The sequence below is a fragment of the Nocardia sp. NPDC019323 genome, assembly GCF_044389845.1.
In the GTDB taxonomy this organism is placed as follows: Bacteria; Actinomycetota; Actinomycetes; order Mycobacteriales; family Mycobacteriaceae; genus Nocardia; species Nocardia implantans.
The window spans coordinates 285,659-1,162,404 of the sequence record NZ_JBIRYN010000002.1; the positions used below are offsets into that span (position 1 = coordinate 285,659).

The window sequence follows — 876,746 nt, forward strand, 5'->3', positions numbered from 1 at the left end:
GCCCGGAAGGCTGGCAGCACGGTGACCGCACGCTGCGCTGCGGCCTGCAGATCGCGGCCAGCGCTGGCACTCCGCCGTCGGTCGGCAGCGCCACCGAGCACGACCAGTCCAAGGTGTACGAGCCGGGCGTGTGCCTCGGCATCAACCAGAACCTGCCCACCGATCCCGTCGACTGCGCCCAGCCGCACGCGGTGGAGATCGTCTCCACGGTGGATCTGAGCGCCCACTTCAACGGCGGCCCGCCCGCGAAGGACGACCAGGACAAGTTCGTCGAGCAGGAGTGCACCCGCACCTCGACCGACTACCTCGGCGGGCCGGACGTCATCCGGAACAAGACGCTCACGTTGTTCTTCGACTACATCGATGCCCGCAGTTGGATGGCAGGCAGCCGCAAGCTGGACTGCATGATCGGCAAGGGCGCCGACCGGGAGGGCTTCGCGCCGATCACCGGTTCGGCCAAGGGCGAGATCCTGATCAACGGCCAGGCTCCGGTACCGCCGCCGAACAACGGACGTTCCACGCCCGCACCGCTGCCCGGCGCGGCGCCGCTGCCGCCGCAGCCCCAGCCGAGGTAGCCGAACGCCGATGCCCGTGACGATGTCCGCCGACCGGTTCGAGGAATTGGTCGGCGACGCACTGGATCTCATCCCGCCCGAGCTGACCCGCGCCATCGACAACGTGGTCGTGCTGATCGAGCCGCGCAATCCGGAGGATTCGCATCTACTCGGCCTGTATCACGGCATCGCCCTCACCGAACGCGACAGTCAGTACGGCGGAGCGCTTCCCGACACCGTGACCATCTATCGCGACGCGATTCTCGAGCACTGCGCCGACGAGGCGCAGGTGGTGGAAGAGGTGGCGATCACCGTGATCCACGAGATCGCACACTATTTCGGCATTGACGAAGACCGCCTGCATCAGCTGGGATGGGGATAGTCTTGACCGAGCTGTATTGCGCACCACCAGCGGTAGGTGTGTAATCGGCACGGAGATCGAAAAGTTGGGGATTCGATGGAACCGATCGCGTTGCTGTCGCGTCCTATCACTCGAAGGGGGAATTCTCGTGGTTCCGCCCCACAGCCACTAGAAGGAGTCGAGTCATGGTTGGACATGTACTGATCGCACCCGAAGCCATTCTCGCCGCCGCGGCCGAACTCGACCTCGTCGCCGAACGTCTGGCGGCCGCCGCGGCGGTCACCGCGCCTGCGACGCACGTGCTGCCCTCCGGGGCGGAGGAAGTCTCCTTCGTCAGCGCGAGCCATTTCAATCAGGGGGCGATGTCGCACGACCGGGCGATCGCGCAGGCGATTCTGGAATGCCACCACGCCGCGGCGACGCTGCGCATGCAGTTGGCCCAGCACGTCGCGGGCGACGTGGTGCGCGCCGCAGGCATCAGCGCCATCCAGGTGTAGTTCCGCAACGAGTTCAATCAGCAACGCTCGAGCAGGGGAGAAGACAAACATGGTTGCAGGAGTCACCGGGGTGATCTGGGCCGCGCGCCCGTCGGAGGTCAATTCGGCCACCCTTCACGCGGGCGCGCACGCGATTCCGATCTCGGCCGCCGCCACCGCGTGGGGCGGGCTCACCGCCGCCTGGGTCGACGCGACGACGACCGTCGCCAGGGTGATGGCCGAACTCGGCGTCGGCATGCAGGGCATCAACGGTATCGCCGCGCTGAGCAAGCTCACCGGCTTCCTCGGCTGGTCCGAGCAGCAGGGCGTGCAGGCGGCCGCGATGGGCGCCAAGGCCGCGGCGAACGCCACCGCCTACACCGTCGCCGCGCTGGCGATGCCGAGTCCGCCCGAGATCGCGGCCGTCAACACCGCCTTGGCCGCGTCGGCGAACCCGCCGGGCGTGTTGAGCGGCGCCTTCGAGGCCGCCGAAGTCGCCAGGCACGCCATGGACATTCGCGCCGCGCTGGTCATGGAGACCTACGAGGCCGCGACCAGCGCCATGCTCGCCACACCCGCCGAGTTCCTGCTGCCGCCGCCGATCGCCAAGGGCGCCGGGACGGCCAGCCCCGAGCAGGCGGCGGACACGACCAGCGAAGTCCCGGCCGATCCGATCCAGGCCGCCGTCGCCGCGACGCAGGCCTTCCTGAGCAACCCGGGCGTGGCGAGCGCTGCCACCCAGGCCGCGCAGGCCGTCGGCTCGATCGCCACCACCGGTGTCTCCACCGTCGGAAATGTCGCGGGCAGCGCGATCGCGGCGGCCAGCACCAGCTCCGCGCCCGCCTTCTCCGGCATGGCTCCCATGGCCATGGGTGTCGGTGCGGCGGCCACGGCTGCCGGCGCCGCGACGCGCGCCGTGTCGTTCACGGGTCTCGGATCGACGGCGGGCATCAGCAGCGGCTCGCTCAAACTTCCGGAGGGCTGGGGCTCCAACGGCACGATCGGTGGCGCCACCGCTGCGGTGCAGGAGACTGCCGTGGTCAAAGGCGTCGAGGCGGCGCCGGTGCGTCCGGCCAACACCGGCAACGGCAACCCCTTGCTGGGTAATCAGGCGCGCAGCGACGAGGACGACGAGAACGAGCACGACGGCCGGGATTACCTGCGGTCGACCGAGCACTTCAACGACGGCCGTCTCACCACCGATGGGGTCATCGGCGGTGACCTCAGCGGGACGGTTAGGTGACCGTACTCGGTGCGGGCCGCGGCCCGTCGACGCTCGATGCGGTCGTCCTGTCGCTCGACGAAATGCAGTTCCTCGTGGAGAAACTGCAAATCGAGGTTCCCGTCGTCCTGAACGCGAGGGCGCGGTACGACAACCTGACCGACCACAAAGCGGCGATGGACGCGGCCGCCGAGTCCCTCGCCCAGCGGGACCTCCTGATCGACGATGTGCTGCATGGCGATCTGGAGAACCGGCTGCGCGCCCTGCACCGGCCCCACTGGATCATCGCGCTGCGCCTGGTCGTCGATGGCTGGGTGAGTCGCTTCTGTCTGGCGAAGGGCGTCGACCTCCCGGTCGTCGCCCTTCGGGGGCAGGACTCCTACGTCATCGATGAGGCCGGAAACGACCTGCCGGCAACGGTTCTCGCGGCACTCGGCTACGCCGAACCGCTCGAGCTGTACGGCATGAACGCGCCCACCGAAGAGCTGGCCACGATCTTCGGCGACACCGGTGATGCCGCGGCCACCGCGGAAAGACTGGCGAAGGTGGGCAATCCGGCCCAGGACGCGCACACTTTGGCCGCGGCCCTGGTCGAGATTCACTCGTATGCCGAGATCGTCGGTGTGATCTACGGCGACGGCACCAGAGACACGGCCGACAACCACATCGCCGTCTTCAATACACGCGCGGGCCGATTCATCGCGACCGCGAGCAGGTCCGACGACGGCGTGAAGTGGACGTCGCTCAGCAGCGGGACTCCCGCGCGACTGCGCACGGCCGTGCAGGATCTGATCAATTCCCTACCGGAACGCGAAGAGTTCCCCCGGAATCCGAAACTGTCCTGAGCGCGCCGGCATCGCTAGCCCATGGGATCGTCCGAGGTCGGCGCGACTTCGTAGCCGAACGGCGGCGTGAACCGTCCCCAGCGAATGCACTCCCACCCGCCGTCGGGCATCGGCACCAGCTCGATCGTCTCGGTGTTGTCCAAGTGGTTGTTCGTCGTGAACGGCGGCCGCACGTCCGCGAGGGTGCGGCCGACGAGCCGCATGGCCGCACCGTGACTGACCACCATCACGTCACCGTGCGTGTCGTCGTCCGGGGTCAGATAGGTGTTCCGGAGTTCCTCGACCGCGGGCAGGAACCGATCCAGCACGTCCTGAGCGGATTCGCCGCCGGGCACCCGCAGCGTGAGATCGCCCTCGTGCCAGGCACGGTAGATCCGCTGGAAGGTTTGGTGCGCCTCCTCGCTGTGTTCTCCCTCCAGGTCCCCGGCCTGTACCTCGTGCAGTCCGTCGAGCACCATGGCGGCGACACCGGTGGCCGCCTCGATGTAGCTCGCGGTCTGGCGCGCGCGCAGCGCCGCCGAGGAGAACAGCACCTTCGGCGGACGGAGCAGGCCCTCACCGAACGCTTTCGCTTGCGCCGCACCGCGTTCGGTCAGCGGCAAGCCCGGAATCCGGGTGTCCAGCAGCTTGGCGACATTGCCCTCGGTCTCCCCGTGCCGGACCAGAATCAACCTCCCGGTCATAGGTCGGCCATCCCCTTTCTCAGCTGGATCAACCACTCCGCGTCCGCTTCGTCCGGCGGTGGTGGCGTGCCGGTCGCGGAAGTCGCAGGCCAAGACCCGAGGAAGCGGATCCGCGCGTTGCGGTGCAGTGCTTTGAGCGCCTCGGCGACCGCGGCGTCATCGATGTGCCCCACGCAGTCGAGATAGAAACGGTAGGTGCCCATGCCGGTTCGAGTGGGCCGCGATTCGATCCTGGTCAGATCGATTCCGCGAGTGGCGAACTCGGCGAAGGCGCGCATCAGTGAGCCCGGTACGTTCGGCAGTTCGAGCACGATCGATGTGCGGTCGGCTCCGGTGGCGGGCGGCGCGGCCGTCGGCCTGGTGCACAGCACGAACCGCGTGATCGCCTGCTCGTGATCGGCGACGCCGGAGGCCAGCGCGATCAGCCCCAGCCGCTCTCCGGCCAGCGCGGTCGACACGGCGGCGTCCGCATGGCCTGCCACCACGTCCTCGGCGGCGGCGGCGTTGGACGCCGAGGTGTAGGGCTGAGCCTGCGGCAGATGCCGCGCCACCCACAACCGCACCTGCGCGGCGGCCACGGGGTATGCGGCGAGGGTGCGCACGTCCGGAAGCGCCGTGCCCGGTTTGCCGAGGATCGTGAAACTCACCTCGAGTTCGGTCTCGGCGACGATCTGCAGACGCGGACCGATTGCCAGCGAGTCGAGCGTCGCCGAGATCGACCCTTCGACGGAGCTCTCGATCGGCACCACCGCGCCCTCCACGTCACCGGAGCGGATCAGGTCGAGCGCGGCGCCTTGGCTGGGCGCGGCGATCCGCTCCACGGGCCCGTCGAAGGTTCCCGAGGATTCCAGTTGAGCGAGGGCCATCTCGGTGAACGTTCCGGACGGCCCGAAGTACGCGATTCGCGGCACGGTTACGAGATTACTTGCGCGCTCGCCCGGCCCCCCACCGATTGGGAAGGCCCCGCCGCCCCGAGGCGACTGTTCCGCGACCGCCCGAGCGGCGTTCAACCCGCGTTGAGCACCCGCAACGCGGCGTTCACCCGGTCAGCGGCCTCGGTTTCGATGGCGAGCAGAACCGATCGGACCGCCTCGACGGCCTGCGGCTTCAGGGAGGTCAGAAAGGCGATGTCGGGCTCGCGCAGGGCCGTGCCGATGTCCTCGCCGCACAGGGCGGCGGCCGTGGCGGCGACGATGGCGACCGCGCGCTCTCCCGAGGAGGTGCGCGCGACGAAGCCGGTATCGGAGTGGGCGACGTGCGCGAGGAAACCGGCGATCTCGGCGTCGGGGGCGTCCAGCTCCAGCATCGGCGCAGCGGAACTTGCGCCGATGTTGCGGACCAGCCCGTCGGCCAAACCGCGCCGCGGCGGCGCCGACAACGTCACCAGCACCGGTTCGCTCGATCCCGTCCCTTCCGACACGCCCTCACCGTAACAACCCGATTCGACCGGGAATCGACACGGTTCGCTGCGATCAGCCGGATCGGAACGCTTGCGGGAAGCATGGCCCGTCACTTAGCTTAGGGTAACCTAATCATATTGCAGCGCCGCCCGCTTCACGGAGGTTTGTATGCCGCGTCCGTCCTCGACCGTCGCACCGTCCACCGCCGAGCGAGTGCGCAGCGCCTGCGCGCACGCGGAGCAAGCGGTGCTGGCCATGCCCGGCATCGATCCGACGCCCGCGTCCGTGCACCACGTCCGGCAGTGCGGCGACGCCGTGATCGCGGTGCCGACGACCTCGATCGCCGCGATCCTGGCCGGAAACTCCGGAGAGCACGGCGCGCCCGCGGTGCTCGAACTCACCGACCACGCCCCGCTGCCGCTGCGCGAGCCCGTCCGCGCCTTGGTCTGGCTGCGCGGTTGGGTGCGCGCGGTGCCCACACAGGCGCAGCGCGCGCTGGCCACCGAGGTGGCGAAGGAGCATCCGCATCCGGGACTGCTCGATATCGGCTTCGGCGCCAGCCTGCTGCGGTTGGTGATCAACTCCGCGGTGGTGGCCGACTCGACCGGCGCCGAATCGGTGACCAGCGAGGAGTTGCGCTCGGCGCAGCCGGATCCGTTCTGCGCCATGGAATCCGCGTGGCTGCAGCACATGCAGGCCGATCACGCCGACGTCGTCGCCCAGCTGGCCAGGCACCTGCCGCCACAGCTACAGCGCGGCATCGTGCACCCGCTGGCTATCGACCGCTACGGACTCACCCTGCGGGTGGAAGGACACGACGGCGACCACGACTTCCGCTTGCCGTTCAGCGCACCGGCCGACGACATCGAAGGGCTCAGCCGGGCCGTACGCACGCTGGCGGGCTGCCCGTTCCTCAACGGACTGCGCCGGATCTGACGCCGAGGCCGGACCGGGGCAGGTTGGCGAGCCGAGCGACATGCCCGCGCGGCGGGGGATTCGCACGCCGACACGGCGCGCGCCTGTTCGGACCAGCGCAATAGATTCGACTCATGCGTGCGGAGTCCAGTGCCGAGTGGGACGAGGCCGAACCGACCGATCGGGAGCGGCTGGCGATCAAACTAGAGATCGCCGTGGTGCTGCTGGTCACGTTCGGGCTCAGCGGGCTCAGCGCCGCGCTCTCGCTGGTGGAGAGCGCGCTCGGCCCGGGCGGAATCGGCGGGCGCACCGTCGCGCTGAACCCGTCGCGATCGACACAGTCCACCATCGATCTGCTGTTCCAGCTGCTCAGCGTGCTGCGGCTGCTCGGGTGGGCGGCGCTGGGACTGTATCTGCTGTGGCGCGGCGGCATCGGACCGCGGCTGATCGGGCTGGCGAACCGGCTGCGGTGGCGCGCCGACGTGCTACCCGGCTTGACGCTGGCCGCGATCATCGGATTGCCGGGGCTCGGGCTGTATCTCGCGGCACACGCGCTCGGCCTGAGCGTGACGATCGTCCCGGCCTCGCTCGGCGACTACTGGTGGCGGCTGCCCGCGCTCGTGCTCTCCGCCTGCGCGAACGCCGTGGCCGAGGAGGTCATCGTGGTCGCGTTCCTGCTCACCCGGCTGCGCAGGCTCGGGTGGTCGGCCAACTCGGCTCTGCTGGCCTCGGCCGCGCTGCGTGGCAGCTATCACCTGTATCAAGGACTCGGCGGCGGGCTCGGGAACTTTGTGATGGGCGTCATATTCGGCCGCTATTGGCAGCGCACGAACCGGCTGTGGCCGCTGGTCCTCGCCCATGCGACCATCGACGCGGTCGCCTACATCGGCTACACCGTTCTGCGCGGCCATGTTTCGTGGCTCCCGTGACACAACCGTGCCCTCGGGAGGGCTAACAACGCGGTCCCGCGCGCGAATTACGAAGCAGCGCCGCCTCCGCGTGCGCCGGTGTCCACATGCGGCACGTCACGTCGGCCCGATAAGTAGAGTTTCAGTGATGAACGGCGACGACCCCCAGCGCAACGCGCGTCCGCGCCGGATGCCGCCGCCCGGCAGTCCCGGCCCTGCGCGCCGTCGCATGCCACCTCCTGGGCCCGGTGCACCGGCGCCGATCGAGCCCACGCAGGTGATGCGCCGTGACGGAACCGCAGGCCCACACGCGCAGCCGCTGGCGTATTCGCAGGTCCCGCCCGAGCAGGCGCGCCGAATGCCGCCGCCTCCCCCGGCCCGCAGGCACGCCCCCACGCAGCGGCCGGTGCCGCATCACGAAGTTCCATCGCACGCGCCCACCCAGCGCCCGGTCCCCTATCACGAAGGTCCGCCCGCGCCGCCCCGGAAACCCCGGCCGTTCCGTACGAGTTCCCCGCCGGTCCCACCTCGGGGAGGGCGTGCCCCGCGGGCTCCTCGACCCCGCCGCAAGCGTCATCCCTTCCGCTGGTTCCTGGTGATCCTGCTGGTCCTGGTGCTCGCCGCCGTGGGCGCCGTCATCAAGTTGGACAACTCGCTCAACCGCATCCCCGCGCTGACGAACTACGCCAAGCGAGTCGGCGACACACCCGGCACGAACTGGCTGCTGGTCGGGTCCGACGGCCGCGGCGAGCTGACCGCGGAGCAGGAGCAGGAACTCGCCACCGGCGGTGAGGTCGGCCCGGAGCGCACCGACACGATCATGCTCGTGCACGTGCCGCGATCGGGGAAGACCACGCTGGTCAGCCTGCCGCGCGACTCGTATGTCAGCATTCCCGGCCAGGGCAGGGACAAGCTGAACGCGGCGTTCGCCATCGGCGGCCCCGCGCTGCTGGTCCAGACCGTGGAGATCGCCACCGGCCTGCGCATCGACCATTACGCGCAGATCGGTTTCGGCGGCTTCGCCAGCGTGGTCGATACGCTCGGCGGCATCGACGTGTGCGTGCCCAAGCCGATCGACGACCCGCTCGCCGGCATCGACCTGCCCGCGGGCTGCCAGCGGCTGAACGGACCGCAGGCGTTGGGCTTCGTCCGCAGCCGCGCGACGGCGCTGGCCGATCTGGACCGGATGAACAACCAGCGGATCTTCATGGCCGCGCTGCTGAAGAAGGCGACCAGCGGCGCCACGCTGGCCAACCCGTTCAAGCTCTGGCCGCTGGCCACCGACACCGCCAAGTCGCTGAAGGTCGACAACGGCGACCACATCTGGAACCTCGGCGGCCTGGGCTGGGCCCTGCGCGGCGATACCGTCGCCACGGCGGTGCCGATCGGCGGATTCGAGGACACCGACAGCGGCAACGTCCTGCTGTGGGACAAGGACAAAGCGGGCCGGTTCTTCGACGCGCTGGCCGATGACCGTCCGATCCCGGAGGACTTGCTGACGCGGTAGCGTCGACGCCATGCCGGACATCGACGACGCCGACGAGTCCTTCCCCGACTTGCTGCGCACGCAGATTCGTCGCGAATTCACCACCGCCCAGCAGTATCTCGCCGCCGCCGTGTATTTCGACACGCGCAGATTGCCGCAACTGGCCGGACACGCCTACGACTTGTCACGCGAGCACCACGGCAACGCGCTGCGCATGGTGCAGTACCTGCTGGACCGGGATCTCCCGGTGCAGATCGGCGGATTGGACGAGATCCACTCCACCTTCGAAAGCCCGCGCGCCGCGGTCGCCGCACTGCTGGAGATCGAGCAGGCCCGCCGCGCCGGGATCAGTGAACTGGCTCGTACGGCTCGCGCCTCCGGTGACTATCTCGGCGAACGATTCATCCAGTGGTTCCTCGCCGAACAGGTGAAGAACGTGGCGGGGATGAGCACCCTGCTGGCCGTGCTCGACCGCGCCGACGGGCAGTTGTTCGACGTCGAGGAGTTCGTCGCCAGGGAGATGCGGTCGCGACCGCGCGCGGATATCCCGGCGCCGAAAATGGCTGGCGCGGCGAAGAATTAATTAGGCAACACTAGCCTCATTAAGGCTGCACTTGGATGACATGCGACTTGGCCGCCGCTAATGTCGATGCCATGTCAAGCCATCCGGAATCACCCCGCAGCAAATTTCACAGCCTGTTGCACGATCAGATCCGGCACGAATTCAATGCCGAGCATCAGTACATCGCGATTGCGGTTTGGTTCGACAATGCCGATCTCCCGCAGCTGGCCAAGCGGTTCTACAAGCAGGCCGTCGAAGAGCGCAATCACGCGATGATGATCGTGCAGTACTTCCTCGACCGGGATATCAGCATCGAGATTTCCGGCATCGACGCCGCGAAATCGCGGTTCGAGAATGCCAGGGAGCCGATCGCGCTCGCGCTCGCCCAGGAGAAGACGGTCACCGAGCAGATCATCCAGTTGGCGAGCACCGCCCGGGAAGAGGGCGACTACCTCGGCGAACAGTTCATGCAGTGGTTCCTGAAGGAACAGGTCGAGGAGGTGGCGAACATGACCACCTTGCTCACCATCGCCGATCGCGCCGGGTCGAACCTGTTCGATCTGGAGGAATTCGTCGCGCGGGAAATGAGCGGCCCGAGCGACGCCTCCGGCGCGCCTTCGGTGGCGGGCGGCTCCGTCTGACGGAGGTCGCCGAACGGGCCCGGCTCCCGTATCGGGAACCGGGCCTGTCGCGGTTCAGCTCGCGATTTGCGATGTCGGCGTAAACGACGGTCTCATCGCATTTCGCAATGGTTCGGCAAGTCTTACCCCACTTCCGAGCAGTACCGGCGGCAACCGGAAAACACTGCGGCTATATCGCTTTCCCGCAGTTCTCTGATATCCGAGGCTCAGCGCAAGGTGACCTGACGCGACCGCAGACCGTCACGCGAGCGCCGCTCGTCGGAGGTCAACGGGGCGTCGACGGCCAGCGCCTCGGACAGGCGAGCGCCGAATTCGGCCGCCGGCTTCACCCATTCGTCGGGGTGCCGCTCGCGGTCCAGGTCGAAGACCGGGACCAGCACGCCGTGGGTGCGGAACGACCCCGCGAATCGGGAACCCTCGCCGAGGTGCAGACCCCCGGCAGCGTGCACGCGGGCCAGCGCCAGCATAAGCGCGTCCTCGTCCTCCGGCCGCACCCAGCGGATGTGCGCCTTCTCGCCCGCGTCCACCCACCAGGCGGCGCCGATCGCGTCGGCGTCCAGCCCGAGCCGCGCGGACGGCATGATCGCCTGCTTGGCCTGCTCGATGGTGGCGGCGACCTGCGCGTCGGGCTCCACTCCCGCTGGCACCCACCAGTCGAAGTCCTGGTGCACGGTCAAATCCAGGCGCGCGCCGGGATCGATGACATCGGCCAGCCGCGGGCCGCCCGCAACGCTTTCCACGGAGGTCAGCGAATCACCGGGTTCGGCGGACTGCGTCCACAGGATCGCCGCGGCCAGATCGGCGGCCGGATCGGCGCCCTGGAATTGCACCTGCGCGCCGACGTAACCGCTGGGTTCGTCACCCGCGCGCACCAGCGCGGCCACCGCGCCGGGTAGCACTGTTCCGAGCACGACCGGTCGCTCCGCCGCCACCTCGGGCGCCAGGGTCAATGTCGCGGTGGCCGACGGAACGAATTCGCGCAGGGCGATCAGATCGCACTCCGCGGCCAGGCCCTCGAACGGACGCGAGGCGATCCGCGCCGCCTGCTCCTGCGCCGCCCGCCGCTCGGCGAGACGCTGCGCCCGGTTCCCGCCGGGCTTAGGACTGTTGCGCTTGCTTTTACCCACGAGGGCTCAACTTACAGTGCTTTTCGGCCGCGACTTCGTCGCGGCGTGTTCGCGGCCCCTTTGTGGCTCGCGTCCGAGCGACCGCCGCTGGCGACTGCGTCGCGGACGCGGCGGCCACTCGGACGCGAGCCGGGCCGCGAACGGCGGATGCTCGGTCTCGCTTCGCTCGAAAGCCGGGGTTGAGGTGGTGTGGTTCCGTCAGGAATGGGCGCGCGATTTACGTGCGCCGTGGTGGGCGTGGCGAAGAGGCCGCGGGCACCCCGCTCCGGCCTTCTCACTGCCTGCGCAGAAGCGACTGACGCCTAGTGGCCTCTTCGGATCAGCGGGACACAGACGAGCGTGTCTGTCTCGATCGATCCACTGCCGAAACGACTGGTACGACCTCAGGTGGATCTATGGGCGAGATGTCCCGAACCAGCCCGGCCCGGCGGGTCCGAATCAGGCGGCGGGCAGTAGCGACTTGGTGCGGCCGGGGTGGTTGGTGGCGACCCAGCTGACGCCGAGGTCGGCGCACAGTTGTACGTCGTCCGGGTCGTCGACGGTCCAGCAGTAGGTGGCGCGCCCTGCGGCGGCGGCCTTGTCGACCAGGTCGGGGTGCTCGCGCAAGGTCTTCACCGAGGGGCCGACGGCCGTGGCCCCGACGGTGGTGGCCGCCGATCCGCCGAGGTAGCGCGACGATTCGCCGAGCAGGACGGTGGGCAGCAGCGGGGCGGCGCGACGGATGCGCCACACGGCGGTGGCCGCGAACGACATCACGACGGCGCGGGAATGATCGGCCGAGGCCGGGGTGGCGATGCCGAAGCGCTGGAGTTCGGCGAGCAGCTTGTTCTCCACCAGCGCGCCGTAGCGGACCGGGTGCTTGGTCTCGATGAACAACTTGGTCGGCCTGCTGCGCCAGTCCAGCACCAGGCCGATCAGCTCGCTGAGGGTCAGCACCGAGGCGGGGGCGCCGTCGGCGCCGAAATCCAGCGCGCGCAGTTCGTCCAACGTCATCTCGCTGACCAGGCCGCTGCCCGACGAGGTCCGGTCGACGGTGCGGTCGTGCACGCACACCAGATGTCCGTCCCTGGTCAGCCGGACATCGCACTCGACGCCGTCGGCGCCCTCCTGCAGCGCGAGCTCGTAGGCGGCGAGCGTGTGCTCGGGGCGCGCCGCCGATGCGCCTCGATGCGCGACCACGAACGGCGCGCGACTGCCCTGGCTCACTTGGCCATAACCTCCTCCTGCTCACGGTCCTGAGCACCGTTGTTCTCGTGCGCGTCGGCGTCGGCCGGTCCCCGTCCGCCGGGATGCACCGGCTCGATCACCGGTACGGCGGGGTCCACCGCGATCAGCCAGCGGCGCGCGGTGCGGCCGCGACCGAGCAGGTCGCGCCCGTCGATCGTGCGCAGCACCCAGAGGGTCAGCACCGCGACCGCGGCGGCGACCGCGTCGGTGAACGCGGTGAACAGCACCCCGTCCGCCTCGGCCTGCAACGAATCCGCGGTCCGCCACAGTAGCGCGGCCGCCGCGACGAGTCCGCCGAAGACCCACGCGGCCCACCAGATCCGGACCGTCCGCCCCATCCGAGGATCCCCCTGCAACGCGGCCACCTCGCTCAGGAAGACGCCCGGCCACAGCAGGTTGACCACCGGAACCAGGCAACCGAACGCGAGCGCTCGCGGCGAGCGCGGGTCGCGCCTGCCCGTGGCGGCGTAGACCGAGCGCCTGATCTCGATCAGCCGTCCGACGGTGGCTACGGCGGCCAGCAGCGCGAGCAGGATCGCGAGCACCCCGGCGCCGATCACGAACGCGTCGGAGGCGACGAGGACGGCGGGGTGGATCAAACGCGTCCGGTTGCGCAACAGCACCGCGTAGCGCGCCAGCTCGGCGACGGCCGCGAGTCCGAAGACGGCCGCCGTGGCGACCAGCAGCCTGGTCACCGCGTCGGTCAGCTTGCCGAACGGGCGGCGCGGCGCGGCGCCCGTGTGCGGTGGCGGGTCGATCAAACCCCAGCGTGGGATCTGCGTGTATCGGGGCGTTTCGCTCGGTGCGGCCGACCGGACGGATGACTGCGCTCGCCTGGCGCGGTGGTCCGGTTTGCGCGCCACCCAGCGGTAGTTGCGACGATCGGCGGGCGCGTCGATCGGGCCCGGCGAGAGGAGGACGCCGCGGCAGCGCGGGCACCAGTGCATCGGCGCCCCTTGCACGGCCCAGCGCGCACCGCAGCGCGCACAAGGTTGCACCACCGTACTCACCCGCGCACCTCGTTCTTTCGTCAGTAGATCTTCGCCTCGTGGTCGCCCTCCGCGACCAGCGGGCGGCCGGCGTGCTGCCACGCCACCATGCCCCCGCGGACCTGGATGGCCTCGTAGCCGATGTGCGTGAGATATTCGACCACCTGCAGGGACCGGCCACCCTGCCTGCAGATGACGTAGAGATCCGCGTCGTACTCCAGCTCATCGATCCGGGCCGGAACATCGACCATCGGGATGTGGATCGCACCCGGAGCGTGCCCGAGCCGCCACTCGTCGTCCTCCCGGACGTCGAGCAGAATCGGTCGCGGCGTGCCGGCCGACGCGGGCGCGCTGCTGTCGAATTCGGCAGGCACGTCCTCCACCGTGACCGACGGAACGTGGGGGCTCGTCACAGATTCGATCCTGCCATGCGTGGCGGGCCGCCGTGCAGTTCCATCCCGGGGGAGCGGCCTCGACAGCGAGTCACGACTTCGGGTATGTTCTCCCCTCCGGAACTCGACCGCCTACCCGCCCGATGCTGGTTGTGCATAACTCGGGCGAAGTTATCCACATAATCCACAGCTCGATCCACAAGGCGCAGGTGTCGACGGCGTTTCGCCCGTTCAGCCCGGCTCTACAGCAACTTATGAGCTACCAGTACGGGGTGATTTCGGACTTCCGGTCGGCGCTCGGCGGGTTTTTCCGGACGGACGTGCTGATTCAGCCCCTAACGGTCGAGCGATGCGAATGACCGATCCGGGACTCCCCTCCATACCAATCCCGGAGCGGTCATTCGTCGCCGACATCGGAACCCGCGGCCGAAGGGGTCCCGATATCTACTTGGACGGGACGCGGGCGCATTCGGTTCCATCGAATTCAGAACGCCGCCGAAATCCCGCGATCCAGCGGAGACGGTCGGTAGCCTGGGCGTATGAACGTGAGCAGGGGGCTACGCCACGGAATGGACACCGCAGGACTCAACATCGCGTTGTCCGAGGCCACGTGCCTCGGCCTCGCGGTCGACGAGGCCGCGGGCGAACTGCGACTCGACCTCGAAGTGCTGACTCTCCCCGAAGACGGGACCGCGGCGGAGGACTACCGGGTGCAGGTGACGCTCTCCGGCGTCAGCCGGGTCGCCGCGTCACTGCGGACGCACCATTGGGACGACTTGGAGCCCCAGGTCCTGCCGCTGCGGCTGGAGGGCCTGGACGAGGCGATCCAAAGTTTCGGCGGCGGTCGGCTGCACGGCTGGGAGTTCATCGATCTCGACGACAGCAGCTGGGCGTTGTGGAGGGAGCTGCTCAGCTTCGACACCCGTATCGCCGACCGGGAATCCGCGCACGTTCTGGAGTTCTCCCAGGAAGAGGGCATCGACCCGCGCGAACTCGACGTCCGGGTGTGGTTCGACGACATCGCCGTGTACGACGCTCGGGGCGAGCAGATCCCGCTGGCCGACTTCGTCGCAGGGGGCGCGCGATGGTGGCGGGCGCACGATGCGGGCGACCCGCGGGCCAGTCGTCCCGGTATCGCTCCGCCGCTCTGATCGACACGTCGGGAGCGAACCGCATTTGTGCGACGGCACGTGCGGTGCTCAGGCATCCGCCGGGCAGCTCACTCCGGTGGCATGCAGGGGCAGTTTCCGCCGGGGTTCTCGGCCAGGTACTGCCGGTGACAGCCCTCGGCATGGTAGAAGCCGCCAGTCCGGCAGCGGCGCGATCTCCGTGGTGATCTCCCCGCATCCCGCCGCGGCGAGCCGCTTGCCGTAGGCCGCGGCCGTCGAGCGGACGAGATCGGCCTGCTCGGCGCCGGCTCCCAGGAGCCTTTCTCCGGCCCCACAAACAACCCATCGCGACGACCTCGAGCTGTAAGCCCAATCCGGAAACGGCGGGCGGATCGGGTGAGCGTTCAGGTAGTGGGTATCCGGCACGTCGAACGGTTCCGCCCGGCCGGGCCGGGCATGCTCGGGGACGACCATGACGGGTGCGGGGTGGCCGAGACGCCCCACTAGTTCGTCGTACCCCGACATGGTTCGATGCTACGCGTGCGTTTCCTGTGGGGCCGATGTGCGTGATGTGACGGTGCGCGACCCGCCGGATGTGAGCGGCATCACCGGAATGTGCGGACGTGGGCCCGAGTTGGAATCGACCGGGTGTACGAATGATGGTTGGCTGTGTCCGGAACAACGGGCACAACCAGCCCGACATAGGAAGGGACATCGTGGCTGAGTACACGCTGCCAGATCTGGATTACGACTACAGCGCCCTGGAGCCCCACATCTCCGGGCAGATCAACGAGCTTCATCATTCCAAGCACCACGCCGCTTACGTCGCCGGCGCGAACACCGCACTGGAGAAGCTGGAAGCCGCTCGCGAGTCGGGCGATCACAGCGCCATCTTCCTGCACGAGAAGAACCTCGCGTTCCACCTCGGTGGGCACGTCAACCACTCCATCTGGTGGAAGAACCTCTCCCCCAACGGCGGCGACAAGCCGGTCGGCGAGCTGGCCGCGGCGATCGACGACCAGTTCGGCTCGTTCGACAAGTTCCGCGCGCAGTTCACCGCCGCCGCGAACGGTCTGCAGGGCTCCGGCTGGGCGGTGCTCGGCTTCGACACCCTCGGCCAGAAGCTGCTGACCTTCCAGCTCTACGACCAGCAGGCCAACGTCCCGCTCGGCATCATCCCGCTGCTGCAGGTCGACATGTGGGAGCACGCCTTCTACCTGCAGTACAAGAACGTGAAGGCCGACTACGTCACCGCGTTCTGGAACGTCGTCAACTGGGCCGACGTGCAGGAGCGCTTCGCCAAGGCGACTTCGCAGGCCAAGGGCCTCATCTTCGGCTGAGCCTGCTCGGCACACCGCGACCGGGTCCGCGAATCCGTCCGCCACGCGCGGCGGGCTCGCGGGCCCGTTCTGTTTCCAGGCGTCGCGGGCATGTTGCCGAACACGACATCCGACCGCCGCGATCCGGCCCCGATGAGGTCGCGCCCGATCCGCCGGGTGCGCGGCCCGATTGCCCGCCGCACCGCACCGCCCCTCCGATTGGCACTCTTTGGTACTTGTGTGCCAGGTGACTCCTGGTTCATATTCGGGAATCCAGATCGAATAAAACGGGCAAGGTCGCCCCCGGTTCCACAACGGGAGGCAGGAATGCGCACGAACGAACCGATCGGCATCACGCCGTTCCATTCGCGCGGATCACTGCGTGGCTTTTTGATCTCCGGCCGGTGGCCGGAGACCACCAAGGAGTGGGCCCAGGTGCTGGTTCTCGCGGTGCGCGTGGCCACGCTACCCGGGCTGCTGACGACCTCGACGGTGTTCGGCGTCCGGGAGGATCTGCCCGACGACCCCGCCCCCGGCACGGTCGGCTTGGTGCTGGCCGAAGGCCCTGTGCTGGGCGAGGAGGCCGTGGAACCCGGCCGGTTCGCCGAACATGTGCCGCCCGCGCTGCTGATGCTGCATCCTCCGTCCGAAACCCGCCCCTCGCTGCCCGAGTGCGCGGGCGCGGCCTCCGGGTGCGTCTTGCTGCCCGGCGTGCCCCATCTGGGGCTCGAGCACCGCGCCGCGTGGGTGGAGGCGGAGTCGGACGGGACCGTGACCTCCCTGGTCAGCCGGGTCGGGCTGGACCCGATCAGCGACCCCGACACCGCGGTTCTGGCTATGCTGCTGGCCGCGTGAGGGTAACCGAAACTCGCCACGTGGATCGCCAAACTTATTGTGCGCATTGCTCTTTCGATTACAGCGGGTTGGCACGAGCGGACCGGGGCGGGTAGAGTCGCGGTCAGCGAAGGGGAGTAGCCCCCAATCGCACAGTCGACATACTGACCCGCCGAGCCCGCTCGGGCCGGGTCCGGCTGTGTGAACCGGCATCAGGCCGGTGGGCGAGACCTTCGGCCTGGACAACCATTTCGTTGTCGGCCGGAGCGTCCCCGTATCTCCGGTCGGCAGGCCGGAGACCTGGGAGCAGCAACACATGATCGCCACCGCATTGCTGACCATCGGTGTCGTCTTCCTCGCCGAACTCGGTGACAAGTCGCAACTGATGGCGCTGACGTTCGCGCTGCGCTATCGCTGGTGGGTAGTGGTCGGCGGCATCGCGGCCGCCTCCGCGGCGGTGCATCTGATCTCCGTCGGCATCGGCTACTTCCTCGGTGCGGCGCTGCCGACCACCGCGATCGCGTTGATCGCCGCCGTCACCTTCCTGGCCGTGGGCCTGTGGACCCTGCGCGAGCACTTCGGCACCGCCGATGATGAGCCGGAGCCGAAGGCGCCGAGGGCAGGCGGTGCGCCGTTCTTCGTGGTGCTGTCCGCGTTCCTGCTCGCCGAGCTGGGCGATCGCACCATGTTCGCGACCGCGGCCCTGGCCACGGACTACGACTGGGCCGGCGTCTGGCTCGGCTCGACCATCGGCATGGTCGCCGCCGACGCGCTCGCCATCGCGGTGGGCATCCTGGTCGGCAAGCACCTGCCCGAGCACGCGATCGGCATCGGCTCCGGCCTGCTGTTCCTCTACTTCGGCACGGCGACCCTGCTCGGCGCGACCGCACCCGGCCTCGGCGGCATGGCCGTCGCCGGGCTCGCGGCGCTCGCTCCCGCGCTGGCGGGCGCCGCGCTGCTGCTCACGCGGATGGCTCGGCGCTCGACGCCAGCGCGGCTCCATACAGTCCGCCACCCCGGCGCAACAGATCCAGCAGTGGTTCCCGCAGCGCCAGCAGACCGCCCGAGTCCCCGGCCGCGATCCGAGCGGTGACCATCGAACCGACCGCCGCGGCCAGAGCCTGACAGGCGAAACGCTGCGGTTCGGTCCGCGCGTCGAGCACGGCGGCGATCAACTCGACGAACCGCTCTTGCAGCTGGGCCCGGCGCGCGATGGCCGCGGAACCCACGGCGAAGACCTCGACCAAGAACAGCCGCGCGCTGGCCGGGTCGTCCACCAGATACTGGAGATAGGCGCGCAGAATCCGGTCCATGCGCGCGATCGCGCCGGTATCGGCCGCCGCGTCTTGCGCCTCGGTGGCCTCGGCGATCCGGTCGAGCAACAACTGCACCGCCCGCTGATAGGCCGCCTCGAAGCAGTCTTCTTTGGAGCGGAACTGCTCGTAGAACGTCTCCCGCGACACGCAAGCCCGCTTGAGGATCGCCGCGACCGACGTTCCGATGTAGCCGTTCTCGGCCATGGCCTCCGCCGTCGCGACGAGGATTCGTTCGCGCTGCGAGGCGATCACCTGCTCCCGCGGCAGGCCATGCCTACCTCGGGGCAGGCGTGCGCTGATGGCCGATTCGGTCATTCGGTGACTCCGCTTGTTCGGTCGAGCTGACTGGGCGGTTCCATTCTGCGCGGTCGGTTCGGCCTGCTTGCCGGAAAGTCCCGCGCCGGGATCGAGTCGCGGGAGCCGTGCAGGGGCACGCGCCGCGTACCGGTTAGGGTGCAATTGACGAAGGGCCAACTGGCTGTCACAAACGAGAGGACCATCGTGGAGATTTCGGGTTCCGCCGCCATTGTCACCGGAGGCGCATCGGGCCTCGGCGCCGCCACCGCCAAGCGTCTCGCCGAGCTCGGCGCCACCGTCTTCGGGCTCGATGTACCGCAGTCGATCGAGCGCGCAGGCGACAACGTGCCCGCCGGGGTCACCCTCATTCCCGCCGATGTCACCAGCAACGACGAGGTCAGCGCGGCCGTCGCGCAGGTGGTCGGGTCCGGCGCTCCGCTGCGCATCGTGGTCAACTGCGCCGGTGTCGGCTGGGCGGGCCGCATCCTGTCCAAGAACGGCCCGCACGACCTGGAGCTGTTCCGCACGGTGATCACGGTGAACCTGCTCGGCACCTTCAACGTCATGCGGCTGGCCGCCGACGCGATCGCCAAGACCGACGCCGTGGACGAGTACGGCCAGCGCGGCGTCATCGTCAACACCGCCTCGGTCGCCGCGTTCGAGGGCCAGATCGGCCAGATCGCCTACTCGGCGTCCAAGGGCGGCGTGCACGGCATGACCGTTCCGGCCGCGCGTGACCTGGCGCAGTTCGGCATCCGGGTCAACACCATCGCCCCCGGCATCATCGACACCCCGATGCTGGCCGGCGTCACCGAGGAGTACCGCAAGGGCCTGGAGGCGGGCGTGCCCTTCCCGTCCCGCCTTGGTCGGCCCGACGAGTACGCGCAGCTGACGCAGTACATCATCGAGCACGACTACCTGAACGGCGAGACCATCCGCATGGACGGCGCGCTGCGCATGGCGCCGCGGTAATCCCGCTCCGCAGTCCCGGCAGCGCGCGACCCTTCTCCCGAAGGGTCGCGCGCTGTTGTCATTCCCGCGGCTTGTGGCCGATGCCGAGGTAGGCCGTGGTGGACAACGGGCAGTGCGGCCGGTACTTCTCGGCCAGAAACGCTTTCATGACGGCGGCGCGCCGAGCCCAGACCTCCGCGCTCACGTTGTGGCGCATGAGTTCCAGAGGGGCGCTGCTGCGCACCATGGTCTCCCACATCTCCTCCGGGCCGCCGAAGGTGAGGGCGATCGAATGCCGCTGGATGGACACGGCTTCGAAGCCGGCCCCGCGCATCTCCGATTCGAAGACCTCCGGGTTCTCCAGGCTCAGGAAGTTCGGTTGCGGCTCCTGGATATCCGGGTCGGCCGCGGTCAAGGCGCCGAACATCATCCGCATCAGCGGCGAATCCGCGATCGGCGCCCAGCTCGACACCACCGCCGTGCCGCCAGGCCGCAGCACCCGGAACAGTTCGGCGAACCCGCGGGCACGGTCAGGGAAGAACATCAGTCCGAACATGGAGAACCCGGCGTCGAACCGATCGGATTCGTACGGCAGATCCTGCCCGTCACCCACGCGCGCCCGGATATTCGTCAACCCGGCGGCAGCGGCGTTCTTCGCCAGGCGCGCGATCATCGACTCCGCGAAATCGATGGCATCGACCTGCGCCACCTGACTCGCCGCCAGCAGGCTGAGCGTGCCCGGCCCCGCCGCCACATCCACGATCCGGGAGTCCGGCGCGAGCGAGACGAACTCGAGCGCCCGCGCCGAGAACGGTTGCATGATCGCGGGAGCGAACTCGTCGTAGCCGTCGGCGACCAGATCCCACGGCTCGGCGACGGCAAGCGGGTTTGCGGACATGTTTGTGACGATCCTTTCAGGCATCCACATCTAACCGCGCCACCCGGGGGCGAACTCCCCAGTCCTGCGAATATGCCATCCCGCCGGTCACCGTAACCGCGAAATGGCCGAAACACCGCCGACCGCACCGGACGCGACCGGAGGACATCGTCGTTGCCCTCCGGTCGCGCGCGGACTCACAGGGTGCGGGTGAGCCGATCGGTGAGGATGTGCGCGAAGTGCGCCGGATCCTTCAACTCACCGCCCTCGGCGAGCACCGCCGTGCCGTACAGCAGCTCGGCGGTCTCCGACAGCTCGGTCGCCGTACCGGCGTCGGCCTCGTCCTTCTTGGCCGCGTACGCGTCGCGCAGACCGGTGACCAGCGGGTGGGTCGGGTTGAGCTCCAGAATCCGCTTGCTCTCCGGCAGCGCCTGACCCGAAGCGCGGTACATCCGCTCCAGCATGGGCGTGAAGTCGAACACGTCGCCGACCAGGCAGGCCGGAGAGGTGGTGAGCCGGTTGGTCAGGCGCACCTCCTTGACGTTCTGCTCCAGCGTCTTGCCCAGCCATTTCAGGACATCGGCGAAATCCTTGTCCTGCTGCTCGCGCAGCGCCTCGGAGGCTTTCTTCTCCTCCTCGGTCTCCAGATCGACCTCGCCCTTGGCGATGGACTGGAACGCCTTGCCGTCGAATTCCGGCACGGAACCGACCCACATCTCGTCCACCGGGTCGGTGAGGATCAGCACCTCGCGGCCCTTGGCCTTGAACGCCTCCAGATGCGGGGAGCTCTCGACCTGCTGACGGGTCTCGCCGGTCATGTAGTAGATGGTGTCCTGCCCCTCCGGCATCCGCTCCACGTACTGCGCCAGCGTGGTGAGCTCGGTCTCGGAGTTCGTCGAGGCGAACGAGGAAACCTGCAGGATGGTGTCGCGGTTGTCGAAGTCGGAGAGCAGGCCCTCCTTCAGGACGCGGCCGAATTCCTTCCAGAACGTCTGGTAGCTGGTCTGGTCCTCGGCGCCCTGCAGATCCTTGACCGTGGACAGCACCTTCTTCACCAGACGCTTGCGGATCATCTGGATCTGCCGGTCCTGCTGCAGGATCTCCCGGGAGACGTTGAGCGACAGATCCTGCGCGTCCACCACGCCCTTGACGAAGCGCAGGTACTCCGGCATGAGCTCTTCGCAGTTGTCCATGATGAACACGCGCTTCACGTACAGCTGGACGCCGCGCTTGTGCTCGCGGGTGAACAGGTCGAACGGCGCGTGCGAGGGGATGAACAGCAGCGCCTGGTATTCGAACGTGCCCTCGGCCTTCAGCGGGATGATCTCCAGCGGATCGTCCCAGCCGTGGCTGACGTGCTTGTAGAACTCCTTGTACTCCTCGTCGGAGACCTCGCTCTTGGGGCGCGTCCACAGCGCCTTCATGGAGTTGAGCGTCTGGTCCTCGAGGATCGTCTTCTCCTTGGCGTCCTCGCCTTCGCCCTCGGTGACGGTGCGCTCCACCTGCATGCGGATCGGCCAAGAGATGAAGTCGGAGTACTTCTTGACGATCTCGCGCAGCTTCCACTCCAGCGTGTAGTCGAAGAGGTGATCCTCTTCGTCCACCGGCTTGAGGTGCAACGCGACCGACGTGCCCTGCGGGGCCTCGTCGAGCTCCTCGATGGTGTAGGTGGAGCTGCCCGCGGTGGACTCCCACCGGGTGCCGGTGGTCTCGCCCGCGCGGCGGGTGGTCAGCGTGACCTTGTCGGCCACCATGAAGGTGGAGTAGAAACCGATGCCGAACTGGCCGATCAGCTCCTCGGCGGCGGCCTCGGACTTGGCCTCGTTCAGCTTCCTGCGCAGCTCGGCGGTACCGGACTTGGCCAGGGTGCCGATCAGGTCGACCACCTCGGCGCGCGACATGCCGATGCCGTTGTCCCGGACGGTCAGGATCCGGTTGTCCTTGTCGACCTCCAGCTCGATGTGCAAGTCGGAGGTGTCGACGTGCAGATCCTTGTCCCGGAAGGACTCCAGCCGCAGCTTGTCCAGCGCGTCGGAGGAATTCGAGATCAGCTCCCGCAGGAAGGTGTCCTTGTTGGAGTAGACGGAATGGATCATCAGCTCGAGCAGCTGATGGGTCTCTGCCTGGAACTCGAGTTGTTCGACGTGCTCTGTCACGTCGCGATGGTACCGCCGCGCGCGGACTACGGGCTCGAAGGTGGCGCCGCCGCGTAACCCGGGACCGTCCCGTGCGACCGCGCGCCGGGGAGCTGCTGGAAATCGGCGAGACCGGCGACCTCCGCGTCGGCGCGGGTGGTCATCCACTCGCGCAGCACTTGCGTGGCTCGGACGTCGTCCTCGTTGTACTCCAGCAACCGGGTGCGCTGGCCGGCGTCGGGCGCGGCGCCGTCGTAACCGACCGCGAGCCGGTACCAGCTCATCGACGCCTCGCCGCTGGCCTCAGGATCACGCCAGGAGAACCCGGCGACCGGCGCGATCTTCTTCAAACCCTTGCCGTTCGGGCAGATGAATTGGTCGGACACGGCTTGGAACATGTCCACCCACTGCGGGCCGTCGACGAACGCGCGCACTTGCTCCACGGTCGGCACGCCGGGGCGGCCCGCGAACCGGCGCGCCGACTCGTACAGCCACTTGTCTTCCGCCGTGCGCGAATAGCAGTACGCGGCGAACGTCTTGCCCGCCGCGGCGGCCTCGGCGCGCACCGTCATCAGCCAGGTCCAGAACTCGCCGAAGGAGCGGCCCTCGTCCTCGGTGGGCAGCGGGTCCCAGGTGACGAACGGGCGATACACGCCGTTCAGCAGCGTCCCCCACAGATACGCGCCGTGCTCCTGGAAGCTCTCCAGATCGACGTCGACCTCCACGTCCGCCCGCCGGACCCACACCTTCTCGACCCGCCGCACCAGCGGCGCGCCCGCGATCCACGCCCGCGCGGTGACCACGGCCTCGTCGAACGGGCCGTGCTGCCAGTCCTCCGGCTCATCACCCGCCCACGCGGCGAGCTCGTCGATGGTCTCGACGCCGTTCCTGCGCAGCACCTCGGCCCGGGAGCCTGGCGCGACCAGGCTGACGTCGCGATGCTCGATCAGCCAGCTCTCGCAGCTCGGGCCGTCGATCCCGCGCGTCCACCACGGGCACTGCCTGCACTCGGGCACCTTCGACGGGACGGTGGGCAGCTCGCCGCGCACCACCGCGATGCGGTCGGCGTAGCGGCGGTCGTAGTCGTCGAGCAGGGGCGCCAGATCGTGCACCAGGATGCGATCGAAATCGAAGCCGATGACCCCGCCGACCAGCGCGGGACTGGCCAGGCCGTGCCGTTGCAGCATCCGGTGCAGATGGGCGAGCCGCTGCTGGTCGCGGGGCTGCTGGCGTAGCTTGCGGCGCGGATCCGGTTGCGGGTCCCAGTGATACGGGTCCGAGGTGGTGGGGTGGAAATCGGCCGGTTCGGGTTGCCGCGGGTCGGTCACCTTGTGGTTCACCACGATGATCGGGATGTAGCCGCCGCGGTCGGCGTCGCGAAGCAGGATCTCCGACCCGCCGCGCCTGCCGGTGTCCGGCTCCTGCGGGAGCAGCCCGCCCCAGATGTGCCGTGCGCCGGCTCGGCACGCGCGCATCGTCGCCTCGGCGCGCTCGGCGGCGCGCAGCCGGGCATCGATCACCACCCAGGCATCGGGGTCGGCGCCGACCAGCGCGTCGCGCACCCGGGCGCGGTGCGCGGCCGCGGCGTCCCTGCGCTGGCGTACGCCCGCGTCCTCGATGATTCCCGCCAGCGCGTCCGGGTGGGCGGCGTCCAGATGCAGGCGATGTCGGCAGCCGATCAGCGATCTGGCATCGATGAAGGCGGTCGGCACGTCGGTGGCCCGATCCACGGCCGTTCCGTTGCGCTTGCGACCATCCCGGTCACCGATGTCCGAATCCACGCTAAGCAGTATGGTCCCCTCCCCCGACAGTGTTTAATTCCAGCGCCTGCGGCGCTGGGTGTTCGCGGCCCCTTTGTGGCTCGCGTCCGAGCGACCGCCGCTGGCGACTGCGTCGCGGACGCGGCGGCCGCTCGGACGCGAGCCGGGCCGCGAACGGCGGATGCTCGGTCTCGCTTCGCTCGAAAGACTGGGTTGCGGTGCGCTGAGCGCGTAGGGCGGCAACCTTGATATTCGCCGCTCGGCCATTGCCCATCGCCCATTGCCCATCGCGTCGGGCCGCGCGTGATGAAGTCACCTACTTGGAACTGGGGTGGTTCTCGGTCTTCTTCGCTCGCAAGACGTAGCCGAGCTGGGGTGGGGGTGTATCGCGGCAAGGCCGCAGCACCGTAGGCCACGCGCCAGTTGCGTCGATCCCACCCCCCACAGAGCCATTTCGCTTCCAGCCAACTCGCTGCCCCGGCTGCGTGGTTCCGGCTACGTGGTTCCGGCATCGCTGCTGTTTGTGGACGATATGCGGCCGGTGCGGCGTGACCGATGGGCGCCGGTCGGCACGCCGTCGTGGGGAGACGGGGGTCCGGCGGAGCGATCGCTCGGCGGCGCTGGGAACCGCCAGCGCGCTGGCCGCACTACCCTCGCAGCTGACGGCCGGGAACCGATAGGGTGTCGGCAAAGCGTGTGACATGGGCGGACGGGCTTCCCCGGCGTCGTACTGCCATGGTGAACCAGCATGACGGAGGGCCTTCGATGGGGTTGTTCACGAAGCGCAAGCGGCGGCCGAGCCGCAGGGCCGAGGCGAAAGCCCTCAAGCACAAGGCCGCGATGGAGGCCAAGCTCGTCGCGAAGAACGACCGCAAGGCGCGCCGCGCCGAGGCCCGCACCCAGCGCAAGGTCGCCAAGGCGCAGATCGCGGCGTTCCAGGCGGAGGAGAAGGCCGCGCTGAAGGTGGCGGCCAAGGCCGAGCGCGATCCGTTCAGCGCCGGTCAGGTGAAGAAATATCTCGGCGTGGCCCGGGTGCTCATCCCGGTGCTCGCTCCGCTCGCCTACCGGGGCGCGACCTTCCTGCGCGGGCAGCTCGACACCCGCCGCGCCCAGCAGCTCGGCGTCGGCATCGACCAGCTCGGCGACTTCACCGGGCACGGCGCCAAACTGCAAGCCCGGATCACGAATGCCGAAGCGGCGCTGGCGAAGATCGGCTCGCAGAACGGCAAGGACAAGGGCGAGGCCCAGAAGTTCGTCGCCGCCACCAAGGACCGCCTCGGCAGCCTGACGGCCGCCGTGCACACCTCCGAACAGATGCCGGCCAATCGCCGCCGTTCGGTGCACGCGTCGATCTCCCACGAGCTGTCCGGGATCGAGTCGGACATCCTCGCCCGGCTCGGCGTGCGCTGAGCTTCCCTGTCCCGATGTCCGCGCACCCGATCACCGGCCACCTGCGTGGCGGCCTGGTCGGCGTGCTCGTCGGCGTGCTGGCCGTGGCCGCACACGGCGCGGCGGGCGGCGGTGCCCCCGGCTCCACCGAGCTGACGCTGCTGTTGCTGATCGCCGCCGGAGTCGGCTCGGCCGCGGCGACCGCGCGGGCGTGCTCGCGCCCGTCCGTCGTGGCCGGGCTGCTCGGCGCGGGCCAGCTGCTGAGCCACGCGGCGCTGTCGGTGCTGGTCGGCCACGATCATTCCGGAACCGTCGGCGGGGCAACGGGTATCCCACTGCCCACGGGATGGATGCTGCTCGCGCACACTGTCGCGACGGTCGCTTGCGCGGCTCTCATCGTCCTGGCCGAACGGCTTTTCACCGCCGCCTCCGGTGCGCTTCGCGTGATATTGGCTCCGCCGCGGCGGGCGCGAATCGCGGGCGCGCCGCTCGCGGCCGCTCCCGGCCTTCCCCCCTATCGCTGCGCGCCGCTGGGTGCGTGCGGTCCTCGTGCGCCGCCGGTGCCGGTCTGATCCGCCGACACCCCTTCCCGTACGCACAGGAGACCTCAGCATGCCCACCTCGATTTCGCGCGCCGTCACGACGACGGTCGCCACAACCGCACTGGTCCTGCTCGCAGGCGGCGCCGCCGAAGCACACGTCACAGTGGACGCGCCCGGCGCGGCACAAGGCGGATACGCCGTCGCCACCTTCCGGGTGCCCACCGAATCGGACACCGCGAGCACCACCGCGCTCACCGTCACCGTGCCCAACCTGAAATCCGCTCGGACCGAACCTGTTCCCGGCTGGTCGGCCAAGGTCGAACGCAACGACAAGAAGGAGATCACCGCGATCACCTGGACCGCCGATCCCGGCGCGCCTGGCATCCCGCCCGGCCAGTTCCAGCGTTTCGCGGTCTCCGTCGGCCCGCTGCCCGCGCTGGATTCGGTCAGCTTCCCCGCCGAGCAGACCTACTCCGACGGCAAGGTGGTCAGCTGGGATCAGCCGGTCCAGAAGGGCGGCGACGAACCCGAACATCCGGCCCCGTCGATCACCCTGGCCGCCGCGAAGGACGACGGGGACGGGCACAAAGTGAGCAGCGAGGCCGCGGACGAGGAGGATGAGCACGAAGACGAGACCGCGCGCTGGCTCGGCGGAATCGGTCTCGCGCTCGGCCTGCTCGGTGTCGCCCTCGGCCTCGGCAACGTGATCCGCGGGCGGCGCGCATGATCCGCCGGCTCCTGGCCGCCCTCGTGGCCGGCCTGTTCCTGCTCGCATTCGGCATCGCCGCGACCGGTGTCGCCGCCGCGCACTCCGCGGCCACCGGCAGCGTCCCGGAGGACAACGCGACCGTGGACGCGGGTCCCGACCGCGCCAGCGTCACGTTCAACGAGGAACTACAGCCCAGCTTCCCGTCACTCACCGTCGTCGGGCCGGACGGCAATCTGTGGTCGAAGGGTGATCCGGTGGTCGAGGGCAAGACGGTCAGCGTCGCCCTGGGCGAGCTCGGCCCGGTGGGCGAATACACCATCGCCTATCGGGTGACCTCCGCCGACGGGCACCCGGTCAGCGGCAAGCGGCACTTCACGCTCGGCAAGCCGGGCAACGGCACGCCGGGACCCAAACCGAACGCGAAGGCGAACGACAGTTCGGACGGCTCGGACGGGATTCCGCTGTGGGTGTTCGTCGTCGGCGCGGTCGTGCTGTTCGGTGGCGGGCTCGCGTTCGCGTTGTTCGGCGGCAGGAGCCGCGGCCAGAAGCGGTGAGCAACGTGAAGACCGGCGGCCGGGACGGCGCGCGGCGCGCGCCCGGCCGGATGCCATGGCCCGCGGTGCTGCTGACCTTCCCGGCCGGGCTGCTCGGCGTCGCACTCGCCTGGGTCCTGATCCTGCCGGGCCCGCTGCCCGGCGAGGCCGTGGTCCGAGTGGTGGCCGACGGCGTGGGGGCCACTTCGCTGGGATTGGCCGCGCTGCCGAGGGTCGCGCCGCGCTTGCGGACACCCTGGCGGCTGCTTGCGGTGCTCGCCGGGATCTGGGCGGTCGCGGAATTCGCCGTGTTGATCTTCGAGGCGGCCGATGTGGTTGGCGTTCCGGTAGGTGAACTCGGCGCAGGCGAGTTCGGCACCTATCTGGTCGACGTCAGCGGCGGACAGGTCGGGCTCGCGATCCTGGCCGGCGTCGCGACGGTGGCCGGTGGGTCGGCGCTGGCCTTCCGGCGGCCCGAGTCCGCCTCCGCCGACCTGGTGCTGGTGTTCGCGGCGGTCGCGCTGGCGTTGCGGCCGATCACCGGGCACATGTCGCAGCAGGCGTTCGGGTCGGTGCTCGCCGCGGTGCACGCGTTGGCGGCGGGCGCCTGGTTCGGGTTGCTGATCGCGCTGGCGCTGGTCGTGCGGACCCGCGGCGAGTGGGCGGTCGTGCTGCCGAGGTACTCGGCGGTGGCGCTGCCGCTGGTGGCGGTCGTGGCGGCGACGGGGCTGCTCAACGGGCTGATCCGGGTCGGAGGGCTTGCTCCGTTCGTCAGCACCGGCTACGGCCGGATCCTGCTCGCCAAGACCGTGGTGCTGCTCGGGTTGCTGGCGCTCGGCTGGTGGTGGCGGCGCAGTTGGGTGCCGAAGGCGGCCGACCACCGGATGGACGCGAAGGACTCGCTGCGCCGCGCGGTAACCGAGGTGGTCGTGATGGCGCTGGCCTTCGGCCTCGCCGCGGCCCTCGCGGTGACGGCCTGAGCCGCGCCGCCGTGGTGCGGCTCCGGCCATGCGCGAGGCTGAGGACGGACCACGTCCGGCCGCACCGTTATGGTCTGCGCATGACCGAAGTGAAGATCGTCGCGGATTGCGCCGCCCCGGCGGAGTCCGCGTTCGCCTACGTGAACGACTACCGGAACCTGTCGCGGTTCCTGCACGGTATCCAGTCCTTCACTCCGGTCGGCGAGCAGACCGAGGGCGTCGGCGCCACCTTCGACGGGCACATGAAGCTGGGGCCCGCCTCGCTGAAGTCGCGGATCCGCGTGGTGCGCTGGGAGAAGGACTTCGCCATCGGCGTCGAGTCCATCAAAGGTTTCGACGTCGAGTCCACGTTCTTGTTCCACCCGAAGGGCGACGGCTTGTGCACCGTCGACGCGATCGTGGACTACCGGGTGCCCGGTGGTCTGGCCGGGCGAGCGCTCGGCAAGACCATCGAGCCCTTCGTCAAGATCGCCGTGCAGCACACGACGAACAATCTGGTCTCCCAGATAGCCGCCTTCGGTGTCTGATTTCCAGCGCCTACGGCGCTGGGTGTTCGAACAGTGCTCCGGTTGCGCGGCTGACGGCCGGATCGGGATGCTGGAGGCGTGAGCGCTACACCCTCGTTCGGCCAGCGGATCGGTTATATCTTCGGCCGCACCCTGCCCGCATCGATGTCCGATTGGGTGCGGGAGGATCTGGTCGGGCCGGGCGCCACGCGGCGTTACCTGCTGCGATTCCTGGTGCCGGTGCTTCCGCCGCTGATGCTGTTCCTGTTGCTGCCGGGTCCGTTGTGGATGGGTCTGGCGATGATGGCGCTGCTGTACATCCCGCTGATCTACTTCACGGTGGCGCTGCTGTACGTCTACCGGCGTCATCGGCTGATCAAGCACGGTCTCGACCCCGCGCTCGCGGACGCCGACGCCCGCCGGCGTGGCGAGCGCGAACGCTTGGACTACGAGCGCAGACACGGACGCGGTTGAGCCGTATCGAGACCTGGCGGTGGCTTATATCACAGGCATAGCCTAGAGGTATGAAAACCCCCACCTTCAGGCAACGGGTCGCCTACGACCTGGGCCGCGAGCTCCCCGAGGAGCTGCACGAGTGGGTCATTCACGACCTCGTCGGACACGGGGCCATGGAGCGCTATCTCGTCCGTTTCATCGGGCCGATCCTCCCGTTCCTCGCCCTGGTGCTGCTGTTCCCCGGGCCGATGCCCCTGAAGATCGGCTTGATCGTGATGATGATCGTCCCGCTGGTCGTCTTCACGGTCGCGCTGAGCTACGTCTGGCGCCGCTTCCGCCTGTTCCAGCACGGACTCGACCCCGAACTGGTCGACCACGGCAAGTGCACCGAACACGACCGCGACCTGTACGAACTGCGCTACGGCCACAGATAACGCCGCCGATCGATGAGAAGTACGCGCGTCGAGAGCCACGCGCGAAGATCTCTCACGGTCCGAATCCCTCGCAGACCCGTTCGCCGTCGCAGCATCGAAGCCATTCCCGGCCGATCACAGCATCCCGATCACCGCACGGCTCCCATCCGAACGACCGCCAGGTCAGCGCCGGGCGATCTCCGCTGACCGCCCTGACAGCACCACCCTCATCCGCGCACACCGAGTCCGGACCTGGGACACCTACGCGCCCAGCGCACCCCCACCACCGGTTCCGAGCGAAGCGAGACCGAGCATCCGCCGTTCGCGGCGCCGCAGGCGCTGGAAAAACAAACACAGCCCCGCGAACGCTCGACTGCGCGGGCGCTGGAGAATAACCCCATGCCCGAATCGCAGAATGTAATCGCCACCGCCGACCTGGCCGACGAGATCGGCCCGGAGATCCGCAGCTGCGACACGCAGTTCATCCAGTTCGGCGGGCGTGCCGCGTTCTCCGGACGCATCACCACGATCCGTTGCTTCCAGGACAATCTGCTGGTCAAGCAGACGCTCGGCGAGCCGGGCGAGGGCAAGGTGCTGGTTGTCGACGGCGGCGCGAGCGTACACACGGCGCTGGTCGGCGACATCATCGCCGGGCGCGGTGTCGAGAACGGCTGGGCGGGCGTGATCGTCAACGGGGCCGTGCGCGACTCCGCCATCCTGCGCACCCTGGACATCGGCATCAAGGCGCTGGGCACCAACCCGCGCAAGAGCACGCAGACCGGTAGCGGCGAGCGCGACGTCGCGGTGGAGTTCGGCGGGGTGACCTTCGTCCCCGGCGACATGCTCTACAGCGATCACGACGGCATCGTGGTGCGCGCCGAGGACTGAGCCGGCCGGCGGCGCGGCCGGGTCTGTCCGGCCGCTCAGGCGGACACGATCGCCTTGTGACCGGCGAGCGCGACCACGTCACCGATGTGCAGTTGCCTGCCGCGCCGCAGTTCCACCTCGTCGTTCACCCGCACCAATCCGGCGGCGATCACCGTCTTCGCCTCCGAACCGGAATCGATCAGGTTGGCCAGCTTCAGAAACTGGCCGAGCCGAATAACGTCGTCATCGATCGGTACTTCGACTGGTTCCGACATGGGTTGAATACTTACTCCCCCATCCGAACTCGCCGAACACCGCCCCAGCTTCCCAGCGATCTCCGGGCAACTTATGCCGCACTCGCGCTCCGCGCAGAAATCGGACCGTCTCCACCGTATGCACCGAATTCACGCCGATTTGGCCGGCCGCTCCGCCCAGGTCGGCGCGGAATCACGAAACTTCGTCGTCGAGCCGTCCCGGCGGGAAACGTACCGCGCCGGACTCCGGACCGCGCGAACACCGAACAAACACGCGCGCCGCAGGCTTGGCAAATCCGACACACTCACGTACACACTGGTTCCGTGACCTCCACGCAAGCCCAGCAACACCTCGACACCGCGCCACCCGCGGATAAACCGACTCCGCCGGTTCCACACCGTGGTCACGGACGCCTTTCGGAAGTGCCGCATATCGCGGGATTGACGCTCGGTGTATTCGCGGTGCTGTGCTTCCTCTGGAGCCTCTCCCCCGCGCTGCGTTTCCTGACCCAGGTGCCGCGCCGCTATATCGATGCCTATTACTTCGACGCGCCGGACACGAACTTGATGTGGGCGCTGGTGGTCGGGCTGACAGCCGGTGCGATCGCCAGCCGCAAACGGATCGCCTGGTGGTTGCTGATCGGTTATCTGACGCTCTACACGGTGGTCAACGCCATCGCCTTCGCCGAGCGCGGCAGCATTCACGCGCTGGTGGCGATGGTGCTGCACTCGGCCGTGATCGGCGTGCTCATCGCGGCGTGGCCGGAGTTCTACACCAAGGTGCGCCGCGGCGCCGGGTGGAAGGCGCTCGGCGTGCTGGTCGGTGGACTGGCGATCGGCGCGCTACTGGGCTGGGGGCTGGTGGAGCTGTTCCCAGGCAGTCTTCCGCCGGGCCTGCAGCGGCCGGGATGGGCGGTCTACCGGGTGACCGCGGCGGTGCTGGCGGAGAACGAGCGCTTCGACGGACATCCGCGACCGTTCGTCAACTTCCTGCTCGGCCTGTTCGGCGCTGTCGCGCTGCTGGCGGCGGTGATCATCCTGCTGCGCTCCCAACGCGCGGCGAACGCGATGACCGGCACCGACGAGTCGGCGCTGCGCGGGCTGCTGGAGCGCTCGGACGTGGAGGATTCGCTCGGCTACTTCGCCACCCGCCGGGACAAGGCGGTGGTGTTCGCCCCCAGCGGCAAGGCGGCGGTGACCTATCGGGTGGAACTGGGCGTCTCCTTGGCCAGTGGCGACCCGATCGGCATCCGCGAGGCGTGGCCGCAGGCCATCGATGCCTGGCTGCGTCAGGCCGATCAATTCGGCTGGGCGCCCGCGGTGATGGGCGCCAGCGAACTCGGTGCGACGGCGTACCGGCGCGCGGGCCTTTCCGCGCTGCGTCTCGGCGACGAGGCGATTCTGGACACCAGGAACTTCTCGCTGGCGGGACCCGAGATGAAGCCGGTCCGCCAGGCCGCGAACCGGCTGCGCAAACACGGTGTCGTGGTCCGCATCCGCAGGCATCGCGATATCCCCGCCGAGGAGTTCCCCCGGATCATCGCCCGCGCCGACGCCTGGCGCGACACCGAGACCGAACGCGGGTTCTCCATGGCGCTGGGCAGACTGGGCGACCCGCTGGACGGCGACTGCCTGCTGGTGGAGGCGGTCAATCCGCAGGACCGGGTGCTCGGCATGCTGTCGCTGGTGCCGTGGGGCCGCACCGGCGTCTCGCTGGAGCTGATGCGCCGCGATCCAGGGGGTCCCAACGGCGTGATGGAGCTGATGATCTCGCAGCTCGCGCTGAACTCGGAGCTGTACGGCATCACCAAGGTGTCGCTGAACTTCGCGGTGTTCCGCTCGGTGTTCGAGGAGGGCGGCCGGATCGGGGCCGGTCCCGTGCTGCGCTTGTGGCGCGGCGTGCTGCTGTTCTTCTCCCGCTGGTGGCAGCTGGAGGCGCTGTATCGCTCGAACGTGAAGTACCAGCCGCACTGGGTGCCCCGGTTCTTCCTGTTCGAAGAGCGCAGACAGCTCCCGCGCGTCGCGGTGGCCAGCGCGCTGGCCGAAGGCTTCCTGCCGCGGTTCGGCAAGGAGCCGGACACCGCGATACACACCGGTGAGCATGTCGCTGTGCCCGCGACCGTGACGGGTCTGCACGCCGACGGCAGCCCGCCGGACCTGCCCGAAATCGAGGACGCCGAACAGTTGCCGCGCAGGCCGGAACAGGTCCGCGTTCGCATGGACAAACTGGCTCGGCTGGCGGAATCCGGCATCGATCCTTACCCGGTCGCCTACCCGCCGACACATACCGTCGCCGACGCGCGACGTTCCCCGCGCGGCACCACGGTCCGCGTTTGCGGCAGGCTGCTGCGCATCCGCGACTACGGCGGCGTGATCTTCGCGGTGGTCCGGGACTGGACCGACGACATCCAGCTGGTCATCGATCGCGACCGGGTCGGGGCCGCACGCAGCGCCGAGTTCGGCGAGTTCTTCGACCTGGGCGACCTGATCGAGGTGAGCGGTCAGATCGGGGCCAGCAGGCGCGGTGAGCTGTCGCTGCTCGCGGCGGACTGGCGGATGCTGGGCAAATGCCTGCACCCCTTGCCGGACAAGTGGAAAGGGCTGGCCGACCCCGAGGCCAGGGTGCGGCAGCGCTACGTGGACATGGCGATCAACACCGAGATCCGCGAAGTGCTGGCCAAGCGCAGCGCGGTGGTGCGCTCGCTGCGTGATTCGCTGAACTCCCTCGGCTACCTGGAAGTGGAGACGCCGATCCTGCAACAGGTGCACGGCGGCGCCAACGCCACTCCGTTCCTCACCCACATCAACGCCTACGATCTCGACCTGTACCTGCGCATCGCTCCCGAGCTGTATCTGAAGCGGCTGTGTGTCGGCGGCATGGAGAAGGTGTTCGAGATCGGGCGCACCTTCCGCAACGAGGGCGTCGACTTCAGCCACAATCCGGAGTTCACCATTCTCGAGGCCTACGAGGCGCACAGCGACTACGAGCGCATGATGCACACCTGCCGGAGGCTGATCCAGAACGCCGCGATCGCGGCCAACGGCGCCATGGTGGCCCTGCGGCCCAAGGGCGACGGCACCTTCGAAGAGGTGGACATCTCCGGCGACTGGCGGGTGCGGACGGTGCACGGCGCGGTGTCGGACGCGGTCGGCGCGGAGATCACCCCCGAGACCGATGTCGAGGAGTTGCGCGCGCTGTGCGAAAAGGCCGAGGTGCCCTGTCAGCACGGCTGGGACGCCGGTCAGGTGGTGCTGGAAATGTACGAGCACCTGGTCGAATCCCGCACCGAGGAACCGACTTTCTACATCGACTTCCCTACCTCGGTGTCCCCCTTGACCAGGCAGCACCGCAGCATTCCCGGCGTGACCGAGCGCTGGGACCTGGTCGCCTGGGGCGTCGAACTCGGCACCGCCTACAGCGAACTCACCGACCCCGTCGAGCAGCGCCGCAGGCTCACCGAGCAGTCGCTGCTCGCGGCCAACGGTGATCCGGAGGCGATGGAGCTGGACGAGGACTTCCTGCAGGCGCTCGAGCACGCGATGCCGCCGACCGGCGGGCTCGGCATGGGCGTCGACCGCGTCGTCATGCTGATCACCGGACGCAGCATTCGCGAGACACTGCCGTTCCCCTTGGTGAAACCACGCTGATCGAGCCTTCGGCCCGGAAGGGTTCTCATCGATCGAATCGGACCGCTACTCTAGGAGTTTCGGCCCCGGGAGGAGGCCGCTACACCAAAGGGGTTCCGATATGTACCTTGACCTGCTGACAAACGCGAGTCTGCTGGACCATTCCGTGTGGGCCAGCCCCGACACGTGGAACTCCGCGCTCGAGCTGGCCGCCAAAAAGAAGAAGAGCAGGGGCGGCGGCGGCCTGATCATCGGCGCGCTCTGCTGCCTGCTGGTGGTCGCGCTCATCATCGGCGGCATCTACCTGCTGACCAAGCGCAGGAAGAACAACTGACGGCAGACTTCGACGGCCCTGGCTCGGCCCATACGAACCGGGGCGTCGATTCGCACCACCCTTGCTGTGGTCTGAAGCACGCTCGTACGCCGTCTCCGCAGCAGCGCGACCCGTCCGTGCGGGCGCCCGTGGTTCGACCGAATGAATGCCCTAGCGCGCTCGCCCGAAGCCGAACCGATCGTTTCTAAAGCCGATCGATCTCGGTGAGATCGATATCCAGATCGAACGGCACGGTGAGCTTCAGGCGATCGTGGTGAATTCCGGTAAGCGCGTACGTCTTCGTGGCTGGATCGAGTACGTAGACGTAGACGACCGGGCGGCCATCTACGTTCTCCACTCGCCAGAAGTGAGCGATGCCTGCGCGAGCATAAAGCTGCGGTTGCGCTCCCGATCACGAGTACGCGATTCGGCGGACACCACCTCGGCTGCCAACACGACATCATCGGCGCGGTAGGTAGTCAGTTCGGGGCCGCCGACGCTTTCGGCGTGGATCACGACAATGTCCGGTTCCGGCCGCTGATCCCGCCCGAGAGTCACAGTCATTTCCCGTCGCACGCGCAGTTGCGGAGGGGCGAGGCGGCGCAGAGCGGAGTCGAGCAATGTAATGACCAACATATGGAACTGCGCCTGCGGACTCGCGAAGACGAGACTCCCGTCGATCAGCTCGGTGTGCGGGGGAAGGTCTGGCAGGCGATCGAGATCCTCGGCGGCGAACCCGCCCGGCGGCGGGCGCAGCCACTGCGGAAACGGCTCGACGGTCATGGTTCGAGTATGTCACCCCCTGATGGGTCGGACGAAGGGTTGACGGGGCCGGATCGAATGGGCCACGGGCATCCGGCAGAGTGGGGCGGGTGCAGTTGATTCTCGTTCGCCATGCCCAGCCGGTCCGGATGCTCAGCACGGGTGGGCCCGCCGATCCGGAGTTGGCCCCGGTGGGACTGGAGCAGGCCGAGCGGGTGCCTGCCGCGCTCGGTCATCACCGGATTTCCCGGGTGGTGAGCAGCCCGCAGCGCCGGGCTCGGGAGACGGCCGCGCCGACCGCGGCGAAACTGGGGCTCGGCGTCGAGGTCGTCGACGACCTCGCCGAATACGATCGCGATCTCCCGGCCTACATCCCCATCGAAGACGCCAAGGTCGAGTTCCGCGACGCCTATGACCGGATCGAGGCCGGGCATCTTCCGGCGCAGGTGGACGGTGCGGCGTTCAAGGCCAGGGTGCACGCCGCGGTCACCGGCATCGTCGCGGCCACCGATCCGGCCGACACGGTGGTCGTGTTCGCGCACGGCGGTGTGATCAACGTGCTGCTGCAAGAGGTCCTCGGGCTGGAACGGCCGCTGACCTTCCCTATCGACTACTGCTCGATCACCCGCGTCCTGTTCTCCCGCACCGGCCGTCGCACGGCCGCGACCGTCAACGAGAACGGGCACGTCTGGGATCTGCTGCCGCGCAATATCGCCGCGCGCTGAGCACTCACAGCCGATTACCAGGCGTATCGAACCGGTGTCCCAGTCACGGAATCTGAGATAGGACACGTGAGCCGCTCCGATCGGCGGCCCACGGTCCCAACGAAAGGAATTCCGTGTCGCTTCTCGAAACTGCCACGCCACTGCGGCGTCTGGCCCGTGTGGCCGTCGCCGGTGCGCTGATCGCCGTCCCCCTGGCCGCTCTGGCGACGACCGCGTCCGCCGAAACCCCGGCAGCGCCGGGCGTGGTGCAGGTCGTGGACGCACCGCAGCAGGTCGCCGACCACGACCGCGATTTCGACCGGGACGGACGGCACGACGATCAGGGTCGTGGACCGGACAACGGCCCAGGGCACGGTCCCGACAACGGCCCGGGTCGTGGCCCGGACAACGGACCCGGCCGTGGACCGAACGACGGCCCGAGGCAGGATGGCCCGGCGCCGCAGCAGTTCCTGCCGCCGACCGGGTCGAGCTGACCCGGCCGGTCACATCGCAACCGCAGGGCCCGTCTCCTCGTTCGGAGGCGGGCCCTGCGGGTTTCGGCGCCTGTCCAGGCCATTCCTGCGATCCCGCTGGGCATCCAGGAGATCGCCGTCGAAGCGCGGCCCCCAATGAGAATGGCAGGTCTGGGATCCCTTGCGCGGCATTATCACTAGGCGGCGAGAATTCACAGCCGATTGCCAGGTCCATCGCACCGATGTCCCAGTGACGGAATCTTCGATAAGACCGGTGAGCCGCTGCCGAACAGCGGCTCACGGTTCGAGAGAAAGGAATTCCGTGTCGCTCTCCAAAACCGTTACGCCGCTGCGGCGGCTGGCCGGAATAGCCGCCGCAGGCGCGCTCGTCACCGTCCCGCTCGCAGCACTCGCCGCGACCGCGTCCGCCGAAACTCCCGCCGATCAGGGTCAGATCCAGCTGGTCGACGCACCGCAGCAGGGCGCCGACATCGACGGCGGCCCGCGTCATTTCGAACACTTCGAACGGCACGACGGCCCGGACCGCGGGCCGGACGGCCCTCGTCATTTCGAACACTTCGAACGGCACGACGGCCCGGACCGCGGGCCGGACGGCGGCCCGTGGCCGGATGGCCCGCGGCAGCGGCACTTCTTCCATGTGCTTCCGCCGACCGGATCCAGCTAGTCCCCACCACATCGAAAAGGGCCCACCTCCGAATTCGGAGGTGGGCCCTCGGTTTCGTTGCTCGCTCAGGCCATGCCAGCGATCCAGTTGTGCATCCAGGAGATCGCCGTCTGGCCGCCACCGACGGGGTAGCTGCCGTACAGGGTGTGCGCCTGGGACTTGTAGAAACGCTCCAGGTCCTTGACCCGCTGCTCGTTGGCCGAGTCGGTCAGCTGCGCCTGCAGGACGGGGACGCCGCCCGAGTTCATCAGGTCGCCGAGGATGTTGCCCGCCTCGATCTGGTAGCGCCACATATTGGCCGGGTTGGCGTCCGAGGCCTGGGCGAGGAATCCGGCGAACCGCGTGACGAAGTCCTCGGTCGCGGTGGCGCAGTAGAGGTCGTCGAGCGCGCAGATGGTGCGGGTGCGATCGCTGACCCAGCCGAAGCCGCCGACGCGGGGACCACCGGCGCCCGCGCCCGGCGCGACCGGGCCGACCTGGATGTCGGTGGGCGAACGGCGCGGATCGGAGATCAGGCCGACACCGGCGACGCGATCGGGCGGCACCACACCGAGACCGGTGCCGATCTCGGCGGCGAGATCACCGGCGGCGTCCGCGCCCTGGCTGTAGCCGACCAGCGCGATCTTGGTCGCGCCGCACCGCTGGGCCATGTTCGCGATCAGGCCGCGCGCGTTGTCGACCGCTTCCTTCTTGGAGTTGCCGTAGATCTCGCCCTCCCAAGGGAAAGCGGTCGCGGCGTAGGTCACGTAGTCGACCTCCGCTGAGGACGGTAGGCCACGGGTGACGCCGGCCAGCATGCCCGGCTGCGGGTTCTTCTCGTGCCCGGTCTCCCAGGTGCCCGGGATCGCCACCACGTACAGGCTCGGGCAACCGGGCGCGGCGATCGCCGAACCGCTACCGAAAACCAAGCCGGACATCACGGTCGCGGACGCGCCCAGAGCCGCGACGACCTTCTTCCACTGCATACCGCTCCAAACCTCGCCCTCGTCGAACTTCCCGCCGAGTTGCCGCGTCAATGCTGAACTCACTGGATGTCGTTCCAGTGCACGCCGGGTGAACACAAGTCACCCGACCGGATGACGTGCACTCACAACCGCATCCCAAGATCAGCAGCACGCCGGAGATCACAATAAGGCCACGCCCGCCGCAATGCCATTCGAACCCCGTAGTGTGTCGGATTTCCGTCGCCGGGGCGACTCGAAGCCGGGAAATCGAGGGATGAATGGTCCGATTCGGGCACGAAAAAGGCGCCTGTGGACGAGTTGTCCACAGGCGCCTTCGTTTCCGCTCCGGTAAGAGAGGGGACCTAGCGCTGAGCCACCATGGTGGGGGTGATCGGCGCCGGAAGGGCGGTCTCGCCTTCCAGGTACCGGTCCACGCCCGCGGCCGCGGCGCGGCCCTCGGCGATGGCCCAGACGATGAGCGACTGGCCGCGGCCCATGTCACCGGCGACGAAGACGCCGGGCACGTTGGTCGCCCAGTTCTTGTCGCGCTGCACGTTGCCGCGCTGGTCGTAGCCGACGCCGAGATCGGTGAGCAGGCCCGGCTTCTCGGGACCGACGAAGCCCATGGCCAGCAGCACCAGGTCGGCCTCGAGGGTGAAGTCGGTGCCCTCGACCTTCTCGAAGCGGCCGTTGACCATCTTGACCTCGTGCGCCTGCAGGCCGGTCACCTTGCCGTCCGCGCCGACGAAGCGCTCGGTGTTCACCGAGAACACCCGCTCGCCGCCCTCCTCGTGCGCCGATGACACCCGGTACATCAGCGGGTAGGTCGGCCACGGGGTGGACGCGGCGCGCTCCTCCGGCGGACGCGGCATGATCTCGAACTGGTGCACGCTGGCCGCGCCCTGGCGGTGCGAGGTGCCGAGGCAGTCGGCGCCGGTGTCGCCACCGCCGATGATGACGACCTTCTTGCCCTTCGCGTGGATGGGCGGCAGCCCCTCTTCGTCGGTGACGTCGTCGCCGAGCTGCACCCGGTTGGCCCAGGGCAGGAACTCCATGGCCTGGTGGATGCCGTCCAGGTCGCGGCCGGGGATCGGCAGGTCACGCGCCAGCGTGGCGCCACCGGCCAGCACGATCGCGTCGAACTGCTCGCGCAGCTGCTCGGCGGTGATGTCGACGCCGACGTTCACGCCGGTCTTGAAGATGGTGCCCTCGGCCTCCATCTGCGCCAGACGGCGATCGATGAAGCGCTTCTCCATCTTGAATTCCGGGATGCCGTAGCGCAGCAGACCGCCGATGCGGTCGGCCCGCTCGAACACGGTCACGGTGTGGCCTGCGCGGGTCAGCTGCTGCGCCGCGGCCAAACCGGCCGGACCGGAACCGACGACGGCGACCTTCTTGCCGGTGAGGCGGGTCGGGTAGACCGGGGTCACCCAGCCCTCGTCGAAGGCGTTCTCGATGATCTCGACCTCGACCTGCTTGATCGTGACCGGATCCTGGTTGATGCCGAGCACGCAGGACGCCTCGCACGGCGCGGGGCACAACCGCCCGGTGAACTCCGGGAAGTTGTTGGTCGCGTGCAGCCGGTCGATGCCTTCCCGCCAGCGGTCCTTGTAGACCAGGTCGTTCCACTCGGGGATCAGGTTCCCCAGCGGGCAGCCGTTGTGGCAGAACGGGATACCGCAGTCCATGCACCGGCTGGCCTGGGTCCGCAAGGTCTCGTGGGAGAAGTTCTCCTCGTAGACCTCTTTCCAGTCCATCAGGCGCAGCGGCACCGGGCGCCGCTTGGGCAGTTCCCGTGTGGTGTGCTTCAGAAAACCCTGGGGGTCAGCCACGTGCGGCCTCCATAATCGCCTCGTCCACGTCCTTGCCGCTCTTCTCAGCTTCGGAGATGGCGAGCAAAACTTTCTTGTATTCGCGCGGCATGAGCTTCACGAAGTGGTTCACCTGCTGCGACCAGTCGCTCAGAATGCGCTCGGCGACCGGGGAACCGGTCTGGTCGCGGTGCTGGGTGATGATGTCGTGCAGCCAGGTGAAGTCGTCGCCGGCCAACTGCTCGACGGCGTCGGCCTGCTCGGGATTGAGCCTCGACGCGAAGGTGCCCTCCGGGTCGAAGACGAACGCCACGCCGCCGGACATACCGGCGCCGAAGTTGCGTCCGGTCTCACCCAGGATGACCACCCGGCCGCCGGTCATGTACTCGCAAGCGTGGTCGCCGACGCCCTCGACCACCGCGGTGGCGCCGGAGTTGCGCACGGCGAACCGCTCGCCGACCACACCGCTGAGGAACACCTGACCGCTGGTCGCGCCGAACAGGATCACGTTGCCCGCGATGATGTTCTGCTCGGCGGCGAACTCGCCGGGCGCGTTCAGCGACGGGCGCACCACCAGGCGGCCGCCGGAAAGACCCTTGCCGACATAGTCGTTCGCGTCACCCTGCACGCGCAGCGTGATGCCAGCGGGCACGAAGGCGCCGAAGCTGTTGCCCGCCGAACCGGTGAAGGTGATGTCGATGGTGTCGTCGGGCAGGCCAGCGCCGCCGTAGAGCTTGGTCACCTCGTGGCCGAGCATGGTGCCGACGGTGCGGTTCACGTTCGTGATCTTGGTCTCGAACTTCACCGCCTGGCCGCGCTCGAGCGCGTCCCGGCTCTGCGCGATCAGCTGCTGGTCCAGCGCCTTGTCCAGGCCGTGGTCCTGCGCCTTGGTGCAGCGGCGGTCCTGGTACATGAACGCCGTCTCGACGTCGTCCAGGATCGGCGAGAGGTCCAGCTTGCTGGCCTTCCAGTGCTGCTTGGCCCGCGAGGTGTCGAGCAGGTCGACCCGGCCGATGGCCTCGTCCAGCGTGCGGAAGCCCAGCTGCGCCAGCAGCTCCCTGACCTCCTCGGCGATGAACAGGAAGAAGTTCTCGACGAACTCCGGCTTGCCGGTGAACCGCTCGCGCAGCACGGGGTTCTGCGTCGCGACGCCGACCGGGCAGGTGTCCAGGTGGCAGACGCGCATCATGATGCAGCCGGAGACCACCAGCGGAGCGGTGGCGAAGCCGTACTCCTCGGCGCCGAGCAGCGCGGCGATCATCACGTCGCGGCCCGTCTTCATCTGACCGTCGACCTGCACCACGATGCGGTCGCGCAACCCGTTGAGCAGCAGCGTCTGCTGGGTCTCGGCCAAGCCGAGCTCCCAGGGGCCGCCCGCGTGCTTGAGCGAGGTCAGCGGCGAAGCGCCGGTGCCGCCGTCGTGGCCGGAGATCAGCACCACGTCGGCGTGCGCCTTGGAGACCCCGGCCGCGACGGTGCCGACGCCCGGCTCGGCGACCAGCTTCACGTGGATGCGCGCCTGCGGGTTGGCGTTCTTCAGGTCGTGGATCAGCTGCGCCAGATCCTCGATCGAGTAGATGTCGTGGTGCGGCGGCGGCGAGATCAGGCCGACGCCCGGCGTCGAGTGCCGCACCTCGGCGACCCACGGGTACACCTTGTGCGCCGGAAGCTGGCCGCCCTCACCGGGCTTGGCGCCCTGCGCCATCTTGATCTGGATGTCGGTGCAGTTGGTCAGGTAGTGCGCGGTCACGCCGAAGCGGCCGGAGGCCACCTGCTTGATCGCGCTGCGCCGCCAGTCGCCGTTCTCCTCCGGCTCGAAGCGCGCGGGCGACTCGCCGCCCTCACCCGAGTTCGACCGGCCGCCGAGGCGGTTCATCGCGATCGCCAGGGTCTCGTGCGCCTCCGCCGAGATGGAGCCGTAGCTCATCGCGCCGGTGGAGAACCGCTTCACGATCTCCGAGGCCGGCTCGACCTCCTCGATCGGAATCGGGTTGCGCGCCTTGTGCTTGAACTTGAACAGGCCGCGCAGCGACGCCAGCCGCTCGGACTGGTCGTCGACCAGCTTGGTGTACTCCTTGAAGATCGAGTACTGGCCGGACCGGGTCGCGTGCTGCAGCTTGAACACCGTGTCCGGGTTGAACAGGTGGTATTCGCCCTCGCGCCGCCACTGGTACTCACCGCCGACCTCGAGCTCGCGGTGCGCGCGCTCGTTGCGGTTCTCCAGGAACGCGATGCGGTGCCGCTGGGCGACGTCCTCGGCGATCTCGTCGAGGCCGATGCCGTCCAGGTGCGAGCGCAGGCCGGTGAAGTACTCGTCCACCAGCTCCTGCGACAGGCCGATCACCTGGAACAGCTGGGCGCCGTTGTAGGAGGCCAGCGTGGAGATGCCCATCTTGGACATCACCTTCAGCACGCCCTTGCCCGCGGCCTTGTTGTAGTTCGCGACCGCCTTGCGGTAGTCGGCGGCCAGGTCGCCGGTGCTGCCCGGCATCTCCAGCGCGCCGCGCTCGAGCATGTCCTCGATGGTCTCGAAGGCCATGTAGGGGTTGATCGCGGCGGCGCCGAAGCCGACCAGGGTGGCCATGTGGTGCACCTCGCGGGCGTCACCGGCTTCGACGACGAGGCCGACCATGGTGCGGGTGCGCTCGCGCACCAAGTGGTGGTGCACCGAGGAGGTCAGCAGCAGCGACGGGATCGGCGCCAGCTTCTCGTTGGACTCGCGGTCGGAGAGCACGATGATCCGCGCCCCGCCGTCGATGGCGGCCGACACCTGGGTGTTGATCGCCTCCAGCGCCTTGCGCAGGCCCTTGCCGCCCTTCTTCACCGGGTACAGGCCGCGCACGACCACCGAGCGCAGCTCGGGGTGCGATCCGTCGTCGTTGATGTGCACGAGCTTGGCCAGCTCGTCGTTGTCCAGGATCGGCTGCTCCAGCGCGATCATGTTGCAGGACTCCGGCCCCGGGTGCAGCAGGTCGGCCTCCGGGCCGATGTTGCGCTTGAGGCTGGTGACCACCTCTTCCCGGATCGCGTCCAGCGGCGGGTTCGTGACCTGCGCGAACAGCTGGGAGAAGTAGTCGAACAGCAGGCGCGGACGGGCCGAGAGCACCGCGATCGGGGTGTCGGTGCCCATCGAGCCGAGCGCTTCGCCGCCGGTCTTGGCCATCGGCGAGATCAGCAGGTTGAGCTCCTCGGTGGTGTATCCGAAGATCTGCTGACGGATCAGCACGCGGTCGTGCGACATGTGCACGTGCGGGCGGTCGGGCAGGTCGGCGAGGCGGGAGACGCCCGCGTCCAGCCACTCCTGGTACGGGTGCTCGGCGGCGAGCTGGGACTTGACCTCTTCGTCGCCGACGATGCGGCCCTGGGCGGTGTCGACCAGGAACATGCGGCCCGGCTGCAGGCGCGCCTTCTTGACCACCTTGGACGGGTCGATGTCCAGCACGCCGACCTCGGAGGCCATCACGACCAGGCCGTCCTCGGTCACCCAGATGCGGCTCGGCCGCAGGCCGTTGCGGTCGAGCACGGCGCCGACGACGGTGCCGTCGGTGAAGCACACCGACGCGGGGCCGTCCCACGGCTCCATCAGCATCGAGTGGTACTCGTAGAAGGCCCGCCGCTGCGGGTCCATGGTCTCGTTGCGTTCCCATGCCTCGGGAATCATCATCAGCACGGCGTGGGGCAAGCTGCGGCCGCCGAGGTGCAGCAGTTCCAGCACCTCGTCGAACCGGGCGGTGTCGCTGGCCCCCGGGGTACAGACGGGGAAGATCTTCTCCAGCCGGTTCTTGCCCGCCGAGTCGACGCCGAAGACGTCGCTGCGCAGCAGCGCCTCGCGGGCGCGCATCCAGTTCTCGTTGCCGGTGACGGTGTTGATCTCACCGTTGTGCGCCACCCGGCGGAACGGGTGCGCCAGCGGCCAGGACGGGAAGGTGTTGGTGGAGAACCGGGAGTGCACGATGCCGAGGGCGCTCTCCACCCGGGAGTCCTGCAGATCCAGGTAGAACGCGCGCAACTGCGGCGTGGTGAACATGCCCTTGTAGACGAAGGTCTGCCCCGACAGGCTCGGGAAGTAGACCGACTCCCTGCCGACCGCACCCTCACCGGCTCCGGCCGACCCCAGTTCGCGCTCGACGCGCTTGCGCACCACGTAGGCGCGACGCTCCAGATCCATGTCCGACAGCGGATCGGAGGCGCCCTTCGGCGATGCGATGAAGATCTGCCGGAAGCTCGGCATGGCGTCGCGCGCCAGCGCGCCCAGCGACGACTCGTCGATCGGCACCTCGCGCCAGCCGAGGACCTCGAGGCCCTCTTCCTTGACGATCTTCTCCACGCCGTAGGCGGCGCGCGCGGCTTCGCGGCGGGCCTGCGGCAGGAAGGCGATGCCGGTGGCATAGGAGCCCTCCGGCGGCAACTCGAAGTCCACGATGGCGCGGAAGAAGCGGTCCGGGACCTGGATCAGGATGCCCGCACCGTCGCCGCTGTTGGGCTCGGCGCCGGCGGCGCCACGGTGCTCCAGGTTCAACAGAGCCGTAATAGCCTTGTCGACGATGTCGCGGCTGCGGCGGCCGTGCATGTCGACGACGAATGCGACGCCGCAGGCGTCGTGCTCGTTCGCCGGGTCGTAGAGCCCGATGGGTCCAGGTGACCGGTGGCCAGGAAGTTGCGTCATGCCTCTGCCTTCAAGAAAGTCGGCCTTCGAAGAAAAACGGCCTTTCGTCGAACGCCTCCGTACAAGACTGCGCCCATACGTTCCGAAGCCAGCCGCGCTGATGGTCTTCGGCGTGCGATCAGGTGTGCAGTTGTCCACCCGCTTCTGTGACGTAGTGGGTGCCCTTCGGTAACGGATCCCTAACAAGATCCTTACCTCCGAGCGGGTGCTCGCCCGCTACGCTGAGCACCTGGCTAGGGCTGCCCGAGCGGGCGAGGTAGCCGAACGTTCTGTGTTCGGCGTAAGAGCAAACGATAAGTCAGGTCCAGGGCCCAACCAACTTAGGTTGTGCTAATAACCAGGTTTAGCTGGGCTTCTGCATCGGGTCCTCCACGTGTGCGCGTCGTCCAGTGTAAAGCAGCGAGTGCCATGCGATCGATCCCCTTGGCACCCGGTGCCAGCTGGGAAAACCGGCGCGCGACACCGACCCGAGACCTTCCTCACAAGGTCGCGAAACCGCCCTCACCTGCGTCGAAATGGATTTCCCCCGTGGGACGCCCGGCAAACCAAGTGGCGGCGGCTAACTCGGCGATCGCACCGGTGAGAGATTTCCGACAGCTGCGTGACAAGCAGTGAATATGATCCGACCGTCCGGCCTCTTTTGTCCACTGTGGGCTTCAGCACATATCCAGCAAATATCGGGCAGTGGCGTTGGACACATCTTCGGAAATGGGGCGCCCAGCGGGGCTTCCGCGCGGCCTACGCCGGGCAGAGCGACACGGCGGCGCGCACCAGCGCCGCTCGGTGCAGCGCGTCGGAACGGTCGGTGGCGAACACGCCGAAGACGCTGCGCGCCAACTGTTCCGCGCAGTCCGGCGCGGTCAGCTCGGCCCGGTGCCTGGCGAGCTGATCGAGGATCTCGACATTCACCCGGTCGATGACCGGGCGCACCGAATCGAGCCCCACCGGCACGCTCGGCGCCGCCGCCGGGTCGAAGCGCCACCGCGCCATCAGCCCGCGCTGCACCGTCTTGTTGGCCTCGATCTGCCCGAAGAAGACCTGCCGCACCCAGCCTTCCGGCAGCTCACGATCGTGGCCGAGCCTGGCCATGGTGTCGTAGACCTCCGCCTCCCGGACCGGATCGTCGATGGCGGGCTCGATGCCGCGCTCGCCCGCGGCGACCCACTTCGCCGCCGCCACCGCGTCGGCGGTGTCCAAGCGCTCGGCCACCAGCGCGACCAGCCGGTCGAGCGATGGCTCGGCCGGGGCGGCGCCCGCGCTAACCGGCCACATCAGCAGCGCCGCCGCCAGCAGCGTCAACCCGAGTCCGCGCACGTCGTGACCTCCCGCAATCGCCCACCCCGATACGAATCACCGCGCCAGCGTAGGCGAACGAACCGGCCGCGCCGCGCCCTACGCGGAATGAGCTGTGAGCCTGGCCACATCGAGCCGTTCCTGCTCGCTGCGCAGCGGGCGAGCCTGTCACGCTGTCACAACGAATCCGTGACAGTTTCGTCGCGCCCGTGATGCGCCTGGGACGTGAAGGATGTGCATTCCGATGACCGTCACCGGCTTGTTCACCTGGCTCGGCGGCGGCCGGACCAGCGCCGTCGAGGATCGCCACGAGCGCGCCGGATACGCCGTCACCGGTGCTGTCGTGCTGCTGTTCGCCACGATCTCCGGTGTGGTCGCCGCCCTCGCCGCCGCCTCCGCGTGGCCCGGGTGGGCCGCCGTGGTCTGCGGCATCGTGCTCGCCGCGCTGACCGGCGCGCTCGCCCGTGCGCTGGCGACGGCGCGGCCGAGTGGCGGACCGGATCGGCTCGGGTCGATCGCCCGCGGCGCGGTCGCCGTGCTGGCCGGTGGATTGCTCGCGGAACTGGCCGCGATCGTCTTGTTCAGCGGGTCCGTCGACCGGGTGCTCGAGCAGCAGGCGCAGCGCTCGCTCGATTCGGCGCCGCGGGTCGTCGCGGCGCAGGCGGAACTGGACCGGGCGCGGGCCGACCGCGCCGCGCTCGAACAGGCGATCGCCATGGCGCAGAACGATATCGATCACGCCTTGGTGATCGCGCGCTGTGAGTTCAACCCGACCCCCGAGTGCCCTCGGACCAGGATCACCGGCGTGCCGGGCCGCGGACCGGAGGCACGGACCGCCGACGCCATGCTCGACGACGCGCGTAAGCAGCTCGCCACCGCGCGGGACCGGGTCGACGCGGCGGACCGCAGGATCGACGCGGGCCAGGCCGCCCTGACGGCCGCACGGACCGCCGCCTTCGACGACGCCGACCGCGGGCTCGGCGCGCGCTGGCAGGCGATGAACGACTACACCGTGCACCACGCGCTGCCGCTGCGCGTCCTCACCATCGTGGCGTTCGTCGCGCTCGCCCTGCTGCCGCTGGCACTGCGCTGGTGGCGTGGCGAGACCTCGTTCGACCGGCACAACGCGGCGCGCACCGTGCTCGACCGCGCCGAGCGGGAAGCCGACACGGCGATCGCGGTCAAGCAGGCCGAAGTGCGCGCCGAGGCGGAGGCCATGCGCGCCGAGCAGCAGCTCACCGCCGCCCGCCTCGCCGTCGAGGCGGACACGGCCATCGACCGGGAGCGGCAGCGCACCCGCATCATCGCGGCCATCGGCGGCATCGAGATCGGCATCACCGAGCCGCCGCGCCGCCCCGAACTTCCCGCCGCCGCGGCGGACGACCGAAAGGACAGCGCCATGCCCGACGAGGCGACGCCGAACCTACCCGCTCCCACCGGCGCGCACCCGCAGGCGCCCGCCGTGGCGCCGGCGCCGAGCGGCGGTCTCGAGCTGCCGCTGATCGGCGCGATCCCGTTCACCGACACCGCGGCGCGTTTCATCCGGCCGCTGGTTCCGTCGTTCGTCGCCAACGCGATCGACACGGCGACGCATCCGTTGCGCACCGCGCGGCAGGCGTTCGAGGAGGTCGAGGAGATCACCTTCACGCTGCGGCGCACCCGCAAGGTCACCGTCGACGGCCAGACCTCGCACCCGCAGGCCGTCGGCTACCAGCTGCAGCCCGGCGCGCCCGAGATCGCGCACGCCCAGCACATCGCTTCGACCGTTGTCGACGCCGCCTACCCCGCGCCGCGCTATTCCTCGCTTCCACCCACCGGCGCCGCCGGCTACGGCCTGCCCACCGGCGCCCGCAGGGACGAACTGCCGGGCCACCACCGTCCCGAACTTCCCGAGCCCAATCGCCGCGAGCTGCCACCGGGCCACTGACGGCACCGCAGGTCTGCCGCGCCGGGCGGGCCTGCGGAGGGATGCTCCGCCACTGCGGATCGGCCCTGTACAGGCACACTGCCCGCGGATCGGCGCAGCCGGGGCCTCCCCGCCGGATCGGGCCTTGCGCGACGGCACAGCGCGAGTAACGACCGCGCCGCGCCCTTCGGGACCCGATTCGGATTTCGACAACGCCACAAGACGTCCGCGCATGTACCGATCGGCCCTTTCTGCGGCCTCGACGAGTCCTCGCCTGGAACCTGCCTTCGGCGCGTACGGCAGAAACGATTCGCGGACCGGGTCGCCGGGTCGCGTCCGCCACGCCGCGGCGCTGCTCGGCATACGCTGCACCCATGCAGCACAGGGAGGTGACGCTCGCCGCGGCGCCGTGGGGGTCGCGATTGCTCGGGTCCGCCGAGGAGTCGTCGGGGGTGCGCCGTATCCGCGTTCAGTTGTTGCTCACGGTGCCCACGCTGCTGGGCAATCTCACCGGCATGGTCGTGTCGATCGTCCTGGTCGGCTTCGTCCTGCCGGGTCCATCGGTGTTCACCCAGGATCTCTTGCTGCTCGACGCGCTCGCCGCGCCGCTGTACGCGGCCTGCGCGCTGTTGCTCGGGCTGTGGTGGGGCACCAGCCGCGGGTTGCGCGTTCTGCGCTGGGCCACCGACCCCGAGCACGTGCCGACCGAGGACGAGCAAGCCGCGGCCGCGGCGGTGCCCCGCAAGCTGGTGCGCGATCAAGCGCTGCTGTGGTGCGGCGGACTCGTGCTGCTGACCACGCTGTACGGCCTCGCCGAACCGCGGTTGATCCCGAAAGTGGCCTTCGGCATCGCGTTCAGCGCCATCGTGGTGTGCGCCAACAGCTATCTGATCATCGAGTTCGCGCTGCGGCCGGTCACCGCCAGGGTGCTGGAAGCGGCGGATTCCGGCCGGCGCCGCGACATCGGCGTCTTCGGGCGCTCGCTCATCGTCTGGATGGTCGGCTCCGGCCTGCCGGTGGCCGGGATGATGGTGCTCGCGGTGCTGGCGCTCACGATGCAGGACGTCACCAAGGCGCGGCTGGCGGTCTGCGTGCTGTCGCTCGGCGGTGCGACGCTGGTCTTCGGTCTGCTGCTGATGACGCAGACCCTGGCCGCGACCGTCGCTCCCATCCGCGGCGTGCGCCGGGCGATGCGTCAGGTGGAGGACGGCGATTTCGATGTGGCGCTGGCCGTCTACGACGGCACCGAACTCGGTGAGCTGCAGAGCGGTTTCAACCATATGGTGGAAGGGCTGCGCGAGCGCGAGCAGATCAGGGACCTGTTCGGCAGGCATGTCGGGCGCGAGGTCGCCGCGGCCGCACTGGCGGGCGACCCGACGCTCGGCGGTGTGGAGACCGATGCCGCCGCCCTGTTCATCGACATCGTCGGCTCGACGACGATGGCCGCGAGCATCCCCGCGCCGGAGATGGTCGCCATCCTCAATCGGTTCTTCGGCATCGTCGTCGACGAGGTGGAGCGCCACGGCGGGCTGGTGAACAAATTCGAGGGCGACGCGGCCCTCGCCGTCTTCGGCACGCCCGCGCCGCTGGCCGACGCACCGGGCGCGGCGCTGGCCACCGCCCGCGCGATCCGGGCCAGGCTCGACAGCGACGCGGCCGATTTCGTCGCCGCCATCGGCGTGGCCGCGGGCCGGGTGGTCGCGGGCAATGTCGGCGCGCATCAGCGCTACGAGTTCACCGTCATCGGCGACGCGGTCAACGAAGCGGCCCGCCTGTGCGAACTCGCCAAGCAAGAGGGCTTGCTGCTCGCCTCCGGCACGACCGTCGCGGCGGCTGCCGAGCCGGAGGCGCGGCATTGGCAGCTCGGCGACTCCGTCACCCTTCGCGGCCGCCTGGCGCCGACCCGGCTCGCCCGCCCGGCCTGACGACGTCTTCACCGTGCAGATGTTCCGGCGAGCATTTCGACGGTCTCAGCGACCGGTCGTGCGGCGGGAAACGCTCGCTGCCGGTGGCCGGGCATCGGCTGTCGCCTGGTCGGGAGCGGAATCCTCGCGGCGGGGTAGCAGCAACGGGCTGGCGAGAATCAGCAGTCCCGCGACTGTGATCGCCGTGCGTGGGCTGGTGGCGTCGGCGAGCAGTCCGCCGAGCGCGCTGAGCGCGGCGATGGCGGCGCTGCTGCTGATCGACCAGGCCGACAAGGCGCGGGCGACGCGGTCCTCCGGTGTGTGCTCGAGCCGATAGGTGGCCAGTACCGGGTTGTACAGGCTCATGCTGACGATGATCGCGAGCTCGACAGCGATCACCGTCGCCAGGCCCGCGACACCTGGCTGGACGAACGCGAGGCCGATCAGCCAGATCGCGCGCAGCGTGCCGACGGTACGCAGGACCGGGTGCCGGCCGTACCGCCGTACGACACGACCGGCGAGGCGTGCGCCGATCAGCCCGCCGACGCAAGGGGCGGCGAACGCCAGGCAGTACTGCCAGGGTGGGAAGCCGAGCTCACCGAGCAGCAGTACGGCCAGCAACGGCTCGGTGGCCATGATCAACCCGCCGACCAGCAATTGGTTGAAGTAGAGCGCCCGCAGGCCAGGATGACCCAGAATGTGCCGCCAGCCGTCGAGCAACTCAGCGGCCCGCATCCTGCGCTCGCCGGTTCGCCGCGGGGTGTCCTCCCGGCCGCGAATCGCCGTGACCGCCAGCGCGGAGCACAGGTAGCTCAGCGCATCGGCAACCACGGTGGTGACGGGTCCGAACAGGCCGATCGCCGCCCCGCCCAGCGGCGGCCCGACGGCTATGGAGCTCCACGTGGTCGATTCGAACCGCGCGTTGGCCACGAGTAGGTCCTGCGGCCGCACGATGGCTTTGAGATACGCGCCGCTCGCCGCGTTGAAGGCGATCTTGGCCGCCGCGACCACCGCGGAGACCGCCAGCAATTGGACGAAACCGAGCCGGCCGAAGGCGTAGGCGAGCGGGATCGTCATCATGACCGCGAACCGGATCAGGTCCATCGCGATCAGCACCGGCCGCTTGCGGCGGAACTCCACCCACGGCCCGAGCGGCAACGCGATCAGCGCGCCCACCGCAGGCCCCACCGCCGACAGCGCGGACACCTGCGCGGGTCCCGCGTGCAACACCAGGACGGCGATCAGCGGCAAGGCGCCGAATCCGAGCCCGGAGCCGTAGGCGCTGACCGCGTAGGCCGTCCACAGCCAACCGAACGGCCGCCCCAGGGATCGTCCGGTCGCCAAGCTGCGCACCTCCCGCTTCGGACAACTCGCTGTTGATCGCCGTGATCAAAGCAAGACCGATGACGCCGAATCAAACAACCGATCGGGCGGCGAGCCACAACGATTCGTTGTGTGGCTAGGGTTTCCGCGTGGATCTCAACGCCGTGCGAACCTTCGTCGCCGCCGCGGACGCCGGCCAGTTCCAAGAAGCCGCCGCGGAACTCGCGATCACTCAGCAGGCGGTCTCCAAGCGCATCGCGTCGCTGGAGAAAGACCTCGGCGTGCGCTTGTTCGCCCGCACCGCACGCGGCGCTCAACTCACCATCGACGGTCAGGCCTTCCTGCCGCACGCCCGTGAATTGCTCCGGGTCGCCGAGCGCGCCGACGCCTCGGTGCGCCCTGGCCGGCGCGTGCTCCGTGTCGACATCGTCGCCCGGCGAATCGTGACCGGAGTGCTGCTCCAGGATTTCCACCGCACGCATCCCGGCATCGATTTGGACGTCGTCACCCTCGACGCCGACCTCGACGCGGCGATCGCCGCCGTGGAAGCCGGAACAATCGATGCCACCTTCCACGCCGTCCCCCCGCGGCAGCGTCTCCCCGATGCGATCAGCACTGCCCGAGTGATCGACGAGCCACACCAGTTGCTGGTCGGCCCCCGCCACCCCCTCGCCACCGCCCGCGCCGTCACGCCCTGGCAGCTTGCCGGGCACCGGATCTGGATGCCGGGCCTGCCTGTCCGTGGCGAGGTGGCCGACTACTACGCCGAATTCGCGACCACCTTCGGGTTCACCATCGACATTCTCGGCCCGGTCTTCGCGAAAGAGGCTCTGCTGGACGAGATCGCGGAGGCGTCGGACCTGGCGACCCTGATCGGCGAAGGGTCGCGGTATCTGTGGCCGGACCGCTACGACCTGCGGCGAATTCCGGTGCGTCAGCCGACGCCGGTCTACCCGATGTCGATGATCTGGCGCGGTGACAATCCCCATCCCGCCCTCGTCGAACTTCGCGACTACCTCGACGCGAGGCGAGCGCACGCACCCGCCGCAGACGTTTGGGTACCGACATGGGCGCAGCGCGTGCCGCCCACCTGACAGAAATCATCCACGCACTCGGCGCAACCGGAACGCCACCACCGCCGCGATCAACAGAATCGAGGTGGTGCCGACGGCCGCGAAGTGAATGCCGGAGACGAAGGACTCGTGCACCGAGGCGAGGAACGAGCGCCCGGCGGCCTCCGGCAGTTCACGGGCGAAAGCGGTGGCGGCGCCCAGCGATTCGGACGCGGCCGCCATCCGGTCTCCGGGCACGTGGGTCGGGTCGATGCCGTTGCGGAAGATCGCCATGACCACGCTGCCGAGTATCGCGACGCCCAGCGCGACGCCCGTCTCGTACGCGGTCTCGGAGACCGCGGCGGCCGCACCCGCGCGTTCCGGCGGCGCGGAGCCGACCACCAGATCCGACGACACGGTCAGCGCGACACCGACCCCCGCCCCGATGAGCAGGAAACCGAGCACGAACGGCGTCGTACTGGTGGCCGCGTCGGGGCGGAGCAAGCCGAACAGCGCCGCGCCCGCCGCCGCCGTGATCAGCGCGCCGCCGAGCACCGTGCCCGGCCGCAGTCGCCGCACCAACCAGGCCGCGGCGAGCGAGGCGATCATCCCGGCCGTCAGACCGGGCAGCAGCAGCAAACCGGCCTGCAGCGGGGAGCGCCCCAGCACCAGCTGGAGATACTGCGAGCCGAAGAACAGCACACCGGCCAGCGCGAACACCGCGAGCAGATTGGTCAGCACCGCCGTACGGAACTTCGGCAGCGCGAACAGCGCCAGATCCAGCATCGGTTGCGCCAGCCGTCGCTGCCTGCGCACGAACCACGCGCCGGCCAGCAGGCCGAGCACGCCGACCACCGCGACCCGCACGCTCGGACCGTGCGCGGCGCATTCCTTCACCGCGTACACCACCGGCACCAGCGCGAGCATCGACAGCACGGCGCTGAGCAGGTCGAAGCGACCGGGTCGCGGATCACGCGACTCCGGGATCAGCACTGGACCCAGTCCGATCAGCACCAGCATGACCGGCAGGTTCACCAGGAAGACCGAACCCCACCAGTAGTGCTCCAGCAGCCAGCCGCCCAACAGCGGTCCCGCCGCGGCGCCACCGCCCGCCATCGCGCTCCACACCGCGATCGCGACGGTTCGCTGCCGCGGATGGAGGAACATCGACCGGATCAACGCCAGCGTGGCGGGCATCAACGTCGCGCCGGCGACACCCTGCAGCACGCGTGCCGCGATGAGCATCTCCGGAGTGAGGGCCCACGCCGCCAGCACAGAGGCCGCGCCGAATCCGGCCGCGCCGAGCAACAGCAGTTTGCGCCGCCCGATCCGGTCGCCCAGATTGCCCATGACGACGAGCAGTCCGGCGAGCACGAACGAGTAGACGTCGATGATCCACAACAGTTGCGGCGTGGTGGGCGCGAGATCGGCGCTGATCGCGGGCACGGCCAGATCGAGCACCGTCGCATCGACGGCCAGCAGCAGGAGGGCCAGCGCCAGCACGGACAACCCCACCCACTCGCGTGCCCCCGCGCGGGGCGGGGCGTTGGTCGATAGTTCGGTGGCCGGGGTGGTCTGGGGGGTCATGACTTTCTCGACTTCCGTCGTCTGGTTTCTTACCGTCCAGACGGTATAGTACTCACCTAACCGTCCGGACGGTATAGTCATCCTGGTGACGGCTGACACCCGCGACCGCATCCTGGACGCGCTCGAGACCTTGCTCCTGGAAAAAGGCATGGCGCACGTGACGTTGGAGAACGTCGCGGCCACCGCGGGCGTCTCCAAAGGCGGCTTGCTCTATCACTTCAAGAGCAAAGACGCCCTGCTAGCGGGCTTGGTCCGCAGACTGGCCGACCGTGCGGGCCAGCAGCTGGACAGCGCGGTCGCCAAAGGCGGCTCGGTTGCCGAGTGGTACCTGCAGACGCCGAACCCGGCCGACGAGGCGGAAGCGGTAGAACTCGAGCTCTACCGGTCGATGCTCGCGACCATGCGCACCATCGACGCCACCCCGGAGCCGGGCGAGGTGCAGCGGGCGCTGGCCGACATGATGACTTCCTGGTCGGACGGTCTGGACGAGGAGGTCGACGACCCGGTGCGGGCCGACCTCATCCGGCTGGTCGGCGACGGCGTCTACCTGCGCGCGCTGCTCGGCCTCCCGCCCATCGATCCGGTTCGCTACCGGCACGTGGTGGACCGCTTACTGCGACGCTGACGGTTAGACTCGGCCCGTGCTGCCAGCCGCCGAACCGGCCGGCGCCGTCGGGGCGGGAACAGATCCGGTACCGGGGTCTCCTGGAACGACGGTGCCGATCCGACCGCTGAGTTTCCGTGAACTGCTCGATGTGCCGTTCGCGCTGATCCAGGCGAACATCCGCGCCCTGGCCTGGGTGAGCGTGCCGGGATTCCTACTCGCCGAGGCCGTGGTCGTCGCGGTGACCGCGGGCGGCTCCGCGCTCACCGGCGGCTCCGACACCGGCACCGCGTGGTCGGCGATCCTGGCCACCGCGGCCTGCGCGTGGCTGCTGCGGTTCGCGTTACGCGGCACGACCGTGGCCCTCGGGCTCGCGACCGTCGGCGGCGCGCCGATCGGCCAGGGGACGGCGCTCCGCCGATTCGGCGCGACGCTCGGCCCGCTGCTGGTGTTCCAACTGTTGTTCACCGTGGTCGGGGTCGGCGTGCTCGCGGTGAGCGGCCTGCCGATCGTCACGCTGCCGCTCGCCGGGATCTGGCTGGGCTGGCTGCGCGCCCGCCGCTGGGTGACGGTGCCGGTGTTGTTCGTCGAGCGCACTTCGCATCGCGACGGCGTCGCACGCGCGAAACTGCTCGCGGAGGGCGCGGAGTGGCCGACCACCGGGCTCTGGATCGTCCAGCGGGCGCTGTTCACGCTGCTCGCGGTCCCGCTGCTGGCCATTCCGCTGTTCGTCTCGGATTTCTCCGGCACCCACCGCTGGCCGGTGCTCGTGCTGGTCACGTCGGCGGTTCTGCTGCTGACGGCATTCGGCGAAGTGGTCGAGGCTTCGTCGCGCGTGGTGTGCTACGTCGATCGGCGCTGTCGCAGAGAGGGATTGGACATCCGCATTCCCCGGAGGCAGGCGCGATGAGCGATCCCGCCCCGCCGGGGCAGCGACCGGCCGAGGTCGTGTTGTCGAAAGGTCCGCACACCACGAACGACCCGGCGCCGGGCACCCCACGACTCGGCGCCGCCGCCGAACATCGCGCCGCCGCCGAATCCGCCGCTCGGCAGCGGGATTTCGACCGTGCCCTGCGGGAACGTTTCCGCGCCGTGCTGCGCGGCCTGGAGCAAGGCGGTGTGCTCGAGGTCCGGCGGTCGCGCACCGCGCGGGAGACCGCCGACGACGTGACGACCGCGCTGCCGCTCGAGACCGCCACCGAGATCCAGCCGGCCGCACAAAGTTTCGACGAGGTGGTCTACGGCGGACGCCGCGCGACCGAGGACGAGTACCGCAGGCTGGAGTACGCCGACCGGTTCTCCGCATCCGCTCCCCCGCCCGCACCGGAACCAGTGGAGATCGAGGCGGTTGAGCGGGCTCCGCGCACCGGGCGCACACTGCCGCCGCTGCCGAAGGTGCTGCGCGACCCCCGGTTCTGGGCGGTGCTCGCCGTGACGGCCGCGGTGTTGCTGCTGGTCTACGGCGCTCTGCAGTCCTGCGGCGCGCCGGTCGCGCCGACCGCCCCGCCCCCGCAACCGCCCCCGGATCTGCCCGATGTCCCGCCGCCGGACCGCCCCGGCTTCGGGACGGGCGAGGACGCGATCTGGGACCGGCTGCCCGCGCCGGTCTTCTACGGCGGCGTGCAGTTCCTCATCGCCGCCGCGGTGGTGGTGTGGTGGCGTGCCCGCAGACGGGGTGCTCTGGTGCGCGAGCCGCGGCCGGTCGAGGTGGCCGCGAACGAACTGCTCGCGGGCCAGGCGGCGCTGTACCGCCGCGCGAAGGACCACGATCACGTCGCGGGGAAGTTGCGGGCGGCCACGCTGCGCCGCGTTCGCACCCCGCTCGGCATCACGGCCGACACCCCGCCGGACCGGATCGTCGCCGTGATCGCGGCGCGCATCGGCGCCGACCCCGCCCGGATCGGCGCCGCGCTGTTCGGCCCGGTGCCCGATCCGGAGACCCTCCGGATGGTCGCCGCTCAGCTCGAACGGATCGAATCGGAGGTCGGATGAGACGCCGTCGCGCACCGCTTGTCCGGCTCATGGCCTGCGGGAACGCCCGCGAACCACAGGAGACGCAATGACCAGCACCGAAACCACCCCGACGGCCGAGCAAGCGGGCGCCGCGTTCCACGCCCTGCGCGCCGAGATCGGCAAAGCGGTGGTCGGCAACGACAACGCGGTCATGTACCTGGTACTCGCCCTGCTGTGCCGCGGCCACGTACTGCTCGAAGGCGTGCCGGGGGTGGCCAAGACACTGCTGGTGCGGGCGCTGGCCACGGCGCTCGACCTGGAGCACGCGCGGGTGCAGTTCACCCCGGACCTGATGCCGGGCGACGTCACCGGGTCGCAGATCTACGATCCGCACTCCGCCGAGTTCACCTTCCGGCAGGGTCCGGTGTTCACCAACCTGCTGCTCGCCGACGAGATCAACCGCACGCCGCCGAAGACCCAGTCGGCCCTGCTGGAGTCGATGGAGGAGCGCCAGGTCTCGGTGGACGGGAAGCCGCAGCCGCTGCCCGATCCGTTCGTCGTCGTCGCTACTCAGAACCCGATCGAGCAGGAGGGCACCTATCCGCTGCCGGAGGCGCAGCTGGACCGGTTCCTGTTCAAGGTGGACATCCACCTCCCCGGCCGCGACGACGAGTTCCGCATCCTGCAACGCCATGCCGCGGGCTTCGATCCGCGCGACCTCACCGCCGCCGGGCTGCGCCCGGTCGCGGGCCCGGCGCACATCGCCGCCGCGCGCGCCGCGATCGCGCAGACCACGATCAGCCCCGAGGTGCTCGCCTACACCGTCGACGTGTGCCGGGCCACCCGCACCTCGCCCGCTGTGCGGCACGGCGCGTCGACCCGTGGCGCGACCGCGCTGATGGCGGCCGCCCGCGCGTTCGCCTGGCTCAACGGACGCGGCTTCGTCACACCGGACGATGTGAAGGCCGTCGCCGTCGCCGTGCTGCGGCACCGCCTGCACCTGCGTCCAGAAGCCGAACTGGACGGCGTGACCACCGAGGGCGTGCTGTCGTCGCTGCTGCTTTCGGTTCCGGTCCCGGTGTAGCCGATGGTCGTCACCGGTCGGCTGGCCGCCGCGGCAGGCGTTGCGGCCCTGTTCGTCACCCTGGTCCTGCCGTCCGTGCTCGGCGTGGTCGTGGTGACCTGCGTCCTGGCCGCCGGGCTGCTCATCGATCTCGCCGCGGTGGGGCGCGCGCGGGACCTGACGCTTTCCCGCGAGGCACTGACCACGGTGCGGCTCGGGCGCTCCGTCGAAGTGGAACTCGTCGCGGTCAACACAGGAGCGCGCCGACTGCGCGGCACGGTCTGGGACGACTGGCCCGGCAGCGCACGCGCCGAGAACCGCACGCACGGCCTGGATCTCCCCCCTGGCACCAAAGTCCGTCTCCGCACCACGCTCACGCCCGCCTACCGCGGCGACCGGGTGGCCGGCCAGGTCACGGTGCGACTGCTCGGCCCGCTCGGACTGGCGGGCAGGCAGACGAGACGGGACGTGCCCGCCCGGGTGCGGGCGCTGCCCGCGTTCCGCGCTGAGCGGCTGCTGCGGTCGAAAGTCAAGCGATTGCAGCATCTCGACGGCCGCAATCTGGCCAACCTGCGCGGTCAGGGCACCGAATTCGACTCCTTCCGCGAGTACGTCGCCGGGGACGACGTGCGCGCCATCGACTGGCGCGCCACCGCCCGCGCCACCGACGTCCTGGTCCGCACCTGGCGTCCGGAGCGCAACCGGCACGTGCTGATGCTGCTGGACACCGGCCGGGTCAGCGCGGGACGGGTCGGGGACGGAACGCGCTTGGACGCGAGCATCGAGGCGGCCCTGCTGCTCGGCGGTCTGGCGGTCGCCGCGGGCGATTCGGTCGATCTGCTCGCCTACGACCGCCGAGCGCGCGCCGAGGTGCGCGGTGCAGGCGGAAGAGGTCTGCAGGCGAAGCTGCTGCACGCCATGGCCGGAATCGCTCCCGCTCTCGTCGACACCGACAGCGCCGGACTGGTGCGAGCGGCCGTTCAGCGCGCCCGCAGGCGCAGCCTGGTGGTCTGGTTCACCAGCCTCGACGGCGCCGCGGTGGAGGAGAACCTGTTGCCCGTGCTGCCGGTCCTGGCGCAGCGGCACCGGGTGCTCATCGTCTCGGTGACCGATCCGGATGTCGCCGCGGCGGCCGCCCGGCGCGAAGACCTGAACGACCTCTACGCCGCGGCCGCCGCCGAATCCGTGCTCGCCGAACGCGCACTGGTTCAGGAATCGCTGCGCCGCAGCGGGATCGCGGTCGTCGCGGCGTCCCCGGAACGCCTGCCGGAGGCTCTGGCGGACGAATACCTGGAACTGAAGCAATCCGGAGCCCTCTGAGTCTTCCCGTCGGGCCGCGGACTCGTCGAAGAGCGTCCTCGCGCGCCCGCCGAGGAGGATCATGACCCCATGGCCTCAGATCTCGCCGCCTTCGTCCGCGGATTGCCCAAAGCGGAACTGCACCTGCATCTGGAAGGGACGCTGGAGCCGGAGCTGAAGTTCCGCCTCGCCCGGCGCAACGGCATCGAACTGCCGGAGAAGAGCGTGGAGGAGGTCAAGCAGACCTATCGGTTCCACGACCTGACGTCGTTCCTCCAGGTCTACTACCCCGCGATGCGCGTTTTGCAGCGCCCGGAGGACTTCCACGACCTCGCTTTCGACTATCTGCGCCGGGCGCACGGCCAAGGCGTGCGTCATGCCGAACTCTTCTTCGATCCGCAGGCCCACACCGGACGCGGCATCCCGTTCCCCACGGTGATCAGCGGATACCGGTCGGCGATCGCTCGGGCGCGGCGGGAACTGGGGATGTCCGCCGAACTGATCCTGTGTTTCCTGCGCGACCACTCCGCGGAATACGCCATGGCGACGCTGCTGGAAGCGCTGCCGTACAAGAGCTGGATTCTCGGCGTCGGGCTCGATTCCGACGAGCGGGGCAACCCGCCGAGCAAGTTCGCCGCCGTCTTCGAGCGCGCCCGCGCGGAAGGCTTCCTGCTGACGGCACACTGCGACATCGACCAGCCGGATTCGATCGAGCACATCCGCCAGGCGCTGGAGGACATCGCCGTCGACCGCATCGACCACGGCACCAACATCGTGGAGGACGACCGTCTGGTCGAACTGGCCGCGTTCAAAGGGATCGCCCTGACCTGCTGCCCGGTGTCGAACTCCTTCGTCACGGCGCGGATGAAAGCCGAAGAGATCGTCGGCCTGCTGAACCGCGGGCTGACGGTGACGGTCAACAGCGACGACCCCGCGTACTTCGGCGCGTACGTGGCCGACAACTACCTCGCGCTCGCCGATGAGGGCGGTCTTGGGGTGGATCAGCTGACCGAGTTGGCCCGCAACTCGTTCCGCGCCTCCTGGATCACCCCGGCCCGGCAGGACGCCTATCTGCGCGAGATCGACGACTACCTGGCGGCGAACGGCTGACCGGCGGGCGGCGGGAACACCGGGAACAGCGGCCGCGGCAGCACTCGGCGCTGCCGTTCGGCGATGACCGCGCCGAGCACCTGCGACGGCGGATACCCGGCCGGTGGCGCGACGCGCAACCGGTCGCACACCTCGGTCACGAGCGCCGTGCCCAGTTGGTGTTGCGCCGCGGGCGTCAGCGTGCGCAAGCGCGTCAGGTACTGCCGCGCCGCGAGCGCGAGGTCTTCCGGTAGCCCGGACAGGTCGAGCTGCGCGCTCCAGCCGGTCAGCCACGGCGGCGCGATCGCCAGCGCGGGCGGCGGCAGCGGGTGTTGCGCGTGCACGACCACGGTGCCCGCGAGCACGTCACCGATCCGCCGCGCCTGCGGCGAGCACATCGAGGTGAGCACCGCGATGGCGCCGAACCCGCCGAGCATCCAGAAATCGACGATCGCGCCGGCGAGGCCGCGGGTGAGCGCGTGCCGGAAGTCGATCGGCCCGCCGTCTTGGCGCACCACCCGCAGCCCGAGCATCAGCTTTCCCAGCGTCCGCCCGCGCCAAGCGGTCTCGCAGGCCACCGGGTAGCCGACCAGCACCGTCACGATGGTCACCAGGACGACCACGTCCAGCCACGCCGAGTCGACGCTCGCGGGCAGCAGCAGCGTGACGATCGCGAACAACAGCACGAACCCGAGCGCGCACTGGGCCAGCACGTCGATCAGGAACGCGGTGGCCCTGGTGGGGATCCGGGCGATCGGCAGTTCCAAGGCCACTGCTTCGCCGGTGGTGAACTCAGCCATGTCGATAGCATTCTTGCGACCGGCGGGAGTGGGAGGCAACCGAATGGACGTGGACGCATACAGCCTGGCGCACCGCAGGGCGTGGGACCGGCTCGACTATCTGTCCAAACGGAGCAAGCTGACCGGCGCGGAGGCGGACGAACTCGTCGTGCTCTACCGCCGCACCTCCCAGCAGCTGGCGCGGTTGCAGTCGCACAGCCCCGACCCGGAGCTGATCGCCGGGCTGAGCGCTCTGCTGGCGCGTGCGCGCGGCCGGGTGCTCGGGACGCGAGCCGACACCTGGCAGGAGATCGGGCGGTTCTTCAGCCATCGCTTCCCCGCGGCGCTCTACCGGTCGTGGCCCTGGTGGGCCTGCGTGGCCGCGGCGTTCCTGTCGGTGTCGGCCGGGCTGGCCGTCTGGGTGGATCGGTTCGATTCCGCCCGGGATGTGCTCGGCATCCCCGATGACACAGGCAGTCTCACCGCACCTGGCGGCGCGTTCGAGACGTACTACTCGGAGCATCCGCAGGGGGCCTTCGCCGCGCAGGTGTGGACCAACAACGCGTGGGTGACGGCGATCGCCTTGTTCACCGGCGTCTTGATCCTGCCCGCGGTCTATCTGCTGTTCATGAACGCGCTCAATCTGGGCGTCAGCGCCGGGCTGATGGCCGAGGCGGGGCGGCTGGATTCGTTCTTCGGCTTCATCCTTCCGCACGGCACTCTGGAGCTGACCGCGGTGTTCGTCGCGGGCGGCGTCGGCCTGAAACTCGGTTGGACGCTGATCGATCCGGGACGGCTCAGCCGGGTGGAGGCGGTGGCCAGGCAGGGACGGGCGACCGCGACCGTCGCGCTCGGCCTGGTCGGAGTGCTGCTGGTGTGCGGCTGCATCGAAGGATTCGTGACGCCGAGCCCGTTGCCCGCGCCGCTTCGCATCGCGATCGGGTTCACCACCGAGGCGTTGTTCCTGGTGTATGTGTTCGGAGTGGGACGCCGCGCGGCCACACAGCGGGCGAATCCAGGAGCCGGGGCATCGAGCAGTCAGCCGGTGGCTGTGACGCAGCCAACATTCAGCACACGCTGAGTGAAGTGACTGGGACAATCGGCAGCTAAGCGGCGCCAGATCGGTTCGGAAGTCCCCCATTTGAGTTCCGCTGGCCGCAGCGAGTCGCTGCTCTAGCTGCGGCCAGCGTTACCGTCAACTCTACACAATCGTTACCCCTACGCAACCCTCCCTGCCGAGGTCAAGCGTATTAAGCAGCGCTTCAGCAAACCCTGGCGGCAGCACCTTTCAGCCCGGTGCCAGCTAACCGCATGCGACCCGCGCGACCGCGGTTTCGGCGAGCGGACAGCGCTCCGGCGAAACGGAGCGAAAAGTCGCCAAGATTGCTTCCCGGCAATGAATCGGCGCTCGCCGCGGGCGTTAGCCGAGCAGTTGGATAGACCTCTCCATGGTGCCCGACACCCCTCCCCACCTGCACGTTCATTTGCACGAAAGATCGATTGCTGAGCACCCGTCAATAGAAAGAGACCACAAGTTTGTTTACGCGGTAATAAACCGGGTATAGACATAGCGGCGCACTGGAAAGACCGGGCAGTTCCCCGACAGGCTCCGCATTAACCAATGAGTGAAAAGGATCTGGTTCACCCGGTCCGAACGCTCGATGCAGCACCGGAGCCGCAACCATAACGGGGGATGTGATCTTCGCCTCACCTGCCGTTACCAGGCGTCGAGCGACGCGAAATCGACACCGTGGCACCCGAGTTGAGAGACGCGCGTCACAGTCGCGGAGCGTCCATGCCTTCGCGGCGCAATAGCAACCCCGGGGCTCGAATCACTCCCTGGAAGTGACCTGAATCACCTTCACCGTGGTAAGGAGGCTCAACCGACGCGAAGTATCCCGGTGACCGTGCCTTGCAGCAGATGGCGGTCCCGAGTGATCAACGGTGCGGTCTGCAGCGGATCGTCGACGATGGTGCCGGGGAGCGGGTGCGAGGCGATGACCGCACCGGTCTCGGGATCGACGACGGTGAACTCGTACCCGTCCACAGGCGTGGTGCGGTCGGGACCGACGCGAGCGACCGTGTAGAGCCGGCTGTCGGCGGTGGACAACCGCGGAACGGCCGCACTGCGGATCCCGTTCTCCCACACCACATGACATCCGTCGCCGGCGACATCGACCCGCGTCATCCCGCCGGTGAACGGAGCATCCGGCGGCGACGCCGGTCCCGCTCCCTCGGGCAGCGCCGGATACGGGTAGCCGTAGGTGCTCGCCACGAAGATCGAGCGGCCGATCCCGACCGGCGAATTCTCGCTTCCCGGCCCGCCCGCGCCGAGCACCGCAGCCGTGCACACCAATTCGCCGGAGCCGGAACGGAACACCAAGACGTGCACCTGTCCGTCGGCGTTGTCGACGATGGTCAGATAGTCGGCGCCGGTCTCGGGACCGAAGTAGGTGGGAGTCGATCCGGTGCCCCAGCTGAGTTGTCCGGGCTTGCGCGCCGATCCCCGGTCGTAGGCCGCGCGCCACGCGATCTCCGGAGCGCCGGACGCGCCGACCCGCAGTTCGTACAGCGCATGCGTCGTCGCCACGGCGACCAGCCCGCGCGGCGCCGCCGAGATGCTGTTGGCCACCTGCTCCCCCGCCGGCAGCGTCAACGCGGTGACCCGCCCGGCCGGGGTGACGAATCCGACGACGCCGCGGCCGGTCGCGAACCACACGTTGCCCGACCAGTCCGGGACGAGTCCCGTCACGTTGTCCCCCGGTGGGATCACCGGCCCGAGGTCGGCGGACGCTTCGCCGATCAGCCGCCACGTTCCCGCCGCGTCCCGTTCGTGCCGCACCAGGAGCAACCGGTCGGTGCCGTCCACGACCACCAAACGGTCGTCCTGATCCAGGTAGGCGTACACACCCCCGAGCAGACTGCCCTTGGCCAACGGCAGCGCGGCGAGCGAGGGCGCCAGCGGGCCTGGCGCCGCCGGATCGAGCAGATGCACCGTCGGGGTCTGTCCCGCGATCGCGGTGCACAGGGCGACCACGAGCCGGTCCGATCCCTCCAGCAGGGTGGGACACGCCGAAGCCAGCGGGTACGCGCCGACCGCGGCGGCGCGGGCGTCCGGCCCGGCCAGCGGCGTCGCGTCCGAGGACCCCGCGTCGCCGTGCATGGTGGCGCCGCCGGTCGGCCCGAGGAAAGGATTCGGCGGCGCGAGCGGACCCCACGGTCCGGCCGCCGAAGCGGGCTGGGTGGGCAGCAATGCCAGCACGCAGGCGGCGAGGAGGGTCATCGGCCGGCGCATCGCGATCCTCTTTCCCTGGGCGAAGCCGTACCCGAACGGATACCGGAGGCAACAGTATTCGGATCTTCGCCGCGCCACCCGCCCGGCAGCGGTCGTTACGATGATGCGCATGAACTCGGTCCGGGCCCGTCTGTTGTCCACCCTCGCCGGTCAGCTCGGGAATCCGCACGGCGTGCTCGGCAAGGGCGTCGCCTTCGTGCTCAACCGCGGCAACAAGGTCGCCATCGCCGGGGCGGTGCAGGCCGCCGACATCGCGCCGGGCGGTGCCGCGGCCGACGTGGGGTTCGGCGGTGGAGCGGGCCTGTCCCTGCTGCTCGAGCGAGTCGGCGCGAGTGGCGTCGTGCACGGTGTCGAAATCTCCGCCGACATGCTGGCTCGCGCCCGCTCGAAGCACGGAAGCGACATCGCCGCCGGTCGCCTGCGGCTGGCGGAAGGCTCGCTCACCGCGCTGCCGCTGCCTGACGACAGTCTCGATGCCGCGATCACCGTCAACACCGTCTACTTCGTGCCGGACCTGGCGGCGGCCTGCGCCGAACTCGCCAGGGTGGTCCGGCCGGGCGGGCGTCTGGTGATCGGCATCGGTGATCCGGACGCGATGGCGAAGCTTCCGTTCACGTCGTACGGGTTCACCCTGCGCCCGGTGCCGAAGGTGATCGCGGCACTGGAACAGGCGGGCTGCGCGGTCGAGCACCGGCGGCTGGGCAGCGCGCCGATTCCGCACCATCTGCTGGTGGCGACGCCCCGCTGACCTACATCAGCGCGCCGCCGTCCACCCTGATCTCGGTGCCGGTCATATATTTGCCGTCGTCGGAGGCGACCATGGCGACGACTCCGGCGATGTCCTCCGGAGAACCGAGCGCGCCGCCGTTGAGCCATCCGGTCATCCGGGAGAACAGCTGCGGGTCGAAACCCTCCGGCTGGTCCAGGATGGACTTCGTCGTGATGCCGCTGGTGATACCGGCCGGAACGATGTTCACCGCGCGCAGACCCTGCTTGGCGTACTCCAGCGCGATGGCGTGCGTGAAGGCGTTCACACCGCCCTTGGACGCCGCGTAGGAGGCGAGGTAGGGCGCCGCGCTGAAGGCCGCGGTGGAGGAGATGTTGACCACCACGCCGCGTCCGGTGTCCAGCAGCGCGGGCAGCGCGGCCTGGGTCATCAGGAAGGTGCCGGTGAGATTCACCCGGATCACCCGGTCCCACACCTCCAGCGGCATCTCGTGGGTGCGTGCGGGTCGCAGGATGCCCGCCGCGTTGACCAGCACGTCCAGTCCGCCGAGGAATTCCAGCGCCGTTGCGGTCGCGGTGCGCACCGACTCCGGGTCGGCGGTGTCGACCTCGACCGTCCGCAGCCGTTCCGCGCCGTCGCCCGCCTTCGCCGCGGTGGCCGCGAGGCCCGCCGCGTCGATGTCGGCGGCGACCAGCTGCGCCCCTTCGTCCAGCAGCCGCAGGGCGATGCCCTGACCGATGCCGGATCCCGCTCCCGTCACCACCACGCGGCGGCCGTCATATCTGCGCATGCCAAGAATTAGAACACGTTCTCATCCCGCGTCAAGGGACTTCCGTCGCTGCTCGGCTATTCGCAGCACCATGGCGGCCGCCGCCGCGCCGTACGCGCGGCTGGCCGCGGCCGGACGGACCGCTGGATAGTTGGAGCGATGCGTGACGACCACGCCGTTGGGCAGGGTGACCGTCCGGTCCGGCACGGTCGCGACGCAGTTGCCGCCCGCCTTGGCCACCAGGTCGACGATCACTGTCCCTGAGCCGAGCAGGTCCAGCGCCGCCCGCCCGAGCAGGCGAGGCGCCGGAGAGCCGCGGTGCACGGCCGTGCAGACGACCAGGTCGGGCGGCGTCGTGGTGAGCGCGTCCAGCAGCGCCGCGTTGTCGTCCCGATTCGGCAGGAACTCCCCCGCACCCGCCTCGACCGCGGCGGTCCGCTGTGCGGGGCGGTTGCCGACCGCCGTCGGCCGCTCGTCGCCGAACGTGCGCGCAGCCCCGATGGCGGCGAGTCCGGCGGCCCCGCACCCCAGCACCAGGGCACGGACCGGGCGGGTGCGCCGCGCCGGAGCGAGCAGTCGCCTGCCTTCGGCGTAACCCACCGCGCCCGCGATCCGGCTCATCGTGGACAGCGCGTCGAACTCGGTGGTCGAGTCGTCGCGTGGCACCGCGTCGAACGCCACCGACTCGACGCCGCGACGGCGCAACCGGTCGATCTCGTCGCGACGGTGGAGCGGGTCCTGGAAGCCGAGCAGCGTGGTCCCCGGCCGCAGCCGCATCGAGTGGAGTTCGAAGGCAGGCGGTTTCACCCAGACGACGATGCCGGCGCGTTCGAACACCGCCGCGCGATCCTCGACGACGACCGCACCCGACGCGCTGTACTCCTCGTCCGGGAAACCCGCGCCTCGCCCCGCGCCTTCCTGCACGAGGACGCGCAGGCCCGCCGCCGACAGCGTGCGCACCCCCTCCGGGGTGAGCGCAACGCGCGTCTCCCGTGGCGCGGTCTCGCGCGGCACTCCGACGATCACCGCGCGGCACCCGGCCCCGCCAGCGCGGTCAGGCCGCGATCGGCGAGCGCGTCGCGATAGGTGAGCCCACCGAGGATGTCATGGATCAATTGCTCCAGCCGGTCGAAGAGTTCATCGATCAGATCGGGCGACTCGTGCCTGGGCGCTTTGCGCGGAGCGAGGACGTTCAACCGCACGCCCGGACGCAGCGAACCCGTCCGGTCCAGCGCGACGCTGTCCACGCCGGCCACGGCGAGCAGCATGTCCTCCACTTGCGCGCTCGTGCGCACACCGGCCTGGTCGAGCAGCGCGCGGTCGAACACCACCGAGACGAACATCCCCTCGGGGTTGCCCAGCGGCCGCAGCACGTCGGTCCCCAACCTGCTGTTGATCGCGGCGATGTGGCCGCACGCCCGCTCGATCTGCGCGCGCATCAGCGCGTGATTGCGGTCGAAGTAATCGTCGGCGGTGTGTTCGAGGATCGCGCGCGCCAGATGGGTGGTCTCGCGCTGGAACGAGATGGTGAGCCTTTCCCGGATCCGGGCCAGCCACGCGCTGTCGCCGGTGCACGCCGCCCCCATCTTGCACGGACCGAAGGCGTTGTAGGCCTTGGAGTTTCCCGTGAGGGTCAGCACCACGTCGTACAGCCGCCGGATGCCGTGCTTGGTCTCCACATGCAGTGCCGCGATCGGGATGTGCGAGGCCACCAGCCGGTCGAAGGCCATGTCGCAGATGACCGGAACACCGCAGTCGAGCAGCACCTGTCCGAGTTCGGCCAGCTCGGCCGCCGTGTAGTCCGCGACAACGGGGTTGCCCGGCAGCGTGAGCAGCACGCCGCACAGCTCGCCCGTCGCGCGCAAGTCCGCGAGGCAGCGGGCCAGCCGGGCGGGATCGATCTTGAACCCGTCGTCCGGAGCCACCGGGCAGGAGACGATGCGCAAGCCGAATTTCTCCACGTGGATGCTGGAGCTCTTGTAGAAGCCCTCCGGGCACACGATCACCCCGCCCGGCCTGGCCAGGGTGGCCACCGCCTCCTCGAGCAGCATCGTGCTCGAGTACGGGCAGACGATCACCTCATCCGGGCGCACCCGGACGCCCGGCACTCCCTCCACCGGATGCGACAGGCGCTCGAACAGCTTGCGGGCCGCGAGTTCGCGCAGGATCAGCGGCTGCCGCTTGTCGTAGAGCCTGCCGTCGAGATACTCCGCCGAGGGTGCGATGTGCAGGCTTTCGCGCCAGGCCCGGTCCAGCGCCGCGATCGCGTGCGCGTCGGGGGCCAGGCCGGTTTCGCCGTGGTAGGCGTCGATGACGCCCGAGTACCGGCGGCCACCGGTCCCGGCGAACCAGGCGTCCCGGGAAACCTGGCCGCGCACTTCACGTTTCCTGGCCTCCGAGCGATTGGTCAGCGTCGCCAGGTCGGCGAGCGGATCGGTGAGCACCTGGCTCTGAGTCACGGAACCTCGCCTTCTGAAGGGTCTCCCGGTGCGGGCATGGTGTTCCATCTCTCCTCGAGCGCGGCGCGGAACAGGCTGCGGCAGTTGCCCTCGGCGAGTCGTTCGAATTCCGCCAGCGGCGGTTGCGCGACGATCTGGTCCACCACGATCGCCGTACCGGCGCGCCTGAGGTCGTAGAGTTTCTCGAAACGCCGGACCGCGAACGCGACATCGTGCTTCAGCGCGGAGAAGCGCGTCGCCACCCTGGCCTGGCGGGAGTAGTCGTACTCGCCCACCGCGACGTAGCGATCGTCGACCACGAGCATGCTCTGCGCGTTACGGGCGTACTCGCGCTTGACCAGCACGCTTTCCACGCCCGATCGGGCCTGCTTCCAGAGTTTGTCGTCATAGGGCCAGACATCCGAGATATCGTCCAGCACATACATCCGCCGCACATCGATCTTCGGTGGATGGGCCTTGTCGGCCAGGCGCAGGATCGCCGCGTGATAGTCGTCGCCGACGTCGCCGCCGATCGTGCCCAGATCCGCGGTGTGGATCGCCCGCACCGACGTGGTGGCCTGTTCCAGAATGGTCAGCCAGTCGGTGACGGTGTTCCATTCCCACACCGTGGCGCTGCGCGAGGGAATCTGCGCGAGGATCTCCTCGGCGCGTTCCAACTGCCGGTCGGCGATCAGGCGCAGCGGCTCGATCTCCGCCCGCGCTCCGGAGGCGTCGATCAGGCTCTGCGCGATGCTCAGTGCGCGGGAGACCAATTCGGGGTCCTTGCCGAGCAGGACGTTGAACCGCATCCGCAGGTCGTAGTAGGCGCTGCTGGTCGGATCGGTCGCCGGATCGGCGCTGCCGTCGGTCGGCAGCTCCGAGCCGAGCGCGAGACTCAGGCGTTCGCGCAGCGCGAGTGGCGGAATCCGGCTACCGTTCTCGATCTGCTGAATGAGGCTGCGGGAGCAGCCCGCTCTGGTGGCGAGCGACGCCTGGGTGTAGCCGCGCTCCAGTCGTAGCCTGCGGACCAGGTTGCCGACCTGCTCGTCCGAGCCCGAGTCAACCATCCCGCGCCTCCCATCCTGCACCTTGCGTACGCATGCTCACGGCGTATCACGATGCGACATTTTAGTCATCAAATGGCAAGCGGTGTCGGATGAATCGCGTCCGGCGAATTTCGTTGCCAACAAGCAATGCGGCCGGAGGATCAATTCGCCGGACGCCGCGCGATCGAAGGTTGCCACATTCGCTTTCCAACACGCTTCGACCGGTTCCTCTGGCGGTCCAGGGCCGTTATCAAAGCCCATCGTCGACAAGTATTGAGCCGAAGGACTTTTGCGAAGCGCGAATGCTCATCAAATATCATCACGAAGCGCTAAAGCTTCGTTGACAGCATGAGGTGTCACTCCCTAGCCTTGTTCTCGAAGCCACCGCAATTCCAGCTCGCCGCAGGGTTTTTCCCACCTGCGGAGCCGGGTGGCTCGACAACTCTAGGAGGTGCCGGATACGGATACCTCGTCACCGCGCGAGCCGATTCGGATACGCCGGGCGTGACCACCCCGCCCACCGCGCTCGCGCCGGTCTCCCGAAACATTCGGGCACCGAGTAATCAAGGCACGGACGAAGCCACCGCGTACGGGCCGTGGCCGAGCACGGCCACCGCCCTCCGCGCCGGCGGCCGTTCCGCGTCAACCCGCACGAGAGTGAATGAGAGCGGATCATGGCACTCGACATCACCGATTCGATCATCACCAGCGACGTCACCCCGGAAACCGCACGGCTGCTTTCCTTCGGCGCGGCCTGGGAACTCAGCTGGCTGCCCACGGTCCCCCTGACCCGCGAACAGGCTGTCAGCGGGATGGTGCTCGACGAAATGCTCAGCGATCCCGGCACGCTCACCAACGACCTCGCACTCGAACTCGCCGCCATTCGGGCCACCGACCTGGGCGTCACCTTGCGTGAGGTGCTGCTGCGACTGTATGCCCGCATCACCGCACGCGACAACGAGGCATCCTGCGGCGCTCGCCCGCCATTGGTCGCCTGATCGCGACACGGGCGTCGCCGGTTGGCGCAGCGACACCACACGATCCCGATCGCCGGTCCAAGGCGACCGGCATACGGGCGGCCAACGATCGGGCGGTCGCCGGGCCCGCAGCCGTGCGGTGCGCGGCACCCGTTGCGCCACGGTGCAGCCGAAGACCGTTCCCAATTCTGAGAACAGAGAACACCGGGTAGGTGCGCTCCGAGGGGACAATGTCTTCTCTCGGTGTGGTCGACGCAGGTGAAGGGTTTGCCGGGACATGGGTCAAGCGTTGCGGGTGGACACCGACCTGCTGCGAGCGCTGACCCCGGAACTCGCCGCCATCGCCGACACCGCGCAGGAGGAACTCGCCCGCCTGAAGGAAAGACTCGCCGCCGAGGGCAACTGCTGGGGCGACGACGAGCCGGGCCGGGCCTTCGGCGACAGCTACGAGCCCGCCGCCGACAAGGGCATCACCGGCTTCGAGAACCTGGTCCACAATCTGCACGGGATGAGCAGCAGCGTCGCCGACACCGGCGAGGTCATGCTGGACCAGGACCGGAACATCGGCTCCCAGCTCCGCAAACAGGATCCGTTCCACTCCACCCCGGTCGGCAACGCGCCGTACGACCAGCCGCGAGATCCGGCGCCGTCGCCAGCCCCCTCCACACCCGAAGCCGGCAGACCGAATCCCGCTCCCGCCGCCACCGCGCCAACTTCCGCAGACGAACCGACGGTCCCCTCCAGGCCCACCGCTCAGGCCGCCGACCCCAGCGCTGCGGCGAGTGACCCCACCGCCGCGCGGGGAACCGCGCAACCCGGCTATCAACCGACCGGCGACCCGTACGGGCCCGGCTCGATGAACCCGGGTGACTACGGCCCGGCCGGCGATACCGGCTCGTCCGGACAGCCGGCCGCCGACCCCGGCTCGACTCCTGCTGTCCAGGACCGTGCCACGCCGACCGCCCGGGACGCCGCGCCGACCGGGCGTACCCCGTCGTCACCGGCCACCGCCACGCCTACCGCCACCGAACCGTCGCCCGCGGCGGCACCCAAACCCGGCGCGTCCGGACCGGCGGCCGTCCAGCGGTCGCCGGAGACCCGATGGACGAGGCCACCCACCGAATCGCCGTGGATGCGAAACGCGCCCGGCACGCCCTGGTCGCGAAACGACGGCGGTCGAGCACCGGGTCAAGTCTTTCCGCCGCGCCGCAAGGAGCCTCGGCCCGACGCGGGGAAACCGGTCGGGCCGGGCAAGAGCCACAAGGCGGGCAAGCCGAAACCCGCGCCGGCGGAGGCGAAACGCTCCCACGTGCGGACCGATCCCGACGCCGTGGCCGCCGCACGCGCGCTGGCCGCACGCCATGGCCTCCGGATCGCCGGATTCGAAGACTCCGGCGTGTCGAGACGTACGGTCGATGAGATCGCCGCGGCCGTCGACGGAATCCTCGGCAAATATCCGTTCATAAAGCTGGGCGGTATCGAGATCACCGACCTGCGGGACGGCACGGTCTCGCGCGTGGCGCCGGGTCGCGCGTCCGACGACACAGCTGATGCGGTCACCGGTGGGTGGATCCTGCTCGACCGGGTCGCGGTGGGGAATCCGGCACTGCTCGCGGAAAAGGTCGAGGCCGCGGTTCGGTCGGGCGAACGTGTGGCCGGGCCCGCGGAGCAGCCGATGTATGCCACGATCGTGCGCGACCTCGGCCGGATACTGGAAGTGGCGGCCGGTGCCCACGTGCGGCAGTCGGCGCAACGATCGTTGCTCATGGAGTACCGGCGCATCAGCGGCCCGTGGGACCGCGGCGAGACTTTGGCTGCGATCGTGCGCGGTTATCGGGAGTGGCGCGCCCAACTGGTCCGCGCCTGCTTCCCCGGTGACCGCTTCGATCCCCGCGCGGCCGTGGTCGAAGCCTTCACCGAAGTCGAACTGCGCGGCGAGAGCGCCTGCGGGCCCGCGAAAGTGCTGCACCGATTGGCGATCGAGCACGCCCGCGGACAATCGAGCGCCTGATGGTGCAGATTCCGGACTCTTTCCCCGGCTGGCTGACCGACATGGTGCTGGGGCACTTTCCGGAGGGAGATCCGGAGGGGATGCGCCGCGACGGCGACGCGTGGTCGGACGCGGCGAACGCGCTGGCACCGGTGCGGCATCGGCTGCAGGCGGCGTTGGAGCGGTTGGACAAGGCGGTCGAGGGCGAGGCCGGCGCGGAGATGCAGAAGCAGTACCGCAAAGTCCTCGACCAGATCCAGGCGCAGATCGAGTTCAACAACGCCATGGCCCGGCAGTTGTACGACAACGCCACGGCCATCGAGTACGAGCAGTACGTCATCGTCGGCATCGCCGCGGCGCTGCTGGCCCAGGTGATCATCGATATGGCGATGCCGCCGCCCGGCAGCATCGTCAAGGCGATCTCCGATCGCGCCGAGGCCAGGGTGGGGATGGAACTCGCCCGCCGCGACCTGGTGGTGGCGATACTGGGGAAGGCAGCGCGGTTCGTCGCCGAACATCCGCGTTTGATGCTGGCCACCAAGGGCGTGTTCTTCGGAACCGCGATCGGCGGCGGCGTTCCCTATGTGGCGCAACGTGTCCAGATGGCCCAAGGCCACCGAGAGAAGATCGATTGGCAGAAGGTCGGGATCGGAGCGGCGGCAGGCGCCGCGGGCGGTCTGGTCGGTGTCGAGGTCGGTCGTCGCGTCGCGCCCTTCGCGATCAAAGCGGGCGGGCGTGTGCTCGGCACCGTGGCGGCAGGCGGCGTCGGCGGTATGGCCGGCGGCCTGGCGGGCGGGCTCACCGCCTGGGGTCTCACGGGGGGTGAACTGCGCGGCAAGGACTTGGCGACCATGGTGTGGACCGGGTTCGGTTCGGGCCTGGTCGGGTCGGTCGGGGCGTCCGTGCGAGCCGGACGGGCCGGTGCGAACACGAACCTGAGCGAACCGGTGCCCGCCCTCGATTCGAGCCTGCCGCCCGACGCCGCGCCGCCGGCCAGGATTTCCGCGCCAGGGGATGGCCGGCCGCCGCAGCTTCGTACGGCGGCGCCCGAGCCAACGTCCACCACCAGCGAGGTGGACGCGCCGCCGGCGCGGCGCGCCGAGTCCGGAGACGGGTCGATGGACCCGCCCGACGATCTGTCGCCGGAGATGATGGCCGCGGGCGACGAAATCGTCCGCAATATGGTCGATGACGCCATCGCCCGGATCATGGCGGGCGAGGATCCCGGACCCCTGTCGGACGGCACCGGCGGAACGACATTCGGGAGCGCGCCCGACCACCCCTCTGGCGGGTCGTCGCCCTCTTCGCCGTCGTCGTCCGGGCACGGCGGCGCACCGCCCGCGTGGCGCGATACCGCGATCGCGCGCACTCCGGTCGCCGTGGCAGCCCACCCCGAAGGCGGTCCGGTCACGCCCATGCCGAGCCGTCAGTTCCAGATCAGTGATCCTCAGGTACGTCCGGACCAGCGGGTCGATCTGATCGCCGATGGGACCCTCACCCAACCGGAGACTCCCGCGCTCGGCCCCGAAGTCCTTTTCGACGACGGCAGCAGTTCGTACACGAGTCCGTTCATGATCGAACACGGACCTGCCGGAGAGATGTACTTGCTCGCGCCGGAGCAGATGGCAGGCAATCCCGCCCAGGACACGGCGGGACCCCGACCGGTCGGTGGAACGCTCGAGGAGGGGGCGACCACCCAAGACGGACAACCGCTGCACCACATCGATTTCGACGCGGAGATCGCCAGACTGGAAGCGGAACTGGCGCAGAACACCCCGCCGTCGAGTGCGGATGCCACCGCGTCATCGGTGGAAGCGCCGCTTCAAGGGGCGGACACCACACCGTCGGCCGCTGGAACGGACGACGTCGCCGGGCACGCGCAATCGGTTGCCGATGCGCCACCCATAACTAGCGGGACCGACGGGCACGATGCCGTCCCACAGGCTGGTGCGCCGAGCCCGACGGCCGACCCCGCACCGTCGGGGCCCTTCTCCGCCACACCGGAGCCGCCAAACCCCGTCGCACACGCGGGTTCTCCGAGCCCACGGACCGACCCCGCAGCGACAGGACACGCGACGCCGGGGCCGCGAAACCCCGTCGCCCCATCGAACCCGCCGCAATCGGCCGCACCGACGACTACGAGCGGCGCCTCGCCCACCGGCGAACCGAGGCCACCGCTTGGCCACACACCGCCGAGTGGCTCGCGGAGCACCGGCCCACACACGGCACCGCTGGCCGCCGCCGCACCCGACGCCCACAGCCCCGCCGCCCACGCGAGCACACCGACTTCGTCCGCGACCCCGACGACCCCCACCGCCGCGACCGCGCAGCCGGACGCCGACGACGAACCCGCCGCCGATCCGGATGAGTTCCCCACACCACCGGGAACCGTCGTGGACGACCCCCGCGAACACAACGTCCAGAAAGACCCCAGGGAGTACAGCGTCCAACAAGACCCCCGGGACCACAACGTCCAGAAGAAGCCGTCCGGAGATTACATAACCATCCCCGGCGTCTCCTACCCGTTGGAGGACGAACCACCCGCCGACGCCATCCCTGTCATACCGCGCACACCCGCCCTGACACCCCTGCCCAACGATTCCGTCGACTTGGGCCGCGCCTTCCAGAACCCCGACGACCCGGAGAACACCTCTGGCCCCACCTCTTCGCGCGCTCCGGACATCACCAATCCCCTGTCGGATCGCCATCTCGCCGCACCGGAAACCGGCTTGGACGCCGGACTGGGAAAGACGCCCGACTCACTCACGATGCCGAGCCGGTACGCGACCGAACCGAGCCCCGATGCCCCCGGCGCTCCCCAAAAACCCGCGGCCCCTCAACTGAATCCACACTCCCTCGAATACAGCGAGGACCCCAGCCGCCTTCCGGCCATAGGCGGCGTCCCACCCCTGCTACCCGCCCCACCACCGAAGAAGACGGAGCCCAAGCGCCTGGTCACCCGAATGGGTGCCGATCCAGAGGAACCGGAACAGCGCAAGCGCCCCCGCAAACAACAACCGCCCCCGCCTCCGCCCCCACAGCCGACGCCGGAGCCCCCGGTGCCGACGCCGACACCGAAACCGGTCCCGCGGCCGAAGCCACGCAAGCGGCCCCAGCCATCAGCACCCCTGGTGCGCGAGGAGTTCGTCGTCCGCGAGGACAGCGAAGCGATCGGCGCGATCGGCGAGGAAGGTGAGCGGGTCCGCGGTGCCGCCGGAACCCGGCGATGGGTGCGGTCGCTGCCACAGAAGCTGCCCTGGCTCAGCGAAGACCAGATCGACACCGCGGAACTGCTGCTCTCCGAGGTGGTGGCGAATTCGCTGCGGTGGACCCAAGGCAAGGTCGCGGTCATAGCCACGGCGACCGATACCGACGACACCCGCAAAACCCGATTCACGGTCACCGACGACAGCGAAGTCGTCCCGGAGCGGACCGGCATGCCGGACTGGGACGCCGAGCGCGGGCGCGGCGGCGAGTTCGTCGCCATGCTGTCGGACGCCCACGGGGCCACGGTGCACGAGAACGGCAAATCGACCTGGTTCGAGCTGCATGGGCCGCGCGGTGACGACCCGGCGTCACCATCACCCGACAATGCCGAGACCGCGGGCATTGCGGAGACTCCCGCGTCAGCCGTCGACACGACGCCTACCCGAGACCAGCCCACCGCGATCGAGTTCGTGGTGCGTGCGCAAGGGCCTGACCCGAGGGCCGAGGCGGCGCGGATGCGCGCGGGCTCACAAGCCTGGGATCAGTTGAGTGACCAGCTGTTCGACTGGCCTGCCGACAAGATCGATGACGCGGGACTGGAACTCGCTGAGCATGTGATGATCACACTGGAGAACAGCGACGACGGTTCTGTCCGGGTAGCGCTGGAGGAAAGTGGTGATCCCGGTGAACGCCTGCTACGCGTCACGGTCGGGGATTCCAGCTTCGAAGTGCGGGAAGCTCACGAGCTGCCGCAATGGCTGGCCGATGCCATAGAACCGGTCCGCCACCTGCGCTTGAACGTTCCCGGCCAGCTGGCCATCGCGGTGCGGTATCGCGATATCCCCAAGATCGCCAGAGCCCTCGCTCCGCTCAACCATCTCGGTATCCCGGCGGACGTCGCACAAGATGGTATCGACCGCGGATTGCGCCATCGGGCGCGAATCAACCGCGGGCGGCTGCACGCGTCGCTTCGCAACGTCATGGCCGAGCCTACTGTGTACCGTTCCGGCGACTCTGTGGTCGAGCTCGATATCTACCCTTTCTGGGACCAGGATTTCCGCAGTGGACTGAGTCAGCTGGACCTGACCGGGCGCAACGACCGGATGCTGCCACTCGGTGAATTCGTCGACGCGATCATCACCGAACTCGAGCAACGTCGGCAGGCGTTCGAACCGCAGAACTCGGTGCACTCGGCCGAGGCGAGCGAGAACGTGCCCGCACCCGAGGTACGGAGCACTACCGACTCTGCCGAACGTCCGGCGAGCAACGATGCGTCGGCACAGGCAGTACCGATCCCCCGGCCGGAAGGTGCCGACACCACGGCATGGCTGTCCGCGGTTCGCCGATATTCGGGTTTGTCGCCGGGAGAACTCGATGAGCTCGTCGGCGCGACGCCGGGCACGTGGCAGGCGGCAGAGCTGGGCGAAACGGACCTGGAAACAGCACACGTCCGGGCGTTGCTGCGCCGAATACTTCCCGAGGGACACACCATCTACACGGACGTGGCCGCGCACTATCCGGGTCTGCTGTCGCGCTGGGGGAAGAAGATATTTCCGGAAGGTTATGCGCGGATCGGCGAATATATTCGGTTCCTTCGCGAGTCGAACGGTTTGACGCAAGCACAGATGGCTCAGCTGCTCGGAAAGTCCAAGAGCACTGTCGAAGTCTGGGAGCGGGGCACACGCTCACCCGCGAAGAAAATGATCACCGCCATGCTGGAGAAGCTGCGATATACCTACGGCGTTACCGTGGACGAGATCACCGAGACCTTCTCGTACCTGCCCAGAGAAGCACCGGTCTTTCCGAATCCGGGTGTCGCCAGGTCATTCGGCGAGTATCTGAAGATCTTCCGAAGCCTGAATAATCTTCAGCCTGCGGACGCGGCGCGCATCCTCGGATACACGGCGGAAACGATACGCTCACACGAGGCCGGCGAGACGGCACGCTCCGAAGAACTCGAAATGCTCGCCGCCTATGACCGTGTGCTGCATCGTGCGGGCCCGTGGAACGATTTGGCCGAAGCGTGGGGATACAGCTACCGCATGAATCCCGCGGGCGAAACCTTTCCCGATCCGGCCGACTACCGAACGGTGCACGAGTGGATGAAGGCGCTGCGACTGCATCAGCGAATGACCCAGGAGCAGTTCGCGGAGCGGGTCGGCAGGAGTAAGCGAGGTCTGGTCTACGCGGAGAGCAGGAGCAGACCGGGTCTGCGGTTCCTTCGAGAGCTCAGGGACACGTTGGAGATGCCGAACGATACGCTGGTCTCGGCCCTGCGGCTCTATTACGCTCGACCGGGCGTCGAGCCAATCGACGAAACCGACGAGGCCCTTTTTTGGGAGCTGATAGCCACCCCGGTCGGCTCGGCAGAAGAGGAGTCGGTCCGAAATCGGATCATCGAACGCTACGCCTGGGTCGCGCCGATAGCGACACGTTACTGGCGCATTCCGGACCAGCAACGCGAAGATCTCATTCAAATCGCCAACATCGCCATTCTGCAAGCTGTTACGAACTTCGTTCCACTCACCGGGAATTTTGCTTCGTTCGCCGCATCCCATGCGCGCCACGCGATGCTGGACACGCTCTATGACTACCGCTATCCCGGCATCACCGACAGAGATACCCGCAACCTGCTCGGCAAGATAGACAGATACCGGGACGAACAGTACCGCGAAACCGCGCGATACCCTGCTGATTCCGAGGTAGCGGAAGTATTGGGGATAGCAACGGCCGAAGTCACCAGCGCACGAGCGCTGGCGGGGCGACCGACACGACTGGACGCACCGACCCGAGCGGATTCGAAGAGCGATCAATACGATGTCGCGATCCCCGCGCAGGAACCGGCACAGGACACCGACTCCGAACCGGCTGAATTATCCTTCACTACCGAGAGACTGACGGAGGCATGGGATTCTCTCTCCGAACTTCCCGAAGGAGATCTCGCACAGGAAATACTGCGACTACAGTTTCTCGATGACGCGGAATTGTCGCTCGCTCAGGTGAGTGAACGTCTGGGCATCCCACTGACCAAGGCTCAGCAGCTCATGGCGGCGGCCATGGAAAGGCTGCGGACGGCACTTCCCGTGGCCGCCGATCGGGCCGCGGCCGAGCAGGACGCGAACAACGACGAGAACACCTCCCGCGCCGACGCTCCCGACCAGCCCAAGCGGTCTGGTGGCAGCGAACAGACCCCAGGCCCGACAGTCTCCTTCCAGGACGTCGATCCGTTCGGCCTGCCCGCCCGGAACCGACGGTTCGGGCGCGTAGCCGGCCCCGACCCCCGCGTCTTCCACCACGACGAGAACGACCCGCTGGCCCGTCCCTACGGCCATGCCGTACCGCCGACGCCGGGCGCGGCCGAGGACGAGCATGCGTCCGATCCACCTGCTCAACCCGGGTGGACGCAACCTGATAGCCCGGTCGGCGACGCCGAGTCGGTCGCGCAATCCGCCGAATCGCTGCCCTTCGCGGACCAGGGAGATGAGATCGGAGACGATGTACCGGGTCCCGTAGCGATCGATGATCTCTTGGCGGATCTTCCCGAGGCGTCGAGGCTTCTCGGGCATGCGGTGCAGCAGAGGCAACCGGTGGACTGGCAGGCGCTGACGCGAGATACGCAGATCCTCCTGCTCGGTGAAGATCACAGCAACATATCCGGACGAGTGTTCCTCGAGCGGCAGGCTGCAGCGCTGCGCCGTGCCGGTGTCACGCACTTCGGCATCGAGGCGCCGCCACATCCGGCCATCGATGCGGTGAACGCCGGTATACCGATGGACCTTTCCGGCGTCGAACTCGGTCCGGCCCGGGACGGATACCTCGGTCTCGTGTGGGCGATGTCGGCCCAAGGAATAAAAATCGTACCGTTCGACGTCAGGATTCCCGGTTCGGAACACGGATCGCCGTTGCGGGATATTCGCGAGTCGCACATCACCAAGACAATTTCCCAGATCGTGGCGGAAGACCCCGATGCGATTATCGCGGTCCAGATCGGGATGGATCACATCACCGAGGACCAGGAAATATGGCAGCGAACTACCGGAACATCCGGGATGCCGTTACATGCCCGCCTGAGGGAAGCCGGTTTCACGACGAAATCCATCTCGATCTGGGGTGGGGACACCGGCCAAGACGGTCCCATCAACGGCATCGTGGAGCGTTTGGATCTCCAAGATCAAACGTTTATCGCTGATCTACAGGAATTCCGGCGTGCCGGCGGGAAGTTCCCACGGTGGGGATCCGATTTCTTGCTTCACCTCGGCAACACCGATAGTTTCTGGCTGCCCGATGCCGATCGGGAGATCGTCGGGTGGGGCCCCGCGGTACGACTGACCGCGTCACAACAAGATGCGTACATCGCACAATTCACCCCGGCCCCGGAGCCGGAGTTCGACTGGCAGTACAGACCACATGAGCCACCGCAAGGACACGCCGAAGAGACCACCGAAATTCACCTGACCGTACCGCACAGAAGTCAGCGGAATGCGTTGTCCGGCCAGATCTTGGAGGGTGACGTACGAGCCTTCGTGGACGACTGGGCCAACGACGACCATGCTCGTTCGTTCATCAAGCTGACCTTGGACCTGGCAGCGATGTATACCGGGTTGACCGACGGTGCGGAAATCACGGCCGCGAAGACCGGGACTCCGGGCCGCCGGATCATGCGCGTAGAAATAACCGGCTCGGACGGTGAACCATCGGTGCAAATCCCGGATTTCGCGAAGATATACACCCTGAGCAAACTCCATCTGATGACGCACCGGTACGGGCAATCCGACGGTGAAACCGCTACCTGGTTCGAGTTCGACGAATCGGGGCCGGATTTCAGCATGGCCGGTCTCAGGGCGGTCCACGGCACCCCTATCCCGGTCACGGCACGAGGGGTTGGGACTGGGACGACCGAGCAGCCCGAAATCACGCACGATGTGGACGGCCGGCCGACTGTCGACAGTCGAGTGCCGGAGTTCCGCAGGCCGAGCGACGAAGCGATGGAGCTGTGGCAGCGGATTCTCGATGCCGAGCAAGCCGGCGATCCGCGGGCGCGGGAACTGCGAGCCGAGGCGCAACGACTCATTCCCGACGACGGAGAGCGTGCTTACGCCGAGCGTTACGTCGGCAACGAGCGCAGGGCCGCGGCGTTGGCCCAGGAGTTGGGAATCACGGCCGATGAGCTGCGCGCGCTGATGACAGCGGAGCTGCGGCGTGCGTTCAGTGGCGACATCGTCATTCGGGTCAGAGCCATGACGCTGCACAAGGTCATCGACAGCCGGAGATTCAAGACCGTCTTCGAGACCGCGGCCCGAAGCGTGATCGGCCGAGTGCAGTTGGAGCGCAGGGCAGAGCTCGAACGGGAACTGTTCGGATACGCGCTCGATCTCGCGGCGGAATCGCGGCCGGTGTACGCACGCGTCCGTACGACCCGTGGCTCGTGGGAGCACGAGGGCGAAGTGGCAGACGAGTACGGCGGCGTGGACGTCGTACTGAAATCCGCTGTCGCGTCGAGGACTACGGCGAGCGTCGGCAGTCCATGGGGCGTGAAGGCCATTCCGAGCAGCGTCACCGATCCCCAGCCCGAATCATTCGCTGCTACGCCGAGCCACCATGGCGAACTCGCCTATTTCGGACTCGAAGGCATCGACCGCGACTATGCGGGCGAAAGGTTCCTTCGCAACAGTTACATCGAAGCCCAGATCCACGGTGGTGTCACGATCGCCGACATCGACCATGTGGTTTTCCATCGGGAGCCGCCGGACGACCGACTGGAGACAGCCCTGGCCGAGGCAGGCATCCCCTGGTCGATGGCCTCCGATTACTCCGGCAACCCGCGCGGGCCGTCGAGCCAGCGCCCATCGGACAACTCGGATCGCCCGCCGAGCGCCGCTGAATCCGGTGCGACGAGCAAACCGGGCCCGACACCTTGGCAACAGACCAGGGCACCCGGCGCCCGTATTCCCCAGCCGCCCACCGCTGCGCCCGCAAACGGTCCGGTCCGGCCGGATGACGCACTCGATGTCCACCGTCCGGATCGCAACGGCGCGCGGCGGACCGATCCCGGCATGATGAACGCCTTCGGTGACAAGGTGGACCCGAAGGCGTGGGCGTTCAAGAAGCCGGGACGGGGCGGCGAACCGGATCGAACGCCGGACGGGACAGTCGTTCGGACCACCGGATCGCCGACGGCCCCGAACGACTCCGGCCGGCGAGTGCCCGACTCGCCTGCGCTGGTACGCGCGGCTCGGAATGGCGACAGCGTCGCGTTCGACCGGCTACGGGCAGACTTGGCGGAGCCGATCGTCCAGTGGATGGCGGCCAGAGTGGATGGCGATCGAGCGGCGGCCGAGGGATTGACCGACGAGGTATTCGCTCGTGCTGCCGCGAGGATCGGGCAGCTGCGTGAAGGACAGGACATCAAGCAGTGGCTCGGAGTCATCGCGCGGAATGTTCTGGTCGAGCAGCAAAGATACGAACGGCTGCGGGACGGGATATGGGCCTCGTACGTGGGCTCGCGAAACACCGCATCGGGTCCGCGCGGCGGACTGCTGGCGAAAGCCGATCGCGCGACGGTACTGCGTGCTGTGCGCCAATTGCCGCCCGACCATCGGAAGGTCCTCGTCTGGCGGTTCGAGCAGGGCAAGTCGGCGACGCAGATCGCCGAATCGATGCCGTCCTCTTGGGGCTCACGAACGGTTCGGAAATTGGAGCGCAGGGCCGCGCAGCGCGTGGTCGAGGTGGTCGCCGGAGAACTCGGTGTGGTCGCGGGTGGACGGAGTGCCGAGCGCCAGCAGCAATGGCGGACCGTCCAGGAGGCGGACCCGGCCGAACTCGAGCGGCATATCCCCATGCTTCCCGAGCGACAGCGCGAGATCGCCGCTCTCCTGCTGCTGCGCACTGCGCCACCTGGAAAAGCGGCGAAGGCGCTGGACACTTCGCCCAGAAGACTCAAGGCCACCTTGCACCAGGAGATCGTCCCGGCCTTGGCCACGTTGCTCACCGGTGGTGTGTTGCTCACCGACCACGAGGCGGTGATGCTCACGCGGGCCGCGCAACGGCACGACACGGCTGTGCTGGCGCCTTATGTGCGGGGACTCGATCCGCTCTACCAGAACACATTCGAGCAGTTCTTCATACAACGACGGACTGTCAACGAAATGGCCGCCGCGCAAGGCATCAAGCCGAAGACGATCTACATGCGGGTGTACCGTGTGGCCCAATTCCTGGCTCAGAAGGTTCCCGCGGAGCTGCGCGAGAGTTATACGAGCCGAGGCCTGCTCCAGACGGCCACCACGAGCGATGTCGCCCGCGAGGCAGGGGTCAGTCAGAGTACTGCCGAGAAGGTGCTGCGCGGTGCGGGAGGTTTCGCACCGGAGACCAAGCGTCGCGTTCTGGAAGCCGCGGACCGGCAGGGGGTGACCTTCGTACAGCGCGAAGGAGTCGCACCGCCGCTTCGCGTCGTCGGCCCTGCGGACCAGTACCGGTATATGGGTGGCGACTCGGGATACCGGATGACTCGATACGAGGCCCACGTACTGTTCGAAGCCGCGGTCCGCAGTGGAAATCCAACGGTCGGTGATTTCATCGTGCGTATCCCGGATGCGTCCGCGGCCGATGGCGGACCGCTCTTTCCGGAGCATCGGCTGTGGCAGATGATGCCGCCCCACGTCCAGCGGTTCCGCAAGGTTCTGCACCTGCTGACGGACGTCCGGCTCCCGGATGGCCGGGTGCTGGATTCTTCGACGCCGGCGCTCATCGAGCAGCGGCCGCCGGGCGCCGTCGTGTCCGATTTCCAGTTCGATCGGCTGCGCGCCATGGTGCTGCGCAGTATCGAAGGGTTGCGGCGAGCGCTGGGCGAAGTACCGGTGGAACCGCTGCGACAGTGGCTTCCCGGATTCCCGGAGGATCGGGACACAGAGGGATTCCTGCGGTTTCTCGCCGATGAGTGGACCGATCAATTCTCGCGATATCGGCAAGCGGGTTGGGCCGAGATGTTCACCGACCTGGAGATCCCCGGCCGAGACCCGTTGGCCGCGGTACTCGAGAGCGCGATCTTCATGATCCCGGCGCGGTTCGAGGTGCTGCACGGGAGTCTCGGCAGAGAGCACATCCGGATCGATCGCGGCCGGATCGCGGCGATAACAGGTTGGGCGGGAGCCTTGATCGGGGATCCGGCGTTGGATTGGGCGTGGCTGAACCACCGCGGGGCCGGTGATTACGTGCCGTCGCGCCTCAGACCACCCAATATGCCGATTTACGCGAGCTTGCTGCACGTCCGTCGAGCCGTTCACGGCGCGGTGGAACTGGTTTCGCAGCCGCGACCGGACCCCCACAGAATCGCGGAGTACGCGACGAGTTACGCCATAGCCCGCCGATTCTGGGGCCTCCCGGCTCGGGACTCAGCTTCTCTCGAGGATATCTTCGACGCCCACCGCCGTAGGCTTTCGACCGAAGACGCGCCGGCCCAGGAATCCCGTGGGGAGCAGCGCAGGCAGACACCGTGGAGCGGCGCCGCTTCGTCGTCCCGGCCGGGTACCGCACCGCTCGCGCAGGACAAACCCAGCAGCCCTACGCCTTGGAAACGAACTACGGCCGGTGGGGGTCGCGGAAGCGATGGCACGCACCCCGGCCCGGAAGTGAACTTCCACGACATCGTCGACGAGCGCGCGGCGCTCGACCTGCCGCCGGTCCGTCAACGCCGCCGACCATTCGGCCACATGCGCGGGCTTCCGGGACTCGATCCCGCACTGGCCTTTCACCACAACCCCGACGACGGCCGAGAATGGGGCACACCCGGCGATAGGACGGAGGCAGAGCCGCAACACGAGATCTCCGAGGTACCGGACGAGCAGCGGCTCGCGGAGCAGGACCGTCCGGCCGCCGGGCCAGGGCCGCGAGAGGGACTCATCGACGCCACGTCGGCGTCCGCCGCGGCAGTGAGTTCGACGACCGGATCCCCGGCGGACGGCCCCCGCAAACGAGCTAAGCCGATGGGCGACATCGGGATTCTGCCTCGCGAGGTCGAGGTGCTGGATATGACCCTTCAGGGCCTGTCGCGCAATGAGATTGCGGAAAGACTGGGGCTGCGGCCGGAGACGGTCACCAATTACCGCGCCAGCGCCGCCAAGAAGCTCGGTACGGTGGGCGTGATCGCCACCGTGGTCGAAGCCAAGCGCTGGGGCCTGCTGACGGATACCGGCACGGAGGAATCGACTCTTTTCACTGTGTCCGACGAGGACAGAAAGCTGCTTCAGCTGCTGGCCGAAGGAAAGACGGCCCAGCAGATCGCGCGGGAACGGAAGGTGACACCAGAGACCGTCGAGCGCCATTCCGCTCGAATCGGTGCGGAGTTGGGGGCCCCCGGACAGCTACCGATGGTCATGAAGGCCATTCGTCTCGGAATAGTCACTGTCGACAACGGCGGGATCGTGACCGAGGCCCGTGAGCACAGTCCGTCCCACCATGCGCCGAACGGGAGCATCGGAGAGGTCACCACCGAGCCGACCGGGCAGCCCATCCTCCGGCAGGTGCTGCCCGCCGATGTGCACACCGCCGAAATCCTCGACAGCGGACGGAGCCCGGCGCTGACGGTGCGGCTGGCCGCCGAGCAATTGCTAGGTGATCTGGGACTGCAAAACGAGCCGCTTCCGTCATGGCCCACCGGAAAACCACGCTGGCCTGCGGATTTGGTGGGTGATACCGCCGGCACCGGCAGATATGCGGCTGTGGCAGCCGCCCCCGGCCAGATGTACCGCGCCATCGGTCTCGATGCCAAGGATCATGAACCGGTCAGCCGAGCCGCGATCCCGAGCATCACACGACACCGAGAACGTTCGCACCTGCGGGAACTATCCTCCGCGCATCCCGGCATCTATTGGACTCAGGTGCTGGCTTCCGCCAAGGACAACGCGATAGACGTGCAGTCCGGCCTGACCGAGACCGAGTTGAGCCACAACGAAATCGAGGTCGTCCTCCGCCCGGATCCCGCGCATCCCGATTCCGGCTCCTTCGAAGTACTTCCGGTGATCGCCGGATCGGACGCGTCCACCTCGCCGCTGTTTTCCGGGCGATTCCGCGTCAGTGGCAGCACGGTGCTCACCGCGATCGCAGTCCGGCGCGCCTCAGACGCTTCGGAGGCGCCCGATGAATTGGATTCCGCAGATCCGCCCGCCCCGGCGAAGCAACCGGAAGCCTCGACCACCGGTGTGCCCGAACCCGCTGCCCCCCGGCCTGCAGGTCTGATCGGGGACGTTCCCGACCTGGTGAACCCCTTCGACGACCGCGGCGCACCCTGGGATCGCGGCGGCCCGGTGCCCAGGCACAAGCGGATCGAACGGATCGCGGAAACACACATAGACGGTGGTGGATTCACCCGAGGTGGGAAAGCCGGATCGGAGCTGCCCGTCGCCGAAGACAGATCCGCAAAACCGCGGGCGACGACACCTGCCGGCGAGGATGCGCCGGATACGGGCGAGCCGTCGGGCCCCGCTGCGCAGGTGCCCGCCGCTTGGCTGACCGAACAACTGCGGAAGGCCGCCGTGCGGGCGCGCGAGCGTGCGTGGCATACCCTGCGGGAGAGGACCGCAGGCTTGCCTTTCGGCCCGGACGACGTGCTCTCCGGGGCATACCGGCGTTATCTGGACGATCCGGCTGCTTTACAGGAGTTCAAGGCGGCGACCGCAGATGTCGGTCACACCGACCGAATGTCGCTGATCGCGATTCTGGAACAGGCAGCGGCCAAGCACCGAGCAGCCGGTGCGCCGATAACTGTGGATCCCGGACAACTCACCGTCCCCGAGGTACCGACCATCGCCTACCCCGAGGATCTCACCCCCGCCGAAGCGGGATCCATCGTCGCGGACGTGATCGAAACACAACTACTCGGCAGACAAGCGATCTGGGCCAGTGGAAAACTCCCACTCGAGTTCCACGGATTCGACCGCTGGGCGCTCACGGCCACGCCTGATTCCCGCCCGCCGGCAGTCACCGTGAACAACATGATGAACTGCATCAAGTTGCCGCTGTACGGTGGCGTTCTCGCCCAGGTGCTCGACCGTGGTTATCTGCAGTCGTACATCCGGTTCGAGTGGTGGAACACGATTGCCGTCCCGCAGGCGAGCGGCACGGCGATGCAATGGCAGGACGGCACGGAGATCACCGCGGAGGAAGTGGGCCAGCACGGCAATTTGTCATTGCTGTTCCTCGCGCCGCACGGCGTACACGAGTACCACGCCGACAGGCCGAACACCATACTGCCGCACCGCGGCGACCTGGTGTTCTTCGATGGACTCGGTCATGTGGCAGTGGCGACCGGGCGCTTGGGCGTCGACGGATCTCCCGAAGTGTTCACATTCTGGCCGTACCGGTCCTGGCCGATGGTCGAAACCGTCCGGGTTTCGACGGTCGATGCCGAGGCAGCACAGCTGTCCAGGTCCGGCAATCCGACCGCGCCCGACGACGACGATTCGGTCCGTGTCGAGTTCGGCCCCGGGCCATGGGGGCGTGGAGGTCGTCGTTACGAACCGGAACTACAGGATTGGCTGCGAAGCCACACGTCCGATACCGCCGCTGTGCCCGAGCGCGAGCCTCGCGCGGCCGCCGCGATCGCGGCATTCGAAGCTGCCCGTGACCAACCGCGTTCCGACGATGCTCCGGCCAACCCGGCGCCCGCCCGCACGAACATGATCGGCAACGTTCCCGACCTCGTCAACCCCTTGGACGACCGCGGAGCGCCTTGGGACCGCGGCGGCCGGGTGCCGAGACACCAACGGACGGACAGACTCGCGGAGCCGCACATCGACGGCGGTGGCTTTGCCCGTGGTAACCGGCCCGATCCGCAGAACCCGCCGAGCGCCGGAGTGGTGCGGAACCAGGTGCGTTACTCGGACCTGCTGTTCAATCCCTCGCCGGATGAGGCTGCCGCCGCCGCGGTACGCGATCTCCCGACGACCGCGGGACCACTGGGCCCCGAACTCAACCTCGATTTCCTGCCGTTCTTCGCGTCCGATGGCTTGACGACAGATGAGGACGTGGAGACGGTGGCGACAGCGGTCGGCGACATGCTGCGCGAGCACAACTGGCGGGATACGGCCCAGATCGAGGCCGCGGCCGAGCTGGTACGAGCGGCCGGGCTCAACGCGGTCAGGTATATGACGAGTTATACCCGCGCGCTGCAGCGAGCTGGCGTCTCGCAGTGGGACGAAGAGCGAGCCCTGCACGGAATCAAGGCGAAGCTGATGCTGCGGCTGTCCACCCAGGCCGATGCCCGTTCGCTGTACATGGCATTGGAAATCGAACAGTACCGTCCCGAACGATCTCCCGACGACGAGTTGTTCACCTGGCACGCTCCGCTGTTCAGTGACGTTCAGGTCGAGGCAGGAGTACGGACCTTGCTCGACTCGGCCACCGTGTCCGACGTCGAACAGTGGGGCGAGATCTGGGCTCGCTTCGACGAGCCGCGATCGGACGCCGACGGCGCTGTCGACGAGCCGCCGCCGCAAGGTGATCTCGCAGCCAAGTCCCGCATCGTGCGCAAACTGTACGACGACCACCACATCCGCATTGTGGGATGGGAGGACTCGGTCGTCCCGGCGCAAGCCGTCGAATCCGTCGACCGCGCGCTGCGCGACCGGATAGCGGAGTACGGCAGCCGGTTCGCCCTACGGGACGTAACGTTCGACGACATCGAGGAGTTCGGCCTGACCCGGAGTTTCGGCACCACGACTCCGGATGCGAAGGATCACTACACGTCGATCACGGTCAACCGCAGGATCTTCACCGACCCGGAAGTACGGCGGGAGTGGGCGGAGCAGGTCTCCAACCACCGTTATGCGGAGTCGGCCGAAGACCTGATCTACCAGTTGATCCACCACGAGTTCATTCACGTGGTCGTGGACGATGGCAACTGGATGCTCCATGCTCCTGCGATGGCGTTGTTGCGGTCGGCTTATGCGCTCTATCGTGATTCGGAGCTGATCCCGGCGGATGTCGAATTCACCGAATGGCTCGCACTTCTTCCCACATACGCGCTGCTGTCCGATCCGCATTCCGAGACAGCAACGTTCAATCCGGTCGAGGGAGTACCGGAAGGGGCCAGGGCCGGTGCGGTGGGATCTTCCTCAACATTGACCGATCCCGCGCGGATATTGCATTGGCTGACAGTCACGCGTGATGGTTCGTCACCTGCGCCGACGTTGGCACAGTGGGCGAAGCGACAGGCCGCTGTGGTCGGGGAAGGCCGCAGTGTTCTGCTGCTGTTGCACGACTTCAGGGATGTCACGGGCCGCGCCGACATCGAGGTGCCTGCCGGGCTCCGCCCACAGGACAGCGCAGCCGACGTACTGGAGACCGCGACCGGCCACAAGCTGCGGCATTTCACCGATGTCGGGGAGGTCATCACCCAGCTTCGCGCTTGGGACCACTCACCGGACAGCCATCGTGACGGAGTATCGGCGCTGGTAGTCGAGGACGGCCGCTCCTACTTGCTGGTGCGTCGCGCTACCGAAAGCGGCACGGCCCGAATCGAGGTCAGGAATCCGGGCGAAGGCGTGCTGCGGGCCAACCACCATCTGCCGCTGGGATCACCGGAACTGCCTGGCGTGCGCGCGATGTTCTTCGACGAGAACGGCAGACCCGCGCCGAACGACGGTACTCGGCCGGACGCCGGTCCGCCCGCAGGGGAACCTCCTGAACCGCAAGTCGCCGAGGAACCACCGACCACCGCGACAGCTGGACCACACTCGAACCGAGGCGATGATTCGACCGCGGCGACGACCGACCCCCACACCGGAGCCGACCGCACCGGGCCGGAAAACCCCGCCGCGACAACACGTTCGCCCGGCCCCGCACCACCGCGCGCCCTTTACCAACCCAGCGTCGCCGAAGCGACCATGGCGGCCCGGCGCCTGATCACCGATGTCGAGTTCCCCGACAAGGGGAACACCAGTTCGGTGGTCCGCAAAATGCGTTCCAGCGACGGTGAAATCAACATCTACAAACCCGAAGCGGGGGCGAATAAGGAGGCCGAAAGCGTCAACCCCGAACTGGACACCTACACCGCCAACGAGGTAGCGGCCTACCGCTTCAGTGAGATCGTCGGTTTCGGGCGGATACCTGCGACCGCGCGCACCGAGGGAGTCATCGGCCCGGAAGACAGCTCGGGGCCAGGGATGATCCAGCAGTTCGTCGTTTCGACACCAGGCGAGGCGATCGACAAGTATTCGGTCGTACAGCAGCAGCAGGTGGCTGTTATCGACGCCACCATCGGCCAATCGGACCGCCGGGGCAACTGGCGCACCGTCAAGCGCGGCGTCCAGCGCGACCTCCTCGCCATCGACCACGCTTGGTCGTTTCCCGTTTCCGCCGATCCATTCGACATCGATATCGATTCCCCCTTCGTCGCCGCCCACCAAGGGGAGCAACATCCACTCGAACCAGAAGTTCTGGACGCTATGCGCGCCGTGGACATCGACCACATGCGGGCCGCGTTCGAAGACGCCGGTCTGCACCACGGTAGTGTCGAGGGAGCTCTGGCCAGGTTCGTCAGGATTCGAGAGCTGGGCTACATCCCCGACGACCTCCGGATCATCGCGGATGACCCCGTTGGCGCGGGCGGCGACCTGCACCACGGCAAGACGGTGCGGCTCGAGCACAACAGCGACCGATCCGAAGCGGAGCTCGGTGCCGACCGTTCCGCTGAACTCCTGGAAGACGCGGTGGGCGGGCCCCAGGACCGGTCGGGCGTGGAGGTATTGCGCAGTGGTACGGCTGTCGAAGTCGCCGTGTGGTTGCGGCGGACGTGGCGGGTAGAGCTGTCCGGCTTCGATGAGCAAGAGCGGGCCCGGGATGTGGCTCGTGGCATCGACCACATGTTCACCGAATACCGGAAGTTGAGCGCACGCAGCGGTGCCGTCGTCGCGGTCGGCAGAGTCGGCGGCGGTAAAGGCATCCATGTGGCGGTCCATCGTGACGAGAGCGGCCAGATTTTCATCGATTCGATGACCGTGGACCCGCGGCTGCTCGGCTCCGCGTCCGAGTCCGCAGGTGAACAACTCTATGGCTCGATCGTCGGTGCGATCGGTGCCGTCCTGGTCGACGCCGGAGTCGGCGTCGTGCGAGAACGCGCTTTCGACTATCTGTATTCGCATTACCTCGGCTCGCGACCCGATCGCAACGGCGATCAGGACACCGCTTTCGAGGACTGGTTACGCGGCCAGCTGGGCGATTCCGTCTTCGAGCCACGAAGCCGGATTCACCTCAGAAGACGTAGTCTGTCGAGCCGTTTCGATGTCTGGCAGGCCGCGCGAGCGGCGGTCGCGGAGGTGGAAGTCAACGGACGGGGCAACGCTTCGGACGCGGCACGGACACTGCATCGGCTGCTGTTCGCGCAGCTGCGTAGCGATCCGACGTCGCTGGATCTTCTCCAGACCGCTCTGCCGGAGGTCGCCCGGCACGCGCGGATCCAGTGGGGCAGAGGATCCGAGAACGCGCGGGATCTCGCGGCGACGTTCGCGGCCGAACGCGGCATCCCGGTGATAGGGGCCGACTTTTCGGATGCCGATGGGAAGAAAGTGCGTGCGCTCTTCAGAGGACTGCACGCCATATGGGACGTTTTCCCCGACGTCGAAATCCGGTCAGTGACTTTTCGGTCGATGAACCTGTCCATCAGGGCCATGCAGGGCGAGGATCCGAAAGAAATAGTCTTCAACCGAGAGTACCTGCGTAACGAGTACCCAACGGATCGGGTAGCGGGATTCAGATATGGTGTTCACCGCACTCATGACGAGGCGATGTATCGCTTCGCAACGGTCATGGTCGCCGATGCCGGTAGCGCCATTCTGGATGATGTGTTTCCCGCGTTGCTCACTCGTTGGCTGCAAGGAAAGGCCAGCGGGCAACACGGCTATGAGAAGGATTTCGGGCCGTGGCTCGGATCTCAATTCTCCCGGTTCAGCCGCCGGGCGGCCCAGCGCGACGACGACAAGTCTCCGCATCGATATCTGTACTTGGACGAGGAAGCGGCTCTCGCAGAGTCGGTCGTCGAAGTCGTGCGGACAGAAGAGCCGACCGATGGGCAGCGAGTGCTCTATGCGCTGCTGATGAAGCATCTGACTCCCGAACGGCGTGCGGCGAGCGAGTCCGCCGACCGCTCGCAGCCGGAGCAAGCACGACGAGACGCGAACGCGTCGGGACTCTCGGATACGGCCGAATCCGGGACGGGGCTGATCCTGGAAGCGGTCCCCCATACGGAACTCACGGCCGCGCTGGCGACATACGGCGACACCGGCGGCGGCTGGACCGGTGCGGACAGCACGTACTCCCGGCGCTTGCCGGACGGCAGGCAGCTGTGGATGTTCTCCGACACGTTCCTCGGCACCGTGCACCCCGACGGGTCGAGACCCGCGACGAGCCCGATGGTGAAGAACACCTTCGTCGTGGACGACCGGGGCCGGATGTCGACCGTTCATGGCGGGACGGCAGATGCCCCGACCGCGGTGGTGCCGGCGCCGGAGGGGCAGATGTTCTGGGTCGGCGGCGGATACGTCACGGGAAACGTCCTCAACGTCATGCTGGTTCGGTTCGTCAACACCGACCCGGACGATCTCATGTGGGGCATCTCCTGGAAGGAGAACCGGCTCGCCAGATTCGACGCGGAGAACCTCGGGCTGATCGACCTCACCCCGATGCCATCTCGGACCGGGGTCATGTGGTCGGCGTGGCTGGACTACGACGGCACCCACACCTACGTCTACGGCACCAAGGACTCGGGCGGCGACAAGTACATGCACGTGGCCAGGGTGCTCGGCGACGACCTTCGCGCACCATGGGAGTTCTTCGACGGCGAAGGCTGGTCGCCGGAGGAAAGCGATTCCGCGCCCCTCCTGTCGGGCGTCGCCAACGAGTACAGCGTCACCCGATGGCGCGACCGTTACCTGCTGATCACCCAGGACACCAGCGTCCCGTTCAGCGCGGAGATCCGCGCGTATCTCTCGGATGCGCCCACCGGCCCGTTCACCACACCGACCGTGGTGTACCGAGCCCCCGAAGCCGGCATCGACGGAACCTACGGCGACCGGAACGTGTACGCATACAACGCGCATGAACATCCCGACCTCCGGTCCGGAGACACGCTGATCGTCAGCTACAACGTGAACAGCCTGGACTTCGAGGGCGTCATCGGCGACGTCTCGAAGTACCGTCCACGGTTCATCACCGTGCGCTTGAATCCCGGTTTCGGATCCGGCACGGACCCGGCCGGGCGCACACCCGGACCGGAGACAGATCGACCGGGACGGCCAAACGATGACGTTGTCTCACCCGATGCGGGGGCCGATGATTCGAATGTGCGGTCGGCACCGGGCCGTGCACCGGGCGCCACCGCGCGGCCGCGGGTCGAGACCACGCCGCCTGGGCAGCGGTTCGACCCCGGCATGCTCCACGCCTTCGGCCCGAACGTGGGACCGGACGCGCACGCGTTCGTACGCCCCGGTCGGCAACCCCGACCGTCATTCGACGTAAGACCGCTTGCCGCAGCGGATTCGACGGCCGCCCGCGCATCCCGCACCGGCGGCAACGGCGGGCAACCCGCTGGGCGCGGCTTCACCAGCGGCGGTATCCGCACATCGCCCGCGGGCCTGATCGTGCCAGCCGACCCCACCGACAGCCTGATCGTGCCCGCCGCGTACGTGATACCCGCCGATCCGTCGCTCGAAGAACTCATGGAACGCCTGCGCCCGTGGAAGGAGATCTTCCACTACTTCTGGGAATTCCCGATGCCTCGGGAAGGAGAGCTGTCCGGCCGGGCATGGATCGAAAGTGCGGAGCGGAAGGCCTGGATGAGGCGGCGGGCGTTGCGGCGCACGCCACTCTATGCGGGCGTCGACGCCGCCGTCCGGTTGACGCTCGCAGCCGAGCGACTGCTCGGAGCCCCCAATGCGACTCCTGGACCGGCCACCATCGAGCAACGCCGGGTCATTCCGGGCCGTGGGCCGATCGACGCCGGGAAGAACCGAACCATGCGGCACGACACGCAGGTACGGGAGGCGTCCCCCGCCAACGCGGAGGAGAGAACGCCGTTCGGGCGGTTCTGGGCGGCGGTCTCCGGGGACGAGCTACCGCAGACCAAGCTGATTCGCCAGGGAAAGATGGCCTACAACGGCGGACGACTGCTGCGCGCGGAGGGCCACAACCTCATGGTGGCGGGGCGTTACGCGGAAGGCTACGAACTGCTGGTGTCCGGGCGCGACCCGGTGCTCACGCCGGAGGAATACGCGTTGTGGCTGATGTTCAACCACGACGCGCTGTGGACCCTGCACTTCCCCGGCTGCCGTGAGCTGGAGCCGCAGTCGCCGGAATTCCTGCTCACCCGCTATCTGACGATCGCCATCTTCGACAAGATCGCCACGAAACCGCTGGAAGTGCGGTACCTGGACGATGTCGTCCGTCCGTACCTGCGCCGTCAAGGTGTGGCGGCGGGCAGGGTACTGCTCCACGACTTGACCCATTACCTACCGGAGTCCTGCCGCACCACAACGGAGCGGCTCGGCGCCTGGGCACTCCGAGGCCTGGGCCGCAGGGTCGGCGCCGAGGTGAAGGAGCACCTGGACAACTGCGCGGCCTGCCGGAACACCGCTGCCTTGCTACCGGCCGCGCACAGCAGCTCGGGTGAGCGCAAACTGCTCGTTCCGCCTGGACCCGCAGGCGACGGTGCCACTCCGCACACCGCCAACCGTCCCGCGCCCCCGGCTGATCCGCGAGTTCTGGGCCACGGCCAGAGGATCGCCCAACGGGCAGAAGAGATCCGCCCGGGCACCTATCCACAGGTGGTATTCGATCCGGCTACGGCACTGGACCTTCCACCGCAGCGTGCCCGCGGTCTGGACGGGCTCGGTTTCGGCCCGGCCCCGGCGGTGGCCGATCCCTTTCGCGGTTTGCCCGACGGCGTGGTGGCACATGCCGCGCATCCGGATGACCCGGCCGGCGGAGCGTTCGGTGGTGGACGAAGCGAGCGAATCGCGAGGGCCGCGCTGTCGAACTTCCGTGTCGATGCCACATTCAGCGACCTCAAGGATTGGGCCGCACGTCTCACCGACGACAACCTCCACCAGCTGCTGACCGGCTTCACCCGCACGGTCACCGAACTGATCTCGGCCATTCATCGCGGCGATCCGCCGACACTGACCGACCAGGTGATCAATCCCGCACGCCTGTTGGGCGCGATCGTGGCGGAAGCGACTCGCCGCTTCGGCGACAGCGTTCCCACCACCACGCCTACCACCTATCGGGAGTTGTTCGCTACCGCGCCGTGGCTGCGAGCAAGCCGGCGCACCGTCTCCGACCTGCATGCAGCCATGACCGCCGTGCTCGACGCCGCGTTCGCGGTGATCGCACGTCCGGTGCGCACCGCTGGTCGGTGGCTGCCATGCACCATACGGTCCCAGCGCATATCGCGCAGATAGCACGCGATATCGAAGAAGCCGACCGGCACGGCGTTTGGCGCGAGGAAGGTTCGTTCCGGCCGGGGGACGCCCTCGACACGGAACATGTGCGCCTTGTGAAGTCCTTCCTGGGGGACCAAGTGCGCAGCCCGACGATGGCTCGAATGGTCACCGAGTGGGCCTATGTCATGAATACGCTGCTCCAGCTGCGATCGAGCGAGCTCTTCTCACCGAAGTACGCCACGATCTTCGAGTCGCTGCCCGTCCACGCCGTTGCGCTCGATCGAGCGCGCACCGGCTCGGACCGGCTGTTCGCCGCGACGGTCGCCGTCGCGGTGCCCGACCTGCTCGACGCGGCGTTCTACCTCCTACCCACCAGCAATTCCGCCTTGGGGCTGGACTACCTGAGGCAGGCCGACAGTCTGCTGGCCGAGGCCAGCACCCGCTTCACGAACAGCTCCGCCCGCCACGCGCTGCGGGACGCTTCCGACAACGTACACAGACTGTACGAAGACATCATCCTCGCGGACTCCCGCCGATCACCCGAAAACCGCGCGCGACGCATACACGATGTGCTTTCGGACTATTTCCACGAAGCATTCGAGTCCTCCATCGTCCGATCTCTCCGCTGGGGAATGCGGGCACTGCACGGGCTGGGTAGTCAGAGTCCGGGTATCGATTACGCCCTTGCGCGGCACCGTCTGGATGTCGATGCGCCTTGGGACTGGCGTATCACCGACGACGAGCGTGCCCTCACCGCAACCGCGGAGCACTTGCTACAGATCGCAGGCGCACCGGAGGGTGGTATTCGGTCATTGTTGGCCCCCATCGATTCCGTCGATCTTTTCCGGAGCACCTTCGACAGCGTCGGGAGGAACATGCGATGGTGGATCGCGCTCGGAAGATGGATCAGCGGGGGCGTTCCGATCGGCAGCCTGCTGGCGGGAGCCACGGACTTCTGGGTGTCGCAGATGCAGTTGGCGGTGCTGAGGCGGTATCCCCACATCATCGGCGCTGTCGGCGGCATCCCTTATCGGGCGCGGGACCTGGCGAATCGGCTGTCGCTCGCCCGTGACCTCGAGTCCTCCCGCCTCCCGCCCGAGCGCCGACGTGAGCTCGACGTACTGCGCACACAGCTGGCAGAGATCGGACGCAGCGCCCACGGACTCGCCGTCCCCGGCTCCGCCGCGCCACCGGTGCTGCTGGTCTCCTATGACCCCGTCACACGAGGCGGAACGGGCCGGGCTGTCGTCTCGATCGGCGAGGCCGATGCCGCATCGTTCATCGCGTTCAACGTCGCGGGAGCCGACACCCCGCTTACCGATCTGGCGCAGTGGTCGGTGCACGCCTGCCTGCAGTACGAGAAAGCGAAGCGGCATGCGCCCGCCGACACCCGCGTAGCCATCATGTTCACTGCCGGATCACCGCGTGGTGCGGGGGCGCCTTCGCGCACCGCTGAGCCGGGCGCGATGGCACAGGACGCCGTCGTCGACGCCCGCGCCGTAGCCGGGGACATCGTGGCGCGGGAACTCCTCACCTACGACGCGACTCGCGAATTGGCTTCGGATGGCAGCGACGAAAGCTGGTCGCGAAGGTCCCAGCTGTTCACCGCGATCGGGCACGGCGACGGTATCGGTGTGCTGCGCTCGGCCGCAGATACCCTGCTGCTGAGCCGAGCCGTGGACCAGATCGTTCTGGTTCCCGGCTCGGCCGGCGACCGGCTTCCCACCGCCAGTCAGCTCAGGATCGGCACCGAAAATGTGTACACGCTCAACCCCCACCGCGACCAGAACGACGATCCGAAGACCATAGGGCTGATCACGGTCGGGCACGGCGCCGATATCGAATCCGCACCCGACGCCTCCGGCCGATCAGCCGCTCCGCTGATGGAGACCCCCACCAGCGTGCGCGATCTGTCTCAGCTGCTTCCCGCGCACGAATACCGGCCCGTCGGGGGCAGCCTCGGATGGACCATGACTCACGACGAGGGCCTGACGGTGTACCGAGCTGCACAACCCGTGCTGCGCGATGCGCTGTCGGGAACGTACAACACGACGGTCGTCCTCGAAGACCTCGGCCTGGTCCTGCGCATCGGCCAACCGGATACCGGCAGCTACGATCCACGTTTCGGACCCGAGCACAGAACCCTGCCTGTCATCTCGCAATACGTTCGGAACGCACCGCAACTGCTGAAAGTCCTCGACGGCCGCATGCCGGACGGGCGCGTCGTCGACGAATCGGCGCCGATTCTCATCGAAAGGCTCGCCCGGGGACACAATCTCGCCGAGACGTTCCGGCGAGCCGACCGGCGAACGATCCGGTCACATCAGGCTCTGATACTGCGCACCTTCGCGAACATCCACGAGCAGCTGCGCGCGATGCCGGAGAACCATCCGCTGCTGGCTCGACTGACACCGCCAGGCGTGGCGACGGGCGACACCGCCGGGTGGTACCTGAACCATATCGATTGGTACACCGACAATTTCTATCGACCGCACTACGCCCGCTTCGGGCGCCTCTTCGACGAGTTCGGCCTGCTGCGGGGAAATCCCTTCGAGCCGCTGAGAGATGAGGCTCGATCGATGCGGGACTCCCGCCACCACATCTTGCACGGCGACCCGAACGGGGGGAACTTCCTCATCAGCGACGATCTCCACATAACGCTGATCGACTGGGAACTCGTCGTCACCGGTCCGAGCGCCTACGACTGGGCCAGGTTGGGCCATCTCGTCCCGGAGATCGAGGTGCCCTACGAACTCGGCGGTCCCGACATGGTCGGATTCGCCCGCGTCGAGAAGTTCAAGCGGGTCATGAACGACACCGTCAAACTGGCGCCGCTGGCCGCTGCGGGCCGACTCACCCCGCAACTGATCGAATTCATCGAGACCGAATTCAGTGAGGCAGTGATCCAGATGCGCCAGCTGTCCGGGCACTCCGATCTACTGCCCCCGCGCGCCGAGCTCGAAATTCTTCGCTCCTGGCGACCCTGAAAGCAAGCTATCTTCGACGTTCGCGTTGCCACCGCGGAGGAACGCCGCTCGGTGCGGCGAGATCAGTGGCTCGATATCGACATGGAGGACGACGTGGCAGACGAACCCGGTGGGCTGACCGCCGAGCACCCGCTGGCTCGCGCGCTGGCGGCGCACGCGCCGACCGGGTGGCAGCGGGTGGACGCGGTGTTCGCGGTCACGGTGGTGAGCGAGGTCGCCCAGCTGGTCTACACGGTCGGGGAGCAAGTGATGCCGGTGGACCCGCCGGAGCCGGTGCTCGCCCTCGTGCGGGAGCACCGCGCGCTCGCGGCCGGCTCCGGTGCGGAACCGTGGTGGCGGCTGGTGATGGCGATGACGAGTTCGGGCGAGGTCGAGGTCACCTACGACTACGGCGACGAACCTTTCCCCGACGGCCAACTGTTCGTCCCGGAGGCATACCGCGCCGACCTCGAGGCGTATCCCCGCCGGAAAGTACCGGTGTGGCTGGCCGCCTATATCGGCCACGGTGACCGGCAGCGGCGCACCCCACAGCAGGCCGCAGCCCGAGCCCGTGCCGACCGGGCCGAAGGAGTGTGGGCCGTACTCGCGGAGAACGAGTTCCCTCCGTTCCCGCAGATGTGGGCCCGTTGGACGACCATCGCCGCGGCCTTCGTTGCGGCGAAGTCGGAGTGGGGTCCGCGGATGTTGCCCTGGGTCGGTGTCTTCGAAGGCACCGCGCGCGGTGGGTCGACCTTGCACGCGCTCCCCGCCGGACGAGCCGTGCTCTCCGGCGGAGTTTGGAACGCGCCGACCCTGGACGCGGTGTACAACGCGGGCGCGCCGATGCCGGAGTTGTACGGCGGCGCGCCGGACTGGGTCGCCGACCCCGTTTTGAATCCGCGGGCGGCTTCCGGCCTGCTGTCGTTCTGCTACTGGTGGGAAGCGGGGCGCTGGTACCGCGGACAGTCACCGTCCGCACGGGAGTGCGCGCCCGCGGTGCCGGGCATATGGACGCGAGACACGACGATCAAGATCGTGGCTGGGCTATGCGCGGAGAACACGGACACCGACGCGGTCGACGCGCTGCTGTCCGCCGCCGAGGCGGGCAGGGTGACGCGGGCGGAGCTGGTCGCCGTCTTCGGCGACGACGACCGTTACGACATCGACGGCGCGCTCTACCAGTTCTCGGTGGCCGGGCTGCGGTCGACGCTGCCCGAGCCGATGCCCGCCGAACAGGCGATCAGCCGGGTGCGGGACTACATCACCGGACGGCAGCTGGACACCACCGGCTACCCCCTGTCGGAACTGACCGCCGACCGCTTCCGCTTCGGCTGGAAGGTGCACGTGCCGGCGCGGGAGAACGCGCAGCCTCCCCGAGCGATCTTCTACCTCGCCGACGACGGCGAGTTCGCGCACTCGTCGTCGTCGGTCGACCAGCGGCGATTCATCGCCGCGTTCGAACAACGCTTCCTCGACCGTCACGGGCCGGTGGCCTGACGGACTGCCACCCGCGGTGGGAAGGCGCTGACCGGCGGCGCGGCGACGTCGGTCACACCCCTGCGTGGGCAAAAGAAAAACCGCGCATCAGCACCTGATGCGCGGTTTCTCGTCTGTGGGCGAAGGGGGACTTGAACCCCCACGTCCCGAAGGACACTGGCACCTGAAGCCAGCGCGTCTGCCATTCCGCCACTCGCCCGAGCGACTGGGAGACAGTATCACGGCCGCGCGCCGGATACGAAATCGCCATTTCAGAGGCCTGACCGGGGGGCTGAACGGGTCCGGGAACCCAGGGCCGTCGCCAAGAGTTACAGGTGTGGACGATCGTGGATATCATGCAATGAACGTGGTCGATCAACGACACGCCATACACGCGTGTCGTTGTTACGAATCAGGAAGAGACGCGCACCGAAGGGAGGCCGAGATGGGCATCGTTTCGCGATTCGAGCGTCGCCTGCAAGGCGCCGTCGGTGACGTGTTCGCCAGAGTCTTCGGCGGCAGTGTCGTGCCCCAGGAGGTGGAGGCGGCGCTGCAACGCGAGGCCGCCGATCATGTCCAGGACCTGGGCGGCGGGCATCTGCTGGCACCCAACAGCTATGTGATCACGATCAACACCTCCGATCACCAGCAGCTGGATGCCGACCACGACCTCACCACCCGCGCGTTCGCCAAACATCTACAGGACTACATCCGCGAGCAAGGCTGGCAGACCTACGGCGAAGTACACGTGGCGTTCGAGGCATCACCTACGCTGCACACCGGACAGTTCAGGGCGAGTGGCCGCGTCGATCCCGACGTCGGACACAGAGCCAGCGCGGCTCGCGGCCCCGAATCACCGCCACAACGACCTGCACACCCGCAACCAGGAGCTGGCCCCATGACGCAGAACTCAGGCTACGACCCGAGCCGTGAGCCCGCGGAGTCCGATCCACGCAACCGCGGGTACGCACCACCGCCTGCCGGACGCGGCGGCCCGCAGAACGGCGCGTACCGCGACGACTACGGCCGCGGCGGCGCGTACGGGGCGGATTACCAGGCTCCGGACGCGCAGCAGGGTTACGGCGACTACCAGAACGGCTACGACTACCCCCAGGGCGGCCAGGGCTACGGCCAGCAGGGCGGTTACGGCGAGTCCGGCTACGGCCAGCAAGGCGGTTACGGCGAGTCCGGCTACGGCCAGCAGAGCGGCTACGGGGAGCGTGGCTACGGCCAGCAAGGCTACGGCGAGTCCGGCTACGGACAGCAGGGCTACGCCGACCCGGCTTACGGCCAGCAAGGCTACAGCGACCCCGGGTACGGCCAGCAGGGTTACGCCGAGCCGGGTTATGGCCAGCCAGGCTACGGTCAGCCCGGCTACGGTCAGTCGGGGTACACCGATCCCAGCTACGGCGACCCGAACTACGCCGACCAGAGCGGCTACAGCCAGGACGACCAGGGCGGCTACGGTCAGGCATACTCCCAGCAACCCGGGTACGGCGCGCCGCAGGGCTACGCGGGCGGACAAGGCTACGGCGCCGCGCCGCAGGCCGGTTCGGGCTACTCCGCGACACTTCAGCTGGACGACGGCAGCGGCCGCACTTACCAGCTGCGGGAAGGCAGCAACATCATCGGCCGCGGCCAGGACGCGCACTTCCGCCTGCCCGACACGGGCGTCTCGCGCAGGCACATCGAGGTGCGCTGGGACGGGCAGACCGCGATGTTGTCCGATCTCGGATCCACCAACGGCACCCTGGTGAACGGCTCCCCCGTGCAGGATTGGCAGCTCGCCGACGGCGACGTCATCCGTGCCGGGCACTCCGAGATCCTGATCCGCATCGTCTGATCCCGTAAGCTCGCGGTGCAGGTCACGACATGGCTCTCGAGGGATTCGTCGGTCGTATCGTGATCGAAGTCGACCGACGGCCCTATGATGCTGCCAACACACGCGCGGCGCCGACACCGGGGCCGGCAAGACCAGCAGGCTGGTGGGGGTGGTCGAACCGCACCTACGGCACCGACGTACACGGTCGAACAGGAGGTGGAGCGCCGTGCAGGGACTGATCCTGCAACTGACCCGTGCGGGGTTCCTTCTGCTGTTGTGGTTGTTCGTGTGGGCTGTGCTGCGCACCTTGCGCAGCGACATCTACGCGGCATCCGGCATTCGGATTCAGCCCAGGGCCGCACGCGGTTCCGCGGTGCTGCCTTCCTTCAGCCGGGGCCAGAAGGGCGCCAAATTTCTTGTGGTGACTCAGGGTTCACTCGCCGGCACCCGCATCTCGCTCGGCACCCAACCGGTGCTGATCGGGCGTGCGGACGATTCCACGCTGGTACTCACCGATGATTACGCCTCGACCAGGCATGCGCGACTGTCTCCGCGTGGTGACGACTGGTACGTCGAGGACCTCGGCTCGACGAACGGCACGTATCTCGATCGCGCGAAAGTCACCACCGCCGTCCGTGTTCCACTCGGCACGCCCGTCCGTGTCGGCAAGACAGTGATCGAGCTGCGATCGTGACACTTGTTCTCCGCTACGCAGCGCGCAGCGACCGCGGTCTCGTCCGAGGCAACAACGAAGACTCCGTGTACGCGGGCGCCCGGCTGCTCGCACTCGCCGACGGCATGGGCGGCCATGCCGCGGGAGAAGTCGCGTCCCAGTTGATGATCGCCGCGCTCGCCCATCTCGACGACGACGAACCCGGCGACGATCTGCTCGGCAAGCTCGACGCGGCCACCCGAGAAGGCAACGCGGCCATCGCCGATCAGGTCGAGGAGGAGCCCGAGCTCGACGGCATGGGCACCACGCTCACCGCGATCCTGTTCGCAGGCAAGAAACTCGGCCTGGTGCACATCGGTGACTCGCGCGCCTACCTGTTGCGCGGCGGCGAGCTCACCCAGATCACCCGGGACGACACGTTCGTCCAGTCGCTGGTCGACGAGGGCAGGATCACACCGGAGCAGGCGCACACGCACCCGCAGCGTTCGCTGATCATGCGCGCGCTCACCGGCAACGAGATCGAGCCGACGCTGATCATGCGCGAAGCCCGCGCGGGTGACCGCTACCTGCTGTGCTCCGACGGTCTGTCGGACGTGGTCAGCGACGAGACGATCGCGAACACCATGCGCGAGGGCAGCACCGACGAGTGCGCCGACCGGCTCATCGAGCTGGCGTTGCGCAGCGGCGGCCCGGACAACGTGACCGTCGTCGTCGCCGACGTCATCGACTTGGACTACGGCCAGAGCCACCCGATCGTCGCGGGCGCCGCGTCCGGCGTCGACGAGGACACACCGCCGCCGAACACCGCCGCGGGCCGGGCCTCGGCGCTGCGCCCGCCGCGCGCCGCGCCGCGCCGGGCCGCCGCCGCGCCCGAGCCGCCCGCGAAGAAGTCGCACCGGCTGCGCTGGATCGTGCTCGCGCTGGCGCTCGTCGTCGCGGTCTGCGTCGGTCTCGTGGTCGGCTACAAGATGATCCGCAGCAACTACTACGTCGGGGCAGACGACGGTTCGGTGGTGATCCTGCGCGGATTGCCCGGCTCGATCCTCGGCTACTCGATCCACGACGTGAACCTGGTCGGATGCGTGACCCGCAACGGTGAACTCACCCTGACCGAGCCCGGCGAGAACGTGCCGTCGGCGTGCAAGCCGCTGAAGGTCACCGATCTCAAGCAGACCGGCCGCGACCAGGTGGACAAGGGCTTGCCGCCCGGATCGCTGGACAAGGCCAGGGACTCGATGACCTACCTCGCCCAGCGCGAACTGCTGCCGCCGTGCGCGGTCAAGGAATCAGCGCCGCAGCCGGGAGTCGTTCCGTCGCCGGCCGAGACCGCGGCGCCCGCGCCCAACGGCGCTCCGCCCGCTCCGGCCACCGGCGCGCCCGCGCCCGCCCCCGCGCCCGAGCAGGGCGACGCCAGGGGCACCGAGATCAAGACGCCGACGACGTCGACTCCCGCCGCGCCGACCAGCACATCGCCCGCCCCCCAGACCGCGGGGGAGAACTGCCGGGTGACGGACTGATGTCCGCGCCGGCACCGCCGTCGGCTGGGGCTTTTCCCAGTCCCCCTGGCGGCTTCGCTCCCGCGCCACCGCCGAGCACCAGGCGCAACGTCGAACTGTTGCTGCTCGGGGCGGCGGCGGTGATCACCACCGTGTCCCTGTTCCTGGTCGAGGCCAGTCAGGAACAGTCGATCACCTTGGACATCGCCAAATACGGCTTGGCCTACCTGGCGTTGTTCGGTGTGGCGCACCTGGCCGTGCGGCGGTTCGCGCCGTTCGCCGACCCGCTGCTGTTGCCGATCGTGGCGCTGCTCAACGGACTCGGCCTCGTGCTGATCCACCGCCTCGACCTGGCCGACCAGCAGACCGCCGCCTACAACTCGTGGGCGAGTCCGTCGCCCGACGCCAATCAGCAGATCCTGTGGACCGCGCTGGGCACGATCGTGTTCATCGCACTGCTGATCGCACTGCGCGACTACCGCACCCTGGCCCGCTACAGCTACACCCTCGGCCTCATCGGCCTTGTCGCGCTGGCTATCCCGGCGCTGCTGCCCAGCGCGTTCTCCGAGACCAACGGCGCGAAGATCTGGATCAGGCTGCCCGGGTTCAGCGTCCAGCCGGGTGAGTTCGCGAAGATCCTGCTGATCATCTTCTTCGCCTCGGTGCTGGTGGCCAAGCGCGAGATCTTCACCGCCGCCGGGCGCCACGTGCTCGGCATGGAGTTCCCGCGCGGCCGCGACCTCGGCCCGATTCTCGCCGTCTGGGTCGTCTGCATCGGCGTGCTGGTGTTCGAGAAGGATCTCGGCACCTCGCTGCTGATCTTCAGCACGGTGCTGGTGATGCTCTACATCGCGACCGAACGGGTCGGCTGGCTGGTCATCGGCGGCGGACTGCTCGCGCTCGGCTTCGTCTTCGCCTACCAGTTGTTCGGCCACGTGCGGGTCAGGGTGGAGACCTGGCTGCACCCGTTCGACGACTACAACAACACCGGCTACCAGATCTCGCAATCGCTGTTCGGCCTGGCCACCGGCGGTCTGGCCGGCACAGGCCTCGGCAGCGGCAGGCCGAACCAGGTGCCGTTCGCCAAGACCGACTTCATCGTCACCACGATCGGCGAGGAACTCGGCTTGATCGGGCTGGCCGCGGTGCTGGCGCTGTTCCTGGTGTTCGTGGTGCGCGGACTGCGCACCGCGCTCGCGGTGCGCGACAGCTTCGGCAAGCTGCTCGCGGCCGGCCTGTCGTTCACCATCGCGATCCAGCTGTTCGTCGTGGTCGGGGGTGTGACCAAGCTGATTCCGCTGACCGGTCTCACCACCCCGTTCATGTCCTACGGCGGATCTTCGCTGCTGGCCAACTACGCATTGCTGGCGTTGCTGATCAAGATCTCCGACGCCGCCCGCGCACCCGCCCCGGTGCGCAAGAAGGAACCGGCGCCGATCGCCGACGCGCAGACCGAACTGCTGCGGCGCGACGGCGGGCGACCGGAGGCGGGGCCGCTGACATGAACACTCCACTACGCCGAGTCGCGATCGCGGTGATGGTGATGGTCGTCGCGCTGCTGGCGAACGCCACCTACGTCCAGGTGATCAAGGCCGACGATCTGCGCTCCGATCCACGCAACTCCCGGGTGCTGCTGGACGAGTACGCCCGTCAGCGCGGGCAGATCTCGGCCGGCGGCACCGTGCTGGCCAGCTCGGTCGCGACCGATGACCGCTACAAGTACCTGCGCACGTACCCGAGCGAGCCCGCGGCGTACGCGCCGGCCACCGGCTTCTACTCGATGCAGTACGGCAGCACCGGACTGGAACGCGCCGAGGACTCGGTGCTCAACGGCTCCGACAGCCAGCTGTTCGGCAGCCGTCTCGTCGACCTGATCTCCGGCCGGGATCCGCGCGGCGGCAACGTGCTCACCACGCTCAATCCGGTGATGCAGCAGGTGGCCTACGACCAGATGACCAGCAAGGGCTACACCGGTTCGGTGGTGGCGATCGAGCCGAGCACCGGCAAGATCCTCACCATGGTCTCCACGCCGAGTTACGACCCGAACCTGCTGTCCGGGCACGACGGCGCGCGCGGCACCCAGGCGTGGGAAACCCTGAGCGCGGATCCGAACCATCCCATGCTGAATCGCGCCATCTCGCAGACCTATCCGCCCGGCTCCACGTTCAAGGTCGTGGTCACCGCCGCCGCGCTGGCCAACGGCGTCGCGACGCCCGACGACCAGTTCACCGCCGCGCCGAACATCACGCTGCCGGGCACCAGCACCACGCTGGAGAACTACAACGGCTCCACGTGCGGTCCCAACCCCACCGCTTCGCTGCTCGAGGCGTTCCGGCGCTCGTGCAACACCGCCTTCGCCGAACTCGGCGTCAAGGTGGGCGCCGCGACCCTCAAGGACGAGGCGGCCGCGTTCGGCATCGGCCCGCACCGCGGGATCCCGATGCCGGTGGCGGAGAGCACCGTCGGCACCATCTCCGACGACGCCGCTTTGGCCCAGAGCAGCATCGGGCAGCGCGACGTGGCGCTGACTCCGCTGCAGAACGCGGTCGTCGCGGCGACCATCGCCAACGGCGGCGTCCGGATGGAGCCGTACCTGGTCGATCAGTTGCAGGGCCCGGACCTGAGCGAGCTGTCGAAGACCAAGCCGGTCTCGGTCGGCCAAGCCGTCAGCGCCGATGTAGCGTCGACCGTGACGAACATGATGATCGCGTCCGAGGGCAACACCGCTGGAGGTAACCGGACCCCTTATCAGATCGCGTCCAAGACCGGCACCGCGGAGCACGGGAGCAACCCGCGCAACACACCGCCGCATGCTTGGTACATCGCGTTCGCCCCCGCGCAGAACCCGAAGATCGCCATCGCGGTGATCGTGGAGAACGGTGGGGACCGGGCGCTTGCCGCGACCGGTGGTTCGGTCGCCGCGCCGGTGGCTCGCGCGGTTCTCGACGCCGGTCTTCGAGGGGGCTGAACGATATGGATGTGCGAGTGAAGGTACGGGGACCTCGATGCTGAACAACGGTGCGATGATCGCCGACCGGTATCGGCTGCAGCGACTGATCGCGACCGGCGGCATGGGCCAGGTCTGGGAAGCGCTGGACACCAGGTTGGACCGCAGGGTCGCGGTCAAGGTGCTGAAATCGGAGTTCTCGGCCGACCCGACGTTCCGGCATCGATTCCGCACCGAGGCGAAGACCACCGCCCAGCTGAATCACCCCGGTATCGCGGGCATCTACGACTACGGCGAGACCATCGACCCGCAGGGCAGCGAGATCGCGTACCTGGTCATGGAATTCGTCCAGGGCGAGCCGCTGAACACGGTGCTCAACCGTTTGGGCAGGCTGTCGGTCCCCCAGGGGCTCGACCTGCTCGAGCAGACCGGGCGCGCGCTCGAGGTGGCGCACCGCGCGGGCGTGGTGCACCGCGACGTGAAGCCGGGCAACATCCTGGTGACCCCGACCGGGCAGGCGAAGATCACCGATTTCGGTATCGCCAAGGCGGTGGACGCCTCCCCGGTGACCAAGACCGGCATGGTGATGGGCACCGCGCAGTACATCGCGCCGGAACAGGCGGTCGGCGAGGACGCCACCGCGGCCAGCGACGTCTATTCGCTCGCCGTGGTCGGTTACGAAGCGCTGGCCGGACAGCGGCCGTTCACCGGCGACGGCGCGCTCACCGTCGCGATGAAGCACGTGCGCGAGACGCCGCCGCCGATGCCCGCCGACCTGCCCGGCAACGTGCGCGAACTCATCGAGATCACGATGGAGAAGGACCCGGCGCGCCGCTACGCAAGCGGTGGCGAGTTCGCCGACGCGGTCGCCGCGGTGCGGGCGGGCCGCCGTCCGCCGCCGCCGAGTGGCATGCACCCCGCCGCCCCCTTGACCGGTGCGACGCGCGTGCTCCCGCCCGGCCCGACCGCCGTGATCCCCTCGACGCCGTCCGACTTCGACGGGGCGACGGTGCGCTACTCCACGCCCGCGGCAGGAGCGGTAGGAGCGGCGAATCGCGCCGGCACGGTCGCGGCTCCGGCCACCGTGCTCAGCCGCGGCGCGGCCGATCAACCGCCCGGTGGCGGCAAGGGTTTCAGCACCACTCAGAAATGGCTCACCGGACTCGGCGTCGGCGCCGTACTGCTCGCCGCGCTCACGGCTTACCTGCTCTTCGGCGGCGACACCAACCCCGATTCCACCCCATCGCCGACCACGACGTTCGCACCGAATCCGAAGCCTGCCCCGCCGGTGGCCACCACGACCTCCCCCAAGCCAGCGCCCGCGCCGGTGGAAACCGAAACCTACGAACCGACCACCACCGAGCCGAAGACCACGACACCGGAGCCAACGACGACCACCGCGCCGCCGACCACCACGGCACCGAGCACGACGAAGCCGACGACCACCGCGCCCACGGCCACCGCGACCCGCCCACGCATCCCGACCCTCGACATACCATTCCCGGAGATTCCCGGTGCCCGGGGGCCTTCGGCCACTCGCAGCGGATCCGCCACTTCTTCGCAAGGACTGCCATGACGACCCCGAAGAACCTCTCGTCTCGCTACGAGCTGGGCGAGATCATCGGGTTCGGCGGCATGTCCGAGGTGCACAAGGCCCGCGACGTCCGGCTGAGCCGGGACGTGGCGATCAAGGTGCTGCGGGCGGACCTGGCCCGCGATCCCACGTTCTACCTGCGGTTCAAGCGGGAAGCGCAGAACGCGGCCGCGCTCAATCATCCGGCCATCGTCGCGGTGTACGACACCGGTGAGGCGGAGGTGGACGGCGGCCCGCTGCCGTACATCGTGATGGAGTACGTCGACGGCGACACGCTGCGCGACATCGTGCGCGGCAAGGGGCCGCTGCCGCCGCGGCGCGCGATGGAGATCATCGCGGACGTCTGCGCCGCATTGGATTTCAGCCACAAGGCCGGGATCGTGCACCGCGACATGAAGCCGGCCAACATCATGATCAACCGTGCCGGCGCGGTGAAGGTGATGGACTTCGGCATCGCGCGCGCGATCGCCGACAGCTCCAACCCGATGACGCAGACCGCGGCGGTGATCGGCACCGCGCAGTACCTCTCGCCGGAACAGGCGCGCGGCGAGACGGTGGACGCCCGCTCGGATGTCTACTCGGTCGGCTGTGTGCTGTTCGAGATCCTCACCGGCGAGCCGCCTTTCACGGGTGACTCGCCGGTCGCCGTCGCCTACCAGCACGTCCGGGAAGACCCGCGACTGCCGTCGCACGTGTACTCGGGGGTGCCGCGCGAGCTGGACTCGGTCGTGCTCAAGGCGATGAGCAAGAACCCGGCCAACCGGTACCAGACCGCCGCCGAGATGCGCGCCGACTTGATCCGGGTGCTCGGCGGCCAGAAGCCGAGCGCTCCCATGGTGATGACCGACGAGGACCGCACCACCATGATGGGCGCGGACGAGCCGCCGCCGCGCAGCTACCGCACCGTCGAGCGCAACGACGACACCGCCGAGCAGGACCCGGCCGAGCCGAACGGCCGGCGCCGGACCGCCTACATCGCACTCGGCGCGGTCGCGGCGGTCGCCGTGGCTTTCGCCCTGTTCTGGGTGCTGCTCGGGCCGGGCAGCCGACCGGACCAGGTAGCGGTTCCCGATCTGTCCAACAAGTCCTCCCAGCAGGCGCAGGACGCGTTGCAGAAGCTCGGCTTCACCGTGGCGATCCAGCAGAAGCCCGACAGCAAGGTCGCCACGGGCAACGTGATCGCGACGCAGCCGTTGGGCGGCTCGCGGATCGACGAGGGAAGCACCGTCACGGTGCAGGTGTCCTCCGGGCCCGCCCAGGTGCAGGTGCCGAAGCTCACCGGGTTGACCCAGGAGCAGGCCGAGCAGGTGCTGAATTCCAAAGGCCTGCGGATCAACCCGAACATCGAGCGCAAACCGTCGAGCATCGCCGAGAAGGATCAGGTGATCGAGCAGAATCCGTCGCCGGGTTCGAAGGTCGACGTCGACTGGGAGGTCGTCGTCACGATCGGCACCGGCCCGGAAGCGGTTCGCGTTCCCTACGTCGTCGGCCAGACGATCGACGTGGCGCAGCCGAACATCGAGGGCAACGGCTTCAAGGTCGTCGTGCAGGAGGTGCAGTCCTCCAAGCCGAAGGGCGAGGTGGTCGCCTCGAGCCCGGCCGGTGGCAGCAACGCGGAGAAGGGCTCGACGGTCACCGTGCAGGTATCGGCGGGCGACCTGAAGATGCCGTCGCTGGTCGGCCTGACCGTCTCGCAGGCGGTGGAGAAGCTGCGGGCGGAGGGCTGGACCGGTAGCACCAGTCAGATCAGCCAGTCGCCGCAGGGAACCTTCGACGCGGGCAGCGTCGGACGCATCCTCAGTCAGCAACCGTCCGCGGGCAGTTCGATCCAGAAGAACAGCGCCATCCTGGTCGGGGTGGGAGTGCTCGGCCCGCCGTGATCGGCGGTATCCAGAAAACGAGACCATCCGGTGTGAATTGCGGGAGAATGATGCTGCTCCATCCCAATCAGCGCAGCTGAGCACGAGGAGGTAGCTCATGACCACTGCCAGGGACATCATGAAACCGGGCGTTCAGTGGATCGGCAAGGACACGACCATCGAGCAAGCCGCACGCACCATGGCCGAGCTCAACGTCGGGTCGCTGATCGTCTCGGACGACAACGAGCGCATGTGCGGCATCGTCACCGACCGCGACATCGTGGTGAAGTGCATCGCCCAGGGCAAGACCCCCGCGGACTGCCGGGTCGAAGAACTGTGCGAAGCGACGCCGCGGTGGGTCGATGCCAACGCCGACATCGAGGAAGTCCTCGATGAAATGGAGAGCAACCGGGTCAAGCGCATGCCGGTGATCGAGGACAAGCGGCTCGTCGGCATGATCAGCGAAGCGGACTTGGCCAGGCATCTGGACGACAACCAGCTCGGCGAGTTCGTGACCGCCGTCTACGGGCGTCCGTAGCTTTCCCACCGCGCGGAGAGCGGCGCCCGCCGCCCTCCCGGCTACTTCTACGCACTTCGGCAAGGCCCACCGTGGTTACCCACAGCCCGCTCGAGGTGCCATGTGAGCCGACCGGCCGCGGGCGGTGAACCCGCCGTCCGCGGTGGGTCGCTCCGCTACCGAGGGACGACTCCCGCGTCAGGTCCGGTCGGCCTTCGGCAGATACCGCAGCACGGCGACATCGCCGACTTGCGTCACGCCGGTCAGTCGCATCCTGCGGTGCGGCGCGCCCGGAAAATCGGCCGGATCGAGGAAGCGCGGGGCCGCTACGTCACCCACCAGGATCGGGGCCACCGCGAGGTGCAGTTCGTCGGCCAGATCGGCGGCGAGGAACGCGGTATGGATGCGAGTGCCGCCCTCCACCATGAGACGGTCGATACCGCGGCGGCCGAGATCGTCCAACAGCGCGGCGAAGTCCAGTTCGGCGCCGAGATCGACCACCTCGGCGAGTCCGGCCAGCCGGGCGGTGAGTTTCGCCGCGCCCGCCGCCGTGGTGTAGACGAGCTTGCCGCCGCCGTGGTGCCAGAACCGCAGCTCGGGATCCAGCTCGCCGCTCGCAGAGACCGTCACCTTCAACGGATATTCCGGCTTGCCCGCGGCGAGCCGGGCCGCCCTGCGCTCTGCGCTGCCCACGAGCAGTCGCGGATTGTCGCTGCGCAGGGTCTGCGCCCCGACCAGGATGGCGTCGGAGTCCGCGCGCACCTGGTCGACCCGGTCGAAGTCCGCCGCGTCGGACAAATGCAGCCGCTCGGGACTCGCGTCGTCGATGTACCCGTCGATGCTCATCGCGACCGACAGCAGCACATGCGGACGGGTCACTGCAGCACCAGCGCGGCGACCTCCGCCTCCAGCGTCCGCACCAAGCCCTCGGCCGGACGCTCGCCGCACACGCCGAGCCAGTTCGCCAGCATCCGGTGCCCGCCCTGGGTGAGCACCGATTCCGGATGGAACTGCACCCCGTGGATGGGCAAGGTGCGATGCCGCATGGCCATCACGATCCCGCTCTCGGTGCGTCCGAGCACCTCGATCTCCTCCGGCAGGGTCTCCTCGAGCACGGTGAGGGAGTGGTACCGCGTGGCGGTGAACGGATCGGGCAGACCGGCCAGCACGCCGGCGCCGATGTGGAAGACGTCGCTGGTCTTCCCGTGCAGCAATTCGGGAGCCCTGGTGACGGTGGCGCCGAACGCCTCGCCGATCGCCTGGTGGCCGAGGCACACACCGAGCAGCGGGACACTTTCCTCCGCGCACGCGCGCACCAACGGGATACTCGCGCCCGCGCGGTCGGGAGTGCCGGGGCCTGGACTGATCAGGATGCCGTCGAAGTCTCCGACCACCGCGCCGACGTCGGTCAGATTCGGATCGTCGTTACGCCAGACGACCGCTTCGACACCCAGCTGCCCGAGGTACTGCACCAGGTTGAAGACGAAGCTGTCGTAATTGTCGACGACCAGAACACGCATGGCATCGAGATTACGTGCCCGCCCGGCACCGCGTCGCATCCATTACCTGTTGGGATAGCCTAGAGACCACGACCTGCACGCCGAATACGAGGACGTCATGCCCAAGTCGAAGGTCCGTAAGAAGACCGACTACACGATCAACCCCGCCAGCCGGACCCCGGTGAAGGTGAAGGCCGGGCCGTCGCCGGTCTGGTATGTCGCCATCATGCTCGGGTTCATGCTCGCCGGGCTGGCCTGGCTGCTGGTCTACTACTTGGCGGCCGAGCAGATCAGCTGGATGAACGACCTCAACGCCTGGAACTTCCTGATCGGCTTCGGCCTGATGGTGGTCGGCCTGATCATGACGATGCGCTGGCGCTGAGCGACGACAGCGACCGGATTACAGACGTGTCATTCATGCACACCTGTGGATGAGCCTGTGGACAACTCGAGGAGCGATTGGGGAGTGCGGTGAGTTCGGAGTCCGCGGTGCCCGGCCGGCCGGACCGCGACGAACCGAGCCTGGCCTGGACCACGCCCACCCCCGCGCTGGTCGCCGTCGCTGTGGGCGGCGTCGCGCTGGCGGTCGCGGCGGTGGTCAGCACCGAGGCGGCGAGCCGCCTGCTCGTCGGGTTGGCGGCCGCCGGACTGCTCGCCCTCGCCGCGCTCGGATTCCGGCAACGCCCGCGACTGTCCGTGGCGCCCGGTGCGCGGCCACGCATGGTCGTCCGCACGCTGACGGGACCGGACGAATACACCCCGGAGCAGATCATCCGCGCCCGCGTCGTGAGCTATCGACGCCTGGGGCGCAAAATGCCGATGCTGGAACTCGACGTCCAGCGCGACGGCGCGGACCGGCTGTTGATCTTCGGCCGCTGGGACCTGGGCGCCAATCCCGAACTCGTCTATCGAGACGTGGTCGCGGCCATGCGGCTCACTCAGGACAAAACCCGCTGAACACGCCGCGGCCGGGAAATTCGGCACCCGGCCGCGAATGTTTCACGTGAAGCGAATCTCGCTGTCAGGCAGTGGAAGTGATCGCGCCAACGACCACCAGCCCCAGCGCGGCGATCGCGACCAGCGCCACCGCGATCCAGCCAACCGTCCGAGCGGCTTGCGGAGTGCGCACGCGCAGCCAGGCCGGCAGGAACAGGATGCCGAGGGTCGCGAGAGTGCCCGCGGCCAGGCCGCCGAGATGACCCCAGAGCGAGATACCGGGCAGCGACAGACTGATGAACACGTTGATGCCGATGATGATGAGCATCTGATTCGGGTTCTGCCGCAACCGGAGCAGAATGATCGTGATCGCACCGAACAGCCCGTACACCGCGCCGGACGCACCCGCCGTCAGGCTGTTCTGCGCCAACAGCATGACCCCGGCGGACCCGCCGAGCAGCGAGACCAGATACACCGCCGGATAGCGCAACCGGCCGAGCACCAGCTCGGCATCCCGGCCCACCACGTACAGCGCGAACATGTTCAGCAGCAGGTGGATCGGACCGTAGTGCAGGAACCCGGAGCCGATCACCCGCCACCATTCGCCGTCCGCGACCGCCGGTGCGTACAGCACCCAGTCGAAGAACAGCGCGGAGCCGAGCTGGTTGTCCATCAAGCTCTTGGCCTGGGCGGCGGTGATCGCATAGATCACCACGTTGATCGCGATCAGCGCATAGGTGACATAAGGCGCTGACGTCCGGGGAGCCGCCGCGCCCGAGACCGTCCGCACCGGCGCGACGTTGCGCTGCTCCGCGCGCAGACAGTCGACGCAGTGCTGTCCGACGGCCGCGGGGCGCAGGCACTCCGCACAGGACGGCCGCCCGCACCGCGTGCAGGCCAGGCCGGTCGGGCGATTCGGATGGCGGACGCACGTGGGTGCGGGCGGCTGGGGGTTCATAGTCTCATTCGATCGTGATCTTGGTGATGACGACGGGCTCGAGCGGCCGGTCGTTGCGATCGGTCCTGGTGGTGGCGATCGAGTCGACGACCTTCCTGGAATCCGGGTCCACCACTTCACCGAAGATCGTGTGCTTGCGGTTCAGGTGCGGCTGCGGACGGACGGTGATGAAGAATTGCGAGCCGTTGGTGCCCGGCCCCGCGTTGGCCATAGCCAACAGGTAGCCCCGGTCGAACCGCAGCTCGGGGTGGAATTCGTCGCCGAATTCGTAGCCGGGGCCGCCGCGGCCGGTGCCGGTGGGATCGCCACCCTGAATCATGAAACCCGCCATCACGCGATGGAAGAGAGCGCCGTCGTAGAACGGGCCGCTGTTGCCTCCGCTGGCGTTCGCGGTGGTGTACGGCGCCGAACCGTCGGCGAGGCCAAGGAAGTTGCGGACCGTCTTTGGCGCGTGGTTACCGAAAAGCGCGAGCTTGATATCGCCGTGATTCGTGTGCAGCGTTGCCACGGATGTCTGATTCGGTGAGGTCACGCCGCCCATCGTGCCACGGTCGGCGACGCGACCGCGGAACTGGGCCGGACGGCAGTGTGAGCTGGGGCTCCTGCGCGAATCGCCGGGCTGTGCATAGAGTGGTCCCATGACCTCTGGGCGCCTGCATGTCTCTTCGCGTTCACGTAATCGGCTTCTGCTCGCCGCCGCCGTCGCGCTCGCGGGCGGTGTGGCGTATCTGGTCCGCACCCGACGGCCGCAGCCGCCCGAACCCGCGCCCGCGCCGCCACGCATCGGATACTCGCGCAACGGCTCCGCGCCGACCCCGCTGGCGGAAGCCGGCGCGGAGACCGATCGCTGACTCGGGCTCGGCGGATCAGCGACTGACCGTCTTCTTGTACTGACGCAACGCCAGCGGCACGAACACCACCATGATCACCACCACCCAGGCCAGCGAGGTGATCACCGGGTGCTGCAACGACCAGGCGTCACCCGTCGGCGCGATCGGGCTGGTGTTGCCGAACAGGTCACGCGTCGCCTGGGTCAGCGCCGACACCGGATTCCATTCCGCGATCACGCGCAGCACCGTGGGCAGCTTCTCGCTGGGCACGAATGTGTTGGCGATGAACGTGAGCGGGAAGATCACCATGAAGCTGGCGTTGTTGAACACCTCCGGCGCTCGCACCAACAGCCCCACCACGGCCATGATCCAGGACACCGCGTAGGCGAACAGCAGCAGCAGGATGTAAGCCAGCACCGCGTCCAGGAACGACCCGCGAATGCGCCAGCCGACGATCAGTCCGGTCAGCGACATGACCGTCAGGCTGACCACGTTGATCACCACATCGCTGATCGTCCGGCCGACCAGCACCGCCGACGAGGCCATCGGCAGCGAGCGGAATCGGTCGATGATGCCCTTCTGCATGTCCTCGGCAAGCCCGGCACCGGTGAAGGTCGCGCCGAACACCACGGTCTGCGCGAAAATGCCCGCGATGAGGAACTCGCGGTAACCGCCGGAGAGGCCGGGCACGTCGATGGCCGCGCCGAAGACATAGGCGAACAGCAGCACGAACATGATCGGCGAGAGCGTCGAGAAGATCAGCACGTCGGGCACTCGCTTGATCTTGATGACGTTGCGTTTCGCGATGGTCACACTATCGCTGACCACTATGGACAGTCGGGCGCCCAGCGCGGGCCGGGCCGGTGCCGTCGCGGTCATCGGATCGTTCCTTCCGTAGCTTCCAGCTTGTCGTTCGCCGCGTCACCGTCCGCGATCGTCTCCGCTTCGTGACCGGTGAGGGTGAGAAAGACGTCGTCCAGCGACGGTCGGCGCAGACCGACATCGTGGATCCGCACGCTGTGCTCCGCCAGCCGCCCGACCGCCTCCACCAGCGCCTGCGATCCGTCGGAGACCGGGACGATGATCCGGCGCAACGCCGGTTCCAGATGGATCTCCCCGTCGGCGAGACTCTTCAGCGCGGCCTCGGCCGTCGCCAGATTGTCCGCGCGATCGACGGTCAGCTCGATGCGGTCGCCGCCGACCATGGTCTTGAGTTCGTCGGCGGTGCCCTCGGCGATCACCTTGCCGTGGTCGATCACCGCGATCGAATCGGCGAGCCGATCGGCTTCGTCCATGTACTGCGTGGTGAGCAGCAACGTGGTCCCGCCTGCGACCAGTTCTTCGATGACGTCCCAGAGATCGAGGCGCGCACGCGGGTCCAGTCCGGTGGTGGGCTCGTCGAGGAACAGCACGGGTGGATTCGCGACCAACGCGCCCGCCAGGTCGAGACGACGGCGCATACCGCCGGAATAACCCTTGACCGGCCGGTCGGCGGCGTCGGTGAGCCGAAAGCGTTCGAGCAATTCGCGCGCGCGTTCCTTACTTCGCTGCACCCCCATGTGATACAGACGGCCCACCATTTCCAGATTCTCGAAACCGGTGAGGTATTCGTCGACCGCGGCATACTGCCCCGATGCCCCGATACGGGAACGCAACGTCTGCGGATCGCGCAGCACGTCGATTCCCGCCACCGTCGCGTGCCCGGCATCCGGCACCAGCAGGGTGGTGAGCACTCGGACGGTGGTGGTCTTGCCCGCGCCGTTGGGTCCGAGCAGTGCGGTGACGGTCCCTTCCTCGACCCGCAGATCGAGTCCGTCGAGGGCCACGAGCTGGCCGTAGCGCTTGACCAGACCCTCGGCGACTATTGCGTCGGGCATGATTCTCCTGAGGTTGACGAGTTCGATGCGCATCGGTGCGACGCCATGATGTCCGGGCGCCGATCAATTCGCTGGAACGGACGACCGGCCGATACCCGAGACAGTATTGTCCCGGCCGCCGACGATTTCATCCGATTTCTTTCCGGATATCTGCCGGCCGCCAGCGGAAGACTCGTGCGACGCGAGAAGGCCGCATTCCGATCCAGTCGGTGCTCGGGGGTACCGGATCGGAATGCGACCGGTTCGATGATCCCCCGCGCACGAGTATCGCAGCGCGCGTAACGGGCTACCCGAATCGCCTGCGACCCGTACTCGGTCGGCGGGATCGCGCACGCGCGCCGGCGCGACGAGCGGGGGCGCGCCGCGCGAACAGTCCAGTCGGTGACCACGAACACATGTTCGCATCGGGGTACGACATGTTCGGCCGCCGCGTGCGGGTGCCGCCGCGCCAGAAGTACCGACACGCCCGGACGTTGTCGCAGATTTCTTCCGTGCGGCGACCGGTCGGCATGTTGCGCGCGATGCGGCGCCTTAGCAGGTCATACCGTGCCGGGTACGTGTAAACGCTTTATTCACAAGACTTTTGGCAAACAACAAGCCAACCGCCACGAGCCGCCTGGACCACCAACGGGCCGGTGACAACCGCGATGCGGCGTCCGGAAGTGAGCCGACCCGAAAAAACTTGGAAACCCCGCCGTCCCCACGCGCACACAAACGCACATCATCGAGTAGCATCGTTCACGTCGGCCCCTCCCCCCCGGGCCGACCCTACGCGGGCCTCGGCTAACTCCCCCCCTTCGCCGAGGCCCGCTCCCCATTTTCGGCGCAGCTCAGGCGCCTGTTCCCGCTTTGTCGCCACCCGGTTCCACCATCCGCCACGCGGCGGTGAGCCGCTGCGCGCGCACGCGCCCAGCGGTGGCCAGCAGTGGCCGGTCCCGCTCCCACCGCTGCCGGGTCACGGGGTCGGCGGACTGCCACAGGGGCTCGATCTCGGCCAGCAGGTCACCGAACGCATCGAAGACGCCGCCGAGGGCGATGTGCACCCCGGCCGCACTCGGCGCATCGATGTCGAGGCCCCGTACGGCGGCAACCAGCGTCAACAGCCGTTGCCTGCTCGCGCGCGGCCATTCCGACAGCCGGGCCACCCGCACCAGCCAGCCGAGCGCGGCGGCCAGCACGTGGATGTCCTCGATCGTCCGGAACGGCTTGAGATAGTCGAGATAGCCGTCACCGGGAAGCGGCACCGCCGGCGCGCCGGTCAGGGTTACCGAGGCGTGCGGCACCTCGGGCGCGAACGACAGCGCGGGATGATCGGTCAGGCGCACTCCTGCTTCGCTCGTCTCGACGGTGCAGGCGCGCAACCGATTCCGCCCGTCCGGCGCCGCGCCGACACTGGCGATCACCACCAACCGCCGTGCGTAGGAGCCCATGGTCGCGAACGACTTCGTGCCGTCGAGCAGCCAGGCGCCGTCCCGCTCGGTGAGCGTGGTGCGAATCGCGGCTGGGTGACCGCCGCCTTCCTCGGTCGCGCACATCGCGACCAGCTCGTCCTCCGGCAGGTCGGGAACAAGCGTCCGCAGCGCCTCCTGATAGCCGGACAGAAAGGCGAATCCGAGCCGGTCGGCTCCGAAACCGCCCGCGACGGCCACCTCTACCGGCTGCTCGAATCGTTTCGCAGCCACTCGATGCCGCGTCCACGCCGCGGTGACATCGTCGAGCGGCGCGGCTGCCACCGGCTCGGTCAGCAGGAAGTCGAGCAGAGTATCCACCTCTGCACGGTAACCGAGCACCGACTCGCTCGGGAGTGCGCTCGCTCCGCACACCGCGGAGGCCGAATCGGCATCATCCCGCCGGCCAGGATATGACGGCGTACTCGGGCGCCGCGTCCAACCATACGCCGCCAGATTCGTCTCGAAGCACCAGCGATCGGTGGGCAACGGTCGGCGCTGCATGGTCGAATTCCGTACCCGGGCCTGCTTGACTGAACTGTCGCCCGTACCGGAAGGAGTTGGACCTGTGCCGGAACTGGAAGAAAGTCGCAAAAGGGCACTATTCGACTCCGAAGCCAGACTGTCATGGGTACTGGCGGCGCTCGCCGGGCTTATCGGTGCGGCGGCCTTCATGCATACGGCTGGCTATTTCGTCACCTTCATGACGGGCAACACCGAACGGGCCGTGCTCGGATATTTCCACGACGAAACGGATATGGCGTTGGCGGCCGCCGGATTGCTGCTGTCGTTCCTGTCCGGCGTGGTGGTGGCCTCATGGTGCCGCAGACGCTACTGGTCGGGGCATCCGCACGGACCCACCCTGCTGACCACGGTCTGCCTGGCGCTGGCGTCGGTCATCGACATTCTCGAATACCAGACCTCCAGCAGGCCGATCGGCCTGCTGCCGATCATGTTCGTCGCCTTCGGCGTCGGCGCGCTCAACACGTCGTTCGTACGCAACGGTGAGGTGTCGGTGCCGCTCAGTTACGTCACCGGGACGCTGGTCAAACTGGGCCAGGGCGTCGAACGCCATCTCAGCGGTGGCGACTACGCGGACTGGCTCGGATACTTCCTGCTCTACGCCGGCTTTTCGCTCGGCGCACTGCTCGGCGGACTGCTGAGCCTGGTGGTCGCGGGCTGGGCAATGCTGATCACCGCCACCGTCGTGTGCCTGCTCGTCACCGGCTTCACCTACCTGCATCTGGATCGGCACGGTCCCCTCACACGGTAAGCCACCGCGGGGCATCGGCCCGGCTCCCCGACTACCGTGGCCGCGTGCAGAACATCGAAGACGAAGCCGCCGCCTTCGCCGCGCTCGTCATGCAACACCTTTCCACGCTGGACGAAACGGAAGCCGAATACGACCCGGACCAGTTCGCCATACGAATCGGCGACCTCTTTCTCGACCTGCACAACATCTTCCGGGAAACCCGCGAACTCGATGCGGCCGAGCGTGAGGCCCGGGTCGCCCAGCACTGCGCCGCCGTGCGTGAGCTGCGCGCTCCCGCGCCGGACTGGCCCGCGGCGCGGTCCATGCTGCGACCGCTTCTGCGCCCCAACAGTTTCGGCGTCGGCGTCGAACCGGAGTCGCGGCCGATCGCGCGCTCGGCTTTCCCATTCGTGGACGAGATGGTTGCCATCGACATGCCCCAGACCCGATCGATCGTCACCTACGCGTCATTGCGCGAGTGGGGCGTGAGTTCCGACGAGGTATTCACGGCCGCACGCGAAAACCTCGCCGCAATAGTGGCTTTCACCGACTTCGAGGAAGACGGCGTGCTGCAATTCGTCGACGACGGCGACGGCTACTGCACGTCATGGCCGCTGCTCCCCGGCTGGCTCGCCGGTTCCGGTTTCGGGAACCGAGCACCCATCGCGTTCATGCCCGATGTCGACACGCTCATCGTCGCGACCGGCGCCGACGATCTGGAGCCGATCTTCGAAGTGGTGGAAGAGCAGTACCACGACGCGTCCCGCCCGATCTCGCCGCAGGGGTACACCGTGGACGACAGTGGCGCGATCATCCCGCTCGATCGTTCGCCCGCCCATCGCCACCTGCCCGCCGTGCAGCGCGCCCGATGCGGTTTGGCGGTCACCGAATACGACGCGCAGGCGCGGATTCTCAACGAGATCGTCGAACGCGATCTGGAGTTCACGCCTTACGACCTCGAGCCCGCCTACGTCGGTTCGGTCATGTACGGCCATGGCGACAACGGTCCCTTCACGATCACCGTCTGGGGGGAGGGTGTCGAGTACCTGCTCCCGGAAGCCGATTACGTCGCCTTCTGCCGTGACGACCAAGGTGAGCTGGAGCGTCTTTTCGAAGTCCCGTTCGATGCTGTCGTGGGACTGACCGGCCTCACTCCGGTCCCGGATCTCTCGCCTCGCCGCTACGAGATTCGTCACTGGCCGGATGCCGAGACGCTGGCCGCGCTGGAAGCGGCGGCGGTCTCTCCCTGACCGAAAGCGGCGGTGCGGCTGTTTCGGGGAGTCAGAATCGGCGGGCTCCGCTCACCGGCATCGAGGAGAGGGGGGAAGTGGTCACGCCCGTTCCGTATGTCGATGCGTGGATGACTTTGCCGTCGCCTGCGTAGAGGGCGGAGTGGCTTCCGCCGTAGAACGACACCATGTCGCCGGGGCGCAGATCGTCGAGCGGTATCGGCGTTCCCGCGGCGAGCTGGTCGTAGCTGGTGCGTGGCAGTTCTACGCCGGCCTGCTCGTAGGACCACTGCACCAGTCCGGAGCAATCGAAGGAGTCGGGGCCGACCGCACCGTAGCTGTACTCGGAACCGATCTTGGTCTTGGCCGCGTCGACTGCCATCTCACCGGCGGACTTCTGCGGGATCACGGCTGCAGGCGGGGTTGGCGCCCGGGGCATGATCTGCGGGATGTCGCCGAGGAAGGGGATCTCGATCTCCGGAAGGACACCGATCAGCGGAATTTCGATCGCGGGCACGATCGTCGGCATCGGCAGCTCGAGCACGGGGATGTCCACCGAGAAGGGGGACTCGATCGCGGGGCCCACAGTGGCGGGCGCGATCTGAATCTGCGGAACCGGAGCGGCCGCGACGTTCTCGATTCCGTCGACGGCGAGTATGGCGTTGTTCCGGAGCAGTTTCTCCGGCGATCCGGGAAGTGGAATATCGTCGGAAATCTCGAACGTTCCCACGCCGGGAATGGTCACCGGCTGGGCCGATGCCTCCCCCGCGTTGCACAGCACGCCGATGAGTGCGGCCGCTCCGGTGGCGAGTGCCCAGAGCACAGCGCGCCGCAGGTAGCGGAGATATCGGTCGTCGGTCGATGATGCCATGATGCGGTCCTCCGATGCTCATATCGCCGGCCTCCGGCGGAGCCATACGACGCGCCGTACACGGCGCGACCGACTTCACCAAAGACCTCGAATTGATTCGAAAACCATCACGGTGCTTCGTCAGTCCAGCGGATCCGATCCGAGTGTTCACCTTTCGGCATAGCTTGCATCACGTAAAGCACAACACACCTTTATTTTCATAACGAAACAATAACTCGTTTCGGTGCGTTGAGACGTATTCATAATTTCGGCGTGCAATTCGTTCCTCGATACGCAATGGGCCCCGCAGGGAAGCGGGGCCCATTGCCGAATCTTTTTTCACGCGGTGATCTGTTCCTCGATCTGTTCGGCGATCGTCCGGAGCTTGGCCGCGAATTCGCGGGCCGCGCGCGGGTCGTCGCTGGATCCTTTGACCACACGCTTGGTCAGCGCCGCCAACCGGGATTCCATCGCGGTGAAGATGTCGGCCGCACGATCGGCCCCCTCGCCCGGCAGTTCGCCGCGCAGCCACGCCTGGAGGCGCTCGACCACCACCTCTTCGTCATAGCGTTCGGGCAGCAGGGCCACCGCTTGCCGGAGTTTTCCCGCGGTGACCTTCGCCTCGGCGCACGCCGCCACGGTGGTGTATACGGTCACCGCCGCTTCTTCGCCGTATTCGGCCGCCACCGGCAACAGCTCGCGCACCTGGCCTTCGTTGATCGCAGGCGCGATCGGATGCAGCCGCGCGGCGAGCGGCCAAGCGCGAATCAGCTTGTGGGCGTAGGACCGCTGCATATCCCACCGCTGTTCCACATAGTCGTCGAAGGTGTCGTGGCTGTCCCGGTAGAGCCGGCCGTCCCGCACGATCTGCAGCGCGCGCCCGGCCGCCCAGAACGCGATGCGCAACGTGTCGATCGACGACTCGCACGCGGTCAGCTGCGCTCGTTCCCGGTCGCTCAGCGGTCCGTCACCGGCATCGGGCACCGGCATGGTCAAGACATTCGGGCTCACCGGCCTCGACCGCCGCCATTCGGCATCGCGCAGCGGGGACACCGGTGGCGTGTGCTCGGCGCCGTCGGATAGCGGATTGGCCCCGCCGATCGAACCCTTCCTGCGTTGTGGAGGCATCAGGCGGGCACCTCCATGAGGACGCGATACGCGCTCAGTAACTCGTCGCCGACCTTGCGATACTCCCCCAGATCCTCGATCGGATTCTCGGCGCCCTCCCCCACCTCCCCGTCCGCCGCCTCCCGGTACCATTTCCAGGCGCTCAAATAGGAATCAAATACGTCGTAGCCGGCGCTTTCCAAATGCCCGCGCTGCGCACGGTATTCGGTCGAGACATTGACCCCTTTCTTCATGATCACCGGGACTTTGGTCATCAACACCCGCACCCGGATTTCCCGGTCGGTGTCGGCCGCCGCCTCCTCGGCGGCTTTGAACGTGCTCGGCACGCGTTTGACTTCCGACGGGCTCACACTCGTCAACAGCAGGAGCTCGTCGCTCTCCGGAACGGCGGCCTTGAAGATATCGGCCGACTCACCCCCGGCGTCCACGATGACGACGTCGAAATCGGCGGCATTGTCGGTGATGCAGTCGCCGACATGCCGCGAAGGAAACGCGACCAGCTGGAACGGCACTTCGATTCCCCCCTTGACCAGCCGCCGGTACCAGGAGTATCCGGTCTGGCTGAGCGGGTCGGCGTCGATCACGAGCACCCGCGATTCGTGCACCGAAGCGAAGTAGCTCGCCAAGAAGAACGCTGATGTCGTTTTGCCGACACCGCCCTTGAGATTCCCCAGCGTGATGACCAGAGGTTCGGGCAATTCGAGTGGCGCAACAGAATTCGTCATAGACGTTCCTCCGAGGGTGAGGAGTGCATTACTGTGCGGGGTCAGTCTGGCACAGTATCGGCGAATATCGCCTGATTGCGGCGCCTTGTCCCGGTTGTGCCGCTTCTACTTTGTGTCCAATTGGACACAAAGTTCCGGCTGTCCGGCGGGGAATTCCATCGCCCCGCCGGGCCGCTGCGCCCGTGTTCCCTCGATTGCCCTGCCCCCTGCCGTGCAAAGGCGGATCAGCGGGTGGTCACCTCGTGCCACATGTCCGCGTCGCCGCGCTGGCGCAGCTTGGAGATGCCGAAGAGAACCAGAACCACGACACCGGCGGTGAGAAGAAGTTTCATGACTTCCACCCTACTGCGGCGCCCGAAGCCCGCCCAGAAAGGCCCGAGGCCGGTTCATGATGAATTCGTCATAACTGAGTAAGGCGCTATCATCGGCGGCGTACCGACAGGGAAAGGAGTGGGCATGACGGATCGGACCGGGGTGGAACGCAATCGCCTGGAGCGCCGCAAGGCCCGCACCCGCGCCGCCCTCTTGACCGCGGCCCAGTCGTTCATCGCGAGCGGGAAGCTGAACGCGCCCATCCTGGAGATCACCCAGGCCGCCGACGTCGGAATGGGGTCGTTCTACAACCACTTCCAGAGTCGGGAGGATCTGTTCCAGGCGGCGGTGGAGGAAGCGCTCGAGAAGCACGGCGCCGTGCTCGACGCCCTCACCGAAGGCATGGACGATCCGGCCGAGGTCTTCGCGCAGAGTTTCCGGCTGACCGGCCGATTGCACCGGCGAATCCCCACCATGAGCAAGGTGCTGCTGAACAACGGCCTGACGCTCAGCGCGTCCGGGAAGGGGCTCGCGCCGCGCGCTCGCCGCGATATCGAGGCCGCCGCGCGCACCGGCCGGTTCCGGACCCGGGACCCCGAACTGGCCATGACGATCGTGGCCGGGGCCGCCCTGTGCCTCGGCCAGTTGTTGCACGACCACCCCGACCGCGACGATGCCGCCGCCACCGATCAGGTCACCGAGGACCTGCTGCGGATGTTCGGCGTCCCCGACGACGAAGCGCGCGAAATCTGCTCGCTTCCGCTGCCCTCCCTCGATGACGTGCTGAAAGGCGCTGACGCGGCCTGAGGCGTTCGTACCGCCGGCGGCGCTCACCTTGACGCGACAACCCGCCGTTTTGACCATGTCAGCGGCGAGAAGGTACCGTTTTCAGGCGACTGTACGCACGGGGCCTTAGCTCAATTGGCAGAGCACTGCCTTTGCAAGGCAGGGGTTAGGGGTTCGATTCCCCTAGGCTCCACGTTCGAGGCCCATGCTCGTGAAGAGCATGGGCCTTCTTCTCTCACAGCGGCGCAACCACGCGCGGGGGCTCGCGTCGGAAGGAAGCGAGTACCAGCGATCCGGGGCAGTGAATCAGTTGTCCGGCGGGAACTGACCGTTCGCCTGCACGGTGCCGCCGGTCAGCGTGAACGTCACGACGCTCGGCCCGCCCTGTGGGCAGCACAGCGGGTCGCTCTTCTCCGGCCAGCGGTACTGCACCGACACGGTGTCGCGGGTCTTGCCAAGCACTGTGGTGTACGCGTACGGCCGCGCACTCGCGGTCCCCAGATACTTTCCGCCGGCGAAGAACAGAACGTGTGTGCCGGGATGAATTCCCGGCCAGTCCACCGTCATCCAGGACAGCACGCCGGTACATCCCGCCGCGATCGGATCCTCGCTCGCCCCTTGGACCGTCCAGGACCCGCCGGGAGGGGCCGCCAATGTGGCGATCGAGGACGCCGCGAGCGCCGAGTTGGCGTCGAAGCACAGGCCGTGGCCGCTACCTTCCGGCGCCTGTTCCGCGACGGGAGACTGGGTCGTCGCGGCGGGTGATCCGGGGGCCGCCGTGGCCCCTGGAGCGCGTTCCGGCGTCACCGCTGGACCCGCCGGTGACGCGGTGGTCGTACGCCCCGCCGACGTCACGGGCCCGGCCGATGTCCCCGAGTCGGGACCGCACGCGGCCGTCGTGAGCACAACGGTCGCCGCGAGCGACACCACGGCCGATAATTTGACGTTCATCGCGAATCCCTCGGATGTTGTTGCGCAGCTGAGGGTTTCGACATTCGTTTCACGCCCGCGATCACCGGCGCGCCGGATCCGGGGGATTCGGCATCCCACCCGATACGAATGTTCTTGTCCGCCAACTGTTGTCAAAAGGTGTCGAAACGCCTGCCACGGGTGTTACAGCGATGCACCCAGCGGCAGGTTTCCGGAAGGTCGAGCTCGCCTACCGGATGACGCCGTGACGGTCGCTGGATAACACCGTGGTAACGACGGGCGCGGAGCCGACGATGGTCTGGGTGGTACGCATCTGCGGACCGAAACCTCAAGGAAGGAAGGCAGATTCGATGACTCGAATCACTCGGCTCACCATCGGCGCTCTCTTGACCGTGGCTGTGCTGTCACCCGCCGCGACGGCGCAGGCCGAGATTCCGCAACCCGCCCCCTCCGTCTCCGCGGTGGCCGGCGAGAGCGGATCGGCCAGCGGTCCCGGAAGCATCCTGTGCACCATCATCAAGCTGATGCTCATGAACCAGGGTCCCCAGTTCTGCCAGTAAGACCTACCGCACCACTCAACCTGCAAGGAGTCTCGGATGTCCGCACCATCCCGCGCTCGCCCTGTGGTGCTTCATCAGCCAATCGGCGTAGCTGTCGTCACCCACCCCGCCGGATAGACGGCGCAGGACTCAGCCCTCCGCGACTTGCCGGACTCGCTCGCTTCCATCACCAGTTCGGCGCCGACGAGCGAGTGCGAGGGTATGGTCTCCGCGTCGAAAGCGGTAGGCGATGACGAGGGATCGAGTACTGGAATGTGCCTGAACTGGCACCAGAGGTGGGCCTAGGAGGACTTGAACCCTAGGGCTCTCTGCCACAAAAACTGCTGGTTACGACTCTGATTCACAAGGCCGCCAGTGGTTCTGATGTACATCTCGCGACGTTTGGTTACGTTTCGATACCCAACCCTACATGTTTGTTGTGACACCGTCACCAGGCATTCCACAGACTGGTGCTGCTGGGTTGGTGACGGCGTCACCCGCCGTAAGGTAACCAGCGCGTTCGTTCGCGGAGACGCTGACGCCCCGTCACGTGACGACCCCCCGAATCGGGAGAGAACCGATAAGGCCGGGGCCTGTCCGAAACTGTGAGACCCACGAGAGCAGACTGCCTACGTGGCTTCGCAGCCACCGCCGGGGGCGGAGGCGACGCCGATAACCGAGCAGTCTCCGGGGGTGGATATGCGCGGCGCGCGACGGCTGTGGCGACTGCACCTAACACACCGTGGGAGTCCAGCCCGCATGAATCTCAGGCATGACCGATCCCGGCTGCAGTTATCTCACCCGGGTCCGGGTGGCTCTCGCTGCAATGCCGGTCCGCTGTCCTGCGTAGGTTTCGACCGCCGTAGTGCCTGAGCCGGCACCGAGCCTGCTTGTCGTTGGGCTTCGACACGAGCGCTGGTACTTGCGTCGATCACCAGTCGATCCGGCGACACGTGGCTACCACTGGTAGGCCATGCCAGAACCGGTCGATCATCGATGTTTGTCCGGCTCCTCCGATGCCTGTCCTACCGATGTCGGGCTGCGTATCAGGTAGCCAGCGCGAGCAGTTCTGATCGCACTCGCGGCAGTCTTCCCGCGATGACCTGTGCTGCGGACTCACTTGCGGCGCGGTCGTTGTGACCGTATCGGCGATCGGTGGTGGTCACCAACTCGTGTCCGGCGTCGCGGGACACGACGAAGATCGGTACACCGTCCTGCAGCTTCCACGATATGCCGGTGTGCCGCAGCGTGTAGGGCGTCAACCTCTTCACACGCAGATTGTCGACGGTGAACGCGAACCGCTCCAGCAACTGCTCCGGGTCACCGCCCTGCCAGCGGGCCTTGCGTGTGAACAGGGAGAAGTCGCCGCACGCGAGTGCGTCCAGGCGCCGCAGCGCGGGTTGCCAAGCGTCCTTGTAGAAGACGGCCGCGGTGATGGGCGTGCCGATCACCGTGTGGAACAGCAGCTCCTCGCCCGGACGCGTAAGGTTCAACCGGTTGAGGGTCTCCAACGGCACGTTGACCGTCCGCACGCCCCGCTTGCTCTTCGGTTTGCCCAGCTTTAGTTTGCTGCCGGCGTCTTTCCACGCCTTGTTGATCCGCACCGCGCCGGTCGTGCGGTTGACATCCCGCACCAGCAACGCCCCGACCTCACTGGGCCGCGCCATCGACACCAACCCGAACTCCGCCTGCGAGCGCCACCGCGGCGCGAGCAACTGCTCGAACAACTCCCACTCATCGTTGTCGAAGATGTCGATCTCCGACGCATCATGACGCGGCAGGCGAGTGCCCGTACACGGGTTGAACGGGATCAGCGGTTGCGGGCGCTGCTCGGCAGCCGCCCGCATCCCCGCACAGAGGAATCCATGCTTGTTCTGGATCGTCTTCGGCGCGTTGCCCTTGTCCTGCTCCAGAAACACCACCCACGCCGCATCGGTGTCCTGCGTGATCGCCGTGATCGGCAGATGTCCCATGAACTCATCGATGTCGTTGCGGATGTAACCATGGTATTTGCGGCGAACATCGTCCTGAATTCCGGTGAGCCGGTCGGTGTAGTGACGCAGCCACTGCGACAAGGTGATGTGTTCAGGCTGGCTGCCGCGCTGGGCTTCGAGAACCTGCCGCGCCACCTCGACGCCGACCCTGGCAAGCAGCGCCGCCCACCGCGATGCTTCCTCGTAGTCGTCGAACGTCTCAGCCGACTGGCGCCGACTACCACCGGCCTGGACGATGAACGGCACCTGCCAAGCCACGGTCCCGTCCTTACGCGGACGAGGACGAGGGGTACGCACTATCCGTTACCTCCGGTCCGATCGAAAGGCAGTTCTGTCAGATACGCGCTGTCACCCATCGCCACGATTTGCGGCCCTGTCGACGTGCGAGTGCGGGGAAGATCCGGCTTCTGGGAGTCGTGGTGATTCCGCGACAGCATAGATCCCGCTGTTCGAGGTCAGATGGTGGACGGGTAGATCGGTGTCGAGGGGTACCGATTCGGGCTGCCACCGCGACGCCGCGGTCCCCCTCCGCGTCGTCGTGCGGCATCCGCACACGGTCGTTCGGCTCGGAGGGTACTCCCCGAGTGTCCACCTACCACGGAGATTATCTGGAGCCCTCTGGCTGTTCCCTTACCCCGATTTCGCCGGCGATGAGGCCCTCGGCTACCGCAGCGCGGGCCTTCTTGGCTGCCTCGAACGCGTGGTGATATGCCACGATCTGCTCGTCGTAGGCGCTGAGCGCTGACCCGGTGGCTTGTTGCTCGGCAATCGGTGGGATCGTCATTTCCAACTCTCCCAGCGTCTTAGCAGTGATCGAGTAGACCACGCTGCCGCTGGATCGCCCTGCCATCCACTGCAGGATCCCTGGGCGGGACAAGTAGGACAACAGGTAGTGCGGGTCGAGATCCGTTTCGCGTACTCTCAGCCGAATCAGATTCGGCCCGAGTAGCGAGCCCGCGTGTTCTTGGGTGACGATGACCGGGTCGCCGACCGCACCGGTTCGAATCACGACAATATCGTCAGCGTGCAGGATGAACCGATCCATCTGACGCATTTGGTCTGGGCGAAGGCAGTCGAATTCATCGAGCACGATCCGTCGGTCCCGGAGGTGCTTGTTCAGGATGATCGGGACTCCCTCCGCGGTACGGTGCTCCTTCCGGACGTGGCTTGGTGAAGGGCCCGGCTGGATGTCACACACATCCTCCAACCGACGAACCTGCCATTCCGACGGCAGCCACGGTCGCAGTTCGATTCGGTCGACGCGTTTTGCGGCCCGCTCGGCAACTTCGGCCGAGGCGTGTGCTGCCGTCCGCGCTTCCTTCGCCATCCGAAACAGTTCGCCTTGATGCCGCCGCTCGGACGACTGGCGATAACTGGATGGATCGAGTGCATACTCGGCGCGACGAATCCCCTGAGGGGTGACCACCATCGCATGACAGTTGGGAGTCAACGTACGAGTCGGCCCTGGCGGTAGAGCATCTGCCGCGTCGAGCTGTTCGACAACGATGGCGACCATCTCCTGTGGCAGCCGGTTGCGGCCTCCGCTGGCCGCGACTCCCGCCAGCCGAGCGTCGATGAACATTATCGAGGTCGCTGAGCCCTTCGGATGTTGCAGCACCCAGATCGTCGCGGCGAGGTCGGTTCCGCGAAACAGCTTGTCCGGCAGCGCGATGATCGCCCGGACAGCTCCGGTTTCCACCATCCGCTGGCGGATCTCTCGCTCACTGCGATTGCTCGACAGACCCGCTCGAGCGGGCATGAGCACCGCCGCTCGACCTGTCGGGCGCAGTTTGGAAATGGCGTGCTGTAGCCACGCGTAGTTGTCGTTGTGTGGTGGCGGATCGCCGAAAGGCCACGCGATGGAGATGTTGTCGTCGCCGTACTCGGACTTGAGGTTGAACGGTGGATTGGTGATGACCGCGTCTGCGAGATGTACTGCGCTGTCATCGGTAATCCATGGTGCCGAGGTGCCAGCTCGTAGGGTCGCGGCGGTGCCGACAGTCGCCAGGCTCAATCCGGCGAGGCGCAGCAAATCGGGTTTCGGACTGCTGCCATGGGCAGTGATGAGGCATCCGGGCTGGTACCGCCCGGCTGCGGATCGCAGCAATTCTCCACCGCGGATATGGGGATCGTAGAGAATGGCGCTGTCGGCGGTCGGGTCGACGACAGCGCCGACCATCAGGTCGACCACGGCAGGTGGCGTGAAGTATTCCGTGCTACCGAGCTCCGCCTCCGCGTCGTATCGCTGAACCAGGTAGGCGACAGCCCGCGGTCCGAGCACCTGAATAATCTCGAACAACCGCTTCACCTCGACAGATGGCTGCGGACGCAGGGCGCCGAGGATGGGCGACATGTTCACCGCGATCCCGTATCGCCGGACAGCGGCATCGAGATACCGCCCGAGTCGAGTGAGCACTTGGGGTTGAGTTGATGGTGTCTGAGCCAGTCTCTTGAGTTCTTCCCACGCTTCCGGATCGCAGACGCGTAGGAAGATCATGCACATCGCCGCAGTAATGCGATCGGTGTTCGATGAGGAACTGCCCCGCCCCCATCTGCGCAACAGCTCCAGGAGGTCGCACACCACGATGGAAAGCTTCTGAGGATCGTCTGGCTCTTCGATCTCGGCCAAACGACGGCGCTGCCGTGCCGCCAGCTCCCGCCGCACGCGCATCCCATAAGTGAAACCCTCATGCTCGCCCTCACGCGGGCCGCTTGGGATGGAACGTCGGTCCAACCACTCGAGCATGCGGGCGAGATCGTAGTACTGACGCCCCCGGTCATCGGTGGCTACAGGGCCGGGAAAGTCGGGGTGGCGATTTTCCCAGATCTTGAATGTCGCGCTGTTGACTCCCGCGAGTTCAGCGAGTTCTGATCGGCTGATCAGCGACGTAGCGAACATCGGATCGTTCACTGCTCGCCGCGCTCTCGACGGAACAGGCTGCGAACACTGTCTCGGAGGAACACCAGAAGGCGGTGAGCGTCCCGCCTTCGTTTCGGATCGGGATGGAACAAGTAGACGCCGATCGCCAGTAGGAACACCACACTGGTGACCAACGCCCACCACACGAGTACACAAGTAACGGCCACCTTGCCGCCGGCCAGTATGTCGAACATCGTCGCTATCCTCTCGGTTCGGATCAAAGTCCAAACTAGAGCCTTCAACCTCAGATGACGACATCCGTCTTGACAATCTCTCTGGTTAACAGCTTCCTCGCCTAGCCGACACTCCCCCGCTCGCTTGTTACATATCTGCATGTAGAGCATGATTTTCCGTATGATCTAAGCAAGCTCGCAGCCTTCTCGATACCAACGTCTATTTTGCGCACTGACAGTGCGCGGATGAGTGAGACTACGTCAAACCCCGCGAGCCAAGACCAGATCCACACGGAGGCCAAGGGTTCCGCGACACCGATAGCTGCGCTGGGAGGCACTTCGAGCCGATGCGCAAGGCATCCGAGGAGCTTCCCTGTCCTGTGGGGGGCCCAGAGACACAACACCGACAGCAGGCACGAGGACTGGGGACCGAGTGGCCAGAAGCTGAAGAACTCGGCAAGAACCCAAGCCGAACGCCGGCGCCACGGCTATCGATTCTCTGACTCGTTGCCCTTCGCGGACACGGGGATGCAGTTCGATGACCACATCGCCGCCGTATCCCGAAAGGTGGCGATGAAACCGATTGGCGGCCAGGTGCGTCCTATAGTTCGTAGGCGATCTGTGGAGTGCGCTACGAGGGGAGACGGCATGTCCGATGAACTCCAGGTCGAGGTCGATCGGCTGCGGGACGCCTCGCGGTTCATCGCCGATAAGGCCCAGCTGATTCGTGATCGTGTTGCCAAGCTAGACAACACGATAGGCAAAGAACTCCTCGCCGACGGCTGGCGTGGTAGCGCGGCGTCAGCCTACGACGAGTCATGGATCGAATGGAAGCAAGGCGCCGACGATATCGCCGCCACGCTCGAAAACTCGGCGGCGAATCTCGCTGACGCCGCCAACCGGTACGAACTCCGCGACACCACCAACCGCGACACGATCACCCAACTGGGAAACCAGCTGTAGCCATGGCGGAAGACGACTACAGCTACCGAGTCGACCTGCAGCAGCTCGATGACGCGATCACGACGATGGAAAAGTTCGGACAAGACATCGAGGGCTGGCTGCAAGAGGTCGACCAGCACATCGCCGATCTGCACCTGTCCTGGTCGAGTTCGGCGGCCCAAGCTCAGCGAACCGCCCACGACCGCTGGATGGCCGGCGCGGCGGAGATGCGCGAAAACCTCGACGAACTGCGTGAGGTAGCGCGCCGCGCGCACACCAGCTATACCGGAGTCGCTGAAACGAACCTCGGGATGTGGCCCTGATGGCCCCCACTACATTCCCCATCATTGTGTGCCGTCACCAGGAATACCACTCGGCCGGCGAGGCTTTCGCATCGGTCAGAGACAGCGGCACCGAGGTCCATGCCGCGCTGGTTCGCACGCTCACCAGCTACGGCGGGATGGCCGGCACCGACAACGCAGGCAGCGAATGGGCCAAGGCCTACGACGAGGCCGCAGGACTGGCGTTGCAAACCTCGGCCAAGCTGGTCTCGGCGTGTGGACGCACTGGTGACCTTCTCACCGCGGGCGCCTACAACCACGCTTCCGGCGAGGCAGCCGCCAACCCTGCCTCCGTTGCTGCGCCCCCGACACCGACATTGGGTTTCGAACCGTGTCTGGCGCTGTTCGTCCCGTCGGCCTCCGGGACGGCCGGGCCCGAGCCTTTCGGGTGGGCCCTGGTCAATTCGGTGTCAGGGTTGGTGTGGCCCGACGGTCACCAAGACCAACTGCGAGCCGCCAAGACCGTGTGGTACGACGCTGCCGCCGCCCTCGTCGACTCCTCCGCTGCGGTTCCTGGCGCGGTCGGCATGCTGGAGAACCAGCAGTCACCAGAGATCCCCAACGCTGTCCGAACCTGCAACGAAATGGGGATAGACCTCGCCCAGCTGGCAGCCTCGTTCCGCTCGATCGGCGATGCCTGCGGCGAGTACGCCCAACACCTCGATGACGCGCACCACCAGATCCTCGATGAGCTACGCAAGATGCTTATCGAAACCGCGGCGATCGAGGCGGCCATCCAAGTCGGCGCGTTCTTCACCGCCGGACTCTCCGAACTCGGCAACGCCGGTGTCGTCGCACGCATCAGCATGTACACCGCGCGAATCGGCAGAATAATCACCGAACTGGTCACCAAAGCCACCACCATCGCGCGCCGCGTGACCGGTGTCATCGGCACCACGCTCAAAGCCATGTTCTCCCGACTCGGACGCTGGCTCGACCAAGCCGTGGCCAAGATCTGGCGCAGCGGTGACGCCGCACCCCAACTCTTCTCCCGCCGCGCCGCACGCAACAACATCGAAGTCCTGGAAAAGGGCGACAACCTCGTCCCGATGACCGAAGACGCCATCAGATCCCTCGCCGAACGAGCGGGAATCGACCTGACCGATGTCGAGATCGTCGTCGCCAAGGACGCCGAAACCGCCCGCTACTTCGACTACTGGGACGCATGCGCCCAGACCCCCCACGAGCTCGGCGGCCGCCAGATCATCTTCGGCCCAGCCTCATTCATGGACGAGGAAACCATGGTCGCCACCATCGCGCACGAAGTCACCCACACCCGACAGATCCGCGAAGGACTGACCATCAACTCCCAGACACTCCGCGACGTCGAAGCCGAAGCCTACGCCAGCGAAGCCGGCCCCCTCGCCCGATTCAGAGGAGCACAACGATGACTCCAGTCGACTTCACAGTCACCCACCTCTGGGACCTGCCCCATCGCGGCGGCCTGCTTGTCACCGGGCGCCTTATTTCCGGCACCATCGGTCCCGGAGACATCCTCCAGGACTCCGCCAGCGGCGAAACGGTGCGAATACTCGGCCTCGAGTTCCACGGCAGTCGCGAACCCGAAGAATTCACCCTCGTCGTCGACCGCCGTGACACCGACAATGTGCGAATCGGCCAACGCCTCATCAACCCAACCACCACAACCGAACTAGGCACGGAGAACCGATGACCGACCTGCCGCGGTGGGACCAACAACTTCACCATGAACTCGCCGAAATCCGCCGCAACAGCCAACAAGCAGCCCAAGCCATCCAAGCCGTGCGCGGCCGCTGCGAAACCCGCGGCATCACCATCGAAGTCAACGCCAACGGCGACATCACAACGCTGCACATCGCCCCAGGCGCCATGAAATGGTCCAGCACACAACTGACCAACGCACTCCTGGAATGCCACCGCCAGGCGCAGGCGGACGCAGCGATCAGAGTACGCAAAGCCGCTCGAACAGTCGATCCGCGGATCGATGCCGAGCTACAGCAACTGCGGAACATGGCCGCGCCCGAACCGACAAAGCCGCACCGACCGCCTCTGACTGAAGAGGAGATCCAAGCCGCCGACGACGCATACTTCGAACGCATGAACAGACACGGCTGGAGCACCTGAAGACAAACAATGACTCCGCGGCCAATAACAGGTCGTCTGACCGGTGGGGCCCAGCGTTAGCTTCGCAGCCGAATCAGAGATCGCGGTTGCCACGTCGAAGCGTCGCGCGCGAACCCATGGCCATACCGACGGCGTCCTGACCCTGGTCCTGCTCACTTAGGCCTCGCAACTGGCCAATGTTGTCGCGTTTGCGGCCTTCAACCTGCGGCATCGTCGGCTTGCAGTCCACCGAACTGGTTACGCCACCAGAAGTAGGTGGCCTCGGTGATATGCAGCTCCCCGACACTCCTCCGGACGTCCTTACCCTCGACCAGCAGCCGATCGGCCTTGGTAAATTCCAACGCGACCTGCTCAGGGGTGCCTTTCTTCGTGGTCATCGACCCCACACACAGCGCGAGCCGCAGGGTCCACACCCGTGGCCCGACTACACGGGTCCTGGGTACCAGGACACCTCACCTCATCGATGTGGACACGGGGGTATCTGGCTGCGTTTGTGTCCTCGCCGTTAACCTCAACCGTGCGAGAGGGATTGGGACTGCTACTGGCTCAGTGTGGTGACAAGCCATGTCGGCCCGGCAAGTCGACGAGTATGGCTCTCTGACGTACGATGCGATCATGATCAGCCGCCCCTCTTCTCCACTGCGTGCCATTGACCTTTTCTGCGGGGCAGGTGGGCTGAGCGAGGGTTTTCGAGCGGCTGGCTATGAAATCGGCTTCGCCATCGACAAGGACAAGGACTCCTGCGAAACTTACAAGAAGAACCACCCCGGTACCCACGTCGAGTGCGCTTCGATCACCGACTTCTCGCCAGAGAAGATCGAAGAGCTTGCCGGCGGCCGAGTCGACGTCGTCCTTGGCGGACCCAGCTGTCAATCGTTCAGCACGCACGGTCGACGAACCCAATGGGTTGGCGAAGGTGACGAGCGAAACAACCTGTGGGAACACATGTTCAAGGTTGTACGACACCTCAAGCCAAGGGCGTTCCTGTTGGAGAACGTTCCTGGGATGGTCTACTTCAAACAGGGTTCGTTTGGCAAGATGATCCTTGATCGCTTCACCGACGAGGGATATGCCGTACACCCTCCTCAGATCTTGCTTGCCGCCGACTGGGGCGTGCCACAGCGTCGTCGGCGACTGTTCATCGTCGGCCTACTCGGCGACACCAGATTCGAGTTCCCAGAGCAAACGCACATGGGGGGCTGGCGCCGCGACAGCCTGGAAATGTGGGAGAAGAAGCGCCTTGAGAAGGGTCTTCTTGAGCACTTAACTGTCTGGGATGCTATCGGGGATCTGCCCCTGCTCGGGGACACGCAGGGACCGGTGCGGCGCTACGCGATAAAAGCAAAGAACGTTCCTTCCATCGCCCAGCGCCTCCGGAGCGGTTCACGGTCGCTTCGTGATCATGAAGTGCCTCTGATGTCTGCGGACACGCGCGAGCTCATCAAACACGTGCCCGCAGGAGGCACGTGGCGGGACATCCCCCCGTATCTGCTGCCGGACCGCTACCGCGGCATGCGCCGTACTGATAGTACGAATCTGCTGGGCCGCCTCGATGCGAACTTGCCTGCGTACACAATCACGACTCAGTTCAGCAATGTCACGACGGGCTGCTTCACCCACCCGGTCGAGGACCGCTCACTTTCGGTACGCGAAGGCGCACGAATCCAGACATTCCCCGACAACTACAAGTTTGTCGGATCGTTGGGTTCACGCTGCCGCCAGATCGGCAACGCCGTTCCGCCACTTCTGGCTCACGTTCTCGCACATGCGATCGCCACCCAGATCGGCGGAGCCGAAGCGGCCCAGGCACACCCAGCACCAGAGCCACCGACACGCGGTCAGTGGAGTAACCATCCGTCCACAGAAGCCGAGTCCGCACGTGCGCGCAGGCGCCGCGACGCTCGACAGGACACCCTGGCCACCCGACTCCTTCAGGCCGAACTGAAGAAACACTACATCTGCTTCGACGTGAGTACCGAGGCCCATGGAGCGCCCCGAAAAGGCGATATCCTCCTGAAAGCCGCGAAGGTAGTAGTGATGGTCAACAGCTGCTTCTGGAATGGCTGCCCCGAGCACACTGCCACTACGAAGTCACGCATGAAGTGGTGGGCGGAAAAGATCGCTCAGAATCAAAAGCGCAATCTCGAAACGCAGGAATACTGGGAAAACAATGGCTGGGATGTGACAGTCAACTGGGAGCACGAACACCCTGACGACGTCGTACGGCACGTGCGCGAACTAATTGACGCGAAGGCACACGTTCTTGCCGATCACGCTTTCATGACGGACCCGACACCAACACTCTTCGACCTATGAAATCTTCACTCGTGACTGCGCGGCAGACGGCAGCGCAGTACTGACTTTAAATGGTAGTGAACCGGGGCTGTTACACAGATGGTGCCACGAGCAGTCAGCTTCCCGGCAGGGCATACCGGCCAGGCCTGACAAAACTCTGCCAGATCACCGCTGTATCCGCATCAATTTGATCCAGGTGCCCGGTAACGCGCTTTCCACCCGAAGGACCGAAGGACAAGCCTCGGAGTACCCGCAACCATCCGTAGGCGTCACCGACATCGACTGCAAGCGCGAGCACGCACGCGCAACCCTTCTCGATCACGGCCGTTAAGAACTCTGCGTAGTGATTAAGGCGCAGGTAGGTCTCGGTGTTACCGGGTGTCTCGGTGGCCTTGGCATCGGCAACAAATAAGGCGCCATCGGCTGTACGTAACCGCAGAACGTCGGGACGCGTCCCGCCAGGGAGGACGTCAGGTCCCTCATCGAACCCGATCAGCGTCGCCAATGTTATCAGCGTCTCAACACGCTTTTCATGGAGCTGAGACGGTCGGCCACCCTGACCAGCTACCGATGTCATGGTCGTACCGTTTCGGCTTGTACGTGCTTGCTTGCGCGCAATTCTGCGAGGAACTGTGTGCGCACCACCTGCTCGGGGACTACATCACCGAGGAGTTCGTGGGCACGCTCCTGCTTGAGGACCAGTTTATCGAACTCGGCTGTTTCGATGGTGTGAGCTCCGAGCAGGACGAAGTATTCGACCTCCCGCTCCTGGCCTCGCCGGTGGATGCGATCGAGGCTTTGAAGATACTGAGCTGCCTGATTTGTGAACGACTCGTATACGGCGTAGCGGGCTGCGTGCAGCGTCAGTCCGGCTCCCGCCGCCGCAGGGTTCGCAACGAACATACGAACTGTCGGATCGGATTGGAACCGTTGCACTGCGTCGCGCCTGTCGGTGATCGACGTTACAGACCCGTCGTATCGCACCACCCCGAACCTCTGATAGCGCTGGACGATTGCTTCCAAAGAAGCTGTGAAACATGACCAAACGACCAACTTCTCGCCGTCATGATCGATCAAGCGCGTGACTAGTTCATCGAGTGCCGCGAGCTTGCCGGGTACCTCGCTGTAGTTGTCGAACATGCCTGCTGGGTTCGATGCGATCCGCAGAAGTGCCATCCGACGCGCGAGATACGTGCCAATTTGCTTCAGGAACTGCTTGTCATCAAGCGCCTCCACATCCTCGATCAGCGTATCGAGGGCTGCGGCATAAAGCTGTGCCTGAATCGGAGAAAGCGGGATAGTTAGCCGTGTGAAGGAGCGCTGGGGAAGATCGGGCAGCACTTCAGTCTTGAGGTTACGTAGATAGATTGCCCGCGCATCGAGGGCTTGTCGTACGACAGGTACTGCCTCTGTCCGGTCCTTAGGAATAGTCACATCAGCGAAAGTCGCACCGAAGTCGACCATACTGACCTGGGCGACGATATCGTGTGCGGTGTTCGGCGCTGGGGTGCCACACAACAGCCACACCCGTGCGAACCAGTCGCGGATCGACTGGAGATCCTGCGTCCGTCGGGCTTGAGGATTCTTGATAGCGAAAGACTCGTCAACGACGAGCAACGCTCGGTCAGGACGGCGTCGCAGTCGTAGCAGTAACTGGTGCCGAATCGAAGCCACTGCCTCGTAGTTCATCACGACTACGTCAGCACCCGAGTCCACCCGGCGCGCCCGCTCCGATGGTGTCCCCTCAACAATCTCAACCTTGTAGCGCTCGTTCATGAAATGGCCGATAGCACTCTTCCACTCACTCACCATCGACTTCGGCGCAACCACGACCATCGTGTCCAGCAGGTTCAAGTCAACGAGGCGGTCGAAAGCATAGATAACGGAAACGGTCTTGCCAGCCCCTTGCTCATCGAAGAGCAGCATCCCGTAGCCCTCAGGAGCAGTCATGGCTGCGACGTTCACGATCTGATGGTCATCGAGGAGGCCCAGGTTCAAGCCGGTCGGGCGGGCGTTCAGCTCTCTGAGAGCTAACTGAATACCTCCTTCGCGCAGGCAAATTACGTGCTGGCGATAGCGATCATGGTAAGCAGTCGCGCGTTTCCGCACTTCGAGCGCCCGGGTCGCATCGGCATCGAGACTTACACCCATTGACGCCGCTGCGTCGTCATCGAGCAGCCACATCATCGAGTACTTGGGAGCGACCAGACCAGTGCCATCTCGTCTGACATTTTCGCTTCCGATGCGGGCGCGGAGTTGCCGCAGGAGGTCAGTCAGGTCGCCCCCACGCCGCGGAGTGAACCGCAGCATGTTGCCGAACACAGTCACATTGGCGGTAGTCACTGTATCTCCGAGCTAGCCGTCTGGATATTATCAACCAGAATCGAAATCATGCCGTCTACGCCGCGTGCTGCGTCGCGGAATTCCCGGAGAACGTTGGCATCGAGCTTGCCTAGTACCGCCATGGTTACGTCCTCTCGGAGCCACTTGGCGATAGAGGCGAGCTCGATACCTTTGCCTGCCTGGCGGCTTTCCTGACTCTTCTTCTTCGCGATGAAGATAGCGTCGTTTACCCCTTCCCGGCCGAGAGCCGGGTTCGGCTGAGCGTGAGCCTCCTTCAGCTGCTCAAGCGCCTCCGGAGTGTCATAGACGCGGCGCAGCTCACGGACCTGCGGGAAGCTCTTAATCTTCCCGTCGAAGAGCAGATCGAAGACGATAGCGCGGAACGCCTCGTCGCCATCGAACCTCCTGGCGAGCTTGTCATTTCCTAAGCCTGAATCCAATTCATAGAAGTACTGGAATAGTTCAGAAGTACGTGACTCGATCTCATTTTCGTCGCGACCCTGTTCACGGTGAAAGTCTTCGAATTCTATTGCCCAAGTGACCATCTTGCAGTAACGAGTGACCTCCGCCGTCTTGATGCCGAAGCGTCGTCCCACTCGCTGACGGATCTTAGTTTCATCCTTGTCACTGAGAGTGTGACGGCTAGCCTCTATATCGCGTAGTTCGATATAAGAATCGTAGACATCCCGTGCTCGGACAGATTCCGGCCAGGGCTTTTTGAGTTCTTTCCCAAAGTTGAGCGAAGTGACGATGGCGTCGATCTGGTCTTTGGTAGCGTGCTTGTTCGTCTGCCAGACGCGGACACGACTTGCTCGTTCTTTCTGGACGTCGTCGTATTCGTCGCTTGCCAGGATGTAGAGGCAGGCAGCCAGGCGTCGATTGCCGTCCCAGGCGGTACCCCAGTAGTCGATAACCGGAGGCGTCAGGACTCCCCTAGCGGCGATGTCGTCAGCCAGGTCCCCGATCTCATAGGGGTCGCCCTTGCTGGTCTTACCCCTCGGCCAGAGCATACGCTTCAGCTCTTCTGGATCAGGATTACGGCCCTCCTTACGGCGGAAATTTTTCAAGTCGACGTTCAGTCGCTTGTTCTCCTGCCAGAACTCGATATCCTGCGTCCTCGCGAATCCCTCTTCGAGGGGGATGTACTTGCCCAAGAAGGTCGAAGTGGGGGCAGGTCGAACTTTGAAGTTATCGAAGTCGAAGAGGGCAAGGTGGGAGCGCTCACTACCGACCCCGCCAGCCGGTCCGGCTTCCTCCTCGATAGCTTCCGGGTATTGGTCCCACTCAGCTTCGAGCTGGCTGTTGCGCTTTTTGATGGCAGCGTCAATTTTAAGGCGGACTTCGGCCGCGATTCGGGTGCGGTCGCTGCTAGTGACTTTTCCATTGGAACGGATAACGGTGAGGACTGCTGTCAGTAACTCACGCAATTCGTCATCGGTGAATCTGTCCTGTACGTCATCGAAATCATCGACCAGGCTGTCGTCAAGTCCTCCGCACAGAATCTGCACCTCATCAAAAAGTGTCTTCAGGTCGTCCATACTTGGGGCGGCCATATCAGTCATCATCGAACTCCTCGTTGTAGTACTCGTTTGCCGTTTCTGTTGCCGGGGTGAGAGATAACTCCAGCGGTCCATAGCCCTCATCACGCACAATCGTGGCCAAGCGGACGATCGCCCGCTCCTTCCACTTGCCGGCCGTGTCGGCCTTGCAGCCGAGTACGTCGGCTAAGTCTTTGTTCTCCGCCTGTCTGCCATCAGCGGTGGCGTCGAGAATCGCGTTTATGACACGTTGGTGGTTCTCGTTGTCGAGCTTGTGCACGAGCGTGCGCAAGTAGTCGGCAGTCCTTTGAATCCGCTCCACCGTTTCCTCGTCATGTCGCCACAGCACCCCATGTGCGGCCAATCGTCCAATCGTTTGCTGGGCTTCTTCCGCCCGCTCCAGGTCAGCCCAATACTTCGCAAGCAAGCGGTCGGCGATAGTGCGGATGAGACCCGGCAGGTTCGTCACCGACTGGCCAGCTTTGACGCGTCGCACGACTTCCTCGCTTGCGTCCTGGACGAAGTGGCATACCTCCTCACGTGGCACACGACTCCACTTGAAGCGCATCTGTCTGAGAATGCGGTCGTACTCGCCGCTTTCGGCGAGGTCGTAGAACTCCTGATCTAGCTCGTCGTCGGTCATGTGTCCTCCCCCCTGCCGCTCGGGTGTCCTCTGTGGCCACTCACATCTGGTACGTACGGAGGTCTGACAGCAGCGATGCCACCAGGATGCTGGCGGCGCAGCGTTAGCGCGCTGACAGGCAATCCAGGGGCCTGAAGACGTCAGGGGAGGACCTTGCGGAGTTCTGGAATCCTCGGACGGACCCAATAGGTGCGCTCGATCAGTTGAGGGACATCAAGATTCGGAGCATCGGCGGTCAGCCGCGACTCACCTTCAACGCAAGGTTCGGGGTGAGCGAGCAGCTTCGCATGCAGGTGGCCAGGCAAGCACCGCAGTACTCAGCGTCTGCTCCAGCCGCGCACACCCGCTCCGATGCAGAGCGGTGTCCGCGGCGCAGGGCGAAGTCATCGACGCCCAGGATCCGGAGGCGTCACCGTGACCGGGTCGGACATGGCGCGGATCTGGCGCAGCTGGGAACTGCGGCTGACTCTCGCGGCGAGATGTCCGGTCAATCGGGCGCGGGGCGGCCTCCCAGTGCGAGTGCGACCTCGGACAGACTTTCTGCAGTAGCAGGGTTCGCCGCCCGTACCGGGCGGCGAGGTCGAGTATCTGCTCGGCGAAAGTTTGCCTGCCGCGGTCGGTTTTCTCACAGAGCAGGCGGCGGACCCGCAGCACGATGACGACTTCGCGGCAGGTGACCGCAGTGTCGGCCAACCGGCGCCGATAACGGCTGTGGACCCGCCGCGACGGTGTCGAGCAGCTCGGACAGGACGCCGGCTCCTCGCGGGTGGCCGCGTCGATGCGCACCGTCGAACCAGCAGTACGGACCGCACCTATGACCATCGCGTTCAGATGCGGAAACAGAACCCTCAGCACCCCACGACCACACCACCCGCGATCGGCCAACTAGACTGCGCCTCAACGGGTCTAAATGCTGGTCAATCACGAAGTGTATGCCAGAGCCATGATTCAACCGAAGTTGACACGGCGGCCGTGAAGAGCGCGTCGATTATCGATGAACGCACCGGCGAATGTTGGGGCTAGTGGGACGCTCGATCACCCCAAGAGGTTGATCGATGAATTTCGACCGGATCGCTGGCGCCCGTGGTTACCCAGCAGCGCTGCGCCACGACCATAGGCCGGAGATGACCTGCTCTGCGATCCGGGACGGGCCGGAGCCCGCGTAGGCCTGGCGTTCATTCCACCGGGCCAGTCCTGGCGCAACGGCTACATCGAATTGTTCAACGCCTGCTGCTCCCGGTCACTGCCCCGGGGCTGCGTCGTGATCAGCGACTGGATGACCGACTGCACCACCGCGGGCATCTCGCCCCGAGCCACCAGTCCTCGGCCGGACGGTGCAACCGGCATCACCGATGACCGGTCTCCTACCCGCTGGACCGACCGATGGTTCACGCCATGCCCATCATTATGAGCAGCCGCTCGGCGTAGCGGGTCAGCCAGCCGTTGATTAGGGCCGGTGCCGTGGGCTTCGGCTGATTTCCAGAAGTAATAGCGACCATTCGGTGCCAATGCGCCAGCCCGCTATTGACCCCTCGATGATGGTCATCGACCGTCTACCAAGACCGCCAGCGCGTGCCGTAGGCGCCGCAGAAGAACAGAACCACGGGGTCCATTCCTGGCCGCCGAGGAAGGGGTTGTTGAACCCTGCCTCCGATGGTCGGACGACGTGCCGCCAGGATATGGACCTTTGACCCAGTCTAAGAGGACCCGCACCTTCGACCCCGTCGCGGGAAAGAGCAGGTAGAAGGCTCACTCGGCCTGACGACACCGTTTTTCTAGTGACAATGTCACCAGAAAAGCAGGACAAAAAGGATGGCGACCCAACGAGAAACAGCATTTTAGCTGGTGTTATAGCCAAATCACATGGTGGGCCTAGGAGGACTTGAACCTCCGACCTCTTCGTTATCAGCGAAGCGCTCTAACCGCCTGAGCTATAGGCCCGTAGTTCGCGTTGTTCGCGGTGAACAACGACGTGTAGAGACTACACAACACCTATCCGCGGAACCAAAACGGCTGGTAGGAGCCTTACCGGGGCCCGGTTGGCGGCGGTGGAGCGCCGCTGTCCCGCGCTCAGCCCCGTACCGACAGGAACGGCCGGTACCAGCCCGCTGGGCGAGTACCGGCCGTCCGGAGTGCGGTGGCTCTAGTCGGGGTCGGCCAGAGTGACCTGGATGCCGCCGACGAGGTCGCAGCACTGGTTGTAGATGAAGGTGCCAACGGTGCCGAGCGCGGTGAACAGCACGACGTTGATCAAGCCGATCACGCCCGCGTACCCGAACACGGTACCCGCGTCGATCAGGCCGACCGAGCCGCTGTCCTGGGAGACCATGTCGGTGAACGTGTTGTTCAGCCGCTCCCACACGCCCATGCCCTCGAGCACGATGTACAGCAGGCCGACCGCCAGCATCCACACGAAGAACATCGCCACACTGATCACCAGCGAGATCTTCAGCGTCGACCAGGGATCGATGCGGCGGATCTGCACGGTGGCCCGCAGCGGCTCGCCGGAGGCGACCGCCGCGACCGCGACCGGAACCGCTGGCGACACCGGCCCTGACTGCGGGCCCGCGGCTTCGGCCTGGGGCAGCGGATGGCGGATCTCGGACAGGTCCGGCATGTCCTTGATCAGTTCCGGCCGGGCGATGCTGCGGGTGGGGCCGTCGATACCGACGGACTTCACCATCGCCGCTTCCTTGCGCGCCGCCTTGGCCGCCAGATCGGCGGTGGTACGCGCGTTGGACGTGCTGCCGCCGAGGCCGACGCCCGCGCCGCCGGAGGTCGGGCGACCGGTGACCGGGGCCTGTCCCGGCCGGTACAGGTTGGACTGCGGCTCCCGCTGCGGCAGCTGCGCCCACCCGTCCTGATACGGCGACTGCTGTCCGCCGTTGGTGGCGCCAACCGGCTGCTTGTCCTCGTTCTCGGGCGCGGACTGCGGGGCCTGGTTGGGGATCCGCGTCGTCTTCTGGTCGAAGCGATCCTGGCCGTCACCCCCGGGAGCCTGGTCCGGCGCTCCCTGCTGCGGCGCGAAATCACCCTTTTGGTCGCGAATCTCGTGTGGTTGCGCGTTCGGCTGGTTGCCGCCGGGCTGGTTGGCAGGCTGTCCACCCGGATGCCCGCCGGACTGCGGCCCGTTCGGCTGGCCCTGCGGCCCGTTCGGCTGGCCCTGCGGGCCACCGGGCTGCGGTCCACCCGGGTGGCCGCCACCGGGGTGACCGCCGGGCTGACCGCCGCTGGGCTGGCCCTGACCGTTCTCGGCCGAGGCGACCGGCCGTGGGATCGGCCGCGGCGGGATCGGTGACGGTGCGATCCGCTCGGTCACACCGTTCGTCTGGTGCCGCTCGTCATTCGGCTGATTCGGAGTGGTCAATGGGAATCCTTAGATCCGTTCGTTGCCGCCGCTGTTGGGTTACTTCTCGGAGGAGCCGGTGTCGCCGCCACCGGAAACCTGATCGGGATCGGGCTCATCGGCGTTGCGCGCGATCGCAAGCAAGGTATCGCCCTCCGCGAGGTTCATCAATCGCACGCCCTTGGTCTGTCGTCCAGCCTTACGAACCTGCTTCGCCGCCGTCCGGATGACGCCGCCCCCGGAGGTGATCGCGTACAACTCATCATCGTCGTCGACGATGAGCGCCCCGACCAGGGTGCCACGTTTCGCGTCGAACTGGATGGTCAATACGCCTTTACCACCGCGGCCCTGCGCGGTGTACTCCTCGATCGCGGTCCGCTTCGCGTAGCCGCCGGACGTGGCGACCAGCAGATAGGTGCCGTCGCGAACCACGTTGAGCGACAACAGGGCATCGCTGTCGTTGAACCGCATGCCCTGCACGCCCGAGGTGGCGCGGCCCATCGGACGCAACGCCTCGTCGGTGGCGGAGAACCGGATCGACTGGCCGAGCGCGGAGACCAAGAGCAGGTCGTCGTCGGCCGAGCAGAGCACCGCGCCGACCAATTCGTCCTCGTCGCGCAGATTCACCGCGACGATGCCGCCGCTGCGGTTGGAGTCGAAGTCGGTCAGCTTCGACTTCTTCACCAGGCCGTTCTTGGTGGCGAGCACCAGGTACGGCGCGTCGTCGTAGGACTTGATCTGGATGATCTGGGCGATCTTCTCGTCCGGTTGGAAGGCCAGCAGGTTGGCCACGTGCTGGCCGCGCGCGGTGCGGTTGGCCTCGGGCAGCTCATAGGCCTTGGCCCGGTAGACCCGGCCCTTGTTCGTGAAGAACAGCAGCCAATCGTGCGTCGAGGTGATGAAGAAGTGCTTGACGATGTCGTCCTGCTTGAGGCCGGCGCCCTGCACGCCCTTGCCGCCGCGCTTCTGGCTGCGGTACAGATCGGTCTTGGTGCGCTTGGCGTAGCCGGTCTCGGTGATCGTGACGACCACGTCCTCGCGGGCGATCAGATCCTCGTCGGCCACGTCGCCGTCGGCGGAGACGATCTGGGTGCGCCGCTCGTCGCCGTACTTGTCCACGATCTCGGCCAGCTCGTCACGCACGATCGCGCGCTGCCGCTCCGGCTTGTCGAGAATGTCCTTGTAATCGGCGATCTCGGCTTCGATCTTGGCCAGATCGTCGACGATCTTCTGCCGCTCCAGCGCCGAGAGCCGCCGCAGCTGCATGTCCAGGATCGCGGTGGCCTGGATCTCGTCGATGTCGAGCAGCTGCATCAGGCCGGTGCGCGCGGTGTCGGTGTTGGCCGAGCGGCGGATCAGCGCGATGACCTCGTCCAGCGCGTCCAGCGCCTTGACCAGGCCGCGCAGGATGTGGGCCCGCTCCTCGGCCTTGCGCAGCAGGTACCTGGTGCGCCGGATGATGACGTCCAACTGGTGGTTGACGTAGAACCGGATCATCTGGTCCAGGCGCAGCGTGCGCGGCACGCCGTCGACGATGGACAGCATGTTGGCGCCGAAGCTGGTCTGCAGCTGGGTGTGCTTGTACAGGTTGTTCAGCACGACCTTGGCGACGGCGTCGCGCTTGACCGTCACCACGATGCGCAGGCCGACGCGGTCGGAGGACTCGTCGTGGATGTCGGCGATCCCGGCGATCTTGCCGTCCTTGACCTGCTCGGCGATCGCGTTGATGAAGTTGTCGGTGTTGACCTGGTAGGGCAGCTCGGTGATGACGATCGTGGTGCGGCCGCGATTGTCCTCCTCGATCTCCACGACACCGCGCATCTTGATCGAGCCGCGGCCGGTGGTGTACGCGTCGTGGATGCCCTGGGTGCCGACGATCAGGCCGGCGGTCGGGAAGTCCGGACCCTTGATCCGCTCCATGCACGCGGCGAGGGTGGCTTCCTCGTCGGCGTCGTGGTTGTCCAGCGCCCAGTAGATGGCGTCGGCGAGCTCGGTCAGATTGTGCGGCGGGATGTTGGTCGCCATGCCGACCGCGATGCCGTTGCTGCCGTTCATCAGCATGTTCGGCACGCGGCTCGGCAGGACCACCGGTTCCTGCGTCTTGCCGTCGTAGTTGGGGATGAAATCGACCGTCTCGTGGTCGATCTCGCGCAGCATCTCCATCGCCAGCGGCGTCAGGCGGCACTCCGTGTAGCGCATGGCCGCGGCGCCGTCGTTGCCGCGGCTGCCGAAGTTGCCCTGGCCGTCCACCAGCGGGTAACGCATCGCCCACGGCTGCGCCATACGCACCAAGGTGTCGTAGATCGCCGAGTCGCCGTGCGGATGGTAATTACCCATCGTGTCCGACACCGGGCGGGCCGACTTCACGTACCCGCGATCGGGCCGGTACCCGTTGTCGTACATGGCGTAGAGGATCCGGCGATGCACCGGCTTGAGGCCGTCGCGCACCTCGGGCAGCGCGCGGCCGACGATCACGCTCATCGCGTAATCGATGTAGCTGTTCTGCATCTCCAGCTGGATGTCGACCGGTTCGACGCGGTCGCCCGCACCGTCCGGTGGCAGGGTGATGTCGGTCATGAAGTCTCCTTAACGGGCTGACGTGCGAAACTGCCGGGCGCCTTGCCATCGGCCGCGCCTCGGGCGGGATCACACGTCGAGGAAGCGGACGTCCTTGGCGTTGCGGGTGATGAAGCTGCGGCGGGCCTCCACGTCCTCGCCCATCAGCACGCTGAACAACTCGTCGGCCGCGGCCGCGTCGTCCAACGTCACTTGACGAAGCACCCGGACACTGGGATCCATGGTGGTCTCCCAGAGTTCCTTCGGATTCATCTCGCCCAGACCCTTGTAGCGCTGGATGCCGTCGTCCTTGTTGATCTTCTTGCCCGCGGCGAGTCCGCGTTCGAGCAGGCCGTCGCGTTCCCGGTCGGAGTAGGCGAACTCCGGCTCGCTGCGCTGCCACTTCAGCTTGTACAGCGGCGGCTGCGCCAAGTACACGTGCCCGTGCTCGACCAGCGGACGCATGAAACGGAACAGCAGGGTCAGCAGCAGCGTGGAGATGTGCTGGCCGTCGACGTCGGCATCGGCCATCAGCACGATCTTGTGATACCGCAGCTTGCTGATGTCGAACTCGTCGTGGATGCCGGTGCCGAACGCGGTGATGATCGACTGGACCTCGTTGTTCTTGAGGACCTTGTCGATACGCGCCTTCTCGACGTTGATGATCTTGCCGCGCAGCGGCAGGATCGCCTGGTACATCGAGTCGCGGCCGGACTTGGCCGAGCCGCCGGCGGAGTCACCCTCCACGATGTAGATCTCGGACTTGCTCGGGTCCTTCGACCGGCAGTCGGCCAGCTTGCCAGGCAGCCCGCCGAGGTCGGTGGCGGACTTGCGCCGCACCAGCTCGCGGGCCTTGCGCGCGGCGACGCGGGCCTGCGCCGAGGACACCGCCTTGTTGACGATGGTCTTCGCGTCGGCCGGGTTGGCCTCGAACCAGTGCGTGAGGTGCTCGTTGCAGGTGCGCTGCACGAACGATTTCACCTCGGTGTTGCCCAGCTTGGTCTTGGTCTGGCCCTCGAACTGCGGCTCGCCGACCTTGACGCTCACGATGGCGGCCAGGCCCTCCCGGATGTCGTCACCGGTGAGGTTGCCGTCCTTCTCCTTGATGAGCTTCTTGTCCTTGGCGTACTTGTTGACCACCGTGGTCAGCGCCGCGCGGAAGCCCTCTTCGTGCGTGCCGCCTTCGTGGGTGTTGATGGTGTTGGCGAAGGTGTGCACCGACTCGGAGTAACCGGAGTTCCACTGCATCGCGACCTCGAGCTCGTGGCCGGTGCCCTTGCCGGTGAACGCGACGACCGAGTTGTGGATCGGCTGCTTGGTCCGGTTGATGTGGCGGACGAAGTCCTCCAGACCGCCCGGGTAGTGGTAGGTGCGGGACTTCACCTTGTGCTCGGCGGGCGCGGCGGCGTCCTCGGCGTGCTTGGGCGCCTCGGCGGTCTCGCTGACCACCTCGTCGGTGATCTCGGTGTCGCTGACCCGCTCGTCGGTGAGGACGATGGTGAGGCCCTTGTTCAGGAACGCCATCTCCTGCAACCGGCGCGCGACGGTCTCGAAGTTGAAGGTGGTGGTCTCGAAGATCTCCGGATCCGGCCAGAACCGAATGGTGGTGCCGGTCCGCTTCGTCGGCTCCCCCTGGATGAGCTTGCCTGGCTTCGCGTCCTTGTATTCCTGGGTCCAGTGGTACCCACCGGTGTCGACCTCGGCTTGCAGCCGCGTCGACAGCGCGTTGACCACGGAGATACCGACGCCGTGCAGACCGCCGGACACCGCGTAGGACTCGGAGTCGAACTTGCCGCCCGCGTGCAGCTGGGTCATGACGACCTCGATGGTGGGGATGCCCTGCGCGTGCATCTCCACGGGGATGCCCCGGCCGTCGTCGATCACTTCGACGCCGCCGTCGGCCAGCAGGGTGACCTCGACCTTCGTCGCGTATCCGGCCATCGCCTCGTCGACGGAGTTGTCGACGACCTCCCAGATCAGGTGGTGCAGACCGCGCTCACCGGTGGAGCCGATGTACATGCCCGGACGCTTGCGAACCGCCTCGAGTCCCTCGAGTACCGTGATGGAGGAGGCACCGTAGTCCTGCTTCCCGGTCGCTCTGGTCGAACCCGATGCGTTGGAGTCTTTGGCAGCCACTGGTCGGTAGCTCTCCTTACTTGCTGATCCCGGCATAGAGCGATCGGACAGCACACGTGGGGCCCTGGTGATGCCTGCTGGAGAATTAGGGTCCACGCGCGGACTGTGCGGAACGCGCCGAAGGTATCGCCGCTAGTTACGTCACCATCCTACTGGTACAGCCAACTTACAACCCACCTCCGACACCCCTCACGGCGGCGTAGATGCGAGAAATCGGAATTCGGCGACTCGGTTGCGCCTCCCGCCGGTTTCGATCCATCAGAAGTGGGCTGAGAGATGCGTTGACAGGTGGCGGTTTCGAGGCGCGGGGATCAGGCAGCGGCGTCGATCCTGGCGATGAACGCGGCGGTGTGGCGCGCCAGCTCCGCCGGGTGTGAGATCGGCGACCAATGCCGCGCGGGGATCTCGACCCGGCTCAGCCGCGGCACCCACCGGTCGGCCTCGGCGTTCGCCACGGGCCGCACGGCGCGGTCGCCGGTGGCCACGATCAACTGAACGGGCACTCCGATCGGGCGCGGCCGCGGATGGCGCAGGCGGGTCCGGATGTTCGCGCGATAGAGCTTCAGGTTGTTGACCATATCGGTGCGCAGCGTCGGCGCCGTCTCCACCAGGGCGGGATCCAGACCGTCGAAGAACCCGAGGAAACGCGGCCAGCGGCCGGACAGCACGCGCAGAACCGGGTCCGGCAGCTTGGGAATCTGAAAGGCGACGGTGTAGGCCGATGCCACGGCCTGGGCCAGCGCGCCGCGCAGCCGCGCCGCGGTGAGCGGACCACGCAGATACGCGCCGAGGAAATCCAGATTCGGGCCGGACACCGAGGTGAAGGACGCGATCACCGACGCGGCGTCCGAGGCGGCCACGACCTCCCATCCGAGCACCGACCCCCAGTCGTGTCCGAGGATGTGCACCCGTTCACCGGGCGCGACCGCGGCGATGACCGCGCGGACGTCGGCCGCGAGCTCTTCGATCCGGTAGGCCTCGACCGCTTCCGGCGCCGAACTGTTTCCCGCGCCCCGGTTGTCGAAGGCGATCACGCGATGACGCCCGCCGAGCAGGGCCGCCACCCTGCTCCACAGCAGATGGGTATCGGGCCAGCCGTGGATCAGCAGCACCGGCACCCCCTCGGGATTGCCGCATTCGTAGACCGCGAGCTCCACGTCGCCCCGGCGAACCGTACGGGTCGAGGTCGCGGGAAACGGGCCGACCGAGGTGGTGATCGTCATCGAGATTCCTTCTGCGCGGACGCTTTCGATCCGACGCCGAGGCTTTTCCGGGGACGTCGAACCGGGGCGTTCCACGTGAAACGCCGCTTCCAGATAAACGTAACACCCAGTATCAGGTACTTGCCACCGTGATCAGCCGTAGGTGTCGCGCGGTCCGCGACCTTTGATGTGACGCTCGCCTTTGCGCCAGCTCGGCGCGGCGGGACCGGAGATCTTCAGCGAGGTCACCACGCCCTGGCCCACCGCCGCATTGATCTTCGCGAGGATCTGGCTCTGCAGCATGCGCAGCTGAGTCGCCCATGCGGTCGATTCGGCCGAGATGCTCAACACGCCGTCTTTCAGGGTGACCGGCGTGGCGTGCGCGGCGATGTCCTCCCCGACCACTCCCGACCAGCGACCGAAGACCATGCCTTCGGCGACCTTCCCCGACCAGCCGCGACTTCTCGCGATGGAGCCGGCCAGCTTGGACAAAAGCTGTGGATCGCGGTCGTCCGGACCCGCGCCCGACCATCCGGTGCGCCTGCGGGCGCCCGTCCGCAGCCTGCGCTGCGGCGATGAGCGCCCCTGGCCGACGGATTTTCCGCTCGCCCGTGCCGCCGCGCGCGCTTCCTCCAGGGCACGCCGCGCGAGGTCGATTCCGCGCAATTCGGGTTCCGATCCCGCGGATCCGGGCTCCCCGGACTGATCGCTCATCGTCCTCCTGCCTCCGTGTCCGATGATTTGTCCCCAGCTTCGATCAAGTTGTCCCCAACCGTTGCTCGAGATTGCCAGTCCCCCGGATCCGGTCCGATTCCTACCGAGGACACCCGGGCGAATAGCCTGTTCCACGCCCAAAACGGCGGTTTTGCGGCAAAGTTCTTCAACTTGCTCAGCTGTTGCTGACGCGGGTTCGGAGAGAGTGGGGCAGTCATGATCGGACGAGTTTTCCACAGGTGTTGGGGAATCGGTCTCAGCTGTTGAGAACTCGATCGGCGTTATCGACGACAGGTCACTGTAGTGGACCTGGGCGGTGGATGGCGATCTGCGCACTTCGCCTGTGGATGGCTACGGCGCCTGCGACTCGGTCGAACCGGTGACCGGATCGCCTTCGCCCTCGGTTGCCGAAGGCGTGGCATGCTCGTGCCGCCGCTCGCCGTCGAAATCGCTGTCGCCCGGCCGGTCCGCGGCGAGGATCCGCGACACACGGCCGTCGGGGCCGCCCGCCGTCTCGACGCGCAGCGGCACGGCGGCGAGTTCGGCGGGCACGTCCTCCGGCACGGCCGCCGTGATCAGCACTTGTTCCGCGCCCGCAGCTACGGCCGCCAGCGCGGCGCGGCGACGGCGATCGAGCTCGGCGAACACGTCGTCGAGCAGCAGTACCGGTTCGGCGCCGGTGGCGCGCAGCAGTTCGAACGCCCCCAAGCGCAGAGCCAGGGCGAACGACCAGGACTCCCCGTGACTGGCGAAACCTTTCGCGGGCGAATCGCCCAGGATCAGATCCAGTTCGTCGCGGTGCGGACCGATCAGGCAGACACCGCGCTCGAGTTCCCTCGGTCGCGCGGCGGCGAGTTCGCGCAGCAGGATCGCTTCGAGCTCCTCGGTGTCCTCCGGGCGCGGCGGCCTGGCCGGATCCAAGAACTCCTGAGGCAGCGCTGCGCTGCGATAGGCGATCGAGGCGGGCCGCGATTCGGGGGCGATCGACGCATAGGACTGGGCGAGATAGGGCGCGAGATCGTGCACCAACCGCAGCCTTTGGGCGAGCAGGACGGACGCGTGCGCGGCGAGGTGCCCGTCCCACACGTCCAGAGTGCTCAGATCGGCCTTCGACCTGGCTTGCCGCCCCGCGGTTTTCAACAGCGCCGAGCGCTGGCGCAGCACCCGGTCGTAGTCGCCGCGAACCGCGGCCAGTCTGGGGAGCCGAGTTGTGCACAACTCGTCCATGAATCGACGGCGCTCGCCGGGATCGCCGCGAACCAGCGCGAGATCCTCCGGAGCGAACAGGACCGTCTGCAGGATCCCCAAAATCTCCCGGGGCCGGCGGACCGGTGAGCGGTTGATCTGCGCGCGGTTCGCACTGCCCTGATTGAGCTCGACATCGATGCGCAGTTCGCGGCCGGTATTGACCACCGTGGCGCCGATCCGGGCTCGCTCGGTCCCGGTGCGGATCAACGGCGCTTCCGAAGCCACCCGATGCGACCCGAGCGTGGCCAGGTAGCCGATCGCTTCCAGCAGGTTCGTCTTGCCGTTGCCGTTCGATCCCAAGAAAACGGTTCGACCTGGGGATAATTCCAGCTCCGCATGCTCCCACGAGCGGAAATCACGCAGCGACAGCGCTCGGACGAACATCCGCTATCGCGCTCCTGCCTGCGTCGAAGCGAACATTCCCGCAGTTCGACGCATTGCTTCCGCAGCTTGCGCAGACCGCGCGGCGAGCCACGGCCCTGTGGAACACCTGTGGATAAAGTGCGTCCTCAACGGTGCGGAGGTCGATTCCTCCGACGTCGCTGCGCGGTTTCCAGCGTCGTCACCGCTCGTTCGCGCTGGATCACGCGGAGCGGATCCGCCGGAAACCAGGTCGTGCACAGGCGATCAGCCCGGGAGCCGGACCGGCATCAGCAGATAGATGTACGGGCTCGACAGCGCCGCGAACGATCCGGAGTCGAGCACTTCCGGCTCTTCCTCCGAGGCGGGCAGCAGCACGGCGGGCCTGCTCGGCGTGGTGAAGCCGAAGGTGACCCGGTCGGCGTGCAGCGCGGACAGACCGTCGATGAGATAACCCGGATTGAACGCGATGGTCAGGGATTCGCCGCGGAAATCCGCCTCCAGCCACTCCTCGGCCCGGCCCGCGTCGTCGCCGCCCGCGGACAGCAGCAGGCCGTCGGCGGAGAACTCCAGCCGCACCTGCGCGCCACGTTCGGCGACCAGCGCGACGCGCTTGATGGCCTCGGTGAGCGCGGCGACGGCCAGGGTGGCGATCGAGGTGTGCTCCTTGGGGAGCAACTGACGGAACTTGGGGAATTCCGCGTCCAGCAGGCGGGTGGTGGTCCTGCGGCCCGCGTTCACGATGCCGAGCAGGCCGTCCGACCCCGTGCCGGTGCCGAGGGACAGCTGGACGGGCGCGTCGGAGGGGCCGAGCGTCTTGGCGGCCTCCGAGAGCGTTCTGGCCGGAATGAGCACCGAGGTCTCGATATCGGCCCGCGCCGGCTGCCATTCGATGTGCCGGACGGCGAGGCGGAACCGGTCGGTGGCCGCGAGCACGACCTGCGCCCCTTCGATCTCGACCCGGATACCGGTCAGCATGGGCAGGGTGTCGTCGCGGCCAGCGGCGACGGCGACCTGGCCGACCGCCTCCGCGAAAACATCCACACTCAGCGCACCGGTCTGCTCGGGAACTTCGGGCAGCTGGGGATAATCCTCCACCGGCATGGTCGGCAGGGAGAACTTCGCGCTGCCGCAGGTGATCAGCACGCGGGTGCCGTCGACGGAGACGTCGACGGGCTTGTTGGACAGCGCCTTGGTGATGTCGGCGAGCAGGCGTCCGGAGACCAGCACCTGGCCGGGGCCTGCGACCTCGGCCGCGACGCGCACCTGGGCGGAGACCTCGTAGTCGAAACCGGAGACGGTCAGGCCGTCCTCGTCGGCGACCAGCAGCACGCCGCCGAGTACCGGAACCGGCGGCCGGGACGGAAGACTGCGCGCCACCCAGGCGACGGACTCGGCGAAATCCTCGCGGGCGACCCGAAACTTCATGCTTGCAAGCTCCATGGCCCGATCTGTCCTCTCCCGGTTCCGTGATCTGTTGTCGGCTCGTCAGTGTCGGTGCTCGAAAGGGTCCTGCCGAATCGGCCGCCCTCGAAGTCTGGCACAGGCGACCGACATCAAACCGTACCCGCGCGAGGGACGTGCACCTAGCCCGACCCTCCGGTGCCGCGGATGGCCGAGCGTGAGCGAAGGCGAGTGGGGCAGGCGAGGGCGGATCGAGGAGGGCGCGCAGCGAAGCGCGTGAAGCCCCATGGCGATCGGACACGAGAACCGCGATCCGGGTCCGGGTCTGTCCCGTCGTCCTTGCCGGAAACCGGGAGCGCACCGCGACGTGCGTCGCTCGGCCGACTTTCCACACACCCTGTTTTGAAGAGAGATCTCTAATGAGAAGAACTGAAGTAGTAGTAGGCGCTGTGGATTCTGTGGACTGCGGCCGAAACCGCTGTTCAGGGGGCGTGGTGCCGTGGGGATGACCGCTGAGTGTCTCGAGGATGAACACCGGGCGTCTGTGGAGGTTGCGAGGTTGTCCCGGATTCATCCTCGAGCGCTCCTCGAGTTGTTCCACCGAATTCACCCGGTTGTGCACACATGTGCACGGATTCGTGGACAGCTCGAGGAATCCTCGAGGACTCCACACGGACTCCTCGAGGATTCCACAGGGCCAGATCCGGACACTCCCTGGTCAGCGGATGTGCGCAAGTCTGCCTGGGGAAACTGTTGAATTCGCCCTGTGAGGCAACCCGCGGGGGCGGTCGCCCCGACCTGTGCACGAATCGGTGGACAAACCGGTGGATTCCTCGAGGACTCCACAAGGATTCCTCGAGGAATCCACAACCCACAAAAAAGCACCGCCCCAGGTCAGGGGCGGTGCTCAGGTGTGGATGAGGCTCAGCGGGAGCGCTGCTTGATCCGGGCTGTGAGTTCCTGCACCTGGTCGTAGACGCGGCGGCGCTCGGTCATCTCCTTGCGCACCTTCTTCTCCGCGTACATCACCGTGGTGTGGTCGCGGCCGAACGCCTGGCCGATCTTCGGCAGGGACAGGTCGGTCAGCTCGCGGCAGAGGTACATGGCGATCTGCCTGGCTTGGGCCAGCGGCCGCGCTTTGCCGGGACCGGTGAGTTCTTCGAGCGTGGTGTTGAAGTACTCCGCCGTGACGGCCATGATCGTGGCCGCGTTGATCTCCAGGGCGGCGGTGTCCGGCATCAGATCGCGCAGCACCACTTCCGCCAGCGGGAGATCCAGCGGCTGGCCGTTCAACGAGGCGAAGGCGGTCACCCGGATGAGCGCGCCCTCCAGCTCGCGGATGTTGCGCTCCACCCGGCTGGCGATCAGCTCGAGCACGTCGTGCGGCACATCGAGCCGGTCCATCCGCGCCTTCTTGCGCAGGATGGCGATGCGTGTCTCCAGCTCGGGCGGCTGGACGTCGGTGATCAGCCCCCATTCGAATCGCGTCCGCAACCGCTCTTCGAGCGTGGCCAGCTGCTTGGGCGGGCGATCCGAGGAGACGACGATCTGCTTGTTCGCGTTGTGCAGTGTGTTGAAGGTGTGGAAGAACTCCTCTTGGATGCCTTCCTTGCCCTCGATGAACTGGATGTCGTCGACCAGCAGGATGTCGGTTTCGCGGTAGCGGCGCTTGAACGCGACCTTGCGGTCGTCGCGCAGGCTGTTGATGAAGTCGTTGGTGAACTCTTCGGTCGAGACATACTTCACCCGCATGCCGGGGAAGAGCCGCTGTGCGTAATGGCCCGCCGCGTGCAGCAGATGGGTCTTGCCCAATCCCGAAGCGCCCCAGACGAAAAGGGGGTTGTAGGCGCGGGCCGGGGCTTCGGCGATGGCGACCGCCGCGGCGTGCGCGAAGCGGTTGGACGCGCCGATGACGAAGGTCTCGAAGGTGTACTTCGCATTGAGACTGGCCGAGGACGTCGACGGAGCGGGCGATTCCTGCGACTTGGCGAAGTAGGTGGGCCAAGAGTTACGGACGTTCACCACGGGCTCGTCGTCCTGCTCGCCGCGCGGGTCGCCCACCGGCTCCCGCACCGGCTCCCGCACCGGCTCGTGCGCGAGGCCCGTGTCGTCGTCGGCGGTCTCGCGCATCGGCGCGCGCAGTGGGCCGCGCACACCGGCCGGCGACGGCTCGGGCGTGAACAGTGACTCCTGCCCCGGCGGGATGGCAGGCTCCCGTCGCGGCGGAAGCCCGGGTTCGCGGCGCGGCGCGGCGTCTTGCCCGGACATCATGGGCAGTTCGGCCGTCGTGGCGTACTCGCCGCGCGGCGGATAGTCGGCGTGCGCGTACTCCGGCTGGCGGTACTCCTCCGGCGCGGCGAAGTCCTGCCCGTACTCGGCGCCGGGGTAGTCGGAGCCGTCGTTGTACCCGGACGCCGCGGGGAAGTCGGTGGGCTGTGCATAACGCGGCCCCGGGTAGGCATCGCGTCCGGGGAACTCCGAACCCGGGTAGGCGGCCGGAGCCCGTCCCTCCCGAGTGCGCTCCGGCCTGCTCGTCATCCGTGCGTGCCGCGGCGTGTTGCTCTGCCGGTCGACGGTCGGTGTGGTCGGGGCGGCGATACGCACGCCGAGTCCTTCCACCTGAGGGCCGAGCCGGCGGCCGAGAGAGCGGAGGATGGGCTCGCGCAGATCGCGTTCGATGGCCTCCTGTGCCAGCGACGACGGCACGGAAAGCAGCGCGAATCCCTGTGCGACCGTCAGCGGCTTGACCAGCTTGAGCCAGGCCTGCTGTGCTCGGGTCACCGGAGGAATGGCGCCGTCGGGCGACCCGGTGGTCAGCTCGGTGACCACCTCGGGCCACACCGTGGCCAGCACGTTCTGCTCGTCGTCCATGCAGTTTCCTCCCCGGAGTAGGTCGATAGGAGCAGACGGCCGGGGCACGCGGGGAGTGTGATGCTCGGGGTCGGTCCCGTGATCCTGCGTACGTCCGTAACCGGTTCGGACGCTGCCCGGGTCCCCCATCTGGACAGCGGCGTGGCACCGTCGGCCCTACGAATATGCCACTCCAGGGGTCTTTCCACACAATTATCCACAGATGTGGAGAACCCTGGGGAGCTGTGGAACGCGCACACGCGCGGGAAGGGCAACGCCACGACCTGCGGTTCTGCAGCAATCGCCTGGCTAAGTACCTTAGTGGCGTGGGGCGGGCGATGGCTAGGGGTGTGGACGAACTCACGATCGTCACCGGAACGCCGAGTCCGGCGAGCCCGATTCGGCCTGGTCACCGGAGGCGAGCGAAGAGGTGGGCCGAGTTTGACCCGTCCCGAGCCGATCAGTACCCTCGTACAGTCACCCCTTGGTGCGGTGGCGGTCTTGTGCTGACCGCGTTTAGGTCGTGATCGACCGACTGTGCGCCAGGACCGACGCGCGCCGATGATGACCAGACCTGCGATTCATTCGCGCAATACACGTATCACCGACAACTTCGGGCACTACTCGGTGCCCGCCTACTCGAGGAGTGTTGACCGTGGCCAAGGGCAAGCGGACGTTCCAGCCGAACAACCGTCGTCGGGCGCGGGTTCACGGCTTCCGCCTCCGGATGCGCACCCGTGCGGGCCGCGCCATCGTCTCGGCGCGTCGCCGTAAGGGCCGCGCTTCCCTCACTGCCTGATCCTCGCTCTCGGACGCTCGGGTGTTGCCTGAGCCGTATCGGTTGCATCATCGTGCCGACTTCTCCCGGACGGTGCGCCGCGGCCAGCGAATCGGGAGGCGTGATCTGGTCGTGCATGCGCTCGCACACGGGTATGACGGAGTCGTGGGCGCGAATGGACGACACGATCAGATCCCGGGCGATGTGCTGGTCCGCGTAGGCGGACCGCGCTTCGGGTTGATCGTCAGCAAGGCGGTGGGCAACGCGGTGATTCGACATCGCGTCGCCCGCCGCCTGCGTCATATGTGCGCCCAGGTGGTCGACGAAGTGCCCGCCGAGACCGATGTCGTCATCCGCGCGCTTCCCGGCGCCGCGACCGCGTCGTCGGAGGACCTGCTGCGCCAGTTGCGCACCGCACTGCGCAAGCTCGGCGTCGGCGCCAAGGCGGGTATGTCGACGGGCGGCCCGGCATGAGCCTCTGGGCGAAAATCGCCGGACTGCCTGCGAACGTGCTGATCTTTTCGATCGAGCTTTATCGGACCTACGTCTCCCCCACCCGCATGCCGGTGTGCCGATTCACCCCGACCTGTAGCGAGTACGCGGTGACCGCACTGCGCACTCGGGGCCTGTTGATGGGGCTCGTATTGACGGTCGTGCGCTTGGCCAAATGCGCACCCTGGCACCCTGGTGGGTGGGATCCCGTCCCGGAGCGGAAGCGGAGCACGCATGGCGCCGAGCCGGCGGACGGGGCAGCGACCGACGCGACGTCGCAGGAGACGAGCCTGCCCGCCGGACCGCGGTCGGAGCCGAAAGCTTGTAAAGGATCGCCGCACGCGGTGATCGGCGACACGAACGACGGGAGTGCATAGAGCCGTGCTCGACTTCATCTATTACCCGGTGTCCTGGATCCTCTGGTTCTGGCATCGGGTCTTCGGGTTCGCGTTCGGCGCGGACAACGGTCTCACCTGGGCGCTGGCCGTGGTGTTCCTGGTGTTCACCTTGCGCCTGGTGCTCTACAAGCCGTTCGTCAAACAGGTGCGCACCACCAAGCAGATGCAGGAACTGCAGCCGCAGATCAAGGAGCTGCAGAAGAAGTACAAGAACGACCGCCAGAAGATGGCGCTCGAGATGCAGAAGCTCCAGAAGGAGAACGGCTTCAACCCGCTGATGGGCTGCCTGCCGATCCTCGCTCAGGTGCCGGTGTTCCTCGGGCTCTTCCATGTGCTGCGCTCGTTCAACCGCACCGGGCACGGCATCGGTCAGCTGGGCATGACGCCGGAGCAGAACGCGAACACCGCGAACTACGTCTTCAGCGCGACCGACGTCCAGTCCTTCCTGGCCGCCCGCATCTTCGGTGCGCCGATCTCGGCCTGGATCACCATCCCCACCCCCCAGCTGCAGGCCTTCGCCGACTACGGCGGCGTGCCGAGCAAGCTGAGCATCGCGCTCGTCGCGATCCCCTTGATGGTCATCGCCGGTGTGGCGACCCACTTCAACGCGCGTGCGTCGGTCGCGCGGCAGACGCCGGAAGCCGCGGCCAACCCGCAGGCCGCGATGATGAACAAGCTCGCGCTGTGGGTGTTCCCCCTCGGTGTGCTCGTGGGTGGTCCCTTCCTGCCGATCGCCATCCTGCTGTACTGGGTGTCCAACAACATCTGGACCTACGGGCAGCAGCACCTCGTGTTCGGTCGCATGGCGAAGGAAGAGGAAGCCAAGAAGCAGGCCAAGCTGGAGCAGCGCGCGCAGAACGCGCCCAAGCCCGGCGCCAAACCGGTCAACGTGAAGAAGAAGCAGGCCCCCGCCGCCGCTGCCGACACCGCATCGGACGAGGACGGTGCTGTCGCCTCGACGAACGGCACCGCGAAGCCGGCGAAGCAGTCGGCCGGCCCGCGGCGTCCGGCCGGGCAGAAGCGGCCGGGCAACCGGGGCCGGGCGAACCAGAAGCGCAAGCGCTGATCGCATTATCGGTGGGCCGAGCCGCCCACCTCGATCGCTGAGCTACCCCTTGATCGCGAATACCGCCCGGCGGCGATTGCCCGGCGCGCGCGATGAGCAGATGAAGGAAATCAAATGACTGTTGAGACCGACGGAGGGGACGCCACCGTGGCGACGACGACGGCGAACGCCGGAGCGGACACCGGCGATGTCGTGAGTGATGCCGAGGAAGCGCTCATCGAGGAAGGTGAGATCGCGGGCGACTATCTCGAGCAGTTGCTCGACGTATTGGACTTCGACGGCGATATCGATCTCGACGTGGAAGGCGATCGCGCCGTCGTGAGCATCGACGGCGGCCGTGATCTGACGAAGCTCGTGGGACGCAACGGCGAGGTGCTCGACGCGCTGCAGGAGCTGACTCGTCTCGCTGTCCAGCAGGCGACCGGAGTGCGCAGCCGGCTGATGCTGGACGTGGCGGGGTGGCGGGCCAAGCGGCGCTCGGAGTTGAGCGAACTCGGCGCGGCCGCGGCGCAGCGCGTGCTGGAATCCGGGGAACCGGAGTCGCTGGCGCCGATGACTCCGTTCGAGCGCAAGATCGTGCACGACGCGGTGGCGGCTGTGGCGGGCGTCAGCAGCGAGAGCGAGGGCGTCGAACCGAACCGGCACGTGGTGGTCGTTCCCGGCTGAGACGCGGGCATCCCCGGAGCGGGCGGCATGTTTCGCAGCCTGGAGGGGTAGTGGTTGGATAGGGCCTCTGGTCTTCGGACCGGGGGCCTTGTTCGTGTCCGGAGCCCGATAGCTCGCTCGTAGACCGACCCGAGTTCGGAAGGATGTTTCACGTGGAACGAGATCTCGGTGGAACCACCGCGGAACCCGCGGAGCTGGAGCCACCCGCGTCGGCGGCCACCGTCTTCGGCGACCGACTCGATCTCGCGCGTCGATATCGCACGGCGCTCGCCACCGCGGGCGTGGAGCGCGGGTTGATCGGCCCGCGCGAGGTGCCTCGCCTCTGGGATCGCCACATCCTCAACTGCGCGGTGCTCGGCGAGTTGATCGCCGAGGGCGCGTCCGTGGTCGATATCGGTAGCGGTGCGGGCCTGCCCGGTATCCCGCTCGCGATCGCGCGGCCGGACCTCCGGATCACCTTGGTCGAACCGCTGCTGCGCCGAACCGTCTTCCTGAGTGAGTTCATCGAATCGGTGGGGCTGGACGTGACCGTGGTGCGAGGACGCGCGGAGCAGTCCGGCGTGATGAAGGAAGCCGGTGGCGCGGATGTCGTCACGTCGCGCGCGGTCGCCCCGCTCGCGAAACTTGCCCAGTGGTCCCTCCCTCTCCTCCGCGACCACGGGCACATGCTCGCCCTCAAGGGTGCGAGCGCGGCCGAGGAACTCGAACGTGATGGCGATGCGCTGGCGAAGGCCGGAGCAGGAAACGCGGTCGTGCTCGAATGCGGCGTCGGTCTGGTGACGACCCCCACGATGGTGATCAGTGCGGAGCGTCTCCCCCGCGCCGAGCGAGCCACCCGGCGTCGTGCCGAACGAGCGGTCGAACGTGACGGGAAGACGGCTCGCACCGCGACGACAGAGCGTGCGCGTAAGCGTGCGGCACGCAAGGCCAAGTAGAAGCACCGTTCGCGGCGGCGGTGCATTAGACCCTGGACCCGGGCACGTTTCGTCACCCTGACGGAACGGTTCGGTTGGGCGCAATGCGCGCGAGATTCCTCGTGGCGGTTCGCCTGGGTGTACGCGTGCACTCGGGGCATAGTGCGAAGGCGTCTGCCGTTCGGGCGTGGGATACGGATACAACTACGCCCCCGTCTTGTAGCTCGCCCACACACGCAACCTGCCGATGTTTCACGTGAATCAAAGCGGCGCGGGGCATCCCGACGCGGGATCTGTTGAGCATCAGCTATCGAGAGGTGCTCATGCGTCGCTGAAGGTTTCACGTGAATCAAAGCCCGGCCGCCGAGCGGTCTCTGCTCACGGGAACGGCGCGAGTTGCTAACCGACCTGAGTAGCCGTCGGCCCGGGGATGTTTCACGTGAATCCAGACCCTGCGGGCCGACGCTGTACTAAGGAACAGCGCGAGTTTCTGACCGACTGAGTAGTCACCCCCCCCGGGGCGTTTCACGTGAATCAAGCCCGGAGAGCCGCCTGCGCGTGCGGGAGAAGCGGGAAAGTTCTGAGCGCACCGGAAGTCGCCGCTGAGTAGGTTTCACGTGAATCGGTGCGAGTCCATCGGATCTCGTGTGGAGATGGACAGCGTCTCCACGGCCTCGGCGCACAGTTCGGCTCGGCTGGTCGCGGATGGCCACTCGTAGTTGCCGTTCGATCCCCTTGCCCGAAACGCTCCGGGCGGACGTCAGTTCGCACGACGGCGACCGTCTCGCGCAAAGCCCCGGGGCAATGTTTCATGTGAAACACCCCGCGTGTCGGCGCGAATTCATGCGGTTTTGCGTGTCGCTTTGCGCCTCGCCGCGATTCAGCTTTCTTAAACCGCTCGGTGCTGGCAAGCTAGTGGGCGTCGGGCGTGAGCGTAGGTGCCACGAGGGATCTGGTTGTCCAGCGGCGAGCAGCTCCGCTCGGTCGATCGGGCGCCGCGAAGCCGGTTGTGCATCGTGTTCGAACCGACAAAGGCTGTTGCAGATACGACGCCGACCCGTTCCGTCGCGCGCGTGTTCTGAAGTTTCTCGGGTTAGGAGCTGTCTATGTCGAGCGGTCCGGCGAATGTTTCACGGGAAACAGCGTCGCGTGTGCCGGGGATGCTGGACTCCAGCAATTTCGACACGGAGGCCTTCGGAAGTACACCGTTCGGACACATCTCTCCGAGCGAGACCCCGATAGCCGCCGAAGCCCAACGTGCGAGTCAGATCCTCCATCCAGGAAAGGCGACTGTGCCGAAACCTCATGAGCAACGGATCATCACGATCGCCAACCAGAAAGGCGGCGTCGGGAAGACGACCACCGCCGTGAATCTTGCGGCGGCTCTGGCGCATCAAGGGATGACGGTGCTCGTGATCGACCTCGATCCGCAGGGCAACGCCAGTACCGCCCTGGGCATCGAGCACCATTCGGGTGTCCCCTCCAGCTACGAACTGCTCATCGGCGAGGTCTCGGTCCGGGATGCCATCCAGACGAGCCCGCACAGTGAGCGACTCCTGTGCATCCCCGCGACCATCGACCTGGCGGGCGCCGAGATCGAACTCGTCTCGATGGTGGCCAGGGAGGGACGCCTGAAAGCCGCGATCCAAGAGGCGAATATCGCCGGATACGACATCGACTATGTGATGATCGACTGCCCGCCTTCCTTGGGCCTGCTGACGGTCAACGCGCTCGTCGCGGCGAAAGAGGTGCTGATTCCGATCCAGTGCGAGTACTACGCGCTGGAAGGTGTCGGTCAGCTGCTTCGCAATATCGGATTGGTGCAGGCGCACCTGAACCCGGAATTGCACGTCTCGACGGTGATCCTCACGATGTACGACGGCCGCACCAAACTGGCCGACCAGGTCGCCGAGGAGGTCCGTGGGCACTTCGGTGACGTCGTGCTGCGGTCGGTGATTCCGCGCAGCGTAAAGGTGTCGGAGGCACCCGGTTACGGCATGACGGTGCTCGATTATGATCCAGGCTCCCGGGGCGCGATGAGCTACCTGGACGCCGGACGCGAGATGGCGGCCCGCGCGGTGGCCCCGCGCGTCGCCGCGAAGTCGGCGGAGTGACTCGGCAGGCCGGGCCGGAGCTCGGCACGATCGGGTTTGGTGGCGGAACGAGGAAGGGGTCGGTAGACCGATGAGTCAGGCGAAGAAGGGTGGGCTCGGGCGCGGTCTCGCCGCGCTGATCCCGACGACACCGACGGCAGCACCGGGCCTCAGCAGCGCTGCGGCGAGTGTCATCGGTCTGGACCCCGTCGGGCCGCAGCCTCCCTCCACCTACTTGCATCGGGTACCCGATCCGGCCGACAACGCCGATCTGGAAGCCGGCGGCGCGGTCTATCGGGAGATCCCGCCGGACCAGATCGAGCCGAACCCGAAGCAGCCGCGCACGGTCTTCGAAGAAGACGCACTGGCCGAGCTGGTGCATTCGATCCGCGAGTTCGGTTTGATGCAGCCGATCGTGGTGCGCCGGACCGAACCCGGCGTGGACCGCTATCAGCTGGTCATGGGCGAGCGGCGTTGGCGGGCCTGTCAGGAGGCGGGCCTGACCGCGATTCCCGCGATTGTCCGGGAGACCGCGGACGAGTCCATGCTGCGCGACGCTCTGCTGGAGAACATCCACCGGGTGCAGCTGAACCCGCTCGAAGAGGCGGCGGCCTACCAGCAGCTGCTGGAAGAATTCGACGTCACCCACGAGGAATTGGCTGCTCGAATCGGCCGCTCTCGCCCGGTCGTGACGAATATGATCCGTCTACTGAAGTTGCCGATCCCGGTGCAGCGCCGGGTCGCGGCGGGCGTACTGTCCGCCGGGCACGCGCGGGCACTGCTCGGTCTCGAAGCGGGTGCGGACGCTCAAGAGGTGCTCGCCGCCCGAATCGTCGCCGAGGGACTCTCGGTCCGGGCTACCGAGGAAGCCGTCATGTTGGCGAACCGAGAGCAGGACGCGGCCGCGCCCTCTCCCGTCGCCCGGCGCAAGCCGATCGAGATGCCAGGCCTACAAGCCGTAGCCGATCGACTGTCCGGCTCCTTCGACACCCGGGTCCTGGTGAGCATGGGCAAGCGCAAAGGCAAGATCGTCGTCGAGTTCGGGTCGGTCGAAGACCTCGAACGGATCGTCGCCCTGATGGAGCGGAACGCACCCTGAGTGTGACAGAAGTGACCAAATTCAACTTGTGGTTTCGATAGGTGCGGGTTCCCGGCCGAAACGTCACTGTGACGGCACGGTTCCGCGCGGCCGTGGAGCGTAGATCGCTCCCGGCGGAGCAACACAAGTTCTTCCGACCAACAGCACAGCGACATGGAATGAGGCAGGTTCCCGTTGATCGCTTATTCTTGCTGGCGAGCAAACATTGATGCGACGTGAGCGTGGATGAATCGGACAGCTGGAGGCTGAGCAGAGCGGTGTCGACCAGCGTCACAGCACTAACCCTCGGCGGACTGGAGAAGCTTCCCGCGCATGCGCGGCGCTGTGTCTTCTGGGAGATGGACCCCGCGGTGGCCGAGGACTCGCGCAACTTCAGCGATCCGATGTTCGAGAAGGAAGCCTGGCTGTCCACGGTCATGCTGGAGTGGGGTTCGTGCGGGCAGGTGGCGCACGTGGACGGCAACGTCGCGGGCTGCGCCTTCTACGCGCCGCCGAGTGCCGTGCCGCGCGCGACGCTGTTCCCCACCTCCCCCGTGAGCCCGGACGCGGTCCTGCTGACCACGCTGCGGGCCGAATTCCCCTATCAGGATGCCGATATCTCCCACCGCCTGGTGCAGGCCGTGGTGGCCGATCTGGTGCGCCGCGGCGTGCGCGCCTTGGAGGCGTTCGGTATCCGCACCGACCCGACGACGCAGGCGCTGTCGGACCGGTCCGGCTCGATGACGCTGCTCGAGCGGATCGTCGCGCCGATCAAGAACGCGGGCCCGGCCGGCGCGAGCACCGAATGCTCCCCCGAGAGCTGCATGATCGACGCCGATTTCCTGGAGGATGTCGGCTTCGAGGTCGTGGCCCCGCATCACCGCTTCCCGCGCTTGCGGTTGGAGCTCGCCTCCGATCACGGCTGGAAGGAAGACGTCGAACGGGCCCTCGATCAGCTGCTCGCGGCGGCGTCGATGACCGCCCCCACCCGGATCGGAGCTCGTTGAGTTGAATGCCGAAGCGCCCCCTACCGATCGAAAGGGCAGGGGGCGCTTGGGTTTACGAAAGACCGATGGGCTACATGCGGTCGGCTGCGGCCAGCTCCTCGGCCAGCAGTTCCGCGAAAGTGTATGTGCCGGTGGGCTGATCGTCCTGTCCGAGCAGATACAGCCGCTTCACCGAGATCAGGATGGCTTCGGCGATCACGTCGCGCATGCGCGGATTGGTGAGTACCGAGGCATCGTATTCGTTTGTCAGATAACCGATGTCGACCTGCACGGTGGGCATCTTGGTGAGCCGCAACAGGTCCCAGGTCCGCGCGTGGGTCCTGCAGTCCTGCAAGGAGGTTCGGGCGACGACCTCGCGCTGGATGAACCCGGCCAGCACCTGTCCGATCATGGACACCGAGCCGTGCGAGTTGCCGAAGTAGAACCCGGCTACGCCGTTGGCCAGCGGGCTCGGGTTGACCGCGCAGCGCAGCGAGATCATCAGATCGGCATCGAAGGCGTTGGACGTTTCCGCACGTTCGGCGTCGGTGGGGTTGGCGCCCCACGGCCGCGACAGGAAAGTCTCCATGCCCGTGGCCGCCATCCGGCCCTCCAGACGGCTGGCGAGGTCCCACAGGATTTCCGACTCGTAGACGTCGCCGTACTCGGTGGGCACGGCGCAACCCTTGTCCGGGCCGCCGAGACCGGGATCGATGACGATCCGCTTGCCGGTCAGCTGCGGCCCGGCCCGGTGCACGACTTCTTCCTCGGCGATCCGGTGGGGATTGCCTCCGGTGACCCTGGCGCCGAGCAGATCCAGCGAGCGCAGCGTGTCGGGGCCGCAGATGCCGTCGGCCGACAGTCCGATCTCCCGCTGGAAGGCGGTCAGCGCGTCATGGGTGTGCGGACCGAAATAGCCGTCGACGCGGTGCACGTAGAAGCCGAGGTCCTGCAGCCTGCGCTGGAGCGTGGCCACGTCGTCGCCGTACAGCGGCGCGGAAAGCTGATAGATCAGCGTGCGCGCGCCGAGCCGATACGACGCTTCCTTCAGTGCCCGGTAGGTCGCCGGGCCGACCACGCCGTCGACGAGCAGACCGCGATGCTGCTGGAACGCGCGAACCGCGGAGTCGAGGTGATGGTCGAAGGAGACCTCGGTGTCCTTCCAATACTCGCGTGCGTCCGCGTTGTCGGCCGCGATGTGCGCGTGTAGGAACCCGAGGCTTGCCAGGGTGCTCCGAACCTCTGCTACGGCTGGACCGGAATCGCCGTGACGAAGTCGGTGCATGCGTGAGAGCCCTTTCCTTCCGTCAACCCGCGGGTTACCCACTCATGCGATGGGCTACACCTTCGCACGACCGGAACGTCGGTCGATTGTCTCAGACCCGGACCGGGTTTCGACAATCCCCGGGTCCAGGCATCCTACGGCGCGCCCTCAGATGACGTCTTCGAGTTCGCGCAGAAGAGCCGCCTTGCCCTTCGCTCCGACGATCTGCTTGACCGGCTTACCGCCGCGGAACAGCATCATAGTGGGCAGCGAGAGGATCTGATAATCGCGGGCGGTGCTGGGGTTGGCGTCCACGTCCAGCTTCGCGACGGTCAGCTTGTCCGCGTGCGTGCCCGCGATCTCTTCCAAGACGGGCGCGACCATCTTGCACGGGCCGCACCAGTCGGCCCAGAAATCGACGAGGACGGGCTTCTCACTCAGCAGCACGTCGTCGGCGAAGGACGCGTCGGTGACGGTGACCGTGTTGGCGGACTCGGACATGGTTGTTCTCCTTGCGATACAGCGAGACGAAAGTGTGTGGCTCGTCCGGCGCGAGCTCAGTTGGCGGCCACCGACTCACCCGCGTGGGCGAGGGTGTTGGACGTGATGTCGCCCTGCTCGGCCAACCAGCGCTCGGCGTCGATGGCCGCGCGGCAGCCCGTGCCCGCGGCGGTGATCGCCTGCCGGTAGGTGTGATCGACCAAGTCGCCCGCGGCGAAGACACCGGGGATGTCGGTCGCGGTTGTCGGGTCCTTCACCAGCACGTATCCCTCGCTGTCCAAGGCGACCTGGCCTTTGACGAGTTCGCTGCGCGGGTCGTGGCCGATCGCGACGAACAGGCCGGTGGCGGGCAGCTCGGAGGTCTCGCCGGTGCGGGTGTCACGCAGGGTCAGGTGGGTGACGCTGTTCTCACCGTGCACCTCGGCCACTTCGGCGTTGAGCACGAACTTGATCTTCTCGTTCGCCTTCGCGCGTTCCAGCATGATGCGGGAGGCGCGGAACTCCTCGCGTCGGTGCACGATGGTCACGCTGGAGGCGAACTTGGTCAGGAAGGTCGCCTCTTCCATCGCGGAGTCGCCGCCGCCGACCACCACGATGTCCTGGCCCTTGAAGAAGAAGCCGTCGCAGGTGGCGCAGGCGCTGACACCGCGGCCGAGCAACCGCTGCTCGCCGGGAACGTTCAGGTAGCGCGCGGCCGAGCCCATGGCGAGGATGACGGCGTAGGCCTGGAAGGTCTCCCCGCCGACGACGACCTTCTTGATCGGTCCGCTCAGGTCGACGGCCTCCACGTCCTCGGTGCGGATGTCCGCGCCGAACCGCTTGGCCTGCTCGCGCATCTCCTCCATGAGATCGGGGCCCATGATGCCGCCGCGGAAACCGGGGAAGTTCTCGACCTCGGTGGTGGTCATCAGCGCACCGCCGAACTGGGTCCCCTCGAACTGCAGCGGCTGGAGCTCGGCGCGGCCAGCGTAGACGGCGGCCGTGTAGCCGGCGGGGCCGGAGCCGATGATGATCAGATCGCGAACTGGCGCGCCGGTGTCGCTTTTTTGCTCGCTACGCTCGCTCATGGGGCCCTTCCGGGGAGATTCGATTCGGACGTGTCGGTCAACAACAGGGTAATGGCTGTTGTTCCCGCGTCGGCGGCGTCACACCGCCCACGTGGTCCAGATCGCAAGGTCAGCCGATGTCCTGCAGCGCCTTCCGTTGTGGATCACCGGTGCCGCAACCGGTTCCGACGACCAGCGCGGTGATCTTGGGCGGCCGCCCCACCGCGGTGATCTCGGGCTGCTGGGGGCCGGTGAGCAGGATGAGCACCGCGTTGCCGCCCTGGAAGCGGATGTCGGTCGAGCCCAGGATCGTGCGGTCGAGACCGTTCGCCCGTACGCAACGCTCCAAAGCGTCCGAGCCGGCCAGCGCTCCGGTGACGTTGTGCCTGCCCAGTGCGCCCAGGGCCACGGTGGCGGTGAGATCCTCGCCCCAGTCGTCGTTGCCGGTGGTCGGCTGGGCGGTGGGCGCGGGGGCGTCACCGCTGCGGGTTGTCGAAACCCAGACGCCCGCGCCGACGACCGCGACGATCGCCGCGGCCGCCGCGGCGAACCAGCGCAACCTGCCGCGGCGACGCTCGTCCGAAGCCACCGGAGTCGATTCGGAAACGTCTGCCTCGCCGGTGGTTTCGATCACCCGTCGGGACGCAAGCCCATGAACCGTGGCGCCATCGGGCGGCTCCAGCTCGTCGACGAACCGAGCGAGGCGGGCCGCCACGTCGTCCGGCATGGCATGGACGATGCGCTCGTCCCGGCCCAGGGCACGCAGTTCGGCGCTCACCTCGTCCAGCGCGTGCAGATACCGCACCGCCTCCTGGTCGCGCGAGACGCTCGGCCACAACCGCTCGCGCTGCTGCGGCGTCACGTTGCCGGCATGCAGGTCGGCCAGGAATTCGGGCGTGAACGGAGGCTCCGGCACGGACTCGGTAGCCATCGCACCTCCGTTGTTCGCATCGGACATCGCGGGGACCCCTTCGCCGACGGGGCCTGTCTCTGATTCGTTCAGTGGTTCGTCACTGTTAATGACGCATCCCAACTACCCCCGGTTCCCCGGATCACGCAGAAAATCCAATCGCTCTTTCAACCGCTGCCGTGCGCGAGCGCACCGGCTTTTGATCGTCCCCTCGGGCACGCCGAGCAACGCCGCCGCCTCGGCCACGCTATACCCCTCCACATCCACCGCCACCAGCGCGGTCCGCTGATCCGGCGGCAAGGAGAACAATGCCCGGTCGATGACCAACGACATCTCCGCCTCGGCCATCTCGTCGCGGGTGTCCTTCGGCTCCGGCAACGATTCCGGCGACAGCGACAACGCGCGCCTGGTCTTGTTGCGCCGGATCCGGTCCAGGCACGCGTTCACCACGATCGCGTGCAACCAGCTGCGCACTTCCGCTTCCGCCCGGAACGAGCCCGCGGTGCGATGTGCCGACAAGAGCGCGTCCTGGAGTGAATCGGCCGCGTCCTCCCGGGTGTAGGAGGTGCGCAGCGCGGTCTGCCACAGGTGATCGTTGTGTCTGCGCAGCAACTCCGCGAACGCGTACCGTTCACCGGCGACATGCGCTCGCAACAACTCCACGTCGGTGCGTTCACCGAGTTCGGGGGAACGCTCGCGAAACATCACCGGCTGCGACGCCCCCCTGCCGAGCTCCTCGTTCACTTCCGACGACAATGCCAACCCCTTGGACAGCCCTCACGGCGGCAACGGGCATGGTCGACCATCACCGAGACTTCGCAGCATCCAGGAACGAAAACGCCAGAACCTGGGAAGCTCCCCTGCTGAGAGCGCTCGAAGATCATATCGCCCGTAACGTTTTGGCAGCAACCAAGTGATCGGGCCGGATACGGAGGATTGCGCGGCGCTCGATACCGCGTTACGAGGGGGCTCGCACCGCCGAAGGCGCGGCCCGGACCGGCTACGGCGCGGCGTCGAAACGGATGTCGGCGATGGCGGTCTGGAACTGTCCTCCGGAATTCCCCAGTCCGGTGATCCAGACGAGCACGTAGCGGGCGGCTTGATCGGCGCGCACCGGGATGTCGGTGACGCCGTCGTCCAGCCGGGCGGAGCCGATCAGCTGGGTCTGATCCAGCGTCGGGGAGCCGGTGGGCGAAGTGCGGATCTCCACCGAAGTCCCCGCGCTGGGCGAGTTGATCGAGACGTTCGTGAGCTTCGCGGGGGCCGGCAGCGTGGCCAGCAGACCGACCCCCTTCTTGAGTGCCGGGAACTGCTGGAAGTACTGATCGGTGCGCCACTGGGTGCCGGGATCGTTGTCCAGCACCGCGTGCACGTTGGCGACACCGTCGGCGGTGCCCTCCGGCGAGAACACCGATACGCCCGTCACCGGGACCGGCACACCCGTCGAGGTGAGGCCGGGACCAGCGGCGGCGGGCGTCGGCGCTGGCTGGTTGTTCGTCGTCAGGCCGATATTGCGCTGTTCGTTCAGCGGCGCGTCGGACGCGCTCGGCGCGAACACGCTGACCATCCACCAGATCACGACGCCGACCACCAGCGCGGCGAGGATGCCGAGGCCGACCATGATCCACATCATCCGCTGGGAGCGTTCGCGTTCGGCCGCGAGCAGTTCCGGATCGGCCAGCGAGTCGTCCATATTGGCGGGAGCGCGCTGGCCGAGCCGCAGCACCGGGATGAAATCGGTCTTCTGATCGACCACCGAGGCCTGCTCCAGCACATGCTGGACCGTCGCCGCCGTCCGTACGCCCTTGTTCGACTCCAGTGAGCGCACGGCGACCGCGGAGATCTCGAACGGCACTTCGGGACGGATCTGGCGCGGTTCCACCGGCGTGCCGTCCGGGCCGAAATCGGCCGGCCGCAGGCCGCCGACGGTCGCGGCGGCGCCGCTGACACCGCCCGAGCGGATCGGCCAGCGGGCCGTGATCAGCGCGTAGAGCATCGCGCCGAGACCGCGTACGTCGGACTGCGCGTCGGAGTCGGACAAGGTGCCGGGGAAGGCGAGCACGGCGTCACCCGAGGCGCTGATGCGCACCCGATCGGGATGGTCGATGGACAGCGATCCGCCGCCGCGGTGCGCCAGCTCGGCCGCCGAGGCGAGGGCGCGGATGGCGCGTGCCGCACCGATCGGGGAAGGCACCGTCTCGGCCATCTCGCGCAGCGAACGGCCCGGCGTCCATTCCGCGACCACGATGCCGCCGGAGCTGCCGCGCACGACGTCGAGCACGCGGGCGAGGCCGGGCGAGTTGATCCGGCCGAGGCGCAGCGTCCTGGACAGGATCGCCTGGGGACCGTCCTGCCCGGAGTTCTCCGTCGCCTTCTGGTCGGCGTCGACGAAGGTCAGCGCGACCTCACGATCGAGTTTGATGTCCAGCGCCTGCCAGAACTTCAGGCCGCGGGCGCCGCCGTGACTGGCCAGCAGGCGGTAACGGCCGCCCGCCACCGACGCGCCCGGAATCAGCTTGGGACCGCGCGGGATTCGCCGTGCGCCCAGATTCTCGCCACCCATCGGCGGCATCTCCGGCGAGCCGACGGGGATCATCCCGGTGTCGTACATCGGATCGCGCGGCGGCAGCTGGTTGTCCTGCGGCCTCGCCGCGTTCTGCTCCGGCCCGGCGGTGCCCGGTTCCTTGTTCGCGTACGCGGGATCCAACGGCTCCCCCGCGGTCGGCGGTACATCGGTGGACAGTCCGCCGGGCGTGGTCGCAGAAGAATCGGCGGCTGGGACGCCGCCCACCGCGTCGTCGCTCACCCTCGGTCCTCCTTCGCCCTGGTATGTCGAGGTTCCGGCGAATTCGCCACTTGTGCTTCTCTGCCGAACAGGGTACGGGAACTCACCCATGCCGGTGCGGTCAACGGCATCGGGTCTGATCACAGGAAGCACCATGGTCTGGGCGTCCATGTACGGATCGAACCGCGGGTATGCCAAGTACGGGTCGGGCCTGCGCAGCACCTGCGTGACGTACGGATCCTCGACCGGGCTCTCCAGGTCGAGTTCCGGCGCGGGCGGGGTCCAGCCGAGGCGCCGCGAGACGGACACGGTGATGGCGACGATCTCCGGAATACCGGCGAGTCGCATCAGGCCGAAGGCCACCGCGAACATGACGATCGCGGTGATCGCCACCCGGATCAGCGAACCGGGTCCGCCGAAGGACGCGGTCAACCGATCCAGGCCGAGTACCCGGTCCACGATCCACATCACCGCGCCGCCCGCGAGTGACGCAAGTACGACACGGGTCACCGTTCGGCCGACGTTCGCCATGCGCAGGTCACCGAGACTGCGGTGCAGCAGGAAACCGCCCACCACGGCGCCGACCGCGAAGCCGAGTCCGTTGGCGACGCCGAGCGCGACCACCACGTGCTCGGCGTCGGTGACGACCGGGGCCAGCGCGGAGAAGACGATCTTGGCCGCGGTGATGCCGAGGATGATCCAGGTGGGAATCCACGCCTGCTCCCTGGCGTAGAACACGCGCAAGTGGATCAGCACCAGCGAGTACGGGATCAGCGCGAACGCCGACCAGCTGACCGCGAGTCCGAGACGTTCGGCGTCGGATCCGAAATTGCCGTAGCCGTAGAGCGCCTGCCCGACCTGCGGACCGGCCAGCGTGAAGAACGTGACCACGGGGACCAGCGCGATCATGGTCAACCGGGTGGCGGCGGAGAGATCGTCGACCACGGCGGGCGTGTCGTCGGCGGCGGCGTTGCGGCTCAGCCGGGGCATGATCGCGGTGAGCACCGTGACGCCGAGCACGCCGTAGGGCAGTTGCAGCAGCAGCCACGCGTTGTTGTAGATCGCCGGGCCGGCCTCGTCGGCGTGCGCCGAGATGCGGGTGGCGAAGACGAAACCCGCCTGGCTGATCAAGACGTACAGGATGATCGCCGCGCCCATGCCGCCGAACTGCTTGAGGCGATCGTCGATACCCCACAGCGGCCGCAGGTCGATGCCCGCCCTGCGGATCGCCGGAACGAGGCTGACCGCCTGCACCACCACGCCCAGCGTGACGCCGACGCCGAGCACCAGCAGCTTCGGGTCGCTCATGCGGACCGGGTCCAGCGTGATCTCACCCGGCATCACGACGTACAACCCGAGCACGGTGAGGACCACCAGGTTGTTCAGCACCGGAGCCCATGCGCCGGGTTTGAACATCTGCTGGGTGTTGAGGATCGCCGTGAGCAGCGCCGACATGCCGTAGAACAGGATCGCCGGCAGCAGCAGGAAAGCCAGCGCCGTGGTGAGCGCGGTGTTGACCTGGCCGTCGTCGGGCAGGAAGACGTATGTGGTCAGCACCGGCGCCGCGGCGGTCGCCAGCAGCGCGGCAGCGGCGAGGACCACGAAAGCCGCGGTCACCAGGCGCCGGACGAAGGCCGCTCCCCGGTCGGGATCCTCCTGCTCCGCGCGCACCAGCGTGGGCACCACGATCGCGGTGAGCACCGCGCCGAGCACCAGTTCCGCGATCATGTTCGGGATCTGGCTGGCCACGGTGAACGCGCTGGCGATGGCGGGGCCGAGCACGGTCAGCAGCAGCAGCTGCTTGCCGAACCCGGTGATCCGGCTGATCAGCGTCGCGAACGCGATCGACCCCGAATCGCTCAGCAGCCGGGAGGTCGCACTCTGCTTCGAAGCCTCCGCTTTCGGCGGCTCCTCGGTGGCGGTGGCAGCCGGCCACTCACTCGTCCGTGGGCGATCCGGTTGCGCGGGCTCGTGCCGGACCGGGGCGGCCGGTCGTTGCCGCGGCGGCGGGAACTGCTGCGGCTGCGACGGGGCGTAGCGCGGCGGCGGCACCCGATCGGATTCCGGCGGGACGGCGGGCATCGCCGCCGGGATCGGACCGGATTGCGGGGGCCGCGGGGCAGCCGGAATCGCTCCGGAAAGGGGTGCGCGTGGCGCCGCCGGGATCGGACCGGATTGCGGGGGCCGCGGGGCAGCCGGGATCGCGCCGGACTGCGGAGGGCGTGGAGCAGCCGGAATGGCGCCGGACTGCGGAGGGCGTGGAGCAGCCGGAATGGCGCCGGACTGCGGAGGGCGTGGAGCAGCCGGGATCGCTCCGGGCTGCGGCGCCCGCGGCGGGAGAGGCGGCGGAGCCTGCCGCGCGCCTGCGGGCGGACCGGAAGGCGCGGGCCCAGGGCGAGCGGGGCCGGGCGGGACCGGCCGGGGCTGGCCGGGTCCGGCCGCCGGCGGCGGAGCGGGATATTGCCGTGGGTTCGGTACCGGCCCGGGACGCGGCGGTGGCGGCACGGGCGGCCTCGGTTGCCCGGCGGGTGGCGGCGGCGCCATGTGCTGACCAGGACGCGGCTGCGGCGCGGCCGGAGGACGACTGATCTGCGGCACCCTCGGCGCCTGGCCGTCGTCGTACTGACCGCCGTTCACACCCTGGTGTTCGGCTTCGGCCGCAGCGGGGCCGCGTTCCCACGGCGCGGCCGGCGCCCGGCGAACCGGTGGCCCGTCGAGCCGGTCGCTTGGTCGAGGGCGATGAGCCGATATGTCATCGTCGCTCATCATGCCTCCTGTACCAGCCGGGATATCCGCACCCCCATCGGTGCGGTGAGCCGCGGCTCGCCGCAATGGTTCGCCGTGATCGGCGAACATTCTGTCAGTGGTCCCGGTCCGGATCGCACCGGCTCGGCAACACCGTGATTGTCCTCCACCGTGCCACACGACAACGCGGTACCCCGCATCGACGCAGGTCGCGGCGGTTTACCCGGTCCAGTCGAAGCGGGATCGGTCACCGCGTCTCCTGCAACTGCTCCTGCTCTTGTTCCTGCGCCCGCAGTACGCGCATGCGTGCACGCCGGTAGCGGTTGACCCGGCGCCTGGTGCTCGGATCGAAGCCCTCGTCGGCCGGATCGGGCTGCCCGCGGAACCGGCGCCACAAACGGCGGCCGGCCAGCAGGAGCAGCAGGAGTGCGGCGCATCCCGTAATTATCGCCAAGGCCTTGCCGTAGGCATTCGAACGCACCGAGACCTGGGTGGGATTGCCGAGCGCGACGCCCTCCGGCGTGGTGAGCGAGATCGGGATGACGAGGTTCCTGCTGTCGCTGACCTCCGTGGGGATCTGGAAGGACCGCGACCCGTTGGCCGGGAGCTGTTGTTCGCCGGGATCGGTGATCTTCGTCTCGTTCGGCGCCTCGATCCGGAACTTGACCCGGATGGCCACCGGCAGATCGTTGCGCGCGACCAGCAGCAGGGGGCTCTGCTCGGACGCGAGCGTGTACACCCCGCCCGGCGGCAGCACGGTGACCGAGCGATAGAGCTTGTCCATCGTGCGGGTGTTCTGGTCCAGCCGACGCTGGGCGAACGTGTCCGGCGGGGCGGCATCGCCCGCCCGCCGATCCGAGAGGCTGAGCACCCGCAACAGGTCGTCACGCAGCGGCGTCAGGAAGTCGTGTGGCGTCGGTTCGGCCTCGGGCACGTCCACCAAGGCGCGCATCATCTCGGTGATCCGGCGGCTCTGCTCGCGCACCGGCGGCAGGAATCGGTCCGGCACCGCGTCCTGCGCGGCCTGCGTCAGGTAGTCCAGCTGATAGGGCTGCGGATCCGGCGGCAGCGCCACCAGATCGTGGAACGGACGCGCGGTGGCGAGGTTGCCGCGCAGCATCTGGTCGACTTGCCGCAGCAGTGCGGTCGCCTCGTCCCGGTTCGCGCCCCACTGCTGTGGCGGGACGAGCAGCAGCGACCGGGACCGGTTGGCCTCGGGATGCAGCGCGCTCCACGAAATCGCGCCGAGAGCGTCCTGCAAGCGCGCCGCGCGCGAATCGTTGGTCACGTCGTAGCGCACCCGGGACGGGGTGAACGGCGGGGTCGGCGGATTCGAGCCCACCGCCGCGAGCGCGGTCGCGGACCAGATGTCGAACGTCACCGCGTGCAGAGCGGGGTCGGCGGCGGGCGCGGGGGCACTCGCTGCGGGCGCCGGACTGCCCGTGACCTGCGGCGCCGGTCCGGCCGGTTGGCTGGCGGTGATGTCGGGCAGCCGGACCACTTCCGGGACCGCCGCGTCCGCGCTGGACAGCGCCTCGTTCGCACCGGCGGTGGCCCGGCCGCTCTCACTGCTCGACTGTGCCCAGTCCACGCTGCCCTGCGGAACGGCCGCCGTCGAGGCGAGCACGGCGGTGCCGAAACCGTGACTGCGCAACAGGGCTCCCGCCCCCTCATCGATGCTGCCGGAATCCGGCAGGCTCACCCCGCGCACCGATCGGGTGGACAGGATCGAATCGATGATCTCGGCGGGTTCGTTGAGCGCGCGCGCGGACAGCGCCGGATCGTTGACCGCGGCCAACGCGGTGAGATCGACCTGCGCGAACGGCAGCGCCACGGTGCACATCGACCCGGCCAGCGCGCGCAACCGGTCCAGCCAGGTCTGGGCCTGCTCGGCGCCTGCGCCCGCCCTGGTCGCGCCATCGGGATCGGACGGGCTGGCCAGCACGCGATAACCCCTGGTCATCGCGCGCACCGTGAGCAGCAGGTCGGGGTCGACGGCCAGGCACACCGCCGAGGCCAGCTCGGCGTTGCGGCCCCCGCTCGTGGTCAACGTCCCTTCCAGCGCGGCCAGCAACTGATCCAGTCGCCCGCCCTTGCCGAGCGAGGCGGCCAGTTCGTCGTCGGTGAGCTCCACCTTGCCGTCCACGCTGCCGGGATGACCCCCGACCTGCCGCGGCCGGTCGGCCAGCGGCCACAGCAGCGTGGTCGCCACCGGAGCGTCGGTGGGCGCGGGCACCGGAGCCTCGTCGCCGGGAGCGGGCGGCACGCCGAGCACCGGGAGCAGGAATCTGGCGTCGTCGAGCCTGGCCTGCGTGCCGTAAGCCGGTTCCCCGTTGACGTTCAGCAGCAGTGGGTAGATGCCAGGCTCCGTGATCCGCAACGAGGTGGCGCCGGTCTCCGAACGCAGCGGGATGCTCAACGTGAACTGTTTGCGCTGCCCCGGGTTCAGCCGCTCCGCCACGTCCTCGAAGTCGCCGTTCACGTCGTAGTTGACCTCGTCGAGGCGCAAAGTGGCGCGCAAGCCGACCGGCGTGGTGATCGCCGCCGCCCGCTGCACCCGGATGCTCACGTCGTCCACCACACGGTCGCCGATGTTGGTGACCGTGCCCGCGACCGTGAGCACCGGATCGCTGCCCGCGGTGACTGTGGTCGGCGTCACCGAATCCAGGGACAGCTTCAAGAATTTGGGATTCGTCGAGGTGCCGGACCCGGTCGGCTGCGCTCCGGCCGCCGCGGAATCGAGCAGTGGCAGCGTCGTCACCGGGCCGAGGATGGTCAGGACCGCCACGAAGATCCGGAACAGTCCACGCGTCATCGCTTGCCGGTCTCCATCCGGTCGATCAGCTTGTTCGCCATCTCCGCCAGCCGCCGCTCGTCGGCGTAGGCCAGCCGAGAATCCAGTTCACTCAACGGAACCCAGGCAACCTGGGTCACTTCCACGTCGGCGTCGGACAGTTCGCCACCGACCGAACGCAGCAGATAATGATGCACCGTTTTGTGTACCCGCCGACCATCGGTCACGAACCAGTAATCGATGCTGCCGAGTTCGGCGACCACGACACCGTTGATGCCGGTCTCCTCGGCGACCTCGCGGATCGCGGTCTGCTCGGCGGTCTCACCTTCTTCGATATGTCCCTTCGGCAGCGACCACAGTAACCGCCCGCGACGATCGGTGCGTCCGATGAGGGCCGCGCTGCGCGCTTCGCGAGGACCGTCGAGGCCGTCTACGACCAGTCCACCCGCCGAAGTCTCCCGCACCGTGCGCATCCGTGGCTTCGCGGCATTGGCGGCATTGGCGGCCGAACCGCGGCGCCGAGGCTGGCGGCGTCGACTGTTCGCACGATCGGCCGGAGACACCTGGCAATCCTACTGTGTTGTTTTGGCCACGCCTTCGGCGCGGCGGATGCTCGGTCTCGCTTCGCTCGAAAGTCGTGGTGGAGGTGAGCTGAGCGCGTTCGATTGTCGGGCCTGGGTGTGCGGGGTGCGCGGTTCGGAGAGGGTGCTCGTTCTGTCGGGGCAACGATGCCCGCGTGACAGGTGCTCGGTCTCGCTTCGCCCCACGATCGTGGGGTGAGCTGGGCTGAGTAGCCGGTGGACGGATTCGACGGGAGGCTGCGGGGTGCGCGTACGCCGCTGGCTGGGCTCATGTCGGTGTCCTTATATATCTGGGCTGCTGCGTGGGGCTTGGCTGCCATCGCTGTTGGCGTGGCTCGGTAAGCTGCTCATTCGTGGTTGCGCCGAGGTCCCAGGACGCTGTGCTGGATAGACGTACCCGATTGCTGGCCGCCGCGGCGGTGACGCTCGGGGGGCTGTCGGATGTGCTGACGCCGCTGGGTGAGATGTTCGCGGCGCGGGGGCACGAGTTGTACCTGGTGGGCGGGAGCGTGCGGGACGCGGTGCTCGGCAGGCTGGGGACCGACCTGGATTTCACCACCGACGCGCGGCCGGACGCGGTGCAGGGCATCCTGCGCGGGTGGGCGGACCATCTGTGGGACACAGGAGGTCTGGCGTTCGGCACGGTCAGCGCGGCCAAGGACGGTCAGCAACTGGAGATCACCACCTTCCGCGCCGACAGCTACGACCGGGTGTCGCGCAACCCGCAGGTGACCTTCGGTGACTCCCTCCAGGAAGACCTGGTGCGCCGCGACTTCACGGTGAACGCGATGGCCGTGAAGATCGGCGCGGACGGCGCGCTGGAGTTCGTCGACCCGCTCGACGGCATGACCGCCCTGCTCGACGGGGTGCTGGACACGCCTGCCGCGCCGGAGGATTCGTTCAACGACGATCCGTTGCGCATGCTGCGGGCGGCGCGGTTCGTCTCCCAGCTGGGGTTCGAGCCGCATCCCCGCGTGCGCGCCGCGATCACGGCGATGGCCGATCAGATCGACCGCATCACCGCCGAGCGGGTGCGGGTCGAGCTGGACAAGCTGATCGCCGGCGCGCATCCGATCGACGGCATCAACGTCATGTGCGAGACGGGACTGGCGCAACGGGTGCTTCCCGAGGTGCCCGCGATGAAGCTCGAGATCGATGAGCACCACCAGCACAAGGACGTCTACTGGCATTCGCTCACCGTGCTCGAACAGGCCATCGACCAGGAGGAGGGCGACCCGGACCTGGTGCTGCGCTGGGCCGCGCTGCTGCACGACATCGGCAAGCCGGACACCAAGCGCAACGAGCCGGGCGGCGGCGTCAGCTTCCACCATCACGAGGTGGTCGGCGCCAAGATGGTGCGCAAACGGATGCGCGCGCTGAAGTACCCGAAGCAATTCACCGAGGACGTCGCCCGGCTGGTGTTCCTGCACCTGCGCTTCCACGGTTACGGCAGGGGCCAGTGGACCGACTCCGCGGTGCGCCGCTACGTCACCGACGCCGGCGAGCTGCTCCCCCGCCTGCACAAACTGGTCCGGGCCGACTGCACCACCCGCAACAAACGCAGGGCCGCCGCGCTACGCGCCACCTACGACGAGCTGGAAGCGCGGATCGAGCGGTTGCGCGAGCAGGAGGATCTGGCCAAGGTCCGCCCGGACCTGGACGGCAACGCGATCATGGAGCTGCTCGGCCTGCCCCCGGGCCCTGAGGTCGGCCGGGCCTGGCGGCACTTGAAAGAACTGCGCTTGGACCACGGCCCGCTCAGCCGGGACGAAGCCGAGGCCGCGCTGCTCGAGTGGTGGAAGACGCAGGGCTGAGCAGGTCAGAAGACGATCAGGGTGGTGCCGGCCAGGATCGCCGAGCGCATCTGGGCCAGGTCGAAGGACCCGGAGATCTCCGGCAGCTCGACCCGGAAGCGGATCAGGTCGCCCTCCCGTGCGGCGCGTACGATCCGCGCGTTCTTCGGCAGCTGCTCGAGCGGTAGGGCGGGCACGTCGATCATGCGCCGCGGGACACGGAAGCCGAGCCAGGTCACCCGGCGCACCGCGATATCCAGGCGGTTGTCCGTGACCGTCGCGTCCACCAGGGCGGTGACCAGCCGACGGCGGTGCCTGGCCCGGATCAGCCCGCTCGGGTGCACGTCCAGCTCCCAGTCCAACGGCTGGGTGTTGAGCCATCCGACCAGCGCCGCCGTGGTGACGGTGCCGATCAGATCGAGCCGGGCGGTACGCACTTTGGTCGGCACGCCCGGGATCAGGCGTACGCCGTGGGCGATCACCGTCACGGACTCGATCGGGTGATCGTCCCAGCGCAGCCGCGACAGCACGGTCTTGGTCTGGAAGTGCGCGCCGCGCCTGCGCACCTTCAACACCTGCAGGGTGGCGTGCAGATCGTGACCGAGCAGGGTGGCGCTGACTTCCTGTCCGCCGAACCGGCTCAGGATGCCCTCGCTGAGCATGGTCATCAGCACGTCCGGCAGCAGCGCCGTGACGGTGCCGGCACCGAGGTCGGCGACCGGATCCATCCAGGCCGTGCTGAGCGTGACCCACTGCTCCAGCCAGGACTGATCGAACAGGCGCTTTCCGAGATCGACGGCCCGCAGCGGCGACCAGGACTTCGGATCGAAATACGTGGCCATGATTGGATCGAGCGTACTTGGCGCGCGGCCCGAGACCGGTGGGTTGTGACCCAGGTCGCGTGGACCCGCGGTCCTTGCCCGCGGCAACGCTGGAGCACGAGAATCGAAAATGGTCACACACCGCTGGGAGGACGCAGATGGCGCTGGATCTGAACAGTGATCTCGGCGAGGGCTTCGGCCCGTGGACGATGGGCGACGACGCCGCCATGCTCGACATCGTGACCAGCGCGAACATCGCCTGCGGATTCCACGCGGGCGACCCCGCGATCATGCGTAAGACGTGCGCGCTCGCGGTGGCGAAGGGAGTGCGGATCGGCGCCCACGTCGGTTACCGCGATCTGGCCGGCTTCGGTCGGCGTGCGATCGCCGTAGCACCCGGGGAACTGCGCGACGAGGTGCTGTATCAGATCGGCGGCCTCGACGCTTTCGCGAAGGCGGCCGGTGACCGGGTGCGCTATGTGAAACCGCATGGGGCTCTTTATCACTCGGCTGCGCGCGATCGAGAATTGGCCGACGCGGTACTGGCCGCGATGACGGAGTACGACCCGCGGCTGGCCCTGCTCGGCCCGGCCGGCACCCAGCTGGAGTCGGCCGCGGAAGCCGCCGGGGTGCGCTTCGTCGGAGAAGGGTTCGCCGACCGCGCGTACACCCCCGACGGCTCGCTCGCGCCGCGCGGCACGCCGGGGGCGGTGTTGGGTCCGCAAGAGGCGGTGGCTCAGGCGATCTCGATCGCGAAGTCCGCAGCCGCGCGCACCGCGGACGGTTCCGGCGAGGTCGCGGTGCGCGCCGCCAGTATCTGCGTGCACGGCGATTCGCCCGCGGCGGTGGAGATGGCTCGCCACATCCGCACCGCGCTGGACGAAGTCGGGGTGCCGGTGGAGCCCTTCGGCTAGAGGTGAGGAGATGAAGACCACGGGCGCGGTGACCCACGCGCAGCGGCGGGCGGCCGAGGAGGCGATCCGGTCGGCGGGTGACCGGGCGCTGCTGGTCACTCCGCATCGCCGCGACATGGTGGCGGCGCTGGTCATCGCCCTGCGCGAGCGCCAGGTACCCGGCGTGCAGGATCTGCTTCCGGCCGCGGAAACGGTACTCCTGACGCTCGATTCGCCGCGCGCTGCCGAAGCGGTCCGCCGATCGCTGACCACGCTGCTGGTCACCCTGGACGCCGAGCGATCGGACGCTGTTTCCCGTGGAACATCCTCCGGCCACCGCACCGAACCGGTGTCGATTCCGGTGCGCTACGACGGCGCCGACCTCGACGATGTGGCCCGGATGCTGGAGGTGACGACCGCGGAAGTGATCGCGGCGCACACCGGAACGCTGTGGCGGTGCGCTTTCGTCGGTTTCGCGCCGGGCTTCGGCTATCTGGAAGCGCCGGACGGAAGGTTGTCCGTGCCGCGCAGAGCGCAGGCGCGCACATCGATTCCGGCGGGTGCGGTCGCCCTCGCGGGTGGATACAGCGCGGTGTACCCCAGGAGCACCCCCGGGGGATGGCAACTGATCGGCACCACCGACCTCAGGATGTGGGATACCGAGCGTGACCCGCCCGCGCTGATCCGCGCGGGCGCCACAGTTCGATTCCTCGACGCGAGGGACGGCTGATGATCGTCGTCGAAGCGGTCGGCCCGCTGGCGACCATCCAGGATCTCGGGCGGCCGGGCTGGTTCGATTCCGGCGTCGGTCCAGCGGGAGCGGCGGACCGCGGGTCGCTGCGGCTGGCCAATCGGCTGGTCGGCAACCCGGAGGGGCACGCGGCCGTCGAAGTGCTGCTCGGCGGTCTCGCGCTGCACGCGGAAGAGCACGTCATGCTGGCGGTCACCGGCGCACCTGCCCCCGCCACCGTCGACGGCAGGCCCGTGGGTCACGCGAGTGTGCTGGAACTGGAACCGGGACAGGAGCTGCGCCTCGGCTACGCGTCCGTCGGACTGCGCAGTTATGTCGCGGTGCGCGGCGGCATCGCCGTGCCGGAGACGCTCGGTTCCCGCAGTCGCGACACGATGTCCGGCTTGGGGCCGGAACCTTTGCGGAAGGGTGATCGTCTCCCGGTCGGGTCTTCTCCGCACACGATCCCGGTTGTGGACTTCGCCCCGGTCGCCGGATTACCCGCGGGCGTGGTCACTGTGCGCGCCGTGCTCGGTCCGCGCGACGATTGGTTCGCCGACGCCGCGGCCTTGTTCGCGGGCGAATGGGCGATCTCCACCGACACCGACCGGATCGGCGCCCGATTGGAACGCCGCGTCGGGCCACCGCTGACCAGGAAGGTCACCCGCGAACTGCCGACCGAAGGCATGGCGCTCGGCTCGATCCAGGTGCCGCCGAGCGGACAACCGGTGGTCTTCCTGGCCGATCACCCGATCACCGGCGGCTATCCGGTGATCGCGGTGGTCGTCGATGCCGACGTCGACGCCATCGCGCAGACGCGGCCAGGTCAGCCGGTGCGATTCGTGCGCGCGGGCTGACCCGGGTTCGGCCGCAGCCGGGCGTGCATGAGATACACGTTGTAGCTGTCCCAGGCCGAGAGCATGAAGTACAGGTCCTCGCCGGTCGACCACGGATGGATGAAGCCACCGTAGGACTTCGGGTAGTCGGCGGTGGACACCAGCGGTATCGCGTCCGTCCACGCGCCCTGCGGGCTCGCCGCGGTACGCAGCACGATCGCGCCCCGCGCCGAATCCAGGTAGACCATCTGCCACTGTTCGGTCTCCCGGTCGTAGCGCACCGACAGTTCACTGGCGATGCCGAGCACCAGCGGGGCGGCCTGATTCTCGGCGGCGGGCGCCCAGGTGCCGCCGACCCAGTACTGATAGGCGGACTTGTTCAGCACCTGGTGCTTCGGCACGCGCGCCAGCGCGATCGTGCCGATGCGTCCGTTGGGCGTGCCGAACATGTAGACGTAGTCGCCCTGCGGCACCATCGCCGCGACCTGGAACTTGCCGAGCCCGAACAGGTTCTCCCACTTGGCGTGCTGGTCTTTGCGCCAGGTGCGCCCGCGGTCGTCGGAATAGGCGAGGCCGCCGTAGTTGGTCCACCACAGACCCGGGATGCGGCTCCATCGGTTCACCGACATGTAGCTGAGGTACTGCCGGTCACCGACGGCGAACCCGGAGGTCGGGATGGTGGTCGTCTCCCAGTTCTTGATCTTGCGACTGCCCAGGATCTCCGCCGCGTGGCAGCGGCTGTCCTGAGCGAAGGTGTCCAGCGTCAGGCCGTCGTCCAGATCGCGGTCGGTGCTGAAACCGATGACGTTGCTGCGCCAGTCCTGGTCGTCGTTGCCCGCGCCACCGACACCCCAGCCCTTGCCGAAGGTGTCCCCGAACACCACGGCGACCTCACCGGGTCGGGTCTCCCACATCAGGCCGAGATCGGTGCCGTCGACCTGCCAGCGCATGTCGGTGCGGTTGTCCGAGCCGTGCCCGGTCACCTGCCCGACCAGCCGTACCGACTCGACCGCGGGCGCGGCCACCGCGGCCGCGAGCGGGCCTGGCTCGGCCGGATGCACCACCTGCGGCGGCGCGGGCTGCGGCTCCTCACCGGGACCGCCGGGCACAGGGACGGGAATCGGCTCGGTCTCCGGCTTGAACTCGATGCGCGGCAGCTTGACCGGAGAGCCGGACCCGGAGGAAGAGCCGGAGCCATCGCTCGAACCGGATCCCGATGCGGAGCCCGACCCACTGCCCGAATCGGGTCCGGCTGCCGAGCCGGAGGAACCGGTCTTCTCGTCGGCGCCGGTCTCGGGCGTGGGGCTGGGATCGGGATCGGGCTCGGGATGCTCGGGGTAGTCCCTGATGTCGGGGCACGGGTTGTCGCACGGATTCTCCGGCAGCGGTTCCGGGACGATCCGCGTGTTGTCCTGCGGTGGGTCGGGCACCGGGACCGGAGTGAGTTCCGGGATCGGCACAGGGATGTCGATCTGCGGCGGCAGCGGTGGTGGCGGCGGCTGCGCGGGATCGGGCTCGCGGTTGAGCGGATCGAAACCGACCTCACCGCAGCTGTTGACCGGCGGTGGCGCCCACGGAAAGGGTGCGGCTTGCGCGGTGGGCGCAGGCACGGCCAAGGCGCCTGCGAGCAGTGCGCCGAAGAAGGCGGGTGCACAAGGCGATTTGCTTCCGGATGCGCGCATCAGGCCGGCCCTGCCGCGCTCGTCAGGCGATCGGATGCCCGGCGGTGGACCGAGACTCGGCGGAGCTCAGCAGTTCTCGTACCGCGTCGAGGTGGTGCACCGGAGAACCCATGTCGTGTTGACTCCTGTCGGTCGGCTGCTGACGTGCCAACTTACCGGAACAACCACCGCGAACGGGGGACGGCGAAGGAAAAGCTCCGCGCGATGGAACCGGCGCCGCGCCGCGTGCGTCCAAGGACGTATGAACGAGATCGAGTACGTGTTCGGTACCGGTGACGGACCCGTGCACGTCTGGACCAGCGAGGCCGACCTCACTCTCGGCGATGCGGGCACGGCCGACGCGGTGCGCCTGGATTTCGACGGCGACGGCATCGCCGACGACGCGCTGTGGGACGCGGCCGGTTGCGGCCGCGCCGGCATCGCCGCGCTGGATCTCGACGACGACGGCGTGCTCGACCATTTCTTCACCGATCCCACCGGCCTCGGCACGTGGAACCACCAGATCACCGGTCTGCCCGGTGATACGGCGAACGAGCCGCTGGACTGGATCGTGCGCACGGACACCGACGGGCCGGATCGTCTACTCGGCGAGGCACGATCATCGGGTTCGCCGCCGGAGCCCGATCTGCCGGAAGCGGGTGCGTTGCCCGAGCACCTCGCCCACTGGTCGAACCGCGACCGGCGCGACTGCGGCGACGACCCGTCGCTCAGCTGACCGCGCGGCGGCGCGTGTTCACCGCGATGGCCACGATTCCCGCGGCGTAGATCGCGGCTCCGGCCAGCACCACGATCGCCGATCGGCCGTCGTCCGGAACGATCAGGGCCGCCACCGCGATCGCCAGCACGAACGCGACGTTGAACACCGTGTCCTGCAACGCGAACACCTGGCCGCGGCGGGCGTCATCGATGTCGATCTGCATGGTCGCGTCACCGGTGAGCTTGATCGTCTGCCCGGCGAGACCCAGCAGGAACGCCCCGATCAGAAGAAGTTCGTGCGCACGCTGCGCCGCGGCGCCGGATTCGGCGAACGCGATCGGCGTGACCAGCGTCAATTGCACGAGCATCGCGGTGATCAGACCGGCGACCACGGTGCGCGCCCGTCCCAGCCGGGGAATGAGCAGCGGCGCGGCGACGGCGGCCACCAGCATGCCCGCGGCGGTGGCGGCGATCGTGACGCCGAATCCGACCAGGCCGCCGCTGAGTCCGGAGCCGTCCACCGGGGTCTGGCGCAGGACCAGCACCATGATCAGCGTATTCATGCCGAAGACGATCCGATGGGTGCCGATGCCCAGCATCGCCGTCGTGACCGCCCGCGATTCCCACACCGCCGTGGCCCCGGTACGTAGACCGGTGGCGATCGCGTGCACGGTGTTCTCGCCTGCCGCCGTGCCGGGGGCCGGGCCGAGCACGCGCGGCCGGAACCCCGCCGCCAGGGCGGCGCCGAGCAGTGACCCGATGCCGCTGATCGCCACCGCGACCGCCGAGGCGAAGTCTCCCGCCCCGATCAGTCCGATGACGCCCACCGCGACGGCCGCGCCTGCACCCGCGCACGCGGAGGCGACGGTGGCCAGCACCGAGTTCATCGACACCAGCCATGCCTGGGCCAGCACTCGTGGCAGCGCGGCCGAGACGCCCGCAAGGACGAATCTGCTGACGCCGACCACCGCCAGCGCCAGCAACAGCAGCGGCGTCTCGCCGACTCCGGCCAGCAGTCCTCCGCTGACCAGCGCGATCAGCACCGCGCGCAGCACGTTGGCGACCAACAGCACGGTGCGCCGGTCCCAGCGATCCAGCAGCGCGCCCGCGTACGGCCCGATCAGCGAATACGGCAGCAGCAGCACCGCGAAGCCCGCCGCGATGGCCAGCGGATCGGTCTCCCGCTCGGGGTTGAACAGAATCGCCCCCGACAGCGCCGCCTGGAACATCCCGTCGCCGAATTGCCCGGCGAAGCGCACCACGGCCAGCCGCGACACGCCCGAACTCTGCCGAAGTGTTGCGCGCAGTCCACCCGGCCGTTGCTCCGCGGGAGTGCGGCCATCGGCGTGACCAGTCGACACGTTGGCGAGCGTACTGTGTTCGCCGACTGGGCCGCACACGCGCGCGTCGGCGCCGATGGCGGGTCAGACGCGGTCGAACAGCGTGCTGACCGTCGCGCGCATGTCCGGCGCCATCGGCAGCTCGTCCAGCGAGTCCGCGTCGATCCAGGCGAACGCGTCGTGCTCGCCCGGCGCGAGGGCCACATCGCCCGGTTCGGCCGCCACCACGAAGCTGAATTTCCGCACTTTCGACTTGGTCCTGGTGGCGTAATCGAATCCGCCGAGGAAGTCGACGACCGCGCGCAGCCGCAGCCCCGTTTCCTCGAGCAATTCCCGTGCGAGGCACTCGGCGAATGTCTCCCCCGATTCGACGCCACCGCCGGGCAGTTCGTACATACCGCCGTGATAGTCGTCGGCCACGCGGCGCACCACCAGAAGCCTGCCCGCGCGGAACACGGCGACGCCGACCACGAAATGCGCGATGCCATCGCGGTGCGCTTCGCTGCGGAGTTGCTGTTCGATCAGGGCGAGGTCATCGGGGTCGAGCACGTCGCTACCTCCGGTTGTCGTTGTGGCGCTTGGCAATCGGGGACGGGCCGCGATATCCGACGAGGTGGCCCGACGTTTCGACGTACCGGTTGGTTCTGCTCGCCTCCCGTTCACCTTCCGGTCGCTCGCGTAAAATGCCGAGTGCGGCACAATTTACTAGGAATGTGGAGTACCGCGGTGGAAGTGCTCCTACCCTGAATGGCGATCGGTGCACGGTCCCGAGAGGAGGACCATGATGTCCACACTCACGACACCACACATCGATGTCCACCGTGGCGGCGACCGCATGAAGACGCGGGTCTCCTGGCTGGATTCGAAGCATTCGTTCTCCTTCGGGGAACATTACGATCCCGACAACACCCACCACGGCTTGCTGCTGGTCAACAACGAGGACATCGTCTCCCCCGGCCAAGGCTTCGACACCCACCCGCATCGGGACATGGAGATCGTCACCTGGGTGCTCGGCGGCAGCCTGGTGCATCAGGATTCGCTCGGGCACAGCGGCGTCATCTATCCCGGCCTGGCCCAGCGTATGAGCGCAGGCACCGGCATCCTGCATTCGGAGAAGAACGACTCGTGGCGTCTGGACGGCCGCGTCGCCGAACACGAGCAGCCGGTGCATTTCGTGCAGATGTGGGTCGTGCCGGACGAGCCGGGCCTGACCCCCGGCTACCAGCAGCTCGAAATCGACGACGAGCTGGCGAAAGGTGGTCTGGTCACGGTCGCATCGGGTCTGCCCCGCTACCGGGATCGCACCGCGATCGCCATCAACAGCAGCCATTCGGCGCTGCACGTGGCGCGCATGGCGAGCGCGGAGCCGGGCGCCGAGCAGGTGATCGACCTACCCGATGCGCCGTATCTGCATTTGTTCGTGGCGCGCGGGGAGGTGGACATGGAGGGCGTCGGCCCGCTGTACGAGGGGGACGCGGTGCGTTTGACCAGGTCGGGCGGACAACGGGTGGTCGCGCGGCAGCCTTCGGAAGTGTTGGTTTGGGAGATGCACGCACGGCTCGGCGCCCAGTAGCCGGTCGGCATTAACATCCGTCCGCGGGAAGTGCGATCAGTAGGCGACCGCCGCGCACCCCCGGGCCAACCTCGTCCGGACCGAGCATCGCGAGGCACCGACGGAGAGGAAGTCCATGTCGCAATATCCGCCCCCGCCGCCCGGCCAGTACCCGCCGCCGGGGCAATATCCACAGCCCCCGGGCGGTCAGTACCCTGGCCAGCCCGCTTACTGGCAGGAATCGCCGAAGGGCCGTGGCCTGGCGATCACCGCGCTGGTGCTCGGCATCCTGGCGTTGCTGTTCTTCTGGACGGTGATCGGCGGCTACGCCTGCGGCATCTTCGCGGTCATCCTCGGCATCGTCGCCGTGTTCAAAGCGCGTGCGGGCACCGCGGGCGGCATGGGCATGGCGATCACCGGCATCGTCCTCGGCGCGCTCGGCATCATCGGCGCCGTGCTGCTCACCGTCGTGGGTTACAGCTTCTTCGTCAACTCGGGTGGCAAAGACTTCATCGACTGCGTGAACAAGGCGAACAACGATCAGTCCAAGATCGAGCAGTGCGAGCGCGAGTGGAATCAGAAGCTACAGGACAAGTACAGCGTCACCCTCACTCCGGCGCCCGCGCCGACGCCCCGGTAGCCGCGGCGCACGCCAGGGTCGTGGCGATCACCTCGGCGAAGGCACGGCGAAAGTCGCCGTCGGGCGCCACGACCCAGGTTCGGTAGCCGCCGTGCTCGTCGGCGGGTGACGGCAGCACGATGTGGCTGCCAGGCAGCGCGATCGACGCGCAGATCCGGAACAGGTCCGCGAACAGGGCGGTGTCCAGGTAGGAGTTGTCGGTGGGGCCGGTGAGGAAGGTCCAGCGGTGGGCGCGCGGATGCGCGATGATCGGGCCCGGCCGCGGTTCGGGTCCGGCGGCCAACCGCTCGAGCACCCGGCGGCCGAACGCGGCGGGCATCACGACCGCTCCCACCGAGCCGACCTCCAGCATGATGCGACCCAGGATCGGGTCCACGAGTGCGTACAGCCCGTGCTCGTCGCGATAGCGACGGCAGCGAGCGAACGCGTCCTCGATCGAAGGAAGATCAGTGGACGCGAGATGCCTGCCCGATTCGATGCGCGATGTACCCATGACGAACAACCTCGCCTCGCAGTGGTGGGGACGCGTGCTCGGAAGAATCGATCGCTGTCTCGACCCTAGTCCTGGGCAAGTCGCTTGACAATAGTCACCGCGCCGCGCGCCGGAGGGGGCGTAGCATCCCGTCACATGGCACCCGTCTCGCCGACCGTTGCCCGCTGGGAGCTGGTGCTTCGGCTTCGTGAACTGCGGGAACAGCGCGGCTTCGACTCCGCGGGGTTCGCCGGGCGGGTGGGCTTCACCCCGGCCAACTGGTCGCACGTCGAGAAGGGCAGGCGCGTGCTCACCGCCAAGACCATCGGCCCGGTCCTCGAACTGCTCGACGTCGACGCCGAGGAACGGGTGGAACTGCTGGCCCTGCTGGAGGCCAGCAAGCAGCGCGGCTGGTGGGCGAAGTCCTCGGCGCTGATCGGACCCGAGCTGCAACGGCTGTACGGCATGGAATACGGCGCGCAGAGCATCCGCAGCTACGACAGCCTCGTCGTGCCCGGCCTGTTGCAGACCGAGGACTACGCGCGTGCGCTGATCAGCGCCGATGTGATGATCCGCCCGGTCCAGGTCGAACAGTTGGTCGCGATCAGGATGCGGCGCCAGGAGCGGCTGCGCGGCGCGGATCCGGTGGAGCTGACCGCCGTGTTCGGGGAAGGCACGCTGTTGCAGCAGACCGGAGGTCCGGACGTGCTGCGCGGACAGTTGACCTATCTGGCCGAATTGATCGAGGAACTGGACACCGTGGAGGTGCGGGTGATCCCGTTCGCGGCCACCGCGGGCGCGGTGCTCGGCGGATCGAGTTTCCACCTCATCGACTTCGCCGGCGAGCAGTTGCCTACGTTCGGCTGGGTGGAGAGCGCGGTGTTCGGCGGGGCGGTGGAAGACCCGGATCTGGTCCGCGATCTGCGCTTCGCCTACCTGCGGGCGATGGAGCAGTCGCTCTCGCGAGCGGACTCATTGGCCCTGATCAGGCGCTATTCCCGCGTGTAAAATCCTGCCCATGGCCAGCACCGTACGGCCGGTACGCACCGGCTGGTTCACATCGACCAGATCGAACAACGGCAACCAATGCGTCGAGGTCAGGTTCGATGGTGATGCGGTGCTCATCCGGGACAGCAAATATCGCCGCGACCCGGCGAACCGCCCCGCCGGAGAGCCCGTCATCACCGTCACGGCAGCCGAATGGACCGCGTTCCTCGACGCGGTGCGCACTCACGGGCGATCGGACGGCGAACTGAGCGCGCACCCCGCAGCCGATGGGCACACCGCACTGACCTACGGCGGTGTCACCCTCGTCTATACACCGGAGGAGTGGGATGCCTTCCTGCTCGGCGCGCATGACGGCGAATTCGATCGGGTCGTCTTGCCCGCTTGATTCCCCGTAGGGCGCACACCCACCAACGCTCGGCCGGAGGCGGATGAGCGGCCTCGCACGTTCCCCGCGTCGATCGCTGCGACCAGGCTCGGAAGGACGGCTCGTGGTCCTCGCCCACGGCCGACGGGCGCGCTTGTCGGCATACTGGACACCGTGACTTCCGAACTGACCCGTCCTTCCGGTATCGATCTGTCCTACCTCGACGAGGACGTGCGGGTGCAGGACGACTTGTTCGCGCACGTCAACGGCAAGTGGCTGGCGCAGCATCAGATCCCCGCCGACCGGGCGGTGGACGGCGCCTTCCGCGCGCTGTACGACCAGGCGGAGCTGGATGTGCAGGCGATCATCCAGAATGCCGCGGCCACCGACGCCGAACCAGGCAGCGAGGCCCGCAAGATCGGTGACCTGTACTCCAGCTTCATGGACACCGACGCGGTGGCCGCCGCCGGGCTCGCGCCGATCGCCGCCGAACTCGCGGCGATCGCCGAGGTCGGCGACAAGGGGGCGTTCGCGGCGCTGCTGGGCCGGTTGCAGCGCACCGGCATCGGTGGCGCGGTCGCCGTTTACGTCGACACCGACGACAAGGACTCCAACCGCTATCTCCCGCACGCCACCCAGTCCGGCCTCGGCCTGCCCGACGAGTCGTACTACCGGCAGGACGAGTTCGCCGAGATCAGGGCGAAGTACATCGCGCACATCGACCGCATGTTCGCCCTGGCCGCCGCCGACCCGCAGGTCGCAGGCCTGCTGCCGGACGAACTCGGCACCGTCGGCGCGCGCGTGTTCGAGCTGGAGCGGAAACTGGCCGCAGGCCATTGGGACGTGGTGCGCAGGCGGGACGCCGAGCTCAGGTACAACCTCACCACCTTCGAGGCGCTGGCCGCCGACAACCCCGAGTTCGACTGGGTCGCGTGGACCGACGCGCTGGCCGAAGGCGTGGACGCGTCGGGGCCCGAGCTGTTCGCCGAGCTGGTGGTCAACCAGCCGGACTACGTGCGCACGTTCGCGCGGCTGTGGGCCGAAGAGCCGCTCGCGCACTGGCAGGCGTGGGCGGCTTGGCGAGTGCTGCGTTCGCGTGCGCCGTACCTGACCGACGCCGTGGTCGAGCAGAACTTCGACTTCTACGGCCGCACGCTCACCGGCGCCCAGGAAAACCGGGAGCGCTGGAAGCGCGGCGTCACGCTGGTGCAAGACCTGCTCGGCGAGGCGGTCGGCAAACTCTATGTCGCCGAACACTTCCCGCCGGAGGCCAAGGCGCGCATGGTCGAGCTGGTGGCGAATCTGCAGGAGGCCTACCGCCGCAATATCGCCGAACTGGAATGGATGGGTGAGGGCACCCGGGTCGCCGCGCTGGCGAAGCTGGAGAAGTTCACCCCGAAGATCGGCTACCCGGACAAGTGGCGGGACTACTCGGGCCTCGTGATCGACCCGGCCGACCTGGTCGGCAACTACCGCAGAGGCTACGCGGCCGAACACGATCGGGATCTGAACAAACTCGGCGGTCCGGTCGACCGCGACGAGTGGTTCATGACCCCGCAGACGGTCAACGCCTACTACAACCCGGGCATGAACGAGATCGTCTTCCCGGCCGCCATCCTGCAGCCACCGTTCTTCGACATGAACGCCGACGACGCCGCCAACTACGGCGGCATCGGGGCGGTGATCGGCCACGAGATCGGGCACGGCTTCGACGACCAGGGCGCGAAGTACGACGGCGACGGCAACATGGTGGACTGGTGGACCGACGAGGACCGCGCCGAATTCGCCAAGCGGACGACCGCTCTCATCGAGCAATACGACGTGCTCTCCCCCAAGGAGTTGCCGGACGAGCACACGGTGAACGGCCAGTTCACCATCGGCGAGAACATCGGCGACCTCGGCGGCCTGTCCATCGCGCTGGAGGCGTACAAGATCTCGCTGGGCGGCGCCGCCGCGCCGGTGATCGACGGGCTCACCGGCCTGCAACGGGTGTTCTACGGGTGGGCGCAGGTATGGCGCACGAAAGCCAGGACGGAGGAGGCCATCCGGCGTCTGGCCACCGATCCGCATTCGCCGCCGGAGTTCCGCTGCAACGCGGTCGTGCGCAATATCGACAGCTTCCACGAGGCGTTCGGCGTCGAACCCGGCGACGCGCTGTATCTGGAACCCGCTGAGCGCGTGAAGATCTGGTGATTCCCGGCGCCGAGGCTGTCCGTTGCGACCGTCTCGGCCGCGCTGCGGTCAGCGCAGGCGGTCCCCGGTCGCGGCGTCGAAGAAGAAGACGTCCTCCGCCCGGGGCCGCAGGTACAGCCGGTCACCGAGCCGCACCTGGAAGCGGCGGTCGACGCGCGCGACCACCTTCCCGGATCGGCTGCTCCAGTCCGCGGCGATGCCGTGGCTGTAGACGAACGACTCCGCGCCGAGTTCTTCCAGCAGCTCGGCGTCGACCGCAAGGCCGTCGGCGGGTTCGGCGGTGACCTCCCATGACTCCGGCCGTACCCCCACCACCACCCGGTCGCGGGATCTCGCGGCGGGCGGCAGCGGAACGCGCAGGTCGCCGAGCCCCGCCGCACCGTCGCGCACCGGCGCTTCCAGCAGGTTCATGCCCGGCGAGCCGATGAATTCCGCGACGAAGGTGTTCACCGGATCGTCGTAGAGCACGCGCGGCGCGGCGATCTGCTGCAGCTTGCCTTCGCGCAGCACCGCCACCCGATCGCCCATGGTCATGGCCTCGACCTGGTCGTGGGTGACGTACACCGTGGTGGTGCCGAGCCGCTTCTGCAAGGCCGCGATCTGCGCGCGCGTGCTCACCCGCAGTTTCGCGTCCAGGTTGGACAGCGGCTCGTCCATGCAGAACACCTGGGGCCGGCGGACGATGGCGCGCCCCATGGCGACGCGCTGCCGCTGCCCGCCGGACAGCCGGGCGGGTTTGCGATCGAGCAGGTCCTCGAGCTCGAGCAGCTTCGCCGCCTCGCGGACCCGCACCAGCGTGTCGGTCTTGTTCATGCCCGCGTTGCGCAGGGCGAAGCCCATGTTCTGCGCGACGGTCATGTTGGGATACAGCGCGTAGCTCTGGAAGACCATCGCCACGTCCCGCGCCCGCGGCGGCAAGCCGGTGACGTCCTTGCCGCCGATCAGAATGCGTCCGCGCGCAACGGATTCCAGCCCAGCGAGCATGCGCAGGCTGGTCGACTTGCCGCATCCCGACGGACCGACGAGCACGACGAACTCACCGTCGGCGATGTCGAGTTCGAGCTGGTCGACGGCCGGTGCCTGCGCGCCGGGGTACCGGTGCGTCACGCTGTCGAACTGCACGGTGGCCATGCTTGTCGGTCTCCTCGGGGACGGGCGCTACTTCGGCAGCTTGGGCGTGATCTGCCGATCGATGATCGCTTGCAACTGGCTGGTCACGTTCGCGAACGTGGCGGCGACGTCGGCGTTGCGCAGACCGATCTGCTCCAAGCCGGTGCCGATGATCTGGTCACCGCCCGGCACGAAGACGCGGGCGTAGTCCTGCGACTTGGTCAGCGGCAGCTGATCGATCGCGACCTTCGAGTTCGGATTCTTCGCCAGGAAGTCCCGCTGGCTGGGATCGTCCACGGCCGACTTGCGCACCGGCATGTAGCCGGTGCCCTGCGAGAAGTACGCGGTGTTCTGCGGGTTGGTGACGAACTCGATGAACTTCAGCGCGTTCACTTTCCGCTCGTCGGACAGGCGCGCCGGAATCGCGAGGCCCGCGCCGCCGGTGGTGACGCCGGGTCCGTTCGGATGCGGGAGGAAGGCGGTGCCGACGGTCAACTTGCCCTCGGCGTTCTTCTGGATGCCCCGCAGGTCGCCGGTCGAGGCGATCGTCGAGGCGATCACGCCGGTGCCGAAGTCCACCGCGATCTGCGGCTTGATGCCCGCGTACTTCTTCGTGTTGATCATGTCGCGCAGGAACGTGCCCGCCGCGATGGTGCCGGGATCGGTGAACTTCAGCGTCCAGTTGTCCGAATACGCGCCACCGAAGGTCCAGTTCGGGCCTTGGAAGGTCCAGGCGAGGTAGTTCTTCGCATCGCCCCAGCCGTGCGCGAGCTTGCCCTCCCCGACCACCTCTTGCAGCTTCGGCCCCCACTCGTCGAACTCCTGCCAGCTCTGCGGACCGCGGTCGGGCAGGCCGGCCCGGTTCCACACGTCCTTGTTGTAGTAGAACAGCGGGGTCGAGCGGGCGTAGGGCAGCGCGTAGTGCTTGCCGTTGAACTGGTAGTCGGCGACCAGCGAGTCGACGTAGTCGTCCAGCCGCACGCCCGCGTCGGCGAAGTGGCCGTCGAGCGGTTCGATGGTGCCGTTCAGCGCGTAGTTGAACCACCAGACGTCGGACAGCACCACGATGTCGGGCAGGTCACCGCCCGACAGCGCCGCGTTGAACTTCTGCGACACCTCCTCGTAGTTCTTGCCCGCGTCGACCAGGTGCACCGTCAGGTCGGGGTGCTTGTCCTGGAAGCGACGGATGAGCTCGGCCTCGAGTTCTTTCGATGTGCCCGGGTGGTTGGACCAGAAGGTGAGGGTCTTGGCGTCGCCGGATTGTTTGCCGCCGCCTCCGGTGCCCGCGCACGCGGTCAGCGCGGCGCCCGCAGTGAGCGCGCCGGTCAGCCCGAGGAATCCGCGCCGGGTCAGCGCGGGGAACTGTGCAGTGGACACGTGGTTTCTCCTTGTCAACCCTTGACCGCACCGGAGGTGAGGCCTTTGATCATGTGGCGTTGCAGCACCAGGAAGACCACGAGGATCGGCAGCATGGTCAGCAGCGTTCCCGCCATGACCGGTCCCCAGTTGGTGACGCTCGGGTTCTCGGTGTTCTGCAGCAGGGTCAGGCCGACCGGCAGGGTGGCGACCGTTGTGTCGTCGGCCATCAGGAACGGCCACAGGTATTCGTTCCACTCGGTGACCAGCGTCACCACCGCGAAGGCGACCATGGTCGGCCCGGACATCGGCAGCACCACCCGGGTGAGCAACCGCCACCAGTTGGCGCCGTCCATCCGCGCCGCCTCGATCACCTCGGAGGGCAGCGAGAGGAAGTGGTTGCGCATGAGGAAGGTTCCGAAGGCGACACCGCAGAGCGGAATGATGATGCCCTGGAACGTATTTCGCCAACCCAGCTGAGCGATCAGCGCGTAGTTGGAGATCACGGTGATCTGGTTGGGCACCATCAGCGCCGCGATGATCACCAGGAACACCACCGTCTTGCCAGGAAAGCGCAGGAACACCAGGCCGTACGCGCTGAACACGCCGAGCACGAACTTCACCGCGGAGACGATGCCGGTGACGATCAGCGAATTGCGCAGGAAAGTCCAGAACGGCAACGTCGTTGTGGCCTCACGGTAGTTCTCCGGGTGCCAGCTGTGCGGCCAGTACACGGCGGGCTGCACGTAGATGTCCGGCCGCGCTTTGAACGAGGTGATGAAGATCCAGAACAGCGGAACGCCCACGATGATCAGCACGCACGCCATCGCGCCGTAGCCGAGCAGCGTCACCGCGCGCTGTCGATTCACTGCTGCCCCCGATCCATGACACGCACCTGCACCAGCGTCACCATCAGCAGCACCAGGAACATGATGGTCGCCACGGTCGCGCCGTAACCGGCCCGGAAATTGCGGAAGGACTCCTGATAGACCTGGTAGACCATGGTCGTGGTGCCGGTGCCGAGCGGTCCGCCGCGGGTCATCACGTTGATGATGTCGAAGACCTGCAGCGAATTCAGCAGCACCGTGATGGACAGGAAGAAGGTCGTCGGGCGCAATTGCGGCAGGAGGACTTTGGTGAACGTCGTCCAGCGGCTCGCGCCGTCGATCTGCGCGGCTTCCATCAGGTCGGCCCGGATGCCTTGCAGCGCGGCCAGATAGATGACGAAGGCGTAGCCGAGGTTCTTCCAGATGTAGGTCACCGTCACCATGAACAGCGCCCAGCGCGGGCTCTGGTAGAAATCCGGCACCTCGTGCACGCCGAGCCGGTGCAGCACGTCTTGGACCAGGCCGAAACTCGGATCGAAGATGAACTGGAAGGCCACGCCGATGGCGGCGCCGGAGATGACGAACGGCGCGAAGATCGCCGAGCGGACCACGTTGCGGCCGAACAGCTTCCGATCCAGCAGCAGCGCGAGCGCCAGACCGAGCGCCATGCTGCCCACCACCGCCGCGAGGGTGAACACCACGGTGTTGGTGACGATGTCCCAGGAATCCGGCCTGCTCCACCATTCGCGGTAGTTGTCGAAACCGACGAAGGTGGCGACCGGATCGGAGATGTTCCAGTCGAACAGCGACAGCCGGATGTTGTCGATCAGCGGCCGGTAGACGAACAGCGCCAGAAGCGCGAGGTTCGGCAGCACCAAGACGAGGAACAGGGCGTGGTCCCGCCAGGGGCGGTGCCGCAGACCGCGTCCCGGTGGCTGCGGCAGTACTCGCTCCGGCCTGGTACGCACGGCGGTGACTCTACGGACCGGAGCAAACAGCCGGTTACGTTCGCCCGCCGCCGCGCTGAACTTCTCGCGCACGGGCCAAGTAGAGCAAAAGCCGAACACTACGATCGGCTACTTCGAGCAATTGATCGTAATGTTCGGCTTCGCGCCGATCAGGGGTTACCGAATGATCAGTTCCAGTCGCCGAGACCGTCGCTCGCGCTGAGCGTGCCGCCCTGGGTGTTCTGCACGATCACCGGGTCGCCGCGACGCGCGTTCTCGAAGAACCACTTGGCGTCCTCGGTGCTGACGTTCAGGCAGCCGTGGCTGGCGTTGGACACGCCCTGCTGGGCGACCGACCACGGGGCCGCGTGCACGAAGATGCCGCTGTTGGAGATGCGGGTGGCGTACTCGACCTCGAGCTTGTAGCCCTCGGGGTCGGTGACCGGAACGCCGTAGGTCGACGAGTCCATGGTCATCTTGCGCAGCTGCTCGCCGACGATGTAGGTGCCGTTCGGCGTCTCGTGCTTGGGCTTGCCCATCGAGGTGGGCATCTCCTTCACCACCTCGCCGTTGCGGGTGACGGTGATGGTGTGGGTGGTGTCGTCGGCTGTGGTCACGAAGGCGTCGCCGATGCGGAACGAGCTGGTGGTGCCGCCCGCCTGCACCTGCACGTCGGTGTTGTCCGGCCAGAACTCGTCCGGCCGCCAGCGCACCTGCTTGTCGCCGCGCCAGTAGAAGTGTCCTGGCGCAGGCTTCGAGGAGGTGATCTTGATGGCCTTCTCGGCGGTGGCGTGGTCGGTCACCGGTTCCTTGAAGGTGATGATGATCGGCTGTGCGACGCCGACCACCTCGCCGTCGGCGATGTTGATCGAGGGCGGAGCGAAGTTCGCCTGTGGTTCGGGCTCGGTGGCGGCGGCGGCCGAGCCGGTGCCGATCCCCGGGAGCGGTTCGGCCTGGGCAGGCGCGACGAGCAGAACACCGGCTGCCGCGATCGCGGCGGACAGCAGGACGCCCTCGCGCATCCGGCGGGCTAGCCGCGCTCCCTTGCGAGGAGCAGGCGACGACCCGGTGTGCAAAGCGGCATGCATAGGTTTCTCGTCCATTCCATCTCTCGCGCGCACGCGTACGCCGCGCAGCGAGATATTTCATTTCAGCACGGTGCCAGAAGAGCGCCCCACTGGTATCGAGGGCCCGACCCGTCGTCCATTCCTACCGTCCCGGCGCGTGTGGAAGCTACCGGCGTTTCAGAATGATTCGGCACACGCGCTTGTAGTGGTATGGATCACAAAGACGTCGATCGGGTATCGAAGCGGGCAAATCTGCCGGTCACGACGGATCGGGCGCTCCGCGGCCGGAGGCGTTCGATTCCCGAAAGATGGCTCACAGCAAACTCATTAGTGACGAAGCTCACTGATCACGTCGAACGAAATCGGACGATGCGGACCGCTCGCGATATTGTGCGGCACGGAGAGCGGGACCGGTCCGCGCGCGTACCGCGGGGTGAGTCGCAGGCGTACCCGCGCGAGGATGGTGGCCAGCGCGATCCGCAACTCGTAGTCCGCCAGGGCCGCGCCCACGCAGCGCCGATGGCCGCCGCCGAACGGCGCGAACTCGAACGGCCGGTAGCGGCGCTCCACGAAGCGTCCCGGGTCGAAGCGTCCCGGGTCGGTCCACACTTCGGGATCGGAGTGCAGCAATGGCACCGCTATCCCCACGGTGTCGCCGGGCGCGAGCCCGACGCCGCGCAGCGTGAAGGGCTCGGTCAGCCGGCGCAGAACGATCGGCACCGGTGGGTGCAGCCGCAACGTCTCCTGGCAGACGGCGTCGAGGTAGGGCAGCGCGGCCAGCTCCGCGGGGCCCGCGTCCCGACTCGCGTCCCGCAACTCCCGCCGCAGCCTGCCCAGTGCCTCGGGTGCGCGGTGCAGCCGGAACAGCGCCCAGACCAGGGTGGTCGCGGTGGTCTCGTGCCCGGCCACGAGCAAGGTGCGGATCTGCTCGCACAGTTCGTCGTCGTCGGGGTAGACGGACAGCAACAGATCGAGCAGGTCGGCGGGCGATGCGGCGGGGTGCGCGCGCCGGTGTGCGATATCGGCTCTGATCAGCCGATCCAATCGCTCGCGCGCGGCGCGGAACCGGTCCCACGGACCGTGCCCGTGCAGCCCGCGGCGCAGAGCGGGCACCAGCAGCAACGGCCCGGAGAACGCCGTGAGGAAGTCCCTCATCGCGGCGGTGTATTCCGCTTGCCGCCGCGGGTCGCGCGCACCCGACACCACCGTCGCGATGACGCGCAGCGTGAGGGCCCGCGCCGCCGCCCGCGCGTCGATGCGCGCGCCCGTCGCCCACCGCTGACCGCTCTCCCCGGCCAGTTCCCGCTCGGTGGCTTCCTGGATCAGCTCGCCGTGCTCCCGTACCCGGGCACTGTGCAAGGCGGGGGTGAGCAGGGCGCGGTCGCGGCGATGGCGCTCGCCCGAAGCCAGGATCATCGAGGCGGCGCCGACCATGGGTTCGATCGGATTCGGACGCGGCGGCTCGGAGCCATCGACCGGCAAACGGAACAGCTCGCTCGCGCCGACCGCCGTCCCGGTGAACAGCACCGCGCCGAAACCGGGAAATCGAACATAGAACGGGTCGCCTTCCCGCGCCCTGCGCCAGTGGAAGTACCGGTCGAAATCGGCCCCTGCGGCCAACGCGTGCAGTACGGTCGCGCGCGGCACACGCGGTCCGCCGCGGCGGGCACCCGCCTCGGTTCGTGGCATGCGCACCTCCATGTCGAGAACACGAGGCCGCGGCCGCGGCGGTTCGCCGCTAGCCCGCGGTCTGCTTGTGCTTGCGCACCGTCGCCTGCGCCGTCGCCGCCAGCCGCGCGAGCCTGGCGTCGCCGAGCGCGGTCACCATGCTGCCGAGCCCGTTGGTGACGAACGCGATCGACATGCCGAGATCCGGATCGGCGTAGGCGCCGGACCCACCGACGCCGTAGTGGCCGAACGCGTGCCGTGGCTGCTGCTTGGACATCAGGACCGGGCGGTGGTAGCCGAGCGTGAAGTGGATCGGCACGCCGAGCACGTAGTCCCGGCTGTGCGTCGGCTGCACCTGGCTGATGGTCTCGATCGTCCGCGGGGCCAGGAACCGCCCGCCTTGCTCGGGGCCGCGCGTCTTCCGGTCCGAACCGGTCGGGTGGACCATGCCGCCGTTGGCCAGCGCGCCGTACATCCGCGCCAGGGCGCGCGCGGAGAACACGCCGTTCCAGCCCGGCATCACCGAGTCGTGCACGCGGGGATCGCGGACCAGCTCGTCGAAGCTCTCCGGCATCCCCGCCTCGGCCAGCCCGCGCACCGGCCGCACCCAGGACAGCACCGAGGAGGCGGTGTTCCAGCGGACACCCGGCGGGCCGAGGTGGCGATAGATCTTGGCGATCCGGTGCCGTTCGGATTCCGGAACGCGGAACCAGTACTCGTCCAGGCCGAGCGGCTCGGCGATCTCGGTGCGCAGCACCTCGGTGAACGGCGTTCCCGTCGCTCGTTGCACGAGCTCGGCGACCAGCCAGCCGAAGGTGATCGCGTGATAGCCGGAAGTGCGGATGCGGCGGGGGTCCGGCGGGCTGTCGGCCAGCGCACGGACCACGGCGTCGTAGTGCAGGATGCCTTCCCGCCCGGGAACCAGGCCGCGCACCCGGTGCAGACCGGCGCGGTGGCAGAGCACGTCACGGACGGTGATGTCGTCTTTGCCGTGCGCGGCGAACTCCGGCCAGTACTCGGCCATCGGGATGTCGTAGTCGATCAGCCCGCGTTCGGCCAAGCGGTGTACGACGGTGGACGCAACGCCCTTGCCGGTGGAGAAGGTCAGCGCGACGGTATCGCCGTTCCAGCGCCGTTCCTTGTCCGCCCAGCCTGCCCAGATGTCGACCACGGGCTTGCCGTCGAGGTAGACCGCCAGCGCCCCGCCGCCGCGAGCGGGCTGGGCGAACAGGCCGAAGAACTGATCGGCCAGCCGGATGAAACGCGGATCGACCAGCATCTCGTGCGGCGCGGCCAGCTTCCCGCCTGGCGCATCGGCGGGCTCGAAATCGTCCGCCGCCATTGCCGAAACCATGGGGTCACCTCCTGACCGCCGTTATCCGGGCTGGTCAACCAGGGTAACCCGTTCAATGGGTCTGCCAGAGCCCAAAAGGCGTCGCAATGCACGCGTCGCCGCTGTCGGCGTTCCACGCGAAGGCCGCCGCGCCCAGGCAGACGACCGCCTGCTCGGCGGTCTCCACCCCCGCTCGCGACCCTTCCAGCGCGATCGAGATCGCGAACGTCCGCACGCCCGGCGCTGTGGTCGAGGTCATCGCGACGGCATCAGGGCCGAAGCCGAGCGCGACGGGAACCCCGCCCGCGCCCTCGCTCGCGCCGACGCCCCCCGCCGCGCCGATGCCGATGGCCGTCGCGCCCGAGGTCGCGTTGGCGTAGCCGACCCCGTCGATCCCGCTGGCCGTGGCGAGGCCGTAGTCATCGGTCGCCGCGCGGCAGGCCGTCTCCCCATTGATGCGGGTGATATCGGTTCCGCCTTCCGATCGGCAGTGCACGTCGGCGGCGGCGGCCATGCCAGGGACGACCAGGGAGCCTCCGATCGCCGCGGTCGAACACACGATTGCGCTGATCAGCTTCACCGGGGGGGCTCCTCTCACACCAGAAATCCCACCATACCCAGAGCCATTGGCCGCGATTCGTTTCCGGCTCCGGCTCGACGGGCGCTCGGTCGATGGTGTATTCATGGCGTGGTATTTCAAGCGCAGCCAAGGCAACTTCGGATTACGGGGGCGTGAGTTCGCCGGCGTTACAGCTCGGGAGGACTGTACGTGTCTCGTCAACTGACCTGGGGGCGTCTCGCCTTCGCCGGACTGGCCGTCGCGGCCGGATTGTCGCTGGTCGGCTGTACTTCCACGGTCAGCGGTACCGCACAGCCCGCGGTGGACGGGACGATCGACGCGGTGTCGGTGACCAACACGCCGAAGCCGTCCTCGGGCAAGCCCACGCCGAGCACCGGCAAGCCGACGACGAGCAAGCCGAGCGGAAGCACCGATTTCGACGCGAGCATCGGCGACTGCGTGAAGCTCGGCGGCACCACCACCAACGCCACCATCGAGAAGGCGTCGTGCGGCAGCCGCGAGTCGAACTACAAGGTGATCGCGAAGGCGGCGAAGAGCTCGCAGTGCAGCAGCGACGCCGACAACTACTACGCCGAGACGATCAACGGCATCGAACAGGGCGCGCTGTGCCTGGACATCGACTGGGTGGTCGGCGGCTGCATGGACGTCGGCGGTGACGACCCCAAGCGCATCGACTGCACCGGTTCGTCGCCGGTGAAGGGCGTCAAGGTGGTCAAGCGCGTGGACAGCGCCGACGACGTGAACGTCTGCGGCAGCGGCACGGGATACGTCTACGACAAGCGCCGTTTCGTCATCTGCGTCCAGGAACTCTGAGCCGGACTTCCCAACGCCTGCCTGCCGCTAGGTTGGGTGGGTGAGCACCACCGAGCTACCGCGGTTGCGGTCGGGCACCGGTCGCTGGATCCTGCTGGCCACCATCCTCGGCTCGTCGGTCGCCTCGCTCGACGCGACGGTCGTGAACATCGCGCTGCCGCGGATCGGGGAATCGCTGGAGACCGATGTCGCAGGGTTGCAGTGGACGTTGAACGGCTACACCCTCACCCTCGCGTCGTTCATCCTGCTCGGCGGCTCGCTCGGCGACAAGCTCGGCCGCCGCAAAGTCTTCGTCTGGGGAACCGCGGCTTTCGCGGTCGCATCGGTGCTGTGCGGTGTCGCGACCTCCATCGAACTGCTGGTCGCGGCGCGGATCCTGCAGGGCGTCGCGGGCGCGCTGCTCACGCCGGGCAGTCTGGCGCTGATCTCATCGTCCATCGATCGCCGCGATCAAGGCGCCGCGATCGGCCTGTGGTCGGGCTTCGGCGGGGTGGCGGGCGCGCTGGGGCCGTTCCTCGGCGGCTGGCTCATCGAGCTCGCGGGTTGGCGGTCCATCTTCTTCCTGAACGTTCCGCTCACCCTCGTCGTCGTGCTGGTCGCGTTGCGGCACGTGCCAGAGAGCCGCGATCCCGACGCCGCCCCGGAACTGGACGTGCCCGGCGCGCTCGTGGTGGCGCTGGCTCTCGGTGCGTTGACTCTCGGACTGATCGACACCGTGCCCGTGCTCATCGGCGCCGGCGTCGTGCTGCTGCTGGCTTTCGTCGCGATCGAACTGCGCAGCGACCACCCGCTGGTGCCTCCGTCGCTGTTCGGCTCGCGGGTGTTCACCGCGGCGAATCTCGTGACGCTCGCGGTCTACGCCGCTCTCGGCGGCGTCTTCTTCTTGCTGGTGCTGGAACTGCAACTGGTCGCTGGGTACACGCCGCTGATGTCCGGCGTCGCGACGGTGCCGATCACGCTGATCATGCTGGCGCTGTCGGCTCCCGCCGGGCGCTGGGCGCAGCGGCACGGGCCGCGCATCCCGATGACCGCGGGACCGCTGCTGGCTGCGGCGGGGTTGGTGCTGTTGCTGCGGATCGGACCCGACACCACGTATTTCACCGATGTGCTGCCCGGTGTTCTCGTCTTCGGGCTCGGGCTCGCGGCGCTGGTCGCCCCGCTCACCGGCGCCGTGCTCGGCGCGGTGCCCGCGAGCGAGGCCGGCATCGCCTCCGGTGTGAACAACGCCGTCGCGCGCACCGCGCAACTGCTCGCGGTGGCGGCGCTGCCCGGACTCGCGGGCATCTCGGGTGCGCTGGGTGATCCGGCGGCTTTCGACGACGGTTTCGCCACCGCGATGTGGCTGTGCGCCGGGCTGCTGGTGATCGGCGCGGTGCTCGCCGCCGTGCTGCTGCGTCCGGTGCGGCACGCACCCACCCTCGACAGCGTCGATTGCATGCCGCAGTGCGCGGTCACGGGCCCCGCGGTGGCGCCGAGCGAAAAAATCAGCGGCCCGAACGCGTAGCTCGCGTCCGGGCCGCTCATCGCCGTGTCGCCGGCGCTCAGATCGGGAGGAACCCCGCGCCGACGCCGCCGCGCGCGTTGATGTCGGCCATGATCGCGCTCATGTTGGTCCCGACCTCGGGACCGAAGCACGCGATGGCCAGGTAGGCGTTCACCATGCCGACCAGCGTCGAACCGACGACGACCGGCGCGCCGGAGTCGCCTTCCACGACGCACATCTGGCTCCAGGTCTCGACGTTCGTCCGGAAGATGTCGCCCCAGGCGATACCGCAGGTGTTGCCGGTGGTGCGCCCTTCTTTGCAGACGATCTGCGGGAAGTTGGCCGGTCCGCCGAGATTGGTGATGGTCACGTTGCCGACCCGGTTCACCGGCGTGATCCTGCCCGGATCGAACTGGATGACGGCGTAGTCCAGATCGTGGTTGGAGTACACGAAACGGCCGATCACGCCCGAGCCGCGATCGGCTTCGGCGTAGACCTGCGCGCCGGGGTCGCCGCAGTGACCCGCGGTCAGGCCGACCAGACGTCCCGCGTTGTCGTGGCCGACCGTCGTGACCGTGCACTCGAACTGGTTGTCGATGATGATGCCGGATCCACCGCCCAACACCGGCGGGCCCGGGTCGGCGTTAGCGGCCCCTGTGCCCGTGCCGAGCAGCGCCGCGCCCAGGGCGACGGCGAAGGCGGCATTGGCCACCTTGGCGAGTTTGCTGAACATGTCCCTCCAGACGTCGGAAGCCCGCACGATATCAATCTGTCGCACCCATCGTGTCAGTAATCGGTCTCGGGCGCGTCACCACTACGGGGGTTGTCCCCACTGCCCTGCGCTTCAATCCACTTTCATACAACCGTGACCAAATGTATCTTATGCGCCCAATAGCGATTAGCTATCGCAATTGTGAAAAGCGGGTGACCGTTAGTGTCTCGGTGATAGTAAGGAGACGTCGCGTTGGTCTCCGGAAACAAATCTGATTTTCGATGAGAATTATCCGAAGTAATTCGCCGAATCGCCGGAAGCGATCGAGCATTCCCGCAGTTCGGCTGTAGCTTGTGCCAGAGCTCGACTGGTCACCTTTGGGGTCGTTCCCAATGTTCTGCGCCTCAACCATTGCTTTTCCGCGGCGGTGACAGACATCTATGACTGCGATCACAAGTGGATGGTGTGTTCTGCACTACTCCGTAGTAAGGTGCGTCAAGCAAACGAGTCGTCGGGGCAACCAACCGGCGTCGAGGAGGATCAGCCAGTGCAGTCGACCGAGAGTCCACCATCAGGGTCACGGTTCAGTGGTGCGGTCGATTGGACGAGATCTTATTGGCAAGATCATCCCAAGCGATCGCTGGAGACCTTCGGCAGGCAGATCACGATGGGCTTCGCCGCGGTCGCCGAACTGTTCGTCTCGATTTTCCGCAAGCGCTTCCCGTTCGGGGAGTTCGTCCGGCAGTGCGCCTTCATGGCCAGTGTCTCCGCGGCGCCGACCCTGCTGGTCGCCATCCCGATCGGCGTCATCGTCTCCATTCAGGTCGGCTCGGTCGCCGGACAGGTCGGCGCCACCTCGTTCATCGGCGCGGCCAACGGCCTCGGCATCATTCAGCAGGGCGCCCCGCTGGTCACCTCGCTGATGATCGCGGGCGCCGTCGGCTCCGCGGTCTGCGCCGATCTCGGTTCGCGCACCATTCGCGAGGAGATCGACGCCATGAAGGTGATGGGCGTCGATCCGATGCGCAGGCTGGTCGCTCCGCGCCTCGGCGCCGCGATGCTGGTCAGTGTGCTGCTGTGCGGCTTCGTCGTCTTCGTCGGCTTCCTGACCGGCTACATCTTCAATATCTTCGCGCAGAACGGTACGCCGGGTTCCTACGTCGGCACCTTCTCTTCGTTCGCGGTGACCACCGATCTGCTTGTCGCGCTGGCGAAATCGCTCATTTTCGGTCTGCTGGCGGCAATCATCGCGTGCGACACCGGATTGAACACCCGCGGTGGTCCCGGCGGTGTCGCGAACTCGGTGAATTCCGCGGTGGTGAGCTCCGCCATCATGCTGTTCGGGGTGAACCTCATCATCACCCAGGTTTACAACGCACTATTCCCGTCACAGGTGGTCTGAGCCGGTGTCATCAACCTATGTACCGCCGCTGTTGCGGCCGCTGCAAGCGTTCCGGAAATCCGCGCAGGCTCCGGTCGATTGGCTCGCCAGGCTCGGCCACCAGGTGTTCTTCCTGTTGCGCTCGATCGGCTCGATTCCGCTGGCGCTGCGGCACTACCCCAAGGAAGTGTGGCGCCTGCTCTCGGACGTCACCTGGGGCAACGGCAATCTCGTCGTCGGCGGCGGCACCATCGGCGTCGTCGTCATTCTGAGCGCGTTCGGCGGCATGACCGTCGGCATCCAGGGTTACAACTCGCTGAACCTGCTCGGCCTGAGTCCGATCACCGGTGCGATCTCGGCGTTCGCGACGACGCGCGAACTCGGCCCGCTGCTCGCGACGCTGGCCTTCGCCGCCCAGGCGGGGTGCCGGTTCACCGCGCAGCTCGGCGCCATGCGCATCTCCGAGGAGATCGACGCGCTCGAGTCCATCGCCATCCGGCCGCTGCCGTATCTGATCAGCACCAGGATGTTCGCGGCGATGGTCGCCATCATCCCGCTCTACTGCCTCGGCCTCACGATGGCCTACGTCTCCTGCTCGCTGACCGTGCAGCTGATCGGCGGCACCGCCACCGGCACCTACCAGCACTACTTCTATCAGTTCCTGGTCCCGACCGACGTCATCTACTCGCTGATCAAGGCGATCCTGTTCGTCGCGATCACCACGTTCATCCAGTGCTACTACGGCTTCTTCGCCTCCGGTGGCCCCGAGGGCGTCGGCGTGGCCGCGGGCCGCGCGATCAAGATGTGCATCATCGCGGTCGTTTTCGCGAACCTGTTCATGACATTGGCGATCTGGGGTGTCAACCCCGGCATCCGTATCTCGGGGTAGACACCACATGATCATTGATCCCAGTGGGCGCGGGCCCACGATGCGGCAGCTGCTCATCGCAGGCGTGTGCGGTCTGGTCGTGTTCGCGTTGGTGCTCAGTGTCCTGATGCTGCGCTACAAGGGGTACTTCCAGGAGAAGGTCAACGTCACCGCGAACCTGACCACCACCGGTGACGGTCTGCCCGAGCAGGCCGACGTCAAGTTCCGCGGCGTGCTCGTCGGCGCGGTGAAGACCGTCGACGTCGCGGCCAAGGGCGAGCTGCAGAAGGTCAGGATCGAGATGAAGCCGGAGTTCGCCGGTGACATCCCGGCCAACGTGACCGCTCGCGTGGTGCCGAGCAACCTGTTCGCCGTCACCTCCGTCGAACTCGTCTTCAACGGTCCCGCCGACCAGTACCTGCACGAAGGCTCGGTCATCGAGGAGGACCGCAGCAAAGGCACCATCGCGCTGCAGGACACGCTCACCACGGTCCGCAACATCCTCGACAAGATCGACCCTGTGCAGTTCGGCCGGGTGCTCGGCACCCTGTCCCAGGCGCTGGACGGCAGCGGCCGGATGCCCGGCTCCACCGTCGAGCGGCTGGACCGCTGGCTGCTCGCCGTCGACGAGTCGATTCCCGATCTCGGTGTGCTGCTCAGCGACTTCTCCGCGTCGTTCAACGCGCTCAACCAGTCCGCGCCCGAGCTGGTCGACGTGCTCGGCAGCTCGGTGCAGACCGCGCGCACCATCGCCGACCGGCGCAGCGAGCTGGTCTCGCTGATCACCGGCACCAGCGGAACCATCGACACGGTGAACGGGCTGTTCGCCCGTAACCCGAATGTGGGCATCGAGGTCACCGCGGGCACGAACGACATGTTCGGCGCGCTCGCCGCGGACCCGGACGCGATCACCAGGAGCCTGCTGAACCTCAGCGAGACCATGCGCCGGATGGACACCACCTTCAAGTGGGGTCCGCAGAAGCAGCAGGTCTGGGACGCGGGCATCACGCTCACCCCGTACCGGCCCTACACCGTGGCCGACTGCCCGCGCTACGGCGACATGGTCGGGCCGAGCTGCTACACCGCTCCCGCCGTCGCCGATGTCGGCGAGCTGCCGGAGCAGTTGAAGCCGCGCGCGCTGGCCTCGGCCGCCGGACTTCCTCCCGTGGTGCCGATGCCCGGTCTGCCGCTGATCCCCGGCGTCACCACCCCGGATCCGAACCGCGCCACGGCGGCCGCCCCGACCGGCGGCGCCCCCGCCCCGTTCGCGGGCACCCCGCTCGAGGGCCTGTTCCCGATGCTGCCGCCGGGCCTGCTCCCGCCGGCCCCGGCCCCCGCGGCTCCGGCCGCGGCGCCGGAGGGCGCCCCGTCGGCGGCGCCGATCTCCTACCGGGGTGACGCCGCGATCACCGCGCTGCTCGGCCGCCAGCCGACCACAGCCGAATACCTGCTGCTGAGCACGATCCTGAAGGGCGGAACCATGCAGGTGTCCGACAACGGTGCCGGCCGATGAGCATTCGCAAGCCGCTGATCGGATTCAGCATCTTCGCCATCGTATCGATCCTGGTGACGGTGGTGGTGTGGAACACGCTGGCGCGCATCGTCAGCGGCGACACCTACACCTACTCCGCCACGTTCTCCGACGTGCTCGGCCTGCACGAGGGCGACGACGTCCGCATGGCGGGCGTCCGGGTGGGCAAGGTCGAGAAGATCGAGCTGGGCCGCGACGCGAACCTCAAGAAGTCGGTCGCCAAGGTCACCTTCGTGGTGCAGCGGGACCAGACGATCTACAACGACACCAAAGCGCTGGTCCGCTACCAGAACCTGATCGGTCAGCGGTACGTGGCGCTGGCTCCGGGCAAGGCGTCGAATCCGGCGCCGCTGAAGAACAACGGTTCCATCCCGATCGATCGCACCGAGCCGTCGTTCGACGTGTCGGGTCTGCTGAACGGGTTCCAGCCGCTGTTCCAGGTGTTGCAGCCCGAGCAGGTCAACCGGCTGTCGGAGACGTTCATCCAGGCACTGCAGGGTGACGGCGTCTCGCTGAGCGCGTTCATCGTCCAGGCCGCCCAGCTGGCCACCGACTTCCAGCGCAGGGACGCGATCCTGTCCGATGTGATCACCAACCTGTCGGGCGTGATGTCGGGGTTGGCGAAACGAGGTGATGAATTGGAGACCCTGGTGACCCAGACCCGGGCCTTGATCGGCGGGCTGTACGAACAAGGACAGTCGTTGCTCGCCTCCACCGAGCAGATCGCGAGCGCGACCACGTCGGTGGTCGGCATGCTCGACCGGATCCAGCCGAGCCTGCGCAACGCGCAGAACTCCACCAGCGCGGCGCTGACGCTGCTGCTGGACAACGGCGCCAAGCTCGATCAAGCCGCGATCGACCTGCCGAACGTCTTGTCGGCGGCGGGCAGGCACACCTCGGAGGGCGGTTACGCCAACGCCTACCTGTGCGGCCTGGACGTGTCGCTCTACGGCGTGCTGTTCCCCCGCGGTCTGTTCTCCCAGATCGGTGGCACCTCGCACTCGGCGGTGTGCCGCCCATGATGACGAAACTCAGGTCCAGGTTCGACAGCAACCGGTACTTCTGGTTGGGCATCATCGGCGGCGCCCTCATCGTGGTGCTGCTGCTGGTGTCCAGCGTCTACAAGCTGATCGGCGTCGGCGAGCAGTCGATCAAGGCCGAATTCGTGCAGGCCGCGGGCATCAGGGTCGGCGACAAGGTGAACATCGCCGGGGTGTCCTCCGGGCGGGTGGTCGGCGCCGAACTCGAGGGCAGTCACGTGCTGCTCACGCTGAGCGTCAGCGACGACGTGAAACTCGGCCCGGACGCGCGTGCGTCGATCAAGATGGCCACGCTGCTCGGCGCGCGGTACGTCGACCTCGAGCCGGGCGACGGCTCGGGGCTGAAGAGCAAGCGGATTCCGGTCTCCAACACCTCGGTGCCGTACAACCTGGCCGACGTGGTGCAGGTCGGCACCCCGAAGTTCGAAGCGCTCGACACCAAGAAGCTGGCCGACTCGCTGAACCTGATCAACGAGCAGATGAACGGCTCGCCCCAGCTCACCGCCCAGGCGCTGGACAGCGTCGGCGCGCTGGCCAAGGTGATCGACAGCCGCAAGGCAGAGGTCGACACCCTGCTGAAGGACCTCGACCGGGTCACCCAGATCCTCGGCGACAACCGCAACAGCATCCTGCTGGTGATCACCCAGGGCGAGGCCATCGCCAACCGGGTGATGGAGCGCCAAGCGCTGCTGCGCCAGCTGCTGGACAACGTCGCGACGCTGACCAAGCAGCTGGAGGCGATCGGCGCGGAGAACAACGATCAGCTCGGCCCGACCATCCAGCAGCTGAACACCATGGCCGAGGGCCTGCAGAAGAACAAGGACAACCTGGACCGGATGCTGTCGATCATGCCGCCGACCCTGCGCTACCTGGCGAACTCCTGGGGTGGCAGCGGTCCGTACGGCGATGTCGGCCTGCCGTGGCTGTTCCCGGACAACTGGTTGTGCTTCGCCCAAGTCATCGAGGGGTGCCAGGGATGAGATTCCGCACGGGCTTTCCGCTGGCGGCCGTCGCGAAGACGGTCCTGATCAGCGCCGCCGCACTGACGGTAGGCAGTTGCTCGCTGCTGCCGAGTTCGGTGAACGACGCGTTGGGCAACACCCTGCAGATCACCGCCGACTTCGACAACATCGCGGGCATCTACGAGGGCAACCCGATCACGGTGCTCGGGCTCGACGTGGGCAAGGTCGACAAGATCGTCCCGAAGGGCACGCTGGTCGAGGTGCACATGTCCATCGACAAGGACGTGAAGATCCCGAAAGACGCCATCGCCGCGATCGTCTCGCCGTCCATCGTGACCGACCGGCACGTCGAACTCACCCCGGTCTACACCGGGGGCGCGACCCTGTCCGACGGCGATCATCTGCCCAAGGCCCGCACCAAGACGCCGGTCGAGCTGGACACGATGATCAAGACCATCGACCAGTTCGCGGCCGCGTTGAAGCCGGAGCCGGGTCAGGAGGGCATCGGCCCGCTGTCGGGCCGGGTGCTCTACCCGATGCTCAACGGCAACGGCGAGAAGATCCGCGACACCCTCAACGCGCTGTCCAGCGCGCTGAAGGTCGGCGTCGACAACAAGGACGCGATCTCCAGCATCATCATCAAGCTGAACGACCTCACCACCATGCTGGCCGAGAACGACCAGTCGGTGCGCGATTTCAGCAACCGGGTGACCCAGATGACCGGCCTGCTCGCCGAACAGGCTCCCGGTTTGCAGGCCACACTGGATCAGCTCCTCGCCTTCCTGCGGAACACGAGCACCACGCTGACGCAGTACCAGGATCAGCTGTCCGGCACGATGTCCGGCCTGACCAACGTGACCCAGCAGTTGCGCGACAACGCCTACGGCCTCACCGAGGTCGCCGACCTCGCGCCGATGGTCATGCAGAACGTCGACAACATCATCGACCGCGAGCACGGGCACGTCCGGTTGCACGCGGTGATCGGCACCGCGCTGTCGGGTGAGATCGTCAGCCTGTTCTGCGAACGCATCCAGATGAAGGCCGATGGTTGCCGCACCGGAAACATGCAGGACTTCGGACCCGACTACGGGCTCACCGCCGCACTGCTCGGACTGACGAAATGACGTACCGAATGACGATCAAGGCACGCAGGGCGCTGGTCGCCGTCGCCGCGGTGGCCGGTGTGGCGGTCACCTCCGGCTGCGGGCTCACCGTGGAGAAGCTGCCGCTGCCGAAACCGGGCCAGGGCGGGGAGACCTACACCATCCACGCGGTCTTCGAGAACGCGCTGAACCTGCCCGACCAGGCGAAGGTGAAGATCGGCGGTTCGGATGTCGGGGTGGTCACCGACATCAAGACCAAGAACTTCCAGGCCATCGTCGACCTGACCATCCGCAAGGACATCGAGCTGCCCGAGGGCAGCACGGCGGAGCTGCGGCAGGCCACTCCCCTCGGTGACGTGTTCGTCGCGGTGTCCAAGCCGAAGACCGAGCCAGGGGCGGCGATGCTGCACGACGGCGACACCCTCACCATCGACAGCACCTCCGCGGGCGCGACCGTCGAGCAGTTGCTGATCTCGGTCTCCATGCTGTTCAACGGCGGCGGCATCGCCAGCCTCTCCAAGCTCGGCTCGGAGCTGGACTCCATCGTCGGCGGCCGGGGCGAGCAGCTCGCTCACCTGATCACCGAGATGACCGGCGTCGTCGGCAGTCTGAACGCCAACTCCGCGCGGGTGGACAGCGTGCTCGGCGAGTTCAGCACGCTCGCGAACACCATCGAGGGCAGGCGGGCGGAACTCGGCGAGGTGGCCGACACGCTGCCGCAGATGATCGGCGCCATCGCCGAGAACAACCGGGCCCTGGGCGATCTGCTCACCAAGTTGTCCACCACCAGCGCCGCCCTGGGCGACTACGCGAACACCTCGACCGAGACCCTGAACGGACTGCTGGACAACACGCGTCAGCTGATGGACGCGATCGCCAAGACCGGTGACGGCTTCGGCGTCCTGCTGGACCGGCTGCGGGTGATCCGGCCGAAGGTGGACGCGACCTTCCGCGGCAGCAGCTTCGCGGTCTACGCGACCGCGACGAACCTGGACATCAGCGCGCTCACCGATCCGGAGCACGGCAAGATCCAGGACCTCAACGACCTGCAGGACTTCGCGGGCAGCCTGATCCAGGTGCTGCAACTGGTCCAGAGCCGAGTGGCGGGAGGACAGCGATGACCTCCGCGCGCAAGCTGTTCGGCAGCAAGATCTTCCTGTCGAACCTGGGTCTTGTGCTCGTGCTGCTGGTCGGCGCCGCGTACCTGATGATCAACGTCATGCGGGTGAACCCGCTGCGGTCCGACTACACGGTCACGGTGAATCTGGACCGCTCCGGTGGTCTGCAGCCCGGCAACGACGTGACGTTACGCGGCTGGCGCATCGGCAAGGTGACCTCGATCGAGCTGACCGATCGCGGCCAGTCCATCGCCGCCACCGCGCAGATCGAGTCGAAGTACAAGATCCCGGTGGACACCCAGATCGCGGTGCAGGCGCTGTCCGGTGCGGGTGAGCAGTACATCGACTTCCGGCCGAACGCCGAGCAGGGGCCGTATCTGGCCAACGGCGCGGTGATCAAGTTCAATCCGGACAAGATCCACACGCCCACGCCGGTGTGGTCGGTGCTGGACAACGCCAGCGCCCTGATCGCCCAGATCAACCCCGATCACTTCCAGGTCATCCTCAACGAGCTGGACATCGCGCTCAGCGGCGGCCCGGATCAGCTGCGCGGGTTGGTCAACGGCATCAGCTTGGCGATGGCGGGCCTGGACTCGCTGCTGCCGCAGACCACGAACCTGATCACCAACTTGCGCACCATCGCGAACACCACGTCCATGGCGCAACCGGATCTGGCCACGCTGACCCGCAACTCCGGCGTGCTGTTCGAGCAGTTCAACAACGCCAACGCGGAACTGCAACGAGTGCTCGAGCAGGCGCCGGGCCAGCTCACCAGCCTGGGTGCGGTGGTGGACAAGACGGCCGATCCGATCACCAGCCTGGCCACCAATTTCCAGGCGATCACGAAAGCGGCGCAGCTGCGGCTGCCCGCGCTGCGCGCGCTGTTCCCCTCGCTCGCGGTCGGTGGCGAAGCGCTCGGCGTTCCGGCGCACGACGGCGAGTTCCACGCGATGATCGACATCTGGCCGCGGCCGTTCTGCACCTACAACACCCCGAAGATCCGCAACGAGGTCGTGCAGGACGGCACGATCCCGAAGTGGAACTACTGTGAGAACCCGCCGCCGGGTCAGCAGATCCGCGGCGCCGCCAACGCTCCGCGGCCGGACGTGCCGAACAACGGCGCGCACATGCCGCCGGGTGTGGATCCGAACGAGCGGACGCTGCCTCCGGTGCGGTGAGACGTACCCGGCCCTGCGGTCATCCCGCCGGCCGGGCATACTCGCCGGTGGAACGCTCGAGGTTCGCTGTCGCGGACCACTGAAGCCAATCGGTGCGCACCGACGCGCGCCGGGAAAGTGCAGGTTTTATCGATGTCTACCGACGACGCCGAGACCGGCAAGGACGCCGAGACCACGGCCGCCGCCTCCGACCAGGACACCGACGCGGTGACCGGGAAGTCGCAGGACGCCGCTGGCGCGGCGACGCCCGACCTGTCCAAGGCGGAGAAGGCAGACAAGGCCGAGGCAGGCGCGAAGCAACAGACAGCGAAGGGCGAGTCCCGCAAGGACGCACCCGCGCGGCCCGCGAAGTCCACGTCGCTTCCGCTGGTGGCCGCGTTCGTGGCCGGCGTGCTCGCGGTCGCGGCGATCACCGCGGTGGTGGTCTTCTTCTTGCAGGGCAAGGACCGCGGCGACAAGCTCGACGCGATCCGCGACTCCACCAACGCCGCGTGCGAATTCGGCAAGGACGTCTCGGTCTACGACTACTCCAAGAACCTCGACGACTACTTCGCCACGGTGAAGGCGGGCTCCTCGGGCGAGTTCCTCAAGGAGTTCGACGACGCGACCAAGGCGCTCAAGGACGCCATGGTGCAGGCGCAGGTCAAGTCGTGGGTCGACGACGTGCAGTGCGGCTACCAGTCCGGTGACAAGACCTCGGCCAAGGTGCTGGTGACCCTCACGCAGTACCGGACCAACTTCACCCAGGCCAACCCCGAGCGGCAGTTCGTCGTGGTGATCGCCCAGCTGTCGAAGTCGGGCGACAAGTGGCTGGTCGAGAAGCTCGATTCGCCGATGCTGAAGGGCGCGGGCACCGGCCTGCCTGGCGCTCCCGCACCGGGCGGTGCTCCGGCGCCGGGCGGCACTCCGCAGCCCGCACCGTCTGGTCAGCCCGCACCGCAGCCGGGCAACTAGCCGAGCGCCTCCGGCGGTGGGCCGAGCCACCACCGCCGGAGGTCATTCGGGCAGCCTGCGGCGCTTCGCCGCGCGATCAGAACAGCGTCAAAGCCTGTGGCGCCGACGGCGCGGCCGCCTTCCCCGCGGCCTTGTCCTTCGGCGCTTCCGGCGCCGTTGGCGTTTCCTCCACAGTCACCGCGAGCATTTCCACGGTGTTCGCCTCGGCGACAGCCGCGGTGACCGCGGCCTGCCGAGCCGCTTCTCCGGCCAGCGCATCGGCCTGTTCGTTGAAGTAGTTGCCGACATGCCCGCGGACCCAGCGGAACCGGACCGGGCCCGGCCTGCTCGCGATGGCCTGATCGATCTGCCGGACGAGTTCAACGTTCTTCACCGCGCCACCGGTCGAGGTGCGCCAGCCGTTGAGTCGCCACCCCGACACCCACTCCGAGGCGCACTTGATGGCGTAGAGCGAATCGCTCTCGATGAGCAGGGGTTCGGATCCGGGATGGGCGACGATCGCTTCCAGCACCGCGCGCAACTCCGCGACCTGATTGGTTCCCGACGCGGCTCCCCCACTCGCCGAAGAGCCCTGATGATTGACCCAAGCCCAGCCGATGGCGCCGCCGGGATTGCGGAGGCAGGATCCGTCGGTGCTCACGATGATCATGGCTGGCACCCTACGCAATCCGACCGACAAGATCGGTACCGTGGAATTCTTCTATCTCCCTTCGTAGCCGCGACTCCGTGCGCCGCAACGCCGATTTCACGGCGGCGTCCACCAAGCCTGCGCCCAGACGCCCGAGTGCCCCGCGAGGCGGACTGTACTCCGCCTCCGAGGTCAGCACCGAGCGTCCGTAACCGAGCGGGTCGAAGCGCAGCCGCAGCGTGCCGGAGAAACGCCCGCGCAGGGTGTACCCGATCACCGCGTTGGGGCGGTATTCGGTGATCTCACAGGTGGTGGTCGGTTGCCAGAGCGCGAGGCGGCTGCTGACGGCGAACACCGCGCCGAGCCCGCGGTCCCGGTCGCCGGTCGGTACGAAGTCCGCGATGCCGAACATCCAATCCGGTACGAAGAGATGGTTGTCGGTGTAGTTGAAAGCGACCTCGACAGGCGCTCCGACGTCACTCGCGTACTTGATGTGGCCCATAGGCCCTCCCTGTCCCACGACTGGCGTCAAAAGTACTACAGCTGTCCTCTTTATTCGAGAGCTCTGGGCGATTTGGTGCATGCAATCGCAAGATTGCGACCGAGTGGTTGCTTGGGAGAACCGGCCTCGCACGCCTGTTCAGAGCTGATCGACGATGTGCTCCGCGATCGGCATGGCCGAGGTCGCCGCAGGTGAGGGGGCATTGAGCAGATGCACCGAGCGCTCGGTGCGTTCGAGCAGGAAATCGTGCGCCAAGGTGCCGTCGCGCAAGACCGCCTGTGCGCGAATTCCGGCTTCCCGGGGAAGCAGATCGGCGAGGGTCAGCTCCGGGCAGTAGCGGCGGCACTGTGCCAGGTATCCCCGCTTGAACAGCGAATTGCGCAGCTCACGCAGTCCGGTGCGCACATTCGCCTTGGCGACGCGGTGGAAGCCGCTGAAGCCGAGCACTTCTCGTGCGTCGCGCAAGTCGACGCTGCCTTTGCGGTAGCCCTCCCTGGACAGGCCGAGCACCGCGTTCGGGCCGACGGTGAGCGTTCCGTCGATGGTCGGGCTCAGATGCACGCCGAGGAAAGGTAATTCGGGATCGGGAATCGGATATATCAACGTGCTGACCAGGCCGTTGCGCTCCTGCGGCAGCTGATAGTACTCCCCGCGGAAGGGAACGATGCGAAAGTTGGTGCGCAGTCCGGCCGCCCGTGCCATCCGGTCGGCTTGCAGCCCCGCGCAGACCACCAGGCGACGCGCCGTCCACGAGCCGGCCGGTCCGGCGGCGGTCACGGCGTCCGATGTCTCGGTGAGCGTCGCGACCTCGGCGCCGAACACGAATTCGCCTCCGGCGCTGCGCACTTCCCCGGCCAGCGCTTCGGTCACCGCGGTGAAGTCGACGATACCGGTGTCCGGGACGAAGAGCGCGCCGACACCGGTGACGTTCGGTTCTCGCCGCGCGAGTTCGGCGGCGTCGATCAGCTCGACATCCACCCCGTTGACGACGGATCGCTCGTGCAGTGCGAGCATGCGCGTGTACTCGGCGTCGTCTGTGGCGACCAGCAACTTGCCGCAGACCCGGTGTGGAATATCGTGTGCCGCCGCGAACTCCTTGGTCCAGCGCGCACCACGGCGGCACAGCCTGGCTTTCAGGCTGTCCGGCGGGTAGTAGATGCCGGAGTGGATGACGCCGCTGTTGTGCCCGGTTTGATGGACGGCAAGGCGCTCTGCTTTCTCCAGCAGCACCAGGCTGGCACCGGGATGGCGCGCCAGGATCCGGTGCGCGGTCGCCACTCCGACGATGCCGCCGCCGATGACGCAGAAGTCGTAGGCGCTCATGCCGAGCAGGGTAAGCGGTGGGTCACACCACGGTGGAATCCGCCGCACCGCGCGCGGGCGCGCGCTCGTCGGTTCCCTTCGGGGCGGGGTGACGATCCAGCTGAACGCCGTGCTCGCCCAGACTCGGGTCGGAGAACGCCACTCGCACTTCGCCCCGCTGGGTATCGAGATCGGTGCGCATCGTGGTCACGTTGCCCGCATTCGGCTCCGGCCTGGAATCGGAGTGCAGCAGACCCGTGAGCATGGTCAAGGCATTCGTGTCCACGGTGACCGAGACCGTGTCTGCCTCGCCCTCCGCGACTCGCGCCCCGACGTAGGCGTCGCCGATCCGGACCGTACCGCCCACCGGGGTGCGGGCAGGAGGTGTGGTAAGCGAAGCAGCTTGCTGCTCAACCTGTTCCGGCTCAGCGACATGGGACTCGGAAACCGTTGCGGACAAGACGAAACTGTTGCCGGTCAGCACGGGATCGAAGTCCCTGCCGTGTCCGTGGCGGGGCTCATCCGGGGCGGCCGGGGTGACCGGCGCGGCGATCGGAGTATCGGGGCGCTGCGTATCGGCGATCTGGTGGACGATGTACGCGCCCGCCGCGACGGTCAGGCTCAGGCTGGCCGCACCGGCGAGCACGACGGCGGCATGCCGTGCGACCTGGGCAGGCCGGTGTGCTGTCACGATGCGCTCCTTTCCCTGCGACGCCGCTCCCCACAGGCGACCAGCACCGTGGAAAGCTGTACGCGCGACCAGATTACCTGTGCGGTCGTGGGGCATACCGCATCGGAGAGAGCAGGATCACAAAGGGCGCGGGCGGGGGCACGAGCCGACGCGCCCCGGTCTGTCTTGCGCGGATGTTTCCGGGAGCGCACGGGCGGGTAAATATCGGATAGCTGGCGAGCGCCATTCTCGACTGCCACCTCGAGACACCCGGCCAACGGCGTCCGGCCGTCGACATGAACACGGCGCACCCAAGTGTGGCGCTCGCCCGCTCCCGCATCATCGTCGATCGGGTCGGGTGTGGGCGGGTCAGGTGAACTGGCCCGCCGTCCTTCCCTCGCCCGACGGACCCGCGAAAGCCTGTGCGATGGTGAGCCATTCCGCGGCGTCCTCGCCGTACGCGACGAGTGCCAGGTCGTCCGGATGGCGGCGCTGGGTCACCAGCAGGCAGAAGTCGAGCGCCGGTCCGGTCACCCGCTGTTCGGCGTCCTCCGGTCCCCAGGACCAGATGGTGCGATCCGGCGCGGTGAGCTCCACCCGGAAATCCGCTGCGGGCGGGTTCTTTCCGTGCACGGTGTAGGCGAAGTTCCTGGTGCGCACGCCGATATGGGCCACGGTGCGCAGTCGCGCCGTGGGCGAGCGGCGCACCCCGATCGCATCGGCCACGTCCTGTCCGTGCGCCCAGGTCTCCATGATGCGGGCGGAGATCATCGACGCGGCGCTCATGGGCGGGCCGAACCACGGCAGTTTGGCGCCGGCGGGCACGGCGCGCAGCGCGGCGGCGAGCGAGGCGCGCCCACGCCGCCAGCGGTCGAGCAGCTCGGCGGGCGGTTCGGTCGCGGCCTTCTCGGCGGCCTCGTCGACGAAGGTGAGCGCGCGCGGCCCGGCCTCGGTCAGCAACTGCTGGAAGCGGGCTGCGTCCGCGGTGGCGATCGTCGCGATCTCGTCGGTCCAGGCCAGGTGCCCGATCTGATGAGCGATGGTCCAGCCGGGCGCGGGTGTGGCGCGGGCCCATTCCTCGGGCGCCAGCGGGGCGACGAGTCGTTCCAGGTCCGCGCATTCGTCGGCGAAATCGCCGAGCAAAGCCTCTAGGTCAGCCATCTGTGCCCCTGCCGTCCGGGCCCACCGCCTCGTGCGCCACCGTGGTCCAGCATCGCAGCGAGCCCAAAAAAAGGCAAGCATGCTTGTTTTATCTCGGGGACGACGGGCCCGTTACCAGCCGAAAAGGAGCAGGTGGGCGGCTCCGACGACGAGGCCGAGCACCGCGCCGTGCAGATACAGCAGCCAGGCGTCCTGCTCGACGGACGCGTAGAACATCTCCATGAACTCCCCCGGAGTGAGCCGCCGCAGCTTACGCGCGGCGAACTCATCGATGGTCTTGGCCTGCTCCCGGGTGAACTCTTCGTCCTCGACGAGGGTCGGCGCCAAGCCGACGGCGGCGCCCGCCGCGCCGACGGTGAGGTTGTCGAACTGACGACGCCCCAGCGCCGCCCGCACCAGTGTGGTGGTCGGCCCGAGCTGACGGTTGATCTCGTCGGCGATCAAGCGTTCCAGCAACTGCCTGGTCTTGTCCCCGTTCGGGCCGTCGAGCAGCTCCTTGGACAGATTCGGCAGCGTCAGCACCTGGTAGGCCAGGATGTGCGCCAGATCGGTCGCCGCCTGCGGCTGCCGTTTCGCCAGCAGCGCTTGCTTCCACAGGTACTTGTACCTCGGTTGCGGGTCGCCCGGCTCGAACACCATCTTCACCGCGATGACGTTCACGATCACGCCGATCGCCGCCGAGACGAGCAGGACGATCACCCACCCGGGTACCCAGCCGAGCACCGGAATCTGCTGGTGCACATGCAGGTATAGAGCCAGCAGCACGCCGAAGGGCGCGCCGAGCAAGCCGATGCGCACCATGAAGCGCAGTTCGGGCGCCGCGATGGTGGTGGTCAGGTCCTTGAGGATGGCCGGGTTGTCCTGCAGATAGCGGATCACGAAGCCCTTGATGCCGATCAACTGGTCGACGTTGTCGCCGAGCGACGCGAACGCGCGGCGCGACAGCGCGGGCAGTTCCCGATCCACCCGCTGGTAGATCAATTGCTTGGCCGCGCGCGGCACCGTACGCCACAGGTCGGGGTTCTCCCGGTACATCAGCTCGTCCACCAGCGGGCGCACCTGCTCGCGCGCAAGCACCGCGATGTAGTCGGCGATGCCGTCGAGATCGAGTTCGTGGATGAAGTCCTTGGGACTGCCGATCCGCATCAGCGCCTTGTCCACGCAGATGCTGGCCATCTTCTCCGCGCGCGCCGGGATGAAGCCCTGGAATCCGAGGCGGCGGCCGTCACCGGAGAAGGTCGGCAGCACTTGCACCCGGCGCGGGAAATACGGGTAGAGCACGTGCAGACCGGGGATGCGGATGCCGCGAAAGACGATCGGCCAGAACAGCATCAGCACGCCGGTCCAGTTGGTCAGCCATCCCGCCAGCGCGCTGAAGATCGGGAACGTGATCAGGTCGACCACGAACTTCGGCTGCCCGGTCAGGCTTTCCCAGTCGATGAACACGCCAGCGGCGAGCGACGACATCGATGGGACTCCCTAAGCCGATCCGGCGGTACCGCCGGTATGAGATACCAAGGTCACAACGTTCTCATTGCCTTGGACGGGGTGTCAACGCGAAGCCGGCCGCGACTTCGCCGTCAGCGAACGGACCGGTCGGGGCGGAACAAACCCACTCGCCCCGGGGTTGAGTAGGCATCGCTCAACTTTTGGAAGGGTCGAAGAACGTGACTACACCACAGAACCTGCCGGTGCTGTTCCTCACCGATCCGATCGTGCTGCCGGGCATGGTCGTGCCCATCGAACTGGACGAATCCGCGCAGGCCGCGATCGACGCCGCGCGCGCCGCCAAGACCGACGCCGTGCTGCTCGCGCCGCGGCTGACCGAGGGCTACGCCACCTACGGTGTGGTCGCCACCATCGAACAGGTCGGCCGGATGCGCGGCGGCGCTCCTGCCGCCGTCCTCAAGGCCGAACGGCGCGCCAAGATCGGGCACGGGGTCACCGGTCCCGGCGCCGCGCTGTGGGTCGAGGCCGAGCCGGTCGAGACGCCCGCCGCCGACGGCCGCACCAAGGAACTGGCCGCGGAATACAAGAAGCTGGTCGTCTCGGTGCTGCAACGCCGTGAGGCCTGGCAGATCATCGACGCGGTCAATCAGCTGACCGATCCGTCGGCCATCGCCGACACCGCGGGCTACGCCCCGTACCTGACTTCCGATCAGAAGCGCGAACTGCTCGAGACCCCCGACGTGGCCGAGCGACTCACCACCCTGATCGAGTGGACCAAGGCGCACATCGCCGAGGCCGAGATCAGCGAGAAGATCAGCGAAGACGTGCGCGAGGGCATGGAGAAGAGCCAGCGCGAATTCCTGCTGCGCCAGCAGCTCAACGCCATTCGCAAGGAACTCGGCGAGGACGAGCCGGACGGCGCCGACGACTACCGCACCCGCGTCGAGCAAGCCGATCTGCCCGACACCGTGCGCGAGGCGGCGCTGCGCGAGGTCGGCAGGCTGGAGCGAGCCAGCGATCAGAGCCCGGAATCCGGCTGGATCCGGACCTGGCTGGACACCGTGCTCGAGCTGCCGTGGACGGTGAAGACCACCGACAGCACCGACGTCTCGGCCGCTCGCGCGGTGCTGGACGCCGACCACCACGGCCTGGAAGAGGTCAAGGACCGCATGGTCGAGTACCTGGCCGTCCGCGCACGCCGGGCCGCCCGCGGCCTGGAGGTCGTCGGCGGACGCGGGTCCGGCGCGGTGCTGGTGCTGGTCGGCCCGCCCGGTGTAGGCAAGACCTCGCTGGGCGAGTCCGTGGCGCGCGCTCTCGGCCGCGAGTTCGTCCGCGTGGCTCTTGGCGGCGTGCGCGACGAGGCCGAGATCCGCGGGCACCGCCGCACCTACGTCGGCGCCATGCCCGGCCGGATCGTGCGGGCCATGAAGGAAGCCGGTTCGATGAACCCGGTCGTCCTGCTGGACGAGATCGACAAGGTCGGCTCCGACTTCCGCGGCGACCCTGCGGCCGCCCTGCTCGAGGTGCTCGACCCGGCGCAGAACCACACGTTCCGCGACCACTACCTGGATCTCGACCTGGACCTGTCCGACGTGCTGTTCATCGCCACGGCGAACGTCATGGAGACCATCCCCGGCCCGCTGCTGGACCGGATGGAGCTGATCACCGTCGACGGCTACACCGAGGACGACAAGGTGGCCATCGCGCGCGACTTCCTGGTGCCGCGGCAGCTGGAGCGCAACGCCCTGACCGCCGACGAGGTGTCGGTGACCGAGGAGGCGCTGCGCGAGATCGCCGCCAACTACACCAGGGAGGCCGGGGTCAGGCAGATGGAGCGGCTGATCGCCAAAGCGCTGCGCAAGGCGGCCACGCGGCTGTCGGAGCGCGAGGCCGGATCGGGGTACGACCCCGAACTGGGTTACGAGGAGAAGGTCGGCGCGGGGGCCCTGACGATCGGTCTGGACGACTTGAAGGATTACCTGGGTCGTCCTCGCTTCACCCCGGACTCGGTGGAACGCACGGCCGTTCCCGGTGTGGCCACCGGCTTGGCCGTGACCGGCGCGGGCGGCGACGTCCTCTACATCGAGGCGAACGCCGCCGAGGGCGAGCGCTCGCTGACGCTCACCGGCCAGCTCGGCGACGTGATGAAGGAGTCGGCGCAGATCGCGTTGACCTACGTGCGTTCGCACCTGGAGGAGATCGGCATCGAGCCGTCGGTGCTGGATCGCAATATCCACATCCACTTCCCTGCGGGCGCCGTGCCCAAGGACGGACCGTCGGCGGGCGTCACGATGGTCACCGCCCTGGTGTCGCTGGCGCTGGGCCGTCAGGTGCGATCGGACGTCGGCATGACCGGTGAGGTCACGCTGAACGGCCGGGTGCTGCCGATCGGCGGCGTCAAGCAGAAGCTGCTCGCCGCCCAGCGGGCCGGATTGAAGACGGTGTTCATCCCGGCGCGCAACGAGCCGGACCTGGACGACGTACCGGCGGAGGTGCTGGCCGCGCTGGACGTCCGGCCGGTCGCCGATGTGGCCGACATCCTGGCCTACGCGATCGAGCCGGTGGCCGAGCCCGCGTTGGGGCCCGCCTTCGCGGCGACTGCCTGACCTGGGCTGACGGGCCGGGCACGGGAACGATTCCGTGCCCGGCCTTTCGTATTGCGAAAGGGCCGTCGCTCGATGCGAGGTTACGAGCCGTTCGTGCCGGTCAGGTCGGTTTCCGCGAGCCGCGTCGTGCCTTGGCCCACCGCGCACAGGATCGGTTCGCGGTCACGGCTTTCCGCGTAGATCTCGCAGTGGGCCACCGCTTGGCGGCGCGTCGCCCCCGTGACAGTTGCCTCGATGCGCAATCGTTCGCCCGCGGCGGGACGCAGGTAGGTGATGGTGACGCCGCCGGTGAGCACGTTCGCGCCGAGCACCGTTCCCGCGGCGAAGGTGAGGGCGTTGTCGGCCGCGTACGCCAGCACGCCGCCGTGCACATAGCCGAACTGCTGGGTCAATTCCGGGCGCAATGGGATGACCAGGGTCGCGGCGCCGTCGCCGAACGCGGTGATCTCGGTGCCGACCAGGCTCGCGAAGGGCTGTGCGGCCAGTATCTTCTTGGCGCTGTCGAGGTCGAGGGTCATGGTGGTCGTCATCGGGACATCTCTTTCGCGGCTCTGGGGCGGTCGGCGGCGAGGGCGAGCCAGGCGGCATCCGCGAGTTCCCCCGCGACTCGATCGGGGGCGAGGCGCATTTCCCCGCCGAGCCACTGGCGCGTGTATTCCTGCGCCGGGCCGAGCCACAGCGCGTAGACAAGGTCGATCGGAAGATCCCGCACCGCCCCGTACCCAGCGTGCGTGCGCCACCACCGAGTCACGTCGGACATGAAGCGGCGATTGCCCTCGCTCTCGCGCACCCCTGGCGGCCGCGCCGCGGTGAGCACGGTGGCGCGGTATTGATTCTCGCTCACCCAGCGCAAGTGCTCGTGCACGCCGGCGACGACGCCTTCGCGCGCGTCGGCGCTGTCACCGACCACCGCCCAGAAATGCTCCTGATAGTCCGCCAGCGCGTTGGCCCAGACCTGCCGGTACAGGTCGGACTTGTCCGGGAAATGGTGATACAGCGCGCCGACGCTGGCGCCCGCCGCGGCGCGGATCTGCGTCAGCGTCGCGTCGAGGGCGCCGTGCTCGGCGAACTGGCGCTCGGCCGCCAAGAGCAACCGATCTCGAATCTTCATGACCAGAATTTAGTTCTGTTTTTGCGGCCTCGCAATGGCGGGGTGCGCGAGGGCGCGGTGTTGCCGGTCGGCGGGCGATCGGCGCAATCCAGACCGGTGTGTCGCACCCCTGCGGTAAGAACGGCATGTGGCCAGATGGCTGTTGCACGTCGACCTCGATCAGTTCCAGGCGGCGGTGGAGTTCCGCCGTCACCCGGAACTGCGGGGACTGCCGGTCATCGTCGGCGGCAATGGCGATCCCAGCGAGCCGCGCAAGGTGGTGACCTGCGCGTCCTATCCGGCGCGCGCGTTCGGCGTGCGGGCCGGGATGCCGCTGCGCAGCGCCCAGCGCAAGTGTCCCGACGGCGTGTTCCTCCCCTTGGACATGGCCGCATACGAGGACGCTTCCGACGAAGTCATGGCCCTGTTGCGGACGTTTCCGGGACGGGTCGAGGTGTGGGGCTGGGACGAGGCGTTCCTCGCCGCCGACACCGACGATCCGGAAGCCCTCGCGCGGCAGGTGCGCGACGCCATCGCCGGACTCGAGCTGACCTGCTCGATCGGCATCGGGGACAACAAGCTCACCGCCAAGCTCGCGACCGGCTTCGCCAAGTCGGCGGGCAAGTCCTCGGCCGAGCCCGCCGCCGGCGCGGGCGCCGCCGCGGGCGTCTTCCGGCTCACGGCCGCGAACTGGACCGAGGTCATGGCCCACCGCCCGACCGACGCGCTGTGGGGCATCGGCAGCCGCATCGCCGCCCGGCTCGCCGAACTCGGCATTCGCACTGTCGGCGAGCTGATGGCGGCGGACCGGCATCGCCTGGCCGCCGAATTCGGGCCGAACACCGGTCCGTATCTCTGGGTGCTCGGCCACGGCAAAGGAGATACGGACGTCACGACCGAACCGCGAATCCCGATCGGGCGCAGCAAATCCGAGACCTTCCCGCACGATCTGACCGATCCCGGCGAGATCCGCGCCCAGGTCGCGCGGCTGGCCACCGAGGTCGCCGAGGAGATGGCCGCGGCGGGCCGGATCGGCACCCGCGTTTCGGTGACGGTGCGCACGAACACCTTCTACACCCGCAGCAAACAGGAGAAATTGCCCGAACCGACCATCGACGTCGCGCGAATCGCCGAGACGGCGCTGCGCATCGTCGAACGGTTCGACCTCGACCGCCCGGTTCGTCTGCTCGGCGTGCGGCTGGAACTCCTGCCGCAGTAGCTCCCGGACCCGTCCCTACGCTCGTATGCTCGTCCGCATGGAGTTCTGGGCGATGGTGGCACACGAATCGGATAGCGGGATCGTCCTGACCCGGCAGCAGGTCGGCGAGGATTTCCTCGGGCCGGGTGACGTGACGATCAAGGTGCACTACTCGAGCGCGAACTACAAGGACGGTCTGGCGATCACCAAGGGCGGCGGTGTGGTGCGCGACTACCCGATCGTCCCCGGCATCGATCTCGTCGGTGAGGTGGTCGAGTCCGCCGACGACGATTTCGCGCCGGGTGACCAGGTGATCGCACACGGTTACGACATCGGCGTTTCGCACAACGGCGGCTTCGCCGAATACGCCAGGGTGCCGGCCGAATGGGTGGTCAAGCTGGATGGGCTGAGCCTGCGCGACGCCGCCGCGCTCGGCAACGCCGGGTTCACCGCTGCCCTGAGCGTGCAGGCCCTGCTCGATCGCGGCCTCATGCCAGACGCGGGCCCGGTGCTGGTCACCGGCGCGACCGGCGGAGTCGGCAGCGTGAGCATCGACATCCTCTCCGGCCTCGGCTTCGAGGTCATCGCGTCCACGGGCAAGACCGACGCGAACGATCTGCTCAGCGAGATCGGCGCGAACGAGGTGATCGGCAGGTTGCCGGAGGACCCGAACGCCAAGCCGCGGCCGCTGACCAAGGCGCGGTGGGCCGCGGCCGTGGACAGCGTCGGCGGCGCGTCGCTGGCCTACGTGCTCAGCGCCATCGGTTACGGCGGCGTGGTCGCGGCGAGCGGGCTCACCGGCGGACCTGAGCTGCCCACCACGGTGATGCCGTTCATCCTGCGCGGCGTCACCCTCGAAGGCATCGACTCGGTCAACCTGCCCATCGATCGCCGTCGGGAGGTTTGGGCACAGCTCGGCAAAGAACTACGCCCGCAGCATCTTTCGGCGCTGCAGAACTACGCGCCGATCACCGATGTGGAGAAAGTGCTGCACTCCATCCGCGACGGCAGCCATCGGGGGCGCACCGTGCTCGGCGTCATGGGTGAGTTCTGACCGAAGGTCCTCGGCTCCGGCGCAAGCGGCGTCGCGCGGTGACGCGCCCAGATGCGACAGGCGCGCCGATCTTGCGGCTGACCTCGACCGGACCCCGCGCGGGGGAAGCCGCAAGGCCTCGCCGACATCCCGGCACCGGTCGTGACCCGACCCCGCCGCGCGGGGGAAGTCGTTGCCGCCGTCGCGAGCACCGATCCGATACGGTTCTTCCGCATCATCTCCGTGCTCGCTCCGGTCGAGAGGCGAACTTCCTTGTCCGCGAATCTGTTCTGGCGTTCGATGTCGATAGTGGCGGCGTCCGCGCTGCTCGCCGCGCCCGCGTACGGCCGGGCCGATCCGGTGAACGACTCGCGCGCGAACGGCTTGGACCGCTTCTATCACCAGCCGCTGGAGTGGAAGCCGTGCGGCGTCGAGAATCTGGACAAGGCCGGTGGCGAGTGCGCGAACGTCGTCGTGCCGCTCGAATACGGGCAGCCGGGCGGTCGCACGATCACTTTGGCGATATCCCGGGTGAAGGCCAGCGATCCGGCGCGGCGGCGGGGCATCCTGGTGTCGAATCCGGGTGGTCCCGGCGGGCCGGGCCTGGACAGTGTGGATCTGCTCGGCGACGTGCTGTCGCCGGACGTGCTGGCGAGTTACGACCTGATCGGGCTGGACCCGCGCGGCGTCGGCGAATCCACCTCGAGCCCGCGGTGCGGCTGGCCGGTCGGCGAGATGGTCCGGTCGGCGGGCCTGGATCCGCTGGGCTTCGCGCACGACACCGTTCAGTCCGCGGGCATGGCCGCGAGCTGCGTCGTTCGTGATCCGCAGTTGGTGCGGCAGTTCACCACTCGCAACACGGCGCGGGACATGGACGTCGTGCGGGCCGCCCTGGGCGAGGAGAAGATCAACTTCTACGGCTTGTCCTATGGCACGTACCTCGGGGCCGTGTTCACCCAGATGTTCCCCGAGCGCAGCGATCGGATCGTGCTCGACAGCGCGATCGACCCGGATCGGTACTGGACGGGCCTGGTCCAGGATTGGGGACCCGCCGACGAAATCGCCTTGGACGATTGGGCGGTGTGGGCCGCCGCCAGGGACGAGCAGTTCCGGCTCGGCGCGACGCCGCAGCAGGTGCGCGCGAAGATCGAGGAATTGGTCCGGATCGCCAACCGCAGGCCGATCGTCATCGATGGATTCGCGATCGACGACCATTGGTTGCCGTTCATCCTGCACGCCTTGCTGTGGAACTACCGGCTGAACGAGCCGTTGGCCGCGACGGTGCGCGAACTCGCCGACGCCGCGGGCGGTCCGCCCACGACCGCGCAGACGCCACGGCTGCGCGCCATCGTGGCGGCGCTGCGCGACAACGAGAACTCCGTCCTCGCGGAGATCGCCTGCGGTGATGTCAGCGCGCCCATCGATCCGCTCTGGTACTGGCGCACTATCGAGGAGAACCGCGCCACGCAGCCGGTGTTCGGTGCGCTGGCGGGCAACATCCAGCCGTGCGCCTTCTGGCCGCGCCCGGTGGAGCCGCCGACCGTGGTGCGCAACGCCGTGCCCGCGCTCATCGTGCAGGCGACGGGCGATCCGCGCACTCCCTATGCGCACGGCGTCCGGCTGCACCAGTACCTGTCGGCGTCGCGCCTGGTCAGCCTGCAAGACGTCCGCATTCACATGACGTTCCGGCCGGAGCTGAGCAGTTGCGTGAACAACGCGATCAACGCCTACTTCGGCGCGGGAACCCTGCCGGAGGCCGACACCACCTGTACCGCGGACCAGACGGCGAGCTAGCCGGACAACGGATCAGGCCGCGGCCGTGACGGGTTCCTCGGCGAACTGGGTGCGGTACAGCTCCGCGTAGCGGCCATCGGCGTTCAGTAGCTCGGAGTGGGTGCCGCGCTCCACGATCCGGCCCTGTTCCAGCACCAGGATCTGGTCGGCGGCGCGGATGGTGGACAACCGGTGCGCGATCACCAACGCGGTCCTGCCCTCCAGCGCTTCGGACAGCGCCTCCTGCACGGCGGCTTCCGAGGTCGAGTCCAGCGACGCGGTCGCCTCGTCCAGGATCACCACACGCGGCTGCTTGAGCAGCAGGCGGGCGATGGTCAGGCGCTGGCGTTCACCCCCGGAGAGCCGGTAGCCGCGCTCGCCGACCACGGTCTCCAACCCGTCCGGCAGCGACGCGATCAAGTCGCGCAGCCGGGCGCGCTCGAGCGCGTCCCACAGTTCGTCCTCGGTGGCCTCCGGCCGCGCGAGCAGGAGATTGGCGCGGATGGTGTCGTGGAACAGGTGCCCGTCCTGGGTGACGAGGCCGACGGTGTCGCGGAGCGATCCGGTGGTCACCTCGCGCACGTCGACGCCGTTCAACCGCACCGCGCCCGCGTCGACGTCGTAGAGACGGGAGACAAGCTGCGCGATGGTCGATTTGCCCGCGCCCGACGAGCCGACCAGCGCGACCAGCTGACCGGGCTCGGCGCGCAGCGACACGTCGTGCAGCACCTGCACCCCGCCGCGGGTGTCCAGATTCGCCACGTCCTCCAGTGAGGCCAGCGACACCTTGTCGGCCGACGGGTAGCCGAAGCTCACCGCGTCCAGCTCCACCGCGACCGGGCCCTCCGGAACCGGTTTCGCATCCGGCGCGTCCTCGATCAGCGGCTTCAGATCGAGCACTTCGAAGACGCGCTCGAAGCTCACCAGCGCGGCCATGATCTCCATCCGGGCGCTGGCCAGTGCGGTGAGCGGGGTGTAGAGCCTGGTCAGCAGCAGCGACAGCGCCACGACCGCGCCCGCGTCCAGCTGCCCGCGCAGGGCGTACCAGCCGCCGAGGCCGTACACCAAGGCGATCGCCAGCGCGGACACCAGGGTGAGCGAGGTGACGAAGACCGTTTGCAGCATCGCGGTGCGCACGCCGATGTTCCGCACCCGGCGGGCCCGCAGCGCGAACTCGTCGGACTCCTGTTCCGGCCGCCCGAAGAGTTTGACCAGCGTCGCGCCCGGCGCGGAGAACCGCTCGGTCATCTGGGTGCTCATCGCCGCGTTCAGCCGGGCGGCTTCGCGCTGCAAGTCGGCCAGGCGGTTGCCCATCCGGCGCGCCGGGAACACGAACACCGGGAGCAACACCAGCGCGAGCAAGGTGATCTGCCACGAGATGCTGATCATCACCCCGAGGGTCAGCGCGAGGGTGACCAGGTTGGCCACCACGCCGGACAGGGTGTCGCTGAACGCCCGCTGAGCGCCGATCACATCGTTGTTCAAGCGGCTGACCAGCGCGCCGGTCCTGGTGCGGGTGAAGAAGGCGACGGGCATCTTCTGCACGTGGTCGAACACGGCGGTGCGCAGATCGAGGATGAGCCCCTCACCGATGCGCGCCGACATCCACCGGATCGCGACCCCGAGCCCCGCGTCGAACACCGCGAGCACGCCGATCACCGCCGCGAGAACGACCACCACCCGTGGCGCCGCCCCGCCGACTATGTGGTCGACGACCCGGCCCGCAAGCACCGGCGTCGCCACCGCGAGCACCGCCGACACCACACTGAACAGCAGGAACGCGCCGATCCGCCGCCGGTGCGGCGCGGCGAACCGCAGGATGCGCCGCGCGGTGGCGAGCCGGAACGGCCGCTGTTCCTGCGGCGCGTTCGCCCGCCGGTACATCTGGCTCCACGCCACGGATTCGATGCTCACGTCGTACTCCCTCTTCGCTCCCCACCCATCCAAGACCTGGCCACCGACACTAAGACCTCAACAATGGTTGAGTTCAAGTCGATCCCGTCAGCCGAGGGTTTCCGCCCACAGCGAAACCGGCCGAGGCCCCGAACCTCCCACCCGCCCCTGACGCGAATGACGTTGGCGCAACCGGCGCGGCGAACACCCGGCGAACGCCGCCGGCATGCCCGCCTCGAAACGGCGGAGGGCGATCGGCGCGGCGTGTCGGCGAAGCATTCGTCACCGACGCATACCGCCGAGCGTGCACGCACAGATGCGCCGCTTCCCCCAAGTCTCGATCCGGCGAGCAGCCGGCACGACCGCATGGGCCTGGAACGCCGGACAGCCAGCGCCGCCACAATCCTTTCGCACCGCCTGTAGACGTCCGACGCCGTAGACGAACACATGCCGCCATGGTCGGTGGTCTCCAGGACCACCTTGTCCGCGGTCGGCCACGCGTGCCGATCGCCTTGTCGTCGGCCGCCGTGGGCCGTGCACTCGCGCAGCGGGCTTGGCAATCGGCGCGCCCAGTGGGTGACGCTGTGGGCGAATATTTCACCGTCAGGGTCGGTGGTCTCCAGGACCACCTTGTCCGCGGTCGGCCACGCGTGCCGACCGCCTTGTCATCGGCCGCCGTGGGCCGTGCACTCGCGCAGCGGGCTTGGCAATCGGCGCGCCAGTGGGTGACGCTGTGGGCGAATATTTCACCGTCAGGGTCGGTGGTCTCCAGGACCACCTTGTCCGCGGTCGGCCACGCGTGCCGACCGCCCTGTCATCGGCCACTGTGAATCGCGCACCTTGGCGGCAGGCTCCGCAACCGACGCGCCCAGCGCACCCCCACCACCGGTTTCGAGCGAAGCGAGACCGAGCATCCGCCGTTCGCGGCCCGGCTCGCGTTTACGCGGCCGCCGCGTCCGCGACGAAGGAGCGAGCGGCGGTCGCGTAAACGCGAGCCACAAGAGGGCCGCGAACGCCCAGCGCCGCAGGCGCTGGAAAGACAAACACAGCGCTGGAAAAATAAACACAGTGAACCGGATGGCGGCCCTGCGCGGCAGGATCGATGGTGCGGTCGACACCTCCGACCGGCGGCGGGCGGAGTACTCCTCCGACGCGTCGAACTATCGGGTCCTCCCGACGGCGGTCGTCTTCCCCCGTACCGACGACGACGTAGCGAATACCTTGGAATTCGCCCGAGCCGAGGGGCTGCCGGTGACCGCGCGCGGCTCGGGAACGTCGGTGGCGGGCAACGCGATCGGCCCCGGGCTGGTGCTCGATTTCAGCAGGCATCTGAACCGGGTCGTGTCGATCGATCCGGACCAGCGCCTGGCCACCGTGCAGCCGGGCGTGGTCCTGTCGGAGTTGCAGCGCGCGGCCCGTCCGCACGGCTTACGCTTCGGGCCCGACCCTTCGACGCAGAACCGCTGCACGCTCGGCGGCATGATCGGCAACAACGCGTGCGGACCGCGCGCCGTCGCGTGGGGCCGCACTTCCGACACGGTGCGCGAGCTGCGCATCCTGGACGGCACCTGCACGGAGCGCACGCTGGCCGCCGACCTGTCCGCGGTGCCTGGTCTCGCGGAATTCAGCCGGGCCAATCTCGCGGTGCTGCGCACCGATCTCGGCCGCTTCGACCGCCAGGCATCCGGTTACGGCTTGGAACACCTGCTGCCCGAGCGCGGCGCGTCGGCGGCGAAGGCGTTCGTCGGCAGCGAGGGCACCTGCGGCCTGCTGCTCGGCGCGACCGTGGAGCTGGTCGAGCTGCCGGCGGCCACCGTGCTCACGGTGCTCGGCTACCCCGACATCGCCACCGCGGCCGACGACGTCGCCGCCGTGCTGGCCTGCGCGCCGATCGCGGTGGAGGGCATCGACGCGCGGCTGGTGGACGTGGTGCGGGCGCACCGGGGGACGGTGCCCGACCTCCCGCGCGGCGGTGGGTGGCTGTTCGTGGAGACCGCGGGCGCGACGCGGGCCGAGGCGCTGGCCGCCGCGCAGCGGCTGTGCCGGACGGCGGGCGCGGTGGACAGCAGGATCGTGACCGATCCAGGCATCGCCGCGGCGCTGTGGCGAATCCGCGCCGACGGGGCGGGGCTGGCCGGCCGCACGGCGGACGGGCAGCCGGCCTGGCCCGGCTGGGAGGACGCTGCCGTCCCACCTGCCCGGCTCGGCGCCTACCTGCGCGATTTCGCCGACCTGACCCGCGAGCACGGCGTCGACGGGCTGCTGTACGGGCATATCGGCGACGGCTGCATCCATGTCCGCCTCGATCTCCCGATCGCCGACGCGCCGCACCGCTTCCGCGCCTTCCTCTTCGACGCGGCGGAGCTGGTCGTCCGGCACGGCGGTTCGCTGTCCGGCGAGCACGGTGACGGCCGGGCTCGCTCCGAGTTGCTCGCGGCGATGTACTCCCCCGCGGTGCTCGAGGTCTTCGCCGGGTACAAAGCGCTGTTCGACCCCGGCGACATCCTCAACCCCGGCGTGCTTGTCGCACCGCGGCCGATCGACGCCGACCTGCGGCTGGCCGGACTCGGTCGCGTCGCCGCGTCGAAGGGTTACCTGCTCGCGGAGGACGACGGCGATATGGGCGTCGCGGTCCATCGCTGTGTCGGCGTCGGCAAATGTCGCGCCGACGGCGGTTTCATGTGCCCGTCCTACCAGGCCACCCGGGACGAGAAGGACAGCACCCGCGGGCGGGCGAGGGTGCTGCAAGAGGTGACGCGCGGCGCGCTGCCCTGGTCGTCGGACGCCGTCGCCGAGTCGCTGGATCTGTGCCTGTCCTGCCGGGCGTGCCGGTCGGACTGCCCCGCGGGTGTGGACATGGCCACCTACAAGTCGGAGACGCTGTATCGCCGCTACCGCCACCGGCTCCGGCCCGTCGATCACTATGCGCTGGGCTGGCTGCCTCGATGGCTGTCCGTCGCGAGCCGGATGCCGCGGGTCGTCAACGCGCTCGCGGGCCGGACCGCGCTGCGCCGAGCCGGGTTGCGGGCCGCGGGCATCGACCCGCGCCGCGACGTGCCGCGCCTCGCCCCGCGCACCTTCCGCCGCATCTGGCGCGATCTGGACGAAGGCGACCGGCTGGCCGAGTCCGCCTACGCGCCCGAAGAGCGGGTCGGAAGCGGTGTCTCCGGCGAGGTGATGCTGTGGATCGATACCTTCACCGACGCGTTCGACCCGGAGATCGCCTTGGCCGCGGCACGGCTGCTGGCCGCGGCGGGCTACCGCGTGCGGATCCCCGAGCGGCGCGTCTGCTGCGGACTCACTTGGATCAGCACCGGTCAGCTCGACGGCGCCCGCGCGCGGTTGCGGGCGACGCTGACCGCGTTGCAGGAGCACGTCGACGCGGGCGGCGTGGTCGTGGGGCTGGAGCCGTCCTGCACCGCGGTCCTGCGCGCGGACCTGACGGAACTGTTGCCGGACGATCCGAGAGCGGCCAGGACCGCCGCCGCCGTGCGCACCCTGGCCGAGTTCCTCGCCGAACAGCCGACCTGGCGCCCGCCGCGGCGGACCGGCAGGCGCGTGGTCGTTCAACCGCATTGTCACCAGCACGCGATTCTCGGATTCGATGCCGATCGCCGTTTATTAGCCCGCATGGGTGTGACGGTGACGGAAATCACCGGTTGCTGTGGGCTGGCGGGCAATTTCGGAATGCAATCGGGCCATTACGACATTTCGGTCGCGGTGGCCGAGAACGGCATGCTCCCCGCCCTGCGCGCCGCGGGCGCGGACGCGCTCTTCCTCGCCGACGGCTTCTCCTGTCGCACGCAGGCCGCTGCCCTTTCCGGGCGACGGGCGCGCCATATCGCGCAATTCCTGCTGGAAGGGTGAGCTTTCGAGCGCCCGCCGACGGGCCGGTGGGCGCCCGCGTGGTTCAGCTGCCGAACGGCAAGGTGCCAGGCGGGATCTGGTAGCCCGAGCTGCCCGCGAAAACCCCACCCCAGGCGTTGAGCAACCAGTTGAGCACATTGGTGATCATCAGAGAACCTCCGTCATTGCTACAGCCAGATATTTGCCGAACTAAAACAATATCGCCGCTAATCTCGTGCCGTTACATCGTATTACGAATCCATAATTATGTGCGATGGGTATGAAAAGCCTTTGGTGTGGCTCAGATGATAATCCGCCCCGCCCGGCGGAGGCGGACGCGGCGCCGCGCGGCGCACCGGGCAGAATGATTCCGGTGCGCAGCGTGACGGTCGAGCCGGGAGCCAGCCGGACCGTGACCACGGATCGGCCGATCGATCTGGCCTGCACGCTGGCCCCCCTCGGTCGCGGCGCGGGCGACCCGTGCCACCGGGTGACGGCCGACGGCGCGCACTGGCATGCTTCCCGGCTGCCGACCGGTCCGGTCACCTACCGCCTGGCCCAGTCCGATCCGTTCACCGTGCAGGCCCACGCGTGGGGTCCGGGCGCGGCGGAATTCCTCGCGGGTCTCGAGCACATGCTCTGCCTGGACGAGGACGTCTCGGCATTCCTCCCGGATCATCCGAAGCTCGTCGATGCCCACCGCCGCTTTCCTGGCCTGCGCATGCTGCGCACCGGCCTGGTCTTCGAAGCGCTGGTGCCGTCGGTGCTGGAACAGAAGGTGCACACAATTTCCGCACGGGCCTCGTGGCGGAAACTGGTGCGGCAGTACGGCGAACCGGCGCCGGGCCCCGTGCCGGAGGGTATGCGGTTGCCGCCGGACGCGGACGCTTGGCGGCGCATCCCCTCCTGGGTCTACCACCGCGCCAATGTCGGACCGCAGCGTGCCCAGACCATCGTGCGCGCGGCTCGAATCGCCGATTCGCTGGAGCGCGCGGCCCGGGTCGATCCGGTCGAGGCGGCGCGGATGCTGCGCAGTGTCCCCGGTATCGGGGTGTGGACCGCCGCGGAGATCGCGCAGCGGGCTTTCGGCGACGCGGACGCGCTGTCGGTCGGCGATTACCACCTCGCCGCCGCGGTCGGCTGGACGCTGCTCGGCCGTCCCATCGATGACGACGCGATGGTCGAATATCTGGAACCGCTACGCCCGCATCGCTACCGGGCGATCCGCCTGCTCGAGATCAGCGGCCACTTCCACAAGCCGAAGTTCGGCCCGCGCACCCCGCTGACCGACCACACCTGGCACTGATCCCTCCGCGCGTTCACTTTTCCGCAGTTTTGCCCCTTCTTTATCAGTCGGTGCGGGGCGGGGAAAAGCAAAACTAGAGGTTGTCGCGCCACACTCGGCCGTCACCGCATTCACATCGGTACGTGAGCGATAGCCGAAGGGGTTCGCAATGGCGCGCACCTCATCGTCGAACCACACAACTGCAGGGGGTTGTCAGTGGAGCAGAGGCCACTGGGGGATACACCGCGATCCAGATGCCAGTTCTACCGGCGGGAGTGCGATCTGCCCGCCGTCGTCGATCCGCCCGAACTCGGCCGGATCGTGATGCGCGCCGGGTCGGTGTGGGCGTTGACCATGCCGAGCGGCCTGGGACAGGCCGTCAAGGCGCACATGCAGAGCAAGAGCGTGCGGCTCGGCCCGATTCTGGCGCATCCCCGCTCCAATCGCTGGACTTTCCTGATCGCGCCGGATCTGCCCGAGAACGATACGCGCTTGTTCGCGGAGTTGTTCCGGCTCAACGTCTCGGTGTCGCGCACCGGGTCGACGATCGCGTTGCCGTCCCCGACGGCGTCGGTCGGCGCGATCCGCTCCTGGATCGTGCCGCCGCGCAACAGGTTTCGTCCGTCCGGGCGAGTGGTGGTCGCGGCCATTCGGGCATGGGCGGAGCCCGCGCCGCGCCGCCGCTGAGGGCGGGGGCCGCACCGGGAGATTCCACCGGATCGTGGGGCGGGTACCGGCCTTTTCGCCGGTGCCCGCCCGGCGGCGGCGGTACTATCGGGCGCGCGTGCGTATGTCCAGCGATGGTGCTGGGTTCTCGGTCCGTACGTCTCCCCACGGCAGACAGCGAAGGAGTCCGTTTCGTGAGCATTCAAGGCAACGCGAACATCGACCTGACCGGCGCCACGTGGCGGAAAGCCGGAGACGGTTCCGGAAACGACAGCGTCGAAGTGGCCCTGCTCGCCGACGGGCATGTGGGAATGCGCAACGGAAACGACCCCGAGGGCCCGGTGTTGATCTTCACGCCGGGAGAGTGGGCCGCCTTCACCGCCGGGGTGCAGGACGGTGAGTTCGACCGGCCACGCTGAGGCGCGCCCGCCTTCGAGATCACGGAATGACACATTTTCGGCAACGGAAAGACGTTTGCCGAGGCCGGATACGGGTAGCCCAATGTCTGTGGACCGTGGGCTCAAGAGTTCCCATCCCCGGTACCGGAAATTGCGGCCGGACGATTGGGTGGAATGGCTGATCGTCGCGCTGCTGTTCGCGGTATCGGCGGTCGGAGTCTTCGTCCTCACCAGCTCGCTGCTGTCGGCGCTGCTCGTCGGCCTGCTGGTGTGGGTGGTGGCCCTCGGTGTCGTGGCCATGTTGTAAGGGTGCGCCGACCGGCCGGGGATCGCCCCGGCCGGTTGTCCGGCGACTAGCGGCGGAACAGTTTGTTGCCCAGCCAGACCAGCGGGTCGTACTTGCGATCGGCCACCCGTTCCTTCATCGGGATCAGCGCGTTGTCGGTGATCTTGATGTGCTCGGGGCAGACCTCGGTGCAGCATTTGGTGATGTTGCACAGCCCGAGCCCGTGCTCGTCCTGCGCGAGCTCGGTCCGGTCGCCGACATCGAGCGGGTGCATCTCCAATTCGCTGATCCGCATCAAATAGCGGGGTCCGGCGAACGCTTTCTTGTTCTCCTCGTGGTCACGAACCACATGACAGGTGTTCTGGCACAGGAAGCACTCGATGCACTTGCGGAATTCCTGTGAACGTTCCACGTCGACCTGTTTCATCCGGTACTCGCCCGGTTTGAGATCGGCGGGTGGCGTGAAAGACGGGATCTCGCGCGCCTTTTCGTAATTGAACGACACGTCGGTCACGAGGTCCTTGATCACGGGGAAGGTGCGCATCGGCGTCACCGTGATCACTTCGTCCTGGGTGAAGGTGGACATGCGGGTCATGCACAGCAGCCGCGGCCGCCCGTTCACCTCGGCCGAACAAGAACCGCATTTGCCCGCCTTGCAGTTCCAGCGCACGGCCAGATCGGGCGCCTGGGTGGCCTGTAGGCGGTGGATGATGTCGAGCACCACCTCGCCCTCGTTCACCAGCACGGTGAAATCCTGCAGTTCTCCGCCGTCGAGATCGCCGCGCCATACGCGGAATTTGGCGTCGTAACCCATCGTTACGCCTCTCGCTCCGTCGAATGCCCGGCCGCGGCCGGGTGCCCGGCGAGTTCATCCGGGGTGTAGTACTTCTCGAGCTCGCCGAGATCGAAAAGGGCGAGCAGGTCCGATCGCATCGGGATCTGATCCTTGCGCGTCACGGTGACACCGGGAATCGGGTCGCCGGCCGTGTCCGGATCCACCGCGCACACCAGCAGCTTGTTCCGCCAGTCGGGGTCCATCGACGGGTAGTCGTCGCGGGTGTGACCGCCGCGGCTCTCGGTCCGCAGCAGCGCCGCGTGCGCCACGCATTCGCTGACCAGCAGCATGTTCTGCAAGTCGAGCGCGAGATGCCAGCCGGGGTTGAACTGGCGGTGGCCCTCCACGGTCACCTGGCGGAACCGGGCGCGCAGCTCGGCGAGCTTGTCGATCGCCTCGCGCACCTCGTGTTCTTTGCGGATGATGCCGACCAGGTCGTTCATCGTCTGCTGCAGATCGGTGTGCAAGGTGTAGGGGTTCTCGCCTTTGCCGTCGGCGGGCGGATCGAACGGCGCGACGGCGGCCCGCGCGGCGTTCGTGATGTCGTCCTCCGCGACCGACGGACGCTCGCCGAGCTGTTCCACATAGGCGGCGGCCCCGAGCCCGGCCCGGCGACCGAACACCAGCAGGTCGGACAGCGAGTTCCCGCCCAGGCGATTGGACCCGTGCATGCCGCCGGAGCACTCGCCCGCGGCGAACAGGCCGGGCACCGTGGCCGCACCGGTGTCCGGATCGACTTCGATCCCGCCCATCACGTAGTGACAGGTCGGGCCGACCTCCATCGGCTCCTTTGTGATGTCCACGTCGGCGAGCTCTTTGAACTGATGGTGCATCGAAGGCAGCCGCCGCACGATCTCCTCGGCGGGCATCCGGGAAGCGATGTCGAGGTAGACGCCGCCGTGCTCGGTGCCGCGCCCGGCCTTGACCTCCTCGTTGATGGCGCGGGCGACCTCGTCGCGCGGCAGCAGGTCCGGTGTGCGGCGCGCGGAGTCGTTGTCACGCAGCCACTGGTCGGCCTCTTCCTCGGTCTCGGCGTACTGCCCTTTGAAGACCGGCGGAATGTAGTCGAACATGAACCGCTTGCCCTCGGTGTTCTTCAGCACCCCGCCGTCGCCGCGCACGCCCTCGGTGACGAGGATGCCCTTCACGCTGGGCGGCCACACCATGCCGGTCGGGTGGAACTGCAGGAACTCCATGTTGATCAGCGTCGCGCCCGCCCGCAGTGCCAGCGCGTGCCCGTCGCCGGTGTACTCCCATGAGTTGGAGGTCACCTTGTAGGACTTGCCGATACCGCCGGTCGCAAGGACCACCGCCGGGGCCTCGAACAGGATGAAGCGGCCGGATTCGCGCCAGTAACCGAACGCGCCGGAGATGCGGTCACCGTCCTTGAGCAATTCGGTGATGGTGCATTCGGCGAAGACCTTGATGCGCTTCTCGTAGTCGCCGGTCTCGGCGAAATCCTCCTGCTGCAGCGATACGATCTTCTGCTGCATGGTGCGGATGATCTCCAGGCCGGTGCGGTCGCCGACGTGCGCGAGCCGCGGGTAGGTGTGGCCGCCGAAATTGCGCTGGCTGATGCGACCGTCCGGCGTCCGGTCGAACAGCGCTCCGTAGGTCTCCAGTTCCCACACTCGATCGGGCGCTTCCTGGGCATGCAATTCGGCCATGCGCCAGTTGTTGAGGAACTTGCCGCCGCGCATCGTGTCCCGGAAATGGACCTGCCAATTGTCCTTTTCGTTCGCGTTGCCCATCGACGCCGCGCAGCCGCCTTCGGCCATCACGGTGTGGGCCTTGCCGAACAGCGATTTGCACACCACCGCGACGGACAGGCCGTGCTCCCTGGCTTCGATGACCGCCCGCAGTCCGGCGCCGCCCGCTCCGATCACGACGACGTCGTAGTTGTGCCGTTCCACTTCTGCCATGCAGAAAAACTCCTCGATGAGGCGGTCAGTCGATGAACCGCAGATCCGAAATCGTCTGGCTGGCAACCAACATGACGTAGAAGTCGGTCAGCACGAGCGTGCCGAGGGTGGTCCAGGCCAGCGTCATGTGCCGGGTGTTCAGCTTGGAGACCTGAGTCCAGAACCAGTAGCGCACCGGATGCGCGGAGAAGTGCCTGAGCCGTCCGCCCGCGATGTGCCTGCACGAGTGGCACGACAGCGTGTAGGCCCACAGCAGGATCACGTTGAGCAGCAACACGATATTGCCGAGGCCGAAACCGAAGCCGCCGGTCTTGCCGTGGAAGGCGACGACGGCGTCATAGGTGTTGATCAGCGAGACCACCACGGCCACATAGAAGAAGTAGCGATGCGCGTTCTGGATGATCAGCGGCAGCTTGGTCTCGCCGGTGTACTTGGCGTGCGGCTCGGCCACGGCGCAGGCGGGCGGGGAGAACCACACCGACCGGTAGTAGGCCTTGCGGTAGTAGTAGCAGGTCAGCCGGAAGCCGAGCAGGAACGGCAGCACCACGAAGCCCAGTGGCAGGATCGCGGGCAGCTCGCCGAAGGGGGTGCCGAAATGGCTGGAGCCCTCGACGCAGGAAGTGCTCAGGCACGGCGAGTAGAAGGGGGTCAGATAGTGATAGTCAGGAACCCAATATGCCGTACGCACATACGATCTGATCGTCGCGTAGATGACGAACGCGGCGAGCCCGAGCACCGTGACGAGTGGGGGGATCCACCATCGGTCGGTGCGCAATGTGCGATCCGAGATCCGGGCCCTTGTTCTGCTGAATACGCCGGTGCCCGCTTCGGGGGCGGCGGTCGGTGCGGCACTCACAGGGGGATGCCTCGCTGATCTTGTGTGCGGGTGGTCATCGGTACCTCCGCAATCGAATGTGATGCTGAGCACCATACGACACGTCCGCTATTGATCGAGCGGGGTCTCGACAAACCTGCCCCGCCGTCAACCGTATGATTTACGCCACATCAGGCAGGGCTCAGGTATGTCTCCCGGAAGTTCCGGGCCAACCGGACTTTTCGAAGTCCGAGGCAGCGAAATGAGTTTCGAGCAGGGCGAATGGGAGCGCCGGATTTGCCTCTTCAACCGTCGCCCGCAGGCGTGAACGCGGTCGCGGATCGGGTTGTCCAAGCGCCGATTCATGCGGAGCCGATGCCGGAACCCGGGACCTCCCGGTGCGGTGACTCGATGGGCGCGCCCCGAGTGGAAGTCACGGCGCTCAGGCGTTGGTGACGGTTCGCCGCGCCGGGGTCGGTTCGGTGCCTCGATCGAGGGCGACCTCCGTGCCGTGCCGAGTTACGGCTTGACCTGTGCCGCGACGGAGGCGGCGTGGCCTGCGCCGCGACGGACCCGACATGATCTGCGCCGCGGTGGACGCCTCGTGACAGGTGCCGCGACGGATGCGGCGTGGCCTGCGCCGCGACGGATCCGACATGATCTGCGCCGCGGTGGACGCCTCGTAACAGGTGCCGCGACAGAGGCGGCGTGACCTGTCCCGGGGCGGACGCCGCATGCCCGATGCCGGGGCGGATGGGTCGTGACCTGTGCCGCGGTGGATGCGACGTGACCTGTCCCGGGGCGGACGCGACATGCCCGACGCCGTGACGGACCCGGCACAACGTGTGCCGCGGCGGGCCGGTGCGGCCTCGAACGCCGACGTGCTCAGAACGCTCACAGCGTTGCCGTGTCTTCGCGCTCGGCGTGGGCGCTGGATGGAAGCCCTGAGCGCCGCCGTAGCGGGCATGGACGCCGCGGTGGGCGGCTACCCCGCCGCCCACCGGGGACTACTTCGTCCGCGGACGGGAGTGGAAGCCCAGCCCCTCGTCCTGCGCGCCCATCCACGCGGCCTCGTCGGACTTGCTGTCCGGTACGTAGATGACGTCCTGCGTCCGGCGCGGCACCTCGGGCGGCGGTGACTGCTCGAGTTCGTCGGCGTCGATGACGAGCCGCTCGAGGTCGTTCTCCAACCGCCGCACCGTGCTGGCGTCACCGTACTGGCTGCGGAGTACGCCGATGGATTGCCGGAGCTGGCCGACCGCGTAGCGTAGTTCCGCGAATTCGCTGCGAGTCATCGATACCTCCTGATTCCCTGGCGGACATGCGAACTCGGTGCAGTGACGCACGGTTGCCCGTTTGCCTTGGACCGCGCTGCACCCAGCCGTGTGACCCACCACACAACGTGATCTACAACACAGTACCGAAAGAATTTGTTCCTGGCTCGTGCGAGGGAGAAATCCGCTGGTTGCCGCCGGATTGCCGAAGCTCAGCCAGCGGCGGCGTAGCCGGCGTCGGGCCGCGCTACGGCGAACGCGCGCTCGGCGAGCCCGACGATGGACAGCGCGACTTCGTCGGCTCGTTCGAGCAGCACGCTGTGCCCGGCCCCTTCCAGGCGGACCAATTCGGCACCGGCCAGCTGCGAGGCCAGCGCCACGGAGTGGGCGAAGGGGAAGATGAGGTCGGCCGAACCCGCAAGGACCAGCGCGGGGACGGCGCCGAGGTGGTGCAGGGTCGCCGTTTCGTCGAAGGTGATCAGCGAGTGCAGGAATCCGGCCATCGTCACCAGCGGGGTGTCGTTCAGCATCGCGGTGGCCAGCGCGGCCATCCGCGGGTTCACCTTCCCGGCGCCGAATTCGGCCTCGCGCAGGATCGGCGCGAAGAGGCGGCGGGTCAGGCGCCGGGTGGCCTGCATCACCCGCGGAGCGTGCGTGACGGCGGCTTGCAGCGAGTTCACCGCGCGCCGATGCAGCAGGCGCGCCAGCCCGGCCTCGGTGATCCCGGCGGCCGCGCCGGCGAGCAACCCGACGCCCGCGATCCGCGTGCCGATGGCCTGCGGGTAGAGCCGCGCGTAGGCGAGCACGACCATCGCGCCCATCGAGTGGCCGACCAGGATCACCGGACCGGTCGGCGCGACCGTCCGCAGCACGGTGTCGAGGTCGTGCCCGAGTTGCTCGATGGTGTAGGTCGACGGATGCGCCGCCCCGGACTCGCCGTGGCCGCGATGGTCGTAGAACACCATCCTGACGTCGTCGCCCCACTGCCGCAGGAGGTGCTGGCGCAAGCAGGTCCAGGATTCGGTGCGCAGGCAGTGGCCGTGCACGAAGACGACGCTCGCGAGGGCGTCGTCGGCGCCGAAGACGCGGACCGCGAGGGGGACACCGTCTGCGGCCGACACCGTGACGCGGTGGCCGTCGTGATCGGCGGCGCGGCGGGCGATGGTGGTGGACATGGCACCCTCCTGTGGGCGAGGCGCATGTTCGGCGTCTCCTGCCCAGTTGTCGAACTGAATTTCCGCGCCGTTACCCCCTACACCTGCCGTTACGCACACGTTGTCCAACCGACGCCGCCGGTGGATGGGGCAGCTGTCGCCACGCGCACAGGAAAAACCACGGACGCTAGCTGACCACTAACGGGCCACCTTGGTTCGCGACCCGCGAGAAGAATCTGCGGCTTTCTAGGGAAAATTCGATAGTGGCAAATAGTGGGCGATAAGCCCGCCGCGCCCCCGGCCACTGACGGGCGCGCGGCGGGTCCGCTGCCACTCAGGCCTTCGCGCCGGGGCGTGTGGACGGCAGGAACGGGTGCAGGAGGTTCTGCTCGGTCGACGGCCCCATCTGCCACTCCGCGATCCACGGGCCGGTTCCCTCGCTCGGGTCGAGCACGCCGTCCTCGAGCCATTCGTAGCGGCCGTCGAGCACGCCGCGGGTCAGGGTGCGGTCGTCGTCGTCGGTGTTCTCCCACAGCGCGTCGAACAACTCGCGCACGCGCAGCCGCGACTGCCTGCAGAAGGTGTCGGCCAGTTCTTCGGCCGCCTTGCCCTCCGGCGCCTCCGCGGCACGCAAGGCATGGGCGCGCACGCAGGCCGCCGACATCGCGAACAGCTCGGCGCCGATGTCGACGATCCGGCCGAGGAAGTTCTGCCGGTACTCCAGCCCCGCCTGCCAGCGGCCCATCGCGTACATCAGCGACCTGGCCTGCTTGCGCGCACTGCGCTCGACGAAGCGCAGATGCCGGGCCAGCACCCCGAACTCGGTGTAGGCCGCTGGCACCGTACCCGCGCCGACCGCGAGCTGCGGGAACCACTTGGCGTAGAAACCCGTCGCGCCGACCGCGGCCTTCGCCTTGTCCTTGAACTCGGCCTTGCGGTCGACCAGCGCGCCCGCCGCCGCCATGTGCGCGTCGGCCATCTCCCTGGCGATCAGCAGCCGCATGATCTCGCTGGACCCTTCGAAGATGCGATTGATCCGCAGATCGCGCACCAGCTGTTCGGCGGGGACGGCCCGTTCGCCCCGCGCGGCGAGCGACGCCGCCGTCTCGTAGCCGCGGCCGCCGCGGATCTGCACGAGTTCGTCGGCGATCCGGCAGCTCATCTCGCTGGCCCACAGCTTGGCCAGCGCCGCCTCGATCCGGATGTCGTTGCGGCCCTCGTCGGACATGGTCGCCGACAGATCCAGCGCCGCTTCCAGCGCGAACGTGGTCGCCGCGATGAACGCGATCTTCTGGCCCACGGCCGCGTGCTCGCCCACCGGCCTGCCCCACTGCACCCGCTGGGTGCTCCACTCCCGCGCGATCTTCAGTGACCACTTGGCGGCGGCGGTGCACAACGCCGGAATGGCGAGCCTGCCCGCGTTCAGCGTGGTGAGCGCGATCTTGAGGCCGTCGCCCTCCCGGCCGATCAGGTTGCGCTTCGGCACCCGGACGTCGTGCATACGGGTCAGGCCGTTCTCGATGCCGCGCAGGCCCATGAAGGAGTTGCGGCGCTCGACGGTGATGCCCGGTGAGTCGGCCTCGACCACGAACGCCGAGATGCCGCCGCGATGCCCCTCGCTCTTGGGCACGCGCGCCATCACCACCAGCAGCTCGGCGACCACGCCGTTGGTCGTCCACAGCTTCACGCCGTTGAGCAGGTAGGCCTCACCGTCGTCGGTCGGCGTCGCGGTGCTGGCCATCCTGGCCGGATCGGAGCCGACGTCGGGCTCGGTGAGCAGGAACGCGCTGACCGCCCCGGCCGCGCAGCGGGGCAGGAACTCGGCCTTCTGCTCGTCGGTGCCAGCCAGTTTGAGCGGCTCGGGCACCCCGATGGACTGATGCGCGGAGAGCAGGACGCCGAGGCTCGGGTGCGTCGAGCCGACCAGCATCAGCGCTCGGTTGTAGCCGAACTGGGACAGCCCTTGTCCGCCGTACGATTGCGGGATCTTCAGGCCGAAGCAGCCGAGTTCGGCCAAGCCCTTGACGTACTCGTCCGGGATCCGGCCCTCCGCTTCGATCACCGACCCGTCCATGGACTCGCACAGCGTGCGCAGCCGGGACAGGAACGCTTCGGTGCGCTCGGCATCCTCGGGGCCGGGCTGCGGATACGGGTGGATCAGGTCGAGCCGGAACCGCCCAAGGAACATCTCCTTGGCGAAGGACGGTTTGGCCCAGCTCGTTTCGCGGGACTCCTCGACCAGTGCGCGGGCCTGTTCTTCGGTGGCGTCGACTTTCGCGGCTGTCGCCATGATGTCCTCCCTCGGGCGTGATCAGGATCACATTCGAGTGTAGGAGGGTTTGTTACTCACCGGTAGGCCCGCTGGTCGAGATAAATCTACGAATATCTAGCGATCTTGAAAGAGGGGCGAATAGGCAGCAATCCACCGCTGCCCGCAGGGCCGGCCCGGCTCAGACCGAGCGCAGATACCGGCCGAAATGCGGCACCGTGAACCCGATCGTGCCGCGCTCCGCGGAGTAGATGAGACCTTTCTTGATCAGGCCGTCGCGGGCGGGTGAGAGCGAAGCGGGCTTGCGGCCGAGTTCGTTGGCCACCGCCGCGGTCGCCACCGGGCCGTCGTCGCCGGACAGGTCGGCCATCGCCCGCATGTACTCCCGCTCGGCGGGCGTAGCCCGCTCGTAGCGGGAACCGAAGAACCCGACCGCGAGCTCTTCCTCGGCCGCGGGCGATGCCACCTCCACATCCTCGGCCGTGATCGGGCTCTCCGGCGCCTGATCCCACACGGCCTTGCCGTAAGCCTGTACGAAATACGGGTAGCCATCCGCCTTGCTGTACAGCGCGTCCAGCGCCTCGTCGGTGAATTTCACGTCCTCGCGCCGGGCGGGCGCGATCAGCGCTTGATCGGCGGATTCCCGGTCCAAGCGGTCGATGCGGTGATAGCTGAATAGTCGCTCCGAATAGCTCTTCGAGGCGGACAGCACCGCGGGCAGGTGGGGCAGGCCCGCGCCGACCACGATCAGCGGCGCGGCGTCCTGGCTCAGTTCGTGGCACGCGCCGCAGATCGCGGAGATGTCGGCGGGACCCAGATCCTGCATCTCGTCGATGAAGATCGCGATGCCGACGCCGATGTCTGCGGCCAGTGCCGCGGCCTCCACCAGGAGTTCCACCAGATCGATCTCGATGTCGCCGGAATCGGCCCTGCCGCTCACCGCGGGGACGTCGATGCCGGGCTGCCAGCGCTCCCGCATGCCCTTGTCCGCGGTGGCCCGCAGCGCGAAAGCCTTGAGTATGCCGAGGAAGTCGTCCACCCGTTCCGGATTGCGGTGCGCCGTCGCGATCGCACGCGCAGCCATGTGCAGCGCCGAGGACAGTGGGCGGCGCAGTTCCTGGTCCGGACGCGCCTCGATCTTGCCGGTGCCCCAACCGCGCGATATCGCGGCCGAGCGAAGTTGGTTGAGCAGCACCGTCTTCCCGACGCCGCGCAGGCCGGTCAGCATGACGCTGCGTTCCGGCCGACCACGCGCGACGCGTTCGAGCACGATGTCGAAAGCCGTGAGTTGTTTGTCGCGCCCGGCCAATTCGGGCGGGCGCTGTCCCGCGCCGGGGGCATACGGGTTCCGCACGGGGTCCATGCCCCGACACCGTAGCGCGTTTCGTCCGGATAATCTGGGCGCATCTACGGCGTGTTCTAGAAAGCCTTAGCGTTTCGTATTGCACTATTGCTCTCGCCGCCGGTTCTCTAGGCTGGTGGCGGTTCGCCAGAATGGTCGCGCGGCAGGGCGGCGCGGGAACGGAGGGGCATGTCCGACGAACCACCTACCGCTGACCTCGCCGAGGTGGTCGGATCCTGGAACGTTCCGGCGGGCGCCACGGTGGCCGAGCGCATCCGGTCCAACATCCTCATCGCGATCGAGCGCGGCTACGACGATCCCCAGCTGGTCGCCGATCTCGCGGTCGGTCCGCTGGTCATGGCGCTCGGCAAGCTGGAGGTCGAGCTGGCCGAGGCGCGCCGCAGGATCGACGAACTCGAACGCGCGGTGCACGGGACGCGACGCTGAGCCGGGCGGTTGGACAGGCGAGGCGTCCCCGTTCGGTGTCCTCGCCCAGGGCGGCGAGACCGCTTCGTGACCTTCGCCCGACGGCGATTTTCCGCCGATCCGATCGGCGTTCCCGCCGTGATGGAAAAGATGCAGCTCTGTGCGCTGGACAACATCGCGTCGGCACCGTAATCTCTTCGTGACTTAGTGGAACCAGTCGCTTCGTAAGAGAAACGGCGCCACTAGTTACCGCCTTAACGGCTGTCGGGGCCAATCGGTCTCGGCTGTCGTGCCGGGGACCCACAGGTTCGTCTGGGGTGAATCCTCGAGGCCGATTCCGGCCGCGAGGTAGGGCCGCTCTCCCGGCCCGAACCCGTCAGCTAACCCGGTCGGCGGGAGAGCAGTAAGATCGGAGACGTAGCTCGGTGGGTAAACACAGCTTGCAACGGGATTCTCGGGTTCCGAATTCCGTCAAGGGCGCGATTGTCATGGGTGCGGTGGCCGCGACCGGCGCCATGCCTGCGATTCCGGCCATGGCCGCGACCATCAACGTTCCCGGTGTCGGCAATTTCGACGTTCCGCAGGAGTGGGAACAGCCGGTTCAGCAGCTCAATCAGCAGATCCAGCAGGCGCTCGCGGCCGTTCCCGCCGCCCCTGCCCAGGCGCCGCAAGAGGTCGCTCCCCAGGCCCCCAATTTCGCGCCCATGCTGCCGGGCCTGTTCGGCCAGCAGCAGAACAACAGCCCGGGCGACATCGCCCTCGACGCCGCCAAGACCAAGGTCGGCGCCCAGTACTCCTGGGGCGCGGCGGGTCCCCGTTCCTTCGACTGCTCGGGTCTGGTCCAGTGGGCGTTCCGCCAGGCGGGCGTCGAGCTGCCCCGCACCAGCTTCGAGCAGTCGCACGTCGGCGCTCCGGTCGCCTACAACGAGCTGAAGCCGGGCGACATCGTCATCACCAACGGCGGCGGTCACGTCGGCATCTACGCGGGCGACAACAAGCTCCTGAACGCCGTACAGACGGGTACGCCGGTGTCCTACACGCCGCTGCGCCCCGACATGGTGGTCACCGCACGCCGTATCGTCTAACGAGTGACCCGCGCCGAATCCGGCATCCAAAGCACCGCGACCCAGGCCCGCGTCGATTCGTGGACCTGGGCGGTGCGCCTGTTCAAAACCAGGTCCGCCGCCGCGGAGGCATGCCGTGGCGGGCATGTCCGGGTGAACGGCGCGACGGCCAAGCCCGCGCAGCCGGTGCGTCCCGGTGACGAGGTGCGCGTCCGCGTGGGCGGCATCGAGCGCATCGTCATCGTGGAGCGGATCATCACCAAGCGCGTCGGCGCTCCGATCGCCGCGCAGTGCCTGATCGATCGCAGTCCGCCTCCGCCCCCGCGCGAAATCCTGGCGAGCTTGCCCCGCCGCGACCGCGGTGCGGGACGGCCGACCAAGCGTGAGCGTCGCGAGACCGACCGTCTCATGGGTCGAGACGAGCACTGAACGGAAGCAGGGTGGTCAGATCATGGCCACCGGATCGAGGCGGCCCGCCAGGTAACGCGCCCTGCATTCGCCGCGGCGGAGTTTTCCGCTGCTGGTCTTGGGGATTCGTCCCGGCTCAACAAGAAGTACCGCACCGGGCATCACCTCGTGGGTCGCGGCAACCGCGGTGCGGATGCGCCGGGCTGAAGCGAAGAGTTCGAGCGGCTCGCGGCCATCGACGGCACCGAGTTCGGCCACCACGACCAGGTCTTCGCGCAGCCCGTCGTCGTACCCGAACGCCGTCACGTGCCCGGGCCGGATCTCGGGCGCGCATGCCTGCACCGTCGCCTCGATGTCGGCGGGATAGTGATTGCGCCCGTCCACCACGATGACGTCCTTGCGGCGGCCCGCGATGTAGAGCTGGCCGTCGTACTGGAACCCGAGATCGCCGGTGCGCAGCCAGCGGGCGGCGCTTCCCGGCACCGTGGCGCCGAACACCTCCGCCGTGGCATCCGGTCTGCCCGCGTATCCGTCGCACACATTGTCGCCGGCCACCCAGATCTCGCCGACGCGTCCGGCGGGCAGCACGGCCCCGGTCATCGGGTCGACGATCCGCACCTGCTGTCCGGCGGGTGCGCCGCACCCGACCAGCGACACGCCCTCCGTGGTTTCGGATGTGTCCGCCAGCTGCACGACCGCGCGTCCTTCCGACAGTGCGGCCCGGTCGAAACGGTGCCATACCGGGTCCTCGCGCTGATCGCAGATGGTGACCGTCAGGGTGGCCTCGGCCAGGCCGAAGCCGGGGGTGTGCGCGTGATGACGGAATCCGTACGGAGCGAAGGTCTCGGTGAACTCGGCGAGTGCGTCGGCGCGGACCGGCTCCGAGCCGTTGAGCACGAGGTCCAATCCGGACAGGTCCAGCCCGGCGCGTTCGGCGGGAGTGGTGCCCGACACCGCGAGCTGCAATCCGAAGTTGGGGCATCCCGTGGTGCCTGCGCGATAGTCGGCGATCGCGCGCAGCCAGCGGACGGGGCGCTTCACGAACTCCGCCGGAGCCAGCGTGATGCCGTGCACGCCGAGGAACAGCGGCAGCGAAAGGCCGAGGATCAGACCCATGTCGTGGAAGAACGGCAACCAGGTCACGATCGGCCTGTCCTTCGCGACCGACACGGCGTACCCGAGCTGCGTCAACGCCGCCGCGAGGTTCTCGTGGGTGACCCGGACGCCCGCGGGCGACTTCGTCGATCCGGAGGTGTACTGCACATAGGCCAGCTCGTCGCACACCGGATCAATCACCGGCGCGGGCGAATTCGCGCCCGGCGGGACGAACCGCGTCTCCGGTGATCCCGCGCGGCGCGCGGCCGTGCTCGCCGTCGCCACCGAGGTGTGCGCGGACGAATCCCATTCCGGCACAGCCGGATGCGTGGGCAAGGTGAGCACGCGGCCGAGGGCGTCGCCCAGGATTGGTGCGGTGATCTCGTCGTGCGCGGAGAGCAGGGCGAGCGTGGGCCTGGCATCGGCCAAGACGGCATGCAGGCGGTCGCGGTTGCGCGCGCCCGCGGCCGGGAACAGCGGCACTGCGACCCGATTGCTGTACAGGCAGGCGAGAAACGCCACCGCGTAGTCGACGCCGTGCGCGCAGAGGATGCCCACCCGGTCGCCGGGGGCGCTCTCCTGCCGCAGCCGCGCGGCCAGCGCGCCCGCCGCCGCATGCAAGCGCGCGTAGGTCAGCGTGACGGGCTTGCGGTCGTGGACGCGGAAACGCAATTCGGTGAAGGCCGGCTCGTCCGGCCGGGTGGCGGCCCATGCGGCCACCGATGTGGCGAGACCGTTGCCCGCCGGGTGGTCGGCGTGGGTCACGAGGTGTCTCCGGTGTTCGCGGCGACCCGATCCAGCAGGGCGGCGCCGAGAGCGGTGATGGTGGGGTGCTTGAACAACTCGGCGGTCGCGATCCGGACGCGCAGGCGCGCTTCCAGGTTTCGCCGCATCTCGATCGCGAGCAGCGAGCTGAGTCCTAGGTCGTTGAAGTCGGCCGCGGGGTCGATGTGCTCGGCGGGCAGGTCGAGCGTGCTCGCCAGGATGCGGCGGATGATCGTGGTCAGTGGTTCGGCGGGCTCGGGTGTGCGCTCGCTCGCGGCCGGCGCGGGCGCGGGATCGGAACGGGATACGGGCGCCAGCAGATTCGTCAATCGCATCGCGATCGGGGAAGTGTCTGTCGTCGGCGTGTGCTCCAGTGCCAGCAGGTATGGGCCGTCATAGCGCAGGACCTGGGACAGTATGGCGCTTCCGCCCGGCAGGTCGAACGCGCCGACGCCCGCACGCCGGAGATGGTTCGCGCCGCCCGCCGCCGCGGCGAGGCCGGAATCCCAGAGCCCCCAGCCGACGCTCACGATCCGTCTAGCCGGATCACGCTGGGCGAGAGCGTCCATCGCCGCGTTGGCGGCGGCGTACGCTGCCTGGCCCGGCGCACCGAGCGCGCCGGTGGCCGAGGAGAACAACAACACGAAATCGGTGGCGTCGGTCGCGGTGAGCTCGATCAGATTGCCTGCGGCAGTGGATTTGGGCAGGAACGTTCTGGCCAGCTGCCCCGTGGTGATCGTGTCGAACTCGGCGTCCTCGAGCACGCCCGCCGCGTGCACGGCGCCGCGAATCACCGAGTCGGAGGCCCTGATGTCACTGAGCGCGTTGGCCAGGTCGTCCCGGTCGGCGGCGTCGCAGCGCACCACGACGATGCGGTCCTCCAAGCCGTCGAGCAGGGCGGGCACCGGGCGCGGCGCCCTGGTCAGCACCACCACGTCACGCGCGCCCGCGTCGAGCAACCAGCGCACGGCGACCGAGCCGAGCGTGCCGAGCCCGCCGGTGACGACGTAGGTTCCGTTCGCGTCGATGCCGACGGCGGGCACGGCGCGCGGCCGCGCGGGCGTGAAGCGCCGCACCGCGATCTCGCCCGCCGACAGGCGCAGCTCGTCGGGCACGGCGCTGTCGGTGCTCGTCACGAGACGGGTGAGCAGCGGCAGGTTCCTCGGATCGGGATCGGCCCAGACCAGGCGCACCGTGCGACCGGTCTCCAGTTGCAGCGAGCGCACCAGCCCGGCGATGGCCGCGGGGACGACCGAGGCCGTCACCGTGGCTTCATCGGACCGCGAAGGTGAGCGGGCCGTGTCCGCCTGCGGCAGTACGACTGTCACGGAAGCGGTGGCGTCGTGGGCGGCGATCAGTTGCAGCAGTTCGAGGACACGACCGGCCGCCGCCGCGACGTCATCACCCTCGCTCGCGCCGGAACCGTTGGGCCAGACGGCCACCACGGCGTGGCCTCCGGTGCGCCCGGCCAGCACCGCACCGACCAGCGGGCTCGCGTCGTCCGGCTCGCGCGCGATCCGTTCGGTCGGCAGCTCGGCGTCGAGCGCGCGAGCGAGCCGGACGGCGAGGTCGGAGGCGCCGACCACCACCGCCCTTCGTACGCGGGTTTCAGGCGCGTCGCCGAGCGAACGGAGGTCGCGTGACTCCCAGGTCTCCTGGCGGAAGGGCGCTTTGCGCGTCGCGTTTCCGGCGGGCGCGGTGCGCAGGACGCCGAGCCCGTCCTCGTCAGCGGGATCGGCGTAGCGAATGCGTACACCGGACAGAGCCAGACAGGGCACACCGTGCTGGTCGGTCGCGATGACGTCGCCGATCAGTCCGGTGTCGCCGCGCTCGCGGACCAGGGCGTGCACCTCGAGCACGTGGCGATCGGGTTCACGCGACAGCCAGGCCGAGTCGATGCCGATGGGCAGCGGTATCGACGTCGTGGGCAATTCGTCGAACACCGCGGCGGCGAGCGCGTGCAGGCAGCCGTCCAGCGTCGCGGTGCGATGCAATTCGGCGGCGTCGAACAGGCCGAGCGCGCGTCCGGCGCCCGCGGCGATGCCGCGCAGTGTGCGGAACCGGGGACCGTACTCCAGCCGCCTGCGGCGCAATTCCTGATAGAAGACGCCGGTGGTGATGACGCGCATGTGATGCCGAGCGGCCCGGTTTGCGTCGACCACCCGCATCCATGCGACGATATCCGCGGGTGTGGGGTCACCGGCGGGCCGGGCCGAAGCCAGCGTCCCGGTGCCCGTGACCTCCGCCCGCACGCTTTCCTCCACGCCGGGCCCGCGATAGACGACCTCGGGCAGGACGCCCGGATCGGTCTTCTCGTGCACGGCGAAGTCCGCCAGGGTGGCCGAGCCGAGGGTGTCCCCGGCCAGTCGCAGCAGTCTTCGCAGCCAGAAGACGGCGGGCACGATGTTGTCACCCTGCACTACGTGGTCGGTCAGATCCTCTGCCGTGAAGGCGGATTCGGGGACATGCGCGCTCGCCGGCCCGGCCGTCAGCAGCGGAAATCTCCGCTTGCGCCATCGCCGCGGCGCCGGCGTGCCGAAGGCGCCGAGCGCGGACCAGTCGATCGGCCTCCCCTCCAGGTACAACCCGGCCACGCCGGTCAGGAAGCCGCTCACCTCGTCGTCGCGCAGTGCCACGGCATGCGTGCCGTCGCGGAAGTCCGGATACTCTCGCACCGCCGCCGGCAACACCGGATGCGGGCCGATTTCCACCACGGTGGAGATGCCGTCTTCGGCCGCACGCTCCAGCGCGGCCGCCAATTGCACCGTGCCCGCGGCGTTCTCCGCCCAGTAGTCGCGGTCCATCGCGGCGGTGGTGAGTTTCGCGCCGCGCCGCGCCGTCGAATACACCGGCAGCCGTGGCGCCAGCGGGGTTATCTCGCTCAACGCCGCGACGAAAGGCGCGAGCACGGTGGTGACCTGCGGACTGTGCGCGGCGAAGTCGACCGCGAGCCTGCGCGCGAAAATTCCGCGCCGCGTGGCCCGCCGCACCAGCGTGTCGATATAGCGCGGTGTGCCGGACACGACCACCGACCTCGGGCCGTTGATCGCGGCTACGGCCACTTCCGACCGCATCGGCTCCACGAGTTTGGCCGCGTCCTGCGGCGCCGCCTCCAGCACCGCCATCGCGCCCCGCCCGTCCAGATGCGCCAAGGTCGCGCTGCGCAGCACCACCACGCGCGCCGCGTCCGCGAGGCTCAGCGCGCCGCTCACCGCAGCCGCCGCGATTTCGCCGAGACTGTGACCCGCCACCGCATCGGGCCGGATGCCCCACGCCGCCAGCAGTTTCACCAATGCCACCTGGAAGACGAACAACGCGGGCTGCACCAGGTCGGTGGCCTGCGTCTCGCCCGCGGCGGTGAAACCGTGCCGCGGCGTCCAGACCCGCGGTCCGCCCGCCGTCACGATCGCGTCGGTCGCCTCGGCGAGCGCGGCGGCGAAGACCGGGTACCGCGCCGCCAGTGCCCGGCCCATCTCGGGATGCTGGCCGCCCTGTCCCGAGAAGAGGAACAGCAGCCCGCCACGGCGACGGTTGGCCACGATGCCGAGCGCCGCGTCGCCGCCTCCGAGCGTGCGCAACCGGTGCACCGCGTCGGCGTGATCGTGCGCGAGGATCGCGGCCCTGGCCTGCTCGGGCAGCGCTCGCGCCGACGCGGCGGCCCACTCGGGCAGGGACGGCCGCGCCCGGTCCAGTTCGTCGGCCAGTCGCAGCGCGCGTTCGCGCAGTTCCTCGTCGTCGCGTGCGGTGAGCGGGAGCAGGATCGGGAAGCGCGCGTCGTTTTCCGACCGGGTCCGAGCGACGCCGCGGAGCACGAGGTGCGCGATCGTGCCGCCGAATCCGAACGAGCTGACGCCGGCGACGCGCTCCGGCGCGGGCACCCGGCTCCAGTCCACCGGCTCGGTGGGTACGCGCAGGCCGCGCTCGGCCAGACGCAGCAGCGGGTGCTCGGTGTGCACGTTGATCGTCGGGGCGATCACCCCGTGGTGGATGGACAGCGCGGTCTTCACCATCCCGGTGATTCCGGCGGCGGCCTCCAGATGACCGATGTTCGACTTCACCGAACCGATCCAGACCGGACCGTCCGCGCCGTCGCCGAGCGCGGCTGCGAGCGCGCCGACCTCCACCGCGTCGCCCAAAGGCGTTCCGGTGCCGTGGCATTCGATGTAGTCCGCGCTGCTCGGCGGGCGTCCGGCCCGCGCCCACGCCGCGCGCAGCGTCTCCTGCTGCGCGCGTCCGTTCGGCGCGTAGATGCCGTTGGAGCGTCCGTCCGATCCCACGGCGGTTCCGGCGATCTCCGCGTACACCCGGTTGCCCTCGCGTATCGCGTCCGCGCTGCGCTGCAGAATCACCACGGCGCAGCCGTCGCCGCGGGTGTAGCCGTCGGCGGAGACGTCGAACGGTGTCGACCGCCCGCCGGGTGAGAGGAAGCCACCCTCGGCCAGATAGTTCGAAGTGTGTTCCAGCAGAACGAGATTGACGCCGCCCACGATGGCGAACGGCACGGCGTCGTCGGCGAGCAGCCGGACCGCGAGGTCGACCGCGGCGAGCGAGGACGAGCAGGCGCTGTCGAGCACCAGGCTCGGCCCGTGCAGGTCGAGCACGTACGACAATCGATTGGCGATGATGCTGAGCGCCGACCCGGTCACCGCGAAGGGGGCGTCGTGGCCCGCCCGGCCGAGCACCGCGATGCCGTGGTCGTACCCCGACGCGCCGAAGACGACGGCCGCGCCGGAGCCCCGCGTGCGATAGCCGATCCCCGCGTCGTCGAGCGCTTCGATCGCGACTTCCAGCGCGAGCCGCTGTTGCGGGTCCATCACCGCGGCCTCGCGGTCGGAGATGCCGAACCAGTCGTTGTCGAAGGACTCGACATCGCGGAGGTACCCGCCACGCCGCGCGCCCAGCCGCCCGGCGGGCGGGGTGGACGTGGCGTCTGTGCCCTCGGTCAACAGCTGCCAGAACTCGGCGACGCTCGCCGCGCCCGGCAGCCGGCAGCCGATGCCGATGATGGAGACGGGGGGATGCGAGCCGACGGAAGCAGTAGCCGCGCTGCTCATCGCATCGCGAGATACTCGACAAGCTGCTCGATGTCCGGATGGTCGTAGATCGCGGTCAGCGGAACCTCGACTCCCATGGCGTCCTCGAGATGGGCGGTCAGCCTCGCGAGTTGGGTGGAACCGAGGCCGAGATCGGAAAAGGGCGAGTTGGTCGACACCGAGGCGGCGTCGACGCCTAGTAGATCCGCTACCGCCAGGACGGCGGCGCGGGTCAGCGCGGTGCGTCGGCTACCGCCGAGCGAACCGTCGTGCTGCTGTGCACCACCGTGCCCGTCCGGAAGACCGGGCCGCATCGCGTCCTCCCTCCCCGTCTCCCCGGCTGTCGTCACCCGCTCGAGAACGGTACCCCCGCGATTATGCCGGAGAATCGGCCCTGAGCAAGGACGCATATCCGCTGCCTGCCCGGCTCTTTCGCGAACCGGCGTGATCACATACCGTGGCATCGTGACCGAACCGGACAGCGGTGCCGCCACCCGTGCCGAGCGCACGCCGACTCTGCCCACCCTGCTGCGCTGCTGCGCCGCGCTGGCGGCCACGCCGGGCCGGTTGTTGCGGCCGCGCCGCCCCGACACGGCCCTGCTGGCGAACCTCGAAGTGGTGCCGCCGCCCGCCCCGGGCGCCACGGTCGGGCTGACCGTGCTGACGCAGGCCACCATGTCCGCGCCGACCACGATCGTGGCCGAGGGCGTGCGCAGCCTGCGGGAGATGCGGCTGTCGATGGCGGCGTTCCTGGTCGAGCATCCGAAGGCGCGTTTCCTGGTCGATCCCGCCCTGTGCGCGGGCGTGCACGAGCGGGTGCTGCCCGAACTGCCGTTCCCGGTACCGCTGCTCGTCGCGCCGGACAAGCCGGTGCTCGGGCTGTCCGACGCGCTCGCGGCACACGACCTGGCGGGCGAGGACATCGATTTCGTGGTGCCGACCCACCTGCACTGGGATCATGTCTCCGGCCTGCTCGAGCTGCCCGCTTCGGTGGAGATCCGCTTGCCCGGAGTCGAGTACGACTGGGCGATGGGCGGCCCGCACGCGCCGGCCGGTGTGGCGCGCGGCCCGCTGCGGGGGCGCCGTTTCGACCGTTTCGAGTTGGACGGCCCGCCGGTGCTGACCTTCCCGCGCAGCAAGGACCTGTTCGGCGACGGTTCGGTGCTGCTGGTGGATCTCGCGGGCCACACCCCGGGCAGCATCGGCGTGCTGCTCGCGGTGGACGACGGCACCCGCGTGCTGTTCGCGGGCGACGCCGTCTGGAGCAAGTTGCAGGTCGATCTGCTGCGGGAGAAGGCGCCGATGCCGGGCAAGCTGTTCGACGCCGACCGGGACGCCGCCTTCACCACGATCCACCGCCTGCACGCGCTGCCCGACGGCATCGAACTCGTCGCGAGCCACGACTACGCGGCCGTCACCGCCCGCGCGGCCCGGTAGCGCAGGTCAGCCCACCACCACGGTCTCGGCCAGGCGAGCGGTGATCAGCTCCTCGGCCTCGGTGACCATGCGGCCGATCAGCTCGGCGCAGGTCGGAATGTCGTGGATCAGGCCCTGGCACAGGCCGACCGACCAGATGCCCGCGTCCAGGTCGCCCTCTTCGAACACGCGGCGGCCGCGCGCTCCCGCCACCAGATCCCGCACGTCGTCGAAGGTGCCGCCGGACTTCTCGATCTCGACGACCTTGCGGCTGATCTCGTTGTCCGCCACCCGCGCCGTGTTGCGCATGGTGCGGAAGATGAGCTGGGTGTCGCGCTCGGAGTTCGCGACGATCTTCTCCTTGACCTTCTGATCGATCGAGGACTCCTGCGTGCACAGGAACCGGGTGCCCATGTTGACGCCGTCTGCGCCGAGGGCGAGCGCGGCGACCAAGCCCCGGGCATCGGCGATGCCGCCGGAGGCGATCATCGGGATGCTCAGCTCCCGCGCGGCGGCCGGGATGAGCACCAGGCCGGGAACGTCGTCCTCACCGGGATGGCCCGCGCATTCGAAGCCGTCGATGCTCACCCCGTCCACACCGATCCGCTCGGCCTTCAGCGCGTGCCGCACGCTGGTGCACTTGTGCAGCACCTTGATGCCCGCGTCCTTGTAGTAGGGCAGGAACGGCTCGGGGTTGCTTCCCGCCGTCTCGACGATCTTGACCCCGCTGTCGATGATGGCCTGCACGTATTCCGCGTACGGCGGCGGGTTGATCGACGGCAGGATGGTGACGTTCACGCCGAACGGCTTGTCGGTCAGCTCCCTGGTGCGCGCGATCTCGCGGCGCAGGTCGTCGGGGGTCGGCTGGGTCAGGGCCGTGATGAAGCCGAGCCCGCCCGCGTTGGCGACGGCCGCGACGAGCTCGGCCCGCCCGACCCACATCATGCCGCCCTGGACGATCGGGTGCTCCACCCCGAACTTCTCGGTGAACCTGGTCCGCAGCATTGCGCTTCTCCTATACCTCGCGCGGGCGTGCCGGTTCGCCCGTTGGCGTCGATGGTGACACGAGAATCGCTCCGCCTTCAACTCACAAGTGAGCCGACGTTCGCATATTCGATGATCTTCCTCGACGCTGCTTCGCCTTCGTCATCGGCGTACAGTTACGCAAATGGCCTGCTAGAAGATCCGGACCCGTGCGTGTGACCCCGGTCGGGCTGATTAACCCCGATTCATTCCGCAATCTCTTGCCGGGCGTTTAAGTTAGTTGTTATTCTGCACGCGATTCAGCCCGTCGCCGCCGTCGGACATCCCGGCGGGCCGATGGCGGTCCGAGAGGAGTTCGTGGCAATGACCACCGGGGCAGCAGCGCTCGACGAGCCGATCAGGTCGCGGCGCAACCACTGGAACAACCAGCTCGCCGTGCACGCGCAGATGCGCCCGGACGCGGTCGCGCTCCGGTTCCGCGGCGCGGACACCACCTGGCGGCAGTTGCACGAGCGGTCGCTGAAGTTCGCCGACGGACTGGCGCGTCGTGGCGTCGGGTTCGGCGACCGGGTCCTGATCCTGGCGCTGAACTACCCGGAATACCTCGAGGCCGTGTTCGGCATCAACGCGCTCGGCGCGATCGCGGTCCCGGTCAACTTCCGGCTCACGCCGCCCGAGGTCGCCTACATCGTCGGCGACAGCGGAGCCAAGGCGGTGGTCACCGACACCGTGCTGCAGCCGCTGGCCGCCGCCGTGCGGGCGCAGGCGCCCGCCCTGGAGACCCTCGTGGTGATCGGCGGCGCGTCCGGCGACGGTGCGATCGGTTACGACGACCTGATCGCCGAGGAGGGTGAGCCGCACACTCCGCTGGACATCCCGGAGGACACCCCGAGCCTCATCATGTACACCTCGGGCACCACAGGCAGCCCGAAAGGCGCGGTGCTGACCCACGCGAACATGAACGCCCAGGCGCTGACCTGCATCCGGGCGCTGGCGCTGGAGCCGGACTCGGTCGGCCTGTGCACGTCGCCGCTGTTCCACATCGCCGGGCTCGGCAGCCTCGCCCCGGCCTTCATGCTCGGCTCGAAGACGGTGCTGCATCCGCTCGGCGCCTTCGACGCCGGTGAGTTCCTCGACGCCCTGGAGCGGGAGCAGGCCACCTCCGCGTTCTGCGTGCCCGCGCAGTGGCAGCTGGTCTGCGACCACCCGACGGTGAAGGACCGCAAGCTCGCGCTGGAGGTGCTCAGCTGGGGCGCCGCGCCCGCTTCCGACACCGTGCTGCGCGCGATGGCCGAGAGCTTCCCCAACGCGTTCAACGTCGCGGTGTTCGGCCAGACGGAGATGTCGCCGATCACCTGCGTGCTGGAGGGCAAGGACGCGATCCGCAAGCTCGGCTCGGTCGGCAAGGTGATCCCGACCATCCAGGCGCGGATCGTCGACGACGAGATGAACGACGTCGCGCCCGGTGAGGTCGGCGAGATCGTCTACCGCGGCCCCACGCTCATGCAGGGCTACTGGAACAAGCCGGAGGCCACCGCCGAGGCGTTCGCTGGCGGATGGTTCCACTCCGGCGACCTGGTCCGCCAGGACGAAGAGGGCTTCATCTACGTGGTGGATCGCAAGAAGGACATGATCATCTCCGGCGGGGAGAACATCTACTGCGCCGAGGTGGAGAACGTCCTGTTCGCGCACCCCAAGATCCGGGAGGCCGCGGTGGTCGGCCGAGCGCACGAGAAGTGGGGTGAGGTGCCGGTCGCGGTGGTCGCCCTGCACGACCCGGACGACGAGCTGACCCTGGAAGAGCTGGAGCCGTTCCTCAACGAGAACCTGGCGCGCTACAAGCACCCCAAGGATCTGGTGCTGCTGCCCGAGCTGCCGCGCAACGCCAGCGGCAAGGTGGTCAAAGTCCAGTTGCGCAAGGAGTATTCGTCCTGAGCGTGCGGTGAGTTCGGTTTCACGTGAATCGGACAATGCGCGCGGCGTGGGTGCGTAAGGTCGTCGCATGGCGATCCGACGCATCCGCGCCGCCGTTCTGGCGCTGCACTGGCAGGTGAATGTCATTCGGCCCGAAGGCTTCTTCGGTCCCATGCTGGCCGCGCCCGTGGCGGTTTCGGGTGTGGTGGCGCGGGCGACGGACTTCCACGCCGCGGCGCTCGCGGCTCGGTTGCCGGTGGTCTTCACCCGGTTCACCATTCCGATCGGTGAGGGCGAACTGGTGCGCAACACCGGATTCATGCGCTCGGTCGGCGCGGCGCAGACCGAGTTCCGTCCGGAATCGCCGGGGGCGGCGATCATTCCGGAGATGGCGGCGCAGCCGACGGAAGTCTTCGACAACCAGAAACTCTCCGGCCTGGCGGGCAGCAAACTGCCGCGGTGGCTGACCGATCAAGGGATCGAGACGCTTTTGGTCACGGGCGTCGCCACCAATCTGACCGTCGAGCAGACCGCGCGGCACGGCACCGATCTCGGCTTCACGGTGCATCCGGTGGCCGACTGTCTGGCCGCCGCCACCCCGGAAGCCCACGAGGCCGCGCTGGCCAATCTGGAGCTCGTCACCGCGGGCAGCGTGCGCGCCGCGGATGCGCTGCAACTGATCGGCGGCTGAGCAGCTTCTCTTCCCGAGCAGTCGGCCCGCAGAGGCGCGGTCGCTGGAATCGGCCGATGCTCTCTGATGCGCGGTCCAACGGAGAGGTCCGCTAAGAGCTCGGCGAACCAGCCGAAGCGCCGCCGACCCGGCTGGTCAGCCCGGGGCCGACCAGCAGCAGTAAACGGCGATAGGCCTCGTCCGCCGAGAGCGGCGGATCGGCCTCGGCGATCGCGTTGAGCAGGCCGGTCACGCCCCAAGACAGGAAGGTGACCGTCGTGGCGACCTCCGCGGGTGGAAGTCGCAGTCGCTCGCGCAGCCGCTCGCCCAATACTTCCGTCACGACATCGATGGTCGTCCGCAGGAGCACGGCCCCGCTTTTGCGGCGCAGCAGCGCCCGGTAGACCTCGGGGCTTCCGTCGGCGAGCCGGAACAACGTGTGCACCGGTGCGAGCGGATCATCGTCCTGCACGGCCGGATTCGCCGCGGTGATCGCCGTTCGCAAGTACTCCGCGCAGCTGCGCAGCAGCAGATCGTCCTTGTCGCGATAGTGCGCGTAGAAGGTCGAGCGGCCGACGTCGGCGCGGGTCAAGATCTCGCTGATGGTGATCCGGTCGTAGCCGCGTTCGATCATGAGCTCGACCAGAGCCCGATGCAGCGAGTCCCTGGTGCGCCGGACTCGGCGATCGGTGCGGTCGGCTGTGCTGTGTCCGCTCGACGGCACTTTCTCTCCTGAACGAATGTCTCGCTTCCGTCCGATTCCGGACGGTTTTCACCACATTGTGCCTGGTGATCCCGGTCTGGGAGCGGGATCCTGAACACATGGCCGAAAACGAACAGAAGTCCCGCATCCCCTCCCGAGACGACGGCGCCGACGACGTCGGTATCTTGCTCACGCAGCCGCGGCGCTATCGGCTCCTCAAGGAGGTGACCTTGCTCGGCGGCGCCAACCGCCTCAATGCCCGCCTCGCCCGCCTGGCGCGGCCCGCCCCGGGCGCCGACATCGTCGACGTCGGCTGCGGGCCAGGCGATTTCGCTCGATTGCTGGCTCACGGGGCAGGCCGGGTGGTCGGCATCGATCCCGCACGGCAGATGGTGGACTACGCGACCGCGCGTGCACGCGACCTGCCGAACTGCCGATTCGAGGTCGGCGCGGCACAGTCGCTGCCATTGCCCGACGCGTCGGCGGACCTGGTCGTCTCGACCTTCGCGATGCACCACATCGACGCGGCACAACGTCCCGCCGCGCTCGCGCAGATGTTCCGGATACTGCGGCCGGGGGGTCGGCTCCTGCTCGCCGACGCGCATCCGACCGGACCCGTGCTCTCCGCCGCTGTGCGCGTCATGGCGCGTTTCGCCGCCCACCGCGCCCACGACACTTCGCACGACCACGGTGACCCGCTGGCGGCCGTCGACATCCGCCGGTACCGGGACGTGCTGCGCGCGAACGGCTTCGACGAGATCGAGTTCGTCACGGTGCGCCCAGCGACCGGCGTCCTGCTGGCCGTCAAACCCGCCTAGATCAGGTCCTTCTTCGCCAGCCATCGCATGGCGAACCAGCCGCAGAACACCGGAAGCCAGCAGGTGAGCACGCGGTAGAGCAGCACCGATGGCACCGCGATCTCGGCGGGCAGGCCGAAGGCGGCAAGACCACCGATCAGCGCCGCTTCGACCGCGCCGACACCGCCCGGCGTCGGCGCGGAGGCGGCGAGCGTGCCGCCGATCATGGTGACGATCGTGACGGTGATGAAAGTGGTGCCGCCGCCGAACGCCTGCACGCTGGCCCACAGCGCGCCCGCCATGCCGACGGTGAGCGCCGCGCATCCGCCGATGATCACCGCGGACCGTTTGGGATCGCGGGCCAGCTCCGCGAGTTCACCGATGACCTCCTGCAACTGCGGCCGGACCGCGTTGTTCAGCCAGCGGCGCAGTTTCGGCACGAACATGAACGCGCCGACGATCCCGACCCCGACGCCGGCGAGCAGATACAGCACGGTGGCATCCGGGACGAAATGCGAGAGGTCCGCCGAGGTGCCCGCGAGGATGCTGAACGCGAGCAGCAGGCCGATATGCGTGATCACCTGCACCGCCTGTTGCAGCGCCACCGCGGCCGTCGCGCGCACCGTGCCGATCCCGGCCTTCTGCAGGAACCGCACGCTCAACGCGAGTCCGCCGACGCCCGCGGGCGTGGTGGTGGCCGCGAAGGTATTGGCGACCTGCATGACGAGCAGGTTGCGGATGTTCACCGCGCCGAACGCGCACGCCCACAGCGCCGCCGCCGCGCCGACATAGGTCAGTGCGGAGACCAGCAGACCGAGCAGCGCCCACCACCAGTTCGCCGTGCGCAGCTGGGTGAAGAAGGCAGGCACGGCGCTGATGAACGGGTAGGCGACGTACACCAGCCCGATCAGCAGCACCAGCTGGATGATCTGCTTGCGGGAGAACCGGGTGATCTGCTCGGCTTCGATCCGGTCCTGACCGGTCTGTTTGCGCACCTCCTCGCGGGCGTCGGACAGCGCGGTCTTCCACTCCGGAACCGCTTTGCGGATGCCGGTCGGTATGGCCGACTTGGTCAACCGGCTCGCCGCGGCGAGTACCCGGGCTTCGCCGATGGTTTCGATCGCCGCGCGCACGGCCGGCTCCTTGCCGAACGTCGCGGTGGTCGTCACCAGCAACTGGGCGATGTCGGATTGCAGCTGCGCGTCCGACGCTCCGTATTCGGCGTTGCCGAAGCCGCCGAACAGCGTGACGCCGTCGGCGACGCGGATATCGATCGGCCGCAGGTCGCCGTGCGAGATCTGCTTGCGCTGCAAGGCGTCCAGCGCTTGCCACACCCCTGGCAGCACTTCGGCGGACTGTTCGGTGAGCGCCGTGCCGCAGGGTTGGGTGAGCGCGTACAGCATCCAGCCACGCGACAGCGCAGCGACCGCGACAGGGCTGGAACTGCCGAGCCCGAGGTCGGCGACGGCGATCGCCATGAGCGCGCGGTGCTCGACCGCGCGGTGCATCGAACCGTGGATGGCCGCGGTCTCACTGGAGCGGAAGGTCAGCCAGCGCCACACCTGGCGCAGCGCGCCGAAGCTGCGCTGATTCTTGCCGAACAGCTCGACGATCAGCTCGCGTTCCGGCCCTTCGATGGCGGCGGCGAGCACCAAGGGCCCGCGGCCCGCCGGGTGCACGACGGTGAATCCGGTGACCGTGTGACCGCGTTGGGCGAGCACCCGGACGGCCGCGTCCAGCGGGACCTCCAGCGCCGGCGTGCCGACCACGAGCACGATCACCGCGCCGACCAGCCAGCCCACCGCGAGCCCGAACATCGCCCGCGCGGGCACCACGGTGCTGACCACCAGGTGGATCGGCGCGAACGCCAGCAGCAGGAACCACAACCAGCGTCGCGGCCGGATGGGCAGCCACGGGCTGGCCACGGTGAGCATCGCGGCGATCATCGCGATCCAACGCGGATCGTCGAGGAACTGGGACAGGAAGGTGTCCAGCCGGTCCGGCACTTGGAGATGCCATTTCGGCGCGGACAGACCGGTGCCGGTGATGGACAGCAGTAAGCCCGCCACGACGCCGGCCGCGGCGTAGCCGGCGAGCAGCTTCCACTGCCTGCCGATGATCAGCTCGATCAGGATCGCGAACGGCAGCGCCAGAATCGCCATGCCGTAGACCAGATAGACCAGGTTCGACTGGTCCGGATTGAGGAAACCGACGATGTTGGAGACCGAGCGTTCCAGGGCCAGCCATTCCGGTCGGGTGATCAAGGAGGCCGCGATCACGACCGCCACCCACAGCGTTGCGAGGACCACCCGGACGATGTCGCTGGTGCGCCGGATCAGCGGTTGTAGCAGGCTTCCCGTGACCGGGATCTCCCGCCCGTCCACTCGCATGCTGGTCCGCCTCTCCGGGTATTCAGGCCGTACTGGTTGGGTGGCGCTGGAGCCGCTCCCCGCCTCCGCGGCTCTCCGGGCCGTACCGGTCGAGAGCCGCGAGATTCGTGTCCAGGTCTGCGTCGGGCGCCACTCCCCTTCTGGGCGTCCCGATGAGTTGCCCAGGTGCGTACGAGATCAGTTGTTGCGTTCGCTGCACGATACCGGCCGGTGCACGCGCTGAGGCTCGCGGAACCGCTGCCGTCTTCCGCCCGGCGACGCGGTGTGCCGCACGTCACTCCCGCCACGGTTGATCCTCACACCAGTGTCAAGTTTCAGCATGAGGGCATGGACAACGAACTCTTCGATTACAGCCCGATCGTCGATCGTCCGCCGCTGCGGTGGCCCGGTGACGCCAGGGTGGCGTTCTATGTCGGGCTCAATGTCGAGCACTATCAGGTGGATCGGCCGTCCACGAGCATCTTTCCCGGCACGTCGGGTCTCGCGCCGGATCCGCTGAACTACGGGTGGCGCGACTACGGGCCTCGGGTCGGCATCTGGCGGGTCATCGATGTGCTCGACCGGCACGGCATCCGGGCCAGCGCGTTGCTCAATTCGGATGTGGTCGAACACAATCCACAGATCGTGGCGGCGGGGGTGCGGCGGGACTGGGCGTGGGTCGCCCACGGGAAGAACAACTCGATCTTCCAGCCCGACGTTCCGGCGGACGAGGAGCGCGCCTACCTCGCCGACGTGGTCGCGACCATCGAACGCTCGACCGCGCGCAGGCCGCGCGGCTGGATGGGGCCCGCGCTCACCGAGTCCTTCCAGACCCCGTCGCTGCTGGCCGAACTCGGCCTCGGCTACGTCCTCGACTGGACCAACGACGACCAGCCCTATCCGCTGTCGGTACCCGGCCTGCTCAGCGTCCCGTACTCGGTGGAACTCAACGACAACACGCTGTTCCTCGGCAAGGCCACCAGCGGTCCGGAGTTCGTGCGGATCGTGCGCGATCAGCTCGACCAGCTCTACGCCGAGTCGGCCGGCAGCGGGCGGGTCATGGCGCTGGCCCTGCACCCGTTCGTGATCGGGCAGGCGTTCCGGATCAAGTACCTGGACGAGGCACTCGATTACGTGGCGGGCCACCCGGGAGTGTGGCTCACCACCAGCGACGAGATCGCCGAGCACTACTCCCGCGCGTCGGTGCTTGCCGAACCGGCGCGAGCCGAAGACGATCGGGTCACGTAAACCGATGTGCGAGAGGCAGCGATGGCAGCGCGGGAACAGACACAAGACCAGGACCTCACGGGAAAGACGGTGGTGGTGACCGGCGCGAGCTCGGGCATCGGCGCCGCCGCGGCGCAGCGGCTCGCCGCGCGCGGCGCCACCGTCGCCGTCGTCGGCCGATCGCCGGAGCGAACCGCCGAGGTGGCGGCGAAGGCGGGCGCGCAGCCGTTCGTCGCCGACTTCGCCCGGCTCGACGACGTGCGCAAACTGGCCGATCAACTGCTCGACCGGTACCAGAGGATCGACGTGCTGGCCAACAACGCGGGCGGTGCGTGGCCGAAGCGGACGGTCACCGACGACGGCAACGAACTCACCTTCCAGGTCAATCACCTGTCCCCGTTCCTGCTGACCAACCTGCTGCTGGAGCGCTTGATCCAGGCGCGGGCGCGGGTGGTGAACACCGCGAGCACGACCTACCGGATGGCGAAACTGAACCTGGACACCGCCAACGCGCCGACCGGCTCGTTCAACCAGCTCGGCGCGTACGGCGCGTCCAAGCTGGCGAACATCCTGTTCACCAGGGAGCTGGCCCGCCGCACCGAAGGCACCGGCCTCACCACCGCCGCCTTCCACCCCGGCGCGGTCGCCACCCGCGTCTACGACAACGCGCCGCTGGGCCTCGGCTGGTTCATCCGCTCGCCGCTGGGGCGTCCGTTCTTCCTCCAGCCCGACAAGGGCGCCGAGCCGCTGGTGCACCTGGCCACCACCGCCGACGGCGCGGCGATCAACGGCCAGTACTTCCACCGGCTGGATGTGGAGCCGCCGAAGAACAAGCAGGCGCTCGACGCCGATCTCGCGCGACGGCTCTGGACGCTGTCGGAGCAGGCCACCGGCCTCGCATCGAGCGAGTAATCACGGTCCGGCGAGCCGGAGCGAGGATCCGTCCGCGCGCTCCGGCTCGACGCCGACCCCGTACACCCCACCGGACACCGCGCTCGCGTCCAGTTCGACGATCGCCCGCGCGACTTGCTCGGTGGGGACCAATGCCGGGAAAGTGGTGGGGGCGATGGCGTTCGCGCGCACCCCGAACTCGGCGAACTCGGCGGCGATATGGCGGGTCAGCTGGTTGAGCGCGGCCTTCGACGCGGAGTACAGCGTCTGCCCGGGATAGACCTCGGAGCCGGAAATGCTCGAGACATTGACGATGTTGCGATTGCGCGCGCGATTCTCCTGGCCCGCGTGCAACCAGCATCGTTGCGCCAAGCGCGCCGCGAAACGCAGTGGCACGGCGACATTGAGCGCGAAATGCGGATCGAAGTCCTCCAATGCGGCGTCGCCGTCGACGATGCCGCCCTGGTGCAGCCGGACGTGCGCCGCGTTGTTCACCAGCAGGTCCACCCGGCCGAACCGGGCCAGCGCCAGGTCGACCACCCGTTCCACTTCGCCCGGCTGGGTCAGATCGGATCGCACCACGAACACGCGGGCATCGTTCTCCGGCACCGCCGCGTCCGGCGCCAGCGGATCGACGTACCACTCCAGCTGCGACGGCACCGCGGGTGTGCGGGTGCGGCACACGGCGACGATGTCGTAGTCGCGGTAGTAGGCCTGGCAGAAGGCGTCGCCCAGGGTGCCGCTCGCGCCGGTGAGCAGGCAGACGCGGCGTTCACCAGTGGACAATCTTGTCTCCTCCCCAGCGCCGCTCGGCGTCCGCCCTGGTGCGATGCACCCACATCACCACGCTGTTGCGGTCGTCGACGTTGTTGCCCGCGAACGTGTGCCAGGTGCGCGGCGTGACCTCGAACAGCAGCAGCGAATTGTCCAGCGGCGGGACGAGGGTCACCGACGGTAGCGCCGACCCTTCGGCGACGTGGTCGTACAGCGCGGTCTCGCCGCCGTCGCCCGGTGCCCACCCCGGATTGCCCAAATAGAACAGCACCGCGACGGCGCGCACGGTTTCGCGCGCGACGACGCCGGGCGCGCGTGCGCCGGTCTTGGTATGCACGGTGGCGTCGGGCAGGCGCACTTCGCCTGGTCCGGGCGGCGGACCGGGGAACCAGGCCGGATTGAAGTCGTTGTGCGGCCAGCCGAACGGGCTGCCCGGCCCGTGGTGGTGCAACGACCCTTCGACGTCACCGGTCGCCTCGACGCCGCCGAGCCGGGCGACCAGGTCGTGCCACTCCCGTGAGGAGAACACCGCGAGCGGGCCGTCGCGCAGATCGGCCAGCCGGATTCCGTCGGCGCTGTAGCCGGCGGCGACCGGCGCGAACAACTCGGGACGCCGCGCGCGGACCCGATCCACTTCCTCGGCCAGCCGTCGATAGAACTCGGGAACGAACACGTCGCGGGCGTACACGTGCGGAAAGGGCCTGCTGCGCCGGATCCAGCGTCGATGGGCGAACAACTCTGCGAACCACTGCGGAACCGGCGGTGTCGCGACTTCCGGCTCGGTTGTCACCATAACTCCCTCCCGGTCGAACCTCCGTGATCATATTGCCCGTACCCGGAACTCGCGGGCCGGTCCCGGCCTGTCAGGATCACGCGGGTGAGCCGTGATCTGCGTGTGTGTTTCGTGGGGGATTCGTTCGTCGCCGGTGTCGGCGACCCGGGTTCTCTGGGGTGGGCGGGCAGGCTGGTGTCCCTCGCGCACGCGGAAGGGGTTCCGCTGACGGCCTACAACCTCGGGGTGCGCAGACAGACCTCGGCCGAGATCCTGCGGCGCTTCCGCGCGGAGTGCGCGCCCCGCCTGCCGGAAGGCGTCGACGCGCGGGTCGTGCTGTCGTTCGGCGTGAACGACACCATGCACGAGAACGGCGGTTCGCGGGTGGCGCCCGAGGAATCGGTCGCCAACCTCGGCGAGCTGATCGCGCAGGCGGCCGAGCGGGGATGGCCGGTGCTGATGGTCGCTCCGCCGCCGATCGCCGACGACGAGCACAACGCCCGCACCGCCGCGCTGGACGAACGGTTCGCCCAGGTCTGCGCCGGGTCGCACGTGCCGTACGTGCGGGTGCACCAACCCCTGCGCGCCGGCGCGGTGTGGTCCGCCGACGTCCGCGCGGGCGATGGGGCGCATCCGGGGGCCGCTGGTTACCAGGAGATGGCCGCGCTCATCGCTCCGCAGTGGCGCGCGTGGCTGCGGCGGTGACTCGTTGAATTTTCGACCACCGGGCCATGCGATCGTACTTGTCTCAGACAGAATGGCCTATTTTTCGCGTTCGCGACGCATCAACGTGCTCTGGGTCGAACTCCCTTGTGTCACAGTGTGATCCGAATTACCCGGTTGGCACATCCCGCTTGCCCACCTCGGCGCGTCTCCTCCGCGCGGCGGCGAGATCCACCGTCTGCGCGGCCGTCCGCGCTGTCTCGTCCGAGACGAACGCCTCGCTCAATTCCGGTATCCAGCGGACGATTTCGTCGCGATAGGGACCTTCGGTCTCCAGTTGACCCAGCACGCCGACCAGCGTGAGGAACGAGCGGGCGAACGGCGTGAAGTAGGCGGGCATGGTCATCTGCCGGACCACGTTGGTCAATCGAGGATTGGTGGCGCGCAGGACTTGCCGGCGCAACCAGCGGGTGGTCAGGCGGTAGGTCTGGTGCCGGAAGGGCTCGCCGCACGGAGTGATCGCGGCGTAGAGCGCATCGCTGTCGAGTGCGCGTCCGTTCTCCACGAACCCGTGTCTGCGCGTTGCGTCCGCCAGATCGCCAGGGCTGCCGCGGAATATCGCTTTGCAGCAGTCGAGCGTCAATTCGCCGAAACCCTCCGGCGGCCAAGCGCAGCACGCGCCGAAATCCATCACGCCGAGCCTGCCGTCCGCAAGCACGCGGAAATTGCCAGGATGCGGATCGGCGTACAGCAGGCCGTGCCTGGCCCAGCCCGAAGTCACGAAGCGGACCATGAGCATGCCGACCCGGTCGCGCTCGGCCTTGGTGCCCGAGGCGACGACGCGCGGCACCGGCGTGCCGTCGAGCCACTCGCTGATCAGCACGTCGCCCTGTTGCGCAATCACATTCGGCACGTAGAAGTCCGGATCGTCGGCGTACGCCGCGGCGAAGGCGCGTTGATGATCGGCCTCCGCCGCGTAGTCGAGTTCCCCGGCAACGGACGCGCAGATCGCTTCGGTCACCGCCGCGATGTCCGCGCCAGGCAGGAAAACCGCGGCGAGATAGGAGATCCGGCGCAGGTGGTCCAGATCGCGCGTCACCGCCTGCCTGCCGCCGGGATACATCACTTTGACCGCGACCGGTCTGCCGTCGTGCCAGATCGCGCGGTGCACCTGGCCGAGCGATGCCGCGGCGGCGCGCCGATCGTCGAACGCGCGGAAATACGAACGCCATCGCGCTCCGAGGCTTTCGGCCATGGCGGCGTGGACGGTGTGCGGCAGCATCGCGGGCGCGGCGTCCTGCAACCTGCTGAGCGCGATCCGGTACGGCTCGGCCAGCTCCCGGGGCAGCGCCAGCTCGTAGATGGCCAGCAGTTGCCCCAGCTTCGCGGCGCAGCCCTTCAGCTCCCCGAGCACCTCGAAGATGTGCTGCGCGGTGCGGAGCTGAATGTCGCGATTGACTTCTTCGGCCGATCTGCCGAGTGCCCGCTTGCCGAGGCCCGCGGCCTGCCTTCCGGCGAACGCCATCGGCAGCGCGGCGAGCTTGGCCCCGCGAACAGCACCGTGAACAGGTGGTTTACCGTGGGAACGCGACGCGAAAAGCCGGGATCGCTTGCCCGCCGCCCCCTCCTCGGGGCGCTCTCCGATGGGCCGGATGGTCATGACTCACCTCACAGTCGCGGGCACAAGTGTGACACAGGTGCAGTACCGGACAGTAGGGCTTAGACTGTCTGGGACGTATTTCGAAAGTAGTCGAAAGGTGACTTCGATGGGATCCCAGACGGTGGTCGCCGACGTTGCCGACGAGCTGGCGCGCCGGGTTGCCGCAGGGGAATATCAACCGGGGGATCTCATGCCGTCGGTACGTCAGGTCGCCGAGGAGTTCGACATGAACCGCGCGACCGCGCAGCTGACCCTGGGCAGGCTGGAGTCGTACGGTTTCGTCGAAGCCAGGCGCGGCAAGGGATTCACGATCCGTGACGTCAGGGAGGCGGGCGGGGTGGACGTGTACCGCCAGCTGTTCCGTTTCTCGATTCCCATGCCCGACATCGCGATGGAGATGTTCCGCGACCTCGTGGACGTCGAGCGCAATCTCGTGCTGGAGGCGCTGCTCGCCTACACCGGCGGGGAAAAGCGGATCGATTCGGCCGAAACGAAATCCACCATCGACGAACTCGAAGCCATAGCGCGTCAGCAGGATCCGGATTTGCGGCAGATGCTCGCGCTCGAGGTCGCGCTCGTGCGCAGGCTGCTGACCGCGCTCGGACTCCCCATGCAGCGCGCGATCTTGAACTCGATCGGCGAGACGGTGCTCGAGGTGCCGGAGGCGGTCGAGGCGTACTTCGCGGGCGCGCCGGATCTGCACGTCTTGGTCTGGCGGGCGCTGGCCGCGGTGTGGGACTCCGGATCGGGGCCGAGCGAGGCTCAGCTGGCGCTGTTCGAGGATTTGTTCGGCATGTACCACGAGAAGGTCGTCGCGCGCTTCGAGGAGTTGGTGGTCGGCGTCGAGGAAAGCGCCGACGAGCACCGGGCCGCGACCGCCTAGCCGTTTCGTACGCTGCCCAATCTGTCTGGGACATTGTTTCGGGGCCTCGCGTACCCGGTGCGCTCAGGGCGTCGAAATCCGTCGTGCCGCAGGTTCTGCGACGGAATCCGACCCAGACACCGCATGGGACGAAGGGGATGAATCGGTCCCGAATTGACAAGAGCGCCCCAACCGCGGTGGAAGAGCTCAACCGCACCGAAACGCTTCGGCGACAGCGCGAAGCGAGTCCTTCCACGCCGCGCGATCGGGCCGAAGCCGTGTTCTGAGAATCGCACCGGCGCAAGGGTGGCCGCCTCGACGCCGGTGCGATCATCCCGGACTTCACCGGTTGGATGCCGCGCGGCTACACCGCACGGCATCGCGGCCCCTAATTCTGTGCCCGGACTCTCAGGCTCCGCCGTTGAGCTTGTTGAGACGCTCGCACGCCTCGACGTACTCCTGGATCAGGCGGTTGACCACGTCCGCCGACCGCTCCACCCGGTTCATCATGCCGACGATCTGGCCGACCGGGTTGAAGTTGACGTCCTTGGCGGCCTCCGGATAGCGGTGCCCGCGCTTCACCCCGTCCAGCGCGACCATCATCTGCAGCGGCATCGGCAGCGGATCCGGGGTGTCGGCCCGCTCCCACGCCTCGGTCCAGTCATTGCGCAGCATGCGGGCGGGCTTGCCGGTCCATGCGCGCGAACGCACGGTGTCGTGGCTGGTGGCGTCGATGTAGGTCTGCATCTGGGCGGGCGGAACGTTGGCTTCCTCGACGGTCAGCCACACCGAGCCGGTCCACGCGCCCGCGGCGCCCATCGCCATCGCGGCGGCCACCTGGCGGCCGTTGCCGATGCCGCCCGCGGCCAGCACCGGCAGGTCGCCGACGGCGTCGATGACCTGCGGCCACAGCACCATCGATGACACCTCGCCGCAGTGACCGCCGCCCTCGGTCCCTTGGCACACCACGAAGTCAAGGCCCGCGCGCTTGTGGTTGAGCGCGTGCTTGACCGAACCGCACAGCGCGCCGATCAACCGGCCGGAATCCTGCACCTGCTTGATCACGTCCTCCGGCGGGGTGCCGAGGGCGTTGGCGACCAGCTTCGCCTTCGGATGCCGCAGGATCACTTCGACCTGCGGCCCCGCGGTGGTGGCGGTCCAGCCGAGCAATTGGTTGTGGTGCTCGTCCTCGGGCAGCTTGGGCACGCCGTGGTCGGCGAGGATCTTCTCCGCGAAGTCGCGGTGCCCCTGCGGGACCAACTCGGCCAGCTTGGCCTCGAGTTCCTCCGGGCTCAGCCCATCGATGCCCTTGCCCTCGTACTTCGAGGGAATCACCAGGTCGACGCCGTAGACGCCCTGCACGTGCTCGTCCAGCCAGGCCAGCTCGACCTCGAGCTGCTCGGCGGTGAAGCCGACGGCGCCGAGCACGCCGAGTCCGCCCGCGTTGCTGACCGCGGCCGCCACGTCGCGGCAGTGGGTGAAGGCGAAGATGGGGAATTCGATCCCGAGCCGTTCGCAGATTTCGGTACGCATGGCGTGCTGGTCTCCCTAACTGCTCCGCCGCGAACGGCGCGGCGCAGATGTACTAGAACGAGTTGCATAAGTGGCGCTCGGCTCGGCTCGGTCGCCGCGCGTCGAGTCCGCCGCGAGCCGCTGATATCGCCATGAAGCGGCTGCGGCTTCGTCGACTGGCCGTTGCACCATGCCTCGACAGTAACACGTTCTAGTTTTCTGCGGAATGCGCTGCCGGGTCAGGCGGTGTCGCGCTCCAGTTCGGCGAGCGAGGCCTCCAGGTGATCGAGCAGACGGGGCAGTTGCGGCACACTGCGGCGGCAGCCGACCACGCCGAAGTCGAGATTGCCCGCGTTGGAGGTCAGCGTGATGTTCACCGCCTGGCCGTCGAACGGGATCGACAGCGGGTAGCTCGCGTCCAGCCGCGCACCGTTCCAATACATCGGCTCGCGCGGCCCCGGCACGTTGGAGATCACGATGTTGAAGGTCGGATTGGTCCACGGGATCAGCGCGGGCACGAGATTGAGGGCCAGCGGGCTGAGCATCAATGCCGACAACGCCATCGTCTGGTTGCACGACAGCGTGCGGTACACGTCCTTGCCGTCGCGCATCGACGCGGCGACCACCTGGAGGCGGCCGAGCGGATCGGCGATGTCGGTGCCGAGGTTGCACAGCACCGCACCGACCTTCACCCCGTCGGTCTCCTCGTCGTCCTCGGCGCGCAGCGACATCGGCACCATCGCGACCAGCGGCTTGTCCGGCAGGGCGTTGCGTTCCAGCAGATACCGTCGCAGCGCGCCCGCCGACATGGTGAGCACCACGTCGTTGAGCGTCGCGCCGGTCGCCTTCTTCACCTGCTGCAACCGCTCCAACGGCCAGGACCGCACCACCGCGCGGCGCGCGCCGCCGATGGGGACGTTGAACATGGTGCGCGGCGCCGCGAACGGCAGGGTCAGCTGCTGGCGCGCCAGCGCGGTGCGCGCGGCACGCAGCACCGACGCGCCGGACGTGGCGGCGGCGACCAGATTGCGCGCCGCGCTCCCCGTACTGGACCGCGTCCCGCGCCTGCCCCGAGGCAGGTGCCACGGCACCCGTGTGACACTCGAGCCCGGATCGCTGGTCAGCGTGCGGCGCAGGAGACGCTGCGCGGAAACGCCGTCGATCAACGCGTGATGCATCTTCGAATACAGCGCGAACCTGCCGTCGGCGAGCCCTTCGATCAGATGGAACTCCCACAGCGGGCGGTGCCGGTCGAGCAGACTGCTGTGCAGCCCGGCGGCCAGCTCGACGAGCTGGTCCATGCGCCCCGGCCCAGGGACGGCCAGCCGCCGCACGTGATAGTCGAGTTCCACGTCGTCGGCATAGGTCCACGCCATCTGCGGGGATCCGAAGATCGTGGCGGGATGCTTGCGGAAGGCCGGATCGACGTCGGTGTTGCCCACCAGTCTGTCGTGCACTTGTGCGGCGAAATCCGACCCGGCGTCCTCCGGCGGCTCGAACAGTTGCAGCGCACCCACGTGCATCGGCTGTTCCCGGGATTCGGCGAGCAAGAAGACGGCATCGACCGGCGCGATGAATTCCATGATGAGTCGCCCCCTGACGACATGGTGAAGATGTTCGGAGTTCGATCGACCACGTTGTCGGCGGGCCCGCGCAGCCGTGAAGCCGCCGCGACACGACAAACCTACCCGGAGACGGACTCACCCGGACCGGATGGAACGTGTTCGGTACGTCACCGAACCTTCGCGGCCAGTAGGTAGGCCTGCCCGAACCGCTCCTCGGGATCCGGCTCGCGCACCATCCGAGCGATCATGGTGAACCCGGCGGCACCGAGCAGGCGCGCGAGACGCTTCGGCGCCCACCGATAGGCGCGAGTCACCTTGTGGTCGAAGGCTTCCACCGCATCCGGCTGGTCTGCCGTTTGGAAGGCCAGCAACACGTGCCCTTTGGTTGCGAGTACCCGATGGAACTCGCTCAACACGTGCGGCACGCGATCCGGCGGAAGGTGGATCAACGAGTACCACGCCACGATGCCGCCGAGCGCCTCGTCGCCTATGGGTAGCTGTTCCACCGACCCTTGCGCGAAAAGCAGCTGTGGATGTTCCGCGCGGGCCAGCTCCAGCATGCGTGGCGAAAGATCGATGCCGAACACCTGGGCCCCCAACGACGCGAGATGGCCCGTGAGCCGTCCGGGGCCGCAACCGAGATCGGCGATCGGCCCGGAACCCTTGCGCGCCACCGACTCCACGAACGCGCCGAGCATCGCGCGGTCGAGTACCGCGCCGGCGAGGTGGTCCCGGAAAAGCTCGGTATAGAGATCGGCGACGTCGTCGTAGGCGGCGCGGGTGACGGCCACGTCGGGATGTTCGTCTGCGAAGTCTTCCGTCGGATGCAGCATCCCGAGCAGCGTATTACCTACTCCCCCGGATCGAATGCCTGGGCGACCGCGAGACTGTCCTCGTAGACGTGGTGCCGGACGATCAGACCGTCTCGCACCGTCAGATGCAACGCGAACCGCGCGCGATAGGCGCGGCCGGTGCGGCGGGCGGTCTGCCGGATCTCCCCGAGCACCACGGCGTCCGCACCGTCGACCAGCACCCGCTCGACCCGGGTGTCCACGTCCTCCGGCACATGGTGTTCGGCGAGCGAGCGGTAATGCTCGGCGGCGTCGGCGCGGGTACGACGGTGCCGGATCCAGGGCGTCGCCGCGCGGCCGTGCTCCGCCTCCGGCCAATCGAGCTGCCAGTCGGTGTCTTCGGCGTACAACTCGGCCACCGCGTCCGGGTCTCCGGAAGCGATTCGCCGCAACAACTCTTCGACCACCGCTCGAGTGGCGGGCACGGTGACTGACACGAGAAGTCCTTTCGCACACCCGCCGCGCGATCACGCGGCGCGCAACCGATTCTCGGCAGTGCCGCCCCTCCTGGCGATTACTTCTCGGGTAATGGGACGGCGGCCTCTGGTGCCGGGGGCGCGGCGAGGTCCGTGCTCGCCTCGCCGCGCCCGCGCGCGGTTCCGAGCACCGAACCGAGGATGACCAGCGGGAAGCCGATCGCCATTCCCGCGGTCAGCGGCTCGCCGAGCGCCGTGACGCCGAGCAGGATCGCCACCGCGGGATTGATATAGGTGATCACCGTGGCACGGGCAGGGCCGACCTCGGCGATCAACGCGAAGAAGAACAGAAACGCCACGGCGGTGCAGACCACCGCGAGCCCGAGCACCGACCAACCCGCGTCTGCGGTGAGGTGCGACGGGCGCAGCCACCCCGCGAACGGCGCGTAGATCACCGCCGCCAGCAGCAACGATGCGGTCACCACACCGAGCGGGGGCAGATCGGCCAGCGCGCGATTGATGACGATCGGGCCGACCGCGTAGCCGACCGTGGTCAGCCCGATCGCGGCGATCGCGGCCGGATTCCCCAGGTCGACGTCCAAGCCGACGAGCGCGGCGACACCGGCGAACCCCACGAACAGACCGGCCACCCGGCGCGCGTCGAACCGGTCGTGGCCGAGCGCGGTCACGATCACCACGGCGATCAGCGGCACCGCCGCGATCAGCAGGCCGACCGTCGAGCTGTGCAGCGTGGTCTCGGCGTACCCGATCAGCAACCACGGCCCGGTGATCTCCACCAGGGTGTAGAGCAGCAGCGGCCGCCACCGCCGGAACACCGGCGCCAGCGCGTCGGTGTACAGCGCGACCGGCAGGAGCAGCAAACCGCCGATCAGCGTGCGGCCGAACGCGACCACGATCGGATCGAGATCCACTACCGCGACGCGGATCATCGCGTACGGCACGCCCCAGATCACGCCCATCGCCAGGAACAGCGCCCACCCGCGGCGGGTCATCGCGCGACCGCTCCGCGATGCGGACCGACGGTGACCGACTCGGTGTCGGGGGTTGGGAACATGCTCCGCTCGCTTTCGACCACTGCGAGCTTATTCAGGTGATCGGATCATCCGACAGATCCGGTTTCCCGTCCCCGGTAAGGCCGGTGAGCACGGATCCGTGTCCCATTAGTCCTATTTGAGCGAATGGTGCGCGCGGACAACGCTGTTCGGGCTAGTCTTCGCCCGGAACGAAGGGAAGACATCATCGTGGTCGACGTGATCCGCCGGCTTGCCCCGAGCGAGGAGATGTTCGCCGCGGGCGAGGTCTTCATCGGTTACGCGGCACGGGTATCCGGCCGGTTGGACCTGCCCGCCTTGACGGCGGCCCTCGAGTCCGTCACCAGGGCGCACCCGATATTGCGCGCCCGCATCGAGTCGTCCGCGGAGGGCGGTCGCGTCTTCGTCGCGACGGACGCCACGCCGCAGATCTTCGTCGCCGACGGCAATCCCGAATCGGCGCTCACCGGAGCGAAATTCGATCAGCGCACGGGCGTCTGCGGACTCTGCGTGGTGCGCGACGGCGATACCGCGAGCGTCACCCTCGTGATCCATCACAGCATCGCGGACGCCTTCCACGCGTTCGTCATCGTCACCGAATTCTGGGCCGGGTATCGGGCCGCGGTCGGCGGCGCCACCCCCGAGGCGCCGGTACACGCGTTCCCCGACCCGGTGGAGCGCCTGCTCGCGGCGCGCGGCATCGAGAAGATGGCGCTGCCCGGCGCCGCGAACACCGCAGCCACGCCGCACGTCCCGCCGCCGCGCGACGACGACTACCCGACGCTGCGCACCACCCGATGCCTGCTCACCCGGGAGGAGACCACCGCGCTGGTCGCCGTCGGGCACCGCGAGAACGTCACGGTGCACGGCCTGGTGTCGGCCGCGCTGTTGCGGACCGAAGCCCAGATTCGCGAACTGCCGCTCACCGGCCTGCTCTACCTGTACTCCGTCGACCTGCGGACCAGGGTCACCCCGCGAATCGGCGCCACCGAAGGGACCAACGTTCTCGGGTTCGCCAATTACCTCTCCCCCGCATCCGACGTGACGCTGGTGGAATCGGCCCGCGGCATCGGCGCGGCGCTGCACGCGGGCCTGTCCGCCGGCATCGTGCAGCGCACCCCGTTGAGCATCCCCGACATGGCGGCGGCGCCGCGCCCGGCTCTGCCGGGCGTGGTCATCGCGACCAACTGGGGCACCATCCCGCCGCTACCGGAACAGGACGAGCTGCGGATCGACGACTTCCACTCCGCCATGCTCGCGAAGCCGGATCTGACCGGACGCCGCCCGCAGCAACCCGGCGGCGGCACCTGTGTCATCAGCACGTTCGACGGGCGGCTGAGCGTGGAGATCCATCACCCCGAGGAATTCACGCAGATCCAGCGTCATCGCATCGAAGTGCTCGGCCGTCACCTCCGGGGCGTGCCCGACTGACGAGGCCGTCGGGCGGTACGCCAACGGTGCGTCCGATTACGCCGCACCCCTCGCGCGTTGGCGGGCGAATCCGCATGACCACGCTGTTAGGGTTGGCCACTCCCAGGAAAACCCGTCAACAGTCGTTCGTCCTGGTGGCGGGCGTCTCCCAGCTTCGGCGAACGAAAGGAACGGCAACCGGTGGCCAACACAAGCGGCGGGCCTGCCCGAGTCGCAGTGGTAACGGGCGGTTCGCGCGGCATCGGCCGCGCGTGCGCCGAACGGCTCGCCGGTGACGGGTGCGCCGTCGTGCTGAACTTCGCGTCGAATGCCGCCGAAGCCGACAGCGCCGCCGAACAGATCCGCGGCGCGGGCGGCGTGGCGCTGACCGCACAGGGGGACGTGGCCGACGAATCCGCGATGGCCGCGGTGTTCGACCGGGCGGAAAGCGAATTCGGCGGCGTCGACGTCGTGGTGCACGCGGCGGGCCGGATGCATCTCGCGCCGGTGGCCGAGCTCGATCTGGCCGTGCTCGACAGCCTGCACCGGACCAATATTCGCGGCACTTTCGTCGTGGACCAGCAGGCGGCGCGCCGACTGCGGCCGGGCGGGGCGATCGTCAACTTCTCCACCTCGGTCGTCGGAACCGCGTTTCCGACGTACGGGGCCTACGTCGCCAGCAAGGGTGCCGTCGAGGCGCTGACCATGATCCTGGCGCGCGAATTGCGCGGCCGGGACGTGACGGTCAACGCGGTGGCGCCCGGCCCGACCGCAACGGACCTCTTCTTGGACGGAAAGGACGACGCCACCATCGCCCGGCTCGCCGACGCCGTGCCGCTGCAACGACTCGGCGCACCGGCCGACATCGCCGCCGTGGTGGCGTTTCTGGCCAGTCCGGACGGCCACTGGGTCAACGGCCAGATCATTCGCGCCAACGGCGGCTTGGTCTGAGCGAAGACGCCGAGGGCCGCGACCACGCCTGGAGGCTGTGATCGCGGCCCGTGGGTCGATCAGTTCGACGGTTTCGCGGTCGTGGTCGGCGCCGCTTGCGTTGTCGTCGTGGTCGATTCCGTGGTGGTGGGCTTGGTCGTCTCGACCGGAGCCGCGACCGGAGCCGGAGCGGGCGGCGTGGTGACCACCGGCGCCGAAGTGGTGCTCGAGCTCGGCGCCGCCGTCGGCCGCTCCGTGGTACCGGTCGTCGTCGGCGCGGCGCTGGTCGTCGTGGGCGCGGCGCTGGTCGGCTTCGGCGACGTGGTCGACGCCTTGGCCGGCTCGGTCGTCGGAGCCGCCGAGGTGGTCTCCACCGCCTTGTACACGGCGGCCAGATCCGCCGCCTGCGGCTTGGACGTCGGGTCGACCTGCTTGCCGGCCTGCGCCTGCTTCGCCAGGTGGGTGAGCCAGGCGGCGGCGTACTCCGCCGAGGTCAGCGGCTTGCCCGCGGCGGGATCGGCGTCGTCCCAGTAGTCGAAGTGGTGACCGGTGTGGTTCGGCCCGAGCGTGAGGTTGTACGGGTCGCTCAGGATCACCGGGATGGTGTTCTGGTTCGTCACGATCAGTCCGACGATCTCGTTGAGCACCTTCTGCGGCAGGTAGGCCAGCGGCGACATCTCGTTCGTGGAAATCGCCTCCGCCTGCGCAGGAGCCTTCTTCTCGCCCGGCTTGTACGCCGGGTCCGACACCCGCAACAGCACCTGCAGGAAGGTCTCGTCGCTCTGCATCCAGTTCGGCTGCGACTGGATGTCCGCGAACGCCGCCATCGCGATCCGGCCGAGGACCACCGCGACGTCCTGCCCGGTCGCGGGCGTCAGCCCGTCGCGCTCGAGCGCGTCGACGTTCAACTGCCTGCCGACATTGACCACCAACTGCAGCAGGGAGATGTTCTGCGGCGCCGAGCAGGTGAGATCACCGTCGGAGCAGAACGACGCGATCTTGCCGTTGAGCGCGCCGAAGTCGCCGCTGGTTCCTTGCACCGCGCCCTGTCCGGGGACCGGGTTGGCGCCGCTCTGATATTTCTGGTCGAAGCCGTCCGGATTGCCGAACGGGTCCTTCGATCCGGGGAACGGCCCGTCGCCCGCCGACCGGCCCGAATCGGCGAGGATGACGACGCCGACGACGTCGTCCGGGTCCACGATCCCGTAGGCGCCGTCCTGGCCGGGTTCCTGATGGCCGATCTTCATCGCGACACGGCGGACGACGTCGGCGCCCTCGCTGTATCCGACGATCGAGAACTTGGTGTCGGGGCACGCCTGGGCGATCTCCCGCATCACCCGTTCGGTGTTCTCGACACCGGCGTTGACGGCGTCCTCGTAGGTGGACATATTCGCCGGATAGGCGATGTAGACCGCGGCGTACGCGTCCGGATCGACGTCATCGGCGGGTGCGTTGACCACCGGATCGACCCACTCGCTGCTGTGATCGCCCGACAGCGCCGCGGGCAAAGGGTTGCCGTTCGCGTCCACCAGCATCTTGGTGGTGCCCTCCACCGGAGTGTCGTTGCGACCGGCCACCGAGATGGTGACCATGTCGCGGCATTCCGTGACGGACGTCGTGAGCCGCGTATCCCTGGTTTCCGGCGTCGAGGTCAGCGCCAACGAGGCGACGACGACCGCCGCCACTCCCAACGCCGCCGGTGCGGCCACCGCCGAAGCGATACGATGCCGCGCGAAGAACTCGCGAAGAGCCATGTCCTGATTCCCATTCCATACACCGACAAAGTGGACGGACAAGCCCCCCGACGGGCCATACGTCACCGAGGACGTCGTGGCCGGGGCCCTGAGCGTTACTTGATGCCGGATGGAAGGGTTCGAACCCCGAAGCGTCTTCCGCCTACCCAGCGCGTCGGAGCACCGCTCGGCGGCGTCGTCGACCGGCGACGACGCCGCGCCGCGAGGTCATCGGGACGCACACGGCGCCCCGATGCTCATCGCCGGCAGAACTCAGCCGCGCGCCATGTCCACGAACCGCGACAAATGCAATTGGTGGGCGACAGTAATTGTCGCGGTAGGACCGTTACGGTGTTTGCCGAGAATAAGGTCCGCCTCACCGCCGCGCGGGTCGTCGCGCTCGAAAGCATCGGGACGATGCAACAGGATGACCATATCCGCATCTTGTTCCAGGGAGTTGTGCGCCGAGATTCCCTGCGCGACGAAATTGTGTGTTCCTGGCACGGTGCCGTCGTAGACGTCCTGCTCACCGAGGCTGGTGATGTCGACGATCTTGTCCCAGAAGACATCGTTCGTGGCGAACATTTCGATTTCTGCGTCTTCCAGCACTGCTGCCACCCGAGCCAGCCGGGATCGACTGGGCGAGTGCCTCCACATCGTCGATCCGCAGAAACGTGAACCCATCGCCGCCGAGAATTCGCGGTGCGTCATGCCCTTGGCGCTCAGCAGCGTACGAACCTTCGACCAAACCTCGCGGGGAACCGTGTCGACGTTGGTATTGCGTGTCATCGGCTCCAATTGGGCAAGGGCTGCTCGGGCGGACTGCCCCCGTGCGCCGTGCACCCCGATGTCACGCAGGAAGATCGTCTGATTCTCCGCGCCGTCGATAGTGAGATGCCAACAATCCCGGTAGCCGGACTTGGTGACTTTTTTGATGCGGCCGTGCACGCCCAAGCGCAGCAGCAATTGGACTACATCGTCGATCAGGCGGCGGCTGGTGGATGCGTAGTAGATCCTCGCCTGACGTCCCTTCGCATCCCAGCGCACGGAACCATCCGTTGCCCAGAGATGATGCAGGAACAATGCTATCTGATCATTCGGAAGCGCGAAGACGCGCTTGGGTACGAACTTCTCATAGCTGCGCAGACCGAACAGTCCCAGTTCATCCAGCCACGCGGCAACCGGATTGCGTTTGCCGCGCGCAAGTCGGTTCGGAGCGCGCAGCCGAAGCGTCGTGACCCTCGCTGCCGCATAGTCGTCACGAGCGACGGTAACGCCGAAATGCGTCGCTGCTTCGGTGACCGCCGCCAGGTTTTCCTCATCGACGCTGGCATAGCGCAGCGGCTGCCGCTTCACGCAGGAGCCGTCGCCGATCATGTGGGCGAGCAGGATGACCTCGGCATCGGGCATCCGCGACGTGTGTACCGGCTCCGGTACCCGACGAGGAGTGGCGAGTCGGTCGCCGACCGACAGCTTCTCGAGCGGAATCCAGCCATCCAAGGTCAAGAACGGATGGTTTCCCGTCGCTTCCACTTCTCGGCCCGATGCCAGGCGCAGGCGGAACACTTCTTTGCGCCCGCTGGAGAACACCTTCACCATCGGTCGGGCAACCATCCGCATCCGTTCATCGAGCGACCATACCAACGGCCGCTCCCCGCTCGACAGCAGGTCGCCGAGCGTGGTCTCGTCGCCGGTGTCGGCGCGGAGGATGCGGGTGCTGGCGGGCATGCAGCCCGATTCGCGGAGATCGGACACCATGGGGCGCTTGTCGGTTCGCTGTTCGGGACCGCGGTTGAGCTGGCTGATCGCGACCACCGGCACTTCGAGTTCCTTGGCCAGCAGTTTCAAATTACGGGAGAAATCCGAGACTTCCTGCTGACGGGATTCGACCTTTTTGCCCGACGTCATCAGCTGGAGGTAATCCACCACCACGAGTTTCAAATCGTGGCGCTGTTTGAGCCGTCGCGCTTTGGCGCGGATTTCCATCATCGTCAGGTTCGGTGAATCGTCCACGAACAGCGGCGCTTCGCTGATCTCACTCATCCGCCGCGCCAGCTTGGTCCAGTCGTCGTCGCTCATCCGCCCGGACCGCATATCCCCGAGCTTGATCTTCGCCTCCGCCGACAACAACCGCATGACGATTTCGGTGCGACTCATCTCCAGTGAGAAGATGACGCTCGCCAAGCCGTGCTTGATCGAGCAGCTGCGCATGAAATCCATTCCCAGCGTCGATTTACCAACTCCAGGCCTGGCGGCGACGATGATCATCTGGCCCGGGTGCAAACCATTGGTGATTTCGTCGAGTTCGGTGAAACCCGTGGGGACGCCGAGGGATATGCCGCCGCGGCTGGCGATGGAGTCGATCTCGTCCATCGTCGGCTGGAGCAATTCTTCGAGGGGGAGGAAGTCTTCGCTGGTGCGGCGTTCGGTGACCTCGTAGACCTCGGCTTGGGCGCGGTCGACCACCTCGGCGACGTCCTGGCCGTCGGCGCCCGCGTAGCCGTACTGGACGATGCGGGTGCCCGCCTCGACCAAGCGGCGCAGAATGGCCTTCTCGGCGACGATCTCGGCGTAGTAGCCCGCGTTGGCCGCGGTTGGCACGGTCTGGGTGAGCGTGACCAGATAGGGCGCGCCGCCGATGCGCTTGAGCTCGCCACGGCGGTCGAGGCCCGCGGCGACGGTCACCGGGTCGGCGGGCTCCCCGCGCCCGTAGAGATCCAGGATCGTGTCGTAGATGGCCTGATGGGCGGGGCGGTAGAAATCGCCGGGCCGAAGCACCTCGACCACGTCGGCGATGGCGTCCTTGCTCAACAGCATGCCGCCGAGCACCGACTGCTCGGCCGCCATGTCGTGCGGAGGCTGGCGACCGAAATCTTCGCCGGGAGGTTCGGGCGGGAAATCCGTGTGCCCGCGGTCATCGGTGGTTGTCACCAGACTCGACCGTCCTCTCTACCCCGCGACCGGGATGCACCCTGTCGACTCGTTTTACTCCCGGGCACCGACACGTTCGTCCAAGCCGTTGACCAGGGCTCCAGCTACCGCCGCGGCACCGGTCCGTGCGCGCGCTGGGGAGCGGTCGGCGCGCAGCGATGCGACGAACCTAGGCGACCCGCAGGGCGGGCACCAAACCGTCCTGTGCACACAGCTGTGGATAACTTGGGGAGAGTTCACCCAACCGTGTGCACCCCCTGTGTACAACTTGGGGAAAACCCAGGCCGACAAGGTCAAATACGCAGATAGACATGGGCTTCCACGTTTTTCCAGGTGTGGATTAAGGAAGCACCGGCGTGTCGTCCAAGTTGAACAGCCGGGCGTGTTGGGTTAACAGCACGTGAGCCGCGTATGACCTGAATCACATTGCGAACGGTCGGTTCCGCCAGTAATCCACAGGCTGGGTAAACCGGGCGCCGGTGGAGTACGCGATGGCGCCCAGATTGTCCCGAATGACGCTCTCGCTCATTCGGCAAATAATCGGCTACTAATCAGCGAGTAGCAGCGGGCACAATCGAGGACCACTCCCGTCCACAGACGGGGGTGGTCCTCGACGTGATGCCCTGAATCAGGCGGCGGTGACCGTCAGGTCGAACTTCGCCACCACGTCCGGGTGCAGGTGCACCGCGATGCCGTGCTTGCCGGTCGTCTTGATGTGCGCCTTCGGCAGCTCGATGCTGCGCTTGTCGACGACGGGGCCGCCCGCCGCCTTGACGGCCGCGGCGACGTCCGACTGGGTCACCGAGCCGAACAGCTTGCCGGTGCCGGCGGTCTTCACCGCCAGGGAGACCGACTCCAGGCCCTCGATGGCCTGCTTCAGCTCGTTGGCGTGGTCCAGGTCGCGCACCCGGCGGGCTTCCTGCGCCCGGCGGATGCCCTCGACCTGCTTCTGCGCGCCACGGCTGGCCACGATCGCCAGGCCGCGCGGCAGCAGGTAGTTGCGGCCGTAGCCGTCCTTGACCTCAACGGTGTCGCCGGGGGCACCGAGGTTGTCCACATCAGCGGTAAGAATCAACTTCATTGGCGTGCCTCCCTTTCTCAGCGAGCCGTCGACACGTAAGGCAGCAGGGCGACCTCACGCGAGTTCTTGACCGCAACCGCGATATCGCGCTGGTGCTGCACGCAGTTGCCGGTGACGCGGCGGGCGCGGATCTTGCCGCGGTCGCTGACGTACTTGCGCAGCAACGCCGTGTCCTTGTAATCGATCGTGACGCTTCCGGTCTTGCTCTCCTTGCAGAACGAGCAAGCCTTCTTCTTCAGCACCTTTTCGCGCGCGGGCGCTTTAGGCATGGTCTTGTACTCCGTAATCAGTGATGGCCCGAATCGGCCGGGCCGTTGTGGCCGTTCTCAGAACGGCGGTTCGTCATCCATGCGGCTGCCCCCGAAGGAGCCTGCCGCGGGCGCACTGCCCCACGGGTCGTCCTCGGCACCGCCGGAACGCCCACCGCCACCACCGGAGGAGGCATAGCCGCCACCGCCGCCGGAGCCGGACCCGAAGCCGCCGCCTCCGCTGCCGCGGCTGGTCTTGTTGACCTTCGCGGTGGCGTAGCGCAGCGAGGGACCGACCTCGTCGACCTCGAGCTCGACGACCGTGCGCTTCTCACCCTCGCGGGTTTCGTAGGAGCGCTGCTTGAGTCGTCCGCTCACGATGACACGGGAACCCCTGGTCAGGCTTTCGGCGACATTCTCCGCGGCCTCGCGCCAGATATTGCAGCGCAGGAACAGCGCTTCGCCGTCTTTCCATTCGTTCGAATTACGGTCGAACACACGGGGAGTCGACGCGACGGTGAAATTCGCCACCGCCTGTCCCGCCGGTGTGAATCGAAGCTCCGGGTCGGCCGTCAGATTTCCGATGACGGTGATGACCGTGTCGCCTGCCATGTGGTTCCTCCTGCTCGGTGTGCAGTCCGCGTCTCGCTGTTGCGCTAGAGCCTAGGCACAGGCTCCGACGCAAACGAGGGTTGCCGGACTACTTGTCGTGGCGCAGAACCTTGGTGCGCAGCACCGACTCGTTGAGACCGAGCTGGCGGTCGAGTTCGCTCACGGTGGCGGGCTCGGCGGTCAGGTCGACCACGGCGTAGATGCCCTCGGCGTGCTTGGCGATCTCGTAGGCGAGCCTGCGGCGGCCCCAGATGTCGACCTTGTCGATCTTGCCGCCCTCGGTGCGAACGACACTGAGCAGGTTGTCCAGCGACGGACCAACAGTGCGCTCGTCCAGGCTCGGATCGAGGATGACCATCACTTCGTAATGACGCACGGACCAATCACCTCCTGTGGACTAGGAAACGGCCACGGACGGTCCGTGGCAGGAGGGTCGTTGCGTCAGCAACCCGAACAGGCTACATGAGCGGCGGCTGAGCAGTGAAATCACCCCGGCGAGCCGCCCCGGCGCCATGCGGCGGGCGGCCGCGTTCACATCCGTTGGAAGGGGAACGGCGCCACGCCCGGGAGCGTCCGCTTAGGGTGGATCCATGCCGACCGGACTCGCCGCCAGCGACCTGCCCGCGGGTGGTGTGCGACGCCGCGCGGCATTCGCCGTGGTGGTGGTGCTGCTCTGCGGCCTGGTCCTCGCGCTGGCCTATGCGAACAAGGCGCGCTGCGCGGGTGCGCCGTTCGACCGGGACGGGCGCAGCACGGTTTTCGACGTCGTCAAGGATTCGGACGTCTGCTATTCCGACATCCAATTCCTCTGGCTCGGCCGGGATATCAACGAGCACGTCTTTCCCTATGTGAGCGGCGGCATCACCGACGGCGGCGCGTTGGTCGGCGGCGCGGTGGAGTATCCGGTGCTCAGTGGCGTGCTGATGTGGATCGGCGCGGTCGGCGCGGACAACGACGCCGATTTCCTGCGCTACTCGGCGCTGCTGCTGGCGCCCTTCGCGCTGCTGACCGCATGGATGCTGGCCCGTCTGGCCGGGGGCGCGGCCCTGCTGTGGGCGGCCGGACCGCCGCTGGTCCTGTATGCCTTCCACAACTGGGAGCTTCCGGTCGTGTGCACGGCGGTCGCGGCCGTCTACGTGATGTCGGCGCTGACCCGCTACTCCGTGCGTACCAGAGGCATCGTGGCCGCGGTGCTGCTCGGGCTCGGATTCTGCCTCAAGCTGTATCCGGGGATCTTCGTGTTGCCTTTGCTGGCCTACGTGCTGACCGGCGGTGGCGAGCGCGACGCGGAGGGCGGTGATCGCGAGCCGGACGTCCGTGGCGCTCTGCTCACCGCGGCCGCGGCGATCGGCACCGTGGTCGTGGTCAACCTGCCGTTCGCCCTGGTGGGATACGAGGGCTGGCGCGCGTCCATCACGTTCCAGCAGTTGCGTCAGGCCGACATCACCACGAATTCGATCTGGTACTGGGGACTTCGGCCGATGTTCGGTCCCGACGCGCGCAGCGAGGCGGCGTTCCAGCAGGTGGTCTCGGTCGCCTCGCCCGTGCTGGTGCTCGCGGCGTTCGCGCTGGCCATGGTGCTCGGCTGGCGGCGTTATCTGACCACCGGCGTATTCCCCTGGGTCGGTGTGAGCGGTGCGATGCTGTGTGGATTCCTGTTGCTCCACAAAGTGCATTCCCCGCAGTACACCCTCTGGCTGGTGCCGTTCCTGGTGCTGCTCCGGATTCCCTGGTGGTTGATCGGCAGCTATCTCGTCGCCGACGCGGCCATCGGCATCGGAGTGTTCCGCTATTTCTACTCGATGGGTCAGGGCACCTCGGTCGAGCTGATGGAGCGCATCGTCCAATTCGGTGTGTGGGGGCGCGCGAGTCTGCTGATCGTCTTCTTCTTCGTCTTCCTGTGGGCGGCGTCGCGCGGAACCCGTTCGACCTCTGCCCATGTGCCGCAGCCCGGCTCGCGCAAGTTGGTCCCGGTGGTCTAGTGCCCACCGTGCCGGGCGCGGAAGGCGGCGCTTTTGGCGCGGTTGCCGCACAGGGTCATGTCGCACCAACGGCGTGAGCCGCCGCGGGAAGTGTCCACGTACAGCCGGGTGCATGCGGTGCGACCGCACTCTTTGACCAGTGCGCTGCTGCCCAGCAGCTCGATCGCGGATCGCGCGACGGCGGCCAAGGCCGCGTCCGCGTCGCCGGAGCGGACGACCGTGCCATCGGCGCGCAGGCTGACCGCCGGTGGGGCGCTGCCGGCGAATTCGTTGACGGTCCGGCGGTCGGCTTCATCGAAGGCGCTGTCCCGGGTGCCGGCCAGCGCCATGCGGTAGGCCGCCTCGCGCAGGCGCACCGCCCGCGCGAGGGTGCCGGCGTCGCTGAGCGGAGGGCTGTCGAGCAGCCCCGCGGCGACGAACCAGTCGGCCAGCGCCGCGGGGCTGGTGAGGACGTCCTCGAACGTGGTCGAGCGCCCCTTGACGGTGCCGGCGAAGTCCAGGGCGAGGTTGCCGCTCACGAAGGTGAACACGTGCTCATAGTAACCGTCTTGACAGGTTAGTGGGCCGGGTGCCACGGTGATAACCGCCCAAGGTGGTTATTCAAGGGAGGTTCCGTGCAGAACCGATTCGCGACGGTGGCCGCGCAGCCGCTGTTCGTCTTGCTGTGGAGCAGTGCGTTCATCGCCGGGGTGATCGGGGTAGGCGCCGCGCCGCCGCTGTTCGTGCTGTTCGTGCGCTTCGCCGTCGCGGGCGTGCTGCTGACGGCCTACGCCTGCATCGCGCGGGCGACTTGGCCGCAAGGCGCCCAGCTGCGTCACGTGCTCGTCGCCGGGTTGCTGATGCAGATGGTCCAGTTCGGCGCGTTCTACACGGCAATGGCCGAACATGTCTCGGCGGCGGTGATCGCGCTGGTGCAGGGCTTGAATCCGGTGGTCATCGCTCTGTGCGCCGGACTGATCGGCGAAGTCGTCACGATGCGGCAGTGGTTCGGTTTCGGCATCGGCGGTATCGGAGTCGCGCTCGCCGTGTTCGACCGATCCCACTTCTCCCTGACCGGATTGCTGCTGTGCGTGGCGGGTCTTCTCGGCCTGAGCATCGGCACCGTGTACCAGAAGCGGTTCACACCCGCCGTCGATCCGAAAGCGGCCACGGCGCTGCACGTGGCGGTCAGCGCGCCGATCGCGGGGGCATTGGCCTGGCTGTCGGGCCAAGTGCACGTGTCGGACATGAGCCGGTTCGCCGGGTCGCTCACCTGGATGGTGCTGGTGAACTCCATGGCGGCGTTCCTGCTGCTCAACGCCATGTTGCGCCGGTGGGACGCGACCAGGGTGGGCAAGCTGTTCTTCGCGACGCCCGCGGTGACCGCGATCCTGGCCTGGCTGCTGATCGATCAGCCGCTGCGACCGCTGACGGTCGCCGGGCTGGCTGTCGGCCTGGTCGGCTTGGTGTTCGCCGCTCGCAAGCCGACGACGTCGCCGGTGGTCGGGCGGCAGCCGGCGCCGGTGACGCGTTGACCTACTTGCGCCCCGCCTGCCACTGCATGCCCCACTGGTAGGCCTGGTCCAGTTCGCGCTGGGCGCCGTGGACGTAGTGCACTTCCCGGTGCACGGTGATCCCGGCGCCCTGGTTCTGCAGCAGGGCGATAGCGCACGAGCGGGCGCCGTCCACCGGAGAGTCGAGGCGGACCTCGACCTGCGGACCGGCGGTGGGATAGAGCGTCACCACACCGTCGGCGGCGGCCCAGTTGGGCACGCCCTCGTAGATGAAGGCGAAGATCAGGATGCGCCGGAACAGTTCGGGCCGGGACAGATCGATGTGCAGGTTCTCGCCCGCCGCGGCCGAACCGCTGCGATCGTCGCCGTCGAGCCGGATGTGGGGCTCGCCCTCGAGCGTGCCGAAGTTGCCGCCGATCGCCTGGACGACGCCCTTGGCGCCGTTGGACAGTTCGTAGAGGCAGCCGAGGTCCAGATCGATGGCCTTGGCGCGGCGGAAGAATCCTCGCGGGCCGCTCGACCAGTTCAGGTTGACCCGCATGGTGCCCTGCTGCTCACCGGGCTTGGTCAGGTTGATGCTCGGTGTCGCCTTCGACAGAGTCACCTTCGACAGGTTGACGCCGCCGGGGTTGTCGTTGATCCCCATGGCGCGATCCCCCCTCTGTGGAAACGAGAGCGGCAGCGGCCATCCTTCGGGATGGGGCCGCTGCCGCAACGGGTCTTCGGCTGCTTGCCAGGCCTCAGCCTACCGGCGTCGGTTCCCGTTCGCTGTCCAGTTCCTCTTCGTCTGCCCGGCCGTTGCGGACGATGCTGGTGATGAACGCCGCGCCGATGAACGCGACGCCGACCAGTCCGGTGACGATCTCGTTGATGTGCACGCCGATCGAGACCAGCAGGATCGCCGCCAGCGCGCCGATCGCCCAGTGCGCGCCGTGCTCCAGATAGACGTACTCCGACAGCGTGCCCTTGCGGACCAGGTACACCGTGATCGACCGGACGAACATGGCGCCGATCAGGCCGAGGCCGAGCGCGATGATGATCGGGTCGGAGGTGATGGCGAACGCGCCGATCACGCCGTCGAAGGAGAACGACGCGTCGAGCACCTCCAGGTAGAGGAACAGGAAGAAGCCCGCCTTACCGGTGGCCTTGGCCAGTTCGGACGGGCCGCCTTCGGTGTGCTCCTCGGTGTGGAACATGGAGCCGAGGCCGTCCACCGCGATGTAGGTGATCATGCCCAGCAGGCCCGCCACCAGGACGGTGGAGCGGTGCGCCTCGTCGGCGATGTACTCCGCCGTGAGGATCAGGCCCGCGCCCGCGACCACCACGGAGAGCATGTCCAGCTTGCCCGCCTTGGCCAGCGGCCGCTCCAGCCAGCTCAGCCAGGTGATGTCGCGTTCCTCGAAGATGAAGTTGAGGAACAGCAGGGCCAGGAACATGCCGCCGAACGCCGCGATCTGCGGGTGCGCGTCGGTGAGCAGTTTCTCGTAGCTGGGGCTGCCGTCGGGGAAGGTCAGGGCGCCGTCCGGGGGCGGGTTGAGGGCCAGGTCGAAGGCCCGGACCGGATCCAGCCCCGCGGTGATCCAGACGATCGCCAGCGGGAAGACCAACCGCATGCCGAACACGGCGATCAGCACGCCGATGGTGAGGAAGATGCGCTGCCAGAACGCGCTCATCCGTTCCAGGACGGTGGCGTTGATCACGGCGTTGTCGAACGAGAGCGACACCTCGAGGATGCCGAGGATCGCGGCGAGCGCGAGGGCGGTCGGTCCGCCGTACACGACGGCGACGACGAGCGACAGCACCGTGACGACGAGGGACATGCCGAATATGCGCAGGACCACGCTGGGACCTTTCGTGAGTGAAGAACGAGGCGGCGACGGTTGCTACCAGGGTGGCCGCTGGATCGCCGGTTGTCCAACGTTGCTCCCAGGGCGCCGGCATGCCTGGGTCGCACGACGAGGGGGCCCGTAGCCGGGCCCCCTGTGAACGGCGAAGTGTTCCTTAGACGTTCACGCCGTAGTCACGGGCGATGCCCGCGAGGCCGGAGGCGTAACCCTGGCCGATCGCGCGGAACTTCCACTCCGCGCCGTTGCGGTACAGCTCACCGAAGACCATGGCGGTCTCGGTGGAGGCGTCCTCGGTGAGGTCGTAGCGGGCGAGCTCCTCGCCGTTGCTGCGGTCCACGACGCGGATGTAGGCGTTGCGGACCTGGCCGAAGGACTGCGACCGGGAGTCGGCGTCGTAGATCGAGACCGGGAAGAAGATGCTCTCGATCGTGGGCGGGGTGTTCGCCAGGTCGACGTTGATGACCTCGTCGTCGCCCTCGCCCTCGCCGGTCCGGTTGTCGCCCGCGTGCTCGATCGAGCCCTCGGGGGAACGCAGGTTGTTGAAGAAGACGAAGTGCTGGTCGGACAGGACCTTCTTGTCCGCGCCGGTGGCGATGGCGCTGGCGTCGAGGTCGAAGTCGGTGCCGGTGGTGGTCCGCACATCCCACCCCAGGCCGACCGCAACAGCGGTGAGGTTAGGCGCCGCCTTGGTCAGCGAGACATTGCCGCCCTTGGACAAACTGACACCCATGCGGGATTCCCTTTCAATAGTCCGTCATTGGTTCCCAGCATGTCCGAATCGCCGGGGACGCCATCGACAGTAGTAGGTTTCCGCGAACTTGCGTAGGAACCCGCGTAACCCCCGGCGAACAGGAACATCTCCTACCATCGGGGCGTGGCAGGCCGGAGGCGTGGATGGTTCCGTTCGTCGGGAAACGACGAGTGGATCGAGCGTGCCCGCACGACGCTCGCGACCGCGTTCCTGGACATGGATCGCCGCCAGAGCGCGGCCGAGGCGGCGGTGCACGCGGCCGAGCAGATCTTCCCCGAGCGGCGCACGGGCGCGCGCTGGGAACCGGTGCGCCACAGGTGCTATGGCGCTGCGGAAGTGTACCTGACGCTGAGCACGGAGCTGGACGCCGCGCAGCAGGGCGGCCCTCCGGTGCCGCAGGGCAGGCAACGCGTCGACGCCGCGGTGCGGCAACTGACCGACGCGGCGCGGGCGGTCGACGAGTTCTATCGCGGCGACCAGGGCAAGCTGGAAGAGGCGGTGGCGGTGCTCGGCGCCGTGCCGCAGTTGGTCCAGCGGGTGAAGGCCGACGCGGCCGGTGTGCGCGGGCGGGCCGCCGAATCGGAGTTCGCGGACTATCCCTCGGTGCGCAGGCACGCCGCCGCGGTCGATGAGGCGCTGGTCACACTGGAGGCGGCGGGTTCAGACGCACCCGGTGGCACCGTGCGGGAGGCCGCGATCCGCCTCCAGACGGTCACCAAGGAGCTGGCGGATGCTTTGGCGCAGGCGCCATCTCGGGCGGCGGCGGCGAACACCGCGATATCGTCGGTGACAACCCGCATTGCCGCCGTCCGGACCAGGGCCGAAGGCGTTGCGCCCGCGTTCTCGGCGCTGCTGCGCGAGTTCAATGCTGCGAGTTCGGCCGATCTGGCTAACAATGAGCGGGAAAGCCAGCGAGCCATCGAGGCCGCGGACGCGGCGCTGGGCAGGGCGCGTGCGGCGGCGGCAGAGAACAATCCGGAGTTTGCACTTGAACTGACCACATCCGCGCGCGGGTTCCTCGCCGAGGCCGAGCAGCGAGTCGACGCCGTCACCAAGCGGCTGGCCCTGCTGCGTGCGATCCGGTCCGACCCGCAAGAACACGCCAAGGCCGTACGATTCCGGCTGCGGGACGCGCAGATGCTCGCGGTGAGCCGCGGGCTGGTCGCCGAATGGGGTTCGGTCCTCGACGCGCAAGCGGCGCGAATCGACCGAATCAGCGAAACACTGTCGGGGCGCCACCCCGACTACTGGGCCTATGTGGCGGAACTGGATGCCGTCACCGAATTCATAGCCGGGGTAGTGGATCGAATGAGAAAACAATCAGGACCACGACGAGAATGAGGATGGGGCAACGATGACCGCAGGCATCGCCGTCCAGCAGGAGGTTTCCCTGCGGAAGCGAATGCCGCTGCGCCACTTCCGGCAGTTGCACGGCCCAGAGGCGAGGCGTCTTTTCCACCGGCAGCCCGAGGCGTTCGGCGACGACGACACCGATCGCGAGCTGCTCGCCATCGGCCTCGGCGCCACGCTGTACGCGCCGGCGACCAGGCCCGATCTCGCGGAGACGATCGGCAGGCGCGCCGCGCACGGCGTGTGTTCGATGGTGATCGACCTCGAGGACGCGGTCGCCGATCACGAAGTGGAGTACGCCAAGCGCCAGACCGTGGCCGCGCTGGATCTGCTCGCGGGCAGCCACGACGCCAACCCGCTGCTGTTCGTGCGGGTGCGCGACGCGGACACGATCACCGAGCTCATCGAGCAACTCGGGCCGGGAGCCAAGGTGCTGACCGGGTTCGTGTTCCCGAAGTTCGACAGCGTCACCGGGCCGAAGTACCTCAACGCGCTGAACGTGGCGGCCCAGCGGGTGGACCGGCCGCTGTACGGAATGCCGGTGCTGGAGTCGGCGGGGCTGGTGCACCGGGAGACCCGCGATTACGAGCTGACCCAGATCGCGGCGCTGCTGGCCGCGCACCGGGACCGGGTGCTGGCGGTGCGGGTCGGCGCGACCGACATGTGCTCGACCTTCGGCATCCGCCGCGACCGCGACCTGACCATCTACGACGTGCGCGTGGTCGCCGACGTGATCGCCGACATCGTGAACTACCTAGGGCGCGCGGACGGGACCGGTTTCGTCATCACGGGGCCGGTGTGGGAGTACTTCGCCGATCACGAACGGATGTTCCGTCCGCTGCTGCGGACCGCGCCGTTCGAGGAATCCGACGCGGTGCCGTTCCGGCAGTACCTGGTCAGCCGGGATCTGGACGGTTTGCTGCGGGAGATCACACTGGACCGGGCCAACGGCATCCAGGGCAAGACGGTGATCCACCCGTCCCACGTTGCGGCCGTGCACGCGCTGTCGGTGGTGACGCACGAGGAGTACTCGGACGCGCTGGACATCCTGCGCGACGACGTCGGCGGCGTTGCGGCCTCCGGCTACCGGAACAAGATGAACGAGATGCGACCGCATCGCAGCTGGGCGCGGCAGACACTGCTGCGCGCGCGGGTGTTCGGCGTGGCGAACAAGGGAGTGTCGTTCGTGGATCTGCTGACGGCGTTGGTCACCGTATGAGCCGGGCCGCTACCGAATTCGACAACCGAACACCTTGGGCGACAAAGGTTCTCGGCATCGAACTGCATCACGACACCAGCGGCGCACCGGACCGGCTGCGCACCGCGCGGCTGCCGATCACGGCCTTGGTGCGGCCGGGAGTGCGCCACAACAATCGGCGCAGGGCGCACCTGTTGGTCTCCACCGTGCTCGGCAAGCACCTGCCGACCGATCCGCGGGTGGTGCTCGGCGCGGGCGATCACCTCGGCGATCTGGTCCGCGCGGTGCTCGGTGAGCGCCCAGCCGTCGTGCTCGGATTCGCCGAGACCGCAACCGGTCTCGGCCATTGCGTGGCAGCGCGGATCGGCGCGAGCTGCTATCTGCATTCGACCCGGCGCGCGGTGCCGCACGCGACGACGCTCGCCGGGTTCGAGGAGGGACACTCGCACGCCACTTCCCACCTGCTGCAACCGGCGCCGGCCGACATCTTCGTCAACGATCTGCCGCTGGTGCTGGTGGACGACGAGATCTCCACCGGTGACACCGCGATCGACGCGGTGCGGGCACTGCACGCCTTCGCGCCCCGCACGCACTATGTGCTCGCGTCACTGGTCGATCTGCGCACCGATGCCCAGCGGGCCGGATTCGACGCCGTGGCAGCCGAACTCGGGGCGCGCATCGACACGGTGTGCCTCGCCACCGGCCGCGCGTCGCTGCCCGACGGGCTGGTGGACGCGGTCGGCGCGCTTCCCGAACCTCGGCTGAACCCGACCGCCGGGCACACCGGTTCGTTCGGACGAGTCGAACTCCCCTGGCCGGCCGCTGTGCCGGAGGGCGGCAGGCACGGCATCCTCGCCTCCGAAACCGGCGCGTTCGAGGCCGCGCTGGCGCACGCGGGACGGGCGCTGGCCGCTCGGCTCGACGCCGACTTCCCCGGCCGGAACGTCATCGTGCTCGGGCACGAGGAGCTGATGTACCTGCCCCTGCGGCTGGCGGCGCTGCTCGCCGAGTCGGGGACGTCCACGCGTTTCCAGACCACCACGCGATCGCCCGCGTACGTGCTGGACGAGCCGGGGTATCCGTTGCGGCGGGGATTCCGGTTCGTCGCGCCCGAACCGGGCGATGCCGCGCCGCGGTATCTGTACAACGCGCAGTGGCCGGAGACCTCGCTCGACCTGTTCGAGGCCGACCTCGCGGGGCTGGGTGCGCTGCTCACCGGTTCGTCGCACGGCGATGCCGTCGCGATTTCGGACGACGGCGTCGACAGTGGCGCCGAGGGCGACGGCCCGGCCGCCGACCCGGTGCTCGTCGTCGTGGTCGACTCGCCCGCCGACACCGCGGAGCTGACGGCCGACCACGGGTTGATCGATGTGCTGACCGCTTCCGGGGCCGACGTCCTGCTGGCGGTGCTGCCGGAGGCGGACCCGCGGCGGCTGCACGCCGAACGCACGGAGTCGGACGGGAGCCGGGTATGACGAGTACCGAGGTGGGCGCGCTACCGGCTCCCCTGCACGGGCCGCGGTTCGGCTCCTACGCGGCCGAGGAGGTCTCCTGGCTGCTGAAGGATCTGTCGGACGTCGACCTGGAAGCCGACATCGTCGAGCGGGAACGGCGGATCCAGGCCGGGAAGGCGCACTACGCGGAGTCGCTGCCGATCGAGTATCAGCCCGACGCGTCCTACCGGGCGCTGTTCGACGAGGTGCTCGCGGCCAGCGCCGAACGGCTCGCGCTGGCCGTGGCGACCGTGTCGGAGCTGGTGATCGCCGAGCGCGGCGAGAACATCGTCCTGGTCTCGCTGGCGCGTGCGGGCACGCCGGTCGGCATTCTGATGCGCCGCTGGCTGCGGGCGCGGCGCCCGAGCCTGGAGGTGCCGCACTACGCGGTGTCGATCGTGCGGGATCGCGGCATCGACGCCGTGGCGCTGGACTATCTGGCCGAGCATCACGATCCGTCCTCGGTCGTGTTCGTGGACGGATGGACCGGCAAAGGCGCGATCACCCGCGAGCTGACCGAAGCGCTGGACGCCTACCATGCCGCGGGCGGTCCGCGGTTCGACGACGAATTGGCGGTGCTGGCCGATCCCGGGCACTGCGTGCGCACCTACGGCACCCGCGACGACTTCCTCATCGCGTCGGCCTGCCTGAACTCGACGGTCTCCGGCTTGGTTTCGCGCACGGTCCTGAACGACACCCTGATCGGGCCGGGCGAGTTCCACGGCGCCAAGTTCTACCGCGAACTGGCCGGTGACGACGTGTCCGGGCGTCTGCTCGACACCGTGAGCGGCGCGTTCGACGCGGTGCGCGACCGGGTGCCCGCCGAGGTGGCCGCGATCCGCGCGAGCGACCGGACGCCCACCTGGACCGGCTGGACGTCGGTGGAGCAGGTACAGCAGCGATACGGCATTCCCAGCGTGAACTTCGTGAAGCCAGGGGTCGGCGAGACCACACGGGTGCTGCTGCGGCGGGTGCCGTGGCGGGTGCTGGTACGCGAGGCGGACGCGCCGGAGCACGCGCACATCAGGATGCTGGCCTCGGCCAGGGGCGTCCCGGTCGAAGTCGTCGCCGACCTGGCATATTCGTGCATGGGACTGATCAAGGATGTGCAGCAGTGAACCTATCCACGCCGACCCGCCGAAGACGCGCGCTGATCGCGACCGACCTGGACCGGACGATGATCTACTCGCGTAACGCCTTCAGCACCACCGCCGACGTGCCGACGGTCTGCGTGGAGCATCTGGAAGGGGCGCCGCTGTCGTTCATGACCACCACCGCGGCGCTACGGATGCAGACCCTGACCGAACCCGCCGCCGTCGTTCCCACCACCACCCGCACCATCAAACAGTTCGACCGCATCCGCCTGCCCGGAGCGCCGTGGCGCTACGCGATCACAAGCAACGGCGGGAACATTCTGGTCGACGGCGTGCCCGATCTGAGCTGGCGCATCGGCATCGACGCCCAGGTTCGCGCGGGGGGCGCCACGCTGTCGGAGGTGAGCAAGGAACTGCACACCCGCATCGATGACTCCTGGGTCACCAAGTTCCGCGTGGCCGATCATCTGTTCTGCTACCTGGTGGTGAAGCCCAAGGAGGTTCCCGAGGGGTTCTTGGCCGAGTGGGACGACTGGTGCCGTCCGCGCGGCTGGTCCGCGTCCCAGCAGGGCCGCAAGATCTACACCATGCCGCAGGCCGTCTGCAAGAGCCGCGCGGTGGACGAGGTGCGCAAGCGCCTCTGGGAAAGCGGCGAACTCGCCGACGACGCCCGCACCCTCGCGGCGGGCGACGGCGCCCTCGACGCCGAAATGCTGCGCGCCGCCGACTCCGCCATCCGCCCCCGCCACGGCGAACTCGAACAACTCAACTGGACCCACCCCAACCTCACCGTCACCCGAGCCACCGGCATCCTCGCGGGCGAGGAAATCATCAACTGGTTCATCAAGGCAGCCCCGACGCCTTCCGCGTAGCGAGCACGGCATCCGTGTACTGCTCGGTGGTGACATCGCCGTCCGCGATGCCGAGCTGTCGGAGCGTGGTCCGTACGACCTCCAGCGCTTCCGCCAGCTCCGATTCGGGCACGATGGTCTCCAGCTCGATGAACGTGCCGTCCAATTCAGGGACGGTCACCAGCGTGGCCAGCAACTCGCGCCCCTCGGATGCGAATCGATAATTGATGCAATGCTTTTCGAAGCAGACCAGGTTTTCCAGGCCGAGACCGCGTAGCACGGAGTCGATTACCGAAGGGTCGGCCACCTCGGTTTCGTATTCCGGCTTCGATCCACTCGCCGTGTCGACCGCGGGTTCCTTGTAGGTGAGCAAAGATCGCCGTCCGTTGTCCGTAGTGATCGTCCGCAACCGCAGCTCGCGGCCCTCCGAAGACAATCGCTCGTCCGCGAGGTCATAGTAGGTGTCCATGTACTTCGAGCGCTGACCTGCGCTCCGTGCCGCCAACGCAGACTGCACGGACTCGACGTCACGGACCCGAGCCTTGAGTTCCGCCTCGATCATGTGACCGATCCTCTCTCGATCGGGCGGGCTTGGAGCCACATCTGCTCGAACTGACGTAGGAATCCGGCATGCAGGACCCCGTTGGTCGCCGCCGTGAGCTTGTACATCCCTGAGCGATGCCCCTCGGCGGACGCGCCGAAAGCAGACAGATACAAAGTCTGGTCGAAAACCAGCATCCGCCATGTCGGCAGCGTGTCGTAAACAGCGACTTGCAGTTCGACGAATGGATGCTCGTGAAACTCGGATACTCGTGCCAGAGCCAGTTCGATGCCCGCAGCGAAGGACTGTCTTGATTCGCCGATTTCTGCTGCGCGGGTACCGGCGGCCTTCGAATCCGGATCCAAGAGGAGGACTCGAACAGCGACGCTGTCGGTCCGTTGCAGCAGTGTTCCACGCAGCAACGACTCGTTGAGTGCGAGCAGCCCCAGGCCGCGTACAGCCAACAGGTCGATTCGATCTGCGATCAGCGCTTGTCGTCGCAGCTCGGCATCGGCCTCCGACTGCACGGTGAATGCTTGCGCGATCTCGGCGTGGCCGGTGAGTGTATGCGCGTGACGTGGAGCGAGGCCGAACAAGACACGCGCGTGGTCCGGCATCGAGATGCCATCCGCGATCCGCTCGAATACGTCGAAGCGTGTGACAGTTCTCCTGCTGTTGACGATCTCGTTGACTCGGCCCTGGCCCAGCCCTACTGCCGCTGCGATGCGTGCTTGGCTGGCCCCGGTGTACCGCTGAACTGAGCGGAGTAGCGCCGGCACATCGCGTTGCCGCAGGATCGCGCCCACTTCGGGCTTGTGCCAAACCGCCGCAGGGACCTCGATTCCCCCGTACTTGGTCTCCATTGCGCCCAGCTTATATCTCACAATGAGATACCCGCTGCGGGATCGAGTGGAGAGCATCACCGAAACCACAATCTTTCTGTAATCGCCGCCCTGCCTGCAGTTATGGCGAGTTGGCGGCACCTATCGAGTCCGTCGAGAGGTTGTATGTGATGCCCGCCGATCTCGTTACCTCGAGTGTCGTTGTTGTCGCAGTCCTGTTCGGACTGTGGATTGTTTGGTTCGTGCTGCCGTGGCTCATTGATCGCGAGGACATGTCCACTGCGGCCACGGCCCCGGCTGCAAGCAGTACCTGTCCGCCTCGGCCTACAGCCTCGGATTGTCGGAGGATTAGCCGTGGACAGGCAGGAGAGGGACGAGCAAGACGGTCCCGCCGCCTGGATGGAGCACGCCGATGGGACGTGGTCGGTCGTGGATGAGTACGGATTCGGCAGCGAACCTTTCATAGTCATCGACGGGAAGGCGTTCCCCATCGACCCGACCAGCGAATAGGCCAACCGCCCATCGTCCGATCGGGTGCATTCGGCGACTCACACCACGTCGGCGGCGGGGTCGAAGGTGGATTTGAAGTCCGGACATTCGACCAGGGGGTCGTGGGTGCAGGTGGCGGCGTGGCGGAGGCTGTCGCGCATGCGGATGAGGCGGGTGATGTCCTCGTCCAGTTGGTTCGCTTTTTCGGCCATGCGGGCGCGTAGTTCGGCGTCGGAGGGGGAGGCGCGCAGGAAGCGGGCGATTTCGGCGAGGGTGAAACCGGCGCCTCGGGCGCAGGAGATGAGGGCTAGGCGGTTCAGGATGTCGGGGTGGTAGGTGCGGCGCAGGCCGTTGCGGCCGGTCGCGGCGATGAGACCGCGCTTCTCGTAGAAGCGCAGGGCGGAGGGGGCGAGGCCGGTTCGTTCGCCGACCTCGGCGATATCGAGCAGGACGTCGGTCATCTCGTCTCCTTGACTTGAACCGCGCTTCAAGTCACAGACTAGCTCGCATGACGATTCACCACCTCAATTGCGGATCGGTTCGGCAGATCGAGGCCACCTACGACGGACCCGCGCCCGCCAACGCCGTGAACCATTGCCTGCTGGTCGAGACGGCATCCAGTGGCCTGGTCCTGATCGAGACGGGGATCGGGCTGGACGACGTGCGCGACCCGGCGGGCACGCTCGGGCCGCAATGGGTGGCTATGGCCCAGCCCGTGCTCGCCGAGGACGAGACCGCGATCCGGCAGGTCGAGCGGCTCGGCTACGACCCCGCCGACGTCCGGCACATCATCCTCACCCACCTCGACGTGGACCACTGCGGCGGACTGCCCGATTTCCCGCACGCGCGGGTCCACGTCCTCGCGGCCGAACTGGCGGCGGCGCAGGCCGAAGCGCCGAGCTTCCGCTACCGCTCCGCGCACTGGGCGCACGATCCGAACTGGGTGGCCTACCCGTCGGAACCGACCGGACAATGGTTCGGCTTCAACGCGATTCAACCGAAGGACCTGCCCGGCGACTTCCAGCTGATCCCGCTGGGCGGGCACACCGCAGGCCACACGGGAGTCGCCGTCCGAGACGGCGACCGCTGGCTGCTGCACTGCGGTGACGCGTACTACTACCATCGCGAACTCGACGCCGCCCCGCAGCCGCACCCGGTGCTCGATATGGTGCAGACCAGCTCCGAGGTCCACCACGACCTGCGGCTGGGCACCCAGGCGCGGCTGCGCGAACTACACCGCGATCACGGGGACGAGGTCACCCTGATCAGCGCGCACGACCCGTGGGAATTCCTGCGGGCGAGCTGACCCATCACCGTCGCTGCCAGCACTGCGCGCGGTCACCGAGATTCCACCAGGAGACATAGCCGGGGTCCTGGTCGAGCAGGGTCCATTCCTTCTCGAGCAGGTCGAAGAACGCGCTGTCGGCCGTGCGCCCGCCGCGGGCCTCGCCGATGTAGATCAGCGACGACCCGCCCGCCTCCTGGTAGGCGGCGAGAGTGGTGGAGGCCATCGGGTTCTCCCAGCCGGGCGGCCAGCAGAGGAACAGCGCGTGGTCGGCGTGCGCGGCGACCAGATCGTCCGGTGTGGACGGCGGCGTCGCGGTGGGATGCCAGGTCGCGGTTTGTCCTGCCGCGGCCGGGAACGCCGAGTTCGTCGCACGGTCGGGCGGATGCGAGTCGAAAGCATCTGTCGGCACACCGATTCGCGTGAGCTGATGCGCCCAGTAACCGCGTCCGGCTCCGACCTCGAAGATCGGCCTGCCCTGGGCGACGTCACCGACCCAGCGCAGCGTTGCGGGGGAGGGAATCGCGTAGGCGTACGCGGCTTGCAACACGATCTGCGCATAGGCCAGTCGTGCACTGCCTTTGGGGTTCCCACCGTTCACCTCGGCGCGGTTCGCCCGTTCCGCCGGGCCGGGCGACACCGCGGCGGCGACGATGTCCCAGTACGGGTTCGTGCTCGCGCCGCCGGTCATGTAGTGCAGAAGGTGTAAGTCGAATGTGGCGTCGGCGATGTCGTCACCGGTGCCGGGCAACCGGCCCGCGGTGGACCAGTAGTCGGCAACTCGTGGATACGCTGTCGCGAAAGAGGATTCGTCTCGCACCAGGTCCGTCAGCGCCGTGCGACGCTGCGGCGAGAGCGCCAAGTCAGCCATCCCTCGATTTTTCCGCCGACCGTCACCACCCACGGCGGAGATCGATACGAGTTCACCGACCCGTCGCGAATCCTTTTCTCTCCGTAAGTAAAACGCGCAGGCGGCGAAGTTGCTCCGACGCGGTTCATGCCCCCGGCTCAGTCGCTGCCACGCACAGACAGTCCCGAGCGTGCCGAGGTAGGCCGTTTCGTCGGGCCGACGCGATTCCGGCGTGATCATCGAAGTCACGGCCGATGTCGGACAGCTGTTCGCACACGGTTACGCCGGTACGTGATCGAGGCCGGAAATGAAGGATATCGACAGCGGGCCGCGAATCCGCCTTGCGAGTGAATACGCGGTACGCCCGCGGCCGCAGTGGGCGGCGCGATCCGGGTACCCGATCGCGCTACCTCCGCGTTTCAGTACTGCTGATGCCCGGCCAACTGCTGCGCGATGATTCCCTGCAATCGTTGCAGGCCGCCGACGGTGATCCCGCTCTGGATCTGGCCCTCGATGGTGCGCACCAGCACGGAGTCGCTGAGCACCTTCTCGCTCGACTGGATCAGCACGGTTCCCGCGCCGGTGAACTCGAACTGGCGCTCCTCACCGGAGTTCACGCCGAAGCGCGCCGCGCCGGCTGCCAGGAAGTTCGAGATCCACCCCTCGTCGTAGTGGTGGCTGGGGGAGGGGCAGTCCGCCCAACCGACCAGCGACTCCGGGTCGACGCGCAGCGGTGGCTCCGCGAACATCACCGGCCCGTTGGAGGAGGCGAGGAACTTGCCGGTACCGATCAAGGTGAGGAATCCGGGCACGATGGACTGGTTGAGCGACAGGCCGGGCTCGAAGGCCAGCAGGTTCGCCGCCCGGATGGTCAGGTTGCCGTTGTCCTCGAGATCGTAGGAATTGATGTCGTAACCGCGGTCGCCGATGATCAGCTTGCCGTGCCCCTCCGCGACGACGTAGTCGCCGGTGAACAGCGGCGCCGAGAACTGCTGCGACACCATGTGCAGCAGTCCGCCCTGCAACCCGTGGGTGAGCGCCTGGAACCGGATGTCGCCGTAGTAGGCGATCATCGCGCCCTTGCGCATGAACCACGGCTTGTTCATGTCGATGCAATAGGCGTAGTTGTTTCCCGGGATGTTGTCGCTCTCACCGAGATTCATGGGGCTGAAGATCTGGGACATGCTCACAACTTCTCTTCGGAGGCCTGCACGTAGACGACGCCCTGACCGGCGCAATGCAACTGCATCGCCTCTCCGGAGCCGCGCCCGACGGCGTCCCGCCAGCTCAGCGCCGCCTTGAGTTCGGTCTGCACATTGCCGTACGCGGCGACGAAGGCTTGCGGATCGACCACGATCGGATTCGGTCCGCCCACTTGCAGTTCCAGGAAGCCGCCGTGCGCGAGCAGCACCGCGGCGCCCTGCCCGGACAACTGGGTGGTGAACAGGCCTTGGCCGGTCAGCGCGCCCGACGCGGCGCCGCGCAGCGCGCCCATCAGGCCACCGCCGCCTCCGCCGCCCGAACTCATCACCGAGACCACCGAACTCTGCAGCCCGGCGGTGTTGGCGAGTAGCCGCGAAGCCTCGACGCGCAGGGTCGCGCCCGGCTGCATGTGCACCACGTGCACTTCCAGACCGGCGAATCCGTAATGGACCACTCCGTTGCCCTGAGCGAGCATGGTGCGTTCGTGCTCGCCCGCCATCGCGCGGCCGGCCAGACCCATCAGCCCGCCCATGCCCCCCATCCCCTGCGCCCCCGGAATCTGATGCGGAGCAAAGGAGACAGCGCCGGTATAGAACAGCATCGCGCCGCTGCGGGCGACCACACCGCCCGCCATCCCGACGTCGACCTTGACGACTTTGCCGTTGACCTTCTCGAACATCCGCCTCTACCGTTCCGCCGGTTGGATCGACACCACGCCGTGGCCGTCCCAGCGCAGCGAGAACGCCTCGCCCGCGTCCTGGCCGACGAAACTGCGCCAGGACACATCGGTGACGAAGGACTGGTTGAGGTTTCCGCGCGCGGCGACGAACGCGTCCGGGTCCACGATCAACGGGTACTGCGGCGAGACCTCCAGGTGGATGAGCGGACCACCCGCCGAGAGCAGCGCGACCTGGCCTTGGCCGGAGACCGTCGTGGTGAACAGGCCCTGCCCGGTGGACGCACCGCGCAACCCGGCGAATCGCACATCGGTGCGGAGGTTCCCGGCGAACGCGAGCAGTTGTTGCGATTCCACTTGCAACGTCTCGTTGTTCAGGTTCACGACGGTGACGTGCTGGCCGTTGACCGCGAAGAACACCCGTCCGTGCCCGGCGCACTCCATCAGCGAGAGCTTCTCGCCGGTGGCCCGGCGCTTCAGCCCGGCGAGCACGCCGTCGCCTCCGCCGAAGCCGGCCGCCTTGAACTGCACGTTCCCCTCGTAGGCGATCATCGAACCGGAAATCGCGCGGAGACTAGTGCCGGCCAGATGGGCCTCGATCACCTTCTTCGATTGCTCGAACAGTTGCGCCATGGAATGTTTGCCTGCTGTCTCGATCGGGAACACGGTGTGACCGCCGTATTCCATCTGCGTGCCGTCACCCTAACCGATGCTCGCTGGGGCGCCGGGGCAGCGCGGCCGTTCGATTCGAGCGGCCCGCAGCGCGTTTCTCGTAGAGTGTGAGGCGAACGCACCGACAAGCGAAGGGTCGAACTTGTCCGCAACTCTCGCCAAGGGCCAGAACGGTCCGCTGGCCACCAACGACGTGGTGATCTCCGTCCAGCTCACGGCGCCGGCGGATTTGTCGGCACTACTGGTCACCGAGCGGGGCAAGGTCCGTTCCGATGCCGATTTCGTCTTCTTCAACCAGCCCAGCGGCCCCGGTGTCAATTTGCAGCCCGCGCCCGCGGGCCAGCCCGCGTCGCTGGCGGTGTCGCTGAACGCGGTGCCCGCCGACATCGACCAGATCCGTGCCGTGATCACCCTCGACGACGCGAACAGCAATTTCGGCATGTTCCCCGCCCCGACCGCGATCGTGTCGGACGCGGCCGGTAATCAGTTGTACGAGTACCGGATCGAAGGGTTGAACACCGAGTCGATCGTGATCGCGCTCGAGCTGTACCGACGCCAGGGTGCGTGGAAGGTGCGGGCGGTCGGGCAGGGCTACGCGGGTGGTTTCGCCGCGCTGGTCACCGATCACGGTGTGACGGTCGATGACGCTCCCGCCCAGCCCGCGCAAGCTCCGCAGGCCCCGCCGCCGCCTCCGCAGCAGCCGGTTCAGCAGCCGCCGAACTATCCGCCGCCGACCACACCGGCCTATCCGACCCAGCAGCAGGCGCCGCAGTACGCGCCGACTGGTGGTTATCCGCCGCCCGGTCCCGGTTACCCGCCCCCCGGTCCGGGTTACCCGCCGCCGCCCGCCCCCGGCCCCGGCTATCCGCCGCCCGGCCAGCCGCCGCAGCAGCAGCCCGCCGAGGTCAGCCTGAGCAAGGACCGCCCGGTCAGCCTGGTCAAGGGCCAGCGGGTGACGTTGCGCAAGGAAGGCGCCGCGCTGACCTTCGTGAAGATGGGTCTCGGCTGGGATCCGGTGCGCAGCCGCGGCATGTTCGGCAACCGCACGGTCGACATCGACCTGGACGCCTCGGTCATCCTGTTCGCCGATATGAACCCGGTGGACGTCGCCTACTACGGCCAGCTCACCTCCAAGGACGGTTCGATCCGCCACCAGGGCGACAACCTCACCGGCGAGGGCGAGGGCGACGACGAGGTGATCCTGGTCGACCTGACCCGCGTCCCCGCGCACGTCACCACCCTGCTGTTCATCGTCACCTCCTACAAGGGCCACACCTTCGAGCAGGTGCAGAACGCGTTCTGCCGCTTGGTCGACGGGACGAACAACGGCGAACTCGCCAGATACACCCTCGCGGGCGGCATGCCGTTCACCGCGATGGCCATGTCCAAGCTGTACCGGGTCGGCAGCGACTGGAAGTTGCAGGCGCTCGGTGAGGGCTTCCAGGCCAAGCATCCGGGTGAGGCGGTGCCGCAGCTCGGCCGGTTCCTCGTCAACGGTTGACCGGCGGCGGACAGCGGGGCGGATACGGTGATTCAACTGCAGGCCGGTCAGAACATCCCATTGACCGGTGAGGTCGTTCGTTTCAGTGCGAAAGCCGAGGCTGCCCTCGACGTTTCCGCGCTGGTGGTCGCCGAGAACCTGAAAGTGTTCTCCAGCGACGACTTCGTCTTCTACAACCAGCCCGCCACGGCGGGGGTCGCTTTGGCGGCCGACGGGGTCACCATCACGCTCACCGAGGTGCGGGCGGACGCGAAGGCCGTGCTGCTGGTGGTCAGCGCCGACCCGGCCGCACCCGCGCGAGCGGGCGGGCTCGGGCCGGTCACCGCGACGTTGTCCGAGAACGACGGCACGACAGCCGAATTCGCGATCACCCCCTCATCCGGTGAGACCGCGCTGATCTGCCTGGAGGTGTATCGGCGCGGTCCGGCGTGGAAGTTGCGGGCGGTGGGCCAGGGTTACGCGGGCGGGCTCGAGGTGCTGCTCACCGCACACGGCGTCGAGGTCGACGGTGCGGCTCCGGAGCAGGCCGACGGGCCCGGCACGCACACCATGGCCGGTCCACTGGCGGGTGACGCGCAGATCGCGGCCGCCGGTGCGCCGCTGGAAGTCGGTCACGGCCTGGAACGGCTGTGGATGGTGTTCGAAGACGCCGCGCGGTCGTCCGCCGCGCTGGTCTCGGCGCGGGAGTACGCGGCCAAGCGGTTGGATCACGAACTGTCGCTGGCCGTCTCCGATCCGGCTACCAGGAACACTCCTGCGGCCGAACAGGCGCGCACCGCCGCGCAGCAACGGCACGACGAACTCGTCGCCACCGCCGAGCGCAACCACCAGCGCGATGCCGAACAGCTGATGAGTGAACTCGCCGAGGCCGACCGAGTGCTGCCGCCCGCCCTGGCGTCCTGGGACTCGCCCGCTTGGGACAAGCCCGCGCCGAGCGACGGCATCCGGCTCGGTGAGCTGTACGCGCTCGACCGTGGGCCGCTGCGCATCCCGTACTGCGTTCCGGTGCCGCTGAACCGGCCGCTGTGGATCGATGCCGAGTCGACGCGTGCGGTCGCGCCCGTGGTGGGCGCGCTGCTGGCGCGACTGCTCGCCACGGCGCCGCAGCGGCGCACGCTGGTGGACATCATCGACCTGACCGACGCGTTCGGCGGCTTCACCGGCCTGCTCGCTCCCGTGCTGAACGGTCCGCCGATCACCGATCACGCCGACATCTCGGCGCGGCTGCAAACGCTCGTCGACGCGGCCGAGCTGGCCGAATTGGCTTACACCAGTGGCGCTTTCACGCCGCCCGCCGAACATCGGGTGCTGTTGGCCGCCGACTTCCCGCACGGCTACCAGAGTTCGGACGCGCAGCGCATCGGCGCGCTGATCACGCGCGGCGAGCTGATCGGATTGTCCATCGTGATCGTCGGCGCGAACGAATCCGATTCGGCCGACACCACCGTGGCGATGCTGTCGCAGTCGTGCCGCCACCTGCCGACCATCGGCGACACACCGCTGTTCGATCCGTGGACCGGCAGCGCGTGGCAACTCGACCTCGACCTGTTGCCGCAGGAGCCGGAGCGGCAGGCGCGCTTCCTGCGCACGATGTGAACGCCTGAACCGGCGGCGGCCGGTCAGCTCCGGGCGAGCGCCGGTCGCGGCCGCAACGGTCCCGGCAGCCAGGGCAGCAGCGGATCCGGCGTGCGGTCGACGACGCCGCCGACCGGGTCGTCCACGAAGTCGCGACGCACCAGGTCCTCCTCCGGGCGGTAGATCTGGCGCACGATCAGGGCGCACAGCCCCACCACCGCCAAGTCACGCAGCGCGACCGTGCCGGTGAACCACTGTTCGGGCAGGCCCTTGCGGTCCAAGCCGAGGTAGTAGAACATCCGCGGCACCCAGACCAGCGCGTCGATGGTCATCCACGTCAGCAGGATGCGCCGGTGCGGCAGCGCCAGGACGGCGAGCGGCACCAACCACAGCGAATACTGCGGACTCCACACCTTGTTCGTCAGCAGGAACGCCGCCACCACGAGGAAGCACAGTTGCGCCAGCCGCGGCCGTCGTGGCGCGGTGAGGCCGATGTAGGCGATCACCGCGCAGGCCGCGACGAACGCCAGCAGCGAGACGACGTTCAGGATCGCCGGCTGCTCGCCGTAGGCCAGTGCGCCGTCGAAGCCGGGCCAACCGGTGAACGAGGAGATCACGTTGTAGATCGAGTCCGGGTCGGCGTGCCGGGTGGTGTTGAGCCGGAAGAACTCCTGCCAGCCGTTCGGGAACAGCGCGGCGATCGGCAGGTTCACCGCGAGCCAGGTGGCCAGCGCGGCGCACATCGTGACGGACGCGGCGCCGATCGGCCTGGCGCTGAGGAACTGGATGCGGTACGGGGTCTCCCGGATCCACGCCAGGAAGGTCGGCCAGCCGTCGATGTCGCGTATCCGCAGGCCGAGATGCGTGCGCAGGGTGCGTTGCATCGTCTCGGTACGCAGACACAGCACGAGGATGGGCCCGAGCAGCAGCAGGGGATACAGTTTGGCCGCGCCACCCAGACCGAGCAGAACTCCCGCCAGCACGGGCTTGCGCCGGGCCCAGGCGAGCAGACCGGTCGCGGCGAAGGCCGTGGCGAGCGCGTCGAAATTGGTGAAGGCATGCACGATCACCAGCGGCGAACAGGCGATCAACGCCGCGTCCCAGACCCGGCGGCCGGACAGCAACGCCGAGGCCCAGACGGTGATCAGCCAGGCGATCGCGAGGCCGATCGCGACGACGTTGAAGTAGATCACCACCTGAAGCGCGCCGGGCAGCGGTGCGGCGTCCCAGCTCTTGGCGATCCGCATCGCGAGATACTGATAGAGCCCCGAGAGCACGGGATATTCCATGTACCGCGTCTCTCGCCCACCGTCGGGAGTCTGCTCGGTCCACTGCTTCTTGTACGGGAAGGCGCCTTCGTTCAGCCGCTCGGCTCCGTAGAGCGGCACGGTGTCCGAGTAGCACATGGCCACGTACTGGCGGCCGTTGTTCCAGTCGAGCGTCGGACCGTCCGCGCCGGTGGTCTGCTGGATGCAGCCCGCCTTGCCGAACCAGCCGAGCGCCAGGAACACCACGGCGAACGCCATCAGCACCCGCATGGGCGTCCAGAACCGCGCCCGCCCGATCAGCGCGTGATCACCGACCGGCCCGCCGATCACCGTGGACAGTTGCGCGGCGAGCGAATCATTGCGACTCGGCCGGTCCCGCGCGTCGGCCGATCGGAGATCAGAAGCGAGCGGAGCAGGGGCGGCGTAGTACGCCCCGCCGGGCGCCATCTGGTCCGACAGCGGTGCCCTCCCATTCCTCCGTGGCTCCACCAGCTGCTGATCGGTCACGGAACCCGAGGCTACCCTGCGTTCGGCTCAGGCCCGGGGCCGACTCGATCCGTGCTCGTTCGGCATCGCCCGCGCCAAGAGGGCAGCTATGAACGCATATTCGCTCGAATCGACGGTGAGCGGATCACCTGGCTTCTGAGCCGAGTCGGGCCGGCCACGATGTGGCCGGCCCGACTCTTCATCGACTATCTGCTGCGTGTCGACGGTGTTCCGTTCGAGTTCTCGTCTTGACCGGAACTGTCACTGCGTTGGTTGCCAGGGCGTGGTGCACCGGTAGACGATGGCGATGAGCCATCCGTCGGTGCGACCGGCTGGCCGGGCAGCGGGCCCGATTCCGACTGACGCTGCTGCTGCGGCCGTTGCTGCTGCGGAGCGGGTTGAACGCCGGGAACGGGGATCGTGATGCCGGGCAGGATCTCGACCTGGGTCGGCGCGACCACCACCGGGGGCAGCAACGGCGACTCGACGGTGGACGGCGGGGTGTACGGTGCCGACCATTCCGGGACGCCGGCCTGTCCCTTGATCGGGGCCGGCTTCGGGAAGTTCTCGTTCGGAGTGCCCTTCAGGGCCCCGTCCATCGTGGCCTTCCAGATGTCGGAGGGCAGGCCGGACCCATAGATCATGCCGCCACTGGCGTTGCGCAGACGGTCACCTTGCTCGGTTCCGACCCACACCGCGGTCGACAGCGACGGGGTGTAACCGACCATCCAGGCGTCCCGGTTCTCGCCGGTATCCCCGAGCTGGGCGGTTCCGGTCTTGGACGCCGACTCCCGGCCGCCGGCCAAGCCGTGGTTGCGCGAATAGGCGGCGATGGGCTTCATCGCGGCGGTGACATTGTCGGCCACCGCGGCGGAGACGCGCTGCTCACCGGCTACTTCGCCACGGTCGAGCAGGACCTGGCCGTCGGCGGTCACGACCTTCGACACGAAGTGCGGCGCGTGGTAGACGCCGGAGGCGGCCAGCGTCGCGTAGATGGAGGCCATGTCCAGCGGGCGCGCTTGGTACTGGCCGAGCACGATGCCGTTGTTGGGCCCGGAGCCGTCCGCTTCGGTGAGCGTCTTGCCGACCCCAGGGATGGTCTCCGGCATGCCCAGTTTGTACGCCATATCGGCGATCTTGCGCGGGCCGTTCTGCATGTCCAGCTCCATCCGGTAGAAGCTGGTGTTCAGCGACCGCTTCAGCGCCTCGGCGATGGTGCACATGCCGCACTGTTCGCCTTCGACGTTGGAGATCTTGATGCCGTTCACGGTCAGCGGCGAGCTGTCGTACATCTGCGACAGCGGGATGCCCAGCTCCAGGTTCGCGGCCAGGCCGACGACCTTGAACGAGGAACCCGTCATCAGACCCGCGTTCGCGAAGTCGTAGCCCTGGCCGTCGCTGCCGCCGTAGTAGGCGCGAACCGCACCGGTGCGCGGGTCGACCGAGACCACGGCGGTGCGCAGATTCTCCGGCTCACCGTCCATGTTCTTGTTCACCGCGTCGACCGCCGCCTGCTGGGCCTTCGGGTCGATCGTCGTGGTGATCTGCAGGCCTGCGGTGTTCAGCTGCTGTTCGCTGATGCCCGCCGCGCCGAGTTCCTTGAGCACCTGGGTCTTGATCAAGCCCTCGGGGCCGGAGTCCTGCTCCTTGTCCCTGGTCGAGGCGAGGGGGACGACCTGCGGGTACTGCAGGCCCTGCCGCTCGGCCGCGCTCAGGTTGCCGCCGGAGACCATGCCGTCGAGCACGTAGTTCCAGCGGGTTCGCGCGCCCTCGGGGTTCTTCTCCGGGTCCAGGCTGGACGGCAGCTGGATGGTGGCGGCGAGCACCGCGCCCTCGGCGACGGTGAGCTCCTGCACCGGCTTGCCGAAGTACGCCTTGGCCGCCGCGTCGATGCCGTACGCGCCGCGACCGAAGTAGATGGTGTTCAGGTACGCGGCGAGGATCTCGTCCTTGCTCCACTGCCGCGCCATCTTGGCCGAGATGACCAGCTCGTGCATCTTGCGGGTCAGCGAGTGCTCGTCACCGACCAGCGCGTTCTTCACGTACTGCTGGGTGATCGTCGAGCCACCGCCCGCGCTCTCCTTGCCGAGGATGTTGTCCCTGGCCGCGCGCGCGAAGCCGGAGATCGAGAAGCCGGGGTTGGTGTAGAAGTCGCGGTCCTCGGCGGCCATCACGGCGTTGCGCACGTGCGGCGGGATCTGGTCGATGGTGACGTCGGTCCGGTTGCCTTCCGGAGGAACCACTTTGCTGAGCACCGTGGTGCCGTCGGAGGCGAGGATGGTCGCCACCTGGTTGGTCTTCAGGTCGCCCGGCTGCGGCACCGACACCGTGGTGTACGCGGCCAGGAAGATGCCGCTGGGCAGCAGAATGGCCAGCGCGATCAAGACGTAGAGGGTGCGGCGCACGATCCGCCAGGGGAACTTCTTCTGCTGCGCGGGCTGCCGCCTTCCTGGCCCGTCGGAGCCGCCGCTGCCGCCACGGCGCGGCGGCGGGCCCGACGGTGGGCCTCCCGCGGCCTGCCTGCGTTCGCCGGTGCTCGGTCCGCTGCCGGGCGTGCGACGCCCTTCGCGGTCCACCGCCGGGCGCGCGCCGGTGACCGGACGCGGGCCCGTGGCGGGGCCGCGCCGGTTGCGCTCGTTCACCGCATCGCTCAGCGAGCCTGGCCGCTGGATCCGCTGGGTCGCCTGCGGGGCGGAAGCGCCGCCCGGCGCGCGGTTCGGCTGCGGGGGGCGGCCCGGCTGGGGCGGACGGCCACCCTGTGGAGGACGCCCGTTCGGCGGGGGAACAGGACGGCGCGGCGGCTGGGGGCCGCGTGGTTCGCCAGGGATGGGGCGGCCACCGGGCGGCGGGCCGGGACGGGCGCCGGGGGGCGGGCCGGGACGGGGATTCTGGTACGGGTTGGGACTTGGACGTGAACTCTGCGGAGGACGACCGCCATGTGGCTCATCGCCGTAGGGCTCGTAGGGCGAATTCACTGACAAGATCTCCATAACTCGTAGCGGTCCAGGTGGCAATCAGCGGTAGTCGTCACCGTGGCGGGCGCATGCCAGCTCCGCGAGTCACCCGCCGGGGACGACCCAGGCATTTCATTCGGCGGCGGTGCGCCGGTTCGCGCGTGTCCCGGTGCGGCGGCGCGGCGGTGCCGGCGCGGAACCGAGGACATAGGACTGCACCAGATGATTCCAGCTGCAGGTCCGGCATACCTCGACGACATGAACCGAGAATTCTTCGCGCGTCTCGGCGAGGCGCGCAAGCTCCTCGGGTGTGCGAGCCGATCCGGCGACCGGCCCGAGGCCGTCGCCGAAGACCCAGGATACGAGGGTCAGCTGTTCCTTCCGGCAGATGGGGCAGGTGACCTCGCTCCCCCGGCCATGGAACTTCGCCGCACGCAAGAGATAAGGATTCGCATCACACACCTCGGCGACATCGACCCGGCCCGCATAGACGTCAGCCAGCAGCGACCGGCGCCGCAGGGCGTAGTCGACAACTTGCCGCTGAATTCGCACGAGAACCAGAGTAGCGGTGTCTGAATCGGGCTGCCCCGGGCTGATGCGGATTGACCGGTCCCGGACGGGCCGATCCAGCGCGTCGCGCCGCTGTCCGGACTACGATCCGTCTGTGTCCACCGCAGCATCCGGGCGCACGCGAGCGCGTGATCTCGACCGCGCCGCCGCGTCCGGTCTTCTGGACGCCGCCTACGCCGAGGGCCAGCTCGGCGCCGACGAGTACCACGACCGGATCGCGCAGGCGGCGGCGGCGAAGACGCTCGGCGAACTGGCCGCGCTCACCGCCGATCTGCAAGCCCCGTCCGCCGCGCGCGGGTTCGCCGCGCAGCGCCCGTCGGTCACGCGAAAAGTGTTGCGCCGCTCCGGATCCGGCGGAAGTTATCCCGGTCACACCAGGGCGCGCGATGCCGATCGCGCCACTACGCGCGAACTGCTCGACGCCGCCCGCGCCGACGGACAGTTGTCGGCGGAAGAGCACGAGGCCCTCACCGAACTCGCCGCGGAAGCCCGCACGCTGGGAGATCTGGACGACCTGATCGCGGATCTCCAGCGGCCCCACGGCGTCGCCCCCGCGCCGCGACCGCCGCGTTCGCATCGGCGTCGGTGGTATCGGGCGGCGGTCGCCGTGGCCGCGGTGCTGGCCGCCTGTGGCGGATTTCTCGCGGTCACCCGAGAAGCGGAGCCGCGATCCGCGGCGCAAGCCCCTCCGGTGGAACTGGGGGCGGTGCAGCCGGTGGTGGTCGCGACGCCGAGTCTGGTCACCACCGAGGGAATCGCCACGTTTCTGCGCAACTACCAGCGGAAATTCGGTGATCTCCAGGTCGATGAGCTGACCATGCACGACGACCTCGCCTTGCTCGCCCGTGCGGTGCCAGGTCAGCCGAACCGGAAGATCGAGTACGACTACCGCGGGGGTTTCCGGCAGTCCCGTGACATCACCACGCGCAAGGTCGATACCCCATCGGTCGATCTGAGCGCACTGAACATCGAGGCGATCGGCCGCGCCCTCGCCGATGCTCCCGCCACCACCCGAGTTCCAGGCGGCGCCGTGTCGCATTTCAAGGTGAGCGTGAACGACAGCAGTTCGTACGCTGGGTACGGCGTTCCCGCCGGTCAGCCGGTCATCGAGGTCCACGTGAGCAACTCCGTCCAAGAGAGCGGCCATTTCGTGATGACCTCGGCGGGCGAGGTGCGGCGCGTGTGGCCGTTCAAGGGATGAGGCGATGGTGACGACCCGATACAGCGACATCCGTGCCCGCGATACCGACCGCGCCGACGTCTGCGGGCTGCTGGATGCCGCGCTGGCCGACGGCCAGCTGACCGCCGACGAACACGCCGCGCGGACCGCCCGTGCGATGCGCGCGAAGTCCTTCGGCCAGCTCGACGCGTTGATCGGTGACCTGCAGATCCCCGATGAGCTGGCGAACGCCCCTGTGGTCCGGGTGGACCGGCGGCGTCCGCGCCGCTGGCTGGCTCCGCTGTCGGTGGTCGTCGTCGCCTTGGTGGCGGGTGCCATGGTCGGGGGGATCAGCCGTTGCGGCGTCGATCTTCCCGGGTTCTCGCAGGACGTTCCGGACCTGACCACCGGTGCCGGGCTGGCCTACTTCCTCGCGGAGTACCGGGCCGAATTCGGTGATATGAGCGCCGACCAGGTCACATTGCACCCGCGGCATGCCAGCGTGGACCGGCAGAAGCCCGGCAGCGCGTCCGAGACCGCCGACTATTACTACAACGGTGACTTCCGAGCCTCGCGGACATCGGATCGCCGAGCACGGGAGCGCAGCTTCGACCTCGGCGCGATCGACGTGCCTGCCGTCGCCGGCCTGCTGGCCGGTGCGCCACAGACGATGCGCGCCCCGGACGGCGCGGTCACCCACATCATCGTGAATTTCGGCTCCAACGGCCCGGTCGACCTGGGGCCGGTACTGCAGATCTACGTCAAGGGCCAAGGCGGCTCGTCCGGATACCTGACGGCCACTTTCGCGGGCGAGCCGCTCGCGGTCTTCCTACCCTCCTGACCTCGCCCGTCGCCCGCACAAGGCCGACGACTGTGCACAGATGTATCGCTCCGATATAGTGGAAAGTCGCATCCATCGGTTAGGTCTGAACACAGTCAGGGGGTGAAGCCCGGTGCTCGAGCTGGCAATCCTCGGGCTGCTCCTGGAAGCGCCCATGCACGGGTACGAGCTGCGCAAGCGGTTGACCGGCCTGCTCGGGGCGTTTCGTGCCTTCTCCTACGGATCGCTCTACCCGACGCTGCGCCGCATGCAGGCGGACGGGTTGATCGCCGAGGAGATACCCGCGGGCGCGGCGACCCGCCGTGCTCGGCGGGTCTACCAGCTGACTCCGGCCGGGCGGGAGCGGTTCAGCGAGCTGCTCGCCGACACCGGACCGCAGAACTACACCGACGACGGCTTCGGCGTTCATCTGGCTTTCTTCAGCCGCACTCCCGCGGAAGCGCGGATGCGGATCCTGGAGGGCAGGCGGCGTCAGGTCGAGGAGCGCCGAGAGGGGCTCCGGGAGGCGATCAAGAGGGCCAGCGGGTCGCTGGATCGCTACACCCGGCAGCTCCATCAACTCGGACTCGAATCAAGCGAGCGCGAAGTGCGCTGGCTCAACGAGTTGATTGCGGCGGAGCAATCGACGAAGGCGGCACCACAGAAAGAGGGAAATATCGGCCATGAGTGACGTCAAGAAGGCTGACAACGCCACAGAGGTTCGCGTCGCCATCGTGGGTGTGGGCAACTGCGCCTCCTCGCTGGTCCAGGGCGTGCAGTACTACAAGGACGCGGACGAGTCCTCGACCGTCCCCGGTCTGATGCACGTGCGGTTCGGTCCGTACCACGTTCGCGACGTCAAGTTCGTCGCCGCGTTCGACGTGGACGCGAAGAAGGTCGGCTTCGACCTGGCCGAGGCGATCTTCGCCAGCGAGAACAACACGATCAAGATCTCCGACGTGCCGCCGAGCGATGTCGTCGTGCAGCGCGGGCCGACCCTCGACGGCATCGGCAAGTACTACGCGCAGACCATCGAGCTGTCCGAGGCCGAGCCGGTCGACGTGGTGCAGGTGCTGAAGGACAACAAGGTCGACGTGCTGGTGTCCTACCTGCCGGTGGGCTCGGAGGAGGCCGACAAGTTCTACGCGCAGTGCGCCATCGACGCGGGCGTGGCGTTCGTCAACGCGCTGCCGGTATTCATCGCCTCCGACCCGGTCTGGGCGGAGAAGTTCACCAAGGCCGGTGTCCCGATCGTCGGTGACGACATCAAGAGCCAGGTCGGCGCCACCATCACCCACCGCGTGATGGCCAAGCTGTTCGAGGATCGCGGCGTGCAGCTCGACCGCACCATGCAGCTCAACGTCGGCGGCAACATGGACTTCAAGAACATGCTCGAGCGCGAGCGTCTGGAGTCGAAGAAGATCTCCAAGACCCAGGCCGTCACCAGCAACCTGAAGAAGGAGCTCGGCGCCAACGACGTGCACATCGGCCCGTCCGATCACGTGGGCTGGCTCGACGACCGCAAGTGGGCCTACGTCCGCCTGGAGGGTCGCGCCTTCGGCGACGTGCCGCTGAACCTGGAGTACAAGCTCGAGGTGTGGGACTCGCCGAACTCCGCGGGCATCATCATCGACGCGGTGCGCGCGGCGAAGATCGCCAAGGACCGCGGCATCGGCGGACCGGTCATCCCGGCCTCGGCCTACCTGATGAAGTCCCCGCCGCAGCAGCTCGCCGACGACATCGCGCGCGCCCAGCTGGAAGCCTTCATCATCGGCGCGGAGTAGGCACCGCACCGGCACGAGGTCGGCCGACGGCGAAAGCCCTCGGCCGACCTGCTTCGGCGACTACAGCCCCCGGTAGACGTCTTTGCGCCAGCCGATCTTCACAACGAGGATCACCAGCACGCCGTTGTCCACCCTATACGCGACCCGGTATCTGCCGACGCGCAGACGGAACAGGTCGTGGTGACCGGACAACTTCTTCACGTCCAAACCCGGAGCGTACGGGTCGTCGCCCAGCGCCGTCAGTGCCGTGAGGATCCGCATCGCATCCGGTCGCTCGATTGCCCGGAGTTCCCGGCGCGCCGAGTCCAGGAATCGGAAGCGATACTTCACTTCGCGTCGTCTTCGAAGAGGTCGGCGAGCACCTCAGCCATGGTGAAGGTCGGCTCGTCGGTCGCCAGCCTCGCCTCTGCTTCGCGGGCCAGGATCTCGTCCTCGGCCGCGTCGAATGCCTCCACCATGGACAGCGGTACCAGGGCCGCGGCGGGCGCACCGTCTCGCAAGATGATCACCTGCTCACCGGCTTCCGCTTCGCGGATGTGCGCGGCCAAGTTGGCACGCAGCTCCCGAATGCTGATCTCCGACATACCGAAAGCGTACACGCGTACGTGTACACAATCGGCTGTCATGTCAGTCCAGCGAGACGTAGACCTCCACCGACGCCGGGCCGGTGTAGCGCTCCACCTCGGCGGTGTGGGAGCGGGTGATGGTTCCCGCGTTCTCTGCCTTCGCCACCTGCGCCCAGGCGGTGCGTAGCAGGTCGTAGGGCTTGTCGGCGACGACGAACTTGGCGTAGCGGCCCTGCGGGATGATGGTGAGCACGTCGCCGGGGTCCAGCTGGTCCATCCCGCCGATCTCGTAGCCGAGCACGGCGACGGCGTGATCGTTCTGGCCGATGTAGGCCGCCACGCGCGGCACGTTCTTCTCCCGCGCCAGATAGCGATCCCAGGTGAAGTTCACCAGGTCGAGGTCACGCGCGGTCACCTCGCGGCCGGCCAGCGGGACGGTCAGGCCCGCGACCATGCTCTGGGGCAGAGTGACGATCTCGAAGTCCACTGTCTTGTTCCTACCCGTTGCCCTGATCGTCTGCCACCGCCACGAAAACTTCCACCGTCCGTGCGTCGGGATAGTGTTCCCAGTCGCCGGTATACGCGCGTACGAGCCGCCCCGCGGCCTCCGCGTCCCACACCGCTCGCCAGATGCTCACGATGGTGTCGCCGAGATCGTCCCCACTGGCGATGAACCGGGCGAAACGCCCGGCGGGCACGCGGGCGAGCACGTCTCCGGGTTCCAGGTCGGCCAAGCTGTGGCAGCGGTAGCCGACGATATGGGTCAGGTACGAATTGATCTCCGGCGCGTGGTCGACATATGCCGTGGTCGGCGGTCCGGGCAGCTTGCGGGCGAGGTTGCGCTTCCACGCCTCTTCGACTTTCGCGCGGCGCGGTCCTTCGACCGCGAGCGCGGGGCTGCGAAGCACTGTTCCCGCCACCAGCGTCTCGGGTTGGTCAACGACATTGAAATCCACCGGCGTAGCCCCTATGTCTCGTCTGTCCTCAATCGGCGTCGGTCCCGGTGCCCTCCGTGGTGACGCAGGCTACCGCCTCCGGGCCCTTCGCTCGCGCCGCGCTGTCGTCGCTCGGGCGCATATCCTTCCGCATCGTTTTCGCGGTTTCGGCGTCGGCCCGTTCCGACGCACTCGCTGTTCGCTCTCACTCTGGCAAACGATGCTGCCATGTCATGCGTTCCGCCGGGCCACGGAAGGTCACAGCATCATCGCTATCCAGGAACCGGAATGCTCAGGCCCGGGAAAATCTCGACCTCCCTGGGCGGTTGCGGGCTGGGCGGGATGATGACGACCGGTTCGCGATGCGATGACGGCTGCGGTGGATTCAGGATGTCATAGGGACCGCCGGAGGGCGGCTTGCTCGGATTCGGCCGGCCCGGGGCCTGCGTTCCCGGGAACTGCTCGATGGGCGTGCCGTCGAGTGCGTCGTCCATGACCTGTTTCCAGATGTCGGCGGGCAGGCCCGAGCCGTAGATGTCGGCTCCGCGCGCGGTGCGGATCGGTTGGGGCTGATCGGTGCCGATCCACACCGCCGTCGACAGCGACGGCGTGAAACCGATCATCCACGCGTCCTTGTTCCGGTCGCTGCCGAACTGCGTGGTACCGGTCTTGGCGGCCGAGGGACGGTTGTCCTTCAGCGCGTGCCCGTTGGAGTAGGCCGCGATCGGCAGCATCGCCTCGACGGTGTTCTCCGCGATCGTCTTGGCGATGCGCTGCTGACCCGACGGCGGCTGTTCGCCGACCTTGTGCTCGCCGCGATCCAGCAGCACCCGCCCGTCACCGGTCACCACGCGCTGGACGAAATACGGCTGGTGGTAGACGCCCGAAGCGCCGATCGTGGCATAGGCCGAGGCCATGTCGATCGGGCGAACCGAATACTGTCCCAGGACGATCCCGTTCAGCGGTTTCCCGCCGTCCTCGGTTAGGGTCTTGCCCGCGACGCCGGGAAGCTCCTCCGGGATGCCCGCCGCGTGCGCCGCGTCCGCGATGGCCTGAGGGCCGTCGGACATCGTCATGGTCAGCCGGTAGAAGCTGGTGTTCAGCGAGCGTTTGAGCGCCTCGGCAATGGTGCACTTGCCGCACGACTCGCCGTCCACGTTGGTGATGCGGGTGCCGCGGTCGGTCACCGGGGAACTGTCCAGCACGCGGGTCAGGGGGATGGCCTGCTGTTGCGCGGCGATCGCCGCGAAGATCTTGAACGCCGAGCCGGTCTGCAACGGCGCCTGGGCGAAGTCGAAGCCGATGCCGTCGTAGCCGCCGAAGTACGCGCGCACCGCGCCGGAGCGCGGGTCGATCGACACCACCGCGGCGCGCAGTTCCTGCGGCTGCCCGCCGAGCCGGTCGCGCACCGCGCCGAGCACCGCCTGCTGCGCCTTGGCGTCGATGGTCGTGGTGATCTGCAGCGCGCCCTTGTTCAAATCGCGTTCGCTGATGCCGGAGTCACGCAGCTCGCGCACCACCTGGTTGCGGATAAGGCCCTCAGGGCCGCGAGCCACGTTCTCGTCCGGGATCTGGGTGAGCGGGATGATCGGCGGAAAGACGGTCGCGTCCCGATCGCCCGGCGCGAGCGCGCCCATCTCGACCATTCCGTCGAGCACGTACCGCCAGCGCGCCTTCAGGTCCGCCAGGTGGGTTTCCGGGTCCAGGATCGATGGCGTCCGGATCAGCGCCGCGAGCACCGCGCCCTCGGCGAGGGTCAGCTGATTCACCTGTTTGTCGAAGTAGACCTTGGCCGCGGCGCCGATGCCGTAGGACCCGCGGCCGTAGTAGATGGTGTTGAGGTAGGCGGCGAGGATGTCGTCTTTGCTCCACTGCCGCGCCATCTTCGCCGCGATGATCAGCTCGCGCATCTTGCGGGTGACCGTGCGTTCGGAGCCGAGGAAGGCGTTCTTGACGTACTGCTGGGTGATGGTGGAGCCGCCGCCCGCGTTGTCCTTTCCGAGCAGGTTGTCCCGCGCGGCGCGCAGGAAGCCGGACGTCGAATAGCCGGGGTTGGTGTAGAAATTGCGGTCCTCCGCCGACAGCACCGCGTCGCGCACCGGGCGCGGCACATCGGACAACGGCACCGGCGTCCGATTCCCGTCCGGCGGGACGATTCTCGCGAGCACGGTGCTGCCGTCGGCGGCGAGCACGGTCGCGATCTGGTTCGTCTGCACCGCATTCGGATCCGGGATCTCGGCGCTCCAATACGCCAGCACGGACACCAGCGCGGGCACCACGCCGAAGAGGATGAACAACGCCAGCAGCAGGCGGCGGATACGCTCGGCCCGGCTACGTGGGGGACGATCCGGCTGGGCGGGGCGCGGTACGGGCGGTCGCGATTTCCGGCGGGCCGCCTCGCGTTCGCGCCGCGTCCGCGTGTTCGGCCGCTCCCGCCAGCCCGCGATCGAGGCATACGGCGCGGTCGGAGGAGCCCCCTTGGCGCCACGCCTGCGTTCACGCGGTCTGCGGAACGAGCTCACGATCATCTCCTCCCGGAGCGTCGGACGAACTCACCTGCACGAACGTACGGAAAAGAGCGTCGAACGCAGAGTTTACCGCCTCCATCCCAAGCGGCTTTCCACTTCCCGGGACAGTTGACACCAACACGTGTAGCTCGGGAACAGAGGCGTCCAGGTCTGGTGACCAATCGAAGGCCAGCACAATCCGGTTCGCCTTAACTCGGTGTCCGTCCTGGGGCCGATGCAGTAGCAGCAGCCCCACGACGTGCGGCGAACCTCCGGCCGTCCGACTGCGCGCGTCGAGACCACTCCAACCGCGGCCTGCGAGCAGACGACAGAGCTGTCTATCCCAGGACTATCCCCGCGACGCCACCACACCACCTCAACAACGTCTTTCGAGCGAAGCGAGACCGAGCCTGTTCCGTTCGCGGCCCGGCTCGCGTTTGCGTGGCCGCCGCGTACGCGACGAAGGAGCAAGCGGCGGTCGCGCAAACGCGAGCCATAAAGGGGCCGCGAACACGCCGCGACGAAGTCGCGGCCAGACAACTCAGCTCTTCACGCCGCCCGCGGTGAGGCCGGAGATGATCCGGCGCTGGAAGATCAGGACCATGATGACCAGCGGGATCGTGACGATGGTGCCCGCCGCCATGATCGCCGCGTACGGCTGCACCAGCGGATTGTTGCCGGAGAAGCGGGCGATGGCGACGGTGACCGGTTCGGTCTTGTCGCTGGAAAGCAAACGGGCCAGCAGGTATTCGTTGACCGCCGCGATGAACGCGAGAATCGCGGTGGTGAAGACGGCGGGAGCGGCCAAGGGCAGCATCACCAAGCGGAAGGCCTGCAGCTTGGTGGCGCCGTCGATCCGCGCGGCTTCTTCGAGTTCCCACGGCAGTTCGGCGAAGAAGGACGCGAGGATGTAGACCGTCATCGGCAGCACGAAGGAGATGTTCGGAATGATCATCGCCTGGTACTCGCCGATCCAGCCCAGATTGGTGAACAGCTGGAACAGCGGGGTCACCAGCACGACCACCGGGAACATCGATGCGCTGAGGATCAGCCCGGACACCACGTACTTGCCGTGGAAGGTCAGCCGCGCCAGGGCGTATGCGGCCAGCACGCCGATCACCAACGCGATCGCGGTCGTGATGGAGCCGATGACGATGCTGTTGATCAGCGCCTTGCCGAAGTCGTTGCCGCGGCTGGTGTCGAACGCGTTGCGGAAGTTCTCCAGCGTGATGTGGGTGGGCCACGGGGTGTTGTCGAAGGTGTAGTCGGGATCGCGGAACGCGGTGACCGCCATCCAGTAGAACGGCGCCAGGCCCCAGACCAGCACGATCAGCGCGCCGAGGTACAGGCGCACGGAGCCGAGGCGCTTGGTCCACGGCACCTGCGCCGCGGCGGGCTTCCCGGTCACGGCCTTCTCCGCTGTCTGCACGGACATCAGTGCGCCTCCCGCTGTTCTTCCTGGGTGCGAACCGCGTTCGCGCCCAGGATCTTCACCAGCACGAACGCCACGGCGAAGATCAAAAGGAAGGTGATCGTCGACAACGCGGCCGCGCTGTTGGGGCCTTGCCGGACCTGATCGACCACCAGGATCGACACCGTGCGGGTGGACGGGTTGCCCAGCGTCATGATCGCGGGCAGGTCGTACATCCGCAGCGCGTCCATGGTCCGGAACAGCACCGCGACCAGCAGGGCCGGCTTCAGCAGCGGCAGCGTGATCTGGGTGAACCGCTGCCAGGCCGACGCGCCGTCGACCCGAGCCGCCTCGTACACGTCGGCCGGGATCACTTGCAGACCGGCCAGCAGCAGCAGCGCCATGAACGGCGTGGTCTTCCAGACGTCGGCCGCGATCACCGCGATCCGCGCGGGCCACGGGTCGGAGGTCCACAGGATGTGCGTGCCGAGCACGCGGTTGACCACCCCGTCGTACTGGAACATGAACTCCCACAGCCGCGCGGTGACGGCGGTCGGGATGGCCCACGGAATCAGCACGGCGGCGCGCAGCAGCGCCCGGCCGCGGAAGGTCTTGCCCATCACCATGGCCATGCCGAGGCCGAGTGTGGCTTCCAGCGCGACGGTGACGACGGTGAACAACAGCGTGACCCCGATGGCAAGCCAGAATTGCGAGCCGAGGTTGCCGGTCGGGCACGGCACCGTCTCACCGGTCGCGACCTGGCACTGTTGCAGCAGCCAGTGCGTGTAGTTGGCGAATCCGGCGTTGCCGCCTTCGACGAACATGCCGGTCGCCGGGTCGAGCCCGGAGTCCTTCTGGAAGGACATCCAGAGCGCCCGGATCACGGGATAGCCGATGACGACCGCGAGGGCGATCAGCACGGGGGTGACGAACACCCAGGCTTTTCCGGAGCGGCGAAGCTCGAGGGCCAGCCTGGCGGCCGGGCCGCGCCTGGCCGGAACTGATTCGTCTTTCGGCACGCTAGTCGCCGTTCCCGAAGGATCCGACACCGTTTCTCTCCTGCGGGTTCGTCGGGTCCGTTGCGTTCAACCGCTCACGATCCCGCGGTCTCGATGCCCTTTTGCATACCGGTGATCGCGTCGTCGACGGACTTGGTTCCGTTCAAGGCAGCATAGGCGTTGTCCTGGATGGCCTTGCTCACGGCGGGGTAGAACGGCGTCACCGGACGGGGCACCGCGCTGGCGATGGAATCCTTGAGCGCGGGCAGGTACGGCATCTTCGCGATCAGCGCCGGGTCGTCGTACATGGACGCGCGCACCGACGGCAGCGCGCCCGCCGCGACGATGTGCTGCGCGTCCTCGCTGATCAGGAAGCGCAGGAAGTCCAGCGCGGTGGCCTTGTTCTTGGAGAACGCGCTGATCGCCGCGTTGTAGCCGCCGAGGGTGGAGGCGCCGACGCCGTTCTCGCCAGGCAGCGGGGCGACCGCGAACTTGTCCTTCACCGCGGAGGCCTCGCCGCCGACGTCACCGAAGGTGGACGGCCACGAGCGCAGGAACATCAGCTTGCCCTGCGCGAAGGCGTTGCTGGACTCGGGCTCCTTGAAGGTGATGGCCTCTTTGGGGATGTCGCCGTTGTTGTAGGCGTCGACCAGGACCTTCAGTCCGGCGCGTGACTGCGGGCTGTTCACCGTGGGGGTCTTGCCGTCGGCGCCGACGAAGCTGCCGCCGTAGGCGTTGATCACCTCGGCCGCGTTCACGGTCAGTCCCTCGTAGGGCGCGAACTGGCCCGCGTAGCAACCGATGTTCTGCTGGCGCGCGATCGGGCACTGGGCCAGCAGCTCGTTCCAGGTCTTGGGCGGGTTGGGCACCAGGTCCTTGCGGTAGAACAGCAGGCCGCCGTTGGTGTTGCGGGGCGCGGCGTAGAGCGTGTTGTTGTAGGTCGCGCTGGCGACCGGCGGGGACAGCAGCGCGCTGGTGTCGATGGCGAAGGAGTCCTTCAGCGGCTGGATCCAGCCTTTGGCGGCGAACTCGGCGGTCCAGGGCACGTCCAGGGCGACCACGTCGTAGTTGGACTGCTTGGAGCGCATGTGCTCGACCAGGTCGTCGTACTGCTGGGAGGCGTCGTTCGACTGCTCCTTGAACGTCACCGGCTCGTCCGGGTGCGCGGCGTTCCAGCGCTCGATCAGCTGCTTGACCGCGCCGGTCTCGGTGGTGTCCTTGCCCTCGACGTAGGTGATCGGGCCGCGTCCGGTGAGGTTCTGGCTGATCGGGCTGCCACCGCTGTCGCTGGAGCAGGCGCTGGTGAACGTCGCGGTCAGCAGCCCGACCGAGGCGAGGGCCACCGCGGCCCGCGGTACGAGCGACGAACGTAGGGACGTCACCTTCTTCACAGCCATCGCAAACACTCCAGGATCGTTCGTGAGCGGCAGCACACCCTGCCGGTGCACAAGGCAAGATACATGGTGTCGATCCGGTGTGCGGGACAGTGGCCGCAAGTCGCCCACTAGGCTGGGGCGCGATGTCTTCGCCGAACGCGGTTCCCGATCGGATGCTCACGCGCATCGGTGGGCTGCTGCGCAAGGCCGAGTCGACCGACAACGAACACGAGGCCGAAGCCTTTCTCGCCGCGGCTCAGCGGCTGGCCACGAAGTCGTCCATCGATCTCGCGGTGGCGCGGGCGCACATCGCCGGACGTGAGCGCAGGCCGACGCCCGTGCAGCGGATCATCCCGATCGGCGAGCCGGGCAAACGCGGTTTGCGCACCTATGTCCAGCTGTTCGTCGCCATCGCGGCCGCGAACGACGTGCGCTGCGACGTCGCCCGGACTTCGACGCAGGTGTACGCCTACGGGTTCGACTCCGATATCGATACCTGCGAGGCGCTCTACGCCAGTCTGCTCGTGCAGATGGTGCGCGCGTCCGACCAGTACATCAAGTCGGGCGCTTACCGATCGGCCACCGTCGAGAAGATCGTGGTGGAGAAGCGCTGGGGCCGACAGGTCCGGCGCAGGGTGCAGGCGCCGGTCGCGGGTGTGACAGCGCGGTTGAATTTCCAGATGGCCTTCGCCGCGCGGATCGGCAGGCGGCTGTCGGAGGTGAAGGCGGAGGTCGAAGCCGAAGTGGTGCCGGGGGACGCCGACGCGGCCGGGACGGCGCTGGCGCTGCGGAACAAGGAGATCGAGCTCACGGACTTCTACGCGAAGACGTCGGAGGCGCGCGGGACCTGGCGCGGGCCGCAGGCGTCGGCCGGGCATTCGGCGGCGGCGCGGGCGGCGGGGGATCGCGCGGGCCGGGCGGCCCGGATCGGCACCTCTCCCGAACTGCCCGCTCCCCGTAGGAAGCTGACCTCCTCAGAGGGCGGTTGACCAGCGTGAACATCGCGGGCTGCTGGGCACGATCGAGCGACCATGCCCGCGCGTGTCCGGCGGGAATCCCGATCCGGTCGATGCGCGCCGCCGCTAGATCGGGCGCGCTTCGATGACCGTGCGCGACAGCCAGCGCGCCAAGGTCTACGACGCCGAGCAGTTGGTACGCGGTGTGTTCGATCGCGCGGACGAGCACGGCGTGCGCACCGTCGAACTCTATGGCTCGCAGCTCACGCTGCCTATCGAGCGCCGCTTCGCCTCGGTGGAATCGGTGCAGAGTTATACGGACAAGGTGCTGGCGCTGAATTGGGTTCGAGCGCGCTGGGAACGGGCCGCGGTGGCGGTGCGCGTTCGTGCGCGCGCCGGGACGACTGCCGCGCACTACGAGGCGGCCGACGCGGTCCTCGCGGTTCCGCTGCACACCGGCGGGACGGCCTGGGCGCTGCGGGAACTGGTGATCCTGCACGAACTGGCGCATCACCTGGACCCCGCTGCGGGGTCGGTGGCCGCGCACGGCCCGGAGTTCTGCGACCGCTATGTGGAGCTCGTGGACGGCGTCGTCGGCCCCGAGGCGGCGTTGCTCTTGCGTGCGACGATGCTCGGCTGCGGCGTCCGCATCGGGTGAGCCTGGCTGACCGTGTGGGCAGGAACAGCCGGTTACGGGGCGTCGCGCGCTCTGTGCGCGTCGATTCCATCTCTCGCGAGGGAGGTCGGACGCCGAGCAGTGGGGCTCGCGCCGTTACGTGTGCGGGAGCAAAGCGGTGACGCGGGCCAAGCGGTCCTCCCACCAGGCGGTGCGGTCGGCGTCGGGGTGGCGATGGCTTTCCAGCAGTGCCGGTTCCGGCTCGGGCGGGGTGCGCAGGACGGGGAGGTAGCCGTCGACCGCCCGGAGCGAGCCGCGGGTAACGTCACCGGTGAGCAGGCTCAAAGTGCCCAGACCACAGGCGAAGTCGAGTTCGGGGAGCGCGCCCGCCAGCGCCAGCTGTGCGGCCAGGCCGACGCTGGTTTCCAGAGCGGACGAGACCACGCAGGGCAGCCCTGCCGCCTCGGCTACTTGCAGGGCGCGGCGGACTCCGCCGAGCGGCGTGCATTTGAGGACGGCAATATCGGCGGCACCGGCGACCGCGACGCGCATCGGGTCCTCGGCGCGGCGGATGGATTCGTCGGCGGCGATGCGCACGTCCACGCGGCGGCGTACAGCGGCGAGTTCCTCGATCGTGCGGCAGGGCTGTTCCACGTACTCCAGCCCACCTGCGGCCTTGTCGATCTGCCGAATGTGGCGCACCGCGGTGCCGACGTCCCAAACCGCGTTGGCGTCGACCCGGATCGCGCCGTTGCTGCCGAGCGCGTCACGCACCGCCTCCACCCTGGCCAGATCCTCTGCGAGCGATTCCGGGTGGTCGGCGACCTTCACCTTCGCGGTGCGGCAGCCGGATCGGGCCACGATCGCGTGCGCCTGCTGCGGGTCGACGGCGGGCACCGTGCAATTGATCGGTATCCGGTCGCGCACCGGCTCGGGCCAGCCGGTCGTCACCTGCTCCAGAGCGGTGGCCAGCCACGCGGCGGCCTCCCGGTCGTCGTACTCGGGGAACGGGCAGAATTCGCCCCAGCCGAGCGGCCCGTGGATCAGCATCCCTTCGCGCACCGTGATGCCACGGAAGCGGGTGCGCATCGGAATGGCGTAGACGACGTTCTGCGCTGCGGAGTCGCTCATCGCCGATCAGCTTATGCGGCCGCCACGGCGGACCGGGGGATTGCGCACGCACACTCGAGTAGTTTCCCGGAGCCGGCATGGCGTGTGAGACGGGATCGTTGGCGTCATGATCCACACCGGCATTCCGCAGCCTCGGCCGCACGGCACGCCGTCATGGCCGCCCGCCGGGCAGCGGCCGGTGCGGACCTGGGACGTCGTGCTCGCCGTCGTGCTGTACTGCGTCGCGGTGGTCCTCGGACTGGCCGCCGCCTATTTCACCGTCTTCTTCGCCTTCGCCGCCGATCCGTGCGGTCAGGACAACTGCCGCACCGAATACCTCGGCTGGGCCTTCGCCGTGTCGTGGGGCGGGACGGCGATCGCGATCGCAGGCGTGACCGGGATGCTCATCCTGGCCGCGGTCAAGCGCTGGTACATGTGGTATTGGCCGGTGCTGGCGATGGTGCTGATCGTGCTGTCGTTCGCCGGCGGCCTCGCCCTGGCCTCCCAGGTCTACACCGGCGTTTGAGATGCCGTGCGCAGGTGGAGCAGTCATGCTGATGCAATGGCGTGGCACCTGCGGCGGCGAACGGCCGATGCCCTGCGCGTGGCGGCGGGTTCGGTGGTCGTCCTCGGATTCGGCTGGGTGATGGCCGCTTTCGTCCCGCTCTACGAAGTGCTCTTGCGCGACGGACCCGAGGGCGGGGGCGCCGGATATCTGTGGTGGGCGCAAGTCATCGCCTGGGCGGGCATCGCGGCTTCGGTGCTCGCGGCGGTCGTCTCCGCTCTGGAAAAAGTGCGCGACCGCAGGCCGATCGCCTGGACGCCGCTGATCGCGGTGCCGCTGATCCTCGAATCCTGGCTGGTCGGCTTCCTGATCGCGGTGATACTCGTTTCGTTCTAGCTGCCCGCTGCGACACAGCGTGTCCGGGACAGGCCGCGCCACCGGCCTGCGTGCTCGCGTCGAACCGTCACGAACACGCAGCGCCGGTGGTGAACCGGATCAGCTCAGCCGCTCCACGATGGTCGCGTTCGCCAGACCGCCTGCCTCACACATGGTTTGCAGGCCGTAGCGGGCGCCGCGGTCCTGCATGGCGTGGACCAGCGTGGTCATCAACCGGGCGCCGGACGCGCCGAGCGGGTGACCGATCGCGATCGCCCCGCCGTTGACGTTGACCTTCGCCAGATCCGCGCCGGTGTCGTGCGCCCAGGCCAGCACCACCGGCGAGAACGCCTCGTTGATCTCGATCAGGTCGATGTCGGACAGCTGTAAACCCGCCCGCCGCAACACCTTCCTGGTCGCCGGGATCACCGCGGTGAGCATCAGCAGCGGGTCGTCACCGGCCACCGCGAAGCTGTGCAGCCGGGCCAGCGGCTTCAACCCGAGTTCCTTCGCGCGCTCGCTGGTCATGATGAGCACCGCCGCGCTGCCGTCGCTGACCTGGCTCGCGGTCGCCGCGGTGATCTCCCAGCCGATCTGCGGGAAGCGGGCGGCCATGGCCGGGTCGTAGTAGGCCGGGCGCAGGGCGGCCAGCGTCTCCAGCGTGCTGCCGACCCGGATGCCCTCGTCGGTGGCGAGTCCGTTGATCGGCGCGAGTTCCCGCGCGAACAGGCCGTTCTTGGTGGCGAGCGCGGCCTTCTCGTGGCTGCCGAGCGCGAATTCGTCGAGCTGGGTGCGGGTGAGTCCCCACTTCGCCGCGATCAGCTCCGCGCTGATGCCCTGCGGGACGAGTCCTTCCGGGTACCGCTCGGCAAAGCCGACACCGGAGATGTCGTCCGAACCGACCAAGTTGGCGCCCATGGGAAGCCGGCCCATCGACTCCACGCCCGCGGCGACCACGATGTCGTAGGCGCCCGCGATCACGCCTTGCGCGGCGAAGTGGATCGCCTGCTGGCTGCTGCCGCACTGCCGGTCGACGGTGGTGGCCGGGACCGATTCGGGATACCCGGCGGCCAGCGCGGCCCGCCGCGTCATGTTCGCGCCCTGCTCGCCGAACTGGGTGACGACGCCGCCGATCACGTCATCGATCAGGGCGGGGTCGATGCCGCTGCGGTTCACCACCTCCCGCAGGCTGTGGGCCAGCAGATCAACCGCATTGACGTCGTGCAGCGCGCCGTTCGGCTTCCCTTTGCCGATCGGCGTGCGTACCGCTTCGACGATCACCGCGTCTCTCATGGTGCTTCCCTTCGGACCGAGAGCCGGGCCGCCATGCCTGGCTCTATCAACACATAGTCAGACTACACCTGACAATAGTTGACACAAGTCAGCCTGGGTATGATGTGGGTCATGGCAGCAGTGATGGAAGGACCGTTGGCCGATCTCAACGCGTGGAAGCCCGACGAGTGCTCGATCGCCAAAGCGATGGACCTCATCGGCACGCGCTCGGCGGTGCTGATCCTGCGCGAGGCGTACTACGGGACTCGTCGGTTCGACGGGTTCGCCAGCCGGGTCGGCATCACCGACGCGGCGGCCGCGGCCCAGTTGCGCAAACTCACCGAAGCCGGCCTGCTGGCGAAACGGCCGTACCAGGAGGAAGGCAAGCGCACCAGGCACGAATACGTGCTCACCCGGATGGGTCGCGATCTGCTGCCCGCCGTGCTGGCGCTCATGCAGTGGGGCGACGCCTACTTGCAGCCAGGACCCGCTCCGCTGCTCTTGGTCGAGGAGGCGACCGGCGCTCCGGTGCGGGTGCAGGTGCGCAGCGAGTCCGGCCGCGAGATCGAACTCGAGGAACTGGGCGTGCGGCTCAACGAGGACTACGCCAGGCAGCGGCGTGAACGCCGTCGCTCCGACACGACGGACTGATGCCCGGCGGCGTGCTCAGTTGAGCCTGCGCCCGTCGGTGTCGAAGAAGTAGATGTGCTCCGGCGCGGTGGACAGCCGCAGCCGAGCGCCCTTCGCGGGCGGATTGCGCCAATCCGCGCGGGAGACGATGGTCTCCCCGGCGCCGTCGGTCCCGCCTTCGGCGACGGTGCGGCCGTAGATGTAGGCGTCGGAACCGAGTTCCTCCACCACGTCGACCTCCATCTCGATGCCGGAGCCGTTGCCCAGCTCGAAGTGCTCCGGGCGGATGCCGACCGTCACGGTGCCGCCCGCCTCGTCCGCCACCGTGCGCGGCAGCGCGATCGCGTGCCCGCCCAGTTCCACCCGGCCGTCGGTGACCGGAAGGGTGAACAGGTTCATGGCGGGCGAGCCCATGAACCCGGCGACGAACACGTTGGCCGGATCGCGGTAGAGGTCGCGCGGGGTGGCGCACTGCTGCAACAGGCCGTCCTTCAGCACGGCGACCCGATCGCCCATGGTCATCGCCTCGACCTGGTCGTGGGTGACGTACACCGTGGTGGTGCCGAGCCTGCGCTGCAACTGCGCGATCTGGGTGCGGGTCTGCACGCGCAGCTTGGCGTCCAGGTTCGACAGCGGCTCGTCCATCAGGAACACCTGGGGCTGGCGCACGATCGCGCGGCCCATCGCCACCCGCTGACGCTGGCCGCCCGACAGCGCCTTCGGCTTGCGATCCAGGAAGGGCTCCAGATCCAGCAACTTGGCCGCCTCCAGCACCCGCTTCTCCTTCTCCGCCTTGGCCACCTTGGCCAATTTCAGCGCGAAGCCCATGTTCTCCGCGACGGTCATGTGCGGGTAGAGCGCGTAGTTCTGGAACACCATGGCGATGTCGCGTTCCTTCGGCTCGGCGTTGGTGACGTCGTTGGCGCCGATCAGGATGCGTCCGCCGTTGACCTCCTCCAGCCCGGCGAGCATGCGCAGCGAGGTGGACTTCCCGCAGCCGGAGGGGCCGACCAGGACGAGGAACTCGCCGTCCTCGATCTCCAGGTTCAGCCGATCCACCGCGGGTTCGGTCGAGCCGGGGTAGAGCCGCGTCGCGTTGTCGAAGGTCACAGTGGCCATAACGAATTCACATCCCATCCCGGCAGGAACGTGCCGGACGATCCGAGCAAGGGTCCGGCGATCCTATCGGGCGAGCCGCGTCAGCGGGTGCGCGCCTCGAAGAACGCGCGCGGGACGTCGACGAGCATGGTGTCGATCTGCTCCTCGGTCACACCGCGTTCGAGCACGTAGGGGAACACGTCCTCGAACAGGTGGGTGTAGTGCCACTGCGGCAGGGCGGCCATGGCGGCGGGCTCGATCCAGTCGATGTAGCAGCTCGCGTCCTGGGACAGCACCATGCGGTCGGTGTAGCCGCGCCGCACCATCTCGATCAGCGTGTCCGCGCGGGCTTCGAAGGTGGTGTCGAGATTGATGCCGAAGCGGTCCATGCCGAGCACGAAGCCCGCTTCGGCCAGTTCGGCGAGGTGATCACAGTCGGTGGTGTCGCCGCTGTGCCCGAGCACGATGCGGCCGGGGTCGACGCCTTCCTCGTCGCACATCACGCGCTTCACGTCGAGCCCCGACCGCGTCTCCGGATGGGTGTGCACCGTGATCGGCACACCGGTCTCGAGATGGGCTTTCGCGACCGCGCGCATCACGCGTTCGACGCCCGCGGTCGGCCCTTGCTTGTCGATCGCGCACTTGAGCATGCCCGCCTTGACCCCGGTGCCCGCGATCCCGTCGCGGATATCGCCGACGAACATGTCGACCATCGGGTCGGGCACCTGCGCGCCGACGATGTCGTTCAGCGCGGGGCCGCGGTAGTGGAAGAAGAAGGGGACATCGCCATAGGTGTAGATACCGGTGGCGACCACCAGGTTCAGCGGCACCTGCTCGGCGATCCGCTGAATCCTCGGGATGTAGCGGCCCAGCCCGACCACCGTCGGATCGACGATCGTGCGCACTCCCGCGTCGTAGGCCACCCGCAACCGCCGGACGGCATCGGCGATGCGTTCGTCCTCGGAGCCCCATTCGGCCGGATAGTTCTGCTGGACGTCTCCGGTGAGCACGAAGACGTGCTCGTGCATCAGCGTCACTCCGAGATCGGCGGTATCGATCGGTCCGCGTACGGTTTCCAGCGTTGACACGGCGGTTTCTCCTCATCTGAGCTGCGCATTCGCGGAAATCGTACGAATCGGCATGTGATGTGGGCCATATTCGCGGGTGCTGAAACTTCGTACAACTTTCGTGCCGACCGCACAAAGGACAGCGTCAGGCCGGGCACGGTCGCAGCACCGCCGGTCCGAACCAGCGGGCAGCCTGCAACGCCAGGTGCAGGTGCAGCGTGCGGTCGTGATCGTCGAAGGTGTGGCCGGTCAGGTCGAGCGCCTGCCGCACCCGGTATTGGACGGTGTTGCGGTGCACGGCCAGTTCCTCGGCGGCCGCGGCGTAGCTGCGGTTGTTGGCGAGGAAGACGCGCAGGGTTTCGCGCAGCCAGAGATTGCGCTGGTTGTCGGTGGCGAGTTCACCCAGGCAGTCGGCGACGTACTGGCGCAGTTCCTCGATGTCGGCGCCGAGCAGCGCGACGGCGGCCACCTGCTGGTGCGCCACCGCACGGGGCGCGCCGGGACCGGCCAGCAGCACGAGTTCGCGCACCCGGTCGGCTTGGCGCAGGCTGCGCCGGAATCCCGCGACACCGCTGCCGCAGCCGCCCACCGCCACGCGCACCGGTAAGGCCAGCGCGGACAAGGCCCGTTGGATGGCCTCGGCATCGATGGTCGTGTCCCGGGCGATCGAGAACCACAGCCGGACCTCGCGTTCGTCGGTCGGCACCAGCAGCGCCCGGCGCGGGTGGCCGAGCAGCGGGACCAGAGCCGCGCGCACGGCATCGAGGACATCCACCGCGGCCCGCGCCGAAAGCTGCGGTTCGGTCCAGGCGTTCACCGCGACGTGACGGCCCGACAAGGGATAGCCCAGCACTTGCTCCGCCTGGGCGATGTCGTCGGCCGAGCCGTCGAGCACCCGCGCCACCCATTCCTGGCGCAGGCCGCCGCGGCTGCCGACCCACCGGTCGCGTTCCTGTTCGTAGGCGATGCCGACCTGCTCGCACACCCGGTCGATGTACACCGCGGAGCGATGGACCATCCGGATGATGGCCGCCGCGCTGTCGGAGCCGCCCAGCTCCACGGCGTAGCGCATCGCGATGTCGAGAAACCCGGCGTGCCCCACGCGGTAGGCCCGGATCAGCGCCGAGAGCGGGACGTCGCGCTGGGCGAGAGTGCGCGCGTACATCAGCGCCCTGGCCGGAGCGTGCACGTCGTGCTCGGCGGCGTCGTTCTGCACGAAGTCCAGCACCGACATCAGGTTGTCGGTGGTACCCGCCTCGAACAGGCCGCGCAACCGGACATCCGAGTCGAGGGCGACGACCTGCGCGCGCATCACCGCCGAGAGTTCGGCGATCAACTGGTCGCGCCCGCGCAGCATCGTCGAGACGACCGCGCGAACCACCTCGTCCTCGCCGTCGGCCACGGGCGACACCTCCATCCGCAGGCTCGGCATCGGGTCCCAACCTAGCCGGTCGGCCCACGCCGGAAGCACCCGTGCGGCGGCCTGCGGGAACCCCGCCGCGCCGGTAACCTCGGGGCGGGGACGGGACCGAGCGACGAGGAGAATGCCATGAGTCGTCCAGTTCGGATCGGAGTTCAGCTACAGCCGCAGCACGCGCCGGAGTACCGGCTCATCCGGGACGCGGTGTTGCGATGCGAGGACGCGGGCGTCGACATCGTGTTCAACTGGGATCACTTCTATCCGCTCACCGGCGATCCGGACGGCGCGCATTTCGAGTGCTGGACGATGCTGGGCGCGTTCGCCGAGCAGACCGAGCGGGTGGAGATCGGCGCGCTGGTCACCGGCGGCGGCTACCGCAATCCGGACCTGCTGGCCGACATGGCGCGCACCGTCGACCACATCAGCGGCGGACGGCTCATCCTCGGTCTCGGCGCGGGCTGGTTCAAGAAGGACTACGACGAGTACGGCTACGATTTCGGCACCCCTGGCAGCAGGCTGGAACTGCTGAAGGAGACCCTCGCCCGGATCAGCGCCCGGCTGCCGAAGCTCAATCCGCGCCCGACCCGCGATCTGCCGATCCTGATCGGCGGCGGTGGCGAGAAGAAGACCTTGCGGCTCGTCGCGCAGTACGCCGACATGTGGCACACCTTCGCCGACCTGGACGTGCTCGCGCACAAGAACAAGGTGCTCGCCGAGCACTGCGCGGCCGTCGGCACCGACCAAGCGCGCATCGAGCGTTCGGTGCAGTGGCCGGGACTGGAGAAGGCTTCCGCTTTCGTCGAGGCGGGCGTGACCACCTTCACCATCGGGACCAGCGGCCCGGACTACGACCTGAGCGAGGTCGCGAAAGCCGTGCGATGGCGCGACGAGCTCAACCCGGAACCGGTGAGCGGTCTGGCCTGAGCGCCGACTGTTGCGCGACGGCGGCGTGGCATTCGAATCACCGTGATCGAAACCCTCGACCCGTCGCGGCGGCATGGCTTCCGGCGCTACCGGCCTCGGGGTAGCCGTGGATTAGCGGACTTTCGTGGTTAAGGTTGTCCGTCATGGCTGTTCTGCCCGCTGTGCGGTCTCGTGCGTTGATCGCCGTGCTCTTGCTCGCCGTCGGTCTCAGCGCGACGGCGTGCGGTTCCGGCTCCGACGACGCGGCCACGGAGCGCAACCTCTGCGCGCCGCCAGGCCCGGCCGCCGCCTCCGCCGCGCCGACCAACCTGGCCTCCTCGGCCGCCGCGGGCGGCGACCGCTACACCACCGCGACCACAGCGCCGCTGACCTCGATCGACGTCTCGAGACTCGGCCTGATCACGCCGGGCAAGCTCAGCGTCGGCACGCTCTCGGACGCGCCGCCGAGCATCTGCGTCGACCGGCAGGGCACGTTCACCGGCTTCGACAACGAGCTGCTGAAGGCGATCGGCGCCAAGCTCGGTCTCCAGGTGGAGTTCTCCGGCACCGAGTTCGCCGGGCTGCTGGCCCAGGTGTCGGGCGGCCGTTTCGACGTCGGCTCGTCCAACATCACCACCACCGACGCGCGCCGCCAGCTGGTCGGATTCACCAACGGCTACGACTTCGGCTACTTCTCGCTTGTGGTGCCCAGCGGCAGCGCGATCAAGGGGTTCGCCGATCTGAACCGTGGCACGCGGATCGCGGTGGTGCAGGGCACCGTGCAGGACGAGTTCGTGGTGAACCAGCTGCATCTGGACCCGGTGAAGTTCCCCGACTACAACACCGCCTACGCCAACCTGAAGTCCGGCCAGGTGGACGCCTGGGTGGCCCCGTCCGCCCAAGCCGAAGGCGCGATCAAGCCGGGCGACGGGACGTCGGTATCGCAGAACACCTTCAGCCTGGACAATTTCGTCGGCTACGCGGTCGCCAAGAACAATCAGCCGCTGATCGACGCGCTCAACAGCGGCTTGGACGCGGTGATCGCGGACGGCACCTACGCCAAGCTCTACACCGAGTGGGTGCCGCGGGAGCTGCCGCCGGGCTGGAAGCCGGGGTCGCGGGCCGCGCCCGCGCCGCAGCTGCCGGATTTCGCCGCGCTCGCCGCGGGCAAGCAGAAGGACGAGACGGGGCAGAACGCGCCGAAATCGACTTTGCGGCAGCTGAAGGACACGTTCTTCGACTGGTCGCTGTATCGCAAGGCGTTTCCCGATCTGTTCAAGACCGGGCTGCCCAACACGCTGATCCTGGCGGTGGTCTCCGGTGTCCTCGGCACCGTCATCGGCATGCTGCTCGCGGTCGCGGGAATTTCGCGGACCCGTTGGTTGCGCTGGCCCGCGCGGGTGTACACCGACATCTTCCGTGGCCTGCCCGCCGTGGTGATCATCCTGCTGATCGGCCTCGGCGTCGGTCCGGTGGTGCGTAACCTCACCGGGAACAACCCGTACTGGCTCGGCGCGGTCGCGCTGGCGTTGCTCGCCTCGGCCTACATCGGCGAGATCTTCCGCTCCGGCATCCAATCGGTCGAGGCCGGACAGCTGGAGGCGGCGCGCGCCATCGGCTTCGGTTACCGCCAGGCGATGACGCTGGTGGTGATCCCGCAGGGTGTGCGCCGGGTGCTCCCGGCCCTGATGAACCAGTTCATCGCCCTGATCAAGGATTCCTCGCTGATCTACTTCCTCGGCCTGCTCGCCACCCAGCGCGAGCTGTTCGCCGTCGGACGCGATCTCAACGCGCAGACCGGCAATCTCTCGCCATTGGTGGCCGCCGGGCTGGTCTACCTGCTGCTCACCATCCCGCTCACCCACCTGGTGAACTACATCGACCGCCGGATGCGGACCGGACGACCCGACCGGCCGATCGACCAGGTCGAGGCGGCCACGATCACGGAAGGGCGCGGATAGATGAGTGCCTCCCTCACCGGTACCGGACTGCATCTGACGCTGGGGCACAACCACGTGCTGCGCGGCATCGACATCCATGTCGACGCGGGCAAGACCGTCACCGTCATCGGGCCGTCCGGATCGGGCAAGTCGACGCTGCTGCGGGTGCTGAACCGGTTGTACGAGCCGGACAAGGGCGACGTGCTGCTGGACGGCAAGTCCGTGCTCACCGAGAATCCGGACCGGTTGCGTCAGCGCATCGGCATGGTGTTCCAGCATTTCAATCTCTTCCCGCACAAGACCGTCGCGGACAACGTCGCGCTCGGTCCGCGCAAGCTGCGCGGCCTGTCCAAGGACGAGGCGCGGGCGCTGGCCGTCGAGCAGTTGGAGATCGTGGGTCTGGCCGACAAGGCCGATTCGCGTCCGGCGAACCTGTCCGGCGGGCAGCAGCAGCGCGTCGCCATCGCGCGGGCGCTGGCCATGCGGCCGGAGATCATGTTCTTCGACGAGGCCACCTCGGCGCTGGACCCCGAGCTGGTGAAGGGCGTGCTCGGCCTGATGGCCGACCTGGCCTCCGGCGGTATGTCTATGGTCGTGGTGACCCACGAGATGGGTTTCGCGCGCACGGTGTCCGACAGCGTGGTCTTCATGGATCAGGGGCAGGTGGTGGAGACCGGCACGCCCGACGCGCTGTTCGACGACGCGCAGACTCCGCGCCTGCGCAGGTTCCTCGCCCAGGTGCTCTGACACGAGCCAGCACACGCAGGGCAATTTCATTGATGCGCATCTGCTAATGTATTTGTCATCACGATTCCAGCTATCCGCGCCAGGAAAGAGGGAAATTCGATGACCACAGCACACGCCCAGCACACCGGCCACGATCATGTGCACGGCCCCGGCTGCGGGCACACGGCGTTCCAGCACGGCGATCACATCGACTACGCCCATGATGGTCATCTGCACCGCGAACACGAAGGTCACTACGACGAGTGCGAGCGGTCCGAGCACACCGAGTGCCGCGATCACCCGCACCAGCACGGCCCCAACTGCGGCCACGAGGCCGTCCAGCACGGCGACCACGTCGACTATGTGCACGAGGGCCATCGCCACGCCGCTCACGACGGCCATTTCGACGAGCACTGACGCGCGTCGGTACCCGGTTCTAGAGTCGGGCGGGTGATCGAAGAACTCGAGATTCGCACCGGGGCGGGAACCTTCGACGTCCTGGCCGCCGGCGCTCCCGGCGGGCGGGAAGTGCTGTTGCTGCACGGGTTTCCCCAGGGCGCGCGGGAGTGGGAATTCCAGCTCGGCGTGCTCGGCGGTGGCGGATGCCGCGCCGTCGCGCCCGATCAGCGCGGATACTCACCGGGGGTGCGGCCCGAGCGAGCCGCCGACTATCGGCTCGAGGAACTGGCCTGCGATGTGGTGGCCATCGCCGACGCGCTGGGCTGGGAGCGGTTCGACCTGATCGGCCACGATTGCGGCGCGCGGGTCGGGTGGGCGGTGGCGGCGCGGCTGCCCGAGCGGGTGCGCACGTTCACCGCGGTGTCGCAGCCGCATCCCGCCGCGCTCCAGCAGGCGATGGCCGAGGACGAGGATCAAGCGCGGCGGTCGCAGCATCTGACCGCCCTGCGGCAACCGCGCACCGCGGAGCGGACCTTGCTCGCCGACGAAGGGGCCGCGCTGCGCCGGATCTTCGAGTGGAAGATCCCGGAGGAACGGGTCGAGGACTACGTGCGCAGGCTCTCGCGGCCCGGCGCGCTCACCGCCGCGCTGAACTGGTATCGCGCCATGGATCTCGCGGGCCCCACCGGCCCCGCGTGTGTTCCCACCCTGTACGTGTGGGGCACCGAAGACGCGACCGTCGGGTCCACCGCGGCCCTGGCCACCGCGAAATACGTCTCGGGCCCCTACCGGTTCGAGATGCTCGAGGACGTCTCGCACTGGATTCCCGAGGAGGCGCCGGAGGCGCTGACCCGGCTGCTGATCCAGCACCTGCTCGCCCATCGCGAGTGAATGCGCCGGTGCCGCCGCCGATCCCGGCGTTTCCCGGACACGGTATGCGGCCGGAGGGAAAGCTGAGCCTGGTCCACCACAGGCAAGGGAGGCGAACCGTGGACGTCAAGGAAGTCAATCGACGAACCATCGCTCGGTTCCGAGCGGGTGGCGAGATCGATGGCATGCGGCGCGACCGTCTGATCCTGCTCACCACGATCGGCCGCAGATCCGGCGCCCCCTACACCACCCCGCTGATGTTCCACCGCGACGGCGACCGCCTGCTCATCGTCGCGTCCAACATCGGCGCGCCGAAACACCCCGACTGGTATGCGAACCTGCGGGATGACCCGCACGTCACCGTCGAGCTGGACGAGGAGAGCTACCCGGCGCTGGCCACCCTGTTGACCGGCGACGACCGCGACCGCACCTGGGCGATGCTCAAGCACACCTATCCGTTCTTCGCCGAACACGAGATGAAGACATCCCGGGTGATCCCGGTGGTCGCCCTCACGCGGGCATCCGGCTAGCGGCGAGCGCCCGTGTCGGCGCGGCCTGCCGTCGCCTCGACTCGCCGGTTCGTGACCAGGTCGAGCAGAGCGGTCAGGCTGTCCGGGTCGGCGGGGTCTACTGCCCCGTCCGGTAGGGCCAGTTCGGTGAGCCGTTGCCCCCGGTGGAATGCGGTGGCGCGCAGCGGAGGTGCGTCGTCAGGTTGTCCGAGGATGGTGGCGAGGTTTCCGTCGTTGTCGTAGACGGCGTAGTAACGCATTGGTGGGCTCCTCAGCGGCCGGTCGAGGCGGTCATCCGACTGGTGTAACTGCTTCTCCTGATCGCGAATCGTGGAGGGTGACGGCGTTCGAGCTTATCCACACGTTCGATGCTGGGTGTCGGTTTGCGCAGTAGTTGCGTTACCCATTTTCGCGCGGCATCGTCGCACGTAGACCGCTATATGTAGACCGCGCGGGATGATTTGCCCGACTCAGGCGCACACGGTGGCGAAGGCAGCCCAGAGCACCGGCGAATGCTCGATCCGGCCGGTCTCGCGCCACGCGGTGAAACGGTCGCGCTGCCATGCGGCGATGGCGGTCACCGGGTCGGGCTGCTCGTGCGCCGCGTCGATGGCGCAGACGGCCTCTTGGAGCGGCTCGGCCTGCGCCGGTGCGCCCGCGATGCGCTGGAAGGCGAAATCGGTGGGCAGCGGCCACCGGCTCGCGGTGACCAGCTCAGCGCCGCCGGTGATCATCGCGGTGGTGAGGCCGAGTGCCTCGCTGAACCGCAGATCGCCGCCACTTTCACAGGCGACCAGCGCGACCCGGCTCGGCATCGGCCACAGCCGTGCTCCGGCAACCGGTCGCGGGTCGAGGGTGTGCGTGCCGAGCAGCAGGTCTTTGGCCGAGAACGGCCGGTGCGTGCGGGATGGCTCGGCGAAGCCGACGGCATCGGCGGCACAGGCGAGGTGCAGTTCGGCCTCCTCGCTGCGGCCGGATTCGGGCGCGGCGGCAGTGACGTGCCCGACGTAGAGCAAGCGGCTCGCGCCCTCACGCAGAACGGAGCCCAGCCAGTCGCGATCGACATCCGTGCGGCGGAAGGCCTCGACCGGGTTCGATACCGCGGGCCGCAAGCGGTCGTTCGCGGCGTAACTCGCCATTCGTCGCGCGAGCGGGGCTTCGGCGCTCATCCGGCCCAGCACCGAGCCGAGCGTCGAATCGGCGCGGAAACCGGGAATGCGCGGATCGAGCACCGCGACGACCGGAAGCGCGGCGGTCTCGGTCCAGGTGCGCGCGACCCGGCCTGGCGCTTGCCCGACGCTCGCCGGAGCCAGCAGGCTCACGTCGGCGATATCGATCAGCCGGACATCGCGGTCCGGCGCGATGATCTCCCACGGCACCTGGGCGACCCGGGGTGACGGTTGCAGCCGGATATGCGGCCGCACACCGCGCTGCCACAGGTCGTAGAGCTGCGCGGCCAAGCCGTAGGGCAGCAGCGCGCGGGAAAGCTCCTGTGCCACAACGTATTCCCGCTCGTAGTCGGCGAACGCGCCGGTGGTGAGCGCCCGCTCGAGACCGCTCGGCTCGGCGGGCCGCGGCAACGCGTCGGTGAGCAGTTCCACCGCCCGCATCGCCTCTTCTTGCGGAAGCATTCCCGCGCCGCGCGGATAGCTTTCCTCCACCCATCGCCACGACACGTAGATGTCTCCCGCGTCCGCCATGCGGACCAGCACAGTCGGTCGCGTCATACCGTCAGCACCCGATCGTCGCGGATCACCCGGCCGTAGCGCTGCTCGGCGGCGGCGATGAACGGCGCGAGCGCGATCCGCCCTTCCACGGCCGATGCGAGGCGCGGCGGCGGCGCGACCGGCAGACCCGCCCCGGCCGCGACCTCCGCCAGGGCGGCCCCCAGTTGCAGGGCGGCGCTGCCGGGGTGATCGGTGAAGTCCTCCGGCGGGTCCAACAGCTCGAGCGGGAGCCGGGCGGGAGTTTCCGGCTCGGTGCGGTCGAGCGCCAAAGTCGTCCCAGCACACTGCGTTTCGATCAGATCGGCAACGAGGACGCCGTTGCCGGAAAGGTAGGCGAAGCGGAACGCCAATCGCATGGCGGGGTCGGCGATCTGCCGGTTCCACTGCTCGCGCTGCGTGCCGTTCGGCAAGGTGTGGCGCACCGCGTCGATGGCAAGGGCAGCGGGCACGGCGATGCCGACGGCGCGCGCGAGCAATTCCGCCTGCGGCGGCTCGGTCGCGTCGATCGCGCTTTCCAGCAGCGTCGCGTGCCAGAAATCGAGCTGGGCGCAGTGCAGGCCGAGGCCACGCTCGGCATAGATCGCGAACGCCTCGGCCAGCAACTGCTCGCACTCTGCGGCCCTTCCGGACTTGAATGCCACGGTGGCGGAGCGAATGCGCAGGTCGGCGGCGTCGAGAACGGCTCCGGACGCGCCGAAATACGCCAAGCTCCGCTGGTAGAACTCGTGCGCGCCCGCCAGATCGCCGCGTCCCTCGGCGAGGAATCCCATGGTCTTGAGGCCGACCCCGGCTCGGTGCCCCAACCCGGCCTGCTCGAAATACGCCTGACTGGAGCGCAGCGGGGCCTCGGCCTCGTCGTATCGCTCGAGGCGGACGAGCATGATGGCGAGATTCTGCTCGGTCTCGGCGACCGCGTTGCGATCGCCCGCGGACTCGAACGCGGCCAGCGCCTGCCGCGCGAAATCCACGGCCAGGTCGCGGCGTCCGGTCTCGAAGTAGGCGGCGGCGAGATTCATCAGCGGATGACCGGCCAGTTGCGGTGCGAAACGTCTTGCCGCCTCCAGTGATTCGGTGGCCAGCTCGGCGGCGTAGGCCCAGTCCTGCCGATGCAACGCGACGGCGGTCAGGGAGAGCAGGCAGGCCACGCGCAGCACGCCGAGATCGGTGTCGGTGTTGTCGGCGAGCAAGGCCCGCGCCTGCTCCAGCGCCGCCTGCGCCGCGTCGAGATCGCCGAGATGCTGCAGCGCCTGCGACATGTTGACCAGGGCGTTCGGGCGCAATCGCGGTGCGTGCTCGGGCATTTCGGCCAGCGCCGAACGGTAGAGGGCGAGCGAGGCGGCGTGGTCGCCGAGTTCGTCGGCCATGCTCGCGGCATTGATGATCGCGCCGAGCCTGATGTCGCCGGTGGTTCGTTCGGCGGCGTCCTCGAACAGGCGTTTCGCCTCGGCCGGGTCGCCGCGGGTGTACGCGGCGGCGCCCGCGGCGAGCAATTCCCGGCCGTCGTCCGGAGTCTCCATATCAGAAATCCGAATCCGACGCTGTGGCGGCGATTTCCGCCAGCAGAAGCGAGTCGGCGGGGTTGCCGGACGCGTCGTCGGTGCGGTGCAACCGCGAGGTGACCAGGTCGCGAATCCGCGCGCGCTTGCCCGCAGCGTCCGGCTCCGGTTCGTCCACACCGACGCCGGGAACGTAGATGTGCACCGTCACGCCCGCTTCCGCACCGGCAGGGGCCGTGGTCTCGGCCCGCCAGAGTTCGCCGTCGCGGATCAGCGGCACGTCGGCGGCGTCGGCCGGAGTGCGGATTGCGGCGCGGGGATGCAGGTGCGCCGGGATATCCGCCGGCGAGAGCGGGGCGGCCACCGCGCTCACCCGCACGATCGTCGATCCGGCCGCGCGCACCACTTCCCAGGACACGGCGCTTTCCGAGGCGTCGAGCAAGCCCGGTGGGCAGCGCTGCCAGTCCCAGCCCGCGGTTCCCCTGGCCAAGACGAGCGCGCCGGGGGCGGCGACGGTGGCCGGTCCGGCGGCCAGCGCGTAGTCCTCCGCTCGGCCGAGCGTGGCGGTGGTCGTGCGCTCCTCGACGACCGCGTCGGCGCCGTCGACGATCAGGTCGCATTCCTCGCTCAGCGTGGCTATCTCGTCGTCCAGCAGCCCTTCGTCCAGCGGGGCGATGCCGTCCAGCGTCGACGCGGGCCACCAGCGCGCCGCCCAGCGGGCGTAACCGAGCCGCCAGGCGCGCGCGGACAAGTCGGGCAGGGCGGGCTGGACCGCGTATTCACCTTCGGTGGTTTCGTCGAGGGCGACGGCCACCTGCTCGCCGTATACCGCCCAGATCCATTCCTGTGCGAGGGCTATGTCATCGAGCACCGCGGCCGGTGTCACCTGCCCGCTGAGCAGGCTCCAGGTCAAGTGCCCGCCCGCCACCTCGAGCACCAGCACGTCCACCCCGGCCGCGTCGTCCACGACGGTCGGAGCGTCGTCCGGCGCGATGATCCACAGGCCGTCGCGGCGGCGGATGCGTACGGTCGTGCTCATCAGCTCGCCTTCGATTCCGCCGCGTCCGGCTCACCCGCGCCCGCCCGCACGCTCAGCGCCCGCTTGACCCGTGTGCGATGGTCCAGGATGACCGAACGCGCCACGCCGTCGAGCAGATCCCACAGCTCGTCCGGATCGTGGATCGCGTACTCCCTGACATCCCTTCCGTGCAGGCGGACCCACAATCGGCGCAGGTAGGGCTGCCACGGCGTGATCAGTTCCGCGGCGATGGCGGCCAGCGGACCGGTGGGCGGCTCGGCCGAGACCACCAGCCGCCGCGCTTGCAACACATAGGCTTCCCGCTGCCAACGGCTGTTGACCAGCTGGTGCGCCCTGGATGGCGTTGTCCCCGTTCCGGCCAGACGCAGACGCGGCCGACCGGTCGACGGTCCGCGGCGGTGCTCGATGGGCGCCAAGCCGGTCGCCAGGGCGGCCCCCGCCGTGGCCGTCACGCGCAGCGACTCGTCCAGCAGCGCCCACGGTGCGCAACTGCGGGCGATCTCGGCGTCGACCAGTTCGGGGATCGGCGGCAGCTCCGCGCGTTCGGTGGACGCCTGCAACACGGTGAACACCCGCTCGTAGACGCTGCGATCGAACGGGAGCCCGAGGGTCGATTTCGAGGCCGAAGACCCGATCGCGGGGCGCAGCGGCACCGGATGCGCCGTCAGCCCCAATTCCTGAGCGGATTCCTCCTGCCACAGCCGGATTCCCGTGTGCGTACCGGCGTGGGCCGCGACCAGCCGGCCCAGGGTCGGCTGTCGGTCGGCGTCCTCGCCGAGCCGTGCCGCCGCGCAGGCTTCCAGCAGTTCCCGCACCTCCGCGTCGTGGTCGGCACCCGCAGGGCCGGTGAGCGGACGCCGCCGCCAGGCCAGATCGAGCAGCCCGGCCAGCTCTCGTTCCCGGGTGTGGTCGGTGAGGTACTCCTTCAGCGCCTGCGTGGTGCGCCCCGCGGTGTACTCGTGGATCTCGCGCAACGCGTCCTCCGCGACCGCGCGCGCCCGCGCCGCATCCGGCATGCCCGAGGTGGTCGCCAGTTCGAAACAGCGCTGGAAGTACAGATCCTGCGGGTGCCCCTCGGTGATCCGCAGCGTCCGCCGCACCTGCTTGAGCACCGTGAACCAGGCCGCCGTCGCGCGCAGCACATCGGCCGCAGCCTGAATGCGCGCCTCCAGCAACACCGCGCCGTCGGCCGTCAGGATCGGCCCCGCGCACGACGGATGCTGCACGGGCCGGATCACCAACGGGTCGAGCACGAGCTTCACCGTCCGGCGCAGCGGACCCCCGTGCGGGCCGCTGAGCGGTTCGACACCCTCGAGCTTGCGCCACACCTCATCGAGCACCATGGCGCGCGGTCGTCGCATGCGTGCAGTGTATTGGCCGCGACTTGATCCCGGCGTGTTCACGGTGTCGATCGCACGAATCGGGGAAGTCGCACCAACAGCCGTAACGTCCAGCCGCTGAAGGTCGAAGAGAACCCCGTAACAGGAGGAGTTTTCATGAGGAATGTTCTCACCGCCGCCGTACGTGTCGCGGCCGCTGGAGTTTCGGGTCTGGCTTTCGCCGCAATCGTCGGCTCCGGGACCGCCCAAGCGGCGCCGCAGGATTGCGTCGTCGAGCGAGATCTCTTCGGTGCGTCGGCGACTTGCCAACCCGACGGAGGAAGCAACTACGTCCTGCATGTCGACTGCTTCGGGCTCTACGCCAGCGGACCGTTCCCGCAGTACGGTGTCGGTCCTTACCAAGCGCTCAGCTACCCCTTCACACCCACCGGCCAGCGCGTCACCACGGGATGCACGGGAATGGGTCCCGGTGTTGTCGCGGTGGCGACCAACGCTTACGTCGAGATTTATCGCGGCTAGGGCAACAGGTGCATGGGCGCTTCGGTACCCCCGCATCCTTCACACGCACTCGGTTGCCGGGTCGGTTCGGGCAACTGTGACTTTCTCGGCGGGCGAACGGTGCTCGACCAATCCGAGTGTCACCCCGGCGATGACGACGACGCCGCCGAAGACCTGCGCCGGCCGGACCGTCTCCGCATTGATCACCACGGCGCCGAGCACACCGAACACCGGCACCAGGTTGAGGATGTTCACCGCGACGCTCGAGGCCATCCGGCGGAGGCCGTAGTTGTAGAGCAGAAAGGCGCCGACCGAACATGCAACGGCCAGATAGACGAGCAGCGCCGAGGCTGTGGCGCCGGGTACCCGCCAATGCTTCATCTCCGGTAGCGAGGCGAACAGGAAGCCGGTGGCGCCGGCCATGGTCTGGTAATAGGTGAGGGTCACCGCGTCTTGCCCGCGCCCGGCATGCTTGCCCAGCATGTTGTACCCGGCCCATACCAGTCCGCCGAGCAACAGCAGAATGTCGCCGGACCAGCGAGCGCTGCCCCCGACGTCCGCCCCGTTGCGAACGATGAGGAAAACCCCCGAGGTGGCCAGCAGCACGCCGCCGACCCGCAGCGGCGGCATTCTGGTCCGGAAGACCACCAGCTCCAGGAGCATGGTCATCAGTGGGTAGGTGGCCACGATCAAAGAGGCGTCGGAGGCCGTCGACAACTCGACGCCGATGTTCTCCAGCACGAAGTAGGCCGTAATGCCCAATAGTCCGCTGAGGTAGATCAGCCGCCGCTGGCGAGCATCGGGTCTGACGGCCGGGTTGCGGCGCAGGAACATGATGATCCCGAGCAGTACCGCGGCGAGGGTGAAGCGGATGGCCCCGATGCTCAGCGGGCCGACCTCTGTCAGCACCAGCTTGGTCACCGCGTACGAGCTGCTCCACAACAGCGCGGCCACTACGACCGAACAGATCGCCAACACCTTGGCCAGCCGCTCGTCCACTTCCACTGCCCTTTTCATCCGAACTCGTGGCCTCTGTTCGACCGCTTCTACGGAAACGAATCATGAACGGAGATATTGCGACCAAGGTAGCATTCTGCCGAACGAACACAGGTATGTCCGAATTTGATTCGGATTTTCGTTGGAGAGGCAGAATATGGATGAACTAGATTCGGCGATACTTCGGCTTCTGCAGTTGGACGGTCGGCGCACCAACCGGGACATGGCCCAGGAGTTGGGCATCGCACCCTCCACCTGCTTGGAGCGGATTCGCTCCCTCCGGGAGCGTGGCGTGCTGCTCGGATACCACGCCGAAGTAGACCTCCCCTCGCTCGGCCGGGGGCTGCAGGCGATCATCGCCGTACGGATACGACCGCCGACGCGTGCGGTCATCGAGCAGTTCCAGGCCTTCGTCACGGAGATGCCCGAGGTGATCGAAATCTTCACGCTGACAGGCGCAGACGACTTCCTGCTCCATGTGGCTGTTCGCGACACCGACCACCTGCACTCGGTGGTCTTGGACAAGCTCACCGAGCGAAAGGAACTCGCAGACGTACGTACTTCCGTTGTCTACGGACACCTTCGGAAGAACGTCATCGAGCCGATTTGAAGTCTCCCGCTCGAGCCCTCGCTCGGCGACTACACGGTGGGCTCGGCGCGGAATCGAGTCGGCCCCACTGTTGACCTCATGCTGAATGCTGTACTGAACGGCGCTGGGGCCGGTGCACAAATGCGGCGCGGTGACTTCGAACTGCGTGTGGCTTACACACACTTTCCACTTCGACGCCTAAGGTCTGATTCGGTCCGCCCATCAGGGGCAGCTGAGTGGAGGGATTCGAAGATGAAGCTCGAGAAAATCACCGCTGCCGTTTTCATGGCCATCTCGACCGTGGGCATAGCCGCGGCCACCGCTCATGCGGAACCGGTCGTAACGGAACAGCCGGCCGCGGTGATTGCGGGGGACGCGACTTCCGGTTCGGATCATGGCGTCAATTACCAGCACGTCGGCGCGGACGACCGCACCCTGACATCGACCCCGGCGGATATCGCGCAACTGGAGGACATCAGCTCCTACGACCGGCTCAAGGAGCAGATCGACAAGAACCTGCCCGGCGTGGTCGGCGGCGCGATCGTGGGCGGCCTCCTGGGCGCGTGTATGCCCCTGATCTGGGGCGTCAGCGTCCCCGTGGGCGTACTGATCGGTGGAACCGTCGGCGGCTATGTAGTGGGCGGCCCGGAATTCCTCGACGCCGTACAAGCGTTCATCGCCACCCAAGGCCGGTGAGATAGCGGCCAACTGGTCCGGGGGAGCAGCCGCGAATTCCGGTTGATGCCGCGTCGAGAGCTCATCGAAGAAGTAGCAGGGATTGTTGTACGTGGACGACGAACATCAGGTGTGGGAGTTCGCGGTAGAACTCGGGATGCCGGACGCGGCCGGGCCGGGCGCCCTCCACGATGAGGGAATCCACCCCGTCGCACTGGCGCTCGAAGAAAGCACCCATCGGATCCGCGAGGTGAACCGTATCCCGTGCTTCACGAGCTTCGGGCCGGTCACGGCGGTCGACGAGTTCGCTCAGCGCGCGTGGGGCGACGCGTACGACCCGGCGCGCGTCCCGGTCGAATGCCGTCTCGCCGTCTATGTGACGGACGAGGAACTGGACGAACTGGTATCAGCGGTCGTAGCGGATCTCGGCATCGACCAAGACGGATACTCGAAGGTGGTCGGCCGGAAGGTCACGATCGGCCTGCGGGCCATCCCACTGGAAGCGCCGGAGAACAGCTTCTACCAGCATCTCGTCGACCAGTATCGGGATCAATCCCGCACGGATCGACTCCGTTCGCCAGAACCAGGCCGGGGCCCCTGAGGGCTCACGCCTCCTGAAACATGACGGGCGCGAAAGTCACTCCTATGTAACAGATTTTGGACATTCGACCGATAGGGGACTCGGGTGCGGTGAGCGCGCTCATATCGCGTTGGAGGTCAACTATGTCGCAGTGGAGGAGAAGTTCGCGCACCGTTCGGCAGTCTGTCCTGCTGGCCGCAGTCGCCGGGACGGTGGCGCTTGCTCCGGCCGCGCTTGTCATACCGGCATTCGCAACTTCTGATCAAAGCCCGAGCGCTACCGCACCCGTCACCACCGCGCCCGTGACGACGGTGCCGCCGGTGACCACTGCTCCGCCGGTGACCACTGTCCCACCGGTCACCATTGTCCCACCGGTGACCAGTACTCCGCCGGTCACCACTGCTCCGCCGGTCACCACTGCTCCGCCGGTAACGACCGAACCGCCCGTGACGACCCCGTCATTGCCGAAACCTGCTGAGCCAGAAGACCCCTACGGCCCCGACGGTTTCGATGTCTGGGGTTACGACCGTTGGGGCTACGACCGTTGGGGTTATGACCATTACGGTTATGACCGTTGGGGTTACGACCGACAGGGCTACACCTCGCAGGGCTGCGCCCGCTCCGGCGAGGACCGGCCCGACGCCGACCGGCTGGCCTGCGAACTGCGCCGGGCACGCCCATCCACCGGCAGCGCGGGCATCTGAACCCCGCACACTCCTGCTGAACACCTCCGACATCCGGCTAGGACGGTAAATGTTGACGCCGTTTGGCGAGTAATCCTGGTGCCGTGGGCGGTTCAGGGGCGGGAGTTGTCAGGTTCTGACCGCGCTCGGCGACGAACAGCACAATTGGCATCTTCACCTGCATGTCGCGGCGGGCGAGGGGGTAGCGCGGTTCGTCTCTCGTGGATTGCGGTGTTGGCGACGGAAGTCGGCAGATCATCTGTTTGTCGGCCAATTTCGACGGCGCTAGTGGCTGTGACCAACGGTGGTATCGGCGAATTACGGCGTCAGTAGGGGTGCTGAGGGCTCGGCCGGGTCATCGATCCGACTCGCTTGTGAGGCCGCGGCCGTCAGTTGTTGCGCGCGGATCGGGCGCGGGCCAGCCGGTCCGCTTGTCGCCCTACGCGAGGCGCACCTCCGCCGTGGCCAAGCCGAAGACCTTGCGTCCTGCGGACTTCGCGACGATGACGACGACAGCGGTCCTGGTCCCGGGGTCGAGCGACTTGACGCGCCCGGTGAACTCGACGCTCCCGGCAGCGGCGGCTTCGACGATTGTGTAATTCGACAGCCGTACCCCGTACCTGGTGAGCGCACCCGGATCACCGAGCCAACCGGTGACGAATCCTGCCCCGAGGCCCATGGTGAGCATGCCGTGTGCGATCACATCAGGGAGATTCGCCAGCGCGGCGACCCCGTCGTGCCAGTGGATCGGGTTCGCGTCACCGGAGACTCCTGCGTAATTCACCAGATCGCCCCGCGTCAGCGACACGATCCGAGCAGGAAGCTCGGAGCCGATAGCGACGTCCTCGAATCGGATCGCGGTATGCGGGACACGCGTGCGCGAGATCGTGGAGAGGCGTGGGCTGGTTTGCGGAACCGGGTTCGTCGCACTCTGCCCGGCCGCGGCCGCGGTTCGCGAGGGCACATCGATACCGTGCATGATCACGCGTTCGATCGCGGCACTGATGCCTGCGTCGACTTCCTCACCGGTGATACCGACGACGGTCGTATGCATGATCTGCACCACCTCGCCGGTCTGGTCGGCGAAAGTGTTGGTGACGGTGAGCAGGTCTTTGCCTGCTATGCGGCGAACAGAGGTGAGTTCGACATCGCTGATCAACCGGTCGCCGGTGAGCACCGGCTTGTACGCCTCGAACACTTGATCGGTTTGCACGAAGACGTCGTAGCCGCTGATGACTGTCTCGAAGAGCTTACGGTTGGCCAGCATCGCTGCCGTCGAGATGAACGTGGTCGGCGCGACCAAACCGGCGTACCCGAACTCGCAGGCAGCGTCCTCGCTCCAGTGTGCCGGATGGAAATCCTGGACAGCACGCGCGTACTCGCGGATCTTCTCCCGGCCCACTTCGTAGTAGTCATCCACTCGATAGCGATACCCCACCAAATCAGCCACATCGAACGTTGCTTCCACCAAGCCGCTCCTCGCTCCTTGGACTCGAACCGGATATCGACCGAATCGAATTCTTAAGTGGACTCACCCTTCCACATCCGCATCGGGGATGGCTGCCGCCAACGTGGTTATCATGCCCGGGCTGTCGGCGGGGCATGGCTGCTACGCCCGGGAAGCCAGGAATCTATCGGTCTAGTTCCGCCGCCCCTACGAGTGCGATGTTCCCTGCCCGGCGGCTTGACCCTTACGTTGCGTGAGGCTGGAAGGTGGGGTGCATGAGTGACTACTACAACGCGTTCGAGATGAGCCCCGTCCCCACTCCCGGTCCGGATGCGGTCGCGCCGGAGCCGTTCCGTGGCATCTATGGAATGCCCGCGTTCGCGACGATCCCCACGAGCGATTTGGCGGTGTCGGTGGATTTCTGGACTCGTGGCCTCGGATTCTTCGAGCTGTTCAGTATTCCCGGCAGCGTTGTGCATCTGCGCCGATGGGCTTTTCAGGACGTACTTCTCGTCCCTGCCGAGAACGTTCCGGAGCAGCCACCGGCGGTGAGCTTCAGTTTCGCGTGCGTGCTCAACCAGGTCGATGCTCTTGTCGAAGCTTGCCGTGCGTTGCGTCCGAACTCGGTCGATGGCCCCCGGGATACTCCCTGGAACACCCGCGACGTGATGGTGATAACCCCTGAGAACGCACGGATCGTTTTCACCGCCGCGAAACCCTTCGATCCGGACAGTCAGGAGGCGCGGGACCTCGAGGCCGTCGGGATCAGGCCACCGGACGCCGGTCGCGGTGACAATGGTGAGCATGCCTGATGCCGATACCGATGGCCTGACTGTCGGTCAGGTCTCGGCGCGTTTGGGCGTGACGGTCCGCGCGCTGCACCACTGGGATGAGATCGGTCTGGCGCGGCCGTCGCTGCGCACGGTTGCCGGGTATCGGCTATACACCGCTGGTGATCTGCAACGACTGCACCGCATCGTCGTCTACCGTGAGCTCGGTCTCGGGCTGGACCGGATTCGGGCCATCCTGGACGACTCGACCGCGGACGTGCCCGGCGCGTTGCGCGCGCAGCGTGCTCAGGTCGCCGAACGGATCGACCGCCTCCAGCGACTCAGCGCCGGACTGGACCGGATGATCGACGCCCACGAGCGCGGCCTGCTGCTTACCGCCGAGCAGCAGGCCGCGATCTTCGGCCCCCAGTGGGACCCCGACTGGCCCGCCCGAGCGCGTGAGCGTTACGGAGACACGACGCAATGGCAGCAGTACGCCGAACACGCGGCCTCGCGCGGTCCGGAGGAATGGCAGGCCATCGCCGATGCCGTTGCCGAGTTCGACCGCGCCCTCGGGGACGCGATGGACGCCGGTGTCACACCTGGGAGCCCGGAAGCGAATCAACTCGTCGAGCGACACCGTGAGGTTTTCGCTTCGTACTTTCCCCTCACCAGGCAGATGCAGGTCTGTCTCGGCCGCAGGTACGAGGCCGATCCGGGATTCGCCGCCCACTACGACGGCATCCGAGCCGGTCTTGCCCCGTGGTTCCGTCGAATCATCGACGCCAGCGCGCGCGCCCACGGCATCGACCCCGATACCGCGACCTGGCAGTAGGGCGGTGCGCCCGGCCGATACTTTGCCCCCACCGTTATCGCCTGGTCTGCTGAACTCGTGCAGTCATCCGACTCGAGCGATACCGAGACGGCATTCGTCCGATATCAAGCGGCGGCGCCGAACCGGAACGGCCGCTATCCGGGCGTTTTCGCGTTGGTCAACGGTTTGGCATGGTCCGGCTGCCTCAATGCTGAGCAGGAACACTTCCATCGACGCGAAAATGCCTGGTATCAGGCGTATCTCATCGACCCCGGACGCCTCGATCCCTCGCCCTACGATCGAACCCGCCACCCCAGGGCAGAAGCATGGTTCAAGTCCTCTGCCACCCAGTTCCTCGCCCGCGTGGGCGGCTATCTCGCGATACTGGACTTCCACGGCGTCGCATGGACTCGTCTGGAATCGGATGATCCAGGCCGGATTCTCTACGACGATCCCAACCAGGTCATCGTTGTCCCTCGGTAACCGCTCCGTTTTTCGGCGGATCATGAGGTCAGGAGTCGGCCATGGAGGATCCAACTAGTTGACAATGACAGGTACGAGAAACCGACAGACAAACGACAAAGAGTGAGCCGTCATGCTTTACACCTGGGTCGAGTCCGCTGGAGGCCCCCTGCTGATCGCCCCCGAATCAGAACTTGGCCACTGGGGCGGCACAGCCGACATGGACGGACCCGTAGAAACGTGGGGCGACTACGGCCGAGCCTGCTCGGTTGAGGGGTACATCGGCCTGGTCACAGTCGGCTCGCAGCAGGCATTGGTCCTTGGAGACCAACCCGCTCGCACGACATATCTCCCAGCCGAGCGGACGTTCCTGCGATGGGCAGCGGCAGACTCCGAAGCAGAACTCGTCGCCGCAGCGCAGCAAGCATTACAAGAACACATCACATGGGATCAAGGCGAAGACCTCATCTGGGAGATACGAGAATCCGTCGTGCTTTTCGACTCGGCCTGGCCGGGAACTGAGATCGAACTCGACAACCAGCTCCACATCGCCCTCGATCCAGGGCGTTACCGAGTCCGGGCAACCTACATCAAGAACCCGAACAACTGGATGATCCTCGCTCAGCTCCAGCCAACCGTCGACAAGCACCTCGACGACACCACCGGAACGGACGTTGCCTGACCTACTGATCCGCGGATCTTGTCCATATCTCATGCTCACGCGGGGACAGGGCGAAATCGCGGAGGCGGCGTCGTGGTCGACAAGGTTGCTCAGGGCGAAAGCGAAAAACGTAGAAAGGTCTCCAGTCGTTCACGCGCCGGGGTACGCGGCGTGCATGTCGCCGTCGAAAAGTTTCCAGAAGAAGGCGTTCAGCTTCGCGGCGGCAGGTGCGTGGCGGGTCAGGATCGCGGCCACGGCTGGTGGTACGTCATCCGGGATGTGGCCGGTGGCGCATTGGCGGACGTACTCGTTGCGGGCGACGGGGCCGCCGCTGGACGGCATCGGCACTCCGCAGACTTCGGTCACCAGCCAGTTGACCAGTCGCATGGCGGAGTAGCTGGCGTCATGAGTGGCGTGGCGTTCTACGAAGTCGCGCTCGGCGGCTGACAGGTCGAATCGCGGCGAGGTCGCCAGCCCGAAGTCGCTGAGATAGATGCGCTCCATGTCGGTGCGTAAGTTGCCGAAGTGCCAGTCCATGTGCAGCAACTTCCGATCGCGCAGGAACGCCACGATCTCTGAGAACTGCCGTTCGACTGTGGCGGCCTTGTCGGCCGGGTCCTCTCGCAGCAAGTCCGCTATCGGGTGTGGGATGTATTCGCAGGACAGCACGAGACTGGACGGTGCGGCGGCCAGCGCTTCGAGACGGGTCCGCACGGTGGGGTAGCCGCCCTGGGCGGCGACCACCGTGTCGATGTCGGCGTGTTCGGCTGCGACCGGCGACCGGCCGGGCAGCACCCGCCAGTGGTAGAGCACCGGGAACGACTGCGTCTCTCCGGCCAGAACGCCGTCGGTGACGATGATGTTCGCGGCCAGCTCCCGCCATGCACTGAAGCCTGGGCCGCCGATGCCGTACTGGCAGAACAGCGGCACGTCGAAGAGGTTCGCTGTGGAACCCGGCTCGGCGAGCTCCCGGTCGGTCAGGGGGATTCGCTTGGTGAACACCGGCGCACCGTCGACATCGATGACCGCCGTACCGCCGCCCACACCCAGGCTCGTGACTCGACCGGTGTCTACGAGCTCAGCGAGTTCGGCATCGCTGCGCGAAGCCAGGGACACCGAAAGCCGTTGATGGAGGGCCATTCTGGCGGCTGTCATTACACGATTGTGGCACCGGCCCGGGTTCTACCTGGGTAGCCGTAGGCCCCGAGATACCGGCCGTCCAGCACAACCTGATCACGGAAACTCCACGCTCTTGCGAAAGCAACACGCTCGTCGCAACCTCCTGATCGGGAGGTTGCGACGATCGCGTGAAGTCGCCCATATCCAGGCCGAAAAGCCTCGTTCTCGCTGGTCTGCCCTCGCAGTCGGCGGCATACCGACCGAACACTGGGCTACGGTTGAGCCGGCCGGACTTCGTCTGCCTTGCGGTACTTTCCGTGCCCGCCTTCGCCGACGACCCATGTCACCGGCATGCCCGGCGTGATGAGTTGTTCGTCGCCCTGGTATTGCCAGAAGGAGAACCATACGTCGCCGGAGTGGCTGGCGATGAGTCCGTCGTAGGTGTCGGGCAGCCACCATCGGACCACGCCGTCGAGGCTGGGATCAGGATCCTTGGCTGTCTTGACCTGCCCGAACGGTATCAAGCCACCCGGCCCACGCCATCCGTCGAGAGTGGGGAGCAACGGCTGGTCCCCACCCGCGGGGTCGGCGGGCCAGATCTTTCCACTGCGGGACAGGATGTCGTCGTGGACTTCCCGCGCCAGTCTGCACGCCACACCGTTGGGTGTGCTCTCGACGGGCGTGGTGCCGACCACGACGCTCAAGTCGGGGACGGTGAACTCGATACGCCACCCCGGTGGATCAGGTAGTCGGCGAAGGCGCTCAGGGATCGTTTCATCGATGTGTACCTCGAAGCCGAGAGCCGACTCGATGTCGGCCGCCAGCAGGTCGGCGCCTCGCCTCGAAATTTCCTGACCCATGTAACTATCCTGCCGTGTAGGGGACGGTGCAGCGGTTGATGGGGGTCACGTACAGGTTCTTGCCCGCGGCGTGAGAGGCGATGACCTGGATTTCATCCCCAGACTCATACCGATAACGCCCATCCAAATACCTTGGGATGGACATGTGAAAGTTGTCGTCCTTGAACCTGTTGTCCGTCTCGATGGCCCTGCCGTTGACCAATATCTGGTAGTCGTACCTGCCCGGGATGTCGGCGATGTTGTTGAGGAACATGGCCCATGCGATGTTGCCGATGGGGTCTCTGTCCTTCGGCCTGGTGTCGACTTCGACTCGGCCCCATTGGGTGGTGACTCTGTAGTTGGTGCACGGCTGATACGACGCTTGTGCGGAACCGGAGGTCAGCACGCTCGCGATCATAGCGATCGCCAGTGTCGTTGCGAAGAGAAGCGTTCGACCGACTCGGCTTGTCGGCGCAGCTGATTGGTCATTGCGAACCTTCATGGGATATCCCCCTGCTTCGTCGAAACATGAATCGACTCGCCTATCCCGGCACCGGATACGCGTCACCCCGAGTACGAGACACCCCCCGGCCTGTGAATAAAGGCAGTCGATATCTTTGGACGCACGCAGATCGCGATCGGTTTCAGCACAACGTAATTTATGTGTCACGCGTTCGCCGTGGACGGCTCCGCAACCGGCCCGCGCAGCAATGTCCGTCGGACGGCGCTTCGCTGAACCGACCCGCGTGCGATCGCTCTGACCTGCGGCATCCATCAGCCTGGCAAGGCAGCTGACGAAGGCTTCTAATCTGTCCGAGCGCGGCCAGCGCCGTCGCGGCAATCTTCAACGGTGGGCACTGTGGACACCGCAGGCGAGGAACCGCTCGGTCATGCTGAGCTGTTGCCGGGTGTACCACTGATTCAGGGTCCGTCGTAGAGTCTTTCGTTCGGCAAGCGGCGTAAGCCGGTTGTGTCGCCGGGGATCACCTCTACGGAGTCGACGAATCGTCGCCGGTGCTGTTCTTGGAGGAACCATAGGGCGGAGGTGAGGCAGGCGGCGAAGTCCAGGCGGTGGCCGTCGATCACTACCGCCAGGCGTACGTCCGGCTGCTCCGGGTGGGGTGACAGTTGTTCCCGGGTGTTGTCGAGGGCCGGTTTGTATTCGCGCCGTGCGGTGGATCGCGTGGTTTGCATGATCACTCGCTGCCGAGGGACATCGGAATCGTTCTCGACAGCAGTCCATTTCCTGATTTTGTAGAGCGCCGCAATGTAGGTGGCGCACGTCATCGGTGGGCAGTCTTGGTGATGGTGGTAGGCCGTGCGCGCGGCCTCGTAGCTCTGCATCGGCCAGTGCGGGTTGTTGTGGTCCAACCAGGAAAGGGTCCGGGCGAGAACGTTGGTGTCGTAGCACGGCCCGTTGGACTCGGCGTCGATCTCGGCATCGCCCTCGACGGCCATTGGTGAACACCTCCCACGAGACGGCGGCGTGGAGCCGCGAGAGAACTGCGGAGTTATGTGCCTGTTGCGGTGGAGCGACGGCCGCTTACGCCGAGATCAGATCCGGGCGCACCCACGGATCGCGGCGTGGCTCGGTGAGGTCACACAAGCGCTCGATATCGGCATCGGATGGAACTGATCGATTCGCTGCGAGTTCCAGATAGAGCTTTTCCGCGCGGGTGACGCGGTACTCGAGGATCGCCGTGCTCACGAAGAAGCAGATCGCGAGCCACGAGACGACCCCGAAGGCGATGAGCACAGGCAGCATTGCGCTACCGGCCATAGCGCGGGGCCTGGGGAACCACTTCGGACCACGCCCGTACGGCCTCGACGACAGCAAGGCCGGACGGAAGGAAAGCGTTGCGAGCCGGAACAACCCATTGCCGGATGGAGCCGTTCGGGCTAGGGGAGGGAAGCGCGATGACGGCTCCCTCGCGCGCGATGCTCACGTCCCGGCGGAACATCTCGGCGAACAGCTTGACGTCGTCGTCTTCGATGTCGGGACGGACAAGGAACGTCCAGCGACCCGAACGCGGATGCCCGACAATGGGTCCGAGCGCGCCGCCGCCGCTCTGCATGTGCGCTTTCACCGCTCGGCCCAACCTGCTGGGCATGGTCACCGCCCACACCGACCCGGCGCGCATCACGATCCGGCCGAGTTCCGGCGGATCGATCACGGCATTGAAACCGCAATCCCTGCGATAGAACATGCAGCGGGACAGCGGTGTGTCCCCGAACGCTCCTTCATCCATCGGCAGACCTCAACTCACATCGAAGGCGGTTAGGTGCGCCCGGCCCGGCCAGCCAGGCTGGGGAGTGACCGGCGTCGGGAACGTGAGTGGAAGATCGCCGTCACCTGCTCACGCCACCGGGCGCGCTACCAAGGAGACACCCACAACCCTGCTTGCTGCGACGATTTCAGCGCGAACGTTTCCAAAAATCCGGCGCTGTTTTAGTTGTTGTTGCATCCTTGTTCGAGTTGCAACGCACTCCGAAAGGTCGAGATGGCAACGGATTCCACAATCGCGCGGCGCATGCTCGGCATGCAGCTGGAGACGCTGCGCGAGCGCGCCGACATCACGAGAGAGGCCGCAGCTGCTGCGATCGCCTCGGCTCGATCAACGATCTGGAAGATGGAGACGGGTCAACCCGTCCGCTTCAACCCGGTCCTGATCGAGCGACTGTGTCAGCTCTACAACGCCACCGAGAAGGAGACTCAGGTTGTCCTAGAGCTGGTGAAGGAAACAAAGGGCGCAAAAGGCTGGTGGCAGGCGTTTGCCGATGACACGATCCCGAAAGACTTCGGGCTATTCGTCGGCCTAGAGGACGCCGCCAACCGGATCACGTCGTACCAGACCACCGTCTTGCCGGGCCTGCTGCAAACCGACGACTACCGACGAGCGATCATCTGGGCCGAGTATCCGAACATGCCAGTGGAAGACGTCGAGCGGCACTTGGAGGTCGGCCGGAAGCGTCGGTCGCGGCTGACTGCCAAGAAGAACCCGCTCGCCATGGATGTGTTCGTTGACGAGTCCGCCCTTCGTCGCACTGCGGGAAGTACCTCGGTCATGACTGAACAACTTCTGCATCTCGCGGACGGAGGTCAGTCGGCAAACATTTCCATACGCGTCGTGCCGACCTCGACCGGCATCTACCGCGCGCTCCTGATCGGTTCCTTCGTCCTCCTCGAGTTCCCACGGCACACCACCGCGGATCTCACCATGCCCCCGGTGGTCTACCTCCAAGGCTTCATCGGGGACCTGTACCTTGAGAAAACCGACGAGGTGCGGCAGTACCGTCAGGTCACAGCCGAGCTGGACCGCCTGGCACTCGATCAGGCTGCCAGCCGAAACCTCGTCCTCCAGGTTGCGAAGGAGTATGAACGGTGAACGTTGATCTATCCGGCGCGGTGTGGTTCAAGAGCACCCGTAGTGGGACTAAGGATTGCGTCGAGGTCGCGCACCTCGAAGGCGGCATGGTCGGCGTCCGCGACTCGAAGAATCCGACCGGCCCGGCGCTGGTGTTCACCCCCGGTGAGTGGGACGCCTTCACCGCCGGCGTGAACGACGGCGAGTTCAAGCACCCGTAGCACTGGCGATCACCACGGCCCGGCCCGCTGTCCTTGGGACAGGGGGCCGGGCCGTTCTCGTTGTACCTGTCGATCGAACAGTCGCGACCGAGGCAGCCGCCAAGCAAGACCGGCGCACATCAAGATCAGCGGCACACGGTGGAGACCTCTTCTCGCGAAATGCCACAGCCATGTGCCACTCGACGGCAGGGCCGGGTGGCTTGGTGCCGTCGCGTTCGAGGGCGGCTGGGCGGGGGTTGCGTGGGGGTGCGAGTCCTCTACCAGCGAAAACGCGGAAAACCTGGGATCGGTAGGGGGCGAATCGTTCGTACCTTTTTCTCAACGGCCCAACAGGAGGGCCGGAGAACAGGACCAGGGGCTTCGCCCCTCGAACGACAAGGACACAGACCATGAACGCCACTTCGCTCCGCATCGCCGCCGCCGCTTTCGCCGCCGCCGCCGCGGTGGCCGTGCTCACCGGATGCGGTGACAGCAAGGGCAGCTCGCCCGCCGCGCCCGCGCCGTCCTCGGCGCAGCCGGCCGCTCCGGCGGGGAAGTCGGTCGCTTCGGTCGACGGCAAGACCTTCGACGCGAAGTTCGACACCACCTGCGCCAAGCAGGGCGGCACGCTGGCGCTCGCGCTGACCGACACGGCGAACTCCGCCTACGGCAACCTCTCGGTGAGCGCGACCATCACCGACTCGAACACCGTGCAGGCGGTCGCGATCGCGGGCAGCAAGGGCGGCGACAACGGCCTGCCTTACGCGGTGGGCTTCGGCAACGGCATGCCGGGCGGCTCCGCGAAGGTCGTCAAGGACGGCAACACGTTCAAGGTCACCGGCGAGGGCGTCGGCGCCCCCGACCTGACCAACCCGCTGGCCGGGCCGAAGACGTCGAAGTTCGACATCACCTTCGCCTGCTCGTCCATCGTCGGCGCCTGATCGCCGCAATGCACCCCGATCCGCCCCCGTCATCCCGGACTATCCGGGATGACGGGGCGCGGCGAATCTCTCGAACACCAAAAGGAAACGTCATGAACAAGATCCGTCTGATCGCCCTCGCCCTCGGCGCCGCCGCGATCGGCTACTACGTCTACCACGCCGTCACCTACGTGCCCACCAGCGAATGGGAGCCCGCCGGAATGGGTTGGCTCGGCTTCGAGATGGCGCTGCCGATCATCGCGCTCACCTTGGTTCCCATGGTCTTCGCGTTCACCGGTGAAGGCATCATGAGCGCGCTGACCGGCCGCAACAGCGCGGAATTCCGCGACGGACTCACCGGCCTCGGCACCGTCCGATCGGTGCGGCAGACCGGGGTCACGGTCAACGACCAGCCGCAGGTCCATGTCGAGTTCAGCGTCGAAGGCGCGGACGGCAAGATCTTCCACTCCTCCGCGAAGATGATCGTGCCGTTCACCGAGCTGGCCCTGCTGCGCGCCGGGGTGGTGCTGCCCGTGCGCTACCTTCCCGGCCGGACCGACCGGGTCGAGGTCGACCTGTCCGGCGACGCCTCCGCCGCGCAGAACGCGATGAACGAGTCCCTGATCCGCAAGGGCATCACCACGCGGCACAAGCTCGACATCGCCGAGCGCGGCATCGCCACCCAGGCGGTGGTGCAGTCGCTGTCGGTCACCGGCAACATCCGCGACGGGCACTCCGAGGTCGGGCTCGGCCTGGTGGTCACCCGGCCGGACGGGTCGAGCTTCTCCACCCGGGTGACGAAGTTCCTCGCCCCCGCCAGCGTCGGGCAGGTGCAGGTGGGTCGCGTCGTGCGGGCGCACTACCTGCCGGAGAACGAGAGCGAGGTCGTCATCGCCCTTCCGGTGAACGCCTGATGGGTGAGCCGGTCCGGGCCGGTTTCACCGAAAACGAGGCAGCCACCTTTCGACACCGACGCCGCGCCGATTCGAGATCATCGAATCGGCGCGGCTTTCGTCTGTTCCCAGGCCTGGCGGTTCGGCAATTCGAGGGTTACCTAGTTGGGCGGTTGTTCACTTTGTCGTCCCTTCCGGATGGTCCGGATGGTTTACCGTGCGGCCATCGGCCCAACCCAGGAGTCACCGTGAGTCTTCAGCCACTCGCCCTTTTCGTGAAGCACGACGGACAGTCGTCGCGCGCTGCCGTGACATGTGAGTACAAGTGCGCGAACGCGTGCTTCCACGAGGCGCCGAACACTTCTTCGGGCGCCTACTTCGGTGACATCGTCAGCTCGCTGAACCGGCGCGGACTGATCAAGGGCGGCGCGGCCGCCGTGCTCGCGGTCGGCGCGGGCAGCGTCCTCGCGGCCTGCGGTGACGACGATGAGCCGACCACCGTAGGCTCCACCTCGCCCGCGGGGCCGCCCGGAACCGGCACCGACTTCGCGGCCGTCGCGCCGAACAAAGAAGACGCCGTGGTGATCCCGGACGGCTATGAGCAGGCCGTCGTGATCCGCTGGGGCGATCCGCTGTTCCCGGACGCGCCCGCTTTCGACTTCGACAAGCAGACCGCCGCCGCGCAGGCAAGGCAGTTCGGCTACAACAACGACTTCGCCGCTCTGCTGCCGATCGAGGGCCAGGCCAACGGCTACCTGCTGGTGGTCAATCACGAGTACACCACCAGCCCGCACATGTTCCGCGGCTACAACAAGGACGCGCCGACCGACGAGCAGATCGCGGTCACCATGGCCGCGCACGGCTTGAGCGTGGTCGAGGTCAAGGGCGAATCCGGCTCCGGCAAGCTGGTTCCCGTCTTCGGCAAGTACAACCGCAGGATCACCGCGACCACCGAGTTCAAGCTGACCGGTCCCGCCGCGGGCAGCGAATTCGTGAAGACCTCGGCCGATCCGACCGGCACCAAGGTGCTCGGCACCTTCGCCAACTGCTCCGGCGGCCTGACGCCGTGGGGCACCGTGCTGTCGGGTGAGGAGAACTTCCACGGCTACTTCGCCAACGCCGACAAGGTGATCGAGCCCGCCGCCGCGGCGCGCCTGAAGCGCTACGGTTTCGCCGCGGGCAAGACCGCCAACCTGTGGGAGCGCGCGGACAAGCGTTTCGACCTGGCGCAGGAACCCAACGAGGCCAACCGCTTCGGGTACGTCATCGAGGTCGATCCGTGGGACCCGAACTCGACGCCGATCAAGCACACCGCGATGGGCCGGGTGAAGCACGAGGCCGCCACCATCTATGTCACGAAGAACGGCGACGTCGTCTCCTACACCGGTGACGACGAGAAGTTCGAATACATGTACAAGTTCGTGTCCTCGCGCAAGATCCAGCCGGGCACCGGAGCGGCGAGCATGCGGCACAACCTGACCATCCTGGACGCGGGCACGCTGTATGTCGCCAAGCTCACGGGCGATCACGCGGACAAGATCGACGGCACCGGCGCCGAGCCGTCCGAGAAGGGCTTCACCGGCACCGGCCAGTGGATTCCACTGCTGGAGACCGGCGCGGACGGCAAGGGCAAGTCGCTGGTCGACGGTATGAGCGCGGAAGAGGTGGCGGTGTTCACCCGCCTGGCAGCCGACAAGGTGGGCGCCACCAAGATGGACCGCCCGGAGGACTTCGAGGCCAGCCCCTACACCGGCAAGGTGTACGTGGCGCTGACCAACAACGACAACCGCGGCGCGGAAGGAAAGCAGGGGCCGGACGAGGCGAATCCGCGCAAGCTGAACAAGAACGGCCAGATCCTGGAGATCGATGACAACCACACCGGCACCACGTTCACCTGGTCGCTGCTGCTGGTCTGCGGCGATCCCGCGGCGGCCGACACCTACTTCGCCGGTTACGACAAGTCCAAGGTGAGTCCGATCTCCTGCCCGGACAACCTGGCCTTCGATCCGTACGGCAACCTGTGGATCGCCACCGACGGCAACGCGCTGAAGTCGAACGACGGATTGTTCTCCGTGGTGCTCGACGGCCCGAATCGCGGCCAGACCAAGCAGTTCCTCACCGTTCCGCGCGGTGCGGAGACCTGCGGCCCGGTGGTCAGCGAGGCGCGGGTCATGGTGTGCGTGCAGCATCCCGGCGAGGCCGACGATGCCACCCCGGACAACCCGTTGTCGCACTGGCCCGACGGCGGCACGGCCCAGCCGCGCCCCTCGGTCGTGGCGGTCTGGAAGAAGGCAGGCGGCCGCATCGGGGTCTGATACCGCAGCCGCGGCGCTCCGGCCCCCTGCAACCACGGCCACTCTCCGCGGCTCTCCCCGCGAGTGAGGCCGCTACCCGACTGGGCGGGTAGCGGCCTCACTCCTATCCGCTGCCGGTGCCGCCCATGTTGGCGTAGCCGGCGAAACCGCCTTGGGCGCCGCTGTAGACGTTGAGGTCGACGCGGCCCTCGATGCCCGGAATCGCGCCGCTGTCGGTGGTCTGCCAGAACGTCCAAGTGGACCAGCCGCCGGGGACCTCGGGTTGCGAGTTGCCGCGATAGTCGGCGATCCACAGGGGGTACTGGGCGAACTCGTGGGTGTCGGCCATCGCGGTGCGCCAGAAGACGGGATAGGTGTAGACGATCGGGACGCGGCCGGTGAGCGTTTCCACGGTGTTCAGGTAGCGGCGGGTCCAGTCGATCAGGGCGGCCGGGGCGAGACCGCCGGTGACCTCGAGATCCAGCACCGGCGGCAGATCGAGCGGCCCGTTCTGGCCCAGCACCACCGCCGCGTACAGCGCGGCCTGCGGTTCGGGCGGCAGGTTGGGCCTGGCGTAGTGGTAGGTGCCCCGCGCCATTCCGGCCGCGCGCATCAGCAGGCTGTCGGGCACGAAGTACGGGTTGATGTAGTTCAGCCCCTCGGTGGCCTTGACCATCGCGAAGTCGTGGCCGGAACGTTTGACGGCGAACCAGTCGATCAGGGTGCCGTCGGTGTGCTGCCAGGAAGAGACGTCCGGACCGGTCGGCGTCGCGGTCGCCGGTAGCGTGGCGACGAGAACGCCGGACAGCGTGAGCAGTGACAGCGCCGCGCCGCGGCGGGTGGTCGACCTCCAGATGCCCATGCCGGAGGACGATAGCCATTCGCTCTGGCCGTTACCAGTGTGACAGCTGGGGTGTCAGAGCTCTTCTGTGCTCTCACCCCAGCCAATCCAGCACCGACGCCGCCGTCCAAGATTGCTGCATACTGCCGAGCGGTTCCCCGGTGAACGGCTCGTAGTACTCCGCGAAGCTGCCGTCGCTGGCTTGGCGCAGGCCCTCGGCGCGCAGCATGAAGGAACGCTCGGCCCAACCGCGCCGGGCGAAGACCCACGAGAACAGCCAGCTCATCACCGGCCACACCGGCCCACGCCAGTACTCGCGGGAACGGAAATCCTTGGACACCGGCGAGGTGGAGGGCGGCAGCGCGTAGCGCAGATCCGGGTGACCGCAGAAGCGCGGACCCTCGAACAGGCGCAGCAGCGCGCGCTCGGTGTCGCGCGGCAGACCGCCGCACAGCAGCGGCGCGAACATCGAAAGCGTCTCGGTGTTGATCCAGCGCTGCAACCGCACGTCGAAGTCGCGGGCCGCGCCGGTGCGCGCGTCGGTCGTCGCCACGACTCCCGCGCGGAACCGGTCGGCCCACGCGTAGAGATCGCGCACGTCGGCGTGCGGTTGCTTGTACTCCTCGCCGATATTGGCCAGGACCTCGCAGGCCAGCGCGAAGATCCCGGTGACGAACACGTCCTCGACGGCGAAGCTCATGGTCGAGGCGAGCTGATAGTCGTCGTAACCGGCTCGGCGCATCTGCTCGACCAGCCACAAGTAGCGGTCGTACTCCCGGTCGGTCGGGCGCTGGGTCGGATCGGAGACCACCAGCACGTCCTCGCGGCGATAGGGCGGCAGGTCGCCGGGGACCACGTGCTCGTAGGCGCGATCCCAGCGCGGCGAGTTGTCCATCCCGGACTCCCAGCCGTGGTACAGCGTGATGCGGCCGGTCTCCTTGGGGTCGCGAGCGTGCGCCAGCCACCGGTGCCAGCGCACCAGATCCGGCCAGCGCCGATTGAGGAACTCCTCGGCCACCGACCTGGTGCTGCGGCCGTGCCTGCGCGAATGATCCAGGATGCGCTGCACCGCGATGGCGTGCACGGGCGGCTGGGTGATCCCGGAGGTGTCCGGACCGTCCGGCGCGTTGGCCGCCAGCTTGCGGCATTCCCAGCGGGCCGGGCCGGGGAAGTAGCCGTCCACGCCGTTGGCGAAGACGATGTGCGGGATCATGCCGTTCTTCCACTGCGCGGACAGCAGGGTGTCCAGCTCGATCACGGCGCGCTCCACGCTCAACGGCGCGAGGCCGACCGCGACGAACGCCGCGTCCCAGCTCCACATGTGCGGGTACAGCCGGGGCGCCGCGCTGGTCATGGTGCCCAGGTCGTTACCGCGCAGCAGGTAGGCAGCGCGGGCCGCGAGCTGGGTGGGGGTGAAGCCCGGATGCGCCATCCCCTTATTCTGCGATGTCACCCGCAGATATGCCCGCTCAGCGGTGTCCGTTTCATCACCATCCGATCGGCCTGTGGCCGCTTCGTGTTCGGCGGTTCTCACTTTCGCACGCCCCGTCCGTGATTCGCTGCCCGAGATTCTCGCCCCGATGCGGCCCGCAGCGCTAGTCGTTCGTCCAGTGCTACGGGTTTTTACGCCTTCTTCGCCCAGCCGGTTACGGTGGGGCCCATGAGTTCCGTCGCGTCCTCGAAACCGACCGCGTTGATCACCGGCGCCAGTCGCGGCCTCGGCGCCGCGATCGCCAGGGAACTCGCGCCGACCCACGATCTGCTGCTCGGTGCGCGATCGGCGCAGTCGCTGCGTGGCATCCTCGCCGAGTTGCCCGGCGCGCGGGGCTGGCCGGTCGAGTTGACCGACTACGCCGCCCTCGCCGAGGCTGTCGCGCCGATCCGGAGCCTGAATGTGCTGGTGCACAACGCGGGCATCGCCGATCTCGGCACGATCGCGGAATCCACAGTCGAGCAGTGGCGAAACACATTGGAAGCCAATGTTATCGCGGTCGCCGAACTCACCCGGCTGCTGCTGCCCGCGCTGCGGGAAGGCCAGGGTCACGTGGTGCTGATCAACTCGGGTGCGGGGCTGCGCGCCAACGCGGGCTGGGCCTCCTACGCGGCGAGCAAGTTCGGACTGCGCGCCTTCGGCGACGCGTTGCGCCTAGAGGAGCCGGAGTTGCGGGTCACCTCGATCCATCCCGGCCGCATCGACACCGATATGCAGCGGGCGATCATCGCGGGCGAGGGGCGCGAGTACCGGCCCGAGGACTTCCTCACACCGGAGACCGTGGCGTACACGGTGCGCACCGCCATCGACACACCGCGCGACGCGCATCCCACCGAGGTTGTCCTGCGGCCGTACTGATCGCTGATGCACCGGCGGGCGCTCACGTAGCCGAAATGTTCGCCCGTCGGCGCGTAGCCCGTCAGGGTGTGCTGCGGCCGTCCTGATCGCGGTCACACCGGCGGGCGCTCTCTCGGCCGAACCGTGCGCACGGCTGTCGGCGCGCACGTCGCCGGGGTCGCGCTCCGGCCGTATCGATCTCGGCCGAAGAGCGCAACCAGTCCACGGTCACACGCGCCGACGCGTCAGGCGACGATGTTCACCAAGCGGCCCGGGACGACGATCAGTTTGCGCGGCGCGGCTCCGTTGAGTAGCGCGGCGATTTTCTCGTCGGCCAGCGCGGCCGCCTCGATCGCCGCGTTGTCCGCGTCGGCCGCCACCTGAATCCGGCTGCGCACCTTGCCGTTCACCTGGATCGGGTACTCCACCGACTCCTCCACCAGCAGTGCGGGATCGGCCACCGGGAAGGGGCCGTGCGCCAGCGAGCCGGTGTGGCCCAGACGTTCCCACAGCTCCTCGGCGATGTGCGGGGCCAGCGGCGCCAGCATCAGCACCAGCGGCTCCACCACCGAGCGCGGCGCACCGTCGGGGTAGCTCTTGGTCAGGTGGTTGGTCAGCTCGATCAGCTTGGCGCCCGCCGTGTTGTCGCGCAGCGCGGCGAAATCCTCGTCCACGCCTGCGATCGTCTTGTGCAGCAGGCGCAGCGTCTCCTCGCTCGCGGCCGCGTCGGTGACCCGCACCGCGCCGGTCTCCTCGTTCACCACCAGACGCCACACGCGCTGCAGGAACCGGTGCGCGCCGACGACGTCCTTGGTCGCCCACGGGCGTGAGGTGTCCAGCGGACCCATCGCCATCTCGTAGAAGCGGAAGGTGTCGGCGCCGTACAGATCGCACATCTCGTCGGGGGAGATGGCGTTCTTCAGCGACTTGCCGATCTTGCCGTACTCCTGGCGCACCTGGATCTCGGCGCCGGCGGCGTCGGTCCAGAAGAATTTGCCGTCGCGCTCGACGACCTCGGCGGCGGGCACGTACGCGCCGCGCTCGTCGGTGTAGGCGTGCGCCTGGATGTAGCCCTGGTTGAACAGCCGCCGATAGGGCTCGCTCGCGGACACGTCACCCAGGTCGAACAGCACCTTCTGCCAGAACCGGGCGTAGAGCAGGTGCAGCACCGCGTGCTCGACACCGCCGACGTACAGGTCGACGCCGCCCGGATCGTTCGGCCCGCCGACATCGGTGCGCGGGCCGAGCCAGTACGCCTCGTTCTCCTTGGCGCAGAACGTCTGCGTGTTGGTCGGGTCGGCGTAGCGGATCTCGTACCAGGAGCTGCCAGCCCACTGCGGCATGACGTTGGTGTCGCGGCGGTAGCGCTTCGGTCCGTCGCCGAGATCCAGTTCGACTTCCACCCAGTCGCTCGCCTTGGCCAGCGGCGGGGAGGGTTCGGAATTCGCGTCGTCGGGATCGAAGGTCACCGGGGCGAAATCGTCCAGTTCGGGCAGCAGCACCGGCAGCATGGATTCCGGCAGCGCGTGGGGCGCGCCCTGCTCGTCGTACACGATGGGGAACGGCTCGCCCCAGTAGCGCTGGCGGGCGAACAACCAGTCGCGCAGCTTGTACTGGATGGTGCCCTTGCCGTGGCCGTCGGCCTCTAGCCGGGTGATCATCGCCGCTTTCGCCTCCTCGACGGACATGCCGTCGAGGTAGTCCGAGTTCACCAGCGTGCCTTCGCCCGCGTGGGCGCCCTGCTCCAGGTCGCCGCCGCTGATCACCTCGACGATCGGCAGGCCGAGCACGGACGCGAATTCCCAGTCGCGATGGTCGTGCCCGGGGACGGCCATGATGGCGCCGGTGCCGTAGCCGCTGAGCACATAGTCGGCGATGAAGATCGGCACGGCCGCGCCGTTGGCCGGGTTGATCGCGTAATTGCCCAGGAAGACGCCGGTCTTCTCCTTGTTCTCCTGGCGCTCCAAGTCGGACTTGGCCGCGATCGACTTGCGGTAGGCCGCTACGGCCTCGGCCGGTGTGGCGGCCCCCTCGTTGGTCCACCTGGGGTCGGTTCCGGCCGGCCAGGCGGCGGCGGTCAGTTTGTCGACCAGTTCGTGTTCCGGCGCGAGCACCACGTAGGTGGCGCCGAACAGGGTGTCGGGGCGGGTGGTGAAGACCTCGATCTGCTCGCCGTCGGCGTCGAACTTCACCTGCGCGCCGCGAGATCGCCCGATCCAATTGCGCTGCATGGCCTTGACGTTCTCCGGCCAGTCCAGCCGCTCCAGGTCGTCGACCAGGCGATCGGAGTAGGCGGTGATGCGCATCATCCACTGCCGCAGCCGCTTACGGAACACCGGGAAGTTGCCGCGTTCACTGCGGCCGTCGGCGGTGACTTCCTCGTTGGCCAGCACGGTCCCCAGGCCGGGGCACCAGTTGACCATCGAATCGGTCTGATAGACCAGGCGATACGAGTCCAGCAGCGCGTTCCGCTCGGCGGCCTGCATCGCGTCCCAGGACTTGCCCTCGGGCACGGCCCGCGCACCCGACGCGAACTCGGCTTCCAGCTCGGCGATCGGGCGGGCCCGGTTCAGCTCCGTGTCGTACCAGGCGTTGTAGATCCGCAGGAAGATCCACTGCGTCCAGCGGTAGTACTCCGGATCCGTGGTCGCGAACGAGCGCCGCCGGTCGTGGCCGAGCCCGAGGCGGTCCAGCTGGCGCTGCATCGTGGCGATGTTGGACTCGGTGGTGTCGCGCGGGTGCGCGCCGGTCTGCACCGCGTACTGCTCGGCGGGCAGGCCGAAGGCGTCGTAGCCGAGGGCGTGCAGCACGTTGCGCCCGTGCATGCGGTGGTAGCGGGCGAACACGTCCGTGGCGATGTAGCCGAGCGGATGCCCGACGTGCAGGCCCGCGCCGGACGGGTACGGGAACATGTCCTGGATGAACAGCTTGTCCGGCGGCGTCGGGCCGGACAGCGGCCCGACCGGGTTCGGCGCATGGAAGGTTCCGCGTTCGTCCCACGCCCGCTGCCACCGGCGCTCGATGCGGCCGGCAAGCTCTGCGTTGTACCGGTGCTCAGGTACATCGCTTTCGGTTGCACGTGTGTCTTGCACGGTCCTGCCTTCTTGTGGTCGCCGATCCCCGACAAACTTCGTCTATCAGGGTAGAACGTCGCGTCGGCAGGACCGAAAATCGGGCTGGCCTGCGGTTGCGACCGGGTTCGCCGGGTCGCCGCCCGTCGGAGGGCGCGCGGCGCCGATGCGCTAGCCTGCATGAGTGTTCGTCGTCGCTCTCGTCCTGTTCGTGCTGGCTGTGGTGGCCGTCGCAACCGGAGCACTCGGGCTGACCGGCCGATTGCCCCGCAATCGTTTCTTCGGTGTCCACACCGAGGCCGCGCTGTCGACGGACGAGACCTTCCGCGTCGCCAACCGCGTCGCCGCTCCCACCTCGATCGCGGCCGGGGCGCTGCTGTTCGCCGGCGGTCTGGTCGGGCTGGCCGCGGACGGCTTCATCGCGCTGGCGGTCGCGGCCTGCGCCGCCGTCGTCGCGCTGTTCACCCTCGGCGCGGGCGCGAACGCCGCCGCCCAGGCGGCCGAAGCCATCGCTCCACCGCCGCAGACCGGTGGTTGCGGCAACTCCTGCGGCGCCTGCTCGCTGCGCGACGCCTGCCAGCCCGCGAGCTGAGGCCGATCACCCCGCCCGCGCGCACGTCGCGACGCCCTGTCGGGCCGCGAGCTGAAGCCGGTCACCCCGCGTCCCCGCACTCCGCGATGCCTGCGAGCCCGCGAACGGAGTCTGGTCATCGCGCGTCCGCGCACTCCGGCGGCGGGACGCTGCGGGACAGCGGACTGCCGACCGGCGTGCAGTAGAGCACGCACAGCAAAACCGGCACCGTGCCGAGGTTGCGCGCCACATGCGGGTAGCGCGGCCCGCTGGGTTCGCGGAACACCCGCCAGCGCCGGTAGGTGACCGGCGCGCAGTCCGCGCCGGGATGATCCAGCGTCCCCCGCGCGACCAGGACGAACAACGTCCCGTCGTGGTAGTGCCACCCGCTGCTGCCACCCGGCTCGATGAGCGTCTGGCGCAGTATGACCGCTCGCCGTCCCAGCGTGAACCGGAACAGGACCCGGCTGGCCGTCCCACGGGCGGGCGGCGCGTTCACCTCGAATTCGGACCACACGCCTCGATCGAACCATCCCCTGCGCGGGGTTCCGGCAGAAACGGCGCGAATAGATCGCGTCACATGAGCACGTAGAGGGCGAGCGTGACGACGAGGCTGCTGAGGACTCCGGCGGCGACTTCCACGGCGAGGTAGCCGTGGGAATAGGCGCGCCGCATCCACAGTGCCCACACCGGCGCGCAGACGCGTAATGCCGCGAAGAGCGCGGCCAGTGCGATGGCTCCGGTCGGTCCGTTCATCGGCAGCAGCGGGTGCAACCAGGCGTATCCGATGGTCATGACGTACGCCTCGAGCTGCGTGCCCAGGAAATTCGCGGTGAAACTCCGTGGCAGAGGGTGTTCACGCGGCCCGGCGAGGGTGGTCGTCTGGTGGCGGGTATGGACGCGGACCACCCACGGGTTCGAGTAGAAGACCGCCATCGCGGCAGTGCTGAGCAGCCCCGCGACCAAGCCCCACACGAGCAGCTTTATGGCGAGCATTCTCCTCGTTCCGATAGTTCATCGCGCGACCACGCCCACTGGCCGCTGCTGTGAGCGATCTCAGCGAGGATGGTTGTTCTCGCCGATGCCACGGTGACCCGCCGGACGTGCCGTTCGATGCCGTGGCCCGGTAACCGTATCGGTGCGGCGCGTCACCACCCCACTGCCGCAATTCCCAGCATTGATAGCGGGGAATACGACCGTTCGGCTGCCCGGCCGCACCGACGCTTCGGGCGATCGGCGCAGGCGGGACCTTCCGCACCGTCGAACAGCGGTGTGGCAGGCCCTGTTCGGATGAACCAACCCGCCGCCCGCAGCGTGGCGGCGATGTGTGCGATGCCGGGTCAGATGAAGCTTCCGGAGCCGTCAGCGGTCAGGGCCCGGAGCACCGCATGGTCGGACGACGGGTCGCCGACGGCGATGCGGGCGCTGCCGTCGGCGTAGTACTTGGCGGCTATGCCCGCGCGGCGCAGGGCCGTGGTCGCGCCGGGGCCGGGAACGTACAGGAAGTTGGCGTGGCTCTCCGGAATCGCGTAGCCACGGGCCAGCAGTGCGCCGCGCAGTGCGTCTCGCGCTTCGGTGATGCGCAGGGTGCGCGCGGCGAGTTCGGGTTCGGCGGCGTAGGAGGCGGCGACCGCGGCCACCGCCGCCGCGCTCATCCCGAAGGGCAGTTGCAGCTTGCCGATCCGCGCGATCAACTCGGTTCGACCGAAGGCGTAGCCGATGCGCAGCCCGGCCAAACCGTACGCCTTCGAAAAAGTCCGCAGCACAACAAGGTTGGAATGCTTCGCGATCAACGCCCGCGGGTCGGCGTACTCGGTGGCGCCCAGGAATTCGACGTACGCCTCGTCCAGAACCACCGGAACCCGGCTGGGCACGTCGGACAGGAACGCCTTCAGCTCGTCGGCCGGGACGACCGTTCCGGTGGGATTGTGCGGACGGCACACCACGATCAGCGCGGTGCGCCGGTCGACGGCCCGCCGCATCGCCCGCAGGTCCTGGTTCCCCGCCGCATCCAGCGGCACCGGCACCGCGGTGACCCCGGTCATCTCGGCCATGATCGGATACCCGTCGAAGGTCGGGGCGCTGTAGACGATCTCCGCTCCCGGCGCGGTCAGGGTCTGCAGAATTTGCAGCGCCACGCCGGTCGCCCCCGACCCGACCACCACCTGATCCGCCCGCACACCGAGGTGCCGCGCGATCAGCAGCGGCAGGCGGTGCGGCAGGAACTCCGGGTACCGGTTGGCCTGGGCCAGCGTCATGTGCACCGCCCGCAGCACCGAGGGCAGCGGCGGGAACGGGTTCTCGCTCAGGGTGAGGTCGAAGCGCGGTAGCACCCGCGGCGCGCGGTGCCTGCGGGAGGGCCGCGTGCCGTCGACGACGTGCACGCTCATCGCGCGGCTCCCCAGCGGACGGCGGCCGCGCCCGCGAAGTCGCCCGCGTGCGCGAACGCCGCCATCAGCACCAGCGATCCGTTGGGCAGCCGCCCGGCCCGGTTCTCCACGTCCAGGGTCACCGGGATGCCCGCGGCGAACAGGTTCCCGCAGGAGTCGAAGGTGTCGGGGTGGCGGTCCGGCGGCAACTCCAGCGCGTCGTGCCAGTTGCGCAGGAACAGCCGGTTCGGCTGATTGGTGACGAACGTGTCCACGTCGCGTCCCCGCACACCGATCCGATCGCACACCGCGAGGGCGACTTCCGGCACCAGCCGATTACCCCTGGCGAACACCTTTGTGACCTTGGATTCGGTGAAGCTGACGCATCCCTGTCCCTCGCCCGGCTCCCAGTACTTGCGCTCGCCGTTGGTGGAGAAGTCCATGTCTCCGGCGAATTCGGGATAGGTCCGGCATTCGATGTCGAGGATCGGCGCGCTGTCGTCCTTGCGGAGCAGTCCGACCCCGCAGCCGTCGCCGGGCACCGGAGCCTGCGCCAGCTTGCGGATCTCGGTCTGGGTGAACACCGGTCCAGCGCAGTTCTGGGTCGCCGCGATCAGCGCGGTGCGGGCGGGCGTGGTCTGCAGGATCATGCGGGCCATCGCCATCATGTGCACGAACGCCGCGCACCCGCCGTTGTGCACGTCGTAGACGTACGACGGACGAATGCCGAGCCGTCGCGCCACTTCCGGCCCGCAGCCGAGCACCGGATTGTCCGGCAGTTGGGTGTGCGTGATCAGGATGTCGACCTCGGCGATCGCGTCGGCGCCGTTGCGTTCGATCAGCGGTGCGACGGCGCGCTCGACCATGTCCACCGCGGTCTCGTCGCGCGCGACGTGGTGGCGGCCCTTGGGCGCGCGGAACATCACGTTCTTCGCCATCCGGTCCGAGCGCGCGAACTGGGTGAAGTACTCGGTGCCGACCGGCTCTCCGGGCAGATACGAGGCCACGTCGACGAGACTGACCTGCGGCAGATGTTGTTGCGTGGGGATCACGTGCGTCTCACTTCATCCAGTCGGGCTTGACGGGCAGGCCGTGCGCGGCCCGGTACTCGCAAATGGCTTTGAGGTTGTCCATCTCCAGCTGATGTCCCGCGGAGAACATCTCCCAGAAGTCGCCGACCCACACCGGCCGCTGCGGCGGCGCGGTCTCCGGGTAGGGGTTGGCGTCGTAGAACGGGTGCTTGCAGTTCATCCACAGCACCACCGAACCGGGCTTGTGGAACACCACCTGCGCGTCGACGACGCGCAGCAGGTAGATCATCCACAGGTGTTTCCCCTGGTCCCAGGCACAGTGGTAGTCAACGGTCATGGCGTCGGGGTTGGCGACGGTGCGGGTGAAGATCTTGGTCTCCGAGCCGAGGCGGTCGTGGGCCAGCCAGAGTCCGGGTTCCTCGGTCTCCACGAACCCGCGCAGGCTGTAGGTCCACTCCTCCAGCGACCTGGTGTCGGCGAGGTATTCGTAGACCTCGCGCGGCGGCGCGTCGATGTACGCCTGCACCGGACAGAATTCGCCGTAGATCTGGTCGTGCGGATACACCGACCGCAGCATGTCCATGATGATCGGCGTGGTCGCGTCCTTGTCGGAGTTCTCGATGCGGAGCACGCCCGGCACGGCCTCCTGCGGGATGTCGCTGAGGGCGGGGAGGGAACTGGTGGTCACGGTGTTACTCCTTCGGGTGGGCGTCGGCGGGCGCCGCCGCGGGGGCGTTCATCGGTGATCGCGGGATTGCTCCACGGTGGTCAGGAAGGGCAGGAACGGCGGAATCTCATCGGGATCGCATTCGATCGCGAGGAACGACGGCCCTTCGGATTCCAGGCAGCTTCGCAGCGCGGCGGCGAGCTCGCCGCCGGTGCGCGCGGAGAACGCGGGCAGGCCGGGGAACATCGCGGCGATGCCGGCGCCGAGGTCGGCCGGGCGGAATCGGTTGAAGGTGTAGCGGTCCCGGTAATACAGCTGTTCCCTGGTCAGGCACATGGCGTGCGCGTTGTTGTTCAGCACGACGAAGGTGACCGGCAAGGCGTGCTCGATCGCGGTGTGCAACTCCATGCCGTGCATGTAGAAGGAGCCGTCCCCGGCGATGACCACCGTCCGCCGGACGCCGCCGGTTCGGGCGTGCCGCGCGAACGCGGACCCGATGCCCGCGCCGAAGGCGTATCCCATCCCGCCCATGCCCAGGGCCACCACGAACCGCCCGTCGCGCGGCACCCGGAGGTGGTGCACGACCGAAGCGCCGGTGTTCCCCGCGTCGGCGAACACGTCGGTGCCCTCCGGCAACGCGGCCTCGATCGTCTCGACCACGTCCCGGTACCGCAGACCGGGACCGGAGGAGCCGGGCACCCGCATCGATGTCAGCGGTTGCGCCGCGCGCACGCGTTCGGCTCCGGTGCCGCCGTCGTCCAGTTCGCCGGCGAGTTCGGCGAGCGTCCGCGCCAGATCGGTGCTGGTCGCGTGGATGGCGGGCAGGTAAGGCGGCGCGCTGCCGATGCTCGCGACGGTTCGGTCGGCGAGCGCGCTCTCCGCGCCGGCACGGGCGGTGACCGGCAATCGGGTGCCCACCAGCAGGCACAGCGCCGAGGACCGGATGGCCGCCGCCAGTTCCGGGTGACCCATGGTGCCCGCGACGCCGCAGAAGGCCGGATCGGAGTTGTCGTAGGCGTCCTTCGCGTCCGGCGCGACGCCCACCGCGGCGTCCAGGGCGGTGGCCAGGCGGGCCAGCTCGGCGCGCGCGTCGTCGCGCGCGACCTGATCACCGGCGATGATCACGATCTTCCCGGTGTGCCGTGCCGTGGTGAGCGCGGCGCGGACGCGAGCGAGCCCGGCCGAGTCGGACCGATGCGCCCTAGGGGCCGGACAGAGCGGCGTGATCGGGCCCGCGTCCGCCTGCTGCACGTCTTTGGGCAGCAACAGCACCGCCGGACCGCCTCGACGGGCGGCAAGCACCGCTCTGTCCAGCCGATCCGCCAGGTCGGCCGCGGTTTCCACCCGTGCGCAATAGGTGCTGACCGCGCCGAAGAGACGGACCGCGTCGATGGCGCCCGCGCGCCCGCTGGTGTCCTGGAAGGCTCCGTTGCCCTCCAGCCCGGTCGGGGGCTGCCCGACCAGGGCGAGTACCGGTACCCGCGAGGCGAACGATTCGGCGAGCCCGGCGACGAGGTTCATCGCGCCACCGCCGGAGGTCGCGGCGACCACGCCGAGCCCGCCCGTGCCGCGGGCGTACCCGTCGGCCATGGTGGCCGCCGAGAACTCGTGTTTCGCGACCACCCCGGTGATCCGGTCCCGCGCGTCGAAGATCGCGTCGTACAGGTCTTCGATATTGGCGCCGTCCACGCCGAAGATGTGGCGCACGCCCAGCGCCGAAACCGTTCGCACCAGATGGTCCACGACTCGAGTCCGCATCGGCACTCCTTTCCGCTGACGAAACCTCGACTGCGTACACGAGTGATACGGCTGCGGTCGCCGATCGGTTCAACGGCGGATCAGAAGAGGCGGCGACCGATCTTGCGTGTACGTATACATCTACGTATAGTTGGGTCATGCCCAACAAGACGATCTACGTTGCCGATGACGACCTCCCGCTCTTCCAGCGCGCGCAGGAGTTGGTCGGCGGCAACCTCTCGGGGGCGGTGGTCACGGCGCTGCGCCGGTTCATCGAACTCGAGGAGGGCCGGCTGGAGGGCTATGACGAGATCGTGCTCAAGGTCGGTCGCGACGGTGTGCGACAGGTCCGCTTCTCCGGCACTCTGCTCGGGGAGTGGCACGAGGTAAACGATACGCGGATCGAGCACGTCCAGGTCTATCGCAGCCGTAAGGGCAAATTCGTGATGCACGCCCAATATTCGAATTGGGATGAATACCCCGCCGAGGTGGGCACGAATTGGCTCAAGGACTGGCGCGATCCGAAGAGCTGGCGCCGCTTGCTCGGCGTCGGGCAGCAGGACTGGGGTGACTTCGTCTTCGTCGTGGTGGATTCGCTCGACGAGCTGAAGGGCCGACTGCCCGACAAGCTCTACCGGCGGGTGGCCGACGTGGCCGAAGGGCCGAAGATCGAGGACCTGGACATCTAGCCGCCGTACCCGCCAGACCGAACGAATCGACCGGCACCGCGCCCCAGTACGGGAGCGGTGTGGGTAAAACATGCTCACATGCGCATAGTGGAATTTATTTCAGAAAGGAAGAGCCCATGGTGAACGGCCATCGCGCGCCCGCCGTCTCGGTGCGCGGCCTGCGGAAATCTTTCGGCGAGCAAGTAGTGCTCGACGGGATAGACCTCACCGTCCCGGAGGGCACGGTCTTCTCCCTGCTCGGGCCGAACGGCGCTGGCAAGACCACCACCGTGCAGATCCTCACCACCCTGATCCGCCCGGACGCGGGCGAGATCCGGGTCGGCGGCCACGATCTCGCCGCCGAGCGCAAGCAGGTGCGCGCGCAGATCGGTGTCACCGGGCAGTTCTCTGCCGTGGACGAACTGCTCACCGGCCGGGAGAACCTGCTGCTGATGGGCGACCTGCACCACCTCTCGCGCCGGGACAACCGCAGGCTGGCAGCGGATCTGCTGGAGCGCTTCGACCTGGTCGATGCGGCGGACAAGACGGCGGCCACCTATTCCGGCGGCATGACCAGACGCCTCGATCTGGCCATGACGCTGGTCGGCGATCCGCGCATCATCTTCCTCGACGAGCCGACCACCGGGCTCGACCCGCGCAGCAGGCGAGCGATCTGGGACATCATCCGGGGGTTGGTCGACGACTACCGCGTCACTGTCTTCCTCACCACCCAGTACCTGGAGGAGGCCGACCAGCTCGCCGACCGCATCGCGGTACTCGATCGAGGCGAGCTCGTCGCCGAAGGCACCGCGGCGGAGTTGAAGCGACTGGTGCCAGGCGGCCACATCCGCCTGGAATTCGCCGATCGAGCGGCCCTGACCGCCGCGGCCGACGCGCTGGGCGCCGCCGCGCTACCGGACGACGAGGAGAACCTCACCCTCGCGGTGCCCAGCGACGGCGGCGTGAGATCGCTGCGCGCCGTGCTGGACCGGCTCGACTACGAGCAGATCGAGGTCGAGGGCCTGGCCGTGCACACGCCCAACCTCGACGACGTCTTCCTCACTCTCACCGGCCACCCGACGACCGAAAAGGAATCCGTGCGATGAGCATGTCCTACGCCCTCGCCGATTCGGCGACCATGCTGCGGCGCAATCTCGTGCACGCCAAGCGCTATCCGAGTCTGACCTTCGGCGTCATCGTCATGCCGACGGTGTTGCTGCTGGTGTTCAACTTCGTCTTCGGCGGCGCGCTGGAGAAGTCCTCCGGCGGAAACTACATCGACTATCTCGCGCCGGGCATGCTGCTGATGATTCCGGCGTACATGACGGTGTCGGTCGCCGTGTCGGTCGCCACCGACACCACCAAGGGCATCGTGAACCGGTTCCGCACCATGGACATCGCCCAGTCGGCCATGCTCACCGGCCATGTGGTCGGCGCGCTGATCCAGGCGCTGATCGGCATCGCCGCGATGGCGGGGGTGGCACTGCTCATCGGCTTCCGCCCGAATGCCACCGCTCTGGAATGGCTCGCGGTGTTCGCGCTGCTCGCGTTGGTGATGTTCGCGCTGACCTGGCTTTCGGTGGCGCTCGGCCTGCTCGCGCCGAATCCGGAGAGCGCGAGCAACACGCCCTTCCCGCTGGTGATGCTGCCGTTCCTCGGCAGCGGCCTGGTCGCCACCGACACCATGCCCGCCGGGCTGCGCCAGTTCGCCGAGTACCAGCCCTTCACGCCGTTCACCGAGACCATCCGAGGTCTGCTGATGGGCACCGAGATCGGCGCCAACGGAGTTGTCTCCCTCGCTTGGTGCGCAGGTCTCACCGCCGTCGGATATCTCTGGTCGTCCTCGATCTTCCGGCGGCAGACCCGCTGAGCCGGCCGAAGCGCAGCGGATCCCCCGCGGACGATGTCCGCGGGGGATCGTCGCTTCGCTCAGACCGTGCCGGTGAGCAGCACACTCCCGGTGTTCGCCGCGCGGATCTCGACCGCGCGAACCTGGTCGGGCGGGCCGTCGATGGTCCGGTCGATGGTCAGCTCGGTGCCGGGGCCCGCCGGCCACTGGTCGAGCTGCTGCTGCTGGCCGTTCGCGCGGATGACGTACAGGGCGAGGTTCGCGTTGTAGCGCAGTGGCTCACCAGGCGGATAACTGCAGGACATCACGACTCGCGTCTGATCGCCCGCGGGGACCAGCTTGAAGCTGGCCGAGACCGGCGTCGGCTGCACCGGCGTCATCTGGCGTTCGACGAACGCCTGTTCGCTGGTGCCCGGCCCCGTCTCGGTGTTCGATCCCGTGATCGAAGCCGTGATCGGAACCGCGATCGCCACCGCGGCCGCGGCCGAGGCCAGCGCGACACCGGCCGAAGCCCACCCGCTGCGCTTGCGGCGGCGCTCGGCCGCGTCGGCCAGCCGCGCAGGCGGCGGAAGCTCGGGCATCGGCGGTGGCGGTGGCGGCGCCGCGGCTTGCGCGGGCGGTTCGATCATCGAGGTCGCGACGTCGGCGTCCACGAGGGCGAGCAAGCCTGGCAAACCCGCCAGCTCGGCTACGCCCGCTCGGCAGTCGGGGCAGCTCGAGAGGTGGCTCTCGTACTGCAAGCGCTCGTCGCGGGTCAGGGAGCCGAGCACGTACGGGGCGTCCCACGTGCTGAAATCGTCGGTGATGTCCGTCACTGGTTTGTCACCCCCATCTCCTGTAGTGCCAGGCGCAATGCGCGCATGCCATAGTGCATCCGGGACTTCACCGTGCCCGCGGGGACGTCGAGTTCCTCGGCGATCTGGTGGGTCGACAGCCCCCGGTAGTAGGCCCGCACGATCACCTCGCGATGATCGGCGCTGAGCCTGCCTAGTGCGTCGGCGACCAGCCAGCCGTCCAGCGCGCGGTCGGACTGGTCCGGTGTCGCCTGCTCCGGCGGGTTGTCGGTGCGGAACTCGCGCCTGCTGCGGGCGCTGCGATGCTCATCCACGGCCAGATTGCGCGCCACGGTGAACAACCACGCCCGCGCCGACATGGTGGACTGATCCAGAACATTCGGCCGTTGCCAGGCCCGCAGCAATGTTTCCTGCACGATGTCCTCTGCCCGTCCCGGGTCCCGAACCAGGCCGAGCGTGTACCGCCACAGCGGCGTGGCGTGTTCGCGATAGAGCGCCCGCATCAATTCGGATTGATCGTCGGGCCGTCCCGTCTCGCCGCGCGTCTTGGGCACAACTGGATACCTCTCCGCTCGAGTTGCGGGGCCGGTCGGTGGGCGCAGCCGACGAGTCACCCATGCTCTTGCCGGTTCAGTTGTCGGGTCTCATGTCGTGTCTCCTTCGGTCCCCTCGAGGAGTACACGGTCTCAGTTGCGTTCGAGTTCAATCGGGTGTGAAGCGAGCAGGGACAGCGGGAGCGGCTGGCGGCGCAGCACGTGCGCCCACAGGTCGGGGCGACCCGTGCTGATCGGGTCGGACGGCAGGGCCGACACCACGATCCAGTCGTTGTTCTCCAGCTCGCCCTCCAGTTGGCCGAAGGTCCAGCCCGCGTAGCCCGCGAAGATCCGGATGCCCTCGACCAGCGGGCCGACCCGCTCCGGATCGGCGTCCAGATCGACCAGCACGACGCGTCCGTCGATGCGGCGCAGCCCGGGGACGCCGTCGATCCGCGCGCCCACCCGCACCGTGCCCAGGCACAGCGCGGCGTCCCGTTTCACCGGACCGCCGACGAACAGCGTGCGCGGGGCCGCGACCGCGTCCGTCCAGCGCGGCAGCACCTCGTGCACGGCCGTGTCGCTCGGGCGGTTCAGCACCACGCCGAGACTGCCCGCCTCGTTGTGCTCGATGATGTAGACGACGGTGCGCCGGAAGGTCGGTTCCACCAGTTCGGTGGACGACACCAGCAGCGTCCCGGCACGAACCACCTGCTCGCCGTGCCGGAAATAACGTCGTCTGCGGTCGCCGTGCCCGCCGCGGGTCTTCCGATCGTCCGGGTCTTCTGCGCGTGCCACTCCGACATCATCGCAGCTGTTCGCCCACAATGCGCCTTCTGCGGCCCACTTCTGTCTTCCGGATTTGCCGAACGGGTCGCGGGCGGGGTGCAGGACGTCACGTTGCGCCATCGGCGCCACCTCGTAGAGTTCCACGTCATGGAACCGCCCGAGGTGCGCCTCGAGAACAACGAGACCGTGTACGACTTCTACCGCGAGCACCGTCAGAACCGCATGAAGGCCTGGGGGGCCTACGCCATTCTCGGCCGCCGCTACCATCCGCGCGTCACCTACGCCGACGGCGCTCGCGAAGCGCTGCGCGCGGTGATCAGGCAGAACCGGCCGCTGCTTATCGCGATCAACCATCTGTCCGAGAACGACCCCTACACCGTGGCCGCGGCGGCGTGGCGCAGCGGGCTACGGCGGGTGATCGGCCGGGTGCGCGTGCTGGCCAAGGACGAACTGTTCGCCGATCCCGATCAGCGGCGCAAGATCGACATGATGGGCGGCATCCCGGTGTTCCGCGGCAAGGACCACGGCATTCGCGCGGTGAACGCCGCGGGCCAGCGCATGATGGACGTCTGCGCGGAGCGGATGGCCCGCGGCGACGGCATCGCGGTCTTTCCCGAAGGCACCTGCAACGACGTGGACCCCACCCGCGTGCAGGCGGTGGGCAGCGGCATCGGGCACATCGCGTTCCGGGCGATGAAACTCGGCGCCGAGCCCGCGCTGGTGTCCATGGCGCTGAGCTACGGACCGCGCGAGGACCCGGCCGTGCAGCCGACGAAGGAGGAGGCCAAGGGGGCCAGCTTCTACTTCAATGTCCCGGTGCTCGACCTGCCGCCCCGCCCCGGCGACATCGCCAAGCTGGTGCGCGCCGATCTGCAGCAGGCGCTGGACGGAGCCGTCGCGGCCTACTGAGGCAGGTTCAGCCGGTCGCGCGCCCAGTGCGGCACCATCACCAGGTATTCGGGGCGGGTCTCGATGAAGTGGTGGACCGACCGGCACATGGGCAGCGCGCCGAGCTTGTCGTCGCGGGTGCTGTCGAGGGCGGTCTCGATCAGCAGTCGCGCGTAGCCCTGCCCCTCGTAGCGCGGATAGATCTCGGTGTGCACGAACGCGCGCTCGGAGGCCGTGTCCTGGTATTCGGCGTAGCCGGCGATCGCACCGTCGACGTAGATCTCGAAGCGTTCCAGTGCGGTGTTGTTGCTGACCTCGGTCGACATGGCTCGACGCTACTCTGTGCCCCGGTGTCCCGGTAAATCACACGCCAGGCCAGGCGGAATCCCGCCATCGACTTGTCTGTCCGGGCGGGCCTGCGCAGAATGCTCTTGGTCGGGTCCGTCGTCGCGTGCGAGGGGCAGGCTCGGGGAGGTACCGGAATGTTGAGGACACCGCGGGTTTCGCGGCTCGCGGCCGCCGTCGTCGCCGCGGGTCTGCTCGGCGGATCGATCGTCACCGGCGTCGCGGATGCCGCGCCGGGCGTCGTGTTCGGCACGTGTCCAGAGGGTTCCGTGCCCGCCGATCGGGGCGTGCGGTGCGCCGTCGTCAGCGTGCCGATGAACTACGCCGACCCCGCCGGCGCGCGGATCGAGCTGACGGTCAGCCGCATCGCGGCCACGGGGGAGCGAGAAGGCGTGCTGTTCGCCAATCCCGGTGGGCCCGGCGCGGATGCGCTGGACTATTGGGCGCGGCGCTCGGATGTGCTTCCCGCGGCGCTCGCCGAGCATTACGACCGGATCGCCGTCCAGCCGCGCGGATTGCGTTGGGCCACACCGTTGCAATGCGGGACGAGCACGAAGAACGGGGACGGTCAGCAGGTCTCGCTCGGCGGCGGCAACCGCGACGAGATCAAGAAGGCCTGTGACGCGGCGCAGCCCGGTTATCTGGACACCATCACCACCGAGAACACCGCGCGCGACCTCGACGCCGTGCGCGCCGCGCTCGGCCTGGAGCGAATCGGCTACCTCGGCACTTCCTACGGCACCTATCTCGGCGCGGTGTACGCGGCACTGTTCGGCGACCGCGTGGATCGGATGATCCTGGACTCCAACGTCCATCCGGACTGGGTGTGGACCGAGGAGTTCGCGCAGCAGCAGGTCGCGGGCAAACAGCGCCTGGACGATCTGTTCGCCTGGATCGCCGAACACGACGGCGAATACCACCTGGGCGATACCGCCTTGCAGGTCTACCGCACCTGGGTCCGGTTGGCGGCGGGCCAGGGCGGCGGCTGGTACGCCAACCTGACCCCGCCGCCCGCCAGCATCGCCGACCTGCCCGGCGCGCTGCCCGAGCCGCTGGCGGAGATCGCGCGGGACGGCTACACCGGCGGCGTCGAGCAACTGGGGAAGCTGCAGAATCTGTTGCGCACCTTGGTGAGCGGCGGCGTTTCCGCGCAGGTGCCGTTGCTCGGCGCCACCACCGTGGCCACCTACACCCGCACCTTCTGGCCGTCGTTCGCCCGCGCGATGGCCGACGCCGCGGCCGACCCGGCGAACGTGCAGCGCCTGCGGGTCATCGAGGGCGCGACCTCCACCGACCCCACCGGGCGGTTCGTGTTCAGCGCGATCACCTGCAACGAGAACGCCGTGGCCGGGAGGCCGGAGCTGCTCGGCGCGGCGGCGGGCACCATAGCCTCCGGCGGCAACGCCATGGACGCGCGCGCCGACCTGGTGCGCTCGGGAATGGCCTGTGGTTCCTGGAAGCCCGTCACGAAACCGGTGCCGATCACGGGCGCGGGGCTGCGCACCCCGCCGCTGGTGCTGCAGAGCCGCCACGACGCGCTGACCAAGTACGAAGGCGGCCCGGCCATGGCCGCGGCGCTCGGCGGCGCGCTGGTCGTCGTGGACGGCGGCGACCACGGCACGTTCGGCCGCGGCAATCCGGCGGTGGACGACGCGGTACTCGCCTACTTGCGCACCGGAAAGGTCGAGGTCACACGGGCCGCCGAGGCCCCGATCCCAGCGCGCTGAGGGTCACCCGCGCGGTGGGGTGCGACGCGTGCGGCCGGGTCCGAGAATGTGGGGATGACACCCGCTGCGCGAGTGATCCTCGCTCCCGACAAGTTCAAAGGGTCGCTCGCCGCGCCGGAGGTGGCGGCGGCGCTGGCTGCGGGATTGCGGCGGAGTGTGCCGGACGCCGAGATCCGGCAGGTGCCGGTCGCCGACGGCGGTGACGGCACGGTCGAAGCGTTCGTCGCGGCGGGCTGGACGCGGGTGGAGGTGACCGCGCCGGGGCCGACCGGAGTTCCGCGTCGCACGTCGTATGCCCGGCACGGTGTGACGGCGGTCGTCGAACTGGCCGCCGTGGTCGGACTGGCGATACTGCCCGACGGGCGGCCGGACCCGTTGGGCGCGAGCACGTACGGGCTCGGCGTGGTGCTGGCGCACGCGATGGAGCACGGCGCGACCGAGATCGTGCTCGGCCTCGGTGGCAGCGCCTCCACCGACGGCGGCGCGGGCATGGCGCAGGCGCTCGGCGCGCGCATCCTCGATGCCGATGGCCGGGAATTGCCGCGCGGCGGAGCGGCTTTGGCCGAGGCTGCGCGGCTGGACCGTTCCGGCCTGCACCCCCGTGTTGCCGGGACGAAAGTCACGCTCGCCTGTGACGTCGACAATCCGCTACTCGGGCCGACCGGCGCGGCGGCGGTGTACGGGCCGCAGAAGGGCGCAGGGCCAGCCGAAGTGGACCTTCTCGACAACGCGCTCGCCGAGTGGGCGCGACTCGCCGGTCCGGAGTTCGCACGCCTGCCCGGCGCGGGCGCGGCGGGCGGCACCGGTTTCGGCGCGCTCGCGCTGCTGGGCGCGCAGGTGCGCAGCGGTATCGAGGTCGTGCTCGAATTGCTCGATTTCCCCGCCTTGCTCGTCACCGCCACCCTCGTGGTCACTGGTGAGGGCTCGCTCGATCAGCAGAGTTTGCACGGCAAGGCGCCGGTCGGCGTGTGCGCGGCCGCGCACGAGGCCGATGTCCCGGTGATCGTCGTGGCGGGCCGCACGCTGCTCGGGTCCGCCGAAATCCGGGCCGCGGGCTTCGCGGGCAGCTACGCGCTCGCGGATCTGGAACCCGACCCGGAACGCTCGATGACCGAGGCGGCGGCGCTGCTCGAACGCGTCGGGGCGCGGATCGCCGCCGAGTGGCTGGGTTAACTCGCCGACGCCAGCAGGTTCGCGGTCAGTTCGTGCTTGTGCCGCCCGCCCCACTCCTCGAGCGGACGCAGCGCCACCGCCAGTTCCTCACCGAGCGGCGTGAGCGAGTACTCCACGCGGGGCGGGACCTCGGGATAGACCTCACGGTGCACCACACCGCTGGCCTCGAGCTGACGCAGGTTCTCGGCGAGCACCTTCTCGCTGACTCCGTCGAGCAACCTGCGGATCTGGCCGAAGCGCTGGGGGCCCATGCCGAGCACCCACATCAGGTGCATCTTCCACTTGCCGCCGACGACATCGATCGCGACCGTCATGCCGCATACTTCGTGATCCGCGTCACTGCTCATGCCCACCGCGCTCCTTTGACCTCGTTTCGAACCTCGAGGTAAGCAACCGCACCTCCACGTTCGGTCTTCCCGACTCTACCTGCGGGAACGACGATGAATGCCGGCGCCGAAGCAAGCAATCATCGAACCGAAGGGACACATCATGTCCGAGCAGACCACCGCCCGCGCTGTCTCCGTCGTCGGCCTCGGGCCGATGGGGCAGGCGATGGTCAGGGCCTTCCTGGCCGCAGGCGTGGAGGTGACGGTGTGGAACCGCAGCCCCGAGAAGGTCGACGCAATGGTCGAACTCGGCGCAAGGCGCGCGGCGACCGTCGCCGACGCGCTCGACGCCAACGAGGTCACCGTGCTGAGCCTGACCCACTACGCGGCGATGTACGACGTGCTGGGTCCGGTGACCGGCCACCTGAAGGGCAAGGTGATCGCGAATCTGTCCTCCGATTCGCCCGGGAAGGCCCGCGCGGGCGCGGAGTGGGTTCGCTCCCACGGCGCGGAATTCATCTCGGGCGGCGTGATGTCTGCGGGGGACAACATCACCCATCCCGCGTCCTACATCTTCTACAGCGGCCCGCGAGCGGTGTTCGACGCGCACGCCGAACTGCTGCGCCCGCTGAGCCCGCAGGAGTACCTGGGCGCGGACGACGGCTTGGCGCAGATCTTCTACCAGGGGCTGCTGACCATCTTCCATCCATGGCTGCTGGCCTTCGACCAGGCCACGGCGATGATCGACCGCTCCGGTCACGACATCGCCGCGTTCGTCCCGTTCGCGATCCGCTCCGCCGCCGCCTTCCCCTACTTCATGGAGGAGTTCTCGGTCGCCAACCAGAACGGCGGGTGGGCCTCGCTGGCCAGCCTGAAGATGATGGACGCGGGCGCGCAGCACGTCATCGACGCGAGCGAAGAAGTCGGCGTCGACGCCGTCCTCTCGCACACCGCGCAAGGGTTGTGGCGTAAGGCCGTCGCCGCCAGTGAGCGGGCGGGGAAGCCCATTTCCACGTACGCGCTCCTTCGCGATCCCTCCTGACCGCCACGCACCCGCCCCGGCGGAGTCGGCGGGTCCTCGCACTCCTCGTCGCGGACCCACCGGCTCTTCCGGGGCGGGTTGCTTTCCGGGGTTGATATGCAGCCTAATGGCTGCCTATTATGTAAATAGGCAGCCGAACGGCTGCATGTTTGAAAGGTGAGCGATGGACGAGGTGTTTCGGGCGCTGGCCGACCCGAACAGGCGGCGGCTGCTGGACAGCCTGAACGCCCGCAACGGGCAGACACTGCGGGAACTGTGCGCCGGGCTGGCGATGGCCCGCCAGTCGGTGAGCAAGCATCTGGCGGTGCTGGAGGCGGCCAACCTCATCACGACCCGGCGCAGTGGCCGCGAAAAACTGCACTACCTCAACGCCGAGCCCATCAACGCCATCGCCGAACGCTGGATCGATCGGTACCACCGCGAGCGCGTGAACGCCCTCGCCGACCTGAAGAGAGCACTGGAGGAACAACCGATGGGCGACAACGCATTCGTCTACACGACCTACATCAAGACCACCCCGGAAAAGCTGTGGCAGGCGCTGACCGATCCGGCCTTCACCAACCGCTACTGGGGCGCGAGCTTCGACACGGATTGGCGACCGGGATCGGAAATGACTTGGCGCCAACAGAACTGGACCAGCAAAGACCCCGAACAAGTCGTGCTGGATGCCGAACCGTACCGCCGCCTGTCCTACACCTGGCACACCTTCGACCCGGCCTTCGCCGAGACCTTCGACATGAACCCCGACGACGTCGCCGCCTGGTCCCGCGAGCCCCGCTCGAAAGTGATGTTCGAACTCGAGCCCCAGGGCGAGGTGGTGAAGCTGACGGTGGTCCACGACGGCTTCGCGCCCGACAGCCCCGTACTGCAAGCAATCACCACCGGCTGGCCCGGCATCCTCTCCAACCTCAAAACCCTCCTGGAAACCGGCGAACCCCTTCCGGCCCCCTAGGCCCTTCGAGATCAACGGCACATGGTGGAGGGGCTACTCGCGAAATGCCGCATGTGCCGTTGATCTTGGTCTCCGGACTGACGAGAGCGGTGCTCTTGACTTTGTGGCCGCCGGTGTGGAACAGTTCTCTCTATAGAGAGCAGTGCTCACAACAAGGAGTTGTCATGGACCTCAGCACCCGCTACATCGGCCCGGCCGGATTCGACGCGGTTTTCAACCGGATCGCCAACCTGCTGCCCAAGCTCGGCATCAGCGTGATGGGCTCGCGGCTGCTCGCGGTGCGCGGGCGCAAGAGCGGGGAATGGCGCACGACGATGGTCAACCTGATGGTGCGCGAGGACGGCGAGCGCTACCTGGTCGCGCCTCGCGGCCACACGCAGTGGGTGCGCAACCTGCGCGCGGCGGGCGGTGGCGAGCTGCGGCTGGGCCGCAAGGTCGAGACGTTCACCGCCACCGAGGTGGCCGACGCCGACAAGGTGCCGCTGCTGCGTCTCTACCTGCGGAAGTGGGGCTGGGAGGTCGGCAGGTTCTTCGAGGGCGTGACCAAGGACGCCACCGACGAGGAACTCGCCGCCATCGCGCCGGGCTTCCCGGTCTTCCGGTTGAACTGAGTTCAGGCCGAGCGGGCCAGGAATTCGACGGCGGCGGCGTAGCCCTGGATGCCCATTCCCGCGACCACGGCGGTCGCGATCGGCGAGATGTAGGAGTGGTGCCGGAACTCTTCGCGCGCGTGCACATTGCTGATGTGCACCTCGACGATCGGGAGCTCCGGGATCACCAGCGCGTCGCGCAGCGCCACCGAGGTGTGGGTGAGGCCGCCGGGATTGATCACGATGCCCGACTCGGCGCCGCGCGCCTGGTGGATGCGATCGATCAGCGCACCCTCGGAATTGGACTGGAAGGCGACGATCTCCCGGTCGAATCGCGCCGCGGTTCGCTTGCACAACTCCACGACGTCGTCCAGCGTCGCCGACCCGTACACCTCCGGCTGCCTGGTGCCGAGCATGTTGAGGTTCGGGCCGTTCAGGACCAGGATCGGGCCCGGCGTCGCGGTCGCAGCCATGCACGGCAAGATACCGCGCCGCAGCGCGCCACCGGGACCGGACCCGATCGGCTACAGCCCCTGCGGCCCTTCCGAGCGCAGGTCATCGACCTTGCGCATGGCTTCGCGCAGTTCCTCGAGCCACGTCTCCGCGTGCTTGCCCGCCAGTTTCACCGTCCACGCGAGGGCGTCGGCGCGGGAACGGGCGACGCCGGCGTCGACCAAGGTGTCGAGCACCTTGCGTTCTGGCTGACGCAAACGGGTCATCACGGGCACGGCCAGATGGGTGAACAGGATGCGTTCGCCGTCCACCGACACGCCCCAGGCCACATTGCGCCGGTAGCGGTGCTGTGCTTCGTTCGCGATCTGCATCCGGGCGGGCCGGGTGGACTCGCGGAACCGGGCGACCGCTCCTTCCTTCGTCGCGCGCGGCACTTCGTCCGTCGCGGCTTCGGAATCATCCGCGTCCGGCTTCTTCTCCGGTTGCGGAATCGGTAGCTCGCCGATGACGACGATCTCGTCCCGGTCGACCTCGATCACCGGCGGGCCGGTGAACCAGTCGCTCGGCAATCTTCCCGCGAACCAATCGGGCACGTCCGAGGGGTCCGGCAGGTCGGCTTGCTGCCAGCCGCCCGTGCGTCCGAAACCCCGGCCGCGGTGCGCGTTTCTCATGACGGGTCACCTACTTACTGTGGTGCGGTACTTTCAGTGATTACAAGATTACGTCGCAATACGGGCAGGGGAGTTCCGCTGTGTGCGAACAGGGGTCCGGTTGCTTCGATCCGCACCCGAGGGGGTATTTATTGATTCGAAACGTCGACTCGGGTGGTAACCGCGCGACTTTTCGGGATGGCCGGTACGGTAGCGGCGCCGGTTGCCTCCGACCGGCTGGACGATGATCATGAAAGGCCCCCCGAGATGCGAGATCCCGGGGCAGAATTGGGGTGCTGAGCATGGGTAACGTCCGCGCTACGGAGGCATCGCGGTCTGGTCTTTTTCGGGTACGGTGGTCTTGTTACTGAAGTGACAAGAGTGAAGAGTGGGCGACATGGACGTGTGGGGATCCCGCCGCTTTCGTGTTCGCGGCGCAATGGCACTCATCGGGGTGGCGGCGCTCGCGCTCGGGATCGGGTCGTGCGGGATACACGAGAAGCAGAATGAAGCCGAAGCGGTCGTCGAGCGCTTCACGGATCTGCTCGACGATCAGGACTACAGCAAGGCGGCAGACCTGACGTCGTACCCCACCGCGGCCACAGCAACTCTCAAGCAAATGTTCGAGGGGTTGCACGGCGCCAAGGTCGACTACCGCAAGACCCAGTTCATCGGTCTGGACGCGCAGTCGGCGATCTTCAGCATGGACGTCGAGTGGAACTTCGGCGAGCGCAAGACCTGGAATTACAGCCTCGAGGGCAACGTGCGCAAACTCGCCATCGGCTGGCGGATCTCCTGGGAGCCCGCGGTCGTGATGCCGCAGCTGACGCACAACCGGACGGTGCGGCTGGTGCGCACCTATCCGACGCCTGCGCCGCGGGTCAACGACATCGCCGGTGAGCCGCTGATGACCGAGCAGACCATCAACGTCGTCAAGCTCGATCCCACGAAGATGCCCGACCCGGTCGCGTCGACCGACGCGCTGGCCAAGGCCATCGAGCCGGTCGCGCCGCTGATCACCGGGCCGTCGCTGATGCAGCAGCTGGCCACCTCGCAGGGCAAGCCGATCGTCGCGGTGAACCTGCGCGAGGGCGACTTCGAGATCCTGGAGCCGCGGATGGCGCCGATTCCCGGCGTGGTGATGGAGAAGCAGCCACGGCTCATCTCCGCCGACCGCCGGGTCTGGTCGCCGCTGCTGGACGCGCTGCGCAAGGTGCAGCAGGAGAGCCAGGAAGCGCATTCCGGGTGGGGGGTGCAGCTGTTCGAACAGGACGGACGGTTCATCACCCAGCTCGCCGGTCAGCAGGGGCCGCCGGGGCCGGACATCGCGGGCACGATGGACCAGCGCTTGCAGCGCGCCGCCGAGGACGCGGTGGTCAGCGTGCCCACGCAGGCCTCGATCGTGGCGATCCAGCCGTCCACCGGCGCGGTGGTCGCCGTCGCGCAGAACAGCCAGGCCAGCGAGCACGGCTCGGTGGCGTTCACCGGGCTGTATCCGGTGGGCGGCAACATGGAGCTGTTCCGCGCGGTCGCGGCGTCGGCGAAGAACAAGGCTCCACAGGACGTCTCGGTGCAGGACGCGGCAGAGGCGGCGACCGCGCTCGGGGTCGGCATCGACTTCAAGGTGCCCGGTCTCGACGAGGTGACCGGCCGCCTTACCGTCGCGGGCCGCAGCGCCGAGCAGGTGGTCCAAGGCGGTGGTTCGGATGCCGTGCTGGCCAGCCCGTTCGGCATGGCCATCGCCGCCGCCGCGATCGCGCGCGGGGAAGTGCCGCCGCCGATGATCGAGGCCGGACGTCCGAGCGCCACCGACGCCAAGCTCGACCCGCTGCCGCCGCAGACCGCCGACCGGCTGCGCGGCATGCTGCGCGACGCCACGAACGCGCCGGAGCTGGCCAGCGTGCGCCGCTACCGCGACGTCGCCGCGTTCGCCGCGACCGCGGGTCCGGACGGGTGGCTGATCGGGTCGATGGGCGATCTGGTCTTCGCGATCCACATCAACGACGTGGACAGCAAGGACGCGACCGCGCGGATGGCGGCCAGGATGCTGCAGGCGCTGGCGACTCCCGAGCCCTGATCACCGCACGGCTTTGTTCACCGCCCGCCAGCCGAGCAGGAATACCGCGAGCACCACACCGGCGACCAGCACGAAGCTGACCGCCGTGCCCTGACCGCTGACCACGCGCAGCAGCATGCCCCCAGCCAGGGTGCAGGCCCAGATCACGACGCCGGAGGGCCACAGCGCGGCGATATCGAACCGCGCGGCCTTCGCGGCGCGCCCCCTGAGCGCCACGACGAGCCAGCCGACGACCAACCCCGTCGCGAACGGCCACACGGTGCGCAGCAGTCCGGCGAGCACCGCTTCGTCGTGGCTGCGCCTACCGATCGCGCAGAAGACGACGACGAGCAGCGCATCGAGCACGAAGGGCACCAGTTTCCTCACGCGGGCCAGCGTAACGGGCGGCCGGACGCGGCGGCCGTCACAGCCGCCGCTGCTCGAACTCCTTCTCGAACTCCGCGTCGTCGGCCTGCGGTGTGCGGAACAAGAACAGGAACACGATCCACCCGACGATGGCGACCAGAATGAAACTCACCATCCGATAGACGAACGCCGCGGCGACCGCCTGCGCGGCGGGCAGGCCCGCGGCGGCGGTGAGACCGTAGATCAGCGTCGCGTCGACGTAGACGATGCCGCCCGGCGCGAAGGGGATGGACCCGACCGCCTTGCCCGCGGCGAACGCGAGCAACAATCCGGCGATGCGCGGATCGGCGCCGACCGCGTAACAGGCCGCGCCCAGACAGGCCACGTCGGCGAAGCGGTGCACCAGCGCCCACAGCGTGACCAGGACGCCGTCGCGCTTGCCGAGGTCGACCGACTCCAACTGGCCGAGCACGTCCTCGATCTTGGCGGCGCCGTGCTCCGGCGGGCGTTTGCGCAGCCGGTTGACCAGCGCCAGCAATTTGCGCAGCAGCGCCTCCAGCGAGCCGGGATGGCGCGAGACGTGATTGCCCGCCCACACCAGCGCCACCACGGCGGCCAGCGAAAGGATGAGCTTCAGCGGGCCGACGCGCCCGCCTGCCAGCAGCGTGCCGCCGACGCCGAGCAGCGCCAGCCCCACCGCGGCCACCACGCCGGAGAACACCAGCTGCCAGGAGGCGACGATCGGACTGGCTCCCCAGCGCCTGGTCTGCCGATAGGTGAACGCGGTGGAGAACACCTGACCCGCGGGCAAGGTCACCGACATCGCGGTCGCACCGTAGACCACCGCGACGGACTTGCGCTGACTCACCGCGACGCCGCCCGCGTTGAGCAGCTGCTTCTGCACCCTGCCGAATCCGCTCATCGACAGCGCCTGCAACCAGATCGCGGCCGCCAGCCAGCCCCAGTGGATCTCGGTGAGTTTGCGCCAGGACTCGTGCAGCCGCGGCCACAGATACACGCCCTCGGCGATCAGCAAGGCCAGCAGGGCGGCGCCGAGCACCCATTTCACCCAGCGGAGCCTGCCGCGACGGGAACCCGCCGTCGGCGGCGGCGCAGGATCCCCTGCCTGTTCCCCGTGGGCGGTCACGCGGTCAGCCTAACGAACGCGCCGTCTCGATCTCGGCATCGTCGGGCGCGTCGGCCCGTTCTCGTGGCCAGGCCAAAAGCGTTTTCCTGCGTCTGCCGCGCAGCTGCACTTCGTCGCCGGTCTCCCACTGGTCCTGCTCGCTCTCCTCGGCGAAATACAGCGCGCTGCCCGAGGCCAGCGTCCGGCCGGGACGTTCTTTGGCCAGCTCGGTGAGCCGGGACGCCTCGTTGACCGGATCTCCGATCACCGTGTACTCGAAGCGGTTGGCCGCGCCGATGTTCCCCGCGACGGCCAAGCCCGCCGAGACGCCGATGCCGATGTCGAGGCCGGGCACTTCGCGCAGGGTCTCGCGCAGTTCGCGGGCGGCGGCGAGCGCGGCGGTCGGCGCGTCCGGACGGTCCAGCGGCGCGCCGAAGATGGCCAGCGCCGCGTCGCCGACGAATTTGTTGACGAAGCCGTGGTGGCGGTCGATCACGTCGACCACGATGCGGAAGAACTCGTTGAGCAGGCTCACCACCTCGGTGGGCGGGCGCTCGGCCGCGGTGGCGGTGGACCCGACCATGTCGACGAACAGCACCGCGACGAAGCGGGTCTCGCCGCCGAGTTCGGTGCCGTAGTCCAGCGCCCGCTGCGCCACCTCTTCGCCGACGTGCTGACCGAACAGCTCCTGCAGCTGACGGCGCTTGGCCGCCTCCTCCATCATCCGGTTGAAGCCGACCTGCAGCAGGCCGATCTCGCTGCCGTCGAACACCTCGACCTGCACGTCCCGCGCCCCGGCCTGCACCCGGTCGATGGCCTGGCTGAGCTGGCGCACCGGATCGGAGATGCTCGAACCGGTGAGCATGGACAGCGCCAGCGCCTGCATGATCACCACGCCGCACAGCAGCAGGATGGAGATGGCCAGCGATTGCGCGGAGAACTTCACGTCCGAGGAGATCTGCGTGACGCACAGCAGCACGATGGCGATGGTTGGGGCGAAGGTGCCCATGCCCCAGGTCATCGCCATCCTGGTGCCGACGCCAGGGGTGAGGGTGTGGTCGAAGGTGCCCTCGGTCAGCGCCTGGGCCGCCACCGGGCGCAGAATGCGCTCACCCAGCATGTAGGTGAAGCCGAACACGATGGTCGCGGCCATGCATTCGGTGACGATGACCGCGCCTGCCAGCGCGGGAGTGTCCCTGATGATCAGCGCGGCCAGCACGGCTCCGCCGATCAGCCACAGGGCCAGGTGCAGGATCGCCTGGCGCAGCGGCGCGTGCAGCGCGGCCATCTGCTCCTGGCGGCTCGGCGGCCCGCCGCGCATCTGCCAGCGCATCACCGGGCGCAGCATGAGCGCGGACGCGGCCATGCTGAGCAGGCCGCCCGCCACGAAGACGACGGCCGGGATGAGCAGGCCGGTGCTCCTGGCACCGGATGGCTCGCCCTCGGGGACGGGTAGTCCGTACTGGATGAAGGCCCACACCAGAACCGCGCCGAAAGCGTTCGCCAGCAGCATCGATGTCAGGTACAGCGGCCAGCGCGTTCGCATGGTCTGTTTGACCGCTTCCAGAGGCGCCGACACGGAGTCCAATCTAGCGTTCCGGTCCGCTCGGCCTGTTCGCGGCGCTGGCCGCAGGTGAAGACGGACTACGTCCGACAGCACAGATCAGGCGTACCTCCGCCTTCGCTCCGGCCGTGCGCGGGCTGAGGACGGACTACGTCCGACAGTACACATTAGGCTCACGGAGGTGAGCGAGGCGAAGCCAAGTCCAGAGCGGAAAATCACGCTGTCGCGGCCCGCCGCGGAGACGGTGCATCCGATCGTCCGGGTGTCGGCGGAGTGGGGCTGGCGACTGCTGGTGTTGTTCGCGCTGGGGCTCGCGGTCACCGCGATCGTGCAGAAATTGGCCACCGTGGTCATTCCGCTCGCCATCGCGCTTTTGGCGGCGGCGCTGCTGGCGCCGCTGGTGGATTGGATGCAGCGCTTGGGCGTTCCACGCGCGGTCGGCGTGTTCGTGGCGCTGGTCGGGTCGATCGGCGTGGTCGCGGGCATCATGACCTTCGTCGTGGAACAGTTCGTCGCCGGTGTGCCGCAGCTGTCGAACAAGTTCACCGACAGCATCCATCAGATCCAGGACTGGCTGATCAACGGCAGGCTGCATCTGAGCAACGAGCAGATCCGCAACGCGGGCGACGCCATCGTCAAGGCGATCCAGTCCAATCAGGACAGCCTGACCAGCGGCGCGCTCACCACGGCGACCGTGATCGGCGAATTGCTGACCGGGACGTTCCTGACGCTGTTCATCCTCATCTTCTTCCTCTACGGCGGCGATCAGATCTGGGAGTTCGTCACCAGGATCGTGCCGACCGACCACCGCGAGCGGGTCCGCACCGCAGGGCGGCTCGGGTTCGGCACGCTGGTCGGATTCGTCCGCGCGACCGTCGTGGTCGCCGCGGTGGACGCCATCGGCATCGGCGCCGGGCTGGCCATTCTCGGCGTGCCCTTGGCGCTGCCGCTGGCCTCGCTGGTGTTCATCGGCGCGTTCATCCCGATCATCGGCGCGTTCCTGGCCGGGTTCATCGCGGTGTTCATCGCGTTGGTGACCAAGGGCCTGGTCACCGCGTTGATCGTGCTCGGCATCATCATCGCGGTGATGCAGCTCGAAGGCCATGTGCTGCAACCGCTGCTGCTGGGCCGGGCGGTCAGCATCCATCCGCTGGCGGTGGTGCTGGCGATCACGGCGGGCGTGGTGATCGGCGGGATAGCCGGCGGTCTGCTCGCGGTGCCGTTCGTGGCGGTGATGAATACGGCGATCCGGTCGTTGCTGGAAGGTCCCGAGGAGCTGTACGGCGAACTGAACACCGGCGATGACCATCGCGGGCTGTATTCGGCCGATCCGGATCGGCCCGAGGCCGGTCGGTTCGACGTGGCCGCGACGCTGCTCGAGGCGACGAAGAAGCGGGCGACGGATTCGGCACAGCGGAAGGCGGACTCCGATGACGGCGCGCAAGCCGGCGAAGGCACGGAGCAGGACTGAGCTGCCATCGGCCGATGTGGCGACCACGCCGCTGTGGCGCGCCGCGCAGGCGTTGCGGCTGGTCACACTGTTGTACGCGGTCGGCCAGCAGATCGCCTCGGCGCCGTACTACACCAACCAGCGGCTGAGCTGGGTGCTCATCGCGTTGATGGCGGTGTGGTCGGGCGCTTCGGCGATCATGCTGTCGCAGTGGCACTTTCCCGAGGTGGCCCGGCTGCGCACCTGGGTGGTGATCGGCGACCACGTGGTGGTGATCGGGCTGATGGCCGCCACCCGCCTGGTCGCCGATTACGGCTGGTACCACGGACATCAGACGCTGCCGACCACGCTGTGGGCCACCAACGCCGTGATCGGCGCTGCGATCCTGCGCGGACCGTTCGCCGGCGTGCTGTCCGGCGCCTTGATCGCCGCGGTGTCGCTGACGGTGCGGGATCAGTGGGGCGAGGACGTGTGGACGGACGCGACGGTGCCGGTGCTCGTCTCCGTGGGGCTCGCGCTCGGCTTGGCCGCCAACACCGCGCGCCGCGCCCAGGACCAGCTGGAGCAGGCGGTGCGCCTGACCGCGGCGGCCGAGGAGCGCGAGCGGCTGTCGCGCGAGGTGCACGACGGGGTGTTGCAGGTGCTCAGCTACATCAAGCGCCGCGGCAGCGAAATCGGCGGACCGACGGAGGAATTGGCTCTGCGCGCCGGTGAGCAGGAGGTGGCCCTGCGGGTGCTGATCACCGAGCAGGCCGATCACCGCGACGCGGGTGGGGCCGAGGTCGACCTGCGGCCGCTGCTGACCGCGCAATCCACGCCTACGGTGTCGGTGTCGACGCCCGGCGATCCGGTGCCGGTCGGCCGCTGGATGGCGAACGAGATCGCCTCGGCCGTGGCCACGGCGTTGTCCAATGTGGAACTGCACGCCGGGCCGGATGCGCGAGCATATGTGCTACTGGAGGACACCGGCGACGAATTGGTGATCAGTGTGCGCGACGACGGCGTCGGCATCCCGCCCGGACGGCTGGCCGAGGCGGAAGCCGAAGGGCGCATGGGCGTTTCCCGGTCCATCGTGGGGCGGATCGCGGCCCTCGGCGGCAGCGCGGACCTGCTCACCGAGATCGACGGCGGGGTCGGGTTCGGCACCGAATGGGAATTCCGGGTGCCCAGATGACAGACGGGAGGCGCGGATGACCGGCCAGGCGGACGGGTCCATTGCGGTGATGGTGGTGGACGACCACCCGATGTGGCGGGACGGCGTCTCCCGCGACCTCACCGAAGCCGGATTCCGGGTGACGGCCACGGCCGACGGCGTCGCCGCGGCGAGCAGGCGCGCCGGGGCGGTGCGGCCGGACGTGGTGTTGATGGACATGCAACTGCCCGACGGCAACGGGGCACAGGCGACGGCCGAGGTGCTGCGGGTGTCGCCGCACAGCCGGGTGCTGGTGCTCTCGGCCTCGGCCGAGCGCGACGACGTGCTGGACGCGATCAAGGCGGGCGCATCCGGTTATCTGGTCAAGAGCGCGTCGGCGGCCGAACTGATCGATGCGGTGCGCGCCACCGCGGCCGGTCAAGCGGTGTTCACGCCGGGGCTGGCCGGACTCGTGCTCGGCGAGTACCGGCGGATGGCGACCACGCCCGCGCGCCCCGACGAGCCGCACCGGCCCGCGCTCACCGAGCGCGAGACCGAGGTGCTGCGGATGGTGGCGAAAGGACTGTCCGCCAAGCAGATCGGGACGAGGTTGGGGCTCAGTCACCGCACGGTGGAGAACCACGTCCAGGCGACGCTGCGCAAATTGCAGTTGGCGAACCGGGTCGAGTTGACCCGCTACGCCATCGAACAGGGGCTCGAGTGATCCGCCGGGCGCTTCGGAATCAGGGATCGCCCTGATGCGCCCGTGGCGGCCTGCTCGGTAACCTCGATCGCATGGGTGGGCCCGAATCGGTATCGAATGCGGTCGGCTCCGGCGGCGCGGTGGGCGACCGGGAACTGCGCGTGTCGGACGCCGAGCGGGAACACGTCGGTCAACTGCTGCAACGCGCGGTCGGCCTCGGCATGCTCTCGCTCGGTGAGTTCACCGAGCGGATGGACACCGCGCTGGCCGCCAAGACCCGCGGCGAACTGAACGCCGTTCTCATCGACCTGCCCGGCGTCCGCCTGGTCGGGCAGCCTGCCGCGCCGCCGTCCACCTTCGTGAACTCCTCGCCCGCTTTCACCAGGCAGGCGCCCGCCGCGAACGGCGCGGGCAACGTGATCCGCTCGCGGTTGTCCGGGGTGAGCCGTCGCGGCCCGTGGCAGGTGCCGCCCACGCTGTTTCTGAACAACTGGCTGTCCGGCGTGACCTTGGACTTCACCGAGGCGATCATGTCCACCCAGGTGGTCGAGGTGCGCGTCGACGATTTCGCCGGTTCGATCACCCTGATCGTGCCCGCGGAGGCCACCGTCGACCTGAACGGGCTGGAGCTGATCGGTTCCAGCGTGACCAACAAGGTCCGCACCGGGCCGCCGATCGGCCCGCTGCACCTGGTGGTGCACGGCAAGATCCGATTCGGCTCGGTCACCGCGAAGCATCCGCTCATGGCGCAGTGGCGCCGGCTGATGGGTCGCTGAACGGCGCGTCAGCCCGCCGCGGGGATCAGGTCGAGCGCCGGGTAGTCGGTGTAGCCCTCCGCGCCGCCCACATACATCAGATGCGCGTCGCGCACCGGGTTCAGCGGCGCGCCGATGCGCATCCGTTCGACCAGATCGGGGTTGGCCAGGAAGGAACGGCCCAGCGAGACCGCGTCCGCTCCGCCGGCGAGCAGGCGCAGCGCGGCTTCCCTACCGCCGTCCTCGGGCAGGGGGACGCCCCAGCCCAGATTCGGGTTGGCGACGAGCGCGCCCGGCCACAGCGCCCGGATGCGCCGGAACAGCGGCTGATCGGGGTCGGCGAAGACGTAGTGCAGGTAGGCGAGATCCTTGCCGGCCAGCGCCGAGACGAGTGCCGGATAGATGTCCTCGGTGTCGCCCTCATCGATGCCGTTCACGGAAACTCCGGGGGAGATCCGCACACCGACGCGCTGCGCGCCGATCGCGTCGGCCACCGCCTCGACCACCCGCACGGTGAAACGGATGCGGTTGATCACCGTACCGCCGTAGGAGTCGGTGCGCTGGTTGGTGTTCTGCGCCAGGAATTGATGCAGCAGATATCCGTTCGCGCTGTGCACCTCGACCCCGGCGAATCCGGCCGCGATGGCGTTTTCGGCAGCGGCCGCGAAATCGGCGATGGTCGCCTCGATATCGGCGGTGGACATCTCCAGCGGAACGACGGCATTCTGCGCCCCACTAGGCGTGTGGATGGGCTCGGGCAGTGGAACAGGCGACGGCGCGACCGGGATCGACCCGCTGTTGTCCGGATGACCGACCCGGCCACCGTGCTGGAGTTGCAGGAACATTCGCCCGCCCGCCGCCGCGACAGCGCCGGTGACCTCCCGCCAGCCCGTCACGTGCGCGTCGGTGTAGATGCCGGGGATGTTCGCGTAGGTCTGCCCCACCCGGTTCGGCGTGGTCGCCTCGGCGATGATCAGGCCCGCGCTCGCGCGCTGTGCGTAGTAGGTCGCCATGAGCGGAGACGGCGTGCCGTCGGCCGCGGCGCGGTTACGTGTCATCGGCGCCATCACGAGTCGGTGCGGCAGCGCGAGGGGGCCGAGAGTCACGGGCTGGAAAAGGGCGGAAGCCGCTGCGTTCGTCATGACATTACGGTAAAACTTGACATCAATGTGAGATTCAAGCCCGAGGGTGAAAGGCCAGGTGACGGATGCGGATCGGGGAACTCGCCGAGCGCACCGGCGTGAGTGAACGGTCGCTGCGCTACTACGAGGAGCAGGGCATGCTGGCCTCCGATCGCACTCCCGGCGGTCATCGCGACTATCCGGAGCGGGCGGTGGACCGCGTCATCCATATTCAAGAGTTGCTCGCGGCGGGACTCGCCAGCAAGAAGATCGCGCGCATCCTGCCGTGCATGCGCGACGCGGACGGCGGTCCCAACGAGTACGCCACGCCCGCGCTGGTCGCCGAGCTGCACACCGAGCGCGAACGGATCACCCGCACCATCAACGATCTCCTGCGCTCGCGCGAGGTGCTGGACGAGGTGATCGAACGGGCCGGGGAACGCCCGGCGTCCTAGGTGTTCACCCCGATCCTGCGGGCGAACGCGCGCAGCGGCACCTTGCGGTCGTGGTCGAGCAGTTCGGACACGATATGGCGGGGCAGGGTCTGGTATTTCAGCCAGTCCGCGCCGCCCACCCGCTCCGCCGTGAGCAAGGCGTCCAGCGCGTGCTGGTGCCTGCCGGTGCGGGTCAGCGCGACCGCCGTGTCGGCGAGGTGCCTGGCCCGGGACGTCTGCGGCAGGCTGCCGTTGACCGGCATCTCCTTGGCGGCGGCCAGCGCCTCCGGGTAGCGCTCGGAAGAGACGTTGACATCCACCGTCTGCATGACGACCTGCGAAGGGCCGAAATACGTTTCGTAGTCCTGCCGGTCCGTGCCGATTCGCAGGGCGACCTCGCTGGCCGCCTGTACCAGGGACAACGCGTCGTGCACGTCCTGGGCTCGGCCCGCGGCGGTCGCGCCCTGCAACACCAGCGAGCCGTAGGCGGACAGATGAGTCGGCGTGACGTCGCCGGAGGGCTCGAGGGTCGCGGCCGCGTTCAGCGCCACGCCGCGGGACTCGTCGTAGCGGCCCTGCACCAGCAACTGCCAGGCCACCGAACCGCGGATGGTGGCCAGCAGCAGGGGATCGTCGCCCAGCTCGGCGGCGTTGAGCGCCTGCCGGATGGCGAGGAAGGCGGGATCGGTTTGGCCGAGATGCACCAGCGTGCATCCGGTTACCCAGTACATCCTGGCCAGCAACTCGTTGGCGGGGGCGACCGAACCGTTGCGCGCGGCATGCACGGTGGCGCGCAGCTGGGTCAATCCGGGCGGAAGGATCGAGGTCAGCAATTCGTAGCGGCCCGACCAGTAAGCGCCCCAGGCGTATTCGACCGCGCGCCGGCCGTCGTCGAGACTGACCGCCTCTTCTTCCCTGGTCTCGCCGAGCAGGTCGTCGACCGGCGTCAGCGCGCGGCGGATGGCCACGATGCCCGCGTCCGGATTGGTGGACGGCACGCCCTGGCGTTTGCCGATCAGATCGGCGATGTCCACGTCCAAGGCGCGCGCGATCTTCTGCAAGCTGGCGATGGACGCGGTTTGGCGGCCCCCCTGCTCGAGTTTGCGCACCAGATCAACGCTGACCCCCGCCTGGTCGGCGAGCTGGCGCTGCGTGAGCGCCTTGCCGCGGAACTGGCGGATCCGAACTCCGATCGACGATTCGTCCATACCCAAGTCCTTTTGTTAAATCTGGGTTTCAGAGTACGACGCTATGTTATCTGCGACTACCGAAGTGGGACATTGCGTACGACTCGTTCGCTGCGGGTTGGAATACCGTTGCCTTTCTGCAACTTTGACTGCAAAGGGCGGCGGCGATGAAAACCATGCCGATGAACACCGTCCAGGCCGCGCGCGCCGATCGCGTGTGGCGGCCTGACGCTCGGACCCAACGACCGGCGCGCCACCGCGCGATGCGATCGGCACGTCTCGTCAGCGCTCCGCTGGCAAATATGCGCGACGAGCGCGGGTTGCTACACCGAAAGTCCGTCATTTCGACCGGATTCGGCTACTGCGATGCGGAGTGAAGCGATGTTCGAGGGCTGTCACGACCCCCATGAAGTCGCGCAGCTGCTGCGGCATACCTACGGGCTTCCGGTTCAGCTGCTCGCCGGACGCCCGACCATCACCACCGGCTCCATCCTGGGCGCGATCGTCATGCCGCCGGAGCTGGGGCGCAAGGTGCTCGTCCAGCTGGACCGCAACCACACCGCGCCCGTCATCGCCGATCCGGGTGAGCGCACGTGGACCTTTCTCGTCACGCCGCCCAGCCCCGCTCGGCCGGTCGAGGTCGCGGTCCGGCGCTGCCTCGCCGGACACGGGGTCACCGTGGTTCCCGGCGGTCGCATCGTCCTGCTGCCCAGCTCCGATTCGTCGCTCGGCTGGCATTGGGCGGGCGAACCCGCGCCGGGCGTGCTGCGCATGCCGCCGCGCGCCGCGGTGATCGATGCCGTGCACGAGGTCATCGGATTGCGCGCCTACTGACCACCTGGCGCGACCGGTCCGCATCCGACTGCCCGGGTGCGGGCCGGTCGGGCGGGTAGAACCCGCCCGTCTACCAGGGGTAACTACTCATGCCCGCGCGCGTCGCGATGACCAGCATGAAGTCATGACCACCTCCATCGACCCGGTGCTGCTCGCGCGGCTCTCCGGCGAGTTCACCACGCTGGGGACGCAGCTGGGCGCGCTCGGGCGCGATCTGCGGCTGTTACGCGAGCAAGTCGTCGCGGACAGCTCGGTGCGCCCGTCCGCATCTGGCGCGCCGGGTGCGGACGGGCCCGGAGAAGCGCATCCGACGTCGGACAGGCCGGGTGTGCCGGGCGCCGAAGCGGTACGTGCGGCGGGGTCCGCGGCGACGGCTGCGGGCGAGCCTGGATCGCTGCGGGGGTTGGCGTCCGACACGCTGGGTGCCGACGTTCCCGGGGATGTACGTGGATCGGTATCCGACCCGTCGGGTGCTGGTGTGTCCCCGGCGGCACGCGGGTCGGTGGCCGACGCGACGGGTGCGTCCGCGAGTGAGGCGCCGCACGGGTCGACGGGCGGTTCTATCTCGCAATCGTCGGTACTCCCTGGGACTGGCAGTCATGCGCTCGGGTCTACTCCCGAATCCGTACGCTCTGGCGCAGGGCCGGTGTCGAGTGGGAGCGGTGCACCCGCTGGTGGCGGGTCCGCGGGGACAGTGCCGAGTGGGACCAATGTGCCCGCGAGTGGGTTCGGGGAGTCGGGACGCGTGCCGTCCGGGGCGATACCGCCGGTGCCGCCGTCGTGGCCGGGTCGAGTACCGCCGGCCGGGGTGCCGGTTCCTCCGCAGCTCGCGTACGTTCCGCGTTACGCCGCGCCAGGCGGTGGCTGGGGCGGCGCTGTGTGGCCGCCGAACGCGTGGGGGCCGGTGCCGGGCGCGGTACCGCCTCGTCCGCCGATGCCGCCGCGCCCGGGGTCGCCGGTGCCGCACACGCCGTGGTGGCAGCGGGACGGGGTGATCAGCCGGATCTTGGCGCTGGCCGGTGTCGCGGTGACGCTGATCGGCGTCGCGATGCTGCTGGTTCTGGCCGCGCAGGCGGGCTTCTTCGGGCCGGTGCCGCGGGTGGTCGCGGGTGCGGCCTTCTCCGCTGGGCTGGTCGTCACGGGCGTGCGGGTCTTCCGGCGGGTCGGCGGGCGGGTCGGCGGTATAGCACTGGCGGCCACCGGCATCGCGGGCGCCTATCTCGATGTCGTCGCGGTGACCGCCATCTACCACTGGCTGCATCCGGTGTTCGGGCTCGCCGTCGCCCTGGGTGTCGCCGCCGGAGGCGTCGGTTTGGCGATGCGGTGGCGCTCGCAGCCTTTCGGGGCGCTGGTGGTGCTCGCCGCGGCGGCGCTGTCTCCAGTGGTGACCACGCGACCGTTGCTGCTCGCGTTCCTGATCGTGTTGCAGTCGGCCTGCGTGCCGGTGCAGTCGGCGCGGGACTGGCCCTACCTGCACGTGGCGCGCACATTGCCCGCTGTGCTGGCGACATCGGTGTTCGTCGCGGGTGTGGTGCTCGGTACTCCCTCCGCCGGAGAGCGCACCTGGGTGCTCGTGGCCGCTGTAGCGGTGGCGCTGGTCGGAGTCGTCGGGACGATCGTCGTCGTCCGGCACCGGCCTGCCGATCTCACCGCCTCTTTGACGATGGCGGCGGCGGTGGTGCCGATTCTGCTCGCGCCGGGAATGTATTCCGAACGGTTCATCGCGGTATGGGTGGCGTCGATCGCCGCCACTGTGCTCTTGCTCGTCGCCGCGGTGAGCTTGGTGCCGAAAGCGCATGCCATTGTCGGCATTCCCGGACACACGGCCCTCGCGGCCGCCGTCGCGGGCTCGATCGCGCTGCTCGAGGCGTGTGTCGGCGCGACCGACACACAGACGCTGCCCACGGCTCTGCTGCTGGTGGCGTTGGTCTTCCTCGGCGTGGCGGGCCAGCGGATGTCCCGCCCGGCGGCGGGCCTCGGCGGTGCGTTCGCGGTGCTCGGCGGCTTGGCGCTGCTGAATGTCGCAAGCCCCGAAATCCTTGCCTCGCAGCATCGTTCGGAGCGCTATCTGGGTATGTCGACCGCGCTCAGCGCGGTGCTGGCCCTCGCGGTGGTCGCGGTGGCGCTGTGGTGCGCGCGGCGGCTGCCGGGCCCGGCCGCGGGCAGCGCGTGGCCGTGGATCGTCGCGAGCGTCGCCGGACTGTACGCGGTGACCACCACGACGGTCTCGCTCGGCGTCGCGACCGGAACGCCGAACGGGTTCCTCATCGGCCACAGCGCCGCGACCATCCTGTGGATGGCCGCCGCGACCGGCGCCCTCCTGTTCGGACTGCGCGAACTCGCCGACGCACCCGCGGTCGCCAAACTAGCCTTGGGTTCCGGATTGCTGGTCACCGCGGCGGCATTGGCCAAACTGTTCCTCTTCGACCTCGCGACGCTGGACGGCCTGCTCCGCGTCGCCGCCTTCCTCGTCGTCGGCATCCTCCTGCTCCTGGCCGGAACCCGCTACGCCCGAGCCTTCGCCGACGCGGGGACGGGCAGCGAATCCAACGGCCAGGCAACGGCTACCGGAAAGCAGCCGGAAGGGCCCGATGACATCGGCCGGGCAGGCTGACCGGTCGCTGCTATTCGTCGGCGAGGTCGGCACTACGCCCGACGACGATCATCGCCTGCGAACCGAGCCGAATAGGCGCAAGTACGAGTAGCCGGGTGTATTCGACCGCCTGGTGCCCTACCGGCAGTACATCCCGGCGGTGAGCCGGGCCTGCCGGTACCGCGCGGCTAGGTGCGAAAGCTGCGGGTGCTTGGTCCGTTCAGCGCGAACGGCACGGCGTGGCAGCTTTCGCTGTCAGGAGCGACCGCTCACTCCCGCTCGCGGCGGCGCAGTAGTTCGTTCACGCTCACCGTGCGGCCGTCGCCGCCGTGGTGCCTGCCTTCCTCGGGGACCCGGCCGATGTGGCGGCGGGAAGAGCGGAGTTCGGCCATCCAGCTCTCGATGCTGCTGCGGTTGGTGGTGTCCGGTCCGTTGTACGGCTCCGCGGGGGCCTCGGGCTCGGGCGCACGATGCGCGGGACCGTCGGAGACGGCCGAATCCTCGGACGGCAGGCGCGCCGGACGCGGGCCGCTCGGCTCGTGCTGTGCGAGGTCGAGGGTCGGATCCTGCGTGATGCCGGACAGCGGACGGGGTTCCGGGGCGGGGGTCGGGCGCGGGGCGGGCGGCGTGATCGGCGAGACCGCGGGACGCGGGCTGCGTTCGGGAAGAATCACCGAGGGCACACCGGCGTGCGATGCGCTCGGGTCGTGCGGCAGGCCGGTGGGCGGCAACGGTCGCGACCCTGCGGGACCCTGCGGGTTGGCGGGCGGTGACGGCGGCCGCTGCTCCGCCTGGCCCGGCGTCGAGCGCGGATCGTTCGGGACCTGCGAGATTCGCCGGGGCCGAATCGGTTCACCCTGCGGGGGCGTGGGATTGCGCGGCGGCTCCGGACGCTGCCTGCCCGGATCGAGCGGCGGCGGAGCGGGAGTCGGCTGCGGTGCGGGCGAGGGCGGAACCCGGTCCAGCCGCCTGGTCGGCGCCTCGGCCTCGATCTCGGCGACCGTGCGCGGCTTGCGCCTGCGCGGCACTTTGTTTGCGGCGGCGACCGCGGGGATCTGCATGGTCACCGGATCGGTGATCGGCGTGGTCTTCACCAAGTCGACGACATCACCGCCGCCGACGCGCTCGTCATCGAGAATGGGCTCGCCGAGCCCGACCTTCTCCTGCACCTTCTTCATCCAGGTCGGCGCCCACCAGCAGTCGTCGCCGAGGAGTTTCATGGTGGCCGGGACGAGCAGCATGCGCAGCACGGTCGCGTCGATGAACAGCGCGGCGATCATGCCGTAGGCGATGTACTGCATCATCACCAGGTCGGAGAAGGCGAACGCGCCGGTGACGACGAGCAGGATCAGCGCGGCCGCGGTGATGATCCGGCCGGTCTGCGCGGTGCCGATCCGCACCGCCTCGGTGGTGCTCGCGCCCTGAGCGCGCGCCTCGACCATGCGCGACATCAAGAAGACCTCGTAGTCGGTCGAGAGGCCGTAGATGATCGCGATGATCAGCACCAGCACCGGCGACATGATCGGCTGCGGAGTGAAATTCAACAGCCCGGCGCCGTGGCCGTCGATGAAGATCCAGGTGAGAATGCCGAGCGTGGACCCGAGACCGAGGGCGCTCATCAGCGCGGCCTTGATCGGCAGCACCAGCGAGCCGAAGGTCAGGAACATCAGCAGCGTCGTCACGAACAGGACGAGCGCGATCATCAGCGGCATCCGGCCCAGCAGCGCGCTGATGCTGTCCTTCTGGATCGCGGGCTGACCGCCCACCAGCATGGTGACGCCGTCGGGCAACTCCAGCGAGCGGAGGTAATCGATGGTCGGATCGGCGTCCTCGGAATTGGTGAGCGTGACGGAAGTCTTGTAGATGGTCTTGTCGTTGGGAGCCGTGCTCGGGGGATAAGCGAATTCGCCGGCCAGTCCGGGCGCTTTGCTCGCCTCTTTCACCACCTTGCCGACCTGGGTGGCAAGGCTGGGATCGTCGACGACGAAGACCAGTTCGATCGGGTCGGATTTGCGCAGCGGAAAGATCGTGTCGAACTCTTTCTGCGCCAGCCGGGTCGGATTGTCCGGCGGCAGATACCGCTCGTTGATACCGCCGAAACTGAGGTTCTTCACCGGGATGATCAGCAGCAACAAGATGATGCACAGCGGGATCGCGATCTTGAGCGGATGCTTCATCACCCAGCGGGTGGACTGCCCCCAGAAACCGCCCTCCACCTCGTCGGCGGTCTTCGTCTTGCGGAACCGCTTGAGGCCGAGCATATCGACGCGCTTACCGAGCACCGCCAGCATGGCGGGCAAGACGGTGATCGAGGTCAGCGCCGCCAGCGAGACCGTCGCGATGGCGCCGTAGGCGACCGATTTCAAGAAGCCCTGCGGGAACAACAGCATGCCGCCGAGGCTGGCGACGATCATCGTCGCGGAGAACACGACGGTGCGGCCCGCCGTCATCACCGATCTGCGGACAGCGACCCTGGTGTCGTACCCCTCGGCGAGTTCCTCGCGGAACCGGCTCACGATGAACAGGCCGTAGTCGATGGCCAAGCCGAGGCCGATCATCGAGACGACCGGGGAGACGAACGAATTCACTTCGGTGAACTCGGTGATGAAGCGGACGATCCCCCAGGCGCCGATCACGGTGAGACCACCGACGATCAGCGGCAACCCGGCGGCCACGATACCGCCGAAGATGAAGAAGAGCAGGACGGCCACCGCCGGAATGGCGAGGATCTCCATGCGCTTCTGGTCGTCGGCCATGGTGTCGTTCAGCGTGCCGGCCACGGCTTGCAGACCGGTCACCTGCACATCCACGCCGGGGATGAAGAAGACGTTCTTCACCTTCCGGTAGTTGCGCACCATCTCGGTGTCGTTGTCGCCCTTGATGGCGATGGAGGCGAAGGCGTACTTCTTGTCCTTGGAGCCGAAAACCGAGGCTTGAACCGGGATATTCGCGGTGTTCCGCCAGTAGACGCCGTTGATCTGGGTGATCTCGTCGGGATGTTCGCGGGGCAGACTCGTCAGGTTCTCGAGGATCTTGTCGCTGAATTCCGGATCATCGATGGTCTTGCCCTCCGGCGCCGTGTACAACACGATGACGTCGGAGGTGTGATCCCGTGCGAAGGCGCCGTCCTTTATCCGCGCCGCGCGCGCCGACTCCGAGGTCGGATCGTCCCACCCGCTGGAGCTGAGGTGGTCCTCCAACCCGAGGCCGTAGCCACCGAGAGCCAGAAGACCGGCCACGACCACGCCGATGACGGCGAAGCGCAGCCGGTATACCAGATCGCCCCAGCGTGTGAACACTAAGCGACTCCTTGGGCGGGGCGAGAGGTGAGCAGTGCCGACAGCGGCCGGAACGGCTGCAGCCAGGCACCCTCGTCGGGCAGCGAGTCGAGGCTCACCCGGGGCAGCGGTTCACGGAACACGCCCGGAATGTCCTCGAGGTCGATGAATTCGAGAGTATCGGATGTGACGGCCCAACTCGCGTGCTCGCGGAAGCCGAGCACCTGAACCGGCACGCCTTTGGCGGCGAGCGCCTCCAATGGTTCGCGGAACGCCTGGCCGTCGGCGGAGGCCACCATGATGCCGGCCAGACCGGCGCCGCGGCTGCGCAGGGCGATGTGCGCCAGCATGTCGGCGTCGACATCGGAGTCCTCGTCGATCTTCGGCTTGGCGAAGACCGCGTAGCCGACGTTGCGCAGCGCCTCCACCCAAGGCCGCACGACGTCGGCGGTGCCGGGGGCGATGTTGGTGAAGACGGTGGCCTCTGGTTCCACTCGATGCACCGCGCCCACCGACAGTTCGGCGGTGCGGGCCAGCAGCCAGCGGCCGAGCGCGTCGAAACGCGGGCGGTAGGCGGCGGTCGGACGACCGCCGAGAATAGCGCCGAGGCCCATGTCGAGGTTCGGGGCGTCCCACACCAACAGGACGCGGCGCACGTCCGGTCCCGAGCTGCCGAGACCTTCCGCTCCGCCGCCGTGCACCTCCCCGGCAACATCGACCACTTCGTGGGCCATTTCACTGACGCTCATCGGTCGATCTTCCCCCATATGAGCTCTGTGATGGCGCTACCGGCGCGATGTGCCTTGCCTTCGAATTTCGTGACGGGTCGCTCGAAACCGATCGGCGCGGTGTCGCGATGCTCGGCGCTCACCCCGCCCGTCGTCTCGTTCAGGCCGATGAGCAGGGGCTCCGCCATGCCCACCGCGTGGATGTGCTCGGCGTAGCCCGCGTGGTCGGTGGCGACGTGCAGCACACCGCCCGGCTTCAGGCGGCTGGCGATCAGCGCGACCGTCGCCGGTTGCAGCAGCCGGCGCTTGTGATGGCGCGCCTTCGGCCACGGGTCGGGGAAGAACACGCGGACGCCAGTCAGCGACTCTTCAGCAATCATGTTCTCCAGCACGTCGACCGCGTCACCGCGCAGCAGGCGGATGTTGCCGATCCCTTCGCGCTCGACGCGCTGTACCAATTGCGCGAGGCCGGGCTGGTAGACCTCGATGCCGATCAGGTTCAGGTGCGGTTCGGCCTGCGCCATGGCGGCCGTCGCGGTGCCCGTGCCGCAGCCGATCTCGATGACCAGCGGCGCGTCGCGGCCGAACCAGGCGGCCGCGTCCAGCGGCTCGTCGGCGACCTCGCGGCCGATCGATGGCCACATCCGGTCCCAGGATTGCTGCTGGGTCGCGGTCAGCGCGCCCCTGCGCGACCGGAAGCTGGTGACTCGTGGGTACAGGCGGGAGCCGGTCTTGTGCCTCGGTCCGCCCTCGGCCGGAGCCGACGTTGTGGACGGCGGGCCCGGAACTGACTCGGCAGTATGGTTCGCGGCGTCGTTCACGGCGTCCATTGTCCAGCATCCGGCGATCAGTGCGGCAGGCGGTTGCACCCGGGCCGCTGAGCAGGCGGTCAGGCGGCGCGCGCGGGCGCGATCCTCGGCACGGTCGGCCGTTGCTGACGCAGCGGTCTTCCGAGTGCGACCTTGGCCGCGGTCACCGCCATCTCCAGCAGTCCGCGCACGCCCGAAGGCGAGGCCGCGACCGACCACACGGTGCTGTCGCCGACTTCGCTCACCGGTTGCCCGGCGAACCGGTCTGCCAGCCAATCCAGACTGATCGGCGTGGACAGCGGCAGCAGCGAGAAATGCTCGCTGAGCCGGTCGCGCACGTAGGTCACCGCGGCGCCGCCGCGGCGGTAGCGGTCCACCTGGCCGTCGACGCCATCGATGTGGATGACCTGGTCGTGGATGGGTTGCACCACCAGCAACGGGCACGCGGGCGTGGTGTTGCCCAGCCGCAGGTCGTCGAACATCGCCCGAAGCTGCGGAGTATCGAGCACTTCGGCGAGCGGCCGGTCGAGGAAGTCGTCCACCTTCTTGCCCGCGAGCCCGAGGATCGCGCCGACCGGCGTGGCGTTCTCCGCGCGGACGACGAACCGGTGGCCTTCCGGGCTGAGTTCGTTGTCGATCAGCGAGCTCAACGCGGGGTACAGCCTGCGCAGGGCGGCGATGACGATGGCGGGCAGGCCGGCGTACGGCGTGCCGTTGAGCCGGTCGAAGACCTGGCGCGGGTCGCCGACCGGGGCCCCGAGCACCGCGCCGACGATGTCGAGTTCCGGGGCGTAGGCCGGCGCCATCTCGACCGCCCACGAGCTGGCCATGCCGCCGCCGGAGTAGCCCCACACCGCGACGCGGGTGTCAGGGCCGAGCCCGAGCGGGCCGAAACGCAGGGCGGCGCGGATGCCGTCGAGCGCGCGGTAGCCGGGCTCGCGCGGCGCGCCGAAGTTCCCGTGCGGTCCCTCGTGGTCGGCGATGCTCACCGCCCAGCCGCGCCGCAGCGCGTTCGCGACCAGGAGCCATTCGAGCTGGGTGACCGAGCCGAGGGCCCGCGCGCCGTGGCGCAGGGCGTAGGACGGGGAGCACTTCTCGGTCACCGCGTCCATCGCGGTCTGGAAGGCCAGCAGCGGGCGATCCTCGTCCGGCTCCGCGTCGATCGGCAGCAGCACCGTGGTGACGGCCGCTTCCGGCGCGCCGTGCAGATCACAGCTGCGGTACAGTAGCTGCCAGGCCGAGACCTGCTGCGGGACAACCCCGAACAGCGCCACCTCGATCTTCCTGCTGCGCAGGATGGTGCCGGGCGCTTTGGCCGCGAACCCTTTGGGCGGTCGATGGAACGGGTCCGCGCTCGGCAGCAAGGGCTTGCGCTCCGCGGGACAGGCCGGCTCCGGGTCGACAGCGCCGATGACGTTCGCGGTCATCGCAACCTCCTCATCGTCGAGGTCGGTTGCCGCATGCGAAAGTTCAAGCTGCGCACCGGTTATGGCGCCGACCACTTCAGCAGGGTAAGTGACCGACCGGGCCTGTGGGAACCCCGCGGTACACGGCGTTCCCGGCACTAGACTCCCCGGCATGGGCAGACCGACAGTATTCATCACCGGCGCGGCGTCCGGTATCGGGCGGGCCACGGCCTTGCTTTTCGCTGCGCAGGGATACCAGGTCGGGGCTTACGACATCGATGAGGTCGGGCTGACCAGGCTTTCCGGTGATATCACAGCCAAAGGTGGCGCAGTGCACACCGGGGTGCTGGATGTGACGAACGCCACGCAGTGGGCGGAACGGCTCGCGGAGTTCCACGCCGCGGCGGGACGGCTGGACATCCTCGTCAACAACGCGGGCATCCTGCGCGCCGGGCCGTTCGAGGAGATCGACCTCGCCGCCCATCGGGCGATCGTGGAGGTCAACGTGCTCGGCGTGCTCACGGGCACGCACAGCGCGTTCCGCTATCTGCGCGACACCCCTGGTGCGCAGGTGGTCAACCTCTGCTCGGCGTCGGCGATCTACGGCCAGGCCGAACTCGCCAGTTACGGCGCCAGCAAATCCGCGGTCAAGAGCTTCACCGAGGCGCTCGACCTGGAGTGGGAGCGCCACGACATCCGGGTGCTCGCGATCTGGCCGATGTTCGTGGACACGGCGATGGTGGACGGCGTGACGACCGGGACCACGAAGTCGCTCGGCGTGCGGCTGACCGCCGACGACGTCGCCGCCGGGATCTGGGAGGCCACCCGCAAGCGCGCGAGGCTGCCGAAGGTGCACTACGAGATCGGCGCGCAGGCGAAGGTGCTGGCGACGGTGGGCAAATACGCCCCCAACTGGGTGGTGCGCACCGCGAACAAGTACTTCAGTGGCAGCTGAGCCGTCGAACCTGTCCCGCGCGCCGTCTTCTGACAGAATTGCGCACCGTAAAAGGGGGTGTGCGCAGCATGCAGGCAGCCACTGATTCCGATGGGCCGTTGCGGGAGCGCGGCGTGCCCACCTCCGCGCACGATCAGCTCGACAAGCTGCTGGCCGAACTCCGCTTCGGCACGGGGCGCGATCCGCAGATCGGGTACGCCGCGGCGGCGGCCGTCAGCGCGTGGCGCAAACCACCGCGCATCCAGGTGACCGGACGCGCGCACGCGGGACGGACCGCGGTGCTGCACGCGCTCGCGCTGATGTCGGCGGTGGAGACCGATCCGGTGGACCGGCCGGGAGCGCCCGACCCGGAACTCGACGCCGACATCGTCGTCTACGTGCTGTCGGCCGCGCCGACGCCGGCCGACCGCAGGGTGCTGGCCGCGCTGCCGCCGCAGCGCGCGATCGCGGTGCTGAACAAGGCCGACGCGGTCGGTTCCCGCTGGGGCGACGCGGTGGCAGCCGCCCAGCAGTACGGCAGGGAGCTGGGAGTTCCGGTGGTTCCGGTGGTCGCCTCGCTGGCCACGCGAACGAGGGCGGGCGCGCTGACCGAGGCCGAGCTGGACCTGTTGCGCAAACTGGCGACCGAAGCCGACGCGGCGCTGCTGCTCGCGCCGGACCTGTTCGTCGGGTCGGGGCCGGACGCCGCCGAGCGCGCGGAACTGCTGCGCCGCTGGGATCTGTACGGCGTGGCCTGCGCCTGCACGGCCCTGCGGCACGATCCGGATCTCACTCCGCAGGCGCTGCTGCAGATCCTGCACGCGGCCAGCGGCATCGACGCGCTGCACCAGGTGCTGCACCGCCGCTACGAGCAGGTCTCCGCGCTGCGCGGCGGCGAGCTGCTCGACGAGCTGGCCCGCCTCGCCGCCCGCGCGGTGCCGGAGGAGGGCGGTCGGGCGCGCGACCTGCTCGAGTCCTATCTCAACAGCGACGACGCCGTCTGGCTCGGGCTCTGCGCGGGGCTCGCAGGGCCCGACGTGGCCCATCTCGCGGCCGGATACTCCGCGCCAGCGCCTTCCGACGCCGACGACGCGCTGGCCCGCGCCGCGCGCTGGCGCGCCGTCGTCACCAGCGATATGCCCCCTGCCGCCCGCCGCGCCGCGTTGCGCGTGCACAACGGCTACATCCGACTATGGGAACGGATGAGCAGTGCCGGTCTCTGAGCCTCCGGAATCCGCGGCGGTGAGTGCGTCCGCCGAGATGGTCGCGCCGTCTCGCCCCGGGGGCGCGCCCGCCGACGGCGAGCCGGACGCCGCCGCAACACTCGGCCCCGAACTCGCGGCCGTGGTGCAGCGATGGAATCCGCAGGGAATGGCGCTGCTGCGCGCGGTGCGCGACTCCGGCTCCGCGGGTGCGGTCACGGTGATCGGTCCGGCCGACGTCAACACGACCTTGTTGCGCACCGAGCTGGCCCGGTTCGAACCGCGCCTCACGCTGTCGGAGCCGCGCGCCGACGCGGTGCCGGGGCCAGAGACCGCTCCGCCGGCGGTGGCGCTGATCCTGCTCGACGCGGGCACCATCATCGGCGCGGACACGCTCGGGGCGATCGACCGGTTGCGCGCGGACGGCACCCGTCTGCTGCTGGCCATGAACGGCATCCACGCCCACCAGGACTGGCAGTCGGTGCGGGAGCGCGACCTGGAACTGCTCGCCGCGGTGGGCGCGGGCGATCTGGATATCGTGCCGGTCTCGGCGCGGCTCGCGGCCGCCGCACGCACCGCGGGGGACGCCGGACTGCTCGATCGCTCCGGTGTCGGCGCACTGCACGCCCAGCTCACCGCCGCGGCCGCCGCGGGCGGTGACCGGCAGGGCGCGGTCGTCGGCCGGGTCCTCGCCGACACCCGCCGGCGGGTGGCCGAGCAGGTGGCGGTGCTGCGCTCCGGCGCCGAACCGGCCCGGCTGCGCGAGGCGCGCGCCGTCCTGCTCGCCGGTCGCGACGGCGGGCGAGCCACCGCCATGTCCACCCTGCGCGGGCAGTTGCACCTGGCCAGGGTGGACCTGATGACCGAGATCGGCGCGAACATCCGGGCGCTGCACACCGCCGTGCGCGCCGAGCTGGACCGGCTGAGCCGCGCCGAGCTCGGCGGCTATCCCGCTCGGCTGCAGCAGTACGTCACCGAGCTGACCGGCGCTCTGGATCACGTCATCGACCAGCGCATCGCCGAACTGAGCGCCCGGATCGAGAGCACGGATCGGGCTTCGCCGACGCGGCGGCGCGATCCCGCGCCTCGGGTCGGTCCGGATCCCGAACCCCGCCATCGAGGTGTCGAAGATCACCTTATGATCGCGCTCGGCGCGTCGGCCGGTGTCGGCCTCGGTCGCCTGCTGGTTGCTCCGTTCTCCCTCGTACCGGCCTTGGACGTCGCCAGCGTGCCGGTGACGCTGCTGCTCGGCGGCGGTGCCGCGGCGTGGGTGGTCCGGGCCCGCCGCCAGCTGGCCGATCGAGCGCACATCCGGCAATGGATCGCCGACGCGCTGGTCAATGTAAAAGCGCAGCTCGAGCAACGCGTGGTGACCGCACTCGTGGAAGCGGAGACCGTTCTGGCAGATCACGTGGTCCAGGCAAGCGCCGCGCGAATGGTCGAGACGGATCGCAGGGTGGCCCAGTTGGAGGCCGAATTGCGCCGGATGGCGGCCGAGCAGCCGGGGCAGCTCGCCGCATGCGAGCGAGATGTCCGAGTCCTCGATCGCTGGATCTCGCCTGTTGAAACGAGCGACCAATTGGGTACACAGTGAGGAACCCGATACCGTACCGGCCGTCACATCGCGTTAACCTCTATTCAGGAACTTGGGCGTCCGCTAAGTCCTGATCTGCCGCCCTCCTGGGGTGCGCGTTCGACCGGTCGGAGCGGGCGCCTTCCCGCCAACGGTGGCGCTCGGTGCATTCGCGCTGGTCATGGGCCTTGGGCCAGGTGGCGAAGCATCGAATAGCCACCCATCTCAGGAGAGTTTTCATGACGTCAGCGACCATTCCTGGTCTTCGTGGATCCGACGGCAAGGCGCCGACCGAGCACAGCGAACTACTCGCCTGGGTACAAGAAGTCGCCGAACTCACCCAGCCGGATCGAGTGGTGTGGGCGGACGGCTCCGACGAGGAATGGGAGCGGCTCACCGAGCAGCTCGTCGCGGCGGGGACGTTCAAGCGCTTGGACGAGAAGAAGAAGCCGAACTCCTTCCTCGCCCTCTCCGATCCCTCCGACGTGGCCCGGGTGGAGTCGCGCACCTTCATCTGTTCGAAGACCGAGGCCGACGCGGGCCCGACCAACAACTGGGTCGACCCGGCCGAGATGCGCGCCACGATGACCGAGCTGTACCGGGGCTCGATGAAGGGCCGCACCATGTACGTGGTGCCGTTCTGCATGGGTCCGCTCGGCGCCGATGACCCGAAGCTGGGCGTGGAGATCACCGACTCCGAATACGTCGTCGTGTCGATGCGCGTGATGACGCGCATGGGCGCCGCCGCCCTGGAGAAGCTGGGCGCCGACCGCCCGTTCGTGAAGGCGCTGCACTCCGTGGGCGCGCCGCTGGCCGACGGCCAGGCCGACGTGCCGTGGCCGTGCAACGACACCAAGTACATCACCCACTTCCCCGAGGACCGGGAGATCTGGAGCTACGGCTCCGGCTACGGCGGCAACGCGCTGCTCGGCAAGAAGTGCTACTCGCTGCGGATCGCCTCGGCGATGGCCCACGACGAGGGCTGGCTGGCCGAGCACATGCTGATCCTGAAGCTGATCTCCCCGGAGAACAAGGCCTACTACATCGCCGCCGCGTTCCCCAGCGCCTGCGGCAAGACCAACCTCGCGATGATCCAGCCGACCGTGCCGGGCTGGCGCGCGGAGACCCTCGGCGACGACATCGCCTGGATGCGCTTCGGTAAGGACGGCCGCCTCTACGCGGTGAACCCCGAGTACGGCTTCTTCGGCGTCGCGCCGGGCACCAATCGCAGCTCCAACCCGAACGCCATGGCCACCGTGGAAGCGGGCAACACCGTCTACACCAACGTCGCGATGACCGACGACGGCGACGTGTGGTGGGAGGGCCTGGAAGGCGAGCCCGATCACCTGATCGACTGGAAGGGCAACGACTGGTACCTGCGGGAGACCGAGACGCTGGCCGCGCACCCGAACTCCCGCTACTGCACGCCGATGGCGCAGTGCCCGATCCTGGCCCCCGAGTGGGACGACCCGCAGGGCGTGCCGATCTCGGCGATCCTGTTCGGTGGCCGCCGCAAGACCACCGTCCCGCTGGTCACCGAGTCCTTCGACTGGCAGCACGGCGTGTTCATGGGCGCGACGCTGTCGTCCGAGCAGACGGCGGCCGCCGAGGGCAAGGTCGGCACCGTGCGCCGCGACCCGATGGCCATGCTGCCGTTCCTCGGCTACCACGTCGGCGACTACCTGGGCCACTGGATCAACGTCGGCAAGAACGCCGACGCGGCCAAGCTGCCGAAGATCTTCTACGTCAACTGGTTCCGCCGCGGCGAGGACGGCCGCTTCCTGTGGCCCGGCTTCGGTGAGAACTCCCGCGTGCTGGAGTGGATCATCGGCCGCATCGAGGGTTCCGCCGAGGCCGAGGCGACCGCGATCGGCAACGTGCCGACCGCCGCGCAGCTCGACCTGGACGGGCTGGATGTCGATCCCAAGGACGTCGACGAGGCGCTCGCCGTGAACGCCGACGAGTGGCGCAAGGAGATCCCGCTGATCGAAGAGTGGTTCGAGTTCGTCGGTGACAAGCTGCCTTCCGGCGTGCGCGACGAGTTCGAGGCGCTCAAGCAGCGTCTGGGCTGACACTCCACCCAAAGTAGCACCTCGCCCGTGCCATCTGACAGATGGCACGGGCGATTTGTTCTGCGAGACAAAGGTTTGCGCGCAGTGAACAGGGTCGAAGCAAGCGCCCGTCTCAACTGACCCGAGTAGCGCTTCCGTGCTCGTCCAGAAGTAGTCTTCGAGCATTTCGGTGGACCATGGGGCTTGCTGGACCTCTCCTCGGGGGCCGAATTCCGCGAACCACGGCTTGATGTCCAGCACAGGCGTGCCGTCTACCGCATCCAGCTCGGCTACGTGCAGGTCGAGGCCGTCGACTCGGAGCAGCCGGGTGCGGGACACGCCGAGCCAGTTGACGCGTCGCATGTTGCGATGTCCGAAGATGCCGACCTTCGGCCACTCGGGATTGGCACAGGCACTGCGCGCGCCGAGACCCGCGAAAACGGGTGGGTTCGCGAGCACAGAGAGTACACCACGGAAGGAAACCGTCGTATCGACCAGGCGCGGGTGTATACCGAGCGTGGCGAACTGCATTCACCGAATACGAGTCCGGCCGCGTCGATGACACGAAAGAGATTCACAAGCAAATTGCCATAGACCGGCATCTGCTCCAGACGTGGGCATGCGCTGGGCGTCCAGCGTGGCGGCACCGGGCACGGGCAGGACCGCGCGCGTGGAATATCGCGCGACCGGTGACTTCGGAGCTGGTTACAGGATTCCGAGGGCTTCGAGTTGGTCCAGGATTTCCGACACTTGGGTGTGCATAGATTTCATGCTCGCGATGAGCGGCACATCGTCGTCGGTGTCCGGAATATTGATGACGACGGTTGCCCGGAGTCTTTTGTTGTAAGTGAGCTGGGACTGCGTGACGCCGGGGTTGAGCCGCAGGCGGAAATGCTTGAAGACGGCTCCTGGCACGAGTTCGTGTACCGCTGACTCCGGGGTGTCTACTATTTCGTAGTCATCTGACCGTGCGAAGATGAGCTCGGTTCTGAATTGGTTGCTGACCTTCAGTCGGCAGTGCCGGTCGCGGTTGGTCAATTCGCGAAGAAGGCCGAGCGGGTGGTGTGTCGGCAGGGGGTCGCAAAAAGGCTGATGGCGGAGAATCAGGGCTGTGGTGACGGCGTCGAAAATCTCTTCGACATATATCTCCTCGCCCTTGCTGTTCGTATTGCTCAGCAGAATGGGAAACTGCTCGGCATGCGGATGGACAGCGCGGTCGAGCGCGGCTCGCAGGTTGGCGAGTGCATCGCCCGTGATCAGCGCCCATTCGTCGGGCGCGTCGGACATGCCGACCGCCGCTACTTCGCAGTCGATCTCGTTTTCGTCTTCGATACTCGGGGAAAAGTCGACCCGGACTTCGACCTCATTCGCGTCCTGGTATTCCGAGACAATGCGTGCGAGGTCGTCGATGTGGTGCCACGCGCGCGCGAGCTTCAGCCGTGCGCTTGCGATGCCGGTGACACCGTTCATGACATCGAGCATACTCACACCGAGAGGGTTTGCCCAGTGAAAAGGGCGGCAGCATTATTCACCTACCCGCGGGAATTATGCGGAAATAGGTGTCCGGTCGAGCCGAACTGATAGCCGCTGAAAACAGAAAGCGCCGATGCGGAAAAGTCGGATTGCTCAGTAGTGCGGAGCCACTTTATTCGGCGAACGGCGACATCTTGACCATGATCTGGAAACCCGCTCCGTTCAGCCAGTGGATCCGGCCCTCCGGCATCGCCTTCCCCTCCGCCCGGAAGGCGGCGGCAACGTGCCGTTTGAATTCCAGTCGCGGGTGGCGGCGCAGCAGTTCGGCGACCCATTCCCGGTCCAATTCCGCCAGTCGCGCCCCGAGCACATCCACCGAGGCGCCCGCGGAGACGAATCCGCCGGGTTCGCCGAGATCGTCGGCGACGCCGGGGGTGAGGTGGGCGGCGATCGCCGCGCCGATCGCTTCGGCACGTTCCGGCGGCGCGCCTGCGCCCAGTGCGAGAGCGACGGCCCGCTCGCCGCCGACCACGGCGAAACACCGGCCGGGCGTGGGACTTTCGAGTTGCAGGTCGTGCAGCAGGCAGGAGACGTAGACCAGTTCGTCGTCGTAGGCGGCGCCGTCGAGATCGGCCAGGACCCGGCCGAAGTAGTAGGTCCGCAGCGAATGGTTCAGCATGTGCGGCGACAGCGACTCGCGCGCCTCGGTCTCCGCCGCGACGGCGAGCGCGGAATCGGGCAACCGCAGGCCGGCGAACTCCAGGTTTCCGCGCCCACGCCTGCCCAGCGCCAGCCGGACCCGGTCGGTCATCATGGCGGGCAGCGTGCGGGCGGTCGCGACGGCCAACCTGCGGCGTTGCTCTTTCGACAACGCGCCGCCGGTGCTGGTGGCCCAGGTCCAGTCGAGGCCCGTCGGTGCGGCCACGATGCCCTCCTTCTGATCGGAACTCGGTGTGCATCGAGTCAAGCGGGCGTGCGGAGCCGCCGCGAGTGGCGGGAATGACAGTATCGCTCGGATTTCTGCCAAACTGGGGACGATGAAGCAAGTGGTGGCGCTCGCGCTGGACGGCGTGATGACCTTCGACCTGGCCTGCGCGGTGCAGGCCTTCCGGCACGGGCCGGGCAAGACGGGCGAGCCGTCCGGGTTCGAGATGCGGACCTGTGGGTTGCGTGCCGGGCCGGTATGGACACCGAACGGCTTCGAACTGCGGGTGGACCACGGCTTGGAGGCGTTGGCGGAAGCCGACGTCGTCGTCGTGCCGGGCATCTGCATCCCGACGCTGCCCACCCCGCCGGAGGCGCTGACCGCGTTGCGCGGCGCGGCGGAGCGCGGCGCCACCATGGTGAGCATCTGCGTCGGCGCGTTCGTCCTGGCCGAGGCCGGGCTGCTGGACGGGCGACCCGCGACGACGCACTGGGCTTATCGCGGCGAGTTCGCCGAGCGGTATCCGGCGGTGAAACTGGACCCGACGGCCCTGTACGTCGACGACGGTGACGTGCTGACGTCGGCCGGGCTGTCCGCGGGCCTCGACCTGTGTCTGCACATCGTCCGCAAGGAGTTGGGCGCGCACGCGGCGGCGGAGCTGGCGCGGTGGAATGTCACCGCGCCACACCGGGAAGGTGGTCAGGCGCAATACATTCCGGAACCACAGCGGGTGCGTGCCGACGGCGGGCTGGCCGCCACGTTGGCGTGGGCGGTGGCGAACCCCGCTGCGGCGGTGGATGTTTCGGCGCTCGCCGCGCACGCGCTGATGAGCGAGCGCACCTTCGTCCGGCGTTTCAAGGCGGAAGTCGGCACCACGCCGCGGCGGTGGCTGGATGCCCAGCGCACCGCACGAGCACGCGAACTTCTGGAAACCACACGTTTGCCAGTGGAAGTCGTCGCGGCGAAGGCCGGGTTCGGCAGCGTCACCGCGCTGCGGGTGCACCTGCGTGCGGCGACGGGCGCCACGCCGGCCGCGTATCGCCGGTCGCTGGGTCGGTGAGCGCGTCGCTTTGAATCGACCGGCTCGGCGAATGCCGTTGCGGTGGCACTGATTCGGTCCTGCTGCCCTCGGCGCTGCGAGGACGTGCCCCTGAGGTGGTGTCCCAAGTCACACCGGAGTCGGCGAAATTCCCACGGACCGACGGGTTTAGCCCGCTGGGAAAGGGGGTAATGATCTTGCTGAGAGACTTCGTGTATTCGTAATCTATGCTTGGCGTGTTCTTCCTTCCGCATCACCCAGTCGGATAGCTGATGATTAACTGATCGACTGAACGACTTCCATACCGATATCGGACCCGCGATGCCGCGGCGCACAGCGAGATCGACGCGAGAGGTGGTTGGAGCATGGCCGATCTGGAGACATTCGAGTTCGCCACATCGAGCACCCCGCTGCGCCGGGCCGCCGCCCGGCTGCGCGCGGTGCTGCCGCCCGGGTGGCGCGTCGAGATCGTCGAGGCGCCACCCCGGCGTTACGGCAACCGCGCGCCGCTGCTGCGCGTGGTCATGCCGCCGGAGTGATCACCCGGTCCAGCCGAGCGGCATGAGCAGCGACTTCTGTTCGCAGAACGAATCGAGACCCTCCGGCCCGTTCTCGCGTCCGAGGCCGGAAGCCTTGTAGCCGCCGAACGGCGAACTGGGGTCGAAGGCGTACCAGTTGATCGCGTAGGTGCCGGTGCGCACCCGCGCCGCGATCTCGGCGCCGTGTTCGACGTCGGCGGTCCACACCGATCCGGCGAGGCCGTAGACGGAGTCGTTGGCGATGGCCACGGCCTCGTCCTCGGTCTCGTACGGGATCACCGACAGCACCGGCCCGAAGATCTCCTCCTGCGCGATGGTCGACTTGTTGTCCACGTCGGCGAAGATCGTCGGCTCGACGAACCAGCCCCGGTCCAGCCCCTCCGGGCGCCCACCGCCGAGCACGAGTCGCGCGCCCTCGGCCTTGCCCTTGGCGATATAGCCCTCGACCCGCTCGCGCTGGCGCTCGGAGATCAGCGGGCCGAGTTGGACCGCAGGGTCGTTCGGGTCGCCGACCTTCATCGTCTTCACGTGCTCGACCAGCGCGTCGAGGATTTCGTCGTACCGGCTGCGCGGGGCGAGGATGCGGGTCTGCGCGACGCAGCCCTGTCCGCTGTTCATCAGGCCGGAGAACGCGAGCACCGGGATGTTGGCCGCGAGGTCCATGTCGGGCAGCAGGATGGCCGCCGACTTGCCGCCGAGTTCGAGCGAGACGCTCTTGAGCTGACCGGTGGCGATGGCGCCGATCTTGCGGCCGACCGCGGTGCTTCCGGTGAAGGTCACCTTGTCCACGCCGGGGTGGGAGACGAGGTACTCGGCCGCGTCGGGCTCGGCCGGAAGCACCGAGAGCACGCCTTCGGGCAGGCCCGCCTCGGTGAAGATGTCGGCGACCAGGTTCGCCGTGAGCGGAGTCAGCGGGGCGGGCTTGAGCACCATGGTGCAGCCGGCCAGCAGGGCGGGCGCGAGCTTGTTGACCGCGAGGAACAAGGGGACGTTCCACGCGGTCACCGCCGCGACGACACCGCGCGGCTCGCGGGTGACCCGCGTGGTGCCGAACCCGCCGACCCGGGTCTCCGACCAGGGGAAGGAGTCCGCCAGGGCCGCGTAGGCGTCCAGCGCGGCGACCGCGGGGAGCTGGTTCAGCGTCATCGCGATCATCTGCGGCGCGCCGACCTCGGCGACCAGCGCGGCGAGCAGGTCGGCGGAACGCTGTTCGATCAGCCGGGCGGCGCGGGTGAGCACCTCGGCTCGCTGCTTCGGGGGCGTGGCCGGCCATGGCCCGTGGTCGAAGGCGTGCCTGGCCGCGGCGACCGCGGCGTCGACGTCGGCCCGGCTCACCGCGGGGACGCTGCCCACCGGCTCGACCGTGGCCGGCGAGATGACCTGGATGCGCTCGGCGGTGGTTGGCGCGGTCCAGCGGCCGCCGATGAACAAGCTGTCGTAGTGCATGAGAACACGTTACAGTTTTGCCGCCCTCATGTCTGTAACCTGTTTCAGTTTTGCGCGGCGGCGACGCTCTGGCCAGTGTGAATCCCGACCTCTCGGTTCGCTTTTCGCAGAACGCACTATTGCGTTCTGTTGCTGGAAGGGGGATGCTGGAGCGGCATATCAGCTCGCTCCATTACCGAATCGTTACCGCAAACTGGGGAGTCCGAGTCATGGCGGTGCAAGTGATCGGCCGGTCGTTGATGACCAGTGATCAAACCGAGCATCAGGCGAAGTGCGTCGGCAGCGGGGGGTGGGTGGTCTCCTTCCTACCCGGACGCACCCTGACGATCGAGCAGGCGACGGCGGCTATGCAGGCCGCGGAGGCGGTCGCCGCGGTAGGGATGCTGGCCGACCTGGTCGGCCTCACCACGCTCGAGACCGTCGGGTTGGCTATGCGCGAATCGCCGTGGAGCGAGCCCGTGCACGCCCCGTGCGGCAAGCGGCACTGGCGCCGCGGATGGCTGGAACCTTACGTCGGCTAACTTTTGGTTGCCACCACGACCAAATTGCTGACAAGTAGCTCGCGCACCAACGGGACCCGAACCAACCACCACGCCCAGCGGGGGTGATACCGCGGGAACACCGTGTGCACCTCCGCCGGAGTGGTTGCCGCCCAGCGCAATCCGTCCGCGGCCCGCACCGCGAACAGCGACGTGCCGAACCTGTTCTTGGGTTCCCGCCCGTGCTTGCGCCGATACCGCCGGGCGGCGTACTCACCGCCGAGGTAGTGCCACGGTCCGGTCTCGTGACCGCCGAACGGGCCGTGCCACACGGTGTAGGAGAGCACGATCAGTCCGCCCGGCCTGGTCACCCGCACCATCTCCTCGGCCATCACCCACGGCTTCGAGACGTGCTCGGCGACGTTCGACGAGAAACAGATGTCGACCGCGTCGTCGCGCAACGGCAGCGCCATCCCGGACCCGCGCACCGCGCCCGCCACCGAAAGACCCGCGGCGTGCATCTCCCTCGGGTCGGGCTCCACCGGAATGTAGCGCGCCCCCGTACGGGCGAACTCGTCCGCGAAGTAGCCCGGACCGCCGCCGACGTCGAGTATCGTCGCGCCGTCGAGCGAACGGCCGGTGAGATCGGCATAGAAGTCGGCGATCATCGCCGCGCTGTCGGCGGCGAGACCCCCGTAGAACAGGGCCGGGTCGGTCTGCTCGAACCGGAAGCTGCCGAGCAGTCGCAGCGACCGGCGCAGGGTCGCCCTGCGGGCGAACCGGGGCTGGCTGCTGCGTGTCGGCGTCTTCGCGGCTTTGAGCACGGCGCCGAGTCTCGCACAACCGCGATGCCGGGCTGCTCGGGCGGGTGCTCGGGTTAGGGTGTAGCGCGACATCCGACGTTCCCACCGGGACCTACTGACCGAGAGAAGCTCCACCGTGCGCGAAGTCCTCCTGCTCTGCTGGCGTGACACCGGGCACCCGCAGGGCGGCGGCAGCGAGCGGTACCTCGAACAGGTCGGCGCTCAGCTCGCCGCGCGCGGGGTCAAGGTCACGCTGCGCACCGCCCGCTATCCGGGCGCGGCGCGGCGCGAACGCGTCGACGGCATCGATATCAGCCGGGCGGGCGGCCGCTACACCGTCTATCCGCGCGCGCTGGCCGCGCTCCTGCTCGGCAGGATCGGCCTCGGTCCGTTGCGCGGCGTGCGGCCGGACGCGGTGATCGACACCCAGAACGGCATACCGTTCTTCGCCACCGCCGTCACCGCGGCACCGTCGGTGGTGCTGGTGCACCACGGCCATCGTGAGCAGTGGCCGGTCGCGGGCCGGCTGGTCGGCCGGGTCGGCTGGTGGATCGAGTCGCGGCTGTCGCCCCGCGTGCACCGCCGCAATCAATATCTGACCGTTTCGCTGCCGTCGGCGGAAGAACTGGCCACGCTCGGGGTGGACCGCTCCCGGATCGCGGTGGTCCGCAACGGAGCCGAACCTGTTCCAGTGGACGCCCCCACCGGCGCCGCGGAAACCCGCACCGCCGCACCCACTGTCGTGGTGCTCTCCCGTCTGGTGCCGCACAAGCAGATCGAGGACGCCCTCGCGGCGGTGGCTCGGCTGCGCGACCGCATTCCCGGTCTGCGCCTCGACGTGATCGGCGACGGCTGGTGGGCCGACAACCTACGAGACAACGCCCGCGAACTCGGCATCGCCGACGCCGTCACCTTCCACGGCCACGTGGACGAGCGGCGCAAGCACGAACTGCTCGCCCGCGCCTGGGTGCATGTGCTGCCCTCCCGGAAGGAGGGCTGGGGGCTCGCGGTGATCGAGGCGGCGCAGCACGGTGTTCCCACGGTCGGCTACCGCAGTTCGCGCGGCCTCACCGATTCCATCGTGGACGGCGCCACCGGAATCCTGGTCGACGACGTCGCCCAGCTGGCCGACGCCGTCGGCGACCTGCTGGACGATCCGGGCGCACGCACGGTGATGGGGGAGAAGGCACGCGCCCGCGCCCGCGAATTCTCCTGGGAGCAGACCGGGAACGGGGTTTACGAAGTGCTGGCGGCGGCTGCCAGGGGCGAGCACACCAGCGGGTTGATCGCCCCACGGGCGGTCGGCTGAGTTGTCGCCGCCGGGCGCGGACAAGGCTGCACGGTAGCCGGTTCAGGCCGGAGATGCCCACAGCGCGTTGGGCCGGGGGTGCGCTGTCCGAAGTACGTCGAGGACTTCGGGGAGTTCGGTGACGCCGTCGTCGGCGAGGAAATGCCCCGCACCAAGGATCGTTCGCGCGGTGACGCCGAGGAGGGCGGCGAGGCGGTCGGTGTGCGCGGTGGGGACGCACTCGTCCGCGTCGGAGCGAAAAACGGTCAGCCGGGTCACATGCGCGGGGATCGCCCGCACGTCGCAGCCGGATGCGATGTAGCCGTCGAGGTCGGGCAGCGCGGGTAGCGGGTCGAGGAACCCCGCGACCAGTACCAGGTGGCCGAGCCGCCACCGGCCGGGAAGCGCCGTGAGGTAGCGCAGGACGGTCAGGCAGCCGAGGCTGTGCGCGACCACGGCGGTGCCCTCGTCGGGAGTGCCGACGGCCCTGGCGGTGGCGGCGAGCCACGCGTCCGGATCGGGATCACCCGGGTCGGGCATGGCGGGGACGTGGGCCGGGATGCCCACGGCTGCGAGGCGGTCGGCGAGCCAAGGGAACCAGTGGTCGCCGGGCGTCGCGTGGTAGCCGTGGATGACAACGGTGCGGGTGGGTGTTGGTCGTGAGGTCACGGTGCCCGACGGTAGGAGTTCACGTCGGCGTGAAGGTCAAGCTGAGGAGGACAAGTGCTCATCGGGGAACTCGCGGAACGCACCGGGGTGAGTGCGCGCGCCCTGCGGCACTACGAGGAGAAAGAGCTGCTGGTGCCCGAGCGTGACGCGAACGGATACCGGCTTTACGCCGAGTCCGCCGTCGCCGTGGTCGCGCAGATCCGGGTCATGCTCGGAGCGGGGCTGAACGCCGCTGCCATCCGGCGGTACCTGGACTGTGTGCGCGACGGCGAGCACGGCCTCAGCGTCGACATGTGTTCCGGCCTGCGGACCGAGCTCGACCGCATCGCCGCGCGACTCGCCGCGCAGCAGACGGCGCTGGAGGCGACGCGGCGCCGGCTGGACGCGCTGCGGAGCGCGTGACGGCGAGCGCCGTGATCAGGTTCGCGGTCTCCTCCGCGATCGGATTCGTGTGCCGAGGGCGATCAGTGGGCCCGCGACGAGCATCGCGGCCCAGAGCAAGTGGGCCGCGATGGCGATGGAGCGTTGCGTGGTTGTCGATGCACCGCGCTCGATGACATCGGGCACGCGGTACAGCGCGAGGTCGGCGTCCTCGTAGACCTGTTCGACCTGGGCCAGAGTCGCCGCCGATGCGCCGAGCGGGCCCGGGGTGGTCCGTTCGACGAGGATCCAGCCCACGCCGAGGCGGGCCAGGTCGGCTGGCGCGCCACCGTGGAGCAGCAGGTTCTCCACCTCTGTGGCGCGAGCGCCTTCACCGGAGACCGTGCGTCCGCGCACCGGCAACTCGCCGGTCTGTAAGACGTCGTTGGGCAGCATGCGCGGGGCCGGGTCGAGTACGGGGGACGCGCCGCTGTAGCGGAACTTGCGGAACATGCCGCCCGGCAGCACCGCGACGTCGCCCGGACCGCCCATTCGTTCGGCGACCTGCCGCCAACCCGCGGGATAGTGCACCGGACGCACGGCCCCGCCGCCGCCCCAAGCGAGGTCGTAGAGCGGCAATACGATCAGCGCTGCGAACACCGCTGTGACGGCTGCCATCGTGGCCGGGGACGTCTTCGCGGGCCGGTCCGTTGTCGAGTCCGACGTGGCCGGAGAAGTCGCCTCGGAGAGGTCCGTTGTCGAGTCCATCGTGGCCGGAGAAGTCGCCTCGGAGAGGTCCGTTGTCGAGCCCGACGTGGCCGGGGACGTCGTCGTGGGTCGCTCCGTTGTCGAGTCCGTGTCCGCGCGGAGCAGACGCCGGGCCGTCGCCGCGCAACCAGCCGCGGCGCACAGGGCGAAAGCGGGCATGGCCAGGGCCGCGTACTTCTGGGTGTCGCGCAGCAGACCCGCGCCGGGCACGTGGGCGACCAGCCACTCCATGGCGTGCATGCCCCACGCGGTCGCACCGAGCGCGGGGAACAGGATCGCGATGGCCGCGAGCAGTAGCAATGCCCGCCGGACGTGGCGGTTGTCGGGGTCGGCCCCGCCGGACGCCACGGAGCGCACGCCCAGCGCCACGATCGCCAGCAGCACCAGGGTGGCGACCGCGGCCAGCGGCGTGGTGCGTGAGTCCGGCACCGCATCGGCGTTCCAGATCCCGCCGAGACCGGCCAGGCTCCCGAGCGTGCCGAGGCCGGGTTCGGCCCGCGCGGCGAACGCGGCGATGCCCGCCGGATCGGAGGGTTCCGCACCCGCACCGGACAGCACGGTCGCGACCAGCCACGGCGCGGAAGCGGCGAGCCAGAGCACAAGCGTCCCGAGCAGTTGGCGTCGATGCACCAGCGCGATCGCGGTCACCCCCGCCAGCAGCGCGCCGGTCGGGGTGAGCCCGGCCGCGGCGAGCGATCCGGCGAGAGCCGCCCACGCGGATGCCGTTCGGATGGTCGCGCGTCGGGCCGCCGGGCTGCCGGGCCGAGTCCTGCCTTCGCTCGCCGTGCCGATTGGTGCGGAAGCGTGAGCTGAATCGGATGGCGTGGGGCGGTCGGAGGAGTGGGGCGGTCGTCCAGGAGGGTTGGCCAGGATTCGCCGGCGGCGCTGAGCGGTGGCCGCTGATCGGAGGTGGTAGGCGGTCAACGCTGTCCACGGCAACGCCGCGTAACCGGCGAGCAGGCTCCAGTGCCCTTGGAGCAGGCGTTCGGCCACGTACGGGTTCCACAACGCGACTGTCGCGGCGATCAGTTGCGGGCCGAGCGACGCGCGCAGCAGTTCGCGCGCGAGCGCGGCGGCCCCGTACGCCGCGGCCCAGAGCGCGACGAGCAGGATCGCCTTGACCACCAGACCGCCGTCCACGAACGACGACAACGCGGCGAGCAGAGCGTCCTGCGGCACCGCCCGCGGTGCGGCATCGCCGAGACCGAGCGCCGCGTCGGTCGGATAGCTGCGCGGCGTGCTCACGGCGTCCCGCAACAGCAGATACCCCGGCGCGAGCAGCGGCCCGGCGACGAGCAGCGCGACAGCTGCGCTGTACGCCGCGACCACCGCTCGAGTCCGCTCGCTCCCGCTCACGCCTGAGCACTGTACGTCCCGGCCACCTCCGTCGCCGATCCAGCGGGCTCGGCGCGAAAATGTCCTGTTCGGTTGCGCGGGACCGCGCGGCGCCGCGTTTCAGCGCCGTTGCGGGATTTCGTGCCCGTTGTCCGGTGGGTCACGCATCGTTGCGCCTGCGGGAAGAAGATGGCGATGCCGGGATCGCTCCGCCCCCTTCACTGGCCATGCTGCGGGCTCAGCACACCGTCTGATCTGGGGTGACGCGTCAGCGTGCCGGACGCCGAGTTCGCGACTGGAGCGAGTCCGACGCAGTGGCCGCGCTCGCCGCCCGGCTCGGTTACCGCACCGAACCGGACGGCGCCACGGCGATCCATCGGAACCCGTCCCCCGAATTCTTCGTGGTTCTCGTTGTCGCCGAAGCCGGTCCTCGAGGACATGCTCGCGGGGGTCGAGGAAGCCCCGACCGGGTGCAGGGTGGGCGATGTCATCCTGGTCGGCGCGGGCCCGCTCGAGTAGGTGTCCCGACGGCGTCATCGGGCCGGAGACTTCGAGTCGGCGCATCACCGCTCGTGCACCGGCGGGGCGCGCAGGGGGGCGGCACGCGCGGGTGGGACGATGGGCGGCGTGTCTGCTGTCCGTCGGTTTCCCGTGGTGGCGGATCTGACGTGGGTGACGGCGGGTGCGATGACCGCGAACGTCGCCGGGTATCTGCTGCAACTGCTGGCGGGGCGGTGGCTGGGGGTCACCGGGTACAGCGAGTTCGCGAGCCTGCTCGCCGTCCAGCTGCTGTGCGCGGTGCCCGCGCTGGCGTTGCAGAACGTGGTGGCCAGGGAACTCGTGCGCGGCGCGGGAACGGCCGCGCTGCGCGGGCTGCAGTGGCGCTGCGCGGTGATCGTCGCCGTGGCGGCCGCGGTGCTGGTGCCGCTGGTCGCCGTCACACTGCACGCCGGGGTGGCCGCCACCGCGGCGGCGCTCGGCGCGGCGCCCGCGCTGGTGCTGCTGTCCGGTGAGCAGGGCGTGCTGCAGGGCGGCAAGCGGTTTCGGGCGTTGGGAGCTGTGCTCGGCGCCGCGGGGGTCGCCCGGGTCGCCCCCGCGCTGGTGATCCTGGCGCTGGGCGGCGGCGCGACGCTCGCGCTGTGGGCGGCGGCCTGCGGCATCGCGACGGCGGCGCTGCTGGCCAGGATCGTCGCCGGTGCGTCCGTGCCCGACGCCGGAACCGAACCGCGCGTCGTCGCCCCGGGTGTGCTGCCGGTCCTGCGGGCCGCCCAGGTGCAGGCGGCGATGATGGCGCTCTCGTCGGCGGACCTGATCGTGGTCCGGATCGTGCTCGACGACGCGGACGCCAGCCGTTACGCGCTCGGCACCATCGCCACGAAGATCGCCTTCTGGCTGCCGCAGGCGGTCGGTGTCGTGCTCTATCCGCGGATGGCCCAGCCGACGCACTCCGCAAGCGCGATCCGGGCGGCGCTGGCGGTGCTCAGCGGCATCGGCCTCGTCGCCGTGCTCGGGGCCGCGCTGGCCGCGCCGCTCGCCCCGCTGCTGGCGGGCGAGGACTACGCCCCGATCCAGGGCCTGCTGTGGATCTTCGCGCTGCACGGCGCGCTGCTGTCGGTGCTGCAAGGCGCGGTGCTGTCGGCGATCGCCGTCGACCGCACCTCTCTGGCACTGGTCACCTGGCTGGGTCTGGCCGTCGAGGTCACCTTGATGCTGTCGCTGGCCCGCACGATTCCCGCGCTGATCACCACGGCGGTGTCGGTCGCGGCCACCACCACCGTCGTGGTCGCCGTCATGGTCCTGCGCGCGGCCGACAACACGGCGCGCCCGGAGCCGCTGCGCCCGGTGGGCTGAGCGGGCCGCTTACGATCGTCGCATGATCACCGCGGTGCACACCCTGGTCTACGCGGAGGATCCCGACGCCGCCCGCGCGTTTTTCCGCGATGTCCTGCGCCTGCCGAACCTCGACGCGGGCGACGGCTGGCTGTTGTCCGCGACCGGGCCGAGTGAACTGGGCGTTCATCCCACCGATGGGCCGCCGCGTCACGAGATCTCCCTGATGTGCCACGACTTGGAACGCACGATGACCGAGTTGGCGGCCGGCGACCGAGCATAGGGCCGGAAACGAATTCGGCTCCCCAGCCGGAAGGCGGGGGAGCCGAATTCAGGGATGTTCAGCCGATCAAGGCTTCTTGTCGATCCGAATCTGTTCGGTCGGCGCGTCATCGGCGCCGCGGTTGACGTGCGAAGCGGGACCGGCCGGAGCCGAGCCGCCCGGACGCTGGAACGGAGCGCCGCCCGTCCGCGCGGGCGTCGGAGCCGAGCCGCCGCGGATACCGAGAACCACACCGACGATCAGCGCGATCACGCCGAGGACACCCAGGATGATGGGCAGGATCCGGCCGTACAGCGACAGCTTGTCGATGTTCTCCTTGGCCACCGCCAGCTGCGACTCGATCGTGTTCTCGTCGAAGACCAGGTGCGACTTCAGCGCGGTGACCTCCGGCTTGTCCGCGGTGCGCGAGTAGTAGAGGTGCAGCGCCTCGCCGCCCTTGACGACCGTGCCGGTCTGCGGCTCCACCCACAGGTCACGGGTGTTGGTGTAGAAGCGGGTCATCGTCACGGGCGCTTCGCCGCCCTCGACGCCCCACTTGGCTGCGGGCAGGCTGAGCCGGTTGGTCGGCGCGGGCACCACGTCGTAGAGGTTGGTGGCGGGCACCGACATCTGGAAGTGGTAGACCTTCGTGTTGTTGATCTCGGTCTCTTCGATGAAGTTCGCGTCGAAGGTCTTGCGCACGTTGAGGTCGAAGTACGGGTAGGTCTTCTTCTCGGTGCCGATCGGGAACCGGTACTGCAGGCCGGTGTGCTGCACCGGCTCCGCGATGCTCTGGCCCTCCAGGTTCGCGGTCACCGCGATCGAGCCGTTGGGCTCGGTGCCGACGGGCTCGCCGGTCACCCGGTCGATGGTCACCCGGTCGACGGTCGCGGTGAGCAGGCCGGTGTCGCCCTGCTTGTCGATGCGCCGCAGCGTCTGGCCCGCCTGCACCGTCATCTGGTGGGCGTCGGCCGGGTCCTCGACGGTGAGGAAGCGCTGCGAGACCAGCGGGACGTTGGTGTCGACCTTCGCCGAGCCCTCCGGAGCGGTCAGCGACTTGGAGTCGAGCACCAGGCTGTCCTCACCCTGCTGGTTCGTCGCGATGGTGGTGATCTCCAGGTCGAGGGGAGTTTTCGCCAGCTTGTCGACGGTGTAGGTCGGGATCATGATGGCGGCGACGATCAGCAACGCGCCGAGACCCACGAGCAGGCAGGCCACCGTCCTTCTGGTACCGGCACTCAGTGCCATGCAAACTCTCCTCGTCGTAGAACACGGGTCGCTCCGGCGAGTACTGCGGGCACGCCGCGGCACTCGTGAGCCCCGACACTAACAGTCCGATGTCGTACCATGCGGCGTCGAGGCCGGAAACGGCCCAGAAATCGCCCGAGTCTAACGCGAAATCTGAAACGCCGGGTTATCAACTGTGGATCCGCCGAGGCAGACTGGAGCCCGATGACCGAAACGATGCCCACCACCGCGCCCGCGACCGAGCGGGTGCGCCCCCGCGCGTTCGTGCCGGCCTTGGAAGGCATGCGCGGCATGGCCGCGCTCGGCGTGCTGCTGACCCATGTCGCCTTCCAGACCGGCGCCGCAGGCACGCCCGTCATCGGGCGGGTGTGGGGCCGGTTCGACATGGCGGTGGCGGTGTTCTTCGCGCTGTCGGGCTTCCTGCTCTGGCGCCCGCACGCGGCGGCGGCGCGCGGACTCGACAGCGCCCCGCCCGTCGGCTACTACCTGCGACATCGTGCCGCTCGCATCCTGCCCGCGTACTGGCTGGTGGTGTGTGCGGTCCTGGTGCTGCTGCCGAGTGCCGCCGGGACGGCGGGCCTGCGGGTATGGGTGTCGAACCTGGCGCTGTTGCAGGTGTTCGTGCCGCTGACGCTCACCGACGGCCTCACGCAGATGTGGAGCCTGTCGGTGGAGGTGGCGTTTTATCTCGTGCTGCCGTTGCTGGCGTTCACCCTGGTGCGCCTGCGCGGCCGCGCGGCGCGGTGGCGGGTGCCGGTGCTGGTCGCAGTCGCCCTGCTGAGCCTCGGCTGGAACTTCATCCCGGTGCCGACGCCCGACGCGATCCACGCGGACAATTGGCTGCCCGGCTATCTGCCCTGGTTCGCCGCCGGCATGCTGCTCGCGGAGCTCGCCGAACATAGCGTCCGGCTATCACGCTGGTGGAAAGTCGGAGCGAATCAGCCGCTGATGTGGACCGTCGCGGCGGCGGCCTTCCTGCTCGCGGCGACCGATCTGGCCGGTCCCGCTGGTCTGACCCGCGCCGAACCGTGGCAGTACGCGGTGAAGATGGGTCTCGGCGCGATCATCGGGTTCGCGCTGCTCGCGCCGCTGGTGCTGCGCGATCCGGCGGCGCGCGGGCACCGCTGGCTGGAGTCGCCGGTGGCCGCGACGCTCGGGCGCTGGTCCTACGGCATCTTCATCTGGCACCTCGCGGTGCTGTCGATCGTGTTCCCGGTGTTCGGCATCCTGCCGTTTCAGGGCGACTTCGGTTACGTTCTGGTGCTCACCGTCGCCATCACCCTTCCGGTCGCGGCGGCCAGCTACGCGCTGGTGGAGGAGCCGGTGCGGCGCTGGGCCCGCCGCAGGGACCGAGTGCGGCGGACGCCGGACCCCGAACCGGCGCCCTGATCGGCGGCGCGCGAGCTCAGCCGTCGAGCTGCCGGTGCATGTCGAGCAGGTGGTGGCGCAGCTCGTGCAGAGTGTGCACGGCCAGCCAGCGCAGGGAACGAACCGCGGGTTCGGGGTAGGGGAAGCCGAGGGTGCGTTCCCAGTCGTCGTCGCCGAGTCGCTCCAGCACGTTGGCGAACAACAGGGCGGCGTCCCGGATCTGGCGGGCCACATCGGCGGGGTTCTGCTGGGCGTAGCCGTCGTGCTCGACTCGTTCGTCCCGGCCCATCGCCGCCGCGGGCGGGTTGTCCGAACGGCGCGCGGCCAGCACGCGTTCGCGCTGGGCCAGCAGCACGTCCCGGACATGGCAGGCGTACTCCAGCGGCGACCACACATCGGGCTTGCCGCGCTCGCGTAACTTGACGCTGTCGGCGCCGAGCAGGTCGGCGTATTCCACGGCGTGTTCCCGCGCCAGCGACGGCACGTCGGCCGCCGAAGCCAAGTCGTAGACGAAACCGCATTCGGCACAGGTGCTCACGCGTGGTCACGTTAGCAACGGGTGCCATTGCGGCGCACGGCGAATGGGGTCTTGTGCAGCGGCGCTTCGCCGGGCACGCGCGGCAGGGGCCGTTCAGTGCTCGCCGGTCGGCGGATCGGCGTCGTCCGGCTCCGGCGCGCCGGGTCGGTCGGCGTCTTTCGGCCGGGGCAGCGCCGCGACGCCGACCGCGATGATCGCGAGCAGCGCGGGCAGTTGCACCAGCACGGAGCCACCCATATATCCATCGGGTGAGCGCCAAGGGCCGGTGGACAGCGCGGCGGCGGACAGCATCGTGCCTGCCCCCGCCACGACGACGAGCACACGGGAGGTGACGTACCGCGTGAAACGCGTTGCCGCCAAGGCGATCACCGTGGCGGCAGCACCCACCGGACCGGCGATCACGGTGGCCGCGCCGGTGAGCCCTACCGCGCCCAGCCGGCGACGGGTCGTGGAGCCGGACGAATCGGCACTCGAATCATCTTGTTCCGCAGCCATATTCGAGTCTGCGGTGGATCGAGCGCGACGGGGAACAGCCAGGATCACGAGCGGCAGGAGCAGCAACAACCCGCCGAAGATGGCGAGGCGATACCACCGGTCGACCGGGAAGGCGATCGTCACCGGCCCGGTGGCATCGGCGGGAAGCAGCCAGCCTTGCTGCCAGCCGTCGACCACCACGGGCGTGAGTGCGCGACCGTCCGCGCTGGTCGCGCGCCATCCGACATTGGTGCTCAGCGGCAGCACGAGCAGGCGGTCACCCGCGTTCGTCGCCGGTGCGGCGGGGGTCTGGGCGTCGGCCGGGTGCAAGCGCAGCCGATCGACGAAGAACAGGTCGGTGGGGCCCACCGCCACGTCGGCACGGCCCGGCGGCAGCGGAAGTTCGTTCGATGTGCCGGTCTCGTCCGTGCACACCCGGGCGGGAACCGGCGCGCCGGAACGCAATTCGCCGACGGTGGCGGTGACGGTGGTGCGCAGCGTCCGCCCGCCCGCGTCGATCGTCGGTCCCAATGCGCACGGGACGGTGACCTCACGGTCCAGTGCGGCGGCCGCCGGGTAGTCCGGTCCGAGCACCGTCACCTCCGCCAGTCCGGGGGGCTGGGTCTGCACGAAGCCGAGCGCGGTCTTGTCCAGCACCGGCCGCCAGGTCCGCATACTCAGCTCGATGCGATCGGTCACGGTGGGGTGCAGGGAGATTCGCGCCGGTGTGCCGGGACCGTCGTCGTCCAGCTCGCGCACCTGCGGACCGTCACCGAGATTCACCGTCACCGAGGTGGGCGCAGCGGGCAGGCCGCCGAGCGACGGGGTGAGTTCCAGGCCGGTCACCAGCGTGGGTTCGGGCAGCTCGAGGGTGAGCGTCGGCCTGCCTGCGGTCGGTTCGCGGACCGAGTCCTCCGGTGCGGTCCAGCTCGTGCGCGGATCGCCGTCGGTCGCGGCGAACGCGGCGCCGCGCAAATCGCCGACGTCGGCCTTGCCCCTGGCCACCGGACGGGCGTGGTCGGTGAGCAGCGCCTCCAGCGCCGGGCCCTGCCTGGTGCGCACGGTCAGCTCCGGAGCCACCGACATCGGTTCCGGGACGGTCAGCGTGCGCTGGAACGTGCCGGGTTCCTCCGGAGCCAAGGCCAGGCCCTTACTGCAGCGCACCCGGTCGGGGGCATCGAAACAGGCGCCGCGGCCGGGGAATTCCTGACCGAGATCCCATCCCCGCACCGATGCGCCCGCGGACGCGGGCGGCACCACGGTGCGATGCCGGATGTCCACCCGGACGGGCGCGTCGCGGGTCGAGTAGTCGTCCAGCGTGAGTTCGCTGATGCCGAATTGCCCTCCGGAGGAGCCGTTCTCGGTGCGGATCGCGGTGATCGTCAGCCACTCGGTGCGCCCCGCGGGGAGCGAGACCGAGACCGGGGCACCGGGTTCGGCCACCCGCACCGAGACGGTGCCGTTCGCGGTGCGCACCTCGATCCATTTGATCGGGTCGCCGATGGCGGCCGGACTGGTGGTCAGCTTCAGCTGTCCGGCCTTGATCGGGCGATCCAGATCGAGCCGCAGCCATTGGCCGAGGGCGTACTCGGTGCCGTTGCTGATCCACGCGGTGGACGGATCGCCGTCGACGACGGCCGCGGTGGAACTTCCCGGCGCCGCGCCGCCGAGCTGGGTGGCGTCCGCGGCCGAACTCGACGCGGTGACGGTCGCGCCCGACCACTCGCCGCGCACCAGTTCGGCGCCGGGCACCGGATAGTCGGGGACCAGATTGTAGGTGCGGCGCGCGTCGTCGGGGGCGCGCAACGCGGAGTTGTGGTTGTCCACCCGGCCGAAATCGGTCTCGCGATCCATCGGCGTATCCGTGACGGTCACCGGGCCCATCGGCAGCCCGGCCCTGGTCGCGTCCGCGGCGAGCAGGGCGGGTGTCCCGGCGAGACCGGGGTCGCGGCGCATCCGCTCGAGCACTTCGGGTCCACCCTGGACGACCGGGACGTTCGCGAGCGGAACGGTGTACGCGCCGGGGAACGCCTGCGGCGCGCCGGTGCCGCCCCGTACGTCGGCGGGCGTTCCGCGCCCCGGCGTGTCCACCCGGTATATCTCGACCGCCGGATACGGCGGGCGCAGGTCGCCGTCGGCCACCAAGTCGTCGGCGAGCACCAGCGACTCGATGGGGTTGCCGAACTCGGCCACCTTGCGCAGGCCGGGCGACTCGTCCAGCGCCTGATGGGCCAGCATCGGCCGGGTCGAGCGGGAGGTCTCCGGGTCGAGGTCGTTGCGCAGGACGACGACGCCGATGCCCTGGGCGCTCAGCGTCGCGGCCAGTCCCTGCGACGGTCTGCCGTCGGCGATGAGCCGCTGCACCGAATCCATCGCGCGGATGGTGCCGGGCGGGTTGAGCGGCACCGCGTCGCGGATCGCCCACGGCGTGCCGGCCAGCGCCTGCAGCGGTTCGTCGCGGGTGAGTCCCCAGACCTGGCTGCCGAAGGGCGCGCCGGGCACCACCAGCGCGCGGGTATCGGCGGCGTTGCGCTCGAGCCAGTCCGCGGTCTGCTGCCAGTACTCGGGCACGCGGTCGTAGGCGCCGCGCGGCGCGAGTTTGCCGGTCCAGGCCAGCGAAGTGGACAGGGCGAGCGCGGTGAGGATCAGCGCCGCGACCGCCACCGAGCGGTCGCGCTCCGGGTGGGCGAACGCGCCGCGCCACACGTTGCGCGGTACCGAGGCGGGCAGCGGAACCCGGGCGAGCAGCTGCGCCAGCCCCAGCACGAGCGGGATGCGGATCAGCGGCTCCAGCTTGTGCACGTTGCGCAGCGGGGCGCCGCCGGAGTCCAGGAAGACGCGCACCGACTCGGCGAACGGTCCGCTCAGTTCACCGACGAACCCGGCGCAGATGCCGACCAGCCCGACGCACAGGATCAGCACCAGCCTGCCCCGGTACGGCATGGACCGCAGGGCCAGCCCCGCCATGCCCGCCGCCGCGACCAGCCCGGTGGCCAGCACCGCGGCGGGCTGGGTGACCAGCACCGCGCCCGCGATGCGTTCCGGCGAGACGAACGGCGTCCAGCTGTCGGTGCCGCGCAGCACCTCGCCGAGCGAAGCCCACTGCGTGGTCACGCCGGAGGACTCGATGTAGTCCAAGAACGGCGGACTCACCTTGCCCAGTAGCAGCAACGGCACCGCCCACCAGAACGTCGCCAGCACCAGCAGCGGGATCCAGGCGGCGGTGAAGCGCCACCAGCGTCGGGCGCTGCCGGACGCTCGTCCGCGGCCGAGCGCAGGCGCGGCAGCCGCCCACCACAGCAGGGCGGGCAGGAAGGCGGCCACCGTGGCGACCGCGTTGACCGAGCCCATCAGCGCGAGTGCCAGCGCGCTGCCCGCCGGCGACGCGGCCCCGCCCCGCCGCCGGTTCCGCGCGACACCCAGTGCGGCGGGCGCGAGCAGCACCCACGGCGCCAGCATCATCGGCAGGGTCTCGGAGGAGATGGACCCGACGGTGGTCAGGACCCGCGGCGACAGCGCGAAGGCGAGCGCGGCGACGACGCGCGACCCGCGCGTGCCGATGCCGAGCGCCTCGCACAGGCGGACGATCCCCCAGAACCCGGCGAGCAGCAGCAGCGCCCACCAGATCCGCTGCGTCACCCAGGCGGGCACGCCCAGCAGATGACCGAGCGAGAAGAACGCGCCGTGCGGGAAGAAGTAGCCGTAGGCCTGGTTTTGCACCTGGCCCATCGGCGCCTGGCTGCTCCACAGATGGCTCGCGCGTTCGAGGAAGCCGAGCGGATTCTGCGCCAGGTCGTATTTGGTGTCGGCGACCGTGAGGCCGGGCGCCTGCAGGAAGGTCAGCAGGAACGCCACGACGACGGTCGCGGCGAACCAGCGTCTGCCCAGCGGCGCGGTGCTGTGCTGCCCCGGCGCCCCGGACGATCCGAGCGAGTCGGCGGGTGAAGCGGAGGTCAGCGGGTCAGCGGCTGCCGTACTCAACGTTGTTCAGCAGCGAGGAGTCCTTGTCGCCGCTGCGGTCGATCTCCGGCCGCGAGTTCTGCTGGACCGCCATGGTGATGAGGAAGACGCTGAGCACGCCCAGCACGGCGCCCGCGACGGCACTCGCAACACCCGGGACAGCAAACTTCATCGCGGTACTCCAATACGTCGATGCAGGCACGTTCCCGGCCAACCTAGCAGGACGTCCGGTATTTGTATGCGTTCAGGCCGTCGAATCTCCGTAGGACGGCTCCGCGAGCGCTCGGTGGGCCTCCGGGAAACGGCCGCGTCAGTGCGCGGGGAGCGCGCAGTGCAGCGCGCCGAGCAGGGTGCGCAGCTTCGCGGTTGTCTCGTCGAGTTCCGCCTGCGGGTCGGAGGCCGCGACGATGCCGCCGCCCGCGTACGCCCGCAGGGTGCGGCCGTCGGCCGAGAGTTCCGCGCAGCGGATCGCGACCACCCAGACGCCGTCGCCGTCGGCGTCGCACCAGCCGACGGCCCCTCCGTAGAAACCGCGATCGTCCTCGACGCGCGTGATGGCCTCCAGCGCCAGATCGGTGGGGGTGCCGCAGACGGCGGGTGTGGGGTGCAGCGACAACGCCAGGTCGAGCGCGGTGGTCGCGGCGTCGCGCAGACGCCCCGTGATCGGCGTCGCCAGATGCCACACCTCGTGGGTGCTGATCAGTTCGGGGCTCTCCGGAATCGACAGCTCGGCGCAGACCGGGCCGAGTCGCTCCCGGATCCAGTCGATCACGAAGGCGTGCTCGTCCCGGTTCTTCGTGCTGGCCAGCAGCTGCGCCGCTTGCGCCGCGTCGGCTTCCGGATCGGCTCGCCGCGGCGCGGTGCCTGCCAGCGGGCGCAGCGTCACCGTGTCGCCCTGCCGGGCGATCAGCACTTCCGGCGTCGCGCCGACCAGCGTCGCGCCGTGGCGTCCGGCCGATGTGAGATCGACCGCGAAGACGTTCGCGTGCGGATGCCGGGTCAGCAGGTGCCCCGCGACGACTTCCGGCTCGAGCGCGGAGCCCGCCTCGGCCAGCACCGAACGCGCCGCGACCACCTTGCGCAGCGGTTGGGCCGGATCGTTGAGCTGCTCCACCAGTTCGGTCACCCGTGCCACATGCTCGGCCGGGCTCGGGATCTCGGTCACCACGCGCACCGGCGGCAGGTCGGGCAGCGCGGCGGGCCGCCATGGACCAGCGGTGTGCACCGCGTGCTCCGGCACGCTGAGCGCGGCGGGTTCCCGTGGATCGAACGGCAGCGCGCCGACCACGAGCGGCGCACTGCCGTCCAGCAGCGCCGCCCGCGCTCGTCGCGCGTCGTCGAAGCGGACGCGGCTCCCATGACCCCGAACAACCCCGTCGGCCCGGGCAAGCAGGAACCCATCCATGCACCCAACATAATGGGTGCGATCGGACGAAGTCCGTCCTCAGCCGGGCATGGCCGGAGCGGAGACGCAGGTACGCCCAGCCCCGTCGCCCGAGTCCCACCATGGCGTAGCGATCGAGATCTCATGTGAGCGCGGTCACGGGTTCTTGCCGGGTGGGACGAGCAGCACGGGCCGGTGGCAGTGCTTGAGGACGGCGTCGGCGACGCTGCTGTGCAGCAGCGCGCGCAAGCCGGTGGCGCCGCGGGTGCCCGCCACGATGATGTCGACGTCCAGCTCGTCGGCACAGTCGACGATGGCGTTCCAGATGGTGGTGCCGCATTCGGCGGTGCGCGCCTCGGCGTTGAGGCCGGCCAGTCGCGCCAGTCGCACGCCCTCGGCGTTGATGGCGCGCGCGTCGACGTAGGCGATGTCCTCGATCTCGTCGTCCGGCACCCACTCCGGTTGCATGACACCCGACAGCCCGGACAGGCGAGCGGCTTGGCGCACCATGGGTTCCCACGCGGTGAGCACGACGGCCCGGTCGGCGCTGAGGAATCGTCCGGCGTATTCGACGGCGCGCTTGGCGTTCTCGGAGCCGTCGTAGGCGATGAGCATCAGATCGCAGGGCACGATGACCTCCTGAGAAGGACGCACGGCGACACCACGAGATTACCCCGCCCACGGCCGCGTGAACCGGCTTGTTTCTCGGCATGACCTGCGCAAACGTCAACCCGCCGAGGCTGGATTCGCGCGCGCCGACGCTGCGGTGACCGCCACGGCGAGAGGATGCCGCATCCAGGAACAACGGCCGGAGAGTATGCGGCGCCGTGCGCACGGCCTCCGGATCGATCCGGGTGACACCTGCCAGGCGCGCGGAAGCAGCGGCGGACGAGACGCGATGTGGACAAGACCGTGACCCATCGGCCCGGTGACGAGACAACGATTCGATACCGGTGCGGGAGTTACCCGCTGGGTAGGGATGTAGCGAGTGCGGTCGCGCACGTCGCGGCGAGTACGGTTGACCTCTATGCGGAAGACGCCTCTGCTCGTCCTCGCCGTTCTCGCCGCCGTCGCCACCGCCTGCTCGAACGGCGGCTCCACCGAGTCGGCCTCGTCGAGTACGACCACCACGACGGACGCGACCACCGCCGCGGTCCCCGTCACCAGCTCGGCGCCGCCGGACTGCAACGCGGGATACCTCGCGCAGTTCACCACCCGCCAGAAGCTCGCCCAGTTGCTGACGGTCGGCGTCACCGGCGCGGCCGACGCCACCGACGTGGTGCGCAACGAGCAGATCGGCGGCATCTTCGTGGGCGGCTGGACCGACCAGGCGCTGCTCGCCTCCGGTCAGATCGCGCAGGTGAAGCAGGCGGCCAAGGTGCCGCTGATGGTGACCATCGATGAGGAGGGCGGCCGGGTCTCCCGGGTGCGCGACCTGATCGGCGCCGCGCCGTCGGCGCGGGAGACGGCGCAGACCATGAGCCCGGAGCAGTTCTACGACGCGACGCTGACCAGAGGCCGCGCGCTGAAGGATCTCGGCGTGACGGTGGACTTCGCTCCCGACGTCGACGTCAGCTCTCAGCCGGACGATTCCGTCATCGGCGACCGCTCCTTCTCCGACGATCCGGAGGTGGTCACCCGCTACGCGGACGCCTACATCCGCGCCATGCGCGAGGTCGGCGTCGGCACGGTGATGAAGCACTTCCCCGGTCACGGATCCGGGTCGGGCGACTCGCACACCGGCGCGGTGCGCACCCCGCCGCTGGACCAGATGCAGAACGTGGATCTGGTGCCGTTCCGCAACCTGATCGGCTCGGGCGCCGCGGTGATGGTCGGTCACCTCGACGTGCCCGGATTGACCACTCCCAACGTCCCGGCCAGCATCAGCCCGGAAGCGATGCGTTTGCTGCGCGAGGGCACCGGTTACGGGGCCGCGCCGTTCCAGGGACCGATCTTCACCGACGATCTCGGTGGCATGGCGGCGATCACCAGCCGGATGTCGATCGAGGACGCCGTCGAAGCCGCGTTGGTCGCCGGCGCGGACAGCGCCTTGTGGATCACCACCGACGCGGTGTCGCAGGTGCTCGACCGGCTGGAGCAGGCGGTATCGAGCGGGCGACTGCCGATGGCTCAGGTGGATGCCTCGGTGTTGCGGTTGGCCGCGTACAAGGGCGCGCTGCCGCGCTGCTGACGCGCACCGTACGGTCGGGCCGGGCGACTGGTGAGCAAATCGGACCGCCGGAACTTACCTTGGAGTAATATATGAGATTCACCTGTGGTAGGAGTGTGGATGGCGGGCGGTACGAAGCGGCTTCCGCGGGCGGTGCGCGAGCAGCAGATGCTCGACGCCGCCGTGGAGGTCTTCTCGCGTAAAGGCTTCCACGACACGTCGATGGACGCGATCGCCGCCGAGGCGAAGATCTCGAAGCCGATGCTGTATCTGTACTACGGCTCCAAGGACGAACTCTTCCGCGCCTGCATCCAGCGGGAGGGCATGCGATTCATCGAATCCGTCGCGCCAGCGGGCAACCCGCTGCTCACGCCGCACGAGCAGGTGCGCACCGCGCTGGAGGGCTTCCTCGGCTTCGTCGACCGCAACCGGCGCTCCTGGCAGGTGCTCTACCGGCAGGCCATCGGCCAGCAGGCGTTCGCCTCGGAGATCGAGAACGCGCGCGAACGCGTCATCGAACTGACCGCCAAACTGCTGGAGTCCAGCGCCAAGCACGCCGAGCCCGGGACGAACTTCGACGTGGTCGCGGTCGCCGTGATCGGCGCGGGCGAGGCCATCGCCGACCGGCTGGCCAGCGGCAGGATCGAGGTCGCCGAGGCCGTCGACCTGCTCGACGATCTGGCCTGGCGCGGTCTGGCGGGCCGGAAGAAGACCGAGTAGCCCGCCCATTGCCCGGACCGGTTGCTTCCGCGCCGCCCTCCTGCCAAAGTGCGTGAGTTCGCACAGCGCGGACCGGCTCGCCGGAAGAGCCGGAAAGAAACGGGGCGGAAGTGTTCGGGTTGCTCAGGCCGTGTGCGCACGGCGCTCAGAAGTACGGAATCGATGCGGCCGAGTGGCGGGCGCATCTGTGCGGTTTGTGTCTCGGCTTGCGCGACGGGCACGGTCAGCTCGCCCGCGCCACGACCAACAAGGACGCGCTGGTGCTGAGCATGCTCACCGAGGCGCAGTCCGGATCGGCGGCACGCGTCACCGCGGCGCCGTGCCCGCTGCGGGGGATGCGCCGGGCGTCGGTGGTCACCGCCGGCGCGCCCGGCGTTCAGCTCGCCACCACCGCCTCGCTTTTGCTGGCGGCGGCCAAGATTCGCGATCACGTCGACGACGGTGAGGTGACCGCGCTCGCGCGGGGGCCGCTGGCGAAAGCCGCGGCGCGCTGGCACCGGGAGGCCCGCGCGGGCGCCGCGCGGATCGGGCTGGACGTCGAACCGCTCGTCGCGGCGCTCGACGCGCAGGTCCGCTTGGAGCAGCAGGCGAAAGAGCTGGTCGCCGTGGGCGGGCCCGGGTTCGTGCCGGAATCGCTTGCCGAGTCCGCGCATTGGCGTTCGGCGATGTCGTCGGCCGACCCGATCGACCGGCTGACCGCACCCACCCAGCTGTGCGCGTCGGCGTTCTTCGCGCACACAGCCGTGCTGGCCGACCGCCCGGACAATGTCGACGCGCTGCGGGAAGCGGGGTGGCACTTCGGCCGGATCGCGCATCTGGCCGACGCCGTGACCGACTACGACGACGACGCCGCCAACGACCGCTTCAACCCGCTCGCGGCCACCGGCACCGGCGTGCCGGAAGCATACGACCTGATGCGGCAATCGAACTCACGTCTGCGCGCGGCGGTCGCGGCGGCCGAACTCGGCCGGGTGCCCACCGTCCGCTGGATGCTGCTCGACCCACTGAGCGCGGTGCTGCGGCGGATCGGCGGCGGGCTCGGCGCGTTCGCCGCCCACACCTGCTCGGTGCCGCCCCGCATCGAGGGATCGTCGCGAGCCGATGTCGGTGCCCACTCGCGCGGAACGCGCCACCGTCCGCCGACCCGTCGCCCTGGTATCGGTGAATCGCTCGCGCTCATTCTGGGCGCCTACTGCACCGGTTACGCGTGCTGCGCCGACCACACGCAACCGTGCACGGGCGAGCACAAGGACGCGTGGATCAAGAATTGCGACTGCGGTGATTGCGGCGACTGCGGCGGATGCTGCGATTGCGGTGATTGCAATTGCTGCGACTGCGGTTGCGACTGCTGAGCGATCACCCCGAGCGTCGCGCGGCGGCTCGACCTACTCCGGAAAGCACGAAGCCGCATCCCGATTCGTGAAATCGGGATGCGGCTCGCGGAGAACTCAGCGCAGGGTCGCCGTCAGATGCGGGTAGCCCTTCTTCGGGTGACGCAGCGCCAGATCCCAACCGCCTTCGACCTGATCGGCATACAGATTGACGGTGGAGGGCAGCAGAATCGGCTTGCCGAACTTGACCGAGTACGTGGTCTGCTCCGGGATGCGGCCCTCGACCGCGCCGAGAATGGTCGCCGCCGACCACATGCCGTGTGCGATCGACCGCGGGAAGCCGAACGCCTTGGCGCCCAATGCCGAAGTGTGGATCGGGTTGTGGTCACCGGAAGCGGCCGCGTACCGGGTGATCGTCTTCTGATCCACCCGCAGGGTGCGCAGCGGCGGCGGCGGAACCTCCTCCGGCTTCGGCTCCTGCTTCGGCTCGCCCGACAGCGAGGTGCGCTGCTGGTGCAGGAACGTGGTGACCTGGTGCCACACCTGCTCCCGGCCCACCTTCACGTCGCTGATCGCGTCCACGAGCAGGCCCTTCGGGTGCTCGCGCAGGTTCTCGATGTGCGTGCGGATGTCCAGCGGCTCGCTCACCGAGATCTCGCGGGTGCGCTCGATGACGTTCTGCGCGTGCACCGCGCCCACCGCGACGAACGGGAAGTCCCGCGCCACCACCAGCTGCATGGCCAGCGGGAAGGTGAGGATGAACGGATAGGTCAGCGGCAACGCGTCACCGAACCGCAGACCGGTCGCGCGGCAGTAGGCGGCCAGATGATCGGGGTCGACCCGCAGCCCCTCGAGCTGCACGGCCCGGTCCGGCAGCGTCGGCTTGCGCGACGACAGCAGCGGCACCGCCCCGAGCGCGGCCTTGACGAACAGGCGGCTGTTCTTCGGCGGTTCGGTGAGGGCGATCACCTGGGTCTTCTCCTTGCCTGCCGGAGCCTGGGTCATCATGCTCCGATCAGGCTCTGCCCGCAGACCCGCACGACATTGCCGGTGACCGCGTTCGACGCCGGGCTCGCGAAGTAGGCGATGGTCTCGGCGACGTCGACGGTCTGGCCGCCCTGCAGCAGCGAGCTCATCAGCCGGCCCGCTTCGCGGGTGGCCAGCGGGATGGCCGCGGTCATCGCGGTCTCGATGAAACCGGGCGCGACGGCGTTGATGGTGATGTTCTTCTCCGCCAGCTTCGGCGCCTCGGCGTTCACCATGCCGATGACGCCTGCCTTGGACGCGCCGTAGTTGGTCTGCCCGCGGTTGCCCGCGATGCCCGCGATCGAGGACACGTCGATCACGCGACCGCCCTCCTTCAGCGCGCCCCTGGCCACCAGGCCCTCGGTGATCCGGTGCGGCGCGGCGAGGTTGACGTCGATGACCGCGTTCCAGCGGCCCTCGTCCATGTTCGCCAGCAGCTTGTCGCGGGTGATGCCCGCGTTGTGCACGACGATATCGATGCCGCCGAAACGCTCGGTGGCGAACTCGGCCAGCTTCTCCGCCGCGTCGGGCGCGGTCACGTCGAGCGCGAGCGCGGTGCCGCCCACCTTGTTCGCGGTCTGCGACAGCGCTTCGCCCGCCGCGGGGATGTCGGCCACGATCACCTGGGCCCCGTCGCGGGCGAACACCTCGGCGATGGTCGCGCCGATGCCGCGCGCCGCGCCGGTCACCACCGCGACCTTGCCCTCCAGCGGGCGGTCCCAGTCGGCCGGTGCGCTCGCGTCTTCCTTGCCGACCCGGATGACCTGGCCGTCGACGAACGCCGACTTGGCCGAGAGCAGGAAGCGCAGGGTCGACTCCAGGCCGGTCGCCGCGGCGGACGCCTCGGGGTGCAGGTAGACCAGCTGGGCGGTCGAGCCGCGCAGCAGTTCCTTGCCCACCGAACGGGTGAAGCCCTCCAGCGCGCGCTGCGCGATCTGCTCGTCCACGCTCGCGGTCAGCTCGGGGGTGGTGCCGATGACCACGACGCGCCCGGACGGGGTGAGGCTGCGCATGGCGGGCTGGAAGAACTCGAACAGCTGCGAGAGGTCCTCGATGGTGCCGATGCCGGTGGCGTCGAACACCAGGGCGCCGTACTTGGTGCCGGAGGTCAGCGCGTCGGCGAAGGTGTAGTCCGACAGCAGGGCGCGCACCGGCTCGGCGACCCGGCCCTTGCCGCCGAGCAGCACCGGCCCGGACAGCGGCGGCTCGCCCTTGACGTAGCGGCGCAGCTTCTCCGGCTTCGGCAGGCCGAGCTTGCCGGCCAGGAACGCGCCAGGCGCGGAGTGTACGAACGATCCATAGAGGTTGGGAGCACCCTTGCTCTTGCTGGCTGCCACTATTCCTACCTTTTCTGAGTTCTGTCTCTCGGGTCTGGGTATCGCCCCTGCGTGGTCTGCTGGCGCACTTTTGCGGGGGTACGTGTCGACATTAAACTTACTCCAGAGTAAGTTTAATGTAAACAACCGCGACGGGGCGCCGAGCAGCGCGGAATGTCCGCGCTCCACCGGGCCGCCGGGACACCCATCCACGAACCTTGGAGACTCGAGTGACTAGCAAAGCCCGTTCGGCCAAGAGTGCCGCCAAGACCGGCAGGACCACCCGCCCGGTCGCGATCGTCGGTGGCAACCGGATTCCGTTCGCTCGCTCCGACAAGGCGTACGCGCACGCCTCCAACCAGGACATGTTCACCGCCGCGCTGGACGGGCTGGTCAGCCGTTTCGGCCTGCAGGGCGAGCGCCTGGGCATGGTCGCAGGCGGCGCCGTGCTCAAGCGGGTCGGCGAGCACGGCCTGATCCGCGAGAGTGTGCTCGGCAGCAAGCTCAGCCCCTACACCCCGGCCCACGACCTGCAGCTGGCCTGCGGCACCGGCCTCCAGGCGATCGTCACCGTCGGCGACGCGATCGCCGCGGGCCGGATCGAAGCGGGCGTCGGCGGCGGCACCGACACCACCTCGGACGCCCCGATCGGCGTGAGCGAGGGCATGCGCGAGTGGATGCTCGACGCCAACCGCGCCAAGACCGGCAAGGACCGCCTCAAGCTGGTCGGCCAGTTGCGCCCGAGCATGCTCGGCATCGAGATCCCGCGCAACGCCGAGCCGCGCACCGGCTTGTCCATGGGCGAGCACGCCGCCATCACCGCCAAGGAGTTCGGCATCCCGCGCGAGGCGCAGGACGAGCTGGCATATCTGTCGCACAAGAACATGGCGGCCGCCTACGACCGCGGCTTCTTCGACGACCTGATCACGCCGTTCCTCGGTCTGACCCGCGATGACAACCTGCGGCCGAACTCCTCGATCGAGAAGCTGGCGACGCTGAAGCCGGTCTTCGGGGTCAAGGCGGGCGACGCGACCATGACCGCGGGCAACTCCACCCCGCTGACCGACGGCGCCTCCGCGGTGCTGCTGTCCAGCGAGGAGTGGGCCGCCGAGCGCAAGCTGCCGGTGCTGGCGCACCTGGTGGACAGCGAGGTCGCGGCGGTCGACTACATCCACGGCCCCGACGGCCTGCTGATGGCCCCCACCTACGCGGTGCCGCGCCTGCTCGCGCGCAACGGCCTGACCTTGCAGGACTTCGACTATTACGAGATCCACGAGGCGTTCGCCTCGGTGGTGCTGGCCACCCTGGCCGCGTGGGAGTCCGACGCCTACTGCAAGGAGCGCCTCGGCCTCGACGGCGCGCTCGGTTCGATCGATCGCAGCAAGCTGAACGTCAACGGCTCGTCGCTGGCCGCCGGTCACCCGTTCGCCGCCACCGGCGGCCGCATCGTCGCCTCCACCGCGAAGCTGCTGGCCGAGAAGGGTTCCGGTCGCGCGCTGATCTCCATCTGTGCCGCGGGCGGTCAGGGCGTCGTCGCCATCCTCGAGCGCTGACGTAGTCGAAGGGTGGTCCGATCGGTTTTCCGGTCGGACCACCTTCGCGTCATTTGCCGGGCAGCTCGATGTGCCCGCCGAAGGCTTTGCGCATCGCCGAGAGCACTTTGTCGGCGTACGCCGATTCGCCCCGCGAGGAGAATCGCTCGAACAAGGCGGAAGCCAGCACGGGCACGGGCACGCCGGTGTCGATGGCGGCATCGATCGTCCAGCGGCCCTCGCCGGAGTCGGACACCCGCCCGCTGTAGGAATCCAGGTTCGGGTCCGCGTGCAGCGCGGCCGCCGTGAGATCCAGCAGCCAGGACGCGACCACCGATCCCCGCCGCCACACCTCGGTGATCTCGGGAATGTCCAGGTCGTACTGGTAGTACTCGGGGTGCTCCAGCGGCGTCTCCTCCGCCGAGAACTCGCCCGTGTGCTCGGCCCCGTAGTTGGCCCGTCGCAGAATGTTCAGCCCTTCGGCGTAGGCGGCCATCGCCCCGTACTCGATGCCGTTGTGCACCATCTTCACGAAGTGCCCCGCGCCGACGGGCCCGCAGTGCAGATAACCCAGCTCGGCTGTGGACGGCTCGCCGGTGCGTCCCGGTGTGCGCTCCGCCGACCCGAGGCCGGGCGCGATGGATTTCAGCAGCGGATCCAGGTGCTTCACCGGTTCGGACTCGCCGCCGATCATCAGGCAGAAGCCGCGGGTCCGGCCGAACACCCCGCCCGAGGTGCCGATGTCCACGTAGTGGATGCCCTTGGGCCGCAAGCGCTCGGCGCGCGCGAGGTCCTCGTGGTAGCGGCTGTTGCCGCCGTCGATGACGATGTCTCCCGGTTCGAGCAGCTCGGCGACCTGCTCGATCACCGCCCCCGTCGCCCCGGCGGGGATCATCACCCACACCACGCGGGGGGTCTCCAGCATGCCGACGAACTCGGTGAGATCGGTACTGCCCCGGAAGCCGTCCCCGAGCTCGGCGCGCAGTTCATCGATGTGCGCGGAACGACGTTCGTATCCCACGGCGGTGTGTCCGTCCTCGACGACGCGGCGCACGATGTTCGCGCCCATCCGGCCGAGGCCGATCATTCCCAGCTGCATGCCATCCATCTCCCTCGTGTCTGCCGAGTCTCGCGGCGGGGGTCGTCTCGATTCTCCCGCGTGGGATCGATCACGGTTCGGCTCGCGGGTGTAACGCGGCCCGCGACAGTCCGATAAACAGGTCGGCTCCGCGTAGTTGCCTGACCCCCGACCCGGCAACTGCGCGGGGCTCTTTTGTGGTGTACCCGGTTCTTCGCGTGGGATGTGCGTTATGCCCGAGCTGTGCCGACCCCTGTCGGTGCGCACCACTATCGTTGGCAGGGACGCGCAGTGGTGCGGGTCCACAATTCAATCGAACGGGGAGGACGGTTCGTGACGAGCCAGCCGAGCACTGGAGGACGCGGCCGACAGGCTGGTGGCGAAGTCGGATTGCGCCAGCTTCTCGGGGCGGACCGCCCCCAGGTAGCGGACCGGTCGGTCGCCTGGAACGGCGACGAACAGCTCACCCAGCCCCTGCAAACTACCCCGCGCCGGCCCGTGCCGCCCGCACCCCGTGGTCGTCCCGCGCGTCGGCCGATCTCGGCCCCGCCACCGAAGCGCTTGGACAGTGCCGTCGTGCGCCGGGTGGGCATCGCGGTCGGCGCCGTGCTCGCGGTCGCCGGTCTCGGCTACGTGGTCGACTTGGTGATGTCCTCCGGCGAGGTGGCGCGTGGCACCGTCGTCGCGGGCGTCGACGTCGGCGGCAAGGACAAATCCGCCGCCGATGCCCGACTGCGCGCCGAGCTGGACCCACGGGCGGCCCGGGAGCTACCGCTGCGCATCGGCGACGTGCAGACCCGCATCGTGCCGAGCGCCGCCGGACTGTCCGTGGACTGGGACGCCACCTGGTCGCGGATCGGCTCCCAGCCGCTCAATCCGTTCACCCGGCTCGCGTCCTTCTTCACCACCCGTGAGGTGCCGGTCGTCAGCGCGATCGATGAGCCCGCACTGGATCGCCAGCTCACCGAGCTGCGGGTGCACGACCGGCCATCGGTCGATGGCACCGTCACCTTCCGCAACGCCGAACCCGTTGCGGTGCCGCCGGTTCCGGGCCGGGTGCTCGACGTGGCCGCCGCGCGCACGGAACTGGCCGAGCGGTGGGTCACCGGCACGACGGTGGATCTTCCCGTGGTCCCCGCGCCCTTGCAGGTGCGCCCGGAGGCCGTGGACAAGGCTCTGCGCGAGATCGCCCAGCCCGCGGTGCGCGCGCCGATCTCCTTCACGGGCAAGGGTGCCGCGGGCAGGCTCGATCCGGAGCAGATCGCGTCGGTCCTGGCGTTCGGGCCGGACGGGCAAGGCGGTCTCGCGGCGTCGGTGAATCAGGACGCCGCGATCGCTCTGCTCGGGCCGCAACTGGCCCCCACGGAAGTCGAGCCGAAGGACGCGACGTTCGCGGTGTCGGGCGGCAAGGCGTCGGTCGTCCCCGCCGTGGTCGGTGACAAGATCAACTGGCCCAAGACCTTCGAACAGTTCACCGCGCTGCTGACCGCGCCGGGCGAGCGGACCGCGCAGGTGGTCTACGAACGGGTCGAGCCCAAGCTGACCACCGAGGCCGCGCAGGGGCTCGGCGTGGTCGAACCCGTCGGCTCGTTCACCACCGGCGGTTTCAGCGGACCCTCCGGCGTCAACATCCGCACCGTGGCCAGAAAGGTCAACGGTGCGATCGTGAAGCCGGGAGAAACGTTCTCGCTCAACGATTTCACCGGCCCGCGCGGCATCGCGGAGGGATATGTCGAATCCGGCATCATCGACCACGGGCGTCCGAGCACCGCGGTCGGCGGCGGCATCAGCCAGTTCGCCACCACGCTCTACAACGCGGCGTACTTCGCGGGGCTCGAGGACGCGGGCCATACCGAGCACAGCTACTACATCTCCCGCTACCCCGCCGCCCGGGAGGCCACCGTCTTCGACGGCGTGATCGACCTGAAATTCCGCAACAACACCCAGACCGGCATCTACATCGAAACCGCCGCGACCGACGCCGAGATCACCGTCCGCCTGTGGGGGACGAAGACGGTCGACGTCGAATCCATCACGGGCGAGAAGACCAAACCGACCGAACCGACCACCGTCACCTTGCCCAAGGGCAAGGACTGCATCGCCACCGAGGGCGCTCCCGGCTTCACGATCTCCGACACCCGCGTCATCACCGACCGCAAAACCGGCCGCGAAGTATCCCGCAAGACCCGCACGGTGAAGTACGATCCGATTCCGATCGTCAAGTGCGAGTGAGGGATAGGCCCGAGCGCGCGGTTCCCGAATCCGCCCCGCCCACTCAGAGCGGGGCTCTGCGTTTCCGCCTACGGACGCTCGAATTCGCGATCGACAACGCCAGCGGTGAATGCATCCCACTCGGCCGGCGTGAAGATCAGCGCCGGGCCGGTCGGATTCTTCGAGTCACGCACGCCCACCATGCCCCTGTCGAGAAACGCAACCTCAACACATTCCTTGCCGGAAGAGCTTCGGCTGGACTTGAACCACTTGGCCCCCGACAGGTCGACGTTCACGCGCCATACTCCTTTGCTACCGCCAGGATGAGATCCTTGGACTTGTCGTGGTCCAACGCTACCCGGTCTATCTCCCGCAACGCGCTGCGATAGCGAGCCACTTCGGCTTCGCGCTCCAGGTACAGGTCCCCGGCGTACTCCTCCACGTACACAATGGGCGGCTCGGTCAACTTGGTCTGCGGCAGCTCGGGAAATTCGAGAAGGATGAACGACCCGACCAGTGACCCGAGATGCTTGGGCGCGGTGAAGGGCACTACCCGAACCGAAACATTCGGCAGTTCCGACGCTGCCGAGAGGTGGAGCAACTGATCCGTCATCACCCCCGGACCGCCTACCTGGTCGCGCACCGCTGCTTCGGACAGCAGGACATCGACTGTGAATTCCGGGTCTGCGAGTCGGGTCTGCCTGCGGGCCGCCAGTTCGATCCGGCCTTCGATGGCTTCGGGCGACAGCTCTGGTATTTCCGACCAAGCCAGCGCACGGCGGTACTCGGCGGTCTGGAGCAGACCGGGGATGATGGTGACTTTCCACGCGGTCAACCGATGCGCTGCTTCTTCGAGGGCTAGATAGTGGTCGAACCCGGTCGGAAGCTCGGCGTCCGCGTACGCCCGCCAATAGCCCCCGCCCCGCTCCCGCGCTGCTCGGACTTCCGAGACCAACCCAAGCAGGATGCGCCGTTCGGTATCGCTGGCGCCGTAGGCATCACACAAGGCGTTCACTTGAAAGCTGGTCACCCTTGTGGACTGGCCCTCCTCGATACGGCCAATCGACTGCGGCGATGTCTCGGCCAGCCTCGCCGCTTCGGCTTGGGAAATGCGCTTGGCAATCCGCAATCGGCGCAGTTCACGGCCCAGAGCCCGGCGGGCGAGGGTACTACCGGTAACGCTCATGTCGTTAGCCTCACTATCGAGTGACCCGGATTTTGGAAGCCGCCAACGGGCAGCTTCCGTGTGGCGGCGTACGCACTGAAAGTACGGCATCTATCAATCGGATTCGTGCGATTGAGGATTCCAGTTCCACGGTCTTGGGTGTCTCCTGGATGTGCGCCCGGTTGGAAGCGCGGAACCACATGTCCCTCAATGTGGTTCGCTTCCGTCCTCGGGTACCGATCAGGGGGTTGTCGGGGGCCGGGCGCACCTTGATGCCCCTCCGATACGAGCAGAGGTCTTGATGGGCCACATAGCGTTTGGGGACACGCCGCTGTCTCGATGCCACTACTACCGGAACGTGTGTGACCTACCCGCGACGGTCGACCCGCCTCATGTGGGCCGGATCGTGGCCCGCTGCGGGTCGGTGTGGGCGATCACCATGCCCGCTGTGCTGGGGCAGGCGGTGAAGGTGTGGATGCAGAACCAGGGGTACAAGCTCGGTCCGATCTTGTCGCATCCACGGTCGAAGAGGTGGACGTTCATCATCCGGCCTGACCTGCCGGATGAGATTCCGTTGTTCGCTGAGATGTTTCGGTTGGATGTGTCCATTGCGCGTGAGGGCGGAACGATCGGGCTGCCCAGTCCCGCTGATGTTGGGACGAAGTTCCGTGCGTGGATTGTGCGCCCCGACAGCCACGTTCGCCCTTCTGGTCACGTGATCGTGGAAGCGATCCGCGCGGTCCGAGCCGAGAAGGTCGCGCGGCGTCGGCGGGTGATGACGTATGCCTGATGGTGCACCCCCTGGTCGCCCTGTGTTGACTCTGCTACAGGGCGGCAGGTCCGGCAGATATGACGCCCGAGTGGGTTTAGCTGAGTTCTATAGACGGTGGGGGCACCACAATCCGGCGTGGCCTGTGTCGAGCCGGAAAGCGGCCGATCAAGCGCTCATGATGCATGAGGATTGCGACCCGTTGGAGTGCTCGACGCGGGTAGCGGCCGTGATCGTTTCGGGTGACGATTACCGGTATTTCCGGGATCGGGGCATGTGATGGCTTCCCCGTTGCCGGACGAACCTGACGTGCACTTGATAGTGCGGCTGCGCGGCTACCAGTTGCACTACGCGGCATGCCTCACCGCGGCTTTGATCTTCGTCCAAGACGAAGATATCCGCCGTTGCACCGACGCCGTACGCGTCGCCAAGGGCGCAACTGATCGGCTGCCCCGGTTGCCGTGTGAGCGGCTGTATGTCGAGCGATGATGGTTCGTTTGCGCCTACCACCCCGTGCTGCCGCCCGGTGCTTGCTCGGTGAGGCGAACGGGCGCGACACAATCCATGAACGTGGGACACTGTCCCGTTCGGGGTGATACGCAGGGCTACCGACTACCGGAAGGGAACGTGATGGGGCAAGGCGACGACCAGTTGAGTATGGATCTGGGAGTTCCTGTCGAGCAGACCGCTTGGGGTAAATGGGTCGACCCTGACCGCCGAAAGGCACAAGCTCGTAAGTTCATGGACTATGCGGGCATACGTGAGATTCCTTCGGAGCCGTGGCCGGAGAACTCGGCGGAGGTGAAACGGCTTGACCCCATTGTCGCCGAACTGTTCCCGACCAGGGCTGCCGCTGCGGCGTCACCCGATGGCGCCGACATGGTTGACGCGTTCGTTTGTTTCATCGGCGACTGCTTCGAGAGATTCGCGGGGGCTAGATTCATCGAGGAAGAATGGTTCGGCCGCGAATATTCGTTCTATGACGACGTGAATCCCGCATTGAAGATGGACACGGGCGACGAAGAAGATGTCGAGACCGTATGGGGGTTAATCGGACGCATGATCGAATATAGCCCCGAGGAGTATGGGGGAATGTTTTCCAAAATGGCTGACGCCATTCGCGAGTACGCCTCTATCCACGAGGGTCGTCGCAGCCACTGAGCTGCCTCAACTGCTTCCTGAAAAGCTACGGCCAGGAAATTCTCGAATCACTTCACGCTTCCGGGGGGATCGGTTGGACGAATACGAAAGAGACCGGGAGCGTTACAAGCCCCACGAGCGTGGAAGGATATTCGAGAACGGTGTCGAAGCATATTTCAAGGACCGTGAGCGTGGATATCTCCCCAGCTCCCGCATATATAAGACGCCGGAAGGTCGGATCCAGTTCGACCACGTCAGAGAGGATCAAGGCAAAACTTTCTCCATCGAGGATAAATCCGGGAGAATCGGAGGACCCAAGGACGAAAAGCAGCTCAAGGCATTGCGGGTCCTTCTCGAGACAGGCGTCGTGCAGGAGCATACGCTACGGTCAGTAGAAGGTGAGACTGTATCGAAAGACTGTCAGATACTCATCAATGGTTTGAAGAAAGACTTCCGCGACAGATTCACGCACCTAGAAATCTCGCGAGCTGAAGCCCGGACAATTTGGGCATTGGGTATGGATCTGGAGCGGAGCAAGCAGCGCCAACTGCCGGAGCGAGGTCAGCAACTCGAGCTACCAGGCGTAGCAGAGAAGGCGCGACAGGAGAAAGCGCAGGAGCTACAAAGGCAGCGGGACAAGATTGCGGAGCGGGCGCGGGCGCGTGAGCGAGCCGAGAAGTTCCGGAATATGCTGCGATTCCGCGACGGCGCTACACGCGGCAGGGCGGAAGCCCCCCAACGAGTCGAGCGCGAGCGGCAGGCGCGAGAAGAGGCCGAGCGAGCCAGGCAAGCGGGCAGAACTCCGGAGAGCGAGCGTGCGCGAATTGAGCGCGAAGTCGCTGAACGGGTGGCGCTGGAATTCCCCGCGCCAAGTCAGCTCCACGAACGGGGAGCAGCCGACACCGGGGAACAGGTGGCCCGAGAGGCGGCCGACGCTGCCAGCCTGGAGCGGGCAGCAGCCGACGCCCGCGCGGCGAAGGAGAAAGCGCGCGAAGACGCCCGAATTGCCCGCGAGGCGGCCGACCACAAGGAACGCGCGGAAGAATTGGCGCGATTGCAAGCCCGGGGAGTGCCCCCGGAAGTGGTGAAGCTTCTCGGGCTCGGGCAAGCGCAGCCACCGTCAGCGGCTGTACGGCAGCTGCCTGGTCATGCGCCAGGCGTTGTGCGTGGCGGTACCGGGCAAGGGCAAGAACGCAGCCGGGGAATCACCCGTGATCGGTGACATTGCTTGCGTTACAGGAACCAAATCCGGAAGGGCGGATGCCCTTTTCACAGCGGTGTTCGCATCAGCAGCACGTTGTACTGGGTGTGCTGGGTGACCAGGAAATAGAGGTCGCGGCCGGTTTGGTACGGGTAGATCATGGGTGCGTACGCGGTGGGGAGGGCGCGGGCGTCGATCAGGACGCGCGGTTCGCTCCATGGTCCTTCGGGAGCCGGTGCGGTGCGCAGGACGACGCTGTTGGCCGGGTCCGTGGTCAGCATGACGTACTGGCCCAGGTATTGGTTCCACATCACCGAGAGCTCGGCGACGCCACCGACGATCGGAGCCGCGGTCTTGGCGTCGGCGGGCTTCCACTCTCTGCCGTCCCAGTATTCGTAGGCGTCGATATTCGCGATATCGGATTCCTTGGCGCGGGAGACGAATCCGGGATTGTTGCGGCCTGCCGGGGTGCCGTAGCGGTAGACGTAGCCGTTCGCTTTCAGGAATGCGTTCTGCTGAAAGTTCTCGTGCCCGTCGACATTCGCCCGGCGAGTGTGGGTCAGCTGCGTCCAAGTGGTGCCGCCGTCACCGGAGGCGGCCAGCGTGGAGAAGTTCGTGTTCCACTTCCCGTGATCGCCCCATTCGCGCACCGACATCAAGCTCATGTACTGCACGCCGCCCACCGAGATACCCGCGGTGGGAATCAGGCTGATCTCGATGCCGGGAATCTTGGGGCTGGGCAACGGATTCGGCACCACGTCGTCGAAGAAGATGCCCTCGGCCGGATCGTGCCTGGAGCTGCGGAACAGCACATTGCTGGTCCAGGCCCAGATGCTGCCCGCGAGCAGGTTCGGGATGCCGATGCCGGCGCTGTCGCCGAACGCGGTGATCATGCGGCCGTTGCCGTCGTCCCACATGATGCCGAGATCCGTGCCGAGCACGTTGACGTTCTGGGTGCGATTCGGGCTGTCCATGCCCGTCACCTGGAACACCGCGTGGGCCGGGCCGGGCAGGTCGGGCAGGCCGTGGATGCCGTTGAGCGCCGGGATCGGAATGACGTTGTTCGGGTCGGCCCCTGCGGGCGTGGCGGCGGCCAGCGCGAGGACCGCGGCCAGCGCGCCGGCCCCGGCGAGTGCGGACAGCGATCGAGTCATCCGGCAATTCCCTTCCTCTGGGACGCAGTCTGCTCGGTCATTGTGCCCGCTCGCCGCCGCGATGTCGCCTACATCGATGGGTCGGTTCAGCGCGTCGGGCCGACGGTCACCAACCGGTACAGCCACCATGGGCGCTCCGGCAGTTCGGGGCTGTAGACCCGCATGCTCATCGACCGCACCCGTCTCGTGGCGGGGTCGCGCACCTGCAACCGGCGGCGGGGGATGTCCTCGCCGCGCACCTCGGTGGTCCACATGCGATCCCAATCGGGGGAGCGGCGGCAACGCGCGGCGATCTCCTCGACGCGCTCGCGCGGCGCGAGCGGGGACAGGATGCGGAAGGCGTCGACGAGCAGGTGCGCTTCCACCGCCCAGTCCACCATCACCCGCCGGGCCGCCGCGTCGAGGAACATCCACTCCAGCACGTTCCCTCGGGCGACCGCACCCGGGAACGCGCGTTCGTAGGCGGAATTGGCTTCCACGAGATCCTGGGTGGGCATCCGCTGGAAGCACGCCGGGTCGGGCAGGCTGTGCAGGTCGGCCCGGTCATCGGGGGTCGGCACGTCGGGGCCGGGCCCAAAGGCCGCGGAGAAGAAGTCGGGCAGGCTCAGCACGACGATGTGCTTGCGGTACCAGATCGGCACCTCCAGCGCGTCGAACAAGCGTTGCAGCAGGGGCTGATTCGGCGCGACGGCACCCGTTTCGATCTGGTCGAGCACCGCTTCGGTGAGGTCGGCGCGCGCGGCGAGATGGGCGGGTGTCAGCCCCGCGGCGAGGCGTCGTTCGCGCAGATAAGCGCCGATGCCAGTTGCCTTGCGCGTCACCTCGGGCACCTCTGCCGACATTTGTCGCGTCGAACTGTGCGAAGCGGGAGGTTCGGGTTGCCCCCCGGGAGCACGCAATCTACCGGAGAGGATCGGCGTCGAGCGGTGATCGAACGTCACGAATCGACAAATGTAGACGACAACGGCCCGGAGAAGTTCTCCGGGCCGTTGCCGTCACGGTTCGCGAAGCGTCAGAACGCGGCTTCGTCCAGCTCCATGATGTCGTTGTCCAGGTTGGACAGCACCGCGCGGGTGGCGGTCAGCTCCGGCAGGATGTTGCGGGCGAAGAACTGCGCGACCGCGATCTTGCCGTTGTAGAACGCCTCGTCGGCGCCGGTCGCGCCGTTGTCCAAGGCCGCGATGGCGACCTCGGCCTGACGCAGCAGCTGCCAGCCGATGAGCAGGTCACCGACCGAGAGCAGGAACCGAACCGAACCCAGGCCGACCTTGTACAGCTCGCTCGGCTGCTCCTGGGCGCCCATCAGGTGACCGGTGAGCGTGGCGGCCATGGCCTGCACGTCCTCCAGCGCGGTGGCCAGCAGCTTGCGCTCGCCCTTGAGCCGGCCGTTGCCCGCCTCGGAGTCGATGAACTTCTGCACCTGGCCGGCCACGTGGGCCAGCGCGACGCCGCGGTCGCGGGCGATCTTGCGGAAGAAGAAGTCCTGCGCCTGGATCGCGGTGGTGCCCTCGTACAGCGAGTCGATCTTCGCGTCGCGGATGTACTGCTCGATCGGGTAGTCCTGCAGGAAGCCGGAACCGCCGAGGGTCTGCAGCGACTCGGTCAGGTACTGGTAGGCCCGCTCGGAGCCGACGCCCTTGACGATCGGCAGCAGCAGGTCGTTGACCCGCGCGGCCAGATCGGCGTCCGCACCCGAAACCAGCTGCGCGACATCCTCGTTCTGGTGGGCGGCGGTGTACAGGTACACCGCGCGCAGGCCCTCGGCGTACGCCTTCTGGGTGGCCAGCGAACGACGGACGTCCGGGTGGTGGGTGATGGTCACGCGGGGCGCGGCCTTGTCGGTCATCTTGGTCAGGTCGGCGCCCTGGACCCGCTCCTTGGCGTAGTCCCGCGCGTTCAGGTAACCGGTCGACAGGGTCGCGATGGCCTTGGTGCCAACCATCATGCGGGCGTGCTCGATGACCTCGAACATCTGCGCGATGCCGTTGTGCACCTCGCCGACCAGCCAGCCCTTGGCCGGGATGCCGTGGCCGCCGAAGGTGACCTCGCAGGTGGCCGAGACCTTCAGGCCCATCTTGTGCTCGACGTTGGTGACGAAGACGCCGTTGCGCTCGCCCAGCTCACCGGTCTCGTGGTCGAAGTGGAACTTCGGCACGAAGAACAGCGACAGGCCCTTGGTGCCCGGCCCGGCGCCCTCGGGGCGGGCCAGCACCAGGTGCATGATGTTCGGGAACAGGTCGTCGGAGTCGGCGGAGGTGATGAACCGCTTGACGCCCTCGATGTGCCAGGAGCCGTCCTCCTGCTTGATCGCCTTGGTGCGGCCCGCGCCGACGTCGGAGCCCGCGTCGGGCTCGGTCAGCACCATGGTCGCGCCCCAGCCCTGCTCGGCGGCGATCTGCGCCCACTTCTTCTGCTCGTCGGTGGCGTTGTTGTAGAAGATGTTCGCGAAGCCGGGACCGGCGGCGTACATGAAGGCGGCGGGCTGCGCGCCCAGGATCAGTTCGGCGATGGCCCAGTAGGCGGCGCGCGGGATCGGCAGGCCGCCCAGCTCCTCGGCGATGCCCAGCTTGTCCCAGCCGCCGTCCTGCAGGGTGCGGTAGCTCTTCTTGAACGACTCGGGCAGCGTGACCGTGTGGTTCTGCGGGTCGAAGACCGGCGGGTTGCGGTCGGCGTCGGCGAACGACTCACCGAGCGGACCCTCGGCCAGGCGACGCACCTCGTTGAGCATCTCCTTGACCGTGTCGGTGTCGAGATCGCCGTAGGCGCCGCTGTCCAGGATCGACCCGAGGCCGAGAACCTCGAAGAGGTTGAACTCCAGGTCGCGGACGTTGCTCTTGTAGTGACCCATTGTCAGTACTCACTCTCCGTTGAGTTGGTGCGGTCGGTATGGTTGCCGTTCCCGCCCGTTGTTCGCTCCACCGGGGTAGTCGTGCCGGTTTTCCGCATGCTACTCGCGGGTAACTTATGAAACATATTACCGGCCGGTAATGACTGCGCAAAGTGTCAAGCGGCCGAATGTGACGCGTTTTACAGTGTCTGATGGCCGCGACTTCGTCGCGGCGTGTCGCGGCCCCTTTGTGGCTCGCGTCCGAGCGACCGCCGCTGGCGACTTCGTCGCGGACGCGGCGGCCACTCGGACGCGAGCCGGGCCGCGAACGGCGGATGCTCGGTCTCGCTTCGCTCGAAACCTGTGGTCCAGGTGCGCTGGGCGCGTTGGTCGCGGAGCTACTTACCAGGCGCGCGGTGGAAGTGGATGGCTGGCGGCTCGCCGTGGCTGCTGCTCCCTCGTCGCGGATGTGGTGACCCTCGGACGCGGGGCGGGGCGCGTCGGTTTCGGCGAGCGAACCAGGAGGACTCGAGTCGTCGAATCTCGGCACGCACTGTCGTTCGCTGATCAACTGCCCGAGTTGGCGGGGACCGTCGCGCACGGTCTCACCGGCCACTAGCTCCGATCTCGCGCATGAAGTCGAGAGTTCGCACGCTTACGCGCCCAGCGCACCGCCACCACGTCTTTCGAGCGAAGCGAGACCGAGCATCCGCGTTCGCGGCCCGGCTCGCGTTTGCGTGGCCGCCGCGTACGCGACGAAGGAGCAAGCGGCGGTCGCGCAAACGCGAGCCACAAAGGGGCCGCGAACACCCAGCGCCGAAGGCGCTGGAAAATAGAACAGTGCTGATCGAGACGAGTGCCGGGCCGGCTGAGGTCGAGCTCGAACAGCCGCGCAAGCCCGCGTTTCTGCTGGTGCTCACGCATGGCGCCGGGGGTGGGGTGGAGGCGAAGGACCTGCTCGCGGTGCGTGACGCGGCGTTGCGGCTGGGGGGTGGGGTCGCGCGGGTGGTGCAGCCGTATCGGGTTGCCGGGCGGCGGGCGCCTGGGTCGGCGGTGAAGCAGGACGAGGCTTGGCTGGAGGTCGTCGCGCGGTTGCGCGGGCGCAAGCGCATTCCGCTGATCCAGGGTGGGCGCAGCAACGGGGCGCGGGTGGCTTGCCGCACGGCCGTCGCGGCGCGGGTTCGTGGCGTCCTCGCGCTCTCGTTCCCCCTGCATCCGCCCGGTAAGCCGGAGAAGTCCCGGCGGGACGAACTGCTCGCTCCGGGAGACATCGAGGTGGTCGTCGTCAACGGGGCCAACGATCCGTTCGGCATTCCCGATCCGGCCGACGCCGCCGAAGTCCGGGTCATCCCGGGCCAGCCGCACGCGTTCCGCGCCGGCTTCGACTCGATCGCCGAGACCGTGACCCCGTGGCTGGAGCGCTGGTCCTGAGTTCCTACTCGGCCGGGCGGGTGGCGATGACCAGTGCGTCGATGGCGTCGCCCGTCTCGGTGGGCCGGTAGACGCGGTCGGCGATGCGCACCCGCACCTCGTTCGCCGCCGCGAGCGGGCCGAGGTCGGCCACGATGTCGTCGGGAGTGAACAGGATGGACGGGTCCTGCGGCCCGCCGCAGCCATCGGTGATGTTGGTGGTGTCGTGGCCGAGCACGAGCAGGGTGCCTTCCGGCGCCAGCAGTCCGGCCGCCTCGCGGACCAGCACACGGCGCTGCTCGGCGGGCAAATGCAGGAAGACCATCAACACCAGCTCGAACGGCCCGGTGATACCCGCCTCCGCCAGATCGGTGACGTCCGCGCACTGCCAGGTGATGCGACCGCGAACCGAGCGGGACAACCGCGAGGCCACGGTGCGGCCCTTATCGATGCCGACCTGGGAGTAATCGACGGCGTGCACCTGCCAGCCGTGCGTAGCGAGCCACAACGTGTTGCGACCCTCGCCGCACGCCAAGTCCAGAGCGCGCGGGAACTCCGGCGCATCGCCCTCGGGCGTGGCGGCTTGCAGCGGCGCACGGCGTTCCAACCCGTAGACATGCTCCACCACGGTGTTGTTCGGCGGTGCGCCCCAGACCAATTCCGTTTGCGCGTAGCGCTCATCCCAGTCGGCCGCATCCATATTTCGAGTCTATTGATCGCGCGGCCCGCGCCCGGTGGGGTTGCGCGAGTCAGTCCGATACCTGCGAGAGCCAGTGCACCGGCGTGGTCTCCCGCACGTGGATCAGCACGTCGAACGCGTCGATGAGCGAGGAGAGCCGGATGTTGGCCGTGGCGTCGGCGGACGGGTCGTAGACGCCGCTGATAGTGCGCAACTTCGCCGGGCCGGTCAGCCAATCCTGGACCGGTCGCGGCGCCGCGGCGTGCAGATCCACGTAGTAGGCGGGCAATTCGACCTCGCCCAGCGCGGCATCGACCAGGTCGGGTTGCGGATCAGGGGCCACGGCCGCGCCGAGGTCGCCGTGATGGAAGCCGATGCCGACGGACCGGTATCCGTCGCCCAGCTCGGCGCGCAAATGGCTTCCGGCTCCGCGGAACTCGGCCGCGCCGAAGACGATCGGAAGGCTGGTGGTGTGCGCGATGCCGTCCCAGTAGACGATCTTGGCCCCGGTCGAGCGGTGCCATCGCAGCACGGTCTCGGCGGCGGGCCGCTCGTCGCGGGCGAATCCTTGGCTCGCGACGCTCCGGCGGTGGAAGTCGAGGATCAGGCGGGCGTGGGCGAGTGCCGTGGCCCGCTCGCCGGTGTCCGGCACCGCGGCGAGCAGCGCGAGGGCGTCTTCGGCGTGCTCGGCGAACGGGCGGCCGGGGTGGGTGCCCTGATGACGTTGGACATGTTCGTCGACTTGGTGGGCGGTGCGGATCGGCGCGAGGTGCGCCTCGATCGCGGCCAACCGGTCGGGAGCGGCGCGGCGCACGTAGCCGAGCACCGCGTCGTAGTCGCTCGGCTCGGCGCGAGGCGGTTCGACGCCGAAGACGCGCACCGGGTCCTGTGGATGCGCCAGGTTGTAGGCGCGCATCCAGCGCAGCGCGGCTGCCGATTCCGCGGTGCGCCACGGGCGCCAGGCTCCGGCGAGCACCGTTTCGGGATCGCCCTCGCCCGCGGTGACGAACCGGTCCCAGCGTTCGCCGGAACGCGCGCTGTCCTGGATGGCCAGCGCGCGGAAACCGTGCCGTTCGACCAGCGCGCGGAACAGTCGCTCGCGCACGCCGAAGGTCTGCCGGGAGAACCGCGTCGACTCACCGAGCCCGACCACAGTCGCGGGGGCGAGCCGCGCGAGCAAGGCTTCCAGTTCCGTGCCTGCCGCGTCCGGATCGGAACTGTCGATCGCGACGGCGTTGTCGCGCAACCAGGCGCGGACGTCGACGGTGGTGCTGAGCATGGTGCCTCCCGGAAGTGAACGATCCAACGCGATGCAGCCTCATACATGAACCATTGTTGAGGTCAAGCACCGCGTCGGATCGCCGGGTTCCGCGTCACAGCGTCGTGCGCATCAGCAGAACGTTGTACTGGCTGTGCACGGTGGTGAGGAAGTACAGATCGCGCCCGGTCTGGTACGGGAATATGGAAGGCGCGTAGGCGGTGGGCAACTCGCGGGTGTCGATCAGCACTTCGGGCTCACTCCACGGCCCTGCGGGCGCGGACGCGCGCCGCATCACCACGGAATTGAACCGATCGGTGGTCAGCGAAATGTATTGCCCCAGATAGGCGTTGTACATCACCGATAATTCGCCGACGCCGAACATGATGGGCGCCGCGGCATTCACGTCGCCCTTGCGCCACGCGCCGCCGTCCCAGTATTCGTATTCGGCGAGATTGCCGATGTCCTGCGCGCGCACGCGGGCGACATGGGCGGTGTGATTGCGTCCGGACCGCGTGCCGTATTCGTAGATGTATCCGCCGTCGGCGAGGAAGGCGTTCATCTGGAAGTTGGCGTTCCCGCCCTCGTTGGTGCGGCGGGTCTCCGGCAGCTCCGCCCAGGTCTCGCCGTTGTCGCCGGAGACGGCGAGGCCGGAGAAGTTGGTGCTCCACTGACCGACGTCGTCCCAGCTCTTCACCGACATCAGGCTCATGTATTGCACACCGTCGACGGCGATGCCCGCGGTGGGGATCCGGCTGATCTCCAGGAAGGGAATCTTCGGGCTGGCGATCAGATCGCGGGCCTGACCGAACATGTCGCGCACCACGCTGTCGAAGAAGATGCCATCGGCCGGATCGGTGGTGTGGCTGCGCAGCAGGATATTGCTGCGCCACGCCCACATGCTGCCCGCGAGCAGATTGGGGAACCCGACGCCGGCGGTGTCACCGAACGCGGTGAGCATTTCGCCGTGCCCGTTGTCCCACATGATGCCGAGATCGGTGCCGAGAACGTTGTAGGACTGGGTGTTGTTCGGGCTGGCCATGCCGGTCACCTGGAAGACCGCCTTGGTGCGGCCGAGCAGATTGGGCAAACCCGTGGTGCCGTTGAGCACCGGGATCGGATTGATGGCGTTCGGGTTCGCGATGGCGGGGGTAGAGGCCGTGAAGAGCAGAACCGAGGCGCCCGCCAGCGCCGATAGCAGGAAGGATGCGGTCTTGATCACTGTCTGTGAGCCCTCCGGTTTCTTCCCGAGAGCGGTGCGAAACACGGACGTCCCGCGATACACAGACCCTTCGCAGTGTGCCGCGCACCACTAGTCGACTGGCTGGCAAATCGTGCAAATGGTAGCAGCGGAACCGGGCGCGCGGAGGCTTCTCGCGCAGAATAGCAAATTCGTAGCTATTGTTCGGTGCGGCGGCTGCGCGCCTTGCGGAGAATCAGGGGAAGTTGGGTCGCGCGTTCGATGGCGAGGGTTCGCCGGGTGGATGCTCCCCACGACTTCTCGAAGAGTCGCTTGGCGGCGGCGACCGCGTGCGGTGGCCGCGTCGCGAGGCGGTCGGCGAGTTTCTCGGCCTCCGCGACCGGGTCCGGCGTCAGGTCGGTGACCAAGCCGATCCGCGCGGCGTGGTTTGCGTCGACGAGGTCGGCGGTCATGGTGAGCAGGAGGGCTTTGTCCATGCCGATCAGTCTGGATAACGTTGCGGCGCCGGTCATATCGGGAATCAGGCCGTGCTTGGCCTCCATGACGGAGAACTCGGCGTCGGGGGTGGCGAAACGGACGTCGGCGGCGAGCGCGAGTTGCAGGCCGCCGCCGTAGCAGCGCCCGTGCACCGCGGCGATCACCGGCACGGGCAGGCGGCGCCATGCCCAGCACGCCTCTTGGAAGGCGTTGGTGCCGCGCCAGGGGAGCGGCACGAAGTTCCGCACGATTGCCAGTGGATTGCTCATCGCTGCGGCGATGTCCAGTCCGCTGCTGAAGCTGGGGCCGTTGCCGGACAAGATGACCGCGCGCACCTCGCTTCGACGGGCCACCAGCTTCGCGCTGGCAACCAGGTCGTGGAGCATGTCGATGGTCAGGCCGTTGTGCTTGTCCGGCCGGTCCAGCGTGACGTACGCGCGGTGGTCGTCGAACCGCACTGCGATGTGGGTGCCCATGGCCGAATCTTACTCGTGAGTCAGTTCTGCGGCGCGCGCTGTTGCCGTCGTCCCCGGCCTCTGTTCTAATCGGACCCGAGTTACCGTCAATGCTGACGGTTATGGAGCGGAGGACGCATGCTGCCAGCCGGAATGGACCCGAGGACGCCGGTGCTCGTCGGCGCGGGGCAGGTCGTACACCGACCGGGTGAGCCGGGTTTGCCCGGCCCCGTCGAACTCGCTGCCGAATCCCTGCGCCGCGCGGGCGCCGACAGCGGCGTCGGAGACCGATTGCTGCGCTCGGCCGATCTGATCGCCGCCGTCGCCCCGGTCAGCCGCCCCTACGGTGATCTTGGCGCGCTCGTCGCGGCCGAGCTGGGCGTCAGCCCGAAAAGGACCGTGCAGTCGGTGCGTTTCGGCGGCGACGCGCCGCAGCGGCTGCTCAACGTGGTCGCGCAGGCCATCGCCGACGGCCGCTCGGAGGTCGCCCTGCTCACCGGAGCCGAAGCGGTGTACTCCGGTAACACCGCCGCCCGCTCCGGCGCGGCGGTGAACTGGCCCGAGCAGCCGGAAGGCGCGGCTCCCGACGAGATCATCGGCTCCGATCGCGGGCCGAACTCCGAGATGGAGACCGCCGCGGGCCTGTGGGGCCCGGTGTACTTCTACGCGCTGATGGAGACCGCCCTGCGCCGCAGGCTCGGGTCGAGCGAAGCCGCGCACCGGGAGCGGATCGGCGGACTGTGGTCGCGGCTGTCGGAGATCGCCGCGCGCAATCCGTACGCGTGGCAGCCCGCCGCGCAATCCGCCGCCGAACTCGTGACGCCCGCGCCGGCCAACCGGATGGTGTCGACGCCGTATCCCAAGCTGCTGGTCGCGAACCTGACCGTGGACTTGGGCGCCGGGCTCGTCCTGTGCAGCGCGGCGGCTGCCGACGCCGCCGGTGTGCCGCGGGAGCGGTGGGTGTTCCCGCACGCGGGCGCCACCGCCACCGACGAGTGGTTCGTCTCCGAGCGAGCGGACATGTCCCGCTCGCCCGCGATCGCCGCGGCGGGCGCGGCGGCGCTGGGCGCGGCGGGGATCGCGATCGACGATGTCGCGCACGTCGACCTGTACTCCTGCTTCCCCGTGGCGGTGCAGATCGCCGCCGAGGAACTCGGCCTGCCCATCGACGATCCGGCCCGGCCGCTGTCGGTCACCGGCGGTCTCACCTTCGCGGGCGGGCCGGGCAACAACTACACGACGCATTCGATCGCGACGCTGTCGGGCATTCTGCGCGCGGACCCCGGCGCATACGGCCTGGCGACGGCGCTCGGCTGGTACAGCACCAAGCACGGCGTCGGGGTGTATTCGACCGAGCCGCCGCGGCGGCTGTTCCGTGCGATCGAGGCGCAGGTGCCCGCGGCGCGGCGGGAACCGGCGCCCGGATACACCGGTCCCGCCACGGTCGAGGCGTACACCGTCGCCTACCGCAAAGGTTCCGCGCCGGAGCGTGCCGACGAGCCGGAAGCCGTTGTGGTGAGCGCACTGACGCCCGAGGGGACCCGCATACTGGTCCGGGCGTCGGATGACGGCACCCTCGCGGCGTTCACCGCGGGCGACCCGCTCGGCGCGGACGCCGAGATCGCCGCGGACACGTTCACCCTGCTCACCGAGAGGAGCGCCCGATGAACGACTCGGTCCTGATCGAGCGGCGCGAGGCCATCACCGTGCTGACGGTCAACCGTCCCGAGGCGCGCAACGCGATCAACCTCGCCACCGCGCAGGCCATCGAGGCCGCCGTCGACGAGTTCGAGGCCGACCAGGCGGCGCGCGTGCTGGTACTCACCGGCGCGGGCGGAACCTTCAGCGCCGGAATGGATCTCGTCGCCGCGTCGAAAGGCGAGATGCCGATGACGCAGCGCAGGGGCCCGCTCGGCATCACGGCGAAGCCACCGGCGAAACCGATGATCTCCGCGGTCGAGGGCTTCGCGCTGGCCGGTGGTTTCGAGCTGGCGCTCGCGGGTGACCTCATCGTCGCCGCGCGCGACGCGCAGTTCGGCATTCCCGAGGTCAAACGCGGCCTGGTGGCCGCGGGCGGTGGCGTGCTGCGCCTGACCCAGCGGTTGCCGCGCAGCACCGCCGCCGAGCTCGCCCTCACCGGAGGACGGATCGGCGCCGAGCGGCTCTACCAGCTCGGTCTGGTCAACCGGGTCACCGATCCCGGCGCTGCGCTGTCGGTGGCGCTGGAACTCGCCGCCGAGATCGTCGCCGCCGCACCGCTCGCGGTGGCCGCGAGCAAGCGCATCATCGACGAGTCGCCGGACTGGCCCGTCGCGGAGGGGTTCGCGAAGCAGGGCGAGATCGCCTTGCCCGCTCTGATCTCCAAGGACGCCGCCGAAGGCGCTCTGGCGTTCGCGCAGAAGCGCGAGCCCCAGTGGCAGGGCCGCTGACGGCGGGACATGTCCGGCAGCCGCAGGCGCAGCGCAGGGAGCGCATGCGCACACGGCTGCTGGACGCCGCGGTGGAGAGCCTGGTCGAGGTCGGTTACGCGGGCACGACCACGCTCGAGGTGCAGAAGCGGGCGGGTGTGCCGCGCGGAACGTTGCAGCACTATTTCCCGACCAGGGCCGACCTGCTGGCCGGCGCCGTCGAGCATGTGGCGCGTCGTCGATTCGACCAGCTGACCAGCGAATTCGAGGCGATCCCCGACGACGCGGACCGACTGGAGACGGCCGTCGAACTGACCATGCGGATGCTCAGCGGCCCGTCGTTCTGGGCGGCGCTGGAGATGTGGGTCGGCGCGCGGACCGACCCGGAGCTGCGCGCGGCGTTCCTGCCGCTGGAGGTTCGCCTGTTCGAGCTGATGCACACCAGCATTCGCGACAGTTTCCGGCGCGAATTCCCGGACGATCCCCGGGTGCCGACGATCACCGAGTTCACCATCGAGATCATGACCGGCCTGGCCCTGCGCGTGCTGCTCACCGGCGACTTGTCCCGCAACCGGCTGCTGCGGCATCGGTGGGGCAACGCTGTGCGCGTCCTGCTCGGCACGGCCTGCGCGGACACGTTGCTCGACCCGCCCGCCGACTGAACCGGGCGCTACCGCACCCGGGTGATCGTCTCGAGCAGCACTTGGGCGCACCCGGCCGGGTCGTCGAAGAACGGCGTGTGCCCGCTGCCGCGCAGCGTGACGTGCTCGGCGTCCGGCAGCACGCTGCGCGCCTTGCGGCTCTGCGTCGCGTAGGTGAGCAGGATGTCGCGGCTGCCCCAGGCTATGGTCACCGGGATGTCGGCCAGCGAGCCGAGTTCCGGTAGCCGGACGTCGGTGAACGAGGCGATGGCCTCATCGAAGCCCGCGGCGTCCGCCGCGCCGAGAGCGGTCTCCAGCGCCACCTTCGCATCCAGCGCCCACGGCTTGCCGAAGACCAGCGAGAGGAAGAGGGTCCGGCCCGCGGCGGTGCCGAGGACGGACGGCAGCGCGGGCCGCAGCTTGCGCGCCAGCGCCCGCGACTTGCCCAGCGACTGCTGGCACCACACGCGTCCCGCCGTGTCCCAGAACCCGATCGGGGAGTAGGCGGTCACCGAGCGAGCCAGCCCGCGAGCGCCCAGCTCCAGCGTGATCAGCCCGCCCATCGAGTTGCCCGCGAGATGCGGCTGTTCGATCCCTTGCGCGGCGAGGAATTCGGCGAGCGCGTCGGTGAGGTTGGGCACCGTGTTGTGCGCGAGCGGCTGCGTCGAACCGCCGAAGCCGGGCAGGTCGACGGCGATCACCTCGTACGACGTGGCCAGTGTGTCGATGATCGGCTCCCACACCTGCCACCGGCTTCCGACCCCGTGTACCAGCACGAGCGGGTCACCCGCGCCGACGCGGTGATGGTGCAACGTCGTCATGCGGCAACCCTAACAGCAGTCACCTGTCATCAGTTGGGATCGCGGGGTCGTTCGGCCGGTCGCCGCCGAGGGCTGGCGCCGGGGCCCGCAGCGTCGGTACGATAATTGGTATGGCAACGCGTAAGGTCACCCTTTCGCTGGACGAAGCCGCTTGGTCGTATGCCGAACAGGCGGCCGCTCGAGCGGGAATGTCGCCGTCGGCTTGGATCTCGAAGGCCGCGCGACGGGAGGCCGTGCGCACGGGGGTGGGTCCGGTGCCGGATGTGACCGCCGAGGCCGCCGCGGACGCGGCCGAGCTGGCGGCCGCCGAGGAGGCGATGCGTGCGTCGGGGTGAACTGTGGATCTACAACCCGCATGGTTCGCCGCGTCGCCGCACGGTCGTGCTCATCAGCAGTGACGGCATCAATGAATCGCCACGCCCCTGGCTCATCGCGGCCGAGGTGATCGAGGACGATCCGCGCGACATCCTCGCGGTTCCGGTGCAGGAACACGGCTGGGTGCACGCGGGCAACATCGGGCGCATCTTCCGCGGTTGGCTGGCCGAACGGGTGGACGTGGTGGACACCGAGACGCTGGAACGGCTCGACACCGCGTTGCGCGCGGCGATGGACCTGTAGCGAACTTGCCGCCCGTGGCTACCGCCGAACGCCGGACGGCATTATGGTGACCACGCCACCGACAGTGGTCAGTCGAGGAAGAGGAGTCAGGTGCGGATCTGCATGATCGCCGCGGCGCTGATCGCGCTGCCGGCGCTCGCGGCATGCGGCAGCGACAAGGACACGGCGGCGCCCACGGTGACGCAGGCCGATCTCGCCAAATCGCTGCAGGACAAGGGCCTCAAGAACAAGCAACTGGCCGAATGCGCCGCGAAGGTGTTCGTCGACCAGGGCATCTCGCAGGCCGGACTGCGGATCATGATCAGCGACGAGTACGACACCAAGTCGCCCAACCAGGAAACGCTGGGGATGAGCAAAGAGGACGCGGACAAGGCGCGCGCCGCCAGCGGTCGCATCGCCAGCGAGTGCATGTCGGCGGCCCAGACGCGTTGAGCTCCTGGGCCCGGCGGCGCGGTCGGCCTTTCGCGTAGCGAGGCGGTGCGGCAGACCGTACGCTGTCGCTACGTCGACGCGGGTGTCGACCAGAAGCCGAGGATCCGACCGTGTCACAGCCGTCTTTTCCGACCTCGCCGAGCCCGGTGGGATCCCCTGCGACGCAACCGATCACCCCGTCCGGCCGCTGGTTCGCGCTGGGTGGTGTATTGATCGGCGTCGGCATCATCGGCGGGATCATCCTCGGCGCTTTCGGCTTCCTGCAGACCTCGGGCCGGATCGACGACTTCCAGCGGGTCAAGGTGCCCGGCTCCGGGGTGGTGAACTTGGCGGAGTCCGGTGGCTACACCGTGTACCTCGAGTACTCGGGGGCATCGTCCCGTGGACCCTCCGGCACGGTCAACCTGCGAGTGCTCGATCCAGAGGGCAAGCATGCGGAGTTGCGGAAGTACGACGCGACCGTCACGTATTCCTTCGGTAGTCACGAAGGACGGGCCGGGTTCTCGTTCGATGCCGCGAAGCCGGGCGCCTACCGCGTGACCACAGCGGGTAGTTCCGAGGTGACGGTCGCCATCGGCCAGGGGCTCGGCTCGTCGTTCGTCGGCACCCTGCTCGGCGCGCTCGCTCTGGGCTTCGGCGGTGTGGTGCTCGGCGTGCTGGTGATCGTGGTGGTGGCGGTCAAGCGAAGTGCGAACAGGCGCGAAGGCGCGGGATTCCCGGGACAGCCGGTCGGATATTGAACGGCGCGGACGCATCCCTGGCCGCGCGCATCACAGCGCGACGGTGAGTTCGATGCGCGCGGCCGATCCGGCCTCGAGCCCCTCCGCGACCCGCACCGCTTTCTTCATCGGCAGGACATAGGTCGCTCGCGACTTGTCCGGAAACAGCGAAGTGGACCACCGGGAACCGCCGACGACCACATGCACCCGCACCGCGCCGAATCCGCCGGAGCGATGCGCGTACCGCTCCTCGATCTCATCGGCCACGTCCTCGGGCAGCGAGACGAAATGCTTCCGCACGGCTACGAACTTGGCTCGCGCGGCGACGGCATCTCCGCGCGTCGGCGACTATTTCGATCGCGCTGCGCGCAACCCGTGAGCGACCGGCCGCGGTGCGCGATGGTGGGCTGATGACGACCACCGAGGCGAAATCCACCACCGATGCCGAACTGGATGCGATCTTCGGCCCGATCTTCGACCGGATCGCCCAGGGAGCCGTGACCCGAGAAATCGACCGCACGCTGCCCTACGACGAGGTCGGACTGCTGCGCGCGGCGAAATTCGGCGCGCTGCGCGTTCCGGTCGAGTTCGGCGGCTACGGCGTCACGGTTCGGCAGCTGTTCCGGTTGCTCATCGAACTCGCCGCCGCGGAATCGAATCTGCCGCAGGCGCTGCGGGTGCACTTCTCGTTCGTCGAGGACCAACTGCTGGCGGAGGAGGGGCCCGAGCGGGAGCGCTGGCTGCGCGCGGTGGCCGAGGGCACGCTGGTGGGCAACGCGATCACCGAACCCGGTGCGGGCGCGGTTGACCGCTACCGCACCACGCTGACCCGCGACGGCGAGCGTTGGCTGCTCAACGGTGTGAAGTACTACAGCACGGGCTCGCTGTACGCCGACTACATTCTGGCCGCCGCCGACCGCGAGGGCGAGCGCGTCGGGGTGCTGGTGGACGCGAACGCCGAGGGAGTGCGCCAGCACGACGACTGGGACGGCTTCGGCCAGCGGCTGACCGCCAGCGGGACAACGGAATTCACCGATGTGGCGGTGACCGAGGACCGCATTCTCGGCCCGGGCTACGGCGCGCCCGGCCCGACCTATGCGACCTCCTACCTGCAACTGGTCCAGCTCGCGGTGCTGGCGGGTATCGCCAAGCGCGCCGAACGCGACGTCCGGGAGTGGGTCGCGGCGCGCACCCGCGGCTACACGCACTCCGCCGCCGACCTGCCGCGGCACGATCCGCTGGTGCAACAGGTGATCGGGCGGCTGTCGGCCGCCGCGTTCGCCGCCGAAGCCAGCGTGCTCGCCGTCGCCGATGTGCTCGACGGGGTGCTCGCGGGCGGCGCGAAGGACGAGAGTGCGGTAGTGGCGGCCGAACTCGCGGCGGCTCGGGCGCAGCTGGCCGTCATCGAGCTGGTGCTGCCCGCCACCTCGCTGCTGTTCGAAGTGGGTGGCGCTTCGGTCGTTTCCGAAAAGCTGCGGTTGGACCGGCACTGGCGCAACGCCCGCACCATCTCGGTGCACAACCCTGCGATCCAGAAGGCGCGGGCGATCGGCGACCACCTGCTCAACGGCGCCGATCTGCCGTTCGCGTGGAGCGCGGGCGAACGCACCCCGGGCGCGGGAGATGCGCGGTGACCCGCCGGATCCGGTTCAACGCCTTCGACATGAACTGCGTCGCCCACCAGTCCCCCGGACTGTGGCGGCATCCCGACGACCAGTCGCACCGCTACAAGGAACTGGGCTACTGGACCGAGCTGGCGCAGCTGCTGGAACGCGGCCGCTTCGACGGCATCTTCATCGCCGACGTCCTGGGCACCTACGACGTCTACGGCGGCAACGACATCGCCGCGCTGCGCCAGGGGGCGCAGATCCCGGTGGCCGACCCGCTGCTGCTGGTCTCGGCCATGGCGGCGGTGACAGAGCATCTCGGGTTCGGCATCACCACCGGCACCGGATTCGAGCACCCGTACCCGTTCGCGCGGCGGCTGTCCACGCTGGACCATCTGACCAACGGCAGGCTCGGCTGGAATGTGGTGACCGGCTATCTGCCGTCGGCCGCGCGCAATTTCGGCGCCGCGGACCAGCTCGACCACGACGAACGCTACAACCAGGCCGACGAGTACCTCGAGGTGCTCTACAAGCTGTGGGAAGGGTCGTGGGAGGACGACGCGGTGGTCCGCGACGCGGCCGCGGGCGTCTACGTGGACCCGGCCAAGGTGCACCACATCGGCCATCGCGGCACGCACTACACGGTGCCCGGCATCCACCTCTCGGAGCCGTCGCCGCAACGCACGCCGGTGATCTACCAGGCGGGAGCGTCGCCGCGCGGGGTGCGGTTCGCGGCCGAGAACGCCGAGGCGATCTTCATCGCCGGTCCGTCCAAACGGGTCCTCGCGCAGACGGTTTCCCGGATCAGGGACGCGCTGGAGGCGGCGGGCCGTTCCCGGGACGCGGCGCGCGTCTACGCGCTCGCGACGATCGTCACCGACGCGACCGACGAGGCGGCGCGGCGCAAGCACGAGGAGTATCTGTCCTACGCGAGCGTCGAAGGCGGGCTGGTGTTCATGTCCGGCTGGATGGGCATCGATCTGTCCAGCTACGACCTCGACGACCCGATCGGCCAAGTCGAGAGCAACGCGATCCGGTCGGCAGTCGCGGCGTTCCAGGAATTCGATGACGACGGGCGGGAATGGACCGTCCGCGACATCGGCAAGTGGGCCGGTATCGGCGGTATGGGACCGGTGTTCGTCGGTTCCGGGGAGACGGTCGCCGACCTGCTCCAGGAGTGGGCCGCCGAAACCGACTTGGACGGCTTCAATCTGGCTTACGCGATCACACCGGGAACGTTCGAGGACATCGTCCGGCACGTGGTGCCGGTGCTGACCGCCCGAGGCGCGTACGCCCCGGAGTACACGCCGGGCACACTGCGCAACGCCCTGTTCGGCGCGGGGGATCGATTGCCCGCCGACCACCGTGGCGCGAGCTACCGGCTGGGCGGTACGGGATCGACGGCTGTGCCGGACGCCGTCTCGCGGCCGGGAGCGACGGTCGAGGCGAACTCCTGACGTGCTCGGACGGCGCCGGAGCCCTGGTGGCCCGGCGCCTTCGCGCGTTCCGGCCGAATCAGATCGCGGCGAGGAATATCTCGGCCACCGCTTCCAGCCCCGCCCGATCGATTTCGTCGAAGCGCTCGGGCAGCGGACTATCGAGGTCGAATACTCCGATCAACGCATCGTTCCGGACCAGCGGGACGACTATTTCCGAACGTGTGTCGCCGTCGCACGCGATGTGTCCTTCGAATGCGTGTACGTCGGGCACGAGTAGGGTTGCCCTCGCCTGTGCCGCTGTGCCGCATACACCTTTCCCCAACGCGATGCGCACGCACGCGGGTTTGCCTTGAAATGGACCGACGACCAGTTCCCGGCCGTCGTAGAAATAGAAACCCACCCAATTCACATCCGGTAGCGCGTGGAATACCAGCGCGGCGAGATTGGCGGCGTTGGCGATGCGGTCGGTTTCGCCCGCGACCAGCGCTTCGGCCTGGGCGGCGAGCTGGCGGTACTGCTCGGTGCGGTCTCCGGTGAGTTCGGCGACGACGAACGACATGGGTCGAATGGTACGCGCTGGGAATTCGCTGTCTGCCCATTGATTCTCGGTGATCGCAACACTCGGCGGGCGCGGTACGGCCATCGCATCATCCCTGCATGACTTCGCAGCAATCCGTATCCCGTTCCACTCGTTCGGCCGCGGTTATCGGCGCCGGACAGACCGGCGTCACTGCGGCGCTGGGACTTCTCGACGCCGGTTTCGACGTCACCCTCTACAGCGAGCGCGATCAGCGCGCTTTGCGCGACGACGTGCCCGCCACCGGCACCGCGCTCGAATTCGGTGAGACCCAGCAGGCCGAGGCCGCGCTCGGATTGGACAGCTACACCTCGCGCGCGCCGAGGCACACCGGCTTGAGCGTGCGCATCGCGGGACCCGGCCCCGAGCGCCCCGAATTGATCCAATTCGACGGGCATTTCGACGGATACGTCGGCGTCGCGGTGGACACGCGGCTCAAGGCCGACGAGCGGCTCACCGCGTTCCTGGAGCGCGGCGGCCGGTTCGTGGTCGATCAGGTGACGCCGGAGACGCTCGACGGCATCGCCGCCGCCAACGACCTCACCCTGGTCGCAACCGGTCGCGGCGGGCTGTCGGACCTGTTCCCCGTCGACGCGCAGCGCACGCCCTACGACGCGCCGCAGCGCAAGCTGCTCACCGTCGTCGTCACCGGACTCGGCCACGACCAGAACGTCTTCGCTCATCGCAGCGTGGCCGGCGGCGCGCACAGCGGCTTCTCCATCCTCGCCGATCAGGGCGAGGGCTGGTGGGGCCCGTACCTGCACAAGGACGCCGGGCCGAGCTGGGCCTTCCTCGGCTGGGCGCGCCCGGGCAGCGACTGGGAGAAGCGTTTCGCCGCGGCCGATTCCGCCGAATCGGCGCACCGGATCGTGCAGGACCTCTACCGCGACTACATCGAGTGGGACCTGCCGGAGGTGCTGACCACCAAAACCATCCCCGAGGACCCGCACTCCTGGCTGAAGGGCGCGGTGCGCCCGGTCGTGCGGTCGGGTGTCGGGCGCACCGCGGGCGGGCACGTGGTCGCCGCGCTGGGCGACACCGCCATCGCCTACGACCCGATCGCCGGACAGGGCGCGCAGAGCGGCCTGATCCAGGCGCAGCGGCTGGTCGCGGCGGCGGCCGTGCACGAAGGACCGTTCGACGAGGCGTGGATCGAGAAGCAATACGCCGCGTTCCTGGCCGCGCGCGCCGACGCGGCGAACAAGGTGACCAGGTTGTTCCTCAGCGATCCCGAGCTGGCCGAGGTCGGCAACGCGTTCTTCGCCGCGGCGGCCGTCGATCCGGCGTTCGCTTCGGCGCTGGTCGGCCTGCTGCACCGGCCGCAGCCGTTCCTGCCGGTCGACTCGCCGGAAGCGGTCAACGAGTTCATCACGCGGGTCACCGGCGAGGACGCCGCCGCGCTGCTGGGCCGCTTCGCGCCCGCGGGCAAGTTCGCCAGGTCGGGCTACTCGCCCGCGCTGGCCGACGCCTGATCTGAATCGCACAGATTCAAAACCTCGTCCCGTCCGGGGGCCGGTGCTGGAGTGGAAGGAGCGCCGGACGCATGCGTGGCGTCCGGCCTCCGATCCGACGGCTACCCCCGATAACCATGGAGCAGCTATGACCACGGAGCAGATCACCGAGCAGATCCGGTTCGCCTACTGGGTGCCCAACGTCAGCGGGGGACTGGTCACCAGCGATATCGAACAGCGCACCAGCTGGGATTTCGAATACAACAAGAAGCTGGCGCGGACCGCGGAGAAGAACGGCTTCGACTACGCGCTGTCCCAGGTGCGCTACACCGCCTCCTACGGCGCGGAGTACCAGCACGAATCCACCTCGTTCAGCCTCGCGCTGCTCGGCGCGACCGAACGGCTGAAGGTGATCGCGGCGGTGCATCCCGGACTGTGGCATCCGGCGGTGCTGGCCAAGTTCGGCGCCACCGCCGACCATCTGTCCAACGGCCGGTTCGCCATCAACGTCGTGTCCGGCTGGTTCGCGGGCGAGTTCACCGCGCTCGGCGAGCCGTGGCTCGAGCACGACGAGCGCTACCGGCGCAGCGCCGAATTCCTCGAGGTGATCCGCAAGATCTGGACCGAGGACAACGTGAACTACGGCGGCGACTTCTACCGCATCCGTGACTTCACCCTGAAGCCGAAGCCGCTGAACACTCCCGAGCGGCCGAATCCCGAACTCTTCCAGGGCGGCAACTCGACCGCCGCCCGGCGCAACGGCGGCCGCTACGCCGACTGGTACTTCTCCAACGGCAAGGACTTCGACGGCGTCACCGAACAGCTCGACGACCTGCGCGCCGTCGCCCGCGCCAACGACCGCGAGGTGAAATTCGGGCTCAACGGCTTCATCATCGCCCGCGACACCGAGAAGGAAGCCCGCGACACCCTGCGCGAGATCATCGAGAAGGCGAACAAGCCCGCCGTGGAGGGTTTCCGCGACGCGGTGCAGCAGGCGGGCGCGTCCACCCAGGACCGCAAGGGCATGTGGGCCGACTCCACCTTCGAGGACCTGGTGCAGTACAACGACGGTTTCCGCACCCAGCTGATCGGCACGCCGGAGCAGGTGGCCGAGCGGATCGTCGCCTACAAGCAGCTCGGCGTCGACCTGATCCTCGGCGGCTTCCTGCACTTCCAGGAGGAGATCGAGTACTTCGGGGCGAAGGTGCTCCCGCTGGTGCGCGAACTGGAAGCCGCGCAGCGGCCCGTCGCGGCGGTGAACTGATGACCGCGGTCGCCGCCGATCGCATCCTGTCGGCGGCCCAGGCGTTCGCGGTCGCCCAGCGGCTCGCGGCCGGCTTCGCGCCGGGCGCCGCCGACCGCGACCGGGAGCGTGCGCTGCCGTACGCGGAGGTCGATCGGTTGGCGGCCAGCGGTCTGCTCGCGATCACCGTGCCCGCCGCGCACGGCGGCGCGGATCTGCCGCCGAGCGCGGTGGCGGAAGTGACGCGAATTCTCGCCACCGCCGACCCCAATATCGCGCAGATCCCGCACAGCCACTTCGTGTATGTGAACCTGCTGCGGCTCGCGGGTACGGCGCAGCAGCAAGAGCGGTACTTCGGGCGGGTGCTCGACGGCGGGCGCATCGCCAACGCGCAGTCCGAGCGCGGCGGCGCGACCGTCGCCGACATCGCCACCACCTTGCGGCCGGTCGGCGACCGGTTCCGGGTGGACGGCGTGAAGTACTACTGCACCGGGTCGCTGTTCGCCGACCTGTTCGCGGTGCTGACCCGGCTGGACGATCCGGAAGGGCGCGGCGGGCTCGAGCCTGGCGAGTACATCGTCTACCTGCCCGCCGACACTCCCGGCGTGCGCGTCGTGGACGACTGGAACGGGATCGGGCAGCGCACCACCGGCAGCGGAACGGTGTCCTTCGACGGGGTGCTCGTCGACCGTGACCAGGTGATTCCCCGCTCCGGCGCGGTGCGAGCGCCCACCGGCTACGGCGCGTTCGCGCAGTTGCTGCACGCCGCGATCGACACGGGCATCGCCCGGGGCGCCCTCTCCGCCGCAACGCAATTCGTGCGCACGAAGAGTCGTCCGTGGTTCGAAGCCGGAGTGGCGAACGCGGTGGACGACCCGCTGTTGATCCAGCGCTTCGGTGAATTGTCCGTCGCGGTGACCGCCGCGGAGGCGACCCTCTCCTCGGCCGGATGGACGTTGGACGCGGCCATCCGGATCGACCAGAGCGCCGCGAACGTCGCCCAGGCGTCGCTGGCCGTCGCGACCGCCAAAGTGCTCGCCGACCGCGCCGCCAACGACGTGTCCGCCGCGCTGTTCGAGGTCGCGGGAACGCGCAGCGCGGCGGCCGATCTCAATCTGCACCACTTCTGGCGCAACGCGCGCACGCATACCTTGCACGATCCGGTGCGCTGGAAATACCAGCACATCGGCCGGGCCTTGCTGCACGACGCCGCGCCCCCGCTTCACGGCGTGATCTGAAAGGAGACGAAATGACAGTCACTGTCGTCGTCGGAAATCCGAAACCCGCCTCACGCACGCTCACCGCGGCCACTCTGGTCGCGCGGGGATTGCGGCCTGAGGTGGAGCCCACCGTGATCGACCTGGTCGAGTTCGGTCCCGCGCTGCTCAGCTGGGGTGACCCCGGTGTGGCCGACGCGGTGCGCACTGTGGCCGGATCGGAACTCGTCGTTTTCGCCAGCCCCACCTTCAAGGCCACCTACACCGGGTTGCTGAAGCTGTTCCTCGAACAGTTCGAGGGCGGGACGGGTCTGGAAGGCGTGCTCGCGGTCCCGGTGATGCTCGGCGCGGGACCGGCCCACGCCCTCGCGCCGGATCTGTTGTTGAAGCCCGTGCTCGTCGAAATCGGCGCCACCGCCGCGTTGCCCGGGCTCTACCTGTCCGACCGCACGTTCGCCGAGGACGGCGTCATCGACCGGTACAGTGGTCGGTGGCGTTCGGTCGCCCAGGCACTGGCCCACAGCTCGAAGGCTGCGAATCATGCATGACCTGTTCGAATTTCCCGCCGACGGAGCCGGTCTGCGTCGCGCGTTCGCCAACTTCCCCAGCGGCGTCGTCGCCGTGTGCGCCGAAATCGACGGAACCCCGCACGGTCTCGCGGTGAGCACGTTCGTCCCCGTCTCCCTCGATCCGCCGCTGGTCTCGTTCTGCGTGCAGAACTCCTCGGCCACCTGGCCCAAACTCGCCGCCGCCAGCCACCTCGGCCTCAGCCTGCTCGGCACCGACCAGCAGGCCGCCGCCCGCTCGCTGGGCACCCGCGACGGCGACCGCTTCCGCGACATCCAACTGCACCGCGGCTCCGGCGACGCCGTGTTCATCGACGGCGCGTCCGCCTGGATCGAGGGCGTCCAGGAGGCCCACGTCCCGGCAGGCGACCACGCCGTCGTCATCCTCCGCATCCACCGCATCGCCACCCGCACCGACGTGGACCCACTCGTCTTCCACGGCAGCAAGTTCCGCCGGCTGCACGCCGAACCGGCGAACGGGGCGGCCTGACGGGGTTCAGCCGCCGGAACGCGGTGGGGTTCGCCCGGCCAGGCGAGGGGTCGGGTAATTCGGCGCCGTCCCCTCGCCTGGGCGGGACTAACCGCGCGACGCAAGCCGCTGGTTGACCAGCTGATTGAGTGAAACGTTCATCTCGGCGGCTTCCCGTACCAACCTGGCGTGCAGTTCGGTGGAAACACGCACCATGAACTTACCGCTGTAGCTGCGCTCCGAGAGTGGGCGCGGCACGATTTCGTTGTTGACCGCCATGTCCTTGATGGTGTCGCGGACGAGTTCACCGATGCCCCGGAGAGCCTCGTCCTGCGTCGGAGCCAGCCACGAGAGCGAGGGAAACTCCGCGCACAGGCCGACGTACTCCTGGTCTTCGGACGACCAGAGGACGCGGTACGCGTAGTGCGTATAGTCCGGTAGGTGGTGCAGGTCGGACATCAGGCATCCTCCTTTGCTTCTAACTCGAGCAGCTTGTCTATCGCTGCGAGCACTTGCCTGACTTGGTAGGACTTGGCATTCCCGTCCCGTCCCTTTTGGATATTCAACGTGGGTCACCTGCCCAAGGCATCTTGAAGACGGCATGGCTGCTGCCTTCTTGGCGTGGGAGCCCGAAGTGATCGCAGCAGACGTTGTAGAGATCCTGGTAGCTCACGTTGGTTGGTGATTCCCGCATCTTCGCCAGGAGCTTCTCACGCTTACCCACTGACTAATGGTACTACCTGTAGTACCGCTCGGTGCAAGAGTGGCATTGTGAGGGTCCTGCCGCAGCCGATGGGCCACTTTGCCGCTTGCGCGCCGAAGCGGTGCCTGACGGCCCGTTCGGCTTACCTGGCAGCGCTGTGGGAGACTCGGACGTCTCCTATGGAAAGGTCCGCCATGACGCTCGGGATGGTTCTCGGTGATTCCCCGCGCACTTCGGCGCGGGCGTAGACAGGCGACCTACTGACTCCTGTGCGATAGCCGCACAGGTCTTTCGCGACTCCGCGTCGAAGTGCTCTTCGTGCCCTTTGCACGTTCGATCACGAGGAGTACGCGGTGTCCACCGTTTCCTGGACCGAGGACAACACCTGCCCGACCGCCCGCTGGCATTCCGAAAATGGCGCGCTGCCACCCCGTTTTATCGTGGTGGTGGACGACTCGACGACCGCTGACGCGGCTTGCCGATCGGCGCGAGCGGGAACCGGCTTGCTGTGGCGTGGCGATTTCCACAACGCTCGGCAACTGCTGCGGGCGATGGGGCGACGGGTCGAGCGGAAAGTCGCGCCGGGTGGTGATCCGGCCGAGGCGTTCCGGCGGTATCGCGCGTCGCGTCGCAGGCGCGCGCACGTGCTCGGCAAGTTGCTCGTGGTTCTGGAAGACGATTATTCGCTGGCGTTGCGGCGCGCTCCCGACGTGCGGCGCGCGTGCACCGAGGCATACGGCGCGCCGCACGGACGCATGGTGGTCGCGCTCACCGAGTTGCTCGGCGTGCTGGGTGCGGCGCAATGGCGGGAGAAAGGCGTGTACGTGCCCGCCCTCAGGGAGCGGATTCATCCGCACTACGGCGTGTTCTCCCCGGTCCGCGGCGAGTACGTCGATCTGGTCGCGTCCGCGCCGCTACCCGCGCGGGTGGACAGCGCCTTCGATCTCGGTACGGGCACCGGCGTGCTCGCGGCCATCCTGGGCCGTCGTGGATTCCGGCGAATCATCGCCACGGACAACAATCCTCGCGCGCTGAGCTGTGCCCGCGCCAACCTCGATCGGCTGGGCCTGTCATCCGTCGCCGTGCATGGCCCGGCTCTCTTCCCGGATGGCAAGGCCGACCTCGTGGTGTGCAACCCTCCTTGGCTCCCTGGCACGCCTACCTCAGTCCTCGAAAGCGGTGTCTACGACGAGAACTCGTCCATGCTGCACGCCTTCCTCTCCGGCCTCCGCGCCCACTTGCGCCCCGGCGGCGAAGGCTGGCTGATCCTGTCCGACCTTCCCGAACATCTCGGCTTACGTCCCGTGGGCGCTCTCCGCGACCGCATCTCCGCCGCCGGCCTCCGCATCACCGCCCAACTGACCACCCATCCCACCCACCACCGAGCCCGTAACCCCAGCTCCCCCCTCCACAGCGCCCGCACCCGCGAGACCACCTCCCTGTACCGCCTGACCCCTAGTTGAGAGGCACAGACGGAGAGGGCACTCGCGATGCCCCGACCAAGCGTCGCGGCGATGTGCGCCCGCGCCGCGCTATGAGCATCGGCGTGGACGCGCCATCCTCGGTGGCGTTGGTGAGCCTGTGCCGGAGTTGGTGCAGCGTGAACGGCCGCGCTGCGTTCCCACGCTGTGATGCTCGAGCAGCGCGGCCGCGCGCCGCGCCGGCCGGTCGACGGATCGATGTCGCCGAGAGCCACCGAGGGTTTCGGTCGCCGACCGGTGTTCAGCGCAAGGTGAAAGGGGTCTCGGAGGCGACGCGGGTCAGTTTTTCCGGGTTGCGGACGAAGTAGAGGCCGGTGATGTGGTCCTCTTCGATGTGGAAGGCCATGATGCCGTCGAGTACGCCGTCGAGGCTCAGTGCCAGTGCGGGGTGTCCGTTGATCAGGATGGTTTCGCAACTGAGTTCGGCTCGGACCTTGCCGGTGCCGCCGGTGATGTAGCGGACGACCTTCTCGGCGCCGATGACGGGCTGTAGTGCGGCGCGCTTGATGCCGCCGCCGTCGCTCATGAGGACCACGTGCGGGGCGAGCACGTCGAGCAGGCCTTGTGGATCTCCGGATTCGAGCGCGCGCTGGAACGCTTCCACCGATGCGCGGGCCTGGCTGGGCGATACCACCGAACGCGGGCGGCGGGCCTCGACATGGCGGCGGGCGCGGTGCGCGATCTGGCGCGCGGTCGGCGGGGTCTTGCCGACCGCGGCCGCGATCTCGTCGTAGGTGAGGTCGAAGACCTCGCGCAACACGAAAACAGCGCGTTCGGTGGGCGAAAGCGTCTCGAGGACGAGCATCATCGCCATCGACATGTTCTCGGCGAGCTCGACGTGCTCGGCCACGTCGGGTGTGGTGAGCATCGGCTCGGGCAGCCAGGGGCCGACATACGACTCCCGGCGGCGCTTCATCGTGCGAAGCCTGTTGAGCGACTGGCGGGTGACTATCCGGACCAGATAGGCGCGTTCGTCGCTCACCTGCTCCAGATCGGCCTTCACCCATCGCAGCCAGGTCTCTTGCAAAACGTCCTCGGCGTCGGCGGCCGAACCGAGCATCTCGTAGGCGACGGTGAACAGCAGGTCGCGGTGAGCGACGAAAATGTCGGTCGCATGATCGCTCATCTTCTCGACCCTTCCCTGGGAGTTGGCTGCGTTGGATCCGGGCCGTCAGCTCGTGAAAGGTTCGAGGGCGAACCGGCCCCACGCGATGAACACCGCCACCGCGAGGTACACCGAGTTCAGCACGACGAACTTGCACTCCCCCAGCCGGCCGTGCGTGATCATCGCGCCGACCATGAGCCCGACCCAGCACACGGCCGTGACCGGCACCATTACCGGGGCGATGTCGAGCACGGCGGGCAGGATCAGCCCGGCCGCCGCCAAAATCTGCAAGACGCCCAGGCCCTTGACGAAGCCGTCTCCGGCACTCGCCGTCCATTCCCCGCCAGGCGACGCGGCAAGCTTCTCCCGGGGAACGAACGCCTTGGTGATACCGCCGAAGAGGGCGAGCGCGGCCAACAGTGCCGTAGCGATCCACAGTGCGATGTTCATCGGAATCTCCTCCGTCTCTGATGTGTCGGCCAGAAGACACCGCGCAAGCGAACGTTGTGACAACCCGGTGACCCAGATCACTCTCCGGATGGGTGGCCGCATCCGGCGCCGTGTTGAGCGGCACATGACGGAGGGGATACTCGCGATTCGCCTCAACCATGCGCCACTCGATGGCGAGGGCAGTTCTCGGAGGCTGGTCAAGATAGCATCAGGGCCTGGCACTAGGTCAGGACTGGAGATGCCTCGCAACAGACGTCCGCAGGATCGGGAAGAGAAGCGCGCGGAGATCGTGGTGGCTGCTCGGCGGTTGTTCGTCGAGGAGGGATACGACGCGGCATCGATGGCGCGGATCGCCCGCGACGCCGGAGTGGTGTCGAACACGCTGTACTGGTACTTCCGGGACAAGGACGCGGTATTGATCGCGGTCCTGGACGCGGTCCTGGCCGACTCGATGGCCTCCTACAGCGAAATGCTCGGCTCGGGGCTGGCTGATCGGCTGTTGTGGCTGGTCGAGGAATTGGAGCAACTGGGCCGGTTGGTCAGCACGGTGCACATGCGCGCCAAGGAGTCCGCGTCCATTCAGGAATGGCACGAGCAGTTCCACGCGCTGGCCGAGGGATTGTTCCGGGCAGAGCTGATCGAGCTCGGCGTGCCCGCTGACGAACTGGATCCGCTGGTCGCGATCGGCGTTTTCGTTGTCGAAGGCTTGCTGACGCATCCGACGGAGCAGGCCCAGCGGCGCGCGGTGCTCGAGACGTTGCTGAACAGCGCTAGCAGTCTGGCCGCAGCCGCCGACTGACTGCCCGCTCTCCGCACGTCCACCAGCCAGGGGCGACCTACTGCGTGTTGTGTGCGGTGTTGTCGAACTGTGTTGCCAGGAAATGGAGTTGGTCACGCACGGCGCGTTCGAAGTGCTCGCCCAAGTAGATGCCGAAGTGGTCGCAGGGGTAGTTCTGGACGTGCACGTGTGCCAGGCCCTGCGCGCGGCGCTTCGTGGTCTTCGCGGGCGCGGCCGCGTCGTTGTCGCAGACACACAGCAGCGTCGGAGCGCTGAAGCGAGCCAGCGCGCGACCGGGCCGATCGAGCGGGAGGTGCAGCACCAGCCGTGCGGCCAGGGCGTTGGCGGCATCGAATTGATCATCCGGGCCGCGCAATACACCCCATATGCTGTCGCGACCGACACCGGTCACGGGTTCTTCCCCACCGTCGATTTCGGTCAGCTCGATGTTCTTCGACACCTGAGCCCGCACCGACGGCAGCCGTTTCAACAACGCGCTGGTGCGCCGCGAGAGCCGGGTCCCCGCGGGCAGGAGTGCGGAAGCGCCGGCGAGAGCGTCGGGTGAGGCCACGAACGCGGGCATCCAGGACGTCCCCGCCATCGGCAACAGGATCGGCTTCGCGCCGAACCAGGAACCGACCGTGTCGAGGATGCCTGCCACTGTCAGCGCTACCACGCTCAGCGGGCCGGTCCGGATCCGCGAGCGCAACGACGCCGGTCCGTCGGTGAAGGGGCACTGGGCCACGACCGCCGCGATTCGGGTGTCTTCAGAGGCGACCTGAAGGACATGTCCGCCGCCGAAAGAGCTGCCCCACAACGCGATCCGGTCGACATCGACCTCCGGAAGTGTGCGTGCGAAGGCCAGGGCGGCATGCCAATCGGCGCGTTGCCGACCGATATCGAGGAGCTGGCGCGGTGCTCCGCCGCTGGCACCGAGGTGACGGTAGTCGAACACCAGCACCGACCATCCCGCGTCGGCGAACCGTTCCGCGTAGGCATCCAGGCGCATCTCCCGCACCGCCCCGAGTCCGTGCCCCATGATCACCATCGGACGCGGGCCGTTCAGGTCAGGCGCGGTGTACAACCATGCGGCGCACTCGTCCTGGCCGGAGGTGAACGAGACCTCACGCCGCCGCACCGCTACCGCCTGGCGCCGATCGGCCGGCCCACTGATTTCCATGACTCGCGTCCTCCCGCTTCACCACCACTCTTCTTGGACGCCATCCAAGAAGCGGATCGCGGTTACGGTAAAGACTTCTTGGACGTCAGTCAAGAAGGCGGCGCGGGTCACAGCAGGTCGAGGTGGCCGACGAACGTGTCGGTCTCCTGGTCGCTCATCTTCTCGACCCTTCCCTGGGAGTTGGCTGCGTTGGATCCGGGCCGTCAGCTCGTGAAAGGTTCGAGGGCGAACCGGCCCCACGCGATGAACACCGCCACCGCGAGGTACACCGAGTTCAGCACGACGAACTTGCACTCCCCCAGCCGGCCGTGCGTGATCATCGCGCCGACCATGAGCCCGACCCAGCAGACGGCCGTGACCGGCACCATTACCGGGGCGATGTCGAGCACGGCGGGCAGGATCAGCCCGGCCGCCGCCAGAATCTGCAGAACTCCCAGGCTTTTGACGAAGCCGTCGCCCGCAGCCGCGGTCCATTCCCCGCCAGGCGACGCGGCAAGCTTCTCCCGGGGAACGAACGCTTTGGTGATACCGCCGAAGAGGGCGAGCGCGGCCAACAGTGCCGTAGCGATCCACAGTGCGATGTTCATCGGATCCTCCGTTTCTAGCGTGTCGGCCAAAAGGCACCGCGCGAGCGAATACTGTGACAAGACAGTGACCTAGATCACTCTCTAGAGGGAATGTGCCAGGTCGATCCCGCGCCGTCGGACAGACCTTCGCGAGGACGATGCGGCCACACCGAAACTGTGGCCAGCGGCATCAGGGGCATGCCGCCGACGGGTCCTCTGGCTAGCGTGACGGGTGATCCCCCTCGCGGCACAGAAGTTTGTCAGATGAACCGAACGACGTTGAAAGTAATTGCCGCGTGGCCTTTCCCCTTGCCGCAGTTGCAGGCCCGGCAAACGCCGCTGTTACGCCCAGCGGAATACCTCTGGAGCCCATGTCGAGCCCAGAATCGGCTCACGTCGGCGCCCAGGCGACTCCTGTCGGCGTGTCTCCGGGCTCGAGCGACGAAAAGTCGTTGGTCCGCCTCGTGCACGCCCTGTCCAGCGGCGCCGTCTACTGCCTGTAACCCCGGTCATCGAGTGGCACATGACCGAGAGGTCTACTCGCGATTCGCCGCAACCATGTGCCACTCGACTGATGGGTGCCTACCTTTGCCGCGAGGCGTCCGGCCGGATCCTGCCCGCATCGATGAGTGCTTGCCAGGCGGCCTGCTTCCGGCGGCACACGGTGATATCGCAGCTTCGGTGCCGCTGCATCGTCATGTGCGCCTCTGCCACGTCGGAGGTATCGCGCAGGCAACCCGCAGCCCACGATCTGTCGCCTGTGCGTGGTGCGGCGACACGCGCCTCCATGGTCTCGTGGTCCGAGGGAACCTGCCACCACAGCGAGGCCGCGACTACTGGGACCATCACCAGGAGCGCGGCGCCGATGCCGATCGCGAAAGTGACCCACCCGTTCATTCGGCATCCCCCTCGTAGAACTCCGGTGCTCCGAAAACCGGACCAGCGACCCTGAATTCATCGCCTGGCGTACCGTTCTCGTCGACGAATACCCAGGTATGTGCTTTGTCCACAGCCATCCACAGGGGTCCCTCCGTCCTTGCGATGGCGAGCTTGGCGGCATCGTCGGCGGAGAAGGCGGCGCGCACGGCTTTGAGATCAAGGGAATCGTCCTTCGCGGTCATACCGTCCTCGCTGCTGGAAATAGTTGGTGTGCACCCGACGCCGAGGCTCTCGCCATCGGCTGGCGTTTCGGTGCCCTCGACGGACCGGCATCACCCGGCGTCGGGCGCTTACCGGTACTTTCCAGCGGAAATATGGCTGATTGAAGCCATGCGACTACTACGGAAGGCCTACGCTGACGTTCACGGACGGACACACAGATGGGCAGATCAGATGATCGTGACCAAGTGGACGGGGGTCGAGGTTCGTGCTCTACGCACTGCGGCGTTGCGTGTCAGCCAGCCGGAGTTCGCCGAGATCCTCGGGTTCACTGTTGCGGCGGTACGCAAGTGGGAGACGCGGCGCGAAACTATCGAGCTGTCAGGCAAGTACGCCGCGGCAATGGACACGATGCTCGATCGGCTCACCGATTCCGAGCGGGCACGGTTCGAAGCCGCGCTCACGCCGGGGCCGTGTGCCGCGAGCATGCGGACAGTCGCCGATACCTTCGAGAGTCCTACGGATATCGCGCGGCGGGTACAGGGTCTTACCGAACTCGAGTCCGACGGCGATGCACTCGACATCCTGACGTTGGCAGTCGATAACGTCGTACATCGCTACGAGTTCGAAGGACCGCGCCGACTGGCGCCGGAGGCGATCGCAGCACGCCATCAGGTCGAGGTGATGCTCGGTCAGCGCCGACACCCCGCCCAGCTTCGTGCGCTCTACTCCATTGCAGGCCGCCTGTCCGGTGTGCTCGGGTACATGGCGGTCAACCGTGGACGATTCGGACACGCCCGAATGTATTGCCGTGAAGCGTTCGCCATCGGCCAGCTGCTGGGCGACACCGATCTACAGGCATGGGTGAAAGGCACCGAGAGTTTCTGTGCCTACTATCAAGGTGACTACGCGGCGGCGGTCCGGGCGGCCTATGAGGGGCTGGACTTGGCAGACGGTGGACCACAATCGGTTCGCCTGTACTCGAACGGCCTTGCTCGCGCTCTCGGCAAGGTGGGGGACTCGGCTGGCGTCGCCGGCGCGATCGACGCCGCGACCACCACGGCTGCCGCGCTCGACACGGGCCCCGGCCTCACGCCCGCCCTGACTTTCGCTCCGTACGGCCAGGCGCGGCTTATGGCAAACGCTGCGACCGCGTTCCTTTCGGCGGGCGAGTATCAGCGCTGCCTCGAGTACGGCCAGCAGGTCGAAGACCGAGTAGCCGAGTCGGACTCGGTATGGAGCCGATCTCTGGTGCGTCTCGACATGGCGGCAGCGATGCTCGGCGCCGGTCGCCGTCGTGATGTCGAGCGGGCCGCGCAACTCGGAGTGGAGGCGCTCGATGCGTCCAGTGATCGCCCGATCCGCTCGGTCTGGCAGCGGGCGCATGAGCTCGGGGCAATTATCGGAGCGATCCGCGCACGTGGTTCGGACGAATACCTCGGCTCGTTGCTTGAGTGGTCGTCCTCCGCGCGGGATTTCTCCGCGCCGGAAGGGTAGCCGCTTTCAGAGCGCGAGCACGGCGCGGTCGGTCCAGCGATACCGGCGGCCGTCGCGGCGCAGCTCGACGAGTTCGACCCTGCTGACGCGCACGGTGACCGGTGGCAGATCCCGCAGCGCGGCCACGTCGGCGATCAGCGCCGCAGGGTCCCGGGGTCGGTTGAGGTAGCCGATTCCGACGTGCGGCCGGAAGTCGGTCGTCTCGGCGAGGCGACTCGTCGGCCGGTGTGCGGCGGTCGCCGCGCGAAGCGCGTCGTGCAACGCGAGTAGGTTGTGCCACGGGGCGACCGAGAACCGCAGCGCACTGGCGGATCCGGTCAGCGGCCCGACCTCGACATCGAACGGCGTGACACCAGCGAGCCGTGCACGTGCGGCATCCGCGATACCCGTGAGCTGTTCGCCGGATACCTCGCCGACCTTGCCGACACTCAGGAGCGTCATGTGCAGAGCGTCGAGGGGAACCAGGTCGATCCCATCGTCGGCGAGAGTCTTCTGACATCGCTCGGCGAGATCGGTCAGCGCGGGATCGTCGAAAGTGAGATACCAGTAGTAACCGGACTGACCGGGCGCCCATGACTTCAGGGTCCAGTGGTCGTGCAAGTTCCCGAGTTGCCGGAACGCAACCCAGTCGTTGGACCGAATGGCCGCCGCATCGGACGTCGATGCGGGCCGCAGCAACGGGAATGGGCGCTGGGTAGAAACCACGCGGTGAGTGTACGGACGCGCGACCTAGCCCGTCCGACAATAAACCCGCCGCACCTACCCATTCAGCACGATCCATTCGCCCTCTACCGCAACGACCCCGTTGAGTGGCACATGACGGAGGGGTCCACTCGTGATTCGCCTCAGCCATGTGCCACTCGAGGACGAAAGGCCCTGGGGCGGCGGGTGCCGGTCCAGGGCCTTCGGTGGAGCCGATGACGGGAATCGAACCCGCGCTGTCTGCTTGGGAAGCAGAAGTTCTACCATTGAACTACATCGGCAGTCGTATCGAGACTTTAGCAGATGGTGCCTACGCGTGGTAAAAGTCCTGATAGACGGTCCTGACCAGGGCTGATGTCCTTCGTTTAGGACCAGGACGTCGACGAGAGTTGATCTTGCGTTCCGGGGCTTTCAGGGGCGTTCGGACGCGATCCTCACAATCCTCACAAAATCGAGCGCGGAGACTCCCAGATTGCGGACTCCTGAGCGAGGGCAACGCGGGCAGTAGCGGCAGGGTGCGGCCTCTGGCGGTGGCCGACTACGGCCGAGGAAGAGATGTCGCGGCCCGGTCCGACTTCCTGCTCGGCAGGTGGTCCCCGGCCGCGCCCCGGCCGACGGGTAACAAATACCGATACACGGTCAAACAGAGGATGAGCCACAGCGCCCCGAAGCACCAGCCGCCGAGGACGTCGGTGGCCCAGTGGACGCCGAGGTAGATCCGCGACAGGCCGACCGCGAGGACGAACAGCGCGGCGGCGATCGCGGTCCAGGCGCGCAAGGCGGGGCCGTGTATGCCGGGGAGTGCGACGGCGAGGACGATGCCGACCACGACGAACGAGCCCATGCTGTGCCCGGATGGGTAGGCCTGGTTGGAGACGCTGATCAGATGTTCTTCGATGGGCGGACGGTCCCGGTCGGTCAGTCGCTTGCCGCCGCGCACGAGTAGCCCGCCGCCGAGCCCGGTGATCGCGACGAGCGCCGCCGTCGTCCAGCGCCGCCGCCAGGACAGGATCAGGCAGGTCACCGTGGCCAGGGCCGTCATGGCGAGTGTGCCGCCCAGCAGGCTGACCGTCACCGCGACCGGAGTCAGCGTGCCGTTGCGGTGCGCTACGGCCCAGTCGGTGATGCCGCGATCGAATCCGCCAGGACCGCGATTCCCGACCACACCTGCCGTGAGAGACGCGGCGCACACCACCAGCAATACGGTGAGCACCCGGATGGCGTTGCGAATGCGAAGGGAAGTCACCATTCCACAGTCCCACTTCCGCCGCCGGAAGGTAGCCAAGTCCGTTCCCCAGCTGGGACGACACCAGGACCGTGCTATCGATCGACCGGCGCGAGCGACCGGGTCGTACAGCGCGGCCCTCTTCGGGGTGCGCGTGACGTCAGCGACGCGCAGTCCTCGGCGGTACCCGGTGAGACGATCGGCCCGCGGGCGGTATCAGGCAGCCGCAGGCGTGCCGTAGTGGATGCGCGGCAATGCGCGGGGCGGTGGCTATCCGGCGGCGCGGTCGAATGTGGCGAGCGTCTTGCCGACTCAGAACTTGCTGTAACCGCCGTCGATCAGCAGAGTGTCGCCGGTGTGGTAGGCGCTGGCGGGGCTGGCGAGGTAGACGGCGACGGATTCGAAATCGCTCGGCAGACCCCAGCGGCGAACCGGGATTCTCGGGTGGACGCGTTCGCGGAAGCGGTCCCAGGCGAAGGCGTCCTCGGTCATCGGCGTCTCGACCCAGCCGGGCAGCACCGAGTTCGCGCGGATGCCGTGCTTGGCCAGCTCCACCGCGATCGAGTTGACCATGGCGATCAGCCCCGCCTTGCTGGCCGCGTAGGACTGCCCGCGCGGAACGCCCTGCTGGGCGGCGAGGCTCGCGGTGGCGACCAGGCTGCCGCCTTCACCCTGGGCGAGCATCGCCTTCGCCGCTTCGCGCAGCGTCACGAACGCCGCGTCGAGGTTGAGCGAGGTGACCCGGCGGAATTCCGCGAGATCGGTCTCCACGAAGGGGATGAACCCTTGGCTGACACCGGCGTTCACGAAGCAGGAGTCGATGCGGCCGAGTTCGGCGGCCGCGCGGCCGATGGTGTCGATCACCTGCTGTTCCTCGCCGACGTCGCAGCTCAGCGCGAGCACCCGCCCGCCGAAGGCGCGCAATTCGGCGGCGGCGGCCTCGTTGCGTTCGGTGTTGCGGCCGACCACACAGACATCGGCGCCGGCTCGCGCGAGCCCACGGGCGAACCCGAGACCGATGCCGGAATTACCCCCGGTGACGACGGCGACGTGGCCGGTCAGGTCGAACAGCGAGCCCTCGGTCATATGGTCCATCCCTTCGCTCACGGGCGGCGGCGCCCGAATGAATGCGAGGATATCGGTCTCTCCATATCACTGTGCGGCTGAGGAGCCCCGTCGAGCAGGCGCTACGCTCGTCGCGTGCTGCTTTCCGATCGTGACATCCGCGCGGAGATCGCCGCTGGGCGTCTCGGCGTCGAGCCGCTGCTGGAGAACCTGATCCAGCCCTCGAGCATCGACGTGCGCTTGGACCGGATGTTCCGGGTCTTCAACAACACCCGCTACACCCACATCGATCCGGCGCAGCAGCAGGACGAGCTCACCAGTCTGGTCGAGCCTGCCGAGGGCGAGCCGTTCGTGCTGCACCCCGGCGAATTCGTGCTCGGCTCCACCCTCGAGGTCTGCACCCTGCCGGACGACCTGGCCGGACGGTTGGAGGGCAAGTCCAGCCTCGGCCGCTTGGGCCTGCTGACCCACTCGACCGCGGGTTTCATCGATCCCGGCTTCAGCGGGCACATCACGCTGGAGCTGTCCAACGTGGCCAATCTGCCGATCACGCTGTGGCCGGGCATGAAGATCGGCCAGTTGTGCCTGCTCAGACTGACCAGCCCGGCCGAGCACCCGTACGGCAGCGCCGTGGCCGGCTCGAAGTACCAGGGTCAGCGCGGACCGACTCCGTCGCGGTCCTACCTCAACTTCCCGATTCCGGCCGCCGCGATCGACGCCGCCGAATCACGCTGACGCCGCCGGGTCCGCTTCGTCGACTGTGGGGGAGAAGCGGACCCGGCGGACGGCAGCGGGGAACTGACCGCGGAGGTGATCAGTCCCCGCCGCCCGCTCCCACCGCGAGCGCCGTTGTGAGGATGACGGACAGCGGTGGAAGCGTGTCACCGCGGCTCGGCGGGCTGACCCAGTAGCACCCTTCCCGGGTCCAGCGGCCGAGGCCGGTCGGCAACATCACGGCGCTGCCGACGGCGGGCAGGCCGATATCGAGCCGATTGAGCGCCTCGAGCACCTGTGGTCCCGGTCGGCTGTCGGGCTCGGCGAGGAAACTCCATCGGATCTGCCTGGCCAACATGGGACCCCTCGTTCCCTGTTGTTCCAGTGCGACGCGCACCTTTTCGGCACGTGCGGTCGGCAGGTGGACGACGCAAACGCGCCCGGTGATCGGCAGCATGGCGAAACCGCCACGCTCGGTGACCGGCAGTCCGAACTCGTGCCGATAGAACGCCACCCAATCGTCCACGGTCCTGAGTTTCTCGACATTCACGGCGAACTCCTTGCCTTCCGCCTCAATGGTCCCGGCTCGCCGCATGATTCGGCATCCCCCGCCCGCCCGCCTTCCGCTGCCCTTCCGCTGCCTTTGATGCGGGCCGTATTTCACCTGTGGCCCCGCTCACAAACCGCTCGTACTCTGGTAGGAGTTCGTTCGGAAGGGATGACACCGTGGTCACGCATTGGTCAGGCAAAGAGGCCCGTGCCCTTCGCGATGCCAAGCGGATGAGCATCAGGGAATTCGCCGCCCATCTGGGTGTGCACGAACGCTTGGTGTCGAAGTGGGAAGCCGGAGGCGTCCGGGTCCATCCACGACCGATCAACCAAGCCGCTCTGGATACCTCACTGGCCAGGTCCGACGATGTGGTGCGGGCGCGGTTCGCGGCACTGATCGATCGGCCCGCGATCGATCGAGCCGTCCCGCCGGGTTTCGATGCGCAGGCCGACGCCTCGGCGCGCGTTCACTATTCGAGCGACGCGGACCTTTTGGCTCTCATAGACGCCGGTGCGATGAGAGGTGCTGCGTTGGCAGCGATTTCGGAGAGGGATCTGATCATGGCGGCTGCCCACGAGGCCAGCGAGCACGCCGGCAAGGCCGAGAGCACCAATGTCGGTGCGAGCACGTTGGAACAGCTCGACGCGGATGTCGTGCGCATCGCGAACGATTACGTGCGCATTCCGCCGGTTCCGATGATGGTGGAAATGGTGCGGGTGCGGCGGCGGGTGTACCGGTTGCTGGAAGGCCATCAGCGGCCCGCCGACACCGGGCATCTGTATCTGTTGGCGGGCACGCTCTCGGGCCTGCTCGCCAACGCGAGTACCGACCTCGGCTACTACGACGCGGCGGGCGAGCAGGTCCGCGCGGCATGGGCCTACGCGGAGTTGTGCGGGCACAACGGACTTCGGGCCTGGACCCGCGGCATGCACGCGCTGATCGAATACTGGTCGCAGCGGCCGCGCCGGGCGGTCCAGCTCGCCCAGAGTGGGCAGGAGTTCGCCGAATCCGCGACCGCGCAGGTGCGGCTGCTCAATATCGAGGCGCGCATCTGGTCGGCGCTCGGCAGCGCCGCCGACACCGATCGCTGCGTCCGAGCGGCGGGCGACGCCCGCGAGATCGCCGCCACCGACACCCTGCACGACGAGGTGGGCGGCGTCTTCGGGTTCAACGACGCCAAGGCCAACTACTACGCCGGCGCCACCTACATCCACCTCGGTCAGGCCGAGCCCGCGCTCAGCGCCACCCAGCGGGCCATCGAGCTGTACTCCAACGGACCGTCCGAACAGCGCTCCTACGGCGCGGAAGCGCTCGCCAGGGTGGACTGCGCGGCCGCGCACCTGATCAACGGCAGCCTGGACGGCGCGGCCGAGGCGCTGCAACCGGTGCTCGGGCTCGACGAGGACAAGCGCATCGCGCAGCTCGAGGAGCGGTTGACCGGTGTGCGCAGGCGGATCGCGGCCCCGGCCTTCCGCGACTCGGTCGAGGCGCGCCGGTTGGACGAGCGGATCGAGGAATTCTGCGGCTCGACGGCGGCCAAGGGCATCCCACCCGTCGGTCCCCACTGAGTGACGCGTCACACCCGGCGGGGGCCGTCGCCGCCGTCGGGGGCGTGGCGGCCCGATCGGAGCTCGGCCAGGCGATTTATCCAGTTGCGACGGATGGCACCATGGGACGGGTGAGTCCTCATCATCCGCACCGCCCCCCGCGTGTTCTGGAGCAGTCCACGAAGCTGCAGAACGTCGTCTACGAGATCCGTGGACCGGTACACGCGCACGCGGCACGGCTGGAGGCCGAGGGCCACCGCATCCTCAAGCTCAATATCGGCAACCCCGCCCCGTTCGGGTTCGAGGCGCCCGACGTGATCATGCGCGACATCATCGCGGCGCTCCCGTACGCCCAGGGCTACTCCGAGTCCAAGGGCATCCTCTCGGCGCGGCGCGCGATCGTGACCCGCTACGAACTCGTGCCCGGTTTCCCCGAGCTGGATGTGGACGACGTCTACCTCGGCAACGGCGTCTCCGAGCTGATCACCATCACCATGCAGGCCCTGCTGGACAACGGCGACGAGGTGCTGATCCCCGCGCCGGACTACCCGCTGTGGACCGCGATGACCAGCCTGGCCGGCGGTACGCCGGTGCACTACCTGTGTGACGAGGCCAACGGCTGGCAGCCCGACATCGCCGACATCGAATCGAAGATCACCGACAAGACCAAAGCGCTGCTGGTGATCAATCCGAACAACCCCACCGGCGCGGTGTACTCCGCCGAAGTGCTCCAGCAGATCGCCGACCTGGCGCGCAAGCACCAGTTGCTGCTGCTCGCCGACGAGATCTACGACAAGATCCTCTACGACGACGCCAAGCACATCTCGCTGGCCACGGTGGCGCCCGACCTGCTGTGCCTGACCTTCAACGGGCTGTCCAAGGCCTACCGGGTCGCCGGCTATCGGTCGGGCTGGCTGGCGATCACCGGGCCGAAGGAGCACGCGGCCGGGTTCCTGGAGGGCATCGATCTGCTCGCCTCCTCGCGGTTGTGTCCGAACGTGCCCGCGCAGCACGCCATTCAGGTCGCGCTCGGCGGTCATCAGAGCATCGAGGACCTGATCCTGCCCGGCGGGCGGCTGCTCGAACAGCGCGACGTCGCCTGGGAGCGGCTGAACATGATTCCCGGCGTGTCCTGTGTGAAGCCGAAGGGCGCGCTCTACGCGTTCCCGCGGCTCGATCCGAACGTGTACGAGATCTACGACGACTCGAAGCTGATCCTGGATCTGCTGTTGCAGGAGAAGATCCTGATGGTGCAAGGCACCGGCTTCAACTGGCCGGACCACGACCACCTGCGGATCGTCACGCTGCCATGGGCCAGGGATCTCGCGGTCGCGATCGAACGGTTCGGCAACTTCCTGTCCAGCTATCGCCAATAGTGGGAAGGGCGGCGGCGGTCAATATAATCGCCCCGCTTCCGGCCTGGAAACAAACTCGACGTACGGATACCTGTCGGATTTGGCGACTGGCTAGCGCAAAAGAAGTACTTTTGTGTACAGTGGTCCTCGGCACTCTGAGTGCCTGGTCGGATTGCCTACCCCCCCTGGGCATATCCGGCCTCGGGTTAGGCCGCCTACCCCCCTGGGCCGCCTGCCCTGCGGGCGGCGGAGACATCCCCCTGCTCTCCGCCGCCCCCTCTAACTTCCTTTTTCTCCCGCGATCGGTCCGCATCGACCGTGTATCCGCTGTGTTCGGTAACCGCCGCGACGGTCTTGAAAATGAAATCCTTTAGGCTCGCTCCGGGCGCAAACACATCGGACAGGTAGGAGCGCGGTGAGCGACCACCACCACCATCATCACGATCATTCGGGACCGATCGCGATCGGCGCGACCGCGGCGCGCGTGGTCGTCGGGCTACTCACCGCGATCGGAATCGTCGTCGTCATCGGCGCGATCGTGCTGTGGCCGAGCAAGCAGCACATCGACATCCCGCTGCCGATGCAGAACGCGGGCGGCGGCGCGGTGCAGACCGAGGCGGGCACCGTGGTGCTCCAGGATGTGGGGCCGTGCGGCAGCCCGTCGCTGGGCAAGGTGTTCGTCGACCAACCCCAAGCGCCGCGCAACAACGCCTACACCTGCCAGCGCAGCCTGATCTCGATCGAGTCCGGACCGCACAAAGGCAACCGCACGCTGCTGGAGATCGCCCCCGGCCCAGGACAACCCGATCTGCACGCCGGTGACAAGCTCCGGCTGGTCCGCCAGACCGACCCGAGCGGGACGCCGCTGTATTCGTTCGAGGACTACTCGCGCGGGCTGCCGCTCACGCTGATCGCCCTCGCGTTCGTCGTGGTGATCATCGTGGTGGCGCGCTGGCGCGGCGTCCGCGCGCTGCTCGGCCTGGTGTTCGCCTTCGCGGTCCTGGTGCTGTTCCTGCTGCCCGCGCTGCTGGACGGGAAACCGGCGATCCCGGTCGCCTTGGTCGCGGGCTCCCTGATCCTCTACGCGGTGCTGTATCTGGCGCACGGGGTCAACCTGCGCACCAGTTCGGCGCTGCTCGGCACGCTGACCTCGATGCTGCTCGCCGCGGGGCTGTCCTGGCTCACCATCGAGATGACCAATCTGACCGGGCTTTCCGAGGAGCAGAACACCAACGTCGCCACCTACATCGAGCACGTCAGCATCACCGGACTGCTGCTGGCCGGGTTCATCATCGGTTCGCTCGGTGTGCTCAACGACGTCACGATCACCCAGGCGTCGGCCGCGTTCGAGTTGGCCGCGATCGACCGGTCCGCCTCCCGGCGGGAGGTTTTCGCCGCTGCCATGCGCGTGGGGCGCGATCACATCGCCAGCACCGTCTACACGCTGGTACTCGCCTACGCCGGTGGGGCGCTGCCGCTGTTGCTGCTGTTCAGCGTGGCGGGGCGGTCCATCCGCGACGTGCTGACCGGTGACGCGGTGGCCATCGAGATCGCGCGCTCGGCGGTCGGCGGTATCGCGCTGGCGCTGTCGGTGCCGTTGACCACCGGCATCGCGGTGCTGCTCGCCCGCCCGTTCACGACCAAGGAACCCGCGCCGGCGCCGCGCCCGCGCCGCGCCCGGCACGCGCGGGTCTGAGACTTCGCCCGGCTCAGCGCTGCGGCGGCGGAGGGAAGGGAAAGACCTCCGGCGGGATCGTGGGGACCACGATCGGCGGAAGGCCCGGCACCACGATGGTGTTCGGGCCGGGCGGCGGCGGCGTCTCGCTGGTGGTCTGCCTGCGATTCGGCGGCGGCGCGGCGATGGATTCGTGCGCGGGTGACTCCGTGGTGCCCGGCGCGACCGCGACCTGCGGGTCCAAGCTGGTGGTGCGCGGTGTGGTGGTCGGCGACAGCGACGGCGATCCCTCGCTGGTGTGCGAATCGCGTTCCAGCACCTGCGGTCCGTAACCGAGACCGAGTCCGATCGCGGCGACCACGGCCAGCGCGCTCACGGTCAGCACCGCGCCGCTGATCTCGCGCTTGCCGCGCTGGGCCGGAGCCGACAGCCAGGCGGGTGACAGCTCGTCGTCCAGCAGGGCGCTCGCCGTCGGCGTCTCCTTGCGGACCGGTCTGGCCAGCAGCGCCGCGCCGCGCGCCATCACGGTCTCCGGGCTGTCGGGCACGATGACGGGCACGCCCATCCAGCGTTCGAGAACCTTGGCCACCAGCGGGATCCTGGCGCAACCGCCGATGGCGAGCACGCCGTGCACGGGGCGGTCCGAACGGACGATCACGTCGCGCGCCATCCGCGCCGACGACTCGATGGCCAGCATGATCAGCGATTCGAAGTTCTCCTGCGCGAGCAGGACCAGACCCTGCTCGCTCGGCAGCGCCACCGCGGTGTTGGTGGTCAGCTGCTCCTTCGCCTCCCGGCACAGCGCGTCCAGCGCGGCCAGGCCCGCGGCGTTCGGCGGGTGCGCGATCCGCCCCGAGGCGATCTGCTGCTCCCGGATCAACGAGTCGAGATAGTCGCCGCTGATGTCGCTGGTGCGCTCGCTGTGCCTGACCTCGCGGGTCTGCGTGTCGACCACGCTCACCGTCAGGCCCGAACTGCCCAGGTCGTAGACGACCAGCGAGGAGATGCCCCGGATATCGCCGGTGGCCTGCGCGAATTCGAGCGCGGCCGCGATCTCCGGCACGAGTTCGTAATTGGTCAACTGCTGGCGCGCCATGGCGGCGCGAATGGCGCGGGCGTGCTGCTCACTGCGGTAGGCGATCGCGGTGGCGCCGATACCGGGCGTGGCCTCCAGGGTGACGCCGATGGCCTCTGCAGCCAGCTCTTCCACGCTCTGGTCGACGACTGGAATGGTCTGCAGATCGAAGGAATGCGGGGAGACATGCCCGTGGGGGTTCGCGGTGTGTGGTCGCGCCATACGGACAGCGCCGGCCCCCACCGAAACTCCCAGTACCGAACTCATCAGCTGCCCATCTCGTTTCACACTGCACGACATGCGAGCCTGCACCATCCGTCGGCGGAGACCCGCTGGACGGACCCTACCGTCGGCGATCAGCTGTGCTTAAGGCAGGACTGGTCGTCTGTCTGGCAGTAGCCCGCCTCGCCCCGCAACTCTACGGTGTGCCGAGTCCCGCGTACACCCATCCGGCTGCTCTCCAGGTGGCACGATTGAGACAGTTCCTGCCGTCGATGATCGAGCGGGCACGCACCACCCGGTCGAGGTCGCCGGGGCGCAGCGCGGTGAATTCGTCCCACTCGGTGAGCACGAGCACCACGTCGGCGCGGTCGCACGCCTCGACGACCGAGGTCGCGTAGTTCAGGGTGGGGAACACTCGGCGCGAATTCTCCAGCGCCTTGGGATCGTAGACGGTCACCACGGCTCCGTGGAGCTGGATCATGCCCGCGACGTTCAGCGCGGGGGAGTCGCGCACGTCGTCGGACTCGGGTTTGAACGCCGCGCCGAGCACCGCGACATTGGCCCCGAGCAGTGAACCGCCGCAGGCGCGAGCGGCCATGTCGACCACCTTGGTCCGGCGGCGCATGTTGATGTTGTCCACCTCGCGCAGGAAGGCGACGGCGTGGTCGGCGCCGAGTTCGCCGGAGCGGGCCATGAACGCGCGGATATCCTTGGGCAGACATCCGCCGCCGAAACCAAGTCCGGCGTTGAGGAATCGACGGCCGATGCGCGCGTCATAGCCGAGGGCGTCGGCCAGCATGGTCACATCGGCGCCGGTCGCCTCGCACACTTCGGACACCGCGTTGATGAACGAGATCTTCGTCGCCAGAAAGGCGTTCGCGGAGACCTTCACCAATTCCGCTGTGGCCAGGTCGGTCAGCAGGAACGGGACTTCGGCGGCGATGAGGTCGGCGTAGACCTCGCGCACCAGATCCTCGACCCACCCGGCGGCATCACGGTCGCGGTCGACGCCGAGAACCAGCCGGTCGGGCCGCAGAGTGTCCCTGACCGCGAATCCTTCTCGGAGGAATTCCGGATTCCACGCCACTTCGACGTCGGTGGAACTCAGTGCGCGAGCGCGAGTTCCCAGCGCGGCCGCCGTGCCGACCGGAACGGTCGATTTGCCGATGATCACCGAGGGACGTTCCAGCAGCGGGGCGAGCGTATCCACCACCGCCCGCACGTATTTCAGGTCGGCGGCGTACTCGCCCTTCTTCTGGGGCGTGCCTACGCCGAGGAAATGCACGTCCGCGTGGTCGGCCGCCTCGGCGTAGGAGGTGGTGAACCGCAGGCGGCCCGCGTCGAGGTTGCGGCGCAGCACATCCTCCAGGCCCGGTTCGTAGAACGGCACCACTCCGTCGGACAGCTTCGCGACCTTGCCCGGGTCCACGTCCACTCCGATGACGTCGTGCCCGAGTTCGGCCATGCACGCCGCGTGCGTGGCCCCGAGGTACCCGGTTCCGAAGACTGTGCATCGCATGATCGATTGGTAAGCCCCGCCGGTGGACACGCCACGTCAGCGAGGCAAGGGTCCGGGCAACAGCAGATGTACATGCGGCTACATGGCCGAGGCCGGCGCCGTGACCTGGTGTTACGCCCGGCTAGCATCGGCATGGTGCGACGTCGTCGGTTGGTCTCTGCCGCGCTCGGCGTCGGTCTGGCGGTGGTTGTCGCCACGGTGGCGCTGTGGCCGGTCTACGTGCGTCCGCGGACCGATCCGCCCGCGCGGGCCGACGCCGTGCTCGTTCTCGGTGGAGCACACGACGGTCGCGAACAGCTGGGCCTGCGCTTGGCGCGCGAGGGGTACGCGCCGCGGGTGGTGTTCTCCAATCCCTATGAGCACAGCGCCATGCTGAACCGGATCTGTCACGGCGGCTACAGCTTCGAGGTGCTCTGCTTCGACCCGTCCCCCCGCACCACCCGCGGCGAGGGGCGCGAACTCGCCCGCCTCGCCCGCGCCCACAATTGGCACCGCGTCATCGTCGTAACCTTCACCCCGCACATCTCCCGAGCCCGCTATGTCCTGCAAAAGTGCTGGGCCGGAGAACTTCTCTTCACCGACCCCGAACCCACCCTCTCGGTCCCCCGGTGGGCTTACGACTACGTCTACCAATCGGTGGGCTACCTGAAGGCATTCTTCGAGGACTGCTGAACGCCGGACGTTTTGATAGCGCACCAGTAACAAATGTGATCGGCGTCTCGATCTGATGCAAGTGCACATCGACCGTCGATGCGTGAACGCGGATGAGGTCCTCGCGCTCGAAGGATGCGACCGGGAAGGGCCGGATGCAGGTGATGGATCGGAACTGGATCGTGGTGGCGCAGTCACCCGGGCCGGGCACGTTGATCGGAGAGGGGGAGGCCGTGCTGTCGGTGGTCAAGATCGGTGAATCCAGTCCCTGCGGCTGAGGTGCGGCGGCGATTGCTCGGCGCGGATGGACCGGTTGCCGGGCCTGTGCTGGGGTCCGGCCACCGTGCCGTCGGTTCGCCCCCTGGTGAAGAGTCTGCGGGCATATGACGTCAGTTTGACTCTGTAAAACAAACGGTCGTACATTCTCTCGCGTGGTGGCGGGATGGTCGCCACGGAAGCAACGGTGCACACCCTCTGGGAGGGCAGATGGATTACGACTGGTCAGCGGAGGATCTGGCGTTTCGGGACGAGGTGCGCGCATTCCTCGACGCGAAGCTCACGCCGGAGTTGCGGCGGGCCGGGCGCTTGGCGACGAGCGTGTATCCCGACCATGAGGCGAGCATGGAATGGCAGCGCATCCTGCACGAGCGCGGCTGGGCGGCGCCCGCGTGGCCGGTGGAGCACGGCGGATGCGACTGGAGCCTGACCCAGCACTACATCTTCCAGCGGGAATCGGCGCTGGCCGGCGCGCCGGCGCTGTCACCGATGGGCATCAGGATGGTGGCCCCTGCGATCATCGCGTTCGGCACCCCCGAGCAGAAGGCGTTCTATCTGCCCCGCATCCTCACCGGCGAGGTCTTCTTCTGCCAGGGCTACTCCGAGCCGGAGGCCGGATCGGACCTGGCCGCGCTGACCATGGCCGCCGTCGACGACGGCGAGGACTTCGTGTGCACCGGCAGCAAGATCTGGACCACCCACGCCACCGAGGCCAACTGGATCTTCTGCCTCGTGCGCACCTCGCGCACGGGTAAGAAACAGCAGGGCATCACGTTCCTGCTGATCGACATGACCGCGCCGGGCATCGAGATCAGGCCGCTGGTGATGACCTCGGGTGAGCAGGTGCAGAACCAGGTCTTCTTCGACAACGTGCGGGTGCCGAAGGCCAATGTGCTCGGCCGGATCGACGACGGGTGGACCGTCGCGAAGTACCTGCTCGTGCACGAGCGAGGTGGCGCGGCCGCGCCGTGGTTGCAGGTCATGGCGCAGGACATCGCCGCCAACGCGGCGCGGCAGCCAGGCCCGGACGGCAACCCGCTGATCGAGGACCGCGTGTTCGCGGCCAAGCTCGCCGATCTGCGGATCCGCACCGAGGTGCTGGAAATCTTGGAGTACCGCACCATCTCCGCGATGGCGCAGGGGAAGAACCCGGGCCCCGCCTCCTCCACACTCAAGATCCTCGGCACCGAACTCAGCCAGAAGCTCACCGAGCTGGCGCTGGAGGTCGCGGGGCCGCGCGGTCGCGTCTACCAGCCGCACGCCACCAAGCCGGGCGGCCCGATCGCCCAGTACACGCCGCCCGCCGACGGCTACCACAGCGGCGCGGACTGGCAGGCCGTCGCGCCGCTGAAGTACTTCAACGACCGAGCGGGCTCGATCTACGCGGGCAGCAACGAGATTCAGCGAAACATCCTCGCCAAAGCAGCATTGGGGCTCTGATGGACTTCACGCTTACCGACGAGCAGGAAATGCTCCGCTCCGCGATCGCCGGATACCTCGGCGCCCGCTACGACCTGGAGAAGAGCCGCGCGGCGGCGAAATCGGAGGCGGGCTGGCAGCCCGCCGTCTGGCGCGGCTTCGCCGACGAACTCGGCATTCTCGGCGCGACCCTGCCCGAGCGGGTGGACGGCACCGGCGGCGGCCCCGTCGAACTCATGGTGATCGCCGAGGAACTCGGCCGCGCGCTGGTGGTCGAGCCGTTCGTGGACACCGTGGTCCTCGGCGCCGGATTGCTCGAGCGCTCCGGCGGCGAACAGGCCGATGCCGTGCTGCGCCGGATCGTGTCCGGTGACGCGCGCGTCGCGTTCGCCGCGCTGGAACCGACGTCGGGAGCCACGCTGCACGACGTGTCGACCACCGCCCGCCGCGACGGCGACGCCTGGGTGCTCGACGGCGAGAAGACCGTGGTGACCAGCGCGCCGCTGGCCACCGATCTGCTGATCACCGCGCGCACGTCCGGCGATCGCCGCGACAAGGCGGGCATCTCGCTGTTCCGGCTGGAATTCGACGCGAGCGCTCCCCCCGCGGGCGTCGAGGTGCACGCCTACCGCACCATCGACGACCGGACGGCCGCCGATCTGGTGTTCACCGACTTGCGACTGCCCGCCGACGCGCTGCTGGGCACGGAGTCGGACGGTTGGAGCGTCATCGAGCCGACCGTCGCGGAGGCGACCGCCGCGATCTGCGCCGAAGCGGTCGGCTGCATGCGCAAAGTGCTGGCCGACACCATCGACTACGCCAAACAGCGCGAGCAGTTCGGTCAGCCGATCGGCAGCTTCCAGGCGCTGCAGCACCGCATGGTGGATATGTACATCGAACTGGAGCAGGCCATCGCGGCGGTCCACCTGGCCGTCCATTCCCTGCGCGCCTCCGCCGACGACCGGGCCCGCGCCGTCTCGGCGGCGAAGGTCACCGTCGCGCGGGCGGCGCGTTTCATCGGGCAGAACGCCGTGCAACTGCACGGCGCGATGGGCATGACCGAAGAGCTGGCCATCGGCCACTACTTCAAGCGGCTTACCGCGATCGAGCACGAATTCGGCTCGACGGACGAACATCTCGCACGCTACGCCGCACTGACCCGGCCATAGTCGCACGACGGCGCGCGCGGGTCGCTATCGGCCCCGCGCATCGTCCGGTCTCGTGCTCGGCCGCGCCTTGCCATGTCCATATGTTTCAGTAAATACTGAATCAACTAGACATGTGTGAATCGGAGTGAGTATGGCGAATCGGGACCCCGGCCACGAGCAGGTGCTGGAGTGGGTCGAGCGGGTGGCGATGTTCTGCACGGCGGAATACGGCATCCCGCCGATCTCGGGGCGCATCCTCGGATGGTTGATGATCTGTGATCCGGCCGAGCAATCGGCGGACGAAATCGGTGCGGCCATCGGAGCGAGCCGGGCGTCGCTGGCCACGAACATGCGGGTGCTCATCGATGCCGGTTTCGTACGACGGCGCACGAAACCCGGTGAGCGCACGCACTTCTACCGGATGGACGACGACGCGTGGAGCACCGTCGTGCAGCGGCGGGTGGCGGGTCTGCACTCGTTTCGCGACGTCGCCGCGCAGGGCATGGAACTGGCGGGGCCCGGCAGCGCGCGGGCCGAGCGGTTACGGGCGGCGCACGACGTCTACGACTGGATGGCGAAGCGGTTGAGCGAACAACCGCTGCCTTCGCGCGAGAGCGGCGACCGGTGACGGGGCAGGGCCGATCGGCGATCGTCGCCGGAGGCGGGATCGGCGGACTCGCCGCGGCCGTCGGACTACACCGGTCCGGATGGGCGGTGACCGTTCTGGAGCGGAGAGCGCGAGCGGGAGAGATCGGCGCGGGCTGGTCGTTCGCTCCGAACGCCGTGCGTGCGGCGGACGCGCTGGGTGTCGGAGCGGACTTCCGCGCCGTCTCGGTGCCGACGCAGGCCGGAGCGACCCTGCGGACTCCGTCCGGCCGATACCTGATGCGATACGAGGCGGGGCGCGACGTCGCGCTGCTGGCCAATCATCGCGCTGATCTGCACAGCGCGTTGCTCGGCCATCTGCCCACCGGCGTCGTACGTGCCGGAGCCGAGGTCATCGGGTTCGAGCAGTCCGGATCAGAGGTGTCGGTGACCTACCGGACGGAGGAAGGAACGCACCGAGCCGCCGCGGACGTCCTCGTGGGAGCGGACGGCATCCACAGCGGGGTGCGACGCGGCCTGTTTGCCGACTCCGATCCGGTCTTTCAGCGCATTCTGTGTTGGCGCGGGGTGACCGAGCCGGGCTCGGTATGGCCGATCGAAGGATTCCAGACTTGGGGACGAGGTGCGCGTTTCGGCGCCCACCCGCTGACCGATCGGCGGGTGTTCTGGTTTCTCACCGTTCGGCAGTCCGAACCAGGGATCCGCTACGGGAACGATCTCGCGGAACTGCGTCGGCGGGTGGGCAGCTGGCACAACCCGATCCCTGCTCTGCTGGCCGCGACGCCACCGGAGGCGATTCTGTGTCATGACATCTTCGATCTCGATCCTTTGCCGTCGTTCGCCCAGGGCCGGGTGGCGCTGCTCGGCGACGCCGCGCACGCGATGACGCCATTCCTCGCCCAAGGCGCGTGCCAGGCGCTCGAAGATGCGACCGCGCTCGCCGCTGAGCTGCGCGACGGCCCGGTTCCGGCGGCGCTGGCCCGCTTCGACCAGCTGCGCCGCCCACGCGGACAGCAGGTGCAGCGCATGGCACGCCAGGATCCCGCGATAAGTCTGTCCACCAATGCCCTCGTCTACGGACTGGCGACCGGCCTGACCCGCCTCGCCGGACGCGGCGTGGCCGGACGGAAGTCGGCCAGATTGTGGGATTGGACGCCTCCGGCGATAGGCGAGTAGCGCACCCCGCGTCGATGAGCTGTGCCGGTCGCCGGATACGGCGCGAACGAAAGAGCCCGGGTACTCCTCGAGTACCCGGGCTCTTCTCCGCTATCCTGGCTCAGCTTTTGCGGCCCGGAGCCTTCGCACCGGCCTTGAAGCCGAGACCGCCCGGCTTGGCGGTGGGCGGCGCGACTTCGGGTGCGCCGTTGCCGCTCGCGCCGTTGGACTGCTCCGGTTCGGCGGCGGGTTCGGGCTGCGTGGCGGAAGCTTCCGCGACGGGAGCCTGCTCCGCGGGAGCCGGTTCGGCGGGAGCCGCGTCCTTCGGGGCCGCTGCCGTCTTGCCGGGGGCCTTGGGGCCGGGCCGCTTGAAGCCGGACTTCATGGCCAGACCCTTGGCGGGCACCGTCGGCTTGGTCTCGGTCGGGCCGGTTTCGGCCGTTTCCGTAACCGCTTCGGCCGACTTCGCCTCGGCTGGTTCCGCAGCCGCTTCGGCGGGCGCGGCCTCGGCCGCAGGAGCCGCCGTAGCCTTCGCGCCAGGTGCCTTGGCCGCGCCCTTCATGGCGAGACCACCACCGGGCGCCTTCGCGCCGCCCTTCATACCCAAGCCCTTGACCGGCTTGGCCTCGGCAGCCTCGGTTGCGGGAGCCTCGGCCGGAGCTTCGGCGGCGGGGGAAGCGGTGGCCTTGGCACCGGGTGCCTTGGCTCCGCCCTTCATCCCCAGACCACCGGGCGCCTTCGCCGGACCCTTCATGGCGAGACCCTTGGCCGGAGCGGCGGGAGCCGGCGTGGCTTCGGTCTCCGCCGATTCGGCGGCGGGAGCCTTGGCGCCGGGCGCCTTGGCCGCGCCCTTCATGCCCAGGCCACCGGGGGCCTTCGCCGGGCCCTTCATGGCAAGACCGCCGCCACCGGGTGCCTTGGCGGGGCCCTTCATCGCCAGGCCGCCGCCGCTCGGCGCGGCCTTCGCCGGCGCGGGAGCCTCGGCGGCCGGGGCCGGTTCGGGCTCGGGTTCCGGCTCGGGCTCCGCCTCGGGCGCCTTGGGCTCCTGGATGACGGTCAGGTTCTCGGTGAGCACCGCGGGCTCGACGCGTTCGATGGCGTCCAGCATCAACTGGGCGACGTCAACCACCTCGACGCCTTCGCCCTCGCCCTTCTCCTGACGCGCGGTGACGCCGTCGGTGAGCATCACGCGGCAGAACGGGCAGCCCGTCGCGATCTTCGCCGGGGAGGTGGTCAGCGCCTCGTCCACGCGGTCGATGTTGACGCGCTTGCCGAGCTGCTCTTCCATCCACATCCGCGCGCCACCGGCGCCGCAGCACATCGAGCGCTCGCCGTGGCGGGGCATCTCGACCAGGTTGGAGCCGGACGCGGCCATCAGCTCACGCGGCGCGTTGTAGATCTTGTTGTGGCGGCCCAGGTAGCAGGGGTCGTGGTAGGTGACCTTCTGCGACACCGAGTTCACCGGGATCAGCTGCTTCTGCCGCACCAGGCGGTTGAGCAGCTGGGTGTGGTGCACGACCTCGTAGCTGCCGCCGACCTGCGGGTACTCGTTGTTCAGCGCGTTGAAGCAGTGCGCGCAGGTGACGACGATCTTCTTCTTGCGGTCATCGACGCCGTCGAACACCGAGTTCAGCAGCTCGATGTTCTGCTGGGCCAGCTGCTGGAACAGGAACTCGTTGCCCGCGCGGCGAGCCGAGTCGCCGGTGCAGGTCTCCTCGGCGCCGAGCACCATGAACTTCACGCCGGCGGTGGCCAGCAGCTCGGCGACGGCCTTGGTGGTCTTCTTGGCGCGGTCCTCGTAGGCGCCCGCGCAGCCGACCCAGAACAGGTACTCGTAGCCGTCGAAGCTGTCGGCGTCCTGGCCGAAGACCGGGATCTGGAAATCGAGCTCGTTGATCCAGTTGAGCCGGTCCTTGGCGTTCTGACCCCAGGGGTTGCCCTTGTTCTCCAGGTTCTTGAACAGGCCCGCCAGCTCGGAGGGGAACTCCGACTCGATGAGCACCTGGTAGCGGCGCATGTCGATGATGTGGTCGACGTGCTCGATGTCCACCGGGCACTGCTCGACGCACGCGCCGCAGGTGGTGCAGCTCCACAGCACCTCGGGATCGATGATGCCGTTGACGTCGGCGCCGCCGACCAGCGGCCGCTCGGCCTCGGCCTTGGCGGCCTCGGAGATCTTGGCCAGCTTCGCCTCGTTCGGGTTGCCCTCGGCGTCGACCAGGCCGATCTCCTCGCCGCCCAGGTCCTTGCGGCCACCGGCCAGCAGGTAGGGAGCCTTGGCGTACCCGTGGTCGCGCAGCGACATGATCAGCAGCTTCGGCGACAGCGGCTTGCCGGTGTTCCAGGCCGGGCACTGCGACTGGCAGCGACCGCACTCGGTGCAGGTGGTGAAGTCCAGCCAGCCCTTCCAGGAGAAGTCCTCGATCCGGCCGGCGCCGAAGGTGTCGGTGTCCGGGTCGGCGGTCTCCATGTCGACCGGCTTGCCCTTGGACATCATCGGCTTGGCCGCGCCCAGCGCGACGCCGCCGTCTTCCTCACGCTTGAAGTAGATGTTGAAGAACGCCGAGAAGCGGTGCCAGGCAACGCCCCAGGTGACGTTGCGGCCGACGTAGTACAGGAACGCCATGCCGGACATCAGCTTCACGAAGGCGAACAGCGCAACCATGGTGGTGTTCGCGGGCAGCAGCTTGGCCACCTGCATGGTGAAGAAGTCGGTGGCCGGGTCGGAGTGGCCGTAGGCGGCGATCTTGCCCGCCTTCACGAAGATCATGCCGAGGCCCTCGAGCAGGACGATCGCCTCGATGACGTAGGCCGGGCCGAACTTGGAACCGCTGAACCGGGACAACCGCTCCGGCACCCGTGGGTGGTTGAGCTGGCGCAGGACGATCAGCGTCAGGATGCCGACCACGGTGCCGATGCCGAGGATCTCGTCCCACAGGTGGTAGATCGCCAGGTTGCCGATGATCGGCCAGTGGAACGCCGGGTCGAAGGTCTGCCCGTACGCCTCGAACCACAGCATGGCTCCGCCGATGAAGCCGATCATCACCAGCCAGTGCGCCCAGCCGACGGTGCGGAACTTGTTCATCCGCGTGTGCGCGATGAACTCCACGAGCATCTGCTTGAAGCGCGGGAAGAAGGGCCGCCAGCGGTCCGGCGCGGGCTGTCCGACCATGATGGCGCGCGCGATATTGCGGACGCCGCCGATGAACGACGCCCAACACAAGAGGCTGAGCGCCGCCCCAATCGTGCCCAGCGTCACTGTCAGGGCATTCATGTCGCGACCTTTCTTTAGAGGCACCCGAGTGCGGCTCGTTCCGCTACCGTCTCGGTTCGCTCGTATCCTAACCGGCAGTAAGTTACCCGCCAGTAACAACTATGTCCATCGTACGATCGGCTTTTCGGCTATAGCCCCATACGCTGGGGCTTGACCGTCTATTTACCTGTGATCAATGTCACAGTAAATTCTGCCGATCACGCTGCCGAGTGGTCGACCACCACCGTAAACGGCGAAGCATTCCGTACAGTCGGTAAGGATTGGCTTAGTCCCCAGTCCTGATAAGGGATCTCGCTTAAAACGCGGCGTTCTATTAGGCTCACGACGTTCTGATTGCCGCGACCGTCTTCACACTGCTCGGGGAGGATCCGGAGCCGACCACCCGGATTTGCTGTACAGAGCTCTCGCGTGCTGAAGACCAGTGGTGACGTACGACCTGATGATGGATTGGAAACTGAATTGAATCTCCGCAGAACCACCGCGGCGGCCGCGATGGTCATCGGTGCGATGACCATCGGATTGGGGACCGCCCATGCCGAGCCGGCCGCTGCTACGCCCGACCCGATCCGGTACTCGGTCAAGCTGGTGGAGAAGACCGTCGTGACGACGCTCAAGGGGGGAACGTTCGAGCTGGCCAAGTCCTCCGAGGACGTCAAGGAAGACGACGTCTACCGGATCAAGGACTCGGAGGGCAACGCGGTCCTCACGCTGCCGATCGCCTTCAAGGTCGCCGACACCGTCGTCCCGGTGAAACCGGTCGTGAAGGAAGACAACACGGTGCTCGAGCTGACGCCTGAGCAGGGCGTCAACGTCAACGTGCCCAAGGACAAGCCGCTCAACGCGGTGAACGTCGTCGCGCAGCCGATCGCGTCGCCGATCGAGAACCAGCGCGCGCAGAACGAGTTCGCCAGCCAGTTCGGCATCGCGACCGCCGTCGGCGGCTTCCTCGGCACCGCCATCGGCGTCATCGGTGGCGCGGTGATCGGCTGCATCCTCGGTCTGCCGTTCCTCGGCGTCGGCTGCATCCCGGCCGCGATCGCGGGCGCCGGCATCGGCGGCATCCTCGGCACGGTCGCCATCGGCGGTCCCGCTCTGCTCGTCGCGGGCATCGACCTGGTGAACACGCTGCAGGCGCCGGAAGGCACCACCAAGTGGGCGGACAAGCCGAAGTAGGCCTTCGGTCGCACCCGCTCGTCAGATCCTCGGCGGCCCGCTCTCCTCGGAGGGCGGGCCGTCGTCGTTCATCCCGTCAGATCCAGCAGGCCGCGCACGACGTTCTCGCCCCGTTCCTCGCCCAGCGGGCCGAACGAGCGCTCGACCATCTCGAACGTCCCGTCCTCGCGGACGATCAGCACCGTGCTCGCTCGGGTGCCGTGCACGGTGTGCGCGACGAACCTGGCCGACAGCGCCCGCTCCATCTCGTAAGGGACGCCGGTGTGCGGCAACTCGTCGTCGGCGGCTTCGGTGCGGTCGGCCAGCACTTCGAAGTAGCGGTCCACCGCTCCCGGCTCGGTGCGCACGACCTCGCGCAGCCCGTCCACGCCCGCCCGTATCTTGGGCCAGATGGGCTGTGGCGCGATCAGATCGGCTTCCCCTAGGTCCGGGCCGGCCGAGGTGACGAATGTGCCGTTGGAGAGCCCGTGGAAGCCCGCCGCGAGTTCGCGTGGTTCCGCGGCGCTGCGGTTGGAGTGCCACCACAGCGTGCGCAGGTCGGAGACGACCAGGTTGTAGCCGTTGTAGTCGTCGGGAGCGGCGGCGACGTCGAGCACGTACTTCTCCGGTCCCGGGAACTCGCCCGCCCGGCCGCGATCGGCGGCGCCGCGCAGGAAGTCCATCAGCAGCGCGCCACGAGAACGGGCATCGAATCGTTGATCGGCGGGGTCGCGCACGTTCGTGACGGCGGCGAAACGATTGTCACCGTGCGGATGCGTGCTCAGGCCGAGCCAGGTTCCCGGCGGCTCGCCCTCCGCCCGGCCGGTGGCCCCGGTGTCGCGTCCGGCGAGCAGACCCGGCGCTTCCGGCCACCAGCGCATGGACTCGGTCGGACGGGTGTAGAACTCGTCCCGGTTGGCGGCCACGATCAACCGGTACTCCGGATGCGCGCGCCAGCCGATCAACACCAAACACATGCGGTCCAGGATGCCGGACCGCTGCCGCACGCCATGCGGCGTTGCCCCGCGCGGGCCACGTAAGGGCAGCGGAAAGCCCCTGAGACGGCGAAAGGCCGGCAGCTCGACGCTGCCGGCCTTCGCGTGTTCCCGCGGTCAGTTGGTGCGGATGCGCAGACCCGGGTTGTCCGAGAGCACCACGTGCACCGGCTGCGCGAACAGCTGCGGCACGTTACCGGTGAGCGCGCCGATCAGGTTCGGGATCTCGCAGATCGGGTAGTCGGCCACCGACGACGCGCTGGAGATGCCGAGCGCCAACCGGCCGGTCACGATCGGGCCGCCGCTGTCGCCGGGCAGCGCGCAGATGTTGGCCGAGAAGCTCTGGGTGAGCTCGCGGTCGCCGACCTGCACGGTCTGGTCGACGGCGTTGACGATGCCGCAACTGAAGCCGGTGCGGGCGCCGGACTTGCACACCGGAGCGCCGACCACCGGGGTGGCCACGCCTTCGACCGGGATCGGGGCCGCGCCGGGCGCGCGGACGCCGTTGTTGGCGAAGCGGTCCTTGGCCTGGTCGTTGACCCGGATGATCGAGTAGTCCTGCTCGCCGAGCACCGACTTCTGGAAGACGCCCAGCTGCGCGCCGAGGCGGTCGCCGTTCATCTCGTAGACGCCTGCGGCGTTGCCGCTGCCCGCGGACGGGATGTCCGGGTTGCAGTGGCCCGCGGTGATGTTCACCGTGTTGCCGTTGCGGTCGGTGCCGTTGAAGCCGAGCGAGCAGCGCAGCGAGCTGCGTCCGGCGACCGAGGCGTAGCCGTCGCCGCCCGCGAGCGCGCCACGCGCGTCGCCGGCGATGTCACCGGCCTGCAACGTGCCCTGCTCGCCGGCCACCGGCGGGGCCATCACGATGACGCGCGCCGGGTCGATGAAGTTCGGCATCGGCAGGCCCGCCTGATCCACGCGGACCGCGATCGCGTTGTTGACGGTGTCCACCACCGCGCCACGCACCATCGAACGCACCGCCTCCGGCTGGCCGTCCAGCCAGCGCTCGAACGCGCTCTTCTCGCCACGCAGGGTCGCTTCGCTCTTGGCGACGTTGCGGACCTCGAAACCGGCCGACTCGGCGGCCTTCTTCGCCTCGTCCGCGCCGGGGCCCTGCGCCAGCGCCACGACCGCCTTGCCCGCGTCATCCAGCCAAGAGCCGCCGAACACGGCCGGGTACTGCCGCTGTGCGGTGGTGGCGAACGCGGCCACCTGCTGCGCCAGCTCCGCACGATGCAGGTACTCGTCGGGCGAGATCTTCAGATCGCGGGTCACCGCGGCGACCAGCTCGGCGGGCAGACCGGGAGCCTGGTCGGGTTGAGCCGTCGCCACTGCCGCGGTGGGCCCGAACAGCAGTATCGCCGCCGAGGCGGCGATCACTGTCTTTCGGATTACGGTCTGTCGCGCAGTCGAGCGGGGAGGTCCTATACGTGGCAGGAGCATGAGCAGACTATATGGGGTTCGACGCGGTATGCCTACTCATGTTGTGGTTCCCGACTCCCTCATAGCCCGCCGACCGGCGATATGTCGATCGACACACCACGCGGCGTGCGCTCAGCTCGCGTTCGGCCGGGTGCGCACGGTGATGCCGCTGCCGATTCCGCCGCCGGAAGAGGCGTCGATGTCGGCCAGGATCGCCCGGATCGGAATGCCCAGCGAGGCGGTGCCGCCGTACTGCGCCAGCGCGATGTTGGCCTCGTTGCAGTTCGGCGCGTCCGCCGCGTTCGAACCACTGGTGATGCCGAGCGCCAGCGTGCCGGACACGATGGCGCCGCCGCTGTCGCCGCCGAGCGTGCAGGCCGAGCTGGCGAACCCGCGCACGGTCTTGCTCTCGCCCTCGGCGGTGTAGAGCTGGGTCTCCACCCGGTCGGCCACGACGAAGCCACAGGTGAAGGTGGACGACTGACCGGACTTGCAGACCGGTGCTCCGGTGATCGGGTCGGCGGTGCCGGTGATCGCCAGCGTGGTGCCGTTGGCGCCGCGCACCGAGGGCTGGTCCATGCCCGCCCGCACCGCGCGCTCGTTCAGCTTGATCACCGAGTAGTCCAGCGCGGACTGGCCGCCCAGCGAGGCGCGCACGAAGGTGCCCAGTTCGGGGCTGGCCGGGATGTCCCGGACGTTCGGCAGGTAGACGCCGGCCTCCTGGTTGCCCTTGCCCAGGTTCGGATCGCAGTGGCCCGCACTGATGTTCAGCGCGTTGCCGGAGGCGTCGACGCTGTTGAACCCGAACGAGCACACGTCGACGGCGCGCAGGGAGGAGTCCTGGAGCGAACCGGGCGCGCTGATGTAGGTGTCACCGCCCATCGGCCTGCGTTCGACCGGGCCGCCGCTGTTCGGCGACAGGATGACCTTGATGTTGGCCAGGAGCGTCGGCAGGTTGAGCATGTGGCCCGCGGGGGTGTTGGCGACGCTGAGCACCAATTGGCTGTTCAAGAAGTCGATGGCCACGGAGTTGATCGCCTGCGAGATCTCGCGCGGCAGGCCGGTGATCCACTGGTTGAGCTGCACCAGCGAACTTTCCAGGCTGTCCGCCGACACGGGGGCGAGCCGGGTCTGGTAACCGTCGGCCGCGGCGATCTTGGCGGCATCCAGCGAGGTGACCGCCATGACGGGCTTGCCGTCGGTGCCGATCCAGGCGCCCGCGTAGGAATCTGGCCGCTCCGAACGGAACTCGCGCGCGTAGTCGCGCAGCTGCTGGGCGCGCGCGGCGCGGTCCAGGTACTCGGTGGGGGTCATCTTCAGATCGCGTGCGATGGCCTGCACGAGTTCCGGTGGGAGATTGTCCGCGGCGAGCTGCGCGGGGGCATCGGGAACCGCCGAGGCGGTGGTCGTGCCGAACAAGGGAGCCAGGAGAACGGTCGATGCGATGGCGACAGCTTTGACCGCGGCGCGACGCGCCACCAACTTGCGCATGAAGTCCCTTCGTCGGCACGCACGTGCCAGCTAAATCCGTGGCCACGGGCAGAATCCGTTGGCACACAGTCTTCGTCCAGCAACCGACCGGTGTGAGGGAATTCATCCGACAACCCGGTCAGCGCAACACTCTAAGCCACAAACCCGAGAAGGACGCTACTAATCACCGACTACCCGGTATTCCCATCCCGGGGATGGTGGGGATCTGCGGCAACTGCTGACCGAACGGGTTGGTCGACGGCGTGGTGGTCCGCGTCGTCGAGGTGCGCGTGGTGGTGCTCGGCGTCGTCGTGGTCGGCGGCTGGCTGGTGGTGGTCGGCGGGGTGGTGGTCGGCTCCGGCGTCGTGGTCTCGGTGATCACCACCGGCGGCTCGGGCGGCTCGGTGGTCGTGGTGGTCGTGCTGGTCACGATCGGCGGCGGGGCGGGCACCACCGAGGTCGTCTCGGACTTGGCGTCGGGCAGCGGCGGCACCGGCGTCTCCCCGCCGTCGCGGAACAGCAGGGCCACCACGATGCCGCCGAGCACGAGGCCGATCACCGCCGCGCCCGCGATCAGCAGCGGCATGCGCTTCGAGCGCGGCGCGGGAACCATTGGCGGCGGCTGCTTCTCGAGCTGCTCAGATTCCGCGGCCACGAGCGTCTCGGCGACCGGGATGGCCGCCGAATACGCCTGCGGCGGCGCGTCGGCGGCGGGCACGGCGGGGATGACGATGGTGTCCACCGTCGAGTTCTCCGCGGTGGTCGGGTCCGGCGGGGTGGCCCCGGCCGGGGTGGCGAGCACGGCCGCCAGCGCCCCTCTGGCCGCGTCGTGGGCGAAGGACCTGCCGTCGGCTCCGGTCGCCGCGCTCGGCAGCTCACCCTCGCTGACCAGCAGCACCGAGCGCAGACCCAGGTAGTCCAGCGCGTCCCGCAGCGAACGCACCTGCTCGGCGGGCCAATCCGCCGGATGCGTCGCGTAGAACTCGGCGGCTCCGCTGAGATGTTCGGCGGCCAGGTTGATCAGGCAGAACAAGGCGGTCGCGACGAGGTCTTCGGCGCGGTAGGCCTCGCCGTCGTCGACCGGGATGCCCGCCGGGTCGCCGACGGCGGCCACGAAGCCGCTGATCGAGTGGGCATCGCCCGTGGGAGGGGGACCACCCAGTTCGGCGTCACCGTCGTCGGACATGTGCAGCACCGAGTCACGGACGATGTACCTCGGCTGCTCGTCACCGTCGGTGACGATGACCGCCGTGCACTCGTCGTCGGCGACGCGCAGGCCAACCCCAGTGGCCATCCTCACCTACCTCGCTTCGGCGTTCCCGCTGACGGAACCGCACCCGGTCACACCAGAAGCGAACCGTGTCCCATGGCGCGGAGCATCGACAATAACTCCGAACGGGAACGGGCACCGACCCGGCGTCGGATGCGCGCGACGTGGTGCTCGACCGTCTTCGCCGAAATGTACAGGCGCGCACCGATCTCGCGATAGGTGAGCCCGAGCAGAACCAGTTCCGCCACTTCGCGTTCCCGTTCGCTGAGGATCGCGGCCTGCGGCGGCACGGGCGGCGGCGGGGCGGCGCCGTTGTGCGCGGCCGGTGCCGCCGGACGAGTCTGCGGCTCCTGCGGGCGGGCCTCGGCGCGCACCGTGCGGGCCAGCTTGAGCAGCGCGGTGGCGGTCGCCGAGTCGGGCGTCGCGAGCGCCGCCTCGCTGGCCAGCCGGGCGGCGTCCCACGTCATGCCGATCTCGGTGAGCGCGGCGACCGCCGCGTGCACCGGTGCGCTGACGACCTGACCGCGCAGCACCAGCACCCAGGTGCGGCCCGCGTCGGCCAGCACGGCGGCGTGCCGGTCGCCCGCCTCGGCCGCGGCCTTCAACGCGCGGGCGTGCGGCAGCAGCTCCTCGGGACTCTCGTGCGCGATCGCGGCCTGCACGCCGTACCAATGGAAGGCGTTGGACCACGCGGGCGGATCGTTCAGGCGGCGCAGCAGCGCGAGCGCGGCATCCACCAGGGGCGTGATCCGGCGTTCGTCGCGCATCCGGATGGCGGCCAGCCACAGTTCCCCGATCGGCAGCAGCGCGAGCAGATCGGCCTGCACGTCGTCGAACAGCGGATATGCCGCCTGCCATGCGCGAGCCAGCGCGGTGTGATCGCCGCTGCGCCGGGCGAGGCCGACCGCGACGCCGTGCGCCAGCAAGCGGTCGCGCATGTCCAGCCGGTCGTGGTCGAGCGCGGCGACGGTGGCGGCGGCGGCGCGCTCGTCGCCGCCGAGCATCGCCGTCCAGGCCGCGAGCACGTCGAGTTGATGGCAGCGCAGCCCGCTCGCGGTCGCCCGCCGCAGCGCGTCCTGGGCACGCCGGGGCTCGCCGGTGCCGAGGGAGAGCAGTGTGGCGATCGACGCCGCCGTGCACGGCAGGAAGCGGTCCACGCCCGCGTCCGCGTGTGCGGCCTGGACGAGCGCCGATACCGCCGCCGCGGTGTTGTTGCCCGGTTCGACGGTGTCCGCGAGCGCGGTCGCGATCAAGCGCGCGTGCGCGCCCGCTTCGGTGGGCGGCCACTTCGGCGCCGACGCGGACATCTCGTGCGCGCCCGCCACGTCGCCCGCCAGGCACAACACCGTGGCGCCGACCGCCCAGTCCGGGCCCACCCGGTGCCCGCCGAGCCACGTGTACAGCTGCGCCGCGCGCCCGACCAGCCCGCGGCGGGTGAGCACCGCCGCGCAGATCCGCACCGCCGTCGCCAGTTCCGCACCGGTGCTGCCCGAGCGCGCCAGCATCGGCTCGGCCAGCCGCATGGCGGTGTCGCCGTCACCGGTCCTCGCGGCCGCCTCGGCCCAGCGCAGCGCGATCAGATCCAGTTCGGCGCCCGCGGCGGCCGCGGCGGCGTAATAGCGAACCGCGTCGCGACCCGCCTGCTCGGCGGCGCCGACGAGGAAGTCGGCCAGCCGAGGATCGCGGACGCCGGACTCGGCCAGTTGCAGCGCGGTGCGGTCGCGCAGCAGGCCCGCCTCCAGCCGGGCGCCGAGCAGCCGGCGCTCGACCGCGACGAACCTGCGGTCGCCCAGCAGCGTGCGCAGTGGGGCGACGGCGGGTTCCAGCAGCAGGTCGGCATCGGTCACCAGGGCGCTGGCCCTGGCTCGGTCGATCAGTTCCTGCGCGACGGCCTGCTCGACGCCGAGCACCTCGGTGAGCTCGCTGGAGTCCAGGCCGGTGCCAGTGGTGGCGACCACCAGGGTCTCCAGCAGGTCGGGCTCCAGGTTCTCCAGCAGCCCGCGCGCCCACGTGGCGACGGCCGTGTCGACGGCGGCGATGCCCGCGTCCAGACGCGCCGAGCAGGCGGCCGTGAGCGCGGCGACCACGCCGCCGCGAATACCCGCGGTCTGCACATGGATGTGCTGCGCGACTTGGCGCGGCACCATCATGCCGAGTTCCCTGGCGAACGGTGCCATGTCCGCGACGCCGAGCGGGCGCAGGTCGACGACGCGACCGCGCCGGGAGACCGCGTCGGCGAGCATCCGCAGCCGCGGGTCGTGCGGGCGCGGCTGGGTGGCGATCACCATCGTGCGCGACCCGGATTCCACCGCGTTGCAGAGATATTCGAGATCGATCTGGCTCAGTGTGTGGGCGTTGTCGATGATCAGGGCCGGGCGGGCGGTGTCGGTCGTCACGCCTGCCGTGCCGCCCGGGTTCGGCGTGCGCGTCACCGGGTGGGCTCCGTTGCGCGCGTGCGCGTGCTGGAGCGCGGCGATGTCGTCCTGCAAGGGGACGCCGCGGGCGCGCAGCCGAGCGCGGATCTCCCCGAGCAGCGTCGACTTGCCGGTCTGGGACCGGCCGCGGATCAGGTAGACCACCGGTTGGTCGTCGGCGGAATCCAGGTCGCGGAACAGGTCCCGGGCGCAGGGAAGGGTGTCGAAGGCGGTATCAGCCACCGGAGCCTCCCAGGATCTCTCCCGGAGCGCGTAGCACCGTGCCGAGGGTGTCGCCCAGCACGCCGGTCGGCAGGCTCGGTGCGCTCGGCACCGTGGGCCGTGGCTGCTGCTGGGTCGGCGCGGGCGGGTTGGTCGGCGCAGGTGCGGGCGCGGGGGCGGGGGAAGGCTGTTGGGGTTGCGGCTGCGGGGCGGATTGCTGCGCCGGGGCGTCCGCAGGCGCTGGGGCGGGTTGATCGGGATTCTGCTCGCTGTTCACCACGGCCACGGTGGTGCCCGCAGCCGCCGACGAAGGGGAACCGGCCTGCGTCGCTTCGGTGCCGGTCTTCGGTCGGCCGGTGGCGCTCGCCGAGTCCGTCGCGGCGACGCCGGACGGAGCGGAGGGGTCGACCGGCTGTGCTCCCGAGGTCGCGGCGACTTGGGCGGCGCCGGTGGTGGACCGCTCGGTCGAGGCGGGATTGTCCGGCCCGGATTGGATGCCGGTGCCGATCGCGAGCGTCCCGGTGGCCAGCAGGCCGATGGCGACCACGACACCGGCCACCACCGCCATGCGCGGTCGGCTGATCAGTGCGCGCCTGCGCGCCGGTGGCTCATCTGGCAGCGCCGCGAGTCCCGCCGAGGGAAGGGCGCGCGGCTGCGGCACGGTCTCTTCCTCGGCCACCGGAGCGACCAAGGGAAGCTGGTCGGTCTCGGCGGCGAGCAGATCGGCGGCCAGCAGCGCAGCCCCGCGCGCCGTGGTGTGCTCGGGGTCGGGAGCGGCCACGACGGGCAGTCCGAACTCGGAGGAGACGAGCTCGGCGACCAGCGGGACAGCGCCGCCTCCTCCGGTGAGCAGGACGCGGCCGACATCGCCGATGTCGAGCCCGGCCCGGTGCACCGCGTCGCGGATCAGGTCCATCGCGCTCAGCAGCGGTCCGCGCAGCAGATCTTCCAGTTCCCCGCGCACCAGCCGCACGGTGCTGCCGTGCGGATCCGCGGGGTCCAACCGCACCGGAACAACGGTCGCGGTATTTATGGAAAGCTCTTCTTTCGCTTTCCTGCAGCGTTCCCGCAAAGCCGATAATTCGCGTTCCACCATCGGATCGAACGGATCGAAATCGGCGGCGAGCACCGCGTTAGCCAGGACATAGCGCATGGTCAGCAGATCGAATTCCGCGCCGGCGACGTCGGTGCTGCGCAACGGTGTGCCGAGCAGGCTGGCGTGCTCACCGGTGCGTACCACCGAAACCGTCGAGCCCGAGGCGCCGAGATCCAGGACGATCACCGCGCCGTCGCCGGTCCTGCCGTGCGCGGCGTCGAGCCAGCGGATCGCGGCGGTCGGCTCCGGCACCAGCGTCACCTCGCCGAGCCCGGCCCGCTCGAGCGCGTCGCGCTGGATGTCGACGGTGTGCCGCGACCACCAGGCCGGGTGGCAGGCGACCGTCGCCTGGACGCCGCCGCGCCCGGTCTCGGCGGCGATCTCGTCGACCAGGCAGCCGATCGAGGTCGCTACCAGGTCGGGGGCGGAATAGGACGACCCGTCCTCGGCGAGGATGCCCACCGGGTCGCCGACCCTGGCGAGGAAGCCCTCCAACAGAACGTCGCTGGAATGGCGGCCGGCGGAGCGAGCGCCCGCGCCGAGCGTGGGCGCCATGTCCGGCGAGAGTCGCAGCACGCTCGGATGCGAGCGTAGAAAGCCGCCGCCGGACGGGCCGAGGCCGTCGTCGCCATCCTCCGTAGCCGCCACGGCGACCGAATTCGACGCCCCGACAGTGATGCCGAGCGCCAGGCGCTGTGTCATTCGAGAACCCCGTTCGAGAAGCTGTCAGGTCCGGTGTCGCTGCTGTGTATCGAGCTGGTGCGCTGGGCGTTGTAGTTGCCGACGCAACCGTTCTGTCGGTTGCTGGCCATCCGCCGTTACTTCGTTAGGGGCACGTTTAGGGAATTTCCCCTAATTTCGCTCTTACCCCTATCGGGTGGCCACGGCCGGTAGTAGGGGTTCGCCCCGTTTCGGCGTAACGCGATGCGCTCCTAGCGTGATTTGCATTCCAACGACTGCGGATCAGCGAGGTCCGCCGGGACTCAGGAGAAGATTCTCATGACACCCAACGCGATTCTGGAGTTCATCCTCGGTCTGCTGCGGAACCAAGAAGCCGCGGTCGCGTACTGCGCCAACCCGACCCAGGCGCTGGCCGCCGCGGGCCTGAGCGCGGTGACCCCCGAGGACATCGCCCTCTGCGCCCCGATGGTCGCGGAGTCGGCGCTGGTCACCGGCGGCTCCCAGTTGCAGTCCATCGTGGCGGCGGGCGCGCAGACCGGCACGGCCGCCGCGATCGGCGCGGCGGGCACCGTTGGCGCGGCGGCGGTGGCGGATGCCGGAGTCGACCTGGGCGCCGATCTCGGCGTGGATCTGGGCGGCGGTGCGGGTGGCGGCCTCGATGTCGACCTCGGTGTCGGTACGGGCGTCGACGTCGGTGGCGGACTGAACACCGCGATCGACACCGGGCTGGAGATCGGCGCGGGTCTGGGCGCCGGGTTGGCCGCGGGCCTCGACACCGTGGTGAACGCGGGCGCCGACCTGTCCGCCGCCGTCGGCGGCCTGCTCGGCGCAGGCGCTCAGGTGATCAGCGGCATCGGCGCGGGCCTCGATCTGGACGCCGAAGGGGCGGGAGACATCGCCGCCGGACTGGGGACCGGCCTCTCCACCGGTCTCGACGCGGCGATCGGCGCGGGTGCGGGCCTCGGCGCGGGCCTGGAAGGCGCGGCGGACGTGGCGGCGGGCTTGGGCGCTGGGCTGGAAGGCGCGGTGGACGCCGCGACCGGTCTGACCACGGGCCTGGAAGGCGCTCTGGGCGCCGGTGCGCAGGCGGGCGCAGATCTGGGCGCGGGCCTCGGCGGGGTGATCGACGCGACGACCGGTTTGACGACCGGGCTCGGCGCGGGTCTGGAAGGCGCGGCGGGCGCCGCGGGCGATCTGACCGCAGGCCTCGGCGGCGCTGTGCAGACGGGCGCTGACCTCGGGGCAGGTCTGGGCGCCGGTATCGGAGGTGCCGTCGACGCGACGACCGGCCTCGGCGCAGGCCTGGAAACCGCCATCGGTGGCGCGGCGGACATCACCACGGGTGTCGGCGCAGGTCTGGAGGGTGCTGTGCAGGGCGCCACGGACATCTCCGCGGGATTGAACGCGGGGCTGGAAGGTGGTCTCGGCGCGGCGACCGACGTGACCTCGGGCCTCGGCGCGGGTCTCGAGGGCGCTGTGGACGCGACGACCGGCCTCGGAGCGGGTCTGGATAGCACGGTCGGTGGCGCGGTGGACCTCACCACCGGTATCGGCGCGGGCCTCGAAACCGGCCTCGGCGCGGCCACCGATGTGACCGCGGGGCTCGGCACCGGTGTCGGCGCTGGACTGGAAGGCGTTGTGGACGCGACGACGGGACTCGGTGCCGGTCTGAACGCCGCGACTGATGTCACCACGGGTCTCGGTGCGGGTCTGGGCGGGGCCGCGGGTGCGGCCACTGATCTGACCGCAGGTCTCGGCGCGGGCCTGGAGGGTGCTGCCGACGCGTCGACCGGCCTCGGCGCGGGTCTCGGCGGAGCTGTCGATGCGGCGGGCGGCCTTGCTACAGGCGTGGATGCGGCGCTGGGAGCTGGTGCCCAGGTAGGTGGCGGCCTGGAAGGCGCCATCGATGCGACGACCGGGCTCGGTGCCGGCTTGAATGGTGCCGCTGATGTCGGCGCGGGTGTCGGAGGCGCCGCCGCGGGTGGCCTGGCCACGGGTTTGGATGCGGCGCTGGGGGCTGGCGCTGGTCTGGAAGGCGCCGTCGACGCGACGACCGGCCTCGGCGCGAACTTGGGTGGTGCGGCTGACGTCGGCACAGGCCTGGGTGCGGGACTCGGTGGAGCCGCGGGTGCGGCGACCGATCTCACGGCGGGTATCGACAGCGCGATTGGCGGGGTGGCGAACCTCGGCACCGGTGTGGGTACGGGACTCGAAGGGGCCGTCGACGCGACAACCGATCTCGGCGCGGGCATCGCGGGTGCTGTCGATGCCGGTCTCGGTGCGGGTCTAGACGGCGCGGCTGATGTCACCACGGGCCTCGGTGCGGGCCTCGGAGGAGCCGTGGACGCGACAACCGGCCTGGGCGCGAACCTGGGAGGGGTTGTGGATAGTTCCGCCGGTGTCGATGCGGGGCTGGGCGGCGCCGCGAATTCGGCGACGGGTATCGGTGCCGGTGTGCAGGCTGGGCTGGAGGGCGCGGTTGATGCGTCGACCGGTTTGGGGTCGAATGTTGGTGGGGCTGTGGATGGTTCGGCCGGTGCTGCGATGGACTTGACCGCTGGTCTCGGTGCGAATCTCGGTGGCGCTGCGGATGCGGCCGCGGGCGTTGGCACCGGTGTGCAGGCTGGGCTCGGGGGTGCGGTTGATGCGTCGACCGGTCTGGGGACGAGCCTGGGAGGGGTTGTGGATGGTTCTGCGGGTGCCGCGACGGACTTGGCCGCCGGTCTTGGTGCGGGGCTCGGCGGCGCTGCGGGTGCGGCGGGTGACCTCGGCGCCGGAGCGGGTCTGGAAGGTGCGCTGAACGGCGCCGGTGAGGTGACCACCGGTCTGGACGCGGCGCTGGGAGGCGGCGCGCAGGCGGGTGCCGGTCTCGGCGCTGGAGCGTCCACCGGATTGCACGGGGCGGCCGACGCGGGTGCGCAGATCGGGTCCGGTCTGGAGGCAGGCCTTGGCGGCGCGCTCGATGCCGGCGGGCAGGCGGCCACCGGGCTCACCGGCGGAATCGGTTCCGCGGCCCAGGGTTCCGGTAACGCGGCCGCGGGGCTCGGAGGCAACTTCTCCTCCGCCGTCGGCGGTGCCGGAAACCTCGGAACACAGGCGACGGCGGGTCTGGAGACCGGGCTCGCGACGGGTCTCGGCGCGGCCGTGAACACCGGCGCGGAACTCGGCGGTGGACTGGACAGCTCGCTGCACACCGGTGGGCAGGTCGGCGGGGGCTTGCAGAGCGGGCTCGGTGGCGCGTTCGATGCGGGGCTGCACGGTGCCAGCGGCCTGGAAACGGGCCTGTCCACCGGCGTGGGCGGCGCGGTACAGGCCGGTACGGGCCTCGGAACCGGGCTGACCGGCGCCATCGATGCCGGCGCTCAGGCGGGTTCGGGCCTCTCGGCCGGGCTCGCTTCGGGCCTGTCGACTGGACTGGGCGCGGGTGCGGAAGCCGGTGCAGGACTTGCCGCCGGAATTCAAGGCGCGGCCGGTTCGGGTCTGGAGACCGGACTCGGCGCTGCGGGCAACGTGGGTGCGGGTCTGTCGAGTGGTCTCGATGGCGCGTCGAGTGCGGGAGCGCATCTCGGTTCGGGCTTGGAGACTGGACTCGGCGCTGCGGGTAACGCGGGCGCGGGTCTGTCGAGTGGCCTCGAAGGAGCCTCGAGCGCGGGAGCGCACTTCGGTTCGAGTTTGGACGGCGGCGTCGGCTCGCACGCGAGCTCTGGCCTGTCCTCGGGTCTCGACGCCACGGGCGGACTCGGCGGTGCGGCGCACTCGAGCGTGAGCGGCGCGGCGGACGCGGGCGCCGGGCTGGCTGGCTCGGCCGGCGGCGCGGCGCACGGTGCGGTGGACACCGGCGCCGGTCTCGGCGGCAGCGTCGGCTCGACCGCGCACACCTGGTCCTCGCTGGACGTGTCGAGCGCTTTCGGTTCCGGCCTGGACAGCTCCGCCAGCGGCCAGGCCGACGCGGGCCTGTTCGGCGAGAGCCACGCGGGCACGGAGTTCAGCGGTTCGGCGGGCGCCGAGCTGGGTGGCGATACATTCCTGCACTGACAGTTGCCCGGTAATACGGAAAGAGGTCCATACCGCGATGGGGACACCCGCGCCGAACGCCACTCCACCGGCGGTACCGCTGCTGTCGGTACTCGGTGAAACCATCGCGGCGGCCCGCGCCGCCGGCCGCAACGATCTGGTCGGCCGCCTGGAAGTGGCGGCCGACCGGGTCCGCGACCCACGGCGGCGCATCGTCGTCGCCGGGCAGCTCGACCAGGGCAAGAGCCGTTTCGTCAACGCGCTGCTGAACCTGGACATCTGCCCGGTCGGCGACGACGCGACCACGGCGGTCCCGATGCTGCTCGCGCACGGTCCCGAGCCGCGCGCGGAGCTGGTGCTCGCGGCGCACGGCGACTCCAGCGGCGCGGAGACCAGGGTGGCGGTGCCGATTGCGGAGATCGGCGCGATCGACCAGCGCGCCCCGGTCGCGCAGGGGCGGCGGATCGTGCGCCTCGAGGTGCAGATCCCCAACGCGCTGCTGGCCGATGGCATCGTGCTGATCGACACCCCGGGCGTCGGCGGCCACGGCAATGCCCACGCGGCAGGCGTGCTCGGATTGGTGCCCGCCGCGGACGCGGTGCTGGTGCTCTCGGACGCCTCGACCGAACTCACCGAACCCGAGCTGGCGTTCCTGCGGCAGGTGCGGGAACTGTGCCCGACGGTGGCGCTGCTGCTCACCAAGACCGACTTGTACCCGCACTGGCGTCAGGTGCACGAAGCCGATCTGGGCCATCTCGCGCGCGCCCGCCTGGACGTGCCGATGATCCCGGTGTCGTCGCTGCTGCGCAGTCACGCCATGCGGTTGCAGGACCCGCAGTTGGGTGTCGAATCCGGCTTCGGCGTGCTGTACACCTTCCTGCGCGACCAGGTGGTCGCGCGCGATCAGCTGGCCACTCGCACCGCCGTCGCCCGCGACATCCGGTCCGCCGCCGAGCATCTCGCGCTGGCTCTCGGCAGTGAATTGGTCGCGGTCCGCGATCCGGCGCAGGGCGCGGCGGCGGTGCGCGAGCTGCAATCCGCCCGTTCCGCGGCGGAGGAACTGCACCGCAGGACCGCCGCCTGGCAGCAGACGCTCGCCGACGGCATCACCGACCTGGCCGGGGACGTCGACCACGATCTGCGCGACCGCCTGCGCAATCTCGCGCGCACCACCGAGGAATGGATCGACGAGCACGATCCAGGCCGGCACTGGGACCGCATCGCCGAACACCTCACCGGCACCGTCGACACCGCGCTCGGCGACAACCTGCTGTGGACCCACGCGCGCGCGATCCAGCTCGCCGAGCGCGTCGCCGAGCACTTCGCCGAACTGGGCGCCGTCGACCTGCCGGACGTGCGCCCCGGCGCCGGCGCCGACACCGGCCGCGCCGTCACCGGCACGCTCGCCGATCTCGAGCCGGACATCGGTTTCGGCAGCAAGCTGCTCGTCGGCATGCGCGGCTCCTACGGCGGCGTGCTCATGGTCGGGCTCGCCAGCACCTTCGCCGGCCTCGCGATGCTCAACCCGATCTCGATCGGCGCGGGATTGATCGTGGGCGGCAAGGCGTTCCGCGACGACAAGCAGGCCAGGCTGGCCAAGCGGCGCAACGAAGCGAAGGCGGCGGTGCGCCGTTTCGTCGACGATGTGGCGTTCCAGGCGGGCAAGGAGTCGAAGGATCGGCTGCACCGGATCCACCGCGCCCTGCGCGACCACTACGCCGGCGTCGCCGAACGCAGTCTGCGCTCGATCGACGAGTCGCTGCGGGCCGCGCAGGAGGCGGCGAACATGGTGGCCACCCGCCGCGCCGAACGCGGTGCGCAGCTGGAACAGCAGCTGCGCGTGGTCGCCGAACTGCGCCGCTACGCCGATGCCATGCAGACCGCACTACCGATGGGACCCGCCGGTACGGTAACCCCGTGAGACGTGATGGTGACGCGGTGCCGGGAATCGTCGCCGAGGCGCATCGGCTGGTCGGGGCGGCGCAGGCAGCGCTCGCGGGGGAGCCGCGGCCGCGCGCCCTGCTGGCCGACTGCGCCCGCAGATTGGATCAGCCGCTGCGGGTCGCGCTCGCCGGTTCGATCAAGGCGGGCAAATCCACCCTGCTGAATTCGCTTGTCGGACAGGACATCGCTCCCACCGACGCGACCGAGTGCACCAGGGTGGTCACCTGGTACCGGTACGGTTCCACGCCCAGCGTGACCGCCTACGCCCCCGACGGCGCCCGCGCGCACGTAGTGGTCCGCCGCGGCAGCGGGACGCACGGGCTGACCTTCGACCTGGACCGACTGAACTGGAACGCCCCGGCCCCGCGCGAGGTCGACCATCTCGAAGTCGAGTGGCCCGCCGCGACGCTCGCGCACACCACCATCATCGACACTCCCGGCACCTCGTCGCTGTCGCGCGAGGTCTCGCGGCGCACCGCGCGTCTGCTGACCCCCGGCGCGGACGAGGAGCGGTCCGAGCAGAGCATCGCCATTCCGGGCGCCGACGCGGTGGTCTATCTGCTGCGCCGGTTGGACGCGACGGACGTGCAGTTCCTCGAGCGCGTCGGCGCGGGCACCGCCGCCGCCAACGGCGGACCGGGCGCGCCGGGTCCGCTGGGCATTGTCGGGGTGGTCTCGCGGGCCGACGAGATCGGCGCCGGCCGCATCGACGCGCTGCACTCGGCGCGTGAGGTCGCCGCGCGTTTCGCCGGGGAATTGGAACGGACGGGCTTGTGCCAGGCCGTGATCCCGGTCGCCGGGCTGCTCGCGTTCGCCGCGGCGACGCTGCGTCAGCAGGAGTTCGCGGCTTTCGAGGCGCTGGCGCGGGTCCCGGTCGACGACCTGAGCGCCGCGTTGCTCTCGGCGGACCGTTTCGCGCGCGCCGACGTGCCGCTTCCGGTCCCGCCGGAGCTGCGCGCCCAGCTCGCCGAGCGGTTCGGGTTGTTCGGCATCCGGATGGCGGTCACGCTGATTCGGCTCGGCGTGCGCGACTCGGCCACCCTTGCCGCCGAATTGACCAGTCGCAGCGGCGTGGACGAACTGCGCTCGGTGCTGGACGTGCAGTTCGGTCAGCGCGCCGATCAGCTCAAGGCGCACTCCGCGCTGACCGCGCTGGCCCGGGTGCTGACCGCCTACCGAGGCACCCAGGCCGATCGCCTGCTGCCCAGGGTGCGCACCTTGCTCGCGGACGTACACGGTTTCGCCGAGCTGCGCCTGCTCGGCCGCCTGCGCACCGACGAACTGGCGCTGCCCGCCGACGATCTCGCCGAGCTGCACCGCCTCATCGGCGGCTCCGGGATCGCACCGCATCTGCGCCTGGGTCTCCCCGCCGACGCGCCGCTGCCGGCGCAGCGCGCCCAGGCGATGGCCGCGGTGCGGAAATGGCGCGCGCGGGCGCGTCACCCGCTCGCCGACCAATTCACCGCCACGGCGTGCCTGACCGCCGCTCGCAGCGCGGAAGGCACGCTGAGCGTGCTGCCGGAATGATCGGCCGGTGAATACCGCCTCCGAAGCGCCGTGACCTGCGGCGACGGGCGTATTCCCCGCTGACCGCCGCCGGTGTAGTCGCCGTGGGGCCGGGTATGCGCCCTGGTAGCGAGAGGAGGTAACGATGAGCCAAGAGGACGTCGTACACGAATTGCTCGTCCGTGCGGGCACGGGATATGCCGAGGAAGCGGGCATCACCCTCGACGACAAACCGGCCGCACTTTTCCAGTTGCTCATGCTTTCCCAGCTGCTCAGCGCCCGTATCTCCGCGGAGATCGCGATCGGGGCCACGCGAGAACTGATCAGCAGCGGCTACCGGACGCCGCACCGGGTCGCGGACGCGCAGTGGCAGGAGTTGGTCGACGCGCTGGGGCGAGGGAACTACCGCCGCTACGACGAGAGCACCGCGACGCGACTGCACCACAATGCGTTGCGCCTGCTCGATCGCTACCACGGTGACCTGCGGGAACTGGCGAAGAAAGCGGACAACGACCCGCAGCGCGCCGCGGAACTGCTGCAAGAGTTCGACGGGATCGGTCCGACCGGAGCCCATATCTTCCTGCGCGAGATCCAGGACATCTGGACCTGGGTCCGGCCGCACTTCGACGAACGCGCTCTGCGCGGCGCCAAGCGCGTCCAGTTGCCGGAGGATCCCGACCGGCTGGCGCGGCTGGCGCCGGATCACCACACCGCCGAACTCGCCGCCGCGCTGGTGCGGGTGACGCTGGACGAGAAGATCGCCGACGAGGTCTTGGCCGCCGCGCCCTGATCGAGCTCAGGCGGTGGCGGCGCCCGCTGCGCGCGGGTCGATCAGGATCTTCGCGTGCCGCTGCGGGTTGCCGAGCGCGGCGAAGGCGTCCGCGACGCCGTCCAGCCCGACGGTCCCGGTGATCAGCGGGCTCGGGTCGACCTTTCCCTCGGCGAGCATGTGCAGGGTGTCGCGGAACTCGCCGGGGTCGTAGCCGAGCACGAACCGCAGTTCGATCTCCTTGTTGATCGCCATGGCGGGATGGAAGCGGTCGGTCTCCATGCAGACCCCGACCACGACAACGCGTGACAGCGGAGGCGCGGCGGCGAGGATCTGATCGATGATCCCGGGTACGCCCACGCATTCGAAGACGACCGGACCGGCGGGTCCCGCGTTCACCGTGTGAGCGAGGCGGAAGACGTACCACCACGGCAGATTCGGCACCCGCCGCAAGCGTTCCATGGTGTCGAACCCGAGTCCGAGGATGTCGGTGACGCCGTTGATCCGTCCCTTCTTCGGTGCGGCCGTCCAGGGTGACTCGGTCGCCGGATCCACCACGACGTCGGCGCCGCACGCCGTGGCCAGTTCCCGTCGGCGCGGGGAGAAGTCGCTGGCCACCACGGTGCGCACGCCCGCGGCCTTCAGCATGCTGATCACCGCGAGGCCGATCGGCCCGCAACCGATGACGAAGGCGGTCTGCCCCTTGCCGACCCGGCCCCTGCGCACGGCGTGCCAGGCCACCGCCATCGGCTCGGTCAACGCGGCGTGCTCGGCGGACAACCCGTTGGGCACCGGCATGGTCATCGATTCCTGGACCACCACCTGTTCGGCGTAACCGCCGGGCGCCGCGGTCGACAGTCCGACCAGGTGGGGTTGCCCGCCGTGCCGGACGATCGGCAGGGCCACCACCGGCGTTCCCGTCTTCCACCGCTTCCGGCACTCCGGCCCGTAGTCGACCACGGTGCCGCTGAATTCGTGGCCGAGCACCACGCTCTGATCCGAACGCATGAAGTGGTCGTAGCCCGTGGCCACGGCCAGGTCGGCCAGTTCGTCGGCATGGGTGCGGGCATGCAGGTCGGAGCCGCAGATACCGCAGCGCGCCACGTCGATCAGCAGTTGCCCCGGACCGGGCCGTGGCGTCGGCACCTCCGTGACCTCGAATTCGGCGGCGGTGACGACGGCGGCCCTCATGGCGACTCCTCGGATCGACGGCGCACGGATGGGGTGCCCCGCCGTCACCCTACTGCGGCCACGATCCCGGCCGCACTCGCTCAGGGGGCCGTCCAGCGCCCTCGATGTATGACGCAGATCACATCTACGTGCCGCCTCCGGGGAATTAAACGCGCGACTAGCCCGTTGAGCTATTCGACAAGATTGAGCGTGCAGGACTCAAGTTTCGGTTGACTCCGAGACTCCTGCGGGGCAGGATTGAGCCGACCACGCTCAGTGTTGCTGGGGCCGTGCTCCGTGAGGTGCTAGGGGCGAGGTCTCGCGGCGTCCTTCGCGGCGCCACAGGGCGGTTTTCGCCCGGCACCGACACACATTGGTACGTCAATTAGGAGGAACCACCATGGCTCGTGCGGTCGGAATCGACCTCGGGACCACGAACTCGGTCGTCGCCGTTCTCGAAGGCGGCGAGCCGGTCGTCGTCGCCAACTCGGAAGGATCGCGCACCACCCCGTCGATCGTCGCGTTCGCGAAGAACGGCGAGGTACTGGTCGGCCAGCCGGCCAAGAACCAGGCTGTCACCAACGTCGACCGCACCATTCGCTCCGTCAAGCGGCACATCGGCACCGACTGGACCGTCGAGATCGATGGCAAGAAGTACACGCCGCAGGAGATCAGCGCCCGCACGCTGATGAAGCTGAAGCGCGACGCGGAGGCCTACCTCGGTGAGGAGATCACCGACGCGGTCATCACCGTGCCCGCCTACTTCGAGGACGCCCAGCGGCAGGCCACGAAGGAAGCAGGCCAGATCGCGGGCCTGAACGTCCTGCGCATCGTCAACGAGCCCACCGCGGCGGCGCTGGCCTACGGCCTGGACAAGGGCGACAAGGAACAGACCATTCTGGTCTTCGACCTCGGTGGCGGCACCTTCGACGTCTCGCTGCTGGAAATCGGCGAGGGCGTCGTCGAGGTCCGCGCCACCTCCGGCGACAACCACCTCGGTGGCGACGACTGGGACGAGCGGGTCGTGCAGTGGCTGGTCGACAAGTTCAAGGCCAGCTCGGGCATCGACCTGACCAAGGACAAGATGGCCATGCAGCGGCTGCGTGAGGCCGCCGAGAAGGCCAAGATCGAGCTGAGCTCCTCGCAGAGCACCTCGATCAACCTGCCCTACATCACCGTCGACGCGGACAAGAACCCGCTGTTCCTCGACGAGCAGCTGACCCGCGCCGAGTTCCAGAAGATCACCTCGGACCTGCTCGACCGCACCCGCGCGCCGTTCCAGTCCGTGATCAAGGACGCGGGCATCAAGGTGTCCGACATCGACCACGTGGTGCTCGTCGGCGGCTCCACCCGTATGCCCGCCGTCTCCGATCTGGTCAAGGAACTGACCGGCGGCAAGGAGCCCAACAAGGGCGTGAACCCGGACGAGGTCGTCGCCGTCGGCGCCGCCCTGCAGGCCGGTGTGCTCAAGGGTGAGGTCAAGGACGTCCTGCTGCTCGACGTGACCCCGCTGTCGCTGGGCATCGAGACCAAGGGCGGCGTGATGACCAAGCTCATCGAGCGCAACACGACCATTCCGACCAAGCGCTCGGAGACCTTCACCACGGCCGACGACAACCAGCCGTCGGTGCAGATCCAGGTGTTCCAGGGTGAGCGCGAGATCGCCTCGCACAACAAGCTGCTCGGCTCCTTCGAGCTGACCGGCATCCCGCCGGCCCCGCGCGGCGTGCCGCAGATCGAGGTCACCTTCGACATCGACGCCAACGGCATCGTGCACGTCACCGCGAAGGACAAGGGCACCGGCAAGGAGAACACGATCAAGATCCAGGACGGCTCCGGCCTGTCCAAGGAGGAGATCGACCGGATGATCAAGGACGCCGAGGCGCACGCGGCCGAGGACAAGGCGCGTCGCGAGGAGGCGGAGACCCGCAACCAGGCCGAGTCGCTGGTCCACCAGACCGAGAAGTTCATCAAGGAGAACGAGGACAAGGTCCCCGCGGACGTCAAGACCAAGGTCGAGGCGGCCATCGCCGAGGCGAACGAGGCGCTGAAGGGCACCGACATCGCCGCGGTCAAGGCGGCGGTGGAGAAGCTGGCGACCGAGTCGCAGGCGCTCGGCCAGGCCATCTACGAGGCCTCCGCGGCGGACGCCGCCGCGCAGGGCAACGGCGCGTCCAGCGCCGCGTCGGATGACCAGGTCGTGGACGCCGAGGTCGTGGACGAGCCGGTCGACACGGAGAAGAAGTGACCGAGGCCAACTCCGAGAAGGAGCCGATCACCTTCGTCGACAACCGGAAGATCGATCCGGAGACCGGTGACGTCCGGCAGCAGGCCGCGGACAACGGCGCCGCGGCCGCGCAGGCCCCGCAGGCGGACGAGGGCGTGGAAACCGGCAACGGCGACGCCCTCGCCGACACCATCAGCGGCGAGCTCGCCGAGCGCACCGCCGACCTGCAGCGGCTGACCGCGGAGTACGCCAACTACCGGCGGCGGGTCGAGCGCGACCGCAAGGCCGCGATCGATGCCGCCAAGGCGTCGGTGGTCACCGAGCTGCTCGGCGTGCTCGACGATCTCGACCGCGCGCGGGCGCACGGTGACCTGGAGGCGGGCCCGCTGAAGTCGGTGGCCGACAAGCTGTCGGCCGCGCTGCTCAAGCAGGGTCTCGAGGAGTTCGGTTCGGAGGGCGAGCCTTTCGACCCGACCCTGCACGAGGCCGTGCAGCACGAGGGCTCCGGCCACGACCCGGTGATCGGCATTGTGATGCGCAAGGGCTATCGCTTCGGCGATAGGGTGCTTCGGCACGCGCTCGTCGGGGTAACCGACGGCGTGGCCGATGTGAAGGAAAACGCTGTTCCACCGACTGAAGAGGCATCGGATGTTGATGCCGGCGCGAACGAACAATAAGGATGCGAGAGGAGGAGATGCTCGGTGAGCCAACGGGAGTGGATCGAAAAGGACTTCTACAAGGAGCTGGGTGTTTCCTCCGGCGCCTCGCAGGACGAGATCAAGAAGGCCTATCGCAAGCTCGCCCGCGACTTGCACCCGGACGCCAACCCCGGTGACACCAAAGCCGAGGAGCGGTTCAAGGCCGTCAGCGAGGCGCACGCCGTCCTGTCGGATCCGGCCAAGCGCAAGGAGTACGACGACACCCGCAAGCTCTTCGCGGGTGGCGGCTACGGTCGCGGTGGGTTCGGGTCCGGCGCGGGCGGCGGCTTCTCGCAGGAGTTCAACCTCGGGGACCTCTTCGGCGGCGCCGCGGGTGCCGCCGAAGGTGGCCTCGGCGACCTGCTCGGCGGTCTGTTCAACCGGGGCGGCGGCACGCGGACCTCGAGCCGCCCCCGCCGCGGCGCCGACGTGGAGACCGAGACCACGCTCGGTTTCCGGGAGGCGGCTCAGGGCGTCACGGTTCCGCTGCGGATGACCAGCCCGTCGCCGTGCACCACGTGTCACGGCAGCGGAGCCAAACCGGGCACGAGTCCGCGAGTGTGCCCGATCTGCAACGGGACCGGCATCGTCAGCCGCAACCAGGGCGCGTTCGGCTTCAGCGAGCCGTGCGACGAGTGCCGTGGCAGCGGGTCGATCATCGACGACCCGTGCCTCGACTGCCAGGGCAGCGGCATCCAGAACCGCACGCGCACCATCACGGTGCGGATTCCGCCCGGAGTCGGTGACGGGCAACGCATCCGGCTGGCCGGTCAGGGCGAGGCGGGGCTGCGCGGGGCGCCTTCGGGCGACCTGTATGTCACCGTGCACGTCAGCCAGGACAAGGTCTTCGGCCGCAACGGCGACGACCTGACCCTGGTGCTTCCGGTCAGTTACAGTGAATTGGTCCTCGGCACCACGGTTTCGGTGCCCACGCTGGACGGGCGGGTCGGCGTCAAGGTGCCTCCGGGCACCGCGGACGGCCGTACCCTGCGGGTACGCGGCCGCGGCGTGCCCAAGCGCGGTGGTGGCGCGGGCGATCTGCTGGTCACGGTGAAGGTCGCCGTGCCGCAGAAGCTGGACGACAACGCCATCGAGGCGCTGAAGCGCTATCAGGAGGCGGAGCGAGCGGGCGGCTTCGATCCACGTGCGGGATGGGCAGGTGCGTGATGTCCTCGGAACCGAAGAACGCGTCCGGCGGGTCACGGGCCGAGTTCTTCATGATCTCGGTGGCGGCCCAGCTGGCCGGCATGCACGCGCAGACGCTGCGCACGTATGACCGTCTGGGACTGGTCACGCCGCAACGTACTTCGGGCGGTGGTCGGCGCTACTCGGCCCGGGACGTGGAGCTGCTGCGCGAGGTGCAGCGGCTGTCCCAGGACGAGGGCGTCAACCTGGCGGGCATCAAGCGCATCATCGAACTGACCAATCAGGTGGAGGAGCTGCGCCGGCAGGTCGCGGAACTGTCGGCCGAGCTGGAGCGGACGCGGGCGGCCTACCGCCCGGATCTCGTTCCGCAGCAGCGCAGTACCGCGCTGGTCGTCTGGCAGCCGCGGCACCGTCGCGAAGACGGCCAGCGCAGACGATAACCGAAACGACGACGGCCCCGGCCTCGGTCGCACTTCGCGATCCGGCGCCGGGGCCTTCGACGTTCGCGCCCTGTGTGTCACAGATTTGCTGAGAATAAACCAGAACATGTTCGACAGAAGCGGCTAGACATAGGTCATTTCGTTGTCGAATCAACTGGGAATTTCTACCATAGACTCGCTTACGCAACCGTATCGGTTTGCCCGATTCGATCCATCTGCGCCAGTTGTGGTGTTGCCCCGAAGTCGCTAGAACAGACCAGTCGGGACGTAATTTCCTAAGTGTCCCTTGTCGATCCGGGGTGTGGAAGACCAATTACCTGTGGAATCTACGGTCTCTCAGTCGGTTTCTCTGGCGTGTCTCCCGGAATATCCTCGTTTCGACGAAATTCCGAGCGGGATGTTCCTTCGAAAGATTCCGTTGCTGGCAAACCTCGCCTACACTCCTTTCCATCGGCTGCTGTCGAGTGGCCCCGCAGCACCTCACTCGCCGGCATGGTTCGTGAACGAGTGCGAAATGGGGTTGTGATACCGATGGATTCACGCGCTGTCGCTTTGATCAGAACTACTTTCAAGGCGGTTGCTGCGGAGGATGGGGGGCCGGAGAAACTGGCGAGATCGTTCTACGCGATCTTGTTCACCGACTACCCGCACGTCCGCGATTTCTTTCCCGCCGCGATGGACCTCCAGCGCGACCGGCTGGTCAAGGCGATCTCCTACGCGCTGGACCGGTTGGAAGAGCCCGACAAGCTGCTGCCCTTCCTGTCCCAGCTCGGCAGGGACCACCGCAAGTACGGTGTGCAGCCCGCGCACTATGCCGCCGTCTCCACGGCGCTGAAGACCGCCGTGAAGGTGTTCGCCGGCACCGAGATGTGGACCGACGAGGTGGACCGGGCCTGGGACGAGGGCCTGAAGATCATCTCCGACACCATGATCGGCGCCGCGGAGAAGGAGACCACGCCGTCGGCGTGGACCGGAACGGTGATCGAACGCCGCGAGGTGCTGCGCAACCTGGTCGTCGTCCGGCTGCAACTGGATCAGCCGATGCGCTACGCCGCGGGCCAGTACCTGAGCGTGCAGATCCCGTCACGGCCGCGCATGTGGCGCTACCTCTCGCCCGCCGTGCCCGCGAATGCCAACGGTGAGATCGAATTCCACGTCCGCAGCGTGCTGGGCGGCTGGGTCAGCTCCGCCATCGTCGGCCAGACCGCCGTCGGCGACCAGTGGCTGCTCGGCTCACCGCTGGGCGGCTTGGGCGTTCCGCGCAACGCCAAACGCAAGATGCTGATGGTCGGCTGCGGCACCGGCATCGCGCCGCTGCGTGCGCAGCTGATGGCGATGGCGATGCGGCGGACCAACCCGAAGGTGCACCTGTTCGTCGGCGGCCACCACCCGTGCGACCTCTACGACCTGGAAACCTTGAGCAAGCTGGCCATGGCCAACCGCTGGCTCACGGTCACGCCGGTGAGCGAACACGACGAGAACCCCTGGTGGTACGCCGAACCGGAGGAACCGCGCACCACATGGCCCGGCGTGGAACCACGGGTCACCGGCCAGATCGGCAAGGTGGTCGCCAGTTACGGCGCCTGGTCCGACCGTGACGTGCAGATCGTCGGTTCACCGTCGATGGTGCAGACCACCAAGTTCCGCCTCATGGCAGCGGGCACGCTCGCGAAGAACATCCGCCACGATCCGCTCTATTAGTCCAGCGCCTGCTGTGTTTGATTTGCAGCGCCTGCGGCGCTGCGAACGGCGGATGCTCGGTCTCGCTTCGCTCGAAACCGGTGGTTGAGCTGGTTTGGTTGCGTCAGTGGTGATCGCGCTATCCAGGGGTTCCCTCGTTGCCGTGGGGTTCCGGGGTCGTCGCTGATGGAACCGCTTCGGATGCTTGATGGGCGCTTTGCTCGAGACCGGTGATCCACCAGTGTGGTTGCGTGGGTTCGGGCAGTCGGCTCCAACGGTGTGCCGTTGCCCTGGCCGAGTAGTTCACTCGGCTCAGGTTCACGGTTCGGTTAGAGCCCCTCGAATTGGATTCGCTGCGGCGGGGTTCCGGTTTCGAGGAGGCGGTCGACGGTGGTCTGGACCATGGCGGGGGAGCCGCAGACCAGGACTTGGTGTTCGGCGAACGCGCCGTGCGAGCCGAGGACGTCGGCGAGGGTGCCGTAGAGCAGGTCGTCGGGTGCGAAGCCGATGTCGACGCGGGACTGCTCGTACCACTCGTCGACCCAGTTCGGGTCGTGCGGGTTCTCCACCACCGGAATCACGGTGAGCCAGGGCAATTCGGCGGCCAGCAGGTAGAGCATGTCCGAGGCGTACAGGTCGCGGGGTGACCGCCCGCCGACGAAGAGGTAGGTGGGCGGCGGCGACGGCTTGCGGGCCAGCTCGAGGATCTGGGCGCGCATGGGCGCCAATCCCGTGCCGCCCGCGATCATCACCACCTCGTCGCCGTCCGGGTCCACCCAGAACCCGCCGGCGGGAGCGCCGATCCGCCACTCGTCGCCGGGCTGGGTGTCGGCGACGATCGCGCCGCTGCACCAGCCGCCCGGCACCGTGCGCACGTGGAACTCCAGCTTGCCGTCCAGTGACGGTGGCAGCGCGGGCGACAGCCTGCGGCGCACGCCGGGATGCTGCGGCACCCGTACCTCGACCGACTGTCCGGCGGCGAACGGCACGAACTCACCGATCAGGCGGATCACCGCGAGATCGTGGCGCAGGCGATGATGACCGACCACGGTCGAAGTCCACTCCGGCGCCTGATGACCGTTACCGAGCATGCTCGGATCCCCCAACGGGGCCTCCTTCTTCTACACAGGGTCGCAGCTGATGTTCTGCTCCGGCGTGCCGACCGCGAGGAGCGCGCGCCGGGTGTCGGCGATCATTCGAGCCGATCCGGCGATCTGGATCTGGCGATCGGCCCACGCGCCGAAGCTCGCGACCACGGCGCCAAGGTTACCGATCAGGCGCCGGTGCATCCCGTACGGTGCGTCCTGCGGCGGATGCGGATACCACCACGGATTGCTCTTCTGCTCGCACACCGGAACGATGGTCAGCCACGGGTTGCTCTGCGAGAGCTGCCACATGTTCTCCACGTCGTACAGGTCGCAGGGATAGCGGCCGCCGATGAAGAAGTGCACCCGCGGGTTGATGCCGCGCTGGCCCATCTCGATCAGCTGGGCGCGCAGCGGGGCAATGCCGGTGCCCGCGCCGATCATGAGCACGTCGCGGCCGCTGTCCCGGTCGACGTGTAGTCCGCCGAGCGGGCCCGCGATGCGCCAGCGGTCACCCACCCTGGTCTCGTTGACGATCGCGGGGCTGACCCAGCCGCCGCGGATCTTGCGCACGTGGAACTCGATCTCGCCGTACGGGTTGGACGGGATGGCCGGGGAGAAATACCGCCACATCTTGGGCCGCTGCGGAATGGTGACCGGCACGTACTGCCCGGCCTGGTAGGGCACCGGCCCGTCGGACTGCAGCCGCACGATGGCCAGGTCATCCAGCACGCGGCGATGACCGACCACGGTGGCCTCCCACACCGGCTGCGACTTGTCGGAGTTGGCGCCGATGGCCATGGACGCGGAGATCAGGATGGTGATGTCGCGCCAGCCCTCTTCCAGGCTCCGGTCCCAGGCCGCGCCGTTGTAGACGCGGAACGCCGCCAGCAGCGCGCGGCCCGCCATGTCGTAGTGCGCGGCCTCCACGCCGTACTTGCGATGGTCGCGAGCGAGTTGCTCCAGGAACTTCTGCGCCCGGTCCCAGTCCTCCAGGTGATCGAGGACGTACTGGATGGCCGTGGCGATGCGCTTGGCCTGCATCTCCATGGCCGGTGGGAACAACTCGCGCAACCGTGGGTTCTCGGCGAACAAATGTCCGTAGAACGCACTGACCAACCGCTCGGGTCCATTCGGCGACTCGATCACCGAACGAAAATTGGCGCGGACCAGCGCAGCCGAACGCGCATCCACGACGTGGAGCTTCCTTTCCCTCAGTTCTGCCCGGGGACATACCCGTTACCGGCGGTCTCCCGCCGACAAGTATCCCCGAAAATGCCGTGGTCGTGTGGCTATCAGTCCCAAGACCCGGGCAAACGGTAATCGGTGGGCAAACGGCGGATGCCGCTGACCCGTCCGGTACCGAGGCCACGGGCGGGCCGGGCCGGATTTCCGCGCCGATGCGGTACCGGCGGATGCGGTCTCCGGCCGGTCAGCTCCCGGCGCCGGTACGCACCGCGGGCACGACCTGCTCGGTATAACGACGGATCTGCTCGACCGGTTCCCCCTCGGTCGGCCAGAAGACGAATCCGTCGATCCGCTGGTCGCGGTGCAAGGCCAGCAGGTCGTCCACCCAGCGCTGGGGCGGGCCTTCCAGGAAGCCGCGATCGGCCCCGTCGGCGGTGATGGTCCCCGACACGTTCAGCACCCGCCGCACCGTCAGCGGGTCCCGGCCTGCCGCGGCGGCGGCGTCATCGATCCGCCTGCCGGCTTCGGCGAGGAACTCCGGCGGCGCCCAAGCGGCCGACGGCACCCAGCCGTCGGCGGCGCGGCCGGTGAGTTCGAGCATGCGCGGCCCGCGCGCGCCGAGCCAGATGCCGGGCCGGTGTCGCGGGAGCGGGCCGGGATGCGCGCCCGCCAGGGAGTAGAAGGAGCCAGGCACCCGGACCGATCGCGCGTCGCTCCACAAGGCGCGGATCACCGTGATCGCCTCCTCCAGGGCGCGCACCGCCTCGCCTCCGGTGCGGCGCGGTCCGCCCATCCCGGCGACGGCGTCCCAGAACGCGCCGGCGCCGAGGCCGAGCTGGATGCGGCCGTCACTGACGATGTCGAGCGACGCGACCGACTTCGCCAGCAAAGCGGGGTGGCGCAGCGGCAGGTTGGCCACGTCGGGGAAGAAGGTGATCCGCTCGGTTCGCGCGGCGAGCGCGGTGATCAGCGTCCAGGTGTCGAGGAACCGGCGCTGATAGGGATGGTCCTGGATGCCGATCAGGTCGAGCCCCGCCACGTCGGCGTACGCGCTCAGCTCGGCGAGCCTGCGGAAGTCGTCGGCCTCGGGGATCAGGAACAGGCCGAATTGGGGCGGTCGGGTCCTCATCACACACCTCCTGGTGGTCGCGCGGGACGCCGACCCGGCGCGGTGGGCCGGTACGGATCAGATGGCGAGCACGGTCTTGCCGCGTGCTCCTGGCGCTCCGATGACCGCTGGTCCCTCCGCGAGCGGGACGGTCGCGTCGATCGGCACGACCACGTCGCCCGCGGCCACCCGCTGGATCAGGCGGGCCAGTTCCGGTGCGCTGCCCTTGGATTCGATGTTGCCGCCCCGCAGCGATCGTGCGCGCAACGCGTCCTCGTCGGCGGCGAAAGTGGTGGAGTAGACCGTGCCGCCGTCGCGGACCAGCGTGGTCAGCTCCGCCAGCGCCTCCGGCGGGCTCACCAGATCGAACAGGACGTCGATGCCGTCCGGATGGGCGGCGGCGACCTGGTCGCGCACCGGTCCCGCGGTGTAGTCCACCGTCTCGGCCGCGCCCAGGCGGGTCATCTGATCGGCGGAGTCGCCCCGCGCCGTGGCGATGACGTGCGCGCCCGCGATATTGGCCAGCTGCACCAGGAAGGAGCCGACGCCACCGGTCGCGCCCACGATCAGCACGGTCTGGCCCGGCTGGATGTGGGTGGCGTCCACGAGGTCCTGCGCGGTCACCCCCGCGGTCGGCAGCGCCGCGGCCGCGACCGTGGGCACCCCGGGCGGAATCGGCACCAGGGTGCCGCCCTCAGGGAGCACCGCGTACTCGGCGAAGCTGCCGTGGCCCACCGGCGGTGTGAGGAACTTGCCGACCACCCGGTCCCCGACGGCGAAACGGCTGACGCCAGCGCCGACCGTGGCGACCGTGCCGGCCCCGTCCACCCCGAGGATCATCGGAAAGTCGTGCGGCAGTTTGCCGTCCAGGAGGCCGGAGGCCACTTTACGGTCGAAGGGGTTCACCCCGGCCGCCTGGAGTTGCACCCGCACGGTGCCCGGCCCCGGCTCGGGCATCGGCATTTCGGCTAGTTCCGGCTTCGCTCCGAACTTCCGTACCACGATCGCGCGCATCCATTCGCTCCTCGAGTCGGGGTGAAGAGTGCTGCAACAACTGACGGCCGAGGTCATCGTAGGCGTCCGAAAGCCGCCGACGTGCGGAATCACCGCATGGGCGGTGTGGCGGGGCGTCGCATTCGCCGGTGCCGGAGCGTAGCGTTCGACACATCCGGTGGATCGCCGGCGGCGCGGCGGAGAATTCCAAACTTGAGCGGAACAGACTCAACCTTTAGAACGTTGGACGGGTAGAACGGCGCCGAGCCGAAGGCGGAGCGGGACGACAGCGACAGCTTCGGCGAACGCGCTCGGCGCCGTGCGAATCGACTCGACCAGTAGGAAGGTGACTCGTGGACTCGTTCAATCCCACCACCAAGACCCAGGCGGCGCTGACCGCCGCCCTGCAGGCGGCCTCCGCCGCGGGCAACCCGGAGATCCGTCCTGCGCACTTGCTGGTGGCGTTGCTCGACCAGACCGACGGCATCGCCGCGCCCTTGCTGAAGGCCGTCGGAACGGATCCGGCGACCGTGCGCCGCGAGGCACAGGACATCGTGGACCGGCTGCCGCGGGCGACCGGCGCCACCACCACACCGCAGCTCGGCCGCGAGGCGCTCGCCGCGATCACCGCGGCGCAGCGCCTGGCCACGGAACTCGGTGACGAGTACGTCTCCACCGAGCACGTGATGGTCGGTCTCGCCGAGGGCGACTCCGATGTCACGATGGTGCTCACCAAGTACGGCGCCACCGCCGACGCGCTGCGTGCCGCGTTCACCGCCGTCCGCGGCAGCGCCAGGGTGACCAGCCCCGATCCGGAGGGCAGCTACCAGGCGCTGGAGAAGTACTCCACCGACCTCACCGATGCCGCCCGCCACGGCAAGCTCGATCCGGTCATCGGCCGGGACACCGAGATCCGCCGGGTGGTGCAGGTGCTGAGCCGGCGCACCAAGAACAACCCGGTGCTGATCGGCGAGCCCGGCGTCGGCAAGACCGCCATCGTCGAGGGCCTCGCCCAGCGCATCGTGGCAGGCGACGTCCCCGAGTCGCTGCGCGGCAAGTCCGTCGTGGCGCTCGACCTCGGCGCGATGGTCGCGGGCGCGAAGTACCGCGGTGAGTTCGAGGAACGGCTCAAGGCCGTGCTGGAGGACATCAAGAACAGCGCGGGCCAGATCATCACGTTCATCGACGAGCTGCACACCATCGTCGGCGCCGGCGCCACCGGTGAATCGGCGATGGACGCGGGCAACATGATCAAGCCGATGCTGGCCCGCGGCGAGCTGCGCCTGGTCGGCGCCACCACGCTGGAGGAATACCGCCAGCACATCGAGAAGGACGCCGCCTTGGAGCGGCGCTTCCAGCAGGTGCTGGTCGGCGAGCCGTCGGTGGAGGACACCATCGGCATCCTGCGCGGCATCAAGGAGCGCTACGAAGTGCACCACGGCGTGCGCATCACCGACTCCGCGCTGGTCGCCGCGGCCACGCTGTCGGACCGCTACATCACCTCCCGGTTCCTGCCCGACAAGGCGATCGACCTGGTCGACGAGTCGGCCTCGCGGCTGCGCATGGAGATCGACTCCCGCCCGGTGGAGATCGACGAGGTGGAGCGCGCGGTGCGCCGCCTGGAGATCGAAGAGGTCGCCCTCGCCAAGGAGACCGACGAGGCGTCCAAGCAGCGGCTGGAGAAACTGCGCGGCGAACTCGCCGACGACCGCGAGAAGCTCAATCAGCTGACCACGCGCTGGCAGAACGAGAAGAACGCGATCGACCAGGTGCGCACGCTCAAGGAGGAGCTGGAAGCGCTGCGCGGTGAATCCGAGCGCGCCGAGCGCGACGGCGACCTGGGCAAGGCGGCCGAACTGCGCTACGGCCGGATCCCCGCGCTGGAGAAGCAGCTCGCCCAGGCCGAGCAGGCCTCGGCCACCGCGGGCGACGGCGAGGTCATGCTGAAGGAAGAGGTCGGCCCGGACGACATCGCCGAGGTGGTGTCCTCCTGGACCGGCATTCCGGTGGGCCGGATGCTGGAGGGCGAGACCCAGAAGCTGCTGCGCATGGAGGACGAGCTCGGCCGCCGCGTGGTCGGTCAGCCCGAGGCGGTGCAGGCGGTGTCCGACGCGGTGCGCCGGGCCCGCGCCGGTGTCGCCGACCCGAACCGCCCGACCGGGTCGTTCATGTTCGTCGGCCCCACCGGCGTCGGCAAGACCGAGCTGGCGAAAGCGCTGGCGGACTTCCTGTTCGACGACGAGCGCGCCATGGTCCGCATCGACATGAGCGAGTACAGCGAGAAGCACTCGGTCGCCAGGCTGGTCGGCGCTCCGCCCGGTTACGTCGGTTACGACCAGGGCGGTCAGCTCACCGAGGCGGTGCGGCGCAGGCCCTACACGGTGGTGCTGTTCGACGAGATCGAGAAGGCGCACCCGGATGTGTTCGACATCCTGCTGCAAGTGCTCGACGAGGGCAGGCTCACCGACAGCCAGGGCCGCACGGTGGATTTCCGCAACACCATCCTCATCCTGACCTCGAACCTGGGCGCGGGCGGTGACAAGGAGTTCGTCATGAACGCGGTGCGCTCGGCCTTCAAGCCGGAGTTCCTCAACCGCCTCGACGACGTGGTCATGTTCCACGCGCTCGACGAGGAGCAGCTCGAGCAGATCGTCGACATCCAGCTCGAGCAGCTGCAGAAGCGGCTGGCGCAGCGCAGGCTGAAGCTGGAGGTCAGCGATTCGGCGCGGTTCTGGCTCGCGGTGCGCGGCTACGACCCCAGCTACGGCGCGCGTCCGCTGCGCAGGCTGATCCAGCAGGCCATCGGCGACTCCCTCGCCAAGGAACTGCTCGCGGGCGAGATCGCCGACGGCGACAGCGTCAAGGTGTCCGTCAGCCCCGGCGGGGACGGCCTGATCGTCGGCAGGTGAGTGAGTGAGCGGCCTCGTCGCGGACGAGGCCGCTCACCTTTCGTCGAAGCTCGCTCGCGCACAAGGTGTTTCGCCCCACCGTCAGCACGGTGAGATCGATGCCGGAACGAACGCCCACCGAGCCGCAGGCGCACCGGTCCACGTGGTACGGGTGCGCGCGAACGTACGCGGCCTACGCTGGAAGCCATGACCAACCCGAACGATCCCTGGGGACAGCGGCCGGAGGATGCGCCGACCGAACACCTGGGTCCGCCGGGCAAGTTCGGATACGGTGGCCCCGCGCACACCACGGAGTACCTCGACGCGTACGGCACCGGGGCTCCGTCGGAATATCCCCCGACGGAGCATTACGGAGCCTGGGGCCCGCCCGGGGCGAACGCGACACGTGAGTTCCCGGCCTACGACCCCCAGTGGGCCGCCTATCCCGACACCGTCCCGGGTGCGGCGGGTCCGCCCGGCGGCGCGATGCCGCCCGGTGCGGCGCCGCCGGGACCACCGCCGCCGCGGCGCAACACCGGCCTGTGGATCGCCCTCGGTCTCGGCGTGGTTCTGCTGATCGGTGCGATCGGGGTGGTCGCGGGCGTGCTGCTCGGGTCGGGCGATTCCGGCTCGGCCGACACCGCGGCGGCCTCCACGACGCGCGTCACGACGAGACCCTCGCCGGGAACCAGGACCGCGCAGCCCACCCCGCCGAGCGGTTTGCCCAGCGTGCCCGGCCTCGGCGATGTCGACGGCCTCGGCGCGACCATGGGCACCATCACCGCCAACGACGGGGGCACCCTGACGGTGAGTTCGGTGATGGGCAACACCATTACGGTGCGCACCGACGCGAACACCCAGGTGATCGCGCTGTCCGGGACCAGAGTCTCCGATCTGGCCACCGGTGAGCTGGTGCTGATCCAGGGTGACAAGGCAGCGGACGGGTCGATCCAGGCGAAGGTCATCATCGGCACCTCGCTGCCCGGCGGCGGGCGATGAGCCGCGCCGGACGCCGGGGGCGCGAAGCGCCGGGGGTAATGACGGACCATGTCCGGCCGGGACCATTAGGCTAGGCGGCGATGACGGCAATGTGGTTCGGGTTGGCGGCGATCGCGCTCGTGGGCGCGATCGTGCTGCTGTATTTCGATCGGCTCCAGCGGCAGCGGACCGGTCACGCGCGACAGGTCTGGGCGAAGTCGCAGGGCTATACCTACGTGTCCGTGGAACCCGCGCTGCCGTCCACGTGGCGGCGCGGCGCGTTGACCAAACTGGGCTATCTCTCCGCGGTCGACGTGGTCTCCGGCATCCGCAAGGGCGAGAAGTTCGTGCTGTTCGACCTGGAGGACTCCGCGACGCTGGTCGCGGTGCGCCGTCAGATCGGTTCGGACATCGACGTGGACATGCGGCTGAAGACCGCCGCCCCGCCCAAGGACCACGATCTGGAACTGCTCGGCGCCATCGGTGACCGCGTGGTCTTCGCGACCAATCCCGAAATCGCCAGGCACGCTGTCGATCAGCGCATGGTCGCGTTCATCGAGAACCTGCCCGACACCGTGCAGATGCTCTGGAGCGAGGGCAACTGGACGCTGGGCATGCTGCTGGTCGGCACCACCCCGAAGGACTGGGAAGGCGCGATCGACGCGGTGCTGCGCCTGTCCGGCCTGCTGCACGTGCTGCCGCCGGTCAGCGAGCCGCGCTTCGACGACGGCGGACCCGAACCGGCGCGCCCCCGCGCCCGTCAGCGGGGCGACCGGGACGCCGAGGGTGAAGCGGGCGACCGCCCCGAGGCCGACGACGAACGGTCCGAAGACGACTCCGACGACGCCGAGCGACCGGAACCGGCGCGCCGCCCGTCGCTCGCCGTCGTGCCGAACACGCGCGCCCGCGTGCGCGACGAGGAGAAGCCCCGGCCGCGCGAGGAGCGCGACGCCGAGAGCCGGAACGACCCCGAATCGCGGCAGCGGCCGACCGACCCGCCCGGTGGACCGTTCCATCCCGGCTTCCGCCCTTACCAGGGACCCGTGCCGAAGTGACCGGCCGCGCGCCCACCGCGGCCGGGCCGCAGCGGCTGCGATCGATCGCGCCGTCATGACCGAGCATCCCCGGCTGCCCGGCGCCACCCGTCCTGTGGCTCTGATCACCGGACCTACCTCCGGTATCGGCCGCGGTTACGCGACCAGGCTGGCCTCGCTCGGCTACGACCTGGTGCTCGTGGCCCGGGACGAGCAGCGGCTCACCGCCATCGCGACCGAGATGGAGCACCGCTTCGCCACCCGCTCGGAGCTGATCGTCGCCGACCTCGCCGCCGCCGACGACCGCGAGCGGGTCGCGGCGCGGCTGGCCGACGGCGTCGAATTCCTGGTCAACAACGCGGGTTTCGGGCAGTCCGGGGAGTTCTGGACGTTGCCGCCCGAGCGATTGCAGGCGCAGTTGGACGTCAACGTCACCTCGGTGATGCGGCTCACCAGGGCGGCGTTGCCGCCGATGATCGCGGCGGCCAACGGCCGCGTCGTCAACGTGGCCAGCGTGGCGGGCCTGATTCCAGGACGAGGGTCGACGTACTCGGCGTCCAAGGCCTACGTCGTATCCTTCACCGAAGGGTTGGCGCGAGCACTGGCCGGGACCGGAGTCCGGGTCCAAGCCCTGTGCCCGGGATTCGTTCGCACGGAATTCCACCGGCGAGCAGGCATCGCGATGCCCTCGCTGCCGAAAGCGTTGTGGCTGAGCGTCGAGCAGGTAGTCGCCGGCTCACTGCGTGATCTGGAGAAGGACCGGGTGCTCAGCGTGCCCGGTATGCAGTACAAAGCGCTCACCACCGTCGCCGGAATGATCCCGCGAACCCTGGGGGCCCGGCTCGATCGCGGGCTGTTCGACGCACGCGGAAGGACTTGACATGATCGACGTGATTACCAACGACAGGGACCGGCTGGCCGCGCTGGTGCGCGAGCTCGCCGTCGTGCACGGCCGGGTGACCCTGTCCTCGGGCAAGGAGGCCGACTACTACGTCGACCTGCGCCGCGCCACCCTGCATCACAGTGCGGGCCCGCTGATCGGCAAACTGCTGCGCGAACTCGTCGCGGACTGGGACTTCGACGCCGTCGGCGGCCTGACCATGGGCGCCGACCCGGTGGCGCTGGCCGTGCTGCACGCGCCCGGCCGCCCGATCGACGCCTTCGTGGTGCGCAAGGCCGCGAAGTCGCACGGCATGCAGCGCCAGATCGAAGGCCCGGATGTCGCCGGCAAGCGGGTGCTGGTCGTCGAGGACACCACCACTACCGGGAATTCACCCCTGACCGCGGTGCGCGCGCTGCGCGACGCGGGCGCTACCGTGGTCGGCGTCGCCACCGTCGTCGACCGGGAAACCGGCGCCGACCAGGTGATCGCCGCGGAAGGCCTGGAGTACCGGTCGATCCTCGGCTTGAAGGATCTCGCCCTGGGATAGCCTGGACGATGGTCTAAGTCTTCGAAGGTGAAGGGTCGTGTGAGTCACCAGTGGTGAGCATTGCAGTCAACAGGAGCCGCGAGAACGTGGCGATGCTCGGAATCGGCGCTTACCGACCCAAACGCCTGGTCAGCAACGCCGAGGTCTGCGAGGTGCTGGATTCCACCGACGAGTGGATCTACGAGCGCACCGGTGTCCGCAACCGGCGCTGGATCAGCGGCGACGAGACGCTGCGGTCGATCGCGGCGGCGGCGGGCGAACGCGCGATCGTCAACAGCGGCGTCGACCGCTCGAAGATCGGCGCCGTGATCCTGGCGACCTCCAGCTGGCTGACCCTCACCCCGCACGGCGCGCCGCAGGTGGCCTACGACATCGGCATGAACGGCGTGCCCGCCTTCGACCTGACCTCCGGCTGCGGTGGCTTCGGATACGGCCTCGGCGTGGCCGCCGACATGATCCGGTCCGGTTCCGCCGAGTACGTGCTGCTCATCGGCGCCGAGACGATGACCGTCGGGCTCGACCCCACCGACCGCGGCACCGCGATGATCTTCGGTGACGGTGCGGGCGCGGTCGTGGTCGGCCCGAGCGACGAGAACGGCATCTCGCCCACCGTCTGGGGCAGCGACGGTGAGAACGCCGCCGCGATCATGCAGGACATCGATTTCCTGGAATACATGCAGCGCGCCCAGGCCATGCAAGGTCTCGACCCGGCCGTGGATCCGGTCGGCCGGATGTCGCTGCGGATGGAAGGCCCTCGGGTCTTCCGGTGGGCTGCGGTCACGCTGCCGCGCGCCCTGTCCACCGCGCTCGAGGTCTCCGGCGTGGCCAAGGAGGACATCGAGGTCTTCGTCCCGCATCAGGCCAACGCACGGATCAACGAGCTGATGAAGAAGAACCTCGGGCTCGCCGACGAGATCCCGATGGCCAACGACATCGAGAACACCGGCAACACCTCGGCCGCGTCCATTCCGCTCGCGATCGAGGAGATGCTGGTCACCGGCAAGGCCAAGGGCGGGCAGACGGCATTGCTGCTCGGCTTCGGCGCCGGCCTGAGTTACGCGGGCCAGGTCGTCACGCTGCCGCCCGCACCCGCCGAGCCGAGCTTCTGAGCATGCGGCCTTTTCGAGCCGGGTATCTCGCGGCGGCGGCGCTCACCGTCTACGGCGCGGTCACCGGGCGGGAGAAGGCGCAGTGGATCGCCAAGCCGCTGCTGATGCCGCTGCTCGCGGCGGATGTGGCGACCGAAGGCGGGCAGCTGCCGTCCACCGAGCGCACGGTGCTGATCGGGTCGCTCGGCGCGGCGACGGTCGGCGACATCCTGCTCATAGATCCGGATGACGACCGCAGGCTGATCGCGGGCGCGTCGTCGTTCGCGGTGATGCAGGCCGGGTACACCACGCTGTGGTGGCGGATGGGTGGCAGGCCCACCGCAGGGGCGGCCGTACCACGGGTGGCCGCCTGGCTGGGGGTGGCCGGGGTGCTGCGGAAGAAAGCTCCCACGGTGGCCGCTCCGCTGACCGCCTATGGCGTCACCTTGGGCGCCGCAGCCGTGCTCGCGTCGGACCCCGCGCTGGCCCCCGCCACGAAAAACATTGCGGGCGTGAACGTTCCCGGCATGGATCCGCGCAGTCGCCTCGGCCTCGGCGCGCTGCTGTTCACCGTGTCGGACGGACTCATCGTGGTGCGGCGGTTGTTCGCTCGCGGTGAGCGGGCGCGCCGGGTGACCGAAGGCGTGATCCTGGCGACCTACGCGGCCGCGCAGTACCTGCTCGCCGATCCGAAGGCGCATGTGAAGCCGGTGCTCACAGCACCAGAATGATGCGATCCCGGTTCGCCGGGTCGACGCGGATCGAGAGGATCTCACCGACCGCGAGTCGGGGTTTGTCGGCCGGTGTGGCGTCGAAAACCACCGTGCCACGGTAACTTTCGGAGCCGGGGACGGTGAGTTCGAGATCCAGCTCGGTGAGTTCGGTGTGATGATCGGTGCGCTCCAGCGGGTGCACGCCCTCGACCGTCGCCCACCCTTCCAGGCCGTGCCGCCACAGTTGACGATCCGCCTTGGACGGCCGCCCGGCAAGCATCATCCCGACGCCGAGGCACGAGCCGAACAACCCGACCAGCGCCACGATCTGATACGGCACGGTTCCCGACGGCGTCCGGTGCACCACCCACCCCAACCACAGCGCCAGCAGGATCAGATACCCGGCGGTCACCCCGAGCACCGTGCGCAGTATCCGCTCGTGATCCATACCAGCCTCCACCCCGAGTGCCAGACCTCCAGGATAGGCCCGCACACCTTCGGCGGTGCTGACCTATTCGCCGAGATAATCGCTCGACAGGGCGACAAGGTCGATCGTGACCGGCGTTCCCGCCAGATCGACTGTCACCGAGCCCGACCGCTCGGCGACCAGCTCGTAGTCGCTGTCGATCAGTCGGTAGGCGCTGAGGCTGGCCGGTTCATCGAGATCGATGAGCCAATAGTGCTCGATGCCGACTTCGGCGTATTCGAAGAACTTGGTGACACGATCGGTTCGCCGGGAACCAGCCGACAGAATTTCGACGGCGAGTTTCACATCCTCCGGATGCACGCGTGCGAGATCGTCGGTGAGCGCTTTGCGGCGGATGACCAAGACGTCCGGCACGCGCACCGTAGGGGGTTGCGCCGGATCGACAACCAACTCGGCTTCACCTACCGCAGCGAGCTCTTTCGGTAGTTGAGGGTGGATTTGCGCCGCGAGCTGCCAGACCGCGAATTGATGACGCACGACCGGCCTCGGTGACACGACCAGAACCCCCTCGACAAGCTCGTAATTTCGGCTGCTGTCCTCCGGCAGCGCGATCCAGTCCTCCAGGGTCAGCAGATGATCAGGCCAGTTCACTTCGACGGTCATCGCTTCCTCCCCTCCCCGCACGGATACCGCGTTGGGGCCAGTTTGGCACACCAGGCCGACAAACCACAGCGACGTCGGCTCTCGAGTCGTAATACCGCCAGGACGCGGCGGCGGAGGGAAGCTGCCCGTCGAAAGTGGTGTGTGCGCACCCCCACCGGCACCCATTACGATCCTGCTGATGAGCTACCCGCCGCAGCCGCCGCCGTACGGTTATCCAGCCTATGGGGCCTACGGAGCACCGGACCATCCGCAATCCACCACGATCTTGATCCTGGGCATCCTGAGTCTCGTGCTTTGCCAGCTCATGGGGCCTTTCGCGTGGGTGATGGGCAAGCGGGCGCTCAACGAGATCGACGCCTCCGGTGGGACCATCGGTGGCCGGGGGAATGTCAACGCCGGATACATCTGCGGCATCATCGCGACCGCGCTGATGGCATTGAGCCTGCTGTTCCTGCTGTTGATGTTGGTGCTCGCCTTGGCAGGCGCGTTCGCGGGGAGTTCGTCCAGCTACTGAGCCACCGGCCGCGGGCACGATGGCCGGAATTAGCATCGTTGGGGTGAGTCACCCAGTGCCGGACGCGGCGGAGCAGGATCTACCGGGCCCGACGGAATGGGGCGAGCACCCGAACGGCGTCGGTCCGTGGGCTAGCGAGCACGCCGAGCCGCCGCCGGATGACCCGCGCCTGGATCCCGAACTGCTGGCCGGCGGCGACCGCCGCAATGTGGTCGACGCCTACCGGTACTGGAGCCGCGAGGCGATCGTGGCCGACATCGACCGGCGCAGGCATCCGTTCCACGTCGCGATCGAGAATTTCGGGCACGACGCGAACATCGGCACGGTGGTCCGCACGGCGAACGCTTTCGCCGCCGCGGCCGTGCACATCGTCGGGCGACGGCGGTGGAATCGGCGCGGCGCCATGGTGACCGACCGCTACCAGCACATCCGCCACCACGCCGACATCGGCGAACTGCTGGCGTTCAGCGAGCAGGCCGGACTGACCGTGGTCGCCGTCGACAACGTGCCCGGCTCGGTGCCGCTGGAGACCGTCACGCTGCCGCGCGCGTGCCTGCTGCTGTTCGGCCAGGAAGGCCCGGGTGTCACCGACCACGCCAAGCAGGCCGCCGTGATGACGGTGTCGATCGCGCAGTTCGGCTCCACCCGCAGCATCAACGCGGGAGTCGCCGCGGGAATCGCGATGCACGCCTGGATCCGGCAACACGCCGATCTGACGACCGCATGGTGAGTTCCTGGCCGCGTTCGATCCCCTGAGCAGGCGATCTTCGATCACCGAAGCCCACCGGCACGATTGCACATCGCTTTCGTAACAAATCGGGCGCATGAATGCGTTCTGGCCTGGCACCATTGACCCATGACCTCGCGGAGCGACGATATCGAGGTGCCGAGCGTGGAGCACGCCGAGACGGGCTCCGCGGCACCGCGTCCGCCGGCCGGCCGTGCACCGGCGGGCCGGGAACCCGTCGCGCCCGCGACGCTGTGGTCCGAACGGGCCGATATGGCCGAATCGTCGATCGTCTCTCGGCATCTGCGCGCGCTGTGGGCGCTGCCCGGCACCGAACTCGGCGTGGTCGGCTGGCCTGCGACCAAGCGCGAGCGAATCTTCGGCGCATGGCACTACTGGTGGCAGGCGCACCTGATCGAGTGCGCGATCGACGCCGCGAACCGGGCGCCGACGCCGTTGCGCCGCAGGCGAATCGCCGCGCTGGCGCGCTCGCACCGCTTCCGCAACATCACCGGCTGGACCAACCGGTACTACGACGACATGGCCTGGCTGGCCATCGCGCTGGAACGCGCCGAGCGAACCCAAGGGGCCGACGTGCGAAGCGCGCTGGTCGCGCTGGAGAAGCGTTTGCACGACGGCTGGCAACCGGAGGTCGGCGGCGGCCTGCCGTGGCGCATCGGCTCGGACTACTTCAACGCACCGGCGAACGGTCCCGCCGCGATCGCGCTGCTGCGTCTCGGGCGCGTCCAGCGCGCGCAGGAGATGTCCGACTGGTTGGACGCGACGCTGCGCGATCCGGAGACAGGGTTGATCCTCGACGGCATCCACCTGCCCTCCGGCGAGATCGAGCGTCCGGTGTTCACGTACTGCCAGGGCGTGGTGCTCGGCCTGGAGACGGAACTGGCCGTGCAGACCGGCGAAGCGAGGCACACCGAGCGCGTGCACCGGCTGCTCGCGGCGGTCGAGGAGCACATGACCACCAATGGCGTGGTCAACGGCGGCGGGGGCGGTGACGGCGGGCTGTTCAACGGCATTCTGGCCCGGTACCTGGCGCTGGTCGCGGTGATGCTGCCGGGTGAGGACGCGCAGCAGGTCGCCGATCGCCGTGCGGCCGCCGCGATCGTCACCGCGTCGGCGAAGGCGGCATGGGCCAACCGGCTGCAGGTCGAGGGCGAGCCACTGTTCGGGCACGACTGGAGCAAGCCCGCGCAGTTGCCCGGCGGCAGCGCGGGAGCCGGTTACTTCACCTCCGGCGGCTCGGTCACCTCGTCGAAGGTGCCGGGGCGCGACATGTCGGTGCAGTTGTCGGGCTGGCTGCTCATGGAGGCGGCTTACCAGGTCAGCGCCGCGGGGCTGTGACCGCGGATCAGCCTTCCGGCTCCAGCACGGCGCTCGGAGCCGTTTCCAGCGCGAAGTCCTCGGCGGGCTGGGACATCTCCTGCCGGTAGTGCCGCACGCCGAGCGCCGTGCCGATGACCAGGCCGACCACCAGCGTGCCGATCACGATCGGCATCAGCCATTCCACGCGCTGCAGGAAATTGCCCGCGTAGTACCCGATGAGCAACAGCACCGGCGCCCAGACGATCGCGCCGATGGTGCTGGCGATGGTGAACTTGCGATGGTCCATCCGAGCGGCGCCGGCGACCGAGGGGCACAGGGTGCGCACCCACGGGATCCACCGGGCGATCAGCACCGCGACGAATCCGTGCCGATGCAGCAGCTCCGCGACCCGTTGCAGATTGCGGACGTTGATGTATCTGCCGTTCTTGCGGGCCACGAGATGCCGTCCGGTCCGGTGCCCGATGACGTAGCCCACCTGGTTGCCCGCGATGGCCGCGACCATCGCGCCCACCGACAGCGCCCAGACGTGCGCCTCCCCCGAGGCGTGCGAGGCCATCACGATGCCCGCGGTGATGAGCATCGAGTCACCGGGCAGGAACAGCCCGAGGATCACCGCGCATTCGAGGAAAACGAAGGTCAGCACCACCGTCCAGACGAGCGCGGGGCCCGCCGACAGTAGTGGATCGAAACTGCCCACGGCTAGGGGCGACGATTCCGTCGTCACCGGCTTCAGCGGGTGGATTCGCTGGTCGAAGCGGTCAGTTCCGCCTCGGTCTGCTCCTGTGCCGTGGCATTGCGGCCGAGCAGCTTCTTCGCCACCGCGGTGATGCCGGGCAGGATCGACACGAAGACGATGAGCAAGAAGATCGCCTCCACGTGGTCCCGGATGAACGCGACATTGCCCAGGAAGTAGCCGAGCACCGTGACACCGCCGCCCCACAGCAGCGCGCCGACGATGTCGAACGCGACGAACTTGCGGTAGTCCATCTTGGAGACGCCGGCCAGCACCGGCATGAAGGTGCGCACGATGGGCACGAAGCGGGCCAGGATGATCGTCTTCGGCCCGTGCTTTTCGAAGAACTCGTGCGTCTGCGTGACGTAGTGCTTCTTGAAGAACCGGGTGTCCTCTTTGTGGAACAGCGCGGGCCCGATCGCCCGGCCGATCCAATACGCGCACTGGTCCCCGGCGAACGCGATCAGCACGACGGCGGGCACCAGCACCCAGATCGACACCGGCGGGTTCGGCTGCGCGGCGAGCAGGCCGCCGGTGAACAGCAGCGAGTCGCCGGGCAGGATCGGGAACAGCAGGCCGGTCTCGATGAAGACGATGACCAGGATGGCCGGCAGCACCGCGTCCTTCAGCCACGTTTCCGTGAGCAGGTGCATCGGATCGAGCAACTCGGTCAGCGCGAGGTTGCTCGTCACCGATTCTGTCGCTGCCTGCAGAATCACGTGGCCTCCTGTCCCGATACGGCTGGCCTGCATCGCTTGCCACCGCGTCGGAAGCTGCCAGCGCAAATTACCGGCCCCACAGTACCGGCTCCGCCTGAGAATGCTCGTGCTGTGCGCAAAATTACCGGTGCGTCAACTGCGCACCGCCTCCCTGCATACCAGGCGAAACACCGCTGCCTTAGGGTGAAGGCTGACAAAATAGGTCTTTGCCGCACAACACGGAGGTCTTACAGTGCCCATCGCGACTCCGGAGGTCTACGCCGAGATGCTCGGTCGGGCCAAAGCCAATTCCTTCGCCTTCCCGGCCATCAACTGCACGTCGTCGGAGACCATCAACGCGGCCATCAAGGGCTTCGCCGACGCAGGCAGCGACGGCATCATCCAGTTCTCCACCGGCGGGGCGGAATTCGGCTCGGGCCAGGGTGTGAAGGACATGGTCACGGGCGCGGTGGCGCTGGCCGAGTTCGCGCACGTGGTGGCGGCCAAGTACGACGTGACCATCGCGCTGCACACCGACCACTGCCCGAAGGACAAGCTGGACACGTTCGTCCGTCCGCTGCTGGCGATCTCCCAGGAGCGGGTCAACGCGGGCCGCAACCCGCTGTTCCAGTCGCACATGTGGGACGGTTCCGCGATCCCGATCGACGAGAACCTCGAGATCGCCAAGGAGCTGTTGAAGGCCACTCACGCCGCGAACATCATTCTCGAGGTCGAGATCGGCGTCGTCGGCGGCGAGGAGGACGGTGTCGAGGCCGAGATCAACGAGAAGCTCTACACCTCCCCGGAGGACTTCGAGAAGACCATCGACGCACTCGGCGCGGGTGAGAACGGCAAGTACCTGCTCGCGGCGACCTTCGGCAACGTGCACGGCGTGTACAAGCCGGGCAACGTGGTGCTCAAGCCGGAAGTGCTCGCCGAGGGCCAGCGCGTCGCGGCGGCCAAGCTCGGCCTCGGCGCCGACGCGCAGCCGTTCGACTTCGTCTTCCACGGCGGTTCCGGCTCGCTGAAGTCCGAGATCGAGGACTCGCTGCGCTTCGGCGTGGTGAAGATGAACGTCGACACCGACACCCAGTACGCGTTCACCCGGCCGGTGGCCGGCCACATGTTCGCCAACTACGACGGCGTGCTGAAGATCGACGGCGAAGTGGGCAACAAGAAGACCTACGACCCGCGCAGCTACCTGAAGAAGGCCGAGGCGGCGATGGCGGCGCGCGTGGTGGAGGCGTGCAACGATCTCAAGTCGGCTGGACGCTCGATCAGCGCCTGATCCTGATACACCCAGCTTGGTGCACATGAGTTTGGATGTGCGCGTGCTCGGGCCCGTTCGGCTGCTCGTCGGTGGTGAGCCGGTGGCCGTCGGCGGGCCCAAACCGCGAGCTCTGCTCGCCGCGCTCACGGTGAATCGGCGGCGCGCGGTGTCGTCGGCCGCGCTCGCCGATCTGGTGTGGAACGAGGAACCGCCCGACGCCTACGCCGCCAGTCTGCAGGTCTTCGTCTCGAACATCCGCAAGGCGCTGCGCAATTCCGGCGTCGACCCGGCGGCGGTGCTGCGCACCGAGTCGTCGGGCTACCGGCTGGAGATCGACGAGACCGCGTGCGATCTGGGCCGTTTCCAGGCGGCGCGGGAGGCGGGCGCCCGCGCCGCCGAGGCGGGCGATCACGCCGGGGCGGCGCAGCTGTTCGGCTCCGCGCTGCGCGAGTGGAGCGGCCGGGCGCTGGCCGATCTGGCCGGGTTGCAGTTCGCCGACGGATTCGCCACCGCCATGGACGAGGAGCGGCTGCTGGCCGCTTCGGCCCGGATCGACGCCGAGATCGCTTGCGGGCGAGCGTCTTCGGTGATCGGCGAGCTGGTCGCGATGACCAACGAGCACCCGCTGCGGGAACCGCTGTGGGGGCAGTTGATCACCGCGCTGTATCTGTCCGGCCGGCAGGCGGACGCGCTGGAGGCGTGCCGGAAGGTGCGCGGCGTGCTCGCCGACGAGCTCGGCATCGATCCGGGACCGGCGCTGATCGATCTGGAGCAGCGCGTGCTGCGGCAGGAGCCGCTGAGCACGGTCGAACTACGGCAAGTGGAACGCCTGGCCGCGGCGATGACCGAGACGGTCACCGAGGTGCCGCGCGCCGTCCGCTCCGGCCAGCTGCGGATGCCGGACGGTCGCGTGGTGGCGATCGCGCAGGGCGGCCTGCGGATCGGCCGGATGACCGACAACGACTTGGTGCTGGAGGATCCGCGAGCCAGCCGCTACCACGCGCACATCATGCCGAGTCGCTCCGGTCTGCTCATCAAGGATCTGCATTCGGCCAACGGCGTGTTCGTCAACGACGACGCGATCGACAGCGGCGTGCTGCTCGCCGACGGCGACCGGATCAGGATCGGCGGGACGATCCTGACCTTCCAGGCGCTGCACTAGTCGCAGGCGATGCCGTTGCCATCCCGGTCCAGGTGCGCGTTGAAGCCGGGTTGCCCGCGGTACAGCGGCCCGGCGCCCTCGGCGCGCACCTGGTCGCAGTCGGTGTAGATCTCGGGGGACCGCTCGGCGGGTTCCTCGGGTCGCGCGCTGTCGCCCTTCGGCCCGGTCCGGTTGTGCGGGATCGGGTGGTCGTCGTGCGGTCCGGCGATCGCGACAGCCGCGGGCGCGGCGGCGGACGCCACCGACGGCACGAGCGCGCTCGCTCCCGCCGCCAGCAGCGCCGCCGCGATCGCGGGTGCGACGCGGAGAACTGACTTGGTCACGTCCTCCATCCTGCTCCCGGATCGGCCGGTGCGCCCTATTCGCAGGCGATTCCGTCGTTGTCGCGGTCCAGGTGCGGGGCGTAACCCGGCTGTCCGCGCAACAGCGGAGCCTTACCGGCGTTGCGGACTTCCGTGCAGTTCTTGTAGTACGGGCTCGGTGGCGCTTGCGGCGGCGGATTGTTCGGCTGCCGTGGGTTGTTCGGGGCCGGTGGATTACCCGGCTGCGGAGGGGCCTGAGGCGGCGCCGCCTGCGGTGGGCAGAACTGCGCGGACCCGGAGCCGCAGAGCAGGTCGGTGAGTGGATCGGCCGCGGCGACGGGCGACCCGAAGGTGACGACGGCGGTGGCGAGCAGACCGGCGGAGCCGATGCCGAGCAAGGCGCGCAGGAGTGCGTTCTTCATGTGATCCGTTCTTGGTCGGGGCCGCGCATGATGGAACACGCTCGGCGCAAACGGTTTCGAATTCAGGCGCGCAGACGCGCTCCGACGGCCGCTCTCCCCGACTGGAGTTGCCGCGAAATGGACGCTAGCAAATCAGGGACGCTTCGCCGTGGAAATGAAGCAGATTCATCCTCTTTATTGGGCGTGTCGGTCTGCCCCCTTTTCGAAAGGCGAACGGGGTAGGGTCGTTCCCCTGGTTCGTCTTCGCAAGGTTCGTGTCCGCAATGGATTTCGAGGGGTTTGCAATGGCGATGCGAATGTTCGCCGCGATCGGCGCGATCGTGGTCGGCGCGGGAATGCTCGTGTACACCGACGGGTCTGCCGCCGCCGAGCCCGAAGCGGCAGGCCCGCTCGCGGGAGTCGGGCCGTGCGCGACCGACCCGGTGGCGACTCACGAGCCTTTGGTGCCGAAGACGCTGGAGGTGCCGATTCCCTATCCGGTGGTCACCGTGCTCCCGGCCCAGCTGCCCGAACCCGCGCCGAAGCGAACGCGGATGGAACTCCCGCCGGACCCCTGCGCCAATCCCTGTCCCGATCTCACCGATCTGCCCGCACCCCCACCGAGTCTCGCCGCACAGCTCGGCATTCCGGAGATCCTGCTCAATCCCAAACCGTTCCACTTCGCGATCCCGGGCCCCGGTCCCGATCCCGGCCAGGTGCCGCCTCCACCACCGCCGGTGCAGCCGCCGGTCGAACCCGCGGCGCAGTCACCCGCCCGCCCGGCCCCGCGCCTGAGTCCGGCCCGCGAGGTGGCGAAGCTGACCGGCGCGAACTCGGTGAACCGCACCGACAAACGCTGGCAGGTGGACGGCACCGATCTCGGCATCATGTGGGAGAGCGCACCCGGCGAGATCGCGACGGCGTTCGGCGACACCGTCGGGCGCGGCTTCCATCCGCCCGGCGGTATGGGGCTGGATTGGCGCAGCAACGTGCTGGCTTTCAGCACCGACCGCGATCTCGCCGACGGGGTGAGCTTCGACCGGATGGTCACCGACGACCGCTGCCACGCGGCCGAGGTGCTCTCCAGCCGCAAGCTCGACAACGTCGAGGTCACCACCATTCCCACCTCGGGTTTCGCGCTGGGCGGGCGACAGTACCTCAGCTACATGTCCATTCGGACCTGGAACAGCCTGCCGGGCACGTTCTTCACCAACTACGGCGGCATCGCCTACTCCGACGACCACGGCCAGACCTGGACGAAGGATCCGCACGCCCGCTGGGACAACATCTTCGGGCTGGCGAACTTCCAGGTCAGCGCGATGGTGCCGCACGGGGGTTACGTCTACATGTTCGGCACGCCCAATACCCGCCTCGGCGCGGTCGGCCTGGCCAGGGTGCCGGAAGACCAGCTGCTCAACACCACCGCCTATCAGTACTGGCGAGACGGCGCCTGGACCCCTGTCGGCGGCTTCGGCTCGGCCACGCCGATCGTGGACGGCCCCGTCGGTGAACTGTCGGTCCGCTACGACGCCGCCCGCGACGTCTGGCAGATGAGCTACCTGGACACGACGAAGGCCGCGCTCGTCGTCCGGGAGGCGGACGCACCGCAGGGGGTGTGGTCCGACAGCACGCCGACGGTGTCGGCGCTGAGCTATCCGGAGTTGTACGGCGGCTTCATCCACCCGTGGTCGTCGGGCTCCGATCTCTACTTCACCATGTCGACCTGGAGCGACTACAACGTCTACCTGATGCACTCGGCCGTCGGCGAGTGATCCGCTCCGGTCAGCGCAGCCGGACCTCGGCCAGCGCGCGGCCGAACAACTTGCGCCCCTCGGAGGTGCCGCCGAGCAGGATGGTCGCGGTGCGCGCGGCGGAGTCCAGCGACTTGATCCGTCCGGTGAACTCGACCGTGCCAGCCGCGTCGGCGGCGACCGGGACGAAGCCGGAGAACCGCACGCTGAACTTCTGGATCGCGGTGGGATCGCCCAGCCAGGAGGTGAGGTAGCCGCCGGCCAAGCCCATGGTCAGCATGCCGTGCGCGACCACCGTCGGCAGCCCGGCCAGCTGCGCGGCGTGGTCGCTGAAGTGAATGGGATTGGCGTCGCCGGACACGCCCGCGTAGTTCGCCAGGTCACCGCGGGTCAGCCGGAACGCGCCGTCGGGCAACCGATCGCCCGCGGCGAGGTCGTCGAAGGCGGGCAGCGTGTGCACGGGTGTGGACTCGTGCCGCTCCGGCTCCACCAGCGGGCTGACGCCGAGCGACACCAGCGCGTCGTTGTGCGCGAAGTCGGCGCTGCGGGATTCGACCGGGCGGCCGTGCATCATGATGTTCTCCACCACGTCGTCGAGCGTGGCGCCGACATCGGCGCCGCGGCGCGCGACGATCGTGGTCGACCCGACGATGGCGACCTCGCCGTGCTGGTTGCTCAGCGAGAAGCGCACCAGGATGAAGTCGTTGTCGCCGAACTGCCGGATCGATTCGATGATGATCTCGCTGCGCACCCGGTCGCCGGCCAGGATGGGCCGGTAGATCTCGAAGACCTGATCGGTCTGCAGGAACTGCGAGAGGTCGTACTCGGTGAGCACCGAGTCGAGCAGCGCCCTCGTCCCGCTCATCCCGATCACCGAGGCGAAGGTCGGCGGCGCGATCAGCCCGGAGTACCCGAGCGCGCGTGCGTCGGCTTCGCGCTGGTGCGCCGCGTGGTGGTTCTGTACCGCGCGGGCGAATTCCCTGACCTTCTCCCGGCCGACCTCGTAGTGGTCACGCACCCGGAAACGCTGTCCGATCGGCGTCACCGGGACGACATCGATTTCCGGCCGCGCCATCGTCTGCTCCCTGCTCATGATCCGGGCCATGCTACTGCCGGACCGGACCATTGACCAGGTGGGTGTGACGTGCGTGACCGGCATCGATGCGTGCCCGCTATCACAATGCGGCGCGGTTACTGGGTGCTCGAGGGCGGGTCGCAGACCTTCCATCCGTCGTCGGTGTGCTGCAGGTCGAAGGTGCGTGCCGACCGCTTCGCCGGGTCGGCCTCGGTGTAGACCGTGGCCTGCGCGATGGCGGTGCCGTCGGTGATGCGGATGGCGTCGATGCTGTCCACCACCGGGATGTTCTTGCGTTCCATCGACAACTTGTGCACGCCGGCGAACTGGTCGCTCGGAATGCCCTGATAGAAGTCGTGCAGCGGACCGCACGTGGTGGAGCGCAGCGCGTCCAGATCGCCGCTCTTCAGCGCGTCGGTGTAGCTGGTGATGGCGCTGCGCACCTGAGCCTCGGGAGAGTCGTCGCCGGACATCGTGACCAGCGCCACGATCACCCCGATCAGCGCGATCACCGCCACGGCCGCCGCGCCGAGCACGATCAGCCGTCGATCGGGCCGAGCCGGGCCGCCGGCCGACGCGCCCGCGCCGGGCTGCGGAGCCGGAGGGATCCGCTGCGGCGGTGCGACGGGCCGGGTCTGCGGCGCGCGCGGATCGCCCATCGACTGCGCGGGCACGGTCTGCTGGACGTCCGCGGGGGACGGCGCTGTCGCCACCTGTCGCGGCCGGCCCTGGGGGCGCTGCGGCGACGGGCGCGTGTCCTCGACTCCCGGTCCGTGCTGCGGCGGCGCGCCGTGCGGGCCGGGCTGTTTGGGGCCCGGAGCCGGACGCGGCGTGCTCGGCGGCTTGGTGACCGGAACCGGACCCGCCGGTGGCGTGACCACGCGATCGGTGCCCGGCCTTCCGCCGTCGGCGGGACGCTGGATGGGCAGCGCGACGGTCTTCGCGTCGTCCAGGCCGACCACCGGCATCGCCATCGTGACGTCATCCGAACCGGGCGGGTTCTGCGCCTCGGCCGGAGTGGATTCGGCGGCGCGCTCCTGCGCGGGAGCCGGTCCGGCCGACGGCTGCGGCTTGCGTATCACGACGGTCGCGGATTCGCCGCCCTGCGGGCTCGGCGAACTCTTCGCCTCCGAGGCGGCGGAAGGGGAATCACCCGACGCGCCCGGCGTCCCCTTCGCGGCGGCCGCGCCACCGGCGGGTCCCGCTTTCGCACCGGACTCGGGTGCTGCCTTGCCCTTGGCGGGTTGAACTGGTTGCGATGCAGCGTCTTGCGCAGCGGATCCGCTCGCAGGAGCCGTGCCCGGCGCGGAACCGCGCGCCGCACCCGACGGCGTCTGATCCCGTTTGATCACCACAGTGCGGGCATCGCCCGGCTGGTTCGGCGCGGTGGGGGGCTTCGGTGCGCCGCTGGTCTGTGGTGGGATCGGTGCGGAACCGGGCCGCGGTGCGCCGCCGGTCTCCGGCTGGCTCGGTGCGGATGCGGGCTTCGGTGCGCCGCTGGTCTGCGGTGGGTTCGGTGGGGAAGCGGGCTTCGGTGCGCTGCCGGTCTGCGGTGGGTTCGGTGCGGATGCGGGCTTCGGTGCGCTGCCGGTCTGCGGTGGGTTCGGTGCGGAACCGGGCCGCGGTGCGCCGCCGGACTCCCGCTGCTTCGACGCGGACTTGCTGTCGATCTCGGTGGTCTCCGCATCGGCGCCCGTGGTCCGACTCGGTGCGGACGCGCCCGCGCCGGTGCGCGCTGATCGGCTACCGACCTCGTCTATCGGGGCGTTCGCCCGGCCGGGACCTGCCGGTCCGGAAGGCGCCGCGCCCTTGACGCCCGGCGCGCTCGAAGCGGCGGAGCCTGCGGACGGCGACGTGTTCTGGCTGCCTGCCGGGGTCGCGCCGGGTCGGCCGGCTTGGGGCTGTGCGGCAGCGGGTGCGTGCGATTTACCGGCGCCGCCCGGTGCGGAGCCGGAGGGTGGTGGTGTCTTCTGGCTGCCCGCTGGTGTCGCGCCGGGTCGGCCCGGTTGGTGCTGTGTGGCGGCAGGGGGGTTCTGTTTACCGACGCTGCCCGGCGCGCCAGAAGCGGCTGCGCCCGCGGGCCTCGGCGCTGAACTCGGCGACGGAGTCTTCGCGTCGGATGCCGGACCGGAGGACGGTGTGCCCTCGGAGGTCGTGCCACTGGCCTTGGGTGCGGCCGACTCACTCCGGACGCCGGCAGCGGGGGGATTCGAGGAAGCAGGTCGTGCGGCGGAGCCTGTTCGATTGTCCGGAGTTACGAGCTTCGCGCCGCCCGCTGCGGGCGAGGGAGGCTGCCCGGACCCCGCGCTTTGGCCGGACCCCGCGTTCTGCGCGGTCCCCGCAGGCCTGGAGCCGCCGGGCCTCTGGGCGGAGGCCGGTGAGTTCGATTGGCCCGCAGGACCGTTCGCTGATTTCGCGCCCCCCGCGTTCGACGGCGCGTCGGTGCTCTTGGACGAGGTCGGACCGCTGCCCGGATCGGCGGATGCTCGGGCTGCCTGCGCGCCGGGAACCGAACCGCCCGACCCCGCCTTCGGGCTCGCCGCCGACGCGCCGCGACCCGAGGATGGGCCGGCCCCGGCGGGCGCGGCATCCGGCCGTTGCGCCTTGGCGATGCGTTCGGTGGGCGCGGCGGATGCCGCCGGGCCGCTCTTGTCCGCGGCCGGGGTGCGGTCGGTGCCAGCGCCGGGGCGTGCGTCGGCCCCGGCGGCGTCGGCCGGTTCGGCGCTGTTGGGCGCCGGATTCTTCTCGTCGTTCGGGTCGGACACGCACACCCCTCGTCAAAGCGGAACTGTTTGAACTCGACGGCCAGCCTAATGGTCGTGGCCCGGCGAGGTCCGGCATCAGTCCACGTCGATCCGAACGGACGCGGAGCGACTCGCGCAGTGGACGGCGCAGGGGTGGGAAGAGGGGACGGCATCACGGGAACGAGCGGGACGCAGCCGTCCGCGGGGTGCACGCGGCCGTTGCGAAGTCATCGGCGCCGAACCGGGGTCGGACAGCCACGAGATAGGCCGCGGACCGGGCACACCGGCATCGGCGAAACAGCGGCCGTCCGTCTCCCCGCCTGAGCGCAGCCGCCTGACGAGCAAACCGTCGTGCGGTGCACAATGAACCGCATGACCTCGTTCGGTGACCTGCTCGGACCGCAACCGGTATTGCTACCAGAACTCTCCGACGCCGAGGACGCGCTCCTCGACGGCGCCGATCCGGTGCGGGTCGCGGCCGAGCACCCCGCCGCCTCGATCGCCTGGGCGCATCTCGCCGAGGCGGCGCTGTCCCGTGGCGAAGCCGAGGACGATGCGGTCAATCACGACATCATCGCCGCGTACGCGTTCGCCCGCACCGGCTACCACCGCGGCCTCGACCTGCTGCGCCGCAACGGCTGGAAGGGCTTCGGTCCGGTGCCGTGGAGCCACGAACCCAATCGCGGCTTCCTGCGCAGCGTCGGCGCGCTGGCTCGCGCCGCCAAGGCGATCGGCGAGAACGACGAGTACGCGCGCTGCCTCGACCTGCTGGAAGACTGCGACCCCAACGCGGCCGCGGAGCTCGGTCTCGACTGAGTCGTAGTGATCGGAGCACCGCGTAGCGATTCGATGACGGGTGGCGGCCTGGCGCCGGGTGCGTTCGACCCGATGTCGCGGTTCGGCGCGGCCCGCGCGCGCGGCACGGCGCGGTTGCGCGCCTCGTGGGCCCGGCTGCGCCGGTCGGCGCTGCCGATCGTCCAGTGCGCGGTCGGCGCAGCGCTGGCCTGGTTTCTCGCGCATCACGTCATCGGCCACGCGCTGCCGTTCTTCGCGCCGACGGCCGCCGTCGTGTCGATGGGCATCTCCTTCGGCGCGCGGCTGCGTCGCTCGGTGGAGCTGGTGGTCGGCGTCGCGGTCGGCATCGGCATCGGCGATCTGTTCATTTCCCACGCGGGTACCGGCGTGTGGCAGATCGCGCTGGTGGTCGCGGTCGCCATGGCCGCGGCGGTGTTCCTGGACGGCGGTCCGGTCATCACCGTGCAGGCGGCGAGCTCCGCCGTACTGGTCGCGACGTTGCTGCCGCCATCGGCGGGCGGTGGCCTTTCCCGCATGATCGACGCCTTGGTGGGCGGTCTGGTCGGCGTGGTGGTGGTCGCCGCGATCCCCCTGCATCCCGTGCGCAGGGCGCGGACGCTGGCCGCCGACATCCTCGGCGTGATGGGCAGATCGATCACCGAATGCGCCGACGGACTGCTCGAACAGGATCCGGAGAAGCTGCACCGCGCGCTCACCGCGATGCGCGCCACCCAGCCGCAGATCGACTCGCTGCGCGCCACCCTGGAAGGCGGTCGCGAGATCAGCCGGATCTCCCCGCTGTACTGGAACTCCCGCCCCCGCCTCGAACGCATCAGGGCCACGGCCGATCCGCTGGACAACGCCATCCGCAACACCCGAGTCCTGTTGCGGCGCTCCCTGACCCTGGTGCGCGACGACGAAATCCTCAACCCGGGCTTGATCGACGAAGTGGAGCGGCTCGGCCAGGCCGTCGACGTGGTGCGCCGGATGATGCTGGCCGACCCCGGCGAGCAGCCCGACCGCGCCGAGGCGGCCCGCGTCTTGCGCTCGGTCGCGAAGGGCGCGCGACCGGAATTGGTAGCCGGCGCGGGGCTTTCGGCGCACGTCGTCTTCGCGCAGGTGCGATCCACGCTGGTAGACCTGATGCAGGTGTGTGGCGTGCAACGTATCTCGGCGATTGCCCTGCTGCCGCCGACGGTCAAGAACCCTTACGTGCGGCCCGAGGTCTGAAGCCGTACTACTCAGCGGTATTCGGACATTCGTGCCGGGCACAGTGGTCCGCGCCGGACGCGGCGCGCCGCGAATTCGATCTTCGGGTAGTCCGCTACTCGGGTTGCGCGCGTCGTCTCGTCGTAGCTTTGCGATGTGACCGCGAGTCGCGGGGTATCGCGGTCGATCGCTTCGCACGTGGACGAAAGGACCTCCCGGCCAAGGGGTGTGGCGGCCGGGAGGGGGCGGGATCGGACACGGGCGAAGAAGCGGGGCCGTTCGGCAACCCGACCGGGCGGCCCCGCGCCACGCAGCACGGCCGCTGCGGCGGGTCGCCGAAGATCAGGTCCAGAACCGCGTCAGGTAGCTGCCGTAGCGGGACCAATTCGACGGAACGCCGGACAGTTCGAACAGCGCGTACACCGCGTCGAAGAACACCTGGTTGATCGCGGGGGTGGACAGCAGCGCGAACAGGATCAGCATGCCGAACGGCTTGAACTGGTCGAGCGAGCGTCTGGTCTGGTAGCTCAGCGACGGCTCGACGATGCCGTAGCCGTCCAGGCCCGGCAGCGGGACCAGGTTCAGCAGCGTCGCCGTGATCTGCAGGAACGCGAGGAAGCTCAGGCCGAACCAGAACGCGGCGTGCGTACCGGAGCTGCCCCAGATCCGCACGATCGCCAGCAGCAGCACGGCGCACAGCGCGTTCACGGCGGGCCCCGCGCCGCTGATGATCCGTTGCGTGCGCGGCGCGACATTGTGCGTGTGCACGTAGACCGCGCCGCCGGGCAGGCCGATCCCGCCCAACGCGATGAACACCATCGGCAACACGATCGACAGCAGCGGATGGCTGTACTTCAGCGGGTTGAGCGTCAGGTAGCCGCGCAACTCCACCTCGCGATCACCCGCGCGCCACGCCGTGTACGCGTGGGCGAACTCGTGCAGGCACAGCGAGACCACCCAGCCGAACACCACGAGGACGAACACACCGGCCTTGGCTCTGGTGGAATCCAGCGGTGCATCCCAGGCCAGCGCGCCGCCGACCGCGGTCACCACGACCACGAGCAGGAACACCGGGCTCGGCCGGACCGCACGCGATCGGCGGTTCAGGGAAAAACTCATCGCACCAGCAGCCAGGGTTCGTGATGGCGGTAGAAACTCGAGCGCGGCACCGGGCGATCGGCGCGGACGCCGTCCCTGGTCACGATCGCGCCCGGCGTGCCGAGCTGCGCCGCTCGCCCCTCCACCCAGCGCCGTTTGCGGAACCTGCGCCGCACGGCAGCCCGCACACCTGGCGGTTCGAGGCACGGCGAGACGAGCATGGCCGTCACCTCACCGGAGAACAGCAGCGTGTCGTCGACGTAGGCCTCGCCTTCGAGCCGATCGCCGCCGACGCCGGTGATCACCGCCCGGCCCGCGAGTACCTTGCCGGTGTCGTCGCGGACCAGCGGCGTCTCCACGGCGCGGCCGCCGATGGCGCGCTTGGCGGCGGCGTTGCCGGTGCCGGTCTGGTAGGCGCGCGAGGCGTAGGTCTTCTCGACCGGGACGTACCCGATCTCCACGTGCAGGCGCTCGGTGCGCATCAGATGGGTGAGCACCGCGGCGAGCGCGGCGTCGTCGCCCAGCACGATCAGGCGCGGCAGGCTGTCGGCGGCCAGCACGGGAAGCAGCTCATCGATCACGGCGGGATCGGGGACGACGGCCGTCTGGGTGGTCGGCAGCGCCGCGAGCGCGATGGGTACGGGGGCGCCGTCGCAGCGGAGAACATGGGTACTCAAGCTGCCGTACACCCTCCTCGGTTCGAGCCGACACCGTCGGGCCCCTCGCCATTGCCTGGCGAACCCGCTGCGGCTCGCCCGTGCCCGCCGCGCTGCCGCTCGGCGTGCCGTGCAACCTTAGCCCTGCCCGGCCGCGGCCACACGGTTGTCGAGCCTACGACGAGATCCGCCGCGATGCCGCTCGGGACGGGTCGGCTAGACTGTGCTTCCGGCCACCGCCTCAGTACGGCAGGTAGCTGCAACACACCAGTGTTGCCTGTCGAACCGTAGGAGACACGACCATGCCGGCAATCGTCCTGATCGGCGCCCAGTGGGGCGACGAGGGGAAGGGCAAAGCAACCGATCTGCTCGGTGGTCGGGTGAACTGGGTGGTTCGGTACCAAGGCGGCAACAACGCGGGTCACACCGTGGTCCTGCCCAACGGCGACAACTTCGCCCTGCACCTGATCCCCTCCGGCATCCTGACCCCCGGCGTGACGAACGTCATCGGCAACGGTGTCGTCGTCGACCCCGGCGTGCTGCTGGACGAGCTGGCGGGCCTGGAGCAGCGCGGCGTCGACACCTCGGGGCTGCTGCTCTCGGCCGACGCGCACTTGATCATGCCGTACCACGTGGCCATCGATAAGGTCACCGAACGCTTCCTCGGCAACAAGAAGATCGGCACCACCGGCCGCGGCATCGGGCCGTGCTACCAGGACAAGGTGGCCCGCGTCGGCGTGCGCGTCGCGGACGTGCTGGACGAGAAGATCCTCACCCAGAAGGTCGAGGCGGCGCTGGAGTTCAAGAACCAGGTGCTGGTCAAGATCTACAACCGCCGCGCGCTCGACCCGCAGCAGGTGGTGGACGAGGTGCTCACCCAGGCGGACAGCTTCAAGCACCGGATCGCCGACACCAGGCTGCGGCTGAACCTTGCGCTCGAGCGCGGTGAGACGGTCCTGCTGGAGGGCTCGCAGGGCACCTTGCTCGACGTGGACCACGGCACCTACCCGTACGTCACCTCGTCGAACCCGACCGCGGGCGGCGCGGCGGTCGGCGCAGGCATCGGACCCAACAAGATCAACACGGTGCTCGGCATCCTGAAGTGCTACACCACCAGGGTCGGTTCCGGTCCGTTCCCCACCGAGCTGTTCGACGAGTTCGGCGCGTACCTGGCCAAGACCGGCGGCGAGGTCGGCGTCACCACCGGGCGCGCCCGCCGCTGCGGCTGGTTCGACGCGGTGATCGCGCGCTACGCCACCCGGGTCAACGGCATCACCGACTACTTCCTCACCAAACTGGACGTTCTATCCAGTCTGGAGACGGTGCCGATCTGCGTCGCCTACGAGGTCGACGGCGAGCGGGTCGAGCAGATGCCGACCACGCAGACCGAATTCCATCACGCGAAGCCCATTTTCGAGGAAATGCCCGGTTGGTGGGAGGACATTTCCGGTGCGCGCACCTTCGAGGAGCTGCCCGCCAACGCTCAGGCGTACGTGTTGCGATTGGAGGAGCTGTCCGGCGCGCGTATTTCCTGCATCGGTGTGGGTCCTGGGCGGGACCAGACCATCGTCCGGCACGACGTACTGGGTTAGAACCTGTTCGAATTCCGCGTCGGCCAGCGGAATTTCGGCAAGATCACCGGAAATTCGCCACATCTATCGTGCTCGCTCGGCTTCGATCATGATCGGTGAAGAACTACAGTTGGAACATGGCTCGGAACTGGCCGATGATCGAGCGCGAGAGCGAATTCGAGGCGATCCGTGCGGCGCTGACCGGTCCGGAGCACGTCGGCGTGGTACTGACCGGCGACGCCGGGGTGGGCAAGACCACCCTGGCCCGGCACGCCACCTCCGCGATCGGGGGCAATGTCCGCTGGGTGGCGGGCACCGAGTCGGCGCGCAGCATCCCGCTGGGCGTGTTCGCGCACATGGTCGGCGTCTATACGGCGCACGATCCGGTCACGTTCATGTCGGCGGCGCGCGAGGCGTTGCTCGCCGACGGTGACACGGTGATCGGCGTCGACGACGCGCATCTGCTCGATCAGCTCTCCGCCACGCTGCTGCTGCAACTGGCGATCGACAAAGCCGCGCACATCGTGGTGACCGTGCGCAGCGGCGTTCCGGTGCCGGACGCGGTCACCTCACTGTGGAAAGACGGCCACCTGACGCGCATCGACCTGCGGCCGTTCACCCAGCGCCAGAGCGTCGAACTGGTGGAGTCGATGCTCGGCGGGCAGCTCGAGGGGTTCACCGCCAATCTGATGTGGGAGTCATCCGCCGGAAACGCGCTGTTCCTGCGGCATCTGGTGGAGGGAGCGCTGGAGGCGGGCACGCTGCGTCAGGTCAACGGCGTGTGGCAACTGCGTGGACGCGCGGCGGTGACCTCGGAGCTTGCCGCGCTGCTGGAGGACCGGGTCGAGCAGTTGCCCGAGCCGGTGCTGCGGGTGCTGGAACTGCTGACCTTCTGCGAGCCGATCGATCTCGACGTGCTCGCCGAATTGGCGGGCGAGGACGCGGTGGAAGCCGCCGAAACGCGCGGTGTGATCCGGGTGGTGGAGAATTCGCGCGATCTGATCGTGCGCTACAACCACCCGCTGTTCGGAGAGGTGATCCGCCGCAGGCTCGGCATCGCCTCGGCGCGGCGGCTGCGCGGCCGGTTGTATTCCTCGCTCAAGGAACGCCGGATCAATTCCGCCGCCGACCGCATCCGGCTGGCCGAATTGGCGCTGGACAGTGACAAATCCGCGGATCTGGAATTGTTCGAAGCGGCCGCGGCCGACGCGATCGGATTGGCGAATCTGCCGCTGGGCGAGCGTTTCGCCCGCGCAGCCGTGGAGCGGCGCGGCGGCGTGGAGGCCGCCGACCTGCTGGCGCGCGCCCTGCTGTGGCAGGGGCACCGGATCGAGGCCGAGCGCACCCTGGCCAGCTTCGACCCCGACCAGCTCGACGAGGTGCAGTTGGCGCGCTGGGGCAGCACCAGGGTGGCGAACCTGTTGTGGGCCATGGGCGATGCCGATCGCGCCGACGAGGTGCTGAAGCTCGTGCGCGGGAAGGTGCGGCATCCGAAGATCGCGGCCATCTTCACCGGTCTTGCGTCCGCCAGCCTGGTGAACGAGAACCGCGTCGACGACGCGATCGCCGAGGCGGAGGCGGTGATGTCCGCCGACGGCGCGCCGCCGTGGGCGGTGTGGTGGGCGTCGTTCGGCGGCGGCCTGGCGTCGGCGTTGATGGGCAAGGCCGAGGACGCCAGGCGGTACGCCGCCCGCGGGCACGAGGTGGAAGAGCACATCGACGGGCTCAACCGCTTCATGTCCACGCACGCCGAGGTGCTCGCCCTGACATTCGCGGGCGATCTGGAGGCCGCCAGGCGCTGCGCGGGGGCGTTCGTCGGCTACTCATCGCCGGGTCAGTATCTGGCCTGGGGCATGTCGAAGATCCTGCAAGGCACCGTCGATGTGGCGCAGGGCCGCTTCCTGGACGGCATCGAGAATCTGGAACAGGCGCTGGCCGCATTGGCCGCGGAGGGCGCGGCCGCATGGATGTTCCCCGCGCGAATCCGCCTGGCGGAAGCGTATTCGGCGCTCGGTCGGCCCGTCGAGGCCGCCGAGTCGATCGCGCACGCCACCGCGCGGGGCGGCAGGCACAGCGCCGTGTACGAACCGCAACTGGAAGTGGCGCGTGCTTGGCTGGCCGCAGCCGAAGGAACCGTGACGCCCGCCATCCGCATCGCGGTGGGCGCCGCGGACGCGGCCGCGCGCTCGCATCAGCACGCGATCGAGGCCATGGCGCTGCACACCGCGGCCCGCTTCGGCGACCATTCCGTGTCCGGGCGACTGGCGGAACTGGCCGACCGGGTGGAAGGGCGGCTGGTCCAGGCGCAAGCGCGGCACGCGGTCGCGCTCGCCGCCCACGACGGACCCGGGCTGGACGCGGCCGCGGCCGAATTCGAGCGCATCGGCGTGCTGCTGTCGGCCGCCGACGCCGCGGCGCAGGCCGCCTCGGCACACGAGCGCGCCGGGGACCGGCGCAAGTTGCTGGAGTCCGCCGCCGCGGCCAACCGGCTCGCCGCCGCCTGCGGCGGAGCGAGCACCCCGGCGCTGCGGCAGGCCGCGCAACCCTTGCCCTTGACCGCGCGGGAACGCGAGATCGCCAACCTCGTCGCCGCGGGCCTGTCCAACCGGCAGATCGCCGACCGGCTCACCGTCTCGGTGCGCACCGTCGAAGGCCATCTCTACCGGGCCTGCATCAAGATGGACGTCACCGATCGGGAGTCCCTCGGCGCGCTGATGCGCGGTGAGTCCGGGAGCGCGATGTGACCCTGCGGCCCGCCGCGGTGATCGCGACGATGGCGACCGGACTGGTCCTGGCCGCCGGATGCTCGGACCGGCAGCCGCAGCCAGTTCCCAGTTCTGCGCCTGCCTCGGCGACGGTCGCGCCGAAGACCGAGACGCCGCAGGAGCGCAACGCCCGGGTCAGGCAGAAGCTGATCGAACTCGGTTGCTCGACGAACGCCTGCATCCAGACCTACTTCGGCTGCGAGGACGGCTACATCACGGGAGAAGCCTGCGACTTCTACCGCGCCCACCCGGTGCTGTGATTTCTCCAGCGCCCGCGGCGCTGGGTGTGCTGTGCTGAATTGCCGCGCCTTCGGCGCTGAGTGTTCGCGGCCCCTTTGTGGCTCGCGTGTGCGCGACCGCCGCTTGCTCCTTCGTCGCGTACGCGGCGGCCGCGCACACGCGAGCCGGGCCGCGAACGGCGGATGCTCGGTCTCGCTTCGCTCGAAAGTCGTGGTCGAGGTGCGCTGGGCGCGTCGGTGTCGCGGCTCGCTGCCGGGGGCACGCCCGTTCGTCGTGGCTGGTGTCGGCTTTCTTCGACCGACCCGCGCGCTCCTTCTTCGCGTATGCCGCAGCTGGGTAGACACGAGCGGGCCGCGAACGGCGGTTGCTTGGTCTCGCTTCGCTCGAGACGTGGTCGAGCTGGTTGATGGTCTGCGGCGGCAATTCGAAGCGGCGCTGCGGCGTTCGATGTATTTGCGGCAGCGGTCGTTCAGAACAAGGTGGGCTCGCCGAAGCCCGGGGTGCGCTCGATGGCCAAGAGGCGCTGCTTGGTGTCGATGCCGCCGGGGGCGGAGAAGCCGTGTAAGGCGTGGTCGGCGGCCAGGACGCGGTGGCACGGGATGATCAGGGGGATCGGGTTACGGCCCAGGGCTTGTCCGACCGCCTGTGCGCCGCCCGGGGCGCCGACGAGGTGGGCGACCTGGCCGTAGCTGAGGGTGTGGCCCGGGTCGATGGCGCGCGTGACGGCGTAGACGGCGCGGTGGAAGTCGGGAATCCCGCTGGTGTCCAGTGCGATCCAGCGCAGGTCGTCGAGTTCGCCGGCGAGGTGGGCGCGGATGCCCGCGATGGCGGCGGCCACGGCGCCCGTGGGCGGCTCTTCGTGGATTCGCTCGCCGGTGCGTCCGCGTGTGATGCGCGCGCGGGTAGCCGCTGGGGTCGCCTCCGGGAGCTGGAAACGGATCACGCCGTGCTCGTTCCACGCGATCGCGCAGCAGCCGATCGCGGTGTCGAACAGCGTCGCCGCGATCGGGCCGGACGGTGCGGGGCGGCCGGAGACCTCAGGCTCGGTGGCCTCGGCCGCCGGACGATCGGCGGCGAGGCGAGCGGCGTCACTCATGAGGCAAGTCTGCACCGCGGGACCGACAAGTGCGCAATGAGCGGTCCAGTTTTCCGAAACTGGCTTTAGATATCCGGATCGCTTATGGCGCTTCGCCACGGCTGTGGATCGCGGCGAGGTCGGAGTATCTCCGCTGGTGCTCGTAATAGGAGAGAGGTTGGTCCGACATCCGTGTCCGGGGGTGGAAGCGTTCGAGGCGGAAGGTGCGGGTGTCGCGGTCCGGCGCGAATCGGTGGATCAGGAAGCCGAGCAGGGCGGCGGAGAGCAGAGTGGCGAGGACGGTCATGTCCGCCAGCGTGCGCGCCACTGGCCTTGCCAATGAATATCCAATCAGCCGATACTGGACCGATGGCGACGAGAGTGATCGGCGCGGGCAGCCTGGCTCGCGATCTGGGCCGTTGGCGGCACGCGCACGACGGCGATCCGGATGCGGCCGGGCGGCGGTCCACTCGCCCGGCCTACTTGGCGCTCGCCGAGGGCATCCGGCTGCTGATCCACGACGGGCGCGCGCCGCTGGGCGTCGCCTTGCCCAGCGAACGGGATCTCGCCGCCACCCTCGGGGTCAGCCGCACCACCATCACCTCCACCTACGCGCTGTTGCGCGAGCACGGCTACCTGATCAGCCGCCAGGGCTCGCGCAGCACGGTGGCCCTGCCTCGCGACGTGCAGCACGACGGCGTCAAACCGGCCCGCAGCATCCTGGCGATGATGGGCTCGCCCGAGTTGCCCACCGTCGACATGACCTATGCCGCCATGGCCGCCCCGCTGGAGATGCAGGACGCGTATTCCGTCGCTCTGGAAGGGATTCCGGCCTACCTCGGCACGCACGGTATGGACCCGGTCGGCGTGCTCGCGCTCCGCGAGGCCATCGCCCGCCGCTACACCGCGCGCGGGCTGCCCACCGAGCCCGATCAGATCCTGGTCACCCTCGGCGCCCAGCACGGCCTGCGCCTGCTGCTGAACGTGCTCACGGTGCCCGCCGCCCGCGTGCTGATCGACCATCCGACCTACCCGAACGCCATCGAGGCGATCCGCGACGTGGGCGCGCGGCCGGTGCCGGTGCCGCTGCGCCCGGAGGACCCGGCGGGCGGCTGGGACCTCGACGGCATCCGCAGCGCCGCGCGGCAGACCGCGGCGGGCCTGGCCTATCTGGTGCCGGACTACAACAACCCGACCGGCCTGCTGCTCGACGCCGACGGCCGCGCCGAACTGGCCGCCATCGCGCGGGAGACCAGGATGACCATCGTGATCGACGAATCGATGGCGGACCTCGGGCTCGGCGACGAAGTTCCGCCGCCGCCGGTCGCCGCCTTCGCCAAAGGCTCCGAGATCGTGACCATCGGCTCGGCCTCGAAATCGTTCTGGGGCGGTCTGCGCGTCGGCTGGATCCGGACCAGCCAGGCGCTGATCACCAAGCTGCTCGGCATCCGCTCCACGGTCGACCTCGGCACCCCCGTGATGGATCAGCTGGCCACCGTGCATCTGCTGGAGCACGCGGAGGCGATTCTCGACCGGCGCAGGGACCAATTGCGCTCGCAGCGTGCCGCACTGCTCGACGCGCTCGCCGAGGAACTGCCGGACTGGCGCGTCAGCGTCGGCGCGGGCGGAATGTCGGTGTGGGCGCAGCTGCCGACCTCCGTTTCGACGGCGTTGGCCGCCACGGCTCCCAACCACGGCGTATTGCTCGCGGCCGGACCCCGATTCGGTGTGCAGGGCGCGTTCGAACGGTTCCTGCGGTTGCCGTTCACCCACCAGGAACCCGAATTGCGTTTGGCGGTCAAGGCCATCGCGTCCGCCTACGCGGCGCTCACGCCGCGCGCCGCGGATCCGTTGACGCCGTTGACCTGCTACTGAGGCGATTTCGACGAGGTGGGAGTGCCTCCGCCTGCGGCATGTTCCCACACCGCCGAGCACGATCGGCCTGCCACCCCTCGGGACTGGCCCTCGTCGTGCTCGGGCGGTGTGCAGAAGCTCGCACGGCGCGAAGGCCTCCGGCGAGAGCGGCGGTCAAGGAGCGGACCGCATGCGGTCCGCGATTCTCGAAAAGCCACCTGCTCGCGGACAGTATGGCAGGACCGGCACGAAACTGTCGAACCGGTTGGTATGTTACAAGTTTCAATTATCGGCCACGGGGCGGGATGGCGCCACGCCACCCCGCCCGATGCTCACTCGGCCCAGACCGCTTCGATCGGGGTGGCGGTGGTCGGCGGCGGGGTCGGAATTCCGTTCGGGGTGCGGGAGAATCGCGGCGCGGGGGCGTGCTGAGTGATGTTGTCCAGCTCGAGCAGTGAGCCGCGGGCCGCGATGTGCTCGTTGCGCGTCGCCTCCTCGAACGTGAGCACGGGGGAGACGCACGCGTCGGTCCCGACGAAGATCTCGGCCCACTCGTCCCGCGTCTTGGTCCGGAAGCGTTCGGCGAAAAGCTTTTTCAGCGTGTCCTGCCCGGCGGGATCGAGCTGGAACGGCAGGCCGTCGGCGTCGATCTCCAGCCCGGCGAGCAGCTGGGCGTAGAACTGCGGTTCGATCGCGCCGACCGCCATGTACTTGCCGTCGGCGGTTTCGTAGGTGTCGTAGAACGACATTCCGGTGTCGAGCAGATTCACGCCGCGCTCATCGGACCAGGCGCCCGCGCCGCGCATGCCCCAGATCATGTGCGAAAGGGCAAGGGCGCCATCGACCATGGCCGCGTCGATCACCTGGCCCTTGCCGGACTGCTGCCGCTCGACCAGCGCGGCGAGGATGCCGAACACCAGGAACATCGAGCCGCCGCCGAAATCGCCCACCATGTTCAGCGGCGGAACGGGGCGTTCACCCTTGCGGCCGATGGCGTGCAGCACGCCGGTGATGGAGATGTAGTTGATGTCGTGCCCGGCGCGATCGGCCAGCGGGCCCTCCTGACCCCAGCCGGTCATCCGTCCGTAGACCAGGCGCGGGTTGCGGGCGAGCGCGTCGTCCGGGCCGATGCCCAATCGCTCGGTGACGCCGGGGCGGAAGCCCTCGATCAGCACGTCCGCCTTCTCGACCAGGCCGAGCACCTTCTCGATGTCGGCGGGGTCCTTGAGGTTGGCCTCGACGATGGTCCGGCCGCGCAGCTGCGGACGGTCGAACCCGCCGGGCAGCTGGCCGGCCCGCTGCACCCGCACCACGTCGGCGCCCAGATCGGCGAGCAGCAGCGCGGCGTGCGGACCGGGGCCGATCCCGGCCAGCTCGATGACCTTGATGCCCGCGAGCGGGCCCTGCTTGGCGGTGGATGGAGTGCTCACGCCCTACCTCGGTTCGTCGTTCGATCCAGCGCACCGGTGGCCGGTGCGTCCTCCCGGCAGTCACCGGGAAGGATGTATTGACAGTATGACAATAACGTGGGGGCCGAAGCCCTGGGCATCCTCGAACGTCCACGGGCGCTGAATCGACGGCTCGCCCGATGGTGCGCCCGGCTCTAGGCTGCACGTGTGGAAGCGCTGTCTGATCAGGGGTGGTACAACCTTCTCGCCGGTCTCGCGATCGTGGTCGGTCTGGCCGGGATCGTCGTGCCGATCCTGCCGGGCGTCATCCTGATCTTCGCGGCCATCGCCGTCTGGGCATTCCTCACCGGGGGCGCCACGGCCTGGACGGTTTTCGCGATCAGCACCGTGCTGCTGGTGCTCTCGGGTGTCGTCAAATACACCTGGCCGGGGCGGCGGATGAAAGACGCGGGAGTGTCCAACCGCGCGCTCCTGCTCGGCGCGATCCTCGGCGTGATCGGTTTCTTCGTGATCCCGGTGGTCGGCCTGTTCGTGGGTTTCGTTCTCGGCGTTTACCTCTGGGAACTCCAGCGGCTGCGGGTCAACCGGCAGGCATGGCAGGCGACGGTGCACGCGTTGAAGGGCGTCGGCCTGTCCATGCTGATCGAGCTGTTCGGCGCGTTGCTGGCCACCGGGGTCTGGCTCGCGGGCGTCTTCGCCGTCTGAGCGTTACCGATCGATGGCGGGAAACGGAACAGTGTCGCCCGCGCGGCTTCCCGGGAGTTCGTCGCGGCGCAGCCGGAGGGTCGGCGGTTCCGGCCGGTGCAACGGCAGCGTGGGAGGCGGGTCGTCGCTGACAGCGCGCTCGCGGGCCGGGAGCCGGTAGAAGGCGCGGGCGTTGTCCTCGAGCACCGCGTACATGTCGGTGCCCACCACGTCGCAGAGCAGGTCCACGTCCGAGTCCCGGAACGGGCGCCCGGCTCTGGTGCCGGGCAGATCGGTGCCGAACATGAGGGCTTCCGGATTCACCGCGTGCACCCGGCGCAGCGTGTCGGCGACATTCATCGCGACCCGGCCGAAACCGGTCGCCTTCACCTTGGCTCCGCGGTCGACCAGATCCAGCAGGAAGGGCACCCCTTCGGCGGACATGCCCAGATGGTCGACCGACAGCGCGGGCAGCTTGGAGATGACCGGTTGCAGCGAGGCCAGCATCGTGCCGTCGATGTAGACCTCGACATGCCAGCCGGCCAGGTCGTAGGCGCGCAGCGCCTGCAACGTCATGCCGGTGATGTCGGTGGCCGCGCGCTTGAGGTTGAACCGCAGCGCGCGCACCCCGATCCGGTCCAGTTCCAGGATCTCCTCGTCGGTGGCGTCCAGATCGAGCCGGGTGACGCCGACCCAGCCCTCGCCCAGTTCGGCGAGGGCGGCCTTCAGGTAGGTCTGGTCCGTGCCCTGGAACGACCCGCTGACCACGGCGCCGCCGCTGATGTCGTAGCGCGCCATGCGCTTGCGGTAATCGGCGATGGTGAACGGGTCGGGCAGGTAGCCCTCGTTCTCGGCCAGCGGAAACCGCGGGTCGAAAATGTGCAGGTGGGCATCGAACACTTGTACAGAATGCCTCAGGGTCGGATTTTCCGCTGCCAGAGCTGGGGTGTCGCGACGGCGGCGGAGCGGTCACTCGGTGGGTGATCAGACCTTGTGCGGTTCGCTGGCGCGCAGCATGTCCTCGCGCTCGACGACCTTGACGCGCTCGCGGCCCTCCGGTTCGCCGAGGGAGCGTTCGTGCGCGTCGAGGCGGTACCAACCGGCCCACGTGGTGAACGGGATGCCCTTGCCCTCGAGGAACTCGATGACGGCCTCCGGCTCGGGCCGCTCGGCCGGGGTGAAGCGGGGAGCGTCGTCCAGCAGGCAGGCGATAGTCTCGTTGGCGTCGCCCTTGGTGTGGCCGATCAGGCCGACCGGGCCGCGCTTGATCCAGCCGGTGACGTAGGTGGCGGGCATGTAGCGCGCGGCGCCGTCGGCGTTCTCGTCGACGAGCACGCGACCGGCTTCGTTCGGCACGGTGCCGGCCTGATCGTCGAACGGCAGGTTGGTCAGGTTCTGCGACAGGTAGCCGACGGCGCGATAGACCGCCTGCACGTCCCAGTCCTTGAACACGCCGGTGCCCTTGACGTTGCCGGTGCCGTCGAGCTGGGTGCGCTCGGTGCGCAGGCCGACGACCTTGCCGTTCTCACCGAGGATTTCGGCGGGGGACTCGAAGAAGTGCAGGAACAGCTTGTGCGGCCGGTCGCCCGCGTCGCGGATGGCCCACTGCTCGAGCGTGTTGGCCACCATGTCGACCTGCTTGGAGTGCCGCCGCGCGGCCTCGGAGCCCTCGTCGTAGTCGATGTCCTCGGGGTCGACGATGACTTCGATGGTGGGCGAGTGGTCGAGTTCGCGCAGCTCCAGCGGGGTGAACTTGGCCTGCGCCGGGCCGCGGCGGCCGAAGACGTGCACCTCGACGGCCTTGTTGGCCTTGAGGCCCTTGTAGACGTTCGGCGGGATCTCCGTCGGCAGCAGCTCGTCGCCGGTCTTGGCCAGCACGCGGGCGACGTCGAGGGCGACGTTGCCGACGCCGAGAACGGCGACCTTCTCCGCGTCCAACGGCCAGGTGCGCGGCACGTCGGGGTGGCCGTCGTACCAGGAGACGAAGTCGGCGGCGCCGTAGGAGCCGTCGAGGTCGATGCCGGGGATGGGCAGGGCACGGTCGGCGTTGGCTCCGGTGGAGAAGATCACCGCGTCGTAGAAGGCGCGCAGGTCGTCGAGGGTGATGTCGGTGCCGTAGTCGATGTTGCCGAGCAGGCGCACCTGCGGCTTGTCGAGGACCTTGTGCAGGGCGGTGATGATGCCCTTGATCCTGGGGTGGTCGGGCGCGACGCCGTAGCGGATCAGGCCGAACGGCGCGGGCATGCGCTCGTAGAGGTCGATCGACACCTCGGCGTCGGACTTCATCAATGCGTCGGCGGCGTAGATCCCGGCCGGTCCGGCGCCCACGATCGCGATGCGGAGCGGGCGGGTCCTCGCGGTGTGCGCGTCAGGCCCGGAGGAGGAAGCCTGCGTCACCACGGAGGGCTCGCGGACACCGCCATCCTCTACTGCACTCTGTTCGGTCATCTCTTTACGCGCACCTTTATGGTCGAAACAATTAATGACGTCTGGGCTTAGCTTAGGCTAAGTTGACGCACCGGCTCGGTCGCACCCGTCCGGTGCGGACGCCGGCGTTGCCGGCTCGTGGCTGCACGGTGCTCCGTTCGCCGCGGCGTGGAGCTGCCGATTCGCTATGACAGCAGGCCGCCGTCCCGCGATTCTATCGGGATGGCCGATGCCGCCCCGCGTCGGTGCGTGAACCCGGCGGATGCCATCCACGGTCATGATCGTCGTCTACCCGCTCGCGCCCGGTCTATCGCCGCCCCTCGCTTCGGATCGGCGTCGCGCCTGGTCCGCAGCCGGGGGGCGAGCGCTCGATACCGCCGCCGACCAGGGATCATCGACTCATGACCGAACAGCATCCCGCCGCGGACGAGGACGAGATCATCCGCGTCGACCAGACCGACAAACGCTCGGTGGTCCCGTTCGTCGCCGCAGCGGTGGTCGCGGCGATCGTGCTGATCGCGATCGTGCTCGGCGGTGTGCTCTCGCCCGCTGAGAAAAATGTCACAGAGGCCGACCGCATCGCGGCGGCCGTCCGCAACTTCGTCGACGGCTCCAACCGCAGCGACGCCGTGCCGCCGCCCGGCACCGCGTGCCAGGGCTTCGACGCGACCCACTCACCGCTGGCGGGCCAGGACGGCGCCGGAAAGCCGGTCGAGATCACGAAAATCGACTCGCCCATGGTGGACGGCGACCGGGGCAAGGCGACCGTCACCACGAAGGTGGACGGGCAGGAGAAGACGACGACCTGGAATCTCACCAGATCCGGTGACAAGTGGCTGGTGTGCACCTGAGCGTTCGCGCAGGGTGCGCCACCGTTTGACACGGTGACCCGGGTCGGTGCAATCTCAGTCGAAGGTCATGAGAACCAGTGTCAAGCCCCGGCATTGCTGGTCGGCAACCCTCCTCCGCGGTGGGGTGCTCCGGGTGACGACCTGGCGGCGCCTCGGTCCCGGGCGCGGCAAGTGCGGATTCACAGGAGGTGCACATGAGTTATGCCGGTGACATCACCCCGCAGCAGGCATGGGAGCTGTTGCAGAACAATCCGGAAGCCGTCTTGGTGGACGTGCGGACGGAAGCGGAATGGAAGTTCGTGGGCGTCCCCGACACGAGTTCGATCGAGCGGCCGACCGTGCTGATCGAGTGGGTCGACTCGACGGGCGCGCGCAACGAGGCGTTCGTCGAGCAGTTGAAGCAGGCGCTCGACGGCCATGACCCGGAGGCTCCGGTGGTCTTCCTCTGTCGCTCCGGTCAGCGTTCGGTGGGCGCGGCGATCGCCGCCACCTCCGCGGGTTACCGCACCTCCTACAACGTGCTCGAGGGCTTCGAGGGCCCGCTCGACGAATTCGGGCATCGCGGCGGCTCCGGCTGGCGTGCTCTCGGACTGCCGTGGCGGCAGTCGTGATCACCGGCGGCGCGTTCGACAAGCCGCTGCCCGACGGCGTCGGCCCCGCGACGCTCGGCGTGCGCGGCGGCCTGCGGCGCTCCGGTTTCGAGGAGACCGCGGAGGCGCTCTACCTGACCTCCGGCTTCGTCTACGAGAGCGCCGAGGCGGCCGAGGCCGCGTTCACCGGCGAGGTCGAGCACTTCGTCTACTCCCGCTACGGCAACCCGACGGTGGCCATGTTCGAGGAGCGGATGCGCCTGCTCGACGGCGCCGAGGCGTGCTTCGCGACCGCGAGCGGCATGTCCGCGGTGTTCACCGCGCTCGGCGCGCTGCTGGGCGCCGGTGACCGGCTGGTCGCCGCGCGCAGCCTGTTCGGCTCGTGCTTCGTGGTGTGCAACGAGATCCTGCCGCGCTGGGGCGTTGAGACCGTCTTCGTCGACGGCGAGGACCTCGACCAGTGGGAGCAGGCGCTGTCGGTGCCCACGCAGGCGGTCTTCTTCGAGACGCCGGCCAACCCGATGCAGACGCTGGTCGACGTGCGGCGGGTGACCGAGCTGGCGCATGCGGCGGGCGCGAAGGTCGTGCTGGACAACGTGTTCGCCACCCCGCTGCTGCAACGCGGCTTCGAGCTCGGCGCCGACGTGGTGGTCTACTCGGGCACCAAGCACATCGACGGCCAGGGCCGCGTGCTCGGCGGCGCGATACTCGGGGCTCGGGACTACATCGACGGGCCGGTGAAAACGCTGATGCGCCACACCGGTCCCGCGCTGAGCCCGTTCAACGCGTGGACGCTGCTCAAAGGCTTGGAGACGATGCCGCTGCGGGTGCGCCATTCGACGGAGTCCGCCCTGCGCATCGCCCGCTTCCTGGAGAGCAACCCGGCCGTCAGCTGGGTGCGGTACCCGTTCCTGGAATCGCATCCGCAGTACGCGCTGGCCGCCGGCCAGATGAGCGGGGGCGGCACCGTGGTCACCTTCGAGTTGAACGCTCCCGAGAACGAGGCAAAGAAGCGCGCGTTCGAAGTCCTCAACCGGTTGCGCGTCGTCGACATCTCCAACAACCTCGGTGACGCGAAGTCGCTGATCACCCACCCGGCGACCACCACACACCGCGCCATGGGCCCCGAAGGCAGGGCCACCATCGGCCTGACCGACGGCGTCGTGCGCATCTCGGTGGGCTTGGAAGACGTGGAGGACCTGCTCCAAGATCTCGACCAAGCATTGGCCTGACCGGGAAGCCGTGGCCCGAGCGGTCAGCGGATCGGCACGGTTACGCCGGGTGACGACGGATCGCCGTGCAGGACCAGATGGCTCGGGGCCTCGTCCTTCTTGTCGTTCTTCTTGCCGTTCTTGTTCTTGCCGGGCAGGTCGAAGGCTAGGCGGAAAGTACCGGCGCGGCCGGGAGCGATGCGCGCGAAGTCGCCGGGCGGATTCAGCTCGGCGGTGCCCGCCGCGTCCGGCGGGAGCGAACGCCCGCCGGTGGTGACCAGTCGTTGCTCCGGGATGGACCAAGTCTGTTCGTGGTCGGACACATTGGTGACGGTAAGCGTCACGATCGTGCGCGAACCGCTTCCGGTGGCCGCGTCGGTGACGGTGAAGGCGAAGTTTCCGTCGCGCGTGGCGGGACCAGGATTCGCGGACTGCGCACCGGTCGAGGAATTGGTCGCCATCGCTTCGCGGTCGGTCGTGCTCGCGACGGGCGCGGACCCGTTGTCGATGCCGCCTGCCACCAGCCACACCGCCGCCGCGGCGGCCAGCGCCGCCGCCGCTGCCGCGGTCGCGATGCGAAGTTTCCGCCGAGGGCCGCGCTGCCCGGTCGGGGCGGGGGGCCGGACCTCGGGTGGCGGTTGCGTGGAGGTGACGACGGGCATGATCCTGGTCGGCGTACGGCCGGACGGTGGCATGGAGCCCGGTACCGGCGTGTTCGGTCGCGCGGACGGGTTCAGGGCTGCCGATGCCGCGGCGGCGAACTGTCCCGCGCTGCCGTAGCGCGCGTCCGGCTCCTTGGCCATTCCGCGGGCGATGACGTCATCGAGTGCGGCCGGGACGCCGTCGGCCGCACGTGACGCGCGCGGCGGCTCGGTCATCAGATGCGCGCGCATCTGCTGGGCCGGATCGCCAGCGCCGTAGGGCGGTTGTCCGGTCAGAGCCTCGTAGAGCACGCAGGCCAGCGAATAGACATCCGACCTGGCGTCGACCGTGCCCGTGAAGCGTTCCGGCGCCATGTACCCCAGCGTGCCCACCACCAGCCCGGTCGCGGTGAGCGCCGTGCCGTCGGCGGCGCGGGCGATGCCGAAATCGATCAGATACACGAAACCGCTGGTGTGCAGAAGGATGTTGCCGGGCTTCACATCCCGGTGCACGAGTCCGGCCGCATGCGCGGCATCCAGCGCCTCGGCGGCCTGGGCGATGACGTCCACGGCCCGGTCCGGCGGTAGCGGGCCCGATCTCAACCGGGTGCCGAGATCGATGCCATCGATGTAGGCCATCTCCAAGAACAGGTGGCCGTCGACCTCGCCGAACGCGTGGATGGGCACGATATGCGGATTGCGCGCCCGAGCCCCCAACCGCGCCTCCCGCTCGAAGCGCTGCCGATAGAGCGGATCGGCGGTATATGCCGAGGACAGCACCTTGAGCGCCACGGCGCGGCCGTCACGGTCGTGTGCCAGCCACACCTCGCCCATGCCGCCACGACCCAGCAAGCGTTCGAGGAAGTAGTTCCCGAACGTGCCACCGGCGCTCTGGATGGACATGCCTCGACGGTAGCGCCGGGTTCGGCCGCAGGCGCGGTCGGTGCTTCGATGCCGCGCGTCATGCGGAGACGGCTGTCGAGGGCCGAGCGATGGCCCGCAGGCCTGCCGGCGCCGGGCGTTCCGCTGGTCAGCCGTCGGTGCGTTCGATGTCGGTGAGATGGGCGATGTTGGCCTGGTCGTCCGGGGCCGAGCTCGGTTCGGTGGTGAACCAGGCGTCGAGGATTTCCCTGAGTTCGGCGCTCGAGGTCGAACGCAGGCTCAGGGCAAGGACATTCGCGTCGTTCCAGGTGCGGGCGCCCGCCGCGGTCGATGCGTCGGCGCAGAGCGCGGCGCGGACGCCGGCGACCTTGTTCGCGGCGATCGATGCGCCCGTGCCGGTCCAGCAGCAGACGACGGCCTGCTCGGCGTGACCGGAGGCGACGTCGCGGGCGGCCGCTTCGCTGGCCCACGCCCAATCGTCGCGTTCCTCGTCGGACAGCGCGCCGTGCAGCAGGAGTTCGTGGCCGCGCTTGCCCAGCTCGTCGACCAGTTCCGCGGCCACACCCACCCGCTCGTCCGCCGCCACCGAAATTCGCATGCGTCCAGCGTAGTTGCCGGTTCGCGGGTCCGCCGATCCGCGATTGACAGCATACTGTCAAATATGACAGCATACTGTCATGATACAGACAGTGCACATGGCCGTTTACGACACGCTCGCCGACTGGGAGGTGGGCGCGGCCACCGCGCACATCAACAAGCCGAACTGGCATCGGGAGCCGGGAACGTGGCAGGTGCAAACGGTCGGCCCGACGACGGAACCGATCACCACGATGGGTGGCATGCGCATCGTGCCGGACATCGCGCTCGCCGACCTGACCCCCGCGGACAGCGCAATGCTGATCCTGCCGGGCGCGGAGACCTGGGAGGGGCCGCAACTCGATCCGTTCGCGCACAAGGCGCGCGAGTTCGTGGACGCCGGTGTTCCGGTCGCCGCGATCTGCGGCGCGACGTTCGGCTTGGCCAAGGCGGGACTGCTCGACACCCGCAGGCACACCAGCAATGTCGCCGAGTACCTTCGCTACAGCGGGTATTCGGGCGCGGATCACTACGTCGACGAACCGGCCGTCACCGACGGTGACGTGATCACCGCCGGTGCGAGCGCGCCGTTCGAATTCGCCCGCGAGGTGCTCGGCAGGCTCGGCGTGTACGAGCCGCATGTGCTGGACGGCTGGTACGCGTTGTACGCGCACTCCGATCCGGCCGGATGGGCGGTGCTCGCGGAGTACGACGCGCAGCATGCGTGAGCGAGAATCGTCGGTGATCCGGGAAACCGGCCGCGGGTACCGGAGGTGAGCATGACCCCTGAACAGGAACTGTTCGCGGGGGCGGCGATCACGTCGTTCCGCCTGAACGGTCAATTCCTCGCGGTGGCCGAGGATTTGGCGCGACCGGCTGGTCTCACCGCCGCGTGGTGGCAGGTGCTCGGCGCGGTATTGCGAGCGCCGTTACCCGTCGCGGGGATCGCCCGCGCAATGGGCATCACCCGGCAGAGCGTCCAGCGCATCGCGGATCTGCTGGTGGACAAGGGTCTTGCCGAATACCGTCCCAATCCCGCGCACCGCCGCGCCAAACTCGTCGCGGTCACCGACGCGGGCCTGGCCGCGGTCGGCCGGATCAATCCGCAGCACGCGGTGATGGCGGAGCGGCTCGCCGAAGAACTCGGCCGCGAGCAGCTGGCGCTGACCGTCGAGGTGCTCACCAGTTTGTCCGCCGCACTGGACGCGATCACCGTCGGCCGCGCGTAGTACGGCGCGCGCAGTGGGGCGCCGGTAACGGCGGCACCGGGGGTGCGGGTGGATTTCACCCGCGGACGACTGATCCTGCGACGATCCGAAGCCTTCGGACGCCGGCGTTCCGCGTCGCGCGGGTCCGGTCGGAAGGGGCGTCGATCCCCGGCTCACTGTCCGCTCGGCGGAGGTCGCTGGACGGGCGCCCTGCCTCGCTGCGCCTTTCGAGGTGCGATCGCCCGACAGGTCGGTGCCCATCGCGCGGTGGCGAGCGGCTGGATATCGATCAGTCCGTGAACGGGGCTTTGGTCTTGCCGATCAGATCGGCGACCGAGTCCACGACCATCGTGGGACGGTAGGGGTAGGCCTCGAAAGACGCTCGGGTGGAGATGCCCGAGGTGACCAGGATGGTGCGCATGCCCGCTTCCAGGCCGGAGATGACGTCGGTGTCCATCCGGTCGCCGATCATCACCGTGGACTGGGAATGGGCGCCGATGCGGCGCAACGCGGAGCGCATCATCAGCGGGTTCGGTTTGCCGACGTAGTAGGGATCGCGGCCGGTGGCGCGGGTGATCAGCGCGGCCACCGAGCCGGTCGCGGGCAGCGAACCCTCGCGGGACGGGCCGGTCGGGTCCGGATTGGTCGCGATGAAGCGCGCGCCGCGCTCGACCAGCCGGATCGCGGTGGTGATCGCCTCGAACGAGTACGTCCTGGTCTCGCCGAGGACCACGTAGTCCGGGTCGCTGTCGGTCAGCACGTAGCCGATCTCGTGCAACGCGGTGGTGAGCCCGGATTCGCCCACCACGTACGCGGTGCCGTTGGGGCGCTGTTCGTTCAGGAATGTGGCGGTGGCCAGCGCGGAGGTCCAGATCGCTTCTTCGGGGATGTCGAGGCCGGTGTGCCGCAGCCGCGCCTGCAGATCGCGCGGCGTGCGGATCGAATTGTTGGTCAGCACCAGGAATGGCGTGTCGTTGGCGCGCAGTTCGGCGAGGAACTTGTCGGCGCCAGGGATGAGGTGGTCCTCGTGCACCAGCACGCCGTCCATATCGGTCAAGTAGGACAGGATCGGCTCGTCGTCTGCGTTCACGCGGCCATTATCCGCTATCGCTCAGCATCCGCCACGGCGGAAACATTTCGCCCCCTCGGCGGCGTTCTCCGCCGTGAAGATCATCCGCGCCGGGTCGTCGGCGCGGAGGACGGCAGCGTTGACTACTGTCGATGACGGATCGCGATGGCGGCGAAACGAAACGCGAGGAGCGTGGCAGATGAGCGGACTCAAGCTCGGATACAAAGCATCGGCGGAGCAGTTCGGTCCCCGTGAACTCGTCGAGATCGCGGTGCTGGCCGAGGAACACGGCTTGGACAGCGCCACCGTGAGCGACCATTTCCAGCCCTGGCGGCACAAGGGCGGCCACGCGCCGTTCTCGCTGGCGTGGCTGGCCGCGGTCGGCGAGCGCACCGAGCGCATTCAGCTCGGCACGTCGGTGCTCACCCCGACGTTCCGCTACAACCCCGCGGTGATCGCGCAGGCGTTCGCCACCCTCGGCTGCCTGTACCCCGATCGCGTCATGCTCGGCGTCGGCACCGGTGAGGCGCTCAACGAGATCGCCACCGGGTACACCGGCGAATGGCCGGAATTCAAGGAGCGTTTCGCGCGCCTGCGCGAGTCGGTCGACCTGATGCGCGCCCTGTGGACCGGCGACCGCGTCGACTTCGACGGCGAGTACTACAAGACCGTCGGCGCCTCCATCTACGACGTGCCCAAGGGCGGGATCCCGATCTACGTCGCCGCGGGCGGCCCGCTGGTCGCGCGGTACGCCGGGCGCGCGGGCGACGGATTCATCTGCACCTCGGGCAAGGGCATGGACCTCTACACCGAGAAGTTGATGCCCGCCGTCGCGGAGGGCGCGGCGAAGGCGGGGCGCAGCGCCGACGACATCGACCGGATGATCGAGATCAAGCTCTCCTACGACACCGATCCGGAGCTGGCCAGGGAGAACACCCGGTTCTGGGCTCCGCTGTCGCTCACCGCCGAGCAGAAGCACAGCATCACCGACCCGATCGAGATGGAGGCCGCCGCCGACGCGCTGCCCATCGAGCAGATCGCCAAGCGCTGGATCGTCGCCAGCGACCCCGACCAAGCGGTGGAACAGATCAAGCCCTACCTCGACGCGGGCCTCAACCACCTGGTCTTCCACGCCCCCGGCCACGACCAGCGCCGCTTCCTCGACCTCTTCCAGCGCGACCTGGCCCCCCGCCTCCGCGCGCTGGCCTAGACGTCCGCGAGTGGCACACCACGGAGAGGTCTTCTCGGCCGATGCCACGGTGGTGTGCCACTCGCGGGGTTACGCCCGGGGTTACGCCCGGCGGAGGGCGAAGATGCGCAGGTCGCGGGTGGTGCGGGTGCGGTAGGCGGCGTAGGCGCCGGTGATGTCGACGAAGCGTTGGAAGATGGCGTCTTTGTCGGGGTCCGGGACCGGAGTCGCGGTGACCTGGATGCGCTCGCCCGCGATCGCCACCGTCGCGGTGGGGTTGGCCAGGAGGTTGGCGGTCCAGGCGGGGTGGTGCGCCTGGCCGAAGTTGCTGCCGATCACGTAGAGGGTGTCGCCGTCGTGCACGTACAGCAACGGCTGGGTGCGCGGCTGACCGGACTTGCGTCCGATGGTGGTGAGCAGAATGACCGGCGCGCCGATCGGGCCGAGCACGGTGTACTTCGCGCCGGTACGCTCCAAGACCGCCCGGTCCAACGGGGTGAGCGCCCGAACGAGCCGGGAGCCGGCCTTCGTCGCCGCGAATCTGCTTGCCGCGCGAGCGAATAGGTTGGTCCGCGAACCCCACTGCCGATCCGGAAATTGCTCAGCCATGCCCGGACTATAGCGGCAGGGGAGCCCCGACCCCGGCGGCTTCGCGCCCGCAGCAGCACCCCCGCGGGTGACGATCGTCGCGCGGCGGGGTCCGGTTGCCGCTGGTTCACTAAGCTCTCGGACATGGCCGACAACGCTCCATCCGCCGTGTACATCGCCTCTCCCGAGGGCGACACCGGTAAGTCGACGGTGGCACTCGGGGTACTGCAGACGCTGTGCGCGACGACCGCGCGGGTCGGGGTGTTCCGGCCGATCACACGCTCGACCACCGAGCCCGACTACATCCTGGAACTGCTGCTCGAGCACAGCACCGCGGACATCGACTACGCGCAGGCGGTCGGCACCACCTACGAGCAGGTCCACGCCGACCCGGACGCGGCGATCAGCGAGATCGTCCTGCGCTTCCACGAGGTCGCCAAGCTCTGTGACGCGGTGGTCGTGGTCGGCAGCGACTACACCGACGTGGCCAGCCCCAGCGAGCTGCGCTTCAACGCCAGGATCGCGGTCAACCTCGGCGCGCCGGTGTTGCTCGTGCTCCGCGGCGCGGGCCGCACGCCGGACGAGGTGAAGCAGCTGGCCGAGCTGTGCGCGTCGGAGCTGGCGCACGAGCACGCGCAGCTGGTCGCCGTCATCGCCAACCGTTGCGACCCGCAGCGGCTGGACGAGGTGGCCGCGGCGCTGGGCGGCTTCGACGTCCCGTCTTGGACGTTGCCCGAGGTCCCCTTGCTGATCGCTCCCACCATGGCCGAGCTGTGCGCCGCGATCGGCGGCGAGATGTACAGCGGCGACCCGGAATTGCTGCACCGCGAGGCGCTGAAGGTCATGGTCGGCGGCATGACGGCCGAGCACATCCTGGAACGGCTGACCGAGGGCGTGGTGGTGATCGCGCCTGGCGATCGGTCCGACGTGCTGCTCAGCGTCGTGAACGCGCACGAAGCGGAGGGCTTTCCGTCGCTGTCGGGCATCATCATGAACGGCGGCCTGCTGCCGCATCCCGCGATCGCCCGGCTCATGACCGGCCTGAAGCCCAAGCTGCCGATCCTCACCACCGAGCTCGGCACCTACGACACGGCGGGCGCCGCGTACCGCACCCGCGGCCGCATGTCCGCGGGCAATCCGCGCAAGGTGGACACCGCCCTGGCCCTGATGGAGCAACACGTCGACGGCGCGGAGTTGCTGCGGCGCATCGACGTTCCGCCCAGTCCGGTGGTCACGCCGCAGATGTTCGAGTACCAGCTCATCGAGCGCGCGCGGGCGGATCGCAAGCGCATCGTGCTGCCGGAAGGCGACGACGACCGCATTCTGCGCGCGGCGGGACGGGTGCTGCAGCGCAAGATCGCCGATCTGATCATCCTCGGCGACGAGACGACGGTGCGCGCCCGAGCCGCCGAACTCGGGGTGGACATCTCCGCCGCGCAGGTGCTGGACCCACGCGCCTCCGGCTACCTGGACGAGTTCGCCGCCGAATACGCCGAGCTGCGCAAACACAAGGGCATGACGCTGGAGCGGGCCCGCGAGACCGTCGCGGACATCTCCTATTTCGGCACCATGATGGTGCACAAGGGCATCGCCGACGGCATGGTCTCGGGTGCGGCGCACACCACCGCGCACACCATCCGCCCGTCGCTGGAGATCATCAAAACGGTGGACGGCGTCGCCACCGTCTCCAGCGTGTTCCTGATGTGCCTGGCCGACCGGGTGCTCGCGTACGGCGACTGCGCGGTCGTGCCCGATCCGACGGCGCAGCAGCTGGCCGATATCGCGATCTCGTCCGCGGCGACCGCCGAGCGTTTCGGCATCGAGCCCAGGGTCGCGATGCTGTCGTATTCCACCGGCGAATCGGGCAGCGGCGCGGACGTGGACAAGGTGCGCGTGGCGACCAAGCTGACGCGGGAACGCGCACCGCAGTTGCCGGTGGAGGGGCCGATCCAATACGACGCCGCCATCGAACCGACCGTCGCCGACGCCAAACTGCCCGATTCCGAAGTGGCCGGGCGCGCGACGGTATTCGTGTTTCCCGACCTCAATACCGGCAACAACACCTACAAGGCGGTGCAGCGCAGCGCGGGCGCGATCGCGATCGGCCCGGTGCTGCAAGGGCTGCGCAAGCCGGTCAACGACCTGTCCCGCGGCGCGCTGGTGGCCGACATCGTCAACACCGTGGCGATCACCGCCATCCAGGCGCAGGACAGCTGATGCGCGCCGGCGCCGCCGCGGCGCGTGCGCGTCGCGGAACAAGCGCGTCGTGATCGTGGTTGCCGAGCGAGTGCGACGCGAGCGCGCGACACAGGAGGCGTGATGAGCAAGACGGCCGAAGGCATGGTGCTGGTGATCAACTCCGGCTCATCGTCCATCAAATACCAGCTGGTGGACCCGGATTCGGGTGTGGTCGCGGCATCGGGCATGGTCGAGCGGATCGGCGAGGACGAAGGCGGGATCGAGCATCGCGCCGACGGCGAGACCACCGAGCGCCGCGAGCGGATCGCCGATCACGCCGCCGGGCTGCGACTGATCTTCGACACCTTCGCCGCGACGGGTCACGATCTGGTGCGCGAAGGCGTGCGTGCGGTCGGGCACCGGGTGGTGCACGGCGGCGAGGTGTTCTACCGGCCCACCCTGATCGACGACGGCGTGGTGGCCGCGATCAGCGAACTCGCGGCGCTGGCGCCGCTGCACAATCCGGCCAACGTCGCCGGGATCGAGAGCGCGCGGCAGCTGTTGCCGGGCGTGCCGCAGGTGGCGGTGTTCGACACGGCGTTCTTCCACGGCCTGCCCGCAGCCGCGAAGACCTACGCCATCGACGCCAAAGTAGCGGCGGCGCACGGCATCCGGAAGTACGGCTTCCACGGCACCTCGCACGAGTACGTGTCCGGCCGTGCCGCCGAGCTGCTCGGGCGCGATCCCGCCGAGCTGCGGCAGATCGTCTTCCACCTCGGCAACGGCGCGTCGGCGTCGGCCATCCGCGGCGGGCATCCGATCGACACCAGCATGGGCCTCACACCGCTGGAAGGCCTGGTGATGGGCACCAGGTCCGGTGATCTCGATCCCGGCATCGTGGCGCACCTGGCGCGGTCGGCGCACCTGGACATCGATGCGATCGACACGCTGCTCAACCGGGATTCCGGGATCAAGGGCCTGTCCGGCGTGAACGACTTCCGCGAACTGCGCCGCCTCATCGACAGTGGCGACGAGGCGGCGCGGCTGGCCTACGACGTGTACATCCATCGGCTGCGGCGTTACCTGGGCGCGTACCTGATCGAACTCGGCGGCGTCGACGCGATCACCTTCACCGCAGGAGTCGGCGAGAACAGCCCGCAGGTGCGCGCGGACGCCCTGGCCGGTCTCGGCGGGTTCGGCATCGAGGTCGATCCGGCGGCCAATACCGCCGAAGACCGCGCCGCGCGGCGTATCTCCCCGCCCGGCGCGCAGGTCGCGGTGCTCGTGGTGCCGACCAACGAGGAACTGGCCATCGCACGCGCCGCGCGGCAGGTGGTCGACGGCTAGATCCAGGTCTTCGCGCGAATCGAGTTGGCCAGGTCGACGAGCGCGTAGCGATGCCTGCGGTTGGGCGCTCCGCGAGCCAGCGAGCGCAGGCCCGCTTCGGCGCCTGCTCGCAGTTCCCGTTCGGTGAACGGCGCGCCGAACAGCGTGGCATCGGGACGTTTCGGCGTGTTCCCCGCCTGCAGCCACGCCAGGGCCGCGCCGAGCACCAGCACCCGCATCTGCGCGACGCGACTCTCGCCCGCGGGCAGGCTCAGCACGCGGGACGCCGAGATGTGCAGGGTCGCCTCGTCGAGTTCGGCCACCGGCTCGGCGGTGACCATGAGCAGCACGGCCGTCATCCGCGCGGTGGTGAAATGCCGCGACGCGGCGGGCACGGCGTCGAGCGCCCGCACGGCCTGGTCCACCCGCCCGTCCGCCGCCAGTTGCCTGGCCAGCCCGAAAGCGGCGCTCACCACGGTGCGGTCGGTGCGCCAGACGGTCTCGTAAGCCTGCTCGGCGTAACTGCGCCATTGTTCGGGGTCCGGCGAATCCCAATGCTGGAGGATCAGTTCGGCGGTAGCGGCGAGCGCCAGTTGCGGCGCGAGTTCGCCGGGGAGCACGCGGAAGACCTCGTCGAAGTCGGTGAAGGCGCGCTCGTACTCCCGGTCGAGCAGTTCGGCCATGCCTCGATACCAGCTCACTCGCCAATCGCGTTCCGGCAGTCGCGAGAGCAGGTCCAGGACCGTGGCGGACTCACGCAGATCGAGCCGCACCCGCGCCTCGGCGAGGGTGAGTTCCAGATCGAGCGACTTCGGGGCGTTGCCCGGATCGGCCTCGGCTCGCTCGCGTGCCTGCCGTAGCGCCTCCAGCGCGTGGGCGGGGTCGGGGTGCACGGCGGCCGAGAGCAGGGGGGCCGACGGATCGGCCGGGTCCAGCAGCGGAATCGGCAACGCCGCCGCCACGTCCGGGGCATCGAGCAAGCTGCTGCGGGGGCGGCCGTCGGTGTAGGCGTCGGTCTGGCTGATCAGTTCCTCGGTGCCGAAACTGGCCCGCGGCGGCGTGAAGACCGTAGACAGCTGCGGGTGCTCGGTGTCGGTCTCCTGGGCGAGGATCTCCCGCAGCACGCCCGACATCTGGGCGGACATCGCGCGGGCGGAGGGGAAGCGGCGCTGGGGGTCCGGGTCGGTGGCGCACAGCAGCAGACGATGGAAGCACTGGTAGCGGGCCAGCACGGGCTGATCGTCGGGCTCGGGCAGGCCGTCGAGATAGCGGCCGTGCTCCGAGGGCATGTTCAAGGTGAGCACGGCCAGCGTGCGTCCGACGGTGTAGATGTCGGAGGCGATGGTCGGGCCGGTACGCGCGATCTCGGGCGCTTGGAACCCCCTGGTGCCATACAGGTTTCCGTACGCTTCGATAGTGGCGACGGCCCCCAGATCGATCAGTTTGACCTGATCATCGGTGACCATCACGTTGTCGGGCTTGAGGTCGTTGTAGGTCAGCCCGGTCGAGTGCAGGTAGTCCAGCGCGGGCAGGATCTCCAGCAGGTAGGCGATCGCCTCGGTGACCGGCATGCGCTGCGGGCGTTCGTAGGAGTCGAGGATGTCGCGCAACGACCGGCCGCCCACGTACTCCATGACGATGTAGCCGACGGGCGTGCCGTCCGCGCCGGTGTGCTCGACGAAGTTGTAGATCTTGACGATGCTGGGATGCGCCACCTCGGCGAGGAATTGGCGTTCGGCCACGGCGACCGCCTGCGCTTCGGCGTCACCGGCGTGCAGCAGGCCCTTGAGCACCACCCAGCGGTCGCTGACATTCCGGTCGATCGCCAGATAGATCCAGCCGAGTCCGCCGTGCGCGATGCAGCCCTGGATCTCGTACTGCCCGGCCACCATGTCGCCCGGGTACAGCGTGGGCCGGAAATCGAAGGGCGCGTCGCAGGTCGCGCAGGTGCCCGCCGTGGTCGCGGGCCTGGTCGCCGTCGCCCGGCCGACCGGTTTGCCGCAGCGCCAGCAGAATCGCCTCCCCTCGGAGACCACCGCGTCGGTGAGGACGGCGTCGCGGGGATCGGCGGGCGTCACCGTCGGGATCGGCACCAGCCCCGCGCCCAGTCGCCGGACCGCCGGGCGGGTGCGCGCGGTGCGCACGCTGCGTCCGGAGGTGCGCTGCGGAGCCGACGCGGGTTCGGAGTCCGTGCGCCGCGTCTGGTCCGATGTTGCTGCGGTCGCCGGCTCGTGCGCAGCCGTGCCCTGGATATCCACCGCTTCCGGTGGCTGTCGGCGTCCGGTGGGATCGGGCGACCATGCGGCCGTGCTCGACGTCGCTTCCGGTCGGTTCGTCTGCGGTCGGGTCGCGTCCGAATCCGCCTCGGCTGCCGACTGTTGCGCGTCCTTGGACGACGCTTCGCGTTTCGCGTCCCGCGCGCTGTCCCGCGTGGCCGTGCCGTGCTGTTCCGTGCGGGTGCGGTGGCGTGGGTCATCGGTGTGGGATGCCGATTCCCCAGTGACGGGTGCGGCTTGGTGCGGCGTCGCCGGTGCGTCGTCGGTGGGCGGGGCCGATTTTGCGGCTTCGCGAGCGGCCTGGTTCGGGTTCGCCTGCGCGTCATCGGTGGGGGAGGTCGATTCCCCGGCGGCCGGGGCGGCTGGGTTCGGTATCGCCGGTGCGTCGTCGGGCGGGTCCGTGTCTTCGGCGCGGTTCCAGGCGACCGTGCCGAACGCGGTGGCCGCGCGACCGATCGGCGTGTATGTGGTGTGCTGGAGTTCTTCGGGCGCAAGAGGTTCGGCGTCGTCGATCCTTCCGCGCCGCCCCGTCCCCGCGGGGCGAGACCCCAGGTGGCGCGGGCTCGCGTGGTCTGCGCGCGGTGGTTCGGCCGCCTCCTGTCCCTGCTGTCGCCCGGCCGACGCGGTGGATTCACCCTCGCACACGGCGGCCGGGCCGGGCCCTCCCGCGGCGTTCTCGTCCGGGTCGGGCTCGGGGGCGGACCGTGTGTTCATCGGCCCGTCAATCCTGATAGGTAGGGGCGGGCGGAGCGGGGACGGGGCCGAGGACGGTGAGATATTTCTGGTACAGCCCGACCCAGGTGCCGTCGTTGCGGATGCGTTCCAGCGTGCCGTTGACGAAGCGCACCAGGTCGTCGTTGCCCTTGGTGATGCCGAGGCCGTACGGCTCCTCGCTGATGCTGGCGCCGACCAGTTCGGTGTACGGGTCCTGGGCGGCCAGGCCCGCGAGGATGGCATCGTCGGTGCTGACCGCGTCCACCTGGCGTTGTTGCAGCACGACCAGGCAGTCGGCCCAGCTCGGAACGGTGAGGATGGTCGCGGCGGGCTGGTTGCGGCGCATGTGCTCCAGCGACGTGGTGCCGGAGACGATGCAGACCCGGCGACCCGCCAGATCGGCCAGGCTGCGGATCCCGGAGTTCTTCACCGCGAGCACCCGTTGATTGGCGCGCAGGTAGACGGTGGAGAACGTGACCTTCTCGCGCCGCTCGCAATTGATCGTCATGGTCTTGGCGACCAGGTCGACGGTGCGGTTCTGCAACGCCGACTCCCGCTCGGCGGAGCCGAGGCTGCGGAACTCGATCAGATCCGGGCTGCCGAGCAGATCGCGGGCCACCTCCCTGGCGATATCGGCGTCGAAACCGACGATGGCGCCGGAGACCGGATCGCGGTAGCTGAACAGATTGCTGCCGGTGTCCAATCCGACCAGCAGCCTGCCCCGCGCCCGGATCGCGTCGATCGCGGGGCCACGCGCGCCCGCTCCGGTCGGACGCAGGCTCGCGGTCGGGTCCCCGCACCGCGACGCGCCCGGCGCAGGCGGGACCGGCGAATCGGTCAGCACCGGAACGGCCTTGGCCGGCAACGGGGGATCGGTGTATTTCGGCGTCTTGCTCGACACCGGCGCGCCGGTATCGCTCGCACAGCCGCTCGCCAGCGTCACCACGACGAGGGCGGTCACCAGAATGCCGCGCGCGGATCTCATCGGTACTCCCGAAGCCGGGGCCAGATGCCCAGTCCGACATAGCCTGCCGCCAGAATGCCGAGCACCATCGCGCCCGCGCCCAGGAAGTCCAGGATGCGAGCGGCATGGGAGATCTTGTCCCGCAGCGTGTCCCTGGTCGCGGCGACGCCTTGCTCGAGCGAACGGTCCAGCGCCTCCACCTGCACGGTGACGTCCGCCGAGCCGGGGCCGGTCGCCACCACGGCCGCGCTGTTGAAATCGCCCTTGGCCAGCGCGTCGTTCATGCGCTGGTGCGCCACGCGCCAGCGCGCCAGCGCCGGTACGGCATTGCGCATCTCGTTCGCCGCGGGGGCGGAGCCCGGGTAGTTGCCGATCAGATCGGCCAGCCGTTCGATGTTCGCGTCGTAGGTGCGGTCGTAGTCGCCGGTCGCGTCGCGGCGCACCAATTTCAAGGTCTCCGCGGCCCGGGCCTGCTGCACCAGGATCCGGCTCTCGGTCAAGCGCGAGGATGGCACCGCGCCGTCGTCACGGGCGCTGATCATCGCCGCCGCCGACACCGAGCCCGCGATCACCGTCCAGGCCAGCAGGATCAGCATGGCCACCGACGCGAGCACCAGGCCGGGGTTGAGCACCCGCCGCCAGCGGCGCGCCAGATCACGCTGAACCCAGACCAGCACGCCGAGGGTGAGCAGCAGCAGGCCGATCGCCGACCAGGGCGGCCGCACGTGGTTGCGCTGCGCCGTGGTGACCGCCGCCGAGCGATGATTGTGCAGTTCCTCGGCCATCGGCAGCAGCTTGGTCTGCATCTGGTTGGACGCCTCGCTCAAATACGCGGCGCCGACCGGATACCCGCTGCGGTTGTTCGTCCGTGCGGTTTCCACCAGACCGGAGTACACCGGCAGGCCGGTGACTATGCCGGTGCGCAGCCGGGCATCCGGATCGGTCGCCGCGTCGGATTGGGTCACCAATTCCGCGGCTGCTTCGCCCATCGCCTGGGTGTAGCGATCGCGCACCGCTTGTGGTTCCAGCCCGCCCGCGATGAAGGCGGTGCTCGCCGCGGCGTCGGCGATCGACAGCGAGGTGTAGAGCCGCAGCGCCGAGTGCGCGTCCGGTTCGGTGTCCCGCAGCAACACGTCGAGGTCGTGCTGTCGATCACCGACCGTCCCCGCGGTGACGGAGCCCGCGGCCAGGCACAACCCGATGAGCAGCAGTCCGAGCGCGATCAGCCGTCCCGGTGAGGAATTGGCGAACGAACGCAGATTGGCCAGGTCGAGACGTTCGCGCACCACCGCGACGCTCAGGCCGCCCGGATCGTCTCGACCGGCGGGCTCTGGCGCGGACGACGGCCGGAGTTCGGCCGTCGTCGGCTCGGAGCTAGCCATGTCCACCTCCCCAGTTTGGGCCGCGTACGCGGATTTCTCGACGGCTGGACCGGATATCCGATCGATCCGTGCGTGTTGGTGCGGAGTTTATTGTGGTCGTACGGGCGCCGCGGCGTGTGAAACACCCCCGATTGGGAGGAGAAGGCGCTGCCGCGGCTGGACGAGGATGGGTAGGACATGCGTGGTGACGGTGACGGGTGGTCGCATGGCCCGGACGGACTGCGGCACTGGGGGCGCTTCGGCGCCGCCGGACTGCTCCTGCGCGCTCCGCTGGCCGGTGGCGGTTCGGCGGTGCTGCTGCAACACCGCGCTCCGTGGAGTCATCAAGGCGGCACCTGGGCGTTGCCCGGCGGCGCGCGGGACAGTCACGAGACGCCGGTGCACGCGGCGGTCCGCGAGGCGTGGGAAGAGGCGGGCATCGATCCCGCCGACGTCCGGGTGCGCGGCGAGCGGGTGACGGCGTCGGCGCTGAGCGGCTGGACCTACACCACGGTCGTCGCCGACGCGGTGATGACCCTGCCGACCAGCAGCAATCGCGAGAGCCTCGAGCTGGCCTGGGTCCCGGAGGACGAGGTCGAGGCCCGTCCGCTGCACCCCGGTTTCGCCGCGTCCTGGCCCACCCTGCGCGCCGCGCCCGCGCGGGTGCTGCTCGCCGAGCTCGGCGACGATCGAGCCGTCGCCGCCGCGCTGCCGCGCACGCTCGACCTCGCCGATCTCGGTTTCGTTTGGCTGCACTCGGATCCGGGCGGGCCCGGCGATTACGCCAGGATCGTCGACGAGCCCGGCGCGCAGGCCGCGGAGCCCGCGTCGAACGGGAACACGGCCGTGGAGACCGCGCTCTCGTTCACCCGAGGACAGGTGCTTTCCTGACCGTGGCGCTCACCCGTTCGCCAGCAGCGCCGTCTTGAGTTCGCGCGCCGCGGCTTCCGGATCTCGCGCCTCGGTGATCGCGCGCACCACGACGACCCGCTTCGCTCCGGCTTCCAGCACCTGCGCGAGGTTGTCGGCGTTGATCCCGCCGATCGCGAACCAGGGCCGGGTGGGATGGGCGTCGGCGGTGGAGCGGACCAGCTCGGGGCCCGCCGCCTGCCTGCCGGGTTTGGTCGGGGTCGCCCAGATGGGACCGGTGCAGAAGTAATCGATGTGCTCATCGATCGCGGCGAGTCCGGCCTGCGCGCGATTGTGCGTCGATCGTCCGATCACCACGTCGGGCCCGAGGATCCGGCGCGCGTACCACGGCGGCAGGTCGCCCTGCCCGAGGTGCAGCACGTCGGCGGTCGCGGCCAGCGCGATGTCGGCGCGATCGTTCACCGCGACCAGCCCGCCGTGCCTGCGCGCGGCGGCCTTCAGCTCGGCCAGCGCGCCGAGCTCGGCCCTGGCCTCCAACGGGCCGAACTTGGCCTCGCCCGGTGATCCTTTGTCCCTGAGCTGGATGATGTCGACTCCGCCTGCGAACGCGGCCTCGGCGAACTTCGCCAGATCGCCCTTCTCCCGGCGGGCGTCGGTGCACAGATACAGCCGCGCGTTCGCCAGACGCTCCCGCGGCGAGGCGGGTCGATTGGGGTGGGAGGGTTGCACGCCTTCGACCGTAGCCGCGCTACCGTGGGGATGCGAAACAGGAGGCAGGTGGATCGGATGCGGACTCTGGCCGTCGTCGGTGGCGGCGCCATCGGGCTCGCCGTGGCCGGGCGGGCCGCCGAGGCCGGTTGGTCGGTCACGCTGTTCGATCCGGCGATCGCGACCGGGGCCTCCTGGGTGGCGGGTGGCATGCTCGCGCCGCTGTCGGAGGGCTGGCCCGGCGAGGACCGGGTGCTCGAATTCGGCGCGGCGTCGCTGGCCCGCTGGCCGGAGTTCGCCGCCCGACTCGCGGCGGCGACCGGCGTCTCGGTCTTCGTGGCGGACGAGACCATGACCCTCGCGCTGGACGCGGCCGACGCGGCCGACTTGCGCACGGTGGCCGACTGGGTCGGCGCGCGCGGGCACGAGCTGCGGCTGCTCGACCGTGCCGGGGTGCGCGAGCTGGAACCCGGCCTGGCCAGGACAGTGCGCGCCGCGCTGCTGGCGCCCGCCGAACCCGCGATCGACAATCGCAAGCTGGTCGCCGCGCTGCGGCAGGCGGCGGAGGCAGCGGGCGTCGTGGTGCGCGCGCAGTCCGTAGACTCGCTGACGGAACTTCCGCACGACCAGATCGTGCTGGCCGCGGGCGCCGCATCGGCCCGGTTGTGGCCGGAGCTGCCGGTCCGCCCCGTCAAGGGCGAGATCCTGCGCCTGCGGCACCGGCCGGGCGTCGCTCCCGCGCCGCGCCGGGTGATCCGGGCCAGGGTGCACGGGCGCGCGGTGTACCTGGTGCCGCGCGGCGACGGGATCGTCGTCGGCGCCACGCAGTACGAGGCGGGTTTCGACACCGCGGTCACCGTCGCGGGCGTACGCGACCTGATCGCCGACGCGGAGGCGGTGTTCCCCGGCATCGGCGAATACGAGCTCGCCGAGGCGAGCGCCGGTTCCCGGCCAGGCAGCCCGGACAACCTGCCGCTGATCGGCAGGCTCACCGACCGGATCATCGCGGCCACCGGGCACGGCCGCAACGGCATGCTGACCATGCCGCTCACGGTGGACGCGGTGGCGGGCCTGCTCGGCGGGGCAACGCTGCCCGAAGCGGAAGTAGCCGACCCGCAACGCTTTTCGACGACTGTAGGAGGAATACGATGACGCTGTCATCCGTCCCCATCGGTGTCACGGTGAACGGCGAGGAGCACGAGTTCGCCGAGTCGCTGACCGTGCGCGAGTTGCTGGAACGCCTCGAATTGCCGTGCCGGGGCGTCGCGCTCGCGGTGGACGGAGCGGTGTTCCCCAAGTCCCGCTGGGACGAACCGGTCGGGCGCGGCTGGCAGATCGAGGTGCTGACGGCGGTCCAAGGTGGCTGAGGCTGCGGCGGCGTCCGCGCATGCCCCACTGCGGATCGCCGACCGGGAGTTCGGTTCCCGCCTGATCATGGGCACCGGCGGCGCGGAGAACCTCGCCGTCCTGGAAGAGGCGCTGATCGCCTCCGGCACCGAGTTGACCACCGTGGCCATGCGGCGCATCGACGCCGCGGGCGGCACCGGCGTACTGGACCTGCTGAAACGACTGGACATCGCGCCGCTGCCGAACACGGCGGGCTGCCGCACCGCGGCAGAGGCGGTGCTCACCGCGCAGCTGGCCCGTGAGGCGCTGGACACCAACTGGGTGAAGCTCGAGGTGGTCGCCGACGAGCGCACCCTGCTGCCCGACCCGGTCGAACTGCTCACCGCCGCCGAACAGCTCGTCGACGACGGGTTCGTCGTGTTGCCCTACACCAACGACGACCCGGTGCTGGCCCGCCGCTTGGAAGAGGCGGGTTGCGTGGCGGTGATGCCGCTGGGCGCGCCCATCGGCACCGGCCTCGGCATCGGCAATCCGCACAACATCGAGATGATCGTCGCCGACGCGAACGTTCCGGTCATCCTGGACGCGGGCATCGGCACCGCCAGCGATGCCGCCCTCGCCATGGAACTCGGCTGCTCGGCGGTGTTGCTCGCCACCGCCGTGACCCGCGCGAAGCGCCCCGAGCTGATGGCCGCGGCCATGGCCGACGCGGTGCGCGCCGGTTACGCGGCGCGCTTGGCCGGACGAATCCCGAAACGGTTCTGGGCCCAGGCGTCGTCCCCGGCGCTGTGAGGCGTCGAGTCGAGTCGCCGACGCCGGGTTCGGGACTCAGCCGTTGACGAAGGTGAGGTTCGTCGCGTCGTAGCGGTCGCCCGCGATCTGCTCCGGCGGGGCGGCGGCCTCGATGGCGGCGAGGTCGTCGGCGGACAGGTCGATGGTCAGCGCGGCGAGGTTCTCCTCCAGGTAGCGCTGCCGCCTGGTGCCAGGAATCGGCACTACGTCCTCGCCGCGGTGCTGCACCCAGGCCAGCGCGAGCTGCCCTGCGGTGACGCCCTTCTCGGCGGCGAGTTCGTTCAGCTTCGCGACGATCGCCAGGTTCCGTTCGAGGTTGCCGTCGGCGAAGCGCGGCTGGCTGCGCCGCACATCGTTGTCCGCCAGAGCGTCCACCGAGCTGTACCGGCCGGTCAGGAACCCGCGCCCGAGCGGGGAGAACGGAACCACGCCGATACCGAGTTCGCGGCAGACCGGGACGATTTCCGCCTCCAGGTCGCGCGTCCACAGGGACCATTCGCTCTGCAACGCGGCGATCGGATGCACCGCGTGCGCGCGCCGAATGGTGTCCGCGCTCGCCTCCGACAGCCCGAGGTGCCGGACTTTTCCTTCCCGCACCAGTTCGGCCATCGCGCCGACGGTCTCCTCGATCGGCACCTGTGGGTCGACCCGGTGCAGGTAGTAGAGGTCGATGTGGTCGACGCCGAGCCTGCGCAGCGAAGCCTCGCATGCCTGTCGCACGTAGACGGCGTCGCCGCGGATGCGGGTGGGCTCGCCCAAGCGGTTGGCGAAGCCGAATTTCGTGGCGAGCACCACGTCGTCACGGCGCCCGGCGATCGCCCGCCCGATCAACTCCTCGTTGTGCCCGGCGCCGTAGAAGTCGGCGGTGTCCAGCAAGGTGACCCCCAGGTCGAGGGCGTGGTGCAGCGTCGCGATCGATTGCTCGTCGTCCGCGGCGCCGTATGCGTGGCTCATACCCATGCACCCGAGACCCTGCGCCGATACCGCCAACTCGCCGAGCTGCCGCCTGCGAATGTCGCTCATACTGCTACCTCCTGCACTCGAATCCGTCGCCCCCGACGCTAAAAGCTGGAGTGCGCTCCATGTCAAACCCCGTATCGATTCCCGCGAGTGGCACATGGTGGAGACCCTTCTCGCGCTTCGCCGCAACCATGTGCCACTCGCGGGCCGCTACGCGCGAGCCGGGCGGCGTTGGTGGCGGGTGCGGGCTAGTTCGTAGGCGGTGTGGAGAAGGGTGCGGATGGGTTCGGCGGTTCGGGGGCCGGGGTTGATGACTGCCAGCCACGCGGCGGATGCGTAGACGGGGTGGGGGAGCACCGTGTCTACCGCGCTGGGATCGGCCGGGGTGGGGTGTTCGCGGGGGGTGTGGCCGGTCCAGTGGGTGAAGGCCTCTTTACCTGCGGCGATGTTGACGCGGAACGTGTTCGGGCGGTTGAGATCGGAACTCTCGTCGCCGGGGTAGTTCTTCGTGACGATCGTCGCGAAGGGTTGGGTCGCCTTCGGCACCACGCCGTCCGGTGAGTAGTAGAAGAACGTATCGCCCCAGCTGATTTCGGGGGAGCCGTCGCCGGGGCCTGGGCGCAGTGTCAGGACGCCCTCTAGGCCGGATACGAAGGCGATGATCTCTTCGATGGTCATGGCATCCAGCGTTTCATTGAAGTGCTTGTGGAGACTTCGACGCGGATATGCCGCAATATGGAGTGTCAACTCTCAACTGGCTGATGCATGCCGAGTCGGGCAGCCCGAGGCTCGGCGGCCTCACCGGGGCGGCACGGCCGCGGATCGAGCGTTCCTGGAGGCTGCTGGATGGAAGAACGCGGGGTTCCTTTCGCCCCGTTCCTGCGCACGGCCGATGTGGCGCGGCGGGCCGGGTATTCCGTGCAGCAGATACGCAACCTCGAACGCGACGGGGTCCTGCCCACGGCGATGCGCACTGCCACCGGCTATCGCAGATACGGCGAGGTGCATGTGCGGTCCGCGCTCGCCTATCGGGCGCTGGCGGCGGGCGTCGGTCCGGTGGAGGCGAAGCGCATCGTCCGCGCCGCCCACGAGGAACCGTTCGCCCAGGTGCTCGCCCTGCTCGACGCGGCACATGCCCGGCTGGACCGGGAGCGCGCCGATCTGGCCTTGGCGAAGCGGGCGGCGGAGGTGATCTCCGCCGAACCGATCGCCGACGTGCGGCCATCGGACGCGATGAGCGTCGCCGAACTCGCCGCCGCGCTGGGAGTGCGCCCGTCGACACTGCGGCATTGGGACGCGGAGGGACTCGTTGTCCCGGATCGCGCGACCCCGCAGGGCACGCGACGGTACTCGCCCGCCCAGGTCAGGGATGCCAGGATCGTCCATCAGCTGCGCAGGGCCGGATACCGCGTCGACACGCTGAAGACCTTGATGCCCGATCTGCCGCGCGGCCACCGAACCGATGACGTGGAGGCGGCGCTGGCGGCCCGGGACGCGAGCATCACGGCACGCTCCCGCGCCCTGCTCGACGCGGCCGCCGCGCTCGCCGGCGTGCTCGCGCTGTAAACGTCCCACGGCCCTGCCGCGATCCTGTTTACAGAGGATTTGCTCGAACGGCGCTGCCAGGATCTTCCAAGCTGCGGGAAGGTCGCTCCCCCATCCTGACGAAAGGGTCGTCTCGACCGGGAGACAGCATCTGCGCAGTGAGAACGTAAATGGGAAGCGGGACCGACCATGGGCGTGCTGATAGTGATGATCTTCGTGTCGGTCGTCGTGCTGATGGCCGTGGTGATTCCGCTGTCGATTCGAGCCGAGAAGTCCCGTAAGGCGGCCATCCGGCAGTGGGCGGCGGCGAACGGATGGACGTTCGCCGAATCCGGCCGCGCCCAGTGGACCGCGCGCTTACCCGGCCACAACTCGCGCGGGCTCGGCGTGATCCTGAGCCGGCAACTCGGTGGCCGCTGGGTGACGGTGGCGGAGTACTCGTACCGGACGACGTCGTCGAGCAGTTCCTCGACGACCGGCACCACCACGACCACGACCACCACCCATCACTTCGTCGTGGCGCTCGTCCTGCTCGATCGGATGTATCCGCCGATCGGGGTGGTTCCCCGCGGCCTGCTGTCCCAGATGGGACGCGCCCTTTTCGGGGACAAGCCGACGGCGACGGGCAACGCCCTGTTCGACTCGCGGTACAAAGTCGTCACCGCTGATCCGGGCTGCGCGAAAGCACTGCTGGGTCCGCCGCTGATCGGCGCGCACGTCGCCAGGGCGGTCCCGCCGTGGACCCTCGCCGGGGCCGAGCTGCTCACCTACGTTCGAACGTCGGGAGCGCTGCGCGATCCGACCACGATCCCCGGTTACGTCGCGCCACTGCTCCATGTCGCCGAACTGCTCGGCCGCCGGGACATCGACCTCGCTCGAGCACACGAACTGCGCTGACCGGCGCTACGACCATCCCGGTATGGGACCCCCACGCCCCTTAGGGGTGCCCGATTCCTCCCCTCATCCTCGAGGATGATCCAACTCGGCACTAATTACCGACGCGCGCGCCGGTGATTTGCGGAATGCTGGGCGGCATGATCGAGCTGAAAGGCCTCACCAAGCACTACGGGCAGACCGTAGCGGTGCAGGATCTGACCTTCACCGTTCGACCGGGGCAGGTGACAGGCTTCCTCGGACCGAACGGCGCGGGCAAGTCGACCACCATGCGCATGATCCTCGGGATGGACAAGCCGACCGCGGGCACCGCCTTGATCAAGGGCAAGCCGTACCGGGAGCTGGACCATCCGCTGCGCACCGTCGGGGCGCTGCTGGACGCCAAGTGGGTGCATCCGAACCGCTCGGCGCGGGCTCACCTGGAGTGGATGGCCGCATCCAACGACATCCCGAAGTCCCGGGTGGAGGAGGTGCTGCGGCTGGTCGGCCTGTCCGAGGTGGCCGGCAAGTCCGCGGGCGGCTTCTCGCTCGGCATGTCGCAGCGGCTCGGCCTGGCCGGCGCGCTGCTCGGCGACCCGGAGGTGCTGCTGTTCGACGAGCCGGTGAACGGCCTCGATCCGGAGGGCATCCTGTGGATCCGCCGGTTCATGCAGCGGCTGGCCGCCGAGGGGCGCACGGTGCTGGTCTCCAGCCACCTGCTGTCGGAGATGGCGCAGACCGCCGAGCACCTGGTGGTGATCGGGCGCGGCAAGCTCATCTCCGACTCCACCACCCAGGAGTTCATCGAACGCGCCTCCGAACAGTCGGTGCGGGTGCGCAGCCCGCAGCTCGACCAGCTGCGCAGCGTGCTCACCTCCAACGGCATGACCGTCCGCGAGGACGGCGCGGGCGCCGACGGCCCCGCGCTCATGGTGGCGGGCGTGTCCAGCGACGCGGTGGGCAAGCTGGCCGGCGAGCACAACATCACGCTGTTCGAGCTGGCCCCGCAGCGCGCGTCGCTGGAAGAGGCGTTCATGCGGATGACCGGCGGCGCGGTGGAGTACCACGGCGAAGGTTTCGATTCGCCGGGAGCGACGGGCCCGCAGGCGGCAGCCGGCGTAACCACGAAGGGCCCCGCGGACGGCGGCTCCTACACAGCGATGGGAGGTGCGCTCTGATGGGCGTGCTGGCAGCGGAACGAATCAAGCTCACCTCCACCAGGTCGCCTTGGTGGTGCTCGGCGATCGTCATCGCCCTCGCGCTCGGCATGGCCGCGCTGCTCGCCTCGGTGGCGCGCGCGTCCTACGGCACCGAAGGCGCGATCGACCTGACGGTCTCCACCGCGGTGGTCGGGGTCAGCGGCTTCGGTGTGATGGTCCTGATGATCATGGCCACCCTGTCCGTGACCAGCGAATATCGCTTCGGCATCATCCGGACGACGTTCCAGGCGACGCCGGACAGGACCAAGGTCATCCTGACCAAGGCCGGGCTGGTCAGCGTCTACGGCGCGGTGCTGACCCTTGCCTTGGCGCTGCTGGCCTACGTGGTCGCCAAGGCGATCAGCGGCCCGGACGCGGGCGTGGCCCTCACCCTGTCCAGCGCGGCCGACTGGCGCGAGGTCTACGCCATCCCGATCTACGCGTTCCTGTGCGTGCTGCTCGCGGTCGGCGTCGGCGTGCTGGTGCGGCAGTCCGCCGCCGCGATCTCGCTGATCGTGCTGTGGCCGCTGCTCATCGAGGGGCTGCTCGGCGCGTTCGGCAGCTTCGGGCGCAACGTCACCCCGTTCCTTCCTTTCGCGAACGCGAACCGTTTCATGAGCGCCTCGCCGTCCACGGCCAACTGGCATTGGGGGCCGTGGGGCAGCCTGCTGTATTTCACCGTCTTCGTCGCGATCGTCTTCGGCGCTGCCCTGGTCGTGGTGAACCAGCGGGACGCTTGAGGCGAGTCCCCCTGACGACCCGAGTCGCCCTCCCTCGCCACTCGGGTTGACGGGGCGCCGACCTTGTCGGGAGGTCCGGCGCTCCCGCCACCGCCCGTCACTGCCCGGCGGACGGTGCCATGATCGGCCCGGTGCGACTGCTCGCGCCGGGCCGATCATGCGTGTGAACATCGAGGAAACTATGCCGCTCGGCGCTTTCGAGACCCCTTCTCACCCGAGTAGCGTCGGTGCAGCAACCAGCTCGTTATCCAACGCCGGGCCCGACGACGTGCTCGCTGAGGTTCGTAGCGGAGGTGCGCATGGTGTTGATCGGTGACCTGCCGACGTCCGATCGGCTGAGATACCCTCTGGGCGTGAGTGAAACACCTTCCGGCGGCGCCGAGCCGGGGCCGGGGCCGGAGGCCGATGGAGGCGTACCGCCCGAGGTGGTCATTCCGTTGGAGCCGTCCGATGCGGAAGATGCTCCCCGCCGTTCCGCCGGATTTCGCCGCGGTCAGATATCCGCGCTGGTGAGCGCGGCGAATCAACGGGCGGATCTGATCGGCGTGCTGCGGAAGGCGCGTCAGCAGCTGCCGGGGGACCCCGCTTTCGGCGACCCGCTGTCGGTTTCCGGGCCCGGCGGCGCGCGAGCGGTCGCCCGCGCGGCGGACAAACTGGTCGGCGACTCCCCGAGCGCCGCGCGCGAGATCGGCTTCGGCGCCTTGCAGGTCTGGCAGGCCGCCCTGGAGCGGATGGGACGCGGCAGAGGTAGCCAAGAAGTAACTGTCATGTTCACCGATCTGGTGGCCTTCTCGCGCTGGTCGCTGTCGGCCGGTGACGAGGCCACCCTCGAACTGCTGCGCAAGGTCGCCAAGGCCATCGAGCCGCCGATCGCCGAGCGCGGCGGACACGTGGTCAAGCGCATGGGCGACGGCTTGATGGCGGTGTTCCCCTCGGCGGACCGGGCGGTGCGCGCCGCCGTGAGCGCCAAGCGCAATCTGGCCGACGTGCAGGTGCGCGGCTACACCCCGCAGATGCGGATCGGTTTGCACACCGGTTCCCCGCGCGAGATCGGAGGCGACTGGCTCGGGGTGGACGTCACCATCGCGGCCAGGGTCATGGAAGCGGGCGGCAACGGCAACACCATGCTTTCGGAGTCCACGTTGCAGGCGTTGCGGCCGGAGACGCTGGCGGAACTGGGCCTTGCGGTCAAGCAGTACCGGCGCAGCTTCTTCGCCGCCCCGCTCAACGGCGTCCCCGATGACCTGCGCATCTTCCGGTTGTCGAAGGGCTGACCGGCTGCCTCGCTCGGCCTACCCCAGCCACCAGGCGAGCGCGCCGCCCGCCGCGAGGACGGCGCAGACGGCGAGCGCGATGGACAGCGGCCGGGCCGTCTTCCAGGTGGTGTAGACGCCGCCGAGCAGGAAGCCCGACAGGGCGAACAGAACTATCACGGTGACGTCGCTGGACACGGTGCCATCTTGCTCCAGCCCGCTCGATCACCCGGCGGCCGGGGCGGGCAGTGGTAATTAACAATCACGCATGCTTGCTTTTTTCTTGCCCCGGTGTGATGCTGGTCGCGGAACGCGGACTTCACGGGTGCGGCATGCGGCCCATCCTGCCGGTTCGCCGCACAGGAGGCATTCCCGCTGATGAGTATGCTGGCCGCCGACCCGGACGTGCTCCGGATCGGCAATTGTTCCGGCTTCTACGGCGATCGGCTCGGCGCCATGCGCGAGATGCTGGAAGGGGGACAGCTCGACGTCCTCACCGGCGACTACCTCGCCGAACTCACCATGCTGATCCTCGGCCGGGACCGGATGAAGGACCCGGACCTCGGCTACGCCAAGACCTTCGTCAAGCAGATCGAGGACTGCCTCGGCCTCGCGCTCGAACGCAACGTGCGCATCGTGGCGAACGCGGGCGGCCTGAACCCGGCGGGTCTGGCGCAGCGTTTGCGCAAGGTCGCCGCCGATCTCGGACTGGACGCGAAGATCGCGCACGTCGAGGGCGACGACCTGGTGGCGCGGGCCGGCGACCTCGGCTTCGGCGCGCCGCTGACCGCCAACGCCTACCTCGGCGCGTGGGGCATCGTCGAATGCCTGAACGCGGGCGCGGACATCGTGGTCACCGGCCGGGTCACCGACGCGTCGGTGATCGTCGGCCCGGCCGCCGCGCACTTCGGCTGGGGCCGAACGGATTACGACCGCCTGGCCGGCGCGGTGGTGGCCGGGCACGTCATCGAGTGCGGCACCCAGGCCACCGGCGGCAACTACGCCTTCTTCACCGAACTCGCCGATCTGGGCAGGCCGGGCTTCCCGATCGCGGAGATCCGCGCCGACGGCAGCAGCGTCATCACCAAGCACGCGGGCACCGGCGGCGCGGTCACGGTGGACACGGTCGAAGCCCAGCTCATGTACGAGATCCAGGGTGCGCGCTACGCCGGGCCCGACGTCACCTCCCGCCTGGACACCATCCGGCTCGATCAGGACGGCCCCGATCGGGTGCGGATCAGCGGCGTCACCGGTGAGGCCCCGCCGCCCCGGCTCAAGGTCTCGCTGAACACCCTCGGCGGGTTCCGCAACGAGATGGAATTCGTGCTCACCGGTCTGGACATCGAAGCGAAAGCGGAACTGGCCCAGCGGCAGCTGGAGTCCTGGCTGCCGGCCCGCCCCGCCGAACTGACCTGGACCCTGGCCCGCCTGGACCGCCCGGACGCCGAAACCGAGGAGCAGGCCAGCGCGCTGCTGCGCTGCGTCGTCCGCGACCCGGACCCGAACAAGGTCGGGCGCGCGTTCTCCAACGTCGCGGTGGAACTGGCGCTGGCCAGCTACCCGGGATGCAGCTTCACCACCTTGCCCGGCAACGGCTCTCCCTATGGCGTGTTCACGCCGGGCTTCGTCGACGCCGCCGAAGTGCCGCACACGGCGGTGCTGCCGGACGGCGCCCGCGTCGAGATCGCCCCGGCGACGGAGACGGCCGAACTCGCCGCCGTCGCCGAGCCGCCCGCCCCGGAACCGCTGCCGGCCGGGGAAACCCGCCGCGTGCCGCTGGGAACCATCGCGCTGGCCCGCAGCGGCGACAAAGGCGGCGACGCGAATGTCGGCGTGTGGGTACGCACCGACGAGCAATGGCGCTGGCTGGTGCACACGCTCACCGTCGAGCGCGTCAAAGAACTCCTGCCGGAAGCCGCTTCGCTGACCGTCACCCGGCACGTCCTGCCCAACCTGCGGGCGCTGAACTTCATCATCGAAGGCCTGCTCGGTCAGGGCGTGGCGTATCAGGCCCGCTTCGACCCGCAGGCCAAGGGACTCGGCGAATGGCTGCGGTCTCGTCACCTCGACATTCCAGTGGAGCTTTACGCATGACCGGTCAGGCCCGGAGGCGGCAGCTCGATTCACCACGCAGGGCCCCCGGTCATGCGAGAAAGGACACCGCATGACGAAACTCTGGGAAACGCCGGAACGACGCGAATTGCGTTCCACGGTGCGTGGATTCGTGGAACGCGAGATCCTGCCGTACCTCGACGGCTGGGAGCGCGCCGGGGAGATCCCGCGCGAGCTGCACAAGAAGGCGGGCGCGCTCGGCCTGCTCGGCGTGCAGTTCCCGGAATCCGCGGGCGGTTCCGGCGGCGACGGTGTGGACGCGATGATCGTCTGCGAGGAGATGCACCAGGCCGGCGCGTCCGGCGGGCTGTTCGCCTCCCTGTTCACCTGCGGCATCTCCGTGCCGCACATCATCGCCTCCGGCGACGCCGAACAGATCGAGCGCTGGGTGAAGCCGACGCTGGCGGGGGAGAAGATCGGTTCGCTCGCGATCACCGAGCCCGGCGGCGGCTCCGACGTCGGGCACCTCACCACCACCGCGCGCCGCGACGGCGACCACTACATCGTCAACGGAGCCAAGACCTACATCACCTCCGGCGTGCGCGCCGACTTCGTGGTCACCGCGGTGCGCACCGGCGGACCAGGCTCCGGCGGCATCTCGCTGCTCATCGTGGACAAGAACACGCCCGGCTTCACGGTCAGCCGCAAGCTGGACAAGATGGGCTGGCTGGCCTCCGACACCGCCGAGCTGTCCTACGTCGACGTCCGGGTGCCGGTGGAGAACCTGGTCGGCCCGGAGAACTCCGGCTTCTACCAGATCGCGGGCGCGTTCGTCAGCGAGCGCGTCGGCCTCGCGGTGCAGGCGTACTCCAGCGCGCAGCGCTGCCTCGACCTGACCCTGGAGTGGGTGCGCAACCGCGAGACCTTCGGCCGCCCGCTGATCAGCAGGCAGGCGGTGCAGAACACGGTCACCGAGATGGCGCGGCGCATCGACGTCGCGCGCGTCTACACCCGTGACGTGGTGCAGCGCAGCGCCGAAGGCGAGACCGACCTGATCGCCGAGGTGTGCTTCGCGAAGAACACCGCGGTGGAAGCGGGCGAGTGGGTCGCCAACCAGGCCGTCCAGCTCTTCGGCGGCCTCGGCTACATGCGCGAATCCGAGATCGAGCGCCAGTACCGTGACATGCGCATCCTCGGCATCGGCGGCGGCACGACCGAAATCCTGACCGGACTGGCGGCGAAGCGATTGGGGTACCAGTCATGACCATCCTGCGCAGCACCTTGGACACCGCGGCCCCCGAATACGAGGCGGCGGCCGACGCCATGACGGCCAAGCTCGCCGAGGTCGAGGCGGAGTTCGCCAAGGCCATCGCGGGCGGCGGGCCGGACAAGCTGGCCAGGCATCGCAAGCGCGGCAAGCTGACCGCGCGCGAACGCATCGAACTGCTCGTCGACGAGGACTCGCCGTTCCTGGAGTTGTGCCCGCTGGCGGGCTGGGGCAGCGAATTCCACGTCGGCGGCAGCACCATCGCGGGAATCGGCATCGTGGAGGGCGTCGAGTGCATGATCGTCGCGCCCGACCCGACCGTGCGCGGCGGCACCTCGAACCCGTGGACGCTGCGCAAGACGTTGCGGATCAACGACATCGTGCGGGAGAACCGGCTGCCGGTGATCTCGCTGGTGGAATCCGGCGGCGCGGATCTGCCCACGCAGAAGGAGGTCTTCGTCCCCGGCGGCCGGATGTTCCGCGACCTCACGCAGGCGTCGGCGGCGGGCATCCCGACCATCGCGCTGGTGTTCGGCAACTCCACCGCGGGCGGCGCGTACATCCCCGGCATGTCCGATCACGTGGTGATGATCAAGGAGCGCTCCAAGGTGTTCCTGGGCGGACCGCCGCTGGTCAAGATGGCCACCGGTGAGGAGTCCGACGACGAATCGCTCGGCGGCGCCGACATGCACGCGCGGGTCTCCGGCCTCGCGGACTACTACGCCGTGGACGAGCAGGACGCGATCCGCATCGGCCGCTCCATCGTCAAGCGGCTGAACTGGCGCAAACAGGGGCCCGCTCCGCGTGCCGAGGTGATCGAGCCGCTCTACGATCCGGAGGATCTGCTTGGCATCGTGCCGTCGGATCTGAAGATCCCGTTCGACCCGCGCGAGGTGATCGCGCGCATCGTGGACGGATCCGACTTCGACGAGTTCAAGCCGCTCTACGGCAGCAGCCTGGTCACCGGATGGGCGGAGCTGCACGGATATCCGATCGGCATCCTGGCCAACGCGCGCGGTGTGCTGTTCTCCGAGGAGTCGCAGAAGGCCACCCAGTTCATCCAGCTGGCCAACAAGACGAACACGCCGCTGCTGTTCCTGCACAACACCACCGGCTACATGGTGGGCAAGGAGTACGAGCAGAAGGGCATCATCAAGCACGGCGCGATGATGATCAACGCGGTCTCCAATTCCAAGGTGCCGCACATCTCGGTGCTGATGGGCGCGTCCTACGGTGCGGGCCACTACGGCATGTGCGGTCGGGCCTACGACCCCCGCTTCGTCTTCGCCTGGCCCAGTGCGAAATCCGCCGTGATGGGCGGCGCGCAGCTGGCGGGCGTCATCTCGATCGTCGGCCGGGCCGCCGCCGAGGCGAAGGGCCTGCCGTTCGACGAGGAGGCCGACGCCGGGATGCGCGCCATGGTGGAGGCGCAGATCGAGGCCGAATCGCTGGCGATGTTCATGTCCGGGCGGCTCTACGACGACGGCGTCATCGACCCGCGCGACACCCGCACCGTGTTGGGAATGTCCCTTTCGGCCATTCACAACGCCCCGATCAAAGGCGCCGACGGCTTCGGCGTCTTCCGAATGTGAGGCCGCGGATGGTTATCTCGAACGTTCTGGTCGCCAACCGTGGCGAAATCGCCCGCCGGGTCTTCGCCACCTGCCGCCGGATGGGTCTGGGCAGCGTCGCGGTGTATTCCGACGCTGATGCCGCCGCGCCGCACGTCACCGAGGCGGACGCCGCGGTGCGACTGCCCGGAAACACGCCGGGGGAGACCTACCTGCGCGGTGAGCTGATCATCGAGGCGGCGCTCGCCGCGGGCGCCGACGCGATCCATCCCGGATACGGATTCCTCTCCGAGAACGCCGAATTCGCCAAGGCCGTGCTCGACGCCGGACTGGTCTGGATCGGCCCGCCGGTCGAGGCGATCGAGCAGATGGGCTCGAAGGTCGCCGCGAAGAAGATGATGGACGCCGCGGGCGTGCCGGTGCTCGCCGAACTGGACCCGGCCGAGGTCACCGAGGCGCACCTGCCGGTGCTGATCAAGGCGTCCGCCGGTGGCGGAGGGCGCGGCATGCGGGTGGTCCGCGAGCTGGCCGACCTGACCGCGCAGATCGAGGCCGCCCGGCGCGAGGCGGAGTCCGCGTTCGGTGATCCGACGGTCTTCTGCGAGCGCTATCTGGAGACCGGCAGGCACATCGAAGTGCAGGTTATGGCCGACACGCACGGCACGATCTGGGCCGTCGGCGAGCGCGAGTGCTCCATCCAGCGCCGCCACCAGAAGGTGATAGAGGAAGCTCCGTCGCCGCTGGTGGAGCGCACCGAGGGGATGCGCGCGCGGCTGTTCGAGGCGGCGCGGCTCGCGGCGGGCGCCATCGGTTACACCGGCGCGGGCACCGTCGAGTTCCTCGCCGACGAGCAGGGCGAGTTCTTCTTCCTGGAGATGAACACCCGGCTGCAAGTGGAGCATCCGGTCACCGAGTGCACCACCGGCCTGGATCTGGTCCGGCTGCAACTGGAGGTCGCCGCCGGTGGCGCCCTGCCCGCCGAACCGCCCGCGATGCACGGACATTCGATCGAGGTGCGGCTCTACGCCGAGGACCCGGCGCACGACTGGCAGCCGCAGAGCGGAACCGTGCACCGGATCGATATCCCGGCGGTGCGCACCGAGTTCGACTTGCTGGATCGGCCTGGCGTGCGCCTGGACACCGGTGTGGTGGACGGCTCGGTGGTGGGCGTGCATTACGACCCGATGCTGGCGAAGGTCATCTCCTATGCCGAAACGCGGGGCGAGGCAGCTCGATTGTTGGCTTCGGCACTGCACCGCGCGAAGATCCACGGCCTGGTGACCAACCGGGACCTGCTGGTGCGCGTGCTGCGTCATCCGGCGTTCCTGGCCGGTGACACCGACACCGCGTTCTTCGCCACGCACGGGCTGGACGCGCTGGCCGCGCCGCTGGTGTCGGAGCCGGACGAGGAACTGTCCGTCATCGCCGCCGCGCTCGCCGACGCCGCCGCGAACCGGCGCGGCGCTCGGGTGGGCGGCGGCCTGCCCAGCGGGTGGCGGAACCTGCCGTCGCAATCGCAGCGCAAGTCCTACGAGAGCCGCGCCACCGGGAGGCACGAGGTGGGTTACCGGTTCGGCCGTAGCGGCGTCACCGTGGACGGTCACGACGGGCTCGAGCTCGTCGAGTCGGCTCCCGATCGCGTCGTGCTGTCGGTGCCTGGCGAACGCGGGCCGGTGCGCAGGCAGTTCGAGGTCGCCCGCTACGGCGATCAGGTCTACGTCGACTCGCCGCTCGGGCCGGTGGCCCTGCGCAGGCTGCCGCGCTTCAGCGACCCGGCCGACCAGGTTGCGACCGGCTCGCTGCTGGCCCCCATGCCGGGCAGCGTGATCCGGCTCGCCGCCGAGGTCGGCAGCCACGTCGAACAGGGTCAGCCGATCCTGTGGCTGGAGGCGATGAAGATGGAGCACACCATCGCCGCGCCCGCCGCGGGCGTGCTCAGCGCCGTCAACGTCACCGTCGGCCAGCAGGTCGACGTCGGCGCCGTGCTCGCGGTCGTCGAACCCGTAGAAAACCAGGAGAGCTGATGTCCTTCATCGAAACCGACGAGCAGAAGGCGCTGCGGGCCGCCGTCGCCGCGCTGGCCGCGAAGTACAACTACCGCGACTACGTGCTGCCGAAGGCGCGCAAGAACGAGCCGCTGGACGAATTGTGGCAGGAGGCGGGCAAACTCGGCTTCCTCGGCGTGAACCTGCCGGAGGAATACGGTGGCGGCGGCGCGGGCATGTACGAGCTGTCGCTGGTGATGGAGGAGCTGTCGGCGCAGGGTGCGGGCCTGCTGCTGATGGTGGTGTCCCCGGCCATCTGCGGCACCATCATCGCCAAGTACGGCACCGAGGAGCAGAAGCAGGAGTGGCTGACCAAGCTCGCCGACGGCTCCGGCAAGATGGTGTTCGGCATCACCGAGCCGGACGCGGGCTCCAATTCCCACCAGATCACCACCACCGCGCGCCGCGACGGTGACGACTGGATCCTCAACGGCCGCAAGATCTTCATCTCCGGCGTCGACCAGGCCGAGGCCGTGCTGATCGTGGCCCGCACCTCCGACCACAAGACCGGCAAGCTCAAGCCCGCCTTGTTCATCGTGCCGACCGACGCCGAAGGCTTCACCAAGACGGCGCAGGAGATGGACATCATCGAGCCGGACCACCAGTACAACCTGTTCCTCGACGACGTCCGGCTGCCGTCCACCGCGCTGGTCGGCAAGGAGGACGCGGCGCTGATGCAGCTGTTCGCGGGCCTGAACCCGGAGCGGATCATGGGCGCGGCCATGGCCGTCGGCATGGGTCGCTACGCCATCGAACGCGCCGTGGAGTACGCCAGGGAGCGCACGGTGTGGAAGACGCCGATCGGTGCGCATCAGGGCATTTCCCATCCGCTGGCGCAGGTGAAGGTGGAAGTGGAGCTGGCGAAGCTGATGATGCAGAAGGCCGCCACCCTCTACGACGCCGGCGACGAGATGGGCGCCGCCGAGGCAGCCAACATGGCGAAATACGCCGCGGCGGAAGCCAGCATCAAGGCGCTGGATCAGGCCGTCCAGACCCACGGCGGCTCCGGCCTGACCAAGGACGTCGGGCTGGCCGCCATGCTCGCCGCCGCCCGCATCGGCCGGATCGCGCCGGTGAGCCGGGAAATGGTCCTGAACTTCGTCGCCCAGTACTCGCTGGGTCTGCCGAAGTCGTACTGAGAGGACGCGCATGACCGAGACGGCTCCGTTCGTCCGCTACGAGGTGAGCGGTGGCGTCGCGACGCTCACCTTCGACTCGCCGCACAACCGCAACGCGCTGTCGTCCAAGCTGGTCGCCGAGCTGCTGCGCGGACTCGACGACGCCGCTGCCGACGAAAAGGCGCGGGTCATCGTGCTCGCGCACACCGGCAACACCTTCTGCGCCGGCGCTGATCTGAGCGAGGCGAGCGACGCCGATCCGGCCGTGGCCGCCGACGACCGCACCCGGGTCATGATCGGCGTGCTGCGCAGGCTGGTGGAGATCCCCAAGCCGGTGATCGCGCGGATCGACGGCAACGTGCGGGCGGGCGGCATGGGCATCGTGGCGGGCTGTGACATCGTGGTGGCCGGCCCGGGCTCCAGTTTCGCGCTCACCGAGGTGCGCATCGGGCTGGCGCCGTTCATGATCTCGCTCACCCTGCTTCCCAGGCTCGATCCGCGTGCGGCCAGCAGGTACTACCTCACCGGCGAGAAGTTCGACGCGCACGTGGCTCGGGAGATCGGCCTGGTCACGGTGACCGCCGACGATCCGGCCGCCGAGGTGGCGCGGCTGTGCGGCGAGGTGCGCAAGGGCTCACCGCAGGGGCTGGCGGAGGCCAAACGGTTGGTCAACGCGGGCATCCTCGCCGAGTTCGACGCCTCCGCCGAGGAGCTCGCGCGGCGTTCGGCGAGCTTCTTCGGCACCCCCGAAGTGCACGAGGGCATGCTGGCCTTTTTGCAGCGCCGCCCGCCGAGCTGGGCAGAATAGCGACCATGGCGACACCCCACGAACCCAAGCAGGACCGCAGCCGAGCCACCCGGCAGCGCCTGCTCGAGGCGACCATCGACTGCCTGGCCGAGATGGGCTGGGCGGCCGCGACGGTCGCGGTGGTCGCCGAACGGGCCGGGGTGTCGCGCGGCGCGGCGCAGCATCACTTTCCCACCAGGGAGGATCTGATCACCGCCGCGCTGGAGTACATGTTCGACACGCGCAGCGGGCAGGCGGTGCAGGAAGCGTCGACGCTGACGGAGCTGGGCGACGGCGTCGCCCGCACCGAGGCGGTGGTGGCGGGGCTGGTGGAGTCCTACACCAGCCCGCTGTTCAAAGCCGCGTTGCAGGTGTGGACGCACGCCGCCGCCGACCCGGTGCTGCGCGAACGGATCGTCCCGCTGGAAGCTCGCTTCGGCCGTGCGTCACACCGGCGCGCGATCGAGGCGCTCGGTGTGGACGACTCCGATCCGGTCACCCACCACCTGGTCCAGGCGACCCTGGACATGGCACGCGGCCTGGGGTTGGCCGACGTCCTCACCGACGACTCGGCCCGCCGCAAGCGGATAGTCGAGCAATGGGCGGCCACGCTCCACGCGGCTTTGCACGCACCGCGCTGAGCGGGGGTGCGCGCCGGTCGCCGGAAGCGCTACCTGTCCTCCGGCTCTCGGCGCGCCTGTGCACCGCGACCGATCAGCACAATCCTCGCTGCTCGAGACGGCCCGAATCGATGGCGTAGGAAGAGGCTCCGACGGCCGCGCCGATCAGGCCGACGATGATCGCGCCGGGGATCGCGCCGATGAAGAAGACGGGCAGGCCGACCAGCGCGCCGATGGCGGCGCCGATCGCCGCGCCGATGCCCGTGCGCAGTTCGATCGTGTCGCCGGGCGGCAGGCACGCTTTGATGTAGGTGACCTGCGGGGGCTCGCTGGTCGCCGCGGCGACCGGTTCGACGCGGTCGGCGGGCGCGGCCGACGCGGTGGCGGCGAATCCGACGGTGAGCGCGGTTGCGACCAGTGCGCTGACCACCGTCACGGCCAGCTTCATGAAAGCGTTCAACTGTTTCCCTGCATGTTCGCGATGGACACGTGACCTGATGGCCCGGTACTCGGCCGGGGCCCGTCATACGTCCGAACATCATCGCTGGAGTTTTGCGGGATGCCAAGAGCTGGATGCCAGGGGCGGGAACGCGATCCGCACCGGCGCCGAGGTATGACGCCGGTGCGGACGCGGTGTTCAGCGGACGCAGGGGGATTCGCGCTGAACACTGGAAAGCGGTGCGGTCCCGAGGGAATGCAGGGCGGCGGGGCCGCACCGCGTGGTTTCAGTGGGTGGCGGTCAGGTCGTACAGCGTGACGCCGTCCACCTGGATGGCGGTGAAGTTCTCCTCCACCCACTGCGTGATCTGCGCGCTGGGTGAGGAACTCGATGAACCCGGTCCGCCACGGCCGCCGCCGACGAAGTAGTGGATCTTCCCCTCGGCCACGTACTGCTTGAACTGCTCCAGCGTGGGCGAGGGGTCACTGCCGTTGAAGCCGCCGATCGGCATCACCGGAAGCTCGGTGGCCAGCTGCAACCCCGCGGCGCTGTTCGAGCCGATGGCCGCGGCCACCCAGGTGTAGTCGCCGCCGTTCTGCTCGAGCAGGGACACGATCCGCGCGCTCGGTTCGCTCGCCCCGAGCAGACCGCCCATACCACCGCCGCCATTGGGGCCGGGGCCGCCGTCACCGGGCATACCTCCGGTTGCCTGCGGCATCGCGCCGTCCGGTGCCTGGCCGGGCACGTTACCTTGCGGTCCGGCGCCGGGAGCCGCGCTGCCCGGCTGCGGGATTCGGCCGTTCGGCGCCGTTCCAGGCGAACCGCCGTCCGGCGGCGTGCCGCCCGGACCTTGCGCGCCGCCGTCGCGGCCGGTGGTTCCCGTTCCGTCCTGCATGCGGCGGCCCATCCCCGGCATGCCCTCGCCCCACGGGGGCCTGCCGCGCATCGCGACGTTCGGTCCGGCGGAGGGAATCGAACCGGCGTGCGGCGTCGCGATGGTGTCGACGGCATAGGCCACGGGCCCGGCCAGGAAGGTGAACGCGACCGCCAGCGCCGACACCACGGCCAGCTTGCGCGGCGCGGGCAAGAGCACGGCGATCGTCGCGAGCACGCCGACGACCAGCACCGCCCAGCGCAACCACGGCTGCCATTCCGGACTGCGGGACAACAGCATCCACGCGGTCGCGGTGGTGAGACCCACCGCGAGCGCCGATGCCAGCCGCACCCACAGCTGATGCCGTCCCCGCCACGCCAGCACCGCGCCCGCCCCGACCAGCGCGGCGATGGCCGGAGCAAGGGCGACGGTGTAGTACTGGTGGAAGATGCCGGCCATGAAGCTGAACACCAGCCCGGTCGCCAGCAGCCAGCCGCCCCAGAGCACGAGCGAAGCGCGTTGCCGATCGGTGCGAGCGGCCCGGCCGCGCAGCAGGATTCCGACGATCAGCGCGACCAGCGCCGCGGGAATCAGCCAGGCGATCTGGCCGCCCTGCGCGGGCTCGAACATCCGCGTGATGCCGGTTTCCCCCCACATGCCGTTGCCGCCGGGCGGAAGATCGCCGCCCGGTCCGACGCTGCCGCGCTCGTTGCCGTTGAGCCGTCCGAGCCCGTTGTAGCCGAGGGTGAGTTCCAGGATCGAGTTCTCGTGCGAGCCGCCGATCCACGGACGGGAGGAGGCGGGCCACAGTTCCACCGCCAGCAGCCACCAGCCCGCGGCCACCACCATCGCGGCAGCGGCAGCGAAGAGTTGCAGGATGCGTTTGCCCGGTTTCGGCGGCCCCGCGAGCAAGTAGGTCAGCGCGAGCGCAGGAACCACCAGCAGCACCTGCAATTGCTTGGTGAGGAAGCCAAAACCGATCAGAGCGCCGGTGAGCACCAGCCACCGCCAGCGTCCGTCCTCCACCGCCCGCGTCATCGCCCAAGCCGCCGCGACCATCAAGAACACCAGCAGCGCTTCGGGATTGTTGAACCGGAACATCAGCGCCGCGACGGGCGTCACCGCCAGCGCCGACCCGGCGAGCAATCCGGCCGCGGGTCCGAACGGCCTGCGCACCGTCGCCCACAGCAGTGCCACACTGGCCACGCCGAGCAGCACCTCCGGCACCAGGATGCTCCAGCTGTTGAGCCCGAAGGCCCGCACAGAGAGCTCCATCACCCACAGCGAGGCGGGCGGTTTGTCCACGGTGATCGAGTTCGCCGCGTCGGAGGACCCGAAGAAGAACGCCTTCCACGAGACCGAACCGGCTTGCACCGCTGCCGAGTAGAACGAATTGGCCCATCCGTTGGCGCTCAGGTTGCACAGGTAGGCCACCGCCGTGCCGAACAGCAGCGCCGCCAGCGCCGGGTACTCCCAATTCCTCGTGGCCCGTGGCCGCGGTTCGGCCGCGACCGGTTGCGCGGTCAGCGTCGCCGTCATCGACGAACCTCCACCGCGGAAGCCTCCCGATCGCTTCCCCCGTCGCGGAACACCCAGCGCAACCCGACGAACCGCAGCAGCGTCGCCACCAGATTGGCCGCCACCAGGACGAACAGTTCCAGATGCACCGAGGCGTCCGGCGCCCACCGATGCAGCGCGAACAACGAACCGCTGGTCAGCGCCAACCCGATGCCGAAGATCAGCAGGCCCTGGAACTGATGCGACACGGCGCCGTTGGAGCCGCGCACGCCGAAGGTGAAGGCCCGGTTGGCCGCTGTGTTACCCACCGCCGTGATCAGCAGGGCGGCGAAGTTCGCCACCTGCGCGCCGGTCAACGGTTGCAGCACCATGTAGAGCAGCAGATAAGCCAGCGTGCTCAGCACACCGACGATCGCGAACCGCACCAACTGTCCCACCATGCCCAGCGGCACCCCGGCCACCAGCGGCTCCCGGCCCACCGATCGGCGCAGTTCGTCCAGTGGCAGCGCGCCGGTCGCCAGCGCCCGGCCCAGCCGCCAGATGCCGAGCAGATCCTTGCGCGCGGTGTCGATGATGTCCACGCGGCTGTCCGGATCGTCGATCCAGTCCACCGGGACCTCGTGGATCCGCAGGCCCGCCCGCTCGGCGAGCACCAGCAATTCGGTGTCGAAGAACCATTCCCCGTCGTGCACCAGCGGCAGCAGGCGGCGCGCCACCTCGGTGCGCATCGCCTTGAAGCCGCACTGGGCGTCGGAGAAGTGCGCGCGCAGCGAGGCTTTCAGCAGCAGGTTGTAGCAGCGGGAGATGATTTCGCGCTTGGGTCCGCGCACCACACGCGACGCGGCGTCGAGCCTGGTGCCGATCGCCAGGTCGGAATGCCCGGTGATCAGCGGCGCGACCAGCGGGAGCAGGGCGTTCAGATCGGTGGACAGGTCGACGTCCATGTAGGCGACCACCTGCGCGTCCGAGCGTTCCCACACCGCCCGCAACGCCCGCCCGCGCCCCTTGGCGGACAGGTGCACGACGCGCACGTCGTCCAGTTCCTCCGCGAGCAGCTGTGCGACCTGCAGCGTCGCGTCGGTGCTCGCGTTGTCGGCGACCGTGATGCGCGCCGGGAAGGGGAACCCGTCGCGCAGGTAGGCGTGCAGTCTGCGGACGCACACGCCGAGATCGGTCTCTTCGTTGTAGACGGGAATCACCACGTCCAGCACGGGCGCACCCGTGGTCTCGGTCCGTTCCGTCGCCGCGACGGTCAAGGTCTCGGTCATGCGAACCAGAGTCGAGGCCCACACTGCCACACGGCTGGGCCTCAGCTGTGAGGTTCCTGGTAGCCGTGAGGCCCGGCAGACGCCCGGTCAACCGGGCCGTTCGGTGCAGGTAGCATCCGGATTCGTGATGCGCGGCCGGACGGAAGACGACCAGCCGCCGAAACGTGTGGACGCGCGCACCGAGCGCTGGCGCGAGCATCGCCACAAGGTGCGCGCGGAGTTCGTGGACGCGGCGTTGCGCGCGCTCGACAAATTCGGTCCCGCCGTCAGCATGGGCGACATCGCCAAGGAGGCCGGCGCGGCCAAGCCCAAGCTGTATCGCCACTTCGAGGACAAGACCGACCTCTACAACGCGATCCTGGACCGGGTTCGCGACCTGCTCTGGGAACAGGTCATGACCAGCTTCGACCTGACCGGCGACTCGGCCGGTGACCTGGTGCGCCGGGCCGCGTCGGAATACGTGCTCGTGGTGTCGCGGCAGCCGAACGTCTTCCGGTTCATGCTGCACAGCCACTTCACACAACGGTCAGGCGACGCCGACCGCGCGCTGCGAGCGGCCAGGCAGTCCGCCCGGCGCGCCGCGGAGTTGTTCGCCGGCGTGGTGGACGACGAGTCGGTGCGGATCGAGAACATCGAGCTGGTGATCTATTCGATCTTCGGCGCGGTGGCCTCGGCCACCGATTGGTGGCTGGGCGTGAACCGGCCGGAGCCGCCCGCCATGCCGGTCGAGCAGTTCGCCGCCTATCTGAGCGAGATCATCTTCGCGCTGGTGGCGGCGAGCGCTCGGCTGCACGGCATCGCCATCGCGGCCGATCGTCCGCTGCACCTCGCCTTTTCCACGCTGTGACGCCTTTTCCACGTTGTGACCGGAGCGCCCCCCGGGCCGGGCGCCGAGGTCTTGCCGCGTCCACGCCGAACGTCGTTGTTCCGATCGCCTCGCCGTTGAAGCCATCCGTGTCGGCGACGTCCTCAGTATCGCAGCGCCCACCGACAAGAAACGACGCTCAGCTCCGGTGCAACCGCCACAGCGGGGACACCGGCCCGTGGCCCGCGCCGAGATCGTAGGACGCGGCCAGGCAGCGGTAGGTCCATTCCTTGGCGAACTCGACCGCTTCGGGCACCGGATACCCGTGGGCCAGCGCGCAGGCGATCGCGGCGGCCAGCGTGTCGCCGCCACCGTGGTCGTTGCCGGTCGTGATGCGCGGTGCGGTGAACTCCAGGAACTGCTCGCCGTCGAACAGCAGGTCGGTGCTGTACTCGGAGGAGCGCAGGTGCCCGCCCTTGACGATCGCCCACCGCGGTCCCAGCTTGTGCAGCGCCTCGGCCGCGCGCCGCGCCGAATCGTCGTCCTTGACGTCGATGCCGGTGAGCAGGCGGACCTCGTCCAGGTTGGGCGTCACCACGGTCGCGAGCGGGATCAGGGTGCCGCGCAGCGCGTCGAGCGCTTCCGCGTGCAGCAGCGGATCGCCGTGCATCGAGGCCGCCACCGGATCGACGACCAGCGGAATCTCGCCATCGCGGCCGATGCCGACCTCCTGGCACACCGCCGCGACCGCTTCGATGATCGCGGTGGAGGCCAGCATGCCGGTCTTCGCGGCGCCGACGCCGATGTCCCCCGCGACCGAGCGCACCTGATCGGCGACCACCTGCGGCGGAATCTCGTGAAATCCGCTGACTCCCACCGTGTTCTGCACGGTCACCGCCGCCACCGCGACCAGTGCGTGCACGCCGCACATGGCCATGGTGCGGGTATCGGCTTGGATCCCGGCGCCTCCGCCGGAATCGGTACCGGCAATGGTGAGCGCCCGGACGGGGGTCTGCCCCTCGGCGGGCAATGGCAGCAATTTCACGACACAAACCCTACGGGCGACCTCGTCCACCCGCGACGGGCAACCGGCCCCACCCGTCGACGGCAAATGAAAATCGTTATCATTAATCTCATGGACTCCGATCTGCTTCCCGTCACCGTGCTGTCCGGCTTCCTCGGTGCGGGCAAGACGACGCTGCTCAACCACATCCTGGCCAACCGGGACGGCCGCCGGGTGGCGGTCATCGTCAACGACATGAGCGAGGTCAACATCGACGCCGCGCTGGTCGCGGGCCAAGGCCACCTCGACCGCACCGAGGAGAAGCTGGTCGAACTGACCAACGGCTGCATCTGCTGCACCCTGCGCGAGGACCTCATCGAGGCGGTCGCCCGCCTCGCGCGGGAAGGACGGTTCGATCAGCTGGTGATCGAGTCCACCGGCATCTCCGAGCCGATGCCGGTGGCCGCGACCTTCGACTGGGAGTTCGAGGACGGATTCCGGCTCGGCGATATCGCCCGGCTGGACACCATGGTGACCGTGGTCGACGCCTCGACCTTCCTCGCGGAGGTGGCGCGCGGCCAAGCGCTGGCCGAACGGAACCTGGAGGCGGGCGACGGCGACGCGCGCACCATCGCCGACCTGCTGGTGGATCAGGTCGAGTTCGCCGACGTCGTGCTGGTCAACAAGACCGACCTGGTCGGCGCCGCGGCGGCGGGCGCGGTGGAAGCCACGGTACGCAGACTCAATCCCCGCGCGCACGTGCTGCGCACCAGCAACGGCGTGGTCGACCTGCGCGAGGTGCTCGACACCGGCCGCTACAACCCGGTGGTCGCGGCGGAGGCCGACGGCTGGGCCGAAGAACTGGCGGGCGGGCACACGCCGGAGACCGAGGAGTACGGCATCCGCAGCCTCACCTACACCGCCGACCGGCCGTTCCATCCGCTGCGTCTGGCCGACGCGCTGGAGCGGTTGCGTGGGCTGTTGCGCAGCAAGGGATTCTGCTGGATCGCGAGCCGCTCGACACTGGCCGCGGTGTGGTCGCAAGCGGGACCGAACCTGGTGTTCGAACCCGCCGCCTGGTGGTCGTCGCTGGAAGTGCCGCCGGGACAGGAGATCGTGTTCATCGGGGTGAAACTCGATTGCGCGAAGGTGCGCGCGTTGTTGGACGAAGCACTTCTCACCGACGCGGAGTTCGCCGCGGGCCCGGGCGCTTGGGCCGAGTATCCCGATCCCTTCCCGGCCTGGGGTGAACTGCACGAGCACGCCTGATGGCTGTGTCGCTCCAGGCGCCTCGGTGTCGCCGCATGACGTGCTCAGTTCGAGATACCGGGCGCCTGGCGCAGGCAGTCGATGCGCTTGAATCCGCCGTCGCCACACTGGGTCCGGCGCTCGCCAACTACCCCGACGCCAACCCGATTACCTTCCTGGACGACGACTACCGGGGCGTCGCGAGCATGAGGTCCGAAGACGAACCCGGTTTCGACCCGTCCCGGGTGCCGTTCGTGCCCGCCGACCAAGCCGCCGCCGTCGCGACCGCGCACTACGTCTCCGACGCCGCGGTACGGTCGAGCAGAACACCGTGCGGCAGCTCGACGGGATCGAGGTCGAGCGCACATTCGTCGACAAGGCCTCCGGGAAGGACACCGCACGCCCGCAGCTGGACGAGCTGATCGCGTTCGTGCGCGACGGCGACACCGTGATCGTGCACTCCATGGACCGCCTCGCCCGCAACCTGGATGACCTTCGCCGGTTGGTGCGGACCCTGACCGGCAAGGGCGTGCGGGTGGAGTTCGTGAAGGAGTCGCTGACCTTCACTGGGGAGGACTCGCCGATGGCGAACCTGCTGCTGAGCGTGATGGGTGCCTTCGCCGAGTTCGAACGCGCCCTCATCCTCGAACGACAGCGCGAGGGCATCGCCGCGGCGAAGGCCCGCGGCGTCTACACCGGCCGCAAACCTGCCCTCACCACCGAACAAGCTCATGCGCTACGCGCACGGGCCGCGGCGGGGGAGCGCAGGTCCGTACTGGCGAAGGAGTTCGGGGTCAGTCGCGAAACTGTCTACAGCTACCTGCGGGCGGGCGCCGCACCAGCCTGACCCATGTCGCATGTCACTGATCGCTGCTGTCCGCTGGAACTCCATCATCCGAACCACGCAGGGAAGCGAGGTTATCGCGGGCAACCACCGTGCGGGGGTGATCTAGGCCCGAAATCCGCTCGCAGTCGGCCAGGATCTGCTCGTACAGACTGATCGCCTCGTCCGTCCGACCCACCGCCTGGTAGACGCTGGCGAGGTTGTTGCGTGAGTTCAGGGTGTTGGGGTGGTGGGGTCCGTGGACCCGTTCGCGGTCGGCGAGGGTCTGCTCGTACAGGCTGATCGCTTCGTTTGTCCGGCCTGCCGAGTGATAGGCGTGGGCGAGGTTGTTGCGTGAGTTCAGGGTGTTGGGGTGGTGGGGTCCGTGGATCCGCTCGTTGTCGGCGAGGGTCTGCTCATGCAGTGTGATCGCTTCGTTTGTCCGGCCTGCCGAGTCGTAGGCGCCGGCGAGGTTGTTGCGGGCGGTCAGGGTGTGGGAGTGGTGGGGTCCGTGGACCCGTTCGCGGTCGGCGAGGGTCTGCTCATGCAGTGTGATCGCTTCGTTTGTCCGGCCTGCCGACTGGTAGGCGCCGGCGAGGTTGTTGCGGGCGGTCAGGGTTCGGGGGTGGTGGGGTCCGTGGACCCGTTCGCGGTCGGCGAGGGTCTGCTCGTACAGGCTGATCGCTTCGTTTGTCCGGCCTGCCGACTGGTAGGCGCCGGCGAGGTTGTTGCGTGAGTTCAGGGTTCGGGGGTGGTGGGGTCCGTGGACCCGTTCGCGGTCGGCGAGGGTCTGCTCGAGCAGCGGGATGGCTTCGGCGACCCGGCCCGCCTGCTGGTAGGCGTGGGCGAGGTTGTTGCGGGCGGTCAGGGTGTCGGGATGGTGGGGGCCGAGGACCCGCTCACTGTCGGTGAGATTCTGCTCATGCAGTGCGATCGCTTCGTCCGTCCGGCCTGCCGAGTCATAGGCGCCGGCGAGGTTGTTGCGAGAGAGCAGAGTGAGGGGGTGGTGGGGTCCGTGGACCCGCTCACTGTCGGTGAGATTCTGCTCATGCAGTGCGATCGCTTCGTCCGTCCGGCCTGCCGAGTCGTAGGCGTGGGCGAGGTTGTTGCGAGAGATCAGGGTGTCGGGGTGGTGGGGGCCGAGGACCCGCTCGCGGTCGGCGAGGGTCTGCTCATGCAGTGCGATCGCTTCGTCCGTCCGGCCTGCCGAGTCGTAGGCGTGGGCGAGGTTGTTGCGGGCGGTCAGGGTGCGGGGGTGGTGGGTGCCGAGGAGCCGCTCGAAATGGTTGAGCAGGTGTTGAGTGAGGGGGATGGCGCGCTGCACGTCCACGGCGGTGACCAGCTGTCTGGTCGCCCACACAAGGACATTCAGAAATCTGATGACAAGAGAAAGTGGCTGCCGACGTCGCCGCAGCCACCCTCTGCGGGGCGCTGGTGTGGTGAAGTCGACCAGGTCCGCCCTATGGATGGCGTCGATCTGGTCGACCAGATGCGCACCTTCGACCCGTCGTGTCCACGCCTCGCTGTTGTCGAACAGTCGCGGCTCGATCAGCTCCAGTGCGTGTGTGAGGAGACTGTCTGTGGTGCCGTGGTCGCGGGCTCGTTCGAGTAGCACCCGGGCGGTGAGCCGATGGGCGAGCAGCGTTTCGCTGGTGGTCGACCAGCTCAGCAGGGATCGCTGCACGCAGTGGGTGATCGCCGCGTCGACGAACTCGTTGCGCTTGGGATCCGGGTGCACGAGCAGGGACCGATCGACCCCGGATGGAGCGAGGACGGCGAAGAGCCCAAGCACCCAGCCGACCACTTCGTCCAGATCGGAGTTGCCGGTGGGTGCTTCGGCAGCGTGGATGGCGAGCAGGATGGCCTGGTCCACGCGCCAGGGGTATTGCTGGCCTTCACGACGTTGCAGAGCCTGCGGCAGTGGCTGCGCCCGCAGCTGCTGCAGATAGGTTCGGTAGGACAAGCGAGGCCCGTAGGGCGGTGCGATCGCGGTGGCCGCGGCTGCCAACGCCAATGGCAGGTAACCGAGTTCGGCGGCGAGTTCTTTCTCGCCGTCCGGGTCGTCGGTGATGCCGGTGGCCTCGCGCAGGTAGCGATACGCCTGATCAGGGGTGTACCCGGTGCCAGCATCGACGGTGACCGCGGCCAGCCCGAGCATGGCCTGGTTGGTGGTGGTGATCACGACCCGGGTGCCGCCGTGGACCGGGAGCAGTTCACGCACGAGGTCGACGTGTTCGGCGTTGTCGAACACCAGCAGATGCCGATCCTGCGTGGAGCCGAGATAGTCCCGCAGCAGACGCGCCGACTCGATCGTGTCGCCATCCGCGGCCGCGACACCGAGCCGGTCGGCGATCGCGGCCAGCCCGGTGTACAGGGTTTCCGGAGTTTCGGCGTTGACCCAACCGACCAACCCTTCCCGGCGATCGAGCACGCGGCGGGCATAAGCGGCGGCCACGTGAGTCTTCCCCGCTCCTCGCATCCCGGTGACGACCACCGCGCTCCGGTCCGCGGCCAACCCCCCCTCCACATCATCGACCTGTTCACGCTCCACGAAATGCTGCGGCTTCTGCGGAATCAGCCCCGACACCCCCACAGTCACCCCCGCCAACGGAGAAAACTGCACCCGCCCCACCGGTCCGCTGCCCCCGTAATAGTGGTGATTGCTCGTGACTCGGATGTCGCCGCCCGCAGACACCTCCTGCATGGAGGCAGCCACCCCTGGCACGGCGGTTTCTCGGGCCTTGCTCACGGGTGTGAGGCATCACCGCGGCCAGCGTCGATGTCCTTGAAATCCAAGTCGCCGCCGAAACGCGCCTTGCTCACTCTGACACCGGTGCCCGGCGCGCGAACCCCCTCGGCCCGCAAACCCCCTCGGGCTCTCACATTCCCCAGCTCGATACCACTGGCGGGTTCCGCCACCACAGCAGAGGACTGGGCGCGCTGCATCCACAGCGACGCTGCGAACACGCCCACGGTCAATACCGCGACCGCAAGCCACATCCACACCGAATGACCGCCGCCGGTCGCGTAGTTCACCGCCACCGCCAAGCCTGTCGACAACGCCGCTGTAGCAGCCGTGGGAACCATCACGCGCCTCACCGCCTGCCCTGAAGCCACGGCAACCCCCTCTATCCCGAAGAAACCCGAAATCTCAGTCAGCCCCCATCCTCACAGCCTCACACCCCAAAAACCAGCCGACATCCACACCGCCGCCCCACCAGCACCCACTACAAACCGAAGCGCCACAGCCTCCTTCGCATCCTGGCGGGCACATCACCTGCACAGGTGATGCCCAACAACCCGGAAACCGCATCAACGGACTTCGCTTCGCCTCGGCGGAGGTGGATGGGCTCATGTCCAGTTGGCGTGGCGGTGCAGTGGCGCGAAAGCGGCAGGAGATCGTGTTCATAGGGGTGAAGCTGCATTACGCGAAGGTGCGCGCGTTGTTGGACGAAGCACTTCTCACCGACGCGGAGTTCGCCGCGGGCCCGGGCGCTTGGGCCGAGTATCCCGATCCCTTCCCGGCCTGGGGTGAACTGCACGAGCACGTGTGAGCGCTGTGTCGACCCACACGTCTCTGTGCCGCCGCATCACGCGCTCAGTTCGAGATGCCGGGCGCCTGGTGCAGGTAGGTGTTGTCGGTCAGTTGCTCGATCATGAAGTCGGCGATGTCGGCGCGGGAGATCTTCAGGGTGAGTCCGGGCTCGTTCGCCGGGAACCCGCGCCGGTAGCTGCCGGTGGCCGGCCCATCGGTGAACGCGCTCGGCCGCACGATCGTCCAGTCCAAATCGCTCGCCATGACGTGCTTCTCCTGCTCGACGTGATCGGCGTAGGCCGGGCGCAGCAGCAGCCCGAACATCACGTACTTCCACAGGAAGTTCAGGTTGCCCCTGCTGTCGCCCACGCCGAGCGTCGTCTGACAGATCAGCCGTTTCACGCCGGTGCGCCGCATCGCGTCGATGATCGCTTCGGTCCCACCGGCCCGAACCACGCCGTTGCGGCCGTTGCCGAGCGAAATCAGCACCGCATCCTGGCCCTCCACCGCGCGTCGCACCGAATTCGTGTCCAGCACATCGCCTTCCACGACGCGCAACCGCTCGTGCCGCTGCGTGACGCTCGCGGCGCTGCGGGTGAAGGCCGTCACCTCGTGGCCCTCCCGCAGCGCCCGCTCGACGACGAGACGCCCGACGGTGCCGGTGGCTCCGAAGACCGCGATTCGCATGGTTTCTCTCCTGGTTCGAAAGCTGTTGTGCTGTTGCTGAATCCAGTACATCAGCGTGGATCGAGACGAACCATGGCCGCGACGCTCGATGCCATAAGCGACTGTCTCACCGCAGCGGGGCGAAGAACTCCGTGATCTCCTGCGCCATGAGCGCGGGCGCCACATGGTGCAGGTAGTGGGTGAACACGTCGTGCGTGCGCCACGAGACGATGTTGTGATCGCGCTCGGCGAAGCGGCGGATACCGTGGAAATCGCCGGTGGAGCCGCACAGCGCGAGCGGAACCGTGGTCGGCGCGGTGGGGTGCTCGGCCTTGTCCTTCTCGAAGTAGTGCCGGATCGCCGAGCCCGCGGTGCCGGTGAGCCAGTGGATGGCGATGTTGGTCAGCACGAAGTCGTCGTCCAGGTCCGGGCCGAGCAGTTGGCCGTTCCAGCCGACCAATCCGGCCGGCGAATCCGTGATCGCGTGCGCCAGCGTCTGCGGCTGCTGCGATTGCAGCACGTTGAAGCCCATCTTGTTCCGCATGAACCAGTCCAGGGTGGCCAGTGACCGCTGCTCGTCCTCGTTCAGATCGGCCAGTTCGGCCGGGTCGCCGGACGGGAACGAGTACACCTGCGTGACGTGCACGCCGACCACGCTTTCCGGCGCGACGCGCCCCAGTTCCGGCGAGATCTGCGATCCGCCGTCGTTGCCCACCGCGCCGTAGCGGGTGTAGCCGAGCCGCCGCATCAATTCGGCCCAGGCACGGGCGATGCGGGCGTCGTTCCAGCCGGCCTCCGTGGTGGGTCCGGAGAAGCCGTAGCCCGGCACCGAGGGGATCACCAGATCGAATCCGGCCGCGGTGAGCGGCTCGATGATGCCGACGAATTCGACGAAGGTGCCGGGCCAGCCGTGCGTGAGGATCAGGGGGAACGCGTCGTTCCGCGTGGACTTCACGTGCAGGAAGTGGATGTTCTGGCCATCGATCTCGGTGGTGAACTGCGGGTAGGCGTTGAGCGCGTTCTCGACCGCGCGCCAGTCGAACCCGTCGCGCCAGTACCCGACCAGGTGGCGCACCCGCTCGACGCTCACGCCGTAGGTATCGCCCGAGCCGGGGATCTGCTCGGCCCAGCGGGTGCGGGCGAGCCGGTCGCGCAGATCGTCCAGCTCGGCTTGGTCGATGTCGATGCGGAAGGGGGTGATCGCGGTCATGTCCAGCTCCTCGTGAAACGGAATGCTCTGTTCTGTTTGAACCGTAGCAGAACGGACCATTCCGTTTCAAGTGCTACGCTGAACCCATGCCGAGAACATCCGCCGCCCCAGCTCAGAAGGGTCTGCCCGGCCGCAAGGCGCAGGCCGCGCGTAATGACGGCCTGATCCTGGAGGCCGCCCGCGCGGTCTTCCTCGCCGACGCCACGGCCCCCATCTCCGCCGTCGCCGAACGCGCCGGCGTCGGGATCAGCGCGCTCTACCGCCGCTATCCGAGCAAGGAGGTGCTGCTGCGCACGCTGTGCCATGAGGGGCTGCGGCGGTACAACGCGGAAGCCGATGCGGCGCTGGAGGATGCGGACGGATGGCGCGGCCTGGTCGGTTTCCTGGAGCGCGTGGTGGACGCGGACGTCCACTCCCTCGCCGTGCACCTGGCGGGCACCTTCACCCCGGACGAATCGATACTGCCCGACGTGCGGCGCTCCGCCGAAGCGACGGAGGAACTCGTCCGCCGCGCCCACGCCACCGGCAAGCTGCGCCCCGACGTCACCCCGCAGGACCTCGGCCTGATTCTGGAGTCCTGCGCGGCAGTCGCGGTGCCCAGCCCGGAGCGCACCACCCAGTTGCGCCGCCGCGTGCTCGCGATGCTGGTGGCCGGGCTGAGCGCCGAAGGCGAACTCCCCGGCCCGCCGCCCGCGCCGGACGAATTCTCCTGGCGTTGGGCGCGGCGATGAATTTCCCCGCGCGAACCGGTCGGCACTGGTACGAATACCGCTGCCCGCCCGAAAGGATGCGCCGTGAACTGGACACTCGAGGTCGTGATCGTCCCCGTCTCGGATATCGACCGCGCCAAGCGCTTCTACGCAGAGCAGCTGGGCTTCGTCGTCGACCATGACACGAAGATCGGCGAGGACGCGCGCATAGTGCAGCTCACCCCGCCCGGCTCCGGCTGCTCGATCGTGATCGGCCACGGCGCGGTGCCGGACATGCCACCGGGCTCCCAGCAGGGCCTGCAACTAGTGGTCAACGACCTGCGCAAAGCCCACGAGGAACTGACCTCCCGCGGCGTCGAGGTCACCGAAATCCAAGTCCTCGGCCAAAACCCGCGCCCCGTGCCCGACCCGCTCGACAACGTCGGATTCTTCTTCTTCACCGACCCGGACGGCAACGGCTGGGGGGTGCAACAGATCTCGACCCGTCCATGAGCGACCCCGTGTGGACGGCGGTTCGTCCCGAGCGACAGCAAGGCAGTGAGCGTTGCACGGCGCAAGCGGCGCGGGTCAGCGGATCGATTCGTTGACCAAGCTCATCAGTCGATCGGCGAGGGCGGGGGAGGCGGCGATCGTGTCGGGGGAGTCGAGGCTGTGGCGGCGGGAGGTCGAGTCGAGGACGACAGCACCCGCCTCGCGGGCGATGAGCACACCGGCGGCGGTGTCCCAGGGCTTGTTGGACAACATGACGCAGGCGTCGGTGCGCCCCTCGGCGACCCACACCAGATCCAGGGCGGCAGATCCGAACACCCGGACCCGCTCGATGGTGGCCGCCAGCGCGGCCGTCCATCAGATCCAGACCCGTCCGTGAGTGCGTCGGTGACGAACGCCGGGTGGGTCTGCCTCGGTTATCGGGGGCCGAGGAAGAGGGTTTGTGTGCTGCGGCCCAGAGGGCCCTTTTCGTCGTAGAGCGCCGATTCGGCCATACCTATGCCATGGGGTTGGGGGTAGGTGACGGCGTCGAGGCAGACCCATTCGCCCGCAGGCTGGCGGTGCAGGGTGACTGTGAGGTCGGTGTTGATGAAAAGGTACTTCGACCAGTCCAGGACCGCGCTGACGCCGTTGCCGGAATCGGCGGCCGCGAGGGTGCGCTCCAGCGGGCTCGGGTCGGTGCCCGCGACGATCGGGTGCTTGATCCTGATCCAGCAGATCGCCGGGCCGGGTTCGGCGAAGGAGCCGCTGACGAAGCGGTAGTCGATGGCGGTGTGGAAGCCGATCGGCTGGTTGGAGGGGAACGGCTCGGGCGCGTCCGCGTGCTCAGGGCCCGGTCGCGAGCCGGTCGGCAAGAAGCGTTCCGGCAGCGGCAACTCCGGTTCGGACAGCTTGAATCGCCAGGCATTCGCCCGCATCACCGGCCCGCGCTCGCTGGACAACGTCGCCTCGATGAGTTCGACGCTGCGGCCCGGACGCGCGACGCGCGCCTGCGCGGTGAGCGGTGCCAGCGGCACCGGGCCCAGGATCTCTACCGCCACCCGGCCCACCTGGAATCCGGCGCGAGGCTCGCAGCGCTCGATCACGTGACCGAGTAGCGCCGAGGGCGGTCCCGCGTGCTGCGCGTCCGGCGACCAGGGGCCGCGGGTCAGTTCGGTCGAGAGAAAGCGGTCCGGCCGGTCGGGATCGGGGAGGTAGAAGGCGTCAGTCATGACCGTGCCTCGCCCGCGCTCGATTCGATGTGCGCCCGCGCGCCGAGTCCTCGGTTACTTCTCTGACGCTCGCTCACGTCGTCGTCCATCCTTCGGCCGATCGGTCGGTTGCACAACGACGGTAACGCGCACCATAACGCGGTTCATCCTCAGACCCGGCCGAACGCGAGCGCGACGTTGTGCCCGCCGAACCCGAACGAGTTGTTCAGGGCGAAATCGATGCGCTGAGTGCGCGGCGCGCCCGCCACGATGTCCAGATCGATCTCCGGATCGAGATTGTCGAGGTTCAGCGTGGGCGCGACGACCTGATCCCGCAGGGTGAGCATGGTGACCAGCGATTCCAACGCGCCGACCGCCCCGATCGAGTGACCGAGCGCGGATTTCGGAGCGTAGACCGAGGCGTCCGGCACGACGGAGGCGATCGCGTTGGCCTCCGAGGCGTCGCCGATGGAGGTCGACGTGGCGTGGGCGTTCACATGCTGGATGTCCGAAGGCCGCAATCCGGCGGTCTCGATGGCCTTGCGCATCGCGCGGGCCGCGCCGAGCCCTTCCGGTTCGGAGGCGACGATGTGGTAGGCGTCGGAGGTGATGCCTGCGCCGAGCACCCGCCCGTGCACGGTAGCGCCGCGCGCGCGTGCGTGCCGCTCGGACTCGAGCACCAGCAGCGCGCCCGCTTCACCGAAGACGAACCCGTCGCGGTCCCGGTCGAACGGGCGGGACGCGCGTTCGGGCTCGTCGTTGCGGGTGCTCATGGCGCGCATCATGGCGAAGCTCGCGATGGGCACCGCGTCGATGTGTCCTTCGACCCCGCCCGCCACCACCACGTCCGCCTCGCCGGTGCTGATCAGCCGCCAAGCGTGCGCGATCGCCTCCGAACCGGACGAGCAGGCCGAGACGGGAGCGAAAACTCCCGCTCGCGCCCCGATTTCGAGCCCGACGGTGGCGGCGGGACCGTTCGGCATCACCATCGGCACCGACATCGGCGACACCTTCCGGTAGCCGCCCGCGCGCATCGCGTCGACGGCGGAGATCAGCGCGTCACCTCCGCCGAGCCCGGTGCCGATGGCCACCGCCAAGCGGTCGCCGTCCACCTCGGGCGCGCCCGCCGCGCGCCAGACCCGGCGGCCGAGCACCAGCGCCATCTGCTCGACGTAGGAATGCCTGCGCTGTTCGACCCGGCTCAGTTCCGCGCCGGGCTGTGACGTCAACTTGCCGCCGATGCGGACCGGCAGGTCGTACTCGGTGACGAAATCGTCGTCGAGCGCGCTGATGCCGCTGTGCCCCGCCAGCAATTCGGACCAGGTCGTGTCCATGTCGTCGGCCAGCGACGTGGTCGCCGCGTATCCGGTGACCACGACCGAATCCCGAGTTTCTGAAGCGATTGTTACAGTCACGGTGTCATGGATACCTGTACCGATCGCTACAGTCAACCTATGGCTCGCCCCCTCGACCACGCCAAACGCGCCGAACTACTCGCCGCCGTCGTGCGCTACATCGCCGAGCACGGCCTCGCGGACCTCTCGCTGCGCCCCCTGGCCGCCGAGCTGGGGACCAGTTCGCGCATGCTCATCTACTACTTCACGACCAAGGAAGAACTGCTGGTCCAGGCCCTGGCGACACAGCGGCCCGACATCGCAGCCGTCTTCGCCGACATCGCCGACGCTTCGGATCTGCGCGAGCGGTTATGGGACTTCTGGACCGCGAACGTGTCGGGCGACGGCCGCACGAGCGTCAGGGTGATGCTGCAGGTGCTCGGTGCGGCCTGTGCGCCCCGCAGTCCGTATGCCGATTACGCCAATTCGGCCATCGCCGTCTTCGTATCGGCGCTGGCCGACGGACTGCGCGGCCTCGGTTCTGTCGATGACCCGGAAATTATTGCCACGCTCTTGATTTCGGGCCTGCGGGGCATTTTGCAGGACCGGCTGATCACCGGAGAGGTCGAGCGCACCGATCGCGCGGCCCGCCGTTTGATCGAACAGACGGTGCGCTGATTGTCTTATCGGCGCATCGGCGCATCGGCGCATCGGCGCATCGGCGCATCGGCGCATCGGCAGTGAGCGGCGTCCGGGCGGTGGTGCGGCCGGTGACGGTGGAATCCGGTAGCGACGCTGTTGCGGTTCGTCGGGCTGCGCTGAATGTCCGTGACGGCGGGGCGATCGTGAGTCGAACGCATCGGTCGCTGCTGGACCGTGACCTCGGGCCAGACGGAATCGGGGGTATCCCACGCTTGCGGCGCTGCTGCTCGGCACGGCCGTGGCCCCACGTGTGCGACTCGCTCCGCGACGACGGCGGGGTAATCGTAGTGCCCGGATGGTCTCTCGCGGAGGCGATCACTCGGGCCGGGACTCCGGGTACGCATGCGCGAAGAGGCGTTCCAGGATCGCATGCAGCTGTTCCCGCTCCGCCGGGTCGAGCGGGGCGAGGATCTCGTCACCGACCCGGCGGGCTTCGCGGTCGAGGGAACGCAGTGCGGTGCGTCCGGTCCGGGTGATGCGCACGGTGATGCGGCGACGGTCGCGCTCATCCCGCGCACGTTCCACCTGACCGGCGACTTCGAGTTCGTCGACGACCTTGGCCACGTCGCTGGGGTGGATGGTCAGACGCTCGGCCAAGTCGCGCTGGGCATGCGGGCCGAAGTCGGCGAGCGCGGCGAGGATCGCCATGTGCCACAGGCGTAGTCCGCGCGCGGCGAGACGGTCGGCGAACCCGGCACGCGCGGCCTTGCCGACCCGCGACAGGAGATAGACGTCGAGGCCGAGCAGGCGCGGTGGGAGTGCGCGTTCGGTGCTCATCGGCCTATTGTAGGTCTCGACCTACAATAGGTATCTACCAACTGATAGGAGGCTCGCCGTGGACGCGCTGCATCCGAGGCTCCTGGTCACCCGCTTCGCCGACTGCTTCGAGTTCTACGCGGCGGTGCTGCCCGAGCTGATCGGGGCGACTCTGGTCAAGGGAACCGCCGCTGGCCCGTACGCGAGCTGGGACGTCGGGGACCAAGGCGCGCTGGTGCTCTTCGATCGCGCCGCGATGGCGGAGGTCGTGGGTACGACGTCGTGGCCGGAGCGGCCCGCGCCATCTCAGGACGCGGCGATGCTCGTCTGCCGGGTGCGCGACGTCGACGCGGGTGCGAACTTGTGCGCCGGGCACGGCGCGACCGTTGTCGCGGCTCCAGCCGATCGGCCGCGGTGGGGCCCCGGGCTGCGCACCGCCCACCTGCGCGATCCGGAGGGGACGCTGATCGAACTTCAGTCTTACTGAGTACGGCGGTCGGCGGCATCTGCGACCCGTCGACTCAGGCGGAGCGGCTCGCCTCCATGGACGGTTGCCTGCGCGGTCGCCAGCGTCGAGCTAGCCTGCGGGTTCGATCCGGAAGACCGGGTATTGGTCGGCGATCCGCGCGAACTCGTCGAGCGGGGCGGTGCGGTCGATCGGGAAGTGTGGGCGGGCTCCGGGGGCGACGGCGAGGTAGCTGCGCAGGATCGGCGCCCGTTCCCCCACCTCCACCTCGGTCAGGTGTACCGCTTCGCGGCCGCGCCGGTGCAGGAACGCCCGGCCGTGCGCCGCGTAGACGTTGCGCACCCACCCCGCGTCCCGGCCCAGCATCGACACCAGGTAACGCCGACCCTCGTACTCGGCGACCACGATCGGCAACTTCACCGGGCGCCCGCTGCGCCGACCGGCCACTTCGAGCGTCATGGCATAGCCGGGGGACAGCACACCCGCCGAATACATCCATTCCGAAGCCCGGTTCAGCACCCGGGCGAACATCCCCGGACGGTTGCCCCGATACATCCCGCGTTTCGCCGCGAACAGCAGATCTCGCACGCTGTCCATACACCCACCTACCTCGTATGCGCCCCCGGCACCGCAAACAGTACTGATCGCCTGCCGCCACCGCGCGCTTCCACTCCGACACCGATCCCATACCACAGCAAGACATTTGACCTACCAACGCCGCTGTGACACCTTCTGGCCTCGGCCCGCGCCAGACGACGGTTGTTCGGTCGTGATCGACCGCCTGTGCGTCAGACCCCGTGCACGGCAACAGCGGCAGGCTCGACCGCCGAGTGCAGCCGGCGGACACGAGCAGCCCCGCGGTGAACCGGCGTCAGCACCGTCCCGCCGCATCGTCGGGATGCGGCGGGACGGCGCCGGGTCGTCACGAGACCACGGGCAGATAGACCGCGTTGCCGCGGCTGGCGAACTCGGCGGACTTCTCCGCCATGCCCGCCTCCAGCGCCTCGGCCTCGTTCAAACCCTGCCGTTCGGCGTACTCGCGGACGTCGGCCGAGATTCGCATCGAGCAGAACTTGGGGCCGCACATGGAGCAGAAGTGCGCGGTCTTCGCGGGTTCGGCGGGCAGCGTCTCGTCGTGGTACTCGCGGGCGGTGTCCGGGTCGAGGGACAGCGCGAACTGGTCGCGCCAGCGGAATTCGAAGCGCGCCTGCGACAGCGCGTCGTCGCGCTGCTGGGCGTGCGGATGGCCCTTGGCCAGGTCGGCGGCGTGCGCGGCGATCTTGTAGCTGATCACGCCGACCTTCACGTCGTCGCGGTTGGGCAGGCCGAGGTGTTCCTTCGGGGTGACGTAGCAGAGCATGGCGGTGCCCGCCTGCGCGATGATGGCAGCGCCGATCGCCGAGGTGATGTGGTCGTAGGCCGGTGCGATGTCGGTGGCGAGCGGGCCGAGGGTGTAGAACGGCGCCTCCTCACACAGCTCCTCTTCCAGCCGCACGTTTTCCACGATCTTGTGCATCGGCACGTGCCCCGGACCCTCGATCATCACCTGCACGCCATGCGATTTGGCGATCTTGGTCAGCTCGCCGAGCGTGCGCAGTTCGGCGAACTGCGCCTCGTCGTTGGCGTCGGCGATGGAGCCGGGCCGCAGGCCGTCACCGAGGGAGAAGGTGACGTCGTAGCGGGCCAGGATCTCGCAGAGTTCCTCGAAGTGCGTGTACAGGAACGATTCCTGATGATGCGCCAGGCACCAGGCCGCCATGATCGACCCGCCGCGCGAGACGATGCCGGTCACCCGCTTGGCGGTCAGGGGGATGTAGCGCAGCAGCACGCCCGCGTGCACGGTCATGTAGTCCACGCCCTGCTCGCACTGCTCGATCACGGTGTCCCGGTAGATCTCCCAGGTCAGCGCGGTCGGATCGCCGTTCACCTTCTCCAGCGCCTGGTAGATCGGCACGGTGCCGACCGGGACGGGGGAGTTGCGCAGAATCCACTCGCGGGTCTCGTGGATGTTCTTGCCGGTGGACAGGTCCATGATGGTGTCCGCGCCCCAGCGGGTGGCCCACACCATCTTCTCCACCTCCTCGGCGATCGAGGAGGACACGGCCGAGTTGCCGATGTTCGCGTTGATCTTCACCAGGAACTTCTTGCCGATGATGGTCGGCTCGAGCTCCGGATGCTTGTGGTTGGCCGGGATCACCGCGCGGCCAGCGGCGACCTCGTCGCGCACCAGCTCCGGCGCGACGCCTTCGCGCGCGGCGATGAAGCGCATCTCCGGCGTGACGATGCCCTCGCGGGCCCACGCGAGCTGGGTGCGCGGACCTTTCCCCTCGGGCTTGGTCCACGTGTCGCGCAGTTTCGGTAGACCGCCTTCGAGGTCGATCGTCGCGGACTCGTCGGTGTACGGGCCGGACGTGTCGTAGACGTCGAAGTGCTCGCCATTGGTCAGATTGATCCGGCGCACCGGAATGCGCAGGTCATCGACCTCGAGATAGTGCTTGACGCTGCCCTCGATGGGGCCGGTGGTGACGCTGTCGACGGGTGCGGATCCACCGTCGGACGCAGCGGCGCGTGCCATTCTTCCTCCCTACGCCGGCATTACCCGGTCAGGTTCATACGGTCGACGGCCCTGACGCCTCTCGGCTAGCCGTCCTCTCAGCCCGCTGGTGCGAGCCCCCGTTGGTGTGTGAAATTCTCCCGCCCGACCATACCCGGACCGCACGGGCGCGCGCCCGGCGATTCGGCGCGATCGGGCGAACTTCCAGGCAGGGGTGTCCGCACTCGCACGGGTCGGGTGGGAATCGAGTGCGCCAGGACCGGGTATCCAGTTCGCGCGCCGAGCGAGCGAGTCCGGTCGCCGGGAATCCTGGCCGCGATCAGGACTTCTCGGCGCTCTCCGGCTTGGCCGAATGGCCCGGTGCGCCGTGGGTGCGGCGGGCTTCTTTCATCTCGGCTTCGTAGACGTGGCGGCGGCCCTCCAGCAGTTCGTCCCTGGCGGCCCGCTCGATGTCGCGGAACAGACCGTAGTAGCCGTCCTCGTATTCCTCGACGATCTGGAAGGTCCAGCGCCCGGCCAGCACGTTGCGGCCGATCAACTCGGTGGAGATCCGGTCGGCGATGTGATCGTGCCCTGCTTCGCGGAACAGTTCCACCGCCGTGTCCAGCGCCAGATCCGCCCCGCCGGTCAGCTGGTGGAAGGCGTACAGATGGCCGCGGGCACGCTCGATGGTCTCCAGCGCCTCGGAGAGTTTGCCGGTGGCGGCGACCGTGTTGTCGTCCACGCCGGTGGGGCGGCAGTGCGCTGTATCCGGGCGATCGTTCATGACCTCGCTCCTTGTCCGGAGGGTGGGTGCGGCCGTGAACTCCGCGATCCGGCGGCGGAGATCGAGGCGCTCGGGTAGCGGCGTACCCGCGCGACGCCGTTCTCAAGCATCGAGTGCCCGTCCGAGGCAACCTCGGGCGAAGGCCGATCGACCGGCACAAAGGGAAGTCGGGCACACCATCGCCGCCCTGCCGATGGCGTTCGCCGGACGGCAGTCCGCCCGTTTCGTAAGCGGGCGTTCGACAGATCGGCCGAAGAAGTCGATCGCGGCATCAGCTCCGCATCGCGCAGCACATCCGCCATGGTGTACCGGGCGGGTCGCGCCCCTGGTACGCCGCCGAGCGCCCGGCCGTGTTCAGTGCGGGTGTGCCGGAAGGATACGGCCGGTGACCTCGCCCAACCCGATCCTGGCCGCGTGGGGGCCCGGAGCCGACGCGGTGATGGTCACCTCGTCGCCGTCCTCCAGGAAGATACGTTGCCGATCGTTCACCGATACCGGCCTGCTGCCGCCCCAGGACAACTCGATGAACGAGCCGCGTTGATCCGGTTCGGGGCCGGAGATGGTGCCGGAGGCGTACAGATCGCCGGTGCGCGTCGATGCGCCGTTCGCCGTGAGATGAGCCAGCATCTGCGCCGGTGACCAGTACATCCGGGAGTAGGGCGGATAGGTGACCGGTTGTCCGTTCCAGGCCACGGTGAGGTCGATGTCCAGGCCCCAGTGCTCGGCGCCGTGCAGGTAGGGCAGCGGCGCGGGCGACTGCTCGGGCAGCGGTATGCGGGCGGACTCCAGGGCGGCCAGCGGCGTGATCCACGGCGAGATCGACGTCGCGAACGACTTGCCGAGGAACGGGCCCAGCGGCTGGTACTCCCAGGCCTGGATGTCGCGGGCCGACCAATCGTTGACCAGCGCGACGCCGAACACCCGCTCGGCGAACTCGTCGATCGGGACCGGCACGCCGAGCCGCGAGCCGACGCCGATCACGAAACCGAGCTCGGCCTCGATGTCCAGCCGCCGCGACGGGCCGAAAACCGGTGCGCCGGAATCGGTCTTGCGCTGCCCGTACGGCCGTGCGATCGCGGTGCCCGACACCACCACGGTGCCGGCCCGCCCGTGATAGCCCACCGGCAGGTGCCGCCAGTTCGGCAGCAGCGGGTCGCCGTCCGGCCGGAACAGGCGGCCGAGGTTCGTCGCGTGGTCGATGCTGGCGTAGAAGTCCACGTAATCGCCGATGCGCACGGGCAGCCGCAACACCACGTCGGCCAGGCGGTGCACCGCGGCGTCGTCCAGCTCGCCGTCGACCGCCTCGCGAATCCGGTCGCGCACCGTGCGCCAACGGGCAGGTCCCTGCGCCAGGAAGGCGTTCAGGCTCGGCTCGGCGAAAACCGGATCATCCAGCAGCACAGCCAGATCGATGACGTGGTCACCGAGCCGCACCCCCACGCGGGGGCCCGCTCCGGTCGTCGCGAAGACCCCGTACGGCAGATTGTCCGGACCGAACAGCGACGCCGGCGCTACCTCGACCCTGGTCCTCACGCGGGGCCCCGGCCCGACCAGGTCCACGCATAGGTCGGGTCTTCGCAGGCCAGCGCCCCTTCGCCGAGTTCGAGCGGGCGGAACGTGTCCACCATGACGGCCAGCTCGTCGAAATACTCGATGCCGATGCTGTTCTCGTAGGCCCCGGGCTGCGGACCGTGGGCATAGCCGCCGGGGTGCACCGACACCGAGCCCTGCGTGATCCCGGAGCCCTTGCGCGCTTCGTAATTGCCGCCGCAATAGAACATGACCTCGTCGGAATCGACGTTGGAGTGGTAGTACGGCACGGGAATCGACAGTGGGTGGTAATCCACCTTGCGCGGAACGAAATTGCAGATCACGAAGTTGCCGCCCTCGAAAGCCTGATGGACGGGCGGCGGCTGGTGGATGCGGCCGGTGATCGGTTCGAAGTCGGCGATATCGAAAGTCCAGGGGTACAGGCAGCCGTCCCAGCCCACCACGTCGAACGGGTGGGTGGCGTAGACCATCCTGGTGCCGACGACCTGTCCGCCGGGACGATGTTTGACCAGCACTTCCACCTCGGTGCCGGTCGCGGTGATGGTCTCGGCCGGGCCGTGCAGGTCGCGCTCGCAGTACGGGGCGTTTTCCAGCAGCTGGCCGAATTTCGACAGATAGCGCTTCGGTGGCGTGATGTGACCGGTCGCCTCGATCACGTACGCCCGCAACGGTTCCGGACCGGTGGGCCGCCAGCGGTGCGTCGTGGCGCGCGGGATGAGCACCTGATCGCCCTGCCGCGCGGGCAACGCGCCGAACACGGTCTCCACCACCGCCGCGCCGGCCTCCACGTACACCAGTTCGTCGCCGATCGCGTTGCGGTACAGCGGCGAGCCGCCCTTCGCGACGACGTAGGAGATGCGCACGTCCGCGTTGGCGAGCAGCAGGCGGCGCCCGGTCACCGCATCGGTCTCCGCCGGGGTGTCGCCGGGGAACAGCGTGTGCAGGCGCAGATGGCGGTGACGCAGCGGATGGTTCGGCGTGGTCCGCTGATCGGGCAGCTCCCAGACCGTCGAATCGACCAGTGCCGGCGGCAGGCCGCGGTGATAGAGCAGGGAGGAGTCGCCGGAGAAGCCCTCCTCGCCCATCAGCTCTTCGTAGTAGAGCCGGCCCTGCTCGTCACGATGCTGGGTGTGCCGCTTCGGCGGTACCGTACCCACTTGCCGATAGAACGCCATGACCGTTCCTCCGCCAGCCGGTGGTCGGACAGTTGATCACCATCGTAGTGCGGCCGACGCGTCTATCAGGCGTTTCGCAGGGCGCGGTAGACCGAGGCCCCGACGAACGCGCCGAGGTCCGCCGGTGTCCAGCCGTCCTGGTCGGCGAGCAGCGCGCGCACCGCCCCTTCCCCCGCCGACACCCACTGCTCCACCAGCACGGGCAACTTGCGTTCGGCGTCCACCGTGCCCCACGCGCGCAGCGTGGGGCGCAGGAGTTTGGTGCAGCGCTCGATGACGAGCGCGCGGCCGCGCCCGAACGACTTCGCGACGGCGGGGTCGGGATTGCCGTAGACCAGCCGCCAGGCGTCGGGCCGGGTCGCCGCCTTCGTCAGCAGTGCGCGAAACCCCTGGACGAACACGGTCTCGTCGGCGTCCACATCGCGTGGCTTCACCACCTCGAGCACGCCGCTGACCAGGTAGCCCTCCTCGCGCTGGATCAACGCCTCGATCAGCTCGACGCGATCGGCGAAGCAGGCGTAGACCACCGGCCTGGTCACGTTCATCCGTTCCGCGATCGCGGCCATGGTGACCGCGGCGATGCCGTCCTCGACGGCGATGGCGAGCGCGGTGTCGAGCACCTGCGGGCGGCGGCGTTCCGGGCCGAGGTGCTGCGCCCGCTGCCGTTGCCCCACGGACGCGTCGCTGTTCATGCCGCCCAACCTGCCGCCGGTGGTCCGGTTGCCGCTGCCGCGGCGGGGGAAGGGCGGCTGTGCCGGGCGGGTCACGCGGACCCGGGTTCGTCGGCGAACTCGGCGATCACCGGGGCGTGGTCGCTGGCGCCCTTGCCCTTTCGCGCCTCACGATCGACCATCGCGTCCCTCACGGTGGCGGCGAGCGCGGGGGAGGCGAGGATGAAATCGATGCGCATGCCCTCTTTGCGCGGGAAGCGCAGCTGCGTGTAGTCCCAGTAGGTGTAGACGCCCGGTCCGGGCGCGAACGGACGCATGACATCCGCGAACCCGGCGTCCACGACGGCCTGGAAGGCGTCGCGCTCCGGCTGCGAGGTGTGCGTCTTCTCGGCGAAGTACTCCACGGACCACACATCGTCGTCGGTCGGCGCGATGTTCCAGTCGCCCACCAGGGCGATCTTGGCCTGCGGGTCCTCGGCCAGCCAGCGCGCGCCGTTGTCGCGCAGCGCGGCAAGCCATTCCAGCTTGTACTTGTAATGCGGATCGCCCAGCGTTCGCCCATTGGGCACGTACAGGCTCCACACCCGCACGCCGCCGCAGGTGGCCCCGATCGCCCTCGACTCGACCACCGGAGTGCTGATCAGCGACTCACCCGCGTCTTTGTCGAAGCCGGGCTGGCCGGGGAAGGCGAACTCGACGTCGGAGAGGCCGACGCGGGAGACGATCGCCACCCCGTTCCACTGGTTGATCCCCAGGTGGGCGACTTCGTAGCCGAGTTCGTCGAAGCGCTCGAAGGGGAACTGGTCGTCGCGGCACTTGGTCTCCTGGATGGCGAGCACGTCGATGTCCTGGCGGTCGAGCCAGTCCGCGACGCGGTCGAGCCGGGAGCGGATGGAGTTGACGTTCCAGGTGGCGAGACGCACTGCGGCCTTCCTTCGGGGTGTCAGATCTGTTCTACCGCAGGCCGCCGGGCCCGGCGATCGGTTCCGGCGCGGCGTAGCGATAGGTGTGGTGCTCGATGAAGCCCAGTTCGCGGTACATCGCGCGGGCCGGTTCGTTGGTGGCTTCCACCTGGAGATAGGCGTGGGTCGCGCCGCGGTCGCGGCCCCAGCGGATCAGTTCGGCGCAGACCAGCGAGCCGAGTCCGTGCCTGCGGTGCGCGGCGGCGACGGCCACGCAGGTGAGGCCGATCCAGCGTCGCCCGTCCGGGGCGGTGGTCAGCGCGCCGCGGCCGATCGCGATGGGACGCGGTAGACCGAGCGAGGCGAAGCCGAGTTCGCCGCCGATGACCGCGGTGAGCACGTCGGGATCGGGCGCGGGAACCGTCTGCGCGCCGGGGTCTTCACCGCTGTGACGGTGCATCTCCAGCCAGTCCGCGTGGGGAGCGGGCGCGATCCGCACCATCGAAGGGCCTTGCGGCAGCACGAAGTTGTCGATATCGATGGCGAGCACGATCGTCTCCCGCCAGCTGTGCCAGCCGGGCGGCACCGGGGCCAGCCGATCGGGCAGCGCGAGTTGCACGGGCAGGCCGTGCGCGGTGTACCACTCGCCGATCCGGTGCAGCGTCTCCGCCGACACGGTGGCGGGACCGTCGGAGTTGCCCAGCGGCACAGCGGAATTCGCGCGCCCGGTGTATCCGTGGCCCGCGCGCGCCAGCCAGCCGTCGATCCACGCGTGCTCGACGCCAGGCCAGCCGTAGGCGGCCGCGGCTTCCAGCGCGCGGATCTCCCTGATGCGGATCGGTCGCGGACCGATGGCTTTCAGCGCGATCACGCGTTCCGGCGCGACCGATACCAGCTCGCCGCCCGCGCCGCGCACCGTCGGCGGATCGAGGGAGACGAGTTCGCCGATCACGTCGGTCAGTGGTTGTGGATAACCCGCGGGCAGTTGGTAGCGCAGCACCACGCGACGGCCGAGCGGGATATCGGGCAGGCCGGCCGCGGGGTCAGTCGTCATGCCCGAACGGGTCGGGGTCGGTGCCGGGCAGCCAGCTCAGACCCGGTGTGCCCCAGCCGTTGCGTTTGATCGCCTTCTTCGCGGCCCGCGCGTTGCGGCCGATCAGCACGTCCACGTAGAGGAACCCGTCGAGGTGCCCGACCTCGTGCTGGAGCATGCGGGCGAAGAAGCCCTTGCCCTCCACCTCCACCGGCTCGCCGCGCTCGTCGGTGCCGGTCACCTTCGCCCATTCGGCGCGGCCGGTGGGGAACTGCTCGCCTGGCACCGACAGACAGCCCTCCTCGTCGTCGTCCGGGTCCGGCATGGTCTCGGGGATCTCCGAGGTCTCCAGCACCGGATTGACCACGACGCCGCGGCGGCGGGTGGCGGTGCCGTCCGCGCCGAGGTCGGGGCAGTCGTAGACGAACAGGCGCAGCGGAACGCCCACCTGATTGGCCGCCAGCCCGACGCCGTGCGCCGCGTCCAGCGTCTCGAACATGTCCGCGATGAGCGGAGCCAATTCCTCCGGCGATCGAGTGACCCGCTCGGTCGGGTTGTGCAGAACCGGGTCGCCGACGATCACGATCGGGAGGATTGCCATGCGCCAATTATTGCCGTGCGCGCCACGTCACAGCGCCTCGGGTGCCGAACCCGTGACCGGGACTACCGGCCGGTAGGGAACACGCCGCGCTGTGGGCCGGGCGATTCTCCCGGCGCGTGGTTGAATGTTCCGCGACGTACAAGCACCATTTTCGTCTGGTGGTCACTCGGCGAGGGAGCGAGATGGACGGCGCAGCGGCACGGGATCTTCCCGCGACCCACAACGGCCCTTCCGCGAGCGAAGACGGCACGACGGAGCACGCCGCGGCCGAGCAGGCCGACGGTAGCGGACTGACCCGTCGCGAACTCGACATCCTTGCCTTCGAGCGGCAGTGGTGGAAGTACGCGGGGGCGAAGGAGGAGGCGATCCGCGAGCTGTTCGCCATGTCGCCGACCCGGTACTACCAGGTGCTGAACGCGGTGGTGGACCGGCAGGAGGCCCTGGCGGCCGACCCGATGCTGGTCAAGCGGCTGCGCAGGCTGCGAGCGAGCAGGCAGAAGGCGCGCGCGGCGCGGCGGCTCGGATTCCAGGCCTGACCCGGCGATGCGGACCCGGACCCGCTTCGTGCGACTAGGCTCGCGGACGTGAGCTACCCGAACCCCACCTCCGGTGGGCCACCGTTGCGCGCCCTGGCGATGGTGCTGATCGCGTTGGCCATCGTCTTCGCAGGGCTCGGCGCGATGTCGCTGTCGAATTCCGACGCCGACACCGACGCCTCGGGAACCAGCGAATCGCCGACCTCGAGCGCGAGCGCCGCGCCTCAGGTGCCGGCGAGCACCACCGCGCCCAAGGCGTCGATCTCGTCCACCGCGGCGGCGACCGTGACGCCGACCACCACCGCCGCGCCGACCACCTCCACGGCGGCGCGCTCGGTCCCGGTACGCGTGCTCAACAACAGCATGGTGCCCGGACTCGCCGCGAAAACCGCGGGTCAGCTCGAGGCGAGCGGGTGGACGATCGCGGAAACGGGCAACTACCCGGGCGCCAGCATCGCCAAAACCACCGTGTACTACGGGGATTCGTCCGGTGACAAGGAGGCCGCGCAGGCCATCGCGGACCAGCTCGGCGCGTCGGTGGCGCCGAAGTCGAGCGCGATCGGGGACACCGCGCCGGGTGTAACGGTGATCGTCACGGGTAACTGACCCGTGTGGACGCTGGTCGCACGCTCCGACCGGCGAACACAGGTGAGGGCGCGCCGCCCTGTCGGGGGCACGGCGGGACGGCGTGGCATCATCTTGTCCGGTAACGAACGTGTCCACCCAGCTTTACTCGTAAACTCGGTACTCGTAAAGGAGTTCCCCGATGGCCCCGTCCACAACTCGACGCCCTTCCTGGCGGACTGTGACCCCGGTGCTCGCGGTCGCGGTGTTCGGCCTCGCCGCCTGCTCGAACAGCCAGGAGTCGAGTGACGTCCAGGGAACGACTCCGCCGGTGTGGACCGGGTCCCCCGCCCCCGCCGGGCAGTCGAGCACCGAGCACGGCGGAACGCCGAACACCGAGCAGGGCGTGAACGTCCAGCTGAAGGACCCCTCGGGCGCCTCGGTCGGCACCGCGAACTTCGCCAAGGACGGCAACCACCTGCAGATCACCGTCGAGGCCCACGGGCTGCGTCCCGGCTTCCACGGCCTGCACGTGCACCAGGTCGGCAAGTGCGAGCCGAACTCGGTCGCGCCGACCGGCGGCCCGGCGGGCGATTTCCTTTCCGCCGGTGGTCACCTGCAGGTCGGCAGCGCCAACGCGCATCCAGCCAGCGGTGATCTGACCTCGCTCGAGGTGCGTGGCGACGGCGTCGGCAAGCTGGTCACCACCACCGACGCGGTGACGCTGGACGACGTGAAGGGCAAGGCCCTGATCATCCACGCCGACGCCGACAACTTCGGCAACATCCCCAACCGTTACTCCCGCGCCGACGGCGTCGCGGGTCCCGACGAGTCGACCCTAGCGACGGGCGACGCGGGTGGCCGTGTCGCCTGTGGCGTGATCCAGTAGCGCGGGTGGTATATGGCCGGGGCAGGAATCGAGCACGTTCCCTTCGAAGGTTCGCCCCGGCCCACCATCGGGGTCGAATGGGAGATCGCCTTGGTGGACAAGGTGACCCGCGATCTGTCGAATACCGCCGCCGAGGTCTTCGATTCCCTCGGTGACCTGCGCGCCCACGACGGAACGCCGCAGGTCACCAAGGAATTGCTGCGCAACACCGTCGAACTCGTCACCGGCGTGCACGACACGGTGGGCGCGGCGGTGGAGGATCTCACCGGCACGATGAACACGGTGCGGCGCGCGGCCGACCCGCTCGGCGTCGATCTGTTCTGCGCGGGCACCCATCCGTTCGCGCAGTGGTCGGCCCAGCAGCTGACCCGGTCGGAGCACTACGACGAGCTGATCGAGCGCACGCAGTGGTGGGGTCGCCAGATGATGATCTGGGGCGTGCACGTGCACGTCGGAGTCTCGCACCGCGACAAGGTCTTTCCGATCCTCAACTCGTTGCTGCTGTCGTACCCGCACCTGCTGGCGCTGTCGGCGGGCTCGCCGATGTGGTCCGGATCGGATACCGGCTACGCCAGCAACCGGACGTTGATGTTCCAGCAGTTGCCGACCGCGGGTCTGCCGTTCCAGTTCGAGAACTGGACCCAGTTCGAGCATTTCGTGCACGACGAAGTCAAAACCGGTGTGTTCACGCAGTTGGGCGGGATGCACTGGGACATCCGCCCGGCGCCGAAGTGGGGCACCATCGAGGTGCGGGTCTGCGACGGCATCTCCACACGCGCCGAACTCGCCGCGATGGCCGCGCTCATCCACTGCCTGATCGTCGACCTCGACCGCCGCGTCGAGAACGGCGAGACGCTGCCCACGCTGCCGCCGTGGCACGTGCAGGAGAACAAGTGGCGCGCCGCGCGTTACGGGCTGGACGCGATCATCATCACCGACTCCGACAGCAACGAGCGGTTGGTCACCGACGATCTGGACGATCTGCTGAACCGGCTGGAGCCGACGGCCGCGCGCCTCGGCTGCGCGGACGAACTCGCGCTGGTCGCCGAGATCCCCAAGCGCGGAGCCTCCTATCAGCGGCAGCGCCGGGTTGCCGCTGCGTCGCAGGGCGATTTGGTCGCCGTGGTGGACGCGCTGGTCGAGGAGTTGAAACAGTAACGACCCGCCGGGTACCGGTCGGTTGCTGTTCAGCTGGCCAGGGGGACGGCGTTCACCCCCCGTTTACTATGGTCGGATGCTTGTCGAAAACCCGGGTTCCAGCGTAGGAAGCGCGGTCGCGCGCCGCGTATCGCCCACTCGGGTCCGGGTCGCCGCGGCGGTGGGCGCGGTGCCGGTTCTGCTGATCGTGCTGCAGGGCGTCGCCATGTGGCAGGGATTCGAAGGTCCGCTGGAGAGCTTGGGGCGGGACTACATCGGCACACCCAAATCCATGTCGGTGCCGTGGGCCGGACTGGTGCTCGCGCTGGTCGGCCTCTCGGCCCGGCGCCGGGTGATCGCGGTGGGCGCCGCGGTCGCCGTCGACGTGGTGTGGGCGGCCGTCCGCTTGCTTGCGGGCGAGCCGTTCGCGATCGGAAACGGCCCCGTGCTCGTGCTGACCGGCCTGGCGCTGGTGGCCTGGCTGCGCTGGTCCGGCGCCGAACGGCGGGACGCGCTGCACGCCGTCGCGCTCGGCGCGTTGCTCGTGCTGGCCACCAAGGTCGGCGATGTCTGGCTGCACATCACCGTGCTCGGCAGCCCCACGGTGCTGGACGAATACGTGATCCTGGCCGATCACGCGCTGGGTGATCCGTCGTGGGTGCTCGGGCGGGCAGTGGACGCGCTCGGGCCCGTCGCCTACGCGGTACTGCACTGGGTCTACATCGAGCTGCCGGTGGCGGCGATCGTCGTGGCCGTGTGGCAGTTGCGCCGAGTGACGTCGTCGGGCCGGTGGCCGTCGCACTACCTGGTGCGCACCTTCCTGGTGCTCGGCTTGATCGGCCCCCTGGTGTACGTGCTCTTCCCCGTGGTCGGTCCGATGTTCGCGTACGGGCCGGACGGCAACGGGCTGCAACTGGGCAACTACTGGCCGGGAGTGGTGCCGCCGATCGATCGGACGCCGATGCCGCTGTCGTTCGACGCGCCGATTCCGCGCAACTGCATGCCTTCGATGCACACCGCGTGGGCGCTGTCGGTGTTCCTGCACACCCGCCGCGACGACGACGGCGAACCCGCCCCGCGCTGGTTGCGCTGGGGCGGCGCGTTCTGGCTGCTGGCGACGCTCGCCGCCACCCTCGGGTTCGGCTACCACTACGGCGTCGACCTGGTCGCGGGCGCGGTGCTGTGCCTCACCGTCGAGTCGGCGCTGCGCGAACCGGAGCGCGGCTGGGGATGGTTCCGGATCCGGCTGGTCGGCACCGGTGCGGTCGTGCTTGCCGCGCTGCTGCTGTCCTACCGGTACCTCGCCGTCCCGATGGCCGAGTATCCGGTGCTCGCGGGCACGGTCGTGCTCGGACTGCTGGCCGGACTGGCCGCGGCGTTCCACGCGACGTGGTTCGCGACCGCGCGGCAGCCGCGGCAAGCGACACCCGAGGTCGAGCCCGTCGCGCGCTGAGCCGTGCGCGCGACTGGTCGGCGTCGAGCCCGTCGTGGCGCTGAGCCCGTGGTGCGCCAGCCCGTGGTGCGGCTGGTCGGCGTCGAGCCCGTCGTGGCGCTGAGCCCGTGGTGCGCTAGCCCGTGGTGCGCTGCGGCCCCGTGCGTGCGGCTGGTCGGCGTCGAGCCCGTCGCGCGCTGAGGCCGGTCGCGGCTAATCGATGTCGTCGTCGCGCAGCTCGTTGACGCGCAGCAGGCCGTCGCGGTGGCGCTGCTCGCGGTAGGCGGTGCGGCCGATCAGGTGGGCGATCACCGGGGCGGTGAGCAGGGTGAACAGCCCGACGAGCACCAGCGCCCAGACGTTGCCGTGCCCGCGCAGCTGGATCGCGGCGCCCGCCAGCACCAGGATCAACCCGATGACCTGCGGCTTGGTGGCGGCGTGCATCCGGGTCAGGGTGTCGGGGAAGCGCGCGATCCCGATCGCGGCGGTGAGCGCCAGCGTCGAGCCGAGGAGGATCAGGACGCCCGCGAAGACGTGCCACAGATTCATGTGTCGTCTCGCACCCGGAATCGCGACACCGCGGCCGAGCCGAGGAACCCCACCAGCGCCAGCGCGACGATCGCGGGCACCACGGTGGTGTCGGCGCTGTAGGCGGCCCACACGGCCAGCCCGGAGGCGGCTATGGCCATCAACGAGTCGATGCCGACCACCCGGTCCAGCGTGCTCGGGCCCATGACTACGCGATATGTGGTGAGCAGTGCCGCCGCGGTCAGGATGACGGCGGCGATGACGGCGACGACGGTCACGATGTCACCTCCGGGGGTGAGGGCGGCCGGGAGTACGGCCACCCGGTCGGGCGTTCGAAGGCTTCGATCAGCAGGCGTTCCAGCCGCCGGGTGGTGCGGAAGAAGGCGGCCACCGCCGCGTCGCTGCCGACGTCGAGCACGTGCACGTAGACGACACAGCGCCTGCGGTCGATCTCCAGCACCATGGTGCCCGGGATCAGGTTGAGCAGGTCGGTCCACAGCACCAGCACCAGGTCCGAGCGCGTGGCGGAATACACGCGCAGCACCCCGGACACCGGTGGCGGCGCGGGGCGGATCGCCAACCAGGCGACCTGCAGACTCGACTCCAGCGCGTAATACGCGCTCGCCAGGATCAATTCGGGCAGGGGAAGCGGGTTCAGCCGGCCGGACACCGGCACGCGGGGCAACGGCAGCGCGACCATGATCAGCGCGGCGACCGCCAGTCCACCCAGCACATTCGCCGTGCTCAGATCGCCCCACAAAGCCACCCAGACCACCGTGAGCCACATGAGGATGCCGATGCGGACCGTCAGATCGCGCTTGCGGCTCCGCCCAGTCTGCTCGATGCTCATCGCGGGCCTCCGTGCGGATCACCGAGCACCGCGCCGATGTACACGCCGGGATCGCGCAGGTCCGCCGCGGCCCGGTCGGCGATCGTGAGGATCGGCCCGGCCAGCACCGTCAGGCCCAACCCCACCGCCAGCAGCGCCGCCGTGGACAGCACCATCAGCGGCGGCATCCGGCCGGGATCGGTGCGCTCGTCGTAGTGCACGTCGGTCGCTTCCTCGATCAGCGTGGGCGGCTTGGCGGCGGTGAGATGGCCCTCCGGCGCGTCCTCGCGAGGCCGCCAGAAGGCTTTGCTCCACACCCTGGCCATGGCGTAGAGGGTGAGCAGGCTGGTGAGCACGGCGCCGCCGACCAGCACCCAGGCCAGCACGCTGCCGCTCTCCGCGCCCGCCCGCAACAGCGTGACCTTGCCGATGAACCCGGAGAACGGCGGTATTCCACCCAGATTCAGCGCTGGGATGAGGAACAGCACGGCAAGCAGTGGGCTGGCCGCGGCGAGCCCGCCCAGTCTGCGCAGCGAGGTCGATCCGGCCTGTCGCTCGATCAGACCGGCCACCAGGAACAGGGTGGTCTGCACCAGAATGTGGTGCGCCACGTAGAACACCGCGCCCGACAGCCCGGCCGCGTTGGCCAGGCCGACGCCGAACACCATGTATCCGATGTGACTGACCAGCGTGAACGACAGCAGACGGCGGATGTCGCTCTGCGCGATGGCGCCGAGGATGCCGATGAGCATGGTGAGCAGGCCGCACACCAGCAGCACCGAGTCGAAGCCGCCGTCGGGGAACAGCAGCGAATGGGTCCGGATGATCGCGTACACACCGACTTTGGTGAGCAGACCGGCGAACACGGCCGTGACCGGCGCCGGAGCGGTCGGATAGGAGTCGGGCAGCCAGTTCGACAGGGGGAAGACGGCCGCCTTGATGCCGAACGCCACCAGCAGCACGCCGAAGATCGCCGTGCGGGTGCCGTCGGGCACGGCGCCGAACCGGACCGCGAGCTGGGCGAGGTTCAGGGTTCCGGTGGCGGCGTAGGTGAGTCCGATGCCGGTGAGGAAGATCAGCGACGAGACCATGGAGACCATCACATAGGCCACGCCCGCGCGGATGCGTTCGGTGGTCGCGCCGACGGTGAGCAGCACGAAGGACGCCGCCAGCAGGATCTCGAAGCCGACGAAGAGGTTGAACAGGTCTCCGGCCAGGAACGCGGCCGAGACGCCGGCGCTGAGCACCAGATACGTGGGCCGGTAGATCGAGGTCGGCTGCCGCTCGTCGCCGTCGCGGATGTTCTGGCCCGCGCCGTAGAGGTTGACCGACAGCAGCACGATGGACGAGACGAGCAGCATCGCCGCCGACAGCCGGTCCACCACCAGTGTGATGCCGATCGGCGCCGCCCAGTCGCCCACCTGCACCGCCGTGGTGCCGTCCCGGTCGACCAGGAACAGCAGCAGCCCGCAGATCACCACGCCACCGGCGAGCGCACCGACGCTGACCGCGCGCTGGATGCGCGGCCTGCGGCCGAACACGAGCGTGGCCGCGGCGCCCAGCAGCGGGACGAGCACCGGTAGCGGAGCGAGGATCGGCAGCAGGCCGGGGGAGAGGGTCACGTCTCCGGGTCCTCTCCGGCGCGCCGCCGGGCGACATCGACGTCTTCCTGATCGTTGGCGACGTCGTCGCTGGTGGTGAGCGTGTAGGCGCGGTAGGCGAGGGCGAGCACGAACGCCGCGATGCCCATGGTGATCACGATGGCGGTGAGCACCATCGCCTGGGCGAGCGGGTCGGCCATCTCCTCGGTGTCGGCCGAGCCGTGGATGGGCGGTTTGCCGTTGCCGCCGCCCGCGGTGATGATCAGCAGGTTCACCGCGTTGCCGAAGAGGATCAGCCCGAGCAGCATCTTCGACACGGCGCGTTCCAGGATGAGATACACCCCGCACGCGACCAGGATGCCGATCACCACCAGCAGGGTCAGATTCGCGGTCACGTCCGGGGACCTCCGTTCGCCGCGGGGGGCTCGGCGTCGGCGAGTTCGCTGTCCAGCCGCGCGCCGAGACTGCGCAGCACGTCCAGCACCAGGCCGACCACGATGAGGTAGACGCCGAGATCGAACAGCAGCGCGGTGACCACCTTGACGTGGCCGATCACCGGCAGCGAGACGTCGATGATCGCCGAGGACAGCGGCGGCGCGCCGAGCAGCAGCGACGACACCGCGGTGCCGGCGGCCAGGGTGAGGCCCGCGCCGAGGACATGGCCCGCGTCCACGGGCAGCGCCTCGCCCAATTCGTAGCGTCCGCCCGCGAGATACCGCAGCGTGAGCGCCAGCCCCGCCGTAAGCCCGCCCGCGAACCCGCCGCCGGGAGCGTTGTGGCCGGAGAAGAAGAAGTAGACCGACAGCACCATGATGGTCGGGAACACCAGCCGCGTGGTGATCTGCAGGACCATCGACCGTTCGGCCCGGCCGATCAATCTGCCCGCGGGCAGCCAGCTCACCAGTTCCGGATCGTAGTCGGGGGAGTCCGTCGCACGCGGCGCGCTGCCGAAACGCCTGCTGCGGAACACCAATGAGGCGACCCCGGTGGCCGCGACGACGAGCACCGAGATCTCGCCGAGGGTGTCCCAGGCCCGCAGGTCGACGAGCAGGACGTTGACGGCGTTCTTCCCGCCGCCGAACGCGTAGGCGGCGTCGGGTATCCGGGGCCAGATGGGTTCGGCGGTGCGGGCCGCGACGGCGAACCCGGCCATGACCGCGACCACCGTCCCGGTTCCGGCGGCCAGCATCGCCCTGCGCACCTTGAATGCGGCGGTTCGGCTCGCCTCGATCCGCGCGGGAAAAGCGCGCAGGACCAGCACGAAGATCACCAAGGTCAGCGTTTCCACGAGGAACTGGGTCAGCGCGAGGTCGGGGGCGCCGTGCAGCGCGAAGATCACGCCGCTGCCGTATCCGGTCACGCCGACGACCAGCACGCTCGCCAGCCGGTTGCGCAGCACCGTCGCGGCGAGCGCGGTCACCGCCATGACGGCGCCGACGGCCGCTTGCAGCGGCGAATCCCACAGGCGCAGCGTGACACCCGTGCGGGTGCCCACGGCGAGCAGGACCGTCGGCAGGACGATGAGCGTGACCAGGATCGCGGCCTGGCTCAACGGCAGTGAGCCGCGCTGCACCGCGCCGGTCATCCGCAGCGAGAGGGTGTCCATCGCGCGCAGCGTGGCGTCGTAGGCGCGGTCGGCGTTGCCGAGGCGCGGGTGCGCCGATTCGGCGAAGCGGTCGCGCAGCCGCCACAGCACCACACCCACCGCGACGATCAGCAGCGTCGACGCCAGCGCGGGGTCGAATCCGTGCCACAACGCCAGATGCGGAGGCGGCGGCCCGGCCAGTGTCTCGGCATAGGGGCTCAACCGTGCGTCGAGCCAGGCCAGGGCGAAGCCGGCCGCGAGGCTCGCGACGGCGAGGATCACCGGCGCCGCGAGGAACAGCGCACCCGGCGGGTGCCAGCGCAAGCGACGCTCGGCTTCCGGCTGGTCCTCGGCGACGGGTACCTCGCTGGGATGGTGGGCGACGGGCGTCGCGCCGGCAGTGGGTTCCGGCGCGCCGCGCTTGTCCGCGAAAGCGCCCCAGACGAACCGGACGCTGTAGCCGACGGTCAGCATCGATCCCAGTACCACCCCGGCGAATACCACGCCCCGCACGGGCGCGGCCAGCACGTCCGAGTCCAGGACGGCGTTCAGCGCGCTCTCTTTTCCGGCGAAGCCGATCAGCGGCGGTATGCCCGCCATGCTGAGCGCGGCGAGCGCCGCGGTGGCGCACAGCACCGGAGCCCGGCGGCCCAGCCCGGACAGCCGGCGCAGATCCCGCGTCCCCGCACCGTGATCGATGATGCCGACCACCAGGAAAAGGCAGGCCTTGAACAGCGCGTGCGCGATGATCATCGTCACTCCGGCCAGCGCGGCGGCGGGCGTGCCGAGGCCGACCAGCACGATCAGGAATCCCAGCTGGCTCACCGTGCCGAAGGCGAGCACCAGTTTCAGATCCACCACTTGGAGCGAGCGCAGCCCGGCCAGCAGCATCGAGGCCAGGCCGAGAGTGAGCACCAGCGGATGCCACACCGGATTCTGCGCGAACGCCGGTGCGAGCCGCGCGATCAGATACACCCCGGCCTTCACCATCGCCGCGGCATGCAGGTACGCGCTCACCGGCGTCGGCGCCGCCATCGCGCCGGGCAGCCAGAAATGCAACGGCACCACGGCGGATTTGGTCAGCGCGCCCACCAGCATCAGGGCCACCGCGACATTCACCGCCGTCCCGCTCGGGGCGGGTGCGCCGAGCAGATCCGACAGCAGATAGCTGCCGTTCGCGGCGCCGAGCACGACGATGCCCGCCAGCATCGTCAACCCGCCCGCGCCGGTCACCAGCAGCGCCTGGATCGCCGCCCTCCGGCTGGCCGCCTGCTCGGCGTTGTGCCCGATCAGCAGGAACGACAGCACCGTCGTCGCCTCCCAGAACACATAGAGCAGCAGCATGTTGTCGCTGGTCACCAGTCCGAACATGGCTCCGGCGAACGCGACCAGCTCGGCGGCGAACACCCCGAGGCGCGGCTCGTCGTCCTCGAAGTACCGGGCGCAGTAGACCAGCACCAGCGCCCCGATGCCGAGGACCAGCGCGCACAGCACCGCCGCGAGCGTGTCGAAGCCCAGATCGATGTTCAGGCCGATGCTAGGCGCCCAGGTGAGCCGAACTCGCTGCGGCTCGGACCAATTCGCGAGCACCCAGACGAAGCCGCCGAGCGGGACCACCGCGAGCAGGTAGAAAGCGTTGCGCCCCAGTGCCCGCACCCACAGCGGAGCCGCCAGGGCGGCTGCCGCATGCACGAGCAGGATTGCGAGCAAACTTCACTCCGTCGGGTAGGGGCGGCGGGGTGTCCGGCACAAGCCTACGGAAGGCGTGCTTTTTCCGGGGAAAGGGTGAGTATGGTGTACGCCATCCGCCCGAACCGAAGCTATATGTCCGCTAATGACTCGCTCTCCGGTTGCCCATTCGTTTGGGACTTGCTGCGCGGCCGCAGGCTGCGCAGCATGACGAGCCCGACGGCGCTGCCGATGACGATGGCCAGCGCGGTGCGGCCCGGAGCCGCGTCGTGTACCGCCACGTCCTCGCGCCAGTCCTTGACCCGGTCCGGCATCACCGAGACCGCCGAAGGCAGATAGAGCGCGCTGATCGCGAGCACGCCGCTGGGCGCGTAGTGCGGCCGGGCCGTGCCGCAGCAGTAACCGGCGGTCAGCGCGATGACTCCGCTGATCACCGCGAAGGCGACGGTGCCGGCGGACGTCGAGGTGATCAGGGCGAAGACCGTGATGCCCGTCAGCAGCAGGATGGCGAGGGCGGTCGACGGCATCCTGACGCCGACGACGAGTCCGGCCGCGGTCAACGCGATGAGCACCGCGGAGGTCCAGCCGGGCCGCACCGCGTACCCCACGGCGTCGACCGCGGCGGTCAGGCTCACGGCCAGATACACGCCGGTGCCGTCGCGGCCGGGCAGCAGCATGGCGGCCGCCGTCGCGCTGACGATCGTCGCCGCGACGACGATCGCGATCTCCACCGCGTGACCTTCCGCCGGCAGTTTGCTGTACTGGCGGCCCAGCCATTCGGTGCCCGCCAGCACCACCAGCGCGAGCACCATGGCGGCGAGGATCGGCGTCACCGGCAGGGCGATCGCCATGCGCGGCGTCTTCGCCTCCTCGGTGCGCTTCCAGTTGTGCAAGGTGCTGATCACCAGCAGGGCGAGCGCCACGCCGATCATCCAGCGCGTGGGGGTCTCCAGGACCGCGTACGGGTCGGCGTTGATGTTCAGCACGCCCGCGAGATCGCCGAAGCCGAAGAAGCCGACGCCGCCCACCGCGAACGCCGCGGCGGGCAGCGGCCTGCGCAGCACCACGGCGCCGAGGCCGCCGAGCAGCACCGCCGCGCAGATCGAGTCGATGTAGTTCTGCGTGGTCAGTATCTCGGCGGTGGCCACCCGGTGTCCGGCGAAGTGGTTGATCAGCTGCGCCAGCGCGGCGGCGGTCGCCGTCGCCCACCCGGTCAGCGGCCGCGATGTGGTGGCGACCAGCACGGCGACCGCCACGGCGACGATCACGCCCAGCGCCGCGCTGCGCGGCACGCTGTTGAGCAGCCCGGCGATCCGGTACGAGGCGGACTGGCCGGAGGGGCTGACGGTGACCGGCAGGAACAGCGTGACGCCCGCGACCGCGGCTCCCGTGAAGGCCGTGGTCGCGTCGACAATGTCGCCGACCCTGCGCACGGTTGTCGAACATACCCGTGGTGATCACGTGATCTTGTGATTGCCGACGATTCGCCCGTAAATGTCTCCGATGGGAAAAATGCGGGAAGCGACGATTTGCCGGTGATTGTCCAATGGGGGTGGTTGGTGACCTAGCCGCGGCTGTCCGCGTACCGGCGCAGCGTGTCTATCTGCGACGGGTCCAGCGAGGGCCGCACCACCGCCTTGGCCGCGAGCACGTCCGCGGCGGTCACGTCGGCCGCGTGCACGTCCCTGCGCATGGCCGCGAGCGCGGATTCACGCAACAGCGCGGCGCAGTCGGCGGCGGAGTAGCCCTCCAGTTCCTCCGCGAGCGCGTCGAGGTCGACGTCGGCGGCCAAGGGCACCGCGCGGCCCGCCGTGCGCAGGATCTCCCTGCGCGCGTCGGCGTCCGGCGGCGGCACGAACACCAGCCGCTCCAGCCTGCCAGGACGCAGCAGCGCCGGATCGATCAGCTCAGGCCGGTTGGTCGCGCCGAGCACCACCACGTCGCGCAGCGGCTCCACGCCGTCGAGCTCGGTGAGCAGCGCCGCGACCACCCGATCGCCGACGCCCGCGTCGGCGCTCTGCCCGCGGCGCGGGGCAAGCGCGTCCACCTCGTCCAGGAAGATCAGCGATGGCGCGGAATCGCGGGCGCGCTGGAACAGCTCGCGCACCGCGCGCTCTGACGAGCCGACCCACCGGTCCAGCAGTTCGGCGCCTTTGACCGCGTGCACGCTGAGCTGACCGGTACCGGCCAGCGCCCGCACCAGGAAGGTCTTGCCGCAGCCCGGCGGGCCGTAGAGCAGCACACCGCGCGGCGGCTCGATGCCGAGCCGGGCGAAGGAATCCGGATGCTTCAGCGGCCACAGCACCGCCTCGGTCAGCGCCTGCTTGGTTTCGGCCATGTCGCCGACGTCGTCGAGGCTCAGGCTGCCGATGGCGAGTTCCTCCATGCCCGAGCGCGACAGCGGCCGGATGACCTCGAGCGCGCCGAGCAGGTCGGGCTGGGTGAGTTGCGGCTCGCCGTGCTCCCTGGCCCGCGAGGCCGCGCGCAGGGCCGCCTCCCGGCACAGCGCCGCCAGATCGGACACCACGAAGCCGGGCGTGCGCTCGGCGATCTCGTCGAGCCGCAACTCGGCGGTCGGCACCCGGCGCAGCAGATACTCGAGCAGCGCCTTGCGCACGGCGGTGGTCGGCAGCGGCAGCGCGAGTTCGCGGTCGCACAGATCGGGGGCGCGCAAGCGCTGGTCGATGCCGGCCGGGTGCGACGTGGTCGCCAGGAAGGCCACGGACGGTCCGGCGATCGCGGCGCGCAGCTGGTCGAGGATGAGCGTGGCGACCGGCTCCGGGTCGGCGGGCAGCAGGGCGTCGATGTCGGTGATCAGCAGGATGCCGCCCTTGCCGCAGCCGATATCGGCCACCGCCTCGGCGACCTCGCGCAGCCGCGCTCCGCTCTCGGCGGCGCCCACGCTGGGGCCGTCGAGCTCCACCACGCGCCGCGATCCAGCGACCGCGCGGGCCAGCGTGGCTTTGCCGACACCGGCCGGACCGGTGATCAGCACGCCGAGATGTGGGCGCGCGCCCAGCGTGCGCAGCAACTCGGGTTCGTCCAACGCGAGGCTGAGCCACTCCTGGAGTTTCGCGGCCTGGCCGCGCGCGCCCGCGAGCTCTTCGACCGAGATGCTCGGCAGGTCGGCGGCCGAGATCCTGGCCATCGCGGCGCCGTTGGTGGCCGCGGCCGTGTCCATGGCGGCGGCTTCGGTGGCGCCCCACGACGCCGTGCCCACCGGTATCGGGGTGCCCGCCCCGGCCAGATCGGCGGCGTCCCGCGCGGCGACCGCACCAGCCCCCCAGGACACCGCGGTATTCGGCTGCACGCTCACCGGCCCGCGCGGGTCGGTGCCGGTGACGGTGAGCAACTCCGTGGTCCAGGCGATGCCGAAGGTGCGCGACAGCGCCTGGGTGGCCGCCGTGGAGCTGATGTCGGGGCCCAGGTCGCGCGGCAGCAGGGAGACCGCGTCGCCGACGGTGACGACCTTGCCCAGCAGCGCCTGGCGCAGGGTCGCGGCCGGAATGGTGCGGGTGGCGTGCACCGAACCGCTCACCGTGATCTGTTTCGCGCCGTAGACGGTCGCGGGGGAGACCACCACCGTCGCATCCTCGCGCAGTCCCGCGTTGGACAGCGTGACGTCGTCGAGCAGGGCCACCCCGGCGGGCGTGCCCTGGCGGGCGATGCCGACCACCGCGGCTGTGCGCCGCGAGCCGACCAGCATGATCCCGTCCCATTCCCGCAGCCCCAGCGCGGTGAGCGCCTCCGGGTGCAGGCGGACCACCCCGCGCCGGGCATCGGCGGCCGACGAATTCAGGCGGGCGGTGAGTGCCAGTTCTGCCACTGTGCCATTCTGCCGCGCGGCCGGTGATCGGTCACGGCCCGCGAGCTGATCTGCGGCTACTTCTCGACGATTCCGGCGGCGACCGCGACCGAGGTGCCGGCCACGCTCGGCGCCAGGCACACCAGCTTGGCGGTGCCGAGCGCGACATTCGGGCTGCCGTCGAACGGGCCGCCCGGGTTCTCCGCGAGGATCTGCTCGATCAGGGCTTTCTCCGCGTCGGTGTCGAGCTTGCGGAACTCACCGCAGGTGGTGCTCGACGCCGGACCGAGCGCGGGATCGCGCTGCTTCGTCGTGGTGGTGGTGTCCGTATCCGCCGGGGCGGTCGATGTCGCGGTGCCGGAAGCGGTCGTCGTACGGGCGGCCGAGGCTGCCGCCGTCGCGCTCACCGAGCCCTTGCGCAATCCGTTCGCGTCGGTGGACTCGTCCCCTCCGCCGCAGCCTGCCAGCAGGAAACCCACCGTCCCGGCGATCAGGACGATGGCGGAAGTTCGTTTCATACCGTGCTTTCCCGGGTGGATCGTTGCGCCGGAGGCCCCGGCGTTCGCAGCAGCGTACCGGTTGCGGCGCGGTCAGTGGATGTGTGCCTGCCAATCCGCTGGCACCCGTCCGCGCGGGCCCGGCGCGCCCTGATCGGCGGGATGACTGTGCGGCGGCGCCAATTCCGGTCCGCCGCTGAACATCTCTTCGGTCTCGAAGTTGTAGTACCAGTCCTCGCCCGGCTCGAAGCTCTGGATGAACGGGTGCCCGGTGCTCTTGGCGTGCGCGGTGGCGTGCTGGGCGGGTGAGGTGTCACAGCAGCCGACATGCCCGCACTGGGCACAGCGGCGCAGATGCACCCACCAGCCGGAGACCTGCTCGCACTCCAGGCACCCCGGACCGCTCGGTGGTACGGCCGGGTCGATGCCCGCGATCTGCTCGGTCATGCCTGTCCTTCCTGGTCGGTCGTGGCGACGACTTCCGCTTCGGGGCGGCGCAGCGGCAGCCAGACGGTGAACCTGGTGTCGCCGGGCTCGGAGTCCACCCTGATGTCGCCGTTGTGTTTCTTGACCACGATGCGGAACGAGATATCAAGTCCCAGGCCGGTGCCCTCACCCATCGGCTTGGTGGTGAAGAACGGTTCGAAGATCCGGCCGCGGGCCTCCGGCGGTATCCCCGATCCGGTATCGCCGATCTCCACCACAGCGCAATCGTTCTCGTGCCTGGTGCGAATGGTCAGCGTGCCCTCGCCGTTCATCGCGTACACGGCGTTGTCGATGAGATTGGTCCAGACCTGATTGAGTTCCGCCGCGTAGCACGGCACTTGCGGCAGCGTCCGGTCGTATTCCTTGACCACGTGCACGCCGTCGCCGATCTTGCGGCTGAGCATCACCAAGGTGCTGTCGAGCAGTTCGTGGATGTCGACCACCTGGAACGGCGCCCGGTCCATCTGCGAATACTGCTTCGCGGCGCCGACCAGCGCGGAGATGCGCGTGGTCGAGTCGGCGATCTCGTTCATCAGCAGCTCGGTCTCGATGGTGTAGTTCAGCCAGCGGACGGCCCCTTGGAACACCTGCTCCGGCGCGCCGTCCAGGGTGGCGGCCACCCGCTCCAGCCAGTCGGTGTCGAACCCGGCCTGCACGAAGTTCGGCGCGAGATTCCAGCCGTCGGCGATCCCGTGCTCCTCGAGCCATTCGCCGAGCACGTCCTCGCGGTCGGCGGCCTCCAGCGGCGTCAGCTCCGGAGCCTTCGCGACCTGGGCGGCGGCCTCCTCCTGCAGGCGCACCAACGCGCCGAGGGACGACGGATCGAATTTGCCCTCCGCCATCATGGCCAGCTTGTGCCGCATGCCCGCGACTCGCTCGCGCAGGCCCGCCGTGGCGCGCACCGCGGCGGCGGCCGGGTTGTTCAGCTCATGGGTGAGGCCCGCCGACAGCGAACCGAGCGCGAGCAGCCGTTCCCGCTCACCGATGCGCGCGTTGGTGTTGCGGTTGCCGAAGAACACCCCTTCGAGCAGGTGCACGGCCATCGGGAACCACTCGTGCATCATCCTGGCGAAGATGTCGGCGTCCAGCACGAAGAACCGCGAAGGCCGCGTCACCTGCATCGTCCCGCTGTAGGTCTGATCGACCTTGTCGCCGATGTAGGACATCCAGGCGCCCGCGTAGGCGCCGTGATGCTCGGTGCGGACCAGTTCGATCTCCGCGCCGCCGGACTGCTTGGAGAGCACCAGCTCGCCGTCCATCAGCACGTAGAAACACGTGGCCGGGTCGCCTTCGCGGAAGACCACCCCCGGCTCGATCGTCTCCACCCGGCCGTCGGCGCACAGCCAGGCCAGCTGCTCGTCGTTCAGCTTCTCGAACAGGAACAGGGTGCGCAGCTCGGCGGGATCGCACACCGACCGGCTGCTGCGATCCGCGGTCTGGTTCGAAGTCATCTGCGGGCCTCCTGGTTACGCGAGATAGCGGTGCACGAGCATGACGGCCATGGCGCCCTCGCCGACGGCGGAGGCGACGCGCTTGGCCGACTCGGCGTGCACGTCGCCCGCCACGAACACGCCCGGCACGCTGGTCTCGAGATGATGCGGCGGCCGCGACAGCTCCCAGCCCGCCGGACGCGCGCCGTCGACCATCAGGTCGGGACCGGCGAGCACGTAACCGGCGTCGTCGCGGCTGACGACGCCGTCGAGCCAATCGGTCTGCGGCGCGGCCCCGATGAACAGGAACAGCCGCTCCGCGTCGGCCTTCTCCTCGGCGCCGGTGCGGTTGTCGCGCAGCACGATCTGTTGCAGATGATCGTCGCCGTCGGCGGAGATCACCTCCGTGTTGGTGTGCACCTCGATGTTCGCGATCTGCCCGATCTGCTGGATGAGGTAATGCGACATGGACTGTTCCAGCGAATCCGCCCGCACCACCAGATGCACGGTGCGCGCGTTGCGGGACAGGAACACCGCGGCCTGGCCCGCGGAATTCGCGCCGCCGACGATGTAGACGTCGTGGTCGGCGCACTCGGACGCCTCGGTCATGGCCGATCCGTAGTAGACGCCGCGCCCGGTGAAGTCGTCGACGCCGGGCGCCGGGTGACGGCGGTAGTCGACGCCGGTCGCGATGATGACGGTGTGCGCGCACAGCCTGCCGCCGTCGGCGAACCGCACGGTGCGCGCCGAGCCGTTCACCTCCAGCCCCACCACTTCGCGCGTGGTGATCACTTCCGCGCCGAATTTCGCCGCCTGCCGCCGGGCCCGGTCGGCCAGCTGCGCACCCGACAAACCGTCGGGGAAGCCGAGATAGTTCTCGATGCGCGAACTCTGCCCGGCCTGGCCGCCGGTGGCGGTGCGCTCCACGAGCACGGTGCGCAGACCCTCGGACGCGCCGTAGACCGCCGCGCCCAGACCGGCGGGACCGCCGCCGACGACGATCAGGTCGTAGAACTCGCCCGCCGGGTCGACGGTCAGGCCGACGTGCTGGGCCAGTTCGTTGTCGGTTGGCTGCACCAGCGCCTCGCCCGCGGACGTGATCACCACCGGACAGCGCTCGGGGTCGGCGCCCGCCGCCTCCAGCAGGCGCGCGCCCTCGGGCTCGTCGGCCAGGTACCACCGGTAGGGCAGCTGGTTGCGGGCCAGGAATTCCCGCACCTGCGACGACCGCGGCGACCAGCGATTGCCGACCACCTTGGTCTCGGTGACGGGCCGGTGCTCGCTGCCGCGCCAGGCGTCGAGCAGCCCGTCGAGCACGGGATAGAGCTTCTCCTCCGGCGGGTCCCACGGTTTGAGCAGGTAGTGGTCGAGGTCGACGACGTTGATCGCGTCGATCGCGGCGTTGGTGTCGGCGTAGGCGGTCAACAGCACGCGGCGCGCGTACGGGTGCAGGTCCATCGCCTGCTCCAAGAACTCGATGCCGTCCATGCCAGGCATCCGATAGTCGGCGATCAACACGGCGACCGGCTGCCCGCGCAACTTCATCTCACGCAGCGCCTCGAGCGCCTGCGGCCCCGATTCCGCGCGCAGAATCCGGTAATCGGCGCCGTAACGGCGGCGCAGGTCGCGGACGACCGCACGGGAAACGCCCGGGTCGTCGTCGACGCTCAGGATGGCCGGTTTCGTAGCAGCGGGTGAAGTCACCTGACGAGTATGGAGCCTCGCGGCGCGGTCTGTCGTGGGCGTTCGCCCAGGGCTCAGAGCCGATGATGCAAGACGAGATCGAGTTCACGGGGAGTCAGCAGCCGCTCCAGGCGCTCCTCCTGCACGGCCCCGCGAACGCTCTGTGGCGGAAATACCGACGCGCCGTGCGCTTTTCGCCCGTCCTCCGGCTCGATGGCGGGGAGCAGCGGAACCGGGTTCGCCGGTCGACGATGGAGCAGGGAGCGCAGTTTCACGGCCGATCACCTCACGTTGGTACGCCGAAATGTTGGAGGCGGTGTCTGTGCTTCATGTATCTGTTATTGTGCGCCGAGCATTACACCGGGGGGTGCGCGAGTGGCGAAAACGTGACGCAACTGTCGGGCGCTTAAAATGTCAGCGACTCGTTCCACCGCGTTCGGACGGACGCCCGTCGGTCCGTCGCTGATATCCCGGAGGCAGCGTTGCCGAAGAATCTCGAAGCCAGTATCGACATCTCCGCGCCCCCGGAGCGCGTGTGGGCGGTGGTCTCCGATCTGAAGCGGATGCCGGAGTTCAGCCCGCAGTGCGTGCGGATGGTGGCGCTCGGCTCGTTAAAAGCGGGCACCTGGACGATCAACTTCAATCGCGAGGGCAAGAAGTTCTGGCCGACCACCGCCCGCATCGTGCGAGTCGAGCCGAACCAGGCGTTCGCCTTCCGGGTCAACGAGAACCGGACGGTGTGGAGCTACACCCTCGAGCCCACCGAGTCCGGCACGCGGCTGATCGAGCGGCGCGACGTGCCCAACGGCACCACCTGGCTCTCTCGCAGGGCGATCGATGCCGCGCTCGGCGGCGAGGCCCCGTTCGAGGAACTGCTGGTGCGCGGCATGAACGAAACGCTGGGCAAGATCAAGACGGCGGTCGAAGCCGGCGCCTGAGCGCGGGTCGCCGCGGCGGGTCCACGAGAGGTCGTGGCCCGGCCGCGGCGAGCGTCACTTCCAGTTCGGCAGGTTCACGACCTGAGCCGCGTAGGACAGGCCCGCGCCGAACGCGATCAGCAGCGCCGTGTCGCCCGGCTTGGACTCGCCCTTGCGCAGCAGCGCCTCCATGGCCAGCGGGATCGAGGCGGCCGAGGTGTTGCCCGCTTCCTCGATGTCGTTGGCGAGCGCGCAGTGCTCAGGCAGCTTCAGCACTCGGGCCATGATCTCGATGATCCGGCCGTTGGCCTGGTGCGGGATCATCGCGTCCAGGTCCTCGGGGGACAGTCCGGCGCGGTCGATGGCGTCGCGGCACACCTTCTCCAGCGAGTGCGCGGCCCACCGGAACACCGCGGTGCCCTCCATCGCCAGGTAGGGCCGCACCGCGTCCAAGCCCTTCTCGTCGATCTCGTGGAAGAACTCCATCCAGTCCTTGTCCTGCCGGATGGCGTGGTGCTGGGTGCCGTCGGAGCCCCACACGGTGGGGCCGATGCCCGGCTCGTCGGAGGGGCCGACGATCACCGCGCCCGCGCCGTCGGCGAACAGGAAGGCGGTGGAACGGTCCTTCGGGTTGACCGTGTTCGTCAGTTTTTCCACGCCGATCACCAGCACGTGCGCTGCGGTGCCTGCCCGGACCAGGTCCGACGCCAGCGCGATCGAGTGGCAGAAGCCGGCGCAACCGGCGGAGACGTCGAAGGCGGCCGCGCCGTTCATGCCCAGTTCGGTGGCGATGCGCGGGGCGGCGGCCGGGGTCAGCAACAGGTGGGTGGATGTAGCAACTATCACGCAATCGACTTGGTCGACCGCGATGCCGGAGGATTCCAGCGCGCCGCGCGCGGCGGCGACGCTCATGCTCTGGATCGTCTCCGATTCGTCGGCGAACCGCCGGGTCCTGATTCCCGACCTGGTCCTGATCCACTCGTCACTGGAGTTGATCGGACCGGCCACCTCGTCGTTGGTGACCACGCGAGCAGGGCGGTAAACGCCGAGCCCGAGGATCGCCGTGTGCTCAGCGCCGGTGGTCTGGGCGATTCGAGCAGCCATCTGCGTCTCCTATGTACCTGCGGCGGCGCCGCCGGGGGTGCCCCGAAGCATCGAAATCGGTCCCTCATCAGCCACTGCCCATTGGCGAATAGACATGAGGCTTCCTCATATTAGCTTGAAAGTCGCTCATCTGCCGCGCGTATTCCGACAATCCGTGGGTATCTCGACTCAGCGACGCCACTGCTGCACGAAGGCGTGGCCCAACTGAATGCGAGGACACCATGCTCGGTCTCGGGATTATCGGATGGATCATCATCGGCGGTCTTGCCGGATGGATCGCGAGCAAGATCATGAAGACGGACGCCCAACAGGGCATCCTGCTCAATATCGTCGTCGGCGTGATCGGCGGCCTGCTCGGTGGGTTCCTGTTGAAGCTGCTGGGAGTCGACGTCGAGGGCGGCGGCCTGTGGTTCAGCTTCTTCACCTGCCTGGGTGGCGCGGTGATCCTGCTGTTCCTGGTTCGACTGGTCACGGGCGCCCGAGTCAGGTCCTGACACCGCGTGCCACAGGCTCCTTTCCCGTAAGGTGTGAACGCTTGCGCCCGGCCTATCGTTGAGAGGGCGCAAACCGTCTGCATCGAGCACGAAAGAGGAGCCTGTGGCCCGCCGTCCCACCCCGCCCGGCACGCCTGAACGCACCGGAGTCGGCCACGTCGCCGACCTGGTCCGCAACGCGATCCCTCCGTTGCATCCCGCCGGGCTTCCGTTCGTCGCCGCACCCCTCGCGGTCGCCGTAGTCGGCGGCAAGCGCAAATGGGTGCGGCGCACCGGACTGTTCGCCGCGGCAGCCTGCGCGACCTTCTTCCGTCATCCGCATCGCGTGCCGCCGAATCGTCCTGGTGTCGTGGTCGCCCCCGCCGACGGCGAGATCGCCTTGGTCGACACCGCCGCTCCGCCCGCGGAACTCGGTCTCGGCGACGCGCCGCTGCCTCGGGTCAGCATCTTCCTGTCCGTGCTCGACGTGCACGTGCAGCGCACACCGGTCTCCGCCGTCGTGCGCTCGGTGCTGCACCAGCCCGGTCAGTTCCGCTCCGCCGACCTGCCCGAGGCGAGTTCGGTGAACGAGCGCAACAGCATGGTGCTGGAGACGCCGGAGGGCGACCAGCTCGTGGTGGTGCAGATCGCCGGGCTGCTCGCGCGCCGCATCGTCTGCGACGCCCAGGTCGGCGACGTGCTGACCATCGCGGACACCTACGGCCTGATCCGCTTCGGTTCGCGGGTCGACACCTACTTCCCTCCGGGCACCGAACTGCTCGTGCAGCCCGGCCAGCGCACCATCGGCGGTGAGACCGTGCTCGCCGTGCTCGGCACATCCGCCGACGCGTGATGGAAGCGGCGGTATCCACGCAGCGGCGCAGGCGGCGCAGCGTCCGCCTGCTGCCGAGCATCGTCACCATCCTGGCGCTGTGCGCCGGGCTGTCGGCGGTGAAGTTCGGCCTCGACGGCAAACTCGGTATCGCGCTGGCCATGATCGGCGCGGCGGCGGTGCTGGACACCCTGGACGGCAGGCTGGCCAGGATGCTGGACGCGACCACGAAGATGGGCGCCGAGCTGGACTCGCTGTCGGACGCCATCTCCTTCGGCGTCGCTCCCGCGCTCGTGCTGTACGTGACCCTGCTCAGCAGCAACAGCGTCGGCTGGATCGTCGCGCTGCTGTTCGCGGTCAGCATCGTGCTGCGCCTGGCCCGGTTCAACACCCTGATGGACGACGACACCCGGCCGGACTGGGCGCGTGAGTACTTCGTCGGTGTGCCCGCCCCCGCGGGCGCGCTCATCGCGGTCGTGCCGGTGGCGCTGTACGTGCAGTTCGGCGACGGCTGGTGGGTCGGCTTCTACGAAGTGGCCGCGTGGACGGTGTTCGCGGCCGCGCTGTGCGTCAGCACCATCCCGACGCTGGCCATGAAATCGGTGTCGGTGGCGCCGCAGGCCGCGGCCGGGCTGCTGGTGCTGGTCGCGCTCGCCGCGGCCGCGCTGGTCACGTATCCGATCGTGCTGCTGCTGGTGCTGGTCGCGTTGTATCTGGGCCACATCCCGTTCGCCTGGCATTCCCAGCGCTGGGTGGCCGCGCGGCCGGAAACCTGGACGCACAAACCGGCCGAGCGGCGCGCCCAACGACGCGCGGACCGGCGGCTGCCCGCCATCCGCCGCCCCGCCATCCCGCGCCCGGCGATCCGCGGTTCCGCGCGGCTGCGGCTGCGCCGACCTGGGGCGAAGCAACGCCAGAACGGGAATCGCCCGCCGGGCGCCGAGTTCTAGCGGCGGCGGCGAGCCCCGCCTCGGCTTCCTTGCCCTGTCGCCGGGGCGGCGCACCGGCACTCTCACCCGCTCCGCGCGGAGCGGTACGGTCGTATCCGTCGGCCGGGGTGGAGGAGGGTGTCAGATGGAGCCGTCCGCGTTGCGGGAGTTCGAGGGGCATCGCCCGCGATTGTTCGCGCTCGCCTATCGGATGCTCGGCTCGGCTGGTGAAGCCGAGGACGCGGTGCAGGAGACCTATCTGCGCTGGGACGGCGCCGATCGTCGCGATATCCGTTCCGCCGAGGCGTGGCTGACCACCGCGCTGGTGAATCTCTGCCGCGGCTGGCTGGTTTCGGCGCGTGCCCGGCGGGAGAGCTACGTCGGCCCGTGGCTGCCCGAGCCGGTGCCGACCGCGCGCGGCGAACTCGGCCCGATGGAGACCGTCGAGGAGCGCGAACAGGTCTCCCTCGCGCTGCTGACCGCGCTGGAGCGGCTGACCCCGATCGAGCGCGCCGTGTTCGTGCTGCGCGAAGCCTTCGGCTACGCGCACCGCGAGATCGCCGACATGCTCGACATCACCGAGACGAACTCGCAGCAGATCTTCCGCCGGGCCGGCCTGCGCGTGCGCGAGGACCGCACCCGCTTCGGCACCACGCCCGAGCACGCCCGCGAGCTGGTCGAACGATTCCTGAAGGCGGCGCGCGATGGCGACGTGGCGGCGCTGGAGCGGATGCTCGCCGCCGACGTCAGCGCGACGGCCGACGGCGGCGGCAAGGTCACCGCGGCGCGCCGCCCGATCCACGGCGCGAATCAGGTGGCGCGGTACCTCGCGGGCCTGCTGCGCTGGGAGGTGCCGGGCATGCGGCTGGTGGTGGAGGAGATCAACGGCGCGCCCGCCGCGGTCGCACGGGTGGATGGCGCGCCGCTGGTGGTCGTCGGGATGGACGTGGTCGACGGCGTGGTCACCGCGCTGCGGTTGATCGTGAACCCCGACAAGCTGGCCTATCTCGCCGGCGCGAGCGGCGCGGAGGGCGCGGTGGGCACCTTGCCGGACCGCGTCCAGCCTCCGCTGTGACACGCTTCACGGTGCCGATCTGTCAGGAATCGGGGGCCTGTCCGGTCTGAGGGTTGATGGCCGATCGAAAGGAGCCTCGACATGACCGGACAGCATCGGATCGTCGTTCTCGGCGCGGGATACGCGGGACTGGCGGCGGCCCGAAGGCTCGCTCGCACGGCGCGTGACGCGCGGATCACCGTGGTGGACGCGCACGCCTCGTTCGTCGAGCGGGTGCGACTGCATCAGCAGGCGGCCGGGCAGCGGATCGCGGCATGGGATCTGCGGGAAACCCTGGAGAACAAGGGCATCGGCTTCGTGCGCGCCATGGCGACGGAGATCGATACGGGCGCGCGGCGGGTGGTGCTCGACGCGGCGCCCGCGCTCGAGTACGACACCTTGATCTACGCGCTGGGCAGCGTCGCCGATCGGGAGAGCGTGCCCGGCGTCGCCGAACACGCCTACTCGGTCGCCACCCGAGAAGACGTGCGCGGCCTGGCCTTCGCGGGCGGGCCGGTGGCGATCGTCGGCGCCGGGGCGACCGGCATCGAGCTGGCGGCCGAACTGGCCGAATCGCATCCGGACTCCGGGGTGCTGCTGCTCGGGTCGGAGGAGCCGGGCGCGTGGCTGTCGGCGCGGGCGCAGGCGCACATCAGGCGGACGCTGCAGCGTCTCGGGGTCGAAATCCGCTCCGGCGCCAAGGTGATCGAAGTGACGCCCGAGGGGCCGCGCTCGGCCGACGGCACTCTGGTCGAGGCCGCGGCGACGGTGTGGACCACGGGCTTCCGCGTGCCCCACCTCGCCGCCCGCTCCGGGCTGGCGGTGGATCCCGACGGCCGCGTGCTGACCGACGCCACCTTGCGTTCGGTGTCGCACCCGGAGATCTTCGCCGCGGGCGACGCCGCCGTGGTCGCGGGGCCGGGCGGGCGCGAGCTGCGCATGGCCTGTGCCACCGCGCTGCCGACCGGCAAGCACGCTGCGGACGCCGCCGTCGCCAGGATGCGCGGTCGCGAGCCGGGTGAGCTGCGGTTCCGCTATGTGCTCCAATGCATCAGCCTGGGCCGCAACGACGGGGTCGTCCAAGCCGTGCACGCCGACGACGCACCGGCTCGGACGGTGCTGACCGGGCGCACGGCCGCGTGGGTGAAGGAGCGCATCGTGCGCGGCGCGGCCTGGGCGGCGCGCCCCTGAATCGAATCGTCAACCAACGGTTGACGCACCGTTTTCGTCAACCTATGGTTGACGCATGACTTCCCAATTCCGCCTCGACGACCTGATCGAAGGCATCAAGAAGGCCCGGCCCGACAACGTGCTCGAGCAACTGTCCGACGCCGTCGTCGCGGCCAACCACCTCGGCGAAGTGGCCGATCACCTGATCGGCCACTTCGTGGACCAGGCCCGCCGCTCCGGCGCCTCCTGGACCGACATCGGCGCCAGCATGGGCGTCACCAAACAGGCCGCGCAGAAGCGGTTCGTGCCCAAAGTGCCCGAGCCGGACGCGGCGGCCGCCATGGACCCGAACGCGGGCTTCGCCCGTTTCACCCCGCGGGCGCGCGCGGTCGTGATGGCGGCGCAGGAGGCCGCGCGCACCGCAGGCAACCGGGAGATCGCCGTCGGGCACGTGGTGCTGGGGCTGCTCACCGAACCGCAAGGTCTCGCGGTGCAGGAACTGCTCAACCAAGGCGTTTCCGTCGACGTCATCTCCGCCGCCGCCACCGCGTCGCTGCCGCCGAGCGAGGGGGATGTCCCCGCGCTGGTGCCGTTCGGCGCGGAGGCCAAGAAGGTTTTGGAGCTCACCTTCCGCGAGGCGCTTCGGCTGGGACACAACTACATCGGCACCGAGCACATCCTGCTGGCGCTGCTGGAACAGGAGAACGGCGCCGGTCTGCTCAGCGATCTCGGCGTCGACAAGGCCAGTGCCGAAACGCATCTGGGCGAACTGCTCGCGTCCATCACGCCCGAGAAGTCCTGATACCCGTGGGCGACGGGAAGCTCCGTGCGCGGACCGCGCTCGCCATCGCCGCGCCGTTGCTGGTGATCGGCGCGGCCCGGCGAGCGAACGCCGCGCACGGCATCCGCAACGTCGTCAACGGGGTGCGTGGCGCCCACGCCGCGCGGGCGCGCCATCGCCGGGCGCGGCGCGCCTGCATCCGTGGGCCACGCCGGGCCGCTCCGGTCGCACACCGTGCGGCCCGAGCGGCCTGATCACGCTCGTCCGGCCAGTCCTCCGCCCCATCGGGGCCAGCGGGCCTGCGGCTTCGGTTCGGGAACCAACGGCTCGCGGTGGATGTCGGTGACGTACAGGGGTAGTCGCGGTTCCAGCTCGGCCAGCAGTGCCAGGGCGCGTCCGCCCTGCGCCGCGCGGTACTCCCGCATGGTCAACCCGACGATCTGCAAGAACAGCACGCGGCCGTGCGGGCTGTCGATGACGCCGAGTTCCGGGTCGGTCGTGAAGCAGACCGCCTGATTGGTGCAGTCGGCGTGGTCCGCCGCGATCGGTCCGTTCGTCTTGATGGTGTGGCCCGGTTCGAACCACTTGCCGGACTGGAAGACATAGCGAGCGAGGTTCTGCATGAAGTTCGCGGGCCACACGGGCGGTTCGGTGTCCTCGGGCCTGCGCGTCAGGCGGAAAGTGAACTCGAAGCCCCAGCCGGACTCCGCCGGGTTGTCCCACTCCTTCTCGTACAACTCGGTCATCCCGTAGCTGATGTAGTGCCAGTGCGGCACCGGGTCGGTGCGGGAGTAGGCGCTGATCCCGTCGAGAGGGTCGGACCCGCCCAGCGACCACGGATGGTCGGAGGCCCAGTGAAAGGGTTCGATGTCGCCGTACAGCGGCCGCAACGCATCGTCGATGGCATCCCAGCCGGGTTTCTCACTCACGCAGTCACCATAGGCAGGGGTGTGTCCGGCCCTGTCCGGGGCTCTGACGCCGCTACGGTCAGGCGTCCGGCACGTTGCGGGCGAGCTCGTCCAGCCAGGCCGCCGCGGACGCGTCGCTCGGTGCGCGCCAGTCGCCGCGCGGCGAGAGCGAACCGCCGGAGCCGACCTTCGGCGCGTTCGGCAGCGTCGAGCGCTTGAACTGGCTGGTCTGCACGAACCGGCGCAGGAACTCGCCCAGCCAGTGCTTGATCGTGGCGAGGTCGTAGGCGTTGCGCTGGTCGGCGGGGACCAGATCGGGCCAGCGGCCGGTGGCGGGATCGGACCAGGCGTGCCTGGCCAGGTAGGCGATGCGGCTGGGCAGGTAGCCGAAGCGCAACAGGTAATAGAGGTGGAAGTCCTGCAATTCGTACGGGCCGACCGTGGCCTCGGAACTCTGGGCGGGCGCGGAGGAGTCCGCGTTCGGGATCAGTTCGGGCGAGATCTCGGTGCGCAGGATCGACGACAGCGCCTCGTTCGCCTCCGCGCCGAACTGCTCGGTGTCCACCGCCCAGGCGATCAGGTACTTGATCAGCGTCTTCGGCACCGACGCGTTCACGCTGTAGTGCGCCATGTGGTCGCCGACGCCGAACGTGCACCAGCCGAGCGCCAGCTCGCTGAGGTCGCCGGTGCCGACCACCAGCGCGCCGTGCATATTGGCCAGCCGGAACAGATGCGAGGTGCGCTCGCCCGCTTGCACGTTCTCGTAGGTGATGTCGTACACCGGCGCGCCGTCGGCGGCCGGATGGCCGAGGTCGCGCAGCATCTGCGTGGCCGAAGGGGTGATGTCGATCTCCCGGGCCGTGACGCCGAGGGCGGCCATCAAGCGGTGCGCGTCGGTTCTGGTCCTGGTGCTGGTCGCGAAGCCGGGCATGGTGTAGGCGAGCACGTTGGAGCGCGGCAGCCCGAGCCGGTCCATCGTCTTGACCGCCACGATCAGCGCCTGGGTGGAATCCAAGCCGCCGGACACCCCGATCACCACGCGCTGCGTGCCGGTGGCGCGCAATCGGGTGCTCAAGCCCTCCACCTGGATGTGGTGCACCTCGGCGCACCGCTCGTTGCGCAGCGCCGGGTCGGCGGGGACGTAGGGGAAGCGCTGGATCTCGCGCTCCAGCGCGACGGGGTGCTCGGGGACCGGCAGCCGCACGTCGATGTGCCGCATCGCGGCCAGCCGGTCGCGGTGGTCGTGCACGTTGTCGGCGAAGCTGGTGGTGCGCAGCCGGTCCGCGGCGAGGCGGCGCAGATCCAGGTCGGCGGTGACCAGCTGGGGATGATCGCCGAACCGCTCGCCCTCCGCGAGCAGGTCGCCGTTCTCGCAGATCAGCGCCTGCCCGTCCCAGGCGAGGTCGGTGGTCGACTCGCCGGTCCCCGCGGCGGAATACAGGTACGCCGCGAGATAGCGCGCCGAATGCGAGGTGCACAGCGACCGCCGGTAGTCCGCCTTGCCGATCACGATATTGCTCGCGGACAGGTTGATCAGCACGGTGGCACCGGCCAGCGCGGCGAACCCGCTCGGCGGCAGCGGAACCCAGCCGTCCTCGCAGATCTCCAGGTGGAAGACGAAGTCGTGCAGATTGCTCGCGCGAAACAGCAGATCGGAGCCGAACGGCGCCCGGTGCCCCGCGACGACGACGTGGTCGTCCACCGCCTCGCGCGCCGCCGCGAACTGGCGCTTCTCGTAGAACTCCCGGTAGTTGGGCAGGTAGCTCTTCGGGGCGACCCCGAGCACGATGCCACGGCAGATCGCGATCGCGCAGTTGAACAACCGGTGGTGGGACCGCACCGGCGCGCCCACGATCAGCACCGTGTCGATGTCGGTGCTCGCCGCGACCAGCCTGGCCAGCGCCGCCTCCACCGCTGCGTCCAGCGCGTCCTGGTGGAACAGGTCGTCGGCGGTGTAGGAGGACAGACCCAGTTCGGGGAACACCGTCAGCACCGCCCCGGCCGCAGCGGCCTGCGTGGCCAGCTCCACGGTCTGCTCCACGTTGTAGGCGGGGTCGGCCACCCGGAGCCGGGGCACCGCGACCGCCACCCGGGCGAAGCCGTGCCGGTAGAGCGAATCGAACGGCAGGTCGTCCACCCGCGTCCCCTTCCGGGATGAGTTGATCATGGTTCACCCGGAATCTACGCCGTCACGGCCGCCTCGGTGCGGTTCCGAGACCATCGAACGCCAGGGAGAGGTGCGATGACCTGCGCTTATGTCGTTCCCGCCGGGCGGTGCGAATCGTCCGGCCGGAGAAGTGAACCGCCGACGGCTAAGCTATAGCAATGGCGGATGACACGGATTCCGACCTAATAGCGGGGGAACGGCGCGCAGATCTACTGCGCGCTCTTCCGTATGTGTCCACCGAGTCCCAGCCGGACGGCGGCACCGTGGTGAACGGCGATCTGCCGCCCGAGGTCGCCCCTCCGTTCATTCGCGCCATCATGCGGGTGGAGGCGGAGCTGCTGCTGCGCGACGCCGAGCTCGTCACCGAGGACGGCGAGCCGCGCACCCAGGAGGAACGCCGCAACGACGCGATCATCGCGCTGCTGTTCCGCTTCGACGACCGCCATTAGGACTCGCGGACCTTGCACTCGACACCCCTGAGTGCTAAAAATGCTTTTGGCACTCTCGACCTGTGAGTGCCAGGTCGGGACGGTGAGACCGGGTTCCGTAGACACCCTCGGTCGTCCGTCGCGGGCACCGAACCTGGCCAGCGTAACTGGGGCGACCCAACCAGCGGTCGTCCTGTGTGTCAGCCATACACATGGAGGATCTCAACAACGCCATGGCCAAGACAATTGCGTATGACGAAGAGGCCCGCCGCGGCCTCGAGCGGGGTCTGAACAGCCTCGCCGACGCGGTCAAGGTGACGCTGGGCCCCAAGGGTCGCAACGTTGTCCTGGAGAAGAAGTGGGGCGCCCCCACGATCACCAACGATGGTGTGTCCATCGCCAAGGAGATCGAGCTGGAGGACCCGTACGAGAAGATCGGCGCCGAGCTGGTCAAGGAAGTCGCCAAGAAGACCGACGACGTCGCGGGCGACGGCACCACCACGGCGACCGTGCTCGCCCAGGCGCTGGTGCGCGAGGGTCTGCGCAACGTCGCGGCCGGCGCGAACCCGCTCGGCCTGAAGCGCGGCATCGAGAAGGCCGTCGAGGCCGTCACCGCCAAGCTGCTCGACACCGCCAAGGAGGTCGAGACCAAGGAGCAGATCGCCGCCACCGCCGGTATCTCGGCGGGCGACGCGTCCATCGGTGAGCTGATCGCCGAGGCCATGGACAAGGTCGGCAAGGAAGGCGTCATCACCGTCGAGGAGAGCAACACCTTCGGTCTCCAGCTGGAGCTCACCGAGGGCATGCGCTTCGACAAGGGCTACATCTCCGGTTACTTCGTCACCGACCCGGAGCGTCAGGAAGCGGTCCTCGAGGACCCGTACATCCTGCTGGTCGGCTCGAAGGTCTCCACCGTCAAGGACCTGCTGCCGCTGCTGGAGAAGGTCATCCAGGCCGGCAAGCCGCTGCTGATCATCGCCGAGGACGTCGAGGGCGAGGCCCTGTCCACCCTGGTGGTCAACAAGATCCGCGGCACCTTCAAGTCGGTCGCCGTGAAGGCCCCCGGCTTCGGTGACCGCCGCAAGGCGCAGCTGGCCGACATCGCCATCCTGACCGGTGGCGAGGTCATCAGCGAAGAGGTCGGCCTCTCGCTGGAGAACGCCGGCATCGAGCTGCTCGGCCAGGCGCGCAAGGTCGTCGTCACCAAGGACGAGACCACCATCGTCGAGGGCGCGGGCGACGCGGAGGCCATCAAGGGCCGGGTCGCGCAGATCCGTACCGAGATCGAGAACTCCGACTCGGACTACGACCGCGAGAAGCTGCAGGAGCGTCTGGCCAAGCTGGCCGGCGGTGTCGCGGTGATCAAGGCGGGCGCGGCCACCGAGGTGGAGCTCAAGGAGCGCAAGCACCGCATCGAGGACGCCGTGCGCAACGCGAAGGCGGCCGTCGAGGAGGGCATCGTCGCCGGTGGTGGCGTGGCCCTGCTGCAGTCGGCTCCGGCGCTGGACGAGCTGAAGCTCACCGGTGACGAGGCCACCGGCGCGAACATCGTGAAGGTCGCGCTGTCGGCTCCGTTGAAGCAGATCGCGTTCAACGCGGGCCTCGAGCCCGGCGTGGTCGCCGAGAAGGTCGCCAACCTGCCCGCGGGTCACGGCCTGAACGCCGACTCGGGCGAGTACGAGGACCTGCTGTCCGCCGGTGTCGCCGATCCGGTCAAGGTCACCCGTTCGGCGCTGCAGAACGCGGCCTCGATCGCGGCTCTGTTCCTGACCACGGAGGCCGTCGTCGCCGACAAGCCGGAGAAGACCGCGGCTCCCGCCGGCGACCCGACCGGTGGCATGGGCGGCATGGACTTCTGAGTCCCGCCACCGCGCAACACATTTGGAACCGGAAGCCGGTCCACCGCGAGGTGGGCCGGCTTCCGGCGTTCCGGCGTCAGATTCCGTCCAGCGTGACGACCGTCGGCCGGAGATGCCGCCAGCGCCCTCGTGCAGCGGTGACTCGGCGACTCACCTTGGCACAGGCCAGAAACCAGTCTCGCCGATCGTGATCACACAGGGCTGATTCAGCACCCCGGCCTTGTAGACGGCTTCATCGAGGTGGGTCGACATCAAGAGCATCCATGTCTTCCACGGAGTACCCGCGCCCACCGGTTTTCCGGTATTCGCCGCGAGCCGTAGGTAGTAGTCGTGGAGTTCTTGGTCGGTTACCGCGAACGTCAAGGGGGGGTCCACAGGCGATTCATCGATTGCCGTAATCTGCAACCGACCAGTGTCATCGCGGCTGACCTGGTATCCGGACTCGGTCCCGGCACGAATAACCGACTCGGTCAGTTCTTCCACACTGGGCTCATGCTTTTCCACGACATCCTCCTCCAGGGAAGGCAGTGATCACTATCCCGCCCTCACTGACGATCACGGTGGGCTGGACGGTCTTGGCTATCGCTCCGGTAACGCGGTTGACCAGGTAGATCTGCCCCGTGTAACAATACCGGCCGCCGCTCTGCGGGCCGTGCCAGTCGGGTGCGTCGTGAGCCTTGGCGATTGCCATATCGGCAATGTCGCGCCAGTTGCGGCCCTCGATTGCGGCGAGCCCTTCCCATTCGCTCATGTGACCGGCCTGAATATGCCTATACCCGTAGTCTTTATTCCCGCACAGCAGCTTCCATTCGCCGAAGGTTGTGACTACCTTGCCCTCGGGCGAGCTGATTCCACAAGCTCCCCACGGGAACGAGGCGTGAGCTACTGGACTCGGCATCAGGCCCATGACCGACGCCACGGCTGCCGCTGTAGCTATTACAAGTGCCGATATCTTCAATTGACCCCCACGTCGCGCACTAATTGGCGCTTCTACCTATAACTTTGCTGCATCCGTCAAGGAGGGCTTCATCGTCAGCCCACGCGCACCCCCGAGCTCGAGCGAGATGGAGAGGCACAACCCACGACAACCGACCTCATTGCCTTACACCTGAATTCGACGCGTGCGGTGCGCTCCCGGTTCCATACCAACGGAGATCTTCTCCTTGTTGCATCCATCGGGTAGCCGGTCCGCCGAGAGGTGGGCCCGGCTCCGGCGCTTCCGGTTGGATTCCGGCGACGGTGACGACCGCTGGCCGGAGATGCCACCAGCGCCGCTCCGGTATCACCGCTGTCAAGGTAGGTATCGAGTGCCGCCGGGTTCATTGGTTCAGTCGTTCGAATCGCGCGCATGGTCGATCGCACGTTCCCCGAGGCGGTCGGCATATTTCTCGAACGTGTAGGAGTGGCCGTCGTCGCCGACGAGGTAGACGTGCCCGTCGAGGAAGGACTCCCGGTAGCCGATTGCGTCCGGTCCCGCCCATTCGCGGATGGCTTCGGCGAACATCGCCACCGTTTCCTGCGGCGGCGGGTCATCCGATGACCACCCTCGGCGACGCCGAGATGTGGCGGCACCTGCATCGAAACCACCTCTCCAAGGGAGAACGGCGATCGGTCGATCAAGCGCGGTTCATCAGCAACATTCAATCCAGTCACGGTCCTACGTGTAGGCGATACCTGTCGGAATCCGCCTACATCTACGGATCGGGAGACGGGGCCGATCATGGCGAGTGACGAAACCCCGGACCCGGAACTGCCGGTGCGAGTCCCGTTCGTCGGGCCATCGGAAAACTATCCCGGTTTCCAGAAGGGACCGGGCAACCGCCCAGGTTCAGCGGTTGTTCCGTATCGACCAGCGGAACCGTTGGTACAGCCTATTCCTCCAGCCACCATCCGATAGGAGTTCTTGCGCCGACCGGGCCAGCGAGATGGACCGCCGCTGGCTGCCGCTCCGCGGTGTCGCCGATCCGGTCAAGGTCACCCGTTCGGCGCTGCAGAACGCGGCCTCGATCGCGGCTCTGTTCCTGACCACGGAGGCCGTCGTCGCCGACAAGCCGGAGAAGACCGCGGCTCCCGCCGGCGACCCGACCGGTGGCATGGGCGGCATGGACTTCTGAGTCCCGCTACCGCGCAACACAGTTGGAACCGGAAGCCGGTCCACCGCGAGGTGGGCCGGCTTCCGGCGTTCCGGCGTCAGATTCCGTCCAGCGTGACGACGGTGAACGGCGTCTTCGGTGTGCCGGGCGCCATCGGACCGCCCTTGTCGAACTGGGAGGAGACGATCAGGGTTCGGTCACCGGCGCGGGCCAGGGTGGTGGGGATGGCGAGATTCTCGTCGGTGCGCTGCTGCGCGAGCGTCGCCGTTGCGCCGTCGTCGGTGAGGGTCCAGCGGCTGATGGTGTTCGTCGTGTTGTGCGCGGCCCACAGGGTGTTGTCGCGCAGTTCCAGTCCGTCGCCCTGACGCAGATCGCCGCCGCGCAAGGCCACTTTGCGGATCGGGTTCTGGTCCGGAGTCAACGCGATGCGGTACAGGTCGCCACGGGGCATGTCGACCGTCAGCAGGTAGCGGCCCGCCGGGTCGGCGACGATGCCGTTGAGGCTGAAGCCGCCCGGTTCGATCGGCGGCAGCACGGAGTGCAGGTCGAACTGCGGGGTCAGTTCGGCGCGGCCGCCTTGTGCTCTGGCGGCGGCCAGTTGATCGGGCGTCACGCGATAGACGACAGCCCGTGTGCTGTCGGTCAGATACGCCGTGCCGTCGGGGGTGATGGCGAGATCGTTCACGAAGCGGGGGTCGCCACCGGGCACGGTGAGGTCCGCGAGCAGGGAACGGGTCGCGATGTCGTAGACCGCGACGCCGGTGGTCGAGTCGGTCACCCACAGCCGTCCGGCGGCATCGACTTTCAAGCCGTTGGCGGTCTTGTGGTTGTTGGCGCCTTCGGGCAGGAACACTTCGGCTCGGTGCGCGTTCGGCGTCGCCCGATAGACGGCGCCGGTGGTGTAGGAGCCGACGTAGCTGTCTCCCGTCCGCGCGTCCACGGCGATGCCTTCGGGGTAGGCCCGGTCGCCCGGCAACTCGTAGGCGGTGTGAACTGCGGCGCTCGGCGCATCGCTCGTGCCGCAGGCGGCGAGCGTGAGACAGGCGGAGCCTGCGGCCAGGCTCGACAGCAGGCGGAGGGACAGGCGGTGGGGCATGGGGTTACCTCTTAGAGTCCGTGCATGAGAATGTGCCCGCATTGAGCAACTGGCACGAATTTAAGTTAGAACTCTAATATCAGTCAAGGGTCAAACAAGAGGACGTGCGGATACCATGCGGTTATGACGTCGATGCCCGCCGCCGAACGGATCGGCTCGTATGTGAAACGTGCCGAGCAGTCCCTCAACACGGCCAAGAACGCCGCGTTGAAGCCGGCGGGCGTCACCGTGCCCCAGTACGCCGCGCTGCTGTTCCTCGCCGAGAACCCCGGTATCTCGGCCGCGGCCCTGGCCCGGCTCTGCGGCGTCACCCCGCCGTCGATGAACACCGTGCTGAGCAATCTGCAGGACCGCGGGCTCATCGAGCGCACCCCGCACCCGTGGCACAAGAACGTCCTGGAGACCACGTTGACCGACAAGGGCGAGGCGGTGATGCGCGACGCGGACGCCCGCGCCGTGCGCGTCGAACGCGCCTTGGCCGAGGAATTCACCGACGCCGAGCGAGCCGCCTTGCAGGACTTGCTGACCCGCTGCGCCGACCGATTGGACTCGATCCGCCCCGGCCCTGCCGCTTAGCCGCCGGAAGCGGGGGCACCGTGTATCGAAGTGCCCCGCCGATCCTGCGACGGGTTCGTCACCGGGACGCGGTCGCGATCAGTGCCGCCATTTCGCCAGTCCGGATCGATGGCTTCACTGATTCGCGCCCGTTCTCTCCCGTATCCGTTGCGATGACGAGGCGCAGCCCCGGATGCGCTGCGACGCCGCGTTTGTGAGCGCTGAAGGCGGTTGCGCGCCCTCGTAATAGATTCCCGGATTCCGCCGTATGGGCCGGAGCGGGAGAGGCCGCCAGCGGCGGGACCCGATGCCGCGCCGCCGGCGGATGGGTCATGCCGGAGCCGGAGCCGGAGCCTTGGTGGCGGACGGAGCTTTCTGGAGCGCGAGAGCCAGGGCCAGCGTGGCGATGAGCGCCGAGGTCCACGGGAGCCACTGGCTGCCGGAGGAATCCAGCACGGTGCCGCCGATGATCGACCCGATTCCCGCGCCGAGGTAGATGGCCGATCCGTTCAGGCCGAGGGCGACCGTCGGCGCGTCATGGGCGATGCCGAACAGGCGATACTGCTGCGGAACCAGGACCGCAGAACCGAACAATCCGGTCAGGGCGAGCGCCACGAACACCGCCCACGCGGCATGGATGGCCACGCCGAGCAGCGCAAGGCCGATCAGCGCGCCCGCCAGGCCCACGGTCAGCGTGCGCTGTGGGCCGTAGCGGTCGACCGCGCGCCCGGCCTGCGCGTTCCCGATCACCTGGCCGACGCCCATGGCCAGCAACAGCCAGGCGAGCATGCTCTGCGGCACCGATGCCGCGACCACGACGGGCAGGTAGACGGTGGTGGTGTAGACGGCGGTGATCTGGATCGTCGTCACGATCAGCACCCGCAGCACCGGCGGCCGGGTCAGCACGCCGATCCGGGCGCGCAGTCCCGTGCTCGGCAGCGTCACCCGCGGCAGCAGCAAGACCAGCAGCGCCGCGACGGCTCCGCCGACCGCGATGCCCCACAGCACGCCACGCCAGCCGATCCAGCGTTCGGCGAAGATGCCGATCGGCACGCCCGCGACGCTGGACAGCGTGATGCCCGCGGTCACGATCGACAGCGCCCGTCCCCGGTGGGCGTCATCGGCGACGACGCCCGCGACGGCGAACGCGTTGGCCTGGAAGGCCGCCGCCCCGATGGCCGCCACGACGCGCGCCGTGGCCATGACCGCGAAACTCTCCCCGGCGGCCTGCCCGATCATGCCGATCACGAAGAGCGCGGCGCCGCCGCCGAGCAGCACGCGGCGATCCCAGGAGCCGGTCGCCGCGGCGATCAGCGGTGCGGCGATGGCGTAGGTCCAGGCGAACATCGTGGTCAGCTGCCCGGCGGTGGACACGGTGACGTGCAGGTCGGCGGCGATCAGCGGAAGCAGCCCGCTGAGTACGAAGCCGTCGGTGCCGAGCACGAAAGTGCCCACGGCGAGCGGTAACAGCGATCGGTATAGATCATTCGATGGTTGTCGAAGCATCATAGGATGAGGGTGCGGTACTCTTCGATCGTTGTCAAACGATCGGAGAATGGAGATGCGCGCACTGCCACAGCCGAGTACCGCCGACATCGATTTGGTCCGTGTGCTGAGCGCTCTCGCCGACCCGGTGCGGCTGGAGCTGGTCCGCGCGCTCGCCGGCGAACGAGAACCGTTGAGCTGCAACGTCCGCGAGTTCGACGTGGAGATCACGGCGGCCACCGCCTCGCACCACTGGAAGGTCCTGCGGGACGCGGGCATCACGACGACCTTCGTCTCCGGCCGCAACCGACTGGTCCAGTTGCGGCGGGAGGATCTGAATCAACGCTTCCCCGGCCTGCTGGACGCGGTCATCAACGGCGCGCGGCGCTGAGCGGGTGCCCCGCCCGCGAGTCGGCCGTACGCTGAAGCCATGCCTGACCGCGGTCGGATCCGAGGCGTGCTCTACGACATCGACGGCGTCCTGGTGACCTCCTGGCGGGAGATCGCCGGCGCCGCCGCGGCGGTGCGCCGGATCCGGGAGAGCGGGCTGCGTAGGGCATTTCTGACCAACACCACCTCGCGAACCTGCGCCGAGATCGCGAAACGCCTGCGGGACACCGATATCGAGGTCGATCCCGCCGAGATCGTCACCGCCGCAAGGCTCACCGCGGAGTTCGTGCGCGAGCGATACCCCGGCGCCGCCGTCTGGGTGCTCAACCACGGCGACATCGAGGCCGACCTCGCCGGTCTCCGGCTCGACGAGCGACGTCCGGACGTGGTCGTGCTCGGCGGCGCGGGAGCGGAATTCACGCACGCGGCGCTGAGCCGGGTGGTGGAACTGATGCTGGACGGCGTGCCGGTCGTCGCCATGCACAGCGGTTCGACCTGGGCGACCGCGGACGGGTTGCGTATCGACACCGGTGCGTACCTGCCCGGTTTGGAGGCGGCGGGCAACGCCCGCATCGAGGTGGTCGGCAAGCCCGCGGCGCCTGGTTTCCGGACCGCGGCGGCGCTGATGCGGCTCGACCCGGCGCAGGTCGTGATGATCGGTGACGATCTGTACTCGGATGTGCTTGCGGCACAGGACGCCGGGCTGACCGGCGTCTTGGTGCGCACCGGAAAATTCCGGCCCGAAGTGCTCGCGTCGGCGGACCGCGCGCCCGATCACGTCATCGATTCCGTGGCCGATCTGCCGGAATTGCTGGCCGATTCGGCGGGAGCGGGCGAATCCGCCGTAACCGACGAATCGGAATGAAACAAAAAATTCTACAGATTCCCTCTAAAATTGCCCGCAACCGCGCCGCTGCTAGGTATGGTCTGTTCCGGCAAATAGCCAGTGACAAGAAATCTCCTACGGCCAGATCGGAGTTGCCGAATGCTCGATCCGTGGATAGGCGTGCTTGCGCACAAGCTACTATGGTCGCCGGGTTTCGGCCCGGCGACCATTTGATGAGGTAGCAACTGCTCAGCCAACTTTCGGCTAACTCGAGGTCGGCCGAGGGTTGTAACGAAGGGCCCGATCCGTGACGATGAGTTCGGGCCCTTCTGTATTGTCTGGCCCAATGTCACAGGATGCGAATACGGGTCGAATGTATGCCGGGCAACCCGTGGAGGACCGGCAACGTCAGCGGCGTGCGCGTTTTCTGGAGTCAGGCCTGACGGTCTTCGCGCGGGACGGCTACGCCAACAGTTCGGTCGGCGCCATCTGCAAGGACGCCGGACTCTCCTCGCGGCAGTTCTACGAGGAGTTCACCGGTCGCGAGTCCCTGCTCCTAGAGCTGTACGAGCAGATCGACCGGGAGTCGCGGGACGCCGTGAAGAAGGCGTTGGACGCCAAGTCCGGCGCGAAATCGCTGGACGTCATCGACGCCGCCGTTCGCGCCTACGTCGAATCCATCGGTTCCGATCCGCGCAAGGCGCGCGTCGCCCTGGTGGAGGTGGTCGGCGCGGGCCCGAAGGTGGAGAAGTTCCGTCTCGCGGTGCGCCGGGAGTGGGGTTCGCTGCTGGCTGGCGCCGCCGAAGACGCCGCCCTGCACGGCGAGATACCCGCGGGCGACTACGAGATGCGGATGCTCGCCATCATCGGCGGCGTCAACTACGTGGTCGACTCCTGGAGCGGCGCGGACCCGCGCCCGCCGCTCGACGACGTGATCCGGGTGCTCAGCAGGGTGATCATCGGCGCGGTCCGCGCGTAGCGTCGCCGGCTTGCGCGACCGGGCGCGACCAGCGCGGTAACGTGCCGGGGATGCAGACAGTTCCGATCCAGATGCCGGACGGCACCACGGTTCCGGTGCGCTTGATCCCCGCCGGGGGTCCGCACCGGCACGCGGTCACTCCGGACGCGCCACGACCGGTGCTGGTGATCGTGCCCGGACTCGGCGTTCCCGGGGGCTACTACGAACTGTTCGCCTCCGGCCTGGCCGCACGCGGGTTCGACGTGGCGATCGGCGAACTGCGCGGCAACGGCGACAGCAGGCCGAAACCCAGCGCCGCCAGCACTTTCGGCTACCACGAGCTGGTCTCGGTGGATTTCCCGGCGATCTTCGAGGTGGTTCGCGAGCAGTTCCCGGACAGCACGCCGTACCTGCTCGGGCACAGCATGGGCGGACAGCTCGGCGTCATGTACGCCGCGCGCGTCCGCGGCAGGCTCGGCGGGCTGATCCTGGTCGCCTCGGGCACCCCGTATTACCGTGGTTACCGGGGACTTTCGGGTCCGGGCATGCTGGTGGGCACCGCGGCGATCTCGCTGACGGCGAACCTGGCCGGCTTCTGGCCCGGCGACCGGGTGTCCATGGGTTTCGGCCGCCAGTCCAAGGTGCTGATCTCCGACTGGGCCCGGCTGGCGCGCACCGGCCGGTTCGTCCCGGTCGGCGCGGACATCGACTACGAGGAGCGCATCGCGCGGCTGAAGCTCCCGGTGCTGTCCATCACGATGACCGGCGACGACCTCACCCCGCCCAGCTCGGCCGAACACCTGCTGGAGAAGCTGCCCAACGCGGAGGTGACGCGCTGGCGGCAGCCGGAGCCGCTGGGCCACAACGGCTGGATCCGGCAGTACACCAGCACCGTCGACCAGATCGAGAAGTGGTTGCGCGACCGCTGAGCGCCGCTCAGGCGCGTCGTTCGATCAGCATCTGGGTGAAGAACTCGTAGATCAGCGCCGCCTGGAAGGCCGATTGCTTGTTGTCGGCGGCGCCGCCGTGGCCGCCTTCGATGTTCTCGTGGTACCAGAACTCGTGCCCCTGTTCCTCCAGCAGCGCGGCCATCTTCCTGGCATGACCGGGGTGCACGCGGTCGTCCCTGGTCGAGGTGGTGAGCAGGATCGGAGGGTAGGCGCGGTCGGCGCGCGCGTTCTGGTAGGGCGAGTACTTGCCGATGTACTCCCATTCCTCCGGCTTGTCGGGGTCGCCGTACTCCGCCATCCACGAAGCGCCGGCGAGCAGCAGGTGGTAGCGCTTCATGTCCAGCAGCGGCACCTGGCAGACGATCGCGCCGAACAGTTCCGGGTAGCGGGTCAGCATCACGCCCATCAGCAGTCCGCCGTTGCTCCCGCCCACCGCGCCGAGCTGGTCGGCGGTGGTGATGCCGCGCGCGACGAGGTCTTTCGCGATCGAGGAGAAGTCCTCGTACACCTTGTGCCGGTTGGCTTTCTGCACCGAGGTGTGCCACTGCGGCCCGTACTCGCCGCCGCCGCGGATGTTCGTCATCACCCAGGTGCCGCCGCGCTCCAGCCAGCCCATGCCCGAAGCGCCGCTGTAGGCGGGGGTCCGCGAGATCTCGAAACCGCCGTAGCCGGACATCACCGTCGGCCCGGGCACGCCCTTCCGGTCGCGATGGCGGATCACGAAATACGGCACCCGCGTGCCGTCGTCGGACGTGGCGAAGAACTGCTCGGTCTCCACCCCGTCGGCGTCGAAGAAGCCGGGTTCCTGCTTGAGTCGCTCGGTGCGCCCGCCGACCGAGCTGGTCAGCAGCGTCGCCGGGGTGGTGAAGCCGCTGGTGTTGAGCATGAACTCGTCACCGCTTTCCAGCGGGTCGAGATTCAGCACGCTGGTGGTGGCCATCGGCGGGGTGTCGGCCAGCGGCTCGCGGCGCCAGCCGTCCTGGGCGGGCGTCAGCACGTAGAGCTTGGTCTGCACGTCCTCGAGCGTGATCAGCAACAGGTGGTTCTCGGTCCAGCCGTAGCCGTGCAGCGAGGTGCGCGCGTCCGGGGTGAAGAGAACCTCGAACTCCCGTGCGCCGGAGAGGAACTTCTCGAAGTCGGTGGCCAGCAGCGCGCCGGCGGGGTAACTCGCGCCGCCGACCTCCCACGGCGACTTCAGGCGCACCAGCAGCCAGTCCTTGTACCAGGACTCGCTGGCGTCGCTGGGAATGTACAGGTGCCGCAGGGCGCCGTCGTCCTCGAGCAGGTAGACCTCTTCGTTGAAGAAATCGGTGGCGCGGCCGACGTAGTGCCGTTCGTAGCCCGGCGTGCGGTCGTAGCCCGCCGAGACCGCGACATCGCCGCTCTCGCCCTCGAAAACAGTGGTCGCCTCCGCCAGCGGGGTACCGCGACGCCAGCGCTTCGCGATCCGCGGATACCCCGAATCGGTCATCGAGCCGGGGCCGAAGTCGGTGCCGACGTACACCGAGTCGATGTCGATCCAGCGGATCTCCGACTTCGCCTCGGGCAGGAAGAACCCGCCGTCGGCCGGATCGAGGAACACCCTGCGCTCCAGGTCGAACTCCCGGACCACCTTCGCGTCCGCACCGCCGCGCGACAGGCTGATCAGCGCGCGCGACTGTTCCGGGCGCAGCACCGTCGCCCCGCCCCACACCCAGTTCTCGTCCTCCTCGGCGGCCACCGCGTCCAGGTCGATCAGCACGTCCCAGTCCGGCGCTTCCTCGGCGTACTCGGCGAAGGTGGTGCGCCGCCACAGACCGCGCGGGTGCTCGGCGTCCCGCCAGAAGTTGTAGAGCCAGGGCCCCCGGCGGGCGGGGTAGGCGATCTTGGTGTCGGTGTCGAGCATGTCGAGAATGCGGCGCTCCAGGTCACGGAAGCGATCGGAGTCGGCGAACCGGGCGTGCACGACCGTGTTGTGCGCGCGAGCCCAGTCCAGAGCGCGCTCACTGGTCACTTCTTCCAGCCAGAGGTAGGGATCGGTCACGTTCCGCTCAACACCGCTCATCCCCACATTGTGGCCGAGCCGTGCGGCGCGGGGTCACCAGGAGTGTGCTACGTCGATCACGACGCGCGATCCGCCGCCGGGTCCGCCGAGGGTGGAGACCTGGAACGGCAATCGCGCGCGCGTGCCCAAACCGAGGGTGGTCTGGCCTTCGAAGGAACCGGCCCAGGCCACCTGGCGGAAGGTGCGGTAGTCCCGCACGTCGGCGAGTTCGGCCCGGTTCGCGGGGGTGTAGGTGGGGTTGAACCCGTCGTCGTAGGCGGGGGCGTAGACGGCGATGCTCAGGAACGCCTCGCCGCGCAGCGGGACGGGTGCGCCGGAGCCGTCCATGACCACGCGCTCGACATAGCCGACGTGATAGCCGGTCACCGGCCCGGCGATGTCGAGCACCAGGCGTTCGAAGCAGTCGTGCCGCCCGGCGCGGACCCCGGTCAGCGGCGCGAGCGTCCTGGCGCGACTCACCTTGGGTATCGAACCCCAGCCGGAGGCGCATCCAGGGGCGGCGGACGCGGGCGCGGGGGCGATGAACAGACCGGCAAGGGTCACAGCGGAAAGGAACAGGAGAAGCAAGCGACGCATGGCCGCACCGCCTTCTGGCACAGGAGGGATTGATGTATTACCTGCATCGGTCCAGGTGGGTGCCTCGTTACCGGCGGTGAGGACGAAAAACGTTGGCTCTCGCGACAACTCGGACACGAGGCGGCTCGCCGTTCGCTGGGTCGCGCCGCGCATTCGCCGTGAACAGTAGGATCGCTGCTGGCGAGGCCGATCCGACCAGGAGGTTCGAGGTTGCCACCCTTTCTCTGGGAGCAGCACTGCTGCCTGCCGCTGTCGCCCGCCGCGCGCATCGGCGATCTCGCGCGCTACCCGGCCGGATCGTATCTGTCGGTGAACGTCGGCTACTCCCGGCAGTCGACGGCCGACTCGATCGCACTGCTGGAGCGATTCCGCCGAGATGCCCTGGCCGACGGCCGGTTCCGTCTGGTCGAGACCGTGGCGGACGTCGGCGCCGCCGACACGATCGCGCTGGCCTTCGATCTGGAGGATGCCGGGCCGCTCGGTGGCGATCTGGACAACGTCGCGCGGTTCTACGACCTCGGCGTGCGGTCGCTGCTGCCCACCTACAACCACGCCAACGCCGCGGGCTGCGGCTGCCTGGACACCGAGGACACCGGGCTCACCGGTTACGGACGCGATCTGGTCCACGCGCTCAACGAAGCCGGCATGTTCGCCGACGGTTCGCACTGTTCCCGGCGCACCGGCCTGGAGCTGGCCGAGTTGAGCGTCGTCCCGATGATCTACAGCCACGCGAATTTCGCCGCGCTCTGGGACCACCCGCGCAACATCACCGACGACCAAGCGCGGGCCTGCGCCGCGACCGGCGGCGTCATCGGCGTCAACGGCGTCGGCATCTTCCTCGGCCGCAACGCGCCGCACGAGCGCGCCGAGCGCGTCGCGGCGATGGCCCGCCACATCGAGTACGGCGCCGAATTGGTCGGCATCGAGCACATCGGCATCGGCTCGGACTACTCCTTCGACGCCGACGACTTCAACGCCGAACTCCAGCAAAACCCCGACGCCTTCTCCGAGGCCTACACGCAGTGGGGTCCACTCCAATGGACCCCGCCCGAAGACCTCATCGGCCCCTCCGACGTCCCCACCCTCGAAGAGGCCCTCACCGACCGCGGCTTCACCCCCTCCGACCGAGCCGCGATCTTCGGCGGCAACTTCCGCCGCGTCGCCGCCCAGGTCTGGCGCACCGCCTGACCTTCCGCGAGTGGCACATCACCGCGGCGTCTACTCGCGTTTCGCCGCAGCCGTGCGCCGCTCGCGCACAGCGGCGGAGGTCCGGCTCGTGAGGAGTTCGCCGGTGGGTGTGGGCCACGCCTCACCTGGGTGGGGGATGGGTGGGTGAAGTTCCCGGTGCGGAGTTAGGCTCGGGGCGTGACTTCCCACTACGATGTCGTCGTTCTCGGTGCTGGTCCCGGCGGATACGTCGCCGCGATCCGCGCCGCTCAACTCGGCCTGCGAACAGCGATCGTCGAGCAGAAATACTGGGGTGGTGTGTGCCTCAACGTCGGCTGCATCCCGTCCAAGGCGCTGCTGCGCAACGCCGAGCTCGCCCACATCTTCACCAAGGAGGCGAAGACCTTCGGCATCTCCGGTGAGGTGAACTTCGACTTCGGAGTCGCCTTCGACCGCAGCCGCAAGGTCGCCGACGGCCGGGTCAAGGGCGTCCACTTCCTGATGAAGAAGAACAAGATCGACGAGTTCGACGGAAAGGGCACCTTCACCGGCCCGAACTCGCTCTCGGTCGAGCTCACCAAGGGCGGCGCCGAGTCGATCACCTTCGACAACGCGATCATCGCGGCGGGTACCGTCACCAAGCTGCTGCCCGGCACCCAGCTCAGCGCCAACGTGGTCACCTACGAGGAGCAGATCCTCACCCGCGACCTGCCCGGCTCGATCCTCATCGTCGGCGCGGGCGCGATCGGCATGGAGTTCGGCTACGTCCTGAAGAACTACGGCGTCGATGTGCGGATCGTGGAGTTCCTCGACCGCGCGCTGCCGAACGAGGACGCGGACGTCTCCAAGGAGATCACCAAGCAGTACAAGAAGCTCGGCATCACCATCACCACCGGTGCGGCCGTGCAGTCCATCGAAGACGACGGCGCCAAGGTCACCGTCTCGATCAAGGACAACAAGTCCGGCTCGATCGAGACCGTCACCGTGGACAAGGTGCTGCAGGCCGTCGGCTTCGCCCCGCGCGTCGACGGCTACGGCTTGGAGACCACCGGCGTGCAGGTCACCGATCGCGGCGCGATCGGGATCGACGACTACATGCGCACCAACGTGCCGCACATCTACGCGATCGGCGACGTCACCGGCAAGCTGCAGCTCGCGCACGTCGCGGAGGCGCAGGGCGTGGTCGCGGCCGAGACCATCGCGGGAGCGGAGACCGTTCCCCTCGGCGACTACCGCATGATGCCGCGCGCCACCTTCTGCCAGCCGCAGGTCGCCAGCTTCGGCCTGACCGAGCAGCAGGCCCGGGACGAGGGCTACGACGTGAAGGTCGCGACCTTCCCGTTCACCGCCAACGGCAAGGCGCACGGCCTCGGCGACCCGACCGGTTTCGTCAAGCTGATCGCCGACGCCAAGTACGGCGAGCTGATCGGCGGGCACCTCATCGGCCCCGACGTCTCCGAACTGCTGCCCGAGCTGACCCTCGCGCAGAAGTGGGACCTGACGGTCAACGAGCTGACCCGCAACGTGCACACGCACCCGACGCTCAGCGAGGCCCTCCAGGAAGCCTTCCACGGCCTGGCCGGCCACATGATCAACTTCTGATCCTTCGCGGAGAAGGGGCGTGCGGTCGGTGATCGCACGCCCTTTTCGGCTGTAGGGCAAGGGTTTCCGCGCCGGTAGGGTCGTCGGCGATCGGCATCGGCGCGAGCGTTCTGCTATACAGCGTGCATGTTTCGCAGGTGGCTGATCGGAAGTGTGCCCGTGCTCGTCGTGGTGGTGCTGCTGGGGACGGGCACCTTCTACCTGATGAAGGCGCGCACCTTCCAGTTGGCCGGTCACGTGGTCAGCCGGGTGGACACCGACGCGCGGGTGGTCGCGCTGACCTTGGACGACGGCCCGTCCGATCGCGCGCCCGAGGTGCTGAAAGTGCTTGCCGACGCGCAGGTTCCGGCCACCTTCTACCTGAACGGACGTGATCTCGCCGAACACCCGGAGTACGGGCGAGCCATCGCCGCGGCGGGCCACGAGATCGGCAACCACACCTATTCACATCGCCGGATGGTCTTCGTCACGCCCGGCACGGTGCGCGACGAAGTGGAGCGCACGGACGCCGAGATCATGAAGACGGGTTACGCGGGCCCGATCACCTTCCGTCCGCCCTATGGCAAGAAGTTGTGGGTGCTGCCGCACTACCTCGCCGAGCACGACCGCGTCACGGTGACCTGGGACGTCGAGCCCGACTCCGGCCGGGCGGACGTCACCGCGGACGACATCGTCGCCGAGACGCTCGGCAAGGTGCGCCCCGGGTCGATCGTTCTGCTGCACGTCATGCACGGCAACGCCGAGCCTTCGATCGCCGCCATCCCGCGCATCGTCGCCGAATTGCGTGCGGCGGGATACCGATTCGTCACGGTGTCGGATTTGATGTCGCGCTGACCGACCGGCCCGACGGACGGTCGTGCGCGGTGCGCGGTGGGCTGAGCAACGGCGCGATTCCACGCAGCGAAAGTCGACCGCGGCGCCGGGCGACGGCCGGTGCGGCGAAGTCGGGGTCGGCTGCGAGCATCGCCTGCACGCGGTGGACGCGATATGGCGTCCGAATCGCCGTACACGACGCGGGCTGGGGGATTGTGCCGGATGTCGACCAGCAGCGCGAGCATCGGCTGCATGGGCGCTGTGGTGCCGGTCGACGGTGCGGCGAAGACGCGGCCGCGCAGTATCTTGTCCGGGGCTCGAACGCGGCCTGCTCGGTAGGCGCGTGGTTGGTCAGTCGCTCCCGGACCGGCCGCCGGCGCGACAGGCTGCCGATGTGGCTTCGACTTCTGTTTTGTGCGCGGCAGATGGGCCGATTCCAGGGTGATCGCAGGCGCCGACGGACTCAGGAGCGGTGTTCGTGGCGGAATCCGCTCGGTCAACCGGCAGCTGGGAGCATGCCGTAGGCATGGGTCGGCGTGAACAGCACCAAGGCGCGGCGGTCGGTGACCATCGCGTTGCGGTACTCGTCCCAGTCGGGATGTTCGCCGGTGGCGGTGCGGTAGTAGTCGACGAGCGCGTCGACGGTGGGGTCGTCGGGCGCGGCGGCGACGGGGGTGAGTTCCACCGTGCCTTCGAGCACGGCATAGGCGAAGAAGTCTTCGCGGGTGACGTGCAGCGCCGCCCACGGGTCCCGGACGAGATTGTGATATTTCGCCCGGTCGGCGGTGATGGAGATGCGGATGCGGCCGTCGGCGCCGACGACGTGCAGGACGTTGGACAGTTGCGGGCGTCCGTTGCGGCGGATCGTGGTGAGCACGGACCTGCGGTGGTCGCGGGCGAAATCGACTGCGGCGGCGAGTTCCATGCCCGTGTAACCCGGGGCCGCGTCGCTCTCTTCCCGCGGGCCGGTCAGTCGCGGTGGTAGGCGGCCTGCGCCTCGCGCACCCTCGGCATGTTGGTCTCCAGCACCCGGATGAGCGCCTCCAGACGGTCGGCGACCTCTACGCCCAGGTCGGTGAGGGTGTATTCGACCCGGGGCGGAATGGTCTCCTGCACCTCCCGGTGCACCATTCCGTCGCGTTCCAGTGCTTGCAAGGTCTGCGACAACATGCGTTCGCTCACGCCGTCTACCCGCCGCCGCAAGGCGCTGAACCGGTACGGCCCCTCACGCAACGCGACCAGCGCCAGGGTGCCCCAGCGGCTGGCGACATTCTGCAGGACCGGTCGCGAGGTGCAGTTCCGGGCGAAGACGTCGGCTTCCAGCGTGGGATCGTCGGCGTCCGCCGAGGCAATGCGCTGGCTGGACATGCCTCGATAGTACCCACCTTGACCAAAGTGGTTCCAGAATGCATAGTGCTTACGAATAGTTAGTACTTGCGAACATGCCGAACTTTGGAGGTAGTCATGACCGTCGCGGTGACCGGAGCCAGCGGGCAGCTGGGCCGACTCGTTGTGGAGTCGCTGTTGAAGGTGGGATCGACACCGGTCGTGGCGATCGTGCGCGACCCGGCGAAGGTGGCCGACCTTGCCGAGCGCGGCGTCGACGTCCGGCAGGCCGACTACGGTGACGCGGACGCGCTGAACCGGGCGCTCGCCGGTGTCGATCGAGTGCTGCTGGTGTCCGGCAACGAGTTCGGCGCGCGAGTCGAGCAGCACGCCAACGTCATCCGCGCGGCGGAGCGAGCCGGGGTGGAATTGCTGGCCTACACCAGCATTCCCGCCGCGACCGGCAATCCGCTCATCCTCGCGCAGGAGCACGCGGGGACCGAAGCGGTGCTCGCCGAATCGACTGTGCCGCACACTCTCCTGCGCAACGGGTGGTACTGGGAGAACTACGTGGGCGGTCTGGCGCACGCGGTGGAGTCGGGTGTGCTGCACGGCGCGGCGGGTGAAGGCCGCGTGGCGGGCGCGGCGCGGGCCGACTACGCCGAAGCCGCCGCCAGAGTGCTCACCACCGACGGCCACGCGGGCCGGGTGTACGAACTGGGCGGCGACGAGCGGCTCACCTATGCCGAACTGGCCGAGGCGATCTCGGAGGCATCGGGCAAGCCGGTGCGCTACGAGAACCTTTCGCAGGCCGATTACGCGGCCGGATTGGTCGCGGCGGGACTGCCCGCCCAGATGGCCGAGGCGCTCGCCGACGCCGACGCCGGTATCGCGCAGGGCGTCCTCGACGTGCGCTCCGGCGACCTGGCGCGCCTGCTCGGCCGCCCGGCGACCCCGGCGGTCGACGTCTTCCGCGCGGCACTCGCCTGATCGGGCGTTCGCCGTCACCCCCCCCGCGGTGATGGCGTCGACTCCGACGCGGCATCGCGAAGGCCGGGTGTGGTGGCTCCTCGCCGCTACACCCGGCCCGTGAATCCGCAGCGCCGAGCCGCTGCGATCACCCGCGACTCACACCCATTGCACCAGTTGGATGATGATCCCGTTCGGGTCGCTCATCTGGAAGTACCGCTCGCCCCACTCCTCGGTTTCGATGGGCGTCACGATCGGCACGCCCTCGGCTCGCAGCCGGCTGTACTCCGCGTCGATGTCGTCGACGACGAAGACGACGAGCAGGCCCTCGCCCGCGCTGCCCGCCGCGCTCTTCGGTTTGAAGCTCGCCAGCCCCGTGCGCAGGTAGATGACGTTCAGTCCGGCGTCGCCGCGGTCGAGCGAGACGAACCCGTCGGCCGACATCTTCTCCTCGAAGCCGAGGTGCTCGATGAGGAACCGCGCCGAGGCGGCCGGGTCGGGGACGTTGAGCGAGATGGCGGAAGCGGTGATGTTCATGGGCCCTCCTCGACAGCAAAACTCTGTACTAAGTACATTGTACTTTGTAGAGCATTTAAGGGCGGGCCGCATCATGAGCTGGGTCACATCGATACGATCGGTGGTTCGAGGAGGTGGCGATGGGACAGCCCAAGGAGCGCAGCGGTGCGGGCGACCCGGTGCGCACGCTGGAATTGCTCTGGCGGGTGCGGTCCGAGCCGGGCACGGGCCGTGGGCCGAAACAGCGCAGCAGCGTCGAGGCGGTCGTCGCCGCCGCGATCGAGATCGCCGACGCGGAGGGGCTGGCAGCGGTCACGATGCGCGCGGTCGCCAACCGGCTCGGCCTGACCCCGATGGCCACCTACACGTATGTGCCGGGCAAGTCCGAGCTGATCGACCTGATGCTGGACGCGGTCTACGCGCGGATGGAGCGGGCCGACCTCACGGGTCTGCCATGGCGCGAGCGGGTGGCCCTGATCGCCGCCGAGAATCGCGCCATGCTGGCTCGTCATCCGTGGGTGGCGTATCTGCCGACCACCCGTCCGCCGCTGGGGCCCGGCCTCGCCGCCAAATACGACCACGAACTCGAAGCCTTCGCTGACCTCGGTCTCGACGACGTCGCGATGGACGCCGCCCTGACCTTCGTGCTCGGCTTCGTCACCTCCGTCGCCCGCATCGCCATCGACAGCGCGCGGGCGGCGGCCGACAGCGCCATGTCCGACGAGCAATGGTGGGAGCGCGCCGCGCCGGTTCTGGCGCAGGCCTTCGACGCGCGGCGATACCCGCTCGCCGCGCGCGTCGGCACGGCCGCTGGCCAGGCGCACGACGCCGCCTACAGCGCCGACCACGCCTACGAGTTCGGGCTGACGCTGGTGCTCGACGGACTCGCGCGCCGCATCGAGGGCCCGTCCGCCTAGAGGCGGTCGCGCTGGATCCGCAGGGCGGTGATGGTGGTGGCCAGCCCGTCGTACTGGTTGATCAGCAGCACGATCTCGATCAGGCTGCGCTCGTCGTAGTGCTTCGCCAGTTCGGCCCAGGTGTCGTCGTCGAGATCGCGGGTCTCGACCAACTGGTCCACGGCCGCCAGCAGCGCCCGGTGTTTGTCCGACCACCCCGGCGCATCAGGGCCGGTGCGCAGCCGCTCCAGGATTTCGCTCGTCACCCCCGCGCGGCGGCCGAGCCGGATGTGATGGTCCATTTCGTATTCGCAGCCGCGCAGATGCGCGACCCGGATGATGACCAGCTCGGACTCGTGCCGGGGCAGCCGCCCGCCGGGCATGAGCTTGCCCGAGTAGTGCAGCCAGCCGCGGAACAGACCCTTGGTACGCCCGAGCGTGCTGAACAAATGGGCGTCGTGCGTCCCCGCGGCGCGGGACAGTACCTGCCAGACAACCCAATTGAGCGCACCGAGTTCCCGGAGCCGTCCGGGCGAGATGCGTGGTTGCAGCGCTGAAACCATGCCGGTTGCCACCTCCGCGTGGTCGTGCGGCCGGCGTCGGTGCCGACCGAGATGAGAGCCTACTTGGCAGTATCCCGTCCGGCGCGCCACCATTCTTTTGCTTTCCAGTGGTTTTCGGCGGGGTACCCCGTCATCATCAGTACCGGTGCGGGTCGCCGCGGCCGCAGCGCGTTTTCCGCGGCGTCAGGTGTGGACAACAGGTCGGCAGGGGAAAAGATGCTGGTGAGGATCAGGCCGGGAGCGGAGCTGTCCGGTGCTGAGCGGGAATTCGTCGCGTGCCTGCGGTCGTATCCGACGACGGGTCTGGCCGTGATCGATCTCGAGGCGGACAACCGGCGTGTCGACGCGGTGGTGTGGACCCCGCGCGGGCTGACCGTGCTGGAGGTGCACGGTTTCCAGCGCAGGCAGAGCGGCATCCTCAGCACCCCGGCCGAAGGACCGTGGAAGATCAGCGACGCGCCGGTGGAACTGGACGACCCGGAGAACGGAAGCCCCGCCGAACGGGTGGAACACGGCATCTACGCGGTCAAGCACATGCTTCAGCGGGCACTGCAAGATCCGGGGCACATCAGCGGCGCGGTCGTGCTCGTCCCGTTCCGCGGCGCGGTGGTGCGCCCGGCGCGCACGAACCTGCGTCCGGGGCTGGACGTGGTGGTCGGGAACGTCACCGACGCGACCGAACTGCGCATCTATCTGGAAGGGTTCTCCGCGGGACCGCGCGACTGGACCGCGGACCGGGTGATCGGCGCGTGCGGCGCGCTCGGTCTGGCGGAACTCGCCCCGTCCCGCGCGGAACTGCTCGAGGCGGGTTTCGAGGAGAACGCGCCGGAGCCGGTCACGACCATTCCCCGCACACCGGCGCCGCGAGTCGCGCCCACGCCGGGGCCCGCGACGAAGAGCCAGGCCTACGCGGGGTGGTCCGTCATCGTGATCGCCGTGGTGGGGGTGCTGTTCGTGCTCGGGGTGATCGCCACCGCGTTGGCGCACGACTCCGCGCAGCCGATCCCGGCGACCGGCACGACGAGTCCCACGCCGTCGCCGCCCGCCTACCGGCCCACCCAGTGCTTCCCGTTCCAGCAGAGCTGCTGACCGGTCAATCCCGCACGGCGCGGCCGAGTTTGGTCAGGCGCATGGCGTGCTGCGCGCGGGCCAGCACGTGCGTGCGCGAGGTGTCGATATGGGCGGTGAGCGTCGCCAGCGCCGCGTCCACCGCGCCGGAGACCAGCTGTTCGGCGATGGCGATGTGCTCGGCGGTCATCGTGGCGATGCGTTCCGGGGTCGGCATGTCCAGCGTGCGCACCGGACGCACCCGGATGTGCACGGCGGTGAGCGCGTCGGCGAGCGCTGCGTTGCCCGCGGCCGCGAGCAGGGTGGTGTGGAACCGTTCGTCGGCGGCCACCAGCGCGGGCCCGGGTTCGGGCGGGTGGTCGCGCAGTGCGCGCCAGGTGTCGAGTTCCGCCCGCACGAGTGCCAGATCGTGCGCGGGCTGCTCGCCGGGGACGGTCACCCGTTGCATGCCCCTGGCCTCCAGCACGAGCCGCAGCTCGTAGAGGTGATCGAGTTCGTCGAGCCGGGGCCGATACGGGTAGAGGCCGTCGGCGAGCCGCTCGACCAGGCCGTCGGCCTGCAATCGGGCCAGCGCCTCGCGCACCGGGGTGCGCGAGACTCCGTACGCCTCGGCGAGGCGTTCTTCGCCGAGCCGTTCGGTGGGCACGATGGCTCCGGTGGCCAGATCCCGGCGCAGCGAGTCGTACACCTGCTCGCGCAACGGAATCCGGCCCCTGTCGCGGGGCACGGCGGCGCTCAGATCGCCATCGCCGAGCGGACCTCGCGCTCGGCGCCGGCGCCACCCGCGCCCGTCGAGGTCACCCGGCCCGATCGCAGCACGTAGTAGCGCTGCGCCGCCTGCAACGCGAAGCCGATGTGCTGTTCGACCAGCAGCACGCTCAGCCCGCCGCGCCGGGTGAGATCGATGATGGTGCGTTCGATCTCGGCGACCACCGACGGCTGGATGCCCTCGGTCGGCTCATCCAGGATGAGCAGCTTGGGCTCGGTGATCAGCGCCCGCGCGATGGCGAGTTGCTGGCGCTGGCCGCCCGACAGCAGGCCCGCCTTGCGGGTGAGCAGTTCGCGCAGCGCGGGGAACAGGTCGAGCGATTCATCGATCAGCGCTTTGCCGCGTTTGCGGCCGTCGGCGACCACTTGCAGATTCTCCGCGGTGGTCAGTTGCGGGAAACTCTGCTGGCCTTGCGGCACGTACGCGATTCCGCGGCGGACCCGGCGCGACGGCGACAGTTTGGTGATGGTCTGCCCGTCGAACTCGATCCGGCCCGACTTCGCGCCGATCAGCCCGACGGCGGTGCGCAGCAGCGTGGTCTTTCCCGCGCCGTTGTGGCCCATGACGGCGACCACGCTGTCGTCGGGGACGGTCACCGAGACACCGTGGATCACCTCGGTGCGGCCGTAGCCGGAGTGGATATCGGTGAGTTCAAGCATCGCTGGCCTCCTTCTGGGCGGATTCCGGACCCGGCGCGATCGACGCGTCCTCCAGTTCGGTCCCGACGGCAGCGGCGGTGCCGAGGTAGACCTCCTGGACCTTCGGGTCCGCCTGCACCTGTTCGACGGTTCCCTCGCTGAGCACGCGGCCCCCGGCGAGGACCGTGACGGAGGTGGCGAAGGCACGCATGAAATCCATGTCGTGCTCGACCACCACGACCACCCGGTCGCCGCCGATGCGGCGCAACAGGTTCCCGGTCTCCTCCCGCTCCTCGGCGCTCATCCCGGCCACCGGTTCGTCCAGCAGCAGCACCGACGCGTTCTGCACCAGCAGCATGCCGATTTCGAGCCATTGCTTCTGCCCGTGTGCGAGTACCCCGGCGGGCTTGTCGCGCAGGTCGGCCAGGCCGGTCGTCTCCAGCGCGTCCTCGATCGCGGGCAGCACGGATTTGCGGCGGCGCAGCATGGTGAGCGCCGAACGGCCCGCGCCCGCGGCGATGTCGAGGTTCTGCAGCACGGTCAACTGCTCGAACACGCTCGCGGTCTGGAACGTTCTTCCGACGCCGAGCCTTGCGATCCGGTGCACCTTCTGGCCGAGCAGTTCCACGCCGGTCTTCTGCGCCGACCCGGTCGCCGGGACCAAGCCGGTGATCGCGTCGATGAGCGTCGTCTTGCCGGCGCCGTTGGGTCCGATGAGGAAGCGCAGATCGCCTTGCAACACCGTCAGATCCACATCGGTGACCGCCTTGAAACCGTCGAAGCTCACCGAGAGGCCGCGGATCTCCAGGTACTCGCTGGACATTCCGGCGTTGCCGCCGAGCTTCGGTTCGTGGGTCGTCTCGGTCATCGCGATTCCACCTTCTCCGTCGCGGGTTCCGGCAGCGTCTCGACCACCGGCGAGGGTGGGGTCGCGCGACGCCTGTTGTCCAGCAAGCCCTTCAGCATCGGCCACAGTCCGGCGAGTCCCGCCGGGACGAAACCGACCACCACGATGAACAGCACGCCTTGCAGATATGTCCACCCCGACGGGAACTCCTCCGACAGCGCTGTCTGCGCCCACGCCACGCCGATCGCGCCGAGCACCGGCCCGAGCAGGGTGGTCCGGCCGCCGATCGCGACACCGATGAGGAACGCGATGGACGGGACGACGCCGATATCGGCGGGGGAGATGATGCCGACGATCGGGGTGAACAGCGCCCCGGCGATGCCGGCGAAGAACGCGGCGACCACGTAGGCGACGATCTTGACGTTCGCCGGGTCGTAACCGAGGAAGCGCACCCGCTCCTCTTGATCGCGCACCGCCACGAGCAATTCCCCGTAGCGGCTGTGCATCAACTGCCGCACCAGCGCGACCACCAGCAGCAGCGCGGCCGCGGCGAAGAAGAACAGCATGCGCCGGTTGACCGGATCCGACAGCTTGAACCCGAAGAACGCGCGGAAATCCGACAGACCGGTGAACCCGCCGATGCTCTGCTGACCCGTGAGCAGGATGGCCAGCGCGGCGGCGAGCGCCTGGCTGAGGATGGCGAAGTAGGCGCCCTTCACCCGGCGCTTGAACACGCCGTAACCCAGCGCGGCGGCGATCAGTGCGGGCAGCACGAGGATGCCCAGCAGCGCCACCGGAGCCGACGCGAACGGCTTCCAGAACGACGGCAACTCGCGAATGCCCGCGATCTCCATGAATTCCGGCACGTCGTTGCCGAGCCTGGCGGCGTCGGCCATCTGCAGATGCATGGCCATGATGTAGGCGCCGACGCCGAAGAAGACGCCTTGGCCCAGAGTGAGCATTCCGCCTCGCCCCCAGGCCAATCCGATGCCGACCGCGACGATCGCGAAGCACAGGAACTTCGCCAGCAGGTTGAGCCGGAAGTCGCTGAGCACGGCGGGCGCGACCGCGAACAACAGGACGGCGGCGACGGCGAATCCGGCCGGCGCGCCGAACGAGGAGCGTACGCGCCACCGTGGTACCAGCGTGGTCATGCCAGGCTCCTTGTCCGGACGGTGAACAGGCCCTGCGGGCGGACCTGCAGGAAGATCACGATGACGACGAAGACGATGACCTTCGCGATGGACGCGGTGGTCGAGTACTCGATGTAGGAATTGAGCAGCCCGAGCGCGAACGCGGCGATCACCGTGCCCTTGATCTGGCCGAGCCCGCCGATGACCACCACGAGGAACGCGTCGATCAGATAGCTCTGGCCGATGGTGGGGCTGGTCGAGCCGATCAGCGTCAGCGCGACGCCGGCCACGCCCGCCAGCCCGGAGCCGATGAAGAACGTGCTGATGTCGGTGAAACGGCTCGAGACGCCAGAGGTTTCGGCCAGGCCGCGATTCTGCACCACCGCGCGGATGCGGCGGCCCAGCGGCGTCGCCTTGAGCACCGCCGCCAGCGCGGTCACCGCGACGACGGCCAGCACGAGGATGAAGATGCGCGTCTTCGGCACCACCGCACCGAGGATCGTGACGCCGCCGCTGAGCCACTCCGGCGCGATCACGTTCTTGGCCGGTGCGCCGAAGATGTCGCGGGCCAGCTGTTGCAGCACCAGCCCGACGCCGAAGGTGACCAGCAGGGTGTCCAGCGGCCGGTCGTACATCCAGCGGATCAGGCCCATCTCCAGCGCGGCGCCGAGCAGGCCGCCGACGAGGAAACCGATCAGCAGCGACACGACGAGCGAGACGCCTGCCGACGAAATAACCTTCTGCACAACGTAAGTGGTGTAACAGCCGGCCATGATGAACTCACCGTGCGCCATGTTGATCACGCCCATCTGACCGAAGGTCAGCGACAGACCGAGCGCGGCGAGCAAGAGAATGGATCCCAGACTCAGCCCGGTGAAGAGCTGTCCGATCACAACATCCATGGGGAAAGCTCCTGTGTTCATTGTCCGATGCTGTCCGCGGCCCCCCTCATTACGCTCCGTGTGACCGCCGGGGCGGGCGCTGGGAGCTGGGCCGCGGACAGCCGCGGACTACTTCAGGCCCTTGGCCCAGTCGTAGGACTTCAGATAGGGGTCCGGCGTCACGGCTTTGCCGGAATCCCACACGGTGTAGATCAGGCCGTCGGGGCGGATTTCGCCGATGCGGGCGGTCTTGGTGATGTGGTGGTTGGAGCCGTCGATGGTGACCAGGCCCTCGGGTGCGTCGAAGCTGACGCCGTCGGCGGCGGCCTGAATGTCCTCGACCTTGAACGACTTCGCCTTCTCGACGGTGTTCTTCCACAGGTAGACCGACGCGTAGGCGGCTTCCATCGGGTCGGAGGTCGGCTTGTCGGCGCCGAAGGCGGCCTTGTAGTCGGCGACGAACTTCCGGTTCACCGGGCTGTCGACGGTCTGGTAGTAGTTCCACGCGGTGAGCTGCCCGGCGATGTGCTGCGCGCCGATGCCCGCCACTTCCTCTTCGGCGATGGACACCGAGACCACCGGCATTTCCGCTGCTTTCAGGCCCGCGTTGCTGTACTCGCGGAAGAACGCGACGTTGGAGTCACCGTTCAGGGTGTTGAACACCGCGCCCGCCTTCGCGGCGCGGACCTTGTTGACGATGGTGGAGAAATCGGTGGAGCCGAGCGGGGTGTAGTCCTCGCCCTTGATCTCGATGCCGTTGGCGGCGGCGTACGCCTTGATCTCGCGATTGGCGGTCTGCGGGAAGACGTAGTCGCTGCCGACCAGGTAGAGGGAGGTGATGCCCTTCTGCTTCAGGTAGTCCAGCGCGGGGACGATCTGCTGGTTGGTGGTCGCGCCGGTGTAGAAGATGTTCTTGCTGTCCTCCAGGCCCTCGTACTGAACCGGGTAGTAGAGCAGTGAGTTCAGGCTCTCGAACTTCGGCTTCATCGCCTTGCGGCTCGATGAGGTCCAGCCGCCGAATACCGCGGCGACGCAGTCGGAGCTGATCAGCTTCTCGGCCTTCTCCGCGAAGGTCTTCGGGTCCGACGCGCCGTCCTCGAGCACCAGCTCGATCTTCTTGCCCAGCACGCCGCCCGCGGCGTTGATCTGGTCGACGGCGAGCTTGGTGGAGTTGGCGACGGTGACCTCGGAGATGGCCATCGTGCCGGACAGGGAGTGCAGAGAACCGACCTTGATCGTGTCCTTGGAGGTGTCGACGCAGGACGCGGCGCCGGAGCCGGTGGTGGAGGCGTCGTCCTTGGCGCCGCAGGCGGTCAGCAACAGGCCGGCGAGCGCGATCGCGGTGGGTACCGTCATCGCTCGCACCAAACGCCCGGAGCGATGGGTGGCACGGAAATCTGGCATGGGGCGAGCCCTCTCCTCATCAGGTGTCGCGGCGGCGTCGGCAGGGCGCCGCATCGAACACCGCCGCCTTCGCCCCGGTCACGGCTGTAGACGGGGCTGTATACAGCGGCTGTATTCGTGATGCGAACGGTAGACAGGAGTTGTTGCGCCGGAATATCTCTCGGTGACAAGTCCGTTTCGTCTGTTTCGCCGGTGTGAACCTTTTCCGTAAACGGACGGTGAACAGTTGTGAGATCCCGGCAAACCCGCTGGCCGGGGCGGATGTGGCTACGGTTGCGTAGCGTCGCCGCGATACGGCACGCTTCGATTCGTATGACGTCTGAACCGTCCCATGCCGCGGCGGCGGGCCGCGGACTCGAGTCGAGGAGGACCAGGTGGGCCACTACAAGGCGAACCTGAGGGATATCGAATTCAACCTGTTCGAAGTGCTCGAACTGGACAAGCTGCTCGATACCGGAGCCTACGGCGACCTCGATTCCGACACCGTCCGGGAAGTCCTCTCCGAGGTTCAGCGACTGGCCGAGGGGCCGGTGGCGGACTCCTTCGCCGCGGCCGACCGCGATCCGGTCGCCTACGACGCGACCACCTTCTCGATCACTGTTCCGGAGCCGCTGCGTAGGACCGTCGCCGCCGTGCGGGCCGCGGACTGGAGCAGGCTCGGCATGCCGGAGGGCATGGGCGGCACTCCGGCCCCCGCGGCGCTGGTCTGGGCGGTCGCCGAGATGATCACCTGCGCCAATCCGTCGGCGTCGTTCTTCAACATGGGCCCGGTGATGGCGTCCGTGCTGTACAACGTCGGCACCGAGCAGCAGCGGCGCTGGGCCACGGCCGGCTTCGAGAAGGGCTGGCAGGGCACCATGGTGCTGACCGAGCCCGACGCCGGTTCCGACGTCGGCGCGGGCCGCACCAAGGCGATCCGCCAAGAGGACGGCTCCTGGCACATCGAGGGCGTCAAGCGCTTCATCTCCGGCGCCGAAGTCGGCGACACCGCCGAGAACGTCTTCCATCTGGTGCTCGCCCGCCCCGAGGGCGCGGGACCGGGCACCAAGGGCCTGTCGCTGTTCTACGTGCCGAAGTTCCTGTTCGACCCCGAGACGTTGGAACTCGGCGAGCGCAACGGCGTGTACGTCACCGGGGTGGAGCACAAGATGGGCCTGAAGTCCTCGCCCACCTGCGAGCTGACCTTCGGCGGGCACGGCAGGCCCGCCAAGGGCTGGCTGGTCGGCGAGGTGCACAACGGCATCGCGCAGATGTTCCAGGTGATCGAGAACGCGCGCATGATGGTCGGCGTCAAATCCTCCGGCACCTTGTCGACCGGCTACCTCAACGCGCTGGACTACGCCAAGCAGCGGGTGCAGGGCGCGGACCTGACGCAGATGACCGACAAGGCCGCGCCGCGCGTGCCCATCACCGCCCACCCGGACGTCCGTCGCTCGCTGGCCATGCAGAAGGCGTACGCGGAGGGTTTGCGCGCGGTGTACCTGTACACCGCCGCCCATCAGAACGCCGATGTGGCGCAGCTCGTTTCGGGCGCCGACGCGGAGCTGGCGCACCGGGTGGACGATCTGCTGCTGCCGATCGTCAAGGGCGTCGGCTCGGAGCGGGCCTACCAGTACCTGACCGAGTCGTTGCAAACCTTGGGTGGCTCCGGCTATCTGCAGGACTACCCGATCGAGCAGTACATCCGGGACGCGAAGATCGACTCGCTGTACGAGGGCACCACGGCCATCCAGGCGCAGGACTTCTTCTTCCGCAAGATCATTCGCGACCAAGGTGTGGCGCTCGGCCACGTCAACGCGCGGATCGCGGCGTTCCTGGACGCCAGGACCGGCCGGTTCGACACCGAGCGCGAGCTGCTGCGCACGGCCGCGGAAGACGTCCAGGCGATGGCCGCCTCGCTCACCGGCTTCCTGATGGCCGCGCAGCAGGAGCCCACCGAGTTGTACAAGGTCGGCCTGGGTTCGGTGCGTTTCCTGCTCGCGGTCGGCGATCTGCTCATCGGCTGGCGGCTGCTGGTCCAAGCGGAGATCGCGGCGGCCGCACTGGCCGCAGGCCCCTCGGAGAAGGACCGTGCTTTCTACGCGGGAAAGGTCGCCGTCGCGAGCTTCTTCGCGAAGAACGTGCTGCCGACGCTGAGCGCGGTGCGCGGCATCGTCGCCACGCTGGACAACGACATCATGAACTTGGACGAGGCTGCGTTCTGATTGCAGCGCCTGCGGCGCTGCGAACGGCGCATGCTAGGTCTCGCTTCGCTCGAAAGACGTGGTTCGGTGAGCCGGGCACGTTGGTATACGAAATCAGGGACCAAGTGCGCACCTGGCTCGTGGCGGGTGACGGCGATCAATGCTCGGTAGGAGGTAGGTCAAGGCTGGGGCTCGGGCTGGGACAGGAGTTTGAGCACCACGGGCCGCGACAGTGTGCCGGATACCTGACGGGCGAGCTGATTGGCGCTCGCGCCCGCCGCGTGCGCGGCGCGTAGGGCGGTAGCGAGTTCTTCGCGGGCGGCGTCGGCGGCGGCTTGAGCGTCGCGCAGGCGCTGGGCGGCGCGGTCGACTGCTGACGACTCGTCCTCGTCGGTCAAGTCCTTGACCAGTTCTACCTCGGGGAGGCGTGCTTCCCGTTCGCCGGGAGCCGCGTCGCGGCGCATGGCGGCCCTGGCGAAATCCATCAGGAACGCCCTTGTGGCGTTCCTGTCCTCCGCGGCGGCCTCGCCGAGCAGCAGCTTGGTGGTCTGCGGGACGGCGAGCGACCAGTTGGCCAGGCCGCACAGGGCCAGCAGCAGACGGCCCGCGTCGGCGGAGTCCACGTCGAACTGCTCTTGCGCGCGGTCGAATTTGCGCACGTAGTGCGCGGCGCGCCAGCCGTCGATGTCGTGCGCGTCTGCGCCGCGGTGCAGCGCCTCCCAGAGCATCAGGCGCAGTAGCTGCGGGTTGTCCCGGTGGTAGTCGTACAGCTTGCCGACGTACGCGCCGGGTTCGGTGTCGGCCAGCGGCTTCACCACGTCGATGAACTCGCGCAGCGTGTCGATCAGGATGACGTCGAACAGCTTGTCCTTGCTGCCGAACAGACCGTAGATGCGCTCCTTGTTGACGCCTGCCGCGTCCGCGATCCGGTCCACCCGCGCGCCGGCCAGCCCGTGCTGCGCGAATTCGTCGCGGGCGGCGCGCAGCAGGGCCTGCCTGGTCGCGTCACTGCGTTTCATCGTGGCGGTCATGACGGACACTTTACCATTTCATTAAACCAACTATTTGGTTGACAACTCGGTTCGTCCGGGCCTACCTTCAACCCATGGCAATGCTCACTCTCCAGTCCGCGGCTCCGGTCCGGACGCGCACCCGAGTCGTCTCGCCGCGTGCCCACACCGGGCGCACCGTGCCCTTCTTCGTTCTGGCCGCCCTGCTGGCCACCGGGCAGATGTACGTCCCCATCCCGCTTTTCACCGCAATGCAGGCCGACTGGCACGTCGGTCCCGGCGTGATGACCTGGATCATCAGCGCGTTCGCCTTCGGTTACGCCGGTGGCTTCGTCCTGTTCGGGCCGCTGTCGGATCGCTATGGTCACCGCCGAGTGCTCGTCACCGGCATGCTGGTGGCCGCAGTGGTCACACTGTTGACCGGTTTGGCGGTCAGCGCTCCGCTGGCCGTCGGCCTGCGGGTGGCGCAGGGGCTGGTGGTGGGCTCGATCCCGCCCGCGATCATGGCCTACGTGGCCACCCGCGTCGCTCCCGCGCACCGTTCGGTCGCCACCATGTCCGTGGCCACGTCGTTCCTCGCGGCGACGGTGATCGCGCAGATCGTGTCGCAGTGGATGATCGGCGCGTTCCCGTGGCGCACCGTGTTCGTCGCCTCCGCGATCGGGTTCGCCGTGCTGGCCGTGGTAGTGCGGACCGCGCTGCTGGCCGACGCGCCCACGGATCTGGACAAGCCGCTGCGGCACAGCTACGCCGCGATTCCCGCGGTGTTGCGCATCCGGGCGCTGGTGCCGATGCTGATCGCGGGCGCGATGAGCATGGCGGTGATGGTCGGCGTGTACACCGGCCTCGAGCTGACCGGAGTGGTTCGCGGCTCGGGTGAACTGCTCGCGCTGCGTGCGGGCGCGCTGCCGGTCATGGTGGCGCTTCCCCTGCTCGCGGTGCCGCTGGCCCGGCTGTCCAAGCACGGCCAGATCGTGCTCGGCGCGTTGGTCGCCGCCGCGGCGATGGTGATCGCCACCTTCGAGGGGACGCATCCGGCCGTGCTCGCCGTGCTGCTCGCGGTGCTGGTCGGCGGACTGGGCGTGATCGCTCCCGCGGTGTTGCAGAGCGCGGGCGAACTGGGCGGCGAATCCAGGGCCGCCGCCATGTCGGTCGCGATGTTCTCCTTCTACGTGGGCGCGACGATCGGTCCGCTGGTCGCGGCGACCGCCGCGCCACACGGCTTCGCTGCCCTGGCCTGGACGCTGGCGCTACTGCTCGTCGCAGCGCTGGGGATGACGCTGGTCGGTCTCCGCATGCAACGCAGGGCGCAAGCCGCCTGACCCTGACGTCCGGCCGGTCTCGATGTGGCGAGACCGGCCGGACGTGTCTTCAGGATCGGTCATGTAGCGCGATCACCCTGCCGGTCAGCGGTTCCTGGGCGTCCCAGGCGACGTCGATCTCCACGCCGCGGAACTGCCGAGCCACTTCTCGCAGCATCGCGACAGCGGCTGCCCGCGCCTGGTCTGGCGCGGCATCGGCGGGGACATGTGCCAGACGCCCACAGAGCATTCCACCTCGCGTGTCCTGGACGCTGTGGCGCCAGCCCTCCGGCGTCGCGATCAGCGCTATCGAGGCGGGCATGGGGTAGCGCGGTCCTGCCATGGCGACAACTTACGGAACCCGCGCGGCTACTTCAGCACGTAAGGGGACACGGAACTGCGATGTTCGCTGATGTCGAGCACTTTGCCCAGGGGCGGGAAAGCGCGTTGCGGGCAGTTGGCGCGTTCGCAGACTCGGCAACCCGCGCCGATCGGCGTCGGCTGCACTTCGTCCAAGTCGATGCCGTCGGCGTAGATCACGCGGGCGGCGTGCCGCAATTCGCAGCCGAGGCCGATGGCGAAGGTCTTGCTCGGCTGGCCGAAACGGGTGGCTCGGCGTTCGACCGTGCGCGCCACCCACAGGTATTTGCGGCCGTCGGGCATCTGCGCGATCTGGGTCATGATCTTGCCCGGGTAGGCGAAGGTCTCGTACACGTTCCACAGCGGGCAGGTGCCGCCGCTGGAGGAGAAGTGGAAACCGGTGGCGGACTGGCGCTTGGACATGTTGCCCGCCCGGTCCACCCGCACGAACGAGAACGGCACGCCGCGCAGCGACGGGCGCTGCAACGTGGAGAGCCGGTGGCAGATCGTCTCGTAGCTCTGTGTGAAGAACGCCGACAGTCGTTCGATGTCGTAGCGGAAGTCCTCGGCCACTTCGTGGAAATGCGTGTACGGCAGCACCGTCGCCGCGGCGAAATAGTTGGCCAGCCCCAGCATGGCGAGCTTGCGGGCGTCCTCGGAGGCGAAATTGCCTTCCTCGACGAGCTTTTCCAGCAATTCGCCGCACTCGAAGTAGGCCAGCTCGGCGGCCAGTTTGAACGTTCGCTGCCCGCCGGACAGGTGCGGGGCGATCTCCAGATTGCGGGTCTGCGGGTCGTAGCGGTGCAGCACGCCTTCGCCGAGGTCGATGCGCTCGGTGATCCGCACGTCGTGCGCGCGCAGCATCCTGGCGACCTCGCTGTTGACGTCGCCGCCGTGGAAACGGATGCGCGCGGTGAGCTCCTCCGCGGCGGTGTCCAGCTCGTGGATGTAGTTCTGGCGCTGGTAGAAGTAGTCGCGCACTTCCTCGTGCGGCTTGCTGATCGCGCCGCTGCCCGCGCCGTCGGCGAAGCGGTCTTCGGTGGCGGCGGCCAGCTGGGCGGAGGTGTTGCGGTAGCGGTTGTGCATGTTGACCAGGGCGCGGGCCATGCTCGGGTGCGCCGAGACGATGTCGGCGATCTCCTGGGCGTCGGCCTCGATGCCCAGTTCCTCGTCCATCACGACCTCTTGCAGTTCCGCGATGAGCCGGGTGTCGTCCTGGGCGGAGAAGAAGGTGGCGTCCACGCCGAACACGTCGCTGATCTTCAGCAGCACCGGGACGGTGAGCGGGCGCACGTCGTGCTCGATCTGGTTCAGGTAACTCGCCGAGATCTCCAGCTGCTGGGCCAGCGCGACCTGGCTCAGCCCGCGTTCGGTCCGCAGTTGACGCAGCCGAGCGCCGACATAAGTCTTGGCCATGCGTCCAGTTTATGGGTGCTTTCGCATCCGTGCCAATCAGCGATTAACACTCCTTGCAGACAGGTGTCGTACCCGGCGGCTACCGTCGGCAAGGTGCTGTTCTCGGATGTCGTGCTCGCCTCGGAGACCGTCCGGGCGACCAGGTCGCGCAAGACGAAGATCGCCACGCTGGCCGAGCTGCTGAGCGCGGCCGCGCCGGAGGAGCTGGCGCCCGTGGTCGCCTGGGCGTCCGGCGAGCTGTCGCAGGGGCGGATCGGCACGGGATGGCGCACGCTCATCACGCTCGACCACGCGCCCGCCCCGGCGCCCACGCTCACCGTCTCGGCGGTGGACGCGGCGCTGAGCGAGCTGGCCGTCACCTCCGGCGCCGGTTCGACGGCCAGGCGCAAGCAGTTGCTGGCGGCGCTGTGGTCCGCGGCGACGGAGGACGAGCAGGGCTTCCTGGTGCGCCTGCTCACCGGGGACCTGCGCCAAGGAGCGCTCGCGGCCGTGGTCGCCGAAGCCGTGGCGGTGGCCGCCGACGTGCCGCCCGATCTGGTGCGCCGGGCGTACATGTTGTCGGGGCGGTTGCCGGTCACCGCCGTCGCGGCGCTGTCCGGCGGCGCGGCGGCGCTCGGGGAGTTCCGGCTCGAGGTCGGCCGCCCGATCCAGCCGATGCTGGCCTCTCCCGGTGCGACGCTGGACGAGGCGCTGGTCGAGTCGCACGGCGAAGTGAGCGTCGAGCACAAACTGGACGGCGCCCGCATCCAGGTGCACCGGGACGGCGACCGGGTCCGGATCTTCACCAGGACGTTGCGCGAGATCACCGCGAGCGTTCCCGAACTCGTCGAACTGGTCGCGGGCCTGGACTGCGCCAGCGTGGTGCTGGACGGGGAGACACTGGCGCTCACCGACGCAGGACGGCCGCGCCCGTTCCAGGAGACCATGAGCCGCTTCGCCGAGGTGAGCTCCACCCGGGAGTTGCTGCTGCATCCGTACTTCTTCGACTGCCTGCACCTGGACGGGCGTGACCTGCTCGACGCTCCGCTGTCCGAGCGGCGCGCCGCGCTGACGAAGGTGGCGGGCGAGCACACCATCCCCGCGTTGCTGCGGCCGGATGCCGAAGCGGCGGCGGAATATTTCGACGCCGCGCTGGCCGCGGGGCACGAGGGCGTCATGGTCAAGTCGTTGACCGCGCCGTACGCGGCGGGCAGGCGAGGCCGGGCCTGGCAGAAGATCAAGCCGACGCACACCATCGACCTGATCGTGCTGGGCGCCGAATGGGGCTACGGACGCCGCACGGGTTATCTGTCGAACCTGCACCTCGGCGCGCGCGACCCGGACGGAGGGGAGCCGGTCATGGTGGGCAAGACCTTCAAAGGTCTCACCGACGCTCTGCTGCGATGGCAGACCGAGGAATTCCCCCGTCACGAGCGCTCGCGCGATCAGCACACCGTGTATCTGCGGCCGGAACTCGTCGTGGAGATCGCCTTGGACGGCGTGCAGGTCAGTTCCCGCTACCCCGGTGGTGTCGCGCTGCGTTTCGCGCGGGTCGTGCGGTATCGCCCCGACAAAGAACCCGCCGACGCCGACACCATCGACACCGTGCGTGCGTTGCTGCCGTGATGTGAAGCGCGGTCGCTCCCGCGCCGGGCGCGTGTCGCGCGTGCCACCCGCGTCGAGCCACGGTAGATATGGGCGCGCAAGGTTCCGGATGGCCGCCACAATGCAGTGGTCCGGCCGGTTCGTGCTTCCGGACATGGAATCGGCGGGCGGGCGGGATGATGCGGAAATCACTGTGTGGACGATTTGCCCGGCTGGTGGCGGCGCTGCTGGGCGCTTTGGCGGTGAGTGCGGTCGGCACACCCGCGCAGGCCAATCCGATCGAGCTGTTCCTCACGCCGTCGCGCGAGTACTCCGGGATCCTGCCCACACCGCTGGACGATCCGTTCTACACGCCGCCGCCGGACTTCGAGAGCTTGCCGCCCGGCACGATTCTCGCTTCTCGTGCCGGGGGCACGGGCCTCACCGTGTTCCCGTTGCGGTCGACCGAACTGCTGATCCGGTCCACCGATTCGAAGGACCAGCCGGTGCCCGTGGTCGCGACCTTGCTCGTGCCGCAGGCGCCGTGGACCGGACCGGGGCCGCGGCCGGTGCTGTCGTTCAATGCCGCGATCGACTCGCTCGGACATCGGTGCGCACCGTCTTACAAACTCAGGAACGAGCCGACGGTCGAGTTGTGGGCCGCTCAGATTCCGCTGTCCAAGGGCTATGCCGTGCTCGTGCCCGACCATCAGGGCCCCCGGCAGGCGTACGCGGCGGGACTGATGGCCGGGCACGCGGTGCTCGACTCGATCCGGGCCGTGGTGCACACGACGGAGTTCGGATTGCGCCCGGATGCGCCGACGGTGGTCACCGGATACTCCGGCGGGGCCATCGCGAGCGGCTGGGCCGCGCAACTGGCCCCGCGATACGCGCCCGAGTTGAATCTGGTGGGGGCGGCGTTCGGCGGCGTCCCGGCCGACTTCGACCTGCTGCTGGCCACCATGAACGGGCGCAACGCCGCGTCCGGAGTGTTCCTCGCCGCGACCCTCGGACTGGCGCGGGAGTATCCCGAACTGCTCGCCTTGATGAACGACGACGGCTGGCGACTGGCCCAGGTCGGCAAAGACCTGTGCATGACCGCGGAGGAGTTCGGCGGCGCCTTCGCGCCGATTCCGGTCCAAGCCCTGACCCATGCCGCCGCGCCCACCGAGTTGCCGATGGTCAGGGAGATCCTGGCCGCCAACCGGCTGGGTGCGAGCGCGCCGACGGTGCCGGTGTTCCTCTATCACGCCACACACGATCCGTGGGTGCCGCTGGCGGGCGCGGAAAAGCTCTACGCGGATTGGTGCGGCGCCGGGACGCCGGTGGACTTCCAGGTCTACTTCGGCGAGCACTTCTCGGTCGGGCTCAGCGGCATCCCGGGCGCGAACTCGTGGATCGATGATCGGTTCGCGGGAAGGCCGGTCGCCGCGCACTGCACCCGATCTCGCTGACCAGGACTGATCAGACTAGTCCATGCAGGTCGCGCGAACTTCCGGTAACCGGCATGGCTGTGCCATCCGGGGGTGCAGCACACTGGAGGCGTGACCGTCGAATTACTGGTTCTCCTGATCGTCATCGTCACGGCGCTCGCATTCGATTTCACCAACGGCTTCCACGACACCGCCAACGCGATGGCGACCTCGATCGCCACCGGCGCGCTGCGGCCTCGGGTGGCTGTCGCGCTCTCGGCGGTGCTGAACCTGGTCGGCGCGTTCCTGTCGGTGGCCGTCGCCGCCACCGTCGCGAAGGGCATCGTGCGGCTCGACGCCGTCGGCGGCCAAGACCTGATCGTCATCGTGTTCGCCGGCCTGGTCGGCGGGATCCTGTGGAACCTGCTCACCTGGCTGTTCGGCCTGCCGTCGAGTTCGTCGCACGCGCTGTTCGGCGGTCTGATCGGTGCGACGCTGGCCGCGCTCGGCTGGGGCGGGGTGATCTGGGCGTCCGGGTCGGACGGCGTGCTCACCAAGATCGTGCTGCCCGCGGTGCTCGCGCCCATCGTCGCCGCGCTGGTCTCGGCGATCGGCACCTGGCTGGTGTACCGGATCACCCGCGGCGCCGAACAGGACAAGGTCACCGAGGGGTTCCGCTGGGGTCAGATCGGGTCGGCCTCGCTGGTCTCGCTGGCGCACGGCACGAACGACGCGCAGAAGACGATGGGCGTGATCTTCCTCGCCCTCGTGGCGCACGGGACGCTCACCAAAGACGACGACCTGCCGTTGTGGGTGATGGCCGCGTGCGCCTTCGCCATCGCGGCGGGCACCTACCTCGGCGGCTGGCGGATCATCCGGACGCTGGGCAAGGGCCTGGTCGAGATCGACTCGCCGCAGGGGCTTGCGGCGGAATCCGCCTCGGCCGCGATCATCCTGACTTCCGCCCATTTCGGGTTGCCGCTGTCCACCACGCAGACCGCCACCGGTTCCATCCTCGGCACCGGGCTCGGCAAGGGCGCCGAAGTGCGCTGGGCCGTGATGGGGCGCATGGTGGTCGCATGGTTGCTCACCCTGCCGCTCGCCGCGGTCGCCGGGGCGATCTGCTGGGCCATCGCCCACCTCGTCGGCGGGCTGGCCGGTGTGCTCGTGGTCTTCGCCTTGCTGATCGGCTTGTCGGCGTTGATGTACCTGCGGTCGCGGCGCGACCCGGTGCACACCGGCAACGTCAACGAGTGGCCCGGCGAGGGGACCGACCCGCCCGCGGGCGACCCGGCGGCGTCACCGGACCCGAACCGATCCGCTCAGGTGTAGGAGGACCAGGCGTGCACACTCTCGTCACCAATCTGAACGCCCTGTGGAAAGTCACCCTGGCCGGGCTGGTACTCGGCGCGGGCCTGCCGATGATCTTCTCGATCGGGGTGCGGTTCTGGTCGATGACCGTGACGACCGACGCCGGTACGGGCACGGTGCGGCGAAACTATCCCGCTCTAGCGGTCGCGCTGGCGTGCTTCGTGCTGGTCGTCGTGGCGATCGTCAGCGGCATCCTGTACACGGCGAAGGCGTTCATCGCAGCGAGATTCGGCATCCATCTGTTCGGGCAGGCGTGAGGAGTAGCCAGCGTGACCGATCCAGTGAAACCAATTCCGGACCGGCCGAAACTGCTCGGCAAAGTCGTGGGGTGGCTGCGCGCGGGCTACCCGCAGGGTGTGCCGCAGTCGGACTACGTGGCCCTGTTCGCCGTGCTGCACCGGCACCTCACCGACTACGAGGTGGTCGCGATCGCCGAGGAACTGGTCGCATCGAACTCGGGCAGCGAGATCACCCACACCGAGATCGAGCAGGCCATCGCCCGGCTCGCCAAGGAGCAGCCGGACGAGCGTGACGTCGCTCGCGTCGCCTCCCACCTGGCCGCGGGCGGCTGGCCGCTGGCCGATCCGCCGGCCGATTCCGACTGACCGAGCCGCCGCCGATGCCTCCCTTCCTGCACGCGATCATCAGCTGGCTGCGGGTGGGATACCCGGACGGTGTCCCGGAAGCCGACTACATCCCGCTGCTCGCCCTGTTGCGCCGCCGCCTGTCCGATGAGGAGGTGGCCAGGATCGCCGCCGAGCTGGCCGGCTCCGGCGGGGCGGACATCGATCAGACCGACATCCAGGTGATGATCACCAAGATCACCAACGACATGCCGTCCGAAGCCGACGTGGCCAGGGTGCGCGCCCGGGTCGAGGCCAACGCGTGGCCGGGGGAGGACTGATCACGGCTGCTCGCGCGGGCCGCTGAGATAGGGGAGGCGGCGCACGCCCGCCACCACCTCGTAGGCGAGATCCTCATAGCCGAGCGCCAGTTCGGCGAGGCGTTCCCAGGCGTTGTGCACGGCCCATTCCGGCGCGCCGGCGAGGATGTCGTGCGCGCAGGCGGAGAACTGGGCGAGTCGGTCGACCACCATGCCCACGGTCTCGGTGTGCATGTGCGCGCCGCCGTGCGGCGGTGGGGTCTGGGTGGCGACCCAGCTGTCGATGGCGAGCACGAGGCGGGCGCGGTGCCGATCGATGTCGCTACCGAGTTCACGGCGCAGGCGGCGCTGGTGTAATCCCGCGAGAAGGTGCGCGGACTCCAGGACCGGGTGGGCGCGGCGCGGCACCGTGCGGCAAGCCTGCAGGACGAGTTCTTTGGTCGGCAGTGGTTCCACCGCGTCAACCCCCTGAATCGAATGGTCGCGCCGGGCGCGAACGTCATCGCCGATGCCGCCCGCCCGGACGCGGCAATCGGTACCGAGTGTGCGAAGGCGCGGCGTCCCACGGTGATTCGAGGACGACGAGGCCGACTGCCTCCAGGGCGGTCAGCCCGAAAGGGCGCACCAAGTCCTCCGTCAGCGAAACCATTTCCGCCGCTTGGATAGCCGCCGTCGCCTGCTCGGTGTTCACCATCCGCCCCCGCAGATAGGACACCACCCACGCGTCGTCACTGACCCGCCGCGCTTGATGCGGCGTCCGATCACTCACGATCCACGTGCGGTCGACGACATGCACGGACATCAGAACCCCTCCCCGCCGGAGCGGGGTCTGCCCAGAGCCCCCGCTGTGATGCGCAACACAAGAAGAGTAGGCGCCGGACTGCTGACAGGTCAAGTTGACCGGTCCATTTGACAAACTCGGCCACCTGTGGATGGGGGTACGGTCATCTGCACGAACAGCCGGAGCCGGGAAGGACTCATCGGACGATGGCACCACTCTCGCCCACGGTGGCGCGCTGGGAGCTCATGCTCCGGATCAAGCGCCGCCGCACCGAGTTCGACGTCTCCGCCTCCGTCATCGCCAAGGAACTCGGCTTCACGCTGTCGTACTGGTCGAAGGTGGAGAAGGAACGCGTGCTGGCCGAGGACAAGCTGCGAAAGCTGATGAGCTTGCTCGAATTCGACCAGGATGAGCGCGTGGAAATGTTGCGACTGCGCGACATCGCGAAGCGACGCGGATGGTGGTCGGAGTACGCGGATTTGCTGTCGGACGAGGTGATCCGTCTCTACGGGTTGGAGCACGGGGCGCAGAGTGTTCGGAGTTATACGAGCATATTGATTCCGGGCCTCTTGCAGACCGAGGACTACGCGCGAGCGGTGATCGCCAACGACCGGGCACGGATTCGGCAAGTGGAAATCGATCGCTGGGTAGAGATTCGCATGCGGCGCCAGAGACGGCTGACCGACTCTGAGCCGCTGCAGGTCACGGCGATCATCAACGAGGCGGCGCTGACCCAGCGCACCGGAGGTGCGGCTGTCTTGAAAGGGCAACTGCGCCACCTGCTATCGGTTGCCGAGACGCATGCCGACACGATCGACATCCGGGTCGTACCCTTCGACGCGCCAGGCGGTGTACTGCTCACCGGTGCGTCGTTCCATCTGCTCGGGTTCGACAACGCACTTCTTCCCGATGTGGCGTGGACCGAGACACTGGTCCATCTCGGGGTGACCGAGGAGGCCGAACCGGTGCGTCACCTCGCGACCATGTTCGCCACCACCGCGGTCGAGCACGCGCTCCCGCGGAACGAGTCGATAACGTTGATCGAACGCAGACTCGCAGCGCTGTAGCGTGAACGGCATGGGGCGCGCGCGCAGCTGGTTCAAGTCATCGCATTCGAACGACAGCACCGCATGCGTCGAAGTCTGTTTCGACGGCGGCCGGGTGTTGGTTCGAGACAGCAAGTTTCCTGGTGCGCCGGACGCATCGCCCATGCTGGCGTTCACGCCGACCCAGTGGGCGGCATTCACCACAGCGATCCGTGCCGCACAGTAGGGCGAGTGCGGTGGGCTGGTTCAAATCCTCGTATTCCAATGACAGCCAGACTTGCGTAGAGGTGTGTTTCGACGGCGGTCGAGTGCTGGTTCGGGACAGCAAGTTCCATGGGCCATCCGACGCATCACCGACGCTGGCGTTCACACCGACCCAGTGGGCGGCATTCACCACGTCGATCCGCACCACCGCCCTCGCCTGACACGTACTCCCAGCCGACTCTCAGCTTCACTACACCCGAAACACAGCTCCACCGGGAAGAGTGTCCCCGTCGATGCGAAGCGATCCATCGACTGCTCCACCGGTGGACAACTGCCCTGCCCACCACCCCGCTCGGCCGGCGGCGCGCCACCCTCGCACGCGCCGCCGGCCGAGCGCTTTCCGCGAGTGGCACATGGCTGCGGCAAAACGCGAGAAGAGTTCTCCATGGTGTGCCACTCGTCAGATGTCGGCGCCGTGGCGGCGGAGGGCGTCGAGGGCGCGGGTGGTGATGGTGTGGGGGCGGTGGGTCAGGAGGGCGGCGCTTACTCGGATGAGGGTCCAGCCGAGGGATTCGAGGGCGGCGGCGCGGTCGATATCCCAGGCGCGCTGGTCGCGGTCGGCCCAGTGGTGGGCTCCGTCGTATTCGACGGCGACTCGCCATTTGCGCCAGCCCATGTCCAAGCGTGCGAAAGTCATTCCGTCCGGGCCGAGGACACGGATCTGGGTTTCCGGCGCGGGTAGTCCGGCTCGGCGCAGCAGCAAGCGCGTACGTGTTTCCTGGATGGACTCCGCGCCGCCGTCGATGTAGGGCAGCGCCCGCCGCAGGCTCTTGGCGCCGCGTGCGCGCGGGTGCCGAGCGGCCAGCCGTTCGATGTCCGCGGTGGTCAGCCGGGTCGCGTTGCAGAGGGCGTCGACGACTTCGACCGCTTCATCGAACTCGAGGCGTCGCGCCAGATCGAACGCGGTCCGCGCCGGTGTCGTGCAACGGAACCCGCCAACGGCGCACACTTCGTCGGCCGGAATGGCATCCCGGTATACCAGCACATGCCGTGGCGGCCTGGCACGAGTCGGGAGCACGATTTCAGCGGGCTTGTCGTCCAGCCACAGCGCCCCGTGCAGAGCCGCCGCGGAGAATCCGACCAGAATCCCGGCCCCCTTGGCCCAATGCCCGACCGCCTGCGCCCGACCCCGCGCGTCCAGCCGAACCCCCCTCCGCACATAAACATCCGGAAAAATCCGCTCGAAGTCCTTCCGCAACTCCCAAGCACCCACCACCCCCGCCCTTACCGCCCAACTCCCCGGAAAAACCTCCCCCATGATCTCCCCCATATCCCCATCCTCCCCGCCACCCCCGACAGGTTTCGCGAGTGGCACATGGCTGCGGCGAAACGCGAGAAGAGCTCTCGATGGTGTGCCACTCGTGGCGGGTCAGCCCGCGAGGAGGTGGAGGAAGTGCTCGACTTCCGACTGGATGGCGGTGCGGGCGGGGGTGAGGTATTCGCGGGGGTCGGTGAGGTGGGGCGTGGTGGCGAGGCGGTCGCGGATGGCGGCGGTCATTCGGATGTTGAGGCGGGTGGCGATGTTGACTTTTGTCATGCCGTGTTCTACGGCGGCGCGCAGGCCGTGGTCGGGGACGCCGGAGGAGCCGTGCAGCACCAAGGGGACGGGGACCTTCGCGGCCAAGTGGGCGATGAGGTCGTTGTCGAGTTCGGCGGTGCGGGTGTGCATGGCGTGGGAAGAGCCGACGGCGACCGCGAGCGCGTCGACGCCGGTAGCGCTCACGAATTCGACCGCCTCGTCGGGATCGGTGCGCGCGCCGGGCGCGTGGGCGCCGTCTTTGCCGCCCACTTCGCCGAGTTCGGCTTCGATATGCACGCCGCGCTCATGGCACCAGGCGGTGATCGCGGCGGTGGCGGCGAGGTTGTCGGCGTAATCGAGGGCCGAGCCGTCGTACATGACCGACCGGATGCCGAGATCGACGGCGGCGTGGATCAATTCGGCGCTGGTGGCGTGGTCGAGATGCACCGCGATCGCGGCGGCGCTGTCGGCGGCGATGCGCAGGCAGGCGAGCGCCAGCGGGGCGATGCCACGGTGATGCCGCGCGGTGTTCTCCGACAGTTGCAGCACCACCGGCCTTTCCGCTGCTTCCGCTGCGGCGGCGATCGCCTCGGCGTGCTCGAGGGTTATCACGTTGAACGCGCCGAGTCCGCCGGGTCGGACGGTGGCGATCAGATCCGGTATCGGGGTCAGCGGCATGGGGTGCCGAGCTCTCGTACCTGGATGGTCGGGGTGAGGCGGGTGCGCAGGCCGCGGTCGATCTCACCGGCCACCGGGACGACCACGGCGGCCGCCGAGGTCGCGACCACGTCGGCGAGCACGGCGGGCCAGTCCGGGCGTGACGCGGAGGCGAGGGCGGCGATCACCGCCGCCACCGCGGCATCGCCCGCGCCGGTGGGATTTCCGGCGAGCGGTTCGGCGAGCGCCGCCGACCACGCGCCGTCGGCGGTCGCCGCGACGATCCCTTCGGCACCGCGAGTCGCGATCACGGCGCGCACTCCGTTGTCGATCAGCGGCTTCGCGGCGATGACGATGTCGTCGGCGGTCGTCGGCCGGGTGCCGGTGAGGCGCTGCAGTTCGGTCTCGTCCGGGATGAGCACGATCCCTGGCACCTGGGCGGCCAAGCGCAGCGCCTCGCCGTCGACGTCGCAGATGGTCGGCACGTCGGCCGCGATGGCGGTGCGGGCGATCTCGGCGGGCAGCGAGGGCTCGATGCCGCCCGGCAGCGACCCGGAGATGACCAGCCCGGCGATTTCCGGGAGCATGCCCGCCACCCGCACCGACAACTGTTCGGCGGCGTGCGGATTGGAGACCCGCGCGCCGGGCTCCCACAGCGCGGTGGCCGTGCCGTCCTCGGATTCGCTGATCACCACCGTGCGGCGCACCCAGGGCAGCGCGTGCACGAAGTCGACCGGCATCTCCAGTTCGGCGGCGGCCGCGAAGGCGTGGTCGGAGAACCCGGTGGCCCTGGCGTATTTGCCGAGCTGATTCAGCACCCGGGTCACGTTGATGCCCTTGCCGCCGATGCGCTGCTCCACCGACCGGACCCGGTGGGCCTGCCCGCGTTCGAAGCGTTCGACCCGATAGGTCATGTCGTACGCGGGATTCATTGTCACGGTGAGGATCACCTCAACCACTGTCCACGTCTGAGCACCCCGCGCAAGTGGAGATTGTCACTGACTGTCAATATGTCGGCGTGATACCCGGGCCGCAGGTCACCGACATCGGCGAGCCCGAGCGCGGCGGCCGGAACCGAGGTGGCCGCCAGCACCGCCTCGCGCAGCGGGACGCCGGCGTCGCGCACGGCCCGCGCGACGCATTCCAGCAGCGTGCTGACGCCCCCCGCGATCGACCCGTCGGCGATGCGCGCCACCCCGGCGCGGACGCTCACCTGCTGCGGTCCGAGCTGGTACTCGCCGTCACCGAGTCCGGCCGCCTGCATGGCGTCGGTGACCAGCGCGACTCGTCCCGGCGCGGTCGCGAACGCCAGCGCGGCGAAGCCCGGTTCCACGTGCACGCCGTCGTTGATCAACTCCACGATCACGTCGCCGGCCGCCGCGGCCACCAGCGCGGCGGCGACAGGGCCGGGACGCCGGTGATGCAGCGGCGGCATCCCGTTCGCCAAGTGCGTCACGAGGCGTCCTGCACCATTGGGCGCCAAGGCATCACGGAACGACGCGTAGTCGGTGTCGCTGTGGCCGAGTGCGACCACTACACCGCTGTCGGCCAGCCGCCGCGCGACGGCCGCGTAGCCGGGTCGCTCCGGCGCGAGCGTCATCGCGCGCAGGCGCGTGCCGCCTGCGGCCAACAGTTGGTCGGTCAGGCCGAGATCGGGGTCGCGCAGGTATCGGGGGTCCTGGGCCCCGCAGCGCGCCTCGGACAGGAACGGCCCCTCGATGTGGATACCGCCGAGCACGCCTTCCTCGGCGAGTTCGCGCAAGGCGGCGGTCTGCGCCACCATCTCCGCTGCCGGCCCGGTGACCACGCTCGCCACCACCGTGGTCGAGCCGCGCATGTGGTGGCCTTGCGCCGCCGCCCGCGCGTCCTCGCCGCGCACGGTATCGAACCGGTGCCCGAAACCACCGTGATTGTGAATGTCCACAAGCCCCGGCAGCACGGTTCCCGAAAATGGCGGCTCAGGTAAATCGCGATGTGTCGCACGCCACTGCGCGAACGATCGCACCGCCTCGATCCGGTCCCCGGAAATCAGCACCACGCCGTCGTCCACCGTGACGCTCGCCGAGACGATGCGTCCCCGGATCAACTGGCTGCGTGCTGTCATGTGAATGCCCCTCGTCTCGTGACCCGCGCGGTATGAGCTGAATAGGGATGTCCACCGTTGCCGACCGGGCTCGCCGAGCGACGAACGGTGGTACACCCGCAACGGTCCAGGAGTGGTGCGTCGGATGCGCGACCGCGCCGCGGGTGTCGCGGTTCGATCAGCGACACGCTCGCCGTGACGAGGTGCCGGCGGATCGTCGGCTCGGCGCCCGGTGTCATGCCGACGTTCCACACCGGGCGAGAAGGGCGGCGTCTGCCGGGCGGGTGCGCCCAAGCGATCGAGAACGCTTCCGCTCGCGGCCGATGCGAGGCAATCGTCGCGCGTGGCGGTTGCGCCCGATGTGCGTGCGCGTCGTACCGATCCCCCGCACCTAGCGGAAAAGGCGGCGCCTGCCCACGGGTGCGCCGAAGCAGCCCCGACGGTCTGTGCGAGGCCGTGGTCGTGTCTGCGGGTTCTCTCGATGCGCGTGGCCTCATGTCAACGCCCCGTGGCGAGCGAAGAGGGCGGCGCCTGTCAGGCCCGCGCGTGCGCCGAAGTGGCCGAGGACGACTCGGGGCGCGGGGACCAGGCGGAGGCGGTCGGACAGGGCGCGGTGCAGCGGGTCGGTCAGCGCCGCGCCCGCTCCGGCGAGTCCGCCGCCGAGGACGACCAGTTCGGGGCAGGCCGCGTGGACGATGCCGACCAGGCCGTCGGCGAGCGCGTCGACCGCGTCGGCCACCACGGCAGCCGCGTCGGGGTCGGTGGACATGAGCGCGAAAACCTCTGCCGCGCCGCTGATCTCGCGTCCGGTGCGCCGGGTGTAGGCCCGCGCGATGGCCGCGCCGGAGGCGACCGTCTCCACGCACCCGGTGTTGCCGCAGGGGCAGGGCAATCCGCCCGCGCGCCGCACCGGCACGTGCCCGTACTCGCCGACCTGCCCGTAACCGCTGCGCACCAGCCTCCCGCCGACCGACAGCGTGCCCGAGATGCCGGTGCCGAGAATGACGACGCACACGTTCTCGTGACCTTGCCCGGCGCCGTACCGCCATTCCGCCCAACCGGCGACGGCGACATCGTGCTCGATCAGCGTGGGCAGATTCCAGCGCGCGGGGAAAAAGTCGCCAACGTGCACGTTTCGCCAGCCGACATTGCTGCTGAACACGGCGACGGATCTGGCGGTATCGACGATGCCGGGCAGTACGACTGCCGCGCGACCCACTCGGCGGCGATCGGAGTCAGTTAGTTCCGCGAGCAACCGCTCGCCCAGCTCACCCATGGCATCGAAGGCCGCTGGACCGAGTGGCGTGGCCACCGTCCCCACGGCCAGCGCCGTGCCCGCCGCGTCGGTGATCTCGCCTTTGATGGTGGTGCCGCCGACATCCATGCCGAGCACGAGCGCGTCGTCCGGCAGCGCCGCCGCGCCGGACACGTTCGCGGGTTGCGCAGCCGAATGTCGCCGCGTGGTCGTCCGGTTGTCTGGGCGTGCGCGGTCTGTCTCGGTACGGGGTGAGTCGGGCATGTCGGCGGGTCGCTGGGTTGATCCTTGTCGCGTGGTCATCCGGTCGTCTGGGTGCGCGTAGTTCGTTCCGGCACGGCGTGATGCGGACATGTCGGCGGATCGCCCGGCCGTATCTCGTCGCGTGGTCATCCGGTCGTCCCGGCACGGTCCGTGCCCACGCGGGGTGATCCGGACGCACCCGACTGTTCGGTTCCCATTCTCGGCACAGTAGTTCGTGGCCGCTTCCACGACGGCGCGGTTCGGCCTGCGGCGATGTCGTGCCGCGCCGCGCGCATTCCGGCGGGCGTTCGATAGGTGCCGGTGCGCGTGTGGCGTTGCGGCCAGGGGTGGGGGTCGTGTGGCCCGCGGTGCCCGTGTGGCGTCGGCTGGGGGTGAGGGTGGTGTGGGCGTGCGGTGCGCCTGTGGCGTTCGGCTGGGGGTGGGGGTCGTCGTGCGGTGTGCTTGGGGCGCTGTGGCCAGGGATGGCCGTCGTCCGGACATGCCATGCGGGTGAGCCCCTACGGCGACGGGTCGCCGTCGTGCGGACGTGCCCCGTCGCCGACGGCAGGCGAGTTTTCGCGGAGACCATCGCCGGGCAGCGGAAGCCGCCGGAACAGGGCGGGCCGAGATCCCGGCCCATGCTCACCGCGCGTCCTCGGTCACGACTTCAGAACCACCGAGCGATTCAGGCCGCGCGGGTGGTCGGGGTCCAATCCGAGGTCGGCGGAGCGCAGCAGGCAGAGCCGGTGCACCCGGATCAGGTCCGCCATCGGGTCGATATCGCGATGTTCCAGATGGGCGCCGGTGGCGGCGACGTCGTCGGCGAAGCCCGGCTCCAGCGGCCCGAACGCCCAGACCGCTCGTCCGGGCGCCGAGATGGCGATCGGGCCGTGGCGGTACTCCGTCGCCGGATACGCCTCCGTCCAGGACTGGCAGGATTCGCGCAGCTTGAGCGCCGCCTCGTCGGCGATGGCCGCCGCGAATCCCATGCCGACGAAACTGATCTGCTCGGCGCGGCGCACCGCGGCCAGCGACACGACGGGGTCCTCGGCGAGCACCGCGCGGGCCTGGGCGATCACGGAGGTGAGGTCATCGCCGAGATGGGTGCGGAGAATGGCCAGGGTGGTCGTCGCGAAGCGGGTCTGCACCACCGACCGCTCATCGACCTGGTCGATGAGGATGGGGTCGCCGAGTTCGAGGACGGGCGTGCCGGGACTGGAGCAGATCACCGCCCGCGGGATGCGCGCCGGGATGCCGCGCATCGCGCGCACCACTTCCGTGGTCGTGCCGGAGCGGCAGATCACCAGGTAGCGGTCGTATTCGCGAGCGCGGACCGCGCTGGCGGGCCACGCGTCGGTGATCCCCTGTCCCGCTCCCTCGCGCAGTGCCGCGATGGCACGAGCCATGAAATACGAGGTGCCGCAGCCCATCACGGCGACGCGCTCGCCCGGCTTCGGCAGCACGGCGCGATGATCCGCGGCGACGGCCGCGGCGCGCGTCCAGTCGTCCGGCTGGGTGGCCACCTCGGCAGCCAGATGCGGCGTGTGGTCGGCAGGCGTAGGCACTCCGACAGCTTCACGCCAAGTGATCATTTATGTCAAATATCTGACGAAATCGGTCACATATGATCACAATTCGGACTAGATTGAGCCGCACCGACGGTGCGTCCTCCCATCATCGGCGGCTCCGCTGGCGCCCGGTGGGTAAATCTGAAAGGTTCTGCTCGTGAAAAGACCATTCCACCGCGTGCTTGCCGGACTCGCGATGGTCACCGGCGTCGCGCTGACCCTGTCCTCCTGCGGATTCGGTTCGAAAAGCGGTGCGGACTCGGCCACCACGATCAATTTCCTCGCCCCCGCCTACAGCGACGGCGCCACGGGCACCAAGGCGCTGTGGGACGGCATCATCGCCGAATTCCAGAAGCAGAATCCTGGCATCACCGTCAATCTGCAGATGGAGTCGTGGAACTCGATCAACGACGTGGTGCGCACCAAGCTGCAATCGCAGTCGACCACGCCGGACATCCTCAATATCGACGCCTATGCCAGCTTCGCGGGCGACGGTCTGCTCTACCCGGCCACCGACATCGTCTCAGCGCCGGTCCTGGCCGACATCCAGCCCGCTTTCGCGCAGAACGCTTCACTGAACGGCACGCAATACGCGCTGCCGCTGTTCGCCTCCACCCGCACCCTGTTCTACAACACCGAACTGTTCGAGAAGGCGGGCATCGCCCGGCCGCCGAAGACCTGGGCCGAACTGACCGATGCGGCGAAGAGGATCCAAGCGCTCGGCGGCGGCGTCTCCGGGTACGGGCTTCCGCTCGGCAGCGAGGAGGCCCAAGGCGAAACCTCCATCTGGACCTTCGGCGCGGGCGGCTCGTGGGCCGACGGCGATCGGATCACCGTGGACACCCCGCAGAACCTCGAAGGGGTGCGGGCCATGCGTGATCTGATCGACGCCGGCGCGACGCAACCGAATCCGGGCGCCACCGACCGCAAGGACGTGCTCAACGCCTTCATCCAGGGCAAGATCGGCATGGTCGAAGCCCTGCCGCCCACCATCGGCCAGATCGCGGCGAAGAATCCGGACCTGCGCTACGCGACCGCGCCGTCGCCGACCAAGACCGGGAATCCGGTCACGCTCGGGGTGGCCGATCACCTGATGGCGTTCAAGAAGGACGGCGCCAAGGCCGAATCGATCAAGAAGTTCCTCGACTATTTCTACTCGGCGGCGGTGTACGCGGATTTCGTCAAGCACGAGGGATTCATCCCGATCACCCACAGCGCCGCCACCGCCCTCGCCGAGGACCCGGTGACCAAGGCATTCGCCGCCACGCTGCCGGTGGCGCGGTTCTACCCGAGCGACAACCCGAAATGGGCGGTGGCGCAGGGCGTCATCCGTCAGCAGATGGGCACCATCGCACAGGGCGCCGACCCCGCTCAGGTGCTGCAACGGATCCAGGAAGCCACGAAATAAGGTGCGACGCAGAGGAATAACGGCGGCGCTGCCGTGGATCGGGCCGTCGCTGGTCCTGATCGCGGCGGTTGTCGCCTTTCCGGCCTGCTACATGGTGTGGACCAGCACCAGGGATCTCAGCGCCTACGGCCAGGACCGCGGCAGCGCCGGACTGGCCAACTACCGTGCCCTGTTCGCGATCTCGGAACTCGGCTCGGTGCTGGGCCACACGGTGGTCTGGGTGGTCGGCGTCGTGCTGATCACGCTGCTGCTGTCCGCGGCGCTGGCCCAGTTCCTGAACAAGGATTTTCCCGGACGCACCGCGGTGCGGATGGCGATCCTGGTGCCGTGGGCGGCATCGGTCGTGATGACGACCACGATCTTCTACTACCTGCTCGATCCGGACGTGGGCATCGCCAATCGGTTCCTGGTCGACATCGGCCTGCTCGACCGCGGTTACGGCTTCACCAAGCAGCCGACGCAGGCGTTTCTCGTCGCGATGGGCGTGGCGGTGTTCGTCTCGGTGCCGTTCACCACCTACACGATCCTGGCCGGGCTGCAATCCATTCCGGCGGAGATCGAGGAGGCGGGGCGGGTCGACGGGGCGAGCGCGTGGCAGCGCTACCGCCATCTCACCCTGCCGCAGCTGCGTCCGGCGATCGCGGTGGCGACCATCATCAACATCATCAACGTGTTCAACTCGCTGCCGATCCTGCAGGTGATCACCGGCAGCATCGCCGGGTTCTCCGCCGACACCACCACGACGCTGACGTTCAAGCTGATCCGGCAGAACCAGCAGGTCGACACCGCCGCGGCGATGAGCGTGCTGAACTTCGCGCTGATCGCCGTCATCATCGCGATCTACGTGAAACTGGTCCGCCCGGCCGCGGAGACCGACCGATGACGACGCGGACGCGGGTACGCGAGCAGACCACGGTGACGCCGGTCGCTCCGGCGGCGCCAGCGCGACGCCGTTGGGAGCTCACCGCGGTCGGCGTGGTGCTCGCCGCGGTGTTCCTGCTGCCGTTCGTCGTGATGGTGCTCGGTTCGCTGAAGAGCCGCGCCGAGATCCTGCGCATCCCGCCGACGTATCTGCCGCGATCCTGGCATCCGGACAACTACGCGACGATGTGGGGCACCCCCGAGACGCCGCTGCCGTTCAATCTGGTCAGCACGATCATCATCGCGGTCTGCGCCACCCTCTTGGTGCTGGCCGTGGCGATCCCGGCGGGGTATTACACGGCGCGGCACCGCTTTCCGGGGCGCGCGGTGTTTCTCGGCGTGGTGCTGGTGACCCAGATGTTGCAGCCGACGGTGCTGGTGACCGGGTTGATCCGGGAGTTCTTCGCGCTCGGCATCAACGACACCTGGCTGGCGATGATCCTGGTGAACGCCGCGTTCAACTTGTCCTTCGCGGTGTGGATTCTGCACAGCTTCTTCGCCGCGATCCCGGTGGAGATCGAGGAAGCCGCGATGCTCGACGGACTCGGCCGCGCGCAGATCCTGTTGCGGGTGAGCCTGCCGCTGGTCTGGCCGGGGATCGTGACCGCGACGATCTTCGTCGCGGTGGCGTGCTGGAACGAATTCGCCGCGAGCCTGGTGGTACTGACCACGCCGGAGAATCAACCGCTGTCGGTGGCGCTGACCAAGTTCGTCGGCCAGTACGACACCGCGTGGCAGTACGTGTTCGCGATCTCCACCGTCGGCATCGTTCCGGTGGTGCTGCTGTTCGCGCTCATCGAGAAGCGACTGGTGGCGGGATTGACCGCGGGCAGCGTGAAATAGCCTGCGCCGACTGGAGCGGAATCGCCGCGACGCCACCGTTCGGCGCGCGGCGCGCAGGTAGCCGCGCGGTAGCATCGAACGGTGACACGGCGGGATCACGGACCCAAGGACGGTCGCAGCTACGGCGGGCTGTCCAAGGAGCAGCGGGTTGCCCAGCGGCAGACCCGTCTCATCGATGCCGCCCTCGAACTATTCGGCACGCAGGGTTACGCGGCCACCTCGATCGAGCGACTCTGCTCGGTGGCGAACGTCTCCACGCGCAGTTTCTACGAGGACATGGGCAGCCGCGAAGCTCTGCTCATCGCCTTGGCGAATCGCATCACCTCCCGCGCGCTGGAATGCGCGCTCGCCGCGCTCGCGGCCACTCGGAACGAGCCCTTGCCCACCCGCGTGGTGGCGAGTTTCCGCGCCTATCTGGGCGTCACGTGTGCCGACGCCAGGACCGCGCGGGTGCTCTACGTCGAGGTGGTCGGCGTGAGCGCGGCGGTGGAGGAGTGGCGCAGGCAGCAGCGCCGTCTGCTGTCGGCGTTGCTGATCAGCGAGGCCGAACGATCCGTCGGCCGCGGCGAGACCGGTCCGCGGCGTTTCGATCTGTTCGCGCTGGCCGTGATCGGCGCGGTCACCTCCCTCGCCCAGGAATTGGTGCAGGGTACGTCGCCGGATTCGGTGGTGAGTCTGGACGAGATCTGCGCGGAGATCGCCTACTTCGTGAATTCCGGTCTTGCCCGCACGCGGGGTGACGATCCCGCGACGCTTCCGGACCGGCCCGCCGTCGAGGCCGACGTGTTCTGAACCGAGCCGGATCGGCCGTGTGGATTTCCGCGGTCGGCGGGTGCGTGTGTTCCTATTGTTCGCGTGTTCACCGAAACAGTGGGGGTCCCGCGCGGCCGGGGCGGTGTGCGATGACCGGATCGACCGACCGTCCGCAACGGTGGAACCGGCTGCTGGAACTGCTCGCCGAATCCGGGCGGCTCTCGGTGGAAGAGGCCGCCGAGCGGCTCGGGGTGTCCCCCGCGACGGTGCGCCGCGATTTCACCGCGCTCGCCGAACAACAGCTGGCCACGAGGACGCACGGCGGCGTTGTGGCGACCTCGGTGGCCTACGACCTGCCCGCGCGCTACCGGCAGAGCGCGGGCGAGGCCAAGCAGCGCATCGCCGAACACGCCGCGTCGCTGGTCGATCCGTGCGCGGTGGTCGGGATGAACGGGGGCACGACCACCACGGCGGTGGCCAGGGCGCTGGCCGGGCGCACCGACCTCGGGTCGGCCGGTGACGAGCAACTCACCATCGTCACCAACGCGCTGAACATCGCGGGGGAGATGGTGCTGCGGCCGCATGTGCGCACGATCGTCCTCGGCGGCGTGGCCCGGCGGGAGTCCTACGAACTGCACGGCCCGCTGGCCGAACGGGCGCTGGCCGAACTGCGGCTCGACGATCTCGTGCTCGGCGTGAACGCGATCTCCGCCGACGGCGGCGCCCAATGCAGGCACCTCGACGAGGCCGGGGTGACCGCCGAGATGGTGCGGCGCTCCGGCCGGGTGATCGTGGTGGCCACCGGGGACAAGCTCGAACGCACCGCGCTGGCCCGCATCTGCGGCATCGAGCAGGTACGGGTGCTGGTCACCGATACCGGCGCCGATCCGGCCGCGGTGGAGGCGATCCGGGCGGCGGGCGTGCGGGTCGAGGTGGTCTAGCCGGGAACACCGCCCGGCGCGATGTCGACTTCCCGATCTACTTCGCGGTGACCGGCGCCAGCGGTGGCGAGACCTCCGCGGCGGACCGGATGCCGCGTCGCCAGACCAGGTATCCCCAGGCCACGAAGCCCGCGTAGACGAGGTAGAGGGTGGCCGAGGGGTAGTAGCCCGCCCGCACCAGCAGGGGAATGCCGACCAGGTCGACCGCGATCCAGATCAACCAGAACTCGGCCAGACCCCTGGCCATGCCGTAGGTGGCCAGCACCGAGCCGGTGAAGATCCACGCCTCGGCCCACGGGCCGTAGGAACCCAGCCACTCGAAGAGCTGGGCGAAAACCGCCGTGCCCGCGAACATCGCCGCCACGAGCACGACGCGTTCGCGGGTGCTCGCCCAGCGCGGATCGACGCCGCGGTGTTCGAGGGCGGTCCCGCGCGCCGCGTGCCGGTGCCAGCTCCACCAGCCGTACACGCTGACCGCGATGAACATCACCTGGCGTCCGGCCTGCCCGGCCATGTTCAGCTGCTGCGGCGTATGGAACACCCCGCCGACGAACACGGTGAACAGCAAGGCGTTCCCGGCGATGCCGACCGGCCAGGCCCAGACCCGCCGCCGCATGCCGCCGATCGCGGAGGCCAGGCCGAAGCCGTTGCCGATCACCTCGCGCCAGAGGATCTCCGAGCCCGCGATGTGCAGCTTGGCGTCGAGCAGCGTGAGGATCGGGTTCACCTGTCGTGTAACCCGCGGCGGGGCGCATCTCATCCGATCGGATCGCCGCGATCGGAAATGCGCGGTGCGAACCGTAACGATTGCGCAATCCGGCGACGCGATTCGCAATGTCCGTGCAACGGGGTGCTCCTATGGTGGCCGTCATGAGCACGGAGAGCGGTACCGCCGGGGGGACCGGAATTCATCTCAGCGGATTGACCAAGACCTTCCGGGTCGGGCGGAAGACCGTGCAGGCGTTGGCGAGCGTCGATCTGCACACCGAGCGGGGCGCGTTCCTGTCGCTGCTGGGACCGTCCGGCTGCGGCAAGTCGACGGTGCTGCGCATCCTCGCGGGGCTGGAGACGCCGACCGCAGGGACGGCCCTGATCGACGGCGCGACGCCTGCCGAGCTGCGCGGCAGGCACGCGTTCGGCATCGCGTTCCAGGATTCGGCGCTGCTGCCGTGGCGGTCGGTGGCGTCGAATATCGCGCTGCCGCTGCAGGTCGCGGGCATCGCGCCGAAGCACGGGCAGATCGAAGAGCTGATTCGCCTGGTCGGGCTGGATGGCTTCGAGAAGGCCAAGCCCGCGCAGCTGTCGGGCGGTATGCGCCAGCGCGTCTCGATCGCGCGCGCACTGGTGGTCGAGCCGACCGTGCTGCTGCTGGACGAACCGTTCGGCGCGCTCGACGACATGACCAGGCAGCGACTCAATCTCGAGCTGCTGCGGATCTGGACCGAGAAGCCCGCGACGACGCTGATGGTCACCCACGGCATCGCGGAGGCGGTGTTCCTGTCCGACGTGGTGGCCGTGATGAGCCCGCGGCCGGGGCGGATCCTGGAGCTGGTCGACATCGATCTGCCGCGCCCGCGACTGCCGGAGATGATGCGCACACCGGAATTCCACAAACTGCACGACTATCTGTCGGAGCTGCTGTTCGGCACCGCGGGCAAAGGAGGCGTCGCGTGAACGCCGATCAACCGGAACGCTGCCGGCGCCAGGCCAGACCGCGCCGGCAGCGGACGAGCCGCCCGGCCCGGTGGTATCGGTTCGCGCGCTGCGCACGGCGAACGGGGGACACGGCGTGAAGCGTTTCGGCGGTGTGGTCGGCGTGCTGGGGTTGCTCGCGGTGTGGTGGGCTCTCGCGTCGTTCGAGGTCGCTGGCGGCACCATACCCAGCCCATGGGAGGTGCTGCACACCATGTACACCGACGGATGGGACCTGTACGGCCCCAATTTCCGGATCACCGCGCTCGGCGCGTTGCAGGGCTTCGTCTGGGGCAACGGCCTGGCCATCGCGCTGGCCGTCCTGATCGTGCTCGTCCCGCCGATCGAGTCGCTGGCCACTCAATTGGCGATCCTGAGCTATTGCACCCCGTTGCTCGCGCTGGGCCCGATCATTCTGGTGGTGTTCGGCGGACGCACCCCGACGGTCTTCCTGGCCGCGATGTACTGCTTCTTCACGACCATGGTCGGCACCGTCGCCGGGCTGCGCTCGGCCGACCGGACCAGCCTGGAACTGGTGCGCGCCTACGGCGGCGGACGCTGGCAGCAGCTGTACCGGGTGCAAGCGATCTCGGCGCTGCCGAGCACGTTCGCGGCGTTGAAGATCGCCGCGCCGTCGGCCGTGCTCGGCGCGATCATCGGCGAGTACCTCGGCGGCGTCGACAGCGGCATCGGGGTGGCGCTGACCGCCGCGCAGACCTCCTACAACGTGCCGCGCACCTGGGGCATGGCACTGGCCGCCGCGGGCTTGGCCGGACTCGGTTACGCGCTGGTGGCGCTGGCCGCCCGCCTGGCCGCGCCGTGGACCGCCAGGGATGCGCGATGAAGAGTGCGCTGGACTGGATGACGGGGGCCGCCCGATGAAGCTGCTGCGCCGGATCGGGATCTTCCTATTCCCGCTGTGCACCTCGCTGCTGCTGATGCTGGTGATCTGGTACGTCTTCCTGAAGGCGTTCCCGCAGGTCGGCCCGCGGGTCGGCAAGACGCCGGGCGATATCTGGACCTACCTGGTGACCGCGCCCAACGCCGCGACCGCACGGCAGGCGATCCTGGAAGACTTGCAGATCACGCTGCGTGACGCGGCCATCGGGTTCGGCGCGGGCATGCTCGCCGCGCTGGTGGTGGCCGCGCTGTTCGTGTCGATCGCCGCGGTGGAGCAGACGTTCCTGCCGGTGGCGATGCTGCTGCGCTCGGTGCCGCTGGTGGCGCTCACGCCGATCATCGTGCTGGTGTTCGGTCGCGGTCTGGCGGGCGTAGCGGTGCTCGCCGCGATCGTCGTGTTCTTCCCCGCGCTGGTCATGATCATGGCGGGATTGCGCGCCGCGCCGCGCCAGGCCCTGGAGCTGGTGACCGCGTACGGCGGGTCGCGCTGGACCGGGTTGCGCATGGTGGCCGTGCCCGCGGCGCTGCCGTCGGTGTTCGCCGCCGCGCGGATCTCGGTGCCCGGCGCGCTGATCGGCGCGTTGCTCGGTGAGTGGCTCGGCAGCGGCACGGGTTTGGGCGCTGCCCTGATCCGAGCGATCCCGACGTTCCAGTACAGCAAGTTGTGGGCTTCGATCGTCGTCGTCACGCTGGTCTCGGTGGTGCTCTACGCGATCGTCGGCGTCGTCGAGAACCTGGTGCTCGCCCGGTTCGGGCCGGAAGCGGGGCGACTCTGACCGAAACGAATTCCTCGCTCGGAACGCCGAAGTAAAGAAAATGAAACGCGCTGCACTTAGATTCGGCCCATGACACCCGCGCACCGCTCCACGTCCGGGCACCTGAACCGACGCTCGTTCCTCCGTTACTCCGCGTTCGCCGGCGCGGCGCTCGGCGGTGCGGGCGCGCTGGCCGCCTGCGGCGGGAGTTCCGGTGATGCGCCGGGCGGTAGCAGCGCGGACGGCTCGAAATACGGCCGCGTCGCGGTTCAGTTGTCGTGGCTGAAGAACATCGAATTCGCGGGAGAATACTTCGCCGACTCGAAGGGCTATTTCAAGGAGGCCGGTTTCGGTTCGGTCGACCTGATCGCGGGCGGCGCGGCCAGCACGTCGGTGGAGGCCGGATTGGACACCGGGAAGGTGTGGCTCGGCCTGTCCGCGCCGCAGACCACCGCGCCCGCGATCCTGGAGGGCCTGCCCGCCAAGATCGTCGCCACCACCTATCAGAAGAACCCGTTCGCGATCGTGTCCGCCGCGGCGAAACCGATCAAGACGCCCGCGGACATGAAGGGCCGCAAGATCGGTGTGCAGGACACCAACCAGCTGATCTTCAACGCGCTGCTCACCGCCAACGGGATGAAGCCGGGGGATGTCACCGTCGTGCCCGCGCAATTCGACCCGACCCCGCTGGCCAACGGGGAGGTCGACGGGTGGGTCAGCTATGTGACCAACGAGCCGATCACGCTGGCTGCCAAGGGCTTCCCGACCGCCCATTTCTTGTTCGCCGACTACAACCTGCCGCTGGTCGCCGAGACGCTTACGGTCGCACAGTCGACCATCGACAAAGAACGCGACAAGCTGAAGGCGTTCCTCACCGCGGAGATCAAAGGCTGGAAGGACGCGGTGGCGAACCCGGCCGAATCGGCCCGGCTCGCGGTCGAGGTGTACGGCAAGGATCAGAAGCTCGATCTCGCCGAGCAGACGAAAGAGGCTGCCGCACAGAACGATCTGGTGGTCTCGGCGGATACCGCCACCGGCGGCCTGCTCTCGATGACCGATGCGCTGATCGAACAGAACATCGCCGCGCTGCGCGCCGCGAAGATCGACATCAAGGCCGCCCAACTGTTCGACCTGTCCGTCCTGCGCGAGGTGTACGCCGAGAATCCCGGCCTGAAATAGCTACAGTCCCACAGCGGTTTTCGGCGTCATCGGGATTTCACCGCTGTAGGGATCCACCGCTCGCACCGGCTGCGCGGCGCGGGCGGCCAGCAGTTCGGCCGCGATCGCGACGGCCATCTCGGGGGCGGTGCGCGCGCCGATGTCGAAGCCGGCGGGTGAGTGCAGCCGCGACAGCGTCTCCTCGCCGAAACCGCCCGCGCGCAGGTCCTCCATGCGCCGGATGTGCACCTGGCGTGACCCCATGGCGCCGAGATAGCCGAGCTCGGGTAGTCGCAGCGCCACGGTGAGCAGCGGAATCTCGAACGTAGGATCGTGCGACAGCACCACTATGGCCGTGCTGCTGTCGATCTCCCCTGCGGCGGAGAGGATGTTGAGGTAACGGTGCGGCCAGTCGACCACGACCTCGGCGCCGGGAAACGACTCCGGCGTGGCGAAATTCGGGCGGGAATCGCAGATGGTCACCCGGTAGCCGAGCAACTTCGCCTGCACGGTGAGCGCGGCGGCGAAGGAATTGGCGCCGAAGATGATCAGGCGCGGCGGCGGGGCGAACGAGCTGACGAAAACGTCGGAATCGGGTAGCGCCACCAATTCGGTGGCGTGCTTCTTGTCGGTGATCAGGTGCTGGCCGATCAGGTCGGCATCGGAGTTCCACACCACCGTGAACACGGTGACCCTGCGGTGCGCCGCGATCTCGGCGGCGACATCCGGGAACTCCGGGAAGTGTCTTCGGGAGAACGGCTCGGTGAAGACGTCCATCATCCCCTCGCCGTCCAATCCGCCGCCCACGCCGAAGCGGTGCATCGCGCGACGGCCGGTACGCGCTGCCTGCAGCACGGCCTCGTACGCGATGTCCTCCAGCCCGCCTCCGGCGACCGATCCGTAGACGCCCCCGTCCGGGTCGACCAGCATCGCCGAGCCCACCGGTAAGGGCGCGGCGCCCACGGTGCGCACGATGGTGCCGAGTCCGCCGGTACGGCCCGAGTGCCACACCCGCAACAGGTCGTCGACGATGTCCCGCATCAGCTAGCTCCGATCACCGTGCGGTCGTGGCCGGGAAGTCACGATCGACGCCCGTCGCCAAATCGTCGCACGTGACGCACACCATATCGTTTCTGCCGGTCAAATAGGTGCGGGCGCCGGAATCTCCTGAGGCCGATCCGCAAACGGCGTTCCAGTGCTTGTGGGCGATGACAACGGGGTGTCCCGGTGTGTTGTGGAACACGGCACGAGCCAGTCCGCTGGGGGCCGAGAGGGCGGCGGCGAGCACTCGGGCGACCGCGGCGGCGCCGACATCGGGGGTGTCGACCGGCATGATCGCGGCATAGCGGGCAGGGGTGCTCGCGGCGGCGATCAAGCCCGCCCGCAGCGACGCGCTCAGGCCGGTCGCCCAGTCCGCCGCCCACACGTGCCGCACGCCCGGCGGCAGATCGACGATCCGCGGCGTCGGGCCGGTCGCGCCGAGCACGACGATGACCGGGTCGCAGCCGCCGTCGCGCAGCGCGGCGACCGCGGACCGCAGCCAGGCGCCGCCCTCGGCGAGCGCTTTCGGTTTTCCGTAGCGGGCCCCGGCGCCCGCGGCGAGCACGACGCCGGCGCAGGCCGCGACGGCGGAGCGATCAGGGTCGGCCATGCCTAAAAGGTAATACCGGCCGGTCTGCGCCGCACGGGGGGAAACCGGTGGTCAAGGGCGTTTCGTGAGCGACACGCCGAAGGCGATCCCTCCGCTTCCGGTGGCGGCGGCCCCGGTCGTATTCGATGCTGGTCCGATGACGGATCAGCGACGCGGAATCACAGCGTTCGACGCGCTGTCCGACGACGCGGCCTACCGGGCGGTGCTCGGGTGCTGCTCGTCGCCGGACTTCGCGCGGGCGCTGGTCGCGGGCCGTCCGTACGGGAGCGTCGAGGCGCTGCTCGACGCGGCGGACGAGGTGCTGGCGGGGTTGCCGGAATGGGAGCTGGACCGCGCGCTGGCGGGACACCCCAGGATCGGGGAGCGGCCGCATTCCGGTGCCTCCGCGCGGGAGCAGGCCGGGGTGGCGGGCGCGGGCGAGGCGGTGCGCGCGGCGCTCGCCGAGGGCAATCGCGCGTATGAGGAACGGTTCGGGCACGTCTATCTGGTGAGTGCGAGCGGGAAGTCGGGCGAGGAGCTGCTCGCGCTGCTCACCGCCCGGTTGCGCAATGATCCCGAGACCGAAAGGCGGGTAATGCGAACTGAATTGGGCAAGATCAATCGGATCCGGCTGCACGCGCTGCTGGAGCGGTCGTGAGCACGCTGAGCACCCATGTGCTGGACGCGATGCGCGGTGTGCCCGCCGCGGGCGTCACGGTGACGTTGTACCGGCAGGCGCATCGGCTCGATTCGGGCGAAACGGACGCGGACGGCCGGATCGGGGCGTTGGGCGAAGCGCTCGCACCCGCGACCTATCGGTTGGTGTTCGACACCGGCGCCTACTTCGCGGGCCGAGGGGTCGAAACCTTCTATCCCGAGGTGAGCATCGCTTTCGCGGTGCGCGAGGAACGGCACTATCACGTTCCGTTGCTGTTGTCGCCCTTCGCCTTTTCCACCTATCGAGGGAGCTGAGCATGGAATTGACCGGGCCCATCGTGCTGACCGACCACCGCTACGGCAAAGCGGAGAACCGGATCGTCCGGATCCACCGGCGCGGCGCACGGCACGAGATCCGCGATGTGAACGTCTCCACGGTGCTGCGGGGGGATTTCGCCGACGCGTACGTAGCGGGCGACCAAGCGAAGGTCCTGCCCACCGACTCGCAGAAGCAGACGGCCTACGCCTTCGCGAAGCGTCCCGGGCTGCGGGCCATCGAGGACTACGCGCTCGCGCTGGCCGATCATTTCGTCACCGAGATCGAGCCGGTGCGCAGCGCGCGCGTCGAGGTCGACGAATACGCCTGGCAGCGCGTCACCGTCGGCGGTGTGGAGCACGACCACACCTGGGTGCGGCAGGGACCGGAAGTGCGCACGGCGGCGGTCACCGTGGCGGGGAAAGGCGCCGAACGGCAGGCTTGGGTCGTCGGCGGGGTGAAGGACCTGACCATCCTCAAGTCGACCGGCTCGGAGTTCGCCGGCTTCCTGACCGACGAGTTCACCGTGCTCGCGCCGACCAGCGATCGAATGCTGGCCACCGCGCTGGTCGCCGAGTGGCGGTTCGCGAGCAGCACGGGCGTCGACTGGGACGAGGTCTACACCGGCGTGCGGGCGCGGCTGGTGGAGACCTTCGCGACGCTGCACTCCAAGGCCCTGCAGCAGACGCTGTTCGAAATGGGCAAGGCCGCGCTCACCGCCTACCCGGTGCTGGCCGAGATCCGGCTCGCCGCGCCGAACAAGCATCACTTCGACTACGACCTCGGCCGCTTCGGCATCGAGAACCACGGCGAGGTCTATCACGCCGACGACCGTCCCTACGGACTGATCCATGCCACCGTGGCGCGGGCAGACGCGCCGGAAGCGGGTCCCGCGTGGACCAGGTGACCGTCATCGCGGGCTGCGCCGTCGCGACCGTCGACGCCGAGGGGACCGAATACGCCCGCGGACACGTCGTCGTGCGCGGCAACCGGATCGACGCGGTCGGGGCGGGCGATCCGCCCGACCTCGGCCCGGACGCGCGGCGCATCGACGGGCGCGGCTGCCTGCTGACGCCCGGACTGGTGAACACCCACCAGCACCTCTACCAATGGATCACCCGCGGCCTGGCCACCGACCACACCCTGTTCGAATGGCTGAACACGCTCTACCCGGTCTGGGCCGGTATCGACGAGGACGGTGTGCGGGTGGCGGCCACGGGCGCGCTCGCCGCCCTCGCCCGCACGGGATGCACCACCAGCACCGATCACCACTACGTGTTTCCGCGCGACGGCGGTGACCCGCTCGCCGCCGAGATCGAGGCGGCGGCGCGAGTGGGCCTGCGGTTCCATCCCTGTCGCGGCTCGATGGATCTCGGCGCGAGCGCGGGCGGGCTGCCGCCCGACCACTTGGTGGAGCGCCTGGACGACATCCTCACCGCGAGCGCGGCGGCCGTCGCGCGCTGGCACGATCCGTCGCCGGACGCCATGCTGCGGATCGCGCTCGCGCCGTGCTCGCCGTTCTCCGTCACGCCCGACCTGCTGCGCGAGTCGGCGGCGCTGGCCCGCGACACCGGGGTCCGGCTGCACACCCACCTCGCCGAGACCATCGATGAGCAGGACTACTGCCTGGCGACTTTCGGCTGCGCGCCCGCGCAGTACCTGCGGCGGATGGACTGGTTCGGCCCCGACGTCTGGTACGCGCACGCCGTCCACCTGGACGACGACGCGATCGGCGTCATGGCGGCGACCGGCACCGGCGTCGCGCACTGTCCCACGTCGAACGCGCGGCTGGGCGCGGGCGTCGCCCGCGTCGCCGACCTGGTCCGCGCGGGCGTCCCGGTGGGGCTCGGCGTCGACGGGGCGGCGAGCAACGAGGCCGGGTCGATGATCGAGGAACCGCGCCACGCCTTGCTGTGGGCCCGCAACCGGGGCGGACCACACGCGATGACCGTGCGCACCGCCCTGGAACTGGCCACCATGGGCGGCGCGCGGGTGCTCGGCCGTGCCGCCGACATCGGCTCGATCGAGGTGGGCAAACTGGCGGACCTGGCGCTGTGGCGGCTGGACACCGCCGCGCACGCCGGGATCGCGGATCCGGTGACCGCCCTGCTGCTCGGCTCGCCACCACCGCTGGCGGCGTTGCTGGTGAACGGGCGCGAGGTGGTGCGCGACGGCGAGGTCAGGACGGTGGACACGGACGTGGTGGCCGCCGAGGTGAGGCGCGCGCAGGCGGCGCTGCTGGCGAAGGCAGGTTGAGCGACTCGCGCGGGTCGGGTCGAGACCGGAACGCCCGGAGTGGCTCTCAGCGGCGTTTCGGGGGACGCCCGGCGGCGGTGAAGCCGCGTCATCTGTCCGCGTTCCCACTCCGGCCCCCGGCGTGGGCGGCTACGAGATCAGCAGCGGGGCGGACGGGGCGAACCTCCCGTTCATCGCCACCGTCCAGGGTGTGGTTGCCGGGCGGGTCACCGACGCTCGCCTCGCTGATCTGGGCGAGGTGTCGAGCCTGGTCAGGCGGGACGAGCAATACTGAAGCAGTGTCGGCTCGGACGGCCCGCCGAGGCGGGAGCCGTGGTGTCGTGAACGGCACCGCCCCACAGTGTGCGGCCGGGACGGCTCCCGCTCGCGGGTGGCCGCCGCGCGGCGAGGTAACAGCCGCGCAATCCGACATGCGTCGCGCGCAATATGGCGGCAACCGACTGGCTCTACGGTGACCGAGAGGCAGGAACGAGGTGAGACGTGGACCTGGACCCGATTCGCGAGGTGGTGATCGCGCGCGAGCGCGAAGACCTGGCCGCGCTCGGCGCTTCCACCGCGGTGCTCGCCGGAGGAACCTTCCTGTTCTCCGAGCCGCAGGATCAGCTGCTGCGCTTGGTCGACATCACCGGCCTCGGCTGGCCCGCGTTCGACATCGTGGACGGGGGACTGGACATCGCCGCGACCTGCACCTTGGCCGAGTTCGCCGGCGCAGCGCCCGGCCGTGAGCTGGGGGCCCGGGTATTGCGCGACCCGTGGCCGGGGACCGCGCTGTTCGCCCCGGCCTGCCGGGCGCTGCTGGCCTCGCACAAGATCTGGCGCACCGCGACCGTCGGGGGCAACGTCTGCCTCGCGCTGCCCGCGGGCGCGGTGCTCGGCGCGCTGGCGGCGCTCGACGCGACGGCGCTGGTCTGGGCCGCGGACGGTTCGGATCGGCGAATCCCGTTGCGGGAGTTCGTCCTCGGGCCGGGACGAACGGCGTTGCGGCGCGAAGAAGTGCTGCGCTCGATTCGGGTGCCGCGGTCGAGTCTGCTGGCGCGAACCAGCTTTCGGAAGATCGCGCTCGCCCCGCTCGGCCGGTCCGGCGCCGTCGTCATGGGGCGGCGGGAAGGCAGCGGCCGCAGCGCTGTCACGATCACGGCCGCCACGATCAAGCCCGTCGTCCTGGACTTCGCCGCACCGCCCACCGATGGCGAGATCCGCGATGCCGTGCACACGATCGATCCGGCGCTGTGGTTCGACGATCCGCACGGGTCACCGGAGTGGCGCGGACATGTCGCGGGATTGCTCGCCCGCGAGGTTGCCGCGGAATTGCGGGGTGGTTGATGCGTTTCGAAGTGGACGGCAGGCCCGTCGACATCGAGGCGCGGCCGGGGCAGTGCCTGCGCACCGCGCTGCGGGACGGTGGCGCGCTGGCGGTCAAGAAGGGCTGCGACTCGGGCGACTGCGGGGCCTGCTCGGTGCTGGTGGACGGAATGACGGTGCACTCCTGCGTCTTTCCGGCCTATCGCGCCGCCGGACGATCGGTCACCACCGCCGCCGGACTCGGAACCCCCGAGCACCCGCATCCGGTGCAACGCCGGTTCCTCGCCGAGGCCGCGTTCCAATGCGGGTTCTGCACCGCGGGCATGGTGGTCACGGCGGCGGGGCTCGGGTGTGCCGCCGAAAATCAGGTCGGCGTGCCGGGCGACGAACTCGCCGAGTTGATGAAAGGCAACCTGTGCCGCTGCACGGGTTACCGCGCCATCCGCGCCGCGCTGGGCGAACAGCTCACTCCGGACGATCCCGCCGCCGCCCCCGATCCGGCCGCGGCTGTCGTGGCCCCGGCCGGGCCGCGCATCGTCTCCGGACGCGAACCGTTCACCTTCGACCTGCCGCGACCGGGCGAGGCCGACACCGCGCCGCCGGCCGCCCCGCTGCACATCGCGGTGCTGCGGAGCCCGCACGCCCATGCGCGGATCCGCTCGATCGGCACCGCCGCCGCCGAGGCGCTGCCCGGCGTGCACGCGGTGCTCACCCACGCCGACGCACCGGACACGCCGTTCTCCACCGCACGGCACGAGCTGCGCACCGACGACCCCGACGACACCTACGTGCTCGACCGGACGGTCCGATTCGTAGGACAGCGGGTGGCCGCGGTGGTGGCCGACAGCGTCGCGATCGCCCGCGAAGCGTGCCGTTTGCTGGAGGTCGACTACGAGGTCATGCCCGCGGTGTTCGATCCGCGGGACGCGCTGCGCGCCGACGCGCCGAAACTGCACGGCGACAAACCGGCCTCCGCCCGTATCACCGATCCCGGCCGCAACCTGGCAGCCGAGCTGCACGGCGAGGTCGGCGACGTCGCCGCGGGCCTGGCCGCCGCGGCGCACGTCGTGCGCGGCGTATGGGATTCGCCGCGCGGCCAGCACGTACATCTGGAGACGCACGGCGGGGTCGGCTGGCTCGACGACGCCGGACGCCTGGTCATCCGGTGCAGCACCCAGGTCCCGTTCCTGGTCCGTGACGAACTGTGCCGCCTGTTCGGCCGGTCGCCGGCGCAGGTGCGGGTGTTCACGGCCAGGGTGGGCGGCGGATTCGGCGCGAAACAGGAGCTGCTGGCCGAAGACCTGATCGCGCTGGCCGTGCTGCGCACCGGCAGGCCGGTGCAGTACGAATTCACGCGCTCCGACGAGTTCGTCGCCGCGACCTGCCGTCATCCGATGCGCGTCGAGGTGACAGCCGGGGCCGACGCGCGCGGTGTGCTGACCGCCTTGGCCGTCGACGTGCTCGCCGACACCGGCGCCTACGGCAATCACAGCGGCGGGGTGATGTATCACGGCGTGGGCGAGTCGGTGGAGCTGTACCGCTGTGCCAACAAGCGGGTCGACGCGCGCGCGGTGTACACCAACAACGTTCCTTCCGGAGCGTTCCGCGGCTACGGCCTCGGGCAGGTGATCTTCGCGGTGGAATCGGCTCTGGACGAACTCGCGCACGCGCTCGGCATGGACCCCTTCGAACTGCGCCGCCGCAACGCGGTGGTACCCGGCGACCGGTTCGTCGGCGCGGCGGTGAACGAGAGCGATCTGATGTTCGGCAGCTACGGCCTGGACCAGTGCCTCGACCTCGCCGAACGAGCCCTGCTGCGCGGCAACGACGTGCGCGCGCCCGGCCCGGGGTGGCGGGTGGGCACCGGCATGGCCGCCGCGATGATCGCGACCGTCCCGCCGCGCGGTCACCGATCCACCGCGACAGCCGCGCTGCTGCCCGACGGCCGTTACGAGATCAGGGTCGGCACAGCGGAATTCGGCAACGGCACGACCACGGTGCACGCCCAGCTCGCCGCCACCGCGCTGGAGACCGAGGTGGATCGCATCGTGATCCGGCACGGCGACACCGACCTGGTCGACCACGACACCGGCGCGTTCGGCTCCACCGGCATCGTGGTCGCGGGCAAGGCCGTGTACGCGGCGGCGTGCGCGTTGCGCTCGCGGCTGCTGGCCAGGGCGGCGGAACTGGCGGGCGTCGCGGAGCGGGACTGCGTGCTGAACCACGGCGGCGTGCACTGCGGCGACCGGATGCTCACCGCGGCGGAGCTGCTGACCGGCGGCGACCTCGTCGCGCACGCCGAGCACGGCGGCAGCCCCAGGTCGGTGAGCTTCAACGTGCACGCCTTCCGCGTCGCCGTGCACCCCGAAACGGGGGCGGTGCGCATTCTCCAGTCGATCCAGGCGGCCGACGCCGGCACGGTGCTCAACCCGGCGCAGTGCCGCGGACAGGTAGAGGGCGGCGCGGCGCAGGCCATCGGCACCGCGCTGTACGAGGACATGCGCAGCGCGGACGGGGTGATCGGCGCACAGACCTTGCGGCACTACCACATACCGCAGTTCGCCGACGTGCCGCGCACGGAGGTCTACTTCGCCGAGACGTCCGACGCGCTCGGCCCGCTGGGCGCCAAGTCGATGAGCGAATCGCCGTACAACCCGGTCGCGCCCGCGCTGGCCAACGCGATCCGCGATGCGGTCGGCGTACGGCTGTACCGGCTGCCGATGACCGCGGACCGGGTGTGGGCCGCCTTGCGGGAGAGGGAGTCACGATGACGAAGGTGCCGGAGAACGTCCGCGCCCGGATCGAGGCGCTGCTCGACGGGGTCGACGCCGAGCTGCGCCGCAGGTATCCCGGCTCGAACGGCCGCGCACAACCGATCCACACCGTGTACGTCCCCGCCGACCGTGTCGCCGAGGAGACTCCCGAAGCCTGGGGTGCGGCCGCGGTCGAACTGCTCGACCGCCACCGCGATCTGCTCGGCACGCTCGACGGCACCGATTCGCTGCCCGAGGTGCGCAAACGGCTGGAAGCCGATCCGGTGCAGGACCTGCGCATCGACTTCGAGGACGGCTACGGTCTGCGCTCAGACGCCGAGGAGGACCGCGCGGCCACGGCGGCGGGCGAGGTGCTGGCGGCTTGGGCACGGCGGTCCGGCGGCCCGGCGAGCAGCGGCATCCGGATGAAGGGTTTGGGCGGCGGTGAACGCCGTCGTGCGCTGCGCACGCTCGACCTCGTGCTGACGGGCGCGGGCGGCGTGCCCGGGGGATTCGTGTTCACCGTGCCGAAGATTCGCGCGGTGCAGCAGGTCACGGCGTTGGTGCAACTGTGCGTCGGGCTGGAACGCGGGTACGGCATCGCGGAGGGCAGCCTGCGCTTCGAGCTACAGATCGAGAGCCCGCAGGCGATCATCGCCGCCGACGGCACCGCTCCGGTGGCCGCCATGCTCGCCGTCGCCGAAGGACGTTGCAGCGCATTGCATTTCGGTACCTACGACTACACCGCCGCCTGTGGCGTCGCCGCGCCGGATCAGGCGCTCGACCACCCGGCCGCCGATCACGCCAAGGCGGTGATGCAAGTTGCGGCCGCGCAGACCGGGGTGTGGGTGTGCGACGGTTCCACCCAGATCGTGCCCGACGCCGACCCGGAGGCGGCGCTGCGCAACCACCACCGATTGGTCGTCCGGGCGTTGCGGCGCGGGTACTACCAGGGCTGGGACATGCATCCGGGTCACCTCGTCACCCGATGGCTGGCCACCTACGACTTCTTCCGCCGGGCGATGGACGTCGCGGTGCCGCGTCTGCGGGACTATCTCGCCCGCCGCGGCGGCGACGTCGTCGACGAGCCCGCCACGGCCGAAGCGCTGGCCGCCACGGTGCTGCGCGGCATCGACTGCGGCGCCCGCCCGGACGCGGGCGCGCCGGAACTCACCGAGCCGGTGCTGCGGGCCTTGGCGGCCCGCGCGCCGCTACCGGAGGCGCCGTGACCGTCCATCCGAACGGGGCGATCCCGCACGACACAGGAGGCGCGATGCGCGACCGGGGCGACGAGGAGTTCACGCTGCTGCCGGACCTGGCGGTCCGGCCGCTGGGCGGCTCGGTGATCTGGGCGAACGACGAATTCTTCGCGGAGAAGGAGAATTTGATCAATCCGGGTCCCGCCCGGCACCGGCCCTCCGACTTCGGGCACAAAGGGCAGATCTACGACGGCTGGGAGACCCGCAGACATCGCGGGCAGCCCGGCGACGATACGGCGATCGTGCGGCTGGGCGTGCCGGGCGTGATCCGCGGGATCGTGGTGGACACGGCCTGGTTCACGGGCAACTACCCGCCCGCCGTCTCGGTGTCCGCGTTGGAGATCGAGGACTATCCGCCCGCCGAGACCATCGCCGCGCGCGACGATTGGGTGATGCTGGTCGATCGTTCCCCCGTGGCGGGCGACAGCCGCAACCTGTTCACCGTCGAGAACGAGAAGCGCTGGACCCATGTGAAGCTCACCATGCACCCCGACGGCGGCGTGGCCAGGTTGCGGGTGCACGGAGAGGGCAGGCCCGATCCGCGCCTGTTCGGCCTCGGGCCGCTGGACCTGGCCGCCCTGGAGAACGGCGCGCTGGTGCTGGACTGCTCCAATCGCTTCTACAGCTCACCGAATCAGTTGCTGTATCCCGGCCGGGCCAGGTCCATGGGCGAGGGCTGGGAGACCGCCCGCCGCAGGGACGACGGCAACGACTGGGTGCGCATCCGCCTGGCCGGGCCGGGACTGATCCGGCTCGCCGAACTGGACACGTCGTACTTCCTGGGCAACAGTCCCGGCGCGGCCCGGCTGACCGGTCGCACCAACGACGGCACCGAGTTGGAGTTGTTACCGCGCACCACACTGCAACCCGACACTCGACACCGGTTTCCGATCGCGCCGATGGCCGCGTCGGTGGAGGAGGTGCGCTTGGACATCTATCCGGACGGCGGCTTGGCGCGGCTGCGCCTCTACGGCGAGCTGGGCGCATGAACGCCGGGGCATCGGCAGGGCATGCGGTCGCGCCTTTTCGGCCGACTCGGCGTTCGAGCGCGTCGGTGCCGCGTGCGGTCGCGGCTTCGCGGCGAAAGTGCCGCCCGCCCGTGCGCACATCGGCGGCGCGTGCAGCTGTGCGTTCTCGGTCGACTCGGGGTCTGAGCGCGTGGACGACGGTGTCGCGTGCGGTCGCGTCTGTCCGGCGAGTGCGGCGCTCGATATCGGCGGGGCGTACGGAGCCGTGTGTGCGTGAGGCGCGGCTATGAGAGATTTCGTCGGCTACGGCCCGCGTCCGCCGGACCCGAAGTGGCCGGGGGAGGCGCGGATCGCGGTGCAATTCGTGCTCAACTACGAAGAGGGCGGCGAGAACAACGTCCTCGACGGTGACGAGTTCTCCGAGACGTTCCTGTCGGAGATGACTCCTGCCGAAGCGTTCCCGAACCGCCACATGAGCATGGAATCGCTCTACGAGTACGGCTCACGCGCCGGGTTGTGGCGGGTGCTGCGCGTCTTCGAGCGGCGTGGGCTGCCGCTGACGATCTTCGCGGTCGCCCGCGCTTTGCAACGTAACCCCGAGGCGGTGGCGGCCTTCCGCGAACTCGGCCACGAGATCGCCTGCCACGGGCTGCGCTGGAAGTCCTACCAGCTCACCGACCGCGACACCGAGCGCGCGCACATGGCCGAGGCGGTGCGTGTGCTGACCGAACTGACCGGCTCGCCGCCGCTGGGCTGGTACACCGGCCGCGACTCGCCGAACACCAGGGAGTTGGTGGTGGAGCACGGCGGCTTCGTCTACGACTCCGACTCCTACGCCGACGACCTGCCCTACTGGGTGCGCGTGCACGACCGCGACCACTTGGTGGTGCCGTACACGCTGGACACCAACGACATGCGCTTCGCCTCGCCCGCCGGTTTCCCCACCGGCGAGCAATTCTTCGCGCACGTCCGCGACGCCTTCGACGTCCTCTACCGCGAAGGCGCCGAAGACACCCCGAAAATGCTCTCCATCGGCCTGCACTGCCGCCTCATCGGCCGCCCCGCCCGCACCGCCGCCCTGGAACGCCTGCTCGACCACATCCAGTCCTACGACCAGGTCTGGATAACCCGCCGCATCGACATAGCCCGCCACTGGCGCACGGTCCACCCACCACCCCGTCCTGGCATGAAGGACTGGTAACTCCTACATCGACGAGCGCATCCGAGCTTGCACGCACTTCAGCGAACCGTCGAATGTCGAAGACGATAGGAACTCGTGCTGGGCCGCTGTCGTCTTGTGGTCTGTCCCGATGTACTTGCTGAGCCAGTTCGTAATTCGGTACCGTCGATGCGGGGTTGACCTGCTCGAAGAGGGGAGGGGCACGATGACTTCGAGTCCGGATGGGTCTGGTCGAGATTTCGCTGTGGTGCCTGCCGAGGTCGCCGACGCGGGTAAGTATGTGCAGCGGGTGGCCGAGTCGTTGGTGAACGGATTGCGATCCCTGGATTCCGATATCACCACTCTGCTCGAGTCGTGGAAGGGTACCTCTGCGGACGCGTACTCGGCGGGATGGATCGAAACCAAGCAAGGTGCAGACACGGTGTTGGACGCGTTGGCCGCGATGGCAGAGCTGCTCGGCGTGACCAGCCAGGTTGTTACGGACGAGGACTCCTCCCGCGCATCGGTCACGGCGTCGTTGACCAGTTCGCTCGACCTTCCGGAGCTGTGATGGTGGAAAACGCACAGCCTTTCCGAGTGAAGCTGTCCGAGCTCGAACAGATCACCGCACGCGTGGGTGCATTCGTCGGGTTTCTCAACGACAGCCTCGCCGGACTGCAGCAGCGCATCGATACGGTCCAGCAGAACTGGAACGGCTGGCTGCCGACGCCCAAGCCGACGCGTTCCGCCAGTGGGTCACTGGTGCCACCGAGGTAGCCGAAGGCATTCAGGCCATGCAAGGGGCCGCTCGAGCTGCCCACGACCGATACACCGCGGCGATTGCCGCGAATCTCCAAATGCTGGGACGCGGGTAAGGCCCCATCGCCGATGTCCGAACTCGTTGTGGATCCGCTGGTGTATGCGTTGGCGGGTGCCAGCCTCAACAGTTACGCCTGTTCATTTCAAAAGATTTTCGCCGATCAGATGGCCGCTCTGCGCATTACAGACGCTATGGGCGGCAACGTCGGGGCGTCCAAGGATTGGGCAACCTCATACGACAAAACCGTCACCGAGGCGATGACCTTGACGCAGTCGCTCGTCGAGGCGATGGGCAACTATGCCAACGTGTTACAGGCTTGCGGCTACAACTACGCCCTCGCCGATCATGAGGAAGGAAGCGGCCGCGCGGCGCCAGTCGAACCGACACAGTTTCCTCCGGCCTGGGCCGCCTGTGTAGTTCCACCTCCATCCGCCGGCGGTCCTGGGAGCGGGCTCTTCGATGATGTCGGTTTTGCGGTTTCCGCACTGGAGAATTTCGGTGTCTCGATCCCGGACGGCGAACCCGATAAATTGCAAATCGCCGCCGATGTCTGGTCGAAGTTCGCATCCGCTGATGGGGCGGGCAACCTGCCTGCTCTTCTCGAGAGTCTCGCAAGCAATTTTGATACCGAGACGGCTCCCGACTTGGAGTACGTCGACGAAGATATCCGGGAGATGAAGTCGTCGGCCGAAAGTATTCTCGGTCTTTATGCGGAGATTGCGCAATCGTGCCGTGACCACAAAGCGGCGATCGACAGCCTCCGCGAGAAACTCAAGGATCTCCTCAGGGAACTCGCCGAGGAGATCGCCCTCGAGATCGCGACAAGTGTTGCCTTCAGTATCGTCGCCGGAGCTTTGACGGCAGGTTTCGGTGCTGCGGCGGTTGCTGCCGCGAAGGCGGGGAAGATCGCGCTCAAGGTGAAGAACTATGCTTCCCGAGTCGGCACGATCCTCGCCGGCATCGGTTTCAAAGTACTGAAGGCTCTCGAAAAACTCCCTACCAACATTCGGTCTGTCCTGCAACGACTCCGGGAGCTCGGCAAAAAGATCATCGGCGCGGGAACCCCGAAGCGGCCGAATCACGTTCCCGAGGGGTGGGAGGTCAGGCGAGCGGACAACGGAAAGGGGTGGGTCTGGCAGAAGCCGGGGTCCAAGGGGAATGCGAATATGTTCCGTGACGCGGAGCCGACCGCGCAATACCCGAACGGATATGTTCGCTTCTATAATGAGCACGGCCAACCCATCGGACTCGACGGAAAACCTGGAAGCAAGGCTGCGACCCACATACCGAAGAATCCGGATGGAACATTTCCGACGCCCCAAGGATGGTAAGAATGGAAATATCATTGGTAGGTCAGCGCGTATCCGAAGTTCTTATAGGATACGCGCTGACGATTCGATTCGGCCCGAACTCGGAGTTCGAACTCCAGATCGAGGGCGATATCGAGTTCACCACCGCGGACGGGAAGACGTCGAGCGCGTCGTCCGAGGACTACGGCAGTATCGCGACCGATTTGAACGCGCTGATCGGGAGTGCTGTGACATCCTCCAGCGCTGAAGACGGGTCCGGTTTGATAGTTGTTTTCGAATCCGGGGCGAGGATTCACGTTCCTGTAGATGAAGAATACGAGGCATGGGGAGTCGTCGGGCCGGGCGGCTATCGTGTGATCTGTATGCCGGGCGGGGAACTGGCCATTTGGTCTGCGCGCGAGGCGCACTGAATCTCGGAGTGGCTGTCAGAGGTCGGCGCGGCGTTCGCGGGGGCGTAGGTGGCGGGTGAGGGTGGCGATGGCTTCGAGGACCTCGCGCACGGTGGCTGGGTCGTCGGGTAGTGCGGCTGCTACCGCATGATCCACGGGGGCGGCGCGGATTTCGGCGACTCGCGGTGAAGCTTCGTCGGCCGGGCGGATCAGGGTGCGCCTTCGGTCGCGCGGGTCGACCGTCGAGACGATCGCTCCGGCCTCTTTGAGCCGTGCCACCGCGGTGGAGACCGCGCTCTGCGGCAACCCTGTGCGCGCGGCGATTTCGCCCACGGTGCTGTCGGGGTGTTCGAGGATGTCGCTCGACACCACGAGCACCGGGCGGTGCCCGCCGCCGAGTCCGGCCGTCGGCAACGCCTGCTCGCCGATCTTCATCAACGCCCGGCCCAGCAGGAACAGTTCGACTCCGTCCACGAGGGGAACTTTACATCAGTCCAGATGTATCAAGATTGATGTATCTTAATTGATGGATTAGCCTTCTCTGCATGAACACGATTTCCGCCGGGACGCTCCAGGTCCCCGGAGCCGACCTGTATTACGAAGTGCGCGGCAGCGGTCCGATGCTGCTCATCGCGCAGAGTGGAGAGGGGGACGCACGGCGAAGCGAGGATCTCGTCGGTCATCTGGAGCGGCGCTTCACCGTCGTCACCTACGACCGGCGCGGCCTGTCCCGCAGTGTCCTTCGCGATCCGGTGGTGCCCGCCTCGGTCGCGACGCACGCGGACGACGTCCACCGCCTGCTCTCGGCGTTGACCGACGGGCCCGTGGCAATGCTCGGGTGCAGCATGGGCGCGGCCATCGGATTGCATCTCGCGGTCGACCATCCGAACCGGCTGCACACTCTCATCGCGCACGAGCCCGTCACGCCGTGGCTGCTGGCCGCCGCCGACCGCGCCACCCAGCTCGGCGAACTCGAACACTGCGAACAGGTGTTCGCCGAGCGCGGATGGCAGGCGGCGCTCGCCCCGATGGTGCGGACGCTGGGAATAGATCCGCAGAACCAGGACCGCGAACCCGGCGTGACCGCCGCCCCGCTCGGCCCAGAGCGCGCCGCGAACTTCGAATACTTCCTCGGACACGACTTCGCCGCGATCCGCGCCGACCACCTGGACGTCGCGGCCTTGCGGCAATCCCCGGTGCGCATCGTCCCGGCCTGTGGGGAGACCACCCCACGACACGTCTTCGACTACAAAGCCGCCCACGAGTTGGCGGCACTGCGCGGCGTGCCGGTGGTGGAATTCCCCGGCGGGCACAACGGGAACCTGACGCATCCGGCGGGATGGGCCGCGCGAGTCGGCGAAATCCTGTCAGACCACTAGCTATCGGCGGGACAGAGCCTGCGCGGCTCGTCACATCATGGCGCTGACAGACAGGGCCTTCGGGAGCGCTCGTGCAACATGCCCATGCCCATCCTGCCATCCACCCCCAGGGCCGAACCCGGCCCTTCAGATCGACCAGCTTCCGCCACGAGTGGCACAAGGCTGCGGCAAAACGCGAGAAGGGCTCTCGCTCATGTGCCACTCGTGAGCCGGAATAGTCGATACGACAGCGGTCCGTACCTGAGAATGCATGTCCTGGTACGGGCCGCGTGTTGGCGAGCAGGAAGCGTGCTCACTCTGCGAAATCGAACCCACCATCGGTGATGGTTGACGTGAAGGCGTCCCAATCGGAGGGCGTGAAGATCAACGCTGGCCCGGAGGAGTTCTTGGAGTCACGGACACCGACCATGCCTCCGGTGAGATGTGCGACCTCGACGCAGTCTTTGCCGGTGCCGCTGCGACTGCTTTTAAACCACTTCGCCGTCGATAGGTCGGCACTCACGCTCCGTACTCCTCTGCAATTGCCACCAGCAGCGCTCGGGACTCGTCCTCGCTCAGTGCCGCACTCTCGACACTTGACCGCGCGGTCTGGTACTGATCGATCTCGTCGGGTTTGTCCAGGTACAGGGCCCCAGTGTAGCCCTCGACGTAAATCACGGGCGGCTCGGTCAACGACGGGTTCGGGTGTTCGGGAAACTCCAGCAATACAAAGGAACCTGCCTCCAGTCCGAGGTAGGAACCGGCGCTCAGTGGAACGATTCGGATGGATATGTTCGGGAAGCCGCTCAGTTCCGCCAAATGACTGGACTGGGCTGCCATGACCGCAGCGCCACCGATCTGGTGGCGCAACGTCGCCTCGCTCAGTCTCACGTCCAGGCTGAATCGGTCAGGTGGTTCCTGAAGCCGTGCTTGTCGTTTGGTGAGCAACTCGATGTGCCGGTCGATTGCGTCATCGGTCAACGCTGGGATGAAGGCCTTGGCAACGGCACGGCGGTAGTCGGCTGTCTGCACCAAACCTGGCAGCAAGGTCAATTGAAACGACGTGACATGGCAGGCGGCCTGTTCGAGCACGACGAACAAGTCCGTGTTCGCAAACATCGCGTCGCTGTAGGACTGCCACCAACCCGTCTTGCGTGCCTCTTCCGCCAGCCAGAGCAGCGCTTGCCGGTCGTCGTCATTCGCGTCGTACACGTCGCACAGTGCTCGGATCACCATCTTCTTGACCATGGCGACCTGGCCGTTCTCCAAGCGCCACAACGTTTGTGAACTCATCTCGGACAGCTTGGCCGCCTTGTCCCTGGTGAGTCCGGCGTTCTCGCGCAGCTCGAGCAGGCGTCGAGCCAGCAGTCTGCGCGGAAGAGTCGTCGTCTGGGCTGCCACGCGAACCCCCACCTTTCGTTAGCAGTGCTATGAAAGCATTCCAGTTGATCTGGAATGAATCTTCCTGTGTCCAATCATATTGTTATCACTCCATTTTCGGGCTGAATGGTGCTGTACTCGCTGTGTGCCACGCGCCTGGGGCGCTCGCGGGAACCGCGCCGGTGCCGCAGGTCGGACGTATCGCTACGAAAATGCTGGGGGTTGTGGATGAACAGGCAAGTCGTGGATGTCGGCTCGAGTCTCGGCTCGGCCGCGAGTGGGGAAGAGCCGAAGGCCATCGGGCTCGTTCGCAGTGACGTGTCCGGTGCGGACGCAGCACGGCATGCCGAGGCAGTGCAGCGGCATGCTCTCGCGCTCGGCTATCAATACGTCTACACGGTTCGTCCACCGGCCGATGTCGATGATCCGATCGGGTAGGTGCTCTCGATCGCGGGCGGGCTCGGGATCGAAGTGCTCGTTGTTTTCGATCTCGAGCATGTGGACAACCGGCCCGCGTTGGTCTGTGACGCGGGGTTCGATCTGGAAACCGTTTGCCCACAGTGCACTTGGGCGCGGTCGGCGCAGGCTGCGCCGAGGGTCGGAGTCGGGGCGGCGTGATGGATCGACACGTGATCCTGGCTCCGCCGCGCGTCTGCGCATCCGCTGATCTCGGGTTGGCGCACCAGCAGATGCAGCGTCACCGCGCCTGCCGGATCGAGCAGTGCGCCTGGAAGTGGGTCGCCTACTGCACGCTGGTGCAGAGCGGCCGGATCGATCCGCAGCAGTTCAGTCCGCGTGAACGTGCTCATCGTCGCGGTATCGCTTTCCCGCTCGACGACAGCGAGCGTGGACCGGCGCTCGAGGGGACGCCGGACGTGGTGACCTTTCAACAGGTGCTCGACGGGCTCGCGCAGTTGGCGCTGCCTCCGGCGGGCGCGGACAACGGCTGTGTCGCGGAAGGCGAGCGGCCGTGGGCATGTGGCAAATAGTGCACAGCATTCTCGCCGTGGTCGGAGGTGGCGCGTTCGCCGCGGTCGGTGTCGCATGCGTCTGGCCGATCGCCCGACCGCGCCGTCCCGACCGCCCGCGTAATCCCGCCCGTGCCCGTTGTTCCTTGCGGCCGGTGACCTGGCCGGAGGCGTGGACGTGTAGCCGACCGCGGCAAGCCTCCACGCTCGCTGACGCTCATCGCGCGATGCAGTTGCATCGCGACCACGACTGCCCCCGCAAGCGCGCCGCCTTCGCGGCATTGATCGCGGCCGGGCGCATCACGCCGGACTCCGCGCGCCGACCCCGGCTATGGGGATGGTCCGAGGAATCCGACTGACGGCCTTCGGGCGCATGGCGGGTGCTGAGCGGCGGGCATGGCGGGCAGCTGCGGGGTGCGCATGGCGGGTGCCGAGCGGCGGGCATGACGGGCAGCTGCGGAGCGCGCATGGCGGCTGCCGAGCAGCGGGTATGACGGATAGTTGCGGAGCGCGCAGGGCGGGGTGCCGAGTGGTGGGCGTAGCGGGCAGCTGCGGAGCGCGGATGGCGGTGCCGGGCGGCGGGCATGGCGGGCTGCTGCGGAGCGTGGATGGCGGTGCCGGGCAGTGGGCGTGGCGGGCGGCTGCGGAGCGCGCAGGGCGGGCGGAGCAGGCATGCTCCGGGGTTCGGAAACCGAGGAGGCCGGGTGATCGGAGCCGGTGATCGACGCGTGGCATGGACCACAGGAGTTCTGTGAAGGTCCTCACAGTTGGGAATGGCAGCGCCGGGGTAAAGGGGGCCGCTCGCCGATCGCTAACAGTACGAGCGTTACGCTAAAACCCCATGTCAGAGCTACCGGCCGGTAGATTGCACTGCTGCAATTCGGGGGCAAATTTTGCAGGGTTAGCAAAGAGGGTGGAAAACCTAGCTTAGATTCACACTAACAACAGGTAGACGGCTATTTCTTCGTGTGCCATCGTGTGGAAGTACACCCCAAGGGCCTAGCAAGCCTGCAAATCGCCGCTCCAGCAGTACGAGCTGTTTCGTAGCTCGAACCGGGCGGCGGCACCGAACGAAGAAGTGGAGTCACAGATGTCGACCACCGGCACCCCGAGGACCGCCGCGGAAATCCAGAAGGATTGGGACACCAACCCCCGCTGGAAGGGCGTCACCCGTAACTACACCGCGGAGCAGGTGTCGAAGCTCCAGGGCACCGTCGTCGAGGAGCACACCCTCGCCCGCCGCGGCTCGGAGATCCTGTGGGATCTCGTCAACAACGAGGACTACATCAACTCCCTCGGCGCCCTCACCGGCAACCAGGCCGTCCAGCAGGTCCGCGCCGGTCTGAAGGCCATCTACCTGTCGGGTTGGCAGGTCGCCGGTGACGCGAACCTCTCCGGCCACACCTACCCCGACCAGTCGCTGTACCCGGCCAACTCGGTTCCGGCCGTGGTCCGCCGCATCAACAACGCGCTGCTGCGCGCCGACGAGATCGCCAAGATCGAGAACGACACCTCCGTGTCGAACTGGCTGGCCCCCATCGTCGCCGACGCCGAGGCCGGCTTCGGTGGCGCGCTGAACGCCTACGAGCTGCAGAAGGCCATGATCGCCTCCGGCGCCGCCGGTGTGCACTGGGAGGACCAGCTGGCCTCCGAGAAGAAGTGCGGCCACCTGGGCGGCAAGGTGCTGATCCCGACCCAGCAGCACATCCGCACCCTGACCTCCGCGCGTCTGGCCGCCGACGTCGCCGACGTGCCGTCGGTGATCATCGCCCGCACCGACGCCGAGGCCGCCACCCTGATCACCTCGGACGTGGACGAGCGCGACCGTGAGTTCCTGGACGGCACCCGCACCCCCGAGGGCTTCTTCGGTGTGAAGAACGGCATCGAGCCCTGCATCGCGCGTGCCAAGGCCTACGCCCCCTACGCCGACCTGATCTGGATGGAGACCGGCGTGCCGGACCTCGAGGTCGCGCGCAAGTTCGCCGAGGCCGTCCGTGGCGAGTTCCCGGACCAGCTGCTGGCCTACAACTGCTCGCCGTCCTTCAACTGGAAGGCCCACCTGGACGACGCGACCATCGCGAAGTTCCAGCGTGAGCTCGGCGCGATGGGCTTCAAGTTCCAGTTCATCACCCTGGCCGGCTTCCACTCGCTCAACTACGGCATGTTCGACCTGGCCTACGGCTACGCCCGCGAGGGCATGACCGCCTTCGTCGACCTGCAGGAGCGCGAGTTCAAGGCCGCCGCCGAGCGTGGCTTCACCGCCATCAAGCACCAGCGTGAGGTCGGCGCGGGCTACTTCGACACCATCGCCACCACCGTCGACCCGAACACCTCGACGGCCGCGCTGAAGGGCTCGACCGAAGAGGGTCAGTTTCATTAAGCCGCGAACGGCGCTCGATGGCCCTCGCGCGTGGGTGGTTGCGTAAGCAGCCGAACTCACGAACCGATGCCCACAACCGGTACTAGCCGAGGGAAGTGAGGTTCCCGACGTGAAAACCGACATTCCTCTACTCCGGTAGGGGTGTACTGCCCTCCCCGCTGAACAGCCCCGGCGGGGAGGGCATCCCTATACCTTGGACCATCGAAGGACGCGCTCACACCGGAGCGAAACCTTCGCAGACCAGCCACCCCAGAGCCAGACAACCCAGCAGGAGCGGGACGTGAGCAGCGAAAAGATCCAACGCGTCGGCATCATCGGCGCCGGCCAGATGGGCGCCGGAATCGCGGAGGTGTGTGCCAGGGCGCACGTCGACGTACTGGTGTACGAGCAGACCCGGGAACTGGCCGCGGCGGGCCGCGCACGCATCCTGCGGTCCCTCGATCGCGGTGTGAGCAGCGGCAAGATCACCGAGCGCGAGCGCGAACAGGCCGCGTGGCGGCTGCGGTTCACCTCCGACCTCGGCGACTTCGCCGACCGCCAGCTGGTGGTCGAGGCGGTGCTCGAGGACGAGAAGGTGAAGACGAGCATCTTCGCCGAACTCGACAAGGTCGTCACCGACCCCTCGGCCGTGCTGGCCTCCAACACCTCCTCCATCCCGATCATGAAGATCGCGGTCGCCACGGCGAACCCCGAGCGCGTGGTCGGCATGCACTTCTTCAATCCCGTCCCGGTGCTGCCGCTGGTCGAGCTGGTCACCACGCTCAAGACCAGCGAGTCGGTCTCCGCGCGGGCCGAGGCCTTCGCCGGCGACGTGCTCGGCAAGCAGGTCGTGCGCTCGGCCGACCGCTCCGGTTTCGTCGTCAACGCGCTGCTGGTGCCGTACCTGCTGTCGGCGATCCGCATGGTGGAGTCCGGTTTCGCCACCAAGGAGGACGTCGACAAGGCGATGGTGCTCGGCTGCGCCCACCCGATGGGCCCGCTGGCGCTGACCGACCTGGTCGGCCTGGACACCGTGAAGTCCATCGCCGACTCCATGTACGGCGAATTCAAAGAGCCGCTGTACTCGGCCCCTCCGCTGCTGATGCGCATGGTGGAGGCGGGACTGCTCGGCAAGAAGACCGGCGCGGGCTTCTACCAGTACCGTGCTTGATTTGCAGCGCCTGCGGCGCTGCATGTTCGCGGCCCCTGGGAGTCTCGCGTCCGAGCGTCCGCCGCTCGCGCTTGCGGCGCATGCGTGACGGACACTCGGACGCGAGACGGGCCGCGAACGGTGCTCGTAAGACTCGCACCCGACGGGGCTGAGAATGCGAGCACAACTATCTGCCAGCGGGTGCGCCGCGGCGATGGCTCCCAGCCGGTGGCGCTGTCCGACCTCGACGCGGAGCCGACCAGATCGGTGTCGCCGAGCCGGTGACGGCAATCGGCATAAGCTGCAACAGCCGGGCAATGGCGACGGTTCGGCTGGGTATCCGGAGCGCAGCGCCGGATCGATCCGTCGATCCCGGCAAGGGCCGCGCAGGTGATCGAAAGAAGGTATCCCGCTCATGGTGAACGTGACCGACGGCTACGGGTCGAGCATCCTCGGCTATCCCAGGATCGGGCCGCACCGCGAGCTCAAGCGGGCGCTGGAGGCCTACTGGCACGGTTCGCTCGAGCGCGAGGAGCTGCTCGCGGTCGGCCGGGAGATCCAGGAGACCCAGTTCAACGAGCTGGCCGCCACCGGATTGACCCAGGTGCCCGGCAACACCTTCTCCTTCTACGACCACGTGCTCGACAACGCGCTGCTGTTCGGCGCGGTGCCCAAGCGGTTCGAGCCGTATCGCGAAGGCCTGCATCCACTGGACTTCTACTTCCTGATGGCCCGCGGCCGGCCGGACCTGCCGCCGCTGGAGCTGGTCCGGTTCTTCGGCACGAACTATCACTACCGCCAGCCGGAAGTCGACGCCGACACCGAGTTCTCGCTGCACCCGGAGGCGCTGCTCGACGAATTCGACCGCGCGAAGGCGGTGGGCATCGAGCTGCGGCCGGTGGTCATCGGCCCGGTGTCGCTGCTGCTGCTGTCCAAGGCCGGGCACATCCCCGGTGAGTCCGGCGGATTCGACACGCTGAGCCTGCTGGACAAGCTGCTGCCGGTCTACGAGGAACTGTTCGAGATCCTCGCCAAGCGCGGCGCCACCTGCGTGCAGCTGGACGAGCCCGCGTTCACCAGCGAGCGCACGCCCGCGGAACTGGCCGCGTTCGAGTCGGCCTATCAGCGGCTCGGCAAGGCCCCGCTGCGCCCGCGCATCCTGGTCACCGGACAGTACGGCGACTTCGGCGAGGCGCTGACCATCCTCGCGAGCACGAACATCGAGGCGATCGGCCTCGACCTCGCCAGCCACCGGATGCGCCCGGAGGATCTGGCGCGGGTGCCCGGCATCCGCCGCAAGCGCCTGTACGCGGGCGTGATCAGCGGACGCAACGTCTGGCGCGCCGACCGCTACGTCACGCTGGAATACCTCAACGAGCTGGCGCAGGTGTGCCCCGATCTGGTGGTCTCGACCGGCACCACGCTGCTGCACGTGCCCTACGACCTGCTGGTCGAATACGACCTCGACGGGCACGTCGCCGACCGCCTCGCGTTCGCGAAACAGAAGGTGGGCGAAGTGGTCTCGCTCGCGAAGGCGCTCACCGAAGGCCCCTCGGACAAGTGGCGCAAGCGGCCCACGGAGGTGCACTTCAAGCAGAAGCACGCCGTGCGGCAGCGGGTCTACGCCATCACCTCGGACATGCGCTCGCGGGAGCCCTACGAGGTGCGCCGGGAAGCCCAGCAGCGCAAGCTGAACCTGCCGCCGGTGCCCGCCACCACGCTCGGCTCCTTCCCGCAGACCGCCCGCATCCGCCAGGCGCGCTATGAACTCGGTCAGGGCCGGTTGTCCTACGAGGAGTACCGCAAGCGGATCGAGGCCGAGATCGAGGCCACGATCCGGTTGCAGGAGGACATCGGCCTGGACGTGCTGGTGCACGGCGAGCACGAACGCAACGACATGATCCAGTACTTCGCCGAGCTGCTCGACGGTTTCGCGACCACCCACTTCGGCTGGGTGCAGGTGTACGGCTCCCGCTGCGTGCGGCCGCCGATCATCTACGGCGACGTGTCGCGGCCCGCGCCGATGTCGGTGGACTGGATCACCTACGCGCAGTCGCTCACCGACAAGCCGGTCAAAGGCATGGTCACCGGGCCGGTCACCATGATCGCCCGCTCCTTCGTCCGGCAGGACCAGCCCCTGCACGAGACCGCCGACCAGGTGGCGCTGGCCATCCGCGACGAGGTGGTCGACCTGGAGAAGGCTGGCATCGCGATCATCCAGGTCGACGAGCCCGCGATCCGGGAGATGCTGCCGCTGCGCCCTGAGGGCCGCGCCGAGTACTTGCGCTGGGCGATCGGCGCGTTCCGCCTGGCTACGTCCGGGGTGCAGGCGGAGACCCAGATCCACACGCACATCGGGTATTCCGGCCGCGCCGAGGTGGTCGAGGCGATCGAAGAACTGGACGCCGATGTCACCGCCATCGTCGCGACGCGCTCGATCGACTGGGTGCTGCGGGCGCTGAAGGAGGACTGCGCCACCGGTCACGGACTCAGCCACGGCGTCGGCCCCGGCGTGTACGAGAGCCGGTCCGCGCGGATCCCGGATATCGACGAGCTGGACGAATTGCTCACCGCGGCAGCCGAAGCGGTGACGCCGCAGCGGTTGTGGGCGAATCCGGACGGCGGCCTGAAGACCCGGCACTACTGGCAGCTGGAGCCGTCGCTGCGCAACATGGTCGCGGCGGCGCGTCGCGTCCGCAGGCGCGTGGAGTCCGCCGAGTGAGCTGATCAGAAGGTGCCGAGGGCCGTCTTCGTTCGATCGAACGGGGACGGCCCTCGGCATTTCTTCGGTGCCGATTTCAGTACAGTCCGTACTGTATCGTTGAACTATGGACACCGATGACAGCTGGCCCGACTCTCTGCGCGTCGCTCAGGTCCGTATCGCCCGCCCGACCGACCGGCTCGACGAGGTGGTGCGGTTCTATGTCGAAGGGCTCGGCCTGCGCGAGCTCTACCGCTTCCACGACCACGCGGGCTACGACGGGGTGATGGTCGGATTGCCAGGAGCCGGGTACCACCTGGAATTCACCACGCATGTGCACGGCAGCCCTGGCGACGCGCCGAGCCGGGAGAACCTGCTGGTGCTCTACTTCGCGGGCGAGTCGCACATGTACGACGTCGCACAGCGGCTCGGTGAGTTCGGCGTCGAACCGGTGGAGGCGGAGAATCCGTTCTGGGCCGCCAACGGAGGCTTGACCTTTCCCGATCCGGACGGCTGGCGTGTTGTCCTGATGCCGCGCCCGGTGTTCTGATGGCGGGGCGAACCCGTGACGACCGCATCGACACCGCGGTGCTCGCCGCCGCGCGTGAACTGCTCGACGAGGTGGGATACGCGGACTTGTCCATCGGCCGGGTCGCGGCGAGGGCGGGCCTGCACCGACCGGCGATCTACCGCAGATGGCCGTCGAAGCGGCACCTGGTGGTGGACGTGGTCGCCGGACTGCTCGGCGTGCGACCGACCCCCGACACCGGCGACCTGCGCGCCGACCTGACCGGCGCCATGCGAGATCTGGTTGCGGCCCTGCGCGATACGTCGCTGCACCGGGTGCTGCCCGCGCTGGTCGCCGACCTGTCCGGTGACGAGCGGTTGCGCGCCCATTTCCTGGCCACCGTCTTCGAACCGCGGCGGCAAACCACCGCGACGGCGTTGCGCTCGGCCATCGCGCGCGGCGAAGTGGACCCGGACATCGATCTGGATTTCGTGCTGGACGCGGTCGCCGCGCCGATCTACTACCGGGCGTTGTTCGGGCACCTGCCGCTCACCGACGAACTCGCCGAGCGGTCGGTCGCGGCCGTGCTGCGCGCGATCAGCCGCTGACGGCGGGCAGCGTGCTGAGCGTCGCGAGCACCTCGGTGGCGGCGTCGGCCACCGCGGCGGCCTCGGCCATGGCCAGCGCGGCCGCGGTGGCGGCACGCACGCGCGGCAGCAGCGCCAAGCAGGCCGCGGCGGCGGCGCGGTCGGCCGGGGTGAGCTCGGCGTCGTCCTCGGCGGCGGATTGCCATGCCGCGGTGGCGATCACCTCGTGCAGCCAGTTGAGCAGATCCAGGCGCAGCGGTTGCGGCTCGCGCAGCCAGGCGCGGGCGTAGGTCACGTCGGTGCGCTCGTGCAGCAGGGCGCCGAGCACGACCTCGGCGGCGGGCGCGGTGACGGAGTAGATCGAACCCTGGTGCAGCACGGCGGAGTACAGGAAGACGATCCCGCGCGCCTGCTCCTCGACGGCCGCGCTGATCAGGTCGGCGAGCATGGCGGGAGCGTCGCTCGCCGATCCGTGGGCGTGCGCCAGCCCGGCCCAGTCCGTCTCGCGCAGCACGGTCGCCGCGCGTTCGTGGTAGATCGGCGCGAGCGCCGCCGCCGTCCGGACGCGGGCTTCGGCATCCGTCGAATCGAGGGCGCGCTGGAAGGCCGCCAGCGCCACGTCCGGCTCGCCGAGCTGCTCGCTGAACACCCCGATGTCGAAACTGGCCCGCGCGGCCACGGCGGGATCGTCCGCTTCGGCCAAGGACCGGCTGACCTCCCTGGCCCCCGCCAGATCGCCCGCCTCGCTCAGGTGCTGGACCAGGTCGCCCGCGACGATGAGCGACTGCTCCGCCGGCCAGCCGTCGATGACGGTGCGGTAGGCGGCTTTGACGCCGTCCAGGTCGTCGGCGGTGCGCAGCAGGTAGGCCAGGTTGGACAGGGCGAGCCGCGCGATGTCGCCGGGGCCCGCGTCGATCGCGTGCTGGTAAGCCAGGCGCGCCGAGTCCGCGTCCCCACGCTTGGCGCGCGAATAACCGAGATTGATCCAGGCCCGCGGCGCCGCGTCGGGATGACCGGATTCGGCGGCGCGCTCGTACATCGCTTCGGCCGCCGCGGTGTCGCCGCGCTCGGCCAGCAGCAGGCCGAGGTTGTAGGCCGCGCGCGGCGCCGCGTCCTCATGGCCTGAGTCGACCGCGACGTGGTAGGCGCCTTCCGCGGCCGGTTTGTCACCCGTCGCGCTGAGCAGCCCGCCGAGCTCGGCGGCGGCCAACGGCGCCCAGTTCGGATGGCCGGAGGCGATGGCGATCTGGAACGCCTCGCGCGCGGCCGCCACGTCGTTGCGCCTGCGGTGCATCTTGCCGAGGTCGAAGGCCAGGTCCGGCGGCCGCTTCAGCATTGTTCCCATCCAGCCTCGGCACCGAGTGGTGCGATCCTTTTCCGAGAAGTTCTACATCGGCGGGCGACCCATGGCTACCCGAGGCGTGGGATACGCCGGGACGACCGGCGGTTCAGTCGCCGAGTTCGGTTGCGAGAGCGCGCAATCCGGCGATCACCTCGTCGGGTGACGGCGCGTGTTCCGGATCGACCAGCCACTGGGCCATGAGACCACCGATCAACGCGTGCAGCACAGCGCCGACGGCGCGGTCGGTCGCCGCGCCTCGGGTCGGGCCGAACAGCTGCCAGAGCTGCTCGCGAGCGTTTTCCTCCGCGATCGCCAGCTCGGCGCGCACCTCGGGGGAGTGCAGCGCCTGCGCCATACCTTCGATATTCGCCGACCAGAGCGGACGGTCCTCGACGAACGAAGCGATGAGCTCGCGCCAGAAGACTTCCAGGCGCGCCGCCGGTGTCACGGGGTCGTCCTGCGGCAACGCCGCGGCGATCCGCTGTACCGCTTCCGCGCTGGATTCGATCATCGCCTGGTTGAGCAGCTTGTCCCTGGTGCCGAAGTGGTAGTTGATCGCGGCCAGGTTGCTGCCGGAGGCGGCGACTATCTCGCGCACGGTCGTGCGCGCGTAGCCGCGCTCGGCCAAGCACCGCTTGGCCGCGGCGAGAAGGTCTTCGCGGGTTCCCACCCCAGCACCTTAGCAAGGGGCCATACGGACGTTTATGACGATCGTTTCAAACGTTTGTATGTGACAAGCGTTTGAAACATGCGTATGTTGGGCTCATCCCCGCGAGAAGGAACGAGATGATGACCGATCAGCGCCCCCTGTCCCCCTTCGAAAGCAGCTACTTCGGCTCCGACACCAGAATCGGCAGCATCCCGGTGGGCGGCATGCCGCTGTTCATCGGTTCGACCGTGCGAGGCGACCTCGACGTGTCCGCGCTACGCCGCGTGATCGCCGACTTGGCGGCCGCGCATCCGCTCCTGCGCAGCGAACAGGTGGACGCCGGGGGAGTGCGATGCTTCCGGCGCGACGACTCCTACCGGCCCCGCTTGACGATCACCGAGGGCGGCGAGCCGGAGTACCTGAATTTGCTGAACACGCCGCAGGACTGGACCGGAGGGCTGTTCCACGCGCATCTCCTGCGCGACGGCGAGCACGATCGGATCGTGCTGGCCATCCACCACGGCATCGCCGACGGCAGATCCGCTTTCGCGCTGCTCGCGCAACTGTGGGAGCGGTACACCGCCCAGGTGACGGGTGCGCCCGCACCACACGCGAATCCGGATCAGAGCTTGCCCGAGGCGATGGACACCAGGCTGGCGCGCATCGTCTCCGCCGAGGAGGTCGCCGGGCTGCTCGACCTGATGCGCGCGGGCGCGGAAATGATGACCGCCGATCTCACGCCGCGACAGCTGCCCCATCTCGGTGAGGGCGCGCACCGGCCGAACCGGTTGACGCTGGAGCGCATCGAATTGGACGACATCGAGACCGCCGCGGTGATCGCCGCCGCCCGAGTCCACGGCGTCTCGGTGAACAGCCTCGTCGCGGGAGCGGCATTCGCCGCCTTCCGAGCCCGGCTGCAGCCGTCGGCGGGAGCGCTGCCGATGGTCTGCGGCCACGCGGTCGACGTCCGGGCGGATCTCGTGCCGCCGCTGCCCGCGAGCACCGTGCTCAACTGCGTGTCGGGGGTGGGCACATTCGCGCTCGTCGACGCGGACGCCGACCCGATCGCGCTGGCACACGCGGTGGCGTCGGGCATGCGCGCCTCGGTCGAGCGCAAGGAGGCACTGCTGATGATGCTCGCCGCCCAGCAGGTCGGCGACCCGGCGACCGCCGCACTGCTCTCGGCGCCGAATACCTTCGCCATCTCGAACATCGGCCGCCTGCAGGCCCTTTCGGTTCCGCCGCGGTTGCGGATCGTCCGCAACGACGTCTTCGCGATGGTGGCGGGCATGCCGCCGAAACTCACCGTGTTCACCATCGGCGACCGGATGACCATCCAAGTGGAATACGACACCGCGCGCCACAGCCCCGCGCAGCTGGGCGAAGTACGCCAGGCGCTGATCCGGACCTTGGCCACCGCCCGCGCCGCCTAGCTACGCGCCGACGCACCACCGACAGCTCGTGACTTCAGCGGATCACGCAGGGAGCGCCCGGCCGGGTTCGGCCGGATCATTCGAACGCCACGGCATGCGTCGTCTCACCCGGTCGCGAGTCAGTCCGAGCGGTCGTGACGGCCCGCGAAACGAAGCGTCAACTGCCTGGCGAACTTCTTGCGGCGCTTGGGAGAGCCCGTCCGGCGATCGATGTCGGCCTCCACGTCGGCCGGGACGTCGTAGCGGCGGATGTACGCGCCGGAGAACGCCTGCACCGTCGCGGTCACCGGGATGGCGAGCAGCGCGCCCGTCGCGCCGAGTAGCGCGGCGCCCGCCAGCACCGCCCCGAACGCGACGGCCGGGTGCATGTCCAGAGTGGTGGCGGTGATGCGCGGTTGCAGCACATAGTTCTCGAACTGCTGGTAGAGCACGATGAAGCCGAGGATCCACAGCGCGGTGCTCGGCCCGTGCACCAGACCCACGATCACCGGGAGCGCACCGGCGAGATAGGTGCCGACCGTGGGGATGAACTGGGAGACCACGCCGACCCACAGCGCGAGGGCGAACGCCGACGGCACGTCCAGCAGTCGCAGCATGACGTAGTGCGCGAGCGTCGAGGCGAGCGCGAGCAGTCCGCGGGAATAGATGTAGCCGCCGGTCTTGTCCACCGCGATGTCCCAGGCGCGCAGGACGTGCCGCTGCCGCCGTGGCGGCAGGAGCGAGCAGACGGCGGTGCGGATCCGGGGCCCGTCGGCGGCGAAGTAGTAGGTGAACAGCAGGATGCCGAGACCCTGGAACAGCGCCCCGAGAGCGGCCGTGCCGATGCCCCAGACGTTGCCCGCCAACCCGGTGAGATAGCCCTCCAGGGTCGAACTCCAGTCGGTGGCGTACTTCTGGATGTCCGTACTGGACAGATCCTTGTGGAAAGTGTGGTTGATCCAGTCCACGCCCCGGTCGGCGTATTCGGGCGCGTGCTGCACCAACGTGGTGACCTGCTCCACCAGCAGCGCACCGAGCGTCCAGAAGAAGGCGACGACGAGGGCGGTCAGGCCGAGGAATACCAAACCGGTCGCGGGGCCGCGCCGCATGCCGCGCCGCGCCAGCGAATTCACCGCCGGTTCGATCGCGAAAGCCAGGAACAGGGAGACCAGCAGAATCGTCAGCAGGCTCCGCAGTCGCTCGAGCACCCAGAAGGCGGCCAGCAACCCGGTGACCGTCGCGGCGGCGAGCAGGAACGCGCGTGGCAGCCACGGCGGCATGCCGGGTGCGGCGATGGCCGGTTGTGGCGTCTCGTCTTCGTCCTCCGCGGGCACAAGGCCAAGGTACCCACGCCGCGAGCGGTTCGCGGCCAGACACCGCGCGGCCGCGCCGGTGCGGAGAGCGGGCTCACATGGTGGAGACGTCGATGACGAACCGGTAGCGCACGTCGCTGGCCACGACCCGGTCGTAGGCGCCGTCGATCTCGTCGGCGGCGATCAGCTCGATCTCCGCGCCGATGCCGTGCTCGGCGCAGAAGTTCAGCATCTCCTGGGTCTGCGCGATCCCGCCGATCATCGAGCCGGCCAGCGAGCGGCGGTACGCGGCGAGGTTGAACGGCTTGACGCTCATCGGGTGCTCGGGCAGGCCGAGGATCACCAGGGTGCCGTCCAGGTTCAGCAGGCGCAGGTAGTCGTCGATCGGCAGGTTCGCCGAGACCGTGTTGAGGATCAGGTCGAACCGGCCGCGCAGCTCGCGGAAGGTCTGCTTGTCGCTGGTGGCGTAGTAGCCGGTCGCGCCGAAGAGCTTGCCGTCGTCCTGCTTGCTCAGCGAGTGGCTCAGCACGGTGACCTCGGCGCCCATCGCGGCCGCGAGCTTCACCCCGACGTGGCCGAGCCCGCCCATGCCGATGATGGCGACCTTCTTGCCCGGCCCCGCGCCCCAGTGCCGCAGCGGGGAGTACAGCGTGACGCCCGCGCACAGCAGCGGCGCCGCGACGTCCAGACCGATGCCGTCGGGGATGGCGACCACGAAGTTCTCGGTCACCACGATCTGCGTCGAGTAACCGCCGAGCGTGTGCCCGCCGGGCTCGACCGCCGGGTCGACCGGGGTGTTGTAGGTCATGGTCGCGCCCGCGGTGCAGTACTGCTCCTCGTCGGCCAGGCACGGCGCGCAGACGCCGCAGGAATCGACCATGCAACCGACGCCGACGCGATCGCCGACCCGATGCTTGGTCACCGCGGATCCGACCGCGGCGACCACGCCCGCGATCTCGTGACCGGGCACGCAGGGGTAGCGGGTGCGGCCCCACTCGTCGCGCGCGGTGTGGATGTCGGAATGGCAGATACCCGCGAACTTGATGTCGATCAGCACGTCGCGCGGGCCCAGGTCCCTGCGTTGGATCGTGACCTTCTCGAACGAGCCATCGGGAGTGGACAGGGCGTAGGCGGCGGCAGTGCTCATGAGGACATGCCTACCGCCGCATGGGTGCGGTTGCCAACTGTGACACGAAAAAGACACGCTCACGGGCCGTTTTTCCGGCGGGCTGCCCGGTTCGATGATCTTCGGCGCGCGCAGCGGCGACAATGGGTTCGGGAGGTTCGGCCGAGGCGGGAGAGCCATGGACGAAGAACGGCAGCAGTGGATCGGGGCGCGGCGCGCGCCGGGCGGTGGCCGGGTGTTCGTGCTGGTCGTCACGCTCATGATCATGATCGCCGCGTTCCTCGGGTATCGCGGCGATCTCCCCGCCCGCGATCGGACCGGCCCGGCCGGGACGGCGGCCTCGGTCGTGTTCGCTCCGCCCGAGCCGCTCGACGCGGGAGTGGTCACCGCGGCGGTGCGGCCCGCGCTGGTCAACATCAACGCCTCGGCCGAACGATCCGGGCCGGGTGCGGCGGGGTCGGGCATCGTCCTCACCGCCGACGGCGAGGTGCTCACCAGCCATCACGTGGTCAAGGGCGCCGACACCGTGACCGCGACCGATGTGGGCAACGGCAAGGCCTACGACGCGGTGGTGCTCGGCTACGACGCCGAGGCCGACATCGCCCTGCTCGACCTGTCGGCGGCCGACGGGCTGCCGACCGCGACCATCGGCAGTTCCGGCGCGTTGCGGCTGCGTGAGGAGGTGCTCGCCATCGGCAACGCGGGCGGCGCCGGCGGGCCGCCCACCGCGGTGCACGGCCCGCTCACCGACCTGGACAGCGCCATCGTGGCGATCAACGCCGCCGATCTGTCGCGCAAGGCGCTCAACGGGATGCTGGAGGTGGCGGCGGCGGTCACGCCGGGACAGTCCGGGGGAGCCCTGGTCGACCACAAGGCGTCGGTCGTCGGCGTGATCGCCGCGGCGTCGGGCGATGGGGCGCGCACCGCCGACCATCCGGCGAACGGCTACGCGGTGCCGATCGACGCCGCGATGCGAGTGGTCCAGCAGATTCGCTCGGGAACCCCGACCGACACCGTGCACATCGGCCCGACGGCCACGCTCGGCGTGCTCGTCTCCAACGCGCTGCCCGCTGGGACCGGTGCCCGCGTGGACATGGCGATCTACGGCATGCCCGCCTTTGCCGCCGGTCTGGCCGCAGGAGACGTGATCACCTCGCTCGACGACCACACCGTCACCAGCGCCCAGTCGCTGCGCACCGCGCTGAACAGGCGCAAGCCCAACGAGACCGTCCGATTGGGCATCACCGGCGCCGGCGGCGCGCGCACCGTGCCGGTGGCGCTGGTCCAGGGACCGCCGAACTGATCGGTCTCAGACCAGCGACAGCCAGTAGTCCTGGAAGCGCAGGAACACCAGCACCAGCACGACCGCGAAGAACAGCGCGACGATCGTCCAGCGCCACTCGGCGAGCACGCCGAGCGGACCGCGCGAGCGCCCCCACAGCTGGTCGGTGCTCACCGCGAGCAGCGGCGTGATGATCGCCCACACCACCATGCAGTACGGGCACAGCGCGTTGATCCGGTACAGGCTCTGGAAGATCAGCCAGCAGATGAACCCGACGCCGAGCAGGGTGCCCAGCCACATCCCGCCCCAGACCCAGCGCGGGAAGCCGACGCCGGCCACCGACAGCACGCCCAGTGTGACGACGACCGAGAACCCCACGATGCCCATCAGCGGGTTCGGGAACCCGAAGATCGAGGCCTGATCGGTCACCATCACCGACCCGCAGGACAGGATCGGGTTGATGCTGCACGACGGCGTGTAACCGGGATCGGTGAACAGCTTGAACCGTTCCACGGTCAACGCCACCGCGGCCAGCCAGCCGGCCAGCCCGCCGATCAACAGGACCCACGCGGCCCGGGGCCCCGCGGCGATCACTGGCCCGCGGCGGCGCTGATCACGGGTGCGAGGCCGCCTGCGCCGAAGATCTGCTGGCTGGTCTCGACCTTCTTGCCGTTCACGAACACCGACGGGGTGGACTGGATGCCGCTGTCCAGCACTTCCTTGGTGCGGGCCTGGACGTACTTGTCGTACTTGTGGTCGGTGATGCACTGGGCGACCGCGTCGTCGGTGTAGCCGGCGCTCTTGGCGATCTGGACCAGCTGATCGTCGGGCAGGCCGGCGCCGCCCTCCGCGGGCTGCTGGGCGTACATCGTCTTCAGCCAGGCCTGGTACTTCGACGGGTCGGCTTCGGCGACGCAGTAGGAGGCGTTGGCCGCGCGCGAGGAGTAGCGCGTGGTGGACGCCTTGTCCAGGAAGGCGATCACGTTGTATTCGACGACCGCGGTGCCGCTGGCGACCGCGTCCTCGAGCACCTGCCCGTTCGCCGCCTCGAACGCCTTGCAGGCGGGGCACTGCAGATCGGCGACGACCCGCACGGTGACCTTCGCGTCCGGCTTGCCGACGCGGACGGCGCCGTTGTCGGTGATCGAGGCGGGCACGGCGCCCGCGGTCGCGGCGATGGACGGGGTGGGTCCTGGATCGTCCTTGCGGTTCTTCTTCACCGCGATGCCGATGCCGATCGCCGCGATCAGCGCGACGAGCACGGCGGCGACGGCCACCTGGATCAAGATCTTGCGGTTGCGGTCGGCGCGTTCCGCCGCCAGCAGCGGGTTCGACTTCCCACCCTGGTTCTTGCTCACCGTGCGCTCACCACGCCTTTCGCTCGCCGGACGGTTTTCCTGCCGCCACGATCGTAGATCCGCCGACCATCTCCCCGGGTGATCGGCCCACAGCCGTCATCATCGTCGGCCTACCTGAGAGATTCCGAAATATCCGGTCCTGCCGCCGCGAACCCGATCCGGCCCCGTTCAGCGCGGCAGGATGCCCATGAGCACGAGCGTGACGGCGTCGCGTGCCAGCTCCGGCGGCAGCTCGCCGTCGAACTGGGTGACGTACAGGTGGACCAGCCCGCCGAGGGCCAGCATGGTCAGCCGGGGATCCACGGTCGCCGCCACGTCGCCGCGTGCGACGGCGCGCCGGACGATCTCTTCGGACGACGCCAGCCGCCGGACCCAGAATTCGCGCCGGATCGCCTCGACGTCGGGATCGGATTCGACGAGCACGCTGCCGCGGATCAGGGCCCGGCCGGACGGCGTGCGCGCGAAGCGGATGAGATCGGTCGTGAACCGCTCCAGATCGCCGCGCAACGACCCGGTGTCCGGCAGCGGGATCTCTTCGGCCACCCGCGACAGCAAGGCGTCCAGCAGCAAGCGGGGCAGCGTCTTCCAGCGGCGGTAGATCGATGTCTCGTGCACGCCCGCGTCGGCGGCGACGTCGGCGACCCGCACGGCGCCGATGCCCGCCGACTCGATCCTGGCCAGGGTCGCGTCCAGCACGGCTTCGCGCAGACGCGCGCCGCGGATCTGCGCGGGGGGCTTACTCACCGGGCGATTATCGCAAGTTCTCTTGCGTTATGTGGCGGCGGCCCTTAGCGTGTGCTATCGCAAGTCGACTTGCGATAGAAGGCGAGAGTGGTATGGACGAGGTGATCGCGCCTTCCGGGCGCTGGCGGGGTGAGGCTCGCGGCGAGGTCGCGGTGTTCCGTGGCATCCCCTACGCGCGGGCCGAGCGATTCGGTGCGCCCGAGCCGGTCGCGCCGCCCGAGGGGGTGTACGACGCGACGCGCCCCTACGCGATCGCGCCGCAGCTGCCGGGACGGCTCGAGAGTGTGATGGGGCGGGCGGACCCGCTCGAGCAGTCGGAGGACTGCCTTGCGGTCACCGTCACCGCACCCGTGGCCGCCGAGCCGGGCGGACGTCCGGTGCTGGTGTGGTTGCACGGTGGCGCCTACCTGGCCGGCAGCGGGCAGTGGAACCTGTACGACGCGGTCCGGTTCGTGGGCGAGACCGGCGTTGTCGTCGTGTCGGTGAGCTACCGGCTCGGCGTGCTGGGTTATCTCCGTGCCCCTGGCGTGTCGGCGGGGAATCTCGGCTTGCTCGACCAGATCGCGGCGCTGCGGTGGGTGCGCGCGCACATCGCCGAATTCGGCGGCGATCCGCGGCGCGTCACCGTGGCGGGACAGTCCGCGGGCGGGCAGTCGGTCGTCGCGCTGCTGGGGATCGCGACGGCACGGTCGCTGTTCGCCGGGGCTGTCGTGCAGAGCGCGCCCTTCGGCATCGGATTCCACAGCCATCGGAGGGCCGAGCGGGTGGGAGCGATGTTCCTCGCCGAACTCGACGCCGATCCCCGCACCGCGTCCCTGCGCGAACTGCTCGCCGCGCAAGGACGCACCGTTCGCCGCTGCGCCGGGCCCGGCGCGCTGAATTCGGCGCCGCCCTTCTTGCCCGTGGCCGACGCGGGACCGCTGCCCGGCGAGCACACCTGGCGAGCAGCGGCGCGCGCCGCCGCCGCCGATCTGCCGGTCCTCCTCGGTTGCACGCAAGAAGAGGCGCGCGCCTTCTACGGTGGCCCGCATCCGGTCTTCGGCAGGCTCCGGCGACTACCGGCGCTCGGAGCCCGGCTGGACTCGGCGGCACAGCGGCTGATCGGGCGAAAGGCGTTCGAGGACGGCATGTTCCGATTCGCCGATGAACTGGCCGGCGCCGGGGCGCGCGTGTACTGCTATCGAATGGGACAGCTGCACCCGGAGAACCCCTACGGCGCCTGCCACTGCATCGATCTGCCGCTGCTGTTCGCCGACGGCGACACCTGGCGCGCCGCCCCGATGCTCGCGCCGCTCACCCCGGCACAGATCGATGAGCTGGGTGCCGGAACCCGCCGGTACTGGGGTGAATTCGTGCGCACCGGCCGGATCGCCGACACCGGCTGGACGCCGCATCGACCGGGCTCGCGTTTCGTCCGGCACTTGCCATGACCGCGCTCGTGCCGCCGGACGCTAGGCCCGCGCCAGGCGCCGCTTCTGGAGTTCGACGTCGAAGGTCGGCGGGGGCCAGTCGAGTTCCAGCCGCTCGAGTGTGGCGATCAGCAGTTCGGTGACGGCGAGGCGGGAGTACCACTTGCGATCGGAGGGCACGACGTGCCATGGCGCGTACTCGGTGGACGTGCGGTCCAGCATCGCCTGGTAGGCGTCCTGATAAGCGGGCCAGAACGCGCGCTCGTCGATGTCGGACGGATCGAACTTCCAGAACTTGTCCGGGCGTTCCAGCCGCTCGGCCAGGCGTCGCTTCTGTTCGTCGAGCGAGACGAACATGGCCACCTTCACCAGCGAGGTGCCCTCGTCGACCAGTTCCCGCTCGAACGCGTTGATCTCGTCGTAGCGCGGCTCCCACACCGTCGGCGGGACCAGATTGTGCACCCGCACCACGAGCACGTCCTCGTAGTGCGAGCGATCGAACACACCGAGCTGGCCCGCGCGCGGCAGCGCCTTGCGGATGCGCCACAGATAGTGATGGCGGCTCTCCTCCGGCGTCGGCACGCCGAACGCGGCGTGGTCGACGCCCTGCGGGTCGACCGAGCCGATGACGTGCCGGACGATGCCGCCCTTGCCCGCGGTGTCCATGCCCTGCAGGATCAGCAGCACGTTGCGCCGGTCGCCGCCGGCTCGGCCGTTGGCGTACAGCTTCTCCTGCAGATCCGACAGCACCTGGGCGCGTTCGGCGAGCAGGGCGACGCCTTCCTTCTTGCCGCCGGTGAACCCCGGCGTCCCTGAGGTGTCCAGCTCGGCCACGCGCAAGCCGTCGGCTCGCAAAGCCTCGGTCGGCGGCACCGTCCACTGCTCGGGCATGGCTCAACAGTAGTTGTCGCGCCCGCCTCACACTTGCGCGAGCCGCAGCAGCTGTGTGGCGAACTCCTCGTCGGACACCGGGGTGAGGGCGAGATCGTGCGCGGTGGTGAGCAAGTAGCGGCCGTCGCCGGTGAAGTCGAGCCAGGTGCGATGGCGGGTGGGCGGGGACATCGGGTTCTCCGGTTCCACCGTGACGGTGATGAAGCCACGCCCGTCCACCGGCTTGCGCAGGACTTGGCGGAACTTCGCCGCGCCGCGATGGCCATTGGTGACGAACGGCTCGGTGCGATCCGCATTCAGCACGGCGTCCTGCGGCTCGCGCATCGGGGCGAGTCTTCCCGGCCGCGCCGGGCCGATGACCTGCACCAGTCGTTCGCCCACGGCACGGGCGTGGCACATCTGTACGGTCACTCGCTGCGGTGTGGCGACCAGAATGCTCGCGTGATTGTGCACCACGGCGGCGAACGCGAGAATCCGTTCGGACTCGGCGCCGTCGCCGTCGCGCGCGAGCGCCGTGCGTTCGCCGGAGACGGTGATGGTGGTCGCGTCGTTGCGCGCGCAGAGCATCAGGGCGGCGGCCAGGTCCGGGTCGGCTTGGCGGGCGAAGCGCTGCGGCAGGCGGAGGGCGTGGTATTCGGACTCGGTCCGCGCCGTGGCCGACGGGACCATGTTGACCGGGTAGGGCCTGCGGTCCAGGCCGGTTTCGTTCGTCCAGACATGCGTGAACTCGTCCGGGCTGAGCACCCATTTCACCGCGTGCCGCCTCCGCGGACGGAATCCGGATCGCCGGGTGCGTTGTCGGAACCTTCGCGCGGCCGGGGGAATCGGGGGACGCGGTCGCCGGTGGCGGGCATGGTCGGGGTGTAGACGTAAGTCATCGTGTCCCGGACATCCGCCTCGATGTCTGCCGCCGCACTGTCGTGTTCCATCCTACGTTTTCCACCGTAAACCGCTTCGGCGGCCGGGTCCGCCAGCGGCCGATACCGCTGCGGCGGCGCGATCGCGCCCCGGACCGTCTGCGCGGCATCGCTATTCAACTCCATCAGCCGGGCGACCGCCCGGCACACGTCGTGCACATCCCCGCCCGCGCGGACGAACTGCCTGGTCGCGCCCACGGCGGCGTCGGCAGCCCGGCCCGACCAGCGCGCGAACTCGCGGTTGGTGGCATCGGAGAAGGCCTGGAACGCGTCGGCCACCGCGGTAGCGTTGGCCTGCCATGCCGCGGCGATGCGGCCGAGCGCCGCCGGGTCGAGCGCCTCGTGCACCAGATCCCAGATCTGCTGATGGGTGTAGGCGCCGAACAGTTCCCGATCCGGCGCGTAGGCGGGATCGGTCGCGTCGTCGGTGAATCCGGCCAGTTCCTGCCGGATGCCGTCGGCGGCGGCGCGTGCCGCGGGGTCTGCCATCCGTCGTCCCCCTCACTCGGTCCCGGCGCGCGGGCGCGCGCTCACCGGGGCTCCAGATATTCGGCGACCAGCCGCAGCGCGGCCTGATTGGCCGCCTCGGCGTCGGCCAGCCGGTTGGCCGCGGCGAGATACGCGGCCTTGAACAGCAGCGCCGTCTCCTGGAACGCGGCCAGGGTGTCCAGGTATTGCCGTCCCTTCGCGGCGAACCCGCGGGTGAGGCCGTGTCCGGTGGGCAGATCGGGAAAACCGCTCACCTCGGTGACGAGGTGTTCGTCGGCCATCGCGCGGCCCAGATCGTCGACCAGCCGGTCGCACGCGGCGGCGAGATTCTCCGCGACCGCGGTGTCCAGTTCGAACCTCTCGCCCCCACCTGCGCCGATGGCCGCCGCGTACAGCTCTCGCGCCGCCCCCTGCCCGGTATCGGGTACCGCCACCTGGAAGCCCCCTTCCGCTCGGTCCTGTTCGTACCGCGCTGTACTGGCGTCGCACTTTACCGGGCGGTACAGCGCGGCGGACGGCCTCGGTGCGCGCTTGTGCGCAGGCCCCGGCGCCCGGCTCCGCCGTTGTTACACTGACCAGCGGTCCGAGGGGTGGTGTGGGGAAGGCGACCGGTGGCCGGAATCGACGGGGCAGTCCCGAAATATCTACAGATCGCCGAGCATTTGCGGGATCTGATCGAGCGCGGGGAACTGGCTCCCGGCGCCGAGGTGCCGTCGGAGCGCGAACTCGCCGCGCGCTGGCAGGTGGCCAGACCCACCGCTGCCAAGGCGTTGAATGCGCTGCGTCAGCGGGGAATCGTCACGTCCCGGCGTGGGTCGGGCACCTATGTGGCCGAGCGTTCGGCGTTGATGCGGGAGAGCGCGCCCCGATACGGACCCGCGCCCGAAAGCGAATCGGTGACCGTGCTGAGAGCCGAAATGCTGGAAGGGTCGCGGTATGTCACCGAATCGCTCGGCTTACCCGCGTCGAGCGCGGTGTTCACGCTGGAAACAGTGCGCGCGAACGACTCTCGGAACAAGCGCCTGATGACCTGTTGGTATCCCGGTGAGCTCGCCGAGGGTGCGCTCGGGTCTGGGCCCGCGTCCGATTCGGGTGGAATCGCGCGGTATTTGGCAGACGCCATCGGACGCGCCGCCGTGGTGGTGCGCGAGAGCGTCGGCGCCCGGCTGGCCACGGATGACGAGCGGCGCCGTCTCGCGCTGCCGGATCCGGCGGCGGTGCTGGTCGTGCGGCGCACGGTTCTGGACGGACGCGGCGTCGCGCTGGAGTACCGCGAAAGCGTCCACCCACCCGGCCACCCGATCGAGACACGCGAGTATCCGGCCAGGTCAGCGGCCGATTTCCGCCGTTGACACCCCCGCTCCGCAACTGGCATAGTCCACTTGTCGGGAGTGGCGAAGGGTGGGAGGGGCGATGTCCGATCAGTTGACCGTCGGCGGCTGGGTGGTCGTGGGGGAGCAGTGCTCGGTCCGGCTGGCCCCGGTACCGGGCGGTGACTTGCTGGCCTTCGTCTTCGAAAGCAGCGGAACCGAATTCGAATTGGCCCTGGCCCCGGCGATCCTGCACCGCATGGTGGATCTCGGCGCCGCCTCGTCGGCACGGTGACAGCGCGGGCCGTCACGGCATTCGGAAACCTTGTGCCCGAGACCGCTTTTCGGCTGAGTAGGCAGTGGTTTCACGCGTCGATGAAAAGATCGTTGGCCAGCTCGCCCGCGCCTGGCACGACCCGATAGTGGTCCAAATCGATGCGCCCATGGGAAGCGAGGACTTCCTCGTCCAGCAGCAGCTGGCCGGTGTAGGCGTTCGCGGGGCTGGTCACGATCAGCAAAGCGGCATCCGCGCAGATGAACGGGTTGCGGGACGCGGCGACGGCCTCCGCGCCGCCGAGTAGGTTGCGCACCGCGGCGGTGTCGATCTTCGTGCGCGGCCACAGCGAGTTCACGGCGATGCCGTAGCGCCGGAACTCGTGTGCCAGACCGATGGTCGCCACGCTGACACCATATTTGGAGACGGTGTAGGCCACCCCGTTGCCCACGTGCTCGGGATTCATGTTCAGGGGCGGGGAGAGGGTGAGGATGTGGGGATTCCGCCCGGCCAGGGCGGAGGCGCGCAGATGCGGCAGCGCCAGCTTGGACAGCAGGAACGGCGCGCGGACATTGACGGCTTGCATGTGGTCGTAGCGCTGCATGCCGATCTGCTCGGCGCCGGTGAGGTCGACCGATCCCGCGTTGTTGACCAGGATGTCGATGCCGCCGAAGCGCTCGGCGATGCGATCGACCGCCTCCGCCATGGCCTTGTCGTCGCGCACATCGGCCACCAGCGGCAGCACGGCGCCGCCCGCCGCCTCCGCCTCCGCGGCGGCGGTGTGAATGGTGCCGGGCAATTTGGGGTGTGGCTCCTGGGTGCGTGCGATCATCGCGACGTTCGCGCCCTCCGCGGCGAACCTGATCGCGATCGCCAAGCCGATGCCACGGCTGGCGCCGGTCACGACGGCGGTCCTGCCCGCGAGCAGATCCCCGGTCGCCTCTCCTGGAGCGGACGCGGGCGTGGGTAGGGGACTGTTCATGGCTGGGTCCTCTGGCTGGAACTCGATCTTGTCGAGTGAGGCTAGCTGGCATTCGCCGGGCGCGGGGACGGATCGTCGTCCACACGTCGTTCGCCCCAGGATGAGGCGGCCGCATTCCCGGCGTGCTCGAAGGCTGGTACGCGGCAGCGGTCGAAAGAGCAATCGAATTTTCTGTGTGATCCATGGAACCGGCGATAGTCGGGATGCGTCAGTAACAGTGACGAACTTTTGCCTGGACGCGAACAACGGAGGTGCGATGGCTACCCGGACGGTGCCGCGGCCTCCATTCCCGCCGGCGCTACTCGCCGATCTGCATGCGGGCAATGTGACCGCGGCGCAGCGCGAGCGGTTGTGGCCGATCGTCTCGTGTGATCCAGAAGCGTCGCGGTATCTGCGCGGGCTGGACGAGATCAGCGCCGAGCTGGGTGCGCTGAATCGGGACGAACGCGCCATCCACGCCATGCCGGAGGACGTCACCGCTCGGCTCGCCCGATTCATCGGCACCCTGACGGCGCCCGAGAACGCCACGGTTCATGAGCTGTCGCGTGTCCGTGCGGGCCGATTCCGCCGCGATGGCAGATGTTCCCGTTCCGGCGCGGTTCCCGCGTCCACTGTCGACGAGCGCCGCCGCACCGGGGCGCGCAGGTTCGCCGCGGCAGCCGCGGTGATCGTCACCGTCGCCGCGGCGGGCTCGGTCGTCTCGACGATGGACGGCCGTGACGCCCCTGTCCCCGCCGCGCGTCTCGCCGTCGGCGACGACGAACTCACCGCCACCCTGGCGCTCGGCACGCTGGGCCGCCACACCGTCACCGGCTTCCTGTCCGACCCGGAAGCGTTACGGCGCTGCGTCCGCGCGAACGGGCTCGACCGCGCCGTGCTCGGTTCTGCCGACATCGCGTTCCAGGGTGATGACGCGGTGCTCGTCCTGCTCAACGGTCCGCGCCCGCCCGCCATCACCGTGCTGGTCGTCGGAACCGGCTGCGACACCGGTGCGCCGCAGCGAAAGGTGGTGCGGGACATCGGCTGATCTCGTCGCGGCAGGTCACCTGTGCGCAGCGCACGGCAGCCTGGCCGTAGCGCGGTAGGCTATGACAGTCGTCATGGCCGAGGGAGGAGAAGGGGTGGCCGAAACGCCGCAGGCGCGGGATCGGATGGTGGCGGGCGCGGCCGACATGATCCGCCGCCACGGTTTGAACGCGACCAGCGTGCGGGAACTGGCCAAGCACGCCCAAGCGCCGCTCGGCTCCACCTACCACTACTTTCCCGGCGGCAAAGCGCAACTTGCGGCCGAAGCCGTGCGCTTCGCCGACACCCTGACCGCCCGCGAACTGGCGCAAGGACTGGCGGCCGGACCGGTCACCGGATTGCGGACGTTCGCGGACATGTGGCGAAAGGTGCTGGAAGACAATAATTTTCAGGCCGGATGCCCGGTGCTCGCGGTCTCGATCGAGGCGCAGGGGGATGACGGCGGGCCGCAGCGGGCCGCGGCGGCCGCGTTCGAGAACTGGACCCGGCTGTTCACGCGGTCGTTGCGCGACCAGGGCGCGAGCGCGTCCGACGCCGAGCAGACCGCCACCCTGATCATCGCCGCGGTCGAGGGCGCGGTGGCGATGTGTCGGGTTGAGCGCGACACCCGCCCGCTCGACCGCACCGTGGACAAGCTCGAATTCCTGATCCGAGCCATCACCGGCGCTCGAGCGCCGCGCCCGAACGCGGCGACCTAGCGTGCGGGTTTCGTCGCGCTGACGTACTGCAGCAGGCGATGGACCCGCTGGTCGATCTCCACCAAACCCTCCTCGGCGAACAAGGCGGGAAAGGTCCGGCCGCCGAACACCCGCAGTCCGCTCAAACCGCCCACCACGCGGCTCACCTCACCGATCGGGTTGGCGGCACGGTGGCTGGTGGTGATGGCGATGCGGCCACCGGGTGCGAGGACGCGGATCATCTCGCGAGCGGCGACGAGCGGGTCCGGGATGAGGTAGAGGGCGCCGAAACAGCAGACCGCGTCGAAGGTTCCGTCCGCGAACGGGAGTCTGCGCGCGTCGCCGCGCAGATATCCGACGCGCGGTCCGGCGTTGTCCGCGACGGCGCGCGCCAGCATCGGCTCGGAGTAGTCCAGGCCGATCGCGTAGCCGTCGCCGGACAGCTCCTCACTCAGGTACCGGGTGAAATTGCCCGGCCCGCAAGCGATGTCGAGCACCTTCTGCGCGCCGCCGAGCCGCAGGGTCGCGACCGCGTCACGCCGGTCGGACGCGGTGGTCCGCCCGCTGGCGAGGTAGAACAGGGCCGGCCGCCACGCTCGCTCGTACACCGCGGCGAGCGCGGGGGCGTTCATCGTCTTCCGTGCGAGATTCACCGGAATGCGTCCCTCAGGCGCGGTCGACGGTGATCGTCATGCCCGCACCGCGCAGCCGCTCGGTGAGCGCGTCGCCCATCGCCGCGGCCGGGGTGAGGATGCCGGCGAGCTCGGGTTGCTTGTCGGTGTCGAATGCCAGGCACAGGCCGCTCTCCCCGAGCAGCACGGCGGTGGCCTGGTAGCCGGGGTCGCCGGAGCCGGAGAAGGTGGCGACGTACTTCGCGCCCGAGGTGGTGTGCGCGAACGTCTTCATGGTGAACCAGCCGCTCTTGCGCGCCTGCTCGCTCGGCCCGGTGCCGGGCTTGGGCAGCACGCGATCGAGCAGTTTGCGGCCCACCGCTGCCCGCGACAGCAGCGCTCCCGCGGTCATGCCCGCCACGATGCCGCCCGCCATGCCCGCCGCGACCAGCGGCGCCATCCGCGACTTGCCCGCGCTCATCACCTCGCGGTAGCGGAAGTTCTTGCCGTACACCCAGCCGAGCAGGCCGTTGGAGCGGCGCACGATCTTGGTGTTGTGCGCGGCCATGACGAATGTGCTCACCCACCCGTCCAGGCTCGGGTCGATGGCGCTCGCTCGCGACAGCGCCTGATCGGACTGGCGGCCGACGTCGGGATCCATCGACTTGTCCGGGCTCAGCGAGTACGGGTGCGACATCACCTTGCCCTTGGCCGGGTCGGCGGCGATCGCCTCCATCATGGCGCGGCCGGAATCGATGGTTCCGCCGCTGACGCCGCCCTTGAGCGAAGCCACCAGCGTGGTGTCGGCCAGCTCGCCGGTGTTGTCCTCGACCGTGCGGCGATAGAGCTGGTACACGCTCAGATCGGACGGGATCGAGTCGTAGCCGCAGGAGTTCACGATCTTCGCGCCCGTGGCGGCGGCCTGTTCGTGGTAGGCGTCGATGGCGTCGCGGATGAACAGCGGCTCGCCGGTGAGGTCGGCGTAATGGGTGCCCGCCTTGGCGCAGGCCGCCACCAGCGGCATCCCGTAGCGCAGGTATGGGCCGACCGTGGTGACCACGACCTTGGTGCGCGCCGCCAGCTCGTCCAGCGCCGTCTGGTCGTTCGAGTCGGCCACCACCAAGCCCCACTTCGCGGCCTTCGGGCCGAGACTCTCGCGCACAGCGGTCAACTTGTCCAGCGATCGTCCGGCCAGCGCCATCCGGGCGGATTCCGGCGCGGCCCCGACGAGATATTCCGCGGTCAGCTTGCCGACGAAACCCGTCGCGCCGAAGAGGACCAGGTCGTATTCCCGTGTGTCTGCCATGGTTTTCCGTTCTGCGGTCGTGTCGCCGGGCGGCGGCTACTCGGTGGTCTTCTTGCGCGGCCGTTGCGGCGCGGCGCGGGGACGGTCGGCGAGCCAGGCGTGATGGGCCCGGCCGAGTTCGGTGACCGGTGGTTCGTCGTAGAGCCATTCCCTGGCGATGCGATGCCAGTTCGCGGTGCAACCGAGGTGCCCGAGCATGCCGAAGGTCAGGAAGTCGGCGCGGCGCGAGAAGAGATGCTCCGGCGGCAGATTCTGCTGCTTCATGCCGGTGAACTCGCTGGCTCTCGGATCGACCGCGAGCAGGAAGGCGCCGCTGGCCAGCTCGGGGGTGATGGTCAGTTCCTCGTCCACCAGACACCATTCCGAGGCGGCCAGCACGTATTCCAGGCACTCCTCCGCGCCGATCTCCTGCGGCGAATCGATGACGCCGCGCTTGATCATCAACTCGCGCAGGTCTTCCGCGCGATCTTCGGCGGCGGCCCGCAGGCAGACCAGCTCGAACTGCACGTGCTCGGCATCCATACGGTTGAACAATCCGAAATCCAGGAAGCCGACCCGGCCGTCCGAGGCCAGCAGCACGTTGCCCGGATGCGGATCACCGCAGAATTCGTTGAAGGTGAACAGCGATCCCACGTAGAACCGGTAGATGATCTCGCCGATGCGGTCGCGCTCCGCCTGGGGCAGCTGCCGGATCTCATCGAAGCCCTTGCCCTCCACGTATTCGGTGACCAGCACCCGCGTGGTGGAGAACTCCGGCAGCGAGCGCGGCACGATCACGAACGGATGCCCGGCGTACAGCTCGGCGATCTGCAACTGGGTGGCCGCCTCGGCCCGGTAGTCGAGCTCGGCCTCCATGTTCAGCCGCAGCTCGTCCAGCACCGCGGGCGTCACCCACGGCATCGCGGACTGCAGCACGCGCCGGAACATGGCTAGATTCTTCAGATCCGCGCGCACGGCGGCGTCGATGCCCGGGTACTGCACTTTCACCGCGACCTGGCGGCCGTCGTGTAGTCGGGCCCGGTACACCTGGCCGATCGAGGCGGCGGCGACGGGCTCGGCGTCGAACTCGGCGAAGACCGCGTCGAGCGGCTTGCCGAAATCGTCCTCGATCACTTGGCGCATGGCCGCGAAGGAGACCGTCGGGGCCGCGTTGCGCAGCACGGCCAGGCGTTTCTGGAATCGCTCCCGATGATCCTCGGGCACCAAGTCGAGATCGAGCACCGACATCATCTGCCCGAGCTTCATGGCGACGCCCTTCATGGTGCCCAGCACCGTGACCACCTGCTCGGTGGTGCGGATCATCGACTCCTCGGCCATCTTCGCCCGGACCGCCTCGGATCTGCCCCGCATGGTCAACCGCGTGCGCTGGTTGCGAAGCACCGAACTGGCTGCCACCGCGCCCAGCTTCGTGCCACGAGCAAGCCGAGAGGTCGGTACTTGCTTCGCCATCGAGGTACCTCCGTTGGTGCCGCGGTCGGAGCGACGGACACGCGGGCGGCAGCGTGCGGGACCATGGTGTCCCGCGCAACCGCCGTCGAGTACGGCGCCGGCGGTGACGCAACACACTCGGCGCACCGCTCGGGTTCAGACTAACCAAGGTTCCGGCAAAGTCGACAGTGCCGGTGAACTTTTGCAAGCGGTCCAGCTAGCACCGGGGGCCGATGGCTCGATTCAGTCTTGGGCGGGCGTCTCGGGGGTGGGCAGCACGTGTGGCTGCGCGTTGAACGCCGCGGGCGAACCGCCTGCCCGGGCCATGCCCTCGATGGCGCTCCAGGCGAGCATGGTGAGGTAGTCGATCACGTCCTCGCGCGACAGCGACTTGTTGGTCGACCACCAGTGCGTGGCCAACTGAATGCCGCCGACCAGCACATACGACGCCAGCGCCGCGCCCTCGGTCGCCACGCCCCGGTCCTTGGCGCGCTCGGTGATGACCGCGCACACCACCTCGGCGAAAAGCTTCTCGAACTCCGCCAGCGAGGACTGGTCGGCCGAGCCGTTGCCCATGATGAAGCGGTAGACCTCGGGGTCCTCGTCGACCGTGCCGACGTACTCGGCCAGCGCGGAGCGCACCAGCTGGTATTCGTCGGCGTCCAGGCTGATCGCGCCGTACACCCGCGGCATCAGCGTGGTTTCGATGAACCGCTGCATGGTCGCGTGGACCAGGTCGTTCTTGTCGGAGAAATAGCGGTAGAGCACGGTCTTGGAGACGCCGATCTCCGCGGCGATCTCGTCCATGCCCGCGTTGCTGCCCCTGGTGCGCACGGCGGCGAGGGTGCCGTCGACCAGTTCCTCGCGGCGATCGATCTTGTGTTGCCGCCACCGGCGCTTGCGGCCGTCCATCCGGCCGCCGCGCACCGCCGACGGTCGCTCGCCGACATCGACAAGGTCTTCGGTGGACAGCGTGGGCTCCCTCGTTCGTAAGTGCTCCGGTGGCTACCAGCTTAGGTCCCCGCTACCCGTGATATGCGCTTTTGAGCCCGGATGCGGTAGGAACCACAGTCCGCAGGCCGGGTGCGTCCGATTTGTGTGAAGTCGCTCGCCCCGCTCGCCACTGCGCCGGGCACAGCAGAATGGGAGGCATGGAGAAAGCTCCCGGCAATACCGCGGTGCTGGACGCCCCTGCCGCGCCTGCCGCCGCGCCCCTCGGCTTCGCCGCCGTGCTCGACGAGGCGGCCAAGCGTCGTGACCTGTGGCGGATGAAGGCGTTCGCCACCGGCCTGCTGGCCATGGCCACCGCGATCTATCTGTTCTGCCGCTGGACCGAATCGCGCGGGGCGGGCGGCGACTGGGTCGGTTACCTGCGGGCCGCCTCGGAGGCGGGCATGGTCGGCGCCCTGGCCGACTGGTTCGCGGTGACCGCACTGTTCCGGCATCCGCTCGGCCTGCCCATCCCGCACACGGCGATCATCCGGCGAAAGAAAGACCAGCTCGGCGCCAGTCTCGGCACCTTCGTGGGCACCAACTTCCTGGCGCCGGAAGTGGTGTCGGCGAAGTTGAGTTCCGCGCAGGTCTCCCTGCGGGTCGGGCGCTGGATGGCCGATCCTGGTCACGCCGCGCGCGTGGCGCAGGAGAGTTCGACGATCCTGCGCGCCGTCGTCGGCGTGCTGCGCGACGAGGACGTGGAGCAGGTCATCGACAACACCATCGTCAAGCGGATCGCCGAGCCGCTGTGGGGTCCGCCGATCGGGCGGGTGCTCGCGGAACTGCTCGCCGACAACCGGCAGCTGGCGCTGCTGGACCTGCTCGCCGAGCGCGCGCACCAGTGGGCCCTCGGATCCCAGGAGACGATCGATCGGATCGTCCTGCGGGACGCGCCGCAGTGGGCGCCGAAATTCGTCAACATCCTGCTTTCCGAACGGATCTACCGGGAACTGGTGGAGTTCACCTGGAAAGTCCGCTCCAACCCGGAGCACGAGGTCCGTCTCGCCGCCAATCGGTTCCTGGAGGAATTCGCCGAGGACCTGCAATTCGACGACGCCATGATCAAAAAGGCCGAGCGGGTCAAGGCGCAGATCATGGGCCGGGAGGAGATCACCGGACTGGCCTCGGCCACGTGGCGCGCGGCGAAGCGGCTGATCCTGGAATCCGCCGACGATCCGAACAGCACGCTGCGGCGCAAGGTCGCCGAGAACGTGCAGCAGCTCGGCGAGCGCCTGCGCGACGACGCGGATATGCGGGCCAAGGTCGACGGCTGGATCGATCGCGGCGCGCGCTACTTGGTGGAAAACTATGCCGGTGAGATCAGCACCCTGGTCACCGACACGGTTGCCCGGTGGGATGCCGATGAAGCGAGCAAGAAGATCGAATTGCAGGTCGGCCGGGATCTGCAATTCATCCGCATCAACGGAACCGTCGTCGGTTCGCTTGCCGGACTGGCGATCTACACGATTTCCCACGTGATGTTCGGCGGTTGATCCGCGGCGTGCGGAACGTTTGCCGAAACTCTGCTAGCAGACTGCTTGCAATAGCTAGCACCCTGACCTAGAATCGAATTCGTACAACCCGCCAGAAGGTGAGTGATGGCTGACCAGCCCGAGGTTTCCGCCGAGTACACCGACAGATCGGACGAGCACTCGTCCGGCGCCGGGGAACGAGGGGGTCGCGTCGTCAGTGCGGCGCACGACATCGGAGGCTTCATCAGGGCGCAGCGAGAAGCCGCGCAAGTCTCGCTGCGTCAGCTCGCCCAGCTGGCGGGGGTGAGCAATCCGTACCTCAGTCAGATCGAGCGCGGACTGCGCAATCCGTCCGCCGAAGTGCTCACGCAGATCGCGAAGGCGCTGCGGGTCTCTTCGGAGGTCTTGTACGTACGGGCTGGCTATCTCGAGCAGCGGCCGCACAGTCCGGTCCGGGACGCACTGCTCGCCGACACGTTCATCAGTGAGCGGCAGAAGCAGGTGCTGCTGGACATCTATGAATCGTTTCGCCGGGAAAACGGAGGAAACGAGGCAGGGGGGGATGTATGGGACAGCGACGTTCCGCGCACGACAACCGAAACTCCGCCACGCCAGGAGAACGAAACACCATGACCGAGAAGAACGCCACCGTCACCAAGCCCTTGCTCGCCACCGTCGGCGCGGGTGACGCCCTCTACACCGCCGTCAACGACGCCTTCGCCCAGGTGCGCGAGCGCGCGGCGGCCACCGAGGTGCAGGCCCGGGTGGAGGAGGCGCGCGAGCGCTTCGCCAACGTTCCCGCCGATGTCCAGGACCGATTCGAGTCGCTGCGCGAGCGGCTGTCGGGTCTGCCGTCGGAACTGCCCGACGACCTCGCCGAGCTGCGCGAGAAGTTCACCGCCGAGGAGCTGCGCGCGCTGGCCGAGAAGTACTACCGGCAGGCGCTCGACCTCTACGCCGACCTCGCCGTCCGCGGTGAGGAGGCCATCGAGCGGCTGCGCGCCAACCAGGTCGTCGACGAGCGGATCGGCAAGGTCGAGACCCTCTACGGCGACGCGGTCAGCCGCGCCGAGGACGTGCTCGAGCGCGTCAACGGGCTGCTCGGCCGCCCGGCCAAGGCCGAGGTCGAGGTCGAGGCCGACGCGGTGGCCGACCCGGCGCCGGTCGTCGAGGCCGAGGTCGTCGAGGTGACCACCGAGGCCACCCCGGCTCCGGTCACCAACGGCGCGCCGAAGAAGGCGCCGGCCAAGAAGGCCGCCACCCCGGTCGCCAAGAAGGCTCCGGCGAAGAAGGCCGCCCCCAAGAAGGCCTGATCCGCCCGCGACAGAGACGATTCGACGCCCTCGCGCACCCCTGGTGCGCGAGGGCGTTGCTTCTATGATGGGTGGGGTGAATATGGTGCACGGATTGACCGGGATGATCCTGCTGGTGCTGTGGCTGGCGGCGCTCGGTGCGACGATTTTCGCGCTGATCCACGCCGTGCGTCAGCGTCCGGACGCGTTCACCGCGGTTGACAAGCTGACCAAGCCGATCTGGCTGGCGATTCTCGGGGCGGCCGTGCTCGTGCTCCTGCTCTCGCCCGCGGGTCTTGGCCTGCTCTCCTTCGCGGCGATCATCGCCACGGGTGTCTACTTGGCCGATGTGCGGCCCAAGGTGGACGAGGTGCAGCGGGGTCCGCGCTGGTGAGGGTGGAGTTCGCCGACGAGTAAGGGTGCTTGCACTAGCAAGCGGCGCGAATCGGGGTTACTGTATCTAGCAGTAACACAAAGGAGTGTCCGATGCGTGCCATGCTGCCGACCGCGTTGACGAGCTTCCCGGCCCTGCTCCGGAGCTTGCGCGACGCGCACAGCGCCGACCTGCGTTCCCGTACCTACCGGACCGCCGCGTTCAACCCGCCGACCGCGCCTCGCGAGGTGATTCCGGTCCGGGCCGGTGACGGGGCGCGGCTGCGCGTGCACGCCTACGGCCCGTCGGACGCCCCGGCCGTCGTGCTCGTGCACGGCTGGACCTGCTGCCTCGAATACTGGAATCCGCAGATCAACGCGTTCGCGGGCGAATACAGGGTGATCGCGTACGACCAGCGCGGTCACGGGGAGAGCGAATACGGCTCCAGCGAGCTGACCATGGACCTGCTGGCCGACGACTTGGCCGCCGTGCTCGACGCCGCGCTCGCGCCGGGACAGCGCGCGGTGCTGGTCGGACACAGTCTCGGCGGCATGACGCTGCAGGCGTGGGCCGGGCGCTACCCGGAGCGGGTCGCGCGCCAAGCGCTCGCGGTGCTGCTGACCAATACCGCGGCGGACCGGCTGATCCTGGAAACTACGGTCGTGCCGCTGCTGAACCGGCCGCTGCGGCTGCTGCAACTGAAAGTGCCGCTGCCGTTCCTGTTCGGCAGGCTGGGGCTCGCAGCCCCGATCGTCTTCCCCCCCATCGCGCCGGTGCGCTGGCTGTTCGCGCGCCAGATCCTCAGCACCGCGGCCAAGGGCGAGTTGTTGGATTTCAGCATGGCCATCGTGCGGTCGTGTCCGGCCTGGGTGCGCTCGAAGTTCGGTTTCCTGCTGGCCACGATGGATGTCGGTGAGTCGGCCCGCGACCTGGTCGTGCCGACGACGGTGATCTCGGGACAGTTCGACGACATGACGCCGCCGGTGCACTCCGAACGCATCGTCGAACTGCTCCGGCAGACCGGCAGCCTCGCGCGTTACCAGGTGCTGCCCACCGGCCATCTCGGGAATGTCGAAGCCTACGAGCGGTTCAACGAGGAACTCGCGCGCGTTCTGACCGCGGCGAACAAGCCGAGCCGCGCCGATCTCGCGGGCTGACGCGCCGGGGGTTCGCGCCCCTCAGGAGAAGACGACCGTCCGGCGGCCGTGTACGAGGACCCGGCCCTCCAGATGCCAGCGCAGCCCCCGCGCCAGCACCACCCGCTCGATGTCGCGACCCTGGCGGACCATGTCGCGCACTTCGTCGGCGTGGTCGATGCGGATGACGTCCTGCTCGATGATCGGGCCCGCGTCCAGTTCGGCGGTCACGTAGTGGCAAGTGGCTCCGATCAGCTTCACGCCACGGGCGAACGCCTGGTGGTACGGGCGAGCGCCGACGAACGAGGGCAGGAAGCTGTGGTGGATGTTGATCGCCCGGCCCGCCCAGTGCTCGCACAGTTCGGCGGGTAGCACCTGCATGAACCGCGCCAGCACCACCGCGTGCGGGTCGTGCGCGTCCACCAGGGCGCGCACCTCGTCGAACGCTGGGCCGCGCTCGGCCGGGTCCTTGGGGAACGGCACGTGATGGAACTTCACCCCGTGCGCCTCCGTCATCGCGGCCAGATCCGGGTGGTTGCCGATCACCGCCTCGATGGTGGCGGGCAGTTCACCGCTGGCCGCGCGCCCGAGCAGGTCGTGCAGGCAATGGCCGTCCTTGCTCACCAGCAGGACCGCGCGGCGGCGCGCGCCGGAGTCCAGCAATTGCCATTCGGTATCCGGTCCGAGATCCGCGGCCACCCCGGCGAACCGGTCGCGCAGTTCCGCGATACCGAACGGCACCGTCGCGGCCCTGATCGCCTGACGCGTGAAGAACCAGCCGGTATCCGCGTCGGAGTGATACCCGGCCTCCACGATCGAGCCGCCGAACTCGGCGATGAACGACGTGATCCTGGCGATGATGCCCGGCCGATCCGGGCAGCCGAGAGTCAGCACATAGCGGCGGTCGTCCAGGGCGGATGGAGCGGAACTCATGAGCACATCCTTCCAGGCGCGCTGTGCGTTGATCATCGAGCCTCTGGGCCTATGATTGAAGTCAGTGAAGGCAATGGCGCTATTGCTGTCAAATCGGAGCAGGTGAGTGGATATGGCAAGGCTGACCGTTCGCGATCTACCCGACGACGTCCGCGAGGCGTTGCGTGTACGTGCCGCGCAGCATGGACGCAGCACCGAGGCGGAGGTGCGGGCAATCCTTATCGAAGCCGTTTCTCCCGTGGCGCAGGTGGAGCTCGGGTCGTTGCTCGCGGAGATCGGGCGCGAGGTCGAACTCACCGACGACGAATTCGAAGCGCTGAACGCGCGTGATCGACGGCCGGGTAGCCCCATGGAGTTCGAGTGATCGTTCTCGATACGAACGTCATTTCCGAACCGCTGCGCAAGGCTCCAGACCCTGGCGTAGTCGCTTGGATCAATGCGCAACCTCTGCGCACTCTCTACCTGTCAGCTGTCACTGTCGCCGAGTTGCGGTTCGGCATTGCCGCGATGCCTCCCGGTAGGCGGCGAGACAACTTGCGCGACAAATTCGAAACTCGTGTGTTGCCCCTATTCGCAGGACGAGTACTCGCCTTCGATATCACCACCTCTGCGGTGTATGCCGAACTCATGGCTGCCGCCCGCGCCACCGGAGCTGCGATCGGTACTGCCGACGGCTATATCGCCGCGACCGCCAGCGCTGCTCGGATGGCCGTCGCCACTCGCGATACCGCGCCGTTCCGAGCTACCGGAGTGCCCGTCATCGACCCGTGGGCCTAGCGCCCGCTGCGCACGACCAAGCGCTGAGCCGGGGCTCAGAGGTGGTAAAACGGCTCCGCGTAATGGAATTCGCCGGTGATCTGGGAGTCGTAGGCCGACAGGGAGCGGACCTGGAAGTGGCTGATCCAGGCCGGGTCGTCGGGGGTGATGCCGAGACGGGCGGCGGGCACGAAACCGAAGCGCGGGTAGAACTCCAGGCTGCCGAGCAAGCCGATCAGTGGTTCGTCGAGCGCGTCGGCGGCGCCGAGCGCCGCGTGCATGAGGGCCGAGCCGACTCCGGCGCCCTGATGGTCGGCGAGAACGCCGATCGGGCCGAGGGCCAGCACGGGGAACGGGCCGACCGCGGCTCTGGTCAGGCACACGTGGCCGATCACGCTGTCGTGCTCGATCGCCACCAGCGACAGCGTGGGGATCCAGCCCTCGTCGCTGCGCAGCTTCGCGACCAGATCCACCTCGGGCGGGGCGGCGCCGGGACGATCACCGGACGCGGCGGCGTGGGCATAGCGAGGCGCGAATGCGCTGCGATGCACCGCCGCGATCGCAGTGGCGTCGTCGACGCGTTCGCGACGGATCAGCACGGTCGTCTCCTCCCGGACGAAGTAGGGCCCATCCGCGCACGTCGGTCGGTCGACCGTGGCGTCACGTGGTCCGATGCGCCATCAGCTACGAGTGTGCGGGAACTGCCGCCGGGCGCGCAACGGAATTCGCGTCCGGTATGCCAGACTCTCACCCCATGGCAAGTTCCGCGTCGCTGACCAGGGCCGAAGTGGCCGCCATGATCGATCACACGCTGCTCGCCCCGGAGGCGACGCCCGCGCAGGTCGGCGCGCTGATCGAAGACGCGCGGGCGTTGGGCGTGCTCGCGATCTGTGTGTCGCCGTCCATGTTGCCGGTGCGCGCGCCGGGACTGGTGGTCGCGACGGTCGCCGGATTCCCTTCCGGGAAGCATCATTCCCTGGTCAAAGGCGCCGAGGCGCGGCTGGCGGTGGACCAGGGCGCCGCCGAGGTGGACATGGTCATCGATGTCGGCGCGGCGCGCGCGGGTGATTACACGGCGGTGTTGTCGGACATCGTCACGGTGCGCGAAGCGGTCGGCGATCGAGCGCTGTTGAAAGTGATCATCGAATCCGCCGCGCTGCCGGACGAAGCGATCGTGCGGGTGTGCCAGGTCGCCGAACGCGCGGGCGCCGATTTCGTGAAGACCTCCACGGGATTTCATCCCGCGGGCGGCGCGAGCGCGCACGCGGTGCGGTTGATGGCCGAAACGGTCGGCGACCGGCTGGGTGTCAAAGCCAGTGGCGGTATCCGCACCGCCGAGGCGGCCGCGGAGCTGATCGCGGCGGGCGCGACCCGGCTCGGGCTGTCGAGATCGCGCGAAGTGCTCGACGGCTTCCCGGCCTGACCAACAGCGGAAGACGTTCGCCCACATCGCCGAAGCGTTTGCGTACGGCCGAATGCCGTGCGGCGCTGCGGGTCAGCAGCGCATGTCGGAGCTGTCGCCGGAAGACTCGAGCTGGGTTCGCCCACCGGAGAGGTGGACATCGACGCCTGAGTCGGTGACCTTCAGGTCGGTCGCCGTCATGCCGAGCGGGTAGCTCTGCAGGCTCTTGGTGAACAGGTCGACGATGCCCTGCACCAGATCGGAGGGCAGGCCGATGCCGAGCAACTGCGCCGACATCGTCTCCACCTGCACCGTGCCGTTGACGATCTGCGGCTTCAGTTGGAGTTCGGCGAAACCGCCGAGCACCGACAGAGTGAGCATGCCGGTGCTCGCCGAGGAACTCACCCCGCTGACCATGCCGCCGAGGGTTTCCTGAATGCCTTCGTTGCTCCAGGTGACGTCGGCCGAGGAGCTGCCGATCACGCTTCCGTTCCGATCGGAGACGTCGACGTCGCGGAAGACGGCGTGCACCACCATCCCGACGGCCGGACCGAACTTGGAGTCGTCGCTGTTCACCTTCACCGAGGGCACCTTGCCGTCGATCCAGGTGAGCAGCATCGGCTTGGGCCCGAAACCCACGTCGATCTTCGACCCCATCTCCTTCTCGAACTGCGAGCTGATGCAGTTCGAGACCGTGTGCCTGGCATAGGCCTCGCCGCCGACCAAGACCGTGGCGAGCAGAATCGCTACCACGGTCAGCGCGATCAGCAGGCCCCGCCGGTTGATCGTCGAGGTTGAGGTTGCGTTCGTACTCATGGCCAAAATTCTTCCCGACCTTTCTGTGCCGTCTCTGAGGAGGCAGTGAGGGGTTCGAATGTGACATGAAGCACAAAAAGCGAGCGTAGCCTGATGCCCATGGCTGGCGAAGCGGCAAGCCGCGCGATCGGATCCGCGGAACAAGGATGGCGCGTTCTGCGTCGCTGGGCCGGTCGGCACGCCGGTTTCTTCACGACTCGTCAGGTGCTGCGCACCGGGTGTGGGGCCCGGGTGCGGGCAGGTCTCGGTGACGGTTCGGTGACCAGGGCCGGAGTGGGCATGCTCCGGTTGGCCGGGTGGCGGGACGGCCCGCTCGACGAATACGCGATGTGGGCGGCCTGGTTCGACGGCGCCGCGGTGGTCTCCCATCAGAGCGCGGCGGAGCTGCACGGGCTCGGCAGTCTGCGCCCGCGGTTCCTGCATCTGTCGGCGCGGGCGGGACGCCCGCCGGTGACGCCGCGACTTGTGGTCGTGCGCCGCGCGCTGACCGGCGCCGAGGTGGAATCGGCTGGTGCGTTCCTGGTGACGACGCCGGTGCGTACGGTGCTCGACCTGGCCGAGTCCGATATCGGGCAATCCGCCTTGAACGAGGTGGTGGCCGACGCGGTGGCCATCCACCGCTGCGCGGGCGAGGAGATCACCGACGCGGGGGCGCGCCTGTCGCCACGCGCCGCGCGCCGGGTGTACCGGGCGCTTGCCGTAGCGTGACGAAACCGCGCCGGCGTCAACCGAGCGGCGCGACCGCCGACCACGGCACCGAGAGCACGTTGTCGCGCAGGCGGCGGCGGTAATGGCGGATCGGGAACCCTTCGGCGTGCAGCGCCCGCGCCGCCGCGCGCCAGCGGACGCGGGGACCGTACGGCCCCAGCGGCGCGGCGTGCGCCCAGGCGCGATCCGCGGCGGCGAGCAGCGTGTGGATCGGTTCACCGGGAATGTTGCGGTGGATCAACGCCTTCGGCAGGCGTTCGGCGAGGTCGGAAGGGCGCTCGACGGTGAAGGGATCCCAGGCCAGGGTGAGCGAGCGCGGCCCGTCCCGGTCGAGCAGAATCCAGGCGCAGCGCCTGCCCAATTCGTCGCAGGTGCCGTCGACCAGCAGCCCGTCCGGCGCCAGCCCGGCCAGCACCGTCGACCATGCCGCGCCGACCGCCGATTCCGGGTACTGCCGCAGCACGTTGAAGGCGCGCACCAGAACCGGTCGCAGCCCGGCCAATTCGAATCCGCCGCGGGCGAAGGTGACGCCGTCGCGGCCGGGCACCACGCGCTGCGGGTCGATCTCCAATCCGACGACCCGCACGTCGGCGCGGATCATGCGCAGCCGGGCGGCCAGCTCGAACGTGGTCCACGGGCTCGCGCCGTACCCGAGATCGACGACCAGTGGATCGGGCGCGACGCGCAGCCGATCGGCGACGAGGTCGTCGTTGATCAGCCAGCGGTCGCTGCGGCGGAGACGGTTGACGGCGGTGGTGCCACGAGTGATGGTGCCGACCGGTCTGGTCAGCGAGTGGGGTGCTGTTCTTCCAGCCACTGCACCGTGAACTCTGCCTCGCCGCGGAACAGGTCGACCAGGTTGACCAGCATCAGCTGTTCCAGGCGCGGGCCGACCATGGGGATGAACACCTTCGCCTCGGACGAGAAGCGCATCGTGCAGCCGGTGTCGGTGGGGAACAGGCGGATGGTGCCGCCGAGGCTGCCGGGGCCCGCCGGGATGGACGCCGAGTACTTGCCGGTGGTCTCATCCTCGGCGTACGGGCTGTAGAACTCCTTGCGGGTGATCACCATGTCCTTGCGCATCACCGTCTGGGCGATCTCCGGGAGCATGTCGCGGGGCAGTACGTGGTGCAGTTCGACAGAGATTCCGTCGTCGCCTGCCTCCAGCCGGGCCACTTCGTTGCCGGGGGTGTACTTCCGCATCTCTTCCATCCGCGCGTCCCAGTAGTCGCGGTTCGACAGCGCCGCGTACAGCTCTTTCGTGGTGTGCAGCGGATAGCGGGCGGAGTAGTCCAATCGGCGTGCCATGGGCTCACAGGTTACCGGGACCGGCGGCGCCGACCTCGCCGGGCGGGTGGAGTGCGGAACTCACACGAATGCCGGGACGGCACGATGTGACGTCGAACAGTGACCGCGCTGCGCGGCCGGTCAGTGCGCCGCGAGCCAGTTCTCGGTGAACTCCGCCTCGTTCTTCAGCAGCTCGGTGAGGTGCTCGGCGATCGCCTTCTCGATCTTGCTGCCGAACAGCGGGATCTTCACCTCGATGGTGCCGTCGACCGTGGTGACGGCGCCGGAGCCCTCGGCGGCCAAGGCGATGGCTCCGCGCACCTCGGCGGGCGCGCCATCGACGCGCGCGGTGAAGGTGGCCTGGTCTCCGGTCCAGTGCTCGACGCGCGGGATGATCAGATCGCCCGGCCGCACCGCCGTGATCGCGGCGGGGAGCAGTTCGGCGGCGATGGCCTGCACCATCTCGACACGCACTTCGTCACCGCTGATGGTGACCGAATCCAGCCGGGCGTTGGGGCCGCCGACCTGCGCGATGCGATCCTTCCAGTACTGGTCGTTCGCGAAAGCCGCGCGCACCGCGGCGGTCGGATGGGTATAGCGGGCCGTGTACGCCAGCGGTGTAGCCATGGCTCCACACGCTACCGTGTGGCGCTCGCGCTCCACGAGCCGTGCTGTCCGATCTGCTCGTGGGCTGAATACGCCAGCTCGTAGCCGATAGCGCGCACGCTACCGTTTACCACCGTGCGAACTTCACGAGTGGTTCCGTCGGATCTTCTCGCCGGCACCGGCGCGCGGCTGCGCGCAGGCGTGCGGCTGGCGGAGCTGACCACGCTGCGCGTCGGCGGCCCCGCGCTGGTCGCCGAATGCGCGACGACCGAGTCGCTGGTCGCCACGGTCCGCGCGCTGGACGCCGCCGGTGTCCCGGTGTTGCTGCTCGCGGGTGGTTCCAATCTGCTGATCAGTGACGACGGCTTCGACGGCGTGGTGGTGCGGATCACGACCACCGGCGTCGAGATCGGCGACGGCGGTGTGGTGGCCGAGGCGGGCGCGAACTGGGACGCGGTGGTGCGCGCGACGGTCGAGGCCGGTCTCGGAGGATTGGAGTGCCTGTCCGGCATTCCCGGCTCGGCGGGTGCGACGCCCGTGCAGAACGTGGGCGCCTACGGCGCGGAGGTGGCGAACCTGCTGCGCCGGGTGCGTCTGCTCGATCGCGCCAGCGGCGAGATCCGGTGGGTGGAGCCGGGCGAACTCGGTTTCGGTTACCGCACCAGCGTGCTCAAGCACCGCGACGACGCCGTGGTGCTCGCGGTCGATTTCGCGCTGCGCGCCGACGGTTCCAGCGTGCCGCTGCGGTACGGCGAGCTGGCCTCAGCGCTGGGCGCTTCGGACGGCGAGTCCCGCCCCGCCGCGCAGGTGCGGGAGGCGGTGCTGCGGTTGCGCGCGGGCAAGGGCATGGTCCTCGATCCCGCCGATCACGACACCTGGAGCGCGGGTTCGTTCTTCACCAATCCGGTGGTCGCGCCGGAGCGGGTGGCGCAGGTGCGCGCCGCGATCGCCGCCCACGTGGGCGACGTCGCGGTGCCGACCTACCCCGCGCCGGACGGGGTCAAGTTCTCCGCGGGCTGGCTGATCGAGCGGGCGGGTTTCGCCAAGGGCTTCCCCGGCGACGGCGCGCCCGCCCGGCTGTCGACGAAACACACACTGGCACTGACCAATCGCGGCGGCGCGGCGGCCGACGATGTGGTGGCGCTTGCCAGGACCGTCCGCGACGGCGTGGCAGAGCGTTTCGGGATCCGGCTGGAACCCGAACCGGTCACCGTGGGCGTCACGCTCTGACCCGTTGAGGCCGACACCACACGCTGCGCCGACGGGGCGCGGCGGGCGGCGCGCGTAGATTCGACGAAGTGAACCACCGCACCATGATCCGCCGATCGGTTGCCGTGGTGTCGGCCGTCCTGCTCGTGGTCGTCGCCGCGGTGGCCGGCTGCACGATAGACCGCGGCTCCGGCAAGCCGGGTCCCGCCGCGGGCCCGATCGCCAAGGCGACGTTGGCTCCCGCCGACGACGCGACGAACGTCAACCCGACCGCCCCGGTCTCGGTGACGATCAGTGACGGCACGATCGATCAGATCGCGCTGACCAACGCCGCGGGCAAGCAGGTCCGCGGCGAACTCGCACCGGACCGGCGCGCCTACACCATCACCGAGCCGCTCGGCTACGACGCCACCTACACCTGGTCGGGCACCGCCGTCGGCACCGACGGCAAGCCGATCCCGATCGACGGCTCGTTCCACACCCTGACGCCGAAGAGCACCGTCCCCGCGACCCTGAACATCGGCGACAACCAGGAGGTCGGCATCGCGGCGCCGATCATCCTGCAGTTCAAGTCCTCCGTGTCGAACAAGGCGGCGGTGGAGAAGGCGCTCACCGTCACCACCGACCCGCCCACCGAGGGCGCGTGGGCCTGGTTCCCCGACGACGGCGGCTCGCGCCTGCACTGGCGTCCGAGGAACTACTGGACGCCGGGGACCAGCGTGCACGTCTCGGCTCGGCTCTACGGCCTTGACCTGGGCGGCGGCAACTACGGCGATTCCGATCTGACCACCGATTTCCGCATCGGCCGCAGCCAGATCGTCAAGGCGAACGCCCCGAGTCACCGCATGCAGGTGGTCCGCGAGGGGCAGACGATCTTCGATTTCGCGGTGAGTTACGGCGAGGGCAACGAGGCGCGCAACGTCACTCGTTCCGGCATCCACGTGGTCACCGAGAAGTACGAGGACTTCATGATGTCGAATCCGCCGTACTACACCAACGTTCGCGAGCGCTGGGCGGTACGCATCTCCAACAATGGCGAATTCATCCACGCCAACCCGGAATCGCTGTCGGCGCAGGGGTCGGCGAACGTCACCAACGGCTGCATCAATCTGTCACCCGCTGATGCCCAGGCGTATTTCCCCACGTCCTTGTACGGCGATCCGGTCGAGGTGACCGGCACTTCGATCCCGCTTTCGGCCGCCGACGGCGACCTCTATGACTGGACCATCGACTGGGACACCTGGAAAACCATGTCCGCGTTGCAGGGCGCGCCCTCGGCTGTGGTCTCCGCCACCCCCCTGCCGCCGCGGCCCGCCGGAGCACGCTGACCGGTTCTAGCGCACCTTCACGTTCTGCTCTTCGGTCGCACCGTCGGCGTGTTCCGCCTCGACCTTGCGATCGGCCTCACGTTGGGCGTGCACCGCATCGTGCCGCTCGGCGAGCAGGTCGCGGATCTCGGTCAGCAACTCGATCTGGGAGGGCTCGGCCGCCTTGGGCGTGCCGAAGCGGTTCTTGATCGTCTTCATGGGCAGGATCAGCACGAAATACAGCACCGCGGCCACCATGACGAAATCGATGGTGGCCGTGATGATCGGGCCGACGGCGATGAAGGTAGCGGGCTTGGACGGGATCAACTGCACGCCGAGGCCGAGCTGATTGGTGCTGCCGAACACCGCCAGCAGCGGATTGATCACACCTTTCGTCACCGAGGTCACCACGGAGGTGAACGCGGTGCCCATGACGACGGCGACCGAGAGGTCGATGACGTTCCCGCGCATCAGGAACTCTTTGAAGCCCTTGAGCATGAGCCGAATCACTCCCATCCGATGTCCTTACGCTTGCGGCTTCTCGGATGCTAACGGCTCGGGGCGAAGAGCGAAGGTCCAGCAATTCGCGGCCGGACCGGACGATACCCCGCGCTATGAGGTGCGGCGGGCGAACCGGCCCGCATCCGCCTGGTCGCGCGGCTTGATGATGATCTGGTCCAAGTTGACGTGCGCCGGCCGCGACGCGACGAACCCGATGACCTCCGCGATGTCCTGGGCGACCAGCGGATCGATGCCTTCGTACACCTTGGCCGCGCGCTCGGCGTCGCCGCCGAAACGCACCAGCGAGAACTCGGTCTCCACCGCGCCGGGCGCGATCTCGGTGAGCCGCACCGGCTGCCCGAGCAGCTCGCCGCGCAGCGTGCGGTGCAGCACGGCCTGGGCGTGCTTGGCGGAGGTGTAACCGGAACCGTTGTCGTAGGCGGTGAACGCGGCCACCGACGTGACGGTGACGATCAACCCGTCACCGGAGGCGATCAGCTTCGGCAGCAGCGCCTTGGTGACGCGCAGCGTGCCGAGCACGTTGGTCTCCCACATCCAGCGCCAGTCGTCCAGGTCGGCCTCGGCCACCGTGGCCAGGCCCTTGGCGCCGCCCGCGTTGTTGACCAGCACGTCGACGCGCTCGACCGCTTCGGTGAACGCCCGCACCGACTCGTCCGAGGTGACGTCGAGCGCCACTGCCGTGCCGCCGATCTCGTCGGCGAGGCGGCGCAGACGATCGACCCTGCGCGCACCGACGTAGACGTGATAGCCCTGCTTCGCCAGTTCGCGGGCGGTGGCCTCGCCGATTCCCGAGCTGGCTCCGGTGACGAGGGCGGTGCGAGTGCTCATGCGAACAGATCCTAGGTGCGCGTGGTTCGCCGGGGCCGTGCGGTCACCGCGAGCACGGTTAGCCTCGGTGCATGGCTATACGGGACGTGGTGAGCGCGGACGGAACGAACATCGTCTACCGGGTGAGTGGTCCGGCGCAGGGCAGGCCACTGGTGCTGCTGCACGGCTGGTCGGCGAACCTGCGCTGCTGGGGCGGCGCCGCCGACGACCTCGCCGCGCTCTTCCGGGTGATCGCCGTCGACCTGCGCGGCCACGGTTACTCCGACACGCCCGCGGCGGGCTACGACGATCCGAAGAACTGGGCTGCCGACGTCGCGGCGGTGCTGGCGGCCGAAGACATCGAGTCCGGCGCGGTGCTGCTGGGCTGGTCCTACGGCGGGATCGTGCTGTCGGACTATCTGACCGCCTACGGCACCGGAGCCGTGGCGGGTGTCGTCTACACCGGCTCGATGGCGAACATCGGCCCCGGCGTGCCCGGCGCGGCCACGGGCAGCATGATGCAGGAGGCGATTCCCGGCGTCTTCGAGGAGAGCGCGGGGCGGGCGGTGCGCGCCTTCGGTGTGTTCGGCAACGCCAACACCGGACCCGGCACGGACAAGGGGCCCGATGCCCAACGCTTGTTCGGAGCCGGTCTCGCGACCCCGCCCGCGGTGCGCAAAGCGCTGTTCTACCGGACCGTCGACAACACCGAGACCCTCCGCACGCTGGACGTTCCGGTGCTCGTCCTGCACGGGACGGCCGACAGGGTCGTCCCCGTCGACAACGGCCGCTACATCGCGGAGGCGGCGCCGAACGCGCGGATGTCGTTCTGGGAGGGCGCCCAGCACGGCTTGTTCATCGAGGACCGCGCGCGGTTCGTCGCGGAGGTGAGCGCGTTCATCGAGAGCTTGTGATCGGAATCATGTCTGCTCTGTGATAGCTCTCACTTGCCGCGGATAGCGTGTCTGGGCCGGGGAACGCAACGTGCACTATGGATAGTGTGAGTCAGCGCCTGGACCTACGGCCGAACCGTATCGCCGTGTTATCGGTGCACACCTCACCACTCGCTCAGCCCGGTACCGGCGACGCGGGCGGCATGAACGTCTATGTCCTGCAGACGGCCGTCGAGCTGGCTCGCCGCGGCACCGAGGTGGAGATCTTCACCAGGGCCACCGCGTCGAACGTTCCGCCCGTCCAGGAGGCCGCGCCCGGCGTGCTGGTGCGCAACGTGGTGGCGGGCCCGTTCGAGGGGCTCGACAAGCACGATCTGCCCACCCAGCTGTGCCCGTTCACCGCGGAGGTGCTGCGTCAGGAGGCCAGGCACCTGCCGGGCCACTACGACCTGGTGCACTCGCACTACTGGTTGTCCGGCCAGGTCGGCTGGTTGACCAGGGATCGGTGGCGGGTGCCGCTGGTGCACACCGCGCACACCCTGGCGGCGGTGAAGAACGCCGCGCTGGCCGAAGGCGACTGTCCGGAACCGGCGACCCGCGAGATCGGCGAGAAGCAGGTGATCGCCGAATCCGACCGGCTGGTCGCCAACACCGCCGAGGAGGCCCGCCAACTGGTCGAACTCTATGGCGCCGACGCCGAGCGCATCGACGTCGTGCCGCCCGGCGCCGACCTGGCCCGCTACCGCCCCGGTGACAAGGCCGCCGCCCGCGCCGAGCTCGGGTTGGCCGCCGATGAGCGGATCGTCGCGTTCGTCGGCCGCATCCAGCCGTTGAAGGCGCCCGATGTGCTGGTGCGCGCCGCGGCCGAGGTCTTGCGCGCCGACCCGGAACGAAAACTGCGCGTGCTGATCGTCGGCGGTCCGTCCGGCAGCGGGCTGGAGCGGCCCGACGCGCTGATCGATCTGGCCGCCGAACTCGGCATCGCCGAGCGGGTCAGCTTCCTGCCTCCGCAGCCGCCGCAGCGGCTGGTGCTGGTCTACCGCGCCGCCGACCTGGTCGCGGTGCCCAGCTACAACGAGTCCTTCGGCTTGGTCGCGATCGAGGCGCAGGCCAGCGGCACGCCGGTGCTGGCCGCCGACGTGGGTGGTCTCGGCACGGCCGTGCGGCACGAGGTGTCCGGGCTGCTCGTCCCCGGCCACCGCACCGCCGATTGGGCCGACGCCCTGCGCTACCTGCTCGACGACCCGGACCGGCTGCACCGGATGGGTGAGCGGGCCGTCACGCACGCGGCCAATTTCTCCTGGGCGCACACCGCCGACGGACTGCTGGCCAGCTACGCCGCGGCCATGGCCGGTTTCCGGGACGAGCGGGCGGTCTTCGGCGGTCGCGGCTTGGCGCACAGCGATGTGCGGGAGGATGCGTACGACCGGGTGTCCGCCGACCGCACCGGCCTGGCCGGCGAGCGGACGGCCGCCCTGCTCGGTGAGAACAGTCAGGCGAGATCGCGGGCGCTGTGGCGGCGCCGGATGGGAGTACGCCGATGAACGAGGTGCAGACGACCGCGCGACTGATCGACGAGACGCTGCGGGATCGGGAGATCGAATACACCCGGCCGGGGGAGGAGACCTTCGTCGTCGTCCTGCCCGGCGAACGCAAGCTCAAGACCACCGTGATGGTGACGGTGGGCAAGCACGGGGTTCGCTTCGAAGCGTTCGTCTGCCGCAAGCCCGACGAGAACTTCGAAGGCGTGTACAAGTTCCTGCTGCGCCGCAACCGCAGGCTTTATGCCGTCGCGTACACCCTCGACCGGGTCGGCGACATCTATCTGGTCGGCCGCATGTCCGGGCACGCCGTCACCGCCGACGAACTGGACCGGGTGTTCGGGCAGGTGCTCGAGGCCGTCGACGCCGACTTCAACGTGCTGCTGGAACTCGGCTTCGCGGAATCCATTCGGCGCGAATGGAAGTGGCGCGTCTCACGGGGCGAGTCGCTGCAGAACCTGCGCGCCTTCGAGCATCTGGTCGATTCCGCCGACAAGCCGTAGCCGGTCGTCGCCGGGTCCGGCCCGCCGGGTGACAATCGCGGGTGGTTCGGTTCGGCGAAGGGACGGCATGGCGATTCTCGCTCTGGACATCGGCGCGACGAAGTTCGCGGCCGGGGTGGTCGGCCCCGGCGCCGAGGTGCGCGACGTGCGCCGGGTGGACGTGCCCGGCGCGGGAGTGTGGGACGTCTGTCGCGAACTGCTGCTCGCGGTCGCGGGGGCGGAGCCCGTCGGCGCGGTGGGGATCGGCGCGGCCGGGCCGGTGGATGTGCGCACCGGCGTCACGGGTCCGTTGAACATTCCCGAGTGGAGAGCCGGCTTCCCCATCGTGGCCGCCGTGCGTGAGCTGTTTCCCGCCGCCGCCATTCGTTTCGCGATCGACGGCGCCTGCCTGGCGCTGGCCGAGCACCGCATGGGCGCGCTGCGCGGGGTGTCCGACGCTCTGGCCATGACGGTGTCGTCGGGAATCGGCGGCGGAATCGTGGCGGACGGGAAGGTGCTGCTCGGGCGCACCGGAAACGCCGGGCACGTCGGGCACATCGTCGTGCCCGGCTGGGACACGCCGTGCGGCTGCGGCGGCCGCGGCTGCGTCGAGGCGGTCGCGAGCGGCATGTCGTCGGTGCGGTGGGCGCGCGAGCAGGGCTGGTCGGGCACCACGGGGGCACGGCTGGCCGCGGACGCGCACGCGGGCGACGAGATCGCCGTCGCCGCGCTGCGCCGGGCGGGCACCGCGCTCGGCGCCGCGATCGCCTCGGCCGCCGCCCTGCTCGACGTCGACCGGGTGGTGATCGGCGGCGGTTTCGCGCAATCCGGTGCGCCGCTGTGGGATCCGCTGCGCGCCGCCGTGCACGCGCACGCCGGGCTGAGATTCCTGCGCGGACTGCGTGTGGAACTCTCCGCGATCAGTCACGGGGCGACGCTGGCGGGCGCGGGCGCGCTCGCCGCGGAAGAACTCGCCTGACATGGCGCTTTCCCGCGGGCGCAGCGACGGGCGGATGGGAACCGATGCGACCGCCGCGAGCGCACATGGGAGGATGGCCGCATGACGTACACCCTCGTGCTGCTGCGCCACGGCGAAAGCGAATGGAACGCCCTGAACCTGTTCACCGGCTGGGTGGACGTGCATCTGACCGACAAGGGCATCGCCGAGGGCAAGCGTGCCGGGGAGTTGCTGGCCGAGCACGGCATCCTGCCGGACGTCGTCTACACCTCGCTGTTGCGTCGCGCGATCTCCACCGCCAACATCGCGCTGGACGCCGCCGACCGGCACTGGATCCCGGTGATCCGGGACTGGCGGCTCAACGAGCGCCACTACGGCGAGCTGCAGGGCAAGAACAAGGCGCAGATCCGGGAGAAGTACGGCGACGAGCAGTTCATGCTCTGGCGCCGCAGCTACGACACCCCGCCGCCGCCGATCGACCCGGCCAACGAGTACAGCCAGGAAGGCGACGCGCGCTACACGGGCATCGACGTGCCGAAGACCGAGTGCCTGCTCGACGTGGTCAACCGGATGGTGCCGTACTGGGAGTCGACCATCTCCAAGGACCTGCTGTCCGGCAAGACCGTGCTGGTCGCCGCGCACGGCAACTCGCTGCGCGCGCTGGTCAAGCACCTCGACCAGATCTCCGACGAGGACATCGCGGGCCTGAACATCCCCACCGGCATCCCGCTGCGGTACGAGCTGGACGAGAACCTCCGCCCGGTGCGCCCGCACGAGTACCTCGACCCCGAGGCGGCCGCCGCGGGCGCCGCCGCCGTCGCCGGTCAGGGCGGCAAATAGTCCGCATCACGCAGTACCGACGCGCTGTCACCCGGATCGGGTGGCAGCGCGTCGTCGTTTCGATGGGCGGTAGGCGTGCGTTGCCGTGCGACACGCCGGAGCGCTGCCGGTCCCTCCGCGACGCGACGTCGACGGTTTAAGTTACCCACTGTTTTTACCGGCAAGTAAGTCGGTACACTCTGGTCGTTCGACCAGCCGAGAGGTGGATCACGTCCGATGAAGAACGCGTTGCGGGCCACGGTTGCGGCGGTTGCCGCCACGATGCTCGTCCCCTTGTCAGCCGGCGGCGCCGATGCCGTCGCGCCGCCGACCGGCCCTGACGGCGGCGCTGCGGGAGCGGCCTGGACGGCCACCCAGGATGGTCCACAGCAGTACCCGAACATCAACATCCAGTGGGACGTCCCCATCACGATGAGCGACGGAACGGTCCTGAAGGGCAACGTCTACCGGCCCGCCGACGTCTCCGGCCGCCCCATCGACACCCCCACGCCGACGATCGTCAACCTGACCCCGTACACCAAGCTGGTGTCGAACCTGGCCGATCACGCGCAGTCGATTCCGGGACTGTCCGACGCGCTGATCGAATTCTTCCGGCAGATCGACATGAGCGGCACCCCGCTGTCCGGCGTCACCGATCTGACCAAGGCGTTCGGCGGCGGCGAACTGCGCAACTTCACCGTCGACCGGCAGCTGATCAAGAGCGGCTACACGCAGGTGGTCGTCGACGTGCGCGGCACGGGTTTCTCCCAGGGCGTCTGGGACATGCTGCGCGGACGTGAGCAGCAGGACACGGTCGAGGTGATCGACTGGGCGTCGCGCCAGCCGTGGTCCAACGGACGCGTCGGCATGAACGGCATCTCCTACTCCGGGATCAACCAGGTGCAGGTCGCCGAGAAGCGCCCGCCCGCCTTGCAGGCGATCTTCCCCGTGGTGCCCGGCAGCGATCTGGTCAACGACGTGCTCGCGCCGGGCGGCGGATTCGGCTTCAACTTCATCCCGCTGTGGCTGACCGCGATCAACGGCCTCAAGTTGATCCCCGATCTGGCCTCGGTGCTCAACGGACAGCTGGACACCACGTGGCTGGCCGACCGCGCCCGCGACCCGTTGACCTTCATGGACGTGCTGCTCAACGTTTACACCACCGCGCGCATCGAAGATCTCGACCCGCGCGCCAAGGAGTTGCTGACCGACGGTTCCGGCCCGCGCCAGGACTGGCTCGGTGATCCCGGCGACATCCGGACGCCGACCTTCGTCACCGGCGGCTGGCACGACCTGTTCACCTACTCCGAATCCAAGATCTACAACGAGATCCCGCTGCCGCCGGGCCACAAGCAGCTGCTGATGGGCAACACCTATCACCTCAACTCGGGCAACGAGTACGGCAAGCCGGGCCTGCCGCCGCGGCTGGACGTGCTGCAGCGCGCCTGGTTCGACCGGTGGCTCAAGGACGTCGACAACGGCATCGAGCAGTACGGCCCGATCACGCTGCGCCAGCAGGGCGGCGGCTGGATCACCACCGAATCGTTCGCCGCGCCGACCGCCGCCGCGGATTCGGGGCAGGCGGTGCATCGCAGGATGTATCTGTCCGCCGCGCCCAGCGGTACCGCGAACAGCTTGTACGACGGTTCGCTCGACGCCGCGGGCACCGGCGAGCCGGCGCGCCTGACCGTCGCGCCCGGCCTGACCAGCCTGTGCTCCAACGACGCCGCCCAGGGCACCGCCGGTGTGCTGTCGGTCATCGACGGGTGCGCGAAGGACTCCAGGGTCGAGGAACTCAACGGCCTGACCTTCACCAGCGCCCCGGTCGCCGAGCCGACCACGATCTCGGGGCGAATCGCGGTGCGGCTCAACACCGTCCAGGACGCCGCCGACGGGTACTGGGTGGTCACGGTGAACGACGTCGCGCCGGACGGGCAGTCGAGCGTGCTGTCGTCGGGGCAGCTCATGGCCTCGCTGCGGGCGATCGATGAGGCGAACAGCAGCAAGTCGGCCAACGGCGACTACACCGATCCCCGGCCGTTCACCTCGCTGGAGCAGCGGCAGCCGACCGTCCCGGGCGAGGTGACCACGCTGGACATCGCGCTGCCCGCCACCGAGGCGATCCTGCAACCCGGGCACCGGCTGCGCGTCGACGTGTACGCCGGCAACTTCCCCAAGGGCCTGCCGATCCTGCCGATGCTGATCGACACCGGCATGCGGCCACAGCATCTGGAGCTGGACCCCGGCCGTCCGAGCTTCGTCAACGTGCCGGTCGGTGGCAATCCGGGCTGGTAGATCCGGGGCGGGGTCCGAGCGTGCACCCGCGCGCATCATGCGTGACGCTGCGGGGTATGGGTGCGGGTGCACGCTCCGGCCCGGTCAGTCGGCGACGGCGAAGGCGGCCGCCAAGGGCGGGAACATCGCGCGGGCATCGTGCCCGGCGAACCAGAGGCCGACGGTGAACACCGACAGAGCCTCCAGATACCGGGCCCGGTGCAGGCCGCCCGCCGGGAACGCTCGCGATCCCAGGTCTTCGGCGAGCGTGGCGACCGCTCGCAGCGCGGCCTCGTCGTCGCCGCACAGCGGCACCGCCAAGCGGCGGCCGTCGAAGACGCGCGCGTCGGCCTGCCATACCTCGGCGGCGCACAGGTTGAACGCCTTCACCACGTGCGCCTCCGGCGCCAGCGCCGCGATCCGTTCCGCCACAGCGTCTTCGGCGAGCACGAAGCCGGTGGCCCCCTCAGGGGCCGTCGCGTCCGGGGTGAAGGCGTTGGTGCAGTCGATCACCGTGCGTCCGGCCAGTAGATCCGCGACCGCGTGCAGCACTTCCGGCAGCGCGGGCACGGGTAACGCGAGCAGCACGACGTCGCCGAAACCCGCCGCGTCGGCGATACTTCCGGCCCGCCCACCGATCGAGGCCGCCGATTCCGCCGCGGCACTGCCGGACCGCGCGCCGATGAGCACTTCGTGCCCCGCTACGCTCCAGCCGCCGCCGAGTGCCCGCGCCATCGCGCCCGCGCCGATGATTCCGATTCGCATCCGAACTCCTGACTCGAAAGGTGTGCGCCGCCGACGCTAGGGACTGCGAAAGGCACCCTGAGGTGCGCAACGGCGCTGGCAAGCTGGAGGCGTGAGCGCAGCACCCATCGACCCGGTCGGCTCCGAGCGGGTGGACTTCGCGCCGTACGGCGACTTCGAATCCGACTGCCCGGCCCGCATGGGCGTGGACATCTTCGGCAACTCCTGGCTACCGGTGCTTGTCTATCTGCTGCGCGAGGGACCCATGCGTCCGGGCGAGCTGCGCACGGCGATCGGCGGGATCAGTCAGAAGATGCTGACGCAAACGCTGCGCCGAATGGAGCGGATGGCGCTGGTGCGCCGTCACCGGTACGCCGAGGCCCCGCCACGGGTGGAATACGAGCTGACCGAGGCGGGCGTTGATCTGTTGATCCCGATCTACGCCCTCGGCGAGTGGGTGGACAAGCACGGCGCGGCGGTGAACGAGGCGCTGGCCGCAGCCGAGGACGAAGTGAACCGACCGGCCGGTGGATACGGGGCGGATACCTGACGTCGAACAGCGCGTAAACATGCGGCTAACGGCGCCGGAAGGGCCTATGACCTGCGCGAAACTTCGTGTACCCCGCGTCGGGCGACGGGTCGGCGACCGTACGATTCAAGTGTGAGTGTTCCCCAGGCCGTGCTGCTGGCCATCTTGGCGGCTGTCGTCGGCCTGGCAGTCGGCGGGCTATTGATCCCGTATGTGAATGCCAGGCAGGCCGCGCGCAGGCAGGCCGAGTCCGGTCTCACCATGTCCCAGGTTCTCGACCTGATCGTGCTCGCCTCCGAGAGCGGGATCGCGGTCGTCGACGAGTACCGCGACGTCGTGCTGGTCAATCCGCGCGCCGAGGAACTCGGCCTGGTCCGCAACCGCCTGCTCGACGAGCGCGCCTGGGCCGCCGTGGAGAAGGTGCTCGCCACCGGGGAATCCGCGGAGTTCGACCTCACCGCCAAGAATCCGGTCCCCGGCCGTGGCCGCATCGCGGTGCGCGGCGTCGCCAGGCAGCTGTCGCGCGAGGAGACCACCTTCACCGTGCTGTTCGCCGACGACGATTCCGAACAGGCGCGCATGGAGGCCACCCGGCGCGACTTCGTGGCCAACGTCAGCCATGAACTCAAGACCCCGGTCGGCGCCATGAGCCTGCTGGCCGAAGCCCTGCTGGAGTCCGCAGACGACCCCGAGGCCGTGCGGCACTTCGGTCAGCGCGTGCTCGGCGAATCGCGCCGTCTCGGCAAGATGGTGACCGAGCTCATCGCGCTCTCCCGCCTGCAGGGCGCCGAGAAGCTGCCCGAACTCGAGGTGGTGGACGTGGACACCGTGGTGACCCAGGCGGTCGACCGTTCCCGCACCGCCGCCGAAGCCGCCGGGATCACGGTCAGCACCGACCGCCCGAGCGGGCTCGAGGTGCTCGGCGACGAGACCTTGCTGGTCACCGCTCTGTCCAACCTGGTGGAGAACGCGATCGCCTACTCGCCGCCCGGCTCCCACGTGTCGGTGAGCCGATCCCTGCGCGGCGATCACGTGGCGATGGCGGTCACCGATCGCGGCATCGGCATCGCCAAGGAGGACCAGGAGCGGGTGTTCGAACGGTTCTTCCGGTCCGACAAGGCGCGTTCGCGCCAGACGGGCGGTACCGGTCTGGGTCTGGCTATCGTCAAACACGTGGCCGCCAACCACAACGGGGAAATCACCCTGTGGAGCAAGTTGGGCACCGGATCGACGTTCACCTTGCGCATACCCGCCCACCACGAAGCAGGCGCCGACGACGACAACGACGGCGCCGTGGTGAGCACGATAGAAACAAGCCCGCGTCCCACCGGACCGGGCCGACCGAATGGTGTGGAGGCACGCAGATGACGAGTGTTCTGATCGTCGAGGATGAGGAGTCGCTGGCCGATCCGCTCGCGTTCCTGCTGCGCAAGGAGGGTTTCGAGGTCACCGTCGTCGGTGACGGGCCGTCCGCGCTCGCCGAGTTCGACCGGTCCGGTGCGGACATCGTCCTGCTCGACCTGATGCTGCCCGGCATGAGCGGCACCGACGTGTGCAAGCAGTTGCGCACCCGCAGCGGGGTGCCGGTGATCATGGTCACCGCGCGCGACAGCGAGATCGACAAGGTGGTCGGCCTCGAGCTCGGCGCCGACGACTACGTCACCAAGCCGTATTCCGCCCGCGAGCTCATCGCGCGCATCCGCGCCGTGCTGCGCCGCGGGGCGGGCGACGAACTCGAGGGCTCCACCGAGAGCGGCGTGCTGGAAGCGGGCCCGGTCCGGATGGACGTCGACCGGCACACCGTGATGGTGAACGGCAAGCCGGTCACCTTGCCGCTCAAGGAGTTCGACCTGCTCGAATACCTGCTGCGCAATTCCGGGCGGGTGCTCACCCGAGGTCAGCTGATCGACCGCGTGTGGGGCGCCGACTACGTCGGCGACACCAAGACCCTTGACGTGCACGTCAAGCGGCTGCGCTCGAAGATCGAAGCGGATCCGGCCAAGCCGGAACATCTGGTCACCGTGCGCGGCCTCGGCTACAAACTGGAGGCATGAGCGGCCCGCGAGGCGAGAACACGAAACGGCCGAGAGCACTGCGGTGCTCTCGGCCGTTGCCGTTCGTGGTCGCTCAGGGCAGGTAGATCCAGGTGGTGCCGAGGGGGGTCTCGGTCTTCTGCAGGGTGATCCAGCCCAGATCGTCTTCCTGCATGCAGTCGTAGAGGTCCGCGGTGCTGGTGCCGCGGCAGGCGATGGTGTGCGAGGTGCCGTAGGGGCTGGCGATCAGCAGCTTGCCCGCGGCCTTGGCGTTGACCGCGGCCGGATCGGTGGCCGACACGAACTCCGTGGTGAAGTCGAAGAACTTGTGCGGATCGCCGTTCGGCTCGGCGTGGGCTACTCCGGTGAGCGAGAGGGCGGCGCCCAGTGCGATGGCCGCCGCGGCGAGAACTTTCTTGGACATAACGGCACATCAAACCCGATCCGGGTGAAGCTCGCATGGCGACGGGGTGAACCGCCCGAGCGAGCGCACCGCCGGAGGCCACCCGATCGAGCGCTCGGTCGGCAAACGATCAGGCGAACGGATCGGCGGTATCGCGCATCCGATCGGCGTGCACCGTCGCCGGGTGCACGGCGATCAGGCCGAGACCCTCGCGGCGCTTGCAGTGCCTGGCCAGCTCGGCGTAGGCGGGCGCGCCGATCAGTTCGGTCAGCTCGGGGGCGTAGGACTGCCACACCGGCTTGGCGCCGACATGGGCGTCGGGGGAGCCCGAGCAGTACCAGTCCAGGTCCGCGCCGCCCGGCCCCCAGCCGCGGCGGTCGTACTCGGTGATCACGGTGCGCAGGATCTGCACGCCGTCGGGCCGGTCCACCCAGTCCTGGGTGCGGCGGATCGGCAGCTGCCAGCACACGTCCGGCTTCACCTCCAGCGGCTCGATGCCGCGCCGCAGCGCCATGGAGTGCAGGGCGCAGCCGATGCCGCCCGCGAAGCCGGGACGGTTGAGGAAGATGCACGCGCCGTCGAACCGGCGCGTGCGCAGCGCCGGCTCGTCGTCCAGTTCGTCGAGTTCCAGATAGCCGCTCTTGGTGACCTTGCCCTGCGCGTTGGTCGCCTCGCCGCGCAGCTGCCAGTCCTCGGGTGTGAGCATCTTCACAGCGCGGCTCAGCCGTTTGCGGTCGTCGTCGTCGGAGAGGAACGCGCCGTGCGAGCAGCAGCCGTCATCCGGCCGGTCGGCCAGGATGCCCTGACAGGCCGGGGTGCCGAACACGCACGTCCACCGCGACAGCAGCCAGGTCAGATCGGCGACGATCAGGTGCTCGTCGTTTGCCGGATCGACGAACTCGATCCACTCGCGCGGGAAGTCGGGTTCGACTTCGGGGGCTGGGTCGATCTTCCCCGCTGGTCGGGGCCGGGTCGGGCTGCTCGGTGATGCGCCTACCGTCACAAAAGAGGACGCTAACAGCTCAGTCGCCTGGGCTGAAGTGCAGCACCACCCAGTACCGTGTTCATGTGCGGCTTGGGGTACTCGATGTCGGAAGCAATACCGTTCACCTGCTCGTGGTGGACGCGCACCGTGGCGGTCACCCCCTGCCGATGAGTTCGACGAAGGCCACCTTGCGGCTCGCGGAGAACATCGATGCCGCCGGTTGCATCACCGAGGCCGGCGCGCAACGGCTGATCGACACCGTGGCCGAATTCGCCAGCATCGCCGAGACCTCCAGATGCGTCGAGCTGATGCCGTTCGCCACCTCGGCGCTGCGGGAGGCGGCCAACTCCGAGGAGGTGCTCGGCCGCGTGCGCGAGTCGACGGGCGTCGACCTGCGGGTGCTGTCCGGCGTCGACGAGGCCCGGCTGACCTTTCTCGCGGTGCGCCGGTGGTACGGCTGGAGCGCGGGGCGCATTCTCAACCTGGACATCGGCGGCGGTTCGCTCGAGATGACCAACGGCGGCGACGAGGAGCCGGACGTCGCGCTGTCCTTGCAGCTGGGCGCGGGCCGGTTGACCAGGGAATGGCTGCGCGATGACCCGCCGGGCAAGCGCCGTGTCGCGGTGTTGCGGGACTGGCTCGACGCCGAGCTGGTGGTCCCGGCGAAGAAGCTGCTCGAGCCCGGCAAGCCCGATCTCGCCGTCGGCACGTCGAAGACGTTCCGATCCCTGGCCAGGCTGACCGGAGCGGCGCCGTCCGCCGCGGGCCCTCGGGTGCGTCGTACACTCACGAGTTCGGGCCTGCGCCAACTGATAGCGTTCATCTCGCGGATGACGGCGGCGGACCGTGCAGAATTGGAAGGCGTAAGTTCCGATCGGTCACAGCAATTGGTGGCCGGCGCACTGGTCGCGGAGGCGAGTATGCGGGCACTTTCGCTCGATACTTTGGAGATTTGCCCGTGGGCGCTGCGCGAAGGGCTGATCCTGCGCAAACTGGATACCGATATGAATGGTGGACCCGAAGCAACGTACTCAGCGGGCTCGGCGACCGGTGACGGTCGGCCCGCGCCCGGCGGCGCGCCTTCGCCGGGCTCGATCGGGACGGTGTCGTCATGAGCGAGGACTCCAAACAGCTGTCGGTCGCGGAACTGCTGGCGCGTAACGGCCAGCAGGGCGGCGCCTCGTCCGGCGGGGGCAGACGCCGCCGCAGCGGCCGCGGCATCTCCGTCGCCGAACTGACCGGTGACCTGCCGGTCATCCGGGACGGCGGCGGCCACTCCGCGCACGCGGCGCCGGATTCCGGTGCGGACGAACCCGCCTACGCGCCGCCCTCGTTCGATCCGCCCGCGCCGGAACCGGTTTCCTACTCGCCCGATCCGCAGCCCGATCCGTCGTCGTATTCGCCCATCTCGGGTCCGATCTCGATGTACGACCCGCTGGCCGGTTACGCGCAGCCGGACCCGCCGCGGGCCGATCCGCCGCCGGGGCGCTCCAGCCGCGTCATGCCGGGCCGGGAGATGCCCTCCGCGCGCCACAGCACGTCGTTCGATCCGCTGTCACCGGACACTCCGGTGTCCGATCTGTTCTCGGCCGCGCCCGGTCCGTACGTCCCCGATCCGCCCGCGGCGCCGGAGACGCCCCCGCGCTCGGGGCGAAGGCGCAGGCGGGAGGAACCCGAAGAAGAGGCGACCGAGGTACGGTCCTGGCAGGAGGCCCGGTCCGAATCGTTCGGCCTGGACGCGCTGTCCGACCGCGGGTTCGGCGAAGCGAGCCGCAACGGCCACGGGGACCTCGATGAACCCGGCTTCGGCCGCTCGCCCTTGCCCGAGCGCAACGGCGCCAGGGGCGGGCGCGCGGCAAGGCGCAGGGCGGCGGAGGCCGCGGAAGCCGCCGAGGACGTGGGTCCGTCCACCGCGGCCTGGTCGCCGTCCACCGGCGGTTTCGCCCCCGAGTCGCAACCGCTGCCCCTCGCGCCGCCGCCCGATCCGAGATCGAAGCCGGGCAGGCAGGCTCCGCCCGAGCCGCCGGAGGCGCATCGAAGACCAGCCCGTCGCGAGGGCGTCGGCGAGAACGGATTGCCTGCCTGGTCGGCCCGTCGGCACAAACCGCAGGCCGAACCGGCGCCGGAATCCGGCGGCCTCCCGACCGCCGCCTGGTCGCTGGCCAGCCAGGATCAGCAGCTGCTGTCCGGCCAGACGGTCGCCGGCGACCTGCTGCGCGAAGGCGCCGAACGGGCCGAACGCGGCGCGGCGCAGCACCACGGCCGTGGCGGTCGCGCCGGCGTCGCCGCCGCGGAACTGGACGGCGTCACCGACGTCTACGAGCCGATCGCACTGGACGAGGACGAAGACGACGACGACTTCGATGACGAACCTCGCGCCGTCACCAGGGCCGCCTCGCCGCGCAGGTCCAGGGCGGCCAAGAAGTCGGAGGACGACGAGAACCGGCGCCAGTGGATGATCCTCGGCGGCCAGAGCACGGGCGCTGCCGTCGCGGGCATGCTGCTGTTCAAGGGCTTCGAGCGGATGTGGGAGATGCTTCCCTGGGTCGCGCTGGCCCTGGCGATGATCGTGATTCTCGGCCTGGTGGCCCTCGTGCGGATTCTGCGCAGGACCGACGACATCCTCAGCACGGTGATCGCCGTCGTCGTGGGCATCTTCGTCACGCTGGGACCACTGGCCTTTCTTCTCAGTACGAACTGAGGCGGGAGCGAGGCGTGGTGAATATCGGGCAGGCGAACGAGACCGGGTCGAGGTCGCACGCGGGCGCCGGACCGCAGGAAGACGCCGGGGGCGGGTCCCGGCCGGGGCAGATCCGGGTGGGCCTGTCCACCGCCTCGGTGTATCCGCAGAACACGGAGGCCGCGTTCCGTTACGCCGCCGAACTCGGCTACGACGGCGTCGAGCTGATGGTCTGGGCCGAACCGGCCAGCCAGAGCATCGCCACCGTGCAGGCCTACTCGCGCCGGTACGGCGTTCCGGTGCTCGCGTTACACGCGCCGTGCCTGTTGATCTCGCAGCGGGTGTGGGGCTCGGATCCGGTGGCCAAACTCGCGCGCAGCGTGCGTACGGCCGAAGCGCTCGGCGCGAGCACGGTGGTGGTGCATCCGCCGTTCCGCTGGCAGCGCCGCTACGCGGCCGGGTTCGCCGAGCAGGTGGCCGAGCTGGAGGAAGGCAGCCCGGTGATCGTTGCGGTGGAGAACATGTTCCCGATGCGGGCGGACACGCTGTTCGGCCGACGCGAAGGCGCGGTGCGCAGGCTGGAGCGCCGTGGCGGCCCCGGTCCCGCGCTCACCGCCTTCAGCCCGTCGTACGACCCGACCGACACCGGGTTCGCCCACTACACCCTGGACCTGTCGCACACCGCCACCGCCGGAGCCGACCCACTGGCGCTGGCCGCCCGGATGGGCTCGGGTCTGGCCCATTTGCACCTCGCCGACGGCAGGGGCGCCGCGCACGACGAACATCTCGTTCCCGGCGAGGGCACCCAGCCGTGCGAGGAGTTGTGCGCGAGCCTGGTCCGCACCGGTTTCACCGGCCAGGTCGTCGCGGAGATCAATACGCAGAACGCGCGCACCACCAAGGACCGGGCCGAGATGTTGCATCGCACGCTGGCCTTCGCCCGCAGGCATCTGACCGAGGCCGCCGCGCCCACTCCCGCGGGCGCGCGCCACAGCTCGCCCGAGCCGCCGATGTGACGCTCGTCGCTCCTCCGGTATGCGGCCATGTGGTCGGTCACCGGGTGCGTTGTACGTTGTACGAACCCGGTGCCGACAGCGCGGCAGCGCAGGACGCGATCGGGTGAGGTCGACGCAGGACAGGAGTGAGGATGACGACGGAGCTGACGGCCGATTTCGGCCCGGCGGCCACCACCGACGCACCGTTCAGCCAGGTGTGCGCGCTGGAACCGGTGCCGCCGACGACCCCGGACACCGGCCGCTACCTGGGTTTCATCGACGACATCTGGACCATCGGCCCGAAGGTGCACGGCGGAACCATGGTCGCGGGCAGCGCGGCCGCGGCGACGAATTGGCTGCGCGCGACCGATCCGGCTCTGGTCGGGATGGCGCCGGTCGCCGCGAGTTCCGATTTCCTCGGCGCGCCCAACCCGGGCGAGGTCGAATACGAGGTGCGTGTGCGGAAGATCGGCAGGCAGATCTGCCTCGCCGACACCGACCTCGTCCAGGACGGTCGCGTCCTGGTGCGCACGGCGCTGACGTTCAGCCGCCTCGACGACGCGAACCCGATCTACGCGCCGGAACACTCCGATATGCCCACGCAGCCGCCCGCCGATGCCATCGGCTACGAACCCGGCTCGCAGATGGGCGACATCGTGCACGTCGGCCGGGGCGCCGACATCCATCTCGACCGCGAGTGGGCCCGCTTCCTGGCGGGCGCGAAAGGCGAGCCGCGCCTGCGGATGTGGATCCGCCCGCGGCCGGGGGACGAGCAGGACCCCGATGTGGCGATGTACTTCGCCATGATGAGCGCCGACATGAGTCCGCCGGTGCCGATGAACCTCGGCCACTTCGGCTGGGCGCCCACCGTGCAGATGACCACCTACCTGCGCCGCAGGCCCGCACCGGGCTGGCTGCGGATCATCGCGACCACGCACGAGGTGGGCGAGCGCATGTTCGACGAGGATCAGCTGGTGCTCGACTCCACCGGCGCGGTCGTCGCGCAGAGTCGTCAGCTGGCGCTCGTTCCCCAGCGCTGAGCCCACGCGCGCGCCGTCTAGCCTTGAGGCCCATGACGAGAATTGCGGTGATCGGTGGCGGGCGCATCGGGGAGGCGTTGGTCGCCGGGTTGCTGGAGTCCGGGCGGCTGACCAAGGACTTGGTCGTCGTGGAGACCCATCGGGAACGGGCCCATCAGCTCGCCGAGCGCTTCGGCATCCGGGTCACCGACGACCTGGCCGATGCCGCCGTCGGCGCGGACCTGCTGGTGATCGCGGTGAAGCCGGGCGACGTCGACGCCGTGCTCGCGCCGCTGGGCAAGGCCGAGATCGGCAGCGACCGCGATCAGGTGCTGGTGTCGCTGGCGGCCGGTGTGCCGACGGCGCGGTTGGAGGGCAAGATGCCCGCCGGGTTCCCCGTGGTGCGGGTGATGCCGAATACGCCGATGCTGGTGGGGCAGGGGATGAGCGTCATCGCGCCGGGGCGCTACGCGCGCGAGCAGCATCTGGAACTGGTGACCGAGGTGCTCGGCGCGGTGGGCAAGGTGGTCACCGTGTCCGAGAGTCAGATGGACGCCGTCACCGCGGTGTCCGGATCGGGGCCCGCCTACTTCTTCCTGGTCGTCGAGGCCATGGTGGACGCGGGCGTCGGGCTCGGGCTCACCAGGGATGTGGCCACCCAGCTGGTCGTGCAGACCATGGTCGGCTCGGCCGCCCTGCTGGACAGCTCGACCCAGACCGCCGCGGAATTGCGCGCCGCGGTGACCTCACCCGCGGGCACCACCGCGGCCGCGATCCGCGAACTGGAGCGCGGAGGACTACGCTCGGCGTTCTGGGAAGCTCTCTTCGCATCGAGGCAAAGGTCGGCCGAACAGGGCGCGTCAGCGGAATGACCGGTCGGTTCGAAATCGGAAAACCCGATTTCTCACTCCCGTCGCAGTAACACCACTGGTCCCGCTAAGCTCTCAAGTAGCACGTGCGTGTCTGTTCCGCCGGTGGGGAAGCCGGCGGCGCGGACGTGCCGGAGGTCAATGGTGCAATGATGTCTGCGAACAAGATGTCTGCGAATTCCGGAGCGTCCGGCGGCTCCGGTCCAGCGGGCGGTCGGGGGAATTCCCGCACACAGCGTGAGGCCGCGACACAGGGGCAACCCGTGCTCGGCGGCGGCACCCAGTTTCTCACCGTCGCCGAGGTGGCGAGTCTGATGCGGGTGTCCAAGATGACGGTCTACCGGCTGGTGCACTCGGGCGAGTTGCCCGCCGTGCGCGTCGGCCGGTCGTTCCGGGTGCACGCCAAGGCCGTGCACGACTATCTGGAAACGTCCTACTTCGACGCCGGATGAGGCGGTTTCGAGACCGCTGGGGCGTGACGGTACGATAGCTCCTCGGTTCGTGTTCGCCCGCCGGTGGCATCGCTGTTGGTTGCCCCGTGGTATCCGGCGGCGCGAACACGGGGCGTGAGGCTTGCCGCGTGACCCCGGCCCGTCGGCCGGGGCCAGGGCAGACGGGCGTCCGGCAATCGCGCACGGGCAGCGTGCGCGCCGAGTAGAGAGAACGCGAGGACAACCCTATGGGTTCTGTGATCAAGAAGCGCCGCAAGCGCATGTCGAAGAAGAAGCACCGCAAGCTGCTTCGCCGCACGCGTGTCCAGCGGCGCAAACTCGGCAAGTGAGCATCGCTGCGTGGTAGCCGCGCGGGCCCGTCACCAATAGGTGACGGGCTCTTTTATTTGAAACTTGCAATTTTGAAATCACCGTTTGTATCACGTGACTGAAGTCATCGTTAGATCCTGGTTAATACTCTCGGCGGAAGGGTAGGTACCCGCTACCCTTGGCACTGGGAATAATCACAAAGGCGGCTGGCAAGGGAAAGCGGGTGCCGGTGAGTTCTGAGGGTCGGGAAGCGCACGCGCCGAAGGTCGTGCTGGTCACCGGGGCCAGCCGCTTCTTCGGCGGCACGGTCGTCGCCCGCCTCGCTCAGCAGCCCGGGATCGAGCGGATTCTCGCCGTCGACACGATGACGCCGAGCCGGGAGTTGCAGCGGCGCATGGGCCGCGCCGAATTCGTGCGCGCGGACATTCGAAACCCATTGATCCGTAAGGTGATCGATGGTGGCGAGGTGGACACCGTGGTGCACACCGCGCTTCTGACGCGCCCGCCTGCGGGCGGCGGTCGCGCGGTGATGAAGGATCACAACGTCCTCGGCGCCATGCAGCTGTTCGCGGTCTGCCAGAAGGTGGCATCGGTGCGCCGGGTGGTGCTGCGCTCGTCCTCGGCGGTTTACGGGTGCAGCGCCAAGGATCCCGCGAAATTCACCGAGGAAATGAGCGCGCGCACACCGCCGCGCGGCGGGTTCGCGCGGGACCTGATCGATATAGAGGGTTATGTTCGCGGGCTGGCCCGGCGGCGTCCCGATATCGCCACGTCAATTCTGCGGTTCGCCCCCATCGTCGGCCCCCGGCTGGCCGCTCGCGGCGTGCAATATCTGCGTTCGCCGGTGACCCCCACCGTATTCGGCCGGGACGCCAGAATGCAGCTGCTGCACGAGGAGGACGCGGTAGCCGCCTTGACGCACGCGGCGCGCGGCGCGGCGGCAGGCACGTACAACATCGCGGGCGACGGCGCGCTGTCGCTGTCGCAGGCGGTCCGGCGGGCGGGCCGGATCGAGGTGCCCGTTCCCTTCACGGTGTTCCGCACCGCTGGGCGCCTGCTCATGGGCCCGGTGATGCGGGAGTTCTCCGCCGAACAGCTCGACTATTTCCACTTCGGTTGTGGCCTGGACACCACACGCATGCGCACCGAATTCGGTTTCGTGCCACGCTGGACAACGGTGCAGGCGTTCGACGACTTCATCGGGGGCGCAGCGTTGCGGCCCGTGGTCGATCCAGCGTGGATCGACGCCGCAGAACACAAACTGCTCGGCCTGCTCGGGGCCGGTACGGGAGCACACCAATGAATGACGTAGCGAAAGTCATCCAACTCCACGATCTCCAGATCGAGGCGCGCCAGCGGCCCGTGCCACGGCGGCAAGCCGCGCCGAGTCCGGTGACGTCGCTGGCGGAGCGGCGCGCGGCGGTGGCGCCCGCCGCGCCCCAGTCGCTGTCGGGCGTGCTGCGCGGCGCCCTCGGCAAGCAGATCGCCAAGACCGCGGACTTCGCGCGCCGCAGGCTCACCGGCGACTACCAGATCGACGAGTTCGGTTTCGACGAGCACCTGCTCGAGTCGGTCATCCTGCCCGCCCTGCGCCCGCTGTCGGACCTGTGGTTCCGGGTCGAGGTCAGCGGGATGGACAACCTCCCGGAAGCGGGCGGCGCGCTGATCGTTGCCAATCACGCGGGCACGGTGCCGCTCGACGGCCTGATGTTGCAGTTGGCCGTGCACGATCGCCACCCCAAGCAGCGTGCGTTGCGGTTGCTCGCGGCCGATCTGATCTTCGAGACCCCCGTGCTCGGGGTGCTGGCTCGCCGGGCCGGCCATACGCTGGCCTGCCGGGAGGACGCCGAACGGCTGCTGCGCTCCGGCGAGCTGACCGGGGTGTTCCCCGAAGGATTCAAGGGCGTCGGCAAGCAGTACACCGATCGCTACAAGTTGCAGCGCTTCGGCCGCGGCGGCTTCGTCGCCGCGGCGGTGCGCACCGGCGTGCCGATCATCCCGTGCTCCATCGTCGGCTCCGAGGAGATCTACCCGAAGCTGGCCGACATCAAGCCGCTGGCCCGGCTGCTCGGCCTCCCGTACTTCCCGGTCACGCCGTTGTTCCCGCACCTGGGTCCGCTCGGCGCGGTGCCGCTGCCGTCGAAGTGGTACATCGAGTTCGGCGCCCCCATCCCGACCGCGCCGTACGAGCCGGAGGCCGCCGACGATCCGATGACCATGTTCGAGGTCACCGACCAGGTGCGCGAGACCATCCAGCAGACGCTCTACAAGCTGCTCACCAAGCGCCGCAACGTATTCACCGGTTAGATTCGCCGCGCCTCTGCACGGCGTGTGCGCGGCCCCTCATGGCTCGAAAGACGTGGCTGAGGTGAGCTGCGCGTTCGCCTTTCAGTGAACGTCGCGGCGGCGAGTGACCGCTGCTGCGACGGCGCCGCCCGCCGCGCCCAAGGCCAGCGCGGTGGGCACGCCGATCTTGGCGGCCTTGCGGCCGGTGCGGAAGTCGCGGATCTCCCAGCCCCGGTTCTTGGCGACTTCGCGCAGATCCGAGTCCGGGTTGATCGCCACGGCGGTGCCGACCAGCGAGAGCATCGGCACGTCGTTGTGGCTGTCGGAGTACGCGGTGCAGCGCTTGAGGTTCAGGCCCTCGCGGATCGCCAGGGTGCGCACCGCGTGCGCTTTGCCGAGCCCGTGCAGGATGTCGCCGACCAGCCGCCCGGTGAACTTCCCGTCCACGCTCTCGGCCACGGTGCCCAGCGCTCCGGTGAGCCCGAGCCGCTTCGCGATCACTTGCGCCAGTTCCACGGGGGTGGCGGTCACCAGCCACACCTGCTGGCCCGCGTCCAAGTGCATCTGCGCGAGCGCGCGGGTGCCCGGCCAGATCTTGTCGGCGATGATCTCGTCGTAGATCTCCTCGCCCAGCGCGGCCAGTTCGGCGGTCGAACGCCCGGCGATGAACGCCAGTGCCTTCTCCTTGCCGCTGGCCATGTCGGTGCTGTTCTCCTTGCCGGTGACCCGGAATTTCACCTGCTTCCAGGCGACGTCCACCAGATCGGAGGTCTTGAAGTACTTGCGCGCGGCGAGACCGCGGGCGAAGTGCACGATCGAGGCACCTTGCACCATGGTGTTGTCGACGTCGAAGAACGCCGCCGCGGTGAGATCGCGCGGCGCCTCAGGGCCCGCGGCCTCGGCCTCGCCGGCGGCCAATTCGGCGTCGTGCAGGGTGAGCGCCGCGTCGGCGCTGGCCTCACCGGCCAGATTGGCCCGCAATTCCTCTTCGGTGGGGCCGAAGGGGCTGCGCGAGATGCGGGCGAGCTGGTCCTGCAGACCCTGGCCCATCTGGCTCAGATTCCATCGCGCCGGAAACTCACCGAATCGTCCCGCGATGAATCCGGCCCTCGCCACCCTCGATCGTTCCGGCACCAGTACCTCCGCCCGTCGCGCGAACCATGTCAACAGTAGCCGGATCGGCCGACAGTCACGGCGGAAGGCGGCGCGCGACACAATCGCGTGGCGCGTACCGAGCCTTCGCGGCGTCGCGCCGCGGATTAAATTCCGCTCATGACCAATCACACACATTCGGTGACATTGCTGACTCGCGCGGGCTGCGGACTGTGTGCGACGGCACTGGAACAGCTGCGCGTGATCTGCGCCGAATTCGGTATCGAACCGGGCACCCTCGACGTCGACGAAGCCGCCGCTACCGACCCTGGCCTGCGCGCCGAGTACGGCGACCGGCTTCCCGTCGTGCTGCTCGACGGCCGCGAGCACAGCTATTTCGATGTCGACGAGACCCGATTGCGGGCCGACCTGAAGCGCTGAGCGCGCCGTTTTCCGTCCGATTCGGCCGCTGTGCTGGTCGCGGCGGAAAATGAGGCCAATTTCACCGACTTTGTGCAGGGCTTCACAAGCAGTTACGGTGGTGGCAACGCGACCCGCATGCCGAGGCTGCGGAGCCGCCCCGAAATCCGAAACTTCGACCCCATGGCACCGGACCGTCCCCGGTCAGAGGGGGTCGAGCGACGAACCGGAGCCCGAGGCCCGGGACGAGGAGCCGACGACGTGACAGAGCAGCATGAGGCGCCAGGCGGCGTCTCCGGCAGGGCTCTGCAGAAGGACATCCCGCAGGCCACCGTCGCGCGGCTGGCTACCTATCTTCGGGTCCTCGCCATGTTGGCCGACGACGGTGTTGCCATCGTATCGAGTGAGGAACTGGCTGTCGCGGCGGGTGTCAATTCGGCCAAATTGCGCAAGGATCTGTCCTTCCTCGGCCCCAACGGGGTGCGCGGCGTCGGCTACGACGTGGCCAAGCTCCGCGCCCGGATCGAAGACGTGCTCGGCCTGTCGCAGGGTCATCGCGTCGTGCTGGTCGGCGCGGGGAACCTGGGCCGGGCCCTGGTCGGTTACGGCGGGTTCCGGCGGCGCGGATTCACCGTCGTCGGCATTCTCGACAGCGACCCGGAGGTGATCGGCATGCCGGTCGCGGGCTTGGTGGTGCGCGACGTCGCCGAACTGCCCGCGGCGGTCGCCGAGCTGGAACCGACCATCGCGGTGATCACCGTTCCCGACGACGCGGCCCAGGACGTGTGCGATCGGCTCGTCGCGTCCGGATTGCAGTCGATCCTGAGCTTCGCGCCCTGCGAGCTGGTCGCACCGGCGACGGTCGAGGTCCGTCGCGTCGACCTGGCCGTCGAGATGCAGATGCTGTCGTTCGAGCGGATGCGCAACGCGGAGCAGGCTCCGCTGCCGGAGGTCGCGCACGCCGGATCGGGCCGCATCGCGCACCGCCTGCCGACATCGCACGCGGCGCCTGCGCACCCGGCACTCCAGCACGCGACAACCCCGCATACGACAACCTCGCATACGGCAACGGAGCCAAGCAGCAAGGGATCGGTGGTCACACCATGAGCGTTCTTCTCGTCGGCATCTCGCACCGCAGCGCGCCGGTCCCCGTGCTGGAGAAGGTGGCCGTCACCGACGCCGACCGGCCCAAGCTGATCGACCGCCTGATCTCCTCCAGTCACGTGTCCGAGGCGATGATCGTCTCCACCTGCAACCGGGTCGAGGTCTACGCGGTGGTCGACGCCTTCCACGGCGGTCTCGCCGAGATCGGCGACCTGCTGACCAAGCACTCCGGCCTGCCGATGCCTGATCTGACCAAGCACGCCTACGTCCGCTACTCCGAGGCCGCCGCCGAGCACCTGTTCGCGGTGGCCAGCGGGCTGGACTCGATGGTGATCGGCGAGCAGCAGGTGCTCAGCCAGATCCGCGGCGCCTACGCCTCCGCCGACGCGCAGCGCGCGGTGGGACGGACCCTGCACGAGCTGGCGCAGCACGCGCTGCGGGTCGGCAAGCGGGTGCACGCCGAAACCGGCATCGACCGCGCGGGCGCGTCGGTGGTGTCGGTCGCGCTCGATCGCGCGCAGCAAGTGCTCGGCCCGCTGGCAGGCCGGACCGCCGCGGTGGTCGGAGCAGGCGCGATGGGCGGTCTCGCGGTCGCGCATCTGTCCCGCGCAGGCATCGGCCGGATCATCGTGGTGAACCGCACCATCGCGCGGGCGCGCAGACTCGCCGAGACCGCGCGGTCGCACGGCGTCGATGCCGAGGCCATGGAGCTGTCGCGGCTCACCGAGGCGATGTCGGCGACCGATGTGGTGATCACCTGCACCGGCGCGGTCGGCGCGGTCGTGACGCTCGCCGACACCCACCGCGCGCTCACCGACCGTGAGCGCGGCGAGGAATCCGCCACGGTGGAGCGGCCGTTGGTGTTCTGCGATCTCGGCCTTCCGCGCGATGTGGAGCACGCCGTGGCCGGGCTGCCCGGCGTCACGCTCATCGACATCGAGACGCTGCAACGCGATCCGGCGGCGGGAGCCGCCGCCGACGACACCGCCGCCGCCCGGTCGATCGTCGCCGACGAACTCGCGAAGTACCTGGCCGGACAGCGGATGGCCGAGGTGACCCCGACCGTGGCGGCGCTGCGCCAGCGCGCCGCGGAGGTGGTCGAGGCGGAACTGCTGCGGCTGGATTCGCGGCTGCCCGGTCTCGCCGACCCGGAACGCGACGAGGTCGCGCGCACGGTGCGCCGGGTGGTCGACAAGTTGCTGCACGCGCCGACGGTGCGGGTCAAGCAGCTGGCGTCCACACCGGGCGGCGACAGCTACGCCGAGGCGCTGCGCGAATTGTTCGAACTGAAGCCGGGCGCGGCCCAGGCGGTCGCAGCGCCGATGGAGATCACCGCGCTCGCGGGCGATCGCGCCGAGATCACATTGGCCGACGGGGAGATCGCGCTGGCCGACGACTTCACCGCGGGCCATCGCGGCGAGGAACAGGGGCAGACGGCATGACCATGGTCCACCAAGAAGGCAACGCCACCGCGGGCGGCACTCGCGCACCGTGGCGGATCGGCACCCGAGGGAGCCTGCTCGCGCTGACCCAGGCGGGCACCGTGCGCGACGCGCTGATCGCGGCCGGGCAGCCCGCCGAGCTGGTCGTGATCAAGACCGCCGGTGACCTGTCCTCGGATCCGGTGCAGAAGATCGGCGTCGGCGTGTTCACCTCCGCGCTACGCGACGAGCTGGCCGCGGGCACGATCGACATCGCCGTGCACTCCTACAAGGACCTGCCGACCGCGCAGGACCCGCGCTTCACCATCGCCGCCATCCCGCCGAGGGAGGACCCGCGCGACGCGCTGGTCGCGCGCGACGGGCTGGTTCTCGGTGAGCTGCCCGCCGGCGCCAAGGTCGGCACCTCCGCGCCGCGCCGCGCCGCCCAGTTGCGGGCGCTCGGGCTCGGCCTGGACATCGTCCCGCTGCGCGGCAACCTGGACACCAGGCTGCGCAAGGTGAGCGAGGGCGAACTGGACGCCGTGGTGGTGGCCAGAGCCGGACTGGCCCGTATCGACCGGCTGGACGCGGTCACCGAGTCGCTGGAGCCGGTGCAGATGCTCTCCGCGCCCGCGCAGGGCGCGCTCGCGGTGGAATGCCGCAGCGACCACACCGCGCTGGTGGAGATCCTCTCCGGCCTGGACGACGCGGCCACCCGCGCGTCGGTCATCGCCGAGCGGGCGCTGCTGGCCGAACTGGAGGCGGGCTGCACCGCACCGGTCGGCGCGGTCGCCGAGGTGGTGGAATCGCTCGACGACGACGGGCGGATCGTGGACGAGCTGTCGCTGCGCGCGTGCGCGGCGGCCGTCGACGGATCCGACGTGCTGCGAGCCTCGGTGGTCGGCGCCCCCGGCGACGCCGCCGAACTCGGCCGCGCGCTTGCCCGCGAGTTGCTCGACATGGGTGCGCGCGAGTTGCTCGCCACCGAACCGGACGACGGTTCCCCCATCCGGGCGGTGAGTTCGCCCGCCACAGACTTGCCCAACCCCAGCCCAATGGAGAACAGCCGATGAGCGGAAGCATAGGCACCGTGCCCTCGGGTATGCCGGAGCCGAGCGCAAGCGAGGTGCAGGCATGAGCCGAGCCACGAAGAAGCACCCCGGTCGCATCCTTTTCGTCGGATCGGGTCCGGGTGACCCGGCGCTGCTCACCGTACGGGCCCGTGAGGTGATCGGGCGGGCGACGCTGGCGTTCACCGACCCCGACGTCGACAAGGGCGTGCTCGCTCTGATCGGCACCTCGGTCGAGGCGGGTCCCGACGGGGAACGTCCGGTCGACGTGCGGCCCGCGCTGGGCGAACCCGCCGAGGTGGCCAAGACGCTCATCGCCGAAGCGCGCGCCGGGCACGACGTGGTCCGCGTGGTCGCGGGCGACCCGCTGACCACCGACTCGGTGATCGCCGAGGTCAACGCCGTCACCCGGTCGCACATGGTCTTCGAGGTACTGCCCGGCCTGCCCAACGGCTCCGCGGTGCCCAGCTACGCGGGCATCGCGCTGGGTTCCGGGCACACCGAGGCGGACGTGCGCGGCGAGGTGGACTGGGCCGCGCTCGCGGCCGCGCCCGGTCCGCTGGTGCTGCACGCGACCTCCGGTCATCTCGCGGAGACCGCGAGCGCCCTCGTCGAGCACGGCATGGCTCCGCAGACCCCGGTCGCGGTGACGGTGCGGGGCACCACCCGCCAACAGCGCACCATCGAGGCCACCTTGGCCACCCTGAACAGCGCGGCCTCCGAACTGGTCGGCCCGCTGGTGGTGACCATCGGCAAGGTGGTCGCGCAACGCTCGAAGATGTCCTGGTGGGAGTCGCGCGCGCTGTACGGCTGGACCGTGCTGGTGCCGCGCACCAAGGACCAGGCGGCGGAGATGAGCGAACGGCTCGTCACGCACGGCGCCATCCCGATGGAAGTGCCGACCATCGCGGTCGAGCCGCCGCGCAGCCCCGCCCAGATGGAGCGCGCGGTCAAGGGTTTGGTCGACGGGCGCTACCAGTGGGTGGTGTTCACCTCCACCAACGCGGTGCGCGCGGTGTGGGAGAAGTTCGCCGAGTTCGGTCTGGACGCGCGGGCGTTCTCCGGTGTGAAGATCGCCTGCGTGGGGGAGGCGACCGCGGACAAGGTGCGCTCGTTCGGCATCAACCCCGAGCTGGTGCCCAGCGGCGAGCAGTCCTCCGAGGGCCTGCTGGCCGACTTCCCGCCCTACGACGACGTGTTCGACCCGGTGAACCGGGTGCTGCTGCCGCGCGCCGACATCGCCACCGAGACGCTGGCCGAGGGTCTGCGCGACCGCGGCTGGGAGATCGATGACGTCACCGCCTACCGCACGGTGCGCGCGTCGCCGCCGCCCGCGGAGACCCGCGAGATGATCAAGACCGGCGGTTTCGACGCGGTCCTGTTCACCTCGTCCTCCACGGTGCGCAACCTGGTCGGCATCGCGGGCAAGCCGCACGCACGCACCATCGTGGCCTGCATCGGCCCCAAGACCGCCGAGACCGCCATCGAATTCGGCCTGCGCGTGGACGTGCAGCCCGATGTGGCCCAGGTCGGTCCCCTGGTCGAAGCGCTGGCCGAGCACGCGGCCCGGCTGCGCGCCGAAGGACTTCTGCCGCCGCCGCGCAAGAAGAGCCGCCGCAGCAGGTAGCTGTGTTGGATTTGCCGCGACTTCGTCGCCGCGAACGCGCATGCTCGGTCTCGCTTCGCTCGAAACCTGTGGTCGGGGTGCGCTGGGTGCGTGAGTGGTTCGAGGTCGCGACCCGGTGCGCGGTCAGGGCCGCCGACTGTCGGGAGCGAGCGCGATTCGGCGCGGGGTGCCGCGGCCATCTGATGGCGCACACGTGAGCCGGGTCGCGAACGGCGGATGCTGAGTCTCGCTTCGCTCGAAAGACGTGGTTGAGCTGGCGTATTCGGGGGCGAGTGGGGCTTCTCTGTTGGGGGCAGCCCTCATTCGAGGCCGGAGCAATGTCGGATGTGGCCGGGTGCCGCGTCGAGAAGTGGGCTCGCTTGTCCGAGCCGACCCGGCCGCGGATCTTCGAGACCATCGAGCTCGAGATCAACCTGCCAGAGCATCAGGACACCGCGATGGCTTCCGCAGCGGGCGGTCCGCTGTTCGCCTACGACACCCACTACTGCGCCGCGAACCGGGCGGCCGATCCCACGGCCCTGGCGCGCAGTTGGACGTCCTCGGGCATCCGCGCCTTCGATGTCCGGGACCCGGCGGCGGTCCGGGAGATCGCCTACTACGGAGATCCGGACGGGTATGAGCTGGACCCGGTACAGCCGACTCGGGGTCGGCTGTACCGGGTCCAGCTGTAGGGATCAGCGCGGGCTGCGCCACTCGAAGGTCAGTACCGCCTGCGCATCAAGGTGCGGACCATGGCGCAGGTGGCGTCCGACGGCGGGCGGATGCCGATCACCTCGGCGGTGTGCCGGATCCGCTTGTTCGTCGCGTAACTCGGCGCGTAGACGCCCGAGTCGAGCAGGGCGATCGCCAGGCGCATCGCCTTGAGCCGCCGGTTGTGCATGACGTACCACGCCCGGGGGCGGCCCGGTGGCAGCGGGCGCTTCTGTAAAGGGGAGTAGGGGCGATCGATGAGAACGGTTTGCGGTGTGCGCATTGGCATCCCTCCCGTGGCGATCGGGGGCGGGCGAGCCCCCTCGAACGTACCTTCGATTTTACCCGGGGGTACCGACAAATTCCGCTGGCCAGAAGGGTTTTCGAGGGCCGGACGGGCGGCGGTCACAGATCGTGCAGCAGCCGCAGCGACTGCGGATGGCCGAGCGCGGCCGCGCGTTCGAGCCACTGCCGCGCCTCCAACTGCGCCGGCGTGCGGCCGGTCGCGATGGCGGCGGCGGTACGCAGTACTTCAGGGTCGGCGAAATCACCTGCGAGGTAAGGAGTGTTGGCGGCGCGCAGCAACAACGCGAGGTGGAACATCGAGTCCGGATCGCCCGCTTCGGCGCCCCTGCGCAACCACCGCTCGCCCTCGGCGGGTTCGCCGCGGTCCAGATACAGGGCGCCCAGCACCGCCATCGCATCGGTTCTTCCCCGTCGCGCGGCCTCGGTGAGCAGGTCTATCGCGCGGTCGAATTCGCCGCGGCGCGCCAGGCGCAGGCCGAGACTGCGCATGGCCGTGGGATTTCCGGCGCGAGCGGCTCGCTCGTACCACTGCTCGGCCTCTTCGTCACGTCCGCGCCGGTTGGCGATGACGCCCATGTTGCACAGCGCTTCGGGCAACCCGCGCTCGGCGGCGGGCCGCAGCCAGCGCTCGGCCTCATCGATATTCCCGCGCTCGGTGTGCAGCAGACCCAGCTGCACGCCCGCCGCCTGGTTGCCTCGCGCGGCGGCGGTCTCCAGCCAGTGGATCCCCTCGCCGATCCGCCCGTCGGCTCCCAGCAGCGCGCCGAGCATGCCCATCGCGGGCGCGCTGCCACCCGCGGCGGCCCGGCGCAGCCAGTGTTCGGCGCCCGCCGCGTCGCCCGCGTCCCACAGCGCTTCGGCGCGCCGTTGCATGGCGAGCAGTTCGAGCTCGCTCGGCGGCTCGGTCATCTCAGCAGCCCGTCTCGCGGTACCCCACGCCGTCCATCATCGCGCTTGTTCCATCGGGACGTGGTACCCGTTCGCGTGCGCGTACGCGGTCAGCTGCGCGTCGTAGTTGCGCAGGCTGTCCAGCAGCCAGGTGTGCCCGGTGTCCTTGACGACCACGATCGGCCCGCGGCTGCCCGGCGGGAGCGTGGGCACGGAGCCGTCGAGGTACCAGGATGTGGTCGACCACGGGAAGATGAAGGCCCAGCCGATGTCGGCGACCCGGTGCGGCGGGCCGAGTTGGAGGGGATCGGCCGGGGTGGCATGCCGTGCGCTGTGCTCGGCGAGCAGATGCCGCGCGCTGTTGCGGGCCACGCGCACGTCCAGCGGTCCGGAGGCGGTGTCCGGAAACCGCAGGCTGGTCTCCGCCCCGGCGCACAGCCGTCGGCCCGCCGCCTCCGTCACCTGGCACGGTCTGCTCTGCAGGCGCAGGAAGACGCTGCGGGCGGTGTCGGAGTAGCGCAACCCGACGGTGGCGTCCTCCGTGCCGCCGACCAAGTGCGTCCCCCGGCTGCGTATCCATTCCGGCTCGTCGGGACGGATGCCGAGCATCCGGAAGGCGACGTGCGCGCCCGGCATGACCTCGGGCGGGGCCGATTGCCGCGCGACGAACTCGACGCCGAAGTTCTGCCCGGTGGCGTCGGTGGCCCGCCAGATCCGCAGCACGGACGCGGGCGCAGGCAGACCGTCGGTCAGCACGGGCCACCAGTCCGCCAGCAACACCGCCGCCCACGATTCGAAGTCGGCGGCTCTGGCCAGCGAGATGTCGATGTGCGGATCGGTCATGCTTGTCCCCCAGCGGGTCTCGCCTAGTCGGAGTATGCGCCTTCGCACCTGGGAGAATGTGTGATTTCGCACACTGTTATCACACGGATGACATGAGTGTTCCGCGGATAACGGGCGGTAGCTGTCCCAGAAGGTCTGAATCGCTGCCGGGGAGCAGGCCACGGGCGCCGGCGACAGCCGATCGCACCGGGCGTATCGTGCGATTCATGACCGGAATGGACCGCCCACGGCGGTTGCGCCGCACCCCCGCTCTGCGTCGTCTCGTGGCCGAAACAACACTGGAACCACGGCAATTGGTCCTGCCGATGTTCGTGGCCGACGGCCTGACGGAACCGCATCCGATCGGCTCCATGCCCGGCGTGATGCAGCACTCGCTCGACTCGCTGCGCAAGACGGCTGTCGAGGCGGTCACGGCGGGTGTCGGCGGCATCATGCTCTTCGGCGTGCCACGCCCCGAGGACAAGGACGCGGTCGGCAGCGCGGCCAGCGATCCGCGCGGCATCCTCAACCGCGGCCTGCGCGCCCTCGCCGACGAGGTGGGCGGCTCGACCGTCGTCATGGCCGACACCTGTCTGGACGAGTTCACCGACCACGGGCACTGCGGCGTGCTCGCGGCCGACGGCGCGGTGGACAACGACGCGACGCTGGACCGCTACGTCGAGATGGCGCTCGCCCAGGCCGAAGCGGGCGCCGACCTGCTCGGCACCAGCGGCATGATGGACGGCCAGGTCGGCGCGATCCGGCGCGGGCTGGACGCGGCCGGGCGCGTCGACACCGGCATCCTGGCCTACTCCGCCAAGTACGCTTCCGCGTTCTACGGTCCGTTCCGTGAGGCCGTCGCTTCCTCGCTGGAAGGCGACCGGCGCACCTACCAGCAGGACCCGGCCAATCGCCGCGAGGCGCTGCGTGAACTGGAACTGGACCTGGCCGAGGGGGCCGACATCGTCATGGTCAAGCCGGCCATGGCGTATCTGGACATCCTGCGCGAGGTCGCCGATCACTCGACTGTCCCGGTCGCCGCCTACCAGATCTCCGGCGAGTACGCGATGATCACCGCCGCCGCCGAACGCGGCTGGATCGACCGCCGCGGCGCCATCCTCGAGTCGCTGCTGAGCATTCGCCGGGCCGGCGCGGATTTCGTGCTCACCTACTGGGCGACCGAGGTCGCGAACTGGCTGTCGTGACGAATATGGCGGGACCGTTCGTCGCCGGCCCGGCCCGGCCCCCGATGCCGGAGGACGTCGGTACGGCGCGGCAGCTGTGGTGGGGTGTCGTCGGGTTCGGCGTGGTGCAGTTGACGGCCTCGATCGTCGCCGCGCTGGATCAGCGGCGCTCGTTCGCCGAAGAGGTCTTCGAGCAGGCCAGGGTGCAGGATCCGCAGGTCACGATGGCCAGCGCCGAACTGATGGTGTCGCTGGTCTACGTGGTCGTCGTGCTGATCGGGCTCGGTCTGTCCGCGCTCGCTCTGGTGATCGTGCACCAGTTCGGGCGCGGCAAACCGTGGGCGCGCACCGTGCTGACGGTGCTGGGCGCGTGGTCCGTGGTGATCGGCGTCGGCGCCCTGCTGGCCATCGACGCCGTGACCGGGACCGCCTCGCTCGTCGCGGGCGGCGCTTCCATCGTGCAGGCCGTGCTCGCGGCGGGCGCCATCTACCTGTCTCACCGGCCCGACGCCACCGCCTACTTCCAGCCGGGCAGGCGCTGAGGCTCCGATGCAACACGTTCCCAATTTGTCCGAGACAGTCCGGCATGTATGGTGAGGGTTGTCACAGTGGACGTGGGAACCGGTAGTCGTTTGCCATGCGTTGTCGTTCATTACGCGCGCGAACTCGGCAAATGGCTCCGGAGGATCGGAGGCATCGATGCGAGTGGTGATCCAGCAGCCGCACAGCATTCGTCGGGATCTGGCCGTCTTGAGCCTGCTGATTCTGTTCGCCGTGCTGACCGTCGCCGTGCTGTTGCTGCCCGGCCTGAGTCGCTGATTCCGCTCTTCGTCGTGCCGGCGCGCGCTGCCGTGGGGGCACCGGCGTGAGCGCCGAGGCCATCTTGTTCACCGAGCCGGGCGCCCACTGGCGCGCCGTGGCCTACGGGCCGATCCTGTGCCTGGCCATTCTCTCTCTCGAACTCGTCACCGGTGGCGAGGTGCACTGGTTCGCCCTGCTGTTCTGCGCCGCGCTGATCGCCGGTTTCGTCGCGCTGCAAGTGGTCGCGGGCAAACGGCACGTCAGCGTGGAACTCACCACGGAGACGCTGCGCTCCGGCACCGAGTCGCTGCCGCTGGACTCGATCGCGGAGGTGCTCCCGGAACGGGACGAGGACTCCTGGGACGACGAGGAGTGGGAGTCGGCCAGGGCGCTCGGCGAGCTGACCGGCGTGCCGCGCCGCCGCACCGGCATCGGTCTGCGGCTGGCCGACGGCAGCCTGGTGCAGGCCTGGGCCCGTGATCACAAAGCGCTGCGCACGGCGCTGACCGAGGTCGTCCAGCGTGATCCGAACGGAGTGGACCGATGAGGCGCTGGCTGGTGGCGGTGCTCGTGGAAGTGGATCTGTTCGTGCTCGCGCTGGTCGGGGCGGTGTTCAGCGCGCGTGCGGGCGTGCGGACCACCGACTTCCCGCCCTCCGGCGACGCCCCTGGCTTCACCGCGGTCCGCTACGTCGCGCCGTGGTGGCTGTTGGCCACGGTGCTCGTCGCGGTGGCCGGCGTGCTCGCCATCGACGTCGTCGCCCGGCTCGCGCGCCGCCCGCTTGCCGCGGGAACCGCGCGCTGATCAGCGCCAACCCGCTTGCGGCCGTTTGATGCCGCGCGCCGAGGGAACGCTGATCACATGAAACCAACTGTCCAGCGAACACTTTTGGGTGCGGTGGCGGCCGGTGTGATCGGCGCGGCCGCTGCCGTACCAGCCACCGCGTCCGCCGAAACCGTTCCGCAAGAGCCTGTTCCGGTGACACCGGTTTTCCTGGCCACCCCACCCGCGCCGCTGCTGCACGCCCTACCGACGCCGTTGGCGTGCCTGGTGACGACCGGCTTCGCCGCGTTCTGCCTCGGCATCACGTAGCCACACATTGCCTGCGAACCCTCGCGGACGGCGCGACGACGGGTTACCGTGCTACCGCGCTCCGTTCGGCGCCCGACGCGGGCCGACCGCGCGCTTTGGTTGGAATGGCTCTGTGGCCGTTAGTATTTCGGCCGTAGTTGGAACGCGCGTCGATGAAGGAAAGTGTTTGATGAACCGGTTCGCCGTGAAGATCTGTGCCGCGTTTGCCGTGGCCGCCGCCCTCGGTTTCGCAGCCGCGCCCGCCGGCGCGACTCAGGGACTGCCACTGGAGGACGCGAACCCGGTCGACGCGCCGATCTTCGTGCCGGATTCCGGTTCCGCGGGCCCCTACAACGGGTTCATGTGCATGCTGCACACCATGTCGGCGCAGGTGCCCTGCATGTACGCCTGACCGCGCGCGTTCAGTTCCAGTGCTGGTAGATGTCCAGCACACGGCCACCGCGGGTGCCGGGGGCGTTCAGATACACGGTGACCGTCCCGTCCGGATGGCCCGCCGCCTCCAGCACCACCTGGCGCAGCGTGGCGTGCACCGCGCCGCGATCGTCGCGGTAGATGGCGGAATCGTTCTTCAGCCCCGCGCCGATCCGGTTGGGTGGGACGAACATGGTGACCACGGCGGGAATCGGCCCCCCGGCCAGCGCCGTGGTCGCCGCGTGGTCCAACGGGATGGCCAGCCGCGCCTCGTCGAGTTGATCGAGCGGCTGCGCGGCTGCGGACCCGGCGCCGAGTGCCATGGCGGCCCCGGCGACGACGGTGAGCACACCCACGCTGACGATGGCAATCCGCATGCAGACCCTCCCGAACGATGGACGAATGTGAGCTGAGACTACGCACCGGCAACCTCTCAGCGATCGAATTACGCGCGAACCCCACCTCGGCGTGTTGCCGGGCGGCTGCGGCCTGCATCACTGCACTACACCCTGTCGTCAAGCCGATTTTCCGGTGCTGAGAGACTGGAACTCGTGAGTTCTTCTCCGCGCGTGACCAGTGCAGCTGTGCCGGTTTCCGCACAGCTCTTCGACCGGGCGAGTTCGGTGATCCCGGGTGGCGTCAACTCTCCGGTGCGGGCATTCCGGTCCGTCGGCGGCACACCGCGATTCATCGCATCGGCCGACGGCTGCACACTCGTGGACGCCGACGGCAACGAGTACGTGGACCTGGTCTGCTCCTGGGGTCCGATGATCCTCGGCCACGCGCATCCGGCGGTCGTCGAGGCGGTGCGCGCCGCGGCAGGCGGCGGCCTGTCCTTCGGCGCGCCGACCGAGGCCGAGATCGAACTCGCGGAGGAGATCGTGCGGCGGGTCGCGCCGGTGGAGCGCGTACGGCTGGTGAACTCCGGCACCGAGGCCACGATGAGCGCGGTCCGGCTGGCCCGCGGCTACACCGGGCGCACCAAGATCATCAAGTTCGCCGGTTGTTATCACGGCCACGTCGACGCGCTGCTCGCCGACGCGGGCTCCGGCGTCGCCACGCTCGGGCTGCCCACCTCGCCTGGCGTGACGGGCGCGCAGGCCGCCGACACCATCGTGCTGCCCTACAACGACCTCGACGCCGTCGCCGCGGCGTTCGCCGCGAATCCCGGGCAGATCGCCTGCGTGATCACCGAGGCGGCGGCGGGCAACATGGGCGCGGTCGCGCCGCTGCCCGGCTTCAACGCGGGCCTGCGCGCGCTCACCGCCGAGCACGGGGCGCTGCTCGTCATGGACGAGGTGATGACCGGTTTCCGGGTCAGCGCCGCCGGTTGGTTCGGCCGGGAAGGCGTCGCGGGCGATCTCTACACCTTCGGCAAGGTGATGAGCGGCGGCCTGCCCGCGGCCGCGTTCGGCGGTCGCGCGGAGATCATGAACCACCTCGCGCCGCTCGGTCCGGTCTATCAGGCGGGAACGCTGTCCGGTAACCCGGTCGCGGTGGCCGCGGGCCTCGCCACGCTGCGCGCGGCAGATGACGCGGTGTATGCCGCGCTCGACCGCAACGCGCAGCGTCTCGGCGAGCTGTTCACCTCGGCGCTCACCGACGCAGGGGTCGGGCACCAGGTCCAGTTCGCGGGCAATATGGTGAGCGTGTTCTTCGCCGAACGCCCGGTCACCGACTACGCCGCCGCCAAGGCGAGCGAGACCTGGCGCTACCCAGCGTTCTTCCACGCCCTGCTCGACGGTGGCGTGTACGCGCCGCCGAGCGCGTTCGAAGCGTGGTTCGTCTCCGCGGCGCTCGACGAGGACGCGTTCGACCGTATCGCTGCCGCCCTGCCCGCCGCCGCGCACGCGGCGGCGGCCGCCACCCCCGAAGGATCCCGCGCGTGACCTCCGACCTCGACCAGCCCGATGCCGACCGGCGGGAGCCGGCCAAGCCGTCCGCCGAGCCGGAGGCGACCGTGACGCACGGCGCGACCGCCGTCGCGCTCGATCCGGTCGCCGACGCGACCGTGATCGACGCCGGTGAGCAGTTCGCCGCCGCGAGCGCCGGGACACAGGCCGCTGACCTCGCTTCCGAGGGTTCGAGCCTGGTCGACGCGGGCGCTCATTTCGCCGCGGCCGCCGCGTCGTCGGACGCGCAGGTCGCCGCGGCGCGCAAAGGCGACACGCAGGCTTCGGACCAGACCGAGAGCGCCGGAACCGAGGCCGAGCCCGCCGACGCGCGAACTCGCGCCGATCGGGTGCACGACGGCGGCACCGCGATCGAAACGATCGTGCACGTGCTGCGCCACGGTGAGGTGCACAATCCGAACGGCATCCTCTACGGCCGCCTGCCCGGCTTCAGCCTCTCGGTGACGGGGCGCGCGCAGGCCGCCGCGGTCGCGCGCACCCTGGCCGATCACGACATCGCCCTGGTCATCGCCTCGCCGCTGCAGCGAGCGCAGGAGACCGCCGAGCCGATCGCCGCGCAGCACGACGTCATCGTGCGCACCGACGAGAACCTCATCGAGGCGGGCAACACCTTCGAGGGCCTGCGCGTCTCGGTGGGCGACGGCGCGCTGCGCAAGCCGCGGCACTGGTGGAAGCTGCGCGACCCCTTCACCCCGTCCTGGGGCGAGCCGTATCTGCAGATCGCGCACCGCATGCTGGCGGCCGTGAACAAGGCCAGGGTCGAAGCGGCCGGCCGGGAAGCGGTGCTGGTCTCCCATCAGCTACCGGTGTGGACGCTGCGGCGGTTCCTGCAGGGGCAGCGCCTCTGGCACGATCCGCGTCAGCGGCAGTGCTCGCTCGCGTCGCTGACCTCGCTGGTCTACCACGGCGACACCCTGGTCGACATCGTCTACTCCGAGCCAGCGGGCGGCTCCGACCCCTCGGTACACGGCGCATGACGCACCGCACCGCGTTCTTCCACCCGCCCTCGGCGCGCGCCGGGCGGGTGCTGCCGGTTCTGCTCGCGTGCGTGGCGCTGATCGCCGCGCTCGCGGGGTGTTCGACCGGTTCGGACGCGGTGGCCTCGGGCGGCACCTTCGAATTCGTCTCGCCCGGCGGCAAGACCGACATCCGCTACGACCCGCCCGCCGCGCGCGGCACCATCGGCAAGCTCTCCGGTCCCGACCTGATGACGGCGGGCAAGACCGCCTCGGTCGAGGACTACGCGGGCAAGGTCGTGGTACTCAACCTGTGGGGCCAGTGGTGCGGTCCGTGCCGCGCCGAAGCGCCCGCCCTGGAAAAGGTCTACGAAGCGACCAAGGACAAAGGCGTCGCCTTCCTCGGCATCAACGTCCGCGACCCGCAACAGGACAAGGCCCAAGATTTCGTGGTCGACAACAAGGTCGGCTACCCGTCCATCTACGACCCGTCGATGCGCACGCTCCTGGCGCTCGGCGGGAATTTCCCAACCAGTGTCATCCCGACCACGCTCGTCCTCGACCGGCAACACCGGGTCGCCGCGGTATTCCTGCGGTCCCTGCTCGCCGAGGATCTCCAGCCAGTAGTCGAAAGTATCGCCGCGGAGGAAGAACAGTGAATCGCGACCGTCGTACCCGCCACCTGCGTGCCTGCCGGCCACGGCAGGGCGCCCGACGTATCGGCGGCGGATGGGCCGTCGACGACAGGTGGGCGGGCATCGCCACCGTGCCGCGCAGCGTCGCGGCAGAGTCTTTGCTGGATTTCGCGGTGTTCGACGGCGAGGAACCCGCGGCCACCGAGCGGACCGTGGCGCCGCGCCGTGGCGCCGGACGATCGTCCGAGGACGCTGTGGAGGACTCGGTGTGACGCTCGCGCGCACCGCGCCGCGTACCGGGGAGGACCTGTGATGGTGCTCGCCGGAGTCGGTGATTCGTTCCAGCAGACGGCGGCCTCCGGGCCGCTGCTGCTGGCGCTCGGCGCGTGCCTGCTCGCGGGTCTGGTGTCGTTCGCCTCGCCGTGTGTGGTGCCCCTCGTGCCGGGGTACCTGTCCTACCTGGCCGGACTGGTCGGCGCGGAGGCGCCGCCCGCCACGGTGGCGGAGGCCGCCGGCACCCGCGTCGCGACCGCCGAGCGGCCGCTGCCCTCGGGACGGATGCGAGTCGCGGGTGCGGCCGGTTTGTTCGTCGCCGGTTTCACCGTGGTCTTCGTCCTCGCCACCGCGACCGTGTTCGGCGTCATCCAGACCCTCAACGTGAACCGGGAACTGCTGCAGCGCATCGGCGGTGTGGTGACGATCCTGATGGGCTTGGTCTTCATCGGCCTGGTGCCCGCGTTGCAGCGCGACACCCGGATGGAGCCGCGCAGGCTCACCAGCCTCATGGGCGCGCCGCTGCTGGGCGGGGTGTTCGCGCTGGGCTGGACGCCGTGTCTCGGTCCGACGCTGTCGGGCGTCATGGCGGTGGCCGCAGGGACCGACGGGACGACGGCGGTGCGCGGGGTCGCGCTGATCGTCGCGTACTGTCTCGGCCTCGGCCTGCCGTTCGTGGTGCTGGCGTTCGGGTCGGCGAGCGCGCTGCGGGGGGTCGGCTGGCTGCGCCGCAATTCCCGCACCATCCAGATCATCGGGGGCATGTTGCTCGTCGCGGTCGGCGCCGCGCTGGTCACCGGGGCGTGGGACCAGTTCGTCGCCTGGGTGCGCGACGCGTTCGTCTCCGAGGTGACCCTGCCGATATGACCGTGACCGACCATCCCACGATCGAAAGCCCCGAGCGTCCGCCGCGCCAATCCCTGATCGGACGGGCGTGGGCGTTCGCGCGCAACACCTGGCGCGGGCTCACCAGCATGCGCACCGCGCTGGTGCTGCTGTTCCTGCTGGCCTTGGCCGCGATCCCCGGCGCGCTGCTGCCGCAGCGCAACCTCAACGAGCAGAAGGTCGAGCAGTACATCGCCGACCGGCCGAGGCTCGGCCCGTGGATGGACCGCTTCGAGCTATTCGACGTGTTCTCCAGTTTCTGGTTCACGGCCGTCTACGTGCTGCTGTTCATCTCCCTGGTCGGTTGCATCCTGCCGCGCACGCTCGACCACTACCGCGCGCTGCGCACGCCGCCGGTGCGGGCGCCGCGCAACCTGACCAGGCTGCCGCACCACTACACGGGTGCGGTCGAGCGGTCGCCGCAGGAGCAGATCGACCACGCCCGCGCCCAGCTGCGCGGCTGGCGCACCGAGGTACGCCCCGGTCCGCGTGAGGGTGAACTGGCGCTGTCGGCGGAGAAGGGCTACACCCGCGAACTCGGCAACCTCGTCTTCCATCTCGCGCTGGTCGGGCTGCTGATCGCCATCGCGGCGGGCAAGCTGTTCGGCTACGAGGGCAGCGTCATCGTGCTGGCGAACAACGGCCCCGGCTTCTGCACCACCTCGCCCGCGGTGTTCGACTCGTTCAAGGCGGGCAACGTCAACGACGGCACCGGCATGACGCCGGTGTGCGTGCGGGTGAAGGACTTCCAGGCCGATTACCTGACCAACGGGCAAGCGGAGATGTTCACCGCGAACCTCTCCTACCAGGCGGGCGACGACCTGCGGACGAACACCTGGCGCGACACCCGGGTGCAGGTCAACCATCCCCTCCGCGTCGCCGGTGACCGGCTCTACCTGCAAGGACACGGCTACGCGCCGACCTTCACGGTCACCTTCCCCAACGGTCAGACCCGCACCGAGTCCATCCAGTGGCGGCCCGACGACGCCTCGACGTTCCTGTCCAGCGGCGTGCTGCGGATCGACCCGCCCGGCGGGATGTACGCCAGCGACGAGGAGCGCCGCAAGAACCAGATCGCGATCGAAGGGCTGTTCGCCCCCACCGCGATGTTCCACGGATCGCTGCTCAGCTCGGCGTTCCCCGCGATGAACGATCCTGCGGTGGCGGTCGACATCTATCGCGGCGACACCGGCTTGGACACCGGTAAGCCGCAGTCGCTGTTCGCCCTCGACCCCGAGCAGGTCAAACAGGGCAGGCTGACCAAGGAGGCCAGGGTCAATCTGCGCCCCGGCGAGTCCACCACGCTGCCGAACGGCACGAAGGTGACCTTCGACGGTGCCCAGGAGTTCGTGAATCTGCAGGTCTCCCACGACCCCGCTCAGCAGTGGGTGCTGGTGAGCGCGCTGCTGATGATGGCGGGTCTGCTGGTCTCGCTGCTGATCAAGCGCAGGCGGATCTGGGTGCGGGTCTACCCGGCCGATGACGCAGCCGGTACCGTTGACCAACGACGCACTGTAGTAGAGATGGGCGGGCTCGCCAGGACCGACCAGGCGGGCTGGGGCGGCGAGTTCGACCGGCTGCGCGCGCGCCTGCTCGATGAGCACGCCGAGACCACGGGAGAGTGACGATGCCGATCGACGAGACCATCGCCAGGTACAGCGACTTCGCCTTCAAGACGGCGATCGTGGTGTACGCGCTGGTGCTGGTGCTGCTGATCTGGCAGTACGCGACGGCGCGCAGCCGTCAGGTCGCCGAGCGCGAACTCGTGACGGTGGGCGGCGGATCGACGCCGCAGGGACCGGGCCGGGTCGCCGAACCCGCGCGGCGGCCCCTGTCGGAGCGGCTGGGCAACATGGCGTTCTCGGTGCTCATGGTGGCCATCGCGCTGCACGTGGGCTCGATCGTGCTGCGCGGCTTCGCGACCCACCGCTTCCCGCTGGGCAACATGTACGAGTTCGTCACCATGGCGACGGCCGCCGCCGTGCTGGTCGGGATCGGGCTCCTGCGCGAGCAGCGCTACCGCGCCATGTGGGCGTTCCTGCTGGTCCCCGTGCTGATCCTGCTGTTCCTCGCCGGCACGGTGCTCTACGCCGACGCCGCGCCCGTTGTGCCCGCGTTGAAGTCGTTCTGGCTGCCGGTGCACGTCACCATCGTCAGCGTGGGCAGCGGCGTGTTCCTGTTCGCGGGCGTGGCGAGCATGCTGTTCCTCTACCGCCTGCGTCAGCCGGACGGCCAGGAGTCGGCCAACGTCCTCGGCGCCATCGCCCGCCGCCTCCCCGACGCCCGCACCCTGGACCGGCTCGCCTACAAGGCCACCATCATCGGCTTCCCCCTCTTCGGCGCGGGCGTCATCCTCGGCGCCATCTGGGCCGAAGCCGCCTGGGGCCGCTTCTGGGGCTGGGACCCGAAGGAAACCTGCTCCTTCATCGCCTGGGTCCTCTACGCCGCCTACCTCCACGCCCGCGCCACCTCCGGCTGGCGCGACACCAAGGCCGCCTGGATCAACATCGCCGCCTTCGTCGCGATGCTGTTCAACCTGTTCATCATCAACATGGTGATCAGCGGGTTGCATTCTTATGCTGGGCTGAACTAATAGGCATTGACCAGCGCATTCGTTCGTTCGGCGGGCTACTTGCCGGTCCTGTTCTAGCTCCGGTACGTAGTAGTGGCGAGTCGAGCCTCGAGTATGCCGCCAACCGTCGCCCGCGTCGCCTCGTCGGCATCAGGCCATAGGTGGGCGTAGTAGCGCAACGCCGTCGGCCAGTTGGAACTCCCCACCGGCGGCCCCTCAGTGGGGAGCTATCTGCCGTCAAGCCAATCCCGCAGCAACACCTCGGTAGCAGCTGTATGAGGTGAAATGCCGTGCCGGTTCGGCTTGACCTCAACCTTTATCAAGGTTTGATTATCGAGGAATGAGCATTTTGTTCCACAACACCATGCGGATAACCGACGGTCATCTCGAACAGTTCAAGGTGGCCGTAGAGCGGGCGGTGGCGTTCGTCGCAGAGCATGGCCCGCAGCTGATGGTGCAGGTCTTTCTCGACGAAGACCGCGGGCTTGCACACAGTTTCCAGCTCTATCACGACTCGGAGGCAGTGCTCGCACACTGGAAGTTGTCCGATCCCTACATCCAGGATGTGATGGAGCACTGCACTATTCAGTCGTTCGAGACCTACGGCGAGATGTCCGACGAGGTGCTCGACGGACTGCGTGCTGGACCCGTCGGCGAGGTGACGGTACGGCGAGCGCTCACCGGCTTCACTCGATTCCGACCGTCCGTACGGTAGCCACGAACCGCCTCTCGCACACCTAGGGCCTACAGCTGTAGCCCGGAGTTGCGTGCCACACCCCCTCGGCAACATCCGATGTTCGGCGGGATGCTGGCAGTGTGCCAGCGGCGGCAACTGGCCTCAACTCGCGAAACTCGCGGCTGAGGGGCGGTTGATGTCGGCATCAATCTGATCAGTTCACCCGAGGACTGGTGTCGTCGCCGTTGGCGAACGATTCCCCCGTCACCGCCCTCGCCACATTGGACCGCAAGCACTTCTCCATCGTCCGGTCCAAGGCGGGTCAGCTGCTGCTCGTGCCCTAGCTCCGTGCGTCCTGAGTCAGTGTCTGCCACACCATTTCGGCATGTTGCTTTCACCCGCCGAACGGCTGGACCTTCCCGAGTCGATGGCGTGGGAAGAATTGGTGCGACTCCCCAAGAGATCGCGGAGCAGATCGAGCTGTGGGACGGCCGAGTGGTGTGGGTAGGGCGCGAACCCGGCGAACGCCAGGTGTCCACACGTCGTCTGACGGACTCGCTCGAACGCTGTGTGCAAAAGTCGATGTCTGACGAGCCGGAGCACTGCTGGCGGGTCAGCTTCGAAACCAGCTTGTTCCTGGGGCCTACCGGGAAATCCGACTTCCTGACGCCGGACTTCCTCGTCTACCGCTGTCTCGAATCGCCGGATCAGGATGTGCGGGGAAGCGATGTCCTCCTGGTCGGGGAAGTTGTGTCCCCTTTGAATACGCAAACGGACATCGAAGCCAAGAAATGTCGCTACGCCAGCGCTGGCATCCCGTGGTACTGGGAGGTGACGCTGGCCCGTGAGGTCAGCGCGATCGCCGTCGTCCGTGCATACGGCCTCGACATCGGCCATGCGCGACTCCCGGACGGTGCACAGCCACTCCACTCCGCCAACTACATCGTCGCGGCAGAGTGGACCCACGAGAACTCGGCCAGTCTCGAATTCAGCCGTCCGTTCCCGATCGCCATCCCGTGGACCGAACTCGAATACTGACCAAGATCCCCCTGCACCGCGCCGTACCGAATCCGCTGTAGGTTTCGAATCGCCGTAGGCACCGCGCTACCGCAACCCTCTCGGTGCGAATGACACGATCGGGGTCGGCTCCATGCGTTTCGGTGACTGGCCGACTGAGACCCTGAGATGCCACCTGAAGCCAGGAGGTTCGACGTCATCCAACCTGTCGGTCGCCGCTGGTAGAACCAGATTGCCTCGATCCCCGATCAGAGAGCGAGGTGCGTGCATAATGAACGGAGATGGTCGACGAAGCAGGGAGGGTAAGTCGCCGATGACCGTTACGGTCGAACACAGCACGTCTGAGGAACTTCGCCAACGACACCGCGAGGTCTTGCGCCGCGTCGGGATGACGCGAGAGGAGATCGGGGAGCTCGCGGCTCAATACACCCTGACGCCAGAGGAATTGGCGGCGTGGGATGAGCTGCGGTCCATCGAGTTCCTTCTCGAGGATGCGTGAGCAAGGACACCGGTCTCGAGGAGCAGGCCAAGCGGTTCGCCCTGGATGTTTCGACAAGGGCTCTGATGTGCCTGGAAGGCAGCCCTAGCTCGGATCAGCTGACGGTGGAGGCCTCGCCGAAAGGCGGCCGCTATGCATTCGCGTATCAGCAGAGTATCCATGCTGAGCTGGGCAGTCCTGCAATAGGTCACGTCAAACTCGGATTCGAGCTGACGTTCGACCGGTCTGGGCGTCATCTCGCTGTGCACAAGTCCACATTCCAGCTCTTGGAAAAGCGTGGCAAGAAGCCGATCGCGCGGATCGAGTACGTTCGCGACGCTCATACGGTGCCGTGTTCGCACGTCCACGTGCACGCTGAGAGTGGGCTCTTCACTTATCTGTTGTCACAGACTGGCCATCCGACACCTGCTGCGATTCAGTCAATCCATGTTCCTACCGGCGGGGACCGCTTTCGCCCATGTGTCGAGGACTTCATCGAGTTTCTCATCCGCGACTGTCGCGTGGCGGGGCGGGACGGATGGGAGGCCGAAGTGGCTGAGGGCCGAGAAGAGTGGCGGCGCATGCAAACAGCGGCTGCCGTGCGAGACCGACCAGAGGTAGCGATCGAGGAATTGCGGCGGCTCGGCCTCACCGTCACGGGTGTGGCGGACGCTGCCAGGCCGTCTGCGAGGGCCCGATATTAGGGGTCGCGTAACCGTCGGCGGGCCGCCTACATAGCAGAACGGCGCCTGTGCATGACACTGCCGAATCGGTGGATCGGAGTGGGGGCACGGGCGGCCTGATCAACATTGGCCGAGACCATGTCCGCCGCTTCGTAAGCGGTCCGTCACTGCCCGGCCCAACGGCTCGGGTACCGACACACCCCAGACCATCGAACCCGCCCGCACCACGATGCGGCCGAGGGCGACGGGGTCTACCCCGGCCGGGAGCTGGCAGACCAGCCGGTAGAACGCGCACCGCCCGTTCGGTGTGGTCAGATCGAAACCGCCCATGCCCGCCGCGCTCATCCCTGCGCCTCAGCGTCCCCGGACACCGGCGGCGTCGCGTACAGCGCGCGGCCGAGCATCACGTGCCCCGGCATGATCACGCTGCACACCCGCGTGAACTCCGCCGGGACCGATCCGCCCAGGTGCGCCATCCCAGGGACGATCACCGCACCCGCGCGGGCCACGTGCACCATCTCGAGCACCTTCGCTGCCGCGCCCAGCGGCGCAGTGTCCGGCGCAACCACGTACGTGGCAGCCGGCGTGTACCCGTGGCGACGGGCCAGCCTCGCGATCGTGGCCTGATCACCGACCGCGTCGGCACCTGCGACAGCCACGCACCGCAGCCCGATGGCCAGCGCGCCTTCCGCGCGTGCCAGCGCGCCGCGCAACGGTATCGACTCGTCTTTCAAATACGCCGCGATCCGCCGCAATTCGGCCGTCCCCGCCGAATACAACCCCTGCCGACTGCTCGCATCCATCCCCTGCGCCTCCCTGCAATCCGATTGGAAAGCACCCGACGCCGAGGGCACAGCACCAGCCAGCGTTCACGTCTGTCCTGGCGCGGCCGAGATGACGAAGGCGGCCGGCTCACCCCGGCGTCGGGGCCGGGGAAAGCGTCACAGGCGGAGAGGCTGTCCAACAATGGCACTCTCGGCAAACGATCCAGCGAAAGTGCCGTTCGGAGTGGAAATCTCAGTACTCCAGTCGCAGGAGATCTGCGAGATCTCGCATCTCAGGAGTCAGGGTGCGTCGTCTGGAGATGATCCGGCCCAGCAAATCCTTAGCGGACCGCTGTTCGATCAGCCACGGTCGGGCCTCGCGGGACAACTGAACCAGCACGTCGAACGCGGTGTCATAGCTTCGGAGCTCGATGTGTGCCGCGGCCACGTCGAGCAGATGTCTGTTGCGGTTGTCGGAGGTCGGGCGCAGCCCCGGTGGTACGTCTCGGGCCAGCCGCAACGCGAGGTCGGGACGGTCGTCCACAACGGCATTCTCGACTCGCTTCATGGCGACCGTGACAGGCCCGAACGTCGTCCAGTATTGGTGATAACTCCCCGAATCACGCTTGACCGCTGCGGCCGCCGCGTTCGCCAGGCGCATCATGTCGTCTGCTTCGTCCGGCCGGTTGTCTCGTATTGCCGCGGCTGAGCCGCGCAACAGCAACCACCCCCACGTCGACAGTTCACGTGTTGTGGCAACCGACAGGCGCGGTTCGATACGGTCCGCCCACGACACCGCCAAGGTGCGGACCTGCTCGAACTGTCGTTCCACGAGTAGCAGCCAGCACAGAGTGATCACTGCCGACGCGGCGTCGAGTACGTTCCCGGTCGACTCCGCGTCCCTCAGCGACTGTTCGAGTGCGGTCCTCGCGGACTGGAGTTGCCGAGTCTGGACCAGCACCGACCCGACCAATTGCAGAATCCGGGAGCGCATGAGCGGCGTCGCGGCGCGTCCGTCGAGGATCAGGTGGGGAAGTAGCCGACTCAACTGCTCGTATTCGTTGTCGTGGTAGAGCTTCACGGCCGCGACCAGTGATTCGTTCATGCTCCGCTCGGCGGGAGTTTCGGCCGCGTGTCCGTCCGCGATCGACACGAGAGCCCGCCGGGTAGGAAGCCAGAGTTCACCGCCCTCGGTCTCGGGTCGGCCAGGGGTGGGGCCGAGTAGCGCCGAGAGCGGGCAGCCCATCGCCACGGCCAGCCGTCGAAGCGTCTGAATGCGAGTGTCGTCGCGCTCGCCCTGTTCGATCTTGCGAATCAGAGATAGTGATACTCCTGAACTCTGGGCGAGTTCACGTTGGGTCAGACCGCTCCGCTTGCGAACAGACCGCAAGCGTTCCCCGAGATCTGTGCTCATGTCCCGAGGCTACGGGAGCTACCGATACTCGTCAGGCGCTCTACGACCGAGCCGGGTTCGAGGTCGAGGGCGTGTTGCGCTCGCACTACCGGCGGCGCAGCGGCGAGGTGTGGGACGCGGTGCTGATGGGGCTGTCGTTGAACGACGCGGCCTGAGGGGCAACTATTTCGCGGAATTATGGGGTTTTTATTGGCACGTCTGCGCCAAAAGAATTGAATGCGGACGTTTCAGATTGTGGAGCTCGAAATAAGCGAGAACGACTTCGGATCGTGGCATAGTTTCGCGGCAACATGCCGAAATATTCACCGGCAGAACGAATAACGTTTCGAGCCTCGGCGCCTTAAGGGACACAAGACTTCGCATGTCTGTTAATAAGCCCGTGTAGGTGGCCGTGTCGTGCGCTCGCGGCGTGTGGTACGCGCGCGTACGGAGCCCTACAGGCGGGCCACGCAGACGACGAAATGTCGCTGCTGATAAACGATTCCGCTGTCGGCCGAGCCGCAGGCGTTGACGTCCACGGTGTTCTGCTTGATGTCGATCACCCGGACCGCGCCCGGGGCGTGGGCGGCGCAGTCGAGGCGCTTAGGGCTGCCGGGGGTCAATTCCATGCAGCCGCCGACGACCCAGTCGATGTCCAGGCACAGCGCGGCCTGTGTCGCGCCGTGCAAGGTCTCGTTGTAGGTGTGGTCGGCGTCGGTGGGGCACGTGGAGCCAGCCGGTGCCTTCTCGATGACCTTGTAGACCGAATTCGGGCTGCCACAAGCGGTTTTATCGATCGCGCCCGCGCCGCCGAACTGCACGCATTCGCCGATGTTCACCTGCATGCTCGTGGCGCTCTTGTTCGACGCGCCGCGCAGCGCCGACGTGGTCGGCAATGCCTCCGTGGTGGTCGGCAACGGCTCCTCGGTGGTCGGCGGCGGCGTTGATGCGGTCGAGGCGGTGGCGGCCTGGGCGGCGGCCTTGGCCGGCTCGTCGGCCGGACCGGACATCGACAGCGCGGCGACGACCACGAGAGTGGCCGCCACCCCGGTCCCGACCATGAAGGCGGCCAGGGTGATACCGGCGCGGACACGTTGGCGCGACACGTCATGTCCTCCAGAGCTGTAAACCCTTCGAACCCACCTAGCGACCCGAAGTTGTGAATCTTGCGTATCGAAGACCACGCCATGCTTACACTACGCGGCACGTCCGCGTCGAGTTTTCCTTCCCGGGAGCAGTGATCCGCCATGGGAATTCACCTGGGTGCCGCCATCGGCGGCCCGAGTGATCACAATCGGATAACGAACCGCTCGATCATGTGTGCCGGTCGTCAAGTCTGGAAACAAGTCACGGGCGCTGTACAGTCACACGCCATCCGGCCTCCGGAGCCGGTGTCTCGGTGAGAAGGAATTCCAGAATGAAGTTCGGCACTATTGCCGCCATTGCGCTCGGTGCGGTTGCCGCAGTGGGCATCACAGCGGGGGCCGCGAACGCGCAACCCGTGGAACCGGAGCGTGAGATCACGACAACCGGTGTAGAGCAGGGCGTCGACTACCACACCACGGTCTCCCGCGAGACCGGAGCCATCACCACCGCCGTCGAACACGGCGCCTTCGCGGTGGCCGGCGACGGCACCAAGATCGAGTTGACCTCCGACACCGGAGCCGTGGTGGCCGAAGTGCCGCTGACCTTCCAGGTTTCCGGCAGCAAGCTGTCGGTCGCGCACGAAATCAGCGACGGCGGACGGCGTCTGGCGCTCACCCCGGTGGCAGGCGCCAAGGAGATCGGCGAGATGCAGCCGATCAGCTCGATGAACCGGCTCATCGCCGAATTGAACCAGAACGTGGTCGGCGTGGTCGGCGGCGCGCTGCTCGGCGGACTGCTCGGGGCCTTGATCGGCCTCGGCTTCTTCAGCATCATCACCGGCCCGATCGGCCTGGTCGTCGGCGCGATCGCGGGCGGGGCCATCCAGGGCGGGCAGCCGTTCATGGACGCGCTGATGGCGGTCGTCAACGGCGAGCCCTGATCGATACCGCGGATCGGGGGCGGCGGGCGCACCGCAGCGCGCCTGCCGCCCCCGGACCGGGTTGTCGATCGCCGTGGCGTTGAAGGTTCGACCCACGGCAGAGCGAGAAAGAACGCGCGAACGCCGAATACCGCTGGACGCGTGCTATCGCGCGGATGATGCGAAGCTCAGCGCTCGGCGGAACCGGACTCGCCGTCACGGTGCTGGCGGGATAGTCGCCAGAGGAACTCCGGGTCGTCGTCGGGTCCGATGACGCGCTTGCGCTGTGGTGAACGCGTCTGCGGGGCAGTGGGTCCAGTCCGCTCGGGGCCGAACGCCTTCCAGCACAACACCGCTATTGCCACCACCGCGATGAGTGCCAACAGGTACGTCACGTCGCTCACCTCCTGGTTACGAGGGTAGCCGCGGACGTGACTCCAGCACACCGCAGACGCGAAAATGGTCTGCGGGCGAGCGCGGACCCGAGCACGACAGGTCCGCGCGCCCTGCGATCAGCGTGCTGCGGTCGCCTCGGTGGTCAGCGACTTGAGCAGCTGGAGTACTTCCGATTCGCGAAACCGGCGATGTCCGCCCGGTGTGCGCAGCGACCCGAGGCGCCCGGCGTGAGCCCAGCGCGTCACGGTCTTGGGGTCGACGTGGAACAGGGCAGCAACCTGGCCCGGAGTCAGCAGGGTGTCCTGGCCGCCGACGGTGATCGCAGTCATAGCAAACCTCTCCGTTCTCGACAGTTCCCTCATCAGATGGCGCCATCGTCGCACTGAAACCCCTAGGTACTCGAACCACCTACAGTTGGTAAAGGGGAGGTAATAGACAAATCGGATGCGCGCCCCACCCCCGGCTGTTGGGCGTGCACCGGGGGCGGGCAACAGCTTCGCATAGGCTGAGGGATGTGCGTGACGCGAATCCACCAAAAGGTGCTTCCGGACAGCAAACGGCTGGCGCTGGTCGTCGTCTGGCCCGCAATCTGGCCCTTTACACCGTCGCCAGGTTGGGTCTCGTGGTAGTGCTCGCCGCGCTGATCGTGCTGGCCGCGCGGCTGGTGTCGGTGGACATCCCCATCGTGGTCGCGGCCTTGTTCGCGCTCATCATCGCGATGCCGCTGTCGCTGGTGCTGTTCAAGCGGCTGCGAACCAAGGTGAACGAGGACATCGCCCTGGTCGACGAGCGCAGGCGCCGGGACAAGGCCGAGCTACGGGCGCGGCTGCGCGGCGAGGAGCCGCCCGCTGGGCCGGAGTCGGGGACGTCCGCGTGAAGTCCTGCGATCACACCGCGCCGCGCGAGTGGGTCGACAACGCGGTGCGGCTGATCGACGCCGACACCCAGCGCAGCGCGGACACCCACTTGCTGCGCTACCCGCTGCCCGCCGAGTGGAACATCCAGCTCTACCTGAAGGACGAGTCCACCCACATCACCGGCAGCCTCAAGCACCGCCTGGCCCGCTCGCTGTTCCTGTACGCGATCTGCAACGGCTGGGTCACCGAGGGGACGACCGTGGTGGAGGCGTCGTCGGGTTCGACGGCGGTCAGCGAGGCGTATTTCGCGAAGCTGCTCGGCTTGGACTTCGTCGCGGTGATGCCCGCGAGCACCTCCCCGCAGAAGATCGCGCTGATCGAGGCGCAGGGCGGTCGCTGTCATTTCGTGCGCCGTCCGCCGGACATGTACACCGAGGCGGCGCGGCTCGCGGCCGAATGCGGCGGGCACTACATGGACCAGTTCACCCACGCCGAGCGTGCGACCGACTGGCGCGGCAACAACAACATCGCCGAATCGATCTTCCAGCAGATGGCGCTGGAGACCAATCCGGTGCCGGAGTGGATCGTGGTCGGCGCGGGCACGGGCGGGACCAGTGCCACCATCGGCCGCTACATCCGGTACCGCAGGCACGCGACCAAGCTGGCCGTGGTCGATCCGGAGAACTCCGCCTTCTACGGCGGCTACGAGACGGGGGACGCGGGCTATCAGACCGGGATGCCCTCCCGGATCGAAGGCATCGGCCGCCCGCGGGTGGAGCCCTCGTTCGTCGGTCAGATCGTGGACCGCATGTTCGAGGTGCCCGACGCGGCGTCCATCGCGGCGGCGCGGTTCGCGAGCGCGCGGCTCGGCCGCCGGGTCGGCGGATCGACCGGTACCAACCTGTGGGGCGTTTTCGCGTTGATCGCCGAGATGCTGTCCGATGGCCGCGGCGGCAGCGTGGTCACCCTGCTGTGTGACGGCGGGGATCGCTACGCCGGAACGTATTTCGACGACGGGTGGGTGGCGTCCCAGGGTCTGGAGCTCGCGGAGCCCACCGCCGTGTTGGAGAAGTTCGTGGCGACCGGAATCTGGGACGCCTGATCGGTTCACGTCCCGGGTAGGGGTTCGTCGTTCGCCTGAAGCGGAACGGGGCTCTGTCGCGTCCTGGTTCGTCAATTTTTGTTGACATCACGCGCGATCGTCAATCAAAATTGACGACATGACGGAAGCAACCACACTCGCGGCGGCCGCGGGCAGCCCCGATCCCAAGGTCGGGCTGCGCGCGGTGCTCGCGCTACGCAGGCTGCTCGAACGTCTCGAGGCGATCCAGGTGGCCAACGCCCGTGCTCAGGGCTGGTCGTGGCAGGCGATCGCGGAGGCGCTCGAGGTCAGCAAGCAGGCAGTGCACCAGAAGTACAACCGGAAAGGCAGGATCCGCTGATGTTCGAGCGGTTCAGCAGGTCTGCGCGCACGGCGATCGTCGTCGCCCAAGAGGACGCGCGCGAACTCCACGCGTCGAATATCGAGGTGGAGCACGTATTGCTCGGCGTGCTCGCGCAGGCCGAGCCGGAGTTGACGACGTTGCTCGCCGAAGCGGGGCTCACTCGCGACGGCGTGCGCCGCGCGCTGGCCGAGCAGGGCAACGGGATACCCCTCGGCCCCGAGGACGCCGAGGCCTTGCGCTCCATCGGCATCGATCTGGACGCCGTCCGTGAGTCGCTGGAAGCGCATTTCGGCGAAGACGCGCTCGACCGGGCCGCGCCGGACCCGCGCCGCGGCCCGTTCCCTTGGAGCCGCGGCGGGTACTACGGGCACATTCCGTTCACGAAGGACGCGAAGAAGGTGCTCGAGCTCGCCCTGCGTGAGGCGTTGGGCCGCAAGGACAAAACCATCGAGTCGGGGCACATGCTGCTCGGCATACTGCGCGCCCCGAACCAGACGACGGAGCGCCTGTTCGGCGGTTCCGCCGCGATCGGCGAATTGCGGCCCAAGGTGCACGCCCTGCTCGACCGTGCGGCTTGAGCGGGCGGACATGCGCCGCTGGAGTTCGAGTTCTTCGGCGGCGCATGTCCGCGTCCGACGCCTAGCATTGGGCCATGCAGCTCGTGATTCGGTTGATCATCAACGCGGTGGCCATCTGGCTGGCGGCCTTCTGGGTCGACAAGATCGACATTCTCGCCCCCGAGGGCGGCAACGGCGCCAAGATCGGGGTTGTTCTCGCCGTGGCCGCGGTTTTCACGGTGGTGAACGCCCTGGTCAAGCCGATCGTGAAGCTGTTGTCGCTACCGCTGGTGATCGTGACGCTCGGCCTGTTCCTGCTGCTGATCAACGCGCTCATGCTGTGGCTGACCGCCGAGATCACCGAAGCGTTCACCGATTACGGCCTGCGCGTGGAGGGTTTCTGGGCCGCGGTGTTCGGCGGCATCATCGTCTCGATCGTGAACTGGGTGCTCGGCATCCTGGTCCCGGACGAGGATTAGTCCGCGCGGGCGCGAACGCGCGACGCTTCGTCGCGCTTCGCGTGAGCGGGCCCACGTGGTCGGCTCGATCCGCGCGGCCGGGCGCGCTAACCCAGCCCGACCGCCAGCGCCGTGATCGCCGACCAGGCCAGCAGCGCCAAGCCGGAATCGCGCAGCGCGGGAATCAGTTCCAGACCGCCTTTGCCGCCGCGCACCGGCGCGTTGGCGCGCACGGCGAGCGGAATCGCGAGCAGCCCGGCCAGCGCCAACGGCGTGCGGGCGGCCAGCGCCAACGTCGCGAGGAACGGCACGGTGAGCAGCACCAGGTGCAGCGTGCGGGTGCGTGGGTCGCCGAGTTTCACCGCGAGCGTGACTTTCCCGGAATCGGTGTCGGTGGGGATGTCGCGCAGGTTGTTCGCGACGAGCACGGCGCTGGAGAACGCGCCTACCCCGATCGCGAGCAGCGCGCCGACCCAGTCGATCCGGCCCGCCTGCACGAATTGGGTGCCGAGCACGGCGATCAAACCGAAGAAGACGAAGACCGCGACCTCGCCGAATCCGCTGTAGCCATAGGGCTTGCTCCCGCCGGTGTAGTACCAGGCGGCCGCCAGGCAGGCCGCGCCGATCAGCAGCAGCCACCAAGCGCTGGTCAACACCAGCGCCAAGCCGAAGACGGCTCCGACGACCAAGCTGACGATCGCGGCCGTCTTCACCGCCGTGGGCGAGGCCAGCTTCTGCCCGACCAGGCGCAGCGGGCCGACCCGGACGTCATCGGTGCCGCGGACACCGTCGGAGTAGTCGTTGGCGTAGTTCACGCCGATGATCAGCGCGAGCGAAACGAGCAGCGCGAGAACCGCTTTCCACCACACCGCGCCATCGATCGACGCGGCGGCGCCGGTGCCGGCGAGCACCGGGGCGATCGCGTTCGGCAGGGTACGTGGTCGCGCGCCCTCGATCCATTGCGCTGCAGTAGCCATGTTCGCAGCATAATCGGCGCAGCCGGACGGAGTCCGTCGTCAGCCCACGCATGGCCGCCGCGATCAGGCCGTTCCGGCCATCACCGCCTCCTGCATCCGTGCGAGTCCCTTTTCGAAATCCCGGCCGACGAACTTGTCCATCGGAATGAACCTGCCGATGACACTCATCAGACCGGTCTGCTGCCCGGTCATCCGCCAGGTCACCTCGGTGCCGGTCTCGACCGGATCCAGCGTGAAGGTCACCATGTTGGTGGCCTTCATCGGCTTCAGGAACTCCAGCCGCACGCCGATCTCCCGGTCGGCGCTGCCGACGATCTCCATGCTGCCCGCTCCGGCCTTGCGGTTGCCGCTCCAGGCGTAACGCGCGCCGACCCCGGATTCCGCGCCGGAATAGCTGCGCTGCAGTTGCGGGTCGAGGTCCTCCCACGGCGACCACTCGACCCACTTGCGGAAATCGTTGATCAGCCCGTGCACGCGCGCGGGGTCGGCCGTGATCACGGCCGATCGGACCACCTCGAACTCAGCCATGGGGGTCACACTATGCGACCGACCGCTCGCAGTGGCGGCAAAGAATTCGTGTCGAGCTTCTCCGGCCCGCTCGCCTACGATGACCGCGGGATGTTTCCGGAGCACAGCGGCCCGCACGGCCACAGTCGAGCAGTGACGACGCCCGCAGGCGAATCGGTCGTGGTGGCCTTGCTGGGCGAGGTCGCGCTGCGCCGGGACGGCCTGCTGACGCCCTTGCCGGGTGCACGCTCCCGGCTCCTGCTCACCGCCCTGGCCCTGCGGCCAGGCCGCAGCCGAGGCGCACAGGCCCTGATCGAGGAGGTCTGGGGCGAACAGCCGCCGCGTTCGCCGATGAACGCGCTGCACACGCAGGTCTCCCGGCTGCGGTCGGCGCTGCCGGAGGGCGCGCTGGAGATCGGTCCGGCCGGCTACCGGTTGACCCTCGGCGCCGACCAGGTCGACTTGTCCTCGGTGGGCGAGCGGGTGGCGCGGGCGCGCGAACTGCACGCGGCGGGCGACCTCCCGGGATGCCTGGCCCGGATCGCGGAAGCGCGGGCGCTGTGGCGCGGGGATCCTGGCGCCGATCTGCCGCCGGGCGATCTCTCCGACGAGCTGCGGGCCGCGGCCGGACGGCGTCTGGCCGAACTCGACGAACTCGAACTCACCGCACGCGAGGACGGCGGCGACATCGACGGCGCTCTGGGCCTCGCCCGGCTGCGCGCCGCCGCCGAACCGCTGGACGAGCCCGCGCAGCAAACCCTGATGCGCCTGCTGGCCGCGGCCGGACGGCCCAACGAGGCGGTGGAATCGTTCGCCGCTTTCCGCTCCCGGTTGGCCGAGGAACTCGGCACCGACCCGGGACCGGCGCTGACGGAGATCCACACCGCGATCCTGCGCGGGGAGCGGGTGGGGCGCGCCGCGCAGCGCTCGGGCAACTCGGCGACCGACGACGGTCTCCGGGCGCAGGACGTACCGCAGACACCGCACCTCGCCGCCATCGGCCTGCGCGCCGCGCCCAACGCGCTGCTCGGCCGGGCCGCCGATATCACCGCGTTGACCGAACTGCTCCGCGATGCCCGGGTGGTGACCGTGCTCGGTCCCGGCGGTGCGGGCAAGACCAGGGTCGCCAACGAGATCGGCTGGCAGGCGGCGGCCACCTGTCCGGTCGCGCTGGTCGAGCTGGCCTCGGTGCGGGCCGACGGCGACGACGCCAGGGTCGAGATCGAGGCGGCGATCGCCGCGGTGCTCGGGCTCAGCGAGGTCACCTTCGACACCGCGACGCTGCGATCCGGGCAGCCCGTCGATCTGCGCAGACGGCTGCACGACGCGGTGTCGGCCCGCGCGATGCTGCTGATCCTGGACAACTGTGAGCACCTGATCGACGCCGTCGCCGTGGTGGTCGCCGATCTGATCGGCGCCGCGCCCCGGCTGACCGTGCTCACCACGAGCCGTTCGCCGCTGACCATCACGGCCGAGACGGTGTATCCCCTGCCGCCGCTGACCATCCATCCGGCCGGCTCACCCGCCACCGAGCTGTTCGCCGCGCGGGCGAGGGCGGTGCGGCCCGGCGTCCGGCTGGATCCGGACGTGGTCGCCCAGCTGTGCCACACCCTCGACGGGCTGCCGCTGGCCATCGAGCTGGCCGCGGCCCGGGTGCGCGTGATGAGCGTCGAGGAGATCAACGAGCGGCTGGCCGATCGGTTCGCGCTGCTGCGCCACGGCGACCGCAGTTCGCCCGAACGCCACCGCACGCTGCACGCGGTGATCGACTGGAGCTGGAATCTGCTCGACACCGAACAGCAGGCGACACTGCGCCGGTTGTGCCGGTTCCCGGCCGGTTTCACGCTGTCGGCGGCCGAGGCGGTCGCGGGCGGAGCCGACGTGACCGACGTCGCCGCGGCCGTCGACGGCCTGGTCAACCAATCGCTGCTCACCGTGCTGGACGACGAGACGCTCGGCACCCGGTACCGGATGCTGGAGACGGTGCGGGAATACGGTGAAGAGCAGCTGACCGCCACGGCGGGGGAGCCGGAAACGGTCGACACCCGGATGATGCGGTGGGCCAAGGACTACGCCGACGACGTGGCGGGCCGGTACATGACCGGCGATCAGTTCCACCTCGCGCTGGCCCTCGCGGCGGAGCTGGACAACTTGCTCGCCGCGCTGCGCTGCGCCATCGAACGACGCGACGCGGCAACGGCATACACGGTGTTTCCGGTCGTCGGCACGCTGTGGTTGATTCGCGGATCGCATTCGGAAGTGATCGCGTGGGCCGAGCGGGTCATCGAATTGGAGGTGGCCGACTTCGGCCAGGACGGGCCACGTCCGGACCTCGTGCTCGTCACCTATCAGATGACCCTCCTGCATCTCGCCTACACCGACGGCGGCACCAGGGAACTCGCGCGGCTGCGTCAGCGCGTGCGCCGATTGCTGCGCTCCTGCTCGGAGGTCAGCGAGACCATTCGCTTCGTCGGCCGTGTCGTGCTCACCAGAGCCGACGGGCGCGGGCTCAGCAGGCTGCTCGCCGAGGCGGTGCGCTCGCCCGATCCCGAGACCAGGGCCTCGGCGCTGCTGTTGCGGGCCAACATCCGCGAGAACCTCGGTGACGTGCGCGGCTCCACCCTCGACGCGGACAAGGCGTTGCACGTCCTCGGGCGCGACAACGTCTGGAGCGTGGCCATGGTGTCCAGGCACCTCGGCCAGGTCTGCGGGCAGGTCGCCCAGTACGCCGAAGCGGTGACCTACTACCGCCGCGCGCTCGAAGTGCTGCAACGGCTCGGCGCCTACGAGGACACCGTGGAAATCCACAGCTATCTGGTGGGCGCGCTGGTCGGCGCGGGCGAACTCGAGCAGGCCCGGCGGGACCTCGCCATCGTGTTCGGCACGCCGGACCTGGACAACGCGTCCTTCGGGCAGAATCGGCTGCTGTCCACCGTGATGCAGAGTTCGGCGGAAGTCGCGCTCGCGGAGGGGGATATCGCAGGCGGGTTCGCTCGCTACGAGCGCGCGCTGGAGCTGTTCGGCTGGCCGGACAACAACTTCCTCAATCCGGGGCCCGGCGCCCTGATGCTGGCCGCGGCGGCGCTGGACGCGCGGGTGCTGCACGGCGCCGCCGACCGGAGCGCGGGCCTGTCCGCGCAGCTGGCCGAGATCGCCGTACCGATGATGTCGCAGTACCGGGACCTGCCGCAGATCGGCGCCGTCGCCTGTGCGATCGGCTCCTACCTCATCGCCGTCGATCGTGCGGCCACCGTGGGTCTGGACATGCTGATCCTGGCTCCGAACGTCTTGTGCCGACAGGACTACCCCTCGATGCGGTGGCAACGGCACCTGGACGCGGCGATCGCGAAACTCGGCGCGGAACGGGTCGACGAAGCCCGCCGCCGCCTCGGCCACCTGCGCCGCACCGAGTCCGCGGATCGCATCATGCGGATGCTCGCAAGCCTGGCCGACGCGCACTGACTCTCGCGGGGATACGAAAGCGGGCCGGGTGACAAGGTCACCCGGCCCGCTCCTGCCGGAAAACTCACGCCCGGCGCATGTACGCCCGGACCGTGAGCGGGGCGAAGATCGCGATGACGACCAGCGAGCCGAGCAACGACCACGCCAGATCGCTGCCGAAGGCGGCGCCGTTCATCAACCCTCGGCACGCGTTCACCATGTAGTACACCGGGTTCACGTGGTTGAGGCCCTGCATCCAGCCCGGCATCGTGCTCACCAGCGCGAAGGCGCCGGACATGAAGGTCAGCGGGAACATGATCATCATCGAGATGCCCTGCACGCCCGCCGCGCTCTTGCCGGTGACCCCGACCAGCGCCCAGATCCAGCTGATCGCGAATGAGCAGAAGACGATGACTAGACCCGCCGCGACGACCCCGAGCACACCGCCATCAGGGCGATAACCGATGGCGATGCCGACGACGATGGTGAGCACGGTGGCGAGGGCGTAGCGCACCATATCCGCCAGCAGGGCGCCGGCCAGCGCCGAGATGCGGGCGATCGGCAGGGACTTGAACCGGTCGAAGACGCCCTTGTCCATGTCCTCGCGCAACTGGGTGCCGGTGACGACCGAGGTGAGCACCACGGTCTGCACCAGGATGCCGGGGATCAGGACCGGCAGGTAGTCCTGCACGCTGCCGCCGATGGCGCCGCCGAAGATGTAGGCGAACAAGGCGGTGAACAGGATCGGCTGGATCGTCACGTCGAACAGCTGCTCGGGCTTGTGCTTGATCTTCAGCAGGCCGCGGTAGGCCATGGTGAACGAGTTCGCCGCCGCCTGGACCAGCGGGACGCGGTTGCTCACTTCGGGAATGCTCGTCGGCGCCGTTCGGCGCGTTTCGGTCGCGGTGATGGTGGTCATGGTCGTGCTCCTTCTCGGCCGGCTCCGGGGTGGTCACACAGGCTGACGCCTGTGGTCCGGACGCTCATGCCGCGCTTTTCGCGGAATCGTCGGTGGTGTCGTCGGCGGGGTGGCCGGTGATGGTGAGGAAGACCTCGTCCAGGCTGGGCTTGGTCACGGTGATCTCGTCCACGCCGATTTCCCACTCCCGCAGGCGGATCAGCAGATCAGCGGTGACGCCCGCGTCGGTCAGCGGCGCGGTGAGTCGCCCCGCCTCCGGCGTGATCTGCGCTTCCGCGCCGAGGAAATCGCCGATGATGCGACGGGCTTCATCGAGCTGGCCGCGATCGACCAGAGTCAGATGCAGCGACGAACCGCCCACGGAAGCCTTCAGTTCGTCGGCCGTGCCGTCGGCGATCACCTTGCCGTGGTCGATCACCGCGATCCGGTCGGCCAGCTGGTCGGCCTCGTCCAGGTATTGCGTGGTGAGCAGCACCGTCGCGCCCTCGCGGACGAGGCGGCGGATGGTGTCCCACATCTGGGCGCGGGTGCGCGGGTCGAGGCCGGTCGTCGGTTCGTCGAGGAACAGCAGCGGCGGCGTCGCGATGAGACTGGCCGCCAGGTCGAGCCTGCGCCGCATGCCGCCGGAGAAATGCCGCAGCGGCTTGTCCGCCGCCTCGGTGAGATCGAATTCCTCCAGCAGTTCGGCCGCCTTGCGCCTGGCCTCTACCCGGCCGAGGCCGAGCAGGCGAGAGAAGACGATCAGGTTCTCGGTGGCGCTCAGGTCCTCGTCGACCGAGGCGTACTGCCCCGTGACGCCGATGAGCGAGCGGACGGCCGTCGGCTCGGCGACCACGTCGTGGCCGAAGATGCGTCCGGTGCCGCCGTCCGGTCGCAACAGGGTCGCGAGCATCCGGATGGTCGTGGTCTTGCCTGCGCCGTTCGGTCCGAGCACGCCGTACACCGAGCCCTGCGGCACCGCCAGGCTCACGCCGTCGACGGCCCGCTGTTCCCCGAACACCTTGACCAGGCCGTCCGCCTCGACGGCGAGCGCTGAAGTTGGTGCGAAAGAAGTCATGTGGACAACTGTGGACGCCTTGACTTGCACTGCTCTTGCACAGCGCTGTCACATCGGCCTTGCGTCGCGGCCCTCTCGTGGCTTGCGTCGGGGGTCGTTGACCACCGGCGCTCAGGAGGCAGGCGGCGTCGCCGCGGGCAGGGCCGGTGGTGGCCGCTGCCCGGTGATCCGTTAGCGGTTCGAGTCGGCCAGCAGGTATTCGCGGAGCTTGGCGCGGTCGGGCTTGCCGGGGCCGCGGAGGGGGAACTCGTCGAGGACGGCGAGTTCGCGGGGGGCCGCGATGGAGTCCAGTTCGGCGGCGACGTATTCGCGTAGCTCGGACAGGTTGGGCGTGGCGCCGGGGGCGGGGATCACCGCGACGGCGACGTGCTGGCCGAGCCGTTCGTCGGGCAGGCCGAGGACGACCACTTCGCTGATGGTCGGGTGGTTGATCAGCACGGCCTCGACCACCTGCGGGATCACCAGCAGGCCTCCGGTGGTGATCGCCTCGTCCAGCCGCCCTGTGATGCTCAGGACGCCGTTGTCGAAGGTGCCCGCGTCCTCGGTGCGGAACCAGCCCGGCTCGGCGAAGGCGGGATGGTCGGGCTGATTGCGGTAGCCCGAGGCGATCATCGCGCCGCCCAGCACCACCCTGCCGTCTTCGATCCGGACTTTCGTGCCCTCCAGCGGCACGCCGTCGTAGACGCAGCCGCCGCAGGTCTCGCTCATGCCGTAGGTACGCACCACGGTGATTCCCGCCGCTCGCGCGCGCTCGTAGACCGGCAGGGGAGTGGCCGCGCCGCCCACCAGCACGCCGTCGAGCTCGGCCAGAGCGGTGGTGGCGACAGGCGACTCCAAGGCTTTGATCAACTGGGTCGGGACCAGGGCGGTGTAGCGCCGCTCCCCGCGCATACCCGAGATGGCGCCCGCGAGGGCCTCTGGCAGGAATCCGCCGGACACGTCCAGCACGGTGGGTTCGGTTCCCGCCAGGATGCTGCGCAACAGCACCTGGATCCCGGCGATGTGATGGGTCGGAAGGGCCAGCAACCAGTTGCCGGGGCCGCCGAGCCGGTCATGGGTCGCGGTGCCGCTCGCGCGGAGGGCCGCCGAGCTGAGCATCGCGCCCTTCGGCACACCTGTGGTGCCGGAGGTGGTCACCACCAGAGCGATGTCCTCGTCGATCGGCTCACCCGGCGACAAGGCGTCGCTCAGGCGTCTCGCCTCGCGCCGATCGCTGGTGGGAATGGGGAGCCATGCGGCCCCGCTACCTTCCAGCGCCTCCCGCAGGTGCGGCATGACGTCGCCGAGACCGGAGCCGGTCGGCATCGGCAAGGTACGCAGTTTCTTGGTCATGCCATGCCTCGCCGCTCGCCCGGCTCGGTGCTGCCCAGAGCCGCAGTCCCCATGGCTCGCTCGCTGCACTCCCTCACGATAGGGATCGTGTCATGCCCGCGCCGCCGCGTGCGGAACGGGTCGGTATGCCGGAGTGGCGCGACCGTGGCGCGGCCACCCGGTGGGATCGGGGCTGAAGTACGACAGGCATCGATACTGCGATTCACTCGTCGGATGGGACACGGACACAGCCGGCCCGGACGTCGGCGGTCGGGTGGCCATCCGAGCGTTATCGTCCTCGCCGCTCGACGCGTTGGCAACTCGGTGCGGCCCGCCGTACTACCGAACGGAACCGTTGCTAGGACTCCTGCCAGCGGGTATCCCGCCGGATCGGATGGGTCGGCGGGACCTCGACCAGAACGATCGGCACACCGTCGGGATCGCGCACCCACATCTCGTGCAAACCCCACGGCTCCTCGACCGGGGCCCGATCGATCGGGATGCCCTTGAGCGCCAGCTCCGCCGCCGCGTCGGACACATCGCGCACCTGAAGCCAGATCGCGCCGTCGAACGACGACGGCTGGCCCGACCCGCCGTGCGATGCCACCTCGATCAGCGACTGTCCAGCGAAGAACACCGTTCCGCCCGGATACTCCCGCGCGATGGCCAGTTCCAGCCCGTCCCGATAGAACGCGAGCGTGGCCTCGTAGTCGGCGGGCCGAAGGATGATGCGGCTGCTGAGGATGTCCATCAGAAGTACCAGGGGTAGGGGGTCCAGTCCGGCTTGCGCTTCTGCAGGAACGCGTCGCGGCCTTCGACGGCTTCGTCGGTCATGTAGGCCATCCTCGTCGCCTCGCCGGCGAAAAGTTGCTGGCCCACAAGACCATCGTCCAGCAAATTGAACGCGTACTTCAGCATGCGCTGGGCCTGCGGAGACTTGCCGTTGATGTCGGCGGTCCACTCCAGCGCCACGTCCTCCAGTTCGGCGTGGTCGACGACCTTGTTCACCGCGCCCATCTGGTGCATCTCCTCGGCGGTGTAGGGACGGCCGAGGAAGAAGATCTCGCGGGCGAACTTCTGGCCGACCATCTTGGCCAGATACGCGCTGCCGTAGCCGCCGTCGAAGCTGCCCACGTCGGCGTCGGTCTGCTTGAACCGGGCGTGTTCGCGGCTGGCCAAGGTGAGATCGCAGACCACGTGCAGGCTGTGCCCGCCGCCCGCGGCCCATCCGTTCACCAGCGCGATCACCACCTTCGGCATGAAGCGGATCAACCGCTGCACCTCGAGGATGTGCAGGCGGCCGGCGCGGGCCTGGTCGACCGTATCGGCCGTCTCGCCGCTGGCGTACTGGTATCCGCTACGGCCGCGGATGCGCTGGTCACCGCCGGAGCAGAAGGCCCAGCCGCCGTCCTTGGGGCTGGGGCCGTTGCCGGTGAGCAGCACCGCGCCGACGTCCGAGGTCATCCGCGCGTGATCGAGCGCCCGGTAGAGTTCGTCGACCGTGTGCGGGCGGAACGCGTTGCGCACCTCCGGCCGGTCGAACGCGACACGCACGGTGCCCTGCTCGATGTGCCGGTGATAGGTGATGTCGGTCAGGTTCTCGAATCCCGGAACGGGGCGCCACAGCTTCGGATTGAACGTCACCGGGCAATGCTAGGTCTCGCTGGGCTCGAAAGTCGTGGTCGGGGCTGTGAGCGGCGCCGGAGCGAGGTGGGCGGGCCGTCGGTCTCGCACGCGGGCGGCGCGATGGAGCGGCCCCGAACCCCGGCTGGTCTCGCCGGGTCGCCGGGATCTCGATTTGACGGTGTAAAACCACGCGTTACCGTGCAGGTATGAGCGAGCAAGTGAAACCGGTTATCGACCGGAGCGCGGTGGACCGATCCCGGTACGAGAAGCACGGCGGGTTCCCGAAGGTCACGGCCGCGAAGGTCGGGCCGAACTTCGGCGGATTCGTGGACGCCATGCGGACGTTGCAGGATCTCGCGGTGTCCGTGGACGCGCCGGAGGAGATCTTCGGGGCCGCGCAAGCCAAAGCTCGTGAGCTGATCGACCTGCTCGAGCCCTACCGCGCGCCCGAATTGCAAGGCCCGGCGGGCCGCGCCGTCGAATTGCCGGGGCGGGGAAGCCTTCTGCTGCTGCCGTGGCAGGTGGTCTCGGCGGGCCCGGACGGCATCGAGATGACCGGTGTGTTCCGCCGCTTCCATCTCGGCGGCAACGGGGCCGCGCACGGCGGCGTGCTGCCGCTGCTGTTCGACGATCTGCTCGGCATGATCGTGCATTACGCCGGACGGCCGATCAGCCGCACCGCGTACCTTCACGTCAACTACCGCAAGATCACTCCGCTGGAGACGCAACTGACGGTTCGCGGAAGGGTCGACCGTATCGAAGGGCGAAAAACTTTCATCACCGCCGAATTGCTCGATGAGCAGGGCGATCTCCTCGCAGACTGCGAAGGTCTGATGGTCGAGTTGCTACCGTGGCAGCCGTAGCCGGGTGAATGCTGGCGCGGGCACGTATAGTTGCCCTCGCTCGTTCATCGATACCGATCCGGAGGAACCTGAAAGTGGTTGCAGCACTGTCTGAATCCCTGCTCGACGACGCGAAGCGCCCGGCTTTCCTTGCCGATGCCGTCGAGGTTCTCGACGCCGAGGTGTCGGACAAGGGTGGTGCGTCCGGCCTGGCTGTGAAGGGTGGCTACGCGGCGGTCAAGAAGATCAGCCCGTCCATCGTGCCCGATGCGCTGGAGTCGTTGGCGCCCAAGCTGGTCGCGCAGCTGGAGCCGTTCTGGCAGGAGTACACGGCGTCGGGCACCGGCAAGTTCGCCGACCTGCTCGTCGCCAAGTCCGACGAGGTCGCCGAGGCGTTGCTCGCCGTCACCGACGCTCGCGCCGAGGCCTCCAGCCGCCCTGCCCTGCAGAAGGTCTACTCCTCGATGCGTTCTTCGGCGAAGAAGAACGTCATCGAGGCGCTGCCCCGGGTCGGCGACCTGATCGAAAAGCACGCTCGGTAGTTTTTCCAGCGCCTGCGGCGCTGGGTGTTCGCGGCCCTCTTATGGCTCGCGCCCGAGCGACCACCGCTTGCGACTTCGTCGCGGACGCGGCGGCCACTCGGACGCGAGCCGGGCTGTGTTGGTTTTTCCAGCGCCTGCGGCGCTGGGTGTTCGCGGCCCCCTTATGGCTCGCGCCCGAGCGACCACCGCTTGCGACTTCGTCGCGGACGCGGCGGCCGCTCGGACGCGAGCCGGGCCGCGAACGGCGCATGCTCGGTCTCGCTTCGCTCGAAACCGGTAGTCGTGCTGGTACCGTCGCGTGACGAGGCAAGGTCATGATTTGAGCCTTGCCTCTGGGCGCGCTCGAATGTCCGGGCGCTGGCGGTATGTCGCGGACGTGGTGGCTAGCGGCTGTATGCGGGTTCGACAGTTCGAAGCGGAGCTGACCGTAGGAGCCAATTCGGGGGTAGAGCAGGCTTGCAATGGGGACGCTGAGGGGTCATAGACTCAGCGGCCGCTTCCAGCCATCGGCGAGTCTGTTGGGGTGGCGGCCGATCGACTATCGCCGAGCGCGTCCGCCGATACGCTCGGTGCGTCGGCGGTCCTCGCCGCAGGCGTGATCTTTCGCCGCAGGCGTGATCTGACGGCACGGTTGTACGAGGACTCCGCAATCAGTTCATTGCGATCCCCGCGACCGTGGGAAGCCCGCCCGTGGGCGACGACACAGTGTGATTGCGAACCTCCCGGCGGGGACTTCTAGTTGACTGTCTGCCAGTCTGGAGGCGTGAACCCGTCTACAGCACAAGCGCAGGTCGTCGTCGACGAACTCGTGCGCGGGGGCGTGCGGGATGTCGTCCTGTGCCCCGGCTCCCGGAACGCTCCGCTGGCGTTCGCCCTGCAAGCCGCCGATTCGGCCGGGCGACTGCGCCTGCACATGCGGATCGACGAGCGCACGGCGGGCTTCCTCGCCATCGGGCTCGCGCTCGCGAGCAGCCTTCCGGTCCCGGTCGTGATGACCTCGGGCACCGCGGTGGCCAATCTCGGGCCCGCCGTGCTGGAGGCGAACTACGCTCGCGTCCCGCTGGTGGTGCTCAGCGCCAACCGGCCCTATGAACTGCTCGGCTCCGGCGCCAACCAGACCGTCGAACAGTTCGGCCTGTTCGGCAGCCAGGTCCGCGCGACCATCTCGCTCGGTCTCGCGGAAGATGAGGCGGGCGACGCCGAGCATGCGCCGTACGGCCAGCAGAACAGCCAGTGGCGTTCGGCGGTCTGCCGGGTGCTGGCGGCGGCGCGCGGCACGCGCTCCGGCAACGCGGGCCCGGTGCACTTCGACGTCCCGCTGCGTGAGCCCCTGGTACCCGACCTGGCGCCGGGCGAGACGGCTCCGACGGGACGCGCGGGCGATCGTGCCTGGACCGAGACCCAGTACGCCACCTTGGACGTGCCGCTCGATCTCGACCTCACTCCGGACACCGTCGTGATCTCCGGTCACGGCGCCGGCTTCCGGCCGGAGCTGGCGGACCTGCCGACCGTCGCCGAGCCCACCGCCCCCATGCACGGTCCCGCGCTGCACCCACTGGCGTTGCCGCTGCTGCGGCCCGCGCAGGCGATCATCACCGGCCGCCCGACCCTGCACCGGCAGGTGTCGAAGGTGCTCGCCGATCCGGACATCCGGGTCTACGCGCTGACTACCGGCCCGCGGTGGCCCGACGTGTCCGGCAACGTGGTCGGCACCGGCACCCGCGCCGTCACCGTCGGCGCCCCGAGGCCGCAATGGCTGGAGCACTGCAGCGAGCTGAACGCGAGAGCCGACCAGGTGGTGCGTGGCGAACTCGCCCGCCACCCGAAACCCACGGGGCTGCACGTCGCCGCGGTGGTGATGGACGCGCTGCGCGACGGCGACCAACTGCTGCTCGGCGCCTCGAACCCGGTCCGGGACGCGGCGCTGGTGTCGCATCCGCGTCCCGGCGTCAAAGTGCTGTCCAACCGCGGCGTGGCCGGCATCGACGGCACGGTATCCACCGCGGTGGGCGCGGCGCTGCACCATGACGGGCGCACCATCGCCCTGATCGGCGACCTGACCTTCCTGCACGACGCGTCCGGCCTGCTGATCGGACCGGGCGAACCGCGGCCCGCGGATCTGACCATCGTCGTCGCCAACGACGACGGCGGCGGCATCTTCGAACTGCTCGAGCAGGGCGACCCGCAATACGCGGGCGTGTTCGAGCGGGTCTTCGGCACCCCGCACGGCATGGATCTGGCCGCCTTGTGCGCCGCCTATCGCATCCCGCACCGGCAGGTGGACCCGCAGCAGCTGGCCGTCGAGCTGACCGCGCACGCGCATGGCATGCGGGTGCTCGAGGTGGCCACCGAGCGGTCCAGCCTGCGGGAACTGCACGCGACGGTGCGAGCCGGGATCCGGCCCTGACCGGGCGGTCAGAAGTCGAATTCCTCCTCGGGGTCGTCATCGATCGGAACCGCGATGGACTGTTCGAGCACATCCGCCGGGTTCGCCTCGAAGGTGTCGCGCTCCAGAGCCGCCCGCCCGACCAGCTCGTCCTGCTCGGGCAGGTCATCGGCGAGCACGGGTTCCTCCGGATACGCCGGAACCGACTGCTCGGCGAGATCGGCCTCAGGGACCGCGTCGGCAAGGGGATCTGACATCGTGCGCTCCTCTCCGCGTAGGCCTCTCGCTCGGCATACCCGTCGTGGCACGCCGCAATCGAGGCGGACGATCAACTCCGACTGCATCGAGGATGCCCGCGGCCGGGCCGCAGGGCAAGCACCGGAGGCTTACGGTTGTCGCGCTTCGCCTGCCCGCGGCGCAGTCGCGTCCGCGGGGTGTTCCACGAGCGCGAGCATGCGCCCGGCCATGAACCGCGCGGTTCGCACCGCCGTCCCGGATCGCGTCACTTCGCTCACTTCGACCACCCCTCGCGCGATCCGTACCTCGACTCGCCGCCCCGCTCGGGTGGCCGCGATCTCATAATTCCGGGACCCGTCGCCGACATCGACGACGATCTCCACCCGATCACCCTTCATCTTTCAATTGTCCGCTTTTCCAGGACTTTTCGCCGCTACGGGTTGATCTCGGAACGGCCCGCCGATCAGTTTCGCCGCCTCGCGCCGTCTCCATATGCGGAGACGATTCACACCCGAGGAGGCCAGATGGAACCCGAGTTCGACTTCGAGCCCGCGGCAGCCGCGTTGGCGACCGTTGTCGGCGGCATCGCCGACGATCGGCTCGCGGCGCCGACGCCGTGCGCCGACACCACGGTCCGCGATCTGCTCGCCCACGTGGTTGATCTGACCGAGGCGTTCCGGCAGGCGGCCACCAAGGAGGCGGTCGGCGGTTCGGTCGCGCCCGCGCCCCCTGCCGAGCGTGCCTTGCCGGAGGACTGGCGTGAGCGCATCCCGGCCCAGCTCGATGCCTTGGTGACGGCGTGGCGGGAGCCGGCGGCCTGGGACGGCGTGACCGAGGCCGGGGGAGTGAGCGAGCCCGCCCCCGTGATGGCCAGGATCGCCCTGGACGAGGTGGTCGTGCACGGCTGGGACCTCGCGAAGGCCACCGGCCAGACCTTCTCGTGTGCCGCCGGGGATCTGGCGACCCTGCTGGACCTGCTGCGCGACACGCCCGCCGAAGGGGTGCCCGGTCTGTTCGGCCCCGTGCTGCCGGTCACGGCTGATGCCACCGCTTTGGAGCGAGTCCTCGCTCTCACCGGCCGCCGCGCCGACTGGACCGCACAGGACAGGGGAGCGGTGCTCGGTTAGCCGGCGGTGGGCACGAACGTGCCCGCGCGTACGGCATCGACGGCGGCGCGGGCGGCGGTGTCCGCCGCGGCGTCGTCGATCGGATCGCCGCTGGCGAGCAACCGGTAGTACAGCGGCGCCGACACCGCAGACAGCACCGCGCGCGCGTCGGTGCGCTCGGGTGCTTCGCCGCGCGCGATCGCGGACGTCACACAGGCCGACCATTCGGTGAGGCGAACGTCGTAGAAGTGGCGCAGGGCGGCCGCGGCGGACTCGTCGCAGGTGGCGGCCGCGATCACGGCGCGGAAGAGCCTGCCCTGGCGGGGATCGGACAGAGTTTTCGCCACCAGGCGGGCGTTGGCGGTGAGATCACCGAGAAGCGAGCCGGTGTCGGCGTGCGGCAGCGACTGCTCGGCCATGTCGGCCAGCAGGTCGGCGATCAGGCCGGTGGGCGTGCGCCAGCGGCGGTAGACGGTGGTCTTGCCGACCTCGGCGCGCGTCGCGACCTCCGCGAGATCCAGGTGTGCGAAACCTCGTTCGGCCAGCAGGTCACCCGCGGCTCGCAGTACGGCCGCGCGGACGCGTGCGGTGCGTCCACCTGGCCGGATCGATCCGGGTTCCATCGCCATAACGGGACTCCAGTTTCATTTGTGGGCGAACGGGTGTACCGTCCGAAGTGTTAACGGAACTATAGACCCTTTAGGAGGTTGGCCCAGTGAACGTACGGACGATGGATACGCAGATGGAGTACCGGCGGCTCGGCGCATCCGGCCTGCAGGTCCCGGCGCTGAGCTTCGGCGCGGGCACCTTCGGCGGGCGCGGAGAGCTGTTCGGCGCGTGGGGCGACACCGATGCCGAACAGGCGCGACGGCTGGTCGACATCAGTTTGGACGCGGGCGTGAACATGTTCGACACCGCCGACGTGTACTCCGACGGAGCTTCCGAGGAGATCCTGGGTGCCGCCGTCAAGGGCAGGCGTGACCGAGTGCTGTTGTCCACCAAGGCGACATTGCCCACCGGACCGGGGCCGCGGGACGCCGGTTCCGGCCGGGCCAGGTTGATCAATGCGGTGGAGGGATCGCTGCGCAGGCTGGGCGCCGACTACATCGATCTGTTCCAGCTGCACGCCTTCGACGCCGGCACGCCGGTGGAGGAAGTCGTCGCCGCGCTGGACGATCTGGTGCGCGCGGGCAAAATCCGTTACGTCGGCGCGTCGAACTTCGCGGGCTGGCAGTTGATGAAATCCCTCGCCGTGGCGGATCGCAACGGTCTGACCAGGTACGTCGCGCATCAGGTCTACTACTCGCTGGTCGGGCGCGACTACGAGTGGGAACTCATGCCCCTGGGCCGCGACCAGGGCGTCGGCGCGGTGGTCTGGAGTCCGCTGGGCTGGGGCAGGCTCACCGGGAAGATCCGCCGCGGGCAACCACTTCCGGAAGGAAGCCGCCTGCACCGCACCGCCGAGGCCGGTCCACCGGTGGACGATGAGAAGCTGTACGACGTGGTGGACGTCCTCGACGAACTGGCCGCCGAAACCGGCAAGACGGTCCCGCAGATCGCCCTCAACTGGCTGCTGCGCCGCCCCACCGTCGCCACGGTCATCGTCGGCGCCCGCAACGAGGAGCAGTTGCGCCAGAACCTCGGCGCGATCGGCTGGGAACTCGACGCCGACCAGATCGCCCGCCTCGACAAAGCCAGCGCCACCACCCCGCCCTACCCCTACTACCCGTACTACCGCCTCCCGGACTTCACCCGCCTGAACCCACCCGCGGTGTGAGCGAGGACGGTCAGTCCGCTTGTCGGATCCTTCTTGTTCTTCGACGGAGCGGGGCGCGGCTGTGTTCCTCGATGTGACGTGCATCACCGCGGGGGCGGCCGCCTGATCCGGCCGGTCAGTACACGTCGCGGACGTAACGCTTCTCGGCGATGAGCTGCTTCTTGAACGCCAGTGCGCCGTCCTCGTCGAGCTTGCCGTGGATACGGGCGATTCGTAGCAGTGCTTCGTCGACGTCCTTGGCCATGCGGCTGGCGTCGCCGCAGACGTAGAAATGTGCGCCGTCGCGTAGCCAGGACCACAGCTCCGCGCCGTGCTCGATCATGCGGTGCTGCACGTAGATCCGCTCCCGCTGGTCGCGGGAGAAGGCCAGGTCGAGGCGGGTGAGGAAGCCGGAACGGAACATGTCCTCCAGCTCAGCGCGGTAGTAGAAATTGTGCGCCGCATGCTGATCGCCGAAGAACAGCCAGTTGCGCCCGGTGCAGCCGAGGGCCCTGCGCTCCTGCAAGAAACCGCGGAAAGGGGCGATGCCGGTGCCGGGGCCCACCATGATCATCGGCGCTGTGGGGTCGGACGGAGGACGGAAATGCGGTGCGCGCTGCAGGAATATCGGCACCGTCGGGTCGGCGGAGTCGGCGAGGAAAGTCGAGCACACCCCGCCGCGCCGCACCGCCGAACCGGTGGCCGCCGGGTCGCCATAGCGCACGATACCGACGGTCAGTTCCACCTCATCCGGGGTGAACAGCGGACTCGACGAGATCGAATACTGGCGCGGCTGCAGTTTCTTCATGGCTGCGAGCCACTCCACCAGATCGGCCCGCACGGGGAAGTCGCGCAGCACGTCCACGGCCTGACGATCCCACAGGTAGTTCGCCAGCTCGTTGCGGTTGTCCCGGCGCAGCAGTTTGGCGAGTTTGCCGCTGGGGTTGCGCTCGGCGAGGAAGCCGAGCAGATCCGAGCCGACCTTGGTGATGTCGAAGTGCGTGCGCAGCGCCTCGGCGAGGGGGATCTCACGCTCGTCGACCTCGACCGTCCGGCGACCGTCCAGCCCGGTGGCGGCGAGCCATTCGGTGACCAGAGCGGTGTTGTTCACGGGCCACACGCCCAGCGAATCGCCCACCTCGTACCGGGCGTCCAGGCCGCGCAGATCGAACGCGAAGCGGCGCACTTCTTTCGGTGATCCCGCGGTCGAGAGCAATTCGTTGCGCACCAGAGCGGCACGAATCGGCGCGTTGCGCGTGAACGGCGCGGTGCGAGTGCGTCCGGGCGCCGGGGCGACGGTCGGCAGTTCCACCGTGGCCACTCCGCCCCGGGGCGCGGGTCCGGCGGGTCCGATTCCACCGCTCACCGGCACATCGGGGGAGGGATCCTCGCCCAAGGCGGTCAGGACGGCATCGAGCCAGCGCCGCGCCGCGTCTTCGTAATCGGGCTCACTGTCGACGCGGGGAAGCAGCCGGGTCGCGCCCAGTTCGGCGAATTTCTGGTCGAGTTTGCGGCCGTAACCGCAGAAGTCGTCATAGGAGGAGTCGCCGAGCGCGAACACGGCGTAGCGCACACCCGTCAACCGCACGACGCCGCCGGCCAGCCGATCCCAGAAATCGGCTCCGTTGTCCGGCGGGCCTCCGTCGCCGAACGTGCTGCTGACCACGAGCACGTCGCCTTGGAGCGCACCCGGGTCGCAGGAGTCCAGGTCCGACAGTCGCGGTGTGAAGTCGTGTTCGGCGAGGTGCGCGGCGACGGCGGCGGCGAACTGTTCGGCGGTGCCGGTCTGCGAGGCCCACAGGACGGTGACCGTGCGAGCGTCGTCCGCCTCCGTCGTGGTCGCCGCATCACGCGAATACATCCCGGCCAGCAGCCCGTCGACCCACAGCCTGGTGTGCGCGGACATCGGCGCCGAATCCGGGAGCACCGGCTGACCGGTCACCGGAATTGCTTGCAGCGCAGCGAGATAGCCGCTGAGGTAGATTCGCTCCGTCTCGCTGAGCGTGGGGGCGGTGCCGCTGTCGAGACCGAGCACGGCGGCCAGCGGATGCGCCGCCTGTGCCGCGGGCAGCGCGGCGGGAATCTGCGGCTGCGGCACCGAAGCCACCCGGCGCAGCGCGACCGCGCACGCCTTGAACTCCGGTTGCAGCGAGGCCGGATCGACCGCGTCGTTGGTGACCGCGTTGATGGTCAGGTATTCGCCATGCTCGTCGTTCCAATGGAACGGCGCGAAGCAATCACCCTGCCGTACCCGGTCGCTGACCCGCACCGGCAGCACGGCGCGGCCACGGCGGGAGGCGATCTCGAGCTGGTCGTCCGCGCGCAGGCCGAGCCGCTCGGCGTCGGCCGGATGCACCTCGACGAACGGGGCGCCGGTCAGCTTGGTCAGCTTGTCGATCTTGCCGGTCTTGGTCATCGTGTGCCACTGGTGTTGCAGACGGCCGGTGTTCAGCAGGAACGGGTAGTCGTCGTCGGGCATCTCGTCGGGCAGCATGTGCGGCCGCGGCCAGAACACGGCGCGGCGGCTCGGCGTGGCGAAGGCCAGCCGGGGCCGGCGGCCGTTCTCGTCGACGAACGGCGTCTGGCTGATTCCATCGTTGACGTAGCGGATCGGATTGCGCCTGCGCTCCGGCTCCGCGCACGGCCACTGCATCGGCCCTTCCCGCAGCGCCGCATAGCTCACCCCGCGCAGGTCGTAGCCGGTGGCGGGATTCGCGAACCGCGTGATCTCGTCGAACACCTCGGCGCTGGAGGCGAAGTCGAAGCCGGGGAAGCCCATGGCGGTGGCGACGTCGGCGATGATCCGCCAGTCCGGGCGCGCGTCGCCGATGGGCGGGACCGACTGCTGCAGCAGGGTGAGGTTGCGTTCGGAATTCACCATCACCGCGTCGGCTTCCGCCCAGAGCGTGGCGGGCAGCAGCAGGTCGGCGTAGGCGTTGGTCGCGGTCTCGGTGTAGGCGTCCTGGGCGATCACCAGTTCGGCCGCTTCCAGCCCCGCGATCACGGTCTTCCGGTTGGACACGGTGGCGACAGGGTTGGTGCAGATGATCCAGGCCGCTTTGATCGTCCCTTCGGACAGTCCGCGGAACATCTCCACCGTTCCCGGCCCGGCCTCGGTGCGCAGCGTGCCCGGCTCCAGTTCCCACACGGTCTCCACGAACCTGCGGTCCTCCGCGGAGAGCACGCTGCGCTGACCGGGCAGGCCGGGGCCCATGTACCCCATCTCGCGCCCGCCCATCGCGTTCGGCTGCCCGGTGAGCGAGAACGGCCCGCTACCGGGACGACAGATCGCGCCGGTGGCCAGGTGCAGGTTGCACAGCGCGTTGGTGTTCCAGGTGCCGTGCGTGGACTGGTTGAGTCCCATCGTCCACAGCGACATCCACTCGCCCGCCGCGCCGATCCACTCGGCGGCGGTCCGGATGTCGGCCTCGGCCAAGCCGGTGATCTCCGCCACCCGCTCCGGCGGATAGTCGGCCAGGAACTCCGGCATCGACTCCCAGCCCTCGGTGTGCTCGGCGATGAATTCCGCGTCGATGTGGCCGCCTGCCACCAGCAGGTGCAGCAGACCGTTGAGCAGCGCGAGGTCCGTGCCGGGCGCGATCTGCAGGAACAGATCGGCGCGCGCGGCGGTCTCGGTGCGGCGCGGATCGACCACGATGAGCTTGGCCCCCGCCTTGAGCCGATCGGCCATCCGCAGGAAAAGGATGGGATGGCAGTCGGCCATGTTCGCGCCGATGACGAAGAACAGGTCCGCGTGCTCGAAGTCGTCGTAGGAGCCGGGCGGGCCGTCCGCGCCGAGCGACTGCTTGTATCCGGTGCCCGCGCTGGCCATGCACAGCCGCGAGTTCGCCTCCATGTGCACCGTGCGCAGGTAACCCTTGGCGAGTTTGGTCGCGAGGTACTGGGCCTCCAGCGACATCTGCCCGGAGACGTACAGCGCGATCGCGTCCGGTCCGTGCTCGTCGAGGATCGCGCGCAACCGGGTGGCGGCCTCGTGAACGGCCTCGTCGACGGGAAACGGCACCGGGACCTGACCGCGTTCGAAGCGCCGGTAGGCGGTCTCCATCCGCCCCGGCGTGCGCATCAACTCCGCGTGAGTCGCACCCTTGGTGCACAGCCTGCCCGCGTTCGCCGGATGCAGTTTGTCGCCGCTGACCTTGGCGATCACCGGCTTGCCCGCGTCGTCGGCGGCGGTCGACACCGTGATCCCGCAGCCCACGCCGCAGTACGAGCACGCCGTTGTGGCGGTGCCGTCGCCGCGGCCGGTCACTGGATCGGTCATGTCTCCGATCATGCGGACCGCCGATTGCGCCGGATTTACCTCGCGTTAGCGGCAGGTGACATTCCTCCTCACCGCTGCAGGATCGGCCGGTGAGGTGTGATCGATGTCTCCGGATCAGCCGAGCTTGTAGGCCCGGTGCAGGGCCACCACGCCCCCGGTGAGATTGCGCCACTTCACCGACGACCACCCGTTCGCGGCGATCCGCATCGCCAGCCTGCGCTGATTGGGCCACTCCGAGATCGATTCGGCCAGGTAGACGTAGGCCTCGGGATTACTGCTCACCACGCGCGCCACCTTGGGCAGCGCCTTCATCAGATACTCCAGGTAGACCGTGCGGAACACCGGCAGCACCGGCGCGGAGAACTCGCACACCACCAGCCTGCCGCCGGGCTTGGTGACCCGCAGCATCTCCCGCAGCGCGAGATCGGTGTCGGCCACGTTGCGCAGCCCGAACGAGATGGTCACCGCGTCGAAGGAGTCGTCGGCGAACGGCAGCGCCATCGCGTCGGCCGCCACCATCGGCACGTCGCGGAACCGGCCCGCGCTGAGCATGCCCTTGGAGAAGTCGGCCGCGAGGCACCAAGCGCCGGATTTCTGCAGTTCCAGCGTCGATACCCCGGTGCCTGCCGCGAGATCGAGCAGCCGCTCGCCCGGCCGTGCCGCCAGCGCCTTGCGTGTCGCCCAGCGCCAGTAGCGATCCTGCCCGGCGGAGATCACCGTATTGGTCAGGTCGTAGCGCCGGGCGACGCCGTCGAACATCGCCGCGACCTCATGCGGCTGCTTGTCCAACGAGGCACGGTTCGATTGCGTTTTCGCCACGCCAAGACCCTAACTCGCGGTCTGTTACGAACCGAGCGCGGCGCGTGGATACCTCCGTCACGTTCCGGCCGTGTTCACGCCGTATGCGGCAACCGAATCCGCGTGCCGGTCACTTCGGCGTAGTGGCCCATCAGCTGCGCGCAGACGGCGGGCCAGGTCCGGGACAGCACCGATTTCCGCGCCGCACCGGCGAATCGGGTCCGCAGCTGTGCATCGTGCAGCGCCCCGACAGCACTCGGCAGCAGCTCGCCGAACCGGTCCACCGGAAGCAGATAGCCGTTGCGGCAGTGCGCGATCAGGTCGCGCGGGCCGCCCGCGTCGGGACCGATCACCGGGACACCCGATGCCAGCGCCTCCTGCACGCCCTGGCAGAACGTCTCGTGCTCGCCCGCGTGCACCATGACGTCCAGGCTGGCGTACGCCCGCGCCAGCGCTTCGCCGCCGAGTTCGCCGGTGAACACCGCGGTCGGCATCAGCCGGGTCAGCCGCCTGCGCTCCGGCCCGTCGCCGACGATCACCAGTTGGACATCCGGGTCGGCGGCAAGCACCGCGAGCCGCTCGACGTGCTTCTCCGGCGCGAGCCGCCCGACGAAACCGACCAGCAGCCGGTCACGGCCGGCGCGCCAGGCGTCCCGCAATACGGCGCAGCGGGCGCTCGGGGTGAACCGCGCGATGTCGACACCGCGCCCCCACCGGTGCACGCGGGGGATGCCGTGCCTGGCCAGGTCCTCCGCCGCCGCACTGGACGGGGCGAGCGTGCGTGTCGCGCCCTCGTGGATGCGCCGGGTCCAACCCCAGGCGGCGCGGCTCGCCAGCCCGAGCCCGTAGCTCTTGGCGAAACCCGCCACGTCGGTCTGATACACCGCGACGGTGGGCAGATCCAGCCGCAATGCCGCGCCGAGACCGCCGGCCCCGAGCAGGAACGGCGAAGCCAGGTGGACCACATCGGCGTCGAAGTCCTCGATGGCCGAGACGATGCCAGGCTGCGGCAGCCCGACCGGCAGCGAGCTGATCTTCGGGACCATGACCGCGGGAACGCGGTGGACCGGGAAGCGCTCGTAGTGCCGCGGTGCGGCGGGCTGTCCGCGCGGGGTGTCCGGCGCGATGATCAGCGCGTCGTGCCCGTTCCGGTCCAGGTGTTCGAGCACCCGCAGCACGGAGTTGACGACGCCGTTCATGTTCGGCAGGAACGACTCCGCGACGATCGCTACACGCACGTTTCCCAGCCTGACCGCCGCACCGCGCCACGCCGCCACGCCGAAGTGAAGCGCACGGGAAGATCCGGCGAACTATGGGAATCGGGCGGCTTCCTCGGTGGTGCGGATCTCAGGCCTGCGGCGCCGGCCTGCCCACGGGAGCGGGATGACGCCTGCCCGCGCGGACGAGCAGCCACAGCGCGGGCAGCGCGAGCAGCCACACCACGACGATCACCGACAACGCGGGCGGAATGGCGACGCGCACGTCCCGGCCCTCCACCCGCACCAGGTCCGGGTCGCTGCGGCGGTACTCCACACGAATCCGCTCACCCGCGGTCAAGTTCGTCGGATACAGCACGCCGACCTTCGGATTGTGCGTCTCGCCGTCCGGCGTGACATACATGACCGCGGAGCGCAGCCGCCCCGCCGAGAGCACCTCGGCCGTGGTGCTGCCCTTGTCGGAGCTGATCAGATAGTCGTTGCGCCACGCGGCCAGCACCAGCAGCCCGACGAGCACGCTCACCGCCGTCGCGGCGACGAGCACGCCGATCCTGGCCCGTCGCAGGCGGATCGGCCGCCCGGTGAACTGGCTGGTTTCCGACACCGCCACAGGCTACCGACCGGCTCGGCTACGGTGGCGGCCATGTCCCGAAAATTCAGCTTCACCGTGCCGTACACAGTCCCGGTCGAAGATCTCCACCGGGCACTCACCACCGACGACGTCTGGCGGGCCCGCTTCGCCGACGCACCGACGGCGACGCTAGACCTGTCGCATCCCGACGGCGCGGGCACCATTCGCATCCATATGACCGAAAAGGCCGCCGAGGACAAGGTGCCTGCGCTGGTCCGCAAGGTGCTCAAGAGCGAACTCACCTTCTCCCGCACCGACCACTGGCAGCCGCTGGTGGGTGAGGTCGCCAAGGGCACCTTCGAGGCAAGCACCGGCGGCATCAACACCGCGATGTCCGGGTCCTACGAGATCCGCTCCACGGCGGAAGGTTCCGAGATCGAGGTCGTCGGCACCGTGCAGGTGAAGGTCCCGGTGGTCGGCGGGGCGATCGAGCCGCTCGCCGAGCAGTTGCACCACCGGGTGCTCAACAGCGAGCGCAAATTCATCGAAGAGTGGCTTTCCGCGAAACCGACCGCCTGAGCAGGCGCGTTGCCCCAGCGAGCGCCGGGGCAACGCCGTCGCGGCCTAGGCGAAGTCCTGTGGCGAGAACTCTTTCGGCTCGACCAGCACCAGCCAGTTCCCCGAGTTGTCCCGGATGATCGCCTCGGTTCCGTAGGGCCGTTCGGCGGGCGGCTGCACGAACTCCACCCCTTTGGCGGTGAGCTCTTCGAAGGTTTTCTGGCAGTTCTCGGTGCGCAGGCCGAGCGAGCCGTGCGTGCCGTTGGCCAGCGCGCGCCGGACGGCGTCGGCATAGTTCTCGTCCAGCGGCGGGCCGGGAAGCATCAGCGTGATCTCCAGCTCGGGGTGCGCCGGATGCGCGACGGTGACCCAGCGGAAGCCGTTGTCGCCCATCGTGACGTCGCTGGTCTCGACGAACCCGAGCTTGTCGACGTACCACTCTTTCGCGGCGGTTTGGTCGGTGACGTACACGGTGACCAGGGAAACGTTCGTAATCGTCGTCATGCGGCCAGGCTATGGGGAGCGCCGCGCCACCGGCTTCTCCGAAATTGCGCCGTTCGCTCAGCCGCGCGGCGTGCGGTCGGAGAGCCCGTGCATGAACACGAAGCAGCCGGGAATGCGCGGAGCGCCGTCGGCGAACTTCGCCTGGTACTCCGACGGCGTGACCCCGACCAGCTGCCGGAACTTGCTGCTGAACGAGCCGAGGCTGCTGTAGCCGACCAGCATGCACACCTCGGTGACCGTCAGATTGGTCGCGCGCAGCAGATCCTGGGCGCGTTCGATGCGCCGCTCGGCCAGGTACACGGCCGGGGTGCGGCCGTAGACCGCGGCGAACGCGCGCAGGAAGTGATACTTCGACACCCCGGCGGCGGCCGCGAGCTCGTCCAGATTCAGCGGGTCGGCGTAATGGCGATCGGCCAGATCCCTGGCTCGGCGCAGATGCGGCAGCAGATACAGCGGGGGCGACCCGCGAGTTTCCCGATCGGCCATCGCGCCGCCCTCGTCCCTAGGCGAACGGCGGACGCTCGTCGAAGCGCAGCGACGCCCGCCCCGCCATCCGCCACGCCCGCGCGGTCAGATCGACGTCCTCGTCGGTGACCAGATTGCCCATCACGCGGACCGCGGTGCGCTGCAAGTACTTCGACCGCATCACCGGAGGACCGCCCAGCGGCACCATGCGCGGGTGCGTGGCGAGGCCCGCGATCCGCCGGGCCACCGAGAACGTGCGGCCGTAGCGAGCGCGCAGCGTCTGCGGCCAGATCGTGGTGAAATCGGGTTCGTCCAGCAGGGCGGCCAGCATGTGGCCGCCCTCCAAGCCGTAATCGATGCCTTCACCGTTGAGCGGATTCACACACCCGGCGGCGTCGCCGATCAGCACCCAGTTGCGGCCCGCGACGTTCGACACCGCCCCGCCCATCGGCAGCAGGGCCGATGCCACCGCTCGCAGCGAACCCTCGAACTGCCATTCCTCGGTGCGCAGCGCGGTGTAGTGCGCCAGCAGTGGCTTCAACGCGATGTGCGAAGGACGGCGCTCCGTGGCCAGCGACCCCACACCGATGTTCACCTCGCCATTGCCGAGCGGGAACACCCAGCCGTAACCGGGAACCAGCTCGCCGGAGGCGTCGCGCAACTCCAGGTGCGAGGTGATCCACTGATCATCGCTGCGGCCGGACTTGATGTAGGCCCGCGCGGCGGTGCCGTAGGCGTACTGCCGGTGCCAGACGCGGCCGAGCAGCCGCCCGATCGGCGAACGCACCCCGTCGGCGACCACCAGCGTGCGGCAGGAGATGGTGCGCGTGCCGTCGGCCGTACGCACCGTCACACCCGTGACCCGATCACCCTCTCGGGTGACATCGATTACTTTCGTGCCGTCCACCATGCGCGCGCCCGACTTCACCGCCGTCTCGCGCAGCTTGTCGTCGAGTTCGGTTCGCGGCACCGCGCTTCCGTACGTCGGGAAGGAACCGCCCGGCCAGCTCAACAGCGCCTCGCGGCCGAAACCGGTCATCCGGAGCCCGTGGTTGACGACGTGCGCGCGCACCCACTCGCCGAGCCCCAGCTGCTCCAATTCGGCGGTCGCACGCGGCGTGAGCCCGTCACCGCAGGTCTTGTCCCTGGGAAAGACGGCGGAATCGACGAGCACCACGTCCCGTCCCGCCCGCGCCGCCCACGCCGCCGACGCCGATCCGGCCGGGCCCGCGCCGACGACCAGCACCTCGGCCCGGCTGGGCAACGCGTCCTCGTCGCGTGCGGGACTCGCTTCCGGTGAACCCATGCGGTCCATACTCGCAGGGCCGTCGCGCCGGTGTCGACGGCGGTCGCGCTCGCGTCGTCGACGGTCACCAGCGAGCCGGTGCGGCACTGGACGATCCTCCACAGAGTGACGGTGTTCATGGGCCATCCGACCGGGACACGCTAGGTTCTCTACCGTGGGGTCGGACGCATCGCTGGGAGAAGGAATGAGCACATCGGCCATGAGCGAGCGCAGCGAGCGAATCATGGACACGGCGGGCACGGTCGTGGCCGGGGTCGACCTCGGTGACGTCGGGCTAGCCGACACCGTGCGCAACGGCTTGGCCGACGTGGAGAAACTCCTGGTCGACGAGCTGTCCGACGGCGCGGAGTTCCTCCAGGAGGCCGCGCTGCACCTGGCCAAGGCAGGCGGCAAACGATTCCGTCCGCTCTTCACCATCCTCACCGGACAGCTCGGCCCTCGCCCGGCCGATCCCGCTCTGATCACCGCGGGCACCGTCGTCGAACTCGTGCACCTGGCCACGCTGTACCACGACGACGTGATGGACGAGGCCCCCATGCGCCGCGGCGCCCCGAGCGTCAACTCGCGGTGGGGCAACAACATCGCCATCCTCGCGGGCGACTACCTGTTCGCACACGCGTCCCGGCTCACCTCCACCCTCGGCCCCGACGCGGTGCGCATCATCGCCGAGACCTTCGCCGAACTGGTCACCGGCCAGATGCGCGAGACCATGGGCGCCCGCGAGACCCAGGACCCCGTGGAGCACTACCTGCGGGTGGTGTGGGAGAAGACCGGTTCGCTCATCGCCGCCGCGGGCCGCTTCGGCGGCACCTTCTCGGGCGCGGACCCCGAGCACGTCGAGCGACTGGCCCGCCTCGGCGACGCGGTCGGCACCGCCTTCCAGATCTCCGACGACATCATCGACATCTCCTCCGCGTCCGAGCAGTCCGGCAAGACCCCCGGCACCGATCTGCGCGAAGGTGTGCACACCCTGCCGGTGCTGTACGCGCTGCGCGAAGAGGGCGCCGAAGGCGACCGCCTGCGCAAACTGCTCGCCCGCCCGCTGGAGACCGACGACGAGGTGAAGGAAGCACTCGACCTGCTCGCCGATTCCCGCGGCATGGCGCTGGCCAAGGAGAAGCTCCAGGGCTACGCCGACCTCGCCTACGCCGAGCTGTCCGCGTTGCCCGGCGGCCCCGCCAACGACGCGCTGGAGCGGCTGGTCCGCTACACCATCGAACGCGTTGGGTGAGCTGTGTTCGATTTGCCGCGACTTCGTCGCGGCGTGTTCGCGGCCCTCTGATGGCTCGCGTGTGCGCGACCGCCGCTTGCTCCTTCGTCGCGTACGCGGCGGCCGCGCACACGCGAGCCGGGCCGCGAACGGCGCATGCTCGGTCTCGCTTCGCTCGAAAGTCGTGGTCGGGGTGCGCTGGGCTCGTGAGTGTCCGAGGGCGGGACCCGGTGTACTGCCTTCTTCGTCGCTCAGGTGGCGCGCAGACGTGAGCCGGGCCGCGAACGGCAATGCTCGGTCGGAAGAGAGGTCGCGGTGCGTTCGGCGTGGCCGCGGGGGAGTCGCCGGGGCCAGGGCACACTGCCGTAGGCGGCAGCGGGGTGGGCTTCACCGGAACTTTGCCTGGGGCTTCTATCGTTTATCTGCTGTAAGGCGACTCGGTGAACGGGGGAGCGGCAAGGGAGACGTATGCACGGGCACGGGTTTGCGAACGGGCTGAAGACGTTCGGGCTGATGGTGGGTCTGTCGGCCCTCATCGTGTTCATCGGCGCGCTGTTCCGCAACCCGACGATTCTCGTCGTCGCGATCCTGCTCGCGGTGGGCATGAACGCCTACGCCTACTTCAACAGCGACAAGATCGCCTTGCGGGCCATGCACGCGCAGCCGGTCAGCGAGCTGGAGGCCCCCGTCATGTACCGGATCGTGCGTGAGTTGGCCACGCTCGCGCGCCAACCGATGCCGAGGCTGTACATCAGCCCCACGAACGCGCCCAACGCCTTCGCCACGGGACGCAATCCCCGCCATGCCGCGGTCTGCTGCACCAGCGGCATCCTGCAACTGCTCGACGAACGGGAGTTGCGGGCCGTGCTCGGCCACGAACTGTCGCATGTCTACAACCGCGACATCCTCATCTCCTCGATCGCGGGAGCGCTCGCCGCGGTCATCTCGGGCGTGGCGAACATGGCCGTCTACTTGTCCATGTTCGGTGGCAATCGCAACGGCGAGGGCCCGAACGTGCTGGCCGTGCTGCTGGTGTCGCTGCTCGGCCCGATCGCGGCCACGCTGATCAAGCTGGCCGTCTCCCGCTCCCGCGAATTCCAGGCCGACCAATCCGGCGCCGAACTGACCGGCGACCCGCTCGCGCTGGCTTCCGCGTTGCGGAAGATCGAACGCGGCGTGCACACCGCCCCGCTTCCGCCCGAGCCGCGGCTGGCGTCGCAGTCGCATCTGATGATCGCCAACCCGTTCCGTCCGGGTGAGCGGGTGGCCCGCTGGTTCTCCACGCACCCGCCGATGAACGAACGCGTCGCCCGGCTGGAGGAGATGGCGGGCGGACCGCGCCGGTACTGAGTCCCGCGGTCTCAGTCGTCGGCGGCCAGCTGGGCTTCGAAGGCGCGGAACGTATCGACGAACAACTTCCGCTGCTGGGGCGTGAGCGGTTCGAGCACCGCGCGCCAGGCACGGGCACTGCGCCCCAGCCACTTGTGCACGGATATCTCATGTGCCGGCGCGATGGCGACGATGGTGCGTCGCCGGTCGGCCGGGTCCGCGCCGCGCTCGAGCACGCCTTGCTTGCTGAGTTCGGCGACCATCAAGCTCACCGTCGTCGGCGCGACCTCCAGCCGCGCGGCCAGATCCGTCACCGTGGTCGGCCCGTCGAACACCAGGTTGGCCAGCAGCGACAGGTGCCGCGGCGCCAGCGAGAACGACTCCAGCTCCTTCGGGACGCCCAGCTTCTTGGCCCGGCCCACCACGCGGGGCATCAGCAGCAACAACGTCCGGATGCCCGCGTCCACACCGAGTCCGGCCCGCTCCTCGGTCGACATGCGCCGCGGTGAGCGTTCAGCGGTAGTTGACGAACTGCAGCGCGATCCCGAAATCCTCGCCCTTCAGCAGGGCGATGACGGCCTGAAGATCGTCGCGTTTCTTGCTGCTCACCCGCAGCTCGTCGCCCTGGATCTGCGCCTTAACGCCCTTGGGGCCCTCGTCCCTGATCTTCTTGGAGATCTTCTTCGCGTGCTCGGAGTCGATGCCCTGCACCAGCGAACCGGTGATCTTGTACACCTTGCCGGAGGAGACCGGCTCACCCGCGTCGAACGCCTTCAGCGAGATGTCGCGGCGGATCAGCTTCTCCTTGAACACCTCCAGCGCGGCCTTGACCCGCTCCTCCGCCTCCGCGGTGAGCACGATCTTGTCCTCGCCGGACCATTCGATCGACGCGCCGGTGCCGCGGAAGTCGTAGCGGGTGTTGAGCTCCTTCTCCGCCTGATGCAGGGCGTTGTCGACCTCCTGCCGGTCGACCTTGCTCACAACATCGAAAGACGAATCAGCCACGCTGCGCTCCTGTTCTGACGGTCCGACGGGTGAGCTGAGCCCGGACGCTTCCAGCCACCGTCAGTTCTACCCGGAGACCCGAGGGTAGTCGCGTCGCATGGCCGATAGCCAGCCGGTTTGCATTCAGGGTGCGGGTTCGATGTATTCTGCTCAGCGCGCCGAGAAAGCGCGAACGGCAGGTTGCCCGAGCGGCCAATGGGAGCAGACTGTAAATCTGTCGGTGAAAGCCTACGTAGGTTCGAATCCTACACCTGCCACTCCGCTCACCAGGCGAGCCCTGTACGCAGAAAGCGCGTACAGGGCTCGCTTCGTAATGTCTTGTGGGGGTGCAACCCCCACGCCCCGCCCGGCGGGTCTTCGCCCCCCGGACCCCCCTTCCAGTGGTTGCGGTGGGCGCGGATCTTTCGTTCGTACGGCGCGCGTTCCAAGTGCGGCGTGGGCGTATTGGTCTCATGCGTGCCGTTGTCTGGGTGCGCTGATCGCTTACCGTCATTCGTGGGTGGGCATCGCGTCCGCGCATGGCGGCCGGTTGGATGCCTTTTCGGTCGTTCTCATCGGTTGCTTTGTTCGTCGATCGACAGATGTGTCGTGGAGATTTCGGTCACTTCGGGTAGGCGATTCGATCAGGTATTTGTCGAGCGGTGGCCTCGCGGTTCCGGGGTCGCCGTGCGGTGTGGTTCGGCGGGAGGCTTCGCGGATTGCTCGTCGGATCGGTGTCGCGCAGGCGGCGCGATCGTGAGTGGTGGACGCTTCCCGGTGGGCCAGGAATGGCGGCTCGCCGCGTTCGTGCGTGGGAAAATGCCCTTCTGACCACGCGGTTTGGTAGTGGGAGCGTCGAGTGTGTAACCTCGTTCAAGACTTCACCGCGCTGAGGTCGAGTGTTTGGGGCTCGGTGCGGAAGTAGTCATGCCCCCTTAGCTCAGTCGGCAGAGCGTTTCCATGGTAAGGAAAAGGTCAACGGTTCGATTCCGTTAGGGGGCTCGCCGGATTGCCGGTGGTGACCGACTCGGCATCGCTCCCGTAGTGCGGGCTCGGCACCATGGCAATGCGACGCCGTGGCGGTGTAGCTCAGTCGGTAGAGCAAACGACTCATAATCGTTGTGTCGCCGGTTCAAGTCCGGCCATCGCTACCACAACCGATACAAGCCCATCAGGTACCGGAAAGAAGGCATATCGTGGCCGCGAAGTCCACCGATGTCCGGCCAAAGATCACCTTGGCCTGCGAGCAGTGCAAGCATCGCAACTACATCACCAAGAAGAACCGGCGCAACGACCCGGACCGGCTGGAGCTGAAGAAGTTCTGCCCGAACTGCGGCACGCACCGGGCGCATCGCGAATCCCGCTAGTCATCCACGCGTGACCTACCGCGTGGTGTAGCGCCGGGAGTCGCATCCCGGTATCTCGGGCCGTGGCACCGCGAGGGCCGGACAACTGTCCGGCCCTGACGCATTTTCACGGTGTGGGTGCGGTGGTGAGCGCTCCGCAGACTCCGGGTGACGGGGTCAGATAGGTACAGTCCTCCCGTGACAATCAACACCGGTACAGACGAAGCGGTCCAGACGGGCGAGGCGCTCGACCCCGCGACGAACGCAGCGGCGATGGTCGGACACCACTACCGCGTCGACGACTACTACGAGGTCGGCCGCGAGAAGGTGCGTGAATACGCCCGCGCCGTGCAGGACTACCATCCGGTGCACTGGGACGAGGACGCGGCGCAGGAGTACGGGTACGACAACCTGCTCGCGCCGGTCACCTTCATCTCCCTGGTCGGCATTCTCGCTCAGCGCAAATTGTTCGAAGAGGTCGTCACCGGTTACGACCTCAGCCAGATCATGCAGACCGATCAGATTCTGGAATTCCATCGCCCGATCAAGGTCGGCGACCAGCTCACCTGCGATGTCCACCTGCACTCGTTCCGGCAGGCCTTCGGCGGCGACATCATCGTGACCAAGAACATCGTCACCGCGCAGAACGACGAGTTGGTGCTCACCACCTACACCACCCTCGTCGGCCGCAGCGGCGGCGACATCGACCCGAACCTCAACGCCGCCGTCCGCAACGTGCTCATGCACGGCATCGGCGAGGACGCGCCGGGGCACCGCCCGCGTTCGCTCGCGGTCAGCCAGGCGCCCGCCGCTGTCGTGCCGCCCGCGCAGGGCGTACGCACGAAGCACGCCCTCCGGTTCGAGGACGTCGCGGTGGGCGACGAGCTGCCGACGCGCATCGTCCGGCTCACCCGCGGCGATCTGGTGAACTACGCGGGCGTCTCCGGCGACGCCAACCCGATCCACTGGAGCGACGAGGTCGTGAAGCTGGTCGGTCTGGACAACGTGGTCGCGCACGGCATGCTGACCATGGGACTCGGCGGCGGTTTCGTCACCTCGTGGCTCGGCGATCCCGGCGCGGTCAAGGAATACAACGTCCGCTTCACCAGCCCGGTCTACGTCGGCTCCGACGAGGCCGCCGAAATCGAGTACACCGGTAAGGTGAAGTCGGTCGATCCGGAGACCAGGACCGCGGTCGTGGCCATCGTCGCCAAGTCGGCGGGGAAGAAGATCTTCGGCCGCGCCACCGCGACGGTGCAGCTGGCCTGACCAGGGACAGCGACCCGGATTGGCTAATGGCGCGCACGGTAACGTACACTCAGGTTTCTGGGGTCGCCAGCCGCTGCGCGCTGCTCTGAGGGGCTGGTTCCAGGCGGTCCGCGCGGATCGCCCACGGGGCCGGCAACTGCCGGAGCGGCGCGCGTGTTGTGTGACACCAGGACACAACTGAATATCGGAACAGTGGTTGGACAGCCAACATCGTCCGACCAAAGGGGCGTAGCTCAACTGGCAGAGCAGCGGTCTCCAAAACCGCAGGTTGCAGGTTCAAGTCCTGTCGCCCCTGCCCTGGATGCCAGCGACGAGAGAGGATCGACGTGAGCGAGCGTAGCGAGCGAGCCATTGGCACAGCGCGCATCGCGCACGGCGGCACCGAGCGCAGCGAGGAGAAGGCGTGAGCGACGAGCGGGACATTCGCCGCGGCGCACATGCCGCCGACGACGGCGATGACACCGCCGCAGCGACACGGCCGAGCGGAAAGCGATCCGCGCGGCGGACTCGCGCTGGGTCCTCGCAGGTCGATACGGGCGCTCTCGCCACGCTCGACCGTCCGTCGCGGAAGGCAACCAAGGCGACCGATCGGGCCGAACGCAAGAAGTCGGGTAATCCGTTCAAGCGTTTGATCAAGTTCCTGCGTGAGGTCATCGCGGAACTGCGCAAGGTGATCTGGCCCAACCGGAAGCAGATGGTCACCTATACGAGCGTTGTTCTGGTGTTCGTGATTTTCATGGTCGCGTTCATCAGCGGGTTGGATCTGGCGTTCATCAAGGGTGTCAACTGGCTGTTCGGCTAGCTGAACGACGCCGACGCCGGTAGCCGAGCCCGGGGCGGACACGGGCGGCAGTGATGTCGCCGCGCGCCCGGCCCGGCACGCAGAGGATGTACGTGACGACACAGGAAGCGAGTGCCCCAGTGAGCACCCCGGAGAACGACACACACGACAAGTTCCCGGCCGACGACGCGGTGGCCGAGCCCACCGACTCCGTCGAGGAGTTCGCGACCGACGAGCCCGCGGTCGAGGAATCGGAGCCCGCTGAGTCCGCCCCTGCCGCCGCCGTCGATGCCGAGCCCGCCGATCCGGTCGCCGAGATGAAGGCAGCGCTGCGGCGCGCCCCCGGCGAGTGGTACGTCATCCACTCCTACGCCGGCTACGAGAACAAGGTGAAGGCCAACCTCGAGACCCGCGTGCAGAACCTGGACCTGGAGGACTACATCTTCCAGGTCGAGGTGCCCACCGAAGAGGTCACCGAGATCAAGAACGGCCAGCGCAAGCACGTCAACCGCAAGGTGCTGCCCGGCTACATCCTGGTCCGCATGGAGCTCAACGACGAGTCGTGGGGCGCGGTGCGCAACACTCCCGGCGTCACCGGCTTCGTCGGCGCCACCTCGCGCCCGTCGCCGCTGTCCATCGACGACGTGGTGAAGTTCCTCGTCCCGGCCGCGCAGCAGCAGAAGAAGCCCGCCGCGGCGGCCGCGGCGGCCACCCAGGAGACCGCGGGCGGCGAGGTCGCGCCGAAGCCGGTCATCGAGGTCGACTTCGAGGTCGGCGAGTCGGTGACCGTCATGGACGGCCCGTTCGCGACGCTGCCCGCCAGCATTTCCGAGGTCAACGCCGAGCAGCAGAAGCTCAAGGTGCTCGTGTCGATCTTCGGCCGCGAGACCCCGGTCGAGCTGGCGTTCACCCAGGTGGCGAAGATCTAGATCCGTTCCGTCCACGACGGGATGACGCGCCCGCGCCGCGGGTCGACGCACAGACTTGCAAAGAGCAAGGGACACCAACACCTAGGAAAGAAAGATGCCCCCCAAGAAGAAGAAGCTCGCCGGGATCATCAAGCTTCAGATCCAGGCCGGCCAGGCGAACCCGGCCCCTCCGGTCGGCCCCGCGCTCGGTCAGCACGGCGTCAACATCATGGAGTTCTGCAAGGCGTACAACGCCGCGACCGAGTCGCAGCGTGGCAACGTCATCCCGGTCGAGATCTCGGTGTACGAGGACCGGTCGTTCGACTTCAAGCTGAAGACCCCGCCCGCCGCCAAGCTGCTGCTGAAGGCCGCGGGTGTGCAGAAGGGCTCGGCGGAGCCGCACCGCAACAAGGTCGCCAAGGTGACCATGGACCAGGTGCGCGAGATCGCCAAGACCAAGCAGGAAGATCTGAACGCCAACGACCTCGATCAGGCGGCCAAGATCATCGCGGGCACCGCGCGTTCGATGGGCATCACCATCGAAGGCTGAGCGGAATCGCTCCCTGGTGGGAGGGCCGGCCAGGCCCGATAACCACGTCTGACTACCGACAAGGACAGAGAATCATGGCAAAACGAAGCAAGGCGTACCTCGCCGCGGCCGAGAAGGTCGATCGCACGAAGCTCTACTCCCCGCTGGCCGCCGCGCGCCTGGCGAAGGAGACCGCAACCACCAAGACCGACGCGACCGTCGAGGTCGCCGTGCGTCTCGGTGTGGATCCCCGCAAGGCGGACCAGATGGTCCGCGGCACGGTCAACCTGCCGCACGGCACCGGTAAGACCGCCCGCGTCATCGTCTTCGCCGCTGGCGAGAAGGCCGCCGAGGCCGAGGCCGCCGGTGCCGACGCCGTCGGCGCCGAGGACCTGATCGAGCGGATCCAGGGCGGCTGGCTGGACTTCGACGCCGCGATCGCCACCCCGGACCAGATGGCCAAGGTCGGCCGGATCGCGCGCGTTCTCGGCCCGCGCGGCCTGATGCCGAACCCGAAGACGGGCACGGTCACCACCGACGTGACCAAGGCCGTCAACGACATCAAGGGCGGCAAGATCAACTTCCGCGTCGACAAGCAGGCCAACCTGCACTTCGTCATCGGCAAGGCGTCCTTCGACGACAGCAAGCTGGTGGAGAACTACGGCGCCGCGCTGGACGAGATCCTGCGCGCCAAGCCGTCGACCGCCAAGGGCCGCTACGTCAAGAAGGTGACGGTCTCGACGAACACCGGACCGGGCATCCCGGTGGACCCGAACCGCACCCGCAACCTCCTCGAAGAGGACGCGTAAGCAGCGGCTGAGCCGATCGCGACGGCGGGAACGCGTAATGCGTTCCCGCCGTCGCGCGTTCGCGGACTAATCCGCCGCGTGGCGCGGTTGGGTTCGATGTGACCGTCGTTCTGTTGATCTCGGGCAGCACTCGCGCCGCCTCCACCAATTCCGCCGCGCTGCGCACCGTCTCGGCCGTCGCCCCGGCGGGTGTCGAGGCCGTCTGGTACGACGGCTTGGCGGACTTGCCCGCCTTCAACCCGGACGACGACGGCACCGCGCATCCATCGGTTGCCGCTCTGCGCGAACACCTTTCGCGCGCCCACGCCGTGCTGTTCTGCACGCCCGAATACGCGGGCACGTTGCCGGGCAGCCTGAAGAACTTGCTGGACTGGACCGTCGGCGCGGGGGATCTGCATGACAAACCGGTCGCCTGGATCACCGTCGCCGTCCCAGGGCGCGGTGACGGCGCGACCGCGACGCTGCGCAGCGTGCTCGGCTATGTCGGAGCCGACATCGTTTCCGATGCCTGTCTGCGGCTGCCGGTGCTGCGCGAGAACGTTGGTCCGGACGGATTGATCGCAGGCACAGAATTCCGGTCCGGCGCCGTGAACGTGCTGCGCGAGCTGGTCCGGCATGCCGAGAGCGCGACGTCGTGAGAACCGTCACCGGCGGGGTCTCCCGTCGAGCGGCGTAGTGGAATACACGCCGGCACACAACGATTCGGCGGCCGGACGGTTTCGGTCCGGCAGGCGGCCTGACCCCGTTTTGGCAGATGGAAGCCCGTCCGGGTACATTGGAGTTCAGTTATCGACGAGTTCGATCGCTACCCAATCCGTTCTACCGAAGACCGTTGGTCGCCGATCCCGCATGGGTTCGGTCGAAGGTCCGGCGACATTGCCGGCGGCCCACGCAGGGAGAGCCGAGGCTGGGAATTGATCCGGGTGTGCGCCGGATCGGTTTTCCTGTTGCGCCCCGGAACGCTCTGCGTTCGGGGCGTTTGTTTTGTCGCCGGCCCCTGATCGGTAGTTCGCGTATACGAACCGACCAATCAGAGAGGAGGCGAAGTATGGCGAAACCCGAGAAGGTCACCGCGGTCGAGGAGATCGCGGAGCAGTTCAAGAGCTCGACGGCCACCGTCGTCACGGAATACCGTGGCCTGTCGGTCGGCAAGCTCACCGAGCTGCGGCGCGCGCTCGGCGCCGAAGCCACGTACTCCGTCGCCAAGAACACCCTGGTCAAGCGTGCCGCCGCCGAGGCGGGCGTGGAAGGTCTTGACGAGCTGTTCGTCGGGCCGACCGCGATCACCTTCATCACGGGTGAGCCGGTCAACGCGGCCAAGGCCCTGAAGACCTTCGCGAAGGACAACAAGGCGCTCATCATCAAGGGCGGCTACATGGACGGCGCTCCGCTGTCCGTGGCCGAGGTCGAGCGGATCGCCGACCTGGAGACCCGCGAGGTGCTGCTGGCCAAGCTGGCGGGCGCGCTCAAGGGCAACCTCACCAAGGCCGCCGGTCTGTTCAACGCTCCCGCCTCGCAGGTGGCCCGCCTGGCCGCCGCGCTGCAGGAGAAGAAGCAGGCCGAAGAAGGCGGATCGGCCGCCGAGTAAGACCCGTGCGGCACGACCTGCCCGCATAGACATCAACTACCGAAAGGAACACAACAATGGCCAACGTTGACGAACTGCTCGAGACCTTCGGCAACATGACCCTGCTCGAGCTGTCGGACTTCGTGAAGAAGTTCGAGGAGAAGTTCGAGGTCACCGCGGCCGCTCCGGTCGCCGTCGCCGCCGTCGGCGGTGCCGCCGCTCCGGCCGAGGCCGCCGAGGAGCAGGACGAGTTCGACGTCGTGCTCGAGGGCGCGGGCGACAAGAAGATCCAGGTCATCAAGGTGGTCCGCGAGATCGTCTCCGGCCTGGGCCTGAAGGAAGCCAAGGACCTCGTCGAGAGCGCTCCGAAGCCGATCCTGGAGAAGGTCGCCAAGGAGGCCGCCGAGGCCGCCAAGGCGAAGCTGGAAGAGGCCGGCGCCAAGGTCTCGGTCAAGTAATTCACGACCGAACACGCCGAACGGGCGGTCCCTTATGGGGACCGCCCGTTTTGCGTTTTCTGGCAATCTCGCCGCTATCGCCGATACCGAAAGGATTGCGGAGTTACTACGGAGTCAGGTTGGGGTGTGCCCGATCTGTCCCATGAGTTACAGTGACCGAACCCACACGTGACGACCGTGATGACCGAGCTCGCGGTTCGCCGGTGGGGCAGCTCGCTGAGAATTGTGGAGGTTGGCGTGGGCGTCGAGGTCAGGACCGAGAGTGTGACCAAGTCTTTCGGTTCCCAGCGTAT

822 protein-coding genes, 8 tRNA genes, 4 pseudogenes and 3 riboswitches (1 of these 837 cut by a window edge) are annotated in these 876,746 nt (G+C 68.7%); of the genes and pseudogenes, 446 read left to right on the plus strand and 388 right to left on the minus strand.

Translation table 11 applies throughout. The features are described from left to right. The 5 genes from ACH49X_RS08790 to ACH49X_RS08810 form a co-directional block, all read left to right on the plus strand. A protein-coding gene (locus ACH49X_RS08790; RefSeq protein WP_397069722.1) for a septum formation family protein crosses the window boundary here: on the plus strand, positions 1-575 show its 3' portion. The gene continues 463 nt to the left of window position 1, outside the view; the window shows 575 of its 1,038 coding nt (coding positions 464-1,038); the start codon falls outside the window, past its left edge; the stop codon is at positions 573-575. A 10-nt stretch (positions 576-585) separates the two neighbouring features. After that, positions 586-936, plus strand: coding sequence for a metallopeptidase family protein (locus tag ACH49X_RS08795; protein ID WP_195079652.1), 351 nt, complete (start codon positions 586-588; stop codon positions 934-936). A gap of 164 nt (positions 937-1,100) precedes the next feature. Continuing rightward, positions 1,101-1,412: a PE domain-containing protein gene (locus tag ACH49X_RS08800; RefSeq protein ID WP_067800238.1), complete on the plus strand. Its 312-nt coding sequence runs from the start codon at positions 1,101-1,103 to the stop codon at positions 1,410-1,412. A 49-nt stretch (positions 1,413-1,461) separates the two neighbouring features. Beyond that, on the plus strand, positions 1,462-2,634 hold the full coding sequence (locus tag ACH49X_RS08805) for a PPE family protein (RefSeq protein ID WP_357207136.1): 1,173 nt from the start codon (positions 1,462-1,464) through the stop codon (positions 2,632-2,634). Next, complete coding sequence (locus ACH49X_RS08810; protein WP_195079650.1) at positions 2,631-3,458, plus strand: ESX secretion-associated protein EspG; 828 nt, start codon at positions 2,631-2,633, stop codon at positions 3,456-3,458. Before ACH49X_RS08805 ends, ACH49X_RS08810 begins: the two co-directional genes overlap by 4 nt. 14 nt (positions 3,459-3,472) lie before the next feature. Here ACH49X_RS08810 and ACH49X_RS08815 read toward each other — a convergent pair whose 3' ends face one another. The 3 genes from ACH49X_RS08815 to ACH49X_RS08825 form a co-directional block, all read right to left on the minus strand. Then, positions 3,473-4,141: a histidine phosphatase family protein gene (locus tag ACH49X_RS08815; protein ID WP_067800246.1), complete on the minus strand. Its 669-nt coding sequence runs from the start codon at positions 4,139-4,141 to the stop codon at positions 3,473-3,475. After that, positions 4,138-5,052 carry a prephenate dehydratase gene (gene pheA / locus ACH49X_RS08820; protein ID WP_195079649.1) on the minus strand — a complete coding sequence of 305 codons (915 nt, stop codon included), beginning with the start codon at positions 5,050-5,052 and terminating at the stop codon, positions 4,138-4,140. Before pheA ends, ACH49X_RS08815 begins: the two co-directional genes overlap by 4 nt. A gap of 95 nt (positions 5,053-5,147) precedes the next feature. Next, positions 5,148-5,561, minus strand: coding sequence for a hypothetical protein (locus tag ACH49X_RS08825; protein ID WP_195079648.1), 414 nt, complete (start codon positions 5,559-5,561; stop codon positions 5,148-5,150). Between the two features lie 148 nt (positions 5,562-5,709). On the opposite strand from ACH49X_RS08825, the gene ACH49X_RS08830 reads away from it, so the two are divergent. From ACH49X_RS08830 to ACH49X_RS08850, 5 genes are all read left to right on the plus strand, one after another. Next, positions 5,710-6,477: a DUF2470 domain-containing protein gene (locus ACH49X_RS08830; protein WP_195079647.1), complete on the plus strand. Its 768-nt coding sequence runs from the start codon at positions 5,710-5,712 to the stop codon at positions 6,475-6,477. A 113-nt stretch (positions 6,478-6,590) separates the two neighbouring features. Beyond that, positions 6,591-7,385, plus strand: a complete 795-nt coding sequence (locus tag ACH49X_RS08835) for a CPBP family intramembrane glutamic endopeptidase (RefSeq protein WP_195079646.1) — start codon at positions 6,591-6,593, stop codon at positions 7,383-7,385. A 127-nt stretch (positions 7,386-7,512) separates the two neighbouring features. Continuing rightward, the gene (locus ACH49X_RS08840; RefSeq protein WP_195079645.1) at positions 7,513-8,871 is read left to right on the plus strand and encodes an LCP family protein; all 1,359 of its coding nucleotides are present in this window, start codon (positions 7,513-7,515) and stop codon (positions 8,869-8,871) included. Positions 8,872-8,881: 10 nt separating this feature from the next. Continuing rightward, positions 8,882-9,433, plus strand: a complete 552-nt coding sequence (locus tag ACH49X_RS08845) for a ferritin (RefSeq protein WP_195079644.1) — start codon at positions 8,882-8,884, stop codon at positions 9,431-9,433. A 71-nt stretch (positions 9,434-9,504) separates the two neighbouring features. Then, positions 9,505-10,053 (plus strand): ferritin, encoded by a 549-nt coding sequence (locus ACH49X_RS08850; protein WP_043717673.1) that lies wholly within the window; start codon positions 9,505-9,507, stop codon positions 10,051-10,053. Between the two features lie 206 nt (positions 10,054-10,259). Here the strand turns inward: ACH49X_RS08850 and ACH49X_RS08855 are convergent, their stop codons facing one another. The 4 genes from ACH49X_RS08855 to ACH49X_RS08870 all read right to left on the minus strand — a co-directional run bounded on the left by ACH49X_RS08855 (position 10,260) and on the right by ACH49X_RS08870 (position 13,809). After that, positions 10,260-11,180 carry a DUF5926 family protein gene (locus tag ACH49X_RS08855; RefSeq protein WP_195079643.1) on the minus strand — a complete coding sequence of 307 codons (921 nt, stop codon included), beginning with the start codon at positions 11,178-11,180 and terminating at the stop codon, positions 10,260-10,262. A gap of 438 nt (positions 11,181-11,618) precedes the next feature. Then, the gene (locus ACH49X_RS08860; RefSeq protein WP_067800268.1) at positions 11,619-12,386 is read right to left on the minus strand and encodes a glycerophosphodiester phosphodiesterase; all 768 of its coding nucleotides are present in this window, start codon (positions 12,384-12,386) and stop codon (positions 11,619-11,621) included. After that, positions 12,383-13,417, minus strand: coding sequence for a DUF4328 domain-containing protein (locus ACH49X_RS08865; RefSeq protein WP_357209320.1), 1,035 nt, complete (start codon positions 13,415-13,417; stop codon positions 12,383-12,385). Before ACH49X_RS08865 ends, ACH49X_RS08860 begins: the two co-directional genes overlap by 4 nt. 20 nt (positions 13,418-13,437) lie before the next feature. Beyond that, a complete protein-coding gene (locus tag ACH49X_RS08870) occupies positions 13,438-13,809 on the minus strand; it encodes a rhodanese-like domain-containing protein (RefSeq protein ID WP_195079642.1) in 372 nt (123 codons plus the stop codon). A gap of 518 nt (positions 13,810-14,327) precedes the next feature. Between ACH49X_RS08870 and ACH49X_RS08875 the strand changes: the two genes are divergently transcribed. The 4 genes from ACH49X_RS08875 to ACH49X_RS08890 all read left to right on the plus strand — a co-directional run bounded on the left by ACH49X_RS08875 (position 14,328) and on the right by ACH49X_RS08890 (position 18,143). Continuing rightward, the gene (locus ACH49X_RS08875; RefSeq protein WP_357209319.1) at positions 14,328-14,939 is read left to right on the plus strand and encodes a hypothetical protein; all 612 of its coding nucleotides are present in this window, start codon (positions 14,328-14,330) and stop codon (positions 14,937-14,939) included. Positions 14,940-15,613: 674 nt separating this feature from the next. Next, positions 15,614-16,237 carry a superoxide dismutase gene (locus ACH49X_RS08880; RefSeq protein ID WP_039794275.1) on the plus strand — a complete coding sequence of 208 codons (624 nt, stop codon included), beginning with the start codon at positions 15,614-15,616 and terminating at the stop codon, positions 16,235-16,237. A 306-nt stretch (positions 16,238-16,543) separates the two neighbouring features. Continuing rightward, entirely contained in the window at positions 16,544-17,071 is a 528-nt protein-coding gene (locus ACH49X_RS08885; RefSeq protein WP_195079640.1) for a peptidase, read from the plus strand. A gap of 295 nt (positions 17,072-17,366) precedes the next feature. Continuing rightward, on the plus strand, positions 17,367-18,143 hold the full coding sequence (locus ACH49X_RS08890; protein WP_195079882.1) for a TMEM165/GDT1 family protein: 777 nt from the start codon (positions 17,367-17,369) through the stop codon (positions 18,141-18,143). Positions 18,144-18,465: 322 nt separating this feature from the next. Here ACH49X_RS08890 and ACH49X_RS08895 read toward each other — a convergent pair. Next, positions 18,466-18,681, minus strand: a pseudogene (locus ACH49X_RS08895) (TetR/AcrR family transcriptional regulator); the annotation flags it as partial. Between the two features lie 186 nt (positions 18,682-18,867). Between ACH49X_RS08895 and ACH49X_RS08900 the strand changes: the two are divergent. Then, positions 18,868-19,635, plus strand: coding sequence for an SDR family NAD(P)-dependent oxidoreductase (locus ACH49X_RS08900; protein ID WP_195079639.1), 768 nt, complete (start codon positions 18,868-18,870; stop codon positions 19,633-19,635). A gap of 58 nt (positions 19,636-19,693) precedes the next feature. Here the strand turns inward: ACH49X_RS08900 and ACH49X_RS08905 are convergent, their stop codons facing one another. From ACH49X_RS08905 to ACH49X_RS08915, 3 genes are all read right to left on the minus strand, one after another. Beyond that, complete coding sequence (locus ACH49X_RS08905) at positions 19,694-20,512, minus strand: class I SAM-dependent methyltransferase (protein WP_195079638.1); 819 nt, start codon at positions 20,510-20,512, stop codon at positions 19,694-19,696. A gap of 176 nt (positions 20,513-20,688) precedes the next feature. Next, positions 20,689-22,647: a molecular chaperone HtpG gene (gene htpG / locus ACH49X_RS08910; protein WP_195079637.1), complete on the minus strand. Its 1,959-nt coding sequence runs from the start codon at positions 22,645-22,647 to the stop codon at positions 20,689-20,691. Positions 22,648-22,673: 26 nt separating this feature from the next. After that, positions 22,674-24,356 (minus strand): TM0106 family RecB-like putative nuclease, encoded by a 1,683-nt coding sequence (locus tag ACH49X_RS08915; protein ID WP_357209322.1) that lies wholly within the window; start codon positions 24,354-24,356, stop codon positions 22,674-22,676. A gap of 795 nt (positions 24,357-25,151) precedes the next feature. Between ACH49X_RS08915 and ACH49X_RS08920 the strand changes: the two genes are divergently transcribed. The 9 genes from ACH49X_RS08920 to rraA all read left to right on the plus strand — a co-directional run bounded on the left by ACH49X_RS08920 (position 25,152) and on the right by rraA (position 30,802). After that, positions 25,152-25,796, plus strand: coding sequence for a DUF6474 family protein (locus tag ACH49X_RS08920; protein WP_195079636.1), 645 nt, complete (start codon positions 25,152-25,154; stop codon positions 25,794-25,796). A gap of 14 nt (positions 25,797-25,810) precedes the next feature. Further along, positions 25,811-26,347 (plus strand): hypothetical protein, encoded by a 537-nt coding sequence (locus ACH49X_RS08925; protein WP_357207630.1) that lies wholly within the window; start codon positions 25,811-25,813, stop codon positions 26,345-26,347. Positions 26,348-26,387: 40 nt separating this feature from the next. Next, the gene (locus ACH49X_RS08930) at positions 26,388-27,044 is read left to right on the plus strand and encodes a YcnI family protein (RefSeq protein WP_195079634.1); all 657 of its coding nucleotides are present in this window, start codon (positions 26,388-26,390) and stop codon (positions 27,042-27,044) included. Next, the gene (locus ACH49X_RS08935) at positions 27,041-27,580 is read left to right on the plus strand and encodes a copper resistance protein CopC (RefSeq protein WP_195079633.1); all 540 of its coding nucleotides are present in this window, start codon (positions 27,041-27,043) and stop codon (positions 27,578-27,580) included. Before ACH49X_RS08930 ends, ACH49X_RS08935 begins: the two co-directional genes overlap by 4 nt. 50 nt (positions 27,581-27,630) lie before the next feature. Further along, positions 27,631-28,539, plus strand: a complete 909-nt coding sequence (locus ACH49X_RS08940; protein ID WP_357207639.1) for a CopD family protein — start codon at positions 27,631-27,633, stop codon at positions 28,537-28,539. 80 nt (positions 28,540-28,619) lie between these two features. Beyond that, a complete protein-coding gene (locus ACH49X_RS08945) occupies positions 28,620-29,066 on the plus strand; it encodes an SRPBCC family protein (RefSeq protein ID WP_357207627.1) in 447 nt (148 codons plus the stop codon). A 78-nt stretch (positions 29,067-29,144) separates the two neighbouring features. Then, positions 29,145-29,519, plus strand: a complete 375-nt coding sequence (locus ACH49X_RS08950; RefSeq protein ID WP_195079631.1) for a DUF5313 family protein — start codon at positions 29,145-29,147, stop codon at positions 29,517-29,519. A gap of 50 nt (positions 29,520-29,569) precedes the next feature. Beyond that, on the plus strand, positions 29,570-29,935 hold the full coding sequence (locus ACH49X_RS08955; protein WP_195043842.1) for a DUF5313 family protein: 366 nt from the start codon (positions 29,570-29,572) through the stop codon (positions 29,933-29,935). 378 nt (positions 29,936-30,313) lie between these two features. Next, positions 30,314-30,802 (plus strand): ribonuclease E activity regulator RraA, encoded by a 489-nt coding sequence (gene rraA, locus ACH49X_RS08960; protein ID WP_195079630.1) that lies wholly within the window; start codon positions 30,314-30,316, stop codon positions 30,800-30,802. Positions 30,803-30,837: 35 nt separating this feature from the next. On the opposite strand, the gene ACH49X_RS08965 is transcribed toward rraA, so the two are convergent. Next, on the minus strand, positions 30,838-31,056 hold the full coding sequence (locus ACH49X_RS08965) for an RNA-binding S4 domain-containing protein (protein WP_039794186.1): 219 nt from the start codon (positions 31,054-31,056) through the stop codon (positions 30,838-30,840). A gap of 303 nt (positions 31,057-31,359) precedes the next feature. Here ACH49X_RS08965 and lysX point away from each other — a divergent pair, with 303 nt between their 5' ends. Together lysX and ACH49X_RS08975 are read left to right on the plus strand one after the other, a co-directional pair. Beyond that, on the plus strand, positions 31,360-34,683 hold the full coding sequence (gene lysX, locus ACH49X_RS08970; RefSeq protein WP_195079629.1) for a bifunctional lysylphosphatidylglycerol synthetase/lysine--tRNA ligase LysX: 3,324 nt from the start codon (positions 31,360-31,362) through the stop codon (positions 34,681-34,683). Between the two features lie 100 nt (positions 34,684-34,783). Then, positions 34,784-34,996: a hypothetical protein gene (locus ACH49X_RS08975; protein ID WP_039794184.1), complete on the plus strand. Its 213-nt coding sequence runs from the start codon at positions 34,784-34,786 to the stop codon at positions 34,994-34,996. Between the two features lie 184 nt (positions 34,997-35,180). Here ACH49X_RS08975 and ACH49X_RS08980 read toward each other — a convergent pair whose 3' ends face one another. Beyond that, a complete protein-coding gene (locus ACH49X_RS08980; RefSeq protein WP_323124354.1) occupies positions 35,181-35,333 on the minus strand; it encodes a hypothetical protein in 153 nt (50 codons plus the stop codon). Next, positions 35,321-35,758, minus strand: coding sequence for a Uma2 family endonuclease (locus ACH49X_RS08985; RefSeq protein WP_323124353.1), 438 nt, complete (start codon positions 35,756-35,758; stop codon positions 35,321-35,323). The genes ACH49X_RS08980 and ACH49X_RS08985 overlap by 13 nt, the downstream gene beginning before the upstream one ends. A gap of 89 nt (positions 35,759-35,847) precedes the next feature. On the opposite strand from ACH49X_RS08985, the gene ACH49X_RS08990 reads away from it, so the two are divergent. From ACH49X_RS08990 to ACH49X_RS09000, 3 genes are all read left to right on the plus strand, one after another. Continuing rightward, positions 35,848-36,462 carry a histidine phosphatase family protein gene (locus ACH49X_RS08990; protein ID WP_357207624.1) on the plus strand — a complete coding sequence of 205 codons (615 nt, stop codon included), beginning with the start codon at positions 35,848-35,850 and terminating at the stop codon, positions 36,460-36,462. 113 nt (positions 36,463-36,575) lie between these two features. After that, positions 36,576-36,935 carry a hypothetical protein gene (locus tag ACH49X_RS08995; RefSeq protein ID WP_195079627.1) on the plus strand — a complete coding sequence of 120 codons (360 nt, stop codon included), beginning with the start codon at positions 36,576-36,578 and terminating at the stop codon, positions 36,933-36,935. A gap of 301 nt (positions 36,936-37,236) precedes the next feature. Further along, on the plus strand, positions 37,237-37,599 hold the full coding sequence (locus ACH49X_RS09000; protein ID WP_195079626.1) for a hypothetical protein: 363 nt from the start codon (positions 37,237-37,239) through the stop codon (positions 37,597-37,599). Positions 37,600-37,664: 65 nt separating this feature from the next. Here ACH49X_RS09000 and ACH49X_RS09005 read toward each other — a convergent pair whose 3' ends face one another. The 4 genes from ACH49X_RS09005 to aroQ (ACH49X_RS09020) form a co-directional block, all read right to left on the minus strand. Continuing rightward, the gene (locus ACH49X_RS09005; protein ID WP_195079879.1) at positions 37,665-38,564 is read right to left on the minus strand and encodes a cutinase family protein; all 900 of its coding nucleotides are present in this window, start codon (positions 38,562-38,564) and stop codon (positions 37,665-37,667) included. 341 nt (positions 38,565-38,905) lie between these two features. After that, complete coding sequence (locus ACH49X_RS09010) at positions 38,906-40,375, minus strand: glutamate synthase subunit beta (RefSeq protein ID WP_195079625.1); 1,470 nt, start codon at positions 40,373-40,375, stop codon at positions 38,906-38,908. Continuing rightward, positions 40,368-45,020 carry a glutamate synthase large subunit gene (gene gltB, locus ACH49X_RS09015; protein WP_195079624.1) on the minus strand — a complete coding sequence of 1,551 codons (4,653 nt, stop codon included), beginning with the start codon at positions 45,018-45,020 and terminating at the stop codon, positions 40,368-40,370. The genes ACH49X_RS09010 and gltB overlap by 8 nt, the downstream gene beginning before the upstream one ends. A 738-nt stretch (positions 45,021-45,758) precedes the next feature. After that, the gene (gene aroQ / locus ACH49X_RS09020) at positions 45,759-46,334 is read right to left on the minus strand and encodes a gamma subclass chorismate mutase AroQ (RefSeq protein WP_357106952.1); all 576 of its coding nucleotides are present in this window, start codon (positions 46,332-46,334) and stop codon (positions 45,759-45,761) included. A 223-nt stretch (positions 46,335-46,557) separates the two neighbouring features. On the opposite strand from aroQ (ACH49X_RS09020), the gene ACH49X_RS09025 reads away from it, so the two are divergent. Continuing rightward, positions 46,558-48,240 carry a DUF4407 domain-containing protein gene (locus tag ACH49X_RS09025; RefSeq protein WP_357106949.1) on the plus strand — a complete coding sequence of 561 codons (1,683 nt, stop codon included), beginning with the start codon at positions 46,558-46,560 and terminating at the stop codon, positions 48,238-48,240. A 353-nt stretch (positions 48,241-48,593) separates the two neighbouring features. Next, positions 48,594-50,144 (plus strand): adenylate/guanylate cyclase domain-containing protein, encoded by a 1,551-nt coding sequence (locus ACH49X_RS09030; protein ID WP_357207620.1) that lies wholly within the window; start codon positions 48,594-48,596, stop codon positions 50,142-50,144. Between the two features lie 45 nt (positions 50,145-50,189). Here ACH49X_RS09030 and ACH49X_RS09035 read toward each other — a convergent pair whose 3' ends face one another. Continuing rightward, on the minus strand, positions 50,190-51,467 hold the full coding sequence (locus tag ACH49X_RS09035) for an MFS transporter (RefSeq protein ID WP_357106944.1): 1,278 nt from the start codon (positions 51,465-51,467) through the stop codon (positions 50,190-50,192). A gap of 128 nt (positions 51,468-51,595) precedes the next feature. Between ACH49X_RS09035 and ACH49X_RS09040 the strand changes: the two genes are divergently transcribed. Then, positions 51,596-52,540 carry a LysR family transcriptional regulator gene (locus ACH49X_RS09040; protein ID WP_195079620.1) on the plus strand — a complete coding sequence of 315 codons (945 nt, stop codon included), beginning with the start codon at positions 51,596-51,598 and terminating at the stop codon, positions 52,538-52,540. 6 nt (positions 52,541-52,546) lie between these two features. On the opposite strand, the gene ACH49X_RS09045 is transcribed toward ACH49X_RS09040, so the two are convergent. After that, a complete protein-coding gene (locus ACH49X_RS09045; protein ID WP_195079619.1) occupies positions 52,547-54,085 on the minus strand; it encodes an MFS transporter in 1,539 nt (512 codons plus the stop codon). Positions 54,086-54,170: 85 nt separating this feature from the next. On the opposite strand from ACH49X_RS09045, the gene ACH49X_RS09050 reads away from it, so the two are divergent. The 6 genes from ACH49X_RS09050 to add all read left to right on the plus strand — a co-directional run bounded on the left by ACH49X_RS09050 (position 54,171) and on the right by add (position 60,114). Beyond that, entirely contained in the window at positions 54,171-54,710 is a 540-nt protein-coding gene (locus ACH49X_RS09050; protein ID WP_195079618.1) for a TetR/AcrR family transcriptional regulator, read from the plus strand. Between the two features lie 91 nt (positions 54,711-54,801). Next, entirely contained in the window at positions 54,802-55,599 is a 798-nt protein-coding gene (locus ACH49X_RS09055; RefSeq protein ID WP_357207617.1) for a hypothetical protein, read from the plus strand. Further along, positions 55,596-56,681: a DUF4129 domain-containing protein gene (locus tag ACH49X_RS09060; protein ID WP_357207614.1), complete on the plus strand. Its 1,086-nt coding sequence runs from the start codon at positions 55,596-55,598 to the stop codon at positions 56,679-56,681. The genes ACH49X_RS09055 and ACH49X_RS09060 overlap by 4 nt, the downstream gene beginning before the upstream one ends. Before the next feature lie 67 nt (positions 56,682-56,748). After that, positions 56,749-57,726: a MoxR family ATPase gene (locus ACH49X_RS09065; protein ID WP_195079616.1), complete on the plus strand. Its 978-nt coding sequence runs from the start codon at positions 56,749-56,751 to the stop codon at positions 57,724-57,726. A 3-nt stretch (positions 57,727-57,729) separates the two neighbouring features. Continuing rightward, entirely contained in the window at positions 57,730-59,025 is a 1,296-nt protein-coding gene (locus ACH49X_RS09070; RefSeq protein ID WP_195079615.1) for a DUF58 domain-containing protein, read from the plus strand. 69 nt (positions 59,026-59,094) lie between these two features. Further along, the gene (gene add, locus ACH49X_RS09075) at positions 59,095-60,114 is read left to right on the plus strand and encodes an adenosine deaminase (protein ID WP_357207611.1); all 1,020 of its coding nucleotides are present in this window, start codon (positions 59,095-59,097) and stop codon (positions 60,112-60,114) included. Here the strand turns inward: add and ACH49X_RS09080 are convergent. Further along, positions 60,093-60,893: an RDD family protein gene (locus ACH49X_RS09080; RefSeq protein WP_357207608.1), complete on the minus strand. Its 801-nt coding sequence runs from the start codon at positions 60,891-60,893 to the stop codon at positions 60,093-60,095. The genes add and ACH49X_RS09080 overlap by 22 nt on opposite strands. 43 nt (positions 60,894-60,936) lie before the next feature. Between ACH49X_RS09080 and ACH49X_RS09085 the strand changes: the two genes are divergently transcribed. Next, a complete protein-coding gene (locus ACH49X_RS09085; protein WP_357207605.1) occupies positions 60,937-61,953 on the plus strand; it encodes a stage II sporulation protein M in 1,017 nt (338 codons plus the stop codon). Positions 61,954-62,751: 798 nt separating this feature from the next. Here the strand turns inward: ACH49X_RS09085 and ACH49X_RS09090 are convergent. Further along, on the minus strand, positions 62,752-64,167 hold the full coding sequence (locus tag ACH49X_RS09090) for a hypothetical protein (protein ID WP_357207602.1): 1,416 nt from the start codon (positions 64,165-64,167) through the stop codon (positions 62,752-62,754). A 109-nt stretch (positions 64,168-64,276) separates the two neighbouring features. Here ACH49X_RS09090 and ACH49X_RS09095 point away from each other — a divergent pair, with 109 nt between their 5' ends. Further along, the gene (locus tag ACH49X_RS09095; protein WP_357106924.1) at positions 64,277-64,915 is read left to right on the plus strand and encodes a methyltransferase domain-containing protein; all 639 of its coding nucleotides are present in this window, start codon (positions 64,277-64,279) and stop codon (positions 64,913-64,915) included. Between the two features lies 1 nt (position 64,916). Here the strand turns inward: ACH49X_RS09095 and ACH49X_RS09100 are convergent, their stop codons facing one another. From ACH49X_RS09100 to ACH49X_RS09115, 4 genes are read right to left on the minus strand one after another with little or no spacing between them, the layout of a single operon-like run. Beyond that, positions 64,917-65,684, minus strand: coding sequence for an SDR family NAD(P)-dependent oxidoreductase (locus tag ACH49X_RS09100; protein WP_195079609.1), 768 nt, complete (start codon positions 65,682-65,684; stop codon positions 64,917-64,919). Between the two features lie 21 nt (positions 65,685-65,705). Continuing rightward, complete coding sequence (locus tag ACH49X_RS09105; RefSeq protein WP_195079608.1) at positions 65,706-66,689, minus strand: hypothetical protein; 984 nt, start codon at positions 66,687-66,689, stop codon at positions 65,706-65,708. Beyond that, entirely contained in the window at positions 66,686-68,122 is a 1,437-nt protein-coding gene (locus tag ACH49X_RS09110) for a pyridoxal phosphate-dependent aminotransferase (RefSeq protein WP_357106920.1), read from the minus strand. Before ACH49X_RS09110 ends, ACH49X_RS09105 begins: the two co-directional genes overlap by 4 nt. After that, a complete protein-coding gene (locus ACH49X_RS09115; protein ID WP_195079606.1) occupies positions 68,119-69,168 on the minus strand; it encodes a helix-turn-helix transcriptional regulator in 1,050 nt (349 codons plus the stop codon). The genes ACH49X_RS09110 and ACH49X_RS09115 overlap by 4 nt, the downstream gene beginning before the upstream one ends. 653 nt (positions 69,169-69,821) lie before the next feature. Between ACH49X_RS09115 and ACH49X_RS09120 the strand changes: the two genes are divergently transcribed. From ACH49X_RS09120 to ACH49X_RS09140, 5 genes are all read left to right on the plus strand, one after another. Further along, positions 69,822-70,145, plus strand: coding sequence for a hypothetical protein (locus ACH49X_RS09120; protein ID WP_195079605.1), 324 nt, complete (start codon positions 69,822-69,824; stop codon positions 70,143-70,145). Between the two features lie 256 nt (positions 70,146-70,401). Continuing rightward, entirely contained in the window at positions 70,402-72,135 is a 1,734-nt protein-coding gene (locus ACH49X_RS09125; protein WP_357207599.1) for a hypothetical protein, read from the plus strand. Further along, positions 72,135-94,766, plus strand: coding sequence for a sigma-70 family RNA polymerase sigma factor (locus ACH49X_RS09130; RefSeq protein WP_357207597.1), 22,632 nt, complete (start codon positions 72,135-72,137; stop codon positions 94,764-94,766). The genes ACH49X_RS09125 and ACH49X_RS09130 overlap by 1 nt, the downstream gene beginning before the upstream one ends. 1,952 nt (positions 94,767-96,718) lie before the next feature. Next, complete coding sequence (locus ACH49X_RS09135) at positions 96,719-97,735, plus strand: phosphotransferase family protein (RefSeq protein ID WP_397069726.1); 1,017 nt, start codon at positions 96,719-96,721, stop codon at positions 97,733-97,735. 93 nt (positions 97,736-97,828) lie between these two features. After that, a complete protein-coding gene (locus ACH49X_RS09140; protein WP_323124350.1) occupies positions 97,829-99,211 on the plus strand; it encodes a hypothetical protein in 1,383 nt (460 codons plus the stop codon). 116 nt (positions 99,212-99,327) lie between these two features. On the opposite strand, the gene ACH49X_RS09145 is transcribed toward ACH49X_RS09140, so the two are convergent. After that, positions 99,328-99,410, minus strand: a tRNA-Leu gene (locus tag ACH49X_RS09145). A 225-nt stretch (positions 99,411-99,635) separates the two neighbouring features. Here ACH49X_RS09145 and ACH49X_RS09150 point away from each other — a divergent pair. The 8 genes from ACH49X_RS09150 (at position 99,636) to ACH49X_RS09185 (ending at position 110,119) form a co-directional block, all read left to right on the plus strand. After that, positions 99,636-101,033, plus strand: a complete 1,398-nt coding sequence (locus tag ACH49X_RS09150) for an FhaA domain-containing protein (RefSeq protein ID WP_357207594.1) — start codon at positions 99,636-99,638, stop codon at positions 101,031-101,033. 205 nt (positions 101,034-101,238) lie between these two features. Further along, entirely contained in the window at positions 101,239-101,706 is a 468-nt protein-coding gene (locus ACH49X_RS09155) for an FHA domain-containing protein (protein ID WP_014980860.1), read from the plus strand. Continuing rightward, positions 101,703-103,202, plus strand: a complete 1,500-nt coding sequence (locus ACH49X_RS09160; RefSeq protein ID WP_195079601.1) for a PP2C family serine/threonine-protein phosphatase — start codon at positions 101,703-101,705, stop codon at positions 103,200-103,202. The genes ACH49X_RS09155 and ACH49X_RS09160 overlap by 4 nt, the downstream gene beginning before the upstream one ends. Beyond that, complete coding sequence (locus ACH49X_RS09165; RefSeq protein ID WP_195079600.1) at positions 103,202-104,686, plus strand: FtsW/RodA/SpoVE family cell cycle protein; 1,485 nt, start codon at positions 103,202-103,204, stop codon at positions 104,684-104,686. The genes ACH49X_RS09160 and ACH49X_RS09165 overlap by 1 nt, the downstream gene beginning before the upstream one ends. Further along, positions 104,683-106,149, plus strand: a complete 1,467-nt coding sequence (locus ACH49X_RS09170; protein ID WP_195079599.1) for a penicillin-binding protein 2 — start codon at positions 104,683-104,685, stop codon at positions 106,147-106,149. The genes ACH49X_RS09165 and ACH49X_RS09170 overlap by 4 nt, the downstream gene beginning before the upstream one ends. Positions 106,150-106,186: 37 nt before the next feature. Beyond that, positions 106,187-107,704 carry a protein kinase gene (locus tag ACH49X_RS09175; RefSeq protein WP_357207591.1) on the plus strand — a complete coding sequence of 506 codons (1,518 nt, stop codon included), beginning with the start codon at positions 106,187-106,189 and terminating at the stop codon, positions 107,702-107,704. Continuing rightward, positions 107,701-109,602 (plus strand): Stk1 family PASTA domain-containing Ser/Thr kinase, encoded by a 1,902-nt coding sequence (gene pknB, locus ACH49X_RS09180; protein ID WP_357207588.1) that lies wholly within the window; start codon positions 107,701-107,703, stop codon positions 109,600-109,602. The genes ACH49X_RS09175 and pknB overlap by 4 nt, the downstream gene beginning before the upstream one ends. A gap of 97 nt (positions 109,603-109,699) precedes the next feature. Further along, the gene (locus ACH49X_RS09185) at positions 109,700-110,119 is read left to right on the plus strand and encodes a CBS domain-containing protein (RefSeq protein WP_195079596.1); all 420 of its coding nucleotides are present in this window, start codon (positions 109,700-109,702) and stop codon (positions 110,117-110,119) included. A 177-nt stretch (positions 110,120-110,296) separates the two neighbouring features. Here the strand turns inward: ACH49X_RS09185 and ACH49X_RS09190 are convergent, their stop codons facing one another. Both ACH49X_RS09190 and ACH49X_RS09195 read right to left on the minus strand, forming a co-directional pair. Continuing rightward, a complete protein-coding gene (locus tag ACH49X_RS09190; RefSeq protein ID WP_357106906.1) occupies positions 110,297-110,977 on the minus strand; it encodes a dihydrofolate reductase family protein in 681 nt (226 codons plus the stop codon). Further along, positions 110,974-111,618 carry an aminodeoxychorismate/anthranilate synthase component II gene (locus ACH49X_RS09195; RefSeq protein WP_357207585.1) on the minus strand — a complete coding sequence of 215 codons (645 nt, stop codon included), beginning with the start codon at positions 111,616-111,618 and terminating at the stop codon, positions 110,974-110,976. The genes ACH49X_RS09190 and ACH49X_RS09195 overlap by 4 nt, the downstream gene beginning before the upstream one ends. Before the next feature lie 97 nt (positions 111,619-111,715). On the opposite strand from ACH49X_RS09195, the gene crgA reads away from it, so the two are divergent. After that, entirely contained in the window at positions 111,716-111,979 is a 264-nt protein-coding gene (gene crgA / locus ACH49X_RS09200; protein ID WP_039803465.1) for a cell division protein CrgA, read from the plus strand. Positions 111,980-112,068: 89 nt separating this feature from the next. Further along, positions 112,069-112,554 carry a PH domain-containing protein gene (locus ACH49X_RS09205; RefSeq protein WP_323124349.1) on the plus strand — a complete coding sequence of 162 codons (486 nt, stop codon included), beginning with the start codon at positions 112,069-112,071 and terminating at the stop codon, positions 112,552-112,554. A 64-nt stretch (positions 112,555-112,618) separates the two neighbouring features. Here ACH49X_RS09205 and ACH49X_RS09210 read toward each other — a convergent pair whose 3' ends face one another. Then, the gene (locus ACH49X_RS09210) at positions 112,619-113,491 is read right to left on the minus strand and encodes a rhomboid family intramembrane serine protease (protein WP_357207582.1); all 873 of its coding nucleotides are present in this window, start codon (positions 113,489-113,491) and stop codon (positions 112,619-112,621) included. 4 nt (positions 113,492-113,495) lie between these two features. Beyond that, on the minus strand, positions 113,496-114,023 hold the full coding sequence (locus ACH49X_RS09215; RefSeq protein ID WP_067810293.1) for a peptidylprolyl isomerase: 528 nt from the start codon (positions 114,021-114,023) through the stop codon (positions 113,496-113,498). Between the two features lie 106 nt (positions 114,024-114,129). Between ACH49X_RS09215 and ACH49X_RS09220 the strand changes: the two genes are divergently transcribed. Next, entirely contained in the window at positions 114,130-114,342 is a 213-nt protein-coding gene (locus tag ACH49X_RS09220) for a hypothetical protein (protein WP_195079592.1), read from the plus strand. A 15-nt stretch (positions 114,343-114,357) separates the two neighbouring features. Here ACH49X_RS09220 and ACH49X_RS09225 read toward each other — a convergent pair whose 3' ends face one another. The 3 genes from ACH49X_RS09225 to ACH49X_RS09235 form a co-directional block, all read right to left on the minus strand. Further along, entirely contained in the window at positions 114,358-115,200 is an 843-nt protein-coding gene (locus tag ACH49X_RS09225; RefSeq protein WP_195079591.1) for an ABC transporter permease, read from the minus strand. Continuing rightward, positions 115,197-116,198 carry an ATP-binding cassette domain-containing protein gene (locus ACH49X_RS09230; RefSeq protein ID WP_357207579.1) on the minus strand — a complete coding sequence of 334 codons (1,002 nt, stop codon included), beginning with the start codon at positions 116,196-116,198 and terminating at the stop codon, positions 115,197-115,199. Before ACH49X_RS09230 ends, ACH49X_RS09225 begins: the two co-directional genes overlap by 4 nt. An 830-nt stretch (positions 116,199-117,028) precedes the next feature. Continuing rightward, positions 117,029-117,967 carry an acyl-CoA dehydrogenase family protein gene (locus ACH49X_RS09235; protein WP_357207576.1) on the minus strand — a complete coding sequence of 313 codons (939 nt, stop codon included), beginning with the start codon at positions 117,965-117,967 and terminating at the stop codon, positions 117,029-117,031. 247 nt (positions 117,968-118,214) lie between these two features. On the opposite strand from ACH49X_RS09235, the gene ACH49X_RS09240 reads away from it, so the two are divergent. Beyond that, positions 118,215-118,919 carry a DUF1275 family protein gene (locus ACH49X_RS09240; protein WP_323124348.1) on the plus strand — a complete coding sequence of 235 codons (705 nt, stop codon included), beginning with the start codon at positions 118,215-118,217 and terminating at the stop codon, positions 118,917-118,919. 44 nt (positions 118,920-118,963) lie between these two features. Then, positions 118,964-120,148 carry a hypothetical protein gene (locus ACH49X_RS09245; protein WP_357106898.1) on the plus strand — a complete coding sequence of 395 codons (1,185 nt, stop codon included), beginning with the start codon at positions 118,964-118,966 and terminating at the stop codon, positions 120,146-120,148. Positions 120,149-120,179: 31 nt separating this feature from the next. Here ACH49X_RS09245 and ACH49X_RS09250 read toward each other — a convergent pair whose 3' ends face one another. The 3 genes from ACH49X_RS09250 to ACH49X_RS09260 form a co-directional block, all read right to left on the minus strand. Beyond that, complete coding sequence (locus ACH49X_RS09250; RefSeq protein ID WP_195079873.1) at positions 120,180-120,656, minus strand: C40 family peptidase; 477 nt, start codon at positions 120,654-120,656, stop codon at positions 120,180-120,182. 660 nt (positions 120,657-121,316) lie between these two features. Then, entirely contained in the window at positions 121,317-122,105 is a 789-nt protein-coding gene (locus ACH49X_RS09255; protein ID WP_195079587.1) for a hypothetical protein, read from the minus strand. Continuing rightward, the gene (locus tag ACH49X_RS09260; RefSeq protein ID WP_357106895.1) at positions 122,105-122,830 is read right to left on the minus strand and encodes a ParA family protein; all 726 of its coding nucleotides are present in this window, start codon (positions 122,828-122,830) and stop codon (positions 122,105-122,107) included. The genes ACH49X_RS09255 and ACH49X_RS09260 overlap by 1 nt, the downstream gene beginning before the upstream one ends. 456 nt (positions 122,831-123,286) lie before the next feature. Between ACH49X_RS09260 and ACH49X_RS09265 the strand changes: the two genes are divergently transcribed. Both ACH49X_RS09265 and ACH49X_RS09270 read left to right on the plus strand, forming a co-directional pair. Beyond that, positions 123,287-123,949 carry a TetR/AcrR family transcriptional regulator gene (locus ACH49X_RS09265; RefSeq protein WP_195079585.1) on the plus strand — a complete coding sequence of 221 codons (663 nt, stop codon included), beginning with the start codon at positions 123,287-123,289 and terminating at the stop codon, positions 123,947-123,949. 99 nt (positions 123,950-124,048) lie between these two features. Further along, positions 124,049-124,121 (plus strand) — tRNA-Ala (locus ACH49X_RS09270). A gap of 113 nt (positions 124,122-124,234) precedes the next feature. Here ACH49X_RS09270 and ACH49X_RS09275 read toward each other — a convergent pair. Continuing rightward, a complete protein-coding gene (locus tag ACH49X_RS09275) occupies positions 124,235-124,879 on the minus strand; it encodes an LppP/LprE family lipoprotein (RefSeq protein WP_357106889.1) in 645 nt (214 codons plus the stop codon). Between the two features lie 329 nt (positions 124,880-125,208). Between ACH49X_RS09275 and ACH49X_RS09280 the strand changes: the two genes are divergently transcribed. Further along, complete coding sequence (locus tag ACH49X_RS09280) at positions 125,209-125,418, plus strand: hypothetical protein (RefSeq protein ID WP_195079583.1); 210 nt, start codon at positions 125,209-125,211, stop codon at positions 125,416-125,418. A 1,025-nt stretch (positions 125,419-126,443) separates the two neighbouring features. On the opposite strand, the gene ACH49X_RS09285 is transcribed toward ACH49X_RS09280, so the two are convergent. The 3 genes from ACH49X_RS09285 to ACH49X_RS09295 all read right to left on the minus strand — a co-directional run bounded on the left by ACH49X_RS09285 (position 126,444) and on the right by ACH49X_RS09295 (position 130,505). Then, entirely contained in the window at positions 126,444-127,649 is a 1,206-nt protein-coding gene (locus ACH49X_RS09285; protein ID WP_357207573.1) for a hypothetical protein, read from the minus strand. A gap of 346 nt (positions 127,650-127,995) precedes the next feature. Beyond that, complete coding sequence (locus tag ACH49X_RS09290; RefSeq protein WP_357207570.1) at positions 127,996-130,302, minus strand: N-6 DNA methylase; 2,307 nt, start codon at positions 130,300-130,302, stop codon at positions 127,996-127,998. Further along, a complete protein-coding gene (locus tag ACH49X_RS09295) occupies positions 130,299-130,505 on the minus strand; it encodes a hypothetical protein (RefSeq protein WP_357207567.1) in 207 nt (68 codons plus the stop codon). Before ACH49X_RS09295 ends, ACH49X_RS09290 begins: the two co-directional genes overlap by 4 nt. Positions 130,506-131,132: 627 nt before the next feature. Between ACH49X_RS09295 and ACH49X_RS09300 the strand changes: the two genes are divergently transcribed. Genes ACH49X_RS09300 through ACH49X_RS09320 form a run of 5 tightly spaced genes read left to right on the plus strand, consistent with a single transcriptional unit; the run spans position 131,133 to position 133,870 of the window. Then, a complete protein-coding gene (locus ACH49X_RS09300) occupies positions 131,133-131,447 on the plus strand; it encodes a WXG100 family type VII secretion target (protein ID WP_357207565.1) in 315 nt (104 codons plus the stop codon). A 2-nt stretch (positions 131,448-131,449) separates the two neighbouring features. Then, complete coding sequence (locus tag ACH49X_RS09305; protein ID WP_357207562.1) at positions 131,450-131,749, plus strand: WXG100 family type VII secretion target; 300 nt, start codon at positions 131,450-131,452, stop codon at positions 131,747-131,749. Next, the gene (locus ACH49X_RS09310) at positions 131,749-133,158 is read left to right on the plus strand and encodes a DUF4157 domain-containing protein (RefSeq protein ID WP_357207636.1); all 1,410 of its coding nucleotides are present in this window, start codon (positions 131,749-131,751) and stop codon (positions 133,156-133,158) included. The genes ACH49X_RS09305 and ACH49X_RS09310 overlap by 1 nt, the downstream gene beginning before the upstream one ends. Continuing rightward, positions 133,155-133,439 (plus strand): hypothetical protein, encoded by a 285-nt coding sequence (locus ACH49X_RS09315; protein WP_357207559.1) that lies wholly within the window; start codon positions 133,155-133,157, stop codon positions 133,437-133,439. Before ACH49X_RS09310 ends, ACH49X_RS09315 begins: the two co-directional genes overlap by 4 nt. Next, positions 133,436-133,870 (plus strand): hypothetical protein, encoded by a 435-nt coding sequence (locus ACH49X_RS09320; RefSeq protein ID WP_357207556.1) that lies wholly within the window; start codon positions 133,436-133,438, stop codon positions 133,868-133,870. Before ACH49X_RS09315 ends, ACH49X_RS09320 begins: the two co-directional genes overlap by 4 nt. Before the next feature lie 197 nt (positions 133,871-134,067). On the opposite strand, the gene ACH49X_RS09325 is transcribed toward ACH49X_RS09320, so the two are convergent. After that, positions 134,068-134,247: a hypothetical protein gene (locus tag ACH49X_RS09325; RefSeq protein ID WP_357207554.1), complete on the minus strand. Its 180-nt coding sequence runs from the start codon at positions 134,245-134,247 to the stop codon at positions 134,068-134,070. Between the two features lie 238 nt (positions 134,248-134,485). Here ACH49X_RS09325 and dcm point away from each other — a divergent pair, with 238 nt between their 5' ends. Continuing rightward, entirely contained in the window at positions 134,486-136,186 is a 1,701-nt protein-coding gene (gene dcm / locus ACH49X_RS09330; RefSeq protein ID WP_357207551.1) for a DNA (cytosine-5-)-methyltransferase, read from the plus strand. A gap of 94 nt (positions 136,187-136,280) precedes the next feature. Here the strand turns inward: dcm and ACH49X_RS09335 are convergent, their stop codons facing one another. The 15 genes from ACH49X_RS09335 to dnaA form a co-directional block, all read right to left on the minus strand. Continuing rightward, on the minus strand, positions 136,281-136,670 hold the full coding sequence (locus ACH49X_RS09335) for a hypothetical protein (RefSeq protein WP_357207549.1): 390 nt from the start codon (positions 136,668-136,670) through the stop codon (positions 136,281-136,283). 68 nt (positions 136,671-136,738) lie between these two features. Then, positions 136,739-138,508: a DEAD/DEAH box helicase gene (locus ACH49X_RS09340; protein ID WP_357207546.1), complete on the minus strand. Its 1,770-nt coding sequence runs from the start codon at positions 138,506-138,508 to the stop codon at positions 136,739-136,741. Further along, complete coding sequence (locus ACH49X_RS09345; protein WP_357207543.1) at positions 138,505-140,070, minus strand: hypothetical protein; 1,566 nt, start codon at positions 140,068-140,070, stop codon at positions 138,505-138,507. Before ACH49X_RS09345 ends, ACH49X_RS09340 begins: the two co-directional genes overlap by 4 nt. Continuing rightward, the gene (locus tag ACH49X_RS09350; RefSeq protein ID WP_357207541.1) at positions 140,063-140,689 is read right to left on the minus strand and encodes a hypothetical protein; all 627 of its coding nucleotides are present in this window, start codon (positions 140,687-140,689) and stop codon (positions 140,063-140,065) included. Before ACH49X_RS09350 ends, ACH49X_RS09345 begins: the two co-directional genes overlap by 8 nt. A 252-nt stretch (positions 140,690-140,941) precedes the next feature. Then, positions 140,942-141,511 carry a transposase family protein gene (locus ACH49X_RS09355; RefSeq protein WP_357207633.1) on the minus strand — a complete coding sequence of 190 codons (570 nt, stop codon included), beginning with the start codon at positions 141,509-141,511 and terminating at the stop codon, positions 140,942-140,944. Between the two features lie 384 nt (positions 141,512-141,895). Continuing rightward, the gene (locus tag ACH49X_RS09360; RefSeq protein ID WP_357207539.1) at positions 141,896-142,036 is read right to left on the minus strand and encodes a hypothetical protein; all 141 of its coding nucleotides are present in this window, start codon (positions 142,034-142,036) and stop codon (positions 141,896-141,898) included. Positions 142,037-142,553: 517 nt separating this feature from the next. Next, positions 142,554-142,630: transfer RNA gene (locus ACH49X_RS09365), tRNA-Ile, on the minus strand. 202 nt (positions 142,631-142,832) lie between these two features. Then, complete coding sequence (locus ACH49X_RS09370) at positions 142,833-144,056, minus strand: DUF3566 domain-containing protein (protein WP_357106886.1); 1,224 nt, start codon at positions 144,054-144,056, stop codon at positions 142,833-142,835. Between the two features lie 39 nt (positions 144,057-144,095). Beyond that, a complete protein-coding gene (gene gyrA, locus ACH49X_RS09375) occupies positions 144,096-146,612 on the minus strand; it encodes a DNA gyrase subunit A (protein ID WP_195079582.1) in 2,517 nt (838 codons plus the stop codon). 69 nt (positions 146,613-146,681) lie between these two features. Beyond that, positions 146,682-148,727 (minus strand): DNA topoisomerase (ATP-hydrolyzing) subunit B, encoded by a 2,046-nt coding sequence (gene gyrB, locus ACH49X_RS09380; protein WP_067810250.1) that lies wholly within the window; start codon positions 148,725-148,727, stop codon positions 146,682-146,684. A gap of 311 nt (positions 148,728-149,038) precedes the next feature. After that, a complete protein-coding gene (locus tag ACH49X_RS09385) occupies positions 149,039-149,950 on the minus strand; it encodes an alpha/beta fold hydrolase (RefSeq protein WP_195079581.1) in 912 nt (303 codons plus the stop codon). A 132-nt stretch (positions 149,951-150,082) separates the two neighbouring features. Then, positions 150,083-150,643, minus strand: a complete 561-nt coding sequence (locus ACH49X_RS09390; RefSeq protein WP_195079580.1) for a DUF721 family protein — start codon at positions 150,641-150,643, stop codon at positions 150,083-150,085. 351 nt (positions 150,644-150,994) lie between these two features. After that, complete coding sequence (gene recF, locus ACH49X_RS09395; protein WP_357106881.1) at positions 150,995-152,275, minus strand: DNA replication/repair protein RecF; 1,281 nt, start codon at positions 152,273-152,275, stop codon at positions 150,995-150,997. A gap of 243 nt (positions 152,276-152,518) precedes the next feature. Continuing rightward, complete coding sequence (gene dnaN / locus ACH49X_RS09400) at positions 152,519-153,694, minus strand: DNA polymerase III subunit beta (protein WP_195079578.1); 1,176 nt, start codon at positions 153,692-153,694, stop codon at positions 152,519-152,521. An 885-nt stretch (positions 153,695-154,579) separates the two neighbouring features. Then, positions 154,580-156,655: a chromosomal replication initiator protein DnaA gene (gene dnaA / locus ACH49X_RS09405; protein WP_397069386.1), complete on the minus strand. Its 2,076-nt coding sequence runs from the start codon at positions 156,653-156,655 to the stop codon at positions 154,580-154,582. A 505-nt stretch (positions 156,656-157,160) separates the two neighbouring features. On the opposite strand from dnaA, the gene rpmH reads away from it, so the two are divergent. From rpmH to ACH49X_RS09450, 9 genes are all read left to right on the plus strand, one after another. After that, positions 157,161-157,304: a 50S ribosomal protein L34 gene (gene rpmH / locus ACH49X_RS09410; protein ID WP_006550910.1), complete on the plus strand. Its 144-nt coding sequence runs from the start codon at positions 157,161-157,163 to the stop codon at positions 157,302-157,304. A 21-nt stretch (positions 157,305-157,325) separates the two neighbouring features. Beyond that, a complete protein-coding gene (gene rnpA, locus ACH49X_RS09415; RefSeq protein ID WP_195079576.1) occupies positions 157,326-157,757 on the plus strand; it encodes a ribonuclease P protein component in 432 nt (143 codons plus the stop codon). Beyond that, positions 157,754-158,152 (plus strand): membrane protein insertion efficiency factor YidD, encoded by a 399-nt coding sequence (gene yidD, locus ACH49X_RS09420; RefSeq protein ID WP_195079575.1) that lies wholly within the window; start codon positions 157,754-157,756, stop codon positions 158,150-158,152. Before rnpA ends, yidD begins: the two co-directional genes overlap by 4 nt. A gap of 4 nt (positions 158,153-158,156) precedes the next feature. Next, a complete protein-coding gene (yidC, locus tag ACH49X_RS09425; protein ID WP_357106872.1) occupies positions 158,157-159,239 on the plus strand; it encodes a membrane protein insertase YidC in 1,083 nt (360 codons plus the stop codon). 114 nt (positions 159,240-159,353) lie between these two features. Then, on the plus strand, positions 159,354-159,905 hold the full coding sequence (locus ACH49X_RS09430) for a protein jag (protein ID WP_323124346.1): 552 nt from the start codon (positions 159,354-159,356) through the stop codon (positions 159,903-159,905). 143 nt (positions 159,906-160,048) lie between these two features. Then, positions 160,049-160,840 carry a 16S rRNA (guanine(527)-N(7))-methyltransferase RsmG gene (gene rsmG / locus ACH49X_RS09435; RefSeq protein WP_195079573.1) on the plus strand — a complete coding sequence of 264 codons (792 nt, stop codon included), beginning with the start codon at positions 160,049-160,051 and terminating at the stop codon, positions 160,838-160,840. Between the two features lie 1,139 nt (positions 160,841-161,979). Further along, entirely contained in the window at positions 161,980-162,933 is a 954-nt protein-coding gene (locus ACH49X_RS09440; RefSeq protein WP_397069391.1) for a ParA family protein, read from the plus strand. Between the two features lie 70 nt (positions 162,934-163,003). Beyond that, positions 163,004-164,011, plus strand: coding sequence for a ParB/RepB/Spo0J family partition protein (locus ACH49X_RS09445; protein WP_195079571.1), 1,008 nt, complete (start codon positions 163,004-163,006; stop codon positions 164,009-164,011). Positions 164,012-164,268: 257 nt separating this feature from the next. Continuing rightward, a complete protein-coding gene (locus ACH49X_RS09450; protein WP_195079870.1) occupies positions 164,269-164,997 on the plus strand; it encodes a GNAT family N-acetyltransferase in 729 nt (242 codons plus the stop codon). Between the two features lie 70 nt (positions 164,998-165,067). On the opposite strand, the gene ACH49X_RS09455 is transcribed toward ACH49X_RS09450, so the two are convergent. The 8 genes from ACH49X_RS09455 to ACH49X_RS09490 form a co-directional block, all read right to left on the minus strand. Then, positions 165,068-166,261 carry an N-acetylmuramoyl-L-alanine amidase gene (locus ACH49X_RS09455; RefSeq protein ID WP_195079570.1) on the minus strand — a complete coding sequence of 398 codons (1,194 nt, stop codon included), beginning with the start codon at positions 166,259-166,261 and terminating at the stop codon, positions 165,068-165,070. 147 nt (positions 166,262-166,408) lie between these two features. After that, complete coding sequence (gene trxA, locus ACH49X_RS09460; RefSeq protein ID WP_067810231.1) at positions 166,409-166,741, minus strand: thioredoxin; 333 nt, start codon at positions 166,739-166,741, stop codon at positions 166,409-166,411. 56 nt (positions 166,742-166,797) lie between these two features. Then, entirely contained in the window at positions 166,798-167,808 is a 1,011-nt protein-coding gene (gene trxB, locus ACH49X_RS09465; protein WP_067810229.1) for a thioredoxin-disulfide reductase, read from the minus strand. 109 nt (positions 167,809-167,917) lie between these two features. Next, positions 167,918-168,718, minus strand: coding sequence for a hypothetical protein (locus ACH49X_RS09470; RefSeq protein WP_357207532.1), 801 nt, complete (start codon positions 168,716-168,718; stop codon positions 167,918-167,920). Positions 168,719-168,820: 102 nt separating this feature from the next. After that, complete coding sequence (gene sigM, locus ACH49X_RS09475; RefSeq protein WP_195079869.1) at positions 168,821-169,402, minus strand: RNA polymerase sigma factor SigM; 582 nt, start codon at positions 169,400-169,402, stop codon at positions 168,821-168,823. A gap of 295 nt (positions 169,403-169,697) precedes the next feature. Then, the gene (locus tag ACH49X_RS09480) at positions 169,698-173,564 is read right to left on the minus strand and encodes a lipid II flippase MurJ (protein WP_323124344.1); all 3,867 of its coding nucleotides are present in this window, start codon (positions 173,562-173,564) and stop codon (positions 169,698-169,700) included. A gap of 910 nt (positions 173,565-174,474) precedes the next feature. Then, a complete protein-coding gene (locus ACH49X_RS09485; protein WP_357106854.1) occupies positions 174,475-177,042 on the minus strand; it encodes a DUF6049 family protein in 2,568 nt (855 codons plus the stop codon). Beyond that, a complete protein-coding gene (locus ACH49X_RS09490) occupies positions 177,039-177,584 on the minus strand; it encodes an NUDIX hydrolase (RefSeq protein WP_195079567.1) in 546 nt (181 codons plus the stop codon). Before ACH49X_RS09490 ends, ACH49X_RS09485 begins: the two co-directional genes overlap by 4 nt. A 398-nt stretch (positions 177,585-177,982) precedes the next feature. On the opposite strand from ACH49X_RS09490, the gene ACH49X_RS09495 reads away from it, so the two are divergent. Next, a complete protein-coding gene (locus ACH49X_RS09495) occupies positions 177,983-179,416 on the plus strand; it encodes a CCA tRNA nucleotidyltransferase (protein WP_357106851.1) in 1,434 nt (477 codons plus the stop codon). A 5-nt stretch (positions 179,417-179,421) separates the two neighbouring features. Here ACH49X_RS09495 and ACH49X_RS09500 read toward each other — a convergent pair whose 3' ends face one another. After that, positions 179,422-180,237, minus strand: coding sequence for a hypothetical protein (locus ACH49X_RS09500; protein ID WP_195079565.1), 816 nt, complete (start codon positions 180,235-180,237; stop codon positions 179,422-179,424). Between the two features lie 137 nt (positions 180,238-180,374). On the opposite strand from ACH49X_RS09500, the gene ACH49X_RS09505 reads away from it, so the two are divergent. Genes ACH49X_RS09505 through ACH49X_RS09515 form a run of 3 tightly spaced genes read left to right on the plus strand, consistent with a single transcriptional unit; the run spans position 180,375 to position 182,696 of the window. Beyond that, positions 180,375-181,130 carry a LamB/YcsF family protein gene (locus tag ACH49X_RS09505; RefSeq protein ID WP_195079564.1) on the plus strand — a complete coding sequence of 252 codons (756 nt, stop codon included), beginning with the start codon at positions 180,375-180,377 and terminating at the stop codon, positions 181,128-181,130. A gap of 10 nt (positions 181,131-181,140) precedes the next feature. Further along, complete coding sequence (locus ACH49X_RS09510) at positions 181,141-181,839, plus strand: allophanate hydrolase subunit 1 (protein WP_357207529.1); 699 nt, start codon at positions 181,141-181,143, stop codon at positions 181,837-181,839. Continuing rightward, entirely contained in the window at positions 181,839-182,696 is an 858-nt protein-coding gene (locus ACH49X_RS09515) for a biotin-dependent carboxyltransferase family protein (RefSeq protein ID WP_357207526.1), read from the plus strand. Before ACH49X_RS09510 ends, ACH49X_RS09515 begins: the two co-directional genes overlap by 1 nt. Here the strand turns inward: ACH49X_RS09515 and ACH49X_RS09520 are convergent. Then, positions 182,666-184,357: a DUF4185 domain-containing protein gene (locus tag ACH49X_RS09520; RefSeq protein WP_357207523.1), complete on the minus strand. Its 1,692-nt coding sequence runs from the start codon at positions 184,355-184,357 to the stop codon at positions 182,666-182,668. The genes ACH49X_RS09515 and ACH49X_RS09520 overlap by 31 nt on opposite strands. 241 nt (positions 184,358-184,598) lie before the next feature. Between ACH49X_RS09520 and ACH49X_RS09525 the strand changes: the two genes are divergently transcribed. Next, on the plus strand, positions 184,599-185,072 hold the full coding sequence (locus tag ACH49X_RS09525) for a hypothetical protein (RefSeq protein WP_357207520.1): 474 nt from the start codon (positions 184,599-184,601) through the stop codon (positions 185,070-185,072). On the opposite strand, the gene ACH49X_RS09530 is transcribed toward ACH49X_RS09525, so the two are convergent. Both ACH49X_RS09530 and ACH49X_RS09535 read right to left on the minus strand, forming a co-directional pair. Further along, the gene (locus ACH49X_RS09530; RefSeq protein ID WP_195079867.1) at positions 185,065-186,360 is read right to left on the minus strand and encodes a hypothetical protein; all 1,296 of its coding nucleotides are present in this window, start codon (positions 186,358-186,360) and stop codon (positions 185,065-185,067) included. The genes ACH49X_RS09525 and ACH49X_RS09530 overlap by 8 nt on opposite strands. A 117-nt stretch (positions 186,361-186,477) precedes the next feature. Further along, on the minus strand, positions 186,478-186,942 hold the full coding sequence (locus tag ACH49X_RS09535) for an NUDIX domain-containing protein (RefSeq protein WP_357106838.1): 465 nt from the start codon (positions 186,940-186,942) through the stop codon (positions 186,478-186,480). Positions 186,943-187,177: 235 nt separating this feature from the next. On the opposite strand from ACH49X_RS09535, the gene ACH49X_RS09540 reads away from it, so the two are divergent. Next, on the plus strand, positions 187,178-187,966 hold the full coding sequence (locus ACH49X_RS09540; RefSeq protein WP_195079558.1) for a pirin-like bicupin family protein: 789 nt from the start codon (positions 187,178-187,180) through the stop codon (positions 187,964-187,966). 115 nt (positions 187,967-188,081) lie between these two features. Then, on the plus strand, positions 188,082-188,585 hold the full coding sequence (locus ACH49X_RS09545; RefSeq protein WP_195079557.1) for a DUF4190 domain-containing protein: 504 nt from the start codon (positions 188,082-188,084) through the stop codon (positions 188,583-188,585). Here ACH49X_RS09545 and ACH49X_RS09550 read toward each other — a convergent pair. Continuing rightward, a complete protein-coding gene (locus ACH49X_RS09550) occupies positions 188,554-189,078 on the minus strand; it encodes a hypothetical protein (RefSeq protein ID WP_357106834.1) in 525 nt (174 codons plus the stop codon). The two genes, ACH49X_RS09545 and ACH49X_RS09550, sit on opposite strands and share 32 nt — an antisense overlap. Positions 189,079-189,213: 135 nt before the next feature. Between ACH49X_RS09550 and ACH49X_RS09555 the strand changes: the two genes are divergently transcribed. From ACH49X_RS09555 to ACH49X_RS09565, 3 genes are all read left to right on the plus strand, one after another. Next, positions 189,214-190,065, plus strand: a complete 852-nt coding sequence (locus ACH49X_RS09555) for a Scr1 family TA system antitoxin-like transcriptional regulator (RefSeq protein WP_195079555.1) — start codon at positions 189,214-189,216, stop codon at positions 190,063-190,065. A 10-nt stretch (positions 190,066-190,075) separates the two neighbouring features. After that, entirely contained in the window at positions 190,076-190,450 is a 375-nt protein-coding gene (locus ACH49X_RS09560; RefSeq protein WP_195079554.1) for a DUF397 domain-containing protein, read from the plus strand. Between the two features lie 153 nt (positions 190,451-190,603). Next, complete coding sequence (locus tag ACH49X_RS09565; protein WP_195079553.1) at positions 190,604-192,622, plus strand: M13 family metallopeptidase; 2,019 nt, start codon at positions 190,604-190,606, stop codon at positions 192,620-192,622. Between the two features lie 48 nt (positions 192,623-192,670). On the opposite strand, the gene ACH49X_RS09570 is transcribed toward ACH49X_RS09565, so the two are convergent. From ACH49X_RS09570 to ACH49X_RS09605, 8 genes are all read right to left on the minus strand, one after another. Next, on the minus strand, positions 192,671-193,753 hold the full coding sequence (locus tag ACH49X_RS09570; protein WP_195079552.1) for an ABC transporter ATP-binding protein: 1,083 nt from the start codon (positions 193,751-193,753) through the stop codon (positions 192,671-192,673). 27 nt (positions 193,754-193,780) lie between these two features. Continuing rightward, positions 193,781-195,109 carry an ABC transporter substrate-binding protein gene (locus ACH49X_RS09575; RefSeq protein ID WP_357207517.1) on the minus strand — a complete coding sequence of 443 codons (1,329 nt, stop codon included), beginning with the start codon at positions 195,107-195,109 and terminating at the stop codon, positions 193,781-193,783. A 14-nt stretch (positions 195,110-195,123) separates the two neighbouring features. Next, complete coding sequence (locus ACH49X_RS09580) at positions 195,124-195,915, minus strand: carbohydrate ABC transporter permease (protein WP_357107097.1); 792 nt, start codon at positions 195,913-195,915, stop codon at positions 195,124-195,126. Positions 195,916-195,953: 38 nt separating this feature from the next. Beyond that, entirely contained in the window at positions 195,954-196,883 is a 930-nt protein-coding gene (locus ACH49X_RS09585; RefSeq protein WP_357106823.1) for a sugar ABC transporter permease, read from the minus strand. A gap of 167 nt (positions 196,884-197,050) precedes the next feature. Continuing rightward, the gene (locus tag ACH49X_RS09590; protein WP_397069406.1) at positions 197,051-197,950 is read right to left on the minus strand and encodes a L,D-transpeptidase; all 900 of its coding nucleotides are present in this window, start codon (positions 197,948-197,950) and stop codon (positions 197,051-197,053) included. A gap of 306 nt (positions 197,951-198,256) precedes the next feature. Then, a complete protein-coding gene (locus tag ACH49X_RS09595) occupies positions 198,257-199,618 on the minus strand; it encodes a cytochrome P450 (protein ID WP_357207514.1) in 1,362 nt (453 codons plus the stop codon). 49 nt (positions 199,619-199,667) lie between these two features. Beyond that, positions 199,668-200,939, minus strand: a complete 1,272-nt coding sequence (locus tag ACH49X_RS09600; protein ID WP_323124365.1) for a serine hydrolase domain-containing protein — start codon at positions 200,937-200,939, stop codon at positions 199,668-199,670. 64 nt (positions 200,940-201,003) lie between these two features. Then, entirely contained in the window at positions 201,004-201,510 is a 507-nt protein-coding gene (locus ACH49X_RS09605) for a DUF6764 family protein (protein ID WP_195079546.1), read from the minus strand. A 189-nt stretch (positions 201,511-201,699) separates the two neighbouring features. On the opposite strand from ACH49X_RS09605, the gene ACH49X_RS09610 reads away from it, so the two are divergent. Further along, entirely contained in the window at positions 201,700-202,323 is a 624-nt protein-coding gene (locus ACH49X_RS09610; RefSeq protein ID WP_195079545.1) for a hypothetical protein, read from the plus strand. A 40-nt stretch (positions 202,324-202,363) separates the two neighbouring features. Beyond that, on the plus strand, positions 202,364-203,827 hold the full coding sequence (locus tag ACH49X_RS09615) for an MFS transporter (protein ID WP_357207511.1): 1,464 nt from the start codon (positions 202,364-202,366) through the stop codon (positions 203,825-203,827). 37 nt (positions 203,828-203,864) lie between these two features. Here the strand turns inward: ACH49X_RS09615 and ACH49X_RS09620 are convergent, their stop codons facing one another. Next, entirely contained in the window at positions 203,865-204,539 is a 675-nt protein-coding gene (locus ACH49X_RS09620) for a S1 family peptidase (RefSeq protein ID WP_195079543.1), read from the minus strand. A gap of 526 nt (positions 204,540-205,065) precedes the next feature. On the opposite strand from ACH49X_RS09620, the gene ACH49X_RS09625 reads away from it, so the two are divergent. The 9 genes from ACH49X_RS09625 to ACH49X_RS09665 all read left to right on the plus strand — a co-directional run bounded on the left by ACH49X_RS09625 (position 205,066) and on the right by ACH49X_RS09665 (position 214,653). Beyond that, positions 205,066-205,920 carry an ABC transporter permease gene (locus ACH49X_RS09625; RefSeq protein ID WP_195079542.1) on the plus strand — a complete coding sequence of 285 codons (855 nt, stop codon included), beginning with the start codon at positions 205,066-205,068 and terminating at the stop codon, positions 205,918-205,920. Positions 205,921-205,924: 4 nt separating this feature from the next. After that, a complete protein-coding gene (locus tag ACH49X_RS09630; RefSeq protein WP_195079541.1) occupies positions 205,925-206,788 on the plus strand; it encodes an ABC transporter permease in 864 nt (287 codons plus the stop codon). Between the two features lie 7 nt (positions 206,789-206,795). Beyond that, positions 206,796-208,280, plus strand: coding sequence for an MCE family protein (locus ACH49X_RS09635; protein ID WP_195079540.1), 1,485 nt, complete (start codon positions 206,796-206,798; stop codon positions 208,278-208,280). Continuing rightward, positions 208,277-209,320 carry an MCE family protein gene (locus ACH49X_RS09640; protein WP_195079539.1) on the plus strand — a complete coding sequence of 348 codons (1,044 nt, stop codon included), beginning with the start codon at positions 208,277-208,279 and terminating at the stop codon, positions 209,318-209,320. The genes ACH49X_RS09635 and ACH49X_RS09640 overlap by 4 nt, the downstream gene beginning before the upstream one ends. Beyond that, positions 209,320-210,318 carry an MCE family protein gene (locus ACH49X_RS09645; protein ID WP_195079538.1) on the plus strand — a complete coding sequence of 333 codons (999 nt, stop codon included), beginning with the start codon at positions 209,320-209,322 and terminating at the stop codon, positions 210,316-210,318. Before ACH49X_RS09640 ends, ACH49X_RS09645 begins: the two co-directional genes overlap by 1 nt. Next, a complete protein-coding gene (locus ACH49X_RS09650) occupies positions 210,315-211,424 on the plus strand; it encodes an MlaD family protein (RefSeq protein WP_357106807.1) in 1,110 nt (369 codons plus the stop codon). The genes ACH49X_RS09645 and ACH49X_RS09650 overlap by 4 nt, the downstream gene beginning before the upstream one ends. An 8-nt stretch (positions 211,425-211,432) precedes the next feature. After that, complete coding sequence (locus tag ACH49X_RS09655) at positions 211,433-212,524, plus strand: MCE family protein (RefSeq protein WP_357106804.1); 1,092 nt, start codon at positions 211,433-211,435, stop codon at positions 212,522-212,524. Beyond that, positions 212,521-213,699 carry an MlaD family protein gene (locus ACH49X_RS09660; RefSeq protein WP_195079535.1) on the plus strand — a complete coding sequence of 393 codons (1,179 nt, stop codon included), beginning with the start codon at positions 212,521-212,523 and terminating at the stop codon, positions 213,697-213,699. Before ACH49X_RS09655 ends, ACH49X_RS09660 begins: the two co-directional genes overlap by 4 nt. Positions 213,700-213,831: 132 nt before the next feature. Then, positions 213,832-214,653 carry a hypothetical protein gene (locus ACH49X_RS09665; protein WP_195079534.1) on the plus strand — a complete coding sequence of 274 codons (822 nt, stop codon included), beginning with the start codon at positions 213,832-213,834 and terminating at the stop codon, positions 214,651-214,653. A 76-nt stretch (positions 214,654-214,729) separates the two neighbouring features. On the opposite strand, the gene ACH49X_RS09670 is transcribed toward ACH49X_RS09665, so the two are convergent. The 6 genes from ACH49X_RS09670 to ACH49X_RS09695 all read right to left on the minus strand — a co-directional run bounded on the left by ACH49X_RS09670 (position 214,730) and on the right by ACH49X_RS09695 (position 220,383). Then, the gene (locus ACH49X_RS09670) at positions 214,730-215,302 is read right to left on the minus strand and encodes a ribonuclease H (RefSeq protein WP_195079533.1); all 573 of its coding nucleotides are present in this window, start codon (positions 215,300-215,302) and stop codon (positions 214,730-214,732) included. A 10-nt stretch (positions 215,303-215,312) separates the two neighbouring features. Continuing rightward, on the minus strand, positions 215,313-215,783 hold the full coding sequence (locus ACH49X_RS09675) for an SRPBCC family protein (RefSeq protein WP_195079532.1): 471 nt from the start codon (positions 215,781-215,783) through the stop codon (positions 215,313-215,315). A gap of 138 nt (positions 215,784-215,921) precedes the next feature. Continuing rightward, positions 215,922-217,106 (minus strand): L-2-hydroxyglutarate oxidase, encoded by a 1,185-nt coding sequence (gene lhgO, locus ACH49X_RS09680; RefSeq protein ID WP_357106799.1) that lies wholly within the window; start codon positions 217,104-217,106, stop codon positions 215,922-215,924. 22 nt (positions 217,107-217,128) lie between these two features. Then, complete coding sequence (locus ACH49X_RS09685) at positions 217,129-217,776, minus strand: hypothetical protein (protein WP_195079530.1); 648 nt, start codon at positions 217,774-217,776, stop codon at positions 217,129-217,131. Positions 217,777-218,124: 348 nt separating this feature from the next. Further along, positions 218,125-218,916: a TIGR03084 family metal-binding protein gene (locus ACH49X_RS09690; RefSeq protein ID WP_195079529.1), complete on the minus strand. Its 792-nt coding sequence runs from the start codon at positions 218,914-218,916 to the stop codon at positions 218,125-218,127. Between the two features lie 111 nt (positions 218,917-219,027). Then, positions 219,028-220,383 (minus strand): hypothetical protein, encoded by a 1,356-nt coding sequence (locus tag ACH49X_RS09695; RefSeq protein ID WP_195079528.1) that lies wholly within the window; start codon positions 220,381-220,383, stop codon positions 219,028-219,030. 260 nt (positions 220,384-220,643) lie between these two features. Here ACH49X_RS09695 and lon point away from each other — a divergent pair, with 260 nt between their 5' ends. Next, a complete protein-coding gene (gene lon / locus ACH49X_RS09700; protein ID WP_357107093.1) occupies positions 220,644-222,971 on the plus strand; it encodes an endopeptidase La in 2,328 nt (775 codons plus the stop codon). A gap of 80 nt (positions 222,972-223,051) precedes the next feature. Here lon and ACH49X_RS09705 read toward each other — a convergent pair whose 3' ends face one another. Continuing rightward, complete coding sequence (locus ACH49X_RS09705) at positions 223,052-223,501, minus strand: PaaI family thioesterase (RefSeq protein ID WP_195079527.1); 450 nt, start codon at positions 223,499-223,501, stop codon at positions 223,052-223,054. Beyond that, the gene (locus ACH49X_RS09710) at positions 223,498-224,082 is read right to left on the minus strand and encodes a TetR/AcrR family transcriptional regulator (RefSeq protein WP_195079526.1); all 585 of its coding nucleotides are present in this window, start codon (positions 224,080-224,082) and stop codon (positions 223,498-223,500) included. Before ACH49X_RS09710 ends, ACH49X_RS09705 begins: the two co-directional genes overlap by 4 nt. A 127-nt stretch (positions 224,083-224,209) precedes the next feature. On the opposite strand from ACH49X_RS09710, the gene ACH49X_RS09715 reads away from it, so the two are divergent. From ACH49X_RS09715 to ACH49X_RS09725, 3 genes are all read left to right on the plus strand, one after another. Beyond that, the gene (locus ACH49X_RS09715) at positions 224,210-225,280 is read left to right on the plus strand and encodes a DNA polymerase IV (RefSeq protein WP_195079525.1); all 1,071 of its coding nucleotides are present in this window, start codon (positions 224,210-224,212) and stop codon (positions 225,278-225,280) included. Between the two features lie 37 nt (positions 225,281-225,317). Then, positions 225,318-226,313 (plus strand): oxidoreductase, encoded by a 996-nt coding sequence (locus tag ACH49X_RS09720; protein WP_357207508.1) that lies wholly within the window; start codon positions 225,318-225,320, stop codon positions 226,311-226,313. Positions 226,314-226,565: 252 nt separating this feature from the next. Continuing rightward, a complete protein-coding gene (locus ACH49X_RS09725) occupies positions 226,566-228,086 on the plus strand; it encodes an alpha/beta hydrolase (protein ID WP_357207505.1) in 1,521 nt (506 codons plus the stop codon). 12 nt (positions 228,087-228,098) lie between these two features. On the opposite strand, the gene ACH49X_RS09730 is transcribed toward ACH49X_RS09725, so the two are convergent. Further along, positions 228,099-229,979, minus strand: coding sequence for an ABC transporter ATP-binding protein (locus tag ACH49X_RS09730; RefSeq protein WP_195079522.1), 1,881 nt, complete (start codon positions 229,977-229,979; stop codon positions 228,099-228,101). Positions 229,980-231,035: 1,056 nt separating this feature from the next. On the opposite strand from ACH49X_RS09730, the gene ACH49X_RS09735 reads away from it, so the two are divergent. The 5 genes from ACH49X_RS09735 to ACH49X_RS09755 all read left to right on the plus strand — a co-directional run bounded on the left by ACH49X_RS09735 (position 231,036) and on the right by ACH49X_RS09755 (position 236,460). Continuing rightward, a complete protein-coding gene (locus ACH49X_RS09735) occupies positions 231,036-233,825 on the plus strand; it encodes an FAD-binding and (Fe-S)-binding domain-containing protein (RefSeq protein ID WP_357209177.1) in 2,790 nt (929 codons plus the stop codon). A 343-nt stretch (positions 233,826-234,168) separates the two neighbouring features. Beyond that, positions 234,169-235,110 carry a DNA-3-methyladenine glycosylase 2 family protein gene (locus ACH49X_RS09740; protein ID WP_195079520.1) on the plus strand — a complete coding sequence of 314 codons (942 nt, stop codon included), beginning with the start codon at positions 234,169-234,171 and terminating at the stop codon, positions 235,108-235,110. Positions 235,111-235,305: 195 nt separating this feature from the next. Next, on the plus strand, positions 235,306-235,776 hold the full coding sequence (locus tag ACH49X_RS09745) for a DNA-directed RNA polymerase subunit beta (protein WP_195079519.1): 471 nt from the start codon (positions 235,306-235,308) through the stop codon (positions 235,774-235,776). A 173-nt stretch (positions 235,777-235,949) separates the two neighbouring features. After that, the gene (locus tag ACH49X_RS09750) at positions 235,950-236,174 is read left to right on the plus strand and encodes a DUF397 domain-containing protein (protein ID WP_323124341.1); all 225 of its coding nucleotides are present in this window, start codon (positions 235,950-235,952) and stop codon (positions 236,172-236,174) included. A gap of 82 nt (positions 236,175-236,256) precedes the next feature. Further along, on the plus strand, positions 236,257-236,460 hold the full coding sequence (locus ACH49X_RS09755; RefSeq protein ID WP_323124340.1) for a hypothetical protein: 204 nt from the start codon (positions 236,257-236,259) through the stop codon (positions 236,458-236,460). Positions 236,461-236,506: 46 nt separating this feature from the next. Here the strand turns inward: ACH49X_RS09755 and ACH49X_RS09760 are convergent, their stop codons facing one another. The 7 genes from ACH49X_RS09760 to ACH49X_RS09790 all read right to left on the minus strand — a co-directional run bounded on the left by ACH49X_RS09760 (position 236,507) and on the right by ACH49X_RS09790 (position 246,070). Further along, a complete protein-coding gene (locus ACH49X_RS09760; RefSeq protein ID WP_039803305.1) occupies positions 236,507-237,253 on the minus strand; it encodes a succinate dehydrogenase/fumarate reductase iron-sulfur subunit in 747 nt (248 codons plus the stop codon). 2 nt (positions 237,254-237,255) lie between these two features. Next, a complete protein-coding gene (locus tag ACH49X_RS09765) occupies positions 237,256-239,196 on the minus strand; it encodes a fumarate reductase/succinate dehydrogenase flavoprotein subunit (protein ID WP_195079517.1) in 1,941 nt (646 codons plus the stop codon). A 25-nt stretch (positions 239,197-239,221) separates the two neighbouring features. Further along, positions 239,222-240,052 (minus strand): hypothetical protein, encoded by an 831-nt coding sequence (locus ACH49X_RS09770; protein WP_357209145.1) that lies wholly within the window; start codon positions 240,050-240,052, stop codon positions 239,222-239,224. Between the two features lie 965 nt (positions 240,053-241,017). Beyond that, entirely contained in the window at positions 241,018-241,305 is a 288-nt protein-coding gene (locus tag ACH49X_RS09775; RefSeq protein ID WP_195079515.1) for a hypothetical protein, read from the minus strand. A 191-nt stretch (positions 241,306-241,496) separates the two neighbouring features. After that, positions 241,497-242,459 (minus strand): alpha/beta hydrolase, encoded by a 963-nt coding sequence (locus tag ACH49X_RS09780; protein WP_357209147.1) that lies wholly within the window; start codon positions 242,457-242,459, stop codon positions 241,497-241,499. A 313-nt stretch (positions 242,460-242,772) separates the two neighbouring features. Continuing rightward, the gene (locus ACH49X_RS09785; RefSeq protein WP_357209149.1) at positions 242,773-244,728 is read right to left on the minus strand and encodes an acyl-CoA dehydrogenase family protein; all 1,956 of its coding nucleotides are present in this window, start codon (positions 244,726-244,728) and stop codon (positions 242,773-242,775) included. Positions 244,729-244,888: 160 nt separating this feature from the next. Continuing rightward, complete coding sequence (locus tag ACH49X_RS09790) at positions 244,889-246,070, minus strand: AAA family ATPase (protein ID WP_195079512.1); 1,182 nt, start codon at positions 246,068-246,070, stop codon at positions 244,889-244,891. Between the two features lie 168 nt (positions 246,071-246,238). Between ACH49X_RS09790 and ACH49X_RS09795 the strand changes: the two genes are divergently transcribed. The 3 genes from ACH49X_RS09795 to ACH49X_RS09805 all read left to right on the plus strand — a co-directional run bounded on the left by ACH49X_RS09795 (position 246,239) and on the right by ACH49X_RS09805 (position 247,968). Next, the gene (locus ACH49X_RS09795; RefSeq protein WP_195079511.1) at positions 246,239-246,496 is read left to right on the plus strand and encodes a hypothetical protein; all 258 of its coding nucleotides are present in this window, start codon (positions 246,239-246,241) and stop codon (positions 246,494-246,496) included. A 219-nt stretch (positions 246,497-246,715) separates the two neighbouring features. Next, a riboswitch (cyclic di-AMP (ydaO/yuaA leader) is annotated at positions 246,716-246,885 on the plus strand. A 78-nt stretch (positions 246,886-246,963) separates the two neighbouring features. After that, on the plus strand, positions 246,964-247,560 hold the full coding sequence (locus ACH49X_RS09800) for a C40 family peptidase (protein ID WP_195079510.1): 597 nt from the start codon (positions 246,964-246,966) through the stop codon (positions 247,558-247,560). A gap of 3 nt (positions 247,561-247,563) precedes the next feature. After that, complete coding sequence (locus tag ACH49X_RS09805) at positions 247,564-247,968, plus strand: RNA-binding S4 domain-containing protein (protein ID WP_357209151.1); 405 nt, start codon at positions 247,564-247,566, stop codon at positions 247,966-247,968. 15 nt (positions 247,969-247,983) lie between these two features. On the opposite strand, the gene ACH49X_RS09810 is transcribed toward ACH49X_RS09805, so the two are convergent. From ACH49X_RS09810 to ACH49X_RS09820, 3 genes are read right to left on the minus strand one after another with little or no spacing between them, the layout of a single operon-like run. Beyond that, the gene (locus tag ACH49X_RS09810) at positions 247,984-249,807 is read right to left on the minus strand and encodes a fatty acyl-AMP ligase (protein WP_357209153.1); all 1,824 of its coding nucleotides are present in this window, start codon (positions 249,805-249,807) and stop codon (positions 247,984-247,986) included. Continuing rightward, positions 249,804-254,861 carry an SDR family NAD(P)-dependent oxidoreductase gene (locus ACH49X_RS09815; RefSeq protein WP_357209155.1) on the minus strand — a complete coding sequence of 1,686 codons (5,058 nt, stop codon included), beginning with the start codon at positions 254,859-254,861 and terminating at the stop codon, positions 249,804-249,806. The genes ACH49X_RS09810 and ACH49X_RS09815 overlap by 4 nt, the downstream gene beginning before the upstream one ends. Continuing rightward, positions 254,858-255,190: an acyl carrier protein gene (locus tag ACH49X_RS09820; RefSeq protein WP_323124338.1), complete on the minus strand. Its 333-nt coding sequence runs from the start codon at positions 255,188-255,190 to the stop codon at positions 254,858-254,860. The genes ACH49X_RS09815 and ACH49X_RS09820 overlap by 4 nt, the downstream gene beginning before the upstream one ends. A gap of 115 nt (positions 255,191-255,305) precedes the next feature. Here ACH49X_RS09820 and ACH49X_RS09825 point away from each other — a divergent pair, with 115 nt between their 5' ends. Next, on the plus strand, positions 255,306-256,277 hold the full coding sequence (locus ACH49X_RS09825) for an MBL fold metallo-hydrolase (protein ID WP_357111037.1): 972 nt from the start codon (positions 255,306-255,308) through the stop codon (positions 256,275-256,277). Positions 256,278-256,283: 6 nt separating this feature from the next. Here ACH49X_RS09825 and ACH49X_RS09830 read toward each other — a convergent pair whose 3' ends face one another. After that, the gene (locus ACH49X_RS09830) at positions 256,284-257,261 is read right to left on the minus strand and encodes a nitronate monooxygenase family protein (protein WP_195079507.1); all 978 of its coding nucleotides are present in this window, start codon (positions 257,259-257,261) and stop codon (positions 256,284-256,286) included. A gap of 342 nt (positions 257,262-257,603) precedes the next feature. Between ACH49X_RS09830 and fadD5 the strand changes: the two genes are divergently transcribed. After that, positions 257,604-259,175, plus strand: a complete 1,572-nt coding sequence (gene fadD5, locus ACH49X_RS09835) for a fatty-acid--CoA ligase FadD5 (RefSeq protein ID WP_357111040.1) — start codon at positions 257,604-257,606, stop codon at positions 259,173-259,175. A gap of 67 nt (positions 259,176-259,242) precedes the next feature. Next, on the plus strand, positions 259,243-259,845 hold the full coding sequence (locus ACH49X_RS09840) for a cysteine hydrolase (RefSeq protein ID WP_195079505.1): 603 nt from the start codon (positions 259,243-259,245) through the stop codon (positions 259,843-259,845). 91 nt (positions 259,846-259,936) lie between these two features. On the opposite strand, the gene ACH49X_RS09845 is transcribed toward ACH49X_RS09840, so the two are convergent. Continuing rightward, on the minus strand, positions 259,937-260,548 hold the full coding sequence (locus tag ACH49X_RS09845; RefSeq protein WP_357209157.1) for a TetR/AcrR family transcriptional regulator: 612 nt from the start codon (positions 260,546-260,548) through the stop codon (positions 259,937-259,939). 98 nt (positions 260,549-260,646) lie between these two features. Here ACH49X_RS09845 and ACH49X_RS09850 point away from each other — a divergent pair, with 98 nt between their 5' ends. Beyond that, positions 260,647-261,345 (plus strand): class I SAM-dependent methyltransferase, encoded by a 699-nt coding sequence (locus ACH49X_RS09850; RefSeq protein ID WP_357209158.1) that lies wholly within the window; start codon positions 260,647-260,649, stop codon positions 261,343-261,345. On the opposite strand, the gene ACH49X_RS09855 is transcribed toward ACH49X_RS09850, so the two are convergent. Beyond that, entirely contained in the window at positions 261,342-263,714 is a 2,373-nt protein-coding gene (locus ACH49X_RS09855) for a YbhN family protein (protein WP_195079503.1), read from the minus strand. The two genes, ACH49X_RS09850 and ACH49X_RS09855, sit on opposite strands and share 4 nt — an antisense overlap. Before the next feature lie 327 nt (positions 263,715-264,041). Between ACH49X_RS09855 and ACH49X_RS09860 the strand changes: the two genes are divergently transcribed. Then, on the plus strand, positions 264,042-264,941 hold the full coding sequence (locus ACH49X_RS09860; protein ID WP_357111048.1) for a polysaccharide deacetylase family protein: 900 nt from the start codon (positions 264,042-264,044) through the stop codon (positions 264,939-264,941). A gap of 21 nt (positions 264,942-264,962) precedes the next feature. Further along, a complete protein-coding gene (locus ACH49X_RS09865) occupies positions 264,963-265,832 on the plus strand; it encodes an SDR family NAD(P)-dependent oxidoreductase (RefSeq protein WP_195079501.1) in 870 nt (289 codons plus the stop codon). Here ACH49X_RS09865 and ACH49X_RS09870 read toward each other — a convergent pair whose 3' ends face one another. Together ACH49X_RS09870 and ACH49X_RS09875 are read right to left on the minus strand one after the other, a co-directional pair. Beyond that, the gene (locus tag ACH49X_RS09870; RefSeq protein WP_357209160.1) at positions 265,833-266,597 is read right to left on the minus strand and encodes an SDR family oxidoreductase; all 765 of its coding nucleotides are present in this window, start codon (positions 266,595-266,597) and stop codon (positions 265,833-265,835) included. Continuing rightward, entirely contained in the window at positions 266,584-267,378 is a 795-nt protein-coding gene (locus ACH49X_RS09875; protein WP_357209161.1) for a 2OG-Fe(II) oxygenase family protein, read from the minus strand. Before ACH49X_RS09875 ends, ACH49X_RS09870 begins: the two co-directional genes overlap by 14 nt. Positions 267,379-267,462: 84 nt before the next feature. Here ACH49X_RS09875 and ACH49X_RS09880 point away from each other — a divergent pair, with 84 nt between their 5' ends. Then, entirely contained in the window at positions 267,463-268,062 is a 600-nt protein-coding gene (locus ACH49X_RS09880; RefSeq protein ID WP_195079499.1) for a GDSL-type esterase/lipase family protein, read from the plus strand. Positions 268,063-268,189: 127 nt separating this feature from the next. Here the strand turns inward: ACH49X_RS09880 and ACH49X_RS09885 are convergent, their stop codons facing one another. Beyond that, positions 268,190-269,680, minus strand: a complete 1,491-nt coding sequence (locus ACH49X_RS09885; protein ID WP_357209163.1) for an AarF/UbiB family protein — start codon at positions 269,678-269,680, stop codon at positions 268,190-268,192. Positions 269,681-269,786: 106 nt separating this feature from the next. On the opposite strand from ACH49X_RS09885, the gene ACH49X_RS09890 reads away from it, so the two are divergent. Next, a complete protein-coding gene (locus ACH49X_RS09890) occupies positions 269,787-270,563 on the plus strand; it encodes a GntR family transcriptional regulator (RefSeq protein WP_195079498.1) in 777 nt (258 codons plus the stop codon). A gap of 387 nt (positions 270,564-270,950) precedes the next feature. Here ACH49X_RS09890 and ACH49X_RS09895 read toward each other — a convergent pair whose 3' ends face one another. The 5 genes from ACH49X_RS09895 to ACH49X_RS09915 all read right to left on the minus strand — a co-directional run bounded on the left by ACH49X_RS09895 (position 270,951) and on the right by ACH49X_RS09915 (position 275,899). After that, entirely contained in the window at positions 270,951-272,075 is a 1,125-nt protein-coding gene (locus tag ACH49X_RS09895; RefSeq protein WP_195079497.1) for a nitronate monooxygenase family protein, read from the minus strand. Positions 272,076-272,293: 218 nt separating this feature from the next. Continuing rightward, the gene (locus ACH49X_RS09900; RefSeq protein WP_357209164.1) at positions 272,294-273,637 is read right to left on the minus strand and encodes a wax ester/triacylglycerol synthase family O-acyltransferase; all 1,344 of its coding nucleotides are present in this window, start codon (positions 273,635-273,637) and stop codon (positions 272,294-272,296) included. 149 nt (positions 273,638-273,786) lie between these two features. After that, the gene (locus ACH49X_RS09905; RefSeq protein ID WP_357209166.1) at positions 273,787-274,452 is read right to left on the minus strand and encodes a methyltransferase domain-containing protein; all 666 of its coding nucleotides are present in this window, start codon (positions 274,450-274,452) and stop codon (positions 273,787-273,789) included. A 17-nt stretch (positions 274,453-274,469) separates the two neighbouring features. Beyond that, positions 274,470-274,907 carry a nuclear transport factor 2 family protein gene (locus ACH49X_RS09910; protein WP_195079494.1) on the minus strand — a complete coding sequence of 146 codons (438 nt, stop codon included), beginning with the start codon at positions 274,905-274,907 and terminating at the stop codon, positions 274,470-274,472. Between the two features lie 77 nt (positions 274,908-274,984). Continuing rightward, positions 274,985-275,899: a DMT family transporter gene (locus ACH49X_RS09915; RefSeq protein ID WP_195079493.1), complete on the minus strand. Its 915-nt coding sequence runs from the start codon at positions 275,897-275,899 to the stop codon at positions 274,985-274,987. 249 nt (positions 275,900-276,148) lie between these two features. Between ACH49X_RS09915 and ACH49X_RS09920 the strand changes: the two genes are divergently transcribed. Both ACH49X_RS09920 and ACH49X_RS09925 read left to right on the plus strand, forming a co-directional pair. Beyond that, entirely contained in the window at positions 276,149-277,369 is a 1,221-nt protein-coding gene (locus ACH49X_RS09920) for an acyltransferase (RefSeq protein ID WP_195079492.1), read from the plus strand. A 180-nt stretch (positions 277,370-277,549) separates the two neighbouring features. Then, positions 277,550-278,299 (plus strand): SDR family oxidoreductase, encoded by a 750-nt coding sequence (locus ACH49X_RS09925; protein WP_195079491.1) that lies wholly within the window; start codon positions 277,550-277,552, stop codon positions 278,297-278,299. A gap of 59 nt (positions 278,300-278,358) precedes the next feature. Here the strand turns inward: ACH49X_RS09925 and ACH49X_RS09930 are convergent, their stop codons facing one another. From ACH49X_RS09930 to rpsF, 6 genes are all read right to left on the minus strand, one after another. Next, positions 278,359-280,032, minus strand: a complete 1,674-nt coding sequence (locus ACH49X_RS09930; protein ID WP_195079490.1) for a cutinase family protein — start codon at positions 280,030-280,032, stop codon at positions 278,359-278,361. A 252-nt stretch (positions 280,033-280,284) separates the two neighbouring features. Then, on the minus strand, positions 280,285-282,942 hold the full coding sequence (locus ACH49X_RS09935) for a replicative DNA helicase (RefSeq protein WP_195079489.1): 2,658 nt from the start codon (positions 282,940-282,942) through the stop codon (positions 280,285-280,287). A gap of 628 nt (positions 282,943-283,570) precedes the next feature. Then, entirely contained in the window at positions 283,571-284,023 is a 453-nt protein-coding gene (gene rplI / locus ACH49X_RS09940) for a 50S ribosomal protein L9 (RefSeq protein WP_067808439.1), read from the minus strand. Positions 284,024-284,040: 17 nt separating this feature from the next. Beyond that, positions 284,041-284,292: a 30S ribosomal protein S18 gene (gene rpsR / locus ACH49X_RS09945; RefSeq protein ID WP_067808438.1), complete on the minus strand. Its 252-nt coding sequence runs from the start codon at positions 284,290-284,292 to the stop codon at positions 284,041-284,043. Between the two features lie 57 nt (positions 284,293-284,349). Further along, positions 284,350-284,883: a single-stranded DNA-binding protein gene (locus ACH49X_RS09950; RefSeq protein ID WP_067808436.1), complete on the minus strand. Its 534-nt coding sequence runs from the start codon at positions 284,881-284,883 to the stop codon at positions 284,350-284,352. Positions 284,884-284,971: 88 nt separating this feature from the next. Beyond that, the gene (gene rpsF, locus ACH49X_RS09955; RefSeq protein ID WP_039803204.1) at positions 284,972-285,259 is read right to left on the minus strand and encodes a 30S ribosomal protein S6; all 288 of its coding nucleotides are present in this window, start codon (positions 285,257-285,259) and stop codon (positions 284,972-284,974) included. A 214-nt stretch (positions 285,260-285,473) separates the two neighbouring features. Between rpsF and ACH49X_RS09960 the strand changes: the two genes are divergently transcribed. Beyond that, the gene (locus ACH49X_RS09960) at positions 285,474-286,865 is read left to right on the plus strand and encodes a hypothetical protein (protein WP_357209168.1); all 1,392 of its coding nucleotides are present in this window, start codon (positions 285,474-285,476) and stop codon (positions 286,863-286,865) included. On the opposite strand, the gene ACH49X_RS09965 is transcribed toward ACH49X_RS09960, so the two are convergent. Beyond that, positions 286,862-287,395 (minus strand): ABATE domain-containing protein, encoded by a 534-nt coding sequence (locus tag ACH49X_RS09965; protein WP_195079487.1) that lies wholly within the window; start codon positions 287,393-287,395, stop codon positions 286,862-286,864. The two genes, ACH49X_RS09960 and ACH49X_RS09965, sit on opposite strands and share 4 nt — an antisense overlap. A gap of 84 nt (positions 287,396-287,479) precedes the next feature. On the opposite strand from ACH49X_RS09965, the gene ACH49X_RS09970 reads away from it, so the two are divergent. Continuing rightward, entirely contained in the window at positions 287,480-288,379 is a 900-nt protein-coding gene (locus ACH49X_RS09970; RefSeq protein WP_323124333.1) for a DMT family transporter, read from the plus strand. A gap of 1 nt (position 288,380) precedes the next feature. On the opposite strand, the gene ACH49X_RS09975 is transcribed toward ACH49X_RS09970, so the two are convergent. The 3 genes from ACH49X_RS09975 to ACH49X_RS09985 form a co-directional block, all read right to left on the minus strand. Beyond that, positions 288,381-289,004, minus strand: coding sequence for a Tellurium resistance (locus tag ACH49X_RS09975; RefSeq protein ID WP_195079486.1), 624 nt, complete (start codon positions 289,002-289,004; stop codon positions 288,381-288,383). A 94-nt stretch (positions 289,005-289,098) separates the two neighbouring features. Then, positions 289,099-290,199 carry a DUF475 domain-containing protein gene (locus tag ACH49X_RS09980; RefSeq protein WP_195079485.1) on the minus strand — a complete coding sequence of 367 codons (1,101 nt, stop codon included), beginning with the start codon at positions 290,197-290,199 and terminating at the stop codon, positions 289,099-289,101. A 160-nt stretch (positions 290,200-290,359) separates the two neighbouring features. After that, positions 290,360-290,935, minus strand: a complete 576-nt coding sequence (locus ACH49X_RS09985) for a TerD family protein (protein WP_067808425.1) — start codon at positions 290,933-290,935, stop codon at positions 290,360-290,362. Positions 290,936-291,172: 237 nt separating this feature from the next. On the opposite strand from ACH49X_RS09985, the gene ACH49X_RS09990 reads away from it, so the two are divergent. From ACH49X_RS09990 to ACH49X_RS10010, 5 genes are read left to right on the plus strand one after another with little or no spacing between them, the layout of a single operon-like run. Continuing rightward, the gene (locus ACH49X_RS09990; protein ID WP_195079856.1) at positions 291,173-292,297 is read left to right on the plus strand and encodes a hypothetical protein; all 1,125 of its coding nucleotides are present in this window, start codon (positions 291,173-291,175) and stop codon (positions 292,295-292,297) included. Between the two features lie 13 nt (positions 292,298-292,310). Next, the gene (locus ACH49X_RS09995; RefSeq protein ID WP_195079484.1) at positions 292,311-293,525 is read left to right on the plus strand and encodes an HpcH/HpaI aldolase/citrate lyase family protein; all 1,215 of its coding nucleotides are present in this window, start codon (positions 292,311-292,313) and stop codon (positions 293,523-293,525) included. Continuing rightward, positions 293,522-294,979, plus strand: a complete 1,458-nt coding sequence (locus ACH49X_RS10000) for a phosphoribosyltransferase domain-containing protein (protein WP_357209170.1) — start codon at positions 293,522-293,524, stop codon at positions 294,977-294,979. The genes ACH49X_RS09995 and ACH49X_RS10000 overlap by 4 nt, the downstream gene beginning before the upstream one ends. Next, entirely contained in the window at positions 294,976-296,115 is a 1,140-nt protein-coding gene (locus ACH49X_RS10005; protein WP_357209172.1) for a cysteine protease StiP family protein, read from the plus strand. The genes ACH49X_RS10000 and ACH49X_RS10005 overlap by 4 nt, the downstream gene beginning before the upstream one ends. A 59-nt stretch (positions 296,116-296,174) precedes the next feature. Next, positions 296,175-296,963 (plus strand): HAD family hydrolase, encoded by a 789-nt coding sequence (locus tag ACH49X_RS10010; protein WP_067808418.1) that lies wholly within the window; start codon positions 296,175-296,177, stop codon positions 296,961-296,963. Here the strand turns inward: ACH49X_RS10010 and ACH49X_RS10015 are convergent. Both ACH49X_RS10015 and ACH49X_RS10020 read right to left on the minus strand, forming a co-directional pair. Further along, positions 296,935-297,504 (minus strand): class IV adenylate cyclase, encoded by a 570-nt coding sequence (locus tag ACH49X_RS10015; RefSeq protein ID WP_357111085.1) that lies wholly within the window; start codon positions 297,502-297,504, stop codon positions 296,935-296,937. The two genes, ACH49X_RS10010 and ACH49X_RS10015, sit on opposite strands and share 29 nt — an antisense overlap. After that, positions 297,501-298,346 carry a hypothetical protein gene (locus tag ACH49X_RS10020; protein ID WP_357111088.1) on the minus strand — a complete coding sequence of 282 codons (846 nt, stop codon included), beginning with the start codon at positions 298,344-298,346 and terminating at the stop codon, positions 297,501-297,503. The genes ACH49X_RS10015 and ACH49X_RS10020 overlap by 4 nt, the downstream gene beginning before the upstream one ends. Positions 298,347-298,679: 333 nt before the next feature. Between ACH49X_RS10020 and ACH49X_RS10025 the strand changes: the two genes are divergently transcribed. Then, complete coding sequence (locus tag ACH49X_RS10025) at positions 298,680-298,835, plus strand: hypothetical protein (protein ID WP_357111097.1); 156 nt, start codon at positions 298,680-298,682, stop codon at positions 298,833-298,835. Between the two features lie 38 nt (positions 298,836-298,873). Here the strand turns inward: ACH49X_RS10025 and ACH49X_RS10030 are convergent, their stop codons facing one another. Beyond that, positions 298,874-299,275: a MerR family transcriptional regulator gene (locus tag ACH49X_RS10030; protein ID WP_195079481.1), complete on the minus strand. Its 402-nt coding sequence runs from the start codon at positions 299,273-299,275 to the stop codon at positions 298,874-298,876. 47 nt (positions 299,276-299,322) lie between these two features. Between ACH49X_RS10030 and ACH49X_RS10035 the strand changes: the two genes are divergently transcribed. After that, the gene (locus ACH49X_RS10035; protein WP_357209174.1) at positions 299,323-300,120 is read left to right on the plus strand and encodes an MBL fold metallo-hydrolase; all 798 of its coding nucleotides are present in this window, start codon (positions 299,323-299,325) and stop codon (positions 300,118-300,120) included. 4 nt (positions 300,121-300,124) lie between these two features. On the opposite strand, the gene ACH49X_RS10040 is transcribed toward ACH49X_RS10035, so the two are convergent. The 4 genes from ACH49X_RS10040 to ACH49X_RS10055 form a co-directional block, all read right to left on the minus strand. Then, on the minus strand, positions 300,125-300,970 hold the full coding sequence (locus tag ACH49X_RS10040; protein ID WP_357209176.1) for a hypothetical protein: 846 nt from the start codon (positions 300,968-300,970) through the stop codon (positions 300,125-300,127). A gap of 398 nt (positions 300,971-301,368) precedes the next feature. Next, positions 301,369-302,133: an AIM24 family protein gene (locus tag ACH49X_RS10045; protein WP_195079478.1), complete on the minus strand. Its 765-nt coding sequence runs from the start codon at positions 302,131-302,133 to the stop codon at positions 301,369-301,371. 2 nt (positions 302,134-302,135) lie between these two features. Continuing rightward, the gene (locus tag ACH49X_RS10050) at positions 302,136-302,831 is read right to left on the minus strand and encodes an AIM24 family protein (RefSeq protein ID WP_195079477.1); all 696 of its coding nucleotides are present in this window, start codon (positions 302,829-302,831) and stop codon (positions 302,136-302,138) included. A 6-nt stretch (positions 302,832-302,837) separates the two neighbouring features. After that, positions 302,838-303,461 (minus strand): AIM24 family protein, encoded by a 624-nt coding sequence (locus tag ACH49X_RS10055; protein ID WP_195079854.1) that lies wholly within the window; start codon positions 303,459-303,461, stop codon positions 302,838-302,840. A gap of 181 nt (positions 303,462-303,642) precedes the next feature. Between ACH49X_RS10055 and ACH49X_RS10060 the strand changes: the two genes are divergently transcribed. Together ACH49X_RS10060 and ACH49X_RS10065 are read left to right on the plus strand one after the other, a co-directional pair. Then, a complete protein-coding gene (locus ACH49X_RS10060) occupies positions 303,643-305,001 on the plus strand; it encodes a TerD family protein (protein WP_195079476.1) in 1,359 nt (452 codons plus the stop codon). 27 nt (positions 305,002-305,028) lie between these two features. Continuing rightward, a complete protein-coding gene (locus ACH49X_RS10065; protein ID WP_195079475.1) occupies positions 305,029-306,597 on the plus strand; it encodes a TerD family protein in 1,569 nt (522 codons plus the stop codon). A gap of 23 nt (positions 306,598-306,620) precedes the next feature. Here the strand turns inward: ACH49X_RS10065 and ACH49X_RS10070 are convergent, their stop codons facing one another. The 3 genes from ACH49X_RS10070 to ACH49X_RS10080 form a co-directional block, all read right to left on the minus strand. Then, the gene (locus ACH49X_RS10070; RefSeq protein ID WP_195079853.1) at positions 306,621-308,291 is read right to left on the minus strand and encodes a glycosyltransferase family 87 protein; all 1,671 of its coding nucleotides are present in this window, start codon (positions 308,289-308,291) and stop codon (positions 306,621-306,623) included. Positions 308,292-308,536: 245 nt separating this feature from the next. Beyond that, on the minus strand, positions 308,537-310,735 hold the full coding sequence (locus tag ACH49X_RS10075) for a transglycosylase domain-containing protein (protein WP_357208514.1): 2,199 nt from the start codon (positions 310,733-310,735) through the stop codon (positions 308,537-308,539). 681 nt (positions 310,736-311,416) lie between these two features. Next, the gene (locus tag ACH49X_RS10080; RefSeq protein WP_063016743.1) at positions 311,417-311,836 is read right to left on the minus strand and encodes a DUF5318 domain-containing protein; all 420 of its coding nucleotides are present in this window, start codon (positions 311,834-311,836) and stop codon (positions 311,417-311,419) included. A gap of 112 nt (positions 311,837-311,948) precedes the next feature. On the opposite strand from ACH49X_RS10080, the gene ACH49X_RS10085 reads away from it, so the two are divergent. The 4 genes from ACH49X_RS10085 (at position 311,949) to ACH49X_RS10100 (ending at position 315,617) form a co-directional block, all read left to right on the plus strand. Then, positions 311,949-313,055, plus strand: coding sequence for a DUF1707 domain-containing protein (locus ACH49X_RS10085; protein WP_323124624.1), 1,107 nt, complete (start codon positions 311,949-311,951; stop codon positions 313,053-313,055). 4 nt (positions 313,056-313,059) lie between these two features. Beyond that, positions 313,060-313,854 carry a DUF1707 domain-containing protein gene (locus ACH49X_RS10090; protein ID WP_195081021.1) on the plus strand — a complete coding sequence of 265 codons (795 nt, stop codon included), beginning with the start codon at positions 313,060-313,062 and terminating at the stop codon, positions 313,852-313,854. A 112-nt stretch (positions 313,855-313,966) separates the two neighbouring features. Further along, positions 313,967-314,524, plus strand: coding sequence for a PadR family transcriptional regulator (locus ACH49X_RS10095; RefSeq protein ID WP_195081020.1), 558 nt, complete (start codon positions 313,967-313,969; stop codon positions 314,522-314,524). Continuing rightward, positions 314,517-315,617, plus strand: coding sequence for an inositol-3-phosphate synthase (locus tag ACH49X_RS10100; protein WP_195081019.1), 1,101 nt, complete (start codon positions 314,517-314,519; stop codon positions 315,615-315,617). The genes ACH49X_RS10095 and ACH49X_RS10100 overlap by 8 nt, the downstream gene beginning before the upstream one ends. 60 nt (positions 315,618-315,677) lie before the next feature. Here the strand turns inward: ACH49X_RS10100 and ACH49X_RS10105 are convergent, their stop codons facing one another. The 8 genes from ACH49X_RS10105 to ACH49X_RS10140 all read right to left on the minus strand — a co-directional run bounded on the left by ACH49X_RS10105 (position 315,678) and on the right by ACH49X_RS10140 (position 323,431). Then, on the minus strand, positions 315,678-315,947 hold the full coding sequence (locus tag ACH49X_RS10105) for a type II toxin-antitoxin system RelE/ParE family toxin (RefSeq protein ID WP_357111114.1): 270 nt from the start codon (positions 315,945-315,947) through the stop codon (positions 315,678-315,680). Continuing rightward, positions 315,944-316,201, minus strand: coding sequence for a type II toxin-antitoxin system Phd/YefM family antitoxin (locus ACH49X_RS10110; RefSeq protein ID WP_195081017.1), 258 nt, complete (start codon positions 316,199-316,201; stop codon positions 315,944-315,946). The genes ACH49X_RS10105 and ACH49X_RS10110 overlap by 4 nt, the downstream gene beginning before the upstream one ends. Before the next feature lie 43 nt (positions 316,202-316,244). Continuing rightward, positions 316,245-316,670, minus strand: a complete 426-nt coding sequence (locus ACH49X_RS10115) for a GyrI-like domain-containing protein (RefSeq protein ID WP_067796076.1) — start codon at positions 316,668-316,670, stop codon at positions 316,245-316,247. Between the two features lie 10 nt (positions 316,671-316,680). Next, entirely contained in the window at positions 316,681-317,139 is a 459-nt protein-coding gene (locus ACH49X_RS10120) for a GyrI-like domain-containing protein (protein ID WP_067796079.1), read from the minus strand. Between the two features lie 251 nt (positions 317,140-317,390). After that, a complete protein-coding gene (locus tag ACH49X_RS10125) occupies positions 317,391-319,646 on the minus strand; it encodes a transglycosylase domain-containing protein (protein ID WP_357208449.1) in 2,256 nt (751 codons plus the stop codon). Positions 319,647-320,166: 520 nt separating this feature from the next. Beyond that, the gene (locus tag ACH49X_RS10130; protein ID WP_323124623.1) at positions 320,167-321,060 is read right to left on the minus strand and encodes a carbohydrate ABC transporter permease; all 894 of its coding nucleotides are present in this window, start codon (positions 321,058-321,060) and stop codon (positions 320,167-320,169) included. Further along, positions 321,060-322,085, minus strand: a complete 1,026-nt coding sequence (locus tag ACH49X_RS10135) for a carbohydrate ABC transporter permease (protein ID WP_195081015.1) — start codon at positions 322,083-322,085, stop codon at positions 321,060-321,062. The genes ACH49X_RS10130 and ACH49X_RS10135 overlap by 1 nt, the downstream gene beginning before the upstream one ends. A 44-nt stretch (positions 322,086-322,129) precedes the next feature. Further along, on the minus strand, positions 322,130-323,431 hold the full coding sequence (locus ACH49X_RS10140) for an ABC transporter substrate-binding protein (protein ID WP_195081014.1): 1,302 nt from the start codon (positions 323,429-323,431) through the stop codon (positions 322,130-322,132). A gap of 122 nt (positions 323,432-323,553) precedes the next feature. Here ACH49X_RS10140 and ACH49X_RS10145 point away from each other — a divergent pair, with 122 nt between their 5' ends. Further along, entirely contained in the window at positions 323,554-324,399 is an 846-nt protein-coding gene (locus ACH49X_RS10145; RefSeq protein ID WP_195081013.1) for a DUF2786 domain-containing protein, read from the plus strand. A gap of 112 nt (positions 324,400-324,511) precedes the next feature. Next, positions 324,512-325,024, plus strand: a complete 513-nt coding sequence (locus ACH49X_RS10150; RefSeq protein ID WP_195081012.1) for a TIGR04338 family metallohydrolase — start codon at positions 324,512-324,514, stop codon at positions 325,022-325,024. A 114-nt stretch (positions 325,025-325,138) separates the two neighbouring features. On the opposite strand, the gene ACH49X_RS10155 is transcribed toward ACH49X_RS10150, so the two are convergent. Continuing rightward, positions 325,139-326,113, minus strand: coding sequence for an o-succinylbenzoate synthase (locus ACH49X_RS10155; protein ID WP_195081011.1), 975 nt, complete (start codon positions 326,111-326,113; stop codon positions 325,139-325,141). Between the two features lie 106 nt (positions 326,114-326,219). Between ACH49X_RS10155 and ACH49X_RS10160 the strand changes: the two genes are divergently transcribed. Continuing rightward, positions 326,220-326,618 (plus strand): hypothetical protein, encoded by a 399-nt coding sequence (locus ACH49X_RS10160; protein ID WP_195081010.1) that lies wholly within the window; start codon positions 326,220-326,222, stop codon positions 326,616-326,618. Positions 326,619-326,654: 36 nt separating this feature from the next. After that, a complete protein-coding gene (locus ACH49X_RS10165) occupies positions 326,655-326,993 on the plus strand; it encodes a hypothetical protein (protein WP_195081009.1) in 339 nt (112 codons plus the stop codon). Between the two features lie 99 nt (positions 326,994-327,092). Here ACH49X_RS10165 and ACH49X_RS10170 read toward each other — a convergent pair whose 3' ends face one another. After that, a complete protein-coding gene (locus ACH49X_RS10170; protein WP_357208451.1) occupies positions 327,093-328,265 on the minus strand; it encodes a thiolase family protein in 1,173 nt (390 codons plus the stop codon). Between the two features lie 99 nt (positions 328,266-328,364). Here ACH49X_RS10170 and ACH49X_RS10175 point away from each other — a divergent pair, with 99 nt between their 5' ends. Then, a complete protein-coding gene (locus ACH49X_RS10175) occupies positions 328,365-328,895 on the plus strand; it encodes a helix-turn-helix domain-containing protein (protein WP_195081055.1) in 531 nt (176 codons plus the stop codon). A 15-nt stretch (positions 328,896-328,910) separates the two neighbouring features. On the opposite strand, the gene ACH49X_RS10180 is transcribed toward ACH49X_RS10175, so the two are convergent. The 3 genes from ACH49X_RS10180 to ACH49X_RS10190 all read right to left on the minus strand — a co-directional run bounded on the left by ACH49X_RS10180 (position 328,911) and on the right by ACH49X_RS10190 (position 332,471). Then, positions 328,911-329,993, minus strand: a complete 1,083-nt coding sequence (locus ACH49X_RS10180) for an ABC transporter ATP-binding protein (protein ID WP_195081007.1) — start codon at positions 329,991-329,993, stop codon at positions 328,911-328,913. A gap of 80 nt (positions 329,994-330,073) precedes the next feature. Then, positions 330,074-331,060, minus strand: a complete 987-nt coding sequence (locus ACH49X_RS10185; RefSeq protein WP_357208454.1) for a phosphotriesterase-related protein — start codon at positions 331,058-331,060, stop codon at positions 330,074-330,076. A gap of 124 nt (positions 331,061-331,184) precedes the next feature. Beyond that, a complete protein-coding gene (locus ACH49X_RS10190) occupies positions 331,185-332,471 on the minus strand; it encodes a helix-turn-helix domain-containing protein (RefSeq protein WP_357208456.1) in 1,287 nt (428 codons plus the stop codon). 117 nt (positions 332,472-332,588) lie between these two features. Here ACH49X_RS10190 and ACH49X_RS10195 point away from each other — a divergent pair, with 117 nt between their 5' ends. From ACH49X_RS10195 to ACH49X_RS10220, 6 genes are all read left to right on the plus strand, one after another. Continuing rightward, positions 332,589-333,383 (plus strand): LLM class F420-dependent oxidoreductase, encoded by a 795-nt coding sequence (locus tag ACH49X_RS10195; RefSeq protein ID WP_195081004.1) that lies wholly within the window; start codon positions 332,589-332,591, stop codon positions 333,381-333,383. Between the two features lie 143 nt (positions 333,384-333,526). Beyond that, a complete protein-coding gene (locus ACH49X_RS10200; RefSeq protein WP_195081003.1) occupies positions 333,527-335,323 on the plus strand; it encodes an ABC transporter substrate-binding protein/permease in 1,797 nt (598 codons plus the stop codon). Next, positions 335,324-336,049: an amino acid ABC transporter ATP-binding protein gene (locus ACH49X_RS10205; protein WP_195081002.1), complete on the plus strand. Its 726-nt coding sequence runs from the start codon at positions 335,324-335,326 to the stop codon at positions 336,047-336,049. Positions 336,050-336,148: 99 nt separating this feature from the next. After that, positions 336,149-336,445 (plus strand): hypothetical protein, encoded by a 297-nt coding sequence (locus tag ACH49X_RS10210; protein WP_067796121.1) that lies wholly within the window; start codon positions 336,149-336,151, stop codon positions 336,443-336,445. Positions 336,446-336,478: 33 nt separating this feature from the next. Beyond that, positions 336,479-337,318 carry an alpha/beta fold hydrolase gene (locus ACH49X_RS10215; protein WP_195081001.1) on the plus strand — a complete coding sequence of 280 codons (840 nt, stop codon included), beginning with the start codon at positions 336,479-336,481 and terminating at the stop codon, positions 337,316-337,318. Between the two features lie 98 nt (positions 337,319-337,416). Then, positions 337,417-337,827 (plus strand): nitroreductase family deazaflavin-dependent oxidoreductase, encoded by a 411-nt coding sequence (locus tag ACH49X_RS10220; protein ID WP_323124621.1) that lies wholly within the window; start codon positions 337,417-337,419, stop codon positions 337,825-337,827. On the opposite strand, the gene ACH49X_RS10225 is transcribed toward ACH49X_RS10220, so the two are convergent. The 5 genes from ACH49X_RS10225 to ACH49X_RS10245 all read right to left on the minus strand — a co-directional run bounded on the left by ACH49X_RS10225 (position 337,824) and on the right by ACH49X_RS10245 (position 343,411). After that, entirely contained in the window at positions 337,824-338,066 is a 243-nt protein-coding gene (locus ACH49X_RS10225; protein WP_195080999.1) for a hypothetical protein, read from the minus strand. The genes ACH49X_RS10220 and ACH49X_RS10225 overlap by 4 nt on opposite strands. Positions 338,067-338,276: 210 nt before the next feature. Next, entirely contained in the window at positions 338,277-339,533 is a 1,257-nt protein-coding gene (locus ACH49X_RS10230) for a CHAT domain-containing protein (RefSeq protein WP_195080998.1), read from the minus strand. Then, on the minus strand, positions 339,530-341,050 hold the full coding sequence (locus ACH49X_RS10235; protein WP_357208459.1) for a tetratricopeptide repeat protein: 1,521 nt from the start codon (positions 341,048-341,050) through the stop codon (positions 339,530-339,532). The genes ACH49X_RS10230 and ACH49X_RS10235 overlap by 4 nt, the downstream gene beginning before the upstream one ends. 1 nt (position 341,051) lies before the next feature. Beyond that, positions 341,052-342,068 (minus strand): hypothetical protein, encoded by a 1,017-nt coding sequence (locus ACH49X_RS10240; RefSeq protein WP_323124620.1) that lies wholly within the window; start codon positions 342,066-342,068, stop codon positions 341,052-341,054. Continuing rightward, positions 342,068-343,411, minus strand: coding sequence for a hypothetical protein (locus tag ACH49X_RS10245; protein ID WP_195081053.1), 1,344 nt, complete (start codon positions 343,409-343,411; stop codon positions 342,068-342,070). Before ACH49X_RS10245 ends, ACH49X_RS10240 begins: the two co-directional genes overlap by 1 nt. Positions 343,412-343,564: 153 nt before the next feature. Here ACH49X_RS10245 and ACH49X_RS10250 point away from each other — a divergent pair, with 153 nt between their 5' ends. Further along, on the plus strand, positions 343,565-343,927 hold the full coding sequence (locus ACH49X_RS10250; protein WP_195080996.1) for a hypothetical protein: 363 nt from the start codon (positions 343,565-343,567) through the stop codon (positions 343,925-343,927). A gap of 39 nt (positions 343,928-343,966) precedes the next feature. Here ACH49X_RS10250 and ACH49X_RS10255 read toward each other — a convergent pair whose 3' ends face one another. Further along, the gene (locus tag ACH49X_RS10255; RefSeq protein ID WP_195080995.1) at positions 343,967-344,923 is read right to left on the minus strand and encodes a DMT family transporter; all 957 of its coding nucleotides are present in this window, start codon (positions 344,921-344,923) and stop codon (positions 343,967-343,969) included. Positions 344,924-345,059: 136 nt separating this feature from the next. Here ACH49X_RS10255 and ACH49X_RS10260 point away from each other — a divergent pair. From ACH49X_RS10260 to ACH49X_RS10275, 4 genes and pseudogenes are all read left to right on the plus strand, one after another. Continuing rightward, positions 345,060-345,185 (plus strand): annotated as a pseudogene (locus tag ACH49X_RS10260) (Lrp/AsnC family transcriptional regulator); the annotation flags it as partial. A 9-nt stretch (positions 345,186-345,194) separates the two neighbouring features. Continuing rightward, positions 345,195-345,512, plus strand: a complete 318-nt coding sequence (locus tag ACH49X_RS10265) for an Lrp/AsnC ligand binding domain-containing protein (RefSeq protein ID WP_323124628.1) — start codon at positions 345,195-345,197, stop codon at positions 345,510-345,512. 231 nt (positions 345,513-345,743) lie between these two features. Next, positions 345,744-346,187 carry a hypothetical protein gene (locus tag ACH49X_RS10270; protein WP_195080993.1) on the plus strand — a complete coding sequence of 148 codons (444 nt, stop codon included), beginning with the start codon at positions 345,744-345,746 and terminating at the stop codon, positions 346,185-346,187. A 91-nt stretch (positions 346,188-346,278) separates the two neighbouring features. Continuing rightward, positions 346,279-346,767, plus strand: a complete 489-nt coding sequence (locus ACH49X_RS10275) for a hypothetical protein (RefSeq protein WP_195080992.1) — start codon at positions 346,279-346,281, stop codon at positions 346,765-346,767. Between the two features lie 241 nt (positions 346,768-347,008). Here the strand turns inward: ACH49X_RS10275 and ACH49X_RS10280 are convergent, their stop codons facing one another. Beyond that, a complete protein-coding gene (locus ACH49X_RS10280) occupies positions 347,009-347,161 on the minus strand; it encodes a hypothetical protein (RefSeq protein WP_357208462.1) in 153 nt (50 codons plus the stop codon). 31 nt (positions 347,162-347,192) lie between these two features. On the opposite strand from ACH49X_RS10280, the gene ACH49X_RS10285 reads away from it, so the two are divergent. After that, a complete protein-coding gene (locus ACH49X_RS10285; protein WP_195080990.1) occupies positions 347,193-347,450 on the plus strand; it encodes a hypothetical protein in 258 nt (85 codons plus the stop codon). 418 nt (positions 347,451-347,868) lie between these two features. Here the strand turns inward: ACH49X_RS10285 and ACH49X_RS10290 are convergent, their stop codons facing one another. Then, complete coding sequence (locus ACH49X_RS10290) at positions 347,869-348,900, minus strand: fused (3R)-hydroxyacyl-ACP dehydratase subunits HadA/HadB (RefSeq protein WP_195080989.1); 1,032 nt, start codon at positions 348,898-348,900, stop codon at positions 347,869-347,871. Between the two features lie 251 nt (positions 348,901-349,151). On the opposite strand from ACH49X_RS10290, the gene ACH49X_RS10295 reads away from it, so the two are divergent. From ACH49X_RS10295 to ACH49X_RS10310, 4 genes are all read left to right on the plus strand, one after another. Beyond that, on the plus strand, positions 349,152-349,688 hold the full coding sequence (locus tag ACH49X_RS10295) for a VOC family protein (protein ID WP_357208464.1): 537 nt from the start codon (positions 349,152-349,154) through the stop codon (positions 349,686-349,688). Continuing rightward, complete coding sequence (locus tag ACH49X_RS10300; protein WP_357208467.1) at positions 349,681-350,481, plus strand: MerR family transcriptional regulator; 801 nt, start codon at positions 349,681-349,683, stop codon at positions 350,479-350,481. Before ACH49X_RS10295 ends, ACH49X_RS10300 begins: the two co-directional genes overlap by 8 nt. A gap of 57 nt (positions 350,482-350,538) precedes the next feature. Next, the gene (locus tag ACH49X_RS10305) at positions 350,539-350,943 is read left to right on the plus strand and encodes a hypothetical protein (RefSeq protein WP_357208470.1); all 405 of its coding nucleotides are present in this window, start codon (positions 350,539-350,541) and stop codon (positions 350,941-350,943) included. A 112-nt stretch (positions 350,944-351,055) separates the two neighbouring features. Further along, positions 351,056-351,604 carry an Imm21 family immunity protein gene (locus ACH49X_RS10310; RefSeq protein ID WP_195080986.1) on the plus strand — a complete coding sequence of 183 codons (549 nt, stop codon included), beginning with the start codon at positions 351,056-351,058 and terminating at the stop codon, positions 351,602-351,604. 129 nt (positions 351,605-351,733) lie between these two features. Here the strand turns inward: ACH49X_RS10310 and ACH49X_RS10315 are convergent, their stop codons facing one another. From ACH49X_RS10315 to ACH49X_RS10340, 6 genes are all read right to left on the minus strand, one after another. Continuing rightward, positions 351,734-352,738 (minus strand): serine/threonine protein phosphatase, encoded by a 1,005-nt coding sequence (locus ACH49X_RS10315; RefSeq protein WP_357208473.1) that lies wholly within the window; start codon positions 352,736-352,738, stop codon positions 351,734-351,736. Between the two features lie 236 nt (positions 352,739-352,974). Then, positions 352,975-353,562, minus strand: a complete 588-nt coding sequence (locus ACH49X_RS10320; RefSeq protein WP_357109734.1) for a hypothetical protein — start codon at positions 353,560-353,562, stop codon at positions 352,975-352,977. 4 nt (positions 353,563-353,566) lie between these two features. After that, entirely contained in the window at positions 353,567-354,043 is a 477-nt protein-coding gene (locus tag ACH49X_RS10325) for a hypothetical protein (RefSeq protein WP_195080983.1), read from the minus strand. Positions 354,044-354,462: 419 nt separating this feature from the next. After that, a complete protein-coding gene (locus ACH49X_RS10330) occupies positions 354,463-354,999 on the minus strand; it encodes a hypothetical protein (protein WP_195080982.1) in 537 nt (178 codons plus the stop codon). Positions 355,000-355,084: 85 nt separating this feature from the next. Further along, the gene (locus ACH49X_RS10335) at positions 355,085-355,306 is read right to left on the minus strand and encodes a hypothetical protein (protein ID WP_195080981.1); all 222 of its coding nucleotides are present in this window, start codon (positions 355,304-355,306) and stop codon (positions 355,085-355,087) included. Positions 355,307-355,310: 4 nt separating this feature from the next. Further along, positions 355,311-355,790, minus strand: coding sequence for a DNA-directed RNA polymerase subunit beta (locus tag ACH49X_RS10340; protein WP_357109728.1), 480 nt, complete (start codon positions 355,788-355,790; stop codon positions 355,311-355,313). A 252-nt stretch (positions 355,791-356,042) separates the two neighbouring features. Here ACH49X_RS10340 and ACH49X_RS10345 point away from each other — a divergent pair, with 252 nt between their 5' ends. The 5 genes from ACH49X_RS10345 (at position 356,043) to ACH49X_RS10365 (ending at position 361,234) form a co-directional block, all read left to right on the plus strand. After that, on the plus strand, positions 356,043-356,927 hold the full coding sequence (locus tag ACH49X_RS10345) for a DUF5753 domain-containing protein (RefSeq protein WP_357208476.1): 885 nt from the start codon (positions 356,043-356,045) through the stop codon (positions 356,925-356,927). Continuing rightward, positions 356,924-357,127 (plus strand): DUF397 domain-containing protein, encoded by a 204-nt coding sequence (locus ACH49X_RS10350; protein WP_357208478.1) that lies wholly within the window; start codon positions 356,924-356,926, stop codon positions 357,125-357,127. The genes ACH49X_RS10345 and ACH49X_RS10350 overlap by 4 nt, the downstream gene beginning before the upstream one ends. 389 nt (positions 357,128-357,516) lie before the next feature. Further along, positions 357,517-358,047: a lipoprotein LpqH gene (locus tag ACH49X_RS10355; protein ID WP_357109719.1), complete on the plus strand. Its 531-nt coding sequence runs from the start codon at positions 357,517-357,519 to the stop codon at positions 358,045-358,047. Between the two features lie 92 nt (positions 358,048-358,139). Further along, positions 358,140-358,940 carry a hypothetical protein gene (locus tag ACH49X_RS10360; RefSeq protein ID WP_195080977.1) on the plus strand — a complete coding sequence of 267 codons (801 nt, stop codon included), beginning with the start codon at positions 358,140-358,142 and terminating at the stop codon, positions 358,938-358,940. 227 nt (positions 358,941-359,167) lie between these two features. Then, entirely contained in the window at positions 359,168-361,234 is a 2,067-nt protein-coding gene (locus ACH49X_RS10365; protein ID WP_195080976.1) for a PhoX family phosphatase, read from the plus strand. Positions 361,235-361,337: 103 nt separating this feature from the next. On the opposite strand, the gene ACH49X_RS10370 is transcribed toward ACH49X_RS10365, so the two are convergent. Beyond that, positions 361,338-362,075 (minus strand): glycoside hydrolase family 25 protein, encoded by a 738-nt coding sequence (locus tag ACH49X_RS10370; protein ID WP_195080975.1) that lies wholly within the window; start codon positions 362,073-362,075, stop codon positions 361,338-361,340. Between the two features lie 73 nt (positions 362,076-362,148). Next, positions 362,149-363,486: an MGH1-like glycoside hydrolase domain-containing protein gene (locus tag ACH49X_RS10375; RefSeq protein ID WP_195080974.1), complete on the minus strand. Its 1,338-nt coding sequence runs from the start codon at positions 363,484-363,486 to the stop codon at positions 362,149-362,151. Between the two features lie 228 nt (positions 363,487-363,714). On the opposite strand from ACH49X_RS10375, the gene ACH49X_RS10380 reads away from it, so the two are divergent. Beyond that, positions 363,715-364,404, plus strand: coding sequence for an SDR family oxidoreductase (locus ACH49X_RS10380; protein ID WP_195080973.1), 690 nt, complete (start codon positions 363,715-363,717; stop codon positions 364,402-364,404). Between the two features lie 224 nt (positions 364,405-364,628). Here ACH49X_RS10380 and leuS read toward each other — a convergent pair whose 3' ends face one another. After that, positions 364,629-367,475, minus strand: coding sequence for a leucine--tRNA ligase (gene leuS, locus ACH49X_RS10385; RefSeq protein ID WP_357208481.1), 2,847 nt, complete (start codon positions 367,473-367,475; stop codon positions 364,629-364,631). Positions 367,476-367,638: 163 nt separating this feature from the next. On the opposite strand from leuS, the gene ACH49X_RS10390 reads away from it, so the two are divergent. Then, on the plus strand, positions 367,639-368,046 hold the full coding sequence (locus ACH49X_RS10390) for an SdpI family protein (protein WP_195044020.1): 408 nt from the start codon (positions 367,639-367,641) through the stop codon (positions 368,044-368,046). 115 nt (positions 368,047-368,161) lie between these two features. On the opposite strand, the gene ACH49X_RS10395 is transcribed toward ACH49X_RS10390, so the two are convergent. From ACH49X_RS10395 to ACH49X_RS10420, 6 genes are all read right to left on the minus strand, one after another. Beyond that, a complete protein-coding gene (locus tag ACH49X_RS10395; protein ID WP_357109706.1) occupies positions 368,162-368,542 on the minus strand; it encodes a hypothetical protein in 381 nt (126 codons plus the stop codon). 59 nt (positions 368,543-368,601) lie between these two features. After that, a complete protein-coding gene (locus ACH49X_RS10400; RefSeq protein ID WP_357208484.1) occupies positions 368,602-369,021 on the minus strand; it encodes a hypothetical protein in 420 nt (139 codons plus the stop codon). Between the two features lie 344 nt (positions 369,022-369,365). Then, complete coding sequence (locus ACH49X_RS10405; protein WP_357208487.1) at positions 369,366-370,415, minus strand: aminotransferase class I/II-fold pyridoxal phosphate-dependent enzyme; 1,050 nt, start codon at positions 370,413-370,415, stop codon at positions 369,366-369,368. Next, complete coding sequence (locus ACH49X_RS10410) at positions 370,412-371,425, minus strand: 3-oxoacyl-ACP synthase III family protein (RefSeq protein ID WP_195081052.1); 1,014 nt, start codon at positions 371,423-371,425, stop codon at positions 370,412-370,414. Before ACH49X_RS10410 ends, ACH49X_RS10405 begins: the two co-directional genes overlap by 4 nt. Positions 371,426-371,453: 28 nt before the next feature. Then, a complete protein-coding gene (locus tag ACH49X_RS10415; protein WP_195080968.1) occupies positions 371,454-372,113 on the minus strand; it encodes an SRPBCC family protein in 660 nt (219 codons plus the stop codon). 48 nt (positions 372,114-372,161) lie between these two features. Next, positions 372,162-373,850 (minus strand): thiamine pyrophosphate-binding protein, encoded by a 1,689-nt coding sequence (locus tag ACH49X_RS10420; RefSeq protein ID WP_357208488.1) that lies wholly within the window; start codon positions 373,848-373,850, stop codon positions 372,162-372,164. A 137-nt stretch (positions 373,851-373,987) separates the two neighbouring features. Here ACH49X_RS10420 and ACH49X_RS10425 point away from each other — a divergent pair, with 137 nt between their 5' ends. The 3 genes from ACH49X_RS10425 (at position 373,988) to ACH49X_RS10435 (ending at position 376,367) form a co-directional block, all read left to right on the plus strand. Continuing rightward, on the plus strand, positions 373,988-374,518 hold the full coding sequence (locus tag ACH49X_RS10425) for an EXLDI protein (RefSeq protein ID WP_195080966.1): 531 nt from the start codon (positions 373,988-373,990) through the stop codon (positions 374,516-374,518). 116 nt (positions 374,519-374,634) lie between these two features. Then, complete coding sequence (locus ACH49X_RS10430) at positions 374,635-375,603, plus strand: ATP-binding cassette domain-containing protein (protein ID WP_357109694.1); 969 nt, start codon at positions 374,635-374,637, stop codon at positions 375,601-375,603. Further along, entirely contained in the window at positions 375,600-376,367 is a 768-nt protein-coding gene (locus ACH49X_RS10435) for an ABC transporter permease (RefSeq protein ID WP_357208490.1), read from the plus strand. Before ACH49X_RS10430 ends, ACH49X_RS10435 begins: the two co-directional genes overlap by 4 nt. A 59-nt stretch (positions 376,368-376,426) precedes the next feature. On the opposite strand, the gene ACH49X_RS10440 is transcribed toward ACH49X_RS10435, so the two are convergent. The 3 genes from ACH49X_RS10440 to ACH49X_RS10450 form a co-directional block, all read right to left on the minus strand. After that, positions 376,427-377,161: an anti-sigma factor gene (locus tag ACH49X_RS10440; RefSeq protein ID WP_195080963.1), complete on the minus strand. Its 735-nt coding sequence runs from the start codon at positions 377,159-377,161 to the stop codon at positions 376,427-376,429. Next, on the minus strand, positions 377,158-377,694 hold the full coding sequence (locus tag ACH49X_RS10445) for a sigma-70 family RNA polymerase sigma factor (RefSeq protein WP_323124618.1): 537 nt from the start codon (positions 377,692-377,694) through the stop codon (positions 377,158-377,160). Before ACH49X_RS10445 ends, ACH49X_RS10440 begins: the two co-directional genes overlap by 4 nt. Positions 377,695-377,826: 132 nt before the next feature. Beyond that, the gene (locus ACH49X_RS10450) at positions 377,827-378,471 is read right to left on the minus strand and encodes a YqgE/AlgH family protein (RefSeq protein WP_195081050.1); all 645 of its coding nucleotides are present in this window, start codon (positions 378,469-378,471) and stop codon (positions 377,827-377,829) included. A gap of 138 nt (positions 378,472-378,609) precedes the next feature. Here ACH49X_RS10450 and ACH49X_RS10455 point away from each other — a divergent pair, with 138 nt between their 5' ends. Continuing rightward, a complete protein-coding gene (locus ACH49X_RS10455; RefSeq protein ID WP_195080962.1) occupies positions 378,610-379,371 on the plus strand; it encodes a 1-acyl-sn-glycerol-3-phosphate acyltransferase in 762 nt (253 codons plus the stop codon). Here the strand turns inward: ACH49X_RS10455 and ACH49X_RS10460 are convergent. Further along, positions 379,365-379,676, minus strand: a complete 312-nt coding sequence (locus ACH49X_RS10460; RefSeq protein ID WP_067796241.1) for a GNAT family N-acetyltransferase — start codon at positions 379,674-379,676, stop codon at positions 379,365-379,367. The two genes, ACH49X_RS10455 and ACH49X_RS10460, sit on opposite strands and share 7 nt — an antisense overlap. A 156-nt stretch (positions 379,677-379,832) precedes the next feature. Here ACH49X_RS10460 and ACH49X_RS10465 point away from each other — a divergent pair, with 156 nt between their 5' ends. Both ACH49X_RS10465 and ACH49X_RS10470 read left to right on the plus strand, forming a co-directional pair. Then, positions 379,833-381,422 (plus strand): alpha/beta fold hydrolase, encoded by a 1,590-nt coding sequence (locus ACH49X_RS10465; RefSeq protein ID WP_357208492.1) that lies wholly within the window; start codon positions 379,833-379,835, stop codon positions 381,420-381,422. A 54-nt stretch (positions 381,423-381,476) separates the two neighbouring features. Further along, positions 381,477-382,595, plus strand: a complete 1,119-nt coding sequence (locus tag ACH49X_RS10470; RefSeq protein ID WP_357208493.1) for a glycerate kinase — start codon at positions 381,477-381,479, stop codon at positions 382,593-382,595. On the opposite strand, the pseudogene ACH49X_RS10475 reads toward ACH49X_RS10470, so the two are convergent. Further along, positions 382,595-382,942: pseudogene (locus tag ACH49X_RS10475) on the minus strand (winged helix-turn-helix transcriptional regulator); the annotation flags it as partial. The gene ACH49X_RS10470 and the pseudogene ACH49X_RS10475 sit on opposite strands and share 1 nt — an antisense overlap. A 142-nt stretch (positions 382,943-383,084) precedes the next feature. Here ACH49X_RS10475 and ACH49X_RS10480 point away from each other — a divergent pair. From ACH49X_RS10480 to ACH49X_RS10490, 3 genes are all read left to right on the plus strand, one after another. After that, a complete protein-coding gene (locus tag ACH49X_RS10480; protein ID WP_195080958.1) occupies positions 383,085-383,963 on the plus strand; it encodes an NAD(P)-binding domain-containing protein in 879 nt (292 codons plus the stop codon). Between the two features lie 163 nt (positions 383,964-384,126). Continuing rightward, positions 384,127-384,915: a metalloregulator ArsR/SmtB family transcription factor gene (locus tag ACH49X_RS10485; RefSeq protein ID WP_357208495.1), complete on the plus strand. Its 789-nt coding sequence runs from the start codon at positions 384,127-384,129 to the stop codon at positions 384,913-384,915. A 164-nt stretch (positions 384,916-385,079) separates the two neighbouring features. Next, on the plus strand, positions 385,080-385,526 hold the full coding sequence (locus ACH49X_RS10490) for a nitroreductase family deazaflavin-dependent oxidoreductase (protein ID WP_195080956.1): 447 nt from the start codon (positions 385,080-385,082) through the stop codon (positions 385,524-385,526). Positions 385,527-385,528: 2 nt separating this feature from the next. Here ACH49X_RS10490 and aroQ (ACH49X_RS10495) read toward each other — a convergent pair whose 3' ends face one another. Together aroQ (ACH49X_RS10495) and ACH49X_RS10500 are read right to left on the minus strand one after the other, a co-directional pair. Then, a complete protein-coding gene (gene aroQ / locus ACH49X_RS10495; RefSeq protein WP_195080955.1) occupies positions 385,529-385,978 on the minus strand; it encodes a type II 3-dehydroquinate dehydratase in 450 nt (149 codons plus the stop codon). Between the two features lie 51 nt (positions 385,979-386,029). Next, on the minus strand, positions 386,030-386,629 hold the full coding sequence (locus tag ACH49X_RS10500) for a hypothetical protein (protein ID WP_195080954.1): 600 nt from the start codon (positions 386,627-386,629) through the stop codon (positions 386,030-386,032). 418 nt (positions 386,630-387,047) lie between these two features. On the opposite strand from ACH49X_RS10500, the gene ACH49X_RS10505 reads away from it, so the two are divergent. Continuing rightward, positions 387,048-388,685: an NTF2-like N-terminal transpeptidase domain-containing protein gene (locus ACH49X_RS10505; RefSeq protein ID WP_195080953.1), complete on the plus strand. Its 1,638-nt coding sequence runs from the start codon at positions 387,048-387,050 to the stop codon at positions 388,683-388,685. On the opposite strand, the gene ACH49X_RS10510 is transcribed toward ACH49X_RS10505, so the two are convergent. Genes ACH49X_RS10510 through ACH49X_RS10520 form a run of 3 tightly spaced genes read right to left on the minus strand, consistent with a single transcriptional unit; the run spans position 388,686 to position 391,702 of the window. Further along, the gene (locus tag ACH49X_RS10510) at positions 388,686-389,051 is read right to left on the minus strand and encodes a DUF3054 domain-containing protein (protein WP_357208497.1); all 366 of its coding nucleotides are present in this window, start codon (positions 389,049-389,051) and stop codon (positions 388,686-388,688) included. It lies immediately after the preceding gene. A gap of 37 nt (positions 389,052-389,088) precedes the next feature. Beyond that, entirely contained in the window at positions 389,089-390,177 is a 1,089-nt protein-coding gene (locus ACH49X_RS10515) for a YbhN family protein (RefSeq protein ID WP_195080951.1), read from the minus strand. Positions 390,178-390,181: 4 nt separating this feature from the next. Continuing rightward, entirely contained in the window at positions 390,182-391,702 is a 1,521-nt protein-coding gene (locus tag ACH49X_RS10520; protein WP_195081049.1) for an adenylate/guanylate cyclase domain-containing protein, read from the minus strand. A 199-nt stretch (positions 391,703-391,901) separates the two neighbouring features. Between ACH49X_RS10520 and ACH49X_RS10525 the strand changes: the two genes are divergently transcribed. The 4 genes from ACH49X_RS10525 (at position 391,902) to ACH49X_RS10540 (ending at position 395,781) form a co-directional block, all read left to right on the plus strand. Beyond that, positions 391,902-393,191 (plus strand): AI-2E family transporter, encoded by a 1,290-nt coding sequence (locus tag ACH49X_RS10525; RefSeq protein WP_195080950.1) that lies wholly within the window; start codon positions 391,902-391,904, stop codon positions 393,189-393,191. Beyond that, positions 393,151-394,344 (plus strand): MacS family sensor histidine kinase, encoded by a 1,194-nt coding sequence (gene macS, locus ACH49X_RS10530; protein ID WP_195080949.1) that lies wholly within the window; start codon positions 393,151-393,153, stop codon positions 394,342-394,344. Before ACH49X_RS10525 ends, macS begins: the two co-directional genes overlap by 41 nt. A gap of 16 nt (positions 394,345-394,360) precedes the next feature. Then, complete coding sequence (locus tag ACH49X_RS10535; RefSeq protein WP_195080948.1) at positions 394,361-395,026, plus strand: response regulator; 666 nt, start codon at positions 394,361-394,363, stop codon at positions 395,024-395,026. 119 nt (positions 395,027-395,145) lie between these two features. Next, positions 395,146-395,781 carry a DUF1707 domain-containing protein gene (locus tag ACH49X_RS10540; protein WP_195081048.1) on the plus strand — a complete coding sequence of 212 codons (636 nt, stop codon included), beginning with the start codon at positions 395,146-395,148 and terminating at the stop codon, positions 395,779-395,781. An 8-nt stretch (positions 395,782-395,789) separates the two neighbouring features. Here the strand turns inward: ACH49X_RS10540 and ACH49X_RS10545 are convergent, their stop codons facing one another. Next, a complete protein-coding gene (locus ACH49X_RS10545; protein ID WP_357109666.1) occupies positions 395,790-396,902 on the minus strand; it encodes an alkene reductase in 1,113 nt (370 codons plus the stop codon). 65 nt (positions 396,903-396,967) lie between these two features. Here ACH49X_RS10545 and ACH49X_RS10550 point away from each other — a divergent pair, with 65 nt between their 5' ends. Continuing rightward, the gene (locus ACH49X_RS10550) at positions 396,968-397,336 is read left to right on the plus strand and encodes a MerR family transcriptional regulator (protein WP_357109663.1); all 369 of its coding nucleotides are present in this window, start codon (positions 396,968-396,970) and stop codon (positions 397,334-397,336) included. On the opposite strand, the gene ACH49X_RS10555 is transcribed toward ACH49X_RS10550, so the two are convergent. Beyond that, positions 397,333-398,523 carry a helix-turn-helix transcriptional regulator gene (locus ACH49X_RS10555; protein WP_357109661.1) on the minus strand — a complete coding sequence of 397 codons (1,191 nt, stop codon included), beginning with the start codon at positions 398,521-398,523 and terminating at the stop codon, positions 397,333-397,335. The two genes, ACH49X_RS10550 and ACH49X_RS10555, sit on opposite strands and share 4 nt — an antisense overlap. 345 nt (positions 398,524-398,868) lie before the next feature. Between ACH49X_RS10555 and ACH49X_RS10560 the strand changes: the two genes are divergently transcribed. Together ACH49X_RS10560 and ACH49X_RS10565 are read left to right on the plus strand one after the other, a co-directional pair. After that, positions 398,869-399,336: a hypothetical protein gene (locus ACH49X_RS10560; protein WP_323124616.1), complete on the plus strand. Its 468-nt coding sequence runs from the start codon at positions 398,869-398,871 to the stop codon at positions 399,334-399,336. 934 nt (positions 399,337-400,270) lie between these two features. Continuing rightward, a complete protein-coding gene (locus tag ACH49X_RS10565) occupies positions 400,271-401,950 on the plus strand; it encodes a DUF2339 domain-containing protein (protein ID WP_357208499.1) in 1,680 nt (559 codons plus the stop codon). A gap of 248 nt (positions 401,951-402,198) precedes the next feature. Here the strand turns inward: ACH49X_RS10565 and ACH49X_RS10570 are convergent, their stop codons facing one another. From ACH49X_RS10570 to ACH49X_RS10585, 4 genes are read right to left on the minus strand one after another with little or no spacing between them, the layout of a single operon-like run. Then, on the minus strand, positions 402,199-405,228 hold the full coding sequence (locus ACH49X_RS10570) for an MMPL family transporter (RefSeq protein WP_195080943.1): 3,030 nt from the start codon (positions 405,226-405,228) through the stop codon (positions 402,199-402,201). Then, complete coding sequence (locus ACH49X_RS10575) at positions 405,228-405,956, minus strand: NYN domain-containing protein (protein ID WP_195044044.1); 729 nt, start codon at positions 405,954-405,956, stop codon at positions 405,228-405,230. The genes ACH49X_RS10570 and ACH49X_RS10575 overlap by 1 nt, the downstream gene beginning before the upstream one ends. Beyond that, positions 405,953-406,765 (minus strand): tRNA (guanosine(46)-N7)-methyltransferase TrmB, encoded by an 813-nt coding sequence (trmB, locus tag ACH49X_RS10580; protein WP_195080942.1) that lies wholly within the window; start codon positions 406,763-406,765, stop codon positions 405,953-405,955. Before trmB ends, ACH49X_RS10575 begins: the two co-directional genes overlap by 4 nt. Positions 406,766-406,824: 59 nt before the next feature. Then, positions 406,825-408,171, minus strand: coding sequence for a lipase family protein (locus ACH49X_RS10585; protein WP_195080941.1), 1,347 nt, complete (start codon positions 408,169-408,171; stop codon positions 406,825-406,827). Positions 408,172-408,322: 151 nt separating this feature from the next. Here ACH49X_RS10585 and ACH49X_RS10590 point away from each other — a divergent pair, with 151 nt between their 5' ends. From ACH49X_RS10590 to ACH49X_RS10605, 4 genes are all read left to right on the plus strand, one after another. Next, positions 408,323-409,105, plus strand: a complete 783-nt coding sequence (locus tag ACH49X_RS10590; RefSeq protein ID WP_195080940.1) for an SDR family oxidoreductase — start codon at positions 408,323-408,325, stop codon at positions 409,103-409,105. Positions 409,106-409,173: 68 nt separating this feature from the next. Beyond that, complete coding sequence (locus ACH49X_RS10595) at positions 409,174-410,307, plus strand: hypothetical protein (RefSeq protein ID WP_195080939.1); 1,134 nt, start codon at positions 409,174-409,176, stop codon at positions 410,305-410,307. Further along, complete coding sequence (locus ACH49X_RS10600; protein ID WP_323124614.1) at positions 410,294-411,880, plus strand: hypothetical protein; 1,587 nt, start codon at positions 410,294-410,296, stop codon at positions 411,878-411,880. Before ACH49X_RS10595 ends, ACH49X_RS10600 begins: the two co-directional genes overlap by 14 nt. A 218-nt stretch (positions 411,881-412,098) precedes the next feature. Continuing rightward, complete coding sequence (locus ACH49X_RS10605; RefSeq protein ID WP_195080938.1) at positions 412,099-413,931, plus strand: phosphoenolpyruvate carboxykinase (GTP); 1,833 nt, start codon at positions 412,099-412,101, stop codon at positions 413,929-413,931. A 222-nt stretch (positions 413,932-414,153) separates the two neighbouring features. Here the strand turns inward: ACH49X_RS10605 and ACH49X_RS10610 are convergent. The 3 genes and pseudogenes from ACH49X_RS10610 to ACH49X_RS10620 form a co-directional block, all read right to left on the minus strand. Then, positions 414,154-414,441: pseudogene (locus ACH49X_RS10610) on the minus strand (TrmO family methyltransferase); the annotation flags it as partial. A 174-nt stretch (positions 414,442-414,615) separates the two neighbouring features. After that, positions 414,616-415,380, minus strand: coding sequence for a hypothetical protein (locus ACH49X_RS10615; RefSeq protein ID WP_195080937.1), 765 nt, complete (start codon positions 415,378-415,380; stop codon positions 414,616-414,618). A gap of 175 nt (positions 415,381-415,555) precedes the next feature. After that, positions 415,556-416,308: a phosphohydrolase gene (locus ACH49X_RS10620; protein WP_195080936.1), complete on the minus strand. Its 753-nt coding sequence runs from the start codon at positions 416,306-416,308 to the stop codon at positions 415,556-415,558. Between the two features lie 103 nt (positions 416,309-416,411). Between ACH49X_RS10620 and ACH49X_RS10625 the strand changes: the two genes are divergently transcribed. Both ACH49X_RS10625 and ACH49X_RS10630 read left to right on the plus strand, forming a co-directional pair. After that, positions 416,412-417,368, plus strand: a complete 957-nt coding sequence (locus tag ACH49X_RS10625) for a GlxA family transcriptional regulator (RefSeq protein ID WP_195081045.1) — start codon at positions 416,412-416,414, stop codon at positions 417,366-417,368. Between the two features lie 344 nt (positions 417,369-417,712). After that, a complete protein-coding gene (locus ACH49X_RS10630) occupies positions 417,713-417,886 on the plus strand; it encodes a hypothetical protein (RefSeq protein ID WP_195080935.1) in 174 nt (57 codons plus the stop codon). Here the strand turns inward: ACH49X_RS10630 and ACH49X_RS10635 are convergent, their stop codons facing one another. Next, complete coding sequence (locus tag ACH49X_RS10635; protein WP_357208502.1) at positions 417,887-419,332, minus strand: aldehyde dehydrogenase; 1,446 nt, start codon at positions 419,330-419,332, stop codon at positions 417,887-417,889. It abuts the gene before it with no gap. A 209-nt stretch (positions 419,333-419,541) separates the two neighbouring features. Between ACH49X_RS10635 and ACH49X_RS10640 the strand changes: the two genes are divergently transcribed. Further along, positions 419,542-419,853, plus strand: a complete 312-nt coding sequence (locus ACH49X_RS10640) for a hypothetical protein (RefSeq protein ID WP_195080933.1) — start codon at positions 419,542-419,544, stop codon at positions 419,851-419,853. On the opposite strand, the gene ACH49X_RS10645 is transcribed toward ACH49X_RS10640, so the two are convergent. Further along, positions 419,850-420,635, minus strand: a complete 786-nt coding sequence (locus tag ACH49X_RS10645) for a bifunctional 2-polyprenyl-6-hydroxyphenol methylase/3-demethylubiquinol 3-O-methyltransferase UbiG (RefSeq protein ID WP_195080932.1) — start codon at positions 420,633-420,635, stop codon at positions 419,850-419,852. The genes ACH49X_RS10640 and ACH49X_RS10645 overlap by 4 nt on opposite strands. 115 nt (positions 420,636-420,750) lie before the next feature. Between ACH49X_RS10645 and ACH49X_RS10650 the strand changes: the two genes are divergently transcribed. After that, a complete protein-coding gene (locus ACH49X_RS10650) occupies positions 420,751-421,923 on the plus strand; it encodes a glycosyltransferase family 4 protein (protein WP_195080931.1) in 1,173 nt (390 codons plus the stop codon). Positions 421,924-421,965: 42 nt separating this feature from the next. Here the strand turns inward: ACH49X_RS10650 and ACH49X_RS10655 are convergent, their stop codons facing one another. After that, complete coding sequence (locus tag ACH49X_RS10655; RefSeq protein WP_357109639.1) at positions 421,966-422,571, minus strand: alpha/beta hydrolase; 606 nt, start codon at positions 422,569-422,571, stop codon at positions 421,966-421,968. Between the two features lie 54 nt (positions 422,572-422,625). Here ACH49X_RS10655 and ACH49X_RS10660 point away from each other — a divergent pair, with 54 nt between their 5' ends. Next, complete coding sequence (locus ACH49X_RS10660) at positions 422,626-422,973, plus strand: MerR family transcriptional regulator (RefSeq protein WP_357109637.1); 348 nt, start codon at positions 422,626-422,628, stop codon at positions 422,971-422,973. Between the two features lie 15 nt (positions 422,974-422,988). Here the strand turns inward: ACH49X_RS10660 and ACH49X_RS10665 are convergent, their stop codons facing one another. Then, on the minus strand, positions 422,989-425,055 hold the full coding sequence (locus ACH49X_RS10665; RefSeq protein ID WP_357208504.1) for a hypothetical protein: 2,067 nt from the start codon (positions 425,053-425,055) through the stop codon (positions 422,989-422,991). Between the two features lie 597 nt (positions 425,056-425,652). Here ACH49X_RS10665 and ACH49X_RS10670 point away from each other — a divergent pair. Then, positions 425,653-426,885 carry a polysaccharide biosynthesis protein gene (locus tag ACH49X_RS10670; RefSeq protein WP_357109631.1) on the plus strand — a complete coding sequence of 411 codons (1,233 nt, stop codon included), beginning with the start codon at positions 425,653-425,655 and terminating at the stop codon, positions 426,883-426,885. Positions 426,886-426,907: 22 nt separating this feature from the next. Further along, positions 426,908-427,147 carry a hypothetical protein gene (locus ACH49X_RS10675; protein ID WP_195080926.1) on the plus strand — a complete coding sequence of 80 codons (240 nt, stop codon included), beginning with the start codon at positions 426,908-426,910 and terminating at the stop codon, positions 427,145-427,147. Positions 427,148-427,213: 66 nt separating this feature from the next. Here ACH49X_RS10675 and ACH49X_RS10680 read toward each other — a convergent pair whose 3' ends face one another. Beyond that, the gene (locus ACH49X_RS10680) at positions 427,214-428,374 is read right to left on the minus strand and encodes a DUF3068 domain-containing protein (protein WP_357208506.1); all 1,161 of its coding nucleotides are present in this window, start codon (positions 428,372-428,374) and stop codon (positions 427,214-427,216) included. Between the two features lie 204 nt (positions 428,375-428,578). Between ACH49X_RS10680 and ACH49X_RS10685 the strand changes: the two genes are divergently transcribed. Continuing rightward, positions 428,579-429,763, plus strand: a complete 1,185-nt coding sequence (locus ACH49X_RS10685; protein WP_357208508.1) for an acyltransferase — start codon at positions 428,579-428,581, stop codon at positions 429,761-429,763. A 16-nt stretch (positions 429,764-429,779) separates the two neighbouring features. Here the strand turns inward: ACH49X_RS10685 and ACH49X_RS10690 are convergent, their stop codons facing one another. The 5 genes from ACH49X_RS10690 to ACH49X_RS10710 form a co-directional block, all read right to left on the minus strand. Beyond that, complete coding sequence (locus tag ACH49X_RS10690; RefSeq protein WP_195080923.1) at positions 429,780-430,280, minus strand: DinB family protein; 501 nt, start codon at positions 430,278-430,280, stop codon at positions 429,780-429,782. 93 nt (positions 430,281-430,373) lie between these two features. Then, positions 430,374-434,735 (minus strand): alpha-(1->3)-arabinofuranosyltransferase, encoded by a 4,362-nt coding sequence (locus tag ACH49X_RS10695; RefSeq protein ID WP_397069494.1) that lies wholly within the window; start codon positions 434,733-434,735, stop codon positions 430,374-430,376. Then, on the minus strand, positions 434,716-434,886 hold the full coding sequence (locus ACH49X_RS10700) for a DUF2613 domain-containing protein (RefSeq protein ID WP_083880942.1): 171 nt from the start codon (positions 434,884-434,886) through the stop codon (positions 434,716-434,718). Before ACH49X_RS10700 ends, ACH49X_RS10695 begins: the two co-directional genes overlap by 20 nt. Before the next feature lie 138 nt (positions 434,887-435,024). Next, entirely contained in the window at positions 435,025-436,119 is a 1,095-nt protein-coding gene (locus tag ACH49X_RS10705) for an isochorismate synthase MenF (protein ID WP_195080921.1), read from the minus strand. A 135-nt stretch (positions 436,120-436,254) separates the two neighbouring features. Beyond that, positions 436,255-436,728, minus strand: a complete 474-nt coding sequence (locus ACH49X_RS10710; RefSeq protein WP_084485711.1) for a universal stress protein — start codon at positions 436,726-436,728, stop codon at positions 436,255-436,257. Between the two features lie 397 nt (positions 436,729-437,125). On the opposite strand from ACH49X_RS10710, the gene ACH49X_RS10715 reads away from it, so the two are divergent. The 3 genes from ACH49X_RS10715 to ACH49X_RS10725 all read left to right on the plus strand — a co-directional run bounded on the left by ACH49X_RS10715 (position 437,126) and on the right by ACH49X_RS10725 (position 440,340). After that, entirely contained in the window at positions 437,126-438,289 is a 1,164-nt protein-coding gene (locus ACH49X_RS10715) for a glycoside hydrolase family 3 N-terminal domain-containing protein (RefSeq protein WP_195080920.1), read from the plus strand. A gap of 99 nt (positions 438,290-438,388) precedes the next feature. Then, entirely contained in the window at positions 438,389-438,988 is a 600-nt protein-coding gene (locus ACH49X_RS10720; protein ID WP_039802917.1) for a TetR/AcrR family transcriptional regulator, read from the plus strand. A gap of 110 nt (positions 438,989-439,098) precedes the next feature. After that, on the plus strand, positions 439,099-440,340 hold the full coding sequence (locus ACH49X_RS10725) for a DUF5685 family protein (protein WP_195080919.1): 1,242 nt from the start codon (positions 439,099-439,101) through the stop codon (positions 440,338-440,340). A gap of 96 nt (positions 440,341-440,436) precedes the next feature. Here ACH49X_RS10725 and ACH49X_RS10730 read toward each other — a convergent pair whose 3' ends face one another. Together ACH49X_RS10730 and ACH49X_RS10735 are read right to left on the minus strand one after the other, a co-directional pair. Further along, positions 440,437-441,324, minus strand: coding sequence for a MaoC family dehydratase (locus ACH49X_RS10730; protein ID WP_195080918.1), 888 nt, complete (start codon positions 441,322-441,324; stop codon positions 440,437-440,439). After that, entirely contained in the window at positions 441,324-442,682 is a 1,359-nt protein-coding gene (locus ACH49X_RS10735; protein WP_357109616.1) for a 3-oxoacyl-ACP reductase, read from the minus strand. The genes ACH49X_RS10730 and ACH49X_RS10735 overlap by 1 nt, the downstream gene beginning before the upstream one ends. Positions 442,683-442,891: 209 nt before the next feature. Between ACH49X_RS10735 and ACH49X_RS10740 the strand changes: the two genes are divergently transcribed. Then, positions 442,892-444,214 (plus strand): acetyl-CoA C-acetyltransferase, encoded by a 1,323-nt coding sequence (locus tag ACH49X_RS10740; protein WP_195080916.1) that lies wholly within the window; start codon positions 442,892-442,894, stop codon positions 444,212-444,214. A 49-nt stretch (positions 444,215-444,263) separates the two neighbouring features. On the opposite strand, the gene gnd is transcribed toward ACH49X_RS10740, so the two are convergent. After that, positions 444,264-445,292, minus strand: a complete 1,029-nt coding sequence (gnd, locus tag ACH49X_RS10745; protein WP_357109612.1) for a phosphogluconate dehydrogenase (NAD(+)-dependent, decarboxylating) — start codon at positions 445,290-445,292, stop codon at positions 444,264-444,266. Positions 445,293-445,847: 555 nt separating this feature from the next. On the opposite strand from gnd, the gene ACH49X_RS10750 reads away from it, so the two are divergent. Then, a complete protein-coding gene (locus ACH49X_RS10750) occupies positions 445,848-447,503 on the plus strand; it encodes a VanW family protein (protein ID WP_357208510.1) in 1,656 nt (551 codons plus the stop codon). Between the two features lie 68 nt (positions 447,504-447,571). On the opposite strand, the gene ACH49X_RS10755 is transcribed toward ACH49X_RS10750, so the two are convergent. Together ACH49X_RS10755 and ACH49X_RS10760 are read right to left on the minus strand one after the other, a co-directional pair. Continuing rightward, the gene (locus ACH49X_RS10755; protein ID WP_195080913.1) at positions 447,572-447,778 is read right to left on the minus strand and encodes a DUF397 domain-containing protein; all 207 of its coding nucleotides are present in this window, start codon (positions 447,776-447,778) and stop codon (positions 447,572-447,574) included. Next, positions 447,775-448,668, minus strand: coding sequence for a helix-turn-helix transcriptional regulator (locus tag ACH49X_RS10760; RefSeq protein WP_195080912.1), 894 nt, complete (start codon positions 448,666-448,668; stop codon positions 447,775-447,777). The genes ACH49X_RS10755 and ACH49X_RS10760 overlap by 4 nt, the downstream gene beginning before the upstream one ends. Before the next feature lie 418 nt (positions 448,669-449,086). On the opposite strand from ACH49X_RS10760, the gene ACH49X_RS10765 reads away from it, so the two are divergent. The 4 genes from ACH49X_RS10765 (at position 449,087) to ACH49X_RS10780 (ending at position 451,778) form a co-directional block, all read left to right on the plus strand. After that, positions 449,087-449,437: a hypothetical protein gene (locus ACH49X_RS10765; RefSeq protein WP_323124612.1), complete on the plus strand. Its 351-nt coding sequence runs from the start codon at positions 449,087-449,089 to the stop codon at positions 449,435-449,437. A 258-nt stretch (positions 449,438-449,695) separates the two neighbouring features. Further along, complete coding sequence (locus tag ACH49X_RS10770) at positions 449,696-449,905, plus strand: hypothetical protein (protein WP_357109601.1); 210 nt, start codon at positions 449,696-449,698, stop codon at positions 449,903-449,905. 141 nt (positions 449,906-450,046) lie between these two features. Beyond that, positions 450,047-450,577, plus strand: a complete 531-nt coding sequence (locus tag ACH49X_RS10775) for a hypothetical protein (RefSeq protein WP_195080910.1) — start codon at positions 450,047-450,049, stop codon at positions 450,575-450,577. 73 nt (positions 450,578-450,650) lie between these two features. After that, entirely contained in the window at positions 450,651-451,778 is a 1,128-nt protein-coding gene (locus ACH49X_RS10780) for a hypothetical protein (RefSeq protein ID WP_357208512.1), read from the plus strand. 47 nt (positions 451,779-451,825) lie between these two features. Here the strand turns inward: ACH49X_RS10780 and ACH49X_RS10785 are convergent, their stop codons facing one another. From ACH49X_RS10785 to ACH49X_RS10795, 3 genes are all read right to left on the minus strand, one after another. Continuing rightward, on the minus strand, positions 451,826-452,911 hold the full coding sequence (locus ACH49X_RS10785) for a DUF4185 domain-containing protein (RefSeq protein ID WP_195080908.1): 1,086 nt from the start codon (positions 452,909-452,911) through the stop codon (positions 451,826-451,828). An 86-nt stretch (positions 452,912-452,997) separates the two neighbouring features. Further along, a complete protein-coding gene (locus ACH49X_RS10790; protein WP_323124611.1) occupies positions 452,998-453,732 on the minus strand; it encodes a helix-turn-helix domain-containing protein in 735 nt (244 codons plus the stop codon). Positions 453,733-453,923: 191 nt separating this feature from the next. After that, positions 453,924-455,759 (minus strand): acyl-CoA dehydrogenase, encoded by a 1,836-nt coding sequence (locus ACH49X_RS10795; protein ID WP_195080906.1) that lies wholly within the window; start codon positions 455,757-455,759, stop codon positions 453,924-453,926. Positions 455,760-456,578: 819 nt separating this feature from the next. Here ACH49X_RS10795 and ACH49X_RS10800 point away from each other — a divergent pair. Further along, a complete protein-coding gene (locus tag ACH49X_RS10800) occupies positions 456,579-457,169 on the plus strand; it encodes an alpha/beta family hydrolase (protein ID WP_195080905.1) in 591 nt (196 codons plus the stop codon). Positions 457,170-457,173: 4 nt separating this feature from the next. Here the strand turns inward: ACH49X_RS10800 and ACH49X_RS10805 are convergent, their stop codons facing one another. From ACH49X_RS10805 to ACH49X_RS10820, 4 genes are all read right to left on the minus strand, one after another. After that, the gene (locus tag ACH49X_RS10805) at positions 457,174-457,848 is read right to left on the minus strand and encodes a class I SAM-dependent methyltransferase (RefSeq protein ID WP_357208925.1); all 675 of its coding nucleotides are present in this window, start codon (positions 457,846-457,848) and stop codon (positions 457,174-457,176) included. Positions 457,849-457,897: 49 nt separating this feature from the next. Continuing rightward, positions 457,898-459,106, minus strand: coding sequence for an erythromycin esterase family protein (locus ACH49X_RS10810; protein WP_357110447.1), 1,209 nt, complete (start codon positions 459,104-459,106; stop codon positions 457,898-457,900). 94 nt (positions 459,107-459,200) lie between these two features. After that, complete coding sequence (locus ACH49X_RS10815; RefSeq protein ID WP_357110450.1) at positions 459,201-460,307, minus strand: DUF4185 domain-containing protein; 1,107 nt, start codon at positions 460,305-460,307, stop codon at positions 459,201-459,203. Positions 460,308-460,483: 176 nt separating this feature from the next. Then, complete coding sequence (locus ACH49X_RS10820) at positions 460,484-461,239, minus strand: crotonase/enoyl-CoA hydratase family protein (protein WP_195080901.1); 756 nt, start codon at positions 461,237-461,239, stop codon at positions 460,484-460,486. 117 nt (positions 461,240-461,356) lie between these two features. On the opposite strand from ACH49X_RS10820, the gene ACH49X_RS10825 reads away from it, so the two are divergent. The 3 genes from ACH49X_RS10825 to ACH49X_RS10835 are packed head-to-tail and all read left to right on the plus strand — an operon-like array spanning position 461,357 to position 464,288. Further along, positions 461,357-462,886 (plus strand): acetyl-CoA acetyltransferase, encoded by a 1,530-nt coding sequence (locus ACH49X_RS10825; RefSeq protein WP_357208923.1) that lies wholly within the window; start codon positions 461,357-461,359, stop codon positions 462,884-462,886. Then, positions 462,883-463,647 (plus strand): crotonase/enoyl-CoA hydratase family protein, encoded by a 765-nt coding sequence (locus tag ACH49X_RS10830; RefSeq protein WP_195080899.1) that lies wholly within the window; start codon positions 462,883-462,885, stop codon positions 463,645-463,647. Before ACH49X_RS10825 ends, ACH49X_RS10830 begins: the two co-directional genes overlap by 4 nt. A 44-nt stretch (positions 463,648-463,691) precedes the next feature. After that, the gene (locus ACH49X_RS10835; RefSeq protein WP_323124680.1) at positions 463,692-464,288 is read left to right on the plus strand and encodes a TetR/AcrR family transcriptional regulator; all 597 of its coding nucleotides are present in this window, start codon (positions 463,692-463,694) and stop codon (positions 464,286-464,288) included. Between the two features lie 8 nt (positions 464,289-464,296). Here the strand turns inward: ACH49X_RS10835 and ACH49X_RS10840 are convergent, their stop codons facing one another. After that, entirely contained in the window at positions 464,297-465,088 is a 792-nt protein-coding gene (locus ACH49X_RS10840) for an alpha/beta fold hydrolase (RefSeq protein WP_195080897.1), read from the minus strand. Positions 465,089-465,198: 110 nt separating this feature from the next. On the opposite strand from ACH49X_RS10840, the gene ACH49X_RS10845 reads away from it, so the two are divergent. From ACH49X_RS10845 to ACH49X_RS10860, 4 genes are all read left to right on the plus strand, one after another. Then, positions 465,199-465,423 carry a hypothetical protein gene (locus tag ACH49X_RS10845; RefSeq protein WP_039802891.1) on the plus strand — a complete coding sequence of 75 codons (225 nt, stop codon included), beginning with the start codon at positions 465,199-465,201 and terminating at the stop codon, positions 465,421-465,423. Then, positions 465,410-465,706: a hypothetical protein gene (locus ACH49X_RS10850; RefSeq protein WP_195080896.1), complete on the plus strand. Its 297-nt coding sequence runs from the start codon at positions 465,410-465,412 to the stop codon at positions 465,704-465,706. The genes ACH49X_RS10845 and ACH49X_RS10850 overlap by 14 nt, the downstream gene beginning before the upstream one ends. 102 nt (positions 465,707-465,808) lie before the next feature. Then, positions 465,809-466,138 (plus strand): hypothetical protein, encoded by a 330-nt coding sequence (locus ACH49X_RS10855; protein WP_357208921.1) that lies wholly within the window; start codon positions 465,809-465,811, stop codon positions 466,136-466,138. A 110-nt stretch (positions 466,139-466,248) separates the two neighbouring features. Then, a complete protein-coding gene (locus tag ACH49X_RS10860) occupies positions 466,249-466,878 on the plus strand; it encodes a hypothetical protein (protein ID WP_195080895.1) in 630 nt (209 codons plus the stop codon). 30 nt (positions 466,879-466,908) lie between these two features. Here ACH49X_RS10860 and ACH49X_RS10865 read toward each other — a convergent pair whose 3' ends face one another. After that, complete coding sequence (locus tag ACH49X_RS10865) at positions 466,909-467,157, minus strand: DUF1905 domain-containing protein (RefSeq protein WP_195080894.1); 249 nt, start codon at positions 467,155-467,157, stop codon at positions 466,909-466,911. Positions 467,158-467,267: 110 nt separating this feature from the next. On the opposite strand from ACH49X_RS10865, the gene ACH49X_RS10870 reads away from it, so the two are divergent. Then, the gene (locus tag ACH49X_RS10870; protein ID WP_357208919.1) at positions 467,268-468,491 is read left to right on the plus strand and encodes an acyl-CoA dehydrogenase family protein; all 1,224 of its coding nucleotides are present in this window, start codon (positions 467,268-467,270) and stop codon (positions 468,489-468,491) included. After that, positions 468,488-469,921, plus strand: coding sequence for an LLM class flavin-dependent oxidoreductase (locus ACH49X_RS10875; protein WP_357208917.1), 1,434 nt, complete (start codon positions 468,488-468,490; stop codon positions 469,919-469,921). The genes ACH49X_RS10870 and ACH49X_RS10875 overlap by 4 nt, the downstream gene beginning before the upstream one ends. A 58-nt stretch (positions 469,922-469,979) precedes the next feature. On the opposite strand, the gene ACH49X_RS10880 is transcribed toward ACH49X_RS10875, so the two are convergent. Next, positions 469,980-470,462: a GAF domain-containing protein gene (locus tag ACH49X_RS10880; protein ID WP_357208930.1), complete on the minus strand. Its 483-nt coding sequence runs from the start codon at positions 470,460-470,462 to the stop codon at positions 469,980-469,982. A gap of 98 nt (positions 470,463-470,560) precedes the next feature. Between ACH49X_RS10880 and ACH49X_RS10885 the strand changes: the two genes are divergently transcribed. The 5 genes from ACH49X_RS10885 (at position 470,561) to ACH49X_RS10905 (ending at position 475,447) form a co-directional block, all read left to right on the plus strand. Beyond that, the gene (locus ACH49X_RS10885) at positions 470,561-471,952 is read left to right on the plus strand and encodes a styrene monooxygenase/indole monooxygenase family protein (protein WP_357110470.1); all 1,392 of its coding nucleotides are present in this window, start codon (positions 470,561-470,563) and stop codon (positions 471,950-471,952) included. Between the two features lie 127 nt (positions 471,953-472,079). Next, complete coding sequence (gene sfnG / locus ACH49X_RS10890) at positions 472,080-473,195, plus strand: dimethylsulfone monooxygenase SfnG (RefSeq protein WP_357110473.1); 1,116 nt, start codon at positions 472,080-472,082, stop codon at positions 473,193-473,195. Next, the gene (locus ACH49X_RS10895) at positions 473,195-474,412 is read left to right on the plus strand and encodes an SfnB family sulfur acquisition oxidoreductase (protein ID WP_357208915.1); all 1,218 of its coding nucleotides are present in this window, start codon (positions 473,195-473,197) and stop codon (positions 474,410-474,412) included. Before sfnG ends, ACH49X_RS10895 begins: the two co-directional genes overlap by 1 nt. Positions 474,413-474,423: 11 nt before the next feature. Next, positions 474,424-474,939 (plus strand): NADPH-dependent FMN reductase, encoded by a 516-nt coding sequence (locus ACH49X_RS10900; RefSeq protein ID WP_195080887.1) that lies wholly within the window; start codon positions 474,424-474,426, stop codon positions 474,937-474,939. Next, positions 474,932-475,447, plus strand: coding sequence for a flavin reductase family protein (locus ACH49X_RS10905; protein WP_195080886.1), 516 nt, complete (start codon positions 474,932-474,934; stop codon positions 475,445-475,447). Before ACH49X_RS10900 ends, ACH49X_RS10905 begins: the two co-directional genes overlap by 8 nt. Positions 475,448-475,534: 87 nt before the next feature. Here the strand turns inward: ACH49X_RS10905 and ACH49X_RS10910 are convergent, their stop codons facing one another. Further along, complete coding sequence (locus ACH49X_RS10910) at positions 475,535-475,885, minus strand: type II toxin-antitoxin system HicB family antitoxin (protein WP_357208913.1); 351 nt, start codon at positions 475,883-475,885, stop codon at positions 475,535-475,537. Between the two features lie 597 nt (positions 475,886-476,482). Between ACH49X_RS10910 and ACH49X_RS10915 the strand changes: the two genes are divergently transcribed. Beyond that, positions 476,483-477,592, plus strand: coding sequence for a methyltransferase (locus ACH49X_RS10915; protein WP_195080884.1), 1,110 nt, complete (start codon positions 476,483-476,485; stop codon positions 477,590-477,592). A gap of 259 nt (positions 477,593-477,851) precedes the next feature. Here the strand turns inward: ACH49X_RS10915 and ACH49X_RS10920 are convergent, their stop codons facing one another. Then, positions 477,852-478,736, minus strand: a complete 885-nt coding sequence (locus ACH49X_RS10920) for an RNA polymerase sigma-70 factor (RefSeq protein WP_357208911.1) — start codon at positions 478,734-478,736, stop codon at positions 477,852-477,854. A gap of 45 nt (positions 478,737-478,781) precedes the next feature. Continuing rightward, on the minus strand, positions 478,782-479,165 hold the full coding sequence (locus ACH49X_RS10925) for a DoxX family protein (RefSeq protein WP_357208909.1): 384 nt from the start codon (positions 479,163-479,165) through the stop codon (positions 478,782-478,784). Positions 479,166-479,403: 238 nt separating this feature from the next. Here ACH49X_RS10925 and ACH49X_RS10930 point away from each other — a divergent pair, with 238 nt between their 5' ends. Then, a complete protein-coding gene (locus ACH49X_RS10930; RefSeq protein WP_195080882.1) occupies positions 479,404-479,964 on the plus strand; it encodes a TetR/AcrR family transcriptional regulator in 561 nt (186 codons plus the stop codon). A 37-nt stretch (positions 479,965-480,001) separates the two neighbouring features. On the opposite strand, the gene ACH49X_RS10935 is transcribed toward ACH49X_RS10930, so the two are convergent. The 4 genes from ACH49X_RS10935 to ACH49X_RS10950 form a co-directional block, all read right to left on the minus strand. Beyond that, positions 480,002-481,123: an alpha/beta fold hydrolase gene (locus ACH49X_RS10935; RefSeq protein WP_357208908.1), complete on the minus strand. Its 1,122-nt coding sequence runs from the start codon at positions 481,121-481,123 to the stop codon at positions 480,002-480,004. Positions 481,124-481,326: 203 nt separating this feature from the next. Further along, positions 481,327-481,710, minus strand: a complete 384-nt coding sequence (locus ACH49X_RS10940; protein WP_357208906.1) for a DoxX family protein — start codon at positions 481,708-481,710, stop codon at positions 481,327-481,329. A 561-nt stretch (positions 481,711-482,271) separates the two neighbouring features. After that, complete coding sequence (locus ACH49X_RS10945) at positions 482,272-482,586, minus strand: hypothetical protein (protein WP_357110489.1); 315 nt, start codon at positions 482,584-482,586, stop codon at positions 482,272-482,274. Next, on the minus strand, positions 482,583-482,810 hold the full coding sequence (locus ACH49X_RS10950; RefSeq protein ID WP_357110492.1) for a hypothetical protein: 228 nt from the start codon (positions 482,808-482,810) through the stop codon (positions 482,583-482,585). The genes ACH49X_RS10945 and ACH49X_RS10950 overlap by 4 nt, the downstream gene beginning before the upstream one ends. A gap of 211 nt (positions 482,811-483,021) precedes the next feature. On the opposite strand from ACH49X_RS10950, the gene ACH49X_RS10955 reads away from it, so the two are divergent. Next, positions 483,022-484,284, plus strand: coding sequence for a hypothetical protein (locus ACH49X_RS10955; protein WP_357110494.1), 1,263 nt, complete (start codon positions 483,022-483,024; stop codon positions 484,282-484,284). Positions 484,285-484,290: 6 nt separating this feature from the next. Here the strand turns inward: ACH49X_RS10955 and ACH49X_RS10960 are convergent, their stop codons facing one another. The 4 genes from ACH49X_RS10960 to ACH49X_RS10975 all read right to left on the minus strand — a co-directional run bounded on the left by ACH49X_RS10960 (position 484,291) and on the right by ACH49X_RS10975 (position 487,297). Then, positions 484,291-484,989, minus strand: coding sequence for a 2'-5' RNA ligase family protein (locus tag ACH49X_RS10960; protein ID WP_357110497.1), 699 nt, complete (start codon positions 484,987-484,989; stop codon positions 484,291-484,293). 204 nt (positions 484,990-485,193) lie between these two features. Next, positions 485,194-485,267 (minus strand) — tRNA-Gly (locus ACH49X_RS10965). Between the two features lie 257 nt (positions 485,268-485,524). Beyond that, a complete protein-coding gene (locus ACH49X_RS10970; RefSeq protein ID WP_357110500.1) occupies positions 485,525-486,235 on the minus strand; it encodes a phosphatase PAP2 family protein in 711 nt (236 codons plus the stop codon). Positions 486,236-486,523: 288 nt separating this feature from the next. Next, positions 486,524-487,297, minus strand: a complete 774-nt coding sequence (locus ACH49X_RS10975) for an SDR family NAD(P)-dependent oxidoreductase (protein ID WP_039804349.1) — start codon at positions 487,295-487,297, stop codon at positions 486,524-486,526. A gap of 114 nt (positions 487,298-487,411) precedes the next feature. On the opposite strand from ACH49X_RS10975, the gene dcd reads away from it, so the two are divergent. After that, on the plus strand, positions 487,412-488,011 hold the full coding sequence (gene dcd / locus ACH49X_RS10980; RefSeq protein ID WP_067796475.1) for a dCTP deaminase: 600 nt from the start codon (positions 487,412-487,414) through the stop codon (positions 488,009-488,011). 79 nt (positions 488,012-488,090) lie between these two features. Here dcd and ACH49X_RS10985 read toward each other — a convergent pair whose 3' ends face one another. After that, positions 488,091-488,540 (minus strand): hypothetical protein, encoded by a 450-nt coding sequence (locus ACH49X_RS10985; protein ID WP_195080874.1) that lies wholly within the window; start codon positions 488,538-488,540, stop codon positions 488,091-488,093. A 230-nt stretch (positions 488,541-488,770) separates the two neighbouring features. Here ACH49X_RS10985 and ACH49X_RS10990 point away from each other — a divergent pair, with 230 nt between their 5' ends. The 3 genes from ACH49X_RS10990 to ACH49X_RS11000 all read left to right on the plus strand — a co-directional run bounded on the left by ACH49X_RS10990 (position 488,771) and on the right by ACH49X_RS11000 (position 493,138). After that, positions 488,771-490,108, plus strand: coding sequence for an XRE family transcriptional regulator (locus tag ACH49X_RS10990; protein WP_357110504.1), 1,338 nt, complete (start codon positions 488,771-488,773; stop codon positions 490,106-490,108). Between the two features lie 101 nt (positions 490,109-490,209). Continuing rightward, positions 490,210-491,463, plus strand: coding sequence for a pyridoxal phosphate-dependent aminotransferase (locus ACH49X_RS10995; RefSeq protein WP_195080872.1), 1,254 nt, complete (start codon positions 490,210-490,212; stop codon positions 491,461-491,463). A 394-nt stretch (positions 491,464-491,857) separates the two neighbouring features. Beyond that, positions 491,858-493,138, plus strand: coding sequence for a YibE/F family protein (locus tag ACH49X_RS11000; protein ID WP_357110507.1), 1,281 nt, complete (start codon positions 491,858-491,860; stop codon positions 493,136-493,138). A gap of 13 nt (positions 493,139-493,151) precedes the next feature. Here the strand turns inward: ACH49X_RS11000 and ACH49X_RS11005 are convergent, their stop codons facing one another. Together ACH49X_RS11005 and ACH49X_RS11010 are read right to left on the minus strand one after the other, a co-directional pair. Beyond that, positions 493,152-494,459 (minus strand): Hsp70 family protein, encoded by a 1,308-nt coding sequence (locus ACH49X_RS11005; RefSeq protein ID WP_323124685.1) that lies wholly within the window; start codon positions 494,457-494,459, stop codon positions 493,152-493,154. Between the two features lie 151 nt (positions 494,460-494,610). Continuing rightward, positions 494,611-495,933 (minus strand): UDP-glucose/GDP-mannose dehydrogenase family protein, encoded by a 1,323-nt coding sequence (locus ACH49X_RS11010; RefSeq protein WP_357208904.1) that lies wholly within the window; start codon positions 495,931-495,933, stop codon positions 494,611-494,613. A gap of 132 nt (positions 495,934-496,065) precedes the next feature. Here ACH49X_RS11010 and ACH49X_RS11015 point away from each other — a divergent pair, with 132 nt between their 5' ends. The 5 genes from ACH49X_RS11015 to ACH49X_RS11035 all read left to right on the plus strand — a co-directional run bounded on the left by ACH49X_RS11015 (position 496,066) and on the right by ACH49X_RS11035 (position 501,209). Then, on the plus strand, positions 496,066-496,605 hold the full coding sequence (locus tag ACH49X_RS11015) for a YdcF family protein (RefSeq protein WP_357208903.1): 540 nt from the start codon (positions 496,066-496,068) through the stop codon (positions 496,603-496,605). Between the two features lie 465 nt (positions 496,606-497,070). Next, positions 497,071-498,300: an acyl-CoA dehydrogenase family protein gene (locus ACH49X_RS11020; RefSeq protein ID WP_195080866.1), complete on the plus strand. Its 1,230-nt coding sequence runs from the start codon at positions 497,071-497,073 to the stop codon at positions 498,298-498,300. Continuing rightward, on the plus strand, positions 498,300-499,448 hold the full coding sequence (locus ACH49X_RS11025; RefSeq protein ID WP_357208902.1) for an acyl-CoA dehydrogenase family protein: 1,149 nt from the start codon (positions 498,300-498,302) through the stop codon (positions 499,446-499,448). Before ACH49X_RS11020 ends, ACH49X_RS11025 begins: the two co-directional genes overlap by 1 nt. A 130-nt stretch (positions 499,449-499,578) precedes the next feature. Next, positions 499,579-500,055, plus strand: coding sequence for a hypothetical protein (locus tag ACH49X_RS11030; protein ID WP_357208901.1), 477 nt, complete (start codon positions 499,579-499,581; stop codon positions 500,053-500,055). Then, entirely contained in the window at positions 500,052-501,209 is a 1,158-nt protein-coding gene (locus ACH49X_RS11035) for an FAD-dependent monooxygenase (RefSeq protein WP_195080863.1), read from the plus strand. The genes ACH49X_RS11030 and ACH49X_RS11035 overlap by 4 nt, the downstream gene beginning before the upstream one ends. A gap of 100 nt (positions 501,210-501,309) precedes the next feature. On the opposite strand, the gene ACH49X_RS11040 is transcribed toward ACH49X_RS11035, so the two are convergent. Next, on the minus strand, positions 501,310-504,462 hold the full coding sequence (locus ACH49X_RS11040) for a (Fe-S)-binding protein (protein ID WP_357208899.1): 3,153 nt from the start codon (positions 504,460-504,462) through the stop codon (positions 501,310-501,312). 459 nt (positions 504,463-504,921) lie between these two features. On the opposite strand from ACH49X_RS11040, the gene ACH49X_RS11045 reads away from it, so the two are divergent. Beyond that, a complete protein-coding gene (locus ACH49X_RS11045; RefSeq protein WP_195080861.1) occupies positions 504,922-505,635 on the plus strand; it encodes a hypothetical protein in 714 nt (237 codons plus the stop codon). A gap of 68 nt (positions 505,636-505,703) precedes the next feature. Here ACH49X_RS11045 and ACH49X_RS11050 read toward each other — a convergent pair whose 3' ends face one another. From ACH49X_RS11050 to ACH49X_RS11075, 6 genes are all read right to left on the minus strand, one after another. After that, the gene (locus tag ACH49X_RS11050; RefSeq protein WP_357110529.1) at positions 505,704-506,591 is read right to left on the minus strand and encodes an NRDE family protein; all 888 of its coding nucleotides are present in this window, start codon (positions 506,589-506,591) and stop codon (positions 505,704-505,706) included. Positions 506,592-506,726: 135 nt separating this feature from the next. Then, a complete protein-coding gene (locus ACH49X_RS11055; protein ID WP_397069526.1) occupies positions 506,727-508,052 on the minus strand; it encodes a S1 family peptidase in 1,326 nt (441 codons plus the stop codon). A gap of 111 nt (positions 508,053-508,163) precedes the next feature. After that, a complete protein-coding gene (locus tag ACH49X_RS11060; RefSeq protein ID WP_195080858.1) occupies positions 508,164-509,522 on the minus strand; it encodes a S1 family peptidase in 1,359 nt (452 codons plus the stop codon). Positions 509,523-509,685: 163 nt separating this feature from the next. After that, positions 509,686-510,795, minus strand: a complete 1,110-nt coding sequence (locus ACH49X_RS11065; protein ID WP_357208895.1) for a hypothetical protein — start codon at positions 510,793-510,795, stop codon at positions 509,686-509,688. A 47-nt stretch (positions 510,796-510,842) separates the two neighbouring features. Continuing rightward, on the minus strand, positions 510,843-513,428 hold the full coding sequence (locus ACH49X_RS11070) for a LuxR C-terminal-related transcriptional regulator (RefSeq protein WP_357110535.1): 2,586 nt from the start codon (positions 513,426-513,428) through the stop codon (positions 510,843-510,845). Beyond that, positions 513,421-515,205, minus strand: a complete 1,785-nt coding sequence (locus tag ACH49X_RS11075) for an Hsp70 family protein (RefSeq protein ID WP_195080855.1) — start codon at positions 515,203-515,205, stop codon at positions 513,421-513,423. Before ACH49X_RS11075 ends, ACH49X_RS11070 begins: the two co-directional genes overlap by 8 nt. A gap of 297 nt (positions 515,206-515,502) precedes the next feature. Between ACH49X_RS11075 and ACH49X_RS11080 the strand changes: the two genes are divergently transcribed. The 4 genes from ACH49X_RS11080 (at position 515,503) to ACH49X_RS11095 (ending at position 523,438) form a co-directional block, all read left to right on the plus strand. Next, entirely contained in the window at positions 515,503-519,219 is a 3,717-nt protein-coding gene (locus tag ACH49X_RS11080) for an IniB N-terminal domain-containing protein (RefSeq protein WP_357208893.1), read from the plus strand. Positions 519,220-519,256: 37 nt separating this feature from the next. Next, positions 519,257-521,119: a dynamin family protein gene (locus ACH49X_RS11085; protein WP_357208891.1), complete on the plus strand. Its 1,863-nt coding sequence runs from the start codon at positions 519,257-519,259 to the stop codon at positions 521,117-521,119. Further along, a complete protein-coding gene (locus tag ACH49X_RS11090; RefSeq protein ID WP_357110544.1) occupies positions 521,116-522,669 on the plus strand; it encodes a dynamin family protein in 1,554 nt (517 codons plus the stop codon). Before ACH49X_RS11085 ends, ACH49X_RS11090 begins: the two co-directional genes overlap by 4 nt. Before the next feature lie 124 nt (positions 522,670-522,793). Then, positions 522,794-523,438: an endonuclease gene (locus ACH49X_RS11095; RefSeq protein ID WP_195080851.1), complete on the plus strand. Its 645-nt coding sequence runs from the start codon at positions 522,794-522,796 to the stop codon at positions 523,436-523,438. 6 nt (positions 523,439-523,444) lie between these two features. On the opposite strand, the gene ACH49X_RS11100 is transcribed toward ACH49X_RS11095, so the two are convergent. Beyond that, the gene (locus ACH49X_RS11100; RefSeq protein WP_195080850.1) at positions 523,445-524,608 is read right to left on the minus strand and encodes a zinc-binding dehydrogenase; all 1,164 of its coding nucleotides are present in this window, start codon (positions 524,606-524,608) and stop codon (positions 523,445-523,447) included. Between the two features lie 379 nt (positions 524,609-524,987). On the opposite strand from ACH49X_RS11100, the gene dnaK reads away from it, so the two are divergent. From dnaK to ACH49X_RS11125, 5 genes are all read left to right on the plus strand, one after another. Beyond that, positions 524,988-526,835, plus strand: coding sequence for a molecular chaperone DnaK (gene dnaK / locus ACH49X_RS11105; protein ID WP_195080849.1), 1,848 nt, complete (start codon positions 524,988-524,990; stop codon positions 526,833-526,835). Continuing rightward, positions 526,832-527,491: a nucleotide exchange factor GrpE gene (gene grpE, locus ACH49X_RS11110; protein WP_195080848.1), complete on the plus strand. Its 660-nt coding sequence runs from the start codon at positions 526,832-526,834 to the stop codon at positions 527,489-527,491. The genes dnaK and grpE overlap by 4 nt, the downstream gene beginning before the upstream one ends. Positions 527,492-527,515: 24 nt before the next feature. Beyond that, positions 527,516-528,679: a molecular chaperone DnaJ gene (gene dnaJ, locus ACH49X_RS11115; protein WP_195080847.1), complete on the plus strand. Its 1,164-nt coding sequence runs from the start codon at positions 527,516-527,518 to the stop codon at positions 528,677-528,679. Then, positions 528,679-529,098, plus strand: a complete 420-nt coding sequence (locus ACH49X_RS11120; protein WP_195080846.1) for a heat shock protein transcriptional repressor HspR — start codon at positions 528,679-528,681, stop codon at positions 529,096-529,098. Before dnaJ ends, ACH49X_RS11120 begins: the two co-directional genes overlap by 1 nt. A gap of 531 nt (positions 529,099-529,629) precedes the next feature. Continuing rightward, positions 529,630-530,799 carry an FAD-binding oxidoreductase gene (locus ACH49X_RS11125; protein ID WP_195080845.1) on the plus strand — a complete coding sequence of 390 codons (1,170 nt, stop codon included), beginning with the start codon at positions 529,630-529,632 and terminating at the stop codon, positions 530,797-530,799. Positions 530,800-531,107: 308 nt separating this feature from the next. Here ACH49X_RS11125 and ACH49X_RS11130 read toward each other — a convergent pair whose 3' ends face one another. From ACH49X_RS11130 to ACH49X_RS11145, 4 genes are all read right to left on the minus strand, one after another. After that, entirely contained in the window at positions 531,108-531,869 is a 762-nt protein-coding gene (locus ACH49X_RS11130) for an FAD-binding oxidoreductase (protein WP_195081043.1), read from the minus strand. 30 nt (positions 531,870-531,899) lie between these two features. After that, on the minus strand, positions 531,900-533,057 hold the full coding sequence (locus ACH49X_RS11135) for an FAD-binding oxidoreductase (RefSeq protein WP_195080844.1): 1,158 nt from the start codon (positions 533,055-533,057) through the stop codon (positions 531,900-531,902). A 238-nt stretch (positions 533,058-533,295) separates the two neighbouring features. Then, positions 533,296-534,180 carry an LLM class flavin-dependent oxidoreductase gene (locus ACH49X_RS11140; RefSeq protein WP_195080843.1) on the minus strand — a complete coding sequence of 295 codons (885 nt, stop codon included), beginning with the start codon at positions 534,178-534,180 and terminating at the stop codon, positions 533,296-533,298. A gap of 57 nt (positions 534,181-534,237) precedes the next feature. After that, entirely contained in the window at positions 534,238-535,173 is a 936-nt protein-coding gene (locus ACH49X_RS11145; protein ID WP_195080842.1) for an NADP-dependent oxidoreductase, read from the minus strand. 332 nt (positions 535,174-535,505) lie between these two features. On the opposite strand from ACH49X_RS11145, the gene clpB reads away from it, so the two are divergent. The 7 genes from clpB to ACH49X_RS11180 all read left to right on the plus strand — a co-directional run bounded on the left by clpB (position 535,506) and on the right by ACH49X_RS11180 (position 543,301). Then, entirely contained in the window at positions 535,506-538,061 is a 2,556-nt protein-coding gene (gene clpB / locus ACH49X_RS11150; protein ID WP_195080841.1) for an ATP-dependent chaperone ClpB, read from the plus strand. Positions 538,062-538,247: 186 nt separating this feature from the next. Further along, positions 538,248-539,039, plus strand: a complete 792-nt coding sequence (locus tag ACH49X_RS11155; protein ID WP_357110561.1) for a DUF5666 domain-containing protein — start codon at positions 538,248-538,250, stop codon at positions 539,037-539,039. Between the two features lie 89 nt (positions 539,040-539,128). Beyond that, positions 539,129-540,073: a hypothetical protein gene (locus ACH49X_RS11160; protein ID WP_195081042.1), complete on the plus strand. Its 945-nt coding sequence runs from the start codon at positions 539,129-539,131 to the stop codon at positions 540,071-540,073. A gap of 55 nt (positions 540,074-540,128) precedes the next feature. Continuing rightward, positions 540,129-540,932: an SDR family oxidoreductase gene (locus ACH49X_RS11165; RefSeq protein ID WP_195080839.1), complete on the plus strand. Its 804-nt coding sequence runs from the start codon at positions 540,129-540,131 to the stop codon at positions 540,930-540,932. Position 540,933: 1 nt separating this feature from the next. Further along, entirely contained in the window at positions 540,934-541,482 is a 549-nt protein-coding gene (gene pyrE, locus ACH49X_RS11170) for an orotate phosphoribosyltransferase (RefSeq protein ID WP_067796674.1), read from the plus strand. A gap of 50 nt (positions 541,483-541,532) precedes the next feature. After that, complete coding sequence (locus ACH49X_RS11175) at positions 541,533-542,591, plus strand: beta-ketoacyl-ACP synthase 3 (RefSeq protein ID WP_195080838.1); 1,059 nt, start codon at positions 541,533-541,535, stop codon at positions 542,589-542,591. Positions 542,592-542,593: 2 nt separating this feature from the next. Continuing rightward, a complete protein-coding gene (locus tag ACH49X_RS11180; RefSeq protein WP_195080837.1) occupies positions 542,594-543,301 on the plus strand; it encodes a lysoplasmalogenase family protein in 708 nt (235 codons plus the stop codon). Here ACH49X_RS11180 and ACH49X_RS11185 read toward each other — a convergent pair. Both ACH49X_RS11185 and ACH49X_RS11190 read right to left on the minus strand, forming a co-directional pair. After that, positions 543,285-543,731, minus strand: coding sequence for a hypothetical protein (locus tag ACH49X_RS11185; RefSeq protein WP_067796682.1), 447 nt, complete (start codon positions 543,729-543,731; stop codon positions 543,285-543,287). The genes ACH49X_RS11180 and ACH49X_RS11185 overlap by 17 nt on opposite strands. A gap of 63 nt (positions 543,732-543,794) precedes the next feature. Continuing rightward, positions 543,795-544,373, minus strand: a complete 579-nt coding sequence (locus ACH49X_RS11190; protein ID WP_195080836.1) for a Uma2 family endonuclease — start codon at positions 544,371-544,373, stop codon at positions 543,795-543,797. A gap of 178 nt (positions 544,374-544,551) precedes the next feature. Between ACH49X_RS11190 and ACH49X_RS11195 the strand changes: the two genes are divergently transcribed. The 3 genes from ACH49X_RS11195 (at position 544,552) to ACH49X_RS11205 (ending at position 546,973) form a co-directional block, all read left to right on the plus strand. Further along, complete coding sequence (locus ACH49X_RS11195; RefSeq protein WP_067796688.1) at positions 544,552-544,887, plus strand: DUF4190 domain-containing protein; 336 nt, start codon at positions 544,552-544,554, stop codon at positions 544,885-544,887. Between the two features lie 19 nt (positions 544,888-544,906). Then, positions 544,907-545,617: a TrmH family RNA methyltransferase gene (locus ACH49X_RS11200; RefSeq protein WP_195045969.1), complete on the plus strand. Its 711-nt coding sequence runs from the start codon at positions 544,907-544,909 to the stop codon at positions 545,615-545,617. A gap of 270 nt (positions 545,618-545,887) precedes the next feature. After that, positions 545,888-546,973 (plus strand): glycoside hydrolase family 76 protein, encoded by a 1,086-nt coding sequence (locus tag ACH49X_RS11205; RefSeq protein ID WP_195081041.1) that lies wholly within the window; start codon positions 545,888-545,890, stop codon positions 546,971-546,973. 7 nt (positions 546,974-546,980) lie between these two features. On the opposite strand, the gene ACH49X_RS11210 is transcribed toward ACH49X_RS11205, so the two are convergent. Next, the gene (locus ACH49X_RS11210; protein WP_323124688.1) at positions 546,981-547,679 is read right to left on the minus strand and encodes a DedA family protein; all 699 of its coding nucleotides are present in this window, start codon (positions 547,677-547,679) and stop codon (positions 546,981-546,983) included. Positions 547,680-547,684: 5 nt separating this feature from the next. Then, positions 547,685-548,341 carry a VTT domain-containing protein gene (locus ACH49X_RS11215; protein ID WP_323124692.1) on the minus strand — a complete coding sequence of 219 codons (657 nt, stop codon included), beginning with the start codon at positions 548,339-548,341 and terminating at the stop codon, positions 547,685-547,687. A 298-nt stretch (positions 548,342-548,639) separates the two neighbouring features. On the opposite strand from ACH49X_RS11215, the gene fbaA reads away from it, so the two are divergent. Both fbaA and ACH49X_RS11225 read left to right on the plus strand, forming a co-directional pair. Continuing rightward, positions 548,640-549,674 (plus strand): class II fructose-bisphosphate aldolase, encoded by a 1,035-nt coding sequence (gene fbaA / locus ACH49X_RS11220; protein WP_195080834.1) that lies wholly within the window; start codon positions 548,640-548,642, stop codon positions 549,672-549,674. A gap of 25 nt (positions 549,675-549,699) precedes the next feature. Continuing rightward, positions 549,700-550,818, plus strand: a complete 1,119-nt coding sequence (locus tag ACH49X_RS11225; RefSeq protein WP_195080833.1) for a BTAD domain-containing putative transcriptional regulator — start codon at positions 549,700-549,702, stop codon at positions 550,816-550,818. On the opposite strand, the gene ACH49X_RS11230 is transcribed toward ACH49X_RS11225, so the two are convergent. Beyond that, complete coding sequence (locus ACH49X_RS11230; RefSeq protein WP_357208889.1) at positions 550,815-551,141, minus strand: excalibur calcium-binding domain-containing protein; 327 nt, start codon at positions 551,139-551,141, stop codon at positions 550,815-550,817. The genes ACH49X_RS11225 and ACH49X_RS11230 overlap by 4 nt on opposite strands. Positions 551,142-551,176: 35 nt before the next feature. Further along, positions 551,177-551,542 carry an excalibur calcium-binding domain-containing protein gene (locus ACH49X_RS11235; protein ID WP_195080831.1) on the minus strand — a complete coding sequence of 122 codons (366 nt, stop codon included), beginning with the start codon at positions 551,540-551,542 and terminating at the stop codon, positions 551,177-551,179. A 284-nt stretch (positions 551,543-551,826) separates the two neighbouring features. On the opposite strand from ACH49X_RS11235, the gene ACH49X_RS11240 reads away from it, so the two are divergent. After that, entirely contained in the window at positions 551,827-553,293 is a 1,467-nt protein-coding gene (locus tag ACH49X_RS11240) for a DUF4185 domain-containing protein (RefSeq protein WP_357110572.1), read from the plus strand. A 10-nt stretch (positions 553,294-553,303) separates the two neighbouring features. Here ACH49X_RS11240 and ACH49X_RS11245 read toward each other — a convergent pair whose 3' ends face one another. Continuing rightward, a complete protein-coding gene (locus ACH49X_RS11245) occupies positions 553,304-554,365 on the minus strand; it encodes a fused (3R)-hydroxyacyl-ACP dehydratase subunits HadA/HadB (protein ID WP_195080829.1) in 1,062 nt (353 codons plus the stop codon). Between the two features lie 98 nt (positions 554,366-554,463). Beyond that, positions 554,464-555,429, minus strand: a complete 966-nt coding sequence (locus tag ACH49X_RS11250; protein WP_323124690.1) for a hypothetical protein — start codon at positions 555,427-555,429, stop codon at positions 554,464-554,466. A gap of 262 nt (positions 555,430-555,691) precedes the next feature. Here ACH49X_RS11250 and ACH49X_RS11255 point away from each other — a divergent pair, with 262 nt between their 5' ends. The 3 genes from ACH49X_RS11255 to ACH49X_RS11265 all read left to right on the plus strand — a co-directional run bounded on the left by ACH49X_RS11255 (position 555,692) and on the right by ACH49X_RS11265 (position 559,116). After that, complete coding sequence (locus tag ACH49X_RS11255) at positions 555,692-557,143, plus strand: hypothetical protein (protein ID WP_357208888.1); 1,452 nt, start codon at positions 555,692-555,694, stop codon at positions 557,141-557,143. A gap of 311 nt (positions 557,144-557,454) precedes the next feature. Beyond that, positions 557,455-557,907: a DUF3151 domain-containing protein gene (locus ACH49X_RS11260; protein ID WP_195080827.1), complete on the plus strand. Its 453-nt coding sequence runs from the start codon at positions 557,455-557,457 to the stop codon at positions 557,905-557,907. 72 nt (positions 557,908-557,979) lie between these two features. Then, the gene (locus ACH49X_RS11265) at positions 557,980-559,116 is read left to right on the plus strand and encodes an FUSC family protein (protein WP_357110587.1); all 1,137 of its coding nucleotides are present in this window, start codon (positions 557,980-557,982) and stop codon (positions 559,114-559,116) included. Between the two features lie 321 nt (positions 559,117-559,437). Here the strand turns inward: ACH49X_RS11265 and ACH49X_RS11270 are convergent, their stop codons facing one another. Together ACH49X_RS11270 and ACH49X_RS11275 are read right to left on the minus strand one after the other, a co-directional pair. Further along, on the minus strand, positions 559,438-560,214 hold the full coding sequence (locus tag ACH49X_RS11270; RefSeq protein WP_357208887.1) for a site-2 protease family protein: 777 nt from the start codon (positions 560,212-560,214) through the stop codon (positions 559,438-559,440). Continuing rightward, positions 560,211-560,870: a hypothetical protein gene (locus ACH49X_RS11275; RefSeq protein ID WP_357208886.1), complete on the minus strand. Its 660-nt coding sequence runs from the start codon at positions 560,868-560,870 to the stop codon at positions 560,211-560,213. Before ACH49X_RS11275 ends, ACH49X_RS11270 begins: the two co-directional genes overlap by 4 nt. A gap of 281 nt (positions 560,871-561,151) precedes the next feature. On the opposite strand from ACH49X_RS11275, the gene ACH49X_RS11280 reads away from it, so the two are divergent. The 3 genes from ACH49X_RS11280 to ACH49X_RS11290 all read left to right on the plus strand — a co-directional run bounded on the left by ACH49X_RS11280 (position 561,152) and on the right by ACH49X_RS11290 (position 565,445). Then, a complete protein-coding gene (locus tag ACH49X_RS11280; RefSeq protein ID WP_195080824.1) occupies positions 561,152-562,441 on the plus strand; it encodes an adenylosuccinate synthase in 1,290 nt (429 codons plus the stop codon). A gap of 116 nt (positions 562,442-562,557) precedes the next feature. Continuing rightward, positions 562,558-565,164, plus strand: coding sequence for a LuxR family transcriptional regulator (locus ACH49X_RS11285; protein WP_195080823.1), 2,607 nt, complete (start codon positions 562,558-562,560; stop codon positions 565,162-565,164). Continuing rightward, a complete protein-coding gene (locus tag ACH49X_RS11290; protein WP_195080822.1) occupies positions 565,161-565,445 on the plus strand; it encodes a hypothetical protein in 285 nt (94 codons plus the stop codon). The genes ACH49X_RS11285 and ACH49X_RS11290 overlap by 4 nt, the downstream gene beginning before the upstream one ends. 449 nt (positions 565,446-565,894) lie before the next feature. On the opposite strand, the gene ACH49X_RS11295 is transcribed toward ACH49X_RS11290, so the two are convergent. Beyond that, positions 565,895-566,521, minus strand: a complete 627-nt coding sequence (locus tag ACH49X_RS11295) for a methylated-DNA--[protein]-cysteine S-methyltransferase (RefSeq protein WP_195080821.1) — start codon at positions 566,519-566,521, stop codon at positions 565,895-565,897. An 82-nt stretch (positions 566,522-566,603) separates the two neighbouring features. Beyond that, positions 566,604-566,840 carry a hypothetical protein gene (locus ACH49X_RS11300; protein WP_195080820.1) on the minus strand — a complete coding sequence of 79 codons (237 nt, stop codon included), beginning with the start codon at positions 566,838-566,840 and terminating at the stop codon, positions 566,604-566,606. A gap of 29 nt (positions 566,841-566,869) precedes the next feature. Here ACH49X_RS11300 and ACH49X_RS11305 point away from each other — a divergent pair, with 29 nt between their 5' ends. Continuing rightward, positions 566,870-568,375 (plus strand): PLP-dependent aminotransferase family protein, encoded by a 1,506-nt coding sequence (locus ACH49X_RS11305; protein ID WP_195080819.1) that lies wholly within the window; start codon positions 566,870-566,872, stop codon positions 568,373-568,375. Between the two features lie 311 nt (positions 568,376-568,686). On the opposite strand, the gene ACH49X_RS11310 is transcribed toward ACH49X_RS11305, so the two are convergent. Beyond that, positions 568,687-569,784 carry a CaiB/BaiF CoA-transferase family protein gene (locus ACH49X_RS11310; RefSeq protein ID WP_195080818.1) on the minus strand — a complete coding sequence of 366 codons (1,098 nt, stop codon included), beginning with the start codon at positions 569,782-569,784 and terminating at the stop codon, positions 568,687-568,689. 186 nt (positions 569,785-569,970) lie between these two features. On the opposite strand from ACH49X_RS11310, the gene ACH49X_RS11315 reads away from it, so the two are divergent. Further along, positions 569,971-570,468 (plus strand): DUF456 domain-containing protein, encoded by a 498-nt coding sequence (locus tag ACH49X_RS11315; RefSeq protein ID WP_323124527.1) that lies wholly within the window; start codon positions 569,971-569,973, stop codon positions 570,466-570,468. A 3-nt stretch (positions 570,469-570,471) separates the two neighbouring features. Here the strand turns inward: ACH49X_RS11315 and ACH49X_RS11320 are convergent, their stop codons facing one another. Both ACH49X_RS11320 and ACH49X_RS11325 read right to left on the minus strand, forming a co-directional pair. Beyond that, on the minus strand, positions 570,472-571,347 hold the full coding sequence (locus ACH49X_RS11320; RefSeq protein WP_357109088.1) for an amidohydrolase family protein: 876 nt from the start codon (positions 571,345-571,347) through the stop codon (positions 570,472-570,474). A gap of 84 nt (positions 571,348-571,431) precedes the next feature. Beyond that, on the minus strand, positions 571,432-572,895 hold the full coding sequence (locus ACH49X_RS11325; RefSeq protein ID WP_323124528.1) for an FAD-dependent oxidoreductase: 1,464 nt from the start codon (positions 572,893-572,895) through the stop codon (positions 571,432-571,434). A gap of 380 nt (positions 572,896-573,275) precedes the next feature. Between ACH49X_RS11325 and ACH49X_RS11330 the strand changes: the two genes are divergently transcribed. The 3 genes from ACH49X_RS11330 (at position 573,276) to ACH49X_RS11340 (ending at position 575,547) form a co-directional block, all read left to right on the plus strand. Next, positions 573,276-573,725, plus strand: coding sequence for a hypothetical protein (locus tag ACH49X_RS11330; RefSeq protein ID WP_195080816.1), 450 nt, complete (start codon positions 573,276-573,278; stop codon positions 573,723-573,725). 63 nt (positions 573,726-573,788) lie between these two features. Continuing rightward, positions 573,789-573,905: riboswitch (SAM riboswitch) on the plus strand. 14 nt (positions 573,906-573,919) lie between these two features. After that, positions 573,920-574,336, plus strand: a complete 417-nt coding sequence (locus tag ACH49X_RS11335; RefSeq protein WP_195080815.1) for a rhodanese-like domain-containing protein — start codon at positions 573,920-573,922, stop codon at positions 574,334-574,336. Then, on the plus strand, positions 574,333-575,547 hold the full coding sequence (locus ACH49X_RS11340) for an O-succinylhomoserine sulfhydrylase (RefSeq protein ID WP_195081035.1): 1,215 nt from the start codon (positions 574,333-574,335) through the stop codon (positions 575,545-575,547). Before ACH49X_RS11335 ends, ACH49X_RS11340 begins: the two co-directional genes overlap by 4 nt. A 23-nt stretch (positions 575,548-575,570) precedes the next feature. Here ACH49X_RS11340 and ACH49X_RS11345 read toward each other — a convergent pair whose 3' ends face one another. Both ACH49X_RS11345 and ACH49X_RS11350 read right to left on the minus strand, forming a co-directional pair. After that, positions 575,571-577,070: a serine/threonine-protein kinase gene (locus tag ACH49X_RS11345; RefSeq protein WP_357207279.1), complete on the minus strand. Its 1,500-nt coding sequence runs from the start codon at positions 577,068-577,070 to the stop codon at positions 575,571-575,573. A 127-nt stretch (positions 577,071-577,197) separates the two neighbouring features. Next, on the minus strand, positions 577,198-577,647 hold the full coding sequence (locus ACH49X_RS11350; protein ID WP_195080813.1) for an RpiB/LacA/LacB family sugar-phosphate isomerase: 450 nt from the start codon (positions 577,645-577,647) through the stop codon (positions 577,198-577,200). A 79-nt stretch (positions 577,648-577,726) separates the two neighbouring features. Between ACH49X_RS11350 and ACH49X_RS11355 the strand changes: the two genes are divergently transcribed. Together ACH49X_RS11355 and ACH49X_RS11360 are read left to right on the plus strand one after the other, a co-directional pair. Continuing rightward, on the plus strand, positions 577,727-578,353 hold the full coding sequence (locus ACH49X_RS11355; protein WP_357109099.1) for a type 1 glutamine amidotransferase family protein: 627 nt from the start codon (positions 577,727-577,729) through the stop codon (positions 578,351-578,353). A gap of 51 nt (positions 578,354-578,404) precedes the next feature. Continuing rightward, positions 578,405-578,854, plus strand: coding sequence for a helix-turn-helix domain-containing protein (locus ACH49X_RS11360; protein ID WP_357109103.1), 450 nt, complete (start codon positions 578,405-578,407; stop codon positions 578,852-578,854). Between the two features lie 268 nt (positions 578,855-579,122). On the opposite strand, the gene ACH49X_RS11365 is transcribed toward ACH49X_RS11360, so the two are convergent. Further along, positions 579,123-579,881, minus strand: coding sequence for an HAD-IIA family hydrolase (locus tag ACH49X_RS11365; protein WP_195081034.1), 759 nt, complete (start codon positions 579,879-579,881; stop codon positions 579,123-579,125). Between the two features lie 220 nt (positions 579,882-580,101). Between ACH49X_RS11365 and fgd the strand changes: the two genes are divergently transcribed. Continuing rightward, on the plus strand, positions 580,102-581,112 hold the full coding sequence (gene fgd / locus ACH49X_RS11370) for a glucose-6-phosphate dehydrogenase (coenzyme-F420) (RefSeq protein ID WP_067796748.1): 1,011 nt from the start codon (positions 580,102-580,104) through the stop codon (positions 581,110-581,112). Between the two features lie 81 nt (positions 581,113-581,193). Here the strand turns inward: fgd and ACH49X_RS11375 are convergent, their stop codons facing one another. Beyond that, on the minus strand, positions 581,194-581,700 hold the full coding sequence (locus ACH49X_RS11375; RefSeq protein ID WP_357109106.1) for a nitroreductase/quinone reductase family protein: 507 nt from the start codon (positions 581,698-581,700) through the stop codon (positions 581,194-581,196). Positions 581,701-581,823: 123 nt separating this feature from the next. Between ACH49X_RS11375 and pta the strand changes: the two genes are divergently transcribed. Continuing rightward, positions 581,824-583,896, plus strand: a complete 2,073-nt coding sequence (gene pta, locus ACH49X_RS11380; RefSeq protein WP_195080809.1) for a phosphate acetyltransferase — start codon at positions 581,824-581,826, stop codon at positions 583,894-583,896. 102 nt (positions 583,897-583,998) lie between these two features. Next, positions 583,999-585,204: an acetate kinase gene (locus ACH49X_RS11385; protein WP_357109111.1), complete on the plus strand. Its 1,206-nt coding sequence runs from the start codon at positions 583,999-584,001 to the stop codon at positions 585,202-585,204. Here ACH49X_RS11385 and ACH49X_RS11390 read toward each other — a convergent pair. From ACH49X_RS11390 to ACH49X_RS11400, 3 genes are all read right to left on the minus strand, one after another. Next, complete coding sequence (locus ACH49X_RS11390) at positions 585,201-587,435, minus strand: tetratricopeptide repeat protein (protein WP_397069743.1); 2,235 nt, start codon at positions 587,433-587,435, stop codon at positions 585,201-585,203. The genes ACH49X_RS11385 and ACH49X_RS11390 overlap by 4 nt on opposite strands. Before the next feature lie 745 nt (positions 587,436-588,180). Continuing rightward, entirely contained in the window at positions 588,181-589,158 is a 978-nt protein-coding gene (locus tag ACH49X_RS11395) for a glutamate ABC transporter substrate-binding protein (RefSeq protein ID WP_195080807.1), read from the minus strand. Then, positions 589,155-590,519, minus strand: coding sequence for a hypothetical protein (locus ACH49X_RS11400; protein ID WP_357109118.1), 1,365 nt, complete (start codon positions 590,517-590,519; stop codon positions 589,155-589,157). The genes ACH49X_RS11395 and ACH49X_RS11400 overlap by 4 nt, the downstream gene beginning before the upstream one ends. Before the next feature lie 177 nt (positions 590,520-590,696). Between ACH49X_RS11400 and ACH49X_RS11405 the strand changes: the two genes are divergently transcribed. Continuing rightward, positions 590,697-591,389, plus strand: coding sequence for an NUDIX domain-containing protein (locus ACH49X_RS11405; protein ID WP_195080805.1), 693 nt, complete (start codon positions 590,697-590,699; stop codon positions 591,387-591,389). 9 nt (positions 591,390-591,398) lie between these two features. Here ACH49X_RS11405 and thiE read toward each other — a convergent pair whose 3' ends face one another. Beyond that, a complete protein-coding gene (gene thiE, locus ACH49X_RS11410) occupies positions 591,399-592,097 on the minus strand; it encodes a thiamine phosphate synthase (RefSeq protein ID WP_195080804.1) in 699 nt (232 codons plus the stop codon). Positions 592,098-592,154: 57 nt separating this feature from the next. Here thiE and thiO point away from each other — a divergent pair, with 57 nt between their 5' ends. From thiO to ACH49X_RS11425, 3 genes are read left to right on the plus strand one after another with little or no spacing between them, the layout of a single operon-like run. Next, positions 592,155-593,228, plus strand: a complete 1,074-nt coding sequence (thiO, locus tag ACH49X_RS11415; protein ID WP_357207283.1) for a glycine oxidase ThiO — start codon at positions 592,155-592,157, stop codon at positions 593,226-593,228. Beyond that, the gene (gene thiS / locus ACH49X_RS11420) at positions 593,225-593,443 is read left to right on the plus strand and encodes a sulfur carrier protein ThiS (protein ID WP_195080802.1); all 219 of its coding nucleotides are present in this window, start codon (positions 593,225-593,227) and stop codon (positions 593,441-593,443) included. The genes thiO and thiS overlap by 4 nt, the downstream gene beginning before the upstream one ends. Further along, positions 593,436-594,215, plus strand: a complete 780-nt coding sequence (locus ACH49X_RS11425) for a thiazole synthase (RefSeq protein ID WP_195080801.1) — start codon at positions 593,436-593,438, stop codon at positions 594,213-594,215. The genes thiS and ACH49X_RS11425 overlap by 8 nt, the downstream gene beginning before the upstream one ends. 36 nt (positions 594,216-594,251) lie before the next feature. On the opposite strand, the gene ACH49X_RS11430 is transcribed toward ACH49X_RS11425, so the two are convergent. After that, entirely contained in the window at positions 594,252-595,238 is a 987-nt protein-coding gene (locus tag ACH49X_RS11430; RefSeq protein ID WP_357109125.1) for an aldo/keto reductase, read from the minus strand. 147 nt (positions 595,239-595,385) lie between these two features. Further along, the gene (locus ACH49X_RS11435; protein ID WP_357109128.1) at positions 595,386-595,853 is read right to left on the minus strand and encodes a DUF6194 family protein; all 468 of its coding nucleotides are present in this window, start codon (positions 595,851-595,853) and stop codon (positions 595,386-595,388) included. 168 nt (positions 595,854-596,021) lie between these two features. Between ACH49X_RS11435 and ACH49X_RS11440 the strand changes: the two genes are divergently transcribed. The 5 genes from ACH49X_RS11440 to ACH49X_RS11460 all read left to right on the plus strand — a co-directional run bounded on the left by ACH49X_RS11440 (position 596,022) and on the right by ACH49X_RS11460 (position 600,806). Beyond that, the gene (locus ACH49X_RS11440; protein ID WP_357109131.1) at positions 596,022-596,741 is read left to right on the plus strand and encodes a MerR family transcriptional regulator; all 720 of its coding nucleotides are present in this window, start codon (positions 596,022-596,024) and stop codon (positions 596,739-596,741) included. Positions 596,742-596,909: 168 nt separating this feature from the next. Next, the gene (locus ACH49X_RS11445; protein WP_357109134.1) at positions 596,910-597,617 is read left to right on the plus strand and encodes a hypothetical protein; all 708 of its coding nucleotides are present in this window, start codon (positions 596,910-596,912) and stop codon (positions 597,615-597,617) included. Positions 597,618-597,754: 137 nt separating this feature from the next. After that, entirely contained in the window at positions 597,755-598,771 is a 1,017-nt protein-coding gene (locus tag ACH49X_RS11450) for an ATP-binding cassette domain-containing protein (RefSeq protein ID WP_357207285.1), read from the plus strand. After that, positions 598,771-599,532, plus strand: a complete 762-nt coding sequence (locus ACH49X_RS11455) for an ABC transporter permease (protein ID WP_357109139.1) — start codon at positions 598,771-598,773, stop codon at positions 599,530-599,532. Before ACH49X_RS11450 ends, ACH49X_RS11455 begins: the two co-directional genes overlap by 1 nt. Positions 599,533-600,029: 497 nt before the next feature. Next, positions 600,030-600,806, plus strand: a complete 777-nt coding sequence (locus tag ACH49X_RS11460) for an adenylate/guanylate cyclase domain-containing protein (protein ID WP_323124549.1) — start codon at positions 600,030-600,032, stop codon at positions 600,804-600,806. An 18-nt stretch (positions 600,807-600,824) separates the two neighbouring features. On the opposite strand, the gene ACH49X_RS11465 is transcribed toward ACH49X_RS11460, so the two are convergent. After that, positions 600,825-600,983, minus strand: a complete 159-nt coding sequence (locus tag ACH49X_RS11465; protein WP_195080794.1) for a hypothetical protein — start codon at positions 600,981-600,983, stop codon at positions 600,825-600,827. A gap of 180 nt (positions 600,984-601,163) precedes the next feature. Between ACH49X_RS11465 and ACH49X_RS11470 the strand changes: the two genes are divergently transcribed. The 7 genes from ACH49X_RS11470 to ACH49X_RS11500 all read left to right on the plus strand — a co-directional run bounded on the left by ACH49X_RS11470 (position 601,164) and on the right by ACH49X_RS11500 (position 610,266). After that, a complete protein-coding gene (locus ACH49X_RS11470) occupies positions 601,164-602,879 on the plus strand; it encodes an acyclic terpene utilization AtuA family protein (RefSeq protein WP_195080793.1) in 1,716 nt (571 codons plus the stop codon). A gap of 70 nt (positions 602,880-602,949) precedes the next feature. After that, entirely contained in the window at positions 602,950-604,101 is a 1,152-nt protein-coding gene (locus tag ACH49X_RS11475; RefSeq protein WP_357109142.1) for an acyl-CoA dehydrogenase family protein, read from the plus strand. Continuing rightward, a complete protein-coding gene (locus tag ACH49X_RS11480) occupies positions 604,098-605,696 on the plus strand; it encodes an acyl-CoA carboxylase subunit beta (protein WP_195080791.1) in 1,599 nt (532 codons plus the stop codon). Before ACH49X_RS11475 ends, ACH49X_RS11480 begins: the two co-directional genes overlap by 4 nt. A gap of 8 nt (positions 605,697-605,704) precedes the next feature. Continuing rightward, entirely contained in the window at positions 605,705-607,699 is a 1,995-nt protein-coding gene (locus ACH49X_RS11485) for a biotin carboxylase N-terminal domain-containing protein (RefSeq protein ID WP_357109148.1), read from the plus strand. Then, positions 607,699-608,859 carry an acyl-CoA dehydrogenase family protein gene (locus ACH49X_RS11490; RefSeq protein ID WP_195080789.1) on the plus strand — a complete coding sequence of 387 codons (1,161 nt, stop codon included), beginning with the start codon at positions 607,699-607,701 and terminating at the stop codon, positions 608,857-608,859. Before ACH49X_RS11485 ends, ACH49X_RS11490 begins: the two co-directional genes overlap by 1 nt. Before the next feature lie 10 nt (positions 608,860-608,869). After that, on the plus strand, positions 608,870-609,646 hold the full coding sequence (locus ACH49X_RS11495) for an enoyl-CoA hydratase family protein (RefSeq protein WP_357109152.1): 777 nt from the start codon (positions 608,870-608,872) through the stop codon (positions 609,644-609,646). Between the two features lie 5 nt (positions 609,647-609,651). Next, entirely contained in the window at positions 609,652-610,266 is a 615-nt protein-coding gene (locus ACH49X_RS11500; RefSeq protein ID WP_039802584.1) for a TetR/AcrR family transcriptional regulator, read from the plus strand. Between the two features lie 73 nt (positions 610,267-610,339). Here the strand turns inward: ACH49X_RS11500 and ACH49X_RS11505 are convergent, their stop codons facing one another. From ACH49X_RS11505 to ACH49X_RS11515, 3 genes are all read right to left on the minus strand, one after another. Further along, positions 610,340-610,705 (minus strand): hypothetical protein, encoded by a 366-nt coding sequence (locus tag ACH49X_RS11505; protein ID WP_357109155.1) that lies wholly within the window; start codon positions 610,703-610,705, stop codon positions 610,340-610,342. A gap of 265 nt (positions 610,706-610,970) precedes the next feature. Then, positions 610,971-613,097 carry a glycosyltransferase family 39 protein gene (locus ACH49X_RS11510; RefSeq protein ID WP_357109158.1) on the minus strand — a complete coding sequence of 709 codons (2,127 nt, stop codon included), beginning with the start codon at positions 613,095-613,097 and terminating at the stop codon, positions 610,971-610,973. Next, positions 613,094-614,344 (minus strand): glycosyltransferase, encoded by a 1,251-nt coding sequence (locus ACH49X_RS11515; RefSeq protein WP_195080785.1) that lies wholly within the window; start codon positions 614,342-614,344, stop codon positions 613,094-613,096. The genes ACH49X_RS11510 and ACH49X_RS11515 overlap by 4 nt, the downstream gene beginning before the upstream one ends. Positions 614,345-614,471: 127 nt before the next feature. On the opposite strand from ACH49X_RS11515, the gene ACH49X_RS11520 reads away from it, so the two are divergent. Further along, complete coding sequence (locus tag ACH49X_RS11520) at positions 614,472-615,191, plus strand: TetR/AcrR family transcriptional regulator (RefSeq protein WP_195080784.1); 720 nt, start codon at positions 614,472-614,474, stop codon at positions 615,189-615,191. Between the two features lie 157 nt (positions 615,192-615,348). Here the strand turns inward: ACH49X_RS11520 and thiD are convergent, their stop codons facing one another. Continuing rightward, entirely contained in the window at positions 615,349-616,194 is an 846-nt protein-coding gene (gene thiD, locus ACH49X_RS11525; protein WP_195080783.1) for a bifunctional hydroxymethylpyrimidine kinase/phosphomethylpyrimidine kinase, read from the minus strand. A 90-nt stretch (positions 616,195-616,284) separates the two neighbouring features. On the opposite strand from thiD, the gene ACH49X_RS11530 reads away from it, so the two are divergent. Both ACH49X_RS11530 and ACH49X_RS11535 read left to right on the plus strand, forming a co-directional pair. Then, the gene (locus tag ACH49X_RS11530; protein WP_195080782.1) at positions 616,285-617,421 is read left to right on the plus strand and encodes a GTP-binding protein; all 1,137 of its coding nucleotides are present in this window, start codon (positions 616,285-616,287) and stop codon (positions 617,419-617,421) included. A gap of 310 nt (positions 617,422-617,731) precedes the next feature. Next, positions 617,732-618,247 carry a recombinase family protein gene (locus tag ACH49X_RS11535; protein WP_357207290.1) on the plus strand — a complete coding sequence of 172 codons (516 nt, stop codon included), beginning with the start codon at positions 617,732-617,734 and terminating at the stop codon, positions 618,245-618,247. 13 nt (positions 618,248-618,260) lie between these two features. Here ACH49X_RS11535 and ACH49X_RS11540 read toward each other — a convergent pair whose 3' ends face one another. Together ACH49X_RS11540 and ACH49X_RS11545 are read right to left on the minus strand one after the other, a co-directional pair. Next, entirely contained in the window at positions 618,261-620,972 is a 2,712-nt protein-coding gene (locus ACH49X_RS11540) for a tetratricopeptide repeat protein (RefSeq protein WP_357296673.1), read from the minus strand. Then, positions 620,969-621,265 carry a hypothetical protein gene (locus ACH49X_RS11545; RefSeq protein ID WP_195080779.1) on the minus strand — a complete coding sequence of 99 codons (297 nt, stop codon included), beginning with the start codon at positions 621,263-621,265 and terminating at the stop codon, positions 620,969-620,971. Before ACH49X_RS11545 ends, ACH49X_RS11540 begins: the two co-directional genes overlap by 4 nt. Positions 621,266-621,576: 311 nt before the next feature. Between ACH49X_RS11545 and ACH49X_RS11550 the strand changes: the two genes are divergently transcribed. Then, positions 621,577-621,777: a hypothetical protein gene (locus ACH49X_RS11550; protein WP_397069570.1), complete on the plus strand. Its 201-nt coding sequence runs from the start codon at positions 621,577-621,579 to the stop codon at positions 621,775-621,777. 44 nt (positions 621,778-621,821) lie between these two features. Here ACH49X_RS11550 and ACH49X_RS11555 read toward each other — a convergent pair whose 3' ends face one another. Further along, positions 621,822-622,445: an SDR family oxidoreductase gene (locus ACH49X_RS11555; protein ID WP_357207298.1), complete on the minus strand. Its 624-nt coding sequence runs from the start codon at positions 622,443-622,445 to the stop codon at positions 621,822-621,824. A 106-nt stretch (positions 622,446-622,551) separates the two neighbouring features. After that, positions 622,552-623,634, minus strand: coding sequence for an epoxide hydrolase (locus tag ACH49X_RS11560; RefSeq protein ID WP_357207300.1), 1,083 nt, complete (start codon positions 623,632-623,634; stop codon positions 622,552-622,554). An 86-nt stretch (positions 623,635-623,720) separates the two neighbouring features. On the opposite strand from ACH49X_RS11560, the gene ACH49X_RS11565 reads away from it, so the two are divergent. Both ACH49X_RS11565 and ACH49X_RS11570 read left to right on the plus strand, forming a co-directional pair. Continuing rightward, positions 623,721-624,365, plus strand: coding sequence for a helix-turn-helix domain-containing protein (locus ACH49X_RS11565; protein WP_357207302.1), 645 nt, complete (start codon positions 623,721-623,723; stop codon positions 624,363-624,365). Positions 624,366-624,428: 63 nt separating this feature from the next. Beyond that, a complete protein-coding gene (locus ACH49X_RS11570) occupies positions 624,429-624,836 on the plus strand; it encodes a VOC family protein (protein WP_195080775.1) in 408 nt (135 codons plus the stop codon). Between the two features lie 75 nt (positions 624,837-624,911). Here ACH49X_RS11570 and ACH49X_RS11575 read toward each other — a convergent pair whose 3' ends face one another. The 3 genes from ACH49X_RS11575 to ACH49X_RS11585 form a co-directional block, all read right to left on the minus strand. Then, positions 624,912-625,151, minus strand: coding sequence for an inositol monophosphatase family protein (locus ACH49X_RS11575; protein WP_357207304.1), 240 nt, complete (start codon positions 625,149-625,151; stop codon positions 624,912-624,914). A 98-nt stretch (positions 625,152-625,249) separates the two neighbouring features. Next, positions 625,250-626,044 carry a thioesterase family protein gene (locus tag ACH49X_RS11580; protein WP_195080773.1) on the minus strand — a complete coding sequence of 265 codons (795 nt, stop codon included), beginning with the start codon at positions 626,042-626,044 and terminating at the stop codon, positions 625,250-625,252. A 149-nt stretch (positions 626,045-626,193) separates the two neighbouring features. Further along, positions 626,194-627,438 (minus strand): KasA/KasB family beta-ketoacyl-ACP synthase, encoded by a 1,245-nt coding sequence (locus ACH49X_RS11585; protein WP_195080772.1) that lies wholly within the window; start codon positions 627,436-627,438, stop codon positions 626,194-626,196. 39 nt (positions 627,439-627,477) lie between these two features. Between ACH49X_RS11585 and ACH49X_RS11590 the strand changes: the two genes are divergently transcribed. Further along, the gene (locus tag ACH49X_RS11590) at positions 627,478-628,035 is read left to right on the plus strand and encodes a TetR/AcrR family transcriptional regulator (protein ID WP_357207306.1); all 558 of its coding nucleotides are present in this window, start codon (positions 627,478-627,480) and stop codon (positions 628,033-628,035) included. 339 nt (positions 628,036-628,374) lie between these two features. Here ACH49X_RS11590 and ACH49X_RS11595 read toward each other — a convergent pair whose 3' ends face one another. Beyond that, positions 628,375-628,836 carry a MarR family winged helix-turn-helix transcriptional regulator gene (locus ACH49X_RS11595; RefSeq protein WP_195080770.1) on the minus strand — a complete coding sequence of 154 codons (462 nt, stop codon included), beginning with the start codon at positions 628,834-628,836 and terminating at the stop codon, positions 628,375-628,377. 58 nt (positions 628,837-628,894) lie between these two features. Here ACH49X_RS11595 and ACH49X_RS11600 point away from each other — a divergent pair, with 58 nt between their 5' ends. Then, positions 628,895-629,302: a VOC family protein gene (locus tag ACH49X_RS11600; protein WP_357207308.1), complete on the plus strand. Its 408-nt coding sequence runs from the start codon at positions 628,895-628,897 to the stop codon at positions 629,300-629,302. 90 nt (positions 629,303-629,392) lie between these two features. On the opposite strand, the gene ACH49X_RS11605 is transcribed toward ACH49X_RS11600, so the two are convergent. The 9 genes from ACH49X_RS11605 to ACH49X_RS11645 all read right to left on the minus strand — a co-directional run bounded on the left by ACH49X_RS11605 (position 629,393) and on the right by ACH49X_RS11645 (position 638,534). Next, positions 629,393-629,878: a nitroreductase/quinone reductase family protein gene (locus tag ACH49X_RS11605; RefSeq protein ID WP_323124531.1), complete on the minus strand. Its 486-nt coding sequence runs from the start codon at positions 629,876-629,878 to the stop codon at positions 629,393-629,395. Positions 629,879-630,203: 325 nt separating this feature from the next. Beyond that, a complete protein-coding gene (gene thiC, locus ACH49X_RS11610; protein ID WP_323124532.1) occupies positions 630,204-631,856 on the minus strand; it encodes a phosphomethylpyrimidine synthase ThiC in 1,653 nt (550 codons plus the stop codon). Then, positions 631,846-631,968: riboswitch (TPP riboswitch) on the minus strand. Its footprint overlaps the gene before it by 11 nt. A 186-nt stretch (positions 631,969-632,154) precedes the next feature. Then, on the minus strand, positions 632,155-632,601 hold the full coding sequence (locus ACH49X_RS11615) for a hypothetical protein (RefSeq protein WP_195080768.1): 447 nt from the start codon (positions 632,599-632,601) through the stop codon (positions 632,155-632,157). A gap of 354 nt (positions 632,602-632,955) precedes the next feature. Then, positions 632,956-634,134 carry a fumarylacetoacetase gene (fahA, locus tag ACH49X_RS11620; protein WP_357207311.1) on the minus strand — a complete coding sequence of 393 codons (1,179 nt, stop codon included), beginning with the start codon at positions 634,132-634,134 and terminating at the stop codon, positions 632,956-632,958. Further along, the gene (locus tag ACH49X_RS11625) at positions 634,131-635,327 is read right to left on the minus strand and encodes a homogentisate 1,2-dioxygenase (RefSeq protein ID WP_195080766.1); all 1,197 of its coding nucleotides are present in this window, start codon (positions 635,325-635,327) and stop codon (positions 634,131-634,133) included. Before ACH49X_RS11625 ends, fahA begins: the two co-directional genes overlap by 4 nt. Positions 635,328-635,392: 65 nt before the next feature. After that, positions 635,393-636,019, minus strand: coding sequence for a TetR/AcrR family transcriptional regulator (locus ACH49X_RS11630; protein WP_195080765.1), 627 nt, complete (start codon positions 636,017-636,019; stop codon positions 635,393-635,395). Positions 636,020-636,090: 71 nt separating this feature from the next. After that, entirely contained in the window at positions 636,091-636,921 is an 831-nt protein-coding gene (locus tag ACH49X_RS11635) for an exodeoxyribonuclease III (protein WP_357207313.1), read from the minus strand. A gap of 31 nt (positions 636,922-636,952) precedes the next feature. Next, positions 636,953-637,954 (minus strand): GNAT family N-acetyltransferase, encoded by a 1,002-nt coding sequence (locus ACH49X_RS11640; RefSeq protein ID WP_357207315.1) that lies wholly within the window; start codon positions 637,952-637,954, stop codon positions 636,953-636,955. Then, a complete protein-coding gene (locus tag ACH49X_RS11645) occupies positions 637,944-638,534 on the minus strand; it encodes a peptide deformylase (protein WP_195080762.1) in 591 nt (196 codons plus the stop codon). The genes ACH49X_RS11640 and ACH49X_RS11645 overlap by 11 nt, the downstream gene beginning before the upstream one ends. A 182-nt stretch (positions 638,535-638,716) precedes the next feature. Here ACH49X_RS11645 and ACH49X_RS11650 point away from each other — a divergent pair, with 182 nt between their 5' ends. The 5 genes from ACH49X_RS11650 (at position 638,717) to ACH49X_RS11670 (ending at position 643,113) form a co-directional block, all read left to right on the plus strand. Beyond that, positions 638,717-639,070, plus strand: coding sequence for a DUF3263 domain-containing protein (locus ACH49X_RS11650; protein ID WP_195080761.1), 354 nt, complete (start codon positions 638,717-638,719; stop codon positions 639,068-639,070). Positions 639,071-639,118: 48 nt separating this feature from the next. Further along, positions 639,119-639,676 (plus strand): LytR C-terminal domain-containing protein, encoded by a 558-nt coding sequence (locus ACH49X_RS11655; protein WP_195080760.1) that lies wholly within the window; start codon positions 639,119-639,121, stop codon positions 639,674-639,676. 160 nt (positions 639,677-639,836) lie between these two features. Further along, positions 639,837-640,523, plus strand: a complete 687-nt coding sequence (sodC, locus tag ACH49X_RS11660) for a superoxide dismutase[Cu-Zn] (RefSeq protein ID WP_195080759.1) — start codon at positions 639,837-639,839, stop codon at positions 640,521-640,523. 12 nt (positions 640,524-640,535) lie between these two features. Then, positions 640,536-641,681 (plus strand): glutamate--cysteine ligase, encoded by a 1,146-nt coding sequence (locus tag ACH49X_RS11665; protein ID WP_195080758.1) that lies wholly within the window; start codon positions 640,536-640,538, stop codon positions 641,679-641,681. 76 nt (positions 641,682-641,757) lie between these two features. Further along, positions 641,758-643,113 carry a DUF5933 domain-containing protein gene (locus ACH49X_RS11670; RefSeq protein ID WP_357207318.1) on the plus strand — a complete coding sequence of 452 codons (1,356 nt, stop codon included), beginning with the start codon at positions 641,758-641,760 and terminating at the stop codon, positions 643,111-643,113. 192 nt (positions 643,114-643,305) lie between these two features. Here the strand turns inward: ACH49X_RS11670 and mnhG are convergent, their stop codons facing one another. The 13 genes from mnhG to ACH49X_RS11735 form a co-directional block, all read right to left on the minus strand. Beyond that, positions 643,306-643,641 (minus strand): monovalent cation/H(+) antiporter subunit G, encoded by a 336-nt coding sequence (gene mnhG, locus ACH49X_RS11675; RefSeq protein ID WP_357207320.1) that lies wholly within the window; start codon positions 643,639-643,641, stop codon positions 643,306-643,308. Further along, on the minus strand, positions 643,638-643,898 hold the full coding sequence (locus ACH49X_RS11680; RefSeq protein WP_067797007.1) for a monovalent cation/H+ antiporter complex subunit F: 261 nt from the start codon (positions 643,896-643,898) through the stop codon (positions 643,638-643,640). The genes mnhG and ACH49X_RS11680 overlap by 4 nt, the downstream gene beginning before the upstream one ends. Further along, positions 643,895-644,470 carry a Na+/H+ antiporter subunit E gene (locus ACH49X_RS11685; RefSeq protein ID WP_195080755.1) on the minus strand — a complete coding sequence of 192 codons (576 nt, stop codon included), beginning with the start codon at positions 644,468-644,470 and terminating at the stop codon, positions 643,895-643,897. The genes ACH49X_RS11680 and ACH49X_RS11685 overlap by 4 nt, the downstream gene beginning before the upstream one ends. Further along, a complete protein-coding gene (locus ACH49X_RS11690) occupies positions 644,467-646,071 on the minus strand; it encodes a Na+/H+ antiporter subunit D (RefSeq protein ID WP_357207323.1) in 1,605 nt (534 codons plus the stop codon). The genes ACH49X_RS11685 and ACH49X_RS11690 overlap by 4 nt, the downstream gene beginning before the upstream one ends. Beyond that, positions 646,068-646,445 carry a Na(+)/H(+) antiporter subunit C gene (locus ACH49X_RS11695; protein WP_195080753.1) on the minus strand — a complete coding sequence of 126 codons (378 nt, stop codon included), beginning with the start codon at positions 646,443-646,445 and terminating at the stop codon, positions 646,068-646,070. The genes ACH49X_RS11690 and ACH49X_RS11695 overlap by 4 nt, the downstream gene beginning before the upstream one ends. Continuing rightward, on the minus strand, positions 646,442-649,345 hold the full coding sequence (locus ACH49X_RS11700) for a Na+/H+ antiporter subunit A (RefSeq protein WP_357207325.1): 2,904 nt from the start codon (positions 649,343-649,345) through the stop codon (positions 646,442-646,444). Before ACH49X_RS11700 ends, ACH49X_RS11695 begins: the two co-directional genes overlap by 4 nt. 110 nt (positions 649,346-649,455) lie before the next feature. After that, positions 649,456-650,757, minus strand: a complete 1,302-nt coding sequence (locus ACH49X_RS11705; protein ID WP_357207327.1) for a hypothetical protein — start codon at positions 650,755-650,757, stop codon at positions 649,456-649,458. A gap of 131 nt (positions 650,758-650,888) precedes the next feature. Further along, complete coding sequence (locus ACH49X_RS11710) at positions 650,889-653,150, minus strand: AAA family ATPase (protein ID WP_357109223.1); 2,262 nt, start codon at positions 653,148-653,150, stop codon at positions 650,889-650,891. Between the two features lie 56 nt (positions 653,151-653,206). Further along, positions 653,207-653,647 carry a hypothetical protein gene (locus ACH49X_RS11715; RefSeq protein WP_195080749.1) on the minus strand — a complete coding sequence of 147 codons (441 nt, stop codon included), beginning with the start codon at positions 653,645-653,647 and terminating at the stop codon, positions 653,207-653,209. Positions 653,648-653,719: 72 nt separating this feature from the next. Beyond that, positions 653,720-654,073 (minus strand): UBP-type zinc finger domain-containing protein, encoded by a 354-nt coding sequence (locus ACH49X_RS11720; protein WP_357109229.1) that lies wholly within the window; start codon positions 654,071-654,073, stop codon positions 653,720-653,722. Beyond that, positions 654,070-655,563 carry an ATP-binding protein gene (locus tag ACH49X_RS11725; protein WP_195080747.1) on the minus strand — a complete coding sequence of 498 codons (1,494 nt, stop codon included), beginning with the start codon at positions 655,561-655,563 and terminating at the stop codon, positions 654,070-654,072. The genes ACH49X_RS11720 and ACH49X_RS11725 overlap by 4 nt, the downstream gene beginning before the upstream one ends. Positions 655,564-655,578: 15 nt before the next feature. Next, complete coding sequence (locus tag ACH49X_RS11730; RefSeq protein WP_195080746.1) at positions 655,579-657,246, minus strand: FAD-dependent oxidoreductase; 1,668 nt, start codon at positions 657,244-657,246, stop codon at positions 655,579-655,581. Between the two features lie 53 nt (positions 657,247-657,299). Further along, positions 657,300-657,500: a hypothetical protein gene (locus ACH49X_RS11735; RefSeq protein WP_195080745.1), complete on the minus strand. Its 201-nt coding sequence runs from the start codon at positions 657,498-657,500 to the stop codon at positions 657,300-657,302. A gap of 207 nt (positions 657,501-657,707) precedes the next feature. On the opposite strand from ACH49X_RS11735, the gene ACH49X_RS11740 reads away from it, so the two are divergent. Then, positions 657,708-658,163 (plus strand): SRPBCC family protein, encoded by a 456-nt coding sequence (locus tag ACH49X_RS11740; RefSeq protein WP_067796929.1) that lies wholly within the window; start codon positions 657,708-657,710, stop codon positions 658,161-658,163. Positions 658,164-658,217: 54 nt separating this feature from the next. Here the strand turns inward: ACH49X_RS11740 and ACH49X_RS11745 are convergent, their stop codons facing one another. Continuing rightward, positions 658,218-659,246 carry a beta-ketoacyl-ACP synthase III gene (locus ACH49X_RS11745; protein WP_039802496.1) on the minus strand — a complete coding sequence of 343 codons (1,029 nt, stop codon included), beginning with the start codon at positions 659,244-659,246 and terminating at the stop codon, positions 658,218-658,220. A 221-nt stretch (positions 659,247-659,467) separates the two neighbouring features. Between ACH49X_RS11745 and ACH49X_RS11750 the strand changes: the two genes are divergently transcribed. From ACH49X_RS11750 to ACH49X_RS11780, 7 genes are all read left to right on the plus strand, one after another. Then, positions 659,468-659,740: a GlsB/YeaQ/YmgE family stress response membrane protein gene (locus ACH49X_RS11750; protein ID WP_195080743.1), complete on the plus strand. Its 273-nt coding sequence runs from the start codon at positions 659,468-659,470 to the stop codon at positions 659,738-659,740. 103 nt (positions 659,741-659,843) lie between these two features. Then, positions 659,844-660,572, plus strand: coding sequence for a phosphatidylserine decarboxylase (locus ACH49X_RS11755; protein ID WP_195080742.1), 729 nt, complete (start codon positions 659,844-659,846; stop codon positions 660,570-660,572). Then, positions 660,572-661,501 carry a phosphatidylcholine/phosphatidylserine synthase gene (locus ACH49X_RS11760; RefSeq protein WP_195080741.1) on the plus strand — a complete coding sequence of 310 codons (930 nt, stop codon included), beginning with the start codon at positions 660,572-660,574 and terminating at the stop codon, positions 661,499-661,501. Before ACH49X_RS11755 ends, ACH49X_RS11760 begins: the two co-directional genes overlap by 1 nt. Positions 661,502-661,625: 124 nt before the next feature. Further along, entirely contained in the window at positions 661,626-662,555 is a 930-nt protein-coding gene (locus ACH49X_RS11765; RefSeq protein WP_357109237.1) for an RNA polymerase sigma-70 factor, read from the plus strand. An 81-nt stretch (positions 662,556-662,636) separates the two neighbouring features. Further along, entirely contained in the window at positions 662,637-663,725 is a 1,089-nt protein-coding gene (locus ACH49X_RS11770) for an NAD(P)/FAD-dependent oxidoreductase (protein WP_195080739.1), read from the plus strand. Positions 663,726-663,780: 55 nt separating this feature from the next. Continuing rightward, positions 663,781-664,506, plus strand: a complete 726-nt coding sequence (locus ACH49X_RS11775; RefSeq protein WP_195080738.1) for a Clp protease N-terminal domain-containing protein — start codon at positions 663,781-663,783, stop codon at positions 664,504-664,506. 5 nt (positions 664,507-664,511) lie between these two features. Next, positions 664,512-664,739: a hypothetical protein gene (locus ACH49X_RS11780; protein WP_357207332.1), complete on the plus strand. Its 228-nt coding sequence runs from the start codon at positions 664,512-664,514 to the stop codon at positions 664,737-664,739. On the opposite strand, the gene ACH49X_RS11785 is transcribed toward ACH49X_RS11780, so the two are convergent. Together ACH49X_RS11785 and ACH49X_RS11790 are read right to left on the minus strand one after the other, a co-directional pair. Beyond that, on the minus strand, positions 664,740-665,414 hold the full coding sequence (locus ACH49X_RS11785) for a suppressor of fused domain protein (protein WP_357207334.1): 675 nt from the start codon (positions 665,412-665,414) through the stop codon (positions 664,740-664,742). 58 nt (positions 665,415-665,472) lie between these two features. Continuing rightward, positions 665,473-667,560, minus strand: a complete 2,088-nt coding sequence (locus ACH49X_RS11790; RefSeq protein WP_357109242.1) for an NAD(+) synthase — start codon at positions 667,558-667,560, stop codon at positions 665,473-665,475. Positions 667,561-667,790: 230 nt separating this feature from the next. Here ACH49X_RS11790 and ACH49X_RS11795 point away from each other — a divergent pair, with 230 nt between their 5' ends. Then, on the plus strand, positions 667,791-668,009 hold the full coding sequence (locus tag ACH49X_RS11795) for a hypothetical protein (RefSeq protein ID WP_244891767.1): 219 nt from the start codon (positions 667,791-667,793) through the stop codon (positions 668,007-668,009). Positions 668,010-668,221: 212 nt separating this feature from the next. Continuing rightward, a complete protein-coding gene (gene groL / locus ACH49X_RS11800; protein ID WP_357109246.1) occupies positions 668,222-669,847 on the plus strand; it encodes a chaperonin GroEL in 1,626 nt (541 codons plus the stop codon). 150 nt (positions 669,848-669,997) lie between these two features. Here the strand turns inward: groL and ACH49X_RS11805 are convergent, their stop codons facing one another. From ACH49X_RS11805 to ACH49X_RS11815, 3 genes are all read right to left on the minus strand, one after another. Beyond that, a complete protein-coding gene (locus ACH49X_RS11805) occupies positions 669,998-670,351 on the minus strand; it encodes a hypothetical protein (protein WP_357207336.1) in 354 nt (117 codons plus the stop codon). Beyond that, a complete protein-coding gene (locus ACH49X_RS11810; protein WP_357207338.1) occupies positions 670,338-670,766 on the minus strand; it encodes a hypothetical protein in 429 nt (142 codons plus the stop codon). Before ACH49X_RS11810 ends, ACH49X_RS11805 begins: the two co-directional genes overlap by 14 nt. Before the next feature lie 408 nt (positions 670,767-671,174). Beyond that, positions 671,175-671,351: a hypothetical protein gene (locus ACH49X_RS11815; protein WP_195080731.1), complete on the minus strand. Its 177-nt coding sequence runs from the start codon at positions 671,349-671,351 to the stop codon at positions 671,175-671,177. A 421-nt stretch (positions 671,352-671,772) separates the two neighbouring features. Between ACH49X_RS11815 and ACH49X_RS11820 the strand changes: the two genes are divergently transcribed. Further along, the gene (locus ACH49X_RS11820) at positions 671,773-671,961 is read left to right on the plus strand and encodes a hypothetical protein (protein WP_195081059.1); all 189 of its coding nucleotides are present in this window, start codon (positions 671,773-671,775) and stop codon (positions 671,959-671,961) included. A 76-nt stretch (positions 671,962-672,037) separates the two neighbouring features. Here the strand turns inward: ACH49X_RS11820 and ACH49X_RS11825 are convergent, their stop codons facing one another. Further along, the gene (locus ACH49X_RS11825; RefSeq protein ID WP_357207342.1) at positions 672,038-673,036 is read right to left on the minus strand and encodes a superoxide dismutase; all 999 of its coding nucleotides are present in this window, start codon (positions 673,034-673,036) and stop codon (positions 672,038-672,040) included. Positions 673,037-673,159: 123 nt separating this feature from the next. On the opposite strand from ACH49X_RS11825, the gene ACH49X_RS11830 reads away from it, so the two are divergent. Continuing rightward, the gene (locus ACH49X_RS11830) at positions 673,160-673,612 is read left to right on the plus strand and encodes a MarR family transcriptional regulator (protein WP_323124534.1); all 453 of its coding nucleotides are present in this window, start codon (positions 673,160-673,162) and stop codon (positions 673,610-673,612) included. Between the two features lie 309 nt (positions 673,613-673,921). On the opposite strand, the gene ACH49X_RS11835 is transcribed toward ACH49X_RS11830, so the two are convergent. Then, positions 673,922-675,046 carry an MFS transporter gene (locus ACH49X_RS11835; RefSeq protein WP_357207345.1) on the minus strand — a complete coding sequence of 375 codons (1,125 nt, stop codon included), beginning with the start codon at positions 675,044-675,046 and terminating at the stop codon, positions 673,922-673,924. 100 nt (positions 675,047-675,146) lie between these two features. Here ACH49X_RS11835 and ACH49X_RS11840 point away from each other — a divergent pair, with 100 nt between their 5' ends. From ACH49X_RS11840 to ACH49X_RS11855, 4 genes are all read left to right on the plus strand, one after another. After that, positions 675,147-675,467 (plus strand): helix-turn-helix transcriptional regulator, encoded by a 321-nt coding sequence (locus ACH49X_RS11840; RefSeq protein ID WP_323124536.1) that lies wholly within the window; start codon positions 675,147-675,149, stop codon positions 675,465-675,467. Positions 675,468-675,506: 39 nt separating this feature from the next. Next, positions 675,507-676,331 carry an HAD-IIA family hydrolase gene (locus ACH49X_RS11845; RefSeq protein WP_357207347.1) on the plus strand — a complete coding sequence of 275 codons (825 nt, stop codon included), beginning with the start codon at positions 675,507-675,509 and terminating at the stop codon, positions 676,329-676,331. 307 nt (positions 676,332-676,638) lie between these two features. Next, on the plus strand, positions 676,639-677,271 hold the full coding sequence (locus tag ACH49X_RS11850; protein WP_324722494.1) for a TetR/AcrR family transcriptional regulator: 633 nt from the start codon (positions 676,639-676,641) through the stop codon (positions 677,269-677,271). Between the two features lie 50 nt (positions 677,272-677,321). After that, complete coding sequence (locus ACH49X_RS11855) at positions 677,322-678,179, plus strand: alpha/beta fold hydrolase (RefSeq protein ID WP_195080727.1); 858 nt, start codon at positions 677,322-677,324, stop codon at positions 678,177-678,179. A gap of 7 nt (positions 678,180-678,186) precedes the next feature. On the opposite strand, the gene ACH49X_RS11860 is transcribed toward ACH49X_RS11855, so the two are convergent. Together ACH49X_RS11860 and ACH49X_RS11865 are read right to left on the minus strand one after the other, a co-directional pair. After that, a complete protein-coding gene (locus ACH49X_RS11860) occupies positions 678,187-680,244 on the minus strand; it encodes a prolyl oligopeptidase family serine peptidase (RefSeq protein ID WP_357207349.1) in 2,058 nt (685 codons plus the stop codon). Positions 680,245-680,277: 33 nt separating this feature from the next. Then, positions 680,278-680,820 carry a hypothetical protein gene (locus tag ACH49X_RS11865; protein WP_357207351.1) on the minus strand — a complete coding sequence of 181 codons (543 nt, stop codon included), beginning with the start codon at positions 680,818-680,820 and terminating at the stop codon, positions 680,278-680,280. Between the two features lie 210 nt (positions 680,821-681,030). Between ACH49X_RS11865 and ACH49X_RS11870 the strand changes: the two genes are divergently transcribed. From ACH49X_RS11870 to ACH49X_RS11880, 3 genes are all read left to right on the plus strand, one after another. Then, complete coding sequence (locus tag ACH49X_RS11870; protein WP_357109268.1) at positions 681,031-682,008, plus strand: membrane dipeptidase; 978 nt, start codon at positions 681,031-681,033, stop codon at positions 682,006-682,008. Positions 682,009-682,185: 177 nt separating this feature from the next. Beyond that, positions 682,186-683,589 (plus strand): dihydrolipoyl dehydrogenase, encoded by a 1,404-nt coding sequence (gene lpdA, locus ACH49X_RS11875; RefSeq protein WP_357109271.1) that lies wholly within the window; start codon positions 682,186-682,188, stop codon positions 683,587-683,589. Between the two features lie 126 nt (positions 683,590-683,715). After that, positions 683,716-684,423: a polysaccharide deacetylase family protein gene (locus ACH49X_RS11880; protein WP_357207354.1), complete on the plus strand. Its 708-nt coding sequence runs from the start codon at positions 683,716-683,718 to the stop codon at positions 684,421-684,423. Positions 684,424-684,898: 475 nt separating this feature from the next. Here the strand turns inward: ACH49X_RS11880 and ACH49X_RS11885 are convergent, their stop codons facing one another. Together ACH49X_RS11885 and ACH49X_RS11890 are read right to left on the minus strand one after the other, a co-directional pair. Beyond that, the gene (locus tag ACH49X_RS11885) at positions 684,899-685,327 is read right to left on the minus strand and encodes a PPOX class F420-dependent oxidoreductase (protein WP_195080721.1); all 429 of its coding nucleotides are present in this window, start codon (positions 685,325-685,327) and stop codon (positions 684,899-684,901) included. A 44-nt stretch (positions 685,328-685,371) separates the two neighbouring features. Then, positions 685,372-685,770 (minus strand): helix-turn-helix domain-containing protein, encoded by a 399-nt coding sequence (locus ACH49X_RS11890; RefSeq protein WP_195080720.1) that lies wholly within the window; start codon positions 685,768-685,770, stop codon positions 685,372-685,374. Between the two features lie 96 nt (positions 685,771-685,866). Here ACH49X_RS11890 and ACH49X_RS11895 point away from each other — a divergent pair, with 96 nt between their 5' ends. Continuing rightward, positions 685,867-686,718, plus strand: coding sequence for an SDR family oxidoreductase (locus ACH49X_RS11895; protein ID WP_195080719.1), 852 nt, complete (start codon positions 685,867-685,869; stop codon positions 686,716-686,718). Between the two features lie 138 nt (positions 686,719-686,856). Here ACH49X_RS11895 and ACH49X_RS11900 read toward each other — a convergent pair whose 3' ends face one another. Beyond that, positions 686,857-687,234, minus strand: a complete 378-nt coding sequence (locus tag ACH49X_RS11900) for a VOC family protein (protein WP_195080718.1) — start codon at positions 687,232-687,234, stop codon at positions 686,857-686,859. 119 nt (positions 687,235-687,353) lie between these two features. Here ACH49X_RS11900 and ACH49X_RS11905 point away from each other — a divergent pair, with 119 nt between their 5' ends. Beyond that, positions 687,354-688,130: a TetR/AcrR family transcriptional regulator C-terminal domain-containing protein gene (locus ACH49X_RS11905; protein ID WP_357207357.1), complete on the plus strand. Its 777-nt coding sequence runs from the start codon at positions 687,354-687,356 to the stop codon at positions 688,128-688,130. On the opposite strand, the gene ACH49X_RS11910 is transcribed toward ACH49X_RS11905, so the two are convergent. Then, complete coding sequence (locus tag ACH49X_RS11910; RefSeq protein ID WP_397069609.1) at positions 688,127-688,672, minus strand: carboxymuconolactone decarboxylase family protein; 546 nt, start codon at positions 688,670-688,672, stop codon at positions 688,127-688,129. The two genes, ACH49X_RS11905 and ACH49X_RS11910, sit on opposite strands and share 4 nt — an antisense overlap. Positions 688,673-688,888: 216 nt before the next feature. On the opposite strand from ACH49X_RS11910, the gene ACH49X_RS11915 reads away from it, so the two are divergent. Further along, on the plus strand, positions 688,889-689,761 hold the full coding sequence (locus tag ACH49X_RS11915) for an NERD domain-containing protein (RefSeq protein WP_195080716.1): 873 nt from the start codon (positions 688,889-688,891) through the stop codon (positions 689,759-689,761). A gap of 4 nt (positions 689,762-689,765) precedes the next feature. On the opposite strand, the gene ACH49X_RS11920 is transcribed toward ACH49X_RS11915, so the two are convergent. From ACH49X_RS11920 to urtA, 6 genes are all read right to left on the minus strand, one after another. After that, positions 689,766-690,467, minus strand: coding sequence for a GntR family transcriptional regulator (locus tag ACH49X_RS11920; protein ID WP_195080715.1), 702 nt, complete (start codon positions 690,465-690,467; stop codon positions 689,766-689,768). An 8-nt stretch (positions 690,468-690,475) separates the two neighbouring features. Beyond that, complete coding sequence (urtE, locus tag ACH49X_RS11925; protein ID WP_195080714.1) at positions 690,476-691,168, minus strand: urea ABC transporter ATP-binding subunit UrtE; 693 nt, start codon at positions 691,166-691,168, stop codon at positions 690,476-690,478. Next, positions 691,161-692,015, minus strand: coding sequence for an urea ABC transporter ATP-binding protein UrtD (gene urtD, locus ACH49X_RS11930; protein ID WP_195045863.1), 855 nt, complete (start codon positions 692,013-692,015; stop codon positions 691,161-691,163). The genes urtE and urtD overlap by 8 nt, the downstream gene beginning before the upstream one ends. Next, positions 692,012-693,148 carry an urea ABC transporter permease subunit UrtC gene (gene urtC, locus ACH49X_RS11935; RefSeq protein ID WP_357207361.1) on the minus strand — a complete coding sequence of 379 codons (1,137 nt, stop codon included), beginning with the start codon at positions 693,146-693,148 and terminating at the stop codon, positions 692,012-692,014. The genes urtD and urtC overlap by 4 nt, the downstream gene beginning before the upstream one ends. Then, on the minus strand, positions 693,145-694,029 hold the full coding sequence (gene urtB / locus ACH49X_RS11940; protein WP_195080712.1) for an urea ABC transporter permease subunit UrtB: 885 nt from the start codon (positions 694,027-694,029) through the stop codon (positions 693,145-693,147). Before urtB ends, urtC begins: the two co-directional genes overlap by 4 nt. A gap of 108 nt (positions 694,030-694,137) precedes the next feature. Continuing rightward, a complete protein-coding gene (gene urtA / locus ACH49X_RS11945) occupies positions 694,138-695,364 on the minus strand; it encodes an urea ABC transporter substrate-binding protein (protein WP_323124538.1) in 1,227 nt (408 codons plus the stop codon). Between the two features lie 422 nt (positions 695,365-695,786). On the opposite strand from urtA, the gene ACH49X_RS11950 reads away from it, so the two are divergent. Further along, positions 695,787-697,616, plus strand: coding sequence for an acyl-CoA dehydrogenase (locus ACH49X_RS11950; protein WP_195080710.1), 1,830 nt, complete (start codon positions 695,787-695,789; stop codon positions 697,614-697,616). A 158-nt stretch (positions 697,617-697,774) separates the two neighbouring features. Here ACH49X_RS11950 and ACH49X_RS11955 read toward each other — a convergent pair whose 3' ends face one another. Next, the gene (locus ACH49X_RS11955) at positions 697,775-698,626 is read right to left on the minus strand and encodes a TetR family transcriptional regulator (protein WP_323124539.1); all 852 of its coding nucleotides are present in this window, start codon (positions 698,624-698,626) and stop codon (positions 697,775-697,777) included. Between the two features lie 74 nt (positions 698,627-698,700). On the opposite strand from ACH49X_RS11955, the gene ACH49X_RS11960 reads away from it, so the two are divergent. Then, positions 698,701-699,927, plus strand: coding sequence for an MFS transporter (locus ACH49X_RS11960; RefSeq protein ID WP_195080709.1), 1,227 nt, complete (start codon positions 698,701-698,703; stop codon positions 699,925-699,927). 49 nt (positions 699,928-699,976) lie between these two features. Here the strand turns inward: ACH49X_RS11960 and ACH49X_RS11965 are convergent, their stop codons facing one another. Continuing rightward, entirely contained in the window at positions 699,977-700,249 is a 273-nt protein-coding gene (locus ACH49X_RS11965) for a hypothetical protein (protein ID WP_195080708.1), read from the minus strand. Positions 700,250-700,275: 26 nt separating this feature from the next. After that, a complete protein-coding gene (gene ramB, locus ACH49X_RS11970; protein ID WP_195080707.1) occupies positions 700,276-701,682 on the minus strand; it encodes an acetate metabolism transcriptional regulator RamB in 1,407 nt (468 codons plus the stop codon). Between the two features lie 93 nt (positions 701,683-701,775). Between ramB and ACH49X_RS11975 the strand changes: the two genes are divergently transcribed. The 6 genes from ACH49X_RS11975 to ACH49X_RS12000 all read left to right on the plus strand — a co-directional run bounded on the left by ACH49X_RS11975 (position 701,776) and on the right by ACH49X_RS12000 (position 706,932). After that, entirely contained in the window at positions 701,776-703,287 is a 1,512-nt protein-coding gene (locus ACH49X_RS11975; protein ID WP_195080706.1) for an ATP-dependent DNA ligase, read from the plus strand. A gap of 194 nt (positions 703,288-703,481) precedes the next feature. Next, positions 703,482-704,699, plus strand: coding sequence for a lipase family protein (locus ACH49X_RS11980; protein WP_357109306.1), 1,218 nt, complete (start codon positions 703,482-703,484; stop codon positions 704,697-704,699). A gap of 90 nt (positions 704,700-704,789) precedes the next feature. Then, complete coding sequence (locus ACH49X_RS11985; RefSeq protein WP_357207365.1) at positions 704,790-705,989, plus strand: inorganic phosphate transporter; 1,200 nt, start codon at positions 704,790-704,792, stop codon at positions 705,987-705,989. 11 nt (positions 705,990-706,000) lie between these two features. Continuing rightward, the gene (locus ACH49X_RS11990; RefSeq protein WP_195080703.1) at positions 706,001-706,285 is read left to right on the plus strand and encodes a hypothetical protein; all 285 of its coding nucleotides are present in this window, start codon (positions 706,001-706,003) and stop codon (positions 706,283-706,285) included. 12 nt (positions 706,286-706,297) lie between these two features. Then, positions 706,298-706,633, plus strand: coding sequence for a DUF3349 domain-containing protein (locus tag ACH49X_RS11995; protein WP_067797121.1), 336 nt, complete (start codon positions 706,298-706,300; stop codon positions 706,631-706,633). A gap of 14 nt (positions 706,634-706,647) precedes the next feature. Next, on the plus strand, positions 706,648-706,932 hold the full coding sequence (locus ACH49X_RS12000; protein WP_067797124.1) for a DUF3349 domain-containing protein: 285 nt from the start codon (positions 706,648-706,650) through the stop codon (positions 706,930-706,932). Here the strand turns inward: ACH49X_RS12000 and ACH49X_RS12005 are convergent, their stop codons facing one another. Then, positions 706,933-707,367, minus strand: coding sequence for a DUF4254 domain-containing protein (locus ACH49X_RS12005; RefSeq protein ID WP_357207367.1), 435 nt, complete (start codon positions 707,365-707,367; stop codon positions 706,933-706,935). It lies immediately after the preceding gene. Positions 707,368-707,410: 43 nt separating this feature from the next. Next, positions 707,411-707,713 carry a hypothetical protein gene (locus ACH49X_RS12010; protein ID WP_357207368.1) on the minus strand — a complete coding sequence of 101 codons (303 nt, stop codon included), beginning with the start codon at positions 707,711-707,713 and terminating at the stop codon, positions 707,411-707,413. A gap of 185 nt (positions 707,714-707,898) precedes the next feature. Between ACH49X_RS12010 and ACH49X_RS12015 the strand changes: the two genes are divergently transcribed. The 3 genes from ACH49X_RS12015 to ACH49X_RS12025 are packed head-to-tail and all read left to right on the plus strand — an operon-like array spanning position 707,899 to position 709,163. Then, positions 707,899-708,759: a DUF5753 domain-containing protein gene (locus ACH49X_RS12015; RefSeq protein WP_195080699.1), complete on the plus strand. Its 861-nt coding sequence runs from the start codon at positions 707,899-707,901 to the stop codon at positions 708,757-708,759. Positions 708,760-708,769: 10 nt separating this feature from the next. Next, a complete protein-coding gene (locus tag ACH49X_RS12020; RefSeq protein WP_357207370.1) occupies positions 708,770-708,964 on the plus strand; it encodes a DUF397 domain-containing protein in 195 nt (64 codons plus the stop codon). A 10-nt stretch (positions 708,965-708,974) separates the two neighbouring features. Beyond that, positions 708,975-709,163: a DUF397 domain-containing protein gene (locus tag ACH49X_RS12025; RefSeq protein ID WP_357109317.1), complete on the plus strand. Its 189-nt coding sequence runs from the start codon at positions 708,975-708,977 to the stop codon at positions 709,161-709,163. A 239-nt stretch (positions 709,164-709,402) separates the two neighbouring features. Here the strand turns inward: ACH49X_RS12025 and ACH49X_RS12030 are convergent, their stop codons facing one another. From ACH49X_RS12030 to ACH49X_RS12055, 6 genes are all read right to left on the minus strand, one after another. Then, positions 709,403-710,161, minus strand: a complete 759-nt coding sequence (locus tag ACH49X_RS12030) for a type IV toxin-antitoxin system AbiEi family antitoxin (protein ID WP_357109320.1) — start codon at positions 710,159-710,161, stop codon at positions 709,403-709,405. A 210-nt stretch (positions 710,162-710,371) separates the two neighbouring features. Continuing rightward, positions 710,372-711,199: a class II fructose-bisphosphate aldolase gene (locus ACH49X_RS12035; RefSeq protein ID WP_357207373.1), complete on the minus strand. Its 828-nt coding sequence runs from the start codon at positions 711,197-711,199 to the stop codon at positions 710,372-710,374. Next, the gene (locus ACH49X_RS12040) at positions 711,190-712,116 is read right to left on the minus strand and encodes a hexose kinase (RefSeq protein WP_323124542.1); all 927 of its coding nucleotides are present in this window, start codon (positions 712,114-712,116) and stop codon (positions 711,190-711,192) included. The genes ACH49X_RS12035 and ACH49X_RS12040 overlap by 10 nt, the downstream gene beginning before the upstream one ends. Positions 712,117-712,124: 8 nt before the next feature. After that, complete coding sequence (locus ACH49X_RS12045; protein ID WP_357207376.1) at positions 712,125-713,282, minus strand: amidohydrolase family protein; 1,158 nt, start codon at positions 713,280-713,282, stop codon at positions 712,125-712,127. 472 nt (positions 713,283-713,754) lie between these two features. Next, positions 713,755-714,690 (minus strand): ROK family protein, encoded by a 936-nt coding sequence (locus ACH49X_RS12050; protein ID WP_357207379.1) that lies wholly within the window; start codon positions 714,688-714,690, stop codon positions 713,755-713,757. A gap of 728 nt (positions 714,691-715,418) precedes the next feature. Further along, entirely contained in the window at positions 715,419-716,324 is a 906-nt protein-coding gene (locus ACH49X_RS12055; RefSeq protein ID WP_357207381.1) for a sugar isomerase, read from the minus strand. 160 nt (positions 716,325-716,484) lie between these two features. On the opposite strand from ACH49X_RS12055, the gene ACH49X_RS12060 reads away from it, so the two are divergent. From ACH49X_RS12060 to ACH49X_RS12080, 5 genes are all read left to right on the plus strand, one after another. Further along, positions 716,485-717,735, plus strand: coding sequence for an extracellular solute-binding protein (locus tag ACH49X_RS12060; RefSeq protein ID WP_357207384.1), 1,251 nt, complete (start codon positions 716,485-716,487; stop codon positions 717,733-717,735). Between the two features lies 1 nt (position 717,736). Continuing rightward, positions 717,737-718,618 carry a carbohydrate ABC transporter permease gene (locus tag ACH49X_RS12065; protein WP_195080694.1) on the plus strand — a complete coding sequence of 294 codons (882 nt, stop codon included), beginning with the start codon at positions 717,737-717,739 and terminating at the stop codon, positions 718,616-718,618. Next, complete coding sequence (locus ACH49X_RS12070) at positions 718,615-719,499, plus strand: carbohydrate ABC transporter permease (protein ID WP_357207387.1); 885 nt, start codon at positions 718,615-718,617, stop codon at positions 719,497-719,499. The genes ACH49X_RS12065 and ACH49X_RS12070 overlap by 4 nt, the downstream gene beginning before the upstream one ends. A gap of 81 nt (positions 719,500-719,580) precedes the next feature. After that, positions 719,581-720,291 carry a TetR/AcrR family transcriptional regulator gene (locus ACH49X_RS12075; protein ID WP_084485784.1) on the plus strand — a complete coding sequence of 237 codons (711 nt, stop codon included), beginning with the start codon at positions 719,581-719,583 and terminating at the stop codon, positions 720,289-720,291. A 110-nt stretch (positions 720,292-720,401) separates the two neighbouring features. Further along, positions 720,402-721,193, plus strand: coding sequence for a DeoR/GlpR family DNA-binding transcription regulator (locus ACH49X_RS12080; RefSeq protein WP_357207389.1), 792 nt, complete (start codon positions 720,402-720,404; stop codon positions 721,191-721,193). A 37-nt stretch (positions 721,194-721,230) separates the two neighbouring features. On the opposite strand, the gene pnuC is transcribed toward ACH49X_RS12080, so the two are convergent. Further along, a complete protein-coding gene (gene pnuC / locus ACH49X_RS12085) occupies positions 721,231-721,953 on the minus strand; it encodes a nicotinamide riboside transporter PnuC (RefSeq protein ID WP_397069635.1) in 723 nt (240 codons plus the stop codon). A 110-nt stretch (positions 721,954-722,063) separates the two neighbouring features. On the opposite strand from pnuC, the gene ACH49X_RS12090 reads away from it, so the two are divergent. From ACH49X_RS12090 to ACH49X_RS12105, 4 genes are all read left to right on the plus strand, one after another. Further along, complete coding sequence (locus tag ACH49X_RS12090; RefSeq protein WP_357109337.1) at positions 722,064-722,867, plus strand: ABC transporter ATP-binding protein; 804 nt, start codon at positions 722,064-722,066, stop codon at positions 722,865-722,867. 115 nt (positions 722,868-722,982) lie between these two features. Continuing rightward, entirely contained in the window at positions 722,983-723,729 is a 747-nt protein-coding gene (locus ACH49X_RS12095; protein WP_357296675.1) for an ABC transporter permease subunit, read from the plus strand. A gap of 34 nt (positions 723,730-723,763) precedes the next feature. Then, positions 723,764-724,561 carry an ABC transporter permease gene (locus ACH49X_RS12100; RefSeq protein ID WP_397069745.1) on the plus strand — a complete coding sequence of 266 codons (798 nt, stop codon included), beginning with the start codon at positions 723,764-723,766 and terminating at the stop codon, positions 724,559-724,561. Positions 724,562-724,630: 69 nt separating this feature from the next. Further along, complete coding sequence (locus ACH49X_RS12105; protein ID WP_357207397.1) at positions 724,631-725,719, plus strand: ABC transporter substrate-binding protein; 1,089 nt, start codon at positions 724,631-724,633, stop codon at positions 725,717-725,719. Here ACH49X_RS12105 and ACH49X_RS12110 read toward each other — a convergent pair whose 3' ends face one another. Both ACH49X_RS12110 and ACH49X_RS12115 read right to left on the minus strand, forming a co-directional pair. Further along, the gene (locus ACH49X_RS12110; protein WP_357207399.1) at positions 725,720-726,739 is read right to left on the minus strand and encodes an XdhC family protein; all 1,020 of its coding nucleotides are present in this window, start codon (positions 726,737-726,739) and stop codon (positions 725,720-725,722) included. 13 nt (positions 726,740-726,752) lie between these two features. Then, the gene (locus ACH49X_RS12115) at positions 726,753-727,349 is read right to left on the minus strand and encodes a nucleotidyltransferase family protein (protein ID WP_357207401.1); all 597 of its coding nucleotides are present in this window, start codon (positions 727,347-727,349) and stop codon (positions 726,753-726,755) included. Positions 727,350-727,485: 136 nt separating this feature from the next. Here ACH49X_RS12115 and uraD point away from each other — a divergent pair, with 136 nt between their 5' ends. The 14 genes from uraD to ACH49X_RS12185 all read left to right on the plus strand — a co-directional run bounded on the left by uraD (position 727,486) and on the right by ACH49X_RS12185 (position 740,538). Beyond that, positions 727,486-727,986 (plus strand): 2-oxo-4-hydroxy-4-carboxy-5-ureidoimidazoline decarboxylase, encoded by a 501-nt coding sequence (gene uraD, locus ACH49X_RS12120; RefSeq protein ID WP_195080684.1) that lies wholly within the window; start codon positions 727,486-727,488, stop codon positions 727,984-727,986. Beyond that, entirely contained in the window at positions 727,983-728,300 is a 318-nt protein-coding gene (uraH, locus tag ACH49X_RS12125; RefSeq protein ID WP_357207404.1) for a hydroxyisourate hydrolase, read from the plus strand. The genes uraD and uraH overlap by 4 nt, the downstream gene beginning before the upstream one ends. Before the next feature lie 2 nt (positions 728,301-728,302). Then, on the plus strand, positions 728,303-729,208 hold the full coding sequence (gene pucL, locus ACH49X_RS12130; RefSeq protein WP_195080682.1) for a factor-independent urate hydroxylase: 906 nt from the start codon (positions 728,303-728,305) through the stop codon (positions 729,206-729,208). Beyond that, entirely contained in the window at positions 729,196-730,557 is a 1,362-nt protein-coding gene (locus ACH49X_RS12135) for an 8-oxoguanine deaminase (RefSeq protein ID WP_195080681.1), read from the plus strand. The genes pucL and ACH49X_RS12135 overlap by 13 nt, the downstream gene beginning before the upstream one ends. A gap of 121 nt (positions 730,558-730,678) precedes the next feature. Continuing rightward, complete coding sequence (locus ACH49X_RS12140; protein WP_357207407.1) at positions 730,679-730,831, plus strand: hypothetical protein; 153 nt, start codon at positions 730,679-730,681, stop codon at positions 730,829-730,831. A 206-nt stretch (positions 730,832-731,037) separates the two neighbouring features. Then, entirely contained in the window at positions 731,038-731,880 is an 843-nt protein-coding gene (locus ACH49X_RS12145) for an FAD binding domain-containing protein (RefSeq protein WP_357207409.1), read from the plus strand. After that, a complete protein-coding gene (locus tag ACH49X_RS12150; RefSeq protein ID WP_357207411.1) occupies positions 731,880-734,630 on the plus strand; it encodes a molybdopterin cofactor-binding domain-containing protein in 2,751 nt (916 codons plus the stop codon). The genes ACH49X_RS12145 and ACH49X_RS12150 overlap by 1 nt, the downstream gene beginning before the upstream one ends. Further along, complete coding sequence (locus ACH49X_RS12155; RefSeq protein WP_357109365.1) at positions 734,627-735,841, plus strand: DUF6986 family protein; 1,215 nt, start codon at positions 734,627-734,629, stop codon at positions 735,839-735,841. The genes ACH49X_RS12150 and ACH49X_RS12155 overlap by 4 nt, the downstream gene beginning before the upstream one ends. Before the next feature lie 44 nt (positions 735,842-735,885). Next, entirely contained in the window at positions 735,886-736,860 is a 975-nt protein-coding gene (gene alc, locus ACH49X_RS12160; protein WP_195080676.1) for an allantoicase, read from the plus strand. 265 nt (positions 736,861-737,125) lie between these two features. Continuing rightward, the gene (gene puuE / locus ACH49X_RS12165; protein ID WP_195080675.1) at positions 737,126-738,040 is read left to right on the plus strand and encodes an allantoinase PuuE; all 915 of its coding nucleotides are present in this window, start codon (positions 737,126-737,128) and stop codon (positions 738,038-738,040) included. Positions 738,041-738,224: 184 nt separating this feature from the next. Next, complete coding sequence (locus tag ACH49X_RS12170) at positions 738,225-738,569, plus strand: WXG100 family type VII secretion target (protein ID WP_195080674.1); 345 nt, start codon at positions 738,225-738,227, stop codon at positions 738,567-738,569. Between the two features lie 26 nt (positions 738,570-738,595). Then, positions 738,596-738,775: a hypothetical protein gene (locus ACH49X_RS12175; protein WP_195080673.1), complete on the plus strand. Its 180-nt coding sequence runs from the start codon at positions 738,596-738,598 to the stop codon at positions 738,773-738,775. A gap of 111 nt (positions 738,776-738,886) precedes the next feature. Next, positions 738,887-740,149: a hypothetical protein gene (locus ACH49X_RS12180; protein WP_195080672.1), complete on the plus strand. Its 1,263-nt coding sequence runs from the start codon at positions 738,887-738,889 to the stop codon at positions 740,147-740,149. Positions 740,150-740,151: 2 nt separating this feature from the next. Continuing rightward, positions 740,152-740,538: a DUF6188 family protein gene (locus ACH49X_RS12185; RefSeq protein WP_357207415.1), complete on the plus strand. Its 387-nt coding sequence runs from the start codon at positions 740,152-740,154 to the stop codon at positions 740,536-740,538. Positions 740,539-740,553: 15 nt separating this feature from the next. Here ACH49X_RS12185 and ACH49X_RS12190 read toward each other — a convergent pair whose 3' ends face one another. Continuing rightward, complete coding sequence (locus ACH49X_RS12190; protein ID WP_357207418.1) at positions 740,554-740,991, minus strand: MarR family transcriptional regulator; 438 nt, start codon at positions 740,989-740,991, stop codon at positions 740,554-740,556. 71 nt (positions 740,992-741,062) lie between these two features. Between ACH49X_RS12190 and ACH49X_RS12195 the strand changes: the two genes are divergently transcribed. Then, positions 741,063-741,896 carry an alpha/beta fold hydrolase gene (locus tag ACH49X_RS12195; RefSeq protein WP_357207421.1) on the plus strand — a complete coding sequence of 278 codons (834 nt, stop codon included), beginning with the start codon at positions 741,063-741,065 and terminating at the stop codon, positions 741,894-741,896. Between the two features lie 292 nt (positions 741,897-742,188). Here ACH49X_RS12195 and ACH49X_RS12200 read toward each other — a convergent pair whose 3' ends face one another. Both ACH49X_RS12200 and ACH49X_RS12205 read right to left on the minus strand, forming a co-directional pair. Next, the gene (locus ACH49X_RS12200) at positions 742,189-742,398 is read right to left on the minus strand and encodes a DUF397 domain-containing protein (protein ID WP_195080668.1); all 210 of its coding nucleotides are present in this window, start codon (positions 742,396-742,398) and stop codon (positions 742,189-742,191) included. Next, positions 742,395-743,276 (minus strand): helix-turn-helix transcriptional regulator, encoded by an 882-nt coding sequence (locus ACH49X_RS12205; RefSeq protein WP_357207422.1) that lies wholly within the window; start codon positions 743,274-743,276, stop codon positions 742,395-742,397. Before ACH49X_RS12205 ends, ACH49X_RS12200 begins: the two co-directional genes overlap by 4 nt. Positions 743,277-743,872: 596 nt before the next feature. Here ACH49X_RS12205 and ACH49X_RS12210 point away from each other — a divergent pair. The 7 genes from ACH49X_RS12210 (at position 743,873) to ACH49X_RS12240 (ending at position 751,549) form a co-directional block, all read left to right on the plus strand. Next, the gene (locus ACH49X_RS12210; protein WP_357207425.1) at positions 743,873-744,244 is read left to right on the plus strand and encodes a hypothetical protein; all 372 of its coding nucleotides are present in this window, start codon (positions 743,873-743,875) and stop codon (positions 744,242-744,244) included. 206 nt (positions 744,245-744,450) lie between these two features. Further along, positions 744,451-744,582: a hypothetical protein gene (locus ACH49X_RS12215; protein ID WP_323124547.1), complete on the plus strand. Its 132-nt coding sequence runs from the start codon at positions 744,451-744,453 to the stop codon at positions 744,580-744,582. Between the two features lie 731 nt (positions 744,583-745,313). Beyond that, positions 745,314-746,603: an isocitrate lyase gene (gene aceA, locus ACH49X_RS12220; protein ID WP_067797205.1), complete on the plus strand. Its 1,290-nt coding sequence runs from the start codon at positions 745,314-745,316 to the stop codon at positions 746,601-746,603. Positions 746,604-746,883: 280 nt separating this feature from the next. Then, positions 746,884-747,753: a 3-hydroxybutyryl-CoA dehydrogenase gene (locus ACH49X_RS12225; RefSeq protein ID WP_063017438.1), complete on the plus strand. Its 870-nt coding sequence runs from the start codon at positions 746,884-746,886 to the stop codon at positions 747,751-747,753. 394 nt (positions 747,754-748,147) lie between these two features. Next, positions 748,148-750,454 carry a 5-methyltetrahydropteroyltriglutamate--homocysteine S-methyltransferase gene (gene metE, locus ACH49X_RS12230; RefSeq protein WP_195080664.1) on the plus strand — a complete coding sequence of 769 codons (2,307 nt, stop codon included), beginning with the start codon at positions 748,148-748,150 and terminating at the stop codon, positions 750,452-750,454. A gap of 106 nt (positions 750,455-750,560) precedes the next feature. Further along, positions 750,561-750,983, plus strand: coding sequence for a VOC family protein (locus tag ACH49X_RS12235; RefSeq protein WP_195080663.1), 423 nt, complete (start codon positions 750,561-750,563; stop codon positions 750,981-750,983). Next, positions 750,983-751,549 carry a TetR/AcrR family transcriptional regulator gene (locus ACH49X_RS12240; RefSeq protein WP_195080662.1) on the plus strand — a complete coding sequence of 189 codons (567 nt, stop codon included), beginning with the start codon at positions 750,983-750,985 and terminating at the stop codon, positions 751,547-751,549. Before ACH49X_RS12235 ends, ACH49X_RS12240 begins: the two co-directional genes overlap by 1 nt. On the opposite strand, the gene ACH49X_RS12245 is transcribed toward ACH49X_RS12240, so the two are convergent. Together ACH49X_RS12245 and ACH49X_RS12250 are read right to left on the minus strand one after the other, a co-directional pair. Then, positions 751,539-752,864: a tetratricopeptide repeat protein gene (locus tag ACH49X_RS12245; RefSeq protein ID WP_324722495.1), complete on the minus strand. Its 1,326-nt coding sequence runs from the start codon at positions 752,862-752,864 to the stop codon at positions 751,539-751,541. The two genes, ACH49X_RS12240 and ACH49X_RS12245, sit on opposite strands and share 11 nt — an antisense overlap. A gap of 112 nt (positions 752,865-752,976) precedes the next feature. Then, entirely contained in the window at positions 752,977-753,540 is a 564-nt protein-coding gene (locus ACH49X_RS12250; protein ID WP_195080660.1) for a TetR/AcrR family transcriptional regulator, read from the minus strand. Between the two features lie 119 nt (positions 753,541-753,659). On the opposite strand from ACH49X_RS12250, the gene ACH49X_RS12255 reads away from it, so the two are divergent. Continuing rightward, the gene (locus tag ACH49X_RS12255) at positions 753,660-754,952 is read left to right on the plus strand and encodes a hypothetical protein (RefSeq protein WP_357207427.1); all 1,293 of its coding nucleotides are present in this window, start codon (positions 753,660-753,662) and stop codon (positions 754,950-754,952) included. 119 nt (positions 754,953-755,071) lie between these two features. Here ACH49X_RS12255 and ACH49X_RS12260 read toward each other — a convergent pair whose 3' ends face one another. After that, positions 755,072-756,265, minus strand: coding sequence for an AI-2E family transporter (locus ACH49X_RS12260; protein WP_323124548.1), 1,194 nt, complete (start codon positions 756,263-756,265; stop codon positions 755,072-755,074). Between the two features lie 73 nt (positions 756,266-756,338). After that, positions 756,339-757,391 carry an NAD(P)-dependent alcohol dehydrogenase gene (locus tag ACH49X_RS12265; RefSeq protein ID WP_195080658.1) on the minus strand — a complete coding sequence of 351 codons (1,053 nt, stop codon included), beginning with the start codon at positions 757,389-757,391 and terminating at the stop codon, positions 756,339-756,341. Positions 757,392-757,548: 157 nt separating this feature from the next. On the opposite strand from ACH49X_RS12265, the gene ACH49X_RS12270 reads away from it, so the two are divergent. Next, on the plus strand, positions 757,549-758,673 hold the full coding sequence (locus ACH49X_RS12270; RefSeq protein WP_195080657.1) for a S1C family serine protease: 1,125 nt from the start codon (positions 757,549-757,551) through the stop codon (positions 758,671-758,673). Between the two features lie 6 nt (positions 758,674-758,679). Here the strand turns inward: ACH49X_RS12270 and ACH49X_RS12275 are convergent, their stop codons facing one another. The 3 genes from ACH49X_RS12275 to ACH49X_RS12285 all read right to left on the minus strand — a co-directional run bounded on the left by ACH49X_RS12275 (position 758,680) and on the right by ACH49X_RS12285 (position 760,754). Then, a complete protein-coding gene (locus ACH49X_RS12275; protein WP_195080656.1) occupies positions 758,680-759,246 on the minus strand; it encodes a vitamin K epoxide reductase family protein in 567 nt (188 codons plus the stop codon). Continuing rightward, complete coding sequence (locus tag ACH49X_RS12280) at positions 759,243-760,010, minus strand: thioredoxin domain-containing protein (protein WP_357207428.1); 768 nt, start codon at positions 760,008-760,010, stop codon at positions 759,243-759,245. Before ACH49X_RS12280 ends, ACH49X_RS12275 begins: the two co-directional genes overlap by 4 nt. Before the next feature lie 168 nt (positions 760,011-760,178). Continuing rightward, the gene (locus ACH49X_RS12285; RefSeq protein WP_357207430.1) at positions 760,179-760,754 is read right to left on the minus strand and encodes a TetR-like C-terminal domain-containing protein; all 576 of its coding nucleotides are present in this window, start codon (positions 760,752-760,754) and stop codon (positions 760,179-760,181) included. Between the two features lie 92 nt (positions 760,755-760,846). Between ACH49X_RS12285 and ACH49X_RS12290 the strand changes: the two genes are divergently transcribed. Further along, positions 760,847-762,184, plus strand: coding sequence for a carboxylesterase family protein (locus ACH49X_RS12290; RefSeq protein ID WP_195080653.1), 1,338 nt, complete (start codon positions 760,847-760,849; stop codon positions 762,182-762,184). A gap of 21 nt (positions 762,185-762,205) precedes the next feature. On the opposite strand, the gene ACH49X_RS12295 is transcribed toward ACH49X_RS12290, so the two are convergent. Genes ACH49X_RS12295 through ACH49X_RS12310 form a run of 4 tightly spaced genes read right to left on the minus strand, consistent with a single transcriptional unit; the run spans position 762,206 to position 764,894 of the window. Continuing rightward, on the minus strand, positions 762,206-763,054 hold the full coding sequence (locus ACH49X_RS12295; RefSeq protein WP_357207432.1) for a polyphosphate kinase 2 family protein: 849 nt from the start codon (positions 763,052-763,054) through the stop codon (positions 762,206-762,208). A 27-nt stretch (positions 763,055-763,081) separates the two neighbouring features. After that, a complete protein-coding gene (locus ACH49X_RS12300) occupies positions 763,082-763,807 on the minus strand; it encodes an ESX secretion-associated protein EspG (RefSeq protein ID WP_195083177.1) in 726 nt (241 codons plus the stop codon). Beyond that, complete coding sequence (locus tag ACH49X_RS12305) at positions 763,804-764,460, minus strand: hypothetical protein (protein WP_323124658.1); 657 nt, start codon at positions 764,458-764,460, stop codon at positions 763,804-763,806. The genes ACH49X_RS12300 and ACH49X_RS12305 overlap by 4 nt, the downstream gene beginning before the upstream one ends. 41 nt (positions 764,461-764,501) lie before the next feature. Next, positions 764,502-764,894, minus strand: coding sequence for a hypothetical protein (locus tag ACH49X_RS12310; protein WP_195083176.1), 393 nt, complete (start codon positions 764,892-764,894; stop codon positions 764,502-764,504). A gap of 177 nt (positions 764,895-765,071) precedes the next feature. Between ACH49X_RS12310 and ACH49X_RS12315 the strand changes: the two genes are divergently transcribed. Together ACH49X_RS12315 and ACH49X_RS12320 are read left to right on the plus strand one after the other, a co-directional pair. Continuing rightward, on the plus strand, positions 765,072-765,812 hold the full coding sequence (locus ACH49X_RS12315) for a GntR family transcriptional regulator (protein WP_357207435.1): 741 nt from the start codon (positions 765,072-765,074) through the stop codon (positions 765,810-765,812). A 61-nt stretch (positions 765,813-765,873) separates the two neighbouring features. Next, a complete protein-coding gene (locus ACH49X_RS12320; protein WP_357112611.1) occupies positions 765,874-766,065 on the plus strand; it encodes a hypothetical protein in 192 nt (63 codons plus the stop codon). Between the two features lie 70 nt (positions 766,066-766,135). On the opposite strand, the gene ACH49X_RS12325 is transcribed toward ACH49X_RS12320, so the two are convergent. Then, on the minus strand, positions 766,136-767,026 hold the full coding sequence (locus ACH49X_RS12325) for an SDR family oxidoreductase (RefSeq protein WP_195083173.1): 891 nt from the start codon (positions 767,024-767,026) through the stop codon (positions 766,136-766,138). Positions 767,027-767,282: 256 nt separating this feature from the next. Between ACH49X_RS12325 and ACH49X_RS12330 the strand changes: the two genes are divergently transcribed. Both ACH49X_RS12330 and ACH49X_RS12335 read left to right on the plus strand, forming a co-directional pair. Continuing rightward, positions 767,283-768,053, plus strand: a complete 771-nt coding sequence (locus ACH49X_RS12330; protein WP_195083172.1) for a hypothetical protein — start codon at positions 767,283-767,285, stop codon at positions 768,051-768,053. Between the two features lie 73 nt (positions 768,054-768,126). Continuing rightward, on the plus strand, positions 768,127-768,750 hold the full coding sequence (locus ACH49X_RS12335; protein ID WP_357207437.1) for a TetR family transcriptional regulator C-terminal domain-containing protein: 624 nt from the start codon (positions 768,127-768,129) through the stop codon (positions 768,748-768,750). Here ACH49X_RS12335 and ACH49X_RS12340 read toward each other — a convergent pair. The 4 genes from ACH49X_RS12340 to ACH49X_RS12355 all read right to left on the minus strand — a co-directional run bounded on the left by ACH49X_RS12340 (position 768,747) and on the right by ACH49X_RS12355 (position 772,986). Then, positions 768,747-769,382 (minus strand): class I SAM-dependent methyltransferase, encoded by a 636-nt coding sequence (locus ACH49X_RS12340; RefSeq protein ID WP_195083170.1) that lies wholly within the window; start codon positions 769,380-769,382, stop codon positions 768,747-768,749. The genes ACH49X_RS12335 and ACH49X_RS12340 overlap by 4 nt on opposite strands. Before the next feature lie 13 nt (positions 769,383-769,395). Next, a complete protein-coding gene (locus ACH49X_RS12345) occupies positions 769,396-770,646 on the minus strand; it encodes a trans-acting enoyl reductase family protein (RefSeq protein ID WP_195083169.1) in 1,251 nt (416 codons plus the stop codon). Between the two features lie 36 nt (positions 770,647-770,682). Then, entirely contained in the window at positions 770,683-772,095 is a 1,413-nt protein-coding gene (locus ACH49X_RS12350) for an AarF/ABC1/UbiB kinase family protein (protein WP_195083168.1), read from the minus strand. Between the two features lie 222 nt (positions 772,096-772,317). Next, positions 772,318-772,986 carry a TetR/AcrR family transcriptional regulator gene (locus ACH49X_RS12355; protein ID WP_084485797.1) on the minus strand — a complete coding sequence of 223 codons (669 nt, stop codon included), beginning with the start codon at positions 772,984-772,986 and terminating at the stop codon, positions 772,318-772,320. 239 nt (positions 772,987-773,225) lie between these two features. Here ACH49X_RS12355 and ACH49X_RS12360 point away from each other — a divergent pair, with 239 nt between their 5' ends. From ACH49X_RS12360 to ACH49X_RS12380, 5 genes are all read left to right on the plus strand, one after another. Further along, positions 773,226-774,560 carry a DUF445 domain-containing protein gene (locus ACH49X_RS12360; RefSeq protein ID WP_195083166.1) on the plus strand — a complete coding sequence of 445 codons (1,335 nt, stop codon included), beginning with the start codon at positions 773,226-773,228 and terminating at the stop codon, positions 774,558-774,560. Between the two features lie 105 nt (positions 774,561-774,665). Continuing rightward, complete coding sequence (locus tag ACH49X_RS12365; RefSeq protein WP_067797276.1) at positions 774,666-775,172, plus strand: helix-turn-helix domain-containing protein; 507 nt, start codon at positions 774,666-774,668, stop codon at positions 775,170-775,172. Next, positions 775,169-775,852, plus strand: a complete 684-nt coding sequence (locus ACH49X_RS12370; protein WP_357207439.1) for a heparin-binding hemagglutinin — start codon at positions 775,169-775,171, stop codon at positions 775,850-775,852. Before ACH49X_RS12365 ends, ACH49X_RS12370 begins: the two co-directional genes overlap by 4 nt. Positions 775,853-775,934: 82 nt before the next feature. Continuing rightward, positions 775,935-776,225: a DUF2516 family protein gene (locus ACH49X_RS12375; RefSeq protein WP_040870424.1), complete on the plus strand. Its 291-nt coding sequence runs from the start codon at positions 775,935-775,937 to the stop codon at positions 776,223-776,225. Between the two features lie 92 nt (positions 776,226-776,317). Next, positions 776,318-777,361 carry an alpha/beta hydrolase gene (locus ACH49X_RS12380; RefSeq protein WP_357207441.1) on the plus strand — a complete coding sequence of 348 codons (1,044 nt, stop codon included), beginning with the start codon at positions 776,318-776,320 and terminating at the stop codon, positions 777,359-777,361. A gap of 21 nt (positions 777,362-777,382) precedes the next feature. Here the strand turns inward: ACH49X_RS12380 and purU are convergent, their stop codons facing one another. Continuing rightward, the gene (gene purU, locus ACH49X_RS12385; protein ID WP_195083163.1) at positions 777,383-778,273 is read right to left on the minus strand and encodes a formyltetrahydrofolate deformylase; all 891 of its coding nucleotides are present in this window, start codon (positions 778,271-778,273) and stop codon (positions 777,383-777,385) included. Between the two features lie 112 nt (positions 778,274-778,385). Between purU and ACH49X_RS12390 the strand changes: the two genes are divergently transcribed. Together ACH49X_RS12390 and ACH49X_RS12395 are read left to right on the plus strand one after the other, a co-directional pair. Then, complete coding sequence (locus ACH49X_RS12390) at positions 778,386-778,637, plus strand: FitA-like ribbon-helix-helix domain-containing protein (RefSeq protein ID WP_357207443.1); 252 nt, start codon at positions 778,386-778,388, stop codon at positions 778,635-778,637. Continuing rightward, complete coding sequence (locus tag ACH49X_RS12395) at positions 778,634-779,050, plus strand: type II toxin-antitoxin system VapC family toxin (protein WP_195083161.1); 417 nt, start codon at positions 778,634-778,636, stop codon at positions 779,048-779,050. The genes ACH49X_RS12390 and ACH49X_RS12395 overlap by 4 nt, the downstream gene beginning before the upstream one ends. 35 nt (positions 779,051-779,085) lie before the next feature. Here the strand turns inward: ACH49X_RS12395 and ACH49X_RS12400 are convergent, their stop codons facing one another. After that, positions 779,086-779,628 (minus strand): GNAT family N-acetyltransferase, encoded by a 543-nt coding sequence (locus ACH49X_RS12400; protein WP_195083160.1) that lies wholly within the window; start codon positions 779,626-779,628, stop codon positions 779,086-779,088. A gap of 155 nt (positions 779,629-779,783) precedes the next feature. Between ACH49X_RS12400 and deoC the strand changes: the two genes are divergently transcribed. Next, positions 779,784-780,452: a deoxyribose-phosphate aldolase gene (gene deoC, locus ACH49X_RS12405; RefSeq protein ID WP_357112592.1), complete on the plus strand. Its 669-nt coding sequence runs from the start codon at positions 779,784-779,786 to the stop codon at positions 780,450-780,452. A 72-nt stretch (positions 780,453-780,524) separates the two neighbouring features. Here the strand turns inward: deoC and ACH49X_RS12410 are convergent, their stop codons facing one another. Then, positions 780,525-781,247 carry a DUF2993 domain-containing protein gene (locus ACH49X_RS12410; protein ID WP_195083158.1) on the minus strand — a complete coding sequence of 241 codons (723 nt, stop codon included), beginning with the start codon at positions 781,245-781,247 and terminating at the stop codon, positions 780,525-780,527. Positions 781,248-781,346: 99 nt separating this feature from the next. On the opposite strand from ACH49X_RS12410, the gene ACH49X_RS12415 reads away from it, so the two are divergent. Continuing rightward, positions 781,347-781,955, plus strand: coding sequence for a hypothetical protein (locus ACH49X_RS12415; protein WP_357207446.1), 609 nt, complete (start codon positions 781,347-781,349; stop codon positions 781,953-781,955). Between the two features lie 16 nt (positions 781,956-781,971). Here ACH49X_RS12415 and ACH49X_RS12420 read toward each other — a convergent pair whose 3' ends face one another. The 3 genes from ACH49X_RS12420 to ACH49X_RS12430 all read right to left on the minus strand — a co-directional run bounded on the left by ACH49X_RS12420 (position 781,972) and on the right by ACH49X_RS12430 (position 783,869). Beyond that, positions 781,972-782,772, minus strand: a complete 801-nt coding sequence (locus ACH49X_RS12420) for a class I SAM-dependent methyltransferase (RefSeq protein ID WP_357207448.1) — start codon at positions 782,770-782,772, stop codon at positions 781,972-781,974. Continuing rightward, positions 782,742-783,263, minus strand: a complete 522-nt coding sequence (locus tag ACH49X_RS12425) for a DUF2505 domain-containing protein (protein ID WP_195083156.1) — start codon at positions 783,261-783,263, stop codon at positions 782,742-782,744. The genes ACH49X_RS12420 and ACH49X_RS12425 overlap by 31 nt, the downstream gene beginning before the upstream one ends. A 120-nt stretch (positions 783,264-783,383) precedes the next feature. Beyond that, on the minus strand, positions 783,384-783,869 hold the full coding sequence (locus ACH49X_RS12430) for a DUF2505 domain-containing protein (protein WP_195083155.1): 486 nt from the start codon (positions 783,867-783,869) through the stop codon (positions 783,384-783,386). 129 nt (positions 783,870-783,998) lie between these two features. Here ACH49X_RS12430 and ACH49X_RS12435 point away from each other — a divergent pair, with 129 nt between their 5' ends. Continuing rightward, a complete protein-coding gene (locus tag ACH49X_RS12435) occupies positions 783,999-785,078 on the plus strand; it encodes a UDP-N-acetylmuramate dehydrogenase (protein WP_397069748.1) in 1,080 nt (359 codons plus the stop codon). Between the two features lie 83 nt (positions 785,079-785,161). Next, positions 785,162-786,385 (plus strand): Ig-like domain-containing protein, encoded by a 1,224-nt coding sequence (locus ACH49X_RS12440; protein ID WP_195083191.1) that lies wholly within the window; start codon positions 785,162-785,164, stop codon positions 786,383-786,385. Positions 786,386-786,391: 6 nt separating this feature from the next. On the opposite strand, the gene mscL is transcribed toward ACH49X_RS12440, so the two are convergent. Continuing rightward, complete coding sequence (mscL, locus tag ACH49X_RS12445) at positions 786,392-786,880, minus strand: large conductance mechanosensitive channel protein MscL (protein ID WP_357207450.1); 489 nt, start codon at positions 786,878-786,880, stop codon at positions 786,392-786,394. 96 nt (positions 786,881-786,976) lie between these two features. Next, complete coding sequence (locus ACH49X_RS12450; protein WP_357207453.1) at positions 786,977-787,714, minus strand: SDR family NAD(P)-dependent oxidoreductase; 738 nt, start codon at positions 787,712-787,714, stop codon at positions 786,977-786,979. 71 nt (positions 787,715-787,785) lie between these two features. On the opposite strand from ACH49X_RS12450, the gene ACH49X_RS12455 reads away from it, so the two are divergent. From ACH49X_RS12455 to ACH49X_RS12480, 6 genes are all read left to right on the plus strand, one after another. Continuing rightward, positions 787,786-788,607: an alpha/beta hydrolase gene (locus ACH49X_RS12455; RefSeq protein WP_357207455.1), complete on the plus strand. Its 822-nt coding sequence runs from the start codon at positions 787,786-787,788 to the stop codon at positions 788,605-788,607. Between the two features lie 77 nt (positions 788,608-788,684). Beyond that, entirely contained in the window at positions 788,685-790,130 is a 1,446-nt protein-coding gene (mshA, locus tag ACH49X_RS12460; protein ID WP_195083152.1) for a D-inositol-3-phosphate glycosyltransferase, read from the plus strand. Next, a complete protein-coding gene (locus ACH49X_RS12465) occupies positions 790,127-790,630 on the plus strand; it encodes a YbjN domain-containing protein (protein WP_195083151.1) in 504 nt (167 codons plus the stop codon). Before mshA ends, ACH49X_RS12465 begins: the two co-directional genes overlap by 4 nt. A 67-nt stretch (positions 790,631-790,697) precedes the next feature. Then, complete coding sequence (locus ACH49X_RS12470; protein WP_357207457.1) at positions 790,698-791,588, plus strand: ROK family protein; 891 nt, start codon at positions 790,698-790,700, stop codon at positions 791,586-791,588. Positions 791,589-791,669: 81 nt separating this feature from the next. Further along, on the plus strand, positions 791,670-792,407 hold the full coding sequence (locus ACH49X_RS12475) for a phosphoglyceromutase (protein ID WP_357207460.1): 738 nt from the start codon (positions 791,670-791,672) through the stop codon (positions 792,405-792,407). A 216-nt stretch (positions 792,408-792,623) separates the two neighbouring features. Continuing rightward, a complete protein-coding gene (locus ACH49X_RS12480; protein ID WP_357207463.1) occupies positions 792,624-794,681 on the plus strand; it encodes a CocE/NonD family hydrolase in 2,058 nt (685 codons plus the stop codon). 84 nt (positions 794,682-794,765) lie between these two features. Here the strand turns inward: ACH49X_RS12480 and ACH49X_RS12485 are convergent, their stop codons facing one another. Beyond that, positions 794,766-795,425, minus strand: a complete 660-nt coding sequence (locus ACH49X_RS12485) for an NADPH-dependent F420 reductase (RefSeq protein WP_397069672.1) — start codon at positions 795,423-795,425, stop codon at positions 794,766-794,768. Between the two features lie 91 nt (positions 795,426-795,516). Between ACH49X_RS12485 and ACH49X_RS12490 the strand changes: the two genes are divergently transcribed. The 3 genes from ACH49X_RS12490 to ACH49X_RS12500 all read left to right on the plus strand — a co-directional run bounded on the left by ACH49X_RS12490 (position 795,517) and on the right by ACH49X_RS12500 (position 797,987). Continuing rightward, positions 795,517-795,954: a helix-turn-helix domain-containing protein gene (locus ACH49X_RS12490; RefSeq protein WP_357207465.1), complete on the plus strand. Its 438-nt coding sequence runs from the start codon at positions 795,517-795,519 to the stop codon at positions 795,952-795,954. Between the two features lie 111 nt (positions 795,955-796,065). Beyond that, on the plus strand, positions 796,066-797,301 hold the full coding sequence (locus tag ACH49X_RS12495) for an ATP-binding protein (protein ID WP_195083146.1): 1,236 nt from the start codon (positions 796,066-796,068) through the stop codon (positions 797,299-797,301). Then, the gene (locus ACH49X_RS12500) at positions 797,298-797,987 is read left to right on the plus strand and encodes a response regulator transcription factor (protein WP_063017339.1); all 690 of its coding nucleotides are present in this window, start codon (positions 797,298-797,300) and stop codon (positions 797,985-797,987) included. Before ACH49X_RS12495 ends, ACH49X_RS12500 begins: the two co-directional genes overlap by 4 nt. Before the next feature lie 73 nt (positions 797,988-798,060). Here ACH49X_RS12500 and ACH49X_RS12505 read toward each other — a convergent pair whose 3' ends face one another. Together ACH49X_RS12505 and ACH49X_RS12510 are read right to left on the minus strand one after the other, a co-directional pair. Continuing rightward, positions 798,061-798,390 carry a hypothetical protein gene (locus tag ACH49X_RS12505; protein ID WP_357207468.1) on the minus strand — a complete coding sequence of 110 codons (330 nt, stop codon included), beginning with the start codon at positions 798,388-798,390 and terminating at the stop codon, positions 798,061-798,063. Positions 798,391-798,499: 109 nt separating this feature from the next. After that, positions 798,500-799,372: a hypothetical protein gene (locus ACH49X_RS12510; protein WP_323124662.1), complete on the minus strand. Its 873-nt coding sequence runs from the start codon at positions 799,370-799,372 to the stop codon at positions 798,500-798,502. Between the two features lie 65 nt (positions 799,373-799,437). Here ACH49X_RS12510 and ACH49X_RS12515 point away from each other — a divergent pair, with 65 nt between their 5' ends. The 9 genes from ACH49X_RS12515 (at position 799,438) to ACH49X_RS12555 (ending at position 807,985) form a co-directional block, all read left to right on the plus strand. Then, on the plus strand, positions 799,438-800,469 hold the full coding sequence (locus ACH49X_RS12515; RefSeq protein ID WP_195083187.1) for a Ppx/GppA phosphatase family protein: 1,032 nt from the start codon (positions 799,438-799,440) through the stop codon (positions 800,467-800,469). Next, positions 800,466-802,055, plus strand: coding sequence for a hypothetical protein (locus ACH49X_RS12520; RefSeq protein WP_357112649.1), 1,590 nt, complete (start codon positions 800,466-800,468; stop codon positions 802,053-802,055). The genes ACH49X_RS12515 and ACH49X_RS12520 overlap by 4 nt, the downstream gene beginning before the upstream one ends. A gap of 116 nt (positions 802,056-802,171) precedes the next feature. After that, complete coding sequence (locus ACH49X_RS12525) at positions 802,172-803,050, plus strand: sugar phosphate isomerase/epimerase (RefSeq protein ID WP_195083186.1); 879 nt, start codon at positions 802,172-802,174, stop codon at positions 803,048-803,050. 131 nt (positions 803,051-803,181) lie between these two features. After that, a complete protein-coding gene (locus ACH49X_RS12530; RefSeq protein ID WP_195083143.1) occupies positions 803,182-804,069 on the plus strand; it encodes a thioesterase family protein in 888 nt (295 codons plus the stop codon). Positions 804,070-804,101: 32 nt separating this feature from the next. Beyond that, a complete protein-coding gene (gene proC / locus ACH49X_RS12535; RefSeq protein WP_195083142.1) occupies positions 804,102-804,920 on the plus strand; it encodes a pyrroline-5-carboxylate reductase in 819 nt (272 codons plus the stop codon). Between the two features lie 146 nt (positions 804,921-805,066). Next, positions 805,067-805,369 (plus strand): helix-turn-helix domain-containing protein, encoded by a 303-nt coding sequence (locus ACH49X_RS12540; RefSeq protein WP_379044736.1) that lies wholly within the window; start codon positions 805,067-805,069, stop codon positions 805,367-805,369. A gap of 227 nt (positions 805,370-805,596) precedes the next feature. Further along, positions 805,597-805,698, plus strand: a complete 102-nt coding sequence (locus tag ACH49X_RS12545; protein ID WP_003402602.1) for a 30S ribosomal protein bS22 — start codon at positions 805,597-805,599, stop codon at positions 805,696-805,698. 209 nt (positions 805,699-805,907) lie between these two features. Then, complete coding sequence (locus ACH49X_RS12550) at positions 805,908-806,981, plus strand: NAD-dependent epimerase/dehydratase family protein (RefSeq protein ID WP_323124665.1); 1,074 nt, start codon at positions 805,908-805,910, stop codon at positions 806,979-806,981. Next, positions 806,978-807,985 (plus strand): lysophospholipid acyltransferase family protein, encoded by a 1,008-nt coding sequence (locus ACH49X_RS12555; protein WP_357112654.1) that lies wholly within the window; start codon positions 806,978-806,980, stop codon positions 807,983-807,985. Before ACH49X_RS12550 ends, ACH49X_RS12555 begins: the two co-directional genes overlap by 4 nt. A gap of 81 nt (positions 807,986-808,066) precedes the next feature. Here the strand turns inward: ACH49X_RS12555 and ACH49X_RS12560 are convergent, their stop codons facing one another. Next, positions 808,067-809,014: an HAD-IB family hydrolase gene (locus ACH49X_RS12560; protein ID WP_323124666.1), complete on the minus strand. Its 948-nt coding sequence runs from the start codon at positions 809,012-809,014 to the stop codon at positions 808,067-808,069. Positions 809,015-809,236: 222 nt separating this feature from the next. On the opposite strand from ACH49X_RS12560, the gene ACH49X_RS12565 reads away from it, so the two are divergent. From ACH49X_RS12565 to ACH49X_RS12590, 6 genes are all read left to right on the plus strand, one after another. Continuing rightward, the gene (locus tag ACH49X_RS12565; RefSeq protein WP_195083139.1) at positions 809,237-809,497 is read left to right on the plus strand and encodes a glutaredoxin family protein; all 261 of its coding nucleotides are present in this window, start codon (positions 809,237-809,239) and stop codon (positions 809,495-809,497) included. A 240-nt stretch (positions 809,498-809,737) separates the two neighbouring features. Beyond that, entirely contained in the window at positions 809,738-810,583 is an 846-nt protein-coding gene (locus tag ACH49X_RS12570) for a redox-sensing transcriptional repressor Rex (RefSeq protein WP_357112659.1), read from the plus strand. Further along, entirely contained in the window at positions 810,580-812,022 is a 1,443-nt protein-coding gene (locus ACH49X_RS12575; protein ID WP_357112662.1) for a glutamyl-tRNA reductase, read from the plus strand. Before ACH49X_RS12570 ends, ACH49X_RS12575 begins: the two co-directional genes overlap by 4 nt. Next, on the plus strand, positions 812,019-813,074 hold the full coding sequence (gene hemC, locus ACH49X_RS12580) for a hydroxymethylbilane synthase (protein ID WP_323124667.1): 1,056 nt from the start codon (positions 812,019-812,021) through the stop codon (positions 813,072-813,074). The genes ACH49X_RS12575 and hemC overlap by 4 nt, the downstream gene beginning before the upstream one ends. A 61-nt stretch (positions 813,075-813,135) precedes the next feature. Continuing rightward, entirely contained in the window at positions 813,136-814,698 is a 1,563-nt protein-coding gene (locus ACH49X_RS12585; RefSeq protein ID WP_067810871.1) for a bifunctional uroporphyrinogen-III C-methyltransferase/uroporphyrinogen-III synthase, read from the plus strand. A 359-nt stretch (positions 814,699-815,057) separates the two neighbouring features. After that, positions 815,058-815,369 carry a hypothetical protein gene (locus ACH49X_RS12590; protein WP_195083136.1) on the plus strand — a complete coding sequence of 104 codons (312 nt, stop codon included), beginning with the start codon at positions 815,058-815,060 and terminating at the stop codon, positions 815,367-815,369. 29 nt (positions 815,370-815,398) lie between these two features. On the opposite strand, the gene ACH49X_RS12595 is transcribed toward ACH49X_RS12590, so the two are convergent. The 3 genes from ACH49X_RS12595 to ACH49X_RS12605 all read right to left on the minus strand — a co-directional run bounded on the left by ACH49X_RS12595 (position 815,399) and on the right by ACH49X_RS12605 (position 817,425). Continuing rightward, complete coding sequence (locus ACH49X_RS12595) at positions 815,399-815,671, minus strand: hypothetical protein (RefSeq protein ID WP_195083135.1); 273 nt, start codon at positions 815,669-815,671, stop codon at positions 815,399-815,401. 122 nt (positions 815,672-815,793) lie between these two features. Further along, complete coding sequence (locus ACH49X_RS12600) at positions 815,794-816,603, minus strand: tetratricopeptide repeat protein (RefSeq protein WP_195083134.1); 810 nt, start codon at positions 816,601-816,603, stop codon at positions 815,794-815,796. A 36-nt stretch (positions 816,604-816,639) separates the two neighbouring features. Then, complete coding sequence (locus ACH49X_RS12605) at positions 816,640-817,425, minus strand: hypothetical protein (RefSeq protein WP_195083133.1); 786 nt, start codon at positions 817,423-817,425, stop codon at positions 816,640-816,642. 206 nt (positions 817,426-817,631) lie between these two features. Here ACH49X_RS12605 and hemB point away from each other — a divergent pair, with 206 nt between their 5' ends. The 6 genes from hemB to ACH49X_RS12635 all read left to right on the plus strand — a co-directional run bounded on the left by hemB (position 817,632) and on the right by ACH49X_RS12635 (position 820,872). Beyond that, a complete protein-coding gene (gene hemB, locus ACH49X_RS12610; RefSeq protein ID WP_195083132.1) occupies positions 817,632-818,609 on the plus strand; it encodes a porphobilinogen synthase in 978 nt (325 codons plus the stop codon). 5 nt (positions 818,610-818,614) lie between these two features. Next, a complete protein-coding gene (locus tag ACH49X_RS12615) occupies positions 818,615-819,130 on the plus strand; it encodes a hypothetical protein (protein ID WP_195083131.1) in 516 nt (171 codons plus the stop codon). 323 nt (positions 819,131-819,453) lie between these two features. After that, positions 819,454-819,936, plus strand: a complete 483-nt coding sequence (locus ACH49X_RS12620) for a hypothetical protein (RefSeq protein ID WP_195083130.1) — start codon at positions 819,454-819,456, stop codon at positions 819,934-819,936. Then, on the plus strand, positions 819,933-820,193 hold the full coding sequence (locus ACH49X_RS12625) for a hypothetical protein (protein WP_195083129.1): 261 nt from the start codon (positions 819,933-819,935) through the stop codon (positions 820,191-820,193). Before ACH49X_RS12620 ends, ACH49X_RS12625 begins: the two co-directional genes overlap by 4 nt. A 57-nt stretch (positions 820,194-820,250) precedes the next feature. Further along, positions 820,251-820,481, plus strand: a complete 231-nt coding sequence (locus tag ACH49X_RS12630; RefSeq protein ID WP_323124668.1) for a hypothetical protein — start codon at positions 820,251-820,253, stop codon at positions 820,479-820,481. A 169-nt stretch (positions 820,482-820,650) separates the two neighbouring features. Continuing rightward, positions 820,651-820,872, plus strand: a complete 222-nt coding sequence (locus ACH49X_RS12635) for a hypothetical protein (RefSeq protein WP_195083128.1) — start codon at positions 820,651-820,653, stop codon at positions 820,870-820,872. 10 nt (positions 820,873-820,882) lie between these two features. On the opposite strand, the gene ACH49X_RS12640 is transcribed toward ACH49X_RS12635, so the two are convergent. Then, positions 820,883-821,269 (minus strand): hypothetical protein, encoded by a 387-nt coding sequence (locus ACH49X_RS12640; RefSeq protein ID WP_195083127.1) that lies wholly within the window; start codon positions 821,267-821,269, stop codon positions 820,883-820,885. A gap of 192 nt (positions 821,270-821,461) precedes the next feature. On the opposite strand from ACH49X_RS12640, the gene hemL reads away from it, so the two are divergent. From hemL to ACH49X_RS12695, 11 genes are all read left to right on the plus strand, one after another. Then, the gene (gene hemL / locus ACH49X_RS12645; RefSeq protein WP_397069686.1) at positions 821,462-822,781 is read left to right on the plus strand and encodes a glutamate-1-semialdehyde 2,1-aminomutase; all 1,320 of its coding nucleotides are present in this window, start codon (positions 821,462-821,464) and stop codon (positions 822,779-822,781) included. Between the two features lie 353 nt (positions 822,782-823,134). Beyond that, positions 823,135-823,782 (plus strand): histidine phosphatase family protein, encoded by a 648-nt coding sequence (locus ACH49X_RS12650; protein WP_195045987.1) that lies wholly within the window; start codon positions 823,135-823,137, stop codon positions 823,780-823,782. Next, a complete protein-coding gene (locus ACH49X_RS12655; RefSeq protein WP_357207476.1) occupies positions 823,779-824,420 on the plus strand; it encodes a TlpA disulfide reductase family protein in 642 nt (213 codons plus the stop codon). The genes ACH49X_RS12650 and ACH49X_RS12655 overlap by 4 nt, the downstream gene beginning before the upstream one ends. Further along, on the plus strand, positions 824,417-824,668 hold the full coding sequence (locus ACH49X_RS12660; RefSeq protein WP_195083124.1) for a hypothetical protein: 252 nt from the start codon (positions 824,417-824,419) through the stop codon (positions 824,666-824,668). The genes ACH49X_RS12655 and ACH49X_RS12660 overlap by 4 nt, the downstream gene beginning before the upstream one ends. A gap of 40 nt (positions 824,669-824,708) precedes the next feature. Beyond that, entirely contained in the window at positions 824,709-825,536 is an 828-nt protein-coding gene (locus ACH49X_RS12665; RefSeq protein ID WP_195083123.1) for a cytochrome c biogenesis CcdA family protein, read from the plus strand. Beyond that, positions 825,533-827,179, plus strand: a complete 1,647-nt coding sequence (locus tag ACH49X_RS12670; RefSeq protein WP_357207478.1) for a cytochrome c biogenesis protein ResB — start codon at positions 825,533-825,535, stop codon at positions 827,177-827,179. Before ACH49X_RS12665 ends, ACH49X_RS12670 begins: the two co-directional genes overlap by 4 nt. Before the next feature lie 2 nt (positions 827,180-827,181). Next, entirely contained in the window at positions 827,182-828,147 is a 966-nt protein-coding gene (gene ccsB / locus ACH49X_RS12675) for a c-type cytochrome biogenesis protein CcsB (protein WP_195083121.1), read from the plus strand. 319 nt (positions 828,148-828,466) lie between these two features. Next, positions 828,467-828,841 (plus strand): hypothetical protein, encoded by a 375-nt coding sequence (locus tag ACH49X_RS12680; protein ID WP_357207480.1) that lies wholly within the window; start codon positions 828,467-828,469, stop codon positions 828,839-828,841. Positions 828,842-829,234: 393 nt separating this feature from the next. Continuing rightward, positions 829,235-829,840, plus strand: a complete 606-nt coding sequence (locus ACH49X_RS12685; protein ID WP_323124670.1) for a Uma2 family endonuclease — start codon at positions 829,235-829,237, stop codon at positions 829,838-829,840. Positions 829,841-830,132: 292 nt separating this feature from the next. Continuing rightward, complete coding sequence (locus tag ACH49X_RS12690; RefSeq protein WP_195083120.1) at positions 830,133-830,318, plus strand: hypothetical protein; 186 nt, start codon at positions 830,133-830,135, stop codon at positions 830,316-830,318. Continuing rightward, positions 830,315-831,001 carry a hypothetical protein gene (locus ACH49X_RS12695; protein ID WP_357207482.1) on the plus strand — a complete coding sequence of 229 codons (687 nt, stop codon included), beginning with the start codon at positions 830,315-830,317 and terminating at the stop codon, positions 830,999-831,001. Before ACH49X_RS12690 ends, ACH49X_RS12695 begins: the two co-directional genes overlap by 4 nt. 320 nt (positions 831,002-831,321) lie before the next feature. On the opposite strand, the gene ACH49X_RS12700 is transcribed toward ACH49X_RS12695, so the two are convergent. The 3 genes from ACH49X_RS12700 to ACH49X_RS12710 form a co-directional block, all read right to left on the minus strand. After that, positions 831,322-831,783 (minus strand): hypothetical protein, encoded by a 462-nt coding sequence (locus ACH49X_RS12700; RefSeq protein ID WP_357207484.1) that lies wholly within the window; start codon positions 831,781-831,783, stop codon positions 831,322-831,324. Positions 831,784-831,997: 214 nt separating this feature from the next. Then, on the minus strand, positions 831,998-833,158 hold the full coding sequence (locus ACH49X_RS12705) for a helix-turn-helix domain-containing protein (protein ID WP_357207487.1): 1,161 nt from the start codon (positions 833,156-833,158) through the stop codon (positions 831,998-832,000). Positions 833,159-833,592: 434 nt separating this feature from the next. Further along, a complete protein-coding gene (locus ACH49X_RS12710; protein ID WP_357207489.1) occupies positions 833,593-834,243 on the minus strand; it encodes a hypothetical protein in 651 nt (216 codons plus the stop codon). A 311-nt stretch (positions 834,244-834,554) separates the two neighbouring features. On the opposite strand from ACH49X_RS12710, the gene ACH49X_RS12715 reads away from it, so the two are divergent. After that, positions 834,555-835,163 carry a hypothetical protein gene (locus tag ACH49X_RS12715; RefSeq protein WP_357207492.1) on the plus strand — a complete coding sequence of 203 codons (609 nt, stop codon included), beginning with the start codon at positions 834,555-834,557 and terminating at the stop codon, positions 835,161-835,163. Positions 835,164-835,330: 167 nt separating this feature from the next. Here ACH49X_RS12715 and ACH49X_RS12720 read toward each other — a convergent pair whose 3' ends face one another. Further along, complete coding sequence (locus ACH49X_RS12720; protein ID WP_043733248.1) at positions 835,331-835,537, minus strand: hypothetical protein; 207 nt, start codon at positions 835,535-835,537, stop codon at positions 835,331-835,333. A 117-nt stretch (positions 835,538-835,654) separates the two neighbouring features. Further along, positions 835,655-835,867 (minus strand): BldC family transcriptional regulator, encoded by a 213-nt coding sequence (locus ACH49X_RS12725; RefSeq protein WP_039802103.1) that lies wholly within the window; start codon positions 835,865-835,867, stop codon positions 835,655-835,657. 185 nt (positions 835,868-836,052) lie between these two features. Between ACH49X_RS12725 and ACH49X_RS12730 the strand changes: the two genes are divergently transcribed. From ACH49X_RS12730 to ACH49X_RS12750, 5 genes are all read left to right on the plus strand, one after another. Beyond that, positions 836,053-836,415, plus strand: coding sequence for a DUF4229 domain-containing protein (locus tag ACH49X_RS12730; protein WP_195083116.1), 363 nt, complete (start codon positions 836,053-836,055; stop codon positions 836,413-836,415). After that, entirely contained in the window at positions 836,412-837,497 is a 1,086-nt protein-coding gene (locus ACH49X_RS12735) for a PLP-dependent cysteine synthase family protein (protein ID WP_195083115.1), read from the plus strand. The genes ACH49X_RS12730 and ACH49X_RS12735 overlap by 4 nt, the downstream gene beginning before the upstream one ends. A gap of 118 nt (positions 837,498-837,615) precedes the next feature. Then, complete coding sequence (locus ACH49X_RS12740) at positions 837,616-837,837, plus strand: helix-turn-helix domain-containing protein (RefSeq protein WP_067810393.1); 222 nt, start codon at positions 837,616-837,618, stop codon at positions 837,835-837,837. After that, positions 837,837-838,418, plus strand: a complete 582-nt coding sequence (locus tag ACH49X_RS12745) for a Clp protease N-terminal domain-containing protein (RefSeq protein WP_195083114.1) — start codon at positions 837,837-837,839, stop codon at positions 838,416-838,418. Before ACH49X_RS12740 ends, ACH49X_RS12745 begins: the two co-directional genes overlap by 1 nt. A 74-nt stretch (positions 838,419-838,492) precedes the next feature. Then, positions 838,493-838,876, plus strand: coding sequence for a phage holin family protein (locus ACH49X_RS12750; RefSeq protein WP_195083113.1), 384 nt, complete (start codon positions 838,493-838,495; stop codon positions 838,874-838,876). 86 nt (positions 838,877-838,962) lie between these two features. Here the strand turns inward: ACH49X_RS12750 and ACH49X_RS12755 are convergent, their stop codons facing one another. Next, on the minus strand, positions 838,963-839,832 hold the full coding sequence (locus ACH49X_RS12755; RefSeq protein ID WP_357207494.1) for a 1,4-dihydroxy-2-naphthoate polyprenyltransferase: 870 nt from the start codon (positions 839,830-839,832) through the stop codon (positions 838,963-838,965). 63 nt (positions 839,833-839,895) lie between these two features. Further along, positions 839,896-840,360, minus strand: coding sequence for an SRPBCC family protein (locus ACH49X_RS12760; protein ID WP_195083111.1), 465 nt, complete (start codon positions 840,358-840,360; stop codon positions 839,896-839,898). Between the two features lie 132 nt (positions 840,361-840,492). On the opposite strand from ACH49X_RS12760, the gene ACH49X_RS12765 reads away from it, so the two are divergent. Beyond that, positions 840,493-843,801 carry a BTAD domain-containing putative transcriptional regulator gene (locus ACH49X_RS12765; RefSeq protein WP_357207496.1) on the plus strand — a complete coding sequence of 1,103 codons (3,309 nt, stop codon included), beginning with the start codon at positions 840,493-840,495 and terminating at the stop codon, positions 843,799-843,801. Between the two features lie 64 nt (positions 843,802-843,865). Here the strand turns inward: ACH49X_RS12765 and ACH49X_RS12770 are convergent, their stop codons facing one another. The 5 genes from ACH49X_RS12770 to ACH49X_RS12790 all read right to left on the minus strand — a co-directional run bounded on the left by ACH49X_RS12770 (position 843,866) and on the right by ACH49X_RS12790 (position 848,711). Further along, positions 843,866-844,699 (minus strand): ABC transporter permease, encoded by an 834-nt coding sequence (locus ACH49X_RS12770; protein ID WP_357207498.1) that lies wholly within the window; start codon positions 844,697-844,699, stop codon positions 843,866-843,868. 64 nt (positions 844,700-844,763) lie between these two features. After that, positions 844,764-845,756: an ATP-binding cassette domain-containing protein gene (locus ACH49X_RS12775; protein WP_357207499.1), complete on the minus strand. Its 993-nt coding sequence runs from the start codon at positions 845,754-845,756 to the stop codon at positions 844,764-844,766. Between the two features lie 171 nt (positions 845,757-845,927). Continuing rightward, entirely contained in the window at positions 845,928-847,088 is a 1,161-nt protein-coding gene (gene menE, locus ACH49X_RS12780; protein ID WP_357207501.1) for an o-succinylbenzoate--CoA ligase, read from the minus strand. A gap of 337 nt (positions 847,089-847,425) precedes the next feature. Further along, positions 847,426-847,818 (minus strand): VOC family protein, encoded by a 393-nt coding sequence (locus ACH49X_RS12785; RefSeq protein WP_357112950.1) that lies wholly within the window; start codon positions 847,816-847,818, stop codon positions 847,426-847,428. Beyond that, complete coding sequence (locus ACH49X_RS12790) at positions 847,818-848,711, minus strand: 1,4-dihydroxy-2-naphthoyl-CoA synthase (RefSeq protein ID WP_067810427.1); 894 nt, start codon at positions 848,709-848,711, stop codon at positions 847,818-847,820. The genes ACH49X_RS12785 and ACH49X_RS12790 overlap by 1 nt, the downstream gene beginning before the upstream one ends. A 188-nt stretch (positions 848,712-848,899) precedes the next feature. Here ACH49X_RS12790 and ACH49X_RS12795 point away from each other — a divergent pair, with 188 nt between their 5' ends. The 3 genes from ACH49X_RS12795 (at position 848,900) to menD (ending at position 852,484) form a co-directional block, all read left to right on the plus strand. After that, entirely contained in the window at positions 848,900-849,556 is a 657-nt protein-coding gene (locus tag ACH49X_RS12795; RefSeq protein WP_195083106.1) for a PaaI family thioesterase, read from the plus strand. A 74-nt stretch (positions 849,557-849,630) separates the two neighbouring features. After that, a complete protein-coding gene (locus ACH49X_RS12800) occupies positions 849,631-850,077 on the plus strand; it encodes a DUF6918 family protein (protein ID WP_195083105.1) in 447 nt (148 codons plus the stop codon). 763 nt (positions 850,078-850,840) lie between these two features. Next, positions 850,841-852,484, plus strand: coding sequence for a 2-succinyl-5-enolpyruvyl-6-hydroxy-3-cyclohexene-1-carboxylic-acid synthase (menD, locus tag ACH49X_RS12805; protein WP_357113064.1), 1,644 nt, complete (start codon positions 850,841-850,843; stop codon positions 852,482-852,484). Positions 852,485-852,492: 8 nt separating this feature from the next. On the opposite strand, the gene ACH49X_RS12810 is transcribed toward menD, so the two are convergent. Both ACH49X_RS12810 and ACH49X_RS12815 read right to left on the minus strand, forming a co-directional pair. Next, positions 852,493-852,720 carry a hypothetical protein gene (locus tag ACH49X_RS12810; RefSeq protein ID WP_195083103.1) on the minus strand — a complete coding sequence of 76 codons (228 nt, stop codon included), beginning with the start codon at positions 852,718-852,720 and terminating at the stop codon, positions 852,493-852,495. 129 nt (positions 852,721-852,849) lie between these two features. Continuing rightward, positions 852,850-853,098: a hypothetical protein gene (locus tag ACH49X_RS12815; RefSeq protein WP_195083102.1), complete on the minus strand. Its 249-nt coding sequence runs from the start codon at positions 853,096-853,098 to the stop codon at positions 852,850-852,852. Between the two features lie 126 nt (positions 853,099-853,224). Here ACH49X_RS12815 and ACH49X_RS12820 point away from each other — a divergent pair, with 126 nt between their 5' ends. Continuing rightward, positions 853,225-853,827, plus strand: a complete 603-nt coding sequence (locus ACH49X_RS12820; protein ID WP_195083101.1) for a TIGR03086 family metal-binding protein — start codon at positions 853,225-853,227, stop codon at positions 853,825-853,827. Here ACH49X_RS12820 and ACH49X_RS12825 read toward each other — a convergent pair. Beyond that, entirely contained in the window at positions 853,824-854,435 is a 612-nt protein-coding gene (locus ACH49X_RS12825) for a TetR/AcrR family transcriptional regulator C-terminal ligand-binding domain-containing protein (protein WP_357113069.1), read from the minus strand. The genes ACH49X_RS12820 and ACH49X_RS12825 overlap by 4 nt on opposite strands. A gap of 113 nt (positions 854,436-854,548) precedes the next feature. On the opposite strand from ACH49X_RS12825, the gene ACH49X_RS12830 reads away from it, so the two are divergent. Continuing rightward, positions 854,549-855,583 (plus strand): aldo/keto reductase, encoded by a 1,035-nt coding sequence (locus tag ACH49X_RS12830; RefSeq protein ID WP_195083182.1) that lies wholly within the window; start codon positions 854,549-854,551, stop codon positions 855,581-855,583. A 115-nt stretch (positions 855,584-855,698) separates the two neighbouring features. Here ACH49X_RS12830 and ACH49X_RS12835 read toward each other — a convergent pair whose 3' ends face one another. From ACH49X_RS12835 to ACH49X_RS12850, 4 genes are all read right to left on the minus strand, one after another. After that, positions 855,699-859,856: a molybdopterin-dependent oxidoreductase gene (locus tag ACH49X_RS12835; protein WP_397069703.1), complete on the minus strand. Its 4,158-nt coding sequence runs from the start codon at positions 859,854-859,856 to the stop codon at positions 855,699-855,701. Between the two features lie 102 nt (positions 859,857-859,958). Then, on the minus strand, positions 859,959-860,663 hold the full coding sequence (locus ACH49X_RS12840; protein WP_195083098.1) for a demethylmenaquinone methyltransferase: 705 nt from the start codon (positions 860,661-860,663) through the stop codon (positions 859,959-859,961). 74 nt (positions 860,664-860,737) lie between these two features. Then, positions 860,738-861,880: a glycosyltransferase family 1 protein gene (locus ACH49X_RS12845; protein ID WP_357209313.1), complete on the minus strand. Its 1,143-nt coding sequence runs from the start codon at positions 861,878-861,880 to the stop codon at positions 860,738-860,740. Positions 861,881-861,989: 109 nt separating this feature from the next. Next, positions 861,990-862,463 carry a DUF3592 domain-containing protein gene (locus ACH49X_RS12850; protein WP_195083097.1) on the minus strand — a complete coding sequence of 158 codons (474 nt, stop codon included), beginning with the start codon at positions 862,461-862,463 and terminating at the stop codon, positions 861,990-861,992. A 39-nt stretch (positions 862,464-862,502) separates the two neighbouring features. Here ACH49X_RS12850 and ACH49X_RS12855 point away from each other — a divergent pair, with 39 nt between their 5' ends. Continuing rightward, complete coding sequence (locus tag ACH49X_RS12855) at positions 862,503-863,009, plus strand: DUF2505 domain-containing protein (RefSeq protein ID WP_195083096.1); 507 nt, start codon at positions 862,503-862,505, stop codon at positions 863,007-863,009. A gap of 45 nt (positions 863,010-863,054) precedes the next feature. Here the strand turns inward: ACH49X_RS12855 and ACH49X_RS12860 are convergent, their stop codons facing one another. From ACH49X_RS12860 to ACH49X_RS12870, 3 genes are read right to left on the minus strand one after another with little or no spacing between them, the layout of a single operon-like run. Next, on the minus strand, positions 863,055-863,492 hold the full coding sequence (locus ACH49X_RS12860; RefSeq protein ID WP_067810448.1) for a VOC family protein: 438 nt from the start codon (positions 863,490-863,492) through the stop codon (positions 863,055-863,057). A 57-nt stretch (positions 863,493-863,549) separates the two neighbouring features. After that, a complete protein-coding gene (locus ACH49X_RS12865; RefSeq protein WP_195083094.1) occupies positions 863,550-863,978 on the minus strand; it encodes a helix-turn-helix domain-containing protein in 429 nt (142 codons plus the stop codon). Positions 863,979-863,994: 16 nt separating this feature from the next. After that, positions 863,995-865,263: a geranylgeranyl reductase family protein gene (locus ACH49X_RS12870; RefSeq protein ID WP_357209315.1), complete on the minus strand. Its 1,269-nt coding sequence runs from the start codon at positions 865,261-865,263 to the stop codon at positions 863,995-863,997. Between the two features lie 184 nt (positions 865,264-865,447). On the opposite strand from ACH49X_RS12870, the gene ACH49X_RS12875 reads away from it, so the two are divergent. Continuing rightward, positions 865,448-866,494 (plus strand): polyprenyl synthetase family protein, encoded by a 1,047-nt coding sequence (locus ACH49X_RS12875; RefSeq protein WP_357113078.1) that lies wholly within the window; start codon positions 865,448-865,450, stop codon positions 866,492-866,494. 447 nt (positions 866,495-866,941) lie between these two features. Continuing rightward, positions 866,942-867,823, plus strand: a complete 882-nt coding sequence (htpX, locus tag ACH49X_RS12880) for a zinc metalloprotease HtpX (RefSeq protein ID WP_067810450.1) — start codon at positions 866,942-866,944, stop codon at positions 867,821-867,823. Between the two features lie 11 nt (positions 867,824-867,834). Here htpX and ACH49X_RS12885 read toward each other — a convergent pair whose 3' ends face one another. Both ACH49X_RS12885 and ACH49X_RS12890 read right to left on the minus strand, forming a co-directional pair. Further along, a complete protein-coding gene (locus ACH49X_RS12885) occupies positions 867,835-868,299 on the minus strand; it encodes a MarR family winged helix-turn-helix transcriptional regulator (RefSeq protein ID WP_195083092.1) in 465 nt (154 codons plus the stop codon). Between the two features lie 16 nt (positions 868,300-868,315). Beyond that, the gene (locus ACH49X_RS12890) at positions 868,316-868,807 is read right to left on the minus strand and encodes a YajQ family cyclic di-GMP-binding protein (protein WP_039802015.1); all 492 of its coding nucleotides are present in this window, start codon (positions 868,805-868,807) and stop codon (positions 868,316-868,318) included. Positions 868,808-868,981: 174 nt separating this feature from the next. Between ACH49X_RS12890 and ACH49X_RS12895 the strand changes: the two genes are divergently transcribed. The 13 genes from ACH49X_RS12895 to rplL all read left to right on the plus strand — a co-directional run bounded on the left by ACH49X_RS12895 (position 868,982) and on the right by rplL (position 876,453). Continuing rightward, positions 868,982-869,064 (plus strand) — tRNA-Tyr (locus ACH49X_RS12895). A 651-nt stretch (positions 869,065-869,715) separates the two neighbouring features. Then, positions 869,716-869,788 (plus strand) — tRNA-Thr (locus tag ACH49X_RS12900). Positions 869,789-869,864: 76 nt separating this feature from the next. Next, positions 869,865-869,940 (plus strand) — tRNA-Met (locus ACH49X_RS12905). 42 nt (positions 869,941-869,982) lie between these two features. Further along, positions 869,983-870,153 carry a 50S ribosomal protein L33 gene (gene rpmG / locus ACH49X_RS12910; RefSeq protein WP_011211653.1) on the plus strand — a complete coding sequence of 57 codons (171 nt, stop codon included), beginning with the start codon at positions 869,983-869,985 and terminating at the stop codon, positions 870,151-870,153. Between the two features lie 183 nt (positions 870,154-870,336). Beyond that, on the plus strand, positions 870,337-871,401 hold the full coding sequence (locus ACH49X_RS12915; RefSeq protein ID WP_323124677.1) for a fused (3R)-hydroxyacyl-ACP dehydratase subunits HadA/HadB: 1,065 nt from the start codon (positions 870,337-870,339) through the stop codon (positions 871,399-871,401). Between the two features lie 222 nt (positions 871,402-871,623). Continuing rightward, positions 871,624-871,696: transfer RNA gene (locus tag ACH49X_RS12920), tRNA-Trp, on the plus strand. Positions 871,697-871,804: 108 nt separating this feature from the next. Next, entirely contained in the window at positions 871,805-872,203 is a 399-nt protein-coding gene (secE, locus tag ACH49X_RS12925) for a preprotein translocase subunit SecE (protein WP_195083091.1), read from the plus strand. Between the two features lie 119 nt (positions 872,204-872,322). Continuing rightward, positions 872,323-873,111: a transcription termination/antitermination protein NusG gene (gene nusG, locus ACH49X_RS12930; protein ID WP_357113147.1), complete on the plus strand. Its 789-nt coding sequence runs from the start codon at positions 872,323-872,325 to the stop codon at positions 873,109-873,111. A gap of 94 nt (positions 873,112-873,205) precedes the next feature. Beyond that, positions 873,206-873,640 carry a 50S ribosomal protein L11 gene (gene rplK, locus ACH49X_RS12935; RefSeq protein WP_040783829.1) on the plus strand — a complete coding sequence of 145 codons (435 nt, stop codon included), beginning with the start codon at positions 873,206-873,208 and terminating at the stop codon, positions 873,638-873,640. Positions 873,641-873,714: 74 nt separating this feature from the next. After that, positions 873,715-874,428, plus strand: a complete 714-nt coding sequence (rplA, locus tag ACH49X_RS12940) for a 50S ribosomal protein L1 (RefSeq protein WP_067810457.1) — start codon at positions 873,715-873,717, stop codon at positions 874,426-874,428. A 98-nt stretch (positions 874,429-874,526) separates the two neighbouring features. Next, entirely contained in the window at positions 874,527-875,066 is a 540-nt protein-coding gene (locus ACH49X_RS12945) for an NADPH-dependent FMN reductase (RefSeq protein WP_357209317.1), read from the plus strand. A 410-nt stretch (positions 875,067-875,476) separates the two neighbouring features. Beyond that, entirely contained in the window at positions 875,477-876,016 is a 540-nt protein-coding gene (rplJ, locus tag ACH49X_RS12950) for a 50S ribosomal protein L10 (RefSeq protein WP_067810461.1), read from the plus strand. A gap of 56 nt (positions 876,017-876,072) precedes the next feature. Next, entirely contained in the window at positions 876,073-876,453 is a 381-nt protein-coding gene (rplL, locus tag ACH49X_RS12955; RefSeq protein WP_043733084.1) for a 50S ribosomal protein L7/L12, read from the plus strand. Positions 876,454-876,746 lie beyond the last annotated feature (293 nt).

Excerpts from the sequence above, each read along its gene's own strand:
- ACH49X_RS08795 (WP_195079652.1), top strand. The coding sequence starts at position 586 with ATGCCCGTGACGATGTCCGCCGACCGGTTCGAGGAATTGGTCGGCGAC.
- ACH49X_RS08800 (WP_067800238.1), top strand. The coding sequence starts at position 1,101 with ATGGTTGGACATGTACTGATCGCACCCGAAGCCATTCTCGCCGCCGCG.
- ACH49X_RS08805 (WP_357207136.1), top strand. The coding sequence starts at position 1,462 with ATGGTTGCAGGAGTCACCGGGGTGATCTGGGCCGCGCGCCCGTCGGAG.
- ACH49X_RS08815 (WP_067800246.1), bottom strand. The coding sequence starts at position 4,141 with ATGACCGGGAGGTTGATTCTGGTCCGGCACGGGGAGACCGAGGGCAAT.
- ACH49X_RS08830 (WP_195079647.1), top strand. The coding sequence starts at position 5,710 with ATGCCGCGTCCGTCCTCGACCGTCGCACCGTCCACCGCCGAGCGAGTG.
- ACH49X_RS08835 (WP_195079646.1), top strand. The coding sequence starts at position 6,591 with ATGCGTGCGGAGTCCAGTGCCGAGTGGGACGAGGCCGAACCGACCGAT.
- ACH49X_RS08840 (WP_195079645.1), top strand. The coding sequence starts at position 7,513 with ATGAACGGCGACGACCCCCAGCGCAACGCGCGTCCGCGCCGGATGCCG.
- ACH49X_RS08845 (WP_195079644.1), top strand. The coding sequence starts at position 8,882 with ATGCCGGACATCGACGACGCCGACGAGTCCTTCCCCGACTTGCTGCGC.
- ACH49X_RS08850 (WP_043717673.1), top strand. The coding sequence starts at position 9,505 with ATGTCAAGCCATCCGGAATCACCCCGCAGCAAATTTCACAGCCTGTTG.
- ACH49X_RS08875 (WP_357209319.1), top strand. The coding sequence starts at position 14,328 with ATGAACGTGAGCAGGGGGCTACGCCACGGAATGGACACCGCAGGACTC.
- ACH49X_RS08885 (WP_195079640.1), top strand. The coding sequence starts at position 16,544 with ATGCGCACGAACGAACCGATCGGCATCACGCCGTTCCATTCGCGCGGA.
- ACH49X_RS08890 (WP_195079882.1), top strand. The coding sequence starts at position 17,367 with ATGATCGCCACCGCATTGCTGACCATCGGTGTCGTCTTCCTCGCCGAA.
- ACH49X_RS08905 (WP_195079638.1), bottom strand. The coding sequence starts at position 20,512 with ATGTCCGCAAACCCGCTTGCCGTCGCCGAGCCGTGGGATCTGGTCGCC.
- ACH49X_RS08920 (WP_195079636.1), top strand. The coding sequence starts at position 25,152 with ATGGGGTTGTTCACGAAGCGCAAGCGGCGGCCGAGCCGCAGGGCCGAG.
- ACH49X_RS08925 (WP_357207630.1), top strand. The coding sequence starts at position 25,811 with ATGTCCGCGCACCCGATCACCGGCCACCTGCGTGGCGGCCTGGTCGGC.
- ACH49X_RS08930 (WP_195079634.1), top strand. The coding sequence starts at position 26,388 with ATGCCCACCTCGATTTCGCGCGCCGTCACGACGACGGTCGCCACAACC.
- ACH49X_RS08935 (WP_195079633.1), top strand. The coding sequence starts at position 27,041 with ATGATCCGCCGGCTCCTGGCCGCCCTCGTGGCCGGCCTGTTCCTGCTC.
- ACH49X_RS08940 (WP_357207639.1), top strand. The coding sequence starts at position 27,631 with ATGCCATGGCCCGCGGTGCTGCTGACCTTCCCGGCCGGGCTGCTCGGC.
- ACH49X_RS08945 (WP_357207627.1), top strand. The coding sequence starts at position 28,620 with ATGACCGAAGTGAAGATCGTCGCGGATTGCGCCGCCCCGGCGGAGTCC.
- ACH49X_RS08955 (WP_195043842.1), top strand. The coding sequence starts at position 29,570 with ATGAAAACCCCCACCTTCAGGCAACGGGTCGCCTACGACCTGGGCCGC.
- rraA (WP_195079630.1), top strand. The coding sequence starts at position 30,314 with ATGCCCGAATCGCAGAATGTAATCGCCACCGCCGACCTGGCCGACGAG.
- ACH49X_RS08965 (WP_039794186.1), bottom strand. The coding sequence starts at position 31,056 with ATGTCGGAACCAGTCGAAGTACCGATCGATGACGACGTTATTCGGCTC.
- ACH49X_RS08975 (WP_039794184.1), top strand. The coding sequence starts at position 34,784 with ATGTACCTTGACCTGCTGACAAACGCGAGTCTGCTGGACCATTCCGTG.
- ACH49X_RS08985 (WP_323124353.1), bottom strand. The coding sequence starts at position 35,758 with ATGACCGTCGAGCCGTTTCCGCAGTGGCTGCGCCCGCCGCCGGGCGGG.
- ACH49X_RS09005 (WP_195079879.1), bottom strand. The coding sequence starts at position 38,564 with ATGCAGTGGAAGAAGGTCGTCGCGGCTCTGGGCGCGTCCGCGACCGTG.
- gltB (WP_195079624.1), bottom strand. The coding sequence starts at position 45,020 with ATGACGCAACTTCCTGGCCACCGGTCACCTGGACCCATCGGGCTCTAC.
- ACH49X_RS09025 (WP_357106949.1), top strand. The coding sequence starts at position 46,558 with ATGACCGTCACCGGCTTGTTCACCTGGCTCGGCGGCGGCCGGACCAGC.
- ACH49X_RS09030 (WP_357207620.1), top strand. The coding sequence starts at position 48,594 with ATGCAGCACAGGGAGGTGACGCTCGCCGCGGCGCCGTGGGGGTCGCGA.
- ACH49X_RS09045 (WP_195079619.1), bottom strand. The coding sequence starts at position 54,085 with ATGACCCCCCAGACCACCCCGGCCACCGAACTATCGACCAACGCCCCG.
- ACH49X_RS09060 (WP_357207614.1), top strand. The coding sequence starts at position 55,596 with ATGAGCGATCCCGCCCCGCCGGGGCAGCGACCGGCCGAGGTCGTGTTG.
- ACH49X_RS09065 (WP_195079616.1), top strand. The coding sequence starts at position 56,749 with ATGACCAGCACCGAAACCACCCCGACGGCCGAGCAAGCGGGCGCCGCG.
- ACH49X_RS09070 (WP_195079615.1), top strand. The coding sequence starts at position 57,730 with ATGGTCGTCACCGGTCGGCTGGCCGCCGCGGCAGGCGTTGCGGCCCTG.
- add (WP_357207611.1), top strand. The coding sequence starts at position 59,095 with ATGGCCTCAGATCTCGCCGCCTTCGTCCGCGGATTGCCCAAAGCGGAA.
- ACH49X_RS09080 (WP_357207608.1), bottom strand. The coding sequence starts at position 60,893 with ATGGCTGAGTTCACCACCGGCGAAGCAGTGGCCTTGGAACTGCCGATC.
- ACH49X_RS09085 (WP_357207605.1), top strand. The coding sequence starts at position 60,937 with ATGGACGTGGACGCATACAGCCTGGCGCACCGCAGGGCGTGGGACCGG.
- ACH49X_RS09090 (WP_357207602.1), bottom strand. The coding sequence starts at position 64,167 with ATGCGCCGGCCGATGACCCTCCTCGCCGCCTGCGTGCTGGCATTGCTG.
- ACH49X_RS09095 (WP_357106924.1), top strand. The coding sequence starts at position 64,277 with ATGAACTCGGTCCGGGCCCGTCTGTTGTCCACCCTCGCCGGTCAGCTC.
- ACH49X_RS09100 (WP_195079609.1), bottom strand. The coding sequence starts at position 65,684 with ATGCGCAGATATGACGGCCGCCGCGTGGTGGTGACGGGAGCGGGATCC.
- ACH49X_RS09115 (WP_195079606.1), bottom strand. The coding sequence starts at position 69,168 with ATGGTTGACTCGGGCTCGGACGAGCAGGTCGGCAACCTGGTCCGCAGG.
- ACH49X_RS09120 (WP_195079605.1), top strand. The coding sequence starts at position 69,822 with ATGGCACTCGACATCACCGATTCGATCATCACCAGCGACGTCACCCCG.
- ACH49X_RS09125 (WP_357207599.1), top strand. The coding sequence starts at position 70,402 with ATGGGTCAAGCGTTGCGGGTGGACACCGACCTGCTGCGAGCGCTGACC.
- ACH49X_RS09130 (WP_357207597.1), top strand. The coding sequence starts at position 72,135 with ATGGTGCAGATTCCGGACTCTTTCCCCGGCTGGCTGACCGACATGGTG.
- ACH49X_RS09135 (WP_397069726.1), top strand. The coding sequence starts at position 96,719 with ATGACTCACGACGAGGGCCTGACGGTGTACCGAGCTGCACAACCCGTG.
- ACH49X_RS09150 (WP_357207594.1), top strand. The coding sequence starts at position 99,636 with ATGGGCATCGTTTCGCGATTCGAGCGTCGCCTGCAAGGCGCCGTCGGT.
- ACH49X_RS09165 (WP_195079600.1), top strand. The coding sequence starts at position 103,202 with ATGTCCGCGCCGGCACCGCCGTCGGCTGGGGCTTTTCCCAGTCCCCCT.
- ACH49X_RS09170 (WP_195079599.1), top strand. The coding sequence starts at position 104,683 with ATGAACACTCCACTACGCCGAGTCGCGATCGCGGTGATGGTGATGGTC.
- ACH49X_RS09175 (WP_357207591.1), top strand. The coding sequence starts at position 106,187 with ATGCTGAACAACGGTGCGATGATCGCCGACCGGTATCGGCTGCAGCGA.
- pknB (WP_357207588.1), top strand. The coding sequence starts at position 107,701 with ATGACGACCCCGAAGAACCTCTCGTCTCGCTACGAGCTGGGCGAGATC.
- ACH49X_RS09185 (WP_195079596.1), top strand. The coding sequence starts at position 109,700 with ATGACCACTGCCAGGGACATCATGAAACCGGGCGTTCAGTGGATCGGC.
- ACH49X_RS09195 (WP_357207585.1), bottom strand. The coding sequence starts at position 111,618 with ATGCGTGTTCTGGTCGTCGACAATTACGACAGCTTCGTCTTCAACCTG.
- crgA (WP_039803465.1), top strand. The coding sequence starts at position 111,716 with ATGCCCAAGTCGAAGGTCCGTAAGAAGACCGACTACACGATCAACCCC.
- ACH49X_RS09210 (WP_357207582.1), bottom strand. The coding sequence starts at position 113,491 with ATGAACCCCCAGCCGCCCGCACCCACGTGCGTCCGCCATCCGAATCGC.
- ACH49X_RS09220 (WP_195079592.1), top strand. The coding sequence starts at position 114,130 with ATGACCTCTGGGCGCCTGCATGTCTCTTCGCGTTCACGTAATCGGCTT.
- ACH49X_RS09225 (WP_195079591.1), bottom strand. The coding sequence starts at position 115,200 with ATGACCGCGACGGCACCGGCCCGGCCCGCGCTGGGCGCCCGACTGTCC.
- ACH49X_RS09230 (WP_357207579.1), bottom strand. The coding sequence starts at position 116,198 with ATGCCCGACGCAATAGTCGCCGAGGGTCTGGTCAAGCGCTACGGCCAG.
- ACH49X_RS09250 (WP_195079873.1), bottom strand. The coding sequence starts at position 120,656 with ATGCCGACGATCGTGCCCGCGATCGAAATTCCGCTGATCGGTGTCCTT.
- ACH49X_RS09255 (WP_195079587.1), bottom strand. The coding sequence starts at position 122,105 with ATGCCTCCACAACGCAGGAAGGGTTCGATCGGCGGGGCCAATCCGCTA.
- ACH49X_RS09260 (WP_357106895.1), bottom strand. The coding sequence starts at position 122,830 with ATGACGAATTCTGTTGCGCCACTCGAATTGCCCGAACCTCTGGTCATC.
- ACH49X_RS09265 (WP_195079585.1), top strand. The coding sequence starts at position 123,287 with ATGACGGATCGGACCGGGGTGGAACGCAATCGCCTGGAGCGCCGCAAG.
- ACH49X_RS09275 (WP_357106889.1), bottom strand. The coding sequence starts at position 124,879 with ATGAACGTCAAATTATCGGCCGTGGTGTCGCTCGCGGCGACCGTTGTG.
- ACH49X_RS09280 (WP_195079583.1), top strand. The coding sequence starts at position 125,209 with ATGACTCGAATCACTCGGCTCACCATCGGCGCTCTCTTGACCGTGGCT.
- ACH49X_RS09295 (WP_357207567.1), bottom strand. The coding sequence starts at position 130,505 with ATGTTCGACATACTGGCCGGCGGCAAGGTGGCCGTTACTTGTGTACTC.
- ACH49X_RS09300 (WP_357207565.1), top strand. The coding sequence starts at position 131,133 with ATGTCCGATGAACTCCAGGTCGAGGTCGATCGGCTGCGGGACGCCTCG.
- ACH49X_RS09305 (WP_357207562.1), top strand. The coding sequence starts at position 131,450 with ATGGCGGAAGACGACTACAGCTACCGAGTCGACCTGCAGCAGCTCGAT.
- ACH49X_RS09310 (WP_357207636.1), top strand. The coding sequence starts at position 131,749 with ATGGCCCCCACTACATTCCCCATCATTGTGTGCCGTCACCAGGAATAC.
- ACH49X_RS09315 (WP_357207559.1), top strand. The coding sequence starts at position 133,155 with ATGACTCCAGTCGACTTCACAGTCACCCACCTCTGGGACCTGCCCCAT.
- ACH49X_RS09320 (WP_357207556.1), top strand. The coding sequence starts at position 133,436 with ATGACCGACCTGCCGCGGTGGGACCAACAACTTCACCATGAACTCGCC.
- ACH49X_RS09325 (WP_357207554.1), bottom strand. The coding sequence starts at position 134,247 with ATGACCACGAAGAAAGGCACCCCTGAGCAGGTCGCGTTGGAATTTACC.
- dcm (WP_357207551.1), top strand. The coding sequence starts at position 134,486 with ATGATCAGCCGCCCCTCTTCTCCACTGCGTGCCATTGACCTTTTCTGC.
- ACH49X_RS09345 (WP_357207543.1), bottom strand. The coding sequence starts at position 140,070 with ATGACTGATATGGCCGCCCCAAGTATGGACGACCTGAAGACACTTTTT.
- ACH49X_RS09350 (WP_357207541.1), bottom strand. The coding sequence starts at position 140,689 with ATGACCGACGACGAGCTAGATCAGGAGTTCTACGACCTCGCCGAAAGC.
- ACH49X_RS09355 (WP_357207633.1), bottom strand. The coding sequence starts at position 141,511 with ATGGTCATAGGTGCGGTCCGTACTGCTGGTTCGACGGTGCGCATCGAC.
- ACH49X_RS09360 (WP_357207539.1), bottom strand. The coding sequence starts at position 142,036 with ATGCCGGTTGCACCGTCCGGCCGAGGACTGGTGGCTCGGGGCGAGATG.
- gyrA (WP_195079582.1), bottom strand. The coding sequence starts at position 146,612 with ATGACCGACATCACCCTGCCACCGGACGGTGCGGGCGACCGCGTCGAA.
- ACH49X_RS09385 (WP_195079581.1), bottom strand. The coding sequence starts at position 149,950 with ATGACGATCACCACCTCGGTCGGCCCGTTTCCCGCGACCTCGACCCGT.
- ACH49X_RS09390 (WP_195079580.1), bottom strand. The coding sequence starts at position 150,643 with ATGAGCGATCAGTCCGGGGAGCCCGGATCCGCGGGATCGGAACCCGAA.
- recF (WP_357106881.1), bottom strand. The coding sequence starts at position 152,275 with ATGTTCGTCCGAGCGCTGTCGCTGCGTGATTTCCGCTCGTGGGAGCAT.
- dnaN (WP_195079578.1), bottom strand. The coding sequence starts at position 153,694 with ATGGAGCTTGCAAGCATGAAGTTTCGGGTCGCCCGCGAGGATTTCGCC.
- dnaA (WP_397069386.1), bottom strand. The coding sequence starts at position 156,655 with ATGGGGGACCCGGGCAGCGTCCGAACCGGTTACGGACGTACGCAGGAT.
- yidD (WP_195079575.1), top strand. The coding sequence starts at position 157,754 with ATGAGCCTCTGGGCGAAAATCGCCGGACTGCCTGCGAACGTGCTGATC.
- ACH49X_RS09430 (WP_323124346.1), top strand. The coding sequence starts at position 159,354 with ATGACTGTTGAGACCGACGGAGGGGACGCCACCGTGGCGACGACGACG.
- rsmG (WP_195079573.1), top strand. The coding sequence starts at position 160,049 with ATGTTTCACGTGGAACGAGATCTCGGTGGAACCACCGCGGAACCCGCG.
- ACH49X_RS09440 (WP_397069391.1), top strand. The coding sequence starts at position 161,980 with ATGCTGGACTCCAGCAATTTCGACACGGAGGCCTTCGGAAGTACACCG.
- ACH49X_RS09445 (WP_195079571.1), top strand. The coding sequence starts at position 163,004 with ATGAGTCAGGCGAAGAAGGGTGGGCTCGGGCGCGGTCTCGCCGCGCTG.
- ACH49X_RS09455 (WP_195079570.1), bottom strand. The coding sequence starts at position 166,261 with ATGCACCGACTTCGTCACGGCGATTCCGGTCCAGCCGTAGCAGAGGTT.
- trxA (WP_067810231.1), bottom strand. The coding sequence starts at position 166,741 with ATGTCCGAGTCCGCCAACACGGTCACCGTCACCGACGCGTCCTTCGCC.
- trxB (WP_067810229.1), bottom strand. The coding sequence starts at position 167,808 with ATGAGCGAGCGTAGCGAGCAAAAAAGCGACACCGGCGCGCCAGTTCGC.
- ACH49X_RS09470 (WP_357207532.1), bottom strand. The coding sequence starts at position 168,718 with ATGGCTACCGAGTCCGTGCCGGAGCCTCCGTTCACGCCCGAATTCCTG.
- sigM (WP_195079869.1), bottom strand. The coding sequence starts at position 169,402 with ATGTTTCGCGAGCGTTCCCCCGAACTCGGTGAACGCACCGACGTGGAG.
- ACH49X_RS09480 (WP_323124344.1), bottom strand. The coding sequence starts at position 173,564 with ATGCCCGCCGTCCCGCCGGAATCCGATCGGGTGCCGCCGCCGCGCTAC.
- ACH49X_RS09485 (WP_357106854.1), bottom strand. The coding sequence starts at position 177,042 with ATGACGCGTGGACTGTTCCGGATCTTCGTGGCGGTCCTGACCATCCTC.
- ACH49X_RS09500 (WP_195079565.1), bottom strand. The coding sequence starts at position 180,237 with ATGGCCACGTATTTCGATCCGAAGTCCTGGTCGCCGCTGCGGGCCGTC.
- ACH49X_RS09505 (WP_195079564.1), top strand. The coding sequence starts at position 180,375 with ATGGCGCTGGATCTGAACAGTGATCTCGGCGAGGGCTTCGGCCCGTGG.
- ACH49X_RS09510 (WP_357207529.1), top strand. The coding sequence starts at position 181,141 with ATGAAGACCACGGGCGCGGTGACCCACGCGCAGCGGCGGGCGGCCGAG.
- ACH49X_RS09515 (WP_357207526.1), top strand. The coding sequence starts at position 181,839 with ATGATCGTCGTCGAAGCGGTCGGCCCGCTGGCGACCATCCAGGATCTC.
- ACH49X_RS09520 (WP_357207523.1), bottom strand. The coding sequence starts at position 184,357 with ATGCGCGCATCCGGAAGCAAATCGCCTTGTGCACCCGCCTTCTTCGGC.
- ACH49X_RS09525 (WP_357207520.1), top strand. The coding sequence starts at position 184,599 with ATGAACGAGATCGAGTACGTGTTCGGTACCGGTGACGGACCCGTGCAC.
- ACH49X_RS09540 (WP_195079558.1), top strand. The coding sequence starts at position 187,178 with ATGTCCACACTCACGACACCACACATCGATGTCCACCGTGGCGGCGAC.
- ACH49X_RS09545 (WP_195079557.1), top strand. The coding sequence starts at position 188,082 with ATGTCGCAATATCCGCCCCCGCCGCCCGGCCAGTACCCGCCGCCGGGG.
- ACH49X_RS09550 (WP_357106834.1), bottom strand. The coding sequence starts at position 189,078 with ATGGGTACATCGCGCATCGAATCGGGCAGGCATCTCGCGTCCACTGAT.
- ACH49X_RS09555 (WP_195079555.1), top strand. The coding sequence starts at position 189,214 with ATGGCACCCGTCTCGCCGACCGTTGCCCGCTGGGAGCTGGTGCTTCGG.
- ACH49X_RS09560 (WP_195079554.1), top strand. The coding sequence starts at position 190,076 with ATGGCCAGCACCGTACGGCCGGTACGCACCGGCTGGTTCACATCGACC.
- ACH49X_RS09570 (WP_195079552.1), bottom strand. The coding sequence starts at position 193,753 with ATGGCCACCGTGCAGTTCGACAGCGTGACGCACCGGTACCCCGGCGCG.
- ACH49X_RS09580 (WP_357107097.1), bottom strand. The coding sequence starts at position 195,915 with ATGGCGTGCGTGCTGATCATCGTGGGCGTTCCGCTGTTCTGGATCTTC.
- ACH49X_RS09590 (WP_397069406.1), bottom strand. The coding sequence starts at position 197,950 with ATGCATGCCGCTTTGCACACCGGGTCGTCGCCTGCTCCTCGCAAGGGA.
- ACH49X_RS09595 (WP_357207514.1), bottom strand. The coding sequence starts at position 199,618 with ATGCCACGAACCGAGGCGGGTGCCCGCCGCGGCGGACCGCGTGTGCCG.
- ACH49X_RS09600 (WP_323124365.1), bottom strand. The coding sequence starts at position 200,939 with ATGGCGGCGGACGATTTCGAGCCCGCCGATGCGCCAGGCGGGAAGCTG.
- ACH49X_RS09620 (WP_195079543.1), bottom strand. The coding sequence starts at position 204,539 with ATGTTCAGCAAACTCGCCAAGGTGGCCAATGCCGCCTTCGCCGTCGCC.
- ACH49X_RS09635 (WP_195079540.1), top strand. The coding sequence starts at position 206,796 with ATGATCATTGATCCCAGTGGGCGCGGGCCCACGATGCGGCAGCTGCTC.
- ACH49X_RS09640 (WP_195079539.1), top strand. The coding sequence starts at position 208,277 with ATGAGCATTCGCAAGCCGCTGATCGGATTCAGCATCTTCGCCATCGTA.
- ACH49X_RS09645 (WP_195079538.1), top strand. The coding sequence starts at position 209,320 with ATGACGAAACTCAGGTCCAGGTTCGACAGCAACCGGTACTTCTGGTTG.
- ACH49X_RS09650 (WP_357106807.1), top strand. The coding sequence starts at position 210,315 with ATGAGATTCCGCACGGGCTTTCCGCTGGCGGCCGTCGCGAAGACGGTC.
- ACH49X_RS09655 (WP_357106804.1), top strand. The coding sequence starts at position 211,433 with ATGACGATCAAGGCACGCAGGGCGCTGGTCGCCGTCGCCGCGGTGGCC.
- ACH49X_RS09660 (WP_195079535.1), top strand. The coding sequence starts at position 212,521 with ATGACCTCCGCGCGCAAGCTGTTCGGCAGCAAGATCTTCCTGTCGAAC.
- ACH49X_RS09665 (WP_195079534.1), top strand. The coding sequence starts at position 213,832 with ATGTCTACCGACGACGCCGAGACCGGCAAGGACGCCGAGACCACGGCC.
- ACH49X_RS09670 (WP_195079533.1), bottom strand. The coding sequence starts at position 215,302 with ATGATCATCGTGAGCACCGACGGATCCTGCCTCCGCAATCCCGGCGGC.
- ACH49X_RS09675 (WP_195079532.1), bottom strand. The coding sequence starts at position 215,783 with ATGGGCCACATCAAGTACGCGAGTGACGTCGGAGCGCCTGTCGAGGTC.
- lhgO (WP_357106799.1), bottom strand. The coding sequence starts at position 217,106 with ATGAGCGCCTACGACTTCTGCGTCATCGGCGGCGGCATCGTCGGAGTG.
- ACH49X_RS09690 (WP_195079529.1), bottom strand. The coding sequence starts at position 218,916 with ATGGCTGACCTAGAGGCTTTGCTCGGCGATTTCGCCGACGAATGCGCG.
- ACH49X_RS09695 (WP_195079528.1), bottom strand. The coding sequence starts at position 220,383 with ATGTCGTCGCTCGCCGCTGGCGTGTTCATCGACTGGGAAAGCCTGACC.
- lon (WP_357107093.1), top strand. The coding sequence starts at position 220,644 with ATGGTCGTGCCCATCGAACTGGACGAATCCGCGCAGGCCGCGATCGAC.
- ACH49X_RS09705 (WP_195079527.1), bottom strand. The coding sequence starts at position 223,501 with ATGACGACCACCATGACCCTCGACCTCGACAGCGCCAAGAAGATACTG.
- ACH49X_RS09710 (WP_195079526.1), bottom strand. The coding sequence starts at position 224,082 with ATGAAGATTCGAGATCGGTTGCTCTTGGCGGCCGAGCGCCAGTTCGCC.
- ACH49X_RS09720 (WP_357207508.1), top strand. The coding sequence starts at position 225,318 with ATGGAGTTCTGGGCGATGGTGGCACACGAATCGGATAGCGGGATCGTC.
- ACH49X_RS09735 (WP_357209177.1), top strand. The coding sequence starts at position 231,036 with ATGGCGGCCCTGCGCGGCAGGATCGATGGTGCGGTCGACACCTCCGAC.
- ACH49X_RS09740 (WP_195079520.1), top strand. The coding sequence starts at position 234,169 with ATGATTCCGGTGCGCAGCGTGACGGTCGAGCCGGGAGCCAGCCGGACC.
- ACH49X_RS09755 (WP_323124340.1), top strand. The coding sequence starts at position 236,257 with ATGTCTGTGGACCGTGGGCTCAAGAGTTCCCATCCCCGGTACCGGAAA.
- ACH49X_RS09760 (WP_039803305.1), bottom strand. The coding sequence starts at position 237,253 with ATGGGTTACGACGCCAAATTCCGCGTATGGCGCGGCGATCTCGACGGC.
- ACH49X_RS09765 (WP_195079517.1), bottom strand. The coding sequence starts at position 239,196 with ATGGCAGAAGTGGAACGGCACAACTACGACGTCGTCGTGATCGGAGCG.
- ACH49X_RS09775 (WP_195079515.1), bottom strand. The coding sequence starts at position 241,305 with ATGACTCGCAGCGAATTCGCGGAACTACGCTACGCGGTCGGCCAGCTC.
- ACH49X_RS09780 (WP_357209147.1), bottom strand. The coding sequence starts at position 242,459 with ATGTCCACCACCATCGCCCGCCGCGCCGCCGATCACGACGGCCACCGC.
- ACH49X_RS09785 (WP_357209149.1), bottom strand. The coding sequence starts at position 244,728 with ATGGCGACAGCCGCGAAAGTCGACGCCACCGAAGAACAGGCCCGCGCA.
- ACH49X_RS09790 (WP_195079512.1), bottom strand. The coding sequence starts at position 246,070 with ATGGACCCCGTGCGGAACCCGTATGCCCCCGGCGCGGGACAGCGCCCG.
- ACH49X_RS09795 (WP_195079511.1), top strand. The coding sequence starts at position 246,239 with ATGTCCGACGAACCACCTACCGCTGACCTCGCCGAGGTGGTCGGATCC.
- ACH49X_RS09800 (WP_195079510.1), top strand. The coding sequence starts at position 246,964 with ATGGGTGCGGTGGCCGCGACCGGCGCCATGCCTGCGATTCCGGCCATG.
- ACH49X_RS09815 (WP_357209155.1), bottom strand. The coding sequence starts at position 254,861 with ATGAGCAGCGCGGCTACTGCTTCCGTCGGCTCGCATCCCCCCGTCTCC.
- ACH49X_RS09830 (WP_195079507.1), bottom strand. The coding sequence starts at position 257,261 with ATGCTGCGGACCAGGTTCACCGAGAAGTTCGGGGTGGAGCACCCGATC.
- fadD5 (WP_357111040.1), top strand. The coding sequence starts at position 257,604 with ATGACCACCGGGGCAGCAGCGCTCGACGAGCCGATCAGGTCGCGGCGC.
- ACH49X_RS09840 (WP_195079505.1), top strand. The coding sequence starts at position 259,243 with ATGGCGATCCGACGCATCCGCGCCGCCGTTCTGGCGCTGCACTGGCAG.
- ACH49X_RS09850 (WP_357209158.1), top strand. The coding sequence starts at position 260,647 with ATGGCCGAAAACGAACAGAAGTCCCGCATCCCCTCCCGAGACGACGGC.
- ACH49X_RS09855 (WP_195079503.1), bottom strand. The coding sequence starts at position 263,714 with ATGCGAGTGGACGGGCGGGAGATCCCGGTCACGGGAAGCCTGCTACAA.
- ACH49X_RS09860 (WP_357111048.1), top strand. The coding sequence starts at position 264,042 with ATGGACAACGAACTCTTCGATTACAGCCCGATCGTCGATCGTCCGCCG.
- ACH49X_RS09865 (WP_195079501.1), top strand. The coding sequence starts at position 264,963 with ATGGCAGCGCGGGAACAGACACAAGACCAGGACCTCACGGGAAAGACG.
- ACH49X_RS09875 (WP_357209161.1), bottom strand. The coding sequence starts at position 267,378 with ATGGTGACAACCGAGCCGGAAGTCGCGACACCGCCGGTTCCGCAGTGG.
- ACH49X_RS09885 (WP_357209163.1), bottom strand. The coding sequence starts at position 269,680 with ATGACCATCCGGCCCATCGGAGAGCGCCCCGAGGAGGGGGCGGCGGGC.
- ACH49X_RS09890 (WP_195079498.1), top strand. The coding sequence starts at position 269,787 with ATGGGATCCCAGACGGTGGTCGCCGACGTTGCCGACGAGCTGGCGCGC.
- ACH49X_RS09895 (WP_195079497.1), bottom strand. The coding sequence starts at position 272,075 with ATGCGTACCGAAATCTGCGAACGGCTCGGGATCGAATTCCCCATCTTC.
- ACH49X_RS09900 (WP_357209164.1), bottom strand. The coding sequence starts at position 273,637 with ATGGAATTCATCGCGCCGGTCGATGCCGTCTTCTTGCTCGCCGAATCC.
- ACH49X_RS09905 (WP_357209166.1), bottom strand. The coding sequence starts at position 274,452 with ATGCTGCATCCGACGGAAGACTTCGCAGACGAACATCCCGACGTGGCC.
- ACH49X_RS09915 (WP_195079493.1), bottom strand. The coding sequence starts at position 275,899 with ATGACCCGCCGCGGGTGGGCGCTGTTCCTGGCGATGGGCGTGATCTGG.
- ACH49X_RS09930 (WP_195079490.1), bottom strand. The coding sequence starts at position 280,032 with ATGGCTCTTCGCGAGTTCTTCGCGCGGCATCGTATCGCTTCGGCGGTG.
- rplI (WP_067808439.1), bottom strand. The coding sequence starts at position 284,023 with ATGAAGTTGATTCTTACCGCTGATGTGGACAACCTCGGTGCCCCCGGC.
- rpsR (WP_067808438.1), bottom strand. The coding sequence starts at position 284,292 with ATGCCTAAAGCGCCCGCGCGCGAAAAGGTGCTGAAGAAGAAGGCTTGC.
- ACH49X_RS09950 (WP_067808436.1), bottom strand. The coding sequence starts at position 284,883 with ATGGCAGGCGACACGGTCATCACCGTCATCGGAAATCTGACGGCCGAC.
- ACH49X_RS09960 (WP_357209168.1), top strand. The coding sequence starts at position 285,474 with ATGCCGACCGGACTCGCCGCCAGCGACCTGCCCGCGGGTGGTGTGCGA.
- ACH49X_RS09975 (WP_195079486.1), bottom strand. The coding sequence starts at position 289,004 with ATGGGGATCAACGACAACCCCGGCGGCGTCAACCTGTCGAAGGTGACT.
- ACH49X_RS09985 (WP_067808425.1), bottom strand. The coding sequence starts at position 290,935 with ATGGGTGTCAGTTTGTCCAAGGGCGGCAATGTCTCGCTGACCAAGGCG.
- ACH49X_RS09990 (WP_195079856.1), top strand. The coding sequence starts at position 291,173 with ATGGATCGCCGCCAGAGCGCGGCCGAGGCGGCGGTGCACGCGGCCGAG.
- ACH49X_RS09995 (WP_195079484.1), top strand. The coding sequence starts at position 292,311 with ATGACCGCAGGCATCGCCGTCCAGCAGGAGGTTTCCCTGCGGAAGCGA.
- ACH49X_RS10000 (WP_357209170.1), top strand. The coding sequence starts at position 293,522 with ATGAGCCGGGCCGCTACCGAATTCGACAACCGAACACCTTGGGCGACA.
- ACH49X_RS10005 (WP_357209172.1), top strand. The coding sequence starts at position 294,976 with ATGACGAGTACCGAGGTGGGCGCGCTACCGGCTCCCCTGCACGGGCCG.
- ACH49X_RS10010 (WP_067808418.1), top strand. The coding sequence starts at position 296,175 with ATGATCTACTCGCGTAACGCCTTCAGCACCACCGCCGACGTGCCGACG.
- ACH49X_RS10015 (WP_357111085.1), bottom strand. The coding sequence starts at position 297,504 with ATGATCGAGGCGGAACTCAAGGCTCGGGTCCGTGACGTCGAGTCCGTG.
- ACH49X_RS10020 (WP_357111088.1), bottom strand. The coding sequence starts at position 298,346 with ATGGAGACCAAGTACGGGGGAATCGAGGTCCCTGCGGCGGTTTGGCAC.
- ACH49X_RS10030 (WP_195079481.1), bottom strand. The coding sequence starts at position 299,275 with ATGACCGACGTCCTGCTCGATATCGCCGAGGTCGGCGAACGAACCGGC.
- ACH49X_RS10035 (WP_357209174.1), top strand. The coding sequence starts at position 299,323 with ATGACGATTCACCACCTCAATTGCGGATCGGTTCGGCAGATCGAGGCC.
- ACH49X_RS10040 (WP_357209176.1), bottom strand. The coding sequence starts at position 300,970 with ATGGCTGACTTGGCGCTCTCGCCGCAGCGTCGCACGGCGCTGACGGAC.
- ACH49X_RS10045 (WP_195079478.1), bottom strand. The coding sequence starts at position 302,133 with ATGTCCCAGATCTTCAGCCCCATGAATCTCGGTGAGAGCGACAACATC.
- ACH49X_RS10050 (WP_195079477.1), bottom strand. The coding sequence starts at position 302,831 with ATGTTCGAGAAGGTCAACGGCAAAGTCGTCAAGGTCGACGTCGGGATG.
- ACH49X_RS10055 (WP_195079854.1), bottom strand. The coding sequence starts at position 303,461 with ATGGCGCAACTGTTCGAGCAATCGAAGAAGGTGATCGAGGCCCATCTG.
- ACH49X_RS10070 (WP_195079853.1), bottom strand. The coding sequence starts at position 308,291 with ATGGCGCCCGGCGGGGCGTACTACGCCGCCCCTGCTCCGCTCGCTTCT.
- ACH49X_RS10090 (WP_195081021.1), top strand. The coding sequence starts at position 313,060 with ATGGTGACGACCCGATACAGCGACATCCGTGCCCGCGATACCGACCGC.
- ACH49X_RS10100 (WP_195081019.1), top strand. The coding sequence starts at position 314,517 with ATGAGTGACGTCAAGAAGGCTGACAACGCCACAGAGGTTCGCGTCGCC.
- ACH49X_RS10110 (WP_195081017.1), bottom strand. The coding sequence starts at position 316,201 with ATGTCGGAGATCAGCATTCGGGAGCTGCGTGCCAACTTGGCCGCGCAC.
- ACH49X_RS10125 (WP_357208449.1), bottom strand. The coding sequence starts at position 319,646 with ATGATCGTGAGCTCGTTCCGCAGACCGCGTGAACGCAGGCGTGGCGCC.
- ACH49X_RS10130 (WP_323124623.1), bottom strand. The coding sequence starts at position 321,060 with ATGTCCGTGCAGACAGCGGAGAAGGCCGTGACCGGGAAGCCCGCCGCG.
- ACH49X_RS10140 (WP_195081014.1), bottom strand. The coding sequence starts at position 323,431 with ATGGCTGTGAAGAAGGTGACGTCCCTACGTTCGTCGCTCGTACCGCGG.
- ACH49X_RS10145 (WP_195081013.1), top strand. The coding sequence starts at position 323,554 with ATGTCTTCGCCGAACGCGGTTCCCGATCGGATGCTCACGCGCATCGGT.
- ACH49X_RS10150 (WP_195081012.1), top strand. The coding sequence starts at position 324,512 with ATGACCGTGCGCGACAGCCAGCGCGCCAAGGTCTACGACGCCGAGCAG.
- ACH49X_RS10155 (WP_195081011.1), bottom strand. The coding sequence starts at position 326,113 with ATGAGCGACTCCGCAGCGCAGAACGTCGTCTACGCCATTCCGATGCGC.
- ACH49X_RS10160 (WP_195081010.1), top strand. The coding sequence starts at position 326,220 with ATGATCCACACCGGCATTCCGCAGCCTCGGCCGCACGGCACGCCGTCA.
- ACH49X_RS10165 (WP_195081009.1), top strand. The coding sequence starts at position 326,655 with ATGGCGTGGCACCTGCGGCGGCGAACGGCCGATGCCCTGCGCGTGGCG.
- ACH49X_RS10170 (WP_357208451.1), bottom strand. The coding sequence starts at position 328,265 with ATGAGAGACGCGGTGATCGTCGAAGCGGTACGCACGCCGATCGGCAAA.
- ACH49X_RS10175 (WP_195081055.1), top strand. The coding sequence starts at position 328,365 with ATGATGTGGGTCATGGCAGCAGTGATGGAAGGACCGTTGGCCGATCTC.
- ACH49X_RS10180 (WP_195081007.1), bottom strand. The coding sequence starts at position 329,993 with ATGGCCACTGTGACCTTCGACAACGCGACGCGGCTCTACCCCGGCTCG.
- ACH49X_RS10190 (WP_357208456.1), bottom strand. The coding sequence starts at position 332,471 with ATGCCGAGCCTGCGGATGGAGGTGTCGCCCGTGGCCGACGGCGAGGAC.
- ACH49X_RS10195 (WP_195081004.1), top strand. The coding sequence starts at position 332,589 with ATGAGTCGTCCAGTTCGGATCGGAGTTCAGCTACAGCCGCAGCACGCG.
- ACH49X_RS10200 (WP_195081003.1), top strand. The coding sequence starts at position 333,527 with ATGGCTGTTCTGCCCGCTGTGCGGTCTCGTGCGTTGATCGCCGTGCTC.
- ACH49X_RS10205 (WP_195081002.1), top strand. The coding sequence starts at position 335,324 with ATGAGTGCCTCCCTCACCGGTACCGGACTGCATCTGACGCTGGGGCAC.
- ACH49X_RS10210 (WP_067796121.1), top strand. The coding sequence starts at position 336,149 with ATGACCACAGCACACGCCCAGCACACCGGCCACGATCATGTGCACGGC.
- ACH49X_RS10225 (WP_195080999.1), bottom strand. The coding sequence starts at position 338,066 with ATGCGTTACTACGCCGTCTACGACAACGACGGAAACCTCGCCACCATC.
- ACH49X_RS10230 (WP_195080998.1), bottom strand. The coding sequence starts at position 339,533 with ATGACGCGACCGACTGTGCTGGTCCGCATGGCGGACGCGGGAGACATC.
- ACH49X_RS10235 (WP_357208459.1), bottom strand. The coding sequence starts at position 341,050 with ATGGAGACTCCGGACGACGGCCGGGAATTGCTCGCCGCGGGCGCCGCC.
- ACH49X_RS10240 (WP_323124620.1), bottom strand. The coding sequence starts at position 342,068 with ATGAGCACGACCGTACGCATCCGCCGCCGCGACGGCCTGTGGATCATC.
- ACH49X_RS10245 (WP_195081053.1), bottom strand. The coding sequence starts at position 343,411 with ATGGTGCTCGATGAGGTGTGGCGCAAGCTCGAGGGTGTCGAACCGCTC.
- ACH49X_RS10250 (WP_195080996.1), top strand. The coding sequence starts at position 343,565 with ATGAGGAATGTTCTCACCGCCGCCGTACGTGTCGCGGCCGCTGGAGTT.
- ACH49X_RS10255 (WP_195080995.1), bottom strand. The coding sequence starts at position 344,923 with ATGAAAAGGGCAGTGGAAGTGGACGAGCGGCTGGCCAAGGTGTTGGCG.
- ACH49X_RS10270 (WP_195080993.1), top strand. The coding sequence starts at position 345,744 with ATGAAGCTCGAGAAAATCACCGCTGCCGTTTTCATGGCCATCTCGACC.
- ACH49X_RS10295 (WP_357208464.1), top strand. The coding sequence starts at position 349,152 with ATGAGTGACTACTACAACGCGTTCGAGATGAGCCCCGTCCCCACTCCC.
- ACH49X_RS10300 (WP_357208467.1), top strand. The coding sequence starts at position 349,681 with ATGCCTGATGCCGATACCGATGGCCTGACTGTCGGTCAGGTCTCGGCG.
- ACH49X_RS10310 (WP_195080986.1), top strand. The coding sequence starts at position 351,056 with ATGCTTTACACCTGGGTCGAGTCCGCTGGAGGCCCCCTGCTGATCGCC.
- ACH49X_RS10315 (WP_357208473.1), bottom strand. The coding sequence starts at position 352,738 with ATGACAGCCGCCAGAATGGCCCTCCATCAACGGCTTTCGGTGTCCCTG.
- ACH49X_RS10320 (WP_357109734.1), bottom strand. The coding sequence starts at position 353,562 with ATGGGTCAGGAAATTTCGAGGCGAGGCGCCGACCTGCTGGCGGCCGAC.
- ACH49X_RS10325 (WP_195080983.1), bottom strand. The coding sequence starts at position 354,043 with ATGAAGGTTCGCAATGACCAATCAGCTGCGCCGACAAGCCGAGTCGGT.
- ACH49X_RS10330 (WP_195080982.1), bottom strand. The coding sequence starts at position 354,999 with ATGGCCGTCGAGGGCGATGCCGAGATCGACGCCGAGTCCAACGGGCCG.
- ACH49X_RS10335 (WP_195080981.1), bottom strand. The coding sequence starts at position 355,306 with ATGCTGCCTGTGCTCATCGCCTTCGGGGTCGTCTCGTGGCTCGCGATC.
- ACH49X_RS10340 (WP_357109728.1), bottom strand. The coding sequence starts at position 355,790 with ATGGATGAAGGAGCGTTCGGGGACACACCGCTGTCCCGCTGCATGTTC.
- ACH49X_RS10345 (WP_357208476.1), top strand. The coding sequence starts at position 356,043 with ATGGCAACGGATTCCACAATCGCGCGGCGCATGCTCGGCATGCAGCTG.
- ACH49X_RS10355 (WP_357109719.1), top strand. The coding sequence starts at position 357,517 with ATGAACGCCACTTCGCTCCGCATCGCCGCCGCCGCTTTCGCCGCCGCC.
- ACH49X_RS10360 (WP_195080977.1), top strand. The coding sequence starts at position 358,140 with ATGAACAAGATCCGTCTGATCGCCCTCGCCCTCGGCGCCGCCGCGATC.
- ACH49X_RS10370 (WP_195080975.1), bottom strand. The coding sequence starts at position 362,075 with ATGGGCATCTGGAGGTCGACCACCCGCCGCGGCGCGGCGCTGTCACTG.
- ACH49X_RS10375 (WP_195080974.1), bottom strand. The coding sequence starts at position 363,486 with ATGGCGCATCCGGGCTTCACCCCCACCCAGCTCGCGGCCCGCGCTGCC.
- ACH49X_RS10380 (WP_195080973.1), top strand. The coding sequence starts at position 363,715 with ATGAGTTCCGTCGCGTCCTCGAAACCGACCGCGTTGATCACCGGCGCC.
- ACH49X_RS10400 (WP_357208484.1), bottom strand. The coding sequence starts at position 369,021 with ATGCTCGCCATAAAGCTGCTCGTGTGGGGCTTGGTCGCGGGGCTGCTC.
- ACH49X_RS10405 (WP_357208487.1), bottom strand. The coding sequence starts at position 370,415 with ATGAGCGTGCACGTCGTCGACGGCACGCGGCCCTCCCGCAGGCACCGC.
- ACH49X_RS10420 (WP_357208488.1), bottom strand. The coding sequence starts at position 373,850 with ATGCGGACTCGAGTCGTGGACCATCTGGTGCGAACGGTTTCGGCGCTG.
- ACH49X_RS10425 (WP_195080966.1), top strand. The coding sequence starts at position 373,988 with ATGCCCAACAAGACGATCTACGTTGCCGATGACGACCTCCCGCTCTTC.
- ACH49X_RS10430 (WP_357109694.1), top strand. The coding sequence starts at position 374,635 with ATGGTGAACGGCCATCGCGCGCCCGCCGTCTCGGTGCGCGGCCTGCGG.
- ACH49X_RS10435 (WP_357208490.1), top strand. The coding sequence starts at position 375,600 with ATGAGCATGTCCTACGCCCTCGCCGATTCGGCGACCATGCTGCGGCGC.
- ACH49X_RS10455 (WP_195080962.1), top strand. The coding sequence starts at position 378,610 with ATGGAACCGCCCGAGGTGCGCCTCGAGAACAACGAGACCGTGTACGAC.
- ACH49X_RS10460 (WP_067796241.1), bottom strand. The coding sequence starts at position 379,676 with ATGTCGACCGAGGTCAGCAACAACACCGCACTGGAACGCTTCGAGATC.
- ACH49X_RS10465 (WP_357208492.1), top strand. The coding sequence starts at position 379,833 with ATGTTGAGGACACCGCGGGTTTCGCGGCTCGCGGCCGCCGTCGTCGCC.
- ACH49X_RS10470 (WP_357208493.1), top strand. The coding sequence starts at position 381,477 with ATGACACCCGCTGCGCGAGTGATCCTCGCTCCCGACAAGTTCAAAGGG.
- ACH49X_RS10480 (WP_195080958.1), top strand. The coding sequence starts at position 383,085 with ATGTCCGAGCAGACCACCGCCCGCGCTGTCTCCGTCGTCGGCCTCGGG.
- ACH49X_RS10485 (WP_357208495.1), top strand. The coding sequence starts at position 384,127 with ATGGACGAGGTGTTTCGGGCGCTGGCCGACCCGAACAGGCGGCGGCTG.
- ACH49X_RS10490 (WP_195080956.1), top strand. The coding sequence starts at position 385,080 with ATGGACCTCAGCACCCGCTACATCGGCCCGGCCGGATTCGACGCGGTT.
- aroQ (WP_195080955.1), bottom strand. The coding sequence starts at position 385,978 with ATGGCTGCGACCGCGACGCCGGGCCCGATCCTGGTCCTGAACGGCCCG.
- ACH49X_RS10500 (WP_195080954.1), bottom strand. The coding sequence starts at position 386,629 with ATGAGAAACGCGCACCGCGGCCGGGGTTTCGGACGCACGGGCGGCTGG.
- ACH49X_RS10505 (WP_195080953.1), top strand. The coding sequence starts at position 387,048 with ATGGCACTCATCGGGGTGGCGGCGCTCGCGCTCGGGATCGGGTCGTGC.
- ACH49X_RS10520 (WP_195081049.1), bottom strand. The coding sequence starts at position 391,702 with ATGCGAACGCGCTGGCCGCTGTACCTGACATCGATGCTGCTGGCGAAC.
- macS (WP_195080949.1), top strand. The coding sequence starts at position 393,151 with ATGACGGCGCGCAAGCCGGCGAAGGCACGGAGCAGGACTGAGCTGCCA.
- ACH49X_RS10535 (WP_195080948.1), top strand. The coding sequence starts at position 394,361 with ATGACCGGCCAGGCGGACGGGTCCATTGCGGTGATGGTGGTGGACGAC.
- ACH49X_RS10545 (WP_357109666.1), bottom strand. The coding sequence starts at position 396,902 with ATGACGAACGCAGCGGCTTCCGCCCTTTTCCAGCCCGTGACTCTCGGC.
- ACH49X_RS10550 (WP_357109663.1), top strand. The coding sequence starts at position 396,968 with ATGCGGATCGGGGAACTCGCCGAGCGCACCGGCGTGAGTGAACGGTCG.
- ACH49X_RS10555 (WP_357109661.1), bottom strand. The coding sequence starts at position 398,523 with ATGGACGAATCGTCGATCGGAGTTCGGATCCGCCAGTTCCGCGGCAAG.
- ACH49X_RS10560 (WP_323124616.1), top strand. The coding sequence starts at position 398,869 with ATGCGGAGTGAAGCGATGTTCGAGGGCTGTCACGACCCCCATGAAGTC.
- ACH49X_RS10565 (WP_357208499.1), top strand. The coding sequence starts at position 400,271 with ATGCCGCCGCGCCCGGGGTCGCCGGTGCCGCACACGCCGTGGTGGCAG.
- ACH49X_RS10575 (WP_195044044.1), bottom strand. The coding sequence starts at position 405,956 with ATGAGCGTCAGTGAAATGGCCCACGAAGTGGTCGATGTTGCCGGGGAG.
- trmB (WP_195080942.1), bottom strand. The coding sequence starts at position 406,765 with ATGGACGCCGTGAACGACGCCGCGAACCATACTGCCGAGTCAGTTCCG.
- ACH49X_RS10585 (WP_195080941.1), bottom strand. The coding sequence starts at position 408,171 with ATGACCGCGAACGTCATCGGCGCTGTCGACCCGGAGCCGGCCTGTCCC.
- ACH49X_RS10590 (WP_195080940.1), top strand. The coding sequence starts at position 408,323 with ATGGGCAGACCGACAGTATTCATCACCGGCGCGGCGTCCGGTATCGGG.
- ACH49X_RS10595 (WP_195080939.1), top strand. The coding sequence starts at position 409,174 with ATGCAGGCAGCCACTGATTCCGATGGGCCGTTGCGGGAGCGCGGCGTG.
- ACH49X_RS10605 (WP_195080938.1), top strand. The coding sequence starts at position 412,099 with ATGACGTCAGCGACCATTCCTGGTCTTCGTGGATCCGACGGCAAGGCG.
- ACH49X_RS10615 (WP_195080937.1), bottom strand. The coding sequence starts at position 415,380 with ATGAACGGTGTCACCGGCATCGCAAGCGCACGGCTGAAGCTCGCGCGC.
- ACH49X_RS10630 (WP_195080935.1), top strand. The coding sequence starts at position 417,713 with ATGGCCGATCTGGAGACATTCGAGTTCGCCACATCGAGCACCCCGCTG.
- ACH49X_RS10635 (WP_357208502.1), bottom strand. The coding sequence starts at position 419,332 with ATGCACTACGACAGCTTGTTCATCGGCGGCCGCTGGACCGCGCCAACC.
- ACH49X_RS10640 (WP_195080933.1), top strand. The coding sequence starts at position 419,542 with ATGGCGGTGCAAGTGATCGGCCGGTCGTTGATGACCAGTGATCAAACC.
- ACH49X_RS10670 (WP_357109631.1), top strand. The coding sequence starts at position 425,653 with ATGGGCGGCGTGTCTGCTGTCCGTCGGTTTCCCGTGGTGGCGGATCTG.
- ACH49X_RS10675 (WP_195080926.1), top strand. The coding sequence starts at position 426,908 with ATGATCACCGCGGTGCACACCCTGGTCTACGCGGAGGATCCCGACGCC.
- ACH49X_RS10680 (WP_357208506.1), bottom strand. The coding sequence starts at position 428,374 with ATGGCACTGAGTGCCGGTACCAGAAGGACGGTGGCCTGCCTGCTCGTG.
- ACH49X_RS10685 (WP_357208508.1), top strand. The coding sequence starts at position 428,579 with ATGACCGAAACGATGCCCACCACCGCGCCCGCGACCGAGCGGGTGCGC.
- ACH49X_RS10700 (WP_083880942.1), bottom strand. The coding sequence starts at position 434,886 with ATGAAGTTTGCTGTCCCGGGTGTTGCGAGTGCCGTCGCGGGCGCCGTG.
- ACH49X_RS10705 (WP_195080921.1), bottom strand. The coding sequence starts at position 436,119 with ATGGATGGGTTCCTGCTTGCCCGGGCCGACGGGGTTGTTCGGGGTCAT.
- ACH49X_RS10715 (WP_195080920.1), top strand. The coding sequence starts at position 437,126 with ATGCGGAAGACGCCTCTGCTCGTCCTCGCCGTTCTCGCCGCCGTCGCC.
- ACH49X_RS10720 (WP_039802917.1), top strand. The coding sequence starts at position 438,389 with ATGGCGGGCGGTACGAAGCGGCTTCCGCGGGCGGTGCGCGAGCAGCAG.
- ACH49X_RS10730 (WP_195080918.1), bottom strand. The coding sequence starts at position 441,324 with ATGACCCAGGCTCCGGCAGGCAAGGAGAAGACCCAGGTGATCGCCCTC.
- gnd (WP_357109612.1), bottom strand. The coding sequence starts at position 445,292 with ATGCAGCTGGGAATGATCGGCCTCGGCCGGATGGGCGCGAACATCGTG.
- ACH49X_RS10760 (WP_195080912.1), bottom strand. The coding sequence starts at position 448,668 with ATGAGCGTTACCGGTAGTACCCTCGCCCGCCGGGCTCTGGGCCGTGAA.
- ACH49X_RS10765 (WP_323124612.1), top strand. The coding sequence starts at position 449,087 with ATGCCCGCTGTGCTGGGGCAGGCGGTGAAGGTGTGGATGCAGAACCAG.
- ACH49X_RS10770 (WP_357109601.1), top strand. The coding sequence starts at position 449,696 with ATGGCTTCCCCGTTGCCGGACGAACCTGACGTGCACTTGATAGTGCGG.
- ACH49X_RS10775 (WP_195080910.1), top strand. The coding sequence starts at position 450,047 with ATGGGGCAAGGCGACGACCAGTTGAGTATGGATCTGGGAGTTCCTGTC.
- ACH49X_RS10785 (WP_195080908.1), bottom strand. The coding sequence starts at position 452,911 with ATGACTCGATCGCTGTCCGCACTCGCCGGGGCCGGCGCGCTGGCCGCG.
- ACH49X_RS10795 (WP_195080906.1), bottom strand. The coding sequence starts at position 455,759 with ATGGGTCACTACAAGAGCAACGTCCGCGACCTGGAGTTCAACCTCTTC.
- ACH49X_RS10805 (WP_357208925.1), bottom strand. The coding sequence starts at position 457,848 with ATGGATGCGGCCGACTGGGATGAGCGCTACGCGCAAACGGAATTGGTC.
- ACH49X_RS10810 (WP_357110447.1), bottom strand. The coding sequence starts at position 459,106 with ATGCTCAGCACCACCGTCGACGTCCGCGCCTGGTTGCGCGACAACGCC.
- ACH49X_RS10820 (WP_195080901.1), bottom strand. The coding sequence starts at position 461,239 with ATGGGCACCCACATCGCAGTGCGGTTCGACGACCACCGCGCGTACGTC.
- ACH49X_RS10825 (WP_357208923.1), top strand. The coding sequence starts at position 461,357 with ATGCTGCCAGCCGGAATGGACCCGAGGACGCCGGTGCTCGTCGGCGCG.
- ACH49X_RS10830 (WP_195080899.1), top strand. The coding sequence starts at position 462,883 with ATGAACGACTCGGTCCTGATCGAGCGGCGCGAGGCCATCACCGTGCTG.
- ACH49X_RS10835 (WP_323124680.1), top strand. The coding sequence starts at position 463,692 with ATGCGCACACGGCTGCTGGACGCCGCGGTGGAGAGCCTGGTCGAGGTC.
- ACH49X_RS10840 (WP_195080897.1), bottom strand. The coding sequence starts at position 465,088 with ATGACGACGTTGCACCATCACCGCGTCGGCGCGGGTGACCCGCTCGTG.
- ACH49X_RS10845 (WP_039802891.1), top strand. The coding sequence starts at position 465,199 with ATGGCAACGCGTAAGGTCACCCTTTCGCTGGACGAAGCCGCTTGGTCG.
- ACH49X_RS10855 (WP_357208921.1), top strand. The coding sequence starts at position 465,809 with ATGATCGCCGCGGCGCTGATCGCGCTGCCGGCGCTCGCGGCATGCGGC.
- ACH49X_RS10870 (WP_357208919.1), top strand. The coding sequence starts at position 467,268 with ATGACGACCACCGAGGCGAAATCCACCACCGATGCCGAACTGGATGCG.
- ACH49X_RS10880 (WP_357208930.1), bottom strand. The coding sequence starts at position 470,462 with ATGTCGTTCGTCGTCGCCGAACTCACCGGAGACCGCACCGAGCAGTAC.
- ACH49X_RS10885 (WP_357110470.1), top strand. The coding sequence starts at position 470,561 with ATGACTTCGCAGCAATCCGTATCCCGTTCCACTCGTTCGGCCGCGGTT.
- sfnG (WP_357110473.1), top strand. The coding sequence starts at position 472,080 with ATGACCACGGAGCAGATCACCGAGCAGATCCGGTTCGCCTACTGGGTG.
- ACH49X_RS10895 (WP_357208915.1), top strand. The coding sequence starts at position 473,195 with ATGACCGCGGTCGCCGCCGATCGCATCCTGTCGGCGGCCCAGGCGTTC.
- ACH49X_RS10900 (WP_195080887.1), top strand. The coding sequence starts at position 474,424 with ATGACAGTCACTGTCGTCGTCGGAAATCCGAAACCCGCCTCACGCACG.
- ACH49X_RS10905 (WP_195080886.1), top strand. The coding sequence starts at position 474,932 with ATGCATGACCTGTTCGAATTTCCCGCCGACGGAGCCGGTCTGCGTCGC.
- ACH49X_RS10910 (WP_357208913.1), bottom strand. The coding sequence starts at position 475,885 with ATGTCCGACCTGCACCACCTACCGGACTATACGCACTACGCGTACCGC.
- ACH49X_RS10920 (WP_357208911.1), bottom strand. The coding sequence starts at position 478,736 with ATGAGCGATCATGCGACCGACATTTTCGTCGCTCACCGCGACCTGCTG.
- ACH49X_RS10925 (WP_357208909.1), bottom strand. The coding sequence starts at position 479,165 with ATGAACATCGCACTGTGGATCGCTACGGCACTGTTGGCCGCGCTCGCC.
- ACH49X_RS10930 (WP_195080882.1), top strand. The coding sequence starts at position 479,404 with ATGCCTCGCAACAGACGTCCGCAGGATCGGGAAGAGAAGCGCGCGGAG.
- ACH49X_RS10935 (WP_357208908.1), bottom strand. The coding sequence starts at position 481,123 with ATGGAAATCAGTGGGCCGGCCGATCGGCGCCAGGCGGTAGCGGTGCGG.
- ACH49X_RS10940 (WP_357208906.1), bottom strand. The coding sequence starts at position 481,710 with ATGAACATCGCACTGTGGATCGCTACGGCACTGTTGGCCGCGCTCGCC.
- ACH49X_RS10945 (WP_357110489.1), bottom strand. The coding sequence starts at position 482,586 with ATGAACGGGTGGGTCACTTTCGCGATCGGCATCGGCGCCGCGCTCCTG.
- ACH49X_RS10950 (WP_357110492.1), bottom strand. The coding sequence starts at position 482,810 with ATGACCGCGAAGGACGATTCCCTTGATCTCAAAGCCGTGCGCGCCGCC.
- ACH49X_RS10955 (WP_357110494.1), top strand. The coding sequence starts at position 483,022 with ATGATCGTGACCAAGTGGACGGGGGTCGAGGTTCGTGCTCTACGCACT.
- ACH49X_RS10970 (WP_357110500.1), bottom strand. The coding sequence starts at position 486,235 with ATGGTGACTTCCCTTCGCATTCGCAACGCCATCCGGGTGCTCACCGTA.
- ACH49X_RS10975 (WP_039804349.1), bottom strand. The coding sequence starts at position 487,297 with ATGACCGAGGGCTCGCTGTTCGACCTGACCGGCCACGTCGCCGTCGTC.
- ACH49X_RS10990 (WP_357110504.1), top strand. The coding sequence starts at position 488,771 with ATGAGCATCAGGGAATTCGCCGCCCATCTGGGTGTGCACGAACGCTTG.
- ACH49X_RS10995 (WP_195080872.1), top strand. The coding sequence starts at position 490,210 with ATGGGACGGGTGAGTCCTCATCATCCGCACCGCCCCCCGCGTGTTCTG.
- ACH49X_RS11005 (WP_323124685.1), bottom strand. The coding sequence starts at position 494,459 with ATGAGTTCGGTACTGGGAGTTTCGGTGGGGGCCGGCGCTGTCCGTATG.
- ACH49X_RS11010 (WP_357208904.1), bottom strand. The coding sequence starts at position 495,933 with ATGCGATGCACAGTCTTCGGAACCGGGTACCTCGGGGCCACGCACGCG.
- ACH49X_RS11015 (WP_357208903.1), top strand. The coding sequence starts at position 496,066 with ATGGTGCGACGTCGTCGGTTGGTCTCTGCCGCGCTCGGCGTCGGTCTG.
- ACH49X_RS11020 (WP_195080866.1), top strand. The coding sequence starts at position 497,071 with ATGGATTACGACTGGTCAGCGGAGGATCTGGCGTTTCGGGACGAGGTG.
- ACH49X_RS11025 (WP_357208902.1), top strand. The coding sequence starts at position 498,300 with ATGGACTTCACGCTTACCGACGAGCAGGAAATGCTCCGCTCCGCGATC.
- ACH49X_RS11030 (WP_357208901.1), top strand. The coding sequence starts at position 499,579 with ATGGCGAATCGGGACCCCGGCCACGAGCAGGTGCTGGAGTGGGTCGAG.
- ACH49X_RS11040 (WP_357208899.1), bottom strand. The coding sequence starts at position 504,462 with ATGAATGCCCTGACAGTGACGCTGGGCACGATTGGGGCGGCGCTCAGC.
- ACH49X_RS11050 (WP_357110529.1), bottom strand. The coding sequence starts at position 506,591 with ATGTGTTTGGTGTTGATCGGCTGGCGCGCGCATCCGGAGTACCGGTTG.
- ACH49X_RS11055 (WP_397069526.1), bottom strand. The coding sequence starts at position 508,052 with ATGCTCCTGCCACGTATAGGACCTCCCCGCTCGACTGCGCGACAGACC.
- ACH49X_RS11060 (WP_195080858.1), bottom strand. The coding sequence starts at position 509,522 with ATGCGCAAGTTGGTGGCGCGTCGCGCCGCGGTCAAAGCTGTCGCCATC.
- ACH49X_RS11065 (WP_357208895.1), bottom strand. The coding sequence starts at position 510,795 with ATGGCCACTGGGGTTGGCCTGCGCGTCGCCGACGACGAGTGCACGGCG.
- ACH49X_RS11075 (WP_195080855.1), bottom strand. The coding sequence starts at position 515,205 with ATGACACAGCGCCTGGCGCTCGGCATCACTGTCGGGGCGTCGAATTCG.
- ACH49X_RS11080 (WP_357208893.1), top strand. The coding sequence starts at position 515,503 with ATGACACCCAACGCGATTCTGGAGTTCATCCTCGGTCTGCTGCGGAAC.
- ACH49X_RS11085 (WP_357208891.1), top strand. The coding sequence starts at position 519,257 with ATGGGGACACCCGCGCCGAACGCCACTCCACCGGCGGTACCGCTGCTG.
- ACH49X_RS11095 (WP_195080851.1), top strand. The coding sequence starts at position 522,794 with ATGAGCCAAGAGGACGTCGTACACGAATTGCTCGTCCGTGCGGGCACG.
- ACH49X_RS11100 (WP_195080850.1), bottom strand. The coding sequence starts at position 524,608 with ATGAGGGCCGCCGTCGTCACCGCCGCCGAATTCGAGGTCACGGAGGTG.
- dnaK (WP_195080849.1), top strand. The coding sequence starts at position 524,988 with ATGGCTCGTGCGGTCGGAATCGACCTCGGGACCACGAACTCGGTCGTC.
- ACH49X_RS11120 (WP_195080846.1), top strand. The coding sequence starts at position 528,679 with ATGTCCTCGGAACCGAAGAACGCGTCCGGCGGGTCACGGGCCGAGTTC.
- ACH49X_RS11125 (WP_195080845.1), top strand. The coding sequence starts at position 529,630 with ATGGATTCACGCGCTGTCGCTTTGATCAGAACTACTTTCAAGGCGGTT.
- ACH49X_RS11130 (WP_195081043.1), bottom strand. The coding sequence starts at position 531,869 with ATGCTCGGTAACGGTCATCAGGCGCCGGAGTGGACTTCGACCGTGGTC.
- ACH49X_RS11140 (WP_195080843.1), bottom strand. The coding sequence starts at position 534,180 with ATGAGGACCCGACCGCCCCAATTCGGCCTGTTCCTGATCCCCGAGGCC.
- ACH49X_RS11145 (WP_195080842.1), bottom strand. The coding sequence starts at position 535,173 with ATGCGCGCGATCGTGGTACGGAAGTTCGGAGCGAAGCCGGAACTAGCC.
- ACH49X_RS11155 (WP_357110561.1), top strand. The coding sequence starts at position 538,248 with ATGACCAACCCGAACGATCCCTGGGGACAGCGGCCGGAGGATGCGCCG.
- ACH49X_RS11160 (WP_195081042.1), top strand. The coding sequence starts at position 539,129 with ATGTGGTTCGGGTTGGCGGCGATCGCGCTCGTGGGCGCGATCGTGCTG.
- ACH49X_RS11165 (WP_195080839.1), top strand. The coding sequence starts at position 540,129 with ATGACCGAGCATCCCCGGCTGCCCGGCGCCACCCGTCCTGTGGCTCTG.
- pyrE (WP_067796674.1), top strand. The coding sequence starts at position 540,934 with ATGATCGACGTGATTACCAACGACAGGGACCGGCTGGCCGCGCTGGTG.
- ACH49X_RS11180 (WP_195080837.1), top strand. The coding sequence starts at position 542,594 with ATGCGGCCTTTTCGAGCCGGGTATCTCGCGGCGGCGGCGCTCACCGTC.
- ACH49X_RS11185 (WP_067796682.1), bottom strand. The coding sequence starts at position 543,731 with ATGGATCACGAGCGGATACTGCGCACGGTGCTCGGGGTGACCGCCGGG.
- ACH49X_RS11190 (WP_195080836.1), bottom strand. The coding sequence starts at position 544,373 with ATGACCGTCGAAGTGAACTGGCCTGATCATCTGCTGACCCTGGAGGAC.
- ACH49X_RS11195 (WP_067796688.1), top strand. The coding sequence starts at position 544,552 with ATGAGCTACCCGCCGCAGCCGCCGCCGTACGGTTATCCAGCCTATGGG.
- ACH49X_RS11200 (WP_195045969.1), top strand. The coding sequence starts at position 544,907 with ATGGCCGGAATTAGCATCGTTGGGGTGAGTCACCCAGTGCCGGACGCG.
- ACH49X_RS11205 (WP_195081041.1), top strand. The coding sequence starts at position 545,888 with ATGGCCGAATCGTCGATCGTCTCTCGGCATCTGCGCGCGCTGTGGGCG.
- ACH49X_RS11215 (WP_323124692.1), bottom strand. The coding sequence starts at position 548,341 with ATGCACCTGCTCACGGAAACGTGGCTGAAGGACGCGGTGCTGCCGGCC.
- ACH49X_RS11225 (WP_195080833.1), top strand. The coding sequence starts at position 549,700 with ATGAGTTTGGATGTGCGCGTGCTCGGGCCCGTTCGGCTGCTCGTCGGT.
- ACH49X_RS11235 (WP_195080831.1), bottom strand. The coding sequence starts at position 551,542 with ATGAAGAACGCACTCCTGCGCGCCTTGCTCGGCATCGGCTCCGCCGGT.
- ACH49X_RS11240 (WP_357110572.1), top strand. The coding sequence starts at position 551,827 with ATGGCGATGCGAATGTTCGCCGCGATCGGCGCGATCGTGGTCGGCGCG.
- ACH49X_RS11245 (WP_195080829.1), bottom strand. The coding sequence starts at position 554,365 with ATGAGCAGGGAGCAGACGATGGCGCGGCCGGAAATCGATGTCGTCCCG.
- ACH49X_RS11260 (WP_195080827.1), top strand. The coding sequence starts at position 557,455 with ATGAACCGCATGACCTCGTTCGGTGACCTGCTCGGACCGCAACCGGTA.
- ACH49X_RS11265 (WP_357110587.1), top strand. The coding sequence starts at position 557,980 with ATGTCGCGGTTCGGCGCGGCCCGCGCGCGCGGCACGGCGCGGTTGCGC.
- ACH49X_RS11270 (WP_357208887.1), bottom strand. The coding sequence starts at position 560,214 with ATGAGTTTTTCCCTGAACCGCCGATCGCGTGCGGTCCGGCCGAGCCCG.
- ACH49X_RS11280 (WP_195080824.1), top strand. The coding sequence starts at position 561,152 with ATGCCGGCAATCGTCCTGATCGGCGCCCAGTGGGGCGACGAGGGGAAG.
- ACH49X_RS11285 (WP_195080823.1), top strand. The coding sequence starts at position 562,558 with ATGGCTCGGAACTGGCCGATGATCGAGCGCGAGAGCGAATTCGAGGCG.
- ACH49X_RS11295 (WP_195080821.1), bottom strand. The coding sequence starts at position 566,521 with ATGAGTGACGCCGCTCGCCTCGCCGCCGATCGTCCGGCGGCCGAGGCC.
- ACH49X_RS11305 (WP_195080819.1), top strand. The coding sequence starts at position 566,870 with ATGGCGACGAGAGTGATCGGCGCGGGCAGCCTGGCTCGCGATCTGGGC.
- ACH49X_RS11325 (WP_323124528.1), bottom strand. The coding sequence starts at position 572,895 with ATGACCGAACAGAGTGCAGTAGAGGATGGCGGTGTCCGCGAGCCCTCC.
- ACH49X_RS11330 (WP_195080816.1), top strand. The coding sequence starts at position 573,276 with ATGACCGAACAGCATCCCGCCGCGGACGAGGACGAGATCATCCGCGTC.
- ACH49X_RS11335 (WP_195080815.1), top strand. The coding sequence starts at position 573,920 with ATGAGTTATGCCGGTGACATCACCCCGCAGCAGGCATGGGAGCTGTTG.
- ACH49X_RS11345 (WP_357207279.1), bottom strand. The coding sequence starts at position 577,070 with ATGTCCATCCAGAGCGCCGGTGGCACGTTCGGGAACTACTTCCTCGAA.
- ACH49X_RS11350 (WP_195080813.1), bottom strand. The coding sequence starts at position 577,647 with ATGCGAATTTCGGTGGCGGCGGACGAGCGGGTGGGTGTGGCCGCGGAA.
- ACH49X_RS11355 (WP_357109099.1), top strand. The coding sequence starts at position 577,727 with ATGATACAGACAGTGCACATGGCCGTTTACGACACGCTCGCCGACTGG.
- ACH49X_RS11360 (WP_357109103.1), top strand. The coding sequence starts at position 578,405 with ATGACCCCTGAACAGGAACTGTTCGCGGGGGCGGCGATCACGTCGTTC.
- ACH49X_RS11365 (WP_195081034.1), bottom strand. The coding sequence starts at position 579,881 with ATGGACGGCGTGCTGGTGCACGAGGACCACCTCATCCCTGGCGCCGAC.
- fgd (WP_067796748.1), top strand. The coding sequence starts at position 580,102 with ATGAGCGGACTCAAGCTCGGATACAAAGCATCGGCGGAGCAGTTCGGT.
- ACH49X_RS11375 (WP_357109106.1), bottom strand. The coding sequence starts at position 581,700 with ATGGCTGAGCAATTTCCGGATCGGCAGTGGGGTTCGCGGACCAACCTA.
- pta (WP_195080809.1), top strand. The coding sequence starts at position 581,824 with ATGGCCGACAACGCTCCATCCGCCGTGTACATCGCCTCTCCCGAGGGC.
- ACH49X_RS11385 (WP_357109111.1), top strand. The coding sequence starts at position 583,999 with ATGAGCAAGACGGCCGAAGGCATGGTGCTGGTGATCAACTCCGGCTCA.
- ACH49X_RS11395 (WP_195080807.1), bottom strand. The coding sequence starts at position 589,158 with ATGAGATCCGCGCGCGGCATTCTGGTGACCGCCCTCGTCGTGGTGACG.
- ACH49X_RS11400 (WP_357109118.1), bottom strand. The coding sequence starts at position 590,519 with ATGGCTAGCTCCGAGCCGACGACGGCCGAACTCCGGCCGTCGTCCGCG.
- ACH49X_RS11405 (WP_195080805.1), top strand. The coding sequence starts at position 590,697 with ATGCGTGGTGACGGTGACGGGTGGTCGCATGGCCCGGACGGACTGCGG.
- thiO (WP_357207283.1), top strand. The coding sequence starts at position 592,155 with ATGCGGACTCTGGCCGTCGTCGGTGGCGGCGCCATCGGGCTCGCCGTG.
- thiS (WP_195080802.1), top strand. The coding sequence starts at position 593,225 with ATGACGCTGTCATCCGTCCCCATCGGTGTCACGGTGAACGGCGAGGAG.
- ACH49X_RS11430 (WP_357109125.1), bottom strand. The coding sequence starts at position 595,238 with ATGAGCGACATTCGCAGGCGGCAGCTCGGCGAGTTGGCGGTATCGGCG.
- ACH49X_RS11435 (WP_357109128.1), bottom strand. The coding sequence starts at position 595,853 with ATGACCATCGAAGAGATCATCGCCTTCGTATCCGGCCTAGAGGGCGTC.
- ACH49X_RS11440 (WP_357109131.1), top strand. The coding sequence starts at position 596,022 with ATGGAAGAACGCGGGGTTCCTTTCGCCCCGTTCCTGCGCACGGCCGAT.
- ACH49X_RS11445 (WP_357109134.1), top strand. The coding sequence starts at position 596,910 with ATGGGCGTGCTGATAGTGATGATCTTCGTGTCGGTCGTCGTGCTGATG.
- ACH49X_RS11450 (WP_357207285.1), top strand. The coding sequence starts at position 597,755 with ATGATCGAGCTGAAAGGCCTCACCAAGCACTACGGGCAGACCGTAGCG.
- ACH49X_RS11455 (WP_357109139.1), top strand. The coding sequence starts at position 598,771 with ATGGGCGTGCTGGCAGCGGAACGAATCAAGCTCACCTCCACCAGGTCG.
- ACH49X_RS11470 (WP_195080793.1), top strand. The coding sequence starts at position 601,164 with ATGAGTATGCTGGCCGCCGACCCGGACGTGCTCCGGATCGGCAATTGT.
- ACH49X_RS11475 (WP_357109142.1), top strand. The coding sequence starts at position 602,950 with ATGACGAAACTCTGGGAAACGCCGGAACGACGCGAATTGCGTTCCACG.
- ACH49X_RS11480 (WP_195080791.1), top strand. The coding sequence starts at position 604,098 with ATGACCATCCTGCGCAGCACCTTGGACACCGCGGCCCCCGAATACGAG.
- ACH49X_RS11485 (WP_357109148.1), top strand. The coding sequence starts at position 605,705 with ATGGTTATCTCGAACGTTCTGGTCGCCAACCGTGGCGAAATCGCCCGC.
- ACH49X_RS11490 (WP_195080789.1), top strand. The coding sequence starts at position 607,699 with ATGTCCTTCATCGAAACCGACGAGCAGAAGGCGCTGCGGGCCGCCGTC.
- ACH49X_RS11495 (WP_357109152.1), top strand. The coding sequence starts at position 608,870 with ATGACCGAGACGGCTCCGTTCGTCCGCTACGAGGTGAGCGGTGGCGTC.
- ACH49X_RS11500 (WP_039802584.1), top strand. The coding sequence starts at position 609,652 with ATGGCGACACCCCACGAACCCAAGCAGGACCGCAGCCGAGCCACCCGG.
- ACH49X_RS11510 (WP_357109158.1), bottom strand. The coding sequence starts at position 613,097 with ATGACGGCGACGCTGACCGCGCAACCGGTCGCGGCCGAACCGCGGCCA.
- ACH49X_RS11515 (WP_195080785.1), bottom strand. The coding sequence starts at position 614,344 with ATGACCGAGACCTTGACCGTCGCGGCGACGGAACGGACCGAGACCACG.
- ACH49X_RS11520 (WP_195080784.1), top strand. The coding sequence starts at position 614,472 with ATGCGCGGCCGGACGGAAGACGACCAGCCGCCGAAACGTGTGGACGCG.
- ACH49X_RS11530 (WP_195080782.1), top strand. The coding sequence starts at position 616,285 with ATGGACTCCGATCTGCTTCCCGTCACCGTGCTGTCCGGCTTCCTCGGT.
- ACH49X_RS11550 (WP_397069570.1), top strand. The coding sequence starts at position 621,577 with ATGTCCAGTTGGCGTGGCGGTGCAGTGGCGCGAAAGCGGCAGGAGATC.
- ACH49X_RS11555 (WP_357207298.1), bottom strand. The coding sequence starts at position 622,445 with ATGCGAATCGCGGTCTTCGGAGCCACCGGCACCGTCGGGCGTCTCGTC.
- ACH49X_RS11560 (WP_357207300.1), bottom strand. The coding sequence starts at position 623,634 with ATGACCGCGATCACCCCCTTCCGCATCGACATCGACCAAGCCGAGCTG.
- ACH49X_RS11565 (WP_357207302.1), top strand. The coding sequence starts at position 623,721 with ATGCCGAGAACATCCGCCGCCCCAGCTCAGAAGGGTCTGCCCGGCCGC.
- ACH49X_RS11580 (WP_195080773.1), bottom strand. The coding sequence starts at position 626,044 with ATGACTGACGCCTTCTACCTCCCCGATCCCGACCGGCCGGACCGCTTT.
- ACH49X_RS11590 (WP_357207306.1), top strand. The coding sequence starts at position 627,478 with ATGGCTCGCCCCCTCGACCACGCCAAACGCGCCGAACTACTCGCCGCC.
- ACH49X_RS11595 (WP_195080770.1), bottom strand. The coding sequence starts at position 628,836 with ATGAGCACCGAACGCGCACTCCCACCGCGCCTGCTCGGCCTCGACGTC.
- ACH49X_RS11605 (WP_323124531.1), bottom strand. The coding sequence starts at position 629,878 with ATGGACAGCGTGCGAGATCTGCTGTTCGCGGCGAAACGCGGGATGTAT.
- thiC (WP_323124532.1), bottom strand. The coding sequence starts at position 631,856 with ATGGCACGCGCCGCTGCGTCCGACGGTGGATCCGCACCCGTCGACAGC.
- ACH49X_RS11615 (WP_195080768.1), bottom strand. The coding sequence starts at position 632,601 with ATGAACGATCGCCCGGATACAGCGCACTGCCGCCCCACCGGCGTGGAC.
- ACH49X_RS11625 (WP_195080766.1), bottom strand. The coding sequence starts at position 635,327 with ATGGCGTTCTATCGGCAAGTGGGTACGGTACCGCCGAAGCGGCACACC.
- ACH49X_RS11630 (WP_195080765.1), bottom strand. The coding sequence starts at position 636,019 with ATGAACAGCGACGCGTCCGTGGGGCAACGGCAGCGGGCGCAGCACCTC.
- ACH49X_RS11640 (WP_357207315.1), bottom strand. The coding sequence starts at position 637,954 with ATGACGACTGACCCCGCGGCCGGCCTGCCCGATATCCCGCTCGGCCGT.
- ACH49X_RS11645 (WP_195080762.1), bottom strand. The coding sequence starts at position 638,534 with ATGGCAATCCTCCCGATCGTGATCGTCGGCGACCCGGTTCTGCACAAC.
- ACH49X_RS11650 (WP_195080761.1), top strand. The coding sequence starts at position 638,717 with ATGGACGGCGCAGCGGCACGGGATCTTCCCGCGACCCACAACGGCCCT.
- sodC (WP_195080759.1), top strand. The coding sequence starts at position 639,837 with ATGGCCCCGTCCACAACTCGACGCCCTTCCTGGCGGACTGTGACCCCG.
- ACH49X_RS11665 (WP_195080758.1), top strand. The coding sequence starts at position 640,536 with ATGGCCGGGGCAGGAATCGAGCACGTTCCCTTCGAAGGTTCGCCCCGG.
- ACH49X_RS11670 (WP_357207318.1), top strand. The coding sequence starts at position 641,758 with ATGCTTGTCGAAAACCCGGGTTCCAGCGTAGGAAGCGCGGTCGCGCGC.
- mnhG (WP_357207320.1), bottom strand. The coding sequence starts at position 643,641 with ATGAATCTGTGGCACGTCTTCGCGGGCGTCCTGATCCTCCTCGGCTCG.
- ACH49X_RS11685 (WP_195080755.1), bottom strand. The coding sequence starts at position 644,470 with ATGAGCATCGAGCAGACTGGGCGGAGCCGCAAGCGCGATCTGACGGTC.
- ACH49X_RS11715 (WP_195080749.1), bottom strand. The coding sequence starts at position 653,647 with ATGAAACGAACTTCCGCCATCGTCCTGATCGCCGGGACGGTGGGTTTC.
- ACH49X_RS11720 (WP_357109229.1), bottom strand. The coding sequence starts at position 654,073 with ATGACCGAGCAGATCGCGGGCATCGACCCGGCCGTACCACCGAGCGGT.
- ACH49X_RS11725 (WP_195080747.1), bottom strand. The coding sequence starts at position 655,563 with ATGACTTCGAACCAGACCGCGGATCGCAGCAGCCGGTCGGTGTGCGAT.
- ACH49X_RS11745 (WP_039802496.1), bottom strand. The coding sequence starts at position 659,246 with ATGGCTGCTCGAATCGCCCAGACCACCGGCGCTGAGCACACGGCGATC.
- ACH49X_RS11750 (WP_195080743.1), top strand. The coding sequence starts at position 659,468 with ATGCTCGGTCTCGGGATTATCGGATGGATCATCATCGGCGGTCTTGCC.
- ACH49X_RS11760 (WP_195080741.1), top strand. The coding sequence starts at position 660,572 with ATGGAAGCGGCGGTATCCACGCAGCGGCGCAGGCGGCGCAGCGTCCGC.
- ACH49X_RS11765 (WP_357109237.1), top strand. The coding sequence starts at position 661,626 with ATGGAGCCGTCCGCGTTGCGGGAGTTCGAGGGGCATCGCCCGCGATTG.
- ACH49X_RS11770 (WP_195080739.1), top strand. The coding sequence starts at position 662,637 with ATGACCGGACAGCATCGGATCGTCGTTCTCGGCGCGGGATACGCGGGA.
- ACH49X_RS11775 (WP_195080738.1), top strand. The coding sequence starts at position 663,781 with ATGACTTCCCAATTCCGCCTCGACGACCTGATCGAAGGCATCAAGAAG.
- ACH49X_RS11790 (WP_357109242.1), bottom strand. The coding sequence starts at position 667,560 with ATGATCAACTCATCCCGGAAGGGGACGCGGGTGGACGACCTGCCGTTC.
- groL (WP_357109246.1), top strand. The coding sequence starts at position 668,222 with ATGGCCAAGACAATTGCGTATGACGAAGAGGCCCGCCGCGGCCTCGAG.
- ACH49X_RS11815 (WP_195080731.1), bottom strand. The coding sequence starts at position 671,351 with ATGTTCGCCGAAGCCATCCGCGAATGGGCGGGACCGGACGCAATCGGC.
- ACH49X_RS11820 (WP_195081059.1), top strand. The coding sequence starts at position 671,773 with ATGGACCGCCGCTGGCTGCCGCTCCGCGGTGTCGCCGATCCGGTCAAG.
- ACH49X_RS11825 (WP_357207342.1), bottom strand. The coding sequence starts at position 673,036 with ATGCCCCACCGCCTGTCCCTCCGCCTGCTGTCGAGCCTGGCCGCAGGC.
- ACH49X_RS11830 (WP_323124534.1), top strand. The coding sequence starts at position 673,160 with ATGACGTCGATGCCCGCCGCCGAACGGATCGGCTCGTATGTGAAACGT.
- ACH49X_RS11840 (WP_323124536.1), top strand. The coding sequence starts at position 675,147 with ATGGAGATGCGCGCACTGCCACAGCCGAGTACCGCCGACATCGATTTG.
- ACH49X_RS11845 (WP_357207347.1), top strand. The coding sequence starts at position 675,507 with ATGCCTGACCGCGGTCGGATCCGAGGCGTGCTCTACGACATCGACGGC.
- ACH49X_RS11850 (WP_324722494.1), top strand. The coding sequence starts at position 676,639 with ATGTCACAGGATGCGAATACGGGTCGAATGTATGCCGGGCAACCCGTG.
- ACH49X_RS11855 (WP_195080727.1), top strand. The coding sequence starts at position 677,322 with ATGCAGACAGTTCCGATCCAGATGCCGGACGGCACCACGGTTCCGGTG.
- ACH49X_RS11860 (WP_357207349.1), bottom strand. The coding sequence starts at position 680,244 with ATGAGCGGTGTTGAGCGGAACGTGACCGATCCCTACCTCTGGCTGGAA.
- ACH49X_RS11865 (WP_357207351.1), bottom strand. The coding sequence starts at position 680,820 with ATGCGTCGCTTGCTTCTCCTGTTCCTTTCCGCTGTGACCCTTGCCGGT.
- ACH49X_RS11880 (WP_357207354.1), top strand. The coding sequence starts at position 683,716 with ATGTTTCGCAGGTGGCTGATCGGAAGTGTGCCCGTGCTCGTCGTGGTG.
- ACH49X_RS11885 (WP_195080721.1), bottom strand. The coding sequence starts at position 685,327 with ATGGAACTCGCCGCCGCAGTCGATTTCGCCCGCGACCACCGCAGGTCC.
- ACH49X_RS11890 (WP_195080720.1), bottom strand. The coding sequence starts at position 685,770 with ATGTCCAGCCAGCGCATTGCCTCGGCGGACGCCGACGATCCCACGCTG.
- ACH49X_RS11895 (WP_195080719.1), top strand. The coding sequence starts at position 685,867 with ATGACCGTCGCGGTGACCGGAGCCAGCGGGCAGCTGGGCCGACTCGTT.
- ACH49X_RS11900 (WP_195080718.1), bottom strand. The coding sequence starts at position 687,234 with ATGAACATCACCGCTTCCGCCATCTCGCTCAACGTCCCCGACCCGGCC.
- ACH49X_RS11905 (WP_357207357.1), top strand. The coding sequence starts at position 687,354 with ATGGGACAGCCCAAGGAGCGCAGCGGTGCGGGCGACCCGGTGCGCACG.
- ACH49X_RS11910 (WP_397069609.1), bottom strand. The coding sequence starts at position 688,672 with ATGGTTTCAGCGCTGCAACCACGCATCTCGCCCGGACGGCTCCGGGAA.
- ACH49X_RS11915 (WP_195080716.1), top strand. The coding sequence starts at position 688,889 with ATGCTGGTGAGGATCAGGCCGGGAGCGGAGCTGTCCGGTGCTGAGCGG.
- urtE (WP_195080714.1), bottom strand. The coding sequence starts at position 691,168 with ATGCTTGAACTCACCGATATCCACTCCGGCTACGGCCGCACCGAGGTG.
- urtD (WP_195045863.1), bottom strand. The coding sequence starts at position 692,015 with ATGACCGAGACGACCCACGAACCGAAGCTCGGCGGCAACGCCGGAATG.
- urtC (WP_357207361.1), bottom strand. The coding sequence starts at position 693,148 with ATGACCACGCTGGTACCACGGTGGCGCGTACGCTCCTCGTTCGGCGCG.
- urtB (WP_195080712.1), bottom strand. The coding sequence starts at position 694,029 with ATGGATGTTGTGATCGGACAGCTCTTCACCGGGCTGAGTCTGGGATCC.
- urtA (WP_323124538.1), bottom strand. The coding sequence starts at position 695,364 with ATGACGGTACCCACCGCGATCGCGCTCGCCGGCCTGTTGCTGACCGCC.
- ACH49X_RS11955 (WP_323124539.1), bottom strand. The coding sequence starts at position 698,626 with ATGACCGCCACGATGAAACGCAGTGACGCGACCAGGCAGGCCCTGCTG.
- ACH49X_RS11960 (WP_195080709.1), top strand. The coding sequence starts at position 698,701 with ATGGCAATGCTCACTCTCCAGTCCGCGGCTCCGGTCCGGACGCGCACC.
- ACH49X_RS11965 (WP_195080708.1), bottom strand. The coding sequence starts at position 700,249 with ATGGCAGGACCGCGCTACCCCATGCCCGCCTCGATAGCGCTGATCGCG.
- ramB (WP_195080707.1), bottom strand. The coding sequence starts at position 701,682 with ATGGCCAAGACTTATGTCGGCGCTCGGCTGCGTCAACTGCGGACCGAA.
- ACH49X_RS12000 (WP_067797124.1), top strand. The coding sequence starts at position 706,648 with ATGCCTCCCTTCCTGCACGCGATCATCAGCTGGCTGCGGGTGGGATAC.
- ACH49X_RS12010 (WP_357207368.1), bottom strand. The coding sequence starts at position 707,713 with ATGTCCGTGCATGTCGTCGACCGCACGTGGATCGTGAGTGATCGGACG.
- ACH49X_RS12015 (WP_195080699.1), top strand. The coding sequence starts at position 707,899 with ATGGCACCACTCTCGCCCACGGTGGCGCGCTGGGAGCTCATGCTCCGG.
- ACH49X_RS12020 (WP_357207370.1), top strand. The coding sequence starts at position 708,770 with ATGGGGCGCGCGCGCAGCTGGTTCAAGTCATCGCATTCGAACGACAGC.
- ACH49X_RS12035 (WP_357207373.1), bottom strand. The coding sequence starts at position 711,199 with ATGCCGCTGACCCCGATACCGGATCTGATCGCCACCGTCCGACCCGGC.
- ACH49X_RS12045 (WP_357207376.1), bottom strand. The coding sequence starts at position 713,282 with ATGACAGCACGCAGCCAGTTGATCCGGGGACGCATCGTCTCGGCGAGC.
- ACH49X_RS12070 (WP_357207387.1), top strand. The coding sequence starts at position 718,615 with ATGACGACGCGGACGCGGGTACGCGAGCAGACCACGGTGACGCCGGTC.
- ACH49X_RS12080 (WP_357207389.1), top strand. The coding sequence starts at position 720,402 with ATGACCGGATCGACCGACCGTCCGCAACGGTGGAACCGGCTGCTGGAA.
- pnuC (WP_397069635.1), bottom strand. The coding sequence starts at position 721,953 with ATGAGATGCGCCCCGCCGCGGGTTACACGACAGGTGAACCCGATCCTC.
- ACH49X_RS12090 (WP_357109337.1), top strand. The coding sequence starts at position 722,064 with ATGAGCACGGAGAGCGGTACCGCCGGGGGGACCGGAATTCATCTCAGC.
- ACH49X_RS12100 (WP_397069745.1), top strand. The coding sequence starts at position 723,764 with ATGAAGCTGCTGCGCCGGATCGGGATCTTCCTATTCCCGCTGTGCACC.
- ACH49X_RS12105 (WP_357207397.1), top strand. The coding sequence starts at position 724,631 with ATGACACCCGCGCACCGCTCCACGTCCGGGCACCTGAACCGACGCTCG.
- ACH49X_RS12110 (WP_357207399.1), bottom strand. The coding sequence starts at position 726,739 with ATGCGGGACATCGTCGACGACCTGTTGCGGGTGTGGCACTCGGGCCGT.
- ACH49X_RS12115 (WP_357207401.1), bottom strand. The coding sequence starts at position 727,349 with ATGGCCGACCCTGATCGCTCCGCCGTCGCGGCCTGCGCCGGCGTCGTG.
- uraD (WP_195080684.1), top strand. The coding sequence starts at position 727,486 with ATGACGGATCAGCGACGCGGAATCACAGCGTTCGACGCGCTGTCCGAC.
- pucL (WP_195080682.1), top strand. The coding sequence starts at position 728,303 with ATGGAATTGACCGGGCCCATCGTGCTGACCGACCACCGCTACGGCAAA.
- ACH49X_RS12150 (WP_357207411.1), top strand. The coding sequence starts at position 731,880 with ATGCGTTTCGAAGTGGACGGCAGGCCCGTCGACATCGAGGCGCGGCCG.
- ACH49X_RS12155 (WP_357109365.1), top strand. The coding sequence starts at position 734,627 with ATGACGAAGGTGCCGGAGAACGTCCGCGCCCGGATCGAGGCGCTGCTC.
- alc (WP_195080676.1), top strand. The coding sequence starts at position 735,886 with ATGCGCGACCGGGGCGACGAGGAGTTCACGCTGCTGCCGGACCTGGCG.
- puuE (WP_195080675.1), top strand. The coding sequence starts at position 737,126 with ATGAGAGATTTCGTCGGCTACGGCCCGCGTCCGCCGGACCCGAAGTGG.
- ACH49X_RS12170 (WP_195080674.1), top strand. The coding sequence starts at position 738,225 with ATGACTTCGAGTCCGGATGGGTCTGGTCGAGATTTCGCTGTGGTGCCT.
- ACH49X_RS12180 (WP_195080672.1), top strand. The coding sequence starts at position 738,887 with ATGTCCGAACTCGTTGTGGATCCGCTGGTGTATGCGTTGGCGGGTGCC.
- ACH49X_RS12185 (WP_357207415.1), top strand. The coding sequence starts at position 740,152 with ATGGAAATATCATTGGTAGGTCAGCGCGTATCCGAAGTTCTTATAGGA.
- ACH49X_RS12195 (WP_357207421.1), top strand. The coding sequence starts at position 741,063 with ATGAACACGATTTCCGCCGGGACGCTCCAGGTCCCCGGAGCCGACCTG.
- ACH49X_RS12210 (WP_357207425.1), top strand. The coding sequence starts at position 743,873 with ATGGATCGACACGTGATCCTGGCTCCGCCGCGCGTCTGCGCATCCGCT.
- ACH49X_RS12215 (WP_323124547.1), top strand. The coding sequence starts at position 744,451 with ATGCAGTTGCATCGCGACCACGACTGCCCCCGCAAGCGCGCCGCCTTC.
- aceA (WP_067797205.1), top strand. The coding sequence starts at position 745,314 with ATGTCGACCACCGGCACCCCGAGGACCGCCGCGGAAATCCAGAAGGAT.
- metE (WP_195080664.1), top strand. The coding sequence starts at position 748,148 with ATGGTGAACGTGACCGACGGCTACGGGTCGAGCATCCTCGGCTATCCC.
- ACH49X_RS12235 (WP_195080663.1), top strand. The coding sequence starts at position 750,561 with ATGGACACCGATGACAGCTGGCCCGACTCTCTGCGCGTCGCTCAGGTC.
- ACH49X_RS12240 (WP_195080662.1), top strand. The coding sequence starts at position 750,983 with ATGGCGGGGCGAACCCGTGACGACCGCATCGACACCGCGGTGCTCGCC.
- ACH49X_RS12245 (WP_324722495.1), bottom strand. The coding sequence starts at position 752,864 with ATGCTGAAGCGGCCGCCGGACCTGGCCTTCGACCTCGGCAAGATGCAC.
- ACH49X_RS12255 (WP_357207427.1), top strand. The coding sequence starts at position 753,660 with ATGACCGATCAGCGCCCCCTGTCCCCCTTCGAAAGCAGCTACTTCGGC.
- ACH49X_RS12265 (WP_195080658.1), bottom strand. The coding sequence starts at position 757,391 with ATGAGCACTGCCGCCGCCTACGCCCTGTCCACTCCCGATGGCTCGTTC.
- ACH49X_RS12270 (WP_195080657.1), top strand. The coding sequence starts at position 757,549 with ATGGACGAAGAACGGCAGCAGTGGATCGGGGCGCGGCGCGCGCCGGGC.
- ACH49X_RS12290 (WP_195080653.1), top strand. The coding sequence starts at position 760,847 with ATGGACGAGGTGATCGCGCCTTCCGGGCGCTGGCGGGGTGAGGCTCGC.
- ACH49X_RS12295 (WP_357207432.1), bottom strand. The coding sequence starts at position 763,054 with ATGCCCGAGCAGTGGACGGTGCCGCCGACCGAGGCTTTGCGAGCCGAC.
- ACH49X_RS12305 (WP_323124658.1), bottom strand. The coding sequence starts at position 764,460 with ATGGCAGACCCCGCGGCACGCGCCGCCGCCGACGGCATCCGGCAGGAA.
- ACH49X_RS12320 (WP_357112611.1), top strand. The coding sequence starts at position 765,874 with ATGTCCGATCAGTTGACCGTCGGCGGCTGGGTGGTCGTGGGGGAGCAG.
- ACH49X_RS12325 (WP_195083173.1), bottom strand. The coding sequence starts at position 767,026 with ATGAACAGTCCCCTACCCACGCCCGCGTCCGCTCCAGGAGAGGCGACC.
- ACH49X_RS12330 (WP_195083172.1), top strand. The coding sequence starts at position 767,283 with ATGGCTACCCGGACGGTGCCGCGGCCTCCATTCCCGCCGGCGCTACTC.
- ACH49X_RS12335 (WP_357207437.1), top strand. The coding sequence starts at position 768,127 with ATGGCCGAGGGAGGAGAAGGGGTGGCCGAAACGCCGCAGGCGCGGGAT.
- ACH49X_RS12345 (WP_195083169.1), bottom strand. The coding sequence starts at position 770,646 with ATGGCAGACACACGGGAATACGACCTGGTCCTCTTCGGCGCGACGGGT.
- ACH49X_RS12350 (WP_195083168.1), bottom strand. The coding sequence starts at position 772,095 with ATGGCGAAGCAAGTACCGACCTCTCGGCTTGCTCGTGGCACGAAGCTG.
- ACH49X_RS12355 (WP_084485797.1), bottom strand. The coding sequence starts at position 772,986 with ATGGACGGCCGCAAGCGCCGGTGGCGGCAACACAAGATCGATCGCCGC.
- ACH49X_RS12360 (WP_195083166.1), top strand. The coding sequence starts at position 773,226 with ATGGAGAAAGCTCCCGGCAATACCGCGGTGCTGGACGCCCCTGCCGCG.
- ACH49X_RS12365 (WP_067797276.1), top strand. The coding sequence starts at position 774,666 with ATGGCTGACCAGCCCGAGGTTTCCGCCGAGTACACCGACAGATCGGAC.
- ACH49X_RS12370 (WP_357207439.1), top strand. The coding sequence starts at position 775,169 with ATGACCGAGAAGAACGCCACCGTCACCAAGCCCTTGCTCGCCACCGTC.
- ACH49X_RS12375 (WP_040870424.1), top strand. The coding sequence starts at position 775,935 with ATGGTGCACGGATTGACCGGGATGATCCTGCTGGTGCTGTGGCTGGCG.
- ACH49X_RS12380 (WP_357207441.1), top strand. The coding sequence starts at position 776,318 with ATGCGTGCCATGCTGCCGACCGCGTTGACGAGCTTCCCGGCCCTGCTC.
- purU (WP_195083163.1), bottom strand. The coding sequence starts at position 778,273 with ATGAGTTCCGCTCCATCCGCCCTGGACGACCGCCGCTATGTGCTGACT.
- ACH49X_RS12390 (WP_357207443.1), top strand. The coding sequence starts at position 778,386 with ATGGCAAGGCTGACCGTTCGCGATCTACCCGACGACGTCCGCGAGGCG.
- deoC (WP_357112592.1), top strand. The coding sequence starts at position 779,784 with ATGGCAAGTTCCGCGTCGCTGACCAGGGCCGAAGTGGCCGCCATGATC.
- ACH49X_RS12410 (WP_195083158.1), bottom strand. The coding sequence starts at position 781,247 with ATGAGTACGAACGCAACCTCAACCTCGACGATCAACCGGCGGGGCCTG.
- ACH49X_RS12415 (WP_357207446.1), top strand. The coding sequence starts at position 781,347 with ATGGCTGGCGAAGCGGCAAGCCGCGCGATCGGATCCGCGGAACAAGGA.
- ACH49X_RS12425 (WP_195083156.1), bottom strand. The coding sequence starts at position 783,263 with ATGGCACGCCGATTGGACTACTCCGCCCGCTATCCGCTGCACACCACG.
- ACH49X_RS12430 (WP_195083155.1), bottom strand. The coding sequence starts at position 783,869 with ATGGCTACACCGCTGGCGTACACGGCCCGCTATACCCATCCGACCGCC.
- ACH49X_RS12440 (WP_195083191.1), top strand. The coding sequence starts at position 785,162 with ATGATCCGCCGATCGGTTGCCGTGGTGTCGGCCGTCCTGCTCGTGGTC.
- mscL (WP_357207450.1), bottom strand. The coding sequence starts at position 786,880 with ATGGGAGTGATTCGGCTCATGCTCAAGGGCTTCAAAGAGTTCCTGATG.
- ACH49X_RS12450 (WP_357207453.1), bottom strand. The coding sequence starts at position 787,714 with ATGAGCACTCGCACCGCCCTCGTCACCGGAGCCAGCTCGGGAATCGGC.
- ACH49X_RS12455 (WP_357207455.1), top strand. The coding sequence starts at position 787,786 with ATGGCTATACGGGACGTGGTGAGCGCGGACGGAACGAACATCGTCTAC.
- mshA (WP_195083152.1), top strand. The coding sequence starts at position 788,685 with ATGGATAGTGTGAGTCAGCGCCTGGACCTACGGCCGAACCGTATCGCC.
- ACH49X_RS12465 (WP_195083151.1), top strand. The coding sequence starts at position 790,127 with ATGAACGAGGTGCAGACGACCGCGCGACTGATCGACGAGACGCTGCGG.
- ACH49X_RS12470 (WP_357207457.1), top strand. The coding sequence starts at position 790,698 with ATGGCGATTCTCGCTCTGGACATCGGCGCGACGAAGTTCGCGGCCGGG.
- ACH49X_RS12475 (WP_357207460.1), top strand. The coding sequence starts at position 791,670 with ATGACGTACACCCTCGTGCTGCTGCGCCACGGCGAAAGCGAATGGAAC.
- ACH49X_RS12480 (WP_357207463.1), top strand. The coding sequence starts at position 792,624 with ATGAAGAACGCGTTGCGGGCCACGGTTGCGGCGGTTGCCGCCACGATG.
- ACH49X_RS12485 (WP_397069672.1), bottom strand. The coding sequence starts at position 795,425 with ATGCGAATCGGAATCATCGGCGCGGGCGCGATGGCGCGGGCACTCGGC.
- ACH49X_RS12500 (WP_063017339.1), top strand. The coding sequence starts at position 797,298 with ATGACGAGTGTTCTGATCGTCGAGGATGAGGAGTCGCTGGCCGATCCG.
- ACH49X_RS12505 (WP_357207468.1), bottom strand. The coding sequence starts at position 798,390 with ATGTCCAAGAAAGTTCTCGCCGCGGCGGCCATCGCACTGGGCGCCGCC.
- ACH49X_RS12520 (WP_357112649.1), top strand. The coding sequence starts at position 800,466 with ATGAGCGAGGACTCCAAACAGCTGTCGGTCGCGGAACTGCTGGCGCGT.
- ACH49X_RS12530 (WP_195083143.1), top strand. The coding sequence starts at position 803,182 with ATGACGACGGAGCTGACGGCCGATTTCGGCCCGGCGGCCACCACCGAC.
- proC (WP_195083142.1), top strand. The coding sequence starts at position 804,102 with ATGACGAGAATTGCGGTGATCGGTGGCGGGCGCATCGGGGAGGCGTTG.
- ACH49X_RS12540 (WP_379044736.1), top strand. The coding sequence starts at position 805,067 with ATGATGTCTGCGAACAAGATGTCTGCGAATTCCGGAGCGTCCGGCGGC.
- ACH49X_RS12545 (WP_003402602.1), top strand. The coding sequence starts at position 805,597 with ATGGGTTCTGTGATCAAGAAGCGCCGCAAGCGCATGTCGAAGAAGAAG.
- ACH49X_RS12555 (WP_357112654.1), top strand. The coding sequence starts at position 806,978 with ATGAATGACGTAGCGAAAGTCATCCAACTCCACGATCTCCAGATCGAG.
- ACH49X_RS12560 (WP_323124666.1), bottom strand. The coding sequence starts at position 809,014 with ATGGGCCAGGGTCTGCAGGACCAGCTCGCCCGCATCTCGCGCAGCCCC.
- ACH49X_RS12565 (WP_195083139.1), top strand. The coding sequence starts at position 809,237 with ATGACCAATCACACACATTCGGTGACATTGCTGACTCGCGCGGGCTGC.
- ACH49X_RS12575 (WP_357112662.1), top strand. The coding sequence starts at position 810,580 with ATGAGCGTTCTTCTCGTCGGCATCTCGCACCGCAGCGCGCCGGTCCCC.
- hemC (WP_323124667.1), top strand. The coding sequence starts at position 812,019 with ATGACCATGGTCCACCAAGAAGGCAACGCCACCGCGGGCGGCACTCGC.
- ACH49X_RS12585 (WP_067810871.1), top strand. The coding sequence starts at position 813,136 with ATGAGCCGAGCCACGAAGAAGCACCCCGGTCGCATCCTTTTCGTCGGA.
- ACH49X_RS12595 (WP_195083135.1), bottom strand. The coding sequence starts at position 815,671 with ATGCGCACACCGCAAACCGTTCTCATCGATCGCCCCTACTCCCCTTTA.
- ACH49X_RS12600 (WP_195083134.1), bottom strand. The coding sequence starts at position 816,603 with ATGACCGAGCCGCCGAGCGAGCTCGAACTGCTCGCCATGCAACGGCGC.
- ACH49X_RS12605 (WP_195083133.1), bottom strand. The coding sequence starts at position 817,425 with ATGACCGATCCGCACATCGACATCTCGCTGGCCAGAGCCGCCGACTTC.
- hemB (WP_195083132.1), top strand. The coding sequence starts at position 817,632 with ATGACCGGAATGGACCGCCCACGGCGGTTGCGCCGCACCCCCGCTCTG.
- ACH49X_RS12615 (WP_195083131.1), top strand. The coding sequence starts at position 818,615 with ATGGCGGGACCGTTCGTCGCCGGCCCGGCCCGGCCCCCGATGCCGGAG.
- ACH49X_RS12625 (WP_195083129.1), top strand. The coding sequence starts at position 819,933 with ATGAGGCGCTGGCTGGTGGCGGTGCTCGTGGAAGTGGATCTGTTCGTG.
- ACH49X_RS12630 (WP_323124668.1), top strand. The coding sequence starts at position 820,251 with ATGAAACCAACTGTCCAGCGAACACTTTTGGGTGCGGTGGCGGCCGGT.
- ACH49X_RS12635 (WP_195083128.1), top strand. The coding sequence starts at position 820,651 with ATGAACCGGTTCGCCGTGAAGATCTGTGCCGCGTTTGCCGTGGCCGCC.
- ACH49X_RS12640 (WP_195083127.1), bottom strand. The coding sequence starts at position 821,269 with ATGCGGATTGCCATCGTCAGCGTGGGTGTGCTCACCGTCGTCGCCGGG.
- ACH49X_RS12655 (WP_357207476.1), top strand. The coding sequence starts at position 823,779 with ATGACGCACCGCACCGCGTTCTTCCACCCGCCCTCGGCGCGCGCCGGG.
- ACH49X_RS12665 (WP_195083123.1), top strand. The coding sequence starts at position 824,709 with ATGGTGCTCGCCGGAGTCGGTGATTCGTTCCAGCAGACGGCGGCCTCC.
- ACH49X_RS12670 (WP_357207478.1), top strand. The coding sequence starts at position 825,533 with ATGACCGTGACCGACCATCCCACGATCGAAAGCCCCGAGCGTCCGCCG.
- ccsB (WP_195083121.1), top strand. The coding sequence starts at position 827,182 with ATGCCGATCGACGAGACCATCGCCAGGTACAGCGACTTCGCCTTCAAG.
- ACH49X_RS12680 (WP_357207480.1), top strand. The coding sequence starts at position 828,467 with ATGAGCATTTTGTTCCACAACACCATGCGGATAACCGACGGTCATCTC.
- ACH49X_RS12690 (WP_195083120.1), top strand. The coding sequence starts at position 830,133 with ATGACCGTTACGGTCGAACACAGCACGTCTGAGGAACTTCGCCAACGA.
- ACH49X_RS12700 (WP_357207484.1), bottom strand. The coding sequence starts at position 831,783 with ATGGATGCGAGCAGTCGGCAGGGGTTGTATTCGGCGGGGACGGCCGAA.
- ACH49X_RS12705 (WP_357207487.1), bottom strand. The coding sequence starts at position 833,158 with ATGAGCACAGATCTCGGGGAACGCTTGCGGTCTGTTCGCAAGCGGAGC.
- ACH49X_RS12715 (WP_357207492.1), top strand. The coding sequence starts at position 834,555 with ATGAAGTTCGGCACTATTGCCGCCATTGCGCTCGGTGCGGTTGCCGCA.
- ACH49X_RS12725 (WP_039802103.1), bottom strand. The coding sequence starts at position 835,867 with ATGACTGCGATCACCGTCGGCGGCCAGGACACCCTGCTGACTCCGGGC.
- ACH49X_RS12740 (WP_067810393.1), top strand. The coding sequence starts at position 837,616 with ATGACGGAAGCAACCACACTCGCGGCGGCCGCGGGCAGCCCCGATCCC.
- ACH49X_RS12745 (WP_195083114.1), top strand. The coding sequence starts at position 837,837 with ATGTTCGAGCGGTTCAGCAGGTCTGCGCGCACGGCGATCGTCGTCGCC.
- ACH49X_RS12750 (WP_195083113.1), top strand. The coding sequence starts at position 838,493 with ATGCAGCTCGTGATTCGGTTGATCATCAACGCGGTGGCCATCTGGCTG.
- ACH49X_RS12755 (WP_357207494.1), bottom strand. The coding sequence starts at position 839,832 with ATGGCTACTGCAGCGCAATGGATCGAGGGCGCGCGACCACGTACCCTG.
- ACH49X_RS12760 (WP_195083111.1), bottom strand. The coding sequence starts at position 840,360 with ATGGCTGAGTTCGAGGTGGTCCGATCGGCCGTGATCACGGCCGACCCC.
- ACH49X_RS12770 (WP_357207498.1), bottom strand. The coding sequence starts at position 844,699 with ATGACCACCATCACCGCGACCGAAACGCGCCGAACGGCGCCGACGAGC.
- ACH49X_RS12775 (WP_357207499.1), bottom strand. The coding sequence starts at position 845,756 with ATGACTTCTTTCGCACCAACTTCAGCGCTCGCCGTCGAGGCGGACGGC.
- menE (WP_357207501.1), bottom strand. The coding sequence starts at position 847,088 with ATGACCAAGAAACTGCGTACCTTGCCGATGCCGACCGGCTCCGGTCTC.
- ACH49X_RS12785 (WP_357112950.1), bottom strand. The coding sequence starts at position 847,818 with ATGGACATCCTCAGCAGCCGCATCATCCTTCGGCCCGCCGACTACGAG.
- ACH49X_RS12795 (WP_195083106.1), top strand. The coding sequence starts at position 848,900 with ATGAGCGAGCAAGTGAAACCGGTTATCGACCGGAGCGCGGTGGACCGA.
- ACH49X_RS12810 (WP_195083103.1), bottom strand. The coding sequence starts at position 852,720 with ATGTCAGATCCCCTTGCCGACGCGGTCCCTGAGGCCGATCTCGCCGAG.
- ACH49X_RS12815 (WP_195083102.1), bottom strand. The coding sequence starts at position 853,098 with ATGAAGGGTGATCGGGTGGAGATCGTCGTCGATGTCGGCGACGGGTCC.
- ACH49X_RS12820 (WP_195083101.1), top strand. The coding sequence starts at position 853,225 with ATGGAACCCGAGTTCGACTTCGAGCCCGCGGCAGCCGCGTTGGCGACC.
- ACH49X_RS12825 (WP_357113069.1), bottom strand. The coding sequence starts at position 854,435 with ATGGCGATGGAACCCGGATCGATCCGGCCAGGTGGACGCACCGCACGC.
- ACH49X_RS12830 (WP_195083182.1), top strand. The coding sequence starts at position 854,549 with ATGGAGTACCGGCGGCTCGGCGCATCCGGCCTGCAGGTCCCGGCGCTG.
- ACH49X_RS12835 (WP_397069703.1), bottom strand. The coding sequence starts at position 859,856 with ATGATCGGAGACATGACCGATCCAGTGACCGGCCGCGGCGACGGCACC.
- ACH49X_RS12855 (WP_195083096.1), top strand. The coding sequence starts at position 862,503 with ATGTCCCGAAAATTCAGCTTCACCGTGCCGTACACAGTCCCGGTCGAA.
- ACH49X_RS12860 (WP_067810448.1), bottom strand. The coding sequence starts at position 863,492 with ATGACGACGATTACGAACGTTTCCCTGGTCACCGTGTACGTCACCGAC.
- ACH49X_RS12865 (WP_195083094.1), bottom strand. The coding sequence starts at position 863,978 with ATGGCCGATCGGGAAACTCGCGGGTCGCCCCCGCTGTATCTGCTGCCG.
- ACH49X_RS12870 (WP_357209315.1), bottom strand. The coding sequence starts at position 865,263 with ATGGGTTCACCGGAAGCGAGTCCCGCACGCGACGAGGACGCGTTGCCC.
- ACH49X_RS12875 (WP_357113078.1), top strand. The coding sequence starts at position 865,448 with ATGAGCACATCGGCCATGAGCGAGCGCAGCGAGCGAATCATGGACACG.
- htpX (WP_067810450.1), top strand. The coding sequence starts at position 866,942 with ATGCACGGGCACGGGTTTGCGAACGGGCTGAAGACGTTCGGGCTGATG.
- ACH49X_RS12885 (WP_195083092.1), bottom strand. The coding sequence starts at position 868,299 with ATGTCGACCGAGGAGCGGGCCGGACTCGGTGTGGACGCGGGCATCCGG.
- rplK (WP_040783829.1), top strand. The coding sequence starts at position 873,206 with ATGCCCCCCAAGAAGAAGAAGCTCGCCGGGATCATCAAGCTTCAGATC.
- rplA (WP_067810457.1), top strand. The coding sequence starts at position 873,715 with ATGGCAAAACGAAGCAAGGCGTACCTCGCCGCGGCCGAGAAGGTCGAT.
- rplJ (WP_067810461.1), top strand. The coding sequence starts at position 875,477 with ATGGCGAAACCCGAGAAGGTCACCGCGGTCGAGGAGATCGCGGAGCAG.
- rplL (WP_043733084.1), top strand. The coding sequence starts at position 876,073 with ATGGCCAACGTTGACGAACTGCTCGAGACCTTCGGCAACATGACCCTG.